We start from the raw sequence: 922,746 nt of genomic DNA, 5'->3' as shown, positions 1-922,746 counted from the left end.
TGATAGATGCTTACGGCGCAGGTCCATTCATGGTTGCCACTAAGGTCAAGGGAATGATTGCCGCCCAAGTATCGGATGAACGATCAGCCTACATGACACGTGGTCATAATAATTCACGGATTATCACGATGGGTGCAGAAATTGTAGGGCCTGAAGTGGCTAAGAACATTGCAAAGGGATTTGTTAACGGTCATTATGATGGTGGTCGTCATCAGATTCGCGTAGACATGCTTAATAAGATGTGCTAGAGAGGAGTATGGAACATGAAAATTGCGATTGGTTGCGATCACATCGTCACTGATATTAAGATAGCTGTCTCAGACTATCTTAAGTCTAAGGGTCATGAGGTTTTAGACTTTGGGACTTACGACTTCACTCGGACACACTACCCTATCTACGGAAAACGGGTAGGTGAGGCAGTAGTCAGTGGTCAAGCAGATTTAGGCGTCTGCATTTGCGGGACAGGTGTGGGGATTAATAACGCTGTTAATAAAGTTCCGGGTGTACGGAGTGCTTTGGTGCGGGACATGACAACAGCCTTATATGCCAAGGAAGAACTCAATGCAAATGTCATTGGTTTTGGGGGCAAGATTATTGGTGAGTTATTGATGTGTGACATCATTGATGCCTTTATCGCGGCAGAGTATCATGAAACACCAGAAAATAAGAAACTCATCGCCAAGATAGCAGCAGTTGAGTCAGCCAATAAAGATTATGCTGACCCTGATTTCTTCAAGGAATTCTTAGAAAAATGGGATCGCGGCGAATACCACGATTAATCTTAGTTAAGTAAAACAGACATAAAGAAAGGTGGATTTCAATGGTATTATCTGCAAATAAACAAGCTTTTATGGAGAAGTTAAGTGACCAAGAAGGCATTATTTCAGCCTTAGCTTTTGACCAACGTGGGGCTTTAAAACGCCTTATGGCCAAATATCAGGAAGCTGAGCCTAGTGTTGAGCAGCTAGAAGAATTAAAAGTCCTAGTTGCCCAAGAGCTAACACCTTATGCTTCTTCTATGCTCTTAGATCCTGAGTATGGGCTAAAGGCTATTCCATTCTTGGCTAGTGGCACAGGCTTATTATTAGCTTATGAGAAGACAGGCTATGATACAACCTCAACCAAACGCCTCCCTGATTGCCTAGTTGACTGGTCAGCTAAGCGACTCAAGGAAGAGGGAGCAGATGCAGTCAAATTCTTACTCTACTACGATGTGGATGGGGACCCTGAAGTTAATCGCCAAAAGCAAGCTTATATCGAACGTATTGGCTCCGAGTGTCTAGGTGAAGATATTCCTTTCTTCTTAGAAATTCTTGCCTATGATGAAAAAATCACAGATGCTCAAAGCCCTGAATACGCTAAAGTGAAACCTCGCAAGGTCATTGAAGCAATGAAGGTATTTTCTGATGAACGCTTCGCCATTGATGTTTTAAAGGTTGAAGTGCCAGTCAACATGGCTTATGTTGAAGGATTTGGTGACGGTCCAGTGCTATATTCCAAAGAAGAAGCAGCAGGTTATTTCTTGGAACAAGATCAAGCAACCAACTTACCTTATATCTTCCTCAGTGCCGGTGTCTCAGCGCAACTCTTTGTCGAAACTTTACGTTTTGCTAAAGCTTCAGGTTCTCGGTTTAACGGTGTTCTCTGTGGCCGAGCTACTTGGGCAGGCAGTGTTCAACCTTATATTGAAAATGGACCTGAAGCGGCTCGTGAGTGGCTAAGAAAAGAGGGTCATCGTAATATTGTTGAGCTTAATGAGGTGCTTAAAGAGACAGCCACCTCTTGGAAAAATCGCTAAATATATCTAAAGTTTGCTTGCCTCAAACTATTGGGGCAAGTGAACAAAGATAAACATAATTTGTCCGTTTATTGCAAACCCTTACAATTAGTGTTACCATTAAAGAAAATATAGGATGTCTTTAGGAGGTATTATAATGAACAGAGAAGAAATTACCATGTTGGGTTTCGAAATTGTCGCATACGCTGGCGATGCACGTTCGAAATTGCTAGAGTCCCTAAATGCTGCACGGAGTGGAGATTTTGCCCGTGCTGAAAGCCTTATTGAAGAAGCCAATGAGTGTATTGTTGAGGCCCACCATGCCCAGACTAGCCTACTGGCCAAGGAAGCTGCTGGTGAAGATCTGGCCTTTAGTGTTACCCTCATGCATGGTCAAGACCACCTCATGACAACTCTGTTGTTGAAGGATATGATGCAACATATGCTAGAGCTCTATAAGAGAGGAGTATAATCGAATGAATGCGATTATTAACCAAATAGAAAAATGTAAACCCTTTTTTACTAAGTTATCACGCAACATTTATCTCCGCGCCATCCGTGATGGTTTCATAGCTGGGATGCCAGTTATCTTGTTCTCCAGTATTTTTATCTTAATTGCCTATGTACCGAATGCTTTTGGTTTCTTTTGGCCAAAAGAGATTGAAGATTTCTTAATGAAGCCTTATAACTTCTCCATGGGGATTTTGGCGATGCTAGTAGCCGGAACGACTGCCAAATCATTAACGGATTCCGTCAACCGTGACATGGAACGAACCAACCAAATTAACTATATGTCGACCCTATTAGCATCGATTGTTGGTTTACTCATGTTAGCAGCTGACCCGATCGAAAAAGGGTTTAGGACCGGCTTTTTAGGAACGAAGGGTTTGCTAGCGGCTTTCCTTGCTGCCTTTGTAACAGTAGCCATCTATAAGGTCTGTGTGAAAAACAATGTTACCATTCGAATGCCTGAAGAGGTGCCACCTAACATTTCTCAAGTCTTCAAAGACGTGATTCCATTTACCTTATCTGTGGTTACCCTCTATGCATTAGATATTGTAGTGCGCCATTTTACTGGAATGAACGTTGCTGAGTCAATTGGTGCTTTATTCGCTCCACTATTTTCAGCAGCAGAGGGTTATGTTGGGATTACCATCATCTTTGGTGCCTACGCCTTCTTCTGGTTTGTTGGGATTCACGGCCCATCTATCGTTGAACCTGCTATTGCTGCCATTCTCTACGCTAATATCGATACTAACCTACAGTTGATGCAAGCAGGGCAGCATGCCGATAAAATCTTGACTTCTGGGACACAGATGTTCATCGTGACCTTCGGGGGAACCGGGGCAACTTTCATCGTGCCATTTATGTTCATGTGGCTCTGTAAGTCTAAACGCAACCGTGCTATTGGACGCGCTTCTGTGGTGCCAACCTTCTTTGGGGTTAATGAACCAATCTTATTTGGTGCTCCATTGGTCTTGAACCCTGTCTTCTTTGTTCCATTTATCTTAGCTCCAATCGTCAACGTATGGCTCTTCAAATTCTTCGTGGATACTTTAGGCATGAACAGTTTCTCTGCTACCTTGCCATGGACTACGCCAGGGCCTCTAGGTATTGTGCTTGGTACCAACCTACAAGTCTTAGCCTTCGTCTTAGCCTTTGTCTTGATTGTGGTGGACGGCCTTATCTACTACCCATTCCTCAAGGTCTATGATGAGCAGATTCTGGCCGAAGAAGCATCCGGTCAATCTGCTAATGACGATCTCAAGAGCAAAGTAGCTGCTAACTTTAATACAGCGAAGGCAGATGCTATTCTTGAAAAAGCTGGCGTTGATGCTAAGTCTGAAGCAACTATTACGGAACAAACCAATGTCTTGGTTCTCTGTGCCGGCGGTGGGACAAGTGGTCTTCTAGCCAATGCTTTGACCAAGGCAGCCAAAGAATATGGTGTACCTGTAACGGCGGCTGCTGGTAGCTATGGCGCTCACCGTGAGATCTTACCTGAGTACCAATTAGTTATCTTAGCACCTCAAGTAGCTTCTAACTATGAAGACATGAAAGCCGAAACAGATCGTCTTGGCATTAAGTTAGCTAAGACGGAAGGGGCACAATATATTAAATTAACGCGTGATGGGCAAGGAGCTCTAGATTTCGTAAAACAACAGTTTGAATCCTAGGAGGCGTTCTCTATGACCAAGACATTACCCAAAGACTTTATTTTCGGAGGAGCCACTGCCGCCTATCAGGCGGAGGGGGCTACCCATACTGATGGCAAGGGGCCAGTAGCATGGGATAAATACTTAGCAGACAATTATTGGTATACAGCTGAACCGGCAAGTGACTTCTACCATCAATACCCAGTTGACTTGAAATTGGCTGAGGAGTTTGGTGTCAATGGTATCAGAATTTCAATCGCCTGGTCACGTATTTTTCCAGAAGGTTATGGGAAGGTAAATCAAAAAGGGGTCGATTTCTATCATCGCCTCTTCCAAGAGTGCCATAAACGACACGTTGAGCCTTTTGTAACTCTGCATCACTTTGATACCCCAGAAGCATTACACTCAAAAGGGGACTTCCTTAACCGAGAGACCATTCAGCACTTTGTTGATTATGCGGCATTTTGCTTTAAGGAATTCTCAGAGGTTCGTTATTGGACAACCTTTAATGAGATTGGGCCAATCGGTGATGGTCAGTACTTGGTGGGTAAATTCCCTCCGGGTATTCAATATGACTTCGAGAAAGTCTTCCAATCACATCACAATATGATGGTGGCTCACGCCAAGGCAGTTAGCCTCTACAAGCAGTTAGGCTACCCCGGTGAGATTGGTGTGGTACACGCCTTGCCAACGAAGTATCCTTATAATCCTGAAAATCCTGGGGATGTTCGAGCTGCTGAGCTTGAGGATATAATCCATAATAAATTTATCTTGGATGCTACATACTTAGGGCATTATTCGGAAGCAACTATGAATGGCGTTCACCACATTCTAGCCGTCAATGGTGGTCAGTTGGATCTCAGGGAAGAAGATTTCGACTGCCTTAAGGCAGCAAAAGATCTCAACGATTTCCTGGGCATTAACTATTACATGAGTGACTGGATGCGTGAATTTGAGGGAGAAACTGAGATTACTCACAACTCTAAGGGCGATAAAGGCGGCTCTAAATACCAAATTAAGGGTGTCGGTCGTCGTGAGTTTGATGTCGATGTTCCGCGTACCGATTGGGATTGGATGATTTATCCAAAGGGCCTCTACGATCAAATTATGCGAGTTGTAAAAGACTATCCTAACTATAAGAAAATCTATATTACCGAGAATGGTTTAGGCTATAAAGATGAATTCGTGGATGAGACGGTCTATGATGATGCGCGTATTGACTATGTCAAACAGCATCTGTCAGTCTTAGCTGATGCCATTCAAGACGGGGCCAATGTCAAGGGCTACTTCATTTGGTCTTTAATGGATGTGTTCTCCTGGTCTAATGGTTATGAGAAACGCTATGGCCTATTCTATGTAGATTTCGAAACGCAGAAACGCTATCCTAAGAAGAGTGCTTATTGGTATCGCGACCTGGCACAGACTTTAGAAATTAAATAGAGAATTGAAGTAATTCTTGTTGAGCACGTACCAGACATTTCATGGATGTCTGGTGCGTGCTCTTTTACGAACATTGGCTAAACGGACATTAGATTTTATTCAAGTGGGATAAAATTATCTTGAAAGCAAGCGGGAAATCGGATACAATCTAACTAATATTTAATGTTTTTTTAATCTATACCTATTCTAGCCTTGAGGAGGTCGCAAAATGTTCAAACTAGAGCTTAGGCACTTTATAAAGAATCACCGCTTTGTCTACTTACTCTTAATCTTGCCACTTGTGACCATGCTAGGGCTAGGACTATATCGTGGACAGGTTAGTCATGACCTAAGACATCAAGAGCGTCAACAGGCCAATCGTTTGGCTTCAGATTTGAACTGGTCCATCTCCAACATGCAAAGGCAGGGGGTATCAGAGGAAAATCCACTTTTAGTTAGCTTGAAGGAAGCAGAAAAGACACGTTTTGATTACAGTGTGGCGGCCTATTATGAAGAATGGGATCGAGTGAACCAGGACAAGCTCTCTATATGGAGAACCCTATTAGCTCTCAATAATCAGGGTAAGGAGTTATTGAGTATCTCGCGTCAACAGATAGAAGCAGAATTACCTGTTATCGAATGGCAAGTCAATTACCAAATAGGTCGCTTGGATGTTAAGACAACGCGAGAATCCAGCTATCTAATGACACAACTCTCTCCTTATTTATTGGGAATTCCACTACTTTTGCTGTTCTCATATTTAGTAGGATTACCACTTCTAAGAGATTTCTTCGCTAATCAGCAGGCTTTTCTCAAAACTTTACCTATACCTTATAGTCGCTTGCTAAGCCGACGCTTAGGTGTATTCTTGTGCCTGGGACTAGGCTATGGTTTGTCGATTGCAGTTGGGTGGGCTATCTATCATGTTCTTTTTGACCAACTTCCCCTTACGGCTTTACTTCATTATCCTATGGCACCTGGTTGGCCCCTGTGGCAGGGAATCTTGGCTCTCTATCTATTCTGGTTAGGGCTGGTAATTCTTTTCTGGCTTATTTTGCTACTTATTAATCGATGGGTACAAGAGCTTTTATTAGTTTGGCTAGGTCTAGGTGTATCGGTTACTTTATTAGCTGAGTTTAGTCGCCTCTTTGACTTCTATCCTTTTTATTCTATTTTTAGCTACTGGGATATTAATGGTTTTGTTTTACACCAGTCAAGCCTAGAATTTTTCTATACAGTGGTAATTCTTTTCGGTCTCTTACTTGGTGTCTGGCGGGTGATAGTAACCCTATCCTATGTAGTACTTAAACGTGGTCGAGCGCGTCGCCGTTACGACTTATCTTCTAGCCGTTTCCAAACAAGTTTTGAATGGCTAAAGCTATTACGAGGTCACCTTTGGTGGCAAATTTGCTTGTGCATCTTGGCCTTTTTCCTCTATTATGGTGTTTCACAGGGGATTCAGTACCATCAATTACAAGCAGCTAACATTGCGCAAAAATCTGAGTTTCTTAAGATTAATCTGAGTGATTATCGTCAGGCCTATCCAACGGAAGAACTCTATCAGGCAGCGCTAGCAAGTTTTCAACGCCAAGAAGCTCTTGTTGAGGAACTTAAACAAGGGAAAACCAAGTTAGCCACGGAAATGGAGTACGATGAACTGAAAGAGGATGTTGACTTCCTACAAGGCAAAGGTGATAGAACTTTATTGCCGATCCGTGACTGGATTTTTATGCCGAATGCATACATCAATTATCAGTTAGCCGAGTGGAAACGAAATTATGGGATTGATTTTCAGCTACCTGGTGGTCCATATTGGACGCTCTATATTCCAAATTATGAGCAATCACCAAGAAGTGGTGAGGACCAGCCACCACTTTCGATTGATATTGCGGTCTTTGAAACCTATCTAGCGCGTGTCAGCAAGCCTATGAAATCTTATACTGCACTAGGAATAGTCGGTAACTTATTTGAAGATCGTCTATATTTAGGACTCTGGGTTATTTTAGTAATCTTCCTAGTAGCGCCTACTGTGCTAGATAAAGAAACCGGACGCTGGCGATTCCAGGCAACCTTGCCTCTAGCAAGGAAGCATCTCCTTAAATTGCGTCGACGCTTAAGCCTTCAACAGCTGTTTCTACTAATGCTAGGGTCAGTTATCTTACTTGCCTTGACTGGTAGTTTAATAGCAGGTTTAGGCCATATTCAGCTACCTCAGGTCAGATATTTAGTAGATGGCCAACAGTGGGGTGGTTTGATTGGTCAGCGCTTTCGTGTGCCAAGTACTCATCAATTTTTTGAGATAATGCCTAGCTGGTATTACTATCTAGAGGCTTTATCACTGTTTGTTGCTGTTACTTACTTTATTAATAGCCTTTGCCATTTTGTTGCTAGATGGGTTAAGTCGACTGCAATCTATATTAGTTTAGTCGCTGGAATCTTAGGTATTGGTTATGGGGCAACTCTCTTATTGCCGAGTCTGGCACAGGCTATGAGTCCCTTCCGTTACTTGGATTTAGCCCCGGTATTGGACGGACGCCTCTCTGTTTCTTTAGGTCAAGGTCTTTTGACTCATTGGACTGGCCTAGTAGTCTGTGGTCTTGCAGGCTTGTTTTTGAATATATGCTTGCATTCTACTCTGAAAGGACGTGACCAAGTATGATTGAAGTAAAAAATCTTAGTGTTTCCTACGGCAGTAAAGCGATTTTGAAGCAGCTAAATTTTCAGATTAAGGCCGGGGAGGTAGTAGGCTTAGTAGGACCTAATGGTGCAGGTAAAACGACCTTGCTGTCAGCCTTAACGGGCTTATTGCCATATTCGGAGGGACAAGTAAAGGTAGCTGGGCTTTACATGCCAGCAGGTAAAGCTCTTTATCGTAAGATTGGGTTCATGCAAGATAATAGTGTTCTCTATCCACAACTAACGGGTTACGACCACCTTCAGTATATAGCCTTAGCCCAGGGACTCTCCAAAGAGAGCATTATTGAAACGGCCGAGCGTGTAGGAATGATAGGGTATCTAGATCAAGCAGTAGGGACCTATTCCTTGGGAATGAAGCAACATTTGCTCTTTGCCTGTGCTATTCTCCACCGGCCACAAGTACTCTTTCTGGATGAACCTTACAATGGTTTAGATCCTACTAGCCTGATTCGGATTCGTGAGTTAGTGATGCAACTTAATCGCGAAGAGGGGATGACGGTATTGATTTCTTCGCATAATCTTGACGAAATCGACCGAATGACTCGCCGAATTCTATTCGTCAAAGAAGGCAAAATTATTGAACGCACTTTGGCCCAAAGTGAAACGAGTGACTATGTGGTAACTGTTCAAGAAAAGTTAGCCGATGATTGGATTCGCCGCTTATCGGATCATAGCTTTCTTGTATCTGCCTCTCAACTGAGCCAAGCTTTAGGTGATTTGGAACGAGTGGGATTGACTCTGATAGGAGTGGAGCCTCGCCAGTTTGGCAGTGAACAGGTCTACCGTGAACTTTTCGAAGTGAAATGATGATAAAAAGGCAAGCAAGCTATCTAGCTACTTGCCTTTTATTGCTGTCTGGGGCAAGCTCACTACTTGAAAATACGAACAAATTTTCGTATACTAGAGGAGAAGTATGACAGGGGAGAGGAGGGGCATCATGCGCTATGGGATTTTAGAGTTTAAGGATCCGGTGCCGGACACATCACGAAAGATACTGCATGTGGATATGGATGCCTTCTATGCCAATGTCGAGGCGCGGGATAATCCAGCGATTGCTCACAAACCTATTGTGATTGCCAAGCATCCTAAGTTAACTGGTGGCCGGGGCATCGTCTCTACTTGCAACTATAAGGCTCGTGAATATGGCATCCATTCGGCCATGACGGCTGCTGAAGCCTTTAAACGTTGTCCCCATGCGGTCTTTATTGCGGGCGATTGGTCTCACTATCAGGAAGTGTCTCAGCAGATTCGGGCGATTTTTGCCCAGTACACGGACTTGATTGAGCCCATGTCCCTGGACGAGGCCTACCTGGATGTGACCCATAATAAGCTGGGCATCCAAAGTGCGACCTACTTAGCCCAGCGTATTCAAGCTCAAATTAAGGCAGAACTCAACCTAACCTGTTCGATTGGGGTGTCCTATAACAAGTTCCTAGCCAAAATTGCCTCTGACTACCGTAAGCCCTTTGGCATTACGGTGGTGACACCTGATCAAGCCTTGGAATTTTTAGATGACCTACCCATTGATAAGTTCTATGGGGTGGGGCGGCAGTCAGTACCTTATTTTCACCAGAGGGGGATTATGACAGGGGCGGATTTGCGAGCAATTGAATTAGAAGACCTGATTGAACATTTTGGTAAAATGGGAAAATCCCTCTACTACAAGGTGCGGGGGGTCCATGATGCGCCAGTCCAGCCCCATCGTGAGCGCAAGTCCATTGGCAAGGAGACTACCTTCATTCAGTTTCTGGCGGAAGAAGAGGGGGTTCTAGATGCCTTGACCCAGCTGACTAAGCGGGTGGTGGCAATCTTAAAGGCCAAGAATTTCCACGCCCAGACCGTGACGCTTAAGATTCGCTATGATGATTTCGAGACCTTAACGCGTCAACTATCCTTGGGCTCTCCTAGCCAAGATGTGGAGGTGATTAGCCAAGCGGTGCAGGAACTCTGGGAGCTTCATGGGCATCTGCATAAGACTGTTCGCCTACTAGGTGTCTCAACGGCTGGGCTAATTCAGCTCGATAAGGTCAATACACAATTATCTTTTGAAAAAATGTAAAACAGGTCTGTTACTTTTTAAAATAACTGTTATAATATGAAGTATAACAGTTATTTTGTGTCTAAAGAGAAGGTGACTATATGGCAACCAAACATGATCTGATTATCCAATACATTGAATCCCTCCCCATCGGGGATAAAATCTCGGTTCGAGGGATTGCCAAGCATCTCAAGATGAGTGAAGGGACGGCCTATCGGGCCATTAAGGACGCCGAAGTACTAGGGATTGTCTCGACCATTGAGCGGGTTGGGACCATTCGTATTGAGAAGAAGCAAAAATATTCGCCGGAAATGCTAACCTTTGGTGAAGTGGTGCAAATTATTGAAGGAGAGGTCCAAGGCGGCAGCCAAGGGCTAACCCAACATCTGTCTAAATTCATCATTGGGGCCATGACCAAGGACGCTATGGAGCGTTACTTTACTGATGATTCCTTGATTATTGTGGGGAACCGGGAAGACGTCCAACTCTTTGCCTTGGAAAAGGGCGTGGCGGTACTCATTACCGGGGGCTTCAAGGCCAGTGACCAGGTCATTAGTTTGGCCAATGAACGTAATTTGCCAGTGATTTCCACCACCTTCGATACCTTTACGGTAGCGACCATCATCAACCGGTCCATGGCGGATCAGATGATTAAGAAGGAAATCATGACCATTCGGGATATCTACACACCACTGTCTCAGGTGCCACTTCTAGCGCCAAGTGATTCGGTAGCTGACTTCAATCGCTTAATGGAAGAAACGGGACAGGAACGTTTTCCTGTCTGCTATAACCAACGTTTGATTGGGGTGGTGGCCGCTAAGGATGTCCAAGGTAAGCAAGAGTCCATTCAGTTGGAGCGGGTCATGACCAAGAATCCGGTGACTGTTAAGACGCATATGTCGGTGGCCAGTGTCTCGCATAAGATGATTTGGCAGGATATCGAGATGATTCCGGTGGTAGAAGATAATCTTCAACTGCTTGGGGTGGTGACGCGTGAGGAAGTCTCCAAGGCCATTCAAGTGGTCCAACAGCAACCGCAAATGGTGCATACCTTTGAAGAAGACATTACGGCCCAGTTAGAAGAGGCCAGTGAAGTCACGGACTATGATTTCCAAGCCTTCGTACAACCTCAGATGATTGGCAACTTTGGGACGATTTCCTATGGGGTTCTGACTGAACTGATTGCCCAAGTGACGGATCGCAAGGTCTTTGAGTTGACACATCTCAACAGTGTTATCGAGAAGATTGACCTTCATTATTTCAACCTCATCCAAATCGGCAATGAAATTCAATTTAAGGGTCATGTCTTCAACCACAACCGTCGGGCGGCCCTAACCCAGGTGGATGTTTTCCACGAGAATAGTCTGGTGGCCAAGGCCATTATTACCAGCCAAATGATTGAACGTAACTAAGTTTAGCGAGTAAGGAAGTAGAAAACTACTATGTATATTGAACATCACGAGGCACAAGCCCTCATCCAATTAATTCAAGCAGCCCAAACCATTATCATTCACCGTCATGTGAGGCCTGATCCGGATGCTATCGGCTCCCAATTAGGACTCAAGTCGCTGATTGAATCGACTTTCCCTGACAAACGCGTCTTAGCGGCCGGCACGACAACTCAAGGGCTCAAGTGGATTGGCGCCATGGACAAGGTGACAGCCGCCGACTACCAAGGTGCCCTGGTTATTGTCTGTGATACCGCCAACCAACCTCGGATTGACGGCGATCATTATGACAAGGGTGCGACTTTGGTCAAAATTGACCACCATCCTCCTGTTGATGACTACGGGCAACTTCAAATTGTCCACCCGATTGCCAGTTCAACTTGCGAGATCATTGCCGAAATCAGTCGCCACCTAGGTGACCAGCTGCCTATGCAGGATCAAGCAGCGCGCCTGCTCTATACTGGTATGGTATCTGATACGGCTCGCTTCCTCTATGAGTCAACCACCTCACGGACCTTGGAAGTCGCCGCTTGGCTTAAACAATATGACTTCTCATCCTTTGAGATTAGTGACCGTTTTATGCGATTGAGTTTTGAAGAAGCCAAATTCCAAGGACATATCTATGAGACCATGTCCATTAATGAAGCAGGTATCGCCTGGGTGACTATTAGCCAAGAAGACATTAAGGCTTTTGGTATTAGTGAAGAACAAACTCAGATTGCGGTGACCTTGCCGGGTCGTATCGAAGGCGTCATGTCTTGGGTCATTTTCGTTCAACAAGAAGGCAATGGCGACCACTATCGTTGCCGTATTCGTTCCAAAGGGCCTGTCATCAACGGGATTGCAGCCAATTATGATGGCGGTGGCCATCCCATGGCTAGTGGCGCTAATGCCCATAGTTTAGCTGAGCGACAAGCCATTGTAGAAGAGTTAACGCAAGCTGTTCTAGCATATCGCCAAGAGCTTGAGCAAGAAGTTTAACATGATGAAGAAAACCCATTATATCATATATGATATAATGGGTTTTTTGTGTCTGGAAAGATGGAGCCAGTGGTCCACTCGGCGGAGTGGACCACTAGCACGCCAAGAAAGTGGCAGATTTCCCTCAAAAAGCAACAAATATCCAGAGCTAGTGGCCCACTCCGTTGAGTGGACCACTGGCGTGTCAAGAAAGTGGCAGATTTCCCTCAAAAAGTCACAAATGTCCAGAGCTAGTGGTCCACTCGGCGGAGTGGACCACTAGCATGCCAAGAAAGTAGTCGATTGCCTCAAAAGCGTCACAAAACCCAGAGTCAGTGGCACACTTTTCAAAGTAGACCACTAGCTCAAAGACAGCAAAAAAGAGTTTAGGCTCAAGTCCTAAACTCTTTTCATCTTATTTAAGGAGCCATTCAAAACCGTCGCGGGCTAAGAGGTCGTCGGCTTCTTGAGGGCCATGACTGCCAGCTGGATACTGGGCTAGTGGTGTCTTAGTATCAGCAGTCCAATAGGCTTGAATATTATCCAAGAATTTCCAGGCAGCGGCCACTTCACACCATTGAGTAAAGTGTTCGCGATCACCTTGGCTAGCTTCGAAAATTAAGCGTGCGTAGTCATCTGGACTTTCTGCCAATTCTTCTGAATTGTAGCGGAAGCTAAGTGGCACGCGGTGGCTATCCTGGCTGTAGCCAATGGCTTTTGTGTTGAGCCAGAGAGTGTAGCCCAGGTCAGGGGCGATTTCAATGCGGAGCTGGTCGCCTTCCAAGCCTTCTTGGGTTGGACGATAGAGGACATCCACCATGGTTGCCTTCTGATTGAGGCGCTTGCCGGTCCGCAGATAGAAAGGAACACCTTCCCATTCTGGCAAATCTAGCATCACTTTGGCAGCAAAATAGGTTTCAGTACGGGATGTAGGATCAACGCCTTCTTCTTCCAGATAGCCCTTGAGGTCGCCTTGAGCGCTGTATTGGCCACGAACTACACTCGCTTGACATTCTTGAGCGTCAGAATAGTGATGTAGGTTGGCTAGGCTACGATATTTAGCTGCCTGAATATCTGCTGTTTGGTTGGAGGCAGGTTCTGCCATGGTAAGCAGGGCGAGCAGTTGGAGCATGTGGTTTTGAACCATGTCGCGGCTAGCGCCAGAGTGGTCGTAATAGCCAGCTCGTTCTTCAACCCCCACCATTTCAGGTAAGGAAATTTGGATGCTGGCGATATGATCCTTATTCCAGGTATGACGGAAAAGTTGGTTGTGGAAACGCAAGTGGTAGAGGGCTTGAACCAGTTCTTTACCCAGATAGTGGTCAATACGGTAGATTTGCGATTCATCGAAGGCCACGTTGAGTTTATCTTGCAATTCTTGAGCAGAAGCTAGGTCATGCCCAAATGGTTTTTCGATAATGAGGCGGTTAAAGCCTGATGCCAAAAGACCTTGCGATTTAATATGCTCAGCAATAATAGGGAAGAAGGTGGGGGACATGGACAGGTAGAAGAGGCGATTACCTTGGGTTTGGTAAGTGGCATCGAGCCGGTCCGCTAATTGCTTGAGTTGGTCATAGTGTTCGGTATTTTGAACATCGTGGGATAGATAATAGAAGTGGGAGGCGAATTCCTGAACGTGGTCAGGGCTAAGCGCCTGAGCGCCTACACTGTCTACAATGACTTGACGGAAATACTCATCAGACCATGGACGACGGGCAGTCCCAATCAAAGCAAAATTCTGAGATAGACGGCCACTGCGATAGAGTTGGTAAATAGCAGGGTAGAGCTTGCGGAAAGCCAAGTCACCCGTAGCCCCAAAGAGGGTTAAAAGGATAGGTTGTTCTTTCATGGGATACCTCCAATTCATTCACTTGTATTATAACCTATCAGTCCTAGATTAGACAATGTAGGTGCTTGGAACAAGCAACTTTTTTGTGGCAAAGTTCCTCTTGCGAGAAAAGGGTGGACTGGGTATAATAAAGGAACACATGGCTCAGAGACCTGTGACATTATATGATGAGCAAGATCATGTTATAAGGAGGCCTTTCGCCTATGAAAGATTTTTTGACAACTACTCAGTCCGCGCCGCCTGCCATTTCCTTGGGCTGGTTCTTGGTCATTGTCGGACTTTTGGTCGCGCTCGGTTGGACAACCTTACGAAAATATCGCGATCCTGCCTATGTTAAGACCTTCCGAATTATACAAATTATCCAATTGACCGTTCTCTATACCTGGTATGTGGTTTATTCCCTACCTATCTCAAATAGCTTGCCACTTTATCATTGTCGTTTGGCCATGTTTGCCCTGGTTCTATGGCCAGGCAAATCGCGTTTCAAGCAATATTTCGCTTTACTCGGGGCTAGTGGTGCCTTCTTCGCCTTGGTCTATCCGGTTTTCGACCCCTATGATTTCCCGCATGTTACCAGTTTTTCTTTCTTAGTGGGACACTATGCCTTGTGGGTCAATGCCCTTATTTACCTCTTCAAAAATTATCAACCTAATCTACTCAAGCGCTGGCAATTGGCAGTTATCACTTTGGCGATTAATGCCGGTTTAGTGCTGGTTAATATACTGACAGGTGGCAATTATGGCTTGCTCAGTGAACCACCTTTTATAACGGGTAGCCCACTCTGGGTGATTTATTTAGCAGTCAGTTTGGTCTTAATTGTGGCCCTACTTGTAGCAGACTACCTAGTGGCCAACTGGAAGGCCAAACAAGCCTTAAGACCTCAGGAAATTTATCTTGAAAACTAAGTTTCAAGCACCTAGTTAGCTAGGTGCTTTTTATATGGCTTTAGAAGTGGTTGATTGGCTGACTTATAAAAAATGTATAAAACGCTAAACCTTAAGCAATCCTACTAGCCTAAGGCTTCAGGGATAGGCTATAATAAAAGAAGTGAAAAAGGCCTGCAAAAAAAATGCGATAGCTAGGCTTTTGGTCTATATATATAAGGAGGGGTATGATGAGGGCAGAACTTATTTCAGTCGGAACAGAACTTTTGATGGGTTATGTGGTCAACAGTAATGCGAGTGATATTGCTAAGCAATTATTAGCCATTGGCATTGGCACTTATTATCAGCAGACAGTGGGGGATAACTGGGAGCGTATGACCCAAGCCTTAGCACTAGCGCACTCGCGTTCAGACTTGGTCATTTTAACTGGCGGTCTGGGTCCTACTCATGATGATATTACCAAGCAAGTGGTGGCGGCCTTTGTTGGGACAACCTTGGAAGAGGATCCGCGCCAACTGGCTAAGTTAAACCAGCATTTAGCTCATGAGGGGCAGGAATGTGTGCCAATTGACTTGCTGCAGGTTCTTACTTTGAAAGGGGGCAAGGCCCTGTGGAATGCCTATGGCTTAGCATGTGGTTCTGTCTACCAACATGAAGGGGTGACCTACATTCTCTTGCCTGGTCCGCCTTATGAGATGAATCAAATGCTCAAGCAAGAAGTCCTACCGGATTTAGCTAAACAGTTAGGTAAGCAAGAGGCCATGGAGTCGCTCTATCTTAATTTTTTTGGCATTGGGGAATCTAAACTAGCCCAAATTTTGGCCCAACCCATTGCAGAGCAAAGCAATCCTACCCTAGGGCTCTATGCCAAGCCACGTCATATCGCGGTGCGTTTGACAGCCAATGCTGCAACCTCCCAAGGCGCTCATGCCCTTAATCAGGCCTTGGCTCAGGAGCTTATTGGCCTGGCTGGCGATTATTATATGGGGCAGGGGGAAGACTTTGATTTCGCGGGCTATGTCTTAGGTAAAATGGCAGAAGGAGGTCAGCGACTAGTAAGTCTAGAAGGCTTTACCTATGGTCAGCTAGCAAGTCGCCTACGCCAGCAAGATCCTGAGGCGGCTGTTTACCAGCGAGGCTATATTCAAGAAGTGACAGCAGCAAACTTAGAAGCGAGTTTAGCCTCTCTAAGTCAAGACTTAGCACAAGACACTTTCTGCTTAGTCAACTATCAGCAAGATCAAGATCAGGCAATGCTGATTTTAGTCAAACCGTCAGGCCAACGCCTAGAGCGACCAGTCTACCTAGGCCAGCGACCTTACCAGGTTCAGGCTAGCATTGTCGTCTATGAAGCTTTAAGCCTCTTACATAAGCATTTGAGCTAAAATAAAAGAATCAGAACAAATGTTCTTGTTTTACTTGCTTTTTGCTGAGATTTTAGGTAAACTATAGAAGAGTTCAGAAAGAGGAGATGTTAAAGAATGAATGAAGACCGCAAAAAAGCCCTAGATAAGGCCCTAAAAGATATTGAAAAAAGCTTTGGTAAGGGCTCCATCATGCGTCTGGGTGAAAAAGTCGACACCAAAATTTCGACCATTCCGTCAGGTTCCCTGGCTTTAGATATTGCTTTAGGGGTAGGTGGCTATCCACGAGGCCGAATTATTGAATGTTATGGTCCAGAGTCTTCTGGTAAGACTACTGTGGCCCTCCATGCAATTGCCGAAGTACAAAAACAAGGAGGCTTGGCTGCCTTCATTGATGCTGAGCATGCCTTGGACCCAGATTATGCTGCCGCTTTAGGGGTTAACATTGATGAGTTACTCTTGTCCCAACCAGATACAGGTGAACAAGGCTTGGCTATCGCCGATGCCTTGGTAACATCAGGGGCGGTTGACATCATCGTCATTGACTCGGTTGCAGCCTTGGTACCACGCGCTGAAATCGATGGGGAGATGGGGGATGCCCATGTTGGCTTACAAGCCCGTCTCATGTCCCAAGCGCTTCGTAAATTATCCGGTAATGTCAACAAGACCAAAACCATCTGCTTCTTCATCAACCAATTGCGTGAAAAAGTAGGGATTATGTTCGGGAACCCTGAGACGACACCAGGTGGTCGTGCCCTCAAATTCTACTCAACTGTTCGTTTAGAAGTGCGTAAGGCTGAGTTGATTAAGAACGGTAGCGAAGTGATTGGTAGCCGTGCAAAAATTAAGGTTGTTAAGAACAAGGTGGCGCCACCATTTAAGGAAGCCCTAGTAGACATTGTCTACGGTAAAGGGATTTCTAAGGTGGGTGAGCTAGTCGATATGGCAGCTGATTTAGATATTGTCAACAAGGCAGGCTCTTGGTACTCCTACGGCGAGGCTCGTATTGGGCAAGGTCGTGAAGCTGCTAAACAATACCTCTTGGACAACCCAGAAGTACAAGCAGAAATCGAAGCTCGTGTTCGGGCTCACTATAAGATTGGCGAAGCACCTGAGACTAATGAAGAAGCTCAAGTGGCTTTAGGTGGACTTTTCCAAGAATAAGATAAAAAGGATGTGGCCGGAAGTCTTCCAGCCACATTTTTTCAAAGGCAAATAAAAAGTCCGCCATCTGGCGGACTTTTTTTAGTTAGGCGCTAGCAATTTCCAATGGTTTGCGATACTTTTTAAGCCAAGTCTGGTCTAAGACGAAGGCAGCAATACCTAAGAGACTGACAGCTAAACCAATCCATACAGGCAATGGGAAGTAGTGAAGGGTAATGGTGTGGTCGCCCTTCTTAATTGGAATAGCCAGTAGGGTGTCATTCAAGACTGAGATGCCTTGGACAGGTTGGCCATTATCCGTAATGCGCCAGTGCTTGTCGTAAGGGATGGTGAAGAGCAGATAGCCTTCTTCTTGTTCAGTATTAATGGTACCCGTAATCTTATTGTGTTTGAAGCTCGTTACTTTAAAGAGATGGTCCTTCTTGCTAGCAATCATAGCATCATAGCGTGCCTTATCAAACTCGTAGAGTTTTGGTAGGTTAGCTTTCAATTCTGGTTTTTCAAGACGAACCTTGAGTTCTTGATTATCCTGAATTTTCTTGTAGGACGCGTTAGTGATTTGGCGATAGGAGAAGGTCCCATAGAAGTGGTAGGCTTCGCTGTTAAGGTCTAGCTTGGTTTTCTCACCATCGTATTGACTAGGAAGGGTGAAGTAGTAAGGATTTTCGCTAGTCGTATTAAAGCGGAAGCTGAAGTAGTGAGGTAGTTTTGGCTTGGTCGGATCACTGTCATTTGCTTCGCTATTACGTGAATAGGTCATATAATCCCCGTCACCGCGGTTGGTGATGGTGACATTGACAGGCGATTCTTCCTTAAGTTCATGCTCAGTAAAGTATGGCTTGCCGTTACCCTTATAGTCCACGAGGCTGAGGAGGTATTCTTGGTTCTGAATAGGTTGATGGTTAACCAAAGGATCAGATAGGAAGGTCAATTGCTTTGAAACTTCAATCCCCAAGCCCAGACGTTCAGTATTCTCATGCACCACATAACGCGGTTGACTATCAATGGTTGGGTAGGCTTGAATATCCAAATCAGTCGCCACTTGATAAAGTTTATACTGATCAGGCAAGGTATTGGCTGCCGTATCTTTGGAAGGGTCCAAGAGATAGCGGATATTGAAGAAGTCATCGGTGAAGAGGGTCCCGTTAGTATACTCTACAACCCCAGATGTCTGAGGCAGCCCCAAATAACCAAAGAGTTTAGGAGCATTAGCATCAATGGTAGAGCCAAAGTGGTTCATCCCATTGAAATGGGTGTACATGGCCTCATTCTTAGAACGTTGGTAGGTGGTATGAATTCGGTAGAAGTCATCCGATGGGTTTCGCAGTCCTGTAAGAGACTGGTCTAAAATCGAAACATAGTCATTAAACTTAGAAAGTTGAACGTAACTGAGCTCTTGCAGAATCAAGGCACCATTGGTGAAAATCTCGCAGGCTACAACCGCTAGTAAGGCTACTTGCATGAGCTTAGGCATGAGAAACTCGAAGTGCAAGACTAGAATAATCAAGAGGGCAAAAATCAAGCTTAAGAGTAGGTTGGCTTCAATCTTGGTTGTCCCTAGGTTATTAAAGTCGATATTGATAGCACTGAGTTTGAGGAACTTGTAATCGGCCATGCGCCCATAATAATAGTAGGTGTAGACCGTGACACCGACAATCATCAGGATACTTTGCCAGTAGGCCAAGGTCTGACGGCGATTTTGGAAGGCTTTGAGGGCCAAAATGATGAGGAAGAAGGTGGTCAAGAAAGAGAAGCGGAAGTGGTACCAGATTGGGAACTGGCCACCATGCCATAAACGGTCAAAAATCTTGAAGTGGAATCCTAAATAGAAAGGAATCAAGACCACAATGGCTGCAATTTTTTCTTGCCAACGAATCTTGCGGATGAAGAAGTAGTAGACAACGAAGAGACTGACTAGGATAGAAGAGTAGAGGTTTGGCGAGCCTTTCTTGATTTCGTCGAAAACGAAGGAGCCAAGGAAAAGTTTGGAACCAATCGCCTCTAGATTATGGGCCACATCCCAGTTCCAGTCGGTCTTGGTATGGGTTGCTTTACTGCTGAGCAAGGCCATAAAGGTGGGGATCAACATCATGGCACTAATGGCAGCCCCCATCAGAGACTGGATGACGAAGTCACTATAGTGTTGGATAAAGGATTTAATGGTCACCTTAGGGAACTTCTCGAAGATGACATAGCCGGCATAGAAGGCTAGGAAGATACACATCATAAAGCCAATGTAGTAGTTAGAAATCAGGCTGACGGCCAACATAATGACATAGAGCTTGCTGCGACGTTGAGTCATGATGCGGTCTAGACCTAGCGCAATCAGTGGCAGGAAGACTAAGACGTCAAACCACATGATGTTGAGCATATAGGTAAAGGTATAGCTCATTAAGGCATAGGCATTGGCAAAGAGGCTGCCCATAACCGTATTGGTATGATATTTTTTGCGAGCAAAGTAGAAAAAGGTCAGGCTAGCCCCGGCTAGTTTGAGATAGGTTAAAAGAGTCACGCCGACAGCTAGGTGCTGCTCATCGAAGAGGAGCAAGACTAGGTTAAAGGGACTCATAAGATAATAAGCCCATACCCCAATCATTTCTCCCCCGTAGCCCTTTTGGAAGCTATAGAGGAATTGCTCTGGCGTCTGAGTCAGAGTCTGCCGGAAGAGACTGAAGAAGTCGATATACTGTTGGCCCAAGTCGATAGTTAGCATGGAATTGGAGCCAAAAGGCGCAAATCCTTTGAAAAGGGCCAAACCAAGTAGAATAAGTGTGGTTAAGCCCAGGTTTAATAGATATGGTTTGTAGCGTACGAAGCGTTGCAACGCGCGCTGGTTCACGTGCTGGTTCATATATACCTCCAATGATTTATTACATTCCCACTTATTCTACCAAATTTTAAGCCTAATAGCATCCTCTAAACAACTAGATTTTTAGCTTTTTTTATGGATTTACGATGAACTATTATCTTTTGGCGGATTCTTTTGGTATAATAGAAGAGCTTAAAATGTTATGAAGGGAATGGAGAGCTGAAATGCCACGTTATAAGTTAAAGAAACCAAAGAATAAATCCCATATTCCCTTTCGTTTGAACCTACTATTAATGATATCCTTTTTATGTTTTGCGGCCCTCTTCATAAGACTGGGCTATATCCAACTCTATAATGGACAGATGTTCAAACGAATGGTTGAAAGGACCGAGTCGACAACCTCGACAGGTTCTGTGCCACGGGGGATGATTTACGACAGTAATGGGAAAGTCCTGGTCGGTAACCAGCCTGAACGGGCTATTCTTTATACCCGTGACAGTGATTCTAAAGTTCAAGCCAAGGATATTATTGCGGTAGCTCGAAGACTAGCCTCCTTAGTTGATGTACCAACTCAAGAAGTGACGGAGCGGGACCGCAAGGATTACTTCTTAGTGACCAATCCTGATACAGTCAATGGACGTTTGACGGCTGAACAACGCAAATTAGCGGGTTCTGAAGCCTATGAAGCACAATTGGGGACCGTGACAGAAGACGATATTCAATACTCAGAGTCTGAACTTAAAATTATTGCCCTCTTCAAACGTATGAACAGCGCCTTCTCGCTGTCAACAGTAACTGTTAAGAATAAAAATGTGACGCCTGATGAAGTTGCACGGGTTAGTGAACACTTGGGTGAGTTACCAGGCATTCAAGTTGGGACTGACTGGCAACGGGTATACCCGCAAGGAGAAATGATGCGTTCTATTCTGGGACAAGTCTCCTCTGAACAACGAGGTTTACCAAGTGAACTGGCTCCTATGTACTTGGCGCGTGGCTATGCCATGAATGACCGGGTAGGGATCAGTTATCTAGAAAAACAATACGAAGACGTTTTACATGGTGCAAAGTCGGTATCTAAGATTGTAACCGACTCTTCCGATGATGTTTTGGCTAAACAAGTCGTCTACGAAGGCTCCAAGGGTGACAACTTAGTCATGACCATGGACATCGATTTCCAGAAGAAATTAGAAGAGATTGCCGAAAGCTCGCTTAAGAAAATTGAAAACCGTGGTTTGAACGATCGGGTTTACATTGCAGTGCTTAACCCCAATAATGGGGATGTTTTAGCTCTGGTTGGTAAACGATTCAAATACAACCAAGCGACCGACTCTTATGATTATGATACCATCGAAGATGACACCTTGGGGACTCTCAACACCTCCTATGGTATGGGGTCTTCGGTTAAGCCTGCCATGGTGGCTATGGGTTACATGTCGGGCGCGCTCAGCCTAAATAATAATACCATCTTGGATGAACCAATGAAGTTCCAGGGCTCTGCTGAAAAGAGTTCCGTCTTCAACCGTACGGGTCAAGTCAATATTAATGATATTGAAGCCTTGCAAAAATCTTCCAACATCTACATGATTAAGACCGCCATGAGAATGGGTGGACAGAACGAATATACTAAGGACGGTAAGTTGGATATCGATCCTAAGACTTTGGATACCATGCGTGAGTACTTTGCCGAGTTTGGTTTAGGAACTAAGACTGGGATTGATATTCCGAGCGAGTCTGTTGGATACTTACCTGAGTCAGAACAACTGGTTAACATCTTGTTCTTGTCTTTTGGGCAGTTTGACTTGTATACGCCGCTGCAACTGGTTCAATATGCTAGCGTCATTGCCAACGGTGGGGTTCGTTATGCGCCACGTTTGGTTAAGGAAATCCGCAATACAGATGCCAATGGACATCTAGGTGGAGTAGAAACGACAATTGAACCTAAGGTCATGAACGTAGTGCCAGTTGAAAAAACTGTTATGGATCGCATTCACGAAGGGATGTATCAAGTTTCCCATACAATGGACGGGTCAGCTCATTACCTCTTCATGAATTACCCTATCAAGGTTGGGTCTAAGACAGGGACGGACGAAGCCTTCTATGCTGGCCCAATCCAGTATGCCGCCAATAATCCAGTGACTAATGCCACCTATATCGGTTATGCGCCTTATGATAAGCCTGAAATTGCGGTCAGCGTGGTCTTACCTTATCTACCAGCTGACGCAACCGGTCGTGATTCTACCCGAATTGCCCGGGATGTCATGAATGCTTATTTCGAAACGAGAGAAGCAACGCGCTCAACAATTGAAAGTTACAAACCAAACCAACCATAAGCTGGAGGGGCTGGAACCTAAGTTCCAGTCCCTTTTTTGGACTTTAGCTACTATTAGTTTACTCGTAAGAGACCAAAATTAGGTGTCTACTTGTTAACTATTTATGTAAGCTCTATAAAAAATGAGTGCCGGCGTATATTTTTGTGCCTAACTTTGTTATAATAAAAGAGTAGTATTGAGATGAAGGAGGCGGGTTAGTTGCCACAAGCATTAATTATTTATGCAAGCTTGACCGGAAACACTGAAGCCTGTGCAGATATTCTGGCAGAAGCCCTAGAAGAACACGGGGTTGAGGTCACCCTGCATGATGTCATGCAAGCCGAGGCAGCAGACTTTGAAGACTATGACTGCTGTATCGCGGGAGCCTATACCTATGGTGTGGACGGTGTCTTGCCTGATGAAATGTTAGACTTTTCTGAAGACTTAGGTCAATTAGACTTATCAGGTAAGGTCTTTGGGGTCTTTGGTTCCGGGGACGAGTTCTATGAAGTCTTCTGTGGGGCAGTTGATACCCTGGAAGAACAATTTAAGAAAGCAGGAGCTCGGCAAGCTGGCGCTAGCGTCAAGGTGAACCTCTACCCGGAAGATGAGGCCGTGACCGAATTAGAACGTCTGGCGCAAGATTTAGCTGACGCTTTAGCTGACAATTAATAATAAGATAGATACAAGGAGGAACTTATGACTTTAGCAAATTTTGATGAATTATTAGCCAAATACGCCCATCTCTTAATCAAGAAGGGCTTGAACGTAGGGACAGGAGATTATGTCCACATCAATACCGATGTTAACCAAATTCAATTGACTCACCTCTTGGTCAAGCAAGCCTATGAAGCAGGGGCAGCCCATGTTGCCGTAGACTTCTCAGACGACACCTTGACTCGCCTCAAATACGAACATGAAAGCACAGAAACCTTGTGCGAGGTACCTGACTATGCTGTAGCTAAGGCAGAATACTTTTTGGAAAAACGTGCTAAGCGCCTTGCCTTACGCTCAACTGACCCTAACAACCTATCTGGTTTAGACGCTCAGAAAATTAGTGCGTCACAACGTGCCTTGCGTTCAGCTATTGCCCATGTGTCAACCGCTATCCAAGCGAATGAAGTGAGTTGGTTGGTAGCGGCAGGGGCTGCACCAGCTTGGGCGGCAGTCGTCTTTCCTGACTTAGGCTCAAGTCAAGAGCAAGTAGATGCCCTCTGGGATGCTATCTTCAAGGCCAACCGTATCTATGCTGACGATCCAATCGCTGCTTGGGATCAACATGTTGCAACCTTAGATCAAAAAGCTAAGTTCTTGAACGATACGCAATTTGATGCCCTGCACTATACGGGGCCAGGGACTGACTTAATCTTGGGCTTGCCTAAAAACCATGTCTGGGAAAGCGCTGGTTCGCTTAACCGTAAAGGTGAAATCTTCATTGCTAACATGCCAACAGAAGAAGTCTTCACAGCACCTGATTTCCGTCGGGCTGAAGGCTATGTTTCAAGCTCTAAGCCACTAGCTTACGGTGGGACGGTTATCGAAGGCATGAAGTTTACCTTCAAGGACGGTCAAATTGTGGAAGTATCAGCTGAAAAAGGGGAAGAAACGCTCAAACGCCTGGTAGAAGAAAATGAAGGGGCGCGTGGCTTAGGGGAAGTTGCCCTGGTTGCTCACAAAACGCCAATTTCTCAATCAGGTATTACCTTCTTCAATACCCTCTTCGACGAAAATGCCTCCAACCACTTAGCAATCGGGCAAGCCTATGCAACCTCGGTACAAGGTGGGACTGACATGAGTCAAGAAGAATTGGCACAAGCAGGTCTCAACCGATCCATTGTCCACGTGGACTTTATGATTGGGAATGAACATATGGATATTGACGGAATCAAGGCAGATGGGACTCGCGTCCCTATCTTCCGCAAAGGCGAATGGGCCTACTAGGCTAGAGAGGATGTAAAAGATGCCGACACACGATGCAAGCCAAGACCTTAGCCGTAAGATTAATCGGCGCCTGACCCGTAGTGGTTGGGTCTATATGCTAGGCCTAGTGGCTTTCCTCTTTGTAGCCATCTACGCCTTCAATCAACTCTTTCAATTGCCGATGAAGAAGAAAACAGCTGAAATTGAAAGTCTCAATAGTCGTATCGAAGAAATGGAGTCACGTCTAGAACAAGTAGAGGCTAGCCTCTCCATTGAAGTACCATCTGAATAGGCCATAGGCCATCAAACTTCATGAAAAGGAGCAAGGGAAATGGTAAAAGTTAAGAAAGCAGTCATTCCGGCCGCAGGTTATGGGACGCGCTTCCTGCCGGCCACCAAGGCTATGGCTAAGGAAATGTTACCTATTGTGGATAAACCAACCATTCAATTTATTGTGGAAGAAGCCATTGAAGCAGGGATTGAAGATATCCTAATCGTCACTGGTAAGAGCAAACGTCCTATTGAAGACCACTTTGACTCTAACATTGAATTGGAAGAACACCTACGTAAGCAAGGTAAGGATGATTTGCTGGAATTGGTTAAACCAACCAATGTCAACCTTTTCTTCGTTCGCCAATCTTATCCTAAGGGCTTGGGGCATGCCATTCTGCAAGCCAAAGCCTTTGTAGGCAATGAGCCCTTTGTGGTCATGCTAGGGGATGACATTATGCAGGGTCAGGAGCCCCTAACTAAGCAATTGATTGATGTCTATGAGAAGACACATGCCTCTAACATTGCAGTCATGGAAGTACCTCATGAAGAGACGTCTAAGTATGGGATTATCGCACCTGAGCGTGAGCTAGAAGATGGTATCTACAATGTTGAATATTTTGTAGAAAAGCCTAAACCAGAAGATGCCCCAAGTGACCTAGCCATTATTGGGCGCTACTTGTTGACGCCTGAGATTTTTGACATCTTAGAAAATCAAGCGCCGGGTGCAGGTGGTGAAATCCAGTTGACCGATGCCATTGATACCCTTAACAAGACCCAAAGAGTCTTTGCTAAACGCTTTGATGGCAAACGTTATGATATCGGTAATAAGTTAGGTTTCTTGGAAATGAGTATTGAGTATGGGCTTAAACACCCAGAAATCAAAGAAGGTCTGCGCGACTATCTCTTAGACATTGCCGAGAATTTAGAATAATTAGATTAAGAGGTTGAAATCTTGCTTTCAGCCTCTTTTCTTATGTCGGCTTTGGAGTAAGGAGGAAGCTAAGGGTGAGGTGTAAATAAATATCGTAATAATTGTCGCAACATTTTGAAGTCGCTCATAAACCCTTTCGTAGCTTGAAAGATAAGGGCGTTACTATCTGGTAACTAAATCTAAAAAAACTATAAAATTCTGATTTAGGACTCTCTCTTGGCCTTAAAATGTGCTATAATGAGACTGTTCAATAAAAATATGTAATAGGGGTGTTCCTATGGCAATTCTCGTAACAGGTGGAGCAGGGTATATCGGTAGTCATACCGTCGTGGAATTATTAGCTGCTGGCCATGAAGTTGTAATTGTTGATAATTTTTCTAATTCAAAACCAGAAGTATTAAATCGTATTCGCCAAATCTCAGGTAAGGACTTTGCCTTTTATGAGGTGGATGTTTTAGACAAGGACGCTATGCGCCAAGTCTTCAAGGAGAATAAAATCCAAGCTGTTATTCATTTCTCAGGTTATAAAGCTGTTGGGGAATCAGTAGCAGAACCAATCAAGTACTACCACAATAACGTAGGTGGTGCCATCGCTCTAGTGGAAGTTATGAATGAATTTGGAGTAAAACATATTGTCTTCTCTAGTTCGGCAACCGTCTATGGGCTCAATAATCCGTCGCCTTTAACCGAAGATATGCCGACGCATACTGCTAACAGCCCTTATGGCTCAACCATGGTGATGAAAGAGCAGATTTTCCGCGACCTAGCAGCGTCAGATCCAGACTGGTCCATTACCATCCTGCGCTACTTTAACCCAATTGGGGCCCATGCCTCTGGCCGTATTGGTGAAGACCCACAAGGGATTCCTAATAACTTAATGCCTTATATTACCCAAGTGGCGGTTGGCAAATTACCTGCCCTCAGTGTCTTTGGGGATGACTACCCAACGCCTGATGGGACTGGGGTTCGGGACTACATCCACGTAGTGGACTTATCACTCGGTCACCTCAAGGCCTTAGACCGCAACTTGACAGTAAAAGGGGTCGAAACCTATAACCTAGGGACCGGCGAAGGCTATAGTGTCTTGGACTTAATCAAGGCCTTCGAAGAAGCCAATGGCATTAAGGTCAATTATAAGATTGTCGATCGCCGTCCTGGTGATGTGGCAACCTGCTATTCTGATGCTAGCCGGGCTAACCAACTCTTGGGCTGGTATGCTCAACGGAACTTGGTCGATATGTGCCGGGATTCTTGGAAATGGCAGAAAGAAAACCCACAAGGTTATGATGTTGCCTCTCAAGCATAAGATGGAGGACTGTTTTGAAAGAAAGACGTACAAAACGGTCAATGCCTTCTTCCTATTATGAGTACGATAATCGTAACTATCGGCGTAGTCGCCTGTTAGTGCTGATTATCTTCTTCTTGATGATTATTGGAGTAGTTTGTTTCTTCTATGTAAGTTTTGTCATACGGAACATCAGCTCAGCCTATGAACCTTTAGTTGAAGTGGTAAGTAGCTCAGCTAATGCTGAATCGAGCTTGCCAGAGCGTATTCGAGAGCGTAAACCCCTGACCCTCTTGTGGTTAGGTGTGGATGATAATGAATCGGGACGCTTGGTCTCAGAGGAGACGCGTTTGATTAGCCTCAGTCTGTTGGAAGTAGGGCAAGGAGAGAGCACCCGACTACAGATTCCGAGTGAATCCACGCTTAAGGAAGGGGCTAGTCTACCAGCTGGTAAATTAGGTCAAGTTTTCATGATGAAACCATTACAATCAATTGAAAAAGCAACACAAGAGTTGCTTAATGTGCCGATTGATTATACAATAGAAGTCAGGTTTTCTAAGCTTCGCCCCCTAATTGATCGATTGGGTGGCGTCACCTTAGTGCCTAAGCAGGATTTTGTCTTGGAAAATCGTCTCCTGGCCAAGGGCCAAGAGGTGAAATTGACAGGGCGTGAAGTCTATGTTTATTTGGCTCGTCAGACGGATGAGACCTCTCTCAGCCAAGGCCAAAGACAAATGGATGTCTTAGAAGGACTTATCAATCACCTAGCTAATTGGCAGAAAGTGCCAAGTTTAGACAAGGAAGTTGCGCTTCTGCAAGAAGCCATCCGGACAGATATGACTTTTGATGAATTTTTGGACTTGTTCCGGGCGGGTTACTTCAGTCAAATGACGGAAGCCCCTATGTCAATTGTCAACCTAGACGCCGACAGCCAGCATGTCTTGCTCCAACAGTTACAAGAGAAGTTGGAAAATAATTAAGGAATGTGATGGAATGACTAATAAAGTAAAACAATCGCGTAGCGAGCTGCACGGCTCTAAGAAGAAATGGGGACTAGGTCGCTGGTTTCTTGTCTTCTTCTTCTTGGTACTCTTAGCAGGTGCTGCCTATGCGGCCAAAATGTTATGGGATATTAACCACCTTGCTAATCAAGTCAGTCAGAATTCGACTGAGATTGGGAAGAGTGGTACCGTAGAGGTTAAGAAGATACGGCCAAAAGAGGCTTCTATTGAAACCGGCGATCCGATTAATATTCTCTTACTAGGGACAGACGATGATGGTCGTGGACGTGACACTAGCAAGGGCTATGTAGGGCGTTCTGACTCCATGATTATCTTATCCCTCAATCCAAAGACTCACACCACAAAGATGCTCAGCATCCCGCGGGATGTCTATACCGATATTCAGGGTCATGGCCAAGATAAGATTAACCATGCCTTTGCCTTCGGTGGCGTCGACTTAACCATTGATACCGTGCAAAACTTCCTCAATGTGCCAATTGACTACTATGCCGTGGTCAATATGCAAGGTCTGGAACAGTTGATTGATGCGGTAGGTGGGATTGATGTCACTAGCCCAATTACCTTTACCTATCAAGAATCAAGCTTCGTAGCAGGCGAAACCAAGCATGTCGATGGTTGGAATGCTATGAACTTTGCTCGGATGCGCTATGATGATCCTGAAGGGGAGACAGGGCGCCAAAACCGGCAAAAACTGGTAATCAAGGCCTTGGTTGATAAGCTCTCCAATGTTGGGGCGATTGCCAACTACCCGCAATTGTTGGAAGTAGTGGCTAAGAACGTCCAAACTAACCTAGATCTCAAGCAGGCCCTTAATATCTATCAGAAATACTCGCCAGCCCTCCAAAATATCACGGCTATTCGCTTTGAAAATTTGGAAGATTTGATTTTGGATGAAATCTACTACTACTATGCGCCACTCTCATCCCGCCTCAAGGTGGCCAATGAGTTGCGTTTGAATTCAGGCTTAACACCAATTAGTGCTAGTCAACTCCATGATCCTCTTGGAGACACAGGGGGAACGACTACTGCGACCGTGTCTAAGACTTCTAAGTTGATTATCAACCAGTATCCAACTGGTTTTACAGCAGAAGAACTGCAACAAGTATCCCAAACACAGGATAATGCGCAGAACTTCCGGCAGAATGAGTATTATAATCCAGTAGTGCCAGCAACTGAGTATTATTATGAAGAGCCGGTTACACCACAACCAGTTCAGCCAGAACCTGTCCAACCGACAGTTCCGCCAGAAAATAGTGAGCAACCTACTACGCCAGTTCAGCCAACACAACCAGTTCAACCGGTCACGCCTCCTGCTCAAGGTTCAGGTAACGGCCAAGGAACAGGTCAATAAAGTATTTTTATGCCTCGTCTATGACGAGGCTTTTTCTTATCCTTGTATACAAAAAAGACGACTCAGGAGTGAGACGTCTAAGAGAGTGTAGGTGCTTCATCAGCCCCAAAACCATGGCAGTGGTTTGAGGTGGGTCAAGGTTTATTTTACACGGAGAATTTGCTGGCTATCCAAGAGGAAATCCAGGCCAGAGTCGCAGGCCATAAAACGGAAGTGACCATTGCTTAAGAGGCCAGTGACATAGACACGGCGTTCGCCCAGTTGGATTTTGCCGGCTTTATCATAATATTCGTAGGTGAGAGTCAAGGCTTCTTGACTGACATAATGCTGATGCAGACGCTCCAGAACAAGGTCCATTGGCATGATAAAAGCTTGGACATTCGCCTCTGATGTCGGAGCTTGGAAGAAGGGTTGTAACAATTGGCGAGTTGCCTTGGAAACATTGCTGAAGAGGGCGGGCATTGCTTTAGTATTTAATGAGAGTTCCATGGGGATCAACCTTTCTATGCGAAATAATGTTCTTGCGAACGCCTGTTCTATATCTCTAGTATACGAACATACGTTCATAATGTCAAGCACTTTTTTTCAAGGTATGGAAGGAGGAATGATTTTGCTATAAAAAACGGGATTGTTTTGGTATAATAGTAGGCGTATCCGAGTTATAGGAGGTGCAATTAAGTGTGAATACAACCATGAAAGAAATGCAGGCTATCGAGCGTGAAGCCGAAGCCTTAAGACGTGACTATCAAGAACAAGTAACTGCCTTAGGTCAAGTAGGTGAGGAAGAGTTGGCAGAGGTAATCGCCCAATTCGACCAAGTGACCCAAGCTCTAGTGGCAGAAGAAGAAGCCCAGTTAGAAGCACGCTATCAAGTGGCTCAAGAAGAATTAGCTTCAACCCAAGAGGCAAGTCAAGCCTTGGTTGAGCAAGTCTTGGCTGGCCAGCGTGAACACTGGCTCCAACACATTTTGACAAAGGTGGTAGACAATTATGGCCGTTAGTCCAATGCAGAAGATTACCTTGGTGACAAGCAAGGCCCTTCTGCCGGAATTACTGACCGTCCTTCAAGAAGATGGCCATGTCCATCTCAATAACCTCAAGGTATTGGATGATTGGCAAGACCTTGAAGCCAATGAGCGAGGGACGTCTAAGCGGGAAGACGAGGCAGAAGCCGTCAATCTACTTCCCCAACTTCAGAAACGTCAGGAAAAGGTGCAAAAGGCGCTGACCCTCTATCAACAGCATTTGCCTAAGAAGGGTCTCGTAGCCTCTTTAACCGAGGGACTGCCAGAATTGACCTTCCAAGAATTGGAAGCTCAAGGACGTCAGTTCAATGAACAATTAGCTGTTAACCGAGCAAGTCAGCTCAATAAGCGACTCAAGGATTTAGAAAAAGAAGCTCAGACCTTGCAAGCGGACTTGGCCCTCTTGACCCAATGGCAAAAGCTAGATGTCTTACCTCAAGGAGGCCAAGACCATCAAGTGGTCAATGTGGCAATAGGGACTGTGCCGGCAGATAGTATTGATCGTTATTATAAGGCTTTGGTAGCCTTGCCAGACTTAGTGGTCAAGCGAGTCTTCAGCAATCCTCAAGAAGTAGGGGTTGTGGTCTTTAGTCAGAAATTAAGCAGTCAAGCAGACTTCTTGGATAGCTTGGCACCTGCTTCCTTCCAGGCATTAGAGTATCCTTTTGATCGCCTGCCTCAGGAGCAACTGCCATTGACCTCTGAACGGCTTAAGACAGTGCAAGAAACCATCCAAGCCATTCGCCAAGAGTTGACCCAGTCTCAAGAGACGGTTGACCAACTCAAAGTTCAATTAGATTACTTAGCCAACCACAGTTTGCGCGAGGCAGCGAGCCAAAACGCTGGTTTAACTGAACATTTAGCAGCGGTTGAAGGTTGGACGGAAACACGCGCGACAGCTCATTTACAAGAGATTCTTAAGCAAGCTTTCAAAGGCTTAGTCGTTGTGAAAGTTGCTGATGCTAAGGATGAAGAGCTAGACCAAGTACCAATTAAATTACGTAACCATCCATTAGTGGCACCTTTTGAATCGGTGACTCGCATGTATGCCTTGCCTAAGTATAATGAAGTCGACCCAACGCCTTTCTTGGCTCCATTCTATTGGACCTTCTTCGGGATGATGGTAGCCGACTTGGGCTATGGCTTGCTGGTTATGTTAGCAACCGCAATCGGTCTCTGGTTGATTAAGGGGCGTGAAAGCCTAAGAACGACCTGTAAGTTCTACTTCTCTCTAGGGCTATCTACTGCTATCTGGGGAGCTATTTATGGGTCAGCCTTTGGCTTTAACCTACCATTTAAATTGATTGATACCAATACAGATGTCACGACCATCTTGCTGCTTTCTGTTGGGTTAGGGTTCCTACAAATCATGACTGGACTCTTCCTCAATACTTATCAGAAAGCAAAACGACGTGACTTCCATGAAGCCTATGCCAATGGTTTGGCTTGGATTTTCATCTTGCTAGGCTTAGTCGCTATGATTCTGGGACCAATGATTCCAGGTGCTGCTTGGTTAGGTACAGTTGGTCAAATCCTTGCTGCCGTCAATGCTATTGGGATTGTCCTCAGCTCCGTCATCAAGGCTAAGAGCCTAGGAGGACTGGGTTCAGGTCTCTATAATCTCTATGGGATTTCTGGTTACATTGGGGACTTTGTCTCTTATACACGTCTCATGGCCTTGGGTTTGTCAGGCGGGAGTATCGGGGCGGCCTTTAACACCATTGTGGCCTTTTTACCTGTGTGGGCGCGCTTTAGCATTGGGCTCTTGCTCTTTGTGCTCTTGCACGGCCTTAACATCTTCCTGTCCATGCTGTCAGGATATGTCCACGGAGCTCGTTTGATGTTCGTCGAATTCTTCGGTAAGTTCTACGAAGGCGGCGGTCAGCCATTCCAGCCCCTGGCACCAGTCAATCAAAACGTTCAAACAAAAGTAAAATCGGAGGAATAATTACATGGAACATTTAGCTGCTTACTTTACAGAATACGGGGGCGCCTTCTTTGCTGGCTTAGCCATCGCTATCGCTGTTATCTTTAGTGGGATGGGCTCTTCACGTGGGGTCGGGACTGCCGGTCAAGCCGCAGCCGCTTTATTGAAAGAAGAACCAGATAAATTCGCCCAAGCCTTAATCTTACAACTCTTGCCTGGTACCCAAGGTCTTTATGGCTTCGTTATCGGCTTCTTCATCCTCTTGCGTATGTCTGCTGGGGTTAGCCTAGCAACTGGTTTGGCCTATGTTTTCGTAGCCTTGCCAGTAGGGGTAGTGGGTTACTTCTCTGCTAAGTACCAAGGGAATGTGGCGACTGCTGGTCTTCAAATCTTAGCGAAACGTCCTGAACATGTCATGAAAGGGGTCATCTTAGCGGCCATGGTAGAAACCTACGCGATTTTGGCCTTCGTTGTATCCTTCATGCTCTTAACCAACGTTCAATAGACGCTGGGGAGGAGGTCCTAATATGAGTGAAATGGAATCCTTGCGTCAAGCTATCTTGGCGCAGGTGACAGAAGAAGGAGAGGCCTTGCTCAGACGGGCGCGTCATGAACACCATGACTTGCTAGAAAAGGCTGAAGCACAAGCAATGGCGGAACGTGATCGCCATCGCCAACAGGCCTTGAATCAGGTGCGTAGTCGCTACCAACAACAATTACAACAAGTAGACTATCAGAAACGTCAAGCTAAATTGACTGCCAAACAAAAAGTCTTAACAGAACTTTTCACTGAGGCTTTGGCTCGGATGGAAGCCTGGGATAGCCAGCAAATCTGGCAGTTCATGGAACCTGTCCTCAACCAATTTACTGGCCAAGCCTTTGAATTAGCGCTAGGTGAAGACACACAAGCTAAGTTCAGCCAAGACCAACTGGATCAGCTGCAAGCGCGTTATCCAGATATGGCTCTACGGGTGCCTTTGCGCCATGAAACAGGGTTTGTCATCACCCTAGGCCGGATTGAATACAACTATCTCTTCCGCGAATTGTTAACCGCTATCTATGAAGAGGAAGGCTATCAAATTGCCAATCAAATTTTTGCTGACTAAAAAGGAGGCTAGGACATGACGGTTCATGACTATTCTCAACTGAATACAGCCATTAGTGTCAAGGAACAAAGCTTCCTCAGTCGGACTAACCTAGTCCAACTGCTGAATGCTGTCGATGATGAACAGCTAGCTCTTTATCTAGAAGGCACACCTTATAGTGTTCCTTTAGCCGAGATTCGGCAACACGATGTCTTAGACCAGACTATTATGAAGGCTCTGGCGGCGGACTATGATTTTGCTTACCAACAATGTCCAGACCCAAATCTGGTCAATGTTTTTGGGCTCAAGTATGTCTACCACAACCTTAAGCTCTTCCTGAAAATGCGGGCCATTGGTCGTGACTTGTCACATCTTCTGATTCCTATTGGTCCCTATCCCTTGGAGGCGCTCAAGCATTTGAGCCTGACCCTAGAGTCTGATCTATGTGATCCCTTGATTGTGGAAGAAGTGGCTCAGACTTGGTCAGAGTATAAGGACTATGAGAACACGGTCGCCATTGATATGGGGATGGATTCAGCCTATTTCCGTCATTTGCGGGTCATTGCTGATCAGAGCGACTTGCCGCTCCTGCAAGAATTAGTGGATGCCAAGATTGATTTTTTCAATGCCATTACGGCCTTGCGTGCCCTGGCTCAAGACAAGCCAAACAGTTTTGCCTATCAATTAATGTCTCGTAAGGGGACCAAGCGACCTAAGGAAATCTTGCATTTGGCTAAAGACGGCCAACTAGCAAGTTGGTTTAATGCCTTTAATGCCTTGCCCTATACCAAGGTTTTTGATTCCTATGTCCAAGCGATGCAATCAGGCAAGATTCAAGCCAGTCAGATGGAACAACTTCAAGATCTCTACTTGACGCACTTAGTCAATAGTGCCTCCCTAGATGTCTTGTCTGGCGGACAGATTTTGCGTTATTTGAATGGGCGTGAGATGGAAGCAGTAAATCTGCGTCTGATTCTCCTTGGTCGAGCCAATGGCATTACCAAAGAAGCCATCGAAGAAAGGATGCGACTGGGTTATCATGACAACTAAATCTTACAAAATTGCCGTAGTCGGCAACCATGATGCCATTCTGCCTTTTCAAATGATTGGGTTTGACATTTATCCAGTTCGCCAAGTAGAGGGACTGGGTCGCCTCTTGGCGCAGTTAGCTAAGGATAACTACGGCATTATTTACCTGACAGAAGATTATGCTCAAGAAATTCCAGAAGTTCTGGCACATTACCAAGGACTCGTAACACCGGCTGTTATCTTGATTCCAACCCATAAGGGGAGCCTAGGAATCGGTAAACAACAGATTCAAGACAATGTTGAAAAAGCAGTCGGCCAAAATATCTTGTAAAGGAGGGGTTTGCTTGAAAGAAGGAAAAATTATTAAAGTATCAGGCCCTTTAGTGGTCGCTGATGGAATGGAAGAAGCCAATATTCAAGACATTTGCCGCGTTGGGCATCTGGGCTTAATTGGTGAAATTATCGAGATGCGGGGCGACCAAGCCTCCATCCAAGTCTATGAAGAAACGTCGGGCTTAGGCCCAGGTGAGCCAGTGGCTTCAACTGGTTTACCCCTGTCTGTTGAGCTAGGTCCTGGTATGATGTCTCAGATGTTTGACGGGATTCAACGGCCCCTAGAACGTTTCCGTAGCCAAACAGAAAGTGACTATCTCATTCGTGGGGTAGCCCTCCCTGTCCTAGACCGTGAACGAAGCTGGCATTTTATCCCTCAAGTTCAAGTGGGGGAAGCTGTTAAGGCCGGTCAAATTCTAGGTTATGTTCAAGAAACAGATTTAATCCAGCACCGTATCATGGTGCCGAATGGCATTTCAGGGCGCTTGACGGCCATTGAAGAAGGCGACTATCGGGTGACGGACACCGTCTACCAAATTGAAGGTAAAGACGGCCAAGTCTTCCAAGGTACCTTGATGCAAAAGTGGCCAGTTCGTAAGGGACGTCCTTTTGCCCGTAAGTTGATTCCGGTCGAACCGATGATTACGGGTCAGCGGGTAATCGATACCTTCTTCCCTGTAACCAAAGGGGGAGCAGCGGCTGTTCCAGGACCATTCGGGGCCGGTAAAACAGTGGTGCAACACCAAATCGCTAAGTTTGCTAACGTGGACATCGTCGTTTATGTTGGTTGTGGTGAACGCGGGAATGAGATGACGGACGTCTTGAACGAATTCCCAGAATTGATTGACCCAGCCAGTGGTAAGTCCATCATGGAACGGACTATTCTGATTGCCAATACCTCCAACATGCCGGTGGCGGCGCGTGAGGCCTCTATTTATACGGGGATTACCATTGCCGAATACTTCCGTGACATGGGTTATTCGGTTGCCATTATGGCGGACTCCACCTCTCGTTGGGCTGAAGCCCTGCGGGAAATGTCCGGTCGTCTGGAGGAAATGCCAGGGGATGAAGGTTACCCAGCTTACCTAGGGAGCCGAATTGCGGAATACTATGAACGAGCAGGTCGTGTAGAGGTCTTAGGGTCTGGATTAGAAGGGACCATCACCGCTATTGGGGCCGTGTCGCCTCCAGGTGGGGATATTTCCGAGCCAGTTACCCAAAACACCTTACGTATTGTTAAAGTTTTCTGGGGCTTAGATGCTGGTTTGGCGCAACGTCGTCATTTCCCATCGATTAACTGGTTGAACTCTTACTCACTCTATAGTGATGAAGTGGGTCAATATATTGACCAAACGCAGCAAGTCGATTGGGCTGCTAAGGTCACCAAGGCTATGAACCTGCTCCAAGAAGAGAGTGAATTGGAAGAAATCGTGCGTTTAGTTGGGGTAGATTCCCTATCGCCAAAAGACCGCATGACCCTCAATACGGCGCGGATGATTCGGGAAGATTTCTTGCAACAGAATGCCTTTGATGAAGTCGATACTTATACATCTTTTGCTAAGCAATATGCTATGTTGACCAACATTCTGCGCTTCCACGAAGTGGCGCAAGAAGCCTTGGTTTTAGGTGCTTATTTCCATGAAATCATGTCTGGAACCGTGGACTTGCGGGACCGTATTGCCCGGAGCAAGTTCATTCCTGAAGCGGAGCTAGATCGTATTAAGGCTCTAGCCCAAGAAATTGACTCAAGTATCCATCAAATCTTAGCCCAAGGAGGTGAACTCGATGGCAGTCATTAAAGAATACCGCACGGTTAGTGAAGTAGTAGGCCCCTTAATGTTGGTTGAAGACGTCCAAGGAGTTCGCTTTAACGAACTGGTCGAAATCCGCCTACATAATGGTGAGTTCCGCCAAGGGCAAGTCTTGGAAGTCCAAGAAGACAAAGCCTTGGTCCAACTCTTTGAAGGTTCGGCTGGTATTAACCTAGCTAGCGCCAAGGTGCGGTTTACTGGTAAACCCCTGCATTTGGGGGTTTCGGAAGACATGGTCGGCCGTGTCTTCAACGGCATGGGGGAAGCCATCGATGGTGGCCCAGACCTCATTCCTGAACAATACCTTGACATTGATGGTCAGGCTATTAACCCGGTTGCGCGGGATTATCCGGATGAATTCATTCAGACTGGGATTTCGGCCATTGACCACCTCAATACCTTGGTTCGGGGGCAGAAATTACCTGTCTTCTCAGGTTCAGGTCTGCCTCATAAGGAATTAGCCGCACAGATTGCCCGTCAAGCAACCGTACTTAACTCAGATGAAAACTTCGCCGTGGTCTTTGCCGCTATGGGGATTACCTTTGAAGAAGCGGAATTCTTTATGAATGACCTGCGTGAAACAGGTGCTATGGACCGTTCCGTCCTCTTCATCAACTTGGCCAACGACCCAGCTATCGAGCGGATTGCAACTCCTCGGATTGCCCTGACGACAGCAGAATACTTGGCTTATGAGAAGGATATGCACGTTCTGGTTATTATGACCGACATGACCAACTACTGCGAAGCCTTGCGTGAAGTCTCGGCAGCACGTCGGGAAGTGCCAGGTCGTCGTGGTTATCCAGGTTATCTCTATACCAACCTGTCTACCCTCTACGAGCGTGCTGGGCGGATTATTGGTAAGAAGGGTTCTGTTACCCAAATTCCAATTTTGACCATGCCAGAAGATGACATTACCCATCCAATTCCTGACTTGACTGGTTATATCACCGAAGGTCAAATTATCCTGTCACGGGACCTCTATAATAGTGGTTACCGGCCACCAATTAACGTGCTCCCATCCCTGTCCCGTCTTAAAGATAAGGGGTCAGGTGAAGGTAAGACCCGTTACGACCATGCGCCAACCATGAACCAGCTCTTTGCAGCTTATGCGACTGGTAAGCAGGCTAAGGAATTAGCCGTCGTTTTAGGGGAGTCTGCTCTGTCGGATGTGGACCGTAAATACATTGAGTTCACTAACCGTTTTGAAGAAGAGTATATAAACCAAGGTTTCTATACTAACCGTTCAATTCAAGAAACCTTAGACTTGGGTTGGGAATTGCTTTCTATCTTGCCACGGACAGAACTCAAGCGGATTAAGGATGATATGTTGGATACCTTCCTTAAACCAGCAGAATAGGGGGATGGAAGATGGCGCGCTTAGATGTCAAACCGACCCGGATGGAACTTAATAACCTCAAGGATCGTCTGAAAATCGCCAGCCGTGGCCACAAGCTCCTCAAGGATAAGCGGGATGAATTGATGAGACAGTTCATTGAATTAATCCGGCAGAACAACCAACTTCGTCAGAAGGTGGAAGGGAACTTAGTTGAAGGCATGCAAGACTTCGTATTGGCTAAGTCGGTAGAGAGTGATGCTATGGTGCAGGAACTCTTTGCCGTACCATCCAAGGAAGTGGCCCTAGAAATTCGTCAGGACTCCATCATGAGTGTGGCGGTGCCTAAGCTCTTCGCAGATGTCAAGGAAGCAGCCAATGCTAGCGAAGTACCTTACTCCTATGTCGGGTCCAACAGCGAAATGGACCAGGCTATTGGCTCGATTACGGCCTCCCTAGACGACCTCTTGAAGTTAGCGGAAATCGAGAAGACTTGCCAACTCATGGCAGATGAGATTGAAAAAACACGTCGCCGTGTTAATGGTTTAGAGTATCAGATTATTCCGCAGTTAGAAGAGACCATCTACTATATCGAAATGAAGCTTGAAGAAGCCGAACGGGCCAACCTGATTCGGATGATGAAAGTGAAAAATATGTAAGCCTAAGAGGCTGGGAACCATCCCAGCCTCTTTTGTCGTGTGTAGACTTAGACACATATTTTTAAAGATTTCCTTATCGCCAGAGGTCATCCGTTTAGTTTGATGGGTATTTGTGATAGAATAGAAGTAAGCGTATTAGAAAGTCTAGTTAAGGAATGAATGTCATGAAAGATTTACCAATTGGCTTTATCGATTCAGGTTATGGGGGCCTGACAGTGGTCAAGCAGAGCCTCAAGCAACTGCCTAATGAATCCATTATTTACTTGGGGGACAATGCCCGTTGCCCATATGGACCACGGTCCATGGAAGAGGTTAAGGATTTTATTTGGCAGTTAAGCCGTTTCCTGCTTAAAAAAGGCATTAAGATGCTAGTCATTGCCTGCAATACCGGGACAGCTGCAGCCTTGGAAGAGATTCGCCAGACCTTGGACATTCCAGTGGTCGGGGTCATTCATCCTGGTAGCCGGGCTGCCATTGAGCGGACAGAAAATAACCATATCGGCGTTATCGGGACCCAGGGGACCATTGCAAGTAACCTTTATGAACGGGTCATGAAGGATAAGGCAGACTATCTGCAGGTTACGAGTGTGGCCTGCCCAAGCTTTGTCCAATTAGTAGAAAATCACCAGCTTAATAGCCCTCTGGCCTGGCAGCAGGTTCGAGAAAGCTTAAGTGCCTTTGACCAGACAGGGATTGATACTCTGGTCATGGGTTGCACCCATTATCCCCACCTCAAGCCACTGATTCAGGCGGTCATGGGGCAAGGAGTGACCTTGATTGATTCAGGCGTAGAGACCTTGAATGAGGTCAGCATGCTCTTAGACTATTTTGGTTTGAGTCGTAGTGCCAAAGATGCGCAGATTCAGCCACCAAGCCAGCAGTTCTATACGACAGGGGATGCAAAGCAATTTGCTCAGTTCGTGACTGCTTGGTTGGAACAAGCAGAGCCAAGCATCGGTCAGTGCCAAATTGAAGGAGATGAGATTCTTGAAGTTAGTCATCGCAACGCAGAATAAAGGCAAAGTAGCCGAATTTGAACGTCTTTTGGGGCCTAAGGGCATTGAAGTTGTTTCGCTCTTAGACTATCCTGATTTACCAGAGGTTGAAGAGACAGGGGATAGCTTTGAAGCCAATGCCCGACTCAAGGCAGAAAGCATTGCTAAGCTTTTGAATTTACCAGTCTTAGCAGATGATTCGGGTCTAGTAGTACCTTATCTAAATGGTGCGCCTGGCATCTATTCGGCTCGCTATGCCGGCCAACCTAAGTCTGACAAGGCCAATATTGACAAACTCTTGCGGGAAATGAGCCAAGCCAGTGGGGATCAACGCCAGGCCTACTTCGTCACTTGCTTAGTGCTAGCCTCGCCTGAACATGACAGTCATGTCGTAGAAGGACGGGCCTATGGGACTATTGCGCTGGAGCCAAGTGGAGAATCGGGTTTTGGCTACGATCCAGTATTCTATGTGGACCAAGAAGGGGCTACCTTTGCCCAAATCCCACTAAGTCGTAAGAACCAAATCAGCCATCGGGCCAATGCCATTAAGGCCCTCCTGGCTAGTCTACCTGAATGGCTTGAGGTGACAACATGAAAATTCTATTAATGAGTGACAATCATGGCCGTTGGCCTAAAGTCCATGAATTAGTGGAGTATTACCGGCCACAAGTTGATCTTATTCTGCATTGCGGAGATTCAGAGTTTGCCCCTGATGATCCCGTCTGGGAAAAGGTAGATGCGGTCGTAACCGGTAATAACGACTATGACCCAGAATATCCGGATGAATTGATTATCAACACTCGCCAAGGGCGTATTTTCCTGACTCATGGTCATTTCCACAATGTCTACTTTAATAGCAAACGGATGGTCAAGGCAGCTCATGACAATCACTGCCAGTTTGCCTTCCACGGCCATACCCATGTGGCCTATGCCAAGATTGAGGATGGCGTCTTGCTCTGCAATCCGGGTAGCCTTAACTACTCACGGGGCTCCTTACCTTATCGGACCTATGCCATCCTAACTTTTGAAGCTCAAACTATTAAAGTTGAGTTCTACGATGATGACAAACATCGCTTGGATCAGTTGACCCAAGTTTTTGATCGAAAATTACTTGAGGAGGCTGGATATGATACATCCCAAAATTGAAGCCTTAGTGGCTAGCAAGATGCTGGACTTCATGATTCCAGCGGATAATGTTGCCAATGTGATTGACCAACATACCCTAAGTACCGGGCTTTTAATCTTAACCCAGTCCAACTATACCATGATTCCGGTTTTGTCAGCCGAGTCTAAGTTGATGGGGGTCATCTCCATGTCCATGATCATCAAAGCCGTCATGACGGTAGATGCCATTGAAATGGAGCGCCTGGACGAGTTGAAGGTTCGTGATGTTATGCTGAGTCAACCGGTGCGTGTCCAAGATAATTGTCATTTAGCGGATGTGCTCAACTACTTAATTGATCAGAACTTTGTCTGTGTGGTGGATGGGGATAACCGTTTCTTGGGTATTATTACCCGTAAGAATGTTCTACAACGTCTGACTCATCTCCTACATTTAACTTCCAACCCTGGTGAGGTGGCTCGACTCATTAAACTATTTGAGACGGCCAAGACAGGAGCTTAGCAAAGGGGGCAGGCAGAGACAGTGGATGTCTTTAACCAAATTAGTCATTTAGCCTGGCCGGAAATTCTCAACCGGCTCTGGCAATTCTTCCTAGTAACGGTCATCTTTTGGCTGGGGAGAGGCTTGGTCAATCGCTTTTTCGAATCCAAATTGCGCCACAAGGTCTTCCAGGTAGCACCTAAGACTTCACCTCAAAGACTCCAGACCATTTGGACCATTACTAAGAATGCTATTAACTATGCCTTTTATTTCTTCTATGTCTATGCTGTTCTAGGTATCCTAGGTTTTCCAGTTTCAACCTTAGTAGCCGGGGCCGGGATTGCCGGGGTAGCCGTCGGGTTAGGGATCAAGGACTTCATTACCGATGTGGTCAATGGCTTCTTCATTATTTTGGAGGGACAATACGAAGTAGGCGAAGAAGTCAAAATCGGGGACATTCGAGGCAAGGTCCAGACGGTGGGAATTCGGACGACCATTATCCAGGGGACCAGTGGCAATCGCTACTATATTCCAAATGGAGATATTAGTATTGTCAATAACCTTAGTCGGGAGAACCGCCAAATCGTCATTGATTTACCCATTACGGACCAGACCCAGCTGGAAGACTTGGCCCATCAGGTTCAAGTCATAACGGAGGGGCTGAGCCAGGACTATGCAGAGGATTTAACAGCTGAACCGGTTATTAGCGGTGTGGTCAAGGATACGACCACAGGGAAATTTTATTATCAGATTTCCTTCTATGTGACCAACGGTGCTCAGGGGCGGTTGACAGGGGCATTTTATTTCCGCTATTTGACTCAGCTTCAACAGGCTGGGATTCATCTCTTGGATTAAGTGCTTACCTTGTTCTCCTCTTAGAATCGTGGTATGATAAGAATAGTAAAGTTTAACGTGAAAGGATTTGAGGCAGAATGGAATGGACAAGCATTGCGGCCTTGATTGCGGCGCTAGCCTTTGCGCTATTAGTCCTCTTTCTGTGTTGGACCTTAATTGGTTTCAACAAAATCATGAAAGAAGTTAAGCAAACGGTGGTCGAGGTCAATGATTCCATCAAAATCATTACCAAAGATGTGGACCAACTCTCAATTGAAGTGGAAGGACTTCTTAATAAGTCCAATAGCTTGGTTGACGATCTGAATGGCAAGTTAGCACAAACTGACCCGCTCTTCAAGGCCGTAGGCGATTTGGGGACTTCAGTCAGTGGCGTACAGGCTTCTACTCGTAAGGTGACCCAATCCTTCAAGGCAGGCCACTTCTTAAAACGTGTGACACCTTTTGGCAACCGTAAGCAAGAAGCAGAAGCTAAGGCGTCAGCAGCAGCGGCGGGTGTCAAACCGACGACGCCTACAGCTGACAAGCCTAAGCCTAAGGCGACCGGATCACAGTTGGATTACCTAATCCAGAAGAAACCGTCACACACGGCGGGCGAAATTACACTAAAGAAATGAGGTATGTAGCATGTCAAGAAAATCAGGATTTTTTGCAGGTTTAGTATGGGGGAGCCTTGTAGGGGCTGCCGTAGCCCTCTTGTATGCCCCAAAGGCAGGGAAAGAATTGCGGGAGGACTTGACTGAGCGTGCTCATGAATACAAGGACTTAGCAGGTGAACGTTTTGTTGAATATCGCGACCTCGCCTTAGAACGGGCAGGGGAGTACCGCGATTTAGCAGTCGAAAAAGGGGTTAACTTCTATGATGCGGCTAACAGCAAGACGGAAGAAATCCGGGTGAGCTTAGCTAAATCAGCCCAAGAACTCAAGGACCAATTAGTTCACGCGACCTTCCCTTCAAAACAAGAGGAAGTAGCGGAAGATGCTGAGACGGTTATTACGGAGTTCAAGGAAGCCTTAGAACAACAAGCTAACCAAGCAGAAGAAGCCTAAGAATTGATAACTGGAAACGGCGATATCGTTTCCAGTTTTTTGATGGGTAAAAATCCTGATAAGAAAGCGTTTTGAAATACAAAATGGCAATTGAAAGCCCCCCTGACATATGGTACACTTAGCAAAGGAATAATCCATCAGCACCAGACGGTGTGATTTTTCATTATAAAAAGGAGTTATGTAATATGTCATTAGGCGTACGTTTATTTGCAGAATTTTTAGCCACTGCCATGTTAATCGTCTTAGGTAACGGGGCTGTTGCCAACGTTGACTTAAAAGGCACCAAAGCGGGTAGCGGTGAAGGGGCTCACGGTTGGAACCTGATTGCGATCGGTTATGGTTTTGCGGTTATGATGCCAGCTATGATCTTCGGTCACGTCAGCGGTAACCACATCAACCCAGCTTTCACCCTCGGTTTGGCTATCAATGGTAACTTCCCATGGGCAGAAGTTGTGCCTTACATTGTGGCTCAATTCTTAGGGGCAATGTTCGGTCAACTCTTAGTAGTGGCAATGTACAAGCCTTACTATGATCAAACAACCAACCAAGCTCACATCTTGGGGACTTTCTCAACGGCTAACGCTGCTAACAGCCATTTGAACGGTTTTGTGGGCGAATTTATTGGTTCTTTCATCCTCTTCTTCGCAGCAGTAGGGATTACCAAAGGGCAAATGTTCGCTAACAACCCAGGTTTGGCTCACTTAGCGCTTGGTTTCTTGGTATGGGCTTTGGTTATCGCAGTCGGTGGGCCAACCGGTCCAGCCCTCAACCCAGCGCGTGACTTAGGTCCACGTTTGGTTCACCAATTCTTACCACTTAAGAACAAAGGGGACTCTAACTGGTCTTACGCTTGGGTACCAGTACTTGCGCCAATCTGTGCTGCCATTTTAGCAGTCTTTGTATTCAACACTTTCTTCTTAGTAAAATAAAGACCATTCTAGAGGCTGGGATTATCCTAGCCTCTTTGCTTATCTAGAAATTGGTCGACCTTAGTGGGTTGCTTACTTAAGCACTCTTTGCCTAGCTGGGAGTGACTCCCGTTAGGCTTCGTGGTATAATGAAGGTGGAGGTGTCTTATGAGTGAAATTAGCCGTTGGATTGAAGCCTGTGAAGAATGTCAATCCCTGGACCAAGTGAATAGTGTCTTAGAAGGAGCACTCCTAGAGGCACCAGATGATGCCCAAACCTATCAGGGACTGCTAGATTTATCGGATTACTTTGCTAAGCGGGGCTATCGGGAGTGGCAAGTCTGGCTCTTAGACCAGCTCTATCAGCTGACTCATAAGAAAAAGGTTGCTTATTACCTGGCCAAGGCCTGCTTTCAGCTAGCAGACTACCCCAGTGCCTATGAATGGCTCAGCCGGGCCAAGACAGACCAAGCCGTCTTTCTTGTCCAATGGTTAGAGGCTCAGATTCTCTTTGAACTGGGGCAAGTGAAGGCCTGCCAGAAGGTATTACAGGACTTAATTCAAACCTATCCGACTCGATTTGAGCCCTATCAACTGCTAGCTCAAGTCAAGATTGAAGAGGGGGACTATAGCAAGGCCAAGGACTACTATCAAGTCTTGCTAGACTACTTTTCAGATAAGGTGGACCGAGCTTTGATTCGGCAACGGCTTCTGGCTTTAGCTTTAGAAGATGAGATGATTCAACTAGAATGGATTCAATCCCTAGTAAGTTGGGAAGACCTGCCACTGGTTAGTGCTGAAGATTACTACCTCTTGGCCTTGGCCTATCAAAAGGCGGGGCATCTGGCTCTCGCTTATGAGGCTGCTCAACAAGCTCTTGCCCTGGACTCAGATTCTGTGGACATTCATTACTTAGCGGCAGAATTGGCTTTGGGCCTGGGACACCAAGCTAGCTTGAGGGAAAATCTTGACTGGCTCTTTCAAGTGACTCTGGCAGATGATGGACGAATAGCGGATTATCTGGCCTTATGCCAGGCCATTGACTATCTGACACCAACCATTAAGGACAAGTTGCTGGATGCCTATCTGCTCCAAGAAGATGAGGACTTGACCTATGCCATTGCCACTTATCTGATTGCTTGGCTAGGTCAGCACGAGGGCGCCCAGGCAGCCTTAGAGGTCTTAGATAGCATGGCGCCTGACTTCCCAGATCCCGAGTATCTGTCTTGTCTCTATGCACCGCTCTATGCTGAACTAAACCAGCGGGATCAGGCTCAAGCCGCCTATCAAGAGGCCTTGGACCTGATGGCGGGAGACCAGGATTTTTGGTTACAAGCCCGTCAGTATTTTGAGGCTTGGGGCTTAGACCGAGAAGTCGCTACTTTAGACCGGATTTTGGCGGAAGCAGACCAGGAGTCTCAGGATATAGAGGTGTAAAGATAAGTCCAGGAAAGGAGAACACACTGTGATTAATAAGCATCAACGTAAACGTCAGTTTATTGCTTGGCTCTTGCAGCATTATCGGCATGCCAACCCAACGGTTAATTATTTTTTAGAGTTTTTAATGGTTCAGCCTGATTATATTCAATATGTTGAGTTCTCGGATCAAGTCGAATATGCCAGTCACGGTGTCTATATCTCCTATGTGGAGCAGACGGCAGTGCCTTTCCGTTACTATAAGGAAGGCAAATCCTACAGTTCTTGTGAGCAGGCTTTCCATGATTTGAGACTTAATACTCAGGGCGTGCAACCCGTTACTTTTTACATCGAACTTAATATCCCTGACTATGTAGCGACCCTCTACCGCTATGATCTCTTTACTCAACCGGATTATTTACCTGAAGACAGTGCCTTTTTGGATCAATTGGAAATGGGATTGACTCAGGTTACCCGCCAAGTCAGACGAAAGCAATTGAAGGAGCAGGTCGACCTAGCTTTAGATCAGGGAGCTTTTGATATCGTCAATCAACTATTAAATCAACTGGAGGAACTAGAAGGGCATGACCAAGACTATTAATCTCAATAATCCCTTGTTTCAGACGGCCATGCCCCTCCTAGAAGCCATTGAGTCTCATGGTTATGAGGCTTATTTTGTTGGTGGCTGCGTGCGTGATGCCCTCTTAGGCAAGGAAATTCATGATATTGACATTGCAACCAGTGCGACACCGGATGAAATCCAAGGGATTTTTCCGGTCACTTTTGATGTGGGCAAGAAGCACGGGACCATTGTAGTGGTCTACAAGAAAGAAAACTATGAAATTACCACCTTCCGAACGGAGGGGACCTATAGTGATCGGCGCCGGCCTGACCAGGTGAACTTTGTTCGCAATTTACGCGAGGATACGCTGAGACGGGACTTCACCATTAATGCCTTGGCCTTGGACCGTTTGGGCAGGGTCTATGACTACCATGGTGGGGAGCAGGATCTACAAGCCGGCATTATACGTGCTGTTGGGACTGCCCTGGAACGTTTCGATGAAGATGCTCTGCGTATGATGCGGGCCCTGCGCTTTGCTAGCCAATTAGGCTTTGAGATTGAGTCCCAGACCTTTGAGGCTATTGGACAACTAGCCCCTAACTTATCCTATGTGTCCATTGAACGCATTCGGATTGAGCTCAGTAAGCTCATGCAAGGTGACTATCTAGGGACAAGCTGTAAACCCTTGACTGAATCTGGTCTTTGCGCTTATTTATTGGGCATGGAGCAAGTAGATGCCTTAGCCGTCTGGCGGCAGGTCTATAAGACCCTAGCTGCTCAAATTGCTGCTGGCGTAGCGCGCGATGAACGCTTGGTTTGGTGGGCATTAGTTAAGGCCTTGGGCCTGGACTCTGCTCAGGCGCGAGTCTTTTTACGTGACTGGAAGCACAGCAATCCTTTCATTAAGGACGTCAGCGACTTATTGGACTTAGATCAAGCCTTTGCAGCAGGCCCACTGGATGCCTGGCAACTTTATCAGATGCCAGCCCATGTTTTGGCTATTTATGAGACCTATGCCTATCATCAAGCCTGGTTGAGCCAACCTCATCAACTGACCCAAGCTAAGGCCCAATTGCCGCTTGCCAGTCGGTCGGACTTGGCCATTAATGGGCAAAAGGTCATGGAGGCGCTAGGCTTAAGCCGAGGTAATGCCGGACTTGGTCGCCTACTTTTGGAGCTGGAGCGCCAGGTCGTCATGGGGGATTTGGCTAATGACCCAGCCGGCCTCTTGGCCCAAGCTCAAGCGTTAGGAGCTGATTATCTTGAAAGCTAAAGGACTAAGAATTGCGGTTGTCGATTTAGAGACAACGGGCTCTCACCTAGATCAAGGTGATCAAATTATCCAAATAGGGGCTGTCCTGATTGAAGATGGACAAGTCCTAGCCCAACACAGTATGTTACTCAATCCTGAACGAGACATTCCCACTCATATTACGGCCATCACAGGCATTCAACCAGACCAGGTTCAGGATGCGCCGACCTTTAGCCAGGTGGCAGGCCTCTGGTATGAGCGACTCAAAGATTGTTTCTTTGTGGCCCACAACCTGGGCTTTGACTTGACCTTTTTGCAGGCCAAGTTTGCTGAACAAGGCTTAGACTTTCAGCCACCTGCCTTGGACACTGTCCAGTTAGCTAAAATCTTCCTGCCACAGGCACCAGGTTTTAACTTGCAGGATTTGAGCCAGTTCTTTGGCTTGAACTTCCAAGACGCCCATGATGCCCTGGGGGATGCCCGGATGACGGCCCATTTGTTGGATGTTTTGGCTCATCAGGCAGCGGATTTAGACTATGGGACTAAACTGGCCTTGCAAGCAATTTTTAAGGCTTTGCCTTATCAAGCTAGTCAATTTCTCAACCAAGCTAACAGCTTTTATTGCCAAGTAAGTTGGCCGGAAGGGCAGGGTGACAGTCAATCCCAAGCTAGTCATGCTAGCCTCATTAGCGCCAAGCAAAGAACGGCGGTAGCCTACTGGCAAGAAGCCGGTCAGGATAAATCACCCTTAGTGCTAGAAGCTCAGGCCCGTCAGGACCATCAAGGCTTGGCATTGGCTCTACTCCATGCTTGGCGCCAAGAAGGGGACAAGGCCCTGTTAGTTTTAGAAAATGAGGGTCAAATCAGCCATTGGCAAGCCCTGTGGCAAGAAGTCAGCAGTCAGGAGGCGGGCATTTACCGACCATCCTATCAGTTTGTCGATATGGCCTCGGTCTACCAATTCTGCCATGAATTTGATTTAAGCCGGGCCAACCAACAGGAGCTGACCGTTTTAGCGGCTGCCTTGGTCTGGTTGACTAACAGCCAGTTCGGTTGCTTGGATGAATTGAACTCTGAACTGGATATTAGTCAGATCATGCGGCGCTATGATTTTGTGGCTAAGACGGGTAAGAAGGTGGGCTATCACCGTTACCTGGAGGGGCTTAAAGCCAAAGACTTAGTTTTAATGAGCCAAAAAGATTGGCTGTCCTTAAAGCAAGTCGCTGACAGCCCACTGGCCTTTCTGGGTCAGGCTCGGGTCCTGGTCCTAGATTTAGAGGCCAGTTACCAAGGCCTGGTGGACCAAGAAGGCACTACTCTGGATGCCAGCCAGCTCTTTGTAGAGCTGAAGGCCTTACTAGATCAAGGTCAGGAGGAGGCCCAGCTCGAATCCTGCCTGGCCACTAGCTATGACCTGCTGGAAAGTATGCGGGCAGAGTTTGAAGCCAGTGATTTAGGTAATGCTAGTAATGACTGGTGGACAGCCTGCCTAGTCAAGAGCAGCCCCCGCTATTTGACCGTCATGGCTCAAGTGGCGACTTTAGGACAGCAGCTACAGGACTGGTTAAAAACCGCCAAACTAGGAGCCAAACAAAAACGGACCTACCGCCATCTGGCAACGACCTGTCGACTACTAGCCAAGCAGTCAGAGGGGAGCTATGTCCGACTTCAAGGCCAGGTCAGCAATGGCCAAATCTACCAATTGGCCCTTAGTCGGGTGCCTTTAATTATGACAAACAAGCACCTGCCTCAGCTAAGCCAGTACCAGCAGATCGCCTTCTTGTCGGACGGCCAGTATGACCAGCCTTTAGGCTATGGCCTGGCACGTTTCTGGCAAGTGGGGGCCACTTATTTAAGCCTACCTGAGCAAAGTCAAGTCAGCAATCTGCCCCTCCAGGTGCCACTGGCTTATGCCCAGTCAGGCCAGGGCTATGAAGAAGCCGAGCAATTGCTGGCCTTTATCATGGATTATCTGGCCGAGCAGGGGGCTAGCCACGTCCTAATTCTTGCCAATAACAAGGCCCAAGCTCAGACATACTACCGTCTTCTATGGGAAAGTTCCCTGCTGGAAGAGGGCTACCTGATTTATAGTCAGGGACAAAATGGCAGCCTTAAGAAAATTAAGCGCCGCGCCGAAGCCGATGACAAGGCCATTGTCATTGTACCCAGACGTCTCTTCCTAGAGGAGTCCTTCACCTTGTCAGTCAATCAGCTCTTAGTAGTCTTAGACCGTCTGCCATTTGACTCCTTGACCAATGAGCGGACCCTAGGCCAAAGTCAGGTGCTTGGCTTATCAGACAACCAGGCCTTTGATCAACTGACCCTACCGCAAATGATTTTCCGTCTTAAGAAATTGTTGGCTCAAGTCGCTAGCTCTAGTTGCAAGGCGGACTACTATCTTCTAGATGAACGTGTTTGGACTCGTTATTATAGCCCTAAGGTTGAGGAATACTTGGCGCCCGCCATTGACCTGGTTCCCATCTTACCCAGTCACTAATCCAGCCTAGCCAGCTAGCCAAAAATTCATGCAATTTGGGAGAAATTATGGTATGATAGTACAGATAAGTGGCGACAGGAGGAGTCAAGTATGTTAAACCGTAAAGTGGTCTCAGGACTGACGCTCTTTTTCCTCATCATCTTTCTCATCTTTGCTTGGGTCTTCTATTCAAGCCAAGCCAAATCGCACCAAGCTCAACAGGAAGCTGTGCGATTGATTGAGACGGACTACACTGTCAAAGACGTCAAAAAATTCTACTGGACGACCATTTCTGAGGCTTACTTTGCCTTGGATTTTGTGGATGACAGTGGCCAAGAACGTTATGCGATTGTGAAACGTGAGGGTGGGACCGTTAATTACTACACGCCAAATCAGATTATCTCAGAAGAGGATGCCAAGGCTATTGCCTTAGCAGACAATGAGAATTATAAGATTATGCAGGCGCGTTTGGGCATGATCAAAGACACGCCCGTCTGGGAAATCACCATCAAGAATGATAATAATACCTTGACCTATTATTACCTCAATGCGCAGGATGGGTCCTGGTTACAAAAAATCGAAAATATTTAAGACAAGACTATGGAGGCAGGCAGAATGCAGACAATTACCATGCGTCAAGCAGCAGATTATATCGATCAAACGGTCATCATTAAGGCATGGGTGACCAACAAACGGAGCAGTGGGAAGATTGCCTTCTTACAATTGCGTGATGGCTCCGCTTATTTCCAAGCGATTGTGGTCAAGGCCGATGTCAGTGAAGAAACCTTCGCTTTGGCTAAGGGGCTTAACCAAGAAACCAGTGTGAAGGTAGTCGGTAAGATTCAAGCAGACACTCGTTCAGCTTTAGGTTATGAGCTTTTGGTTCAAGACATTGAAGTGGTTGGTGAAAGTCATGACTACCCAATCACACCAAAAGAACACGGGACTGACTTCTTGATGGACCACCGCCACCTCTGGCTTCGTTCATCTAAGCAACATGCCATTATGCAAATCCGTAACGAAATTATCCGGGCAACCTACGAGTTCATGAACCAAGAAGGCTTGATTAAGGTAGACCCACCAATTTTGACGGGTTCTGCGCCAGAAGGGACCACTGAGCTCTTCCATACCAAGTACTTTGACGAAGATGCCTTCCTTTCCCAGTCTGGTCAGCTCTATCTAGAAGCAGCGGCTATGGCTTTCGGTAAGGTCTTCTCCTTCGGGCCAACCTTCCGGGCTGAAAAATCTAAGACCCGTCGTCACTTGATTGAATTCTGGATGATGGAAGTTGAATTAGCCTTCGTTGAACACGAGGAAAACTTACAATTCCAAGAACGTTATGTGGCTCACCTGGTTCGCAATGTGATTGACCACTGTGGTCTGGCACTTAAGACCTTGAACCGTGATGTGGCAGTCTTGGAACAATACACCAAGTTGCCTTATCCACGTATTAGCTATACGGATGCCATCAAGCTCTTGAATGACAATGGCTTTGATGATATCCAATGGGGCGATGACTTTGGTTCACCACATGAAACCTTCATTGCTAGCCAATATGACCGTCCAATCTTCATCGTCAACTATCCTAAGGCCATTAAGCCATTCTACATGCGCCTTAATGAAGAAGACCCACGCACTGTTCTATGTGCGGATATGATTGCACCAGAAGGTTATGGTGAAATCATTGGGGGTTCTGAACGGATTGTGGACTTTGAGACCTTAGATGAAAATATTAAAGCTTACAACTTAGATCCATCTGCTTATGCTTGGTACCTTGACCTCCGTAAGTATGGCGCTGTGCCACACTCTGGTTTTGGTCTTGGCTTGGAGCGGGCAGTGGCTTGGTTATCAGGGATTGAACATATCCGTGAAACCTCACCATTCCCACGCTTACTCAACCGTATTTACCCATAATAAAAATTCCCATTATATCATATATGATATAATGGGAAATTTTTTTGCTTAGAAAAACCACCTAGCCTACTTACTTAGCTAGGTGGTTGGAGGAGGACGAAAGCTTGAGAAGCTTAAGGGTTGAAGGAAACATGGACGTGGTCGTAGTGGTTGGCTGTGTCTCCACCACGGTCTGGCATCAGGTTCCAGGTATTCGCTGGCCCATAGTAACTATCGTAGTTAGCGTAGAAACGTTGTTTCCAGATAACATAGTTGATGTCATTGCTTTCCATGTCGGACGTAGCGTAGTTGGCAATTTGGTCGCCCAGCTCGGTATTGTCGTTGACCACGAAGTCAACGGCCAAGCCCTTACCATGGTCATCGTTAGAGCCTGGACGGTAGAGGCTGAAGTTAGTGACGCCAAACTTGTCTGCTACTTCTTCCTTGTATTCAGCTACTTTTGGCTGCAAGCCTTGGTTGGCTGGGTTGGCAGCCGCCCGGGCAGCATAGTCAGTTGAAGCTGGCTGCTCTTGAGTCGTTTGGTCTTGAGATGCTTGCTCCTGACTAGTTTGTTCTTGAGCCGTTGGGTTTGCCTCAGCTTGCTGACTAGGACTTTGTGGGCTTTCTTGGCCATCTGTTGGAGCATTGCTTTGATTTACTTCTGTAGGATTGGCAGGCGCAGCGTCAGTTGCATCTTTTTCTGGCTGGTTAGCCTGAGTAGGCGCTTCAGCACGAGCTTCTTCTTGAACGGTCGGTAAGCCTGATTCCTTGACATCGTCGCCGATGACAGGGGCTTGATCAGTATTGGCCTGATTTTGAGGCTGAGCTGGACTTTCTGGCTTAGCAGGTGTTTGAGCTGTCACTGGTTTGTCGAGATTGGTTGGCTTGACTTGGTTATTTGGCGTTTGAGGGCTAGTAGCTGTCGGTTGAGCTGGCGTAACAGCCTCTGGCTGGCCAGGAACTTGGGTGACCGGAGACAAGTCTTGGCTGGCAGCTTCCTGATCTTGGACAGGGCTTTCCTCAACAAGAGCTTGTACTTGCGGGTTAGTTGGGGCAGTCGCCTGGTTTTGATTAAAGTCAACTTGGCTAGTTTGGCCATCAATGGTGATTGTATTTTGAGTCAAGTCAGCCCGAACACTAGGACTTTCTTGATTTTGGTCTGGGGTTTGAATTTCCAGACTAGTCACTTTGTGGTTACTATCTAAGGTAGCCGTTAAAACAGTACCTGGGAAAATCAAATCAGCGTCTGCAATTTCATTAATAGAAACCAAAACTTGAAGGTCGACTTCAAGGGCTTCTGCGATGGCTGAGAGGGTGTCGCCATATTGAACTGTATAGCTGAGTTTGTCAGCTTGCTTGGAAATATCTTCTTTAATTTGGCTGACCGTCCGAGGCGTCCATTGGGAGGATTCTTGGGCTTGAGCTGGAGTCAAGGGGAGTGCGAGTAAAGCCGCTGCTGACGTTAAGAGCAGTGTTCTTTTAAGTGTTAATTTCATAATCACGCTTCCTTTGCTTGTTGATGAAACTATCATAGCATAGAAGTTAGACTAAAAGGCCCATTTTATGGAGACTTAACCCAATCATAGGACATCTGTAATCTCTTTTTTCACATGGGACTGTGCTAGGACTGAGCTGTAATATATGAAATAGCAAAGTAGCCATGCAAGCTAAGATAAGACCTTAAATTTTAGTCTATTTTCCTGGCTTAGGGCTTGATTTTTCCTAGCTTTTATCGTATATTTAGAGACGTGGTCGTTTGTTGCTTTATCGATGTTCGGCTACTTATAACACCCCGGCTCAGTTTAACGAGTCACCAACGTTTTACTTAGCTTGTGGGATACTATATCGGAAAGAGGTGAAACTGAGATGGCATTATCAAAAGAGCGTAAAAATGAAATCATTAAAGCTTATGCTACTCACGAAGGGGACACTGGTTCTCCAGAAGTACAAGTTGCGGTTTTAACTGAAGATATCAATATCTTAACTGACCACATCCGTACTCATAAGAAAGACTATCATTCCTACCGCGGTTTGATGAAGAAAGTTGGGCGTCGTCGCCACTTGCTTTCTTACCTGCGTGAGAAAGATATTCAACGTTACCGTGAATTAATCCAACGTTTAGGTTTACGTCGTTAATTTTGGTAGCAGGGCGGCTACGGCCGCCTTCTTTTTTTAGAGCTTTACCATGGAATATGTGCTAACCAAATAAGAGCCGGGCAGGGCAGCTTGGCCAGTTCTTATTTGATTAGTCATGTTCCATATCAAGGGAGCAATCCCAATTTATAAGGAGGACATTCCATGTCAAACAAACATGTATTTTCTACAACTTTAGCGGGCCGTCCGCTATCTGTGGAAATTGGCGAATTAGCCAAACAAGCCAACGGCGCCGTATTAGTTCGCTACGGTGACACTGTGGTTTTATCTGCAGCCGTTGCATCTAAGAAAGCCGGGACCGGTGACTTCTTCCCGTTAACTGTCCACTACATCGAGAAGATGTATGCGGTCGGTAAAGTCCCAGGGGGCTTCATCAAGCGTGAAGGCCGTCCATCTGAAGCGGCAACCTTAACCAGCCGTTTGATCGACCGTCCATTACGTCCAATGTTCCCAGAAGGCGTTCGTAATGAAATTCAAATTACCAACACCGTTCTATCAGTTGACCAAGACTGCACCCCAGAAATGGCCGCTATGTTAGGGGCTTCCCTGGCCTTAGCTGTGTCAGACATTCCATTTGACGGGCCTGTTGCCGGTGTTAACGTAGGGCGCGTCAATGGGGAGATTGTCATCAACCCAACGGTTGCCCAAGCAGAATTATCTGATATCGAATTAACGGTTGCCGGTACGGCGACTGCCATCAACATGGTGGAATCTTCTGCCAAAGAAGTATCAGAAGCAGATATGTTAGAAGCCTTACTCAAAGGTCATGCTGCCATCAAGGAATTGGTAGCCTTCCAAAATGAAATCGTCGCTCAAATCGGTAAAGAGAAATTCGAGTTTACCTTGGCAGAAGTGGCGCCAGAAGTGGCAGCTCAAGTAGGGGAACGCTACAAGTCTCGCATGATTCAAGCCATCCAAACTCAAGAGAAGAAAGCACGTGAAGCAGCTGTTGACGCTGTTATGGAAGAAGCAACTGAATTCTTTGCAGCAGTATACGCTGACCGTGATGACTATGATCAGCTCATGAAGGACGTATCCACTGCCTTACACGACTTAGAGAAGGACGAAGTTCGTCGTCTCATCACTAAGGAACGTGTTCGTCCAGACGGTCGTCGCATCGATGAAATCCGTCCGTTGAGCTCTTCTGTGGCCCTCTTGCCACGCGTTCATGGTTCGGGTCTCTTTACTCGGGGACAAACCCAAGTCTTGACTGCTGCTACCTTGGCACCGCTCGGTGAGCATCAAGTAATCGATGGTTTAGGCATTGAAGAAGGCAAACGTTTCATCCACCACTACAACTTCCCTAACTTCTCTGTCGGCGAAACAGGTCGTGTGGGTAGCCCAGGTCGTCGTGAAATTGGTCACGGTGCCTTAGGTGAACGCGCCCTCAAACAAGTGATTCCTGCGCCAGAAGATTTCCCATACACCATTCGGTTGGTATCTGAAGTCTTGGAATCTAACGGTTCTTCTTCGCAAGCAAGTATCTGTGCCGGCACTTTGGCCCTCATGGATGCAGGTGTGCCAATTAAGGCGCCAGTAGCAGGGATTGCCATGGGCTTGGTCATGGAAGGGGAAGACTACACCGTCTTAACCGATATTCAAGGTCTGGAAGACCACCTAGGCGATATGGACTTCAAGGTTGCCGGGACAGCTGCCGGGATTACAGCCTTGCAAATGGATATCAAGATTCAAGGGATTACCGAAGCCATCTTAACAGAAGCTTTGACGCAAGCTAAGAAGGCCCGTTTAGAAATCTTGGATGAATTGGTATCTACCTTACCTGAAGCTCGTAAGGAATTGAGCCCATATGCACCTAAGATTGATATCATCCAAATTAACCCAGATAAGATTAAGGTGGTCATCGGTCGTGGTGGGGAAACCATTAACGGTATTATTGACGCAACTGGCGTTAAGATTGATATCGACCAAACGGGTAATGTCTCCATTGCGTCTAGCGACCAAGATATGATTAACAAGGCTCGTCAAATGATTGAAGACTTAGTTCGTGAAGTTGAAGTAGGCCAAGTCTACACTGGTAAAGTTAAGCGCATTGAGAAATTCGGTGCCTTCGTAGAAGTCTTGCCAGGTAAAGATGGTTTGGTTCATATTTCTGAATTGGAACACCGCCGTGTGGCACAAGTCGAAGACGTGCTCAAGATTGGCGATGTCGTAGAGGTCAAAGTCATCGAAATCGACAACCAAGGTCGAATCAACTTGTCTCGTAAGGTCCTCTTACCTAAAGACTAATTCACTATCATCACTCAGGCTAGGAAGATTCTCCTAGCCTTTTTTGTATGCTTACCTCTTTGCCGCAAGCAAACACGAACGTTAAGTTGACAAGTGGTAACAAAGTTCGAATATCCCTTTTATTTGCTAGCCAGGAATCCTATAATAAGGGTAGATAGGACTTAAGAAGCTTTGCTTAGAGAAAGGGTGTTAGTGTGGTAAAAGTAGCAGTCATTATGGGGTCCAAGTCAGATTACGCCACCATGGTCGAAACCTGTCAATTATTGGATCAATTCGGGATTCCTTATGATAAGAAGGTCGTAAGTGCCCATCGGACACCAGATTTGCTGGTTAGCTTTGCTAAAGGGGCAAGACAAGCCGGCTATTCATTGATTATCGCTGCGGCAGGAGGAGCTGCCCATTTACCGGGGATGGTTGCGTCTATGACAACCTTGCCGGTTATTGGTGTGCCCATTAAGTCTTCGACTCTAAGCGGCCTCGATTCCCTCTATTCCATCGTCCAAATGCCCTATGGCGTGCCTGTCAACACCATGGCCATTGGAGTGGCCGGGGCAAAAAATGCGGCCGTCAGTGCCTTGGCTATGTTGGGCATGACGGATCCAAGCTATGCCCAAGTTTATCAAGATTTTAAGTTAGAACAAGAACGCCTAGTATTGGAAGAGATGACACTATGAAGATAATTTTACCCGGCCAAACCATTGGCATTATTGGCGGCGGTCAGCTAGGTCGCATGCTGGCTATGAGCGCTAAGGAAATGGGCTATAAGATCGCCATCCTGGACCCAAGCAAAGAGGCTTGTGCCCGTCACTTTGCTGACACCTTCATCCATGCGGATTTTGATAACCGTAATGGATTAGAGCGCCTCTGCCATATCTCGGATGTCGTGACTTTTGAGTTTGAGAATATTGACAGTGAGCTCCTGGCTGAACTAGAAAAAGACTACCATATTGTACAGAGCGCAAGCCTACTCAAGACCGCGCAACATCGCTTGCTAGAGAAGGAGTTTGCCCGTTCCTTGGGTATCGAAACAGTTGATTACCAGTATGTGGATGGAGACACGACTGGCGTCCAAGTAGACGGCACCTATCTCATGAAGACAGTGCGATTTGGTTATGATGGCAAGGGCCAAAGTCGGATTACAGAGGCTAGTCAGGTTCAACCCTACACCTTGCTAGAACGTCTGGTGCCACTGGATAAGGAAATCTCTGTGGTGGCCTACAAGGATCGGACGGGCATTGGTATCGTGGCAGTCGTTGAAAATGAGCATCGCCATAACATTCTCTACCGGTCCATTGTCCCGACGACAGCAAGTCCAGAACAGGAAGCGCAAGCCATTGATTACACCCGTCGTATTCTAGAGGCGGCTGATTATTATGGTGTCCTAACGGTTGAATTCTTCATTTCCCAGGGGCGCGTCATCTTTAACGAAATGGCGCCACGGGTCCATAATTCGGGCCACATCACCATGCAGTCCGCCAATAAGTCCCAGTTTAGAGCCCATATTGAAGCTATTTGTGGACTAGAAGTTGGGCCCATCCAGAATCAAGCAACTACCCTCTATAACATCCTAGGTCAGGACTTGAGCTACTTCCTCAAGCTGATTCAAGAGCGACCAGCCCACCTACATCTCTATGAGAAGGAACCGCGTCAGGACCGTAAGATTGGCCATATTAATTTCCCAGGACATATTAGATTGGAGGAACCCTTCATTGGATAAGCGAATTTTTGTTGAAAAGCGTGAGCAGTATAGACAGGAAGCTAGCCAACTCATGGATAAGTTGAATAGTGAGTACGGCTTGGGCTTAGAGGACTTACATGTCTATGTTATCTATGATATTTACGGCATCGACTCCGCCACTTATGAGCAAGCTAAGTCTTCTGTCTTCTCGGAAGTCATGATTGACCAAGTCTATGAAGAGATAGACCTTGTGCCTGGCCACTACCTAGCTTATGAAGTCCTGCCAGCCCAATATGATCAACGGGCAGACTCTGCCATACAAGCTATTGCCCTTCTTAATCAGGAAGCCAAAGTCTTGGTTCGTAGTGGTAAACTGGTTACCTTTGACAAGGCCTTAAGCCCTCAAGCCTTAAGCCAAGTAGAAAAATACTTGGTGAACCCAATTGAGGCCCGCATCAAAGACTTGTCAGTCTTGGAATTCTCGCTGGACTCTGAACCCAAGCCACTTAAAGATTTAAGCGGCTTTGGCAACTTTGACGACCAAGAATTACTGGCACTTAAGGCTGATTTGTCTTTGGCCATGAACCTGGAGGATTTACGTTTCATTCAGGGCTATTTTGTCAGCGAAAAACGAGATCCAACTGAGACGGAAATTTATGTCTTGGACTGCTACTGGAGCGACCACTGCCGTCATACCACCTTTGAGACAGTCTTAGATCAAGTCATCATTAATTCCGATAAGTTCCAAGTACAAATGCAGGAAGCCTTTGACTACTATGTAAAAATTCGCGGCGAGTTAGGAATCACCAAGCCTATGACCTTAATGGATATGGCTAGCATCATGGGCAAGTACCATGTTCGGGTTCTTAAAGACCAAGCCATTGAAGTCAGTGAAGAAATCAATGCCTGCTCCTTCTTCGTAACCGTCAATAATCAAGGTCAGGAAGAAGAATGGCTAGTTCAATTTAAGAATGAAACTCACAACCATCCGTCTGAAATTGAGCCTTTCGGGGGTGCTTCAACCTGTATTGGGGGGGCCATCCGCGATCCATTATCGGGTCGTTCCTATGTCTATCAAGCCATGCGGGTCTCCGGTAGCGGCAATATCTTGCAAAAACGGGAAGAGACCCTAGAAGGTAAGCTGCCTCAGGTGACCATTTCGACCGGAACTGCCCATGGTAATTCCTCCTATGGTAACCAAATCGGCCTGGCCACTACCTTTGTCCGCGAGCTCTATGATGATTCTTATGTAGCCAAACATATGGAAGTAGGGGCTGTGGTCGGTGCGGTCAAGGTGGGGAACTACCAACGCCAAAGCCTAGTTCCTGGCGATATTGTGGTTATGATTGGGGGCCGTACAGGGCGCGATGGTATCCAAGGGGCTAGTGGCTCTTCCGTCGAACATACCAGTGATTCCCTAGAGACCGCAGCTAGCCAAGTACAAAAAGGGAACGCTCCTGAAGAACGTAAGTTGCAACGCCTCTTCCGTCGTCCAGAGTTAACCCGATTAATTAAGAAATGTAACGACTTCGGTGCTGGTGGGGTCTGTGTAGCCATTGGTGAATTGGCCGAAGGCATTGAAATTCATTTGGATAAGGTTCTGACTAAGTACCAAGGCTTGAATCCAACTGAACTAGCCATTAGCGAGTCCCAAGAACGCATGGCAGTAGCCATTAATCCAGCAGACTATCAAGCCTTTGTTGACATGTGTCGGGCTGAAAATATTGAGTATGCACATGTTGCTACCATTACAGACCGTCGTCGCCTGGAAATGTTCTATGGCCAAGATAAGGTCGTAGACATGGGAGCTGATTTCCTCGCAACGGCCGGTGTTCGCCAACATGCCAAGGCACGCCTAGTCGATAATGCGGGCGCCAATCCTTTCTTGGCTAAAAAAGTAAGCAAGGAAGCGGTCTTAGCTGAATTAGCTAGTTTGAATGTGACTTGCCAAAAGGGCTTGGCCCAACAATTTGATGCTTCGATTGGTAATAGCACGGTCTTGATGCCATTTGCGGGTAAGCACCAGCTAACGCCTGTTCAAGCCAGTGTCCAAGCACTGCCAACTCTACATTCAACTAGTGACACAGCCACCATCCTAACCTATGGTTTTATTCCTAAAATTTCTCACTATTCCCCATTCTTGTCAGCTATCTATGCCGTACTAGAATCAGTTGCCAAGGTCTATGCCGTCGGCGGGACCAAGGAATCGCTCTACTTCTCCTTCCAGGAATATTTTGAGAAATTAGGCCAAGACCCGGCTAAGTGGGGCAAGGTGACGCAAGCTTTGCTAGGTTCGCTAGTAGCCCAAGAAGCGATTGGACGTCCAAGTATTGGGGGTAAGGACTCCATGTCGGGGACCTTCCATGACTTGAATGTCGTGGAAACCTTGATTTCTTTTGCCTGTGCACCGGTCAAAATTGCCGACGTCATCACCCCAGAACTCAAGGCGGTGGGTAACAAACTTTATCATGTGCCAGTCATTCGCGATGACCAGGGTTATCCAGATTTGGCAGCCACAATGGCAAACTATGAGAAAGTACATGCCCTCATTCAAGAGGGGAGCGTTGTCTCCGCCTATGTCCAAGAAGAGGGCAGCCTAACTGCTTCGCTAGTTAAGATGGCCCTGGGAGCTGGTTTGGGCTTTGAGATTGAGTCTGCCAATGCGCTCAACTTTGATGTAGCTTCCTTAGTGATTGAAAGTACTCGGGAGCTAGCAGACTTCACCTACCTAGGCCAAGTTCAAACAGAGGGCCACTACCAAGTGAATGGTTTAACCTTTAGCAAGGAGGAACTTTACCAAGCCTACACTCAAACCTTAGAAGCAATCTATCCTCTCTACCAAAACCAAGAGGAGGGCGCGACTGAGAATTTGGCGCAAGATGCAGACCAAGTCTATGCCTACCAAGAATATGTGGACCAGGTTCAAGTGGTCATTCCCGTCTTCCCAGGTACCAACTGTGAATACGATAGTGAGCGGGCTTTTGTAGAAGTGGGGGCTAAGGCCCAGTCAGTGGTCATTCGTAACCAAAGACCTGGTGACATTGAAGCCTCTGTCAAAGACTTTGTCGCAGCTGTCAAAGCTAGCCACATTATTTTCTTCCCAGGTGGTTTCTCAAGTGGGGATGAGCCGGATGGTTCAGCTAAATTTATCGTTAACTTCCTCAAACATCCAGAAGTGACAGCTGCCATCCATGCCCATCTGGCTGACAAGAAGTTAATCCTCGGTATCTGTAATGGATTCCAAGCCCTTATTAAGTCAGGCCTCTTGCCATATGGTCAAATCAAAGACCTAACACCTAGCGATTTGACCCTCTATCGCAACGATTCCTACCGTCATGTTTCAACTACAGCCGTGACCCGTGTAGCCACTACTCGTTCGCCTTGGACCCAAGGCTTCCAAGTAGGCCAATTGCACGAAGTGGCCTTTAGCCATGGGGAAGGGAAACTGGTTGGCGAGTCCTTAGAAGCTTTCAAAGATTTGGTAGCTTTCCAATATTGTGACTATGACGGTCAAGCAACGCTAAATGGACGTTTTAATCCTAATGGTTCTCAGCTAGCTATCGAAGGCTTAGTCAGCCCTGATGGCCTGATTCTGGGTAAGATGGGGCACAGCGAACGTTATCATCAAGGACTTTATAAGACCAACACCATTTTAGGTCAGCAATCCATCTTTGCAAATGGGGTTGGCTACTTTAAGGGAGGAAAATAAACCATGAAACTCTTATACGAAGGCAAAGCTAAACAACTCTTTGATACCGGTAATCCTGAAGAAGTCTATGTTCACTACAAGAATAGTGCCACTGCCTTTAACGGTGTTAAGAAGGAAGAATTTGATGACAAGGGAAAACTCAACAATGCCATCACTAGCTTGATATTTACCTATCTAGCTGAGCAAGGCATCCCAACTCATTTTATTAAGCAAGTTAATGAAACCGACCAAGTCTGCCGCCATGTGACCATTATTCCCCTAGAAGTCATTACCCGAAATATCGTGGCAGGCTCCATGGCCAAAAAATATGGGCTAGAAGAAGGGCGCCAATTAGCAAAGCCAGTCTTTGAATTGAGTTATAAGAATGATGCGCTAGGCGATCCTCTTATTAATGACGACCATGCAGTGGCTTTGGAACTAGTGACGGAAGCGGAACTAGCGCAAATTAAAGACTTAACCGCTCGTATTAACCGTGCTTTGCAAGACTTGTTCCTAGCGGCCAACTTGATTTTGGTAGACTTCAAGATTGAGTTTGGTAAGACTAGCGACGGACAGATTATACTAGCCGATGAGATTTCACCTGATACTTGTCGTCTCTGGGATAAGGATACCCGCGACAAGTTAGATAAGGACCGCTTTAGACGCGATCTAGGTGATGTCATGGCAGCCTACAAGGAAGTATTAGGGAGATTAGAAAATGCGCGGAATTAATGAAGAATGTGGGGTGTTCGGGATTTGGAACCATCCCGAAGCTAGCCATGTGACCTACTTTGGTCTCCATAGTCTCCAACACCGTGGCCAGGAAGGGGCTGGGATTGTAGCGGGTTCCAGCCAGGGATTGGATAACCATCGCGGTCACGGTTTGGTGAGTGAGGTCTTTCGTGACGATAGTATTTTGGATCGTCTGTCAGGTGACCGGGCGATTGGCCATGTCCGTTATTCTACCTCTGGTAGCAATCATATTGAAAATGTGCAACCCTTTCTCTTTCATTTCTATGATATGGATTTGGGAATTTGCCATAATGGGAATTTGGTCAATGCTCGCGCATTACGCAAGCACCTTGAAGAGCGGGGGGCCATCTTCCATTCTTCCTCTGATACGGAAGTCTTGGTTCACCTCATTCGCCACAGCCAAGCGGAGACCTTCGAAGGTAAACTTCAAGAGGGCCTTAATCAACTGCGTGGCGGTTTTACCTATCTGATTGTCACCAAGGATGCCCTCTATGGAGCGGTGGACCAGCATGCCTTACGTCCTCTAGTAATTGGCAAGATGAAAAATGGGGCCTATGTTGCTGCCAGTGAAACTTGTGCCATTGATGTGGTTGGGGCAGAGTTCGTCTGCAATATTATGGCCGGTCAATATGTTGTCATCAACGATCAAGGCATTCGGATTGAAGCCTATGCGGCACCTCAAGCGCCTGCTGTAACAGCTATGGAATATGTATATTTTGCTCGACCTGACTCAGTCATTGCCGGTCAGAATGTCCATGCCACCCGCAAACGTGCTGGCCGTCTCCTAGCGCAAGAAGCCCCTGCTCAGGCCGACATGGTAATTGGGGTACCTAATTCATCACTCTCAGCCGCTACCGGCTATGCTGAAGTATCCGGATTGCCCTATGAAATGGGCTTGATTAAGAACCAATACGTTGCCCGGACCTTTATTCAACCTACTCAAGAATTACGGGAGCAAGGGGTTCGCATGAAACTATCTGCCGTTAAATCCATTGTGGGCGGCAAGCGAGTCGTCATGGTAGATGATTCCATCGTGCGGGGGACTACCTCGCGGCGGATTGTCCAATTACTTAAGGAGGCCGGTGCCAAGGAAGTTCATGTGCGGATCGCGGCACCACCTATTCTCTTCCCATCCTTCTACGGCATCGATATGTCGACTTCAGGGGAATTGATTTGCGCCAATCACAGTTTGGAGGAAGTTTGCCAACTTATTAATGCAGATAGCTTGGCCTTTCTCAGTGAAGAAGGGCTCAAAGACGCGATTGGCCTAGAGGCTGAAGGTCCTAATAAGGGCCTCTGCATGGACTGCTTTTCTGCCGACTATGTAGCTGGTCTACACGATTATGAGCAGCAATTCTATGAGTCGCTGACCCCTATCCAACAAGCCTATTTAGCCAAAAAGGAGGCCCAACATGAGTAAACACTATGCAGCCAGTGGCGTGAGCCTTGAAGCCGGTTATGAATCTGTCGAACGCATTAAGAAACATGTAGCCAGAACCAAGAATCTTGGTATGCTAGCCTCCATCGGTAGTTTTGGTGGCTGCTTTGATTTGAGCGCCTATCATTTCAAGAATCCCGTCTTGGTAAGTGGTACCGATGGGGTAGGGACCAAGCTTAAGTTGGCCTTTGAGCTTGATATTCACAACACTATTGGGATTGATGTGGTGGCTATGTGTGTCAACGATATCTTGGCCCAAGGTGCTAAACCACTTTTCTTCCTAGATTATCTTGCGGTAGGTAAGAACTATCCGGAGCAAATCGAAGCCATTGTCAGTGGCGTGGCCGATGGCTGCGTCCAAGCCGGCTGTGCCATTGTAGGTGGTGAGACAGCTGAGATGGCGGGCTTCTATGAAGACGGCGAGTATGACATTGCGGGTTTCTGTGTAGGTGCCCAAGAGAAGGAACTCTTGCTTTCTCCTGAAAACACGCGAGCTGGCCAGGTTGTGGTTGGAGTCCCTTCAAGTGGTGTCCATTCAAATGGTTTTTCGCTGGTTCGTAAGATTATTAGCGACCATGATTTAGACCTCAAGTCAGCCTTTGGTAATTCGACCTTAGGTGAGACCCTCCTAACCCCTACGCGTATCTACGCCAAAGAAGTAGAAGCCGTCATGGCCCAAGTCAAAGTGGCCGGCATTGCCCATATTACAGGGGGTGGCTTCCATGAAAACCTACCTCGTTGCTTGGCATCCGGACTGGGTATGAGCCTTGATAGCAAGGCCTATCAAGTACCAGAAATCTTCCACTATTTGAGTCAAGTAGGACAGGTAGAATGGGAGGAAATGTATCATGTCTTCAATATGGGGGTTGGTCTAGCCTTTGTTCTAGAGTCTGAAGATGTTGAAACCGTCTTGGGCCTCCTGCCAGATGCCTTTGTTTTAGGCCAAGTAACTGACCAAGAAGGGATTGTTATCTCATGACCCAAGCCAAAAAACGCGTTGCGATTTTCGCCTCAGGGACCGGGTCTAATTTTCAAGCCCTAGCCGATGACGACCGACTGAAGGAAGTCATGACCATCAGCAAATTAGTCTGTGATAAGCCTGGCGCGCCGGTTGTGGCCAAGGCCCAAAGCCGTGGCATTGACTGTTTTGTCTTTAGTCCTAAGGAGTATGCTAGCAAGGATGAGTTTGAAGCAGCCATTCTAGAGGCCATTGAGCCAGTTGACCTGATTATCTTGGCTGGCTACATGCGGATTGTTTCTCCTTACCTATTAGAACATTACAAGGGGCCCATGATTAACTTGCATCCTTCCTTGTTGCCAAAATACAAGGGAGTCGATGCCATTGGTCAAGCCTACCGGGCAGGCGATAGTGAAATTGGCATTAGTGTCCACTATGTCAATGAAGAACTAGACAGTGGCCAGGTCATTGCCCAAGCCAGTCTCCAACATCCAAGAGAGGAATCCTTGGAGGATTTAACGCAACGCATTCACGACTTGGAGCATGAACTGTTGCCACAGGTCGTCTATCAATTACTAACCCAAGCATGAGAAGGAGGGCAATATGAGTAAAAAACGTGCCTTATTAAGTGTCAGCGACAAGACGGGCTTACTAGACTTCGCCAAGGGCCTAGTGGCGGCTGGCTATGAGTTAATTAGTACGGGTGGGACGGCCACCTTTCTGAAAGATGCAGGCCTAGAGGTTTTAGATGTAGCCTCTGTCACTGGTTTCCCCGAGATTTTGGAAGGCCGAGTTAAAACGCTGCATCCGGCTATCCATGGTGGACTCTTAGCCAAACGTGACTCTGATTTGCATCGTGAGCAAGTCAGTCAAAATCAAATTGATTATATTGACTTAGTCTGTGTCAACCTCTATCCTTTCGAAGAGACAGTCAAGAAAGCAGGCGTGACGGAAGTAGAAGTGATTGAAAATATCGATATTGGTGGGCCAAGCATGTTGCGCTCAGCAGCCAAAAACCATCAAGATGTGACGGTCGTCTGTGATGTGGCAGACTACCCGGCTGTCTTAGCGGAATTAGCAGAGACTGGACAGGTGTCAGCAGCCACTCGCCGGCGCCTAGCCATCAAGGTTTACCATAGAACGGCGGCCTATGATGCGGCCATTGCGCGATACTTTGATCAAGTCGATCACTTAGTGCCAGATATTTTGACCTTGTCTTACAAGCTAGAGGATAGCTTACGCTATGGTGAGAACCCGCACCAAAAGGCTTGGCACTATGTCAGCGATCAAGCTGAAAGCTATACCCTGCAATCAGCCACTCAACTGCACGGCAAGCAAATGTCCTATAATAACCTTCAAGACGCTAGCGCTGCTTTGGATATCCTCAATGAGTTTCAAGGCCAAACAGCCTGTGTGGTCTTGAAACATATGAACCCTTGTGGGGTAGCGCTAGGGGCCAGTGTCAAGGAAGCCTTCGATAAGGCTTATGAGGCGGATCCTGTCTCTATCTTTGGTGGGATTGTTGCAATCAATGGGGTAGTAGATTTGGCGACCGCAGAGCGATTACATGCCATTTTCTTGGAAATTATCCTAGCTGAAGGCTATGAGGCGGAAGCTTTAGATTTGCTTAAGAAGAAGAAAAATCTGCGTCTCTATCAAATCCCACAAGGTGGCAACTTAGCACAAGCCCAAATTAAGAGTGTGCGGGGCGGTCTCTTGATTCAAGATGCCAATCAAGCCCTAGCAGAAGACTGGCGTCAAGTGACCCATCTGGCCCCAAGTGAGGACCAAAAAGCTGATTTAGAATTTGGTCTTAAGATTGTGAAGCATGTCAAGTCCAACGCCATTGTAGTGGCTAAAAATGGCCAGACACTAGGTATTGGCGCCGGACAAATGAACCGGGTTGGGGCAGCTAAGCTAGCCCTCGAACAGGCTGGCGACAAGGCTAAGGGAGCAGTACTGGCTTCAGATGCCTTCTTCCCAATGCCTGATAGCCTTGAAATTGCAGCTGACTATGGCATCAGCGCAGTGGTGCAACCAGGTGGTTCTATCAAGGACCAAGCCTCCATTGATGTAGCCAATGAGAAAGGTGTGGCCATGGTCTTCTCGATCACACGCCACTTTAAACACTAAGATGGCTAAGGTACTCGTAGTAGGTGCCGGTGGGCGTGAGCATGCCATAGCTTACAAGTTCCACCAAGAAGGTCATCAAGTTTTTCTCCTAGGGGATAACCCAGCCGTGGCGGAGTTTGGGACCTGTTTATCTCTGACCGAAGCTGAGCTCATTGCTTTTTGTCAGACGGAGCCCATTGATTTGGTCTTCATAGGACCAGAAGTATATCTAGTCGACGGCCTAGTGGATCGCCTTCAAGCAGCTGGTATTCGGGCCTTTGGTCCTTCTGCTCAGGCGGCTCAGTTAGAAGGTAGCAAGGTCTTCTCCAAGCAGATGATGGCCAAATACCAAATTCCAACAGCCAAGCATGAGAGCTTTAGCGATTATGAGGCAGCCAAACAATATCTTGCCCAACAGGCAAGCCCTATTGTCCTCAAGGCCGATGGCCTAGCCGCAGGCAAGGGCGTCATCATCGCCCAGACTCAAGAAGAAGCGCAAGAAGCGCTCAAAGCCATGATGCAAGAAGCTAAATTTGCGGACGCAGGTGGCTCAGTTGTTATTGAAGAATTCCTAGAAGGGGAAGAGTTTTCCCTTATGTGCTTTGTGTCAGACCGCAAGGTCGTGCCTATGAAGGTGGCCCAAGACCATAAACGGGCCCTAGACGGTGACCGTGGCCTCAATACTGGGGGCATGGGAGCCTATCTGCCTATTTCTCATATCAGCGACCAGGATGTTGCCCAAGGCTTAGATCAAGTCGTTCAACCTATGGTCGATGCCATGTCTCAAGAAGGCATGCCTTTCTATGGCATCCTCTATGCTGGCCTGATGAAATGTGCCGATGGCGTCAAAACCATTGAATTCAATGTTCGTTTTGGGGATCCAGAATGTGAAGTCCTCCTTCTCCAACTTAAGTCCAGCCTTTATCAGGTGGCTAATGCCGTCATTGATGGCCAGGACTTCCAATTGGAATGGGATCAAGATGCGGTTATTGGCGTGGTTTTAGCCGCCAAAGGTTATCCTGAAGCGAGTGTTAAAGGTAGCGTCATTAAGGGCTTGGATCAGCTAAGTGTACCAGTCTTCCACATGGGGACCCGCAAGGTAGCCAATCAGCTGACCATTAATGGTGGACGTGTCCTCATTGTCTGCGCCAAGGGGACTACACTTGCCAGCGCTAGACAGAAGGTTTATGATGAGATTAAGAAGATTGATTGCCCTGATTTATTCTACCGTCAGGATATCGGCTACCGCTCATTATAAGCGCAGGCTCAAGTAAAGGAGTTATAAGATGTTAGAACGTTACAGTCGCGAACCTATGCGTAGTATTTTTAGTGATGAAAATCGTTGGCGGGCTGCCCTCCAAGTTGAACTATATGCCGCTAAAGCTTGGTCAACCTTAGGTGTAGTCCCTGAAGAAGATGTCCAAGCCCTCTTTGAAAAGGCCGACTTCGACCTAGCGGGCATTCTGGAATTAGAGAAGGAAACCAAGCACGATGTTGTGGCTTTCACCCGCAATGTCTCCAGCTACTTAGGTCCTGAGAAGAAGTGGATTCACTATGGCTTGACCTCAACCGACGTTGTGGACACAGCCTATGGTGTCCTTTATAAAGAAGCCAATGATATTCTCTATCAAGACCTCTTAGATTTCCAGGCCGCGCTCAAGGAAAAAGCCCTCAAGTATAAATTCACGCCATGTATTGGTCGGACCCACGGGGTACATGCTGATATCTCTAGCTTTGGGCTCAAATTTGCCCTCTACTATGATGAATTTAATCGTCATATCGAACGCTTCAAGGCTGCCCGTAAGATGGTAGAAGTCGGTAAGATTTCAGGAGCTGTGGGGACTTTCTCCAACACGCCACCAGAAGTTCAAGACTATGTCTGCCAAAGCCTGGGTATTGAGTCTAGCCATGTGTCTACTCAGACCCTCCAACGGGACCGACATGCTGATTATTATGCCACCTTGGCCTTAATCGCGAGTTCAATTGAGAAAATTGGCGTAGAGATTCGGCATCTCCAACGGACTGAAGTGCGAGAAGCAGAAGAGTTCTTCTCTAAAAATCAAAAAGGGTCTAGTGCCATGCCGCATAAGCGCAATCCAATCTCAAGTGAGAACATGGCTGGTTGCGCCCGGATGATGCGGGGCTATATGCTGGCAGCCTATGAGAATATTCCACTCTGGCATGAACGGGACATTTCCCACTCTAGTGCGGAACGTATCTTATCGATGGATGCAACTAGTCTCTTAGATTACATGTTAGCGCGCTTCACTAAGGTTATCCAAAATCTAACCATTTTCGAAGACAATATGATTAAGAATATCTATGCCACTCATGGTGTTATCTTCGCTCAGCGGACCATGTCGACCTTGATCGAAAAATACGGCTTTGCCCGTGAGCAGGCCTATGACCTGGTACAACCGCTGGCCATGAAGTCTTGGTTTGAGGCCATTCCTTTCAAGCAACTCTTGCAAGAAGACCCAACCATTCAAGCGACCATGGATGCTGCGACACTTGATTCATGCTTCGAGTTAGAAGTTCATTTAGTCAACATTGATAAGATTTTCCACCGGATTCCTGGTTTGGAAGACTAGTTTAATTTGCATTGCTTTTGCCTATGAGTTGATAGACCAACTAGGTGGCGACGCCCAAACTCTACGTCAAGCCATGCTCTATCAGGACATATTTGGTCAATAGCATTAAGAAAAGAGGCCGATAGGCCTCTTTTTTATTGTATGGAGAAAACCACCAGCAATGCTGGTGGTTCCGGAGAGCTTATAGCGAGGTAAGAAAAATAACCTCCCAAGTGGTAAACTTAGTGTAGGTTTCCCGACCACACAAAAAGAACCAGGGAGGTATCCTTATGAAAAAGGACAATGATAGTTTAGCACACACAAGTTGGAATTGTAAGTACCATATCGTGTTTGCCCCCAAGTATCGACGTCAAATCATATATGGGAAGTGCAAGGCAACGATTGGCAGAATTATCCGTGAATTATGCGAGCGCAAGGGCGTCATGATCCATGAAGCAAATGCCTGCAAAGACCACATTCATATGTTAGTCAGTATCCCACCCAAATTGAGTGTTTCGAGCTTTATGGGGTATCTGAAAGGAAAAAGCAGTCTGATGATATTTGATCGATACGCCAATTTAAAGTATCGTTATGGGAACCGCAAGTTTTGGTGTCGAGGTTATTTCGTGGATACAGTAGGCCGAAACAAGGAGAAGATTGAAGAATACATTCGAAATCAAGTTCGGGAGGACCAGGTAGCAGAACAACTGAGTTTGTTCGAAGCGACAGATCCTTTCACAGGAGAAAAGTATAGGAGAAAGTAAGTGAAGCTCTTTGAGAGCTAGTGAGGAAAAGTGGTGCAGGAGGGAAACCGATTCAGTAGGCCTTTAGGCCGTGGCCGGTAGCAGAGGCTTCCAGCCGCAGAGCAAACCGCCCGTTGTCACGGGCGGTTTTGATTTAGTGTTTGTATTTTTGTAGGAAGTCCAGCACAAGGGGATAGACAAGGTCTAGCCTATCCATTTGACAGTGAAGGGCCCCGCCTGTCTGGCTAGTGAAGAGCTGACTTTCAATAGCCTTAGCATGGATTAATTTTCTTTTGATCTGCTTGAGACGATAGGTAGGGACGTATTGATCTTCTTGTCCCGCTAATAATAAACAAGGTTGACTAATACGATTTAAGATAGGGGCTACCTGGTGACGATCTAAATTTCGGTAGAAATCATAAGGGGTCTTCTCACCAGTCAGTTGGTAACCATTCTGTAGAGACCACTTGAGTTGTATATTGGATTTTGTAAAATATTCAGTTAAGGCATTAATCAATGTCTTAGCCCCTAAACGATAGAGTAGGCGAAAGCCAGAATAGGCTACTGGGCCCAAGGTTAATTTGAGGGCATCCATAGCCGAATAGAAGATATCTAAACAAATAACTGACTGAATGCGGGGTTCAAAAGCCGCAGCTCTCATGACAAAGTATCCGCCCCAGGACAGTCCCATGGCGTCGCAGGACTTAAGGCCAAAATAATCTAGGACAACTTTAACGGGCACTTCAAAATTAGGCTGAAATGTGAGGCCTTGCTGATAAGTTTGGCCCTGACCTGGTCCGTCGAACAGGATAAGATGGTATCCTTGATTTTGAAGGGGAGCCACAAAGTCACACAGTTCTTCAAGCATTCCGTCAAAGCCCCCAAGAACGAGGAGGGTTCGACTAGCGCCGGGACATTCTATCCGCAGAGCTGGCAAGTAGCCGCCAGGATAGGGGATTTTATGGTAGCTATAAGGGGAACCCTGGTAAGTTTGATAAAAAAGGGCCGTATAATGATCTAAAGTGGACTTTTTGCGAGGGTCGGTGGCGTCTAAGTAGAAGGCTGCTGCCCGAAAGTAGCGCGCAGCAATGTCCAATTTACCTTGGGCTTCATAATCGCTAGCTTTGCTAGACCACCAAGTGTACCAAGATTCAAAATCAGAGATGCCTTGGCCTACTTCACTTAAATCTGCCATAACCTCAGGATGATGCTTAAGTCGAGAGGTAAAGCGAATAATCTGGAAGTCAAATTGCGGGTCGCCGGTATAGTGTTTCATAAGTTTCACTCCTTTTGGTCTATCTGTCACTAGCATAGCCAAATGGTGTATAATAAGACAGAACAGAAAAGCTCTATTTGTTGTTTATCCAACAGATTAACCTGATTTGTTGGATTAAATAAGTTGTTTGACTAGGAGGCTCCGCCATGGATAGACGAATTATCAAAAGCAAACAGGCACTGAAACAAGCTTTGCAAAAACTGATCCAAGTGGATGAATTTGAGCATTTGACGATTGAAGAAATTTGCCAAGAGGCAGGCTGTGCAAGGTCAACATTCTATAGCCATTTCGAAAGCAAGGAAGAGCTACTAGTGGAAATTATTGACGAGCAAATGGCTAAGATTGAGCGACTGATTGCCAGAAGATTTGATGATCAGTTGGACTTTTATCGGTATCTGGAAGGCTTCGTGACTGAAATCGTAGAACCCGACCGTCCCTTCTTCCAAAGCTTGTTAGCCGTTAATTTAGGATCAGATGGATTCCGGTCACGATTGGACCAGGCCTTTCAGGAATTATTTATGAAACACTTAGGCCATCTCAAGTCTTCTCATATCCTCAGCCAGTATTTCAGCGCTATGGCCTTAAAAACAACGGATCTGATGGTGACAGAATCGATTGTAGGTCAAGATATGAGAGTTTATGCCAAACTAGCTCAGGCTATGTGTAAGGCTGTGGTTGAAACAAGTAAAAACTTTGGCAATTAGGCTTTTTGGCGGAGGGTACAGGCTCGATTCGTCCTTTGCAAAATCAGGCAAAACAGTATATAATAAGAAGAACATCTAAATCAGTTGTGATGATTGCTGGACCGGTTATCGACAGCACTTATCGACTTTATGAAATGAATTTTTGAGGTGAATTATGAGCAATATTAAAATTATTCCCCTAGGTGGGGTCCGCGAAGCAGGGAAAAACCTGTATGTGGTAGAAGTCAACGAGTCTATTTTTGTAATGGACTGTGGCTTAGTCTTCCCAGAGGAGGGCTTGCTAGGGATTGACGCCGTCATCCCAGACTTCTCCTACTTAGAAGAAAATGCGGACCGTGTCGTGGGGATTTTCCTCACTCACGGGCACGCCGATGCTGTGGGTGCCTTACCTTATCTGCTAGAAGTGATTGAAGCCCCTGTTTTTGGGACGGAATTGACCATTGAATTGGCATCCCTTCTAGCTAAGGAACGGGGCTTGGCTGACCGTTTGGAGAACTTCTTCAAAATCGATGAAGAAGTAGAAATTGAATTTGAAGATGCCAATGTTTCCTTCTTCCGGACAACTCACACTATTCCAGACTCTGTGGGGATTGTCATTCAAACCAAGGAAGGTTCCATTGTCTATACCGGTGACTTCCGCATTGACCCAAGTGCTAAGCCTCTTTACAAGACTCACTTTGGACGCTTGACAGATATTGGGGAGAGTGGTGTCTTAGCCCTCTTGGCCGATTCTTCGGAAGCTGAAAGCCATGTGGAAAACGTGAGTGACCAACAGGCTGCTGATGAGATTCTAGAGACTTTCCGTAATGCCCATGGTCGTGTTATTGTGGCCTGCGTTGGTAGCAACATCGCACGTCTCCAACAAGTCATGGATGCTGCCCACACCTCTAAACGGACCATTTTCGTTCCAGGTGGGGAGCTCATGGATATCGTGGATACAGCCATCAAGTTAGATAAACTGATTATGCCAAGTAAGCGTACCTTCGGCCAAATGAAGAATATTGGCAAGTTCAAAGACCATGAAATTATTATCTTAGAGACCGGCATGTCAGGTGAGCCTATTCAAGCCTTGCAACTCATGGCTCAAGGTCGTCACCGTCAAGTCAAGATGCAAGAAGGAGATTTGGTCCTTTTTGCTTCAACGCCGTCGATTGCCATTGAGACAGCTATGGCGCGGACCCAAGATATGATCTACCGAGCAGGCGCTCAAGTTAAGGTCTTGACCGACAGCTTCAAAGCCTCTGGTCACGCGACCCCTAATGAGCTCAAACTCATGATTAATTTCTTACAACCAAAAATCATCATCCCTGTAAACGGTGAATACCGTCAACAAGCGGCTTTGGCCGATATTGCCAATCAATTGGGTTATGAAGACGATCAAATCTTCATTCCTAGTGCTGGTGATGTGATTGAATACCGTAAGGGCCAATTCCTGATGACTCAAGAAGTGCCAGCAGGGGACATCTTAGTCGATGGGAATGGGGTCGGCGATATCGGGAGTGTCGTCTTACGCGACCGTCGTATCCTCAGTGAGGATGGGATTTGTGTCATCGTCGCGACAATTTCCCGCCGTCTCAAGAAGGTATTAGTGGGGCCACAAATTGTAACCCGTGGCTTCGTCTATGTTAAGTCCAGCATCGATTTGATTGAATCTGCTTCGGACATGACCTTAGATATCTTGGATAAGCACTTGGCCAGCGAAGAGTTCGACTGGGCTGAATTGAAGAGTGATTTGCGAGAACAAGTCAGCAAGTACTTTTTCAAGGAAACCAAGCGTCGTCCGGTTGTCCTTCCAATCATTATGGAAGCGTCGCAATACCAACCTAATAAGAACTAAGGAGGGACGCCTTAATGAATAAACATACAGTACGTCGTTTGCGAGATGTTCTGCTAGCCATTGTACTCAGTTTGGCAATTTCTATACTCTGGCTGAAACTGGGTGAGCTGCCTCTCCATACTGCTCTTGTTGTCTTACCTCTCATTTGGGTAGGCCTCCGTCATGGGGGTGCCAATGCCGTTGTGAGTGGTGTGGTTGTTGGCTTAATTACGGGCGCTGTAGCGGGGCATTTTGGCGATATTGTCTCAACTGCCTTGATTGATGTTTTGCCCTATACAGCAGCTGGCTTGGCAGGTTTCTTCGCCAAATATACCCAAAAGACCCTCAACAACCGCCGTTATTCCTCAACTTACCTGAATATGGGGACTGCCAGTCTCTTAGTGGTAGCTAGCTTCCTAGCTATCAAGGTGGGCATGCTTTGGCTCATGCAACAAGAAATTCCCTTTACTTGGGGCACTGCCGCTCTAGCTGGTCTAGAGGCTTGGGCACTAGCCTTCGTTATCTTAGTGATTCTGGCTCGCACCAATGTGGATACCATCATTCCAAAACGCAGTCGTTATCTGACTCGTCGGGAAGTTTCACGTCTTTTAAATGACTAATTTGCCTTAAAATGAAACGCGCTTGCCATTGGCAAGCGCGTTTTTTATCATTTATTAACAAGTTGCTGAAAAGTCGTCAAAGTCTTAGTAAATTCATAGGCGTTTTCACAAGAATGGGGTATAATAGAACTAGTAGTTTTAGGAGGTGGGAGCTTGAATTCTCAACAATTATCGCGACGTTTAGCCACAGTGGCAGATTTGATTTGCCAGTATGGGGCCAGTGACATCCGTTTGGCGGATATTGGCAGTGACCATGCCTATTTGCCATGCCATTTAGCCCTCAATCAAAAAATTCAAGCAGCAGTAGCAGGGGAGGTCGTAAAGGGACCTTATCAATCTGCCCAAGCCGAGGTTCAAAGTCAAGGCCTAGATTCAATTATTCAAGTAAGGCTGGGGGACGGCTTAGCCGTCATCCAAGCTGACGATGCTATTAATGTTATCAGTATTTGTGGCATGGGAGGCAGTCTCATTCGGTCTATATTGGATGAGGGACAAGATAAGTTAAGTCATGGCCCCTTGTTAGTGCTTCAGCCCAATATTGGGGAGGCCACTCTGAGAAGCTGGCTTAGTCAACACGACTACCAGATTGTCCACGAGACCATCGTGGAAGACAGTCAACGACTCTATGAAATCATCGTTGCTCAGCATCAACCTGGTGCCTCTGCTTTAAGCCCACGTCAGGCCTATCTTGGTCCAAGCTTAAGCCAAATCAGAGGGCCTTTATATAAACAAAAATGGGCGCGAGAGGAAGCGAATCTCAAGGCCATTCAAGCCCAAATTCAAGCAGCACCTCAACCAGATCAAGCTAAACTAGCCGAGATTGCTGAAAAATTAGGCTGGATTGCGGATAGCTTAAGCCAATGTCAAGAAGAGGAGTAATGATAACATGACAAATTTTCGCCAATTAATGTCTGCCCTTGAGGCCCACTATCCGCCTCAAATGGCCGAGTCCTGGGACCAGGTCGGCAACCACTTTGGTCGGCCTGAGGCTCCTGTTAAGCGCCTAATGGCCGTCTTGGATTTAGATGATGCCAGTCTAGCCGAAGCCATTGAGAAAGGCGTAGATACCCTAATCGTTCACCATCCGGTCCTCTTCAGTCCAATTAGACGGTTTGACTTTTCCAGTCCTGAACAGGCTCGCTATGAAGCCTTAATTAAGCATGACATCAAAGTATTTGCTATGCATACTAACTTTGACATTGCCCATAATGGCATGAATGACTGGCTAGCAGAACAGCTAGGCCTAGAAGGCGTGACATCCTTAACCCCGGGCGCTCAAGAAGGCCAGCCTGGCTTAGGGCGAGTGGGGGATCTGCCTCAAGCGCTCAATCGCCAAGCCCTATTGGATCTCTTGAAGTCAACTTATGGCCGGACTGAATTGCCAGTGGTAGAAGCAAAGCCTAAGGATAGCTATCAACGAATTGCCTTGATTGGCGGTAGTGGGACCCAGCCAGAATATATTCAAGCAGCGGCACAGAGCCAGGCTGACGTCTTTTTAACAGGAGACATTTCCTACCATCGGGCGCAGCTCTGCTATCAAGAAGACATGATGACGGTCGATGTGGGCCACTATGTCGAGAGCATTTTCAAAGAAAAAATGCCAGCCTTCCTGACCCAATTAGCTCAAGATCAAGGTTTTGACTATCAAGTCATTCCATCTCAAGCATCAACTAACCCCTTCCGATATGAATAGGAGAGACATCTTATGACAGAACAATTTTTCCAAGAAACCCAAGAACGTTTAATCCGTTACGCTAAAATTAATACCCGCTCTGATGAAGCTAGCACCACTGTGCCTTCAACTGCATGCCAGTTGGACTTACTGCATCTCTTAGTGGATGAATTGAAGGCCATCGGCCTCCAAGAAGTGGAGTTCAACCCAGAAAATGCCTTTGTGACAGCGACCCTACCAGCGACTAGCAACAAGCCAGTCCCAACCATTGGCTTTATCGCGCACGTGGATACGGCAGACTTCAATTCTGAGAATGTTCAACCTCGTCTTATTCCCAACTATGATGGTCAAGACATCGTCCTCAATCAGGCTCAAGATATTGTCATGAAGGTAGCGGACTTCCCAGCCTTAAGTAGTTACCAAGGCCAAACTTTGATTGTAACGGATGGGACAACCCTCTTAGGGGCAGACGACAAGTCTGGTATTGCTGAAATCATGACGGCTATGGCTTATTTGGCGGCTCATCCTGAGATTGAACATGGTAAGGTACGAGTTGCCTTTGGTCCAGATGAAGAAATTGGTCGTGGGGCCGACCGCTTTGACGTGGCGCACTTTGGCTGTGATTTCGCCTATACCATGGATGGTGGGCCGGTCGGTGAGCTCCAATATGAGAGCTTCAATGCGGCAGGGGCACGTTTGCATTTCCATGGTAAAAATATCCACCCAGGGACTGCCAAGGGTAAGATGATTAATGCCGTACAACTGCTTAAGGACTTCCTCTCTGCTTTGCCAGAGGATCAAGTGCCTGAGAAGACAGATGGCCGTCAAGGCTTTATCCATCCAATGGAAGCCCAAGTGACCGTGGATCAAGGCCAGTTAGACTTAATTATTCGTGACCACGACCGTCAAGCCTTTCAAACTAAGAAAGACCTAGTCCAAAGCATTGTTGATAAGATGAATGCGGCCTATCCCGTCCCAGTTGTTAGCCTTGAAATGAAGGACCAATACTACAACATGGCTGAAGTCATTGAGCAAGACATGCAGTCTGTTGAACTGGCTAAATCTGCCATGGAAGCCATTGGGATTAAGCCAATTATTGAACCCATTCGTGGTGGGACCGATGGCTCTAAGATTTCCTTCATGGGCTTACCAACCCCTAATATTTTTGCCGGGGGCGAGAACATGCATGGACGCTATGAATTTGTCGCTGTTGAATCCATGGTCAAAGCTACCCAAGTCATCGTCGGTATTATCCAAGCAAACGCTCAGGCCTAAGGTCTGAGCTTCTTGCCCTATCAAACAGACCTTACCATCGTTAGAGAAAGGAGGGCCCCGCATGCTGCAATTTGTCCTTGGGGGACTGGATCGTGCTAAGAAAAAAATCTTGGTAGATAAATTATTGGACATTAAAGCCAAGGAGCCTGAGGCCCAGTTCTTTTATTTAGTACCTGAACACTTAAAATTTGATATGGAGTCCTATTTGCTAGCAGCTGTCCAAGACAAATATGGATCCAATGAGGCGACTCTAGTCGACATTCAGGTAGTTTCCTTCAAGCGCCTGGCCTGGTTCCTCATGCCTAACAGCCTAGCCGAAGAAAAGCCAATTTCTAGTATTGGTCAGATTATGATTATTAAACGCCTGCTAGCTCGCTATCAGGATCAATTACAGGTCTTTCGTGGTCAGGTCAAGCATCAGGGCTTTGCCGAGAAATTAGCCCAGCTCTTCGATGAACTCTATCTAGGGCAAATTCAGCCCGAGAACCTGAGTCAAGTGCCTGACTTGAACCAGCAGGAAGCCAAGCGCCTAGCTGAGTTGGCCCTGCTCTATCAAGGCTTTATCCAAGAAATTGAAGGGCAAGTAATAGGGCATTATCACGACTTGCAGCGTTTGGATAGCTACCTTAAGGCTCATCCCTTAAGCCGGCCAACCTATTTGGTTGTGGATCACCATTACTTCTTCAATGGTCAGCAGCTACAATTATTGACCACCTTGATTCAACAATGTCAGGCTGTCTGGATTACCTTGCCTTTATCCCAGCAAGCGGCTCGTTCTAAAGCCTATGATCCACTCATCGAAGTAGCTCGTCATACCTATGGGCAAATGCAATTGTTGGCCCAGTCACTCCATTTGCCTGTGGCAGAGGATTGGACTATTGAACAGGCGCAGGAGGGCTACCAAGCTAATATCTTAGCGTTAGCCCAGGCATTTGAAAACCACTTGCGGCTAGCCCCTCAAGAACTGAGTCAGCCTCTCAATCAAGTTAAGACTCATGTGATTTGGGAGCACGATGCCATTCAGACGGAAGTCCGACATACCAGCAACAAGATTCACCAGTTGGTGAGTCAGGAAGGCTACCGATACCGCGACATCTTAGTCCTCACACGGGATATGGACCGTTATCGCCCTTTGGTGACAGCCCTCTTTGAACAGAATGACATTCCTTATTTCTATGACCATGCCGTAAGTATGGGCCAGCATCCCCTGGTCCTGTGGCTGGAAGCGGGGCTAAAGCTCTATCGCTATCGTTACCAGTTAGCCGACATCTTCGGTATTCTCAAATCAGGTCTCTGGTTACCGGCTGACCTGCGAGCCGCTATAGCCCAAAATCCCCAGGATGGGCAAGCCCTAGAAGAGGAGTTTAAGGCTCAAGTTGACTTGCTCGAGAATGTGGTGCTGGCTAATGGCTATGTGGGCTATCGCTTTGCCCAATTGTCTTTTGACTGGCGTTTTGACCAAGCAGACCGTCCTTATGTCAATGCGGCTGGTCAGGTGACCGACCAGACTTATGGTCAAGTAGTCCAAGCCTTGCGGGAGTCCTTCTTGGCTGATTTTGCCCCTTACCAAGACTTAGCGCAGGCGACTAGCTTTAATGGCCAAAAAGCAGCTGAATGGCTCTATCAGTGGTTGGAAGAAGTAGGCGTAAAGGATCGTCTGATTGCCCGGCGTGACCAAGCCATCGAAAAAGGGGACCTAGCCCTGTCTCGCCAGTATGAACAAGTTTGGCAGACCTTGACTGCTAGCCTAGATGAATTCTATCAACTTTATGGGGAGGCCGAGCTGACCTTTAGTGAGTTCCAAGAACTCCTGCTAACGGGTTTGAATGAAGCCACCTTCCATATTATTCCACCTGCCCTAGACCAAGTCATGGTTACTAGCATGGAAAGTCCTCAGGTTCAAGCCTATAAGGTTTGTTTTGTGCTAGGGGCAGACGAGCTGACTCTACCTAAGCATCATCAGGAAGATTCGCTACTGAGTGTGGCCAACCGCCAATCTCTGGGGGAAAGTCTCCTGCCATACCAACAATTGCGTCAGTCTAGCCAGCACAATTATAGTTTAGAACTGCTCATGACCCAGCAGGTCTTGCTCAGCGCCAGCGACCGACTCTATCTCTCTTATGTGGCGATGAAGGGCCAACAGACCGTTAAGCTATCGCCATATTTGCAGCAATTGGCGAAGCAATTCCATCTGCCTATTAAGACCTATACCCATACCTTGATTCATCAGAATCAAGTCAAATTAAGCCGACTTGAGTTTGGTCGTTATCCGGTCCAAATGAGTCCGCTCTTGCAGCTAGTCCATCACTATTCGCAGCAAAAGGACCGACCAAGTGCTGCCTTTCTAGACTTTTTGACCTTAATGGCCAGCCAAAATCCTCATACTTGGGTACTCTTGGCTCAGCTCTTCCAATTTAACCAACTGCCTCAGAATCTGACACCAGAGACAGCTTTGGCCCTCTTCGGCCAGAAGATGACGGCCTCGGTTTCTAAGTTAGAGCAGTATTACCAGGATCCCTATAGCCATTTCTTGCTTTATGGGCTAAAAATTCGTCCCCGTCAGCAGCTAGAATTAAATGCCGCAGGGGCAGGGGATTATTATCATGATTTCCTAGATAAATTTACTCAAGCCCAACAAGCCAAGCCTGATTTTGAAACTAACTTTGCTAGCATTCAGACCCTTATGGCGGAAGACTTACGCTTTAATATCTTTGGCACCAATCCTCGCATGCACTTGATTAAGCGCAAGCTGGATCAGCATTTGCGGCAATTTTTAAGTGTCAGTCTGGCGCAAAGTCAAGCCTTGACGGTTCAACCCGTTGCGACCGAGCTGGTCTTTGGTGGCCAGCAAGAAGCAGGGTTAATCCTGCCTTTGGATAAGGGCAACCTTACCTTACGAGGTAAGATTGACCGCATTGATGCGGATCCAAGCCAAAGTTACTACCAGGTAGTGGACTACAAATCCGGAAAGAAGACTTTCAACCTAGTCGACTTCTATTATGGTTTGGATTTGCAGGTCTTAACCTACCTGAAAGTTGCCAGTCAACGTTATCCTCATGCCCAAGCGGTAGGGGCCTTCTATCAATCCTTAGCAGGCGGCTTCGTCAAGGTAGATAGTAAGCAGATGGCTCGACTGAGCCAAGACGGGCTAGACTTGGCTAAGAACCAACTTCATCCATACAGGGGGCTAATGACTATTTCGGGCTCTGAATTAGTGGCCATTGAACCTGGCTTGGTCAATCAGTCTAAGAGTCAGATTTACCCGGTTCAGCTTAAAAAAGATGGTAGCTACTACCAGCATGTTCCGGCTGTCAATCAAGCGGAATTAAGCCTAATCAATCAGCATCTGCTCCATTTGATGATCCAGGCAGGGAATGCCATTCAAAGAGGGGATATCAGCTTGGCGCCCTTTAAGGATGAACGCTTTACACCTAGCCTGCAAGCCGACTATCGAGTTATTACAGGCTTCGATGCGACCGTACATTATGGTGCTTACCGTCATAAGCGCCTTGCTAAGGATCAAGTCCTGGCTCAAATCGAAAAAGAAGCAAGTAAGAAAGAAGACACAGAGACGAGTGAGAAAGGAGGCCAGCTATAACCTTGGAAACCTTACCAGCTAAACCAATAAATTCACGATTTAATGACAGCCAGTGGGAAGCCATCCACCAACGGGGTAGCAATATTCTGGTCTCCGCTTCAGCCGGGTCAGGTAAGACCACGGTCTTGATTGAACGGATTCTCAATCATTTGCTGACTCATTATGCCAACATGGACCAACTGCTAGTGTCTACCTTCACGGAGGCTGCTGCTAGCGAGATGAAGGCGCGGATGGAGAACCGGCTTAAACAAGCCGTCAACCAGACGGCCGATAGAGCTGAGCAAGCTCATTTGGTCAGTCAACTTCAATTGTTGCCAGCCTCGCATATCCGAACCTTGCATAGTTTCTGCTTGCAGGTTATCCAACAGTATTTCTACATTATTGATTTTGACCCAAGTTTCCGACTCTTAACAGATGAGACGCAAAAATCCTTGCTCTATCAAGAAGTTTGGCAGGAGCTGATGATTGACCTGGCTCAAGATCCCAACTGGCAGGAAAAACTTTTCCATCTGCTAGCTCAATTCAGTCCAGGGCCTAGCGACCAAGGACTCTATCAATTGATTTTAGACCTTTATCAATTTGCTTCGTCTCATCCTGAGCCCCAAGTCTGGCTATCTCAGCTAGCAGACCAGGCCTTGCATTTTGAAGATTTTGCTAAGACCGGGCTCTATCAGGCAGTCCTCTTGCCTGAATGGCAGGCTAGTCTGTCACATGCTCAGCATCTGCTAGAACAGGCCTTGGCTGGCCTAGAAAGTCTGACAGATGCTATGATAAGCAAATTACAGCCCCTGTTAGAAGCCGAGCTAAGCCAGGTGCAAGCCTTGCAGTCAGTCCTGACAGGTCAAGATTTAGCCCAAGTTTTTGCTCTCTTCCAACAAGTCTCTTTCGATCGATGGCCAAGCGGCAAGAAGGCGGAAGAAGACAAGGAGCTTTTGGAGCAAGTAAAGGCCTTACGAGATCAAGCCAAGGAGCAGATTGAGCGAGTGCGACAATTGATGGTTCTAGATTACGATACGACGGTCTATGTAGAAGGGCAGGCGGGGGCTAGCATCCAAGACTTGGCCCACTTGACTCTTGAATTCCGTCAGGCTCTCTGGCAAGCCAAAGTTGCACAAAACTGCATTGACTATAATGACTTAGAGCATCTGACTCTGGATATTCTGGCCCCTTATGATGCGGACTTAGGCCAGCGGCAGCCTTCCGAGGCGGCCCTCTATTATCAGAATCTCTTCCGCGAAGTCTTAGTGGACGAGTATCAGGATATTAACGACATTCAAGCGACTATCTTAAGTTTTCTGTCGCGTGAACGCCGCCAAGACTTAAGTGGTAATCTCTTCATGGTAGGGGACGTCAAGCAGTCCATCTATGGCTTCCGTATGGCAGAGCCTAGCCTCTTCTTAGCCAAATATCAGGCCTATCAAGAGGGCAAAGGCGGTCATCTGATTGTCTTAGATGCCAACTATCGTTCTCGTGACGAAATCTTACAATTTGCTAACTTTGTCTTTCAGCGTCTGATGGACCCAGGTTTTGGGGAAATGCAGTACGGTGCCATGGAGTCGCTCAAGACAGGCAATCATAGTTTTTTACCTGCGCCTCCTGATCCGGAATTCGATATTGAATTCTTACTCTATGAGTCCTCAGCAGCAGATGAAGGGGAGCCTGAAGACCAGGACTTAGACTTGGATCAAGGTGTGGAGACTAGCCTTGAAGCGGAAGCTTGGCTTATTGGCCGGGATATTCAAGCGCGCGTCCAAGCAGGGTGGCAGATTTATGACAAGGAACTAGGTCAGCAAAGGCCGGTAACCTATCAGGACTTTGTTATTCTGAGTTCGACCCGCCATCCCTTCCAACCGGTTAAACAAGTCTTTGAACAGCTAGGCATTCCACTCCTAAGTCAAAATGTTGAGAATTATTTCCAACGCCAAGAAATTCGGCTCATGCTAGCCCTGCTTAAATTGATTGATAACCCTCATCAAGACATTCCCCTAGTGGCCATTTTACGGTCACATTTTGTGGGCTTAAGTGATGAGCAACTCAGTCAGATTCGCATTCGGGTGCCTAGTAGCGGCAGTTTCTATGAAGCCTGCCAGCAAGTGTTACTCTTAGAAGAAGCGAGTCTAATAGCCCTACAAGAAACCTTGACTACCTTCATGGACAAACTCAAAGAATGGCGCCAGCTAGCCCAAAGAGTGGACCTGGTCACCTTAATTTGGACCCTCTATCAAGAAACCTACTTCCTAGATTATGTGGCAGGTTTGGATCAAGGGGATCAACGCCAGGCTAACCTCCATGCTTTCTATGAACGGGTAGTGGAATTTGAAGCGGGTAACTATAAGGGCTTGACGGCTTTTGTTGGCTTTATTGAACAAATCATGGCCCACGACCAAGATTTGGCTGAGCCCCTCTTACTGAGTGAGGACCAGAATTTTGTGCGTGTCATGACCGTTCATGCCAGCAAGGGGCTAGAGTTTCCTTTTGTTTATCTAATGCAGACGGGCAAACGTTTCAACATTCAGGATACGCAGAAGGTTTATGTACCTTCCAAACGCTATGGCTTGGGATTGGATTATCTGGATATCAAACATCAATTGCAGTATCCTTCCTTTATTAAGGAAGCTATTAAATTAGAACGGCGTAGCCAGTTGAAATCAGAAGAAATGCGTAAGCTCTATGTGGCTTTGACCCGTTGTGAGCAAAAACTGGTGATTGTGGGCAGTGTCAAATCCCAAGACCAAGTTCAGGCTAAACAAGAGCAAGTTGTGGCTGCAAGTGGCCAAGAATTGGTCATGAATCGCGCCCTCCGCCAGGGAGCAGGAAGTTGGCTAGACTGGTTGCTTATGGCGACAGCCTTTAGTGGACGTCATCCTCAATCTACGACTGACTTTACTAATGAACAAGTGCGACTGACTTATGTGGCGGAAGCAGAGCTTTTGCCACTTCTCAAGGCATCTGCGTCTAGACCTTGGCTTCAGGATGACCAAAACTGGTTGGCAGATTTGAAATTAACAGTCGATCAGCATGAGGTGACAAGTGAGGTAGGGGCCTTTATCCAAAGCCTCCTAGAGAGTCAGTACGACTACGGTCTGGCTAGTAAGACCTCTAGCTACCAATCTGTGTCGGAGCTCAAGCGACTCTATGAAGAACCACATAATGAAAAACTATCTCATTTCACCGACCGACGGCCAGGGCAAATCAGTTGGGATTGGCTTAGTCAAGAAGATGAGGAAAGGGCGGAAGAGTCCGAGACTGGCCAAAAGGCTGGTATCCAGAGTATTCGATTTACTGGAGATACCTTCCAAGCGCCTCGCTTTGTCCGAGAGCGCCAAGCCTATACAGCTGCCCAGATTGGGACTTTTACCCACTATGTTATGCAGCAGCTAGACTTTAGTGCGCTAGAAGGACTGGATGTGTCGGACTATCCGGCTGCCATTCAAGAGCAGGCGCAAGCTTGGCTAGCCGCTGGCTTTATGGAAGCTAGTCAGTGGGAGGCCGTTAAGTTAGCCAGCATTTGCCAATTTTTAGCTAGTGACTTGGGCCAAGTCCTGATTAAACAGGCTAAATCCCTACATCGCGAGCAGGCCTTCTCTTATCGTCTGCCAGCGGCCAAGTTGTTTGCTCGTCAGCTGGGGGCTGACCAGCTCCAAGAACTAGCCGATAGTCAGCTTCTGGTCCATGGGGTCGTCGATAATTATCTTAATTTGCCAGATGGTCGTCTCATCTTAATTGACTATAAGACCGACCGCTATCGTCCTTGGGTAAGTATAACTAAGTCAGCCCAAATCAATCAGATTGTCGACAAATATCGCTTCCAAATGAGCCTCTATGCTCGTGCCTTAAGTCTGGCAAAAGGCAAAGCAGTGACAGATGTTTACTTAGTTTTATTGGATTTCGACCAGGTGGTGCCAGTCACCGACCTTTATGACTTCGAATAATAGGCCTTGAAAGGCTGGGACAAGGAAACTGAAGCTTGTCAAAAGTTGTCTTCACTTAACAACTTTTGAAGGCAGTTGACCTTGCTCCCAGCTTTTTTGCTTATGTGGGAAGGGTTCTGATACTTGCTAAAAAGGGGCACAGGGGGTTGGAATGCTCGTTAATATACATAAATTGATATAAAAATATACTTACATGTCTAGAAGAATATTTGATAATCAATATTAGCTATTGCATTTATGTAAACGTTATACTATACTAGAAGTTGAAATTATATATTTCAATTTTTATTTAGGAGGTAGAATCATGGTTGGTATTATTATCGCAAGTCATGGTGAGTTTGCTGATGGTATCAAGCAATCCGGTTCAATGATTTTTGGTGAACAAGCCAACGTTGAATCCGTGACCTTTATGCCAAGTGAAGGTCCAGATGATTTGCAGCGTAAATTACGTGAAGCCGTAGACCGTATTGAGAGCGAAGAGATTCTGTTCTTGGTAGACTTATGGGGAGGTAGTCCCTTCAACCAAGCCAATATTCTCTTTGAAGAAGCGCCAGAGACACGTGCCATTGTAGCCGGTCTTAGCTTGCCTATGTTGATTGAATCATATGCAAGTCGCTTCTCTATGGACAAGGCTCACGATATCGCCAAAGCCATTATTCCAACGGCCAAAGACGGTGTCAAAGTTCGCCCTGAAGCTTTACAACCAGAAGAAGCGCCAGCAGTGGCTCAAGCAGCACCAGCTGCGCCACAAGGTGCGATTCCAGAAGGAACTGTCTTAGGAGACGGCAAAATCAAATTCGTCTTGGCTCGTATTGATACTCGGCTCTTACATGGCCAAGTTGCAACAGGTTGGACTAAAGCCACTCAACCTAACCGGATTATCGTGGTGTCCGATACTGTAGCCCAAGATGACTTACGTAAGAAGCTGATTGAGCAAGCAGCTCCCCCAGGTGTGCGTGCTCACGTAGTACCCCTTGACAAGTTTGTTGCAGTATCTAAAGACCCTCGCTTCGGTGAGACCAAGGCTTTGGTACTCTTCGAAAATCCTCAGGATGCGCTCAAGGTTATCAAGGCTGGAGTAGAGATTCCAGAGCTCAACGTAGGTTCTATGGCTCACTCTGTCGGTAAGGTATTAGTTACAAATGTCTTGTCTATGGATCAAGGCGATGTGGATACCTTCAAGGAGCTTCGTGATCTTGGCGTTAAGTTCGACGTCCGCAAGGTGCCAAGTGACAAGCCAACTGACTTGTTTAAGAGTATCCAAGCTAAGGCCAGTGAAGGCCTCAAAGTTTAATAGGAGGTATCATAATGGAATTTAATATTCTATCAATTCTTGCTGTCATTGTGGTAGCGTTTCTAGCAGGGATGGAAGGGATTTTGGACCAGTTCCAATTCCATCAACCAATTATTGCTTGTTCTTTAGTAGGGCTTGCAACTGGTCATCTCAGCGAATGTATTATGTTAGGTGGGGCCTTGCAATTGATTGCGATGGGCTGGGCTAACATCGGGGCTGCGGTTGCGCCTGACGCGGCTTTAGCTTCTGTGGCTTCTGCCATCATTTATGTTAAAACTGGTACCTTCACAGATGAAGGTCAGAACTTGGCCATTGTAGCAGCGATTACCTTAGGGACTGTTGGTTTGGCTTTGACCATGGTGGTACGTACCTTATCAGTGGCCATCGTTCACCGTGCTGACGCTGCCGCTGAAAAGGGTGACTTCCGTGGCGTTGAATTCTGGCATATGGTAGCTCTTGCTTGCCAAGGCTTGCGTATTGCCATTCCAGCTACTTTCCTGCTCTTCTTGCCAACCGAAACCGTTCAAGGTGCCTTAGCAGCTTTACCTGATTGGTTTACCAAAGGGATGGCCATCGGCGGTGGCTTCGTCGTAGCGGTCGGTTATGCCATGGTTATTAACATGATGGCAACACCTGAAGTATGGCCATTCTTCTTCCTAGGCTTTGCCTTGGCTCCACTTAACCAATTGACCTTGATTGCAACCGGGATTATCGGGGTGGTCTTGGCGGTTGTTTATATCCGTCTCAGCCAAAACACTGGTGGCTCAGGTAGCGGTGGGGGACAAGCTAGCTCCGGCGATCCACTAGGCGATATTCTCAATGACTACTAAGGAGGGAATTGACGATGACTGAACAAAAGAAACACTTAACGAAATCCGATCGTTTTAAGGTAATGTTGCGTTCCCAATTCCTCCAAGGGTCTTGGAACTATGAACGGATGCAAAACGGTGGTTGGGCTTATTCCTTGATTCCAGCCCTCAAAAAATTGTACCCACAACGTGATGAGGCTTCTGCAGCCCTCAAACGTCACCTTGAATTCTTCAACACTCACCCATACATTGCGGCTCCAATCTTAGGGGTAACCTTGGCTCTGGAAGAAGAAAGAGCTAATGGTGTGCCAATTGATGACGCAGCTATTCAAGGGGTTAAAGTTGGGATGATGGGGCCTTTGGCCGGTATTGGTGACCCAGTCTTCTGGTTCACCGTTCGCCCAATCCTTGGGGCGATTGCTGCCTCTTTGGCAACTGGTGGCTCTATCTTAGCACCACTCTTCTTCTTTGTAGTATGGAATGCGATTCGTGTAGGATTCCTCTGGTATACGCAAGAATTTGGTTATGCTAAAGGTTCTGAAATCACTAACGACTTGTCAGGTGGTATCTTACAGACTTTAACCAAGGGGGCATCTATTTTAGGGATGTTCGTTATGGGGATTCTGGTTCCACGATGGACAACCATTAAGTTTGCACCTGTGGTGTCGAACGTACCATTGGCTGAGGATGCCTATATTCACTTCCCTAAAGGGGCAGTGGATGGTGGAACCCTACAAAACATCTTGGGACAATTGAGCAACCGATCACTGACTCCAAATAAAGTGACGACCTTGCAAGACAACCTCAATATGTTAGTGCCAGGCTTGGCAGCTGTTCTCTTGACCTTCCTCTGTATGTGGTTACTCAAGAAGAAAGTTAGCCCAATCCTCATTATCTTCGGTCTCTTTGCTGCCGGGATTATTGGTTATGTTTTAGGTATCTTTGCTCCTTAATGGTAGCCTAGTAGCTTAATAAAGTAGACGGACTCTATTATAGAGTCCGTCTCTTTTTGTATATAGAAAAAGAAAGTCAGGAAGTGAATCTTCCTGACTTTCTCATTTTACCTAGCGTTGGCCTGGTGTATTGTTTTGGTTGTTATTCTGGTTATTGTTACCACCTGGGGTCTCGTTACCGTTACCCGGGGTTTCGTTAGCGGCAGAAGAACTTGATGAGCTTGAAGAACTTGACGATTCTTGTTGACGTCGTTGATCTTCTTGGCGTCGTTGTTCTTCTAGTTGCGCACGGTAGGTGGACCAGAAGTTAGCCAATTCTTCATCCGTTGCACCGAATAAGAACTTGTAGTTCAATTCTGGAGCTGGATGGCTGACCTTGAAGAGATCCTTGTAGATTGGACCGGTGATGGAAATAGTCCCGCCATTATCTAGACGCATGGTCCCTGGCTTAGTACCAGTTTGTTGTAAGACGTCCGTTTCTTGGACACTAGATGGACGACTGAATTTCCGGTCTACCCCAAAGATATCCGGACGGGCAGCATAGAGTTCATTGACTACATTAGCCCAATAACGTTGGCTCCGTTCACTTTCACGACCGTAGCCGTCGTTGATATTGATGGTATAGTTTTGGAAACGGCTGTCATAGCCAATCCAAGAACCAATGGTGATACTTGGTGTTGAGGCAATGAACCAGACGTCCTTAGAGTTCTCACTAATCCCGGACTTAGCAATCCAGTCACCACCCATGGTCATGTAGCCCTTGGCAATCCGACCAGTACCTTCTGTCATGGTATTACGTAGCATATCAATCATAAGGTAGTTGGAATCTTCACTGAAGACTTGGGTAGGGTTGCTTTGGTGCTGGAAGACGACATTACCAGCCGCATCTTCAATCCGGTCGATGAAGTAGCCGTCATGGTAGTTACCATTGTTGGCAAAGGTTGCGAAGGCCCGAGTTTCTTCTAGGACAGTTGGACCACTTGAAACCCCACCAATGGCAAAGGCTAAGTTCTTGATGTCTTCTGGCGTATAGGAGGCAGCTGGGTTAAAGCCCATTTTTTCCAAATAGCCCATGACATCAACTGAGCGTTTTTGCATTTCTTGGTAGACCCGAATAGCAGGCAAGTTGTCCGATTTATAGAGGGCAACCCGAGCCGATTCAGCACCACCACTGACTACGTTACCATAGTTAGTAGGGGACCAAGTCGTACCATCTTCGAAGGTTTGTGTAAATTCCGTATCTGGAATAACCGTCGATGGATTAATCAAGTTTTCTTGAATAGCAGGGCCATAGACGGCCAATGGCTTAATGGTCGAACCAGGGGAACGACGAATACCAAAGGCGTGGTCGATTTGGTTATTCTCAAAATCTGTCCCTGCGATAAAGCCTAAGACTTTACCGGAGTTGTTATCCATGACAACCATCCCATTTTGAACCTTCTCAACATAGGAGGTCTCTTGGCCGCTTTCAGGGTCAGTATAGACGCCTTCATAGGCCATCCCTAAGTCATTAATGTGTTTCTTAGCGGATTCCTGCAAGAGGTCATAGATTTGTTGGTCAATGGTTGTGTAAACTTTATAACCACCAGTCTTAAGTTGCTCTTCGGCTTCCTTATAGTATTGGTTGTACCAGTTGTCATCTTGATAAACTTGAGTCCAAGTTAATTTATCACGCTCAATATTGAGACGCATGATTTGTTCGATGGCGCCTCGCTCCATTGCTCGGTAGAGGTAGGATTGGCGCGTTACACTTGGGCTGCCGGCTGGCAAGAAGTCAGCCTTAATATCATAGTTGAGAGCGGCTTGGTAGTCGGCCTCGCTAATTTTATGGTTACGGTACATGAAGTAGAGGACGTCCTTCATCCGGCCAATTCCGGCTGATAAGTCGGTCTTAAGCTCCCCGTTTTGTTGGTAAGGGGTGTAATTGTAAGGGTCCTGCGGTAAGCCGACCAAGAAGGCTGCTTGAGCCAGGTTGACCTCGCTAGGCTTTTTACCAAAAATCCCTTCTGAAGCTTTCTCAATCCCGGCTACGTTATCTCCGTTATGGTCACGACCAAATGGTGACACGTTGAGATAGGCAGTGAGGATTTCATCCTTGCTGAAGAATTGCTCCAGACGGAGGGCCAAGAGAATTTCATTGGCTTTCCGGAAGAAGGTGACATCATTAGTTAAGAGACGTTGCTTGACCAATTGCTGGGTCAGGGTAGAACCACCGGTCCCGCTACCTGGTGACAAGACTTCCTGCAGGGTAGCCCGCAGAATTGCTTTAGGCACAACCCCCTTATGTTCATAGAAGGAGGAGTCCTCAGTCGATACCAGACCATTGACGATGTTAGGCGAGATATCTGACAGGCTAGTCACAGACCGAATGACATCGGCTTGAACGTTAGCAATCGGTGTCCCGTTAGCATAGTAAATGGTGGATTGCTGTTCCAACTTGTTAATCTTGGCAGCCATTTCTTCACGATTAGGCACCTTGGTGTCAGAGACTAGGTGGGCAAAGTAACCAGCCCCAGCCCCAGCAGCTAAGGAACCTAAGAGCAAGCCGATCAGGACGATATAGAGAGCAATGCGGCGAACTACATTGACTGCCACATTAAGACCTAAGAAAATCTTTTCTCTGGCAGTGTAGTTAGACAGGTCAATGACCTTAGCCTTGGATTTACCTTTTCCTTTGGTTTTACGACGTTTGCGTTCTGAATCTTGGCTAGCACCAAGGCCGGCAGCAGCTAAGTCTAGGGCAGCTGGCGCGTGGTCATCAGATTCAGGTTCTGAATCCTGATTTTGAGCCCATTCTTCCACATCATGGCTTCGTTCGGGCTCAAGCTCGCTGGCTTGCGTTTGGTCAAAGTAATCTGGGTCTAGGCTAGTTAGCTTGCTAGTCTTAGCCGTCCAAGCCAAGTCATAGTCGTCTGATCTTGAGTCTGAATCAGAATGATCTGATTCATGCTGCTCTGAGTTCTCCTCAGCTAAGCTTGGTTCTTGCTCTGATGGTTCAGATGCTTGAGGAATCAAGTTTTCTTGACTAGCAACAAGTGCTGTCGCTTCATAATCTGATTGCTGATCATGAGATTTTTCTTGATTAAGGTTAGCTTCAGCCTCAACTTCCGCTTGGGAACTTGTTGGCTCGATAGATAGGTCGTCCACTTCTTGATCCAAGTGATTTGGCTCATCTGGATGGCTTGAAGAAACAGGCGCTTGTTCGGGTTCTGACTCAATTTCAAGTCTATCCTGAGATACTAGATCAGGTTCTTGATAACTTGAGCCTCTAGCACTTTGTTCTAAGTGCTCAGCTTCTCGGCCCTGGCTTGAGTCATCTACAGCAGGGGCCTGGTTTGGCACCTTAATTGGTGTAATATTATCGAAAATGGACAAGAGCGAACTGAGTCGGGCACGTCCTCGTGATGAAAGGTGAGGGCCTTCTTCCTGGCCTTCAGAGCTTCCAAGTGAATCTGCTGGATGTGAAGTGTTTGACTCCAGTTCCGTGCTGTGGTCATTTGAGCTAGCGACTGACTCAGTAGGGGCCGGACTTTTAAGTTCAGCCACTTGGTCTTCTTTAGTTAGGTCTCTACTTGGTGTTAACAAGTCAGCGTCTAAAGGTTGATAGACACGGGACACTTCCTTCTTGTCTGAACTTGCAACTGGCTCGCTTTCTTCTCGGAGCTCATTGCTTGTTTCCTGCTCAAGGTCAAAACTGCGACGTCGTTCGCGTTCCTTTTGGATATCGGCAGGACTTGGCAGGGGCTGACTAGCCGCACTGTCCTGGGCGAGCTCAATGCGAGGTTGGTAAACGCGACTAGCAGGCTTAGAACTAGCAGAAGATTCTGCAGATAAGTCTGGCATGTTAACAGGTCCAGCTAGGCCTAAGTCTGTGCTAGCTTCTTCTTCCGAATTTTGGTCGTAATGATCTCGACTGGCCATGCCGGCAAAGAGCCGCCGCCGACGAGGGCCTTTGTCAGAAAACTCGGATGATCCTGAGGTCTCTAGGCTTGATTCACTCTGCTGCGCTAGTTCTGGCTTAGCTTTAGGCTCTGAAGGTTTAACAACTTTCTTCTTCTTAGCTTTTTCCTTGGCTGGACTAGCTGGGTCTTTCTCTGTTTCCTCTTGGAAAAGATGAGATTGGAAGTCCTGGTCGGACACTTGGTTAGTCTGCTTATAAGGGTTGGCTTCATCAATACTTGGATTGAAGTTAGAGAAGAAGTCACGGACGCGTTTGACAGAGCGATCGATGAACTCGGAAGATTGAGCCATGACAGTCTTTTCATCCGACTTAGGTTGGTAATGCCAACTATCTTGATCCTGCTGACCTTGACTAGAGCTTGACTCAGTGGTCTGACTAGTCTCGGACTGGCCTTTGTTAGTTGAAGTAGATGCTTGATCATTACTTTCAGCGCTCTCTTGTCGAGCTTGTGCTTGTCTGCGGGAATAATCTTCGTAGAAATTATCCCAGCGTGATGGCTTAGAAGTTGCCTCGTTCGAAGGCGGGGTAGAATGACCCCTTGAATCCTCTTTATCAGGCGCGATGTCAAAAGAGACATCATAGTAATGCTGGTCCGATTGTTCGGACACTTTCTTCTTGTCATCGTCTAGTGTCATTCATTCACCTACTTTCTTTATGGGGTATGGCGCTTAAGCCGTTACTTGATCATTTAGGGATTCGCCTAAGACATTGAGACGAGCTTCCCATTCTTGATTAGTCAATTTGTTTTCCGCAATGTAGCGGTTGCGTGGGTGGCGACGGCATTCTGGGCAGCAACCACGAACGTATTTGTCTTCATTTTCGACACTAGTCAGGATACGACGGTTACATTCTGGGTTCCCACAGTTAACATAGCGTTCGCATGGAGTACCATCGAACCAGTCTTTCCCGATTACAACAGGATCTACGTGGTTAATGTCAACCGCAATCCGTTCGTCAAAGACGTACATCTTACCATCCCACAATTCGCCTTTTACTTCAGGGTCTTTACCATAGGTAGCAATCCCACCGTGGAGTTGGCCGACATCTTTATATCCTTCACGTACCATCCAACCGGAGAATTTCTCACAGCGGACACCACCTGTACAGTAGACAACGACACGCTTGTCCATGAATTTTTCCTTGTTGTCGCGTACCCATTGTGGTAATTCGCGGAAATTACGAATGTCAGGACGGATGGCACCACGGAAGTGACCTAAGTCAAACTCATAGTCGTTACGTGTATCAAGGACAACGGTGTTTTCATCTAACAAGGCTTCCTTGAATTCTTGTGGTGACAAGTAAGCACCAGTAGTTTCTAATGGGTTGATGTCGTTGTCGAAGTCGTTATCTTCTAAGCCCAAGTGGACAATTTCTTTTTTGTGACGAACGAACATCTTCTTGAAGGCTTGTTCTTCTTCTTCGTCAATCTTGAACCAGAGATCTTCCATACCTGGTAGGGAGTGAACATAGTCCATATATTTTTGAGTGGTTTCGTAGTCACCTGAGACAGTCCCGTTAATCCCTTCGCTTGAAACGAGGATCCGGCCCTTAAGGCCAATAGACTTACAGAAGGCCAAGTGGTCAGCTGTAAACTTATCTGGGTTCTCGATGTTAACGTACTTGTAGTAAAGAAGCACGCGAATTGGTTTGGTCATAATTTACCTCCTTGTAGTTGCAAACTACATAAATTTATGGATAGTATCATTATACGGCAAAAAAGGCTTGAGGACAACTTTTGAGCCGGTTTTTGCGCTATCTGTAAGAAACTTGTAACCTCCCTACACAATCCCCGTCTAAGTGGCTCAAGTATGTCAAAAAAGCTGGCCAGATTAATTCTGGGCCAGCTTTTGGTTGAAGCGTTCTTGCAGATGGTTTTTGTGATGATGATAGGCTAGAAAGAGGGGGACACATGCGCCTAGCCAGGCCAGAGGACTGGCAATAGCGGGACCTACAAAACCTAAATATTGACTAAGAATCAGGGCGGCACTCATACGCATGGTCAACTCCATAATACCGGCAATAGTCGGAATTAGGCTGTCGCCAAGCCCTTGCAAGGTATAGCGATAGATGAAGAGTAAAGCTAATAACCAGTATGCAGGCGCCGAACAGTAGAAGAAGACTTGACCGTAGTGGGCCATTTCCAGTCCTTGGCTACCTTCAGCGAAGAGGGTAACAACCTGAGCTCCGGTCAGTGCTAGGATGACGCCAGACACTAGCGCAACACCGACAGATAAATAGGTCATTTGGCGGACTCCTTGGCGGATGCGGTCAAATTGAGCGGCACCAAAGTTTTGGCCTACATAAGTTGCCATGGCAATCCCAAAGGACATGAGGACTAAAATCACAATCTGTTCAATCTTAGAGGCCGCTCCGTAACTGGCAATGGCTAGAGGACCTAACTGGTTGAGAGCCACTGTGACCGAAATGGAGCCAATGGCAATAATAGATGACTGGAAGGCCATTGGGAAGCCCATATTGAGGTGATAACGGACTTCTTCAGCTACCAGCATGGCCTTCTGCCAGGAAACCTGCAGTAGTGGCCAACGACGGTGAATGGCCCAGAGGCAAAGGATAACCGAGACAGCTTGTGACAAGACCGTCGCGAGGCCAGCACCCGCAACCCCCATACCCACGTTCACGATGAAAACATAGTCTAAGACGATATTGGTTAAGGCCGCGATGATAAGAAAGTAGAGAGGCGTCCGGCTGTCTCCCAAGGCCCGCATCATATTACTTAGCAAATTGTAAAGCATGGTGACAGTACAAGCGCTGAAGATGACGATGAGATAATCGTAAGTATATTGAATGATTTCAGGCGGCGTCATCATGACTTCTAGAATTTGGCGGAGGAAGAAGGTAGACAGGAAGGTCAAGGCCATGGAAACGCAGAGCGCGATAGTCCAGGCAATGGTGACTGAACGCCGTACCTTATGGAAATCCCTAGCACCAAAAGCCTGGGCCAAAGGAATCGTTAATCCTGCCGTCAGCCCTTGTGCGAAGCCAAGAATCAGAAACATGACGCTGGATGAAGCAGAAATTCCTGCTAGGGCATCGCGCCCCATGGTGCGTCCAACAATAAAGGTGTCGACCATATTGTAGACAAGCTGGAAGATATTGCCAATTAGGAGTGGGATGGAGAAGTTAATAATGCGTTTGAGGGGGGACCCAGTGGTCATATTATGCATAAGTGACTCCTTTATAGTCAGAATGAATACTCTGAGTATAAAGGAGTCACTTAGCAAAATCAAGTAGGTTTAGAACTCTCTATCCTAGTAAGTTAGTCATCCCACTGAACGGTATAGTAGTCAGCATCTTTGGCTTGAATCAGAGGATAATTGGTCCGGTAAATAGAGCCATCTTGGTCTTGCTCGAGGTACATAACAAAACCATTAGGGTAGAGAGACAGAATCTTGGAATAGACATGGTCTTGGTCGATAATGACAGTCTTGATTTCTTGGTCGCTGGCGAACCAGTCAGTGACCAGGTGGAAATAAGAACCGATTGAGACTTTGGTTTCATAAACAAGGGTCGTAATAATGGATTGATTCATGGTTAACGCTCCTTTTTTTATAAGCTATTTCCATTATAACAAGGAAATGGGGGCGGTTTCAAACAAAAATTCGAAACAAACTTACAAATTCTTGTCAGAATGGTAAATTTTTAAGCGATAAGCTATAAAAAGCCCGCCAAAAGTGCTATAATAGGAATTAGAAACGGTTTCATTCAGAAAGGGTGGGTCGTATGAGAGTCAAAGTCACTAAGTCAGAGCGTGAGCTCATAGAACGTGAGCTGAGACGGGGGACCACTAAGTCTCGGATAGCCTCCCTCTTGCATGTCAATTTCGAGACGGGTTGCCAAATGATTCAGCGAGTCCGTGAACAGATTCGTCCTGAGATTGGTGACCAAATACGCTTTACCTTCCGGCAGGTCCATATGCGGGGGACCATCCGTAAACTTCTGACCAACAGCGCTGTCGTCGACATCGATTGGCTCCGGTCAGATCCGACTATGAAGGATATTTGTACTAGCCGCACCATCGTCAATTTCAAGGATATTGTCGCCTACATCAACTGTGAGCATCTTATTCAAGATGATGAAGAAGGGGAAGAGCCCCTAAGTCCTACTGCTCAACAAGGGATTTAAGCTCACAGCATTTAAATAAGAGCCTCCTATCACGTGTTTGCGATAGGAGGCTCTTGGTCTGAAGACTATTGTTCTTGGTAGATTAATTGATAGAGTTCAGCTGTAACAGTTTGATAGGTCTGGCGATGCTTAGCTTCTGGTACTAGGTCATAGGGAGTCGGTAGGTCATTCTCAGTTAAGAAAAGCTGGAACCACTCCTTGGCTGAACCATAGGCCTCTTCAAAGTAGGGGTAAACGGCTAAGGCTTGAAGGACGAACTGCTGAGAAAATTCAATCATGAGATGAGGATTGAATTGTTCGCAGTAGTCTTCGATGACTTGAAGACCGGCCACATAAGAAGACTGGTGACGGTAATCTTGAAGTTTGGCTACCGTCAATTCATGGACTTGGCCAAACCAGTTATAGGTCACTTTACCTGGATAGTTCTGGTAGAGTAGGTAATGTAAGACGTCACTCTTGATATATTGAGGTAGGTCTGGATGAGTCAGAATGGCCTTAAAGAAAGGCAAGGCCTTGTCTAAAGGCAGGTCGTAGGTATATTTAAGGAAACTGAGTAACTCAAATCCTTGGCCGTCATAGATTTGATTGATAAAAGTCTCAATGGCTTCCTGACCCTGATCCAGGGCTTGCTCCAAGCGCCGGGCTAAGCGCTGGGTATGATTGAGTTGATGAATGAATGGTAAGAGGTCTTCACTGTCCCATCCAGCTGCTTGGAAGCGTGCTTGAAGCTGATAGAGCCGCAAGAGGGCAGCGTCTAAGTCGTAAAGGAGGGACAGACTAGCTCCATATAAGAGGAGAACATTCCAATCATTAACGGCTTCTATATCAGGGAAATAAGTTTGCCAACAGTTCAAAAGGTCAGCTTTTTGTCCCCGAGCAATATATAATTTAATCAGTTCCTCGAAGACATGAACCTGAGGATCTGTCTCATAACTCTTGATTAGCAATTCTTGTGCACGGCCAAAGTCATGGACCTTGAGGGCACTGAGTGCTTTGCGATAATATTGGTCCGCATTGGTCGGAAATTCAATTACATCACTCATTTTGCCACCTCTTTCTTGTCAATACTTAAATCCGTGCTATACTAGTTATATTATAGCACAATACATTAATAGTTTGTAGACAAATAACAGATAAGGAGCGAAAAAATGCTGAAGGTTTATACGGATGCTGCCTTTGCCTATAAAAATCAATCTGCCGGCCTGGCCATTCGGATTCTGGCGCCTGATCAACTCTATGAACAAGTTGTTTTCCTCAATCAGGTAGCAGACAATCATCAGGCGGAATTTTTAGCTATCTTGCGCGCTCTAGACTGGTTGATAGAATTGGGACTGACCCAGGACTTTATTTGGTTACATGCCGATAGCCAGGTAGCCATTCGGGCCATTGAAAAATCCTATATAAAGGATGCACGTTATGCTCCTATTTTAGATCATATCCTAAGTCGACTGGACTACTTTCCAAATCTCTATGTCAAATGGATAGCTGAAAAGGAAAATCAGGCAGCCGACCAGTTAGCAAAATCGAGCCTAAATAAGGCGGTTAGCTGGGCGCGGACATCGCCTCGCTAGCCAAGTTGGCTTTTGCGTGGCATAATAGAGATAGTTAATCAAGGTCCGGATCTCAGATTTATGGGGATAGATTATGTGACTAAAAGTGCACAATTCACTAGGGTGCGAACGTATATTCGCTAGCATTCTTAGGAATTTCGTGGCATAATAAATTGAATAGACTTCTCTATTTAAGATAGAATCATTAATTCTTCTGAGAAAGAAGTAATCATTGATGGAGGTAGATGAGCGATATGGCAGAAAAAAATTTAACCGCTAAAGATATTTTACAAAAAGAATTTACCCGCGATTTTCGTGGTTATAAAGCATCTGAAGTAGATGAGTATTTGGATAGCATTATCCGTGACTACGATTCTTACCAAAAGGATGTGGCGACTTTGAAGAATGAAAATGAGCGCCTAATCAGCAAAATTGATGAATTGACCAAGCAACTTGCCTTGGCTAAGAAGAACAATGTGCCAACCTCACCAGGCTCTGGTGTCACTAACTTCGATATCCTTAAGCGTCTCTCTAACTTAGAGAAACATGTCTTTGGATCTAAGATTGGTAGCACAGACAACACCATGTCTTATTCAGACGTGACACGTTTCCAATAAAAGAACCTCAAGTAGATTTTAGGTAATCGCGGCTAGTAATAGTTGAGGAAAGTCCATGCTCGCACAGGCTGAGATGCCTGTAGTGTTCGTGCTTAGCGAAACCATAAGCTAAGGTAGTGCCTAGCGCTAACGGCAGGCAAAAGGTCTAAGGCTTCGGCTATGACTGAGTAACCTCTAAGGTGCCACAGAGACGAGGCTGGTTGGAAACAACTAGCGTGGAACGCGGTAAACCCCTCGAGCGAGCAACCCAAATAGTAACCTAGTTTTCTAGGGAGACTGGTCGGGGCACTTTTCCTAGGGAAATGAACCGATGGAAGAGGCGGGTCACTGAGTGACCGGCAGACAGATGATTACCCCACTTAAGGTGCATAGCCTATTTCCCTTAAGTGACAGAACATGGCTTATCGAAATTTACTTAATAGGCTTTTGCTTAATACAACAAAGGCGCTTCTCCCTCTCTGGCGAGGAGGGCTTTTTTTCTAAGGGCAGGATTGTCTTGCCCGCAACGACAAGTTAAAGATGAGGAGCCCCTTATGACAAACTATAACCTATTGGCTACCGTTGCCGCCGGCATTGAGTCCGTGACGGCCCAAGAATTGAAGCAGCTAGGCTATCAAGTTCAGACGGAGAATGGGCGCGTGCGTTTCTCTGGGAATGTCCAGGATATTGCTAAAACCAACCTATGGCTAAGAACGGCTGACCGTATTAAGATTGAATTTGCTAGTTTTCAGGCCAAGACCTTTGAAGCCCTCTATGATTTGACTTATGCCTTGCCATGGGAAGACATTCTGCCTTTGGATGCTAATTTTCCTGTGTCCGGCAAATCCGTTAAGTCCCAGTTACATAGCGTGCCTAACTGCCAGAAAATCGTCAAAAAGGCTATTGCTAGTCGACTCATGTCCTACTATCATCGTCGGACCAATTTGCCTGAGACAGGGGCAGTCTATCCTATCGAAGTTTCTTTGGTCAAAGACCAAGTCAGCCTGACCTTGGATACTTCTGGCACCTCCTTATTCAAGCGTGGCTACCGAGTAGAGAAGGGTGCCGCCCCACTCAAAGAGAATATGGCAGCTGCCTTAGTCATGTTAACGACTTGGTATCCTGACCGACCACTTTACGACCCATGTTGTGGTTCGGGAACCATTGCCATTGAGGCAGCCTTGATTGGGCGTAATATTGCGCCAGGTCTTAAGCGGGAATTTGCGGCCGAACATTGGACCAGCTTAGATCCAAGTGGGCAAGTATGGCAGCAGGCGCGCCAGGAAGCCCAAGTTCAAGCCAAACCAGATGTCATGATGGACATTGAAGCCTGCGACATTGACCACCGTATGGTTGAAATTGCTAAGGCCAATGCTCAAGAAGCTGGAGTAGCAGATACGATTTCCTTTAAGCAAATGCAACTCAAGGACTATCGTCCTAAGGTGGATTACGGTATATTAATTGCTAACCCGCCTTATGGTGACCGTATGTTGACAGAGGACCAGGTCCACGCTCTCTATGCGGACATGGGCAAGCTCTATAACCAAATGCCGACCTGGAGTAAGTATATTTTAACTAGTGATGAAGCCTTCGAGACCTACTATGGGGCCAAGGCAACCAAAAAACGTAAGCTCTACAATGGCGCCCTCAAGGTAGATTATTACCAATATTGGGGTGAGCGGAAACCCCGTCAAACAAGCGATGATATGTAGATATTCATAGCAAAAAATCCCTCAGCAGATTCTGCTGAGGGATTTAGTCTGTTATGGAGATGAGGGGAATCGAACCCCTGTCCAAATATCTCGCCACAATCAAGTCTACGCCAATAGTCTAGCTATTTGGTTTAGCGCAGAGACCGCCACTAGACAGGCTGTCATCCTTGCGAGTCTGATCATCTCTTCGTGATTTAACAGACGGATAAATCACGCGTATCCCACTTAAATAAAACCAGCTACTAGCACATGGGCGATGTTAGGCTGATTTTCCGCTGCAGGTTATTAAGCTGCTAAAGCGAAAGAGTTGTTTTGGTTGTTTGCAGTTATATTTAACTGTAGCGTTTTAAGGCGGACGCAACCCTCCTGACGCGTCAAAAGCTCGAACAATACCTGTCGAAACCGTGACATCCCCTAAAGGATAGCTAGATTCTATCAATAAAGGGTTAAATTGTCAATTAATCAGCCTGGGAGACAGGCTTAAGGGATTGACTTTTGCCCCTATAATCTTTAAGCTAATAGGGTAAATAATTTTTTAGGAGGTCACCCCATGACTAAGAAATATCATGTGGCCATCTGCGGTGCGTCTGGTGTTGTAGGGCGTAAAATGCTGCAAGTATTACACGAACGAAACTTTCCATTTGAGACTTTAACCTTGTTCGCTTCCAAGCGTTCAGCTGGCAAAACTATTAGCTACGCTGGCAAGGATTATGTCATTCAAGAATTAACGGAAGAGGCTCTTCAAGCGCCGATTGAGATTGCCCTGTTCTCAGCAGGGGGCGAGACCTCTAAGCATTTTGGGCCAATCGCCGCTAGTCGTGGTATCTATGTGATTGACAACTCCAGTGCTTGGCGTATGGATCCTAAGATTCCTTTGGTAGTGCCTGAAGTCAATGGTGATGTCTTGAAGGCTGAAGACCATCTGATTGCCAACCCTAACTGCTCGACCATTCAGTCAGTCGTGCCATTAGCTGTTCTACAACCATACGGCTTGAAGCGCGTCATCTACAATACCTATCAAGCAGTATCAGGAGCAGGCCAAGCTGGTATTAATGACTTAGAAAATCATACGACTGAAAAATTCCCTTATTCAATCAATAATAATGTCTTGCCGCATATTGATGTCTTCACTGAGTCTGGCTATACCAAGGAAGAAATCAAGATGATTGAAGAAACTCGGAAAATTCTACGTATGCCAGACTTACGTGTAACAGCTACTACAGTTCGAGTTCCAATCAAACACTCTCATGCGGTCTCTATTAACGTTGAATTGGAACGAGACTTTGATTTAGCAGAAATTCGTCAAGCCTTCCAAGAAGCGGAGGGAATCATTCTCTTGGATGATCCTGCTAACCTTAAGTATCCACTTCAGTCAGAGGTGGAAGATCATGATGAGGTTTATGTTGGACGAATTCGTCGTGATGAGTCAGTTCCTTACGGTCTCAACATTTGGGTGGTAGCCGACAACATCCGTAAAGGGGCGGCCACTAACACCATTCAAATCGCAGAACAACTTATTAAAGACGGTATTCTCTAAGGAGACAAAAGGCGCCCTGTGAGGCGCCTTTTTATATTATTGGTAGAGAAGGTAGGCGTTGGCGCTAATTAAGATAAGTGTATCGAATAAGTCTATTGTCTTAATTAGTGTAGTTAACTAATTAAGACAAGCGTGTTTCTGGTGTGTTCTTTTTAATGAATTGTTTTCACTATAAATTGATTAAGAATGTCTAAAGGCTTTCATAATAGGGATTGTGGACGATTTGTTAGGTCTATCTGGCCATGCCTAGGGATTGACAGACGGCCCATAAAACCTTATGATAGAGGGTGTGGTTGACACATTATTTATTTTGAAATCATCCAAAAATTTGAAATGAATAACGATAATAATGAATAGATTAATAGGAGGTGATACGATGGACCTATTGCAGCTCACCTTCGCAGTAATCGTTGCTTTAATTATCGGGGTAGTGATCGGCTATATTTTCAAGAAGAAAAGCGATGAAAAGCACATCGGAAATGCTAAGGCAAATGCAGAATCCATTGTTGATGCGGCTATTGCACAGGCTAAGACCCTCAAGCGGGAAGCCTTGTTCGAAGCCAAAGAAGAAAATCTCAAGTACCGTAATGAATTAGAACAAGAACTGAAGGAACGCCGGACCGAAGTAACTGGAATGGAAAAACGTCTCCTTCAACGGGAAGAGACCTTGGACCAAAAGAGTCTGATCTTAGACAAACGCGAACTCAATCTTGAGAGCAAGGAACAAGACTATCAAAAACGTCAAAAGACCTTGACCCAACAGGAAGAGAAGGTTCAAGAATTGGTCGTTGCCCAACAAAGTGAATTAGAACGGGTGGCAACCCTATCGCGTCAAGAGGCGCAAAACATCATTATGACTGAGACAGAGCAAGCTTTGTCCCAAGAAATTGCAGTCATGATTCGGAATGCAGAGCAAAAAGCCAAAGATGAAGCTGATCGCAATGCCAAAAACATTATCTTACAAGCCATTCAACGGAGTGCTCCGGACATTGTGTCTGAGAATACAGTGACCGTAGTACACTTACCAAGTGATGACATGAAAGGTCGGATTATCGGGCGAGAAGGCCGCAACATCCGTACTTTGGAAAGCTTAACCGGGATTGATTTAATTATCGATGACACGCCAGAAGCAGTCGTATTAAGTGGTTTTGACCCAATTCGACGTCAAATTGCTAAGTTGGCTTTGGAGAAACTGATTCAAGACGGCCGGATTCATCCAGCGCGTATTGAAGAAATGGTGGATCGGGCGCGTCGCGAGATTGACGAGAAAATCCGAGAAATCGGGGAACAAGCGACCTTTGATGTGGGAATTCATTCTCTCCATCCTGATTTAATCAAGATTATTGGTCGTCTATCCTTTAGAACCAGTTATGGGCAGAACGTCTTGAACCACAGTATTGAAGTTGCCAAACTTGCTGGCGTTATGGCTGGCGAGTTAGGTGAAGATGTGGCTCTAGCCAAACGTGCAGGTCTTCTGCATGATATTGGTAAGGCACTTGACCATGAGATTGAAGGCTCACACGTTGAAATCGGGGCAGAGATTGCCAAGAAATACAACGAGCCAGAAGTAGTAGTGAATGCTATTGCTTCCCACCATGGTGACACTGACCCAACTTCGACCATTGCTATCTTGGTAGCTGCCGCTGATGCCTTATCTGCAGCACGTCCAGGTGCCCGCAGTGAATCCTTGGAAAGCTACATCCGCCGTCTGGAAAAATTAGAAGAAATCTCTAATAGTTTCCCAGGCGTGGCTAATAGTTTTGCTATTCAAGCTGGGCGCGAAGTCCGTGTCATGGTTCGTCCAAATGAAGTCAATGACGCTGGCGCCTCACGAATCGCTCGTGATATCCGCAACCGGATTGAAGCAGAAATGAACTACCCAGGCAATATTAAAGTAACCGTTATTCGCGAAACGCGCGCGGTTGAATACGCCAAATAATTGATGGAGAGGTTGGAACTTGTTCCAATCTCTCTTTTTGTGTATTTTTTGGGGAGGTTGCGAGCTGAGTTTGATGGCGCTTACTCTGATGCAGGATTTCTAAATTTCATTTAAGACCCTCGGGTTACTCTTAGGTCAAACAAGTCGGACTTTCCTTTATATTTTGACCTTTTTGTGTTAAAATGTAGAAGAAAAAAAGGAGGCGATGAGGTGGTTCGTTACGGACAAATAGTCAAGGCCCGCATCAGTGACAAAAATGAGCGTCACTTTTTCGCACAATATGAAGGTGAGACCTTCACCGTTCTACCGGGGCAGATAGATATACAAAAGTACCAAGTTGGTGACCAGATTGAAGGCCTTATCTATGAAACCAAGGCCCGCAAGAAAGTAATTCAAGTTGACTTGCCGGCTATCCGACCTGAAATCTATGGTTGGGGTAGTGTGGTTAGCAGCCGTAAGGATTTAGGCGTCTTTGTTGATATTGGCTTGCAGGATAAGGAAGTGGTCGTATCCTTGGATGACCTACCCCTTAATACAGCTCTCTGGCCTAAGAAGGGCGACCGGCTTTTCCTAACTTATCAAGTGGATGCTAAGAATCGTTTCTGGGGCAAGTTGATTGAACCTGAAGCTATGCAAGCCTATTTTAAGCGCGCAGCTCGTGCTATGAAGAATCTCAATGTCACAGCTACCGTTTATAAGGTTAAGTTAGCGGGTTCTCTCTGTATTACAGACGGTGGACACTCGGCTTTCTTACATGAAAGTGAGACTCTTGATACTCCACGTCTTGGTCAAGTCTTGCAAGCTCGTATTATCGGCGTGCGTGAAGACGGCGGCCTTAATTTGTCGGTCAAGCCACGAGCTTATGAAGCTTTGGATGATGATGCCGGTATGATTCAAGCCATCTTAAGAAAAGCGCCCGGACATTATTTGCCACTGCATGATAAGTCAGATCCAGCAAGTATCCAGACTCAGCTTGGCATTTCTAAGGCCCAATTTAAACGTGCCGCCGGTAACTTAATGAAACAAGGCCTCATTCGTCAGGTCAAAGGAGATGGACTCTATCTGACTCAAGTCCAAGACTCAAGTGCAGAGATTGATCCATTAGGCAATAACTATGAAGTTTAGCCAGGCTGTCCAGGATTTTGAACGTTATCTTCTCTTAGATATGAACCGGTCTGCTAATACCATTCAGAGTTATCGGCGCGATTTGGCTAAGTTTCAGGCTTATCTGACGGAGCAGGAGATTGACAAGGTAGAGGCGATTGATGAGGTAACGGTGCGAGCCTTTCTAGCAAAACTCAGCCAAGCCTCCTATGCAGCTTCCTCGACCAGTCGTATGCTATCTAGTTTGAAGCAGTTTTTCCTCTTTTTACGCAAAGAGGGCATTCTAGAGATAAATCCTATGTCCTTGGTCCATCGGCCTAAACAAGGTAGACATCTACCTAAAGTCCTAACTGCTAAGGAGATTGAAGCCTTGCTTCAAGCGCCCGACACTAGTAGCCCGCATGGTTTGCGTGATCGGGCTATCTTTGAACTCATGTATGCCACTGGTTTGCGGGTAACAGAGTTGGTGCAACTTAAATTAGAAGATTTGCACTTAGAATTAGGTTTTATTCAGACTCTAGGGAAAGGGGACAAGGAGCGACTGGTCCCCCTAATTGATGAAGCCATTGAATGGCTAGAGGCCTATCTGGAGCAGGTCCGTCCTAGTTTCCTAAGATTAGCTGGCTCTGCCAGTCCGCGAGAAGTCTTTTTGACAGAACGGGGCAAGGCCTTCACCCGTCAAGGAATCTGGAAAAATCTCAATAAGTATGTGGCCTTAGCTGGTATTAAACAAACCGTCTCACCTCATATGTTGCGTCATTCTTTCGCAACTCATCTGCTGGAAAATGGTGCTGATTTGCGTATGGTTCAGGAACTACTGGGCCATGCGGATATTTCAACGACACAGATTTATACCCATATCAGTACCCAACGTTTGCAGGAAGTCTATCGTAAGTACTTCCCGCGCGCGTAACTTGTCATCTTCCGACTGGAGAGGTGGCCTAATAATCAAGACGGTCATTCACTGACCGTCTAGGGAAAGAGGAAAAAATATGAAATTCAAACGTATTCATTTAATCGTCTTAGATTCTGTTGGGATTGGTGAAGCTCCAGATGCTGCAGACTTTAACGATTTAGGGAGCCATACCCTAGGCCATATCGCAGAAGTTGCGGGCCTCAAAGTCCCTCACATGGTTGAATTAGGTTTGGCTAATATTGAACCTTTAGCTGGCTTGACACCTGTGGCATCCTCCAAGGGTTACTGGACTAAGTTAGAAGAAGTTTCAGCTGGTAAGGACACTATGACCGGTCACTGGGAAATCATGGGGCTTAAAATTGAAACACCATTCCGCGTCTTCCCTGATGGTTTTCCTGATGAACTAATCGAGCGTATTGAAGCCTTTTCTGGTCGTAAGGTGGTCTGCAATGCCCCGGCTTCTGGTACTGAAGTGCTTGAACAATATGGGGAACATCAAATGAAGACAGGGGACCTAATTGTTTATACCTCTGCAGACTCTGTCTTGCAAATTGCCGCCCATGAAGACATTATTCCATTAGAAGAACTTTATCGCATTTGTGAGTATGCTCGTGAGATTACCTTAGAAGATCCTTACATGTTGGGACGTATTATTGCTCGCCCATACATTGGGACTCCTGGCAACTGGACTCGTACTGCCAATCGTCATGACTATGCCTTAAGTCCTTTTGCGGATACAACGCTGGACTTCCTGAAGGCAGGCGGATATGATGTGATTTCCATCGGGAAAATCAACGACATCTTCAATACTAAGGGGATTACGGATGCCGTTCGGACCAAGTCTAACATGGACGGGGTAGATCAACTGCTGAAGATTATGGACCGTGACTTTACCGGTTTGTCCTTCACTAACTTAGTGGACTTCGATGCCATCTATGGTCACCGCCGCAACACAGAAGGTTACGCCCAAGCTTTAGAAGATTTCGACAACCGCTTGCCAGAAATCTATAGCAAGCTAGGCCAAGATGATTTACTTTTGATTACTGCTGACCACGGTAACGACCCAACCTATAGTGGAACCGACCATACCCGTGAATATGTGCCAATTCTGGCCTACAGCCCATCCTTCACGCAAGCAGGTGAGCTCAAGGCGCGTTACTATAGTGATATCGCAGCCACCATTTCTGATAACTTCGGTGTTGCCAAGACCGAACAAGGTTCTTCATTCTTAAGTCAATTAAATTAGGACATAGTCAGCAAGGAGGAAAATAAATGTTTACAGAAACCATTCAATACTTAAAAGACCAGGGTTTAACTTATCCACAAGTTGGTTTAATCCTAGGTAGTGGCCTTGGAGAGCTTGCTGAAGATGTGGAAAATGCTATCCGCATTCCATATGAAAATATTCCTAATTTTCCAGTCTCTACAGTTGCTGGCCATGCTGGTCAATTAGTTTATGGGGACTTGGCAGGTAAAAAAGTCTTGATTTTACAGGGCCGTTTCCATTATTATGAAGGTTATGATTTGAACACTGTGACTTATCCAGTTCGTATCTTCAAGGAACTTGGGGTAGAAACTGTGATTGTAACTAATGCAGCAGGTGGGATTAATACTTCATTCCAACCAGGCGACTTAATGATTATTACGGATCACCTTAACTTGGCAGGCAACAATCCACTGATTGGCGCAAACTTAGATGCTCATGGCCCACGTTTTGTTGACTTAACAGAGACTTATAGCTTGCGAGGTCAAGCCATCTTACGTCAAGCCGCTGCCAAAGAAGGAATTCATCTCCAACAAGGGGTCTACACTTGGGTTACCGGGCCGTCTTATGAGACGCCTGCTGAAATTCGCTACATGCGGACCATTGGTGGTGATGCAGTTGGAATGTCAACCGTGCCAGAAGCCATTGTGGCTAAACATTGTGGTATGGAAGTCTTAGGGATTTCATGCATTACCAACTTAGCAAGTGGCATGCAGTCTAGCCTCAACCATGAGGAAGTCATGGAAATCTCTGCTAAGGTAAAACCACACTTTAAGAACTTAATTAAAAATACCCTAGCTTTACTTTAAGCGACTTGCCAGATTGCTAGGGAAGAAAGGAGTACGCCGTGCTCATTCAATCTAAAAATAAAAATGAAAAGATTATTCTCGGCTTACTGTCCTATACTTTAGAAGAAGGGCAGCACCAAACCGACCTCTTGCAGTCGATTTTGGAAACCTACCGGCAATCTGATAGCAAGGAAATCTATCTCTATCGAGAGCAAGACCAAGATAATTTCATTGGCTTGGTGGGGGTTGAAACCTTTCAATCGCCTGGCAACGAGTCAGAACATCCAGAGTCAGTCGTTATTGACCGTATTGCCCTCTTACCATCATTCCGCAATGAGTCTGTAGGTTATCAGATTTTCAGTGAACTTAAGGAGCGCTATCCTAATAGCGCCTTCTTAGGGTCTCGTCTGACCTCAGAACTTCTTGTCAAATGGAGCAGTCGTTATGCCCAAGAACACCAAGAATCTTAAAGGTCATCAGGGGCAAGATAGCTCCGTGACCAAGGACAAGCAGCAACTCAAGCTCCAATTGGCCTCTTTTCAGGGGCCCTTTGACTTGTTATTGCACTTAATTAAACAGATGAAAGTGGATATTAATGATATCCCTATGGCCGAAATTACCAGTCAGTACTTGGCTTATCTTCACTCCATGCAAGAGTTAGAGTTAGATCAAGCCGGCGATTACTTAGTGATGGCTGCCACGCTCTTGGAAATCAAGAGTCGTCTGCTCCTACCTATTGAGCCGGATGCTGAATTGGATGGCGACTATGAGCCTGGCGACCCACGTCAAGTGTTGGTGCAACAACTGCTCTTGTATCAACAATTCCAAGATGTGTCCTCACTACTAGAAATGCGCCAAGAAGCTCGTGCAGCGCTCTTTTCTAAACAAGCAGATGACTTGTCGGACTATCAGGATCAAATACCGCTACAAGAAGGGGAAATTAGCCTGGATCAACTGGTGGCACGTATGCAAGATGTCTTGGCCCGCCAACTAGCTCGTCAACCCTTGGAACGCCAAATTCATCATGATCCTTTGACAGTTGAGCAGAAGATGGATGATATTTTAGCGCGTTTGGGACGACTAGAGCGGCAAGAACGCTTGTCTTTTGAACAGTTGATTGACAAGGCCAGTCGCCCGGAGATTATCACGACCTTTATGGCGCTTCTGGAGCTAGTCCGTAAGCAGTTCATTGTTTTCTACCAGGCCGAAGCCTTGGCACCAATTGAAATTGAAAAAATAGACGGAGTCGAATAGATGGAATTAATTACCCGCCTGCATGGCATTATCTTTGTAACAGGAATTGAAGGGGTCAGTCGTAAAGATTTGGCGGCTAGCCTTCAGGTGCCCTTAAATCAAGTGACAGAGGCCTTGCAACAACTACAATTGAATTTACAGGAAGACCCACTGTCACCTGTAGAGTTGGTTAACTACAATGACCAATACCGTCTGGTGACTAAGTCTGAGTTGGCGCCTGATGTGGAGTCCTATGCTCACTCGCCCTTTACCCAGAAGCTCAGTCGTGCTGCCGTTGAGACGTTAGCTATTGTAGCTTATCGCCAGCCTATTACCCGTATGGGGATTGATGAGATTCGTGGCGTGTCCAGTATTACTATGCTACAAAAGTTACTTGCCCGCGACTTGATTCGTGAGGTTGGTCGACTCGAAGCACCGGGGCGTCCAGTTCTCTATGGGGTAACAGATTACTTTATGGACTATTTCGGTCTCAAGTCTTTAGAAGATTTACCAAATATTGAGCCACTTAACCTCAATGATGAGGTCACTTCGGATGAATTATTTAATACTAAGCAATGGCAGATTAGTCTAGATGACGAGGCGTCTTATCAGGATGCGCCATTTCTTGATTCCGATTTAGAAGAAGGGGAGGAGGATTAGATGGATCGTTTGCAGAAAGTAATGGCCCATGCAGGTATTGCTAGTCGTCGTAAATGCGAGAGCTTGATTATGGAAGGACGGGTCAGCGTTAATGGCCAGACAGTTCGTGAATTAGGGACTCAGGTATCCAGTAAGGATCGTATAGAAGTAGATGGCGTTCCAATCTATCGGGAAGAACCTCGCTACATTCTGATTAATAAGCCAAGACATGTCATAAGTGCTGTATCCGATGACAAGAACCGTCAAGTCATCCTAGACTACATTCAAGGCATTGAAGAGCGAATTTATCCAGTCGGACGTTTGGATTATGACACGACCGGGCTTTTGCTCCTGACTAATGATGGGGCCTTTGCCAATCAACTCATGCATCCACGCCATCAAATTGATAAGGTCTATGTGGCCAAAGTCAAAGGGATTCCATCTGAAAAGTCACTTGCTCGACTTGAAGCCGGTATTGTGTTAGATGGTAAGAAAACAGCCAAAGCCAAGGCTCAGCTCTTAAGCCAGAATCTGGATAACCAGACGGCAATTGTAGAATTGACCATTCGTGAGGGGTGGAATCACCAAGTTAAGCGTATGTTTGAAGCGGTGGGGCACCCAGTCAACAAACTCAAGCGGGAACGCTATGCTTTTCTGACTCTAGGCAAGCTCTTGCCAGGAGAATGGCGAGAGTTAACAGCTCATGAAGTCAATAAGCTTAAGCAAATGAGTCAGAGCGAGGGACAAGCCGGGCAAGAAGCAAGGAAAGCTAAACCTAAGCGTATAATGGGACGTCCAACTGGTCAAAAGCCGTCTCGTAAATCGCCTGCATCTAGCTCAGGCCGTAAGGCAAGAAAAGGGCAGTCCAAGTCCATGCCTGCCAGAAATTTTAAATAAGAAGATGCCCGGCTAGTCAAGTCGGGCATCTTGTGCTATAATGAAGGTATCAATCGAATAATACAATTAGTCTTCAGGGCAGGGTGAAATTCCCGACCGGTGGTAAAGTCCACGAGCCTAGTACTTTAGGGTCTAGGTTGAACTGGTGAAATTCCAGTACCGACAGTAAAGTCTGGATGGGAGAAGTAAGCTAATTAACAGATAGATTCACAGGGTTTATTTGTCTTTGCTGCGTTTACTTTCCCAAGTAAGCGTATTTTTTTGGCTTCTAGAAGACGAATAAAAGGAGGAATATCTATGAAAAACATGCGATTGACACGTCAAGTATTACTGGCTATTTTAGGGGCCTGGGCAGTGGTTTTCCGACTGCTCGATTTTCCCTTGTTGCCATCGGCACCTTTTCTTAAGTTCGACTTTAGTGATGTGCCGGTCTTCATCGGGCTCTTGATTAATGGACCAATTGGGGCTGCAGTGGTAGCCTTTATCCGCGATTTCATTGAATATCTGCGTAAGGGTGGAGAAGCTGGCATCCCGCTAGGGGTCAGCATGAGTTTCATTGGCACCATGACCATGATGTTGATTCTGCATTTTTACCTGCGCCGCAAGAAGGGCACTTGGCAACTTGAACAGATTGTGCTCACATGTATCAGCTTGGCCTTTAGCTTGACTTTGGTCATGAGCTTGCTCAATTATTTCATTGCGCTTCCTATCTATGTAGAGGTCATGCATTGGCCAATCAAAAATATGATAGAAATGGTCTTAGTAGCCATTGTGCCATTTAACTTACTTAAGGGAGCTATCTTAGGAATTATCATCGCCTTGGTTTACAACCAATTCAAGGCTTATCTGATTAAGAGAGGGCTCTTGCTAGCTAGCTACCAATAAGCAATAGAAAGGCCGGGATTAATCCCGGCCGTTTTTTTTGTTTAATAGCTACTGAGATGGAGAAGGGGTATGATCGACTTCTTCAATAGCGCGAGTGGGACAATCGAAGATGGCAGAACGTGCCATTTTCTGATCTTGCTCAGTGGCATCTTCTTGCACAAAGGCTATCCCGTCATCTTCACAATCAAAAACTTGTGGATAATTGAGATAACACTTGCCACAGGCAATGCATCTTTCTGATTGAATAATTAACTTAGACATGCTAAATCCTCCTTTTATGTTACAGAAGTGTTACAGCGACTTATCAAATTCGTATAAAAGCGTTTACTTCCACTGTATTTTTAGCACAGGTCGCTTAGAATATGGTACTATAAATTAGTAAATATTAATATGTGCAACATGTGCCCCTCACGGATCTAGTCACATTGTATCATATTTTAGGAGGAATTTTGATGTCTGAAGAACAAAAATCAAATTTCGATCAAGAGAATTTGAATGAATCATCAAATCGATCATCGGAAACGTCAAGCAGATTTAGAATGCCTTGGAACAACAAATTTGGTGAAGACGAAAACTTAAAAAACCGCCAATATTCACGATCAGCTCGTAACCAACCAGAACGTGAGGCAACTACCTTATCCAAGGTCTTGCTCTTTATGGTTATCTGCGTATGTATTGTACCATTTATCCTCTTCTTCTGGGTCAATGCGTCACGTCCACAGAATCCATCACCACGGACTGCTTCACAAGTATCAATCTCTCGTGCCGAAAGTTCAAGTGCAAGCTCTAGCAGCACTAGTGAATCTAGTTCTGCTCTTGCCTCAGCTTCAAGCATTGAGTCAAAAGCAAGTGAATCTGGTCAAGGCTTGAATAACCAGCAAGGTGAACATCCTAACCAAAACCAACAAGGCCAACAACAAGGCCAAAACCAACAAGGCCAACAACAAGGCCAAAACCAGCAAGGCCAACAACAGGGTCAAAACCAACAAGGTCAGCAACAGCAAAACCAAGGTGGTACGACTTATGTGGTACAAGCAGGGGATTCTTGGTACCGGATTGCAGCCAATAATGGGGTTTCTCTAGATGCCTTGTTAGCTGCTAATGGTGCGACGGTTGAAACAACCATCTTACCTGGTCAAACCATTGTTATCCCATAAAAAAATTGAGAACTCCCTAGTTTTAGGGTAGAATAGAGCTTAGGAAACTAAGCTCTATTTTTTTGTAGAGAGATAGAAGAGGATGAAGCATAGATGACACATTTGACAATTGCAATTGACGGGCCTGCTTCCTCAGGCAAGAGTACGGTCGCTAAGTTATTGGCTGGCCAATTAGGCATTACCTACATTGATACAGGAGCTATGTATCGTGCGGTTACCTTAGCAGCGCAGCGCCAAGGAGTGAGTGTAGACGATCAGGCGGCCTTAGAGAACCTATTAGCCCAGCTTGATTTGTCCTTCCGTCGCCAAGATGGAGTACAACACGTATACCTAGGGGAGGAAGATGTCTCATCTGCTATTCGTAGTGTTGCGGTGACGCAAGCGGTCTCTGAAGTATCAGCTCAGCCCCAAGTTCGTGAGGCTTTGGTTGCCATGCAACAAGCCATGGCCGCCAAAGAATCCGTGGTAATGGATGGCCGCGATATTGGGACGGTGGTTTTACCTAATGCCAGCATTAAGTTTTTCTTCGTCGCTGATGTGGCCGTTCGAGCTGCGCGTCGTTATAAGGAAAACTTAGAGCGGGGCATGACCGATCAAACCTTGGCTGAAATTGAAGCGGATATTGAAGCGCGTGATCTCTATGATAGTACTCGTGAACACAGTCCGCTTAAACAGGCAGAAGATGCTATCTTAGTTGATACCAGCCATGAGACCTTGGATTCACTTTTGACCAAACTTACGGAGATGATTCAAAAGCGAATGTAAGGCCTTAAAAACCAAGCAAAATTCGACTATTAAAGAATAAATTGCAATTATGACTAGACTAATCGGTTAGAATTTGATAAAATAGATGCTAAGTAGGTTCACAAATCGTAAAAATTTTCTGAACAACGCTTGAGTATTGCCTTAGGAGGAACTGGTAGATGACAGAAACTGTAGAAAACCAACAATTACAAACAATGGAGGATGCTTTGGATAGCGTCTTAGACATCAAACCTGGTGATGTCGTAAAAGGGGACGTCTTGGCTTTTGAAGATAACCAAGTACGTGTCTCAATTAAAGAAAGTGGCGGTTTAGAAGGTGTAATTCCACGTCGTGAACTTTCAGCAAAACCATTCAACGAATTTACTGAAGTGGTAAACATCGGTGACGAAGTTGAAGTAGTGGTTTTAAAACCAATCCGTGATAAAGAAAACGGGAACTTCTTACTCTCAAGAAAACGCCTTGAGTCTAAGAAAGTATGGGCAGAGCTCAAAGAAAAATTCGATAACAAAGAAATCATCACAGCACCTGTTAAAGAAGCTGTTAAAGGTGGTTTAGTAGTAGATTTAGGCTTACGTGCTTTCGTGCCAGCTTCTATGGTTGATTCTTTCTACGTAGAAGATCTTAAAGTATACGTAGGTCAAACCTTAGACTTTGTCATCGTTGAACTTGATGAAAAAGAAAACCGTTTAATCCTCTCTCACAAAGAAATCGCTGAACGCGAACGTGCAGAGAAACGTGCAGCTGCTTTAGCTAACTTGGTAGAAGGTTCTATCGTTGAAGGGACAGTTGCTCGCTTAACTAACTTTGGTGCTTTCGTTAACTTGGGCGATGTAGATGGTTTGGTTCACTTGAGCCGCATCTCTCACTCTCACATCCGCAAACCAGGCGATGTGTTGAACGTAGGCGACAAAGTAAATGTTAAAGTTCTTTCAGTTAACCCAGAAGATGGCCGTGTATCTCTCTCTATCAAGGATACTTTAGAAGGTCCATGGGAAAACATCCAAGAAAAAGCTGGTGAAGGGACTGTCCTCAAAGGGACTGTTAAACGCTTGACTGACTTTGGTGCTTTCGTAGAAGTTTTACCTGGCGTAGAAGGTTTGGTGCACATTTCTCAAATCTCTCATGAGCACATTGCAACTCCAGGTGAGAAATTACAAGAAGGTCAAGAAGTTGACGTGAAAGTATTGAGCGTTAACCCAGAAGACCAACGTTTATCATTGTCTATCAAGGCTTTGTTGGAACGCCCAGCACGCCCTGAAGGCGAAGTAAGCGACAAGCCAAAACGCGAATCAAAACCACGTAAACCTAGAGCTAAAGCTGAACCAGCTCCTACCATCGTAGCAGAAGCTGAAGGTTTCACTTTAGGTGATGTGTTAGCTGGTGCTTTCGGCGACCTTAACACCGAAGAATAAGCCACTGTAACCACGAAAGACTGGCCTGAGTGTCAGTCTTTTTCGTGTCATAAACCATAAATGAAGGAGGAGACCTTATGTCCATGCCAACCGTGGCCCTCGTAGGCCGCCCAAATGTGGGGAAGTCCACAATATTTAACCGATTGGTGGGGGAGAGACTCTCCATTGTTGAAGATTATCCAGGAGTGACGCGTGACCGTATCTATGCGACGGGTAAATGGTTAGGCCGTGAATTCCGTGTCATTGATACCGGTGGGATTGATATGATTGATGAGCCTCTTATGGATCAAGTGCGCTACCAAGCTGATATTGCCATGGAAGAGGCAGATGTCATTGTTTTCTTGACTAGCATGCAAGAAGGTTTGACGGATGCAGATGAGGCCATCGCCCATCGCTTGCACCGAACTAATAAGCCAGTTGTCCTGGCTGTCAATAAGGCAGATAACCCAGAAATGCGCCAAATGGTCTATGATTTTTATGCCTTGGGGCATGGCGATCCCTATCCTATTTCCGGTTCCCATGGGACGGGTTTAGGAGATCTCTTGGATGCAGTTGTGAGCTATTTTCCAACAGACTTATCTGAAGCTGAGGAAGAAGATGTCATCAAGTTCTGCTTTATTGGTCGTCCTAATGTCGGTAAGTCCAGTTTAGTTAACGCCATTCTTAAGGAAGAGCGGGTCATCGTCTCCAATATTGAAGGGACCACGCGTGAAGCAGTCGATACCCATTTCACAGATGAAGAGGGGACGCGCTATACCATGATTGACACTGCCGGTATTCGTAAGCGAGGCAAGGTCTACGAAAACACTGAAAAGTATTCAGTGCTGCGGGCCATGTCCGCCATTGAACGTTCCGATATTGTCTGCTTGGTTTTAGATGCTGAGACTGGGATTCGGGAACAAGATAAGAAGGTAGCTGGATATGCCTATGAGGCAGGTAAGGGCATGGTCATTCTGGTCAATAAATGGGATGCAGTAGACAAGAGTGATAAACTCTTTGAGACCTTTACCAAGGAGATTCGTGCGCATTTCCAATACTTGACTTTTGCGCCAATCCTCTTCGTTAGTGCTCATACAGGCCAACGTCTCAATAAATTGCCTGAACTCTTGAAGACCATCTACGATAATCGTCACCGTCGCATTCAATCTTCAGTCTTGAACGATGTCTTAATGGATGCAGTCGCTATGAACCCAACCCCAACAGATAAAGGCCGTCGCCTCAAGATTTACTACTTAACTCAAGTGGCTGTCAACCCACCAACCTTCGTGGCTTTTGTTAATGATGTTGAGCTCATGCACTTCTCTTATGAGCGTTTCTTAGAGAACCAATTGCGTCAATCATTTTATTTTGAGGGAACCCCGATTAAATTGATTACGAGAGCGCGACAATAAGGCGAAAAGTGGTAAAAAATCGAATTTTAAAGGGCGAATCTATTGTATTAAAGCCTATTATGTGGTAATCTATACAAGAAATAGCAATCTGCTATGGAAAAACGCGTAACCACGCATACTTTAGGAGGAGTTTTATTATGGCAAACAAAGCTGAATTAGTAGAAAAAGTAGCAGCTAAAACTAACTTAACTAAGAAAGATGTAACAGCAACTGTTGAAGCGTTGTTCGAAACCATCCAAGAAACTTTATCAAAAGGCGAAAAAGTTCAAGTAATCGGCTTCGGTACTTTCGAAGTACGTGAACGTGCAGCTCGTAAAGGCCGCAACCCACAAACTGGTAAAGAAATCAAAATCGCTGCAAGCAAGGTTCCAGGTTTCAAAGCTGGTAAAGCCTTGAAAGACGCTGTTAAATAATAACAGTCATTCATAAGTAAGTAACAGAGGTTGAAACTCAGGTTTCAGCCTCTTTTTTATCCTTAAGGCAAACTAGTAGATAGCAAAAGGACCCAGGTCTTAACCCAGGTCCATAGTTATTTTATGCTACAAAAGCTCCATGACATCCACCATGTCCTTAAAGTGCTCAGTCTGATTATAGGCAATGAGCTGAAATTGGCCATGTAGGTATTTAACGGTTGTTACGGAGGCGTTGGCTAAGGGGTCGCCCAACTCGAAATCCGCTACTAGACCATGGATGAGATTCTGAATAGTCAGACCATGACAGACTACCAATATTTTGTGGTCACTGCCAGCATGGCGATTTAAGAGCTCTAGGAGACCTGTTTCAACACGATGCCAGAATTCTAGATAGTTTTCTGCCAAGCCAGTTGGATCAGAGGCCTTCATCTTGTTCATGGTCGCCTCTACTTGGATGCCAGCATCACGTGGTAGTCCCAATTCATGATTGGTTTCAGCAATCATGTCCCGCCAGACAGATTGTGCTTCGAGTCCTTCGTAGTAGCCGAAGAAGACTTCGCGGAATTCTGGCATGGGGGTAATGGTTAAATCTTGGCTATGGTGATTTTCTTCTAATAAAATCTGAGCCGTTTTGATGGTCCGACCCAAATCGCTCGTATAGACAGCATCGAACTTGACGTCCGCAAGTCCACGGCCTGATTGATGGACAATTTCCAAGCCTTCTGGGGTCAGAGGGGCATCAGCCCAGCCTTGGAAACGTCCCAAACGATTGAGATAGGTTTCGCCATGTCTGACGAAGTAGAAAGTAACACCTTTAGTCATTGGATAGCCTCCTTATCTTATACAGTCTCATTATATCATTCTGACTCCCGACTGTCATCTGAGGTTATGTTTTTTGCTTATAACCAACTATAGGAATAAAATCATCTAAAAGACTTGGCCAGTAAGTGCATTTTAGGCCAAAATGTGGTAACCTTAATATTGTCTATTCTACTCTGTAAAAATGCAGAGAACCATTAAACTATAAACAACGAGGGAATGATTATTAATGAGAACAGTGAGACGCCTGAATAACCATTCAGAGTCGCGCATTGACTATGGGATTATCCTGAACGTCATGATTTTGGCCATTATTGGGTTAGCGAGCCTTTATGCCACTACCGTCATGATTGAGAACAAATCCATTTTGCCGACACTCTACCATGCACTCTGGTACTGTATTGGGGCCATTGCTATTTTAGTGGCTATTCAATTTGATAGTGAGCAATATTGGAAGCTATCTACAATCTTTTATGGAGTGGGGCTGGTCCTCTTGATTGCCGTCCTCTTCTTCCACGACCGAGGGTTAGCTGCCGATACAGGGGCACGTTCCTGGTTCCGCTTAGGGCCGATTAGTTTCCAACCTTCGGAAATTTTCAAGATTGCCTATATCGTCTTTATGGCCCGGATTATTACAGAACATAATAATGAATACACCAACCGTAGCATCAAAACAGACTGGTTACTACTAGGGAAAATTCTTCTATTTGCTGCCCCGGCACTTTTCTTGATTCAACGTCAAAATGACTTGGGGACCAACTTAGTCTTGCTAGCTATTACTGCGGGTATGGTGTTAATGTCAGGTATTTCTTGGAAAATCTTATTGCCGATTACTCTGGCCGTTACCATTGTAGGTGGGGTGCTTATTTACTTGGCTGCCTTTCAACGGGACTTCTTGCTAAGTACTGGATTAGTTCGACCATACCAAATCGCCCGGATTGACTCTTGGTTCCGTCCTTTCGATGATACGCGTGGTGATGCCTACCAGTTAGCTCAATCTATTAAAGCCATTGGGTCAGGGCAATTATCTGGTAAGGGCTTTGGAGTCTCTCAAGTCCCTGTACCAGTCCGTGAGTCTGACTTTATCTTTACGACTATTGGTGAGAACTTTGGTTTTATTGGGGCAGGGGTGCTACTCTTTGTCTACTTCATGTTAATTTACCAAATGGTGCAAACTTGTTTTGAGACCAAGAATGAATTTTACACCTATATTGCGACAGGTGTTATTACCATGATTATGTTCCATATTTTGGAAAACATTGGGATGAACATTGGGCTTTTGCCAATTACGGGGATTCCGTTACCTTTCGTCTCACAAGGGGGGTCTGCTCTCCTAGGGAATATGATTGGGATTGGGCTGATTCTGTCCATGCGTTATCACCATCGCTCCTACATGTTCTCTAGCCAGAACGACTCGGAATTTTAATCGTTGAAGAAAGGATTAAGTATTATGAAACGTTATGGCAATCAACTTTGGGTCCAAGTAGTTGGACCTGACCGTTACCGTATCGGCATGACAGACCAGCTCCAATGTGATGCGGGCGATATCTCTTACGCCAATATTGCCCCACTAGGAGCATTAGATGTCGATGATACCCTAGTTAATTTAGAAGCTTCTAAGGCGGCCATTGAGGTCGCTAGTCCCCTCAAAGGTCAAGTAGTAGCGCGAAATGAGGCGGCAGAAGCAAATCCTAGCCTCTTGGATTCTAAGAATCCGGCGGACCACTGGCTAATTGAATTAAGCCAAGTGGATACTCAAGCTTTTGAGGCGCTCGCAGAAGAGGAATAACCCCACTCACTAGCTCTATGGCTAGATATAGAAAGAAGGAATGACCATGCGGCCAGTAATCGGTGTAACGGGCAACATTATGCAAGCCCCTGAAGATAAATTCAAATCTTTTAAGGTAAACTACTCCCCTTGGGGATATACGGAAGCAGTACGCTTGGCCGGTGGGACCCCGGTCATCCTACCTATGACGGAGCCGACTTGTGCTGCCCACTACGTGAGCCTCATTGATGGTCTGGTTTTGACCGGCGGGGAGGATATCTCACCTTATCTCTATAATGAAGAGCCACATGTCAATATTGAAGCTACTTCGCCAACGCGGGATGCAGTCGAAACGGCTCTTATTAAGGAGGCCTTGGCTCAGGGGAAACCTATTTTAGCTATTTGCCGAGGCATGCAACTGGTCAACGTTGTTCTGGGCGGTAACCTCTATCAGGATTTAGCAGGCCAGGCCAATGTGACCATTCAGCACGTCCAAAAATCACGTCCAAGCATGGCAACCCATTCCATCAAGGTAAAAGCCGGTAGCTACCTGTCTCAATTAGTGGCTGATGGTTGCCTTATTAACTCCATTCACCACCAAGCCATTCGGGAATTAGGAGAGGGCTTAATCGTGTCAGCCCGCAGTAAGGATGGGGTTATCGAAGCGATTGAAAGCCAAGAAGGTTCCCTCATTCTGGGAGTTCAATGGCATCCAGAGCGCTTGACCAAACACGATGAATGCAGTATGGCGATTTTCCAAGATTTAATCGAGCGCTCGCTTGAGGCCAAACAGGCTCGTTAGTTCTTAAATTACGTAAGAAATAAATAGAAGGGAGGGGACAGGCATGACCTTTCAAGCTAGCATCAGCCAAATCCGCAAGGGCCAATTAGGGGCCAATTACTTTCTAGTTGGTACCGAGCGCTATTTGCGGCAACAGTTGCAGGATGCCCTGATTGATCAAGTAGATCAGGCAGGTAGCTTTGAAGTTAGTCGCTTTGACTTGAATGACACGGAATTAGCCGCCATTCTGGACGAGGCAGATGCCTTCTCTTTCTTTGCAGATAAGCGTGTTGTCCTGATCGATAATGCCCAGGTCCTAGTCTCAAACTCTAAGGTTAAGGTCGATGACCAAGACCAGAAGCGACTCCTAGCCTACTTGGCAGATCCTAATCCTGCTAGTTTGCTGATTTGGATCTGTGACAGTAACCAAGTCGATAAGCGCAAGAAGCTGACTAAGGCTTTCCAGGCCCAGGCAAAATGGGTCGATGTGGCGCCTTTAGACGCCAAAGAAATGGGAGCCTATCTCCAGGCCTATCTGGCAGACAGCACGCTCCAGATTGGCCGTGAGGGGTTAGAAGAGTTACGTATGAGGGTCAATGATGATTTGACCTTGGCTATGTCGGAGCTCCACAAATTGGCCCAATATAGCAATCAGGGCAAGCCTATTACCCTAGAAGTTATCAAAGACTTGGTACCGAGAAGCCTTGAGACGGATGTTTTTAGCTTGTCGCAGGCAGTCTTGAAGCGAAAGTTGAGTCAAGCGGTCCAAATTTACCAAGATTTACTTCTAGCCAAACACGAGCCCGTGGCCTTGCACGCGCTCTTGGTCAGTCAGTTTCGTTTGTTGATTCAAGTCAAATTGCTTGGACACCAGGGCTATCAGCAAGCTGAGATAGCGCAACAATTGAGCGTCCATCCCTATCGCGTTAAATTGGCTTTAGAGACGGTTAGACGCTTAGATTTAAGACAGCTCTATGATTTCTATGATGCCTTAGCGGAGGCTGATTTTCAGCTCAAACAAGGCATTGGTGTCAAGGAGATACAATTCGACTTGCTAGTGAGTCGTTATATCATAGGAAGCCCCTAATTACTGGAACAGATAGCTGTTCCAGTAATTTTTATGTTTCAATGGTAAAAAAATAAGCTACCCTCAAGGTAGCCTACTTTCTTAGTTAGCTTTAAGTAAACGAGCCAAACGTGACTTGTCACGAGCTGCTTTGTTTTTGTGGATTAAACCTTTAGTTGCTGCGCTGTCGATTTCTTTAGCAGCTAGACGGAATAATTCCTCAACGTTTGCTTCGCCAGCTTCTACTGCAGAACGGAAACGTTTAACCGCAGTACGCATTGCAGAAACGTGTGCACGGTTGCTTTCAGTCTTAGTAGCTGTTTGACGGATACGTTTTTTTGCTGATGGGTTGTTAGCCATTTGAGTCACCTCTTTCATTGCGATTTGTCTATAGTCCAAAGGACTAAGTCAACAAGCCTTATTATACATGAAAACCCGGTCAGTATGCAATAAAAAGATGGAAAATAATTCAAATTCGTCTAGCTTTACTTCTAAGTCCTTGGACTAGACAGGGGGCTAGCTTTTTGTTATGATGAGAAATGAAGCGAAAATTTGTTCGCGCATTGATTGACTAGATAGAAGGAGGAGAGGGCATGGATTTTCAATTAGTCGCCCCCTATAGCCCCAGTGGGGATCAGCCTGAAGCGATTGAAGCTCTGGTCCAAGGGGTCAATGATGGCGTTAAGGAGCAGGTCTTGTTAGGAGCAACGGGGACCGGTAAGACCTTCACCATTGCCAATGTTATTAAGCAAACGGGCAGACCGACCTTGGTTTTGGCTCACAATAAGACCCTGGCTGGGCAACTTTATAGCGAGCTATTGGAATTCTTCCCAGATAATGCGGTCGAGTACTTTGTCTCCTACTATGACTACTATCAGCCTGAAGCCTATGTGCCGTCGTCTGACACTTATATTGAAAAAGACGCCAGCATTAACGATGAGATCGATAAGCTCCGCCATTCGGCTTCTTCTGCCTTAATTGAACGCCGAGACGTCATTGTGGTGGCCTCTGTTTCCTGTATTTACGGCTTGGTTGACCCTGAGAACTACCGTAATCATGTCTTGTCCTTGCGAGAAGGCATGGAAATTCCTCGTAATCTTCTCCTGGCGCGTTTGGTTGAAATGCAATTTGTTAGAAATGACATTGACTTTCAACGGGGGACCTTCCGAGTAAGAGGCGATGTGGTAGAAATCTTCATGGCCTCGCGCGACAAGGAAGTGGTTCGGGTAGAATTCTTCGGGGACGAGATAGAACGCATCCGCGTCGTTGATTTTCTAACCGGCGAAATTAAGTACGATGTAGACCATTATCCTATTTTCCCTGCGACTCACTTTGTGGCCAGCCAGGAACAGACAGCAGTGGCAGTCGACTCCATTCGTCAGGAATTGGAAGAGCGCCTAGCCGAATTACGAGCAGACAATAAATTATTAGAAGCTCAACGCCTAGAGCAAAGAACTACCTATGATTTGGAAATGATGTTGGAAATGGGCTACTGTAGTGGGATTGAGAACTACTCCCGCCATATTGATGGTCGGGCACCAGGTCAAGCACCTTATACACTCTTAGACTTCTTCCCAGATGACTTTCTGATTGTAGTGGACGAGTCCCATATCACCATGTCGCAAATCCGCGGTATGTATAATGGTGACCGGGGCCGCAAGCAGCAGTTGATTGATTACGGCTTTCGTTTGCCGAGTGCGCTGGACAACCGACCTTTGCGCTTAGAAGAGTTCGAAGAACATGTGAACCAGATTATTTATGTTTCTGCGACGCCAGGACCTTATGAGCTAGAGCATACGGGTGGTGAGGTCATTCAACAAATCATCCGGCCAACGGGCCTCTTGGACCCAGTAGTTGAAGTGCGGCCAATTGAAGGTCAGATTGATGATTTAGTGGCTGAAATTAAGGCTCGGACTGAACGAGACGAGCGGGTCTTCATCACTACCTTAACTAAGAAAATGGCGGAAGATTTGACCGACTACCTCAAAGAGTTAGATATCAAGGTCAAGTACCTGCACAGTGATATTAAGACCCTGGAGAGAACGGAAATCATTCGAGACCTTCGTCTAGGTGTCTTTGATGTCTTAGTCGGTATAAACCTCTTACGGGAGGGCTTGGACGTGCCAGAAGTCACCCTGGTAGCTATTTTGGATGCAGACAAGGAAGGCTTCCTACGGAGTGAACGTTCCTTGGTACAAACTATTGGTCGGGCAGCTCGCAATGCGAATGGTCGCGTCATTATGTATGCGGATCAGATTACGGCTTCGATGCAGTATGCCATTGAAGAAACAGAGCGACGTCGTTCCATTCAGATGGCCTACAACCAAGAACATGGGATTGTTCCTCAAACCATCAAGAAGGAGATTCGCGATTTAATCCGGATTACCCACGATGTAGAAAACGAGGACAAGCAGGAGTCCCTCCTCAAGCAGTTCCGCAAGCTGTCTCGTCTACAAAGAGAAGAGCAATTGGAACGCTTGGAGATGGAAATGCGCCAGGCCGCCAAGGATCTCAATTTCGAAGCAGCCGCCGATCTGCGTGACATGATTATGGAACTTAAGGGTGCCTATAAATAAGCTTAAGGCAGGAAGTCACTTCCTGCCTTTTGATCTATTTACAGGGCAGGTAGGTAAATTTACTGGCATCTTTTGATAAAATTCGGCAGATTTGAGTAAATCAGTCTTTCCATTCTTGCTTAAATCTCCTATAATAGAAGTGTCTATATATTTAAGTAAAGAATAAGGTGATGGTATGCAACAGGAGGTAAAATTAAGAGGACTTGATGGACTTAAAGGTCTATTTTTATTAGTTCTTATGGGCGTTGGAATTTTTCAAGGTGATTTATTGGCGGGCCAATTGGTTCCCCTCGGTCTCTTCACTGTCCTTGGCTATCAATGGGCCTATCGTTTAGAACGGCAGCAGGATGTCCCCTTTTGGCGTCACTGGCAAGCCGTCTGGTCTGCTTGGTTGCCAGTTCTGTGGCTGACCTCTATCACCACGATTGGCCTTTTGGCGCTAGATTATTCGCTTTTAAATCAGAGTAAATTTGACTTGATTTTTAGTCCTCTCCTAATCGAAAATGTCAGACAGCTTTGGCTAGGTGGGGTGACTAGCTTAAGTCTTGATGCCGCAAGTGGTCTTAAGAGTTTATGGTATCTAGGCCATGGGGTACAAGTAGCGGGGCTAGTTGCGCTGATTAGCTGGCTTCTAGGTCGTACTAGTCTAAGTCTGCTAGGTAAGGGCATGGTCTGGATGGTTGTTCAGGCTAGCCTATGGCTATTGGCTGGTTTTGGTGTTATGAATGGTAGCCCACTGGCTTATATAGAGCTAGCCTTTTATGCCTTGGCTTTTTTGTCTGGGGTTTCCCTGGTCTACCTAGTGCCAGTTCTGCTCAATCAAATTTACCGTCTGTCTAGTAAGTATGTCTTATTAATGGGTTTAGGCCTAGTCGGTAGCTTAATGCTTCTGACCTTCTTCCTTAGCCAAACTTGGACAACAGCGCTCATGGGTCTGGTATGGACTGCAGCTGTGCCACTTTTTACCACTTGGCTTATCTTGTCCTACGTGGCTGGGACACCTGTCTTGCGTCGTATTCTTGAGTTTTCAGCTTGTGTAGCCTTGGGCCATCGTCTCATTCATTATTATGTGGCCTATGCCTTTGTGACTTTCTGGTTAGCAAATGGTCCCTTCTGGTTACAAGTGATTCTAGCAATCTTGTTGGGTGAAGTGCTCTACTGGCTCTTGGTAAAGGGATTACCGCAACTTTACTTCTTCAATGGTCGCTCTTGGATTAGCGATTATTATGCCCTCTATCAAGCCATGGCTGAAAAAAATCTCAAGACCTGGCAGTTAGTCGGTGCCATCGTCATCTTCCTTTTACTCTTTGTTAGCATTTGTGTCCTAGGTTTACTAGTTCTGATTCAGTAAATCAGGTCTATAAATAACAAACAGCAAGCCTTAATAATTTAGGCTTGCTGTTTTTATTAGGCCTCCTAGCCAATGAAATCCTTCATTAGGCTAGGGAGTTTTTCACTAATCTGATGGGGTAGGACCACCCACTGAGTCTGAGCCATTTCTTGTGCCAGGTAGGAATGGAGGAAAACGGCACTGCATAGGGCTAAATTAAAGTCATCTGGGAATTGAGCCAAAAAGGCAGCGACCATTCCAGCCAGGGTGTCGCCCATGCCGCCGGTCGCCATGGCAGGTGTGCCGACTGTCAATTGGTAGCAGGAACCATCCGTCAGATAGAGCTCTGTACCTGGTTTTTTGAGTACTAGGTTGAAGCCAAGTTGTTTTTGAGCGACCAGATTGGCTTGAGGTGTCTGGTCTTCAATGGCAAGGTCAGATAGGCGTTGCCATTCAGCCTGGTGAGGCGTGATAACTACAGGCACTCCACTAGGTAAGGGGTGGGGATGGCGAGCCAAAAGCGTTAAGGCATCACCATCTAGGACTAACTTTTGACCTGGCCTTAGCCAATCTAAAATCCGATGCAGACGTTGGCAGGAAAAAGCATCCAGTCCCATACCTGGTCCTAGCAAAACTAGATTAGCTGCTTGCGTTAACGCCTTAAGCTGAGCTAGGTTAGACCAGTCACTGACCATGGCTTCAGGCAGACGAGCATGGAGGGCCGTGTGGTTGGCAACATCAGTGGCAACAGTCGTGAGGCCACTACCTGCGTAGACAGCCGCTTGAGCAGCTAGAATAATGGCGCCACCTAGCTGAGCATTGCCACCTACTAAGAGCGTCCGGCCAAAAGTTCCCTTGTGGGATTGACTAGGTCGCTTAGGTAAACGATGGGCTAGCCCATCGTAAGTTAAAGGCTGAAACATGACAGTCACTCCTTTGGACTTAGGTCTTATACACTTTTATTATAGCACTTCTGGTTCAAACTAGGCTAGCTTTGCCTAGCCATTGGTGGGAGAGAATGAGCCAATATTCTGCATATAAGCTAATAAACTGACCTATATCTTGGGACGAGTGCTTAAAAATTAACTAATATTCCTGATTTTGGGCATTTTTAACAGCCTAGTCATTGAATTTTTGGCGTATTTGTTACATAATAAAGAACATAGATAATCGTGAAAGGACGTGTTAATATGGCTGAAACCTGGTCTAAGCTGGTAGTCTCACTCGACACCCTGGATCCAGCGATGATTGACTTACTCAGTCATCTCCTCTTTGAAGCTGGGGCCATTGGAGTAGAAGTGGACTATGCCCAAGGTTATTTGGAGAACCACCCTAATTTATTTGGAGAATTAGCGGAACCACTGCCCAAAGAACGTCTGGAGCACGAGACAGAGTTAATCGCCTTCTTCGAAGAGATGCCAGATCTAGATAGTCTCAAGACCCAGTTGGAGAGCCAGTATAGTGATCCGTTTCGCCTTGAAGCCAGCGAGATTGAAAATGAAAATTGGCAGGAAAATTGGAAGGTTAACTATAAGCCTGAGCGTATTAGTCGCTACCTAACCATTGTACCGATTTGGGAGGACTACCAAGCCCAAGCGGGTGAACAAGTTATCTACTTGGATCCAGGTTTGGCCTTTGGGACAGGCAATCACCCAACTACTCAACTAGGGGTTCAGGCACTTGAAATGTACCTACGTGGAGGCGAACGAGTCTTAGATGTTGGTACGGGGTCGGGGGTTCTAGCCTTTGTAGCGACCGCCTTAGGCGCCAAAGAAGTGTGGGGCTACGACTTAGATCCTCAGGCCGTAGATAGCGCCCTACAAAACTTGGTTCACCAGCAGGAACGTCAAGATGATTTGGCCAAGGTATTCAAGGAAACGCCGATTCATTTCCAAGTTAAGGATTTGCTCAAAGGGGTAGACTGGCCAGTAGAGGTGATTGTTGCCAATATCTTGCCTCATATTCTGGTTAATATGTTAGAAGATGCCCATCGCTTACTAACAGCAGATGGTTACCTGATTCTGGGTGGAATTCTCAATGAAAAGGCTGATCAACTGTTAGAAGACTTAGAAGCACATGGTTTCCGCCTTGTTCAAAGAGTCCAACTAAAAGGCTGGACGGGTCTGGTAACCCAGAAGCAAGAGGATTAAATCATGCAACGTTATTTTATCGACCAAACTGGCTTACTTGTCCAGGCATTGGTAACCTTAACGGCCGATGATAGTCGACATTTCCTAAGGGTTATGCGGTCTCAGCCTGGGGCTAAGGCTTGGTTAGTAACTGGGGACGGTCAATGTTACTTGGCCCAATTAGAAGGGGAAGTGGACCGCCTGGCCCAATTCCGCCTCATAGAACTTCAGGAGGGTGCTGCCCAGGTAGAATTGCCTGTTGAGGTCACCATTGCCTGTGGCTTGTCCAAAAATGATAAGCTAGATTACATTGTCCAAAAGGCAACCGAATGTGGTGCTAGCCATTTTCAACCCTTGGCTCTCAGTCGAGATGTCGTCAAATGGGATCATAAGAAGGCGGGCCAACGCCTAGACCGCCTACAAAAAATTGCCAAAGAAGCAGCTGAGCAATGTCACCGCCTTCGCATCCCTCAAGTGGCGCAGCCCCTGAGCTTAGCTCAATTACTGGCCAAGTCAGCTGACTATGATGCTTGCTTAGTAGCCTACGAAGAAGACGCCAAACAAGGCGAGCATAGTCGCTTACGTCAAGCCTGCCAGACACTTAAGGGGCAAGCAGGCGCCAAGGTCTTAGTTGTCTTTGGTTCAGAAGGAGGCCTGACTCCTGAGGAAGTCTCTCAATTATGTGAAGCTGGCTTCCAGACGGTAGCGTTAGGGCCTCGTATTCTCCGAGCGGAGACGGCCCCAATCTATTTCTTATCAGCCTTATCCTATGCCCTAGAACTTGAACTATAAGGAAGGAGTCTATCCCATGGAATTAGCAAAATACATTGATCACACCGCGCTTAAGGCCGATACTAGCCGGGCCGCCATTGAAACGCTCTGCCAAGAAGCCCGTGACTATGGCTTTATGTCAGTCTGTGTCAACCCTACTTGGGTGGCGACTGCTCATACTTTACTAGCAGGTTCAGATGTTAAAGTCTGCACGGTTATTGGCTTCCCATTGGGAGCCAACACTTCAGCGGTAAAAGCCTTTGAGACCCGCACCGCTATCCAAGAGGGAGCGGATGAAGTCGACATGGTCATTAATATTGGTGCTGCAAAAGATGGCAATTGGGACCTAGTCAAAGCGGATATCCAAGCCGTAGTGGAGGCTGCTAATCATCAAGCCTTAGTTAAGGTGATTGTAGAGACTTGCCTTTTAAGCAAGGAAGAAATCGTCAAAGCCAGCCAAGTAGCCAAGGAAGCTGGGGCTGACTTTGTTAAGACCTCTACCGGCTTCTCAACTGGCGGTGCCACTGTCCAAGATATTAGCCTTATGCGGGAAACCGTAGGCCCTGACATGGGAGTTAAGGCCAGCGGTGGAGTTCAAAACCGAGAGGATGCCTTGGCTATGATTGAAGCGGGTGCCAGCCGAATTGGCGCCTCCAAGGGAATTGCGATTGTAACCGGCCAGGCTACAGGCAATGCACCAGGAAACTATTAGTAATTGTAAGTAAGAAAGGAAGAGTAGGATGGCACAAGCACCAGATTTAACGGCCGCAGATGTCATGGCCCTCTGCGAAAGCTACATGAATGAAAAGCATGTGGCCTTCGTTAAAAAGGCGTTGGATTTCGCCACAGAAGCCCACAAGGAGCAATTTCGCTTATCGGGAGAAGCATACATCGTGCATCCTATTCAAGTTGCTGGAATTCTCGCCCAACTCAAGATGGACCCTGATACGGTCGCGACCGGCTTCCTCCATGATGTGGTGGAAGACACTGACTACACCCTAGAAGATATCGTCCGCGAATTTTCTGAGACGGTAGCCTTCTTGGTAGATGGCGTCACCAAGTTGGGGAAATTTAAGTTCCAGAGTAAGGAAGAAGCCTTAGCAGAAAACCACCGTAAGATGCTCTTGGCCATGGCCAAAGACATGCGGATTATCATGGTCAAACTGGCTGACCGCCTTCATAATATGCGGACCCTTAAATTCCAAAAGCCGTCCAAGCAAGTGGAAAAATCTCAAGAAGCGATTGAGATTTATGCACCGCTAGCTGACCGTTTAGGGATGAACCTGATTAAGTGGGAGCTAGAAGATATTGCTCTGCGTTATATCAATCCAGACGCCTACTATCAGATTGTCAACTTGATGAAGTCCAAGCGGGAAGAGCGCGAGACCTATATTCAAGAAGCCATTTTGGATATTAACGAGGCCATTGAAGAATTACATATCAAGGCCGATGTCTATGGACGTCCAAAGCACATCTATTCTATTTACCGTAAGATGGTCAAGCAGAATAAGGATTTTGATGAAATCTATGACCTCTTAGCTATCCGTGCTCTGGTACCGACCATTAAGGACTGTTATGCTGTTCTAGGGGCGGTCCATACCAAGTGGAAACCAATGCCTGGCCGCTTCAAAGACTATATCGCCATGCCTAAGGCTAATCTCTATCAGTCCATTCATACGACGGTTATCGGTCCGCATGGCAAACCGGTTGAAATTCAGATTCGGACTTTCCAAATGAACGAAGTGGCGGAGTACGGGGTTGCAGCTCACTGGGCCTACAAGGAAGGTAAGACCCAGCAAGTCCGCGAAGATGAAGCCATTAAGAAGCAACTGACTTGGTTCCGCGATATTGTAGAATTAGAAGATGAAGCCAAAGACGCTGGTGAGTTCATGGACTTCGTTAAGGAAGACATCTTCAAAGACCAAGTCTATGTCTTCTCACCAAAGGGGGATGTCTTCGAACTGCCTAATGGGGCGGGACCCTTGGACTTTGCCTACCATGTCCATACGGATGTGGGTCAGAAAACGATTGGGGCCAAGGTCAACGGTAAGATTGTCCCACTTAACTACAAGCTCAAAAACGGGGATATCGTTGATATCTTGACCAACTCGAATTCCAATGGACCAAGTCGTGACTGGTTGAAATATACCGCCACTTCCAAGGCACGTAACAAAATCAAGCGTTACTTCAAACTACTTGATCGCGATCGCAATAGTGAACGTGGTCAAGCCATGGTGGAAGAAGAGCTCAAGAAGAATGGCTATAGCCTCAAGCAATTGGCTAAGAAGGCCTATGAGAAGGAACTCTTTGAACGCTATAATGTACCGAGCTTGGCTGACCTTTTTGCAGCCGTAGCCTTGGGAGAAGTGTCGGCCATTAGTGTCTATAACTTCTTGCATAGCAAGGAACAGAAGGATGTCCCACCGGCAGAGCCTCTCACCAATGAGCAAACCCTCAACAAACCTGAGACCGAGGCCATGAAGATCCAACATGAAAATGGCGTCATGGTGCGTGGGGTTAATAACCTTATGATTCGCCTCAGCCGTTGCTGTAGCCCGGTTCCAGGTGACCAAATTGTGGGTTACGTGACACGAGGGCGGGGGATTTCAGTTCACCGTAAAGACTGTCCTAACCTACTCAATGAACCTGATTTGCAGCAACGGACCATTCCAGTTGAATGGGAAAGCACTGGCCAGCTTGGTGCCGACTATGTCACTGAGATTCGGGTAGTGGGCTTTGACCGCAATGGTCTCATCAATGAAGTCTTGCATGTGGTCAACCACTCGGTTAAGACCTTGCGCAATGTTAACGGGAAAGTTGACGACAAGACTTCAACGGCAACAGTCACCATTAAGGTTGCAATCTCCAATACGGCTCAACTAGAAGACCTCATGGTTAAATTACGTAACATTCCGGATGTTTATGAAGTAACCCGGGTCAATAATAAGTAGGAGGATTCTGAATGCGAGTGCTTATTCAACGTTGCCGTCGAGGCCAGGTCTCAATTGATGGCCAAGTGGTAGGAGCGATTGACAGAGGTTTTGTCCTCTTAGTCGGTGTGACTCATGAAGATGGTCCAGAAGATGTGGCCTATTGCGCCCGCAAAATCAGCAAACTGCGTGTCTTTGAAGATGAGCAGGGGCGGATGAATGCCAGTCTAGATAGTTTTCCTGACGGAGCCATTCTATCCATTAGCCAATTTACCCTCTATGGCGATGTCCGTAAGGGCAACCGGCCAAGTTTTACCCGGTCGGCTCGTCCGGAAGTGGCGGAACCACTCTATGAGGCGCTTAACCAGACTCTTAGGGAAGCTGGTTTCAGAGTGGAAACCGGGCGCTTTGGAGCCGACATGCAGGTCCTAATTGAAAATGATGGACCAGTGACCATCCTAATCGATTCAAAAGAAAAATAAGAAAAATCCAGGGATTGAGACTGACTCAATCCCTGGATTTTTTCTTCATCATAGACAAAAAAAGAGCCCTGATAGGGCTCTTTTATGATGCGGAGAAAGGGATTTGAACCCTCACGTCCTATTGGACACATGCGCCTGAAGCATGCGCGTCTGCCGTTCCGCCATCTCCGCTTAGCACAAAATGTATTATACTACATTTTGCTGAAAAAGGGAATGACAATGGCCTAAAAGCGTTTAAGTTTTTACTGGACTAGAGGCTAACTCCCATAAAGTCGCGAATGATTGGAACTAGACCATCTTGGTCGTTGGAGAGGGTAATATGGTCGGCTGCTTCCTTAAGCAGTGGGGTGGCATTAGCCATGGCAACGCCTAAACCGGCTGTCTCAATCATGGTCAAGTCGTTATTCCCATCGCCGCAGGCAATGACTTGGTCCAGAGTCAAACCAAGGTGTTGGCAGAGGACTTTAATGGCTTGGCCTTTGGAGACTTGGTGGTGAACGAATTCCAGAAAATAAGGCTTAGAGGTGGTGGCATAGGTTAAATCGCCGAAGAGCCCCTTCAACTCAGCATCTGCAGCTGCAACTAGGTCTGGGTCACCAACTCCAATGAATTTCATCCGGGCTTTAGCTAGTTGAGACAGGTTAGCGATGGCATCAGGATCATAACGGTCGGGAATGCCTGTTAATTGACTTTCAATGTGGCTATAGTCATTGGATTTATCCATGACCACGTAGTCGTCGATATAGGTTAAGACAGTCAGTCTCTTAGCTTGAATATATTGGACAATGTCATCTTGAGCATCCGCTTCTAGGCGTTGGCTGAAGAGTTCCTGGCCATCCGCCATACTGGTGATGGCGGCGCCATTAAAGGAAATGATGTAAGAATCGAAATGGTCTAATTTCAGCTGCTTAGCCGTTTCAATCATAGAAGGGGTTGGTCGGCCGCTAGCTAGCACGACTTTCTTGCCTTGCTCCTGAGCCTTCATCAAGGCCTGGTAGGTGGCATCAGAGATAGTGTTCTCACTGGTCATCAAAGTATCGTCAATATCTAAGACCAGCATTTGATAATCTGTCATAAGTGAACTCCTTAATCGATTTGCTAGATTTATTGTATCGAAAAGCCTAGAAAATGACAACTATCTGAGTTACAATTAATAGGTTAATGCTAGTGCCAGACAGGTGCTAAGGAGGCTGAAAATTAGATGCAAGAATTAGCGATTATCGCCCACCAAGGGGCTGGAGGTGGGCAAGGATGTAAAGTGCTTGAGGAGACCTTGGCAGCCCTGGACAAGCGCCAAATAGTGCCTAAAGTCCATATTAGTACTTATGCTGGCCACAGTGAGCTTTTGGCTCAGCAATTGGCTCAGGAGCCGGTCATTGCGGTTATTGGTGGTGATGGGACTCTGCACGAAGTTGTGGCCAGTCTAGCTGGACAACCACAGCCTCCTGCAATTCTCTATTTGCCGGCTGGACGTGGTAATGACTTTGCTAGAGCCTGGCAGGCTAAGCGAAGCCTAACAGAAGCCTTGGATCAATTGCTGGCAGGTAGCCGGTGTCAGGTACCCATTCTGCGTTTGCAAGATCAGGTCAGTGGACAAATTAGCTATGGGATTAATAGCCTAGGGATAGGTTTTGATGCCATGGTTAATCAGCAATCCAAGGCCTTAAGACTGGGGCGTCTATTAGCCAAGTGGCATTTAGGCAAGCTGTCCTACCTAGTGGCTGTCTTTGCTAGTTTACCTAAATTAGAGGCTTTTGAGGTTAGACTCAGCCTAGATAATCAGTCGCCTCAACTAGTGTCTGACTGCTATCTCTTCAGTGTCCTCAAAAATCCTTATATGGGTGGGGGCATAAAATTAGATAATCTAGGCCAGGCTAGCAATCCAGAGATTAGTGTGATGGCCTTTCACAGTATCAAAGCACGGCATTTACCAGGCTTGATTTGGCGGGTCTTAGTCAGTCATCAGCAGGACCAGTCGCCTCAAGTCAGCCGTTGGACCGGTCAAAAGCTTGATTTGGACATCGAACAAGCCATTCTAGGTCAAGTAGATGGAGAGGTCCAGGAGGCAGCGCCACGTCAACTGACCATTGATTGGTTGACTTATCCATTTATTCTAGCAGAACCTTGACTTTTAGGGGCTTTTAGCCGTATAATGGTAGAGGTATAAGGCTATGTTGAACCCAGCCTCAGAGAGACTTCATTTGGTGGAAGAAGTCACGGGTCTCAATGCTCCCTTAGGTCTTTCTAGTGGCAACACTAGCGTAGGATTGGCGTTAACAATCATTAAAGATGTAATGAAGCAGATTCGTTATAAGCAAGGTGGTACCGCGACTTATCGCCCTTGCATGTAATGAATGTGTTTTTTATTTTTATTAGAAAAGGAGTTCATCGTATATGAAACAATTGACGAGTGCGCAAATTCGCCAAATGTATCTTGATTTCTTCGCAGAGAAGCAACACCAAATTATTCCAAGTGCCTCTTTGATCCCGGTCAATGACCCAACCCTCTTGTGGATCAACGCCGGTGTGGCACCCCTTAAAAAATACTTTGACGGTACGGAAGTGCCAGACAACCGTCGTTTGGCTAACGTGCAAAAATGTATCCGAACCAATGACATTGAGAACGTAGGTTACACTGCTCGCCACCATACCCTCTTCGAAATGCTAGGGAACTGGTCTATCGGCGATTACTTCAAGAAAGAGGTTATTGCTTGGGCTTGGGAATTCTTAACGAGCGAGCGTTGGTTGGGCTTTGAAGCTGATAAGCTATTTGCCACCTACTATCCAGATGACAAGGAGACACCCGAAATCTGGAAACAACAACCAGGTTTTATTGCTGATCACTTGGTGGCAGTAGCAGATAACTTCTGGGATATCGGGGCTGGCCCATGCGGTCCGGATACTGAGATTTTCTACGATCGTGGCCAAGACTTTAACAACTTGGAAGCAGACGACCCAGAAAACTACCCTGGTGGTGAGAATGAGCGTTGGTTGGAAATCTGGAACTTAGTCTTCTCTGAGTTCAACCATTTACCAGATGACACCTATCAACCACTTCCTAACAAGAACGTCGATACCGGGATGGGCTTGGAACGGGTAGTCTCTGTCATTCAAAATGCTAAAACCAACTATGAGACAGACCTCTTTGTGCCAATTATTCAAGCCATTGAAAAAGTCTCTGGTGTAGACTTTGCTTCAGCTGGTGACAAACAAGTTAGCTTCAAGGTTATTGCTGACCACATTCGCGCGGTTTCCTTCGCGATTAGTGATGGGGCATTGCCTTCCAATGAAGGGCGTGGCTATATCCTACGTCGTCTCATTCGCCGTAGTGTCATGCATGGTCGTAAATTAGGGATTAGTCGTAGTTTCTTAAGTGAATTAGTCCCTGTTATTGCAGATATTATGGGGGCTTATTATCAAGAATTGACGGAACAATTAGCCTTCGTTCAAAAGGTCATCTTAAATGAAGAAGAGCGATTCCACGAGACCATTGAAGGTGGGGAAGCTCACTTGAATGACTTGATGGCTAACCTCAAGGCTGAGGGCAAAACCGTGGTTCCGGGCGCCCAAGCCTTCCAACTCTATGATACCTTTGGTTTCCCACTGGAATTAACCGTGGAATTGGCTGATAGCCAAGGCTTCACAGTTGATCAAGAAGGTTTTGAGACGGAAATGGAAGCCCAACGTCAACGGGCACGTGCAGCTCGTTCTAAGGAAGAGAGCATGCAAGTCCAAAGCGACCTCTTACAAAACATTACTGATGCCTTTGATTTCGTGGGTTACGAAACGCTTGTTACCAACGCGACTATCAAGGCCATTGTGCTAGATGAAGCCAAGGTAGATCAGTTACCAGCTCATCAAGAGGGTTGGGTCTTCTTCAACCGTAGTCCTTTCTATGCAGAAATGGGGGGGCAAGTAGCGGACTCTGGGATCATCCTAGATGGCGATCAAGAAGTAGGCCAAGTCCTAGACGTTAAGAAAGCACCTCAAGGTCAGTTTATGCATCGCATCAAAACAGGGGATATGCCATTGACTGTCGGTCAATCTTATACCTTGGAAGTGGATCGGGCAGCACGTCTTAAGACCAACCAAAACCATACTGCAACCCACCTCTTGCACCGCGCCTTGAAGGTTGTTTTGGGTAGCCATGCCAACCAAGCAGGGTCTTACGTTGGGCCAGATCGTTTACGCTTTGACTTCTCACACTTTGGTAAAGTCACACCTGAGGAACTCAAGCAGATTGAAGCCTTCGTCAACCAATGGATCGCCAACTCTGCCAATGTTGATATCGCTGAAATGTCCATTGAAGATGCTAAAGCAACAGGTGCTATGGCTCTCTTTGGGGAAAAATATGGTGATGTTGTACGGGTTGTTAATATTGCAGGCGAATCTATCGAGTTGTGTGGTGGGACCCATGTGAACAATACCAATGAGATTGGCACCTTCAAGCTCCTAGCTGAGTCTGGGATTGGGGCCGGGATTCGTCGGATTGAAGCCTTGACTGGTCAAGCTGCTGTTGCGGATTATCAGGCTCAAGCTGACCTCCTACAAGAAGTGCAAAATCATCTCAAAGTGGCTCAAGCTAGCCAACTCTTACCACGATTAGAGCAATTGCAAGAAGAACTCCGTCAAGCCCAAGCTCAGGTGGAGTCGCTCAACGCAAAATTACTGCAAGCTGAAGCAGGACAAGTCTTCAAAGATGTTCAAAGTGTTGGGGATGTGACTTATGTAGCCATTAACTTAGGCAATCAATCTGTTGATGGGATGCGTCAAATGGCTGACATCTGGAAGAAAGAAGCACCATCTAACATCTTGGTCTTAGTTGCTAGCCAAGAGGAAAAAGTTAGCCTTATGGTCCAAGTGGACGAGCAAGGCTTAGCATCTGGTCTAAAAGCAGGTAACCTCATCAAGCCATTAGCGGCAATTGTCGGCGGTGGCGGTGGCGGTAAGCCACAAATGGCTCAAGCCGGTGGTAAGAAACCAGAAGCGATTCCAGAATTATTGGCGCAAGTCAGCGTAGTAATTAACGAACAATTATAGGCTTTTTTGCCGGAATTGTTGCAAAAAGGTTCCAATCTTGTACAGAGTCATGTACAATAAGATTAAACGAGAGGATTGGTGATAGTATGCAATCATTAGATGAAACCATCTTATTTAGCTTAGATGATCTCAATAAACAGACCATTCGCGAAGTACTAGAGATTGTATTTAGCGCCCTAGAAGAAAAGGGGTATGATGCAACCAACCAGATTGTAGGTTATCTCTTGTCAGGAGATCCAGCCTACATTCCACGCCATCGTGACGCCAGAAACTTAATTCGTCGTTATGAGCGCGATGAGATTGTGGAAGCCTTAGTCCGCTACTATGTTAAAGGAAATCGCTAGACCATGTATAAACGTATTATGGGCTTGGACGTAGGATCCAAGACAGTAGGAGTGGCTGTTAGCGACTTAATGGGCTGGACTGCTCAAGGTCTTGAAACCATTCGTATTGACGAAGCAGCGGGGGACTTAGGTTATGACCGCCTGCTGGAACTGGTTGATCAGCACCAGGTTAAGGAGCTTGTTATTGGCTTGCCTAAGAATATGAACAATAGTCTGGGACCAAGAGCAGAAGCCTCAATGGCCTATGGAGAGGGAATTAGTAAGTTAAGACCTGAATTGACTATCCACTATCAGGATGAGCGCTTAACCACTTCGCAAGCAGAACGTATGCTTGTTACAGAAGGAAATGTTAGCCGCAAGAAACGCAAGCAAGTTATTGATAAGCTAGCTGCGGTCATTATCCTACAGAATTATTTAGACCGAATTAATTAAGGAAGGGGGCATAGCTATGCCACACGAACACGACCACCATCACGATCATGATCATGATCATCATCATGACCACGACCACCACGAACATATTACCATTGTGGATGAGAACGGAAATGAGGCTTTATACGAGATTCTCTTTACCTTCGAATCAGAAGATTATGGTAAGAACTACGTCATTCTCTACCCAGCGGGTGCTATTGACGATGAGGACGTAGAACTTCAAGCTTACTCATTTACGGAAGGCGAAGACGGACAGTCCGGTGAATTATTGCCAATCGAAGATGAGAAAGAATGGGATATGGTTGAGGAAGTCCTCAATACCTTCTTAGACGAAGAAGGCAATTTCTAAGCTAGTAAAAACCTGGGAGTTTGAATATGACTCCCAGGTTTTATTTTGTTTTTTATCTAGGAGGCTAAAGATGAATAGAAATAGTTTTAGTTTTATAGTGCGAGTCTTTAACCGACTTGTAAAGGGAAAATAATGGCTATTTAACAGAAAAATTGATATAATGCATAGGATATATTGAATCTATCACATAGCGAAGGAGGTTCCTCAGTGAAAGTAGATTGGGACAAAGTCAAACAAGATGCGGAACTTAAGGAAGATCATCAGGTAAAAGAAGAATTGATGACCCAACGCATCGTCAAATACATTATCTTAGGATTAGTTGCCTTGGCCTTAGTTGTAGGTTTAGGTTGCTTCTGGTACTATAACGATTCCCTAAAGGCAGTTAACAACCAAAAGACAGAGACCGTGCAAGTGACCATTCCAATTGGCTCTAGCAGTAAGGACATCGCGCGTTTACTTAAGTCTCAAGGCTTGATTAAGAATGCCGATATCTTTAGCTTCTATATGAAGGCCAAAAGTGTCAATGGTCTCCAAGCTGGTCACTATGACTTAAGTCCTTCCATGGATGCCGATACCATCATTGCTACCCTTCAAAAGGGTGGTAAACCGATCGAAGTCGATGTGGATACCAAGCTAACCGTTGTTGAAGGTATGCAACTGGAACAAATTGCCCAAATGGTGGAAGAAAACACCCCGATTAAGGCTGCTGATTTCTTAGCAACTGCTAATGATGCTAGCTTCATCGAAGAATTAAAATCTCAATATCCGAGCTTAATTTCAGGTTTGGATGGGGTAGAAGGGCTCAAATATAAGTTAGAAGGTTACCTCTATCCGGCAACCTATGACTATATCGCCGGTACCAATGTTAAAGACCTGATTAAACAAATGGTGGGCAAGATGAACCTTGAATACCAAAAGCTTAAGGAAGATATGGGTAATACCAACTTGACCTTCCATCAAATTTTGACCTTAGCTTCTATTATAGAGAAGGAAGGGGTCACGGATGAAGACCGTAAGCTCATTTCGGGCGTCTTCTATAACCGTATGAACAACGAGATGCCACTGCAATCCGATATTACCGTCCTCTATGCCTTAGGTGAACACAAGGAACTGGTGACCATTAAGGATACTGAAGTGGACTCACCATACAACCTGTATAAGCATACGGGCTTAGGACCAGGGCCCTACAATAGCCCAAGTCTCAGTGCCATCCAGGCTGCCATCTATCCAACAGCCTCAGACTACTTCTACTTTGTAGCGGATATCGAGACCGGGAATGTCTACTATGCGACAACCTTGGAAGAACATGAAGCCCTAGTTGCTAAGTATGTCAATAAGAATAGCAGTCAAGAATCAAGCCTATCATCAAGCGAAACAGAATAAGAATAGAATGAGGGGAAAATAGTATGTCAAACCGTCCGATTGTAATTGGCGTAACCGGGGGTTCCGGGAGTGGAAAGTCCAGTGTCAGCATGAAGCTCATGGAGATTTTCGCCGATTTATCTGTCATGATGCTCCAGCATGACTTCTACTATAAGGACCAATCTCACCTACCTTTTGAAGAAAGACTTAAAACCAACTATGACCATCCATTGGCTTTTGACACGGATTTATTCGTGGCCGATCTTAATCGTCTCTTAGAGGGGCAAGCCATCGATAAGCCAGTTTATGACTTTGCCAACCACACGCGTAGCAGTGAAGTCATTCATCAAGAATCTAAGGATGTCATTATCGTGGAAGGAATCCTCATTCTGGAAGATCCGCGCTTACGCGACTTAATGGATATTAAGGTCTATGTTGATACCGATGACGATATTCGTTTGGCTCGCCGGATTCTCCGCGATATTAAAGAGCGTGGCCGTTCAGTGGAGTCGGTCATTAACCAATATGTGGACGTGGTTAAGCCAATGCACCACCAATTTATTGAGCCAACCAAGCGTTACGCCGATATTATTGTCCCAGAAGGGGGCTATAACCAAGTGGCGATTGACCTCTTAGCCACCAAGATTCATTCTATCCTACAAGGAAAGGCTCTCGAAGCCAAACAAGAAGCCTAAGCAAAAGATGCTCTATAAATTTTTATGCCTAACTGTCAAATTATGATTGCTAAATGACCAAGATAGTGTTATATTATTTCTGTTCTGACAGAGGCAAGACCGAGTGAGTTGGCGTAAGGCCAATTCGCTCGTGTTCTTTTGTTTCTCATGGGGGGACGAGAAGCATCTATCCATTAAAAATAAGGAGTTAAGTCGTATATGGAAGAAAAAGTATACCCAATGACCCTAGAAGGGAAAGCCAAATTAGAGGCTGAATTGGAAGATTTAAAAGTTAATAAACGTAAGGAGATTATTGAGCGCATTAAGATTGCCCGTTCATACGGTGACTTATCTGAAAACTCTGAGTACGATGCAGCAAAGGACGAACAAGCCTTCGTTGAAGGACGTATCTCTGTCATTGAGAAAATGATTCGTTTTGCGCAAATCATTGATGATCGCGATGTAGCAGATGATGTGGTGACCTTGGGTCGTACGGTAAGCTTCATTGAATTACCAGGTAGTGACGAAGAGTCGTATACCATTGTGGGTTCTGCTGAAGCAGATCCATTAGAAGCCAAAATCTCTAACGATTCACCAATTGCTAAGGCAATTATTGGTAAAAAATTAGGGGATGTCGTAACGGTGGAAACACCAGGCGGATCTTTTGACTTGAAGATTACCAAAATTGAGAAAAATTAACTTGCTTAGAGGCTAGTATGAGATGCTAGCCTCTTTTCTTTTGCCGAATTATGGAGCAGCTTTTCCTAGGTGATGGGGGTTAAGGGTTTTCCTATGGCTTAAAATTGTTTATAATAAGAAGCGTAAGCTAAGAAAGGGGGATGGACAGATGATTGCTTTTTTAAAGCGCCATATTTTCCAGATTTTGGCTTTGGCTGGGACAGCCTTGGTCTTTGAACTCATGGGGCGGGGCGTCACCTTTCTCTTGTTTTTAGGTAGCCTAGTCTTGCTAGTTGCCAGTGTCTACATACCCATCGGGATTTTTAGGGGCATGACCTTGGTTTTGGCCTTGACGAGTTTCTTCGTAGCCATTTTTATGACTCAGTCTATCTGGCTAGTGCTCTTGGTCTTGGTGCTCTTTTATTGGCTCTTCCGGGGACCTAACGGCAATGAGTTCCTAGTTTGGGGAGAGTCACTACTCCATCCCTTCGGTGGTGCCAAGGAAGCCTATCATGGGGTTAAGTTAATTCAACCTCAGAGTGGCCAGCGGACCCTAATCAAGCGTGAATCCCTGATTGCCTCCATGGAATCTAAAACCAATTATTATGAATGGGATGATATCAATATTGTTTTCTTAGGGGGGAGCTCCATTGTCGACTTGGGCAATACCCTCCTGCCGCCTGAGCAATCGACCATTGTCATTCGTAAATTATTTGGCCGTACGCGGCTGATTATTCCGCGTGACGTAGGTTTCCGACTCAATATCTCAGCTATATCAGGCGCGGTGGTCTTCGAGAACCAAAGCTATTCCTTAGTAGGGGAAAACTTCCGTTGGGAGACTGCAGGATATGCCGCAACGCCACGTCGGCTAAATATCATGATTTCTGTTGGCTTTGGTGAAGTGGAGGTGATTGTGCTATGAACCTACATTTATGGCGCCGTCTCTTCCTCTATCAGCTCTTGGTTAATTTGGCCATTACAACCATTATGGTGGGTCTTCAAGTCTACGTCTTCCAGACCTTGAGTTTGGCTAGTCTCTGGGAGTTGACCTGGTTCCAAATTCCATTTTATCTGGTCTTAGTAGGGGCTAATTTCAGTATTGCCCTGGTAGTATCAGGCTTCCTGACTTTCTTCCTCAGTGGCCCTTATGAAGAGCTTCGGGCTAAGATTAATTGGCTTTTGCTAGGAAAATATCAGCATCCTATTTTTAAGGATTCTGGCAAGGGGCTGCACGCCTGGTATGATTATAGTGGTGTGGTTTCATCAGATCTCAACCGTATCCGTGACAAGCTCGTCCAGCTGTCTAGAGACCTGCAGGATTTTGCTGCTTCCCCAACCTTCGTAGGGGAAGAAACCAAGGAAGAAATTATCGAGACTGAACGCCATCGGATTGCGCGGGAGCTTCATGATTCGGTTAGTCAGCAGCTCTTTGCAGCCACCATGATGCTTTCAGCCATCAAAGACCAAGAGCAGGTTGAGATTGCAGAACCTATCCGCCAACAAATTATTCGGGTCGATAAGGTTATTTCGACGGCTCAAATTGAGATGCGAGCCCTCTTATTACATTTGAGACCGATTGGATTAGAAGACCGGTCCCTTAAGCAGGGGATTGAACAGTTATTACTTGAGCTCCAGACCAAGATTCCGACGACGATTGTCTGGGACTTGGCCGATGTGCGCTTGGAATCCGGTATTGAGGACCATCTCTTCCGTATTGTACAAGAAGCTATTTCCAATACCTTAAGACACGCTAGAGCTAACCGTCTGGAGGTCTACCTCCAGGTGGATGAGAGCTCGGCTCAGCTCAAAATCGTGGATGACGGCCTAGGCTTTGACATGGATAAGGCTGACAAGGTCGGATCCTATGGTTTGCGTAATATTCGAGAACGGGTGACCAATCTTGGAGGCGAATGTAAGATTCTCAGTATGACAGGTAAGGGGACTGTTCTGGATATCTCCCTGCCTATTAGATTTTAAGGAGGTAAGTAGATGATTAAGGTATTACTAGTGGACGACCATGAAATGGTCCGACTAGGAGTCTCATCATATTTAATGATTCAGTCTGACATGGAAGTAGTGGGGGAAGCCAGTAACGGCTTAGAAGGCTATCATAAGGCCCTTGAATTACGACCAGACATTATCCTCATGGATTTAGTCATGGATGTCATGGATGGGATTGAGGCTACTCAGAAGATTATGGCAGATTGGCCTCAAGCTAAGATTATTATCGTAACCTCCTTCCTGGATGATGAGAAGGTCTATCCGGCCATGGAGGCAGGGGCTAGTTCCTACTTACTTAAGACTTCGTCTGCTGCTGAAATTGCCCAAGCCATCCGTTCTACCTATCAAGGGCACAAGGTGATTGAACCTGCCGTGACAGAGAAGATTATCGAGCACCGATTAGATCAAGCACGGCCTAAGCCTCATGATGAGTTAACTAATCGGGAGTTGGATGTATTACGTCTAATAGGTCAAGGCTACTCCAATCAAGCCATTGCCGAGGAACTGGTCATTACCCTTAAGACGGTTAAGACCCATGTCTCCAATATCTTCACCAAGTTGGAAGTGGAGGATCGGACTCAGGCGGCTATTTACGCGGTTCACCATCATTTGGACGGTCAGTGAGCACCTAGTTAGGTCCTGTCTCAAGGACCATGCTATAATAAAAACAGCAAGTCAAGAGAAGGAGTGTAAGGGATGGAATTAAAAGTAGATCCAGCATCAGTTGCTTGGTTTAAGGAAGAAGTAGGATTGCCCCAAGGGGCTGGCGTACGTTTTTTAGTCAAGGTTTATGGTTGTAGCCCTATTAACAGCGGCTTTTCCCTCGCTATGGAAACCAACTACCCGAGTGAACCAGGTGTCACTTATGAAGCAGACGGCGTGCTCTTCTATATTGAGAGTCGTGACGAATGGTTCTTCGATGGACATGATTTGTCGGTTGAGTTTGATGAGGGTCATGGTGAGCCGGCCTATATCTTTGTTAAAGATGGGGTGGCTGTCAATCCCCTAGTGAAGGAGGCTTAAGACATGACTCAAAATCAACGCTATGGTTCGCAAAATAAAACCAACCAACTAGTTAAATTAAGTGTCTTTGTGGCCTTGATTATTATCCAATCATGGGTGCCTATGTTGGGTAACATTCCGACCCCAGTCTTATCCATTACTTACATCCATGTTACCGTCATTTTAGCAACTCTCTGGCTAGGTTGGAAAGAGGGCGTCTTGGTTGGGACGGCTTGGGGATTAAATTCTTGGATTCGTGCCCTAACTGCACCTGTGTCACCCATTAATGCCCAAGTCTTAAGTGATGTCATGGTCAGCGTCTTGCCACGTATGCTCATGCCATTGATTTTGGCCGGCTTGATTGTGGTATTCAAGTCTTGGAGTAAAAATCCACGTCTAGTGGGAGCCTTGGCTGGCTTTAGTGGTAGTTTTCTCAATACTTTCTTGGTTTTAGGAGCTATTGTTTTATTCAAGCAAGAAGTTTATATGACCATTAAAGGGGTAGACCAGACCGGTCTTTGGCAATTATTAGGGGGTATCATTGCGACCAACGGGATCTTGGAAGCTTTTGTCGCAGCTATTCTAACCCCAATTTTCTATCAAGTGACCTTACAACTGGCTAAGCGTCAGGGACAACATTAAACCTATAAGAAGCGAACTTAGAAGGTTCGCTTTTTTTATGCTTTTAGGGCTTAGACTGCCTTGCTTTAAGCAAGATTTAGTTGACTTTTCGGCTATCTAGCGCACTAGGGCGACATTTTCATGAAAATATACGAACGATTGAGAATGGTTTTAGTAAAACATCATCGAATTTCTTGCTAGATTGACCTAATAATGATATAATGTAAGGGAATTCAGAGCGAGTTCACGAGTAAGAAATATTCAAAGGAGATGTTTTAATGAAGAAAGCTTTTGGATTAGCAGCTACAGCCTTGACAGTAGCAAGTTTGGTAGCACCTGTTGCCGTAAATGCGGCTGATTTTTCTGCAGTGATTGTCACAGACGTAGGTGGGGTAGACGACAAGTCCTTCAACCAAAGCGCCTGGGAAGGTCTTGAGCAATTCGGTAAAGAAAACAAGTTAGAAAAAGGGGTAGGTGGCTATGACTACTTACAATCCAATAGCGACTCTGACTATGTGACTAACCTTAACTCAGCAGTCCAAGCAAACTTCTCCTTAATCTTCGGGATTGGTTATAAATTAGAAGCTGCAGTCAAAGAAGCAGCCACTCAATACCCAGATAAGCACTTTGCTATTGTGGACTCTGTAGTTGACTTACCAAACGTTGCTTCCTTGACCTTCAAGGATAATGAAGCAGCCTTCTTAGCAGGGGTAGCCGCTGCTAAGACCACTAAGACTAAACAAGTTGGTTTTATCGGTGGGGTCGAAGGTTTCGTTATTGACCGTTTTGAAGCTGGTTTCGTTGAAGGCGTAAAAGCAGTTGATCCTTCTATCAAAGTTGAAGTTCAATACGCAGGTTCATTTGCTGATGCAGCTAAAGGGAAACAATTAGCTGCTGCTATGTACTCAGGTGGTGCAGATGTTATCTTCCACGCTTCTGGTGGTACCGGGAACGGTGTCTTCTCTGAAGCTAAGGATATCGTAACTAACGATCCTAAACGTGAAGTATATGTTATCGGGGTTGACTTAGACCAAGATGCAGAAGGTCTAGTCACTGTAGATGGCAAAGAACGTCACTTAACCTTAGCTTCAACACTCAAAGGGGTAGGCTCTGCGGTTAAGAAGTTCGCACAAGAGACCAAAGAAGGTAAATTCAAATCTGGTAACACTATTTACGGCTTGAAAGACGGCGGGGTTGACTTAACGACTGCCCAATTATCACCTGAAGCTAAAAAAGCTGTTGAAGAATACAAAGCTAAAATCGTCAAAGGTGAAATCACTGTACCTGAAAAACCAAATCGTTAATAAAGGCTTAGGTACTAGGAGCTGGGGGCAACCTGGCTCCTTTTTTGAAAGTAAAATGCACTTATAAAATAAGGTAAGTATTAATTAAGAAGGAGGGATTCTATGGAAACAGTGACGCATCCAGTGATTGAAATGCGTGGTATTTCCAAACAGTTTGGGACATTTTTTGCCAATAAAAATATTAACCTCGAGCTCAAGAAGGGCGAAATTCATGCCTTGCTTGGTGAGAACGGGGCGGGTAAATCCACTCTGATGAACATTTTGTCCGGTCTCTTACAACCGACTGATGGGCAGATTTATATGAATGGCCAAGCAGTTAACATTGCCAATCCAACGGTCGCTAATAACCTACATATCGGGATGGTTCACCAGCACTTTATGTTGGTAAATGACTTTACGGTCGTTGAGAATATCATGTTAGGGAATGAAATGGTTCAAGGCTTACGTTTGGACTATAAGAAGGCCAAGGCTCATATTATGAACTTATCCAAGCAATATGGTTTAGCCATTGATCCAGACGCTAAGGTTGCCAACATCACGGTGGGGATGCAACAGCGGGTGGAAATCCTCAAGACCCTCTATCGTGGCGCCGATATTCTGATTTTCGACGAACCAACGGCAGTTTTAACACCACAAGAAATCGATGAACTCATGGTTACGCTCAAGTCCTTAGCGAGTGAGGGGAAGTCCATTATTATCATTACCCATAAGTTAGCAGAAATTAAGCAGGTAGCCGACCGTTGTACTATTATCCGGCGCGGGGAGTCCATTGATACGGTTGATGTAGCCACTACTTCTGCTAAGGAATTAGCCGATATGATGGTGGGACGTTCCGTCTCCTTCAAGACCGAGAAGAAGGCTGCTAGTCCTGGCGAGGTCTTCTTGAATGTGGAAGACTTAGTGGTTAAGGATGAACGGGGTATTGTTGCTACTAAGAACTTGAGTTTCCAAGTAAGACGTGGCGAAGTAGTGGGGATTGCCGGGATTGACGGGAACGGTCAGTCCGAGCTAATTCTAGCACTTGCGGGCCTCATTCCAATTGAATCAGGTAAGATCGAATTGGGCGGCCAGGATATTGTAGGTAAATCACCACGTGAAATTACGGAGTTAGGCTTTGGTCATATTCCTGAAGACCGCCACAAATATGGGTTAGTTTTGCCTATGAAGGTTGAGGAAAACTTAGTGCTCAAATCCTACTATCATACGCCATACTCTGAAAAAGGCTTCTTACGTTTCCAAGCTGTTGAGAAGAAGGCCAAGGCCTTGATTGAGCAGTATGATGTGCGGACTGTCTCTGAAAAAGTGCCAGTTAAGTCACTCTCGGGCGGGAACCAACAAAAGGCTATTATTGCCCGTGAGTTAAGCTTGAACCCTGATTTCCTGATTGCAGCTAACCCAACTCGGGGCTTAGATGTAGGGGCCATTGAATTTATCCATAAGGCCTTGATTGCTGAACGTGATGATCAGAAGGCTGTCCTCTTGATGAGTTTCGAATTAGACGAAATTCTCAATGTATCTGATCGCATTATTGTCATGCACGACGGCCATATCATGGCAGACATTCCGGCATCTGAAACCAATGAACAAGAAATCGGCTTGATGATGGCGGGGACCTCATATGAAGAAGTATTAAGCCATCGTCAAACAGGAGGTGACGCTAATCATGAAGGATAAACTACGTGCCGTTTTTGTTCCTATTGCATCTGTTGTGATTGGGATTATCGTGGGAGCCTTGATTATGTGGCTCTTCCGTTATGATGCGGTTAAAGGTTATGAGGCCCTCTTCAATGGAGCATTTGGTAAACCATTCAATATTGGTCAGACTCTACGGGCTGCCACTCCGCTTATGTTAACAGGTTTAGGCTTTGCAGTGGCCTATACGGCTGGTTTCTTCAACATTGGTTTGGCTGGTCAAGCCCTCTGTGGTTGGTTAGTCTCCGTTTGGGTGGGGCTGACTTTAGGTGATTTACCATCCTTTATCGTCTTACCAATTGCCATTGTAGCTGGGATGGTGGCAGGTGCCCTCTGGGCAGCTATCGCTGGTTTCCTTAAGGCTTACTTTGATACTAGTGAAGTCATCGTGACCATCATGCTCAACTATACGGCGATTTATTTATCAGACTATCTCTTGCGTAATGTCATTACCAACCGTTTGGATGCAACGCCTATCTTGAAAGACAATGCTACCTTAAAAATGCAGTGGTTGTCAGACTTGACCAATGGGTCTACCTTACATGCTGGTATTTTCATTGCAGTCTTAATGATTCTAGTCGTTCATATTTTAATGACGCGTACGACCCTTGGGTTTGAACTCAAGGCTGTAGGGATGAACAAGTTTGCCTCAGCCTATGCGGGCATGAACGCAAAACGTAATATTATCCTATCTATGGTCCTATCTGGTGCTCTTGCAGGTCTGGGTGGGGTCATGAACGGGCTAGGTGAGTTCCGTAACATCTTCTTGATGAATGGTAAAGCACCAGATATTGGCTTTGATGGTATGGCCGTTGCCCTTTTAGGGATGAACAATCCAATCGGAATTTTCTTCTCAAGTATTCTCTTTGGTGGTCTCAAGACCGGTGGGAACTTGATGCCTTTGGCTGCTAAGATTCCGAGTGAAATCGTCAACGTCGTCATTGGCTGTATTATTTTCTTCGTCGGATGTAGCTATATCTTCCGCTTCATTATGGAGAAGGTTCGCAGCAATAAAGTCAGCAGCAAGGAGGGAGCATAATGCAAAATATACTCGCTTTAGTTGTATCCAATGCGCTCTTGTACGCAACACCGCTGATTTTTACTGCCCTTGGTGGCGTCTTCTCTGAGAGAAGTGGGATTGTTAACGTAGGTTTGGAAGGGATTATGGTCATTGGGGCCTTCTCATCAGTTGTCTTCAACTTGACTTTCGCCGGTCAGTTTGGTGACTTAACTCCATGGCTAGCGCTCCTAGTCGGTGGGCTTTGTGGCTTGCTCTTTGCCTTGATTCATGCGGTAGCGACCGTTAATTTGCGGGCTGACCACATTATTTCAGGGACCGTGCTCAACTTAATTGCACCATCTTTGGCTATCTTCTTAACCAAGGTCCTTTTCCAAGGTAAGGGTCAAACAGACTCAATCAAAACCAAGTTTGGTAAATTTGACTTCCCAGTCTTATCAGACATTCCAGTTATCGGGCCAATCTTCTTCGCCAAAACTTCTATCTTGGCTTATGTAGGGATCGTCCTAGCCTTTGTAGTTTGGTATCTGGTCTTCAAGACGCGTTTTGGTTTGCGCTTGCGGTCAGTCGGGGAGAACCCTCAGGCTGCCGATACCTTAGGGATTAATGTCTACCTCATGCGCTATTCTGGCGTCTTGCTTTCTGGCTTACTAGGTGGGATTGGTGGGGCAGCCTACACTCATACTATTTCAGAGAACTTCGCGGTATCGACCATTGCCGGTCAAGGTTTTATGGCCATGGCCGCTATGATTTTCGGTAAATGGAACCCAATTGGGGCCATGTTAGCAGCTATCTTCTTCGGTTTAGCTCAGTCCTTGGCCGTTATCGGGGCTTCCATTCCAGTTATTAGGGATATCCCGTCAGTTTACTTGCAAATTGCACCTTATGTGATTACAATTATTGTATTGATTGGTTTCGTTGGCCGCTCCAAGGCGCCAGAAGCCGTTGGGACAACCTACATCAAATCAAAATAAGAGGAGAAAGACCCGTGTTGGCTCCATTCAGGGGCTGGCATGGGGCTTTTTTCCTAATGAAGGAGAGAAAGCCATGCAAGAATGGCAAGCTGGCATCCACTATCAGGCGGTTGCCTCCACTAAATATAAAACCAACCAAGTCATTATAAAGGCTATCTTACCTTATCAAGCTGAGCGGGCGGCGGCCTGGTCCTTGCTGGCTCGTATGATGGAAGACGGGAGTGATCGTATTCCAAGTAAGGCGGCCCTAGAAGGAATTCTGGCCCAACTCTATGGTGCCTCTCTATCAGTAGGGGTCCAACGTAAGGGGCATTTTCTAGAATTTGTTATGGCAAGCCAAAGTGTTCGGCCAAGTCTGGTTCAGATGCCTGACTTAATGCCGGCTTGGCTAAACTTAATGGGGCAGTTATTGTTTGAACAGGAGTCGTTAGCCCTAGCCACGCCTCAATCTCAGGCTCGGTTTGAACGGGAGCAGGCCTTTCAGCTACAACGCATTAAGCGGATGAGCGATGACAAACGACGCTTGGTGGTTCAAAAACTTTACCAGGAGCTTTACCGTGAGACTCCTGACAATGCCTTGGCCAATCTAGGGGATGTGGCCAGAGTCCAAGCCCTGACTCTAGCTGATCTGGCTAAGGCTCATAGGGAAATTTGCCAGGAAGCCCAATTCTATCTCGTCAGCAATGGTGATTTGACCGATAGTGACTTGATTAAGTGGCTAGAGAGCTGGTCACTAAAGGGTCGCCAGGCTGACTGGGATTATGGTGATAACTATCTGGCCTTAGATAAGCCTTTGTCAACTGATAATCTAGGCCAATTGATTGAGGAAAAGGTTCAGGGCCAGCAAGCTAATTTGGCTATGGCCTTTGCCTTTCCACCGGCCAAGAACCTTAAGGAACGTATTATACTACAAGTGGCCAATGGGATTTTTGGTTACCTACCGGTTTCGCGTCTTTTTACAGAAATTCGGGAGAAGCAGAGTTTGGCCTATGCCATTCATTCTGGCCTAGATTTTCATCGCTCTTTTGCCTTAGTACGGGCGGGTATTAGTCCCGATAAGGTGGGGCATGTTTATGAGGAAGTCCAAGCTCAGTTGGCTGACCTAATGGTGAGTTTGGAAGAAGGGGACTACCTAGAGGAAGTTAAACTGACCCTTTTGAGTGCCGATGTACAGTCGCGAGACTATCAACATTTGGAGACTGATAAGATGATTGCCCAGGATTTGTATCCTGATTTCGATTTGTCGACAGACTACTTTGAATCAGTAGTGAGAGCCCTCAAGGCGGAAGAGGTCATTGCTTGCTTAGGCAAATGGCGTTTGGTGGGGGCCTATGCCCTAGTAGGAGGTAAAGATGAAAGAACACTATCATAAAGTTTTGGATGAAACCTTCTTTGAAAAGGTGCTAGCTAATGGTTTAACCGTTCGCTTGGTACCTAAACCAGGTTACCACCGCAGTTACGGAATTCTGACGACACACTATGGTTCGGTGGATCAAGTGGTGCGACACAAGCAAACGGGAGAAGAAAAGACCATTCCTGCGGGAGCTGCCCATTTCTTAGAACACAAGATGTTTGAAGGCCAAGGAGGACTAGACGCCTTTGCGCTCTTTATGAAGCAGGGGGCTATGGCCAATGCTTTCACCCACTACTTTCAGACTTCCTATCTATTCTCTGCTTCCTATTATATTGAACGCAATGTCGAAACCTTGCTTGATTTTGTGCAGACGCCTTATTTCACAGCAGAAGGCATCGAAAAGGAAAAAGGTATTATCACGCAAGAGCTTTATATGTATCAGGATGATCCACTTGGGGTTTCCTATCAAGCCTTGCATCAAGCCCTCTATCCCGACCATCCCTTAGGAGTGGATATTTTAGGTACGGAAGAAAGCATTAAGGCCACCACTTATGAAGACTTACGCTTGGCTTATGATACCTTCTACCATCCAAGCAATATGAATTTGATTGTGGTAGGAAACTTTGACCCACAAGCTTTACTCGCTGTCATTGAGGCTAATCAAGCCCGCAAAACATTTGAGCCACCTCGCTATCAAAGGGTAGTAGAAGAGGTGACAGCTCCCGTTCTGCCTAAAACTCAGCTTGAGCGAGATATCAGCCAGCCAATTATCGAGTTAGCCTGGCGCTTTGCCCCAGAAAATCTATTGGGCATAGAATTGATTCGCCAACGTATTATTGGGGAAGTCTTCTTCGAATTACTAATGGGACCTATGTCGTCAGCCTATGCTAGCTGGTACCAGCAACAGTGGGTAGATACCAATTTCTACCAGTCTTATCATTTAGACCACAAGATGCACCATTTGGCTATTCATGCCCAGAGTCATCATACATCAGACTTGATTGCTGCAATCAAGGAGCTCTTGGCTAACTGGCAACATAACCCGGATTTGACTGAGGAGCAGTTGAAACAAGTGGTGACAGGGCGCATTGGTGATTTCTTACAACACCTAAATTCCTTGGAGTTCATTGCTTATGAATTGATCGAAGCTGTGATGGATAGTTACGAATTAGCTGATATCCTGACTTGCCTTCAGGAAATCAAACTATCAGACCTCCAGGAATTTGGTCATCAAGTGCTCTCAGGAGCCTCAGAGGCAGTTGAGATCCTAGTTAATCCCGTAAGTGAATAGGCCAAGAGGTCAAGTCCATAGTGGGACTTGGCCTCTTGATTTTTTTAGAAGAAGTTTTGAAACTTTAAGCGAAAATCATTAACCCTCATGTCAGAATATGATATAATACTTTTTGAATGCAGAAAGAAAAGGATGAACGGCGATGAGTGAATTAGGAACTAAATTGCGCGATGCCCGCATTGAAAAAGGATATACCTTAAATACTTTACAACAAATGACAAAAATTCAGAAAAAATACTTGGTGGCGATTGAGGAAGGACGCTTCGAAGAAATTCCTGGTAACTTCTATACTAGAGCTTTTGTTAAACAATATGCTGACATGGTTGGCCTAGATGGGGATAGCCTACTCTTAGATTATCATAATGAGTTAGAAGCGGTAGAACATGGCTTATCTCAATATGATGACCAAGAAGCAGAAGCGATGCCTAGCCGTTTGAACAGAAACCAAGCCCAGTCAGAACAATCGCTCTTAGATCGCTATGCTAAGCACTTGCCAGTTCTCATGCTAGCTGGGGTATTTGTCTTGGTTATGGCCTTTATTACCTGGACCATCTACTCTGTGTCTCAACGAGAGCGGCAACAGCAGGCTAATAATTCTAGTTCTACTAGTCTTGTATCGTCAGTAGAACCAAGTTCGGCAGCTCAACATGCAGCTAGCAGCAGTAGCGAGACTTCTTCTCAAGCTAAGATTGACGGCGCAGAGTTCTTTGGAGATGTCCAAGGAAAGCGCGTATCTGGTGAAGGCGAAGAAACAACCTACGAACTCTATGCGCCGATGAATAAATTTAAGTTCACTGTTAAAGGCAAGAATTATGTCTGGGTAGGTGTCTATGAGGATGAAGAAATCACTATGGATACAACGGTGACTGAAGGTGAAACCTTAGAGATTAAAGTTAAAGGCCAAACCCGAAGCGTCCGCATTCGCCTAGGTTACCCTGAGGGTGGCGAGATTCAGGTGAATGGTAAGACAGTTAAAATCGCTAACGACTATATCACAGATTCTATTGTCTTCCGTCTTCATGCAGATCAGCCGACAGGCTCAAGCACTAATGAAGCTAATCAAGCGGTAGAAAATCAACAAGGCCAAGACCAAAACCAAAATCAAAATCAAAATCAAAACCAAGGCCAAGGTTCTTATCAAGGACCAGCCGTTCTGGATCCTAATCGCCAACAGAACAACGGTAACAATGGCCAATAAGGTCTAGCCATCAGGGAGGATAGTCATGAATATCGCCAATAAGTTAACGCTCTTGCGGATGCTGATGATTCCAGTCTTTATCTTCTTGCTATTAAACCATTCGGCTGACCAAGTTGTGTGGTTAGGGACCGCCATTCCTGTCAATCAAGTCTGGGCCGCTGTGGTTTTTGCCCTAGCGAGCTTTACGGACTTCCTTGATGGCTACCTGGCGCGCAAATACCAATTAGTGACCTCTTTTGGGGCTTTCTTCGATCCCATGGCTGATAAATTGCTAGTCATGGCTGCGCTGATTTTACTAGTCCAATTAGGCTCTGTACCGGGATGGGTGGTTTTCATCATTCTAGCCAGAGAATTGATGGTGACGGGCTTAAGAGTATTGATTGCCCAATCCAATGGTAAGGTGATGGCAGCCGCTATGCCGGGCAAAATTAAGACGACGACACAGATGCTAGCTATTATCTGCTTCTTATTGCAAGATATGGGGCGGTCAGTCTGGGGCTTCTCCCTGGCTAATCTCTTGCTTTATGTCTGTCTATTCTTCACCATTTACTCGGGTTTAGAATATTTTTATCATGCCCGCTTCGTCTTTTCTGACGGGCTTAAATAAGATAAAAACACCAAAATTAAAAGTCTGAATCTATGGTTCGGGCTTTTTTCTTTGCCTTTTGGGCCTGGAAATATAGGACTTAGGGAAGCAAAAGAGAAAAGTACACTATAATCGCACTCAATTAGTTTATTAGAAAGAGAACTTCGCTAATTTTGGTTGATTACAACAAGCCTGTAACATATTTGTTATCCGGCACCCCTTGTAACTTGCGGATACTTTGATACAATAGGAATGAAGTAACTATCGAAAGGAAGGTGTCATATGCAACTCTGGATTTTAGTTTGTATTTTATTAGTTGTAGCCATCGTCTTATTTGCCTTATCCATTTATGTCAAAGATGACAACGTTCAAGACCAATTGGACGAATTTACGGCTCAACAATCACAAGAATTCTATGCCATGAAAACTCGTTTAGCTGAGCTTGAAAAGGCAGCCCGTGAACAAGAAGCTGTGGCGGTTGAAGCACCTGCTCAAGTAGGCAATCACTACGTGGAAGCTGAAGCAGAACCAGCCTTGGAATTAGGACTGGATGATGTATCAGATTTGACCCGTGAAGAAGTGATTCGTCTCTACTCGCAAGGCTACACCATGCATGAGATTTCTCACCATGTGGCTTTATCACAAGAAATTATCCAAACTATCGTTGACGATTATATTGAAAATCGCTAACAAAGGACAAGGAGGACTAGTATGAAATTATCGCGTAACACATTACGCTCGCTAGCTGTTGGTTTCTTAGCATCAGCAGTGGTAACAGCAGCTTTTGCCTTGTCACAAGGACAATTACCTGTCCAAGGTGTCAATGGGACCAACCTTTTAAACGGAGGGTCGACGACTGCTAATGCGGATCAACAAGCTCAATTGGATGCTTTATCAAGCGAAAAATCGGCCTTAGAATCAACTCAAAATGTCTTGAATGCTTCTTTAACTTCTTTAAAAGAACAAGCATCACGTCAAAGTAGTGAATTAGAAGCTTTGAAGAGTCATTCGGCTTCAAGTGCTAGCAATGAGTCATCTTCTTCTAGCAGTGAAGGCTCAAGTTCAAGTGAAAGTGACCAAGCTAACAACCAAGCAGAGACAGGTCAAGAGCAGAACAATGGCACAAGTACTGAAGGAACATCAGCACCTAGAAACGGTCAATGGACCACTGAAGGTGGTAACTTCACTGTTAATCCTGGGGACACATCCGAAGATGTTGCTCAAAACTTGTATAATGCTGGGATTATCAGCTCACCAGATGTCTTCTTGGAAGTGGTAGAACAATGGGATCTATCAACCCTTCTAATTGCAGGTACTTACGAGCTGAACTCAGGTATGAATGTTAATACAATCGCAGAAATTTTAACCAATGGGGCCTACTACTGGCAACCATAGTAATAAAGAGGTGGGGTTGAATACTCCACCTCTTTTTTTGTGCAAATAATAGGGAATAAGCAGATAAATTTAAAAAAGTGGCAAAATCATGAGAATAATCAGCTTCTAGACTAGAATTTTTTCTCATAATTGTGTAAAATAAGGAAGAGAGTATCTAAATTGCATTAGGAGGCGATTAAATGGAAGATACAAAGAAACACCGCGTATTAATTATTGAGGATGAGAAAAACCTAGCGCGCTTTGTTGACTTAGAACTTCAGCATGAAGGCTATGAAACAGCCATCTGTCATGACGGACGAAAGGGCTTGGAGACTGCCCTTAATCAGGAATGGGATGTTATCCTATTAGATTTAATGTTACCTGAATTAAATGGTCTAGAAGTCTGCCGTCGAATTCGTCCCATTAAGGACACCCCTATTATCATCATGACGGCGCGTGATTCCGTTATTGACCGCGTATCTGGTCTAGACCAAGGAGCAGATGACTACATTGTTAAGCCATTTGCCATTGAGGAATTATTGGCGCGCTTGCGGGCGCTCTTCCGTCGCATTGACCATAACAAGGAAGAGAAGAATCAATCCCAGCAGTCATCCGTTAAATACCGCAATTTGGTCATCGAGAAGAAAGGCCGCATTGTTAAACGTGATGATCAAGTCATTGATTTGACCAAGCGTGAGTACGAACTCTTACTCTACTTGATGGAAAATCTCAATACCGTTATGTCTCGTGAAGTCCTGCTAGACAAGGTCTGGGGTTACAAAACGGAAGTCGAAACCAATGTGGTGGATGTCTACATTCGCTATCTCGGCAACAAAATTGATGTTCCTGGCAAGGATTCTTATATCCAGACCGTTCGCGGGACAGGCTATGTCATGAGAACCTAGTCATGAGATTACCGAGTTTCCAGCTTAAACAGCCACTTTCGCTTAAATGGAAGTGGAGTATCTTATTATTTTTAGTCTTTAATCTTATTGGGGTTGCCAGTTTAATGGGATACCGGCACTTGAGTCAAGAACAAGCCCTCGCCGCCATCAAGGCTAATGGCCAGATGCGCTTGGATCAAACACAATCTGTTCTTAAGGCAGCCAAATTAGATATTGATCGACTGGGGACCAATGCAGAAAATGCAAGGGCAGATGACTTGTCTCTTTTAGCGGCTTTGGAAAATCCTGAAACTAGTTTGCGTCTCTATAATAGTGCCAATCAATTAGTTTACGAGACACGTCGTCTGGATGTGCCGACTGTGGCAGCATCGCCGCAAGTGGATATCTATCCGTATAAGAAACAACTTTTGGTCATAGGAACGGTTAGTCTGCCAGGAAGGGATGGGGCGAATGGGGGAACCCTACAATATATCTACCGTCCTCTTCAATATCAGGACTGGTTAGCTAAGCAACAGCAGCTAAGTAGTTGGGTCTTGGTCGCCATATTAATATTTTCCCTTGTGTTTGCCTATGGTTTAGCGCGTTATCTTTTACTTCCTTTGGAGTATCTTAATAATACGCTGGACTTGGTGGAAGAAGAGAGTTTGTCGACCATCCGGATTCGCAAACCACGCAGTAATGACGAGTGGAGTGATTTGAACATTCATATCAATCGCCTCCTGGACAAAATTGATGGCTATGTTCAAAATCAAAAGCAATTTGTGGAAGACGTCTCTCACGAATTGCGGACGCCAGTCGCCATTGTAGAAGGGCATTTGCAGATGCTTAATCGTTGGGGCAAGGACGATCCTGAGATTTTGGCTGAGTCCATTGACGCCTCTTTGCAAGAAATCACCCGTATGAAGGACCTGGTCCAAATGATGTTAGACTTATCGCGGGCAGAACATGCTGAGGTCGACTATAAGGATGAAATGACCGAAATTTATGCCACTACGCGCCAGGTCTTCAATAACTTCGTTATGCTCTATCCTAATTTCCGATTTTATCTGGACTCGGAAGGGGAGGACAAGGAACTTTATGTCAAAATCTATCGAAATCACTTTGAGCAGATTTTGATTATTCTCCTGGATAACGCGGTCAAGTATAGTACCGATCGCCAAGAAATCCATATCGCGGTTAGTGCTTCCTTCACGACGGTCGAAATCGCTATTCAAGATTTCGGTGAGGGTATGAGCCAGGAAGACAAGCAAAAGGTCTTCGGACGCTTCTACCGTGTGGATAAGGCACGTTCCCGCCAGAAAGGTGGGAATGGCTTAGGCCTTAGCATCGCCAAGCAATTGGTGGATAGTTATAAGGGTCGGATCTATGTGGAGAGTGTGCTCCACCATGGTTCTATTTTCTATGTAGAATTCCCAATCTTGCTGGACAAGGCAGAAATTGAGAAGAACAAGAAGAAGGTTTTGGCCAAAAATTTATAAGCCTAGAGAGGATGGGAAGCTTCCCATCCTTTTATTTATGATTGAATTAAGACGCGTCACCCCTCGGGCTAGAGGATGATTTTGCCTTGACTAGACGAAAATACTTGAAAAAGAGAGCGTATTTTTATATAGTTAGAAGGTGAAAACTTTCGGAAATGAGTGAAGTAATTTTGAAAAAACAACGTAACTGGCAATTGATGGCCCTCTTGGTCGTCGTTGTATTGATTGCATCAGGCTGTGTGTCCTATGATGCTAATGGTCAACCTTATGGGGCGGTCTATGAATATCTGGGTAAACCAGCCGCTGCCTTCCTAGATTTCTTAGCTGGCTTCTTATTCAATAGCTATGGTTTAGCTATTATCATTGTGACCTTGCTAACACGGGTCTTCATGTTGCCATCCTCCCTGAAGATGACGCGTGATACCATGATTAGCCAGGCGCGTATGAAGGTGGCCCAACCAGAAATCAACGAGATTCAAGAAGAAATCAATGCAAGTAAGGACCCAGCAGAGCGTGCTCGCTTGCAACAAGAGTTGATGGGTGTCTACAAGAAATACAACATCAACATGCTAGGTGGTTTATCTGGCTGCTTGCCACTGCTCTTGCAAATGCCAGTCATCTCGGCCGTTTATGCCGCGATTCGTACTTCGACAGCTATTCAAAACTCTACTTTCTTAGGTATCCAGTTAGGGCAACGTTCAACCCTCATTGTGATTCTGGTGGTTGCTGTGTCGATTCTTCAAAGCTGGCTCATGCAAAAACAAATGCCAAGCACACCAGGTAATGAGAAGGCCGGTCAAACAAGCCAAGTTATGTTCTGGATGAATCCAATCCTCTTTGGTTGGATGACTTGGACAACAGATGCTGGTTTAGGTCTCTACTTCTTGGCGGGGGCAGTCTTCATGATTGGACAACAGCTCTATACTAACCATGTGGTCAAACCAAAGATTCAAGAAATCATCGACCAAGACATGGCCAACGTACAGGTAACGCCACGCCGTCCGCGTAAGGATGTAACGGCCCAAGCAACCAAGGAAGCTAACCGTAACCGTCTTGTGCCAACTAAGGAAAGCGTTGGGGCTGCAGGCTCAAAACGCCGCAATGCTGGTAAACAAACACGACGTTAATTATAAGATGAGAGGCTGAGAAATCTCAGCCTCTTTTACTTTTGCCAGAAGGTAGGGTGGCCTGGAAAAAGTCTTGATCAATATGAGAGCAAGTAGCCAAAAAAGTCCCTAAAAATAGGGCTAGAAACTTTTCTATTGGGGGCTTTTGTGGTAGAATAAAACTATTGATTTACTGCAAGTAATGGAAGGTATGGAGGTTCGAAATGTCAGCAAGTCGTGGGTTACTCATTGTCTTATCTGGCCCGTCCGGAGTAGGGAAAGGGACAGTGCGGGCAGCAGTCTTTGCCAATAATCAGTTTCAGTATGTATACTCAGTGTCAGCCACTACACGCGCTCAGCGCCCAGGGGAAGTTGATGGCAAGGATTATTATTTTGTAAGTCGCGAAGAGTTCGAGACCATGATCCAAAATGAGGACCTACTAGAATATGCTGAATATGTGGGTAACTATTACGGTACCCCTATTCAAAAAATTGAAGAAAACCTGGCTGCCGGTCACGATGTCTTCTTGGAAATTGAAGTTCAAGGTGCCATGAAGGTTAAGGAGCGTATGCCAGAAGGAATCTTCATCTTCTTAGCACCACCTAACTTGGAAGAGCTAGAATCCCGGATTACAGGTCGGGGCACAGATGCCGCGCATGTCATCCAAGAGCGCATGGCGACAGCCAAGGAAGAAATCGAATTGATGCAGCATTATGACTATGTCGTAGTTAACGACCAAGTCCAACATGCAGTCGACAAGATTAATGCCATTATTCAATCAGAACATCTCAAGGTCGAACGTGTAGTGGATCAAATCCGACACGACATGGAAACTTATTACGAAAAGGAGCGGATTTAGCCATGATGTTATACCCATCAATTGATAAATTATTAGAGAAAGTACCTTCCAAATACAGCTTGATTATTTTAGCTAGCAAACGATCACACGATTTGCAAGTCTACCAGAACCCACAACTAGACAAGTATGAGTCAGTTAAGGCCGTAGGTAAGTCACTCGAAGAAGTCATTGACGGCAAATTATATATCAAAGAAGACTAGTCAAGAAACTACTATGAGGACGTGTGTATGCAGTTCATATCATAGTAGTTTTTTCTACAAATTCCCCTGAATTTATTCGGAGAAAGGAGCCTGCCCATGTTTGTCAAGGTGATTGTCGATATCCCGGCCGCCCAAGTCAATCGACCCTTTGATTACCAAGTCCCTGAGGCCTATCAGGATAGTCTACAACTCGGTATGCGGGTACAAGTTCCTTTCGGCAATCGCCAATTGCTTGGCTTTGTGGTGGGCATTCACCATACCAGTGACTTCAAGGGGACACTCAAGCCCATTACAGCAGTCCTAGACTATGAATCCTTTATTAACGAGGAGCTACTAGACTTGAGTGAGCATTTGGCCCAGACCTTACATGCCTTCCGCATTAATGTCTTGCAAGCCATGTTGCCTGCCATGCTCAAAGTCAAATATCAGAATATCTTTTTAATTCATCAACCCCAAGCTCTCAGTGAGTATCAGGTACCAAGTGACTGGCTCAATCAGAGCCAACTTGACAAGGACCAGGTAGAGACGCAGTTAAGTCGCAAGCAAATCAAGCAACTATTAGACCAGGGCGTACTGGAGTTAGTCTATCAGGTCCAAGACCAGACCACCTCTAAGACCCAGACCATGATTGAGTTGGCTATGCCGGCTGAGTCAATCAAGCAAATTATCCAAGACTTACCCGCTAGAAGCCAAAAAGTAGCCCAACTCCTGACCTATCTCTTAGCATCAGGTCAGCCTCAGTTGGAGCAACAAGCGCTCTTGGCAGCCAGCCAAGTCAGTGCCAGTAGCCTTAAGACTGCCCTCAAACATGGCTATATCAAGTCCCAAAAGGTCAGCGTCTATCGGGATCCTTTGGCTCATCTGGAGGTTGAGCAGAGTCATAGTCGGACCTTGACGGTGGCTCAGGAGGCGGTCTATGAGCAGATTGCCCAGGCACTAGAAGAACATCAGGACCAGACCTTCCTGCTAGAAGGCGTCACCGGTAGTGGCAAGACCGAAGTCTATCTGCAACTGATGGCCAAGGCCAGCCAAATGGGGCGGGGCGCCATTCTACTAGTTCCTGAAATTGCCTTAACCCCGCAAATGGTACGTCAGGTTAAGAGTCGTTTTCAAACTGGGGTAGCGGTCTTGCACTCAGGCTTGACAAACTCTCAGAAATACGATGAGTGGCGCCGCATTATTCGGGGCCAAGCCACCATTGTGGTAGGGGCCCGGTCTTCCATTTTTGCGCCTATTCGTGATCTAGGTCTAGTCATCATTGACGAAGAACATGAGACGACCTACAAGCAATCGGATACGCCACGCTATCATGCCAGAGAAGTGGCCATCTGGCGCTGTCACTATCACCAGGCACCGCTGCTTCTGGGGTCGGCGACCCCTTCACTTGAGTCTCGCTCGCGCGCTCAGGTAGGTCGTTACCAACATCTGCGTCTGCCTGAACGTGTGAACGGACGGCCTTTGCCGCCAGTTACCCTGGTGGATATGACCAAGGAAATGGTCCAACAAACCACGGACGAATTATCTTCTGTCCTCAAGGACAAGATTGCTGACCGGCTAGCCAAAGGGCAACAGATTGTACTCTTACTCAATCGGCGAGGCTATGCCTCTTATATGCTCTGTCGGGAATGTGGTCAAGTCATTCAATGCCCGCGTTGCGATATTTCCTTAACCTATCACAAGCATGAGCATCGGCTCAAATGCCATTACTGTGACTACCAAAGCCCAGTACCTGACCACTGTCCTAACTGCTATAGTGACTATCTCAGAACTTTTGGCTTAGGAACTCAGAAGATTGAGGAATTACTCAATCAGCATTTTCCTGACGCGCGTGTAATCCGCATGGATATGGATACCACACGCAAGAAGGGCCAACACGAAGCCCTCTTGGATCGCTTCCGTCGCCATGAAGCGGATATTCTCCTAGGAACTCAAATGATTGCCAAGGGTCTGGACTTTGAGAACGTGACCCTAGTCGGCGTAATCAATGCCGATACGGCTCTCAACCTACCGGATTTCCGAGCAGGGGAGAAGACCTTCCAACTCTTGACCCAAGTAGCTGGTCGAACAGGCCGGGGACGTTTCGAAGGTGAGGTCCTGATTCAAACCTATAATCCAGACCACTATGTTATGCAATTGGCCCAGCAACATGATTATGAGTCCTTCTTCTACTATGAGATGAAGCGACGTCATCTAGGCCATTATCCGCCTTATTTCTATACCACTTTAATTACAATTTCTAGCAAATACCAAGCCAAGGCCCAAGCTATGAGTCATCAAGTTAAGCAAGCCCTCTTAGCAAGCGGGGCAGCCATTGAGATGCTTGGTCCCAGCCAGGGCGCGATTGCTCGGATTAATGAACGCTATTATTTCCAACTCTTACTCAAGTACAAGGATGGTCAAGTCATCAAGGAAAGCCTCGGGACAATCTTGGACCAATCTCAGCTTGAAGCCAAGCAGGGGATTTATATCACCATTGACCACGAGCCACTCTTTTTCAACTAGTGAGGTGTATCGAACATGAAAAAAATTATCTTTATGGGAACGCCGCAGTTTGCGGCAGAAATTCTCCAAGGCTTACTCGAGCATGCCTCCTACCAGGTCATTGCGGTAGTGACCCAGCCTGACCGTCCGGTCGGACGCAAGCGGGTCTTGACCCAGTCACCCGTTAAGCAATTGGCCTTGGCCCATGATATTCCCCTCTACCAGCCTGAACGCATTAGTCGTTCTGAGGAGTTAGAAGAACTGATAAATTTAGACGCCGACATTATTGTGACGGCAGCTTATGGCCAGTTCATTCCCACTCGTCTCATTAAGTCAACACCCCATACGGCCATTAATGTCCATGCTTCGCTACTACCTAAGTATCGAGGCGCTGCGCCTATTCATTACGCTATCTGGAAGGGCGATCATGAGACCGGTATTTCCATTATCTACATGACTAAAGAAATGGATGCAGGGGATATTCTAGCCCAACGTTCTTGTGTCATCGAATCAGATGAGACCGTGGGTGCCCTTTTTGGTAAGTTGGCTATTATCGGACGGGAACTGCTCCTCGATACTCTCTTCAAACTTTTTGCCAATGAGATTACAGCGGTGGAGCAAGATGTCAGCCAAGTGGTCTTTTCACCTTCAATTACCAAGGAACAAGAACAGCTTAACTGGTATGAGTCTGCTCACCAAGTGGACTGTCATGTTCGGGCCTTCAATCCTTTCCCTTCGACTTATACGGTCTTAGGAGACTTGCGGATTAAGGTTTGGGCAGGAGCGCCAATGGATTATGAGCCAAGCCCAGAAGATCTAGCCGCAGAGCCAGGGACCATTCTGGCCTATAAACGTAAACACCTGATTGTTAAGTGTGGTCATCATTCCTATTATGGCATCCGTGAGTGGCAGGAGTCTGGCAAGAAGCGCCTAAGCCTAGAAGATTATTTCAAGGGCAATGACTTAGCTCAATTAGCGGGCCAAGTTTTCGCTTCAGTACAAGTAGAAGATGAGGCAACTCATGAAAGTTAAGTCATTAGCCGCTAAGCGCCTCAAGCATAATGTTCGCTTTCAGGCTTTACAGCTACTGGTAGAGATTGACTGGCATGACCAGTATTCCAATGTCCTTCTCAATCGGGCGCTGAGTCAGACAGAGCTCAAGCCAGTCGACCAAGGGCTTTTAGTCAACTTAGTCTATGGCAGCATTCAGCATCGTTTGACCCTGGACTTCTACTTGGAACCTTTCATCAAAGGCAAGAAGTTAGAGTCATGGATTCGTACGCTCTTAAGAATGACCGTCTATCAGATGCTTTACCTGGAGCGAATCCCGGATCATGCAGCCATTAACGAAGCGGTTAACATTGCCAAGCTCAATGGCCATGCAGGTCTAGCCGGCCTAGTCAACGGCGTCTTGCGCAATTTCCGTCGTCAGGAACTGCGCTCCTTGGATACAGTGACAGACCCTGTTGAAGCCCTCAGCATTCAATACAGTATCGCCCCTTGGATTGTGTCCCTCTTACAAGAACAGTATGATCAGGCAAGCTTGACTGAGTTACTGGCTAGTCTCAATCAACGGCCACGTCTAACCGCCAGAATTCAAGCCCATCCCAATGAACGCGACCAAATCCTGGCCCAGCTCAGGGCAGCCGGCTATCAGGTTGAGGCCGGCAACCTATCACCTTATGCTATTGAAAGCCTAGATGGTCGTATTCTGGAGTCACCTGCCTTTCAAGCGGGGCGCTTGACTATTCAGGATGAATCTTCTATGTTGGTAGCGCCAATCGGCCGGCCAGTGGTAGGCCAACGACTCTTGGATGCCTGTAGTGCCCCTGGAGGCAAGGCGACGCATATGGCCTTTCTACTGCAAAACGGTCACTTGGATGCCCTAGATATTTCTCAAGCCAAGCTAGACTTGGTGGCGGGACACATGGAACGCCTAGGCTTAAGCCAACAAGAGGGCTTGAACATTTCGCTTCATGCTACAAATGCCTTAGACTTTATGCCCCCAAGCGGGACACTCTATGATATAATCTATTTGGATGCACCATGTTCAGGTCTCGGCCTCATGCGTCGCAAACCTGAAATTAAATACACTAAGCAAGCAAGCGATATTGAAGCACTTAGCAAGCTTCAGAGTCAGCTCTTAGACCATGTTGCCAGTCTGCTCAAACCAGGCGGAACCTTAGTCTATTCAACTTGTACCTTAGCACAAGCTGAAAACCAAGCCCAGGTCAAGGCCTTCTTGGCAAGACAGGCTGACTTCCAACTCAGTTCGATAGGGCCAGAAGAAGTTCAAGGAGCGTCAGTTCTGACTGCAGATGGCATGATTGAAGTCTTGCCACAAGACTACTTGACCGATGGCTTCTTCATTGCACGTATGACTAAGTCAGCCTAGCTTGCACTAAAAATCAACATATGAAGGAAACAGAGGTGACTACATGAAACTTGCACTATGTTCCAATATCGGTAAACGTCGAACAACCAACCAGGATTATGCGGATTATTTTCTTAATGATTTTGGCCAACTCCTGCTCATCCTCTGTGACGGGGTAGGGGGCCATTTGGGTGGCGACGTGGCCAGTCAACGTACTACCCAATATATTGGGCAGTATTTCCAAGATTTGAACCAGGCCTTAGCACCTGACCAGGTGTCAGCGTGGATTGAAGGAACTTTAAAGCTAGTCAACCAACAAATTTATCAAGAAGCCCAAGCTGATAAGAACTTGAACGGCATGGGGACTACCATTGTCTTGGCCTTGATTGTCGATGGCACCATCTATTTAGGCCATGTAGGGGATAGTCGCGCTTATATCTACAAGGAAGGTAAGCTCCAGCAATATACGGAGGATCATTCCTTGGTTAATGAATTGATTCGGGCCGGGGAAATTACCTTGGAAGAATCTTATTTGCATCCCCATCGCAATGCTGTCACCCAATCCATTGGTTTGACTCATCCACTTGAGGTAGCCATTCAGACCGTGCCCAGCCAGGAGGCTGAGATGTTGCTCCTTTGCTCAGATGGGTTGACTAATATGGTGACGCCTGAGGCCTTGGAAGAGCTCTTCCGGTCCTCACGCCAAGAGGCTAATTTTGCCCAACAATTAATTGCAGCAGCTAACGAAGCCGGAGGCATGGATAACATTTCCGTTATCATTGCTTCAGACTTAAGCACAGAAAACTTAGAGGAGGTATCTGAATGGAAATAGGCGATAAATTATCAGGCAGATACCTGCTGACAGACTTTATCGGTCAGGGCGGGATGGCCAATGTTTTCCTAGCCCAAGACTTAATCTTAGAAAGACAAGTAGCCGTTAAAGTCCTGCGTTTTGACTTCCAAGACAACCAGGATGCCATCCGTCGCTTCCAGCGTGAAGCGATGTCGGCTAGCCAATTGCTGCACCGCAACATTGTCGAAATCTATGATGTCGAGGAGAAAGAAGACCAGCAATACATCGTCATGGAGTATGTGGATGGGACAGATCTTAAGACTTATATTCGCCAAAATGCACCCCTATCTTTAGAACTAGTGGTACTGATTATGAGTCAGATCCTGTCGGCTATTGAAGTGGCTCATAAGAACCAAATTATTCACCGGGATATTAAGCCTCAGAATATTTTGATTACCAAGACGGGCGCTATTAAGATTACCGACTTTGGGATTGCCATTGCCCTGTCGGATACTTCCATCACGCAGACTAATACCCTCTTGGGTTCGGTTCATTACCTATCGCCTGAGCAAGCGCGTGGTAGTAATGCGACTGTTAAGTCGGATATCTACGCCCTAGGGGTCGTCCTCTATGAATTGATTACTGGCTCTGTGCCATTTGATGGCGAATCGGCTGTTTCGGTGGCCCTCAAGCACTTCCAAGAAGAATTCCCACGTATCCGTGACAAGATGGACTATGTGCCGCAAAGCTTGGAAAACGTAGTCCTCAAGGCTACTGCTAAGGACCCAGCCAACCGTTACGATTCTGTTCACAGCATGTTAGCGGACCTATCGACGGCACTCAATGCGAGTCGTATGAATGAGCCGGTCTTTGTTCCGAATGCTAGTGGTCAGGCGCGAGTTCAAATGAAACCTATTAAGCCAGTCAAAACACCGGTTGCGGCTCCAATTGAAGCGCCAGAACCCATCGATTATGATGCCTATCAACGCATTGATGATGTGGCACCTTTGGATAAGCCGCGACGTAAACGGCGGATTGCGGCCTGGTTCTTGGCCATCATCAGTCTCTTAGTCATTTGCGGTGGCGTCTATATCGCCTATACGCGCTTGACCGAGTATACTTCTGTACCAGAAGTAGCCAAGCTCAGCAAGGATGAGGCGGTACAGAAAATTCAAGCAGCCAATCTGCAAGTGGGAGCCATTAAGCAGACTTGGAGTGACAGTATTCCTCAAGGTCAGGTGATTAAATCAACACCAGGCTCAGGCGCGCGGATTCGTAAGGCTTCAACGGTCGACTTAGAAATCAGTAACGGGAAAGAACAGGTTGAAATCGGCAACTATGTCGGTCAAGACTATGAGTCAGTTCGCTCCCAACTGACCGCGGCTAACTTTATTGTAGAGCGCCGTGACTTTGCTTCTACGCCTGAAAATAATGGGAAGATTTTAGCCCAAAGCGTGGAACCAGGTTCCAAGGTGGTGCCAAGCACTACTTCCCTAGTCTTTACCGTAGGGAAGGTGGCAGACTCCACCACCATGCAGGACTTCAATAACCTACCGTTGGAAATGGTGCAAAACTTCGCGGAAGCTAACGGACTGACTGTTGACGTCAGCGAAGACTATGACAATGACATTCCTAAAGGGCGTGTCATCAGCCAAAGTCCTAAATATGGCGTGGCCTTAAGCCAAGGCGATACCATCAAGGTTACCGTTTCCAAAGGCCGTAAAGAAGAGAAGGTGCTGACGGCAGTTCAACGGGTAAATATTGAGTACGTGCCAAAATATGCTAGCACGGACGTCAATCAACGCAACCCATTGCCGAATAAGATTCAGGTCTTCATTGGCGATAGTCGCAACAATATTAATACGCTGGCCCAAGAATTTGAAATCTCTGAATCACGTAGCATCGAGATTCTGCTCTATATTATGGAAGGCGGCGTCGGTCAATACCGCGTCATGCGGGATGGCGAAGTCATTGCTGAAAGTAATGAAGTCTATCCAAATGATAATTAACCCTAAGAGGCTAGAAATTTCTAGCCTCTTTTTGATGGGAAAATATGAGTCCTGATTAGTCTAAGCTGTCCTGTCAGCCAGAACTGACAAGGCGCTTAAAATATGGTACCATTAAGTCAGTATCAAGCAGAGGGTGACAGTATGGCAGAAGACAAAGTAATCATCAAAGAAGGCATTATTTCCCAATCTCTTAGTGGCTTTTATTCAGTGCGGTCTGAGGGCCAAACCTATGTGACCAAGCCTAGGGGGAATTTTCGCCACCAACAGCTCAAGCCTTTGGTGGGAGACCATGTCACCTTTGAATGGGAGGAGGGCTTAGACCCCAAGGCCGACCAAGCCTTAGGTCGCTTGATTGAGGTCCTGCCTCGTCGTAATCAATTCGTTAGACCAAGTGTGGTCAATGTCGATGATGCGTTGGTGGTTATGTCCTTGGTGGAGCCGGACTTCTCCTATTCCCTAGTTGATCAATTTTTGGCTTCTGTGACCTCGCATGGCATTGAACCTCATCTGATTCTGACCAAATACGATTTGCTGCTTGCCCAAGAAGGGGAGGAACAAGCCCAAGATCGTGTCGCCCAGATCCAGGCCATTTATGAGGCCGCCGGTTATACGGTAACCGTCATGGATCCAGAATCGGATGCATTAGCTAATCTCAGTCAACTTTTGCACCAAGGTCTCTATGTGGTGATGGGCCAGTCTGGAGTCGGTAAGTCTACCTTGCTTAACCAGCTACTACCTCAAGCTGACATTGAAACCGGCGAAATTAGTCACTATCTGGGGCGTGGGCGCCATACCACACGGGAAGTGACCCTCTATCCCTTGAATCAGGCTTTGATTGCTGACACGCCAGGCTTTTCGGCCCTAGATTTCGAGCAGATTGAGAAGGAGCAAGTGACCCAACTCTTCCCAGAAATTCAAGAACTCAGCCAAGAATGTCGTTTCCGTTCCTGTCTCCATTTGGAAGAACCGGGTTGTGCGGTTAAACAAGCATTAGAAGCGGGGAGCTTGGCTGCTAGTCGCTATCAATCCTATTGTCAATTAGTCCAAAAAATTGATCAGCGTAAACCCCAATACCATCTCAGAAAACGTCGTTAAGGAGGAAACTTTATGTATATTGCACCTTCCATGTTGAGTGCCGATTTTAATAAGCTAGCCCAATCCATCCGAATGGTTGAAGAGGCTGGGGCTGACTACCTACACATTGATATTATGGATGGGGACTTTGTACCCAACATTTCCTTTGGGCCTATGCTCTATCAAGGCTTGCGCGCTCAATCTAAGCTAGTCTTTGATGTTCACATGATGGTGACCAATCCCGAACGCTACGTGGACCAAGTGGTCAAAGCAGGCGCAGATGTGGTGACCGTTCATGTGGAGGCGACGCCTCATATTCATCGTGCCTTGCAGTTAATCAAGGCAGCAGGGGCCAAGGCGGGGGTTGTCATTAATCCAGGTACGTCAGTTTCGGCCATTGAAGCAGTCCTGGGTCAAGTTGACCAGGTCTTGGTCATGACGGTTAACCCAGGTTTTGGTGGCCAGGCCTTTATCCCTGAGACCTTGGACAAAGTCCGCCAATTGGCTGATTTGCGTCAAAAACAAGGCTATAGCTATCTAATTGAAGTTGACGGTGGGGTGAATGACAAGACGGCTGCTGACTGTCTAGCGGTGGGCGCAGATATCCTAGTAGCAGGTTCTTACGTCTTCGGGCATCCAGATCCAGCCCAAGCCATTCAGACGCTCAAAGACTTAGCTTAGGTAGAATAGAAAGTAGGGGGCAGTCTAAGTGGCAACAGCATGTGTCATTGTCTGTGGGGGTGGACCTAATCCAGCCCTTGATCAGATTGAAAATTTAATCCAAGCCTATGACCAAGTCTATTTTGTAGGGGCTGATCGTGGAGCCTTAAGATTAGTCAGAGCAGGTTATGTGCTGGATATGGCCTTGGGCGACTTTGATTCGGTGTCAGAAGAAGAGCGCCAAGTCATTGAGGCACATAGTCAGGAATTTCAAGCCTTTCCTAGCGAGAAGGACGATACCGATGGTCATTTGGCCTTGGACATGGCCATGACTCGCTGGCCGGAGGCAGATTATGTGGCACTTGGTTTTCTAGGCGAAAGGGGCGGGCGGCTGGACCATTTATTGGCCAATATTTGGCTGGCCCATCAGCCACGCTTCCAAGCAGGTTTGTCTCGTCTTACCTTGCTGGAGGCTCACCACAAGGTGCGTTTCTTAAAGCCTGGCCGCCATGTCTTGGCCTACGAGCCCTGTCTCTACCTGTCGGTGATTAGCCTGACACCAGTTCAAGGCCTGTCTATTCAAGGGGCCAAGTACACCTTGCCAGCAACTGATTGTGCTAGTCCCCAATCCCTGATTAGCAATGAATACAAAGCCAGTCAGGAACCTGTGGAAATTGCCTTTGAGTCGGGGCTGGTCATGATTTTCTGGGTCAATCAAGTGTAAAAACCGAAAAAATCACCCTCAAAGACTTGTCAAATGAGGGAAAATATGATAAATTAGTTCAGTATGATAAAGCAGAGACATTAAGCTCCTGCAGCGAAAAGGAGGAAACAAGAATGGCTAAAGAATGTTATTTCACTGGGCGTAAAGCTCGTTCAGGTAACACTCGTTCAAAAGCGATGAACAAAACAAAACGTCGTTTCGGCGCTAACTTACAAAAAGTACGCATCTTAGTGGATGGCGAACCTAAGAAAGTTTGGGTTTCTGCTCGTGCTTTAAAATCAGGTAAAGTAGAACGCGTTTAATAGCGATGATCCCAGTCCCTTGGATTGGGGCTTTTTTTTGAGTAAGACCTCCTCTGTCTAGACAAGTAGAGAAGACAGGCCCCCAGTTTGGAATGGTCTTTATCTTAATGAGTGCACAATCAAGCATTTTATGCTAAAATAGATATGATATATTAGATGTGAGGAGGAAATCGCATGACAATCAAAATCCAAACACCCAATGGACAAGTGTCCCTAACTCAAGATGTGATTTCAACAGTTGTCGGCACTGCCGTTACAGATAACTACGGTGTGGTCGGAATGGTAAGTAAGAACTTCTTCCGTGATAACTTAATTGAGATTCTAGGACAAGAGAATTACTCCAAAGGGGTTGTCATCACCCAACGTGGAGATGATGTTCTAGTAGATGTCTACATCTTAGTATCTTATGGCACTAAGATTTCAGTTATCTGCCAAAACATTCAACAAGCCGTGAAATACAGTGTTGAACAATTGCTGGGCTTCGAAGTCAGCTATGTCAATGTTCACGTACAAGGCGTAAAAATTGATTAAGTCAACCGTATAGAACGGTAAGGAGGATAAAAATTGGAATTGAAACAATTAACGGCAAAAGAGTTTGTGCCTATGGTTGTAGCCGGAGCGGAACGCTTAACATCCAATGTCGAATTAATTAACTCACTCAACGTATTCCCAGTGCCAGATGGCGATACCGGGACTAACATGAACATGACCTTTGTTTCTGGGGCGGAAAACCTCAAATCCAGTCAAGCTAGTCACGTCGGTGAATTAGCGGGCGCCTTAGCCAAGGGACTTTTGATGGGGGCGCGTGGTAACTCTGGGGTTATCTTATCTCAGATTTTCCGTGGTTTCTCACAACGTATTAAGGAAGAAGAAGTCTTAGACGCTAAGCATTTTGCCCAAGCCTTCTTAGGTGGGGTAGAATCAGCCTATAAGGCAGTTATGAAACCTGTCGAAGGAACTATTTTGACTGTTGCCCGTGAATCTGCTTTGCGCGGTGAGAAGGCAGCTGAGAAGACCGATAACATTATTGAAGTTATGAAAGCTATTGTCGAAGGCGCTCAATTGGCCTTAGACAAGACACCTGAATTATTGCCAGTCTTGAAACAAGTTGGCGTAGTTGACTCTGGTGGTAAAGGCTTGCTCTGCGTCTATGAAGGTTTCTTGTCATCCTTGACAGGCGAGACCGTAGTAGAAGTTAAGGCAGCTCCTGCAGCTCCTGGCCACTCTCATGCTATGTTCGAAGATGGCAATGAGCCACCAATGGCCTTAGAAGATATTACCTTTGGCTACTGTACAGAAATTATGGTTCGCATTGGCCAAGGCCCAACTGTTGAGAAGGCCTTTGACTATGAAGCCTTCCGTAGCACCCTCAACACCAAAGGGGATTCCCTCTTGGTCGTAGCCGACGATGAAATCGTCAAGGTTCACATCCATACTGAAAACCCAGGCGAAATCATGCAATTGGGTCAAGAATTTGGGGAACTGATCAAAATCAAAGTCGACAACATGCGTGAACAAGTCCGTGGCTTAGAAGCGGAAGAACATGCTATGAAGGAAGCGCCAGCAGAGGCTGCTCCAAAAGTTCCTTATGCTATTATTGCAGTAGCAGCAGGTGAAGGTGTGGGCCAACTCTTTACTGATCTAGGGGTTGCCAAAGTCTTGGCCGGTGGTCAAACCATGAACCCTTCAACAGAAGACTTCGTCAAAGCCATTGAAGCAGTTAATGCAGAACAAATCATCCTCTTGCCTAACAACAAGAACATCATCATGGCGGCTCAACAAGCAGCTCAAGTAGCGGAAGTACCAACCGTTGTGGTGCCTACTACTACGATCCCTCAAGGGATTACGGCTATGATGGCCTTCGATGCTAGCTTAGATTTAGAAGCCAATGGGGCTCAAATGAATGAGTCACGTGATTTCGTCCAATCTGGTCAAATTACTTACTCCATTCGTGACACTGAGATTGATGGCGTGTCCATCAAGAAGGATGACTACCTGGGCTTAGTTAACAACAAGATTGTCTTGTCCTTGCCTGATTTGAAGGATGCCCTCTTGGCAACCTTAGAAGCCATGGTGGATGAAGACTCTGAGTTGGCAACTATTATTGTCGGGGAAGAAGGAACTACTGAATTAGCCGATGAGGTAGCAGAACTCTTAACTGACAAATTCAATGACTTAGAAGTCGAAATCGTCCAAGGTGACCAACCTGTTTACCACTACATGATGTCAGTGGAATAATCAAATCAGTTAAAAGACTAAGGCTCATGCCTTGGTCTTTTTCTTTGCTCAGATGAACTTGGGTACTAGCTTGAAGAGTCGCTATCTGGCTATAAAAATGTTATAATAATGAGACAGACAAGCAGAAAGGAGGGGGGCTTATGGGACTTAATTGGTTAGATAGCATTGATCATCTCAAAGGAGTAGGACCCGCGCGCGTCAAGCTCTTCCAACAGGTAGGCGTCTCAACTGTCCGCGACCTCATGTTTCATTTTCCCTTCCGCTTTGAGTCGGTAGCCGTGCGACCTTTGGCGACCATCCTAGATCAGGAGAAGGTCACCCTTAAAGGCAAGGTCGTGACGCCACCTGTGGTAGCCTACTTTGGTGGTAAGAAGAGCCGGGTTTCTTTCAAGCTGGCGGTCAATGACCACGAAATTATCAACGTGTCTTTCTTCAACCAACCCTATCTTAAGCAAGCCATTCAGTTGGGGCAGGAGCGGGCAATTTACGGCAAATGGCAATCCAATCGTCAGACCCTCTTAGGTATGAAGCTGATTCAAGTAGCACAGGAAGGCCAGGACTTTGCACCAGTCTACCATGCTACCAAAGGCCTTAAGCAGAGCGCCATTGTGGCTAGTATTGCGGCCTCCTTCAATCAGTATCAGGAGGCAATTCCAGAGGTCTTACCTCAACATCTCAACGACCAGTATCGGCTACTAGATTTGCCCTTGGCCCTCTATGCCATGCATTTTCCGGCTGATCAAGAGCAGCATCATCAGGCTACACGGAAAATTATCTATCAGGAGTTTTTCCTCTATCAATGGCGCCTGCAAGCGGCCCTCAAGCAGCATGAAACAGAGCCAGGCATCCAGATTCATTATGACAATGACCAACTTAAGACTTGGATTAGCCACTTACCTTATGAGCTAACTCAGGCTCAGAAGCAGGTAGTCAATGAAATCTGTCGCGACCTCATGGCCCAGCACCCTATGCGGCGCATGGTGCAAGGGGACGTTGGGAGCGGGAAAACGCTAGTAGCCTTTCTTGCTATTCTAGCCAGCTTAAGCGGTGGCTTCCAGTCAGCCCTTATGGCGCCGACTGAGATTCTAGCCAAACAGCATGCCCAGTCCTTCAACCAGCTCTTTGCCCCCATGGGGATGGAAGCCGCTCTCCTTACTAGTGCTATGACAGCCAAGGCCAAGCAAGCAGTCTTAGACGGCTTGGCTAATGGGCAGATTCAGGTGGTCATCGGGACTCATGCCTTGATTCAAGAAACGGTCCAATTCAAGCAACTGGGCTTAGTCATTATTGACGAACAACACCGCTTTGGGGTGGGCCAACGGCAAGCCCTAGTAGATAAAAATGACAAAATAGCCGTCAACCTACTTCAAATGACGGCAACGCCTATTCCACGTTCCCTAGCTATGACCCTCTATGGCGAGATGCACGTTTCCACCATCGATCAGTTACCTAAGGGCCGTCAGCCCATCACGACCCGTTGGCTCAAGGAAGATCAACTAGAGGAACTAGAAGCCCATGTTGCCCAAGAATTAGAGGCCGGACACCAGGTCTACTATGTGCTCCCTCTGATTGAGAGTTCCGAACATTTGGAACAGATAGAGAACGTGCTAGAGGTAGCCGACCGCTTGGCCGACCGCTTCCCAAACTTTAAGGTCGATGTCTTACACGGTCAACTTAATAAGGAAGGACAAGAAGCCGTCATGGACCGCTTCAAGCAAAATCAGGTTCAGATTCTTGTAGCGACTACCATGGTGGAAGTCGGGGTTGACGTGCCCAATGCCACTATTATGGTCATTCAGTCAGCTGAACGCTTTGGCTTGGCCCAACTCCACCAGTTGCGTGGGCGGGTAGGTCGGAGCCAGCTTGCCAGTTATTGTTACCTGATTGGCAGTCCTACAACTGAACAGGGTAAGGAGCGACTTAAGATTATGGTGGACCACCAAGATGGTTTCCTGATTAGCCGTGAAGATTTGAAGATTCGCGGTATGGGGGACTTAATGGGCCGCAGCCAAAGTGGTTTGCCGGAATTCCACTATGCTAATTTGATTGAAGACGAAAAAATCTTAACAGTTGCCCGCAAGGATGTTCAGGACTTACTCAAGCATCCAGAACGCCTATCGGAAGCCGAATGGCAGGCGCTTAATCAATGGAGTCAGACGCAAGCGATTGAGGTCTAGCCAAACTGCCAGATTCCCATCTAGGTTGACGGCTTGGCAGGGACTTGTTATGATGAAAGCACGAGAATTGGTATAGCGATTGCCAAATATTGATAGATATGATTAGTTTATAAGGAGGAAGACAAGGAATGATTAGAATTGCAGTAGATGCCATGGGCGGGGATTTCGCGCCTGAATCAGCCGTAAAAGGGGTGAACCTTGCCATTGCGGCCTTTGATAACATCGAAGTGCTCTTATTTGGCGATCAAGACAAAATTCGCCCATATTTAGAAGCGACAGAGCGGGTCGAAATCATCCATACCCCAGAAAAAATCAATGGGGATGATGAGCCAGTGCGTGCTATTCGCAAGAAGAAGAATGCCTCCATGGTATTAGCGGCGCAAGCAGTCAAGGAAGGCCAAGCTGATGCCTTGCTGTCAGCAGGTAACACCGGGGCCCTCTTAGCTAGCGGTTTGCTGATTGTGGGTCGGATTAAGAATATTGATCGTCCGGGCCTCATGCCAGTCTTACCAACTGCTTCTAGTCAACATCCTTACTTGGTCTTGATGGATGCCGGTGCTAACGCTGACTGCAAGCCAGTCAACTTACTGCAGTTTGCGGTTCTGGCTAACTTCTATGCCCAACGAGTCCTGGGCATTGCCCAGCCTAAGATTGGCCTACTTAACAACGGGACGGAAGCTACCAAGGGCAATGAATTATCTAAGGCGGCCTATGAACTCTTAGCTGCTGAGACTAGCCTTGACTTCTACGGCAACGTGGAGACTAAGACCTTGCTAGATGGCCCAGTTGATATTGTGGTCACCGATGGCTTTACCGGTAATGCCGTATTGAAGACCCTGGAAGGGACGTCTAAGACCCTCTTTAGTCTCATTAAATCCCAATTATTGGGTGGCGGGCTGAAGGCTAAATTAGGAGCGCTCTTAGTCAAAGACGCCTTATCAGGCCTCCGCGATAATTTTGACGATACCAAGCAGGGTGGGGCAGTTCTCTTAGGGGTCAAGGCGCCAGTCATCAAGGCCCACGGCTCTTCTAATGAACATGCTATCTTTAATGCCATTCGTCAGGCTCGCACGATTGTGGAATCTGGCATTATCCAGGAAGCAACTGATTACTTCGGTCAGGAACAACCAGCTCAAACAGAAGAATAGGATAATTGGACCAGGCCTTGTTAGCCTGGTCTTTTTGCATGGGCAAAAGATCTTTTGGGTCCAGCAAATACTGAGAAATTTTTTGGTGAGTAAAGAAATTTAAAAGAAAAGATGTTGGGCAGTTTCGGTTAAAAAGGGAATCTTATAATGTACCATCATCATCTTGCTTTTCAATATGTATAGCCCATTTCTGGTTAACCCATAATAGGCTATTTATCTTGAAAAACACGATTATTATAATGGCCTCTTGATGACAGATTGATGGCGGATAAAAAGGGAATTTCAAGCTTTATTAGGAATGATTTTGAAGATATCGCTTACTTAGTCGCAATCATGGGCAAAGTCTAAGCAAGTTTTGAGGGATAAATGAGAAGAATGAGAGATTTCATAATTTTCTCTGCTAAAACCATGGACAATTGGCTTAAAACTTAGTAAAATAAGGAAGTGTAGATTTTATGTCATATTGAACGGAGGTGTATGGATGCCCCAGACCCAAGAAGTTTTCCAAACAGTCCAGCGATTGATTGTTGAACGATTTGGTTTAACTGAAGACAAGGTCACTAATGAGATGACCTTTGAAGATCTCGGTGCAGACTCAATTGACGTCTTCGAACTGATTATGGAGCTCGAGGACACCTTTAGTGTTCAATTTGAGGATAATCGTATTGAAGCCCTTAAGAATGTAGGCCAAGTGGTCACTTATATCGACCAGCTTACTCCCTAAGAACTGAAAAGACGATGAAGTCGGCACGCTCTATCTATGCAGTGCTACTTTTTTTACTTAGATGAAGACATAAAACATGATCACGAATGGAGGAACTAGAATGGATAACGAAAAAGTTATTCTAGATGTAAAGGACTTACACGTTGGATTCCGCGTTAAGGATACCTTCTACAATGCGGTAGACGGTGTTAGCTTTACCTTATCAAAGAATGAAAAATTAGCCATTGTTGGGGAGTCAGGCTGTGGGAAGTCAACTCTTGCCACTTCAATCATTGGTTTGCATAATCCTCGCAATACTAAGATTGAAGGCCAAATCAACTACCGTGGCGATAACTTAGTAGAATATACTGAGAATCAATATAACAAAATCCGTGGGAACGATATTGGGATGATTTTCCAAGATCCATTGGCATCGCTCAACCCATTGATGACCATCGCAGCACAAATTGATGAAGCCCTCTACTACCACACTAAACTCAACAAGGAAGAACGTCAAAAACGTGTCTTAGAGCTCTTGGATCAAGTAGGGATTGTTAACCCAGAGCGGACTGCTCGTCAGTACCCACACGAATTATCTGGGGGGATGCGTCAGCGGGTTATCATCGCCATTGCCTTGGCATGTAAGCCACCGATTATTATTGCCGATGAACCGACTACCGCTTTGGACGTAACTATTCAAGCGCAAATCTTGGACTTGATGAACGACATCCAGAAGGAGACCGAAGCAGGGATTATCCTCATTACTCACGACTTAGGGGTCGTAGCTGAGACCGCTGACCGCGTAGCCGTTATGTATGCGGGTCAATTCGTTGAGATTGCACCTGTTGAAGAACTCTTCAACAATCCGCAACATCCATATACACGTTCACTCTTGCGTTCAATTCCGCAAACCAGTGAATTAGAAGGTGGCTCTGATAAGCTTCACGTTATTCAAGGGGCGGTACCACCATTAACTAAGATGATTCGGACAGGCTGTCGTTTCGCGCCACGTATTCCTTGGATTGCGGAAGATGCCCACGAAGAGAACCCAGGTTTACACGAAGTGTCACCAGGTCACTTTGTCCGTTGTACTTGTTACAAACATTTCCATTTTGAAGGGGAGGAGAACTAATGGCTGAATTTATGCGCATTGAGGACCTAAAAGTCCACTATCCTATTCGGTCTGGTTTCCTGAACCGCGTGACCGATTATGTCTATGCTGTAGACGGCGTCAACTTGACCTTAGAAGAAGGGAAGACTTATGGCTTGGTTGGTGAATCAGGTTCTGGTAAGTCTACCATCGGGAAGGCCATCATTGGTTTAGAGAAGATTACCTCAGGGAAAATCTACTATGAGGGTGAAGAAGTCTCTAAAGCAGCGCGTCATCGCCGTTCTAACTACCGTCACAACGTGCAAATGATCTTCCAAGATTCCCTCTCTAGCTTCAACCCTAAACGTCGGATTACCGACATCTTAGGGGAGCCAATGCGAAACTTTCTCAGCTTAACGCCTGATGAAGAGAAGAAGCGCAAGCTGGAGCTCTTAGATATCGTAGGGTTATCGGAAGAAGCACTCTACAAGTACCCACATGAGTTTTCTGGTGGTCAACGTCAACGGATTGGGGTAGCACGTGCTGTAGCCCTCAACCCTAAATTGGTCATTGCCGATGAACCTGTTTCGGCCTTGGACTTGTCTGTTCAAGCCCAAGTTCTTAACTTCATGAAGCAGATTCAAGAAGAATATAATGTAAGTTATCTCTTCGTCTCACACGACTTAGGTGTCGTTAAGCATATGTGTGATGAGATTGCCATTATGTACCGTGGTCGTTTCACTGAGTATGGGACACGTGATGACATCTATAATGATCCACGTCATATTTATACCCGTCGCCTCTTATCAGCTATTCCAGAAATGAACCCTAATAACCGTGAGCAAAACAAACTCAATCGTTTACGGGTTGAGAAGGAATACCGTGAGAATGCGTCACTCTATTATGACGAAACTGGTCGTGTATATGACCTTAAACCAGTTTCTGAGACCCATTTTGCTGCTCTCAGAACGGTAGACACTGACAAAGGAGGTGAGCTCTAAAATGTGGAAAGCGATACTTAGACGTATGTTGCTGATGATTCCGCAACTTTTGGCGCTCAGCATCTTAGTTTTCTTCTTAGCAGAATTAATGCCAGGGGATGCCTTGACAGGCTTGATTGACCCTAAAATTTCGGCTGAGCAAATTGAAGCTATGCGGGAAAAATTAGGTTTGAACAAACCTGTTTGGGAACGTTATATTAATTGGATGGGCGGTATGCTCCAAGGTGACTTTGGACGTTCCTTTGCCCATAAGCAACCGACCCTATCCATTATTGGGGAACGGATTTGGCCGACAGTTTGGTTATCACTCTTGACAACGATTATCACCTATGCAATTGCTGTTCCTTTAGGGATTTTATCCGGTCGTTATAATGGGAGCTTCTTTGAAAGAGCGGTTAACTTCTATAACTTCTTTACCTATTCAATCCCAGTCTTCGTTTTAGCCTTGATGTTCTTGTGGCTATTTGGCTATACATTAGGTTGGTTCCCAACCCGTGGGACGGTAGCGTCTGGATTGCAGCCTGGTAGCTGGGATTACTTATTATCTCGAATTTATCACATGCTCTTGCCTGCTATCACCTTAGGGATTTTAAGTACCACTTCTACTATTCAGTGGTTACGATCAGGAATTGTGGATGCTAAGTCAGATGATTATGTCCGGACTGCCCGTGCCAAAGGGGTGCCTGAGCGGGTTATCTATAACAAGCATATCTTACGGAATGCTTTACTGCCAATCGCTGCCTTCTTTGGTTATGTCATTACAGGCCTTTTCAGTGGGGCAATGATTACAGAGCAAATCTTTACCTATCAAGGGATGGGGCAACTCTTCTTTAGTTCTGTAGTAGGCCGTGACTATAGCGTCATGATGACCTTGGTTCTCTTCTATGGTTTTATGACACTACTTGGTGGGCTCTTGTCCGATATCATTATGGTATTCGTAGATCCACGAGTACGTTTAGACTAGGAGGTGAGAGAGCATGACAAAAGATAAAAGCAAAGATTTAGAAAAAAATCAAAATAAAGATTCGCAGTCTCTCCCGCCAATGGGCTTTGAAGTCATTAAACGAGAATTCATGAAGGATAAGCTGGCTTTAATCTCACTTATTGTATTTGTTGGGATTCTGCTCTTCCTATATGTAGCGCCATTCTTCCTTAACTTAGAATCCGCTACTAAAGTTCAGATTTTCAATCGCTACATGGCACCAGGTTCGGTGACTGATACGGGTCATACCTACTTACTGGGTGCTGACGAAGGTGGGCGTGATGTTCTAGCCCAGTTAATTTTAGGTGGGCGTAACTCTGTCAGCATTGCCATGATTGTAACAGCCGCTACCATGATTATCGGTTTGGTAATTGGGGTCTTTGCTGGTTACTATGGTGGACGTGTTGATAACTGGGTGATGCGGATTGTCGACTTCTTCATGATTATTCCAGGCTTTATTATGATTATCACGTTGAACACCATCTTCAAGGTAAGTAATATCTATGGGCTTTCTGTAACTTTTATTATCATAGGATGGACTGGTTTTGCTCGTCTCTTTAGAACACGAACCTTAAGTGAAGCGTCTAAAGATTATATTAATGCTTCTAAGACCATGGGGACACATGATTGGAAGATTATGTTCAAGGAATTGCTACCTAACATTTCTTCTATTATCATTACCCAATTAGTCCTGGTTATGGCAGGTAATATTGGTTTAGAAACTAGTCTCTCATACCTAGGTTTCGGTTTGCCAATCGGGACACCTTCACTAGGGACCTTGATAGGGGCAGCTAAGACTGCGGATATTATCGAGAATAAACAATGGGTATGGCTGCCAGCCGCACTATTCATTCTCGTCTTAATGCTCTGCATTAACTATATTGGTCAAGCCTTGCAACGTTCAACGGATGCCCGTCAACGTTTAGGTTAATAGAAAAACTGAGCCTAAGGGCTCAGTTTTTTTGTGCTTAATTTTAAGTCTATGCTCCAAGGATAGGGGGATGGCATGATAAAGGCATATAGCCATTCGCTATAGTAGCTTATAGTAAAAGTATCTTTGACTATCACTAATAAAAGTCTTAAACTAGTCCCTAACATATCTTTAACCCTAAGGAGGTTGACTTATGACTAGCATCAAGACAATTTTTCGTTCCTTACTCGCGCTAGGACTTACGGCCAGCACGCTCCTAACAGCTCAGCAGTCCACGATATCAGCTCAAGAAGTAAGCCTTAGTCCTGCCATTGAACAAAAACTAAGTATCCCAGCCCCATCTGAGTTGGCCACCTTAGATTCTGGTCTCTACTCAGATATCGCCAGCATGGATGTCATCGGACAAGTTTTTGAAGGCCTCTATCGAATTAAGAATGCGAAAGAAGTGGAACTGGGACAGGCAGCTTCTGTTAAGGTCAGTGAGGATGGCTTAACCCACACCTTCACCTTGCGAGATGACATTTATTGGTCCAATGGTGATCCAGTTAAGGCACAAGACTTTGAGTTGGCCTTCCGGCGTCTAGCGGATCGTCAAGCTGGTACGAGCGTGACCTCGATTGAAATTCTTAAGAATGGGGCAGCTATCCGTAATGGTGACAAGCCTGTCGAAGAATTAGGAGTCAAGGCCCTTGATGATAAAACCCTGGAACTAACCTTGGAATATCCAGTGCCGGCCCTAGCTAAGATTCTAACAGGTTCACGCTATATGCCGATTAACAAGGCCTTCTTCCAAGAAAAAGGGGATAGCTATGGGACCACAGCAGAGAATGTGGTGACTAACGGGCCCTTTACGATTCAAGGATGGAATGGGACCAACCTAGAGTGGGACTTAGTTAAAAATCCTCAATACTGGGATGCCAGTCATGTTTATCTGACCCAGGTGCATCAACAAGTCATTAAAGAGAATTCGACCGGGGCAGATTTATTTGATAGTAATCAGTTGGACTTCACGACCTTGTCCGATCAATTTGTCCAAGAATACTCCGGTGCGCCAGACTTCCACAGTATTCCCAAAGCGACAATCGGTTATCTGAGTTTCAACACGACTCGTCCGACAACAGGCAATGCAGCTCTCCGTCGAGCTATTGCCCAGGCATTTGATAAGCAAGTCTACGCAGATTCTGTCATTCAGGACGGCTCTCAGCCACTCAACAACTTAGTGCCTAAATCTTTTGACGTCAATGAAGCAGGTGAGGATTATCAAGACAAGGCAGGTCCAATGTTGACTTACGATGTCCAAGCAGCACAGGCAGATTGGGCTAAGGCTAAGGAAGAACTAGGCCAAGAGACGATTGAGTTACAACTCTTAACATCAGACGTAGGCCTCTCCAAACGAACAGCAGAATTCCTCAAGGAAGAACTGGAGAAGAATTTACCTGGTCTCAAGCTAAGCGTCCTTTCGGTGCCACTTAAGAATCGTCTGGAAATTCAACGTAAATTGGATTATGATATTTTCTATGGGACTTGGACTCCTGAATATCAGGATGCGGTTAACTTTATTGAACAGTACAAGACAGGTGGCGGGACTAACTTCGCCAAATATGCTAATCCTGAATTTGATAAGTTAGTCGAATTAGCTCGCAATGACTATGCTAAAGATCCTGCCAAGCGTCGCGAAACCTTAATTGAGGCAGAAAAAATCTTAGTCAAAGAAGATGGCGTGGTCGCCCCTATCTATCAAGCGAGTGCAGCCTATTTACTTAAGCCAAAGGTCAAACAATTTGAAGTATTGCCTTTTGGCCGCTCCAATAACTTGCGTCCAGTTTATATTGATGAGTAGGGACACGAAGACTAAGAGCCTTGCATGTATTTAAGGATGATTTGTCTACCAAAATCCACTTTCTCAGGCCAAATATAGTCAGATTTGACCTAAATAAATTTTTCCCTACAAAAACATGAATATAAAGTGAGAAAATTATAATAAAACGCTTGCTATTCCCTAGCAAAAAGGGTAGAATAGGAGCATATAAAATAATATCCATTGGGGGTACAATATGAAGAAGTCTATGAAGAAGAGCTTAGCTTTAGTAGCTGCTGCTTTTACTTTAGCTGGTGCTTTTGCGCCAACCTTAGCCCACGCTGAAGGCGCTAATTTACCTGTTACGGTAGATAACGAAGGGACACCTATTTCTGGTGGTACTTTGAAAGTTGCTTTGGTCGGGGACCCATTTGCTGGTGTATTCAACCAAGTATACTATTCTACTGGTCCGGATTCAGATGTTATTGATAACTTTATGGCTGGTCTATACGGTTACGATGAGAACTTCGTTATTAACGATACTGGTTTTGCTAAGTTGACCTTTGACAAGGACAACAAGAAAGTAACCATCAAAATTCCTGAAAATACTAAATGGGATGATGGTGAGCCATTAACTATCGATGACGTTATCTATCCATACTATGTCATCGGTCACAAAGACTATGCCGGCATTCGTTATGGGGATGACTTTGAGAACGTTGTAGGGATGGCAGAATACCATGAAGGTAAAGCTGAAGAAATCTCAGGTCTTAAGCGCGTTGACGACTGGACCTTAGAAGTAAGCTATAAGGAATTCCCAGCTGGTATGTTACAAGCAGGGGGCGGTGTCTCTCAATTTATGATGCCTAAACATGTCTTCGAGAAAATTCCTGTGGCAGAACAATTAGATTCAGATGCAGTTCGTAAGAACCCGGTAGGGAACGGACCTTTCCGTGTTAAATCGATTACACCAGGGGAATCTGTTACTTTCGAAGCCAACGAATACTACTACAAAGGTAAGCCAAAAGTAGATGGTATGCAATTAGATGTAGTTAACCCTTCAACTGCCGTGTCAGAAATGAAAGCCGGCAACTATGACATCGCTAAGTTGTCTTCTGATGAATACCCAACCTATGCAGATGCTACTAACTTCAAAACATTAGGTCGTTTACAGAATGCCATGAGCTACATCGGTTTCAAGATGGGTAAATGGAACGCAGACAAGAAGGAAGTTGAATACGACCCAAGTCGTGTTGTATCTAACAAAGCCCTACGTCAAGCCATGGGTTACGCTATTGACAATGCTGCAATCGGTGAGAAATTCTACAACGGTTTACGTACTCGTGCCAACACCACTATTCCAGCCCTCTTCAAGGACTACAACGATAGCTCAATTGAAGGTTACACCTACCAACCAGAAAAATCTAAACAAATCCTTGCCGATGCTGGTTTCGTCGACAAAGACGGTGACGGCTTCGTAGAAGATCCAAACGGTAAGAGCTTCACCCTTAAATTTGCTTCTATGCAAGGGGGCGCAACGGCTGAACCAATCGCGCAATACTATATCGACTCTTGGAAACAAGTAGGGATTAACGTTGAGCTTGTAGACGGTCGTCTCATGGAATTTAACGCCTTCTACGACTTGCTCAAAAAAGATGGTGACGTTGATGTCTACCAAGCAGCCTTCGGGGTAGGTGGGGATCCAAACCCTATTAACTTGTTTGGTCGTAAGGCTGCCTTCAACTATACTCGTTGGGCAACTGAAGAGAACGACAAGCTCTTGGATGCTTTAGGTTCTACTGAATCCTTCGACGAAGCCTTCCGTAAGAAAGCCTTCAGCGACTGGCAAAAGTACTTCACTGAAGAAGCACCAGTTATTCCAACCCTCTTCCGTAATGAGTTAATTTCTGTTAACAACCGTGTGAAACACTATGACTTCAAAGTGGGTTCAACATTTGACCTTTCTGAAGTTGAATTAACTGCTGATCAACCAGTTAAATAATTCAGATTAATGAAAAGAGACTAGGGCATTTGTCCTAGTCTCTTTTTCATCTGAGCAAGTTAAGAGGGGATTTTAACAAGAAAAATACCGAAAGAATTGATTGGTTCAGAAATCGTTACCATATCCTTTATAAAGGGATTTAGTTAAGGTATAATATGAGTATATGATAAGTCGAAGATGAGAAAACAATGAAGAAACCTCTTGCTATTTTCTCATTTATCAGTTATAGTATCCTTAATCGTATTGACTAAGCCAATATGAAGGAGGAAATCTTATGAAAAGTTGTATTAGCAAGTCCTTGACTGCATTGGTAGCAGGATTATCTGTGGTCGGCATGCTGGACCCTTGGGCAAGTGCTCAAGCTCAAGATGCTAATTTATCTACAGTAATCGATAATGAAGGGACACCGATTTCAGGTGGGACCCTCAAGTATGCCATGGTTGGGGATCCATTCTCAGGTGTTCTATCTCCACTCTACTCTGATAACGGCAAGGACTATGAAATTGTTTCGATGTTTTCTCCTAACTTGTTTGGGAATGACGCCAACTATAAGTTAGATGACTCTGGCTTTGGTAAAATCAAGTTCGACAAGGATAACAAGAAGGTAACCATCACCATTCCGCAAGGAACTAAATGGGATGATGGTGAGCCAATCACTATTGAGGATGTTATCTATCCTTACTACGTCATCGGTCATAAGGACTATACGGGTGTCCGTTATGGTTCTGACTTCCAAAATGTCGTGGGGATGGAAGAATATCACGCAGGTACAACCGATACTATTTCAGGTTTGAAGAAGGTTGATGATTATACCTTAGAAGTGACTTATAAGAAATTCTCCAACTCTATGCTGCAAGCTTGGGGTGGGGTAAGTAACTATCTGATTCCTAAACATGCCTATGAGAATATTCCAATTAAGGAACAAGCAGACAGTGACCTTATGCGTAAGAGTCCGGTTGGTTTTGGACCTTTCAAGGTTAAGTCCATTACGCCAGGTGAATCTGTCATCTTAGAAGCCAATGAATACTACTACAAGGGTAAACCTAAGATTGACAAAGTGCAAATGGATGTAGTCAACTCTTCAACCGCTGTCTCCGAGATGAAGGCCGGCAACTATGACATAGCTAGTCTACCTGCTGATTCTTACAGTACCTATAAGGATGCTACTAACTTCAAAACGATTGGACAAGTAGAGAATAGAGTTCAATATCTTGGTTTCCACTTAGGTAAATGGAATGCTGATAAGCAAGAAGTTGAAGTAGATGAAAGTAAGATTGTCAATAACAAGAGTCTGCGACAAGCCATGGGCTATGCTGTAGACAATGGCGCAATCGGTCAGCGTTTCTATGAAGGATTACGTTGGCAAGCCAACTCGCCAATTCCGCCAACTTTTAAGGATATTGCGGATAGCAGTCGTGAAGGCTATACCTACCAACCAGAAAAAGCTAAGCAAATCTTAGCCGATGCTGGTTTTGTGGACAAGGATGGCGACGGCTTCGTTGAAGATCCTAAGGGTAATCAATTTAGCCTCAAGTACTTGGCCACGTCAGGGACTGATGTAGCTGAGCCAATCGCCCAATATTATGTAGATTCTTGGAAGCAAGTCGGCATTAATGTCGAACTCTATGAAGGTCGCTTGCATGAGTTTAACTCCTTCTATGATCTCTTAGGGACGGATGCGGACATTGATGTCTTCTCAGCCTCTATGGGCTTTGGTGGGGATCCAAACCCTGCCTTTATGTTTGGCCGTAACGCCCAATTCAACTTTATGCGTTACGCTAGTGAACAGAATGATAGCTTGCTCAAGGACATCCGCTCTGATGCTTCCTTTGATGCGGATTACCGTAAGGAAGCCTTCAAGAAATGGCAAGATTTCATCATGGATGAAGTGCCAATGGTGCCAACGCTCTACAGTTACCAGTTAACGACATTCAACAACCGGATTAAGCACTATGATGCAACTCCAGGGGCTGACTTCGACTGGAACCAAGTAGAATTAACAGCAGATGAACCAATCAAAGAATAAGTGAACGAAAAGGCTGGGAATATCCCAGCCTTTCTTGTTTTGTCTAGCTAAGTGAGAGACGACTTCTCACCACAAAAAATAGAAGAACATTTAGTCTCTTTTGGAAATCGTTACCATATCTTTTATGAAGGGATTCATCAAAGGTTTAATATGAGGATATGATAAGTCCAAGATGAGAAAACAATGAAGAAACCTCTTGCTATTTTCTTATTTATCGGGTATAGTATCCTTAATCGTAATGACTAAGCCAATATGAAGGAGGAAATCTTATGAAAAGTCGTATTAGCAAATCCTTGACTGCATTGGTAGCGGGATTGTCTGTAGTTGGCGTATTGGCCCCTTGGGCTAGTGCTCAGGCCCAAGATGCTAATTTATCTACAGTAATCGATAATGAAGGGACACCAATCTCAGGTGGGGCCCTCAAGTATGCCATGGTTGGGGATCCATTCTCAGGTGTCTTATCTCCGCTCTACTCAGATAACGGCAAGGACTATGAAATTGTCGGCATGTTCTCACCTAACTTGTTCGGGAACGACGCCAACTATAAGTTAGACGACTCTGGCTTTGGTAAGATTAAGTTTGACAAAGATAACAAGAAGGTAACCATCACCATTCCGCAAGGAACCAAATGGGATGATGGCGAGCCAGTGACTATTGAGGATGTTATCTATCCTTACTATGTCATCGGTCATAAGGACTATACCGGTGTCCGTTACGGTTCTGACTTCCAAAATGTCGTAGGGATGGAAGAGTACCACGCGGGTACCACTGATACCATCTCTGGTTTGAAGAAGGTAGATGACTATACCTTGGAAGTAACCTATAAGGAATTCTCTAACTCCATGTTGCAAGCTTGGGGCGGGGTAAGTAACTATATGGTTCCTAAGCATGCCTATGAGAATATTCCAATTAAGGAACAGGTGGACAGTGATGTGGTGCGTAAGAAACCAGTTGGTTTTGGGCCTTTCAAAGTCAAGTCTATTACGCCAGGCGAATCTGTTATTTTAGAAGCCAATGAATACTACTACAAGGGCAAACCTAAGATTGACACAGTTCAAATGGATGTGGTGAACGCATCGACTGCTGTTTCTGAGATGAAGGCTGGTAACTATGACATAGCTAGTCTACCTGCTGATTCTTACAGCACCTATAAGGATGCTACTAACTTCAAAACGATTGGACAAGTAGAGAATACGGTCCAATACCTAGGTTTCCATTTAGGTAAATGGAATGCTGATAAGCAAGAAGTTGAAGTGGACGAAAGCAAGGTTATTAATAATAAGAGCCTTCGTCAAGCCATGGGATATGCTGTGGACAATGGCGCAATCGGTCAGCGTTTCTATGAAGGGTTACGTTGGCAAGCTAACTCACCAATTCCACCAACCTTCAAGGATATTGCGGACAGCAGTCGTGAAGGCTATACCTACCAACCAGAAAAAGCTAAGCAAATCTTGGCTGATGCAGGTTTTGTGGACAAGGATGGCGATGGTTTCGTAGAAGATCCTAAGGGTAATCAATTTAGCCTCAAGTACTTGGCCATGTCAGGGACTGATGTGGCTGAGCCAATTGCCCAATATTATGTAGATGCTTGGAAGCAAGTCGGCATTAACGTCGAACTCTATGAAGGTCGTTTGCATGAGTTTAACTCCTTCTACGATCTCTTAGGGACAGATGCAGACATTGATGTCTTCTCAGCAGCTATGGGCTTTGGTGGGGATCCTAACCCAGCCTTTATGTTTGGTCGCAACGCCCAGTTCAACTATATGCGTTATGCTAGTGATCAAAATGATAGCTTACTCAAAGACATCCGCTCTGATGCTTCCTTTGACGCGGATTACCGTAAGGAAGCCTTCAAGAAATGGCAAGACTTCATTATGGATGAAGTCCCAATGGTGCCAACCCTCTATCGGTACCAGTTAACATCCTTTAACAACCGGATTAAGCACTATGATGCAACTCCAGGGGTTGACTTCGACTGGAACCAAGTAGAGTTAACAGCAGATTCACCAATAAAAGAATAAGTAAACGAAAAGGCTGGGATCTTCCCAGCCTTTCTACTTTTGATAGGGTAAAATTCGTGTTGAAAATGGCCCTTTGATGGCTTTCAAAAGAAAAAGATGATACGAAAATTAAAAAACGGTGAAAAAACTATTGCTTTTTCATAGGAATAGGAGTATAGTAAACTCAATCATAAAATGATACCTATGTTTGGAGGAGAAAAACATGAACAAAACCTTTAGAAAAAATCTTGCCCTCATGGCCACGGCCTTATCAGTCAGCGCCATTATGTGGCCTTCAGCTATTGCCGTGGCTGAAGGCGTCAATCTTCCATTATCAGTGACTAACGAAGGAACTGCGATTGATGGTGGAGTATTCAAATATGCCTTAGTTGGGGATCCCTTCTCTGGTGCACTCAGTAGCCTCTATGCTGAGAAGTCTAATGACATGAGAATTACTGAATTCTTCAACCCAGGTCTCTACGGTTCTGATGGCGACTATAAGATTGACGATTCTGGTTTGGCTAAGTTGACCTTTGACCAAGCTAATAAGAAAGTCACCATCAAGATTCCGGAAGGCGTGACCTGGACAGATGGCCAGCCCCTCACCATTGAAGACGTCATCTACCCTTACTACGTAGTAGGGCACAAGGACTATACCGGTATCCGTTATGGTTCTGACTTCAAAAACGTCGTCGGGATGGAAGAATACCATGATGGTAAGTCTGACACCATCTCTGGTCTTAAGAAGGTAGATGATTACACCTTAGAGATTAGCTATAAGGAATTCTCAGCTTCCATGCTCCAATCAGGTGGTGGGGTATCCTCCTACGTCGAACCTAAGCACATCTTAGAGAAAACACCAATCAAGGATCTTGAAGATAGCGAACAAGTTCGGACTAATCCAGTCGGCTTTGGGCCTTTCAAAGTTAAATCCATCACCCCTGGCGAGTCCGTTGTCTTCGAACGGAATGACAACTACTACAAAGGCAAGCCTAAATTAGCAGGCCTACAAGTCGATGTAGTTAACGCCTCAACTGCTGTATCAGAAATGAAGGCAGGTAACTATGACTACGCGTCATTACCAGAGGATGCCTACAACACCTATAAGGATGCAAGCAACTTCAAGACCTTAGGTCGTCTGACAAACGTCTACAGCTACATTGGTTTCCACGTTGGGACTTGGAATAAGGAAAAAGAGCAAGTACAACCAGATGACAGTAAGCCAGTATCCAATAAAGCGCTCCGTCAAGCCATGGGTTACGCTATTGACAATGACGCCATTGGCCAACGTTTCTATGAAGGCTTACGGGTGCGGGCTAACTCTCCAATTCCATCCATGTTTGCAAGCTACAATGATGGTAGTATCGAAGGTTATACCTACCAACCAGAGAAGGCCAAACAGATCTTGGCAGATGCCGGCTTTGTCGACAAAGATGGCGATGGTTTCGTAGAAGATCCTAACGGTAAGAGCTTCAAGCTGACCTTTGCTTCTATGTCAGGTTCTGATGTAGCTGAACCAATTGCACAATACTATGTTGATGCTTGGAAACAAATTGGGGTAAACGTTGAACTCTATGAAGGTCGTTTGCTTGAGTTCAACACCTTCTACGATCTCCTAGATAAGGATGCAGACATTGATGTCTTCCAAGCTGCCATGGGGGTAGGGGGCGATCCAAACCCATCTACTCAATTTGGTCGCGACAACCAGTTCAACTCTATGCGTTGGGCAACGGAAGAGAACGATAAACTTCTAGCAGCTATTAACTCTGATGCTGCCTTCGAAGATGCAGCCCGTAAGAAAGCCTATGATGATTGGCAAAAATACGTCATCGACGAAGCGCCTGTTATCCCAACCCTCTACCGTCACTCACTCGTGTCAATCAACAACCGGGTTAAGCACTATGATATTACCCTAGGTTCTGGCACTGAATGGGAAGAAGTAGAATTGACTGCTGATCAACCTGTCAAAGAATAAGACACAAAAAGAAGATGCAAGGACTTTCCAGTCTTGCATCTTTTTTGTTTACATAAAAATAGGCTAGGATTATGAGTGATAATCCTAGCCTAGGGCAGTAGGCAAATTATTTGATTGGTTCGTCAGCCGTCAATTCTAACTGTTCAATCCCGAAGCTTGTGCCGTTCGCAACATCATAGTGTTTAACACGGTTGTTGACAGAACGGATACCGTAACGGTAGAGGTAAGGAATAGCAGGAAGCTCTTCGTTGGTGTAAGCTTGCCATGCGTGGAAGGCTTCCTTACGGTAGGCTTCATCGAAGGCCTTGTCAGAAGAGAGGGCTTCTAGCAGTTCTTCGTTCTTGTCGTCAGCCCAACGTTCGTAGTTAAATGGAGCTTTCTTACTATAGAAACCAGTTGGATTTGGGTCACCACCGGTACCCCAAGCCCCTTCGAAGACATCAAAGGATTGATCGTCGTTACGGAGCATATCAGCATAGGAGTTAAAGTCATAGAGACGACCGTCTAACAACTCGACATTAATCCCTACTTGCTTCCAAGAGTCAACGAAGTAGGACCAGAGTGGTTCAGCAATATCACTTGAGCTACGAGCTAAGAATTTGAGGGTGAATGGCTTACCGTTAGGATCCTCTACGAAGCCATCCCCGTCCTTGTCCACAAAGCCAGCATCAGCTAAGATTTGTTTAGATTTTTCTGGGTCATAAGTGAAGCCAGGAAGATCTGAAGCGTGCACACTCTTGAAGAGGGAAGGAATCAAGGTGTTAGCGCGGAAACGGAGGCCGCTGAAGAAGCGTTGACCGACAGCATCTGCATCGAAGGCGTAAGCCATGGCTTGACGTAAAGCCTTTTGTTGGATGACCTTGCTGGTATCCATTTCAACTTCTTCCTTATCCTTGTTCCAGCTACCGAACTTGAAGCCGATGTAGGAATAGGTGTTTTCAACTGTCCCAATGGTCTTGAAGTTGGTGGCATCTTTAAAGGTGTCGTAAGCATCAGTTGGTAATTCAGCCAGGTCATAGTTGCCAGCCTTCATTTCAGCTACGGCAGTAGATGGGTTGACCACCTCAATGACAGCACCGTCAACTTTTGGTTTGCCCTTGAAGTAGTATTCGTTGGCTTCTAAGACAATGGCTTCACCTGGTGTGATAGATTTAACGCGGAATGGGCCCATACCGACTGGATTTACGCGTACTTGGTCGCTATCGGCAATATCCTTAACGGCAATCTTGTCATAAATATGTTTAGGTTCTACATATGGAGAAATCCCGCCCCCAACTTGCTTCATAGAAGCTGAGAAAGTTTGATAGCTGATTTCTAAGGTATAGTCGTCAATTTTCTTAAGACCTGAAATAGTATCCGTCTTGCCTTCGTGGTAGTCTTCGATCCCGACTACATTCTTGAAATCATCTCCGTAACGAATCCCAGTGTAGTCCTTATGAGCGACAATGTAGTAAGGCGCGATGACGTCATCAATGGTAAGGGGTTGGCCATCTGACCATTTTTGGTCTTTACGAATGGTGATGGTAACTTTCTTGTTCTCAGGATCTAGTTTGGCACTTGCTAAACCAGTATCCTTAATTTGAAGGTTTTCGTCATATTCGAAAAGCCCAGTGTTGATATAACCCACGACGCTTAAGTCAGTCGATTGGTCAGCCACGAGAGAGCTGAAGGCACCAGAAAATGGCTCGCCGGCTACCTCCGCAATTTTCAAAGTCCCACCTTGAATAGGGGTTCCGTCGTTGTCGACGCTTGTTTCAAGAGCAACTTGTGCATTAACTGCAGGGCTGATGGTCCCTGCCAAGGTAAAGGCAGCCAGGCCTAAAATCGCTGCTTTACGCAGTACGGAATGATTCATTTATATCCCTCCACAAAATAATTAATTGTAAGATACCGTAACAGTTTACTCCTATTTTCAAACCTTTTCAAGGTAATGTAAGCGAATAGCCTATGTTAAATAACTATTAGACCTTATAGTTTTAGATTATAGCGCGACTTCCCTTTGTCAAAAGGGGGTCAAACGTGATAAAATAGATAGGATGATACAGAGGAGGTGAATGGCTATGAATCGGACCATTCGTGTAATAGAGAAGCAGCTGAATCTGACTTTTAATAAGCCGGAATTAATTCAACAAGCCTTTCGCCATACATCCTATGCAAATGAACAAGCCAGACGCCATTTACCGCATTATGAGCGCTTGGAATTTTTGGGAGATGCCGTTTTAGAACTGCTATCCAGTGAATTTCTCTATCACAGCTATCCAAACTTACCCGAAGGCAAATTAACTCGTATGAGAGCTCAGATTGTGCAAGAGAAGAGCTTGGCCTACTTGGCCCGACAACTTAAGTTCAACCACTTCCTCCAATTAGGTAAGGGGGAAGAGTCGAGCGGTGGTCGGGAGCGTGACTCCATTCTAGCTGACTGCTTTGAAGCGGTTCTCGGCGCAATCTATGAAGATCAAGGCTTAGAGGTCGCCAAAGACTATCTCAACCGGGTTATGTTCAGTCAACACCAACTCTTGCTTGGCAGAGTAACTCAAGACCACAAGACCCTCTTCCAAGAGCGAGTTCAAAAGCAAGGGACGGTTCAGATTGACTATCGCCTCAAAGATAAGCAGGGTCCTGCCCACGACCAAATTTTTACCGTAGAGCTCTATGTCAATGATCAACTCATTGCCACGGGCCAAGGTTCCAGCAAGAAGCAAGCTGAAATGCAGGCGGCTGAGTTGGGTATGGCATCCGTAGATCCAAAAACCGGCAGCCTCAAGTTGCCAAATTCAACACTTAAAAAGGGAGGTTAAGCCTTGTATTTAGCACGTATTGAAATGACAGGTTTTAAGTCTTTTGCCGATAAGACTGTCATTGAATTTGACCGTGGAATGACGGCGGTCGTTGGCCCTAATGGGTCGGGCAAGTCTAACCTCTCGGAAGCCATTCGTTGGGTCTTAGGGGAACAATCTGCTAAGAGCTTACGGGGCAATAAGATGGAGGACGTCATCTTTAACGGGACCCAAGCCCGTAAGGCGGTCAACCTAGCCAAAGTCACCCTAGTCCTCAACAACGAAGACCGATACTTGGACTATGATTTTAGTGAAATTTCCATTACGCGTTCCTACAACCGTAATGGTGAATCCCAGTACTTCATTAATAATGAAGCGGTCCGCCTCAAGGACATCGTCGATTTACTTCTAGACTCTGGTTTGGGTAAGAATAGCTTTGCTATGATTTCCCAAGGTAAGGTGGAGTCCATCTTCCTCAATAAGCCGGAAGAACGTCGCTCTATTTTTGAAGAGGCGGCAGGGGTCCAGAAGTACCAATTCCGTAAGCAAGAAGCTGAGCGCAAACTCAGCAAATCCAGCGACCATCTTAGCCGGGTGCGGGACATTATTCATGAGTTGGAGCTCCAACTTAAGCCACTCAAGCAACAACAAGAAGCGGCCTTGCTTTATTTGGAACAGAAGGAAGCCCTCAAGCAATTAGAGATTTCCCTCTATGTCTATCAGGTTGAACAATATCGTGATGCCTGGCAAGCGGCCAAGGCTAAGAATCAGGCCGTTAGCCAAGAATTAGCTCAAGTAACTGCCCAGTTAGAGGCCTTAACCGCCCAACTGGAGCAAGAACAAGCTAGCTTAGAAGATTATATCCAGCAGATTGAGCAAGCCTCAGAGCGCAACCAAGCTCAGGTTCAAGTCATTGAACAGACTAGGGCCAAACAACAAATGCTGGACCAACAAATCCAGTTCAACACCTCCAATTTACATGAGAAGCAACTGAGCTACCAACAACATCAGGCAGAGGCCCAAGCCTTAACTGAACGCCTATCCGCCTTGAAGGAAGAAGAAGGCAAGGTTCAGTTGGAAATGGCAGAAATTAAGCAACATCTGGCCAAGTTGGAATCTGAGCGTTCCAGTCTTGCGGGCCTGTCTGAAGATCAAGCTGAGCGCCTGCGTGCAGACTTAATTGATGCCTATCAGGCTGAAGCCAGTGCTAAGAACCAGTTGGCTCACCAAGAGCAAATTAAGCAACAAGCCCAAGCACGTCTGGCTCATTACCAGGCTCAGGCAGCTCAAGCACAAGCGGATCAAGGAGACTTAGAGAGTCAGTACCTGAAGGCTCAGGAACGCTACGAAAGCAGTCGTGAGACTCAAGCTAGTGCCCGTCAAGCCTTCCAAACCCTCAATGAACAGTTGCGCCAAGGCAATAGCCAACGTGAAGCCTTGCAGGCCAAACTCTTCCAATTTGAGCGTCAAAGCCAGATGTTGGATGCTAAGGTCCAATCCTTGGCCCAGCTGCAAGCAGACTATGCGGGTTATTACGCAGGCGTCAAAGCCATTATGAAGCGTAAAAAGCAATTGCAGGGAATTGAAGGGACAGTGGCAGACCTGATTAAGGTGCCGGCTGACTACCAAGTAGCCATTGATACGGCCCTAGGTGCTAGTGTCCAACATGTAGTCGTAACAGATGATGCGGCTGCCAGGGCGGCCATTGCCTACCTTAAGCAAGCCCAAGCAGGGCGTGCTACCTTCCTGCCTCGTGCTAGCATGAAGGCCCGCCATCTAGGGGCTGGACAAATCCAAACAGCTAGTCAGACTGCTGGTTTTATTGGCCTAGCTTCTGATTTAGTGGAGTATGATTCAGTGAACCAGATAATTGTGGCTAATTTGCTGGGGACCACCTTAGTCTGTGACCGTATCGAAGCGGCCCAAAGTCTAGCTAAAGCCCTTAAGCATCAGGTCAAGATTGTAACCCTGGATGGAGAAGTTCTCATGCCGGGTGGTTCCATCACTGGTGGACGCCAGAAGCAACAAACTAGCTCCATGTTAGCCCGTAACCAAGAGTATGAAGCAGCCAAGGCCGACCTAGCGCAAGTCATCAAGGACCGAGCTCAGGCGGAAGCTGAATGGCAAGCTTTCCAAGTACAAATTCAAGACTTGCAGGGACAGGTGGAAGCCGCTCGACTGAACATGAGTCAAGCAGATTTAGCCTTCCAACAAGCCCAAGAAGGGCTAGGTCACTTGGCTAGCCAAGTCAAGCATCAATCTCAACATCAAATGATTGCCCAAGACGAAGTCAGCCAGCTTAGCCAGACTATTGCCAATGCGGAAGCCCACTATGCACAAGCTCAGGAAGACTTAGTGGCAGCCCAAGCGGCTATTGCCCGTCTCAGTCAGGATTTACAACAATTGAACTTGAGCGAAGAGGATCGTCAACAGCAACTACAAGTTCTAGATGCCTCGCTATCCCACTACCGGACTCAAGAAGCCGTTAAGCAAGTAGAAGTGCGGCAGTTGCGACATGACCTGGCAACAGCTAAGAGTCAATTAGAGGAACGTCAGAATTTCCTTATGCAGCATGAGAATCTGGCAGACAAGAATACTGCCGATTTAGCTGAATTAGAGCGTCAATCGGCTGATGTGCTAGAGCAATTAGCGGACTTAGAGGCCACGGCTCAGGAGCAACAGGCGGAACTGACAGCATTAAGAGAAGCGCGGCGGGTTCTCAACGAGACCTATCGGTCTCATGAACAAGAAGATCGCCAACTCCAAGGTCAGCTTCAACAACTTTATAAGGATGAAGCGCGAGCACAGGCTCAGATTGAGAAAAATGAATCCCTGATTGATTCTCACTTGGATTATTTAAGCCAAGAATATCAACTAACCTATGAAGCAGCCAAGACAGAAGCTAGTCAGCTAGAAGATGCCAGTCAAGTCAGCCAGCAAGTTAAGGACATTAAGCGTCAAATTGACAATCTGGGTCCCATTAACTTGGCAGCCATTGACGATTATGCTGCCCTAGATGAGCGTTACACTCATTTACGAGAGCAAGAAACCGATCTGCTGACTGCTATGGGACAATTACAAGAAACCATGGATGAGATGGATGCGGAAGTAATCAAGCGATTCAGCGAGGCCTTCCATCAAATCAACCAGCAATTCCAGAAAATCTTTAAGAAACTCTTTGCCGGTGGGGAAGCCGCCCTGCAATTGACTGATCCAAGTGATTTGTTGACAACAGGGATTGACATTATCGCCCAACCGCCAGGCAAACGTAAGCAGCATTTAGCCCTCCTATCCGGGGGGGAGCGGGCCTTTACTGCCATTGCGCTCTTGTTTGCCATTCTGGAGACGCGTCCTGTTCCCTTCTGTGTCTTGGACGAAGTGGAGGCGGCCTTGGATGATGCCAACGTCTTCCGTTATGGCCAATATTTGCAGAACTTTACCGAAAATACGCAGTTCATCGTCATTACTCACCGTAAGGGGACTATGGAACATGCCGACGTGCTCTATGGGGTTACCATGGAGCAATCCGGTGTTTCCAAGTTGGCTTCAGTACGTTTGAGTGAAGCCAACTACGACTAAGTATTAGATTCAGATCCATTTATAGAAGGAGGAAGGCTATGATTAAGCTAATTGCCATTGACCTCGATGGTACCTTACTCAATGCTCAAAAAGAAGTATCCCAGGCTAACCGCCAGGCACTAGCCTATGCTAAATCCAAGGGGGTCAAGGTAGTGCTCTGTACCGGCCGACCTTACTTTGCCATGAAACATTTCCTAGCTGATTTAGGCTTGGTAGACCCAGAAGATTACATTGTGACCTTCAACGGTGGTATGGTCCAAAAGGCTCAGGATGGCCAGGTATTAGTCTCTAATACCCTAGGGACATCAGATGTCTTGGCTTGGTATCAAGTGACACAAGATTTGGATTTACCAATTAATGTCATTGATGCCGATCGTCTCTATGAGCCGACTGCCTATCCGGCAGGCTATCCATCCCTCTATTTGGAAAATGTCACCAATGTACCGAGTGTGGTCCAAGACTATAGGACCTTTGATCCAGATCACGCCTTTAATAAATTCGTCATTGTCACCACTCAGGAGCATTTGGATGCCCAAATTCCTAAGTTGGACCCAGCCTTCAAGGATCAATACGCTGTCTTCAAGTCGCGTTCCTTCTTCCTTGAAGTCATGAAAAAAGGCGTCAGCAAGGGTGATACCCTAGCTAAGTTAGGGGAGCTCTTAGACATTAGTCCACAAGAAATGATGACCATGGGCGACCAGGAAAACGACCTGTCTATGATTGAATTAGCTGGTCTAGGCGTAGCCATGGGCAACGCGACTGAACAAGTTAAGGAAGCTGCCCAATATGTCTCCTTAACTAATGAGGAAGATGGCGTGGCTCACGCTATTCATAAATTTATTGTGTAAACCAAAAGTCAGCTAAGACTTAGAAAGGGGTGAACCCATGGGGTTATTTGATCGTATACGGCGTGCCTTTACCGGGGAAGATGCCGTTGTCAAAGAAGAAGAAGTAAAAAAAGAAGACCAGATAGTCATTGACTCCTACGACCAAGGGACAGCCAAGACTCGTCGCAACTTCACTGATATTATGACCAACCTCTTCACAAGTTTCCGTGAAGTGGATGAGGAGTTCTATGAGGACTTGGAAGAAGCCTTTATCGGGGCGGACGTTGGTTTTGCGATGACTATCGCTATTACTGATGCCATTCGTGATGAAATCGAACGGACAGGGGTCCACAAGCCAGAAGATGTCAAGCGCGTACTCCTTGAAAAAATGGTTCAAGTCTATGAGCGAGGCGGCCAAAATCTGGTTTCACTTAAGGAGAACCCAGATGGTCCGACGGTTATCCTCTTTGTCGGGGTTAATGGGGTAGGGAAAACAACATCGGTCGGTAAGATTGGTTATCAGCTCAAGCAAGAAGGTCACAAGGTCCTCATGGCAGCTGCCGATACCTTCCGGGCTGGTGCTGTCGAGCAACTGAATGTCTGGGGCGAGCGTCTGGATATTCCAGTGGTAACGGGCAAGGCCCAAGGTGACCCGGCTGCGGTTGTCTATGATGCGGTTAAGAAAGCCAACGCTGAAGGTTATGACTATCTCTTAGTCGATACGGCCGGTCGTTTACAGACCAAGGCCAATCTCATGGAAGAATTGGCTAAGATTAAGCGGATTATTGAGCGTGAGAACCCAAATGGGGTCCAAGAAGTCCTATTAGCTTTGGACGCGACAACCGGGCAAAATGCGCTCATCCAGGCCAAACAATTCAATGAAGCAACTGAAATTACTGGCTTGGTGCTGACTAAGTTGGACGGGACAGCCAAAGGGGGCGTGGTCCTCTCCATTCGCTATGAATTAGATATTCCAGTTAAGTACATTGGTCTCGGTGAGAAGGCGACTGATTTGAAGAAGTTTGATGCCGAAGCCTATATGTACAGCTTGGTCAAGGATGTTCTAGAAGTAAAAAATTAAGATAGCGAGAGGTTGGGTTAGCCTGGCCTCTTTTTGTAATGGAGATGAAGTCGCTGCTATTTGGATTATCGCAATCTTAAGGAAAACTTTACTTGCGTGTGGGATTTTTTTAGGGTAGGATAAGATGTTAACAATCTATCTGTTTGAGGAGGTCCTATGGAAAAACAATCTTCCTTTAAGTTTGTCATTCAATATAATCTACTTTTATCCATCTTTGCTAGTACGGCCATTTCAGCCGCTATTTTAATAAAATATAGTCAGTTTTCTTGGGGGCAGTTGGCCGTGGATACGACACAAGCCATTATTATCAGTGTCTTGGTCGGCGTGGGCTTTCCTTTTGACTTGATCACCAAGCCACTTAAGTCAACTCTGTCATTAAGCGGCTGGCCTTTGCGTTTGGCAACGAACGCCATGATTTGTGCGATAGTCGCGGCGGTTGTGACCATCTATTTCAAGCTGCTGATCTTTGGCTTTGGGCCGGCAACTGGTCCTGCCTTCTTAGCCGATTATCCCTTGTCCTGGGCAGTTGGGGTAAGTGTGGCTTTTATTCTAGAACCTTACCTCTTATCATTTTTGCAAGCAGATAGCTAAAATAACCTAGTGCTCTTTGGGCACTAGGTTGTTTTTATAACAATAAGACTTAGGCAGGCCTAATCCAGTTTGTCTTGACTCTAGAAACATGGTAGAATAAGACAAGAAGGATTAGGAGACGAGGTGTCGCAATGAAAAAAAGCCAAAGTCAAGAAGACTACCTTAAGTTCATTCACGAGGCAGGTCATGGCCAATATGTTTCTAACAAGGAAATTGCCACTGGTCTCAATGTAGCCCCTCCTTCGGTGAGTGAGATGATTACTAAATTGGCCCAAGAAGGCTTGGTTGCCTATAAGCCTTATAGTGGGGCCATGCTGACGCCTCAAGGCAAGAAATTAGCCATTGAATTAGTGCGTAAGCATGAAATCTGGGAATATTTCTTAGAGCACAAACTAGGCTATACTAAGACGGAAGTCCATGAATTGGCGGAGCTCTTAGAACATGCAACTTCAACGGATTTGGCCAATCGCCTGGCTGCCTATATCCAATATCCTGAAGGGTAGGCGGCTCTAATGGATTTAGCAAAAGTAATGCGGGTCAACCAGCTGCTTGGTTTTTACGGCGGGCTCTTAACTGATAAGCAACAAGCTATGCTTGGCCTCTATTATGAGGAAGATTTTTCCCTGGCCGAAATTGCCGACCACTATGACATTAGTCGCCAGGCTGTCCGGGATAATTTGAAGCGGGCTGAGCAGACATTAGAGCACTATGAAGATCAGCTCCATCTCTTAGCACGTCGAGAGGCAAGACTAGCCTTGCTAGACCAGCTAGCCAGTCATACGGATGAGGTGGGTCAGACTTTCCTAGCAGAAATTCGGGCAATGGATCAGTAGCTTGATCCTGTACTTATGAACAAGATAAAATCAAAACATGGGGCTAGTTGAGTGCTAGCCAAGAAGGAGGAAAACAATGGCGTTTGAAGGATTATCCGAACGCTTGCAGAATGCCATTAGCGGCATTGGTGCCGGAGGTACCATTAGCGAAGCAGACTTAAGACAGATGATGCGGGAGATTCGTCTAGCCCTCTTAGAGGCCGACGTTAACTTCCAAGTGGTGAAGAGTTTTGTTAAGACAGTCAATGAACGGGCCTTAGGCTCAGATGTCTTGGCTTCATTATCACCCGCTCAACAAGTAGTCAAGATTGTTGACGAAGAATTAACCGCCCTCATGGGTGGCGAACAGGTGCCACTTAACTTTGCAACCCAACCACCAACTATTATCATGATGGCTGGTCTCCAAGGGGCCGGGAAGACGACAACCGTGGGTAAATTGGCCAAATACGTCCAAGCCCAAGGCAAGAAGCGTCCTTTACTGGTAGCGGGCGATATTTACCGTCCAGCGGCCATTGCCCAGCTCCAAACCATTGGTCAGCAACTCGGTTTTGATGTCTTTAGCTTAGGTTCTGATGTTAGCCCCGTTGAAATTGCCCGTCAAGCGGTGGCTCAAGCCCGTATACAAGGTAATGATGTGGTCTTAATCGATACGGCAGGTCGTCTGCATGTCGATGAGACTCTGATGGAAGAGTTGCGCCAAATTAAGGCAGCGGTTAACCCGCACGAAATTCTTCTGACAGTAGATGCCATGACCGGTCAAGACGCGGTCAACGTGGCCAAGGCCTTTAACGATTCTCTGGATATTACCGGGGTGATTATCACCAAATTAGATGGGGATACCCGGGGCGGGGCGGCCTTATCGATTCGCTCAATCATTGACCGACCAATTAAGTTTACCGGGCAAGGTGAGAAACTCGATGCCCTAGAGCCATTCTACCCAGACCGCATGTCCAGCCGGATTCTGGGTATGGGGGACATGATGACCCTGATTGAGAAGGCTCAACAGGAGTTTGATGAAGCCCGCGCCCAAGAGATGGCAGATAAGATTAAGGCCAATAGTTTTGACTTTAATGACTTTATCGAGCAAATGGACCAAGTCAACAAGATGGGCCCGCTCAAGGACTTGATTAAGTTAATCCCTGGGATTAACAAGATTCCTGGCCTGGATGAACTAGATGTCAACCAGAAGGATATGGCGCGTGTTAAGGCCATTGTCCTCTCCATGACACCAGCTGAACGTGAGAATCCAGATATTATTTCTCAGAGCCGTCGAAAACGGATTGCAGCTGGTTGTGGTCAGTCGCTAGCCGATGTTAACCGCATGATTAAACAGTTCAATCAGTCACGCGATATGATGAGCCAAATGTCTAATGGTAAGATGGGCGGTATGAAGAAAATGATGGCCCAACTCCAACAAGGCGGCGGTGGCTTACCAGGTATGGGTGGTGGCGGTATGAGCGATACCGACTTCATGACACCCGAACAGTTAGCTAAACGTAAGGCTGAAAAGGACTTACAGCGCAAACTCAAAAAATTGAAGAAACGTCGTTAAGACAAGCAAAGAGGCTGGATATTCCAGCCTCTTTTTCTAGTTATATAATAGGAAGTTTAAACTTCTTTGAAGGTCTTATCGCCCTTATAATTCTGCTCTAGCTTGCGGAATTGGTCGCGAGTATCTTGTGGCAGGGCTTGGCCGATATCCATCATGCGGACAATGTCCTTGAAGGCGGCTTGGGGAATAGCCAAGTCTGCCAAGTCTTCAGGACTAATCTGCAGATTAATCGGATTAGGATCTCCTGCAGCAAACTTATTGACAAAGTCTGGATCCGCCACAAAGGGGGTAGAAATTCCCACTAATTCAGCATGTTCTAAAGCTTCTTGGGCCTTGGCAATAGAATTAATGCCACCCGTTACCATGAGAGGAAGCCGACCGGCTAGGTGCTCGTGGACTACTTGGTTGATTAGACGGCCTTGATGGGGGCCCGCAGCTCTCACGCGGTTACGGAAGACATCCCGTCCCCAACTCGCCAGGCAGAGATAATCCAGAGGGACACGCTCCAAAATCCAATCCGTCACTTGATTGAATTCTTCTACTGTATAGCCGACTTCTTGGCCACGTGTTTCCTCAGGCGTACAGCGATAGCCTAGGATAAAGCCAGGCGGTGCCAGTCGCTCGACGACCTCCATAATGGCCTCCCAAATTTCTAAAATCAAGCGAGCGCGATTTTCTAGACTATCAGCCCCATAAGCATCCGTCCGCTGGTTTGAGAAGGTAGACAAGAAGGATTGAGGCAGCAAGCGTTGGGCACTGGATAACTCGATGCCGGCAAAGCCCGCTTGAATGGCCCGTCGCGTTGCATCCGCATAGTAGCCAATAATAGCCTTTATCTGTGAGTGATCTAAGGCTTTGACTTGATGGGGGATAGGTGAATTTAGGGTCATTGGGCTGGGGCCGTAAACATAGCCCTGACGTCGCAGGTAGGGCTCCGCAAATCGTCCCGCGTGGGTCAATTGGATGAGCGCCTTGGCGCCATCTTGCTGCATAGCCTGAGCTAGTTTTGTCAAACCAGGAACACAGGCATCCTCAGCCAGACTGGGTCCAAATCCGAAGAGTTGTCCCTGGGGATGAATGTAGGCAGCCCCGGTGATTTGTAGAGGGGCTGATTGAGCCCGGCGGCGTGAGTAGGCCAAGTCTTCTTCGGTAATGTGGCCTTGCGCGGTCGAGGAATTGGTAGTCATAGGTGAGAGGACGAAGCGATTGGCTAAGCTATGGGCACCTAGACCTAGTGGGCTAAGCAGGGGGGATGGCATGTGAGACACTCCTTCGGCAGCTGTTCAAGCAGCTAGCATAATCAGATACTTACACGTTAGCACGAAAAATTCTTCTGGTCAATCGCCATGAGTTGACAATCCCCTAGGTCTGATTGATAATAAAATTATTGATAAGAATGGAGGGCTCACATGTTACTAAGTGTTTTGGATTATGCCATGGTGGACAGTGGCCGAACAAGTCAAGAAGCCCTAGGGGAGACAGTGGCCCTGGCTCAATTAGCAGATGAATTGGGCTATCACCGTTTCTGGGTGGCCGAACACCATCAGGTGCCGGCTCTTGCCAGCGCCAGTCCGGAGCTCATGATTATGCATTTGCTAGGCAAAACGCAACGCATTATGATTGGTTCGGGTGGCATCATGCTACCTCATTACCAGCCTTATAAGGTAGCAGAGTGGGTGACTACCCTCAGGTCTCTCTACCCAGGGCGTGTCAATGTGGGCTTAGGAAATAATCCAGGTACCAACTCTGTCAGAGAATTGATGGGCACGGGTGAACTTAAGCGTTCAGATTATGCTCAGCAAGTGACTGATTTGGTTGAGTACTTGGCGGATCCAGAATCAGTTGGTTTGCACGCAGCAGGACCTAGCCAAGAGGCCCTCTGGTTGCTGTCGGCTGGCCTTCAGTCAGCCCAGTTAGCAGGAAGTTTGGGTCAGGCTTATGTCTATGGCTATTTCTTGGCGCCTGGCAAGGACCCACTTGCCAGTGCCCGAGACGCTTTAACTACCTATCGAGCTGCCTGCCAAGAAGCAGGTCACAGGCCGCAAGCTAGCCTGGCGGTCTTTGTGGTCTTAGGTCAAGATGAGATTCAGTGTCAGCAACTCCTATCTGCCTTAGATGTCTGGCAACTGGGTAAGCAAGATTATGCTGAATTCAAGACCTTCCCAACAGTTCAGGAGGCGGCCGCTTATCCTCTTAGCCAGGAGGATCGAGCACAGATAGAAATCAACCGCCAGCGTGTGGTCGTAGGCACCCTTGATCAAGTCAAGCAGCAGCTAGATGACTTGGCAGCTAGCCTTGACCTTGAGGAACTTATGGTTATTCCCCTAGTGCCAGATATTAAAAATCGCCAAGCAACACTCCAGGCTTTAGCACAAGCCTATCAACTAAATCAAGATAAGAAATCGGAGGAATTATAATGAAGAAATTAGGTAACTATTTATGGGTTGAAAAAGAAGGGGATATCTACACCCTCAGTATGACGCCAGAATTACAAGACGATGTCGGGACGGTCGGCTATGTGGAATTTACCCGCGAAAGCCAAGTCGAGGCTGGCGACTCCCTCTTAAGTTTGGAAGCCTCTAAGACGGTTTTAGATATCTTCTCACCCCTGTCTGGTCGTATTGTGGAGGTTAACTCAGCTGCTCAAGATCAGCCAACCTTGCTTAACTCAGCCAATCCAGCAGAATCTTGGCTGGTGCGCTTGACTGATGTTGAGGAAGCAGCCTTCTTGGCTTTACCAGATCCGCTAGACTAAGAGAGGTGGGGCTGACATGTTTGCGCAAGATTTGGATGACCTGATTCGTCATCTTGGGGCTAGCCCTGTGCCGGGCAGTGATGAAGAAAAGTTCCGGCAATATCGTGGCTTAGTCAATCAACGCTTGCCTTATCCAGTTAGTCAGGACTACCTAGATTTGGAAAGTCGCTTCTTGGCAGCCTGGCGCCAACAGGAAGCTATCTATCATTTGGCAGATTGCCAGAAGACAGCGCATCCCTCACTTTATCTCTGGCAGGGGGATATTACCCGTTTAGCGGTAGATGCCATTGTTAATGCAGCGAATTCAGCCATGCTGGGTTGCTTTGAACCTAATCATTATTGCATTGATAACCAGATTCATACCTTTGCTGGCGTTGGTTTGCGCTTGGCCTGTGCCGATTTGAAAAAGGCCCGGGGTGGTAAGCCGCTGCCTGTCGGCCAAGCCCTCATGACGCCTGGCTTTAATTTACCAGCCAAACAAGTCATTCATACGGTAGGGCCACGCATTCATCATTTGCCGGTATCGCCCATGATGCAGGATCTACTCAAAAAGGCTTATCGGTCTTGCTTGGCTTGCGCCGACCAAGCGGGTTTGGAGACGATTGCTTTCTGCTGTATTTCGACTGGCGAATTTTCCTATCCTATTGAAGAGGCGACGCCGATTGCCATTGAGACGGTCTCTGCTTATCTAGCAGAGACGGGCTCCAAGCTCAAGGTCATCTTCAATGTCTGGACCGATAGCCAGTACCAACTCTATCATGACTTACTTAATTCCAAGGAGGCCTCCCATGTGGCAAGCTCTAACTAAAACCTATTCGAATCAAGCCCAACAACTCTTGGCCCTACTTAAGGAAGCTCAGGCTGTAGTTGTGGGGATTGGGGCTGGCATGTCAGCCGCGGATGGTTTTACCTATATAGGCCCACGTTTTCAAGAGGCTTTTCCTGACTTTATTGAAAAGTATGGCTTTCTCGATATGTTGCAGGCTAGTCTCTTTGATTTCCCTAGTTGGTCAGAATATTGGGCCTTCCAAAGTCGCTTTGTCTGCCTCAACTACCTGGATCAGCCCGTGGGGCCTTCTTACTTGGCTCTTAAAGACTTGCTCAAGGACAAGGACTACCATATCATTACGACCAATGCCGATAATGCCTTCTGGGTGGCTGATTATGATCCTAATAAGGTCTTTCATATCCAAGGGGAGTACGGCCTGATGCAGTGCAGTCGCCATTGCCATGCTCAGACCTATCGGGATGATGCGCTGATTCGCCATCTGGCTCAGCACCAAGTCCAAGGTCAGGTGGCCTATGAAGATATTCCGCTCTGTCCTAAGTGCGGGGCACCGCTAGAAATCAACAAGCGAAATGCTGAAAAGGGCATGGTGGAAGATGGGGACTTTATAGCCCAATTGGGACGCTACAAGAATTTCTTAGCCAGCCATGAAGGAGACAGGGTTCTCTATCTTGAAATCGGGGTAGGTTTTACCACACCACAATTTATTAAGCAACCTTTCCACCAAGCGGTGATGGCCAATCCGAATGCCATCTTGGTGGCCTTAAATCAAAAACAATATCGCATGCCACGCGCCATTCAAGACCGGACGGTCTGGCTGTCTCAAGACAGTAAAGACCTCTTGTTGGCCTGTGCGGCTGCAGCTAATCAAGCTTAGGAGGATCACATGTATCTAATTGAACCTATTCGCAATGGCCAATATCTGCCTGATGGAGCCTTAACGCTGGCTATGCAGGTCTATGTTCTTAATCATTTAGACTTAGACGAGACCATTCTTTTCCCATATTACTGTAAGCCTAAGGTGGAAATCGGTCGCTTCCAGAACGCAGAAGTGGAAGTCAATCACGACTACCTTAAGGAACACGATATTCAGCTAGTCCGTCGTGACACGGGCGGTGGGGCAGTCTACTGTGACCAGGGGGCCGTCAATGTCTGCTATATTATGCCAGGCGACACCAACATCTATGGTAACTATCAACGTTTTTACGCACCCGTTGTCAAACTCTTACATGATATGGGGGCAAGTGAGGTCGAGCAAAGTGGTCGTAACGACTTGACGGCGCTTGGCAAAAAGGTATCAGGTGCTGCCATGACCATGGTAGCTGGCAAGATTTATGGTGGTCATTCCCTCCTATTAGATGTCGATTATGAAGCCATGGTGGAAGTGCTCAATCCTAACCGTAAGAAAATTGATTCTAAAGGGATTAAATCGGTGCGCAGCCGGGTGATGGGCTTGCGTGAACTCTTGGATGAGCCCTATCGTCATATGACCATTGATCAGTTTAAGGATGAGGTCATTTGCCGTCTAATGGGGATTGATTCCATTGATCAAGCCAAGCGTTACCAACTGACTGAGGAAGATTGGCAAGCCATTGAGGCCTTGGCGGATTCTAAGTATCGCAACTGGGAATGGAACTATGGCAATTCACCACGTTATAGCTATAATCGCGACGCTCATCTGGGAATCGGGACTGTAGAGTTCAGCCTAGAAGTTGAGGCTGGTCGCATTAGCAAATGTCGCATTTATGGTGATTTCTTCGGTAAAGGGGCCATCCAAGATATTGAAGAAGCCTTGCTAGGCACACCTGTTACCAAGCAAGATTTATTAACAGTCCTATCTAAACAAGACTTGGCTCATTATTTTGGGCCAGTCACCGCCCAAGAACTGGTGGACTTAATCCTATCCTAACATTTCGGCTCCTGTCCTTTGAAAAGGGCGGGGTTTTTTATTATGCCGCTTGAAAAATTTTCGCCATTAATTTTTTGGTGGGTGTCTCAAATGCAGTGGCCAAAATTAATATCACTGCCAACAAGAAACCGATATAATGAACTAGTCATGAAAATCGCCTATCTCCATAGATAAACATAAGTTTGAAAGCTAAAAGCCCCTAAACCTGAAATCGCAAGAAAAATTTTTGCAAACCTAAACATTTTAGGTTGACCTAATCTTTTCTCTGTTGTACAATATAATTAGCGGTAAGAGAGGAGATGATTCATGTGATTAAGACACAGGATCTAACGGTCAGTTATGACAATCAAGTGGTCGCTTTGGAAGGGGTTAACCTAGAATTAGCAGGTCCGACCATTACCGGCATTATTGGGCCCAACGGTGCTGGTAAATCTACTTTTGTCAAATCAATCTTAAATATGGTAGACCATGACGGCCAGGTGTTTCTGGACGGGGTGCCTGCCACGAAGATGCTGAAGAAAGTAGCTTACGTCGGCCAAAAGAGCGACATTGATTTCAACTTTCCAATTAAGGTCAAAGAATGTGTCTCCTTAGGCACGTATAGTAATCTCGGTATTTTCCGCAAGGTAAGCAAGAAAGAATGGAATAAAGTTGAAAAAGCGCTCGCCCAAGTTGGCTTGAGTGACTTCGCTAACCGACAAATCTCAGCCCTTTCGGGTGGACAGTTCCAACGCGTTCTGATGGCGCGCTGTCTGGTTCAAGAAGCAGATTACATCTTCTTGGACGAGCCCTTTACTGGGATTGATTCGGTCAGTGAAGAGATTATTATGAAAATCTTGAAGGACCTCAAGAACCAAGGCAAGACCGTCTTGATTGTCCATCATGATTTGCATAAGGTACGGCGTTACTTCGATCAGTTGATTATCATCAATAAGCAACTGATTGCTGTAGGGCCTACTGAGCAGGTATTTAATGACCAAAATATGAAGGCCGCCTATGGTGACAGCGTCTATTTTGGTGCGGGAGGTGACCTAGTATGACCTTGATTCATGACTTTATTGAGAATGTGACAACCCTGCATTATATGCAGAATGCGCTAGTCACCGCCATTGTCATTGGGATTGTCTCAGGGGCTGTAGGGTGTTTTATCATCTTAAGAGGGATGTCCCTGATGGGGGATGCGATCTCTCATGCAGTATTACCAGGGGTCGCCTTGTCCTTCATCTTGGGGATTAATTTCTTCGTAGGGGCTATTGTCTTTGGGCTATTTGCCTCCATGATTATCACCTTCATTCGAGGAAATTCTATTATCAAGGGGGACACGGCTATCGGGATTACCTTCTCCTCCTTCTTGGCCTTGGGGGTCATCCTGATTGGTTTGGCCCGGAGTTCAACAGACCTCTTCCATATTCTCTTCGGGAATATCTTAGCGGTTCAAGATTCAGACAAGTGGATTACCATTTGGGTTTCCGTAGCAGTGCTGATTGTCATCATCCTCTTCTTCAAGGAGTTGCTGATTACGTCCTTCGACCCGCAAATGGCTAAAGCCATGGGTATGAAGGTTAACTTCTACCACTACCTCTTAATGATTCTCTTGACCTTAGTGTCTGTAACGGCTATGCAAAGTGTCGGAACCATCCTGATTGTGGCCATGCTCATTACACCTGCTGCCACTGCCTATCTCTACGTCAATAGCCTTAAGTCTATGATTCTCCTCTCATCGACCTTGGGGGCTGTGACTTCAGTATTAGGTCTCTTCCTGGGGACTAGCTTCAACGTGGCGGCCGGCTCCAGCATTGTACTCACCTCAGCTGTGATTTTCGCGATTAGCTTCTTCATCTCTCCAAAACAACAATTCTTTAGAAAGCGGGTTTTACGCAAATGAAACACAAGCTAATGAAATTAGTGGCACTCTTAACGGTATTGTTTTGTTTGGTACCAAGCGTGAGCGCCCAAGATAAAAAACTCAAAGTTGTCGCAACCAACTCCATTATCGCCGATATCACCAAGAACATCGCAGGTGATAAAATCGATCTTCACTCCATCGTTCCGGTAGGTCAAGACCCTCATGAATATGAACCACTACCTGACGATATTAAGAAGACTACCCAAGCTGATTTAATTTTCTACAACGGCATTAACTTGGAAACTGGGGGCAATGCTTGGTTCACTAAATTGGTTCAAAACGCCAAACGAGTGGAAAACAAAGACTACTTCGCAGTCAGCGAAGGCGTAGAAGTCATTCACTTGGAAGGTGAGGGCGAGACCGGTAAGGAAGACCCTCATGCTTGGTTGAACTTGGAAAATGGGGTAATTTACGCTAAAAACATTGCTAAACACCTGATTGAAAAAGATCCAAGCAACAAGGACTTCTACCAAAAGAACTTGGATGATTATGTTGCCAAGTTAGAAGCTTTGGACAAGGAAGCTAAAACTAAGTTTGATGCTATTCCGGAAGAGAAGAAAATGATCGTCACTAGCGAAGGCTGCTTCAAGTACTTCTCTAAAGCCTACAATGTACCATCAGCTTACATCTGGGAAATTAACACCGAAGAAGAAGGCACACCTGACCAAATTCGTAATTTGGTTAAGAAGCTCAAAGGTTCTAAGGTATCAGCTCTCTTCGTAGAATCAAGTGTAGATGACCGTCCAATGAAGACCATCTCTAGCGAGACCGGTATTCCGATCTACGCTAAAATCTTCACTGACTCTATTGCTGAAGAAGGCCAAGAAGGCGACAGCTACTACTCTATGATGAAGTATAACTTAGATAAGATCTCAGAAGGTTTAGCTAAGTAAACAAAATTTTCGCATCTGTAAAGTAAAAATACTTTACAGATGCTTTTTTATATGTTAGACTAGGGTCTGTAATCAATTGAGGAGGTGAAATTAACATGGCAGTTAAAATTCGTTTGAAACGTATGGGTTCTAAGAAAGCACCTTTCTACCGTATCGTTGTTGCTGACTCACGTTCTCCACGTGATGGTCGTATCATCGAGAAAATCGGTCACTACAACCCATTAACTAACCCAGCTACTTTAGAAGTTGAAGAAGAACTCGCATTGAAATGGTTATCAAATGGTGCGCAACCATCTGACACTGTGCGTAACCTCTTGTCTTCAAAAGGCATCATGAAGAAATTCCACGAAAGCAAATAGTCTCGAGCAGTGTTCTAGATAAAGGATGATGAGATATGGTAAATATTGAAGCATTAATTACTGCAATCGTGAAGCCGCTCTTGGACCACCCAGAAGATTTTGGTGTGGAACAAGTAGAGACCGATGACTTCATGGAGTATCATTTGCACTTGAATCCGCAAGATGTAGGTCGTGTGATTGGTAAGAAGGGTCGTGTAGCCCGCGCCATCCGGACTATCGTCTACAGCGTTAAGACTCGTGGTCGCAAGCGGTCACGCATTGTCATTGCTGACCATGCGGAAGAAAGTTCAGCAGAATAATCAAGCGCCCTTAGGGGCGTTTTTCTATATTCATTAGGAGGAAATCGGTGAAGAAAGAAGAAAGAAAAAAGCTTAAAGAAGTATATGGTTGGCGGACATGGGCCGGTAGTGGACTCTTGCTGTTCTTATTAATTTTTACGTTCTTTGCTTATCTGGCCCTCTTTGCGACCCAACCCCAAGCTCTTTTGGCAGGCCAGGAACCTTTCCCAGAAAGCTCGAGCAAGCATGTAGTGGTAGAAGCAGAGTCGATCTTTCTCTTGGCCGAAGAGGATAATGTGGCCATCTACCTTGTCTCAGCCGCTAAGGTAACAGATAAGCCTTACCTAGTCTTGGTCGCTAGCAAAGATGATCCGGATGTCGCCTCAGCTCGTCTCAAGACCTATGGCGCCTTGCTCAATGAGCCTGCCAAGCTGATTGGGGAAGTGGATAAGAGTGACGCGGCCAAGAAACTCTTAGATACGATGGCAGATAATAGTGAAACGGGTCTTCCATACCGTGATCAGCTATGGACGGAATATCTGGTCAACATGAAAGACTATCGTCAGTCACAAAGGACCATTCATTGGCTAGCTTATGGTTTTACAGCAGCCAGTCTCATGTGTATCTTATGGGGCTTGTTCAATCGCTACCGTCGACGTCAATTCTATAATCGTCTCTATGAATATTTCCCTGAACTCAAGGGCCAGCTTGACCACTTGCAAGTAGCCAGTGACTATGCAGATGACTATCGTGGCCTCTACCTCTACAAAGACAGTTTGATTTGCTTGGGGCTGCGTATGGCCGTTCTGCCTATAAACGAGCTAGCCTCTTTGACCTTGAATAAGATCGTTTCGCAAGGCCGTTACGGGGTCAAACAAGTCAACTACTTCTTCCGAGCGCGAGATGTGAAGGGGCAATTCCATACCTTTAGAGCCTACCATGGTCGTAAGAAAACTCTGACGGAAGACTTGGAGACCTTCCTAGTTGTCATAGGCCAACGTTATCCTGACTTGCAAATCGCTTCTAAATAAGCCTATGACGCCTTTGAGGCGTCTTTTTTAGTAGGGGAGGATGTCTCAGAGCCTTTCTTTATTAAGCTCGGAGCTTTCATTAAGGGATATTCCTTATTAAGTAAAAAATAGTTTGAAAATAGCTGTACAAATAAATGAAAAGGGTTTATAATATAGCTATACTAAAGTAGAAAGAAGGTCAGCTATGAAGGAAAAGAACTTACGTGGCCTTTGGGTAACCGTTTTTCTCACCGTTTTATTTGGTGGATTTGCTATTGTAATGTGGTTTATAGGTGGGATTGCAAGTAGCCCGCAGTATGTTGTGGATCGGGGTGGCCTCTATCCAAACGATTTTGGCCAAAACGTGGCGATTAAAATCGAAATCATTGAAGAAATTGGCAATATTAAGAACGATGACAAGGCTGCTATGTACTTGGTTATATCGGGTAATAAAGTTCTTGGCCTCATTGCGGATAAGGATGATGCTGACATTAAGTCTGCCTTGGCAAGTCAAGAAAAAGGCTTACTAGTTAGCAATCCTGTTCTAGTAGCTGGTGAAAAAGATCGCAGTTCTGCTGCTAAGGATAACATCTCTAAAATTCGTCAATCACTTGCGGCTGAAGCTCAGTCTTCATTAGAGGGTTCCTTTGTCGTCGATGTCAAAAAACATAAGTCGAGTGCGCAAATGCTCCTGTATGGTGCTTATGGCTTTGGCGCGCTGGCCTTGTTCTTCATCGGACTCTTTGCCTTCAATGTATCCCGTCGTAAGAAAGCCTATCGTGAACTCTACGCTCAATTCCCAGAATTGGAAGGTAACTTGGATCTCTTAGTATCAGGTGGCCAATATGCTGACAGCAAGCGTGGCCTCTATGTCTACAAGGATTATCTCATTGCTTTGGCGCAACGCAATACCTTTGTGCCTGCCAAGGATATCCTCTACTTAGTGGCAATCAAACAAACCATTCAACAGGGGATTGCTAGCCATGTCAACTATACGGTTGAAGCCTATGATAAGAACTTCAAGAAACATGTTCTTAGCACATTGGGTGGCTCTAAGAAGACCTATGACGATGAAATTAATGCCTTTACTTACTTCGTAGATCAAAACTACCCTAATATTCTAGTGGGTGCTGATCATGCACCAGAATACCAAGCATTGAAAAATGCTGCAGGTTTTTAATAAGCCCTCACCGGGAGAGTCAGCCTTAGGGCTGGCTCTTTTTTGACTGTAATTGCTTCACACTGACTTCTAAAAAGGGTATAATGAATTTATCATTTAAGAAAGAAGGTAAGTTATGAAACGTAATAATCTACGCAATGTTTGGCCTTATTTAATTTTTGCCATGATTTGCGCGGCTCTAGGTGGCTTCCTCTTCTACAAGAGTCAGAATTCAAGTGCAGATCAATTTGTAGAACAAGGCCTGGTCTACCCTAAGACCGAAGCTTTGACAGGGCATACTGCAGTCACCATTAAGGAAATTATTCCTGTTTCAAACGTTTCGATTACACATAAAAAGAATGGGGTAGTGGTTTCAGAGGACAACAATACCGGATTGGTTGCTTGCTTGGCCTCTGATGGTGAGCGGGCTTTCCCAGTTCTACTAAATGTAGATTCAAATATTGCCAAAATCATAAAGGAGCGAGCAGAGGCTGGGAAACTAGAATCTAATCCCCTAAATGTCTTGGCCTTTGCCTCAAAAGGCTCGGATGACTTAAGAATTGCAGAAAAAGTAATCGAACGCGGTAAAGTTGATTCTAATGAGAAGTCACGTTTTGATGATTCAGCACTCTTAGATGTGGCTGAAGCTGAAAGCCGCCTCAAGATCATGCATTTCGCTGGCTACGCCTTAGGCGCAGCGGTTCTATTATTGCTACTTACCGCTCTCTGGAAATACTGGCAAAACACCAAGTTCTACAATACCTTGTATGATCACTTCCCAGAATTAGCGCAAGACCTGGATAAATTAGTGACCGACAGCGATTTCCACAGTCCTGAATTAGGTCTCTATGTCTACAAGAATCACTTGGTAGTGATTGGGGCTAATGATCGCATCATCGACTTGACCCAAATCATCTATACTTATGCAGTTCGTCAAACTAATAATTCAGTGGTTACCTTCCAAGTCCACTTGCATAATAACCAATTCCGTCGTCTTGTGGTCAAACCGCGTCGCTATCAAAGAGACTTCACGCAATCTATGTTAGACCGTCTCATGGTTTACTTGCAAGAGGCTTATCCATCTATGTTGGTAGGCGTACAACATGCGACCGATTATAAAGAATTAAAACGTCAAGCACGTGGCTAGGCCATATGTGACTAAGCAAAGGACTGGGGTAACCTGGTCCTTTTTGATAGTGGTGATAAGGGGGGCAATCTTATATAATAGACTTAGTAACTGTGAGGGAGGCAAACTATGAAAAAATATAAATTAATGAAGCTCCTGCCTTATTTAATCGTGGCGTCTATCTGCCTATTAATTGGGGGTGGCCTTGCCTTTATTAGCCAAGGGACAAGCACTAATAGTCTCCGTTCCCAAGGCTTGGTCTATCCCAATGTCTCTAGAGTCAGCCGTTTGACTGCTGTCCCAGTAACCAGAATCACTTATGTCTCCGCCGTTAGCAATGTGGTAAAGGAGCGAGGTAAGATTGTCTATCGCGATGATAAGACCGGAATGAGTCTTTTCCTCGTTAGTGATGGGGGACTGGATATTCCGATTTTGTTCCGAGATGACTCCTCTCTTCTTTCCCTACTCAAAGAAAAAAGTGACCAGGGGCAACTAGCAAATGAGCCCCATTATGTCATGGCCATGGTAGATGACAGTGACAAGAGTAAAGAATTTCTACAATCAATCGAAAGCTATGTCACCAATAAGACGGGCAATCGCGTTTTTATAAGTGGGACCTTGCTTAATCAAGACAAGGCGGAAACCTATATTCAATCCATGAAGTTAGTCAGCTATATCTTCTTTGCTTTAGCGCTGGCGGTATTGGGCTTCACAGCCTATCGCTATAGTGCCATGCGACGTTTTTGGAGCCAAGTTTACCAAGCCTTGCCAGAGTTAGCAGAGGATCAGGATTTGCTAGTGAGTCAGAGCCAGTTTAAGTCTAAGCAACTGGGGCTCTATCTTTACCGTGACTATCTCCTTGTCTTAGGAGCTAAGGAGCGCTTGATTGATCTTAGCACGGTATTGGGCTTAAATCTGAACAATGAAAGCAACAATGGCCGCTTGAAGAGCCGGCTAATCCTCTATTATGACCGAGATCAGTTTGAAACAGTTAAACTTCGTCCCTGTCCAGAGAAGGAGGCGCGTGCCTTCCTAGAAGGTCTGATGGCCTGTCTTGAAAAACACTATCCTCATATCCTGCTAGCTGATGAGCGTTTAGCTATCTAGGAGTTGGCTAGACAAGGAAAAGGCAGTTCGTTATAATAAAGTAACGAATAATAACTAGAAAGAAGGAATTCTATGAAACCCAACTTTAAGCGTGGAGTGATTAGTCTTGTGATTTATGGTTTGTTACTCTTAAGTGCGGCCGGCTTCTTCCAATATGTGGCGACTCAATCGACACCTGACAAGTTAGCCAGTGAAGGTTATGTTTATCCTAAAACGCGTGCAACCACTAAGAGTAGCAAGACCACCTTTGCAGTAAAAGCTTTTTACAGAATTGAAGCTACCAAGCATGAGAAAGAACAAACCTTTGTTGTGGCGGATGATAAGAGCCTTCTAGTGACGGAGGCTAAACCTGATTTAGCCATTATCAAAAAGTTAGAAGAAGCGCAAAGAAAGGGCACCCTAGAGACTAACCCTATTACGATTATGGGGGAAGTTAAGGAGCTCAGTAGCCTTTCCCTCCAAAACATTAGACAATCACTCGAAAAGCAAGAGCCTGGAGTGGCGGACAACAAAGCGTTTGAAATTAAGAAACTCAACCTGACCAGTGTTGCTAATGTTGAAAGTACTGGTACCATTATGACTGCAGGGACTGCCTTAGTAGGCTTAGGTTTCCTAGCCTATGCTGTCTTCCGTTATCTAGATAATAAACGCTTCTACGAACAACTTTTAGTAACCTTCCCTGAGCTAGGTCAAGATGAACAAGCCTTACGTAAGGGTGCGACCTACTACGAGAAGCATTTGGGCGTCTATGTCTATAAGGATCAATTGATTGTCATGGGGCGTAAGAATGCCATTGTGGACTTGCGTGACATTATCTATAGCTATGTCTACAAGGAAACCAGACGCTTTAACCTCTACAAGTCCGTCAAGTTTGTGGTCTATCTCCATACCAAAGACTTCAAACGCTTAGCTGTCTTCCCAGCTAAACACACAGTTAAAGATACTGAAGCCAAGTTAAATCGACTGATGGAATATCTGGATTCAAGCTATCCTCAAATGCTAGTCGGATTTGACCATAAGGACGAATATATGGCCCTTAAACAAGCGGCGGGTCGTCGTTAAGACAACTAGAATCAGGCTCCCTTTCATGGTATACTGAGAGGGTAGGCCTGATTTTTATTAGGCATAAAAGGAGGACAAGTATGACTTATTATCGTGTAGCCCGAATTGTGAATACCTTCGGGATTCGGGGTCAACTCAAACTAATTGCCGATACTGACTTTCCAGAGGAGCGCTTTGCAACTGGCAAGACCCTCTATATTCTGAAGGATTTGAATTCCCAACCGTTAGCTAGTGTTCAAGTTGCTAAGGCAGCCATCCATAAGGGGACTTGGCTCATTAGTTTTGTTGGTTACGACAATATCAACCAGGTCGAAGGCTTCAAAGGCTGCTGGCTGGCCATTGATGAGAGTGAGCAGGATGAGTTAGAAGAGGATAGTTACTATCATCATCAACTCTTGGGCTTGGAGGTTGTCACCCTAGAAGGCAAGACCCTTGGGAAGATTAAGGAAATTCTTCAGCTAGGTTCTAATGATGTCTTTGTGGTCCAACGTAATATTCCCAAGGCCAAAGACGCCTTAATTCCTTTTATTGGCGATGTAGTCAAAGCCGTTGACTTGGAAGCTGGACAGGTTAAGGTTGAACTAATGGAAGGGCTGATTGACGATGAAGCTTGATGTCTTGACCCTCTTCCCTGAGATGTTTGAGCCCATGCATCATTCTCTGATGGGGCAAGCTCAAGCCAAGGGATTGATTGACTTTCAAACCCATAACTTCCGGGACTTTGCGGTGAATAAGCATGGCCATGTGGATGATTATCCCTTTGGCGGTGGGGCAGGCATGCTGCTGCGGGTAGATCCCATTGTTCATATGCTGGAACATATCGCGCCCAAGGAAAATGCCCGCATTATCCTGATGGATCCAACCGGGGTGCCATTTAGTCAGAGTTTGGCCCAGGAATGGTCTCAAGCAGAGCAGTTGGTCTTTATTTGTGGCCACTATGAAGGCTTTGACGAACGGGTGAGATCTTTTGTGACCGATGAAGTTTCACTGGGAGATTATGTCTTAACCAATGGGGAACTGCCGGCCATGATTATGATCGATGCCACTGTGCGTTTGATTCCTGAAGTCTTAGGTAATGCGGAGTCTATTGTGGGCGAATCCCATCAACGTTCACTCCTAGAGCATCCTCAGTATACCCGCCCACGAGATTTTCGTGGCATGGAGGTGCCAGAGGTACTCTTCAGTGGCCATCATGATAAGATTCGCCAGTGGCAGGGCAAGGAAGCCATCCGCCGGACTTTGGAGCGTCGTCCGGATCTACTTGAACATGCCGATTTGTCCAAAGAAGAGCGCAAGTGGCTAGCTGAAATTCAGGCCGAAAAAAATGTCAATTAGGCTTTACAAATAGGCAGAGTTTGGTATAATACTAGAAGTGGTGAAAAACCGCAGATATCACAATATTCCGCTGGCTAAGCCCTAGGGCTAGTTATGAGTGTTAGTCGAGAGGAGAAAAAAACATGAGTAAAGTGATTGAAAAAATTACCTCAGCTCAATTACGTAGCGATATTCCTGAGTTCCGCCCTGGTGACACTGTACGTGTACACGCTAAGGTTGTCGAAGGTTCACGCGAACGTATCCAAATCTTCGAAGGGTTAGTAATCAAGCGTCGCGGTGCAGGCATCAGCGAAACTTACACAGTTCGTAAAATTTCGAACGGTGTAGGGGTTGAACGTACTTTCCCAGTACACACTCCACGTGTTGCTAAAATCGAAGTTGTTCGTAAAGGTCGCGTACGTCGTGCTAAGCTCTACTACATCCGTGCCTTGTCTGGTAAGGCTGCACGTATCAAAGAGCGCGGGCGCTAACATACCGAAACATGAAAAGAACCATCAATCGTCTTTGGACGGTTGGGGGTTCTTTTTTTGCATGTAAGGGAAAGTTTGTGAATTTATAGTGTGTCATTATTGTTTTAGGTGGGTGATTTAACAAACATTATCAGTATTATCAATGTATCTTCAAAATATTTGTGATTCTATCTTTTATCTGACTTCAAAAGTTCTTGTGAATACTTAGGGTAGTTGACGGAAAATACTAGAAGAATTTGTCTTGATTTAAAGGTCATGAAGGTCTTGGATAGATAGCCTAGTATCTTGTAAAGGATAGTTTTAATTTAGAATTCTCACTTATTAAGAAGACAAAAGTAATATAAGTGCTTTCATCAAGTTATTGTCTTATATAAGCGCGCTATAATTTTATCTAAATAGACGAGTATTGGGAAATTTTGTCTATTTATACTTGACCAAAGTTTTTGTCAAAATATCCTAAATAGGATTTCTTTTAATTTTGGAGAAAAAGGGGCCAGGTCGGAAATTGTGAGGGAAAGACCAAAAAACCATCGACTTATGTTACAGAATCATTACGATTTGGTAACGGCATTCTAGCAAAATGAGATAACCTTTGACCTAGATTTGTATAGTGTTATAATAGTGCCAATCTTAGGGGAGTAGTGGCAAAAAGGGTTATATATACTAATTTGGAGTTTTATTTTGAAATTCCTTGGCAACTTCAGAAATTTCATTTCTATTTCTATCTTAAATTATTAGACATTTTCTAGGGCATTAAAAATGAGGGCAAACTACTTTTACTAGGCAAGAAATATAATTGGGGGTAAACAATAACTATGAATATACTTGTAACAGGGAACACAAGTTACCTGACGCGAGAATTTATCCAAGAAGCTTTTCCGGAAGGGCGTGTAATTATTCTTGGACCCTGCGACTTGAAGACATCTTATCGGCAAGGTGTAACGGTCTTATCCATGGAGCAAAGAGATTGGGCCTTAGAAGAGGTTTGCGAAATGTATGAGATTAACCAAGTGGTTTTCTTCTCTAATTTTCTTACGCTTCGGTCACAGGAAGTTGGCGAAGGGGAGGCACTTCAGCAACTCCTTACGGCTTGTCAGAGCTATCGCATCAGTCGCTTTTGCTATTTGTCTGGACCGCAGTCAGGCTATCAAAATCAACAGCTAGAAACACAACTGGCACAAAGCTACGAGCAACTTTGCCTCTATGAAGGAAAAGAGCATGGCATGTCAATCAAGGTAATTCGCTTACCATATCTCTATTCAGATCAGACTTTACCGCCTTATATCGATCAGATATTTAGCCAGTGGGCGGCTGGAAAAGCAGCACGCTTCAAGGAGAATCGTGACAGTGACTTTTTCTTCTTACAGATGGATGATTTAGGTCGCTTACTTTATAAAGTCTTGGACGATTGGACAGATGAGTCAGAGCTATTGATTGTATCTAATAGTTTTAAACTGACCTATCAAGATTTAGCTCTTACCATGTATCAGTTACAACCAGATCCTTCCATCAGTTTTACTAAAGGAAAGCTTCAACAAGTAGAGCAGCCCGATTCTATGACTGCTTCGCTCCGAACACGTTATGGATGGTTTCCTCAATTTAACCCTTTAGAGGATTGGCAAACTATCTTAAAAGAGCGCTACCTTGGTCAAGGAAAGTCATCTTTGCTCGGATGGTGGCAAGACTTGAAGAGCTGGATGGGGTTACACCCAACCCTAGTGCGGATTATCGAAGTATTTCTTCTCTTCCTATTATCAGAACTTGTCTCCCTTATCTTAAGAAATCAGCAACAATTCCGAGCAGTTGACGTTCGCTTGCTCTATATTGTCATCATGGCTATGACTGGAGGAATTGGGATGGGGCTCTTATCGGCTAGTTTATCGATTTTGGCCCTGCTCTATATTTATGTGACCTCTGGGAACAACTGGATCACACTCTTCTATGACCCGCTTAACTGGGTTCCTTTTGTTGTCTACCTAGTAACTGGTGCAATGGTTGGGCGTTTACGGGCTGAAACCTTGCATGATAAAGCAGTTTTATCGCGAGAGAACCAGCTGCTACGTGATAAAAGTCATCTAATTCGGCAACTCTATCGTGATATGCTACTTGATAAGGCCATGTTGAAAAAGCAAATTATGGGCTGTCGTGATTCCTATGGACGCCTATACAATTGGGTAGAACGACTGAACCAGTCAACTCCTGAAGGAGTTCTTAAAGTGGCTCAAGAGCTCTTGGTTGAATTAGTAGACCCATTGGCCTTGGTCTTCTATCAGGTATCAGGAACCAACCAACTAGCGCCTGTTCCTAATCTAAGTCAAGCACTGGCAAGTCCTCTCTTAGAGGGACCTTTAGGACCATTAGCTGAGCCTCTGATGGCAGGTGAACTTTGGTTGAACCGGCAACTTGATCCTAGTTTGCCACATTACGTGGCGGGATTACGTTATCAGGACCAACTCGTTATTGTAATAGGTTTGTTAGAGCGTCAACTAGACCCCATGGATGTGGCGCAATATAATCAACTTCGTGTTATTTTTGGTTTAATTGAAATGTCACTCCAGCATGCATTGGAAATCACTAATAACCAATAAAATAAGGGGGATAAATCCATGCTACCGACTTTGGTACTGCTTGTATTATTGCTAGGGCATATAATTTTTGCCTATATTCTCTATCGGCAGATGCTTGCTCGTAAAGTTTCAATCAATCCTATTTTGTGGATACCCATTTTCATACTTCCCTATTTGGGGCCTGTGGCGGTAGCCATTGCCTATTGGTTGATGTCTAAACAATCAAGAATTCAGGAAATAGAAATAGGTCAAGAGGATGTTTTAGAACTAGAGGACCAAGTGTTAGAAGCAGAAGTCGAGGAGGCAGACTCCGTTGATCTTCGAGCGTCTGAAGATGTCAGGCAGTGGGTGCCGATTGAAGAGGCATTATTACTCAATGATTCGATTACTAAACGCGAATTGATGATGAGTATGCTTAAAGACCAACCAAGCAATGTAGTGGCCTTGTTACAAGAAGCACGAATGAATGAGGATGTTGAAGTGGTCCATTACGCAACGGTTATGTTAGCGGAATTACACAAAGACTATGACCTCAAAGTGCATCAACTTAAAGAAGAATTAGCTAAGCAACCTGATAATCTTGCCATTTTGGAAGAACTTTGTTTAGTTTTAGAGGATTATTTGATGTCTGGTTTAGTAGCTGGCAAATTTGCTGAGAGTTCTCGACATCAGTATATTGATTTATTACGACGTAAGGTGGCACTTAGTCACGAGCTTAACGACTATATCCGTTTGGGGAAGCAGTACTTAGCTTTAGGGGAAGAACAACGCGTGCGGCAAGTTCTAGAATACTGCCAGATTAATTGGCCAACTGATGAGTCTTACCGCATGTTTCAATTTCAAGCCTTAGTCGCTCAAGGCGATCGATTAGGCTTACAACAATTTTTTCAAGATATTGACACTTGTCGTGTATATTTTTCACGCCATAATCGTCAGGTAATTCATTTTTGGCGGCAACAAGTGTAGTAGGGGAGGGGGACACTATGAAAGGATGGAAACAATTTCGGTATTGGGGGATTTTCTTAGTATTTATTGGTTTTCTGGGATTAGCTGTAGCCTTATTTATTGAGCGGCAAGGGATAGGCTATCAAATTCCAGAACAAGCCTATACCTATCTTACAGGAGCAGTAGTGACTGCCAATCAGGCTCAATCACAAGTACCAGTCAATACCCTTGTGGTAACGGACAGTCGTGACCCATCGAGTATGTTGGCTAAAGAACAGTTTCAACAAATTTTTAAGGATATGAAAGTAGGCTATAATTTAATTGATATAGCCACGGAATCTTTTCCTGATGTCAAGAGTTACGAGAAGGTTGTAATGCTTGTTTCGCAACTTGATGATTTAGACCAAGAATTAATTGCCCTACGTGATTGGGTTGAGTCGGGGGGCTATGTTCAATTTGCCCTAACACTTCAAAAATCCAGTCATCTGTCTCTAATCGAGCAAGCTTTGGGGATTAAACAATCACAAGCTGAGCATGGTCTTGTAGACAAGCTCTATATCGAACCGGACTTCATGATTGGAGGGGGACGTGAGTATATTATCGAAGAACCATTTGATTCTGCACTCAAAGTTGACTTGTCTGAAAAGGCCAAGGTTCACGTTAGTCGTAAGGAAGGTCCTGGTGTCTTGCCTTTAATTTGGGAACATGCCTATGGCAAGGGCAAGTTTGTCATCGATAACTTTGGTATCTATAACAAGGTAACTCGGGGACTCTATGCAGCTTCCTATAATCTTTTGGGTAAGGTGGCTAGTTATCCTGTTATTAATGGTTCGGTCTTCTACTTAGATGATTTCCCTGCGCCAGTTCCAAGTGGTGATGGCAAGTATGTTAAACGGGACTATAACCTCAATGTTGCTGATTTCTATACCAATATTTGGTGGGTAGATATGCTGAGTTTTGTCGATAAGTATGGGATTAAATATACCGGAGCAACCATTGAAAACTATGAAGATGACACATCAGGGAATGTTCACGGCCAAGATGATATTTCTCGTTTCGTTTATTTTGGTAATATGCTCCTAAGATCAGGTGGAGAAATTGGCTACCATGGTTATAATCACCAGCCTTTATCTCCTAAGTCACTGGACTATAAAGATGTATATTCTTATCATACTTGGGAAGAATCAGCTATGGTATCAGCTATGAAAGAGTTAGTGCGTTTTAACGAAGAACTTTTTCCTAATGTAGAGAAGTCAGTCTATGTACCACCTTCCAATGTTCTATCGGCGGAAGGGCGCAAGGTATTGGTGGAGGAAATTCCAGAAATTAAAACGATAGCTAGTAACTATTTCCCTGGTGATTTCGCCTATGACCAAGAATTTGAATGGGCGTCAGATGGCATGGTCGAGCAGCCACGGATTATTTCGGGTGGGATGCTAGACGATTTTATGCAGTTGGCTGCATTCTCTGAACTGAACATGCATTTTGTCAACAGTCACTTTATCCATCCAGATGATACCTTAGATGTGGACCGTGGGGCTGAGTTGGGTTGGGCTGTGCTTAAAAGTAACCTAGAGCACTACATTAGTTGGCTCAAGTCGTCTGCACCTGATTTAAGAGATTTGACAGGCTCCCAGCTATCAGGTGCTATACAACGCTATTCGGCCTTAGTTCCTAAGCAAGAACGTACAGCTACAGGAATAGAATGGACATTTGACCATTTCTATGATGAGGTTTACCTCTTTGTACGTATCAATGAAGGCCAAGTGGGAAGTCCTGTAAATGGTGGTACTTTGACGCACTTAACAGGGAACCTCTATCTGCTGAAAGCAACGCAGGCCAAAGTAACCATGGACTGGAGTGAGGAATAAGGATGAGAATTTGTTTGATTTTAGAAGGAAGCTATCCTTATGTCCATGGTGGGGTCTCAACTTGGATGCATCAATACATCCAAAATATGCCTCAACACGAATTTGTACTCTGGGTGATTGGGGCTAAGGCTAAGGAAAAAGGCCAGTTCGTCTACCAAATGTTAGATAATGTGGTTGAAGTTCATGAAGTTTTCTTAGATGATGCCTTACAATTAGCGCCAAGTAAGCGACTCTTTGATTACCGTTTCAGCAAAGAAGAGTTAGACGCTCTCAGACAACTTATGGAAACTGGGCGTCCAGATTGGGAGGTTTTATGCCGCCTCTATCAAGATAAGCAGCTGAATCCAGTTGATTTCTTGCAAAGTGAGAGTTTTCTGGAGATGATGGTGGATATGTGTCAGGAGCAGTATGCCTATAATGCCTTTGCAGAAGTATTCCACACCATTCGGTCTATGCTCTTACCGGTTTTCTATCTCCTAGGTCAAGAAGTACCACAGGCAGATGTCTATCATGCTATTTCGACAGGTTACAGTGGTATTCTGGCGCTGTTAGGGCAATATCGTTACGATCGACCAATTTTATTAACAGAGCATGGTATCTATACCCGTGAGCGAGAAGAGGAGATTATTCGCTCTAACTGGGTCTTGCCAAGTATGAAGGACCATTGGATTAAGTTTTTCTATATGCTGTCGGACATTATTTATAGCCGGGCTCAAATTATATCTAGCCTTTTCACCAAGGCTCGTCTAACCCAAATTGAGATAGGTTGTGATCCAGACCGTTGTCGGGTGGTAGAAAATGGGATTGATTTCCAACGCTTTTCTTCCGTACCGGCTAAAATTCCAGATGGACGAGTAGATATCGGAGCAGTCGTGCGTTTGGCTCCTATCAAGGACATTAAGACCATGCTTTATGCTTTCTACGAATTAAGTAACCGTCTTGATAATGTCCGTCTCCATATTATGGGGGGCGTGGACGATGAGGAATATGCTCAAGAATGCTATGACCTAGTTAAGCAAATGCAGTTGGATAATGTTATCTTCACTGGCCGGGTAGATATTGTAACTTATATGGAAAATCTCGATTTTACGATTCTGACCAGTATCTCGGAGGCCCAGCCTTTATCTGTCTTGGAGTCGTTAGCCTCAGGCCGTCCTTGTGTCACGACCGATGTGGGTTGTTGCCGGGAATTATTAGAGGGTGGCCCAGGCGATGATTTGGGTTTAGCTGGTTATTGTGTTCCTCCTACTTATCAGAAAGGATTAGCCGATGCGATGGAACTCATGTGCCGGTCCCAAGAAGGACGATTAAAGATGGGGGCCATCGGCCGAGCACGTGTCGAGCGTTATTATCAATATGATCGGATGCTCAAGGGGTATCTAGCGATGTACGAGGAGGTGGAGGTCTAATGGCAGGGATTGGATTTGAATTAAGGAAAGTCTTTAACCAAAAGGGTCTCTTCTCTCGAGCTAAGGCATATGGCTATACTGGCGTAATCTATGCTGGTCCTATGATCCTAGGAGGGACTTTAATCTTTGGGATTTCCTATCTAGCAAATCGTGTGGGGCTTAATCGTGCTGATAGTAACTATTTGACTAGTATGATTACCTATGCTATTTTGTCGTCTTTGACAGTGAATTCATTTTTCTCTTACGCGGTGACTCGCTTCGCTTCTGACATGTTATATGAGGAAAAGGAAGCCTATCTTTTACCTTCTTTTTTGGGATCTTCTGCAACTATGATTGGCATAGGCGTCTTATTATATGGGCCATTATTAATCCTATCAGGTGTGACAGTAGTGCAATTAGTTCTTAATCTCACCTTGTTTATGGAGTTGATTTTTGTCTGGAATGGGGTTCAATATTTGACTGCCTTGAAGGACTACAAGGCAATTTTACTAGCCTTTTTATCAGCCAGTCTTGTAACCTTTTTAGTAGGATGGTGCCTACTATCATTTAAGTTGCCAGTTTTGACCTCTCTATTATTTAGCGTCTGTGTAGGTTATGGCCTCATGTTTTTGGGGATTGTTTATCTCTTGTCACGATATTTTCCTCTAGATTTAGGAATGCTAGATGAGTCTTTTCTCTTCTTGAAATGGATTGATAAGTTCTTTGATTTGGCCTTAATTGGCTTCTGTCTGCATATCGGAATTTTTGGGCATATTCTTGTGGTCTGGTTAGGGCCATGGGGAAGTCCAGTAAGGGGACTTTTCTTTGCTTCTCAAGTCTATGATGTGCCGGTTCTGTTAGCCTTTTTGACCATACTGGTGACAACGATTAATTTTGCCTTGGCGACTGAGGTGCATTTCTATCCTAAGTATAAGCGTTACTATGGCTTATTTAACGAGAAGGGGACCTTGGCCGACATTAAAGAAGCAGAAGAAGAGATGTTGACAGTCATGATGCGTGAACTGATAGCACTGGCTTGGAAGCAGCTTTTTGTAACGATTCTAGCCATATCAGCAGGAAATGCACTCCTAGATGTCTTACCCTTGGGAATTAATGACCTCATGCGAGGTTATTTCCGTATTTTATGCGTAGGCTACGGGATTTATGCCATTGCCAACGTTATCTTGTCTATTTTGTTATATTTTACGGATTATAAGGGTGCTTTGATTGCTGCAGCGAGCTTCGCAATTGCATCGCCACTTCTAACGTTTGTATCTCAATACTTTAATCGTGCCTTTCTTGGATTTGGTTTTTTGATGGCTGCTGCAATTTTCTTCCTAATTGCCTTATGGCGCCTAGATCGCTTCACCAAGAAATTAATGTACTATACACTGAGTGCACAACCTATGACACTTGTGGTGCACCATGGTTTCTTCAGCCGGCTATACGACTATCTGAAAGGGGTGGGGTCTCGTGCCTCTCAAAAAACCTAAAGGAAGGTTACTGATTTTATGCCTTATAACCTCATGCTTTATAGCAGCATGCGGGCAAGAGGAGACCAGTAACCAGTCGCTATCTAATCAAGAAAAGACGGTTGAATTTGCCGAAAACAATTACCATTTGCGCGATAAAGAGTTGCTTTACCAAGAAGATCCTCAATCAGTCAAAACGCTCTATCTAACGATTAAATCGGGAGATGCAGCGGAGAATACCAACCATACTTGGGAAGAGATTAATACCTACTCTGTTTATGATTATGAGAAATGGGGTGTTCCACGTTACCAAGTGGCTGCCCTCTTGCAAGCAGGTGACGATACAGGTCCCTTGGCTGGGGAATTGGGCTACAGTGAGACGGTGCCTAATGCCACTGTTCAGGTCCGGGGACAGACGTCTAGTCGTAATCAACAGAAAAACTATAAGATTAAGCTCAAAAGGAATAAGGGGAGCTGGCAGGGTCAGCGAACCATCAACCTCAATAAGCACCAGACAGATGGGCTACGTTTCCGTAATAAATTAGCTTATGACTTGATTCGGGGCATTCCTCAATTAATTGGCTTACGTACACAATTTGTTCATCTCTATGTCAAGGATGAAAACGGCTCTGAGCCTGACAAATTCGTGGATTATGGTCTCTATACCCAAGTCGAACAACTCAATGGTAGTGGCCTTAAGGCTCATGGTCTTGATAGCAATGCTCAGCTCTATAAGGTTAATTTCTTTGAATTCCTACTATATGAAGATACTATTAAGCTAGAAGACGATCCCGATTTTGATCGGGTTGCATTCGAGAAACTCTTAGAAATTAAGGGGGATCGTGACCATCATAAGCTAATTGAGATGCTTCAGGCAGTGAATGATTTAGATCGGCCCATTGATCAGACCTTAGATACTTACTTTGATCGAGAAAATTTGACCTACTGGTTGGCTTTTCAAATTCTCATTGGCAACACGGATACACAGAGTCGAAATGTCTATCTCTACAGTCCGCAGAATAGCCAGCGCTGGTATTTCATTCCTTGGGACCACGACTCGGCCTTCTTCAAGAAAGAATATGAAATTGAGAAGTTTGCGGGTAAGACTTCCTGGGAGTCTGGCATCAGCAACTATTGGGGGAATCGTCTCTTCCAACGTGCGCTCAAGTCGGCCACTTTCCGTCAGGAGCTAGATGATGCCATTCAAGATTTGAAAGGCAAGCTAAATCCAGATTACCTTAGCCAGGAAGTGGCTAAGTACCAAGAAACCGTCAAACCCTATGTTACCAAAGAGCCGGATAGCACCCACTTGGGATTGACTCCTAGTCAATATGATGAAGTAGCGGCAGCCATTCCTAAGGAAATTGAGAGCAACTATCAGGACTATCTAGATAGCCTTAAGAAGCCTATGCCATTCTTTATCGGGATACCTGAGAAGGACGAGAATGGCAAACTCAAGGTTCGTTGGGATGCGGCTTATGATTTGAATGGGCAAAAGATTACCTATAAGGTTGAGGTTGCTAAGGATTTCGAATTTAAAGAAATCATCCACACTGAGGAGGGTATTACTTTGTCTGAAACGGTTTTGGATATGCCAGAAAAAGGACACTATTTTGCCCGTGTGACGGCTACTAATGAAGCTGGCGAGACACGCCATGCCTTCGACTACTATGTCACAGAAGTCGGTAAACACTTCGGCGTTAAGAGCTTCTTCATTCAGTCAAATGGGAAGATTAGTGAGGATGTTTATGAAGAATAAGTTATTAAACACCTTATGGGGCAAGTCTCAAAGCTTGACTTGGCAAGAAGACAGTCAAGCGCCAGGAGAGCCTTATCGGCATGAGAATAAGTATCTGATTTCCTATCATGATCAAGACAACTTGCGGCGCCGCCTGTCACCCGTTTTGGCCCTAGACAAGCATGTCAAGGGTGGCAGCTATACCATTCGGAGTCTCTATTTTGATGATTACTGGCAATCTGCCTACGAAGAAAAAGACGCAGGGGTTCTGATGCGGAAGAAGTATCGGATTCGTATTTACAATTATCAGGACCACTATATTCGACTTGAACGCAAGAAGAAATTCGGTGCCTATATCTACAAGGAAAGTGCGCCTCTGACGCGGGCTCAGGTAGAGGATATCTTGCTGGGTAACTATGATTTTCTTAAGCACAGCCCGCATTCTCTAGCGCGTGAGTTCTATATCGAATGTGTGACCAATATGATGCGTCCGCGCGTCATTGTGGACTACGAACGAGAGCCTTGGATTCTGGATGCTGGAACTGTGCGGGTAACCTTCGATACAGATGTTCGAGCAGCAGTCGGTTCCTTTGATATTTTTGATGCTAAGTTGCCTAGCTTGCCAGTCTTACCACCTGACAAGTTGATTTTAGAAGTCAAATATACGGAACTTATGCCGCAAATCGTGCGTCAGTTGGTGCCGACTGGAGCCTTGGAATATACGGCAGTCTCTAAATATGTGCTCTGCTATGAAAAGACAGCCTATAAACATGGCTTCAATTATTGGTTCGACCATGAGCATTTCTAATGTGGTCGATGAAGGAGGAGTTTTGAATGAATACTAGCGTTCAAGACGTTATTAAACGATCATTTATCGAAACTCAGCGCTTTGCTGCTGAAAATTTGCCCAAGTTGATTGGCTCGCTCTTGCTGGCCTTTGTTATGGGCTGCATTATCTACTTTGTCTATCGGCGCTTTTATACTGGCGTGGTCTTCTCGCGTAGCTTCGCGGTGACGCTAGTTGGGATGACGGTGCTGACTTGTATGGTGACTTTGGCCATTTCGACCAACGTGGTCATTTCCTTGGGGATGGTCGGGGCCCTGTCCATCGTGCGTTATCGGACGGCGGTTAAGGATCCCATGGACTTGCTCTATCTCTTTTGGGCCATTACCTCGGGCATTACGCTAGGGGCCGGTATGTTTGTGCTGTCGGTCTGTGCAGCCTTGATTGTGATTCTGATGATTGTGGTCTTCTATTTCCGTCAGGAGACGGGCAAGGTCTACATTGCAGTCATTCACTATAAAGGTCTGGAAACAGGGGATGCCATTGTGCAAGCCTTTGGTAAGATGAAGTTCTTCATCAAGTCGCGCACCATGCGCAAAGACGGCAGTATCGAAGCTGCTATCGAAGTCTTCTGTAAGTCACAAAACGACTTCCTCTTCATGGAGAAAATCCAAGCCCTTGAGGACGTTGAAGATGTGACCTTAATTCAGTACAATGGCGAGTATCACGGCTAAGAGATGAATAGTAGTCGTCCAGGAGGGGAAAGATGCGTCAATATTACTTTAGCCGGCTTGTTTTAGCCTGTCTACTCACAGTCAGTCTAATCCAGCCCAATCGAGTGAATGCCCAAGACCAAGTCTTACGTCAGGCTAGCTTTGACTGGCAGGATCCTGAATCAGGGAACCCGCTCATGGGCTATGCCCTCCAAGCTGAAAAATCCCAAGTAGATTCGGATATTCAGCTTCTTTACGTCGATGTGACTTGGAAAGAATTGGAACCCCAAAAGGGGAAATATAATTTTGAAGCCATTGAGAAGGCCAATCAGTTTGAGCGTTGGCGCAAAGAAGGCAAGCATTTGGTTTTGCGCTTTGTGCTAGATTTACCTGGCCAGGACCGGCATCAAGATATTCCGGATTGGCTCTACCAAGACATTAAGGGGGCTGGTGACTGGTATCACACCGATTATGGCCAAGGTTTTTCACCAGACTATAGTCAAGAAGCCCTGATTACAGCCCATGACAAGGCGGTGGCTGCTATGGGTCAGCGTTGGGGGCAGGATGGCTTTGTCTCCTTCATTGAGTTGGGCAGTGTCGGCCACTGGGGCGAGTGGCATGTCAACTATGAGAAGGGACTCAAAAGGTTACCGTCTGAAGACATTCTGGAACGTTACGTGGTGCCTTGGCGCACGGCCTTTCCTAAGACTCAGATTCTCATGCGCCGGCCTTTCAAATGGGGTCAGACCTATCAATTAGGACTCTATAACGACATGGTTGGCGAAGAAATCAATACTAGCCAGTGGTTGGAGTGGATTCAAGCTGGTGGAGTTTACGACCAGACTCAAAACAAGAGCTTGCTTGCCATGCCACAGGCTTGGAAGACCCTTGCCATTGGCGGCGAAATGACCAGCGCCCATTCCATGGAAGACCTGATGGGGTCACGACTCCAGGAAGTCTTGAAGCATGTTAAAGCCTCACATATGACCTTTATTGGGCCAAAGGCGCCTAAAGCTGATTTAGGTCAGGCAGCCTATAAGCAAATTCTGAGTCAACTTGGTTATCAAATCTATGTCTCTCAGGCTCAGCTAGCGCAAAAAGGGCAAGAGCAGACTATGACCTTGACCTTTGAAAATAAAGGAGCAGCGCCTTTCTACTATGACTGGCCGCTATACCTCTACCTTCAAGATAATCAGGGAAAAGAAATCAAAAAGATTGAAGTTCCTTTGACCTTGTCGCAGCTAGTGCCAGGGCGACAAGAGAAGGTGACTGTGGCCTTAAATCTCTCGTCTCAAGAAAGTTCTCAGGCAGGGCATTATCAATACAGTCTAGGCATTATGGACCCTATGACCGGCAAGGAAGCCCTACGTTTGGCCATGCCAGGCTATGACGCCCAGACAGGTCGGACGATTCTTTTTCCTGCCCAATAGGATTAAGCAAGTCGCTTGGCTACGCCTGATGCCTGAGCTATAATAGAGGGGTATTTGCTAGACTATCAGGAGGAAACGCTATGTCAGCCAAGATTACCATGCCCTTGGATAAAGCCAGGGTGATTGTCAAGAGAATCCAAGCACTATATCCGGATGCCCACTGCGAACTCATCCATGACAATGTCTTTCAATTATTGATTGCGGTCATGTTGAGTGCTCAAGCCACTGACGTCTCGGTCAATAAGGTGACACCGGCCTTGTTTGAACGCTTTCCCACACCGGAAGCCTTCTTGCAGGCTTCGCCTAAGGAAATAGAACCCTATATCCAGACCCTTGGCCTATACCGCAACAAGGCCAAGTTTATCTATCAATGCTGCGAGCAGTTGATGCAACGTTATGGTGGGGAAGTACCTAGAACCCGCAAGGAGCTCATGGAATTGGCAGGGGTTGGTCGTAAGACTGCCAATGTAGTCTTGGCCGTAGGTTTTGGCATTCCGGCCTTGGCGGTAGATACCCATGTGGATCGGGTAGCCAAACGCTTAGGTTTTGTGCCAGCCAATGCCACGCCTTTGGAGGTAGAAGAAGCCTTGATGGAAATTATCCCCAAGGAAGATTGGGCTCAGGCTCACCATGCTATTCTCTTTTTCGGCCGCTACTACAGTACCGCTAAGAATCCTAAGCCCATAGACTTTCTCTTTGAAGGCTTAGAATGATGAATGAAATAAGTAAAGACCCTGGCAGTTGGAAGTGGCTCTAACTGTCAGGGTCTTTTGGGTAAAAAAACTCCCATTATATCATATATGATATAATGGGAGTGGATGAGCTTATTTTTTGCGTGGTTGGTAGTGATAGTTAGGATCTAGTTGATGATCTAATTTGGCAAATTCTTCAGCTAGTTGAGCATCAATTTGAGCTAACTTGTCCTTGTCGTACTTGACACCTTCTTGGTAAGGAATTGGGGCACCAAAAGCGATTTTACAGCGACGGCGCAAGAAGAATTGCTTGAAACCAATAGGTGGTTGGATGGCACAAGGCACGATGGCTTGTTTGCTGAGTTTTTGGATGAAGGCTGTCCCGCCCTTAATCTCAGTAGTATGACGAGAGCCTGAAGGGAAGATTCCTAGAATCTTGCCATCTTCATTCATAATCTTAACCGCATGTTTAATAGTGCTGGTTGAGGGTTTGTCGCGATTAACGGGGAAGACATTGACCTTGCGGAAGAGCCAGCCCAGTGGCTTGAACTTGAAGAGACTCTCCTTGGCCATAAAGGCAATCTGATGAGGATAGGTCTCGAAGGCAACAAACAAGGGGTCAGTCAAAGATCGGTGGGTTGCAGCAATAATATAGGGTTGATCTTTAGGAAGATTTTCCAAGCCTTGCACGACTTCACGGCCATTGATTAGACGGAAAATGAAGCGGATAAAAGTTAATAAGAAATTATATAGCATAAGTGGCTCCTTCACTCAATATATGTTACTATCATCATATCAAGTCATGGAGCGAAACTCAAGTGAGGAAGTGAGTGAGATGAAAAAATACCCTCTAGTTTTGGGGCTCTTGGCCCTAATTTCTCTAGGTGCATCTAATCAGCTAGTGCAGGCAGCCCCCCAGGCTGACTATGAAGTGCTAGCCCAATATGAGCGAGATGACCGTTGGTTTACACAAGGTTTGGAAGTAAGTCCTGAGGGCCAATTGCTTATGTCGACGGGCCAGTATGGAGATTCCGTTGTAGGTGTCTTGAATTTAGAAACTGGCCAGCTGGAAATTAAGGATCGGCTTGACCGACAAGTCTTTGGTGAGGGGCTGACCCAGACGCCGGATGCGGTCTGGCAGATTAGCTACAAGGAAGGACTAGCCTATAAACGGGACCCTAAGACCCTGGCCATTTTGGAGACCTTCCACTATGAGGGGGAAGGCTGGGGCTTGGCCTATGATGCTAGCCGCGACAGTCTCTGGATGACCAATGGCTCCACTAAGTTACAGGAACGGGATGCTAAAAACTTTGAGCTCAAGCGCGAGGTGACTGTGACGGACCAGGGCAAACCCATTAAATGGCTCAATGAATTAGAGTTCGTCGATGGCAGGCTCTATGGCAATATTTGGCAGAGTCCTTTTATAGTGAAATTGGACCCTGAGACAGGCGTCATTGAGAGCCAGTACGACTTCACCACACTGATTAAGGAACATAAGCTGGAAGCTCAGTTGACACCGGGTGGTAAGCCTGATGTGCTCAATGGGATTGCCCATATTGAAGGGGACCGCTTCTATGTGACCGGCAAGTACTATCCCTATGTTTTTGAAGTGCGCTTAAAATAAGGAGGCTGCCTATGACCAACGTGATAGATTTAAAAAATAGCCTGCGGCAAGCCACCCTAGCCGCCCTTAAGTCTATGCCTGCTACTAGTCGCCAGCAATTAACGGATGATTTATGGCAACAGTTTTTGGCTGTATTGGCGGAAGAAGGCTATCAGCGAATTGGCCTTTATTATGGTGTAGGAGAAGAAGTGCCAACGGCCCAGTGGCTAGATCCTTTGGTAGACTTAGGCTATCAAGTTTTCCTGCCGCGCATGATGCCTAAGCGAGGCTTAGATTTCTGTCTATATCATGGGCAAGAGAGCTTGGAAGAAGTTTTCCGTGGCATCTACCAACCCAGTCAGGCGGAGCCAGCAGTGGCTATGGCTAGCTTAGACCTCTTGGTGGTGCCGGGTCTAGCCTTCCGGGAGGATGGCCAGCGGATTGGCTTCGGTGGTGGCTACTATGATCGCCTCTTGGCTCAGATTGAGACACCAACGCTGAGCCTGGTCTTACCATGTCAATATTATGACCAATCGGCTTGGCAGGCAGAGGCACATGATCAGGCAGTGGGACGTTTATTGTTAGCGCGCTCATTGAATCAGCCCTAGGCGAAAGGCCAAAAATAAGGTATAATAATTGGGAACGATTTAGAGGACGGAGGGTATTATGGAAATCAAACGAACCTGGCGCCGAATTCAACGCGGTCCTTGGGTGACCTACCTCTTTTTATTGGTGTGTGTCGCCATGTTTATTGGCACCTTTGGCTTAACCCGAACTGGACTAGACTGGGGCAGTGCCTTGCTTCTACTGGGAGCTAAATATAATATTGCGATTGTTCTTAGGAATGAATGGTGGCGGCTAGTGACGGCTGTCTTCTTGCACGCTGACTTGCAACATATCGCCTTGAACAGTGTGTCTTTCTATTTCTTAGGTCAAGAATTAGAGCCTCTGATGGGCAAATGGCGCTTCTTACTGCTAAGTTTAGGGGCGGGGATTGGCGGCAACATTGTCTCCTTTACCTTTTCTAATTTTAACAGTATCTCGATTGGGGCTAGTGGGGCGGTCTTTGGACTCTTTGCTAGTTACCTGGCCTTATCTTATCTCTACCCAGATTCTTACAGTCTGAGTGCAAGAGCCCAGAACTATGCTGCCTTAATCGTGATTAACTTAGTCTTTTCCTTCCTGTCACCAGGCATTGACTTTTTTGGCCACTTAGGTGGCGCCTTCTATGGGGTAGGCTTGACCTATGTCTTGCAACTGCCACATTCTTTCCGCCGTACCTGGTGGCATCGCCTCTTGGCTCTGCTAGTCATTCTGGCTATCAGCGCCGGCCTGATTTATTTTGGAATTGTTAGATTCAATAATAGCCTTATCTATCGCTAGGAGTGAGATTTATGTCAAAGAAAATTTTAGGTATTGATTTAGGCGGGACATCCGTCAAGTTTGCGATTATTTCCTCAGAAGGGGAAATTCAGGAAAAATGGACCATTGGGACCAACATCCTAGAGGATGGCAAGCACATCGTGCCTTCCATTATCCAGTCCATTCAAGAACATATGGAACGTTATGGCCTTACCAAAGATGACTTCTTAGGGATTGGCATGGGCTCACCAGGTAAGGTGGATGCACAAGCGGGGACGGTAATTGGGGCTTTCAACCTTAACTGGCGGACCCTACAACGCCTGAAAGATGCCTTTGAAGCAGCCTTGGAGATGCCTTTCTTCCTTGATAATGATGCCAACGTGGCAGCCTTAGGGGAACAGTGGAAAGGGGCCGGTAATGGCGAAGCCAACGTGGTCATGTTTACCCTGGGAACAGGTGTTGGGGGCGGTATCGTCTCTGGAGGCCAAATGGTACGCGGTGCCAATGGGGCAGCAGGGGAAGTTGGCCATATCACCGTTGAAACGACAGACCCAATTCCATGTACCTGCGGTAAGCCAGGTTGCTTGGAGACCGTTGCTTCAGCCACCGGTATTGTCAACCTAGCTCGTAAGTTTGCTGAAGAATATGCCGGTGACTCACCAATTAAGGCAGCCGTTGATAATGGCGACGAGCTCTCTTCTAAATTGATTTTTGATGCGGCTAAGGAAGGCGACTTCTTCGCTAACCACATTGTGGATATGTTCGCGCGCTATTTAGGTTTGGCATGCTCTCATGTGGCCAATACCCTCAACCCTTCTAAGATTGTGGTGGGTGGCGGGGTATCCGCAGCCGGAACCTTCCTTTTGGACAAAATCCAGGTATTTTTCAATCAATATGTCTTCCCACCAATTAAAGACACCACCCAGCTTGTCTTGGCAGAATTAGGGAACGATGCTGGGGTCATCGGGGCAGCCCAATTAGTACGTCTTGCCCTAAATAAGGACTAGGAGTAGAAGCATGCAAATTCTGAATTTTATTACCGTTGTTTTATTAAGTATTATTGTGATTTACACCCTCTATTATGGGATTTTGTGGGGCATGGGCCGTTATGCCGCCAAAGCCATTAAGCAAGAAGACCTGATTGCAGCAGGGCGTAAGGGACAATTAATCGATGTTCGTGAAGCGGCTGAGTTTGAGGCTCGTCATATCTTAGGGGCGCGTAATATTCCAAGTTCTCAATTCAAGATGCGCTTCAAGGAAATCCGTAAGGACCAAGCTATTTACCTAGTAGACGAGGCTTTCGGGACCGCCCAACGTGCGGCTTTCCGCCTCAAACGCAATGGCTATAATGACATTTACATCCTTAAGGGTGGTATGACTGAGTGGACGGGTAAGGTTAAGACTGCCAAAGGAAAGTAGGCGACTAGCATGCGGATTCTTTGTTTTGGTGACAGCAATACCTGGGGCCTCAATCCCCTTAATGCCAGTCGCCATCCCAAGCGCTGGACCCGTGTCTTGGTAGCTTTGCGGCCAGAGGATGAAGTTATCGAAGAAGGGCTCAATGGCCGAACGGTCAATAGCCCCGACCATAAGAATCCTGAGCGACACGGCATGACGGCCTTGCCAATGGTCATGCAATCCCATGCTCCGCTGGATCAGGTAGTCATCATGTTGGGGACCAATGAGTTCAAGCGTCATTTTGGCAAATGCGCCAATCAGATTGCCTTAGGTATTGGGGAAATGATTAAATACATTCAGAATCCTGCTAACTGGGCCCATCAGGTTCCACCCCAAATTTTGGTGGTATCGCCTATCGTGGTGGGGCGTGGCCTTATGAATCATCCCGAATTCCTATACCAGGAAATTGATGAGTATGGCATTATGCAATCAGAATACCTAGCCAATATCTTGGAAAGAATTTGTGACCAGTACGGCGTGGCCTTCTTAGATGCTAAAACCGTGGCCAAACCTTCCAATATCGATTTCGTTCACATGGACGAAGAAAATCATCAAGCTTTAGGACAAGCGATTGCAGCCAAATTGGCGACATTATAAAGAAGAGACAAGCTTCTTCCCTAGATTTAGGGAAGGGGCTTTTTCTATTTCAAAGGGTGCAAGTCCATTGACAAAACGAACATACGTTCGTATACTTAGGATGAGGTGAATACAATGGCAATGAATACAAGTTATCATGACCGTGGCATGAAGAAGTGGCAGCCTTTTTTCTCCAGCCCTCATTTGAAGGCCAGTGTTCTGGCTAATCGAGAGGAGGTTTTGGCGACTTATCAGGCGCCAGAGGTCATGACCGAGTCCGAAATTGATGCCCAACTCCAACGGGCTTTTCAAGAAAGACTGAGGGTTAAGGTGACCCTCAATGTGCAGGTAGCAGAGCGTCATGCTTACTATATGGGGCAGGTCATTGGACGGGCGGATCAATTTGTCCTCATCGACAACTCACCGGTTGAATACGAGACCATCCGCCACGTCCAAGTCTATGAGCCGACCAAGTGGTGGGACCATGCTTGAGCGTGACCCTGACCTCTTCCCCAAACAGGACATCCTCTGCATTGACTGCAAGTCCTTCTTCGCCAGTATTGAATGCGTAGAAAGGGGACTGGATCCGCTGACGGCCAAGCTTTGCGTGGTCTCCAGGCCCCATCTCAAAGGAGGCTTGGTCCTGGCCAGCAGTCCCCGTATGAAGGCAGAATACGGCATCGGCACTGGCAGTCGGGTCTATGATTTACCTAAGCGGGATTCGGATATCGTCTTGGCGCCGGCGCGAATGAATCTTTATGTTCAGCGTAACCATGATATCAACCGAATTTTCCTTCAGTATGTGGCTTGGGAGGATTTGCATGTTTATTCGATTGACGAGGCTTTTCTAGATGTGGGGCGCAGTCACGCGCTCTTTGGCTCTAGCTATCAAATTGCCTGGCAGATTCAGCATGAAATTTATAAGCGCTATGGCCTGCCGACCTGTGTGGGCATAGGGGATAATCTGCTACTGGCCAAGCTCTGTCTGGATAATGTGGCCAAGTACCGGCCGCCTTATCTGGCTTATTGGTCCTACGCTAGGATTCCAGAAACTGTCTGGAAGATTGAAAAGCTCAGTGATTTCTGGGGGATTGGCCGACGCACTCAGACGGCGCTAGAGGCCATGGGCATTTACACCGTAAGGGATTTGGCTCATGCTGATTTGGACAAACTCAAGGCCCGCTTTGGGGTCAAGGGGGCAGAACTCTATTATCACGCCAATGGGTTGGATGCCAGCGTCATACGTGAGGCTTATAGTCCTCAGAGCCAGGTCTATAGTGCTTCCCAGATTTTGGAAAGGGACTATCTGGACTATAGGCAAGTCGCCTTGGTGGTCCGAGAAATGGCGGATAACCTAGCTAGCCGCCTGCGACGGGAAAGGCGGATGACATCTTGTTTAGGCTTGGGTATAGGCTATGGCAAGGACATTGTCCCCAAGCGTTCGGGTGGTCAAATGACCTTTGAATTGACCTCCAGTAGCAAGCAACTCATGGCCCACAGCCAGACCTTGCTCAAGCGACACTACTTCCGCCTACCTGTTAAGAGCCTGCATCTGACCGTCAGCCACCTGCAGGCAGCCGGCCCAACCCAGCTCTCTCTCTTCCAAGACCCGGAACAGTCCGCCCAAGAAGAAAGGGCAGAACGTGTGGTGGATGCTGTTAGGGAACGCTATGGCTATGGCAGTTTAGTCCGCGCCAGCAGTCTCTTGCCGGGAGCTACGGCGATCCAACGGGCGGATTTGATTGGGGGCCACTAGTTACCAAAAAGTACCTAATTGTTTTTTCCTGGCAAGCGAGCTAAACTAGGATTATAGCAAGAATGAAATGAGGGATTAACATGACACAACATTATCAAAATATCGTGATTGGCTTTGGTAAAGGGGGCAAAACCCTAGCGAAAACCTTGGCTGGTCGTCAAGAACAAGTGCTCTTAATTGAAGCTTCTCCTAAGATGTACGGGGGGACCTGTATCAACATCGGCTGTATTCCATCTAAGACTTTGATTGAAGCAGCAGGCCAAGGCTTAGACTTCGAAGCAGCGGCTGCTCGTAAGGCTAAGTTAATTGCTGCTTTAAACGACAAAAACTATCACATGATTGCAGATGAAGCAAGTGCCGAAGTTTGGACTGGTTGGGCTCGTTTTACTGGAAACCACAGCCTTGAAGTCACCTTAACTGACGGTCAAACCCGTCAAGTGACAGGGGACCGCATCTTCATTAACACTGGGGCTAAGACCGCCTTACCAGCTATTCCTGGCTTAGAAGGCAATGATTTTGTCTTAACTTCAACAGAAGCCTTGGATTTACAAAAGTTGCCAAAACGTTTAGTTGTGGTAGGGGCAGGGTATATCGGTTTGGAAATGGCCGATATGTTCCGGACCTTCGGTTCTGAAGTGACCGTCTTGGATATTTTTGACCGCTTCATGCCACGTGAAGAACCAGAAATTGCCGCTCAAATTAAGGCAGATATGGAAGCTGCTGGTTTGACCTTCTACTTAGGCATTAAAGATTTGGCCTTTGACGGTGGGACTGTAACTTATAACTACCAAGGGCAAAGTCAACGCCTAGAAGCTGATGCCATCTTGGTGGCGGCTGGTCGCCGTCCAAATACCGCGCAATTAGGCTTAGAAAATACAGATATTGAATTGGATGCTCAAGGTGCGGTGGTAGTGAATGAACACTTAGAAACAGCTGTTCCTGGCGTTTACGCTTTGGGTGATGTCAAAGGTGGCCCACAATTCACCTATGTATCTCTAGATGATTTCCGCATTGTCAAAGACCAACTCTGGGGCGACAAGTCTCGCAAGGTGTCTGACCGGAATCTAATTCCTTACACTGTCTTCCTCCAAACCCCATTATCACATGTGGGCTTGACAGAAGCGCAAGCGGTGGAAGCAGGCCATGAGGTCTTAGTCTTCGGCTTACCAATGGCGGCTGTGCCTAAGGCCAAAGTCATCGGCAATGACCGCGGTAGCTTCAAGATTATTGTCAACAAGGCAGATCAAACCATTCTAGGTGCGACTCACTATGGGGTTATGTCACCAGAAGTCATTAACTTCTTGGCTCTAGCCATCAAGACCAAGGTGCCTTACACTGAAATTCGCGACTTCCTCTTCACTCATCCAACGATTGCGGAAGCCTTGAACGATGTCTTAAAACAACCAAAATAAGCATGAGCAGCGAGGCCTAGGTCTCGCTGCTTTTTGTCTAGTCGGGCTACGGCAAAAGTGGTGGTTTTGACAGGCAAAATTTGCTATAATGGGAGAGCACTGAACAGATAAAGGAGTCGATGACATGACCAAACCAGCAGTCTGGTATGAACTCATCAAAGAAGAAAAACATACTGGCGCCCGCCTGGGAATCTTACATACCCCGCATGGATCCTTCCCGACCCCCATGTATATGCCGGTCGGTACCTTGGCAACCATCAAGGGCCTGTCGCCTGAAGAACTCAAGGAGATGGGAGCAGACGTTGTCCTAGCCAACACTTACCACCTCTGGTTACGACCAGGTGAAGACTTAGTGGCAGAAGCCGGTGGCCTACATAAATTTATGAACTGGGACAAGGGGATTCTGACTGACTCGGGCGGTTTCCAAGTCTTCTCCCTCAGCGACATGCGTAAAATCACGGAGGAAGGGGTCCACTTCCGCAACCATATTAATGGTGAGAAACTCTTCCTGTCGCCTGAAAAGGCCATTCACATTGAAAACCAATTAGGTGCTGACATTATCATGAGTTTTGACGAGTGTCCACCATTTGACCAGTCTTATGACTATGTCAAACGCTCAATCGAACGGACGACGCGTTGGGCTGAGCGAGGCTTACGGGCCCACCAACGTCCACAGGATCAAGCCCTCTTTGGTATTTTACAAGGGGCAGGCTACAAGGATTTACGCCTAGCCCATGCTCAAGATATGATTGCCATGGACTTCCCAGGTTATTCGATTGGAGGCCTGTCAGTTGGGGAATCCAAGGAAGAGATGAATGAAGTCCTGGATTATTTGACACCTGTCATGCCTAAGCACAAGCCACGTTATCTGATGGGGGTTGGCTCACCTGACTCGCTGATTGATGGCGTCATTCGTGGGGTAGATATGTTTGACTGTGTCTTGGCCACACGAATTGCCCGCAATGGGACCTGTATGACGAGCCAAGGACGTTTGGTCGTTAAGAATGCTCAGTATGCCCGCGACTTCCGTCCAATCGACGAGAAGTGCGATTGCTATACCTGCAAGCACTACAGTCGTGCTTACATTCGCCACTTGATTAAGTGTGACGAGATTTTCGGCCTGCGTCTGGCTTCCATTCATAATGTCCACTTCTTGCTCAATCTCATGAAGCAAGTTCGCTACCACATTGAAAATGACTCGCTGCTAGACTTCCGCCAAGCCTTCTTCGAAGAATACGGTTATAGCAAGGCCAATGCGCGTAATTTCTAGAAACTGCTAGCAATTTATAGCAGAGTCTGATAAAGTATAGATTATAGAACACAATAAGGAGTGACAAAATGGATTTACTAGTTAGTGTATTACCCTTTGTCTTAATCATGGGGGTTATGTACTTCTTCATGATTCGCCCACAACAACGCCAAGCTCAAGAAAAGCAACAAATGTTGCAGGCCCTCAAAAAAGGGGATGCCATTGTAACAATCGGTGGCTTACATGGGGTTGTTGAAGAAGTTGACTTGGCAAACCGTTTGGTTGTCTTAGACTGCGAAGGCATCTACTTAACTTATGAATTAAGCGCTGTTGCCACTATTAAGCAAGGCGAACGCGTACGTCCTTCAGTAGCTGACTTAGAACCAAAAGAAGAAGTAAGCAATGAAGAAGCCTAAGTCCTAGGCTCAAGCTGAGACGCTGTCTCAGCTTTTTTTTGTGTCGATCATAAGAAAGGCAGGGGAGAAGTGACTAGAATGTTCGTCTTTTTGCTGACTTTATCAACAAGACAAAAAGCCCAGTAGAATAAGGATTTTGCAGGTTTTTCCTAAGCCAAAGGACAACATTCAAATGGAATTTTGATTTTTTGATGCAAGTGACTAGAGCACAAGGAGCAGATAGGCTATAATATAAGAGATACTATACCCCTAAGACACCAATCAAGGGGACAAAGGATGTGACCTATGAAAGCCTTTATTCGTTATATGGTCAAGCGCCTAGCCTACATGCTCTTGACGCTCTTTATTATTGTAACTGTCACTTTCTTCTTAATGAAACTCCTGCCAGGGACGCCATTTTCCAATGAAGATCAGTTGACTGCTGCCCAAATTCAAACCCTCAATGCTAAGTATGGCCTGGACCAGCCAATTTGGGTTCAATATGGGCGTTACTTGCTCAATATTCTCAAGGGAGACCTAGGGGTATCCTTCCAATTTAACAATACGCCTGTTTCTCAGCTTATTATTGACCGGGCGGGTCCTTCTATGCAATTGGGCTTACAGGCTATGCTGCTGGGGACTGTACTGGGGACTTTCCTAGGTGTCATTTCGGCAGTCTACCAGAATACCTGGATTGACCGTTTTACTTCGGTCTTTGCCATTGCGGGCCGTTCAGTCCCAAGCTTTGTTTTCGCCGTTGTCTTGCAGTTCCTCTTTGCCGTGGTCTTAGCTTGGTTCCCGATTGCCTTCTGGCGTGATGGCTTTGCCTCAACCGTTCTGCCAACCATTGCCTTGTCCCTGTCACCGATGGCGGATGCGGCTCGTTTCGTCCGGACGGAAATGATTGAAGTCCTCAATGCGGATTATATTGAACTAGCTCGGGCTAAAGGCTTCAGCCGCTTCTATGTGGTGGTGCGTCATGCCTTACGCAATGCTATCATCCCACTCTTATCTATTATTGGGCCTATGACGGCTGGCTTGATGACTGGTTCCCTGGTAGTGGAAAATATCTTCTCCATTCCTGGTATCGGTGAACAATTCACCAAGTCGATTATGGTGAACGACTTCCCAACCATTATGGGAGTTACCATTCTCTATTCCACCTTGTTAGTGGTCATGATTTTAATTTCTGACATAGTCAATGGGTTAATTGATCCACGACTCCGTCTGACCGGAGGTGCCTAAGATGCAACATGAATTAGCTAAGTCTTCCTACAATGAGGCTTTACTAGCTCAAGCAGGGGACCTAACCGCGCAAAAACTGCAACTGGCTAAGCGTGACTGTGGTCGCCAAGATGCCATGAGTGATGTGCCAGCCTTGAGTTTCTGGCAGGATTCCTGGCGCCGTTTGCGACGCAATAAAGCGGCTATGGTTTCCTTGATTATTATTCTGGCCTTTATTATCTTGGCCATTCTGGCTCCTTGGATTGCGCCTTACTCACCAACGGCTCAGAATCCATCCTATGCCAATTTGCCACCTAAAATTCCAGGACTAGAAGGTTTATCCTGGTTTAATGGCTATGGGGCCAACCGGGCTGGAAAATTGGTCGATCGTTACCTAGCCGCCAAAGTACCGGCAGGTACCTACTATTATTTAGGAACTGACGCTCTAGGCCGTGACTTGCTGTCGCGTATCCTCTATGGGACACGCATTTCCCTCTTGATTGCCTTTGTGGCAGCAGCCATTAACCTAGTCTTTGGTGTCATTTATGGCTTGGTTTCTGGGTGGTTTGGAGGTAAAATCGATACCCTCATGCAACGGATTTTAGAAATCCTATCAGGGATTCCTAACCTAGTTATCGTCATCCTCATGCTCTTGGTGCTCCAACCAGGGATTGTGTCTATTATTATCACCATTGCCTTGACCAGCTGGATTTCCATGTCTCGTGTGGTGCGGGCTCAAACTATTCGTATCAAGCAGCAAGAATATGTGCTAGCAGCTCGTGTGCTGGGGCAATCAACCCTTAAAATTATGTTCCGTCACATTCTGCCTAATATGCTGGGCCTGATTATTGTCCAAGTTATGTTTGCCTTGCCAGCAGCTATCTTCTTCGAAGCCTTCCTAAGCTTCATTGGGATTGGGATTCCAGCGCCAGCAGCTAGTCTGGGGACCTTAATTAATGATGGTTACAAGACCTTCCGTTTCTTGCCACACTTAATGTGGTATCCAGCGGGTGTCATTTCTATCCTAATGCTAGCCTTCAACCTTCTGGCGGACGGCTTGCGTGACGCCTTCGACCCTAAAATGAAAGAGTAGGTGACTTTATGACAGAACGTGTCTTAAGCATCGAGAATTTACAGGTTCAATTCAAAACCTATGCGGGAACTGTCCAAGCCATTCGAGGTGTTGACTTCCAACTCCACAAAGGTGAAACTTTAGCCATTGTAGGGGAATCAGGTTCTGGTAAAACGGTGACCTCCCGTGCCATTATGCGCCTATTGAGCCAGAGTGCCACCATTAACGATGGCAAGATTGATTTTATGGGTCAAGACCTCCGCAACTTAAGTGATAAGCAAATGGAAAAAATCCGTGGCTCGCAGATTGCCATGATTTTCCAGGATCCCATGACTTCGCTTAACCCAACTTTGACCATCGGGCGTCAATTGGTGGAAGTCATCATCAAACATCGCAAGTTTTCGCGTGCAGAAGCAGTCGCGGAAGCCTGCAACTTACTCAGTCTCTGCGGAATTAAGGATCCTGAGCAACGCCTTAAGGATTACCCAAGTCAATTCTCAGGTGGTCAACGTCAACGGATTGTCATTGCCATCGCCTTGGCAGGAGACCCAGAAATTTTGATTGCCGATGAACCAACGACCGCCTTAGACGTTACAGTTCAAGCACAAATTATTGAGCTCTTGCAAGATATTCAGCGTCAGAAGGGCATGGCTATTATCTTCATTACCCACGATTTAGGGGTGGTAGCCAATATCGCAGACCGCGTGGCGGTGATGTATGCAGGTCGATTGGTAGAAATTGGGCCGGTGGATGAAGTTTACTATAATCCACAACATCCTTACACCTGGGGACTTTTGTCAGCGACGCCGACCTTGACCTCGTCAGGTCCGCTATATGCCATTCCGGGAACCCCGCCTAACTTGCTCAATCCACCAAAGGGCGATGCCTTTGCCTGCCGTAATGAGTATGCCCTGGATATTGATTTTGAATTGCAGCCTCCAATGTTTGAGGTTAATCCGGGCCACTATGCCGCAACTTGGCTCTTGCATCCAGAGGCCCCTAAAGTGACACCACCGGCTAGCATTCAAGAACGCTATGCCTACTATCAAGCTAAGAAGGAGGCTGAATCGCATGACACAAGCTCTAATTGAAGTGCGCAACCTCAAGCAGTATTATCATCAGGACCATACAGTCGTTAAGGCCGTAGACGATGTTAGCTTCACCGTTCAAGCGGGTGAGACCTTTGGTTTAGTAGGGGAATCAGGGAGTGGTAAATCAACCATTGGCCGTGCCATTGTCAACCTCTATCAGCCAACTGATGGCCAGATTCTTTACCAGGGGAAGGCTTTAAGCGACTTATCAAAGGGAGAGCGACTGGATTATAACAAGGACGTTCAAATGATTTTCCAAGATCCTTATGCTTCCTTAAATCCTCGTATGAAGGTCCAAGATATTGTAGCTGAAGGTATGGAAGTCCATGGCTTGGTAGCCTCCAAGTCAGAGCGAGATGCCAAAGTGGCGGAGCTCCTGGCTTCAGTCGGTTTGTCACCTGAACATGCCTTGCGCTATCCGCATGAATTTTCGGGCGGCCAACGCCAACGGATTGGGATTGCGCGTGCCTTGGCGGTTGAACCCAAGTTTATTGTCTGCGATGAACCTATCTCAGCCTTGGATGTCTCCATCCAAGCCCAAATCATTAACCTATTGCAAGGCTTGCAAGAAGAGCGAGGCTTGACCTATCTCTTTATCGCCCATAACTTGGCCATGGTTAAATACTTTAGTGACCGTATTGGCATGATGTATCGAGGTCGCATGGTGGAATTAGCAACTGCTGAAGCGCTCTATGAGCACCCGCTACATCCTTATACTCAGAGCCTACTGTCAGCTATTCCCTTGCCAGACCCAGATCAGGACCGTCAGCGTCAACGGATTGTCTATCAGCCAAGTCAAGCTGAACTAGAGGCGCCTCATGATTGGGTGCAAGCGCAAGAACAGCATTGGGTTATGAAAGCCAAAGCCTAATAAACTAAGCATAAACCTTCTTCCTGTATCAGGGAGGAGGTCTTTTTTTATGCTTCAATTAGATTGTGAAGAGTAACCCCAAAAGCGCGTGATTTTAATAAGTCCATGTGAAGTAAAATTCACTAACTGAAATATTAGTTGGAAAGATACCAGAAAACACATGCTGTTTCGCTATTATAAGGCAATTTTGAAACAGATATTTAAGTGTAGTATTACAGTTCAAACCTTAATGTATCCACTTTCTGACGAAAAGTAACCGTTTTTCTTGGATAAAAGGCCCTTATATTGTATCATTCACAAAAACGGACAATAGGGTATAAAGTGACTATTATCAAGCCTTAGAGCTTGCATTTGCTTGCCAAGAGTGGTAAATTTATAAGGTACAGTCTACTAGTGATACAGAAATTAAGTCTGTCTTGCTTGGTAGTAGTTAAAAAAAGAGAGGAAAGTGTACAAGTATGGCAAAAAAAGTTAAGATTGAAGACTTATTGCGTCCAGATAACTTTAACTTCGACATGGTCCAAGTCTTGAGCCCAGAAGGTAAAGTTGTCAACAAAGATTTATTACCAGATTTATCTGATGAAGAATTGGTTCAATTGATGGAAGATATGGTATGGTCCCGTATCTTACACGAACGTTCAACTGCTTTGAACCGTCAAGGACGTTTAGGCTTCTACGCTCCAACTTTTGGTCAAGAAGCATCACAATTAGGCTCTGTTGCAGCCCTCAAACCAGAAGACTACATCTTGCCTGGTTACCGTGATGTGCCTCAGCTCATCAAACACGGTTTACCACTTCACAAGGCTTTCTTATGGTCCCGTGGTCACGTAGAAGGGAACAACTACCCAGCTGACTTCAATGCTTATCCACCACAAATCATCATCGGGGCACAATACGTGCAAGCCATGGGGGTTGCTTTAGGTCTTAAGAAGAACGGTAAAGACGCAGTTGCTGCGACTTGGACTGGTGACGGTGGTTCTTCACAAGGGGACTTCTACGAAGGGATTAACTTCGCCGGCGCTTACAAAGCACCAGCGATCTTCTTCATCCAAAACAACGGTTGGGCGATTTCTACGCCACGTTCACTCCAATCTGCTGCGCCTACTTTGGCTCAAAAAGCAGTTGCTGCTGGGATCCCAGGGATTCAAGTAGACGGGATGGACATCTTAGCAGTTTATGCTGTAACCAAGGCTGCGCGTGACTACGCTGTAGCAGGCAATGGTCCAGTCCTCATCGAAACAATGTGCTACCGCTTCGGTCCACATACCTTATCAGGTGATGACCCAACCCGTTACCAACCAGACGGTGTTCAAGAAGAATGGCGTGCCAAAGATCCACTCATTCGTTTCCGTACTTACTTAGAATCAAAAGGTCTCTGGTCTCAAGAAAAAGAAGAAGCGGTTATCGAACGTACTAAGGAAGAAGTCAAGGAAGCCATCAAGTTAGCTGACCAAGCACCTAAACAAAAGATTTCTGACTTCTTGAAGAACATGTACGAAACACCAGACTTCATCACAGCAGAACAAATCAAGAAATTCGAAGCAAAGGAGAATAACTAATAATGGCTCAAAAAACGATGATTGAGGCTATCACAGAAGCGTTAGCCATTGAATTACGCAATGACGACCGTACCCTTATTTTTGGGGAAGACGTCGGCTTGAACGGGGGGGTATTCCGTGCCACTCAAGGTTTACAAGCAGAATTTGGTGAAGACCGCGTCTTCAACACTCCTTTAGCAGAATCTGGTATCGGTGGTATGGCCATCGGTTTGGCTTTGGAAGGTTTCCGTCCAATCCCTGAAATCCAATTCTTAGGCTTCGTATTCGAAGTAATGGACTCTGTTGTTGCTCAAGCAGCTCGTACTCGTTACCGTCTTGGCGGTAGCCGCAACATGCCAATCACTTTCCGCGCACCATTCGGTGGTGGGGTTCACACGCCTGAATTGCACGCGGATAACTTGGAAGGTCTCTTGGCTCAATCGCCAGGTATCAAGGTTGTTATTCCTTCTGGTCCATACGATGCTAAGGGCTTGCTCTTGTCATCTATCCGTGACAACGACCCAGTTATCTTCTTAGAGCACATGAAACTCTACCGTTCTTTCCGTGAGGAAGTGCCAGAAGCTGAATACACCATTCCTTTAGGCAAAGCTAATGTTGTGAAGGAAGGGAACCACGTTTCCATCATCACTTACGGGGCAATGGTTCGTGAAGCGGTTAAAGCGGCTGAAAAACTTGAAAAAGACGGGATCTCTGTTGAAATCCTTGACTTACGTACAGTTCAGCCACTTGATATCGAAGCTATCGTTGCGACCACTGAGAAAACTGGTCGCGTCGTTGTGGTTCAAGAAGCACAACGTCAAGCAGGGGTTGGCGCTCGCGTAATGGCTGAAATCACTGAACGTGCGGTTCTTTCCTTAGAAGCACCAGTTGGTTTCGTTGCAGCACCTGACACCATCTTCCCATTCGGTCAAGCCGAACATGACTGGTTGCCAAACGCAACAGACATCGAAGAAAAAGTACGCGAAGTATACAACTTCTAATATTCAGTTGAGGAAAGGAAGTAAAAAACATGGCTTTTAAATTCAGATTGCCTGATATCGGTGAAGGGATTGCCGAAGGCGAAATCGTAAAATGGGACGTCAAAGAAGGCGACACCATTCAAGAAGACGATACATTAGTGGAAATCCAAAACGACAAATCGGTTGAGGAAATTCCATCTCCAGTTACTGGTAAAATCTTAAAAATCTTGGTTCCAGAAGGAACTGTTGCGCGCGTAGGGGACGTTTTAGTTGAAATCGACGCTCCTGGCCACGAAGACGATGGCGATGCAGCACCAGCTGCAGAAGCTGCACCAGAAGCGGCTCCAGCTGCGGAAGCTGCACCTGCAGCACCAGCAGGCCCAGGTGCCCCAACAGGCGCTCCTGCAGGTGAAGGTAAGCGTGTCTTAGCAATGCCATCAGTTCGTAAATTAGCTCGGGACAAGGGTGTTGACATTCGTTTAGTAACGCCTTCTGGTAAGGGTGGTCGCGTTGTGGCGGCTGACGTCTTGGCCTTCAACGGCGAAGCAGCACCAGTTGCGGCGGCAGAAGTAGCAGCACCAGCTGAAGTAGCAAGCCCAGCGGCAGCACCAGCAGCACCAGCACAACCATATGTATCTGGTAAAGGTGAAGCTGAAACTCGTGAACCATTATCTCCAATGCGTAAAGCAATTTCTAAGGCAATGGTTAACTCTAAACACACTGCTCCTCACGTAACCCTCTTCGATGAAGTAGAAGTATCTGCTTTATGGGATCACCGTAAGAAGTTCAAAGACATTGCCGCTAACCGTGGTACTAAGTTAACCTTCTTGCCATACGTGGTAAAAGCTTTAGTAGCAACTGTTAAGAAGTTCCCAGTCCTCAATGCTTCTATTGACGACGCTAGCCAAGAAATTGTCTACAAGAACTACTACAACATCGGTATTGCAACTGACACTGAACGTGGCCTCTTCGTACCAAACGTCAAGGACGCTAACACCAAGTCAGTATTCGACATTGCAGATGAAATCAACGGCAAGGCAGCTTTAGCTCACGAAGGTAAGTTAACTGCTCAAGACATGAGCCAAGGGACTATCACCATCTCTAACATTGGTTCTGCACGTGGTCAATGGTTCACTCCAATCATTAACTACCCAGAAGTTGCCATCTTAGGGATGGGGACGATCAACGTTCAACCAGTAGTTAACGCTGAAGGCGAAATCGCTGTTGGCCGTATGTTAAAATTGTCCTTGAGCTTCGACCACCGTATCGTCGATGGTGCTACTGCACAAAATGCAATGAACGAATTGAAACGTTTATTGGCTGACCCAGAATTATTATTGATGGAAGGTTAAGGTGAAATAGATTATGGTAGTAGGAGATTTCGCAATTGAACTCGACACAGTCGTGATTGGTTCTGGCCCTGGTGGGTATGTAGCAGCTATTCGTGCTGCTCAACTCGGCCAAAAAGTTGCCATCATTGAAAAAGACTACATCGGGGGGACCTGCTTGAACGTAGGCTGTATCCCTTCTAAGGCTTTGATCAACGCTGGCCACACCTACCACAATGCTAAACACGGTGACCACTTTGGGGTTATTGCCAAAGATATCACTGTGGACTTCAAACGTACCCAAGAATGGAAAGACAAAGAAGTTGTTGCTAAGTTAACCGGCGGGATTCGCATGTTGCTTAAGAAGAACAAGGTAGAGATTATCGAAGGGGAAGCTTTCTTCGTAGATGACCATACTTTACGTGTTGTCAAAGAAGATTCAGCTCAAACTTACAGCTTCAACAATGCCATCGTGGCAACTGGTAGCCGCCCAATCGAAATCAAAGGCTTCAAGTACAGCGACCGCGTGATTGATTCTACTGGTGCTTTAGCCTTAGACCACATCCCATCTTCTATGGTGGTAATCGGTGGGGGTTACATCGGTTCAGAATTAGCAGGTGCTTTCGCTAACTTCGGTACTAAGATTACAATCTTGGAAGGTTCTAACCAAATCATCCCAACTTTTGAAAAAGACATGGTTAAATTAGTGGAAAATGAATTCGCTAAGAAGGGTGTCGATATCATCACCAACGCTATGGCTTTGAACTCAGAAGTAAAAGACAAATCTGTTGTAGTTACTTATGAAGTAGGGGGCAAACAACACACCGTTGAAGCTGAATACTGCTTAGTAACAGTTGGTCGCCGTCCTAACACCGATAACTGCGGCTTGGAAGTTGCTGGGGTTATCGTGGGCGAACGTGGTTTGATCAACGTTGACAAACAAGGTCGCACTAACAAACCAAACATCTTCGCCATCGGTGACGCTGTTCCAGGTGCAGCTTTAGCCCACAAAGCAAGCTACGAGGCTAAGGTTGCTGCTGAAGCAATCGCTGGGCAAGCATCTGAAGTTGACTACGTGGCAATGCCAGCAGTCTGCTTCACTGACCCAGAATTATCTTCTGTAGGTTACACTGTAGACCAAGCTAAAGAAGCTGGTTTGAATGCTAAAGCTGTTAAATTCCCATTAGCTGGGAACGGTCGTGCCTTGTCCTTGAATGCAACTGAAGGGTTTGTACGTTTAGTTGTTGATAAGGAAGACAACACCATCTTAGGGGCACAAGTCGCAGGGGTTAACGCTTCTGACATCATTGCTGAATTGACCTTGGCAGTTGAAGGCGGCTTGAACGCTGAAGACATCGCCTTGACAATCCACTCACACCCATCCTTAGCTGAAACAGTTATGGATGCTGCTGAGTTGGCTTTAGGTCACCCAATTCACGTCTAATTAAGTTCCCAATATATCATATATGATATATTGGTCAGAGCCGGGGGAATCCTCGGCTCTTTTCTTAAATGGTTGTGAAAGGGCTTATCTGCTTGGAATAGCGCCTTTTTTATGCAAAAAAGTAGCGGATTCATAGCCTAAAAGCTTGTAATTGATTTGTAATAGATGTATAATGAGTGTAACGAGATTCGAGAATCCACTCAAGGGGGAAACGATGATGAGATCATTCAAAAAAATAATCGCGACCTTACTATTATTTGCGACTATTCTAGTGCCGTCTTTTGCGGCTCATGCAGAGAGCTTAAACGCTATCTTAAAATACAGTATCTACGATTTATACAGTGGACAATTTATTCAAGAAGTTAACTTCTTGACCCATTCATCTAAAGATGCTTCCATCATTCAAACGGTGGAGTGGTTTAATGAACGGGGCATTATGATGGACCCAAAACGCTTCAACCTCAAGGTATCCAGTTACTTAACAGAATACTCAACTTCTAAAGGTAACCTATCAGCCTATACAGCAGATATTATGGTTTACACAACAGAAGCTGAAGTTCTGAAGAACTTGGGGATTAAGGCTGAGACAGAACCTGGTGTTCGCAATGTCATTGAATTGCCTCTTTATGAGCCAGAACGCCAAATGCGTGAAGCCTGGGAGAATGCGAACAATTCTGTACCAACAGCTATTACTCCAAACGCTCCAGCTACCGAAACAAGTAGTGAAAGTAGTGCTCCAGCGGGCGCTAGTAGCTCCAGTGCCAGCCAAAATAGTACATCGACTACAAGCCAGGCCAGTGAAATTAACAAGCCGGTGACAGTTAATAAGTCATCTAGCAACGAAACAAACGCTAAGCCTAATGAAAATAGCCGTAGTAATACAGCTAGTCAAGACATTGCCTATAGTGTCGTTTCAGAAGTAAAACCTGATGAAAGCAACAAACCAGCTAACAATCAGAATGCGACTGATAATAAAGTAGCAGCTAATCAACAAAATAATAATGCTAATCAAGCTGCTAACAAGCCGGCTGCCAATAATCAACAGGTAACAGTTAATAAAACAGCAAACAATAACAGCCAGTCTGAATCCCGCTCAGAAGCTTCTCAAGCACCTGTTGTTCAGAAGAAAGCCTTACCTAAGACAGGGGAAGAATCCAACTTTGGTTGGTTACTAGCTCTAGTCTTGGTAATTGCTGGTGTAGCTGTTCTGTTCGGTTACAAGAAAACACGAAAGCAATAGAAAGAAAGCTCCCTTTTTAGGGGGCTTTTTCACTTATTTAATTGACACTGGCTGGCTTTAAGGGTATACTAGTAGCAATTTAGGGGCAAAATCCGAATTTTTAAGGAAATCCCGTGAGGTTTCCAAGGTGCTCAGGCCAGCTTAGACTTGGCCATGTCGACGATTTTGTCTAGATGGAGAAGTGACCATGAAACGACGTGTTTTATTCGATGCTAGCCAAATAAATCGCATGCTGACCCGCATGGCTCATGAAATCAATGAGCGGACTGATATTCATCAAGTAGTTTTGGTCGGCATTAAGACTCGAGGGGCCAATCTAGCTGATCGCCTGCAAGAGAAACTAGCGACCATTACCCAGGTTCAAGTGGGTGTAGAACACATCGATATTCAATTCTATCGGGATGATTTGGTTAAGAATCATGCTGATCCACAAATAAAACATCTTTCTTTTACTCACAATTTAACTGACAAGACTGTGGTCATTGTGGATGATGTCCTCTATACAGGCCGTACTGTGCGTGCCGCTATGGATGCCATCCTCGACGTTAGCCGTCCCCAGGTCATTCGTTTGGCCATTATGGTGGACCGCGGCCACCGCGAGCTTCCCATTCGGGCAGACTTTATTGGCAAGAACATTCCCACTTCGCAAGAGGAGAATGTCCATGTCTGTTTGCAAGAAGTGGATGGGACTGAAGAAATTCTACTCACTTAAGATTTGACTTTTTAAGCTAGTCCAGAGAGGCTATCAAGAGGAAAACTTAAGGGTCTTGTTAGGCGATAATAAGACGCTCATAAGTCAACCACCTGATAGCTCGGACTATTAGGTGGTTTTTTCTTATAGTTTGATAGCATGATAAGGAGGAGACGTATGCGAAACTTAGTAAAGATGTCAGATTTAAGCAATGAGGAGGTCTATGGCCTGATTGAGAGAGCCTTAGAGCTCAAGGCAGGAGCCAGTCCCATTCATCGGCCGGATTTAATTGCCGCCAATCTTTTCTTCGAAAACTCAACGCGGACTAAGCACAGTTTTGAGGTCGCTCAAATGAAGTTAGGCTTGCAGGTCCTGAATTTTGACGCTTCAACTTCTTCAGTTAACAAGGGTGAGACCCTCTATGATACCTGTAAGACGCTTGAAGCGATTGGCTGCAACATCTTGGTCATTCGCCATAGCCAAGAAGCTTACTATCAGGAACTAGAAGGCCTGACCATTCCGGTCATCAGCGGTGGCGATGGCAGTGGGGAACATCCTAGCCAGTGCTTGCTGGATTTGATGACCCTCTATGAAGAATTTGGCCATATAGAAGGGCTGGAGCTAGTGATAGCAGGTGATATCAAGAATTCGCGGGTGGCCCGAAGCAACTATCACATGCTGACCCGATTGGGGGCCAAGGTTCAATTTGTGGGACCTCAAGTCTTTGCAGACCCGACCTTGGGGCAAATGGTCGACTTCGACCAGGTCATTGGCCAAGTCGATGCCTGCATGCTATTACGCGTCCAATTTGAACGCCATCAGGAGCAAGTGGCCTTAAGCCAAGCAGAATATCATGCTCGTTATGGCCTAACGCCAGCTCGCTATCGAGCCCTCAAGCCACAGGCCATTGTCATGCATCCGGCACCAGTCAACCGGGACATGGAGATTGCCTCTGAGTTGGTGGAAGCTCCTCAATCTCGCATTTTCACCCAGATGACCAATGGCCGTTATATGCGCCAAGCCATTCTGGAGAAACTGATTGCCGATAACGCCCTCTAACAAGATAGAAAGGAAGTCACATCATGCTATTACTCAAAAATGGTCGTCGTCTGGTCAAGGGGCATTTAGAGCCTGTCGAAATTCTGATTGATGGGGAAAAGATTTTAGCCATGGACAAGGAGCTCAATGCCAGTGCGGATCAAACATTTGACCTTAAAAGTAAACTCCTAGCACCGGGTTTTATTGATGTCCATGTCCACTGGCGGGAACCAGGATTTGAATACAAGGAAAATATCTACCATGCTTCCAGAGCGGCTGCACGCGGTGGCTTCACTACGGCTATGCCCATGCCCAACCTCAATCCAGTTCCCGATTCCTATGACCACCTTAAGCCCCAGCTAGACATTATTGCACGCGATTCGGTTATTAGGGCCATTCCTTACGGTGCCATTACCAAAGGGGAGCTAGGGGAGGACTATGCTCAGTTTGACGAGTTAGCTCAACATGTTTTTGCCTTCAGTGATGATGGGCGTGGGGTCCAAAATGCTAATATGATGTATGAATCCATGTGTGTGGCCGCCCGCCTTAACAAAGCCATTGTGGCCCATTGCGAGGACAATTCCCTAATTCGGGGTGGCTGCATGCACTGTGGCTGCCGCAGTCGGGAACTAGGTCTGCCAGGTATTCCATCTGTCTGCGAATCGGTTCAGATTGCCCGCGACATTCTCTTGGCTGAAGCGGCAGGCTGTCACTATCATGTCTGCCATGTGTCGACCAAGGAATCCGTTCGCCTTGTTCGTGAGGCAAAGGCCAACGGTATTAAGGTGACTTGCGAAGTCTGCCCCCATCATTTACTGAGTGACGAGGACGACATTCCTCACAACCATGGTTTCTGGAAAATGAATCCACCCCTGCGCGCAGCTGAGGATCGCCGAGCCCTAATTGCTGGCCTCTTAGATGGGACCATCGACATTATCGCTACTGACCATGCGCCACACGCTCTGTATGAGAAAGACTTGCCAATGCAGGAGGCGGCCTTTGGTATTGTAGGGTCTGAGACAGCCTTTAGCCAGCTCTATACCCACTTTGTCAAGCCAGGCATTATGTCCCTAGATTTTCTCTTGGACAAGATGTCGACTAATGTGGCTAAAATTTTTGACCTACCTTATGGAACCCTAGCCGTTGGGCAGCCTGCTGATTTAGTCGTTATCGATTTAGACAAGGTAGCAAGTATCCAACCTGAGAACTTCTTATCCAAAGGGCGTAACACGCCATACGCCGGTCAAGAAGTTTATGGTTGGCCTATCCTGACTATTAGCCAAGGACGCATCGCCTATCAAGATACCGCATTTTTTGCCTAAAAGCCTAGTAAAACAAGGAGCGAGCATATGTATAGATATGATAAACAGCTGATTCTAGAAGATGGAACCATCTACAAGGGCTATGGCTTTGGTGCTGACCGGGCTATGTTAGGGGAAGTCGTCTTCAATACCGCCATGACAGGCTACCAAGAAACATTATCAGACCCTTCCTATAACGGTCAAATTGTCACCTTTACCTATCCCTTAATTGGTAATTATGGCATTAACCGAGATGACTTTGAGACCATTAATCCCTCTATCAAGGGCCTAGTAGTCCGCGAAGTCTGCCAAAAGCCTTCTAACTTCCGTAGCCAAATGTCCTTAGATCAAGCACTCAAAGAATTAGATATCCCAGGAATTTGGGGCATTGATACCCGTAGTCTGACGCGAAAGATTCGCCAATATGGGACGATTAAGGGGATTATTACTGACTTATCCGAAGATTCAGCACAAGTGCTAGAAAAACTAAGAGAGACTGAATTGGCTAGGGACCAAATTGCCCAAGTGTCGACTTCTAAGGCTTTCCTGTCGTCAGGAACGGGCTATCGAGTGGTTCTGGTTGATTTAGGCATGAAGTCAGGTATTCTGCGTGAGCTTAATGAGCGTAACTGTGACATTGTAGTGGTGCCTCATAATATTAGCGCTCAGGAAGTTTTACGGCTTCAACCTGATGGCGTCATGCTCTCTAATGGACCTGGCGACCCTGAGGATGTGCCAGAGACCATTGCCATGATTGGCCAAATCATGGACAAACTACCAATTTTTGGTATTTGCATGGGTCATCAACTGATTAGTTTGGCAGCAGGAGCTAAGACCTACAAACTCAAATTTGGCCATCGTGGTGCCAACCATCCAGTCAAAAATCTATTGACAGGCAAGGTAGACTTGACTTCGCAAAACCATGGTTACAGTGTAGATATTGACTCATTGGCAGATACAGACCTGGAATTAACTCATTTGTCAGTCAATGACTCCACCTGCGAAGGCGTTCGACATAAATTCTACCCAGTTTTCTCAGTACAATATCATCCCGAAGCATCGCCAGGACCTCATGATCCTAATTATCTCTTTGATCAGTTTATTGAGAATATGAAAGCCTTCCAAGCTCAGTCTCGTCACCACAAGTAAAGGAGTCGAATTATGCCAAAACGTCAAGATATTCAAACAATTCTGGTTATTGGGTCGGGTCCCATTACAATTGGGCAGGCTGCAGAATTCGATTATGCCGGGACTCAGGCTTGCCTTTCTTTGAAGGAAGAGGGCTACCAAGTTATCCTGGTTAACTCTAATCCGGCCACCATTATGACTGACCGTCAGATTGCTGATAAGGTTTATATGGAGCCACTAACATTAGAATTTGTCAGCAAAATCATCCGTAAGGAACGACCAGATGCCTTGTTGCCAACCCTCGGTGGCCAAGTTGGGCTTAACCTAGCCGTTGAATTGCATCGCCAAGGAGTCTTAGACCAATACGGTGTCGAATTACTAGGCACCAAACTAGCCTCCATCGAGCAAGCGGAAGACCGCCAGCTCTTCCGTCAACTCATGCAGGAATTGGGAGAGCCGGTGCCTGAATCAGAAATTGTCACCAACTTAGATCAAGCTCGAGATTTTGTGGCACAAATTGGCTATCCAGTTATTGTTCGTCCGGCCTTTACCATGGGGGGGACTGGTGGCGGTATTTGTTATAATGATCAGGATTTAGATGAAATAGTTTCTTCAGGTCTTCATTATTCGCCCGTAACCCAATGTTTGCTAGAAAAATCCATCGCAGGTTATAAGGAAATCGAGTATGAAGTCATGCGAGACGCTAATGACACTGCCATCGTCGTCTGCAACATGGAAAACATTGATCCTGTAGGCATTCATACCGGGGATTCAGTTGTGGTGGCCCCATCCCAAACCCTGACCGACCGTGAGTACCACATGCTACGCGACGTGTCACTTAAAATTATTCGCGCCCTTAAGATAGAAGGGGGCTGTAATGTCCAATTAGCCTTGGACCCAGATTCTTTTAACTACTATATCATTGAAGTGAACCCGCGCGTATCTCGGTCCTCGGCCTTAGCATCTAAGGCAACGGGCTATCCAATTGCTAAGATTGCTGCTAAGATTGCCGTCGGATTAACCTTGGATGAAATTCTCAATCCAGTCACCCAGAATTCTTATGCCTGCTTCGAACCCAGTCTAGACTATGTGGTCAGCAAGATTCCACGTTTCCCTTTTGATAAATTCGAACGTGCCGATCGTAAGTTAGGCACTCAAATGAAGGCAACGGGTGAGGTTATGGCCATGGGGCGGACCTATGAGGAATCTTTACTGAAGGCCATCCGCTCACTTGAATACGGCGTCCACCATTTGGGCCTGCCTAATGGTGATAGCTTCAGTTTGGAAGAAATCATGGAAAAGGTCCAAGCGGGTAGTGATGAACGCCTCTTCTTTATTGGCGAAGCCCTGAGACGGGGCGTCAGCCTTGATCAGATTCATGACATGACCAAAATAGACCGCTTCTTCCTTGATAAGATGCAACATATTATTGATTTGGAACATGAGCTAAAGGCCCATCCGCATGACCTCAATCTCTTAGCTTATGCCAAACGATATGGTTTCTCTGACAAAATCATTGCCCACCGTTGGCAGACTACTGAGGCAGCAGTTTATCAGTTACGTCAAGAAGCGGGCATCACACCTGTCTTCAAGATGGTGGATACCTGTGCGGCAGAATTCGAGTCTTCAACTCCTTATTTCTATTCCAGCTATGAAGCAGAGAATGAATCTATCGTGACGGACAAACCTAAAATCGTGGTGCTAGGCTCTGGCCCAATCCGTATCGGTCAAGGGGTAGAATTTGACTACGCGACTGTCCATGCTGTTCTAGCCATTAAGGCAGCGGGTTACGAAGCCATTATTATCAACAACAACCCAGAAACCGTCTCAACCGACTTTACCATTTCTGACAAACTCTACTTTGAACCGCTAACTGAAGAAGATGTCATGGCGATCTTGAATCACGAGCAGCCTTTGGGGGTGGTCGTGCAATTTGGTGGTCAGACTGCCATTAATCTAGCCGATAAACTACAAAGACATGGGGTAAAAATCCTTGGAACTAGTCTGGAAGAAATTGACAAGGCTGAAAACCGGGATAAGTTCGAGCAGCTCTTGCATGAATTAGATATCCCACAACCTTTAGGTAAGACAGCTTCAGATACAGAAACTGCCGTTGCTAATGCGGCGTCCATTGGCTATCCAGTTTTGGTGAGACCTTCCTATGTCTTGGGCGGTCGCGCCATGGAAATCGTCTATGAAGAAGCTGATTTACGACGCTATATGGAAACTGCCGTGCGGGTGTCACCAGAACATCCTGTCCTAACAGACCGTTATCTCATCGGTCAAGAAATCGAAGTCGATGCCATTTGTGATGGTCAAACCGTGGTCATTCCAGGCATTATGGAACATATTGAGCGGGCAGGGGTCCACTCAGGGGACTCCATCGCCGTTTACCCACCTCAGACCTTAAGTCAGGCTCAGAAGGAGCAGCTGGTCGACTATACCATTCGCCTAGCTAAGGGTCTTAACATTGTAGGCCTACTTAATATCCAGTATGTGCTTAGCAAGGGTGAACTTTATGTCTTGGAAGTGAACCCACGTAGTTCACGGACCGTCCCATTCCTCAGTAAGATTACAGGCGTCCCTATGGCACAATTAGCCATGCAAGCTATTTTAGGCCAATCCCTAGGTGACCTAGGCTACCAGTCTGGCTTGTTACCTGAACCGTCTTCTGTTTACACCAAGGTACCAGTCTTTAGCTTCCAAAAACTCAAGGATGTCGATACTGCCTTAGGGCCAGAAATGAAGTCAACCGGGGAAGTCATGGGTAGCGACTTAACCCTGGAAAAATCCCTCTACAAAGGCCTAGTGGCTGCCGGTGTCCAGGTCAAAGATCAAGGAACTATCCTCTTCACAGTGGCTAATGAAGACAAGGCGGAAGCCTTAGAATTAGCACGTCGCTTTAGTGACTTGGGCTTCAATCTCTTGGCTACCCCAGGTACCGCTGATTACTTAAGCCAGGCAGGACTTAAAGTAGCTTCTGTAGGCAAAATTGGTAGCCAAGATCACAATGTCTTAGATGCCATCTATCAAGGTCAAGTGGACCTAGTCATTAACACTACTTCTAAGGATAAAGATGTCACCAAGGATGGCTTCAAGATTCGCCGGGTAGCCAGTGAGCAAGAAATTGTCTGCTTCACCTCTTTAGATACGAGTATGGCCCTCTTGAAGGTGCTAGAATCCACCTCTTTCCATATCACGCCTTTAGCTTAGTCGAACTTGATCCATAAGGAGGAACTATGAATCAAAGATATTCTGGCGATGTCATCGTCGCATTAGACTTCAAAAATTTAGAAGAAAGCTTGGCATTTTTAGCGCCCTTTAGTGGCCACGACCAGTTCTATGTTAAGGTTGGGATGGAACTCTATCTACAAAATGGGCCACAAGTCTTATCTGCTCTCAAGGAAAGAGGGCATCGCATCTTCTTAGACCTTAAGCTACATGACATTCCCAATACAGTTTATGGAGCAAGCAAGGGTTTGGCCCAGTTCAAAGTGGACATGCTTAATTTTCATGCCGCGGGGGGCAAGGAAATGCTGGAGGCTGCCAAGCAAGGCTTAATTGATGGAGGCAGCCCTGAAACTTTAGCCATCGCTGTAACCCAGTTAACCTCTACCTCTCAAGAACAAATGCAGGCCGAACAATTGATTCCAGTTGACCTAGTAACCAGTGTCCGTCATTACGCGCAGTTGACCAAGGAAGCGGGTTTGGATGGAGTCGTAGCCTCAGTACATGAAGCACCCCATATTCGGGAGGTTTGTGGTCAGGACTTTGCCATTGTCACGCCAGGTATACGCTTGATTGGTGGGCCAAGTCAGGATCAAAAGCGCATCGCCACACCGGAAGTCGCACGTCAACTAGGCTCAAGCCATATTGTGGTCGGACGACCAATTACGCTGGCTAGTGACCCGGTCGCCGTATATGATGGCATTTGTCAGAGCTTTTTGAAGTAAGAATAGGAGGATTTTCATGTCCAGTGCAAAAGAAATTGCCCAGGAATTATTAGCCATTAAAGCTGTCGCCTTACAACCCCACCAGTACTTTACATGGACATCAGGTATTCAATCGCCAATCTACTGTGACAATCGCCTGACCATGTCCTATCCGTCAGTCCGTCGTAAGATTGCCCAGGCTTTAAGTCTGGTGATTAAGGAACATTATCCTCAGGTCCAAGTAGTAGCGGGGACAGCAACCGCTGGTATTCCCCACGCTGCTTGGGTCAGCGATTTGCTGGATTTGCCCATGGTTTATGTTCGGGACTCCGCTAAGAAGCACGGTAGGACCAACCAGATTGAAGGGCACTTGACGCCGGGAGTCAAGGTGGTCATCGTGGAAGACTTGATCTCGACTGGCTTATCCTCGCTTAAGGTGGCTCAAGCCCTAAAAGATGCAGGCTGTCAAGTTCTAGGTGTTGTTGCCATCTTCTCTTATGAGTTGACCAAGGCTCAGCAGGCCTTTGCTGAAGCTGGAGTAAGCTACCATACCCTAACCAATTATGAAGCCTTAATCGAGGCGGCCCTGGAAGCTCAATATATCGAACAAGAAGACGTGGCTTCGCTCCTTGAATGGCGCCACACATTAGGAAATTAAACTTACATAAAAAGTAGGGTTGCAAAGCAACTCTGCTTTTTGCTTTGCCGAGGGGAAACTATATAAAATTCGTATATTAAGCCTTTAATATTCTAGTGACTAGACAAATTGATGATAAATTATAGTCTGTAAGCGTTGACGATGAAGTTTACCTTTTATTTTTTGGCCAAAATAGGGTATGATAATAGTTAGAGTGTTTTGAATGGAGGAACGTGTATGACACAGTTTGAATACCCCCTGAACCCGGATTGGACGACAGAGGAAATTATCACGGTCGTCGACTTTCTATCAGGGGTAGAGGCGGTCTACCAAAGTGGGGTCAAACTCAATTCTCTGTGGCCACGTTACCAAGCATTCAAGCAAATAGTGACCAGTATTGGCGAAGAAAAGCGACTAGATCGAGCTTTCCAGTCAGCTAGTGGTTATTCTATCTACCAGGTCGTTCGGCAAATGAAGTCTCTCAAGGATTCCTCAGCGAACAACCCCGTAGTGCGTATCAACATAGGAGGTTCAAATGGAAGATTTTAAGACAGTTCATGCCCATGTCTTGGTCTGGCTAGAAGAAGCCGCTGAGAATTTACGGCAATCACTCAAACGATCCCTTCAAGTGGATCAGAAAACAGGCGCCAGCGACTTAGTTACGGAGATGGATAAGGCGACAGAGGCATACTTTGTCGATAAGATTACCAGCCACTTCCCAGACCATCGCATCATTGGTGAGGAAGGTATGAGTCAAGGAACGGAAGATTTGGCCGGTATTGTATGGGTCATTGATCCAATCGATGGGACCCTTAACTTCGTTAAGCAGAAAAATAACTTTGGCATTTTGATTGGGATTTTCCAAGATGGTAAGCCATTAGCTGGCTACATTTACGATGTCATGAAACATGACCTTTATGCGGGGATTGTGGGCCAAGGCGCTACCCTCAACGGCCAGCCACTGGTGCCACTTAAGATTGACCGCCTGCAAGATTCTCTAGCAGTAGGGAACGTGGCCATGTTTACCCAAAACCGTTGCAATAGCCAACGCCTCTTAGAAAATGTCTTAGGCGTTCGGGCGCACGGTTCTGCTGCGCTTGAAGTGATTGAAGTCATTCGTGGTGAAGCAGCAGTTTACCTAAGTTTCAAATTAAGTCCTTGGGACTTTGCAGCTGGATGGGCCATCTGTGAGGCTATGGGCTTCAAGGCAACTAAGCCTGACGGCTCTCAACTATCCATTTTATCAGCCAGTCCTATTATTTTCGCGCATGACACTGTCCATGAAGAAGTCATCCGCGTTTTAGCAGAAAAAAAAGATCAGTTAGGAGAAATTAATGAATACGCGTAAGGATATCCGAAATATTGCTATTATTGCCCACGTCGACCACGGTAAAACCACACTGGTTGACGAGTTGCTCAAACAGTCCAACACCCTCGATGAGCGTGCTAAATTAGATGAGCGTGCCATGGACTCTAACGACATTGAAAAAGAACGTGGGATTACCATCTTGGCCAAAAACACTGCCGTAGATTATAAGGGGACCCGTATCAACATCTTGGACACCCCAGGTCACGCGGACTTCGGTGGCGAAGTAGAACGTATCATGAAAATGGTTGATGGAGTTATTCTGGTGGTGGATGCCTATGAAGGAACCATGCCACAAACTCGCTTTGTCTTGAAGAAAGCCTTAGAACAACACTTAGTACCGATTGTCGTAGTCAACAAGATTGATAAGCCTTCTGCTCGTCCAGAAGAAGTAGTAGATGAAGTCTTAGAGCTCTTCATCGAATTAGGGGCAGACGATGATCAATTGGAATTCCCAGTGGTCTATGCTTCAGCCCTTAACGGGACGTCTAGTCTATCTGACAATCCAGCAGACCAAGAGCCTTCTATGGATGCCATCTTTGATGCTGTTATTGAACATGTGCCAGCGCCAGTTGATAACTCTGACCAACCATTACAATTCCAAGTTTCCCTCTTAGACTATAACGAATATGTGGGTCGTATCGGGATTGGACGTATCTTCCGTGGGAAGATGAAAGTCGGCGACAACGTGAGCCTTATGAAGGTTGACGGCACTAGCAAGAACTTCCGTATTACTAAGATGTTTGGTTTCTTCGGCTTGGACCGCGTGGAAATTAACGAAGCTAAGGCAGGGGACTTAATTGCCTTATCAGGTATGGAAGATATCTTCGTTGGAGAAACCGTAGCAGATGCTGCAAATCCTGAAGCTCTACCTATTCTTCACATTGATGAGCCTACCTTACAAATGACCTTCTTAACCAACAACTCGCCATTTGCTGGTAAAGAAGGCAAGTACGTGACTTCCCGTAACCTCCAAGATCGTCTTATGCAAGAATTGCAAACGGACGTATCCTTGCGCGTGGATCCAACCGACTCACCAGATGCCTTTATCGTTTCTGGTCGTGGGGAATTACACTTGGCTATCTTAATTGAGAACATGCGTCGTCAAGGTTATGAATTCCAGGTATCACGTCCTAAGGTTATTCTTAAGGAAATCGATGGCAAGACCTGTGAACCTTTCGAACGTGTACAAATTGACACACCAGAAGAATACATGGGGGCGATTATTGAAGCCTTAGGTCAACGTAAGGCTGAAATGGCGGACATGGTGACCACAGGTAATGGCCAAATCCGTATGGTCTTCTCTGTGCCAGCTCGTGGCTTGATTGGTTTCTCAACTGAGTTCTTATCCATGACCCGTGGTTATGGGATTATGAACCATAGCTTCGATGACTATCAACCAGTTATTGATTCCAATATTGGGAACCGTCGTAACGGTGCCTTGGTTGCCCTTGAGGCAGGACAAGCCACCACTTATGGGATTATGAACTTAGAAGATCGTGGGACTATCTTTGTTAACCCAGGGACTGAAGTCTACGGTGGGATGATTATTGGGGAACATAACCGTGAGAACGACTTAACTGTTAATATCACCAAGGCTAAACAATTAACTAACATTCGTTCAGCAACCAAAGACCAAACCGCAGTGATTAAACGTCCACGTATTCTTACTCTAGAAGAATCTTTAGAGTTCATGGATGATGATGAATACTGTGAAGTAACACCTGAGAGCGTTCGTTTACGTAAGCAAATCCTTGACAAGGGTGCGCGTGAACGCGAAACCAAGAAAGCTAAGAAAGCCTAGGAGCTAATTAGTAAAAGGGCAGTCTCCTATTCTTAGGAAGCTGCCCTGTGCCAATAGGAATACTAGACTGAGAAGGGGGAGCATCATGTATAATTGGTACCAAGAAGGCTTTGTAGTCTTGCCGCAGGTCTTACTAAGCCATTATCAAGACTTAGGCTTGAGTCCAGAAACCTTTCTCCTAGTGACCACGATATTAGGTCAGAAGGATGGGGATTTGAGTCCTATGGCTGTTGTAGAACTGTGCTCGCAACATTACGGTTGGCAGTCTCATCAAGCCATGTCTCAACTATCTCTCTTAGCAGATCAGGGTTATCTCGTCTTTGAAATGGATGCTTCGGGCCAAGACCGTTTGAGTCTAGCGCCACTTTTTGAACGACTAGACTCCTTTAATCCAGCAGCTAGTCAAAAACAGACGACTTCTAGTAATGAGACAGACCTAACAAGTAATCAGAAACAGACCATGACGGCTAGTCAACTGATTCCTCTGGTGGAAGGGGAGTTTGGCCGTTCCCTGTCAGCACTCGAATATGAGACCTTGAATGGCTGGCTCAAGCAAGATGGCTATGCGCCTGATTTAATTCGTCTAGCAGTTAAGGAAGCCGTTTTGCGTCAAGCCCTCAGCCTTAAGTATATTGATCGCATTCTGATTAATTGGGAGCGCCATGGCTTGACCACTGCTACTCAGGTTCAAGCCTATCTAGAAAGCCGCGATAAGGACCAGCCCAACAATCAAGAGGCGGTTTATGATCAGATTGATATTCCACTACTCTAAAGCATTGTAGAAGGAGAGAGAAGTATGGTTGAATCTTTGAATAGCCGGGCAGACTTTGTGACAACTGCCAACTGGATGTCTGGTGGTGTTATGGGCCGCCATGGCCGTATTCTAGTCGGTAATAAGGCATTCGAATTCTATAACGACCGCAATCCTGCTGATTTCGTTCAGATTCCTTGGGGCGAAATCCGTCAGGTTCGTGCCATCATGCTGATGAAACGGGGCTTAATTCGTGGCTTCTTCATTGATACTAAGTCTGCTGGCACCTATCACTTTGTCGTCTCTAAGGCCGGCCAGACCCTTAAGGCCATGCGAGACTATCTGGCGGAAGAACAACTGGTCAGAAATAAGCCAATCTTCTCCCTGGCCAAGCTTTGGAAAGAATGGCGCCATAAAAAAGCAAAGAAACAATAGGACCTCTAGCCCTCAGCTAAATGCTGAGGGTTTTGTTCATTATTTGAACTTTTTAAGCTGAAACCCTAGACATAAGAGAATAAGTGGTTTATACTAGACTAAAGTTCAAAAAATGAACGCAGAAAGAAGGGCTAAGATGAATGACTTAATGACCTTGCTATATTACTTGAACCGAGAAGAAGCGGGCAGTCAACGTGATATGGCACAAGCGACTAACCTATCCCTAGGCAAAATTAATCTGATTCTCAAGCGACTTGATGAACAAGGATACATTGAGATTGAGCGTCAGGGGACGCGTAACCACTATCAAGTGACGGACAAGGGCTTGGCTTTGCTAGAGACTGGCTTGAAAGATGCAAATGCCCGTAAGATTCAGTTGGCTCAAGCTAAAGAGCAAATTCATCAGGCAGTCATTCTTGCTGCAGGCCAACCTCGTCATCTGGATCAACCCGTGCCGCTCCTATCATTAGGGGACCATACCTTATTGGATCGAACCCTTCAAGTCTTACGAGACCAAGGAGTAGAGCGTTTTGTCTTGGTTGCTGGCTTCCAAGCTGACCTCTTGGCTCAACATGTTGCTGACATGCCTGATGTGACTCTAGTAGTCAATGAGGCTTATGCCCACACAGGGACAATGGCTTCTCTGGCCACGGCAGCTCCTCATATTGATGGCGACTTCTTCCTGATTGAGGGGGATTTACTCTTTGAAGTCCGTGGGATTAAGGGGCTGAATAAGGTCGCTAGTGACTCTGCTATGTTGATTACCAGTGTGCGTGAGCAACATGATGAGGCCATGGTGGAATTGCGTGATGGTTATGTTTATAAGATGGGGAAGGATATTCACCAATTCAACCGGATTGACGGTGAAATGATTGGTCTATCAAAATTGTCCTATCCTTTCTACCTTAAGATGTTGGCCATTTATGCTGACAACCTTAATCCTTATGTTAACTATGAATATATTATGTTAGATGTTGCTCAAGACTACCGCTTGGGTTATCTTAAACTGGATGACTTCTTCTGGGGCGAAATTGATGATGCTAGTCAGGTTCATCATGTTCTTAAGCGCGTTTACCCACGTTTGGTTCGCAAGGAAGAACGGGCAGCTAAGCAAGAAGTGGAGCAGTTCTTGGCCGACCAGATGGATGCTAGCCCTGAGGAAATTGCGACCTTAGAGAGTGCTGGTGGTATGACTAACAAGAACTACAAGGTCACCCTCAAAGGCCAGCCTTATATCATTCGGATTGCCGGCAACGGGACGGAGAAGTTTATTAATCGCCCAGCTGAGAAATCCAATAGCCTCTTAGCGCATATTCTGGGCTTAGATGCTGAGACCCTCTACTTTGACGAAGTGACAGGGACCAAGGTGTCAGCCTTCATTCCAGAGGCTGAGACCTTAAATGCTAATACGGCGACTTATCTTAACAATATGCGAATGACAACGGGACTCCTCAGACAGTTGCATCAATCAGGATTAGACTTTGATAACCGTTTTGATGTCTTCGAGGAGATTGCTAAGTATGAGAGTTTTGTGGATGAAGTAGGGTCAGACTATTTTGACGGCTATCAGGCGACACGTCAGGAAGTTTTCCAACTACAGGAAGATTTGGCTGACTTACCAGTTCAAATAGTGCCATGTCATATTGACACAGTTCCAGAGAACTTTGTCAAAGGTGGAGACGGCAAATCCTATCTCATTGACTGGGAATACTCAGGTATGAACGACTTGGCTTGGGATTTAGCGGCCCATAGTCTAGAATGTGGCTTCAGCCAAGAGCAGGAAGACCGCTTCTTAAGCCTTTACTGTCAAGATAAAGAGGTGCCGGATAGCTTGAAGATCAAGCTCTTAATCTATCAAATTTGCCAAGACTTCCTCTGGTCAGTTTGGACCATCTTCAAGGAAAGCCGGGGCGATGATTTCGGAGACTATGGGATTGAACGTTACCGTCGTGCGCAAGCTAACCTAGCACGCTACCATGCTCTAAAAAAGGAAGGATGAACTTAGATGAAAAATAAGGAAACAAGTGGCATTATTGCCGGTCTATTGTCAGGCCTTTTGTGGGGGGCAGATACCCATTATAATGGCGTTATTCTGATGATGTTACCCTTCACGCTAGTGGATCCAAGACTGGCTGGAGCCGCTCTCTTATTGGCCCTCTTCCATGATGGTTTTTCTGCCTTAATGATGACGGGGGAGTTGGTTCGTCAAGGGCAACTCAAGCAAACTTTCAAACAATTGACCAGCAAGAGTTCCTTTGTGGTCATGTTAGCAGCTGTTTTAGGTGGTCCTATGGGTATGCGGGCCTATCTCTATGCGGTAGATGCGATTGGGGCAGGCTTAACAGCAAGTATTTCCTCTATGTATCCAGTGGTTGCTGCTTTTTTAGGTATGTTAATTCTTAAGGAAAAGATAACTAAGCCAGTTTGGATTGGCTTGGGCTTGGCCGTGTTAGCGGTCTTAGGCGTGAGTCTGTCTGGTGATATGATGCAATCTAATGCCCAACTGATTGGCTTCTTAGTGGCCTTTCTCAGCGTAGTCGGCTGGTCCTTGGAGAGTGTGATTTGTTCCATTGGGATGAAGGAAGATTTGAATCCTAAGCAAGCTCTTTGGATTCGTCAATGCGTCTCTACTTTAGTTTATTTGGGCTTTATTACCTTCGAATCTGACTTGGTCTTTAGCGTGACGGCTGTTATTAGTCAGCCAGTTCTTTGGTTAATCTTGGGTGTTGCTGTCTTAGGCACATTGTCTTATTTGAATTTTTATCGCGCAATTGATACAATTGGTCCTGTAAAGGCTACTGCACTCAATATCTCATACGCTATTTGGGCCATTGTCTTCTCCATCTTGCTAGGAGGAGCTGAATTTAACCCAGTTCTCTTGCTATCGGCGGCTTTGATGATTGTAAGCAGTGTCTTAGTTTCACAACACGAAGGAGCCTAAGCTATGAAAGCAATAATTCTCGCCGCTGGTATGGGAACTCGCTTGCGGCCAATCACCCTTACAACACCTAAGTCCTTAATTGAAGTTGCTGGTACAAGCTTAATTGAGCGCCAGATTGAATTCTTGCGGGCTAAAGGGATTCAAGACATTATTGTTGTGACAGGGTACTTGGCTGAAAAATTCGATTTTCTGAAGGACCAGTATGGCGTGACCTTGATTCACAATGCCCAATATGAAAGCTACAATAACTTCTACACCATGTACTTGGTCCGTCACTACTTGAGTGATGCCTATGTTATTGATGCCGATAACTTCCTAGTTGATAACTTCTTGCTGTCAGCACCAGAAAGCTCCCTTTACTTTGGGGTAGCGAAAGAAGGCTTCAAGGATGAATGGGTCTTGCATTACCAGCAAGATGACCTTCGCGTAACGGCCATTACGGTAGAAAGTGGTCAAGGGCGGATTCTGTCTGGCGTCTCCTATTGGAGTGCGGAAGATGGACAACATTTGCAGCAGTTAATTGAAGGCTACTACCAAGAAGCTGATTATGCTAATCTCTACTGGGATGACGTGGTCAAGGATAACCTAGCTGATTTAGATGTTCATGTTTATCCAATTGAAGGCCATCAGACCTTTGAAATTGATAGCCTAGAGGATTTAGAAGCGCTACGTTCGCAAATGGAAGCAAAAAATTAGCGAGAAGCCAGACAAGTGTCTGGCTTTTTTGTTTTGGATGTGTGATCATTTCTTAATAAAATGCTTAAGCTAACGACTTTTCCATGCGTGTCGATATAAGATGTGCTATAATAATTAGGATAGAAAGACACTTTACGATAGTGAGAAGGAGAGAGAGGCATGATTTATGCAGGTATTCTAGCAGGGGGCATTGGATCCAGAATGGGGATTCAAGATATGCCTAAGCAATTCCTCATGTTAGGCAATAAGCCCATTATTATTCATACCATCGAAAAATTCTTAGTAGTACCAGACATTGACCAAGTCTATGTAGCCGTACATCCTAACTGGTTAGTCTACTTCAATGATTTAGTAAATAAGCACTTGCCAGGCCATGAGTCTAAGATTAAAGGCGTTGATGGGGGTGGGGATCGGAATGATAGTATCCTTAATATCATCGCAGATATTAAGGCGGCCGGTCCTGTCTCTGACCAAGCTATTTTAATTACTCATGATGCGGTACGTCCTTTTGTCTCTTACCGTATGATTCAAGACAACATCAAGGTCATCGCTGACTATGATGCGACCGATACAGTGGTCATGGCTAACGATACCATTGTGGAATCCCAAGACGGTAAGTCCATTAGTTCTATTCCTAATCGGGCTCACATGTTCCAAGGTCAGACACCTCAAACCTTCCGTATCAATCAGTTTGATAGCCTCTTCGCTAGCCTCAGTCAAGACGAGCGTGAGATTTTAACCGATGCCTGCAAGGTCTTTGTCCTCAAAGGGAAAAGTGTTGGCCTAGTAAAAGGGGAATACTCTAACTTGAAGATTACGACCGTGACCGATTTGAAAATTGCAGAAGCTATGTTGGGAGAGATCTAAAGTGATTAATCGCGTCTATCAATTACTTCGCCCATACTTCTTCTCAGTTAAGTATGAAGATGTGTCGACAGACTTGGCTAAGCCAGTCGTGGTGCGTCCTAATTATATGGCCCTCTGCCATGCAGATCAACGCTATTACCAAGGTAAGCGTTCAGCCAAAGTGCTCAAGCAAAAATTACCAATGGCCTTGATTCATGAGTGTTGCGGCATTGTCGTACGTGACGAAACTGGCACCTATCAAGTAGGGGACAAGGTCGTCATGATTCCCAATCAGCCGCCGCAAGGGTTTGACCATTCGGGTGAGTTCTATGAGAACTATGTGGAAGGAACTCACTTCCTATCCAGTGGTTACGATGGTTTCATGCAGGAATTTGTGCATTTACCATTAGACCGTGTCGTGGGGTATCAAAGCATTCCAGATGTGGTAGCGGCGATGACCGAGTTTGTCTCAGTGGCTGCTCACGGGGCCCGTCGTTTTGACTCTATGGCCTTATCCAAGCGTGACCGAATCGTGGTCTGGGGATCAGGTTCGCTAGCCTTTGTCCAAGCTACCGTCTTAAGAGCTAAGTTTCCAGATGCTACGATTATTGTAGTAGGTAAAAACCACGATAAATTAAGACTTTTCAGCTTTGTAGATGAAGTCTATGAATTGCAAGATATTCCGGAAGATTTCAGCTTCGACCATGCTTTTGAGTGTGTGGGTGGCGATGCCAGTCAAGAAGCCATTCGTGACATTATTAAGTATATTAAACCTCAAGGAACGCTGATTTTAATGGGAGTTTCCGAGACGGAAGTGCCAGTCAATACCCGTGATGTCTTAGAAAAAGGCCTGACCTTAGTTGGTTCTTCTCGCTCGGGACGTGAGGACTTCCAATTGGCGGTGGCCTTAATGGAAAACCCACAAGTATCCTCAAGACTGCGGATGATTATCCACCAAGTAGGGGATTTAGAGGATGTCAAGGATATCTATCAATTCTTCGAAGAAGACCGTAAAACACCATTTAAAACGGTGGCTAAGTGGAATATCTAGTGATTAATTAAAAGAAGGAGGGGTTAGATGGAACCCATTCAAGCCAAAAGCCTAGAAATGGCCCAATACTTTGTTGCCTTCTGCCAGAAGCATAATCTCTTATGCTACTTATGTGGTGGTGGCGCGATTGGGGCTTTACGTCATCAAGGCTTTATTCCCTGGGACGATGATTTAGACTTTTTTATGCCAAGGGAAGATTATGAACGTTTGGCGGAACTCTGGCCCAAAGAGGCAGATTCGCGTTATTTTCTGTCGCGGTCTCATGAGGGCTATGTCGACCGTAACCTCTTCATCACGATTCGTGACCGCCAGACAACTTGCCTCAAGCCTTATCAAGCTGACTTAGACTTGCCACATGGCCTGGCCTTAGATGTACTGCCTTTGGACTATGCGCCGGCCTCAGCCTGGAAACGTAAGACCCAGAAGGTCTGGGCATTAATCTATTCGCTCTTCTGCGCTCAAACCGTGCCTGAAAAGCATGGGGGTCTTTTGGCCTGGGGCAGTCGAGTGTTGCTGGGCCTAGTCCCAAGTTCTAAACTCCGTTATAAGATCTGGTCACTGGCTCATAAAAAGATGACTAAGACCACTCGCCAAGAGGCGGCTTACCGTATTGAGTTGTGTTCCGGTCCTTACTATATGAGCAAACTCTATCCAATCGAGGCCTTTGATCAGGCTGTCTTCAAGCCTTTTGAAGGAACGGAAATGCCCATTCCAGCGGGTTATGATGCCTATTTGAGTGAGGCATTTGGTGACTATATGACGCCACCGCCTAGCCAGAATCAAAAGCCACATCACGATGCTTTATTGCTGGATTTGGAGCGTCCTTATACGGATTATGACCTCAAGACAGGTCAGCTGAAGTAGGAGACGATAGCTTGCTAGGCTATGGACCAAGCAAATTTTAGCCAAAAAAAGGCTGGCCAGAGGGTCAGCCTTTTTATGAGAAAGGATAATGTGAGTGTTACGCGATTTTTTTGCCTATTATAAGCCTTATAAGAAGCTCTTCGTGATTGACTTTGGCTGCGCAGTAATCTCAGCGATGTTAGAGTTGATTTTTCCATTTGTTGTCAATCGGGTCATAGATACCATCTTGCCGACAGGTCATTACCAGACGGTTATTTGGGTCTGTCTCTTGTTACTTGCCTTCTATCTCTTCAACATGGTGATGAAGTACATTGTAGTCTACCTAGGCCATAAGTTGGGCATTACCATTGAGACCGATATGCGACGTCAGCTCTTCCAATATTTCCAAAGTCAGTCTTTTGAGTATTTCGATAATAAGCAGACAGGGGAGCTCATGTCGCGGCTAACCAGTGACTTGTTCGAAATCGGGGAGTTAGCCCATCATGGGCCTGAAGACTTATTCATTACCTTGATGAGTTTGGTGGGGGCTTTTTGCCTCATGCTGCAGGTCCATGTGCAATTAGCCATTGGGACAGTGATTCTGGTGCCAATCTTGGGAGTTGCGCTGGCTATCTTCAATAAGAAGATGGGACGTATTAATAGCCAAGTCTATCGCCAATTGGGAGAATTTAATGCCGGCTTATCCAACAGCCTCAGTGGCATCCGAGTAGTCAAGGCGTTCGCTAATGAAGCCCATGAAGAAGCGCGTTTTGAAGGTCTAATTCAAGACTATCGCGAAAATAAACTTAAGTTCTACCAAACCATGGCCGCTTCTAGCGCCTTTAACTATGTCTTGATGCGCATTATTACCTTAATTGCCTTAGTGTCCGGGGCTTATTTCACCCTCAAAGGAGAGCTAACGACAGGCCAATTGGTAGGTTTTGTTCTTTTAGCTAATACCTTTGTTAAGCCGATTGAAAGTATTAATATCATGATTGAAACCTATCCCAAGGGTTTTGCCGGCTTCAAACGTTTCAGACAAGAGCTAGCTAAACCGGTGGCGGTTCAGGACCTGCCTGATGCCCAGCTAGCGCCACACTTCCAAGGTCAAATAGATTATCGTAATGTGGAACTGGCCTATGAAGAGGGGCGTCCCGTTATTTCTCAATTGAACCTGTCCATTGCTCCCGGGGAGAGCGTGGCTTTAGTCGGTCCAAGTGGAGCAGGTAAGTCCAGTATGGTCAATCTCCTGCCGCGTTTTTATGATGTCACGTCGGGTCAAGTCTTGATTGATGGCAAGGACATACGGGAATACACCTTGGCTTCACTCAGACAACAGATTGGGATTGTTCAGCAGGATGTTTTCTTGTTCGACGGGACCATCCGGGAGAATGTCCTCTATGGTCGATTAGATGCAAGTGAGGCTGAAGTGGAAGCAGCTATTCGTGCGGCTAAACTAGATCAAGTCATCGAGCAATTACCTGATGGCTTGGATACTGCCATTGGGGAACGTGGTGTACGCTTATCTGGTGGACAGAAACAACGCCTATCGATTGCGAGAATCTTCCTCAAGAATCCTTCCATACTAATCTTAGATGAGGCAACTAGCGCCTTAGATACGAAAACCGAGCAGTATATCCAACAGTCCTTTGATCAATTAGCCAAAGGTCGGACCAGTCTCGTGATTGCCCATCGCTTAGCCACCATTCAGCATGTAGATCGCATCGTGGTAGTAACTGAGGAGGGCGTGGTAGAATCCGGTAGCCACCAAGAACTATTGGCTTTAGATGGTCATTATGCGGCCTTATACCGGGCCCAGTTCGCCTAGCCAGTAGGGCTTAGACTAAACCATTCAAATTTGCTATAATAAACAGAGTTACAATGAGGGAATGATGACATGAAGACCTTAGCAGTCACAGGATTAGAGAAAACCTATGGAACCAAAACCTTGCTGGCAGGCATCGACTTTGCCATTCGGACAGGGGATAGAATTGGCTTGATTGGACCTAACGGGACCGGTAAAAGTTCCTTCTTGAAGGTGCTAGCTGACCAAACCGACTATGACCAAGGGACGATTGACAAGCCAAAGGATTATCGCATTGCCTACCTGGCGCAGAATCCTGATTTAGATCCTAACCAGACTATTTTAGATACGGTCTTTGCGGGAGATACGCCAGAAGTGAAGCTCTTGCATGATTATGAGGTGGCCAATCTAGCCTTGTTGTCAGATCCTGATAACAGCCAGCTACAGGAAGCCTTTCAAACCATTACAGAAGCCATGAACCAGGCAGATGCTTGGCAGATTGAAGTCAAAGCTAAGACAGTCCTAAGCCAATTAGGCCTTGTCAATCTCAATCAACGAGTGGGAGATTGTTCAGGCGGGGAACAGAAAAGAATTGGGATTGCCCAGGTCCTTATTGCTGAACCTGATCTACTTATCTTAGATGAGCCGACTAACCATTTGGATATCAATTCTGTGCAGTGGTTAGAAAAGTACCTTGCTTCCTACAAAGGCGCACTACTCTTAGTCACCCATGATCGTTATTTCTTGGAACGAACCGTTAATAAGATTGTTGAGTTAAGACACGGTCGTTTCCGCGAATATAGTGGCAACTACCAAGCTTATTTAGAGAAGAAGGCGACTGAACTCGCGCTTGAAGAAAGAATGCAAGACAAGCAAGACAAGCTCTATCAAGCCGAATTGGCTTGGATGCGAAAGGGCGCCAAGGCTAGAACGACTAAACAGCAAGCCCGAATCGAGCGATTCGACCAATTAAAGGAAGAAATTGCTTCTCGCCAAGATAGCCAAGAGACCTCTGGCTTTGAATTTGATCAACAACGAATTGGCAATCAGGTTATAGAGTTGGAACAGGCGCGTATTGAAGTGGGGCAGCAAGTTGTCGTTCAAGACTATACTAAGCACTTCACCAAAGGCGAACGTATTGGGCTGATTGGTGCTAATGGGGTCGGCAAGACCACTTTCCTTAATACTTTGGCAGGCTATCATAACTTAGCGGCCGGGACTTTGAAGCTAGGCCAGACGGTCCGGCTAGCCTACTATCGCCAATTAGATCAAGATTTGCCGGGAGATATGCGGATTTTAGCCTATCTGACACAAATAGCCGATAACTTTGTCAGTCATGATGGACGCACTAAAAGTGCAGCTCAGATGTTAGAGCAATTCAATTTCCCTCGGGTTAGTCATGGCTCTAGCATTTCCAGCCTGTCAGGGGGAGAAAAACGTCGGTTATATTTACTATCGCTCTTGATTCAGGAACCCAACGTCCTCTTCTTAGACGAGCCGACTAACGACCTAGATATTGATACCCTAACTGTCCTAGAGGATTACTTAGCTCAATTTGAAGGGCTTGTCGTCGTGGTGTCTCACGACCGTTATTTCTTAGATAAGACAGTAGACCAGTACCTGATTTTAGAGGGGCAAGGGGCATATACCACCTATTGGGGCAGTTATTCTGACTACCTTGCCAAGGAGCAGACAGCCCCTGAAAAGGAAAAGTTAGCGCCTGCTCCAAGCAATAAACCAAAACGTGAACAGAAAAAGTTAAGCTATGAAGAGAAGAAGGAGTGGGCAGATATTGAGGCTGCGATTGAAGCCGCTGAAAACCGCCTCAATCAGATTCAGGAAGACATGGAGGCCAATAGTCAAGATGCTGGCCGATTAATGAGTCTTCAAGAAGAATTGGAAGCGACCGAAGCCCATCTCTATCATCTTTATGAGCGGTATGACTATTTAAGTGAATTGGCGCCATAAGACGCCATAAGAGAAAAGGCAAGCAAAGGAGAAGCATATGCAACAATATCAAGAATTAGTCAAAAAAATCCTAGCAGAGGGTCATGTTAAAACTGACCGTACTGGGGTTGGGACCAAAAGTATTTTTGGTTATCAGATGCGTTTTGATTTGAGCCAAGGCTTTCCCATGGTGACGACTAAACGTGTACCCTTTGGCTTGATTAAGAGCGAATTACTCTGGTTTTTACGTGGTGATACCAATGTCCGCTACTTACTAGAACACAATAATCACATTTGGGACGAGTGGGCCTTCAAACGCTATGTGGAGTCTCCTGACTATCATGGCCCTGATATGACTGATTTTGGTTTGCGTGCAGTCGCTGATCCAGACTTTAATGAAATCTACCAGCAGGAATTAGCAGCCTTTAATGAGCGAGTTTTGACTGATGATGACTTTGCTGAACGCTACGGCAATTTAGGCAATGTCTACGGTGCTCAATGGCGCTCTTGGCCTCTCCGAAATGGTGAGACTTTGGACCAAATTAGCCAGCTCATTGACATGATTAAGCATTCTCCTGATTCTAGACGCCTAATTGTGTCAGCCTGGAACCCTGAGGATGTGCCTAGTATGGCTTTGCCACCTTGTCACACACTCTTCCAGTTTTATGTGCATGATGGCAAGTTATCCTGCCAGCTCTACCAACGTAGTGCTGATGTTTTCTTAGGTGTGCCTTTTAACATTGCTTCCTATGCGCTCTTAACCCATTTGATTGCCAAAGAATGTGGTCTAGAGGTGGGGGACTTTGTGCATACCTTGGGGGATGCTCATCTCTATCTCAATCATTTGGAGGCGGCGGAGACCCTCTTGAGCCGAGAGCCTAAACTACTGCCACAATTGGAAATTGACGATTTCGAGCAATTTGATCAAGTCTCTACTGACCAAATTCGACTACAAGGCTATGAGCCTTGGCCAACCATTAAGGCGCCGATTGCCGTCTAAAACATCCTTACATAGAAAGGAAGAAAAACACCATGCTGACTCTTGTATATGCCCAAGACCAAGCGGGCGGGATTGGTTATCAAAATCAACTGCCTTGGCACTTGCCCAATGACCTCAAGTTTTTTAAGCAAGTGACACTCGGTCATGCTATTTTGATGGGGCGCAGGACCTTTGAATCCATGGGCTGCCGTCTCTTACCAGGGCGAACTAGTTATGTCTTGACTCGCCAAGAAGACTATAAGTCCGAAATTGAAGGCCTACACCGTGTTCATGACTTAGAAGAAATCAAAAGCTTGGCGCAAGATCAAGAAGTCATGGTCATCGGGGGCGCAGAAATTTTTGCTGCCTTATTGCCTTTAGCAGACCGAGTGATTCGAACACAGATTAAGGCAACTTTTCCGGCAGATACCTTCGTCGCTGACCTAGATCAAGACCAGTGGCAATGTGTAGAAATTCAAGAAGGACTCGTTGATGATAAAAATCAATATGCTCACCAATTTGAATGGTGGGTCCGTCGCTCCAAGGAGGGAAAATCATGCTAGGTTATCTTAATACACCAGTTTTTGCCAGCCATCATATTCCGGTTGGTTGTGGACATACCTTATATGTGGAAGAAGCAGGCAACCCTCAAGGTTGTCCAGTAGTCTTCTTGCACGGTGGTCCTGGTGGGCAGGTTGGGGAGTCGTCCCGGCGTTTCTTCAATCCTGAATTTTACCGGATTGTGCTAGTTGATCAACGTGGTTGTGGCAAAAGTCAGCCCTTCCTATCCCTTGAGGCGAATACAGTCTTGGATAGTGTGGCTGACTTGGAGATTATTCGACAGACACTCGACATTGAGGACTGGCATGTATTTGGAGGTAGCTATGGCTCGACCTTGGCTTTGACCTATGCCATTCATCATGCAGAGCGGGTTAAGAGCTTGATACTGCGCGGAATTTTCTTGGGGCGCCAAGAAGATTCTGATTGGCTCTTCCAGTTTGGCGCTAGCGAGTTCTACCCTGAAGCCTTTGCCTTGTTTAGAGATTTTATCCCCCAAGAGGAACAAGGTGATTTAGTAGCAGCCTACTATCGCCGGATGATTGGGGGTGATCAGGACCTAGCAGAAGAAGCCATGAAACGTTGGAGTGCCTGGGAAGGTTCCGTTATTACACTCCGACCAAATTTCCCTGCTCCAGATGCAGAGCTAGCGCCAGTTGACCGCTCTCTCGGCCTGCTAGAAGCCCATTATTTTGCTAACAAAATGTTCTGGGGTGAAGATAACTACATCCTTAATCGTGCTCATCTACTCAAGGAGATTCCTATGTCAATTTTCCATGGCCGTTATGATGTCGATTGCCGTCCGAGTGGGGCCTATGCCTTAGCACAGGCTTGTCCTCATGCTAAGTTCCAAATTGTCGAAGAAGCAGGCCATTCGCCTCAGGATGCGCCACTCTTTGAGGCCTTACTAGGGGCAATGGAAGCTATTAAACAAGTCCAAATGTCATAGAGAGCTAAACGACCTTATAACAGGTCGTTTTTTTGTATTAGTAGATCGTTCGTTCGGCATTATAATAAGTAATTCCTTAGTAGAACTAATTCTCTTTTATTTAGAAAGGGTATTCTTTCTTACTACAATAGGGTATGATAGTCTTATCAAGAAATCTATCGACAAAGGCGGGAAAGTAAATGAAGAAGAATTGGAAGAAGTTAGCAGTCCTCACTCTCTTAGGAGCTCAAGTGGCCACTGTTTCATTAACTAGCTATTCTGTATTAGCTGAGGAGTCAATCTCTGCTCAATCAGTAGATTTAAGTGCTGAAACTGAGGCTTACAAGAAGTTTGTTAGTGCAGAGATTGACCAGCTGCTAAAAGATACTGAAAACTTTGCTAAGCTAATTCAAGAGGGCAAGTTGGATGAAGCTAAGAAAGTTTACCCATTGATTCGTAAGGCCTATGAGCGGTCAGAACCTATTGCTGAGCTTTTTGCAGAATCTGATGTTAAAATTGACTACCGTCTAGCAGACTATGTAGAGGATAATCAAACCGAAGAAGGTTGGTCTGGATTCCACAAAATTGAACAAATCCTGTGGGAAGAGGGCAAGACCGAGCCTGCAGTGTCCTATGCAAAACAGCTAGTAGATGATATTAAGGAGCTTAAGGCCAAAGTCGCGACAGTGGAGGTAACACCTGAAAACATGCTGACAGGCGCCGTGGACTTACTGAATGAAGTGGCTACTAGCAAGATCACCGGCGAAGAAGAAATCTATTCTCATACAGACCTCTATGATTTTGAAGCTAATATTGCGGGAGCAGAAAAGATTTTTAGCATCTTTAAGGACAAAATTTCTGCTAAGGATCCTGAATTGGCCAAGAACCTAACTGAAAAATTCAAGGCAGTCAATGATCTCTTGGCTAGCCACAAAGTGGATGCTGACCACTACAAACTCTATACAGAATTAAACGAGAAAGAAACCAAAGCCCTAGCTGAGGCAGTCACTAAGTTAGGAGAACCCCTATCGCAAATGGCCGTTATCTTGGAGGCTGATGAAAGTGGTCGCTAAAGCAGACGAAAAATGGTATGATAAACCCATTTCTCGCCGTGATTTTATCAAAAAGGCGGGCATGATGGGAGCAGGAGCCATGATGACTCCGAGCATCATGAAATTACTTTTTGGTGGGACTTCACCCAAGGATGCTCTAGCCCTGGAAGAGGCAAACCAAGCAATTCCATTTTATGGTAAGCGTCAGTCAGGTATCACCACACCCATTCAGCGTCAGGTCTATTTTGCTGTCTTGGATTTGGCGACGGAAGATTTGGAGACGATTCGTGGTATTTTCAAGTCTTGGACAGCCTATATTGCTCGCATGATGCAGGGTGAGCTGGTCGAGGCTTATAAATCTAATACCATGCTACCTCCCACCGATACTGGTGAGGCTGTTGGTATGGGGACTGAGCGCCTTACCATTACAGTAGGGGTCAGCCCTAGTTTCTTAGAAAAACTAAATTTAACTGGCAAAAAATTGCCTGAGCTTGAGGATCTACCTAAGTTTGCCCGGGACCAATTGCAAGAAGCTTTTACAGGCGGAGATATTTGTATCCAGGCTTGTGCTGAAGATGCCCAGGTGGCCTTTCATGCGGTTCGTAATTTGCTACGCAAGGGACGAGAACACCTGACCCTTAAATGGAGCCAGACAGGCTACGCCGCGATTACCAGCCAGGGTTCTACCCCTCGTAATCTCTTTGGCTTTAAGGACGGAACCGCTAATGTAACCAGTCAAGATGATTTTGACCGTGTGATTTGGTGTGACCAAGACAATTGGATGAAAAATGGGACCTATCTGATTGTGCGGCGTGTGCAAATGCATCTTGAAACTTGGGATCGGACTAGCCTTAAGGAACAAGAGAATACCTTTGGACGTCATCGCGACAGTGGGGCGCCTCTTGGGGCAGTTGATGAATTTGATCCGGTAGATTTGGAACTCAAAGACGACAAGGGCAACCTCGTCATTCCAGAAGATTGTCATGTCCGTCTGGCCAAAGAAGTAGGCGAGGAGATATACCGTAGAGCCTTTTCCTATGCCAACGGTATTGATCCGCGTACGGGGCAATTTGATGCGGGTTTGCTCTTTATTTCCTTCCAAAAGGATCCCCAGCAATTCATTAAGGTCCAGAAGAATCTAGGGACCAAAGACAAATTAAATGAATACATTACCCATGTAGGGAGTGGCCTCTTTGCTATCCTCCCGGGAGTAGAAGAGGGTGGCTATCTTGGTCAAAGCCTATTTGAATAGATTCGTTAGCTGCCTAGCCTTGATGGCGATTTTGTTTTTTAGTCCTTTAGTTAGTGCCAAGACGGATTTACAGACCTATTTTATTCAGGTGACAGAAGCGACTCAGGCGCTAGAGCAGGGTGACTCCAGTCTGGCTCAGCAAAAATTGGAGGCTTTAGACAGCTCTTTTGCCAAGGAAAGCCAGGCGACTAGCCCGGCGGGTCAAGCAACTAAGTCAGCCATTGAGGCAGCTAAAGCAGATTTGACTCATGAAAATCTTGTGACCATTTCGCGTGCGCTCTTGGCTTTCGACAAGGAACAGAATCCAGTGGATGAGTCTGCTGCTAAGACTAAGCTTGAGAAAAGAATGACGCCTCTGTTCAATCAATTAGAGAGTGCCATTGCCAAGCAAGATATTGAAGCAGTTAAACTGGCTTATAAGCAGGTCAATAGTGCTTGGACCGCTAATGAAAGCATTGTTCGGTCAACTTCTAGCGCCCATTACAATCGAATTGAAACAGCCTTGGCCTTGCTACGGGCTGCGATAGAGTTGGAGCCGGTCGATTACCAAGTTATTGAGGTGAATAGTGGTAGCTTGAAGCAAGCCATTCAAGACTTTCTGACAGGCACAGAGGCTAGTGCTGTTTCAACCACAAATGGGGCTAGCTTGAAAGATGGTTTACAACTTTTAGATAAAGCCAAAGACGCCTTTACTAAAGGACAGACCAACCAAGCTAAGCAGCTCATGCAATCCTTCATTGAACTCTGGCCTAGCATTGAAGGCGAGGTTTCGACTCGCAATTATAGACTCTACACCCGAGTTGAGCAAGAAACGCCCGTCATTATGGTTAAGGGACAGGATCCGATTTACAAAGCCAAGCTAGATGCCCTAATTGACGATCTTAAGCAGATCAATAAGTCTAGCCAGTATTCCTACTGGGATGTTTCACTCATTGTCTTGCGCGAAGGCTTAGAGGCTATGTTAATCGTCTTGGCCCTGGTTGCTAGCCTAAAATCCCTCAAGGCCAAACGCCCCCTAGCTTATGTTTATGCAGGGACGGGTGCTGGACTCTTAGCAAGTATTGGCTTGGCTCTGGCATTAACAGCACTTCTGCCAACTATTTTCTCAGGGGTGGCACGTGAATTAATTGAAGCTGTCACGGGATTCTTTGCAGTAGTGACCTTAACTCTAGTAGGGATTTGGCTACATCGGAGCTCAAGCCTTGCCTCTTGGCAAGCCTATATTGATCGCCAACTGGCAGCTTATCAAAGAACTGGTCGCCTTTGGACCTTATTTGGGGTCAGTTTCTTAGCTGTTTTTCGCGAAGGGGCAGAGACGATTCTCTTCCTAGTGGGTATACTGTCTAAGATTTCCTTCTGGGAGATGCTGCTAGGGATTAGCCTAGCTACGCTGATTTTAGCGCTTGTCTGGTTGGTACTCAAGTACCTAGCCAATCGCTTATCACTTCCTTGGCTCTTTAAGATACTGACTATTGGGATTTATGTCTTAGCCTTCAAGATTTTGGGAGTCAGCATCCATACGCTTATCGTCACCCAGTATTTGCCTGCCAATCCAATTGTGTGGGGCAACTTACAGGCCATCGAATGGCTAGGATTTTACCCAACTTGGTGGACGGTGGCTAGCCAGGCTCTATACCTTTTGGGCTTGGTGCTCATCTTCTTCCTAGTGTCGAAAGGGGAGAAGACAGATGGCTGATAGCAAGCATCTCAGTCTAGTAGGCCATTTGGCAGAATTTAGGTCTCGCCTGATTGCTTCTCTCATCTGGTTTGTTCTCTGGTTTTGCCTGGGGATTTTCTTGGTAGATCCTTTCTATCATTTAGTGACGCAATTTTTGGACCAACCACTCTTGGCCTTGGGACCTAATGAAATTCTCTGGCTCTATGTAAAAGTAGCTAGTTTATTAGCCTTAAGTGCTAGTCTGCCTTTTGTTAGCTATCAGATTTGGGCCTATGTCAAGCCGGCTCTCAAACAAGAGGAGTTGCGTGCCATTTATTGGTACTTGCCAGCTGTCTTTCTTTGCTTTATTATGGGATTAGCTTTTGGCTTTTACTTGGTGGCTCCTGCCTTGTTACAGGTGCTCTTGAATTGGAGTCAAGAGCTCTTCGAAACGCGGCTTACAGTGGGAAACTATTTGGATTTCATCTTTGGCGTGACCTTGCCATTAGGTTTTCTATTTGAGATGCCAGTCTTAGTCGCTTTTTTGACCCATATAGGCTTGCTATCACCTAAGTGGTTGAGCGCTTATCGTCGCTATGCCTACTTTGTGCTCTTGGTATTGGCTGTTGTCTTAACGCCAGCTGATTTTGTCAGCGACCTGGCCATGTTAGTACCTCTGGTGGGACTCTATGAGATTAGTATTTTAATTAGCCATTGGATTTTGTATCGTAAGAGAAGAGGAGGAAAGCAAGATGGGATTACTTCGTGATATTGGGGCGCCAGGTTTAATTTTAATTGTCTTAGGTGCGCTCTTGATTTTTGGTCCTAAGCGATTACCAGAACTTGGAGAGTCGATTGGTAAAATGTTTGTGTCGTTCAAACGTACCGTCCATGAACTGACGGATGACGATAAAAAGCAAGAAAAAGATCAATAGTTTGTGAAAAGAAGAGGAGCCAAGCTCCTCTTTTGTTTTGGTACAGATAGTAAAACTGTTTTATTTTATATACGTAACAGCGTGGTTTATCGATATTTGTTGAGCAGAACAGTTGAAAGTAACTGTTCTAGGTGTTAGAATGAAATCAAATCTTAAAACCTAGGAGGTTTATTATGGTGAATGTGAAATGGAAAAAAATTGTGGCTGCTGCTAGCCTGATTACTTTAGGGGGAGCATTATTGGCGCCTGTGCATCAGGTGCAAGCTGCGGATGAGTCTTGGGATCGCATCCAAAAATCAGGCAAAATTGTTGTAGCAACATCAGGGGCTTACTACCCATCAACTTTCCACTCAGAAGTAGAGGGTAAAGATGTGTTAACAGGTTATGATATTGAAATCTTGCGCAAGGTTGCTGAAAAATTAAACCTTGAACTCGAATTTAAGGAAATGAACACAGATGGCATGTTAACAGCCATTAAGTCAGGTCAAGCGGATATTGTAGCCAACGACTACGACATCACGCCTAAACGTGAAAAAGAATTCCTTTTCTCAACACCAATTAAATATAGCTTCGGTTCTATCGTAGTTCGTGAGTCCGATGACTCTGGCATTAAATCCTTGGATGATTTCAAAGGTAAGAAGGCAGCAGGGGAAGCAACTACCAAATACATGGCCATTGCTGAAGCAAAAGGTGCGGAAGCTGTCACCTATGACAACGGGACCTTGGAACAATACATTGCGGACATTCACAATGGTCGGACTGACTTCATTCCAAATGATTACTATGTCCAAACCATTGCCATTAAGAATGCCAACAAGCTCTTCCCAGACTTCAAGACTAAGGTAGGGAATGTCTTCTACAACCCAAGTAAGGCAGCCTTCGTACTTAACAAGGAATCTGTTACCTTACAAGAAAAAATCAACCAAGTCTTAGAAGAAATGCGTAAAGACGGTTCCTTGGCAGAACTTTCTAAGAAGTTCTATGAAGGGGAAGATGTCTCAACTGAGAAGGAAGAAATCGGGGGCAAGAAGCTTAAAGATCTACCTGTAGTGGAAGTGGATCGTTAAGATGACCCATTGGCTCTTGACTATCAAGTGGCACTATATTTTTAATCCAGAATTGGCGCTCAAAGGACTGCCAACAGTACTACAAGGTCTGGGCAATACGCTGACTTTGTCTTTAGCTAGTTTTCTCTTAGCCACGCTTGGAGGACTTTGCCTAGCACTCTTACGTTTAGCGCCTTTGCGTGGCTTACGCGCTATTGCAATTGCCTATATTTCCTTTTTCCGTGGTGTGCCACTTCTAGTTACTTTGTTCTTTATCTATTATGGCTTACCACTAATGGGGATTGTCATGTCGGCATTTACGGCTGCCATTTTGGGTCTGTCCATTACGGCTTCTGCCTACACGGCTGAAATTATTCGTGCCGGTATTGAAGGCGTGGAAAAAGGTCAATGGGAAGCAGCCTTTGCTGTCGGTCTGAGCTACCGACAATCACTTCGATATGTGGTGATACCTCAAGCTACACGACTAGCCATTCCACCACTATCCAATGTCATGCTAGATTTGGTTAAGTCCTCTTCGATTGCCGCCATTATTAGTGTGCCGGAGATATTCCAGAAGGCTAAAGTAGTGGGAGCCTCAGAACATGACTTCATGACCATGTATATCCTGGTAGCAGTCATCTATTGGTTAATTTGTACGGCATATTCCTTGGTTCAAGCCAAGTTAGAACGTCGATTTGCCCTAGATATTTAATGAAATATAGAGAAAGAGTCCCTTAGTTTTAAGGGGCTCTTTTCTATAGATGATGTGGGGGTTGCTTGAATTGAAAAGTCTGATTGAAAGTGCTAGACTTAAAGTAAAGAGGAAAGGGGTAAAGGCAGCTATGGGCAATAGGCAGCAAAAAAAGGCAGTAAGGTTTGGTTGGCCTGTAGACCGCAAAACTCCTCGTAATTCCAGAGAATGGACAATGTTTTGGCTATCAATAGCCTTGACCCTGGTCATAAGTTGGGCTTTCTATCTCAGTCGTTGGCCCCTTCCAGTCAGGAAGGTACATTTTATTTTCCATGATGATGTAAACCGCCTAATGGACTTAAAGATGCTTGAGTCAGAATCTTTCAGTTATCTATTGACTCTTATAGCGGTCCTAATTGTTATTTTCATTTTTTATATGGTGACATCTCATCTAATCTATTTAGCCTTTGATATATGGCAGACAATTAAGGGAAAAACTAGAAAGGAGGGCAAGACATGGTAAAACGACCCAACCACAGAAAAAATAAGAATAAAAAGAAGCGAACCCGAATTCCTAGTCGCGAGCGACACTATTTGAGCTTTAAGGAAAAGTCTGTCCTCCAAATCATCGCCTTACTGATTGTAATAGGCTTTATCGCCATTGCTTATATGATGGATATTCGGTTGCTGGCCTCTGCTAGCTCCCCTGGACTTAGCCTTAGAAGAACCTTGTCTTGGGAAAGCGTCCAAGTACTAACTAACTTTTCAGATTTTAAGACTTGGCTCTTTGGTATTCAGGCTTTAATTGTGATCTTACTTATCTTTGCTTTTTTCGTGACGATTTGCAACTTCTGGGTTCAATGGACCTGGCATGAGTTACGCACCCTCTTTTTCTCCCAAGACCAAGGTCAGGAAGAGGTGGAGGTATGACCTTGATTGTCACAACGGCTATTGACAAAGAGCCAGGCTTAGTAAAGCGCGCCCAGGAGTTGGCCCAACTATACGGTGGAATCTATCAGGACCGTGGTAAGCGTACCATGAAGCAAATCTATTGCCAGGCAGAGGGTGCCTTAGTCCTTAACAAGAATGAGTTAATCTACTATGATGCGGAGGGTCAGAAACTATTTTTCCATCCCAATACTGCTTGGCTCAGGGCACTTAACGGCCGCGACCCTTTGTTGGAAGCCCTAGCTTGTCCAACTGGCGCTAGTGTCCTGGATGCCACCATGGGGATGGCCAGTGACAGCCTGGTGATGCAGTATTTTGGCTACCAGGTCACTGCCTTAGAGTTTAATCCCTTGGTGCATTTGATTGTAAGTGATGGGCTGTCTCGATTTGTTATGGAAGATAGTCGTTTTACTCAGGCTATGAGAGACTTGGTGACTTACTGTCAGGATTATCAAACCTATCTTGCTCAAGCAAAAGATAAGAGTATAGACTGTGTCTACTTTGATCCAATGTTCAAGGTGGGAATTGAAGAATCCAAGAACTTAGATGGTATTCGTCTTTTAGCCAATCGACAGCCCTTGACCGAGGAAGCTTTAGAGCAGGCTAAGCGGGTGGCAAGGCACCGCGTCGTTGTCAAAGCCCACTATCAAGATCCCATTTTTGAAGACTTAGGTATGACACGTATCAAACGACCTAATACCAAATTCCATTATGGCTACTACCAATGTTAGGAGGAGATTTTATGAAACAATTAGTTTTAATTCGTCATGGCGAAAGTGAGTGGAACCGGCTTAACCTCTTTACAGGTTGGACGGATGTAGAACTGACCGACAAAGGTTTGGCAGAAGCACATGAAGCAGGGCGCCAGCTCAAGGCAGCAGGCTTTGACTTTGATTTGGCTTATACGAGTTATCTTAAACGGGCCATTCACACTTTGGATGCTGTTCTGAATGAGCTAGACCGATCTTGGCTGCCAGTTCATAAGGCTTGGCAGTTAAATGAGCGCCATTATGGCGCCCTACAAGGCTTGAATAAGGTTGAGACGGCAGAAAAATATGGCGAAGAGCAGGTTAAAATCTGGCGTCGTTCTTTTGATGTATTACCACCAAGCTTGGAAGCTAGTGATGACCGTAACCCGCGTTTGCAAGACCAATACCGACGTGTGCCTACAGAGGAAAGTCTGCCGTTGGCGGAAAGTCTAGCTACTACCATCGAGCGGGTCGTCCCTTACTTTGAATCCGTGATTCGGCCACAAATGGCAGAAGGACAGCGCATCATTATTGCAGCACACGGTAACTCACTTCGTGCGCTCGTTAAGTATTTTGATAAATTGAGTTCAGATCAGATTATGGAAGTGAATATTCCGACAGGTGTGCCACTTGTTTATGAATTTGATGATAACTTCCAGGCTATTAAACATTATTACCTAGGTGACCAAGAGGCCTTGGCAGCTAAAATGTCTGCTGTGGCTAACCAAGGTAAGCTCGCCCATTAAGCAGGTGAAGGATTGGACTTAAGTGCCAATCCTTTTTTGGCTTGCAATCTGGCTGAAAAAGGGTAAACTTGTATTGTGAGAAGAGGGGGATTCATTGTGAAACTTTATGTCCAGTTCATGATTATTGTCTTATTAGCCTTTATAGGGGAGGGGATTTCGACTTATTTTCAATTACCAATCCCCGGCTCTATTATAGGCTTAATCCTCCTATTTTTAGCCCTTGAATTTAAGCTCCTGCGTTTGCGTCATGTCAATGCAGTGGGTAACTTTCTCTTGGCTAATATGACCATTCTCTTTCTACCGGCTGCTGTCGGGATTATGGACCGTTATGAGGTCATTGCGCCTTTTCTAGGACCAATTGTGCTCATCATAGTAGGTGCTATTGTACTTAATATTGTGGTCATTGCTTTAGTGGTTAATTATGTTAAGAACCGCTATGAAGGCAACTACGAGGATCGTTTTGTGGATGACTTTACTGAGGAGGTAAACTAGGTGACTGCTAATTTTTGGGAAAATCCCTTATTTGGTCTTGGACTATCAATTCTAGCTTACTATCTTGGTATGCGACTCAATCGACGTTGGCCTCACCCATTGACGACGCCACTTCTGATTGCAACTATCTTAATTATTGTAGTACTCAAGCTAACCGGCATTCCTTATCACGCTTATTACGTGGGAGGCAGTTATCTTAACACTCTGATTGTGCCTTCGACAGTAGCTTTGGGTATTCCGCTTTATAAAACCTTCCACTTGATGAAACACCATATACGCAGTATTCTCTTAGGGACTTCAATTGCGGTGTTAATTAATACGACATTTACTGCACTCCTTGCTAAGCTTTTTGGTATGGATTTCTTCCTGGCAATTTCGCTTTTCCCTAAATCAGTTACAACCGCTATGGCGGTGGGGATTATCGACAAGATGCAAGGCATGACAACCGTGACCTTAGTGGTTGTAGTGGCTACTGGGATTTTGACAAGCGTTCTGGGGCCTGTTGTCTTAAAAGTTTTGAAGATTGAAGATCATGTAGCAGTTGGGCTAGCCTTAGGCGGAACGGGACACGCAGTGGGGACCGGGACAGCCTTCAAATATGGTCAAGTCGCAGGCGCCATGGCCGGTCTGGCAATTGGTGTGACGGGTTTGCTCTATGTCTTTATTAGCCCATTGATTGCGGCACTTATCTTGTCAAACTAATAGAGTGATTTAAATCCTAGTGCTACAAGTACTAGGATTTAATTGTTATGAGAGAGGATTATGATTGACAAGCTAGATTTTCTATTATAGAATATGAATGAATACAAAATATATTCACTCATGTATATAAAAGGAGGCAGGATAGCAGTGGATAAAAAACAAGCCCTAAAGTTAGCCGCTTATGAAGTCTTTTCTAAAAAGGGCTACAAAGCGACAGGAATTTCAGAAATTGCCAAGCAGGCCAGTATGGCAGTCGGCTCTTTTTATAACTATTATGACAGTAAAGAAGCCATTTTTTTGGATATCTACATCGATGAGAACAATCGCGCTCGTCAAGCTATGATTGAAGAAATTGATTGGCAAATGGACATGGTTGAACTAGTTAGCCAAATTTTTGGCCGATCACGTTCCTTGGTTTCTTCCAATAAAATCCTTAAGGAGTGGTATAATCCTGCAATCGCAGATGAATTACATGGATATTATTCCTCCCAAGAAGGCAAAGTCTCAAATCCTTTCCACAATTTTTTAGTCGAAACTTTTACCAGTCGAATGTTAGCAGAAGGTTACTCGCAAGATAAAATTCAGGATATTTTACGTGTCTACAACTTATTCTATTACATGGATATGCAAATTACAGAACAAGATGTGCCAGATTTAAGTAGAACGCTTGAAATATTGGCAACTAATTTCGTTAAAGGAGTCTTGAAATAAAGAGTAGCTCTTTATTTCACCGCAAAATGAATGAATATAATATATATTCATTCTGGCGTTAGGAGGATAAAGTCATGAAAAAACAAGAAATGAAAAGAGGTAAAACGATGTTAATCACTATCCTAGCAGTCATTGTAAGTTTAAGCATTATCGCTTGGGGCATTATCGCTTATCTTGGGCGTGGTCAAACGCTATCTGTCCTTTCTATTGATAAACTAGAAGGGGATTTAAGCCTCATCCACTTGGCTAAACCTGACAACATGCAATGGAAAGCAGGTGCTCACGCTAAGATCTCTTTACCAAATAGTATAGATAATCATCAAACCTCTAGCGAGGTTGTAACGGGGGCAAGCAAAAGCCAAGCTAAAGATGGGGAAAGTAGCCGTTGGCTAACGATTGCTTCAAGTTCAAATGAAGATGAAATTTTAATTTTGACTCATAATAATGGCAGTCCATACAAAAAAAGTCTAACTAATTTGCCAGCGGGAAGCAAAGTAGAGCTAAGTTGGTTGGACTCGACCTTATCCACGGCGGACAGCAATAAAGCCTTCGTATGTTTTGCCTCTGATGTCGGTATTGCAGCCATACGCCCAATTATCAAAGAAGAGATAAGTAAACGCGAATTGGTCTTGAGTCACTTAAGTAAAGGGGTGATGGTCTTTAACAATGAACTGGAAGATTCAGCTAAAAAACATGCAAATCTAAGCTATGAGAGCAGCTCGAGTCTTTCTCAAAGTCAGGACTATTTAAGTGACGCAGTTGAGCGCTATGGTAATGATGCGACTTATCTATTAGCGGGGCAGGCCGATGATGTGAATGCTATGACCAAATTCCTTGAGGATAAGGGAATTGATAAGAAGAAGATAAAAACTAGTCGATTTAGGGGCTTAAAATAGTCTGTAAATTAAAGACTAGACTTTAATAGCTCTTGAGAGTGAAAAAAATCCAATGGTTGCCTGACCATTGGATTTTGTTTTTACACATAGTATAGAATGCTATAAAACATAAAGACGGCGCCACCTAATACGAAAAGGTGCCAAATGATATGCATCCATTTGTTGTCTTTCATACGATAAAAAATCGTTCCTAGTGAGTAAGTGACACCGCCCAAAGCTAAGAGCAGAATCCCGGTCAAGGGAATGGATTGAGCTAAGGGATAGATGATAAAGACACTAAGCCAGCCTAATCCAAGGTAGAGGAAGGTGCTGAGTTTTGGCCATCGGCCGATAGCAGAGACTTCGAAGATAATGCCTCCAATAGCCAAGGCCCAGACAAGCGCTAGGAAACCATAGCCCACAAGCCCCCCGATTGAAACCATGAGGTAGGGGGTGTAAGTCCCCGCGATTAAAAGGTAGATAGAAGAATGGTCAATCTTTTGGAAGACATCTTTATAGCGAGTCAGGCTAAAGGAATGATAAAGGGTTGAATTTAAGAATAATAAGAAGAGGCTAGCTCCATAGATCGCATAGGAGACAATCTCTAAGTGTGAGCCATGTTGGACGCCTTTGAGTATGAGCGCAACCGTGGCAATAATGCTTAAGAGGGCGCCAATACCATGAGTTGCAGCATTGAGAACTTCAATGAGGACCTGTTTAGTATAGGATAATTTGAGTGCTTCTTTCATGTTTTCCCTCCTTTTCTATCATTGTACCCTAAATATACTGAGAAAGAAAGTTAAAGCCTTAGGGACTATGTTTTGCATCTTGTGGCCTTTTTTTGGTAGAATGGGTATATACAGACACGAAGGAGGGCCTAATGGCAAAGAGTTTTTACGATTATATCTCTCGTTCAGTGGACTATGGAGCCAAGGACCCCATGAGTCGCTTGGCGAATGCTATCCACTCAGATCAAGGGTTTCCTAAGCGTAGCGACGAATTTGACGAAATCTCACGTTACATGGAAGACAGCCCTCATTATTCACGTCTATTGTCCATCTTTGATGATGCGTGGCAACAGTATCTTTACCACAAATAGAAAGGATTGAAATTTATGTCGATTCATATTGCAGCCCAAGAAGGCCAAATCGCTGAAGTAGTTTTATTCCCGGGGGATCCATTGCGGGCCCAATATATTGCTGAAACCTTCCTGGAGGATGTGACGCGTTACAATACGGTACGCAACATGTTCGGTTTTACTGGGACCTACAAGGGTGTTCCAGTTTCTGTTCAAGGTTCTGGTATGGGGATTCCTTCAGCCATGATTTACGCTGAAGAACTCTACCAAAGTTATGGTGTTAAGACGATTATCCGCATTGGGACCGCTGGTGGGATGAAAGAATCTGTCAAAGTTCGGGATATCGTCTTTGGTCAAGGGGCGACGACTGACTCTAGCTGCTTGACCAATATCTTTAATGGGCAAGTCTCCTTTGCAGCCTTAGCTGATTTCAAGGTTCTAGATACTGCTTATCATCTAGCAGCAGAAAAATTACCTAAGGAAAATATCCATGTCGGTAATATTTTATCTAGCGATCGTTTCTATAACGAAGAGATGGATAAGGGCAAACTAGCTCGTTATGGGGTCTTAGCTGTGGAAATGGAAGCAGCGGGGCTCTATGCCGTGGCAGCTAAACACAACCGTCAAGCCTTGGCTATGTGTACGATTAGTGACCACTTAATTACAGGTGAAGAAACAACGGCTGAAGAACGCCAAACAACTTTCACACAAATGATGGAAGTTGCCTTAGAAACAGCTTACGCGCTACAAAGCAAATAAGCTCAATATTCTTGGAAAGAAGGGATTCGATGAAGTTAAGAAAAGGATTGAAATGGTTATCTGCCTTACTGGTAACAACCAGTGTCGTTACGACAACAGTTCCTGTAGCCGCTGCACCATTTAGCCTCTTTGGCTCAAAAGAACAGCTTTCAGATGAAGACATTCAGAAAATTCAGGAAGTCTATCGTTCTATTCGTGAAGGCTACATTGAAGAAATTGACAAAGAGAAGATTTTAGAAGGTGCCCTGAAAGGGATGGTATCTGCCACAGAAGACCCCTATTCAGAGTATTTTAACAAGGAAGAATCGACTGCCTTCGATAATGCCATGAGTGATTCCTTTGAAGGGATTGGGGTTCAATTCCAAGTCAAAGGTGGCGAGATGGTTGTCATTAGTGCCCTTGATGATACGCCTGCGTCTAAGGCTGGTTTGCAGCCTAATGACGTCATTGTCAGTGTAGATGGGACAGAGCTTAAGGACAAGACGACCCAAGAAGTCATGAAACTTATCCGTGGCCCTAAGGGGTCTGAAGTTAAACTAGTCATTCGTCGCGGCGGGTCAAATTTTGATGTCAAGTTGACTCGCGACACTATTCCAAATTATTCCGTTACTAGCAATTTGGATGAGCAAGACAAGACCATTGCCCACATTAAAATTATCCAATTTGGTGAGAATACTGGTAAGGAATTAGAGAATGCTGTTAAGAAAGCCCGCGAAGACGGAGCTAAGAGCTTCATCTTCGACCTGCGTAATGACCCAGGTGGCCTCTTAAGTCAGGCGCTGGCTATTGGGAATATGTTCTTAAAAGATGGCGATGTCATCCTCCAAACCCAAGAACGTGGCAGTGATCCGACTGTCTTTTCAGCAGATTCCAAACTATATGGTGACTTCAAAATCACGGAGCCTTATGTCTTCTTGATAGATGGTGGTTCAGCATCTGCTAGTGAAATTTTAGCTGCTGCTATTAAGGAAAACACTAAACATGATTTAGTAGGCGAGAAGACCTTTGGTAAGGGGACGGTTCAACAAGTTCTTAATCAATCAGATCTTGGCGAATTGAAGTTAACGATCGCTAAATGGCTAACGCCAAAAGGTGAGTGGATTCATAAACAAGGGATTGAGCCGACAGTTGCTGTCGAACAAGAACCGGTGGCTAAGGCAGTTAGCCTCAGCTACGATGATACCCTTGCCAAAGGCCAATCTAATGACGGAGTAAAAAATCTGGCCTTAATTCTTAAAGCTTTAGGCTATGAATTAGAGTCTACTGAATACTTTGATGACAAGATGGAAGCTGCTGTTAAGGCCTTCCAAAAGGATAAGGGATTGACTGAAGATGGGCAAGTAACTGGTAAAACAGCAGATGCCCTCAACGAGGCAACCCGTGATTATCTCAAGACTCATGATGCGCAGTACGACAAGGCCAAAGAAGTACTTAAGCAAGGAAGTAACTCATGAGATCACTAAGAAAATTAGGCCGTGACTTGGTCAATGTGGTCTTCTATCTCATGATTTCCGTCTTAATCCTAACAGGTATTCGGAAGTATATTCTGCAGCCTTTTCAGGTTAATGGCCATTCTATGGAGGCAACCCTCCATCATGGAGAGCACATGCTGCTCTTTCCTAGTGCTAAGATTAATCGCTTTGATGTAGTGGTATTTCCTGATCCAAAAGGGTCAGGAAATTCCTATGTTAAGCGGGTTATTGGTTTGCCTGGTGATCATTTGCAGGTGAAGAATGACCAACTCTATCTCAATGACTTGCCAGTACCGGAGCCATACCTGGAACCAAATAAATCTCAAGCTGATAGCCATCCATTTACTCAAGATTTTTCCTTGTGGGATACCTTGGGAATCGAGTCTATTCCTGAAGGATATTATTTTGTTATGGGGGATAACCGACCAGGATCAGGGGATAGTCGTCAGTTTGGTCTAGTCCCAATTGCTTCGGTTCAGGGCAAAGCTGACCTAGTTTATTGGCCTTTCAATCAAATGCGACGCATGGCGCAGTATCAGCTCCAAGCAGATGGCTCCCTGTCTATTAGCGCACCTTAAACTATGTCCTAGGAGGAAAGTTCGTGTCACAACCCATTCAATGGTTTCCTGGCCATATGGCCAAAGCTAAACGTGAAGCCAAGGAAAAACTCAATTTAGTCGATATTGTTATTGAACTAGTTGACGCTCGTATCCCTGAATCCAGTCGTAATCCCTTGATTGACGAAATTGTAGGTAATAAGCCTCGTATTATGGTCCTCAACAAGGCCGATTTAGCAGATCCTGCTAAGACTCAGGCTTGGATTAATTACTATCAAAGTCAAGGTATTCATGCTTTATCTATCGATGCTCAGCATGGTAAAGGCCTCAAACAACTTGAGAAGCAGTGTCAGCTACTTATGTCAGATTACTTTGCCAAACAAGCTGCTAAAGGTGTCAAGCCGCGTGCTATTCGCCTGATGATTCTGGGGATTCCTAACGTAGGTAAATCTACCTTAATCAATCGCTTTGTGGGTAAGAACCAGGCCATTACCGGGAATAAACCCGGGGTTACCAAGGCGCAACGTTGGCTAAAAGTAGGGCGCAATTTTGAATTACTGGATACGCCGGGGATTCTGTGGCCTAAATTTGATGATCCTTTGGTGGGCAAAAAATTAGCCCTAACCGGTGCCATCAAAGACCAACTGGTTCATATGGATGATTTGGCTCTTTACCTATTAGAATTAGTATTAGGCAATAATCTGGATGTGCTTAAACAGCGTTACCGTCTGACTGAACAAGAGTGCCAACTGCCCCTAGTAGAGTTACTTTTAGTTACCACTAAGCGACTGGGCTTTAAGGATGATTATGATCAGGCATCTACAAAATTAGTCATTGACTATCGTCAGCACCAATTAGGTAGTTTGACCTTGGATCAAGTGCCTTTAGAAGCCTCATTAGTAGGTGAAAATTAATGTCTAAGTTAACTGTAAGTCAAATTAAGGATGCTTTGCTAGAAGTAGAGGATGAGTCTCATGAATTATTAGCGATACTAGCAAAAGACGAGCGTAAAAGTGTCCAAAAATTGCTTGAACAATGCCATAAACGCCTACAAAATCAACAAATCATGTTTCACGACCACCAAAAAAGGCTTATACATGAAATGGCAGCCTATAATGCTGGCTATCAAGTGATTGCCGGATTAGATGAGGTAGGGCGTGGGCCTTTAGCTGGTCCAGTGGTGGTGGCAGCAGTTGTTCTGCCTAGAGACTGCCAGCATTTACTGGTTGGGGTGACAGACTCTAAGCAACTCTCACACGCAAAACGTCTAGAGTTTGCTCGACAAATTCGTGAGGTCGCCCTTGATCTTAAAATTGTTGCCATTCCTCCGGCCATTATTGACCGGGAAAATATCTATCAAGCCACTCGCCAGGGCATGAAGGCTGCTGTTGAAGCCTTAAATGTAAAACCTGATTATTTGCTACTGGATGCCATCAATATTGATGCTGATTTGCCACAAGAGTCCTTGGTCAAAGGCGATCAACGTTCCTTATCCATTGCGGCAGCTTCAATTATCGCCAAGGTATATCGAGATGAGTTAATGGTCCAATACAGCAAGACCTATCCAGAGTTTGGTTTTGAACGGAATATGGGCTATGGGACTAAGGAACATTTAGAGGCCTTGGATAGAGTAGGTTACACTCCTATTCATCGTCGGAGCTTTGAACCGGTTAAGTCCATGTACAAAACATATGAATCATAAAATTCAATCGGTTCCGCTATGGAGCCGATTTTTCTATAGAGAAGGCAAGATAGGCTTGACAAAGCCCTTAGACATTTGTAGAATTAAAGTGAAAAAGATTGATTTTATCAAACGAAAGGAGATTCCTATGGCAGCAAAAATTAAACGACTAGCTGATGGCGAATTTACTATCTTGAAGGCCATCTGGCAATTGCCACAGCCTACCACTTCTGCTCAGATTATTGAATATCTAGGTGAAGACAATCATTGGAAGCCACAAACCTTGCTTACGGTCTTGGCTCGTCTTACTGAAAAAGGCTATCTCAATAGCGAGCGAGTGGGCCGGGAACGTCACTATATTGCACTAGTTTCAGAAGCAGATTATCTGGAGGTTGAGGCCTCTGACTTTTTGAATCGCTACAAGGGTCACTCTCTCAGTGGTTTTATCAATAACTTGTTCCGCTCAAATTCCTTGTCCGATTCTGACATGGACGAATTGCGTGACTTGCTTAATCAGCATAAATCCTAGTGAGGAGGGGACTAGATGCAAGATTTACTCTTTAACTTCTTTTTGACTAGCTTGTCAGTTTCTTGCTTAATCCCACTTGTCAGTATTTGTTTTATGCTCTTCAAGAATCGGCTGTCAGTCCGTAGTAAATATTATATTTGGATTGGGGTTATCCTGAGCCTCTTGTTACCATTCAGACCAGCCTTTAATCTAGGCTTAATTGAGGTGCAACCACCCGCACCATTACTTCCGACCTCAGCTCCGGCTCATATGGGGTCGACACCAATAGAAGCTTCAGGAGCATCAGTGCCGACTTCTGCATGGTCTTTTAACATTTTACATGCTATCTTGTTGGTCTGGCTATTAGGTGTCTTGATTTATCTTGGGCGTCAGCTCTATAGTTACATCAAGTTCCAGACCATGCTCAAGCGATGGGGCGACCCTGTTGAAGATTTAGCCATCTGGGAAACCTTAGCTGAGATGCAAGATCTTGTGGGTGTAAAACGCGAAATTGGCCTAATTTATTGCCCGTTGGTTCACAGTCCTCTCTTATTTGGCTTCAGAAATCCAACCATTGTGCTTCCTGAGCTTGACTACACAGAGGAAGAATTTAGTTTAATCTTCCATCATGAATTGGTCCACTATAAGCACGGAGATGTTTATGTTAGTCTTTTAGCCATGTTTATTAAGAGTCTCTACTGGTACAACCCATTGGTTCGTTTCGCAAGCAAGGAGTTATTGGAAGCAGGGGAAATGTACTGTGATGCTACCGTATTAGCTCAACAAGATGTTAGTTATCGCATCTTTTATGGTGAGACAATCCTGACCATGATTGACCGAAGCAAAAAAAACCAAGTGGCTTTAACAACTTGTTTCTATTCTAATCGCTTTAACCTCAAGCGACGTATTCTTGCTATTATGGATAATCGCTATCCGATTAGATTCTTGTCTGTTCTTGCCATTCTAGGAGTTGCCGCTTTGGTCTTACTATCGCGTTCTGTCTTTGTAATGGCACAACCTCCTGCCAATCAAGTGGTAGAGAATCAGATAAGTGAGCCAAAAATTTCTAGTGATCAAGCACGAGATTATGCTTTAGCAGAGGCTGGCCTGACGCCTGACCAGGTGCAAGCCTTAGAAATAGAGCTATCCCAGGATCGCTATTTTGTGGCTTTCCAATATCAGAATACCATTTATCAGTACCAAATTAGTGTGATAGATGGGCAAATTTTACGAGTTCATGAGACCAACCAAGTTTTAGTCTCGAATTCTCAACCAAGTGAGAGCGTCACAAGTTCTGAACATGTAGCTAGCCAAACTTCTAATGCAGAGTCGTCACAGGCACCGTCAGTATTTAGACCTTTACTCAATGTGCAGTCCATCTTGAAAGATAGCGATGACGATGAATCTGATGACAAAGATGACACGGATGATCCGGATGACCCAGACGATCCGGATGACCCAGACGATCCGGATGTAGATGATTAATAAACAAATATAGATTTGAAGTCTAGCGAGAGACGACAGAGCTCTCGCTAGACTTTTTGTATGTGGTTTTGCAAATATAACAATCGTATTACAAATGGAAAATTGACTTGAATTGTAAAAAAACTACAAGTGTAGAATATAGTTATAAACGACAAATGTAGTATATTCATTAGCTCCTAGAGAGCTTATCTTTATCATCTATATACTACATATGTAGAATTAGGAGGAGTAAAAATGAAAGAGCATAAAGTTCAAAAGAATTTCCAGCGTATCGAGAGTAAATACTTAGTGGATGCCAAGACCATGGCGGCATTAGAGAAGGAGTTTAGTCAACACCTGGTGCCAGATGACTACCCTGTCTCGACGATAAGTAACTTGTATTTTGATAATGTAGACTATGACTTAGTGGAAGATTCATTAGCTAGATTACATGGACGCGAGAAAGTCCGAATGAGAACCTATGATGCTAAGCCTAAGTCTGATAGTTTTGCCTTCTTAGAGATTAAGAAGAAGATTTTAGAAGTGGGGCATAAGTACCGTTTTGTAGCCGATATGGCAGATATCATTCACTATGTCGCCCATCCTACCAAAGCTCATCCAGATGCTAACCCAGAGTTGCAATTAACCTTATTAGAGCTACAACGTCGCTACGTAGCACTTAAGCCAATGATGTTTATTGGTTATAATCGCCACTCCTATCGTGGAATTGAAGATCCTAAGGTTCGTGTAACCATTGACCGCGAAGTTGTTTACCGAAACTACGCCTTAGATTTAACAGCTGGGCGGCATGGAGAACCATTAATCGAGGAAAATCAAGTTATTCTAGAAATCAAGGTCAATGGCGATCAACCTGACTGGATGGTTGAAATCTTGAACCGTCATCAAGTTGAAGAAATTTCTTTCTCTAAATACGGCCAAGCCTATTCTAAAACTTTAAAAGCTTCAGAAGTTCGCTTGGCTTTATAATAGGGAGGTAGGTTTATGAACCAATTATTCAATTCAGTTTATGTGGCAAATGAAGCCAATGCTAAGCCTGAAATGTTAATGATGTCACTGCTAGTGGCTTTACTAAATGGTCTCTGGTTGGCTTGGGTCTATAAGTATAAGACGCTTTATACAAAGGATTTTGTTATTACTTTGGCTCTTTTGCCAACTATCATTGCCATGATTATCTTTTTAGTCAACGGTAATTTGGGTACCAGTGTGGCTGTAGCCGGGACCTTTAGCCTCATTCGTTTTCGTTCAGCGGCAGGGGGCGACAAGGAGATGCTAGTTATTTTTATGGCGACTGCCATCGGTTTAGCCTGTGGGATGGGCTATATCTTCCTAGCCCTTGGCTTTACCCTTGTTTTGACCTGTCTGCTCTTGATTTTGGAACATGTCAATTTTGCTAATACAAGCCAATCACGGCGCTATCTGACTGTGAAAATTTCGGCTGACCAAGATTATGATTTGCTCTTTGAGGGGATTTTTGAAGCGCTTTGTCAGTCTGTAGAACTGGCCTCCATATCTTTTGAAGATGGCGATGCCTTGCTTAAGTTAGACTATATCGTGGACCTTAAGCGTGAGGTTAGCGACCATACCTTTATTAATCAATTTCAGGCCTACAATACTTTAGCTAAAGTTAGCTTGAGTAAGGTAGCCAAGAAGAAGAAGACACTTTAGATAACTCCTAAGCCAGTAGATTTATTTAGTCTGCTGGCTTATTTATACTTACTTGACAGCTGATTGAAAACGCTTTATGATAGTTATATACTATATTTTAAAGCAAGAATCTATTTTGCGAAGAAATGCTCATATGTTAACAAAATGAGTGGTATCATGCCTGGTTTATTCATCAGAAAGGGAGAGTGTTATGAGACCAAGAAAATCTCTAGTGAGGGACTTACTTTTAGCGCTTGATCGTCAGCTGCCCGTTCATTTCGAATTGGAAAACCTATTAGACTTTGTAGAGGCACATTCTTACAGCCAGGACCAAGTGATTTCAGCTTTAGAATACCTTAAGCACGAAGGCTATTTGTCAGGTCTTATTCTCTATGATGACCAAGGGCAGCCATATCACTTCATTATTGATGGTATGTCCCGCCAAGGGCTTGACTTGCTAGATAGCTTATCTAAAGAAAGTACCCTATAAGAACTTTAACTAGAATAAGGGAGACAGGGATTCAATCCCAGTCTCCCTTATATATATGCTTTTCTGACTATTTATATAGTCTTGTAACTTTTTATCTTTTTTAGACGTGTTTTATTCTCCTTTTGGCCTATATATAGTATGAAGGGGGAATCTTGATGGATTTGTCGATGAAGGAACAACTCATTCTTTTAAGCCTTGAAGGTGCTAACTATCGTGAGATTTGGTATTACCTTAAGCATGCCATTAATAGAGCTTGCCATCGTCATGCACTTAGCCTTGTAGACTGTCAGTCCATGCTGATAGAAGTCCAGAAAGAAGAAGGCATATTAGAAAATCCAGGCTTTCATTTTTATCTGGATGACCAAAGCTATCTGAGAGTCAAGGACTTGGCTAAGCATACTCTTATGATTGGAGAGCCTACTTATCCTAGGGCTTGGTTAGAGATTCCTAAGCCTCCCTTATTAATCTATTATCAAGGGCATATTGAATGGTTACAAGAGCCACTGATTTCCATTGTTGGGACTCGTGCCATAAGTCTCCAAGGCCAAAAAGATGCCAGTTCTTTAACTCAAGCCTTATGTCAATCAGGCTATGTCTGTGTCTCAGGGATGGCCTTGGGAGTAGATGCCATGGTCCATCGAACGGCTCTGGGTTCCCCTGGCGGCAAAACTATTGCCATCTTACCAGCTGGCTTTGGCACCTGTTATCCACGAAGTCATACAAGCCTTATGGCTGAATTAGGGCAATCCCAATTGCTCTTGTCAGAGTATTTGCCTCATATAGGAATCAAAAAACATCATTTTATTATGCGTAATCGCTTGGTGGCGGGGATTGCACCAGCACTGGTTGTTGTGGAAGCAGCCTTGAAGAGCGGAAGCCTCATCACGGCTAATTTTGCCCTACAGTATAATCGAGAGATTTATGTCTGTCCAGGACATTTGAGTGAGACCAATTCAGCCGGATGTAATCAGTTAATTGAAGCGGGAGCTAATGCCATTTATAGCTTGCCAGACTTCTTGGGAGACCTGGAAACTCTCTATCGTCTCCAAGCAATAAAGAATTAAAAGTGTTGACAAGCGATCCGGTTTCGTCTAAGATTGATACGATTTACATTGAAGCAAGCCCCCTTGCTCGAGAAAGGGATGTGTCGATCAGGTGACTTATAAATATCTGGTGATTGTCGAATCACCAACAAAAGCAAAAACTATTGATAAATACTTGGGTAAGAACTATAAAGTAGTAGCCAGCAAAGGACACTTGCGTGATTTGCCTAAGAGTAAAATGGGTGTGGACATCGACAACCATTTTGAACCTAGCTACATTAACATTCGTGGTCGCGGAGATACCATTAAGGAACTGCGCAAATACGCCAAAAAAGCTGAAAAAGTCTATTTGGCAGCCGACCCGGACCGCGAAGGGGAAGCAATTGCTTGGCATCTGTCCTATATTTTAGGTTTAGATCCAAACGACAAGAATCGCGTAGTCTTTAACGAAATTACCAAGGATTCTGTTAAAGAGGCCTTCAAGCATCCGCGCGCCATTGACCAAGAACTAGTTGATGCCCAACAGGCGCGTCGAATCTTGGACCGGGTAGTCGGTTATTCTATTTCACCTATATTATGGAAGAAAGTTAAAAAAGGCTTATCTGCTGGTCGGGTGCAGTCGACAGCATTGAAGCTGATTATTGATCGCGAACTAGAAATCCGAAACTTCAAACCAGAAGAGTATTGGGATATTCCCACAACCTTCCTTAAGGGCAAAACCAAGTTCCAGGCTGATTTTTATGCACTGGATGGCAAGAAGCGTGAGCTTAAGAGCCACCAAGATGTCCAAACGGTGATGGCGCGAATTGATCAAAAGGCCCCATTCAAGATAGATGAGATTGAGGAGAAGGAGCGTCGTCGTAAGTCACAAGCCCCATTTACTACCTCAACTCTACAACAAGAAGCTTCTAATCGTCTTGGCTTCCGTACCAGCAAAACCATGATGGTCGCTCAACAGCTCTATGAAGGGATTAGCCTTGGCCGTAACACAGTCGGTTTGATTACCTATATGCGTACTGACTCAACCCGTATTGCGCCAAGTGCCCGTCAAGCTGCCTTGGATTATATTGACGAGACCTTTGGATCTGAATACCTTGGACCTGGCAAGGTAGTCCGTAATAGCCAAAGTGCACAAGATGCCCACGAAGCCATTCGACCATCCAATGTGACACTTACTCCAGAGTCTATCCAAGCATCCTTAACTAAGGACCAATATCGACTCTATAATTTGATTTGGTCACGTTTTGTAGCCAGTCAGATGGCAGATGCAGTCTACGACACCATTCGTTGCGACTTAAGTCAGAATGGTGCGACCTTCCGTGCAAATGGCTCTAAGATTAAATTCCCTGGTTTCCTTAAGGTTTATCCATCTCAAGGAACTAAGGATAACTTCCTGCCAGACTTAAAAGTTGGAGAAGCAGTCAAGGTTGCGGATATGAAGCCAAGTCAGCACTTCACCCAACCACCTGCTCGTTACAACGAAGCTTCCTTGGTTAAGGTCTTAGAAGAAAAGGGGATTGGCCGTCCATCTACCTATTCACCAACGATTGAAACTCTGCGCAAGCGTTACTATGTCAAAATGGTAGCCAAGCGGTTTGAACCAACTGAACTAGGCGAGATTGTCAATAATCTCATGACTAGTTATTTCCCTAATATCGTGAATACCGAGTTTACGGCTGGCTTAGAAACGGAACTAGATGCTATTGAAGAAGGCGAGTTCCAGTGGGTTCAAGTCCTAGAATCCTTCTATGAAGGCTTTAAAGGCAATTTAACCAAGGCCGAAGAAGAAGTAGCTAAGATTGATATCAAGGATGAGCCAGCTGGTTTTGCCTGTCCTGAATGTGGCCACGATATGGTCATTAAGATTGGCCGTTTTGGTAAGTTCTATGCTTGCAGCAATTTCCCAGATTGCCGCCATACAGAAGCAATCGTCAAAACCATTGGGGTGACCTGTCCGCAGTGTCATCAGGGCCAAGTGGTCGAACGCCAATCCAAGAAGAATCGGCTCTTCTTTGGCTGTAATCGATATCCTGACTGTGACTTTGTCTCTTGGGATAAGCCAGTTGGTCGCGACTGCCCAGTCTGCCAACACTATCTAGTAGAAAAAACAAGTCGCAAGGGCAAACAAGTTGCTTGCAGTCACTGTGACTATCAAGAAGATATTCAAAAGTAAGTGAGTCCCTTGCCGGCATGAAAGAGATTAAACCTCGGTTTAATCTCTTTTTGTTTATCAATTCTTAACAAATGAGAGTAAATGAGGCGGGGCAGTCGCTTCAAAAGCAAAAAAGTGATACACTAAAAGACATAGAAAGAATGGAAGTCGGTGGTCTTATGCAAGATGCTATTGCGCGTTTTCTCCAATATATCAGTGTTGAAAGACGCTATTCCCAGAAGACCCTAGTTGCCTATCAACAAGACTTAGTGGCTTTTCAGTCTTTTATTGAGACTAGCGGTGGCGGCGATTTGAAGCAAATTGCCTATCAAGATGTTAGACTCTATTTGGCTTATCTCAATGAACAAGCCTATGCAAAGACTAGTATCCGCCGTAAATTATCCAGTCTACGGTCATTTTTTACCTACTGCTTAAGCCAGGGATGGCTTGAGACTAATCCCATGGAATTGGTTCAGTATCAGGTAAAGAAAAAGACTTTACCACAATTCTTCTATGAAGAAGAACTGACTCAACTCTTTGATTCCCTATATAAGCGGGAAGATGATGCGGCCTGGCGTGACCGAATGCTTCTAGAAGTTCTCTATGCGACCGGTATGCGGGTCAGCGAACTGAGCGAATTGAGCTTAGATCGCCTCAACTTAGAGGTACAACTTATTCGTGTTCTAGGGAAGGGAAATAAGGAGCGTATCGTCCCCTTGGGTGATTCGGCAACCCAAGCCATTCGCGATTATTTAACGCATCTAAGACCAAAAATAGACTCTAAGAAGAGTCAATACCTGCTACTGACTGACAAGGGTGCTCAAATGACACCTAGACAGATTCGGACGCGACTTAACAGTTTGGTTCAAGAACAAGCTATGAACTTGAAGATTTATCCCCACAAATTGCGGCATTCTTTTGCTACGCATTTGCTCAATAAAGGGGCAGATCTGAGAACGGTTCAAGAACTCTTGGGCCACGCCAACCTCAGTTCAACCCAAATTTATACGCATGTAACTAAAGACCAATTGCGCAGCCAATACCTTAAAGCTCATCCTAGAGCTAAACAAGCTAAGCAAGATAAATAATCACGTTAAAAGGAAGTGACCATCATGACAACAATTTGTGCTGTAAAAAAAGATAATCAACTAGCCATGGCTGGTGATGGCCAAATTACCATGGGCCAACAAGTCATTATGAAAGGCTCTGCCCGCAAGATTCGACGCATTTATCATAACCAAGTTCTAGTTGGCTTTGCAGGTGGTGTAGCGGACGCTATCACCTTATCAGAAATGTTCGAGACAAAGCTCAGTGAGCACCAAGGACAATTGACCAGAGCGGCTGTCGAACTAGCCAAATCTTGGCGTTCTGATCGTACTTTACAGAAGCTAGAAGCTCTACTAATCGTTATGGATAAAGAGAATCTCCTCATGGTCAGTGGGACCGGTGAAGTCATTGAGCCAGATGATGGGATTTTGACTATTGGCTCTGGGGGTAACTATGCCTTAGCAGCAGCCCGTGCTCTCAAGCGTAACGCGCCTGAATTGAGTGCCGTAGACATTGCCAAGCAAGCCTTGCAAATTGCTAGTGAGATTGATGTCTTCACCAATGACCAAATCCGTGTGGAAGAAGCCTAAGAGGGCTGACTTGCTATTATAATAGAAGGGATGAATTGATTATGAGTCAATTAACACCACGTTATGTTGTCAATGAGTTAAATAAATACATTATCGGACAAGATGAAGCCAAACGTGCCATTGCTATTGCTTTGCGCAATCGTCTGCGCCGTCTCAAGTTAGACCCTGATATGCAGGCTGAAGTAAAGCCAAAGAACATCTTGATGATTGGGCCAACTGGGGTCGGGAAGACCGAGATTGCGCGACGCTTGGCTGAAATTGCCAATGCTCCTTTTGTCAAAGTAGAAGCGACCAAGTATACCGAAATCGGTTATGTTGGTCGTGACGTAGAGGCCATGGTACGTGACTTGGTTGAAGCCAGCATTCGCATGGTCAAGAAGATTAAACATCAAGAAGTGAGAGAAGAGGCCTATGAGCGTGCCTTGACCCGTCTAGCAAAGGCTCTGAAACCTGGTATTAAACAAGAGAAAAAACAACAGGCCCAACCTAATGATTTTATGGCTATGTTGCAACAAATGACTCAAAGCCAGGAGGAACCTCAGGAAGTGGTGACAGATGACATTAAGGTCAGTCGCCGCCAAATCAAGGAGCAATTGCGTCAAGGCTTACTTAATGACAAGGAAGTCACCATTGAGTTAGAAGAGAAGAAACTGCAACTCAACAACTTAAACCCTATGATGGAACAAATGATGGACGTCCAATCCGAGTTCCAAAACTTACGTCCTAAGAAAAAAATCAAACGCAGTGTGACCGTCAAGGAAGCCCTTGAATTACTGACAGAAGAAGAGTCAGATCACCTAGTTAATCAGGATGATATCAACCAACAGGCTTTAGAACTGGCTCAAAACAGCGGGATTATTTTTATCGACGAGATCGATAAGATTGCGACTTCTTCCAACCATGGAGGAGAAGTTAGTCGCCAAGGGGTCCAACGTGACATTCTTCCGATTGTCGAAGGAAGTGACGTTCAGACTAAGTATGGTATTATTTCAACTGATCATATTCTCTTTATTGGATCGGGTGCCTTCCATGTGGCCAAACCTTCTGATTTAATTCCTGAATTACAAGGCCGCTTCCCAATCCGTGTCCAGTTGACCGACCTTAAGGTGGATGATTTCCGCCGTATCCTGCAAGAGCCAGCTCACGCTATTTTGCATCAATATCAAGCCATGCTAGCAACTGAAGGGGTAGAAGTTATCTTCACGGAATCTGCCATTGATAAAATGGCGGAATACGCGGTGCTATTAAATGAGTCAACCGATAATATTGGGGCTCGTCGTCTCCATACTATTGTCGAGACCGTCTTAGAGGAATTACTCTATGAAGCCGCGGATATGAACATGGGCCGTATTGAGATTAATGGGGCCTATGTCAGTCAACGTTTAGATAAAATAGTAGAAAGTCCTGATTTAAGCCACTATATCTTATAAGCAACTCGCATAACGAGATTTGAGGAGGTATATCCATGATACAACTAGAGAATGAGCAAGTGATTGTAAAAATTAAGGAGATGGGGGCTGAATTGACCTCTGTCTTGGACCGTGCGTCTGCTTATGAATTCATCTGGCAAGGGGATCCCAACTACTGGGGACGTCAGGCACCCATTCTCTTTCCGATTGTGGGTAGCTTAAAGGAAGGGGCTGTCTCCTATCAAGGGCAAGACTATCACTTACCACGTCATGGTTTTGCTAGAGATAGTTACTTTCGTGTCATTGCTCAGTCGCAACAAGCGGTTACCTTTGAACTTACATCAAATGATGAGACCAAAGCCCTTTATCCTTTTGACTTTGTGCTGCAAGTCTCCTATATTTTGTCTGGCCCAGGTTTGACTGTTTCTTATACGGTCCACAATCCTAATGCTAGCCAGGTATTATACTATAACATTGGGGGACATCCGGCCTTTAATGTCTGCCAAAATGATAAGGACGAGTTTGATGAGGTATACCTTAGCTTCCAACCGCAAGAGATGTTGCGCCATATCCCCCTAGATATAGCCAGTGGCTTAATTGAGCTTAATAAGGCACGCTACCAAGAGTTGAGTCGAATGGAGCTTAGTCACAAGACATTTAAAAAGGATGCGCTCATCTATCAAATCAAGCCAGAGACTGAGTTGCTTCTAGAAGACGCCCAGGCAAGCATCGGACTCAGCCATCATGGCATGACCTTTGTGGGGATTTGGTCTCCGTATCCTGCTAAAGCACCATTTGTCTGCCTAGAACCATGGGCAGGCATTGCGGATAGCAGTGAGACCAGTGGCCAGTGGCCAGAAAAATACCAGGTCATCGAAGTGGGACCATCCAATGTATCCACCCATGACTACACCCTGACTTTTACTAAGAAAAACTAAGACAAGAAATTTAGGAATTAGCAGAAAGCGAGGCTAGACATATGCATTCCCTTGAATTGGCACCCCAAACCAAAATGGGGGTTCTAAAAGCCTACTATGGGTATGATCATTTTCGTCCTGGTCAAGAAGCCATTATTGATGCCATTCTATCTGGACGGGATGCTATGGCCATTATGCCAACATCTGCCGGTAAGTCTCTCTGCTTTCAAGTGCCAGCTATGTTGATGCCAGGGGTTACCTTGGTGATTTCGCCGCTTATTTCGCTAATGCAAGATCAAGTTTCTAGCTTGGAAGCCATGGGCATACCTGCCGTACTGATTAATAGTGGGCAAAGCTTGGAAGAAAATCGTCAAGCAGTAACGGCCCTAAGAAGTGGGCGAGTCAAATTAGCCTATATTGCGCCAGAGCGCCTGTCAAATGACTATTTTTTGAACTTAGTCAGCCAATTAGAGGTTAGTTTAGTGGCGGTGGATGAAGCTCACTGTATCTCCCAATGGGGCAATGACTTTCGTCCTTCTTACCAAGCCATTCCTCATTTGCTAAACTATCTAGCCAAACGACCGATTATGGCGGCTTTTACGGCGACAGCCACGCAACAGGTTAGGCAAGACATTGTCCATTATTTAGGGCTGCAAAAGCCCTTTGAAATGGTAACGGGCTTTGACCGGCCAAATCTTTTCTTTGCCTTGGAAGAACCAGGAGATAAAATGAGAAGGCTAAAGGAATTATTGGCCAGTGGCGAGCCCAGCATCGTCTATTGCGCTACACGCAAAGACGTGGAGTCTGTCGCTAGTAAGCTAAATCAGGCCGGAATACAGGCCAGACCCTACCATGCTGGAATGGACATGTTAGATCGACACGCTGCTCAACGCGCCTTTCAATTTGATGAGATTCAGGTGGTGGTGGCAACTAATGCCTTTGGTATGGGGATTGATAAATCCAATGTGCGTCAGGTCATTCATTATGCTATGCCTAAGGATTTGGAATCCTACTATCAGGAAGCAGGCCGTGCTGGCCGTGATGGGGAAGACTCTCGTTGTACCTTGTTCTATTCAGACCGCGACATTATGACCAATGTCTACCTGATTGAACAAGGTGGCGATCCAATCGGACGCCAGAAACTCAATGAAATGATTGACTATTGCCGAACTACTCAGTGTTTGCGGGGCTTTATGTTACGTTACTTTGGTGAATCACCACATGAGACAAATTGTCAGTCCTGTACCAATTGCACGACGACAGTGGAACAGGTTGATATTACGGTGCCTGCGCAAAAGATTCTAGCCTGTGTCTATCGTATGGGCCAACGCTATGGTTTGACTAAGGTGGCCGAGGTCCTTAAGGGCAGTCAGAAGGCAGACATCAAAGGAACATATCTGGCTGATCTGCCCACTTATGGTCTCATGAAAGACATACCAGAAGCTCAAATTAAGCGTTATATTAGTGCCTTGGTGGTAGAAGGTTATCTTAAGATGGTAGGCCAAGACTATCCCATTCTCAACCTAACTTTTAAGGCTAAGCCGGTGCTAAAGGGGCAGGAACAAGTAAGTATTAAGCATACTTTGGCAATGAGTATTGCTAAGATGAGCCAAGTCAAGGCACGGGGCAATGAGAGTCACGACGCTTATGACCAAGTACTCTTTGAGCGTTTACGGCAAGTCCGCTATGATTTGGCTCAAAAGCATCAGGTGCCACCTTTTATTATTTTTTCGGATGCTACCTTGCGCGCCTTGTGTCGTCATTTCCCGACGACGGAAACAGCCTTCCTGACCATTTCAGGTGTGGGGCAGAAGAAATTATCACAGTATGGCTATGACTTTATGCAAGTTATTGAGGCTTATCTGGCTGAAAAAGACAAGTAAAAAAACACGCTTAACTCTCAGGGGAGCTAAGCGTGTTTACTTTTATTTAGCTTGTGATGAATCCTTGGATCCATGCTGATTGAGCCAGAGGCCGAGACCAAAGCTGATGGTCTTTTCTTCATGGCGCAGTAGGCGTTCGATATTCTGACGATGACGATAAATCATGAAGAGGGCGATAAGGATAAAGGTCACGCCGTAGATTTTATTAGGCTGAGTCAAGAAGAGGTAGCAGGCGGTCAAGCTATAAGAGACCATGGCCGAGAAGCTAACAGTACTGGTTAGATAGAGTAGGGTAAAGAAGCTAATCACCATGACCAAGGCAATCCAGAAATGGAAGCCTAGCAAGACTCCGATAGAAGTAGCAACAATCTTGCCGCCCTTGAAGTTGGCCCAGATGGGATAGGCATGGCCAATTAAGGCTGCAAGTGCGACAGCTGAGATCACCCAGGCATTATCTGTGAAGAGCCATTTGGCCAAGAGAACTGGAATCCAGCCTTTTAAGACATCAATCATGGCAACTAAGACGGCTGACTGAAAGCCGTAGGTACGTCCAATGTTAGTCGCGCCACTGTTACCAGAGCCTGTTTGGCGCACGTCTTGACGATAGCGTAGACGTGAATACCAAACCCCAGTAGGGATGGAGCCTAGTAAGTAGGTGGCAATAATCAATAGGATTTTGAGATGCATAGAGAGCCTCCTTTAAATTCCCCTTTAGTGTATCACGAATTCCTACTAAAAAAAAGGCCAGGGGACATCTTTCAGTTGCTATTTGGCGGATGATGCGCTAGAATGGGCCAGATGAAAGATTTAATTGAAATCTAGACCTAGTATTTGGTATGATAGAACAGTTGAAACAAAAAGTTGAGGTGACAATAGTGGCTGACAAGCAGCAATTATTAACAAATTATGGTGATGATGCCATCCAAATCCTAGAGGGTTTAGAAGCCGTACGTAAGCGTCCGGGTATGTATATCGGCTCTACTGATCAACGTGGCTTGCATCACCTTTTATATGAAATTGTGGACAATGCTGTCGATGAAGCTTTGTCAGGTTTTGCAGACCATATTAAGGTAACCATCTGTCAAGATGGCAGTGTTAAAGTTCAAGATAATGGCCGTGGTTTGCCAGTCGGCTTGCATGCTTCAGGTAAGCCAACCATTGAAGTGGTCTTTACTGTCCTCCATGCCGGCGGTAAATTTGGTCAAGGTGGTTATAAGTCGGCTGGTGGTCTTCACGGGGTAGGGGCTTCAGTGGTCAATGCGCTCTCTACTTGGGTGCAGGTTGAGGTGGACCGTGATGGCTATACCTATCAAATGCGTTTTGAGAATGGGGGCGTGCCGGTTACTAAACTCATTAAGACTAAGAACTCCAACAAGTCTAAACATGGAACTACCGTGCATTTTATGCCGGATAGCAAGATTTTTGGCCATGCTAGCATAAACAGTGAGACGATTGCAGAACGTTTGCGTGAGTCTGCCTTTCTGCTTAAGGACCTAACGATTGAACTAATCGATGAGCGTATTGATTATCATGAGGTCTTCCACTTCAGCCAAGGTCTGATTGACTTCATTACTTATTTAAATGAAGAGAAAGATACCCTTGGAGATATCGCTGGTTTTGCTGGTGAGGTTGAGGGCTTTGAAATTGATTTTGCCTTTCAATATAATGATGGCTATTCTGAGACCATTCTATCCTTCGCCAATAATGTTCGCACAGGTGGCGGGGGTAGCCATGAGGTTGGGATGAAGACCGGCATGACCAAGGCCTTCAATGACTATGCACGTAAGGTGGGGCTGCTCAAAGACAAGGATAAGAACCTAGAGGGGTCAGATGTCAGAGAAGGGCTAACAGCGGTTATTTCGCTACGTATTCCTGAGGAATACCTGCAATTCGAAGGTCAAACCAAGGAAAAACTTGGAACGCCTAAGGCGCGCCCACTGGTAGAAAACTTCGTTAACGAAAAAATGACGGCCTATCTCAATGAGAATGGCAACTTCTCTCAGATGATTCTGCGTAAGGCCATTAAGGCCAGAGAAACGCGCGAAGCGGCGCGTAAGGCTCGTGACGCGGCGCGATCTGGTTCTAAGAAGCAGGCCCAAGAACGAGCAATTTCCGGTAAATTAACTAAGGCTCAATCAAAGGATTCCAGCAAGAACGAACTCTACCTAGTCGAAGGTGACTCTGCTGGTGGTTCAGCTAAGCTTGGCCGAAATCGTCAGTATCAAGCCATCCTGCCACTTCGCGGTAAGGTCATCAACACCGAAAAAGCGTCTATGCAAGATATCCTTAAAAACGAGGAAATCAATACCATGATTTATACCATCGGGGCTGGAGTAGGGGCAGATTTTGACCTAGAGTCGGTTAACTACAACAAAGTCATTATCATGACCGACGCGGACACGGATGGTGCCCACATTCAAGTCTTACTCTTAACTTTCTTCTACCGTTATATGAAGCCCTTGTTAGAAGCGGGCAAGGTCTATTTAGCTATGCCGCCACTCTTCAAAATATCTAAAGGATCAGGTAAGAAGCAAGTGGTGGAATATGCCTGGACAGATGAAGAATTAGCCAGCAAAATTGCCAAAGTTGGCAAAGGCTATGTTCTACAACGCTATAAAGGTCTTGGGGAAATGAATGCCGACCAGCTATGGGATACTACCATGAACCCAGAAACCCGTCTATTGATTCGTGTCACGATTGATGATGGGGCACGCGCGGAACGTCGTCTGACCACTCTGATGGGGAATAAGGTAGAGCCTCGTCGTAAGTGGATTGAGCGTCATGTTAGCTTTACACTAGATACAGAAGACTCAATTCTGGAAATGTCACAAGGGCAAGAATCCAGTCATGCCCATCATGAAAGTTTAGTCAAACAACAAGATGCGCGTCAAGAAGCCCAAGGGCCTGAGTTGATTGCTCAGGATTCCGGTGAATTTTCACTCTTTAATGATGAGGAGGTCTAAGCATGAGCCAAGAAATGATTCAAGAATTAAGCTTTGCAGATGTGATTGGTGATCGCTTTGGCCGATATTCCAAGTACATCATTCAAGACCGGGCCTTGCCAGATATTCGAGACGGTCTCAAACCGGTTCAACGCCGGATTCTATACGCTATGTATCGTGACCGGAATACAGCCGACAATCCTTACCGTAAGTCCGCTAAGACGGTCGGTAATGTCATCGGTAACTATCACCCTCATGGGGACTCTTCTGTCTATGAAGCCATGGTCCGCATGAGTCAAGACTGGAAGTTGCGCAATCCTCTGATTGATATGCACGGGAATAATGGTTCCATGGATGGGGACCCAGCCGCGGCTATGCGTTATACCGAAGCCCGCCTGTCACCTATTGCGGCTCAGTTACTGCGTGATATTAAGCAAGAAACTGTTGATTTTATCCTTAACTTCGATGATACGGAAGAGGAGCCAACGGTTCTACCAGCACGTTTCCCAAATCTCCTAGTCAATGGGGCAACAGGGATTTCAGCTGGTTACGCCACTGAAATTCCCCCTCATAATCTAGGTGAAATTATTGATGCCGTCATCTATCTCTTAATCCACAAGCGTCCTAAGTTAGAGGAATTGTTGGAGTTGGTGCCGGGCCCTGACTTCCCTACGGGAGCCATTATTCAAGGTATAGATGCCATTCAACAGGCCTATAAGACAGGCCAAGGTAAGATTACCTTAGTTTCGCAAACTGACATTGAAAGTCTAAAAGGTGGGAAAAGTCAGATTGTGGTGACTGAGCTACCATACGAGGTCAATAAGAGTAAACTCATTCAACGTTTGGACGAAATTCGCATTCAGCGTAAGGTAGAGGGTATCGCAGATGTTCGCGATGAATCTGACCGTAATGGAGTGCGTCTGGTAGTCGAACTTAAGCGTGACGTTGACGCCAAAGGGATTCTGACCTATCTTCTGAAACATACTGACTTGCAAGTGAACTACCATTTTAACATGGTCGCGATTAACAAAAGACGACCTGAACTGGTTAACTTACAAACCATGTTGGAAGCCTATATCAGTCACCAGCAGGAAGTCCTAACCCGTCGCACTCAGTATGATTTGGCTAATGACCAAAAACGTCTACATATTGTAGATGGTTTGATTCGGGTAGTCTCCATTCTGGATGAAGTCATTGCCACTATTCGTCGCTCTGATAATAAGCAGGATGCTAAGGAAAACTTAGTTGCCGAGTTTGATTTTTCTATGGAGCAAGCGGAAGCCATCGTATCCTTACAACTCTATCGCTTAACCAATACTGACATTACGGCCTTGCAACAGGAACGTTTGGAATTGAATGAGCGGATTCTGATGTATCAAAATATCCTATCCAATCCTGAAATCCTCAATAAGGTTCTGATTAATGAACTTAAAGCTATCAAAAAAGACTTTGCGACACCGCGTCGTAGCCAAATACAAGCAGAGGTTCAAAGCCTAGAAATCGATACTCATATTCTGATTCCAGACGAGCAAGTTATGGTTTCTTTGACCAAGGAAGGCTATATGAAGCGGACCAGCCTGCGTTCCTTTGCCTCATCTGATCTAAATAGTTTAGGCTTACGTGACTTTGACTATCCAATTTTTGTCGAGGAACTCAGTACACATCAAGAATTAGTCATTATCACTTCAAAGGGGAATTATATCCATATTCCGGTGCATGAACTGCCTGAAATTAAATGGAAGGATCTTGGGGTCCATCTGTCCCAAAACTATCAACTTCAAGATGGTGAACGCTTTGTTAAGGCTTTTGTGGCAAGCCAGGAGGATCATAAACTAATCTTGGCGACTAAGGCGGGTATGATTAAGCAGACGCCATTATCGGCCTTCACGACTTATCGATCCTATAAAACTCGGACGGCAAAGGCTATGAATTTAGTGGACGATCAAGATGAAGTGGTAGCTGCAGAATGCCTTAAGACCGGCCAGAACTATGAAGTGGTCTTGTTGACCAAACGGTCTTATTGCTTGCGTTACTCAGCTGATTTAGTATCAGAAATGGGTCTGAAAGCCAAAGGGGTAACAGCTATTAAGTTGAAAGAAGAAGACCAGGTGGTAGCCTGCCTAGTAGTTAATCAAGAGGCAAAACGCCCTCAACTCTTTGCCTTGACTCAACGAGGCAATGTGAAACGCAGCGACCTAACTGTCATACCTGAACTAGGACGTGGTTCGCGTGGTGTCCTCTTGCTAAAAGAATTAAAAACCAATCCGCATCAATTATTGAAAGTCCTAGCCCTTGATAAAGCCCAGCACCAAGTCTGTCTCTTAGGGGATACAGGCCATAGTGTCGTCTTTGCTGCTAGTGAGATTCCTTTGTCGGATCGTCTTGCTAACGGCTCGCAAGCGCCTGATTTAGCCAAATTGGGTAATGTCTTAGACTGTTATTTAGTATTGGACATCCAATCTCAGGCTTCAGAAGCAAATTAGTTTTTTTAACCATCGTCTGATTGGACGATGGTTATTTTTTTGCTTTGACTTTGTGCAAGACAATGAGGGTAGGGTAATAAAGTTTGTTCATTTTACTTGTAGAAGAAGATAGATCTGCATCAGACTTACTTGTTATAGATTTTTTGTAAGAAAAAGAAAACGTGTAGGACTAGGGTTAGAGGCAAATGTACTAATACAGATGACAAATTATGGGCAAACAGGATTAGTACAGGATAGATATTTCACAAACTTTTACACAAGCTGCGCGACTTTGTGAAACCGGTGTAAACCTTGATATAACAAGATATTTTACTTGGTGTTTCTGAACTAAAGGGCTTGCATTTTAAAATATGAGTGTTATAATGAACATATAAAAGTTGTTGTACTAGATAGTTTACAATTCAGTTAAGGAGGATATCTATGGAACAATGGCAAGGCTTTAAAGGTAAAAAATGGCAGGAAGAAATCGACGTGCGCGATTTCATCCAACAAAACTATACTCTCTATGAAGGAGACGATAGTTTCTTAGCAGGTCCTACTCAAGCTACCAAAGACTTATGGGCACAAGTAATGGACTTGAACAAGCAAGAACGTGAAGCGGGTGGTGTCTTAGACACTGATACTTCTGTTGTATCTACCATCACTTCTCACGGTCCTGGTTACTTAGATAAAGACAAGGAACAAGTGGTTGGTTTCCAAACTGACAAACCATTCAAACGTGGTTTACAACCATTTGGTGGGATTCGTATGTCTGAGAAAGCGGCTGAATCTTATGGCTTCCATGTTGATCCAGAAGTTTCTCACATCTTTACTGAATACCGCAAAACACATAACCAAGGGGTATTTGATGTTTATACGCCAGAAATGCGTGCAGCTCGTAAATCTGGGATCATCACTGGTTTACCAGATGCTTACGGTCGTGGCCGTATCATCGGTGACTACCGTCGTGTTGCCCTCTACGGTGTTGACCGCTTGATGGAAGAAAAACTCAAAGACTACAACAACATCGGTTGCGATGTTATGACTAATGACATCTTACAATTGCGTGAAGAATTGTCAGAACAATATCGTTCATTGAAAGACCTTAAGAAATTAGGGGAAATCTACGGCTTTGATATTTCTAAACCAGCAACTACCGCTAAAGAAGCTTTCCAATGGCTCTACTTAGCATACTTAGCTGCTATCAAAGAACAAAACGGGGCAGCTATGTCCTTGGGTCGTACTTCTACCTTCTTAGACATCTACGTAGAACGTGACTTACGCAATGGTACTTTGACAGAAGAAGAAGCGCAAGAATTAGTTGACCACTTCATCATGAAGTTACGTTTAGTTAAATTCATGCGTACACCTGAATATAACGAACTCTTCTCTGGGGACCCAACCTGGGTAACTGAATCCATTGCCGGTGTTGGCTTGGATGGTCGTCCATTGGTAACTAAGAACTCCTTCCGTTACCTCCACACCTTATCTAACTTAGGTCCAGCACCAGAACCAAACTTAACCGTGCTTTGGTCACCACATTTAACAGATGGCTTCAAGACTTTTGCGGCTAAGATGTCTATCGAATCTTCAGCTATTCAATACGAAAACGACGAAGTAATGCGTCCACAATATGGTGATGACTATGCCATTGCCTGCTGTGTATCTGCAATGCGTGTTGGTAAACAAATGCAATTCTTCGGCGCTCGTGCTAACTTAGCTAAGTGCTTGCTCTACGCAATCAACGGTGGTATCGACGAAAAATCTAAAGCCCAAGTAGGTCCTAAGTTCCAACCAGTCACTTCTGAATACCTAGACTTTGATGAAGTAATGGAAAAATATGATGATATGATGGAATGGTTGGCGGGTCTTTATGTCAATGCCCTCAACTGTATCCACTACATGCACGACAAGTACAGCTATGAACGCATTCAAATGGCGGTTCAAGATACCTACATTCACCGTACTATGGCGACAGGTATCGCTGGTTTCTCTGTTGCGGCTGACTCCTTGTCTGCTATCAAATACGGTAAAGTTAAGACTGTCCGTGACGAAAACGGCGTTGTAGTTGACTTTGAAGTAGAAGGCGACTTCCCTAAATATGGGAACAACGATGACCGCGTAGATACATTGGCGGTTGATCTCTTGAAACGCTTCATGACTAAAGTTAAGAAGCACCCAACCTACCGCAATGCGCAACATACTACTTCTATCTTAACCATCACTTCTAACGTTGTATATGGTAAGAAGACTGGTAACACACCTGATGGTCGTCGTGCAGGTCAACCATTTGCACCAGGTGCTAACCCAATGCACGGTCGTGACACTCACGGGGCTTTGGCTTCCTTATCATCTGTTGCGAAAGTACCATACTCTTACGCATTAGACGGTATTTCTAACACCTTCTCCATCATCCCACGTGCCTTAGGGAAGGAAGAAGATGTGCAACAAGAAAACTTATCCAACATGTTGGATGGTTACTCTAAAAAAGGTGGTCACCACCTCAACATCAACGTATTCAACCGCGACACCTTAGTGGATGCGATGGAGCACCCAGAAAACTACCCACAATTAACCATCCGGGTATCTGGTTACGCCGTTAACTTCATTAAGTTGACCCGTGAACAACAATTAGACGTTATCAACCGGACTATGCATAGCCAAATGTAATAGTCGAGTCTTGACTGGGAAAAGTGACGGGGCAACTCGTCGCTTTTGCCCTTTATATAGAGATAGGTAAGGAGATAAATGTAATGCAATTTGGGAACACAGCCACAACACAAGTAATTGGTCATGTCCATTCAACCGAAAGTTTTGGGTCCGTGGATGGCCCAGGCATTCGATTTATTACCTTCATGCAGGGCTGCCGCCTACGTTGCGAATTTTGCCACAACCCTGATACTTGGGCGACGCGTGGGGGACATGACTATACGCCGCAACAACTCTTTGACGAGGCCGTTCAATACCAAGATTTCTGGGGTAAGAAGGGTGGCGTTACGGTCAGTGGGGGAGAACCTCTCTTACAGATTGACTTCATTATTGAATACTTTAAAATCTGTAAAGCCAATGGTGTCCACACTACTTTAGACTCTTGTGGGGGGCCATTCACCCGCAAGGAGCCATTCTTTAGTAAATTTAATGAATTGCTTAAGTATACAGATTTAATTCTCTTGGATCTTAAGCACATTGATTCAGATGGCCACCGTAAGTTAACTGGTCAGCCTAATGAGAACATTCTGGATTTGGCTCACTATTTATCGGATATTGGTCAACCAGTATGGATTCGCCATGTCTTGGTACCTGAACGGACTGACTTTGATGAATATTTAATTCGGCTCAGTGCTTTCGTTAAGACGCTTAAGAACGTCTTGAAATTTGAAGTCTTACCTTATCATAAGTTAGGGGTTTACAAGTACGAAGCCCTGGGGATTAAGTACCGGTTGGCGGGGATTGAACCTCCAACACCAGATCGGGTGGAAAATGCCAAGCGTATTCTAGAAACTGCTTCTTATCGGGGTTATCTAACAGCTTAAGCCTTGAAATAGCCTTTAGTGAGTTACTATCACTAAGGGCTATTTATTTTGTGCACAAGTCATAGGCGGGAAATTTGCTAATAGAGTTGTGAAAGCGTAAAATAAAAGGGTATGAGGGACTTTGCCTGGACCTCTTTGGGGCTATAATTTTTCCCAGCTACATGTTAAAATTAAGGCAGTAATTATCTTATAGGAGGATCCACTGACATGACCCAATATTTAGTTTTCGGACATAAAAATCCAGACACTGACACCATTGCATCTGCCATTGCTTTTGCCTACTACCTCAACCAAAAAGGCCACCAAGCTGAGGCGGTGGCACTTGGTACACCTAATGAGGAAACGGCTTTTGCCCTTGACTACTTCAAGGCTCAAGCACCTCGTGTGATTGAATCAGCGGCAGGAACAGGTGCCCACGTTGCCCTAGTGGACCATAATGAAGCCAGCCAGTCTATTGATGATTTAGCTGAGTTAACAGTAGACTATGTCATTGACCACCACCGGATTGGTTTTGAGTCTGCACAACCATTATACTATCGTTGTGAGCCAATCGGCTGTACTGCTACTGTCCTTTACAAGATGTTTGGCGAAGCAGGGATTGAAATTCCTGGTCAAATTGCTGGTCTCATGTTGTCTGCTGTTATCTCTGATAGCTTACTCTTCAAATCACCAACTTGCACACCAGAAGACGTAGATGCGGCACAAGCCTTAGCAAAACTGGCGGGTATTGACGCACAGGTTTACGGTTTGGACTTGTTGAAGGCAGGGACAAACTTAGCTAGCAAGTCTGAAGAAACCTTACTCAACTTAGATGCTAAGAGCTTTGACATGAATGGCCACCAAGTACGGATTGCCCAAGTCAATGCCATTGGTTTTGCTGATCTCTTGGCTCGTAAAGAAGCCTTATTAAAGGCTATGCAAGCGGAAGTTGAGGCAAAAGGCTATGAACTCTTCCTCTTAGTAGTCACAGACGTCTTAGATAGTAACTCCTTTGGGTTAGTTGTAGGCCAAGATGTATCTGCTTTGGAAGCCGCTTTTGGTCAGAAGGTAGTGGACCAACAACTAGAACTGCCAGGGGTAGTATCACGCAAAAAACAAATTGTACCACCATTAACTGATAGCTATGCAGCTCGCTAGTTATCTGCCGAAAGGGATCTTTTATGAACAAAATTAAGAAATTACTTTATCCAGTATTACTTGTTTTAGGTTTAATAGTGGTTGGGGCTAGTATCTGGCTAGCCAACCAATCGAATCAGGAACCTGCTTCAGTAGCCGTGTCTACTAACTCATCTGAGGAATCTAGCTCACAAGTTGCTAAGGCGGATTCTTCCTCTAGTGAGGCCGCTAGTTCTGCGACTTCTAGTAGTCAAGCTGTGCGTGGAGTAAATAAACCTGAACGTAAGGGACCATCTGCCCCTGATACTAAGTTGTTAGATGAACTAGGCAATACCATTACTTTGTCATCAAAATTTGGCAAACCAACTATTATCAATATTTGGGCTTCTTGGTGTCCACCTTGTCGCGAAGAGATGCCTTATTTTCTAGAAGCCTACCGTCAATACGGCGATAAAGTAAATTTCGTTATGATTAATGCAACCGGTAGTCATCCGGACGAAACAGCAGAGAAGGCACAAGCCTATCTGAAAGAAGCTGGCTTGACTGACCTACCAATCTATTATGACGATCAACGTCAGAACCAAATTGCTTTTAATGCTGTCAGCCTACCAACAACCTATATTCTCAACGCCAAAGGCGAAATTATCAAGCGCGGGCAAGGTTCTGTTCCTCGCGAAGAACTCTTCAAGGTGCTAGAGCAAATGGTGGCTGAGCAGTAGTTTAAGTGACTCACACTAAGAACAGTGCTTAAGGCGCTGTTCTTTTATTCAAGATTTATGGAAGGATGTGATTGAATGAGTTTTGATGGTTTTTTGACTCATGCCTTGGTTAAGGAGCTAGGTGCTCACTTGATAGGAGGGAAAGTTGCTAAAATCTATCAACCTTTTGAGCAAGAGCTGCAGCTAGTCATTCGATCACAACGCCAAAATTTCCGCCTACTCATCTCCATTCATCCTCAATACTATCGACTTCATCTGACAGACGAACGTCCTTCTAACCCCGAACACGCGCCAATGTTCTGCATGCTCTTACGTAAACACCTAGAGCAAGCCGTTCTACTAGATATTCAACAGGTTGAGAATGATCGGATTGTTGAGCTGCATTTTACGGGACGAGATGAGTTGGGGGATAGCCAGGTCTATCGCTTGATTATTGAACTAATGGGGCGACATTCTAATGTGATTCTGGTTAATGGGCAGGGACGTATCATTGACTGTCTTAAACATGTTCCTATGGCTTTAAATTCCTATCGTTTGTTGCAGCCCGGCGCTGACTATCGTCGGCCACCTCAAGATGAGAAACAAGTCAACTTGTTTAAGCTCAGCCAGGTGGATAGAGCAGAACTAGCTGAGCGATTAGCTAGTGCGACTAGCCTAGGTCAGGTTCAAGCCAACATTCAGGGCCTAGGCCGACTAGCCAGTCAATCCTTCTTGTCCCAAGTCCAAGAAGGGGCAAGTTGGGATAAACTACTAGCTGATTTCTGCCAGGCTGTGGATGCCGGTGGCGCCTATTTCTTAGAGGCCGACAAACCTGATTTTTATATGACGCCTTTGGCAGCTGTTGCTGGCCAATGGACTGCCTATGAGTCATTGTCAGGCTTGATTGCTTTCTATTATGCAGAGCGTGTTCGGCTGGACCGTATTAAACAAATGACGGGAGATTTAAACCAACGGTTGCAGTACTTAATCGATCGTAACCAACTTAAACTAGCTAATTTAGATCAAGATCAAGCTGTGGCTTCTCAATCAGAAAGCTATCGAATCAAAGGTGAATTGCTGTCTGCCTACGCCTATCAAATCCAAAAGGGGCAGAGTCAAGTTTCTTTACCAAATTATTATGACAATGACCAAATGATAGAGATTGACTTGGACCCGCGTAAGACGGCAATTGAAAATAGCCAAGCTTATTTCAAGCGCTATACCAAGTACCGCGATGCCCTCAAGCATATCGAACTCCAAAGGCAGCTTGCACAAGAAGAAATTGCTTATTTGGAGTCTGTCCAAGTACAACTTAGTCGGGCTGACCTTCAGGATGTGGCCCAAATTCGCCTAGAACTAGCGGAGCAAGGCTACTTGGGTGCCAAGCAACAAAATCTCAAAAAACGCCGCCAGGAAAAGGGCTTAGGCCCTCGGCTTTATCAAGCAAGTGATGGGACACGAATCTTAGTAGGGCGTAATAATCTCCAGAATGATCAGCTCAGCCTTAAACAGGCCAATAAGAACTTCTGGTGGCTACATGCTAAGAATATTCCTGGTTCACATGTCATTATTGAATCTGACCAGCCTTCAGATACAACCCTGACAGAAGCGGCTATGCTAGCAGCTTATTATTCTAAATTTCAGCAGTCAGCCAATGTTCCAGTAGACTATTTACAGGTTAAGTTTCTAAGAAAACCAAATGGGGCCAAACCTGGCTATGTTATCTACGAAGGACAGAAAACGCTAAGTGTAACGCCAAGTCCGGAGCTTATTCAAGCCATGGAAGTTAAAGAATAAAAATTTTCCACATTAGTCTTGACACTGTTTGCAAACAAGGTTAAACTAGGATTATAAAATAATGAAAGGTTGAGGCAAATGTTTCAAAGTCAAACACAAGCAACAAAATACTGGCAATTCTGGCATAGATAGGTTGTAGACTTGGAACATTTCCAATGGATACAGCCCAGTTTAACATACTGCTGTATCTATGTAGCCTAACACCTCTGTTTACTGCATAGACACTGAGTCAAGACTATGCGTAGATGATCCAGAGGTTTTTAGATAGGACTTCTAATCCGACGCATAGCTGGCGTCGGATTTTTTGTTGCTAACTAATTTTTATTAGAGAAAAGGAGATTTATCATGAAAAAAGTAGTTAAATTTGTCGCACTATTCTTTGCTTTAATTCTTATTGCAGGCCAAGGCCTAGTGGCGCATGCATCACCTGCCAAATTAAAAGTAGCCATCGTCCAACTTGTGACCCATCCATCCTTGGATGAAATTACCAGTGGGATTAAGGAATCCCTTGCTAGCCATGGCTACAAAGAAGGGGATAACCTAGAAATTGATTTCCAAAATGCGGAAGGGGATATGAATCTACTTCATAACATTTCAGAAGAAGTAGTGGCGAAAGAGCCAGATTTAATCTTTGCTATTACCACTCCTGTGGCGCAATCCTTACAACAAGCTACCAACAAAATTCCTATTGTTTTAGCTGGTATTACGGACCCTGTCAGCGCCAAATTAGTGACAGCCTTAGACAAGACAGACGGCAATATTACTGGGGTCAGTGACTTTGCGCCTTTAGAAGATCTCTTCAAGCAATTTAAGGCCCTTGACTTAGATGTTAAAACTATTGGGATGATGTATACTACTAGTGAAGACAATGCCAAGGCTGAAGTAGAAAAAGCCAAAGCTATTGCTGAAAAATTAGGCTACAAGGTGGAAGTCAAGACCATTGACTCAACCAATGATATGGCTTTAGTTGCTGAGGAATTGGCAAGTAAGAGCCAAGCCATCTTCATTCCAACGGATAACACCATTGCGAGTTCGATTAGCACACTTTTAGATGTTACCGACAAGGCCAAGATTCCTGTTCTTCCAACTTACGAGAAGGCAGTCAAAGAAGGGGCCCTCTTGTCAGTCGCTATCAGCCAAACTAATATTGGTAAGCAGTCAGCAGATTTAGGTCTCAAAATTATTGATGGCACCAAAATTTCTGATTTACCAATCGAATTTGCCAAAGAAACAGTCAAAGTCTATAACGGACAAACAGCAGAGAAGCTAGGCATTAAATTACCAAGCGACCTAAGCTCTCAATTTAAGGACTTAAGTAAGGAGTAATTTCTATATGGGAATTTATTATAGTGCCATCGCTCAGGGGCTGCTTTACAGCCTCATGGGGATTGGGCTTTACATTACCTTTCGTATTCTGAACTTTGCCGATCTGACCAGTGAAGCTTCCTTCTCGGTTGGGGCGGCAGTCGCAGTCAAAACCTTAACCCTAGGCTTGCACCCTGTCTTGTCCCTGATTACTGCTTTTGTGGCAGGGATGCTGACAGGCTTGGTCACTGGGCTTATGATGACCTATTTCGAAATCCCATCCCTCTTAGCGGGAATTATTACCTTAACTGCCTTTTATTCTATCAACCTACGTATTATGGAGCGGGCCAACTTGAGTTTGCGCCAGGTTAAGACTCTCTACGATCTATTAACTGGCCTAATGGCAGATTCTACTAGTCGCATTTTCCTCGTGGGATCCATCCTAACCCTGATTGTCATTCTTTTGCTGGGTTATTTCTTTAAGACTGATTTAGGTCAATCCATGGTTGCGTCAGGGGACAATGAAGTTATGGCGCACAGTCTAGGGATTTCGGTTAAGTTGATGAAATGCTTAGCCCTCATGGCTTCCAACGGAATTATTGCTGTAAGTGGGGCGCTGATTGCCCAACAGAATGGTTATGCTGATGTGGATATGGGGACTGGGACGGTGATCATCGCGCTATCTTCCATTATTATTGGGGAGATGCTCTTCAAACAGCTGACCCTATCTATGAGGCTATGTGCCATTGTCGTGGGTTCCGTCCTTTATCGCTTACTCTTGGTGGCCGTGCTCAAGCTAGGCTTTTTACCATCTGACTTCCGCTTGATATCTGCCTTAGTTTTAGCCATTTTCTTGGCTTTGCCAGCTATGCGTAAGAAAATTCAAGCTAAAAAATTAAGATAGGAGGATAGGATAATGACGATACAACTGGATGTACAATCTATTAGCAAGACCTTCTATCGTATGCAGGATAGTCCCTTACAGGTACTAAGTGATATTTCTTTTCAAGTCCAAAAGGGTGAAATTCTGGGGATTATTGGAACTAACGGGGCAGGCAAGTCTACCTTACTCAACTGCTTGACTGGCCATACACCTGTGACCTCAGGTAGTATTCTACTAAATGGTCAAGTTATTAGTAACCAAGCTGAAAGCAAGAATGCAGCCCTCATTAGCCGCTTTTTCCAGGATCCGCGCATGGGGACCGCCCCACGTATGACGGTCTTTGAGAATCTTATGTTGGCCTCTAGACGGGGCCAAAAACCTGGCTTTAAGCGATCACTTACTAAGGATAACTATGAGGCCATGAGAAATATATTGAGTCAGTTCCATTTGGAATTGGAAGATCGCTTAAATGTGCCGATTGAAGCCCTGTCTGGTGGCCAACGCCAAGCTATCGCTTTAATCATGGCAACACTTAAAAGACCAGAACTCTTACTCTTAGATGAGCATACTGCCGCTTTAGATCCGCGTACTTCTCGTCAGGTTATGCAAATGACCTCTGACCTGATTAAGAAAGAAGGGCTGACGGCGCTCATGATTACTCACCAGTTGCCAGATGCCATTGAATATTGCGACCGTATTCTGCTTATGCATAAGGGGCAGATTCAGCATATCTATGACCAGGATGAAGTCAAGAACTTGTCGGCTCCTGTCCTTTATCGCCATCTGGAAGACTTGATTGAAGCTGAAGCCCAAGCGCCATTGTAATGAAAGGAGTCGCATATGACACTTTTACAAGCTAGCCATGTCGTGCTACTAGGGTGCTCAAATGGCAAGACTAAGACCACTCAAGCTCAAGATAATCTGGATGCTTTGGTGAAGCTCCTGACCAGTCAATATGGTGCCAAGGTTACGATTAAGCCTAGTATTTGGCTAAATCAGGAAACGGGTGGTCACTGTCCAGCAGAGCTTAGGGCAGACTATTTGGCAAAGGCCTTAGCTGATTCTGAGGTCGACTGGATAATGGATTTGACAGGTGGAGACCTGGCTAATCAAACCTTAGCAGACTTGCCGCAAAAATTCTTCCAGCAGCTAAATCGTCAAAAGCCCGTCTACTATATGGGTTACAGTGATAATAGTGTGATTCTTAATGCCTGTTTGGCTCATGACATGATTCTGCCAGTGAATTTCTTTCCCCTGGCATTGGTCTTAGATCCTGCTTCGCGTGCTAACTTTGAGGCTTTCTTGCAAAATAAGCCTGGAGACAATTTGGAAGCTTTTGGCGGAAACATTCGTTGTTTTCTCAAACTAGCTGGTACTAGTTTCTGGCCACAAGATATAGTAGGGCGTCGCTTATACCTAGAAGCTAGTTCGGGTTCCTTAGAGCGAATTCAGTCCATGCTAGTCCAGCTTAGTCAGTTAATTACTTTAGATGATTTAAGCGAAATTTGTCTGGGACAATTCAATGAATTGGACGATAAGGGACAGAGACCAATTTTAGTGGACTATCTTAGTAGTTTGACGGGGACAGCCATCACTGAAAATTTCTATTTGGGGCATCGTTTCCCCCTTGCGCCCTTTATTTATCATAGTATTAGTGATGCAACTCTTCCGGAAAACTAAAAAAGACAGAAAACTCATCTGAAAAATAGTGAACTTTGGCTAGAGAGAAGCAACTTAACGTTCGTGAAGCAGCACTATATGTAGTAGGTAAAATTTGTTAAACCAAAAATTTTTACTATATATAGATTGCCTTTTCCTTCGAAACAGGGTATGATAGTAAAGTAAATTCGAAGGAGGGATTCGAACGATGAAGAAAATAACGGTATACTCAAAACCAAACTGTATGCAGTGTGATTTTACTAAGCGTTTCTTAGATCAGCACAATCTGGAATATACAGCTGTAGACGTTATGCAAGATAGCGATGCCCTAGCTCGTGTACAAGCTCTAGGCTTCCAATCGCTACCTGTAGTCGTAGCGGACGGTGTTGAACCATTTTTTGGTTTCCGTCCAGATATGCTTGAACAATTAGCATAAAAAGAAAAAACCCGGTTTACGCCTTATAGAGTAAACCGGGCTCTTTTATTTTAGAAGTTGTTTTGCATAGTGTGAAGGACTCATGCCGTATTCTTGGGTGAAGACTCGTGAAAAGTACTGTAGGGACCCGTATCCCAAGCTTTCAGCAATCTCAGATAGGGTTAATTTAGATTCTTTGATTAGAAGCTTACTACGCTTTAGGCGAAGTTGGTTGATGTAGTTTTTAGGTGTCATGTTGGCATATTTCTTAAATAACAACTGTAGGGTTGAGCGCGATAAACTGAAGTGATTAACCAAATCATTTACCTGATTCTCAGCTTCCACATGATGATGTAGATAATCGACAATGGACTGGAAGAGTTCGTTCTCGTAATTTTCTCGCATAGAAGTACTTGGTTCATCATAGAAGGCTTGATCACTCTTAAGCATCTGGATAATGACCGATTTGAAGAGTGTAATCATTTCATCAGCGTAAAAGGGTGCACTTGGACGATTAGATAATTCCACCATTTTTTCGATAACTTGGGTGTAGTGATTGCTGAGATGTACAATTTTATTTTTTAGTTCAGGGCTAATGCCACTTGCTTGGAACATAATGGATAGATAGGTAGATACGCCATCTTTCTTAACCATTTGGCTGTGTCGCTGATTAGGATAATAGAGCATGCAATCATGCCGCTTGGCAACATGCTTCAGGCCTTCTACTTCATGAACAAGTTCACCTTGGTCAACAATGGTCATTTCGAAGTAGTCATGTTGATCGTTGACGAAACGGTAAGGAGCAGTCTTGACTTGATAGAAGAAACCATAGACTTTTTCAATTTTGATTTCTTCTACAAAGTCTCTGACTTTAAGGGCTTGCTTAGCAGCCACTAATTCTGGACGATGGTTAAAGCGGGGTTCTAAAAGAATGCTACATTCATCTGTAATAGATAAGATGTTAAAGCAAATATTAGCATGTAACTCAATCGAGCCTTGTAAAACAAACTCTTGGTAAGTGTCCACTAGATAGGGATTGTGGGTCATAATGATCAGCGCAATACCACTGTGAGCGGTAATCGTAACAGTATCAGGAAATTTCAGAAAACTATCTGACTTCTGGCGATTGATGGTGAGGGCTTTTTTTGTATGCTTATGACCATCAAATTCAAAATTAGTGAGGGTATCAAAATAGTCAGCATGAGCAAAAGCAGATGTCTTAATGTACATGGGATCACCCCTAATATTTATAACATATTTACCTTTTTAGTATACCTCAATTTTGGATAATAATCACTAAAAATGTCCTAAAAGTTAAAAAGGATAAATTAAAAATGTCTAAGATTCCATCAATACAGTTGTATCTAGCCTTAAATAGCATTATACTATTGATTGTAGAAAGTATTTAGTCATGAGAGGAAGGAAATCTCAATGCCAACAATCGAAATGGCCAGAGTTGATAATCGACTCATTCATGGCCAGATTTCAGTTCGATGGTGCAGTAAACTCGAAATCAATACAATCATTGTCGTCAACGATGCGGTTGCACAAAACAAGGTACAACAAGGCTTGCTAGATATGGCTGTTCCAGATGACTACCATACACGCTACTACACCTTACAACAAGCCATTGACAAGCTGCCTAATCTGTCTTCAGATAAAAAAATGTTACTCATTTTTGAGAATATCCAAGACCTACGTAGCTTGGTAGCTGCGGGAGTTAAAATCCCATATATCAATATCGGTAACTTGGATATGTCACCTGGCAAACGTCATATTGCAGCCTCAACTTCCTTAAGCCAAGAGGAAATGGATTGGCTGGATAGTCAGGCTCAAGCAGGGACTAAGGTTGAAGTAAGACGAATTCCGTCCGAAGAAGCAACCTATGTATTTTAAGCTTTAGAACAAGTCCAGGCCCTTGGTTTGGGCTTGTTTTTCAATTTTTGTAAATGTTAGGAAGTGCCCTATGATACGCCCAGCCCAGGCCAGTGATGTGCCTGCTCTCTATGATTTGATGGTCATAATCTGGCAGGATATGGAGTTTGAACCATTTGTGACTTTAGATTCTCAGACTTTTAAACAGGCTATGATTCAACATCTCTTAGATACTAAGCAAAAGTATAATTACCAAAATTGTTGGGTCTATCAAGCTAGACATACAGGCCAGATTCAGGGTCTAGTCTTAGGTTACCCTGGTAACTTAGAATCCACTTATGACCGTCTCATAGAGCAACATTTTGGTGATCACACAGAGTTAGGAGATTTCTCTTTGACTCGTGAAAGTCGAGACGATGAATGGTACATTGATATGCTAGTCGTAGCTCCTCAAGCTCGAGGATTTGGCATTGCGAGCTCCCTTATCAAGCATCTAGAAACTATTCACAAACCAGGAACTGTTTTGGGCCTTAATTGCGACTTAGTCAATCCCAGAGCCAAGGCCCTTTACCGTCGCTTGGGCTTTGAGGTCAGAGACCTAGTCACTTTCTCAGGCCATGACTACCACCATATGCAAAAAATCGTAAGCCCCTAGGAGGATGTATGAACTTTAAAGACTACACAGCTAAAGATTGGATTCGCTTAGTCATTGGTCTCTTAATTCTGGTGCTAATCTGGTATTTCCGTCCGGGTGGCCAGGATAGCCCTAAGGACAAGAATCACAACCCTGAGTCTAGCCAACGAGAGCAAAATTCTGGCTCTACTAGTGACCAGATTGATATCAAGGCTTTTACTGGGACCAACTATCAAGTCCTACCAAAAGGCCAGAAAATACCAGTTAACTTTGTTCGCATTGTAGATGGGGATACGGTCGTTCTTTCATTAAATGGCCACGAATTTCGGACCCGTTATCTGATGATTGATACGCCAGAATCGGTTAAGGAAGGTCTCAAGCCTCAACCATATGGTAAAGATGCGGCCCATCGCAACCAAGAATTACTGACCAATGCTAAGCAGGTCAGCCTTGAGTTCGACAAGGGGCCTTATGCCGATGATTATGACCGGGCGCTTGCCTATGTCTATGCCGATGACAAATTAGTTTCCCTAGAATTAGTCAAGGAAGGTTTGGCTTCAGTTTCCTATGTCAATCCTCCTAACAACAGTCAAGAAAAGACCCTGAGACAGGCCCAAAAGCAAGCAAAGAATGCCAAAAAGGGTATCTGGTCCATCCCCAACTATGTCAATGATAAGGGGAAATTTACTATCCAAGAATAAGAGAGGAATCGCCTATGCAGCTAAGAAATAAGCAAGCCCAGCAAGTATTCAAATTCAAGTTGAAGCGCAAACTTCTTTTAGTTATGAGTCTATTGACTTTGTGGACGCCTCTGTCATTGGTTCAGGCTCAAATGACCATTGATAAAAATGAGTCAGCCATGCAGTCCGTAGGCCAAAGCAGTGAGTCGAGCCAAGAGGGATCAACAGTCCGCGTGCGCGCCATTGGCGATATTCTCTTGCATGACTTTGTCTATGAACGGGCGCGAACTGCCAATGGCTATAATTTTGATAGCATGTTAGCCCCAGTCAAATCCTATTTAGAAAATGCCGATATTACCGTCGCTAATATGGAAACCATTGTAGCAGGGGAGTCCGTTGGCTTAGGGACCTATCCCTTCTTCAATGCACCGTCACAGATTGTTGACACCCTTAAAAATGTTGGGGTAGATATCGTCAACAATGTGTCCAACCATACCATGGATATGGGGGCACAAGGGGTATTAGCTTCCATTAAAGCCCTCAAACAAAGGGACATGATGTACGTGGGTTCTTATGAGAGCTGGGAGGACTATAATACGCCTCGCATCATTGAACGAAACGGCATTAAGGTTGGTTTTCTGGCCTATGCTTATGGCCTCAATGGCTTGGAGCGCCCTCAGAATCAACAGTATCTGGCAACACTGATTGACAAGCAGCTCATTCCACTTGAGATTAAAGACTTGAATAGCAAGGTCGATGTTTCCGTAGTTATTATTCAAAATGGTGAAGAGTATGAGACCATGCCGACGGCAGACCAAATAGCTACTCATCAAATGGCTCGTGATGCTGGTGCTAACTTCGTTTTAGGTGGTCATCCACACGTTTTAGAGCCTTTTATCTACTATAATGAATCTCAAGCGGGACTCTTCTCACATGGTAACTTCCTGACTGGTCAATATGAGACAGCAACCAAGGTAGGGGGGATCACAGAATTTACCTACCGTAAGCTAAATGATGGTAAGGTTATTCTGGATAGCATGCGTTTTATGCCAACTTATAATATTGGCCTACCAGAGTCTAATGAATACCTGGTTGTGCCACTGGCTGACTGGCAGAAATACAATATTGCCAATGGACAAGCCCTTATGGACGAAATCCGTCAGCGTATGACGCGCTTTACTAACAAGGTTCAAGTCGTTGACTACCTGGATTAATCATACATATTTTATATAAAAGAAAAGCCTGATGGGATGGGCTTTTCTTTTTTTATGGCGATTTTTCGGATATATTTAGCCTATTTTGGGTATTTATATATAAGGAGGGGAGTAGTATGAAAGTAAAATTTAAGGGCATCTTGACAACTGGCTCCATACTAGTTGTCATGGTGGCTAGTCAGGTAGGGGCACAATCAGCCTATGTTTTATCTCAGTCTGTTAATAAGATACCAGTTGAGGCCTCAACTTGTGTCAGCCTTATTCGACAAATGACCCAAGCAGATGCAAACGACACTAGCAGTTCCCAGGACTTAGCTAGTCAGATGCGGGAGCAAGAAGCTAGTCTAGCCAGCCTAGAAGAGCAAGCCAAGCAAGTACAAGCTGAGCTAGCTAGCTTAGACGATAAAATTAAATCCCTACACGACCAGTTAGATCAAGCCCTAGATAGTGCTTATCAAGCCTTAGTAAAAGAAAATCCTGAATTAGATCAAGCTAGTGAAGACCAGCAGGCCGCAGCTTTAGCCAATCAGCCTCAAGTGGCTAGTCTGCAAGAAGCCTTAACGAGTGCCCAGACTGAGCAACAAGAAAAGCAGGCCGCCCTAGAGCAAATCAAATCAGAGATGGCCAATTTGGATTATGATCACCACCATAAAGAAGACCAATTGGAACAATCCAAATCCAACAAGACGGCGCTTAATGCCTGTTTGCTTTATCCTTACTCTAGTCACTATCTCAGTGCCGACAGTCTACCACTCAATCCCGCTAGTGAAACCTTGGCTGACTATTTGGTTCAGGTCAATCAAGTGCTCAAGCAGATTGTACCCTTAGCCTATCAAAAGCTTAAGTACCAAGAAATTGAGACGCTATTTTCACCGGAAACTAGCAATATGGACGAGGTTAACAAGCTATTGGAGGGCAAAAAGGACTTGCAACTGTCGCCAGAAGGGGAGACCTATTATCAGTATGCGCAGGAACTATCGCTCTTTGACGTAGAAATTTTGGCCAATCTGGCCCTGCGTCACTACTACCAATCAGGTGATAAGGCAACTTTGCAAGCAAAGTTCAATCAAGTCTACCAACTCAAAATCGGCCAGTATCGTTATCTGACATCCATTAACAAAGAGGTTTTTCAAGCCCTTAAACAAGGTTTAGCTGACTATCTTAACGCCCACCACTATGGTGCTGAAGCCCAAGGAAAATTGCAAGCCCTGGTCGATCGTTATCAATTACATTTGGTGAATTATAATGAGACTAATCAAAAGTGGCAAGTAGTTGAAGAAGAGGAGGAAAGCTTCCTGACGATACCGGATTTGATGTCAGAAGATCCTGAGACTAACAGTTCAAATAGTGAGTTGGGTGATAGCAACTATCATCATTCTACTAGAGATTGGACACCGTCCGACCATGATAGACAGGCTAGAGACTCTAGCAGTCAAGGGCATCAAGAAACTTCAAGCTCAAGTCAAAACCAGTCAGAGTCTAGCTCTGAATCATCAGCAGATAATAATCCCGAGACACTAAAACGACTTAAGGAACGACTCAATAAACGGCAAGCTAAGAACTCGCATCATCAGAGCAAGTCCAAGAATCAAACCCCGTCTGGCCAATCTAAAAAGGAAGCTAAAGCAAAAGCCAATTCAGATCAAGCCAATGAGAGCAGTCAAGAGAAGGGCAAGGGCAGTGTCAAGTTACCTGATACAGGCGAGCAAGCCTTTTACATGACAGTGGCCCTAGCACTTTGTGGCTTAGCTGCTATTATTGTGACTATCTATCTCTACCGTCGTTACCGTGAACGCAAGAAACTCAAAGACATTCATTTTGACTAAGCAAAGCATTTTGTGATGGGCCGGAAAAATCGTATAATAAAAGGGTAAAATGCAAAGGAGTGATTAATTCATGAATGAAGTAGCAAACTACCTAGAACAAGTCAAAGTATTCCAAGCAGTCAGCCCTGAAGAAGCCAAGGCATTGATGGACGCCAAAGATGGTGGCATCCTTTTTATTGGCCGTGAAAGCTGCCCATACTGCCGCCGTTTTGTGGCTAAACTTAGCCCATTGGCACAAGAAGCTGGCTTAAAAGTGGCTTATCTGCACTCTCAAAATCCAGAAACTCTGAGCCAAGTACAACAATTACGTGATCAATGGCAAGTGCCAACGGTACCAGGTTTCCTCTTTTCAGACAAGGAAGGGGTTCACGTTAAGTGTGACAGCTCCCTAAGTCCAGAAGAGATTCTAGCCTTTGTTAAGCGCTAGTTACTAAAATATTCTTGATTCCTCTTAGCTGATTCTGCTATACTGAGACTAAGCAAAAAGGAGGAAGAAGATGTCTAAATTACCAAATTGCCCGCAATGTGACTCAGAATATACCTACGAAGATGGCCAGCTCTTTGTCTGCCCAATGTGTGCCCATGAATGGACCCAGGAAGACGAAGTGGCTCGTGCTGAAGCTGGGATTATTCGCGATGCCAATGGCAATCAACTTGAGAATGGTGACAGTGTCACGGTCATTAAGGACCTTAAGTTGAATGCGACGACAACGATTAAACAAGGGACCAAGGCTAAAAACATCCGTTTAATTGATGAGCCTGTTGATGGTCACGACATTGCATGTAAAATTGATGGCATTGGTAGCCTTTATCTCAAATCAATTTACGTCAAGAAATAACTAGCGTCTTAGGACCCGTTCTTACGTCAAGAACGGGTTTTTTGCCGATTAAATCGGCCTGTGGACTGATGGGTTTAGGCTGATTCTAGGTTACAATAGGAAGTGCATAAGGAATCATGGAGAGGAGGGAAGAATATGCAGCAGACCATGCGACACTCATTGAAACAATTGTTCTTGCTTTTATTTCGTCATTTGTTGAGTTTTGTCACGATTGCAGCTATTCTCCAAATTACCATTAGCTACCTAGGTGGTTACCTTCTAAAATTGATTTTCCGTCTAGCCCTTCTCTTGGGCAATCAGACTCATTTGGATTTAAATAATATTTCTTACCTAATGAGGCAGCCAGATAGTCTATTAGCTTTTCTTCTCTTTGCGCTCTGCTTTGCAGCCCTCTTTTTTATTGAGTTGTCGGTTTTGATTTACGTCATTTATGCTCGCCAACTTAAAAAGGAAATCTCCTACGGAGCGGTCATTCGCCAAGCACTAGGCCGTTTGCGCCATTTATTTGGGCTGAGCTTCTTCTATTTTCTTGGCTATATCGCCATCACGATTCCCATATCCGGCCTAGTCATGCAGTCTTCACTGACCAATGGCCTCAGGATACCTGATTTCATCACAGGTGAGTTTCTTAAAACTTGGCAGGGGACAATCCTTGTGGTGCTCCTAGCGAGTCTGCTCTTCTATCTCAACCTTCGCTTGATTTACGCTATGCCCCTTATGATGATTAAGGACCAAAGTTTTGTCATATCGCTAAGGGAAAGTTGGCGAATGACTCAAGTTAAGAAGTGGAAACTTTTATTGACTTTCGCTATTTTCGGTTTTGTCCTGGGTTTAATTAGTGTAGGCTTGATTAGCGTATTTATAGAAGCGGCCATGGCCTTTGATCCATCCGGTAATAGTTTTATAGTCCAAGCGCTGCTCTTGTCAATTCTTAAGTTTATTGCCTTCACGGTGATTATCCTATCCAAAGTCGGTACCTTAATCATTTTAGTGGATCAGGTAGTGGCGCCTGAAGTGACCAATTCGCTGCTCTTAATTGAGCCGAGTCATCGTCGCCACCGTCGCCGCATCTTCCTATTAGTCTTCAGTCTCATATTCTTCAAAATAGGGGAGAATGCTTTTCTGCTGGCCAGTCAAACCTATCAGTCCCAGCAAGCCATTATTGGCCACCGCGGCTATGTAGAAAAGGGCGTAGAAAATACCATCCAAGCCCTTGAAGCAGCCGCTGAAAATGGCGCCACCATGGTAGAATTAGATGTTCAAATGACTAAAGATCAAGGTCTAGTTGTTATGCACGACAGTAACTTACAGCGTTTGGCAGGCATCAATAGAGAAGTTTCGGATATGACTTATGATGAATTAGTGGGGCTGACGCTCCGTCAGGGAGATTATCAAAGTCAGCTGCCATCCTTTGAAGAATTTGTTAAGCGAGCTCAGGAGCTAGATATTGAGCTTCTAATTGAGCTCAAACCCCATGGCAAGGAGCCAGATAATTATGCTCAACTGATCGTGGATAAACTCCAAGAATTAGGTATTACTAACCGCTATCCAGTCATGTCTCTCAATCATGAAGCTATTGACGCCATTGAGTCTCTCAATTCTGATATTAGAACTGGCTATGTGATTCCATTGCAATTTGGTGCTTTTGCCAAAAATGAGGTTGATTTCTATGTCTTAGAGGCTTTTTCCTACACTAGTGAGCTAGCCAAACAAGCCCATCAGGAGGGGAAAGAACTTTACGTTTGGACCATCAATGATGAAGATGAAATCCAAAACTTTCTCTATCGACCTGTTGATGGTATTATTACCGACAAATTGGAAACACTCAAGGAAATCCAATACGGCATCTCAGACAATCAAACTTACTTCGAACGTGTAGGACAACTTATGGCTCCACAGTTCTGAAAGGATTAGATTATGACATTTCTATTTTTACTACTACTTGTCTTGGTCAGCTCGCCTTTCTTTTGGGTTTACTGGCATGATAAGCGAACCTTATGGTTGGGATTTTGGTTCCTAGTGTCGGGCTCATTAGCTGGTATTATTGGAATCTACTTGACCTTCGTACTAGAATGGCAATCTTTTGCTGTCATTTTGGTCATCCTGGGTGTCCTCTTCATTTTGACTTTGATGTTGGCGCCTTTGATCAGCCTAATAGCTCTCTTGTATTCAGGCCTTACCTTGATTCGGCGGGAAGGCTTCAATCTGGTTAATTCACTAGCGCTCATGCTAGCATTTGGCATGATTGGTTATATGGTCATCTGGCCTGTTCTAGCAAGTCGTTTATCACTCAATTGGCCAATCTTTAATGTCATCTATGGGCTCATGGGAAGCACTATTTTCTATTTTGCCGTCTTAGTCGGCATCTTTTTCGTTACCAACATTCTCAACTTTATCCATTTCGTACGGCCGCGCTATTCTTATATTGTGGTGCTAGGGGCTGGCTTAAATGGGACAGAAGTGACGCCCTTGCTTGCCAGTCGAATTGATAAGGCCATCAAACTCTGGCGCCGTCGCCCTCAAGAAGTGACCTTGATTATGTCGGGTGGCCAAGGTCCAGATGAAGTCATCTCAGAAGGGGAGGCGATGAAAGCTTACGCCCTTCGACAAGGCGTGCCCCAATCCGCCATTCTGGTCGACAATCAGTCTCGTAATACCCAGGAAAATCTTCAATTCTCCTATAAGCTAATGGAAAAGGGGAGAGAGGACTTTGTCATTGTCACTAACTATTATCATTTATTACGTGCCCTTATTCTGGCACGGCGCCTAGGACTTAAGTGTCAAGGTTATGGCGCCAAGACTAAGCTCTATTTTTCGATTAATGCCTTTTTACGTGAGTTTATTGGCTATCTGACCTTAGCCTGGGGCCTACATCTGGCCTTGATAGGGGGCTTGTGGGTGCTTACTCTGGTTTTATCTTTATGAAATGGCTTACTTAACTAAGAAAGGAAGTCCCTATGCAAAAGAAAAAGTTGATTTATCTCTTACTTGCCTGCAGCATGTTCTTGCAGGCTTCATTAGCTGTGCAGGCTAAAACAAGCTACAAATTGCCTAGTTTAGAAGAAATACAAACAATTAACAAAGATTTGAAAGTGGATGCTTTAATTGAAAAACTACCCGTGACCGCACATAGTGATGATCCACTGCTTAAGCTAGTTAATAAGAATAATCCTAATGCTGATAAAAAAGAACCAGAACTGGCTTGGGATAGCTACGGTAATATCTATCATCAAGACTTAGTCAAGCCCTTAGAAGACCTAATGGAAGCTGCTGCCAAGGATGGTTTCTATTATCGGGTTGTATCAGGTTATCGGTCTGTTGAAGAACAAGAAAATAACCGTAACCTTAGCATTCAAAACTATCTAGCTCAAGGCTTAAGTCAAGCCGATGCAGAGTCCGTTACCAATCAATATTTCGCGCCAGCAGATGCCTCAGAGCATACGACGGGCTTGGCTATTGATCTTCTAGGTACTGAATGGCTAGATAATGGTGGTGAACTGGAAGCAAGCTATTCAGAGACAGATTCAGCCAAATGGTTGGCTAATAATGCGCATCGTTTTGGTTTTATCCTAAGGTATCAGCAAAACAAGGAATCCATCACAGGATATAACTTTGAACCCTGGCATTTTCGTTATGTAGGTAAGGTCCATGCGGGCTTTATCTATGAGAATGGATTGACCTTAGAAGAATATCTGGCTTTATTGGCTAAGAAGGAGTCTAACTAGATTCCTTAAACGAATATCCTATAATGTATATTATGTTAACTCATGGATGTCAGAAATGATCTAGGTCTATACTGACCTCTCTCCTTATAACTAGAAAGGATTTCTAATATGAATTTTGAATTTACCAATCAAGCAATCGAATTTATCCAACAAGCGCTGTCTGAGCATGATAGCAAATCTTACCGCATCCTCATGGATTATGTGGATGGCAATAGTCCTTATAATGACGATCCAGTTGGCTGTCACTGTAATGTTATGGGCAAGTATCGACTGCTCATAGTGGCCGACAATGACCCTAAAGTGCCTTTTGACCTCTATTCAAGCAAGTTTGAGACTAATTTTGAGCCCATCTATCTCAACCCTCTCTATGACATGATGTTTGATCATCAACATAAGATTGGCTTTGATCCGGCTTATCCAGCCTTGACTTTATCAAGTGATGCAGGTCAGATTACACCTAAATTACCTTTAGTTCTTGCACTGCCGGCTTCGTGAAAACGATGACAAGTGGCCTATATCATGCTATAATAGAGTCACTTATAAGCGCAATATTTAGGAGGTTTCCTCTATGGATATTCAGTTATTTATTCAACGGCGCAAGTCATTAGGAATTTCACAGTCTGAATTGTGCCAAGGCATTTGTACCCAAGCCACCCTGAGTCGTTTTGAAAATCAAGGCCAAGTTCCTTCTGTTAAGATTTTACTGGATTTGTGTCAACGATTAGATATGAGTTTAGGCGAGCTCTTCCCACGTCAAGATGTCCAATCGACTGATCTTTATCAACATATTGAAGCGGCTGAAAATGCCTTTGTAAGAGCTGATTATAAGTTGGCCAATCAGGAATTAGCTGCTGTGGATGCCAAGCAAGTCAGTCCCCTTTCGCTCAAGAAACGCTACCTTTACCTTAAGGGTTTCCTGGCGGCCTTGACCAAGGCTTCAATCAATGATAGTTTTTTCTACTTAAATCAACTAATGACCGATTTACACGCCGATTTCGAGCCACTCTACAGTTCTTTAGCTGCAGCTGGCTTAGGGCTAGCCTATGCCAATGCAGGTGAATCCGAACGGGCCCATCACTACTTTGAGAAAGCTCAAGACGGGCTGCTAGATTATGAGCCGGCCAATAGCCAGGAATTATGGCGCATACTTAATATTGTTTTGCATTCAGCTAATTTCTATGCGACAGCCCAGGAATATGACCAGTCTAACCGCCTCTTGCTACATGGCATTAATCTTTCTAGCCAAGCAGCGGTATCCCATTACGTGGATCGACTCTATTTCCGACTTGCTCAGAATGCAGAAGCTCAGGGCTTAGAAGCGGACCAAATCAAGCAATATAGTGCAGACGCTTTGGCCTTTGCTAAATTTAATGGCAATAGTCAGTTGTTGGCGCGCATTAAGCAATTCCAATCTCATATCTAAAGCAAAAACCCATTATATCATATATGATATAATGGTTTTTTTGGTAGTCATAGGTTTTTACTGAAGGCTTTTTGAGTTTTATAACAATCATAACCAATGGACTGATAAAAGGCATGTGCCCCAGTGCGATGGCTAGCGGAATTAAGGCGAATATGGTGGACGCCCTTTGAAATAGCTTGGGCCTCCAGAGCGTGCATTAAAAGCCGCCCTATTCCTTGATGTTGATGTGCCTGGTCGACCGCTAGTGCCATGACATTATAGGCGGGGTCGCCATAAAAGGAATAATAGTAGCTAGCGTGGACGATGCCCAGAACCTGTTTAGGAGCTTCTTGGCTTCTTGACACTAGAAGAATCTGCTGGTCGTCGGCCAAGAGAGCTTGCAGCCGTTCTTGGCAGGCTTCTAGCGGATAATCATAGCCTAATTCATGGCTGGCTAGCTTTTGTAGAGCTGCCGCATCCTCAACTTGAGCTGGTCGAATTTCAATAGTGCCGGTCATCTTATCACCCTTCCTGACTTGCTAAATTTTCAGCTGGTGATAAGGCTTGATCGGCCCAGGCCAATTTGATATGGCAGTAGCCACTAGGATGTTTATCTAGGTAATCTTGGTGATAGTCTTCAGCTGGCACAAAATGAGCCAAAGGCATGACTTCAACAGCCGTTGGCCGCCCTGCTCTTTGCTCAAAAGTAGCCACTAGGGCCTTAACAGCCGCTTCTTGACTGGCACTAGTGGTGTAGATTCCTGTGCGGTATTGACGACCAACGTCACCGCCCTGTTTATTGAGGCTAAAAGGATCAATAACACGGAAGAAGTGGCTAATTAAAGTCGCCAAATCGACCTGGTTAGGATCATAATGAATGGCTAGGGTTTCTGCATGATCTGAGCTTTTAAGACCTTGATAGGTGGCCTGTGGGCTTTTGCCGTTAGCATAGCCAACTTCCGTATCCACCACACCTGTCAGGCGCTTGTAATAGCCTTCCATGCCCCAAAAGCAGCCTCCTGCTAAATAAAGTGTTTCTGTCATCGTTATACCCCTCTCTCTCGACTCTTGATACTTCTATTATAACATAAGCCCAAAATAGACGTCCTCAAAAAAGCACCAAGTGCCAGGCACCTGGTGCTAGAATAGTTAGCTACTTGCTATTATTTGATACGTCCTGGACGTTCCTTGTAACCATAGTAAGCGTCTTGGAGGATTTCCACCATGTCAGCTACCATCGGTAAGCGAGGGTTAGCTGGTGAACATTGGTCTTCGTATGCTAAGTAAGCAATCTCTTCAACTGTGTCCATGTATTCCTTCTCATCCACGCCTTGTCCCTTAATACTCATGTCGATTCCGACACGAACACCTAGGTCATAGACTGCTTTTGCTAAAGCATCAACTGCTTCTTCAGGCGTTGAAGCTGGCAAGCCTAACATCTTAGCAATGTCTTGGAATTTAACATCGGCCTTGTAGTAGTTGTATTTTGGCCAAGTTGCAGCCTTAGCTGGACGAGTCCCGTTGTAACGGATAACGTATGGTAAGAGGATGGCGTTGGTACGGCCGTGAACGGTATGGAAGAAACCACCAATCTTATGAGCCATAGAGTGAGACATCCCTAAGAAGGCGTTGGCAAAGGCCATACCTGCCATGGTTGAGGCGTTATGCATCTTCTCACGTGACTCAAAGTCAGCATTCTTAACAGAGCTTTCTAAGTTTTCGAAGACTAACTTGATTGCTTGGAGAGCCAAACCATCTGTATAGTCGTTAGCCAAGGTAGAAGTATAAGCTTCCACTGCGTGAGTCAAGACGTCCATACCAGTATCAGCTGTAACTGATGCAGGAACTGTCAAGACAAAGGCTGGGTCTACGATGGCGATGGTTGGGGTCAAGGAGTAGTCAGCCAATGGATATTTACGGTTATTCTTCTTATCAGAGATAACGGCAAATGGTGTTACTTCAGATCCGGTACCAGAAGTGGTTGGAATCCCAACGTATTTAGCCTTTTTACCTAATTCTGGGAAGCGGAAGGCACGTTTACGGATATCCATGAATTTCTGTACTAAGTCACGGAAGTCAACTTGAGGTTGTTCGTAGAACATCCACATTACTTTAGCCGCGTCCATTACAGACCCCCCACCTAAAGCGATGATGGTATCTGGTTGGAATTCACGCATGAGGGCTGCCCCGCGTTCAACGGTTGTAATATCTGGATCTGGTTCAACATCTGAGAAGATGGTGTAGGTAACTTTCTTAGGACGGAGGGAGAGTTGTTCGATGACACGGTGAACGAAACCTAATTTGAACATCGCATCGTCCGTAACAATCATAACTTTCTCTACATCCTTCATCTTTTGCAGATATTGGATGGAGTCACGTTCGAAGTAGATTTTTGAAGGTACTTTAAACCATTGCATATTATTTCTACGTCTCCCCACTTTTTTGATGTTTAACAAGTTAACGGCGCTGACGTTGTTGCCGACAGAGTTGCGACCATAAGTCCCACAACCCAAGGTTAAGGATGGCAAGAAGGCGTTATATACGTCACCAATCCCCCCGAAAGTAGATGGCGCGTTCCAGATAACACGAATTGCCTTCACTTCACGACCGAAGTCTTTAGCCAGTTGCTCGTTACGTGTATGGATAGCAGCAGAGTGACCCAAACCATGGAATTCAACCATTTGACGAGACTTAGCAATCCCATCTTCCGTATTTTCTGATTTCAATACAGCAATGATTGGAGAGAGTTTCTCGCGAGTTAATGGTTCTTTTGGACCTACTTCAGCCACTTCGGCAGCTAGGATATTAGTGCCTTCAGGTACGCTGAAGCCAGCTTGTTCAGCAATCCAAGCAGCTGGTTTACCGACGATATCAGCGTTCAATTTACCTTCTGCGCAGTTCTTGCTGTTGGCTTTTACGCCGAAGCAGTAGTTTTCTAACAAGGCTTTTTCTTTCTTGTTAACGAAGTATACATGGTAAGACTCAAGTTCTTTCTTGAATTCATCGTAAACTTCTTTATCCACGATGGCAGCTTGCTCTGAAGCACAGACCATCCCGTTGTCGAAAGACTTAGACATGATAATGTCGTGTGCAGCTTGTTGGATGTTAGCTGTTTTTTCTACGTAAGCAGGTACGTTACCAGCCCCTACCCCTAAGGCAGGCTTACCACATGAGTAAGCGGCGCGAACCATGGCGTTACCACCAGTTGCTAAGATTGTTGCGATCCCTGGGTGATTCATAAGCGCAGAAGTTGCTTCCATCGATGGTAAAGTAATCCATTGGATACAGTTCTTAGGTGCCCCTGCTGCTACTGCCGCATCGTAAACCACTTTGGCTGCGTGAGCAGAAGATTCTTGTGCAGATGGGTGGAAGGCAAAGACGATTGGGTTACGCGTCTTTAATGAAATCAAAGATTTGAAAATCGCGGTAGAAGTTGGGTTGGTGGTTGGGGTAATCCCCGCTACAACCCCGACAGGTTCAGCAATCAAGGTTAAACCAGTCACATCGTCTTCTGAGATAATGCCAACTGTTTTAGTGTGACGCATGTTGTTAACCACGTGCTCGCAAGCGAAGAGGTTCTTAGTTGCCTTATCTTCGAATACCCCACGACCTGTTTCATCAAGCGCGTGCTTAGCCAAGACCCCGTGTTGGTCTAAGGCTGCAACTGAGGCTTTAGCCACAATGTAGTCTACTTGTTCTTGGTCTAAGAGACGGAACTCGTCAAGAGCGACTAAGCCTTTTTGGACAAGCTCATCAACATGGGCTTGAGCCTCTAACTTCTTATCTTCTTTTTCAACCATGGATGTTCCTCCTAAGTTCTTTTTATTTACATCTTCATCATACGCTTTTGTTTTCAAAAAGTAAAGCACTTGTTCAAGTTCAAACGATAAAAATTTTATATTGACGGTCTTTTTTTGTAAATGAGCATGTATGAAAACAAGGCACAATGTGAAGGCTATTTTCAAAACGTTTTCAAATATTGACTTATCAGTATTTTAACTAAATGCTTATGTGAATAGAAAACCTTATCATTTTAAATAAAATACTGAGGTTATCTATATAATATATTATATATTATCTATTCGTTTTTTAGATTCACAAACACTTTGTGAAGTTGAATTTATAAAATAATCTTGATATATCGGCATTAAGACATGAAAAAAAGCCAAAGTGAACAAACTTTGGCTTTGGCTTGTTAAAATTGGTTGAAGTCCCAAATTTGGTTGACCCAACCTTGATAAAATTCAGGTTCGTGGCAAACCATGAGGATACTGCCCTTGTATTCTTTGAGGGCACGAGCCAATTCTTCCTTGGCATCAACGTCCAAGTGGTTGGTCGGCTCGTCCAAGATCAAGACATTATGCGGAGCATTCATCAATAGGCAAAGACGGACCTTGGCTTGCTCTCCCCCACTTAGGACTTGAATTTGGCTTTCGATGTGCTTAGAAGTCAGGCCACAACGTGCTAAGGCAGCGCGTACTTCAGCCTGGTTCATAGCTGGGAAAGCATTCCACACAGCTTCTAATGGCGTCTGACGGTTACCTGAAGCAACTTCTTGTTCGAAGTAACCAATTTCCAAGTAATCACCTTGCTCTACTTGGCCAGCTAAGGCCGGAATAAGCCCCATGAGGCTCTTGAGTAAAGTGGTCTTACCAATCCCGTTGGCACCGATAATGGCAACCTTCTGGTTACGTTCAAAGACTAGATCCAGCGGCTTGGTTAGCGGCTGGTCATAACCAATCTCTAACTGATTAGCTTCGAAGATGAAACGGCCAGGGGTCCGAGCAGACTGGAAGTCAAATTTTGGCTTAGGTTTCTCGCCTTGTAGCTCAATGACTTCCATCTTATCTAATTTCTTCTGACGGGACATGGCCATATTGCGCGTTGCTACTCGGGCCTTGTTACGATTGACGAAGTCCTTGAGGTCCGCTATTTCCTTTTGTTGGCGTTCATAGGCCGCTTCTAGCTGGGCACGCTTCATGGCGTGGACCGCTTGGAAGTTCTCATAGTCGCCAACATAACGGCTGAGCTTGAGGTTTTCCACATGATAGATAATGTTAATGACACTATTAAGGAATGGAATATCATGGGAAATTAAGATAAAGGCATTTTCGTAGTTTTGCAAGTAACGTTTAAGCCACTCGATATGTTCGGCATCCAAGTAGTTGGTCGGCTCGTCCAAGAGTAAGATGTCGGGCTTTTCTAAGAGTAACTTAGCCAATAAGACCTTGGTCCGCTGTCCCCCACTCAGTGAGGTGACGTCCGTTTCTAAACCAAAGGCGGTAATACCAAGAGCACGAGCCACTTCTTCAATTTTAGCATCCAAGGTATAGAAATCGTGGACTTCCAGGCGTTCTTGTAGCTCCCCTACTTCCTCTAATAGGTTTGCCATGGCTTGGTCATCAGCGGTCGCCATCTCTTCATAGGCCTCGCTAATGCGGGCTTCAATGGCAAATAAATCATCAAAGGCCATGCGCAAGACATCGCGAATGGTTTGACCAGGCTTAAGGACGCTGTGTTGGTCTAGGTAGCCAGTTGTCACATACTTGGCCCACTCTACCTTGCCTTCATCTGGCAGTTGCTTACCTGTTACAATGTTCATGAAGGTTGATTTCCCTTCACCATTGGCCCCAATCAGGCCGATATGTTCCCCTTTGAGTAGGCGGAAGGAGACATCTTCGAAGATGGCCCGATCGCCGAATCCATGGGTCAGATTTGATACGCTTAAGATACTCATGTCTTTCCTCCAAATTGACAGTTCCTTCCTATTATAGTCTATTCTGTCAGCTTTGAATAGGCCTATTGACCCGGAAGCACTAATTGGCTGAAAACTTGCCCAATTGGAGCATGAATAACTAAATCTGCCCAGTCATCCTGAGGGATGGCCTGCTTATTGATGACCACCAAATGTTTGCCCTTAAAATATTGAAGTAGACCTGCAGCCGGATAGACGACTAAAGAAGTACCTCCTACAATCAAGGTATCGGCTTGCTGAATGGCTGAGATAGCCTGGTCGAAAACCTCCATATTAAGTGATTCTTCGTAGAGGGTGACGTCTGGTTTAAGCACGCCGCCACAATGGGGACAGCGCGGGATGCCCTGACTATCATAAGCGTCAAGAAAGCTCTTAAGGTCATAGACTCTGCCACATTCCTGACAAATATTTCGGTCAACCGTCCCATGTAGTTTAAGAACGCATTGACTACCAGCGGCTTCATGTAGGGTGTCAATATTCTGGCTAATGACAGCGTCCAAGTGGCCACTGGCCTCTAACTGTGCTAGAAAGATATGGGCAGCATTTGGCTTAGCATGAGGATAAATCAAATGCTTACGGTAAAAATCATAGAAAAGCTGGGGATATTTACGATACATGCTATGACTAATCAGTTGTTCGGCTGAAAAGTTTCTACCTAAATCTTGACTATAAATGCCTTGGGCACTGCGAAAATCAGGGATACCCGATTCGGTTGAGACGCCTGCCCCACCGAAAAATACTAGGTGCTGGCTATTATTAATAATGGTTTGTAGACCTTGAATGTCTTCTTGCATAGGCTTCCCTCCTAACTTCTTTTTGACATAAAAAGTGACCGAGCCAGAGGCCCCGTCACTTATAGTAAAAGCGATCCTTCTTAGCCTAGCTTTGTGGGCTAAGGTCATTTTCAATCAGGACCTTAATGGCATTATTCTTAGAGGCTTCCCGGAAGACGTCATAAGCTTCTTCGATTTGAGACAATTTGAAGTAGTGGGTAACGAGCTCTTCAGGGTGAATCTTCTGAGCTTCTAGGGCTTGCAGCAGTTGTGGTGTGGTATTAGTTGATACTAAGCCAGTTGTTACGGTAATATTGCGAATCCAGAGTCTATCTAAGTCGAATTGCACAGGGACCCCATGGACACCCGCGTTAGCAATACGGCCATCAACTGCAATAATTTTTTGGCAGAAGTCAAAGGATGCTGGAATCCCCACCGCTTCAATGGCCACGTCAACCCCACGACCATCCGTTAAGTCAAAGATTTCCTTGATGGCTCTGTCAGTATCGGAATTATTAACCTTATGGGTAGCGCCGAACTTGAGGGCGGTATCTAGGCGGTGATCATCAATATCCACCATGATAATCTTAGCAGGAGAATAGAACTGAGCGGTTAAGAGTGAGCCCAAACCAACTGGTCCAGAACCAATAATGGCCACATTACAACCTGGCTCTACCCGACCTTTGAGGACCCCAATTTCATAACCCGTTGGTAGAATATCTGAAATCATAACCAAGGCTTCATCGCTAAGGCCTGCTGGTGGGTTATAGAGGGTATTGTCTGCGTGTGGAACACGGAGATATTCAGCCTGTGTGCCGTCGATTAAGTGGCCGAAAATCCAACCACCCTCGTCTTCACAGTGGGCATAAATCCCCTTCTTACAGTAATAACACTTACCGCAGGAGCAGACGCAGGAAACAATGACTTTATCGCCAGGCTTGAAGTTAGTCACGCTGGATCCAACTTCTTCGACAACCGCAATCCCCTCGTGTCCTAAAATCGTCCCATTTTGGACAGCTGGCACGTCACCCTTGATGATGTGTAGGTCTGTCCCACAGATGGTCGTTTTAAGCATACGAACAATTGCATCCGTTGGCTTCAAGATGACAGGCTTTGGCTTGTCAACGAATTTAGCTAGGCCAGGTTCAACATAGGTGTATGCTTTCATAGTAGACTCCTCCTTATTGTGAAATTTGTGAAATATACTACACTTATATTGTAAACCTTTTCTTAGGTGATTGCAAGCGATTACTTAATTATTTTGACCTTCTGTTTATACAAAAAAACTCCCACCATACTGGCTGGGAGCTTGATAGATATTAATCTTCGTCCATTTGAAGGACAGCCATGAAGGCTTCTTGTGGGACTTCCACGGTCCCAATTTGTTTCATCCGCTTTTTCCCCTCTTTTTGTTTCTCGAGGAGCTTTTTACGGCGGCTGACGTCCCCACCGTAGAGTTTAGCCGTTACGTCTTTACGCAAGGCCTTAATGGTGGTACGCGCTAGAATCTTATTACCGATAGCAGCCTGAACAGGCACTTCGAAGAGTTGTCGTGGGATGATGCCACGAAGTTTTTCTACTAATTCACGGCCACGACCGTAAGCAAAGTCCTTGTGGACAATCATGGAGAAGGCGTCAATCAGGTCGCCATTGAGCAGGATATCCATCTTAACTAGGTTAGATGGTTTGTAGCCAATTAATTCGTAGTCAAGGGATGCATAGCCTTTGGTATTGGATTTGAGCTTATCGAAGAAGTCATAGATGATTTCTGACAATGGTAACTCATAGACCACATTGACCCGGTAATCATCCAGATAATCCATGGTAATGAAGTTACCCCGCTTACGTTGGCCGATGTCCATGACTGCGCCAACATATTCATTAGGCACCATAATGGAGGCCTTAACGTAGGGCTCGTAGATTTCATCGATGACGGTTTGGTCTGGCATAGCGGACGGGTTATCCACGATGATTTCCTCGCCATTGGTCTTTTTGACCTTGTAAATAACCGAAGGCGCTGTGGTTATGAGGTTGATGTCGAACTCACGTTCCAGACGTTCCTGAATAACGTCCATGTGCAGCAAGCCTAAGAAACCCGTACGGAAGCCAAAGCCTAGGGCTTGCGAAGTTTCAGGCTCAAATTGTAAGGCCGCGTCATTGAGTTGGAGTTTTTCCAAGGCATCCCGCAAATCATTATAGTCGTTAGACTCGACTGGATAGAGACCGCAATAGACCATGGGATTAAGCTTACGGTAGCCGTCTAGGGGTTCTTGGGCCGGATTGTTGGCCAAGGTAATGGTATCCCCTACTCGCGTATCTTGAATGGTCTTAATGGAAGCCGTGATATAGCCCACATCCCCTACCATGAGATAGTCGCGTTGGACTGGCTTAGGACTGAAGACCCCGACTTCCACTACATCGAATTCTTTGCCGTTGGACATCAAACGAATCTTGTCGCCAGGTTTCACGACACCGTTAATGACCCGGATATTCAAGACAACACCGCGATAGGAATCGTAGACAGAGTCGAAAATCAAGGCTTGTAGTGGCGCTTCTAAGTCACCTGGAGGGGCCGGTACCTTGTGGACAATTTGCTCCAGGATTTGGTCAATCCCAATCCCGGATTTAGCTGAGGCGAAAACGGCCTCACTTGCGTCAATGCCAATGACATCTTCAATTTCAACCTGAACACGCTCAGGATCAGCGGCTGGTAAGTCAATCTTGTTAATGACCGGCAGAATTTCTAAGTCGTTATCTAAAGCCAAATAAACGTTGGCCAGAGTCTGAGCTTCAATCCCCTGGGCGGCATCGACGACCAAAATGGCTCCTTCACAGGCTGCCAGTGAACGTGATACCTCATAGGTAAAGTCCACGTGCCCTGGGGTATCAATTAGGTGGAAGATATACTCTTCCCCATCCTGAGCCTTATAGGTCAGTTCAACAGCGTTAAGTTTAATGGTAATGCCTCGCTCCCGCTCCAAGTCCATGGAGTCCAAGAGTTGGTCCTGCATTTCCCGGTCTGAAACCGTCTCTGTCAATTGCAGAATACGGTCAGCCAGAGTGGACTTACCATGGTCAATATGAGCGATAATGGAGAAGTTGCGAATTTTCTCCTGTCGGGCTCGGAGTGCTTGTAATTCTTGTGGATTCATAGGCTTCCTCTTTCGTTCAGATTTATCTAGATAGGAGTGCCATCTGGCACTAATACACTGGTCTATTGTACCAAATTTTTGGCTCTAAGACTAGGGTTAAGCCAGGGAATGCTGACTAAATTACAATGAAAAAGGCTGGAAGATTCCAGCCTTTCATCTTATTTGCCTTCAAACATATCCTTCATCTTATCGAAGAAGCCACCTTCATGGCCCTTGACAGATTCGCCGCTAGATTCAGCCAGTTGCTTGAAGAGATCCTTTTGACGATCTGTTAATCGCTTAGGCGTCACGACTTTGACGGACACGTGTTGATCCCCATTGCGGCCACCGCGAAGGCTTGGTGCTCCCTTCTCACGTAGTCGGAAGGTGGTACCAGTTTGGGTACCTGCCGGGATTTTAAGTTTAACGTTACCATGAACAGTTGGTACCTTGACTTCATCCCCTAGGGCTGCCTGGCTAAAGCTGATAGGCAGTTCGTAGAAGATTTCGGTACCTTCACGTTCAAAGATGTCACTCTCTTCGACCTGGAAGACCACATAGAGATCGCCGTACGGTCCGCCATTAGTTCCGGCTTCACCTTGACCAGATACTCGCATTTGTTGGTTGTCCTCTACCCCTGCAGGGACCGTGACTTTGACCGAATGCTGTTGGGTTTCTGTTCCAGCACCGTGGCAGGTCGTACATTTTTCCTTGATTTCTTTACCCGTCCCGCGACAGACATCACAGGTTGCCTGAGACATCATGGCACCAAATGGAGTGTTACGCTGAACGTTGATAACCCCAGAACCATGACACTTGTGACAGGTCACCGGATCGGTTCCTTCCTTGGCACCTGAACCATGACAGGTATGACATTCTTGCTTACGATTATAGGTGATGGTGACTTCCTTACCAAAAATGGCTTCCTCGAATTTGAGTTTAACCCGGTATTGGAGATCATCACCCCGACGTGCTGCATTGGCTCTTGCAGAACCGGCACCGCCCATACCGCCACCGAAGAAGGACTCGAAGATATCTTCAAAGCCACTAAATCCTCCACCGCTGAAGCCACCAAAACCGCCACCACCGAAACCACCGGCACCATAGGAGCCGTCGGTGGCTGCGTGACCATATTGGTCGTACATAGAGCGCTTATCAGCGTCACTTAGGACCTCGTAAGCTTCGGTAATTTCCTTAAATTTATCGGCTGCGTCTGCTTCCTTGTTAATGTCTGGGTGATATTGTTTGGATAGTTTACGATAGGCTTTCTTGATTTCGGCGTCACTAGCGTCTCGAGAGACCCCTAGGACGTCGTAGTAATCACGTTTATCTGCCATTTTCCCACTCCTTTTTTCAAGCCCTAGGGCTTATGACACAGTTAGATTAGAAAGGAAACGCCAAAGACAAGCTCTGGCGTTGTTCCTTACCTCTTATATTAGTCGATTTCTTCGAACTCAGCGTCTACAACGTCATCGCCAGCGGCATTTGTATCAGCTTGAGCTTGCCCATCGCCTTGAGCTGCTTGCGCTTGGGCAGCGGCTTGCTCATAGAGTTTAACAGTTAAGTTTTGGACGATTTCATTGAGGGCGTCACGTTTAGCCTTCATTTGATCTAAATCATTAGCTTCGATGGCTGCCTTGAGTTCGTCACGAGCTGCTTCAGCCTTCTTAACTTCTTCTTCAGAAACCTTGTCTTTAAGGTCAGCTAAGACTTTGTCAGTTTGGAAGACTAATTGGTCTACTTCGTTACGGAGGTCAGCTTCTTCACGACGTTTCTTGTCGGCTTCAGCGTTAGCTTCCGCGTCTTTGACCATGCGGTCGATTTCTTCATCAGTCAGACCTGAGCTAGACTTGATGGTGATAGTTTGTTCTTTACCTGTCCCTAAGTCCTTAGCACTTACGTTAACGATCCCGTTCTTGTCGATGTCAAAGGTAACTTCGATTTGTGGGATACCACGTGGTGCAGGTGGAATATCGGTCAATTGGAAGCGACCGAGGGTCTTGTTATCAGCCGCCATTTGACGTTCCCCTTGAAGGACGTGTACGTCTACCGCAGGTTGGTTGTCAGCTGCTGTTGAGAAGACTTGTGACTTGCTTGTTGGGATGGTCGTGTTGCGGTCAATCAACTTAGTGAAGACGCCACCCATGGTTTCAATCCCTAATGACAATGGTGTTACGTCTAAGAGGACGATGTCTTTAACGTCACCGGAGATAACCCCACCTTGAATAGCAGCACCCATCGCCACTACTTCGTCAGGGTTAACAGATTTGTTAGGTTCTTTGCCAGTTTCCTTACGAACCGCTTCTACAACGGCTGGAATACGAGTAGAACCACCAACCAAGATTACTTCGTCGATATCGGATTGAGATAAGCCAGCATCTTTGAGGGCTTGACGAACAGGTTGTTTAGTACGTTCTACTAAATCGTGTGTTAATTCTTCGAACTTAGCACGCGTCAAGGTTAATTCCAAGTGAAGTGGGCCTTCAGCTGACGCAGTGATAAATGGTAAGCTGATTTGGGTAGTAGACACACCAGATAAGTCCTTCTTAGCTTTTTCCGCAGCGTCTTTAAGACGTTGGAGGGCCATCTTATCTTTAGAAAGGTCTACACCATGTTCTTTCTTAAATTCAGCAACTAAGTAGTCCATAATCTTTTGGTCGAAGTCGTCCCCACCTAAGTGGTTGTCCCCTGAAGTTGACAATACGTCGAAGACGCCATCACCTAATTCAAGGATGGATACGTCGAAGGTACCGCCCCCTAAGTCGAAGACTAAGACTTTTTCTTCTTTGTCCGTCTTGTCTAAACCATAGGCCAAAGCAGCGGCTGTTGGTTCGTTGACAATACGTTCAACTTCTAACCCAGCGATTTTACCAGCATCTTTGGTAGCCTGACGTTGTGCGTCGTTGAAGTAGGCAGGTACGGTGATAACGGCCTTATCAACCTTCTCACCTAAGTAGTCTTCTGCATAAGACTTCAAGTATTGGAGAATCATCGCAGAGATTTCTTGTGGTGTGTAGTCTTTGCCGTCCATGTGGACCTTGTAGCTGCCGTCGCCCATGTGACGCTTGATAGAACTTACGGTTGATGGGTTGGTAACGGCTTGACGCTTAGCTACTTCCCCTACTTGGATTTCACCATTTTTGAAAGCCACAACAGATGGCGTTGTACGGTTACCTTCTGGGTTTGGGATAATTTTTGCTTCGCCGCCTTCTAAGACAGATACGGCAGAGTTTGTAGTCCCTAAGTCAATACCAATAATTTTTGCCATAATAGTTTCCTCTTTTCTTTTAGTTTGATTTTTTAGTCTGGAATATTCATTAAATTGTTACTGAGCGACAATGACCATGGCAGGTCTTAAGACCCGGTCTTGTAGCATATAGCCTTTTTGCAAGACATTAATGACGGTATCAGCTTCCTGACCCTCGCCTGCAGGCATCATACTAACTGCCTGATGGAAATTAGGATCAAAGGCTTGGTTCAATGGGTCAATAACGCTAATGCCTTCTTTTTCAAAGGCTTGTTGGAACTGCTTGTAAACCATCTCGATGCCCTTATGGATGGCTTTGGCATCTTCAGACTCAGCTGGGGTTGCTAAGGCGCGTTCCAAGTTATCAGCTACATCTAAGAGATGGCTAGCCAAGCTTTGCGAGCGATATTTTGCTGCATCTTGGCGTTCACGTTGGTTAATGCGTCGCATGTTCTGGATTTCTGCTTGCAAGCGTAAGAGTTGGTCAGATAAGGCCTCTTTTTCTGCCTCTAGTTGACTCACTTGATCTTCCGCTTCTTCAATGGCTTGATCTAGGCTCTGGCTTGATTGATCAACTTGAACCTCTTCTTGATCAGCACTGTCTTGAATCTTATCAAGCATTTCATCTTGAACAGGCGTGTCTTGCTTGAGCACTTCTTTTTCTGTGTTTGACACGTAATCGCCTCCTTTAAGGGTTTGGTAATTCTGGGTGTGGCTACTTAATAATGGGCCAGTTCATGCGTGATGTGATGCATCAAGCCCAGTACACGCTGGTAAGGCATAGTAGCGGGACCAACTAGGCCGATGATGACCTGTTGTGCTTGATACTGATAGGATGAGGTCACTAGACTGACGTCTGCTAGGCCTCCCAATCCCAGTTCAACTGCTAAGCCTTGCTTGGCTTCAAGTAGTTGGAACATTTCTGCTGACCCATCGATTAGGTTGAAGAGTCGCTTGTAATCTGACACTTCTACTGAATCGAATAAGTTATTCTTACCACTGACATAGTAACTACGCCCCTTCAAATGGCGCATTAATTTGGTGATAACTGACGAAAAGTCGACTTGGAAGCCAACTAAGCGCTGCATCAAGAGTGGCAAGGTCAATTTAAGTCGTTGCTGAGCTTCTAGTAAGGATAAGCCAACAATTTCCTGGTTGATAGCTTGAGTCAAACGACCCAAGTCCTCTCGACTTAAGGATCGTGGTAAATCTACTAGATCACTTTCAACACTTCCCTTGTCAGTCAAGACAATGGCGACAATCCGACTCTCGCTGAGTTGTATCAAGCGGAACTCACTTAAATGATATTGTTCCTTGGATTCTCCCAAAACGACGGCCGTATAGCCAGTCAAGGAGACTAAGATATCAGCCGCCAATTGGGCGTGCTGCATGGCGTCAAAATGGCGATCTCGGAAGATAGATTGAATTACCTCACTATCTTGCTTGGCCATTTGAATATCTGCTTGATCCTCAATCAGTTGATCTACATAGTAGCGGTAGCCATCAAAGGATGGAATCCGTCCACTAGAAGAATGAGCCTTCTTGAGATAGCCAATGCGCTCAAGTGCCAACATATCGTTTCGTACGGTTGCCGGTGAGACATCCAATAGACTCTTCTGAAGCAGGGTCTTAGACCCAATCGGTTCTTCATACTGGCCATACAGCTGCACAATCAACTGTAAAATTTGTTGTTGCCTAGCTGTTAACATTGTTCTCACCTCTTTTTTAGCACTCTTTTACCTCAAGTGCTAATGCTAGTATACACCCTATTTTACCCCCTGTCAACCCTTTTGGACATAAATTTTAGCACTCTTTTTGTTAGAGTGCTAATTTCGCTCAGAATAAAAACTCGCACTAGTTAAAAGCGCGAGTTTATAAGCTTTTTAGCGATGAGGAATCTGTTGGCCAGTCTCAGCATCTAGATAGAAGGAGAAGCCTTCCCCGTGTACTTGTTGGACATTGGAGATAATCATAAAGGCAGTTGGATCAATCTCAAGCACCGTCCGTTGCAGAGCCAGGATCTGGTTACGGCTAACCACGATGAAGAGGACATCTTTCTCATTGCGGGTGTAGTAACCTTCCCCTTTGAGGATGGTAATCCCACGCTGAATGCGTTGAGAAATAGCCTGCGCCACTTTATCCGATTCTTTAGAGATGATGGTAACGGACTTCTTAGGGTTGAAACCTTCTAAGATGAAGTTCATGATGCGGGTAAAGACAACCAGCATGGCTAAGGTTAAGACTGTCTTCTCTAAGCCGATAACAAAGGAAGTTGAAAGTACAACGACCGTATCAATCATGAGGAAACCAGCAGAGGTGTTAATCCCAAAATATTTATTGAGAATCATCACGATAATGTCAGCCCCAGCAGTGGTCCCGCCGCCTAGGAAGACCAAACCAAGCCCTACCCCAATCATGGCACCTGCCATAAGAGGAATAATCATGGAATTTTCAGGGATAAAGCCTGTGGAAGGCAGAATCTTCTGAAAGATGGAAATACACATAACCGATACAATGGTCAAATAGAGGGTTTCCCGCTCTAGATAACGCCAACCAATAATTAAGAGGACCACGTTGATGATCCAGTAAGTGATGGCGTTATCCCAACCTAGCGTATACTTGAGTAGCAATGTGACCCCGGTCACGCCGCCCTCCCCCATATGGTTAGGCACGAGTAACAAATTAATGGAGTAGGCAAAGATTAAACTCCCTAAAACCACTAAAAAGAAATTTTTCAAAAATTTACGATTCATCAATTAATCCTCCTTATTCATTATTTGCGGTCTTTCCTTGAGCCAACCGATCAAATCCCGAAAGACTAAATCTGCTAGGAAAAGGCCCCTAGTAGTTAAATAAATACGGTCACTTTCTTCTATTAAAAGTCCACGCTCAGCTTGCTGTCTGAAGAAATCAGCAAACAAGACTTCCGCCCGATGGCCAAAACGTGTTTGGAAGTCTGTCAGGCAGACCCCTTGCGTGGTCCGCAAGGCCAAGAAGAGAAATTCTTCCATCTGATCAACTAAGTCCAGGGGACTGGCGTCAATAATGGGCTTATTTCCGGCTCTTAATTGTTTAAGATAATGGTGAACGGGCCCGTGATTGTAATAACGCGTCCCATCTAGGAAACCATGGGCACCCGCACCAAAACCATAGTAAGGCGTATAACGCCAGTAACCTAGATTGTGTTGCGATTCATAGCCTGGTTTGGCGAAGTTGGAGACTTCGTACTGGTTAATGCCTGCTTCCTTAAGCCGGTCGATGGCCAATTGAAACATATCAGCATCTACATCCTCGCTAGGCAGGGGCAACTTGCCCTGGCGCATGAGTTGCTGGAAGACCGTCTGATTCTCAATAATCAGAGAGTAAAGGGAATAATGAGGCAAATCCAAAGATAAGGCCTTGGTCAAACTCTCATCGAAGTCTGCTAAAGTCTGTTCTGGCAAACGAAAAATCAAATCAATACTGAGATTTTCAAAGCCTACCTGGCGAAACCAGTCGATGGATTGGTAGATTTGCTTTTCCCGATGGTTACGTCCAATTTTACGCAGTAGTCGGTCATTGAAGGTCTGGACTCCCATGCTAATACGGTTGACTCCTTGGTCTTTGAGCAGACGACATTTTTCTATGCTAAGTTCACCTGGGTTAATCTCAAAAGAAAATTCGGTCTTGTCCGTTAGTGGCAAGCGCCGGTGAATAGAGGCTAGCAAATAGTCTAACTCAGACAAAGACAAGCAACTTGGGGTCCCGCCCCCAATATAGAGGGTGTCCAGGGGCTGCGTCTGATCGAGGCCATAGGCAGCCATTTCCTGGTCCAAGGCGGCCAGGTAATCCCCGACTGGTTGGCCATCATAGAAAAACTTATTAAAGGCACAATAATGGCAAATTTTCTTGCAGAAAGGAATATGTATATAGGCGGCCTTGGCTTGCATGCTAACCCTCCTTCTTAATTTGCTGAAAGTAAGCTTGTGAGGCTGCTTGGTCAGTCTGCAGTTGTTGAATAAGGCCTTGCACTGATTCAAACTTAACTTCGCCACGTAGATAGTGGTGCCAACGAACCTTGACAGTTTCACCATAAATGAGTTGGTTGAAGTTAAAAATATGCACTTCACAGGTCAGACCTGTATCCGTCTCAAAGGTCACATTATAGCCAATCGAAGCCATGCCTTGATGCCAAATGCCGTTAACTTGAATCTCGACTACATAGATGCCCGGCCCTGGTTGGACTTGGCCAGCTTTGGGACGAATATTAGCCGTTGGGAAGCCGATGGTTCGTCCTCGCTTCTCACCATGAACGACCACACCGCTGGTCTCATAGACATAGCCTAGAGCCAAATTGGCCTCATCGATTTTTCCTTCTCGCAAGAGTTCCCGAATGGGTGTCGAGCCGATTTTTTCTTGATTAAGCACAAGTTCAGGCACTTCAATAATATGGAAGCGATCAGCTGCGTGTTGCGGTAAGGTGGACATGTTGGCTTCTTCTTTTGGACCATAAGTATAGTCAAAACCCGCTACCACTACCTGAGCCTTAAGGCCGACAATGTATTTTTCAACAAAAGCTTGAGGAGATTGGGAGCCAAAGGGATAGGTAAAATCGACTAAGAAGACCATATCCACCTGATTGGCTTCAAGTAATTCCATCTTACGGTCTAAGTCTGATAGGTAATCCATCTCAGCTGCTGTCAGCCGACTGTATACGATTTTAGGATGTTGGTTGAAGGTCATGACCGCCAAAGGCAGGCCTAAACGGTCGGCTTCGCGGCGACCAGCTTGAATGACAGCCTGATGCCCCCGATGCACGCCATCGAAGAATCCTAAAACCAAGACAATAGGCCCCTTAAGTTGCGGAAGATTTGGATGGTGTATACGAATAATTTCCATGTTGTCTATCGTGACTCCTCTTCATAGGTAAACATCTTCAAGGGCTTGACCATACCAGGTTTGCTTGGATGCGGCCCGTAAATGGCACGAACTTTGCCTTGGTAGTAGCAAGCGGTAGCCTCTTTGAGAGCTAGGTTGAAAGCAGTGCTTGGCACAACCTGCCCATTCTTGACTATGGTCCACTCTGAATCTTGCAAGTGGTAGTGTGGGCAGAAGTTGATTGCTTGATCCAGTGGGACTAGGATATGGCTAACTCGCCCTTGATCTGCCGCTTGGGCTACTTCTTCTAGGCTATGGGCCTGAGACAAGCTATAGCCCCCCGTCATATAACGGACCAGATGAGACATGTGACTTGGATAGCCTAGCTTAGCTCCTAAATCAACTGCTAGGGTTCTAACATAGGTTCCCTTGCCACATTGGACATCAAAAGACCAGCGTTGTAGGCCTTCATGTGGGTCGAATTCACTAGCCCCTAGTCGTTCAAAGCGGTCAATCCGAGCTATTCGGCGTGGACGTTCCACTTGCTGACCTGCACGCGCATATTCATAGAGACGCTTGCCGCCTACTTTAACGGCTGAGTAATAAGGCGGAATCTGAACAATCTCTCCTAGAAAAGTCGCCATGGCGGCATCAATTGCGGCATCAGACACTGGCTCTTTAAGTCGCTTATGTTCGACAGGCGCCCCATCGGCATCCTCCGTCTCGGTAGAAAATCCCAAGGTGATTTCACCCCGGTAACCCTTTTGGCCGTCCATGAGGTCTTCTACTAACTTCGTCGCTTGGCCAATACAACAGACTAAGACACCCGCCACGTTAGGATCCAAAGTACCGGTGTGACCAATGCGTTTGGTTCTGAGGATTTTGCGTAATTTAAAGACAACATCGTGACTGGTCATGCCAACTGGTTTATTGATTACCAAGATTCCGTGATACATAGTGTGCGACGCTCCTTTAAATTTCATAACGATTTATTATATCAGATTTAAGGCCAAAAGACTAACAAAGGGCTTAGATAAGGGCTTCAGAAGTGTCATCAACCAGAGTTACGCAAGCCAGTTGCAATCCCATTAATGGTAATGTGCAAAATCTTGCTAGCCAAAGGACTGAGCGGTTCTTGACGAGACCGTCTAATCAGTTCCACCTGTAAGTAATTAAGGGCATTGAAGTAAGGTAGACGCATGGCTAAGGAATCACGCAGGTAATTATTTTGTGCCAATAGTTGCACTTCCCCTTCTATTTGTAAGAGGAGATCCTTGGTGCGTTGCCACTCTGTCTCTAGGGTTTGGAAAATAGCTTGTCCCTCAGGATCCTCAACTAGTTGGCTATAGTAACGCGCCACTTCCATATCAGACTTAGCCAAGACCATGTCTACATTAGATAGTAAAGCCCGGAAGAATGGCCATTCTGCATACATTTCTTGTAATAAAGCTAGATGACTAGGGTCTTCTTCAATAAAACGTTGGAAGGCGGTTCCTACACCATACCAACCTGGGAACATCATGCGACTCTGTGACCAAGAGAAGACCCAAGGTATAGCCCGCAGACCATCAATATCGGTCACCTTCTTACGTGAGGCAGGACGAGATCCAATATTAAGCTGGCTAACTTCCTTAATTGGCGTTGCTTGGAAGAAGAAATCGGAGAAGCCAGGAGTTGCAAAGACTAATTGGCGATAGGCTTGATAGCTCCAATCAACCAAGCGATTCATAACTGCTTCATAAGGTTTGCTGTCTTGCACTTCATGGGCTAACAAGACGTGAGACAAGGAGGCCACTAACATGTTTTCCAATTGATAATAGGCTGTGTCGGGATTACCATACTTGGTCCCAATGACTTCACCCTGCTCTGTCACCCGCATCAAACGGTTAATAGTCCCAATAGGTTGAGACATAATGGCCTCATAACTTGGACCACCGCCACGTCCGACGGTTCCCCCACGACCGTGGAAGAAGCTAATGGTAATGCCCTCTTCCCTACCTAAACGGGTTAATTTATTCTGTGCTAGATAGAGAGCCCAGCCAGAAGCAAGGTATCCCCCATCCTTGTTGGAATCCGAATAGCCTAGCATAATTTCCTGACACCAATCTTGACTTGCTAGCCATTTCTGAACAAGAGGTAGGCGCAAGTAAGTAGTCATGACCTCTAGGGCTTCTTCTAAGTCTTCAATGGTCTCGAAGAGTGGCACTAGTTGGACATGTGCCCAGTCAGGGCCGATTAAGCCTACTTCCTTGAAGAGCAAAGCCAACTCTAACAAGTCAGAAACAGAAGTAGTATGAGAAATAATATGGCGTTTGATGATGCGATGGCCCAAACGATTTTGTAGGTCAGCGACGGCTTGATAAATAGCCATCTCACGATTCAGAATATCAGATGGTTGATTTAAGGCGCTCGATAAGCGACGAGGTTCTTGGGTTAACTGGTGTAAGAGGCACTGGATTTTGCTTGCTTCATCTAGCTGACTATAATTTTCCTCAACCTTGGATTGTGCCAATAATTCAGCCACACAAGCCTCATTGATACTGGAGTCTTGTCTTAGGTCGATACTGGCTAAATGGAAACCAAATATTTCTGCACAAACAATTAAGGATTCTAGAGGAGCTAAAGTGTGTGACTCCTTACCATCAGCCTTAAGTGCAGCAAGGACAATGTTTAAGTCAGCCTTGAAGGTCTCGGCATCTGGATAGGCTTGGACTTGAGGCTGAGAATCCTCCCCTAAAATTAAGGATTTGCTAGCGCAAAGGCGATTCTTAATGGTGTTTAAGGCCTTACGATAGGGCTCCTTCTGGCGGAAAATAGAGTAATCTCCAGAAACTTCTGCTAAAGCAGCCAATTCTGGGGTCACAGACACCAAATCACTGGAGAAAGAATAGCGGCGATAAAGCTGATCCAGGCTACTTAAGTAATAGTCTAAAATGACTTGTGATTGAATGTGGGCAGTCAGGCGTAAGGTTTCCGCAGTCACATAAGGGTTGCCATCTCGATCCCCACCAATCCACATGCCCATGGTAATGGGCAGGGCTTGCTGTGACTCTATCTCCATTGAATCTAGGGCTTGGCGATAATTAAGGGTAATATCTGTAATACTTTCAATCAGAGATTTCTGATAATAAGTCATAACATTGGCGATTTCGTTTGCGACTTGTAGCTTCTGCTCGCGAATCAAATCTGTGCCTAAGATAATTTCAATGACGGCTTCAAGCTCGTGTTGCCAAGCTTGTCTGTCTAAAAATTCCGGTCTCGTGTTACGATAATCCCTTAAAAGGCCATAAAGCTTATCCATGAGATCTAACATGGACTTACGTTGAACCTGAGTTGGGTGAGCCGTTAAGACTGGCTCAATGGTCATGGGACGTTCAAGCACTTGTCCCTTGCCTGCTTGCTTGATGGCAGCCAATGTAGCCGGCAACTCCCCTTCTAAATCAGTGTGACGACAACGTTTCATTTTAATCTGACTAGCTAACTCCACGTCTTCTGCGATGTTAATCAGGAATGGCAAGGCCGAGAAGTAACGGGCTACTAGCGCTAAATCTTCTTCAGCCAGTGGCTGAATAGCTGCCACATAAGCCGAGTAGTCCCCTTGATCCGCTAAATTCTTAAGCTTGGCTAATAAGGCTTGCTGCTGGGGTGAGGTCATGGAAGTAAAGGCTCGCTCAAGAGCATCTGTAAGAAGCTGAGATAAATGCGTAACTTGACTCTGTTGAATCTGGTTTTCAATATTCACGGATGTCACCTTCTCTTTGGCAAAAATATCTAACTCTTATTATAGGTTAAATAGACTAGTTAAACAAGTCGCCCTCCTCATACTTGTGCTGACTAAGTCACATTTTGAGCCATCAAAAAAGAGACTAGGCTAAGCTAGTCTCTTTGGCTTATTCTGCTTGATCTTGTTGATGAATTTGGTTGAGTAATTGATCAATGCGATTTCCGTAGTCTACAGAACGGTCACGTTCGAAACGGATTTCAGGTGTCTTGTAGAGCTTGAGAACCTTGCCCAGTTCACTGCGAACCAGACCTGTTACTGCCTTGAGCCCTGCTTCCGTCTTCTGACGCTCACCAGCTTTATCACTCAGTGTTGAGTAGAAGATGGTCGCCTGTTGCAAGTCGCCTGTTAAATCCACATCGGTAATGGTCACCCCTTCGATACGCGGATCTTTGGCTTCGCGTAGCAAAATGCGGTTGACTTCACGCATGATTTCTTGGCGTACACGGCCTACACGATAGTTTGCCATAGGCTTGCTCCCTCCTAGCTACGTTTGACTTCAACCATACGGTATGGTTCGATGATGTCGTCAATTTTAATGTCGTTATAGTTTTCAATCATAATCCCGCACTCAAAGCCCTTAGTAACTTCTTTGGCATCGTCTTTGAAGCGTTTGAGACTAGCTAGTTCGCCTTCATAGATGACAATGTTGTCACGAATAATCCGAACCTTGCTGTTACGTTGGATGAAACCATCCAAGACATAAGAACCTGCAATTGTCCCAACCTTAGAAACGACGAAAGTTTCACGAACAACCACTTGACCGGTAATTTCTTCCACGTATTCAGGATCTAGCATACCCTTCATGGCTGTTTCGATCTCCTCGATGACATTGTAGATAATGCGGTGGAGACGAATATCGATTTCGTTATCGTTGGCCAAGGAACGCGCTTGTGGCGTAGGACGCACGTTAAAGCCGATAACAATGGCACCTGAAGCTTGAGCCAGGGTAATATCACTTTCGTTGATGGCACCTACTGCTTGGTGGATAATGTCCACACGGACGCCTTCAACATCAATCTTCTGAAGACTAGCGGACAAGGCTTCAACGGAACCTTGTACGTCGCCTTTGATGATGACATTAACAGACTTGAGCTCGCCTTCTTGCAAGCTCTCGAACAAGTTGTCCAAGGTCACCTTCTTCTTAAGGTCACGCATAGCCAACTGAGCACGTTTAGCACGTTCTTCACCTGCCGCACGAGCAGATTTTTCGTCTGGGAAGACTACAAAGAGGTCACCCGCTTGCGGCGCGTCATTCAAACCAGTGATTTCAACTGGCGTTGCAGGACCCGCTTGGCGAATACGACGGCCAGCGTCGTTGACCATGGTCCGGACTTTACCGTAGGCATTCCCGACAACGATTGGATCCCCCACATGAAGGGTCCCTTGTTGTACCAAGAGAGTTGCCGTTGAACCTTGAGACTTGTCTAAACGGGCTTCGATAACGGTCCCGATAGCCAAGCGTTGAGGATCAGCCTTCAATTCTTCCACTTCAGAAACTAAGAGAATCATCTCCAAGAGTTCTTCAATGTTTTGATTGAACTTAGCAGAAATTGGCACGAAGATAGTTTCCCCACCCCATGCTTCTGGAATCAAACCGTGCTCGGTTAATTCTTGCATGACGCGATCAGGATTAGCCCCAGGCTTATCAATCTTGTTAATAGCAACGATGATTGGAACATCAGCCGCTTTGGCGTGGTTAATAGCTTCAACCGTTTGAGGCATGACCCCGTCATCCGCTGCTACCACGATGATGGTGATGTCAGTAACATCCGCACCACGGGCACGCATAGTGGTGAAGGCCTCGTGACCAGGCGTATCTAAGAAGGTAATTAACTTGTCGTTAATCTTAACTTGGTAGGCCCCGATATGCTGGGTAATCCCGCCGGCTTCACCTTCGGAAACGTTGGTATTACGCAATTGGTCCAAGAGAGTGGTCTTACCATGGTCGACGTGCCCCATAATGGTGACAACTGGTGGACGTGTGACTAAGTTTTCAGGCTTAATTTCTTCTTGGGCGAAGTGACGTTCCAAGTCAGCATTATCAATGACCACTTTTTCTTCTGCTTCTACCCCATATTCCATGGCAATTAATTCAATAACTTCCTTGGAAAGCGCTTGGTTTTGGTTGGCCATAACCCCTAACATGAGGAGTTTCTTGATGATTTCACTAGCGTCACGGTGGAAGAGCTTAGCAATCTCTTGGATATTCATACCTTCCGTGTAGACTAACTTCTCTGGCAATTCCTTATGCTTACGAGCAGTAATCCCCTTGGATTCGGTCACGTTAGCATTTTGACGGTTGTGACGACCACGGTTCTTACGGCGGCTACCACCACCTCGGCGGTTAGAGTCAAAGTCTGCTTGGTTATGACGTTGATTTTGGTTGTTAGGCTGTTGGCCATTATGGCGGTTACCTTCAGGCTTAGCCTTGGCTTGGCCTTCATGTTTTTTAGCAGACTCTTGGACATGTGGCTTCTTAGCTTGCTTGTTGCCTTGGTGGGCTTGATTTTGGCCTTTGTTTTCAGACTGTTTGTGACCTTGCTTGGCTTCAGGCTTAGCCTTAGGCGCTTGCTTGTCTTGTTTTGGCTTTTGCGTAGCTTTCTCTGCCGGCGCAGCCTTTGGTTGACGCAGTAAGCGTTCCAATTCTTGAGTTTGTCCCTCGGTCATGGAGGACATATGGCTATTGAATTCAATACCATTTTTCTTTGCCAATTCTAATACAGCCTTGGAGCTCATATTATGTGCTTTGGCAAATTCATATACGCGACTAACTGTCATTGTCTCACCTTCCTATTCCTAAGAATTGGTCAGTAGGGCTAATAGGAAAGATAGGTCTTAGCCATCCCCTGGTTGGTGATGGCCACGATTGAACGACTCTTTCCTACAGCGTGACTGATTTGTTCTCGGTTAAATGTCATATCTAGTGGAACATGATAGCGCTGGGACCAATCCTGATAACGTGTACGGGTAGCGTCACTTGCATCTTGGGCACAGATGACCAAGGCCACACGCCCGCGTTTAATGGCTTTCTCGACGAGTTCGTCACCACTAATCAGGTTACCCGACCGGTTGGCCAGGCCTAACATGTTCAGTTTCTTTTGTTCTGGTGTCATAGTAATTCTTTACGCGCCTGTTGATGATCAATATAGGCATAGAGTTCATCGTAGAAGGCGTCATCCACTTTCATACTGAAAGCACGGTCAAAGGTCCGTTTCTTCTTGGCTTCCAAGGCCAGATTGCGGTCTAGGCCAATATAGGCACCACGACCATTTTGACGACCACTTGGATCAATCGAAATCTGTCCTTCTTTGGATTTGACCACCCGTACCAGTTCCTTCTTAGGGAACATGGTCTGGGATACAATACATTTACGCATTGGCACCTTACGTGGTGCTTGCTGTTTCTTCGTTTGCATCGGGTCCCCTCCTTCGCTCAGCCCTATTCTTCGCCAGCAGGTTCAGCTTCAAGCTTTACATCTTCTACTTCAACTGCTTGGTCCAGTGTTTCAGCTGGAAGTTCTTCTGCTAAATCCTCTTGACTAGCTTCAGCTGCAGCTTGAGCTTCTAAGGCTAAAGCCGCTTGCTCTTCTAAGTAGTCAGCATAAGAAGATTCTGACTTGATATCAATTTTATAGGTCGTCAAACGAGCAGCGAGGCGGGCATTTTGACCCCGTTTACCGATGGCCAAGGATAATTGGTTATCCGGTACTACCACGATGCAGGCATGCGCTTCTTCGTTGAAATCAACCTTGAGAACTTGAGCAGGGCTCAAAGCATTTTGGATGAAGACAACTGGATCTTCATTCCATTCGATGATGTCCATATTTTCGCCGTTGAGTTCGTTAACGATAGCTTGAACACGTTGACCACGTGGGCCCACACAGGTCCCAACAGGGTCAATATTCTTGTCGCGTGAACGCACTGCTACCTTGGCACGGTCACCTGCTTCACGAGCGATGGCCATGACTTCAACCGTACCATCGTAGATTTCTGGTACTTCCTGTTCGAATAGGCGGCGCAAGAAATCATTATGTGCGCGGCTGACCACGATTTGTGGGCCCTTGCTTGTCTTATCAACCTTGGCTACATAAACCTTAATGCGTTGATCAGGTTCAAATTGTTCGCTAGGGATTTGTTCCCCAAGTGGCATAATAGCTTCCACACGACCAATATTGACATAGATAAAGCGGTGATCTTGACGTTCTACTGTCCCAGTCATGATTTCATCTACATATTGACTAAATTCCTCGAAGATATTCTCCCGTTCAGCTTCGCGAATACGTTGCATGATGACGTGCTTAGCTGTCTGAGTCGCAATACGACCGAAGTCCTTAGGTGTCACTTCGAATTTGATTTTGTCGCCAATTTCGTAAGCGCGGTTAATCTTGAGCGCCTCTTCTAGGCTGATTTCTAAGGTCGAATCATAGTTGGTTTCTACAACTTCTTTGACCGAGTAGACCTTAATGGTGCCCTTATTCTCATCGAATTGGACCTCCACGTTTTGGGCTTGGTCATAGTTTTTCTTATATGCTAGAGCTAAGGCAGATTCCAGGGCTTCCTTAATGACTTGGCGAGAAATCCCCTTTTCTTCTTCTAAAACCTGCATTGCTTTAACAAGTTCCTTACTCATTGTCTATCCTCCAGTAGTCTATTAGAACTTAATAGCCAGACGCGCTTTGGCGATGGCTTGGCGTTCGATTTCTAGTTGTTTTTTGACAGTTTTAATTTGGACAGTCAGCGTAACTTTGTCATCTGTCACAGCTTCTAAAGTCCCTTCATGGCTCTTAGCACCGTGTTGTGGCGCATAGTAGTCTAAATGCACATACTCACCTATTGCCTCTCGCAAGGCCTGATCAGTTTTCAATGGCCGTTCCGCCCCTGGTGATGAGACCTCTAAGAAATAAGCCTCAGGGAATGGATCAGGCTTAATACTATCCAGATGTTCGCTGATTTGCTCACTGATGGCCGCACAGTCATCAATGTCAATCCGTCCTGGTTTATCCGCATAGATGCGAAGGAACCAAGACTTACCTTCCTTGACATATTCCATGTCAACCAAGTAGCAGCCGTTGGCTTCTACTATCTCAGTAATGGCTGGTGTCACCTTATCTAAAATTGCACTCATAGTTCACCTCATTCTCTCATGCAAAAAGAGCAAGCGTCACCGCTCACTCCTTTCCAACTTGATTTCGACTGTATACATTATACCACAAAGAGCCTAAGTGTCAAGCCTTTGGCCTCAGCTACTAGGCGCGCACCCCAATTTGACGCTCCTTAACATGGATGAACTCGGTCACCATCTTGCAGTAAGGTGTATCAATGCCTAAATCGGCCCCCATACGTGCAACAGCCCCATTGATGTAGTCAATTTCAGTTAGGCGTTTTTGTTGAACCAGATCTTGGTGCATTGATGGATAGTGACCTGCTAACTTAACGGATAAGTCCATAAGGTACTGGTAAATTTTCTCTTCATCTAGGACAATACCTTTGGCTTTGGCGACGGTGATGAACTCGTGCATGAGTTGACGAACGATTAAGCGCCCCTCTTCTGAAGAGAAGAATTCTGCAATGGTACAATCTGTTAAGGCACAAGTAGAGTTCATGGTCCCATTGACACAGGCCTTAGTCCAAATAGCCTTAAAGACTTCTTGGTCATATGTCGCATTAAGCCCAGCTTGGTTAAGTAAAGCTTCTACCTCTAGGCCAACTTCTTTACCGCTTGGGTCAAGCGCACAGAAATTAATGGTCCCGGAATCTTTGAGACGTACTTGCCCCGGACCAAGAAGGACAGCAGTCCAAACGGTTACCCCCATCATAATATTGTGTGGATCCACGTATCGTTTAATGACTTCTTCATGCCCTAAACCATTGAGCAGGCAGAAAACCTTGGTGTGCTGATCACGTAAGTGAGCCGTTTCCTTCAAAGTTGTCTCCAATTGGTGGGCTTTGACGAAGAGAATCATGAGGTCACAGACTGGCGCATCTTGCCCAAAAGGCCGAATATCCAAGGCTACTGTCTTGTCTTGGTCGCCAGTAATAATTAAGCCTTTTTCTTTGATTGCTTGAATGTGGTCTTGCCATCCATCAAACAAGACGACTTTTTGGCCAGCTTCAGCCATTTGGTAGCCGAAACGGCACCCCATTGCGCCGGCACCTACAATATAGGTTAACATAACAAGTCCCCTCCTATGTAAGTTTATTAACTAACTTCATTATAGCACTTTTTAGGTAAGAAAAAAAGACGCAAATCCTGCTATACAACAGAATCCACGTCTATAAAGTCTTATTTTTCTAAGATTTCTTTTTCTTTTTCAGCCGTTAATTTTTCGATTTCTTTGACGAAGTCGTCTGTTAACTTTTGAATGTCTTTTTCAAGACCTTTCAAATCATCTTCGGTGATTTCCTTGTTCTTCTCTGCCTTCTTAGCATGGTCAATGGCATCACGACGGATGTTACGAACACGGACCTTAGCCCCTTCTTGTTCCTTACCAACGGTTTTAGCCAATTCTTGACGACGCTCTTGAGTCAAGGCCGGAATGACCAAACGCACCACAGACCCATCGTTAGATGGCGTAATGCCCACATCACTCATTAAGATCGCTTTCTCGATATCCCCTAGGGTTCCTTTGTCATAAGGGGTAATCAAGAGCATACGCGCCTCTGGAATGGTGATGGATGCTAATTGGTTAAGTGGAGTTGGTACGCCATAGTATTCAACACTAATACGGTCTAAAATGCTGGCATTAGCACGCCCAGCCCGAATAGAACCTAACTCGCGTTGGTAGGCGTCAACGGTCTTTTGCATACGTTGCTTAGTATCTTTGATTAATTCAGTAGTCATTGAGACAGCCTCCTGCATATTTTGTACTAACTTATTATAGCATATTTAATCAAGCTTGAGTATAGCCTATTTTATCCAAAAAGAGCGCCCCAGAGACTAGGAGACGCTCTTAAAAATCATTATTTGCCGCCAACGACCGTCCCGATGGATTCACCCAAAACTACCCGACGAATGTTACCAGGTTCATTCAAGTTGAAGACAACCAATGGAATATCGTTATCCATGCTGAGCGAGCTAGCGGTAGAGTCCATAACCTTTAGACCCTTAGCAATAACATCTAAGTGGGACAAGTTGTCGAACTTAGTTGCATTGGCATCCTGGCGTGGATCAGCATCGTAGACACCATCCACATTGTTCTTAGCCATCAAGATAACGTCTGCGTTCACTTCCGCAGCGCGCAAAGCGGCTAGAGTATCAGTTGAGAAGTAAGGGTTCCCGGTACCTGCTGCAAAGATAACCACGCGGCCCTTTTCTAAGTGGCGGATAGCACGACGACGGATAAATGGTTCCGCAATTTGGCGCATATCGATTGAGGTTTGAACCCGAGTTGGCACGCCATTGTTCTCCAGAACATCTTGTAGGGCTAAGGAGTTCATAACAGTCGCTAACATGCCCATGTAGTCAGCTTGCGCCCGTTCCATGCCCATCTCAGCCCCTGTAATCCCTCGCCAAATATTGCCACCACCGACAATAATAGCGATTTCTACGCCTAGGGCGTGAACTTCTTTAATTTCCTTGACCATTTCTTTGATGGTTGCTGGATCAATACCAAAGCCAGATTGTCCAGCCATGGCTTCGCCGCTTAATTTCAAGACGACACGTTTGTATTTCGGTTCTACCATTTTCCTTACTCCTTACCTTGATTTGCCTGAAGAGTCCGTTTTTCAGAAAAAGCCCCAATCACTTGGGGCTTAGTCAATTAGACGAGCTTATTTACCCATTTGGGCAGCCACTTCGTCTGCAAAGTTATCTTGACGTTTTTCCATACCTTCGCCGACTTCATAACGGACAAAAGTTTTCACTTTGCCGCCCTTAGAAGCTACGAATTCAGCTACTGTTTGGTCAGGATTCTTAACGAATGCTTGTTCAGTTAAGCTGATTTCAGCTAAGTATTTGTTCATACGACCTTTAATCATTTTCTCAACGATGTTAGCTGGTTTGCCTTCGTTGAGGGCGATTTCGGTTTGGATCTTTTCTTCGTGTTTGTAGTCTTCTTCAGATACATCTTCACGGCTTACGTAACGTGGGTTGATCGCTGCAACGTGCATGGCAACGTCTTTAGCAGCCACAGAATCGTCAGAACCTTCGATAACAGTTAAGACACCAATACGGCCACCCATGTGGAGGTATTCACCGAAAGCATCGCCATCAGCTTTAGACAATACTTCGAAACGACGAAGAGAAAGCTTTTCACCGATAACGGTTGTACCCTCTAAGATTAATTCTTCGATTGTCTTGTCGCCAACTTTAACAGCTAAAGCTTCTTCCATAGTAGCTGGTTTTGCTTCAGCAATAGCTTTAACAACAGTTGCTACTAAAGCTTGGAACTTGTCGTTCTTAGCAACGAAGTCAGTTTCAGAGTTCAATTCGATTAAGGCAGCAGTGTTGCCGTCTACATAAGTAGCAGTAACCCCTTCAGCTGCGATACGGTCAGCTTTTTTAGCAGCTTTAGCTAAACCTTTTTCACGCAAAAAGTCTACCGCTTTGTCGATGTCGCCTTCAACTTCAACTAAAGCTTTTTTAGCGTCCATCATACCGACGCCAGTCATGTCGCGTAATTCTTTTACTAATTTTGCAGTAATGTTTGCCATTTTGTATGTTTCCTCCTCAGGTCTTATAAAAAACTGTCTCAACACAGGTCCCTAGCCTTGAGCCTATGGTTATCCTCCTGAATTAAGACAGTTCATGCTTATACTAAGTTAAGTAACGCTTAGGCTTCTTGGCCTTCGTTTGATTCAAACAAGTTGTCGAAGAAGGCTTTGTCAGTTGATTCTTCAGCGACAGCTTCTACAACCCCTTGGTTGCTTTCGATAACAGCGTCAGCCATAGCACCAGCGATTAAGCTGATAGCGCGGATAGCGTCATCGTTAGATGGGATTACTACGTCGATTTCATCTGGGTCACAGTTAGTGTCGACCATAGCAACGATTGGGATGTTTAATTTTTGAGCTTCTTGAACCGCGATGCGCTCTTTACGTGGGTCCACGATGAAGATAACATCTGGAATTCTTGGCATGTCTTTGATCCCGCCTAAGAATTTCTCTAAACGCTCTTGTTCCTTACGGATTTCGATAACTTCTTTCTTAGGAAGTACTTCGAAGGTCCCGTCTTCAGCCATTTTTTCGATAGCTTTCAAGCGACGGATACGGCCTTGGATAGTGTCCCAGTTAGTCAAGAGACCACCCAGCCAACGGTGGTTGATGTAGTATTGACCTGAACGTACTGCGTGTTCTTCAACAGCTTTTTGAGCTTGTTTCTTAGTACCAACGAAGAGTACTACACCGCCGTCAGCTGCTGCTTCACGCATGTAGTTGTATGCTTCGTCAACTAATTTAACGGTTTTTTGTAAGTCGATGATGTAGATACCGTTACGTTCTGTAAAGATGTAACGCTTCATCTTAGGGTTCCAACGACGAGTCTGGTGACCGAAGTGTACACCAGCTTCTAATAATTGCTTCATAGAAATTACTGACATTTCTATACCTCCATTTGGTTTAATATTTTTCCTCCGAACGTGTCACCTAGCAAGGAAACTTGGTTACCCAAGCACCGTCCTCACTATCAACGAACGTGCGAATTGGTGCATCAGGTGATGCAACCTTATATAATATACACCATCTCATAAGAAAAAGCAAGGCCTAAGTTATGTCAAACCTTGCTCTATATCTCGAATTGCTCAACTAAATATCTGTTGGCTAAGCGCTAGCCGTTGGACCTTCATGGTTGCGGTTCGTGGAATCTCTCCCCACTCCAAGATAATTGCTTGGTTGAGGTGAGGCATATCCGCGGTCACTTCCCACCATGCTTGCCAATCCATGGTCATGCCACCGTTGACTGCAATAACCGGCTGTGCATAGCCCTTTGGGTCTCTAATAATGACCACTTCAGCCAAAAAATCCAGTTTATCCAAAAGAACATCCTCTAATGCAAGTGTACTTGGTAGATCCTCAACTAGATCGACTTGGCGATCTTGGAGATAGAGATGGCCCCGCTGATCTATATAACCGTAGTCGCTGCTATCCCACCAGTCACCATAGACATTTTCAGCAAATCGCTCTTCTTCTTGATAGTAAGTTAGCGCCCTGCCCTTGGAATAGAGTTGGATATGTCCTGGTTGGCCTTGCTTGACAGGATTACCCTCAGCATCACATATTCTGGCCTCGGTTAAGTCGCCTAGGCCTAGTCCCATGTCTCTGGCTTCGAGATTAGCTAAGCTTCTTAAGCGATGGGCTCTTAAAATCATAGGCCCACATTCACTTTGTCCGTAGACCTGTAGGAAGACAGGATGGTTAGCCTTAGCTGCCTTCAAGAATGAAGCCATGGTATCGCCATTAATGGCATCAAAAGTCGAATGGAAGTACTTAGTTTCCTTAAAGAGGTCCGGATGGCCCTGTGCTAGACCACGCCACTGAACAAAATGATTAGGATGAGTTTCCACTGCATAAGGTGGGTGTGCTCTGAAAGCAGCCTCCACTGAAGATAGGTCAGGATTCGATAGCGGCATCATGGGAAAGCCCAAGGACATAAGGCTAGAAACCCCAATATTGAAACGTGAATGCACAGGACTAACCAAAAAACTACAGAGTTTTCTCTCTTGCATCAGGTCTAAGACCCGCTTCTGCCAGAGGGTCCGCCAGCCCATGCTAGAGCAAGAGTGACAGATAAGCTTTGGAATTCCAGTTGTGCCCGATGTATGGGTCATATAGGCAATAGCATCTAAATCGAACTTAGTTGACTCAAGCTCATTTACTTCTTTCGCATCTAGTATAGAGTCAAGACTTAAGTAACTTGAGCCATTTGGAGTGGCAAGTTGTGACACATTTTTAGCCGTTTTCTGGTCGTAAATTAAGGCATGTCCTTGCCCCAGTCTTTGGCCGAAGACCTTAATAACCTCAGCTCCTAAGTGATAGGACACCATAACTGGTACCGCACCAAGTTTAGTCAAGGCAAGCGCTAAAAGATAGGTGTCAAAAGCAGGCGCCTTATAGACCATGACCATAGTCCCAGCCTTAATACCTAATCTGGCTAACTGCTTAGCACGTCGATCAATGGATTTTAAAGCATCCTGATAGCTAGTTTCAAGACCTAATTCCGGGAAAGCAGCTAAAGTCTGATCAAAATAAATGGGAACACGAGGCCATTTGCGACTAGCAGTCGCAAAGTTATCATAGAGATTGAGAGGCTCATAATCAAATCGCGCCATGCTCTGTTTCCTCACTTTTGGCTTGTGGGTCCCCTTCTTCTTCTACTTGCTTATTTTCAGATTTACCTGGCAATAGGGCGTCAGGAACTAGGTCCTTGATGAAGCTTGTGGCACTATCTATCTTGCCTTGAACGACTTCCAAGAAGTTGGCATTTGTTTCATCCCCCTGCTCCTTATAGATGGCTTGGAGCTGAGCGAATCCTTCTTTTAGCAAGTCACTATCCTCTGTATCACGGATTTCACGTTGTAGCGAGATAAGAAACATGAGGAAATTGTCGCCTATCTCATTCAAGGTTTCAATACCTGTAGCCTCAATAATGCCAAATATGGCACCGAAGAATTCTTCTAACTCTTGGGCAGAATGCTGGTCAACCCATTGACCAAGGGTAGCTTGAAGACGCTGACTCCCTGGGGTTACCGACTCTACTTCCTTGAAACTTATCTTATCGATTTGCCAGTTCTCTAGCAGGTGTTGCATCATGCTAATGCCTTTGCAGGCGACCACCTTGGCTTGAACTGTATGGAAGAGAATCTGACTGACCACCGCATCCTCTGGCTGGAAGGCATGAATCTTGGACTCAATGGCCAAATAGCCCTCTGTCTCTAGAAAATCCCTTTGGTAACCCGGCCCGTCATAAGCATAAATGGCCGACACTTGATTCTGTAGCTTTTTATCAAGTTGACTAGCGGCATAAATTGCTAAGTTGGCTCCTTTGGAGTGACCGGCTATAATATATTGCCCATCAAATTCAGTCATGACTTTGGTCAGGTATTCTCTAGCAGCATCCTGAGCCGGCACCTGGGTTTGGTGGCTCATATTGAAGTCTTCCTTCCAACCCACAATCGTTTCATCTGTCCCACGGAAGACTACCAAATAGGTATTAACTTCCGGAATATAGAAGGTTGCCGCCGCAAACTGCTTCTCTAACTTGAGGTCTAAGTCGGATTGAAAGCCGAAAATCTGAATATTACGATAGCGTGATGCTTGGGCTGCGGCCTTGGCTACCTCAAGACGCCCCTTGGAAATTAAGAAAGGATTTTCCTCTTGAATTTCTTTTTTGTCTTGCGCAAATTGCTGGTAAAAATCCATCACAGAAATGGCTTTTGATTCGGATATAACATGACTGACATAATCATCTAACTTGAGATAGACCATTTCGACCATAACTGCAATATCTACCTCATTGAGAGGTTGGAGCTCAAAATCAACATGGCCGATATTCTTAATATACTGTTTAAAATCTGACATTTAGTCATCCCTCTTTTCTGGACACAGTAATCCTACTTTCATCCTAGCACTTTAGGCAATAAAAGCAAGTTTCCTGATTATTTTGTGTCTAACTATACACAAAAAGAGGCAGGAATCACTTCCTACCTCCATTCCATATCATTTAGATTGATACTTTGGTTTGAGAATCTCACTATAAATAACCGCATCCTTAAGGGTCTTGCGATTGAGCTTGGTGAGTTTAGAACCAGGCCCTGTATGGTGGTGATTAGAAGCACCTATACGTTCAAGTTGAATGGCATCTGTATCAGATTCGGCTAAGGACCAATCTTGGTCACTGACACCCCACCGATCAGCCAAGGACGCTTCCATTTGAGCTTGAGCCTGATCAAACTCAACCTCGTCCAACATAGACTGTCCCGCTTCGCCTTTTGCTTGTAAGAGATTATCAGCCTCAATTTCCTCAGCACCTAGAGCTTGGTCTAATTCTTGGTTAAGATAATCAATCTTATCTTCTAATGAGGCTCTCTCCTGATCAGTGAGATTAGGATCCTGTGCTGCAGCCATGAGCACATTCAATTGAGCTGACAGATTTCTTAGTGAATACTGAGGGTCTACTTGTGGCATTGGGTTCTGGCGGAATCTTGCTTGCTTGCCCGCCGCATTATCACGAATCATGTCCCGAATTTTAGGGATGAGGAAAGACGCAAGGAAAATCAGCAAAAAGATATAGCCTCTCATTGGTTAACTCCCCTTTCATCATGACTTAAGTGTCCTATTCAGAAATCACTGTGTCGCCGGCTGGTTTTTCATCCTTAGCAATGGATTCACGCATGGCAGTATCGGCTTGGATATTTTGTAATTGATAGTAATCATGAATGCCTAGGTTGCCTTTACGGAAAGCTTCGGCAATAGCTAATGGCACTTCAGATTCTGCTTCAACCACTTTAGCACGCATGCGTTGTACTTCGGCCAACATTTCTTGTTCTTGGGCAACCGCGAAGGCACGACGTTCTTCAGCCTTAGCTTGAGCAATCTTCTTGTCTGCTACAGCTTGGTCAGCTTGCAATTTAGCCCCGATGTTACGGCCCACATCAACGTCCGCAATATCAATGGATAGAATCTCAAAGGCAGTCCCTGAGTCTAAACCTTTACGTAAAACAGTTTGGGAAATAGAGTCTGGGTTCTCTAGGACAATGGAGTGCTTAGCGGCACTACCTACGGTCGTAACAATCCCTTCACCAACACGGGCAATGATGGTTTCTTCACCAGCACCCCCGACTAAACGTTCGATATTGGCACGTACGGTCACTTTAGCTTTGGCCTTAACTTCAATCCCGTCCATAGCGACACCCGCAATAATTGGGGTTTCAATTACCTTAGGGTTAACCGATACTTGAACGGCTTCAAAAACGTTACGCCCTGCCAAATCAATAGCAGCTGCTTGTTCGAATTCCAAGTCAATATTGGCACGTTGAGCCGCAATTAAGGCATCAATGACCATGTTGACATTCCCACCTGCTAAATAGTGGGCTTCAAGTTCATTTGTATTAATGACTAAGCCTGCTTTGGTTGCCTTAATCATTGGGTTAATAATCATTTTTGGCACAACCCGCCGCAAACGCATCCCGATTAAATTCCCAATCCCCACTTTAACACCAGAGAAGTAGGCGGTAATCCATAAACCTACTGGTACAAAGCGGAAGAAGAGGCTAATCAGTACTAATAAGACGATAATTAATAAACCTAATGGAATCCATCCATTCATTATGCTTCTCCTCCTTTTCTAACAACAAGTGTCCCTTGGCTAACAGCCTGCACCGCAACCGTCGCCCCTTGACTAATAAAGTTGTGGGCACTCCGCGCTTCATAGACCTGGCCATCTACTTCGACTTTACCAACCGGCTTCAAATCTGAAATAGCATGTCCTGGGTGGCCAATGAGCGGGTGATCAGCACTAGCTGCCTGGTCTCCTTGTCTTCCTCGAGCATGAGAGTTAATCTGCGCATCTAGAATTAAGGCTTCATTGACCTTAATAGAAAGGCCAAACTTCAATAGGACGAAGAAGACTGTCACACTGACAAGTCCAATCCCGAAGAGTAAGAGCCAGGTCTCTTGCCAATTCTGTGTATGGTATTGGAGTACCAAGCCCATGACAACTGAGCCAATAAGGCCTGCAAAACCTGTTTGTGGTAAGTAGAACTCTAAGATGACCATGACTACCCCAACTGAGAAAATGATAAAGGGTAAGAGTCCATCAGACTGCCAAGCTTCAAAATACCAAGCAAAGGAAGCTAATGCTAAAAGTGCTGTCGGCAACTTCTGCTTGAAGAAGAGCGTGGCCGTCGCAAAAGCAACCCCCAACAAGATAAGTAGATACACGAGTTATTCCTCCTCTCAAGTTTCTAAGTCTATTATAGCACTTTCACTAAAGTCTGAAAACTATTTATACAAACTTACCAATTCGATTCTTCAGAAGATGAGAGCTCTTCAATTGGTCTAGCATCTTTGGCCTCGCTAGGAAGCTCAAATTTCATATCTGAGACCTTATTATGGCGACTAAAGGAAATTTTAGCATGCTGGATGTGGGGGCTCCCTTCTATTTGGGTCTCTACCTTCAAATCAAGTGATTGGAGATAATGTTCCTTTTTAGAAACCTCTACAGTCAAACTAAACTTGCCTTGCCTTTCATTTGAGTCTGTCTCCGTCAAATCCATTAGCAAGTCTCTTGACAAATCACCAAGGAGGCCAAGGTCATGGCCTTGCAATTTCAACAAGTAACTTGTTTCCGATTCTTCAACGGTCATTTTTTCAGTTAGCTTTTTGTCTGCTAAGACTGTCATCAGGCGCTGGTATTCTGGTTTGATATCCTCTGTTTTAGCTGTCGATATCGTGTACCATTGGGTATTGAGACGCCCATAAAAGGTTTTGTCATTCAAGCTCTTGATGATTTCAACGAACCGGCCATCAGGATAGCCATGATCTAGAATACCAAAGTAATGAAGACCAATTATTTGCCCAACCTTATCATAGGCCATGTCACCTTCTAAGGCTGTGACATTGGTCTTGTCATCAGATAGGATAATTTTCTCGAAGGACATGAAAACCGAAGAAAGTAGCCGCTCTCGCCATGCTTCTTCCATGATTTGACTAGCCTTAGGAGAGGACTCACGACTTTGGCTGGAGTCAGTAGCTTCACTTGTTTCATCACTTGATTCAGTCCTATCAGAACTGCTGTCCTCTTCCAAGACAGCCTCTTGCGTCCATGGAGCCAAGGTCAGATCTTTCTCGGAGACTTGATTAATATCTGCTACCGATAGCTCTGCGGACCGCTGTTCTTGATCGTCTTGATAGTAATAGTTTAAGCCCTTAAGATTAAAATCCTTCTGGTCGATGACAAGCTCAAGACTACTTTTTTCTTGGCCTACTTTATCTCGCCCAATACTAAAGAGGAAAAGGTGGGTTAAGGACTGGTCCTTGTCACTGATGTAGACATGATAACTCGAATCTTTAAGTTCAACCTTAGCGTATGGGGCATCAAGTAAAATAATGGACGTAAGAATATCCTGGTAATTGACATAGGCAAAGGGGTAAGTTATCTGCCTATAGCTATTCTGATTAGCCTCTGATTTCGTATACAAAAGATAGTCATCTTGAGCTTTCTTAGTCAAGTAATACTCAAATTTAAGTATGCCAGCCAAATTGAATTCTTCATGATTAAAGGAAAGAATCGGCTCACTCTTCTGGTCATCACTGGCTTCAAATTTGTTCCAGGCTATATAGGCATCTTCACTTGGCACAGAAAACTCCTTAGTTTTTCGAGAGGTCTTTGCTGTAAGTTTAACACTTAAAACCTTTTGTCGCGCTTGCTCTAGCTTATCCTGTAATTCAGGGAAGGTCATACGCTCAGACTCTTCAGATATCAATGAACCTCCCTCACTTGCTTTAGAACTTTCCTCATTAGAACTTACCTCAGAGGAAGCATCTAAAATAGGTGGGCGTGCAGCGACACTTTGGCCCATATAGTTGACAAGAAAAATTAATCCTAAACAGCCAACTAACAATTGCTTAGTCAAGTGTTTCATCTTATTGACCTCCTTACCCTCGAGTACTTAAATCAAAGGATAAATTTGATGGTTCAATTATAACATAAAGCCTTTACAGTCACCAAATAATCCTATTAAAATAGCGAGAGCATGACTGCTCTCGCTATCTAACTTATTCAAGAATAGTCAAGGTTTGGCGTTTCTCCCGCATAAGAACGTCACGACCTAATAATTTGTAAAGGGTCGCTGCTAATGGAATCCCAAGAATCATGCCTGAAATCCCCATTAAGCCCCCACCGACTGTGAAGGCCACTAAGACCCAGAGACCTGGTAACCCAATAGAACCTCCCACCACACGTGGATAGATTAGGTTCCCTTCCAGTTGCATGATAATGATGACCATGACCAGATAAAAGAGCGCCTGGCTTGGTGAAACAGCCAATAGCATGAGAGTCCCTACTGCTGCAGAGATATAGCCACCAATAATAGGAATTAAGGCCATAACCCCAGCAATCACTCCTAACATACCCGCATATGGCAGATTGAAGATGCTGGCTGCAACAGTGACTAGGCTGCCCAGAATGATGCCTTCCAAGGTCATCCCCACGAAGAAATTAGTGAAGGATTCATTCATTAGGCGAATAATATCTAAGAGAGTCTGAGCGTGGCTAGGTTTCAAGTAGGCCATAATGAGCCGCTTACCTTGTAGTAAAAGACGTTCCTTAGACCCCAAAATATAGAGGGCAACCATCAAGGACAGGATGGAGTTAATAGTATTAGATGCCACCCCAGTAATTGTCGTAAAGGTAATGTTTAAGAAGTTAGAAGACAAGCTGTTAAGAACTGTCATGGATTGTTGAATCAGGCTACCCCAGTTGATATTAAGCTGTGACATGAGGGTCTGCAGCTGAGGAAAATAAGCATCATACTCTTCAATCGCCTTCTGTAGCCAAGTGCTGACACTTGGAATTACCTCAATAAAACGACTAATAGCGGTCGATAACTGTGGTAAGACTAGGACCAGAATCATAATAACCGCCAAGACAAAAGTCAAGAGGGATAAGAGCATCGATACTGGTCGCTTCAGTTCTTTAATCAACGGCATTTTTACCTGTAACTTAGACAAAAGCCTTTCGTAGCGAACCATAAGTAGATTCAAGATGTAGGCAAAAATAGCCCCGTTAATAATTGGTCCTAAAGTCTTATAGATTGAGCCGACTAAGCCCATAATGGAATTCCAGTTCCATACAACCAAGACAATGAGGGTGATTAAACCAATGTATTTCATAATATATTTATCGTAGCGTGCCATAGCGCTCCTCCTAGCAATCCTAATCAAGCAATAAGTCATTGGGATTGTCAAAAATCACGAGAGATTAACTCTTTATGTTTAATTTTACCTTACGCTAGGCTAGAAAGAAAGTCAAGTAAATAAGAAGGCCTTGCACATTAAAAAAGATGACTAAGTTAACTTAGTCATCTTACTCGCCCTTATTCTTGATTAGGTTTTGATTCAAAGACAAGGTGGTCATCTTCTAACTGCACCATCACATGCGAGTTAGGTTGTATGTCCCCGGCAATGATAGCCTTAGCTAATGGCGTTTCTAATTCACGCGTCATATAGCGCATGAGTGGACGTGCCCCGTAGACTGGATCATAGCCATTATGAGCTAACCAAGTAGCTGCTTGATCATCTAGCTCTAGGCTAATATCTTGGTAAGCCAAACGTTCTTGCAGACTCTTCAAGAGTTTGAAGACAATCTTATTCATGTGGCTTTGTGCCAATGGTGTAAAGAGTACGGTGTCGTCAATCCGGTTGAGGAACTCTGGCTTGAAGTGTTGACGCAAGAGTTGACGCACTTGAGCCGCTGTCTCTGGATTGATGCTGCCATCGTCCTCTACTCCTTCTAACAAAAGGCTTGAGCCAATATTAGAGGTCATAATCAGCACTGTATTCTTGAAGTCAACAGTCCGACCTTTAGAGTCGGTCAAGCGACCGTCGTCAAGAACTTGGAGTAGGATATTGAAGACGTCTGGATGAGCCTTCTCAATTTCATCTAATAAGACAATAGTATAAGGTGTCCGACGTACGGCTTCTGTTAATTGACCGCCCTCTTCATAACCTACGTAGCCTGGAGGAGCCCCTACCAGACGAGAGACATTGTGTTTCTCCATATACTCGGACATATCGATTCGGACCAGATGGCTTTCTGAGTCAAAGAGGGTTTCTGCCAAGGCTTTAGCTAACTCTGTCTTCCCTACCCCAGTAGGTCCTAAGAAGAGGAAGGAACCGATTGGACGGTTAGGGTTTTGTAAGCCTGCACGAGAACGTAAGACAGCTTCCGCTACCTTATCGACTGCCTCGTCTTGGCCAATAACGCGTTCATGTAGGGTATCGCTAAGCTTAAGTAATTTTTCACGTTCACCTTCCACCAGTCGATTAACCGGAATTCCTGTCAATCGACCTACAACCTGCGCGATTTCTTCGTCAGTCACTGATTCTTGGGTCAGACGTTCATGACGTGGCACAGTTTCTTTGGCTTCAAGTTCTGCTAGTTCCTTCTCTAATTGCGGAATCTTACCATGGCGCAGGACGGCTGCCTGTTCCAAATCATAGCTAGCTTCCGCTTCTTCGAGTTGGTGACGAGCCGCTTCTAACTCCAGGCGTTTGTCACGCATTTTGTTTGAAGCTTCTTTTTCGATTTCCCAACGCATTTTGAGCATGTTGGCTTGTTCGCGTAAATCAGCCAATTCTTCTTGTAAGTTCTCTAAGCGTTTCTTACTTGCTTCGTCGTGTTCTTTCTTAAGTGCTGCTTCTTCGATTTCGAGTTGCATGAGACGACGATTGACTTGGTCCATTTCTGTCGGCATAGAGTTAATTTCCACCCGAATGGTAGCACAGGCCTCGTCCACTAAGTCGATAGCCTTATCAGGTAAGAAACGATCGGTAATGTAGCGATTGGACAGGATAGCTGCTGCCACCAAGGCGTTGTCATGAATGTTAACCCCATGGTGGATTTCGAAGCGTTCCTTAAGCCCCCGCAGAATGGAAATGGTATCTTCCACGGTCGGCTCTTGAACAAGTACCCGTTGGAAACGACGTTCCAAAGCCTTATCCTTTTCAATGTTCTCACGATATTCGTCTAAGGTAGTGGCACCAATACAGTGCAACTCCCCACGCGCCAACATAGGTTTGAGCAAGTTGCCGGCGTCCATAGCGCCATCTGTCTTACCAGCCCCCACAATCAGGTGAATCTCATCAATGAAGAGCAAGATTCTGCCTTCTGACTGTTTCACTTCCTTAAGAACGGCCTTGAGACGTTCTTCAAATTCACCGCGATACTTGGCTCCGGCAATCAAGGCCCCCATATCAAGGCTGTAGATTTCCTTATCTTTGAGGTTCTCAGGTACATCGCGTCTTACAATACGATGGGCTAAACCTTCCACAATGGCAGTCTTACCAACACCTGGTTCCCCGATTAAGACTGGGTTGTTCTTGGTCTTACGTGATAGGATTCGGATGACATCCCGAATTTCTTCATCACGTCCGATGACTGGATCTAGTTTATTCTCTCTTACGGCTTGGACAAGGTTTGTAGCATACTTGGCTAAAGCTTCATAGGTTTCTTCTTGGTTTTGTGAAGTCACGCGTGATCCTCCTCTCAATTGATCGATACGTTCTTTTAATTTAGACTCACTGATATCATGTTGATTCAAGAATTGAGTCAAGGGATTGCCCTTTTGTTTGTAGAGTGCCAATAGAACAACTTCAGTAGATAAAAATTCATCCTTATTGTCCTTAGCAATCTGGTTAGCTACTGCAAAAAGTTGGTTAAGTCGTTGACTAATGGCTTGGCCATACTGGACATTGCTTCCTGATACGACACTGATTGCGTCAATCTCCTTGTTGACTAGTTGGCGAAATTCTTCCATAGGAACGCCAATTTCTTCATAGAGACGTGCCGCAAATTCATTAGGTTGAATCAGAACATGCCAGAGATGAGGAATATCAATTTCCTGATGTTGCCGGGTAATGGCAATCTGTTGCGCTTGACCCAAAGCTTCTTGCATGGTTGTTGTCATTTTTTCAATCATCTTAGCACCTTCCTTTATAGTTGTTTGGTCAAAAATAGTCAGTGTTTTTAGTGTTTAATAATAGCCCAATCTTGGGCACATTCTTAGTATAGACCAAAAGTCAAAAAAGGTCAAGAGTTTTCTCTGACCTTTTTTGACTTTAAACTTTTCTTAACCTTTTAAGCCAGGTGTATAGTTGTAAATATTGCTGAAGCCCGCTGCTTCGAGACTTTGTGCCACACGGCGTGACTTAACACCTCGGTTACAGTAAACCGCAATTGGCAACGTCTTATCTCTATCAGCTAAATCCGTCAAGATAGTTTCCTCAGGATGATGAAGTGCTCCCTCCATATGACCTTCTTCATAATCCGCTTGAGACCGGACATCAATGACTAGTCCCTCCGGATTTTGTGCTTTGAAATCCTCAACGGCTTGTAAATCTGCTAACTCACGCATAATATCCCTCCTATAATTTAACGCCTAAGGCGATACGGGCATAGCGACTCATGCGACTTGGGTCCCAAGCTGGATACCAAACCAACTCAACCTTAACTTCTTTAATTTGGTCAATCTTAAGCAAAGCCTGTTTGACATCATTGATGATAACATCTGCTAAAGGACAACCAATTGTGGTCAAAGTCATCTGAACTTCACAGACCCCTTCTTCGCTTAAATCGACTTCATAAACCAAGCCAAGATTGACGATATCAATTCCCAGTTCTGGGTCAATCACTTCTTCCAAAGCGGTTTGAATCTGGGTCTGTAGTTTTTCTGTTAGTTCTTGACTCATGGTCACAAGCCCCTTTCCTTGGCAATTACTCCTTCATTGTAAGCTATTTAGTAGAAAAATCAAGCATCTTGCCTGTCATTAAGAGTTGAAAGCCAAGGCAGAAATGGCTATACTAAGATGATAAGGAGGATTTCCATGCAAGCCTATCTCATCGCCATTGATTTAGATGGCACAACCTTAAATAATCAATCACAATTAAGTCCCTATACCATTCAAGTCCTACAAAAAGTACGTGATATGGGGCACCTGGTCGTTATCGCCACTGGGAGACCTTACCGCAACAGTCAACAGTTTTACAAGGCGCTTGACCCTCAGGCGCCCATTCTTAACCTCAATGGAGCTTGTGCCCACTATCCTGGTCGTCCCAACTGGCAAGCACGCTATGAAGCGGAAGTCCCAAGAGAACTAGCACTCAAAATTATGGATCAAAGTCGTGACTTGGGTGTTTCCTTAGTCTGTGCTGAAGGACCTGGCTATGTATTTGTTTCTAGTTATGATATTCCGGATAGTCCCTTCTTCCAAGTTGATCCAAACGATCTAACCTTGATGACACCAGAGAGTCTGACCTTTGGCCCGACATCACTTAGCGTCTTTTCAACCGCTGAGACTCAAGAGCCAATTAAAAAACTACTATTAAAAGAATACGGTCATACGGTGGATATTGACACTTGGGGCGGCACCCTTCCCTTTTTGGAAGTTGTCCAAAAAGGAGTTAACAAAGCCTATGGGATTGATCGACTAGCTAAGTTCTACCATATTCCTAACTCTCATATTATGGCTTTTGGGGACCAACACAATGATTTGTCTATGATTGCTTATGCTGGCCATGGTGTAGCCATGGCAAACGCCATTGAACCTCTTAAGGCAATCGCTAACGATATAACGACTTACACCAATGACCAAGACGGCTTAGCCCGTTACTTGGTTGAATTCTTCCAATTATAAGTATTTGTCTCTCCCTCAATTGGGGGAGCTTTTTTATAATCACAAACTAAAAAAACTCAGAGCTCAAGCTCTGAGTTTTTACGCATTTAGGGTTTGCGTCTATTGGTCGCACTAACTTAGTTACGACGACGTACTGGAGAGATGACATAAGTCGCTGCTAATAAGAGACTTAAGCCAGCCAAGCCAGTTAAAATTGTATCTTGTTCACCAGTCTTAGGTAATTCACGCTTACCAGAAGGAGTTGGTGGGGTTGGAGGTTTCTCATTGGCAGTGTTATAGTTAATAATCTTAGCTGAAGTGGCAGTAAGATCCTCAACCTTCCATTCATATCCGCCTTCATTAGATGGATCTAACTCATCAACAGTGTAGACACTTGGTGTAGTAGTCCCATCTTGATAGAGTGGTAAATCAGTCCAAACAACTTGACCGTCTTCTTTTGGCACATCACGAAGTTCACCATAAGCTTGGCCGTCACGTTTTAATTGGAACTTAGCATTTGGACGCTTCATATCAGCACCAAACCCACGCCATTGCTTGTTAACGGTAAAGTTGGTTGTTTTGTTTTGAAGTGTGTTAGTTACAGTCACAGTACTTGCTGTTTGATCAGCATAGGTCGCTGCATACGGAGAATCCACTGCTTGTACTTCTTGAACAGTGTAGACACTTGCTTCATTCTTACCTTCTTGGTAGTAAGGTAAGTTAGTCCAAGCAACTTGACCATCAACTGTTGGAACAGCTTGCGGTTGGCCATAAGCTACCCCATCACGGTAGAGTTGGAATTGAGCTTGAGGGCGAACTGAAGAATCTTTATCGCCTTTCCAAACTTTACTTGCAACAAAACCGGTTGTCTTGAAGGTGTTAGTTACAGTCACACTACCATTAGCATCAGAAGTGTAGGTAACTTCATAGCCATTTGGTGTTTCAGTTAATTCTTCTACAGTGTAAACAGAAGCCTCAGTCTTACCATCTTGGTAGTATGGTAAGTTAGTCCAAGTCACTAAACCGCCTTCTTTTGGTACATCCTTAGCTTCACCATAGTTAGCACCATCACGTTTGAGTTGGAACTTGACAGACGGACGCTTACTTGCATCTTGATCGCCAGCCCATACCTTGGTTACTTTGAACTCGGTAGTACGATAAGTATTGGTTACAGTAGCGCTTGTTGCGGTTTGATCGCTATAAGCTACTTCATAGCCAGTACCTTCTACGCCAGTTTCTTCTACTGTGTAAACAGATGGGTCAGTCTTACCATCTTGGTAGTATGGCAAGTTAGACCAGCTTACTTCCCCGCCTGCTTGAGGTACGTCTTTGGCATCGCCATAGTTAGCACCATCACGCTTAAGTTGGAACTTAACAGCCGGACGCTTGCTTGCATCTTGGTCGCCAGCCCAAACTTTGGTCGCTTTAAATTCAGTGTTACGGTAAGTGTTGGTTACAGTTGCACTTGTAGCGGTCTGATCACTATAAGCTACTTCATAGCCAGTACCTTCTACGCCAGTTTCTTCAACCGTGTAGACAGAAGGCTCATTCTTGCCATCTTGGTAATATGGCAAGTTAGACCAGCTTACTTCCCCGCCTGCTTGAGGAACGTCTTTGGCATCACCATAGTTAACACCATCACGTTTGAGTTGGAACTTAACAGCCGGACGCTTACTTGCATCTTGGTCGCCAGCCCAAACTTTGGTCGCTTTAAATTCAGTGTTACGGTAAGTGTTGGTTACAGTTGCACTTGTAGCGGTCTGATCACTATAAGCTACTTCATAGCCAGTACCTTCTACGCCAGTTTCTTCAACCGTGTAGACAGATGGATCGGTCTTACCATCTTGATAGTATGGTAAGTTAGACCAAGTTACGACCCCACCGGCTTTTGGCACATCTTTAACATCGCCATAGTTAGCGCCATCACGCTTAAGTTGGAATTTGACAGACGGACGCTTAGAAGCATCTTGGTCACCTACCCATACCTTAGTAGCCTTAAACCCTGTAGAACGTTTTTTGTTCTCAATTGTACGGATTACGCCTGTTTCAGTTACGGTTACTTCAGTCACATCATTGGATAACTCGTAACCTGCTGGAGCTGTCTCTTCTTGAATTTTGAAGGTCCCTTTTTCAGCTAAAGAATCTTTAATTTTATCAGAAATGGTTGAACCATCCGTACCAGTAGGCGCTAAGCGGAATTCATTCCCATCAGGGTCAGTTACTTTAAAGACAGCGCCCGCTAAAGGCTTCTTAGTTTCAGCATCTACCTTATTAATCACAATACGGTAGGCAACATTCAATTGAATAGCCCCGCCTTCCGTCAAACTGCTACGACGACGAACTTCCTCTTTCGTGCTATTGTTTACTGCGTTATTAGGGAGGGGTTTATCATCACCTTGAACAGAAATCACGTTCCCAACGGTACTCCCATCCCCAGGAGCGGTTGTTTTATAGTCCAAAATGAAAGGTTTACCAGATGGGTTGAAGATAGTCATTTTGAACTTAGTGTAGTTATCACTGAAGCTAATAGAGTAGTCACTACCTTCTTCTAATTCATAACCATCATCTAAACCCCAGTTCTGATTAATCTTTTTACCCGACAAGAGACGGAAGCTTTCAGGGATAAACTGCATGTCCCCACTACCCTGGGAAATTTCATCATAAACAACATATTTATTATATTTGCCTAGGCTTGCGTTAAGACGAACACGCCAAGGGTGAACATAATTACCTGTAGTGCCCAGAGCAACAGATTCCCAAGGGTCTTCAATCATAACCCCCCATAACTTGTTAAAGTTCTCACCGCTTAGGTAAGGGCCGTTGTCAGTGACTGGGCCACGCGGATTTACTTTTAACACGATATTTACGCCTGCAGCGGAACCTTTATCTTTAAGGCGAATAGTAACTGGAGTTTTAATTGTATCAGATTTAAACTGTACAAAGAAACTTCCCCGTACACCATAAGCAGTATCCGCTTTTTTAGCTTCAAGGTATTTTTCTAAGTTTTGAATGCTGATATGAACTGAACCACCTTGACCAGGGCCGTTAGAAGTAACTTCCGCAACACCAACTGCAATGCCAGTCGGACCATCAATCAAGTCAAAACTCCCTGCTAGAACTGTTAGAGGTGCTGGAATTTCATACTCAAAGTAATCCCCATTGTTCAAGTTATAATCATAGTCTGCTAGGTCAAACTGCATTTCAAAACCGAAGAGCGACCCTTCTCTTAAGACGTAGTTACCGTCTTCATCCTTAGTTGCTTCACGAGCATTGTTATAGTCCCAAACAATGGCACTTCTAACTGCATTGTGTAAGGCTTTAGGTGTGCCGTTGATATTAGTATTAAGCGCTTGTGCTTGGGGGAAGCTTGCTTCCTCTCCAGATTCTGATGAAGCATTTTCATTTGCATCATCATTTGACGACGAATTTACAGACGAAGAGACAAGCTCCTCGACATCGGGTGCGCTACTGACATCCTGAGCAAAAGCCTCTAACGGGCCTGATAAAACACTGAAGATGAGCATTAAGATGGCAAACAGTTTTGCCCATTTAACATTTTCCTTCATATATTTTCCTCCTCTTGATTAAGTCATCCTCACGGCAACAGAACACTCTATGACAACGGCCCTTGTGGGGCAAAGCCCTGCTTCAATCAGAATGAGTAGCCAAATCCTTAATCGCTATTCGTTCGACTAGTTAAGTCTAGGTTTCTTATATTTGCTAATTAACCAATAGTCCTATTCTTAATAAATTACTTTCTTATACAGACTTCCAATCTATCTTTATAAATGATAGTTTATTTACTATCTTTCGTCCTTACCTATCACTTACACTTGATATTTATCATTTCACCAACCCCCTATAATCGTAAATATGAGTGATAGGACACGACTGAGATATTAATACATCAAGACATTGAGACAGTCTTATGACAATTGCACTAGAAAAACTATTTCATTTATATAACCAGTCACTGACATTATAACAAAAAGGTTACGTTCTGTAAATCGAAAAACGTTAATTAATACCACATATTGTTTCTAATATTCGTATCACCATCTATATATAGAGGCCGAGACACCCAAATATACATATTTATAGATGTATAGTTATATAATCAACATAAAAATACGAACATTGCGATTATATAGAAAAGTTATTAATATTAACTTGTCTATATAAATTGACATTCATTAATCCGATTTAAAGTTATCTAGGCTTTATAACCTAGCATGAAATAGGTACATCAAAATTTAACTTTAAATATTTTTTGCAAGCGCAACCAGTTTTGCAGTTAAATTTTTCGTACAAATATATTGGTTTGATTGAGATCTTAAAAGCACAAAAAAAGTAGTTAACTCACAGATTAACTACTTTTCTTTGCAAACGTTTTTGATATTAAATTCTAATTATCTCCGCAATCTAGCTGAGCAGCCTCAAGACTCATTGATTTAGCTTGTTGATAGCCACTCTCATAGGCCAAGCCCTCTTCAGTGACATGAGGTTGCTTAAAGACAATATGCCCCTGAACCTGAGCGCGGAAAGCCTCTCTTACCTCTTCAGGAACTTGAATTACCAAGGAATAGCCCGCTTCTTCCGCTACCATAACTTGACGCTGACGCTCATATTTTGCTGCTAAGCCATCCATAAAACCTTGATAATAGGCTCGACGTTGGCTTTGCTTCTGGGAGGAGGTCAAATCTTGGCTAACTAATTTAAGGTGTTGTCCAGCATGATACTTCATGGCCTTAGTCGCTAGTTGAAAGACATGATAGGCTAAATCCACGTCTGACTGATATCCCATATAGACGATCTTGCGCTGAGTTTTTGATTGATGAGGCAATCGCGTGCTCTGCACATAGAGCATAATGCGAAAATTATCTGCAATAGTTCGTGCCAATAGCTTCTCCCACCAAAAGAGGGTTTTGTACACAGATAAGGAACGTGTGACAATGACATCTAGACTAGTGGCCGCATCTAGCTCATGCTGGGATATTTTATGCTTAAGCATGAGTTTTTGTGCCATCAAGAGAGCTGTCTGGCTCTCCTCATCCTGGTTACCATCCTCTGCTAGCTCAAGCAAATTACGGATTTTATCCAAGATTTTATCATTTGGATTCATGAATACCCGACCTTTCTGTGGAAACGTTGGTCATAAATTCAAGCTAACTGACTTAAAACTTGCTCAAAATGACCTGGCAGTGGCGCCTTAAATTCTAACCACTCACCTGTTCTAGGATGTTGTAATTTAAGTGCATAGGCATGAAGTAGTTGGCCAGACATATCATGGACGAGTGACCCTTTGACATGGTCCAGCCCCTTGCGATAAACAGGGTCACCAACTAGTGGATGTCCAATAAACTCTAGGTGAACACGAATCTGGTGAGTCCGCCCTGTCTCTAGCTCCAAGTCTAATAAAGTAGCATTCTCATAACTTTCTAAGACTTGAAAACGAGTTAAAGCATATTTCCCGTCTTTGGCAACCGTCCAACGCAAGCGGTTGGCTGGATCTCGTTGCAGTGGGGCTTCAATAGTACCTTGCGGAGCTTTGACGTGGCCATGCACGAGTGCCCTATATGAGCGACGCATATCATGATTGACTAGTTGGTCTGCTAGGGCTTGGTGAGCGGCATTATGTTTAGCTACTACTAAGAGGCCAGAAGTGTCCTTATCAATCCGATGTACGATACCAGGGCGGTATAAATCCGAGCCGCTGGACAGATTTCCGTTCAAGTAATGAAGTAAGCCATTGACCAGAGTTCCCTGTAGATGGCCTTTCGAAGGATGCACGACTAATCCTGCTGGTTTATTAATGACCAGGATATCGTCGTCTTCATAAACAATATTGAGATCCATTGCCTCAGGCTCTGGTAGGGTATCTTCTTCTACTATAAGGATTCGACGCTCAACGAGGAGGCATTCATCTCCCTTTAGTTTAAAGTTGGCTTTTTGATGGTGACCATCAACCTTTACAAGGCCGTCTTTGATAATCTTTTGAATAGTTGAGCGGCTTTCGCCAGGCATTAAGTCGGTTAAAATCTTATCCAGACGTCCCGCTTGCCCTTTTAATTGAAATTCCTCTGCTGTCATAAGCAACTCCTTCTTTGCGACATTCTTTAAAATAAACTCAAATCTTGCTCTTTTGCGAGTAGAAGTAAAATGATAACACCAATCGTCAAGGCTGAATCCGCTAGATTGAAAATTGGGAAACTGATAAAATCCGTTTGTAGCATATCAACAACATAGCCATTGACAAGACGATCAATCAGATTGCCTAATGCACCGCCTACTAGACATCCATAGGCAAAATTGACCCAGGAAGAGCTAGCTTGTTTTTTATAAATTTTATAGCTGAAAAAAGTAACTGCTAAGACTGTAATAGCAATAAAGAGACCTTGAGCTCCGGGTAAGATGCCCCAAGATGCCCCCCTATTTTGTACGTAGGTTAGACTGAAATATCCAGGAATAAGCTTAATTTGGGATCCTACTGCAAGGTTTGAAACAACCCAAAATTTCAGACCCTGGTCGGCAATTATAAGGCCAACTATCGTAACCAATGCGACTAACATGTCGTTCTCCTTGTTAAATGCGTTTTCTTTTTGGTATAATAAAGATGTATAAGTTCTATTATACCTCAAAATGGTGAAGAAAACACCTAGGTGGCACCTAAAAACTAAAGTAAAGGAGTCTTTATGAAGCGATTCAAATATCTATTGATTTTGCTCTGTAGTTGTCTTTTTCTTGTGGCTTGCGACAATTCCTTAACTCGCGTAGACCGCGCAGTAGGCCTAATTCAAGAGGATACTACTGCCATTCTCAATGATTTAACCGAAATTCAAACACAAGAAAAGAATTTACAAGCAGCTTTTGAAACAGACTTAGGCCAAAATGATTTGGCGCTTTTCAACAAAAATGATAGCCAAGTTGAGAAAAACATTCAAGAACGAAAATCAAGAATTGATGATATCAATAAAAAGCGGACTCACCTTCAAGAGATGCTCAAGGAACTTAGTCAGGGAACTGATAATAAGAATCTTCCCACTGAGAAATTCCAAGATATCAGTAATGACATTAATCAACTAGACCAGGATTTAGCTACTTATGTAACGGACTATGCGACGAATTTGGCCCTGGAATCTCAATCATTCAAGTCCATTGCTAATCCAGAATCTAACTACCAGTCTTTCTTTGATGTCTTAAAAAACGTTAACACACTCTCTACAACAAATCTCATGAATCTAGACAAGGTTCTGCCCCATTTTGAGAAATTAAATGCTAATCTAGTCAATCTTAAAGTTGAACTAGTTAAATTGAAAGAACAGAAAAAATAGCTTGAGGAGGTAATGCATGAAATCAGTCAAACCAGGCGCAATCTTGCTGCTCTTGATGCTCATTCTGACCGCATGTCAGAAGCAAGAACCCGCCCAACCGAACTATCAGACTCTCCCTCAGGTACAGGCTAAGTACACTGCAGATGAGATAGCCGACTTCAATAATCGGCGGAGTCAAGGCAAAACCAACCGTTATGAGGGAATTAAGATTGAAGATGGTCGTATTCTCGTGACTCCAACCAATTTACCTAAGGCTTTATTCTACGATAGTGGGATAAATATTGCTTATCCTAAAAATGGCGTAAAAGGCATCTATCTTTCACCTGAGATTATCGCCGACCAGACCAAGTTCCAGAATGTCATTGCTATGATGAAACGAAACGGCCTTAATGCTGCTGTTATCGACTTCAAGGATGACTATGGTCAAATTGTCACCCAAATCGAAACCGATAATGCCATGGTTAAAGAAAACATAGTTCAAGTGGCCGATTTAAAATCCGCTCTCAAGACCTTAGAAGCTAACCAGATTTATCCAATTGCACGTATTGTTACCTTCAAAGATAACATGATGTCGGATAAACACCCAGAACTCTCCTTCCACTCACGTGAGACAGGAAGTATCTGGTCGGATGGCAATGGCTCTCAGTTTATTAACCCCTACCTAGAAGAAGTATGGAAATACAATATCGAAGTTTCTATTGCGGCCGCTAAGATGGGCTTCAAGGAAATTCAGTATGACTATGTCCGCTTCCCAGAAGGATTTGAGACCTTTGCTGAAGATTTACGCTTCGACAAAGGCAACTACAGCAACTATGTCTCCGCAAGTGGTAATAAGATTGAAGGTGAAGACCGGGTTGCGGCTATTACTGACTTCTTGAAACTCGCCAAAGAACAACTTGCGCCATATGGTGTTAAAGTTGGTGCCGACGTCTTCGGTATTACGGCCGTTACTAGTGGTCAAACCGAAACAACCGGGATTGGTCAAGACTTCGCTAAAATGGCCGAACAGCTAGATGTTATTTCGAGTATGATCTACCCTTCTCACTGGGGTACATCCTTCTTTGGAATTGAGCTACCTGACTTACACCCTTATGAGTTAGTCGATGAATATATGTTCTCAGAGGAACAGGTACTTAAGAACGTCCAAAATAAGGTGATCAGTCGCCCTTGGATTCAAGACTTTACCGACTCAAGCAAACCAGTAGGCACCTACCAAGAATACGGCACCTTACAGGTTCAGGCACAGATCAATGCGCTAGCCAAACATCATATTCATGAGTTCTTACTCTGGAATGCTAACGGTGATTATTCTGAAGGCATTGATGTCAGTGGTAACAACACCAATAACCCAACCACCAATCAAGGTTCTAACCATCAGATGCAGAATACACAACAGAATCAAAATAACGGCAATCACTAGATAGCAGAAAATCCCCGTCACTGATTAATTCAGTGACGGGGATTTTCTATTCTTGCTTAAGGTAAGAGCTTAACTTGAGCTGGTTCAGACGATACTTGCTGATAAATCGGGTTAGCTTGCCAATGATAGTGAGTGTTAGGTTCCATGAAATCTGCGCCATATAGTAAGGAAAGATAGCGATGGCAATCTTGCGGTACCATGACTTTATGCTCTTCAATATTGGCCCAAACAATCTCCATTAGTGGTAATTGATAACGATAAGCCATTAAGCGAGTTGGCTGGCCGATGGCATTAATCTTGAAGTCAATAGTGACACTCGAAAATTGAGTCTCAGTAACCTTATAGAAGATAAAGTCAATGTTAAGCCCATTAAAATCATAGGCCCGTTCTACGACTTTCCCCTCATAGGTAAAGTCCTTGCGTTTGCGGAATCCATTAGCTAAGAGATGACCTTCATAGACATCAAAGGCCTCTAAGTCACTGACTTTGAGAGCAAAGTCCATATCAATATCATGCTCAATGCGCCCACCTTCACGGTAGTAACCTAGCAGACTACCAAAATCCAACCATAAATCAAAGTTTAAGTGGTCTTGATCATAGACAATCTCTAAAATCCGGTCGAAGTTAGCCCTTAATAGAGCTTGTCGCCCTTCATCTAACTCTTTATTAGCCTTTTGATTTAACTGCTTAATAATCGGCAATTTTTTAATGCTGTCCTTGTGTTTACCTAAGAGACTGGCCAAACTCCGTTTAGCCCATTGCATAAGTGACATTTAGGCTTCCTCCCTGTAAGCAGTAAATGGCGCGTGTTGAACACGGTCTTCTTCTGCAGGCAATTGCATATAATCTGCTCCATAGATAGCCGTCAGAACTTGATTGTAATCTGACAGAATTTGATAGCGACGATCTTCAAATACAGCCTCTTGAACCTGTTCATGTGCCGTCTTAACAAAACTTGTATCGCGACGCTTCTTCTCCATCAAGTAATCAAGGCGATTAGAGTCGCTCCCCTTCTGTGCTAATTGGTCCATTTTTTGGTTCCAAATACGAGGTGGCAAGAGACGGAAGAAGAAATTCACGGCATAGCGAATAAGGTTACCTAAGCCGCCCTCTTCATTACGGATGCCATTCCAAGAATAGGCAGACAGTTGTCGCAACTGATCTAGGCGATCCATTTTAGCTTGATCTCCCTTAGCTTGGTCAAAGGGAAAGACATCTACACAAATGCCTAATTTACTTGGCCATGCTAAAGTGTTATTTTCATAAAAAGTACGCTTATCAACCACCCGATAAAATGGGAAAGGATAATGCCAAGCATCTTGGAAGCCCGTAACCTGGTAAACTGGATGGCGGTCTGCCTTGATGGCTTGATAGAGACGCTCATACTCTGAACGAACTAAGGCAATATCCATATCATCATCCCATGGAATGAAGCCTTGATGGCGAATAGCTCCCAGTAAAGTACCATAAGCCAAGCTATACTGGATTTGCTCACGTTGACAAATGGCATGGATATAGTCCATGATTTCAAGTTCAACCTGACGAACTTCTTGGTCATTCAACTGACGATAACCAGCATAATCCTTCGCTATAACTGCTTCGTAATAGCCCAAGATGGCAAATAAAATCACACCTAAGAAGGAAATCCCATATAAAGTCGAACTCAAGAACAAGTTGGAAGTGAAGATAACTGCCATCATAGCTAGAATCATATCTAAATCCTGGCGGCTAACGCCTTTCTTGTTGAGGGCCCACCATTTGGCTAAAAGTCGCTTGGTAGATGCCAAGATAAAGAAGCCTAAGGTGATAAATCCTAAGATACCATTGTAGAATAGGACTTCAATATAACCATTATGAGTGAGATAGTGCTGCTTAACCACATAACTATTGGCATCATAAGACTTAGCTACACTGTGCCAGTTACCTGAAGAAAAACCTAAGATTGGACGGTAAGGAACTAGAGCCAAGGTTGACTTCCAAATATCAAAACGGTTATTAGAGATATTGGTTTCCTCAGTATCTGACCGTTTTAATGTACCTTCACCAGTGGTCACATTTGGCTTACCTGCTAGGCTCTCCTCGTCATTCAAGATACGAACGCCACCTGATTGTTGTAAGTAAAATTCCCCTACTGTGTCGACACTGTAGACACCTACACCAATAGCAGCAAAGACCACACAGATAGTCAAGAAACGCTTCTTCAATTGCCAGCCAGAGATGTTGACCATGCTGTAGATTAGGGTAGCAGCAAGCAAGCATAATAAGGCTGTTCTAGAACCTGATAAGACGATGTAAACGAAGTTTATGAAAATCGACGAGACGATTGCCACTTTCATCCAAGTCACCTGACTCTTGCGCCATTGACTTAAGAGGAATAGGACTACCAATAGCGAGATAATAGCCAAGTAGTTAGGGCTAGCCAAAATCCCAAACAAACGCGACTCAATAAAGCCTTGACGAATAATTAAACCTTTATAGTCGCTGACGTGATAGCCAATTAAGGCAACGAATTGGCCAATGGAAATTAAATCACCGATAGTATTGACGATGACAACTAACCAGAACATGTTATTGAGCAAACGCTTAGCTTGTCCTTGACCCAAATTAATAAAGATTGGGTAAATGGCAAAGAAATAAAGGAAGAATATGACCATATTCTTGAAGTTTGCCATATAACCAAAGTTAACCACCAAGAGACTTGTTACAATATTCAAGAGGAAGAAAGCAACTAGCCAAGGTAGTAAACTGAGTTTGAGATGAACTTTCTTGGATAATAAGTTATAGAGCCCTAATAAGCACCCCATTAAGGTGATGGTACCATATACTAAAGGATGGGCACTGAGAAATTGTAAGGGAACAATCAACCCTGCCATACAATACATAATCAACGCTAAAAGAAAGCAAGTATTGATTTGGTAGTAATGTTTCTCAATCCAATCTAATCGTATCATTTATCCATGCAACTCCTTTTTGTATTTCTTACTAATGATTTGCTTATAGAGAGCAGGACTAATCTGTAAAGCAAGCATACTAAGTTTACGCCCCTTGGTGAAAAGCGGATCACGCATAATCTGCCAAAAGTGGTCTGTTAGATAGGACCGTAGGCGTTTTTTAAGACTGTCATCTTGATAGTCTGAATCTAGCAACAAACGATCATAGACATAGAAATGCGCCCAATAGAGCCGTGTCATAGCTACTGGCAACAAATCTGGGTAGTCCCGTTTGATAATTTCATAGTTTTGTTGATAAGCCTCAATCACATTGAGGTACTTGAGCGAAAATTTCTGGGTGGTAATGCTATTCGGGCGATGCATATAGTAATAGAGCTTGGCATCCGTCGCTACCACTCGCTGACACTTGGCTAACAAGCGAATCATGATAAAGGCATCTTCAGCGATTTTTCCTATCTCAAATTTCAAGTCATCGAAAAATGAGCGCTTATAGAGTTTAGTTGGGGCCATGACTGTAAAGCCTTTAGCCGCCATCACATGGCCAATGGCCTCTTTGGCTGTAAAGATCCAAGTCTGTGCTTCTGCTTCTGGTCCACTCGGAATCTGGTCATCATAGATATCATAGTGTGAGCACATGGCCAAGTCTGCTTGGGCAGAGACCATCTCTTGATAAAGAGTCTTCATCATATCTAATGAGATCACATCATCACTGTCAATAAAGGCAATATACTGCCCTTTTGCTTGGGCAATGCCCGAATTACGCGCCGCAGATAGACCACCATTGGCCTGCGAGATAAGGCGAATGCGTTGATCTTCTTGCTCTAGACGCTGACAGATTTCTAAACTCTTATCAGTAGAGCCATCATTGACTAACAAGATTTCAAGGTTAGTATGACTTTGCTTGCGAATGCTGGTCACGCATCGCTCCAGATATGATTCCACATTGTATACAGGAACTACAACCGTAATTAAGTCTGACATGGTCTATCCCCTTCTTCTTAATTTATTGCCAACTGCTTCTACCATGCCGGTCAGTACAGGATCTTTAAGCAACCAGAGGGCCGCAAGGTAGTAGATACCACATAGGGTCATTAAAATGGCAAGATTTACTAAGACGGCTAAGTTTAAATGCGTCATTTGCACTGGAGATAGTGCCTTAACCACTATGCTGATTGGGATAAACCCTGCTGCAATCAGCCCATAGCGTAAGAAACTGCCAATAACAGGTTTTAACTTAATTAAGCCATGGCGTTTGATAAAGTAGATTTCGAGGGCAATTAGGACCCCTTCTGACAACCAAGTGGTTAAGATATAGATTTCTGGAGATGAGAAATGCATATTAAGGAGTAGGAACTTGAAGACTAGGTTGAGTAAGCCACAGGCGAAATAATAAAGGGTCAAACTCCGTTCATAGCCATGAATGAAGATGATTTGATTAGCGAAAAGGGTCTCAATAGACCAAGTAATACTCCGAATCCCGAAGATAGCTGTTACAGTCGCGGCTCCCATATAGGCGCCCCCACCATAAAGCAAGACAGCATAATTGCCTGTTATGAAGAGCCCTAAACTAATTGGCGCAATCAAGAAGGCAAAGAGACGTGCCCCTTTGTAGACTAGGTTGTCATAGGCTTCACGGTTATTCTGGCCTAGATAGTAGCCCAAACGCGGAATACTTACTGAGATTGGACTACTAATCAGAGTCGCAATCATAGTTGAAATTTTTTGACCTTGGCTATAAAGGCTGACGGCATCCTCTGAATCTGTATAGGATAGGAAGAGCTTGTCTAAAGCCGTATAAAGGGTCACTGCACTAGACATAAGCAGCAAACTAATCAAAGGCAGAATCATGGACAACATGTCTTTAACCTTGACCTTAACAAGCTTGACTTGGCGCTTAATCCAGACAAAACCGAAGAGATAGTTGAGAATTTGAGCACCAGACATGACCATTGCATAAATGATAATATCTTCCGCCGTTTTAACAAAGCCAAAGAGCGCCACAATCATAATAATTCGCAAGATGATGGTCTTAATTAAGATAAAACGATAATTCTCGAAAGCCTCCACCATCCACTCAATATAGAGGAAGCTAGATAGAATCTGACTTCCCAAAACTAAGTAGATTGCCAACTGACTCTTCTGGTGAACGGTCGCATAGACATAGCCCACATAGAATAGGGTCGTTAGAATGGATGAAATAACCGTAATGTAGAACAGGCTCGAGAAGAAGTAATTGACCTGATCCCGGTCATGCTTAACCTTACTAATTTGCCGGACACCAAAATAATAAACCCCTAATGAGGCAAAAGGTAAAAAAATGTTCATCAGCGTGTCGCCAGCATTAAAGTAGTTATATTCTACCGAGTTTTGAAAGACCCGGTTAATATAGGTTCCTGTGAGGACAGGCACCACCACGTTTGCAAATCGCACTAAGAAATTCGCGAGGGCATTGGTTTTGATGTTTTTCATGGAACCTCCCGTAGCTATTTTGCTAATTGAAATTTGTTTCCACTTATTCTACCACGAAAAGACGAATTATTCACCTGATTTCCAAATTCTTAATCTTTTAGGGATTAGCCCATAGCCTAGAATCTCAGTAATTTGTTAGCTATTCATCACCCATTAAGCGACAAAAAAGCTTAAACTAAGTACTTGACCAGTCTAATTGCGTAATCTGATTCAAATAGGACTTACTCTTGAGACGAATACCGACATATTCTTGGTAGATAGCATCCATGAGTATTCGCAAGTCCTTAAGAGTCTGATCACTTAAGTTAATGTTCTGGATTTGTTTTAAATCCACTTGAGACAGACGTCGGGCTAGGTGCACTGCTCGACTAGAAACTGGTAAGCAATGAATATCCAAAGAGGCATGACGGTCACACAAGACGGCTTGACGCTTGAGACTAAATCTTAAGGGTCGATCACTGACCTGGCAACTTGCACAAGAAGCCCATTGAATATGAATGCCAAAAAGTGGCAAGAGATGAATTTCTAGGTAAGCCACAATGACTTGAGGAGCTAAGCCTTGATTTAAGGCCTCAAGCACCTGTAGTAGAAGCTGATAGAGCTTAGGATTGGCTTGATTGTCCTCTAGAGCAGCATCCAGGAGTTGTAAGACATAGATGCCATAGGCCTGAAGCAAGATATCAGCCTGCAATCTTTGGAAAAGTTGGATTGACTGGCTTTCCTTTAGGAAAGAGAGGCCGTCGTCTTGAATATCACCAATATAGGCATGATGGGTCATAGGGAGGCAGGCGCTTGTCAGCCGATGATGGCCCCGATAAAGACCGCGCACAAAGAACATCTTAGTCCCAAATTCTTGGGTAAAAATCTTGACCAAGCCATCATGTTCGCGGTGAGGACGCTTGAAGAGGACAATGCCCTCAAACCGTTCATTCATGCCCCCTTCTCCCTTCTATCACCATCTCTTAGTAGTTATCTGGACGATAGCCAAAATCGCTAAGATTAGTTTGACGATCGCGCCAATTCTTTTGAACCTTGACCCACAAATCTAAATAAACCTTATCATCCAGCAATTGCTCAATATCACGCCGAGCAAGTTGGCCGATTTTCTTAATCATTTGGCCGCCGGCTCCAATGATAATCCCCTTCTGGCTCTTGCGTTCCACAATAATAGATGCTTGAACTTCAATCTTGCCATTCTCATTGCGTTGCATACTTTGCACTTGAACTGCAACAGAATGGGGAATCTCTTCCTGAGTCAGGAGTAAGATTTTTTCACGGATAAATTCGGCCACTACAAAATATTCGGGATGGTCCATAATTTGACTATCTGGATAGTACTTAGGTCCTTCCGGTAAGGCTTCTTGCAACTTAGCCACCAATTCCGGCACATTATTGCCTTGCGTAGCCGAAATCGGAAAGACTTGGTCAAAGCTTCTGACTTCTTGGTAACCTTCAATAATAGGCAAAAGATCATCAGGTTTGACTAAATCAATCTTGTTAATGACTAAAAAGACAGGAACCTTAACATTCTGGATACGTTCCATAATCAATCGATCGCCAGGGCCCATTTTTTCTGCAGCATTAACCACAAATAATACGGCATCTACCCCTTTGAGGGCGCTATAAGCCGTATTGACCATAAAGTCACCTAAGGCATGTTTAGGCTTATGAATACCCGGTGTATCAATGAAAACAATTTGGGCTTGATCATTGGTTAAGACCCCTTGAATTCGATTACGAGTGGTCTGTGCCTTATCCGACATAATGGCGATTTTCTGCCCTACAAAACGATTAAGTAAGGTTGATTTACCAACATTAGGGCGACCTATAATGGCTACGAAACCAGATTTAAATGCTTGATTACTCACGTTTCACGCTCTCTTTCTCTAAGACTTAAGCAAGACCTAACAGAATGGCTAGCACATGCCAGACTTTAGGGCCTAGGACCAGGAATCCCACTCCTACTGCCACCAAAGCCGCCACAACAACTGCAGCTGCTGCTACATCCTTGGCAACCTTGGCCAAGGGATGTAATTGTTCTCCAACTACCAAGTCAACTGTGGCCTCCACGGCGCTATTGACCAGCTCCATGCACCAAACCAATCCTGTCACAAGCAGCAAGAGACTAGCCTCAACGGCATTGACTCCAAGCAAGCCCACTATGATTAAAACCAAGACGGTCACCCCCGCGTGAACCTTGAGATTACGCTCATTAGCTAAGGCATAGCCCAAACCCGACAATGAAGCGCGGAAGGAAGCCAAGATACTTGGATTGGCATGATGCTTGTAGGGGTGTTTATCGCGTGAGACCATAAGTCGTCAACACCTCTTCTTGGATTTTAAACATTTCCTGCGCTTCTTCTTCTGTCTGGTGGTCATAACCATTGAGATGAAGGAAGCCATGAACTGCTAGAAAAGCCAGTTCACGGTCTAGACTGTGACCATAGTCCTGAGCCTGTTCTTGGGCACGAGGGTAGGAAATGATGATATCTCCCAAGTGTTGAGGTATAGCTTCTTCATCCTGAAACTCTGTCTCCTCTAAATCTTCTGTCTCTTCCGCTTCATCAGTAAGGTCTAAATGAGCAAAGTCTACATCATACTCACTGGATACTTCAGTCAATGCAAAGCTCAAAACATCCGTCGGTTTGTCCAAACCACGGTAGTCTCGGTTAAGCACTTGGATTTCTTCATTAGACACGATGGAAAGATCTAATTCAATTCCCTCAGGCAAGTTCAGATACTTTGCAGCTGCTTCAATGACTTCATGAAGCAATTTTTCTTGACCAGATGCCAGGTAGGCTTGGTCATCAATAATATCAACTAACATAAATGTCCTTTCTAATCCTAAATGGCCTACTTAGGATATTCTATACGGGTGTGATACATACTTGCGACTCCACGAATTAGAGAGGCTTGTACGATTTTTAATTCATTAACGGTTAAGTCACAGTCAGAAAACTGATCATCCGCCACTTTACCTTGGATAATACCACCTACAAGTCCTTCTATGCTTGCTTGACTATACTCCTTAAGGGTACGGCTAGCAGCCTCAACCGAATCAGCAATCATGATAACGGCAGCCTCCTTGGTCCGTGGCTTAGGACCAGGATATCGAAAATCTGCCTGATTGACAGGATGCCCTTCCTGTTGGGCCTGATAGTAGAAGTATTTTACCAGTGTAGTCCCATGGTGTTGCCAACAAACATCCTGAATGGAAGTAGGCAAATCATGAGCCTCCATAATTTTTACACCAGCAGTCACGTGACCTGTGATAATCTGGGCACTTTCAATTGGCTTAATCATTTTATGTGGATTTTCAACGCCTGCAGGCAAATTCTCAACGAAAAAGAGTGGATGCAGTGTCTTCCCCACATCATGGTAATAGCTAGCGACCCGCGTTAGCAGGGAATCTCCACCAATGGCTTCAACCGCATTGGCACTAAGGTTAGCTACCATCATGCTGTGGTGGTAGGTACCTGGTGCCTTCTCAATCAAGTCCTTAAGCAAAGGATGATTAAGGTTGGCTAGTTGCTGTAGGCTTAATTCTGCGCTTGGGTTAAAGATGCGCTCCCAGTAAGGAGACAAGGACAAGTAAAAAATGACCGTCATCAGGATATTAGCCAGCATTAGCCCTGCCATACGTCGACCTTGGAAGGTTGTTAAATCCATGTTAAAGCCCAGTAATAAAGGCAGAATGGTCAATAACTGTAGACCAATATAGGCAGGAACAAAACGTCGTTTACGCCCTAACCAAACCTTGGCATTTACCAAAATCATACCAATTAAACCAGTAAAACAATAAAAGACCAGAGGCATGAGACTTTCCAAAATATTAAAGACATCACTCAAGACGAAAAGTGCCATCACATTGAAAGATACCAAGCCAATTAAGCCATCTCGCATACTGGTTTTGGGTACTACAAGCAGTGGCCACAAACTAATTGGTAACAAGAGCGTTGCCCAGGCAAAGCCCCCTACTTGAAGTACTTCGAGAGCCTTCAAGACGGCGAATAGCCCCCCAAAGGCTAGCGCATAGATGGTCATAGCCATTTGACGCTTGGCACTTGGTGCTTGCTTGAAACGGAAGCCTTCGGTATTCAATCCTAAGAGCAAGAGGAAATGCACAATAATCAAGGCGTAGAAGATATAAGCATTATAGCGCCCTACACTGGCATCCAAGTAACCAAAAAGCTTGAGTTGACGCAAGACAGTCGAATCAATGACATGCCCTTCTTGGACAATAATTTGACCTTGAAGAATATAAGCTGGTTGAACGGCAGCCGCCGCTTCTTCTTTCAAGCGGTTCGTTTCTTCTTGGTTATAAACCAGGGTTGGTACAATAAATGGTTGAATGAAGTCTACCAGGGCCGACTGATACTGACTATATTGCCCTGCTTCCCGAAGGCTAGCCCGTAGCTTGCTTAGGTTAGCCGCAGTATTAGCAGGCTCAATTTCCTGACTTAAGGTTTGACTCAGCAAATCAACCATATAAGTCGACATAGTTTCAAACTGCTTATCATCGAGTGATAGCCAAAGATTACGGGCATTATCTGGTAAGGATTCATTCAAACTCATGAGGGTAACTGACCCTTGTTTTAAACTTTGATTATAGAGCAAGAGTCGCTCTGCCTCTGTTAATTGAGTCCAATAGAGGCGTTGACTGTTGCTAGTAAAGGATGCCTTAAGGGTCTCAAGGTCATTATCAGACCAGCCTTGAGCGCGGGCAGCCGTCTCAAGATCGCTAGCACGATAATCCTTCTGCCTTACGCCTTTGACAAATGAAAAATACTGATTCAACAAATCAACCTGTTGGTTTTTAACTTCGGGTGAGTAAAGTCGAACATCGGAAACACGACTGCGTGCATGTTGGCGTAATTCTTCTGTTCGTTCAGTATCTTCTACTGTCTTAGGAGCCCGAACGGTAATATCAGCTACTCGGTTAAGGGCAAAATTATAAGTTCTAGGTTGAACACTGGAATAGCCCAAAAGCAAGAGCCAAAGTGCCAGAACTAGCCCCACTAGGATTTGATAACTCAAGCCCATTTTAGCTTGCAGACGCTCTAAACGTCGATTCATTCCTATCACCTACACTTCGCCCATGTTCTCATCGGGCAATTTGCGACTGTATGCCTTGATAATATCTGCCACTACAGGGTGGCGCACCACATCGAAGGCATCAAAGGTCACAAATTGGATGCGATCAATTCCCTTAAGCTTACTTTGGGCATCAACCAAACCTGATTTTACCCCTTTTGGCAAGTCGATTTGCGTTCTGTCCCCATTAATAATCATCTTAGAGCCGAAGCCTAAACGGGTGAGGAACATTTTCATTTGGGCAATGGTGGTATTTTGAGCCTCATCTAAGATAACAAAGGCATCATCCAAGGTACGGCCCCGCATATAAGCCAGAGGTGCAATCTCAATGACGCCACGTTCCATCAGGCGGTTGGTTTGTTCTGCCCCATAGATCGTATAGAGCGCATCATAGACTGGACGCAAATATGGGTCCACCTTTTCCTTAAGGTCACCTGGCAAGAAGCCCAGGCTCTCCCCTGCTTCTACTGCTGGCCGCGTTAAGATAATCTTCTTCACTCGCCCTTCCTTCAAGGCTTGAACCGCTAGCACCACGGCCAAGAAGGTCTTCCCTGTCCCCGCAGGCCCAATGCCGAAAACCACGTCCTGTTTGGCAATAGCGCGTGTATATTGTAACTGACCAAAGTTCTTAACCCGGATGGCCCGGCCATCTGCTGCTCGGCCAATGACTTCCTCATAGAGATTGAGGAAGTAATCCAAGGTATTGTTCTGGGCCATTTTAATCGCCGTCACAATGTCCATGGTGTGTGGCGTAATATGGCGTTCTAGCAATTGCACTAATTGGTTAACAACCTCTAGTGTCAACTCAACAGCTGCTTGACGACCAGTAATAGTTAGTTGCTCACCACGCGTCGTGATAAGCACTTCAAAGTGTTCTTCAAGTAATTGAATATGGTGATCTTGATTGCCCAAAATGGCTAAAAGCCAATCCGGATTGGAAATAATTAATGTCTGACTATATGGGTGTTGTTCCGTCATAAGCAATCCCTCTCTTCTTCACGTCTCAGACGACGTCAGGCTAGATACTAGTGGACACACTAGGCTGATTCTATTATACCTTGTCTTGGACTAAAAGTCATGATTTGTGCCATTTTTGCGCCTTAAAACAAAAAAACAGGAGCACAGCTCCTGTTAACTAAAACTTAGCCTAAAAGACGTTTAACTGTCTCATTGATGGCTTTACCTTCTGCTTGGCCCTTAAGGCTGCTGGCAGCTAATCCCATGACCTTGCCGAAGTCTGCCTTGCTAGTAGCTCCAACTTGCGCCATAATCTCACGAATCTTGGCCTCTAAAGCCTCAGCGCTTAGCTGTTCTGGCAAGTATTTTTGGACAATAACAATTTCGTCCTGGGTAGCAGACACCAAATCCTCGCGATCTGCTTTCTTAAATTCAGCCAGGGAATCACGACGTTGCTTGAGTTCCCGAGAAATAATGGTAATCTCTTGGTCTTGACTAAGTGGCTCATGCTGCTCTAGCGCCTCTTTCTGGAGCGCTGCCTTGAGCATGCGCAAGACCTTAAGGCTGTCTTTGTCCTTGGCCTTCATGGCAGTTTTAATATCTTGATTAATCCGTTCTGTTAAAGTCATTAGACTTCCTCCTTATAGGCTACCAATTCGATTTCAATACCAGCATTGAGCGGAAGTTTCCCCACTTGAAAGGCTGATCGAGCTGGATAGTGGTCTTGGCTAAAGTATTGGCCATAGACCCCATTGACTGTTGCAAAGTCGGCAATGTCATTGAGGAAAACAGTCGTCTTAACCACATGGTCAAAGGTCATGCCCTTTTCAGCTAATAAGGCTTTAAGGTTGGCAAATACTTGATGGGTTTGATCCCCGATAGTAGCTGGCATATTACCAGACACAGGATCGATTGGCAGTTGACCTGAGGCATAGAGCCAGCCCTTGACATAGCTAGCATGTGAATAAGGTCCTACTGCTTTGGGTAACTTATCTGAAATAATACGTTGGATAGACATAAGTAAACTCCTTTACTCTTGATTTAATCGCTTATTCAAAGCTGAAATGATGCGGTCTGCAGCCTCCGCCACAAAATCTGGATGGGTAGCACAATTGAGACGAACGAAAGTGGCAGTTTGACGGCCAAAGGTCAACCCAAAGTTAACTGCCAGCCCCGCTTCATGAATCATGAAATCCTTAATCTGACTTGCTGGCAAATAGGCCCCAAAATCTATAAAGGTGACATAGGTAGCTTGACGGTCAGGTATGACCAAATCCGGGAAGGCAGCTAATAGGGTTCGGCGTAAGTAGTCATCATTGTAGTCTACTGTTGCATTAAGACCTTCTAACCACTGGCTACCTGATTCATAGGCAGCTTGTGTAGCTAATAATCCCATCAGGGAGTGGCTGGCTTGATGATAAGGTGCCACGCCTCGGTCGTATGCTTGTCCTAATTTTTCATCTGGAATGACCACATGCGAATTAAGCAAACCTGCTAAGTTAAAGGTCTTAGATGGTGAATTTAAAACAATGACTAGGTCACGATAGACGCTTAAGCGGTCATCCAAGGCAGAAACAAAGTGATTGCCTGCCGCTACAAAGTCTTGATGGATTTCGTCAGAAATCAGATAGACTTGATGGCGACGGCAAATGGCTAGGAGCTGCTCCAACTCTTCTAGACTCCAGAGACGGCCTGTTGGATTGTGCGGTGAACAGTGAATGAGTAACTTGACCTCTTCCGCTACAATTTGCTTCTCCAAGGCATCGAAGTCAATTTCATAGCGGTTATTGCGCAATTGCAACTGATAATCCACTAATTTACGGCCCGTGTCTTTAACGGCGCCGTGGAAGGGTGGATAAACAGGCGTCATAATCATGACCCCTTGACCCGACTGGGTCAAGATTTGAACTAGCCAATAAAAGCTGCTGACAACTCCGGGTGAAAAACGAACCCAGTCAGGCTCAATCTCAACGCCAGCTCTTTCTTGCTGCCACTTGATATAGGCTTGATAGTATTCAGGGCAAGGATAGGAATAACCAAAGACACCATGGTCTACCCGCTCATGTAAAACCTTTTGGACTGCCTCAGGCACCTTAAATTCCATATCGGCAATCCACATACCAAGTAAATCAGGGGCTCCAAAAAGCTCTTGACTTAAGTCCCATTTCTTACAGTTACTACCACGACGGTCTGTAAAATACCGTTGGCAAAAATCAGCTACACGTTGATTCATGGTCATCCCACCTTGTCCTAATGATGTTCTTATTATCCCCTTTTCAGGCTAAATTTGCAAGTAAAGTAAAACACCCAATGACCTTGGCCACCGGGTGTTTTAAATCGCTATGTATCGCTATTTATAAGCTAGCGTAATGTTATTAAAACTTACGTTTACGAGCTGCTTCTGATTTCTTCTTACGACGTACAGATGGTTTTTCGTAAAACTCACGTTTACGTGCCTCTCTTAAAGTACCTGTTTTAGAAACGTTACGCTTAAAGCGACGAAGAGCGTCATCTAGAGATTCGTTTTCACGAACGACTGTTTTAGACATGGGTTTCCCTCCCTCCGAGCTTTTAGTAACCTTTCCTAGATAAAGCATCTAAATAAGATTCCTTGTCTATTATAGCCTACTTCTTACCTATTTTTCAATAGGCTTTTTTCATTTTTTAAGGTTTTATTACCATAATTTTCATGATTTACCTTTGCATTGCGCACACTTACCAAAGACATCAAAACGATGCCATTCGATTTCCACTTGCGATAGGTCGGTCTTAACCTGGTCCATAGGACATGCATCCAAGGGGATAGTCCGGCCACACACGGTGCAGATAAAATGGTGATGGTGGTGTCCATGGTCGCAGTTCCAGCAGTTAATACGGAACATTTGCTCGCCATTGTACTCCGTGGCTTCTAAGAGGCCTTCATCCACAAAATCATAAATATTGCGATAAGTCGTATTATAGCTCATAGTCGGATAGTCTTTGGCTAATTGTTGATGAATATACTTGGCGCTCAGATAGCGTTGATTTTCCGCAAATAAATGCAGAATCTCCTGACGCTTCTTGGTCATTTTATAGCCAGCTGCTTTTAACTGTGCCATGCCACGGTTAACAATTTCATCAACTGACATGTCTTCAGTCTCTTGATGGTCATGCGACTGACAGTGTTGATGCCCATGGCAATCATGATGGTGATGATCAACCATATACAAGCCCCCTTCAAATATGCTATGATGTAAGTGATTAAGAATTGGAGGCGACTCACCATGGAAGACACACGTCCAACTTTACACTACTTTATTATTTCGGATGCGATTGGAGAAACTGCTCAAAAGGTTGCGCAGTCATCCCTTGTTCAATATCCGTCAGCACATAAAGTATGTCACAAATACAACTTTATTTCAAATATAAACGATTTGGATATTGCCCTAGAAGATGCAGCTGCCCATGATGGTTTAATCTTTATGACCATGATTAATAACGAGATGGCAGCCTATGCTGAACGCTTTTTCAACAAGCACCAGCTGACCTACTACAATCTCATTCAACCGATTGTAGACGAAATTGGCTATCGGATTAACATGAAACCAACCAAGATTATTGGGGCCCAACACGAGCTATCTGACCGCTATTTCGACAAGATTCGGGCCATGGAATACTGTATGTCTTTTGATGACGGTAAGGACCCTAAAGGGTTCGAAGAAGCCGATATCATCCTACTGGGTGTCTCCCGTACAGGTAAGACGCCTCTCTCCATGTACCTGGCCATGTTAGGTTACAAGGCAGCTAACCTGCCACTAATTCCAGAAAATGAATTACCAGAAATTCTCTTCAAGTTAGACCCTAACAAGATTGTCGGACTGACTAACCGTGTAGAAGTTATTAACCAACACCGGGATGCCCGCATGCGGGAATATGGCATCACCAGTCCAACTAAGTACGCCTCCTTCGATCGCATTCAGGAAGAATTTGACTTTGCCCAAGAAGTTTATAAACGCATTGGTTGCCAAACCCTAGACGTTTCCCAACGTAGCATTGAAGAATCTGCTGCCATTATCCTCAAGATGCTAGACCTACACAAGCATGAAAACTAAGGCAAAATGCCCTGACAGAACATTCTGTCAGGGCGTTTTTTATGCTTATTCTGCCTCTACTTGGAGATGTAACTCTTGTAATTGAGCACTCGCAACATCACTTGGAGCCTGGATAAAGGTATCCACCCCACGACCATTCTTAGGAAAGGCAATGACTTCCCGGATGTTTGGCTCTTTGGCTAAGAGCATAACCAAACGGTCTAGACCGAGTGCCAAACCACCATGTGGCGGGAAGCCGTAGTCTAAGGCATCCAAGAGGAAGCCAAATTGACTTTGTGCTTCTTCTGGTGTGAAACCAAGCAAGTCGAACATTTGCTCTTGCATGGCACGGGTGTGAATCCGGATGGAGCCCCCACCAATCTCATAGCCGTTAAGCACGATGTCATAGGCCTGCGCCAGGGCTTGATCTGGATTGGCCTTAAGGGCTTCTAAATCAAGGTTTTGTGGCGAAGTAAATGGGTGGTGGGCTGCGAAGTAGCGCCCTGCTTCTTCGTCATATTCGAAGAGCGGCCAGTCGGTAATCCAGACAAAGGCTAAGGCATCCTCGTCGAAGAGTTGATGAGCTTTAGCTAGGTTAACCCGTAACTCACCGAGAGCGGCTGCAACCACTTGAGGTTTATCCGCTACGAAGAAGAGAATGTCACCAGGTTCCCCTTGGGTCAAGTCTAGAATAGCTTGCGTGTCAGCTGGTTCAGCAAAGAACTTGGCAATTGGACCGTTCAAGCCTTCTTCGGTTACTTTCAACCAAGCAAGGCCTTTGGCACCATATGGTTTGACTACTTCTACTAAAGCATCCGCGGTCTTACGAGTGTATGCATCAGCTTGCCCCTTGAGGTTAATTGCCTTAACTTGGCCACCCTCTTTAACCGTATTAGCAAAGACAGAAAATTGACAGTTGGCAGCAAAGTCACTTAAATCCTTCAAGGTCATGTCAAAACGAATATCTGGTTTATCCACCCCATAATGAGCCATGGCGTGGGCATAAGTCATGCTTGGGAAGGCATCAGTCATATCCAGACCTCTGGTAGCTTTGACCACTTCTTTTAGCATTTGTTCCACGATTTCTTGGATGTCGGCTTGGTTTAAGAAGCTAGTTTCTAAGTCAATCTGGGTAAATTCTGGTTGGCGGTCACCCCGCAAGTCTTCATCACGGAAGCAACGCACGATTTGATAGTAACGGTCAAAGCCTGCACCCATCAACAACTGCTTGAATAATTGCGGTGATTGAGGTAAGGCGAAGAACTTACCTGCTTCACGAGTCGCAACCAAGTAGTCACGCGCCCCTTCAGGTGTGGACTTAGTCAAATAAGGTGTCTCAACATCGATAAAGCCTAAATCATCCAAATAGCGACGAATGGCGCTCGTAACTTGGTGGCGCAGGCGTAAGTTAGCTTGCATACGTGGGCGACGAAGATCCAAGAAGCGATGACGCATACGGAGATCATCTTGAATCTCAGCCTCATCGTCTAAGTAGATAGGTGGTGTCTTAGAAGTGGCTAGAATAGTCAACTTCTCAGCCATCAATTCAAAATCACCCGTTGGAATTTTGGCGTTACGCTGTTTCTCATCACGGTATTGCAGCGTCCCCGTCACTTCTAGGACATACTCGCTACGAATACGCTCAGCGTCGGCCATGGCCTCCCCTAAGTGGTCGCCATTGAGCACAACCTGACAGAAACCTTCACGGTCTCTTAAGTCAATAAAGATTAGGCCCCCTAGATCGCGTCGTTTTTGTACCCAACCTTTAAGTGTGACAGTTTGGCCCACTTGTTCTTGGCCGACTTGCCCACAGTACAAACGTTTCGTCGTCATTAAAATTCCCCCTTAAAATACTTATCAATAACTGAGGTATCAACCGTTAACTGGCGATAAGTCCCCATAAAGTCTTCTAATACTTGATCAAGTGGCAGTGTGACTTGCTTGCCACTAGCAGGATGCTTGGCTTGCACGGTCCCGGCTGCTAACTCGTCTTCCCCGATTGTCAAAATCACTTGGGCTTTGAGCTTGTCAGCTTGCTTAAATTGTGCCTTGAGGCCACGATCTAAGTAATCCCGCTCTGCCAACAAGCCTTCTTTACGGGCTGCTTGAACTAGACGCAAGGCCATGATATTGCTTGCCTGGCCTAGGCCCATAACGTAAACGTCGAAAGGTTCAGCTTCAGGCACTTCCACTTCCTGTTGCTTAAGGAGTAGCAAGAGACGTTCTACCCCAATCCCGAATCCAAAACCAGGTGTAGCAGGTCCGCCAAGAGCCTCTACCAGACCATCATAACGGCCACCACCACAGATGGTAGATTTAGCACCAATGGCTTGATCATCTACCATAATCTCAAAAATCGTATCTTGATAGTAATCCAAACCACGAACCACTGATGGATCAACAACATATGGAATTTCTAGGGCCTCTAACATGGCCTTTACGGTCTCGAAGTGTTCCTTGCTTTCTGGGCTGAGGTAGTCTGGAATCTTTGGCGCATTGACAACTAGAGCCGTATCTTCTGGTGCCTTAGAATCTAAAATCCGCATAGGATTGTCAGTCAGGCGACGTTGTGAGTCTGCACTTAACTGGTCAGCCAATGGTGTAAAATAGTCAACTAAGGCTTGACGGTAGCGTGCTCGATCTTGGGCTGAACCCAGGGAGTTAACATAGAGGGTTAAACCTTCAATGCCCAATTCCTGGAAGAAGTCCCATGCCAGAGCGATGGTTTCCGCATCTGTCGCCGGATTGGTCGAACCAAAAACTTCTACCCCAATCTGATTAAATTGACGTTGTCGGCCAGCTTGAGGGCGTTCATATCGGAACATAGACCCCATATAGTAGACTTTGTATGGTTTAGCATGTTCGGGGCCAAAAAGTTTGTTCTCAACAAAGGCCCGAACAACCCCTGCTGTCCCTTCCGGACGTAAGGCGCAATGGCGATCGCCCTTATCCTTAAAGTCATACATTTCCTTGGATACAATCTCCGAAGTATCCCCTGATGAGCGAGCAAATAGCTCATAGGCTTCAAATAAGGGAGTCCGGATTTCTTGGAAATTATAGGTTTCAAAAACTGCGCGGGCAGAATCTTCTATATACTGCCAGATTCGACTTTCTGCTGGCAAGATATCGACTGTGCCCTTCATTCTTTTCACTTGTGCCATGATAAGATCCTCCTAGTAATATTGGTGATGGTGCCCTATAAAAGCAAACACGTCCTATAACCCCTGAGGATTATAGGACGTGTCAAAACGTGGTACCACCTATTCTTCGCATGATTTCAACATGCCTTTGGACCGTAACGGGGTTAGCGGAACAAGTTTTCACTCATTCATCTCGGTAGTGTCTTGAAGGTTTAAATTGTGTCCTTGCAGCCTAGGGAACACTCTCTGAAGCAAAACCTCTACTTGTCTACGTCATCGATTTCTTTGCTTATTTCTCCGTATTTTACCGCGTTTTATTTTCTATGTCAAGCCTATTGTGCTATAGACGAAGATTCTAAATACTGCTCCAGCCCCTTAACAATGGCCTCCGCTACTGCATCATAGTAGCCAGAATTTTGAATCAGTTTCAAGTCGTCTTTATTACTCATGTAACCTAATTCTAAGAGCAGACTTGGCTGATGATTTTCTCTCAAGACATAGTAGTTACCGAAGTGAACCCCATTATTGCCGACGGCTTGATTATTGAGTTGGATTTTAGCTAACTCCGTATTGACTAAATTGGCTAAGGATTCATCTTGGGTATGATAGTAGTAAGTCGTAATCCCCGAAGCGATGTCGCTACTTGCCTCATCAAAGTGAATACTAATAAAGGCATCAACTTTTTCCTGATTAGCTAGCTGAGCTCGCTCTTCAAGGCTGACATCTGTGTCGGTAGTACGGCTCATGATGACAACCGCACCTTGAGCTTCCAGTTTGGCTTTTAAGACATTCGAAGCAGCCAAGGTGACGGCCTTCTCTTGAGCATATGGATCTTGACTAATAGCACCTGGGTCGCTCCCACCGTGGCCCGCATCAATTAAGATGACCGCCCCATTAAGCGAACGAGCAATCGGCCCATCCACATGGTCTTTAGAGGCATCTTCAAAGGCTACAATACGAGACTCTACATAGCCACGTTGACCATTTTGGTCCTCTACATGATAGAATTCTGTCCCGTCGTCGCCATTAACCGTTCCCAGATATTTGAAACGTTGATTAAAGCTTGGGTTGTAGTAAGGCGTGCTCTCAAGATTTGGCTCACTGTGGAAGGCCTGACCTTCTGATCGAACTTGAATATATTGGGCATTGGTAATGTCAATATCCTCAGGCCGAATGGTCTCTTGTTGAGCTTGAATTTGCTCCTTGGTAGAAAGGTTTAAGTCAGCCGTGGCCACATAGCCCGGTTGGTTATTGACAATCAGTTCAGTCCAGCCCTTAGACTCACTCACCACGTCGTATTGGTAACCTTCTGTCAAATCCCGAATCTTGGCACTCGAAGTGGATGCCTTTTGGTAGAAAGGTGTGGTCTTCTTAACTTGAGCCGTCAAGCCCTGGTCAGAAGATAGACTAAGTTGGTCTAATAGCCATTGGGGCAGCCACCCTTCTCGCTGGCGATAGCGAACATTTAGCCAGTTATCCTCTTTCTTAATGACATGTACCACTTGGTCTTTGCTAATAGCACTAATAGCCTTGGAATTGGTATCTGGTGCTTGTCGCAGGGTCACACTGGCATTTTGAATGGTCACCTGACTAGAGGTTTGAACCCAGAAAACCACCAGGCTAGACAGGGTCAGAATGACTAGCAAGACTAGCAAGGGGAAATAGCGTGGTGACCGCATAGCTTGGCCTAATTTATTGATCTTTTGCACTTTATTCCCCCTCCTTTCACTAATGCTAATCTATTATATCAAGCGCTTTCCTCTGTTTTCAACTTATGATTGTGCTTGTCATCTAAACGTAATATAGTTTCTGGACAAATAGTAAGAAAACAGCTCGTAGTCATTACTACGAGCTGTGGCTTGTATCTTATGCCGCGTCTTACTTCTTCACTTCACGGTGTAAAGTTACTTTACGCAATCTTGGGCAGTATTTTTTTACTTCTAAACGATCTGGGTTATTACGTTTGTTTTTGGTAGTTAAGTAATTACGATCGCCGCATTCTGTACATTCTAAGTTAATGTTAACACGCATTGTCACAACCTCCTCAAATCATTTCTTGCTGATACCTCAACAGTACTCAAGTATTATAGCACGAACACTTTATAAATCTCAAGCCTTTTTTGAAAAAACTTGAAATTCTAGAACTGGCTAGCACCTAAGTTCAAGACTAGCTAGCTAAAGCCAGTCTTTTAGTCTTTCATAAGCTCGTAGACTTGCTGACCAATCTCTTGGAGCGGCTTTAACAAGTCGCCATCTCCTGGACCTTCCTGCAACACCACTAATACATAAGCTGATTGATTAGATACCTGTACAATGGCCGCATCATGTTGCAAGCCCTGGGCTGAGTTGGTGCCTGTCTTATTATAGCTGATGACGCCTTGTGGAAGTAACGCAACTAGCCCTTGACGATCTGTTTGTTGGGCTAAGTAATCTAAGAAAATTTGATCTTGCTCTTGCCCTACTAGCTTATGTTGATATAGCTTGGCTAAGAGCTGGCCGACTTCACGCGCACTAGTGAAGTTTTCCCTTCCTTCAGCTATCGCGACCTGGTCCATCATTAAGCGCTGTAAACGAGTATCTTGATAGCCAAGGGACTGAATCTTGGCTTGAACAGCAGATAGGCCACCTAGACGTTCAATAATCAGATTGGTTGCGGTATTATCAGAGTGAATTAACATTTCTAAGGCTAACTCTTCAAGACTATAGGAAGTGCCAGGTTCAGCTGCTTGGAGATTACCTGTCCCGCCGACCTGGTCTTCAGCCGTCATGGTAATCATCTCTTGCCAACTTAAGTGTCCAGCCTTAATTTCCTCTAGCAAGACCTGCATGATGAAGAGTTTGATAATGCTAGCCGACTTGATTGGACCCGACTGATTGACCAAGGCAGTCCCTTGACTACTTGGCGTCACTTCTTGGAAATAATAGGCAAGCTTAGTTGATTTCGTTCCATATAAATCAGAAAATGCTGACTGGACAGCTTGATTCTTATCGGAGAGAGACTCGCTTGGTTCGGATGCGACAGACTGACTGTCCGATGATACAGCAAATTGGCTAGTAGAGGTCTCCGATTCCTGACTAGACACAAGGACTGAACTCGAAACTTCAGGTTTCTTAGGGCTTTGTGTCATGGCTTGATAAAGGAGAAAGCCAAGTCCCAAGAATGCGACCCCAGCGACTAGCATCAAGATGATAATTAAGTATCTACTGTAGTCAGGTTGGCGATTTGATAACATAGTATTTCCTCCCCTTATTACTTAAGGACCAGCTTGTCTGTCAACGTCCTATGGCTTTTTAGACTCTATCTCGAAATAGATTTCCTTATTGGCAAATTCGTTCTTAACCTTTAAGAGCAGATTTTCCCCTTTTGGTGCAGGTAAAATGACATATCCTTTTACACTTCCTCCACCCAGCATATAACGCGATTCATATTGGTCTCTTGCCTTCTTAAATTGGTAGAATCCCTTAAAGACATGGTCTTGACCTTGACTATCCACTAAGGATAAATGACTTTTACTTGGACTGGACTCAAAAAACTTGTCTTCAAGAGTTGGCGCCAAGCTAGACTCCATATGTAAAACCAAAAATTCTTGGTCTGACTTCATATCATCAGCCATGTTTTGGTAATCATCAGGGCTAAGCAAATCCATAGCCTTTTGATTAGCTTGATCTCCACGCCAAGCATTTAAAACTGTTATCCTGTGAGATATAGCGAGGATACCGTAACCACTATCACTAGCCTCATAGGGAACGACGTAGTTAATTGGCTTGGTTTCTGTGAAAGGAACTGGCTTTTCCTTTGTTCCCCATTGTGCTTGTTCAGGAGTTTCTGCTTGGACTTCCTTAGTAGGAACTTTAGTGTCTTGCCCCTTCTCTACTTGGAAGAAAACTCGATCAGATAGGCCATCCTTGGAGTAACTAAAGATAAGTGGAGTATCTTTGGGAACAATTGCGACCAAATAGCCATCATGCTCATTACCAGGATATAAAGTCAACATGTCAAAGGCCAATTCGTCTGGCAAGTCGGCAACATATTCATTTGGAATCCCGCTCCCAGACAAATCGAAGAAAGGATTGATGATACCGGCGTTGGTAAACTCTTCGTGATTTTCATCGCCCGACTTGTAGGCTAGTTTTAGATGCAATAAGAGCAACTCTTGGTCGTCATCCAAAGGCTGACGGTTGGGCTGGTAGGATGGCGCTAGCTGCTGCAATTGATTCTCAGCCTTCTTACCCCGCCAAGATTCAAGGATGGTAAAGGAAAGCTGGCTCTTGGACCCGTCACGAGACTTCTTCTCATAGTCTAAGGCCTCTCCTAAAGGGATGGGATTTTGTCGTGAACCTTTTTCCTTAGAAGAAGATTCATCTTGCCTATTGTTGCCTGTGCTACTGGCCAGATCACTACTTTCGCTAGCCTGAATAAGGGCCAAAGGTTGACTCATGCCTAAACCTAGCAAGGCCAAAAGAATTGCGAATTTTTGCTTCATATCCTATACCTCATTTCGTAGAACTTGGCATCATTATAACAAAGTTGCCACTCATCTACAAGTCATTCTAAAAAAGACTAGAAAGTGCTTGCTCTCTAGTCAGATAATACTTCATTTATCCCTGGCGTCGTCTAATTTCAACTTGTTTGAGGTAGATAAGGCCAGCAGCAGCTGCTACAGCAGAGACACCCCCGAGTAGTAACCAATAGCTTTCATCCTCAGAAGCCGATGATGGTATAGGCTCCGTACTCACACTACTATTCGATTCTGATGAATCAATAGACGCATTATAAGAACTTGCGCTTGAATGAGAAACTTGACTTGAACTCACACTTGCGTTTTCTTCTTTTTCTTCAATTGATTCACCACTCGCTTGTGTTCTTTGGGCCATCACGTTAGCTTTTTCCACCAAGCTCGGTAATTCTCTACGAGGTCTTTGTTCAAGCGGACTAGGCGTTTCATCCTCATTAGGTGACGTTTGATTTGGATCTAGAAGAGGCTTAGGCTCCTCTCCATCTGGTTTAGGATCAGGTTGTGGTAATATAGGATCCATAGGAGATATTGGATCTAATGGAGGCTGTGGCTCCACTGGATCAATAGGTAGAATAGGTTCAGTAGGTCTTGAAGGATCTAAAGGATTGCTAGGATCCGTTGATTGCTTGGGCTCTGACACCTTGCTGGCTGTTAAGAAATTAAGTGTCAAGAAATATTGACTTTCTTGATTTCTGCTTACAATACGCGTCAAACCTAAGCCTAAGAGCGGCTGACGACTAGACCTAGCACTGTCAACACTAAGCAAATAGCGCGCCGGCAGATAAGAATCTGCATGACTTTCAAATAACATTCCGATAATGCCCTGATAGATTGCGCCTTTTACTTGACCAAGATTCTTAGCTTCTGCAAAATCCGTCTTCATTGGCATCCAATATTGATACCAGGCACTATCGTAGGGGCCAAATAGTTCGGATTCCCATTGACCATGAAACCCTTGCTCATTTGCTTGCCAATTCTGTGATTGATAACGATTGGCCAATACTTGGCTGGCTTCTTGAAGAGAAGCATCAACTTGATAAGGCTGATGTCCCCATTTAGCACGCAAAGGATTGACTAAATCAGTCAGCCACTTTGCCAAATGCATTCTCTCTTTATCCTGCAGATTATCAATAGCCAGGGAAGTTTCGGAGTCTAGTTTACTTGGTAGATAGTCAGAATTTTGCTCTAAGCCGCGTTGACTAGCTTCTATCAAGTTTGGCTCATTTTTTAAGAGTTCCTCCTCAGTATATCCTTCAGGCAAACTGATGGATGACCAAGTGTTTTGCTCAGATGACTGCAAATTGTCTGATTGTTCACTCTTATCTACTTGACTGGACACAGCAGGACTTGCTGACATTTCAGACTGTAGGCCGTCTGAAGACTCTTGGCTAGTCACAGATCCTTTCTCTTCTTGAGCGCTAACATGGTGACCATGAGACGTCAGCCAAAGGAAGGATGCTACCGCAACGGACACAAGACCCACACTTAATTTACGGATAGCATAGCGGTTAATTCTGGATTTCATGGGGGTAACCTCCTCACTTATCGCTTCAGTATTCTGTGTCCTATTATAGCAATCTCTTGGCTCAAAACCTACCTAAAATCTGACTTAACACCCAAAATTTACCTTACTGTCATATTATTAACATTATCGACGAAATGAAAAAAGACAGCCTGAGCTGTCTTTTTCAAATTATATTTTACGACGCTTGAATACCAGTAATGCGATACCTGCTATAGCTGTCATAATGGCAGCCCCAAGCACTAGCAGGTTAGAGCTCTCACCAGTGTCTGGCAAGGCCTGTCCTACTGGACTTTGACCATTGTCTTTTGGCGCCATTTCACTTGGCTTATTTGGATCACTAGCCTTGGCCTGACCAAGTCTATCAGCAGTGTCGCTTACTTGACTCGGTTGACTTGGAGTCGTCGGCTGACTCGGTTGGCTCGGAGTCGTTGGTTGACTTGGTTGACTTGGAGTCGTTGGCTGACTCGGTTGACTTGGAGTCGTCGGCTGACTCGGTTGGCTCGGAGTCGTTGGCTGACTCGGCTGACTTGGAGTCGTTGGCTGACTCGGTTGACTTGGAGTCGTTGGCTGACTCGGCTGACTTGGAGTCGTTGGCTGACTCGGTTGGCTCGGAGTCGTTGGCTGACTCGGCTGACTTGGAGTCGTTGGCTGACTCGGCTGACTTGGAGTCGTTGGCTGACTCGGCTGGCTCGGAGTCGTTGGTTGACTTGGTTGACTCGGAGTCGTTGGTTGACTTGGTTGACTTGGAGTCGTTGGCTGACTCGGTTGACTTGGAGTCGTTGGCTGACTCGGTTGGCTTGGAGTCGTTGGTTGACTTGGTTGACTCGGAGTCGTTGGCTGACTCGGTTGGCTTGGAGTCGTTGGCTGACTCGGTTGGCTTGGAGTCGTTGGCTGACTCGGTTGGCTTGGAGTCGTTGGCTGACTCGGTTGGCTTGGAGTCGGTTCGGACGTATAATCATTACCTTGTGTGAACTCGCTAGATCCATCCTTTGGTGCAAACATAGTGTAATACTGAGTACCAAAAGATCTTGCATCGCTTGCACCCGCGCGGTTTGTTGAAATCCCTAAGTAAACATCGTGATTACCAAATGGATTTTCAAAAAGTAAGAAGTTTCTAGCATGTCCAAAATTAGCATGGCTATCATCGAAAAGCATCCAAACGGTTTGGTAGTGGAATTGCTTTTTAAGATCATCCATTGTTGTTGTATTTGGATTAATGGTTGCTAAGTTCTCGCCCCAACCATTGGCAACATTTGCTAAAGCGCGGGAAGTGGCATTCGTATCATGGCTACTTGTCCATGCATACCAATTATCCTCTTTGTAGGCATTGGCAACTTTTTGCGCGGCATTGACAGAGCCTGCATTAACCTTATAGGGTTCTTTCCCGAATTGTTGGCGAATCGGATTAATCAGGTTGGCAACGAAGAGCGAAAGTTCTTTACGTTGTGCTTCCGTTAAATTTGTAACATCAACGATTTCCTTCTTATCAGCTTCGTTAGATTTGTAAGTATTAAGTGCGCGTCCAGGTTTAGCAATTGCGTCAATATGACTGGCACTATAGGCACCTGGCTCAAATAGACTTGGTGTAAAGCCTGGTGGCAAGATAATACGATTTTCTGCCGCGCTATTTGCGTTGGCCAAAGGTTTTACTTCTTCTACCTGATTAGCTGCATTGGCAGCTGCCACTTGATTAGCAACTGTCGCTTCCGCTTCTTTAACGCTTGGAGCTGATTCTTCTGAACTAGCGCTTGCTTCCTCAACACTTGCCTTTGCTTCAGTAGCTTCTGAGCTTAAGTCCTCAGCTGATACTTCTTGCTTAGGTTCATCTTGTGATGCTAGCCCCTCAGATTCCTCCAACTTAGTTAAGTCAGAGGCAACTGATTCCGCTTCTGTTTTAGGCAAATCTTTAGTGACATCTAAATCAGTTTCAGGCGACTTATCAGCCTCAAGGGCTTTGGTGTCAACTTCTAAATCTGATTTAAGATTATCTTCAGTTGGGCTTGCCTCCTTCACTTGAGTAATCTCTGGTGAACTTGCTTTAGCTACTAGAGCTGATTGTTGGTTCAAGTCAGCTGCATTAACAACAGCATTCCCGGAGCCCAAGAACATCAAGGCAGCAACCGCAACTGAGGCAGTTCCCACTTTGAGCTTACGGATCGCATAGCGATATACCGTATTGGTTAGCTTCATTTTAAAACCTCCAATAAATTTTAGTTATGCAAATATTATATCTAGTTTTTTCAGCCATCACAATGCTTCCTGCCCTTAATTCATTTTACTGAAACATTCTTAACACCTGTAAAAAAGCCTATAAATAGCATTTAATCAAGGTTTCCGGACACTTGAAGCAGTCTAAATGCCTATTTAATCTGTAACAAACAGACCTATGCATTGCAATAAATTTGCTTATACAAAAAAGGAGGTGACTAAGTATTTTTATAACAGATTTACGCCTATATAATTAGACATCTAACTAGATAAGCTAAAATTTTCAAACTCCTCCTTTAACGAAATGTAATTTCAATAAGCTAACCTCGATATTGTTTGAACATTTCTATTGTCTGAATGATAAAATATTATGATATAAGATTAGCTATATAGATTGAATATTCACGTATCCTTTACTTATGGTAGCCTGCTTTTTATTACAATCAAGTTTCAGATTTGTAATTGTGTACACAATATCGATTATAAAAAAGCGCCCGCACTATGCGGGCGCTAATTCGTTAAAAGAGACTTAATTGATCTGAGTCAGGCAAGCCATTAAGGACGCCTTGTTCACTTAAGTAATCAAGAATAGTCTTAGAGACCTTGCCACGTTTCTGCAAGTCTTCCTTAGACAGGAACGGTGCTTCCTGGCGAGCCTTAATAATCTGTTGGGCTACGTTGGCACCCAAACCAGGTACGGCCCGGAATGGTGGAATCAGGCTATTGCCCTCAATGATAAAGCGATCGGCATCAGACTTCTCTAGACTGATCATCTGGAAGCTAAGGCCACGCTCCAACATCTCATTAGCCAATTCTAAGACCGTTAAGAGGTTCTTGTCCTTGACCGAAGCATCAAAGCCCTTATCATTGATTTCCTTGATACGACGCTTCACCATTTCCTTCCCTTGGTGCATAGCCACGATGTCAAAGTCATCTGCCCGCACAGAGAAGTAAGCGGCATAGTACATAATAGGCATGTGAACCTTGAAGTAAGCAACCCGCAAGGCCATGAGGACATAGGCAGCTGCATGGGCTTTAGGGAACATATACTTAATCTTCAAACAGGAATCAATATACCATTCAGGCACCTTCTTGGCCCGCATTTCTGCCTGCCAATCCTCTGGAATCCCCTTGCCTTTACGGACGGACTCCATAATCTTGAAGGCTAAGCCGTCCTCTAAACCATAGTATATCAGGGTGACCATAATATCGTCACGACAGCCGATTACTTTAGCAAGAGGCGCAATCTTGTTCTTAATTAACTCTTGGGCATTCCCCAGCCAAACGTCGGTCCCGTGGGAGAGACCAGAAATTTGCAGCAGCTCAGCAAAGGTCGCTGGTTTGGATTCTTCCAACATACCGCGTACGAAGCCTGTCCCGAACTCAGGAATCCCTAGCGTCCCAGTTTTAGAGAAGATTTGCTCTGGTGTTACCCCTAAAACCTCGGGACTAGAAAAGATTTTCATGACATCCGGGTCGGTTGGTGGAATGGTCTTAGGATCTATCCCCGATAAGTCTTGTAACATACGAATAACGGTTGGATCATCGTGCCCCAGAATATCTAACTTGAGAACATTATCGTGAATGGAATGGAAGTCGAAGTGGGTAGTCCGCCATTCGGCTGTCACTTCATCGGCAGGATATTGAATTGGCGTAAAGTCATAGACATCCATATAGTCTGGAATTACGATAATCCCACCCGGGTGCTGACCGGTCGTGCGTTTGACCCCTTCAATTCCTTTCGCTAGACGTTCCTTTTCAGCTTGTGGTAAGAATTGTTGGGCTACTTCCAGATAGCCTTTGACATAACCAAAGGCAGTTCGCTCGGCAACCGTCGAAATGGTTCCTGCCCGATAGACATAGTCCTCCCCAAAGAGTTCCTTGGTGTAGGCGTGGGCGCGCGGTTGATAGGCCCCAGAGAAGTTCAAATCAATATCGGGTACCTTGTCGCCATAGAAGCCAAGGAAGGTTTCGAATGGGATATCCTGCCCATCCTTGTTAAGGGCGTGGCCACAGTGAGGACAGTCTTTGGCTGGCAGGTCATAACCCGAGCCAACCGAACCGTCAGCAATAAACTCCGAATATTGGCAGTTTGGACAATAATAATGTGGAGCTAGAGGGTTGACCTCCGTAATACCCGTCAAGGTCGCCACTAAGGAAGAACCCACCGACCCCCGCGAACCCACTAGGTAGCCGTCAGATACTGACTTGTGGACCAACTTCTGCGAAATCAGATAAATAACGGCAAATCCATTACCAATAATGGACTTGAGTTCCTTTTCAATCCGCTTCTCAACAATCTCAGGCAGAGGATCGCCGTAGAGCTCTCTGGCTCGTTTATAGGAGAGTTCCGTAATCTCTTCATTGGCGCCAGGAATATTTGGCGTATAGAGTTTGTCCTTGATGACTTCAACTTCTTCCACCATATCCGCAATCTTCTGAGGATTGGTGATGACAAGATCATAGGCTTGGTCTCGTCCCATAAAGTCGAATTCTGCCACCATCTCATCTGTCGTACGGAAATGAACAGGCGGCAGATGCAAGGTCCGATTGGCATTAATCTTCATGGAACGCAAGAGAATTTCGCGGTAAATAGCATCCTTAGGTTCCAAGTAGTGGACATCCCCTGTCGCCACTACTAGCTTGTTCTTGTATTGACCCAGTCGCATCATCTCTCTCATGATGGTTTCTAAGTCAGCTTCGCTACGAATTAATTCCGTCTCGATCAAGGGTCCATAGACAGACTTAGGTTGTAGTTCGATGTAATCATAGAAATCTACCAGCTTCTCCGCTTCATCGTAGCCCTTTTGCATCATGGCAGTAAAGACTTCCCCATTGGAACAAGCTGTCCCAACTAAGAGATTGTCCCGATACTTGGTCAACAAGCTGCGTGGAATACGGGGCTCACGGAAGAAGTATTGGACATTAGAGGCTGAAATTAACTTAAAGAGGTCTTTAAGCCCTTCTTGGTTTTTAGCAATCAAGGTGGCATGGAAAGGTCGAGCCTGCTTATAGCTGTCCCCTTTCCCTACTTGCTCGTTGAGCTGGTCATGACGGACCATGCCATATTGTTCTTTGGCTTGATCCAATAGCTTATAGCAGACATAACCAGTTGTCTCAGAGTCGTAAACGGCCCGGTGGTGTTGTTCCAAGGTCACGCCATAATGCTTAGCCAAGATATTCAAACGATGGGAACGCATGTCAGGGTTAACCAAACGTGATAACTCCAGCGTATCAATAACTGGCTGATCAGACACTGGCATACCCAGACGCGCATAGGTCTTATTGAGGAAGCCCATATCAAAGCTCGCATTGTGAGCCACGAGAATGGTATCTTTGGAAAATTTAGCAAAGCGCGCCATGACCTCTTCTTCTGGTGGCGCATCGGCTAACATAGCGTCGGTAATCCCCGTCAATTCGGTAATCATGGCCGACAAAGGATAACCAGGATTGATAAAGGCTTCGAAAGTACCGATAACCTCGCCATCGCGCATTTTAACCGCTGCTAACTCAATGATGCGGTCATAGACAGAAGACAGACCCGTGGTCTCCACGTCAAAGACAACATAGGTCGCCTGATCTAAGTTAATGGCTTGTGGATTATAGGCAATCGGTTCACCGTCATTGACCACATTGGCTTCAATCCCGTAGAGAACCTTAATGCCATGTTTCTTACCTGCTGCATAGGCATCAGGAAAGGCCTGAGCGCCCGCATGGTCGGTAATGGCAATGGCTGAATGGCCCCAGGCAGCTGCTTGAGCAATCAAGTCACCAACCTTGTTGGTGGCATCCATTTGACTCATATTGGAGTGCAGATGCAACTCAATCCGTTTGGCACCGTCTACCCCCTGGTCTTGGCGTGAGGCCTTGGAAATTTTGCGAATACTACGCGGCGAGAAGTCCATCTCTCCTGTAAAGTTATCAGCCTTAAGGCTACCTTCTAGGCGGACCCAATCCCCCTTCTTAAAGAGGCCAAAGGATTCCTTCTTAATGTTACGCCCTGCCATTAGTTTGGCCGTAATAGAGGAAGTATAGTCGGTCACCTTCATAATCATGATCTGGGAACCTGAGCGGAGCTCGCGGACTTCATAGTCGAAAATATAACCTTCAATGATCTGATTAAAGGGATTGTCGTAGACTTCCTGAATCGAAATGGCTGGCGTATCGGGGATGTCCTTACCAATTTGAGGAATGTCGGTGTTCTCTACGACCACCTTGCTTTGTTCTTGGCGTCGTTGTTCTAATTGAGCCAGTTCTTGCCGCTCGCGCTCCACCTCAGAGGCTAGATGTTGTTGAGCCTGAAGCTTAGCCTGCTCGCTGGCCTTATCATCTACCAGATAGACTAGTTCCCAGTCATTCAATTGGTTTTGGGCCAGTTTGAGTTTGAAGGCTTGGTCATAGCGGGTTTTAACCACCTGAACTTGATCTTCAGTCGCCAAGCCAACTTGGATTTGGCCATCCTTGACCTGATAAGTAGCATTAGCCAAAGCGCGCTTAATAAAGCTCGATTCCTGTCCCATTACCCCTAAAATGGATTGCCAGTAATCTAGCATTTGACTCTCATCTAGTTTAGTCGGTGCTTGATAATTCCACCAGACTTCAGTCTTGGCAATGCCCTCGAAGGCTAGACGCATATGGTGCATAAGGGCTTCATAGACGTGGGGATGGAGGCGTTCAACCTGACTTAAGGTAAAATGCCATTCCCCAGACTTAGCATGAACCTTAACCGATTCAATCTGAGTCTGGGCCAGTTGGGCCAGCATGTCTGCGTCCTGCAGCCCAATTTGGTCCAATAGATGTTCAAATAATTGGCGATTCTTGGCCATAAGTTCCCTCCGTCCACGGTGATTTACATACCCTCTTATTATAGCATAAGCCCCCTTTAAAATCACCTGAGGGCCATGCTAAAAAAGAGACCTACCCTCGGTAGATCTCTTACTCAAAATTATGGTTGGAAGAGTCGGCTGATATCATTCCAGGTGACCGCCAGCATAAAGGCCACTAAGATTAGGGCTCCAATAATGGTTAAAATCCCTTCTTTTTCTTGAGATAGGGGCTTGCCTCGCACACCCTCAATGGCATTAAGCACAATCTTACCTCCATCCAAGGCAGGAATTGGTAATAGGTTGAAGGCGCCAATATTGGCTGACAGCAAACCGGTTAGAACTAGCACTGGCATGAAACCCTGAGAAGCTGCTTCAGAGGTAATCTTGGCAATTGCCACGGGCCCACCAAACTGATTGAGGTTGAGGCCACGAAGGAAGATACCCACAATTGCTGCCGCTACACCCGTGATTTGAGACCAAGTTGCGGTGAAGCCATAAGCAATTTTTGCCCAGAGATCTTGAGTCTCTGGTTGCGCTACGCCAATTCGCCCAATCGTTGCTTGATCCACTTGGTCAGCCCGGATAGCAACTGGTAATGTCAAGTCTTGGTCGCCACGATGGACTGAGAAATCTACCGTTTGACCTGGCTTGGATTGAATAGCTTGCACCATTTGACGCCAGTTGGAAACCTTAGTTTGACCAATAGCATCAATCCGGTCACCTGCCTGTAGCCCTGCTTGGGCAGCAGGCGAATCTGGTTCAATATAACCTAAGACATTGGCCTCAACCGGTACACCGCCTGGGCGGACAAAGGCCACTACAACAAAGATTAAAATAGAGAGGATAAAGTTATTCATCGGTCCCGCTACATTGGTCATGAACTTAGCCCATGGCTTAGCGGCGCCATAAGTGACTTGACGCGGTGCCACTTGGATACTAGACCCATCTGCTTCAATGATGCGGGCCTTGTGATCCACTTGATAGGTAACCAAGTCTTGACTGCCCAGCGGTAAGCCTGTAATAGTCATGGCATCCGTTAAATCCAACTGATCCACTTGCACTGGTACTTCGTCTTCAAGGGCCACTTTCGAGGTATTAATGCGGGTCACTAGCCCGGCTTCATTCAAGACAAGGCCTACTTGCATACCGGCTTGAACTGCATCTTGATCCTCACCTAGCCCTGCTAGACGAACATAGCCTCCCAAGGGAATCATGCGAATGGTATAGAGTACGCCGTCCTTGCCCTGATGGCTGAAGAGCTTAGGCCCCATCCCAATGGCAAATTCGCGCACCAGGATACCAGCCTTACGGGCAAAGTAAAAATGGCCGAATTCATGAATACTTACGATCACGGTAAAAACAAGTAAAAATACAATCAATGCTTGCATGGTCAACATCCTTTATCTATTTCAATTCAAAAATTTACTTAACTTAACCTCTTAAATATACCCTAATTAGGCCCATAATGCAAAAATAGTCAACCAAACTCAAAGGATAGAGTTTGGTTGACATGAGCACTATTTTAACCAGTTAAACCAGGTCATGAGTAGAAAACTGGTAAAAAGGGTTGAATCAAAGCGATCTAAGACCCCGCCATGGCCCGGCAGGAACTTACCAGAGTCCTTGACCCCAAAATGCCGCTTAAAGGCTGACTCTACCAAATCTCCTAGCTGACCTAAAACTGACAAGGCCATGGCCAGTAAAATATAGTGCTCTGAGCCCCCTAAATGTGGATCGAAGAAGTAATTATAGAGCACTGCGATGACGACCGCACTGACAATTCCACCTAGCGAACCTTCAATGGTCTTATTAGGACTCAATTGAGGCGCTAGCTTATGCTTGCCGAAACGTCGGCCAACGATATAAGCCCCAGAATCCGTTGCAAAAATAATTGCAAATTGGAAAATAACTAAGTCCAAACTAATTTGTCGTAACTCAATCAAGTAACGGAAGCCATAGCCAATGTAGAGGGCACCAAAAATCAAAAGAGCTGCTTCTTCAATGTTAAAGGTCTTGTACTCGTAGACCGTCAGGACTAAAAGCAACATACAGCAAATATAGAAGAGATAGGTAAATTTAAGACCTGGAATCAAGGCAGATTGATAGTTACTGGGCAGTATCATGAGGGCAACCGCAATGGTTGCAATGACCCCGACCAAGTTGAAGTATTCAATCTTCTTCATATTGGCTAATTCAAATAAGGCCATAACCCCTAAAATTAAGAACATGCCCGTAAAAACCTTGCCCCCTACCACCACAACCGGAATCAGGACGGCCAAGGCCGCTAGGGCGCTGATTACTCTTACTTTCATTCAGTATCCAACACCTTTCCAAATCGTCGTTGTCGGCTGGCATAGACCGCTAGGGCTTGGTCAAAATCGCCTTCATCAAAATCAGGCCACAAACGTTCAGTGAAATAGAACTCACTATAAGCCGCCTGCCAGAGTAGGAAGTTGCTGAGACGCTCTTCCCCACTGGTCCGGATAATCAAGTCCGGATTGGCTAATGAACCAAACTTGGCAGTTTCTAAATTTTGGCCAATTAAGTCAGGGGTGATGTCTTCCGGCTTCAAAGTGCCCTCAGCTACCTGACGGGCTAAAGTCTGAACCGCATGGCAAAGTTCGTCTTGAGAGCCATAGTTGATGGCAAAGTTCAAAATCAGGCCAGTACAATGAGCCGTATCGGCAATAGCTTGCTTGAGGACCTTGCGAGTGGCTTCTGGCAGTCCTTCCAAGTCACCAATGGTCTCTACCCGCACATTCTGTTCCAATAACTCAGGCACAAACTTGGCAAAAAACTCCTTAGGCAACTTCATCAAGAAGCTGACTTCTTGTTCAGGTCGTTTCCAGTTCTCAGTTGAGAAGGCATAGACCGTCAGCATCTTAACGCCCAGTTGATTGGCACGTTTGGTGATTTTCTTAATGGTATCGACACCTTTTTTGTGTCCTGCTACCCGAGGTAGGAAGCGTTTCTTAGCCCATCGGCCATTTCCATCCATAATGAGCGCAACGTGCGCAGGTACCTTACTTAAGTCAGCCATGCCAAGCCCTCCTGTCTTCAAATTCCACTATATTATAACAAACTCTGCCTCTGATTGAAACGATTTAAACTAAAAATCCCCTCTGAAACTATCAGAAGGGATTTGATCATTAAACAACTGATTCTTTTCTAAAGTCGGCCTGTTGCTGACGATTTAAGAAATTACCGGTCACCATGGTGGACTGGACCACATTAATGAAGGCCTGGGAATCAACTGAAAGCACTGCTTGCTGCAAATCATAGAGTTCATAACGACTTAAGACTACCATTAGGACTTGCTTGGGCTGATGCGAAAAGGCACCCTGCCCTTCTAAGAGAGTGACGCCACGGATGACCCGCTCCTGAATGGCCTTGACCACTTGGTTAGGGTCTTGGCAAATCACAAAAGCAGTCAAACGTTGCTCACCTGTATGGATAGCATCAATAACCATGCCTGCAATAAAGATGGCAATACAACTGTAGAGAGCATATTCCCAACTATTAAGGAAGCCAGCTCCAACTATGACCAAACCATTGGTCAAAAAGGACATAAAGCCGACATTGCGCCCTGTTTTCTTAGCAATCAAGAGGGCAATAATATCAAAGCCTCCACTGGACATACCAAACTTAATCAAGAGCCCGACCCCGATACCCGAAATCACCCCACCAGCGATTGCAGCTAACAAGGTATTATCGGTCACTTGTTGAATCGGCACCCAGTTACTTACTAAGGTGGACAGGAAAATACTGGTCACGGTCAAGATTGAAAAACGCCGTCCTAGATAGAGCCAACTCAGAATCATCAAGGGAATATTGAGAATGAAATAGAGATTACCAGCCGTTAAGAGATTCGCTAGGGGCGTATCCTTGAAGATGGCCAAGATAATTTGCGCCAAGCCAGGCACGCCATTAGAAAAAATCAGATTAGGAACATAGAATAAGTTGAGGGCAACTGCAAAACATAGGGCTGAAAGCCATAATACGACACCGGACAGGATTCTTTGTCCTTGACTGGAGCGAACAAAAGACGTCAGCATGAAGTGTTACACCTCAGCAGAAGGTCCTAAACCAGCAGTTAAGGCTTCTACCATATCCTTCGCAATAGCTGAACCATAGACAATGGTTTCATAGAGCGGTTGTGGGTCCACGCTAGCCCGCATCAAGTTACGTTGGAAGATTTCCCCATCACCCGCTAAATAAAGGGCAAAATAACCGGTACGAGTTTCATTTAATTCGTTAATCAATTCCAAGGCTTGCGCACGTTGCTTATAGTCTTTCAACATGTGAACATGGCGGTAGATGACTTGAGCATCACAATATGGTAAATCTGAATTTTGAACAATGACTTCCACAATCAAGTCCCGAACTGGGGTTACACCAAAACGGAAACGATAGAGATGGTGGCCTCCTTCAATCTCCAAGTATTCAGCTGGTAGTTCTTTCTCAGCAATGAGTTTGTCGAAATTTTCCTTGATAATAGACATAGAGCTTCCTCCTCAATTTGACTTTCAATACTCTTATAGTGTACCACGTTTGCTAGGACTTTTCATCTGTAAGTAAAGCGCCTAGATAAGAAAAAGTCCACCATTAGGCGGACTTTGATTCTCTTGATTATTGACGAACCTTCATTTGGGCCATGATTTGTTGAACCTTCTTCTTAGATGGTTTTTGACCCATTGAAGCCATCATTTGCGTAATCATGCGCTCATCAATTGGTGGGTTTTCCTTAAAGTATTTCATCATGTAACGGCGCGCCATAAAGAAGCCACCAACAAATCCACCGATTAAGGCGACTACGACAATGATTAACCAAATCCATGTTTGCACTGCCTTCTCCTCACTTTCTTTTCATATTACTCTTCTATTTTACACAACTTTCCGTCAAAAGCCTAGTCTAATCTTCTAAATGACGGTTATGAATTTTCTTTTCTTTTTGAATCTGTTTGAGTTTGTCAGGGGTCACATCGGTCCCCTCTTGGTCGACAATCTTCATACCTTCAATATGATTGCGCATGCCATGGCGTAAGCTAGCCAAGTATTCTTGGCGTAAAGCCGCTTGTTCTTGGGCTTCTTCAGGGTTTAAACCCTCACTTTTCTTCTTACGTGCTAAGACATTGATGCGCTCAATTTTTTCTGGTGATAACATTAGACACCTCCACGAACATTCGTTTGCATTTTGATTGATAAGTGTGCTATAATAGGCTTAAGATATAAGGAAGGTGAGGACATGACGACATTATCCACTAAGCAATTAACCATACTCTCATGTATCCATGAGGCCATTGAAGCCAACGGCTATCCCCCTACTGTTCGGGAAATCGGTGCAGCAGTAGGACTTGCTTCTACTTCAACTGTACACGGCCATCTAGCACGTTTAGAACGGGCTGGTTATATTATTCGTGACGCCAGCAAGACTCGAGCCATCGAACTTTCTCCCCTAGCCCAGGAAGCCTTGGGCATCCAGCCCCAACAAATTCCCTTGCTAGGTCAAGTAGCCGCAGGTGCGCCTATTCTGGCCATTGAACATGCCACAGATTACTACCCTATCCCACCTGGCCTAGAGCGCTATGAACCTAGCGAACTCTTCATGCTAGAGATTAAGGGTGAATCCATGGTTAATATTGGGATTCTAGATGGAGATTACATTACAGTCCGCCGTCAAGCAAGCGCCAATAATGGTGACGTCGTAGTTGCTATGACCGAGGATAATGAAGCCACCTGTAAGACCTTCTTCAAGAAGTCCGATCACGTCATCTTACGGCCAGAAAATGACCACATGGACGATATCATTCTGCCTCAGGTGACCATCCTGGGTAAGGTTGTCTCCCTTTACCGTTATTTCTAAGTCTCTTAAAGCCATGCCCTCAGTCTATGACTGGGGGCATATTTTTGATGTTTTTAGTATTGCATTAAAGCCTTGTAGTCGTAGCCTGCTAATTTTTCTTTCCCGTTTAAGTCAACGAGTTCAATTAGGAAGGCACAACCAACGACAACGCCGCCTAATTTTTCAACTAGATCGATAGAGGCTTTAATGGTCCCACCTGTTGCCAAGAGGTCATCGGTGATGAGGACACGTTGGCCTGGTTTAATAGCATCTTCATGCATAGTTAAAGTTGCGGTACCATACTCCAATTCATAGTCTACATCGACCGTTGGGCGTGGTAGCTTGCCTTTCTTACGAACTGGTGCAAAACCAATCTCTAATTCATAAGCAACTGGGCAGCCCACGATAAAGCCGCGTGCTTCTGGACCTACAATCACATCTACTTGTAATTCACGGGCGTAGTCTACTAATTGTTTAACTGATTCGTGATAAGCTGGGCCATCTGCCATGAGAGGGGTAATATCACGGAAAACAATGCCTTCTTTTGGATAGTCCATGACTTTAGCAATATAATTCTTCAATTCCATTATGACTTAACTCCTAATTTTTTAACATATTCTTTTATTTGGTCGAGGGTGGCAAAGACTAAGACTTCTTCGCTGTCCATAGCGGCTTGATAAGCCCGGTAGGCAGCAGTTTCTTCCAAGTTAGTGTTCTGATGGCGACTAGCATCTTGGACTGCCACTTGTCCCTCTTCAATTGATACAAAACCTGCTTCATAGAAGACATGAAACATTAATTTGAGTTGAACTGGATTAATGGCCAGTCCTTGGCTGATTTCTGCTAACCTAGCCCGCAAATTGAAGGGCTCCTGGCTGACTAACCAGCGATAAAGCTTAGCGAAGTCAGCCCTTTGTGGCAGACCTGCCAAATATTTGGATTCTTGGGCATAGAGCACCAAGTAGAAGGCCTGCCAATCCTGACTAAGCACCAGCTGGTCGAAATCCAACATTTGCTTGGGTGGCTCTAAGAGCACTAGGCCTTGATAATGGGTAAGATTGGCTCCTTGAACTTCTTGATAGGTCATCAGAGCAGAACCGGGCTGAAGGCGAGAAGAAACTTGAGCCTTAACTGCCTCGCGCTGACATACATAGACAACTTGATCTAGCTGCCAGAGACGACCTTGTTGGCCACTTGCCCGCCAGTCATACCAGGCAGCACCTGAGACCCCAATATCAGACAGGAGCAATTGAGGGCTGACCCGATTCTGCCATTTGTTTAAGTCCAAATGACCTACAGCAGTCAGGCTATCTCCCACTTGTCGATCTCGCATGCGATCAGCAAAGTCAAAGCCAATGGCATTAAGCTCTTGCCCATCCTGTCCTAGGACTAGCTTAGCATGCTGGCTATTAGTCCCTATCAATCGCACCTGGTTAAGCTTTGCCTCCTCAAAAGCAAAGACTGGCTTATCATTATCCATACCGAAGGGACCCAGTAACTGGACTTCTTGGATGAAGTCAGTCCCTACTTCCGACAGCTTTAAGGACAAATCAATGGTCAAGGGCGCTTTTCTAGGCTCACTTTCTGCCTGAGCTTGAGCCTTGGCCTGCAAGGCTGAGACAAAGTCTTGCCATTGATCTTGATTAACTGTCATACCTGCCGCCTGGGCATGACCACCAAATTGGGCCAGATGCTCCTTAATATCGGTCAACCAGTCAAAGAGATGGACAGCTTCTGTTGAACGCCCACTCCCCTTGTATTGACCTTTATCTGCCTGATACTGGAAGATGAGGGCTGGACGCTGGTAGTGTTCGCTCAAGCGGCCGGCCACAATCCCAACAACTCCAGCTGGCCAGCTAGGGTCAGATTCAATAATAATATGAGGAATTGGCCCCTGACCCAGTCTTTGGCTAACCTGATCCATAATATTAGCAACCAAGTCCTTACGTTCCTGGTTTTTCTCGTTAATTAAGGCTAATAGCTCTTGGGCTTCTTCCTCATCCTGGGTTTTGAGCAGTTCCAAGGCTGGCGTCGGGTCGCCCAAACGACCAATCGCATTAAGCCGAGGCCCAATGGTAAAACCAATTGTGTCAGCCGTCATGTTTTCCATATCGACTTGCTCTTCTTCAAGCATTAATCGCAAGCCAATGCGCATGGTATCGCGCATGAGCTGGAGACCGCTCAGGACAAGGGTCCGGTTCTCGTCACGAAGGGAGACCACGTCACTGACAGTCCCAATGGCAGCTAATTCCACTAACTCCGTTGGCACTTCGCCTAATAAGGCTGTGGCCAACTTCAGGGCCACCCCTGCTCCACTCAAATCTGGGAAGGGATAATGGCCTTGTGGATGTCTGGGATGAATCACAGCATAGGCTGAAGGCAAGGTGGCTTGGACCTCATGGTGGTCCGTCACAATGACATCCACACCAGCCTGCATAGCCCATTCGATGGCTTCAAAACCTGCCACCCCATTATCGCAAGTCAAAATCAACTGAACGCCTTGTGCCACAAAGTCCTGATAGCGAGCCAAATTAGGCCCATAGCCATCCACCAAGCGATTGGGCACATAGTAAATAACTCGCGCACCCAACATCTCCAAGGTCTCATAGAGAATCAGAGTAGAGGTAATGCCATCAGCATCATAGTCACCGTAAATCAAGATAAGTTCTTGGTACTCGATGGCTGCCTGGATTCTTTCCACAGCGCGTTCCATGTCATAAAGTAGAAAAGCATCGTGGAAGGTTTGGGGCATCTGATTAGTCGCGTTCTTGATTTCTTCCAAAGTCTCAAGTCCACGCGCCAAACATAGCCGCAGAAAAGTGTCACTATAGCCTAAACCGGCTTGCTGCCATTCAGCCACCTTGTCTTGCCAATCGTCCGGCAAGCTTCGATAGTGCCACTCATAGTGTGTCAAGTTCATGCTCTACCCCCTCGAAACCTGAGGATCCTCATCATCTTGCAAACTCTCTTCAAATTCATCCACACTGTCTTCAAGTTCTTGAGCTGATTGGTCCAAATCAGCCTCTAAGTCACCGTTCTCTTCTTCTTGCGATTGGCTTTGAGACTGGGCTTCAAGCTGTGTCTTCAAATCGGCTAAGGCTTCTTGAAGACTCGCAATTTCTTGATTCTTTTCTTCAAGATTAGCCTGATATTGGGCTTCTAATTCCGCCTTAGTCGTCTCAAAATTAGACTGTTCTTTGGTAAGGGCTTCGCGCTCCTTATTTAGGTTCTTAATGGCTGTACGATTGGCCATGTGACTGGATAAAGAAGACAAGAAACCAATTAAGAGGCCAAAGAGAATCGAAATCAATAAGACTAAGACCATAGGCATCTGAGCTTGGAAGAAGAGGAAGGTTACCTGCACGTTGTTAACGTTCTGTAGGGCGAAGATTACCACTAGAATAACCGCACAGACACCTAAAATTAATTTCCATTGTTGACGCATGGACTATTCCTCCTTCAAATTAAACAAGCGGGCAGCTAAGAAATCTCCAGCCTGTGGAAATAAGCCATAGAGTTTTGAGGCAAAGGCTAACTGCCAAGGCAGATTTAATTCTCGTTTGACATGCTTGCGTTTCATATTGGCTACAATGCGACTAGCCAGCTCATCTGCTTCAAGACTGAAGGCCTCGACTACTTGCGCGTAGGCTAGCATTTGTGGCGAACGATCAAAGAAAGCTGTCTTAACTGGGCCTGGATTGATGGCGGAGACTTGAATAGGTGTCTCATAGAGTTCCAGTCTCAAGGCGTCAGCATAAGCAATTATAGCCGCCTTAGAAGCTGCATAAGCGCTAGTCATAGCGGTCGGGATTTTCCCGGCAATAGAGCCTACTAAGTGAATTTGACCTGGGCCACCTTGGTTTAACTGCTGGATAGCCACCAACTGGCTCAAGTACATCATGCCGAAGACATTGACTTGGAACATATCCACCACTTGCTGAGGTTGATTTTCCGAGAAGGCTTGGAAGTCTCCATACCCCGCATTACTGAAGAGAATATCAATACGACCAAAGGCTTCAAGTGTAGCCGCCACTAATGCCTCAATAGCTTGAGGCTGAGACATATCCGTTACTTGGACTATAACCTCTGTACCCCACTGCTCTTCAAGTTCCTGAGCAAGGGCCTGCAAGCGGTCCTGACGTCTGGCTGCCAATACTAACTTACAGCCTTCTTGGGCCAATTGGTGGGCCACAGCTTGGCCAATACCACTAGTCGCACCCGTGATGATCACGACTTGCTTATCTAAGTTTCTTGACATGAGCTATCTCCTCCTATCACATCAAACTCATCAAAGTCATAGACCAGTCTCGCTCCTTCAAAAATACGGCGCGCTTGGTCTTCTAATTGCTTGGCGTCTCTTCCCATATAGCGAGCGCTAATATGGGTTAGATAGAGGGCTTTGACATTACTTGCCTGGGCCACTTGTGCGGCCTGACGGCTGGTCGAATGGTGATAGGACGCAGCCATTCGGGCTTCACTTTCTTCAAAGGTACATTCGTGTACTAAAGCATCAGCATCTTGAGCCAGTTCTTGAATAGCATCACAGGTCTTGGTATCTCCCAGGATAGTGACTACTCTTCCCTCTCTAGCTGGCGCTAGAAAATCCTGTCCGTTAAGGACGGTGCCGTCAGCTAAGGTGACAGTCTCACCGCGTTTAAGCTGACCAAAAATCGGCCCATTAGGAATCTGATACTGAGCCAAACGATCTACTAAGAGCTCACCACTAGTTCTTGGCTCCATGATTCGGTAGCCAAAGCTTAGAATACCATGGTTGAGTGCTTGATAATCAACTAACCAGCCCTTACCTAAATCCAAACGACCTCCTTTAGGTGACAGTTCGACGATTTCTAAAGGATATAAGAGGCGTGATTTAGACAAGCGTAAGGCTGATTCGACAAAGTCCTTAATACCCGGTGGCCCGTAAAGGGTCAAGGGCTGATCGCCCCCCTGGAAGGAACGCGAGCTAAGGAAACCAGGTAGACCAAAGATATGGTCGCCATGTAGGTGGGTAATGAAAATCTTAGTGATTTTGCGAGGTTTAAGGGAGGTTTCTAAGATTTGATGTTGGGTGGCTTCACCACAATCAAATAACCAAACCTCATTGAGTTCATCAAGGAGTTTGAGGGCTAGAGCACTCACATTACGATTGCGGCTTGGGACACCCGCCCCAGTACCTAAAAATAATAACTTCATGCTCATTTCCTTTCTGTTTGACTTGCCAATCGATTAGCGATTTTGCGAAATCTGATTGGCAACGAATTTAGCAAATTCCAAAGCGCCAGTTGGGTTTGGATGGATACCATCCTCATAGTACCAATCAGAGTGGCCCTTAGCGAAGGTTCGCCAATCAATCACTTTGACATTGGAGAAGCGATTAGCCGCAGCGAAGAGACGATTATTGGCATCTTCTACCCAGACCTTATCAACCGAGGAAGTCACAAAGTACTGCTCCCGGTCCGTCCCAATGGCATTAATATAGTCATTAAGCTGACCGTCGGTAAAGGTCCCATTAGAACCTAAGACCGTCACCACTGTTCCCTTGAGTTTACCAGAGGCCTTGAGGCTATTAATCACTTCGTTGCTTTGGTAGAGCTGACGACCAATCTGGCCATCAACGATTGCCTTAGGAAAGACTTCTTTGACCTTATCAGCCGAAGCCAATAGGATGGAATCCCCAATAAAGGTTACTTCAAGGGCATTGGCTTGGAGGAGTTCTTGGCGGTTTAGGCCTTCAATATTATTAATAACCTTGGTTTCCTGACTTTCAGGCTCCTTGGTCTCCTCCACCAATTTTTGGTTAGATTCGATGACCGTTGCTAACTCATCGGCTGCCTTGTTCTTCTGTTCTGGTGTAATAGCCAAAGCCACTAAACCAATGGTTGAAACTAAGAGATAGCTAATCGCTAGCGTCTTAATGCCCCATAGGCTAGCCCGGTGTTGAACCAGGTAACGCACCCGCGCTTGGGTTTGTTTCCAGTTGAAATCCTGACCAAATGGCAAAATCAAGCGACGACGTTCAAAGAGTTGATAGGAGATTTCCGCCATCAACATAATCAGTAAGAACTGAACACCGACTGAGATCCAAATATTATGGAAGCCATTCAAACGGTCTGGAATAACCAAGTGAATCGGATAAAACCATAGGTAGTAGGATAAGCTGCGTTTACCAAAGAAGGTAAAGACTGGCAGACTTAAGAACTTATGTAGCCAAGTAGAAGGATGGAGACTGACAATGACAAAAACCATGGACAGTAAAGTGAATAGCAACATCCCAAAACGATAGGCAAAGGGTTGCGTCCCATACATAAAGAGCAACATAAAGGTCATCAGGATGACACTGGCAATCCCAATTCCATTAAATACTTGTTGCTGACGCTTGGATATAGCTTTTGGCTTGAGATGGACTGGGAAGAGATAACCTAGTGCCCCACCAAAGGTAAAGGCAAAGGCCCGCGTCAACAAATCATAATATATCCGACTCGGATCCTGTCCATCTTGGTAGAGATAGCCCAGAAGCACTGCCGAAGCAATGGACAGAGCCACCAACATAATGGCAGCAGTAGCCGGATTACGATGCCAAGAATAGACTACTTTGACCACAAAAGGCGTCAAGAGAATCAGCTGGGCATAAATAGAAATGTACCAGAGATGGGTAAAGGCACTTGGATTGGCCGCCTGGACAAAGTAGGACTGGTTGGACAAAATCTGATAGTAGTTGTTAACGAAGAACAGGCTAGAAAACCCCATATTGCGCAAATTATAGAAATAATCCGGCGCAAACAAGGCAATATAGGCTGCTACCAGCAAGACCATAAACAAGGTTGGGAAGAAAATCCGTTCAAGTCTAGACTTGAGATAGGACCGGACAGAAACTGATTTTCTTAGCGTTGGGGCTGTATAGAAATGACGGAAGGCGAAGAAACCTGCCACCATCAAGAAGGCGTTAACGGCCAGAAAGCCCCCAGGCAAGATATGCTGGAAGAAATAATAGGTCAGAATTAAGAGGATTAAGACCCCACGATAGCCGTCGAAAAAGGCCAAACGAGGACTTTTAGTAGATGTTTTATCGGTCATGCACATCCCCTCCCCTTAATCCATGAATTCAAACTGATAGCCGGCTAAATCGACTAAATCACCGGATTCGGCCCCTGCTTCACGCAAGGCTTGGTCCACACCCATGGAACGTAATTGGCGGGCAAAACGTGCCACACTCTCATCGTGGGCCATATTGGTCATGGCATAGAGTTTTTCAATCTTAGCCCCTGACAATTGCCAGTAACCCGCATCAAGTTTGGTCAAGGTGAATGGCACTTCCTCTTCTAATTGGTAATGCACTTCTTCTGGCTCTTCCTCAAATAAAGGAATAAAGTCAGAATTTTGGACCAAGTCATAGGTAAAGGCCAAGAGTGGCTTGAGCCCCTTGGCTTGCCAAGCAGATACTTCAAAAATAGCGGGCAAGTCTAAGCCTTCTTTTTGGCAATAGTCTTCTAGCTTCTGCTTGAAGCTAGGTAAATTTTCTTGGGCCTGGCTCTGATCCATCTTATTAGCCACAATGATCATAGGACGTAAGAGTAATTTCTCGTGATAAGAAGCCAGCTCATGCATAATATCGAGGTAATCTTGGAAGGGATCCCGTTCATGAGTCGCTGCCATGTCAATGACATGCAACAAGACTTTAGTCCGCTCAATGTGGCGGAGGAAGTGAATCCCCAAGCCTACCCCTTGCGAGGCTCCTTCAATCAGACCTGGCATATCGGCCACGATAAATTCCTGATCGTAATTGAGTTTGACCACACCCAGGTTAGGGGTTAAGGTTGTAAATTGATAGTCTGCGATTTTAGGCTTGGCATTACTAATGACAGACAAGAGGGTCGATTTCCCTACACTTGGATAACCTACCAAGCCTACATCGGCCAGAACCTTCAATTCTAATTGGAGGTCGGCTTCTTCACCTGGCTCACCATTTTCGGCAATGGAAGGAGCCGGATTCTTATGGGTAGCAAATTTAATATTGCCGCGTCCACCACGACCGCCCTTAGCAACGACACATTCCTGGCCTTGCTCTACTAGGTCGGCTAGCAACTTATCAGTCGTCGCATCGCGAATGATGGTACCTGGTGGAACTGACACAATCAAGTCTTCCGCAGCCTTACCATACATGCCTTTGCTCATACCGTTTTCACCGTTCTTGGCCTTGAAGTGACGATTATAACGGAAATCCATCAAGGTCCGCAGGCCTTCATCCACTCGGAAAATGACACTGCCACCTCGACCGCCGTCACCGCCGGCCGGCCCGCCATCTGGGACATACTTTTCGCGTCGGAAGGCCACCATACCGTCGCCGCCTTTACCGGCTTTGACTGTGACCCTTGCACGATCTAAAAAGGTCGACATTGAAAGCACTCCTTTCTCTAACTCATCTAGTTGAGTCTTAAAATTTATTAATCAATAAGCGTGAATCGAAGAGTTCCAAGACTGCCTCTGTCAGCACCTTGAGGGTAGCCAAACGGTTAACTCGAATAGTCTCATCGTCGGCATTAACCTTGTTGTCATCGAAGTAAGCTTCAATCACCGGTACTAGGTTATCCAGATACATGTAGAGGGCATCAACTGAAATCTTGTATTGGTCAATTTTAGCAGCGGCTTCTAGCAACTTAGCCTCAGAATCAGTTTGGGCTAGGTCTAAGTTAAGCTGAGCCTCTTCTTGAACTTTAGCTCCCAGATTGACCACCCGGGTAATGGCTTCTAGGAAGCGTTTGTAGGCCGTTGGGTTCTTATCCTTGTGGGTCTTGAGGAAATGGGCTACATAGTTGGCCTTGCCAACTTCTAAGTGCTTAGCTGCCCCAATCCCTTGAATTTGGTCCATATCGACAGATTGGTTACGTAAATGCACAGCAACCCGCGCCCAGACAAAGTCTGAAAGCTGCTTCAAGAGTTCTTGGTCGCCCTCATGGGCTTCCACTAAGTGCTTAAAGACTGGTAACAAATCTAATTCCCAACCGCGATCTAAGAGGATTTCCACAATCCCCATAGCCGTACGACGAAGAGCGTAAGGGTCGTTAGAACCCGTTGGGATTAAGCCAACCTTGAAGTATTGGAACAAGGTGTCAAGCTTATCAGCCAAGGCCAAGAGTGCACTGGCATCTTGGTTTGGCAGCGCGCCACCGCTCGTAGTAGGCAGGTACTGGGTCCCAATGGCCTGAGCCACCAAGGCCTCTTCCCCGTAATGACGAGCGTAGATTTCCCCGATTTGACCTTGGAGTTCGTCGAACTCGCCAACCACTTGGGTCATGAGGTCAAACTTGTAGATTTGGCTAGCCCGTAAAGCTGCCTCATAAGACGCGTGATCTAAGCTTAGGTCCCCTTGTAGTTGACTAATTAAGGCAGCAACACGCACTTGTTTGTCAGCCAAAGTGCCTAACTTAAAGTGTTCATTAACGTTGGCTAGTTTACCGACAAAGAAGTTTAAGTCATGTTTGAGGTCTTCTTGATAGAAGAATAAGGCATCTTCCAAGCGAGCCCGCAAGACTTTTTGATTACCTTTGACGACGTTGGCTAAGTGTTGGTCATTCCCGTTACGCACTGAGATGAAAACTGGCAAGAGCTCACCTTTAGCATCTAAGGCATAGAAGTAACGTTGGTGGTCACGCATAGCCGTAATCAAGACACAATGTGGCACTGATAAATATTTTTCTTCAAAGTCACCATAGAAGACGGTTGGCCATTCGACAATGGCAGTCACTTCTTCTAGCAAATCTTCATCGACTGGTACTTGCCAGCCTTGAGCAGAAGCTAAATCAGCCAATTGTTGACGGATATTAGCCCGACGTTCTTCAAAGTCTACTAGGACATGTTGCTCACGCAAAGCCTCCACATAGTCTGTGGCCTTTGCTAAGGTCACGTCATGGCCTAAGAAACGATGGCCACGAGAGATGCGGTCTGATTTAACGCCAACAAACTCTAAAGGCACCAATTCTTGGTCTAGGAGGGCCACAATCCAGTGAACAGGACGAATGAATGGAATCTCATAGTCATGCCAAGTCATAGTAACTGGGAAGGTCATGGCCTCTAAGACACGATTAAGTCCTGACAAGACTTGGTCTGCAGCTTGACCTGGCAAATGCTTGTTAACGAAGATATAGTCTTCACCTTTGATGCTTTCTACAATCACATCTTCTTGGCTGGCGCCTTGGCCTTTAATAAAGCCAAGGGCTGCTTTAGTCCAATTGCCTTCCGCGTCTTTGGCGATTTTAAGGGATGGGCCTTTTGCCTTGGTAGATACATCCTCACTACGCTCAGCCAAGCCATGGACTAGGACCGCCAAACGGCGTGGAGTAGCATAGGCGCTGAGGCTCTCATAAGCTAAACGCTCTTCTGCTAAGAAGTCAGCCACCCGTTTTTCTAATTGTTGTGATAAATCTAAGAGGAAGCGTGCAGGAATTTCTTCCATGCCAATTTCAAGTAAAAATTCTGCCATGGTCTAGGCCTCGCTTTCTGATTTTTTAAGGAGTGGGAAGCCAAGGGCTTCACGTTCAGCCACAAAGGCTTGGGCAACAGAACGCGCCATCTTACGAATGCGACCTAAGTAACCGGCACGGTCTGAGACGGAAATCATACCACGTGCATCGAGTAAGTTGAAGGTATGGCTACACTTGAGGATGTAGTCATAGGCTGGATGGACCAAACCTAAGTCAATCAATTTAAGTGCTTCTTGCTCAAACTCGGTAAACAAGGTGAAGAGCAAGTCGCTATTGCTTTGTTCGAAAGCATAAACGGAGTGCTCACGTTCAGGTTGACGGAAGATATCGCCATACTTGACGCCTTCCACCCACTCCAGTTCATAGACATCTTCAACGTCCAGGATATACATAGCCAAACGCTCTAGACCATAAGTAATCTCGCTAGTCACTGGATGGCACTTAAGCCCCCCTACTTGTTGGAAGTAGGTGAATTGGGTAATTTCCATCCCATCAATCCACACTTCCCAACCTAAACCGGCACAGCCCAGGGAAGGATTCTCCCAGTTGTCTTCAACGAAACGAATGTCATGTTCCAAAGGATCAATCCCGATGGCTTCTAAACTCTCTAAATAGAGTTCTTGCACATTCAGGGGCGATGGCTTCATGACCACCTGCAGTTGGTGGTGTTGGAAGAGGCGGTTAGGGTTCTCCCCGTAACGACCATCTGCTGGACGTCTGGAAGGTTCGACGTAGCAGGCATTCCAAGGTTCTGGGCCGATGGCACGTAAGAAGGTGTAAGGGCTCATGGTCCCTGCCCCTTTCTCCGTATCATAGCTTTGTAAAACCAGACAGCCTTGCTTAGCCCAGAATTGCTGTAAGGTCATGATAATATCTTGCATGGTTTTCTTCTTCATGATGCTTCCTCCTTTATAGCGGGGACGGCAAACCCCTGGCGACAAATAAAAAGTCCCTATGGTAATCCACTGACCACCATAGGGACGAAGATAACTTCGCGGTTCCACCCTATTTCTAGTTACATTGAACTAGCGCTTCATTTATGCCTATGAGTGACTTAAAAACTACCATCGATTTGCTCTGGCTTCCACCGTCCCAGAGTCGCTAGGCTATCTTCTTTTAATTGCGCTTTTAATCCCCTTTATTATAGGGCATGACGGCCTTTAAGTCAAGCAAAGTCGCGCTTTTAATGACCAGCTAGGCGTCCTGTTTTGAACAAAAAAACAGGACGCCTAGCTGGTCTCAATATGTTGCTTACTCTAAGAAGTCTTTCAATTGTTTAGAACGACTTGGGTGGCGGAGCTTGCGCAAGGCTTTGGCCTCAATCTGACGGATACGCTCACGAGTAACACCGAATACTTTCCCTACTTGTTCTAGGGTCCGAATGTTACCATCGTCTAAACCAAAGCGCAGACGTAAAACATTCTCTTCGCGGTCGGTCAAGGTATCCAAGACATCTTCTAATTGCTCCCGCAATAAAGCAGAAGAAGTGAAGACTTCTGGGCTCATTGCTCCTTCATCTTCGATGAAGTCGCCTAAATGAGAGTCGTCCTCTTCCCCGATTGGTGTTTCTAAGGAAACAGGCTCTTGGGCAATCTTGAGGATTTCACGCACTTTTTCAGTTGGCAGGTCCATTTCCGCCCCGATTTCTTCTGGTGTTGGTTCGCGACCTAAATCTTGCAATAGCTGTCTTTGGACCCGAACCAGCTTGTTAATGGTCTCTACCATATGTACTGGGATTCGGATAGTACGAGCTTGGTCGGCGATGGCGCGAGTAATAGCCTGACGAATCCACCAGGTAGCATAAGTAGAGAACTTAAAGCCCTTGGTGTGGTCGAACTTTTCAACGGCCTTCATCAAGCCCATGTTCCCTTCTTGAATTAAATCTAGGAACTGCATGCCACGGCCCACATAACGTTTGGCAATGGAAACCACTAAACGTAGGTTAGCTTCAGCCAGTTCTTGCTTAGCAATGTCGTCACCACCTTGGATACGAACGGCCAAGTTGATTTCTTCCTCAGCACTTAAGAGAGGGACATTCCCAATCTCCTTAAGGTACATACGGACAGGGTCACTAACCTTGAGCTTGGAAGTCGCGGTTTTAGATTCAGCAGCTAAATCAGCCTGCAATTGTTCTTCTTCACGGACCATTTGTTGTTTGGTTGGTCCCCCATCATCACCGACAACAGAAACCCCATTATCTTCGACGATTTGGATTAAGGTATCAATCCCGTCAGCATCTAGTCCGTAAGGGCTCGCGATTTTCTCTGTTAATTCGTCATAGTGGACTTGTCCTTCTGACTTTTTAGCCAGAATAAGGGCTTGGACCGCCTCTAGATAGGGTGAGGCGACGTCTTGATTTGGAGTTAACTTTAGATCTTTTTCTTCAGCCATATAAGAACCTCCTAATTTTTCTTTAATTGCCGGCTTAAGCGCAGTATTTCAACCAAGTATTCATTCATCTTGATCTTATCTCCACGTATTTGGGCTTGTTTGAGTTTGTTTTGTAGCTCCTTAAGCTGAATCTCAGTAAAGGCAGCATCAATGGTTTTGACGCAATCTTGCATGGCCTGCTCCGAATAATCGGTTTGGGCATAATCCCAAATCAGGCTGGCCAAGTATTGTTGCTCATCAGGGCTGGCTTCCACATCTAAGATACCGGTCAGAGGCAGACGGCCTCCTTTTTCATAATAGAAGTGTTCCAGCTGATAATAAATAGCTTGAGCGCTTGGATGGACAAAGAGCAGAGGCTGGTCTAAGCCTTCAATAAACTGCCAAGCTGGCTCATTAAAAATTAGATTAGACAGGATGTAACGCTCACAATGATAGGCCTTAAGTGACTTGATTTGGTCATCTAATGCCCCTGGCTTAGCTTGGACTGGATTAGACGGAAGTGCCTGATCCGAGAATCCCGAAGAATGGGCCTTATCCCACTTGTCAGGTGAATCTTGCTTGGGTCTATCGTTCTCCTTAGCCTGTTCCTTGCGATGGCGATAGGACACTTGTGCCAGTTGCTCTTCCAACATGGCCAAGTCTAAACCGAATTCCTCGGCTAAGGCCTGCAAGCGCATGGTTCGTTCGATTGGCGATGGTAACTGGGCAACTAAGTCTAAGAGCCGATTAATATAGAGTGCTCGCTGTTCAAGGTCAGCAAGCTGATATTCCTGTTGAAGATAATTCTTTAGGAATTCATAGCGCGGAATGGCCTGGTTAATCAGGGACTTGAAGCTATCAGCCCCACGGGACTTAATCCACTCATCGGGGTCCATCTTACCAGGAATGGAAACAGCCTTAATGGTATGACGCGGTAAAGTAAGGCTTAATTCAAAAGCCCGAGCAGTTGCTTTTTGACCTGCAGCATCGCCATCAAAGACAAAAATAATTTCCTGAGTCACCTTGCCTAACTGACCAAGGTGTTGGCTGGTCAAGCTAGTCCCCATGGTCGCCACAGCCTGCGGGAAACCGGCCTGGCTCAGGGCAATCACATCCAGATAACCTTCGCAGATTAGAACCTGGTTGAGACGGCGAATATGTGGCCGAGCTTGAGCAAAATGATAAATCAAGGATGATTTATGGAAAATATCAGTTTCCGGTGAGTTAACGTATTTGGCAACTTTCTGGTCATCGCCAGGATTGGCTTGGTAGATACGCCCCGAAAAGGCGACCGTCCTCCCTTGGCGGTCCTCCAAGGGAAAGATAATCCGACCATGGAAACGATCCATCAAACCTTGGCTGGCTTCATAAAAAATTCCTGATTGCAGCATTTCATCCTGGTTAAAACCCGCTTCCGTCAGGTACTGAATCAGCAACTGAGGATTATCAGGCGCTAGTCCCAAATGAAAGTCTGCCAGTGTTTCTTCCTTAAGCTCACGTTGCTTTAAGTAAGCATAGGCTGCCTCCCCCGCTACCGTTTGAGTTAGGTAGAAGTGATAGAAATCACGGGCTTTTTCATGTAAATCAAGCAAACGTTGATGGGGCTGACTGACAGCCTGCCCCGTCTCAAAATAGCGACTATCGAGGGCAATATTGGATAGTTCAGCTACCTTCTTAACTGCTTCTGGAAAGCTAATCCCTTCCATTTCCTGTAGAAAGCCAAAGACATTGCCCCCTCTACCACAGGAAAAACACTTATAAATCTGCTTGTCAGGGCTAACCGAGAAGGAAGGATTGTTATCTTCGTGGAAAGGACAAGAGCAAGTATAGTTATTACCACGCTTGGTCAGGGCTACATATTGGTTGATAATAGCCACGATATCGGCTTCTTTTTTTACCGATTCAATGATGTCATTAGGAATACCCGCCATCTGACGCCCTCCCTTACTGAACTGCTTTAAACAGAGTTGTTGCGGGGCTTAGCGCGATAGAGACAGTAAGCACCCAATAAGAATTGAATAATGATGGCGAAGAGCCCCTTAAGCGAGTCACCTGTCATCTGCGCGACTAGGGCCAAGATGGTGGTCCCTAGTACGGAAGAAAATTTACCAAAAATATTATAGAAACCAAAGAATTGGTTGGTCTTTTGCTTAGGAATCAACTGGCCAAAGTAAGAACGGCTGAGCGCCTGAATGCCTCCTTGGGCAGTCCCTACTAAGATAGCCAAAATCAAGAAATCCCGGAAACCAGACAACCTAAGAGCGAAGACACAGATGACCACATAGGTCCCAATGCCGAAGAAGAGCAAAGTGCGGCTGCCAAAACGTTTAGCTAAGGCTCCATAGGCCAGTGATGACGGAAAGGCCACAACCTGAACCACTAGGAGAATAATAATCAATTGGTTAGCAGGCAAGCCCAAATCGCTGCCCACAGAGGTCGCCATTTTGATAATGGTCCCTACCCCGTCAATATAGAGGAAGTAACCCACTAAGAACCATAAAATGGTTGGATAATGTTTGAGCTCTCCCACTGTTTCCTTAAGTGAGCGCAAGGTGGATTTAACCAAACCATCGTGGTGCTCGATGTAGGAGACTTGCTTAACATGACGCCAATAAGGCACAGTAAAGACAAACCACCAAATTGCCGTGATCAAGAAGCCAACATTGACTAAATCACGTGATGACAACCAACCTGATACTTGCAAAGCAAAGAAAATCAGAAAGGCAAAGACACTGCCAATATAACCATAGGCATAACCTGCTGAGCTGACCATATCCAAACGTTGTTCAGTCGTCACATCCATAATGGAAGAGTCGTAAAAGACATTGGATAAGGAGAAGCCAATAGCAGATAAGGTATAAACCACCAAGAGATAGAGCCAGGCATTTGGCCCAGCAAAAATCATGGCCAATACACTCCCGACCCCAAGCAGGGTCCCGAAGGTAAAGAGCGGTCCCCGCACCCCTTTGTAGTCAGCACTGGTTCCCAAGAAAGGCGACATGACAGCCACCACAATGGTAGACAGGGAGTTGGCGTAACCCAGATAGGCTGTGGAAGTGGCCGGTGCCATGCCCACACTATCGGTTACGGCCTTATAAAAAATAGGAAAAATAGCGGCTGTAATCATCAAAGAATAGACGGAGTTAGCCCAGTCTTGGAGAATCCAAGCCCACTCCTTCTTTGTATAGCCTGAGAGAAATTTCTTCATAGCAAGCCTCCCTAGTCTTCAATTTGGGCTTCAATCACGTCCCAGATATCTTGCGCGCCATAACCCGTTTCGGCTGAGAATGGGAAAAGCGCATCGACCGTCGGCAAATCCAAGGCCTTCTTATACATGGATAAATGCTTATTCCATTGGCTCTTCTTAATCTTGTCCACCTTGGTCAGGATGATGGCATAAGGAATCTCGGCTTCATCAGCAAAGTCCTTCATGGCCTTATCTAACTCGGTTGGCTCATGGCGAAAATCCATCAAGAGAAAGAGCACGCGAACATTGTCCCGATTCAGGAGATAATGTTCAATCATCTTGCCCCACTCTGCCCGAGCAGTCTTGGAGACCCGAGCATAACCATAGCCAGGCACATCGACAAAACGGAAAGCCTGATTAATGTCATAGAAATTAAGGGTTTGGGTCTTACCAGGTTGGCTGGATGTACGTGCCAGACCCTTTCGCCCAATCATTTTATTAATGAAAGAAGACTTGCCCACATTAGAGCGCCCCGCCAGAGCCACTTCAGGCAAGGCATCTTGTGGATATTGCTTTGGGCTGACGGCACTAATGACTAATTCTGCCTGACTTACCTTCATGAAGCAGTCTCCTTTTGCGGTTTGATACGCTTGTTGTGCTTGTTGTAATAGAATGGCTGGTGGCTACCTAGCACCGTATCTTCTGTGATGACAATACGGCTGATATTTTCGTCACTTGGGACGATAAACATAATATCCAACATGACGGATTCCAGGATAGAACGGAGGCCACGTGCGCCAGTATTGCGCTCAATCGCCTGCTTGGCAATGGCAATCAGGGCCTTTTCCTTGAATTCTAGCTCTACACCATCAATTTGGAAGAGGCGTTGATATTGTTTAACCAAGGCATTCTTAGGTTCTGTTAAGATACGAACCAAGTCCTCTTGGGTTAACTTCTCTAACATGGCCATAACAGGCAAACGCCCTATAAACTCTGGGATCAAACCAAACTTCAAGAGGTCTTCTGACGTGACTTGTTGCATGAGCGACTTGGATTGATCCAACTTGCCATTGCTGCTACCAAAACCAATGACTTTGCTACCTAAGCGTTCCTTGACAATGGTCTCGATACCATCAAAGGCGCCCCCTACAATAAAGAGAATTTGCGAGGTATCCAGTTGGATGAACTCTTGGTTAGGATGCTTACGGCCACCCTTAGGTGGGATGTTAGCGATCGTCCCTTCCAAAATCTTGAGCAAGGCTTGTTGGACCCCTTCTCCACTAACATCGCGGGTAATGGAGACATTCTCACTCTTACGGGCAATCTTGTCGATTTCATCGACATAGATAATGCCGTGTTGCGCTTTTTCAATATCATAGTCTGCTGCTTGAACCAACTTGAGTAAGATGTTTTCCACATCTTCTCCCACATAGCCGGCTTCAGTTAGGCTAGTCGCATCAGCAATCGCAAAAGGCACATTAAGTAACTTGGCCAAGGACTGGGCAAGGAAAGTCTTCCCGGAGCCCGTTGGGCCAATCAGACAGATATTGCTCTTTTGTAATTCAATATCCGCTTCATGTGTGGCAATGCTAGCGTTAATACGTTTGTAGTGGTTGTAGACGGCAACTGCCAAGGATTTCTTGGCTTCAGTCTGGCCGATGACGTATTGGTTAAGATGGGCCATGATTTCGGCAGGTTTGAGGACGCTCACGCCACTAAAACCTTCTGAATCACCGACCATATCCTGACGAATGATTTCCTCGCATAGGCCTACACATTCATCACAAATATAGACATCTGGCCCTGCTATAATCTTATTGACTTCATCTTGGGACTTGCCACAGAACGAGCAATAGTAGCCGCCATGATTCCCGGTATGGTTACTGGTCATGGTAATCGATCCTTCCTCTAACGTACATAATGAGGGATGCAGATAGTCATCGTTGAACTTAAGACTCTCGCAACCCTCATTTATAGTTATTCTAATAGGTTTATTTTATTATTTTTCTACCGCAGAATCAACAATTAAGCTCATTGCCTTCTTCATACGGATGTCAGCAGTTAACATATCTGTTGACACAAATTGTTTGACTTGGTCAGCAGACATGTTGTATTGAGATGCCAAGTCAGCAACTTCAGCGTCGATTTCAGCATCCGTTACTTGAATGTCTTCAGCCTTGACAATGGCTTCTAATACTAAGTTAGTCTTAGTACGTAATTCAGCTTCTTCAGCGAATTGAGCACGTAAGCCTTCAGCGTTAGTACCAGTGATTTGGAAGTATAAGTCTTCGTTAATCCCTTGACGTTTCAAGTTATTGGTGAAGTGAGATACTTGACGGTTGATTTCGTCTTCTACCATTACTTCTGGTAATTCAACGATTTCAGCATTCTTAACTGCTTGACGTAAAGCTAAGTCTTCGACAACTTCCTTAGCAGCAGTCTTTTTAGACTCTTCTAATTGAACACGGATTTTGTTTTCTAATTCCGCTAAGCTTTCAACTTCTGAATCCACGTCTTTTGCAAATTCGTCATCTAATTCAGGTAATTCTTTGGCTTTTACTTCGTGAACGGTCACTTTGAAGACAGCATCTTGACCTTTAAGGTTTTCTGCATGGTAAGCTTCTGGGAAGGTTACTTTTACTTCCACTTGGTCGCCTGCTTTAGTCCCTACTAATTGGTCTTCAAAGCCTGGGATGAAGCTGTTAGAACCAAGTTCTAATGAGTGGTTTTCACCCTTGCCGCCTTCAAATGCTTGGTCACCCAAGAAACCTTCGAAGTCGATAACCACTGTGTCGCCTAATTCAGCTGCGCCATCTTTAACAACGAGTTCAGCCAAACCTAAACGACGAGATTCTAATTCGTCCTTAACATCTTGATCAGACACTTGACGGTCTTGTGCTTCTACTTCTAAGCCCTTGTAGTCGCCTAATTTAACTTCTGGTTTTAAGACAACTTCAGCTTTTAATACCCAAGGTTGACCTGCTTCAAGTTTTTCGATGTCAATCTTTGGTTCAGTTACCACTTCTAATTCAGCCTCTTGGATAGCTTTAGATAAATGAACTGGTAAGAGGGCATTCAAAGCATCTTCGTAGAGCGCTGCTTCCCCATATACATTGTTGAAGATTTGACGTGGCACTTTCCCCTTACGGAAACCAGGTACTGACAAACGTTTTTGTACCTTCTTGAATGCTGTGTCTAAAGCTTTCTTCACATCTTCTACTGGAATTTCAAAGGTTAATACCCCTGTATTTGTTGCTTGTTTTTCGAATTTCGCTACCATGTAACTTTCCTCCATAGCTTCTTGTTTATTTACACACTCCACAATTTTAACTGAAAGCGTCCAATTTGTAAACAGATTTCCCCTATTTTTACTGACTTTTCCTCAGATTTGACTCAAGTAAGTGGGACCATCTATTTTCTCTACCTATTCCACGTAAGGAAGTAGGTAGCCATAGCCCTTGCTTTCCATCTGGTCCTTAGGGATAAAGATGATGGAAGCTGAGTTAATGCAATAGCGCAGGCCACCCTTGTCCTTAGGCCCATCATCAAAGACATGTCCCAAATGAGAGTTACCAGAACGTGACCGGACTTCAATCCGTCTCATGTTAAAGCTGGTGTCTTCCTTATAGCGGGCTACATCCGCTGAGATCGGCTTGGTAAAGCTAGGCCAACCGCAACCCGAGTCATACTTATCCTTAGAGGAAAAGAGTGGCTCCCCGGAGGCGACATCCACATAGATACCTGGCTCCTTATTATCCCAATATTGGTTGGAAAAGGCCTGCTCGGTGTTATTTTCCTGGGTCACAGCGTATTGGGCAGGGCTTAATTTTTCCTTCAGTTCTTGATCACTTGGTTTGGGATAGAGGCTGGCATCAATCAAGGGATCCTGTGCCTTCTTGAGATCGATGTGGCAGTATCCGTTAGGATGTTTGGTCAGATAGTCTTGATGTTCTTCCTCAGCCTTAACATAGTTTTTAAGAGGCTCCAATTCAACCTTGAGTTCTTGGCCTAATTCTTCCGCCTTTTCCTTCATTACTGCTTGGGCGACAGCCTTATCCTCTTCGCTCTCATAATAAATACCCGTCCGATATTGTCGGCCCTCATCATTGCCTTGTTTATTAAGAGAGAGCGGATCTACAACCCGGAAGTAATAGAGTAAGAGTTGACGCACATCTAGTTTACTGGCATCATAGGTGATTTTAACCGTTTCGGCGTGGTCAGTCTGACCGATTAAGGTATAGTTGGTGATGTCTGACGTCCCATTGGCATAGCCAGATTCCACATCAAGCACCCCATCAATTTGCTCAAAATAAGCTTCTAGGCCCCAAAAACAGCCACCTGCTAGATAGAGAGTCTTGAGATTCTCGGCTTTGACTTCTTCCTTGCTTGAAGTACTAGAAGAACTAGTCGCATTTGCCGCAAGGGCGGCTTCTACCCGGCTTTCAATATTTTGGGCGGTCAAGCCAGAATGAGAGGTCCGCCACCAGACAAGCGTAATTACCCCTAGAACCGCAATTAAGCCGGTTAATAAATAACGTTTATCCATTATAGTTTCCTTCTTTCAAATTTTAAGAACCTTCCTTAGTCCATGCTAGCCAATTGATCTAAGACACTTTGCCGATCCATATGGCCTAATTGGACCTTTACTAGTTCCCCCTTGGAATTGATAAAGGCCGAAGTGGGATAGGCCACAACCCCTAATTGCTTCATAAAATCACCTGACTGGTCCACTAAGACCGGCAAATGCGTATAATCTAGGCCGGAAAACCACTTGGTAAAATCGGCCAGTGGCTTTTCATTTCGAATTTCAGGTGCCACCATGGATAAGACGACCACATCATTTCCTTGATTGCTTTCATCAGCTAAGGCGTCGACATCCTTGAGTCCTGCTAGGCAGATAGAACACCAGGAGGCCCAGAATTTAATGTAGACTTTCTTGCCTCGCAAATCTTCTAACTTATAAGTTTTACCATGAATATCTTGAAAGGTCCCGCTTAAGCTTTGCCCTGCTTCTTGCTTTTGGGAAGACGTGTTTGTTTGTGTGGCGCTAGCTGTTTTGTTGGCATTACTCGCCTCCTGGTGAGGTTGGCAGGCCGCTAGACAGCCTGAACTTAAACTTACTAGACCTAAGACTTGCCAAAATTTACGTGTAAAATGTGACATATTGTTTGCCTCTTTTTCCTAGATTTTGTTGAACATAACCAGAATACCAACCAATATGATGAGGACAGCCCCCACCCGTTTAATCAGCATCATGTGTTGTTTGGCCACATTAAGCCATTTGACGAGAGATGATGATAACACTGCCAAGAGTAAGAAAGGCACTGACAGGCCCAAAGCATAGACGAAGAGTAAGCTGCCACCGTACCAAGCACTTGCCCCTGTGGTGGTCACTAAGGCCAAGACAGAACTCAAGACTGGCCCGACACAAGGCGTCCAACCAAAGCTAAAGCTCAGTCCCAATAGAAAGCTCCGCGTTAATTCCCCAGCCTTTTTAGCATCCATCTGGACGGTCTTTTGGCGACTAAGCCATGGAATCTCCACTAATTCCAGCTGATAAATTCCCATCAGCACGATTATGCCCCCTAGCACATAGCGGGTATATTGACCATAGACGATTTGTCCCAAGAGACTGGCCGCAAAGCCTAACATGAAGAAAATCAGCGAAATACCTGACATGAAAGCCAAAACCTTCAAGACTGGCAAGAGATAAAAGCTATAATTGCCAATTTTTACCTTCTTGTCCCCGGTTTCTCCCATAAAGGTTCCCATATACAAAGGAAATAGTGGCAAGACACATGGGGACAAAAAGGAAAGTATTCCCGCCCCAAAGACTGTTAAATAATACGATATCGACATAAAATCCCTCCTGCGAATAATTACATACCTATTATAAGTCCTAATTGCTAGATTATCATTTATTTTGATTGGGAACAGCTACTTCCTTAAAAAAGTGCCTATTTATGAACTTTTTGTGTAATTTCAGGGCACTTATAGCGAAATACTAGGCGGGAGGGGCTTGCTTCTAGTATAATAAGGTGAAGGAGTGAGTGGAATGGTTAAATATCCAGCTGGTTCAGCCCGGCATAGAGCCATTAATAAACCAGCAGGGCCAAGCATAGAGCCACCTAAAGCTGGGACTATGCAAAATCTCAAGGCATCCAAAAAGCCTACTCAGTACGGTAGCCGAGGCATGTCCTTAGAAGATCGTATTAATCAATCCAACCAATACTACCTCAGTCATAACCTGGCGGTGATCCACAAGAAACCGACACCGATTCAAGTCGTCAAGGTGGATTTCCCGCGTCGTAGCGCTGCTCGAATAACCGAGGCCTACTATCGCCAAGCCTCGACAACAGACTACAACGGCCTCTATTTAGGTCGCTATCTGGATTTTGAAGCTAAGGAAACGACTAATAAAACTAGTTTCCCACTGGCCAACTTACCAGACCACCAGATTGAGCACATGCGACAATGCTACCAACAAGGCGGTATCGTCTTTCTCTTAATTAGCTTCAAAGTGCATGACAAGGTCTATTTACTTCCCTTCCCTGCCCTCGATCAGTGGTTGGAAAGTCAGAAACGCAAGAGCTTGCCCCTCACTTACCTGGAAAGCCATGGCTACCTCTGCCAACAAGGGGTCTTTCCTATGATTGATTATTTAGCAGCTGTGGACCTCTGGCTCCAAGCTCACTAGTTTGACAAGAAAGGAGGGATTGACTTGGTAACTGGAAGTCGTCTCGAACGCAAGAAATATCAAGCCTCCCAACAAGAATCTATGCCTCATGATTCGTCTGAGAATCAAGGCCGACAAAAGAAGAAAGGTAAAAAAGCTGGTAAGAAACCCCTTTGGCGCCGTATCCTTAGATACTGCCTGATTGCCTTCTTCAGTCTCTTTATTTTGGCAGTTGCCTCAGGGGCCGCCATCTTTATCTACTACTCCTCTTCTGCCCCACAAATCACGGAAGCAGATTTGGTCGGTCAGATGCCAAGTAAAATCTATGACCAAAAAGGCAACCTAATCAAGGAGTTAGGTAATCAGAGTCGTGACCTCATGCAGGCCAATGAAATCCCTGAAAACCTAAAAAATGCTGTGATTGCTATTGAAGACGGTCGTTTCTATAATCACAACGGGATTGACCCCATTCGGATTGCAGGTGCCTTTGTCCGTAACATTCGCAGAGGTCGAATTTCCGAAGGTGGCTCGACCATTACCCAGCAATTAGTCAAGAACTCGGTCTTCTCGACTGACTTTAAGGACCAAACCTTAAAACGTAAGGTCCAGGAAGCCTGGTTAGCCATGCAACTGGAGCGCGAGTATACCAAGGACCAAATTTTGACCTTCTATCTCAACAAGCTTTTCTATTCCAATAATACATACGGCGCTAAGACAGCTGCCCGTCTCTTCTTCGGCAAAGAACTTAGTCAGTTAACCGTTGGTGAAGCGGCCCTCTTAGCCGGGATTCCACAAGCACCATCCTCTTACGACCCCTATTCTTTCCCGGAAGCTGCCCAAGAGCGTCGCGATATCGTCCTGAGCGTCATGCTACGTCGCAAATTGATTAGTCAAGCCCAATACGACGAGGCCGTCGCTCAATCAGTCAGCTCCATGCTCAAACCTTTGGATCAGAACACCATGGATAACACTGATATGGTTTTAGATTCTTATTTGGATGTGGTCGCCAAGGAAGTCAAGGATAAGATGAATCTGGACATCTTCACTGATGGTGTCGAAGTCTATACTAACCTCAACTGGGATGCTCAAAAGCAAGCCTATGACTTGGTCAACAACGACTCTTCCCTCTTCCCAAATGATAAGATGCAGACAGCTATTTCTATTGTGGACGTCACTAATGGCCAGCTCCAAGCTGTCATTGGCGGTCGTAAGCAAAACGTCTATCTAGGTCTCAACCGCGCCAATACGCTGAACCGCAGTATCGGCTCAACCATGAAGCCACTGGCTGACTATGGGCCTGCCTTCGAGTACCTCAACTACTCGACCGGGACCACCGTGGTCGATGAGCCTTATACCTATAAAAATGGTGGCGAGCTCCAAAACTTTGACTTTGAATATAAGGGCAAAATGACTCTCCGCGAAGCCTTAGCTGGTTCGCGCAATATCCCTGCCCTCAAGATGCTGCATGCAGTCGGCATGGACAATGCCTATGCCTTCCTGCAAAAACTCAACATTAACATTAGCAATAATGACAAGAAAGAGTTAGTGGAAGCCAACGCCATTGGTGGGGAAGTCTCCCCTATCCAGCTTTCAGCGGCTTATGCGGCGATTGCCAACTACGGGGAATACCATGCCCCTTATGCAGTACGTCGTGTTGTAACCTCTGCTGGGACTGTGCGTGACTTCGATTCACCAGGCTCTCGTGCCATGAAGGATTCTACCGCTTATATGCTGACCGATATCCTTAAAGGGGTTCCTGGCGAATTCGCCGCAGCTGCCAAGCTAGATGGCATCCCTAATGCAGGTAAGACCGGGACAACCAACTATACGGCAGAGCAACTGAGCCAATTAGGTCTGGATGCTAGCACCTACGCCGCACCAGATGGCTGGTTTGCTGGTTTTACTACCAAGTATGCCATGGTCACTTGGGTCGGTTATGATAATCCCTATGAAGCCGGTAATTATCTGACCTTAGAACAAACCCGCCTACCTCAAAAAATCTATGCCAAACTCATGACCTCGCTTATGGCTAACCAGAGCAAGTCTGACTGGACCATGCCAAGCAGCTTGGTCAAGGCTGATATTGAGAAATACACGGAGCCCTTGCTACTCCCTGGCCCATACACACCACGGGAAATGATTTCCTCCGAGCTTTTCATTAAGGGGTCGGAACCTAAGGAACAATCCCTCAATTATGGCCGCCATATTGCTGCTCCTACTGGATTCGACGCTAACTACAACCAACAAACACGTACCATTCACGCCACATGGGGACCATTAACTGGCTCCGGCACCTTCGAATTATCCGTCAACGGGACTGTGGTCTACCAAGGGACAGGTACAAGCTTTGATATCCCTGCCCATGAAATTCAGGATTACGTCTTACGACTGAGAATTGTGGATGGTAACAGTAGTTCCGATACGCTAGTAATCACTGTGAGTCTCAAGTCCGAGTCTAGTTCTTCAAGTAGCCAACCAAATCCGAATGAGCAAGGAGAAAATAACCCGCAATCACCTAACAACCGAGGCAACCAACCTAACCAGCCGGGTCAACCGGGTCAGCCTAACCAACCAGGCCAGAACGGTAACCAACCAGGTAACCAAAATCAACCTGGCCAAAATGGTAACACGGGTCAACCTTAGCCTGAGCTCATCAAAATACCCCATCACCTCTTGGTGATGGGGTATTTTCTTATGGCTTGGCTGTCTTAACCAGTTCAGGATCTACCAAAAACTGAATCAGAGATGGGGCCTGCTGATTGAGATGGCGGAAACTATAGCGATTGACATGCGTGATAGCTGTATCTTCTGCCGTCAAACTCCACAGATAGAAGCCTTCTAGCTCTAGACTGGCCTTGTTGACCACATAATCCACCCCGTAGACGGCTTCCCCTTCGCGCTTGAGATTAGAGATGTCGATAGCGCCAGCTAATTTAGCTAGGCCATCGTAGTCATTCTCAAAGGTCAAACGATAGGTTGTCGTAGTGGCACTTGCTGGGTCATTAATGGGTTGGCCAGCTTCATCAGTTGGATTAAAGGTTTGAACCTGGTAGGAACGATCTATCAAGGATTGCACTGCTAAATAATAGAAATCGATTGGCTCCACGCTTTCTTCTTTAAGGCTGCCATCCTCTGCCTTGCTATAGCGTTTTTGCCCGAGTTGATACTGATAGCCTTTGATTTGCTTGTCCTGGATAGTCCCTATGGCTTGTGCCAGGACCTGGCCATTTTGGCTATTGGTTAGATAAAGCAAATTACTATCCTGGTCGCCTGCTTGACGTCCTTCTGTCACTTCGTAAGTCGTAATCGCCTGGGTTGGGTTAGCCGCCTTAAAGGCTTCTAACCACTGGCCTTCTGCAACTTCCAAGGGACTTGCTTGAGCCTCTAAATCAGGCTTAAGACTATCCTTAGTCGTGGACTCCTCTGGGACTTGGCTTGTGCTCTTAGCTTGATAGACATGACTGGAATCTCCGTCTGTAACGGTCAGCTTAAGCGCGGCCTCAAGCATCTGACCAGTCTCACTGTCAACCAGATAAGTCAAGTCTGCCTGATAAGTAGCCTGAGCTGAGAAACTTTCAGGCAAATCCAGCAGGCTAACTAGGCCTTGAATTAACTCAGGATTGGTCACAGTCTTATTAATCCGCCATTGACCTTCAGGTGCCTCAGCATCCAGTAACGAGCTGTCTTCTCCTTCAATTAGGAGTTTGGCCCAATAGAGGTAGCTCATGGAGTTCTTGGCATTGTCATTTTGACTCCACGCCGCATGAGGTGAGGCCACATAATGGTGTTCTCCGTCGAAGTAGAACTCCAGGTCATAGTGGGCATCCTTGACCGTGGTCACGGTCTTAGTGCGATAGGCTTTCAAGGCTCCCGCTTCATAAAATTGCTGACTATCAGCGGTTGCCTGCCAGTCTCCACCCTCTTGCTTAAGAGAAGTTTTAACTTGGACCGTACTTAATTTTTCGTAAAATTCATGCACCTTATTAAGAGCTTGATAGCGTTGACGCGTCGCTTCATCAAGCGAAGATTGACTAGTCGCTAACTCGGGTGGACCATAGAGGGCATCTCCGCCTTGAGCAGCGTCGCGCGGCTTAGCTTGGCAGGCTGTCAAAAGACAAGCCAGACTAAGCAAGGAAATAATGGTGGATTTTTTCATGTAATAATAAAACTCGCTTTCTAAACTTAAGCCTTTTGGCCTTTTTCACTCTTCCAGAGAGAATAAGACCGCTTGAAGGCATGGATAACCCCTTTGTCACTAGTCGAGAGAACGGTCGCCTGGTAGAAGGTCAAGGCCAACCAGAAGGAAAAGACCATAAAGGCAAAACAGCCAAGTAGGCAGAGAACAATTTCCAAATTTGAGACCGTCTCTGTCGCTAGACGAACCGGCATGACAAATGGAGAAGTAAATGGCACCCAAGAGCCGATGACCACAACAGGTGAATTAGGTTGTTGGAGACCATAGACGGCAATATAGAAACCAATGATGGTAGTGAAGATGACTGGCTGAATGGACTTTTGGACATCTTCTAGTCGTGTGGCGATAGATCCTAGCAGAACGGATAGAATCATATAGGCCAACATCCCCATCAAAGCAAAGACTAGACTTAAACCAAAGCTAGGCAAAATCCCTAGCAAAAGTGGTTTGAATGGCTCTAGGTAGCTAAAAATACTGGATACGCCAGTCATGAAATAGAAGCCGATTCCTAAGATCAGGTAAATACCAATTTGGGTAGCCATTATCAGTGAAGCACCTAGAATCTTACCTAATAAATGTTGTTTGGCAGGAATGGAGGATAGGATGATTTCCATGACCCGGTTGCCCTTCTCCAAGGCCACTTCCTGAGCAAAAATTGAACTGTAAGCTAAAATCAACATATAGGATAGCATAATGGCCACAAAGGCAGCCCCCATGCGGGCCATGACTTGAAGGGACCTAGCATCCTCTTCTGAATAGGTCCCGTCCTTGCTTTCCTTGAGATTAATCTTACCGATTGACACCTTACTGGAACGAATGGTGGCAATTTGCTGAACATTTAGGTTAAGGCTTTGACCTATTTTGCTGAGTTGGTAGCGATTGAGGCTTTCAGCCAAATCAGACAAGGTCAGGCTATGGGCGGTAGACTTTTGGTAATAAGTAGCTTGCACACGCCCATTGTCTTCTTTGACCATTAAATAGCCGTTAACTCCTTTTTGGTTAAGGGATTGGCGAGCACTGGCTTCATCATCATAATAGGCCAACTTATAAGTCAAATTATCCTGGGCTAAGCTATCTTTTAAGCCCTGATCTTGACTGACAATAGCGATGGTCTCATTGGCATGACTCGATTCATCATTGGCAATAAAGTAGCCAATCAAGACAGAAACACCCATGATAATAAAGGGCGCAAAAACCATGAAGAAGAAACCCCAACTCTTGACATTTTTGCGATAGACTTCCTTGGCGATAATCCATAATTTACTCATGGTCAGACACCTCTACTTTCAACTTGAAAATCTCATCTAAGGTTGGCGGTTGTTGACTAAATTGGGCAATATACTTTCCTTGTGTCACTGCGTCAAAGATGGCATGACCGGCGGACTCATCACTTAGAATCAAATGATAGCGATGACCGCTTAGGTGACGGACCTTTTCTACGCCTGGTAGGGCTTGAAGTTGGGCTTGATTCCAGTCAGGACTTTCTAGGAAAATACGGGTCCGGCCGAAGGACTCCTTAACCTCGTCAACCGTTCCTGACAGCACCTGTTTACCATAGTGAATCATGACCAAATGGTCGCAAATTTCTTCTACGTTATTCATATTATGACTAGAGAAAATAATGGAAGAACCCTTCGCCTTGAGCTCTAGAATACCTTGCTTGAGTAAGTCCGCATTAACCGGGTCTAGACCTGAAAATGGCTCATCTAGAATCATGAGTTTTGGCTCATGAATTAAGGTCGCGATGAGTTGCACCTTCTGTTGATTCCCTTTAGACAGACTCTTAATTTTATCGCTTCTTTTACCTCTGACATCGAATTTTTCCATCCAATAATCAATTTTTTCAAGAACTTGGGCCTTCTTCATGCCGCGCAATTCCGCAAAGAAGACAATCTGATCCTCGATGGTCATCTTATCATATAAGCCACGTTCTTCCGGCAAATAGCCTACCGTATCATAGACTTGACTGCTCATAGGCTTCCCTTGCCACTCAATGGATGCACCAGGTTCTAATTTCAAGAAATTGAGGATCATCCGAAAAATTGTAGTCTTACCAGACCCGTTCTGACCAATAATCCCCATAATACTACCTGGCTCCACCCTAAAGGAGACATCATTGACAGCGCACAAGTCGCCGAAGTGCTTAACTAAATGCTTTACTTCTAACACAAAAAACACCTACTCTCTACAGGTTTTTGCATAATAATGTTTACGTATTCAGTATAGCACTTTAGCTATGGGCATACAAGATTAGCTTATCTTTTTGAATGGCTAGGCTCACTTTTAGGATAGGTGGATTGTGGTGCTTCCAGAACTGTTCGCCACCCCTCCCAACCCCAATCACTCCACTCATAGCGGATGGCGCCATGATAGGGTGTTGCAAAATAAGGAATCCCCCTATTACTTAGTTTAGCCAGGGTATCAGGATGAGGGTGGTGATAGGTGTTGTGAACTCCAGCAGACAACAAGGCTAACTTAGGCTGCAGGTGGTTGAGCAAGGCATCTGAACTGCTAAAGCGACTGCCATGATGGGCGCATTTGAGAATATCGGCCTGAATTTCAGGGAAACGTTCAATCAAGGCCTGCTCATATTCACCCGACATATCACCTAAATTAAGTAGACGGTGCCTACCCATCGCTAGAGTTGCCGCAATGGAAGCGTCGTTGGGGGCCGTCGCCTGATTAAAATTATTGGTGTAGAAGGTCAGCCCATCCTTGATTGAATAGGCTTGGCCTGGTCCTAAGATATGGACTTGGGTCTTTGTCGCCAGATAGGGCTTGATTTCCTGCCATACCGGATGACTAGCGGTATGCTGGCTAATCCAGAGATTGTCAATGGCCACTTCTTGACTGAGACTAGCCAGGCTACCAATATGGTCTAAATCCGAGTGGGTAATCATGACCCCGGTCAGTGAGCCAATCCCTTGCGCTTTGAGGGCGGGAATCAGATTATAATAGCCATATTGAGTGTCAAAACTCGGCCCTTCCTTGCTAGCTGGATAAGGTGGCCTGCCGCCTGTATCAATCAACCAGGCTTCCTTGGACCAGGCTGCTTGGTAGACCAGACTATCCCCCTGCCCTACATCTAATACGGTAACACTAGACTGCCAATGCTGGTATGGTTTAAGTCCCAGTATTAAGCCATAAGCGCAAACCAGAACAGTCCCTGTTGTCCAAGGATGGCGCCAGCCCCAACGCAACCACACTAGGAATAGAATTAGAAAAATGAACCAGTAAATGAGACTTAAACGTCCTGTGATGACATGCCAAGAGAAGATTTTACCTACAGGCGCTAGTATTTCTAGCAAGACTTGATAAATCCCATCCATTAAACTTGCCAGCCTGTCTAAGCCTGGCAAAATGAGCGCTAGGCCTGACACTAAGGCTAGCGGCATAATAAGCGCTTCAAAGACAATCCCTAAGAGAAATATGGCCAGCACTTGTAGCGGATACCATTCATAACGCCAATCCATCATAAGAGGCCAGGTAACGAGCAAACAAGCTAAAAGTATGTAGACTTGATGGCGCCAAGTATAGTGTTTTGGGTGCTCCATGGCTTGATTCGAAAATATGAGTACAGCTGACAAGCCAAAGCTCAGCAGGTAGGCCGGCTGAAAGACTAGGCCAGGCTGGCAAAGTAAACAGGCCAGTCCTACAAGACTTAGCCGGTCCATAGACGTCACACTTTGGTCGCCATAAGACTTGGAAAAAGCTACTAGCCCCCAGCCTCCTAAGACTCTAATGCTACCAATAGGCCAACCACATAGCCAGCTATAGAAGAGGAGCAAGAGGGGAAGCCAGAAAGCAACACTTTCTTTAAGGCAACCTAAGCGCAAAAAGAAACGACTCAGCATTCGTCTTAAATAGAGCAAATGAAAGCCAGAGATAGCGAAGAAATGACTTAGGCCAAGCACCCCCAAACTCACCGACTGGTCGCGAAAGCCCGGGGTCTGCTGATTAAATAGAAGCCGTAAAACCAAGCTGGTCCAGGAAGCCTCTTGCTCTTTCCACCTAGCCAAGGGCGACAAACACCACTGTCGTAGGGCTTCCATAGCTCCTAAAGACAGTGGCTTCGGTTGAATGGCAGACACTACCTTAAAGTCTAGTACCCAATCAATCCCCTTATCTGCTAAGCTTTGCTGATAGTCATAGACCCCAAAATTACGGGCTCGCTCGGCTTTTTTAAGACTAGCCTGCCCCTTGACTTCCATCACCTCATGGCCTGAATCCCATTGAATGTCGCCCTGCCCTTTTGCAAGTACTGGCAGAAGACGGCCATCTGCTAATCTTAAATAGCCTATTCCCTGCCAACCTGTGGCCGTATGCTTGACTTGGCTAGGTGCTAGAATTAGCTGATAGGTTTGCGCTATGTCCGGCTCTATGCTTTGATTAAGTTGAGACTGCTCATAGTATTGCCAGGCCCACTTGCCCAAGCACCAGATGCTTAAGACCAGGCAAGCCAAGAGGTAGTTTCGCCGATGACATTTAGATCCTAGAAAGTAGAGCCGAGCAATCAGGATGACTAAGGCCAGGCTCCAAGCCCAGTTTTCGTGGTATAGCATGCTAATGAAAACTGCAGCATAGATCCATAGTAGAAACCATTTATGTCTCAAGGACTCAAGGCTGCTTGCTAGCAGGAGACAGTCATTTGACCAATATCTTTTGAGCATGTTCTTCATTGAAAAATCACCAGATCCTTCAACTTCTCTAGCATCTTAGGTCCGATGCCCTTAACTTTACCTAAGTCCTCAAGCGAATGAAAGGAGCCGTTTGCCGTCCGGTAGTCGATAATGGCTTGGGCTTTTTTAGCCCCAATACCCGGTAAGGTCTCGAGTTGGCTTAAATCGGCTTGATTGACATTAACCTTGCCACTATTAGGACTAGAAACTAAGGGAGCCTGACTTCCTACCACGTTAGCTTGCGGTCCCTGGCTCTCAGCCTCCCATTCCGCCATGGTGGGTACATAGAGACTCTGCTGATCCACCAGGAGTTGAGCTTGGTTAAGGGCCCGCTCGGCCGCATCTTCCGTCAACCCCCCCGCCATTTCCAGCAAGTCAAAGACCCGACTACCCTGGTCTAAGGCATAGACTCCTGGATGCTTGACAGCTCCCTTGAGGTCTACATAAATCTTGTCGGGCTGGGAGGATTGCTGGGAAGAGATTGGCTCAGCAAGCCTACTAGAACTGATAGAAGACTCTTCTTGCATTATGGGCCGTCTTGGGCGCAAGTTAAGCCATATTAAGCCAATGACAATGCCTATAATTCCTATGGCAAATAAGCCGACTAACCACCATTTTAGCTTAGCTACACCTGTCTTAAGTTGATACTGGGGTTCCATATAATCCCTCCTCTAAAAGTCTTCATATATATATACCCCTTTGCCCTGATTTAATCCGAAAATTCTCTATTAAATTTGCATGACAGCACAAAAAAACGCCCTACCTAATGGTAGAGCGTTGATGATTATAAGTGAGGTGAGCTTAGATAATCGCTGCTGCACCGCGGTAGATTAAACCACGACGCGCATCTACAGTGATTAATTCACCATCTGCCACGTTAGAAAGCACATCTTTAGCTGCTACGATGACAGGAATCCCTTTTTCAAGCCCCATGATGGCTGCATGAGAAGTGATCCCGCCTTCTTCAGTAACAAGGGCACCGATTTTATCGAATGCTGGCAAGAAGTCCTTGTCAGTTGCACGAGTTACTAAGATAGTCCCAGCAGTGGCTTTCGCATTGGCAGTAGCCGCATCAGTTGCTAAAACAGCCTTACCGATAAAATTGCCGTTACCGACGCCTTCACCCTTCGCTAATTGAGTCCCAATGGCTTGAATTTTCATCAAGTTAGTGGTCCCTGCTTCACCAACTGGTACACCAGCAGTGATTAAGATTAAGTCGCCTTCTTTAGCGAAGCCTTTTTCTTGAACCAAAGCAGTTGCGCTATCCATCATTTCGTCTGTTGAAGTTGGACGGTCGATAACGTAAGGGATAACACCCCATGCTACAGCTAATGAACGTTGAGTTTCTTCGTCGAAAGTAGCTGCCACGATGTGAGCGTTTGGACGGTATTTAGAAATCATCAAAGCAGTGTGACCTGAGCTTGTAGGTGCTACGATGGTTTCGATACCTAAGTTCTTAGCAGTGTGACCAACTGCTTGACCGATTGCTTCAGTCATGTCAGAACGGTCGAAGCGTTTGATGCTGAATGCGTCGTGTTCGTGCAATTCTTTTTCAGTACGAACACAGATAGCAGCCATAGTCTTAACTGCTTCTTCAGGGAAGTCCCCTGCTGCAGTTTCACCAGAAAGCATTACCGCGTCAGTCCCGTCGAAGATAGCGTTGGCAACGTCCCCAGCTTCCGCACGAGTTGGACGTGGGTTGCGTTGCATAGAGTCTAACATTTGAGTTGCTGTTACAACTGGTTTACCAGCTTGGTTACATTTCTTGATGATGTATTTTTGAACGATTGGCACTTCGTGAGTTGGGATTTCTACCCCTAAGTCACCACGAGCTACCATGATACCGTCAGATACAGACAAGATTTCGTCGATATTGTCGACCCCTTCTTGGTTCTCAATCTTAGAGATGATCTTAACGTTTGGACGACCTTCTTGTTCTAAGATTTCACGGATTTCCATAACGTCGCTAGCACGACGAACGAAAGATGCAGCGATGAAGTCGATCCCTTCGCGAACACCGAAGCGGATGTCAGCAGCGTCTTTTTCAGTGATCCCTGGTAAGTTGATGGAAACGTTAGGAACGTTAACACCCTTCTTAGATTTGATTACGCCAGAGTTTTGAATTTCAGTTACTAATTCTTGGTTAGCGTGGTCGATTTCAGTTACCAATAAGTCAACTAAACCGTCATCCAAGAGAATGTGGCTACCTACTTCAACGTCGTTGATTAAGTTAGCGTAAGTTACAGAGAATTTGTCCTTAGTCCCTAAGACTTCAGTCATAGAAATACGAACAGTTGCGCCCTTAACTAAGTCGATGGCATTGTCTTGCATGTCGTTAGTACGGATTTCTGGACCTTTGGTATCCAAGAGAATGGCGCAAAGTTTGCCGGTAGCTTGACGGGCAGCCTTCAAGTTGTTGAAGCGTTCTAAGTGTTCTTCGTGAGAACCGTGAGAGAAGTTGAAACGTGCAACGTTCATCCCTGCTTCAATCAACTTTGCCATTTGTTCTGCTGTGTTAGAAGCAGGACCCATGGTACAAATAATCTTAGTTTTTTTCATTTTAAAAGAACTCCTTCTCTTTTTTATTTAGCGCTAAGGCCTTGGTTTAATTGGTAAAGATCGCGGCGGACTTGGTGTTTTTCCTTGGTCAAGGTTTCCACAATGTCAAAAGTTGCCAATTGCTCGTTCTTAAGACCTAAGAAAATCCCAGCTTGACCTTCTAACAAGAGGTCAACCGCCTTGGCACCCATCAAGCTAGCGAAGACACGGTCACGCACTGTTGGGTTACCCCCACGTTGAATGTGTGACAAGGTCACATCACGCACATCGTCACCAGAGACAGTTTCGTATTCCTTACGGAATTGAGCCGCTGTCATGACGCCTTCGGCCAAGACGATTAAGGAATGATCCTTACCGGCGCGACGGTTAGCAGCGATGGTTTCTGCGATTGCTTTTAAGTCATAGGCTTCTTCTGGAATCACAATGGCATCTGCACCAGCAGCCACCCCAATCCAGCTAGCCATATCCCCTGCATGACGGCCCATTACTTCGACAATAAAGGTCCGGTTGTGGGAGGAAGCAGTGTCAGTAATTTTATCAATAGCATCTAGGGCCACATTAACCGCGGTATCAAAACCAATGGTGTATTCTGTCCCTGCAATATCGTTATCGATGGTCCCAGGAATCCCGATAGCTGGGAAACCTTTTTGGGTTAATTTCAAGGCCCCAGTAAAGGAACCGTCCCCACCCACAACAACTAAGGCATCAATGCCATGTGCCTTCATCTGTTCAATTGCCTTCTCTTGGATTTCAGGCTCCTTAAATTCTGGGAATCGAGCAGAATATAAGAAGGTGCCACCCCGTCTTAAGGCATGAGAGCAAGTCGCTAAGTCTAAAGGTCTGAAGTCACCTTCATATAAGCCTTTAAAACCATAGTAAGCACCTACGACTTCAATGCCATGATGCAAGCTACGCTCTACGACAGCCCGCACTGCTGCATTCATTCCAGGAGCGTCGCCACCACTGGTTAAGACTGCAATACGCTTCATGTTTCTCACCTCTAAGTTGAATTGTAATCAATCGACTTGGACTGATATCCAAGGCTTATTTTACCACTTTTATTGGCTAAAGTCATACATTTTTTCGAAATTAATAGATGTAATCGATTACTTATAGATAATTTTGAAAGGAGCCAGTAGTTTTGCTAATTCTGCTTGCGCTTTCTGGCCATAGGAGACCCGATAGGCATCATCCAATTGGAAGGTCTGACGATTGCCATCGACTAAAATCATGGCTACTGGTCCAGAATATTGATCGGCAAATTTTCTTAAGCCTGGCAGAAAAGGTTTGAGGTCCTGGAAGGCCTTGACCTGGACAAAGCAACGTTGGAAAGGATGCTGATTAGGGTTAGTTGGCGCCTTGGCTTCTTCCTCATTGACTAGCGCCAAACGCTTAATAATCAGCTGATGGCGTCCCTGGCGGTCTAGTTCGACCGTCCCTTCTACTAGCAAGACCTGTCCCTCCTTAAGCAGCGAGACATAGTGTCGATAGCTTTGCGGGAAGACTACCCCGCTAATGCTAGCTACTTCGTCTTCTAGTTCGAGGAAGGCCATTAATTCCTGCTTTTTAGTGTTGATGACTCGGATACCTTTGACTAAGACTAGGGTTTGGACCTTGAGGTTTGGTTGGGCCGCTAAGATATCTCTTACTGACAACAAGTTGGGGTGGGACTTGGCAAAGGCTTGATAAGTCGCTACCGGGTGCCCTTCTAAGGAGAAGCCTAGAATTTCCACTTCCTTATCCCGTTTTTGACTAGGGCTCCAGTCCTCCACCCATTCAATTCGTGGCTCTAGCTCTGGGAAGAGCGACAAATTGCCACCACTAAAGGTAACACTTTGCATGAGCTTGTCTAGGTTCTTTAGCAAGGTTGGCCGGTTCATGCCGGTATAGTCCAATGCCCCTACACTAATTAGGCTTTCTAGCCACTCGTGTTTGAGCCATTTCTTAGGTAGACGCTGCATAAAATGTAAGAGACCGGTATATGGTCCTAAGAGCTGGCGGTCTTCTACAATGTGGCTGACAAAGTCATGGCGTAAGGTCCGGATGGCTGAGAGACCTACTTGGAGTTGCTGACCACTGACACTAAAGCCTATCTGACTCTCATTGAGATTGAGACCAAGGAGTGGACCTGTATGACGTTTGGCCTCCAGAATATAGTCGGCCATGGTCGTCTGGTTGGAACTGCCCATGTTTAAGAGGGCTTGATAGAAGGCTAGAGGATAATGAACCTTGAGATAGGCTAGTTGGAAGGCTAAGGTTGAATAGACCACCGCGTGTGAGCGGTTGAAGCCATAGCTAGCAAATTCATAGATGTAATCATAGGTAGCTGACGCAATCTCAGCCTCTATCCCCTGCTCTCTGGCCCCCCTAATGAAATGCTCGCGTTCTCGTGCCATGACATCGGCTTGCTTTTTACCCATGGCACGTCTTAGCAGGTCGGCCTGTCCTAAGCTGAAACCGGCCATACGTTGACAGACCTGCATGACTTGTTCCTGATAGACGATGATGCCATAGGTAGGAGCTAAGATTTCTTCCAGGATAGGATGAATAGCCTGGTAACTTTCCTTGCCATGGCGACGCGCTACATAGTGGTCAATCTGCTTCATAGGTCCCGGACGGAAGAGCGCATTGACGGCTACAATATCTTCAAAACGCTCTGGTTGCAACTTGCGTAGGACTTGCTTAATGCCGTCTGATTCAAACTGGAAGACCCCATTAGTATCCGCCGCCCTGAAGAGGGCAAGAGTCTGAGCATCTTCCATGGAAATTACTTCAATATCAAAATCAGCTTGGCTCTTTTGAACTTGTTTAATGATGGTATCTAACAGGTTGAGGTTTCTCAGTCCCAGGAAGTCCATCTTAAGCAGGCCAACCTTCTCCACATCATACATGGTAAATTGAGTCATAAGAGGTTGGTTAGGTCGCTCCACAACCGGAATGACCTGATCCAAGGCTTGGTCATGAATGACCACCGCCGCGGCATGGGTTGAAATGTGACGCGGCAAGCCCTCGATGGTTTGCGCCACTTGGAAGAGCTGCTGGTTGGTCTCAGATTGACTGACTAACTGGCGTAAGGCAGCCGACTTCTGATAGGCCTGAGGCAAGCTAATGTCCAACTCTTTTGGTATGGCACGTGCCCATACTCGCAAGGTCTCACTATCAGCACCTAGAACCCGTAAGGTATCCCGCATGGCCGCCCGAGCCCCGAAGGTCCCTAAGGTGGCAATTTGGGCAACCTGCTCTTGGCCATAGCGCTCGACCACATAATGCAAAACTTGTTGGCGTTTGTTATCGGGAATATCCATATCAATATCGGGCATATTATAACGTTCCGGATTTAGGAAACGCTCAAAAAGTAAGTTGTATTGGATTGGATCGACGCGTGTAATCCCTAATAGATAGGAAACCAAGGAACCAGCTGCCGAGCCCCGACCTGGTCCTACCCGGATGGCATGACTTTGGCAGTAGACAATAATGTCCCAGACAATGAGGAAATAGTCGCTAAAGCCCATACTATCGATGACTTCTAGCTCATAGTCAAGCCGCTGCTGGTAGACCGCCAAATCAGCAGGCCTCAAGTCTTCTAATGCCGACTGAGTTAAGTCTCGCAAGTATTGACTAGCTGGCAAGTGATCTGGCGTCGGGAATTTTGGCAGAAAAGCCTGATTTTGTGGCAAAGTTAACTGCATACGATCAGCTAGTTGGCGACTATTCGCCAAGCAGTCAGCCAAGCCTAAACGGACGTACTGAGCCTCCAAATCCGCCCAATTATAGACATAGTGGACCCCCTGCATGGCTCGTAGTTCCACGTCTAAGGTCTCATTAGCCCCAATGGCCTCCAGCACCTTGAGACTGAAGGAGTCACCCTGATTTAAGGTTGATACTCCCTGCCCCACTACTAGCGGAACTTGTTGGCTCTTAGCCCAGGCCTTCACGGCCTCGCCTTCAACTGGATTATAAGGGAAAGCTGCCACCCCCAGATAGACATTACCAGGCCCAAAGACTTGCTCCAAGCGCTCCAAAACTAAGTCGGCTTCTTGGTCCCCACTATGAATCAGGGTTTGCTCCACTTCGCTTGCATGGCCACAGGAAATATAGACTAGGTTGTGGCAGGACTGGGTCAGATAATCCCAAATAGCGCCTGGCGACAGAGGCTGATGGCTCAAACGTCGAATAAGGCCAATCATTTCATAATAACCGGCTTGATTGAGGGCATAAACTAGGAAGGGATAAATATGGGTTTGCTTGAGAGCCCCAGGCAACTTAATGGTCGCGCCAATCATGGCCTTGAGACCAGCAGCCTGACAGCGATTATAGAAATCTAGCGCCCCTTGCAGGCTATGGACATCTGCCAAACCCAGGATTTCATAGCCCCTTTGTTTAGCAGCTTCCACATAGGATGGAGCCGTCAAAGTACTAGCTAAGAGTGAATTAGCAGAATGAACATTAAATAGCATGGCATTTCCTCCTCTCAAGCCCTTTTTGTGGTCCGAACAGGCATTCGACCACTCTCTTCTTATTGTGCCATGAAATGCCTTAAAGCACAAGGTAGAGCTTGGCTTTCAGGAATTTTGGTTAAGAACTGGAAACAAAAACTTTTTCATTGTATTATTTGGCAAATATGCTACACTTATACTGTAAAGGAAAGAAGGGAAAGTATGAAATATATCGTCACATTTTTCTGGAGCTTCATCCTGGGGCAAATCGTCTACTACCTAGGTAGCTCACTCACACGCGCCCAATACGATTTAGTGGGCGGGACCATTTTGGCTCTTGTCATTACTATTGTTGTCGCCATTGTGGCGCGAATCATGGAGAGTGTTCAAGGTGACAGCTCCCAAGCTCAAGCAAGCAATAAGGCGCATTCCTAATAGCCTAAATAAATAGCCCTAGCAGTCTGGATTCTTTATCCAAACTGCTAGGGCTATTTTTACTAGCTTGGGCCTACCAGCTTCCTAATTGGTAGACCTGATAGAGTACTAAAACGGCCAAGAGACTAAAGAGCGAGCCAATGAGATAGTATTCAGCAAAGGCGCTGTTCTTGGAAATTTTATCATATCGGGCGATGGATTTGGCCGTGAAGACCAAGCCCAAAGCGGCATAATTCTGGCTGACTAAGAGCAAACCTGTTATCAGACGCTCTAGTATCCCAATCGTGGCCCCTGCCCCTTCAATAGTTGCGTCATCAATCTCAATTTCAGGTTGAAAACGGCGGAAGAGAAAATGGAATAGCTGGTTAACAGGAGCTCCTAACCACAAGGCATAGAGAGCCGTCCATAGCCAGTTTGCCTGGTAAGGCCAAGTCCAGCCTACCTTCGCTGCATAAAGGCTGGCGCCAAATAAAAGTAGCGCCATCAATAGAGAAACTTGCTTGGGCTTAAGTAGCTTACCTAAGCTGGCATTCACCAGTCCTAGACCAATCAGCAGGCCCCCTGCGACTAGATTAGGTCCCAAGAGCAAGGCGCCCCATACCAAATAGAGCATCCAAGCTTCTAACCAGGCCAATCGACCTTTTAAGAAGGCTCGGCCATAAGGTCGGTAATAGGATTCGATTAGGGTCCAGCCTAGCCCATAGTAGAGGCCCATTGAATAAGTCGATATCATGCGCCCTCACCTCCTTGAGCTGCCTGTCTGGCTAGATTCTCAATGGCCTGATTGAGATCATTTTTGACATCCAAGTAGAGTTTAATGCCACTCGATTTCATGCGTTTGGCGAAGGCGCTAGAGGATAGACCAAGGGCTGTCGCCACTCGCTTCTGATCAAAGCGTGACTGATAGTAACCCAAGTCTAAGATTGTTCGGAAGGTTTCCATTTGCGATTGAATCCAGGATGAGCGGACAAACTCACTCAAAGCCAAACTATGATTCAAAACCGCATCCTGGTCCTCTTCTCCCGTCACTAGATAGACATGGACTGTCTCGTAATGGTGTTGTTGATGGACTTGTTGGATGGCCTCCCGCGCCCGCCAGTAAGCCGGGCCATCCGCCCCTAAGCTGACTGCGGGATTTATGCTGGTCAGAATTTCACCTAAGCCCAGGCCAAAACGCAGATTTAAGTCAGGCAAGGCCAGGCGAAGTTCATCAATCATTTGAAAGATAGGTGCTCCTACTTTAAGTAGTCCTTGGAATTCATCTCCCAAAGTTAAACTAAAGCATGAGGCTAGGTGGCCTTGATATCGCTCATTCAGGCCATTTAAGGCTTGGCTTAAGGCTTCTTGTATTTTGGCACGATTGGCTAAACTGCGTGACTCAATAATGTCACCAATTAAAGCATAGTATTGATTCATAGTAGCCTCCTCTCTTAAGTCCATTATAACAGACCCTTAAAATAAAGTCCATTATAATAGACCAAACAGAAAGAGTCCATTATAATAGACCAAAAACCAAGGGCCTATAAACCCTTGGTTTTATTTACGATTAGTCTTTATCTTCTAAGGTTGAGCCACGAGCAATAAATCTGTGTGGTAAGATAATTTGATGCTCTTCCACTTCTTCACTGTTCATAATCTTAGTCAAAAGACGCATTGCTACCGCACCGATATCATAGAGCGGAATTTGGATGCTGGACAACTTAGGACGTACCATTTGGGTTAACATAGAGTTATTACCAGTAATGATTTCAAATTCTTGTGGGACTTTTACGCCACGATCTGTCAAGGCGTTGAGGACAGCTACTGCGATTTCATCGTCAGAAATGACAGCGGCATTTGCCTTCGCTGCAATCAATTGCGCCGCAATCTTATCCCCATCTGCATAAGTGAATTGCTTTTGAATGACTAAGTCTTGCTTAAATTTAGCACCGGCTTCCTTAAGGGCTTCAGTATAGCCTTCTAAGCGGAAATCACGGTTAATATCAAATTCCCCAGGACCTGTCACCAAACCTACTTTACGGCCATGAGCCAAGAGCAAAGCAGTTGCCTCTTTAGTTGCTTGACGGTAGTCGATGTTAACGTTAGATAGTTCTGTATTAGATAGAATGGTCCCAGCAAAGACAACTGGTGTCCGCGTACGGCTAACTTCATGTTGGATACTTTCTTGGATGTCATTCCCCATGAAGATGATTCCGTCCACTTGTTTTGCTAACAAGGTGTTGAATACTTGTACTTCTTTCTCAGGGTTTTCATCAGAGTTGGCCAAAATAATGTTGTATTTGTACATGGACGCAATGTCATCAATCCCCCGTGCTAAAGACGAGAAGAAGACATTGGTGACGTTAGGGATAATCACCCCAACTGTAGTGGTCTTCTTGCTTGCCAAGCCACGCGCGACTGCGTTAGGACGATAATCCAAGCGTTCGATAACTTCTGATACTTTTTTACGAGTTGACGGTTTAACGTTAGGGTTGCCGTTTACCACACGAGATACTGTCGCCATGGAGACGCCAGCTTCACGAGCAACGTCGTAGATGGTAATAGTTTGTTTTTCCATACCTTTTGCCTCACTTCCTAGGTAAACACTTTTATACTCTTATAAAATACCACAAAAAAAACACTTTAGCAAGCGTTTTACTTACATTTTATCACCTATTTTATAGACTTACCTTGAAAAATGTTTTGAAAAATGAAAACTTTTCAAAAGTACATGTAAGCGAAATTTACATTAACCTGCCTCTAACTGGTTTAAAGCCTTATATAGAGCCATTTTTACCTAAGAGGCAAAAATAGGAGATAGTTGAAAATTATCTATAATTTGAACTTGGCGGATATAAGGAGGAAAATTGCTGTTTTTTTGAGAGCAAACAAATCTCGATAGAAAAGATAATAAAAAAACAGCCGAGAGGGAACTCGGCTGCAACGGATTCGGCATATCCGTATCAAGAGGGGACTTCTACAATAGGCATTAGGGGATACCTATCGTAAGAAGGGATAACTTAGTCCTTAACCTGACTAAGAAGGTTTAAATTGATTACCTATACCCATACGACTTCTGACTTGAAGCATTTAGTGATTTATCAACAATGTAAAATCGGCACGTTCACCTTGAAGTAAAAATCTAAATCTTCTATGATAAAGTTCATTAAGGGGATCATATGGACATAGATTCAATTTGTTCGAAGGGCTGCTACTGCCCTCCTTTAAATATTCCAAGAAACACTTAAAGCAAGACACTAACATCCTGTATAGACATTATACCGCATTTCCCAATATTATACATATCAAATTTTCGTTAGATGTTCACAATTACTTGAATGAAACGCGGTTTCGTGTTCCCATAAGAATGACAAAATCAATAATCATCACAACTTAAAGATTTTTACATACTCTAGTATATTTTGGGAGATAAGAAAAATAAAACAAGTATATAATCCGAAATCTTTAAAGAGAATGAATATACGATTAGGTAATAAAGTCCGTCATATTAATAGCTTGAGTCTAAGTATCTATACAATATTGTAAATCAATATACATATCAAAAGAGACTAACCTAGGTTAGTCTCCCCTTCTATCGATTAAGCTTTTCTAGCTTGGCGCCGCTCTGCCCTTTTCTGTTTACGAGCTTCCTTCTGACGGTGCTCCTTAATTTGGTAATTGAGCTTACGTTTGTAGCCAGGCTTAACCTTCTTCTTCTTGTTTCGGTTAATCATGGCCCGTACGGTTGGATCTTCCTTATCCTGCTTGGTATCCGTCCGCTCTACACGGCGATGGCGTGACTGAACAGGACGGATTTCGCCCTTGACTAAGTCCACCTGTTGGAATTCAATGCCCTTGGCTTCTAATTCCACAATAGCCCGGTCGTCATCAGGTGTCATGAAGGTATAGGCTGTCCCAGCCAGTTGATTACGGCCTGTCCGCCCTACCCGGTGAACGAAGAATTCCAGCTCCTTAGGCAATTCCGTATTAATAACCATGGAAATACCCGGAATGTCAATACCGCGCGCAGCTAGGTCAGAAGCCACTACATATTGGAATTCTAAGTCCTTGATTTGACGCATGACCCGTTTGCGTTCTCGCGGCGTTAAATCCCCGTGAATGGAGGCCACCTTGAGGCCATGTTCCTTGAGGTATTGGGTCAATTCTGCTGCATACTTCTTAGTATTACAGAAGACCAAGGCTAGGAAAGGATGGCCCATGGTTAAGAGATCGTAGACCAAGGCCGAGCGATCCCGCCCTTTGGTATTAATCAGGTAGTTATCAATCTTGCTGGCTAAGACCTCCTGAGGTTCAATCTGTATGAATTCAGGGTTGGTCACATACTTGTTGAGGAAGACCTCAAGCTGCTGAGGAATAGTCGCAGAGAAGACCATTAACTGCAAATCTTCTGGCATGCGTGAAGCAATATCATCGACCACTTGAAGGAAACCTAGGTCCATGGTCATATCGGCTTCATCTACTACCATGATTTTGGCGGTTTGAACATGGAGGGCATGGCTAGCCATCAAGTCATAGATACGACCAGGCGTCCCAATGACAACTTGGGGTTGGCCCGCCTGCAACTTGTCCACTTGACGTTGCTTATCCGTCCCGCCCATGTAATGAACGATCCGCAAAGGCTCTGGGCTAGTGCTAGCCAGTTGCTTAGCCACTTGGTAGAGTTGCGTAGCCAATTCCCGGCTAGGCGCCGTAATCACCACTTGGACTTGGTCCAAACTAGGGTCTAGTTGCTGGAAGATAGGAATCAAAAAACTATGAGACTTACCTGAGCCCGTTTGCGATTGGACAATCAGGTTGCGCCCTTTGAGGGCATAGGGAATGACCGCCTCTTGCACAGGCGTTAGGCGGGAAAATCCCAGTTCCCCGAGTGCCTCCTTAATAAAAGGCGCTAGCTCGAGACTTTCAATGGTTGGCCTAGTCATAGGTCACCTCTTTCTTACTTTTGCTTATTTTGCTACCCGTTGGGCATAAGACTCCAAGGCAGCGCGGTAAATAATAGGGTTGGCGACGGTCTCTAATGGATAATAGAGACGGTCTTGGAAGGCTAATTCTTGGTCCGTCAGGCCTTGTCCGATAGCCAAGGCTAGCGTGTCAGCATAGGATAGAATATTAGATTCTGAGCGCATTTTGGCTCCCAGAATGCGACCTGTCTCCGCCTCAGTAATGAGCTTGAGATAGACAGGGGTTGAATCCGTTAAGGAGTAGTCAGCTGTAACTGTGATAGTCTGAACAGGCTGGACACTGGTCCCATTGGCTTCATGTTCCGTCTTAGCCACACTGACCACATATTGGCTGAAGATACGGGAGCCAATGACCCGCAGAGAAGTCGCTTGCTTGACGCGATTTTCCTTGAGGTTGAAGGCTGCAATCTGACCTGAACGAATGGCGTTATTAACCAAGGCAATAAAGTCACGCCCTTGATCAGCATAAGGCACTTGAACTAGGTCCCCTACCGCAAAGACATCGGTCACGCTGGTTTCTAAGTAAGGGCTGGTCCAGATTGTCTTGTCTGGATTAAGCTCAACTTGATCCGACACCAGGCTGCTATTAGGGAAGAGATTGACCCCCATGAGGATAGCATCCGCATAGATTTCATCACCATCTTCTAGGATAACCCGTAGCGGGTCAGTTTCGACAGAAGCTACCTTGCTCCCGACGCGTAGGTCGACACCTACGATTTCAATGGCGGCTTCGATTTCTTCAACAAAATCAGCATCAAAATAACGTTCAGCCAGGCTATCATTGGCTTCAATCAAGGTCACTTGCTTATTGGCGTTAACCAGGGCTTCACAGGCTTCAATCCCGATTTGCCCCCCACCGACAACAACCACATGCCCAGCGTCTTCTAGGACCTCTAAGGCATGGTGGGCAGACCCAATGTCCTTGGTCGAAATAATGGCTGGATGGTCTAGATGGGCCACTAAATGACCAGTTTGCTTAGAACCCATAGCCAAGACCAGTTGATCATAAGGATAGTCTGTAATCACTTGGGTCTTTAGATTCTTAGCACGTAACCACTTGGCTTTCATGTCGACTTCGACCACTTGATGGCCTAGATAGAGTTGGACGCCAGCCGCCCGCACTTCTTTCTCCGAGATAAAGCTAGCCGCTTCTAATTGGTCTACCTCATGATTGAGTACTAGGTTCATCCCACTTGGAATGAAGCCCACTGTTTCTTGGCTATCGAAGACTTGCACTTCCATGTCCGGGTAGAGTTGCTTGGCTTGGAGCGCACAGCTTAAGCCAGCAAAAGAACCCCCTATGATAATAGTTTTTGACATGACATATCCTCCCTTAAACTTATGACTTACACACTCTTAAGTATACGCCCTTTGGCGCCCTTTTCAACCGCAAATTAGTCCGCTTGGACAAAAACCTGACGCGGTTTGGACCCGTCTTGTGGGCCGATAAAGCCCTGGGCTTCTAAATCATCAATTAGACGCGCAGCCCGGTTATATCCAATCCGGAATTTACGTTGTAATTGCGAGATAGAGATGGTCTCAAGCCCACGAATCAGCTCAACTGCTTCACCAAAGTATTCATCATCAGATGCGCTCGCTGCTCCACCAGTCTCATCATCGGATACCATCATGGTTTCATCATACTCTGCTTCCTGTTGATTCTTAACAAATTCCGTAATCTTCTCAACTTCAGAGTCAGAAATATAGGCCCCTTGGACCCGAACAGGCTTGTTCTTGCCCATAGGCTGGAAGAGCATGTCCCCACGGCCTAGCAATTTCTCCGCCCCGTTACTATCCAAGATAGTCCGGGAATCAATACTTGAGGAGACAGCAAAGGCCAAACGGGACGGCACATTGGCCTTGATAATCCCGGTAATGACATCGACCGATGGCCGTTGGGTGGCAATAATCATGTGGATGCCGGCCGCCCGCGCCATTTGGGCCAGACGAATAATGGCCGATTCCACTTCATTGCTGGCTACCATCATGAGGTCGGCCAACTCGTCAATGAAGACGACAATCTTAGGCATGGCTTCATAGCCAGTCCCCTGCTCTTTGTTGTAGTTGTCTACTTGTTCATTATAACCATCAATGTTCCGCACACCCGTCGCCGCAAAAAGTTCATAGCGTCGTTCCATTTCCTGGACCACTTTGTTGAGGGCTTGGGCAGCCTTACGTGGATTGGTCACAACTGGCGCCAACAAATGAGGCACCCCATCATACATGGTTAATTCAACCTTCTTAGGGTCAATCATGAGGAATTTAACTTCATCTGGCTTAGCCTTCATAAGCAAGGAGGTGATGATGACGTTCATCCCAACCGACTTCCCGGAACCCGTCGCCCCGGCAATCAGCAAGTGAGGCATTTTGCTCAAGTCAGCCAAGCAGACCACACCCGAAATGTCGCGTCCAAGTGGAACTTCCAAAATGTGCTTGCTTTCTAGAGCTGCATCAATGATTTCCCAGAAGGAAACTGGACTAACCTGGGTGTTGGGTACTTCAATCCCAATTAAGGACTTGCCCGGAATTGGGGCTTCCATACGGACATCGCGAGCCGCCAGTGCCAAGGCAATATCATCAGATAAGGAGACAATCTTGCTGACCTTAACCCCGATGGCTGGCTGAATTTCATACTTGGTAACAGACGGGCCTAAGTTAGCCTTGACTACCTTGGCCTGAACGCCGAAACTTTCGAAGGTCCGCTCTAACTTGGCGATGTTCTCATTAATACGGGCGTATTCTTCCGATTGGTCAACAGGCGGTATTTTCTTAAGTAAGTTCTTACCAGGCAATTGATAAGGTTTATGAGCCCGCGGTTTCTTGGTGACCACTGGCGTATGAGGCCCTTCTTGTTCCGCCATTTGATCTAATTGGCTGTCCAAGTCATCCCGCGTTAAGTCAGCGCGCTCATGAGCTTGGGCCTGCCAATGGCCGGCAGCAGCATCTGGTGCGAGCGCTGGTGACTTACTTGGTTCAAGTTCTGGCTCGACCGACGCTAAGTCTGATACTGGAGCTGGCTCTATATCGAAGATATTGTCTTCTGACTCCCAGTCCGCCTCCGTTTGATGCGCGTTGGCTATAACGATCGGCACCGTGTCTTCTTGGGCGTCTTGGCCTTCTAGATAATCTAAATCTAAGACAGGGGCCTGAGATCTACTAGTCTCCTCCTCATCCCAGTTGGCTAGTGGACGGCGTCTGAGGCGATTAGGCAGATTGTGATCCGCATCCTCTAATCCCGGCTCTTGATCTTCCTCTTCGACAAAGCCAAAGAAACGCTCAGATAGTGATAATTTCCGACTCGAAGATCTCTTTGGAGCTTGTGGAGCGGCTTCTACATCATCTTCTGAATAGAACACTTGTTTAGCTGGCTCTTCCTCTATCCCATGACTTGGAGGGAAGAGGCGCCGGCTGAGACCTTGAATACCTGTCCTTATACGGGCAAACAAGCCCTGCCAAGCTTGCCATGGCAGATTGAGCAAGAGGGAGAATCCTGCTAGGAAGAGGATAACAACCAGCAAGTAGGTGCCCCATTTACCAAAGAGGTAACCAAAGGTCGCATAAGTTATCGCCCCCAGCATACCGCCCCCCATTGGGACGCGGACTTGGCCCATCAAGACTTCATTGCGGAAAATTTGATAGGTCATAGAGAATATAGACTGTGGCAGTGGTTCCTGACCGATAAATTGGTTGACATGCAGTAGACTAGTTAGAGCCGTCAAGGTCATGGCGCCACCTAGAAAATGCTGGAGACGGACCACAAAGAGTTGGCCTTTGACTAGCATATAAAGGCCTAAGGGCAAGATAGGCGCTAGTAGCAGCGCATAGGTCTCCCCTACTAGCAGTCGGAAGCCATTGACAATTAGAGCGCCTAGCGCCCCCCATTGAAAGAGACCTAGTAGAGATACAAAACTTATCATAATTCCCAGAATCAAATAGGTGGTATGTTCAGAGAGATTTAGGGCATGGTGCTGACGACTTGCTTGGGTCTTCTTACCAGGTCTTGAGCCTGTTTTTTTCTTGGTGGTCGTCTTTTTCTTCGGCGCCATAGGGTCCCCTCCTTCATCAATTAGTAAAAATGTTTATCACTTACTATTATAGCATAAAATCCCTTAAATAGCATGATTGAGCCCGACTTATCTAAGCAAAAAAGAGGAGAAATTAATCCCCTCTTTCCAAATATCTATTAAGCCCCTAAACCAGCAAGCTAGCCTTCAGGCACTTGTTGGGTCAGAATGCGCGGCCCTTCCTTAGTAATAACTAAGGAGTGCTCATACTGGGCACAATTGCCCCCGTCTCGGGTACGTGCCGTCCAACCATTATTATCCATCTTCATTTGCCAAGTGCCAGTCGTAATCATTGGCTCAATGGTGATAGTCATGCCTTCCTTGAGGCGCAAGCCCTTGCCCTTGGTCCCGTAATGTGGGATACCTGGTTCTTCATGGATGGTTGGACCAATGCCGTGGCCGATAAAGTCACGGACTACCCCGTAACCCTTAGCTTCAGCATAAGTTTGAATAGCGTGGCCGATGTCTCCAATGCGATTGCCGACTTGAGCCGCTTCAATCCCCTTATAGAGTGCTTCCTTGGTTACTTCCATAAGGGCTTGATTCTCAGGGCTGACCTGACCAACGGCATAGGTCCAGCAAGAATCTGAAATAGCCCCTGCTAAATCCACACAGAAGTCTACTTTGACGATATCGCCATCTTTAAGCACATAATTGGATGGAAAACCATGACAGATTTCGTCATTGACACTGGTACAAGTCGCGTATTTATAACCTTCGTAGCCAATTTGAGCGGCTACTGCCCCAGCAGCTTCAATCTTGTCTTGAACAAACTTGTCTACTTGAGCTGTTGTTAGACCTGGTTTAATAAAGTCACGCAACTGGACATGAATACCCGCCAAAATCTCGCCGGACTTAGCCATAGCATCGATTTCACGCGGTGATTTTAAGGTAATCATGGATTAGATACACTCCTTCTTAGGCTAAGTCAACCGGCTGATTCCAGACAAACTGAACCAGACAGGCAACTTTATCCTTACTTAGATTATAAATTTGATGGTCGGTTACCCACTCTTGGTCGTTCAGAGGGACCAGCTGGCTTCGAATCTCCACTTGGTCGCTAGGCAGGAGTTCACTGCCGTACTTGATATAGCAACTAGAGTATGGCGCTTGACTAGCTAATTGGTCTAGGGCCCAGCCAATATAGACCAGATTGTTAACATGGCCATTTTCGTCGATGACCTCTGGCGTAATGGCTAAAGGCGACGTCTTACTTTCTTGAACTTGGTCTCCTTCCCATTTTACCGGATCAAAATGAGCCGGCTCTTCTTCTTCTATGACCAAATTGGCCTCTTGGAAAGACTCAATTGGTAAGCGCACAATCCGGCGCTTATCCAAGTCCAAGATGACATATTGGGCTTCTACAATGGCCAGCAGCCGATCTCCTTCATAGAAGCGGAAGCGGCGATTACAGAAGAAACGGTTGGCTTCGCAGAGCAAGGTTTCAACTCTTAGGTCATCCTGTCCTTGATAGCAATCAACTAGCTCCAAACGGTACTGGGTGACAATCCAAGACTGGGTCTCACTGACAAAGGCATAGTTGAGTTGGGTCCGAACCACTTGGTCATGGGCGCCAGAAGTGATAAGAGCATAACGAATCATGCGCTGGGGCTCAACAATCCCCTGCTTGTGGACGATTTCTTGACGTGGGAAAAACTTAGAAAAGCGGGTTTGAACCATCGATACACCTCTTTATTGCTTACTTGAGACCGTTAAATTAACCAGTAACCAGGCTAGACCTAGGAAGAGCCCTGCCCCCAAGAAGCTTGGGATAGGCGCGAATCCGTAGATGGCAGGCCCTAGCTTGAACCAAAAATAATTACCAATCCAGGCACCAATTAAGCCGGCTACCATGAAGCGACTTCTGCTTTCAGGTAGCTCATGGTAGAGTAAGGCCATGAGCCAGCCCAGGAAGACGCCAACTAATAAAGATATTACCATTATCTCGCCTCCAGCTCAAGTCTTAACGCATGGTAACAAACTCTTCCGAACCGGTTGGGTGAATGGCGATGGTGGCATCGAAGTCAGCCTTGGTCGCCCCCATCTTAATGGCCACCGCAAAGCCTTGCAGCATTTCGTCTACCCCTTCGCCAATGGCGTGAAGGCCGACAATCTTCTCTTCAGGGCCATGGCAGACCAACTTAAACTTAGAAGGAACATTGAGTCCGGCAGCCCGTTGATACATGGAGTTGAACTGGCTAGTATAGACTTTAAGATTTTCTGCTCCGAATTTAGCTTCTGCTTCTTCTTGAGTGTAACCCACTGTGGCGATAGCCGGGTGGGAGAAGACAACTGTTGGAATTTGGCTGTAATCAATGGCGGCTGAGGCTGCCCCATTGAAGAGGTACTCTGCCACATGACGGCCCGCGCGGATAGCGACCGGCGTCAAGGCTGGGCGACCGATTACATCCCCTACTGCATAAATATGTGGCACGGCTGTCTGATGTTGGTCATTAACTTGGATAATACCTCGCTCATTGACTTGAATATCGGTATTTTCCAAGCCAAGGGCGTCGGAATTAAGGGCCCGACCAATAGCAGCAATGACCCGATCCACTACTAAGACTACTTGACCTTGAGACAAGCATTCAATCTTGCCATCCTGGCGACGACGATATTCGTCGAACTGGGTATGAGCGTGTAAAGTTGGGCCATGATCGGCCATAGTGTCCAACAAGGCTTGGCTAAGCATGGAATCAAATTTACGTAATGGGCGGTCATAGCGGACTACTAAGTGAGACTCTACCCCCAAAGCGTGTAAGACACCGGCCAACTCTACCGCAATATAGCCAGCCCCCACAACGGCAACGGATTGAGGCAGGTCTTGCCATTCGAAGAAGGAATCAGATGTATCCAAGAGCTCGTGGCCTGGCACTTGTGGCACCGCTGGACGGCCACCTGTGGCAATCATAAAGTAACGTGCAGAATAGGTCTGACCGTTAACTTGAACCGTATGATTATCGACGAATTTAGCATAGCCCTTGATGTAATCAATGCCATTATTTAATAAACCACGTTCATAGCTAGCGCGGGCATTGGCCACATAAGTATCACGAGCCTTAACAAATTCCTGGTAGTTAAATTGATAGTGAACATCTTGGAAACCATAGCCTGGCCCTACTTGGTTCATAACATCGGCCATATGAGCCGCATACCAAGTGATTTTCTTAGGCACACAGCCTTCGTTGACACAGGTTCCACCTAAGCGTTTGCCTTCTATCAAGGCTACCTTGGCACCGTACATAGCCGCGCGATTGGCTGTCGCCACACCGCCACTACCGCCACCAATCACAATTAAATCATAGTTTGCAGTCATGCAAATACCTCCTTATAATCTCTACCCTTCTATACTACACCATTTGGTTCAAAATCCCTTCTATAATGCTCAAAAAGCGGGAGACAGGCTCCCGCTTAGTAGTAGCTATAAGTCAATCCAATAACGACACAAGAGATTGCCATCTGGTTCTGTCACCAGATTTTCCAAAAGCCCGCCATTCTTCTCAATGACGCGTGCCGAACCTAGATTGGTCTTGTCACAGGTAATCAGTAGTCTCTGGAGCCCTTCTTGACGGGCCTTATCTAGGGTTAAGGCCAAAAGTTGGGTGCCATAGCCCTGGCCCCAGCAATCGGGCGCGATGGAGTAACCGACATGACCACCGAACTGACGTAAATAATCCGTTAATTCAAGCCGTAAATTACTTAGACCAACCAAGCGATCACTGGCACCATCCTGAGTGGCCGGCTCCATCACTAACCATATTTTGGCTGGCGCATAGCCCTGGGGCAGCGTCTCACGTTTGGTCATGGCCACTTGTCTTTGATGCCAAGCCGCCATATCGTCATAGTTTTCAAGGTCACCACAGCCATGGGCGACTAATTGACGATTGAGATAGACCTGACGATAGGCTGCTAGGGCCGGATAATCAGCTGGACTAATCTCCTTAAGATACAAGTTACTCATCATAAGCCTCCTTTTCACTGCTACTAGCCATTGGCTTGTTGTAGCTGCATGCGGTACATTTCAGCATAGCGTCCGTCTTGGGCCAGCAAGGCTTGGTGATTGCCGCGTTCCACAATCTGGCCTTCATGTAAGACCAAAATTAAATCAGCGTCTTGAATAGTCGACAGACGGTGGGCAATGATAAAGGTGGTCCGCCCCTGGCTCACGACCTTCATGGCATGTTGGATGATTTCCTCCGTTTCCGTATCGATATGGGAGGTTGCCTCATCCAGAATCAAAATCTTAGGATCCGCAGCCAGTGTTCGGGCAAAACTAATCAGTTGGCGTTCGCCACTGGAATAGGTAGCCCCTTTTTCAAAGACGGGAGCCTGAATGCCTTGAGGCAGGCGACTGACCATGTCCTTGGCCCCAACCCGCTCAAGGGCTTGCCAGACAGCCGCATCATCAATAGCCTCATTCCCCATGGTCACATTAGAAGCAATAGTGCCGGTGAAGAGATAAGGGTCTTGAAGCACAATCCCCATTTCCTTGCGGACACTCTCACGGGAATAGTCGCCAATGGCTTGGCCATCAATGAGAATCTGGCCTTCTTGAGGGTCATAGAAGCGGAACAAGAGATTAATCATAGAACTCTTACCTGACCCCGTATGCCCTACCAGTGCAATGGTCTGACCTGGTTGAGCTAGCAGATTAAGATCTTTCAAGACGGGCTGGCCCGGTACATAGGCAAAGTGAACATGCTTGAACTCGACTTGACCTTGCGTCACTACTAAGTCTCGGTCTACCTCCACTTCCTGCTCCACGTCCAGTAATTCCAGGACCCGTTGGCCAGTCGCCACCGATTGTTGAATCTGGGAGAATTGCCGGACAAAGTTATTGAGGTTCATGAAGAGTCGGTCCAAGTAGTTGATGTAGATAAAGAGCTGGCCGACGGTTATAGCCAGAGTCTGCCCCAAGAATTGATAACCCACCACAGCCAAAATCAAGGCAATAAAGGACCGGTTGAGCAATTCACCCAAACTCCAAGAGACTGTGGAGTCCACGCGAATCCATTTTAGAGCTGCTTGGTACATCTGCTCTACGATTGTCTGGAAACGAGATTTGAAGCTGGCTTCTATTTGCGAAAGCTGAATCATGACGCTACCGTTCATGGTTTCATTGACCTGGGAATTGACCTCACTCTGAGCTTCGAAGAAAACCTTCATAGCCTGAGAGACTTGGCGGCTGTAGAGCACATACCAGCAATAAAAGAGTGGTAAAAGCAGTAAAAGGGCCAAGCCGATATACCAGTTCAAGCTAAAGATAAAGACATAAATAATGATTACCTGAGCCAAACTAAGGAAGGCTTGAGACAAAATACCGCCGTAGAAGTTACTTCTCAGGGTCTCCGTGTCATTAATAATGCGAGAGGAAATCTTGCCGGCAGGCTTATCATCAAAATATGAGACTGGCAGATTCTGCATGACGTCGAAGGCCTTATTGCGGATGTATTCCACTATACGGTTGGCACATGACATTAAGATAATACTAGCAAAATAGCCGATAATCGAAGCTAAGGCAATCAAACCTACATAGAAGCCCAGATGTTGCAACATAGCTGCCCTATCCAGTTCCTTGCCCTGATTGAAGACAGGCGTGAGCACCTGGTCAATGACTCTTTGAATTTCTAAGGGGGCATAGTTTTGAATAATGGTCCCCCCGCCCAAGAGCACTAGGCCTAGGAGGAATAGACGCCACTCTACTTTGACCAATTTAAATAATCTTAATGGGATACTCATGCCATCACCTCCTCTTCTGAGACTTCTTCATTTAGGCGTTGCCGCCATGCTTGTTCAGCATACCAACCGCCTAGGGCCATGAGATCTTCTGCGCGCCCTTCTTCTACAATGCGGCCTTGGTCTAGGACCACAATCCAATCGGCATGCTCCACAGCTGATAAGCGATGAGTAGTAATAATATTGGTCTTACCGGCTCGTAGAGTTTGGATATTTTCAATAATAATACGTTCAGTCCGCGCATCAACTGCCGATAAGGCATCATCTAAAATCAGGAGCTCTGGTTCCTTAATCATGGCGCGGGCGATGGAGATACGTTGTTTCTGACCGCCTGATATGGCCACCCCTTTCTCACCAATCAGCGTGTCATAGCCCTCCGACATACGTTCTAAGTCTTGGCTAAAGGCTGCAATGGCCACCGCAACATCCACTTGTTTCTGACTGGCAGAAGGATTACCCAAGAGAATATTCTCCCTTACGGTACGTGAAAAGAGTAAGTGTTCTTGCGGTACATAACCAATCAGCTTTTCCATATCGTGACGATTAAAATCACTGATTGGTCGGTTGTTGACTAAGAATTCTCCCTGGCCAATGGGATACTGGCATAGGAATTGGCGAACCAGGGTGGTCTTGCCGCTGCCTGTCTTACCGACAATCCCCAGGGTCTGGCCTTTCTTAAGACGCAGATGAATGTGACGGAGACTGTCTTCAGAAGCTCCTTGATAGCGGAAACTATAATCAGCTAGGCTCAGCTCCTCTAGGTCACTTAGCCTTTGAGTCCCTTGACTGGCCAAATCATCGCTAGCTTCCAATAATTCTTGGATCTTACCATGGCTGACTTTGGCATTTTGATAGACAACAATCAAATCGGTTAAGGACCAGAGCGGTTCAGCCAGTGAAAGTGAATAGAGTTGCAAAGCAATAATTTGGCCCAAGGTCAAATGCCCTGCCGCCATTTCCAGTCCCCCTACGCCAATGACTAAGGCCGCAGTCAGGGACATAATGGTAATGGATAGGCGCCCAAACGCCGCTTGGTAGTAGATAATCCGGATAGCCTTGCTGGCTAAATCGCGCGTTTTTGCCTGGAAACGTTGACTGGATTCTTGTTTGTTACCGTAAGCGCGCGTCACTCGAATGCCTTCTATGACCTCTAAGACCTCATTACTAAGGGAAGCAACCGCATCGCGTTGTTGCGTCACGGCTTCTTCTTGTCGACGCGTTAAGATTACAAGAGGAAGCAGGATGAGACTAGAAGGAATAAGAGCTAAGAGGGTCACCTTCCAAGAAATAGATAGCATAATGGGAATAATGATAAAGTAGGTACCCGCGGATAAGAGAAAGCCCATTAAGCCATAGCCCATAAAATCCTCAATTCCCCTAACATCAGAAGTAAAGCGAGTCATCATGTCGCCTGAACGGAACTTCTCAAAAAATTGAATCCGCATGCTGATGATCTTCTGGTAGAGATTGAGCTTGACTTCCTTGATATAGAATGCCGATTGACTAAAGAGTCGACTCATCCATAGATATTCAGATGTGTATTGAGCCACCGACACCACCAAGATAATGCCAATGAAGAGTGCCAGACTCTGCCCCGTCAGCGAGTGGTCGGCCATGGCATCAATAATGGCCTGAGTCACGCGCGTAGGAATGACCCACAAGATATAGTTGGCAATAATGGAAAGCAGAATAATCAGGTAAGTTATCGGATAACGTTTAATAAATTGCCACATGGCAGCTAACATAAAAATCCCCCTTAATATAGATCGATAGGTAAAAGTCCCCTAATAGACGCACAAAAAAGACCCTAAGATGGACAGTACAAGGCACAGAATCTAGTCCTGGTCCTTGCCACTCCAACTTAGCGTCTTATCATCTTCTATATTATTGGCTATAAGGCCTAGTAAGGCACTTTATAGCATGACGTCTAAAAGGAGTGGGTGTTGTTTGGTTTGTTTGGTTTTAGCTACTAAGATCATGACACGTACTCCTTTCTTTCATTTTTCTTACTTTTCTAGGATACCACAGGCTTATCCTTTTTGTAAAGCCTTTCTTGAAATTATTTTACAAACTTCCTTAGTCCTAGGCCCTTCAGGTAGCTTGGCTTGCAATATGGTGTGGCTTTCGGTAAACTAAGCCTGTATAAAGCAATTTCTAGATCAATATAAAGGATGACCACATTGAAACAATTAATCGCCATTATCTTTTCCTCCTTGCGAATGCCCCAACAAATCTTCGGGCTTTCCAAGGTACCCTTTAAATTCTTCCGTCGTCTTAGCCGGCTGATTATCCTCTGGCTGACCGTGACCTCTATCCTGGTGATCTTCAAGCCACTCAATCAACTCTTTGACGATGTCAAAGCCAGCTCATCTAACCTGCCGGATTTCCATACTGTTGACGGTAAGCTAGAGCTCGCCCAAGACCAAAAGCCTGTCTACTTCCAATCTCAGTCCTTCCAATTAGTTGTTGATGATACCGTAACGGTTAGCGGGCCCCAAGACCAACCTACTATTCCAACGGATATTGCCAGCCGCCTGTCTACTAAATCCGTGGCTAGTTTCTTCCTCTTCAAGGATCGGGCTTTCGGCCAAGTTGCCGGACGTATGATGCAAATTACGGACCTCTACAAGGCCAACTTTAACAAGCAGGTCGCTAGCCAAACTTTAAACTCTATTGAAAATTACCGCTGGATCTTTTATCTGTCCCTTGTCATTATGGCTTGGATTATCTCCTGGTTACTCTATTGGTTTGTAGTCCTACTTATTTCTTACTTGGCTCACTTCACTACCTTACGGTCCAAGTCTTTCAAACTCTTTAGTCAGACTATGCGCCTAGTTATTCAAGTGACCTTTGTTCCCTTCCTTATCTATGGCCTCTTACAAATCATTATGCCTCTAGGATTTGTCTTCTTTGTCTTCTTGGCCCTCTATACAGTGGCCTTCATTTATTACGCCCAACAGCGTTTTATGATGAGTCTCTTCTCGGCTTTCAATAGTCAAGCTTTCAAGGAAGGGATGCAGGACTTACAAGAAGATGCCAATAAGCTAAGTCCTGAAGAAATGAATGAACGCTTCATGTCCTTAATCCAAGAAGCCAGACAAGAGCATCATGCTCAAGGACAAGATGGAGACGATGAGGAAACCGCAGATGCAAACCCTCAAGATCACACTGCTCAAAATGACCAGCCATCACAAGATTCTTCTGACCAAGATCAAGATACTAAATAATAAAAAGCTAGGACCTCAAGTCCTAGCTTTTTTTATGTCTTAAGTGCTTTACTTGGCTTCTAAGAGTTCTTTAGCCAATTCGTAACAGCCGGTAATGCCGGCATTATCTTCCAAAGCAGGTGGCACGATGAAACCTTCTAATTCTGGTAAGGTCACATAGTTGTTGTTAAGGGCTACCAAATGTTCGCGAATCATTGGGAAGAGTTGGCGTTGCTTCATAACCCCGCCACCCAAGATAAAGCGTTCAGTACTCAAAATCAAATAGTAGTTGTAAAGTGCTTGAGCAATGTAGTAGGCTTCTAAGTTCCAGACTTCCATCTCATTGCTGAGTTCAATCCCCTTCTTACCCCAACGTGCTTCAATCGCTGGCCCAGCAGCCATGCCTTCTAAGCAGTCGTGGTGGAAAGGACATTTACCTTCATAGTGGTCCTCTGGATGACGTTTGAGGCTGATGTGACCTGCTTCAGGATGGGCAAAACCGCTAATAATCTTGCCCCCGACTACAACCCCAGCACCCACACCGGTCCCGATAGTGATATACATGCAGTTTTCTACGCCGCGAGCGGCCCCCTGCTTCATTTCACCGTAGGCTGCCGCGTTGACGTCAGTGGTCCAAGCCATTGGCACATCAAATTCCTTCTTGAAAGCACCCAAAAAGTCGAAGTGTTGCCATGGTAGTTTAGGCGTATTGGTGATATAACCATAGTCCTTGCCATTAGGGTTAGCCCCGATTGGGCCGAAAGAACCAAAACCAAAGGCCTTAATCCCATTATATTTCTTGAAGAAGTTAATCATGCTTGGCATGGATTCAGATGGCGTCTCAGTTGGGACACTCAAACGTTCAATCAAAGTACCATCCATTTCGAAGACAGCGCAGACACATTTTGTACCGCCTAATTCAATTGCTCCAATCATCTTACACACTCACTTTCTATGCTTTTGCTTTTCTTTTACCCTTGTTCTTACTGTCGCGATGCCGGTCTTTTTTCTTCTTAGGCTTGGTCACGGCAGCTGCCTTAGCTTTGCGGGCTGGTTTGGCTCCTGTCTTAGGCTTTGGCTTTGGTCTCTCTTCCCCTTCTTGGTCTTGCTGGCCAGCGCGTTCTTGGGGCCCGACTAATTGACCCTTGAAGGTAATGCGCTCTGACAGTTGGTAAGGGCTGGCTGCTAAGAGCCTTTCTAGATCGCGTAATTCCTGTTCATTAACTAAAGACAGAACCGTCCCGGATTTACCCATACGGCCTGTACGGCCTGAGCGGTGAACATAGGTATCCAGGCTATCCACTCGGTTATAGTGGATGATATAAGGTAGGTCGGGAATATCTAAGCCCCGCGCCGCCATATCAGTCGTCAGCAAGTATGTCACCTTACCTTGCTGGACTAGGCGGAAGGCCCGCTCCCGCTCCTGCTTAGACAGTTGGCCATGCATGACTGCCACCTTAATGCCTTGAAAGACTAATTTAGCCGCCACAGTTTCTAGGTCATGCACCTGTTCAAAGAAGACCAAGGCTTGCATATCTGCTACTTGGGCCAGACGCTTGAGTTGTTGGACCTTTTGCCGGTCATGGGTCAGGACATAGACATGGTCCACTTGCCCAGACTGGCTGACCTGGTCGCTCTCTACCTGATAGAGGGGAATGCCAGATGCCACCAAATCAACCAAAGGCTGACCATAGGTAGCACTAATCCAAGCTACTGTCACATCCCGCATAAGGGACTTTCTAATCTGGTGAATGGCCCCTTCATGCTCGTCTTGCAGTAAATAATCTGCTTCGTCCAAAATCAAGTAACGAACCTGGTGGACCTTGAGTTTACGGGTTTGGTTAGCTAATTCTAAGAAGCGACCTGGCGTTGCCACGATGATTTCTGGCTTAGCCTTAAGGGCCTCCTGCTGACGCTTAAAGTTGGCGCCCCCTACCACTAATTGGACTTTTAAATCCAAATGACCTCCCCAAGTTTGGGCCACGCCTGCAATTTGCTTGGCCAGTTCTTGTGATGGCGCCAAAATCAAGGCCTGTAGCCCCTGACCGGCTTGCAGTTGTCCTAAGACTGGTAAGAGATAGGCCAAGGTCTTACCACTCCCCGTAGGCGAAATAGCCACCAGGGATTGGCCTTGCGCTAAAGGCCCCATGATGAGCTTTTGAATCGCAGTGGCTTGTTGATAGCCCGCAGCCTGCCATTCCTGGGCAAGGGCTGGAGCAAGTTCTAGAGTCTCTGACATCAGAGGCTTACCTCACTTTCTTGATAGGCCTCTCCCTCAAAAGGAAAGGCGAGTTGGGCCGATTGTCGCATGGCTTGCATGACTTGGGCCACCTGATAACTTAAGAGGGTCCAGTGGCGATAAAGTTCATTAGCTGGGCTCTTTTCTTCTAGGCCGCGATAGCCTCGCAAGACTTGGCCGAAGGCTTCGAGTTCTCCCACCATATCGTGCTTAGGCTGATATTGACTGATGACTGCTGTCTGCCCCTGGCTATTGGCCAGGCTGACCGTCCGAATACGGGTAATATCCTGAATGGCGATGACCTCATTATCCAGATAGATTTCACTGGCTTGTGTGGAATGTACCGCCTTAGAAACTAGGAGACTGACCTGAAACTGGTCATAATAGAGAATAGCATTACCAAAGAGGTCCACCCCATTGGCTCCTTGAACAGCTGAATACTTAAGGCGCTGGGGCATACCGAAGAGATCCACGATGACATAGATGGGGTAGACCCCCAAGTCCATCAAGCTACCTCCTGCCATAGCCGGATTGAAGATATTAGGCGGCTCCAAGCCCTGAGCCTGACTATCCAAATAGTCCGGATAGCGACTAGAGTACTGTCCTAGAATAAAATTAGCCCCTAGGAAAGGCTGCTTAGCATCTTGGCGCTTGTTGGCCACCAGTTGCTTAAGCCGTTTATAGTTAGGGTTGTGGATGTGGAGGACAGCCTCAAAGAGTAAGACGCCATGGGCTCGGGCCAAGGTATGGGCCTCCTGCCACTGATCCACATTAGCAAACATTGGCTTTTCAACCATGACATGTTTGCCAGCCTGGATGGCCCGTTTGGTCTGTTCAAAATGGACCCCATTGGGACTGGCTATATAAACCAAGTCCAGTTCAGGATCCGCCCAGAATTCAGCCAAATCATCACAGTAATAGGTCGCACCAAAGCGCTGGGCTAAATCCTTAGCCTTATTCTTTTGGCGCGAATAGACGCCGTGGAGCTCATAAACCTCTGGTAGCAGACTGAGGGCTTCTAAGAAGCGCTCTGTAATCTGAGAGGTCCCGATGGTGCCAACTCGAATCATTGTGGCCATCCCTTTCTCTTAATTATTAGACTTGAATCGTTTTCCATTTACCCTGACCATAGCGCCAGGTAATGAGGAAGGAACGAATGGTTTGGTCGCCAATTACGGCTATCCAAGCACCTGCCAAACCCCAGTTAGCATAGTTGACCAAGATATAGGACAGGCAGACCCGGATACAGAAGACCGAGAAGCCCGTGGACAGCATAGGAAAGAGGGTATCCCCCACCCCACGCAAGGCCCCCACTTGAACTAATTGAACCAATTGGAAAGGCGTGAGAATCGCCATACAGATAAGTGGAATCGCGACCAAGCTAACAACATCCGCTTGTTGGGTGTAAATCTGGCCCAAGACATCCCGTCCTAGAAAGAAGACGGCACTCATGGCTAAGCCAAAGTAGAGGCCGAATCTGGCTGTCTTACGGCCATAAGCATCAGCTAAGGCCACATCCCCCGCACCTAAGGATTGGCCCACTAAGGTCGAGGCCGCAATCCCCAAGGCCATACCAGGTGTAATGGAAAAGGATAAGATATTAAGGGCAATCTGATGGGCTGCCATCACGACCGTTCCCAGTGAAGCCACAATCTTAGTATAAAGAATCAAACTAGAACGCAGCAGGACTTGTTCACCCGCCGACGGAATCCCAAAGCGGAAAATAGCAGCAAAGGTGCTGGCTTCCAATTTCCAATCCTTGAACCAATCAACCTGGATGGCTGACCGGCCACTAGAAATGTAAAAGAGCAAGCCCAAGCCCGAGCAGACATTGGCCACCAAGGTAGCAATCCCCGCTCCTGTAATGCCAAGTTCTGGCAGTCCAAAATAACCATTTACCAAACTAAAGGCCAAGGTCACATTAATGGCATTGGCTATGACATTAACCCGCATAGGGATTTGAGTCTCCCCTACCCCTCGAATAGATGAGGATAGGAGGGCTGCCAAACAGTTAAACCAGAGGCCAATCATAACCAAGCGATAGTAGATTAAGCCTGCTTCTTGAGTCAGGGCATCTGCTCCCAAAAAATCCATCATGGCTTTCTGGAAAATTAGGACAGAGGCCACAAAGAAGGTCGATAAAGCCAAACCCAACATGAGGTTGTGCTTAAGAATACGACCCAGTCGATGGAGCTCTCTAGCGCCATAGGCACGGGCAATTAAGGTTGTCCCCCCTACCCCTAGCGCCTGCACGACAGCAAGGATAAAGAAGAAAGGTTGGTTGGACAGCCCCACAGCCGTTACATTGACATCGACCGGATAGAGTCCGCCCGCATACTGGCCCAAGACCACCATATTAACCATCCCGAACAAGGAGGTAAAGGTGACCTCAAGTAAAATGGGCCAAGATAGGTTAAGGACCTGACGACTGATCTGCCGATCTTGCGATTGTTCCATTGGAGAACCACCTTTCTAGCGACTAGGCTTGGAAGGCTGATTCCGGAATATCGTCTAGATATTGTTCAATGGCTTGCACCGTTTCTACTAGGCTACCTGGTTCAAATGGTGATTTAAGATTAGCTTCTGCCACAATCTTAAGGAAGGACTTGGTCCCACCGGTCCGACAAATATTGAGGTAATCGGTCCATACACTTGGGTCATCGTCAATCTGGCTTCGTTTCCAGAATTGGAAGGCGCAGACTTGAGCCAAGGTATAGTCGATGTAATAGAATGGGCTGGCGAAAATATGCCCCTGACGGAACCAGAAGCCTCCGCGATCTAAGAAGGAGTCTGCTTCATACTCTTTCCAAGGCACATATTGACGCTCCAAACGACGCCATGTCGCACGGCGCTCAGCTGGTGTCATTTCAGGGTGTTCGTAGACTTCATGTTGAAAGTGGTCCACTAAAACCCCATATGGCAAGAAGATTAAGCCACCAGATAAATGGGTAAATTTGTATTTGAGGGTTTGTGAGCCGAAGAAGAGTTCCATCCAAGGCCAAGCCAGGAATTCCATGGACATAGAGTGAATCTCACAAGATTCAAAGGTTGGCCAGACACATTCTGGCGTTTGGATCCAACGGGATTGGAAGACTTGGAAGGCGTGCCCTGCTTCGTGGGTCAAGACATCGACGTCAGCAGCCGTCCCATTGAAGTTAGAGAAAATAAAGGGTGCTTCATAATCTGGCAAGTAGGTACAGTAACCCCCGCTAGCCTTACCTGGTTTGGTTACCAAGTCTAAGAGCTCGCGATCAACCATAAAGTCAATAAACTCACCTGTTTCTGGCGAAAGTTCATGGTACATCTTAACCCCAGCAGCCAAAATTTCTTCTGGCGTCCCTTGAGGCATAGCATTACCAGTCTTGAATTTATACTCCAAGTCGTAAGGCTTGAGGCTTTCTAAGCCTAAACGATCTGCTTGACGTTGGTAGAGTTTGTTTACCACAGGCACCACGTGCTCCAAGATTTCTTGGCGATAAACTTCTACTTGTTGACGGTTATAGTCTAAGCGGTTCATACGCAAGTAACCTACTTCAACGAAGTCCTTGAAGCCTAAGGTCTTAGCGATTTGGTCGCGAACCTTGACTAATTGATCATAAATACGATCAAATTCAGCTTCATGCTCATTGTAGAAGGCACTGACTAGTTCAGAAGCTTGACGACGGACCTCCCGGTCAGGATCTTGGGAAAACTTAGCCATACCTGGCAAGTTGTAGGTTTGACCTTGGAACTCAATCTCAGCAGAAGCTTGAAGCTTGCTGTATTCGGTGCTAAGCTTGTTCTCTTGTTGCAACAAAGGAATAATCTCAGGACTGAAGACCTTGAGGCTGTTCTCAGCCATTGGGAAGAAGGTCTCTGGTAGGTAGTTTTCTAATTCACTCCGCCACTTAGAGCCTAGGACAGCCCGATAGTAAGCCGTATCCCATTCACCAATAATTGGGAAGTGCTCATCCCAGAAGGCTGTTTCTTCTTCGTAGAAGCTATCCTTGGTATTGATGCTGTTACGGATGCTCACCAAGGTTGATAAGGTCCCTAAAGTATTTTGGATTTCTTGAATATGTTTGGTGGCTTTGAGGGCAACTTCCGCCTCTTCTGCCTTTTCAATCAGTGAAATTTGATTAAAAAAATCTTCTTTCAGAAGGTCTAGATCAGGTCTCTGATACTCCAATTCTGAAAATTTCATAGTATCACTTCTTTCTATTTACAGTTAGCTTCATTATAGCACAAAACCAGCCTTTAGGTCCTATATTTTTGCATAATCAGTGCCAAAATATACACACTCTATGGGCTCCAAACAGAAAAAGCCCAAAAGCAACTAGCTTCTGGACTTTTTAGTTGGACTCATTTATTTCTTAGGCCCAGTCCCTTCTAAGTTCAAGAGATAGGTCTTCATACCTAATCCACCACGATAGCCTCCCAGACTGCCATCGTGAGCCAAGACCCGGTGACAAGGCAGGAGGATGCTAAGAGGATTCTGGCCTACCGCATTGGCCACGGCACGCACTGCCTTAGGCCGGCCCAGAGCCTGAGCTAATTCCTTATAGGAACAGGTCTGGCCATAGGGAATCTGGGCCAAGGCCCGCCATACTGCCTGCTGAAAGTCGGTGCCCTTGATAAAGTCATAGGCTAAGTCTAGGGGGGCTTGACAACTAAAATACTGATCCAAGGCTAGGCAAATCTCAGGCAGCTCCTGCTCCTGCCATTGGTAGCGACCTTTGGGGTCTAAGTCAGCCTGACAGTCCGTCAGAGACTCGCCAAAGGCGCCAATATAGACTAGACGCCCTTGATGGGCAACGACTGGCAGCTGACCTAAGGCATGGTCATAGAGGCAATAGCTTAACATCTTGTCATCCTTTCTGAGCAAAAGAGGCGACTGGCGCCCCTTTTGCTTTGCTTACATTTTGTCTGGCGCGTGAAGGCCTAAGAGATGGAGCCCATCCTTGAGGACTTGAGCCACAGCTGCTACCAGGGCAATCCGGGAAACAATGCCGGCATCTTGATCTAAGATGCGACTATTAGCATAGTATTTATTAAATAATTGTGCCAACTGTACCAAGTACTTAGCCACGACGGATGGCTCGTAACGGTCACCCGCCTGACGGATAATGCGTGGATAGTCTGCTAATTTCTTAGCTACTTCCCAAGCATAGTCATCCGATAGGTCAAATTCAGCTGACAAGTCGACTTCTTGCCCGTACTTGGACAAGATGCTGCGAGAACGAGCGTGGGTGTATTGAACATATGGTCCAGTTTCCCCTTCAAATTGGACGATTTCTTCCAGGTTGAAGTCGAAGCTATTCATACGCTCAGTTTTGAGGTCATGGAAGACAACAGCCCCTACCCCTACTTGACGGGCAACTTGGTCCTTGTTTTCCAAACCTGGGTTCTTGAGCTCAATTTGTTGACGAGCTAGGCTAATCGCTTCCTTAAGCACTTCTTCCAAGAGGACAATCTTACCTTTACGGGTAGACAGTTTCTTCCCATTCAAGGTAATCAAACCAAACGGCACATGGGCCATATCTTTTGCCCATTCGTTGCCCATCATCTCTAAGACAGTTTGAAGTTGCTTGAAGTGAACACTTTGTTCGCTCCCCATGACATAGAGGTTCTTAGCAAAATCATAGGTCCGCTTACGGTAGTAAGCTGTCGCCAAGTCACGCGTCAGGTAGAGGGTCGAACCGTCTGATTTTTTAATCAAAGCAGGTGGCAGCGTCTCATCTTCCAAGTGAACCAAGGTAGCACCATTATCAACCGATAAGAGGCCTTTTTCTTCAAGGAGGTCCACGATTTCATCCATCTTGTCGTTGTAGAAAGCTTCCCCATTATAGGAGTCAAACTCTACTTCTAAGAGGTCATAGACTTTTTGGAATTCTTTAAGAGACTCTTCACGGAACCATTGCCAGAGGGCTAACATTTCTGGGTCGCCATCTTCTAAGCGCTTGAAGATAGCCCGTGCTTGGTCTTCTAGTTCTGGTTGGGTTTCAGCTTTTTCGTGGAAATCAACATAGAGCTTAACCAATTCTTTGACTGGGTCAGCCTTAACCGTGGCTTCGTCACCCCAGCCTTGGTAAGCCACAATCAACTTACCAAATTGTGTCCCCCAGTCACCCAAATGATTGACGCGAACCGGTTGGTAACCTAATTTAGCCAAGATAAGCGAAATGGAGTTCCCAATCACTGTTGAACGCAAATGGCCCATAGACATTGGCTTGGCGATGTTAGGTGAAGACATGTCGATAACGACGTTACGACCTTGACCTAGGTCTGACTGGCCATAGCTAGCGCCCCCTTCTAGGACCGCGTGCAAGGTTTCATTGACTACTGCGCCACGTTTGAGGAAGAAGTTGACATAAGGCCCCATAGCGACTACCTTGTCAAACTTGCTGGCGTCTACTTGCTCTGCTACCTCTTGGGCGATGGCTTGAGGGGCCTTGCGGAAGACCTTAGCCAGTTGGAATACTGGAAAGGCCAAGTCACCATGCTCAGCATGACTTGGAACTTCAATTAACTGTTCAATTGCTTGCTCGGTCAGGTGCTCAGCCAAGACTGGGCTGAGGGCTGACACGACGGCTGATTTTTGATTCATTGTGTGCCTCCTATTGTTTGATGAGATGGAAAATTTGAAAAAAGCCTCCAGATATCCCTAAGGGAAATCTAGAGGCGAATTAGTGACTAATTAATACGCGGTACCACTCTACTTCAGTTGCCGGCAAACGGCGGGCAACCCTTATACTTGATAACGGAGTGGGCTCCGACTTAGGCTAGCAGGCCTCGGCCCTTCACCTAAATAGTATCCAAGAGTGCGCTTCATCTGTTGACCTCTACCGGCTCTCAGCATCCCGGCTCGCTGTCTGAGGCTAGGACAGACTACTCTCTCCTGCTTACTGCATATTCTAGTTGGTATTGTATCACAGTCCTATGGACTTGGCTAGACTATTTTAGTCTTCTAATTGCTCCTCACGACCTTGGTTCCAGTGGAAGTGGAAGGTCCCTGGGCGGTCTACGCGTTGGTAGGTGTGAGCCCCGAAGAGGTCGCGTTGCGCTTGGATTAAGTTAGCTGGTAAGACTGGTGAACGGTAGGAATCATAGTAGGCCAAAGCACTTGAGAAGGTTGGCACTGGAATCCCTGCTTGAATAGCTAAGGTCACCACGCGACGAACCGCAGCTTGGTTGCTACCTAAGATATTGAGGAAGTAGTCATCCAACATGAGGTTGTCTAAGTCAGGGTTCTTGCTGTAGGCATCGGTAATCTTTTGCAAGAACTTAGCACGAATGATACAGCCTGCACGGAAAATCTTGGCAATTTCGCCATAGTTGAGGGTCCAGCCGTATTCTTGGCTAGCAGCTTTCATTTGAGCGAAACCTTGGGCATAGCTGACAATCTTAGAGAAATAGAGGGCTTGACGCACGGCTTCAATGATGTCTTTTTTATCTGCTTCAGATAAGTTAGCTTGGAAATCAACCCCAGGAATGACTTGGCTGGCTGCCACGCGTTCTTCCTTGAAGGTTGAAATGTAACGGGCGAAGACAGATTCCGTAATCAGAGACAATGGCTCCCCTAAGTCTAAGGCAGATTGAGAGGTCCACTTACCTGTCCCCTTGTTACCAGCTCGGTCCATGATCACATCTACCATTGGCTTGCCAGTTGCTGGGTCGACGGTTGCGAGGATTTGAGTTGAGATTTCCATGAGGAAGCTGTCCAACTCACCCTTGTTCCACTCGCCAAAGATTTGAGAAATCTCAGCAGCAGATAAACCAAGGACGCGGTGTAAGAGGTCGTAAGACTCTGCGATTAACTGCATGTCCCCATACTCAATCCCGTTGTGGACCATCTTAACATAGTGACCCGCACCATTTTCGCCAATGTAGGTCACGCATGGTTCTCCATCTTCTGGTGCTTTTGCTGAAATATCGCGCAAGATTGGCGCCACTAATTCATAGGCTGATTGAGGCCCACCTGGCATGATAGAAGGACCATGTAAGGCACCCTCTTCACCACCGGAAACCCCAGTCCCAACAAAGTTAATGCCTAATTCGGCCAAGCGTTCGCTACGGCGAATGGTATCCTTGAAGAAGGTGTTCCCACCATCAATGACAATGTCACCCTTGTCTAAGTGTGGCAAGAGTGCGTCGATGGTTGCATCCGTCCCTCGGCCAGCTTGAACCATGAGGAGAATCTTACGTGGAGATTCAAGGCTGTTGACGAATTCTTCTACTGTGTAGGTCCCTACTAAGTTCTTACCTGGGTTTTGTTCCAAAACCTCAGTCGTTTTAGAGCCAGTACGGTTATAGAGTGAGACACTGTAGCCACGGCTTTCAATATTTAAGGCAATGTTACGACCCATCACGGCCATACCAACGACACCAATTTGTTGCTTAGTCATTGATCCAATTCCTCCAATTTGTCTTTTTACTTTTAACGGTCTTATTTTAGCATAAATGGACCTACGATTAAAGTTTTGCGCTTAATATGTGCCAGAAATAGCTGATTAATTCTGCTTCTAGGCCAAAGTGATTGAAAGTCACTAGGCTTTGGGGTAAAATTAGGGCTGAAATTACAAAAGGAGGCGTCCTAATGTCGTCATTGCATGAGCGGAACTACCCGTCCGCCCCTAAAAAGAAAAAAAGCAAGATGGACCTGCTGGTCCGCGTTACAGCCATTCTCATGGTTCTCTTGATGGTCGGCACCCTAGTCGGCTCAGTCATCCTGTCATTCATTAACCGCTAATTCTATCTTGTAAGGAGGTCGCCATGTCGCAAGTAGTCTACTATACGCCAGATTCTGAAATTAAGACGGAATGTGCCAGCGAAGCCTTGGCCCTTCTCCTAGGCAAGAAATGGGTGCCCCGCATCATTGAAATCCTCAGCCAGGGACCCCAACGCTTTGGCCAGCTCCACAAGGAATTGGATGGCGCCAGCCCCAAGATGCTCAAACAACAATTAGCGCTGCTAGAAGCCAATGGCTTGATTATCAACCACAAGGAGTCACAAGCCAATCAAGTCAGCTCCACCTACTGCTTGACGGATACCGGTCAGAGCCTAGTGACTATTATTAGCGCCATGAAGGATTGGGGTAGCCAACATTTACAATGTGACCATTCCTAAGGTTAGGACTATTTTGTCCTAGCCTTTTTTTGCTTGCCGTAATATAAAAGCGTCTCCCTGGGGAGACGCTTATTTTTATAGAATTAACATGGAATCGCCAAAGCTGAAGAAGCGATACTCCGCCTCCACCGCATGTTCATAGGCCGCTAGGACTGCCTCCCGATTATAGAAGGCTGATACCAGCATGACCAAGGTGGAACATGGCAAATGGAAGTTGGTAATCAAGTGATCAACTACCTTAAATTCAAAGCCCGGCGAGATAAAAATCTGAGTCCAGCCAGAATCTGCTCGAACTTGACCATCAAATTTAGCAGCGATGGTCTCAAGGGTACGGACACTAGTAGTTCCTACAGCAAAAATCTTGCCACCACGCGCTTGAACGGCCTGGATAGCGTCAGCTGAGGCTTGGCTCAATTGATAGTATTCAGCATGCATTTCATGGTCTTCAATGCTATCGGCAGAGACTGGTCGGAAGGTGCCCAAGCCCACATGTAGGACCAGGGGAATAATCTCTACCCCCTTGGCCTTGATAGCTGCCAAGAGGTCATCGGTGAAGTGAAGGCCTGCTGTTGGGGCAGCGGCGGAACCATTTTCCTTAGCATAGACGGTCTGGTAGCGATCCGCATCCTCTAGACGTTCCTTTATATAAGGTGGCAAGGGCATTTGACCTAGAGATTCTAGAATTTCTAGGAAGACTCCCTCATAGGAAAATTCAATGATCCGCCCCCCATGGTCCCCTTCAGAAACGACGGTGGCAGTCAGACGACCATCCTCGCCAAAGACAATCTGAGTCCCAGTCTTGGCGCGGCGAGCCGGCTTAATCAAACATTCCCATTGATTACCTTGAGTGTTATTAAGCAGCAGGACCTCCAAGTGTCCGCCAGTCTCCGGCTTGATACCGAAGAGGCGGGCCGGAATAACCCGGGTCTCATTGACTACCAAGGCATCGCCTGGATTGAGAAAATTAATAATTTGATCAAAGTGCAAATCCTGCTTTTGGCCCGTTTGGCGGTCTAAAACCAATAAGCGAGAAGCCGCCCGGTCCGCCAAAGGCGTTTGAGCAATTAGGTGCTCTGGTAAGTGATAATCAAAATCTTTGGTTGTTAACATTTCTAGCTTTACTCTACTTTCTCTCTATCTTCTGGGTTGGAATAGGCATAGCCTAGGTGCTCATAGGCCAAGGCAGTCGCCTGTCTACCCCGCGGAGTCCGCTGAATGAAGCCATTCTGCACCAAGTAAGGTTCGTACATATCTTCCAGGGTTTCGGTATCTTCGCCAATATTGACGGCCAAGGTATTAAGCCCTACTGGCCCGCCACCATAAAACTCAATCAGACAGCTGAGAATCTTACGGTCGATAGCATCCAAGCCATATTGGTCGATTTCCAAGACTTCTAAGGCAGTTTGGGCCATCCTTAAATCGACCACGCCCTGGCCCTTGACTTGGGCAAAGTCGCGAACCCGCTTGAGAATACGGTTGGCAATACGTGGTGTCCCCCGGCTACGCAAGGAGATTTCCCGCGCCCCCTCAGAATCAATACGCGTCTCGAAGACATCGGCAGACCGCTCTACAATCAGAGCTAATTCATCTGGTGTATAGAATTGCATGTGGGAGACAATACCGAAGCGATCCCGCAAAGGCTTGGACAGGGAACCCGCCCGTGTGGTCGCCCCAATCAAGGTAAAAGGAGGCAACTCAAAGTGGACTGGGTGAGCCGAAGGTCCCTGGCCAATAATAATATCGACAAAATAATCTTCCATGGCCGAATAGAGGACTTCTTCGATGACCCGAGGTAGGCGGTGGATTTCATCAATAAAGAGAATATCGCCTGGGCTTAATTCGTTGAGCAAGGCCAATAAATCACCCGACCGTTCAATAGCGGGCCCACTGGTTGTGTGGAGCCCTACCCCCATCTCATTGGCGATGACCATGGCCATGGTGGTCTTACCTAGACCTGGTGGCCCATAAAGCAAGACATGGTCCAAGGCCTCTTCCCTTTGCTTGGCTGCTTGGATATAGATGGCTATTTCGTCTTTGATTTTGGACTGACCAATGTATTCAGACAGGCGACTTGGCCGTAGACTGAGTAGGTTACCCTCGTCTTCTGGCTGCCAGTTACCTGACAGCACACGTTCATCATGAGACATGGTCGCCCCTCCTCTACTTTCTTAATAACTTGAAGGCTGCACTCAGCATTTCCTGAGTGGAAGTCAGGCCAGCTTCTTGTAGTGGCTTCTCAACCTTCTTAATTTCCTTGGCCGAATAGCCTAGGCCAGCCAGGGCTTCTAAGGCTTCTTCTAAATGCTGTTGGCTGACTGGAGCCGATGCTTGCGTTTGCGCATGAGCTTGGAAATCCAGATTGCCACTTAAGTCTAAGATCATTTGCTGGGCGGTCTTCTTACCCACACCTGGGAACTTGGTCAGGTAGGTTGAATCCCCAGAATCAATGGCCTGAATTAAGCCAGCGTGGTCGTCCAAGGCCAAGATGGATAAGGCACTCTTGGGCCCAATCCCCGATACCTTAAGCAAGGTATTGAAGAGTTGCTTCTCCTGGTGATCACGGAAACCATAGAGGGTCATGGCGTCTTCCCGGACCACTAATTCTACCGGACAGAGGACTTGCTGGTGAAATTCCCCCTGCCAACGGTAGGGATTGGCGCAGAGCAGGCGATAGCCCACACCATTTGCGCTAATTACAAGATAAAGGGGCTGGATTTGGACCAGCTCCCCTTGGATAAATTCATACATTAGTTTTACTCCACGTATTGTTTATAGTCGCTATATCCAGCCTCATCCATTTCTTCGTAAGGGATGAAGCGTAGGGCTGCTGAATTAATGCAGTAGCGTAAGCCCCCTAGTTCCTTAGGCCCATCGCCAAAGACATGGCCTAGATGGGAGTCTGCCTTAGCAGAACGCACTTCTGTCCGCACGCGAGCTAGAGAAGCATCTTCTTTTTCGACAATTTCAGAGGCTTGGATTGGCTTAGAGAAAGCCGGCCAGCCACAGCCCGCATCATACTTGGCTGCACTTGAGAAGAGAGGTTCTCCACTCACAATGTCTACGTAGATGCCCTTCTCATAGAAATCATCGTATTCGCCACTAAAAGGTCGTTCGGTGGCATTTTCTTGGGTAACCTTGTATTGGATTTCATTTAAGCCCTTGATGGCTTCTTGATAGTGTTCTTGACTCATAATTGGTGACCTCCTTGGTGTGGATCTTGAATCCGTTTGAATAGTTTTTCCAGGGTCTTGTCGGTAATTTGGACAAAGACTGGCCGGCCATGTGGACAGTGGAAAGGATCATCTAAACCATCCAAAGCCTGAATAAGGTAGCTAGCCTGACGATCGTCTAGGTAGTGGTTGGCCTTAATGGCGCCCCGACAGGACTGCATAATCAAGGCGGCTTCCTTGATTTGGTTAATGCTTAAATCTGGTTGTTTGACCAAGCGTTCGGTCAGATCCCGCACCGTCTGCTCCACTTCATGTGCTTCCAACCAGGTTGGATAAGAAGACAATTGATAGGTTTTAGGTCCAAAGGCTTCTAAGACAATGCCCAGTTCTTCCAGCCTTGGCAAGACTTGGTCTAATCCTGCTAACTCAGCTGGGCTAAAGTGGAAGAGATAAGGTAACAAGAGGGTTTGCTGGGTCTTGGTGTCCATTTCCTGCTTCATAAAGGCCTCATAGCGAATCCGCTCTTGGGCCGCATGTTGGTCAATCAGGTAGAAGCCTTCTGGACTTTCCGCAATCAAATAAGTGCCATGAATCTGGCCGACATAGCGTAAGTGACCAAAAGTTGGGCGTAAGTCCTGACTGCCACTAGGCTGAGCTTGGGTCTCCTTATGAGACTCCTCTGGTGTCGCTTGAACTGGCTGACTAGGGCTAGGCTCTGATTCCTCAAACTTGCTTACCGGCTCCACTTGTCCCTCCTGCCAATCAGGCGCTAAGTTTTCAGCCACCCGGCTGACTGGCGCTGATTGAGCTGGCTGACTTGGTCGGCTTGCTTGGCTAGACCTTAAGTCATCGTCTTCCTCATAAGCCGAGTCAAATGTCGGCTCCTTCCCCTTACCGTCCAAGTCCAGAGGCATGACTTGGCTTGCTACTGGACCTTGAGGATTGGCTTTGTCTGCTTGGTGGAAGAGTCGGCCTCCTGCCAGTTCTTGAACCTGGGCATTTGGCACAGGGTTGAGGCTGGCTAGACTCTCCACCACCGCCTGGGTCAACAATTGGCCTAGTTCACTTTCCTTGCTAAGACGGACAGTCTGCTTGGTTGGATGGACATTGACATCTACTAGACGAGGATCTAACTCAATAGCAATGACGGCCAAAGGATAGCGGCCAATCATAAGTTGGCGGCCATAAGCCCGAAGCAAGAGCTCTGTCAAGGCATAGGAACGAACAGCCCGGCCATTTATCATCCAGTGGATATAGTGCTTAGAAGTCCGGGTCAACTGAGGTGGCGAGATATAGCCTCGAATCTTAAAGTCTAGATTCTCCGCCTCTAAAGCTATGAGCTGACGAGCCAGAGCCGGTTGATAGACATTAGCAATGGTCTGGCGCAAGTCCCCTGTCCCGAAGGACTGGAAGATGGTTTGGCCGTCATTTACCAAGTGGAAGCGAATGTCGGGATAGGCCATGGCAATATCCTGAATAAAGTTCAAGCTATGCTTGAGCTCCGTCTTCAGACTACTCAAATGCTTAAGACGGGCTGGCGTGTTATAGAAGAGACTATCTACGGTCAAGGTCGTTCCCTTGCGGGCACTGGTCATGCCCTGGGCTTGCACCTGAGAGCCGGCAATCTCAATATAGTGACCGGCTTTAGCTCCGGCTTGCATGGATTCTACCCGGACCTTGGCGACAGACCCAATACTGGCTAGGGCTTCACCCCGGAAACCCAGTGATTTGATTTGAAAGAGGTCATGGACATCATAGAGCTTACTGGTGGCGTGAGGCAGAAAAGCCTTGACCAAATCTTCAGCATCCATGCCTTCCCCATCGTCAATAACCTTAACCTGCTGAATTCCCGCTTCTCGTAGCTCCACCCGAATGGTCTGGGCGCCTGCGTCAATGGCATTCTCCACTAACTCCTTAACGACCGAAGCGGGACGTTCTACGACTTCACCGGCCGCTATCTGGTTGGCTAAGGCTTCTGGCATTTGTTGAATCTTGCCCATGAAATCCCTCCTTTCAATAACTTCTTAGAAAATTACTTTAATTGATCTTGCATGGCTGCTAGGCCTTCTAGGGCCTGAAGTGGTGTTAATTGGTTAATGTCCAAATCAGCCAATTGCTTGAGCACTCGCTCCTGGTCTTCTCTCAAAACCTTAGGCGAAGGCTTAGTCGCCGGCAGGTCGAAGAGCGAAAGCTGGCCGTCACTTTCTGGTTCTTGGCGTCTCAGCCATTGGCTGTTAGACTCCAATTCCTGCAAGACTTCCTGGCTTTGAACCAATAGAGATTGTGGCAGGCCTGCTAGTTTGGCGACGTGAATCCCATAACTCTTGTCGGCAGCCCCTTCCAAAATCTTATGTAGGAAGACCACTTGGCCCTTTTGCTCGGTGGCACCCACATGAATATTGCGTAAGACTGGTAATTTAGTCGATAAATCAGTCAATTCATGGTAGTGGGTGGAGAAGACGGTGGCTGCTTGCACTTCTTGAGCCAGGTAATAAAGAATGGCTTCGGCAAGGGCCATGCCATCGAAGGTGGCAGTCCCCCGCCCGATTTCGTCGAAGAGCAGGAGCGATCGTGGGGTCGCTTCGCGCAGGGCCACATTGGTTTCCATCATTTCCACCATGAAGGTCGACTGACCACTAGAAATATCATCAGAAGCCCCTATCCGGGTGAAAATCTTATCGACAATTGGCAGCTTGGCCGACTTGGCTGGCACAAAACAACCAATCTGGTTGAGAATGACGCAGAAGGCAATCTGTCGCATATAGGTACTCTTCCCTGACATGTTAGGACCTGTTAAAAGCAGCAGAGGCTGGTCTGGTAAGAGGACAAAGTCATTAGGCACAAAAGCAGCCTTACCGATTAATTTTTCTAAGGCTGGATGGCGGCTAGCCTCCAGTTGGAAATGCTTGGCTTCTGCCACCAATTCTGGCTGACAGTAATCTTCCCGCTCACTTAGACTGGCAAAGTTAGCCAAGACATCTAGGCTGGCAATCTGGCTAGCCAAGGTCTGTAACTGGCCTGTAAAAGCCGCAATGGCTTGGCGTAGCTCGGTGAAGAGCTGGTATTCTAACTGGGTGGCCTTTTCTTGGGCACCCAGGATGGTGGTCTCAAGTTGCTTGAGTTCCTCCGTAATAAACCGCTCCGCATTACTGAGGGTTTGCTTGCGGATATAGCGCGGATCATCAAAGTTAGCTGATTGAAGGCGGCTCATTTCAATGTAGTAGCCAAAAACCTTGTTGTAGCCGACTTTGAGGGTCTTAAGCCCCGTTCTCTCACGTTCACGTTGCTGTAATTCTGCTAACCATTGGTGGCCATTAGCCAAGGCATCCCGGTATTGGTCCAATTCCTCATGGTAGCCCGGCCGAATGATATTGCCTTCGGTCACTGATATTGGGGGTTCATCCGCTAAAACTGTATCAATGAGCTGATAGAGCTCCTGAAAATCCGGCAAGCGCTCAAAGAGCACCTGATTCTGGCTAGCATTGAGTCCGTCTAAAATCCGGTTAATATGCGGAATCTGACCAAGGGATTGGCGCAGATGGTCCACGTCACGAGCATTGGCAGTCCCTAGACTAATCCGCGTCACCAGTCGCTCCAAGTCATAGACGGTCTCAAAGGCTGCAATCAAGTCTAAACGTTCGAAGTAGGCCGACATGAGCTGAGCCACCTGTTGGTGGCGCTGTCGCAAAATACCTTCGTCAATCAGGGGCTTTTCCAGCCACTGATGCAGCATGCGGCCACCCATGGCCGTCTTGGTATGATCAATCAACCAGAGCAGACTGCCCTTCTTACGCCCTGTTCTCAGAGACTTGGTTAATTCCAACTGACTTTTAGCAAAATGATTCATCTGCAGATAATCGGCTAAAGCATAGCGGACTACGGGTTGTAGATGGCCTAGGGCTTGTTTTTGAATGCTGTAAAGATAAGCTAGCAGGAGATTCAAGAGGCTGGCTTCTTGAGGGCTGGCTTGGTCTAGCAGCCACTGGGTCCCAACTTCCGTCTGGTCGGTCAAGTCAAAGCTAGACAGATAAATAGCCAATTGCTGGCTGATTTGGTCTTTGATATCAGCATCCAAACTGCTATCGACTACCATCTCGCTTGGCTTGAGGGCATAGAGCTCGCTAAAGAGTTGAGCTTGTCTTGGTGTTTGGGTGACTTTAATTTCCCCAGTAGAGACATCAATGGCCGCCAGGTAGAAGATCTGGCCTTCCTGGCGCAAGGCTACTAAGTAGTTATTCTCCTTAACTTCAAGAGCTTCTTCTTCAATAAGGGTCCCAGGGGTAATGACTTGAACCACTTCCCGTTTGACCATGCCCTTGGTTAATTTAGGATCTTCCACCTGCTCGCAGATGGCCACCTTATTACCCGACTCAATCAAACGTTTGATATAGTCTTTGGCGGAATGATAAGGAACCCCACACATGGGAATGGGATTGTCAGCCTTCTTATTACGGGAGGTCAAGGTAATTTCCAGTATCTTGGCAGCCTTAAGGGCATCGTCGAAGAACATCTCATAGAAGTCCCCCAAACGATAGAAAAGGAAGGCATCCGGATATTGGGCTTTAATTTCATGATATTGCGCCATCATGGGCGTCATTTTAGCTTCTGCAGCCACGGAGGGTGTCCTCCCTTCTTAATAGTATTTGCTTAGGGACTCCTGAGTCACCTGAATAGGCACGATGGACTTGGCAAGCCCTGTCTTATCATCTAAATCAATCAAGCAGGCACTGAGCACCAATGGCCCCTTGTTTTCTTGAACTAGGCGTGTTGGCAACTGACTGGTGAAGCGCTGAATGACTTCCTTGGCCGCAAAGCCCAGGATACTGTCTTGGGCTCCTGTCATGCCCACGTCAGTCAGACTGGCAGTGCCTCCTGCCAAGACCTTGGCATCATTGGTTTGAACATGGGTATGGGTCCCAACAACAGCAGACACGCGGCCATCTAAATAGTGGGCCAGGGCCAACTTCTCGCTAGTCGCTTCCGCATGGCAATCTACAAAGATAAAAGGCGTTTGCTTACGGGCCTGATCTACTAGTTCATCAATCATGAGAAAGGGACTGGTGACTGGGTTCATAAAAACAGTGCCCAGGACATTAATGACCGCCACTTGATGTTGGTTATAGCGCACATAATGGATGCCCTTGCCTGGCGTCGTGGCTGGCAAGTTAGCCGGACGGACCAAAGGCTTGGCTCCTTCGATGAAGTGATAGAGGTCCCGGTTATCAAAGGCGTGGTTACCCAGGGTAATAGCTTCTACACCCAGGCTTAAAATTTGCTTGTAGAGTTTCTCGGTCAAGCCTCGGCCATCGGCGGCATTCTCTGCATTGACGATGGTTACTTGGGGCCGGTGGGTTTGCTTAAGATAAGGCAGATAGCTAGTTAAGGCCTCCATACCCGCTGTGCCCACAATATCGCCAACAAATAATAGCTTCATGGTCTCCCTCTTTCTCTTTTGACATCTCTTTTATTTTACCAATCCTTAGCCCTAAAATAAAGGAAAAAGGCGTCATTTAGCCCATTTAAAAAAGCGCTGAATCCCTAGATTCAGTCGCTTTCTTTACTTTGATATTTAGACTGGAGAGGACCAAGAAGGTTAGCTGGCACCAAACTGGTCAAATCGCCGCCATAGCTGGCAATCTCCTTGACCAGGCTAGAGCTAATGTGCTGATAGGCTGGCTGGGCTTGCAGGAAAATGGTCTCCAGGTCAGGATTGAGGCCCCGATTGGCTTGGGCAATGGGTAATTCATAGACATAATCCCCTGAATGGCGCAGACCGCGAACTAGGCAAGTGGCCCCAAGTTCTTTGGCTAGGTCGGCCATGAGTTGGCCTTCTAGCACCTGGATTGACACATTAGGTAAATGACCCAAGCAAGCCTGTAAATGGCCTAAGCGCTCTTCTAAGCTGAAGAGTGGCTGTTTGAGGGCATTAACTCCCACCACCACATAGAGACGATTGAAAAGGCGACTGGCCCGTTCAATCAAATCCACATGTCCCAAGGTAATGGGATCAAAACTCCCTGCAAAGAGGGCCACGGTTTCTTGTCTGTCGGCCATAGGCCTTCCTCCTTAATCCGCTTCTGGCATCCCGTAGAAATGAATCCGGGTTTGGCCATAGCGTTTGTGTTGATAGCGTTGATAGCCGGCAATGACCTCTGGCAAGTCCGTCACATCATCGGTCTCGCAGACCAGGGTCGTCTCGGGACCAATTATGCCTTGGGTTTGCAACCATTCCATATCCTCTACTAGTTTCTGTTTGGCATAGGGTGGATCTAATAAGACCAAGTCAAAGACCAAGTCTGCTTCTGAGACTTTTAGGCTTTGAAGACTCTTGCGATTGTCTCCTGCCAAAACTGTAAAGCGGTCTTCTTCCTTGGTCATGGCGACATTTTGCTTAATGGTCTGTAAGGCCGGACGGTACTTTTCCGTCATGACCGCGCGGTCCATACCACGAGAGACCGCTTCAATAGCTAGAGCCCCGCTGCCCCCATAGAAATCCAGGCAAAGGCCGCCATCAAAAAAGCCACCCAAGGATGAGAAGATGGCTTCCTTAATCTTGTCGGTAGTAGGCCGCGTGTTGAGACCTGGAACAGGCTTAAGTGGACGGCTGCCATAACGACCTGCGACTACTCTCATGCTGGCGCCCCACTCTCAGAGGCCGCCTCGTTCTTATCTAGCGAAGAGGCCAAATCAGATAAGAAATTATCCTTGTGTTGGCCGGCCAAGTTGCCCTTCTCGCTCTCTGGCTTGAGGTCCGGATCCTTGCGGTTAGGAATAGCATCCTTAAAGGTCATGTCGATATCATCGCGCATGGAACCTTCCACCTTACGTACGAAGTGTAGGCGATTGAGTTGTTGGGTCACTTGGTCTACTTGATTGGCATTGACGTAGAGTACCACATAACGTAGACGATCACTAATATAGTGAACATGACCGTATTTTCGAATATTCTTGACTTGTTTCAAGGAATAGAGCCAGACAATAAGCTCTTTACGCTTGACCATCTTAAATTCCATGATAGTCCTCCTTTACTTGCGAAACTTGCGCTTCTAAGACCCGCTTTTCTTCAATAATCATGACTTGTAAGACCCCGACCAACATCATAGTCAAGACCATACTGGTCCCCCCATAGGAGACAAAGGGTAAGGTAACCCCGGTCAGAGGCACCAAGCCGGATACCCCACCGATATTGAGGCTTGATTGAACTAAGAGCAGACAGCCAATCCCGGTGAAGACAGCGCGTCGGAAAGTGTCTTGACTCTTGGCGGCCCAACGGAAACAGAGAAAGATTAAGGCCGATAGTAGAAGTACTACCAACACGAGGCCAACTAGGCCTGACTCTTCCCCAATCACTGCCAGAATATAGTCCGTATGACCCGCTGGTAAACCTTCTTGTTTGGTCAAGGAATGACCAATCCCCCGACCAAAGAGACCACCACGGCTAATGGCGATATAGGCGTTAACTAATTGGTAACCCGCTGCTTTAGCATACTTAAAGGGGTTAACAAAGGAACCAAAACGCCGTAATTGATATTGGTCACTGGTCGCCAGTTTATCCGCATTGGTATAAATCCAGGTGACAAGCCCGACACCTACTAATGCAAGTGCTAATAAGACGCCTTTTTGGGTTTTGCTATTCATGATTAAGGCTAAGGCCACCAACAATAAAGTGGCTGAAATAATCATAAACATCCCCATATCAGGCTGGAAAAAAATGAGGACTAAATCCAAAAGCATCAAACCGATGGAAATGACAGATTCATAGTCCATATTGGCAAACCAACGTTCTTTAGTCAGTAGCACTTCACGTCTTGACTTGACACAGAGAACACCCATCAAGAGAATCAAACCAATCTTAGCCAACTCACCTGGTTGGAAGTTCAAGCCCATAAAGCTGAGCCAACTTTTGGCCCCACCACCGGATACCCCGATAAAACGCGTCAGTAAGATTAAGAAGGCAATCAGGCCATTGGCTGTAAAGAGCCAGAAAGGCTCAATATAGAGTCGATAAGGCAGGCAAATAGCCACTGCCGATACCGCTAGCCCTAAGCCAATCCCAAACATTTGACGGCTAAGATAGTGCAGCGGCGTGGGAACTGTTGCTCCGTTCTCCAATAAATATTGTGTTGAACTATAGACCATAATCAGGCTATAGACACTCAATAGACCGACAATCAAGAGTATCCACCAATCCATACGGCTGAAGTTATAGCGAATCTGGGCCAAGAAGCGCTGTCCTGACTGCTTGGCATGATTCGGATGCTTTGCTTTTTGCATGCTGTGATAGGCCTCCCTACATAGTACACATATTATACCATAGGACTGAGCATGAAGAAACCCATAGCTACTCAAAAGCCCGGCAAATGGGCATAGAGCCAGATTTTACACTTAAGTAAGAAGCAAAAAAGAGGCTAGGACTAGGTCCTAACCTCTCTCATTATTAAGCTTCAACTGCTACTGGGTAGACAGAAACTTGTTTCTTGTCGCGACCTTTACGTTCGAAACGTACCACGCCGTCCACTAATGCGAACAATGTGTCGTCGCCACCTTTACCAACGTTTACCCCTGGGTGGATTTTAGTACCGCGTTGACGGTATAAGATAGAACCACCAGTGATGGTTTGGCCGTCAGCTGCTTTAGCACCTAAACGTTTTGCACGAGAGTCACGACCGTTCGAAGTCGAACCCCCCCCTTTTTTGTGGGCGAATAATTGTAAGTTTAATTTCAACATTCTCGAGCACCTCCTATTTTGCTTGGTTAATCTTCAAGTGTATAAACTCTGGATAATTGTCAGCCAAGACTTCCAAAGCATACACCAAATGACGCAATAAGACTTGCGCATCATGCTCCTGTTGCTTGTTAGAACAAGCCGGAACCGTCAGCTTCAAGTAGCCACCTGCTACCTCATCGACTTGGACGTCGTAGGGCAACCCGACTAATCGTTCAAGTGAATTCTCTACTGAGATAACCTGGCTTGATACTGCCGCACAGACAATATCCTCGCCATACTCTCCTGCACCGGCATGACCGGACAGTTCAAGTTGACGGATAGCGCCTTTGGTATCCACTTGGCCTTTGATCTTAATCATAAGAATTAAGCGTTAATCGCTTCAACAACTAATTTAGTGTAAGGTTGACGGTGACCTTGTTTGCGATGAGAGTCTTTACGACGTTTGTATTTAAACGTTACGACTTTCTTAGCACGGCCTTGTTTTTCAACTTTAGCCACTACAGAAGCGCCTTCTACTAATGGAGTCCCAACTTTAGTTGATTCGCCACCTACTAAGACTACTTGGTCAAAGGTAACAGTTTCGCCTGCTTCTGCGTTGAGTTTTTCAACGAAGATTGTTTGACCTACTTCTACTTTTACTTGCTTTCCGCCTGTTTTGATAATTGCGTACATTCAAGCACCTCCTTTATTTTTCTTTCGGGGTTAATCCCCTGCACTTAGACTCGCCATGTTAAGTGGCCAAATGGCACTTAGACTCAACTTGCGCGGTTGCAGATGTGGTGCTACACATAAACAACAGTCATATTATAGACCATCCCGCTAGCAAAGTCAACTGCTAGAAGTGACTTCTTAGAAAAGTCCAAGTCCACATCTTTTAGTTTTTCCCCCTACTTAAGTAGGCCTTGGCGTAATAAGAAGTCATGGGCCACTTCCTTGGCTGATTTGCCTTCCACGTCAACTTGATAGTTCATGGTAGCCATCTCGGTAGCCGTAATCTTATTATGGAGTTTGTTGAGGATGCCCTCTAACTCAGGATGTTGCTTGAGGGTTTCCTCCCGTAAGAGTGGCGCCCCTTGGTATGGTGGGAAGAGGTGTTTGTCATCTTGCAAGAGCTTGAGGCCATACTTGATAATCTGACTATCCGTCGAATAAACTTCGATGACATCTAGTTTATCTTGTTCTAGCGCTTGATAACGCAAGGCTGGTTCCATGGTTTGAATGTTAAGCTTCAGGCCGTAGAGGGACTCCAGACCTTTTTTACCATCGGGCCGATCGTTAAACTCCAAGGAGAAACCAGTGCGAGCTGTCGATTCTACCTTCTTCAAGTCCGAAATGTTTTCTAAGCCATGCTCCATAGCATAGGCTTCTTTGACCGCGATGGCATAGGTATTTTGGTAGGCCATAGGCTTGAGATAAATTAACTTATCTTGTTGGTAGATACCATCCCGCGCCGCCTCATAAACCGCCTCTTGGTCATTGGCTAACTGGGGCGGATTGGTTAGAAGCGAAGCGGTAATGGTCCCGGAGAATTCAGGATAGATATCGATACTGCCGGCCTTAAGGGCCTCATAGAGGAAGGAGGTCTTACCAAAGTTTGGCTTAACTTCGACTTGCAGGTGGCTATCTTGTTCAATTAACTCCTTATAGAGATGAATCAAGATGTCAGGTTCGGCCCCTAATTTACCCGCAATAATCAACTTGTTGTTGCCCATTGGTAGGAAATATGGTTGGGCAAAGCTTGCCACCACTAAGATCGCTGTTGTTAAGAAGCTTAAAAGCAAGGTCTTAGGACGCCGCTTTGTCAGCCCGCCCAGAATTAAGCTAATGACGACTGCCAAGAATGCCGAGCTAATGGCCCCTATCAAGATTAAGGCGGAATCATTGCGGTCAATCCCTAAGAGAATGAGGCTACCCAAGCCCCCTGCCCCAATCAAGGCCGCCAAAGTCGCAGTCCCGATAATCATGACGGCGGCCGTCCGAATGCCAGACATCATGACCGGCATGGCCAGAGCAAGCTGATACTTACCTAGTTTTTCCCAGCGCGTCATACCAAAGGCTGTTGCTGCCTCTTCCAATTGAGGGTCTAACTCCCAGAAGGCAGTGATGGTATTTTGCACAATTGGAAAGAGCCCGTAAACCACCAGGGTCACAATAGCCGGCAGAGTTCCAATCCCAATAAAGGGAATCAGTAAGCCCAAGATTGCCAGTGAGGGAATAGTCTGCACAATCCCCGTTAACTGCAGCATCCAAGACGCCAAACGACGATAGTTAACCAGAATAATGGAGAGTGGTACAGCAATCAAAATGGCTAGCAAGAGGGCTGCTAAGGATATTTGCAGATGTTGCCAAATAGCCGTCTGCCAATCAGCAAAACGATTAATAAAGACCTCTACTAAGTTATGCATGCTGCTCACCTCCCTTAAAGAATTGGGCGACTGTCTCATTGGCTGGTTCTGCTAGGATAGTGGCAGGATCCGCCATTTGCAGAATCTGCCCTTCGTGCATGACGCAAATCCGGTCCCCTAATTTAAGAGCTTCCCGCATATCATGGGTGACGAAAACGATAGTCAGGCCTAATTCTTGGTGCAATTGCTTGATTAAATCCTGGAGCTGGGTCTTAGAAACGGGGTCTAAGGCACTAAAAGGTTCATCCATTAACAATAATTGAGGCTGAGAGATGATAGCTCGCAGGATCCCTACCCGCTGCTGTTCCCCACCTGACAGTTGACTTGGATAACGGCCCTTATATTTGTCTGGCGCCAAGCCTACCTTAGTCATTAAGTCCTGGACGGCTTGCTGGCGCTTGGCCTTGGGCCATTTTTTCATTTCAGGGATGAGTTCGATATTCTCTTCCACCGTCAAATTTGGAAAGAGCGCCCCTTGCTGGAGGACATAACCTGTATCCAGGCGCAAGCTTCTAAGGTCAAGGTCTTTAATGGCTTGATTATTCCGATAGATTTTGCCCTGACTCGGCTCAATCAGGCGGTTAATCATCTTAAGCGTGGTGGTCTTGCCGCTCCCACTTTTACCAACTAAGATGAAAAACTCCCCTGCTTCTATCTCAAAAGTCAAATTATCTAGGGCTCGTGCTCCGTCAAATTCTTTACTTACTGCTTCAAATCTTATCATAAGGTCATCTCCTTCATTTGAGCCTCTAAGGCGGTTGCATAGCGTGAGCTTAAGGCGACCAGCTGGTCCAATTCTTGCTCCGAAAAATCAGCCATAGCCGCTTGCTCCATGGCATGTAGGCGGCTGATAATAGGCTCAGCAAAGGCCAAACCCTCTGGCGTCAGGCACACCTTCTTCTGCCGCTTGTCTTTCGTGTTTGAACATAGGCTGACATAGCCCTTGGCTAGCCAGCTCTTAATAGTAGCGTGGACTACCTGTTTGGTGGACTGGGTCTTCTCGGCCAGATAACCTTGTGAGCAGCCATTTGGCGAGTGATAGAGCCAGAGCAAGATGACCAGACTCTTACCTTGGAGGCCCACCCGGCGGGCATAGCATTCAAAGAGACACACTTGTTGGTCCCAGAGCCGTATATAGCGGCGATCAATTGGTGATTTTGTCATGGTCACCCTCCTCCTTCAATTTACCTTATGACTAGCTTAGCATATAAGACAATAGTTAGTCAAAATATTTGACTATATCCACTCATCAAAAAACTCCGCGCTAAGCACGGAGTCAGTTTTAAACGATATAGTAATTCTCGTAACCTAACCAAGTCAGAATAGACCGGGTTGGGAAATAGAGGACAAAGGATAGGACCGTATTGAAAATCAAGGTCGGTACCAAGTTCTCCATAATAAAGCGACTCAAGGTCACCTGGGTATAGCCTGTCTCCCGATAGAAAACAAAGATGGCAAAATCCAAGAGACTGATTAAGACGATAAAGAGCATAAAATGCACCAGCCCACGCTTAGGCAGATAACGTTTAATTCGGGTCACACAATAGGCGATGAACCAATAGCCAAAGGCGAAAATACCAATGATGGTCGTGTTATAGCTATCTGCAACCACCCCAAACAAGAGGCTATAGAGGAGGACTTCACGCTCACGGAAATAGAAAGCAAAGGTGATGACCCAATAGAGCATAAGATGACTGACAATCCGCTGACTATCAGCCAGAAACTCAGCTGGGAAGATAGCTGGCAAGGCGGAATCGATGATAATGGAGAAGAAGAAGACTAGCGGGATAAACCAACGTAATTTGCGTTCTCTAGTTACCTTCATACTTACTCACTCCGTCCCTGACGCTTAATCACCGTCACAAAGCGGATATCTGTCATTTCACCGGCTGGCTTAATCCGAACCGTTTGGAAGAGACCGTAGTCATCCATCTTGGCTTCGGTCACTTCCCCGATTAAGAGTGAAGACGGCGTCACGCCCCCTAAGCCAGAGGTCTGAACCAAGTCCCCTGCTGCCACTTGAACAGTTGGGTCAACTTGCGTCATCAAGTATTCCTTAGTCTTGCGGTCATAGCCCGAGATAATGCCGTTGGCTGAACCAGACTTAATCTGAATGCTAGCGGCTACCTTACCATCATTGGATTGTTCATTGGACAGGAGTAGGACCTTAGAACTGGTTGGGTTGACTTCGATAATACGGCCAATCAAGCCGTTACCAGACATAACCGACATGTTCTTCTGGATGCCCTCGTTAGCCCCTACGTTAATCACCAGACTCTCCATCCATTGATCGGGATTCCGGGCAATAACGGTCGCATGTACGGTGGTATATTCGGACAGGGACTCGGTCAAGTTAAGTTCTTGCTTCATCTTGCCGTTTTCAGCCTCTAAATCGGCTACCCGCACTTGGAGTTCGTAAATCTTATCAATTTTTTCTTTTAAGTGTTGGTTTTCTTCATGGGTGTTAATCAAGTTGTCGACTGAATCCACGAAGCGTACGACCATGGAGACCGGCTCAGAAAAGAGACGGCCACCCCAGGCGGTCGCATCATTAATAACACTGGTCACCGCATTGTTGGCCCCATTAATCATGGTGTAGGCGACCACGGACACTACTGCGATGGCAGACAGGAGTATCCAGATTAATTTCTTATTATTTAACATTCAAGTATATCTCCTTTTCTGCCTAACGCGCATTCCGTTCTTTTTCTTTGGCTTGGTCAGTCATGGTCTTAAGCATCTTGCCAGCCCCAATAGCTACGGCATCAATAGGTTGCTGACTCAAATGAACGGGTACGCCCACGCTATCATGCAAGCGTTCAGGCAGGCGTTTCAAGAGGGCTGCACCCCCGGTTAAGACAATACCATTCTCGCTAATGTCCGCAGCCAATTCAGGCGGCGTCACTTCTAAGACCTGGCGGATGCCGGTCGCTATTTGGCGGATGACTTCGTCAAGGCCTTGGGCCACAACAGCTGCGGTTACTTCCTTGCTGCCAGGCAAACCTGTGCCCGAATTACGGCCTTTGACGACCAGGGTATCTTCTTTGTCATAATCAGCATAGGCGGCATTGCCAATGGACAGCTTCAAGTCTTCAGCTGCCTGGTCCCCAATCACCAAGTGGTAATGGGTCCGCACTAATTCCTTAATGGCTTGGTTCATGGCATTACCTGCTGCCCGTGAGGTCAAGGATTTGACCACTTCGCCATAGGAAATCAGGGCAATATTGGTGGTCCCCGCGCCAATATCGACTAAGAGATGGCCGCGTGGTTCATAAATTGGCAAGTTTGCCCCTACGGCTGCCGAGAAAGACTCATCAATAATCATGGCCCGGCCAATTCCTAGGTCCTTGAGGGCGTCCACAACGGCACGGCGCTCAACCTTGGAAATATTGCTAGGCACTGAAATGACCACCTCAGGCTTAGACAGACTGCGGTGGAGGGCCTTCTTGATGAAGAAAGCCAAGAGTTGTTTGGTCAAGGAAAAGTCTGCGATGACCCCATCTTGGATGGGATGAATGGTTTCATATTTGTCGGACGTACGCCCAACTAAAGCCGCTGCTTCCTTGCCATAAGCCACGACTTCTTTGGTTTCTGAATTGATTGCGATAATAGAAGGTTCTCTTAACGCAATGCCCTTATTCTCAATGTAAATGATGGTATTAGCGGTCCCTAGGTCGATCCCTAAGCGTTGCTTGCCGAATAAAGCCATTAAGATGTCCTCCTTCACTAAAATGATAGCTACAATCCATTATAGCAAAAAAGCCCCCTTCATTCTACTCTTGACCGTTGAAATATTTGAAATTTGCCTGACACGCCTCCGCCTTAAAAATCTTAGCCCTAAAAAATGCGAAAGCCACCCCTTTGGTCTATATATATATGAGGAGTGATTTTTATGAGAAAAACTGTCAGCTACCTAAGAGAGCTACCTCCCGATAGCCTGCCCAGGGAACGACTGGTCAACTTTGGCGCCAAGGCCCTCTCTAACCAAGAATTGCTGGCCATCCTGTTAGGGACCGGCAGTCAAGACTTGAGAGTCCTAGACTTATCCCTAGCTGTCCTGACCCATTTTCGGGACTTGAGCGAGCTCAAGTCTGCCAGTCTAGATCAGTTTGAAGCCATTAAGGGCATCGGGCCCGTCAAGGCCATCCAACTCCAAGCCTGCATCGAGCTAGGTCAACGTATCGCTCAGAAGCGACCGCCTAAGTTGGGTACCTTAACCTCCACCAAGGCGGCTGGCCAGTGGTTACATGACGCCCTCTGCGATATGCAACAGGAGCACCTCATGGCCCTCTTCCTAAACAGCAAGAATCAAGTCATTCGACAACAAATCATCTTTATTGGCTCGGTCAATGCGAGCGTGGCCCATCCCCGCGAAATCTTCAAGGAAGCCGTCAAGTATCCGACTGCCCGCCTCATCATCGCCCACAACCATCCCTCTGGGGATCCTGAACCTTCTCAAGCCGACCTGCACTTTACCCAGCGCATGATTCAATGTGGTGATTTGATGGGCATTGAACTGCTAGACCACTTTATTATTGGGCATGATGACTATGTTAGCTTGCGGGAAACGACTAAGCTCTTTCACTAAATTGTCTGTACAACCAATAAGTTGCGTCAGTATCTTTAGTAGATATGCATAGTATTTCCAATTATTTTTAGTATAACGCTTGCAATTTGTATAGTGAGTGCTATAATAAAGTTATATTTTATGTTTAGTAAGATCGCGATGTCCCTATCACCTTCTAACGACGGCTAGAATATAATATAGACTGTGCGACAGCACAAGGAGGAATTGCATAATGGAGCAAGGTAAGGTAAAATGGTTTAACTCAGAAAAAGGCTTCGGTTTTATCGAACGCGAAAACGGCAACGATGTATTCGTTCACTTTTCTGCGATTTTGGGTGAAGGCTATAAAACCTTAGAAGAAGGCCAAGTTGTTAACTTCGAAGTTGAAGAAGGCGCTCGTGGTCCTCAAGCAGCAAATGTTGAAAAATTAGCTTAACACCAATAAGCATACAAAAAGCGATGGAGCTTCCATCGCTTTATTTTTTTGATCAATTTCGGTACCGGTTTTTGTAATTTAATTTTATGTATAATTTATCTAAAAAATTCCTTAACCTGACTAATAAAATAGAGAGAACCAGTTAAAATCAAGGCTTTTTTCGCTTGCTTCTGACCAGCTTGATAGTCCACTAGCTTAGGTTGCCAGTCTAAGAAAGGCAAAGCTGTTTGCGCCTGCCAATCAGCTTGTGTCATAGCACCAGGATAGTCAAAGGTCGACAGATAGACTTCAATCCCCTCTTCTGCCCACTTGTGCAGATAAGTTAGATGACTGGCCTGGTCCTTGCGCTTGAGGCCAGCAAAAATTACCGTCACCTGGTAATCTGCCAAATCATGGGTCAGAAAGCCATCCAAGGCTTGGAGGCCTTGACTATTATGGGCACCATCGACCAAGATAAGTGGCTCATGACTTAAGCACTCTAGGCGCCCCTGCCAGTTTACCTGTTCTAGAGCAGCTAGGGCCTGATCCCAGTCAATTTCACGTTTCATTTGATTCATCCAAGCCTCAAAGCTAGCTAAGGCTAGGGCTAGATTATCTCCCTGGTGCTGACCTAACATGGCAATGGCCACCTGGTCAAAGCGGCGTCCAGACGGTAATTCTACTTGCCAACTGCGCTTAGCTAGCCCTTTGCCCTCTTTGGCCGGAGTGGCATGGAAATCCCAGCCTAGTTGCATGACATCCCCTTGGTAGTTGAGATTAGCCAGCATTTCAGGTAAGACTGCCAAGGCTTCTTGAGGTAGGTGCCCCAGCCCCACCAATCTAGTGGTCGGCTTAATAATGCCGAATTTTTGCTGGGCAATCTCCGCCAGACTATGGCCTAGTCGGTCCTGATGATCAAAGCCAATGGTAGTAATTAAGGCCATATCAGCCTCTAATACATTGGTGCAATCCCAGAGCCCTCCTACCCCTACTTCAATCAGGCAGACATCAAGCTGACACTGGCTGAAATAGACTAGCATCATAACCGTATAGAGTTCAAAGCCAGAGAGCGGGCCCCAATCTTGAGCTACCAATTCTTCATTAAGCTTAACCATACTGCGGACCAATTCCAGTAGTTTCTCATCCTCAATAGGCTGACCGTTGACCATGAGTCGCTCGTTGAAGGCCAGGATATGGGGCGAGGAAAAGGCCCCCACCCTCAGTCCTTGGCTGATAAACAAGCCCTGTAAATAGGCCAAGGTCGAGCCCTTGCCATTAGTACCAGCTAGTTGAATAATACTTGGCAGTGATTCTTGTGGCTGACCTAACAGGCTTAAAGCATGGCGCATGCGGTCAAATCCTGGTCTAAGCTGGTGACTGGTCTGGCGACTGAGCCAGGCATGAGCGTCTTCAATACTTGTCATTTCTTGTCCCATGACTTCCTCCTCTTAATCAAGTAACTAAAATCAAGGCATAGACCGAAGGCTAGGACGACCGTCCTAGCCTTCTACTATCTTACTGCTTACATTAAGTCTTTTACTTGTTGAATCCGTTCCTTGACGGTCTCTAATTGGCTGAGGTAGCCCTGACGCTTGTTGCGTTCTTCCGCCACCACATGCTCAGGCGCGCGTGAAACGAATTTCTCGTTAGACAACTTGCCGTCAATACGTGCGACTTCTTTCTCTAACTTAGTTTGTTCGCCTTCCAGACGGGCTAACTCATCTTCTAGCTTAATCAAGCCCTTAAGTGGCATTAAAATCTCAGCGAAGCTCAAGACCTGGGTTACCACTTCTTCTGGATGCTCTGGCGCTTGGCTGATTACCAGCTGCGCTGGGTTACAGAAGCGTTTGATGTAGGCTTGGTTAGCTTCTAGGAGAGCTTGGCCTGCTGCATCTTGGACCTTAATGTAGAGATCCACCGCCTTAGATAATGGCGTGTTCATCTCGTTACGGATGGTCCGCACGGCACGAATTAATTCCATTAATTGGGCCATTTGGGCCTCCACTTGGCTATCTTGGTAAGCCTCATTTACGCGTGGGTAGTCCGCCACTACGATGGACTTGTCTTGACCACCAATTTGTTGCCAGATTTCTTCCGTCACAAATGGCATGATTGGGTGGAGCAGACGGAGGAATTGATCTAAGACAAAGACCAAAATAGATTTGGTGGTTGTATTAGCGGCTTCCTTGTCTTGGAGTTGCTCCTTGGTCATTTCAATGTACCAGTCACAGTAGTCGTCCCAGATGAAGCTATAGAGGATACGGCCAGCTTCCCCGAACTCGAAGCGTTCGAAGAGACGGGTCACATCCGCAATAGTTGTTTGGAGACGGGCTAGGATCCAACGGTCTGCTAGGGTTAAGTCTTGGCCAATGGACAAGTTAGCCAAGGTCAAGTCGCCCACGTTCATGAGCACATAACGGCTGGCATTCCAAATCTTGTTGATGAAGTTCCAAGCCGCATCCATCTTATCAGTCGAGAAGCGGACATCTTGGCCAGGGGCTGAGCCATTGGCCAGGAACCAACGCAGGGAGTCTACGCCGTACTGCTCGATGACATCCATTGGGTCCACCCCATTACCCAGGGACTTGGACATCTTGCGACCTTCCGCATCCCGAATCAAACCATGGATGAGGACATTTTGGAAAGGTCGACGACCGGTGAATTCCAAACTTTGGAACATCATGCGGCTGACCCAGAAAGTCAGGATGTCATAACCCGTTACCAAAGTGTTATTAGGGAAGTAGCGTTTGTAGTCAGCTGACTCCTCATCAGGCCAACCCATAGTTGAAAATGGCCAAAGAGCACTTGAGAACCAAGTGTCTAAGACGTCTGGATCTTGGGTCCAGTTTTGGCTATCTGCAGGTGCTTCCATGCCCACATAAACCTCACCTGTCTCATTGTGGTACCAGGCTGGGATTTGGTGCCCCCACCAGAGTTGACGTGATACTACCCAGTCGTGAATGTTTTCCATCCAACGAATGTAGGCATCGTTAAAGCGCGGTGGGTAGAAGTTAACGGTATTCTCCCCTTGAGCCTTCTGAGCGGCAATGGCTTGCTCAGCCAAAGGCCCCATGCGGACGAACCATTGAGTCGACAGACGAGGTTCTACCACGACACCAGTCCGTTCAGAGTGACCCACAGAGTGTAAGTGTTGTTCAATCTTGATTAGGAGGCCAGCAGCGTCTAAGTCCGCTACCACCGCCTTACGTGCAGCAAAGCGATCCATACCTTGGTACTTGCCTGCTAATTCGTTCATGGTGGCATCATCGTTCATGACATTGATACGTGGCAAGTCATGACGGTTCCCCACTTCAAAGTCGTTAGGGTCGTGGGCTGGCGTAATTTTAACTACCCCAGTCCCAAAGTCTTGCTCAACATATTCATCAGCAATCACTGGAATTTCGCGGTTAACTAATGGCAAGATAACCTTCTTGCCAATCAAGGCTTGATAACGTTCATCATCTGGATGGACTGCTACGGCTGTATCCCCTAAGAGGGTTTCAGGACGGGTAGTCGCCACTTCTAAGTAACCAGAACCGTCTGCCAAAGGATACTTCATGTGGTAGAAGGCACCCTCTACATCCTTATGGATGACTTCGATATCAGATAAGGAAGTCTTAGCTGCTGGGTCCCAGTTAATGATGTATTCGCCACGATAGAGCAAGTCCTTCTCATAGAGGGTTACGAAAACCTTCTTAACAGCTTCTGACAAGCCATCATCCAGAGTAAAGCGTTCGCGGCTGTAGTCGACAGAAATCCCCATCTTAGCCCATTGTTGGCGAATGTGGCCAGCGTATTCTTCCTTCCAAGCCCAGGTTTGTTCCAGGAATTTCTCCCGGCCTAGGTCATAACGAGACAGGCCTTGGCCACGTAATTTTTCTTCGACCTTGGCTTGGGTGGCAATGCCGGCATGGTCCATACCAGGCAACCAGAGAGTGTCAAAGCCTTGCATCCGTTTCTGACGGATAATCATATCTTGCAAGGTAACGTCCCAGGCATGGCCCAGGTGGAGTTTACCGGTTACGTTTGGTGGTGGAATGACAATGGAATATGGCTCTGCTTCTGGGTCTTCCGATGGCTTAAAGACGCCACGTTCTAACCACTCTTCGTATTTCCCGGCTTCAATGGCCTGGGGATTATACTTGGTTGATAGTTCTTTGGTCATAAGAATCCTCCTGATGGTTGATGATAGGTTTACTTTGATTGATGAAGTCTCAGGGGCAAAATAAAAATCGCCCTAGTCAGCACAAGGCTGCCTAGGGCGAGCTAAGTCGCGGTACCACCTAAGTTTTATCACTCGTCTGTTGCTATCGGAGTGTCTCCTCCGTCAGGGACTACTGGACAGCGGGCTGTCGTTGGCACCTGATACTCTGAGCTACTTGGTTCATCCTGTGGAAGCTTTCAGCCTGAGGCTTCCTCTCTGGATTAGGCGGTTGAACCCCTTCTCTTCATCGTCTCTTATGTGAATACACTAAGTGTAGCAGAAAAGTTGGGTCATGACAAGCTATTCATTAATCGAGACAAGGCGAACTTTCATAATATCCGGATTGGTGGATAATTCTTCGATTAATTGGACGTGGGTAAGGTCCTTAGGCAAATGAATGGTAAAGGTATTGCGGTAAATCTTCTTGCCGTCTACATTGGTCACATCGAATTGAACATCGGTTAGCTCAATGTGATGAGTCTTGAAGAAATCGGCAAAGAATTCCTTGGTAGCTACGCGATGGACATAATGGATTTCGAGACGCTTAACATCCGGGATACGGACAATAAAACGAATGACCGTTAGGGAAAAAATAACCCCTAAGAAGGTCAAACCAGCAATTTCATAGTAACCCATACCGAGGGCTATCCCCAGCGCCGCAGTTGTCCAGAGGGAAGCAGCCGTGGTCAGGCCGGCTACCCTTTGCTTGGTAACCACAATGGTCCCAGCACCTAAGAAACCAATCCCGCTGACGATAGGGGCTAATAAACGCACTTGGTCTACCGAAATTTGAGGGTATTCATTTATTTTTTGATAGAAGACCGCCGCTTGAATCATGGAGATAGCGGTAGCTCCGATACAGACTAAAATATGGGTACGCAGACCAGCCGGCCGGTTCTTACGTTGGCGATCATAACCGATAACTCCAGCGAAGAGGATGGCCAGACAGAGTCTGACTAAAATAACATAAGCTGACATGAGCGCTTCCTTTCTGACTTTAAATAACAGTTCATTATAGCCCATCCCACTTAAAAATGCGAGTTACTTGCCCTCTCAGGCATGAAAAAAGGGCTGATATTCAGCCCTTTTCCTAGAGCCCCCGCTTGCGGCGGAAGGCCGTAATCTTGTTCATTGCCCGGTCCAATTCAATCTTAGCCTTGACAAAGGCCTTGTTATCATTGTTAGCAATAGCTTCTTGCATATTAATCTCGGCTTCTTGTTGTTCCACACTTACTTGAGCTTCATCAATGTCTTTCCCACGAATAGCATAGTTAGAGATAATCTCTACTTCATTGTTGCGCATTTCCAAGACGCCACCATTAATGGCGATAAAGTCATCGGTAAAGCCTTCATGCACCCGCACCACCTTGACAACGCTAAGTTCTAGCGGTGCCAAAATTGGCGTATGGTTAGGTAGAACGGTTAGGCCACCATCTACTGCCCGAACACTACAGGACAGGGCTTGGTGATCGTAGATAACCCCTTGAGGCGAGTAAATGCGTACCCGCATGGTATGCTGGTCCTTTGGATTGGCCATAGTGGTCACCTTCTTAATCTAAGCCTGCTGGCAAGTCAACGCCCATTTTACGTGCCTTCTCAATGGCTTGGCTAATTGGCCCCACATTACGGAAGGCTTCTTCAGGTAAGGCATCGTACTTACCGTCCACAATTCCTTCAAAGCCATGAAGGGTTTCTTCAATTGGCACAAAGGAACCAGGAATCCCGGTAAAGGCTTCGGCTACGTGGAAGTTTTGCGATAGGAAGAATTGGAGACGACGTGCACGTTTAACCACGATTTTCTCTTCGTCAGATAATTCTTCAATCCCCAGAATGGCAATGATATCTTGCAACTCACGATAGCGTTGCAGAATCTTCTGTACCTTAAGCGCTATGTTGTAGTGGCGTTGGCCGACAATTTCTTCTGCCAAGGCACTTGAAGTGGAAGCCAGTGGATCCACCGCTGGGTAAATCCCTTGCTCGGTCAAGCGACGTTCCAAGTTGGTAGTCGCATCCAAGTGGGCGAAAGTTGTGGCTGGTGCTGGGTCCGTATAGTCATCGGCAGGCACATAGACGGCCTGGATAGAGGTAATGGACCCATTCTTAGTTGAGGTAATCCGTTCTTGCATGGCCCCCATTTCAGAAGCCAAGGTTGGTTGATAACCTACGGCAGAAGGCATCCGGCCCAGTAAGGCAGAGACTTCAGAACCCGCTTGGGTGAAACGGAAAATGTTGTCGATGAAGAGCAGTACGTCTTGTTTGAGCTCATCACGGAAGTATTCGGCCATGGTCAAACCAGTTAAGACAACCCGCATACGGGCACCAGGTGGCTCGTTCATTTGGCCGAAGACCATGGCGGTCTTCTTGTTAACCCCGGATTCACGCATTTCGAAAACTAAGTCGTTCCCTTCACGCGTCCGTTCGCCGACCCCAGTGAAGACCGAAATCCCACCTAATTGTTCGGCAATGTTATGAATTAATTCTTGAATGAGGACGGTCTTCCCTACCCCGGCACCGCCGAAGAGGCCGATTTTCCCCCCTTTGATATAAGGGGCTAAGAGGTCGATGACCTTAATCCCGGTCTCAAGAATGGTATAACTAGAACTTAATTCTTCAAAAGTTGGTGCTGGACGGTGAATCCCTCGCACCTCATGGTCACCATCAAGGCGACCCATATCATCAATTGGTTGACCTAAGACGTTGAAGACCCGGCCTAGGGTCACTTCCCCTACCGGCACTTCAATCAAGCGGTCTGTATCCAGTACGGCTAGCCCACGCTGGAGCCCGTCGGTAGATTCCATGGCGATGGTCCGCACCACCCCATCCCCTAAGTCTAAGGCGACTTCCAGGGTAATGGATTGGGACAGGTCTACATCTGACAAGTCCATTGCTTCACTGACGGGTTGACGGGTGACCACCAAGGCATGGTGGATATCAGGCACCCCATTTTCAACCGGAAAAGCCACATCGACAACTGGGCCGATGACTTGCTCAATTCGTCCAATCCGCATGGTCTAATCCTCCTTCTTCTTATTATCATTCAGGGCATTGGCCCCATTGATAATCTCTAAAATTTCATTGGTTACTCGTAATTGACGTTCTTGGTTGAATTGTTGCCTCAAGGCGTCAATCATCTCATTGGCTGCGTCTGTCGCACTGCGCATGGCGTTCATACGACTGCCGTGTTCAGCCGTCTTGGCATCGACAATGGCCCCATAAATCTGACTCTCCGCAAACTGTGGCAGGAGCACGTCTAGCAAGGCCCCTTGAGAGGGCTCTACTAGATAGTCAACATTGGCCATATCATCCTCATCCTCATCTAAGACATCTAAATCAGTCAAAGGCAAGACCTGGTCAGCCCGGAATTGGGAACTAACCGCGTTAATATGGTGATTGTAGCAGACATAGAGGGCATCGAAGGCCTGCTCCTTGAAGAGCTTGACCGCCCGCTTGACGATGGCTTGTACCTCACCGAAGGTTGGTCGGTCAGAAATGTCATGCATTTCCTTGGCAACATAGTAGCCGTTCTCGCGACAAAACTTGGCAATGGGCTCCCCAATGGCCAAGACCACAATCTCACTCTTGTCGGCATGGTCTTCTTCAAACATCTGTTGGACCGCCTTGATGATGGAGGAGTTGTAGCTCCCCGCCAAACCACGGTCTGAGGAAATAATCAGATAGCCGGTCTTCTTAACGGGACGCTCTAAGAGCATATCGTGAAAGTCGATATAGTTGAGCCCGTCTTGACGAATGGGCACCCCATCGTCTAAGAGCTCTAACTGAGACTTGGCCACATGGGAGACCATCTTGCGCACTTTCTCAGCATAGAGGAAGTAATCCTTGGCGTCTTGGGCCATCTTGTTATACTTGGCAGCCGACACCATCCGCATGGCATTGGTGATTTGGGCAGTCTTTTTAGTGGACTCAATCCGCTTTTTAATTTCATTTAAAGCCATTTATGTCCGCCCCTCCTCAGGCTTAGTCAGCGACCAAAGGCCGCGCACTCAATGGTTGGAAGCGTTGGCCAAATTCAGCCAAGATGCTATCCATGAGCTGTTGATCAGGTAGAACCTTCTTAGTCACAATCTCATGCAAGATAACATCGTAGTTATCTCGGAAGAAGGTCATAAGTTGGTCTTGATAGTCTTCAATCATTTCCAGTGGCACAGAATCCATATAGCCATGAATCAAGGCATAGAGGATGACCACTTGTTCTTCAACTGGCAAGGTCTTGTGCAGCTTCTGCTTGAGCACCGCTACGGTCCGCTTTCCACGGTTGAGCTTGTGTTGGGTTGCCGCATCTAGATCTGAACCGAACTGAGTGAAGGCTTCTAATTCACGGTAGCTAGCCAAGTCAATCCGCAAGGTCCCAGAGACCTGTTTCATCGGTTTGAGCTGAGCTGCTCCCCCTACCCGGGAAACTGACAGACCAGCGTTAATAGCAGGTCGAATACCCGAGAAGAAGAGATCACTTTCCAGGAAGATTTGACCGTCGGTGATGGAAATGACGTTGGTTGGAATGTAGGCTGAAATATCCCCAGCCTGGGTTTCCACGATTGGCAGAGAGGTCAAGGACCCACCACCTAAGGCGTCACTGAGTTTGGCACTACGCTCTAAGAGGCGTGAATGCAAGTAGAAGACGTCCCCTGGATAAGCTTCACGACCTGGTGGGCGCTTGAGCAGGAGGGACATTTCACGATAGGCTGCAGCTTGCTTAGATAGGTCATCGTAGACCACCAAGACATGCTGACCATTATACATGAATTCTTCCCCGATGGCGGTCCCTGAATAAGGCGCTAGGTAAAGTAAAGGCGCAGGTTGTGAGGCAGAAGCTGTCACGACGACAGTATAGTCCATGGCCCCATATTGTTCTAAGGTGTTGACCAGGTTCTTAACGGTGGATTCCTTCTGACCAATAGCCACATAGATACAGATAACATCCTTACCCTTTTGGTTGATAATGGCATCAACCGCTAAGGAAGTCTTCCCTGTCTTACGGTCCCCGATAATCAGTTCCCGTTGACCACGACCAATTGGTACTAAGGCGTCAACAGCCTTAATCCCTGTTTGCATTGGTTCATTCACACTCTGGCGGTCCATGATACCAGGCGCAGGTGTCTCAACTGGACGGGTCCGGTTGCTGTCAATCCGACCTAAGCCATCAAGTGGACGACCCAGAGGGTCCACAACACGCCCCAATAAGCCAGGACCTACTGGGACTTCCATGATTTTACCCAGACGGCGGACTAAGTCACCCTCGTGGATATTCTCGTACTTACCGAAAATGATAATCCCCACGTCATTGGATTCTAGGTTTTGCACCATGCCGATAGAGCCATTGGCGAACTCGACCATCTCACCTGACATGACATTCTCTAGACCAATAACACGGGCAATCCCGTCACCGATAAAGGTGACCGTCCCGATTTCTTCTAAATTGTCTTGCGATCTAAAGCGGCGGATCTGTTGACGTAAACGATCTTCTAAACGCTCTGTCATCTACGATTCATCTCCTTGTAACCAGCCTTTTTCTAAGAAGGCACGTATTTCTCTTAATTTCTTCTGCCCTGTCACTTCATAGTAGAAGGTCTCTGACTGTAGACGCACCCCAGTAATCAAGCTAGGGTCGACCACCGTCGTAATGCGACGCAGAGGCTTCTTAGTAATTTCCATGAATTTACGGGTCATCTTTTCCTTCTCATCTTCAGTCAAAGGCACGGCACTGGTAATCATCAAGGTCTCAGAACGGACTTGGCGGCGACGTTCATCATGGTTTTCATAACCACTTGAAATTTGCGCCATGAGCTTGTCTAAGAGACGGTCCTCATACTGGGTCCGGTTCTCGTCCCGAACCTGATCCGCATCAGACGATTCCCCTGCTTGATTACTAGCCGCAGCCTGGGCGACCTCACCATGATAGGTTTCCAGGTATTCTTGTTGCATCTTGCGCAACAATTTCTCTTCGAAGGTTTTCTCCCGCTTCTTCTTAGCCTCTTCCATATCAGCAATTTGAGGACGCTTGAGAGAGACAGAGGCTTGCTTTACTTCTTCTGTCATGATATATCATCCATTCCTTCAATAAAGTCGTCCACTAAACGGTGATAGTCTTCTGGTTTGATTTCCCGTTGGATAATCTTCTCAGCAATCTCAATGGAGATGTCAGTCAATTCTGCCCGTAAGTCACTTAACATACGGCGACGTTCCAAGGCAATATCCTTCTGAGCGGTCTCCTTCATGCGGATAACCTCTTCTTTTGCTTCCTTGAGCATGGTGTCTTGAACTTGCAGGCTTTGTTTCTTAGCTTGCAAGATAATTTGAGTTGCTTCCGCCCGTGCGTCACGCAAAGCTAATTGCGCATCACGGTTGGCGTCTTGGGCAGCTGCCTTTTCAGAAGCAGCCGTCTGAATGTCGTGGTCAATGACCTGTTTGCGCTCTGACAAAATCTTAGTCAGCGGGCCCCAGGCAAAGTGTTTCACGATGAGAAGCAAAATCACGAAGGCCACCAAGGTAACAATGGTATGGCCCAACGAGGTATTGATACTTGTATTTAATAACAGCGTGTTCATATATAGCCTCCCGAATTTGACCTTCAAGTGTCAGCTGGCTTATTTGAAGGCGAAAAGTAATGCGATAACGACCGCAATGATTGGCACGGCTTCAATCAGACCGACACCCAAGAACATGGTCATCCGTAATTTACCTTCCAATTCTGGTTGGCGAGCGATTGATTCGATGGTCTTAGAAATAACCATCCCGTTCCCGATTGATGCCCCTAATGCAGCGAAGGCAACAGCGATTGCAGCAGCGATTGCGTAATCCATAATATATCTCCTTTAATCAATAAATATAGTCAGTTTATTCGTGTTCCGTCTCAACCTTATGGGACATGTAAACCATGGTTAAGGTGACGAAGATGTAGGCTTGAATGGAACCTACAAAGAGTGAGAATCCTTGCCAAATAATTTGGATCAGAATCCCAACAGGCCAAGTGACTAGACCGGCAGAGGTTGCCAAGTTAGCAATCAAGCCCAGTAGGACTTCACCCGCGAAGATGTTCCCGTAGAGCCGTAAGGCCAGGGTAATCGTGTTGGTGAACTCTTCAATGATTTTCAACGGAATCATGGCCTTCATTGGCTTGGTATAGCCGTTAATCAGATAACCCTTGAAACCTTGTTTCTCAACCCCAATATAGTGGGAGAGCAGAATCATTAAGGCTGCCATGGACAAGCAGACAATTGGGTCAGCCGTCGGGCTACGCCAATAGGAATGTTCGCCATAGTTAAGCATGAATGGTAAGCCTAACATGTTAGCCACGAAAACAAACAAGAGCAATGTCAGCCCAAGTAGCTGGTACATTTGGGCATTGGGATCCGTAATGGCCCCACCCACGATACCGCGGACAAAGTCGATGATGGTTTCTAGGAACAATTGCGGTTTACCCGGTTGGTCAACCGACAGTTTACGCGTACACCAAACGCACAAGCCCCATATCAGGAGCACTGTCGCAATGGTCGCCAGCACTGTATTCCAACTGAAGGCTAAGCCAAAGAGTTCAAATATGCGTGATTCTTCCACACGTCTTCCCTTCTTTCCTCCATTGTATTTTTTGTGCGTTCGTAAGAGATTGACTACAATTCCATAGAAAAGCACACATTATTACTCTACTATATCACTTTCAAATCTGCTTGACAATTCAAGTGACCGCTTCCAAAGAACGAATTTTAGTCTTTGATTTTTTTATAAAATATTTGTTCGTTTAACATTTCGATACTAGGTGTCTCAAGACCTGATATAATGACCTCAGGCCCTATAAAAAGACACTAAAAATACATTTGCTCCCAGGGCCTCTTATCTATAGTTTTTTCTTATAGATAGGGGCTAATGACCTCCTATTTGGACGACCAAAAAAGGCGAACTCACCTGGGAGTCGCCTCTTGGCTTCTAAGCCAGCTAGCTCACAGGCTAATCGACTTATAAGTATTGTGCTAGAATGGCTTCTAACTTAGCTTGGTCATGGTAGCCGATGAGTTTTTCAACGGGCTGACCATCTTTCTTAACCAAGAGTGTTGGAATAGACATGACGCCAAACTCTTGAGCTACTTTTTGCTCTTCATCTACGTTCATCTTGAAGAATTCTACTTGACCTTCATATTTCTCGCTGAGCGCATCGATAACTGGCCCTTGCATACGACAAGGTCCACACCATGGTGCCCAAAAGTCAACAACGGTTACGCCTTCTGCAGTTGAAGTTAAAAATTCAGCATCTGTTAAATGTTTTGCCATAATACAGACTCCCCTTTTGCTTGTGATACTCCTATTGTATCACTGGACTGTGAGGACGCCTATTTTTTTGCTCACTACTTGAAATAAACGATGGTCGAACCATTACCACCTGCATTGGCTGGCGAATATTCGAAGCGGTCAACCTGAGGATGTTTGGCTAGGTCTTCCTTAACTCCCTGTCTCAGCGCCCCGGTCCCCTTACCATGAATAATGGTGACCATAGGATGGTTGGACAGTAGCGCCGCATCCAAGTATTGGCGCAGTCGATAAAGGGCTTGCTCATAGCGTTCGCCTCGCAGGTCTAAGCTAGTCTGCACCTTAGGTCCTGCTTGGCGGTGAACATTGACCTTGGTCTTGGTCTCCACTTGATTGAGCGGTTCTAGTTCTTCCTGCTCAAACTTCATCTTAAGAATCCCCATTTGGACAATGTATTCCTTGCCCTTGACTTCAATAATAGTCCCGCGTTGGCCATAGCTTAAGACCTCCACATCGTCCCCTACCTTGAGTTGACGGTTGTTCTTAGCCTTCTTAAGGACCTTATTCTTCTTGAGATTTTCGGGTTGCTTGAGTTGCTCAAAGCCAGCTCGTTTCTCAATCAAGACATGCTCCTTGATGGTCTGATTCTGGCCTTGTTCTAACTGCAAGTCACGAATCTCTTGAATCAAGGCTTCGGCTTGCGCCTGAGCCTGGGCCACCTTGGCATTAGCTTCTTGCTTGGCCTTGTCTTGCAGGCGTTCCTTGGCTTCTAACCAGCGGTTGTATTCATGACGCAAATCGGCATGTAGCTGTTGGGCCTCTTCCAACAATTCTTGGGCTGCTTCATGGTCTAACTCAGCTTGACGCCGCTCTTCTTCAAGCTTGGCCACCATGTCGTTGAGGGCTTGGCTGTCTTCCTTAATCCCTTGACGGGCTTCCGCCAAAATACTTGGATCCAAACCCAGACGCCCCGAAATATCAAAGGCGTTGGACCGGCCCGGTACCCCTAACAAGAGGCGATAGGTTGGCGACAGGGTCTGGGCATCGAATTCCATGCTGGCATTGAGGGTATTGGCTGTCTCATGGGCATAGAGCTTAAGTTCAGGATAGTGGGTGGTCGCCATGACCAAGGTCCCGATTTTACGCAAATGGTTGAGGATGGCCATGGCCAGGAGGGCCCCTTCTTGAGGGTCCGTCCCCGAACCCAGCTCGTCAAAGAGGACCAAGGACCGGTCGGTCACCTGATTCAAGATGCTGACAATATTAGTCATGTGGGAACTAAAAGTGGACAGGTTCTGCTCAATGGACTGCTCATCTCCGATATCGGCATAGACGGCATCAAAAATGCCCAGGCGGCTCCCCGCCTCAGCCGGGATATGGAGCCCAGACTGCCCCATCAACTGTAAGAGACCCAGCGTCTTAAGCAAAATAGTCTTCCCACCTGTGTTAGGTCCGGTAATAATCAGGGCTTGATAGTGCTCACCCAAAATAATGTCGTTGGGCACAATCTTATCTGCTGCAATCAGGGGATGACGAGCCTGGTAGATGGCCACGATTTGCTGATCGGAGAATTTTGGTCGAGTGGCCTCTAGCGACTTGGCATAGTGGGCGCGGGCTTGGATATAGTCCAGGTGAGCCACAACCCACTCGTTGCGCTTGAGTTCTTCTTGATAAGGCATGAGGGCCTCAGACAGAGCCATTAAAATCCGTTCAATTTCTTGGCGTTCGGCTCGTTGCAATTCAGCTCGCTTGTTGTTAAGCTCCATGACAGACTGGGGCTCAATATAGAGTGTCTGGCCCGTTGAAGACTGGTCGTGGACTGTCCCGCCAAATTGATGCTTGTACTCGGCCTTGACCGGCAAAACATAACGGTCATTCCGCATAGTGACCAAAGCATCAGACAATTGGCTGGCCTTGGACTTAAGCAGTTGGTTGAGTTGCAGGCGGATTTGCTGCTCCATCTGGCCTTGTTGGCGACGGATGCTGGCCAAGAGAACCGAAGCCGATGAGAGGACCGAGCCATCTTCGTCAATGGCTTGGGCCAGTTCTGCTTCAATTTCTGGCAAGGTCACCACTTGGTAGACCCAGGCCGTAAGGGCTGGATAGGTCTTCTCTTCGGCTGCCAACTGGTCGAAGAACTTCATGAGTTGGTGGATGGTCGATAGGAGCTTGGCAATACCGGCCAGTTCCTGGCCATTAAGGCTGGCGCCTAATTCCAAGCGTTTAAGCGCCATGTCGATATTGACTAGGCGTGGAATCGGTAATACTTTTCCCTGCATCAAAATACCGAGCGCTTGCTCGGTTTCTGACTGCCATGTTTGAATGGTATCCAGCTGGTCGCTAGGCGCCATGGCTTGAACCAGGCGCTCAGCCGACTCGGTCTGGAGATAATGTTGCACGGCTTGTTTGATTTTACCGAATTCCAAGGTGCTAAAAATCTTCTGATCCGTCACCTTGAATTCCTCCTTTTATCTTAACGGTTGTTGTTGTTATTGTTGGGATTGGCCTGGAGCCAGAGGCGGTTGGCCATATCAGATAAGACAGGTGTCTGAGACACGACCCGATAAGCAATCGGGTTATTAACGAATTGTTGTTGGATGCCTTCTAGCGGTACCAAGGATAAGGTAAAGAGCGAGAAGAAAATCCAGATATAGGCGATGAGGACACTAATTAGCCCGCCCCCGATGTGGTTAGCCCATTTGAAAACTTCATAGAAGGCTAGCTTACGGAAGAAGAGGCTAATAAACTCAGTCACTAACCAACCTACCACCACAATGGCAATATAGGCCACGACCCGATAGAAGGCCTGGTCGATGACGAAGCTAGTGGCTTGGTCATAGAAGGTCATTTGGGTATTCTGTTGAACTGATGGGAAAGGAATAAAGTTAGAGATAAAACGTGCCAATGGTTGATAGTGGCGATTGGCAATGGTCATGGCGATGACAAACCCAATCAGACGCACCACTTGCATGACCAAGCCACGGCGATAACCGCGGTAGAAGGCATACAAGAGAATCAAAAGCATGAGTAAGGTTAACATGAAGGAATTCCTCCTTAATTACATTCTGTATTACTTTCTGGTAAAGGGAACCTGAGGGCTGGCCTTCTTAGGCTCGGCTACTGGCGATTTAGGAGCCTGAGCTTGAGCGCTGCCCTTGCCTTGTAGACTTTGGAGCTGAGCTTCCAATTCTGCAATGCGCTGTTCCTTAACTAGTTGATCAGATAAGGCATTGACCGACATGAGGATGGCCCGATCGCGTGCCGACATATCAGGGGCTAACTCAGCTAACTGAGCCAATTGGCTGTTAACTAATTCTACCACCTGATTGAGGTGAGTCGCTGAGCGATTTCCCACAATCGTATATTCGGTACCTTCAATTACGGCGCGGAAACGTCGTTTATTTTCCATGAACAGTCACTCCTTAGCTTGATTAACCTTAGTGTATCAAAAAATAAGTACAAAAGAAACTAAAAGCAATTCTGCCAATAAGTCTCTCTGACTGGGCAAAAGGGTCATGACAAGGACTGAGAAATTGTGTATACTGATAAGCGTTGAAAACAAGGAGGAAGAGACCATGACGGCATTATGGAAAGGACGACTTTATACGATTTTGGGGGCAGCCTCTTGGGGCCTATCGGGAGTCTGCGGTCAGTACTTGATGCAGACAGCCCAAATTCCGGCGCGGATTGTCGTCTCAATCCGAATGTTACTAGCGGGTCTCATTATGATGACCTATCTCTTGGCCTGTCAGCGGCCCCTACTCAAAGCGCTAAGCCAAGATAAGCGCAGCCTAGTCCAGCTAGTCATCTTCGCTATCTTTGGCATTGTCCTCTGTCAGCTGACCTATCTGGAAGCCATTGGCGCCTCCAATGCCGGGACAGCCACTGTCCTTCAATATACTAGCCCTATTCTGGTCATTGCCTATGTCAGCCTCAAGACCCGCCAGGCTCCAACTGGCCAACTGCTGGCTGCTATTGCTTTGGCCATTCTGGGCACGGCTCTGATTGCCACTCATGGCGACATCACCAGCCTGAACCTAACACCGGCTGGCCTAAGTTGGGGCTTAGTAGCTGCTGTCGGCTACGCCCTCTACACGGTCTTGCCAGCTGACCTCTTACAGCGCCACAATGCCACCTTGGTGACTGGCTTAGGCTTACTACTTGGTGGTGCTAGCCTCTTCCTGGCTAACCAGACCTGGACCTATCCAATTGACTGGCAGCCACTGACTATTCTTGCTATGGCGGGCTTAGTGGTGGTGGGCACCCTCTTGGCCTACACCCTCTTCCTTAAAGGAGTCGCCTTGGTAGGACCTATGGAAGCTTCTCTTCTAGGGGCCTCAGAGCCCATCTCTGCTGTCTTTTTCGCCTTCCTATTAATGAGCGAGCACTTCTACCTGATTGATTTATTGGGCATGGTCCTAATTATCGCGGCCGTTGTCTGGGTCTCCCTGCATCCCAAGGCGGCACCCCATCCGGTTAATAACTAGAAAAAGCGACCTGCTTACTTGACTAGTAAACAGGTCGCTCTTCTTTTGCCTCTAGCCTACTTAAGCTTGCGCGCTAGAGCCAGGGCTTTTTCTGTATTTTTGAAGTGGAACTTGGCCGTTTCTCTTAAGACATCAGGGCCGAACTTTTTAATGAGCTTGGCTGCAAAAGCATCCACATTGGCGCCTGCCCCACAACACAAAAATAATACCGACTTACCCTATTCATAAAAACAGAGTCAAAGCATCTATCACTTTGATTCTTTAGGATGCATTATTTCTTTTCTCTAAAGTATAAATACAAAGTAACCGAAGAAGAGATAATGAATCCTAAAATTATAGTCATAAAAATTGTGAAATTTGAAGGAATTCCTTTTTTATTTAGCGCACGCCAAAAATACCCTATAGCTTTACTGGAGACAAAAAAGATAATAAGATCTACAATCAAGTAAATAAACTTTTTGGAGCTCTTTCTAGCATTTTGACTCTGCTCATTTTTTTCTTTCCACTTTTCTACTAATTTATCTACATCATCCTGGCTAGCCCCCTGGAATCTAACTGTCCCACTCTGAAACGCTGTGATAGTAACACCATTCACTTTAGCAAAAAATACAGAATGTTCAACTGGATCTTGTAAATATTGTTCATAATATTTTTTCATTCCTTGGATTTCTTCCAATTTTAATGTGATACTCTTCTCTGCCATTTAATTTTCCACCTCACCATACTCAGATGTTAAAGGAAATGCACTTTCTCATTTTTACACTATTGAATTATTCTTATTTAATCTTATTATGGTATTATACGGTATTCCAAAGCATAAGTAAATCATTCGCTTAATGAATTGTTCATTCTGAATTACTAAAGAGGTGTTTTATGATTCCTGAGTTATTACAACAATTACATGATGCTAACTCACTTCCTTCGTAAATCGCTTGCATAAGCGCTATAATACAAGCTTCTTGATAGTCACGCACCTAAAAAAACACCATAAAAGCAAAAAAGAGACCTGCTTACCTCACTGGTAAACAGGTCGCTATTCTTTTGCCTCTGGCCTACTTATGCTTATGAGCTAGGGCCAGGGCTTTTTCCGTATTCTTGAAGTGGAGCTTGGCCGTTTCTCTTAAGACATCAGGTCCGAACTTTTTAATGAGCTTGGCCGCAAAAGCATCGACATTGGCGCCTGCCCCTGAGGGTAGAACGACATCATAAGGCGCTCCAAAGGTGGTTAGGGACTCTAGGAACCAGGCCCGAGCAATAATAGAGGCACAGGCCACAGCCAAGTGGGCACTTTCCCCCTTCTCAGCGAAATAGAGGCCCTTGGTCAGGGGATGAGCTTCCTTCTTAAGGTAGTTAAAATAGTTCTGAGGACTGGTAAACTCATCAATCAGAACCCCTTGCAGGGCCAACTTCTGGCGGGCAGACAGCTTGGCCAGCAGCTTCTGAATGGTAAAGTTATGGAGGCTAACCTTAATGGCATTGGCATTGCGGGTCTTATTGGCCTCATTATACTTGGCTGGCGAGCAAATGGTCAGCTCATGGGTCAGAACTTGCCGCAACTTAGGGGCTAAGTCCAGAATCTGATCATCCGTCAGGAGCTTGGAATCCTTGACGCCCAGGCCTTCAATCTTGGCCCGATCACCGGCATCCAGGTAGACGGCGCAGACCGTCAATGCCCCAAAGTAGGAGCCATTGCCCACCTCGTCGCTGCCAATAATGGTCCAGTTAGCGAAGTCATCCGGTAGGTGACTGTGTTTAGCTGGTTTAGTCTTGGCCGAAGTGACGCTTTTTTTGGTGGCTGGAGACGAAGTCGCCTGCCCCTGCCAGCGGGCTAGTTGGGCTTCCACATCCTTGCCCTGAAAGAGGACCTTGCCACTGGCATAGGCTGTAATGGTGACCCCGTCGACTTGGGCGCGGAATTCACTATGAGGCACCGGCTCTAGCAGGTAGTCGGCGTAACTTGCTTTCATTTGGGCGCGGGTGGCTGCGTCCATTTGGAGAGTGACTGAGGCCATGGGCAGGCTCCTTTCTATATTAGGTAATCTCTTCTAGTATTGTACCTAGCAAAAAACACGCCGTCAACCGGCGCCTTGTTTCGTGTTCACTGTAAGTGAGGGGGACTTAGTCGCGCTGATACAGACCGCACTAATACTTCATCTAAGACCGTGAAAGGATTAGGCCTTCACCCTTCCCTGACCGCCCGAATCACGAGAAAATCCGGCCGATGACGTGTGTCTTCATATCGGGGATATTGTGCACGTACAGCAGGACTGCCATGTGGTTCCACGATTTGTTGGAGACGAAAGCCATTGTCCAAGAGGGTGTTAATCAAGGTTTCGAAGGTGCGGTGGTACTTGATCACATGGTCGACCAACCAGTCCGTCTGGCGCTGACCCTCATGGCTATAGTGGGCAATGTTGGCATAGCGCTTCTGCCCAGCCTTATCATACGTCCAGCGCTCGCCTGTCTCATGGCAGGTCACCAGCGGGTGTTCCTGGGAGAAGACCAGCACTCCACCGGGTGCTAACAATTGGTAGATGTCCGCCACCAACGCAGGGTAGTTGGCCACATAATGGAAGGCCAAAGAACTGACCACCACATCGAAAGGCCCCTGTAACTGGCTTATGTCTTCCATGGCTAGACGTTGATAGCGAATAGCAGGGTGGGCATGCTGATGTTGGGCCAAGGCCAGCATCTTCTCGGAGAGGTCAACGCCTAGCACGTGTGCTGCACCACGCTCAATGAACAGCTGGCAATGATCACCCGCGCCACAGCCGAGATCCAAGAGGCGTTTGTCAGTTAGATCAGGCAATAACTGCATGAGCGCAGGAGTCTCGATTAAGTCATTGGCATTATCCTGACGCTGGCGTATCTGCTGGTAGCCAGCGAAGAAATCCGGTTGATCATAGATGTTTTGTCGCGACATAATCAGGCTCCTTTCTATATTGGGTTATTTCTTCTAGTATTGTACCTAGCAAAAAACACGCCGTCAACCGGCGTGTTTTCTATTAGTAGGGAATCTCAAATAATTCCTGCCTTAGTTAACAGGTATGCGGACGAAGTCAGATGGTAAGCTAGTGTCCCGGTGAGTGGCAACAATTACCCCCTGATCGGTCTTTTGATAATATTCAACTAGTAGCTGCTCGAGTTCTACATCTAATGACGCAGTCGGCTCATCTAATAACAAGAAACTCGCCTCTTTAACAAGGGCACGCGCGAAACCAACCCGTTGAATCTCTCCTTCCGATAAGTTCTGGTTAGCACCAGAAATTACCAAAGTATCCAAACCATCATCGAGTCGCTCAAGGAGTGATGTCAAACCAGACAGCTCGATAATACGGTTAAGGTCCGCATCCGAAAGCTGCCTACCTAGAAGTATGTTCTCTCTAATCGTATCTTCGATCACTACATTGTCTTGTGGTACGTAGCTGACTACTGCACTCAATCTATCACTTGCCACACTATTGCCATCCAACTCAATAGTCCCACTATGGCTAGGGTAAATACCTGCTAATAGCTTCAAGACGGTACTCTTGCCAGAACCACTTGCTCCCATCAAAGCGTATTGTGTTCCCTTTTCAAATTTGGCTGTTAGATGCTCCAACACCGTATGGTCGCTATACGCAAAACCCAAATCCACTAGAGATAATACACTACCTTGGTGGATTCCTCCCACTTCCGGCTGGCTATAGTGTTCCTTCTTGAAAGTCATAATGCGTTCAGCACAGACTTTAGCCATCAGGTAGTCACTGTAGAGGCTAGGAAGGTTGAAGAATACCCAGGTAAAGTATCGATCAATAATCATAAAACTAAATAATTGACCGAGTGTTAATTCACCTCGAACCATCAGGATAAAAGCCAGAGAAATCCAGCTAGTCGTCATCACAAAACCTAATCCAATACTTAAAGATTCGAGTAAGGCACGATGTCTCTGTCGCTGATATTGCTGCTTTCTATAATGAGCGTGATATTCCTCAAATAGTTCTTCTGTATAGTGCTCAGCTCGGTGCGCTCTAATCAGGGGAATTTGCGACAAAATCTGGACCATAAGGGGTTGAAGGTCCTCTTCCGCTGCTTGCTCGTCCTCCTTCGCTGCTTGTAACCTAGGGCCGATTCCCTTCATCAACAAACCACCTATGAATGATAGGCAAAGGATCCCTAGCGTCAATTGCCAGTTGGTGCGCATTCCATAGACCACAGCCAGAAGAAAACTCGCTAATCCAATCACCATCTCGAACAGAGTTGTCGACAAGAAGTAACTACATTCTTTTATGTCATCCATTAGCAGTGTCAACCAGGGACCCATGCCGCTTTTATCAATTGCTAGACCATCCGTTTGCTCCAGATGACTAATGAAGTAGCCAGTCATTTGGCCTTCCAAATACAAATTGCTTTTTACTTTGACACGTTGCGTTAGGCCAATCCCGATTGACAAGAGAATATTCAAGGCAATCACCCAAAAGCATAGTTGCCAGTTGAATTGATATGGAGGATTTGTTGCTGCACTAACCAGGGGATCATACAAATAACCAGCGACAATCCTCATGATTGCCACTCCAACACTTAAGGCTAAGGATAAAAACAGCAAGCTTAAGCTCTTAATCTTAGTTTGCTTTAGTAAATGACTAAATTGTTTCATAAGCTTTGCACCTCAATCACTCGATCATTGGCTTGAATCATATCTGAAGTATGTGTCACAATTATAAATGAATGATCTCTTAATTCTCGCAAGCAAGTCATTAAGTAACCCTGATTTTCTCGATCTAGATCTGAGAAGGGCTCATCAAGTATTATCCAATGCGCACCTGAAAGCAAAGCACGCGCAACAGCTAAGCGCCGTATTTGCCCATTCGATAATTTTATATCCTCGCCATAGACAGTATCCAGCCCCTTAGGTAGTTGCTGAATGACCTCCCAAATATTTAGTGCGCTACATACTTCTTTAATTTGCTGATCACTGACTGTCCGCCCCATTAGCAAATTAGAACGCAGACTGGTGTTAAAGAAAGTCACTTTTTGTGGCACATAACCTATCGTCTCTTGCCCTAGCTCTTCATTAGCTTGGTCAAATACAATACGCCCCTCATGAGGCACATAGACACCGAGAATTAAATTTAAGAGTGTAGACTTACCTGACCCGCTAGGCCCCACTAAGAAATGAATACCCTTAGGTTCAAACCTAAAGTTAACCTGATTAAATACTTGCTTATCTTGGTAGGAGAAACTGACATTTTCTAATGTGATGCCTTTTCCTGCCTTCTCCGGAAGTTCTTCCCTTGTTTGTGCTTGCCCAGAAGCTTGGTCGTCTAACCATTTTGTTGATACACGTTTAGCAGAGGATCTGTATTGGACAAAATAGTTCCATAAGGAAGGTAAGTCTGATAAAGGATAGATGATTGATCCTAGTCCGGCATTCCAGATACCCAATAAGACTGCCATTTCTAACTGTCCCGCAATTACAAGATATAAACCAAGCGCTAATGAAATAATCTCAAAGGTAATCACGCCACCTTCTGTTAAGCTTAGACTATTGGCATAGTAGCCATTGTATTGATTAAAGTGCTTTTCACGACTAGAAAAGAACTTCACTTGCTTCCGGTATAACCAGTCACTTATCTTAAAAATTTTAACAATCGGCATAATCCGGAAGACTTGCTCATAAAAATTGTAGTTTTGGTCAGCCGCAACCATATAGTCCTCGTAGGCCATCTCCATTTTCGATGTGAGCAGATAGTTGCCTAAGCCGATAAGCAAACCTCCAAATATGAAGACAGAGCCAATAACTTGGTTCATCGACATGACATAGACGACGCCAACAAGCAGGGATAAACTGGTGTCCAAAAGAGGAAGCAAGCCACTCGATAGAAAGAGCGAGATATTGGTAGCATCTGTATGAATTAAATTAACCGCTTCTCCCTCTGTTGTTTGTTCTTGACTATCGCGTTTATTGATAAAGGATTGGATTAACTTCTGAACAATGAATTGACTTGTTTCCTGAAAGACCTTAGCCAGATTAAGGCTATAGACGTAATAGAAGAAGATATAAAGCAAGGCCCCACCTATCATATAAGCGGCGACCTGAAACAATGTCCCCTGAGCGCCCTCCTCTATAGTTCCCAGTCCTAATTGCGTTAAGTATGAGAATAAGACATTAAAGCCACTGAGATAAAGCCTACATACTAATAAGAGGAGTAATTTTGACTTGGCGATATTAGACAGTACCAACCTAAACATAGGTTTCAACCTCCTTTAGTGGATTCTATATTGGCAACCATAACTGAAATCGAGCGCTTTGACTGGAGTAAGTCCAAGTAACTTCTTAGATAAAAATTAATCAAGCTAGTCACTACATCATCTCCATCAATCTCAAAAGAGAGATAGGTAGTTGTAAAGTTTTATGCCACTAATTTATCATTTAAATTAAGTTGAGTCAACATTAAATTCTAATCTTTTTTTAATTTTAATCTGAGAGTTTTTGCCCTGAGTAAAGCTAATGATTAATTGCTATCATTTAAATAGATCAATTTTCAAACTTGTCCCTAGCTATTAGATAGGATTTCGATAAATTGCATCATGTTTTCATTAATTTATCTTACCTAACAATCTCACTCTCCAAGGCAATTTAATGTCTTTCTATCCCCCTTCCCTTTCACTCTGATAGAACAAAAAAAACACGCCATCAACCGGCGTGTTTTCTTAAATACTAGGCTTAGCCTAATTTGTTGTAGTATTCAACGACGAGGGCTTCGTCGATTTCAGCGTTGAGTTCGCTACGTTCTGGTAAGCGAGTCAAAGTCCCTTCGAAAGCAGCTGCATCGTAAGAAACGAAGTCTAAACGAGAAACAGTGTTTTCCAAAGCTTCCTTGATGATTGCTAAGTCGCGAGAAGATTCACGCAAACCAATCACTTGACCTGGTGTTACCAAGTAAGAAGGAATGTCCACACGCTTGCCGTCAACAGTCACGTGACCGTGGTTTACTAATTGACGAGCTTGACGACGAGTGGTAGCAAAACCTAAACGGTATACCAAGTTATCCAAACGAGTTTCCAATAAAGCCATGAAGTTTTCACCGTGTTTACCGGTTTTGATCTTACCAGCTTTGCGGAACAAGGTCGCGAATTGACGCTCGTTCATGCCGTAAGTGTGGCGTAATTTTTGTTTTTCTTGTAATTGCAAACCATACTCAGAGATTTTCTTACGTTGGTTGCCGTGTTGACCTGGTGCGTAGTTGCGACGTGCTAACTCTTTACCAGTTTCAGATAATGAGATGCCTAAGCGGCGAGATAATTTCCAAGATGGACCTGTGTAACGAGACATTCTTGAATTCCTCCAATAAAATAGATTTTTGTTTGGAGTAAAATAATCCTAAAAAACCGAATGCGTGCAGGTGATGTGAGGCGTTCGCTTTTCTGCAGCCGCAGTTACTAACCTACCCCAAGGGGCAATCAACTGTTGACGCGCTTTCCTTTTTTATGCTGCATTATTTTACACTCTTACGATTATAGCAAATTCTTTTGGCGCTGACAAGTCTTGTCACGCAAATATTTTAGCCTGGTCACTCCAACTTAAAGTCACAGGACTCTAGGTGGTCATTCACCATTCCCACTGCCTGCATAAAGGCATAAACAGTGGTTGAACCCACAAACTTGAAGCCCCTCTTCTGCAGGTCTTTACTTAGCTTATCCGACAAATCTGACTTGGCTGGCACCTGGTCTATTGAAGTCCAGTGATTGATAAGGGGCTGACCCTGGACAAAGCTCCAAATATAGTTGGAAAAAGAACCAAACTCTTTCGAGACTGCCAGGTAGGCTTTGGCATTGGTGGTGACGGCCTTAATCTTCAGACGATTACGTACCACACCAGGATCGGCTAACAAGGCCTCCCATTTGGCTTCATCATACTCGGCCACTACTTGAGGCACAAAATCATCATATGCTTGGCAGAGGGTCTCCATCTTAGACAAAATGGTTAACCAACTGAGACCTGCTTGCATGCCTTCAAGGACCAGCATCTTAAAGAGATAATGGTCGTCATAAGAGGGCACGCCCCATTCGGTGTCATGATAGTGAGTCTCCAAAGCATGCTTGGTGGCCCAATCACATCGTTTCATTAGATAACCTCTCCCATACGCTCCAAGAGTTCCATGACCAAGCTAGCAGATTCCTTACCAGCTAAGAGAATAAACTCATCAAAAGTGATGTTAGCCTGGTCATCGGCAGAGTCCGAGATAGCCCGAATGACCACACAAGGTGTCTTGAGCACATAGGCCGCTTGGGCAATGGCGGCCGACTCCATTTCACAGGCTAAGGCCTCAGGGAAATTGGCCTTAATTGGAGCCTGTTGACTTGGTCCCGCTACGAAGGCATCACCTGAGACAATCAGGCCCCGATAGACTTGCTTGCCCTTAGCCTGATAGAGTTGGGCTGCCAAGTCTGACAAGGCTGAGTTGGTCTCATAGGCAGCTGGCATACCAGCCATTTGACCCATTTGATAGCCAAAGGCTGTCACATCCGCATCATGATGGCGCAGTTGATCTGCTACCACCACGTCCCCTACCTTGAGGCCGTGGCCCAGGGCGCCGGCGCTTCCGGTGTTGATGACCAGGTCCACATCAAAAAGCTGCTTGAGCAGGGTCACCGTCATGGTAGCATTGACCTTCCCAATCCCAGATTGGACCAAGACCACGTCCTGGCCAGATAGTTGACCTTGGTAGAAGGTATAGCCAGCTACAACTTGCTCTGATTCCTGCTGGAGGGCTTGTTTGAGTAGGCGGATTTCTTCTTCCATAGCGCCAATAAGTCCGATTCTCATAGATTAACTCCTTCTTCTAATTAAAATACAAACATAATGACCATAACAATGAGTAGCAAGACAGCTACCAGTATCAGGGCATTATTAAGGAAACGATCCAGTCGCAGGCTATAAGGTCCCTTGACTTTAGGGGGCTTACTAGTAGGCGCGGGCTCTTCTTCGTATTCGTCATATTCTTCATATTCTTCATTTTCGTTATAAGCCACATAGGCCTGATGCTCATCATAGTCATAGCCCTCATCCTCATAGGTCTCAGTCCCATAAGATGAATCTTCATAAGCTGAATAGTCTTGATAATGGGACGTTTGCGGGATTTCCTCAACTTCATGATAGGCATAGGGATCTTCTTGCCAATTCTTACTAGAGTAGACTTGAGTTTGGCCTAAGTCCTGGTCTTGGTCTTCTAGGGCTGGCCAATCCGCTTGCTTGCTTTCTTGGCTGGCGCCCCCCTTGACATAGTCTTCATATTCCCGTCGGTGCTTGTCCTTGCCGTGGTAGCGGGACATGCGCGTTTCGGTCTCAGGCATGCAGGCCACCTCCTCCCAACCAGAGTTGGAGAGCGTAGAGGGTCTTAAGGTCAATAATTTGGCCTTGATCCAGTAGATCTTGGACTTGCTGACGAGTCATTTCAAAGAGTTCAATACCCTCATCATCGTCTTGAGGCAGTGGATTCTCGACTGACACCAGACCATGGGCATAATAGAGAGTTAACTTCTCGTCTAGGAAGCCTGGTGAGGCATAGAAGTCGCCCAGATTCTGCCAGTGGGCTGCCTGATAGGTCGTTTCTTCTTCTAACTCACGCTTGGCACCTTCTAGGGGCGCATCTTGGTCACCCTTATCTAGAATACCAGCTGGAATTTCATAAGTATCAGAGTCAATGGCCGCCCGGTACTGCTTGACCAAGAGGACCTTGTCTTCGGGCGTAACGGCTAGAATGGCCACGGCCGGTTTCTTATGGATAAGCTCACGCTCAACCACCTGGCCTTGGTCCAATCTTACCTGATTAAGGTAGGTTTGCAGAATGACGCCATCAAAGATTAACTGGGTCGACACCATACGGGATGATTGATTAAAGCTGACTTCATTGGCTGCAATTTTCATAGAGCAGACCTCCTTTTACTACTTGACTCTAGCATAGCCTCTCCCCTGTCATAAAGCAAGAAAAAGGCCACGGCTTAAGTCTTACTTAAAAATAGGCCTCAAGTCCGATATACAAGTTCAAGTTCTGTGCTACAATAGAGACAGTAAAACGAATAAGGAGGTTTTGAATATGTGGTTACCAGGTCAATTAATCATTGTTAGCCCTTTGATTATCACTTCCCTTGTCCTCCACCTAGCCTATCGAAACTTAGATTTCTCCAGCCGTTTGGCAGCATATAAAAAAAGTATTCAGCGTCGTGCCGGTCTTGGCATCGGCCTATTCTTCATCTTGAATTTTCTATTCAAGAACTTATTTACTGGAGGCTATGGCTTAGCCACACGTCTAGTCCTGGCTTTCGTCCTCTATGGCCTGGGCCTTCTGGTCCTAACCACTGGCTTCCAGCAGATTAATAAGCTCAAACCTGCGGACTGGGTCCGTTACTTCTTCTATATTGGCATTGCCTGCACCATTCTAGCTGTCAATGCCATTGTCTCAGGCCAACACATGGACTTTGAATGGGTCATCGGTCTCATTTTCTTAGAACTTTTCGGCTTGGCCTGCGTGACCGGCTTGGTGGTCCTGGCCAAATTTGCCGGACCTAGTGAAGAAGACCCCTATAAGGTAACTGTCCCTCACACAAGCAGTAACAAGGTCCAACACTACCGCCAAGCAGGTCTATCCGATCAAGAAATTCAATTCCTACGTGAGCAACTGGCGACTGCCAAACCTCAAATCCAAAGCATCGAGCAGGAATTCAACCAAAACGCTAAGCTCCGTACCCTAGAGGTCCGCTACAATACCGTCAAGGTCTGCCAAAACTACTTCAAGGACATCGTCAATCAGCCTAAACGCCTGGTCGAAGCCAGCGACTTCCTCTATAAGTACCTGCCTTCCCTAGAAGACATTCTTAAGAAGTATAACGAAATTAACGGCCACGTTGCCAAGAACAAGCAAACCTACATGATTTTAGAAAAATCAGCGGCCACTATTGAGAAGCTCTGCCAATCCATTAACGATGCCTATGTCAACTTCCACCAGGAAGATCTCAAGGCCATGGAAGATGAACTCTACGTAGCCAATCGCACCCTTAAGAGCCAAGAAGCGCTCCAATCAGATGAAAGTGTTGAAGACCTCATTAACCTTGGAAAGGATGAAGCCTAATGTCAGAACGTCCCGATTTATTTGAAGAAATGCAAGCCCAAACACCTAAAACTAGTACGGTAGAAGACTTGCTGGGTAATCCCTTCGACCTAGAAGAGGCGCCTAGCCCTGCCTCCCCTCACAATGACCTAGTGGATGCCGAGATGATGGCTAAGCGGGCCGTCACCACTGAAAAGCTAATTGACCGCCTGCCAGAACATCGCCAGCAACAGGCCTATGATTTGGCTAAGCAAATTGACGAGCAGAATATGAGTGCTGTCATCGCCTACGGCTCCAATGCCCAGAAGAAACTGAGCGAGTTCTCCCATGGCATGCTCAACAAGGTCCAACTCAAGGATACAGGTGAAATTGCCGACGTCCTAACCGACCTCATGCACCAACTGGAATCTTCTAACCCGCGTGACTTAACGGCCGCTCCTAATATCTTCCAAAAATTCTTTGGTAAGATTAAGGCTTCCATTGCTGAAACCCAAGCCCGCTACCAGAAGATTGGCACTGCCATTGACCGCGTGGCCATTCGCCTAGAACGCGAGAAGAATGAGTTACTCAACGACAACCTCATGTTGGAACAACTCTATCAGAAGAACAAGGACTACTTCGAAGCCCTCAATATCTACATCGCGGCCGGTGAGCTTAAGATGCAGGAGTTGCAAGAAGAGATTATCCCTGCTGCCATCGAAAAAGCCAAGGCCTCCGGTGACCAAATGGATGTCCAAACCGTCAACGACCTCAATCAATTCTTAGACCGCTTGGACAAACGGACCCACGACCTGCGCTTAACCCGTCAAATGACGGTCCAACAAGCGCCACAAATCCGTATGATTCAAAATACCAACCAGGCCTTAGCTGAGAAGATTCAAGTCTCCGTCCACACGGCCATTCCGCTCTGGGAAAACCAGGTCATGATTGCCTTGACCCTACTCCGTCAGCAAAATGCCGCGGTTAGCCAACGCCAAGTCTCCCAAACCACCAACGACTTGCTCAAACGTAATGCCGACATGCTCAAACAATCGGCTATCGACACAGCCCGCGAATCCGAACGAGGTGTTATCGATATTGAGACCTTACAACATACTCAAAACAGTTTGATTGAAACCATCGAACAAACCCTGGAAATCCAACGCGAAGGACGTCGTCAACGTCAAATCGCCGAACAGGAACTCCAGCTCATGGAAGGTCAGTTGCGTGATAAGCTCATGGCCATCTCCAACGAACAACAGGCCTACCTAGAAGAATAAAATAGATTCCCCCCGGACAGGAAGTCAGCTTCCTGTCCTTTTTCTATTCCCTGCCCTCTTGTAAGAAGTTGAAAAGGGTCTTATAATAGAAGTAGAGAGAGAGGAAAGGACTCGCTATATGTTTAATGAATTATTTAATGACAAGCAACAAGCCCTCTATTTATTCGACGCCCAGCGTCAGGCCTTTGCCTTAATTCCAGAGCAAAAGCGCCCCATCTATCTAGCCTGCCATCATCGTAACTTCTTAATTCTGGTTGTCTTCGCCATGATTTCGCTAGCGCCTGATAGCTCCATCTGGCTCAATTTAGCCATTTGCGCCGGCCTCTATGGTCTCATGACCTGGTACTACCTGACCAAGTTGACACCTAAGGCTGACTGGCAAAGTCTGACTGCTGACCAAGCTGTCTATCCGACCTTCTACAAGCGTTTTGACTTATCCAAGCTCAAGGTCAACATCAGCCTCTTCGTCTTTGTCTTATTGGCCGTTCTGATTGGAATTAGCCAACGAGTCAGCCAATCCCTGGTCCTAGAAATTCTGCTAGCGCTGGCCATCGCCTATGAAGCCCTGCGTCAGATTCTAATCTTCCTGGCCTTACGCCAAAATCCCCTGCCCCCAATTTCAACCCAGCAAGTCAGTCCAAGACTCAAAAGCCAAGTGCTCAAGAAAAAGAAAAAGTAGGTGATTCTCATGTCTGCCCTATTCAGCCTTATTCCCATCTGTCTGCTGATTTTTGCCGGCTATCTCTACTGGTTCCGCGACCACATTGTCACACTCTTAGAATTAAGTTCCCATCGGGAAATCGTCATTCTCAGCGTGGCCTATGCCTGTCTGGCTCTCTTGGGGATTGTCTTAGTAGTGCTCAAGCAATTTGAATGGTTGCTGGGTCTCCTCATCCTAGTCTCCATCCTCAGTGCCGTCTTAAGCTTGGTTCTGACTCGCTTTATGAAATAATTTCGATAGATAGCCCACCTAAGTGCTTGACTTGAGGTGGGCTATTTTTATGACCATTTGCCTTATAGGACATGATTTGAAGCCCTTTTCAAAGAGTGGTATAATAGTTGCATAGTCAAGTGTCATTTTCAGAATGATTTGCACTTGCTAGAGAAAGGAAGATGATTATGAGTCATAAATGGCTCCGGAAACTTCTACTATCCGGACTTAGTCTCTGCCTCCTAACAGCTGGTCTCCCAGGGACAGCTCATGCCCAAGAGAGCAATTCACCCCCACCAACTGCCGAAGATAAAAACATTTTCGGTGAAAATACGGCGGTTTATGGCAATGAAGATGCCGGCTATCTGCAAATTCCTCTACGCTTTGTACCAGTCGAAGGCCAAAGCAAGGACGAACAGGCCTACCGCTTCCGCGATGAAGCCAGTGGCCAAGAAATCGTCTGGGGTATTCGCGATGTTAAGGCACCTACCGACGACAAAATTCCTCAAGACTTCAAAGACCTGTCACCCGTCTATTGGATTGGCTTCCTCAATTTGCGCGAGCGGATTGGTGAAGGTGGTAGCAACAATATGGGAGAATTTGCGACCGTCAATAATTTGACCTTCTACCATGTCGCGACTACCCTACCTGACCGGTCCGAATCTACTTTCTACTATCTCCGCCTTAACAATAAGGAAGATGTCATTTTACTCACCATCACCGGACCTGACCGGGCTGCCATAGATAAACTAGCCCCTATTATGTTTACCTGGTCTCCAACCAAGTATGAATAGAAAGGAGCCTGACCATGAAACTTAGAAAAAAATTCTGGCGTGGCCTCCTGATTAGCCTGACTGTGGTCTTAATAGGGCTGGCTGGCCTGACGCCAAGCAGTGTGAAGGCCCAAGATAATAAAGTGCCTGCGGCTCCAACCCTCAATATGGACCAAACCCAACGCGTGGGGACGGACACCATGGGCTATGTCACCATTCCGGCTGACTTTAGCCAGACCAAGGACGAGGAAAAATACAAGGAATGGGCCAATGCCGACGGTAGCATTACGGTCATCTTGCGTTCCTTGGATCCTCATCAGCCAGTAGCAGATGCCCCTGACAACTCAGACGTCTACCTCTATACCATGGGCTATCTGGGTGAGGAAATGGGCAAGCGCAATGCCGGCTATGTCGCTGTCGACCGAATCAAGGCCGATGATCCTAAGGCAGGCATGACGCTCACGGCGACCATCCTACTTGAAATGGATGGCAAAAAAGTCCCTACCCTCATGAATTACAATCTAGCCCCTGCTAGCACAGGCGCCAAATTGCTTTTGATTCGCGTCTACAACTTTAATAAGGACAGCATCGACAAGTTACTACCAACCCTCACCAAAACTTGGTCTGATACCAAGTAAGTCAACGAAAGGAGTTTCCAATGAAACGCTCTATCCCTCTATTAGCTTTGACTAGCTTAGCCTTGGCCGGTCATTTAGCCTTAACTACAGTGGCTCAAGCTACTGAATCAAGTGCTGCAAGTAGCACCAGCCAAGAATCTGCCAAGGAGTCAAGCAAAAACTCATTTTTCAAAAAATCTAACGAATCCCAAGCTAAATCAGTTCAAGTAGGGCTCCCTAATGCCGGCTACTTCAACCTTCCTGGTAATTTCCAAGAACAAAAAGCTGATACCACGGACAAAACGATTCACTATATTGACAAAGAAAACAAAGAAGAACTCTACATCGATATCCAAGACGTCAAAGAAGGCGACCTGCCTGAAAAATTCAAGAAACTCAAGCCGCTAGACTATATGGCCCACAATGACATGTCCGTCTACGCCTTCAAAGCCCATGGCAAAAAGGTAACAACTGTCCCTGTTAACCTAGGCAAACCTTTTGGTTATGTTTATCAAATTGATGTGACCAAATCAGATGATAGCCGGTCCGTCATCATTGACTTCGCCCATCCTGATGATGCCAACCGTATCGTGCGCTTGACCTTCTTCAGCTCTAATGAAGAATCCCTTAAAAACTTAGTTAAGCACTTAGAAAAATGGCAAGCTAAGCCAGCCAACTAGTAGAAAGGATGAATCACATGACTAAAAAATTATTGAAAAGCGTCCTCTTAAGTTTGGCTTTGGCTACTAGCTTAGCGCCAACTGCTATCTTAGCCGAAGAACAAAGTCAGCAGGACAACACTTCTTCCGTTGAGTCTATCTCTAAGCTACGCGAAGAAGCTAAGAAAGAAGTATACAATGAAGGCAAGTCCCAACGGGTTGGGAGCGATCTAACAGGTTGGGTCAATGTCCCAGAAGATTTTAAAGAGTTGACTAAATACAAGGAGGAATATGAGGGTAGACTGCTTCAATACGACCGCAATAACGAAGATGTCGTGGTCACCCTTGAGCAATTAGATCCTTATAACCGTGAAGACCTGATTTCATTCATGAAAAAATCCAGTGACGTGGAGCTACATGCTTTGGACAAGGTGTCCCATGTTAATTCCACTCTGACCCCATACTTTATCGAAATTACCAAGACTAAATTGCCTTTTGCTGATGAAGCCATCATGATTCAGGCAAAATACGGACCAAACGATAATCCCGACTTATCTAGCCAAATCGTCTACTATGTCTTCGCACCAAATGACCAAAAAGATCAATACTATGTGGTATCAGTCGTGTCTTATATCACAGATGACGCCTTCATCAAAAACCAAGCGGAACCAGTCATCAAGACTTGGTCACCTACTAAATAAGTCAAAAGCGACCGGCAATGCCGGCCGCTTTTTTGTTGGGCAGAGTTTCTGGCTTTTCTCAGCTCCTGACTGGGCTAGTGGGCCACTAGCTCCGGACTTTTCACGGTTTTCCGCCCTTTTCCCTGGTTTCTGGCTGAGCTAGTGGTCCACTCTCCAAAGTGGGCCACTGGCTCATGACTTTCCCCCGGTTTTCGGGCCTTTTACCGGTTTCTGGCCGAGCTAGTGGTCTACTCTTCAAAGTGGACCACTGGCTCGCGGCTTTTTCCCGGTTTCCCGCCCTTTTCACGGTTTCTGGCTGAGCTAGTGGTCCACTCTCTAAAGTGGTCCACTAGCTCCTGGCTTTTCCACGGTTTTCGGGCCTTTTCACGGTTTCCAGCTGAGCTAGTGGTCCACTCTTCAAAGTGGACCACTGGCTCCTGGCTTTCCCCCGGTTTTCCGGCCTTTTCCCCGATTTCAGGCCGAGCTAGTGGTCCACTCTCCAGAGTGGGCCACTAGCACATGGCTTTCTTTCGAATTTCTGACCTAGCTCGCGCCTTTTCCTTAGTAACAGAACAAAAAGGAGGCTGGATTCACAGAATCTCAGCCTCTTTCTTATTTTTATGCCCAGTGAGCAATGATTTCTAAACCAAAGTGGTCGCTGACGACGGGACCGCGCCGGCCATCTAAAACAACTCGGTAGCTATCTACCACAAAGTCTTGGCTCAAGAAGGCCAAGTCAATTCGCAGTTGGTCCACATTGCCTTCCCAGCCGTCAATGGCTTTCTCGACAGTGAACTCGCCCTCTTTTTCCTTAGCCACTAGGAAAGCATCCTGAAGCTTGAGGTCACTGGCAGCAATCAAATCATAACCTTCCTGGCGTTTATCAGCCGGATTGTTGAAGTCGCCCATCAAAATCAATGGCAACTCAGCATGTCCACGTAGGATAGTTTCCGTCTTCTTCCATTCATAGCCAAAGCTAATATCACTATCAGGATCCCACCAGGAGAAATGGCCGCTGGCTACTTGCAGAGCCCGCTCGCCAATATGAGTCTGTGCCCGCAAAAGGACTCGAGTATGATAGTCAGTCCGGTCTTGGATGGCAGACACCCAATAAGCTTCTGGCTGCATTGGCTCCTTAGACAAGATGGCCACACCCTCATCATAGCGATCAAAGCCAATGTGGGCATCTGCCCAGGCCCAGTAGTAGGCCTTGCCAGCTTGGCGCAAGCCTTCTACTAAGAGACGGGCAAAGTTATCTTCCTTAATGGAACGTTGCTTAGCCACCGGACAGAAATAAGCATCTGGCTCCCAGAGAGGCGCCGTCATGGTTTGGTTGACTTCTTGCAAGGTAATCAGGTCATAGTCGCCTGCTAGGATGAAGTCAATCAACTCCCCTAGCTTGCGCTCCTGCTCCTCTTCAATCCAACTATGGGTATTGAGGTCCAATAATTTCATAATTTACCTCCTATGAAAAAAAGGTCAAAGAGTGGTGCGAGCCACTCTTTCAACCTTTTGAAATGATTAATGACTTAAAGCGTCTTGGATGTCTGATTTGAGGACATCGGCTTTAGGCCCGTAGATAGCTTGTACCCCAGTGTCTTTGAGGACTAAGCCCATGGCACCGGCTTTCTTCCAAGCTTCTTCAGAACCAACCTTGCTTTGATCCTTAACAGAGACACGTAGACGGGTCATGCAGGCGTCAACATCCACGATGTTTTCGCGACCACCTAAGAGTTCGATGATGGTGGTTACTTGTTCATCGGCTGGTTTTGCTTCACCTGAATCTTTGCTGTCGGTAGTACCGGAATCGTAGTTCCCGTTACGGCCTGGAGTTGCAAAGTTAAACTTCTTAATCATGAAGTCAGCGATGAAGTACATAATCACTGCGAAGGCTACAGTTGTTACAACAAAGCGAACTAAGTCCATAGCCAAACCTGCTTGAATGGTCATCGGTGTACGAGTTAAGAGCTCGATAGAACCGAAGGAGTGAACACGTAATGGCCAGACATCTGCCATAGCGAAGGAAGCCCCTTGAACCACTGCATATACCAAGTATAATGGCATTGCCGCGAACATGAAGAGGAACTCGATTGGCTCGGTTACCCCTGTTAAGAAGACAGCCAAGCAGATAGAGATAAACATGGTGCGGTATTCAGCCAATTTATCCTTATCTACGTTACGGTACATAGCGAAAGCCAAGCCCATGAGGGTCCCCATAGAACCAATCATTTGACCCACTTTGAAACGAGCTGGAGTCCAGTTTTTCAAAATGTGGTCGACTTGAGACATGTCGCCAATGTTGCGGAAGTGAGCTAAGTCAGATGCCCATGCTAACCAGAGTGGGTCTTGACCGCGAACGATTTCACCAATCTTGTCACCAGACAGGATTTGGTAAACCCCACCTAAGTCGGTGTAGTTGATTGGGATAGTTAACATGTGGTGGAGACCGAATGGTAAGAGCAGACGCTCCAAGGTCCCGAAGACAAATGGTGAAACAATTGGTGCAGAGTCTTGCGAAGTCGCAATCCAGAGACCAAAGTTGTTAATCCCGATTTGGATAAATGGCCACACAACTGCCATTACTAAAGAAGTAATAACTGACCATAAGATAATTACAAACGGTACGAAACGTTTCCCGTTGAAGAAGGCCAAGGCATCAGGCAACTTACGGAAGTTGTAGTACTTGTTGTAGGCGTTAGCCCCTAAGAAACCTGAGATAATCCCTACGAATACCCCCATGTTAAGTGCAGGTGCACCCAACACGCTGGTGAAGAAACCTTTAACCATGATTGGTGTACCAAACAAGGTATGAGTGGTAGAAGCTTCATCTAAGAGCATCTTGTCGCTCACGTTGAAGACTGCACCCGTAATACGGTTAATGAGGATGAAGGCCAAACCTGCTGCGAAGGCACCGCCCGCACGGTCCTTAGCCCAGTTCCCCCCGATCGCAAGCGCGAAGAGAATGTGCAAGTTAACAATGATTGCCCAACCGATGTTTTCTAAGACACCACCGGTAGTAACTAAAAATGGAATAGACGCAAAGCTGATCGCTAAGGTTTTCCCGATACTGATCATCAGACCAGCTGCTGGCATAACGGCAATAACGACCATGAGGGCTTTACCGAACTTTTGCCAGAACTCAAAACTCAAGAATTTTTTCATCTTGTGTCTCCTTTCTATAAGTGCTAATTGTCTCTCTACCCTTCGCACATGTTGTCGGAATCTCAAGTTGGCAAAGTGACAATTCATAATAATGACATGAAGATTCCAACACGTACTTACACTTATATATTAGCGTTTACAAGTCTAAAAGTAAAGCTCATAAAGGGAAAGTTTTACGATTGATATCGGTATCATAAAAACTGACAAATTGCCTGCTGATATGGAGGCAAAAAAGGACTGGGCACCCTGGCTCAGTCCTTGTCATGCTCTTATTAAGCTTGTTTGAGGCGCTCAACTTCGCGCGCGATTTCCATTTCTTCGTTAGTTGGTACGTTAAGGACGGTAACCTTAGCACCTTCTGGTGAAATGATGGCTTCTTTACGTGTGTTGTTACGTTCAGTATCAATGTCACAACCGAACACGGTAATGCCTTTGATGACTTCCTCACGGATTTGGATGGAGTTCTCCCCAATCCCGGCAGTGAAGACAATGGCATCTACCCCGTTCATGACCGCAATGTACTGACCAATGTATTTTTGGATACGGTTGACGAAGATATCATGAGCCAATTGGGCACGTTCGTTGCCTTCACCAGCTGCTGATAAGATGTCACGCATATCGCTTGATACGCCAGAAATCCCTAAGAGACCTGACTTCTTGTTAAGGATGTTGACCATTTCAGCCACATCGCTAATGCCAAGTTTTTGCATCACGAAAGCGACTAAGGAAGCGTCGATATCCCCAGTACGGGTCCCCATGGTTAAACCTGCTAATGGTGTGAAGCCCATAGAAGTATCAACAGAGATCCCGCCGTCTACAGCAGTAATAGAAGCCCCGTTCCCTAAGTGGCAGGTAATAATCTTGAGGTCTTTGACGTCTTTGCCCATCATTTCAGCTGCACGACGTGCTACGTAGTGGTGGCTAGTCCCGTGCGCTCCATACTTACGAGCCTTGAATTTTTCATAGTACTCGTATGGTAAGCTGTAGAGGTAGTTAACCGCTGGCATAGTTGTATGGAAAGAAGTATCGAAGACAGCTGCCATAGTGATTTCTGGTAAACGTTCCTTGAAGGCGCGCATTACGGCAGCTTCCGCTGGGTTGTGGAGCGGTGCAAATTCGCCTAAGTCGGCAACTTGTTGGATGACCTCATCATTGATTAAGGCAGATTCCTTGAAGAGTTCGCCCCCTGCTACAACACGGTGACCAGCCCCGGTGATTTCGTGGTAGTCTTTGACAATCCCTAATTCGGTTAAGTGTTCGAATAAGAGTTCAACTGCCCGGTCGTGGGTCGCAATCTCTTCTACAAGTTCAAATTTTTGGTCGTCGCCGTATTCGATTGCGAAGATTGAGTTATCCAAACCAATCCGTTCTACCAAACCTTTTGCAACTACCGTTTCTTGTGGCATTTCAATTAATTGGAACTTCAAGCTTGAAGAACCAGCGTTAATCGCCATTGTTTTTGACATGGTCTTAATCGCTCCATTCTGAGTTTTAAATAATCGATACTCCTATTATAGCACCCTTGGCAAGCCTTTGCATAGAAAAGACATTAGAAAAACGCAAAAAAGTCAACTTTTTTCCCTTGAATCTATTTGACTAGAAATTTATAATAGGAACATAAGGTAAATACGTTTTCAATTCGCATTAAGGAGGTAATAAGAATGCGACGATTTATTAAGCTTATTTTGGCCTTAGGTTTGGTGCTAGGACTGACCCTACCTCTCAGCCAAGCATCCGCCCAAGATGATTACATCTATGGAGTACCTGTAGAGAATCTTGGCAACCGTACCTATGGACGTCCAAATGTAGATTTAGGACAAAACCCTGATAACTTCCAACTCGATGCTGCAAACAGCACCTTGATTTCTAACTCTGCAAGATACTCCGTCAGTTTCGAACAAATTCCGACCCAAACCATTCAACTGCAATCGGCTTACCCAGAAGAAGGGATTCGGACCATCTATGTCAATACTCGGGTAACAGTTAATACTGACCCAAGCAACGGCCTAGCCATTCGTGGTCACCAGTTCTACCTCTTCTATAACAAATTTGGGACCATTTCCCTGGCTTTCCCTAAATTAGCTTCCAATACCCTTCAAAAACCAGATCCTGCGACGCCTTATGTTGAGTACTTGGAGTCTGGCACCAAAAAACCTGACTACAATACCGTTCAGGCAGTGCCTGCTGATCAGGCTCCTTATCGGGTGGACACCAAAAACTTAAGCCCATTGACCTATCACAAACAAGCTGTCAATGCACCAAGTGATTACAGCCTAGAATTCACCAACTACACCATGTCCTTCAACTACCTCAACGATAGTAAGCAAAACACCTATCGCTTCCAAGTAGTCGACGGCCCAACCAAAGAAATTCGGGTCTACTCAGCAGATGGTTCTGGTATCCGGACGGTCAAGGTCAACACCCGCCTCATTCCACAAGCCATTGTCAATGGGAATGAGCGTCAATTCGGTTATACCTACTACCTCTTCCACAACAAGAATGGCACCATCTCCTTAGTCACACCTAACTTCGCCGGCAACTACGGCCAAGGTGAAGAAGATGTCATGTCAGAATATGTGGTCAATCCATAAGATCTTTAGCAGACTGGGACTAGCTCCCAGTCTTTTTTTACACTTTCCTCAAGTCCGACAGTCTGTTATACTGTTAGCCATGAGGTGATGACATGGAATTTCTATTAGTCGGCGTCGGTGGCGCCTTAGGAGCTATCTTGCGCTATTTGCTAGGGCTCTTGCCTTATCAAGGCAGCTTCCCACTTAAGACTTGGGCCATCAACTTAGTGGGTAGTTTCTTGATAGGCTGGTTGAGTGCGCGCTTAGGGCGTCAAGCCTGGTTCCCGGGCGATCAGTTGTTGCTTATCACCGGTCTCTGCGGTGGCTTTACCACCTTCTCCACCTTCAGCTTGGAGAATCTCAAACTCCTGCAGGCGGGCCACTATTCCCAAGCCCTGCTCTACATGGCTAGCAGCCTAGTTCTAGGCTTAGCCTGTGTCGCTCTGGGCTACTACTTAGGCAAGCTATAAAATACCAAAAGGCTGGAAACTCATTAGCTTCCAGCCTTCTTTTTATATCAATTAGATAGCAACCACATTAATGGCCTGCAAACCGCGCGATGTTTCTTGGACGTCATAGGAGACCGCTTGGCCTTCATTCAAAGTCTTGAAACCATCTGCTTGGATATTTGAGAAATGTACAAAAACATCGACCCCGTCTTGACCGGCGATGAAACCAAAGCCCTTATCGACGTTAAAGAATTTCACTGTACCGTTTAACATGACTTTCCTCCTTATTTTTTTATGGATTACATCATTCAAATAATCAAGAAGAAAGCAAAGCATCTTAATCATTTTCTTAATTAATCTACCACTCTGATACTATAATGGAACAAGTTCCAAAAGTAAAGTCTTTTTGCCTATTTATTTTAGGATTTGGCAAATTTCTCCTTGTCCCCCTTGAGACTTGGCGCTTATGTCGACCTATGCTACACTATAATAGAAGCAAAGGAGGGCTCCCATGTATAAGATTCTACTGGTCGAAGACGACCCTATTATCGCCCAATCCATCCAAAATATCCTGGCCACCTGGCACTATGAGGTCATCCTCGTCCAGGAATTTGATAAGGTCTTGGACCTCTATCTGCAAACCTCACCCCAGTTAGTCATTCTGGACATCACCCTGCCGCTCTTTAACGGCTACTACTGGTGCCAGGAAATCCGCAAAGTCTCCAATGTCCCTATCCTCTTCCTGTCCTCTCATGACCAAGCCACCGAAATCGTCATGTCCATTAATATGGGGGCAGACGATTATATTACTAAGCCTTTTGACAGCATGGTCCTAGTAGCTAAAATCCAAGGCCTCATGCGCCGAGCCTATGAGCTGACCGCCGAGACGGAATTCTCTGAGTATCACGGGGCCATGCTCAACCTCAAGACCACCCAACTCCACTACCAGGGCAACTTGGTGGATTTAACTAAGAATGAATTCCAGATTCTGCGGGTCCTCTTCGCCTCAGCTGGCCACTATGTCAGCCGCGACCAACTCATGCAGGAACTCTGGTCCAGTGAAGTCTTCATCGACGACAACACCCTTAGTGTCAACATGGCCCGTCTCCGTAAGAAATTAGAAGGCGTGGGCCTGGAGGACTTCATCCACACCAAGAAAGGAATTGGCTACGGCCTGGTGACTGCTCATGAAGCCTAACTTTTTCTTATCCTGGCTACGCAACCGCCGCTGGCTACTAGTTAGCGGCCTCTTGCAAGACGGTCTACTGCTGATTTCGGCCTTTGCCTTTGCCCAATACCAGGACCTTGCCCTCTATATCTTGACCCTAAGCCTGGTCTTACAAGTGACCCTTGCAGGCCTAGATGCCTGGAAGGAATGGCGCCACACTCAACGGGTTGAACTACAGCTGACCAATCACCAGCACCATCTTAAGGACTCCAATTCTACTTTGGCTGAGCAGACTATCTGGCAGGGCCTGCAAGAAGCTCACCACCAACTGCTCCAAGCCCAGCAAGCCTATCAAGCCAACTACCATGAACAGTTAGATTACTACACCCTCTGGGCCCACCAGGTCAAAACACCCCTATCGGCCGCTCAACTCCTAGTCGAGCAGCTGGATCCAACAGGTCCGCTCCGGCCCCTTCTGCAACAGGAACTCTTCAAGATTAGCCAATATGTCGACCTTGTCTTACACTATCTGCGTATGGATACCTTCCACCAAGATTTGCAGATAGAATCGGTCAAGATTCAGGACCTAGTTAATCAAGTGGTCAAAAAATATGCGAGTTTCTTTATCCATAAGCCCCTGACCCTGGAATTGCAAGGTCTAGACTATGTCTATGTGACCGACCGCAAGTGGCTGGAGCTGATTCTGGAGCAACTCCTGTCTAACGCTATCAAATACACCCCGCAAGGGACCATTAAGATTAGTATCCAAGAGGGTATCTTGACTATTGCCGACACAGGCATTGGTATCCAAGCCCAGGACATTCCTCGGGTCTTCGAGCGTGGCTTTACAGGCTTTAACGGCCGGGTTTCCCAGCAATCCTCTGGCTTGGGCCTCTACCTCTGCAAGGCCATCGCAGCCAATCTAGGTATTGGCCTGACCCTCAAGTCCCAAGTGGGCCAAGGCACTCAAATTCAATTGGACTTGAATCAAGCCCAATTAGCCCAAGATTAAGTCAGTCACTGCCAAAGTGACAATAATGTAAGATTAAACCGGAAATTGCAAGCCAAAGCTAAGGTAAGGCAATTTCCGGTTTTATATAATGAAACTATCAAATAACTCAAGAAGGAGTGACTGACATGACTTTACTAGATGTTCAACACGTACAAAAAACATATCATACACGATTTGGCGGCCAAGCCGTCCAAGCTCTTAAGGATATTCACTTTTCTATCGAAGCAGGTGAATATGTGGCCATTATGGGGGAATCAGGTTCTGGTAAGACCACCCTACTCAATATCTTGGCCCTTTTAGATCAGCCAACCAAGGGTCTAGTCTATCTCAACGGTCAAGACACCACTACCATTAAGCAAGCCGATGTGGCGGCCTTCCGCCGTAATGAGCTGGGCTTCGTCTTCCAAGACTTCAACCTCTTAGACACCCTATCCGTTAAGGACAACATGATCCTGCCCCTGGTTCTCTCCAACCAACCTGCCAAGCAAATGGATAGCCGGGTTAAGCCGGTCGCTAACCTGCTAGGCATTGGCGACCTCTTAGACAAGTTCCCCTATGAATTATCAGGCGGGCAACAACAACGGGTAGCCATTGGTCGGGCCATTATTACCCAACCTTCCCTTTTATTAGCCGACGAACCAACAGGGGCCTTAGACTCCAAGTCCTCGGCCATGATTCTGGACCAGTTCGAAGCCATTAACCGCCAGGGCCAAACCATCCTCATGGTCACCCACTCAACGACGGCTGCCAGCAAGGCTAAGCGGGTCCTCTTCATTCGCGACGGCATTCTCTATCACCAACTCTTCCGCGGGGACAAGACCGACACCGCCTTCTTCCAACAAATCAGTGACACCCTGACCGCCATGGCAAGTCGAGGTGAGTAAGATGAGCAAAGTACTCTTTCCCTTAGCGCTGGCCAACCTGCGCAAGAATTACCGTCTCTATGGGCCCTTCGCCTTGGCCTTCGTGACCTCGGTAGCCCTCCTCTATAACTTCATCACCCTGGCCTTTAATCCTAGCCTGTCTAGCCTGCGGGGAGGTCCTTCCATCGTGACCGTTCTGGCTCTGGGCATGATTATCCTAGCCATTACCGGGGCCGCTATTATCTGGTATGCTAACGGCTTCGTCTTCAAGCAAAGAACCAAGGAATACGGGCTCTACGGCATCCTTGGTTTGGAGCGCCGCCACCTGCTCTCCCTCATGTGGATTGAAATCACCGTCTTCAGTGGCCTGTCAGCCCTAGTTGGGCTTGCCAGTGGCGTCCTGGTCAACCGCCTTATTCTGGCTCTCTATCAGCGGATTATGGATTTGAGCCTGGAATTGGATACCAAGTTCCAGCCCCAATACCTGTGGACCTGCCTGACTTTAATCCTTCTCCTCTACTTAAGCCTCATTGTCATTAATAGCTGGCGGATTTTCCGTCTCAAGCCTCTCCAGTTAGTTCGTGAAAGTCGACGCGGGGAGAAGAAGGGCCGCTTTACCTGGCTCAGCGCCTTAATTGGCTTAGGCCTCATGGGCTATGGCTACTACTTGGCCTTAAGCATTGAAAATGCCCTGGCTGCCATCATGGTCTTTTTCCTGGCGGTCCTCTTAGTGACAGGCGGGACCTACTTGCTCTTCCAGGCAGGCTCCATTACCTTGCTCAAGTTCCTCAAAGGCCGCAAGTCCTACTACTATAAGCCTGAGAACTTTATTTCCACCTCTAACCTGATCTTCCGTATGCGTAAAAACGGGGTCGGGCTGGCCACTATCTGCCTACTCTCCACCATGGCATTGGTGACCTTATCTGCAGGCATTTCCCTCTTCCTGGGGACTGAATCTGCCATTAACCGTTTCTATCCTACTGACTATAGTCTCAGCCTCAACTACTCCTATCAAGTGCCTAGTGTGGATGCGAGCAAGGCGCTAGAAGATCAATTAAGTCAATTTGGTCAGAAATATCAATTAGACCTAGCGGACATGGATCATACCCACTACATCCAGGTCATGGGTAAATTCCATGGCCATGATTTTACCGGACAAGAAGTTCATGTCGACAGCGAGACTGGCATGGTCAAACATGATAATCCTGACAAGGAAAGTGCCACCCTCAATATTATCAGCCTAGCCGACTATAATCACTTAAGTGGCCAAAACTATCAATTGGCAGCCAACCAAGTCCTCTGGTTTGACAATCAAGCTAGCGCGGCCGACCGCAAGAATCAAGAGATCCAAGTGTCTGGCCAAAGCTTCCAGATTCAAGAACACCTGACCTCTAACCTCTTGGAGACTAAGGCACCAGACTTCACGATGAACTTTGTTGATCACCGGACCCTCTTAGTTGTCTCCGACCTGTCCGTCATCCAAGACAAGCTGGCAGGCACCAACTTCATTAGTCGTTACACGGTTTATGCCAATAGCCAGGCCAGTCACGACCAACAACTAGCTTCTGCCGAGCATCTTGAAGAAGTGCTCAAGACAGTGCATGTTGATGAAGGCATTCCCGTTAATGCTTCCTTCCTGGTTAAGGCGGAAATCCGCGACTCCTACATGCAGATGATTGGTTCTATCTTCTTCATCGGTATCTTCCTAGCCGCTATCTTCCTACTGGGCCTAGCCTTGACCATCTACTACAAGCAAATTTCTGAAGGCCTGGAAGACGCAGATCGCTTTGAAATCCTTCAAAAGGTCGGTCTGACCAAGCAAGCCATCCACAAGACCATCCGCAAGCAAATCACTGTGGTCTTCTTCGCCCCAATTATCTTGGCCCTCTGCCACCTGGCGGGTGCCTATCACATGATGAGTCTAATCCTGCGCTTAATTTCCGCTATGCGCCTAGAAGATATCTTGCTGCCAACTATTGGCACCGCCCTGGCCATCACCCTCTTCTACTTCCTAGTCTTCTTGATTACTTCACGCAGCTACGAGAAGATTGTCTCCAGCAAGAGTTAGGAGGTTCTAGCCATGAGCCGCTTACTTCAAATTCCACGCGCTATCAAGCTCCTAGCCCTCTGCCTCCTCTCGCTAGTCCTGGGATTGCTAGTCTTTGTCAAGCTCAGCCTTCACATCTGGCTGGCCCACTTAGGAGGCAAATTGGCCCTAATGACAGCTGGAATCTTAGCGCTTGGCCTAGCCCATCTCCTCTTAACTTAATAGCACTAGAGCAAAAGAGACAGACCTCTTAGAAGGTCTGTCTCTTTTAGCTTATAATTTGAGTTCTGGGTGAGCTTGCAGGTAGTCGGCAATGGCTGCCACGTCCTTGTCCCCACGACCAGAGACATTGACGATAATGATTTGATCAGGTGACATCTGAGGGGCACGTTTAATGACTTCCGCTAGGGCGTGAGAGCTCTCAATAGCTGGAATAATGCCTTCCAGACGGGTTAAGAGTAAGAGGGCCTGAACAGCTTCGGCATCCGTTGCTGGCACATATTTAGCCCGGCCTGCATCTTTGAGATAGGCATGTTCTGGCCCTACCCCAGGATAGTCCAGCCCTGGCGAGATGGAATAGACTGGCATGACTGAGCCATCTTCATTGAAAAGGGCATAGGTCTTCATGCCATCCACAACCCCGACAGTCCCCAGGGTCAAGGTCGCGGCATGACGGTCGGTCTGGAGACCATGGCCAGCTGCTTCCACCCCCACCAGAGCTACCTGGCTATCAGGTAAGAATTCAGCAAAGGCCCCAATGGCATTGGAGCCACCCCCCACACAGGCAATGACCATGTCAGGCAGGCGCCCTTCTTTTTCCAGAATCTGACGGCGAGCTTCTTGGCTAATAACCTTCTGGAAGTCCTTGACCATGGAAGGATAAGGGTGAGGGCCCACAGCCGACCCTAGGACATAGAAGGTGTCCTCAATGCCTTGAATCCATGCGCCAAAGGCGGCGTCAACGGCTTCCTTGAGGGTTCGCTCCCCTTCTTGCACGGCATGGACGGTGGCCCCCAGCATTTCCATACGGAAGACATTGAGGCGCTGACGTTCCACGTCTAGAGCCCCCATGTAGATGTCACAAGACATGCCGAACTTGGCCGCAGCAGCAGCAGTCGCCACCCCGTGTTGACCAGCGCCGGTCTCTGCTATGACCTTCTTCTTACCCATGCGTTTAGCCAATAGGATTTGGCCGATGACGTTGTTAAGTTTGTGGGCCCCCAAGTGGTTGAGGTCTTCACGCTTGAGGTAAATCTTAGCCCCGCCCAAATGTTGGGTCAAGCTCTCCGCATAGTAGAGTGGGGTCTCACGACCTGAGTAGTCCTTGAGATAATGGTGGTATTCAGCCAGAAACTCTGGGTCATCCTTGTAGCGGTCATAGGCTTCCGCTAATTGGTCCAAGGCTTCTTGTACAAGTGGTGGGACATAGCTACCGCCAAATTCTCCGAAAAAGCCTGTTGGTGTTTGTGTTAATTCTTGTGTCATAAGGGATTCCTCCTCTAATTTTGCTTGTCTATCTAATCAAAAGTCAAAGCTAGCTAAGATACAAAAAGAGCCACATAGTAGCGACTATGCGGCTCTTAATCTCCTGATCGGGAACAAATTCGCCAACATAGATGCATCTTAGACCACGCTAAAAGTTGCATCTATGTTCCAGAACATACACACAACTTATCTATGCCAGCTTTGCCAACTTTGAGTTGCAGTAAATGTCATGGCGAATGCCCTCCTTCTCTCTCATTCGATTCTCATTATACACCTTTTTTCTCAGAATGCAAGCCTAAATTTCAAAATAAGAAGCCCCAGCTCTCGAATGAAAGCTGGGGCTGGTCTTATCTGACTAGGCTTTAGTCTTCATCTGTCGCTTGGCGCTTGCGCGTCGCAACTAGGCCGACACTTGCTAAGATAGTCAAGGCCACACCTGAGAAGAAGCTATAGTCTGGGGCTTCACCAGTTGCTGGTAAGAGCCCTTGTCTTTGCACCTCTGGCTCACTTGGAGCGACTGGCACTGGCACAACGGTTGGCACATATTGTGCGGTCACCTTGCGCCCGTTGCGGTCAACCCGAACTACTTTCACACCACTTGCTTGGCCTAAGAAGCCTGCTTCTGGTGTGAAGGTCACAGAACCATCTGGGTTAAGAACATAAGTCCCTTCCCCTGGTACGGTTAATTCAGTTTGACCATTTTCGAAGGTAGCTGGGATGGTTAGATCCACATCGCCTTCAAAGACTGGCGTCCCGGTTTGTTTTTCACCTGGGTAGCCGGTTGAAGTCGTATCTTGTGTCTTCACTTGTCCGTAAACGGTTGGAATGTACTGAATCTTCAGTTCTTTCCCGTTGACATCACGACGGATGACCGTAATTGGACTTGCCTGACCAATAAAGTCTGGTTCTGGCGTGAAGGTCACTTCCCCTGTCTCAGGGTTGACAGTGTAAGTCCCTTGACCAGGAACCGTCACGCTGGTGACCCCACCTTCAAGGTAAGCTGGAACTTTGGTATCTACTTGGCCCTTGAAGTCTGGTAGCTTGCTTTGGCTTTGACCCTTCATGCCCTCGCTTGTCACGCTAGCGTTAACAACTGGTGAATAAGTTGCCTCCGCAGTTGTCCCGTTGACGTCAGTCGCTTGAACGCGTGCTGGAACTGGTTGGCCAACATAACCTGGATTTGGTGTGAAGGTTACGGTTCCGTCTTGGGCTAAGCTGTAGGTCCCTACTTGGTTACCTGCTTGGTCCAAGGCTGGAATAGTGGTGTCAGCCACGGCTTGGCCATTGACCACAAACTTGAGGCTGCCTGGAACTAAGTCAACGGATTGTTCTGTGCCGTCAACATTAGCAGAACCTGGCACAAACTTAACTTGACCTGTTTGGGCTTGGTTAACCACGCCTGAAGAGTAGTCGTCGTTAGCACCTGGTTTAACTGGGATAACGGTTGCTTGGTAAGTAGCCGTCACTGGGGTGCCGTTCTTATCGACGCGTTTAACCGTCAATGGCGAACCTTGGCCCGTGAAGGTCTTCTCTGGTACAAACTCGATGGAGCCATCTGCTTGGATGGTGTAGACCCCTTCGCCGATGACAGACTTACTTGTCTTGCCATCTTCAAAGGTCATTGGTACGCTGTCATCCATTGGCACCGATGAATTTCCTGGCGTAAAGACTGGACGAGCTGTTTGTTTCTTGCCCTGCACTCCAGTTGAAGTGGCTGGCGTGCTAGTTGGCGTTACCTTGGTCACAGATGGAGTGTAAGTCGCGGTGACTGGTGTACCGTTCTTGTCGACACGTTTAACTGTCACCGGATCTGGAGTCCCAACAAATTGCTTGTCTGGGGTGAAGGTAATAGAACCATCTGGGTTGATAGTGTAGACACCGACGTTTGGCACAGTCTTAGTGCTTGAGCCATCCTCGAAGGTCATTGGGCTATCCGCATCAATTGGTACCAATGGGTTCCCTTCAGTAAAGGTTGGCGTGCCCTTTTGTGGTTGACCTTGAACACCATTTGATTCAGCGTTGGTGCTGGTTGGCGTTACCTTGGTTACGGTTGGAGTGTAGGTAGCCGTTACTTCCGTACCGTTCTTGTCGACACGTTTAACTGTCACCGGATCTGGGGTCCCAACATATTGCTTGTCTGGGGTGAAGGTAATGGAGCCATCTGGGTTGATGGAGTACTCACCTACACCTGGAACCTTCTTCGTGCTTGAACCGTCTTGGAAAGTCATTGGACTATCCACATCGATTGGCACTGCTGGGTCACCTGGGGTGAAGACTGGACTGCCGGTTTGTGGCACGCCTTGGACACCTGTTGAAGTGGCTGGCGTGCTGGTTGGGGTGACTCTTGTTACGGTTGGAGTGTACTTAGCCGTTACTTCCGTACCGTTCTTGTCCACACGTTTAACTGTCACTGGATCTGGAGTCCCAACAAATTGCTTGTCTGGAGTGAAAGTAATGGAACCATCTGGGTTGATGGTGTAGACACCGACACCTGGCACAGTCTTAGTTGGCTGCCCATCTTCAAAGGTCATTGGGCTATCCAAGTCGATTGGCACGGCTGAGTCACCTGGTGTGAAGACTGGGGTTCCTGTTTGTGGAACGCCTTGAACGCCGTTCGATGTAGCGTCAGTGCTTGTTGGTGTTACTTTCGTCACAGTTGGCGTGTACTTAGCAGTGACTTCAGTACCGTTCTTGTCCACACGCTTAACAGTAACTGGGTCTGGGGTCCCAACGTATTGCTTGTCTGGCGTAAAGGTAATCGTACCATCTGATTCAATGACGTAGGTCCCAACATTTGGAACTTTCTTAGTACTTGTGCCATCCTCGAAGGTCATTGGCTTGGTATCATCAAGTGGCACCAATGGATCACCCTCGGTGAATGTTGGCTTGCCCTTTTGTGGCTGGCCTTGAACACCATTCGATGTGGCATCAGTACTTGTTGGCGTTACCTTGGTCACAGTTGGGGTGTACTTAGCGGTGACTTCAGTACCGTTCTTGTCCACGCGTTTAACAGTGACTGGTGCTGGTGTCCCAACGTATTGCTTATCTGGGGTAAAGGTAATCGAACCATCTGGGTTAATGGTGTAGACCCCGACACCTGGCACCGTCTTAGTTGGCTGGCCATCTTCAAAGGTCATTGGGCTATCCAAATCGATTGGCACTGCTGGGTCACCTGGAGTGAAGACTGGCGTCGCTGTCTGGGGTTGACCTTGGACACCTGTAGAAGTCGCTGGTGTGCTAGTTGGTGTTACCTTAGTCACGGTTGGAGTATACTTAGCCGTTACCTCCGTACCGTTCTTGTCTACGCGTTTTACAACTACAGGATCTGGTGTTCCAACGTATTGCTTGTCTGGGGTAAAGGTAATGGAACCATCTGGGTTGATGGAGTACTCACCTACACCTGGAACCTTCTTCGTGCTTGAACCGTCTTCGAAGGTCATTGGTTTCGTGTCATCAAGTGGTACTAATGGGTTCCCTTCAGTAAAGGTTGGTATGCCCTTTTGCGGTTGACCTTGAACACCAGTTGATTCAGCATTGGTGCTGGTTGGCGCTACTCGCGTAACTGTTGGGGTGTAAGTGGCCGTCACTTCAGTCCCATTCTTATCCACACGTTTAACAGTAACTGGGGCTGGTGTTCCCACATACTGCTTGTCTGGGGTAAAGGTAATGGTCCCATCTGGGTTGATTGAATATTCCCCTACACCTTGAACTGTCTTCTTAGGCTGACCATCTTCAAAAGTCATTGGCGAATCCATATCAATTGGAACCGCAGGATCCCCTTCCTTGAAGACTGGAGTTCCTGTTTGTGGCACACCTTGAGGACCTGTTGAGGTAGCTGGGCTGCTGCTTGGAGTGACCTTGGTCACGTTAGGTGTATAAGTAGCAGTCACTTCCGTGCCATTGGTATCGACGCGTTTAACCTTCACTGGAGTCGCCTTGCCAGTAAATTGCTTAAGTGGTTGGAAGGTAATGGTGCCATCTGAATTGATGGTATAAGTTCCTTCATTGGCTACAACTAAAGTATCCGTCCCATTCTCAAAGGTCATTGGTTTAGCCATATCAATCGGCACAGCCTGATCACCTGGGGTAAAGGTCGGCTTACCACTTTGTGGTTGACCTTGCAGGCCAGTTGACTCAGCATTGGTGCTTCTTGGGGTTACTCGCGTAACTGTTGGGGTGTAAGTGGCCGTCACTTCGGTGCCATTGGTATCGACACGTTTGACAGTTACTGGAGCTGGTGTCCCCACATATTGCTTGTCTGGCGTGAAAGTAATCGTGCCGTCTGACTCAATGACATAAGTCCCGACTTTATCCACTTTCTTAGTTTTTTGACCATCGTCAAAAGTCATGTCTTTGGTCATATCAATCGGCACAGCCTTGTCACCTGGGGTGAAGGTTGGCTTACCACTTTGTGGCTGACCTTGCAGGCCTGTTGACTCAGCATTGGTGCTTCTTGGGGTTACTCGCGTAACTGTTGGGGTGTAAGTGGCCGTCACTTCGGTGCCATTGGTATCGACACGTTTGACAGTTACTGGAGCTGGTGTCCCCACATATTGCTTGTCTGGCGTGAAAGTAATCGTGCCGTCTGACTCAATGACATAAGTCCCGACTTTATCCACTTTCTTAGTTTTTTGCCCATCGTCAAAAGTCATGTCTTTGGTCATATCAATCGGCACAGCCTTGTCACCTGGGGCGAAGGTTGGCTTGCCACTTTGTGGTTGACCTTGCAGGCCGCTTGAGACTGCATTGGTACTTTTTGGCGTCACTTCCGTCACAGTTGGCGTATAGGTCGCCGTCACTTCGGTACCATTCTCGTCAACACGTTTGACCGTCACTGCAGCAGGGGTTCCTACATATTTCTTATCTGGTGTAAAGGTAATGGAACCATCTGCATTAATGGTATATTCCCCTACGCCGACAACCGTCTTCTTAGGTTGACCATCGTCAAAGGTCATTTGCTTGCTGTAGTCGATTGGGACCGCTGGATCGCCTTCCTTGAAGACTGGTGTCCCTGTTTGTGGGACACCTTGAGGACCTGATGAAGTGGCTGGTGTGCTACTTGGTGTGACCTTGGTCACGTTAGGTGTATAAGTAGCGGTCACTTCGGTACCATTAGCATCTACACGTTTAACCGTCACTGGAGTCGCCTTACCAGTGAATTGTTTCTCTGGCTTAAAGGTGATGGAACCATCTGCATTAATGGTATAGGTCCCTTGATCTGCTACTACCAAGGTGTCAGTCCCATTTTCAAAGGTCATTGGTTTAGCCATATCAATCGGCACGGCTTGGTCACCCGGGTTGAAGCTTGGCTTACCGCTTTGTGGTTGACCTTGCAGGCCGGTTGACTCAGCATTGGTGCTGGTTGGCGTCACCTTGGTTACACTCGGTTGGTAACGCGCCCGGTGTGGTTTACCATCGGCATCATTGACTTGAACCACCACTGGGTCTGGCGTGCCATAAAAGCTCTTATTAGGCTTGAAAGTCACTTGGCCGGTGTTTGGATCCAATTCATAGGTCCCCACTTGCTGGCCATTGGCCATGGCAGGCACCGTGTTACCTGTTACTGTCCGTCCGCTTGCATCTACAAAACTTGCAGGACGAGAAGCGTCTGGTGTGACAGGAGTCGCACTAGTGTCATCATCGTTAAAGACTAGCGTTTTGTTTTGATCTTGCCCTTGAAGACCACTCGTTTCATAGTTAGGAATCTTCCGAACGGTTGGCACATAACGACCGTCCATAGTGGATAATTGATCATTCTTATTAGGGTCAGACGCATCAGTAGAATTCCAACCAGTCGAGGTGCCGTTGCTGTCAGTCCAACGAATGTTAATACCCTCAGCAGTTCCAGAAAAGGCCGCATTTGGCGTGAAGGCTACTTGCACGTCATTGCCATTGCTGGTCACCACATAGGTCCCTTCTGGACGAATATAAGTCGTGCCATCCGCTGACTGCAAAACATTGCCCTGATTGTCTAAGACTTGAGGCGCTTGGCTAGACATGCCAATGGTTGCAGTATTATCTTCTCGACTGCCTCCATTGGTAGTAAAGTGAAGGGTCGCATTCTGGGTCTCACCTGTGAAGCCATCTGTTGTTTGCTTATCACCTTTAGGTGGGAAAATGCGGTGCAAGAGCATATCTTCTACTTCACCACTGAAGGCAATACCTGTTGGCGACTCAATATCGCCCGCGTTAGTAGCAATACGTAGACGCATGCCCAACTTGTCCACTTGACCTCCAGTCAGACCAGGAATCGCTTGGAAGGTTAAGGTGTGGTCGCCAGCAGCCGTAATGGTCTTGATGTCGCTGCCTTCATTATCTTCAAATTTCCCATTCTGGTTGAAGTCAATCCAAGCCTTAATATGTGCTTGTGGATTTCCATTCGGACTAGCCTTGATTTTGAGTTTGTAAGTCCCATTTTGGGCCTTAGTTAAGTCCAGCAAATCATTGGAGTTGCTTAATTGCTCATCTGTCAATAGTTGAGCAACCCCTTCATCCGCGACTTCCTTACGGTCATCTAATAACCAGTCATTAGCTGACTCAACATCAATATCAGCTGGCGTTGTCCCTAAATAAGGTTGATTAATAGGGGCGTCGGTCACCGAGTCACGTCCCGAAATGGTATGGAAGGCTTCGCCATAACTCTCAGGCCCATCACTCCCATCTACCACAAGGAAGCCCATCATCATGGCTTGTTGCCCAGATGATGCCACATAGAATCCTACTTCAGAGGCCCCACGGGTCATTACCACTGGAACCGTCCGTTCGTTAGAACGGTTTGGTCCGAAGACCTGAGTACCCAGACCTCCTGTCACAGTATCTGGACTGAGATATTTATACCAGTCTACGCTCTTATCTTTTAAGATTAAAAGACCCCTTAACCTAACGTCCTCATCATCCAACATTTTTTTGGTGATAACCGTATAAGCTTCTTTGGCCGGACTGCTCTTCTTCCATTCACCCATGTATTCCCAACCCGAACCATTAGTAGTAAAGATTGCGAATTCACCTGGGTTGGCATCTTCACCATCGGCCATAACCACCGTAGGGGCCACCCGCTTACCAAGATAGGTAGCCTCAATATCGAATTTTACCCCCCAGTTGGTAGAGTTTTTTGGATAAACCAATTGAGTCTTTCGATTCTGAGTATTGAAGCCTTGGTCACGTATGGTCGTCCATTGGTTCTGGGCTGCCCCTGTAACTGAAGGAGGTGGTGTTTTACCATAATCTCGCGCAGATTGTAAGAAACCATTCTCAGCGTTGGGGTTATAGGTCCCCTCTGTTGCAGTACCTGCGACCCGTTTTCTATAGATTTCAGTTGAGTTAAAAGGCTTGAGCTCTTTGACCGTTAAGGTCACTACATAGCCAGGTGAAATTTCCTTGGTGAAGGTAGTCCCTACTTGAAGACCGCCACGTGGATCCAAGTTTTTCCAACTTGCGCTATCTGAAAAATCAAGCCAACTAATTTGCTTAGCTAACTGAACACTGTCTTTCTTAACTGATTCATCCCAGCTTGGTTTATCAACCCGAGGCGTAGCAGTTGCATCGTCTGCTCCGGCAGGACCTGTCCCGATAGGAATCCCAGTCGCCCCACTATCGCGGAAACCTGTCCCCTTAGGGATGGTTTGGCCTTGGCTACTTGGCCGTGGCATAGCTGAGCTAGTAGGTTTGGCTACTGGCTTAACTGGATAGCCTGGTGTTTTCACCACTGGCTTGTCCGCTTGAGGTACGACTTCTGCTTTTACTTCAGGCTGTGCTGAGTCTGAAACCTCCTGTGCCGCTTCTTGACTCGTCTCGCTGGCCTGACTTTGCTGGTCTGCTTGGCTAGATGATTCTGATGCTTGACTTGAAGCCTCTAGCTCCTTAGCGCTTGACTCTGCAGCTTGGCTAGCTGCTTGCGACTGCTCCTGATCAGGTGATTGGCTCTCCGGCGCTACTGGCACTTGACTAGTACTTACCAAGTTACTGCTGTTGCTTAGCTCTTGAGCCGACACCACCGGCCCATTGGCAAAATAAATCCCGAAAGCAACCGCAACCGATGCAGCACCAAAGCTATACTTCTTAATGGAATAGCGCGTGATTTTTTCGCCCTTACGTTGGTCATTCATCAGTCGATTATTCTTACTGAACATTGACTCTTGTCCCCCTTAAACTTAATTCTACCAAATAGATGATCACTTTGAGGCCCATCCTCCCCCATGAAAAAGAAAACACCAGCACTTCGTCAGGATAAAGCTTCATTGTGAATCGCCACCTATTTAATTCCGTAGCTAATTATAATACATCTACTAGTAAAATGCACGGTATTTTTCAGTATTTCAGCAACAAAATTTTACTATTGCACATGCAAGTGCTTCTTGACTAAGCAAGCAATCATAACATTACTTAATAGCGAACGATAGGCGAATTTCACTAACTATATTTAGTGTTTAGGACCACATAAGGCCTAGTACTTTCAAACCGCACAAAAAAAGACCGAGACTGGATCTCGGTCTTTTGTCTTCTTAGTCTAGATTGCTGAAGCCTTCGCCAAGCAAGTTGGTCTCTGGCGACACATTCCAGATGCTTTCGGCGTAACGCAAGATGGTGTAGTCTGACGAGAATTTGCCGGAGTAGGCAATATTGGTCAGGGCACGTTTAGCCCATTCCTTAGGCTCTTGATAGAGCTTGTCAGCAGCCATTTGCGCCTCATAGAAGCTTGGGTAGTCTTGCAGGAGGAAGTACTCATCATTGTAGAGGACCAGGGAATCGAAGATCTCACGTCCTTCTGCTTCGATATTAGGGATGGTCCCGTCAATGAAGGCATTGAGCACACGCTTAATCTGTGGATTTTCCTCATAGATGGCCCGTGAGTAGTAGTTATTAGCCTCACGCAATTTTTGGACATCGTCGGCCGTCATACCAAAGAGGAAGATGTTGTCGTCACCGACTAGGTCGTAGATTTCAACGTTGGCACCGTCCAAGGTCGCCATGGTTAAAGCCCCGTTAGCCATTAACTTCATGTTAGAAGTCCCGGACGCTTCCTTACCCGCCAAGGAAATTTGTTCCGATAAGTTAGCAGCAGGAATAATTAATTCGGCTAGGGAAACCCCATAGTTTTCTACAAAGACAATCTTGATCTTGTCGCCAATGACTGGGTCATTGTTAACCAAATTAGCCAATTCATTAATAATCTTGATGACAGACTTAGCATAGTGGTAGCTTGGCGCTGCCTTGGCCCCAAAAATGAAGACCCGTTTAGCAAAGTCAGCCTTAGGATTCTCCTTAAGGGTCAAGTAGCGATCTACAATATGCATGACTTGCAGGAGTTGGCGCTTGTAGGCATGGAGTCGCTTGATTTGCACGTCAAATAAGGCAGTCGGATCAATGTCTAGCTTCATCTCTTCCTTAACGAAACGAGCAAAGCGTTCCTTGTTGGCCAACTTGACTTCTTGCAATTGCTCTAGGACCTCATCATTATCGCGGAAGGCTTGGAGAATGTTCATTTCCCTTGGCTTGAAGCGCCAGCGGTTGCCAATATGTTGGTCTAAGACCTTGCTCAGGCCTTCATTGGCTAGCTGCACCCAACGACGATGAGTCACCCCATTGGTCTTGTTGTTGAAGCGGAATGGATAGATGGTCTTGAAATCCCGCAAGGTGTAGTGTTCCAAAATCTCGGTATGGAGTTTGGCTACCCCGTTAACACTGTGGCTGGCAATAATGGCTAGGTTAGCCATGAGCACTTGGTCCCCGTCGATTGGTGCTGTACGGTGGGCTAGTTCCGCCCCGTAGAGGGCTGTCTTGTTAACCAAGTGACGTCGGTTGATTTCATAGATAATCTGCATAATCCGTGGCAAGAGGCCTTCAATCATGTAGATAGGCCACCGTTCCATGGCTTCCGCCAAGATGGTGTGGTTAGTGTAAGAAGTTGATTTCTTAACGATGTTCCAAGCTTGACCCCAAGTCAGGCTCTCTTCATCGACCAGAATCCGCATCAATTCTGGAATACAGAGGGTTGGGTGGGTATCGTTAATGTGGATAGCCACCTTATCAGGGAAGACGCTCCAAGGCAATTCGAGAGTCTTGAAGTAGCGGACAATACTTTGAATCCCGGCTGAACACATGAAGTATTCTTGCTTAAGACGCAAGAGGCGGCCTTCATAGTTAGAGTCATCTGGATAGAGCACTTCCGTGATTTCTTGGATTTCCTTGCGTTGTTCAGGTGTCGTGAAATAAGACTCGTGGCCTGGCGGAATTTCGGCCGTGAAGAGACGTAGGTTGTTGACCACGTCATTACGATAGCCGATTTGTGGTGTATCGTAAGGCACCGCCAAAACATCAAAGGTATTCTCATAGACTGGCTTCAAGTCCCCAAATTTATTAGGTTCTAACCAGACATTGCCGCCAAAGCGAACAATAACGGACTTGGATTCCTTGCGGACTTCCCAAGAGTTAGGATTACGCAACCAGTTTTCTGGCAATTCAATTTGGTAGCCGTCGATGAATTTCTGCTTGAAGAGCCCATAACGGTAGCGAATACCGCAACCATTGCCCGGCACACCGGTGGCCGCCATGGAATCCATGAAGCAAGAAGCCAAACGGCCCAAGCCCCCGTTCCCTAAGGCTGGATCGACTTCAGCAGCCGCTACAGCTTCAAAGTCTAGGCCCAATTCTTCCAGGGCAGTTCGAGCCGTATCTAACAAGTCTAAGTTAAGCAAATAACGCTTGAGCTGGCGACCTGGCAAGAACTCCATGGAGAAGTAGAAGACTTGCTTCTGCTTGCTGTCCAGTTTCCCTTGGTTGTAGTGGACCCATTTGTCAGTATAGATAGAGCGTAATAATTGGCCTAAGGCTTGGAATTGTTCGGTAGTGCTACCAGAGGTATAAGGCACGGCGAACATGTCTTCAAACTTCTTCTTATAGGCGTCTTTGAATGCATCGACCTTCATTGATTTCCTCCTAAATAAGTGTGGCATAAGCCCAAGAAAGAGACGCAAGCAAGCGCTTGGTCTCTTCTGAGCTAACTATCCTTGAAGTAGCGAATGGTAGAGGGCTAAGTATTCTTTGGTTGGCCCGGTCCAAGAGAAGTCTCGGGTCATGGCCTGTTCTACCAATTGCTTGTGAGCGCCAGGTTGGTTATAGTAGACATCTAGCGCATAGTAGATGGTTTGGAGCATGGTCCAACCGTCGAAACGATTGAAGGAATAACCTGTCCCCTCCCCGGTATATTGGTTGTAAGGTTGAACGGTGTCACGCAAGCCCCCTGTCTCATGGACAATTGGCAAGGTCCCATAGCGCATGGCCATGAGTTGTGACAGGCCGCAAGGCTCGAAGGCACTTGGCATCAAGAAGAAGTCACAGCTAGCATAGATTTGTTGGGCTAGCCCCAAGTCAAAGGTAATAAGACTCTTCATCTTGTCAGGATAACGTGACTCGAAGTAACGGAAGGAGTGCTCGAATTGCGGCTCCCCAGTCCCTAAGAGGACTACCTGAACTTCTGCTTGCAGTAATTCTTCCATGCGTTCTTCCACTAGCTGGAAGCCCTTCTGGTCGGTCAAGCGAGAGACCATACCAATCATGGCCACATCTGGATTGACCGGCAAGCCTAAGCGTTCTTGCAAGGCCGCCTTGTTAGCTGCCTTACCACTTAAGTCCGAGACATTAAAGTGATGTGGAATGAGTGGATCTGTCTCAGGGTTATTGAGGTCATAGTCAATACCGTTAATAATCCCGCTTAATTTCCATTCGTTGTACTTGAGGACCCCTTCTAGGTTCTCACCAAAGGCCTGGGTAGTAATCTCATGGGCATAGGTTGGACTAACCGTAGTAATCCGGTCAGAGAAGTTAATGCCGCCCTTGAGATAGTTGACCCGGTCATAGTACTTAGCCCCATCTTCGGTATAGACGTTATAGCCGGTCCCGAAGACCTGGCCCAGGATGACTGGATCATAGACCCCTTGGAAACGTAGGTTGTGAATGGTCAAGACCTTACGGATATGACGCAAGCGGTCTTTCCAGTGATAACGGTCCACCAGGAGCACGGGCACCATAGCAGTATGCCAGTCATTACAGTGAATAATGTCTGGAATCCAGTCAATGACTTCCAGCATCTCAATAATAGCCGTTGAGAAGTAGCCGAAACGTTCGCCATCATCCCATTGACCATAGAGGGCCGGCCGGTCAAAGTAAGCCAAGTTATCGATAAAGTAGTACTTGACCCCGTCCATTTCCAGATACTTAATGCCGCAGTAGACATTCCGACCGCCTAATTGGAAGCGGAAATGGGCAATTTCTTGGATTTGGTCCTTGTATTGCTGAGGCGTTTGGGTGTAGTAAGGCAAGACCACCCGAATGTCTACGCCCTGCTTAGCCAATTCCTTAGGCAAGGCATAGGCAACGTCACCTAGGCCGCCCGTCTTGAAAAAGGGTGCCGCTTCTGCGGAAGCAAATAAAACTTTCATGGCGACTCCTTTATTCTGCTGGGATGACGGTGTTCTTGCTAATCACGACCACATTGTCAGGTGTCCCAATGACGTGAGCGCCTGGTTCAACGACACAGCCCTTGTCCAGGATGGCGTATTCAACACGTGCCCCATCGCCAATCTTAGTTCCTTGTAGGATGATGGAATCCTTGACATGAGCCCCGTCCGATACATGTACCTTACGGGAAATGAGTGAGCGTTCCACCTTACCTGCTAGGTAAGAACCAGAGGCCACCACGGATGAACGCACATCAGAACTTGGCGCATAGTAGGACGGTACCCCATTCTTGGTCTTAGTCAAGATTGGTTGGCTTGAGTAGAACAAGGAAGTGAAGTTTTGACGGTCTAACATGTCCATATTAGCCTTGTAGTAACGTTCAATGGAGTCAATGTTCGCCATATAACCCGTGTACTTGTATGGGTTAACGGTGTAGTCTAAGAGATAGTGTTGAATCAATTCATCCACTTCCATGTAGACTTCTTCGTCAACCGCCCGGTCAATGATATCGTTGAGGGTCTTAACGCTGAGGAAGTACATGCTGAGGGAAGCATCTACCTTCTCTTCCTCCCCTAAATCACCGTATTCAACCAATCCCTTGACTTGGCGGTTGGCATCGAATTTAAGGGCACGAGATTTAGGGTTTTGATCGCCTAATTTTTCTTTGTCTAATTGTTTGTAGATAAGGGTAATATCCTTACCTTCAGCCACATGGTGGCGGAAGACGCCGCGGATATCCACGTTAGCAATAATCTTAGATCCGGCTACAAAGACATACTCAGCCTTAGCCCGAGACATGAAGACCCGATGGTTGTAGTAGTAATCTTCGTAGAGGTTTTCTTGGTGGTGGCGGAGCTTCCAGTTCTGTTGAGAGAAGGTGAAAATCCCACCTGATACTTGAGAATCCAAGTCCCAAGCTGCCCCAGAACGGATGTGGTCATAGATTGAACGACCTGATTCAGCGATGAAGAGGGCTACCGAATCAATTTCCGCATGGCAAATGCTGGACAAGGCGAAGTCAATCACCCGATAGCGGTCAGCAAATGGTAAGGCGGCAATGGGCCGGTTTTGGGTCAATGGTTTTAATAATTGATCATCTTCGGTCAAATTGAGAATCGCACATAACTTATTCTTCACCATCATTTTTTGGTCCTCCTACTACTTCAGCATATCCTACAGTGGCAATTTGGTCTGGGGTCCCGATGACACTTGCTCCGTCCGCAATCACGGCTTGTTCACCGATAATAGCATATTCAACGCGACAGCCTTTACCGATGGTGGCACTGGACATGACCACAGAATGGTCAACCTGGCTATTAGGCCCTACCTTGACATCACGCGACAAGAGGGAGTTGCCCACTTGGCCGGCAATGTAACAGCCATCCACAACTAGCGAGTGCTTAATTTGCGCGTCCTCTGTTAAGAATTGTGGTGGGGTCACAGGGTTGGAGGTATAAATCCGCCAAGTATCCTCACTAATGTTGAGTGGATGTTCTGGGTCCAAGAATTCCATGTTAGCTTCCCAGAGAGATTCGATGGTACCCACGTCTTTCCAGTAGCCTTCAAATGAGTAGGCAAAGCAGTTTTCAGCATTGCTTAGGTAGGCTGGAATAACGTTCTTACCGAAGTCTTCCATCTCGCGGTTCTTAGCTTGGTCTTCCACCAAGTAACGGCGCAAGGTATCCCAGTTGAAGATGTAAATCCCCATGGAAGCCAGGTTGCTCTTAGGTTGAGCTGGTTTTTCTTCGAACTCGATAATGCGACTATTTTGGTCTGTGTTCATAATCCCGAACCGTGAGGCTTCCTTCATGGAAACTGGGATAACCCCAACGGTCAAGCTAGCCTTGTTCTTAATGTGGTCTTCTAACATAGCTGCATAGTCCATCTTGTAGATATGGTCACCTGATAGAATGAGGACATACTTAGGATCTAAGGAATCAATATAGCTGATGTTTTGGTAGATGGCATTGGCAGTCCCTTTGAACCATTTTTCGCCATCTGAGCTAGAGTAAGGTTGGAGGATGGTAGCCCCACCTGAACGGCTGGTTAAGCCCCAGGCTGCCCCTTTGCCAATGTGTTCGTTAAGCTCTAAAGGTTGATACTGGGTTACTACCCCAATATTCTTAATCCCAGAGTTGGCGCAGTTACTTAAAGCAAAGTCAATAATGCGGTATTTCCCTCCAAAGGGAACGGCTGGCTTAGCCGTTTGTTTGGTTAAGACACCCAGACGGGTCCCTTGACCACCGGCTAAAATCATCGCGATCATATCTTGTTTCATATACACACATGCGAAACTAGCTGACTCACTCGGCGTAAGAAGTCAGTTAATTTCATCTCCTTTCTTAGCTTTTATTTAGCGCCGTAAATACGTTTGGGTTTGATATAGAGCACACCCAGACTAGGAACTGTTGTGACAATGGAGTAAGGTTGTCCATCATGAGGCACTTCTTCTGTCTTCATGACTGGTAGATTCTCGGTCCACCGTCCGCCAAACTCTTGCATTTGCGAGTTGAGCAGGACTTCGTACTCTCCTTTATAAGGCACCCCAATTCGGTATTCCTGACGTTCAACTGGGATAAAGTTCAAGGCAATGATTAAGAAATCACGCTTGGCCTTACCCTGCCGCATCATGGTCAGGACAGCCTGTTCCACATTGTCAGCATCTAGGACGGTCAGACCTGCTGGCTCAGTATCATAATAATGCAGGGCCTTATAGTCCCTACCGATTTGATTGAGGGTCTTCATATAGTGTTGGTACTCGCGGTTGAACTCGAAGCTCAAGTCCTTCCATTCCAACTCGGAGTAGTAGCGCCATTCCAGGTATTGGCCTAGCTCGTTACCCATAAAGTGTAACTTCTTACCAGGCTGGGCCATCATGTAACCATGCAAGAGACGCAGGGTCTCAAACTGAGTTTCGCGGTTGCCCGGAATCTTATCTAAGAGCGACTTCTTACCGTGGACCACTTCGTCATGAGAAAATGGCAGGACATAACGTTCATTGTATTGGTACATAAAGACGAAGGTAATTAAACGGAAATTCTGTGGTCGGTAATAAGGATCGGTCTCGAAGAAACGCAGGGTATCATTCATCCAGCCCATATTCCATTTGTAGTCAAAGCCCAATCCCCCTTCTGAAACAGCATGCGTGATGCCCTTCCAGTCGGTACTTTCTTCCGCAATCATGAGGACATGCGGCAGATGATCTTTGATCGTGGTATTGAGTTTTTGGAGGAAGGCCACCCCTTGGCGGTTGTGGTTGCTGCCGTCTTCGTTAGGCGTCCAAGGCCCTTGGTCAAAGTCCAAGTAAAGCATGTTAGACACGGCATCCACCCGCAAACCATCCAAGTGACATTCCTTAAGCCAGAACATGGCGTTAGAAATGAGGAAGCTTTGGACTTGGTTCTTACCCAAGTCGAAGTTGAGCGTCCCCCAACCTACGTTGTTAGCCCGGTTGACATCTTGGTATTCAAAGGTTGGGGTCCCATCATAGTAAGCCAAGGCATTGGCATTACGGCAGAAGTGACCAGGCACCCAGTCCATGATGACCCCGATGCCCGCTTGGTGGGCCTGGTTAACGAAGTCCTTGAACTCTTCCAAGGTCCCGTAGCGGCCACAGACAGCATAGTAACCGGTAATCTGATAACCCCAAGAAGCATCCAGCGGATGATCCATAAGTGGCATCATTTCAATATGGGTGTAGCCCATTTCCTTAACATAAGGAATCAGGCTGTCTGCCAGTTCCGCAAAGGTATAGGTGCGGCCGTCAGGGTGGCGGCGCCAAGAACTGGCGTGCACTTCATAAATGTTGAGAGGCGAATGAACGCTATTCTTACGCCATTGCTGGTTCATCCAAACCTGGTCAGACCATTCAAAGTCCTCCAAGCCCCAAACCACCGTAGCATCCTTAGGGGCAATCTCAAAGTTAAAACCAAAGGGATCAATCTTATATTCGATATGACCATTGCCATGGTCAATCCCAACCTTGTAACACTGACTTCGCTCAACTCCTTGGATGATGCCAGCCCATACCCCACCTTCAATATGGCTGAGTGGCTCATTCTGCCAGTGATTGAAATCACCTAGAATGTAAACATTGGCTGCATGAGGAGCCCAAATGGCGAAGCGATAGCCCGTCACTCCATCTTGGTCCACCTTGTGACAGCCTAAAAATTGGTAGGCTGCTTCATGGTTACCGTGATTGAAATGATAGATGTGTTCCGAAAGTTGTTCTTGTAATGCTGCGAAAGTCATTCTATCCCTCCCTTTGTTTGTTTATACATTTATTATAGCACTGAAAGCGTTTCATGTAAACGCATACGACTAGACAATTTGCTATTTTATTTACCTGAAAATATCGTACAAAATATTCCCGTCCACATATTGATGGAAATTAAGTTTGAGCGCCGATAAAATGGTTGGCGCATGATCAATCAATCTGCCCGTCTCTACGGCATGCCCCACTTTAACATCTGGCCCGTGGTAAAAGGCCGTTGTCGCATAGTGATTACGCGCTGGATGATAGCCATGGGTGGCATGTAAGAGCTTGGCATCCGAAGTTGGATTATCCACCGATTCTTGGAAGTCACCCGCTAAATCATCTAAGAAATAGTAACCTTTCTTGGCTTCAATCATGAAGAGGCAGTTAGGGTCCGCCCCGAAGTCAGCCGCTTCTTGAGCTGTGTAAACTGTCTCAATCATAGGCATCATAGGCCGTAAAGTGTCCAAAATTTCTTTGACCGTTATCTTAGCGCCCGGCTTGCGATAGATATAGGCACAGCCATCCGCGCCCTTGCAATAAACTTGCCAAGACTTGATGGTGCCGTCACGACCTAAGGTTTGCCAACCAGCTTGGCGGCTAAGCAGGTGGTTAGGCCGCACCACGGTATGGGTATTAAGTTGATAGTGGTCCCCCACCAAGACGAAGAGGCAGTCTTCCCATTGGCCCATGTCTTCTAAGAGTCGAATAATACGCCCTAGGCGACCATCGAAGTCGATAATGGCTTGCTTGGCTTGCTCCGAATTAACTCCGTAGTAGTGGCGCATGCTATCCAGCTGCAGGAAGTGCGCCGTCACGAAATCGGGATTGTAATCACGAATGGTATCCAGCAAGACTCCTTCTAGGAAATAATCCAGAGCCGGTTGCTGAATGCCGTCACGTTTATGACCATGGCGGGCTTCCATTTTGAGCAAGAAAGGAATGCTGGAAGCAGCTAGTGACACCATTGCCTGATTCTGCCAAGGTCGGTTGGGAATAATTTCCGCTAAATTATAGTCGATGGACTTGTTACGCCCCATGACCGGCCAGAGCAAGGAAGCCGTCTTATAGCCGGCCCGCTTGAAAACATCGTAGAGGGTTTCCCCTTGGACTTCCTTAGCATACCAGTGCCAGTCAGGACTATGACGCTCTGGCTGAATCTTGGTATTATTGACAATTTGGTGATGCAGAGGCAGCAAACCTGTCATAATACTGGTGTGGGCCACATAGGTCAGTGAAGGATAGGTCGATTGGACCTTCTTAACCCAAGTCCCCTTATCTAAGAGACGCTTAAAGTTAGGTAATTTACTCGCAAAGGCAACATCCTCATAGCCAAATGCGTCAAAAGAGATTAAATATACTTTTCGTTTTGCCATATAACCAGCTCCAGTTCCTAGTCTTTCGATTATCCTGTGCCTAGTCTAAATTTACTTAAATTTTATCAGACTTCCCTAGCTTTTTCCACAAAAAGCCATAAGTTACACCATCATTTTTGTGTAATCATTCGTCTTTTTTATGAAAAAGCTAAGCTGCACTCATTCTTATTATACACCCAAACAAGAAAAAATACCCTAGAGTATCTGACTTTAAAGAAGAAAATTTAGAACTCTTTAACAAGCAAAATACCCTGACTTTCCTTAAGAGCAGTCAGGGTATTTTGCTTAAAATCTGGGTCTACAAGTCATAATGAATGGCTTCTCTGTAGGTCTCATAAATCTGACGGTTCTTGTCATCTCCGCCATCCAAATTAGCTGAGTAAAAGATAGGGACAGGACTCAATCCTGACTGGGCTAAGTTCCGACTCACTTCTACTACTAGATGGTTAAGAATGCAGGCGCCAATCACCGTTGAACTAGGTCCTACCGGCTGCTCGATACCTGGAACCTGACAAGCCCCATCGCCAATATGGCCGTGATTATCTAGCACTAAGTCTGCTACCTCACATAAGCGATGGCCACTGGGATGCCGGCTCTTAGTTGCTCGAGAATAGGTGAGATTGGTCAAAGCTATGACATAGACGCCCTTTTCTTTGGCAGCTAGGGCTAGATCCACCGCAACCGGATTTCGCCCCGAGACCGAATGGACGATTAGAACATCACCAGCCTTAAAGGGTGTTTTCTTGGCCAATAGCTGGCCATAGCCCACTAGGCGTTCCATCTGGCTAGTGGCGCTAATGGGCCGCGTATCTAACATTAGTTCCCTCCCAAAGATGGGGTTGATAGATACTAAGCCACCTGCCCGGTAGAACATTTCTTCAGCCAAGATCCCGGCATGGCTAGCACCAAAGATGAAGATTGCTTGCTTCTTCTTAATTGCATCTGACAGAATCTCTACCGCTTGTGCCAGACTAGTAGCCTCCAGCTCCTCAACCTGGCTTAGAATCTCCCTAATTCTTTGGAAATAGGCAAACACTTTCTAAGCACCTCCAAAGAGCATCCCCAGTAACTTAGCAATAATCGACATAACGGATAGGTCGTTCCCACCAAAGACGAAGAGCCAGTTTTGAATGGTGGTAGACAGCATGGTCCCAGAAATGGCTACCAAGATGACCATGACCGCGGCAGCAACTGCGGTCCCTATGATGGCCCCACGCAGACCACCCTGCCCTTCAGCAATGACGGCCGCCCCACCACATTCAAAGAAGCTGGTGATGACTAGCGGCACTAACAAAACGCCGAAGACATTGGTTGTGTTCACAATCAGAATCATGGCAGTAGAGCTAATCATGGCGATGATAAAACCGATTAAAACGGCATTTGGCCGATAGTTGAATAAAATTGGCACATCAAAGGCCATTTTGGCACCAGGTACCACTTTTTCAGCAATCCCTTGGAAGGCTGGCATGATTTGGTTAATCAATAAACGAACCCCATAGAGTAAGACCAAAAGACCACCAGCAAATTCTAAGGAAGATTGAATGGAGTAGCTAATGAGGTTGTTCTTAGCTGGTACTAGACTTGGAATGAAGCAACCTACAATCAGGTTCATGACTAACATGACCAAGCCACCGGTGATGGAAATTTCGCGGAAGAAGGATAGCCCAGCAGGGAGATCAAGATCTTCGGTTGATTTTTTCTTGTCCCCTACCACACGGGCTACACTCCCTGCTATGATACAGAGGATACCAGTTGGGTGCCCAATTAAGAAGGAATCATCCCCTGTGGCATCCCAGACAAAGCGACGTGTAATCCATGGCCCCAATGACCAGTATAGAGCGGATAAGACGGCCCCCACAATGATTAACATAGTACCCGATACCTTGGCTTCCACCAGACCAGCCACAATCACAAATGGGAACCACCAGAGCATATTACCTGTTAAGAAAATGGTCTTAATCGGTGTGAATCTGGCAATCGCCAGGTGCAGCGCAAGCGCTATGAACATGGTGACACCCACGGTCCCACCGTACTCAGCCGTGAAAGAAGCGTCAGACAAGCCTTCTGATACACTAACCCCTAGGCTGGTTTGAACGGCCGTATTGATTGGCGCAATGGAACCCAACAACATGTTGACCCCTGTCGACAAGATAACCATCCCGAAGGCAGCTGTCAAACTCCCCTTGATAACATCAGACACAGGCTTGTGTTGCACCAAAAGCCCGAACATAGCGATTAAGCCAAGTAATACAGGGGGATTTCGTAATATGTTATCAATAATAATATCCATGGTTATTCTCCTTTAGATGATAAGTAGCGGTTAAGTTGTTCCTTTACTTCGTTGGCATCCATGTATTTCTTAATTGGATAGATAGGAGCTTTAATGGTTTTTTCTAATTCTTGTTGCAACTCAAAACTGGTAAAGTAGACATCTGCCGGTGTCGCTTTGGCTGTTGACAGGTCTGTATTTTCGACTTCTGCATCAATCCCCAGTTCTCTGACGACTTTTTCGATGGTCATTCTTAAGACCAAGGAGCTCCCAACACCAAATCCACAAACTGCTAGAATTTTCATTTGACTTCCTCCTTTAATGTGTCTTTGATTTGTGCTAATTGCCCTGACTTAATTAATTGGAATTTGTCCTCATCCATGAACACAGTCATGAGTTCCTGTAAGAGAGCCAGATGACTAGTATTATCGACGGCTGCTAGGACTAAGAAGACCTTAGCCGGCTTACCACAGACATCAACGGCTTGCTTGACAATTAATAAGGACACTCCGATTTGCTTCACCCCTTCCCCTGGTCTTGCATGCATTAAGGCAAATTCATCTCCGATGACCATATAAGGACCGTTTTGAATGACTGAATCCATCATGGCGGTCACATAGTCCTCGCTAATACTCCCCTTTAGTAGGAGGGGCTGAGCTGCCAACCTCAGGGCCGACTGCCAATCCTCTACCCGCTCTACTACTTGGGCATTATCTAGTAGTTCATTCACACATTCCATAGTCGTTCTCCAATTGTTTTAGTAACCAAGCTTTATTGCGAACACCTTCCACAATAAAGTACATAACATCCCCTACCTTTGAGGTTTCTTCTTTTGCTACCAAAAGCAGGACCACTACATCCACCTTGTCGTAACCCCAGGCAATGGCCTTATCTAAGAGTAAGACCGAAATATTGCTGGTCTCAACTAATTGGGGATTAGCGTGAGGGATGGCTATGCCCTTATCCAGATAGGTGGATTGTTGTGCTTCCCTTTCTAGAATAGAGGCTAGCACTTGGGCCTTTTTGGCCTGGTTCATGTCCGGCTGTTGATCTAACAAGAAGCTGAGTGCTTCTTCTTGCGACTTGAAGTTACCTTTATAAATCGCATCAATCAGTCCCCTACCATGATTCATCATTTGGTACTGGTTGAGGGTGGATTGTCGGGCTACCACTTCGGCATAGGCCGTCATTATTTGCCGCATGTCTTCTTCCGTACACAAGGGACTAATGGTAATGACCGGACGCTTAAGGTTTTCAATGGGAACTGTAGAGATAATAAAGGAAATATCCTCTACTTCTAATTTCTCCAGTTGCTTTAAGGATACAATTTGTATGTCGTGCAAGTTTGGCAAGAACCTTTGGATCTTGGCATTAATATAGGTGCTAACACCAATCCCATTAGGAGAAACAATCACCACCTTTTTCTGGATAAATTTGCGCTCAATGGCCGCCTGGATATGCAAGACTAGAAAACCAATCTCGTCATCGGATATGAGCGGACATGCAGCTGGCAAGCCATAGCGACTGCCCTCATTAGTTAAGAGGAATTTGACATCTTGAAAAAGAGCATGATAGTTGCTTTTAATATCAGCTAGAAGCGGATTAACCAGGCTATTGTTGGCTTGAAGACGGGTGAAAAGCTGGTTCATATGGATGGCAATGTCTTCAAGCAACTTGTGGTCATCCTGTAAATCCAGATTGATAATGAGCGACACATCTTGAATAAGCGCACGAATCTGATCTTTTAAGTTTTCTTGAACCTGACCCTCCTCCTGAGAAAAACCGCTGCCTAACAAAATAGTCACTAGGTAACCTAGTTCGCTGGCGCTAAAAGCTAGATCACAGGCTGCCTCTAGGCGGCTAATCAACTCCCACAAACGAGGGTAATAACGCGTTGGCTCCAAGTAATTGGTGTCCAAAAGTTGTATACGGTGGCCTGCCTTAGCCCGACCAATTAAGAGACAAATGCTCGCGCTAATTTGAGCCATATTATCGCCCGGAATGGGCTGCTGCAATGAATCGCTGTATTCCTGTAGCAAGCAGATTACCCGATTATATAAAGCGCTGTCAAATCCATCTAAATAAAAAGGCTGATCCTGACTAATCATGAGCCGCTTCAAAATCTGCTGGGCTTGAATCTCACTACCACTAAAAAAAGTCCCTGAATTATTAAAGGACAAACTGGCGCCATCCTTTTGGAAAAAATGTTTAATGAGGTTGAAGTCATTGGACAAGCTGCTACGCGAAACAAAATATTGATCCGAAAGTTTTTGGTAACTTAAGGTCTCATAATCTAGTAAACGTAACATAATCTCCTGGCGCCGCAACCTATTATCATTAGCTATCATGTTCATTTATCTCACCCTCACACTTATAGCGTATCAGAAATTCTATCGACTAGGTATACCAAAAAAGCGAAGTCATTTGTAAGTAAAAAGCTGAACACCTCTAAATATAATATAACATAGTAAGAGACCAAACCCAAGCTAGCCATAGTCTTTGAAAAACTCCTATTATCTTGTCTAAAAACGTTTCCTTTTCTGCCCTTTTAGTGTAAAATAGAAAGACACAAGAAAAGTAGGTGACTTTACATGGCAACATATAACAAAGAAAGCTTGATTGAACGGGCTCGCCAACTCCTGCCTAAGGCTTATGCGCCCTATTCTCATTTTCCGGTTGGGGCGGTCCTTTTAATGGATGATGGCCAAATCATTGAAGGGGTCAATGTTGAGAATGTTTCCTTCGGTGCTACCAACTGCGCGGAGCGGACTGCCATCTTCACGGCTGTCACCCAAGGTTATGGTCCTAAATCCATCCAGGCTATCGCCGTTGCCGGAGATACAGAGGATTTCTTACCGCCTTGCTGCATTTGCCGCCAGGTCCTAGTGGAATTCTGCCGGCCTGACGTGCCCGTCTATCTGACTCGTCGCGACGGCCAAATTTACGAGACCACTGTCAGCCAAATCGTTCCACTCGCTTTCGAATCCTTAAAAATGTAAACTATAAGTATCAATACTTAGGAGGTATCCCATGGCACAAACTTTACTCCATGCTTGCATCCGCGTCCAAGACTTGGAAGCAACCCTTAAATTCTATACTCAACTCTTCGACTTCACCGTGAGCCGCGAAAGCCGCTATCCTGATCACGGCTTCGACTTGGTTTACTTAACGGTTCCAGGTAGCGACTTCGAATTGGAATTGACCTATAACTACGACCACGGTCCATATACAGTCGGCGATGGCTTCAGCCACTTGGCCTTGGGCGTTGATGACTTGGAAGCTGTTCATGAACGTTGCTTGGCTTCAGGCTATGCCACAACTGAAATGAAGGGCTTGCCTGGCAAACCACCACGCTACTTCTTCGTGACAGACCCAGATGGCTACCGTTTGGAAGTTATGCGTAACAACTAATAGAGTGAGTGAGGCTAGGCTTGTCCTAGCCTTTTTCTTTGGGACTAGGCCTTGCGCTAGCCCCTCCCCTATGTTATACTTAGAGCTCGATGAGCCGATGCGCAACCTGGTAGGTTGCCATCGTCAGCCTATCATAGGTCTCCTTAAGAGGCCGCACCCGGATGGTGGATAGGAAGGTCCCTGCTGTGAACAGTGACCTTGGCTAGCTAAGCTAGTTCTGACACCCAAAAGACCGCAGCCTAGGCCTAGCCTAAACTGCGGTCTTTTTTTATTTTAACTCATAGTGAAGGAACTCATACAGCAACACATAGTTTCCTTGACAGGAGTCAAAGCTCTCCTGACGTTCATAATCATCACCCACACGATTGAGGTAGGTCTTGCCGTCTGGCCCAAGCTCAATTTGACCATCCGCAAACTGCCACTCTTGGCCGCCCATCTCCTGCGGCGTCCAGTGGCCCTGCCTCATTTGGTGGTCTGCCTTGATAAAATTGTCCTGACTTAAGCTGGGGTCTGCCTGAGCTGCCACTTCTTTTAAGGCTGCTAGGTCACTTTGCCAGTCCCTCTCCATAGGACCTGGCTCATAGACCGCCAAGGCTTGCCAGGCTTTTTTATCTAAGCCGGCCGCTAACTGGGGTGATAGATCCAGTCGTACCCGGACCAAGATTCTTTCCCCTTTGTGGGGGCCTTGCGTCAAATCAACCAGGTAATGCGCCCCATCAATTTGCCGCATAGCACCTGGCTCACTTAGGCCCAAGACCTGTCCCAGGAGGACGGGCACCTGGTCTTGGATTTGCACCAGCAAGCCCTTGGCTTGCTCTTCTCTGTCACGTCTAAGTTGGGATTTGACCATAGACCATTGAATATTGGCCTGATAATAACGACTAACTTCATGTAAATGGGCCGTGTGGTCAGCTAAAAGCCACAGGACGCCCATTAAGGTCAGCTGACTAATCAGCATGAAGGCTAGCACCAAGGGAAAGGTAAAGCCTCTAGGGCCCACTTTCATCTTGCCTTGGCCTGAGCCAAAAGTAGGTTTGGTAGACTTGTCCATTGGTGAAGCTCACCTCCACTCGCAAACTCTCTCCAAATTGTGCCAGCCGCCACTCCGCTACTTGATAGAGATAGGGCTGGTAGCCAGGTTGCTTATAGAGGCGTTGCTTGTTCAAAACAATGCGATAAGTCTTCTTGTCATCTTGCCTGTCCACCAGGTCCAGATAGTCCAGACCTACTTGCTGGACTTGAAAGTGATTGAGCTCGGCCTCGAAGACCATGACGAAGTTTTGCCACTCTAGGCCATGATCGGTCTCGGCTGCCTTAATCCAACGCTGGTAGGACTGCAGGGTTAGGATGGCCGCCTCAAAGAGCAAGGCCAAAATTAAGAGGCTAAAGAGACATTCCACTAAGGTAAAGCCTTGCCTAGTCCGTCGCTTGAACATGGTAATGACTCCCCCGCTCAAACTCAATCCAACAGTCTTGGTCCTGACAAGCAAACTCAACGATTTGGGGATGGGCTTGTCTGGCCTGGATTAACCAGTCTTGGTCTTGTCGCATCCAACCTTCCACCATCAAGGCAAAGAGCCGCCACTCCTGACTAGCCACTTGACTGTCCTCAAGTCGCTGGTAAGCCTGATGCAGGGCTGGAAGGTAGAGGGCCATCATGGCCCCCAAGAGGAGGAAGCCCACCAAAGCTTCCAGGGCAACATGTCCCCTAGTCCCCTTAGGATGGCGGTGACCACTAATCCATTTCAAAGCGTCCACTCCCCAACTGAAAACGAATATGGTGCCTTTGGCCTGTTACCCGATTGACCAAGGTCACGGTCTTGAATTTCTCGGTGCGTCCATCACCAAAATAATGAAATTGCAAGAAAGTAACCAACTGCCAATCTTGGGGCAAGACATAGGCTTGTCGCGCCTGGGCCTGACCCAAGGGCTCAATCAGCACTTGATTGCCACCCGTCTCGAAGACCACCCGATAGGTCTGGTGGCGACTAATGGCCTGGGTCTGGCTGACCAGTAAGGCCTGGGCTAATTGGTCGCAGAATAGACGGCAGCGCCATTCTGCCAGAAAATTTCCCATGGACAGACTGGAAAAGCACCACAAGACGAGGCTGAGAATGACCATGACCAAGAGCGACTCCCAGAGGCTAAAGCCAGCCTGGCGAGCTGGTCGACTTGACATCATGGTTGAGGAATATTAATTGGCAGGGTAATGGTCGTATTCTCATCCAACTGCAAGAGCTTCTTGGCTTCCTCTACCTGCTTATCAGTCAAGTAGCCAGCAGTCTTGAGTTCTTTGACGGTTACCTCGCTATCATTTTCTGCCAATTTATAGGTATTGACTTGGGTTTCGATGATTTGCGCCATATTCTGACGCGCTTGCTTTTCAATTCTTTCCTTCTGACCAGCCACGTTTGGAATAATAATGGCCATGAGAAGGGCTACGATAATAAGGACGATCAACATTTCGATCAACGTGAAGGCATTCTTCCGCCGACCCTTCAGCACCCTTGCTTTCATGTTATGACCTCCTTTTGTCCTTGCGCAAAACTACAAGCCCTGAATAGTCAACATAGGCAGCATCATAACCAAGTACATGGCCACCACCAGCAAGCCGATGAAAACAAAGAGAATAGGCTGGATAAAGTGGATTTTCTTGGTCATGTCTTCCTGCAAATCTCGACCTAGCTTGGCCGCATAGACCAGGCATTTGGCTGATAGCTGGCTGGTCAATTCACCCTGCTCAATAATGAGAGGGAATTGGCGGGTGAAGAGACCTAGCTGGCTCATCTGCTGGGTTAGGGGCCTCCCCTCCAGACAGCCGGCCATCAGATAATGGGCTAGTTCAGCCAGGAAAGGATCGACTGGATAGTCCATCCAGACCTGCAACATTTGTTGAAGGGATAGGCCGCCTGCCAGAAAGTAGCCCAACTCGTAAGCTACCTGCTGGGTCAGCTGCCAGGACAGCCACTTGCCTAGAAGCGGCATGGGTCTCAGCCAGGCATAGCGCTTGAGGTAAGTGGCTTTTTGCAGAAGCAGTCCCCCTACCCCCAGACCTAGTAAGCCCACTGCCAGTAAGACCAAGGACAGTTGGGGCAAATAGGTGAAAAAGCCAATTAAGAAGCGGACTAGCCATTCCCGCTCATATACCTCCTGGCTAATAAAGCTGGTGACCTGGGGCAAGATAAAGGTTCTCATCCCGAATAGCATGCCCACTAAACAGAGTCCCATCATGCCCGGATAGGCCAATTGCTTGGCCATTTCCTTACGGAAGAGCCGAGCATGATGCAGGCGCTGAGCTGCTTGAAGCAAGGCTTCCTGCAAGCGATTCTGGCGACTGGCATAGAAGAGTTGAGCTACGATTTTGGTCCCAAAGCCTAATTGGGCCAGGGATTTTTCTAGGCTCTGCCCTTCTACTAAGGCCGCATCCACCTTCAGAAGCAAGGCCTGATACTTAGGCATTAAGAGGGCCAAAAATTGCAGGGCTGTGCTTAAGGCAAAGCCCTGGCCCAACAAATCCGCTAGGACCGACAAGACATAGGCTTGTTGGACTAGGGGTAGCTTCTTGGGGTGGTTGAGCCGCTCAAACCACTTCAAATTGCAGGTAGGCCTTCGCATCGATGAAGCCATAGGACCACGCCTTTCTCAGCTTGTCGTTCAGGGTCTGATAGGCAGGCTCTGCCAACTCCTGGGTCAGATGTTGGCGCAAGGCCTGTCCTGACAGAATCTCTAGCAAGGCCAAGCGCTTAGCCCCAACCGGGTGATGTTGACAGGCTAGCTGGCAACTGGTCTGGCAGAGGCTACAGTAGCGCGGAATCAGCCGTTGACTGACAATGCCAATCAAGGTCTGGGTCAGCTGAGCCTGACTAATACTAAGCTCAGCCAAACGCGCCATGACGCCCAAGCTATCCTTGGCATGGACGGTCGCAATCATCAAGTGCCCGGTCAAGGCACCCCGGATGACCATGCGGGCCGTCTCTTCGTCCCGGATTTCGCCAATCATTAAGACATCCGGATGATGACGCAGGCTAGCCTTAATCATGACATCATAAGAGATACCAGCCGCTTCATTTATCTGGGTCTGTAGGAAACGGGGCTCGAAGATTTCCACCGGATCTTCCATGGTAATCACCTGGATGAACTCCTCTTCCAGTCGTTCTCTAAGCAGGTGATAGATGGTGGTAGTCTTGCCCGAACCGACTGGCCCCGAGAAGAGGATGAGGCCCGACTTGCGTCGGATTAAGCGCCGCAGAATGTCTAGGTCCTTGGGAAAATAAGTCAGCAAGGGCCCGCCTTGACGCGCTTGCGACTGGATGACCCGAATGACCAGAGACTCTCGCAGGTGGACATCCCCAATGGTCGAAAAACGCAATTCCACAGCCTGTCCATCTAGTTCTAGATGACTTGCGCCCGACTGGGGCTTGCGCTTCTCTCCTACGTCCATATCCGCCCGATACTTGAAGTAATTAATGAGTCTCTTGCCCCAGTCTAGGTCCTGACGGCCCTCTTCATGCAAGAGGCCATTGAGACGAAAGTAAAGGACATAGTGGTCAGGCTTGGGCATCAGGTGGATGTCGGATACACCTTGGGAGACGGCTTTAACAATGAGATCATGGGCTTGTTCTTCAATTGCTAAGGACATAGAATTTCCCCCTCACTTATAAATACCCAAAAAGGGGCACTTTTATCCAAAGAAATTCAGGGGATTCGGGATATTGTTTGGCAATATGATGATGGAACAGCTGATTTTTAGCGGAATTCCTTGAATCTATAATCAGAGAACACTTAATTTTTCCTATTTTAACTAATATACAAATATTATATAAGCAACAAAAAAGGACGGGACCTAAGTCCCATCCTGCTAAAACCAGGTCTCCTTCTGGCTGACCTGCTGGTAGTATTGTAAGGTGTGGTTGTTTTCCAAGAGATAGTAGCCCAAGACCCCGACCGCTAGCCCGGCCAGGCAGCCCCCTAGACTGAGCCAAGGCAGATAGTTGAAGAGGGTCCAAGATCGGGCGAACCAGGCGGCTACCGACAGTTGGCCCACATTGAAGAGCATGCCTCCCAGTATGGAGAGTCCAACGACCGAAACCCGCTTAGGCCCCAGCTGCTTGACTAAGAGCATGGCCCCGAAGGACAGGTAGGAACCCACCAAGGAATAGAAGAACATGGAGAAGGTCCCCCCTACCAGGAGAGTGACCAGTAAACGCAGGCTAACCACCTGAAAACTCTGGCGTGGCGTCAAGGTGAAAAGGGCCAAGAGCGTGACAATATTAGCCAAACCTAGTTTGGCTCCCGGCGCAAAGACAAAAGGCGACGGCAACATACGTTCAAATATGCTAATGACCACCCCTTGGGCGACCAGAAGCGAGAGATAGACCAACATTCGATGGCCATGGCGCTGCATGGGCACCCTCCTTTCTGAGCCGAGATTAAAATAGAAAAATTGCGCCCTAGTCAGCCTAAGGCGCAAAAGTCAATTAAAGCCAATTAGTTGCTTGAAGACTCGCTGGAAGATTCGCTTGAAGCTTCAGAACTGCTTGATGATACATCATCTGGTTGGTTAGCTAAGTCTACTAGTTCCTTAACCGCGTCTTTTAAGTCAGCGTCGTCAATTTGAACCTTAGCCGCTTCGATTAATTTACCAATAATCTTGTAAGAAAATTTTTGATCTTTAATCTTGCTGTCTAAGTATTCTTTTTTCACATCGTCTTTGATATCTGCCAATGGCTTCTTCTCACCATTGTTGATGGTCTTGATGATGTGGTAACCGAACTTACTTTTAACTGGTGTCTTGGTGTATTCGCCATTAGCTTGACCCTTAACCCCATCTTCAAATTCCTTAACCATTTGACCTGAAGTAAAGGGTGATAAGAGACCCCCTTGTTGGGCAGACCCGTCTTTAGAGTAGGTCTTAGCTAATTCGTCGAAGTTTTCGCCAGCATCTAATTTAGAGATGATGTCTTTTGCTTCTTCTTCAGTGTCAACCAAGATGTGTTGAGCTTCCATCTTAGGTTGGTAAGTGTTGTTGTAGTAGTCTTCGATAGCTGCATCGGATTGGTCGATTTGCTTAGAAACCACTTCGTTGAAGAGGTTACGGATGTAAATTTGGTTCTTGAAGTCTTCAACTGAACCTAATTTTTGGTAGGTTAAGAGTTCTTGGAACTTCTCTTCGCCACCAACTTTTTCGATTTGCTTAGCGACTTCTTCTTCTGCTTTCTTCTTGATGTCTGCAGCGTTAGGCGCGTTCATTTCCAATACCTTTTGCAAGATCATAGAACGCAAGGTTACTAAACCAGCGTCTTTTTTCATTTGGTTGTAGAGATCTTCCTTGGTGATGGTTTGGTCACCTACAGTGGCAACGTTGTCTTGCGCGTAAACCACGCTGGCAGTATTGGCAACTGCACCTGATAAAACTAAGACAGAGGCAAAAGCCATCATACGGTTAAGTGTTGTTCTTTTCATTCAATCAATCCCTTATATAACATTAATTTTTTGATTACTGTACTACTATAACACATTTGCTGTGAAATGAGTATGAAGAAGTCGAAAATCCATGAAAAGATTATGATTTATTCACATTTTCCTGGGCTTCTTCTAAATCCGAGTTGAGTTTTTCAACTTTTTCCTGGGTGCGACGGATGCGTGGCCCATTGGCTTCCTGAAAACGACGGAAGAGAGTCTGTACTTCCCCTACCGTTGACTGTAAGAGCGGCAAGCCCTTGTCAGTGACGTCGTGCAAGGCCCGGCGAATACGGCAAGTATCTTGCCCCAATTGTTGGCTATCCTGACAGAAATCATTGACATAAGACTTAAGCTGGCGGCGAGTAGTCGCCCCATCTTGTTTGACATTAAGTAGTGTCCAAGCCCCAGCCGCCAAGGCGCCTAAGACGAACCCGCGTGTAAATTTACCCATTATGCTTCCTCCTCTTGAGCTAAGGCGCTGGCAATAGCAGCCGCCCGAGCGCTAAATTCTTCTACTGTGTAAGACTTGCTGTTGTCAGCGAAGGACCAGCCAAAGCCATCGCCATCCCCTTGATAGCGGGGAATTAAGTGAATATGGGAGTGAAAAACCGTCTGGCCGGCCGCATGACCATTGTTATTGAGGATATTAAGCCCCAACATATCAGGAAAGGCACGGCGTACTGCCCGGCTAATCTTAGGCAATTTGGTCATGACCTTAGTCGCCAAGTCCTCATCATATTCAAAAATATTAGCCACATGGGTTTTAGGAATCACCAGAGTATGGCCTGGTGTCACCTGGGTAATATCTAAAAAGGCGTAGACATCCTCATCTTCATAGACCTTGGCACTTGGAATCTGGCCTTCAATTATCTTGCAAAAAATACAATCTGTCATGGCAGTCGCCTCCTCACATTCTATGATGCTAGTCTACCATAAATATAGGGGAAAGTGTATGGAAAAGGATTGGACTACTGATTGTTAGAGCAGTATGTGACTTTCTGTCCTGGATATCAAAAAACGCCCTGTACAAGGGCGTTTTAGTCTATCTTAGCTTACTTAACTTATTTCTCTCAACTAACAGCTTTTGATATTCTTCTTCTAACTCTGCACTTGGATTGACTGATAACTGACTCAATAGCGAACTAATTCTGAATTCTAGTATTGTAAGCTCATCTTTACGACCACTTTTCTTATTTCTTGTATCGTGTTCACAACTATCGCTGCGACTACTTGATAATACCTGATGATCTAAACTTAGCTCAGAAGTAGCAAGGGCTGACACAAAAGTCGTATCATGACTTACAAATAGTAAGATGCCTGGAAACTTCTTAAGTATGTGTTCTAATGCTTCAAGCGCCTTTATATCTAAAAAGTTTGTTGCTTCATCGACAAGTAGAACATCTAAATCTTGAATCAGTAAGCAGAGTAAGTGACACTTAGCTCTCTCTCCACTACTAAGCTGATTCACCCTAGTCTCAATATTATGCGTTTTAAAATTTAACACTGCCATCACAGTACGCAATTCATGCTGGCTTAAAGAGGACACATCACGAACCATTTGGTAGAGTGTACGATCATCCTCTTGACTATCTGAGTTCTGCTGTTGAAAGTAGCCCTTTCGATAGTGGCTAGGGATAATTGAATTAACATAATTAAGATAGCTAGTCTTCCCAGTTCCATTATTCCCTGTAATAGCAAGTTTTTGCCCACTCATCAAGGTAAGCGCAGGTAAATCCCAAAGTACTTTTCCTTGAACGCTACATCTTTTTGGCGGGATATAAAGCGTTCGATTGATATTCTTTTGCGAATAAGTTAAGAAAGAGACATCATACTGCTCGGTAACAGGCTCTGGCTTATCCATTGCTTGCAATCTATCTACTAATTGTAAACGTGCCTTATGACTTTTCTTATTTTTTACTGCCAGTTTTGTTTTCATACCTGTGATTCGATATTCTGATGGACTAAGCTTTCTAGGCTTCTTACTTTTGCGTTCTTGCTCTTCATACTGGGCTTGAATGGTCTGTTTGAGACGTTTAGTCTCTTGATGATATTTCTTAAGGTCGGCCTGATATTCTTGTTGCCTAATCAGGAGCTGATCTTGATATTGATCGTAATTACCTTCATATTCAGTAAGCTGCCCATTCTCAATCGCCCATATCTTATTACAGATACGACGTAACAAATCACGGTCATGACTTACAATGCAAAAAGTTCCATGGTTTCTTTCTATCAGGGCAATCAAATTAGCTATATTGTTTACGTCAAGATAGGTAGTAGGCTCATCCAATAGATAAAGGCAATTCGTTTCTTTCAAAGTAGACACCATTTTATCCATGACGGTCTCACCACCACTTTTACCTATATCAGCTAAATTGGAGAAAGTAGATAGAACACTTGTTAGACCTTGTTTTTCGCATATTTTAGCTATAGAGGCTAATAAAGTGGATTTCCCACTACCATTTTTACCGATGATGCCTATAACATCTCCTTCATTTATTACTAAAGGTGGCGACTTAAATAAGACACGATCTTTAATTTCAATATTTTGTGCAGGTAAATGGTACTGTCTCATAAATGTCCCCTCCTAGCCAGTATACGGACGCCATAGCTCTGTTAGCTAAAATTAGATAACACCTTATTTTTATCATCTTTTTTTAATCTTACACTTACTAACATTGTACCCTAGTTAAGGTAAATGTCAACTCTTGTCCCGTAGTTGACATTTCTGTTTGATTTATGCCTTCCTCTGATTAATTTAAATACAAAAAAGCCCCTTACTAGGAGGGGCTTTCCCATACATCGCCGGAGGGAATCGAACCCCCATTACAAGAACCGGAATCTTGTGTGATATCCTTTACACTACGGCGACAGTACTTGATTATCTTACCACAGAAGGTGGTTTTTGGCAAGGTCTTTCCCCTGGAATTTTGGCATAAGAAGAGCCCGGACGAGGCTTGGCCCCATCCGGACTGAATCATCTTACTCCTTAGTTGTGCTGAAGAAAACAGGGTCGCTAAGGTTGAAGGAAATCGTATAATCACCGTCCTTGGGAACCATAATCGCGATATAGCCTTCATGTTCAGCACCAGGGAAGAGACTATAATCTAAAAACATGCGCTCTTTTGGAATGCTTGGAAAGACCTCTTGCTCAATTTGCTTACCCTTAAGATCCAAAACTCTTGGAAACATTTCGATAGTGTCTAAAGGATAATCTTCGTCGCCTTTTTCATAGACTAATTTGACCTTAATTAGATGATATTCATACTTACTATCCAACTGGTCAATGTCACCTTGATTTGAATCACTAAATTCTAGTAATTTATCTTGAGCTTCTTTGCCTTTAAGAACTTCTAGAACTGAAAGCTTAATGGTGGTCATCACCTTTTGATCGCCAAAATATTCCTTATAGGTAATTTCCTTTTCTTGTCCCAAAGGCACGGGACTATCAGGCTTGCCCCACTTGTCTTTATCAGCTTCTGAATGAGCTTTCTTCTTGCTGGAAGATTCTGTTGAGCTAGAGGAAGCAGCTTCGCTAGAAGTGCTAGAAGAACTTGAAGAGCTTTCAGCTGCCACCGAGAATGTTGGGGCCACAGCACCTACTAGGCTTAGGACTAAAACTGCTGATAGGAGTCGTTTTTTCATTCCATAACCACCTTTACATCATAATAAATCGATGATAGCTCCTTGCCAATTGCCTGACAATAAAGCCTTGACTGTCAATCATAAAGCCCGGCTCAGGCTCTTGCCCTAGCCGGACTTGTCTGCGTCTATTACTTAGTCGTGCTGAAGAAAACAGGCTTGCCTAAGTCATAGGAAATTGAATAGTCGCCACCTTTAGGAACAGCTACTACCACATACCCTTCATGGTCACTACCTGGATAGAGTTCAATATCGGAGAACTTCTTCTCGTTTGGCACATCCGCATAGAAATCCACCTTAACTTCCTTACCCTTGGCATCAAATACTTTTGGTCGGTAAGGCGTTTTTAAAGGCTCATCTTCGTCGCCCTTTTCATAAACAAATTTGAGTTTAATCACGTTTAACTCATAATTACTATCCAATTTTTTGATGGCTTCTTTGTTATAGCTTTCAAACTCTAATAGTTTAGCTTCAGCTTCTTTGCCCTTGAGAACTTCTAAGACGGAAAGCTTAGCCTTTACATCAACCTTTTTACCTCCAATATAGTCTTTATATTGAATTTCCTTCTCTTCACCTAAAGGGACTGGTGTGCTGCGTTTACCCCAGTTAGCCTTGTCCGCTTCTGAATGAGATTTTTTCTTGCTTGAAGCTTCTTCTGAGCTAGAAGAAGCAGCCTCGCTAGAAGCGCTGGAGGAACTTGATGAACTTTCTGCTGTTACCAAGACGCTTGGAGCTAGGGCGCCAACTAAGCTTAAGGCAAAAGCTGCAGATAGGAGAACTTTTTTCATTCAATGACCACCTTTACATATTGATAATTTAATTATATCTTATTGAGAATCATAATACAAGATGGGATTCATACAAAAGGCCAGGGCCCCCGCCCTAGCCTTGTTTGGCTTATTTTTGTCCGTAGTAGGCATTGGCCCCGTGTTTACGGAAATAGTGTTTGTCCAGCACATATTGTGGTAGAGGTTGAATATCTGGGTTAATGGCTTCTGTTTCCAGGGCAATATGGCAGACTTCATCCAATACCAAGCTGTTCTCGATGGCCTTTTGAATCGTTGGCCCCCAAGTGAAAGGTCCATGTCCTTGAACCAAGACACCTGGTACTGCCAATGGATCCAAGTTGCGTTCCTTGAAGGTATCCGCGATGACCACCCCAGTATTGACTTCGTAGGCTTCCGCCACTTCTGTCTCAGTCAAATGACGGGTTAAGGGCACTGGCCCATAGAAGGTATCGGCATGTGTGGTCCCGTAGCAAGGCAAATCACGCCCTGCTTGAGCCCAACAAACGGCATACTTGCTGTGGGTATGAACCACGGCATTGACGCCAGGAAAGGCCTTATAAAGCACCACATGGGTTGGCAGGTCAGACGATGGACGATAGCCATCAGCATCCAGTGGCTTACCGTCTAAGTCGGTCACCACCATTTGGTCAGGTGTCATCTGCTTGTAGTCCACACCACTTGGCTTGATGACGATGACGCCTAAGTCGCGGTTAACTTCCGAGGCATTACCCCAAGTTAATTGGACCAAACCCCATTCAGGTAATTGTAAGTTGGCATTGAAGACGCGTTCTTTCATTTTGGCAATGATTTCTTCACGATTCATTAGTATCCCGCCTCCTCAAAGATTGGTTTTAGGAAGGCCTGTGCTTCCTTGATACGTTCTGCTGGCTGGTCGTCGGTCTCACTCCACATTTCGAAGAGGAAGGTCCCTTCATAACCTAAGCGCTTAAGGGTCTTAAGGCAGCCTAAGAAGTCGACATCACCCTCACCCCATGGCACACACTTGAATTGGCCTGGGAAGTCTGGCGTCACATTCTTGGTGTCCTTAACATGGACAGCCACAATGTGGTCAATCCCCTTCTCTAGTTCGTAACCTGGATTGTTTTCTGGCCAAGCAGACAAGTTACCCAAGTCAGGATAGGCTTGCAGCCATGGTGACTTGATTTGTTGCTTGATTTCCATGAATTTAGACAGGGAGTTAATGAAGGGATCATCCATAATCTCAATGGACAGCATGACTTGTTTGGCAGCCGCCATCTTAACCGCCTTGTCTAGGTTCTGGATAAAGAGCTCACGCGACAGCACGGTCTTGTCTTCATAGTAGACATCATAGCCGGCCAATTGGATGTTGCGGACGCCTAACTTAACCGCTAAGTCCACACATTCCTGCATCATTTCCAAGGCCTTTTGGCGCTTAGCGGGATCAGCCGACCCAAATGGATAGCGGCGATGGCCGGATAAGCAGATGGAATAGATGCGGACGCCCGTAGAGCGTTGGGCTTGGTTGACAGCCTCAATCTCTTGATCGGTCCATTGCAGGCGGGCCAGACGCTCGTCGGTCTCGTCAATGGACATTTCAACGAAGTCGAAGCCCAAGGAGGCCGCTAGCTCTAGCCGCTCCTGCCAGGAAATGCCCTTAGGTAGGGCCTTCTCATAAATACCAAATGTTGTCATAGCCTAACCCCAGATCTCGCGGATCTTGTCCTTGAACTCGCGGGCTGCGGCAGCAGGATCTGCTGCTTCCGTAATGCCACGACCGGCAATGAAGGTGTAGACATCAACGCCACGGAAGAGTTCCAAGGTGTCCACGTTGAGCCCACCAGTTACAGAGACACGGAAGCCCATTTCGATTAATTTCTTAACCTTGCTTAGGTCGCGCTCACCCCAGGTTTCACCTGCTAGGAGGGCGTCACGGCTTTGGTGGTAGATGGCTTGGCTGATACCAGCGTCTAACCACTGTTGGGCCTGCTCATAAGTCCAGTCACCATATAGTTCGACTTGGATTTCCTTAACTTCTTTGGCTGCGGCCTTCATAGTTGGAATGGTGGCGCTACAGATACAGGTCATCCAGTCAGCTCCGTACTTAGCCACGTTCTTAGCCACAGTCCCACCCGCATCGGCACACTTGGTGTCAGCGACGATGATTTTGTCAGGGAAGATGTTGCGCAGGGTTTGAACCACTTCGCCCCCTACTTCCAGTAAGAGCACGGTCCCTGCTTCGATAATGTCGACTTCATGGCCAACTGATACGGCAGCCGCTACGGCATCAGGACGATTAGAATGGTCTAAGGCAACTTGTAAATTAGGAATTCCCATGCTTAACCTCCTTAGGCACCAATGCCGTTTTCAGCTAATTTCTCAGTGATTTCTTTTTCAGATAAGAGGTTTTGTAAGCCAATGACTTTAGTGTTTGGTAAATCTAAGCCATCGAAGACATCGATTAAGGCTTTGGAGCAGATCACCACATCATAGCCCTTAGCCAAGGATTTTGCTTCAGCGATCGCACAGTGGTGGATTTCCAAAGGTACACCGATTTTGCGGAAGACATTGGTAATCTTCATTTTAATAATTTGGCTTGAACCCATCCCTGAACCACATGCTGCTAATACTTTCATTTTTTATTCGCTCCTTTTTCATTCTTAAATTGGTATGGCTTGACCGGTGTAAGCGCAGTCAAGCCATCCACGTTTTTATTATACTACGATTAAGCTTCTTTTGCTTCTAAATAGGCTTCGTAATCTTCTGCAATAGTGAAGTAGTGTTCCTTGTTCTTGAGGTATTGCAATTGAGGAATTGCCAAGAGGATCACCAATACGACGCCCAAACCTACATAGTGTAAGTTTTGCATTAAGAAACCGAACCCAACCCAGACAGTGTCCCAGTCGAAGTTGCCGTGCCAACCGCCGTATTTAGCTAAGCCGAAAGCACCTGCTGCCAAAGCCCCACCCAATACCTGGATGACCCCAGAAGCGAAGGTTAAGATAGAAGCGGCACGCAAGCCACCCTTGTGGTTAGCATAGACAGCGAAGGTCGCGTTGTCGAAGAAGACAGGCACGAACCCAGTGATGATGAAGACAGGGCTCTTGAAGACAATCAAACCGATGATGGCCACTAATTGACCTAATACCCCGAAGAGGAAGCCGATAGTCACGGCGTTTGGTGAACCAAAACCGTAGACAGCCGCACAGTCAACCGCTGGCATAGAACCTGGCAAGAGTTTGTTAGAGATCCCTTGGAAGGCTTCAGACAATTCAGCCACGAACATCCGCACCCCAAGTTGCAATACTTGGATGTAAACGGTGAAGGTCAAGGCAACCTTCATGATGTAGAAGAAGAAGTCGTCTGTTTCCTTGAGAGTGGTCATCTTGAGCTTGAGAATTTCTTGCCCATTGACGCTGACTAAGTAGTCTTTACCTAAGATTAAGAGGATGGCACCGAAGAAGACAATCATCAAGATAGAAGTTGCCACGATGGATTCTTTGAAGATAGATAAGAAACCAGGCAATTCCAAATCTTCAATCTTACGGTCATTCTTACCAGAGAGTTTTGGCGCTAACTTGTCAGTTAACCAAATACCAAACATTTGTTGGTGACCGATAGCGAAGCCGCCACCTTCAGTGAGTTCTTGAGTTGCTTCAACCGTAAGGTTAGAAGCAACTGCCCAGTAAACCCCAAGGACAATCCCTAAAACCACCACAAATTGTAATTGGTTCACGTCATTGCCCAAAGCCAAGGCCAAGAGCCAGGTAGCCGTTGCAGATTGTTGGACCATGATGTGACCGGTAATGAAGACGGTACGCACCTTGGTAAAACGACGGAAGATGACTAAGGCTAAGTTAGCCAAGAAGGCTACTAAGAGCACTTGCACGGTCAAACCAGTGGCGTGACCTGCTTCTTTCAAGGCTGCTTCAGCCGCAGCTTGCCCGAAGTATGGGTCGATAACCGCTGCTTGTAATTGGAAACGGTCAGCCAAAGCGACCAAGATTGGACGGAAGTTTGAAACCAAACCGCCGGCTGCCACGTTCAAGATCATATAACCGACCACGGCTTTGATGAAACCAGCTAGGGCATCATACCATTTGCGGCCCAAGAGTAAATAACCAACTAAGACAATCAGCCCGACAAAGTATTCAGGCTTGGTAAAGATGTTGGCATAGAAAAATTGCCAGAAACCGAATAAAAATTCCATATTATTCACCTAATCCCTCTAAAATAGATTGTAAGTCTTCCTTGCTGCGGGCCTTAACAAAGGCCTCCACCACTTCTTCTGAATCGAGCAAGGTCACGAGTTCAGAGAGGTTTTCCAAGTGCTTGTCATTGTCTGTAGATGCCAAGACGAAGAAAAGGCGAGGTTGGAAATCAGCACTAGGACCGAAGTCAACTGGCTTTTCTGTATTCATAAAGGCAACGGCGGTTTCATTCACCCCTCTTCCCTCTTGGGCATGGGGAATGCAGATGTCCGGCGCAATCACGATGTAAGGTCCAAATTCATGGACGTTAGCAATGATATAGCCTGGATATTCTGGCTCAATCACGCCCTGAGCCACTAGGGGCTCACAGGCAGCGCGAATGGCATCTTCCCAGGAATCGTAGCCAGCCTGGAAGCTGAAACGATTACCGTCAATAATTTCTCTTAACATTAGTCAGTCTCCTCTAGTTCAGTCTTATAAGAAGGATGGGAATGGCACGTCGTTTTCCTTGCTGAAGGCATCGTCGAAGCCACGGTAGAAGTTGAATTCCAACTTGTTCAAGTCTTGTGGGTAGTTGTATTGACCCCCTACTTGCCAGATAAATGGTTGGAAGTCATATTGCAGGCGGTCTTTCTTCATGTTCCAGAGGGCTAAGATTTCATCGGTATCAGCCATGAAGTTGGTCCAGATATCGTGGTGAACTGGGATCACTACGCGGGCATTCAAGCACTCAGCCATACGCAAGATATCAACAGAGGTCATCTTGTCGGTAATCCCACGAGGGTTTTCACCAAAGGCCCCTAAGCAGACATCAATCTTGTGTTCGTTACCGTGTTTAGCGAACATGTTAGAGAAGTGAGAGTCGCCGGCATGGTAGATGTTACCACCTGAAGTTTTGAAGAGGTAGTTAACGGCAATTAGGTCCATGTCTTGTGGCATTTTACCCTTGAGTTCATATTCAGGGTCACCATCCCAAGTCACTAAGGCGGTCCGGTCGAAGGCTTCTAAAGCGACCACTTCGATGTCTTTGATCTTAACCGATTCGTTAGGACGCACTACCACGGTACGTTCTGCTGGGACACCCCATTTGAGCCAGGTATCGACCACGGCTTTAGGCCCCACGAATTTAGCTTCTGGGCAGTTCTTAGCCACAGCCGCGGCGGTGTTAATGTCTAAGTGGTCGGAGTGGATGTGAGTGACCACTAAAGCGTCCACGCCTTCGATTTCGAATGGATCTAGGACGAATGGTTGGTTACGTAAGTTTGGTTGGAGTTTTTCTACCCCGGACATACGCATCATTTGGTGGCCTTTCTTCATGTTGCCGGCCCCGTGACTGCGTTTACCTGTACCGGTCCAGAGATCGCAAAGGATGTTAGTGCCTTGATCGGATTTGATCCAAATCCCGGTACAGCCTAACCACCACATAGCGAAAGAATTTGGCTCTACTTGTTTGTCACGAATTTCTTCGTTGAGCCAAGTCCCCCACTCTGGGAAGGTCTCGCGCAACCAGGTATCCTTTGTTACATCTTGGATTGTTCTCATCATTATTACCTCCATTAACTTGTGTCTAGCGATGTTTACATGTCTATGATAACGCAACCAGGCACCGCTTACAAGCTAATTTTATGTTCGATTTAACATTTAATGTGCTTTTAGTGTGTTAGATGTTTGTTTTATGCTTGTTTTGTGGTAAAATGTCTTTATAGATTACCAGAAAGAAGTGTCCACCATGAAACGTTCCGTCCAAGATGTTCGTCAACGGCGTGATTTGATGATTCAGGCCCTCAACCAATCACCCAGCAAGAGTCTAACCGTCGAAATCCTAGCCCAACTGGCCAAGGTGTCTACTATGACGGTGCGGCGTGACTTGAACCTGCTGGCTAAGATGGGCATTATCGAACGCCACCATGGTTATGCCATCCTGAATGAGGTGCCCTTTTTCGAAGGTGATACCCAAAATCCCCATATCGAACAAATCAAACAGGCCATCGCTGAAAAAGCCGCTACTTATATAGAAGAAAAGATGACCATTTATATGAACACCTCCACCACCGCCATGCACGTCATGGACTATCTCAAGGAGACCCCAGTCACGGTCGTCACCAACAACCTGCGCATGAGCGAACAGGAAATGCATCCAAGTTCGACCATTATCCTGTCAGGGGGCGAGATTCATTTTCCTAAGGCGGCCCTGGTCGGCGAACTGGCGGCTGATTCCCTGCGCCATATCAATGCCAATATCTGCATTATGGGCTGCTCCGGCATTAACGCCCAAGTCGGCATTACCACCGGCGACTTCCGCGAGTCCAAGGTCAACCAACTCATGGTCCAGAACTCCCACGGTCTGGTCATCGTGGTGGCTGACTACCGCAAGATTGGTGTCACCTCCAACTTCCAGGTAGCCGGCATTCAAAAGATCGACATCCTGATCACTGACACCTATGGCGACCCTGCCCTCCTCAAGGAAATCGAAGAGGCCGGCGTGACTGTCATTCAAATTGATGAAGCCATCTAAAGTACAAGCCCCACTTGCTAGCCTTAAGCAAGCGGGGCTTAATTTTTTCTATAGCAAAAGGGAGCAAGCTCACAGGCCGGCTCCCTTTTCTTGTCTTATTTCTTGTCTAATGATGGCTTCTAGTGAGGCTGAGAAACGCTCCCGGTCCTGGCGGCCAAAGGGCTTGGGCCCCTTGCCTCCGTAGCGTCCCGTCTTGCGCCGGCTGACCTGGCCCATATAACGTTGGGTCAGGAGCTGGTCCATGGCTTCTGGCCGGTAGCGCCAGCCCATATGATGCAAGACAATGGCCTTGTTAAGGAGAATGGTCGCCAGACCATAGTCCTGGGTAACCACAATATCGCCCTGCTGGACTAAGGCCACAATCTTATAGTCGGCCTGGTCAGCGCCCCGCTCCACATAAACCGTCTGGACATGAGCCGGATAATCGGTCTTGCTGACATGGTTATAGGAGGCCACGATGATGACGGGCAAGTCCCATTTGGCGGCTAGGTTAATGGCCTCGGCCTTAACAGGACAGGCATCCCCATCCAGCAGAATCCGCATCTACTTGTCCTCCTGGGCCGCCAACTTGGCTTCTACATAGGCATCTTGGAAATGCGTCGTCCAGTAAACCCACATAATCATGGCCATAAAGGCAATGCCCAATCCAGTTAGGACATGGGCCGGGTTGCCCGTCACAAAGCCTACCAGGACGGCCACCAAGGTTGGCCAACCGAAGCAGTTGAGGCAGACCCGGAAGGCCTGGCCATAAGACTTAATGGAGAAGATATCCGTGAATTTCATAAAGGACAGGAAGCCCGCCACACCAAAGAGCATGATTAGGAAGCTGACCGCTAGCAAGAGCCAGGAATTAATGAAGATGGTCAGAATAATGGCTAGGCGATTATTTTGGAACCACTGGCCAGATAGGAGCCGGTTGAGACTGTCGGCGCTAGTAGCCGGTCTAAAGTCAGCTTCTGGGTCATAAGGCTGGGACAAGAAGCGATTGCCTGCCGCCGTCACCACGAAACGTTCAGGTGTGAAGGCTACCCCCGCCTTGCCTGCCAGGCTAGCTTCTAGCTGCTGGCTATCATCTTGAGCCAGGAGCATGACACGGCCCTGGTCATCGTCACGCAGACTGATGTCTTGGCTAGGCATGACCAACTGGCCATTGGGCCCAGTCGCATAATGAGCCAACTGCTCCGCTACTTGGTCGTCTAGCAGGGCCATAGACTGGGAAGCAAATTGATCTAGGCTGACAATCTTAAGCTGGCCAATCTTAACCGCAATGGGCAGAATCATGACGCTAATAATCAAGAGAATCACAGCTAGGGTCTGTCTGAGTTTGAGAGGTTGCCGCTCCTTGAAGGCCGACACTGGCCCTGCCATGGCGGCAAAGTAATTAAGGGGAAATGCTTTTGTGGACATCCGGGTTCCTACTTTCATTGAATTCTACCTCTCTAGTATACCATAAAGGCACCCGCTGGAAAACCAGGCCGAGAGGTCATGAGGGAAGAATTCCCCCTCTAAACAAAAAGGACAGGAAAAGCTTCCTGCCCCATAAAGTGCTAATCTTAGCCCTTGGTCCCCCCGTTGACCAAACCGGTCACGAAGTTCTTCTGTAACATGAAGAAGAGGGCTGAGATTGGCACGGCGATTAAGATAGCACCGGCCGCGAAGAGCGCAACCCGTTGGTTACGTTGGTCCGCAATCAGAGTTTGCAGACCGGCTGCGACAGTATAAGACTCTTCCTTACGCAGCAAGAACTTAGCCAAGAGGTAGTCCCCGAATGGTCCCATGAAGGCCCAGAGGGCTTGCACGGCGATCATTGGACGCACCAATGGCAAGACGATTTGCCAGAAGATCCGGAAGTGACCTGCCCCGTCAAGGTTAGCAGATTCATCCAAGTCGTAAGGCACGGTATCGAAGTAACCCTTCATCAACCAGGTGTTCATTGGAATCCCACCCCCGATATAGATCAGAGAGAGGAACCAGAATTGGTTGAGGGCGTTGAGCAAGACAGCCATAACGTAGAAGGCAGTCAAGGCAGCCATGGTTGGCACCATTTGCACGATTAAGAAGAAGAGCAAGGATTTCTTACGGCCCATGAAGTTGTAACGGCTGTAAGCATAACCTGCCAAGGTGACAACGAAGACTTGCACCACCATGGTAGTCGTTGCGACGAACAAGGTGTTACGGTACCAAGAGAGGTACTTGGTCTCGTTGAAGAGACGGGTGAAGTTGTCCAAGGACCATTGCATCCCCAAGTCTAGGGAGAAGGCGGTCACGTTCCCTGCCTTAAAGGCCGAACTCACGGTGATTAAGAGCGGGTAAATAATGACGATGGAGAGGACAACCATGTAGAAGTAGGTCAGGAATTGGCCTACATAACGGGAAAATTTCGCTGATTTAGTCAAATTTTTCATGATTAGGCCTCCTCAATGTTAAAGGCGTTGGTTTTCTTGAAGACGAATAAGGATACCGAGATGATAATCAAGGAGATAATCAAGGTCAAGGCCGCCGCAATGGAGAACTGTGGTGATTGACCAGTGGTAATCTTATAGATCCAAGAAATCAAGATGTCGGTTGACCCGGCACCGCCCCCAACAGAACCTGGACCCCCATCGTTGAAGAGGTAGATCATGGAGAAGTTGTTGAAGTTGAAGGTGTATTGGGTCATGAAGATTGGTGCAGCCACCGACAAGATAACCGGTAAGGTAATGGCGGTGAAGCGTTTGACAGCCCCTGCCCCATCAATTTTCGCTGCCTCATAGAGTGTTTCAGGAATAGATTGTAGGATAGAAGTGGTCATAACATAGACATATGGGAAACCTAACCAAGCTTGAATCATGATAATGGCTACCTTGGTCCAGTTTGGATCGGTCTTCCAAGCCAGGGTTGGCAGATCCACAAATGGAATCAAGTGGTTCAAGAATGGAATAACCTGCGTGTTAATGGCCCCGATGGAGTCATTGAACATGTTAGAGAAGGTCATGATGGTAATGAAGGCTGGTACCGCCCAAGGTAAGAGGAAGATAACCCCGAAGATACGTTTGCCCTTGATAAATGGTTGGTGAGCCACAATGGCAGTGAAGACCCCAATCACGATTTGTAAGGTGGTCGCACAGATGGTCCAAATCAAGGTCCAAGTGAAGACCGCCATGAAGGCATCACGGAAGGTTGAGAGGTTGAAGATGTTCCAGAAGTTCTCAATCCCTACCCAGTCTAAGAGTTTAGCAGGTGGCGTGTGTTTGAAGTCATAGTTAATAAAGGCTGTACATACCGTCACCAATACTGGGAAGACAATGGCAAAGGCCATAAAGATATAAGACGGAATAATTAAGAGATAAGGGAAACCATCCGCATAGATGTTGTGGAGCATTTCCTTCAAGGTCTTAGAGATTTTCTCGCCCTTGTTGATTTTACGAGCGATGGAACGTGCGTCTAAGATGTTAGCCCCATAGAAGGCTAAGAAGATAATGGTAATGATGATTTGCAAGCTCCCACGAATTAAGAGGAAGAGGGAGTGGTCTTGCTTAGGAACGGAACCCAAGGTCACAAAGCCTACGAGGGCGTCATAACCGAAGGTAAACATTTCAAAGATAAAGAGTGCAGTCAAAGCCAGGAAGATAATCCCTTTGAGGGTTTGGCCATTATAGAATTGTCCCAGACCTGGAATCAGAGACAGGCTCATGGCTTTACGCTCATCTTGACGCGGTGCAACCGTGTCTGCCATAATAATACCTCCATTTCAATATACTAATAGTTGCTCTCCTCTTGCAAAAAGACCTGGTAGCCGAAGGCTACCAGATCATTCAGCTTGAGTAGTTAGTTATCAGCTTATTCGCCGTGTTTTTGTTCGATCGCTTGTTTGATCAATTCTACCGCTGCGTCAGCTGCTTCTTTAGCAGACTTGTTACCTGAAGCTGCGTCGAAGATTAAGTTTTCAGCACCTGGCCATACTTCAGCCATTTGTGGGATGTTTGGCATTGGAACTGCGTTAGCGAAGGTGTCGATTACCGCTTTAGTGATTTCGTTATTGTCTTTAGCTGCTGCTTCACGTGCTACGTGGTTAGCAGGAACTTCGCCGAAGCCTTTGTACAATTTGTTTTGTTGTTCTTCAGAAGATGCCCAGTCTAAGAATTTTTGAGCCAATTCTTTGTTTTCTGAGTATTCTGAGATAACCCATGCTTTACCGCCGGCAAATGGTTTGTACTCGTTACCGCCAGGTAATGAAGGTAATTTAGCAGCACCTAAGTTAACTTTAGCATCTTTCAAAGCTTTAGCTTCCCAAGGACCAGTGATGATAGCAGCAGTCTTACCTTCGATGAAGGATTGTTTCATGAAGTCGTAAGAAGACTTAACGTCTAACATCCCTTTTGGCCATACATTCTTGTACCAGTCGCTGATGTAGTTGATGGCTTCAACAGACTTGTCGTTGTTCAAACCGATGTCTTTAGGATCTGTACCGTTTTGGCCGAATACATAACCGCCGTAACCAGCTAAGATACCGTAGCTGAAGTAGAAGTTAGTCAATTGACCAAGGAAGGCAACGTTCTTACCTTCTTCACCTGCGAACTTGTACTTGTCGTCTTTAGACAAAGCCATTAAGTCATCGAAAGATTTTGGTGCTTCCTTCAATAAGTCTTTGTTGTAGTACATGATGATGGTTTCGATAACAGCTGGCGCACCGTATACTTTACCGTCGATGGATACACCTTGTTTGTCTTTGTCATCGTACTTAGCGTCGTCTAATAATTTCACTTCTGATAAGTGACCAGCTTTTGCTAAAGCACCTACACGGTCGTTAGGTGCGATATAAACGTCTGCACCGTTCCCAGCAGGGCCGTCTAAAGCTAAAGCATCTAACATACCGAACATGTCAGTGTTGTCAGAGATTTCAACTTTCACGTTGTTTTTCTCTTCGAAGTCTTTGATGTTTGCTTTGAGGTAGTCAGTTAAGCCCCCACCAGAGATCACCAATTTAGCTTCTTGGGCAGTCGCAACTTTCACTGCGCCGAATGGGAATGCTGCTAAAGCCATAGCTGCAGACATAGTCCCGATTGCAAGTTTTTTCCAGTTAAATTTCATTACGAAATCCTCCTTAAAGATAGTATGTTGACGCTTTCGTCAAACGTTACAAGTTTATTATGCAATAAAACGAAACGGCTTTCAAGTTAAATTACGGTGTTACCGATAACAACTTATATCATGAAAATATGACCAGTCTTAGCTTGTAAAGGCTCCTAGTTTATGGCTAATTTGATGCCTTAATTCTAGTAAATAAAGAGCCAAGCAAGGCTATTCTCGCTTGGCTCTTTTCTATTATAAGATAATCACAATCGGATCATCAGCCACGGTCAACTTGCCTTCCTGGACGGTCACAGGACTTGCAGTCAAGGCATTGACATAGTCTCCGTCTGGCAGGTCCACCGCTAGGTCGCCTGACTTGCCCTTGAGCGATACCACCGCCAGCAAGGCTAGGTCTTGAGAGCCCGGTCGCTTGTAGGCGATTTGCACTAGGTCTAGGTCGCTATCCCCTGCTAGGTCATAAGCCCCTTGGACTGGCAGGGCCGACTTCTTGATCTCAATCAGGCGACTGAGGCAGTCGCTTAAGTCTTCCTGCCCCCCTTGCCAGTCAATGGGATCCCGGTCGAAGAGATTAGGCAGATGTCTGGCGCCAATTTCCTGACCGTTATGGATCAGACTGGTCCCCCGCTGCATCAAGCTAAAGGTCAACCAGTGGCGCAAGGAAGCACCTTGTGGCATGACACTGGCAAAGCGTGGCTGGTCATGGTTCTCTAGGTTGCGTAACTTGACATAGTTGTCAGGATAAATCATATCCTGTAGGGACAGGCGCTCCAAATACCAGTCCAGAGGGATTTCCCCGCGGACATAGCGCTCATAGGCGGTCCAAATGTCATAATCATAAGTCAGGTCAAATGCCTCATAGAGTTGGCTATCGCTAGCCGCCTCTACCCCTTCCTGGCGCAGAGACTTAACGAATTCCGCATGGACAGACTCAGCCAACCAGACGAAGTCCTCCTTGACCTGAGCCACGGCCTTGCGGGCTTCCCGCCAAAAGTCAACGGGCACCATGGAAGCTACATCGCAACGGTAGCCGTCCACGTAATGGGCCCAGTATTGGAGACTTTCAATTTGGTAGTCCCAGAGGCCACGGTCTTGGTAGTCTAAGTCCACAATGTCCGTCCACTCCCCTACCCGGTTACCACGTTTGCCATCAGACTTATAGTAGAACCATTCGGGATGAGTCTTGACCAAGACAGAGTCAGGTGATGTGTGGTTATAGACCACGTCAATCATAACCTTCATGCCCCGCTCATGGATGGCATGGCAGAGGGCCTCGAAGTCAGTCAAAGTTCCGTACTCGGGGTTGACCGCCCGATAGTCTTGAATGGCATAAGGCGAACCTAGCTTGCCCTTGCGCTTATCCACCCCTAGCGGATGAATAGGCAATAGCCAAATATAGTCCACACCTAGGGCCTTCAACCGGTCAAGTTGGGGTATAACCCCCGCAAAGGTCCCTTCTTGGCTGAAGTTGCGAACATAGACGCAGTAAATAACACTGCGACGTAAATCATAGCTTGTATCTAGTGCCATTATACTTCCTCCTCATAGATGATAAGACCATCAGGTCCCAGACAGTTGTCATAATAACCATTAGCCAGACAGAGCTTAGCCGGCTGGTCGATTTTTAGACTTCCCTCATGGTTGAAGTAGGCAACCAAACGTAAGCTCTGGTGCGTCAGGCTAATCTTGACCCCATTGTCCAGGGCCTCATAGTCAATTTGTCCTTGAATAATCCAGTCATTGTAGCGGTGACGTAAGGCAATCAGAGCCTTAACAAAAGCATGCATGTCTTGGTCCTGCTGAGCCGGATCCCATGGCATGACCTTGCGGCAGCCAGGATCGTGGTCGCCATCTAAGCCATACTCGGTGCCGTAGTAGAGGCAGGGACTACCCAACTGTAAGAAGTTGAAGGCCAGGGCCGCCTTGACCCGGTCCTTATTGCCCTTGGCTAGGCTGAGAATGCGCCAGGTATCATGGGAATCCAAGAGGTTGAACATAACTTCATTGTGCTGACGACGGTAGAGCATTTGCTGGCTCAAGACCGCATCCACTAATTTCTGGGCAGAACCTCGATGTTCTAAGAAATACCGAGTGGTCTGGGTGGTGCCCAAGTAGTTCATGACCGCATCAAATTGGTCGCCCGCCAACCAAGGTTGGGAGTTGTGCCAGATTTCGCCCAGAATATAGAGATCCGGCTTGATGCTTCGAACTTGCTGGGCAAAGGCCCGCCAGAAGTCATGGTCAATTTCATTGGCCACATCCAGTCGCCAACCGTCAATGTCAAACTCCCGAATCCAGTAGCTGGCAATGTCTAAGAGGTAACGCTGCACTTCTGGGTTCTGGGTGTTGAGCTTAGGCATGCGACCTTCAAAGGCAAACATCTCATAGCTCAAGCCCTGAGCCCGGTGGACCGCCCCTGGCGTCAATGGGTCCACAACTGGATACTTGTAGATGTGGAACCAGTCTGTGTAAGGAGAATCCGCCCCTCGCTCTCTAACATCCTGCCATTGCTTGGAGTGGGCCCCAATATGGTTGAAGACGGCATCTAACATAACCCGAATACCACGGGCATGGCAGCCTTCCACTAGGCGTTTGAAGGTTTCCTTATCGCCAAAGTGTGGGTCCACGCTGAGATAGTCGATAGTGTCATACTTGTGGTTGGTCGGCGCCTCAAAGATAGGACAGAGATAGAGCCCCGTAATGCCCAAGTCTGCTAGATAATCCAGCTCCTGAATAATCCCCTCTAAGTCACCGCCGAAGAAATCCTCAGAGGTCGGCCTAATCTTAGCATCCCAAGGCTGGGTCTGCTCAGGACTGAGTTCAGGTCGGCCATTCTTGAAGCGTTCCGGGAAGATTTGATACCAGACAGTAGACTTGACCCATTCCGGCACCTTAGCCCGCTCGCTCTCATGCAGATAAGGCAGACGGAAGAAGGAATCAAAGTTAATGTCCTGGTCAGACCCCATTTCATGGAAGCCATCATCGCCGTAGGCCATGATCTGACCCTGGCTGTCTTCCAAGACAAAGTAATACATGAGACGACGATAAGGCACCGTCACTTGAACCTGCCAGAAATCAAAGATGGAAGTCTGAGCCACCAAGGTTAGTTCAGTCTCATCCTGCTCGGTCAGGAAGGGATCCTGAAAGACCACTCGCACCTTGCTTAGGTCGCCTCTTTTACTGCGCAAACGCAGGTGAATGTGTTCCTGGTCGTAGAGATAGGCGAACTCCGACTCAGGACGATGGTAAATACTGCTTAATTCCATAAAGTCACTCCTTGTCACTCTCATGCTAGCAGAATTCCATCCCTATTACAAGAACAAGGAAAGCGGTTACCGGTATCAAGTCGACCTAGTCCAAAGGGGGGGGTTAGAATACTAGCACCCCTCTTTTGCCCAATATAAAAACGCCCTTTCTAGGGCGTTTCGCATGGCTTAAGCCTAGTTAGCGTCAATTCGTGCACGAATCTCGGCAAAAACTTGCTCATGGTCTAGTCGAGTGTCCGTTTGGGCGGCTACTCGGTCAGCCTCATCCAAGGCAGCTTGGATAGGAACGCTCTCCTTATGTAAATCATCTTGTCGCTTCATAGCCTTCACTCCTTTATGGCAAATCTACCATAAATACCTGCCCCAAGCAAGTCCTCTAAAAGAAAAAGCAGGGACCACGTCCCTGCTTGCTCATGCTATTAAATTAGTCGTCCTTGCGGTCGTCGTCTACGGCAACTACTTGGCCAGATTGGGCATCTACCTTGACTTCAACGTCGACGTCACCGTTCTTGTAGGTCAGGGTCCATACGGTTGCTTCCCCGTCACGGTCTAAGTCCCAATGATTTAACTTCAAGTCCTTAACATCGGCCCCTGCTTCGGCAGCTGCCTTAATGTCCTTGAATTCCTTCATCTTCTCTAAGTTAAGACCTTCCTCACGACGTTCTACGCCCCCTTGTTTAGCCTTAACTAAGCTTTGTTCAGACTTAGCAACTTCTGCGCCAGTGCCAGCATTAATCTTGAGTTCGTATTCATTTTCGTCATCGACTGCTTCAAATTCTACCACATAGAACTTCAAGTCATCATCATACTTCAATTCAACAGTGGTTAAATCTTGCTTAGGATGTGCCTCACGGTAGAATTTGATGAATTCTTCTGCGGTCTTAGTGACTTGCTCATAAGTCGTCGCATTTTGCTTAGTGGTCTCATTGCTGCTAGCATTGGCTGCTGTTGAGCTAGAATCTGAGCTAGAGCTTGAGGATTGAGCCAAAACGCTCGGAGCTAGGCTAGCAGTTAGGGAGAGGGCCACCAAGGCTGTTGTCAATTTTTTCTTCAGTGTCATAGTAAAGACCTCCTATACTTTTAACTTGTCTTTATGATAACACGACAATTGTAGAATGTCAACCTATGAACCTATTATTCTTCTGAAACTAACTTTTCAACCCACTCGGCATTGACCATCAGTTGTAGGTTGGACTCATGCTGGGTCATGCGGTCACCCCAGCGCTCTAAGATCAAATCATAGTGGTCTGGGTCGAAGGCGATGAAAGCTACAATGTCATCCTCATGCATAAGAATGAATTGCTTCTGCCCTGTCTCCCCATCCACATAGAACTGGACCCGCTCCACCTGGGCAGTCGGATACTGTTCTAGGAAGGTTGCTTGGAGGTAGTATTTCAAGAGCTCGATTACCCGGTCATCCAGGCCCGCCTCGAAAATAAAAATCTTCTCCCACAAATCTCGCAATTCCGGCACAATGCGGAAACGATAGCCCGCCTTGCGTTGGACATAACCTTCCTCGCGGAAATAAATGGTCCGTAAGTCGTGGGCAATTTTCACATGCTTTTCAGGCTGAGGTTCATAGTAGACCATGAAGACACGCTTAGGGTCATGGTAGAGATAGCCATAGTTGATAAAGGTGTCATAGCCACAATTCTCGCAGTGGAAACTCAAGAGATCAGTTGACATGACCAGGGGCTTGAGTTCAGGGTTGGCACTAATATTGATGCTGTCATAAGCCAGGAAATCTTGTGTATGGTTACAGTTAGGACAAATCATGGGATAGGTATGGTGTCGGGTCATAAGGTCACTCCTTTAATTTTTACTTCCTATATATACCAAAAGATTCAGTTGCGAGCAACTGAATCTTGAAGTTGACTTAACGGGTATTGGCGACATTGCCGTAGGTTTCAGTCAGAACAAACTCAGGGTTGCCTGCCTGATCTTCGACTGCAATGAGGCCTGCTTTTGGTGCATAGTAGAGATAGATCGTGCCATTTGGCAATTCACGCGATACCTTGACGGTGTTCTCGTAACGCTTGCCATTGATGACATAGGTCATAGGATTAGCCACCACTGTGTTCTTAACCGACTTATCATAGCCGGTATAGTAGACCTTGCCCACCGTCAAATCCGCTGGCAGAATCAAAGCCTGCTTGTCGTCCTTGGCCGCGTCTGTGGTCCGTTTGTCTTCCACATCGCTATAGGTGTCAAAGTGCGCGAGTTCGTAGAGACCGTCCTGTCTAATCTGGTAGATATAACAGTTAGAGCTGGTCCCTTCCAGGACAGAGATTTGGAAAATCCCATTAGCATCTGGCGAATATTCCATAATGACATCCCGGGCGCCACCCTCTACCCCATTGCCCACATAGTGGTAATTGACGAAATGGATATAGGGAGCACTCTCGGACCAGTCTGGTTTGGCATAGACTGGCTGCCCCATTCCCAATAGGAATACGGCTAGCAGGCCTAACATGGCCCAGCCACGACGCGCTATTGATTGCTTCTTCCGCATCGTACTTCCCCCTTTTCGACAATGCTACTACTTTACTCTCTTATTCTATCATAAAATCCGCCAAACGGAAGGAGTTTAGCAAGAATAAACTATGAATTTTTAATGAATGACAAAAACAAGAGCTTGGGATTAAATCCCAAGCTCTTGTTAGGCTGTCACCAGGACAGTTTTTAGGTTTCTTAGCCTTGATGAGATTAGCTCACTTGCTCTTCTTCATCCTTGCGTTTGCCGGTTGCGACTAGACCTAGACCTGCTAATACAGCAAGCGCTGCTGCAGAGAAGAAGGTCTGGTTGCTGGTTTCCCCAGTTGCTGGCAAGAGGCCTTGTTTCTTCGCATCACAATCTGGACATGGCGCTTGAGTCTCGCAATCCGGACATGGCACTTGACTTGGCGCTGGGTTAAGCGCAGCAAGGTCTGCTAGTGCTTGGTCTAGGATGGCTTTGACTTGGTCTTGACTGCTTGCTTGGTCAATCGCGTCCTTAGCTTTTTGAGCTAGGTCTTGGACTTGAGCAATAGCCTTAGCCTTGTCCGCGTCATTCAGATCCTTACGAGCCTTGAGGGCATCAATCTTAGCCTGGCTTGCCTGATCGATTGCTAGCTTACTATCCGACTTACTGTCAGAACTTGGGCTGAAATCTTTGAGGCTTGCTTGGGCCTGCTTAACAACTGCAGCCACATCAGCGTTGGTGGTCGCCGCATCGATCGCTGCCTTAGCCTTGTTAGCTGTATCAGCTAACTTAGCCTTAGCTGCGTCCTTCTCTTCTTGCGTTAAGTCAGTACGTGCGTCGATTTCCTTAGCCTTGTCTGCCACTGCTTGGTCGATGGCTGCTTTCGCTGCATTCTTAGCGTCCGCACTTGGGCTTTGGTCAGCAATGGACTTAGTGCCCGCTGCTACCGCTGCATCTACTTCTGCGTTGGTGCTTGCTGCATCGATTGCTGCCTTAGCTTGCTTAGCTGCATCAGCCAACTTAGCCTTAGCTGCGTCCTTCTCTTCTTGCGTTAAGTCGGTACGCGCATCGATTTCCTTGGCCTTGTCTGCGACTGCTTGGTCGATGGCTGCTTTGGCTGCATTCTTAGCGTCAGCTGTTGGACTTTGGTCCGCAATGGACTTAGTGCCCGCTGCTACCGCTGCGTCTACTTCTGCATTGGTTGTCGCCGCATCGATTGCTGCTTTAGCTTGCTTAGCTGCATCAGCTAACTTAGCCTTAGCTGCGTCCTTCTCTTCTTGCGTCAAGTCGGTACGCGCGTCGATTTCCTTAGCCTTGTCTGCGACTGCTTGGTCGATGGCTGCCTTAGCTGCCGTCTTAGCGTCCGCACTTGGGCTTTGGTCGGCAATAGACTTAGTGCCCGCTGCTACCGCTGCATCTACTTCTGCATTGGTGGTCGCTGCATCGATGGCTGCCTTAGCTTGCTTAGCTGCATCAGCTAATTTAGCCTTAGCTGCATCCTTCTCTTCTTGCGTCAAGTCGGTGCGGGCATCGATTTCCTTAGCCTTGTCTGCCACTGCTTGATCGATGGCTGCCTTAGCTGCCGTCTTAGCGTCCGCACTTGGGCTTTGGGCCGCAATAGACTTAGTGCCTGCTGCTACCGCTGCGTCTACTTCTGCATTGGTGGTTGCTGCATCGATCGCTGCCTTAGCTTGCTTAGCTGCATCTGCCAACTTAGCCTTAGCCGCATCCTTCTCTTCTTGCGTTAAGTCGGTACGGGCGTCGATTTCCTTGGCCTTGTCTGCCACTGCTTGGTCGATAGCTGCCTTAGCTGCCGTCTTAGCGTCGGCGCTTGGGCTTTGGTCCTTGATGGACTTAGTACCCGCTGCTACCGCTGCGTCTACTTCTGCGTTAGTGGTTGCTGAATCGATCGCTGCCTTAGCCTTGTTAGCTGCGTCTGCCAACTTAGCCTTAGCTGCATCCTTCTCTTCTTGCGTTAAGTCGGTGCGGGCATCGATTTCCTTGGCCTTGTCTGCCACTGCCTGGTCGATGGCTGCCTTAGCTGCCGTCTTAGCGTCCGCACTTGGGCTTTGGTCCTTGATGGACTTAGTACCTGCTGCTACCGCTACATCTACTTCGGCATTAGTGGTCGCCGCATCGATGGCTGCCTTAGCTTGTTTAGCTACGTCTGCCAACTTAGCCTTAGCTGCGTCCTTCTCTTCTTGCGTTAAGTCGGTACGGGCGTCGATTTCCTTGGCCTTGTCTGCCACTGCTTGGTCGATAGCTGCCTTAGCTACTGTCTTAGCATCAGCTGTTGGGCTTTGGTCCTTGATGGACTTAGTACCTGCTGCTACCGCTGCATCTACTTCTGCATTGGTGGTCGCTGCATCGATTGCTGCTTTAGCCTTGTTAGCTGCATCAGCTAACTTAGCTTTAGCCGCATCCTTCTCTTCTTGCGTTAAGTCGGTACGTGCGTCGATTTCCTTGGCCTTGTCTGCCACTGCTTGGTCGATGGCTGCCTTAGCTGCCGTCTTAGCGTCCGCACTTGGGCTTTGGTCCTTGATGGACTTAGTACCTGCTGCTACCGCTGCATCTACTTCTGCATTGGTGGTTGCTGCATCGATCGCTGCCTTAGCCTTGTTAGCAGCGTCTGCCAACTTAGCCTTAGCTGCATCCTTCTCTTCTTGCGTCAAGTCGGTGCGGGCATCGATAGCGTCAGTCTTAGTCTTCACTGCTGCGTCAATGGCATCCTTAGCTGCTGTCTTCTTGTCTGCACTTGGGTTAAGGGCATCAATTAAGTCAGCACCAGCCTTGCTAGCTTCCGCAACTTCCGCATTAGTTGTCGCGGCATCAATCGCATCCTTGGTTTCAGCCACTGCAGCATCAACTTTCGCTTTGGCTGCCTCTTTCTCTTCACGAGTTAGATTATTGTTAGCTTCAATCGCTGCTTTCTTAGCATTAGCTGCTTGTTCCAGCGCTTCTTTTGCTTTTGGCTTAGTTTCTGCAACTGGTGTTAGGCCTGCAATGGCACTTGTACCCTTGCCTTGTTCGTTGGCAACTGTTGAATTGTCGCTAGCTTCGGCAATGGCAGTCTTAGCTGCTTGAGCAGCTTGATCTACAGCAGAAATTGCCGCGTCTTTCTCTTCGCGAGTTAAGTTCTTATCAGCTTCGATGGCTGCCTTCTTAGCATTAGCTGCTTGTTCAACAGCCTCTTTTGCTTTAGGCTTAGCGTCCGCAACTGGCGTTACGTCAGCAATGGCTTGCTTACCTTGATCACGATCAGTTGCAACTTGGCTATTAGTTGGAGCCGCGTCGATTGCCTCCTTAGCCTTCTTAGCTGCATCCTCAACTTGCTTGATTGCTGCATCCTTCTCTTCACGAGTTAAGGACTTGTCAGCCTCAATTGTAGCCTTCTTAAGGTCGGCAAGATCTTGAACTGCTTGTTTAGCAGTAGGCTTAGCAATTGGATTTGGTGTGACATCAGTGATTGCCTTAAGGCCGGCGTCCTTCTCACTCACAACTTGAGCATCAGTAGCCGCTGTATCAACCTTGTTGCGAGCTTCCTTAGCTGCTTCTTCAACTTGCTTGATTGCTTCTTCTTTCTCTTCCTGAGTTAAATCAGTCCGTTCTTGAATAGCATCTTTCTTGAGATTTGCTGCTGCGTTAATGGCTTGCTTAGCGTCTGTCTTAGCCACAGAACCTGGTGTCACTGCTTCAATAGCAGCTAAACCGTTGGCCTTTTCATTGGCTACAGCACCATCAGTAGTCGCTGCATCAATTGCTGCTTGTGCATCTTGAGCTGCCTTGTCGATGGCCGCTTTGGCAGCCTTCTTCTCTTCCTTAGTCAAATCACCACGATCTTGGATGAGCTGTTTCTTAGCATCTGCTGCTGCTTGGACTTGGTCCTTAGCAGTTGGCTTCACGGTTGGTGTTGGAGTGACGGCATTAATGGTTGCCTCACCAGCAGTCTTCTCGTTTGCAACATCAGAATCAGAATTTGCTGACGCAATGGCTTGCTTAGCCGCATCTGCCGCTGTTTGTATTTGGTTAATAGCTGTATTCTTCTCTTCTTGAGTCAAACGATTATCCGCTTGAATCGCTCCCTTCTTACTATCCGCTAAAGCTTGAATTGCTTCTTGCGCAGTTGGCTTGGCAACTGGAGTTGGAGTTAGGTCACTAATTGCCTTAACGCCTTTGTCCTTCTCTGCTGTCACCGTTGCGTCATCCGCTGCCGCATTGATCGCTTGCTGCGCTTTCGCTAGCTCTTCGTTGACCTTACGCTCGGCTTCCGCTTTCTCATCGCTCGTTAACGCGTCGTTGGCTTGGATCGCTGCCTTCTTCACGTTGGCTGCTTGCTCTACCGCCGCTTTCGCCGCTGGTTTCGCCACTGGGCTTGGGTTAATCCCCGCTATCGCGTTCGTCCCATTCCCTTGTTCTTCCGCTACCTTGGCATCCGTGCCCGCTGCGTTAATTGCGTTCTTGGCTGCTTGGACTGCGTTATCGACTTGCTGGATCGCTTTCGCTTTCTCTTCTGCCGTCAAGGCATTGTTCTTGCTGATTTGATCCTTCTTAGCTTCCGCCGCTGCTTCCACTGCCTTAATCGCATCTGGGCGTGACTTGGCATCTGGATTGATACCCGCAATCACATTCGTCCCATTCGTCTTGGCTGCTTCCACACCGTTTTGGTCTGCCGCGTCTTCCACGGCTTGCTTAGCCGTCGTTTCCGCTGCCGTCACTTTCGCCTTGGCTGCGTCTTTCTCGTCTTGCGTTAAGTCTGGTCGAGCTTGGATTGCTTGACGTTGCGCTTCCGCTGCTGTCGCGATCGCGTCCTTCGCTTCCGTCTTAGTGCTTGGCGTTTCGGCTACATTGTTAATCGCCGCAATCCCCTTGGTTTGTTCACCCGTCACGTCACCTTGCGTGGTCGCGCCTTGGATTGCTGCTGTCGCCTTCGCTAACTCTTCGTTAACTTTCGCTACCGCTGTCGCACGTTCTTCTGAAGTCAAGCCTCCATTGTTTTGAATCCGTTGCTTCTTCGCGTCCGCTGCTGCTTGGACTGCTGCGATCGCCGCTGGCTTCGCCACGGCCGTTTCTGGCACTGCTTGAATCGCTTGCGTTCCTTCAGCTTGCTTATCCGTTACCGCTTGGTTGGTCGTTGCCTCATCAATCGCCTGGTTGGCTTTCGTTACGGCTTCTTCTACCTTGCGTGTCGCTTCGGCTTTCTCTTCTGCCGTCAAGGCATTGTTCTTGCTGATTTGATCCTTCTTAGCTTCCGCCGCTGATTGAATCGCTGCTTTCGCCGCATTCTTCGCTGCTGGTGTTTGTGGTACCGCAGTGATGGCTGCTTTCCCTTGCGCTACTTGCGTTTGTACATCCGCCAATTTCTGCGCTGCATCAATCGCATTACGCGCGTCTTGCGCTTTCGCTTCGACCGCACGGATTGCGTCGTTCTTCTCTTCGCGAGTTAATTGATTGTTATTCTCAATTTCTTGCTTCTTATCTTGCTCCGCTTGCGTAATCTCGGCTTTCGCTAAGGCCTTCGTGCTTTGGGCTGGGTCCTCGATCGCTTTAATCGCTTCGATCGCTGCCTTACCTGCTTCACCTTTGGCTGCTACGTCGGCACTGCTTTCGGCTGCCTTGATGGCTGCCTTCGCATCGCGCTCCGCTGCGTCTACCTTCGCAATGGCTGCCGCTTTCTCTTCATCCGTTAAGCCACCATTGTTTTGAATCTCTTGGCGCTTAGCGGTTGCTGCGTCTTCTACGACTTTGTCCGCCGCTGGTCGAGCCACTGGCGTTTCGGCTACCCCGCTTATCGCGGTCGTACCCTTGCCTTGTTCGCTCGTCACCGTTGCGTCATCCGCTGCCGCATTGATCGCTTGCTGCGCTTTCGCTAGCTCTTCGTTGACCTTCCGCTCGGCTTCCGCTTTCTCATCGCTCGTTAACGCCGCGTTGGATCGGATCGCTGCCTTCTTAGTTTCGGCTGCTTGCTCTACCGCCGCTTTCGCCGCTGGTTTCGCCACTGGGCTTGGGTTAATCCCCGCTATCGCGTTCGTCCCATTCCCTTGTTCTTCCGCTACCTTGGCATCCGTGCCCGCTGCGTTAATTGCGTTCTTGGCTGCTTGGACTGCGTTATCGACTTGCTGGATCGCTTTCGCTTTCTCTTCTGCCGTCAAGGCATTGTTCTTGCTGATTTGATCCTTCTTAGCTTCCGCCGCTGCTTCCACTGCCTTAATCGCATCTGGGCGTGACTTGGCATCTGGATTGATACCCGCAATCACATTCGTCCCATTCGTCTTGGCTGCTTCCACACCGTTTTGGTCTGCCGCGTCTTCCACGGCTTGCTTAGCCGTCGTTTCCGCTGCCGTCACTTTCGCCTTGGCTGCGTCTTTCTCGTCTTGCGTTAAGTCTGGTCGAGCTTGGATTGCTTGACGTTGCGCTTCCGCTGCTGTCGCGATCGCGTCCTTCGCTTCCGTCTTAGTGCTTGGCGTTTCGGCTACATTGTTAATCGCCGCAATCCCCTTGGTTTGTTCACCCGTCACGTCACCTTGCGTGGTCGCGCCTTGGATTGCTGCTGTCGCCTTCGCTAACTCTTCGTTAACTTTCGCTACCGCTGTCGCACGTTCTTCTGAAGTCAAGCCTCCATTGTTTTGAATCCGTTGCTTCTTCGCGTCCGCTGCTGCTTGGACTGCTGCGATCGCCGCTGGCTTCGCCACGGCCGTTTCTGGCACTGCTTGAATCGCTTGCGTTCCTTCAGCTTGCTTATCCGTTACCGCTTGGTTGGTCGTTGCCTCATCAATCGCCTGGTTGGCTTTCGTTACGGCTTCTTCTACCTTGCGTGTCGCTTCGGCTTTCTCTTCTGCCGTCAAGGCATTGTTCTTGCTGATTTGATCCTTCTTAGCTTCCGCCGCTGATTGAATCGCTGCTTTCGCCGCATTCTTCGCTGCTGGTGTTTGTGGTACCGCAGTGATGGCTGCTTTCCCTTGCGCTACTTGCGTTTGTACATCCGCCAATTTCTGCGCTGCATCAATCGCATTACGCGCGTCTTGCGCTTTCGCTTCGACCGCACGGATTGCGTCGTTCTTCTCTTCGCGAGTTAATTGATTGTTATTCTCAATTTCTTGCTTCTTATCTTGCTCCGCTTGCGTAATCTCGGCTTTCGCTAAGGCCTTCGTGCTTTGGGCTGGGTCCTCGATCGCTTTAATCGCTTCGATCGCTGCCTTACCTGCTTCACCTTTGGCTGCTACGTCGGCACTGCTTTCGGCTGCCTTGATGGCTGCCTTCGCATCGCGCTCCGCTGCGTCTACCTTCGCAATGGCTGCCGCTTTCTCTTCATCCGTTAAGCCACCATTGTTTTGAATCTCTTGGCGCTTAGCGGTTGCTGCGTCTTCTACGACTTTGTCCGCCGCTGGTTTCGCCACTGGGCTTGGGTTAATCCCCGCTATCGCGTTCGTCCCATTCCCTTGTTCTTCCGCTACCTTGGCATCCGTGCCCGCTGCGTTAATTGCGTTCTTGGCTGCTTGGACTGCGTTATCGACTTGCTGGATCGCTTTCGCTTTCTCTTCTGCCGTCAAGGCATTGTTCTTGCTGATTTGATCCTTCTTAGCTTCCGCCGCTGCTTCCACTGCCTTAATCGCATCTGGGCGTGACTTGGCATCTGGATTGATACCCGCAATCACATTCGTCCCATTCGTCTTGGCTGCTTCCACACCGTTTTGGTCTGCCGCGTCTTCCACGGCTTGCTTAGCCGTCGTTTCCGCTGCCGTCACTTTCGCCTTGGCTGCGTCTTTCTCGTCTTGCGTTAAGTCTGGTCGAGCTTGGATTGCTTGACGTTGCGCTTCCGCTGCTGTCGCGATCGCGTCCTTCGCTTCCGTCTTAGTGCTTGGCGTTTCGGCTACATTGTTAATCGCCGCAATCCCCTTGGTTTGTTCACCCGTCACGTCACCTTGCGTGGTCGCGCCTTGGATTGCTGCTGTCGCCTTCGCTAACTCTTCGTTAACTTTCGCTACCGCTGTCGCACGTTCTTCTGAAGTCAAGCCTCCATTGTTTTGAATCCGTTGCTTCTTCGCGTCCGCTGCTGCTTGGACTGCTGCGATCGCCGCTGGCTTCGCCACGGCCGTTTCTGGCACTGCTTGAATCGCTTGCGTTCCTTCAGCTTGCTTATCCGTTACCGCTTGGTTGGTCGTTGCCTCATCAATCGCCTGGTTGGCTTTCGTTACGGCTTCTTCTACCTTGCGTGTCGCTTCGGCTTTCTCTTCTGCCGTCAAGGCATTGTTCTTGCTGATTTGATCCTTCTTAGCTTCCGCCGCTGATTGAATCGCTGCTTTCGCCGCATTCTTCGCTGCTGGTGTTTGTGGTACCGCAGTGATGGCTGCTTTCCCTTGCGCTACTTGCGTTTGTACATCCGCCAATTTCTGCGCTGCATCAATCGCATTACGCGCGTCTTGCGCTTTCGCTTCGACCGCACGGATTGCGTCGTTCTTCTCTTCGCGAGTTAATTGATTGTTATTCTCAATTTCTTGCTTCTTATCTTGCTCCGCTTGCGTAATCTCGGCTTTCGCTAAGGCCTTCGTGCTTTGGGCTGGGTCCTCGATCGCTTTAATCGCTTCGATCGCTGCCTTACCTGCTTCACCTTTGGCTGCTACGTCGGCACTGCTTTCGGCTGCCTTGATGGCTGCCTTCGCATCGCGCTCCGCTGCGTCTACCTTCGCAATGGCTGCCGCTTTCTCTTCATCCGTTAAGCCACCATTGTTTTGAATCTCTTGGCGCTTAGCGGTTGCTGCGTCTTCTACGACTTTGTCCGCCGCTGGTCGAGCCACTGGCGTTTCGGCTACCCCGCTTATCGCGGTCGTACCCTTGCCTTGTTCGCTCGTCACCGTTGCGTCATCCGCTGCCGCATTGATCGCTTGCTGCGCTTTCGCTAGCTCTTCGTTGACCTTCCGCTCGGCTTCCGCTTTCTCATCGCTCGTTAACGCCGCGTTGGATCGGATCGCTGCCTTCTTAGTTTCGGCTGCTTGCTCTACCGCCGCTATCGCCGCTGGTTTCGCATTGGCTTCCGCCTCAATGGCACGAATTACACCTAAGCCGTTGTCCTTAGCTGTCCCCACTAACGCATTGGTGTCCGCTGTGTTAATCGCGTTGCGGGCGTTTTGGACTGCTGAGTCAACTTTTGCTAAGGCTTGGTTACGTTCTTCTTCGGTCAAGCCTTCTTTGTCGCGGATCTCTTGACGTTTAGTTGAGGCCGCCGTCTCAATTTCATTAATCGCTGTTGCCTTAGTAGTTGGTACTTGTGGTACTGAGTCAATTGCGAATTTACCTTGACGTTCTTGCTCTTCAACCTCTTGCAAGGTGTTAGCATTTTCAATTGCAGTGCGAGCATCACGAGCTTTGGCTTCTACGGCACTGATTGCATCATTTTTCTCTTCGCGAGTTAATTGATTGTTATTTTCAATTTCGTTCTTCTTAGCTTGCTCAGAGATTGCGATAGCCGCTAGACTTGTTGGCTTCGTCTGCGCCACAGCTTGGATGGCTTCGATGGCTGCTAAGCCGTCGCCTTTGGCGTTGGAGACGCCTGTTCTATCTTCCGCTTGGTTGATCTTAGCTTGCGCATCTTGGACGGCTTGAGTGATTTTCTGAATCGCTTCATTCTTCTCTTCTTGAGTGAATGCCTTGCTTTCCTCAATCTGACGCTTCTTAGCCTCTGCTGCTGTTTGGATTTCTTGTAAAGCATTTGGCTTGTCTTGCGCTTGTGCCGGTACAGCTTTAATAGCTGCAATCCCATCAGACTCAACTTGGTCAACGTCTGTCTTTTGTTGGGCTTGCTTGAGTTTTTCCAAAGCTTCCGCTTCAGCTGCCGTTACAGCTAGCTTAGCTTGGTTTTTCTCTTCGCTAGTTAAGCCTTCAAGTCGGTCAATCGCCTCGCGACGTTCTTGGGCTGCCGCCTGAATGGCACTTTTGGCTGCTGGTTTGGCCACTGGATTTGCAGTAATGGCAGCAATGGTCTGCGTCCCATTGGTTTGTTCTTGCGCTACCTTGTCATTTGTTTCCGCAGCGTTAATCGCGTCTTTTGCTCTATCAACCGCTGTATCGACGTCTTGAATTAGTTGCGCTCTCTCTTCAATGGTCAAGTCTTGGTTGTCACGAAGCTCAGCCTTCTTACGATCCGCGGCCGCAACAACTTCCTTGATGGCATCTGGACGTGCCTTCGCTTCTTGCGTGATAGCATTAATCGCGACTAGTCCATTGGTCTTAGCTTGATCCACAGCGTTTTGGTCTGCCGCTGCTTCCACTTCTCGCTTAGCCAAGGTTGCTGCTTGATTCACTCTCTCCTTGGCTGCGTTTATCTCGTCTTGTGTTAAACCAGGAATTTCTTGGATTTCTTTGCGTCTCGTTTCCGCGGCAGCCTCAATTTCATTGATTGCTGTTGGCTTAGCATTTGGGGTTGCTGTAACAGCTTGAATGTTTTGGATACCTTGGGTTTTCTGAGTCGCCACTGCTTCATTAGAGTCAGCTTGAGTGATAGCCTGACGTGCCGTCTGGAGGGCATTGTCTACTTGAGCAAGTGCTTGTTCTCTCTCTTCCTTAGTTAAGCCTTCTGTCTGCTGAATCTCACGACGTCTGTTAGACGCTGCTTCTTCAAGTTCGTAGATAGCTGCTGGCTTAACGCTTGGAATAGCTTGTACATTGCCAATGTTGGTAATGCCACCTTGTTTCACAACGCCTACAGTGAGGTCGTCAGCTGCTTCATTGATGTCTTTTTCAGCCTTAGCTAGCTCGTTGTTAACCTTCTGGATAGCTTCGGCCTTCTCATCGCTCGTCAAGTTGTCGTTAGACTGGATGGTAGACGTCTTATTAGCAGCAGCTTGTCGAACTTCCGCCAGAGCGGCTGGCTTGCTTACTGGAGTTTGTGGTACGCCCTGGATTGCTTGAAGCCCTTGACTTTCTTGGTCGCCGACTTGTTGGTTAGTCGTCGCTTGTTGGATTGCTTGGAGTGCATCTGTAAGGGCTTGGTCCACTGACTCAATGGCCTTGTCTTTCTCTTCCTTAGTTAAGAGGTTATTCTGACGAATCTCGTTACGCTTATTCTCAGCCGCAGTCCCCAAGACTTGGTTGGCTGCTGCCTTAATCTTAGATTCTGTCCCAATGGCACGAATCTTTTCGACACCGGTCTCATTTGCTTCTTGGACCTTGTCATTGGTCTTTTGACGATGAACGTTTAATACAACATCAGCTAATACTTGATCTACTTTCTGATTAAGTTCCAAACGCTCTTCATCGGTTAAGTTTGGCGCTGTCTGAATCTGTTGACGCTTAGTTTTCGCTTCTTCATTAAGACTTTTAACCGCATCGGATTTCTTAGTAGCTACAATTGAGAAGCCGTGAATACCAGAAATCCCATTATCACGGGCATCTTCTACTTCACGGTCAGTCCCGGCATCCTGAATCATTTGACGTAACTGATCTCTGAGGGCTTCAAAGCGTTGCTTGTGGTCTTCACGCTCTTCATCAGTAAAGTCAGAGTAGTTATTAATCGTATTAGCACGTACTGCCGCTTCTCTATCAAAGGCATCCAAAGCAGCTTGACGAACTGACGCCGTCGGAGTGAAGCTCTCGATACCTGACTTATGCGTGTTAAGGGCTTGCTCCACATCTTCATTGCTTGCGGCATCCGCAATGGCCTGCAAAGCATCTTGATGCTTACTTTCTAATTGGGTAAAGGCTGTCAGACGCTCCTCATTGGTCAGCGTTTTGTTGCCTTCAATCTCTTGACGCTTAGCCGCAACCGCTGCTTCAATGTCAGCATTCGCTTGTGGCTTCTTAAGAGCTTGGCCTGTTACATCGCCAATCGCGTTCAAACCTTGAGCTTGGGCTTGGGCTACATCATCTCGGCCAGAGGCTTGTTCTACCTTGCCTTTAGCTGTTGCCAAGGCTTGGTTAACTTCCTCAATTGCTTTTTGCTTTTCTTGAGTAGTGAGGTTTTTATTGTCAGTAATTTGTTGACGTTTAGTTTGAGCGGCGTTCTCTAATGCCTCATTAGCTGCTTGCTTAGTTAGTGGCTCTGGTTTAATGGCTTGAATTGCAGTTAAACCATAGGACTTAGCATTGCCGACTCCCGCATTGTCAGCTGCTTGTCCAATAGAATCTTTTGCCGTTTGTACTTCTGTTGCTAAACGTGTCTCAGCAGCTTGACGTTCTTCAGCCGTCAAGCCTTCCTTACTTTGAATTTCTCGACTCTTCGCTTCGCGTGCCGCTTCAATCTCGGCGAGGGCATCTGCCTTCACTTGGCCGTATGGGCTAATCGCTACAATGTTACCAAGCCCCTGGGTCTTAGCATCGCTAACCGCTTGGTTATTTTCGGCGTCTTGAATTTGCTTCTTAGCATTATCAAGGGCTTGTTGAAGATCTTGCGTAAATTTCTGACGCTCTTCATCGGTCAAGCTCTTGTTTTCTTGAATTTCACGCGTCTTGATGGCCGCCTGATCTTGCAGTTCTTTGATGGCATTAGGTTTAACCTCTGGAGTTACCAGCAGATTAGCAATCGTTTCTTCAGCTAAATTCTTCTCAGCTGTGACTGTTTCATTGCTATTCGCTTGGTTGATTAAACCAACTGCCTTCTGAACTTCAGCCTCAATAGCGTCTGTGAGCGTTTTGCGCTCTTCAGAAGTTAAATCTGTATTTTGTTGGATATTGTCCTTCTTAGCATCCGCCACTTGGCGAACCGACTGGATGGCTTCGTTCTTAATCTTAGCTACTGCGGTGACTGCTTGGATTGCTTGAATCCCCTTGGTTTTGGCATTCCCTACTTCTTCATTGTCATCAGCAGCCTTAATTTCTGCGATGGCCTGATTAAGGGTCTGATCAAGCTGATTAAGTGCTGCTTGACGTTCGTTATCGGTCAAACCTTGTGTCTGGTTAATGGCTTGACGTTGGGTGTTAGCTTGTTCAGTCACAGCTTGAATAGCTTGTGGTCTTACAGAAGCTTGTACCTGAATGGCACGGATATTGTTAGTACCCTCAGTCTGCTTATCTTCAACATCTGCATTACGAGTACCTTGCTTAATGGCTTGCTCAGCCGCAGCAAGGACTTGGTCTACCTGACCTAATAAGACATCACGCTCATTAGCTGTTAAATCAAGGTTATTCTCGATTTCTTGGCGCTTAGTCTCAGCTTCTTGACGAACGGCTGCTAAGGCTGTATTACGCTTAACCGGAACAGCCGGCGCATTAATCTTGGCAAGGGCCGTTTCTTTGGCATGTTCTACTTCCACTTCACCATAAGAAGCTAAAATGTCTTGGTGGGCATCTTGAGCAGCTTGCTTGACTTGTTCAAGGTATTGTTCGCGCTCTTCAACCGTTAGGTCGCCTTGGGCTTGGATTTGCTTAATGCGTTCAGCAAGCGCTTCTTCAATGGCCTTTCTAGCCGCTGGTTTGACAATTGCTGGTGGTCTTACCGCTTCAATTTCTGCAAGCAACTCATTGACAACTTGTTGCAAGTTGTCATTAGAAGTTGCGGCCGTAATCCGCGCTTCAGTTTCTTCCGCAATTCGGAGCAACTTATCGGCGGCGCCTGTTTTCTCTTGAGCAGTCCAATCACTACTTGCCGCATTTAACAAGTTGAACATTGCCTCACGCACAGCATCTACTCGGTCCTTGGCATCTGGTTTTTTAGTCCCCTGAACAGAAACACTGTTAACAGTCGAGATACCGTCAACTTTTGCAGAATTAAGTTCATATTCTCCGTTTGCTTGGTTAACACGTTCAAGCGCTTCATCCTTGGCTGTCTCTAATTCACGCAGCTTTTCGTTCTTCTCATCAGTTGTCAACCAAGATTCATTGGAAATCAATTGCTTACGTGCATTGTAGGCATCCATAATCTCATTAGTGGCCGTTTGACGGGCTGGAGATTGAGTTGGAACTGCTTGAATCTGGCTTAGTTGATTGTTTTCAACATTCTGAACATCCTGGTTAGATTGCGCGGTTTTCAGGGCATCCTTAGCCGCTTGAACCTTGCTATCCAAGTCGCGTAATGCAGCAGTCTTCTCTTCTGGTAGCATTTGGCTATCTTGAATCTGCTGACGTTTAGTTGCTTCCGCTGCTTCGATGGCTGCTAGGGCTGCTGGTTTCTTGAAGGCTAGCACCAGCGTATCGTTAATAGCCTGAACTTGCGCATTTTGAGTCGAAGTGACATCTTGAGTAGATGTTTGAGCCGCCACTGCTTGTTTGGCTGCTGCTTCTTTCTGACGGATAGCTGCGATTTGCTCAGTACGCTCTTCATTGGTCAAGCTCTGAGACTTGTTGATCTGTTGAACCTTGTTATTAGCTGCGGTTTCGATGGCTGCGCGAGCCGCTGGTTTAGCAACTGGCGTCTGGGTCAAGGCGTTGATAGTGCCCGTCCCATTATTTTGAGCCGTCGCTAAAGCTTGACTAGTCTTAGCTTGATCAATGGCAGTATTGGCTGAATTTTGCGCATCGGTCACCTTTTGGCGTTCAACTGCACGTTCTTCAGTTGTCAAATCAACATTATTATCAATTTCAGTGTTCTTGCGTTGAGCAGCATCAGCAACTGCTTGCTTGGCTGCATCGCGGTGTAAGCCAATGAGAACTTGTACCTGAACGGTATTATCTGACGGCTTACCTTGGCTATCCTTAGCACGCAAAGTAACGGTGTATTCACCTTCAACAGTAGAGTCAATACGGGCAACATTACGACCATCCTTAGAATAGGAAACTATCTCAGCCTGAACAGGTGTCCCGTTTGTTTGCTTAGCATCGTCCTCGGCGTCGGCAACAGTTACTAAGTCCTTGATCGCTGACTCGGTAACCGGTTGATTAATGTCTACCTCTAAAGAAGGTGTCTTAACTGCAATGGTTGGCTTCTCGTTGGAGGCATTAGCTGTTACTGAACGGTTAGACGCGATAGTCCCACCAAAATGATATTTTGGCACCATACGCATCGAGGTTGTTACTGGTACGATATCTGGCCCTGGATCTGGTTTTGTAGAGTGACGCGGAACTTTATCGCCTACTTCTCTCACCCTGAAAGGAGCAACAGTCGTAATTCTTAGATATTGATAACCCACTGGTGCTCCAGGCAATTCTTCAATCTTCTCTATTAACTCAGGAGCAGCAATATGTCTACGAGTAAAGGTACCTCCGCCATGCACAGTCCAAGGACTATTCCAATCTATTTTTCTAAGAGCTAATTGCGATCGGTCATCGTTCGCTCCAGAAGTCAAGTTAGTTTCAATAGAAAAGAATTGGGCGTCATGAGGAATAGCAACATCAATATATTTTTGGCCTGCAATCAAATCTGCTTGGCCAGTTGCCAAGGGATTCTTAATGAAGCTAAATGTCCCAAGTTCAACCGGTTTATTTACGACAGTACTTCTTTCACCATTGATAATCTGGAAGAATCTTAACTCTCTACCATTATTAAGGATATTAAATGTACTTCGAATAGGTTTTGTGAGGGTTAAGGTCCAGTTCCCAGTACTATCAACCGTCGTTCTTTCAGTAGTGTTATCCTGGTAAACAAGCTCAATGATAGCATTAGGGATCCCCGTACCACTAATAGTGGAGTCGGTCGATGTCAGGTTCCCTGGAATTGTAGGCTGTGCAGTCGCTTGAGGATTTTGCTGTCTAGTTACAACTTCATCCAAGAAGGCTTCATAGCGGTGTTGTTTCTTGCTATCGGTGATCACAATCTTGCCATCGTCAGTGATGTCAATATTGCGTTCTGATAGTCTAAAGTTTGGGTTCAAGCGGATAAATGCTTCCCGTACTCTACGTTTTTCTTCATCGTTTAGGCTTTGTGGGTCAATAACTGGTACCAAATCAGTCCCAGTAGGTGACTTCATCGTACTGTAGGCGCCAGTCCCGCTCCCACGCAAACCAGAACCTTGAGTCATCGGAGTCCCTTGGTTATCAGGGCGTGGCATAGCCGCGCTGGCTGGTTTCTCAACAGGTTTTACCACATAACCTGGCGTCTTGCGCGTATCATTTTGACGGCTTGGCTCAAGTTTGCCGTCTTCCTTTTGCTCAGGCTTGCTCTCGTCAGCTGAAGACTGACTGGATTCTGAGCTATTTGCTTCATTAGAATTAGCACTTTCTGAGCTTGCAGAAGTCTCAGAACTTTGGCTGCTTTCAGCGGACACCAAAGAAGCCTCCTCACTAGAGGCGGATAAGACTGCTGCTTGTTCACTGACCTTGGACTCCTGGCTAGCGCCCGTGCCGTCGGACGATTCAGCCTGGGTATGTGCCGTTTCCGGTTGAACAGATGCTGGCTCAGCTGCATATGCTTGACCAGAGTTCAGCATAATGAAGGAGCCGACTGCAACAGAAGCCACCCCTACGCTAAGTTTTTTAATGGTATAATGTGTGATCTTCTCACCTTCGCGCAAGCGACGAAGGTAATGATTGTTTTTCCCTAACATAGCTTTCTCCCTTTTTTATACATTCATTTGGTGATTAGCAGAACGGAAAACACTTACGGGTTGTGCCTTCCTAGACATAATCATACATGATAGATAATACCACAAATACATAAGAAAACAAATACCAATTTGATAAAAAAGCATATTAAAAATAAACTTTCATCATTATCTCCTTAAATTATAATATTTTCGCCTTATAAATCTTGATATTCTTTGTTCGTTATAAATTTACCAACCTCTGTTTTAACCTTTATAGCAGGGGTTTAAGCAGGTATCACCCAGTTCACAAATAAGCGCTATAACTTGCTATAATTGCCTGGTTCATAACCTCAAATAATTGCGAACATTTTAAACTAATTACTCGCTAACGTTCAATACTATGAAAGATGTCTAGACATAGAGTTTTCATTTCATCCTTGTTTTCATTAGACTATGTGCAGCTTCTCTTACCATAAGGCTTCTATCTGGCCCTAGCCCGCACAAAAAAAGGATGGAAGCAAGCTTCCATCCTCTGGGGCGCTGACTAGTCCTCGAAGACCACGTCGGTCTGTTGGGTCAGCATTTCTTTAATTTTTGGATAGTATTCGTGGAATTGGGCCTCACGGTCGCTGACGGGCTTGCCTTCGGCAACTTCCGCCATGTTCTGGAGGGCAATCATCCAGCTAGTCAAGTCCTTAGGACTGTGGTCGTTAAGCTCAGCCAACCACTCGGTGAAGATCAGAGTGGTCTTGCCAGGCTCTAACTCATGCAGTTCGAAGGTGATAATGTTCAAGTCCCAGGTAAAGGACAAGTAAGCATTAGGCTCCACATCCAGAACCATCATGTCTTCATAGCCGCCTGTCTTATAGTTGAACTTGAGGCTGGCCCCTGTCTCCAGGCCTTGGAATTCTAGCTCTGGATACCAGGATTGCAGCTTGTCATTTTCCGTTAAGAGGGACCAAACTTGCTCCTTAGGCAGGTTGAAGACGCCGCTGAATTGGACGCTAACCCCTTGGTTTTCCTCGTGGCCATGGTCGTGGCCACAGCCACAGCCGCAGCCTGCATGGTCATGGGCGTGAGCGTGGTCATGATGGTGGTCATGGCCACAGCAACAAGAATGCTCGTGGTGGTGGTGATGGTCATGGCCGCAACCACAGCTATGGTCGTGGTCATGATGTTGACAGTGCTCGTGTTCACTCATAGGCCTTAAGCTCCTTTATTTAAACGTAGGTTTGTAGAATTGACGCCTGTCTAGCGGATAGATGGCCTCGGAGAAATTACCGGGCTCGACCTTAGCTAAGGCCGTCGCAATCATATTGAAGGTGGCATCCATATTGTCAATGTGATGGATGAGCTCGGCTTCTAGCAGCTGAGGCGCCACCGGGCTACCATACTCCAACTTACCATGGTGGGCTAGGACCACGTGCTTGAGCAGGAGGACTGGCTCAGAATCTGGGTCAAAGCCCAGTTCGGCACAGGCCCGGTCAATCAACTCGTCCACAATGACGATATGGCCCATCATCTTGCCCTTGAGGGTGTACTCGGTGGCAATGGCACCAGACAACTCGATGGTTTTACCCATATCATGCAGGATAATGCCGCCTAGGAGCAGGCTGGCATTGACCTCAGGGTAAATCTTGAGCAGGGCCCGCCCTACCTGCAACATGGAAATGGTGTGGTAGCTGAGACCACCCGCTAGGGCGTGGTGGTTGCGCTTGGCTGCCGGATAGGAGAAGAAATCCTCCTTGGCATAGTTGAGAATCTTACGCACGATGCGGGCAATATGGGACTCGTGAATCTCCAGCAAAGCCTCATTGAGGGCTTCCTCCAGGGTTTCCTTCTTAATCCCGATATGTTCTACATAGAGGGTGGGATCATCAGGCTCACCCGCATCAGCTAGGCGCAAGCTCTGAATCTTAATCTGCGGGGTCCCATTATAGGTGTCCCGCTCACCCTTGAGGAAGACTACCTTGCCGGCTTGATAGCGGGCAATTTCTTCATCGGTGGCCGACCAGTACATGCCGTCCATGCTCCCAGAACGATCCTGGAAGCGGAAGGCGATGAAGGGATTGCCATTGCGGGCTACCCGGATGTCGGCGGATTTAATGAGGACGAAGAGCGCGAAGCTCTCGCCATGATTGAGGTCTAATAATTGGGTCATGCCGGTTCCTCCTCTGCTTGAGTCACTTGAATGGCGTCCAAGTTCACAGCCCTTGCCCCGTCGAAGAAATGAACGGCTTGTTGGTCAAAGGTGAAGAAGAGGACTTGAATACGTTCCGAAATTTGGCCTAGGACTTGGTACATGCTGGCCTTGCGATACTCGTCGAAGTTGACGAAGGCATCGTCAATCAAGATTGGCATCTTAACCATGGTCCGGACATTCTCAATGAAGGCAATCCGCAGGGCCACATAGAGTTGTTCCAGGGTCCCTTGGGATAGTTCATGCGGTTCAAAGTAGATGTCAGAGAACTGACGCACCTTGATGCCGTCTTTTTGGAGCTTGATCTGGGTGTAACGGCCGTAGCTTAGGGTCTCGAAGAGCTCATCAGCTAGGCGGTTCATCTCAGGCAGCGGATTGTCCAGCCCATGACGTAGGGTGGCATAGATCAATTCCATGGTAATCCGCTTGCGACCCCATAGGGCCACCATATCCCGAACTTGAGTCTCTTTGTTGGCCAAGGCTTGGACCTTCTCTTGGTAGGTGCCGTCTTGTTCCAGATGGTGGATTTCCACTTCCAGGTCGGCCCGTTCGCGGTGATGCGGCACTAGGCGTTCCTTGAGGGTCTCCAACTGGTGTTCTAGACGGTGGAAGTTCTCCAGCAGGCTTTGCTTGTTCTGCACCTGGGTCAGGGCTTCTTCATAGCCTTCCATTTGCTCAGCGTAAAGGGCCCGTTTGGCGGTCAATTCTTCAATTAACTGGTTGGTCTCGACCTTTTGGAAGAAGTCCAGTTCATCTTGGGCATGGGTGTCCTTGAAGACTTGGCCAATCATGGCTTGACGCTCGGCAATGGCATCTTCTTGGGCCTTCATTTGTTGGGCCGCTTCATCTAAGCGGTCATCAATAACTTGGCCTCGCTCCATGGTCCGCACTAGGCTGACTTCAACGTCTTCGACATGGCGAATTTGCTGACGCACCGTGTCGTCCACCAATGGGAAACGTTCAAAGAGGGGTTGCAAGAGGCTGCGCCACTCGGTTAATTGTTGGGTTAGCTTATCCTTCTGAGCTTCCAAATCTTTCTTCTGATTCTCAGCGGCGAAGTATTGCTTAACTGGGTTAGCCTTGAGGATGAGCTCAGGGTCTGCCGTTGGGTAGAAGCCCATGGCTGCCAACCAACGAGATTGCTTGCTGGCTAAGTTCTTAAGCTCGGCTTCAATGGCCTCGATGGCTTCCTCACGCTGGTTAATCTGGGTACCCAAGACCTTGCTTTGTTCCAGGTATTGAATTTCCTTCTCGCGCAGGTCCTGAATCTTGTTGAGGACCGGGCTATTATAGAAGGCCTGGTAGCGACGGCGGTTGGATTGGAAGATATAACCAATGCTGAGGACCCCGACCACTAGGATCAGCACCCCTAACCAAAAGAGCAGGTTGGCGCCCTTGGTCATGTTCTGATAGAAGGCCAGGAAGAGCCCGCCGGCAAAGGCCAGAATACCAGGGAAATACTGGTTAAGGCTGGTTGCCTGCATAAGTTGGGCCTCTTCATTCATGCGCTGGTGTTCTAGGTGAACCACCTGTTGGCGCACAATGGCCGTATAGTTTTGTTGTTCCTTGCGTTGTTCCAAGTAAACCTTGCGCTCGGCCTTGAGGGCTTCTTCCTGCTTGAGCAAGTCTAGCTTGTCAGCTTGGAGGGCTAGCCCTTCTTCCAGCTTGGCGTCATAGGCAGGCCCTTGTTCAACCTTCTCAGGGAAGAACTGGCCTTGGTGGGCCAACTGGGTCATGAGCTCGCCCTGCTCTTGGATGCGGGCGGTCAACTGTTCGATGACGGTCTGGGTTTCCTTGGCCTTGGCGGTCTCGACTAGCCATTTCTGGCGGTCTTCCGCGTGGTTACGGGCCCAGTTGAGCTTGGTTAAGCTACCTAGCTCGCCCTTGAGGTTGCGAATCCGTTCTTCCAATTGGACGATTTGGATTTCGCTGGCCTGGTTGAGCTTGAGGGCATCGGAAATCTCCCGCACGGTCTGTTCAGACAGGGGCGTGAAGACTAGCTGCTCCAGCTCCCGCTTGGCAGCCCGGTCCTTGAGGTAGATGTCATAGAGGCCCACTAATTTGTCTTGGGCCCGGATTTCCTTCTCCAGGTCCTTGATTTCTTGGTTAAGGCGGGCAATGGCTTCTTCCTCTTCCTGGCGACGTCGGGTCAGCTCATCATAGGCCCCCATCTGCAGATGCAGGACTTCCACTTGTTGGGCTAGTTCTTCATACTCGGCTAGGAGCACATTGAGAGGCCGGCTCTGGCCATTTGGCCTGTAGAGGTCATCGGTCTCCTTCTGATACTGCTTGGCAATCTTGAGGAATTGGTCGCTCCCCACGGTCCCGATACTCATGAAGTAATCATTGAGTTGGTCGGCCCCGATATTAGCCAGCTCCTGCAGGTTCTGCAGGCTGAAGGCATAGAAGTTATCGAAGAGCTTCTCGTCCAAGCCCCCCAAGACCTCATCCAAGGTCTTAGCTGGCAACTCTTCCCCATCGGTCCGCGTCACCCGTAGGGTCTTGCTGGTCCGCTCCACCCAAATATCACCGAAGTCGGTCTCGGTCAGGAGCATACGGCCCCCATAGGTCTCGTGTTGCTTAGGTTCATAACGGTTCTGCTGGTTGACCCGACGTCGACGACTTGGGAAACCAAAGAGCATGCTGCGAATAAAGGATTGTAAGGTGGACTTTCCGGCTTCATTCTTACCATAGAAGAGTTGGAGTTGGTCGCCCAGTTCGAATTTCTGGTTGACCCATTTGCCGTAGCCATAAATCTCCAGTGTCTTAATCTTCATGAGCCGTCCCCTCCTCTCCGGATGTCAGGTCCTCGTCGTCAGAGTCAAAGCCCACGGCTTGAACCACTAACTGCTGGCCATTGTGAATGACCGACTCCTTGAGCTCCTGGTCTTGGCTCAGATCGCCCAACCAGGTTCTGAGGGTGGCATTGCTGAAGAGTGGCTGCATGACGCGACCATAGAGGTCACCGGTCTTCAAGGCCTGGCTAGCCTGGTCAAAGCTGTCCTTGAGGCTGGCATCGTATTGGAAAGGCTCGATGGCCACTTGGCTGACCGTTTGTAGGCTAACTAGGGCCACAAATGGCGTGTTGACTACATCCGCTTGCAGGGCCGCCAGCACCTCACCCGATTCTACCTGACTGGCCAAGTTAGCGGGCAACTTCTCATAGTGGTCCAAGACCACGGTCACCAGTTGGGACTGGTTAGAAGCTTCTGCCTCGGCTTGATAATTGCGCTGGATGCCTTCCAGAGCTTGGACTAGGTCTAGTTCATGCCAGTTAGAGCGGCATTCCAGATGGGCTTCCTGCCAGACAATGGGTGCCAGGGAAATAAACTGGGACTTGGCCGGCGTCTGTGGCTTGAGTTCCACGATGAAGGCCCCCTTGTCGCCCAATTCCTTGCGGTGGCGACCCTGGATGGTCCCAGGATACTGAATCAGGGGTTGCTCCTTGAGGACTTGGGCCTGATGAATATGGCCAAGGGCCCAGTAGTCGTAGTTTTTGCTCAGCAGGCTTTCCAGGTCAAAGGGCGCATAGTGGTCGCCCGATTCTTGGCCGTGCAAGACCCCAAGGGTGTAGGTGGTCTCATGCGGGTTAACTGGATAGCTGTCAATCATGCGGGCATCTACCCAACGTTTGGTATAGGAGAAGCCATAGCAGCGCACGGTCTGGTCGTCAGCAAGGGGGATATCGATAGCGGTCACTTCTTGGTCTTTGAAGAGGTGAACATTATCGGGATATGGGACCGACTGACATTCCATGCATAGGTAGTCATGATTACCGTGGCAGAGCACCACAGGAATCTTAGCAATATGAAGACGTTCTAATTGCTTAAGGAAGAAATGTTGGGCCGTCACCGTCTGTTGCTCGGTGTCATAGATGTCACCGGCAATGACCATGAGGTCGACCGCTTGGTTAATGGCAATCGAGACACAACGCTCGAAGGCCTGGTAAGGAGATTGAATAAGGTGTTTTTGTAATGAGTGCAATTGCTTGGTGAGCCCAGTGAAGGGACTATCGAGATGTAAATCTGCAATATGTAATAATTTCATCAAATTCTCCTTTCTTTAGGGATAGGTGGACTGAACATCACAGGGTCAAGCGGGGCAGTCCCACCCCTTGACACAAAAACAACTGGGAGCCGTCACCCTCAGGTGAGGCTGGGGCTTCCAGTTGGTGCCAGCCTATGCTTAGGCTTGTTGTTGATAGATTTCTTGTAAAGGCTTGGTGATGATGTTGTTGAGGTCGCGAATGATTTGATCCATACGGCGCTCGGCCTCAATCAAGCCTCTAATGTGATCATCTGCCATGATGCCCTTGGACAGTTCATCAATCTGCTTCATTTCTTCTTCGCCAATTGGATGGCCTTGAGCCTCACGTAGGCTGAGTTCTTGAACTTGCTTCTTGTAGCCCTCAAATAAGGTCTTAGAAGTTTCATCTGCTTCAATGCCTGCTAGGGCTTGACGAATAGCGGCCACTTCTGGCAATTGACGAATTTCACGTTCTAATTGATTGGCTGTATCGTAGACATTTTGGTTAGACATGCGTCTATCTCCCTTCAAATTTCTTCATTCTTAGTGTATCACATCCAAGCCAAGCTCGGCTATTAATACTTTATTACTATTGAATTAAATCGGTTCTTCCCAGTCCTGGGCATCCAGCCACTGATTGACCAAATCCAGGTCAAAGCCCTTGCGGTAGAGGGACTCCTTAATCTTAAGGATTAAGGCCTTACCCTCATGGCGTCGGCTTAGTTGGCGACGGGCCTTGCTGGCCGCTTGGTCAACCAAGTCTGCTTCATGGTCCAAGTCGGCCTCTGGCTGACAATCTTCCAAGTAAGGCTGAATCATAGCCAGGCTATAGCCCTTGGTCAGGAGATGCTCCTGGACCTTGCGCTTAAGCTGGCCAGCCGGCAAGCGGCGATGGGACTTGTAGAACTTTTCAATTAAGGTTTGGATATTGTCCTCCAGCAAATCCAGCTCATAGGCTTCCAAGGCCTGGGCAATCTGACTGGCTGTCAGGCCCTTGTCTTGGAGCTTACGGCCGATCAGCTGGGGCCCCTTGCGCCCTACCCGGGCCTCGGTCAAGACCAGGCTACGCCCGTAGAGGGCATCATCCAGGTAACCCTGGCTGACTAGCCGGCCAATGACCCGACCCAAATAAGGTTCTAATTCCGCTAGAAAATCTTCCTTGGCCTCCATGCTATCCAGGTCCGCTTGCTTGAGGGCCTGGGCCTTGAGATAGTCATAGACCTCACCACTGGACTTAAGGGCCCGCGACAAGTGCTTGATGGCCCTGAGATAGAGGGACTCTTCCTGCTCATAGTCGCGAATGGTCTGACACTCTTCCGGGGTCAGGGTCTGGCCCTTGGCCAGGTTGAACTTGATCAAGGTGCCCTCTGACACGCCCAGCCAGAAGCTGTCGTCCAGATAGACCGAGTAACGACTCTTGTCCTTCTTCTGTACTTCAATCCGGCTTACGCGCATGGGGCACCTCCTGGTCAAGTTGCTGGTATAGGCTGAGCTAGGCTAAAGTCGCCTGACTATTGGCCGACCGTGTAGCGATAGGCCAAGCCAGCTGGATTTTCCTTAACGAAGGAGACCAACAAGCTAGCAGCCTGGTCGCCACTAGGCGCCAAGGTCTCAACTAATTGTTTAGCTTGAAAGGCAAAGCGTTCCGCCGCCTCAGCTGATTCACAGTAGATGAAGTAGCTAGCTTGATCGGCAAGGCTCAGTTCAAAGACCAGCTCGTTCTTAGCAATTAAGCTACCTTGTGCAAATGTTAAAACAGTTTCTTGATTATTCATGAGTTTATCCCTCACCTATTCTTAAAATGCCATACAGTCAGCGAGTGACGATGGGTCTTGCAAATGGTCTTGCTAAATGGTCTTACATTGCCCCAAAGGGCTATAGGTTACTAGAGGGGACAGCCATAGGCTCATAACCTAGGTGACTTCACGCCCAAAGATCCGCATCTTAATTCGATTCCCGGTCGGGGTATCGGCTAATCCCCCTAACCCTGTCTCACGAAGTTCGCGCGGCATATTGCGACCCACCTTGTACATGGCTTCAATGACCTCATCGGCAGGAATCTGATTTTCAATTCCGGCCAGGGCCATATCGGCACAAATCAAGGCGTTGGTTGAACCGACCGTGTTGCGCTTAACGCAAGGCACTTCCACCAAACCTGCCACCGGGTCACAAACCAGACCCAGCAGGTTACCCAAGGACATAGCGAAGGCATGGGCTGACTGGGCCGGACTGCCGCCCATAATGGCCACAGCCGCGGCCGCCGCCATAGCGGAAGCCGACCCCACTTCAGCCTGACAGCCACCCGCCGCCCCTGAAATAAAGGCATTGTTGGCCGTTACCATGCCGAAGAGGGCTGCCACGAAGAGGAAGTTGAGCTTGTCTTCCTTGGACAGCTTGTACTGTTCATGGATGGCAAAGAGCACTCCCGGCAAGGTCCCGCTGGCACCTGCTGTGGGAGTGGCACAGACCACACCCATGGCAGCATTAACCTCGTTGGTAGCCAAGGCCGCTTCCACCCCTACCAGGGTCATTTGCCCTGAGAGGGTTTTGCCTGCCTGGCGGTACTTGCGCATCTTGACGGCATTGCCGCCCGTTAAGCCGGTTGGTGAGAAGACGCCTTCTCCGGTAATCCCTCGCTGGTAGGCATTTTCCATAGCTAAGAGGGCATCCGACATCTTATGGAGGACGGCTTCCCGGCTGGTCCGGTTAATCCGCATCTCCTGTTCAATCATAATCTCAGCCAGGGACAGGCCCGTTTCTTGGGCGTAGTCCACAATGGCTTCAATCGATTCAAAAATTCCCATTTCTTTACCTCAACAATCGATAGTTGTCGACACAACTAGAGTAGAATCAAAGACTCCACATGGTCCATTTCTTCCATGGCATAGTAGAGACTCTGTGGAAAGTGGTGCTGGATCTCGAAATAAGACAGGTAACGTCCTTGAACAGCCTGGCTCAAGGTCTGCGTGACCACAATGCCTTCGGCCGCAAAGCGCGCCAAGAAGCTAGCCTCCGTCTCCGGCCGGTCACTGATTAGGAGCAAGGCCGGCAAATAGCCTGTCGGCTCAATCAAGAAGCCCCCTAGCTCAATCAGGCGTAACTCCACCTTACCGCCGCCCACCGAAACCCCGACTAGGCGGGAAGTCTTGTGGTCATTGATTAAGGTAATGTCAGCCGTATTGGGATGGTCATAAGGACTTGGCCCCTCCATCTCGATAAATTGCACCTTCATGCCCTGGTTACGGGCGATGTCCACTGAGTTGGGAACCCGATGGTCGTCATAAGAAAAGCCCAAAACGCCAGCGATGGTCGCAAAATCCGTTCCGTGTCCCAGATGCGTCTCCGCAAAGGACTCGTAGTAGCGGACGATAATCTCGGTTGGGCGGTCACGGTAAATTTTCTGGGCCGCTGCCCCGATATTAATGGCGCCAGCCGTATGTGAAGAAGACGGTCCTACCATGACAGGTCCAATCACGTCAAAACAGCTAGAATAGCTGGTATTTTTGGCTTGAATCTTGGCTTCCTGGCTCATGCTAGCACCGCTCCTCTCCATATGGCTTTGTCATCTCCTTATTATACACCCTCAGGCCCCTATTTTTCTAGCAAAAGCACTCAATTTTTCTGGCTTTTTTTCAGAAAATCTGGCGGCAAAAAACTGGCCCCCAGCAACTAGCCGGACTGGGCACATTGGTGTATAATCAATAGGGTATAGACATGTCAAGAAAGGGAGACCACGCGTGAAACAAGAATATAAGAAAATTGCCGAAGTCGCCGTTCTGGCCGGCCGCATCATGCTGGAAAGTCAGGCCGAGAGTTATCGGATTGAAGACACGGTCGAGCGCATCCTCAAGACCAGCCAATGCCAGACCACTGAAGTCTTCGCCAATACCACCGGCCTCTTCGTCACCTTAGACGACCCCAGCATCGAGCCCATTACCATCGTCCGCCGCATCAAGCATCGCGGCACCCACCTGCGTAAGATTCACCATGTTAACAATATTTCCCGCCAGCTGACCAAGGGCGAGATTAGCCTAGAAGAGGCCCGGGTTCGCCTGGAAAAGGTGGACGTCTCCGAGTACACCCTCTTCCACTTCGACCTGGCCGTCTTCTTCCTGGTAGTTTCCTTCGCCGTCCTCTTAGGCGGCTCCATCTGGGATATTGCTGTGTCGGGCCTGGCCGCCCTGCTGGTTATTTTTGGTTACTGGCTACAAGGCAAGCTAGCCATGAATGCCCTCATGACCGGGACGGTCTCCACCTTCTTCCTGGGGTCCATTATGCCCTTCGTCTTGCTGGGTGTGCCCCAGCCCCATAATCTGGATATTATCATTATTTCCGCCCTCATGCCCCTCTTCCCCGGCACTGCCTTCACCAACGGGATTCGGGACACCCTCAAGGGCGACTACGTCTCCGGCCTGGCCAAGATTGCGGAAGCCTTGGTCATCGCCGTTAGCTTAGGGCTAGGTGTCGCCCTAGGACTCTTTGTATCGAATGGAGTGTTGAGCCTATGACCTGGATGTCCCTCTTTTCCCTCTGCTTCCAAACAGCCGGGGCCTATGTGGCCACCATTACGGCTGCCATCATGGTGGAAATCCCCCGCTCCCTCCTCTTCAAATGCGGTTGGGTGGGCGCTCTGGGCTATCTGATCTATCTCTTAGTCATGCCTGGACATGGGCCAGCCGTCGCCACCTTAGTTGCCGGCATCGGCATTGCCATTCTGTCCCAACTCTTCGCCCGCAGTTTCCGGGCGCCAGTCACCATGTTCTACATTCCCGGCTTCTTCCCCTTAGTACCGGGGATTGGCGTCTACCGGACGGCCTTTTACTATATCAACGACAATCCGGCCCAAGCCAGCCACTACCTACTGCAATCCGCCCTGATTGCTGGGGCCATTGCCCTGTCTATTTTCCTGGTGGATTCCTGCCTGGAAATCTACCACCATCTGCGCAACCAAGCCAATGCCAAGCGAAAGGAGCAGTCTCATGGATAATTGGATCGACCTCAGCCTGCCGGTCGCCACGACCCTCAAGGCCCATCCCGAAGTCAAGGAACTTCTCATTGACCTGGGCTTCAAGCCCCTAGGCAATCCCGTCATGCTCAAAACCGTAGGCGCAGTGACTAGCCTGGAAAGGGGCGCCAGCCTGATTGGTCTGGATCTGCAGGTCCTCATTCAGGAGCTCCACCACAATGGCTACCTAGTCAAAGGAGTGGATGACCATGACCAATAGCAGTCGCGACCAACGCATTCAAGTCCTCAAGGACATCCTACTCCGCCTCCACCATGGGGCTAGCCCCGACAGTGTGGAGGCCGACTTCCAGGCCCATTTTAGCGATGTGTCGCCTATCGAAGTCTCCCTCATGGAACACGAACTCATGAATGGCGACCACGGCGTGGGCTTCGAAGACGTCATGAAGCTCTGTACCGTCCATGCCAAGGTCATGGCCGCCGGCGTCCAGGGCAAAGAAGTGCCCGACAGCCAACAGGAAGGCCATCCCGTCTGGATCTTCAAGCAAGAAAACCTGGCCCTACAAGCGGGCCTGCACCGGATTCAACGCCTGCTGGACGCCCTGGAGTCTGCGGAAAGCCAGGGCCAGGACTTAGATCCCGGTCTCCTGCGGGGCCTGACCCGCCAATACCAGCTGCTGGACCAATTCCAACGCCACTACCGCCGCAAGGAAGAACTCTTCTTCCCCATCATGGAGTCCTACGGCCACGACGCGCCGCCTAAGGTCATGTGGGGCGTGGACGACCAGATACGGGATTTATTTGACCTGGCTAAGGAGGCGTTGAAAGGGTTAGTTGACCATGCGGGGGATGCCTCCGTGGCCCAAGTCCTGACCACCTACCAAGCCTTCGTCCAAGAATTCAAGGACATGATTTTCAAGGAAGAAGCCATCCTGATTCCCTTGCTGCTGTCCCTCTTCAGCGAGGACGACTGGTTGGCCATCGCCAAGGACAGCCCCGAGTTCGGCTATGCCATTATCCAGCCCGACAAAGAGTGGACGCCAAGCCGGGTGAAGTTTGGGGAGCAAGGGGAAAATGGGGGGCTGGCTGGAGCTGGACGTGGGGCTGAGGCTTCCGGACCAGCTGGGCAGCCGGCCAAAGTGCAGGCACTGCCAGGCATCGACGCTGCGGCAGGCACCGGCCAAGCTGACCCAACCGCTAAACCGGTCGCTAACTCGGTTAGTGACTCAGCCGCCAACTCAGCCGCTGACTCAACTACTAGCCCGGCTGCAAACTCCATTACAAGCCTGGCGCCCAACCCCGAGGCCGACCTGCCCTTTGGCGGCGGCTATCTCAGCCTTAAGGAAGCCAACCTCATTCTCAACCACCTGCCCTTTGAGATTACCTTTATCGACAAGAACGACCTCTTCAAATACTTCAACACTTCCATCGCTATTGACAACAAACTCTTTCCCCGAGTGCCTAGCGCTATCGGTCGCCACGTTAAAATGTGCCACCCGCCCCGCAGCCTGGACATGGTCATGACCCTGATTGACGACCTCAAGCACAAGCGCCGGACCAGCGAATCCATGTGGTTCCACCGCTCGGACGGCCGCTTTGCCTATGTGACCTATATCGGCGTCTTCGATGACCAGGACCAATACATGGGCGTCCTGGAATATGTCCACGACATCGCCCCCCTGCTGGATTTGGGTCCAGACAAACGGGGCCTGGCGCCTTTGGAGGGGGATGGGGAGCAAGCCAAAGACTAAACTTGCCCTGAAACGACAGACCTAAGCCGCTCGCTATGACAGGTCGCCCCGACTCAAGCCGCTCGCTGTAACACAAGTCACTGACTCAAGGCCTGCACTATGGCTTGAGCACCCGACTCAACCCCCAGCCAAGACACAAACCACCAACTTAAGGAGCTCACTCATGACACAAGTAACGGACTTTAGCGTTTTGGCCCAAGACGGCCAGCCCTTTGCCCTGGAAGCCTACCGCGGCCAGGTGCTCTTAATTGTCAACACCGCCACCGGTTGTGGCTTCACGCCCCAATACCAAGGCCTGCAAGCCCTCTACGACCGCTACCGCGACCAAGGCTTCGCCGTCTTGGACTTCCCTTGCAACCAATTCAAGGGCCAAGCCCCTGGCACGGCCCAGGAAATCAATGACTTCTGTAGCCTCAACTACCAGACCACTTTCCCTCGCTTTGCCAAGATAGAAGTTAACGGCGACCAAGCCGACCCACTCTACACCTGGCTCAAGTCCCAAAAACGCGGTCGCATGGGCCGGCGCATCGAGTGGAACTTCGCCAAGTTCCTGATTGACCGCCAGGGCCAAGTGGTCAAACGCTACTTGGCCACCACCAAGCCAGAACGCATCGCCCGTGATATTGAGCGATTGTTGGGGGAGAAGTGAGGCTAAGTATACGGGAAGGAGTTACTAACTATGGTGATATCTGTAGCAGATTTTACAGATAGGTTTATAAGAATATTTGGGAATAAGGTTTGGGAAGACTTCTGCAAATACAGCAGGAGTAAAAAAAATCGTAAATGTTTTAATTCGATGAAGGATGTTAGTGTTCATCTTATCAAATATAATAACCGTTGCAAAGATTTAACTAATTTCTACTCGCATAAACAATATACTAGGTTTATCTTAATATGTATTGAGTTGGCCAGCGGGGATAGTAAAGTAGAGAAAGATTTTGATAAACGCACGCCCCTTTTGAATGGTAATTACAACAGAAAATGGGAAATTGAGCATATCTTTCCACAAAATAGTTTTGATGATACTTTTCAAACACTCAAAAGCAGACCTGACCCAATACTAGAATGCTTAAATAAATACTCTAGCAGGCAATTGATCAGAAGAATTAGATGGCCGAGAACACTTTCAAATAGACAATCAAATACCTGCATGAGTCTCCAATTTTATTGGACTTGCTTGTATTGCAACATAGATAGATACTTAAACAAACACTGTCTAAACAATTTGACTTTAATATCAAGAAAACTAAATGGAGATACGGAATACAAAACTGCCGATTTTCAAACGAAGATTACCTTAATGAACTCTTCTAAAGAGAATTATAAAGAGAAAGATTTTTATATTAACCGTATTTTTAAGAATCAGTCAGCAAAGTTAGCAAAAGATTATTTCCGACTATTATTAGAGCGTCAGTATATACTTCAGTTTGACTTCGACAAAATATTTAAACCAGATGAAATCGGTATTCCAGTTGTTTTTTTCAGAGACGTATTAGGCTATTCTGAAAGCGAGATTCAATCTACATTCCCTACTACCCTTTAAAAAGGAAAGGATAAAATGAATTACAAATACCTCCTCTTCGACCTAGACCACACCTTGCTGGACTTCGACGCCAGCGAGAGCCTAGCCTTGGAAGCTTTTTGCCAGGCTCATGGACTGGCTTGTCAGGAATCCACTCTGGCTGCCTATCGTAGCCATAACAAAGCCCTTTGGAGCCAACTAGAGCAAGGCTTACTGACCAAGGAAGAACTAGTTGCCCGGCGTCTCAAAGAATTCTTCAAGCCTCACCTAGACCAGGCTCATGGCCCTAGTCTGGACGACTACTATCGCGACCAGCTGATTGCTAATAGCAAGGCCTTTGAAGGGGCTAGCGACCTCTTGGCTGACCTCAAGCAGGCTGGCTATGGCCTAATTGCTGCCACCAATGGCGTTTCTGACACCCAGCGTAGCCGCCTCGCTAAGGCTGGATGGCTGGAATACTTCGACCATTTAGCCATTTCCGAGGAAATCGGTGTGGCTAAGCCAGACCCAGCTTTCTACCTGGCCATTTGTAGCATGACCGGCGTCGACGACACCCGCGCCTACCTCATGATTGGCGACCGCCTGCAAAGCGACATGCTGGGCGCCCACCAGGCCGGCATTGACAGCCTCTGGTACAACCCGCATCAAGCCGCTGCGCCTAGTGATCTGCCTCTGACCTATGTAGTTCAGGACTATGCCGGTATTAGAGAAATTTTACTTTAAAAAGAAGGGGACTGTGGCTCCCCTTGAGTTTCTGACCGAGCCAGTGGTCCACTCGACAAAGTGGGCCACTGGCTCTCGGCTTTTGCCCTGTTTTGCGCCTCTTTCCCAGGTTCTGACCGAGCTAGTGGTCCACTCGACGGAGTGGTCCACTGGCTCTTAGCCTTTGCCCTGTTTTGAGGCTTTATCCCCAGTTTCTGCCTGAGCCAGTGGTCCACTCGACAAAGTGGTCCACTGGCTCTTGGCTTTTGCCCCGTTTTGCGCCTTTCCCTAGGTTTCTGGCCGAGCCAGTGGTCCACTCGACGGAGTGGACCACTGGCTCTTAGCTTTTGCCCTGTTTTGCGCCTCTTTCCCCAGTTTCCAGCCCAGCTAGTGGTCCACTCGGCGGAGTGGACCACTGGCTCCTGGCGCTTGCCTTGTTTTGGGCTGTTTTCCCTAGTTTCCTAGGCTAGTTTCCGGCCTTCTCCTCAGTTTTAGCGGCTTTTCCTAGTTTCTGCCTGCCTCTTAATTTCCTGTCCGCCTTTCCACTAAAGGTTTTACTTCACAATTCACTTGAAGTATACTAGGTAAAAGTCCATTTCCTCTCCCACATCAGTTAGGAGGCTAGATCATGAAGTATCTCCACCCCACCTTGCTCTGTGTTTTATTAGCGGCGGTGACCTGGGCCATTCTGGCTCACAGCGACTGCCTGCTCTGGCTCGTGGCGGCCACCCTACTTGAGGGAATTGCCTGTCTCTATTACTATGAACGGCGCAAATCCTAGCCCGCATCATTTTTTTCTTTAATTTTGCCTATAAGGTATGCTATAATAACGAAGGTATCGAGGCTTTGGCCTCAAATTCAACTGACAAAAGGAGCAGTAAGATGATTAGTGTAAGTGATTTAAAAGCAGGGATGACTTTCATCCTAGACGGTAAATTGTGGCGCGTATTGGAAATTTCCCACCACAAACCAGGGAAAGGTAACACCATCATGCGGATGAAAATCCGTGACGTCCGCAACAACTCTACTGTGGACACCACCATGCGTCCAGATGAAAAGGTAGAACGTGCCCACATCGACACTAAAGACGTGCAATACCTCTACAGCCAAGACGGCACTGCTTTCTTCATGGACTTAGAAACTTATGACCAATACGAAATCGCAGAAGACGCCATCGAACGCGAATTGAAGTTCTTATTGGAAAATGCGGAAGCTAAGATCCAATTCTACGGCAGCGAAGTAATCGGGGTGCAACTCCCATCAACCGTTGTCCTCCAAGTAACCGAAACTCAACCTTCTATCAAAGGTGCAACCGTTTCTGGTTCTGGGAAACCTGCAACTATGGAAACTGGCTTAGTAGTCAACGTGCCAGACTTCATCGAAGCCGGCGAATACTTAGTTGTCAACACCGCTGAAGGTACATACAGCGGCCGCGCTAACAAGTAAGCATAAAGAAGCCACTACCCTGAGGTAGTGGCGTTTTTTTGTTGTGGCGTCATAAGAAGAACCAGCCTCCTCACCACATAAGGCCAGGAGCCTAGCTCTTTCTTCCCCACTCCCCAGTGACTACCTGGCCTCATGGATAAAAGCGGGCCTGGTGCTGGCCAGGATGGCTGGCGCATGAGCGGGGCTTGGAGCCTAGCGACTTAGCCCCGCCATAGCCAGGCAAGGCGGAAGACAGCCGCAGGCTGGCTGGAGCCGGTCCCTGCACCAGGCCCCGCCTTTTGGCTTAATGAGGCCTGGCAGTCACGCCCCGCAGGTAGACACCAAAAAACCAGCCACCTCCCCACAAAGGGCCAGGCAGCTGGTCTTTTTTCATTATATCCAATCTATTGCCGTCAGGCGGGCAGAAACTAACTAACCAACTAACTAGCCCCCTACTTGTCCTTATCCTTATCCTCCAGAATCTCAAACCCATAGCCGCGGATATTTGCCCGCAGGAGGTCCAGGTATTGGCGGGTGATAGGGCTTGGCTCCACCTGTTGGGGCATGAGGTAGCCCAGGGTCATCATGTCGTCCACTTCTAGGGGAATGGCGATAATCTTGTCGTCGTTGAGCTCGCTGGAGATAATCCCTGAGGAAATGGTATAACCGTTGAGGCCCACCATGAGGTTGAAGATGGTGGCTCGGTCGCTGACCTTGATGTGCATTTTGCGGTTAAGAGTACTCAAAATCTCTTCCGCAAAATAGAAGGAGTTCTCCTGGCCTTGCTCATAAGATAGGTAAGGATAGTCCTCTAGGTCTCGTAATTTGACCGACGACTTCTGAGCCAGAGGATTGTCCCGGCAGACGAAGACATGGGGCTTGGCCTTGAACAAAGGCGTGAACTTGAGCTTCTTTTCCTTGAAGAGCTTGGTCAGGACCTGGCGGTTGAACTTATTGAGGTAGAGAATGCCCAGGGAACTCTTGAAGGACATGACGTCTTCCAGGATGTTCTGGGTCTCGGTCTCCCGCAGGGTGAACTGGTACTCTTCCGCATCCACCTGCTTAATCAAGTCCACAAAGGCATGGACCACGAAGGCATAGTGCTGGGCGGACACTGAGAAGGCCTGCTTGCGGACGGTGTGTTGCTTGTATTTAGCTTCCATAAGCTTGACCTGGTCCAGGATTTGGCGGGCATAGATCATAAACTCCCGGCCTTCATTGGTCAGGGAGACCCCGGACTTCTGGCGGACTAGCAGCTGCAGATCCATCTCCTGCTCTAATTCCTTAATGGCGTTACTGAGGCTGGGCTGGGATAAGAAGAGGGCCTTGGCCGCTTCATTAATCGAGCCCGATTCCACGATTTTCTCAAGATATTGCAGTTGTTGGATTCGCATCATAGTCACTCCCTTGAATTACTCCAGTATATTATAACCTAAAACTATAACCGTGTATACTTTTTTTCAATTATTCAAGAGGACCGTTTCCATGATAGGATAGACTTATCAATAAGGAGGTCGATTGCATGACAACATCGATTATTGGTTTCCCACGAATCGGGGAACACCGTGAATTAAAATTTGCTACTGAAAAATACTTCCGTAAGGAAATCAGCGCTGAAGAACTTCAAGCTACTGCTAAGGAACTCCGCGCTAAACACTGGCGCCTAGCCCAAGAACGTGGCGTGGACCAAATCCCAAGTAATGACTTCTCCCTCTACGATACCTTCTTGGACACTGCTGTCCTCTTCAATATCGTACCTGAACAAGTGCAAGCCATTGACTTGAGCGAATTGGACAAGTACTTCGCCCTAGCCCGCGGCTACCAAGGGGAAAAAGGTGACGTACGCGCCCTCCCAATGAAAAAATGGTTCAACACCAACTACCACTATATTGTACCTAAATTCGAAGCTGGCACCCAAGTTAAGTTAGCCGGCCACAAGCTCTTCGATGAATTCCAAGAAGCTAAGGACTTAGGCATTCACACTCGTCCAGTCTTAGTAGGGCCATTCACCCTCTTACGTCTGGCTGAGTACGCTGAAGGTGTCAACCCAGTGCAATTCATCGAGCCTTTAGTGGCAGCCTACAAGGAAGTCTTCCGTCGCTTGGCTGACTTAGGTGCGACTGACATCCAATTAGATGAGCCTGCCTTAGTTAAGGACATCTCTGAATTGGAATTGACCCTCTTCGACAAACTCTACCAAGGCCTATTAGCTGACAAGGCTGGCTTGTCCGTCCTCTTACAAACCTACTTCGGTGACGTGCGTGACGTATACAGCCACTTGGTACAATTACCAGTTGAAGCCATCGGTTTGGACTTCTTAGAGGGCCGCAAGACCTTAGAATTAGTCAAAGAACACGGCTTCCCAGCTGACAAGGTCCTCTACGCAGGGGTGGTTAACGGTAAGAACATCTGGCGCAACGACTACGCTAAGACCTTAGCCCTCTTAGAAGAAATTCCAGCCCAAAACGTGGTCCTATCGACTTCATGTTCTCTCCTCCACGTACCTTTCACTACAGCTAACGAAGAGTTTGCGCCTGAAATCTTGGCTCACTTCGCTTTTGCCGCTGAGAAATTAGACGAGTTACGTGAATTGGATGCTATCCGTGCTGGTCAAGGGGATGAATTCTTGGCAGCTAACAAGGCCCTCTTTGCAGCAGAACGCACCGTTCGCAATGCGGAATTAGCCAGTCAATTGGCTGGCTTAGATGACGCAGCCTTCACCCGCCAACCTGCTTTGGCTGAACGTGCTAAGGCTCAACACCAAGCCTTCAATTTACCAGTCTTACCTACCACCACTATCGGGAGCTTCCCACAAACACGCGAAGTTAAGGTTAACCGCGCGACCTTCCGTCGTGGCGAGAAGACAGAAGCAGAATACACTGCCTTCATCGAAGCTGAAATCGACGAATGGATCAAATGGCAAGAAGAAATCGGCCTTGACGTTCTCGTTCACGGTGAATTCGAGCGTAACGACATGGTGGAATACTTCGGTGAGAACCTATCCGGTTACCTCTTCTCTAAGAACGGTTGGGTACAATCCTACGGGACCCGCGGCGTGAAGCCACCAATCATCTGGGGCGACGTTAAGCGTGAACGTCCAATCACCGTTAAGTGGTCTGCTTACGCGCAAGCCCAATCCGACCTTCCTGTTAAAGGGATGTTAACCGGTCCGGTCACCATCCTTAACTGGTCCTTCCCACGTGAAGACATCACTATCAAGGAATCTACCCTGCAAATTGCTTTGGCTATCCGTGAAGAAGTCCTTGACTTGGAAGCTGCCGGCATTCACATCATCCAAATCGACGAAGCTGCCCTCCGTGAGAAATTACCTTTGCGTAAGTCTGACTGGTACTCTGAATACCTAGACTGGGCTATTCCAGCCTTCCGCTTGGTTCACTCCGGCGTGGCACCAACTACTCAAATCCATACTCACATGTGCTACAGTGAATTCACTGACATCATCCCTGCTATCGAGCAATTAGATGCTGACGTGATTTCCTTCGAAGCATCTCGTTCTAACCTCCACATCTTGGATGAATTAGAACGCCAAAACTTCCAATTACAAGTAGGTCCTGGGGTTTACGACATTCACTCCCCTCGTGTCCCTTCTGTGGAAGAAATTGAACACACCATCCGCGCTATCTTGGCCAAAGTGCCAACTGAACGTGTCTGGATCAACCCAGACTGCGGTCTCAAGACGCGTGGTATTCCAGAAACTAAGGCTAGCTTGGTTAACTTAACCCAGGCTACCCGTAACATTCGAGAGGAGCTCTAACCCCTATGACTCAGCCACCGGCACCCTTCCACCATCCATCCTTATCCTATGAAGTCTTCCCGCCCAACACCCAAGTTGGGGCGGAGAGACTGACCCATACTTTGAATGATTTGGCGGAACTCAAGCCGGACTTCATCAGTGTCACCTGCAGCAACCGCCAGCCTAATATTGAGGAAACCACCCTCAAGGTTGCCAATCACGTTCAGAACACCCTGCACATCCCGACCATCGCCCACCTGCCAGCTATGTACCTGAGCAAGGAGCGCGTGGCGGCTAGCTTGGACTCTCTGGACCAACTGGGCATCCGTCGGGTCCTGGCCCTGCGCGGCGACATTCTGGAAGGCCTGGAGCCGGTCGGCGACTTCTCTTATGCGGAAGAGCTCATCCATTTCATTAAGGAGCGCAAGCCCCACTTCGACATTACGGCGGCCTGCTATCCGGAAGTCCATCCCGACGCGCCTAATGCGGTCGCGGACATCCGCTTCCTTAAGCGCAAGGTAGACGCTGGCGTTGACCGCCTGATCACCCAACTCTTCTTCGACAATGATTGCTTCTATCATTTCCAGGAAAAGTGCGCCTTGGCCAATGTCGAAGTGCCAATCCTAGCGGGTATCATGCCCATCGTCAACCGCAACCAGGCCCTGCGCCTGCTGACCACCTGTGAGACCACTAAGTTGCCTCGCAAGTTCAAAGCCATCCTGGACAAGTACGAGCACGAGCCTCAAGCCCTCCGGGCAGCCGGCCTAGCTTATGCCCTGGACCAAATTGTCGATCTCATTACCCAAGGCGCCGACGGGATTCATCTCTATACCATGAACCAGTCGGACACCGCCCACTATATCGCGGACGCGGCTAAGGCCTTGTTTAAGTGAAAATGAAATAGAAGAGCCAGCCCTAGAGGGCTGGCTTTTTTGTGGACATAAAATTGGTATTATTCTCCAGTAATATCCGCTAGAAGTATATGCTTATCGTTTTTTAGTTAGATATAAAAGTAATGGGCTAATTCACAAAATCAATCAAGTTGAAATGTTTCAATGTCATGTCTTTTACTGTAAGTTGCTAATTCTATTTTTTTGTAATCTATCGCATTCCAACTCTTATTATATCCAGATACTCTAGATGGATGCGGATATTTAAAGGCTGAATAGTCACAGTTATTAGCTTTTTTCCATCTTTCCCAAACTTCTATCGCTTTAGACCCAAGCAATAGCATTTGGCACTCCTCACTATGCTGCTTAACGTATTCGAAACACTTTTGAACCAATATGTTTTCTTGCCTACACTTCTTATCTTCAAATGTATTTAGCAAAATCACTTCTTTCTCATCAAAAAAAACAGCTAAGTCTTTACTTATATTATTAGATTCACCATCACCGATATTCTGTAAACTATTATTTATTTCTATAATCTTCCGTTTCGCTTCTTTCTTGCCAAGTAACAAAGACATAATTCGCCTAAATGTATCTATTCTATCCGGATTCATACTTTTATCTGTAAATTCTGGGATAAAAGCAACTGTTATGTCACTATCTACACTGTCAAAAATTTTTTTGTAGTTGATAAGTTGATTTATATTAACTTTTAAAGGTCCGTATCCATTATTCGTCCCATATGGAGATTGCCCGATAATAATCTTCATTTAAAACCTCTCAACCAAGTCTAAGACTCATTTCTCTTCTTGCCTTATTTTTTGGATTAAACTTATAAATTCTTCTGAAAATTTTATAGCCATTTTTCTACTTCGAATAATGGAAACAGTCTCAAGATTACTTTCGGCATTCTCAGACCAATTTATCGACCCCTCTATTACAGTCTCAAAGTCTATCACTGCGAATTTATGATGGAGTTGATTTTTATTATTATTCCCAAATCTTCTAATAGCGTAATTTTCTATATGAGCATTATTTAATTTAACAACAGTAGGATTATTAGAATTTTCCTACGACATGATAACCATGTGTACAGCCTCTGAATAAATTCATTCCATTTTTTGAAGATAATATTCCTTTTACCTTCGTAAAATGCTTTCTACCATCTCCATATCTGCTTATTTTTTCTTACAATTTTTTTGATGTGCTTTTAATTTCTTCATCGCCCAATCATAATGACTTGAAGTAGTGCTTACAAAATACGAACCAAGTACACTTCCTCCTACCCACTTATAGACATCTTTTGAAAATAATTCTTCGTTTGTAAATCTCTCAGCTAATTCTAAAATATCTTCATGCGATTTATGAAACATTTCTTTTGCATCTTCAAGAGAAGTATTTTGATGTTTTTCCCAAAACTCGACATTCATATCTCCATAAGTTTTCCAATTATATGGAGCTGGAATAAAAGGTTTTGCCACTCCCTTTAAATTTGTATCTACCCAATTCAAAAGAAGCTGGTGCCATTCATATAAATGAATCAAAATATCTCTTAGATTTTTATCTCTTTTCCAATGAGCCTCTTTCTTTTTTTCATCACTTGAAAAGTCAAAAGGTGTGTTTAATTCTTCGTCAGATAGCTTAGCAATTAATACGTTCAACTTATCATAGTTTTCTTTCGCTGCAATCATTAAATCTTCTTTTGTTCTTGGTCTTGGCATAATATTTCCTCCTACTTTACGCTATATCTCAATATGGTTTTTGAGTTTTCTTCTGATGTTCTATTCTTGTTGCTCAAATAGATTAAAAGATAAAAAACTACCTCAAAAGCCTTATTTAAAAGGGCTTTTTCCTTATTTTCCCACTATTTCTAATTCCGAGAAACTATTTGAATTAAAAAAGAATACCGATAAATCAACATTCTTTTTTTGTATTGTTTTAAAGAAACTTGATATTCTGTCTGTTTAGCTACCAAAAAGCTACCAAATTTTATTGGCTCCACTGTTTTATATAATCAATTATATCCTGTTCGAGTTCGCTTTTCTATTCTTTACTAAGTCCCTTTAACCTCGTTTATTTCCATCAACATACCTGTGTCTTCAAATTATTTTTTATTTAATAGATAAATTGTAAAATATAGTGCAGAAAAGACAGATTTCTCAAAATTTAGAATCTGTCTTTCTTTTCTTAATATACTGTTCGTGTATGGACCAGTCCATTTGGAGCTTCAAATTCGTATTCTAAATAATCTTGATAGGTCCCTGGTGCAATCACTCCCCGCACATCTAATACGGCCGTTCCCGCCTGTCCCACAATTGAATCTGCTAACAGGCAGCAATTAGTAGACAGAACAAAATAAGATTTAAAACGCGAAGAAGTAAATTTATATAGCTCAGCCCCTAAATCATACTTCAATTTGTAGGCATAGGTCGGCTGACCGTCTTCTTGTAACCTACTAGGCGGATCCCAAGGTGTTAATAACTGATCAATCTCAGCTAGACGCTTCTCCACTGCCTGACTCTCTTCTTCAGTAAGGGATAGACTGTATCCAAACAGAGTCTTGTGACTCTCCTTTTTACATAGTTCGATGTATGGTTCCTTATCCACTTTAAAAAGTACGCCATCGCCAATCGTCCCAAACAGACGCTCTGAAAAGGGATCGTAACTTCCGTAAGAAATCACCGTCCCCTGGTAACAAATATCAACATGCCCAATGGCACCAAATAGGTTGCTATCAGAAGTATGAACTAAAATTTCTAATTCTCTTGCCTCTTCTTCTTTTTTCACCAGTCGATAAGGACCGCTATGACCCGCCGAACTTCCTTTTTGAAGAAATTGGTTAAACCGTTTTAGCGATTCAGCTGGGATAAAAGCAGCAAAGATAACAGGTAGGCTAATACGAAAGCGACGTTTTAACACCTGGCCTTGTTGGTCTTTATCAAATAAAATACCATCTCGAATATTAGAAATCCCCAACAAGACCAGATAAGTCCCCAAGATGATAAATTGAAAGTGCCCATCTGAACTAGGTCCCAAGACGCTTGCTATACCAATCCCCCCGTTCAAAAGAGCATCCAATAAATAGAACCAGCCTCCTTTTACACGATTGGCCTTGTAAAGCCAAAATGTAATGGCATAAATCAGAGCTGTTCCCAACTGGTAAGCTCCTAAACAAATTACAATCAAATCAACGGGTAAATTGGTCAATCGATTCAACCAACTCAAACTAACCGAAAGAAAAATTAACCAAATGGAATGGCTATAGGAAATAGACTTGCGACGCAACATAAAGCGCAGAAGAAAGCTTCCTAGTCCATCGACTAAAAAGTAAACAGCTAATAGGTCCAAGGAAAATTTGGTGAAACCAACACCGTTTCGAAAAATGAGGACCCCAAAAATGACGGCAAGAACCCCAAACAATAAAGTCCGTCTTCTTGCAACTTCTTCAACAGATAATTTTTTCACCGTAGCACCCTCCTTCATAGTTCAAAGGTCTTTACACAACTTATTTTACACTACCTAAATACTTCTTTATCAAGAAATATATTTCTAACTTTTGTTCATCAGTTAATTCCACTTTTCTAAGTAAATCTACAATATCATCCAATCCATCATTTCTACCTTGAAGTTTATCAAAAGTAACTCCAAATATTTCAGCTAGTTTTTTTACTGTTTCATCTTTTGGATTCCTCCCTCCGTTTTCCCACCTAGCATATTGAGCTTGAGCTACACCTAACTTTTCAGCAACTTCTATTTGAGTGAGACCTGCATCCAGTCGGGCTTTTTTTATATTGTCTTTTAACATTATAAAATTCCTTTCGCTTTTTCATTGACCTATAACCAAAAAGGTTGTATTATACTTATATAACCTTTTTGGTTATAATATGAAACGTACAAAAATAGATGATACAAGCTAACTTATGAATATACAAAAAAACACCAGAAAGCTTTACAAAGAGTTCTGAGGCTTTCGTTTAGAATCCATATAATTATACCAAAATGGTAATACAAAGTCCATGAAAAACGAAAAATGATTATGTTGAGGATATTATGAAATCTACACATTACGCAACAAAAGACAATGACACTCATTCTTTTTATTTGTCTAGTTTAGGGAAGCATCTGTTTTAATAAATGATGATGTATTTAACGACATTCGAGGCGAAGAAATTGAATTTAGACCATTTGAACTGCTCTCAAGTTTTTTAGACAAGTATTTAGCTAGTATATAAACTAATAAGATGGAGATTGGAGAACAAGTGCAAGGGCGCGGGCCGAAGGCAGAGCGCCCGAAGCCCGAAGTTCTCCAAATTCTCCAACACAAAAGCTGGCGTTTCTAACAGCCAGCAAACCGATACACTTAAGACAACGTCCTAAGTAACGAGTCATTGGCAAAAATCAATAGTACCAACGAATTACGCATATTTTAAGCATAGAAAGGAGGCGTTACAGTTGAAAAATACCATTCAATCTCTACGAGAATATCAAAGTCAAGTAGATTTATCAAAACTAGAAAAATCTATTTATATCAGCATTGACCGATTAACAGTAATCTTTGATAGTGAGAACCAATCACTTAGACGAATATTTCGTGAATTACGAAAATCACTCGATAATATAATTCAAGAATTTAGTATTCAAGAAAATCTAAAAGAAGACTATTTTACTCTTTATAAAACGATAAACGAAGATGGTATAAATCTAATTTTCTTTCAACTATCGGATTATGGTGGTTATCAAGTCATACGCCTAGACTTCAACCCAAACTCACTAATAGTGGGGCGCATATTTGTTTTCTCTGGGCATCATGTTCACCCTTGGTCGAAATTAGGTAGGTCTTAAAAGTTAAATTCTGAAAACCGTCTGTCTTGGTCCCATTATCTCTGACCGCTGCCGAATAAAGATTCATATCAAGATTATCTGGCAACTAAATTTTGTATTGCATTGCTAGCATGGTCGTTCACCTCAACAAATATCTAACCTTCGGTCCCTATTATTATATCGCTTCTCCAATAGTCTGTCATTTAATCTAGTTGGGTGCCCTAGTTGATAATCATGTCTTCCTAGTAAAAAAATCGACCACCCTTACCAGAGTGGTCGACTAATCAAATGTTTGATTATGGTGAGGCTGGTTAAGCCTGGTTTGAGTTTGCTTCTTGTGAGCTACTACTGACTGCTTCTTCCGCAACTTCTTGACTGCCTTCAACAAGGTCTTCTGCCCTTGCTTGGACAGCTTGGGCGCCATCTTCGGCAAGGTCCTTAGCCTCTTGAGCTAGCTCTTTTGCGTCCTCAGTAGCCTCTTGGCCTGCTTCAGCAAGATCTTCTGCCGTTTCTTCAGACACATGTGCTACTTCTTCCGCAGCTTCTTCAGCCACTTCCTTAGCGTCATCGGCCCTTTCTTCAACAGCTTCAACACCGGCTGCTACCGCGTCTTCTGCTTGGTCCGCAGTTTCTTCGGCTAGATCCTGGGCTTGATCGGCTGCATCTTTGGCCTGCTCAGCACCGCCACTAATGGCGTCCTTGGCCGCCTCAATGCCTTGGCCTACTTTGCCTGTCACCGCAGCGATACCACTGCCAATCCCATCTTTGGCTTTTTCCAAGGTATGGGAGGCAAATTCGCCTGTGCTTTCAGCCATGTGGGTTACATGATCTTGCAGACTGACAGTATCAGCTTCTTGCTTGGCTTGAGTCTTGACTTCAAGGACCTTGAGATTGACATCAATCACGCTAAGGCCTGTCATGTTCCGAATGACATCGATCACTAAATGCTTGATGTCATGATATAAATCAGAAACGTTTTTCTTATACTCTGCAATGACATTTAAGTCTACACGCGCCTCTTCCTTACCAAGCACTAGCTTGACGCCACTGGTAAACTTATCGGTGTTGACAATCTTGCCCGCTAAGTTAGAGAAGAAGCCACCGTCAACTGCCAAGAGGCCGTCAACATTGGCTAGCGCCTGACCAATCTGCTTTTTGATCGCTTTGCGATTGTAAGACTTGCCAGCAGGACTTGGATTGAGTGTCTTATCTGATGTAGGTTGATTATTTGACATACCCTATCCCCTCTCTACTTTTTATTTGCGAGAATTTTGAAGATACCAACCAGCTGCTGCGCCAGTTCCTACAAGCGCGACAACAAAGATGGTTCTGAAAAACCCGATATTCAAAATGACAGTTGCCAAGCCAAGGCCAATGGCCCCTCCGAGAATAGGATAGGGTAGGTTTTTGATTTTCTTGATCATAAGACTTACCCCTAGTTCTCTAAGTTTTCTTGTGACTGAGCTTCAAATGCTTCAGCTTTTTGGCTAGTTTGCTCTGCTGCAGTATTCAAGACCTTCACATTGAGATAAATATTATGGTTCAAGCCCAAGTAGGAATTGAGGCCATTAATAATTTCCTTTTGTAAAGCGTTTGTTCTATTGGCAACGTCTACCCCTTGGTTAATGGCACCCTTAAGGGTTACTTCACACTTTTTCTTGGTGAGTTTGACCTTAACTTTAGGAGAAGCCATGTAAGAGACGGCTGAAATAGCCGACTTCACATGGCTTACGATCGCTGATTTTTTAACTGTCAACCGTCCATTCGCCTCCGACAAGACCACTTGGGTGTAGTCTCGCGGATAGAAGAAGATGACAAGTATCGCAATGAGTGTCGCAATGGTCAGGACGAGAGATAACCAGAAAATGGCCTGGTTATAGTAGTACCCGAATGAAGACAGTTTGTTGAGGTACTCTCCTATCCAATCCAGATTGACATAGGACTGATTACGATACAAATTAATGGAAAATAGAACAAGCGGTGGAATACACAGTAAGATGAGCAGAGATTTTTTAATTCGTGACATGATAGTCTCCCTATACTCTATTTAATGTTTGTGTAACTGCTTGTGTTTCCTCTCGGTTGCTTAAGCCTTTTTGCCAAGTAATGCAGATACGACTGCTACGACAACTACGGCACCTAATACAGATGGAATTAAAGCCATACCTGCAAGGCTAGGACCCCAAGACCCGAGGAAAAATTGACCAACAGAAGAACCTACTAAACCAGCAAGTACGTTAGCCACGATCCCCATTGAACCGCGTTTTTTAGTGAGGCTACCGGCTACTAAACCGATCAAGCCACCTACGATAATAGACCAGATCATGATATTGCTCCTTTCGTTCAGAATTGCAATGTAAGGACAACTTTCCGCCTTACATCTTCAACCTTAACACAGGAAACTTTACAAAGCAAGTTCAATATCCCTTTCGATTTTTTACCATTTTGACTATATGAGATTTCAAGATTTGAAACTAATTTAGTTAATTTCACAAGTTGGCATACCAAAAATCAAGCTATAGCTCATTAGTTGATTGCCTTTATATCAGTTTATATGACATATTTACTTATATTGTTCTAATGCCCGTTTGATTTTTATGTGAAGTCAAATTAGAAAAAATCAGTCTTAAGACCGATTTTTAGCTAAAGCACTTTCCAATCAAAATTTCCTGTGTTATACTTAGGTCATCAAATGAAAAGGAGGACATTACAATGTCTGATTTATTAAAAGATTTGTCTCAAAAAGCTGGCGAGTTCGGCGAAAAAGCTATGGACGTAGCCGGTGATGTCTTTGAAAAAACCAAAGAAGTAGCAGGTAACGCCTTCGAAACCGCTAAAGATGTAGCGGGCGATGTTGTTGAAAAAGCTAAAGAACTTGGTGGCGCAGCTAAAGACAAAGCTGAAGACGCTAAAGACGCGGCAGCTGACGTTGCTGAAGCAGCTGCTGACAAGGCAGAAGACGCTAAAGACGCGGTTCAAGACGCCGTTCAATAAGCCCTGAAGCATGATAAAAAGGAGGCATAATGCCTCCTTTTTTTGCTTATTCTTCTTTGCAGATATGATTGATGATTTCTATCTATGTAATTCAGACTTTACTAAATCAAACATCAGCTGCCATATCAATAATAGCATTCTGTATAGCCTGATTCCCCGCATAGAAAAGGCTAATTGGCTCTCCTGATGAGTTACGCGAGCATGCATACTGCTCTATTCCTAATTCATTAAGTAGGTCTTGTATTTGCTTGCGGGCCTCATTTAGCATCTCTGTATCAGCTTCATTTTCGCCCCAAGAGAGTAGGACTGCGCTAATGTCTCTTGATACTAGATAATTCGCAATGTAGCAAATATTCTCTTGTAGTAAGGCATGATTTTTGAGACTGAAGTCTATCGGCTCAAACTCTTCTGCTCGCAGTGGATGTACGTTTAGAATAGCCCAACCATCGTACTTCAAATCAGATAATAGATGATGATTGGCATCACCCAAGGCCTTCAATAGCCGATAGGTGATTCTATCAGGCATCCTTAGGTCTGACTTCACTGGATGAGGACCTATCACTACCAATGGTCGTTGACCCTCTTTTTCTAACAAGTAACAGGCATCATCGTCCCCATCATATCGTATATAATCTGGTTCGAAGCCTTTTAAGTAGCTATAATTTACCATTGCATCACATCTCTCATGGAACTAATTGTCTAAAAAAGCTGGTTCTACACATCTCTGAACCAGCAAATTCCTATGTATCCTATTTATAATTTACACTATTATAACAACAATGTAAAGGCATACACAACTAGGCGAAAAAAAACGACCGCCCTATTCCAGAGTGGTCGTCTAATCTAATGATCGATATAGCCTAGGATTAGTTAACTCGGCTAGGTTTTGGTGCCTCGTTACTACTAACTGTTTCTTTTACTGCTTCAGCGCCGTCTTTTGCTGCCTCTTTAGCTTTATCTTCTCCAGAACTAATGGCATCTTTTGCTGCCTCAACGCCGTTACCCACAGCATCTTTCGCTGCTTCAAAGCCATTGCCTAAGACTTCTTTAGTTGCTTCGTAGCCTTCGCCTACTTTTTCAGTAACTACTGCTACACCGCTACCAATACCTTCTTTGGCTTTTTCAAAGGTGTTGGAAGCAAATTCGCCTGTTGATTCCGCAAAATTAGTCACGTGGTCTTGCAGACTAACTGAGTCAGCTTCGTGCTGTTCCTTAGTCTTGATGTCTACTACTTTCACATTGACTTCGACAACTTCAAGGCTTGTCATGTCAGAAATTTCTTTAGACACAACGCGCTTGATTTCTTTATATAAGTCAGGAACATTTTTCTTGTATTCTACAACGACATTTAAGTCCACTGCTACTTGTTCCTTACCGACCTCTACGTTAACACCGGTTGTAACATTATCAGTATTAACAATCTTGTCAGCTAAGTTAGAGAAGAAACCACCGTCAATCGCTAAAAGCCCATCAACTTGTTCTAAAGCTAAACCGATAATCTTTTGAACTACTTTGTTATCATAAGACAATTCGCCCTTGATATCTGTAGCTACATTTTGTGTGTTTGTATTAGTATTGCTTGGTGTATGATGTTTGTTTGACATACCCTATACCTTCTTTACTATTATTTTCGTGAGTTTTGAAAATACGTGCCGACTGTAGTACCAATACCCACAAGTATCAGGATAAAGAGTGTTCTGAAGAACCCTATAAATAAGATACTTGCCGCCAATGAGAGACCAGCCGCTCCTCCGAGCACTGGATAAGGAAGGTTTTTAATTTTATTAATCATTATAATACCTCCTACTTCACACGGCTTTGTACTGGCTGTGATTCAACTACTTCAGCCTGCTTTTCTTTATGTTGCTCTGCTTCAGTATTCAATACCTTAACATTCAAGTAAATATCGTGGTTTAAGCCTAAATAAGCGTTCAACCCATTGATGATCTCTTTTTGCAATGCGTTTGTTCTATTGACAACATCTACTCCGTTGATAATGTCACCTTTTACGGTTACTTCACATTTTTTCTTAGTGAGCTTGACATTAACTTTAGGTGAAGCCATGTAAGACGAAGCTGCAATAGCCGACTTTACATGGTTTTCAATTGCTGATTTCTTGATAGCTAATCGTCCATTCGCTTCTGAAAGCATGACTTCCGAGTAATCACGCGGATAGAATAAGATAGCAATCATCAAGATAAGGGTTGAGATCGTGAGGACTAATGCTAGCCAAAAAATGGTTTGGTTGTAATAGTACCAGAATGAAGACAGATTGTTTAGGTACGATTTCAGCCAACCAAAATTAACTAAGGTCTGATTACGATACAACACGATAGTAAATAGAACTAATGGCGGAATACAGAGTAAGAAGAGCAGAGATTTCTTTAATCTTGACATGATTGTCTCCCTATACTCTTTTAGTTGTTGTGTACTCTATTTGAGTGTTCAGTTGACTCATTAAGCTTTGTTTTTACCGAGTAACATTGATACTACTGAAACTACGATTACAGCACCTAAGACAGATGGAATTAAGGCCATTCCCGCGAGGCTTGGACCCCAAGTCCCAAGAAGATGTTGACCAACAGAAGAACCTACTAAACCAGCAAGCACATTGGCAACGATCCCCATTGAACCACCTTTTTTAGTAAGGCTACCCGCAACTAAGCCGATAAGCCCACCAATGATAATAGACCAGATCATGGTATTAGCTCCTTTCTTATAGATTTGAAATGTAGGGCTATTCATCCGCCCTACATTTCAAGATTATCATAGAAATATTTATAAAGCAACTGTAATAATTTTCTCGGACAAGTGATAAAATCAACAGATTAGATTTCAAAATATAAAACTAATTTAATATAATTAATGCTCTTGAAGTTGTCAAACACCTATTTGATTGTTTTTTTGGATGCTTATTATAATAATCTTTATTGTTCCATTTTTTGATACTCCCCTTGTTTTTACTTGAAATTATGTGAATAGAAATTAGAAAAAATCAGTCTTTAGACCGATTTCTTCCTAAACCGCTTTCCTAAGACTTTTTTTTATGCTATAATTTAATTATCAAATGAAAGGAGGACATTAAGATGTCTGATTTATTGAAAGATTTGTCTAAAAAAGCTGGCGAATTTGGCGAAAAAGCCTTGGATGTAGCTGGTGATGTTGTTGAAAAAACTAAAGAAGTAGCTGGTAACGCCTTCGAAACAGCTAAAGATGTAGCTGGCGATGTTGTTGAAAAAGCTAAAGAACTTGGTGGCGCAGCTAAAGACAAGGCTGAAGACGTTGCAGATGCAGCAGCTGACAAAGCTGAAGACGCTAAAGACGCAGCAGCTGATGTGGCTGAAGCGGCGGCTGACAAGGCTGAAGACGCTAAAGACGCGGCTGGCGAAGCATTGCAAAACGCTGGCGAAAAACTCGAAAACTAATTCGATTTCGCAAAATAAAAGAGAGGCACAAGTGCCTCTCTTTTTTTGTGTGAATTAGCTGAATGATTGCTTCATATAGCCCTATTGCTTGCCCCACTCCCTATGCCTGGCTCTCTTCTTTCCTTGCCGTCAACCCGCGCAAGGCCAGGAAGACTAGGATTGAGATCAGCGTGAAGGCTAGCCAGGTCTTGCTGATGCCGATCAGATCTGACAGGTAGCCGTTGACGGTTAGGAGCAGACTGGACGCGAGAGCCTGTAAGGAATAGAAGGAAGACACAAGCGAGGTCCGTAGGTGATCCTGCTTGATCAGCTTTTCATGGATATAGGTGATAATCAGCGTTCCATTAATGCCTACTAAGAAGACATGGAAGAGGAATAAGTAAGGGAAGACCGGCAGATAGAAGCTGATCACTAAGAGGGTCACCACATCTAGCAGGAGGACCCGGTCAATTAAGGCCACCATATCCATCTTTTTCTTCAAGAGGACCTTGCTGAGGAAGAGGTTGGACAGGATGGTGGAGAGGCCAATTCCGATAATATAATAGCCCACGATGTATTCCTGCACGGCATCCCCCAGGATGACCTGCCACTGGTTAGACGGGCCCAGGTCCAAGACGGCCGGCATGGAAAACATGATGAAGTAGAGCAGGATGCGGCTGTCTTTGAGTGCTTCTATAAGGTTGACCACGGTTTCTCGGTAGACCTGCTTAATCTGGCCCCAGTGGTTCTGACGCGGGCGCGGCTTGAAGACATTGGGCACCAGCTGCACATAGACCAATAAGCCGATCAAGATGGCCGATGCCACATAGAAAGGAATGGCTGGGTTGTCTTTGCCCAGAATTTGCGCGCCGACAAAGCCGGACAGGAGGCCGAAGAATGGACCGATAATCTTTAGGTTAGAAAATACTTGCGCGATATCGTAAGGCGCATTGGCTTCCTTGATTTCATTGACAATCCAAGACTGCAGGGTCCCAGAGCTGAGGGAGACGGCCAAGCCGGTTAAGACAGCCGTCAGGATCAAGACGACAATATTACGGGTTCCTGCCATGAAGAATAGGCCAATGGCCCGCAGGAGAAAGGACAGGGACATAACCCTCTTCTCCCCGATAGAATCGACCAAGATCCCACTGGGAATCTCGGCGACCATGGTGGTAGCCGTAAAGGTAGCCAAGAGCAGACCAATCTCAGTCATGGAGTAGCCCAGGTAGATCAAAAGCAGATAGGTCAAGGACACAAACATCTGCTCCGCAATGGTCTCCACCGTCATAATCAAATAAAAATTCTTAATTTTCCAATTCATGGGCTGCCTCCGTCTGAGGCGCTTGCCCTACTTGGGGATTGAGCTGGTAGGACTTACCATAGTTATCTCGGATCAGAAACTTGTAATCCACTAGGTATCTCCGCATGGTCGCGAAATCCTCGTAGACTTCCTTAATCCGCTCATTGAGCTCAGGCTCGGTGAATTCCTGGGCATATTGCTGCAAGTGTTGATAGATATATTGAAAGACTTCTAGTCTATTTTTTTGTTTGCGCGGCAGGACATAGAACTTGCCATCTCTCATATAGCGCGAAATTGTCTCTTCAACCATGCTTTGGCCTCCTCTGTTTTCAGTAAAATGTTGCTCGTCTCTATTCTATATGGCATTCTGCTAGATGGCAAGGGAGAGTGACAGTTGCCAGAAGCTAGAGCTAAAGTTTTGCGCCAGAAAATAGCCACCGCATGACCTAAGCTGACGTTTTCTTCTTGTTCTCGTCGATTGAGGTCATTTGGAGGGTGCCCTTAACGAATGATCGTGCCATTGTATTTCGCTCCTTTGCTTTGATTTGTAGCTACACTTATATATAGGGTGGTGGCACGAAAAGTGTTACCTATATAAAAAAACGGAAAGCATTTTTCGAAACTTTCCGTTTTAATTATAGTTCAATCGCTATTCTATCAAATTAGACGCCAGCTAAAAAATTTTATAAAAGGCGAACGACTAGCTTGCTAACGCTCCATTTCGTCTTCATTACTAATTAGCTTATCGAGATTACGCATCCCTTCTAAGAAATTTTTTCTGTACATGGCTCTCTCTTTGAGAGATGCTAACTTCTCAAGATGACCTTTCTTTAAAAATTTAAATGCTTCTGTCTGTTGAAAGGCCTCGTATGCTGCAAAAAATTCATTATAATCTCCTTTTTCAACGTATATCTCTAGCTCGCTTAGCTTCTGCTCTATTTCTTTATCATACAAATTATTCATAAAACACCCCGATAGTATATTTTATATATACTTATTATATCATATAGAATTGTTCTTCGCACCCCACCATCACCTTATTTCTTGTCAGGTGTGTCCAAAACACTTCGCCCATAATAACCCAGCACTTTTTTCATGTGACCTATTGTATCTAATTCTCCCCTATCTTATAATACTAATTATAGCGACTCTATTTCATCTCCTTCAGAGCCCTAATGATGCGAGACCGCTTCTGATAGTAGGTCTTACGGCTCATACCGAGCATCTTGGCCTTGTCAGATACAGTCCAATGATCGTCAACAACTACTAGCAAGAAGTCGTACTCTTCCTTCTCCAGCACGCGCCGGGCGTTCGCTAGAAAGTCGATTCTTGTTAGCTCTGACTCCACTTCATCGCCACTCTGCTGGATGCATAGATTCTCTAAAGGTATTTCTCGCTTACGCTGACGCTCTTGCTTCAGCAACTGCCATAATTGGCGCTCTAGGCCAGCCTTAGCATAAGCTACGAAATGCCCGCGCTCCGCATCATCGAGCGCGTCCCCCTGGAACTTACCGGCCAGATCAAGGAGCTTAGTATAGAGCTCATTGAAGTAGTCGCCATAGTTCTGATGATGCGAAAATACACCGTGACGGTGCAAGATATGGTGGATTACACTACTATACATTTCAACCAGTTTCTCCTGGTTGAACATGGTTGTCACCTCACTGAAAGGAATCGATATGAAACGCAACATGTGTAAACTTAGTAATTCAGAGCGTATTATTATTTCGATTATGATAATAATAGCAAATCTATTAATAAGATATTCTATGGGTGAAAAAACAGAAAATATAGAGATAATAATCTCAATTAGTACCGCCATAATACTAGTACTTTTAAACTTACCTATAATCAATGAATTTTTGGATAGTTCTCTAGTTAATGATAAAATACAGCCTATGCAAAAGCATTCATTTGCAATTATGACTTTCTTCTCGGTCATATATGTAATTATAAATGCTGCCTTCTTATATGGTGCACTTGGTTTAGAAACCGTACCCCAATTTATAACAAAGATATCATATGCATTAAATCACCATCCTGATCTTATCCCGATCCTTATCTTAGCCTTCGTTTATGGTTTAATGGGAGGACTTTCGATAAAATACTTAGAAATATTTTTAAGATATAAATACCTATTGTACTCCTCAAAATCAAATACAAAGTTCGGTCTCCTTTTCCTAATCTATATATTTTTCAGTTTTCTATTTTACTTTATAGTTGGTACCCTATTTTCTTCGGTTTTTGATTTAGGAGAAATAAAAACTATTAATCACATAGTCATATTCTTTTTATTAGCAACGATTTATGTCTCGGGACAATTTTTTGAACCCTTAATTGAGAGAATCTTTGAAAAGCACAGTAATAAATCAAAACCAAAAAACATTATCTTCCAAGTATTAAATCCAACCGACGGAAAACCTATAGAATTATCTAAAGATATTATAGTAACTCTCGAATCAGATAATGGTCCTATCAAACTTATGATATCTAAAAGTGAATAGTAACCACTTTAGAGCATCAGCATAGTTCCCCTTCTCTAATCCCCTCACCCCTTGTCCGTCGGCGAGTACCCGGTTCCATAACTCTGCGGTCCCAATGTCAAGACCATTGCCCCATTGCCGTAGGAAAAGAAAAAAGCCACCGCTAGGTGGCTTTTTGTTTGGTGTATTAGTTTAGTAACTGGTTAACCCTATCCTGCACAGTCTGATAATCATACCCCGCATCAGTCAACTCTCTGACCCGCTCTTCCCCATTGCCATACTCACCCCGAATCACATCCCAGGCTACCGCAGTGATGAGATCGTCACTAGGTGAGGTATCTTCCGATGATGCGGGGGCTGACTCCTGATTGTCCTGGTCATAGCGTGGTCTGGCATACCCCGCAATGGCCTCGTGGTTCCAGTCATAGTAGGCTCTGGCTACTCGACCATTGTAATTGCCTTCTAGGGTGCTAATGGATCCGTCTGCTTGGACTCGCTCTACAATCCCAATGTGGTCGACAGGGCCACCATCGAAGTTGAAGATGACAATGTCCCCGGCTTGTGGCCATTCTTGCCCTAGCCAGATGCCTTGTTCCTGGAACCAAGCTAGATGGCGTGGGACGCCACACTCTCGTCCGATTAGGTGGCTAATGCCTGCTTCATCCCCGCAGACGGTAACGAAGATGTCGCACCAGTCGTCACTGTACTGGACGGCATAGCCCACTGGGATGGGGCTGACTGAATTGTAGGCATCTACCATGGCTAGGTGGTCGTCAGACCATTGGCTAGTGCCCAGGTAGCTCTGGGCTACTCTAATCAGTTTATCGGCCTGTCCCATGGTCGTCACCGCCCTTCTGCCAATAGTCTAGGCTGGACTTCTGAATTAGTGCGCCTAGGAAGACGGCGACTAGGTTAATGGTGGCCACTAGTTGACTGGTAAGCGCCCAGCCATAGAGGTCGCCTAGTCCTGAAGCTAGGACAGCCAAGGCGGGTAAGAAGATTAGTACTAGCCACTTGAGCGCATCATAGTATTTATTGTTTAAGTTCATTTGCTTGCTTCCTTTCTTCTAGTAGGGTCTCAATTTTGGTTATGCGCAGATCCATTGAAGCTAGGCGGTCGTCAATGGTCTTGACGACTAACTTATTAGCCTCAATCTCTAACTGCATCTCATCAATGCGGAGGATGAGGCTCTGGATGGCAGTAATGAGGTTGACTAGCTTGCTAATCAGGGTGATCACTGCCACCGTTGCCGATGCCAAGCCTCCAATTTCTAACAGACTCATCCGACTCATCTCCTTTCTTTATATATGAATAAGGGACCCGCTCCGCGGGTCCCCTGCACCTACGGTGCTTAGTTTTCTGCCTTGTAGATTTCTTCTACGGATCGTGTCACCATGTTGGCATTCTTGGCGCTGGCATATTGGTCGACGCTGTCCTTCTCGAAGATGTTCTTAGCCACAATCGTGTCCATGGCGGACTTGACCGTGTTGGCATCTAAGTTGTCCTTGGCGTGAGCTAGACTGATCTTCTTGGACTTGCCGTCAGCAGCCTTGAAGTTGAGGTCTAGCTTCTTGGTAGTTTTTACTTCTGCCATTGTGGGTGGCTCCTTTCTTCTAGTTTAGTGGGTAGGTGCTAGGCCTAGTTATAGGCATAGACTTCAGTAACTTTGGTTTCAGTGATTGGGTGCTTAACCAGTGTGCCCACTGCATCGCGCACCGCTGTCACATCTTCAAGTGAGGCATTAGCCACTACATGACCTAAGCTGACGTTTTCCTTCTTCTTGTTTTCGTCGATGGAGGTCATTTGGAGGGTGCCCTTAACGAATGATCGTGCCATTGTATTTCGCTCCTTTGCTTTGATTTGTAGCTACATATATAAATAGGGTCTGAGCGCCCCCTTTCTACGTGCTCACTTAGACACAACTTGCCTATTTTCGAAAAGAATTATCGTGAGCCCGGCCTGGTTCCTGGCAAATTTCACGGTTTTCTGCCCTTCTCCCAGGTTCAAGACCCAGCCAGTGGTCCACTCTCTCCAAAGTGGGCCACTAGCTCCTGACAAACCCCCGATTCCTGCCCTTTTCCCCAATTCCCGGCTTAGCCAGTGGACCACTAGCTCCTGACAAATCACCCGATTTCTGACCTTTTCCCCAGTTTCCGACCCAGCCAGTGGTCCACTCTCCAAAGTGGACCACTAGCTCATGACAAAGCTCCCCATTTCGGCCCTTTTCCCCAGTTTCCGGCCTAGCCAGTGGTCCACTCTCCAAAGTGGGCCACTAGCTCCTGACAAAGCTCCCCATTTCTGCCCTTTTCCTCAGTTTCCAGCCCAGCCAGTGGGCCACTCTCCAAAGTGGACCACTAGCTCCTGACATAACCCCGATTCCTGCCCTTTTCCTCAGTTCTCGGCCTAGCCAGTGGTCCACTCTTCAAAGTGGTCCACTAGCTCCTGGCAAAGCTCCCGGTTTCTGCCCTTTTCCTTAGTTTCCGGCCCAGCCAGTGGTCCACTCGAAAAAGTGGACCACTGGCTCCTAGCAAATCACCCGATTCCTGCCCTTTTCCTTAGTTTCCGACCTAGCTAGTGGTCCACTCGACGGAGTGGACCACTGGCTCCTGACTTTTCTCCCAATTTCGTCCTAAGCCCACACAAAAAAGCCTTCCCATCAGGGAAGGCTTTTGCTTCTATACTAATCTACTGATTTCAGGGCTTCTAGCATGTCGACTTGGCGGAGTTGGCGGTCTACTAGCCAGCCCAGGGCAGCTAGAATCAGAAGGATGGCCACAACTGGGGTCAGGTAGACGGTCCAGGCGACATTTTGGTTGAATTGGACGAAATCTGCCGAGATGCGCCCCAGCAAATAGCGGTGCAGGACCCAGCCGCCGGCCAGGCCAAAGAGGATGCCGACTAGGGACAGGGCTACGGTCTCGCGGTAGATGTAGCGGGTGACTTCGCGATTGTGGAAGCCCAGAACCTTAATGGTAGACAGCTCCCGAATCCGCTCGGCCACATTAATCGTCGTCAAATTATAGAGGATGACGGCGGCCAGCAGGACGGAAACCAGGGTCAAAATCTGCATGACTAGGGCAAGGGAATCGACTGTCACCTGGATTTGGTGGCGGATGCCGCTGTTCTGAATGACCGAGCGCACGCCGCTCAAATCCATAAAGCGGGCGCTGACCTTAGCCAGGTCGCCTTTGGCTTCAGGCGTCAGCTGGACCAAATGGGCGTTGGCTGCCCAGGATTTGCCATAGGCGGCTTCATAGGCAGTCCGGCTCAGGTAGACACTGTGGCCGGCATAAAGCTCGACAATGCCCGCCACCGTTACACTGACCGGCTGACCGTCGGGGTCTTCCAGGGTCAGGCGGTCGCCTACCTTAAGACCGGCTTTCTCCGCCATTTTCTGGCTAATCAGGGCACCCCGGTCGGGCAGGTCCAAGCGATCATGGCTATAGGCATCATAGAAGGTCATGAGCTGGCCAAAGCCACCATCAGGCGCCACCATAATGGTCACTTCCTGCTGATCCTTGAAGCCAGGCAAGTGCTGGCGACCCGTTTGCAGCTGAATGTCCAGGGTCTGAGCCAGGTCAGCCTGAGCCAGGGCAGAGGCTAAGTCGCTTTCCTGGGAGGCATTGACATGCTGCTGACGGGCCACGATCAGGTCATAGCCCACCAGCTGGTCAAATTGCCGCTCGGTGATGCCGGCAAAGGAAGAGGAGATGCCCAGGCCCGCGAAGAGCAAGGCCACCGAGCCGGCCACCCCCAGGATAGTCATGAGCATGCGTTGTTTGTAGCGGAAGATGTTGCGGGCTGTCACCTTCTGGGTGAAGGTTAGGCGGCGCCAGAACCAGGTCACCCACTCCAGCAAGATGCGGCTGCCGCGCGCCGGTGGCTTAGGCAGCAGGAGCTGGGCTGGCGTTTCAGCCAGTTCGCGCCGGGCCACCCACCAGATAGGCAGCAGGCTGGACAGGAAGGACAGGCCCAGGGCCAGAGCCGCAAGCGGCCAGTAGAAATGCAGTTGAATAGGCGGATAGGTCGAGGTGGCAAAGAGCGTATGGCCCAAGACATAAGGCAGGCCATAGGTTCCGGCCACAATGCCCAAGACGGCGCCTAGGCCACTAGACAGGAGGCCATAGAGTAGGTATTTGGCTAGGATATCGCCAGAGCCATAACCCAGGGCTTGCAGGAGACCGGCCTTCAACCTTTCCTCGCTCATAAAGCGGGTCATGGTGGTGAGGGTCACCAGGGCGGCCACTAGGTAGAGCACCACGGGGAAGACATTGCCCACATTGGCCATACCCTCGGTCCGCAGCTTGCTGGTATAGAACTCGACATCGCCCGGATAGGTCTGGCGGCTGTAAACCCGGTACTTAGGCGTAACCAGGCCGGCCAGGGCATCTTGGGCCCGGTCAAGGTCGGCCTGGCCTTCCTTGAGAGAGGCTTGGGCCTCCGCTTCCTTGCTGGCAAATTGAGCCTGCTGGTCATCCAGCTCCTGGCGGGCAGACGCCAGAGCTTCCTGGCCACTGCTGATTTCCTGGCTAGCCGACTCTAGGGCCTGGGCCCCGGCTTGGGCGGTCGCCGACTGGCTGGCCAATTGGGCCTGGCCGGCTTGGTATTGGCTTAAGCCTGCTTGATAGTTGACAGCCTGACTGTCATATTGAGCCTGACCCGTGGCAAGGGCCGCGGCGCCTGCTTGGTAGCGGGCCAGCCCTTCTTGGTAGCTAGTATTGGCGGCTTGCCACTGGGTTTGGCCGGCTTCAAGTTGGCTTTTGGCGCTGGCCAGGGTCTGGGCCTGATCAGCTAGAGCCTGGCGGGCGGCCTGAATGTCCGGCTGGGCGTCCGGGTCCTGGCCGGCTTGGCGCAGGGCCTCTTCTTGGGCGGCCAGGGCCTGCTGACCGGCGGCTAGTTTGGCTTGGCCGTCAGCCAAGGCCTGGCTCTGGCTGGCTAGGGTTTGAGCCTGGCTGTCCAGCTGGCTCTTGGCGGCGTCTAATTGGGACTTGGCTTGGGCCAGTTCCTGGGCCTTGGCCGTCAAATTGGCCTGGCCACTGGTCAGGGCGGCTGCCCCGCTTTCCAGTTGGGCCTTGGCCTGGGCTAAGGCGGCTTGGGCGCTGGCTAGTTGGCCTTGGCCCTGGGTCAAAGTTTCATCCTGGCTAGCCCACTGGCTGGCCGCTTGGTCCAAGGCAGACGACTGGTCCGCCCACTGGCTTTCAGCCGAGGCTAGCTGGCTGGAGCCTGAGGCCAGGGCCTCTGAGGCCGAATCTAGGTCGGACTGGCCCTGGTCGATTTGGCTTTGGACCTGGGATTGGACTTGGGCCAAACGGGCGGCGCTGTTATCGGCTAGGAGAGCCTCCAAGTCAGCCTGGTGCTGGTCCACCAATTGCCAGTAGCGGGCCTGATAGGCATTGAGCCCGGCCAAATCGTCATAGCGCAGGCGGGCCAGAGTGTAGACCGGACTGTCAAAGTCCTGGGCCGTCACCACCCCGTAGCCAGCCAGGGTCCCACTGCCGGCCGTTGAAGGACCGAAGAGGACCTGGTTGCCCAGCTCGCCTGAGTTGACGAAGCCGGTAATGGTAAAGGTCGTCTGCTTGAGCATGGCTTTGGCATTGCCGGACTCCTTTAGCTTGACGGTATCGCCTAGCTGAAAGCGGCCTTGCAGGCTGCTTAAAAGGGCAATTTCCCCCGAGGCTTGAGGCAGGCGGCCGGCTACTAAATGATAGTGGGCCAAGTCCTGGGTCAAGCTGAAGATCCGCCAGGCTTCAGGTGTCTGGTCCAGCACCACGTCGGTCAGATAGCCCCCTTCGACCTGGGCACCCGACAGCTGGGCCAGCTCCTCCATATCTGCTTGGGATAGGCCATAGTCGGACAGGACGGTCAGGTCCTGAACCCGCAAGCCCTCTAGGTAGGCACTGGCCGTTTGGGTGATGTCCGGCGGTGCAGCCTGCAAGCCCACTAGGGCAAAGGACCCCAGCATCATGAGGCATACGATGGATAGGAAGCGCCCCTTGGTCTGACCAAGGCTACGCCAGAATTCTTTGAAAAGTGTTGACTTGGTCATGGGCTGACCTCCTTTTGGATAGAGATGTTAGTCAATTATTTTTGTGGGGTGGCTGACAGGCTCAAGTCGCTGACCCGGCAGGCTCAAAGCGCCCCGCTCCGCAGAGCCAGCCGCCAGCCCTTTCCTTTCCCCACCTTCTAGTACTCCAAGTCCCCAATATTTTGCGGCTGGTCGTTGACCGTGATCGACTGAATTTGGGCGTCGTGTAGGCGGATGACCCGATCGGCGATAGGCGCCAGGGCCCCATTGTGGGTGACGATAATGACCGTGGCCCCCTCCTGGCGGGACATGTCCTGAAGAATCTGCAGGACCTGCTTGCCGGTCTGGTAGTCCAGGGCCCCGGTCGGCTCGTCACAGAGCAGGAGCTTGGGCTTCTTGGCTAGGGCGCGGGCGATGGACACCCGTTGTTGCTCGCCCCCCGATAGCTGGGCCGGAAAATTATCCAGTCGGTGGCTGAGACCCACGGCAGCCAGGGCCTGAGCTGGATCCATGGCATGGGGCACGATTTCCGCGGCTAGCTCGACATTTTCCAGCGCGGTCAGATTGGGCACCAGATTATAGAACTGGAAGACGAAGCCCACGTCATAGCGGCGGTAGTCGGTCCGCTGGTGGCTGCTGTAGGCGGCGATGTTCTGGCCGTCAATCCAAATCTCCCCCTGGCTGGCCGTGTCCATGCCCCCCAGAATGTTGAGTAGGGTAGACTTGCCGGCGCCGGAAGCTCCTAGTATGATGACCAACTCGCCCTGCTGGATGTCAAAATTCAGGTCTTTGTTGGCTGTAATTTGCCCCTGACCCGATGGAAAGTATTTACAACAATCTTTTACTTCAATATAGGCCATGCGGTCACGTCCTTTCTCCTGCCTGAGGTGGTTAAATTGACAGGTGTTGATTTATCTCTGCTTTTATTATAAAATAGACGGAAGGCTAAGACAATAAGCAAAAATCAACAGAGTGTCTATTTAAGGAGGGCCTATGACTCAAAAACGCCAAACCCAAACCAAGGCTGCCATCAAAACGGCCCTAACCCAGCTCCTACAAGAAGTAGGCTTCGAGCAGCTGACCGTCCGCCAACTCTGCCAGCGGGCCGGCATTAACCGCGGCACTTTCTACCTGCACTACCAGGACAAGTTCGACCTCATGGAGCAACTCAAGGAAGAGACCCTGACCCAACTGCGCACTTTCTTCATTGAAAATCAGGAGCACAATGTCCACCTGGTGCTAGTCCTGGAGTATATTAAGGAAAATTACGACTTCATCTACGCCCTCTCCCAGAGCAACTATCTCAATTTCAAGGCCACCATCCGCGAATTCATGCTGCAACTCTTCCGGCGCGAAGACCCAGCCGATTTGCAGGCCTTTCTAGGCCGCAACTTCCCTATTAATCAAAAATACGCCCTGGAATGCGTCCTCAGCCTAGTCGAAGGCATCATCAACCTCTGGGTCAGCAGCGGCGCCAAAGAATCCCCCCAAGAAATCCGCGATATCTTTGGGAAGGTACTAGACTTTACTAACTGGTAAAGGGGTTGGTGGCGCGCTAGTGGTCCGGCCTTTTCTAACTTTTTAGGGGCTGGAGGCTACTTTCGAGGCGCGCTAGTGGTCCACTCGTCCGAATGGACCACTAGCTCCAGCTTTTTCTGCCTTTTTGGGGGCTGGAGGCTACTTTCAGGGCGCGCCAGTGGTCCACTCGTCCGAGTGGACCACTGGCTCCGGCTTTTTCTGCCTTTTTGGGGGCTAGAGGCTACTTTCAGGGTGCGCTAGTGGTCCACTCGTCCGAGTGGACCACTGGCTCCGGCTTTTTCTGCCTTTTTGGGGGCTAGAGGCCGCTTTCGAGGCGCGCTAGTGGTCCACTCGACCGAGTGGACCACTAGCTCTGGCGGAATCTATCTTTTTAGGCAGCCGGCGCCACGCTCCCTTTTTCCAAAACACAAAAGAAGCCCTGCCACTAAAATGGCAGGGCTGTTTGCTGTTAACGGGATTGTTTGCGGTGTTCGGTGTAGGCGATCCAGATGCCGGACACGATTAGGAGGCCGATGATGAAGAGGGAAAGGATTGAGGAGGCTTCACCAGTGCTTGGGAGGCGGCGGCCATTACGGTCATAGCGAACGCCTGGCTCTTTAGACTCCTTAGTCGCTTGGCTGGCTGATGAGCTTTGGCTCGCGCCGGAAGATTGGTTGGCGGCTGGTGCTTGGCTAGTAGCTGAAGCCTGGCTCGCAGCAGAAGACTGACTCGCAGCTGAAGACTGGCTTGCGGCAGCACCTTGGTTGTTGCCGGAAGTTTGGTTGTTGCCAGATGCTTGGCTCGCAGCTGGTGCCTTGCTTTCTTGGCTTTGGCTATTGGCAGCCTGACTAGACTGGCTTGCTTGACTAGCCTGCCCTGCTTGCCCGGCCGCCACAGCGGTCAGCACATAGTTGGAGCGGTAGACCTTGAAGGTGCCCAGGTTGGTTTGGACCTCTTCCTTGGCGTCTGGGTTGGTTTGGCCAACTTGTTGAGCTTGGCTGGCGTCGACTTTGTAGTCGGGATGGGCTTTGACGAAAGCTTGGGCCGCCATATCGAAGGGAGACTGGCTGGTCTCGCTGTTAACCAGGTAGTGGCTGGTTTCGGAGACTGCTTGCTTGTCATCTTGAACCTTAACCGTCATCAGTTGGGCGTCTAAAAGAGGGTTGTGCTTAGGCAACTCGGTCACGGCGTAAGTCTTAGGTTCTTGGGCTTCCTCTACCGGCAGGCTGTCGGCAGCTTCCAAGACAAAGTTGGCTTCAAAAGTATGGCCGTCAAACTCGCCCTTGTCTGTGACATAGTGCTTCTTAGCCGTATCAGTCTTGATATTCTGAGGGACGCGCTCAATCTTATAAGTGCCCTTAAGCAAGTCATAGATTTGGTTAAAGGTCACGTCTCCTGTATTGACGCTAGTATAGTAGAGGGTCTTGTGGACCTTGCCGTCCTTGTCGACTAAATGAATCTTGACTAGCCCCTTCTCGGAAGCTGTCTCGTCCGCCTTAGGCATGAGGTTGACAACGGATAAGGTCTCTTGCGCTTGGGCAACCGGCACTGGTGCCAATGGCAAAGCCAGGCTCACGGCTGCTAATAATGTAATACTCTTTTTAATAATTGCTTTCATGGTAGGTCTCTCCTTTTCTTTTTCTTGACTACAGTATAAGCCTTGGGCCAGCAAAATGGGGCAAAGTCATCAAAATCGATTAAAAATCGTCGAATTTGATGTTTTATGAGAAAAACCCTCAGAAAAGTTATCTGGGGGTTTAGAAGTATAATAAATTAATAACCTTATTACTTATTTAGCACAAAAGTGTCGTAGACTTGTAGATAAGCTATTATTGAAGACAAGAAAATGCTGCGACTAAGGTAAATTTGAATATTTTATTCTGCATACTTACTGACAACCTTTCTATCACGTTCATAAGTCTATCTTCTTAAACGGCGTTTTTCTGCCAAGACGATTAATAAACCAATCAGCGTTAATCCAAGGGAAACAATTGAGATAATTCCAATATGGACTTCACCTGTATTTGGCAACTGTCTGCCAATCTTGTTGCTTGGTGTGGTCGCAGCTACTGGAGCTGGGCTTTGGGTTGCTTTGTTAGCTTTCTCTGACTGACCATCTTTCTTAGCTAGATTAGTTGGAGCGTCAACCTTCTTACTTGGAGATTGACTAATTTCTTTCTTAACTTTATCAATCTTCTCTTCTTTCTTGCTTGGAGCTGGTTTTTCTGCCTTATTTTCTTTGGCTTGCGCAGATGAAGTCGCTTCTTGACTTTGGCTTACTTGGCTACTTACGGTTGCGGCTGATGATTGAGCTGCTGGCTCAGCTGCTGCTACTTGAGGCTTGGTAGCTTGGACCGCCGTTAAGACATAGTGGCTACGGAAGACATTAACAGTCCCTAGACTCGTAAGGACTTCCTCTAGTTGCTGACGGTTGACGCTCCCTTGTAGCTGGGCAGTTTGCGCATCCACTTGATACTCAGGGTGCTCCTTGGTAAAGCTAGCTGCCGCTAAGTCAACTGGAGATTCTGTGCTATCACTATTAATTAAGTAATGGGTGGTAGCTAAGTCAGTCCCTGCTTGGTCCTTAACATCTACTGTCACTAATTGTTCATAGAATAGGTCTGCTCCTTTTTCTTCCAATACGGTAACAGGATAGATAACAGGTTCTTCAGCTTTTTCTACTGGAACTTGATCTGGGTTCTTAAGAACAAAATTAGCTGCTAAGTAACTTCCGTAGAACTCGCCATGATCCGTCACATAATTCTTGAGATGGGTGTCTGTTTGCACATTTTGTGGTGCTAATTCAATGTCATAACTTGACCCTAGCAAGCTAGCAACTTGGCCTAAGGTAATATCCACCGTGTTGAAGCTAGTGTAATAGAGCGACTTATGAACGACATTATCGGCACCTACTAAGTTAATCTTGACTAAGGCATTGCGCCCGATTCTTGGCGTTGCATCTTTGGGTACAAGACTCACAACTGGTAATACATTAGGCTGTTCTTGGGCCTGGGCTTGCACAACTGGCAAACCCATCCCCACAAGAGCCGCTAAGGCCATTAGCTTATGAACAACTTTTTTCATGATAATATCCTCCTAAAACATTGGATTATTGAATAATCCGACGAGCAAAACTTGGCATATAGTAGGTCATATCCGCAATCTTAACAACTTGGCCTGGATAAGGAGCATGAATATATTGCTTACCACCTAAATAGATGGAGACATGCTCGGTGCCACCACGAGGACCATAGAAGAAGAGGTCACCTGGTTTTGCATCTTTGATTGCGACTTCAGTCCCTTTACGTTCTTGAGTAACTGTCCATGTTGTAATATCAATGCCTAAGGCTTCTTTGAATACATAGCCGACAAAACCTGAACAGTCAAAGCCGCTTGGTGTCTTACCGCCATAAACATATGGTACACCTAAATACTTCTTAGCTACTTCAATGACTTTCTGACGTCTAGCATCCAAAGTTGATGGTGTAGTAGGTTGTGGTTTTGCTGGCGCTGGGGTTGCCTTGCCAGAATTACCATAGCCCTTCTTAACGATAATTTGTTGCCCTGGATGAATCATATCACGATATGAGCTGAAGCCATTCCACTTAACCAAATCGTCAAGCGTCACTCCGTAACGTTGTGATAACAGCCAGAGAGAATCACCTGATTGAATTGTATGAGTAGTGTCAGGTGTATAATTATTGCTTCCACTTGCTGGATTATTGTCATTAGATGGCGTGCTAGCAGCAGGCTTGCCTGGTTTCACAACTAGCTTATCTCCCGGATGGATCATTGTACTTAATGATGAGAAGTTGTTATATTTAAGCAGCTCATCCAAGGTAATCTTATAGAGGTTCGCAATCGCCCATAGAGAGTCTCCTGATTTTACTTGGTGATACTGTGCCGCCTCTCCGCGAGTCTTGAAGCCAGTGTAGCCTTTATCTTCTTTTTCTTTCTTGTCTGCTTGTTTGGCTTCTTCATTAGCCTCTTTCTTCGCATCTTCCTTGGCTTCTTGGCTTGAAGCTGGCTCTGATACTTTGTCTTCATTGGTAGTAGGTTTCGCTTCGGCTTCGGAAGACTCTTGGACCTTAGTTTCTTCTGTCTTCTTATCGTCTGGTACTTTCTTATCCTCTGGCGCTTTTTCTTCGGCCACACTCCCTAGCTTAGCAGTTGGGGCTGCTTCAACTTTTGCTGTCTCTGGAGCTTGAGGCGCTTGACTTAGAGTTGACTCAATAGGTTTTACTTTTTCGACTAATTCAACTGTTGGTGCAGATTGAGCTTCAGTTACTTCCTCAGCTTTAACTGCTTGTTCTGTTGCTAAAATTGCTACTAATGCTGCACCACATAAAAATAATTTCTTGTTCATTTTCTTTTCTCCTCTATATTTATTTTAGCTATAATATAAAATGTTAAATGTATGTCCCGTAGTATCCCCCATCTCCACATCTTTTAACTAGTACTAGTCTCATTCCGCCATATTTAGATGGCGGATAGTTCTTAAAAATTCTTCGATATGGCATCTTAAAAAATGATGTATATCCAACTTCATTTTCTGTATTAGGATGATTCAACTCATGAGCTGATATGTTACTTACAGCTAACAGTTGAAGCCCCAACAATGCGAGTAGTACTGTTTTTTTCATTGTCATAATCACTCCTTGTTCTTTGACTAAATTAACTATATAATAGAACTATCAGAAATTGTTCGAAGTCTTCAAAATCGATGTTGAAATCGTCATTTTCGATTGCAAAACATCAAAAGCGATGTTCAAAACATCATTTTCGATGACAAGTCATCATTTTCGACGTTTTGTCCATCATTTTCGATGACTACTCGTCATTTTCGATAGTTTTTTCGTCATTTTCGATGACTTATTATTAGATTATTCAATGGAGGTAGCTACTCTATGGAGCTTCTTATCAATCTAAGTGAATCTTACCACACACTAATCGGTATATTTGCTCAGCGAAATCCTCTTAAAAATTGGCCTATGTCCTTTTTTTATAGCATGGCAGTGATTTTGATTTCTTATTCATTTTCTATCTTTGGTTTTCCTACCTATGTTTCGCAGCTAGTTATATTTGTTGTTTTGCTGACTGGCGCCCTAATCGAGCCTAGTGATGATAAGACCAATGCCATGGTAAAAGCGACCATTTTTGCTACGCTCCCCTATATCAACCTCAAACTCGATGGTTTTATTCAGGACTTCTTTCTCTCAAATATCCAGATAGAATCTATCGAAACTGAGCTTATCGTTTCTCTCATCATCTCGCTCATTCTTATTATCTTGTTGACTCGCCTTGAAATGTCCTTTTATAAGTATTGTCAGAACCAGTTCAATCGGCTCAGTTTCTGGATTATCCCGATTCAGCTTTCTCTTTACTTCTTCTTTATTTATAGCGATTTGGCCCTAACCATTACCGAAATGTATGACGCAAGTCCAGCTCAGACGCTTCTTCATTTCAGCCCCTTCGTGGTCTTGCCTATCTTATCTATTTTATCCATTGTTTTCTTCAACCATGCTATGAACCAATCCCAAGAAGTCGCCCGTGAGAAGGAGCAGTTTAAGGTGAGTCAGGCCTTCTCTAGCATGATGGCGGATCAGTACCAGGAGATGCGCAAGTTTCGTCATGACTATAAGAATATTCTGCTAACTCTGGAAGGCTACATTCGCGACCAGGAATGGCAGGGGCTGGCGAATTATTTCCATCAGCATATCCAACCCACCCAAGTCATGACCGACCAGCTAGGCCTAGAACTCAGTCGTCTGTCCAAGATTCAAAGTCCGGATGTCCGCAATCTGCTCTTCACCAAGTTGGCCTTTGCCGGGACTAATGGCATAGACCTCAGCATTGAAGTGCCAGATGACCTCCACCTCAATGTTGAGCGCAATCCCATCTACTTGGTGCGTATTATCGGGATTCTCTTGGACAATGCCATTGAAGCCCTAAGCAATCAGGAGGGTGGCAAGCTGACCTTGGCGGTCTTCGAAGACCTTGGCGATGTTCACCTGATTATTGAAAATGACTGCCAAGAAGACCCAGGTGACCTCAACAAGCTCCTGGAAGCCGGCTACTCCACTAAGGGCAGTGGCCGAGGGTTGGGCCTGAGCAACGCCTTAGAATTAGCGCGAGAAAGTCAGTTCCAACTGACCACTCAATTTGCTAACGAACGCTTCACCCAACATTTACTCATTCGGAAGGAGTTGCTAGTCCCATGACAGACTTCAAATTCCCAATCTATATTTGCGAGGACAACCCCAAGCAGCGCCAGTGGCTAGCGGATCTGATTGAACGCTATGTCATGATTGAAGATTATCCCATGGAGTTGGCCTGTGTGACAGGTGACCCGGACAAGCTCCTGAATAGCTGGACCAATCGGCGGGGAAATGCCGTCTTCTTCCTGGATATTGACCTGCAGCATGAGCTTACTGGTATGGATATTGCGCGGCAGATCCGCCAATATGACGATGGCGCTAAGATTATTTTCGTTACGACCAAGGAAGACTACCTGCCCCTGTCCCTGCGCTATAAGGTTCAGGCTTTGGATTTCATTCCTAAGGATGACATGGACGACATGTCCCAACGCGTCAAGGAGTGCCTAGACACTATCAACAACTGGCGCAGTCTCAATGGCCAGGCCAAGCAAGTCTTCACCTTCAAGCAAGGTAAGAGCCAGATTAGCCTCAGCTACGATAAGATTCGCTTCTTCGCCACCCTTCCCCAGGCCCATACCGTTGAGGTGGTCGGCGTCAATGCCCGCTATCAGTTCTACCATTCGATGAAAGAACTAGTCGATGAGCTGGCTGAACCCTTCATGGCCATTAGCCGCTCTGAAATTGTTAACCTGGACAAGGTGGTCAGCTACAATCCCATGCTGCACACCCTGACAGTGGAAGGCGGCTACTCCCTAGGCATCGCCCAACGCCAGTACGGCCGCGTCATCCGCGCCCTCAAGGTGCGCAATATCAAGCCACAGATACTATAGGCAAATAAAGCAAAAGCACTGCACCCCATCAAGGGGTGCAGTGCTTTTTGTTTGGGGCGGGATGGGGGCTGGTGCCTTGTTTTGGGGCTAGCCAGTGGTCCACTTTCAAGAGTGGTCCACTAGCTACTCAGAAAAAGGCGGAATTCCGGCAAAAGTCCCGAAAAAGCGTGAGCTAGTGGTCCACTTTCAAGAGTGGACCACTAGCTACTCAGAAAAAGGCAGAAATCAGGCAAAAACCCCGAAAAGTCGCGAGCTAGTGGTCCACTCGAAAGAGTGGTCCACTAGCTTCCTGGAAAAAGGCAGAAATCAGGCAAAAGCCCCGAAATATCGTGAGCCAGTGGTCCACTTTGGAGAGTGGACCACTAGCTACCTGGAAAAAGGCAGAATTCCGGGCTTTTGCCTCGAAATAACGCGAGCCAGTGGTCCACTTTGAAGAGTGGACCACTGGCTACCCGGGAAATGGCTGAATTCCGGCAAATGCCTCGAAAAAGCGCGAGCTAGTGGTCCACTCTAAAGAGTGGACCACTAGCTTCCCGGAAAAAGGCTGAATTCCGGATAAATGCCCCGAAAAGTTCGTGCCGCTACCCCTCCCCTTTCAACAAAGCCTTCAGATCCCATAGCTTAGTGGCTAGGCGGGTGCGGCGGTCGTCGTAGGAGCTGAGGCTGATGCCGAGTTGGCGGGCTTTGGCGGTATCGGTCAGGCGCGGATCTAACAAGAAAGTCAGAAAGTCTGCCTCTCTATCAGACAAGCGCGACCGAGCAACAGCTAAGAAGGCGTCCGCCCCCTGACTAGACTCCTGGGTCCCGCCCTGCTGGGCTTGCCAGGCGCCCGTCTCCGACCGTTTCAAATCCTGAGCCAGCAAATCAGCCACCAGCTCCGAATCGGGCTCAGCCCCGCCGCCATTTGCCAATAAACCTAAGGGCTCGCGACTGCGCCGGAGGCTAGCGGCCTGGGCCAAATCCCAGAGATAGTAGCGCAGGGCCGGCTTAACATAGCCAACGAAGCGGCTGCGACTCTGATCCTCTAGGGGCTGGCCCTTAAATTTCTGGGCCAGGTCCCAGAGCTTGAGGTAGAGTTCCTGATAGAAGTCCTCATAGTCGGGATGGCCGCGGTAGTAACCTTGCGAATGTAATACATAGTGTATGACCCCACCATACTGTTCGACGAGCGCTGTTTGATCCAGCGTCTGGTCTTGTGTCAGCATGGTTTCACCTCTTGGGGCGCCGCCAGTCAGCCCACACTCCTCATCCCGATTTCACCCTAAGGGATGAGGCCAAGCCTGGGCAAGGCTAGTCAGGCGCCATGATAATTGTGCTTAATCAGTCACCTATTGGGGCGCGTCCTGTGTTAAACTAAGACTGACCCCACTAGTTCGACTGAACAACCGCTTGTTGACGCAGGCGGTTGTTTTGATTTGTCTGGAAAGGTCCGTCGGCCTGGAGCTACGGGACCTGATTTCCCCTCCTCATAGTGGATGCCGAGGGTGCGCTAGACCTTGCTGGCCTGCTGGCAGATGGTGCTAATATAGGCAAAGGGCTTCTTGGCCTGGCGACGATGGGCCTGCTCGATGGCTTCAATGACGGGCCAATAACCAATCTTATCCAGCCAGTTCCGAAATTGCAAGCTTTCCGCCCCAGTCATGGGCCCAAAGTAGCGCTCATAAAAGGGCCGTAGCTTGGCCATGTCGCGCTCCACCCGGACGAATTGATCCATGGTCTGCTGGCTAAGGCCCGCCTGAGACTGGCCTGGCTTACTGGTCAGGGACTGGGCCCGGGCTAGGGTCTGGCTGAAGCTCTGGTCTGGTAGCTTGATGGCCTGTCCAAAGGGTTGCTGGCTAGCGGCGCTATCCAAGCTAATCATTGACAGGCTTAAGGCTGATTCGCTGTTGCGTCCCTTTGTCAGGTCTGAATCAGTCATGAACTGACTGGCTAGTGATTTGCCCTCCGAATCAGGGTCCAGCTTGGACGCCGAATTATGATTCTGATTCTGTTTGTGATTATGACTCTGATTCTCTTTATGAATCTGATTGTCTTTCTGATTAGGATCTTGATTATGGAGGTCACTAGAGCCTAGGCGGCTTGAATCCCCATGAGTCCCCTGACTCAAGCTGCCTAACTGCGTCCCCTGACTCAAACTAGTCACCCCTTCCCCCTCACTGCCTAACTCCTGGCGGCGCTTAAGTTCGGTGGCTAGGACCTCCTGGGACAGCTGGTCGATTAGGCGGTGGCTGTGCTCATAATAATTAGCTAGGTGCTGGAAGACCTTGACTAGAAGTTGGCTATCGCGGACATCTTCGGCCTGGTTGCGCAGCAGGCGCTCGACCGGCTGGCCGCCTTTGACTAGGCTATAGGTGAGAAAGTCCAGAATGGCCACTTCCTGGGTCTGGTCGGAATAGGCGATGACCTGATAATCGTCTTGAAAGCGGGCCAGGAGCTGTCCCACCTGGTCATCGTCCAAACTCATATCGAAGGCAATGACCCGCTTAGGCAGAGAATAGATGCCCAGCTGTGTCGAACGCGGACAGGTCATGAGATATAAGGCAAAGAGCTTGTCCTGGGAGGAATAGCGTTCCATAACGTCTACTTGATTCCAGAAGCGGGTATCGACGACGCGTTTGAGGCTCATAGGTCCTGCCCCTCTCTCTCATTGCAGGCTTGGATGGCCTGACGCAGGGCAGTGGCAGGTTGCCATTTGGCCCAGAAATCCAGGGCAGCTTGCTTGTCGCCTTGGCGGATCATGTCGAAGCGACTGACCTCGAACTGGAGTTTGAAGTCGCGTTGGGCCTGGTGGAAGAGTCGGTAACGCAGCCCTTCATTGAGATAGGCTGGGGCTTGAGGTCCGCCCAACCAGTCCCTCAGGCACTGACGGCGAATAGAAGCCAGGCCTTCGGCGACGGCCGGTAGAATAACTGGTTCTGGCCGGCTCTCCAGGGCGGGACGGTCGCTGGCCAATTTCATGAGGGCCGCTAGGACCGTTTGGACATCTTGTGGTGACAGAGAATTTGCTTTGTTTGTATTTTTGTTAACATTCGTTGCCATAAGTATTCCCCCTATAGGTGACAACTGTGCTTGCTATCGAGCGCCAGCCGCTTGGCTAGTTGAGGACGTGGCCACCGGGTCACGGCTCGATATCTTCTCTGAAATGATGGAATCAGCGTCGACTGCTGTCTTCTGCCGCTTCAGGATGCTCACGCAACCATAATTGGTGGTAGAAGATACGAACGAAGGCGTCATTATCCAGATTGAGACCCAGGGCCAAACGCAAGGCCACGCGTCGCCGCGGCTTATAGTGGCCGCAGATAATGCGGTTTAAGAGGGAGCGGTCAATCCCATAACGTTGGGCCCGTTCCTTCTGGCTACCATAATCTGCCTCAATCAATTGGATCAGGAAGCCAGCATCATAATCCTCATCGCTGTTAGCGCGATAGTCTGCCATTGTAATCCCTCCTTTCTGACTTGTATTACCTTTAAGAAAAGGTTTACAACTACATCATATTCCCATCTTCACGAATTTTCAAGATGATTTTAATTTTTTCCGGTAAAATCGCACAACTTGTTAACTTTTGTTAACTGCATGAGCTAGATTGTGCGTATTTCAATCTTTTTTTGGACCTTCCCAAGCCATTTTTTTAGCCGCTTACATCGCATTCAGAATGTAAATCTCCGTAATAAAATAAGGACGGAAGCTTAGTTCCGTCCCTATAAATTGCGCTGAGCTAACTATTCTATTTTTAATTTTGGTTCTTGAGTCGATTGAGGACCCAACGCGCCTGATTGGCGCCGGATTCTGCCCCTTCCAATTCAAAGACTTGTAGTGCCTTTTGACAAGCAATTCTTGCCTCCTCTATCATGACTTGATTTTCTAAGAGTTTTGTCAGACCAAGATAAGTTAGACCTAAGAGATAGAAGGATTCCGCCGCTTTGGCTACTTCCAAAGCCTCAGAATAATAGTGATAGGCTGCCTCCTGATCATTCATGGCTAAGCAAATCTCTGCTAAACGATAATAGACTCGCATTTTGAAACGACAATCTTCTAAGCTATCTAATCGAACCAGTATCGATTCATAGTAAGAACGCGCTACTTGATAGGCTTCTAAATCCATATTCAATAAGCCCATGCTTGCTAGCACTTGGCAATAGAGCGCCGGCAGACCCGCCACTTGATCCAAAAGCTTCATCAAGCGTGAACGGTAGCTTTCAACATCCTGACTTAAGGAATAGTCATTAACTGCCTGCAACCACTGATAATAATAGACATCATCCCCCGCTAATTGCGTCGGGTCGAGACGGTTTAGGACCACCTCTAAGGCCTTATAATCTCGCTGCTCCAAAATCCGTCGCATCTCTTGGTTGAAAATGGTTTGTTGGGCTAGATTACGCACATGAAATAGTTGATTGATTTCCTCTTGGCTTAAAGCCAGTCGACTACTTAGTTTAGCGAATAATTCAACCGATGGCATGACGGTGCCCTTTTCAATCTTACTGATAACCGCCTGGGTGCAAATCCCCTGAGCCAAAGCACGTTGTGTCATCCCCTGAGCTTGACGTTTAGTCTTAATAAGATGAGCGATAACTTCCTTCATCACCTTACCCCCTTGATTCACTTACTAGTATACACTTTTTTGGAGCCAATGACAAAAATATATGTCAGGACAAATATTTTTTTGAGAAAGCCCATATCCAAATATTTATCAAGAAATTTTGATTTATAGCCAATTTGAAGCCCTTCTTGCTTTTAGGTAAAATGGTTATTTTCATGAAACAAACAATTATAAAAATATGATTCTTTTAGTTATTTAACCATTAAGATGATTATTTATCCCGATTCTAATGATTGACCTAGAGAATCGAAATGGTCTATACTATAGATGAAAGGCCTTTCTAAATTGGGAAAACAGGCCCTTTCGTATAAACAGGACGCTCTATGCCCTTTGACTTGGGCACTCATTACTAAAATAGGAGGCTACTATGAAACACTTAAAATCCATAATGTTGGCACTTGTCATCCTGGCTTGGCCTCTAAGCAGTGTCTCTGCTCATGAATTAATGACAAACGTTACAATCGACGATCAGGTCATGGAACAGCTACAAGCCAATGACTCCGTTGAGCTAGCAACCTATCCTGTCACCATGGACTCTGCTAGAGAAAGACTTGAAGCAGCTATTCAAGCTCATTACAAGATTGTCAACAAAGAAGAACACCAAATAGCTAATGGTGAATCAGGTGTTATCTACTCGACTCAAGACAAGCATCAGATTAATGTCGGTTTTAACCCTTTTATGCAGTCAACTAGCATCATTTATAGCAAGCTCCCAATCTCAAATCTAAGCAATATTGCAACAGGTGCTCTCGAATATCAAAGTCAGCACCCTGACAAGAATTTCTCCTTAAGTTTGACCGATGAAGAAGTTATGGATCGAATCAAGCAATTCATTGCCAGCTATAATCTTGACATCGAATTAGAAAATGTTCAAATACACCGTTTAACCAAGCGTAGTTTCCAAGAGCATATAGCTGAGTACAATCAAGCTGAAGAGAACAAAGAGGACCCGGTCAAACTCCCAGATGGTTATGAATTTCAAGATCTCTACTATGTGACCGCCACGCGCGCCATTAAGGGCACACATTTTTTAAGTAATGAAGAAATTATTGGTAATCCGGATGCCGGCAACTATGTCCTCGGCGAGAGTTATCGTTTTATCTTCAACCAGGAAGAAATGCTTGATTCCTACATTCTCTCCCATTTTCAACTCCAAGACTCAGAAGGTTCCTTAACCTTCAAACCAGCTAAAATTATCGACCTAATCAAGGACAAGTTTGCTGACCAGATTGTCACCAACCCAATTCACATCGACAAGATCTCTTTAGGCTACGCGCCGATTGTTACTGAGGCAGAACCCCATAGCCGCAAGATGCGCATTGAACCGGTTTGGATTGTCCATATGCGTGTCACAGAATCTGAACAAAATGACACTGAACTCTTTGATATGAACCTCTACTTCAGCCCGCAAACAGAGAAGGAGTTGCTACGATGAAACTCGTTTTACGTCTAACTAGCTCTATCTTTAGGCGTTGGGACTTTTGGCTTGCAGTAGGGCTCTATGCCTACTTTCTCTGTATGCCACTTTATAGCGAGTATCAGCGAGGGGGGGGCATGCCAGCCCTGTATTTCCTCAATCGAACCTATCGGGCAACCGATGCTCGCTCTATTCTTCAAGTCATCGCGCTATTTCCAGTGATTCGCACATTCTTTTATCAACTTGATAGCAGCTATCTCTCGCTATGGCTAGTTCGCAAATCTTCTTGGCGGAGTCTAGCCATTCTAGTAGCTCAAGCCCTGCTAATGACAGGTGCTGTTGTAGGCTTGGGTTACATCTTGTCTTTGGCTTTTTTTGCTTGCTTCGTTCCTATCGCTTCGACCGATGGGCGAATCTTAAGTCAACTTGTCACCCAATACCCTGGAGCTCATCTACTTGGAAGCCCTTGGGTTGGTTTCTACTATTTGATTCCATATTTTTTGCAATGGGCAACTACTTCTTGCACGCTCTTAGTGGTCATGGGGTTGGCTATGTTCACAGATAATATTCTCTTCTTGACTATTAGTCCCCTCTTGTTTTATGCGCTCTTCCGCATGAAGCTTGTTTGGTATATGGTAAATCCTCTTCACATTTTTACTCCTGAGATTACTGCCTTGAAAGGAATGTACAATAATCAGTTGCTACCTGTTTTGGCCCATCAATTAGTTTATTTAATCCTCTACATCCTACTCGCTTATTATCTGCTACACCGAGCTCTTAAGAAGCGAATAATCGGACGCTACCAATTTGCTATCTAGGAAGGAGGTAGGATTAAATGTTTTGGAATTTATGCTTTCAACAAGTCAGACGCACCATTATCTCTAGCCGTTTTCTTATTTCCTTATTGCTAGTCATCGGCTTCAGCCTCCCTGAATTACTGGGCCTTCGAGCAATGGCTAACCATTTTCACGAGACCATACACCTTGGCTTTTTCGTTTTTTTCTTGTCCAGTAGTTTTCGCATTATGGTTTTATTTGTTGCCCTGGCACTACTCTTCGCACCCCTACCAGATCGCAGTGAACAGCAAATGCAGCTGATTTTACGAACTGGCAAGCGGATTTGGCTATTAGCTTATCTTGTGGCGATTGTCATAAGTCTCTTGGTCTTTCTCTTATGCTATCTTCTCTTCCTAGAAGTCATGTTAGTAGGGCACCTACGTTTTGACTCTCGTTGGGGTAAGATTTTAGGGAGCTTAGGCCAACAGCCACAATTTGGTCTGCCTTTTGAATTGACACTTAAGTATGACTACTATATTCAGTCACAATTGAACCCTTGGACCGCCATTTGGCGACAATTACTAGTGCTCCTGCCAATCACAAGTCTCTTCGCCTTAGGAGCCTTTCTACTCAATCTTATCCAAGATCGTTTAGGTAGCTTCTTCGTCTCTACTTTAATCAGTGTGCAGCTACTAGGGGGCTATATTCAAGAATTTGACTTTTATCGCATAACAGTTCTCTCTTGGGTTGGCTTGGTGAATATCGCCAATGAACAGAACGCCGCCCTTCCTTCGCTAAGCTATATTGGACTCTGTCTTGCTGGCTTTGCTATTTTTCTAGCTGGCCTCTTGGCCTATTTCCTCTCCCGCCATTACCGTATTCAATACTAGGAGGTATATCATGACAGCATTTCTTTCCTTAGACAAGGTCACCAAGCGATTCAAAAATGACCTGGTTTTTGAAGATGTTTGCTTAACTGCGGAACCTGGTCAGATTGTTGGATTAGTGGGACATAATGGCTGTGGTAAAACGGTTCTCTTTAAGTGCATTGTAGGTCTTCAAAAGATTCAATCTGGGCAGATTCAAATTGCCAATCAAGTGATTGGTCGTGATGTAGAAATTGCCCAAAACGTCGGCATTCTCCTAGAAAAGCCGGGCTTCATCCCCTATCTCAGTGGACAAGCCAATCTTGAACAACTAGCGGCTATTCGTCGAACCATTGACCGCGCACAAGTAGAAGCAGTCCTCCAAAGTGTTGGTCTCTACCATGCACGTCATAAGAAAGTTAGCACCTATTCTCTCGGTATGAGACAGCGCCTCGGTATAGCCCAGGCCATCATGGAAGCGCCTGACCTAGTCATCCTAGATGAGCCCTTTAATGGCCTAGATAAAGAAGGTCTCCAACAAATTTACCAAGTAGTTGAAGACTTGGCCGCTCGTGGCATTACCATTCTAATGGCTTCCCATTACCAGGCGGATATTCAACGCCTTTGCCAAAAAGTCTATCAATTTGAGAACCATCATCTCTATCAACAATCATAAGACATTAGCCAGGTTATTCCCTACTATACTTAGGGAAACTGGCTATTCTTTTGCACAAAAAAAGACAGGAAGCTAAACTTCCCGTCTCTCTTGCATTTCTTAGTACCAGCCGTTGGCTTCCCAGAAGACTTTGGCTGCTTCCCAAGAACCGTAACGGTTCTTAACGTATTCGTCAGCCACGCGTTCTTGGTTCTCGATGGAGTAGTCACCGTTCAAGTACTCAGCAGTTAATTGGTAACGGCCGATGTAACGACCTGATGGGTTAACCGCGTTGTAGTCACCACCGGATTCCTTCTGCGCAATCCATTCTTTGGCTGCGGATTGAATCCCTTGGTAGCCTGAGCTTGAGCTGGTGCTGGTAGTTTCTTCGGTCTTGCTTTCTTCAGCAGCTGGAGCAGCTTGATCAGAAGATTCCTCGACTGCTGGGGCAGCTGGCGTCGCTGGCGCTTCTTCAACTGGCGCTGGGCTTTCAGCTACAGGAGCCGTAGATTCCGCAACAGGAGCAGAGCTTTCTTCAACCGAAACTGGCGCGTTAACTTCGCTAGCAGCTTGGACTTGAGACTCAGAAGATTGGCTTGCTGCTTGCTCTTGGGCGCTAGCAGGCTCAGCAACTGGTTGAGCTTGTGCTTGAGCTGCAGCTGCGGCTTGGGCTTCTTGGAAAGCAGCGGCAGAAGCTGTTGGCGCTTGGTGAACTTGAGTGACTGGTGACAAGTCAACTGGTTGTTGGCTTGCTTCAGCTAAAACTTCTTGTGGAACAGTTTCAGCAGCCACTTGTTGGTGGGTATCCGCTTGAACAGTTTCCACGTTCCCTTGACGGTCGTCTAAGGTCACGGTGTTAGCGCTTGGGTTATAGTAGATGACAGACCCTGCAATAATCAAGTCTGGGTTGGCAATGCCGTTAAGACCGACTAAAGATTCTGTTGGCACATCTAAGGCCTGAGAAATAGTCCATAAGGTATCGCCCCACTGTACCACATAGTATTGTGAGTTGGTTACAGAGTTGCGGACATGTTCAACCGTCCGTTGAACCCAGCCGGTTACAGACGCATCAGAATAATCTACGGCTAAGGCAGTTGCTTGTTGTGCTGCGAAACCTAATACAGTTAAGGCAGTCACCACTTTAAGTGTCTTCTTCATATAGATATCTCCTTTTATACATCGCACACGCCCTCGGGCGCAGACGTTAAATTCTTTGAGTGGGTAGGCGCTGGACTTGCGTGAGCTCCTGGAAGCTAGGATTGCTGAAGCTCCGGAAAGCTTGGCTTGAACTTCTGTAAGCTAGGCTTGCTTAGCTAGGAGTAAGTCGGACTTGCTGACCTAGACCTATGAAGCTAGGAAAAGCCGCCAAACTTGGCGCGGCCAGTGACCCTCCACCTCGTGTCACGTATCTATCATACCCTAATTAGACGTCCCTGTGGGGAAAATGCCCCAGATGTTAATCAGCTTTAAAGGATCCCGCCCCAAGCTGACGCAAGTTTGTTATCTAGGGCGGGGATTGTAACCTGGCTGTAACTTTTTACTCGGGTGCTGCCTTGTTCTTAGGGAGCCAGTGGTCCACTCGGCGGAGTGGTCCACTGGCTCACGACTTTTCGGGGCTTTTGACCTAGTTTCCGCACTTTTCAGAGGAGCCAGTGCTCCACTCTCTAAAGTGGGCCACTGGCTCGCGGCTTTCCGGGCTTTTGGCCTAGTTTCTGCCCTTTCCCGGGGAGCTAGTGGTCCACTCAACGGAGTGGACCACTGGCTCACGGCTGTTCGGGGCTTTTGACCTAGTTTCCGCCTTTTCCCGAGGAGCTAGTGGTCCACTCGACGGAGTGGGCCACTGGCTCACGACTTTTCGGGGCTTTTGACCTAGTTTTCGCACTTTTCCCAGGAGCTAGTGGACCACTCGACGGAGTGGTCCACTGGCTCACGGCTTTCAAGGCTTTTGACCCTGTTTCCGCACTTTTCCGGGGAGCCAGTGGTCCACTCGACGGAGTGGACCACTGGCTCACGACTTTTCGGGCTTTTGACCTAGTTTTCGCACTTTTCCCAGGAGCTAGTGGTCCACTCGACGGAGTGGTCCACTGGCTCACAGCTTATCGGCAACTTTGCCTTAGTTTCCGCCTCTCTCCTAGCCTTTTAAGCCCGCGGCCGGCCCTTTTCCTAGCTTCTCATCAACTTTTTATCTTGAGCTTTCGTGCAAAAAGGCCCCTTTTCGGGTATTTATATATGAAGACACATTTTCACACCGAAAGGAGAATGCGGCATGCGACCGCCAACTTGGGATTTCTACTTTTATCAGCTGCTTAGTCAGCGTTTTGAACTGAATGATTCGGACCAACGAAGGCTGGCCCGTCTGCGAAAAGGTTACGAGGGGGAGTGTCGGCTGGACGCCAGTATCCAAGCGGCCGGCTTGAGCTCGATTTATCTGCAGGATGTTTGGCTGCCTAGTCGGGAGGGGCCGGCGACTCGGGGCAGCCAGTTGGATGGGGTCCTGGTCTTGCCGGATTGCTTGTTGCTGCTGGAGGCCAAGCACTACTCGGGCTCCTTCCGCTACCTAGGCAAAAAAAGTTTACTAAATGATCGACCCTACCACCACAATTTAGTCAATCAACTTGAAAATCATGTCGAGGACTTGCGTCAATTTATCGAAAGTCGCTACCTGCCACCCATTCCTATCCGTGCCCTGCTCATTTTCACAGACGACCAACTCGCCCTAGAGGGAACGCCGGGGCATTTTCTGACCTACGCCCAGTGGCTGGACCTGCTCGGACAGCTAACTAGTAGACCGCCCCTGGCCAGCCAGTCCCTCTACCTCAGGGCGCTCAGCCCCTGGCAATTCCAAAACCCGCACCGGCCGCGTCAACTGGCACCGATCGAGGAGCAGTTGCTGCGGCGGGGACTGCTTTGTGCAAAATGTGGCTGGGGGACGCTGGAACTTTCGCGTTATAAGTGCAGCTGCCCCACTTGTGATTTCAGTGAAAACAAGTCACGTTGCTACTTGCGGGCCCTCTATGAGTTTGCCCTCTTGCATCCTGACCAGCCCATCACAAGGCGGGCGGTGCTGGATTTTCTGGGAGAGGACGCCAATCCCAAGCTTGTGTCCAAGTTGCTGGCTCATTATGCTCAGCAGCAGGCCCACGGTCACGGCGCCAACGTGCCCTACGCCATCGCCCAGCCTCATCTTAAGCTGCATGACTTGCTAGAAAATCCGGACCAGCCCGTGCAGATTCATTAGTCCGCTTAGAAAGGGGGATAGTGGTATTCGGGCTCGTGGCTTTTTCGGGCTTTTGACCCAGTTTCGGCCATTTTCCCAGGGAGCTAGTGGTCCACTCGAAAGAGTGGTCCACTAGCTCGTGCTTTTTCCGAGCTTTTGACCCAGTTTCTGCCCTTTTCCAGGGAGCTAGTGGTCCACTCGACGGAGTGGTCCACTGGCTCACGACTTTCCGGGCTTTTGACCCGGTTTCGGCCCTTCTCCAGGGAGCTAGTGGTCCACTCGACGGAGTGGTCCACTGGCTCGCGACTTTCAAGGCTTTTTGACCTAGTTTCCGCACTTTCCCGGGGAGCTAGTGGTCCACTCGACGGAGTGGTCCACTGGCTCACGACTTTTCCGGGCTTTTGACCTAGTTTCTGCCCTTTTCCCAGGAGCTAGTGGTCCACTCGAAAGAGTGGTCCACTGGCTCACGACTTTCCGGGCTTTTGACCTAGTTTCTGCCCTTTTCCCAGGAGCTAGTGGTCCACTCGACGGAGTGGACCACTGGCTCTCACCTTTTCCCGGCTTTTGCCCTGGTTTCGGCCCTTTTCCGGGGAGCTCGCGGCCTATCCTAGCTTCTCTCCCACGCCACACAAAAAGCCCGCACCGTAGTGCGGGCTTTTTCCCTATTACTCTGTCACGTAGACCGGACGTAGGTTAATGGTACGGCCGAATGGCATGACTTCGAAGTTTTTCACGCGGGCTTTGAGTAAGTAAGAAGTGGCAGATTGATAGATTGGCGCAGCGACTGCGTCTTGCTTAATGCCGATGACTTCGGCTTGGATTAAGGCTTGGCGACGCTTAGCTGGGTCGTTGGCGTATTCGTTGCGGGCTTGCTCCACTAGTTTGTCGTATTCAGCATTCGAGTATTTAGCGAAGTTAATGCCGCCGCCAGTCTTGTACTGCTCGATAAAGTTAAGAGCATCTTGATAGTCTGGCGCCCAAGTCCCGTAGAAGATGTCAAAGTCAGATTGACGTTGGAACTCGAGACGGTTCTTGAGGGGCACGCTGGAAATGGTCAGCTTGAGACCTGGCAAGTTGGCTTCTAATTGAGCCTGCAAGAACTCAGCGGTCCGCTTGGACAAGCCAACGTCAGAGGTCAGTAATTGCAATTCAATGGTATCCTTGCCTAGGGCCGCTTTGGCCTTAGCCCAGTCAGCTTGGGCCGCTTCCAAGTTATACTCTAACATTGGGCCAGCCGCTGTTTGGTAGTCCTCGCCTGCCTCGTTGACGTCGAAGTCCTTAGGCACTTGGTTGTTGAGGACCTTGGAGCCGTCTTGGATGACAGAGTCGGCATAGACTTGCTTGTCGAAAGCTTGGGCGATGGCGCGACGTAAGTCGGCATTAGCGGTCGCTTCCCGTTGGGTGTTGAAGCTGAGGTAGCCGATGGTTGCTTTAGAAGCAGTGTGGAAATCGTCCGCCCCAGTGTATTCTTGGACAAATTGGTCAGTCAAAGTGGTGTAGTCCAACTGGCCAGCATCGAAGAGGTCGGCACCAGTGGAGTTTTCTTTGATGACTTGAACTTGGACATCCTTGAGGTAAACGTTGGCCGCATCCCAGTAGTTGTCGTTCTTGACCAATTTCCACTCCAGGTTGGTCCCGTTCCAGTCTTGAATGGTGAAAGGACCGTTGGTGACAACATTGTCGGCGCTGGTCCCGTACTTGTCGGCCTTGGCGCTGTGAACTGCCTTGCTGACAGGCATGTAGCGGCTACCGGACAAGAGTTTTGGCAGGTATGGCGCTGGGTATTCTAAGGTCACTTCAAGGGTCTTGTCGTCTAAGGCCTTGACCCCTAACTCGGAGATTTCTTTCTCACCTTTGCGGACTGCGGCTGCGTTCTTGAAGACGTCAACCGATTGGACGCTGGCACCAGACTTCGGATCGGCCAGACGTTGGTAGCTGTACTCGAAGTCGGCCGCCGTCACCGGGCTGCCGTCGCTCCATTTGAGGCCGTCGCGCAAGGTAAAGGTGTAGGTCAAGCCGTCGTCAGAAACTTTGACTGATTCAGCTTGGCCAAACTCCACTTCGGTCCCGTTCTTAACCCGGTAAAGACCTTCGAAGACCTGACCGATCATGTCGGAACTTGGCACGTCATTGTAGAGGGCGCTGTCCAAAGTAGCCAGCTCCCCTTGGGTTGCGATGCTGAGCTTTTGCTCTACAGAGGCGTCAACGCCAGCTGGTTGAGCAAAGCTTGTCACAGGGCCAGCCACAAAGCTAGCCAGTAAAGTCGCCACAAGGGCGGAACGTTTCAATGCTTTTAATTTCATTAAAGAACCTCCTATTGGGTTTTCATTCTAATCATCATGAGAATATTCTATCCCTTTTGCCGCCAATAGTCAATGATTTAGTTTCTATGACGGGTTATAGGGCTCAGCTATAGTGGAAAGGAGTTGGGTGTGGTGGCTGGTTGTGGGCTTCTGACTAGGTTGCTGCCCTCTCACAGGGAGCTAGTGGTCCACTCGCCAAAGTGGGCCAATGGCTCACAACTTTTCCGAGCTTTTGCCCTGATTTCAGCCCCTTCTCAGGGAGCTAGTGGTCCACTCTCTAAAGTGGACCACTGGCTCGCAGCTTTTCATGGCTTTTGACCCTGTTTCGGACACTTCCCAGGCAGCTAGTGGTCCACTCGCCAGAGTGGACCACTGGCTCGCATCTTTTCCGGGCTTTTGACCCTGTTTCGGACACTTCCCAGGCAGCTAGTGGTCCACTCTCTAAAGTGGACCACTGGCTCACAACTTTTCCGAGCTTTTGACCTAATTTCAGCCCCTTCTCAGGGAGCTAGTGGTCCACTCCGGAGAGTGGACCACTAGCTCGACCCCTCCCCCCAGCTCCCGCCACCCCACGCCACACAAAAGCCCGGGCTAGGCCCGGGCTGTCACAATTCCTAAAATTGCTTGAAGCGGTCTTGGCGTTGGGCCAGACGCTCTTCAGGCGTTTTTTGGCCTAGTTTCTTAAATTCGCGCTTGATCAAGTGGCTAAGGCGCTCTAAGAGGACGTCATTTTCCACGGGCTTGGAGTTGTAGGTCTCGGGCACGATGCGGTCGATGACCTTCAAGTCCAAGAGTTCAGTCGCCGTCAATTTCATCATGTCGGCGGCCTTGCCGGCTTGCTTGGCGTCTTTCCATAAAATCGAAGCGAAGCCTTCAGGCGACAAGATCGAGTAAATAGCGTTCTCTAGCATCCAGACTTGGTCGGCTAGGGCCAGGGCAATGGCACCGCCGCTCCCGCCCTCGCCCAGAATAATGGCGATGGTCGGTACGGTCAGTTCACTCATAAGCAGCAAGGAAGAGGCAATGGCTTCCCCAATCCCATTTTCCTCGGACTCAGGCGAACAGAAGGCTCCGGCTGTGTTAATGAGCGTCAGGATAGGCCGGCCGAATTTTTCAGCCTGCTTCATCAAGCGTTGGGCCTTGCGGTAGCCAGCAGGACTGGCTGAACCGAAGTTACGCTTGATGTTTTCCTTGGTAGTCTTGCCCTTTTGAATACCGATGATGGTCATGGGCTGGTCGTCCACCAGGCCGACACCGCCGATAATGGCCGCGTCATCGCCCATAATGCGGTCGCCGTGGCACTCGATGAAGTCGTCGCCACAGAGGGCGCCAATCACATCCGAGGTGGAGATACGCTTAATGTCGCGGGCTTTTTGGACAATTTGATAAGCCTTCATTGAGCCTTCCCTCCCTCGTGAATGGTCAAGAGTTGCGCCAGCATCCGCTTTTGGCGGTCGCGGGGCACGATTTGGTCGATAAAGCCGTAGCCTAGGACGGTCTCAGCCGCCTGGAAATCATCAGGCAAAGGCTTGCGCAGGGTCTGCTCGATGACCCGTTTGCCGGCAAAGCCGACGGTGGCATCGGGTTCAGCCAAGATGACATCCCCCTGCATGGCGAAGCTGGCAGTGACCCCACCGGTCGTCGGATGGGTCAAAACGGCACAGTAGAAGCCGCCGGCCGCCGAATGACGGGCTACGGCTTGGCTGACCTTGGCCATTTGCATGAGAGACAGGATGCCTTCCTGCATGCGGGCTCCACCAGAAGCGATATAGAGCACTACTGGCAGGCCTTGGGCCGTCGCCAGGTCAAAGAGTTGAACCAACTTCTCACCCACGGCGGTCCCCATGGAAGCCATGACGAAGCGGCTATCCATGACGCCTAGGGCCAAGGCATGACCATCCAGGCGGGCTGTCCCGGTCACGATAGCCTCCTTAAGGCCGGTCGCTTCCTGCAGCTTGGCTAATTTTTCAGAATACTTAGGAAAACCTAGCGGATTGTCATTCCAGAGATCAGCGTTGATTTCTTGGAAGCTGCCCTCATCCACTAACCAGTCAATCCGTTCCATAGCCGGAAATGGCAAATGGTGGTGGCAGTGCATGCAGCAGTAGTCCTCAGGTTTCTGCTTGGTGAAGTAGACCTTGTGGCACTTAGGACAGCGGGCCATCAAATCATCTGGGATTTGGGCGACCTTATCCGAATATTTTGCTACGGCGTCCGCATTCAGTTGAATGGTTTTATTACGACGAAATAATGCCATTTACTAGGCCTCCTCTGTTGCTTCAGCCTCTTTCTGGAAGTCCAGCCAGGCTGGCATGAAGCTTTCTTCTAACCACTTGGTGTGGTAATCATCCGCTTGGATGTGGGAATCCGCCACCATGGCTTCTAGCAGTTCCACGTTGGTTACCAGTCCATCCACGGCCACTTCATAGAGGGCCCGTTCCATGAGTCGGAAGGCCGCCTCACGACTAGGTTGGTGGACAATAATTTTAGCAATCATGGAATCATAGAAAGGTGGCAAGGTGTATTGAGGATAGATCCCTGACTCCACCCGCAAGCCCATACCGCCAGACGGTAGGACTAGCTGCTTGATATGGCCAGCAGCCGGACGGAATTGGTGGAGCGGATCTTCCGCATTCAAGCGGCACTCAATGGCAAACCCTGACAAGACAATGTCCTCTTGTTGATAAGAGAGGGGCTGGCCCATGGCGATTTTAATCTGTTCTTGGACGATGTCGACCCCGGTAATCATCTCGGTCACCGGATGCTCCACTTGCAGACGGGTGTTCATTTCCATGAAGTAGAATTCACCGTTATCAGCCAATAGGAACTCGATGGTCCCGGCATTGGTGTAGCCAATGGCCGAAGCGGCCTTAACGGCTGCCCCACAGATAGCCTGACGAGTGTCCTCATCTAGGCAGACAGCGGGCGCAAACTCAATGACCTTCTGGTTATTACGTTGCAGGGAGCAGTCCCGTTCACCCAGATGGATGACATGGCCATGCTCGTCGCCCAGGAGTTGGACTTCGATATGGCGGGCTGGGTAGATGATTTTCTCGATATAGAGATCTTGGTTACCGTAGACCGACTGGGTTTCGTTCTGGGCTTGGAGGAAGAGGGCTTCAAAATCCTTAGGATCTTCCACCCGGCGCATGCCCTTACCGCCCCCACCGTCGGCTGCCTTGATAATCAAGGGGAAGCCAATCTTTTGGGCGATGGCATGGGCTTCTTCTAAGCTATGCACCAAGCCGTCGGAACCTGGCGTGATGGGCACGCCGGCTGCCTTCATGGTGTTGCGGGCATTTTGCTTGTTCCCCATGGCTTCGATAATGTGGCTCTTAGGGCCAATGAACTTGATATTGACCTCTTCACAGAGGGCAACGAAATCGCTACGCTCGGATAAGAAGCCGTAGCCTGGGTGGATGGCGTCAGCCCCCGTCACCATGGCAGCGGACAGAATGGCCACTGGGTTGGCGTAGGAGTCTAAGCCCTTGGCAGGCCCGATACAGATGGCTTCATCCGCTAATTGGGTATGAAGGGCCTCCCGGTCTGCCTCGCTATAGACCGCCACCGACGTAATATTCATTTCGCGCAGGGCCCGAATGATTCGGACTGCAATCTCACCACGGTTGGCGACTAACACTTTTTTAAACATATTATTTTGCTCCGATAATGAAGGTCATTTCTGCTTCTGCTACTTTCTTGTCGCCAACGAAGGCTTGGCCGTAACCAATCCCGGCGTTCTTACGCAATTTGACGATGTCTACTTGGAGACGAAGCACGTCACCAGGTACCACTTTTTGACGGAATTTTACCTTGTTCAAGCCACCTAGGTAAGCGGTCTTGCCTTGGAAACCTTCCATTTGCAAGAGTGGGATAGAACCTGCTTGAGCTAAAGCTTCACAGATGTAAACACCTGGTAAAACAGGTTCGCCTGGGAAGTGACCTTGGAAGACTTGTTCGTTGATGGTCACGTTCTTACGGCAGACGATTTTTTCACCTGGGATCAACTCATCCACAGCGTCGATGAAGAAGATTGGGTAACGGTTAGGGATAATGTCCATTACTTGTTGAGCAGTTAATAAAGTCATGTTTATTCCTCTTTTCTTTGGGGGGTGATGTTTAGGGTTTAGCTAATGCGGAAGAGGGCTTGGCCGTATTCCACGATGTTTTCATTTTCAACTAAGATAGCAGAGACCACGCCGTCTTGAGGGGCCACAATCTCATTCATGAGCTTCATGGCTTCAATCAAGCAGAGGACTTGGCCCTTCTTGACGCTGTCCCCTACTTGGACATAAGGATCCGCATCAGGGTTAGCTTGCAGGTAGACTACCCCTACCATAGGGGCTGGCACGTCCTTACCAGCAGCTTCTGGCGCTGGCGCAGGTGCTGCAGGTGCTTCGACCGCTTCTGGCACCGCCACAGGGGCTGGGGCCGCCAGGCTAGCCGGTGCTGTTAGGGCAGCCGATTCGGTCACATCGGTCACCACAACTGGGGCTGGTGCTGCCACTTGTGGCACTTCCTTAGCCAAGAGCAGACGCTCATTGTCATTGGTGAATTCGAAGTAGGCCAGGCTAGACTGGTCCAGTTTGTCGATTAATTTGACGAGTTCTTCATATTGCATGCTTACTTACCATCCCATCGTTTGAAGGCGAGGACCGCATTGTGACCGCCAAAGCCCAGGGAGTTAGACAGGGCAACTTGGATGTCTTGTTGGCGTCCATGGCCTGGGACATAGTCCAGGTCACAGCCTTCTTCTGGATTTTCTAGACCGAGGGTCGCAGGTACGAAACCTTCTTCCAAGGCCTTAACGCAGACAATGGCTTCTACCCCACCGGCACCACCTAAGAGGTGACCGAAGTGGCCCTTAGAGCTGGATACAGCCACTTTGTAAGCTGCATCGCCCAAAGCATACTTGATGGCTTGGGTTTCGCCCTTGTCATTAGTTGGCGTGCTGGTCCCGTGGGCATTGATGTAGTCCACGTCTTCAGCACTGAGCCCGGCCATAGCCAAGGCTTGCTTGATACATTCACCGGCGCCAGACCCGTCTGGGGTTGGAGCGGTCATGTGGTAGGCGTCTGAGTTAGCCCCGTAACCCACTAATTCCGCATAGATGTGGGCGCCACGAGCTTGGGCAGACTCCAGGGATTCCAGGAAGAGGACCCCGGCCCCTTCACCCATAACGAAGCCATCGCGGTCCTTGTCAAAAGGACGGGAAGCAGTGGCTGGGTCTTGGTTGGTAGACAAGGCTGTCAAGGCTGCGAAGCCGCCAATCCCGATTTCACAGATGGTAGCTTCTGCCCCACCTGCCAAGCAGGCATCCAAGAGGCCTGTCTTAATCTTGAGGAAGGCTTCCCCGATAGAGTTAGTAGCAGAGGCACAGGCTGTTACGATGTCCAAGCTTGGGCCCTTGATGCCTAACTTCATGGAAATATTACCAGAAGCCATGTTCCCGATGGTCAGTGGCACGAAGAGTGGCGGAATACGTTTAGCACCCTTCTCAATCATCTTACGGATGCCTTTTTCGATTTCGATTAAGCCCCCAATCCCAGAGCTGACTAAGACCCCTACCCGGTGGGCATTGTCTTCAATCTTGTAGCCGGAGTCTTCTACTGCTTCCACCGATGCTACTACGGCATATTGGGAGAAGAAGTCCATCCGTTGGGTTTCCCGACGGTCTAAGACTGGACTTGGGTCGAAGTCTTTGACTTCAGCGGCCACAGAGACGCTAGAGCCACTGTGGTCGAATTTAGTGATAGGCGCGATACCGCCCTTGTCATGGCGCATGCTGTCCCAGAATGCGGCGACATTGTTACCAATTGGGGAGACAGTCCCCAAACCTGTTACGACAACTCGTTGCATAATTACCTCCTGTAGTGCGGGTCTAGGAATCAGACCTTAGATGTGCAAGCCACCGTTGACTTCGATGACTTGGCCTGTGATGTAGTCATTGTCGATTAAGAAGTCGACAGTTTGGGCGATATGTTCCACTTGGCCAAAGCGTTTGAGTGGGATTTGGCCTAACATGGCTTCCTTGACGCGATCCGATAGTTGATCAGTCATGTCAGTTTCGATGAAGCCAGGCGCGATGGCGTTGACGGTGATGCCACGGCTAGCCACTTCGCGAGCTAGGGACTTGGTCAAACCAATCATACCCGCCTTAGAGGCAGCATAGTTGACCTGACCCGCATTCCCCATCACCCCAACAACGGAAGTCATGTTGATAATGCGGCCGCCCTTTTGCTTCAAGAGACGTGGCGTCAAGTGACGGCACATGTTGAAGCAGCCGTTCAAGTTGGTTTGGATGACCGCGTTGAAGTCTTCTTCGCTCATGCGCATAACCAAACCGTCGCGGGTAATACCGGCATTGTTGACCAATACGTCTACTTGGACGCCTTGGTCATAGAGGTCGTCCACTAATTGCTTAGCCACGTCGAATTTGCTGATGTCGCCAGTCGCTTGTAAGACTGGTTGTTCATAGCCGTCAAATTGGGCTAAGATTTCAGGGGCAATGGGACTACGGCTGTTCAAGATGACACGGTGGCCTTTAGCCGCTAAGTGGTGGGCAATGGCTAGGCCAATCCCGCGGGAGCTGCCCGTAATCAAACAGGTTAAGGTCATTTATTCTTCCTCCGTTAAAAAGTTTTTGAGGGCGTCGAGGTCTTCGACTTTGTCCAGGACTTGTACCTTGAGGGGCAGGCCTTCGCGTTTGAGCAGGCCAGCTAAGGTATTGCCGGGACCGATTTGAACTAGGTGAGTCACACCTTCTTCAACCAATTTATCAATGGTTTGCTTCCAGTAAACTGGCTCAACAAGATGTCGAACAAGTACTTGGGAGAGGCTTTCAGGCTGATGAAGGTCTAGCGTGGTGTTACTGATGACGGGCACGTCCCCTTGCTTAAAGGTCACTTTTTCCAAAGCTTGGGCCATGGCTTCTTGGGCATTGGCCATCAAGGGACTATGGAAAGGTCCTTCGACTTTGAGGGGGATGACTTTCTTGTAGCCGGCAGCTTTGGCGATTTCCTTGAAGCGCTCAACCGCCGCAATGGTCCCCGCCACGATGATTTGGGCTGAAGAGTTGATATTGGCAATGTAGAGCGGCTCTTGATCGGCCACTTGGGCTACCAAGGCTTGACATTCTTCATAAGGCACACCCATCACCGCCGCCATTTGGCATGGACTGTCGCTGGCTAGGGATTCGCATTGTCTGGACATGAGTTCGCCACGTTCCTGCAATAAGGCAAAGGCATTGGCTTGGTCTAGGGCACCACTGGCAACCAGGGCGGAATATTCACCTAGGCTCAATCCGGCCATATAGCTTACAGGAGGTAACAAGTCTTGGATGCTACGGTAGATAGCTAGGCTGGTCGACGTGATGGCGACTTGGGCATAGCGGGTCTGGCCGAAGCGTTCAGGTTCTTGTTGGATCCATTCTCTTAAGGGCCAACCGGTCACCGCTTCTGCCTGCTCATAGACAGCGCTGGCTTGGGGAAATTGACGGTCGAAGTCCATTCCCATGCCCGCATAGTGGGCACCTTGGCCATTAAAGATAAGTGCTAGTTTCATACACTGACTCCTATCCTCAGTTATCGTTCGTTTTGATGTGATCATAATATAAAAGGCCCGAAGGCCAGAGCTCACTCCTAAGAGGGATAAAGTCAGAGCGAGCTCTTTGGTTCGCCTACTGGCCAGCTAGGGGGTGCCGGCAAGTAGGAAAGGAAATATCAATTATTGATTGACCAAGTCAAGCTTAGCTTGAATGGTCTGACGGCATTCAGCCAAGTAGTCTTGGATGATGTCGTGACAGGATTGTTCCTTAGAGACCAAACCAGCAATCTGGCCGGCCATGAGGGAACCTGTCTTAACGTCACCTTCGACTACCGCACGGCGGAGGGCGCCTTTACCGATTTTGTTCAATCGTTCAAAGTCTGGCTCTGCCTTGCTGGTTTCTTCTTTTTCCGCTTGCAGGTATTCAGTGGTTAAGGCATTACGCAAGACCCGCACTGGGTGGCCGGTAATTTGGCCGGTCACGACGGTTTCGATGTCTTTGGCCTTAATGATGGCTTGCTTGAAGTTGTCATGAGCGTTAGACTCATGCGCCACAACAAAGCGAGTCCCCACTTGAACCGCGGAAGCCCCCAACATGAAGGCGGCTGCCATGGCACGTCCGTCCCCAATCCCGCCGGCAGCGATAACTGGGATATTAACGGCATCCACCACTTGTGGAACCAAGGCCATGGTAGTCAGTTTGCCGATGTGGCCCCCTGCTTCCATACCTTCGACCACCACTGCTTTGGCGCCGATGCGTTCCATACGTTTGGCCAAGGCCACAGACGCTACTACTGGAATCAGGCTAATGCCCGCTTCTTCGAAGCGCTGCATGTATTTACTTGGGTTCCCTGCACCAGTGGTAATGATTTTGACGCCAGATGCGATTAAGTAGTCTACCACTTCTTCCACATGTGGGTTCAATAACATTACATTGACAGCGAAAGGTTTGTCGGTTTTGGCAAACATTGCCTCTACCTTAGCGCGAACTGTGTCCACATTGTCGTGACCAGTCCCGATCACCCCTAAGCCGCCTGCATTTGATACCGCGCTTGCTAAATCAGCGTCTGCTACCCAAGCCATTGCGCCTTGAACAATTGGATATTCAATGTTTAATAACTCCGTAATAGCTGTTTTCATACCTTCAGTCCTAACTTTAAGAAAAATAGATTATAAAGAGTCGATGTAGTTTACTAAGTCTTGAACAGTCTTCAAGTTTTGGTCAGTGTCGATCGTGATGTCTAATTCATCTTCGATTTCGCTGATGATTTGGAATACGTCTAAGCTGTCAGCTTTCAAGTCGTTTTCGAAGTCAGTGGTTAATTGTACTTCTGCTTCGTCGATCCCTAATTGGTTTGCAATAATCGCTTGTACTTTTTCAAATGTCATAATAATGATCCTCCATTAAATAAATAATATTTTTTTGATTTTTAGATGGAAAGGTGTAGGTGACCCCAGGCTAAGCCAGCACCGAAGCCACTTAGGATAATAGACTGCGTTCCATCCAGTCGCAATCGCCCGTCACGAACCAGTTGGTCTAGGAGAATTGGGATAGAGCCTGCTGATGTATTGGCCGCTTGGGCAATATTGGCAGGTACCTTGCTTTCTTCTAGGGACAACTTGTCCGCAATCAGATTTAACAAGCGTTGGTTCGCTTGGTGACAAATCAAATAGTCAATATCAAAATCATTCTGCTCAATAAAGTTTGCTAGGGTTTTGATGACAGTTCGTTTGACGAAATTGAAGACGTCACGCCCTTGCATCTGCATAGCCCACTGACCATCGGACGCTTCATGGACCTCAATGGCCGCGCCCCCTGTTCCTTGGGCAAAGACTTGACTAGCATAGCCGCTGAGTTCTTGACCATCATGTTGAATCAGGACAGCGCCCGCCCCATCACCGAACAAGACGGCAGTGGTACGGTCTGTCAGATCCACAATCTGACTCATCTTCTCAGCACCGATGACTAGGGTGTAACCTTGGGTCTGGCTAGCTGCCAGGCGGTTGGCTACTTCCATCGCCATTACAAAACCAGAACAGGCGCCGTTGAGGTCAAAGCCCCAAGCCCCTTCGGCCCCAATCATGGCTTGCACTTGGCAGGCAATAGATGGGGTCGCAGCCTTAGCCGACATGGTTGCGACGACAATATGACGAATTTGGCTGACAATGTCAGGGGATAAATTCTTCAATAATTGCTTGGCCGCCTCACTCGCCATCATCGCGACGGTTTCGTGCTCAGCTGCGAAGTAACGTTGGTGAATTCCTGTCCGTTGGACAATCCACTCGTCACTGGATTCTAGTTGATAAGCATTGATTAATTGGTCGTTGGACCAGGCTTGTCCAGGTAAATAAGCACCTGTTGCAATAATACGACTCATCTTACTCTCCTAATCGTTGTTTAGCGTTGTCCAAGAAACGATGTAAATTACGTAGGCCCTTGACTAGGGTGGCCGCCTCTTCAGGCTCCATGCCGTTGAGGGTCTCGGCTACCATGTTCAAGTGGAACTTGCGGTGGATCCGATAGAGTAATTTACCCCGCTTGGTTAGCTTGAGTAGCACCACCCGGCGATCGCTGGGTGAGGACACACGCTCAACATAGCCTTTTTTTACTAAGTTTTGAATGGACACTGACAGGGTCCCCATGGTGATGGCAATTTTCTTAGCCACCTCCGAAGAGCTCAAGTTGCCGCCCAAACCAATAGCTTCAATCGTATGCATTTCCTTGATTGATAAATCCGAAAACTCACTCATCTTGAGCGAAGTTTCTTCAATTAACAGAATTTCATTAAAGATAGAGACCAAAAATTCGTTCATTTCAAAAATGGTCGAATGGTCCACTCACTATCACCCCTTTAACTTATTTTGAATATCAAACTATTTGATAATCAAAGTTTATCGAAAGTCTGCTCATCTGTCAACACATGTGCTAGGCCCTGACAGGCTTTATGGGTCGCTATCCTTGATAAATCAGGCATGGTCACGTTTGCAGGATTTTTTGTCATCTTCTTGTTGCCTTAGAGACAGAAAGTGACTGAAAAGCCCTTACCTTGTGGCTGGGCCGGGCTTAAGCGCTTGTGACTTGCAGAAAGCAATCGAAACCAGGGATAGTCGCCGATTTTGTGGGAGCCAGTGGTCCACTTTCCTGAGTGGTCCACTGGCTCCTCTGATTTTGCCGGAAACCAGGGGGAATTCGCCGGTTTGGCGTGAGCTAGTGGTCCACTTTCCTGAGTGGTCCACTGGCTCCTTTGTTTTTGCCGGAAACCAGAGAAATTCGCCGGTTTGGCGTGAGCTAGTGGTCCACTGGCTCCTCTGTTTTTGCCGGAAACTAGGGAAATTCGTCGTTTTGACGTGAGCTAGTGGTCCACTTTCCAGAGTGGGCCACTGGCTCCTTTGTTTTTGCAGGAAAACAAGGGGAAATTGCCGGTTTGGTCTGAGCCAGTGGTCCACTTTCCAGAGTGGACCACTGGCTCCTCTGTTTTTGCTGGAAACCAGGGGAATTCGCCGGTTTGACGTGAGCTAGTGGCCCACTTTCCAGACTGGTCCACTAGCTCCTCTGTTTTTGCCGGAAATCAGGGAAATTCGACGTTTTGACGTGAGCTAGTGGCCCACTTTCCATAGTGGGCCACTGGCTCATTTGTTTTTGCCGGAAATCAGGGAAATTCGACGTTTTGACGTGAGCTAGTGGCCCACTTTCTCGAGTGGGCCGCTGGCTCCTTTGTTTTTGCCGGAAACTAGGGAAATTCGCCGTTTTCCAGAAAAGCTACGACGCCATCACCGACGAGATCCTCCGCCTCCAGCAGATGAAAAAGCAGGCGCAGACCGACGACCAAGACCGGAACGAGATCATGAACCGGGTCAAAGAACTTCAGGACTTCATCAAGAAAGAGAAGACGAAGATTACAGACTTTGACGAATCACAGGTCAAGACGCTCATCCAGCGAATCACCCTTTTTCCCGGCTGCTTCGTGGTCGAGTTCAAATCGGGCGCCAGCGTGGATATCATGGAATAAGAAAGCTCCCCACCACCGGGATTTCCGGAGATGGGGAGCTTCTTTAACTAAATCATTACAATTACTTGAGAAATGAAATGAGCGCTCCGAGAAGTATGCGTGCATCATATTTGATCGGTTTTACAGGCGCTACTTCTCTCTTGATTCCGAGCAGTTGATATACTGCCATACGGGATGCCCTAACTGAATACTCCTCAGTGAAGACCACATCCTCAGGAACCTCGCAGAACTGACCAGTGAAGCCTAGATTGACAGAATTTGCAGGTACAACGTCCGGGCGATCTCCCTCAGCTCTTGGCAGGAATTGTGAACCAATGTACGGCATAATCACGGGGATTGCAGCGACGACTTCATCACGGCACTTCTGACGGGTCTCATCATCCATAGGCAGACTCATAAGAATCTCCTCAAGGATTTCTCGTCCAGTGCATTCAAATTCGGTTTTCCCGGTATATTTTCCTACTTTTCCGCTGTAGAAGGCGCACATCCAGGAGAATGAGTATTCGTCGGTCTGGTTCTTGAAGAATGGAGGCAGCGGATTTCTGAGTTCCATGTGCCAAGGTGACTCAACAAATGTAGAGGAGAGACCTTCACCAGTCTTGTTATGGGTGTATTTCTCTAACCAATCCATCATCGTATGACCTTTGAATGTGCAGTTAAAGGTCATCCATGCAGACTTATCGGGATGTGTGAAGAACTTATCAGGATTGCCGAGGCCTTCTTTCTTCGCGCTTATATTCTTCCAAAGTGTTGCGCTCATCGGATAACTTGTGTCCATAACAGCCGGAGTATCCGATGAACCAAACGAAGCGTTATCTGTCATGCAGCCGAGTGTTGCCACGACCATGTCACCATCGTGAAGCTGTATATAACCCTCTTTACCATCGGAGAGCGTATGAAGTCCGGTCACGACGATCTCGTCACCTTCGGCGAAATCCATATCTGTCACAGCTGTTTTATAGATAAATTCTACACCGGCATCCTCAAGGACGGCCATAAGCGGAAGGATGATGCTCTCATACTGGTTATGTTCTGTAAGCGTAACTCCCTTCGCTGTCGTGAGCCGGAGGATCAGATGGAAGAAGCGGAGGGTGTAACGTCTGAATTCTGCCACGCTGCTCCAGTACTGGAAGGCGAAAGTTGCTTCATAGCAATACCAGAAGACGGTATGAAAGAAGTGGCTGTCAGATTCGCCGAACCAGTCCGTGATCGTCAAGTCGTCTAGCTCGCTCTCGTCTGTCTTCCAGAGGTTAACAAGCTGCATCATCTCCTGTTTGTTCAGACCGTAGCTGGAAACGTCCACGATCTCGCCGGTCTCATCAAGAAATCGCGCCTTAGCGGAGCAGGGTTTTGAATTTGAGAACTCAAGCATATCGTCTACCACGGAATTTCCTTCGTGCTCAAGAGACGGGATGCTGCTCAGAATGTCCTGGAAGTTCTCATAAGTCTGTCGGTTGATCATACGCTCGCCTCGCATCACCCAGCCGTGTTCCGGATCGCCTGCTGCATCATTGGAGCCGCCGGTCTTTGGCAGAGCTTCAATAATGTGGATATTCTTTCCCTCAAAGCCGCAGTCGCGCAGCAGATAGGCCGCGCCGGTCAGTGTGGCGATGCCGCCACCTACGAAGTAAAACTGCTTGTTGTCTTTTCTTTTCTGGTTACCTAACATTTTTAATTCCTCGCTTTCTTTATTTTCTCTTACCAGTAATTGTAAGAGTGCCTTTTTAGCAACTACCTTTGCCGAAACCTCGTCTCCTGTTACATCACCTTCACAGCTATAGACCATCTTGCCGATCGATGACATCAGCTCGCCGTCAAAGGTAAAATGATCTCCGCTTACTGTTCCATCGGCGAAAGAATTTTCCTTGCCCTTGATCACAAATGCTCCGGAGAGTTTTTCTCCGTCCTCCTTGAGAATCATCTCTCCCTTCTTGACACCCATCGGTGTCTTCATCATGATCTCGTACGTTCCGCTTACCATATCTGATTACCTCCTGATTTTTTGGATTTATTTTCTTTGATAGTGTCATTATATCCAGCGCTCTTTTCTGATTCATCATGCAAAAAAGGCCCGGATGTTCGATATGAGACATCCAAGCCATAATTGTCTTATAAGTTGGCGCATGAGAATCAGCGTTTTCGTGCTGACGCGCTTCGCATAAGGGCATCCTCAATACCGCCTACGACTGTCCTTTCCATCAGTTCCACCATTTCCTGCGGCGATTTTTTCATTCCTCCTATCAGCCATGCTGCCAAAGCGGAAACGTACGCTCTGACATAAAAATCCATAATAAAGGCTTTGTCATCAGGAGCTACATTTATGGCGGAGAAACTGTTATTGACGAAGCGTTCCATAAGTACATAGCAATTCTTATAAAACATTTTCTCAAGAGATTCCCGACCGATGCTGTGGAAGGCACAAAGGCACATATTGCTATTGTCCCTGACATACTCCATAAGCATCGTGATCCCCTGATCCCATGTATAAAGATCGTCACACTTCTCAAGAAGGCCAATCAGTTCAGTATTCAACATCCATTCGAGCAGCTCATATATATCAGAAAAATAATAATAGAATGTAGACCGAACAATATTGCAGTCTTTCAGCAGATCAGAGACCCGGATCTTTGAAAACTCCGTGGTTTCCATGCGTTTTTTCAAAGCCACCGCCAGACTGTTCTTCGTCTGGGTAGACATCTCTTCATTCTTCACAGTTCATCATCTCCAACATCATTATATTTCTGACATCTATCTCGGCAACCCAACCCGCCAAAAACATCCATATCGACCACTAGATCTAATCCGGTGCCTAACCAGGTTCTGTCTGCGGAAACATATCAGGCCTTCGATAGGTTCTTACTGAGAAGGTGAGCAGCCTGCCGCGTTTTCATGCCCGATTTACGAAACGCCCGTAAACAGCGGGCTTCCGGACTTATTTTCCCTCGACTCTTGACATCAAGACTACCGTCTCAACATGCGCAGTCATGAAAAACATATCCACATACTTTTTAACAATAACATCAGGTTATCGTTAAAAGGGGTTCCCTCAACAAACTGAAATTTAACATTGATCATCATTACTGACAATTTTTAAGTTCATCCAAGCAAATTTCTATTTTAATCCTATCCGGATCTTCGAAATAGACTGCATAATGTTCAGCACCACCGGCATATGGATATTTATCATCATAAAGCAAAACTATATTCCTTTGAATAAGATTCTTCCGAATTTGATCGATTTTGTCCTTAGTTTGACAACGGAAAGCAAGGTGATTTAAGCCTATATTACATCTATTGTATTCGTTATTAAGATACTTTTCTTTTGTCTGTACAAAAACAATATAAAATTCGTCCTTTTTATAGGAAAATCCGTCTTTCCATTCTTGAAACAACTCAAAACCTAAAATGCTAAGTATCCAAGAATAGAATTCCTTGGTTTTCTCTAAATTACTTACATAAATCTCAATATGATGCATTGTTTTCACTCCATCCGGTGCTGGAAATGTCAATATATTCAATTTTTACTTTGTTGATGCCTCAGCTCGTACAAGTAGTGCCACACACTCCACGTAGATCGACACGAAAGGAAGTACGTCTGACCTAATTCCACATTGTAAGTACGTATGGTCAATCGTGTCTAGTAAAGTTTTTTAACGGTTAAAAAGTTATCGTTATAATTTACGAACCAATCATAGCTGCCTGCTTTGTTCAAGATAAAACTGAAATTCACGTTCTTCTTGTGTGGTATGATACTTTTCAAATATTAAGAATGCTACTCTTTCAGCTTCTTCAAAAGTTCTAATTTTCTGTTCATCATAATCCCAAATACGCTGGCCAGCAAAAAAAACACCCCAGTTTCCATATCTACTTTGCATAATGGTAATGTATTCACCTTTATACTTTTTACTGTAAGTCTTTTTAGTCGCATTGAAATTCCACTGAGCTCTATTAAAATTATTTTTTCTCGAGTTTCTATTTTTTAGCGCCCTTTCCGATTTGCGTGGATTAATGTAATCATCCGTCATTTTTTCTGCACATACACAACCTACATGTATTTCTTCAGCATAATCAGGATGCACCATTACATGCGCATATCGTATTTTCTCGTTTCCCACATTCCACACTGCTCATATGAAATTGGTTCTCCTTGATTCGCAAATTCAGCTACATCAATAACATCTATACATTTCCAACCTTTATGCGGTATTCCTTCTCTATTCCACACACTCATAATAATTACCTCTTATTTTATATTTAAAATTTAATGCTTCCAGAATTACATTTATAATCTCCAAACTAAACTCTTTCTTTGAAATATTCATCGATTTAAGCATTTCCTTATTCTTTCTAAGAAACTTCCATAATAGCTTTTTATCTCTATCATCAAGTTCAATCTTATAAAGTAAATTTGCCAAAGACACAATAAAGTCCTTGTGTTCTGTGAAAGTCTCATTATTTACTTTTCTATCTTCCAAAGACATAAAGCTATCAAAATCTTTCTCAGAAAATTTAGGTAATAATCCTTGGATCGGATTTACTAGTAACTGCGTTGATAATAGCATCAGATTTACATATGAACCAAGTGCATAGTGATGCGCTTCAGACATCTTATTATAATCTAACCCAAAACTTTCTATTTCACCTATGGCATCAGTCAATTTATTGTTTTCATCTATAATTCGACTAATACGTTCCTTTAATTCAACAATAGCAAGCTCATATGATTTTATATCTCTTTCACTTATAGCGATAAATACATTTTCTAAGCGGTTCTTATCACTCTTAAATTTCCAAAAGAATAATCCACTAGCTAACAAAGAAACACCGGCGATAGCCCATCCAACTGGACCTGCCATAGCAAGAAAAGCATTTCCTGCTGCCATACCGCCACCGCCTGCAACAAGTGATCCACCTCCAAGCCATGCCAATGCAGCATTAGTAGCCGCAGCACCACTTAAAGTAGAGATGGCAGTACCAGTTGATGCAACTCCAAAAGTTGTAGCAATACCCATTGCTACTGTCGGTCCCATTGTTACTACTGCAACGCCCATTCCAGCTCCTGCTGCTGCTGCACCTGCATTTTTTACTGTTGCTTTTTTATAGTCCTTATCAATCTTATCTACTTGTTGCTTCCAATTCAATCTTATCTTTTTTAATTCCTCATACTGAAGCTTTTGTTCACTAGGAATATTGCGTATTTTATCAAATTGTTTCTGTATGATCGTTAATGACTTATATAAACTGCTTGTATGTTCTCCTAGATCTCCAATGGCATTATTTGTTTCAATGATTGCAGCCTGAGCTTTATCTTGAGCAGCTTGGATATTTGATTTCTTCTGTTTCTTTTTACTCATTATTCTTTCTGGCCCCTTTAAAATAAGAATCTATATCTGCTTTATTTCTCAGTATCTCCTCCTTTGGAACATTTCTTTTTTCTGCCAAGATTACTGACTTTTCAAAGGCTTGAACATACATATCGCTTTCTTTTAATTCTCTTGTAAATAACAGCAATGACTCATCGTCATATATTTCAGCAAGGAACTTCAAACCTTCAACATAATCATCGAGTATCAGCTTTTCACGTTTCAGGATGATTATATCCTCCTTGATGCCATGACGCTTTAAACCTCTGCTTGTCTCTCCATATAATGAAATCGTGAATCTTCCAATTCCGATAATATTCAATCTCAGTACAAAATCAGTAACATTAAAGCTACTACCACCTGTAGCAAACCCTCTTGCAATAGCATCTCCTGCATCTATAACACAGAAAGTACCATGTGCTACAGTCAACATTCGTTTTATTGTCGCATTCGAAAATGGTTCACATGACTTCCATAACAGCGAAAAGGATCTATAGTCCTTTTTCGTTATTGAGAAATATCTTACTAGACGCCTTATTGAGTAAATAAACCTTACCAATAATTCATTAACAAAGACCGGTATAGCTTGTACTGTCTGAAATCGTGCATCGTAGCCTTGCTTATATATATTGAGTGCTAGTTCATTTATTGATTTATCAAATTCTCCAACAGGAAGATTCAACTTCTTCTTTATTGCGATGATATCATTTGTCCAGCTCCAGAAAGGTGAAGGAATACCCATACCTCTGCCTTTACTACTTGATGACCCTGACATATCTGAAATCAAGTGTCCGAACCAATTCGTAAATCCGCAGAACAGTTTACTTGGTAAATCTTTACCTTCTAGATGAAAACCACCATCAAATTTTGAGAATGTGATTAATTCTCCTTCTGAAACAAAATGCGATGTATTTGTAAACTGATTTAGAATAGAAAAGAATAATCCAAGTATTGTAGGATTATGACCTAACGATTTGAAATGGTGGTTAGTCGGTGTCAAATCCAACAATTCCTTTGCTATGTCTCCAATACCATTTTGATCGTAAGGTATTTTGAATTTTTTCTCTAAGTGTCTAATTGCTGATGATAAATTACCTTTGTCACCTGTCCAACCACATAATCTTGCAAAGTCTTCTGTTCTATTAGCAAACCACATATCTGTAATTTCTCCAATCGGAGACTCTCCTGGTTTTCCTACCAAAAATACATCTATACCCCCACATAGAGCTCCGCTACACGCAGATAAAATGTAGTCAGTCTTATCACATTCAGGTGTTAACTTGTTCAAGGAATCTAAGTTTTTCTCTAATTTACTAGATACTACTTCAAGCTCGCCTTGGGTTGTAGATAGTGCTGTCTTGATATCAGAAGCAAACTCGTATCCATTTTCATTTATACCGAGCTGTAACAGTATAAACGGTTCATTATTTTTTTGTTTATGTAAGAAATTCATTTACTTAACCCTCCAACTCTTAAATACCAATCATTCAGGTTATGAGAATCCTCTACCTAATTTTTCAGCATCCCAGGCAGGCTCTCTGTACTTCATCAAATATCAAGAGTGATTGCTTCTGAACTGTAGTATCTAGGATATGGCCTATCCAAGCTACCGATACCTTTCAACGATAGCCTATGAATAAGCCTTTGATTTCTAAATTTTATTTACTTAGTGGGTGCAACTTTCGACATCAAAACTACCGCCTCAACGTGCGCAGTCATTGGGAACATATCCACGGGTTGCACGTATTGTGCCTCGTAGCCACGTTCATTGAAGTGTACAAGATCGCGAGCAAGCGTTGCTGGGTTACTGCTGACGTACACGATGCGTTCAGGACCTGTTGCACACGTCGCTTCGATAAAGGCAAGGTCGAGCCCTTTGCGCGGTGGATCCACGACAATGACATTTGGCTGGATTCCTTCTTCCTTCCAGCGAGGCATGATTTTCTCAGCCGCACCCGTTTCAAAGTGCACATTCGTCACGCCATTTACCTTCGCATTTTCCTTCGCCATCACAATCGCATCATCCACGATTTCCATCGCATAGACTTTATTGGCATCGCGAGCAAAGGCTAAACTCATCGTCCCGATTCCGCAATACGCATCCACGACCGTCTCGCCGCCCTTCAAGTCCGCAGCGTCAATCGCCTGTTGATAGAGCACTTCGGTTTGCACGGTGTTCACTTGGAAGAATGAACGCGCGCTAATCTTGAACGTGAATTCGAACAATTTCTCTTCGTATACATCTTCCCCGAATAGCACCTTCGTCTCACGTCCCATGATGACATTCGTTGGTTTCGGTTGGATATTTTGCACGATAGACACCTCTTCCGGATGAGCCGTTGTAATATCTCTGACAATCGCCTCAGCTTGTGGTAACAACTCTGTTCTCGTCACGAAAATAATCATCACTTGCTTCGTGCGGAGTCCTCGTCGCACGATAATATGCTTCAAGTCACCCGTATGATTCGCCTCATCATACGCTACCACTGGATACTTTCTTAAAATATCACGCACTGCTACAATCAAGCGGTCGATTTCAGGATCTTAAATACGAAAGTCTTCCATCGGATTCAAGTCATGCGAGTTCTTCTTGAAGAAGCCTGTTGTCAACTGACCGTCTACCGTACGCACTGGAATTTGCACCATGTTACGGTAGCCCAGTGCACTCTCCAATCCAAGCGTCCTGTGGACTTCTAATGCTGGCATCTTCGCGATTTTCATCATCACGTTTTTCACTTGTTGCTCTTTGAAGGCCAACTGGCTCTCGTAGGTCATATGTTGCAAAGGCATGATTCCCACACGTGTTCCGAGGACGTCTCTGGCGTCCACGCGGTTCGGACTCACTGCCAGTCACTCCTCCACACGCGCATAGCCATAGCTTTTTCCAATCTTCATCGTCTTCACACGAACGACTTCTCCGGGAATACTATTTTCAATAAATAGCGGGAACCCATCCACCTTCCCAACCCAAGTCCTTCATGCGTTAAATCTTCAATGGTTACTGTACAATATTCGTTTTCTTATCTCTGTTCCTCCAAAGTTTATCACGTCTATTATACCGTCTTTTAGTGGAAATAAAAAGGCTACTCCAACAAGAGTGAAGTGCACCCCAAAAGTTAGACAGAAAATCTAACTTTTAGGGTGCTTTTATTATGTAATTAACTTTAGACACTTTTTATATTAATTTTCATTTGGTGAAAAAATATATGATAAACCGTTTGTTATAACTCCAAATGCTAGTATTTTAGCCATAGTTGCAACCCCTGCAATAGGGTTTAATAACATAATAAAAGAATAGATGATACCTAAAATTGCTAGAGCTATCTGTATCATATGCCATTTTTTGTGCCTGTTTCTAAATAGGCTTTGAAGATAAAATATTGACATACTTAAAAAACTAAAAACAAATATCCATAAAATAACTGTTAACGAAACAAATGGTATTAAGAACATACTTAGTCCAATTCCAATGGATACTAATATATTTCCCCAAGGGATTGGTTTTGCTTTTTTATATAAGCTATAAGTTAAGAGTGCAATAGCAGCTGATAATTGTGTTATCCCGAACATAATTGAAAAGGTTGCAAGTGTATTTAAAGGGTGATTCCATAAAAATAATCCCGAGATTAAGTAAAAAAATACCAACGATAATATTCAGTAGTTTAATATTGACTAGCTTCTAAATTTATTTTTTATCCGTTATAGTTTAAATTTCCTAAATTGTCAAATCTATTTCTTTTATCAGCAATAGCTGATAAATAATTTGTATGAAAAAAGCCAGCAAGACTGGCTTGCTGGCTAGTTATAAGACTTGCGAACTTATTGGGGCAGGCGCTCCCACTTGGCCTTAACCAGGTCGCCCTGCTGGCTGTAGTGGACGCCTATGCTGGTGTCCCCTGACTCAGGCGCCGTCCCACTAATGACGGCCAGAACCTGACCCGAAGATAGGTCCACCAGGTACCATTGCTGGCTAGACTTGTCTTGGCCGATCAGGGCCGTTTTCTGGGTGCCCTGGTCATTAAAGGCCGTCACCTGGCGCATGGCCTGGTAGTCCTTGAAGTCGATCAGCTTGTCCTTGGCCCGTAAGTGCAAGGCATAACCGGACTGGGTCTGATAGAGGGTGGCAGACCGGGTCAGCGACCAAGCCTGCTTAATGCCGGTCAGGCGCTCTTCTTCCCCAATCCAAAGGCTCTGATTGCCCTCTGGCCCTTCCAGACGGCCACTCTCCCCCATTTGATCTAGACCGGACAAGTCCAGGCTAAAACTCGGAATGGAAATAGGGTCATAGCTAATGACGGCCAACTTGCCGACATCGACCGCCGGTTTGCGTGGCGGAATTGGATGGCTGGGACCCGAACCGTTAAAGCGGCCGAAGAGCGCTGCCAGTAAAAAGGCAAGCCCCGCAAGCACTAGGCGCCACATAGGCCAATAAGGCAGGCGGAAGCCCTGCTTGCTCTTCTTGAGCAAATGGGTCAGGCCATATTGCTGGGCCAGTTGCTTGACCCGCTTGCGCTTGCGGCGATTCTGGGTCAGGACAAGGCGGGTCAGGGCCCGGTCTAATTCTTCTTCCTGGTGATGCTGACGAATTTGCGCCATGAGGGCTTGGTTGGTCATGAGCCCTTCTAGGTCCTGGTCATCCAGGAAGCCTCTGAGCGGGGCCAAAAGCTGCTGAATGTCAACTTGATAGTCCAGGTTGAAGTCCATGGACGGCTGGTAGTCCGCAGGCTCTGGGTCCTGCTCCAACTCCTCCTGGCGGAAAAGGCCCTGCTCGGGCTCTTCCAATTCAGAGAAAATGGGGTCGTCAGCCTCTAACTCGTCCAAGTCCCCCAAAGAACTATCGGACTGGCTGTCATCCCAGCTGAGCTTACCTGATTGGCGGCCTTCCTCAGCTTGGTCTTGCCAACTGAGGTTGCCCGATTGGCGGCCTTCTTCAGCTAGGTCTTGCCAGTTAAGGCTGCCCGACTGACGACTGTCCTCTGGCTGGTCCTGCCAGTTAAGGCTACCCGACTGGCGACTGTCCTCTGGCTGGTCCTGCCAGCTTAAATGAGCCTGGCTGGCTGGCTCCTGGTCTTGCGGTGCTGACCAGGACAGAGTCTGGCTGCTGGTACTGTCCCCAGGCCCCTGATTGGCATCCGACCAATCTAAGCTGGTTTCAGAGCTAGGCTCCGCTTGCTTAGGTGCTTGCCACTGGGACTTGGTCTGGCCACTTGGGCCGGGCGACTGGCCAGGCTTTTGGCCGGACGACTGGTTAGGCTTTTGGTCAGCCGACTGGGCTGGCCCCTGATCTGACGGTTTGGCCTTAGACTGCTCGCTGGCATGAGCAGGTTGGCTACCGACTTTGCTAGTGGCGCTTGGGCCATTGCTTGCTGACTGGTCGCTAGCGTCAGAAGGCTGACTGTCAGGTCTAGGGACACTGGCTGCCGGCCTGCCACCCGCAAAATCCGCCCCCGCCCCCCTGCTTTCTTGGGCCGCTAGCTCGGTCGCCCGCTTGAGCGCCTCTTGATAGGCTGCCTGCAGGGCCTGGAATTCTTCCGGATGCTCCTCTGGATGGTAGAGCTTAACTTGTTGGGCATAGGCCCGCTTAATGGCTTTCTTATCCGCAGTTGGCCCGCTTAGCCCTAAGACTTGCCAGGGCGTCTTAGCCATGGGCATCCTCCCCTTCCTCAGTTTCACTATCCTCATTTAGGAATTCCATGACGGTCCGGTCTAGCTCGGCTTCTAATTCTTGGTCCCAATCCGAATCTTGATCCCAGTCAGACTCCACATCCCGGAAGATATCGCCCATGCCGGCATCCAAGCCCCACTCTAGGTGGTCTAGGTAGTCATTGGTTGAATCCAGCAGCTGCCGCTTCTTAAGCAGGTTGTTCTGATAACGGGCAAAGAGACGGGAGAAGCGCATCAGAGTCAGTTGTAAGTCTTGCTGTTGCTCCAAGCTCAACTCTTGGTAGAGACGCAGGGCCCGTTCAAAGAGGGCATCCCGCTCTGGTTGGCTAGCCAATTGTAGGGCTAGCTCCTTGATTTCCTTATGGGCGGTATCAGTGGCATCCACCGCTACCAGGCTCTTGTTAGGGCCCAGCTTGTAGGTCTTGACTTCGTCGGTGGCCACGGTCTTGATTTCCACATAGAGGATAGAGTTGATGTCATAGGAATAAGTGACCGCAAAGGACTGGTCGTCAACATTGCTAGGCACTGGCAACTGAACCGAGCCCAGGAAGAGATTGTCCTTGGCATACATGGCTTCCCCCTGGTAGACCTTGAAACGAATAGTTGGCTGATCCTTACGGACTGGCGAATAAATCTGGGTCTTGCTGCTAGGCAGAACGGAGTTACGCGCAATCAGGACGTCGGACAAATCCTTGTCCTCATCCACATAGTTGTGAACCGAAGTAGACAGGGAGAAAGGACAAATGTCGGTCACCACCAAGTCCTTAACCTCTTGGGCCCGGGTCTTGATACCGATATACTGACCTAAACCTAGGGCCACTAACTCGTCCATCTTCTGACCGCTAACGACTGGCAGGTTAAGTAGGCGCTTGAGGTAGTCATTGACCACTGGCATGTAGGAAGAACCCCCAACCAAGATCAGGCGGTCTAGTTCGCCCGCGCCAAACTTACTTTCCACAATGGCCTTGCGGATAACTTCCCGCATGCGTTTGAAGAGGGGCTGGCTGATTTCAGCCAATAATTCATTGGTAATCTTATATTCATGGGACTTGCCTTCCAGTTGGACCTGCATATTGACTGACTCAAATTCAGACAATTGCTTCTTAACCCGCTCTGCCGCCAAGAGCAAAGAGTTGCGGGTCCGGCGGTTGAGAGCCTCAAAATTAGTCCCAGCCTTGCGGCAAACATATTGGGCAATCAATCGGTCGAAGTCGCTACCGCCTAGGTGGTTATCCCCGGCAATAGCCGCAATGGAGATGACATTTTCGAAGCAGTCCACCACGGACACGTCCAGGGTCCCGCCCCCAAAGTCGAAGACCACGAAGGTCTCGAATTCATCTGCCTCGTGACAGGCAATGGCTGCTGCAGACGGCTCATTAATGAGACGTTCTACCTTGAGACCTAGCAATTCGCCCGCCTTCTTAGTGGCTTGGCGTTGCTCCGCGTTGAAGTAAGCCGGCACACTAATAACCAGCTCGGTTACCGTCTGACCTAGAAAGGCCTCGGCGTCTGCCACCAACTGCTTGAGGACACAGGCTGACAATTCTTCCGGCTGGAAGGCTCGTTTGGATAGGGTAATTTGGCGGTTGGCCCCCATATGGAGCTTGAAGAGTTGGGCGGTGTCTTGGGGATGGGTCACTAATTTCTCCCGGGCAATCTTGCCGACTTGGATTTCCGACCCGTCGTAGTAGACCACGCTAGGGGTCAGATATTCCCCAAAACTATTGGGAATCATGCGAACTTGCCCGTCACTATAGGCCACCGCCAAGCTGTTGGTGGTACCTAAGTCAATACCGATAACTGTCATAATACTTACTCCTTTTCACGCGATTGGAATCTGGCCAGCAAAGTTCCCACGAGGTAGGGAACTAAGGTCAGGGCCATGACCCACCAGATAATGTTGGGCACCTGCCAGAAGGCACCTTGATAGAGTCGCCAAGCCACCAGCAAGGCCGAGACGCTGATCAGGTAGCTGACCTGGTTAAGCAGGTAGCGCCCCGCTGGCTTCTTGGTCGGGTCTAGTTTGGCGTTGACATATAAATAGAAGCCACTTAATAAGAAGATAGAAAAATTAGGCTGGCTCATGCGCAAGAACCAGGCAACCAAGGTCACTAGGACCAGGGCGGCCAAAATCAGATAGAGGATGGGTTGGCCCGCATCATAGACCTGATTCTTGAAGTGAAAGGCCCCCATACCTAAGCCCCGCTGGGCCAAGAGCAGGACCGCCACTAAGACCATCAGTAGACCAAAGGTCCAGCCAAAGGCCGGCAGCCAGGTCTCTTGCCAGACCGCCAAGCCACCTAAAATCAGGGTGACCAGATAGAAACCGGCCAGGGGCAGACTGGACAGGGCCAGATAGCGGTAGCCCCTGCCATCCAAGTAATGAGGAAAATGGCCCCAGTTGTTGACCGTACTATACTCTAGTTCCAAGCAGTAGCAGACTAAGGAATTGCTGGCCACCAAGGGCAGCCAGACGGCATAGGCTTGGGGCCAAATCATGATCCCTAACCAGATTAAGAGCTGCAAACCAAAGCAAGCCAGACTACCAAAGGTCGTAATCAGACCCGCTAGGAGCATGCGACGATTAGTTGGGTACCAAGGCTTGCCCACCAGTTCCTGCCAGCGCTGATTGACCCGCTGGCCAAGGGCTTGGGTCAGTTCAGGCTCGCCCTTGAGGCTGGGAACATAGCCCAGTAAGGTATAGAGCACCCGTTTATTTTCTAATGATTCTAGGGGCAGCGCTTGTAGGGCCAGCAGGAAGTCTTCCTGGGGCACCTGCCAGTCCTTATTGGCTTGGTCGACTAGGAGTTGCTGCCAGGTTGACCAGTCATTGAATTGGGCTTTGACCCCGGCCAGGTTCTGGGCCAGTCGATTATGAGCCACCTGCTGGCTGAATTGGCCCGACAGGCCTGACGCCATCCAGGCTTCCAGGTCAAAGTCGGTCCAGTCTGTCCCCTCTTTCTCAGAGTGGTCATCTAGGTCATTAAACAAGCTGGCGATGTCTTGGCTAGCGCCCCGCTGGCTGAGGGCCCATTGATAGGCCGCCTCAAGTTGGGCCAGGGCCTGGGCATCCCCCTGCCACTCCTCATAGCGTTGGCGATAGGCTGCCTCTAGGACCGCCTCATCCTCTGTGGGACCCTCTAGGCCCAATATTTCATATGCTAACATGTCTGTCGCCCCCTCCGTCGCGCAGTCATATTTCCTGCTTGATTTTCGTGCTTCTATTGTACTACAGATTGAGGCCAGTTGAAAGTTAGGGCCTTTTCTTGGGCAGGGAAGGCATGGGTCTGCTATACTAGAGCTAAGAATCCATAAGGAGGGATTAGTATGGTATTAGGCAATTTATTCCAAGGCCTATCCGGCAATATGAGTGAGGTCTCCAAAGACAGCTTGGCCAAGGACTACGGCCACCTATTGATTGAAAAGGAAGAAATCCAGGCGGGCTATGCCCTCATTCGGGACCTGGTCATCTTCACCAATATCCGCATTCTCTTTGTCGACCGCCAAGGCACTACGGGCAAGAAGGCCCGCTATAAGACCATCTTCCTCATGAACATTATTAATGTCGAGCTAGAAACGGCTGGCGCCATGCTGGATGACAGCGAACTGACCATTGAATACCTGGACAACATCCGCCTCAAGGCTCACAGCGAAAGCCGCCAGACCCTGACCCTGGAATTCCCCAAACGCTATGACATGGGCCCCCTCTATACCATGTTAATGAAACTGGCCTATGAGAACCGGCTAAGGGCGAATAATTAGACTAACTAACCCAATTTGACTTCTACTTCTTCTAATGTTAAGTTGTAAGTATGAAACAAGGTTCGTCCTTGGCCCGCTCTATCGGGTTTATGGAAGTCGGCCCTAGTTGGCTTCTTCTTTCTTCCACATAGCTTATCATGCAAAAAAATCCTCTCCTGTACCCTAGTCCAAGAGAGGATTTTTGCTTAACATCCCAGGAGCTATTTACCTAGTCATGTTTTACAGTAACATAATAGAAGGAAAGTACGTTTTGTCTATCTCAAAAGAATGGGAAAACATAGAAAATAAAATTTCGGTGACAAAAACAGTGACAAAAAAAGACGGGTGAATAACCCGCCTTTTTTAATCTCACCAGGGCGCGAATTAACGATCTGTGCACTATACTTATAAAAGTAGACACATTTAGAAAACAGATGTACCATTATATTAGACACCACAAGGAGGTATCTTTATGTCCACAAGAAATCACTATGACGAGGATTTCAAACGAACCCTCGTGAAACTTTACCACAACGGTAAAACACAAGCTTCACTCATCAAAGAATATGGGATATCACAATCAGCACTAACAAATAGATTAAACAATTAAAGGATTCTCAACAAAAGTTAGGCCTAACTTTAAATTCGGAAGAATCCATTAAGGTTTCTGTAGTTTCTGCTCATGCGTCTTTGACGATTCTTCGCTTGTATCATCAGTGGCTAACTGATGAATCATATCAAGAAGGTAGTTATTGAACTTCTTGTTCAAATCAGTCGGTACTTCTTCTTTTGGGGCACCTATTTTGACGTTTTCTAATACGATTTTTCCGATTTGGATTTCCACACTCTCCACCTCCTTCCTGGATATTTTCCAACGATATATTCAAAACCATTGACAACAGTTTGAATATATGCGATTATGTAAGCATACGAAATAAGCTAACTAAATAAGCTAACGAGTTAACTCAAATAATTATTGTCTTAGCGGACTTATTTAATTACTCTATAAGCTGTTTTCGTTTGCTTATCAAATTAGCTTACGAGATTAGTGTATTTGATTATTTTCAAACCGTCAACGCTTTTTTGTTTTTTCAAATGTTTTTTCGTTAAGCTTTAAGGAGTGGTTCGAAATGTCTCTATTACTGTATAGAGTAAGAGAATTAATAACGAGAAAACATATGACAATAGCACAATTAGAGCGCATTTTAGATTTTAGTGGCGGTTCAATCGCCCGATGGGATAAATCCCGACCATCAGTCGACAAACTCCAAAAAGTCGCCGATTATTTCGAGGTGTCTACGGATTATTTGCTCGGCCGGACAGATGAACCGTACTATAAATTAACGGAAAAAGAAAAGTTAGACATTGGAAAGGAAGTAGACTTGTTGCTTGATGGCTTGTCAACGCAAGCGGAAGTGAATTTCTACGGAGAGCCTATGACAGATGAAGCGCGGGCGTCCTTACGTGCGGCGATTCAAATGGCGATGGAATTGAATAAGGAGAAAGCCAAACAGGCGTTCACACCGAAAAAATATCGTAACTGAGGTGGTATTAGTTGATAGACGAATACGTCGATAAATTATACAAAAAGCTCGACACACACGACTCAAAACTCATCGCTAAGGAACGTAAGATTGATGTCTTACGTTTACCCTTGGATAGCGATACATGTGGCTTAACGGTCAGAAATAGCCGGTTTAGCACTATTATAATCAATGACTTAATCAATGATCCGTTGCAAGAATACACCTTGTGTCATGAATTAGGTCATTGTATTATGCACCAGTCGGCCAGCACCCCGTTCATGCGAAACTTTGGCAGTTCAGTTCAGGTATCCAAGAATGAAGCGGAAGCCCACCGATTCGCATTCGAGTTGTTACGCCGGCAGTACAATGAATTAAACGAAATGCCCAATGAATCCGTCCTGGAATTTTGGGTTAGGAAATCAGTTGGAAAGGTTTATATAAAAGGAGATAATATACATGTTTCAAGTCATTAGAATTATAGATAATAAACGAATTGTATTAAACGGCGGATTGGGAGATCATATATATGCAGGGGAAGAATTCTATATTGCTGAGTCTATTGAGGAAATAAAAGATTTAGATGGTGTTGTTCTAGGTAAGTATTATGTAAATAAAGCACGAGTTGAAGTTCTCGAAACATTTCCCAATTTTTCAATATGTGTTAGTTCCCCAGATTACGATGAACAGTTTTACGCTGATTCAAATTTCGATTATCGCGATCGCGAGAAATTAAAAATAAATAACAGCCAACTCGACCCACTTCCAAAGAAAGTAGCTAGTCCCGAAATAAATATAGGAGATTTTGCCATATCTATTGACGACATCTAAAAACAATGATAAAATTAGCCCATAATCGAAATGGTGTCTATGCGAGGACGCTAAAAAAAGAGACAGGGCGACTAAACTCTGTCTCTTTTTTTGCGCACACGAGGGAAAGGATTTAATTTATGCAATATGATAAACCTTTTAAAACCTATTCACAGCAAATAGAAATACTAAAATCAAGAGGAATCACGGTTTACGCCGAGGATAAATTAAATGAGCATATTTTATCAACTGTATCTTACTACTCCCTAATAAATGGATATAAAGAAGAACTACTAGATAAACGCTGTAATTTCGAAAGGTTTAAAAAAGAATTTACGATCGAAAGATTATATAATTTACATTTATTTGATTCTGAGTTGCAGGGGATTGTTTTTAAGTATGTCATTGCGGTGGAAAACTCACTTAAAACCAAATTGTCGTATTTAGTAGCAAGAGACTACGGTGTTCATCAAGATAATTTTCTCGATAAAAAGCACTATAAAAATCCAGGGAGTAGCAAGGCTGATTTAGTTAGTGGTACTATAAGTTCAATAAAAAAAGAATTAAAGAACACTAAAAATAATCCTACAAAATTTTACAGAGAGGGAGACGCCAAAACCGGTAAGCCACCTAAAAACCATATTCCGCCTTGGATCATTATAAAAAACATATATTTTTCAACCTCTGTGAATTGGTACAAAATTTTAAAAGGCAACAAGAAAGACGAGATAGTTAACCAAATGTTATTCTCTAAGAATAATGCGCTAACTCCAGATGAAAAGAAAGAACTTTTTGCTGCGTGCCTAAAAATTTTGCATCAATACCGAAATAACACGGCTCATGGTAACCGCTCAATAACATTATTAGAACGTGCAAGGCTGCCACGCCATTTAGTAGCAAAAGAGTATGGAACAAATATGGCTTCAAAAAATGACGGTGCAACATTATTAGACGTCTTGATTGCCACTATTATTTTAAGCGATGATGTCAACCGAAGAAGATTGTTAAACGAAATTTCCACTTACTTAAAATTAACTAAAAAGCACATACCTTATTTGATTAAATATTTAATGTCTATATCTAAGATCACAGATAAAATCATATCTACCTTGGAACAAATCGACAACCCTTTAGTAAAAAATATTGACAGTAATTAATCAAAACCGCCCGTGACAACGGGCGGTTTGCTCTGCGGCTGGAAGCCTCTGCTACCGGCCACGGCCTAAAGGCCTACTGAATCGGTTTCCCTCCTGCACCACTTTTCCTCGCTAGCTCTCAAAGAGCTTCGCTTACTTTCTCCGATGCTTTTCTCCTGTGAATGGATCCGTCGCTTCGAATAAGCTCAGTTGTTCTGCTACCTGGTCCTCCCGAACTTGATTCCGAATGTATTCTTCTATCTTCTCCTTGTTTCGGCCTACTGTATCCACGAAATAGCCTCGACACCAAAACTTGCGGTTCCCATATCAGTACTTTAAATTGGCGTATCGATCAAATATCATCAGACTACTTTTTCCTTTCAGATACCCCATAAAGCTTGAAACACTTAGTTTTGGTGGGATACTGACTAACATATGAATGTGGTCTTTGTAGGCATTTGCTTCATGGATAGTGACGCCCTTACGCTCGCATAATTCACGGACAATTCTGCCAATCGTTGCCTTGTACTTCCCATATATGATTTGCAGTCGATACTTAGGCGCGAACACGATATAATACTTACAATTCCAACTTGTGTGTGCTAAACTATCATTGTCCTTTTTCATAAGGATACCTCCCTGGTTCTTTTTGTGTGGTCGGGAAACCTACACTAAGTTTACCACTTGGGAGGTCTTTTTGCTTACCTCGCTATAAGCTCTCCGGAACCACCAGCAATGCTGGTGGTTTTCGTAATACAAAAAAAAACACCACTCCCCCTTTCGCCAAACAATCGGAGTGGTGGTAATCAAAACAACCCTATAGGGCTATTTAATATGCTCTATTATACCACAAATGAAAGGATTGGTATATATGGCAAATATATCGAAAGCTGGCAAAACATGGCGTTACCGTGTGTCGTATTACGACGATGCCGGCAAACGAAAATGGATCACAAAAAGTGGCTTCAGAACCAAAGCTGAAGCGAATGCAGTAGCCGTAAAAGTGGAAGCTGATTTTATTCAACGGCTATGATTTATCGAACGCTAAGACGCCGTTTTTTGAGTATTTCAGCGAGTGGTACAAGCTAAAACGCGAGAATCATTTATCTGAACGAACCAAGGATAATTATCAATTAGTCATTCGGACGATTAAACAGCTATACGGCAAATGCCGATCAACAAGATAACGAATGCCGTCTATCAGTCGAAATTAGACGAATATGGCCAAGCTCGAACTAAGGAAAGCACACGGAAATTTCATCACCAGCTGAAAGCCTGCCTGCAGTATGCTTTTCGAAATGGCGTGATCCAAATTGACCCTTCGTACGAGGTTAAAATATCCGCTAAAAGAGAGTAAGGCCAAAAATAAATATTTATCTGAAGAACAGATGTCTACTCTTATGCAGATTGTTTATGATCGGATTCGGATTGATAGAACCGCTCTTTATGTGTTTATTGTGGAACACGCTACTGGCATGCGCATTGGTGAGATTTTGGCTTTAACTAATGATGATATTGACCTAGATAATCGCATCATACACATTAGACATTCACTGGACTACGTTAAGACCAAACAGATTAAAACGACGAAAAATGAAAGCAGTGTGCGTGATATTGTCATTGACCCTACTACCACAACGTATTTAAACGAGATAATGGAAGATCGCAAAAACTTGCCTCGAAGTAAAAAAATAAACCCTAATGGGTTCATCTTCTTCAATCGTGCAACGCAGGTTCCTATCTCATGGAATAATGTTCAAAAGGTATTAGATAAGCTGTGCGAGCAGGTTCAAGTAACAAGAATTACAACACACGGCTTCCGTCATTCGCACGTCAGCTATCTATTAAACCACGACATTTACGACCAACATGTAGCGGAACGGGTTGGCCACGCTGATACAACTATGATTAGAAAAGTATATGATCATGTATTAGATGAATTGAAACAATCACCTAATAGAAAAATTGTCGACTTAATGGATAAAAAATAAAGGTCGGTGACAAATACGTGACACCAACCCTTGAAAACATTGGTGTTTCAACACCTTTTACATCCCAGGAGGGATTCGAACCCCCGACCGTTCGCTTAGAAGGCGAATGCTCTATCCAGCTGAGCTACTGAGACATACTGTATTCGCAAGTCGAATACCTATCTATTTTACGGCATGGGGCGGGCTTTGTCAAGGTCTGTCAGACCTGGGCGGACCCCTTTTCTTGGCTAGCAGATTGGCTAGCTTGGTCCTATGCCGAGACCTCGCAAGCGCCCCTTCCCGGACGGCTCTTTTACTTAACTTGAGTACCAGCCTCCCCTCCTCGCCAGCTCCCAAGTCCACAGTCTCCCAGCCCACTCAAAAAGAGACCAGGACCGCAGTCCTAGTCTCCTAATGGTCAGAGCATTATGCTTGAGCGGTTGCCTTTGCAACAGCTTCAGCTACCAAGGCTTCTACTTCATCAACAGTGGTGCACTCGTTGATGGCTTTGTCAGCCAAGGCTTTCATTTCTTGAGAGTCCAACTTGGTTAAGAGGGAGCGAGTCTTCAAGATAGAAGTCGCTGACATAGAGAACTCGTCTAAGCCCATCCCTAAGAGGAGTGGCACAGCCGTTTGGTCCCCAGCCATTTCCCCACACATACCAGTCCATTTGCCTTCAGCATGCGATGCGTCGATGACGTGCTTGATCAAGGTCAAGATAGATGGGTTGTAAGGTTGGTAGAGGTAAGAGACTTGTTCGTTCATCCGGTCCGCCGCCATGGTGTATTGAATCAAGTCGTTGGTCCCGATAGAGAAGAAGTCTACTTCCTTCGCAAATTGATGAGCCAAGACAGCCGCAGCAGGAATCTCAATCATGATCCCGACTTGGATGCCGTCAGCTACTGCCACGCCTTCAGCGACTAATTCAGCCTTGACTTCTTCGTAGAAGGACTTAGCTGAACGGAATTCGCTCAAGGTCGCGATCATTGGGAACATAATCCGTAAGTTACCATGAACAGACGCGCGTAAGAGAGCCCGCAATTGGGTCTTGAACATGTCGCGTTGGTCCAAGGAAATCCGGATAGCCCGGTAACCCAAGAATGGGTTCATTTCGTGTGGTAATTCCAAGTATGGTAACTCTTTGTCACCACCGATATCCATGGTACGTACCACTACTGGCTTGCCAGCCATTGATTCCAATACAGCCTTGTAAGCTTCGTATTGTTCATCTTCAGTTGGGAAATCAGCAGAGTCCATGTAGAGGAACTCAGTCCGGTAGAGACCGACTGCTTCCCCACCGTTAGCCAAGACACCGGCTACGTCTTTTGGTGTCCCAATGTTGGCAGCCAATTCCACGTGTTTGCCGTCTTTGGTTACGGATGGTGCAGAGACCAGTTTTGCCCATTCTGCTTTTTGGTCAGCGAAGGCTTGGGCTTTTTGGCGGTATTCCGCTACTTCCGCTTCGCTAGGGTTAACAAGTACTTTACCTTCTAAGGCGTCGACAATCAGTAAGTCGCCATCCTTAACCACATGGGTTACTTCCTTGGTCCCGACAATGGCAGGAATTTCCAAAGAGCGCGCCATAATGGCTGAGTGGGACGTGCGTCCGCCAATATTTGTTACAAAGGCCCGAACGTATTTCTTGTTCAATTGCGCCGTGTCACTTGGAGTCAAGTCATGGGCAATGACAATGGCTTCTTCAGAGATGGTAGCTGGACTTGGTAACTTGACGCCTAAAAGGGCCGCAAGTACGCGTTCAGATACGTCTTTGATGTCGGCTGCACGCTCTTGCATGTATGGGTTGTCTTCCATTGATTTGAACAATTGGATGAACATGCCACTTACATCACGCAAGGCTGCTTCCGCATTTACCTTTTCGTTACGGATAGTATTTTTGATTTGGTCAGTTAATTCTGGGTCGCCTAATACCAACAAGTGAGCTTCAAAGACCTGTGCCTCGTGTTCGCCTAAAGCGTCTAATGCCAAGTCACGAATGGCAGTGATCTCTTCTTTGGCTTGAGCCAAGGCAGCATCCAAACGCGCAACTTCGGCGTCAGTGTCTGCTACGGCTACTCGCTCAAAGCTCAAATCTGGCTCCGTTAATAAATAAGCAGGAGCGATGGCAATCCCATCACTCGCTGCAATACCCGCTAAGTATGTCATTACTCAGCCAAGCCTTCTTTTTTCATAGTTTCAGTTACTGCTTCAAGCGCTTCTTTTTCGTCAGCACCTTCTGCCGTAATGGTTACGTCAGCGCCTTGGCCTACGCCTAATGACATAACACCCATGATGGATTTCAAGTTAACAGATTTACCTTTGTATTCTAAGTTTAAATCAGCAGAGAATTTGCTTGCAGTTTGTACCAACAAAGTTGCTGGACGTGCGTGAATCCCTGTTTCAGCTACAACGTGAAATTCTTTCTTTTCCATATCAAAAAAACTCCTTTGAAAAAATAGTTTAGAAGATGAGGATGTAATGGCGATTACATCTCTTCACGTACTAGGATAACATTTTTTTCCCGATAGAACAACCGTCTAGCATGAAAAAATGACCCTAAAGACGAAAATTTTTTAAACGCTTTCCTAATTTGGCCCCATCCTAGTCGCTTTTTATCATGAAAATGTCTCTTTGCGGTTTTTTTCTAGAAATTCCCCTATATTTTTGGTTTGAAAAGGCTTATAATAGAATAAAGGAGGGTCTCGTATGAAAATGATTGACGTCACCAATAGTCATTATGACTTGGTCACTAAACAGCTAGAATGTTCGGACGCATCCATTGTTAAGGTCTACACCCTAGGTCCCACAACCGTCTTCTATTCAGCTGCCCCAACCCACAAGAACATCATCGTCATCAATAAGAACCGCCCTGTGCGCGCCAAGGAAATTGATTTTGCCATTGCCAAGCTCTTCCAGCAAAACAACCGTGACAATGTCGAAATCCTAGAGGCCCACAACTTTGTCGAGTTAGAACTCCGCCTATAAGCAGGCGGTTTTTTTCTTATATAAATAAAAAAATAAGAGACTGAAAGGCCAACTTTCAGTCTCTTTTGCTTCTATATATTACTTATTCTTTAGGAGCTGGCGAATGTCTTCTAGACAAGTCCGGCGCAAGAGGCGGCCGTTCTCGAAGACTGGCAGCAAGAGGTTGTCGCAGCCTGCCAAGCTTTCGCGGGTATGGCCGTCTTCGTAGGTCAGCTGACCTTGGTCATTGCGGTAAACCCGCACCCGACCCTTTTGCGACTTCTTGGTGCCGCCCTTGTCGGTCTTAGGCGCCTTGAAGATGGCCTTTTCCTGACCGTCGATGACCACAGAGGTCGCCTTGAGGGCGAAGCCGAAGGAGTCCCGGGTCATAGATTGATAGGACCGGCTGCCAATGCCGAAGACCACGTTGGAGCTGGCAAAGCCTTTGGCTGCCAAGCGCTCTAAGATAAGTTGGGCCCGTTCCAGGGTAATGGAGTCGCCATAGATAGCCCCGATATGAGGATCTAGCACCTTGTAGCCCAAGTCATTGACCTGGCCGCCGAAGGTATCCCAGAGGCACTCAATCAGCCCCTTTTCTTCTGGCGTTTGGCCCTTGCCAAAGCCTGGAACCGTCCCACAGAGGATGTCTTCTGGCACGCCAGAGTCAGGTCGGATGACCAGGCGGCCATCACGTTCCAGAATGACTGACTTAAGGGCTGGCAGGTATTCCCCTACCACGCGCCAGAAGTCCCAACTATCACTCACCACGCTGACAAAGCCCTTAGGATAGACATCCGTCAACAGGTGGCGGAAGAGTTCTTGCTCGCTATCCTCGCCATAGGCACACATGACGCTGTGCTCAGTGGCCGGAATACTCATAATAATCGGTGCCTTTTCACAGTCAGCCTCATAGTATTCTTCATGGAAGCAACCGGCTGGAATGGTGTCGGAACCCAAGAAGCTTAGCAAATGTGCCGCGCCTGACACGGTCGAAGTCATTTCCGAACTCATGCCCCGCATACCGAAGTCATGGGCTTGGAAGTCCACGCCCTCGACCCCACCTGTGGTTTGCAGGCTGAAGCTCTCCAGAATCCGGCGGTAGCCATCAGCCACGGTGGCGCTAGTCATCGGCAACCAGAGGGTATTGAGCATGGTGGTTTCCAGATAGCTAGACAACCAGAAGAAGTCCGGATGGGTATTCTCGATAGTCAAAACTGGCACCCTGATAGGCGCCCGAGTCCCCTCAGCTAGGGCAGAGATTTTAATAGGCAGATAGCCCAGGTCGTGCAGGGCCTCCAAGTGGGCCACGGGGACAGGGTCCAAGCCTAAGGAATGCTTGACGAAGCGTTGATAGTCGGCGATGACTTGGCGCTTAGGCTTTTGGAAGAAGCCCTCGTTGAAGCGTCGGATCAAGTATTCCTTGATATAGTATTGGATTCCGAAGACCACCACATGTTGGCTAAATTGAGCCCGTTCATTGGAACGTGGGGTCAAGACTGAGTAGACATATTCGGTCTTGGCTGGGTATTGTTCCCGGTGGGAGAGTTTGTAGAAGTCTGCTAAGAGGGTAACTGGCGTATTCATGGGCCTGGCTCCTTTCCATGAGCAAGTGATTAGAGTAATTTTTTCAATTCAATATCTGGATACTTGTCCTTGAACCAATTTTCAGCAAAGGCGTTCTCGAACAAGAAGACCGGCTGACCGAAGCGGTCCTTAGCCAAGAGGTTACGGCTGGAAGACATGTTAGGGTTGAGGTCCTTCTCGTCAATCCAACGGGCAATCTTGTTGCCAATTGGGGTCATATCCACTTCCGCATTGTATTCATGCAGGAGGCGGTACTGGAAGACTTCAAATTGCAGCTGACCGACTGCCCCGATAATGTATTCTTCGGTATGGTAGGTCTTGTAGAGCTGGATGGCCCCCTCTTGGACCAGCTGCTCAATCCCCTTGTGGAAGGACTTCTGCTTCATGACGTTCTTAGGCGTCACCTTCATGAAGAGTTCCGGCGTAAACTGTGGCAGGGGCTTGAATTGCAGACCGGCATTGCCCGTGTAGAGGGTGTCGCCAATCTGTAGGTTGCCTGTATCATAGAGACCAATAATGTCCCCGGCAACGGCTTCCTGCACCTCTTCCCGGCTATCGGCCATGAATTGGGTGGTGTGGGCCATGCGGATGGTCCGCTTGGTCCGGTTGAGAGTCACGTTCATGCCCTGCTCAAATTTACCTGAGCAGATACGGACAAAGGCGATCCGGTCGCGGTGGGCTGGGTTCATGTTGGCCTGAATCTTGAAGATAAAGCCAGTAAAGCGTTGATCGGTTGGTTGAACCACTACCTCTTCCTCTGCCTCCACTGCGGCTGGCGCTGGAGCCAAATCCACAAAGGCATCAAAGAAGGTTTGGACCCCGAAACCTGTTAAGGCTGACCCGAAGAAAACAGGCGTCAACTTACCCCGGTTAATAAGCTCGCGGTCGAAGGCATTACCCGCTTCTAACAATAGCTGGGCATCTTCCATGGCTTGAGAATAGATAGAAGATTGCTTGAAGGCATGGTCACCTTGGGCTTCCCCGTCTTCATCTAGAGGAATATAGCTGTCCTCTTCCCCGTCTAAGCCGCGTAGTTCCACCCGGTTATTGTAGAGGTCGTAGAGGCCCAGTAAGTTTTTCCCCATGCCCATTGGCCAGTTCATCGGATAGGCATCAATGCCTAGGACTTCTTCCAGTTCCGCCACCAATTCTAGGGGCTCCCGACCGTCTCGGTCCAACTTGTTCATGAAGGTGAAGATCGGTATACCACGCATGGAGCAGACTTCGAAGAGTTTCTTGGTCTGAGGCTCGATCCCCTTCCCTGAGTCCACCACCATGACCGCGGCATCCACCGCCATCAGGGTCCGATAGGTATCTTCCGAGAAGTCCTCGTGCCCTGGGGTGTCCAGGATATTGACTTGGTAGCCATCATAGTCCACCTGCATAACCGAAGAAGTAACGGAAATACCCCGTTGCTTTTCGATTTCCATCCAGTCGGACTTGGCGAATTTCTTAGATTGCTTCCCCTTGGCCTTGACCGTCCCGGCTTCCCGGATAGCTCCCGAGAAGAGCAGGAGTTGCTCGGTGATGGTCGTCTTCCCCGCGTCCGGGTGAGAAATAATGGCAAAGGTCCGGCGCTTGGCTACTTGACTTGTTAAACTCATGTTAGGCTCCTTCTTAGTAAGCAAAAGCCCGTGGTTAATTGACACGGGACTTGAGGCTTATGATCGTTTCTTCTTGTTGTGTTTGGGTTTAAAAGGGACGAGCTTGCGGTCAGCATCGCTGACTGAGCTGGAGGACTCTTCCCCTACGGGCGCTTCTTCATAGACTTGATCAGACCCGACAACTTTCTTGACTGCTTGGAACTGAGAGGAGGCGTCGTCCTCCTGGTCTTGCTTATCTTTGGCAGATGTTGATGACGCGTTCGATTGGGGCGCCTCTTGATTAGGCTCGACCGTCATCACTTCCTGGATTAATTTCTTCAATTCTTGCTTCTCTTCTTCAGTCAGGCTGCCGTCCTGTAAGAGGTGGCTTAAATCTTCCCGACCCTTAAGGCTAAAGCCGTCGTCGGCCACATATTCCTGAAGCTGGATGTTGAAGCGATTGACTTCCTTCTCTGGATAGAGGGCATCAAAGTCAGTGTCTTTGAGGATGGCTTCATACTGTGACAAAATAGTCATCATTTGGGCCTTCATCTCATTGAGCTGGTCCTTAAGTTGGGCCCCGCCTTCCACCAAGTCATGGCTGTAGGCTGCGAACTCTCCCTTGTATTGGACCACTTGTTGGTTGGTCTGATCGACTAGGCGTTGGGCCTCTTCCGTCGATTCTTGGACAATCTGGTTACCTGTGCGGCGGGCATCCACAATCCCGTCCTTAAGGGCTTGTTCCATGTCCTGGTATTTGACCATGTCTGCTTGCAGCTTGGTCACTTGTGCTTGGATGTCAGCGACTTGCTTTTCGAGCTCACTGATTCGCTGATCCTTGGATTCAATGACGCGTTCTACCTGACTACGATTGTAGCCGAAGAAGCTTAATCCAATATGGGTTACTTGACTCATATGGGTCACCTTTCTACTCATTCTAACTGTCCCTATTAGTTTATCAAAAAAACGGCGCCTTGGCATCCCTTTTTTGATAATTTTTCACTTATTTTGCCCCTAAATGAAAGGCCTGGGCGATATTAACCGGCGTCTGGCTGTTAAGCAAGACCAGCAACTTGATGCGAGCCTTGACCCCGCTCAAGCCCTGGGTGAAGATGACCCCGGCTTGGCGCAGCTGCTTGCCGCCCCCTTCATAGTCATAAACATCTTCCGTAATGCCGTTGAAGGCCCGCGACACCATGACCACTGGCAGGCCAGCCGCCAGCACCTTCTTAAGGCCAGCTAAGCTAGCAGGTGGCAGGTTGCCTGCCCCTAGCCCTTCAATGACCAGACCATCATAGGCGCCTGAGTCCACAATGTGATCAAACAAATCCGCCGTCATGCCCGAGTAAGCCTTGAGCAAGGCTACTTGCTTGGTCAGGGCTTGGAGCTCATAGTGCTCGGTATGGATCAACTTCTGGAAGTAGAGGACCTGGTTCTTAGACACAATCCCATTTGGGCCAAAGGTTGGCGTCTGGAAGGTAGCCACATTGGTGGTGTGGGTCTTGGTCACATAGGTGGCCGTGTGAATTTCCTCGTTCATGACCACCATGACCCCTTTGCCTCGTGACTGGTCAGCAACGGCAGTGACGATGGCCGACCGCAAATTGGCTAGGCCATCTGAACCCATCTCATTGCTGGAACGCATGGCCCCGGTAATGATGACCGGAATGTCCAGATTCAGGGTCAACTCCAGGAAATAGGCCGTCTCTTCCAGGGTGTCAGTCCCGTGGGTGATGACCACCCCATCGAAATCGGCCTGGTGGGCCTCAATCCAGTTCTTAAGCTCCAACATATGCTGGGGCGTCACATGGGGTGACGGCAGGTGGAAGAAGTCAATGATGCTTAAGTCAGCCAAGGAACGGAAGAGATTGCCTTCCTGGCTGAGTGGATTGGTGGAAGATGGCGAGACCTTACCAGTGGTCTGGTCCTCGCTCATGGAGATGGTTCCCCCTGTGTTTAATATGGCAATCCGTTTCATCCCTTGCCTCCCTCCTTTGACTCTAATCGGCTATACAATACTTGCACCCCTTATTGTAACATGAATACCCCCCAGTGTCTGTAACAAATTCCCTACAAATAGCCGACTTAAGCCTGTAAAAAAAGAGGCCTCAGAGGCCTCTTTTAGGTGTGCTTCAATTGGCTTGACTAGGAAAAGAGTTAGCCCAAGCCAGTCGCACTCATCAGCTGAAAAAGCCAAACGAGTTAGACAAGGCCAGTTAGGCAAGTGAATCTAAGCCAACCGAGCTAATTAGCCTAAGTCAATCTAGCAAGTGAGTCCATGCCAAGCGAGCTAGTTAGCCTGAGTCAATCCAGCTAGTTACCCGAAGCTAACTGGAGCAGATAGTCCAAGTAGTTGCCCTCATGGGACTGGAGCTTTTGTCTGATGCTAGCCACTTGATCCGGCTGGTCCGTAATGATGGCATCGACCGGTTTTTGCAGGTATTTACGGATTTTCTCGTTGTCATTAATGGTCCAGACATAGACGGCCTTGCCCTGGTCGTGGGCCTGGTCAGCCAAGTAGTCCTGATAGGAGAAGTCTTCGATGACGAAGAAGTCTACCTGATTGTCGCCAAAGCCCCCTAGCTGGATGGGAATGACATAGCCCGTCTCGATTTCTGGCGCCAGCCGCTCAATTTCTTCCATGACCTTGAGGTCCAAGGACATGGTCTTATAGTGGGTCTCCACACCCAGCTGGCGCATCTTGTCGATAAAGATTTGAGCGTAATTGTCAGGCTCGCCCCCGTGAGGCTTGAGCTCGACCAGGAGCTTGATGCCCAGTTCTTTGGCTCGTTTGACATAGGCGTCAAAGGAAGGAATGGTGGCCTCCAGGCCGTCCTGGCGCACGGTCAAGCCCTCCACTTCCGCCAGGGTCATGTCCTGAACCCGGCGGTCAATGCCAGCCAGGCGCTTGAGGTTGTAGTCGTGCATGACCACAAACTGCAAATCCTTGGTCAGCAGAATGTCCATCTCTACCTGGTCTACCCCTTGGGCAGCCGCCGCTTCCAGGGCGGGAATGGTATTCTCCACTCCCTCGGCCACATAGCCCCGATGGGCCACGACTTGCTGCTTGCTGTTAAGACCGCCAGAAAAGACTTCAAAGGCAGCCGACCCATAGGCCATGGCTCCCAGCAAGGCTAGCAGCAGATAGAAGCGCCAACCGCGTTTGCCCTTGGCCTGGGCTAGCAAGTAAGGCTGACTTTCCAAAGGCCGCCCCAAGAAAATCAAGAGAATGGACATGACGCCCACCTTGGTGAAGAGGCCAAAGGCAAAGTTGACGCCCCGATAGAGGGTCAGGACGCCGGCCTGGAACCAAAGATTATCGCCCTTTGTATTGATTAGGAAGGCTAGGCTGGCACCTAGAATAATAAATAGAAAGCCCAAGATAGCCAGGATTACTTCAAAGCCCAGCAAGGCGCCCACTAGCTTGCGCTTGCCCTGGCGCGTGGCCTGCCAACTCATTTTAAGCGATTGGGAGAAGGCCTGGTCGCCAATGACCATGAGGGGAACCGTGTAAATCAGACGCAGGTTGAGATAGGATAGGACTAGAAAAACCAGCCCCACCATAACCGTCCCCATGGGGGTCTTCATCAATTCACCCGTAATGAATTCCGGCACATAAATGCCCTCCGTCAGACTGGACTCGAGGACCAAGCCACTGACTGGCAAGGTAATGAGCAAATAGCCAAAAAAACTAACAAAGTCCAACCCGGTCAAGGATTTGAGCCGGCCCAGGGAATGGGTCAGCAAACCTCGATAGGACAGGCGTTTGCCCTGGCGACAGGCATCAATCACATATGCTATGGCCGACAGTTCCAGGTAGAAGAGCAAGGCAAAGACCGCCCCCAGGACCAGCAGAATCCCAATAGAGAGCGGGTTAGCCAGCAGATGACTAATATTGTTTTTGTCCAGGTTGGTCTGGTCGGCTGCTATCAGAGCCAGCCGGAAGAGATAGACCAGCAGCCCGGCCCCCAGCCCACTGACTAGGAATTGCAGGGCCGTCCCCATGGACAGTAGGACAAAGGCATGGCGCCTAATCAAAGTTAGGGTCTGGCGGATGGGTTGGGCTTTTTGGTGTGTAAGGGTAGGTGACATAGAACTTCCTCATTATCTTAATCTAAACTTATCCAGTCCCGAGAACTGGGTCTCGTTTAGCCTAACATAAAAGTGATAAAAATCATAGGGCCATTAGCCAAAAATAAGCGCAAAAAAAGGAGCCGGAAGACGGCTCGCAACTCCTTCATTTGATATTTTTTAGCCCAAGTAAGCCTTCATGGTCCACAAGTGCTTGTCGTAGACAGCTTTCATACCAATCAAGAGGTCTTGGCTGACTTCGTCGATGTCAGAGTGGATAGCTTCTTCCAATTGAGTGCGGAAGAGCTCGAAGTCGGCAACTGTTTCTTCGACCATTTGACGGCCTGTTTTTTCAGTCGTGTATGGTGCTTCCTTGATAGTTGCCAAGGCTAAGAATTCACCTAAAGTTGAGACTGGCTTGCCGCCAATCATCAGGATGCGTTCTGCAACTTCGTCAAATTGTTCGTGAACTTCGTTATATTGCGTTTCGAAAAGTTCGTGCAATTTGTAGAATTCCTGGCCTTTTACATAGAAGTGGTGTTGATGCAATTTCGCATATAAAACACCTAAGTTGGCTGTGATTTCGTTAAGACGTTGAACGGTTGACATAATCAAACACTCCTTTACTTTTTTGATAGGATTTCCCTATCTCTATCTTCCATTATAGACCTCTCAGATAGCAAAGCAAGGAATATGCACTTTTTATTGATAATCATATAAACCTAGGTCTTGTTATTAGAAGAGCAGACTGAGCAAGGCCAAGAAAGGCAAGCCACCCCAGCCAGTGGTCCACTCTTCAAAGTGGACCACTGGCTCTGACTCTTTCCCCAGTTTCCAGCCCTTTCCCGGCCTTTTCGCCCCAGCTAGTGGTCCACTCTTCAAAGTGGGCCACTGGCTCTGCCTCTTTCCCCGGCTTCCGGCCCTTTCCCAGCCTTTTCATCCCAGCTAGTGGTCCACTCTCCAGAGTGGACCACTAGCTCCCAAGGTCGGGCTCCCTTCCTTCCCCAAACCCAAGCAAAAAAGACTAGCCCCATAGAGCTAGTCTTCCTCCTTAACCCAACTACTTAGTAGCCAGGACATATTTAGTTTGCGCCAAGGCTTCTTGCAAGCTGGCTTGGTCTACCTGACCGGTGACGGTCACGCTTTTGCTGACCAGATCAGTGCTTACGGCTTGGACGCCGGCTAGCTGGCTAAGTAGGTTCTCAATATTCTTGGCGCAGCCAGCACATTTCATGGCTTCTACAAGATAAGTTCAACTCCCCTTTTAAACCTATGCCTTAAAACGACGCAGTCGCAAGGCATTGACAATGACGGAGACGGAGCTGAAGCTCATGGCCGCGCCCGCCAACATAGGGTTGAGGAGCGGCCCGCCAAAGAGGTGCAAGACCCCCATGGCTACCGGGATACCTAGTACATTGTAGGCAAAGGCCCAGAATAGGTTCTCCTTAATATTGCGGATGGTGGCCTGACTGAGCTTGATGGCGGTCGCCACACTGGTCAAATCAGATCCCATGAGGACCATATCAGCCGACTCAATGGCGACGTCCGTCCCCCGGCCAATGGCCAAGCCCACATCTGCCTGAGCCAGAGCAGGCGCATCATTGATGCCGTCTCCTACCATGGCCACCTTGAGTCCTTGCGCCTGCAAATCGGCCACTACCTGGGCCTTGTCAGCAGGCAGAACGTCACTAATGACTTGGTCAATGCCAGCTTCTGCAGCCAAAGCCTGCGCCGTCTTGGCATTGTCGCCCGTCAACATAATAACCTGCAAGCCCATGGCCTTGAGGCGGCGGACAGCTTCTGGACTGGTCGCCTTGAGCGGGTCGGCCACCGCAATCAGGCCTATAATTTCTTCTCTATTACCTACATAAATTGGCGTCTTACCCGCAGCCGCCAAAGTCGCGGCTAGCTCTTCTGCCAGGCTCAAGTCCAGGCCAATTTCTTGCATCATGCGTCGATTGCCTAAGAAATAGAAGTTCTTGCCATTTAGGACCCGAATTCCATATCCAGTTAAGGACTGGAAGTTGGTCACTTCAGGCAAAGCCAGCTCCCGCTCACAGGCACCGGCCACAATGGCCTGACCCAGTGGGTGCTCAGAGTTAACTTCAGCCGCAGCTGCCAAGGCCAGTAACTGATCTGGCGTCCAGCCTGTTAGAGGCAGGACATCGGTCACTTGGGGTTGGCCCTGGGTCAGGGTCCCCGTCTTATCTAGGACCACGGCATTCACTTGATGGGCCATTTCCAGGGCGGTCCCGGACTTAATCAGGATGCCCTGCTCGGCCCCCTTACCAGTTCCCACCATAATAGCGGTTGGCGTGGCCAGACCCAGCGCACATGGGCAGGCAATGACCAGGACTGCAATGCTAATGGTCAAGGCAAAGCCCCAGGACTGGCCGCCAATCAGGTACCAGGCCAGACCAGCCACTAGAGCCAAGGTCATCACGACCGGCACGAAGACAGCCGAAACCCGGTCAGCCAATTGGGCAATAGGCGCTTTAGAGCCTTGAGCTGCTTGGACTAAATGAATAATCTGCGCCAAGGTGGTGTCTTGGCCCACTTTATTGGTTTCAACAATTAAAGACCCTTGCTGGTTGAGGCTGGCGCCCACCACTTGGTCACCTACCTTTTTGGCAACCGGCAGGCTCTCGCCGGTCAACATGGACTCGTCCACCCAGGATTGGCCCTCCACTACCCGGCCGTCGACTGGAATCTTTTGACCTGGACGGACCCGAACTAGGTCGCCCACTTGGACTTGGTCCAGTGGCAGGGTCACTTCCTGGCCCTCTCGTAAGACCTGAGCCTCTTGAGGGGCCAGCTTAATCAGGGCCTGAATGGCAGCTGAGGTCTGGCCCTTGGACCGGGCTTCGAAATATTTACCCAGTGTTACCAGGGTCAGGATGACGCCGGCTGACTCATAATAGAGAGACATGGTCGCATGGTGGTTGCCCAACCAGACCTGAATACTACTATAGAGGCTATAGGCTACCGCCGCACTCGTTCCCAGGGCCACCAGAGAATCCATATTAGGATGGCCCTTGACCAAATGCTTGAAGCCATTTAGGAAGAAGGACCGCCCCAGCCAGAGAATAGGCAGGGTCAAGGCCAGCTGCAGACTAACAAAGAGCTGACCACCTCCGCGATGGCTGAGCCAAGTTGGTAGGGTCAGGCCTACCATTTCGGCCATGGCTAGACAGAGCAGTGGCAAGGCGAAAATGGCCGACTGCCAGAAACGACGCCAGAGGGCTGCTTGGTGGCTGGCCTTGGCTTGGGCCGCCTGATCCGCCTCTTGCTGGATTTGCGCTTGGCTGGCACTTGCTTGATCCGTCAATAACTGGGCATGATAGCCAGCTGCTTCCACGGCCTGACTAATTTGCTCTACATCGATGGCGCCAAGTGGATAGGTCACCGTCAAGACTTGGGTGGCAAAATTCACTACGGCTGAGGCCAGACCTGCTAAGCGTCCCACAGCCGCCTCCAAATTGGCAGCACAGGAAGCGCAGGACAGACCCGACACGGCAAAGTTCTGTGTCACCAGGGGCAGGACTAAATTATAACCCGCCGCCTGAACCGCTGCTTGCATGACTAGAGGGCAGACCTCGGCGTCCGCCTCTACGACTACTTTTTCAGTTGCTAAGTTAACATGGGCAGACTGGACGCCTGCCACAGCCTGCAGGGCCACTTCCACTGCATGGGCACAAGAAGCGCAAGACAAGCCTTGAATCGCATATTCTTGTGACATGGTCATCACCTTCCTCAATCCAAATCGTCAAGATTACATCCGTAACTTCTTTTCACAAACCTAGTATAGCATACAAAGTTTCAGATGTAAAAAAAGGAGCCGGAAGACGGCTCCCAACTCCTTCATTTGATATTTTTTAGCCCAAGTAAGCCTTCATAGTCCACAAGTGCTTGTCATAGACAGCTTTCATACCATCAAGAGGTCTTGGCTGACTTTGTCGATGTCAGAATGGATGGCAGCTTCCCCAAACCCAAGAATAAAGACCAGCCCCATAGAGCTAGTCTTCCTCCTTAACCCAACTACTTAGCAGCCAGGACATATTTAGTTTGCGCCAAGGCTTCTTGCAAGTTGGCTTGGTCTACCTGACCGGTGACGGTCACACTTTTGCTGGCCAGGTCGGTGCTTACGGCTTGGACGCCGGCTACTTGGCTAAGTAGGTTCTCAATATTCTTGGCACAGCCACCACATTTCATGGCTTCTACTAGATAAGTTTTTTCCATTATAATCTCTCCTTTTACTCTTAAGCCTTGAAACGACGTAGGCGCAAGGCATTGACAATGACTGAGACGGAGCTGAAGCTCATGGCCGCGCCCGCCAACATGGGGTTGAGGAGCGGCCCGCCAAAGAGGTGCAAGACCCCCATGGCTACTGGGATGCCCAGCACATTGTAGGCAAAAGCCCAGAATAGGTTCTCCTTAATATTACGGATGGTGGCCTGGCTGAGCTTGATGGCGGTCGCCACGCTAATCAGGTCAGAGCCCATGAGGACCATATCAGCCGACTCAATGGCCACGTCCGTCCCCCGGCCAATGGCCAAGCCCACATCTGCCTGGGCCAGGGCAGGCGCATCATTGATACCGTCCCCTACCATGGCTACCTTGAGTCCTTGCGCCTGCAAATCAGCCACTACCTGGGCCTTGTCTGCAGGCAGAACGTCGCTAATCACCTGGTCAATGCCAGCTTCTGCAGCCAAAGCCTGCGCCGTCTTGGCATTGTCGCCCGTCAACATAATAACCTGCAAGCCCATGGCCTTGAGGCGGCGGACAGCCTCCGGACTAGTCTCCTTAAGCGGGTCGGCTACCGCAATCAGGCCTAGGAGCTCATGCTCATTGGCCACATAAATTGGCGTCTTGCCCCCAGCTGCCAAAGCCGCCGCCTGATCTTCTGCCTGACCCAAATCCAGCCCCTGCTCTTGCATGAGCCGTCGGTTGCCCAGGTAATAAGTCGCCTGATCTAGCCGGACTTGAATCCCCGACCCGGTCAGTGATTGGAAGTCAGTCACTTCAGGCAAAGCCAGCTCCCGCTCACGGGCCCCGGCCACAATGGCTTGACCCAGTGGGTGCTCAGAGTTAACTTCAGCCGCAGCTGCCAAGGCCAGTAACTGATCTGGCGTCCAGCCTGTCAGAGGCAGGACATCGGTCACTTGGGGTTGGCCCTGGGTCAGGGTCCCCGTCTTATCCAAGACTACGGCGTCCACTTGGTGGGCCATTTCTAGGGCGGTCCCGGACTTAATCAGAATGCCCTGCTCAGCCCCTTTACCGGTCCCCACCATAATGGCAGTTGGCGTGGCCAAGCCCAATGCACAAGGACAGGCAATCACGAGGACTGCAATGCTAATGGTCAAGGCAAAGGCCCAGGACTGGCCGCCAATCAGGTACCAGGCCAGACCAGCCACTAGGGCCAAGGTCATAACGACCGGCACGAAGACAGCCGAAACCCGGTCAGCCAATTGGGCAATAGGCGCCTTAGAGCCTTGAGCTGCTTGAACTAAATGAATAATCTGCGCCAAGGTGGTGTCTTGGCCCACTTTATTGGTTTCAACAATTAAAGACCCTTGCTGGTTGAGGCTGGCGCCCACCACTTGGTCACCTACCTTTTTAGCGACCGGCAGGCTCTCACCGGTCAACATGGACTCGTCCACCCAGGATTGGCCTTCCACTACCCGGCCGTCGACCGGAATCTTTTGTCCAGGGCGGACCCGAACTAGGTCGCCCACTTGGACTTGGTCCAGTGGCAAGGTTACTTCCTGGCCTTCTCGTAAGACTTGAGCCTCTTGAGGGGCCAGCTTAATCAGGGCCTGAATGGCGGCTGAGGTCTGGCCTTTGGACCGGGCTTCGAAATATTTACCTAGTGTCACCAGGGTCAGGATGACGCCGGCTGACTCATAATAGAGAGACATGGCCGCATGGTGGTCGCCCAACCAGACCTGAATACTACTATAAAGGCTATAGGCTACCGCCGCACTCGTTCCCAGGGCCACCAGGGAATCCATATTAGGATGGCCCTTGACCAAATGCTTGAAGCCATTTAGGAAGAAGGACCGCCCCAGCCAGAGAATAGGCAGGGTCAAGGCCAGCTGCAGACTAACAAAGAGCTGACCACCTCCGCGATGGCTGAGCCAAGTTGGTAGGGTCAGGCCTACCATTTCGGCCATGGCTAGACAGAGCAGTGGCAAGGCGAAAATGGCCGACTGCCAGAAACGACGCCAGAGGGCTGCTTGGTGGCTGGCCTTGGCTTGGGCCGCCTGATCCGCCTCTTGCTGGATTTGCGCTTGGCTAGCTCCAGCTTGATCTGCTAGGAGTTGGGCTTGATAGCCGGCCTCTGCCACGGTTTGGCAAATTATTTCTTCATTAATAGCGCCTGGCTGGTAGGTCACCGACAGGACTTCAGTGGCCAGATTGACGCTAGCCGCGCTGACTTCTGGCAGGCTGCTGACTGCAGACTCAATATTGGCCGCGCAAGAAGCACAGGACATGCCTGTTAGGGCGAAGTTTTGCGTCACTTGGGGCAGGACCAAATCATAACCGGCCGCCTGGACCGCTGCCTGCAAGTCTAGGGGGCTGACACTCCCTTCTGTCTCCAGGCTGACTTTTTCAGTTGCTAAATTCACTTGTGCTGACTTGACGCCCGTTACGGCCTGCAGGGCCACTTCCACTGCATGGGCACAAGAAGCGCAAGATAGGCCTTGAATCGCATATTCTTGTGACATGGTCATCACCTTCCTTAATCTCATTTTTTAAGATTACAAGTGTAATCTTAATTTCTAGTATAACACCTTAGATTACATTTGTAAACCCCTCTTTTTTCTCAGACTTAAGACCGATTTTACTATTTATAACAGAATATCCCTTGACGCATTATACTATGCGTTGTATAGTATAGGTGTAGAAAGGAAGAACGCCTATGGAAGCTCAACTCAAGCGTGGCCTTTTGGAAGTCTGTGTATTGGCCGCCCTGCGCCAAGAAGACTCCTACGGCTACAAAATTGTCAAAGATGTGTCGGAATACATTCCGATCTCCGAATCCACCCTCTACCCCATCCTCAAGCGACTGGAAGCCAACCAGGCGGTGGCTGCCTACTCGATTGAGCATAAGGGACGTCTACGCAAGTACTACCGCCTGACCCATGTCGGCCACAGTCAAATCCAGAACTTTCTCCAGGACTGGGACGCCGTCATGAAAGCCTACCACTTTATCCTAGGAGATGATCGACATGAATAGATACGACTTCAAACACCAACTAGCCCGGCGCTTGTCCGGCCTACCCGAGGAAGAACTGGCCACCACCCTGTCCTTCTTCGATGAGATGATTGATGACCGCCTAGACGAAGGCATGACCGAGGACCAAGCCGTAGCGGACTTGGGTGACTTAGATGAAATTGCTAACCGGATTCTAGCGGAAATGTCACCCTTTGAGCGGGTCAAGCAAAAGCTCAAACCCAAACGCCCTATTTCGGGTGGCCAATGGGTCTTGATTGCCCTGACCTTCCCCATCTGGTTGCCACTTATTATAACGGTCGGCGCTATAGGCTTTGCTTTGGTATTGGTGATGGCATCCCTACTCTTCGCCTTCTATGTCACGGTCTTTGCCTTTATTTTCGGCGGTGCATTCATAGCGGTGACCAGCCCCTTCACCTCCGGTTTCAACCTGATTAATGCCCTCTTCAACTTCGGGGCAGGTCTTTCCCTAGTCGGTCTAGGTCTCCTATTCTTGCCATGGGCCCAACGTGGCTTCCGCAATCTCAACCATCGACTGCGCTGGATTCACTCTCGTCGCGACTAGACTCACCTAGAAAGGAGCTTATTTATGAAAAACCTGACCAAAATCGCCATTTTACTCATTATCATTGGTCTCTTGTCCATTGGGACGGCCTTCGCCCTATCGGGTGGCGACCTGACTCGCTTTAGTATGGCCGGAACGCCAGAGAACAAGCAATACCAAGCCTCAGCTAGCGATGTGACCGAGTTGGTCGTCAAGGCTTCGATTGCGGATGTGACCGTCACAGGCACTGACCAATCCGACATCAAGATTGACTATACCGAAGATCGCAGCATCAACTATAACATCAAGCAAGAAGGCTCTCGCCTGATTATGCAATCCAAGGGTCAGTTCTTCTTCTTCAATTTCTGGTCCTTCAACCCCTTCGGTATCTTCAATTCCCACAAGATTAACATTACGGTGCCTAAGGAGCTGGCTGCCAAAGTGGACGTCAAGTCTTCGACTGGGTCCATCACCGTCCGCGACCTTAACCTCAAGGACAACCTCAAGCTCGACGATTCGACTGGCGACATCCAGCTAGAAAAGGTTAAGGCTAGCAAGGATATTAACGTCTCTGCCTCAACGGGTAAGATTAGCCTTGACCAGGTTTCCGGCCAAAACTTTGACCTATCTGCTTCAACGGGTGATATCCGCACCAAGCAAACCCAAGCCAGTGGCACGACCTTCAAGGCCAATAGTTCAACTGGGGAAGTGGACATTCAGGGCTTGAATGACGTGTCTGACATTGAACTCTCCTCTTCAACGGGTGATATTAAGGCCACGATTCAAGGCAAACGCAAGGACTATCAAATCGACACCAAGACCATGGGCAACAAAACCCAAGAAAACGAAGGCGCCAGCAAGAAAGTCAAGGCCCATTCGTCAACTGGTAATGTTAACGTCCAATTCTCGGAATAATAGAAATCAAAAAAGAGGCCCTAGGGCCTCTTTTTGTCTGCCTGCTTCTGGCTTGGCCACGGCGGCTGCTCTAGGCAAAGTTAGGCCCTTGCTAAGAAAAGAGGCCCTAGAGCCTCTTTTTGTCTGCCTGCTTGTGCCTTGTTCTGGCTTGGCCACGGCGGCCGCTCTAGGCAAAGTTAGGCCCTTGTGACGGACCGGCTCCAGCCAGCCTGGGGCTGTCTTCCGCCTTGGCGGTCTATGGTGGCCTGAGTCGCTGCGCTCCAAGGCCACTCATACGACCGCCATCCTAATGCCACAAGGGCTACTTTGCCCCGCAGCCGCCTTGCCAAGCCTAGGGGGATAAAAGGTTTCTTGGACGCGATTAAAGGATTACAAAGCTACGGAAGCACAATTCTCCCTATTATTCTCAAAATCATGTTACCAAGAGAACCAACTCACACCCACTCTATCAATCCCCAAAATAGGATTTTAAGAGGGCTACTTGTTCTTGATCCAGCATCTCTTGCCCGTCTATCAGTTTATTTAGGGATTCAAGGGACACGCCAGAAGTCTCACTCAATCGTTTGAGATAGTCCGCCCCTTTACTTTGGGATTTTATACGGATTAATTCCGCATAGTAGTCATTGGTCACCCTAAGAACGGCGGCTTCATCCTGAATGTCGATGGTATCACTCAGCAAGTCAAAAACGGTCTGCAAATTCAAGAGTCCCGCCAAATTACGAATGACCTGCTTAATTTGGCGCAAGATATAATCATTTTCAACAAACATGACGCTTCCTCCTTTTGATTGATAATTCTGCTTACACCCTTATTATAGCCCTCTCAAACAAAAATAAACAGGCCTACTTCATTTAGATATAAGCTTTTTGACAAGTTTGTCACCCTAACTTCAACACCAACTTAAGGAAATTGGGGCGGCCAAAGACTTGCGCCAGGGGCCCAAAGGATGACTAGCACATTAGAGGCCCTTGGAGCGCAGCGACTTAGGGACTCAATAGCTAGGCAAGGCGAGAGACTGGCTGGCCAGGCTCGAACCGGTCCAGGCCAAGGCAGACCGAGGCAGAAACAAAAAGGACCCCGCCCCTAACATAGAGGCTGGGTCCTTTTTAAAACTAATCAAATGCTGACATTAAATCTGGGTTCTGGGTGGTTTGGAAGGAGACCTGACCCTCTTGGTCTGGTTGGGCTGTGGCCTCCAAAATATAGGCATGATTGTGCCGCTTAACGAAGGCAATCACCTGCTTGCCGTCTTGGCGCACATAAATGGCCGTCACTTCATAGTTGAGGTCACTCTTGCCTAGCTGCATACCATAGAATTGGAAACTTGCTGCTTGGCCGTCCACTTTGGCTTGGTTAAGGACTTGGTCGGGAACCGCCAAATCATAATAAGACAAGGCTGTAGCTGGCGTGGCAGCCTGATAAGTTTGGCCTTGGGCCTTGCTGTAGGCTTCCATGACTTGGGCAATATGATCCCTTCTAATATCACTTGGCCCCGCGATTGTGCCCTCATCACTCGTTTGGCCACTGTCCCGATTGTCAGGATTGAGGTACTTAGCAAAGCCCTGACTCAATTCCTGATTCTCGGTCTCTTTGAAATCTAACTTATCGCTGTCAGCCAAATGGGCCTGACTGTAGAGGACTTGAGGCTGACCTTGATGGAGGGTGAAGAGGTAGAGGTGACGCTGACTTGGGTCCGAGTCTGTTGTCTCATAGCTATCCAAGATTAGATAGTCATAACGAGCGTTTTTGACATTGCCCATAATATTCCAGGTCACGGCTTGCCCATGAACGGTGGCGTTTTTGAGCCGATTACTGCTGTCGCCAATACCCACAAAATCTTCCAAATGCAAAGGCCGATAGTCTTGCTTCATACCTTGGGCCCACTTGAAGAAGAAGGAAGCAAAGGCTTGCTTATCCCAATTGAGATAGTGTTGAAAGTCTGCTGACTCCTGCTCAATGCGTTGGCTATCTTGGGGGTGGAGACCCTTGAGCCGCTCCCCTTCCTGATAGGCCGCAGTAAAAGGCGCTTGGACTGAAGACCGCGCATCTTCACTCAGCGAATCGCGGTAGTCCAGCTGCTTTTGATAGGCGGCTTGCATCTGCTTGAAATAAGAGGGCTGAGCCTGACTGCTAGCCGGCTCCTGGCTGGCTTGCGAGGCCCCTTTAGATTTGGCCTCACTTGCTGACTGACTACTTGACTGGCTACGACTGGATTGACTAGTAGACACACTGCTGACGGATTCACTGGTCACAGAATTCGCGACCTGTGTGCTAGTAGCTCCCTGATTGCCTTGACCATGCCCACACCCACTTAGGGCTAGGGCACTAATAACCGTACCGACGAGTAATGCATATCGCTTACTCATGGTGACGCGCCTCCTTTTTGGTTGTGACTTTTACTTACAGCCTTATTATAGTCCTCACAAAGAAAAAAACAAGGGCTTACATGGTTTAAATATAGACTATTTTGTGTCTTATTCTAGACTAATTTGTCACCCTAACTTAGGCACCAACTTAAGGAAATTAGGGCGACCAAAGACTTGCGCCAGGGACTCAATTTTTAACGCTAGTCCCAGCCTTGGCCTGATCCGGTGCGGGCAAAGTGCCCTTGTGGCCTAAAGGATGGCGGGCGTATGAGTGGCCTTGGAGCGGAGCGACTTAGGCCACCATAGACCGCCAAGGCGGAAGACAGCCGTAGGCTGGCTGGAGCCGGTCCCGCCACAAGGGTCCACTTTGCCCTAAGCACCCGACCAGGCCAAGGCAGACCGAGGCAGAAACAAAAAAAAACAGAGGTCACTTAGACCTCTGTCCCTTACTCGCTATAGCTTGTCTTATTTACCGAATGACTTAACGCGATCTTGGTCAGCCATGTATTCTTTGTCGCCAGCTGGTGCCACCACGCTACCGAATGGTGCTTGAGCACGTAATTTCCAAGTAGATGGGATATTGTATTTAGCGGCTACTTTTTCGTCTACTAATGGGTTGTAGTGTTGCACGTTCATGCCGATGTTTTGTTCAGCCAATGCCAACCATACTGCGTATAAGTTGATCCCGTGTGCTTGTTCTGACCAGATTGGGAAGTTGTCAGCGTAGAGTGGGAAGTTAGCTTGTAAGCCTTCTACGACTTCTTGGTCTTCGAAGAAGAGGATGGTCCCAGCCCCTGCTGCGAAACCTGCTAAACGACCTTTAGTCCCTTCAAAAGCTTCCGCTGGCGTTACCTTTTCAAGTTCGCTGTAAGCAATCTCGTTCCAGAAGTCTTCAGACTCTTTGCCGAATAAGATGACGGCACGGCTAGATTGAGAGTTGAAAGCAGATGGTGCTTCTTTCATGGCTTTTTCGACGATTTCAACAAGAGCATCGTTAGAAACTGGCAGCTCCTTACCGAGCGCATAAATTGAACGACGTTTTGCTTGTAATTGGTTAAAGTTTGACATATTAATTACCTCTATTCTTTCTATTTTATATATTCTAATCCCCAAGGGATATTTAATTTACTTAGATTATTGAGCGCTTTGGGCAATGGCCTTTTCTAAATCATCCACCACATCTTGCATGGTGATGCGCTTGAGTTCATTTTCCATGGCCGCTTGGATCTGTATCAATTTGCCATCCACCGCTTGGTGAATATTGCGGCCTACCGGACAGTCCTGATGTGGGTTAGGATGGAAATTAAAGAGCCCATCCTTGTCAACACTGTCTACCGTGACATAGATATCATAAAAAGTGATGGCATCCAGGGGCTTGGCCAAGCGTGATCCCCCACTGCCTTGACGCGACTCGATAATGCCAGCCGCCTTCAAGCCGGATAGGACCGACCGCACGACCACGGGGTTGACCTGAATACTCTCCGCTAGGAAGTTACTTGTTACGCGTTGCTGGTCTTGTCTCAAATAGATGACGGCCAATGAATGGATTGCAATGGTAAAGCGACTTGATATTTGCATAGACTCACATCCTATTTCTTACTTTCTTACCATGGTTGTGACGACTTAAGGCTGCTTAAGCAACCGTCTGCCTGGTTTACCATTGGCTACTGGGACAACTCCTTAGTCTACCCTCCTTTATTGTCAAATGCCAACTTGTAACTTTACTCATTACAAGTTCATGCTTAAATCTTATCACCCACTCTTTTATTTGTCAACCCCATTGACTTATAATTTTTAGAGGTCCATTTTTCCTTGATATAGAGCCATTCTTAGCTAATCAAACTAGGTTAGATCGAGTGCAAGGACAAATTTCTTTGAGTCCTGCAGGTTAGCCCCCTCCCATTTGCCCTAAGCATAAACACGAACGAGGCCATTTTTCTTGGCCCCGGCCATTCGTTTTTTAGCCACAAGGCCTGACATTTCTGTTATAATCATAGCAGAAGCCCCTTGCAAGGGCTGGCCATTACCAAGCATTCTAGGAGGACCGCTAATCCATGACCCATCTATCTGATATTGAAATTGCTAACTCTGTTAGCCCTCGCCCCATCGAAGACATCGCTGCTTCAGTGGGCTTAAAACCCCAAAACCTCTTCCGCTACGGCCATCACATCGCCAAAGTGGACCTGGCTTCCCTACCCAAAGAAGCAAGCAAGCCAGGCAAACTAGTCCTAGTGACTGCGATTACCCCTACGCCTGCCGGCGAAGGTAAGACCACGACCTCAGTGGGGCTGGCTGATGCCCTGACCCTGATTGGCAAGAAGGCCGCCATCGCCCTGCGCGAACCCTCCCTTGGCCCAGTCTTTGGGGTCAAAGGGGGCGCCGCTGGGGGCGGCTATGCCCAAGTCATTCCTATGGAAGATATCAACCTGCACTTTACCGGGGACTTCCATGCTATCGGCGCAGCTAACAACCTGCTGGCGGCCATGCTGGACAACCACATCCACCACGGCAATGCCCTAGGCATCGACAGCCGTCGCATCACCTGGAAACGGGTGGTCGACATGAACGACCGCCAGTTACGTCATATCGTCAACGGCCTTCAAGGCAAAATTAACGGCGTGCCACGCGAAGACGGCTATGACATCACCGTGGCTTCTGAAATCATGGCGGTCCTCTGCTTGGCGACCAGCCTATCTGACCTTAAGGAGCGCCTGGCCCGCATCATCGTAGCCTATACCTTCGATGGTCGTCCCGTGACGGCCGCTGACCTTAAGGCTGAGGGCGCTATGGCCACCCTGCTCAAGAATGCCATCAACCCTAACCTGGTTCAAACCCTGGAAGGCACTCCTGCCTTTGTCCACGGCGGACCATTCGCTAACATCGCCCACGGCTGTAACTCGGTCCTAGCTACCAAACTAGCCCTGCGCCAAGCCGATTATGTGGTCACCGAAGCCGGCTTCGGCGCTGACCTAGGGGCAGAGAAATTCCTAGACATCAAGTGCCGTCTGGCTGACTTAGAGCCTGACGCAGTTGTGCTAGTTGCCACCATCCGGGCCCTCAAGATGCACGGCGGCGTGCCTAAGACCGACTTAGGTCCTGAAAACGTGGAAGCCGTCAAGGCTGGCTTGCCTAACTTGGACAAGCACTTGGCTACTATCCAAGAATCCTTTGGCCTGCCAGTGGTCGTGGCCATCAACAAGTTCCCAACCGACACTGAAGCTGAACTGGAGGCCGTCTACCAAGCCTGCCAAGCCCGTGGCGTCGACGTGTCCATTTCTGATGTTTGGGGCCAAGGCGGGGCCGGCGGTCGTGATTTGGCTGAGAAAGTAGTGGCTCTGACGGAGGCTCCTAAGGACTTCCGTTACATCTACGACCTGGAAGATTCCATCCAAGACAAGATCACCAAAATCGTCCAAAAGGTCTACGGTGGCGCAGGCATCAGCCTAACCCCAGCAGCCAAGCGTGAGCTCAAGGAGCTGGAAGACCTGGGATTCGGCCAGCTACCAATCTGTATGGCCAAGACCCAGTACTCCTTCTCCGACAATGCTAGCCTGATTGGGGCACCTAAGGACTTCACTGTCACCATTAAGAAACTCAAGGTTTCTGCCGGCGCCGGCTTCATCGTGGCCTTGACCGGTGACATCATGACCATGCCAGGTCTGCCTAAATCCCCTGCCGCTGAACGTATCGACATCGATGCCGACGGCAAGGTGACCGGCCTCTTCTAATCTAACCCGAAACAAGCAAAGAGCCCCTGCCAGATGGCAGAGGCTCTATTTTATTGCTTTTGTAAACTTGGCAAATAATGCAGCAAGGCATGGGCCACGCCGTCTTCTTGATTGGATAGGGTCACATAGTCGGCCTGGGCCTTAATGGCCTCACTGGCATTGGCCATGACCACAGCCTGACCTACCACCTGGAACATGGCCAGGTCATTGGTCCCATCGCCAAAGGCCATGAGTTCCTGACGGATCAGCCCTTCCCGCTCCTGGATATACTGTATACCCAGGGATTTCTGAGCCAGACGCGGCGTGACTTCCAGATAAGGAATGCTAGTCTGGTAGAGACCGATTTCGGCTTCTGGATAGGCTGTTGGCAAATAGGCTTTGACCGCTTCCATGAGCTCATGGTCGAAGGTTACCAGCATGAGCTTGAAGACCTTGCGCCAAGGGGCCTGGAAGAAGTCCTCATAGTCCACTAGGACATAGTCTAGACCCGTCAAGTTCTGCTCGTAGGCCACACAGTCATCGTAGCGGTCCACAAACCAGGTCTGATCGTCGAAGACACTAATGCTGAGGTCAGGATAACGACCTCTTAAATCCAGGACCAGGGTCTTGGCTAATTGATAGTCCATTCGGACCTCATGAATGACCCGGTAGCCCTCAAGGCTGGCCTGGAAAATATAGCCCCCATTGAAGCCCACGTGGACATCATGCAGGCCCAGCTGGTCGATAGCTTCCCGCATTTCCATAGGCGAGCGGGCCGAGACCAGGGTCAGGGGCAGGCCCACTTGGCGAATGACCTGGGCCGTCTCCGGGCTAATGCGGCCGTCCTCCCGCAAAATGGTTCCGTCCATATCGGAAAAAAGATGTCTAATCATGGCTGCCTCCTTGCGAGCTTGTGCTTACTAATCGTTGACAGACGCCTCAATTATTGAGAATAAATTTCTCAAAATTGAATATTTTCATAAGAAGCAAGAAGGCTACAATCACCAGTAGTACTAAAACCGTAATGAAAACCACCGTTTCAAAGACACCTAGGATTAAGACCCCGGTGGATTGAGAAAGCAAGATACCGATGATTGGCATTACGATGATCATGGATACCCCTTGGGCTGACTTACTGTTCTTCAAATATTGTGAACTGCCAATAATCAGCAAGATTGATAAAAAGACCAGCAGAGGCGAAATCACTAGGATTACTAATATCCAGGTCAGATTAGGCAAGATCAGATGCCCAAAATAGCCCCAGCCTAGTGTATTCACCACTAAGATATAAGCCAGAGAGGAAAGCGTGGACAGGGCCAAGGACGGTAAGGCACAACCTAAGGCTTTTCCTAGAATCAGGACTTTTGGAGATAGGGGCGTGTATAAGAGGCCCTCCAAAGTCTTGTGCTCCTTCTCCCCAATAAAGCTGTTGCTGGCTAATAGCGTCGCAAACATAATAGGCTGCAACATAAATAGCGGTAAGAAGAAGTAGGTCAGGACAGCGTAGAGGGGTATGGTTTCCTTGGTCAGATAAGCTGGATAATCGATCAGCTTAAATTGTTCAAGAAAAGTATTTAGACCCACTATGCTAGCCGACACTTCCTTACTCGTGCCCACTAGTAATAAGACTGTTGGAAGGACAATACTGAAGATAATGGCCATGGACAGTAAGGACAGCAGTAAGCCTTTCTCCTTGACTAATTCCTTGTATTCCTTTTTGATCATGACCTTTAATTGCTGTCTATTCATGGCTATCTACCCCAATAATTCTAAAGTATATTTCTTTGACGGTTTCCCTTACTTTATAGACATAATGAATGTCATTTCCTTTTTGAACTAAGCTTCTGACCAGGTCAGCTAGCTGATCATCATTCTCCACTGAGATGGTAAATTCATCCTGCAGATTCCCGTTTACTTGACCATGGGCAAGTAATTCTTTGATGTGGTCGGGCTTAAATTTACCTTCAAAATGGACTTGCTTATCTTGGCGGCGTAGCTTATCCACTGCATCGCTGATCAGTATCTTTCCTTCAGAAATAATGCCAATACTATCGACCACGCCATCCATCCCGTAGAGATAGTGGGTGGACATGATAATGGTCACACCCTCTTGCTTGAGGGTCTTAATGAAGTCATAAAACTCATCAATGGCAGCTGGGTCTAGCCCGGTTGTTGGCTCATCCAAAATCAAGACCTCAGGATTATGAAACATGGCTCTGGCCAGCATGACTTTCTGCCGATTACCCTTACTGAGACTCCCTACTGGCATGTTAGAATAGGCTTCTAAATGAAACTTCTGTTTCAATTCGGCTAGGCGTTTTTGGATAGTAGCCTGGTCTAAACCATAGATTTGACCCCATAAGGCCAGATTGTCTTCAATCGTTAGATTTTCATAGAGATTCCCATCATTTTGAACCCCAATACGCAATAAGAGATCAGACCTGGATTGAGCGGTCAGCTCCTGGCCAAAGAGCCTAATCGTCCCCGTCTCAGCCTTCAACAAACCTAAAATGATACGAATCAGGGTAGTCTTCCCTGCCCCATTGGGTCCCAGCAAGGCGAAGACTTGGCCTCTCCCAATACTTAAAGAGACATCTTGAATGACCTGTTTGGACCCAATTTTCTTATTAACTCCATTAATCTCAATTACCATTAGCTTTTCGCGCTCCTCTTACGACATCTATCAAGCAGATTAAAATATATGACGGTGAACTCTGAATCTATTTCTATCTCTTTCTCATACCTTTGGGCACTAATTTTGGCGCCTCCTTTGTAGCTAGCGTAACTAATACTCCGCCTTGGCAAAATATTCCTTGAGCTCGTCAATGGCGATTTCTAAGTCTACTTCTTCTGCCTTCTTGGGCAGGCGCAATTCTAGGACTTGCCAGTTAGCCAGGGACACAATCAGATAGCGAGTCTTCTGCAGTCTGCCCCACCAGTTGCGTTGGTGGCGGCTAGACTCAGCTGGCCGCATATTCTGGTCGGGCTCTTCCCAGTTAATATCGAAATCCAGGGTCAGAATATCATTGAAATGCCAGACCTCTAGTCCATCTCCCCAGAAGATTAGGTGGTTCTGATAGACCATGCAGGTAATCTCCGGCCACTCCCGGTCGGGCTGGAAGTCATCGCTTTCCACTTGGGGATAGTTTTGGACTAGGTAGTGCCAGCGCTCCTTATTGTGGTGGCGAATGAGCCAGCATTGGCGGATTAGCCAGAGCAAGCGGGCGATTAGAGGCGCAGCAAATAATATCAGTGCAACTCTAAAAATATACATGAAGAGTAGGCTTGCTAGGCAACGGGCAATGGCCCCATAGCGAGAGCGGAGGCCTAGGCCATAGATGCGGTGCCTCGGGAAATGGCTATTAGGCAGGGGCCTTGGTGGGGTAGCTTTTTGCGACATAGTTTACTCCTTGGTTTGACAATCTAATGCTAAGCGCTCTTCTAAGTAGGCGATCTTAGCGAAGTCTTTATGATTATTTTGATCATTACGATAGGAATCCTGGGAGGAAGCCCGGTAGATGGCCAGATACTGGCTCATGGTAGGTAAATAGAAGCGGACCCCCTGACAGTCTTCCAGGGGCAAGTCCGCCAAGGCCACGCCGGCAAAGTCTGGCAAAGTATCCATAGCGCCAAACTCTACTGAGCCGGCAGGCCCTTGGAATTCATGCTCGTGTCGGTCTACCAAGACATAGCCCAGATCCTCCATCAGGCCTTCAAGCAGCTCAAAGTCATAGATGCGTAAGTGGTCAGGCGCCTCCCACCCCCGCCGGTCACCTGGCACATGGATGTCCAGGTCGCGCGCCTGCCAGGATTGGCCCGTCCGGACCTCCAGACCGACCGATCCCATCAAGAGGGGCACAAGGCCTCGCTCATTCAGGGCTCTAGCAATGCTTAAAAAGGCTTCAAATAAGGGACTTGTCATCAACTAACTTGGCTCCCTTCTTAGAGGCTAGCCGCTTGGGCTTGAATTTTATCTAGGAAGGCCGCAATTTTCTCAGGCTTGCTGCCACGCACATAGGCTAATTGGCTTTGCTTGACTGGCTTAATGCCCACCATGCGCAGAATATGGCGAGCTAAAACGCGACCATAATCCTGCATGAAGAGGCGGGCGAAGAAGCCTACTGTATCGTGGGTGGTAATGACACAGCCGGTTCGGCCCTTAAGCAGGGCTTGAGGGATTGGATTATCACTATAATCGTAGGCAAAGCCCTTAACCAAAACACGATCAACAAAGCCCTTGAGTATAGCAGGCATGCCGCCCCACCAAATAGGATAGATGAAGATCAGATGATCAGCCCAAGTCACTAAGTCGCGATAAGGAGCCATTTGAGGGTCCTTGTCTAAATCGCGGCGTTTATGGTCTTGGTCGAAGACTAGGCAGGGATCAAAGCCCTTTTCCTTGTGCTCTAGGTAGAGATCCAGGGTCTTGACCTCATGGCGGGCATCTAGCCCAGCCTGCACTCGGGCTAAAATCTGAGCATTGAGGCCTTGATGATTTGGGTAGGCATAAACAATTAGGACTTTCATGGTGATAACCTCCTTATAATCTATGACGTGTTAGTCGACTTGCTCCTCCTCGGCCAAGAGACGTTGGAAGCCATACTCATAGAGGTAGCTAGCCAGACGGGTCAGGACGACAGGACGTTGGGCAATTTCGGCTTGAACCCGAACCATGGCATCCACTGAGACCTGTAATCTCAACATGGCCTGGCGGTAGCGCCAGTGGTTGTAGACATTCATCACAACCAGGAAGACTAAGCAGAGCGAGGTCAGGTTCCAGACAAACTGGTCCGGCCTTAAGGCCAAGAGCCCCGTCAGCATGGTCCTCAAGAAAGGCCAAGCCTGGTCCAAATGACCATTCAAGAATGTTACCACTAAGACCAAGAGCACGAAGCCCAAGACAAAGAGCAGACCATCTTGTAGGCTATCAAGCAGAGCCAGCAGGGACTGGACGATTTTCTTAGCGGTCAGACCACTCAGGTCCTGCTTAATCAGCTCCTGGTAGCGATCGTAGTCGCGCTCAGTCAGGTCGGCCTCTTCCCGCTCCAGCTGAAGGACCAGCTTGTCCCTGTCCTCTGGACTCAGTTTCCTAACATTGCTTGGCTCCATCTTAACACCTCCTTGATAGCTCTATTATAGCACAAAGGCAATTAGGCCCCAAGTCCTCCCCCTTATCCTTGATTTATGAGCCCAGAATTATTAAAATGATAGATGAATAGTATACTGTAAAGGATTTGACTGCGATTATGCAACTGCTTGAAGGCGTCTATGCCCCCCACCAACACAAACGACTCAAAGACATCCTCTTCCTAGTCATTGGCATCCTACTTTTTAGCGTCTATGCCGGCCTGCTAGTCCCTTATAACGGGATCGGGGCCAGTGGCACTATCGGGATTGGGCTTATTATGCAGAAGTATTTCGGCATTCCCATTGGGACCACCCAATTAGCCCTCAACGTCCCCCTCTTCTACATTGCCTACAAGTATATCGGCAAGCAATTTCTCCTACTAACCGGAGCTACGATCTTCGCCTCCTCCTTCCTCATTAACAACCTGCCCAATATGGTAGCGCCAGTTGAACTCAACGATTCCCTAGTGGCCGCCATCTTCTGTGGTATTATCTCGGGGATTGCCATGAGCTTTCTGCTGATTGCGGGTGCTTCAACAGGCGGGACCGACATTACCGGTAAATTCCTGGCCAAGCGCTTCAAATGGAGCATCCCAACGGTCTTCCTCATGCAGGACATCCTGGTCTACAGCTTGATCTGGCTGACCTTCGACATTCAACACGTTATGTATGCCCTGATTATGAGCTTCGTCCGTAACCAGACCATGAAGAACATCCAACGCTTCTTCTCGGCCTATATCCAATGTTCCATTATCTGTCTCAATCCGCAAGAAGTCGTGTCTGCCATCAACTCCCGTCTGGGCCGGGGCTCGACCATTATTGAAGTGGAAGGTGGCTATTCCCACCAGAAACAATACATGATCATCCTCATTATTCAGCAAAATGAGCTGCATACCCTCAAGAAAATTATCGCCCAAACCAGTCCCAAGTCCTTCATCACCATTACCAACATCAACAACATCTTGGGCAACTTCAAGGAACACTCCTACGAATTATAAGACAACAAAAAAGGCCGGCACACACCCTATAAGTTGGATTATTTTATCCAATTTATGGGGTGTCTTTTAATGCAAATAAGCTATTCAGAACTAGTAAAGTATTATAAAAAAGGAGAGCCTAAGCTCTCCTTGTGATCACAACGTTTTATAGAAAGTCTTTTCTAGGGGTCACCTTAAAGCGTGCAGCCAATTCTCTAAGCTGATTATCGCTAATATCTTGCTTTATACGGCCCCCTTGAGCGCCAATTTGACTGTAAATCATTGCCGCTTTTTCAATCACCTCAATCAAGCCGTAGGTCTCATCGAGTGAGTTTCCAGAAGCAAAGAGCCCATGATGGGGCCAGACTACTGCTGAAAAATCGCCCATTTTTCTTGCGGTTGCTTCCCCTATCTCTGTTGTGCCTGGTGTCATATAGGGAATGAGACCCACACCTTCTGGGAAAACCACTAAGGACTCGGCCTGCATTTTCCAAAGTAGTCGCGATAAGTGACGTTCATCCAAATCCTGAGTGAACGTTAGAGCAATTAAGTTAGTTGGATGACAATGGAAGATTACCCGATGGACCGGATTAATCTTCAGACGCTCAATATGACTCATCAAATGGCTAGGAAATTCAGAAGTTGGTCGTCCGCCATCTTCAAAGCCCCAGACAACATCATAGCTTAAGCCATCATTTGAAATACGAACGAGCCCCAAGTCAAGCAAGGGTTGCTTAGTTACATTACGAAAATAGCGTCCCGTCCCCGTTACCAGATAGTATTGTCCAGCTAAATTGGATGCCTTAAAACCCAATTCATGACTTGACCTAACCTCAGAAATATCCTCGTAGCCCACAAGCTCTTCCGCGCTTAAGCGGCAGGAAACGTTGCCGCCGTTTCGCTCATCCCAATATCGTAGATAGGACTCATAGGTTACTTCACACATTTTTTTTACAAAGGAAGATTCTATAAATTTCATAGTTGCCTCTTTTCTAGTTTCGTTTACTTAATACTTCTTTTTCGTATTGACGGACATCGTCTAACCAATCCAGACCTACTGGGACCTTGTTTTGCAAGCAGAAATAATTCCAAACATCTGCATAAGGGAAGTCTTTCAGCTCCTCCGTATAAGCCAAACGACCGGTAAAGTCAAAATGATTCTCCATAGCCTTCAAGTCAGCTGTTGGCTCAAGCAAGGCTTTTAAGAGAGCTTTTTGAGTATTACGGCTACCAATTACCCAGGCAGCAATCCGATTAATTGTAGCATCAAAGAAGTCTAAGCCAATTACTGTCTTATCCAACAAGTCATTACGTACTAGTTCTTTAGCAATATCTTGCAACTCGTCGTCCATAATCACCACGTGATCTGAATCCCAACGCACTGGACGAGATACATGTAGCATAAGACCTTTCCCAAACAAGGCAAGTGAAGATAATTTATTTGAGATTACTTCAGTTGGATGAAAATGTCCTGCGTCTAGAAGAATCATTTTGTCTCGCGTTAGGCCATAGCCCATATAGAATTCATGGGAGCCGACTGTATAAGCTTCCGCACCGATACCAAACAACTTACTTTCGACCGTATCTTGAGTACAAGCTTCATCCAGTTGTTCAGAGAAGATTTCGTCAAGAGACTCCATCAAGCGTTTACGAGGAGTTAGGCGATCAATCGGATTGTCCTTATATCCATCTGGCACCCAAAAATTGTTGTAACAGACTTGATTCAATTCTCTCCCCATGTATGCAGCAATCTTTCGACTTCGCTTCCCATGTTCAATCCAATAGTCACGCACTTCTTTGTCGGGGTGTGACAAAGTCAGCCCATCCTTCATCATAGGATGCGAGAAGAAGGTAGGATTAAAATCAAGCCCCACACCCTGCTCCTTAGCCCACGCTACCCATTTTTCAAAGTGCTTTGGTTCAATTTGATTCAAATCCACTTTCTCATCTGTATCCAGATAAATGGCATGCAGATTTAGCTTGTGTCGCCCAGGAATCAAGCTATAGGCCTTTTCCAAGTCTTGGCGCAGCTGATCTGGTGTTTTAGCAGCACCTGGGTAATTCCCCGTTGACATGATGCCCCCCGTCAGTTCACCATCCGGTGTAAGGAAGCCTCGTACGTCATCGCCTTGCCAACAGTGTACAGAAATCTTAATATTTTGAAGCCTTTCGAGGGCGTTATCGGTATTAATACCGATTGCTGCATAGCGTTCTTTAGCAACTTGATAGGCTTGTTTAATTTGTAATTCGTTCATGTTTTTCTCCTTAAATTTGCGGTCTGTAACATTCAAAACTACTAGATGACGCTAGCCAGTGACGAGCTTGCGAGAGATTCTCAAATTCTCCAACACTAATCATTTGTACCAGAATATTTCCAATCGCAGTAGCCTCTCCCGGCCCTGCAATGACTTCTTTCCCAATGAGATTGGCAGTTAACTGATTGAGCAAGCTCACGTTAGAACCTCCACCCACTACATGAAGGTAATCAATCGTCTTGCCACTTAAGTCTTCCAATTTCTTCAACTCCCTAGCATAAATATGAGCTAGGTTAGAATAGACACACATGACTAATTCTCCCACAGTCTTCGGTATAGGCTGCCCACTTTCACGGCAGGCGGCTTGAATCTCCTCAATCATGTTTTTAGGGTTGTTAAAACGATCATGGTTCAGGTCGATTTCTTGTAAAAAGGCATGTAGGCTTGCTGCTTGCTCTGCCATTTCCTGATAGGAAAATTGGTAATCTGTTAGACGCGCAATCTCCTGCAAGCACCACATACCTGTGATATTTTTTAAAAGGCGGTAGGTATGATAAACACCCCACTCATTGGTGTAGTTTGCTTGATAGGTCTTAGCATTTACTAGGGGCAAGTCATTCTCTATACCAACAAGTGACCAGGTCCCGCACAATAGAGAACCAAGTCCTTTACTTCAGCTATTTGCTTCGTAGCCTTTTTGGAAGAATCGAACAGAAGACCTGTAGCTATTTTTAGTGGCCTTTAAGCCAAGAGCTCTTCAAAGTCCATGCCACTAGAATTCTTATCGAACTGGCTGTTATAGAGGTCAGCATAGAAGCCGCCTTGAGCCATGAGCTCCTGGTGGTTACCTTGTTCGATAATGCGACCTTCCTGCATGACCAGGATATAGTCGGCATTTTTAATAGTCGACAGACGGTGGGCGATGACGAAGGAAGTCCGCCCTTCCATAAGGGTATCCATGGCCTGTTGAATCAGCTCTTCGGTCCGGGTATCCACCGAAGAAGTGGCCTCGTCCAAGATCAGCAGTGGTGCATCCTTAAGCAAGGCGCGGGCAATGGTCATGAGCTGCTTTTGCCCGACCGACAAGGTGACCGTGTCATCCAGGACCGTATCGTAAGCCTTAGGCAGGGTCATAATATAGTGGTGGACGCCGGCCGCCTTGGCCGCCTCGACCACCTGGTCGTCACTAATGCCAGTCTGGTTGAAGATCAAGTTTTCCTTGATGGTCCCTTCAAAGAGCCAGGTGTCCTGTAGGACCATGGCGAAGGCATCATGGACTTCCGACCGTTTCATTTGGGCCAGGTCCACGCCATCAATGGCGATGGTCCCCTGGTTGATTTCATAGAACTTCATAAGCAGGTTAACAATGGTGGTCTTACCTGCCCCAGTCGGCCCTACAATGGCAATCTTCTTACCAGGGCGGGCTTGGGCCGTAAAGTCATTAATGATGGTTTGATCAGGCCAATAACCAAAGGTGACCTGGTCGAAGGTGACCTGCCCCTTAATGTCGGTCAAGGCCTGTGGCAGTTGGTGGTCATCCGCCATTTCTTCTTCATTAAGGAATTCGGAGACCCGACTCATGGCCGCCCCCGCTTGTTGCAAGGAGGTCATGCCTTGGGCCAGTTGGGAAATGGGTTGACCGAAGATCCGCACATAGACCATAAAGGCCACGATGGTCCCCATGGTCACGCCACTGCCCTCCTGCAAGGCCAAGATAGCCCCAACGATAATAACCAGGACGTAGGCGAAGTTCCCAATGAAAATCATAAGCGGCATCATAATGCCCGAGATAAATTGAGACTTCCAGATGCTGTCATGGAGTTGGCCATTGAGCTTGGCGAACTGGGCCAGAGACTCAGGCACAGCATTGTAGCTAGTGACCACATTGTGACCTGAATAAGTTTCCTCTACGAAGCCATTGACGGCCGCCAAGTTGACTTGTTGGGCCTTGAAGAAGGCTTGGGCCCGCATGCCGATAAACATAATCAGGATAAAGCCCACGAAGACGGAAACCACCGTCACTAGCGATAGGATGACATTGGCGGTGAACATCATAATCAGAACCGCGATAATCATGATGACCGAAGAAATCACATTGGCCAGACTCTGGTTAAGGGATTGGCCGACAGTATCCACATCGTTGGTCACCCGTGACAGGGTATCCCCTTGGGAGTGACTATCGAAGTAGGCCAAGGGTAGACGGTTAATCTTAGTCGCGATAGCCCGGCGCAGCCGCTGGGACAGACGCTGAATCATGGTGGTGATAATGAAGCCTTGTAGGTAGTTAATCACCGCCCCAAAGGCATAGAGCCCGGCTAGCAAGAAGCCCACAGCTGAAATGGCCTTGAGGTCCATATTGCCTGACATGCCTTGGCCAATCAGGTTGGTCATTTCTTCCAACTTACGTGGCCCATAGACCGTAATCATACTGAAAATGGTCGCCCCAATCAGAGCCAAGACCAAGGGCAGTTGAAAGCCTTGAATATAAGGTTTGATTCCCTTAAAGAGGGATGGTTTGGATGTCTTATTGGCCATCTTCTAATTCCTCCTTGGATAATTGAGAGTAAGCAATTTCGCGATAGACTGCGTTGTCCTTGAGCAATTCCTTGTGGGTCCCCTGGCCGACCACTCGACCTTGGTCTAGGACCAGAATCAAGTCAGCCTCCATAATGGTGGAAATCCGTTGAGCCACAATCAACTTAGTCATGTGGGCCGTCTCCTTGGTCAAGGCCTCACGCAAGATACGGTCGGTCTTATAGTCCAAGGCTGAGAAGGAATCGTCAAAGATTAAGATTTCTGGCTTACGTGCCAGAGCCCGGGCAATGGCCAGACGTTGGCGTTGACCACCCGAGAAGTTGGTCCCGCCCTGAGCCACATGCTCGGCTAGGCCGCCTTCCTTGGCCTCTACAAAGTCCTTAGCTTGAGCCAATTCAAGGGCCTGCCACATCTTGGCTTCCGTCAGTGGGCTTTCTAAGCTTTCCCCCATATCCAGGTTGGACTGGATGTCGCCTGAGAAGAGGACGGCCTTTTGAGGAATGTAACCTACCCGCTTGCGCAGTTCAGTCAAGTCGTAGTCGGCCACGTTGACGCCGTCGACCAGAATCTGGCCTTCTGACACATCGTAGAAGCGTGGAATCAAGTTAACCAGGGTGGATTTACCTGAACCGGTTGAGCCGATAAAGGCCACGGTTTGACCAGCTTGAGCCTGGAAGGACACGTCTTGGATGACCGGCTCGGCTTCTTGGGCATAGCGGAAGGTCACATTTTGGAAGGTGACTTGGCCCTTGAGACTTGGGTCTGGAGACTGGCCTTGGTCTGGTGAATGAATGCTTGGCTCTAGTTCTAGGACTTGATTGATTCGGCCCGCTGCCACCAAGCTACGGGGCAGGATGAAGAAGATAATCCCCATCAAGAGGAAGCCGATGACAATCTGCATAGCGTAGGACATGAAGACAATCATTTCACTGAAGAGACCAACTTTATCAAATAAGTTAGCGGAGGCAATGAGATAGGCCCCGATCCAATAGATGGCCAGGGTCAAACCTGAGGAAATCCCCGACATAATAGGGTTGAAGATAGCCATGAGGTTGTTAACGAAGAGGTTGAGTCGGGTCACTTCATTGTTAGTGGCTTCGAACTTAGCATCTTGGTAGTCCTCCGCATTGTAGGCCCGAATGACCCGAATCCCCATCAGACTCTCGCGGGTAACGGCATTGAGCTTATCAGTTAATTTCTGAATGACCGCTTGCTTAGGAAAGGCCAAGGTCATGAGGACTACAGTCATTAAAATGATGATTAAGATCGCTACCCCCACTGCCCAAAGCCAGGCCTCGGACTTGCCCACAATCTTGGTCATGGCCCAAATAGCCATAATGGGACCGCGAACGATGACCTGGAGGCCCATGGTAATCAGCAACTGAATCTGGCTGATGTCATTAGTGGTCCGGGTCAAGAGAGAGGGAATACTGAAACGCTTGATTTCAGCATCTGAATAGCTGAGGACTTGGCTATAGATGTCCGACCGCAAACGGGTGGTATAGCTAGCGGCTAGACGGGCGGCTAGGAAGCCCACCATGACTAGGCTGGCGAAACTAGCTAGGGATAGGCCCAACATGAGGGCTCCTGGACCCATTAACTGATCTAGGCCCACGCCTGGTGTTTGTAAGAGTGTGGCCACTTCCTTCATATAACTTGGAACTTCTAAGTCCAAGTAGACGGCTAGGAAGATGAAGGCCACGGTAAGACCCACCATCCCCCATTCACGGGCGCTGAGTCGCTTAATTAATTTAAACATGGTCTACTCCTTTGTATTCAATATGTTCCAGATTTTGTGTCAATTGGCGAATTACTCGATGGAAGACCGCTAGATCTTGCTCACTGAGTCCTTCCAGCAATTGGTCGTGGATGGTTTTTAAGAAATGATCGACCTGGGCTTGCTTGACCAGGCCTTGCTCGGTCAGGGTCACATACTTGCGCCGCTTGTCGCGGGAATCAGGCTTAATGTCAATCAGCTGATTCTTCTCCATACGCTTGAAGAGTTGGCTAGCCACCGGCTTGGAGATTTTCATTTTCTCTGCTACTTCCATCATGGTAACCGGTCGCTCTTGGTGGTGGAAGAGATAGGTCACTACCCGCCCTTGGGGTCCAGCTAACCAGTCCATCCCGGCTTCCTTGGCTAGGTTCTGGGCTTGATTTTTAAGACGATGGCTGAAGACCACCGTGTCATGGATACAACCTTCCATTGGCATCCCTCCGTCAATAGTTATCATGCTAACTATTCTAGCATAGGCCTGCCCCCATGGCAAGTTGTAGCCTCTCGACAAAACTTTAGAAATACTTTAGAATTGCTTGAGAGATATTTGATTTTTAGGTCCTATACTAAGAATTATCAAGGAGCCAAGCTCCACATTAGCAGAAAGGACGTGTTCAACATGACCCCCATCCTGACCACCCAGTCCCTAACTAAAAACTATGCCTCTGGCCCGGCCCTGACCCAGGTCAGCCTCAGCCTAGAAGAAGGCGACATCTACGGCTTAATCGGCCAAAACGGGGCCGGTAAGACGACCCTACTCAAGCTTATCACCAGACTCATTCACCCTACTTCAGGCACCGTCTCCCTCTTCGACTCTAGCAGCGACCGGGAGTGGAGCCAGGCCCTGACTCGGGTGGGTGCCGTCATCGAGTCACCAGCCGCCTTTCCTAATCTGTCGGCCTACGAGAACTTGCGCTACCAAGCCACCCTCCTCTGCCTGCCCCAAGCCGAGCAAGTCATTCAGGAGACCCTAGAATTGATTGACCTCCAGAATGCCGGCCGCAAGCCCTTCAAGGACTTCTCTCTGGGCATGAAGCAACGCCTGGCCATCGGTCTGGCTATCTTGGCCAAGCCCGACCTGCTCATTTTGGATGAGCCGGTCAATGGCCTAGACCCCATCGGCATTAGCGACTTGCGTGCCCTCCTCCTCCGCCTCAACCGCGAGTTAGGCATGACCATGATTATTTCCAGCCACATCCTAAGCGAGCTCCAGCAACTGGCCAACCGCTTTGGCTTTATCAAAGACGGACGGCTAATTAAGGAAATCTCCAAGACCGAATTCGATAGCCTGTCCGAAGACTATATTGTCCTCAAGACCCATGCGGTGGAAGCTGCCAGCCGCCTGCTAGAAAGCCACTTCAGCTATCCCTTCAAGGTGGTGGCCGAAACGGGTGAAATCCATGTCTTTGCGCCTGCCAACCAGTTGTCGGCCGTTAATACCGCCCTGGTCCAAGGCCAAGTGGCCCTAGATGAGATTTATTATGCTAAACAGAACCTAGAAAACTACTTCACCCAATTGATTCACGAGGAGGATGCTCACCATGTTAGCCATTCTTAAAGCCGATTTCCGTCGTCTGCTTCGTTCTAAGGGTTTCTGGACCATGGAAATCCTGCTCCTGGCCTTCAACTTCCTCATTGTCCTCCTAGCTCATCCTACCGTCCTCAAGTTTATCTCGGGCCTCCAAGGAGTCAGCGGTGCCGAGGGCTTGGAGCAGCTGAGATTGGACGGCTTGACCGCCGTCAGCCAGGCCATTGAAAGCGGAGCTGGTATTCAGATCTTTATGCTCTTTTTGACCCTCTACTTGGTGGGGCCTGAACTCAACCACCAACTCTATAAAAATTCTCTATCCGCCGGCATTTCCCGCTTCAGCTACTACTTCAATAAATGGCTGATGATTTTCCTCTTAACCGGCTTCAACCTCTTCCTCTACACCAGCACCCGCTATCTATACGCCAGCCTCTTCCTGGATATGTCGGGCCTAAGTCCCGAGGTGCTTGGACAAGGAGTCCAAGTCCTTCTGCTCCAATGGCTCTTCATCCAATTCTGGGTAGCCGTCATCCTGACCCTCCTCCACTTGACCCACTCCATCCCCATCAGTCTGGTCTTTTTCTTCTTAGTTGGCCCTTCTACCAACTACCTAGCCCTGCTCCTGCCAAAAATCACCTGGCTGCGCTACGTCGATGTGCAAGCCAACTTCGCCCTCCTATCAGACCCCAACCTAGCCCTGGCCGTGGGCCTTTCGCTAGTCCTAAGTACCATCTTCGGCTGCCTAGGTTACCAGATTTTCAAAAGACGTGACTTATAATAAAAGAAGCTAGGATGTAGGTCCTAGCTTCTTTTTATTCATAATATTCATATCTACTTGCATAGGCTTCAATTTATCAACACTCTATTATCGCTAGTTAGAATTCTCTTTCCTTTTCGAGTAAAATTTCATCTTGAAAAGCACCTATTAATTCATCAATTCGACTTACAAGATTAATATATCTAATATCATCAGAAAATATGTATCTGATTATCTCTAGTCGGCTAATTTGTTTTTCTAACACCGGAATTTGGCTTCCAATCCCACTAGTAAAATACTTATGAAAATGAATCTTCATGTACGTTGATAGACCGTATCCCCTATCTTTCATGAGATTATATGCACCTATCATATCATTTGGATCTAAAACTTCAGTACCTATATTAATTACTTTTATAAACTCTTCTTCATCCGAAGATCTACTTAATAGTTCCTGTATTAAATCCTGCCTATTCTTTAATAGCTCTTTCAAACACGAATTACTATAGTAAAATACTAAATCGCCCTCTCTTATAATATAAAGAGCAAACCTCATAATTAATTCATCAAAGAACTCATAATTTTTTAGTCGGTAAAGAATGCTCTCCAATATTTGTCCGTTAAGAGTCTTGTTTCTATATAGTTCCTTAAGTACTTCAAGTCCAAAGCTTAGATTATGTTCAATCAATAAGCCAAGTAAGGAGCAAGATTCATCTATAGGTTTATCTAGATTCGAAAAATAGAGACTCTCCAAGATGTCATAATTAATAACTTTTACTATTTGTTTAGCCTCTTCTTCACGTATATAATTTGGTATCCAAAAATATTCAGAATCAGATTTCAAAATACCTTTCGATAGAAAACCCGGACAGAACTCTTCAAATTTCAAAAAAGATGTAATCGAATAGTACAATGGGACTGAATAATCCTTCAATAGCTCAATAAGGCTGTCATATTGTTCTTTTGTAATCTCTTTTGCCATTATGAGAGTTGCTAACCGCCATTCACTTTTATGAAAATCTGGTATAAAACTTAATAGGACGCTATAGTTAAGAGGGGAAACTTCACGTAAAAAGTCGGACGGGTGGAATCCGAATGGCCTATAATTTGATTTTAACATAGCTTGGATAAATATACATTGTTCTAAAAACGGCAAATTTTTATATAGATTATACAACACATGTTCAACATTATTACCAGAGAGCTTTTCATCTACATCGGTTATTAGCTTTAGATTTACGAAAAATGGTTCCCATTCTTCCTCATATTCATTTGCAATCCTGACGATCTCTTCCTCATGTATAGGCTTATATGGATATGCTAAACTACGCGACGAAATAATGCCGTAAACCTTTTGACGCTCTGAAACTTCATATCCTTCAAAAGCTTTGCTACCAATTTGATTGGCTAACTCAGATAATTGATATAGTGCCTTCTCTTCTAATACAGAAAGATTTTGCATCTCACAGAAAAATGCACTTCTTATCTTCGCCAAATCAGATTTAATCATCTTAGAATGAGATTCTAGATATTGTTTACTGTCTACACTATAGTTTAGCAGCATATTGATAATGTATTTTCTATGTTCTAAGTCCCCCGATATATATATATTACTCAGATTTTCTAACATTGTTTCTCTATACCCTATGAGAACCTCATTGTCAGGAAAAGTGTAAGTAGTATGAGAAAAATAATTTTCTATAAAAATAGCACTTTCGCGACGCAGCTTTAAAAAATCTTCGTACACAACGACATTGAGGCTCATTATATTTTTTATATCAAGATTGATAGCCTTACATAAGATTTCCATGGCTTCTTCCATAAAATAATAGTATCCGCCATTCTTTAGGAAATAGTTAAAACAATTGACTAATAAATTAAAAACCTGATCAATTATACTTGGCTTATGACTTAAGTATCCAAATAAGAGTTGCAACGAGATCTTAATGTGATCAGTCTCAATTAATGTGCTTAAAAGTATGAGTAGTTTATCGTGAACTGGATTATTCTTATTTGATATCTGCTCAATAGATATAGGAACTGGTAATATCTCGTCATTCGCCTGCAATATAGCTTCATGAACAAATTTGATTGTTTCATTCGGTACCAAAGAACCAAAAGACAACAGAAATTCTTCTCGAACCTCACAATCATCATTCGGTATTTTGGAGTAGTAAGTGGCCGCTCCCTTCTGAACGGCATTCCAAAATTCTTCTTCTTCATAATATGTTTGAGACTGAGCTAGTATTTCTACAAAACGCTTCCTATCGATGCTATATAATATTTCAAATAGGCGGATAATATCATTTTTTCTAGTACTCAAGTACTTGATTACTACATAATCACCTAAGGTTTGATCCGCAATCTTGCAAATGCAGTCATTATGAACATCAATGAGCTCTTTATTATGGAGTCCTTTGATTCGACCTTCTACCTCTAGATCATTCACTTGAAGTAACTTTGCTAATTCAGAATAAACTAAATTTTCTTTTCTATCCTTATACTTAAGCCTATACAAAAAATAAACAATGAACAAGATATCTAAGTCTTCAGAATCTATTTCATTTGACAATAAAATATCTTCATAGTAATCCCTTAATATTTCATAATGATTCGCGTAAGTCTTCGATTTATCTTTTTTCGATAAAATTGCTGCCAAAACCAATAATCGAGGGTTGTTTTGTCCGGCCTCAATAAGATCTTGAATAGTCTTTGAATGAATATTGTCGTCCGAAAACTGCCTAATTAAATCTTTTCTTTCATCTAACCCCAGTTCTTTTACAGAGATTTTCATATATTGATATTTCTTAAGATATGACTCAATAGATTCTCTGGAATAAGATCTACAGGTTACGATAAATTTTATTTTTTCATCAATATTTAGTAATGAAATAACTGCCTCATAATCCAATACCAAATTGACATCATCCATGAAAACTACTGTATCTTTGCCTCCGTCAATAAATCTCTTAAGGTCTTGATAAGTCGCCTGTCCGTTGCTTTTTATACATAGTACAATGTATCCTTTTTTCTCCAGTTCCTTACATATTTCAATTCCCAATCTTGTTTTGCCCACTCCAGCATTGTCAGCTATTAGCAAAACTTGAACATCCGATTCTATTATAGATACATAATTGTCTACGCTCCCACCTAAATAATCATTTGAAATAGGTGCATTAGTTTTACTATGATCATGTATTTTTATGAAACTTTCAATATCCCATACTTGATCAGTAGATTCACTCACCCCTAAAATATCTCTAGCAATGTAATGATAACCAATATTTGAGTATAACGTATATGCAATCTCATTGATACCAATCAATTCTAATTCAAAAGGGCTTGCCTCTTCTTCAAATTTTGCTTTCTTTTCAGGCCCAATATTTGAGCTCGTATGACAACATATTATTTTTTCTATCTGTTCAGTACCTAAGCCGAGCTTTTCAATCTCTTCCTTTACAGACTTAATATCCCCCGATATTTTCTTTTCTACTTGTGAATGAGTCCCATACATCACAAAAATTTGCTTACCATTCGGAAGTACTAAATAAGTATCTGGAATTCCTTTTGTAGGCTTATTTGTTCCTTCTTGTGATCCTAATGCGTTAAGTTTATAGCCCGGAAACTTCTTCGCTAAAAAAGCGTCACCTAGTTTCTGAAATTCACCTCCGCTCAGCTCTTTAATTTTATTCTCAATCGTATTTATCAGTGACATATGTGCATCTCCATTATAGTTAATGTAAATCTATATATCCTATTATTTAGGGAGTAAAATTATTACAGAAAAATCTAGATTCTTACTACTCAATAGAAGGCTTCCACCTAATAATTGGACCACTTGCTGACTAATATAAAGCCCCAGGCCTGAAGAAGACTCGACTTCTGACAGGTTCTCTGAATAGAAGCGCTTGGTCAAGTAGCGGACTTGTTGGATGGGCTGGGCCATTTGGTTATCAAGGCCAATTTGCAGCTGGTCCGCTTGGAGGCTCAGGCTAATTCGGCCCTGACCCTTACCATGTTTAAGCAAGTTGCCTAGCAGGTTCTGCAAGACCCTCACCAGGAGTTCTGGGTCGGTTTCTAGCCAGATAGGACCTGGCGCCAGGTCCAAGTCGACCCTAAGTCCCGCCCTTTGGAAGGCTTCATAGTAGGTCAAGGCCGTCTCCAACAAGAGCTGATGGACATCCACGCGCGCAAAGCTGGGCTTGACCTCGTGCTCCAAGACCCGGCGATAGTCCAAGAGGGCCTCAAGCCGGCCCGAGACCTGCTTGAGTTGCTGGTGGACCTTTTCCAAGGCCTGGACATCGGGTAGCTCTTGGGCTTTGACCTGCTTAAGAGCTTGCTGGGTATAACCCGACGCAATGGTGAGCGGGGTCCGGATATCATGGGCAATATTGCTGATGGCCTGGTCCAAATCCCGCCGCTCCTGTTGGCTGGTGATTCGCTCGGCTTCCTGGTCCTCGAAGACTTCTTGGATAGCCTGGCTCAAGTCCACTAAAGTTCGACTCTGCTGACTGAGACGCAGGCGCCCTTGGGATTTGGTCTGGCGTTTGGTCTCAATCTGCCGGGTTAGCTGGCGGACGGTGTAGCTTTGATGAAATAAATAGAGGATGGTCCCCAGGAGACAGAGGCCTAGGCCCAAGCTAATTCCTAACATTAGGTCGCCTCCCCTCCTGGCCGGACGCCTTGAGCTAGGCGAACCCCTAGGCCCCAGACCGTCTCAATATAATCCTGGCTATCATCCAGCTGGCTGATTTTCTTGCGCAGGTTGGACAGGTGGGTGTTGAGGGTATTGTCGCCCGGAATGAAGACATCCTGCCAGACTAATTCATAGAGCAGCTCCTTGGTAAAAATCCGCTGGGGCTCGCCTAGCAAAATAGTTAGAATGCCAAATTCCTTTTTAGACAGACGAACCGCTTGGCCCTCCCGACTGATTTCAAAGCTATCGGCCTGGAGTTGCAACTGGCCTAGATGGGTGGTCGCCTGGCTTGGCTGACTGCTAGCGCCCGCCTCATGGCCGGCTGTCCGCAACTGGACGGCTACCCGAGCATAGAGTTCCTCGAAGTCGAAGGGCTTGACCATGTAGTCATTGGCCCCGGCTAGCAACATCTGACTAATCAGCTTCTTGTCCCCCAAGGCCGTCAGCATAATGACCGGCACCTGACTAAAGGCCCGGATGGCCTCCAGGACAGCCTGGCCATTCATGCCTGGCAACATATAGTCCAGCAGGACCAGGTCCACCGGCTGGGACTGACAGTAAAGCAAGCCCTCTGTCCCGGCAAAGGCTGAAACCAGTTCATGTTCCTGGCCCAGGGACTGCTTAATCAGGGCATGGATGTCCTGGTTGTCTTCGATAATCAATATACGCGCCATAGTGGCCTCCTTTCGTGCGGGTCTTGCTAAGGATTAGTCTTGGCTTGGAGCTGGACTTTCAGCTGGTGGGTCTGCTTGGCCTTGGGATTCAGGTGTAGGGTCTGACGGCACTTCTCTTGTAGTAACTTCTGATTTAGAAGGTTCAATTTCAAGTGCTACTTCTTCAGGCACTTCTCTTACAGGCGTTTCTTCAGCCGCCTCTAGTGCTTGGCCTTGGTCGCTCTCAACTGGTGCCCCTTCTAAGACGGGCACTGGCTCTTGTTCCGGCTTCTTAAGCAAGTATACTTGGCCGGCAAAAATCAAGCCAACTACCACTACTAGACGAACCAATTCCACGTCGTCTGTGGCAGGTGAACGCAATGATAGGATCCAGCCCACTAAGAGAGGCAGATAGATTTTCCATGTAGCAAAGCCACCCAAGAATTCAGGCTTTCTCTTAAAGCTTAGTAAGAGAATGCCCAGATAGTAAACAGCCAGGCCGGTATAGCTTAGGCCCACAATATGACTGATGCGCACATAAGGGGTCATAAAGCCACCCAAGGCAATAATAACAAGACTCAAGCCAATCATAATCACATAGTGGCTGTAAATAAAACCAGCAGCTGACTGGTCAGCCCCTTGCGGCACCCGGTCGATTTGAACCTTATAGTGGAGAATGAGGCAGGCAATGAGGATAAGACCTAGTAAGGTGGTCGTCTCCAGAGATAGGAAGGTACCCAAGCTGAGGACAACCAAGCCGGCTGAGTACATCATGGTCATGAGTGAAGTGCGGTCCTTCAATCGGTCGAAGTCAAGGGCTGGCACTTGGCGGTCACGCAAAAAGTAAAATGGCGCTAACCAGCCAGCTAGAATTGCTACTACCAAAGCAGCGACGCCCCATTCATAAGGCAACTTGGTGCCCAGCAGGAGCAAGCCCCCTTGAGCCAAGAAAATCAAGGCATGGCTAGCAGCAAAGTATTTGTTCTGGTCATCCTGGGCCTTGAGCCATTGAAGGCCGTAACGTAGGGCCAGACTGAGGCTGAGGAAGGCCAGACACGCTGACAAGAGGACCCAGCTATCCTTCCAAGAAGCCGTATTGCCTTTAAAGAGGAAGAGGAAAACGGTCATATCGAAGAAATGACAGACATAGTCCAGGGGCCCTTCCTTCAAGTAACGATTGTTGTAATCGGCTTGGCTGAACCAGATATAGAGGATGACCGACAGGGTCAGGGCAAAACGCCAGATCAGGTTGGTCTCCAGAGGATACTTGGTGATATCTGCTAACATATAGAGCAGCGTGAATAGGCCGGTAACAAAAACAAAATCATAAAAAATTTCTAAAACTGAAACGCGTTTGGTTTCTAACATGGCATTCACCTCATTTTATTGATTGATCTTGAGATACTTGAGTCGAAGTAAGCAGGGATTCCATTCATCCCAGAGATCTGGGAAGACTTCAATGGCCTCGTAGCCACAAGCCTGGTAGAAGGCATTGGTGGCATCATAAGCCTCATAGTGTCCCGGGGCCACCGTCTTGACCTGCAGATAATGATAGCCCTGGCTGATAGCATAGTCTTCAGCCACCGCCATGAGCTGGCGGCCTAGTCCCTGGCCCTGATGGGCCTTGAGGACGCCCATGCAGTGAATTTCCAGACAGACAGGGGAAGTTTCTTGGAGGGTGATAAAGCCCCAGCCCTCCCCTGCTTGAAAACAGACCCGGTCGTTGGCCTGGTCAATGTATTCCTGGGTGGAGTCTGGCAAACCAAACCATTCAGGCAGGTCGGCTAAGACCTTGGCCACTAGTTGTGAGCGATCTTGACCTGCTTCTACTAATAGGACAGAGTAAGTTTTACTTTCTCTCATGATAGTCACCTCGTATTGATTCATTAGCATTTAAGCATTTGAGTTGAAGTAAGCAATAGAGTTCTTGATTCTATGGATTAATTAGTCTTGAGATATTTGAGTCGAAGTAAGCAGGGATTCCATTCATCCCAGAGATCTGGGAAGACTTCAATGGCCTCGTAGCCACAAGCCTGGTAGAAGGCATTGGTGGCATCATAAGCCTCATAGTAACCGGGCGCTACCGTCTTGACCTGCAGATAATGATAGCCCTGGCTGATAGCATAGTCTTCAGCCGCAGCCATAAGTTGTCGCCCTAAGCCCTGGCCTTGATGGGCCTTGAGGACGCCCATGCAGTGAATTTCCAGACAGACAGGGGAAGTTTCTTGGAGGGTGATAAAGCCCCAGCCCTCCCCTGCTTGAAAACAGACCCGGTCGTTGGCCTGGTCAATGTATTCCTGGGTGGAGTCTGGCAAACCAAACCATTCAGGCAGGTCGGCTAAGACCTTGGCCACTAGTTGTGAGCGATCTTGACCTGCTTCTACTAATAGGACAGAGTAAGTTTTACTTTCTCTCATGATAGTCACCTCGTATTGATTAATTAGCATTTAAGCATTTGAGTTGAAGTAAGCAATAGAGTTCTTGATTCTATGGATTAATTAGTCTTGAGATACTTGAGTCGAAGTAAGCAGGGATTCCATTCATCCCAGAGATCCGGGAAGACTTCAATGGCCTCGTAGCCACAGGCCTGGTAGAAGGCATTAGTGGCATCATAGGCCTCATAGTGTCCCGGGGCCACGGTCTTGACCTGCAGATAATGATAGCCCTGGCTGATAGCATAGTCTTCAGCCGCAGCCATAAGTTGTCGCCCTAAGCCCTGGCCTTGATGGGCCTTGAGGACGCCCATGCAGTGAATTTCCAGACAGACAGGGGAAGTTTCTTGGAGGGTGATAAAGCCCCAGCCCTCCCCTGCTTGAAAACAGACCCGGTCGTTGGCCTGGTCAATGTATTCCTGGGTGGAGTCTGGCAAACCAAACCATTCAGGTAGGTCGGCCAAGACCTTGGCTACTAGTTGTGAGCGGTCTTGAGCTGCTTCTACTAATTGAATCATGTCTTGTCCTCCTTTGACTTTTTCTTAGGCTTGGGGGCCGGTAATTCAGGCCACATGGCTTCAAACAAAGCCAGGACATAGCCTGATTCCTCTAGATCCTCCACCTCAATCATGGGCTTGGCACCCGGATAAGGAAGGACATCGGCTTCTTTGGCTAGATAGGATAGGGCGGCAGGCACCGGCTTGACTAGCAAGCGGTTATCGTAGAGTCCGCCCACTAATTTGCCTTGATAGTAGAGCAGGTACTCGCCCATCATGGCCCTACTGGTAACCCCCTGGTCATGCTGGCAAAGGTCTAGGATAAAGGCTAGATAATCCGGACTGGTAGCCATCTTAGTCCCCTCCCTTCAGATAGTCCTTGAGGTAGGCCAGGTTGCCATAGGCTTCTAGCTCCAGAGGCTCGGTCGTCAAGACCATGCCTCGCCCGGCCGGGTCGCTTGGCACTTGGAAGGCCAGACCTAGACGGCCAGGTTCCTGGCCCGGTGCCCAGGCAATGTAGAGAGTCTTGAGGTAGCCGTAAGTGGCATCCTCGGACTGAAGGACGGTCTGGGCATAAGCATACCAATCGCCGACCTTGTAGAGTTGGTTGAGTATTTGGTCCAGATAGTCCTGGCTGACCTGCCGGCTGTCTGGCACTAAATGGGGCAAGAGCCGTAGTTCCACGCTATCTTCGGCGATAGTAGCTAGGTCAATCTTGACTGCCCCCAAACTTCTGAGTCCTTCCAACACCTTATCCCTCCTCTGTCTGATCCTTGGCTTGGTCCAAGGCATGGAATTTGGCCTTCATGGTTGGGTTCTTGCGGGTCAGCTTCTTAACGCTGACATCGTCTAGCTTGTTGTTGGCTAGGCGCAGCTGGTTCTCGCTAGTCAGCAGGGCCGTCTTGACGGCCTCCATCCGCTTGATGGCCTTGTCGATTTCCTCGATGGCTTTGGCGAAGTTGTTGCTGGCTGAGTTATAGTTTTTGGCGAAGGCTAGTTTGAAGGCGTTAAGGTCTTCTTCAAAATGGGTAATGTCAATATTCTGCTCCCGCATCTGGGCCAGTTCCTGCTTGTAATGGAGGGCATTCATGGCCGCATTGCGCAGGAGGGTAATCATAGGCAGGAAGAATTGGGGCCGAATGACATACATCTTGTCGTAGACATAGGACACATCCACGATTCCGCTATTATAGAGCTCATTGTCGGCTTCAAGCAGGCTGACCAAAATGGCATACTCGCAGCCCTTCTCCCGCCGGTCCTTGTCTAACTCCTTGAAGAATTGTTCATTCTTCTTCTTGCTGGCGGTCTCGTCGCCTTCGTTCTTCATCTCAAACATAATGGAGAGGATTTCGACACCCTGGTCGTCATACTCGCGGTAGATATAGTCTCCCTTGGAACCCGTCCGGGCATCATTGTCCTTGCCGAACTGGGCCTTGGGAAACATGCCCATGCGGTTGCGGTTGAATTCGTACTCGCAGTGCTGCTCCAGGCTCTCGCCAATCATCTTGGTGGACTGCTTGGCCTTGAAGTCCTTGTAAAACTCAATGGTTTCGTCCTTCTTACGTAGCTCCAATTCGTACTTCTCTTGATCCGCCTTGCGGGACAGCTGGGCTTCCTTCTCCTGTAAGGCCAGCTGGTTGGCAACCGCATCGCGCTCCTTCTCCAACTGAGTCTTGGCCGTTTGCAGGGCTTGTTGGTGCTCCAACTGGGCCTGCTTGAGTTGGAATTCCAGGGCTTGAATGGCCTGGTCCTTGGCCGTCAACTGGCCCTGGAGGGCGGTCTCGGTTTCCTTTTGAATCAGGGCCTTCTCGGTTTCAAATTGTTGGATTTGATGTTGCAGTTGGCTTAGTTCCTGGTCCTTTTGGGCCCGCAAAGCCTGCTCCTGGTTCTGATAGCGTTGCTCGGCCAAGTCTAGGGCCTGATGGAGGCGAGCCTGCACTTCGACATCGAATTCGGCCGTCCGTACCTGGGCTAGCAACTCGCTATATTGGGTTTCATTAATGGTAAAGTGGGTCCCGCAATGGGGACATTGGATTTCTTTCATATAAAACGGGGACTCCTTTCATAACTTTGTCTTCTCTATTATAACAAAAAAAGCCCCCGGCTTGTAGTGGGAGCTAGGCTTGGACAAAGGGCGCCTGCCTATTATTCGTGAATTGTAAGCGCCAAACTTGGAAGGGCTTGGTGGCATAACTTTTAAAGTTTAGTGAGGTGGCAACCAGTGGACTTATTTATTAGTTCCACCAATGCCAAGGATAGAAGTGGGCTCATCAAAAAAATAGAAAGCTTCCCTTCATTCGCGAATCTTAGGCATCTACTAACCTAGTACTAAGGCATAAAGGTCATCCCCTATCATCTATGATACCTAGATAGGTATTATCATAACTACCGAATCTCTTTGAAGTCCATTAAAGATAAGAGGGAGGTGGATACCTCCCTCTTACTTAGATATAGTCACTAGCTGGACGATTTGTCTTGCCAGCTAAAATATCTTCCATCATTGTTGTACCATCTTTATAATGGCGTAGTTTAGAAGCGTATGCAAGTCTCCGTGCATAAACTCTTTGGACTGTCTTAAGTCCTACGTATTTTATCAGGGCTTCTATAATAGACTCGACATCTTCGTCGATTGTCACATCTCCTGTTACTTGGTTAGTTTTTCTCCGAAAAGCTTTGCGTTGTGCGACTGTCGCTATACTAAGAAAATAAACAAGGTCATTGTGCATAGTATCACCTCCTTATAGAATACTATATATAGGATATATTCTTCATGCATAAACTCTTTGGACTGTCTTAAGTCCTACGTATTTTATCAGGGCTTCTATAATAGACTCGACATCTTCGTCGATTGTCACATCTCCTGTTACTTGGTTAGTTTTTCTCCGAAAAGCTTTGCGTTGTGCGACTGTCGCTACACTAAGAAAATTAACAAGTTCATTGTACATAAAATCTCCTCCTCATAAAATATTATATATAGGATATATTCTCCGTGTATAAACTCTTTAGGCTGTCTTAAGTTCTAAGTATTTTTTTCAGGGCTTCTATAATAGGTGTGACATCTTCGTCGATTGTCACATTTCCTGTTACTTGGTTAGCTTTTCTCCGAAAAGCTTTGCGTTGTTCGCCTGTCGCTACACTAAGAAAATTTAAAAATTCATTGTACATAACATCACCTCCTTATGCAATATTATATACGGAGAATATTCTCCTATATTGCATATTATACTACCTATAAATATACAGGTCAACAGTTAAATGCAATATTTGAAAAATATCTCTCTATGATATAAAATATAATAAAGAGAAATGGACAAGAATGCCCGGAGGATTTATGGAAACTAGAAATGATAAATTTAGAAGATTGTCTGCAGCTCGAATGACAAAGGTCTTTTCAATATTAAATATACTGAGAAATCAAAGCGATAAATCAAAATACAGTTTTTCAAAATCAGATATTGAAGAACTTTTTGGCGCATTAGAACAAAAAGGCGAAGAAATAAAGGAACTGTTTACTAGTCCTTTTACTATAAAAGCAGCTAATCTAAAACAGGAATTCAAGTATTCCAATTCTGACACAAATAACAGTAAGGAAGTATCTTTTAAGAAGCTATCAATTGCCAGAGTGGAGAAGATTTTTTCATTAATGAACCTACTCGCAAATCTAAGCAACAAATCAAACTATAGTTATAGTGATTGGGAAATAGAGGAACTCTTTGCTGCTTATGATGAAGAAGTGAAGAAGTGCAAGGTATTTTTTGAAGAAAAAAGAACGGAGTTCAAATATAGCGAGTGAACTGCTTTTTCGTTTGTAATACACATCAAAAGGGCTGGAATTTGAATTCCAGCCCTTAGTCTCTTAATTCTGTTTAGCCTCTTCCACATAGCTATGGAAGAGAGAAGCATAGTAGTCATATTGATCCGGATAGCCCTTGCGCAAGTTACGCAGGAAAGCCCGTTTGACCGGCGTCGTATAACGGAAATGAATGTAGAAGAGGGCAATAAGCAGTGCACCGGCCAAGCCACCAAGTGATGAGAGGACAGACCAAAATTCGACACCTGGCTTGCTAAAGTATAAAACCCCTGCCGCTGCAAACAGGACCGCCAGAATAATAATGACCCACTTGAAGTTCTTGTCTAGGCGCGCCTGCACCTCTGCTAATTCTAGAATCACACCTTGTAACTCGCCATCTGTATAGACTCCCTCACGTAGGTTACGCGCCGCGTCACGAGAGAGTACTGTCCGTGTTGCCATAGTTGGATCCAATCCTTTAATTTTGGATAGTCTCAATATAGCATTTTTAGGATTTCAATTCAAGATTTGTAGGCTTTCGAGCCCTCTTTCTGGCCAAGATGATTGACCAATTAACCCCATAAAATCAAAAATACAGGCATCTCTGTCATGATGCCTGTATTTTTTCGTCTACCCTTCTAAGGACTCTAGCAGCATTTGCCGCATCTGGGATAGCTCGGGCTCCTGCAGTCGCACTGCCTCATCCGTCATTTCCTCAAAGGGCACCCACCAGACGGGCCCGCGCCCCTGGTGGCCGTAGGTCCCCATATCGCCGGCGCGACGTGGAAATAGATGCCAGTGTAGGTGAGCATCGCCATTGCCTAGCAATTCGACATTCATCTTCTCTGCCCCAAAGGCCTTGGCCACCGCTTCTTGGACCTGACTCATTTCAGCCAGGAAGGCTAACCTAGTCTCAGGGTCTAAGTCATGAAGCTCTCGCACATGCTGCTTGGCTAGGAAGAGCGTGTAGCCCTTGAAGTATTGGTGGTCACCCAAGACCACATAGCCAGTGGACAGTTCCTTGACTAGGTAAGGATTGCTGCCTTCCTTAATCATCTCGATTCGTTGACAAATTAAACACATGGTCTAGGCTCCTTTACTACACTATTGCTTTGACCCAATTATAGCATAAGTCACTCTCCCATTCAAAAAAGCGCCCTAAGGCGCTTTTCTCTTCTAATCCTCCAGCACTTCCAGTTCAAAGCGCATGCCGCCTTCAATAGCATAGAAGTCATGGACAATGTGGTAGTTTTCCAGCAGGTTATGAACCATATAGAGACCCAAGCCGGTCCCCTTATTGCCCTGCTGGTCGCTGTCCTGGTGACTGAAAATGTCATAGGCTGACTGAAGGGCTTGGTCAGACATAGGCTGGCAAGGATTCTCAATTCTTAGCTTCTGCCCCTCACGATAGATACGGATGGTGCCGCCGGGTGTGGAGTAGCGGACCGCATTGCTCATGAGGTTGGAGAAGACCTTGCGGAAGGCTGACTCACTCATAGCCAGGGTGGCCTGGTCGAGTTGATAGTCAATCTGCAAGTGCTGAGCCTGAGCCAGGACTTCATAGTCAGCCAGCACCTGAGGCACAATGGCCGCCACATCCAGTGGTCCTGTCTCGGCCTGCCATTCTTGCAGTTTGGAGAGTTCCAGAATTTCCTTGACTAGGCCAGATAATTGGTCGACCTTGAGCATGGCCTCATCTAAATAGGTATCCCGGTCGGCATACTTGCCTACCTTCCAGCGCATATTTTCTAGCATAATGCGCAGACCCGCCAAGGGGGTCTTAAGTTCATGGGAAGCACTGCGCAGGAAGTCGACCTTGAGCTTCTCTAACTCCACCATGCGCTGGTTCTTCTCTTCCAATTCATCAATAACTGCTAAGAGATGGCCATAGAGCTCGTTGATTTGTCGCTCCATCATGCCCAGCTCATCCTGGCGGATATTAGCAAAGAAAGCCGTCCGATCCAACTGCTTCATGCGCCCGGTCATGACCGCCATGCGGCTGAGAGGCCGGGACAGGCTGCGGGCGTAGACATAGGCTACCAACACTGCCAAAGCCACCGAGCCCCCTAGGGACATAGGCAGTAAGGTCAGGGTCACCCGCGTGGCCTGGCGGACTACTTCGGTAGTGGCAACAAACTGAACTAGCAGGCGTTTCTTATCCCGCGTCACCACTTCCCGCTCTTCGATAATGACCGAGTTCTGGTCACTGTCCTGATTATAGTTGAGATTGCGGCCTAGTGTCTTGGTATAGCTAGAACCTTGGGGCTGCATAAAGGCCGTAATGCCCTCGTTCTTAGCATAGACTTCCAGGGCTGTCTCCACTTCTTCTTCATCGACTTCGGCCAGGTTTTGGACCATGGCATCGGCCTTGTGGCTCAAGTCGGTCTGGCGATCATTGAGATAGAAATGGGGAAAGACCAAATAAATGGAGAGATGGGCCACTGCTACCAAGGCTAGCAAGATGGAGATGGTCCAGATAAAAATTTTCGGAAATAAACTTAGTCGTTTCATTTTAGCTCCAATTTATAGCCCACATTTTTGACCGTGACAATACAATCCAATCCTAAGTTTTTGCGCAATTGCTTGATATAGACGTCCACTACCCGGTCAAAGGGTGGATCATCCTGATTGGCCCAGACATGGTCGAGAATTTGCGCCCGACTGAGGACTTGGCCTTGGTGGTCCAGCAAGAGCTTGAGAACTGCCAATTCCTTAGGTTTGGTGTCCGCCACTTCCCCCTTATAAGTCGCTTCATAGCTGGAGAAGTTGACCTTGCTGTCCTTGTATTCCCAGATGTCAAACTCGCCGTAATGGCGCTTAAGCAAGGCTTCAATGCGCTTAGCCAGTAGGACCAGGGAGAAAGGCTTCTGAATATAGCCATCCACCAGCAAGTCGAAGGTCTTAATTTGGGCTTCTTCATCAGCTACCGCTGTCAACATGAGGACTGGCACTGTACTGGTTTTACGGATTTCTGCTAAGACTTCAAAGCCATTTTTCTTAGGCATCATAATATCTAAGAGGACCAAATCCACAGATACCTCCCCAAAGAGGTCCAGGGCTTCTTGGCCATCAGCCGCCTCCCAAACAAAGTAGCCTTGACTGCGGAGAAATTCGCTGACTCCTTCGCGGATGGCTGCTTCGTCTTCTACAATCATCAGATTCATGGGCGCACTTCCTTTCACATTAAAATCTTAAGTCAATTATACCACAGAAAGTAGGATTAGCCTGCGCAAACCCTACTTTCCATGGTAAAAAATATTATGGACTTCCTAGCCTACACTTGAACCAAATTCTGAACATTATCTACAAATGGAAGTCCTTAGGTGGAGAATAAAGGGGTATCTAGAACCCCTCATAGGCCGGTCAAGGCGTCATTGCTTGGACTGAGTGACGAGAGTATGTAAGTGACAATGACGGCGACTTGGCCGGTCTATGAGGAGTTCTCGATGACGAGAACTCACCCACATTTTTTGGCCTATTGATGGTCGGCCAAGAGCGATTTAGGTTGCTTACGCATGAGGGTAATGGAAGCTAGAAGTACAGCTACCAGGATGACCACCAAGCCTAAGGCTACTACCCAAACCATATCCATGGCTTGTACTTGGACGGATAATTCGGTCAAGGTCTTGTTGAAGCTATCAATAGCCGCCCCGCCCCCAAGCGTGGTGTTCTTAGCTTCCGCTGCCAATTGTTGACCGATGCTTTGGTTGACGCTGCCCAGAATGGTATTCCCTACCCATTGGCTGACAGGTCCACCTAGGAGGAAGGCCCCCACAAAGCTTGCTAGACTGACCATGAGGACTTCAACTAGGAATTGAGCCAAGATTTGTGGCTTGGTCATCCCTAGGGAGAGACGAATCCCCATTTCCTTACGACGACCGTTCATCCAGAGGAAGAGGATCAACATGAGAACAACACCTGAGAAAATCAGGCTACCCAAGAGTAACTTGTCGGTCATGCCATAGACTAAACCAATTGATTTTTGCAAGGATGGGAAGTTTTGGCTGCTCTTAACCAAGCTGTATGCCCGCCAGTTAATGGACAACTTCTTAGCTTCAGACATAATCTTGTCTAAGTCATGGTTACCGTCGACGAAGAAGCTAGCATCTTGATAGATAGCCGTTTCATCGGTATAACCGTAGAGCTTTTGAGTGGTCCCTAAGTCGGTCAGCAGGTTGTTTTGGTAGAGTTCTTGGATGGCCGTTACCCCACCCTTGTTCTTCCCGCTGAAGGTCCCTACGATCGTAACTTCAGTCGTTTCGTTGGCTTGCTTTTCATTATCGGCATCATAGATGTTGGACTTGAGTTTGAGCGTGTCCCCTACCTTGAGGCCGTTCTTCTTAGCAAATTCTTCGTGGACCATGGCCACGTTCTTGTCTTCAGGCTTAATGTGACGGCCTTCAACTAGCTTGAAGGTTTCGGCACTAAAGCGATCGTCCAAGGAAGAGTCATTGGTCCCTGTCAACATGGCTGCCTTACCGAAGCGACGTTGACGGTCGGCATCAATTCGTGGCAGGCCGTCTTGGGAAACCAGTTCCTTGTCGACTAAGTCGGCCACAATCCCCATACGTTTGACCACTTGGCTAATGCCATCTAGGCCTTGAATGGCCGCGATGTCCTTACCACGCAAGTTCCCACTCCCGCGGTTGGTCCCTTGGTTGTTACGGCGATCGATTTCCATCGAGAAGGAAGAGCTGATGCCCTTGAAGGTTTCTTTGGAGGCCACGTCGGTTGCCCGCTTAACAGCCAAACTACTTAAGGAAACAGTGGACATGACTAAGAGAATGAGGAAGATAATCAGAGTCTTAAATTTTTTACGCCAGACATAGGCCCAAGCATTATTCAATAAACGCATTGTGCTTCCCCCTCTCTACTTCACTTTATGTCCGTTAGCAGCTTTCAGCTTACCATGACTGAGTTCTAGAACCGTATCGGCTGCCTCTGCCACTTGTGGGCTGTGGGTCACGACGATGACACATTTGCCTCGTTCATGGGCAGCTTGACGTAAAATGTCGATGATTTCTTGGGCGGTCCCTTCGTCCAAGTTACCGGTTGGTTCGTCAGCTAAGATGATTGGCGCCTCGCTAGCCAAAGCCCGGGCGATGGCCACCCGTTGTTGTTGGCCACCGGATAACTTGAGGACGTTACGATGAATTAAGTCTTGGCCCAAGCCTAGTTGTAAGAGCAAGTCTTCGCTAGCTTCCGCATTGGCTAGGCGCACATTTTCTAGTGGCGTCAAGTAGTCAATCAAGTTGTAGTTTTGGAAGACCAAGCAAATATTGTGGCGGCGGTGGGCGCTATAAGACTCTTGGGCAATATCCTTGCCTTGGAAGAGGACTTTACCTTTGGTTGGGCTATCTAAGCCTGCCAAGAGGGATAAGAAGGTCGACTTACCAGCCCCAGATTTACCCACAACGGCATAGAAGGTGCCAGCATCAAATTTTGCGTCTAATTCCTTGAGGACACTCTCTTGTGCCCCTTCATAACGATAGTAAATGTTGTCTAATTTCAATAATGTCATCATGATCACTTCCTTAACTGAGTTGTCCTAGGATTTCCTTAGGTTTTTTGGTGAGAATTAAGCCGGCACAAGCCATGACCGCCACTACTATAATAATGAGGACCACGCCATAACTTGTTGCGACTAGACCGGCCTGCCAAGTTGGCGCAGCGGCCGCGAAGAGTTTGCGGACCTGGTCTGGCAGGTCATTGGAGACTATGAGGCTGGAGAAGAAACTGTTAGCCAGTGGATAAGCTACTGCGGCTGCGATGGCCCAGGCCCCAATGGATAGGCCCCAGAGCTCTAGCAGGATTTGGCCAATGATTTGGCCCTTGGAAATCCCAATGGAGAGCAGAATGCCGAATTCATGCACTCGTTCCCGCAAGCAGAAGAGCAAGACTAGGAAGAGGGTAATCACGCTGACCAATAAGACCGCGCCGGTCATGATGGTCATGAGGGACTTGAAGCTAGCGATAGGTGCTGCCACCTGTTCAAAGGCTTGACTGTTGGCTGTCAATTGGGTTTGGTCCCAATCCAGCGACAAGGCCTTAACGCGGCTAATAACTTGGTCTAGTTCCTTAGGATTTTTCACCCGATACTGAGCCAGACGTACTTGATAGTCGTCTGCTTGCCGCCCGTAGAGGGCCTGACTGCTGGCATAATCGGTATAGAGCCGGTTTTCGGTCAAATCGGAGCTGAGCCCGGTGAAGGTCTCACTGCGTTTACCGCTATAAATCCCGACAATCTCAAATTCCTTGGCTTCCCCGTCCTTGGCTTCCCCACCTTCTGTTAGCTGGGTGCCCTTGAGGCTAATCTTATCGCCTAGCTGGAGCTTGTTGGCTTCTGCAAAGGCCTCGTGGACCATGACCTTGTCTTTGTCATCTGGCGTCAAGTGGCGCCCTTGGCTGAGGGTCAAGGCCCCGCTAGCAAAATCTAAATCGGTCTGACTGTCTTGGCGACCTTGAATGGATAAGAGCTGATTAAAGATATCGTCGCCTTGGTCACGTTGCACGGCTTGTTGGGCCTGAATGACTTGGCCGGACTCAAACTTGGCCAACCCTTCTGATTGATACTGAACGTCTGCTACCCCTTCTACTTGAGCCACTTGACTGATGTCCGACTCTTTCATACCTGCCTGCAAGCCCTGACCTTGGAGCTGGAATCCCGCATTGGAGAGGGACAGAAGTTTATCTTGAACTTGTTGGGTACTAATCTGAATCGCGAAAACAGCTAAGACAGCGGTCGTGATCAGAGATAAGATGAGGAAAAGCAGCCCTACTCTGACTCGCTTACGGCTGACATAGGCCCAAGCACGCTGATACCATTTCATACGAGTCACTTCCTTTCTGCTGATTAAGAACTAACTATAGTATGCAACCCCTGTGTGAAGTTGATATGAAATTGTGAAATAAATTTTTGTCTTCTTCAATAAATGAAAAATCCAGCCCCTGACCTGGCTTGAGAACAGGATAAGGGCTGGATTTTTGAGAGGTTGACCGATGACAAAATAACTATTTTATATCTTTCTATCACTTAGCCATCCAAGCTAAAAACCACCCTGCCATCAGTTCGGCCGCTGATGGGGGGTGGTTTTTTAATAGAGGGTTAGACTTAGTTGCTTGAAGTCGTTTCGTCTTTCTGATCGCTTGCTGCATCAGCTTTTGAGCTGGACGAAGACTGGGATGAGCTTTGGTCTGAGGATGAGGAGGCCTCGCTTGCCTTGTCCTCTTCAAAGTTAGTCACTGGCAGGCTCTTATCCTTGTCGGCGTCTTCTAAGACTTCGGAGGTGAAGGACTTGTTGCTCTCCAAGATGCTTGGACCGCCATCTTCCCCGGCTTGGGTAATGGCCTTATACTTGTCGCCTACGCGGGTGTCAACCTTGCCATTGAACTGGGCGTGAGCTAGCTCGATGGCTTGTTTAGCTAAGATAGCTGGTGCGAAAAGCGGTTCTGCCGGGTCATCCCCACCGAAGACGGCATTGGTCTTGGATAGGCGGGCAATGATATCCGACACTTGTTCCCGCAAGTCATAAGACAATGGCTTGTCTTGGACGTGTTGAGTCAAGAAGTAGAGATGCTTCATGGCTTCAACCCCAGGGCGGTCATTGGCGTCCTTGAGGGCAGCCACATAGGCTGCTAAACGGCTTAAGCCCACCGCGTCTTGTGCTTCGATGGCCTTGTTGGCTTGTTCCCGCAATTGGTCAGCGGTCACCCCATAGTTGGTCAAGTTAAGCTCACTAATGGCCTTGAGGATGCTCTCATGTTGGGCATTCAATTTGGCCAGACGTTCGGACAGTTTGTCACTATTGTCTTCAATTTGGAAGATGTAGCGGGCCGCAAAGCGATCTAAGAGTTGGAGGAAGCCTTGGGTCGAATTACCCTTGTCCTTGAGGCTTTCTTCAATGTCTTGTAGGCCAGCTTCAATCCGGGCTAGCGCTACTTCTTGGCCAGCCAAACGTTGGCTAGCGACTTGGCGCAGAGTGGCAATGTAGGCTTTGACTGTCGCTTCATCCAAATCCCCTGGCACATGGATGCTTGGCAGGCTGGCTAATTTGTTGGCTACATAAGCCTTGGCCCCTTCCACATTGCGGATGCGGATATTGTGGCTGTGGTCGCCATGTGGCACCTCGAAGTAGCCATCGCGAATGCGAATAATGCGCTGAGGAATCCCCATGCGTTTCGCAAGGCCTGCTAGTTCGCGGGCAAAGCGTAACTCAGGGTCAATGCTTGGATCCTGACTAGGGACTTCCAAGGTCCAGAGTGGCACTACCCAAGGATGGATGTGAGACTTGTCTTGGCCTTGTTCCGTATTTTGGAAGGCAAAGACTTGACCCCGATAGTTGCCTGCATCATCATAGACGGCCTGCAACTTGATAGTGTCCCGCTCTACCCCATAGGCATAGCTGATGTAATCCAGATGCCCTTGAATCTCAGGCGAATCTAAGGTCAAGAGGGAAGTCGGCCCTTGTGGCGTGCTTGGTTGTTCTGGCTGACTCGGAGCCGGGCTTGGACTAGCTGGCTGATCCACCGGCAGACTTGGCGTCGCTGGTTGACTTGGTCGGGTCAATTGATCAGCTGGATGACTTGGTGCTTCAGGTTGGCTTGGGCTAGCTGGCCGGCTAGCAACTGGGCCATTTGGTCTTGGGCTGACTGGCTCATCATCGAAGGACAGATTGCCTAAGCCTTGACCACAATCCAGCACATCATGGAAATGGTCGCCGTGAGGAATCCGCACTAGGCGGCAGCCCCCTGGTGTGTGGGCATTAGGCACAGTTGGCGCATTGGCCAAGTCACGTTTGGAGATAAAGTGGAAATGGTCGCCGTGACGGACTACATAACCGTCCGCATTCTCTTCGACAATATCGGCTGGGTTAAAGGTATAGTGATCGTCCCCACCCCTTCTTGAGCTGCTAGCCCCTGCTTGGTCCTGGTCTTCATAGATGGCGTCCACTGGTGGCTTACCATAGACAAAGTGATAGTGATTGCCGTGTTTCTTAAGGTAACCGTTGGAAAAGACCTTACCCACGATGACCTTTTGTTTACCCATTTTTTCCTTGAATTCTAGCTCCAGCTTATCCAAAGCCAAGGATTCTTTTTCGGATTGGGCTGCTGCCAAATCGCTAGATAATTGCCCCTTGTCGCTTTCTGCTTGGGACATGGCCGTTTGGGCCTCTTGCAAACGGGCTTGAGATTGACTGAGATCTTGGTTAAGGCCCCACAAACCGGCCCCGGCGCTCAGAAGAATGGCGCCATTAATCCCCCATAATAAGATGCGTTTTTTAGTCATGAATGATGACTCCTTTATATATAATGGTAATTCTTACGTTTAGCATCTTACACCGAATCGTAATGATTGTCAATAGTATAATGAAAAAATATTGCACTACTTGTTAAATAGTGTGCCAGCATCAAAAAAGCCCCCTGCTATGAGGGAGCTGGGTGATAAGATTAGGAAATACCTACCATATCTAAGTAGAGTTGGTGGGCATAGCTGTCGGTCATGCCTGAGATGAAGTCCGTGGCCAAGAGTAGGCGCAGATAGAGCTTCTCTAATTCCGACTTACCTTGCGCAAAGTAATGGTAGGACCGTTTCTGGCTCTCGGAAATAATGCCAATCTTCTTAAGGTCCACATAGTCTAGTCGACGCGCTGTATCATAGGCCACCAAAGGCGGCACGAAGCTATCCAGCAGATAGGTCAGGGTCGAATAGCCCGCTATTTCTAGGCGCAGAATCGACTTGTGGTCATAGATTCGCTCTTCAGAAATAGACCGCAGTTGATGATAGAGCGGCGCCACATCCGAATCTTTGAAAAGGTCAAAGTCGTAGGTCCCGGCCATCAAGTCAGCATAATGGCTCACGAAGGACTGGGTGGCACCGGCAATCAGGACATTGCGCAGGTGCTCGAAGAAACGGTTGATGCTGAAGATTTCTTCATCAATGGTCTCCAGAATGTGAACCACCTGACGCGAAGCCTGGCTGTCCTGGGCTGACTGCTTAAGGCTGGCTAGCAAGTCCGCCTTGACCATGGCGAAGGTCAGGACGCCCTTACCCAGGGCGTCTTCCATATCGGCCACCAGATAGGCAATGTCATCAGCCGCTTCTAGGATAAAGGTCAGCGGATGGCGTTGGCTACCCGCCCCCGTTTGGCTGGTAATAGCCTGGAAGAGGTCAACCTCCGCATGGAAATAGCCCACCTTCTTATGGGTGATGGCACCGGTCTTAGGCTGATGAGAAGCCCGCGTGTATTTGAGAATGGTATTGAGGGTGGCCACAGTTAAATCCAGGCCATCAAAGCTACCCTTGAAGTCGTGGAGCTTGGCCGCAATCCGCAGTGCCTGGGCATTCCCTTCAAAATGATAGAGGTCATGAACATAGTCGCTGGCTAGAAAGTCCTGGGCCAGTTGGGGATCCAGCTGCTCACTCAGAATGGCTGGCAGGCGCTTCTTGAACCACTGGCGGATAATATCCTCGCCAAAGTGGCCATAAGGCGGATTGCCAATATCGTGCAAGAGACTAGCACACTCGACAATACGGGCAATGTCGGCCTGACGGACAATGAATTCCTGCTGGCTGACTGCCAGCTCTGAATCGGCCACGCCTTCCAGTTGATCCGCCAGACTGAGGGCAATCTCTGAGACCAGGGTCCGGCCAATCATGGCCACCTCCAGGGAATGGGTCAGGCGCGTATGAATAAAGTCCATACGCTCCAAGGGAAAGACCTGGGTCTTGTCCTGTAACCGCCGGAAAGACGGACTGGTCACAATACGTTTGTAGTCATCATCAAATTCGTTGCGATGCTGGGTCGCGCTACCCGATAGACGGGCAGTAGATAAAAGATCTGTCCATTGCATAAGCCGGACCTCCTTGTTTGCTGGCTGGGGAGGGTTAAACTAGGTGTCAGCCAGCCTATGTTGCTTCCTTATTATAACAAAATCTCAAGCCGGCATAAAGAAAGACACCCGGGTGGGTGTCTTGGTCTTAAGTATACGTACAGCAAGGCTGAATAAAATTTTATTGGTCTAAGGCTTCTCTCAAGGATTGGATTGTGGAGTAGCTTGCTACCGATGGATCATGCGCAATGCGTCTGCTTTCGTCGATTGCTTGAGCAGTTAGCGACTTGTCTTGTCGGCTTAAATCCTGAGGCGCTTGCTGATTTAGCTGGTCTGAATGACTAAGTATATCTTTATGGTAGTAGTCTTTATTGCTCATGACAACCTCCTAATCAATAGAACCATGTTTTGAGACTTATAGAAGCTAGTGACAACTTAGTTGTTAGCCTTCAAAAATTCGCCTATCCCTGCTGCAATTTCTTCGGGCGCATAATCATGCACATAATGCCCCACATCCAAGCGTTTAATGGTCGCATTAGGCACTTGCCCAAAGCTATCTTGCGCCATTTGGTACCAAGCCTCACTAGAGAAGCTAGTCCCACTCGCATTAGACACATAGAGTAAAATAGGGACGCTTGGCAGAGGCTTGTCTAAAACTTGCTTAGCATTGCTTGCTGACATTTCAAGTTCATTGCCAATAGCAGTCGTCAAGGCCTGCTTATAAAAGAGCGCCTTGTAATTAGCTATTTCTGCTTGCGTCAGATGGCCTGATTCAAGGGCAGGAGCTGCCTTCTCTGCTGGATAAAGAAAACGCCCATAGCCTAGCCCAAGTAACATTTGCCCAACCTTAACTACAAAAGTTGGAACCTTTACTTTGTCATAGCTCTGAGGCATGGCCATATCGAGGCCAACAATAGCAGAAACTTCTGCTGGATGTTCTTGGGCCCAGTAGAGAGCCTCCAAGCCAGCCATGGAATGAGCCACTAGAACATAAGGGCCTTGAATACCAGACGCTTCTAGTGCTTGACGTGTCTGTCTATTCACGGTTTCTAAATCTCTAGGACTATCCCCATCATCACTAAAGCCATAACCGAGTCGCTCGACTATGACAATACGATAATCCGACTCTAATTGCGTCGTCAAGGCCTTAAAGTCCAAAATAGGCGATGTTGTGCCCCCTCCAGCTAACAAAACTAGTGTCTTGCTACCCGAACCAGTCACATAGACATTTAGCTGTTTACCCTCAACCTCAACACGATTACCAATCGGCGATATATCACTAGCTTCTCTGGATAGGGCAAGACGATGATTAAGATAGACACCTAATGTAACTAGCACCATGGCTAAAAGCACATAAACTAATAGTTTTCTTATACCTCGCCAAAATCTCATCACTTAGCCTCCTCAACTTTTGATCACATGCTTACCCTACCACTTGAACAGGACTAGGTCAACAGATAAGAAGATTTGCACCGATGCTCAGTCATCGCGAGCCTTAAATCGTGTTAGAAGGTATCTTAAAGCGTCGACCTTTATTGCAACTTTTAAGAGAGATTCTGTTCTTGATTTTCACTGATAGCCCCGGAAATTAAGTAATGCCGTAATTTTGTCTTAGCCTTTTTATAATTCTGCACTGCCCTTTTTACTACTATACTCAGCGAGAACCTAAGAACTGTCAGTAAAATGGACATAGCTAAGAATGTGATAGCACCAATAATAAGTGGATCGCCTTGAAAGGCACATGTTATCTTTTCTAGCACTTCTCTTAACTTATCGGAAAATGTGATCGTAAAGGCAAAAGATAGGGTTAGTATTGTCCCTCCCCAAAGTATTCGCTTATCTTTTTTATTCAAAGTACTATAGCTCTTGTACAATCTACCATATCTACTAATTGGCAACTCACCCATAGCATCAGTTACTATTATATCTAATATCAAAAATACCACAATGGCAGTAACCATCATAAATAAGGATAAGGTTACTTTATTAAAAAAATCATTATCCCCATATAAAAAGTATTTGAACCATGACTTAAATAAAGGTGGCAAAATTGATCTAATTATCTGAACAAAAACTATTGAAGCTATCAGAGTATCAATTCTATACTTTATCCGAATTAACCTCTTGCGAGGAGCGCCACTAGAATTCTTTAAGAATTGAATATTAGAAATAAGATTTTCCGAGAACATCATATCGACAAACAATTTCCCAAAAACAACAAATATTAATTCCACAAGCGTAAAATCATTCAATAAAGACAAGAAATAAAATATTAATACTAAAAAGCTACTAGTTATATAAGGCTTTCTTGGAAGTATTGTGTTAAGTAATAGATTTATACAATCTAGGAAATTATTACAAAGCATCCACAATAATGCAAGTGAATCTAGTATTCGCAAGAAATCTACGGAATCGTAGTTATTCAACTCTGCTATATTTTTGATGAAATGCCCAGTATATATGACAAAGAGTAGATAAAAACCGAATCTTATAGCAATACGCTCTACACACATTGACACATCACTAACATCTCGCCAACTCTGTCTTCTCTGGAAAACAACACGGTAGATTGAGATTAGTAGCATAATGAATCCCAAGCCCATCAGAATATACTGATACGTTTTATCTAATCCAAGCAAGAAGTACCTTCTCACTAGCACAATTATTGTGGAGCCTAGGAACCAAGCAATACTTTCCTTATCTATTTCAGACCATCGTTTCATAGTCTTATCCCACATACTAATGCTCCCTTCTTCATTTTATGATACAGATTAGATTAAGGCCAGCTACCTAAATAGCTGGCCTTACTAATTTGATAAATCTCCTAGTCATCCACACCCAGAATCTCGTTGATGTTGTTCTTGTAGAGAATAGCCTTAGCCCCATAGACTGCTTGGATGCCGCCTTGGACTTCCAAGACATCGACGGCGCCAATGGCCTTGAGGGTTGGCTTGTCGACTTTGCCTGAATCTTTGACTGATACACGCAAGCGGGTGATGCAGGCGTCGACTTCTTCAATATTTTCAGGACCACCTAGGGCTTCAATGATTCTCACTGAATCTTGCTTGAGGCTGTCCTTGGTATCGACCACTGGCTTAGCATCCTCATCCAAATCCTCTTCCAGACGACCTGGAGTTGGCACATTGAATTTGGTGATGAACCAGCGGAAGACCACATAGTAGAGGCCAGCCCAGATTAAGCCAAATGGAATTTGTAAGAGCCAGTTGGTCTTGTCATTCCCTTGCAGGATCCCGAAGAGGGAGAAGTCGATGACCCCACCAGAGAAGGTGTTCCCGATGGAAATGTTGAGGATGTCGGCGATGAAGAAGCTGACCCCATCCAGGAAGGAGTGAATCACATAGAGGAAAGGACTCACGAAGAGGAACATATACTCGATTGGTTCCGTAATCCCGGTGATAAAGCTGGTCAAAGCAACCCCGAAGAAGAGACCTGCGTATTTCTTACGACGGTCTTTTGGCACCAAGTGGTACATGGCCAAGCAGGCAGCTGGCAAACCAAACATCATGGTTGAGAAGCGCCCAGCGAAGAAACGAGTTCCTTCGGTGAAGAGACCAGTATGACTTGGATCTGCCAATTGGGCGAAGAAGATTTTTTGTGCCCCGGCTACGGTTTGACCCGCAACTTGAGCTACCCCACCCAATTCGGTGTACCAGAACATTGGGTAGATCATGTGGTGCAAGCCGACTGCCCCACAGAGACGCATGAGGAAGCCGTAGAGGAAGGTCCCAAACGGACCCGCTTGGGAAATGTAGTCCCCAGTTGATACTAGCCATTGTTGGAATGGTGGCCAGATTAGGAAGAAGACGCCCCCTAAGAAGATTGAGGCAAAAGACGTCACGATAGGCACAAAGCGGGAGCCCCCGAAGAAGCCCAAGACCTGTGGCAATTGAATATTATGATAGCGATTATGGAGCCAAACCGCACAGGCACCGACCGCAATGGCGCCAATGACCCCGGTGTCGATGGCCGAACCCTCTGCCATATAGAGTTTGACTAAGGCACCGATGGTGGCTTTCATGACCAGGTAACCGGTCACCCCGGCCAGGGCTGCCGTCCCCTTGTCGCGCTTAGCTAGGCCGATACAGAGGCCCACACAGAGCAGGAGGGACAGGTTGGCGAAGACAATTTCGCCGGCCGAACTCATGACTTGGAAAATAGCTTGTAGGCTTGGATTATTCAATACGGGATAGGTCGCCACCGTGGTCGGATTCGACAAGGCGCCCCCAATCCCCAGCAATAGCCCGGCTGCCGGCAGAATGGCAATCGGCAGCATAAAGGCTTTCCCGATTTTTTGTAACAACTTAAACATGGTACAAAGACCTCCTTTGATTGTTAGGTGCTTCAGAAGTCTCGCATCGGAATCCTCCTGACTCACTACTTTGGTCCCTTCTTCCCAGGGACTCGCGGCCCTTCCTGGCCTGGCTACCTCCTTTCCTGGTCTGACATGATCTTGCATAAGTTGCGATGCGAATGCGCAGGGTTATCTGTAACCCTTTACAAGTTAATTATAATAGGATTGTAAGGAAATTTCAACTTGGAGGGGAGACTTGACCATCGTGGCTCCCATCACCACCACTAGTTGCAACTTTCCCACCTATCATGAGCTGACTAGCACCCGCACCATTCAGGGCAAGGTCATGCTAGACCAGACCATGACCCTAGACTTGGCGGCGCGAGGTGTCACTAAGGTAGAGGAAAGACTATCCCAAGAAGAATTGAAGCTTATCTTGGATAAGTATAAGTTGTTGTTTGATATGGAAGATTAGGAATACACAAAACGCCATCGGCTTGGTATGATTACCTAGCGATGGCGTTTTATTTGTTTAATGCGACTTAAGGTCCATAAACAAATGCGCTTGATCCTGAAGACCATGTCCTAGACGGATAATCCGCAGCTTTTGTTCTTTGGGGTATGGCGCATAGTAGACAATATAGTGGCCAATGATTTTCCGTCGAATGCCTATAGCTGGCAAATAGGGATTGCGCACCCGCTCCCCGCTTTCTGGGAAAACCAGCAAGTTTTTCAAACACTCATGGAGTGCATCAAGAAACTTTTTGGCAGCTTGCTGATTCTTAAGTTCCTTGGTCAGATAGTCCAGAATCACTTCTAAATCTTCTTCTGCCTTCTGAGTGAACTCATAACTATAGGTCATAACGCTCCCTCATATCCGCGATAAGGGACTCACCGTCTCTTAGACGCTGCTCTCGAATATCTTCCAGCCCTTGATATAGAAATTTTGCTTCTTCCATTTGTCGGAGGGTCTTCTCATAGTATTCAATGTCCATGACAACTAGTCGCCCGTAGCCATTCTTAGTTACAAAGACTGGGCCTTGTTCCTCTTGGCAATATGCTTCAACTGCCACTGTGTTTTTTAAATCGCGCATGGGTATAATTTTCATCAACGCCACCCCCTTTTGATGGCTATATTATACCATAAATTTAGACACATATATAGTCATTTATAGCAAAAGGCCCCCTCATCTGATCATAAGGGGACCTTTTCTTCTTATAGCTGATAGACCATAATATGTTCATTTATTTCCTGGTTAAAGCCAGTCTCTTCAAAGCCTAGATCTAGCAAAATCTTTTTCATGGGCTCGTTACCGTCCACGTAATCGGCCACCACCTTGGTCATCTGGGTTTGCTGCTTGGCCATTTCCAGTACTGCTTCAATGGTTTGTCGGCCGTAGCCTCTGCCTTGGAAGGCTTGGTCAATTAGGAAGCGCCAAACAAAGACCTGCTGCTCCTCTGTATCCAATTCATACATAATGAAGCCAACTAAATCCTCATCTGCATAAATGGCTTTGGGATAGGTAATGCCTTCTTCACGGTAAAACCAAGCATCTGCCAAGGAGCGGACGACAGGAGACACAAATTTGGCTGCCTCTTGCTCTGGAGTAATCTTGAGATTTAAGACTTGGGAGTAGTTGTCGCTTGTTATCTCTCTAAAGGTAATGGTCACACTCGTCACTTCCCTGTCATCTTACTTAACTAAGTCACTCAAGAGATAAGCATCCACCAAGCGCTCGGTGGCTTCCACCGACTCCACATGGGTCCGCTCATAGGAATGGCTGGACTCGATGCCGGCCCCACAGAGGGCGTGCTTGACTTCGGCACCCGCTGACATAGCGGCCGAAGCGTCGGAACCGTAGAATGGGTAGATGTCTAATTTGTAAGGAATGTCCTTGGCCTTAGCCAGTTCTACCAGGTGTTGGCGGAATTCATAGTGATAAGGACCACTGGCATCCTTGACACAGATAGAGACGGTATACTCGTCGGTCTGCTGGTCGTCACCCATAGCGCCCATGTCAACCGCCAGATACTCCACCGCTTTGTCCGACAGGCTAGAGTTAGCCCCGTGCCCTACTTCCTCGAAGACCGAGAAGGCGAATTGGGTCGTCACCGGCAGGGTGATGCCCTCTTCCTTGTAACGGCGTAACAAGTTAAGCAGGATAGCGGCGGACACCTTGTCATCGAGGAAGCGCGACTTGATGAAGCCGGTGTCGGTGATGGTGGTGCGTGGGTCGAAGGAGACAAAGTCGCCCACTTCAATACCTAGGGCGCGGGTTTCTTCCTCGTTGGTAACCTTGGCATCTAGTCGGACTTCCATGTTATCTTGGGTCCGTTCAGCCGTCCCCGCATCGCGGTAGACGTGGGTAGAAGTCTGGTGAATGAGAATTGTCCCAGATACAGTTTTGCCGGTGGTCGCCACATGGACGGTACAGTTCTCCCCTTCGATCATATTCCAAGGAAAGCCACCCACCTTGTCCAGCTTGAGCCGGCCGTCGCCTTTGACCGCGCGCACCATGGCCCCCAAGGTGTCAACGTGAGCCGTCACAATGCGGTGGTGGTCATCGTCCTGGCCCGGCACCGTCACATGGACCAAGCCCTTTGCGGTGCGCACCGGTTGGTAGCCCATTTTTTCCAAAGTCGATACCAAATAGTCCTGGACGCCGCGCGTATAACCCGTTGGCGATGCGATAGCTAGAAGTTCTTGCAGATAACTTAAGGTTGGATTCATCCTAATGCCCCCTTGAAAATTGTTTACACCTTCATTATAACACAAGTTTGGAAAGGCGCCCTATCTTTTTGCGTGACAAATGGGGCGGGTGCCCGCAGTCACGTCGTGTTGGAGCCCCAACACGACATCGCCCTCCTCCAATGCGACGTGGCTGCACCTTTTGGCTCCTTTTTCGCTCAAAAACCAAGTTCATCGCCTCCACCACGTCGCGTTGGAGCCCCAACACGACATGGCGCTCCTCCAACTGATGGACAGCACTTAGAAGATTTACTCTATCTAACACGGGGCAACCAACTATACACAGAAGATGGAGAAGAGTTGTATATTGATCCAACTTCTCAGAAAAGAACATTTCATACCCAATATGAACCCGATTTTATTGTAGCAAGAGAAAAATCTCCACTAGAACTCTTGATTGAAAATAAGGAATTGTTTGATAAATAGAAAAAGCGAGGATAACCTCGCTTCAGATTGGAGTTAAAATCTTTAGAAGACACTTTTATAAGGACTTTGTCCTCACTCTGAAAGCCTTTATTTAAAGGCTTTTTTACTTTTCCAAAGTAAATTTGTTGCGAGTTTATCGCATTTTTAACGAATCCTTTCTGATAATACACTATCTTCGTATCATTTCATTTCTTGCTTAATTCTCATCAACTCTTCCTTTGCCTCTTCTAAATGCACACTCGTCAAGTACGGAATAGCAGCGTCGAGCTGTTCTTCTGAAAAATCCCACCATTTAAGTTTTTCCAAAAAAGCAATCGTCTCTTCGTCAAAGCGGTACTTGATAACACGCACTGGATTTCCGACTGCGATAGCATAAGGTGGAATATTTTTTGCAACAGCTGCTTTACTACCGATTCTTGCAAATCATGATGATGAAAGAGTATGGAACAGCTGATAGTCCCCAAAAAATTGCTTTTATGAACATCACTTTGGGAAGTGTCATTTTCGGCGTACTTGTCATCCTTGGTACCTATATGATTTCAAAAGCGTGAAAAGCAAAGCGAAATATATAAAGTGTGAAAAGGAGCGAAAACACCTTTTCTTTTTGCGATCCAGACTGAAACTTCCAAGTTGTCTATTTATTTTATTGACATTTTTTATAAAAAGAGGTACAATAACTTTAATATCAAACTATACTATATCGGAGGTATTGAAATGAAATTTTCTAATCGTTTACTGCTATTCCTTGCAGGAGTTGTTTTTGCCCTTTTAGGACTTTTCCTATTTACAAACCCAGTAGCTAATCTTGTTGCTTACAGCTGGTGGATTTCATTTGGTTTACTGGTTTCTTCTATAGCAGCTATTTTAGGCTATTTCTCTGCACCAAAAGAGCTTCGCTCACCTGTTTATCTTTTCCAAGGGTTTGTTAGTCTTCTCTTAGCTCTTTACCTCGTTGCTTATGGCTTTGTGACCCTGCCGGTCGTCATTCCGACCATTGTAGGAATTTGGTTAATTGTAGAAGCCATTATTGCCTTCTTTAAAGGCAATCGTCTAGGATTGATTTTCCCTATTATTGGTAGCAATATCACGTGGGTAGCCTTGCTTGCATTTTTACTAGGTCTAGTTATTCTGTTCAATCCAGTGGCTACAAGTGTCTTTGTCGTTTATGTCAAAGCCTTTGCATTTTTAGTTACTGGCTTCACCTACATTATTGAGGCCTTTCGTAAATAGTCTAGTTGCTATTTCTATCGCATTCAAAAAGCTGGGAAATCATATTCTCAGCTTTTTCGTCTCTTTAACTATCACTTTTTCGCATCCCATTCTGCGTAGAATTGCTCCAAGTATTCTTCCAAAAAGTGATGGCATAGCGCTCTGGCATTCGATAATCTGCAATAATAACCGGTCGAGAACGGGGCATCGACTCAATCATACCGAAAAAAAAAGAGCGAATGTTATCTGCAAAAAGAAAGCTTGGATTTTTTGCGATTTCAACAAAAAAAGCACTGTTTGTACTGACCCCAAAAAGTTAGACAAATAATTTAAGTGAAGGATTTAGTTCTGTATTGCACAGGACTAAGCCCTTTTTAGTTTTACCTTAATTCGTTTGTTGTTGTAGTACTCATTGTAGTCAACAATAGCTTGTTCCAATTGGTTAAGTGATTTAAATGTTTTCTCATAACCATAAAACATCTCAGACTTAAGAATACCAAAGAAGGATTCCATCATACCGTTGTCTGGTATGATGATGAAAGAGTACGGAACAGCCGATAGTCCTCAAAAAATTGCTTTTATGAACATCACTTTGGGAAGTATCATTTTCGGCGTACTCGTCATTCTTGGCACCTATATGATTGCAAAAGAAAGAAAAGCAAAGCGAAATATAACGCGTGAAAAGGAGTGAAAACTCCTTTTCTTTTTGCGAACCAGACTGAAACTTCCAAATTGTCTATTTATTTTATTGACACTACGAGCAACAGCGTAATGCGTGACATGCTTCTTCTATATCAGAATTGGACTCTTTCAGGCTGCTGTTCTAGCAAATAATCCTCTTAGCCTTAATCATAGAAATTCATTTTTGTTCATTTTTACATGACCCAGACTAGAAAATATTCAACACCTGACTGGGATTTATTTTAATGGGTTTTAACCTTTCTTGGTTAGATAAAAAAGAAGAACCATACAGTATAGAATCTGTATGGTTCTTTGCCCTACTTTTGGCCCATTTTGAAATAATTATATTTAATAACGCTCCAAGCATCTTCTAGAAATCACTTATATTTCCACATTTTTGATTATTTTCAATATGAAAAATTCTTACAGATTCATGCAGGGGGCTAGATGGCTTAAGGTCTTGGACTTTGAACAGGTTCGTTGTATTGGTCAAAAGTGATTTTACCTTGGATACGATAGGTACCTGCTAAATAGTTCAAGTGACGCGTTTTGCCCTTTTCAATAGTAAAGACCATATCCACTTCAAGGCTCTGAAGTCGGAAGTCCTTATCTACTTGGTAATTAAACTTAGGCTTGCTGGCAAAGAAAGCCGCGAAAGCATCCTCGTTAAAGATGTAGCGGATAAGTTCCGTGCTAATCTCTTTGGCGTCGGTTGGATGGTCCGATTGATTAGCCCCATAAACCGCAGCTGCACTTAATAGATTCCACGCAGCTTCGTGGTCGCGGTAAACCTTCTTACCATCTACATCCTCTCTCAGACGCAACTCGTAGCCATTCTCTAGCTCCTTAACCTCGTAAATCTCTGAATATAAGGCGATTTCTTCAGGCGTATAGAATTGATCCAAGCTACGTAAGTGCTTAAGTGAGTCTTGAAATTCTTGAACTTCGGTCTTGATATCTAGACTTCTGACCTCTTCTTCATGGTTCTCCTTGCCATGAAGCTGCCCGTCTTTGACAGAGGCAATTAAGTGGTAGTCGCCCAAGAAACTGCCCAAATCAAAGGAGCCAAATCCCGACGCTTGGTCCAAATCTACATTTGCTTCAAAATGGCCTCCTATGAGGATATCTTCCTCCTGGCTTGGGAGAAAATTGCTTATCTTCCATTCACCCTTAGTATGCACCGTCTGGGTCTTGGCCATCTTCTTGACCGTCTCATTCAGTAATTGGTCCAGGGACGGAGCTTGCGCACTAACGGTGGCCGGCGCCACCCCACCAGCCCCAGCCAAAAGGCCGCCGGCCATGGCCAGGAGGCTTAATTTTTTAAACCATTTCATCTACTTTCCTCCTCAAATGCCCTAGGGCTTTTCTACTGACACCGCTTGGTCATATTGGTCCAAGTCCGCTTCCAACTTAACATGGAAGATTCCTGTTAAGCCAGAGAATAGATCCATCCCCTGGTCAATACTAAACTGAAAATCAATCGTAACATGGGTCACACGGAAATCCTTGTCGGTCTGCACCAGAATCTTTGGCTTACGAGCCATGAAAGCACCAAAGGCTTCTTCGTTTAAGACATAGTCAATAAAGCTCGCAAAATCGCCATAGATGGTAGGGTTGCTAGTCTCCAGCAGCACTTGATGCAAGAGCTCTTGCTTGACCTGGTCCCAGAACTCTTGGTGGTCACGATAGAGCTGCTTGCCATCAATAGCTTCTGATAATAGCAAGAGGTAACCCCAATCTTCTTTGACACTCTTGAAATACTTCGCTAGCTCCCCCTTGTATTGAGGACTATTCCAACTCTCCACCTGACGCAAGTTCTCCAAGTCTGACTTCCAACTTGGCACTTGAGACTTGAGGTCAATTGGATCCAACTCCTTACCGTCTGCCTTACCATATAAGTAGCCATCTAGTAAAGCTAACTTGACTTTGCTTGCCCCGGGAAACTTAGCCAAGCCAAACTCAGCCTTGCCCGCCATTTTATCTAAGTCAAGGCTAGCATCTAACTCGCCATCTAGCACGGTCTGTGTATTTTTCTCTTCAAGATCACTGTGAGTCATGGAAAATTTGACCTTAGTGTGGACGCTTTTGCTTTGGAGGCTAGTCTTAATGACCCGGTTTACCAGCTCATCAGTGGTCAGGTCTTGAGCCTGCACACTAGGTGCACCCACCCCCAATAACATAGTCGCAGTTAGGCTTAAAAGCCCTAGTTTCTTCCATCCTTTATTCATCATTTAAATCTCCCTTCTAGTTTTCTGGTTCTAATTCAATACCCTTAGCTCGCAAGTTAGCTAAGCACTCAGCCAGATAAGCCGCGTCATGCTCCGCATAAATAGGAGAGCCCAGTGGCTGAGCTTGGATTTGGCTAGCTTCATAAGTTGGCATGATTTTGCCACGATAGCTTGGCTCCCACCACTGGTCGTCCGGCCGATAGCCCCGGCGGACCATTTCCTCCATAATCAGGCGGTGATAGGCATAGAGCTTGTAGGGCGAATGTTCAAAGACATAGTTCACCACACTGTGGGGCTTGCCCCAACCCTTGCCCCGCAAGGCCGCACACTCCCGATGCTGACCTAGCAGCTGCTGTCTTGGCAACTTGTCAATCAAGGCTTGATGCCATAATCTCATGTAAGGCCCTCCTTCTTGCTTTCTCTTACTATAGCACATTCTGAGCCTAAGGAAAAGCTTACAAAAAATGACTGGCCCCACACACAGTGTGAGCCAGTCATCTGAAAAGCACCTCCAAGTGGCGCAGCCTCTTACCTATTGGGCTACTTGTGCCGCTTGGACTGACTTAAGGTCTGATGGGTTATGCCGAAAACCCAAGAGACGTAAGCCGTTGAGAATAACTAAAATCGTAGAACCTTCGTGGCCCACCACACCCAGCGGTAGACTCACTACTTGGAAGACATTGGCTGCAATCAGGCAGACAATGACGGCCAAGGCGAAGATAATATTTTGCATAATAATGGTCTTCATGCGACGAGAGAGACGAATGGCCTGAGGTACCCGAGTCAAGTCATCCATAATGACGCAGTCGGCCGTTTCCATGGCAATGTCAGTCCCTGAACCAATGGCAAAGCTGACATCCGCTTGAGCCAAGGCTGGCGCATCATTGATGCCGTCCCCTACCATGGCCACACAATAGCCTTGAGCCTTGTAGTCGGCCACCAAACGGGCCTTGTCATCCGGCAGACAGTTAGCCTGCACTTGGTCAATTCCCAAGTCATTAGCAATGGTTTGGGCCGCTGCCTGGTGGTCCCCAGTCATCATGACCACTTGGACGCCTAATTGATGTAGTAGCTCCACTGTGGCCTTACTCTCTGCCTTAACCCGGTCAAAGAGCGCATACCAAGCCACCAATTCTTGGTCACGAGACACCAAGACCAGGGTCTTGCCGGCTGCTTCTTGCTTGGCTAGGACTTGTTCTAAGTCAGCGGGTACTTGTCCCACTGCCTCTAAGACGAAATCCGCCTTACCAATCCGCCAGTCATGCCCTTGATAGGCACAAGTAAAACCTCGACCAGTCACGTCCTCAAGCTGATCCAAATTCACCGCTTGATAGTCGCCCACATAGTTCAAGATGGCTTGAGCTACAGGATGGGTAGAGGTTGCTTCAGCTGTTGCCACCAAGGCATTCAAGCCAGTCGCCTCTTCCGCAAACCAGGCTTCTTCCACCTGGGGTTGGCCCTGGGTCAAGGTCCCGGTCTTATCCATTACCACTAGGTTGACGTCGCCTATTTGGTCCATGATTTGGCCGCCTTTGACCATGACGCCCATGCGGGCAGCTCGGCTAATGGCCGCTAAAACGGCTGGGGTTGAGCTAGCCACCAAGGCACAAGGAGAAGCCACGGTCAAGAGAATCATGCCGCGGTAGAAGCTATCCAACCAGGACCAGCCCAACAAGAAGTGGACCGCCACGATAAAGGTCGGAACCAGGAAAAGCACCGCCTTCACATAGCCATCTTCTAAGTTTTCAATCAGGCTAGACACCCGGCTCTTTTGGCCTTGGGCTTGTTTGACCAGGGCTACGATTTTAGCGAAGAGGGTATCTTCTTGAGCTACGGTGACTACCATGTCCAATTCTGCGCCCACATTGAGGGTCCCGCCTAATACTAGGTCGCCCGCTGCCTTGTCCGCTGGGATTGGCTCCCCTGTCACCATAGCTTCATCTAGACTAGCCCAGTCGCTGATTAACTTACCATCAATTGGCACTGCCTGGCCTTTTTTAACTCGCAGACGGTCGCCAATCATGAGCTCGCCGGTTTCTACTTCTTCCAACTGACCGTCGGATAGAATGCGCCAAGCCTTGTCTGGCCGTAAGGCCATGAGGGCCGTAATGGCATCCTGGCTCTTCTTCATAGCTAATTCTTCCAAAGTCCCTGACAGGGCAAAGATAAAAATCAGCAAGGCCCCTTCTAACCAGTAATCAATAATGCCTGCACCCAAAGCAGCCAAGACCATGAGGACATCTACATTAAGGTGATGCTCCTCCACTAACTCCTTCCAGCCTTCCAGGGCTGGCTCATAGCCCCCAATCAAGAAAGCTAGAATAAAACTTGCCTGTCCCCAGACAGGTTGACTTTCTAAAAAGACCAGTCCCAATAGGATAAAGCCTAGGCAGAGCACGGTCTCAATAATTCGTTTATTGTATTTTAAGCATTTCATAATCTCACCTCTTATTTATAATCAATTTACTTTACACTCTTATTATAGCTTCTCTAATTTAGATTGTCAATAACATTTATCGTCAAGATGGTATTATTTAATGATATTGATTATAGATAGTTAAGCTAGCAAAAAGGCCGGGAATCCCTTCCCGACCTTATGTTGATTATTTAAATCGATAAATCATATAGTAGACCCCGACCCCTGGCATAGGAACATCTTCCAAGAAACCATAGACCTCAAAGCCGTGCTTGAGATAGAAGTCCTTGGCCTGATAGGTCCGCGTGGTTAAGAGAATGCTGGTCACCCCGACTTGACGGGCATAGTCCTTGGCATAGTCTATAAACTGGCTGCCTAGGCGCTGGCCCTGATAGTCCGGGTCGATGGCCAGGTTCTCGATTTTCATGGCCTGATGACGAATTTTACCATTCATGGCTGCCACCAAGCGCTCTCCGTCTTTCATCTGCCAGATGAAGGATTGGTCCAAGCCCTCAGGCTTAGGCTGATTGAAGTAGGTCTCATAGCCATGCGTAAAGACTCTCTCATAGAAATCTTCTGGCATGAGCTCTGTGCTTTCCACAGGATAGTGTGTCATAGGACTGCCTCCTCTTATAAGTTAATTTCTAACAGTATAGGCGTATGGTCTTGGCGCGCCCCTGAATCTAGCATCTGGGACTTGGTTACCTTGTCTGCAATACGATCAGATACTAACCAGTAATCAATGCGCCAGCCTGTATTGTTAATCTTGCTAGTCCGACTACGCTGCGCCCACCAGGTATATTGATGCGGCACATCCCCATGTAGGTGGCGGAAACTATCGGTAAAGCCCCGGCTGAGCAAATGGGTAAAGCCTGCCCGTTCTTCATCGGTAAAGCCCGCGGATTGGCGGTTGGCTCCTGGATTAGCCAAGTCGATTTCCTGGTGGGCAACGTTGAAGTCCCCCGTTGCCAAGACTGGTTTCTTAGCATCCAAACTCACCAGGTAGTCAGCGTATTTGGCATCCCAAACCTGACGCTCTGCCAGACGCTTGAGGCCATCCCCCGCATTAGGCGTGTAGACCTGAGTGACATAGAAATCGTCAAATTCCAGGGTAATGATCCGGCCTTCCAAGTCCATGGTCGACGGCGCCCCGATTTCAGGGAAGGTCACCTTAGGCTTCAAGCTCTCCCGATAGAGGAAGAGGGTTCCAGCATATCCCTTGCGGGCTGGCTCCTGAGAGGACCGCCAAGTGTGGGCATAACCCGGGAAGTATTCTGCCAAGATTTCTTCATGCTTCTTGGTTGGACCCGTTGGTGATAACTTGGTTTCTTGAATGGCAATAATGTCTGCTCCTGCTTGCGCTAGCTGGTCTAGGACTGCCTTGGAGAGTTGGGCCCGGGCCGAGTCGCTAGTTAGGGCCGCATTGAGTGAATCGATATTCCATGAGATGAGTTTCATTCTATCTTCCTTCGTTGTGTAAATTCTTTGTTCTTCTATATTATAGCAGATTGACTGGCAGAAAACAGGGGCTAGGCTTGCCACTCAGACATCAAAGCTTCAATCTTGGCAACAATGGCTTGGTTGCCACCCGCTTGGACTGATAAATCAGCATAGTATCTGGCTTGTTCAGCTTTGATATTTTGTGTGATTTCTTCAGAAACTGTTTTATCTAAAGCATTAAACCAGTGACTATATGTATTCAAAGTTGTTGATTTATCGGCGTGTCCCATACGTCTGGCTACATATAAAATATCTTTTTTCAAGACATTGATTAGATAGGATGCATGGCTATGTCTGAGACCTTTTCCTGTAATTACTGGAACTCCTACCTGCTGAGCTTTCCGTTTGATAATGCGACAAATGCTTGATTTGCAAAAAGGATCTCCAAATCTTGAAATGATAAGATCTGTATCTTGATTCGCAAACTGACTTTTTCGACAAATTTGTAGCACTTCAATGGTAATATCATCCAATATTTTGCATAATTACCTGCGAAACGCAAAAAAGGGGTAGACAATCTAGTGTCTCCCCCCGAAAGTTTATTAAAACAAAAATCCTGCCAAAGAATTTTTGGCAGGATTTTTTGCAGGAAACCAAATCAATTTATCAGTTTCTATCAATCGCTTATCGCTCTCAAAGACTGGTAAATAGGGATTCCGCAATCTAATTATGATGTGACTCTTATTTATGCTATATATAATCAAAAACTTTCTTCTAACTGAATCTTGCCATATCATCTATGTGATAAATCGGTAACTCGAATAACTTGGTCCACTTGTTCCCAAATAAGAGGATTGTGGGTCGCAATAATAATAGTTCGATTCGGATTTTTTAAAGATTCTAGGATAGAAAGTAATTCCTCAGAGTTTTTGGGGTCTAGCGAAGCGGTCGGTTCATCTGCAAGAATCAAAGGCGGATCCTTTAAAATTATCTTCGCTAGCGCAACACGTTGTGCTTCTCCTCCTGATAACTCAAATATAGGTTGCTTTAAATCTAAATAAGAGAGGTTGACACGGTTTAGAGCTTTTTTCATCAGAGAGATTTTCTCTTTTTCTTTCAACTTTTTACCAACTAAACCCAGATTGAGATTCTCTTTAACTGTTTGGCTTTCAATTAAGCCAAAATCTTGAAATAAATATCCCAAGTAATCTCTAAAGAAAACAGAGGGCTTGATATCCTTAAGAGAAGTGCCATCATAGATAATTTCTCCATTATCATATGGCTCTAATCGTCCAATCATATTCAAGAGGGTTGTCTTACCACAGCCACTTGTACCGATTAAGGCATAAATTTTCCCACCTTCAAATTGAAGATTAGTATCTGAAAATAGCTGACGGCTTCCAAATTTTTTAGATATATTCTTTAGTTCAATCATCCTATTTTCCTTTCATAATGGTCATAGAAACACGAGATTCTTTCTGTGCTTGACGGTAGAGAGTCAGTATAGCACTAACGAGGAAGATCGATAAAGTTACCAATCCAATCACCACATCCTGACTACGCCAAATAAAGAGACTCGCACCGAATACAAAACTAGCAAATTGACTAATCATATACTGAGCGTGCGTTTCAAAAAATCGCAAACCAGAAATTCGTTTAATCAAAATCTCACGACGGAATTGTTCAAAATAAAGAAGATTCACAGAATAAAAGAGAAGCAAAGAACTCGCGATTCCAATAATAGCTCCTAAAATAAGGGTTAGAGTTTGTGTTTGAACCTCATAGTAACGTGCGAGGTAAACACTTCGTCCCTCCTTGAGGTAGGATACTTGATCATAAATTCCTGCATTTTTCAAGAGTTTAATCCCTTCTTCATATCCTTTGACAAAGATATTCTTACCAGCATTGATAGACCAACTAGATAAGGATGTAAAACTATCACCTGTAGAAGTCGGCGTGAATACCACTAAAATCGGATCCGTCAAATACTGAGTGGATACTGGGTTCTCGCCGTTATTATAAACAAATCGCTTTTCTCCCATTGAAAGATAACTAACGTACGCTTTCATCTCATAATCCAAAGGAGCACTTGCCTCCTCACCAGATTTTCCATAATAACTCAATCCTTCTTCAAAGATTTTTTTTAGTTCTGCTTCTCGAGAGCGCAAACGTTCTGGGAGCAAGAGGACAAACTCACCTTTTTGGAGATGGGCTAACTTCTGTTTTGTCTCAGCATCTACCACGACCTTTTCCTTCTCCAAATAACTGGGACTAACATAGAGCGTATTAGCATCTGGACTATAAGTATCCAGTGTCTCTCCCTGTTCATTTTGTCCTTGTGGATTGGCAAAATGGAGCAGATTATCCTTTACATAAAGGGCTTGTTCTTCTTCGATTGCTTCCTTGGCAAAGGCATACCACTTGCTCTGACTTTCCGTTTTTTTTCCTCTATCACCGAGCCCAAAGGAAATCTGGTAATAATCTGCTCGATCTTCCCAAGCTTGCTTGGATAGCTGGAGTTCCTGTAAACGCTGGTAAGAAGTCAAGCCAGTCTTGACTGCAAAACCTACTGTAAAGACAGCAACCAACTGACATAGCAAGGTCAAGGTCATCAAACGTTTGAGAGGCAAACGTCCTTTTAACGCAGGAACCAAAGCCTTGTAGCTCAAGCTCATCAAATAGAGCAGGCTCAGTACGAGCGAAATTCCCAATAAAAAGAGAAGATAAAGCCCCACTCCGATACTAAAGGTTGCTAAAAGAACGGGATAAAAGAGCCCTTGGCCGAGGAGGACAGCACCTCCCACTATAAGGGATCCTCCCCCAGCTAAGCAAAGCCACTTGACATCATCGTATAAGGCGCTTCCTATAATGGACAAGAGGGTCTGTCCTGAAAAGAGCTGAATCCCTGCAGCCCGCATCTCCTTAATCCGAGTGATAATCACCATAGCAAAGAAAGCTAATCCAAATATAGCTAAACTAATCAACAACAACGGATTTAAAGCAATCCAAAAAGCTAAAAGATACGGAGGAGTTTTGCGGTCTGCAATCGCTTTATAACCTAAATCATCTAATTTTGCGGCTAATTTTTCCTTGGTTAATGAACCAGATAAGAGAAGGTAGCTATTGAGAGGATCGCTCCGTTCTCGGCTTTCTTGGCTGGCCGCTTGAAACTCTTTTGGCAAGCCTCCCTGACCATAGGTCGCATAGGTGAAGTTGGTCCTTCCATCCTTACTCGGCTCTACTATCCGTCTGGCAATCAAACTCTGCTCCGAGCTTGCAAACTTCTCCAACTCTCGCTCAAATTCCTCACGAGTCGGCTCTTGTGCCCCCTTTTTAACACGTAGCAGGGTAACGGAGTCATAACTAGTATAGAGATACTGAGGGGCACGTAAGATAATAATCCAAATGAAGAAGCAACTGAGAAAAATAGTAGATAAGCAAATAAATAGTTTCTTCATAGTAGACTCCTTATAAAAAATGATTCCCCTTGTACGAGCTACAAAGGTAGCAATTTAAATCAATGAACGATTAGTCATAATCATAGTAAACTCCCCATTTAGTCCAAATCCATGCGTAGGAGGTTTTTCCAGCAGGAGCTTCTCCTTTATCAGAATGACTATCCCATCTGCTCACGAGGGATGAATAATGGTATTTTTTACCATGGTAGTAATTTGAAAAAGCCCATCCTCCTCCAGAACCCTAACCATAGGTCCAAACACTACCATCAGTATACTGTACTATGGCAGATACAGCCCCCATCAGTGCAAAACTTGAAACAAGAATGAGAGTAAGTAATTTGTGTTTTTCGTTTTCATTTTATTCTCCCTTTCAAAAAAAGCACATTCTGAGCAACGATGCAACAAAATAAATCCTCATTGCTCTTTTTCGAAACGGTTTCTTTATGGATTTACATTAACATTTTAACTATTATATGTCAATTAATTTTAAGCAAATCAGATTTTTTTTTTCAAATAACCTATTGTAATAATCAAAAATAGACGACCTATTGAACCTGTAAGCCACCTAGTCAGTCGGTTTATTCTGGTGTATGCCCCGAAAAAGGCAGGTTAACCATTAATAGTTTCATCATCATTAACCTCTCAATCAGTATTAGGCTTCCACCACAAAGTCAATGGCCTTGACCTGCTTGCCCCACCAGCGGGCAAAGGCCTTAAAGCGAGCGCGGATAGTAGCCTGGTGAGCCTTTGCCAAAGGCTGGGCGCTAGTCACTTGGAAAGTGATTTGGTCGCCTTGTTGGCGCAAGTTCCACTGACCCTTGACCTGGCCCCGAATCAGAATCAGGGCTGGGATCTGGCCGGCTTTCTGCCAAATAGTGTGGTGGCGGTCCTTTTCTACCAAGATATCTTTGGACTTGTAGGAAACTAAGAGGGCATCGAATTTGCCCAGGACCAAGACAGTCGGCAACTTGGCCACATCCTGCCAGCTTTCATAGTAGAAGGTCTGCTTGCCATAACGACAACTTGGCCAGTCAGACAGGTCCACCTGACTGAAGAAGGCCTGGGGCACCCCGAAGAAATGGGCCGCATCCGCCAGAGTCGCCGGACCATAGAAAGAGAAATAAGTCGCCAAGAGCTGATGCTTAAGGAGGTGCAAGTCCTGGCCTTCTGGCGCTGCCTGCCAATGAACATATCGGTCGCCCTGACTCAAGGTCTGATAGAGCTGGCCCTGACGCGAAGCCGCCAAGAAGAGCCCACCCCAGCGGAAGAGTTGGCGCCACTCTTCCTGACCGTAGCAATCCTTGAGGGCCTCACGCGTCAGAGGACCGTCAGCCAGATAACTAGCCAGGCGCTCTAATTGGGCCGCCACCTCTACCCCTTGCTCAGCCAAATGATGCCAGGGCCAAGAGACCGTCTCCGACAGAAGTAGTGACAAGGTCTCCCAAGTCGGACGATCATAGAAGTGGTAGGTCCCCCGCTGGCCCCAAGCCAGAATACCTTGCTCTGTCAAGTCAGCATAACTATCCGCCTTAGGATCAGCCAGACGATTGAAGTAATTATAGATGCCATGGGTCACATACTGAGACTGAATCCCCAGACTCTTGGCCAAGACCTCTGTCCCAGTCAACTTAGACTCAAGCAAAGCCTGATGATAGAGCCTTTGCGCCAAAATCTCCTGTGCTGTAATGGTCATACGGTTGCCCCCCTTTCGCTTACTTTCTCATTATAACAAAATATATAGGGCAGACAAAACTCTAGCTAGCGCATTCGCCTATATATAAATCCAAAAAAAGACCGCCAATCGATAAGGCAGCCTTCATACGGTAGGTATCTATATTGTTTGAATTAAATAATAGTAAATTTTTTAAGTGTACCTAGGTATAGTGATCCGCCCACAATGGCGATAATACCTCCTACCCAACCTAATAAAGGAATTAAAGAGATTGCTCCACCCACAATTAACAAAACTGAAGGTGCAGCTCCTACACGAATGTCTCCTTTATAATGGACTGCTCCAATAATACCTAGAACTAAAATACCAATTTTAATTAGTGTTAAAATCCCTACTGAACCGGCTGTTGCATCACTACTCATAGTAGCAGCTGCAGTTCCTAAAACAAAGAAAGGACCAAAAAGCAAAAAAATTCCACCAACTAGACCGACGATACCATTGACCATTGCAAGAGTTTTTGTGCGCATAACTCCTACCTCCTTAAAAAATAATTTGTTTCTAAAATAACAAACTAGTTGCTACTTACGATTTCATTATAAACCTTTGTTAATCAGCATTCTACACTACTTTTTAGCAAGAAACTTATCTATATTAGTCATTTCCCTCTGTTAGTTTGTTTTTTAATTAATTTGTATAGACCTATAAAATCATATACACTCACCCCTTGTCAAAGGCTAGCCTCGCGGCCAAATCGGTCTCCTTGGAGCCCAAAGGATGCCGAGCGCATGAGAAGCTCTGGGAGCGCCAGCGACCTAGAGATTCCATAGCTAGGCAAGGCGGAAGACTCCCGTAGGGAGGCTGCAGCCGGTCCGGCTCCTAGGAGGGCCGATTTGGTGGGAGCGAGGCTAGCCTTTGACTTTGGCGACACACAAAAATGAGGCTAGGACACCCGTCCCAGCCTCAAGCTAATCTTATTTAGTTCATCATGCCCGCTTGGAGCTGATACATGCGGTAGTAGAGCCCACCTTGAGCCAGTAGCTCCTGGTGGTTGCCCGACTCGACAATCTGCCCTTGGTCCAGGACATAGATGCAGTCCGCATCTTGAATAGTCGACAGACGATGGGCGATGGCCAAGGTTGTCCGCCCCTTTCGCATCTTAGCCAGCGAAGCTTGAATGACTTCCTCGGTCTCCGAATCAATATTGGCCGTGGCCTCATCCAGAATCAAAATCTTAGGCTGGGTGGCCATGGTCCGGGCAAAGGCTAGCAACTGGCGCTGACCACTTGAGAAAGTAGCCCCCCGCTCCGTCACCGGACTGTCATAGCCGGCTGGCAGACTCTCAATAAAATCAGCCGCATCGACAAAGCGCGCCGCCTCGCGCATGGCTTCATCCGTCAAACCCTCTTGATACATGCGAATATTGGAGGCAATGGTCCCATGGAAGAGGAAAGGATCCTGCAGAACCAAGCCCACCGCCGACCGCAAGGCATCAGCTGAATAAGACTTAATATCCTGACCATCAATCAAAATCTGGCCGCGATCAAATTCATAGAAGCGCAAGAAGAGGTTCATAATAGACGATTTACCAGACCCGGTCGCCCCCACAAAGGCCACCGTCTGGCCGGCTTCCACCTTGAAACTAATATGCTTGAGGACATCCCGCTTACCGTCATAGGAGAAGCTGACATCCTTGAACTCAATACTGCCCGCCCCAATTTCTGTCAGCTGACCGCTTTGGGCCGGTTCATAGTCCTCCTGGTCAATCAAGGCAAAGACCCGGTCTGCCGCAATCATGGAAGTTTGCAGAATGGAAAAGTTCTGGGTGACTTCAATCAGCGGGTTGAAGAGCTGGTTGGAGTATTGAATGAAGGCATACATAAGACCCGCGGTCACACCAGCCACCTGCCAGGTGACCCCAAAATAGGCCAGGATAACAGCATAGGCCAAGAGCTTAAGCAAGGACATGGCCGGCCGCAGGAAGAGGCTGTTGACATTGAGGGATTTATTGGAATAGGTCACGTGGTCTGCATTAATGGCCTCAAACTCCGCCAAAAGACGGCCTTCCTGGCCAAAGGCTTGGACAATCCGCATGCCCTCAATGCTTTCCGACAGCTTAACGTTTAGGTCGCTCAGCTTAGCCCGGGTCATGGCAATCAAATCGCGAGACTTACTGTTATAGAGGGCAATAGAGCCAAACATAATGGGAATAAAGACCAGCATGAGCAGGGTCAGGGGCACATTGAGACTAAGCATGGTCCCAATAGTCACCGCCACAATGACCAAGGAACTGAGGAAACTAGAGAAGATGGCGCTGAACATATCGGCCACTGCCTGAGTATCATTGGTCAGGCGGGACACGATGGCCCCGGCCGGCGTCTGGTCGAAGTAACGCATGGACAGGCTTTGCAGCTTGTCGAAGGACTCTTGGCGCAAGTCGCGGACCACGCTTTGGGCCACGCGGGCGAAGGTGTAGTTACCTAAGAAGGTAAAGGCCACCCGCACCAGGAAGAGGCTGTAGTAGGCCAGGAGGATTAAGCCTCCTTGGGCCACCAAGCCACCCCCAATAAAGTGGTCGATATAATACCGGGCCAGGAGTGGAATGGCAGTCGTCACGGCCGATGTCAGGAAGATGAAGACCAGAGCCATCAGGGCAGTCCCCTTGTAACGCCACATATAGGCCATGAGGCGGCCAAAAGTTTTAGCACGATTAGGCATCTAAGTCCCCTCCTTCCAAACTCTGAGCCAGTTGCTGACTACGGTAGGTGGTCGCATACCAGCCATTTTGCGCCAGCAATTCTTGGTGATTGCCCCGCTCCTTAATGCGGCCCTCTTCCATCACCAGAATCAGGTCGGCATGGACGACGGCTGACAGACGGTGGGCCGTAATAATGGTGGTCTTGCCCTGACGTTCCGACTTAAGATTTTCCAAAATCAAATGCTCAGTCTTGGCATCCACGGCTGATAGCGAATCGTCCAGAATCAGAATGTCTGGATCCAAAATCAGGGCCCGGCTCATGGCCAGACGTTGCTTCTGACCACCAGATAGGGACACGCCCCGCTCCCCGATTAGCGTATCCAGCCCTTCAGGCATGGCCTGGATATCCTGGTAGACACCACAGAGCTGGGTGGCTCTGATAACGGCCGCATCATCCAAGTCAGCTTGACCGAAGCGGACGTTGTCTCGAATGCTCATGGCGAAGAGCAGCTGGTCTTGTGGCACATAGCCCATCAAGCTCCGCAAGTCGCTGAGGCGGTAGTCGCGGATGTCGTGGCCATCTAACTGAATGCTACCCACATTGACATCCTGCTCCCGCAAGAGTAGGCGCAAGAGACTGGTCTTACCGGACCCCGTGGTCCCGACAATGCCCAGGGTTTGGCCGGCTTCCAAGCTAAAGTGGACATCCTCTAAGGTGGTCAAATCTTGATAGGCGAAGGACTCAATGTCATAGTCCAAGCGACCATTTTGAATACTAGGCAGAGGATGTTCTGTCTCACGGACTGGGCTTTCCTCATGCAGCAATTTGTCAATCCGATCCAGGGAGACCGAGCCCCTTTGCATAATGTTGAAGAGCCAGCCGATGGCTTGCAGGGGCCAGACTAGCATGTCCAGATAGGTCATGAAGGTGACCATTTCCCCGACAGTGAACTGGCCCTGACTAATCAGATAGCCCCCGTAGAGCAGGCTAATCAGATAGGAGGCCCCCACGAAAACCAAGACCATGGGTTGGAAGAGCTCATTGTACTTGGCAGCCCGCAGGTTCTTGGCCCAGACCATCTGGTTGGTGGCCTGGAATTTAGCCGTTTCCTGGGCTCCATAGCCAAAGGACTTGGTCACCTTAATGCCAGAGACCGATTCCTGAACCGAGTTGTTAAGCTCGGAGAAGGCCTCCTGGGCTTGCTTAAAGCCTTCATGGTTGATGCGTCCCAGGCGACTAGTCCCCCAGGCCAGAACTGGCAGAGGCAAAATGGCCACCAGGGTCAGGCGCCAATCCAGAATCCAGAACATGGTAGCCAGGGTAACCAGGGCGGTAATCGAGGCATCCACGGCCGACATGACCCCGCCCCCTGCCGTCATGACCAGGGTTTGGACGTCGTTGGTGGCATGGGCCATCAGGTCCCCGGTCCGATAACGGGTATAGAAGGACGGCGCCATGCGGGTAAAGTGTTCAAATAAGCGAGTCCGCAGAATCCGGCCCAGACTATTGGCGGTCCCTAGAATAAAGAGTCGCCAAACATAGCGGAGGGCATACATAATAAGGGAGGCTCCCACTAGCCAGGTCAGATTGATAGCCAGCTCGCTAGGGGTCAGATTGCCGCCTGCAATGGCATCAATGACTTGCCCGATAATGCGCGGCGGAATCAAGTTGAAGACGCTGACCAAGGATAAGGCCAGAATCCCAATCATATAGCGGCGGGCTTCCAGCTTGAAGAACCAGCCTAATTTGCGAATGAGTGACATGACACATTCTCCTTTCGTAACCTTGCTATTATACAACAAAAAAGAAGCCGGGACCAATGAACTGTCCCGAGCCATCAGAAAAGAGCCGGCACCCCAGTGCCAGCCCTCACACATTTATACACTTAGATAGTCATAGGCCTGCCGGGGCGAGCCGTCTTGGAGATAGATAGTGCCTCGCTCCTGGAAACCGTAGGCCAGGATGGCCTGCTGCATGGGTAGGTTTTGGGCGTGGGTGTCAATCCGGATGTGGGGGCAGACGGACTTAGCGAAGTCGAAAGCTGCCCGCGCCACGCCCCGGGCCTTGCCATTGGCTGCCAGGCGGTGAAGGGTCACATAGGGACTAGTACTGCGCCAACCTAGGCCGTCAATCTGGCCATAGGTCGGATCCTCTCCAGCTATCAGGGCGAAGGTGCCCACTAGCTGGCCAGTTTCGTCCTCTAGGACATAGGAATGGCCTTGCGCTATATCGGCTTCTAGAAGGCTTTGAGGCGGATAGCCGTCTGGCCACTGATTGGGATTACCCTGGGCCCGCATAAAGGCCCGGGCTTGTTCGTATAAAGTCATCAAAGCCGGCAAATCCCCATTTTCTGTCTGTCTAATCCGCATAGGGCTTCCTCCTCTGTACCAGGCCTTACTGCCCCCCAGTCTATCACAAATCCCCATCCTTGCCAACAAGGTCTAACTTGGGTCTGGCCCGTCATAGTGCTATACTAGACTTAACTGATTAAGAGAAAGAAGGCTCCGCCATGGAATCCATGCTCCAACGCTTTATCCGCTATGCTAAAATCAACACCCGGTCCGACCTGCACTCGGAGGCCGTGCCGACCACACCCGGTCAACTGGACTTCCTCCGCATGTTGGAGGGCGAACTCAAGGACCTGGGTCTCAGCCAAGTGCGCTTCAATCCAGTGGACGCCTTTGTCACGGCCCTATTGCCAAGCAACCTACCAGCCCATCAGAAGGCGCCATCCATTGGCTTTATCGCCCATGTGGATACGGCCGACTTCAATGCTGAAAATATCCAGCCCCAGGTCCATGCAGACTATGACGGCCAGGATATTGTCTTGAACCCTGACTTGGACATTGTCATGCGGGTATCCGAATTTCCTAACTTGACGCATTATGTAGGCCAGACCCTGATTACTACGGATGGTACCACCCTGCTGGGGGCCGACGACAAGGCAGGTCTGGTCAGCATCCTAGAGGCAGTCATCCACCTGCTAACCCATCCTGACCTGCCTCACGGCGATATTTGGCTAGCCTTCGGACCTGACGAAGAAATCGGCAAGGGCGCCCACCGCTTCCAAGCCCAAGACTTCCCGGCAGACTTTGCCTATACGCTGGATAGCGGCCAAGTGGGCAAGTTGGAATACGAGACCTTCAATGCCGCCCGGGTCATGCTGACCATCGACGGGACCAGCGTTCATCCTGGGACCGCCAAGGGCCTCATGGTCAATGCCCTGGCCGAAGCCGCCAAGCTCTTCGCCCGCCTGCCCCAAGACCAGGTGCCAGAATTGACCGAGGGACACGAGGGCTACTATATGCTGTCCAGTCAAAGCGGCGATATTGGCCAAGTTCAGGCCACCTACATTATTCGTGACCATGACAAGGAGCGTTTCCAAGCCCGTAAGGACTTCTTCCGTCAGATTGTGGCCCAACAGAATGCAGGCTACGACCGGCCCCGCATCCAATGCCAAATTTATGACGAATACTACAATATGTACGATATCCTCAAGCAAGACATGAGGCCGGTTGAGGTAGCCATTGCTGCCTACAAGGCCTGTGGCATTGAGCCTCTTATCGAGCCTTTCCGGGGTGGGACAGACGGTTGCATCATCACCTATAAGGGCATCCCGACGCCCAACCTCTTCACGGGCGCTGAAAACCTTCATGGCCAGTATGAATTTGTCAGCTTGGAAAGCATGGAAAAGGCCAGCCAAGTGGTCCTTACCATTATCCAATCAGTGGTCAGCCCAGACTAAAACAAGCCAGGTAGCTAAAAACTACCTGGCTTTCTTTGTCTACTTTTGTTTTCTTAACGAATGGCGGAGCCGGCCACACGGCTCACCGTATGCCGCATGCCCCGTATGGCCACTGATAAGGCGAAGATATTTTCCACATTGGCCAGGCCGCCAAAGCCTGCGTCCCCAATATGTTGAATATCCACGCCAGCCACCTTATTGCGAATGGCAATGTCTTCCACCACCCGCGGGCTGCTAGATTCCTGACTGGTCCCAATAGCGGATAGGACTAGGACATCGTGAGCGTGGGCGTACTTGACGATGGCCACTAGCTCATCATCGGTGAAGCCCGGCACCGTCCCCACGGCCGGCACCAGCAGAATGTCGGTCCCGGCCTCGATGAAGTCCTTAGCCGTTTCAATGCTGGCCACTGGCTCCTTGGACCCAGCCCCATGCATTTTACCGGCAATGACCAGACCTGAGAAATGTTGCTTGGCCACCTTGACATAGTGGGCAATCTCCTTATTAGTTACCCCCGTTCCAGGGTTACCCGTCAGGCAAATGAAGTCTAAGCCTAGGCGGTCGGCCGCTTCTAGGGTCTCAACCGAGCAGGTCCGGCCTTTAGGCAGAACATTTCGCGCCTCCACCATAATGGCATCAGCATCGACAGGCTCTAGGTTGGCCCCAATCGGACGCCCTGATAGGGCTTTGAGGCGGCGAATGGGATCCTCTGCCCCCTGATCCAAGCCACAAACGACAGGATTAAGGACATCTAGCCCATTCAAGAGCATGAGGTCTGCCCCGAAGGCCTTAGCGATTTCCGCATTGGTCAAGTTGCTGATATAGGCAGGCACTGGCGCCACCATTTCACAACAAACGGTCCGGCCTTCAGCGGCCCAGATGGCTTGCTTGAGTTCTTCTGCACTGTAGCCAGCATAGTCGCTGGGCAGGCATTCTAATACACGTCTTACCATATTACTCCTTCTTTCCTAGTGCTTGGCCTAGCGCGCGGGCTAGGTCCGGGTCTGCCCCTTCATAGGCTCCACGAGGATCGTAAGCAAATGAAACGGAGCCTTGCTGGGTTGTAGGGTCTTGGTACCAGGTCTTGAAGCTACCGTGGACTTGTTGAATGCCCGTATAGGCCACCAAGTCCGCCGCATTAGCCAAATTCAGACCGGCCCCCATGACAAATTCAATGTCTGCCCCATATTGGGCTTGATAATGAGCCAGTCGTTCTCGCCCTTCCTCAATACTCTTGGCTCCCCCACTGGTCAAAATCCGCCGGCAGCCTAGCTTAATCAAGCCTTCAATGGCTTGGTCAGGCTGGGCCACCACATCAATGGCCCGGTGGAAGACCGATTGGGCGCCATAGGTCTGACAGAGCTCAATCAGGGCCTGGTTGGCATCCCAATTAAGCTGACCCGTCTCAGTCAGACAGCCAAAGGCTAGGCCACGGGCACCTGCTCTTAACAAGGCTTGGCCTTCTGCCAACATTTGCCTGATTTCCAGCTTATCATAGGCGAAACCACCGCCACGTGGGCGGACCATGCAGATGATTGGCAGAGTCACGCCATTAGCTTTGGCTAATTCCAGACAGGCCACCGTTGGCGTCAGTCCCCCCAGGGCCAGGGCGCTGTTGAGCTCAATCCGGTCCAGGCCAGCTTCTTGGGCAATCAGACAATCTCTGACACTGCCGGCACACAACTCGATTAGGGTCATAGACTTGCCTCCTCCACTTCTTGTTCTAGCTGCCACAAGGCCAGTAAGGCCTGGCTATAAATTTTTAGATCAGTCTCTAAATCCTCAATGCCTAGCCACTCATGTGGCAAATGGGCAATATCCCGTTGGCCCGGGAAGGAAGGCCCGTAGGCCACGATATTAGGCACAAACTTAGCATAGGTGCCCCCTGTGGTTGTGACGGGCTCAAGGGCTTGGCCGGTCACCTGGTTGTAGACCTGCTGCAAAGCTTCAATATAAGGCGACTGCTTGTCCTTGAGGACAGGCGCCCAATGGCTGAGGACCTCTATTTGGCCTGTCTCCGGCAGGCGCGACTTAATTTGGCCCAGAATCTCTTCCTGACTGCAGGCTCCTGGATAGGCCATGGACCAGGCCACCCAAGGGCGTCCTTGCGTCAGGCCCAGCTGGTAGCCCCTTAACATCATGCGGCCAAAGTCCCGGTCCTCATAAGCAATGCCCAATTCCCGACCATCGTTGGTGCCGGTCAGCAGATAGGCATTAACAAAGTCAAAGAGGCTGGCCACTTGATCTGCGTCCACACTGACGGCTACCCGCAAACGCCCCCGCTCGCCATAGACGACCGGCCATTTGCAATCGGGTGTCCAACCGAAGAGGGGCGCAGTTTCCTGGGCAAGATAATGCTGGATACAGCCAAAGCCTGTCTCCTCATTGGTCCCAAAGACCACCCGAATGGGATGGCGGAAATGATAGCCTAGGCATTTGAGGGCATAGACGGCATAGAGATTAGCCAGAATGGGCCCCTTATTGTCTAGGACGCCGCGACCTTCGTAGCGGGCTTGTTCTTGATTCTTTCTTAGGGTCCAGGGATCCTGCCGCCAACCTTGGCCGGCCGGCACCACATCCACATGCCCGAAAATGCCATAATAGCCAGCGCCTGGGGTCGCCTGGTTAGGGTCAGGCGACCACTGAGCGTAGCCAACCTTATGGTCTAAATTGACCGTCTCAAAGCCCATGGCTTTGGCCCGGTCTAGCACCCAGTCCAGGGCAGCCTTAGGTCCAGGCCCATAGGGAGCGTCTGGCTCCGCCGGTCCCTGCACACTGGGAATGGCTACCAGTTGGGCTAGGTCCTGCCAGTATTGGGGCAGCAAGTCTTCCAACAAGTCATTAAGTGCTTGGATTTGCTTGAGGGTCATGCCTACTTCACCTCCAGGGGCCGCATGCGTTGACGCACATAGTCATCTAGCCATTCCTGACTCGCCCGCTCCAATTCCATCTGGCCAGAAGCCAGGGGATGCAGGCGGTAGACGGTCAAAGGCGTGGTCTTGCTGGCCACCACGAAGGAGAAGTTATCAATATTAGTCGCAGCCCCCCACTGGCCCTTGGCATTCATGGCCACCACCGACAAATCGCCGGCCTGGCCGCGTTGGGCTTTGAGACGTCTGTCTAAGTCATAAACGGCCTTTTCGCAGGCCTCTTGGGGATGGTAGCCCGCAGCCATCAGCTGAACGATGGCGTAGGATAGGACCCCTTTCATCAAATCTTCCCCTAGGCCAGTAGCGGTGGCGCCCCCAATCTGGGAGTCCACATAGAGACCCGAGCCAATCATAGGCGAGTCGCCTACCCGGCCGGGATGCTTCATGAAGAGGCCACTGGTCGAAGTCCCAGCCACCATGTGATCATGGCCATCCAGGGCCACCATGCCCACCGTGTCATGGCCGTCATAGGCCGCCAGGCCTTGTGCTTGAGCCAGCTCGACCTGGCGATTATGGTAGTGGATTTGAGCCCGGTCTGTCAGCATTTCTTTGGCTTTAAAGCCATGGTCTAGGGCATATTGGCGGGCACCTTGGGCGACTAGGATATTATTGACCGGCTCCTGGCTGAGGCGGCGCGCCACCCCAATAGGGTTGGCAATATCCTGAATCCCGCAAACGGCCCCAAAGTCCAGGCGACTGCCGTCCATATAGGCAGCATCCAATTCTACCTGACCTTGGCGGTTAGGCAGACCGCCATAACCAACGGATTTATAATAAGGAAAGTCTTCGACGGCCTTGATGGCTTGCTCAATGGCGTCACCCGCAGAGCCCCCACCTGCCAAGCTAGGCAGGGTGGCCTGGACTCCTTCTAGGGCCATCCGCCAGGTCGCAATGATTCCCCACATGGCTGTCACCTTCTTTCTGTCATTGATTCTATACTTGATAATGATAATTTTGGTCCAGCAGCTGCTGGTAGATAGCAGGCGTCAAGTCCCGCGCCACTGCCACCATAAGACGGTAGGCCGCTAGGACATCGGCCCGATGCAAGATACCCCGGTGGGTATGCATATAGCGCATGGGAAGGGACAAGGTCGTCGCCAGAATCCCAGTCTGGGACTTATGGATATTGCCCGCGTCCGTCCCCCCGTCTAGGAAGCAACCTAGTTGGTAAGGAATAGACTCCCGCTGGCAGATGCCTTCCAAGTAACGCAAGAGGCCCCGGTGGGTCACGGTCATATTATCGGCCACCGTCAGGGAGACGCCTTTGCCTAGCTTAATAGGATTGTGGTCAGCTGGCGTATCGCCTGCTAGGCAGGTATCCACGGCTAGGGCAATGTGCGGCTTGACGGCTTGGGCCACGGTCCGCGCCCCCCGCAAGCCCACTTCTTCTTGAACGGTCGCTCCCAGGGTCACCTTGTTGGGACAAGGCCCCTGGGCCAGGGCCTGCATGGTCCAGACGCCCAGGGCTACACTGACCCGATTGTCGAAGGCCTTGGCGGCCAGATAGTCAGGATTGGCCAAGGCCTGGAAAGTGGTCACCGGGCAAACCCAGTCCCCCACTTCAATACCTAGAGCTCGAACCTGGTCGCGGTTGTCCACCCCCAGATCCAGATAGACCCGGTCCATGGGCACCACTTGCTGGCGCTGCTCAGGGCTAAGACTATGAACCTGCGGTCCAGCCAGAATCCCCGTGTAGACCCGGCCGTCCTGGGTGAAGACCTGGGCCTCTTGTTGCAAGAGGGTATGGGACCATGAGCGCCCCACTTCCTGAATGAAGACATAGCCGGCCTCATCAATGGCCCGCACCACCCATCCGATTTCATCCATGTGGGTGGAAAAGAGCAAAGACAAGGGTGACTGGGACTGACCTGCTAGGCTGTAGAGGCCAGACCCCAAGGGGTCGGTGCCTTGCTGGCACATGGTCAGCTGCCGGTCCAAGTAGGCCCGAATGCCGGCCTCATGGCCCGACACTCCGGGTAAGCAGCATAAATCTGACAGGACTTGCCAGTCTACCTTGACTTGAGCCTCAGTGGTCATAAGGGCCACCTCCCCGACTGCCAAAGCCAAAGTCTCGGACTTGGGCTGGGGTCAGTTGGCTCAAGAAGGCCACCAGGGTGTCTCGCACGGGCTCGAAACTAGCTGGATCTAGACACTGATAAAGGCCTGGCGACTGGAGGAGTGGCAGGGCAATAACCAAGGTCGGTGCCCCCACCCCTGTCTTATGGATAAAGGCCCCATCGGTCCCGGCCTCTTGAACCTGGCCCTTGACTTGGTAACCCAGACCCTGGGCCACTTGGCGGATAGCTTCCAACAAGGCCGTGTTAGGTAAGAGGGTCTTATCAAAATAACGCAAATAGAGACACTTAGGGTCATAGTCAGAAGCAGGAACCGGACTAGCATCTAGCACCAGGGCCAAGTCTGGTTGAATAAGATTGGTGGCGGTAATGGCCCCCCGAGTCCCCACTAGGGACTGGCTAATGCCACCCACAGCCAACTCATAGGCAATCTTGTCTTGAAGTTGGCGACTCATATCCAGTATCAGCTCTAGGCTGGCCCGATTGGCCAAGTTACGACCTAGCCAGGCGCCCCCACCTATTTGCCGGCGGGAAAAGTCTAAGACAAAGCTGTCCCCTACCTGGATGCCCAAGTCAGCCACTTGCTGGGCTGAGGCCGCACCTAGCGCTAGATAGGGCTGGCCCTCTACCAGGACCCCATAGCCCAGATGAGGCACATGGTCCCGGGTTAAGAGGCGGACCACTTGGTTGACATAGTCGGTCTTCTGATAGCGGCCTAGGGCCACAAAGTCCAAGAGGCCATCCGGACGAATGGCTTGAATCAGACCGCCATTTTCATCCAGGTTAGTGGTCAGCATGGCCCGAAAGGGCGCCTGCTCCCTTGGCTTGAGGCCCAAGACAGAGCCCAGTTGATCCCGATAGAGACTGAGCCCTTGGTCGGTCAGGGCTTGGGCCAGGGCTTGATGCAGGTCGAATTCATCCCCCGACAAGGCGGGTAAATCATAGAAGGCTGTCCAATCCATAAGGCACCTCCTAGTGGAAGAAGTGAGGCCAATCGGCCTCTGCTGGGCCACTGAGAATTTCAGCAATATGGTGCAGGGCATCCGTCAGCCCTACCCCGCCCTTCTTAGGCATCTGAATTATTTTAACCTGGTCCTTGTAGTGGTCGACCACGGCCTCGTTTTCGGCGGAGCAGGCCACATAAGTACGGACCGGCGTCTGGTCTTGAATATAGGCCGCGACTTCGGCCGCCATTTGGGCGTAGGTGTCGTAGTTGAAGCAAGGGCCACACAAGAGGACATCAGGTTGTGCCTTCTTCATGAGATTGGCAATCTTGTGTAAGACTTCTTCCTTATTAGCCTGAAAATAATCAGGCCCGCAGTAGACGGTCGCCAGGACCTTGAGGTCGTGAGCCGCGAAGACGTCCTTAAACATGAGATAAGAGCCAATCCCGCCCTTTTCCAATCCCAGTGGTGTGTTGGGGCGTTCCTTGCCCCCATAACCGGCCTGAATTTGGTCGAATAATAGGATTACTTTCATCCTTATTCCCTCCTCAGCAAAAAGAGTTCAGCAGGATAGGGCTGAACTCTTCAGTTGTCTATAAATCATCGAAGGACAAGTCGTCCAAGGAAATATCATCTAAATCATCTTTAAGGTCTTGAACTGGTTTCTCTTCTTCAGCCAAGAATTGACGGTCCATTACCTTGAAGAATGGATAGTAGATCAAGCAGTCGATGGCAATTAAGATGATTTGCCAGAAGGCGGCAATCAGGTGCCCAGTAGCCAACCAACCAGAGAAGAAGAATGGCGTTGTCCATGGGATGCTGACCCCGGTAGTTCGTGGCAGAATACCGATGACTGTTGCGATAATGGATAAAATGGTGTTAACCAAAGGTGTCGCAATAAATGGCACCAACATAATTGGGTTGAGTACGACTGGCAGCCCGAAGATAATCATTTCGTTAATTCCAAAAATCCCAGGTACAATAGCCAAACGCCCCAAGGTCTTCATACGTTTGGACTTAGCAATCCCCACCATGAGGAAGACCAAAGCCAAGGTAGAACCCCCACCCCCGAAGTTGGTGAAGAAGTTACTGAAACCATTGGTGAAGATGTTAGGCAATGGCAAGCCGTTCTTGAAGGCTTCCAAGTTTTCAGTCGTCAAGGCCAGACCAATTGGCCCGAAGACGGTATTGGTAACAGACGGCCCATTAATCCCGAAGAACCAGAAGAAGGTGGACAGGAACTGGGTCAGGGGTTCTAGGAAGACGCTGCGTCCAATCCCTAAGAGTGGTGCTTGTAAGTTGGTATAGATAAAGGTATGAGCATAGTGATAATCGGTGAGTGAGAAGCCAAGGTAAACCAAGAAGAAGGTTAACATGGCAAAGAGCGAAGGAATCAAAGCTGCGAAGGATTGAGAAACTGCTGGTGGCACCCCGTCAGGCATCTTGATGACCCAACCCTTACGTTCAATGGCCACGAAGATGCGGACCGAGACAATGGCCGTAATCATAGCTACGAACATGCCGGCGGACCCCATATTAGTGTTAGCCAAGCCATTGAAGACCTTGCCGGCTTCGTTAGTGAAGGCAGGATGGGATTTAGGTGTCAGAATCAAGAAGCAGACAACGGAAATGGCTGCCCCTGCAATAGGGTCAGATTCCAGCTGACGGGCATAGGCATAACCAATCCCGATAGCCCCTAAGAGGGCGATGACACTAAAGGTGGAATCAATCACGGCGTCCATGTGGTTTTCCCAGCCTTGGCCGAAGAATTGAGCCATAAAGTCGGTATAACCTTCAATTGGGAAGTTACCGGCCAAAATGAAGAAGGAAGCGACAATAATGAGTGGCGTGGTCACCAAGAAACCATCACGAATGGCAATTAATACCTTATTATTGCTGAGTTTCTCGGCTGTCCCGCCCATAACTTTTTCAAGATTTGCAAACATGTGACTTACCTCTTTTCTTATAATGAGATCTGTACTTAGCCTTGCTTGTTTTGCTTGAGTAATTGAATGGCGCGCTTGAGAATGCGTTCGCCATTGACGTTACCATAATCGTCTAGGTTCATAACTTCAACGGGAATGCCTTGGGGCTCGTATTTGTCCCGGGTGGCATTGAATTTGTATTTGACTTGAGGCCCTAACAAGATGACATCTGGATGATACTGTTCCACGATGATATCTAGCTTAGAATCTGAGAAGGCCTTGACTTCAATGGGCAGGTTGTGGTCGTCCGCCACGGCCTGCATACGGCTGGCAACCAGGCTGGTCGACATGCCGGCACTACAGAATAAATAGACACGTTTCATGGTATTTCCTCCTAATCTAGGTGGTGAGCTGGTCCAAACGTTGATAGAGGGCCAGAACTTCTTCGGCTGTCACCTTAAGCAGTTCAGCACTCATGAGTTGATCTTCGGCATGAACTAACAAGAGCGAGAAAGGTGGATGGTCCCCTGCCGCATCCGCCTGCAAGAGGTCGAAATGCTGATCATGACCGGCAATCCGTTGGCTCTCCCCTTGTTCAATGGCCGCCTGGGCTTGGGCGAAGTCGCCTGTCCGGGCTAGCGCCATGGCTTCCATGAAGGAAGATCGGGCGGATCCCAAGGAAGAAATCATCTTGAAGAATACCAACTCTAAGTCATCCATACCATTACCTCCTTTCCTATAAAATAAACTTGCTAACGAGATGGATGGGGAAATTCGCCCACAATAGCGGCCAAGAAGTCGTCGCGACTGCTGGCGGCTAAGAGGGACTTGAGCTGACGCGGATGGGCTAGGCACTGGCCTAGCCATTTGAAGAAGACCTGGGTGAAGGCCCAGTCACTGTCCTTAAGCGCCAAGAGAATGACGAGTTTAACCGGGTAGCGGCCCCACTCAATGGGACTGGCTAGGTTGGCAATGGCTAACACAGACTGGTGACTGTGAGCTTGTAGGGGATGGGGAATGGCCAAGGCATAGTCAAAGTCCGTCGACGACAGGGCTTCGCGCTCCAAGACCGAAGGCAGAAAGTCCGGCGTCACATAACCGGCTTGGGCCAAATCCTGAGCCATAAGGGTCAGGACTTGCTCGGGACTATTGGCCTGCAAGTCTTGATAGAAGAAACGTGACTCCAGAAAGTCCCCCAATTGTAGGGCCAGCTGAATAGCTGTCTGACGCTGTTCTACTTGGTTAAGCAAACTAACCAAGGCTAGCTCATCTTCCTCATTGAAGAAGGTAGAGACCTGCAAGGTCGGGAGGCCCATACTCTGAGCCAGAGGCATAAAACTAATGACTAAGTCGACAGGCTGATGCAGGAGCTGGGCTTCACTGACATAATCATATTGGGCTAGAATTTCCAGCCGGTGGCCGAAGCTAGCCTTGAGCCGGTCGATTGAGGATTGCATCAGAGGGTAGTGCTGGGGCGCCAACAAAATGGCTCGCGCCTTCCAAGGCCGCTCCAGGCGAGAATAGGAACTGCCGATATGGACAGCAATCAGCCCGATTTCGGCTTCGGATAAGACCACGCCTAGGCGGCTCCCCAACCAAGTGGTGACCGTCACGGCTAGGTCGAAGACCAGCGGATACTGGCGTTTCATATCTTGGAGGAAGAGATTGGGCAGCTCCACTTGATAATGGAGGCGTTCGATTAGGCCTTGAAGGTGAAGATGGAAGCGATCCTTAAAGTCGGCATCACTGAGAAAATCCAAGCCCACCAAGTCTTGTAGGTGCTGGCCCAAGTCTTGGACCAAGCGGGTCAAATCCAGGGGGCTGCCCTGATAGATGACCTGTGAGGCTAGCTCATGCATGGCCTGATAAGCTTCCAGCAGACGGCCAATACTGTAGGCTTCAGAAGCTGGAATCCGACACTTATATTGCTTACCCACCCCCTGCAAGAACTTGCGAGCTAAGGCTTCTTCCTTAGGCACTAGAGGCGGTAGGTTCTGACGATGATAGAGAAATTGACCGGCCAGCATACGCTGAACCGCAATCCCGACGTGCAGGAGTAAGATAGGTAAACTGGCAGGCCGAAGCTGATAGTCTGCCTGCTTGAGCAGGCCTTGGAAATAGTGGGCCACCCAGACCATGTCAAACTCTTCGTATATGGCTAAGACCTTATCCAGATTCAAGAAATCGCCCTGAAGTTCTGAGGTCAGGAGCTCCCGATAGAAGCGGCGCTTCTGGAATTCAGGGCCCTTAAGCTGCCAGCCCTTGGCATCATGTTGTAGGTCTAAATCCGGGTAGGCCCCCACCAACTGACCTACTTGATGCAAGTCCATGGTTAGGGTTTGGGGGCTGACATAGAGGTCTTGGCTCAGCTCCTTGAGGGTCTGAGGCTGACTGTCAGCCAATAGGAGTTTGAGTATATAATGTAGCCTTTCTTCCTGACTCTGCGGCAGGCCCAGAGGACTGGGCTGATTGGAGTCTTCCAGGGCTTGGGCCACTAGCCGATAACCCTTGTGGTGATGAGTCTGGATGGCCCCGGGATAGTCTTGCTTTAACTTGTTCATATCAGAGCGAATGGTCCGGTCGGAGACGCCTAACAGAGCCGCTAGGTCCCGCCCCTTGAGCCAGCCTTGTGACTGGGCCAAAATGACCATGAGCTGTTCCTGTCGTGTCTGCATAAGCGCCCTCCTCCTAGGCTGTGACATCGCTTTCTCTCAATTCTATTATAACATTTTATGTGCCATCTAATCGCTAAAGTTATTTCCTAAGCTTAGGAAATGGCCGAAAAATCAAGAAAAGTATGGAACTGATTCCGAGATTGGCTGATTTTTTACATTTGCCTTGACCTGCCAAGAGCCTTATACTAGAAGAAAAGGAGGTGGCTTAATGCCATTTATCAAAGCTAAATCAAGCCAAGCATCCGGTTGGGGTTGGATGCTTTCCATGCTGGCCTTTCCCCTCTTGTTTCACCACCTTCAGGACTGGCAGACCAAGGCCACCCTATGGGGCATCACACACCCCCGCTTCCAAATCCTCAATTGGACCCACCCCGACTTGGTGGCCCCACTCGTAAACGTCATGGCCCTCTTTTCGACCTTGATCCCCCTCTTGGGCTTCGCCCTCTACGGTTGGACCCTGGGCCGGCGGTCCTGGCAATCGATGGGCTTCAAGCGCCCCTTGATTGGCCCCTATCTACTGGGCTTTATCCTAGGTGGCCTGCAACTGCTAGCCTGCCTCATCATCCCCGCCCTACTGGGCCACTTATCGCTAGAGCGCATTAGCCAGACGCCCGTCCTGGTCACCCTACTCTATCTAGCCGGCTTCCTGGTTCAGGGGCTGAGCGAAGAAGTCATCTGCCGGGGCTATCTCATGAATGGCCTGGCCCTACGCTTCCCAACCTGGTTAGCGGTCCTGGCCAACTCCCTGATTTTTGCCGCCATGCATCTGGGTAATCCCAATGTCTCGACCCTGGCTCTGGTCAACCTGACCCTGGCCGGCCTGACCTTCTCCCTCCTCTTCGCCTATACGGAAAATATCTGGTTTGTGGGGGCAGCCCATTCAGCTTGGAACTTCGTGCAAGGACCTGTTCTGGGTATCCAAGTATCAGGTCTCAGCCTGCCTTTTCCTATCTGGCGCACCCGCCTACAAGGCCCTAAACTCTGGACTGGTGGCGACTTTGGACTAGAAGGTGGTCTCTACTGCCTGCTTGTCGAAGTCCTGGCCATTCTAATCCTAATCTATCTAGTCAAGGCCAAGTCACAGAAAAAAGTTCAACTAGAAGCAAAAAGCTGAGACTTAGTCTCAGCTTCTTTTTTACCACATAAAAAATCCCCTTATATCCTATAGGATATAAGGGGATTTTGCTTAGGCTGCTTGATGACAGTGGCGGAGGATAAAGTAATAGGTCCCCGTCACCAGATAGGCCAGAGCCAAGACCAAAATCATGCTGATAGCAGAATGATTAAGCCAGATATAGGTCAGGAGGCCTCCTACTAGGAAGCAGGCGATGCTTGCCATGTAGAAGATAATCTTGTGGCCATCTTCCTTATAGCCCCGCAAGTAACGTCCTAGCGCAAAGCCAGTATCAGTCAAGTAACCCGTAAAATGCGAACTGCGGACAATCATGCCGCGATAGTAGATAAACATACCATTTTGGGTCCCCATACCGAAGGCCAAGAGATAGAGCCAGCTAGCCTGCCAGTTGAGGGCATAGCTTAAGCCCAATAAGAGGCCAAAGCTAATCAACAAAACACCGTAACGGTTGCCTAGGCGGAAGGCTTTATCAGAGAATAAGAGGCCACTTAGCATGCTCCCAGCTATAAAGGCCAGCAAGGTCAAGGCCAGACGGCTGGCCGCTTCCCCTTCCCCCCTTGCTAAGGCCAGCACAAGTTGGGTCAGATTGCCCGTCATATGGGTCGATGGCGTAGCCACCAGCCACAGCGTCGTCACGTTGACCGCCCCCGCCAGGCTACTGAGTAAGCCAATCCAAATGGCTAGCAGGATTCCTTTAGGCTCTTTCATTGCTTTGCTCCTCTCAAGTCCAATACCTATTCATTCTATCACAAAGACCTAGACCTCAACAAGGCAATTCCGCTATTGCCTGCCGGCTGGTTCCAAAGCCAAACGCCGGTCGCAGACCTGATCCAGGAAGAGTTGGTCATGGGAAACCGCCAGAATGGCCCCGGGGAAGTCGCGGAAAATTTGCCTTACTTCAGCCTGAGACAAGGGCGAGAAATTACGGCTAGGCTCGTCCAGTAACAAGACATTGACCTCCATCAGATTCAACTTAAGCAGGAGCAACTTGGCCTGCTGGCCCCCAGACAGTTGGCTAATGGGATGAAGCATCTCATCAGGGTCGAAGCGTAGGCTACCCAGATAGGTCATGAGCTTAGTCTTCTCCTCCTGGCTACCCGATTCCTGGAGAAAGTCCAAGGGCGTCTGATCCTGAGGCAGGACCTGGCGATAATCTTGGGGCATATAACCCAGACGAATGCCCGGCCGGTCGGTCAGCCAGTTACGAACTTGTTTCAAGAGGGTAGATTTGCCCACCCCATTAGGGCCCACTAGCCCGATTTTCTCCTGGCCTCGCCACTCTAAGGTCAGGGGTTGGGTCAGCGCGCGCCCCTCTAGGCGGACCACATAGTCCGGCTCGTTAATCAGCCATTTGCTGGCGGGCAAGGGATGGGGGCAAGGCAGTTTGACCAAGATGGCATCCTCTTGAATGGGAATCTCCAGCATGTCTTCAGCCTGACGCTCCAAGCGCCGGCCCACAGACTTAACATTTCGCATTTTCTTAGCCAAGAGACGACCCAAGCTAGAATCATGGGCCTGACGCAATTGATGCTGGACCTTGTCATGCATTTGCCGATGTCGAGCCTCTTGCTTGGCCTGCTCCTCCTGCTGTTTGCGGGCTAGCTGGCCCTGACGCTGGAACTGGGCCTCTCGTTGATTGCGATAGGTCTCATAGTCCAGATTGACCAGATGAACCCGGCTAGCCTTGTGATTATTGATTGTCTCAATATGCAGAATGCGATTGGCCACTTGAGACAGGAAGGCCTCATCATGGGAAATAAAGAGGACCGCTGCCGGCAAACTAGCCAGGGTCCGGCTGAGCCAGTCCAGTGTGGCCAAGTCCAAGTCATTGGAAGGCTCATCCAAGAGCAGACAATCCGGCTCCAAGGCCAGGGTCCGTGCCAACTGCAATTTGAGCTTCTCTCCCCCTGACAGAGTCCCCATAAGCTGCTGGCTGGTGAGCCGATCGGGGTCAAAGCCTAATTGGCTGACTAGCTGATAGAAGTAACCATAGTCTATTTGCTCGGCTAAGACCGGATCAAAGCAATAAGCCTCGATGGTCAAACCTTCATCTTGGGCTGGGAAAGTCTGGCCAATCCAGACCGTCCGGCCAAAGGAATTAGAACAAGTGCCGGTCACCTCGACATAAGGCAGGGGCGCATCCGGCTGCCTGAGCCAGTTCAAGAGCGAGGACTTGCCGCAGCCTTCCTCGCCAATCAAGGCTAGCTTGTCGCCTGGCTTCAAGTCAAAGGACAGGGAAGGAATTAAGACCTTGAGGTCTTGTTGATGGGTCATGGTAAAATTTTCAACGTGTAACATCTGCTACCTCCTATATAAAGAGGGACCGATGCCCTATCTAGCGTCGGTCCCAGTTTGGAAGCAAATGGATGAAGCCAAAGAAAGAGTCTGCGCCCTAATATAAGGTGCGCCTGCCCTAGCTGCTTGTACCTCTTCACTAAAATTGACCGCACTAAATAAAGCCATCTTGATCCTTTATTTAGTAATTGACAATTTTAGTTAACTTTCATCGGCACAAGTACCTCCTTGGTGAATTACCTTTAGTATACGCTTACTTGTCGGGGAATGCAAGAGATTTATTAAGCTGGCCTCTCTTCCTCCAAGCACAAAAAAAGCACCCCTAGACTTGAGGGGTACTGGTGATGCTAAGCTTGTTTTACTTGGATTATTTGCCCAAGGAATTTTTGATGCCTTCCACTGCACCTTTGGCAGCTTCAGCCACGTCATGAGCCACTTCTTTGGCTTTACTAACTACGCCTTCTACGACGCCTTCAGTTTCAAGGCCTTTGTCGCCAGTTGCTTTACCTGCCACTTCCTTGACTTTGCCAGCAGCTTGGTCGAGTTTATCTTCCAACATCTCAGTCCCCTCCTTTCTACTATGATGACTTTAGTCTACCACGTTAAGGTCCCCAGTACGAATTATTTGCCTAGCCATAGCAAATAAAAAGAGACTAGGACAGCGTCCTAATCTCCTTGATTGGCTAAAAATCCAGTTAGCTCCGCCTGGGCAAAGCCCACTAAGCCACGGCGGTCATACCATTCCCGGACAGACTGGTTCCAAGGCGTGGTGTCAGTCACCAGAAAGACCTGACGATAGGCCCGGCTGGCTTCCTGAATTCGATTCAGCAATTGTCGGCCTATGCCCTGCTTCTGATAGGCTGGCAGAACTAAGATGTCTTGAATCAAGGCCACATAGTGGCCATCTCCCACTGTTCGCACCAGCCCCACTAGCTGGTCTTGGTCCCAGGCGCTGATGACATCTTGGGAAGCCGCCAGCATCTGACCCAGGTCAGATACCTGGTCTAGGTAGGCAGTCCAACCGACTGCCTGATAGAGCGGTCGCAACTGGACATCAGAAATCTCCTTATCATGACGATAATTGATCATCTTGAGCACCCTCTTTCTTAGGAATTTGACGATTAGAGCCCCAACTTAGCCAAGATGCTGGCCTTCATACCGGCCACATCTACCACTTCATTATGACGGATTTGGGCTTCTTTGACTTCGAGAACGGCCGCAGGCTGTGGCACGCCAGAGATAGCTTCCAATTGGTCCACCAGGGTCAGGTCATCCACCTCAGGGTCTAAGTCCTGGAAGGACTGCATGACAGAGCGTGGGAACTTGTAAGGGCTGGCGGTCGAAGCGATTAAGGTTGGCGTGGTGTCGCCTGTCTCCTGACGGTAGTCGCTGTAAACCGAAGTGGCTACTGCCGTATGTGGGTCTAAAACATAGCCGGTCGCTTCATAGACGGCCTTAATGCTAGCTTCGATTTGGGCCTCATCGGCGTAACCGCCGTAGAAATCAGCATAGGTTGCCTGCATTTGAGGCGTCACTTGGTAGTGACCTTGGTCCACTAATTGCTTCATATAAGCAGCCGTTTGGGCCGCATCATTACCGGTCGCATGGTAAATCAAACGCTCTAGGTTGCTAGAGATGAGGATATCCATGGATGGTGAGTTGGTCACATAGAAAGGACGTTGGCGGTCGTAGACGCCGGTCTTGAAGAAGTCAGTTAAGACATTGTTCTTGTTAGAGGCACAGATGAAGGTCTTGATTGGCAAGCCCATTTGACGAGCATAGTAGGCCGCCAAAATGTTACCGAAGTTACCGGTTGGCACATCCACATTGATGGCGTCGCCTAAAGCAATGACACCTTGGCTCACCAGTTGCAAGTAGGCAAAGACATAGTAAGCCACTTGGGGAATGAGCCGGCCAATGTTGATGGAGTTGGCACTTGAGAATTGGTAGCCAGCCGCCGCAATTTGTTGATTGAGCGCTTGGTCCCCGAAGAGGGCCTTGACTTGGCTTTGGGCATCATCGAAGTTGCTGGTAATCCCTACTACATAGGTGTTGTCACCCTTCTGAGTCAGCATTTGCAGTTCTTGGATATGGCTGACGCCGCCCTTAGGATAGAAGACCACAATCTTAGTGCCGGGCACATCCGCAAAGCCGGCCATGGCCGCCTTACCGGTATCGCCGGATGTGGCAGTCAGGATGACGATTTCCTTGTCAGAGCCTTGTTTTTTAGCCGAAGTGGTCATGAGATAAGGCAGGATGGACAGGGCCATATCCTTGAAGGCGATGGTCTGGCCATGGAAGAGCTCCAGATAGTAGGCATCCCCTACCTTCTTAACTGGGGTCAATTCTGGCGTGTCGAACTTGTCGCTGTTATAGGCCCCATCGATGCAGGCCTGTAATTCTTCCTGGCTGAAGTCATCAAAATAAGCCTTCATGACGGTAAAGGCAACCTCCTGATAGGACTTGCCCACTAGGTCAGCCAGAGGGACTGGCAGTTTGGGATGCTCCACCGGCACGTAGAGGCCCCCGTCTTCCGCAATCCCCTTGAGGATGGCTTGAGAAGCGGTGACACGGTTTTCTGGGTTACGAGTACTTTGGTAATATAAGGTCATGGTGACTTCCCTCTTTTCACGTTAAATCTTCACTTGGTCATTATACCATAAGTCAGGTGGACTTGACAGGGCCAAGGAAGGCAATTAGAATGGGAATATTAACGATGTCGAGGTGAATCAATGAAACGTGCTCTCTCCCCTGTCTTCCCTAAGACTATCCCTATTATGACGGGATTTCTCTTCCTAGGATTCTCCCTGGGCATGTTAGCCGTCAGCAAGGGATTCCCACCCTACTTGCCGGTCTTAATGTCCCTCTTTATTTTCGCTGGTTCCATGGAGTTTGTGACCTTGCAGCTCTTGCTTGCTGCCTTCAACCCACTCCAGGCCTTGCTCTTGACCCTCATGGTCAATGCCCGCCATCTCTTCTATGGCCTGGCCATGCTGGACAAATACCACCATCTGGGCTGGCAGCAGCCCTATCTGATCTTCGGCATGTGTGATGAGTCCTTCTCCATTAATGTGACGCTAGACTTACCGCAAGACCTTGACCGAGGCTGGGCCTACTTCCATGTGACCTGGCTCAACCAATTCTACTGGGTCTGTGCGACGGCCATGGGGGCTTTTATTGGTCCCTACCTGCCCATTAATGTCAAGGGCATGGACTTCGTCCTCAATGCCCTCTTCATTGTCTTGCTGATTGAACAATGGCGTTCCCACCGTCAACACTCCGCTGCCTTTATTGGCTTAGGCGCATCGGTTCTCTGTTTGGTTCTCTTTGGACCGGAAAACTTTATGATTCCGGCCATGATTCTCATGTTAGTCCTCTTTGGCTACCGCTACTGGCAGCAGAAACAGCAGCAAGACCAGGGGGTGAGCGCATGACACCTTGGCAGCAAGCGATTACCATTGCCCTAGTCGTTCTAGGAACGGTGCTGACACGTTTTCTAGCCTTCTGGATCTTCCCAGCTCACAAGCGGCCTCCCGCCTTCGTCAACTACTTAGGCCAAATGCTACCCACTGCCGTCATGGGACTCCTAGTCGTCTATGCCTTCCGCCATCTCAGCCCTAGTCTGCCCCAAGACAGTCTGCTTTTGATTGGCGCAGCCCTTATCACAGCTGTCTGCCACCTCTGGAAGCGCAACTTCCTCCTTAGCATCGCGCTGGGCACTGCCGTCTATATGCTGGGCTTACATTTATTAGGATAAGAAAAACGAGCTAGGAGGCATCCTAGCTCGTTATTTTTATATTCAATTAAACTAGCACATTCAAGAGACCCATAAGTCCCATGCCTAGGAAGACGGCATAGGGAATAATCGGGCGCTTAGCCTGGCGGACCACCTCCTGATAGAGGTCCACAAAGGCCACATAGAAGAGATAGCCAGCCATGAGTTGATTGAGGACGGCTAGGCTGATTAAGGAGCCCATGCCCTCGATTAGAACAAAGCCAAGGCCTATCCCGGCTAAATTACCAAGTACCAACCAGAGCCAGGTGCCAGCCTTAGCTGGACGGCTTAATTCCCGAATGGTCATAGCTTCCACTAAGGCGTGCGGCGCCGTTAGGAAGAGATAGGCGGTTCCCAACCAAGGATTAACCCGGCAGAGACTATAAATCAGGACCCCTTCCAGCATATTTTGGAGGGTGAAGGCCCCTAGGCGCAGGCGCCCGCTCGGTGCCCATCCAACAAAGGAATGAAGACCTGACATGAGGATAACTGGGGTAAAGAAAAGAATAAGGCTAAACAAAGTGGCCATGCGGAAACCCAAAATCCCCATAAGGGTGGGCTGGGTAGAAGGCAATAAATCGAAGAAGACTAATTCTAGCCAGATGCCGCAGGTCAACAAGAGTAGTTGGCTGCGAACCCAAGGCCGTTGCTGTAACTTAGGGCCTAAGTGCCAGCCCCAAAAGGTGGCTAAGGCATAGGCAGCCATGCCCAAGCCTAGGCCTAACCAAGCAAGTGGACTCATGTTAACACCCCAAATTCATAACCTTGAGACTTGAAGTAATCAATAATGTGAGGCAGGGCCTCAATGGTCAATTGCTTATCCGAAGCATCGTGCATGAGGATGACCCGGACCTTGGCATCAGGTGCTACATAGAAGGATTTTTCCATATAGGCTAACATGTCACTCGGCGTGGTTGGTCGGGCAGACGGTGTTTCCGCGTCGCCAGACATGCCATTCCAGTCCATCCAGTCAACATCTAGTTTCTTAAGGGAGGCATCCAGTTCTTCGGTCCCCTTCCAGGACATATGGCCACCTGGGTAACGCCAGACAGCCGTGTGGAAATCCCGACCTAGCACTTCCTGCATAGAAGCTTGGGTTTCCTTGACTTCCTTGACTACTTGTTTGACATCGACTACCCCGCCCGGAAAGAGACGGTTGTAATCATGACTGTAGGAATGAATCCCGATAGCATGTCCCTCGCGAATTTGCCGTTCTAACAAGGGGCGGGTCTTGTCTCCCACCGTCTTGCCAATCACGAAGAAGGTGGCTGGCACCTTCTTAGCCTTGAGAACATCTAAAATCTTAGGTGTCACTTCAAAGTTAACCCCGTCATCGAAGGTTAAAAATACTATTTTTTTATCTGAGGCTTTAGAATCGTAGAGTAGCTTACGCACATCCTGGGCCTTATAGGCATAGGCACTGGCCGCCTGGTTATGGTTAGAACCCTTAACCAGTTCTTGGTGCTTGCTTTCTACTTCCTTCTTACTGGACTCTTGACTGGCTGAAGATTGAGACTGCCCTGTTAAGGCTAGCTGACTTGAGCTAGACTGCTGAGAAGAGTCCTGCCCTTCAAGGGTCTGTAGGAAGAGCATGACAGATAAGATGCAGACTATACAGACCAGGCACAAAATAAGTGCCAATAAGCTATTATAAAGTAGATTCTTCTTGTCCTTTGACCGCATGCTATCGCCCTCGCTATATTTATATCCTTGACTACAATCCTATTATACTCCACTCATCCAGAAAATGCGACACTTTCTTATGATTTATGCCAAGCATTTTCTTACTTCACACAAAAATCACCTCGCCTAGAATACTTTCTAAAGCGAGGTGACTAGCTATTCTTTATTAAGCTTCATGATCCTCGTTTTGACTGTCATCCGCAGACGCTTGGGTCTTGCGGCGACGGAAGAAGAGAATAGCGCCGGCTAAGGCTATTAGAGCTAAAGCCAGTGGCGTTAACCAAGCCATAACTTGTTCACCCGTTGATGGCAACTTCCCGTCCTTACGTTCCACATTAGAAGTCTTAGTGGCCGTCACCTTGTCAGATGAGGAGCTAGAACTGGATGATGCCGCAACTTTTTCAGCTAATTGAATGGTCCGCTTAGCTGTCTGGCCGTTGGCTAGCGTTAATTTAATCTTAGTTTGATCCAGTTGGTAAGGCTCAGGTACTGCTACCACATAGTAGTCGTAGTCCCCTGCCTTGAGATCAGTAAAGGTCACTTTACCTTGAGCATCGGTCTTCAATTGTTGACTACCAACTGCTAAGGTCACATTCGCTACTGCCTGGCCTGAAACATTGACTACATTGAGTTCTAAGCTAGCTGCTTGAGACTTACGGCGCACCTTGAGTTCTGGATGTAAATCCGCCCCTGGCGCTACATCTAAGGTTTGAGCACCTGTTTCAGCTTGATAGCTGTCTGGCACTTCCTTAATGCCATAAGTATACTTGCCTGCTTCTAAGGCTTCGAAGAGAATATTCCCTTGGTCATCCGTTTGGCCTTCCAACTCACCTAAGTAAACTGTGACACCTGGGACAACCTGGTTGTTTTCGTCTACGACTTTAACTGTTACATTGGCTACTGCCTGTTGACGTTGAACGGTCAAAGTGACGGAGTGGTCAGTGTCAGAAGGTAATTCAGCGTCGCCTGATTGGGCACCTGTGTAATTTTCTGGCAAGTTGACAATCTCATAGTGGAAGGTCCCTGGGGTCAAGCCTTTGAAGACAGCTTGGCCGTATTCATTGGTGACTTGTACTTGGTCGCCAATCTTGACGCTAACGCCTGGTACTTCCTTGCCGGCATTGTCCAAAATTTTAACAGTCAAGTCGCGCTTCTCAGTTTGAGAAGAAGATGAGCTTGAAGAGGAAGCTTGGTCCTTACGGGTTACTTGTAAGGTAATGGAGTGATCCGTATCCATTGGCAATTCAGCTTCGCCGCTTGGCGTGCCTTCATAGCCGTCTGGCAACTTGGTCACTGCGTAGCGAACAATCCCTGGTGTCAGCCCCTTGAAGTGAGCATCCCCATTCTCGTCCGTTACAGCTGTCTGATCTTCAACCGTTACAGTGACACCCGCAACAATCTTCTGGTCTTGGTCTAAAATTTTGACCGTCAAATCACGTTTGGCTGCTGGAACTGCTGGGTTTTCAGCTTTCTTAGTCACTTGTAAAGTAATGGAATGGTCAGTGTCGCTTGGTAGTTCTGCATCACCACTTGGCGTGCCTTCATAACCGTCTGGCAAATCAGTCACGGCATAGTGAACCGTCCCTGGCGTCAAGCCTTTGAAGTGGGCATCCCCATTCTCGTCGGTGACCGCCGTTTGCTCTTCCACCTTAACAGTTACACCTGGCACAAGTTTTTGTTCTTGGTCTAAGATTTTAACCGTCAAGTCACGCTTAGCAGCTTGGGATTCAGCCTTCTTAGTTACTTGTAAAGTGATGGAGTGGTCGGTGTCGCTTGGTAATTCAGCTTCACCACTTGGGGTCCCTTCGTAACCGTCTGGTAATTGGGTGACTGCATAGTGAACCTTACCAGGCGTTAGGCCTTTGAAGTGGGCATCCCCGTTTTCATCCGTCACGGCTGTTTGACCTTCAACGGTTACCGTCACACCTGGCACAAGTTTTTGTTCTTGGTCTAAGACCTTAACGGTCAAGTCGCGCTTAGCAGCTGGTGCCTCACTAGAAGCTGCTGCCTTCTTAGCTACTTGTAAAGTAATGGAATGGTCGGTGTCGCTTGGCAGTTGGGCTTCACCACTTGGTGTCCCCTCATAGCCTTCTGGCAAGTTAGTCACGGCATAGTGAACCGTTCCTGGCGTCAAGCCCTTGAAGTGGGCATCCCCATTTTCATCAGTGACAGCTGTTTGGTCTTCTACTGTTAACGTTACGCCGGCCACAGGCTTCTGCTCTTGATCTAAAACCTTCAGGGTTAAATCGCGCTTAGTCACTTGAGGCTCAGCCTTCTTAGCTACTTGTAAGGTAATAGAATGGTCAGTGTCACTTGGTAGTTCAGCTTCACCGCTTGGGTTGCCTTCATAACCTGCTGGCAATTGGGTCACCGCATAGTGAACTGTTCCAGGCGTGAGATTCTTGAAGTGGGCATCCCCATTTTCATCCGTTACGGCTGTTTGGCCTTCCACGGTGACCGTGGCACCTGGCACAATTTCTTGCGCTTGGTCTAAGACCTTGACCGTCAAGTTGCGCTTCACTTCTGGCGCCTGGCTAGAGGTTTGGGCTGGTGCTTGTGGCGCACTGCCTGCCCCTTCTTGGTCAGACAAGGTAACGGCTAACTTAGAGACCATTTTCTGATGGTCAGCACTTTCTAAGTCAGGGCCTGCCTTGACTTCGAAGGCCACTTCATAGTAGGCCTGACCTTGGTCGTCTGTCTTGAGACTGCCCTTGTCAGACTGTTCCTGTAATTGCTTGTTGGCGGCGATATCTTGTTCTGACCGCTTAGGAATAGAGGTTTCAACTTTTTGTGCCTTAAGGACCTTGTCCGCACGTTTGAAACCTTGACCATCATACAAGCGTAAACGATACTTACCAGCGGTTAACTTAGGTGCTTCGCTAGCTTGGGCGTCAGATTCATGACGATAAACGACATTGCCTGCCTCGTCCAGGATTTCGTAGGTTGCATTTTCCTGACGTTTTGGCGGATTGGCATCAACTTGCAACAGAATATCCACCGATACTTCAATCGGTGAGTTAGGATTCACTTGCGCTAGGACCAGTCCAGAAGGTACATAGGTCGCTAACATTCCGGCAACTGCAAGGGCAGCGCCAATTTTTCTTAAGCGATTCATACTCTCGCCTCCTTTACCCATATATTACCACATTCAATCGACCCTGTGGGCCATGTCAATAAGAAGTCTAGATTAAATCAATAATCTTCATCATAAATTCATAAATAGGAAAAAATTGGCACTTGATAAAACCGCACCTAGGCCTATTGTATAGGCAACTAAAGCCCTATCACAAAAGGAGTTAAGTTAGTCAGTCCTCTAACACTATCTTGCTAGCAGACCTAGCTAATTATGCCCACAAAAATAAGTCTGATCACCTGCCTGTACAGGTGGTCAGACTCTCTTACTTAGTGACGTCCCCGGCAGGAATTGAACCTGCGGCAGTCCGCTTAGGAGGCGAATCCTCTATCCTACTGAGGTACGGGGACTAGGTGCTCTTAGCACATAGATTATTATAGCACATGAAGTCCTATCCGACGAGCCTCGCAAGCTCAAAGCTAGACGCTAGCTAAGAAAAAAGAGACTGGTTGCCCAGCCTCTTCCTAGTGGCTTAGTTTGCTAAAGCTTGGTTAGCGGTGATAATGGCTACCTTGTAGACATCTTCTTCCACGCAACCACGAGATAAGTCAGAGATTGGCGCGTTCAAACCTTGTAAGATTGGACCTACGGCTTCATAGCGACCCAAACGTTGGGCAATCTTGTAGCCGATGTTACCTGATTGGAGGTCAGGGAAGATGTAGACCGTTGCATGACCCGCTACTTCAGAACCTGGTGCCTTTTGGTCAGCCACGATTTCTGAGTAAGAAGCGTCAAATTGGAGTTCCCCGTCGATGAGAACTTCTGGCGCTAATTCTTGCGCCAACTTAGTTGCTTCTAAGACCTTGTCTACTTCAGGCGCCTTAGCTGAGCCCTTGGTTGAGAAGCTGAGCATGGCCACGCGTGGCTCGATGTCGAAGATTTTAGCAGTGTGCGCAGATTCTACTGCGATTTCAGCTAATTCTTGTGGTGAAGGGTTAATGTTGATAGCGCAGTCGGCGAAGACTAATTTTTGACCGTCGCTCTCAGCTGGTACCATGATGAAGGCCCCAGATGTACGGGTAATGCCTGGCTTGGTCTTGATAATTTGTAAGGCTGGACGAACGGTGTCACCAGTTGAGTGAACGGCCCCGCTGACTAAACCATCTGCTAAGCCCATGTAGACTAACATAGTCCCGAAGTAGGACACGTCTTTGAGCAAGTCGCGTGCTTGTTCTTCAGTTGCTTTGCCCTTACGGCGCTCTACGAAAGCTGCTACCATCGCGTCATATTCTGCATAAGTTTCTGGATCGATAATGGTAAAGGCGTCGATATTCCAGCTGTTTTGCGCTGCCAAAGCCTTGACTTCTTCTACATTCCCCAATAGGATTGGCTCAACTAAGTCATCTACACGTAGACGAACAGCTGCCCCTAATACACGTTTGTCGTTAGCTTCTGGGAAAACAATCTTGAGGTGTTTACCCTTGATGTTGTTAGCTAAGCGTTTGAACATTACCATAAAATTTGGCCACTTCCTTTTTTCTAGTGATAAAACTCTAACTCCTAGTTTACACCCTTTAGGCCTAAAAAAAAAGTGTTCAGTCTAAAAAAAACAAAAAAGGCGCAAATCTTTTAGATTCCGCCTTTAGTCTGTTTTATATGAGAATTAATCTGTACTAGTGTTTTTCCTGAAAACGCCCTACTTTTGGTGCCCGTTTCAGGGCCAGCATGCCATAGGCTAGCAAGAGGAAGACCGCCAAAATGGCCACAAAATATTTGCCGAAACCCAACCAGCCAATGCGGTCAATGTTGAGGAAGAAGTAAGGATAAGGTGAGGCCTTCTCGTTAGGGATGGGCAGGTGGAAGACAGCGCCCCGTATCAGGGCAAAGGTCATATAAATAAGGGGCAGCACCGTCCAAGTCAAGGGCTCAAACCAACGATAGTGGCCCTTGGCATCATAGAGGAGCCAATCTAGAATGACCAGAATAGGCGCAATAAAATGAAGGGCAAAGTTCTGGACCCGCCAGAACTGCTCTGGCGTCGCAGTCGGCATCAACAAGACTAGGTAGACGAAGAAGGTCAGGAGAATGGCCGTTGTCACTGCCCCCTTGATGCGGGTTAGGCTGGCGGATGGTGCCGGGCGCCCTAGCACTAGCCAAGCGAAGAAGACCAAGACCAAGATGTTGGATAACAAGGTATAGTAGGTTAACTGGTGCCATTTATTAGGATAGAGATTGAAGGTTAGGCCTACGAGCTCTGTTAGGACAATGAGGCTAGGTAGGATGAGACGGCGTTGGCTCAAGATAAGAGACTCCTTTGCTTAATTTATTTACTGGCCTATTCTAGCACAAGCTCAGCCAAATGAAAAGGCTGTCGAAAATTTGTCATTTTATTGCCTCAGCTACTTATCAAGCCCCCCAAAATGCGCTATAATGAAACTATCTTTTATTGGAGGGAAAACCATGTCAGATATGTCATTATCACCATTCGTAGATTTTATTAAAAAAGCCTGCACCAAGAAAGCAGCACTTCTGGAAGAGAGCCTAGGTCGCTATGCAGCGCGCTCTATCTATGCCGGCGCCTTCTTGACCTTGTCAACCGCAGCTGGGGCTGTTGCTGCTGATCAAATCAACACCCTACACCCAAGCTTAGGCCGCTTCTTGTTCGCCTTCATCTTCGCCTTCGGTTTGGCTTACGCTGTCTTCCTCAACGGGGAACTGGCTACTTCCAACATGATGTTCCTCACAGCAGGGACCTTCAGCAAGGCCATTGACTGGAAAAAAGCACTCAAAGTTCTCTTAATCTGTTCCATCTTCAACTTAGTTGGGACCTTATTCGCTGGCTATCTCTTAGGCAACACCGCAGCCTTCGCTAACCTCAATGAGAATTCAGCCATGGTCGGCATTATCCAAACGAAACTCGCGCGTGGCAACGCCCAAGTCTTCCTTGAAGGGATTGTGGCTAACGTCTTAGTTAACATTGCCATTCTCTGCTTCGTCTTAGTTAAGGATCAAGCAGCACGCCTCACCTTAGTGCTCTCTGCTATCTTCATGTTTGTCTACATGACCAACGAGCACGTGGTAGCTAACTTCGCTTCTATGTCTATCTTGCTCTTCTCACCTTTCAAAGGAGCTAAAGGTTTTGAATTAATCAATGTCCTACGCCACTGGGGTATTTCTTACCTTGGTAACCTGGTAGGTGGTGGCCTCTTAATCGGGGTTGTCTACACTTGGCTGAACCAAACCAAGACCAACTACCAAGAGCAAGTTTAATCAGCCAAATCAAGTCTGGGCTATGGCCCAGGCTTTTTTGTGGGCAAAAGCAAAAAGGTTGAAGCTTTTACTGCTTCAACCTTTTGAGTCTAATTTATTTGAGGACGCGGGCAATGGCCGCTTCTAAGCGGTCCTGGGTCGGATAGGCCAGGAGTTGGTCTTGCAAGGTCTTCATCGCGGTCCAATCCGTCCGACTTAGGAGCTGCTTAAAGCCTGCTTCAATGGAGTCTGGCCTTTTAAGGCTAGCTACCAAGGCGGCGTCGGCCCATTCTAGTCGCGCCGCATAGTCAAACTGGTCATAGTCATGGGGAATGACCAAGGCCGGCTTGCCATGGCGGATGCTGGCATAGAGGATGCCGGCCCCACCGTGGTGGATGACGTAATCGACATGAGGTAGAACTGCCTCGTAATCAATGTACTGATAGCGGTAGACGTTGTCCATAATAGCTTCTACCGGCTGATCTTTGCGGGCTTCACTGCCAGACGTCACCAAAAAGCAAATATCCGGATGAGCCTGAGCCAGACGCTTGACGATCGTCAGCAGGGATTCCTTACCCCAAGGTAGCAGGGTCCCATTGGTCACCAAGACCGTTGGCAGGTCGGTTGGTAAGTGGAAGTCGGCTACTGGCTTTTTAGGATAGGTCGGGCCTAACCAGGTCAGATGAGCTGGAAAGTCCTTGCGGAACTCCAACTCTTCCATACCTAGAGCCAGAATACCATAAGGTGAATAAAAGCCCTCTTCGCCATTTTCACGATAGAGCTTAAACTGCTGATAGATGACGGGGTCGAAGCGCTTAAGGGCCTTCTTAACGAAGAGACCATAGACTAGACGCTTGAAGCCATGGACGGCGCCCCGCCCTAGACGGTTGCGCAAGGCTTGGCGCCAGTTACTTGGTGGCTTGAGCCCCCCTAAGAAGGCTGGTGCGTCAGTCTTACTTTCGATTGAAAAAGGTGTCGGGTTGGTCGTCAACCATGGCAGGCCTAGCTTATCACAGACCATGCCTAGGGGCGCGAAGACAAAGTCTACGGTCGCCACATCTGGTTGAGTCTCTCTCAGAATGGCTTCTACCTGGGTCATGAGGTCCTGACACATGGTAATGGCAGCTTGAATCTGCCCGTAGAGGGTGGAGGCATTAAGTTTGGTATCGGTCGAGGCAATGTTGTCGAAGACATCTGGTTGATCAGGCAGGAGGGCCTGGCACTTAAAGCCCAAAGCCTGGACTACCGGCACCTTGGTCAGGCCTGTATAGACGGTAATATCATAGTTAGGGTTGTCTAATAGTGGTTGCATCAAGCCCAGAACGGGATAGAGATGCCCACTTAATGGGGGGGCAAACACGGCCAGTTTGATGACGCTGCAGGTCATAGTCGTCCCACTCCTTTGTTCATAAATTCATCTCACTGCTCTAGTGTGAACCATCTCCGCTCAATAGTCAACGATATTTACGATTTTTTTAGATTAAGTTTGCATAACGCCAAGCAAAAAGGACAGGTCGAATAACCTGTCCCAAATTCTTAATCTTCGCCGATAATTCGTACTTCTGGCTCCATGAAGACCCCAGTCCGGGCCCAGACGACCAGACGAATGTGCTCAATGACTTCCAAGTAGTCGGTAGCCGTCGCATGGTCTACATTAACAATGAAGCCCGCGTGCTTGGTCGAGACTTGCGCCCCACCTACTTGGTAGCCCTGCAGGCCAGCATCTTGAATGAGCTTGCCGGCAAAGTAACCCTCAGGCCGCTTGAAGACTGAACCGCAAGACGGATACTCTAGCGGTTGCTTGCTTTGACGCAGGTGAGTCAACTCGGCCACCTTGCTATCAATGGTGCTCTGATCTCCTGGCGCTAAATCGAAGGTGACGCCTAAAATGACCTCGTCCCCTTCTTGGAAACGACTGTGGCGATAGCTGAAGTCGCAATCTGCTCCCGCGTAGGTCTTGAGCTGGCCGTCACGCGTCACCACCTCGACCTGGCTAATGACGTCCTTGACCTCGCCCCCATAGGCGCCGGCATTCATATAGATGGCCCCACCAATGGAACCCGGAATGCCACAGGCAAATTCCAAGCCGGTCAGCCCGGCAGCAGCCGCCTGACGGCTAGCTTCAATCAAGGCCGCCCCACTAGCTGCCTTCAACTGGTTGCCTTCTAGGACCAACTCCTGCATATCCGTTAGAATCATGACCAGGCCCCGGATACCACCGTCTTTGACGATGAGGTTGCTGGCATTGCCCAGAACGGTTAGAGGCAAGTTTTCTTGCTTGACTGCTGCTAGGACCCTTTGGACTTGCTCCACAGAACGCGGGAAGACTAAGAGATCAGCAGGCCCCCCGGTCTTGGTGTAGGTATAATTGGATAAGGGTTCATTGGCTTTGATGGTCAAAGTCCCTAAGATATCTTGTAATTTGGCTAAATCCACCATAAATTAACCTCTTTTCACATAATTTACTGGCCTGAATCCTTGAGGACATGTTCCATCAGGATGGTATCGTAGTAGCGGCCACCACGCGCCACGCGTTGCGTCAGTCGACCTCGCTCCTGGAAGTCGAACTTCTTATAGAGGCCGATGGCTGGCAGGTTATCCGCAATGACTTCCAGATGCAGGACACGCAGTCCCACCCCCTGGGCAAAGTCCAGCATGGTCTCCATCAAGAGGGAGCCAATGCCGTAGCCCCAATACTCGGCAATTAGGCAGACCCCGATTTCGGCCACATGAGCTAGGTCTGGCAGATTTTGGGGCTGAACCGTCGCAAAGCCTACCAGCTGACCATCCACTTCGCTAACTAGCATGAGGGCGTGGGGATGCTGGTCATATTGCTCGATGATGGTGACTTGTGCCTCCACATCATCGGCATTATCGGCTAGGACCACATAGGGTGACTCCTGGCGAATCTGGCTCAACATACCCAAAATAGCACGAGCATCGCCGACTTCTGCCTGGCGAATAATGACTTCTACATCCTGCTTATCTGGCATGGTCGCTTACCTCCTTGCTCCATTGGCTCAACCATTCTGGCTCCTGGCCACCCACCCATTGGATGGTCAAGACCCGGTCGTCGACCTCTTGACCGTATGAGAGTGCCAGGTCAAGATAGGCCGTCGGGAGTTCCGTTTCGATAAATTGAGCCCACTCCACTAGGACCAAGTCGCCCTGCTGGCGATAGGAAGCCAAGTCCACCGTATCGGCGCCCCCTTCTTCCAGGCGGTAGGCGTCAATATGAATGAGACGAGGCGCCGCCTGGCCTTCCAAGTCATATTCTTTCACAATGGTATAGGTGGGACTCTTAATCGCCCGCGCAATCCCTAGCGCCTTGCCCAGTCCTTGGGTAAAGGTGGTCTTGCCAGCCCCCAGATCCCCTTCCAAGCGAATCCAGGTTCCTGCAGGTAAGACGGGAGCCAGGCTGGCTGCCAAGGCTTGGGTGTCTTGGGCTGAATGGGTCTCTACTCTCATGACGGCACTCCTTTTGACATGATATATTTCCTTCATTATATTATAACCAAAAGCCCGTCAAGACGGAAATAATATGCTAGCTAATCCGGTTACAATTGCGAAAGATTTGACTTTCCGCCTGATTCTTGGTAACGTATAGGTAACTACACTTAATCAGGAGGGATCGTATGAAAAACAAACGATTAGCACTTGTACTTGCGGCGATTGTCTTCTTAATTGCGATTATTATTGCCTTGTGGGCTATTTTATCAGGGGTATTGAAGGGCAACCAACCAAGTCCTCAAGTATCCGGCTCTAACATTGCCCAAGTTGTCTCATCTTCAGAATCTAGCTCTTCTGTTGCTTCTAGCTCTTCCGCTAGCACTTCTAGCGAAAGCCAAAGTAGCGAATCCAAAGCTTCTGGCGAAGAAAAATCTACCACCGTTACCTTCAAGTTCTATGTACACGGCGAAATCATCGGTAGCTTTGATGTACCAAATGCCGCTGGTAAGACCGTCTTCGAAGCAATGCAATCCAACAAGGAAATCCGCTTCAACTACAATGAAGAAGAACAAGTCATCGACAACTTCTTCGACAACGTTAACGACGGCGAAAACACCTGGGTTTACCTCTTAAACGGCCAAGTGGCTGATCACGGGGCTAAAACTCAAGTCCTCAAAGCCGGCGACTCCATCGACTGGTACTTCGGCACCATCGACGAAATCCCAACCTCTATTATTCCAGCCTCAGACGCTGAAGCAGAATAATCTCATAGTAGACAAAGTAAAAGCGAGCCAGCCCAGTGCTGCCTCGCTTTTTTGTGTGTTTTCTTTTTGGCTTATGAGCTTTCGACTCAGCTTGAGCCCTTTTCAGGGCTTTCTCGCCGAGCTAGTGGTCCACTCGACAGAGTGGGCCACTGGCTCACGACTTTTGGACCGATTTGCGCCTTTATCCAGGCTTCCGCCCCGAGCTAGTGGTCCACTCGACGGAGTGGTCCACTGGCTCTCGGCTTTTGACTCAGTTTGCCCCTTTTTCCAGGCTTTCTCGCCGAGCTAGTGGTCCACTCGACGGAGTGGTCCACTAGCTCTCAGCCTTTCCCCTGTTTCCGCCATCAGCGCACTCAGCTGCGGCGTAGGCGTAGGCCTTTTGGATAGTAATTCTTGAGCACTCGGCCGGTGACCTTGGCGAAGCCTAGGCCGTTGCCGCCCGCTAGGACTTGGTACCAGCCATTTGGTTTGTCCTCTGCCAAATCGACCGTCTCGCCGGCCAGGTAGCAGGTGACTTGCTCTTCGGACAGGGCCACCTGGCTAACCGTCTCATCCGGCCGCAGTGCCAAGCCCAGAGCAAAACTAGGCTCGAAGCGCTTCTTCTTGAATTCGCCCAAATGCAGACCTTTGTGAGCAATCCGTAATTTGCCTAAATCCGGCAGACCCTCTGGCAAGAGATAGAGATGGTCGCCAAAAGTCTGGAGGACGCCAGGCAAGGTCACAGTCAGATGACTAGCCGCAAAGTCCTGCCAGAGCTTGAGCTGCTCAGCCGTCACTTTGGCTTTGAGTGGCTTGAATTTACGAGACTTGCTTTCAGTCTCCTGCCCCTCATAGCAGAACTTGGCCACAAACTGCCCCTCGCCCCGGAAATGTTGCGGATACATGCGGGCAGTCTCAGCATAAGACAGGCCCGGCACCATGCCATTGAGCTTAGGCACCTCAAGCAAGGTCAGCGGATAGTGTTCCAGTAACCAAGCCACGATGTCCTCATTCTCCTCAGGTGCCCAAGTGCAAGTCGAATAAACCAAGGTCCCGCCTGGCTTAAGCATTAACAGCGCCCGCTCCAGAATTTCTCGCTGCAGCGCCGCACACTGGCTAGGATATTCCGGCGTCCAGTAGTCCATGGCCTCAGCCTGCTTACGGAACATGCCTTCCCCCGAGCAGGGGGCATCCAGCACAATCAGGTCAAAGTAAGCCGGAAAGACCTGGGCCAAGCGCTCTGGCGACTCATTGGTTGCCACTACATTGCGAGCCCCGAATCGCTCCAGATTCTCAGCCAGAATCTTGCTGCGCTTGGGATGAATTTCGTTGGCTACTAAGAGGCCTTGGTTATCTAAGTATGACAGCAAATGGGTCGACTTGCCCCCAGGAGCGGCTGCCAAGTCCAGGACCTTGAGCCCTGGCTGGGGCGCGGCTGCCTGGCCCACCATTTGAGCGGCTGGCTCCTGAGAGTAGACCAAGCCTGTTACATGGGCGGTCGAGCTGCCTGCCACCTTGCCATAGTAACCCCAAGGGGTGCCCGGCATGGGCTGGGCTGATTCAGGCAAAGCTGACTGACTGGCCTTGAGAGGGTTGACCCGGAAGCCGGACTCCGCCTCTAACTTAAAGGAATCTAGGAAGGCCTGCCCCTCTTCTGGGCCCAATAGGGCTAAATATTTTGCTTGAAATCCTGCTGGAAATGTCATGACCGGCCTCCTTATGTCTTCTCATTTTATTGTAGCGGGATAAGGTAGCAACTGCAAGCCCAAAAGGCCCTCCCAAAGACAAAAACACCCTGCCCTCAGGCAAGGTGCTTAGGAGACTATTCTTTAACGAAAGAGACCTGATCCAACTTAAAGCCCTGATCTGAGACCTCGGTCAAGGTCAGGACTTCTTCACCTAGTAGGCGAACCCGAATCGTGCCTTCTGACTGGCTCAGTTCTGGCTTCGTTAGCCGCAGATAGATAGTCCCTGTCTCTCTAACATGGGCGTAAAGACCGGACACCTGATTCTCCAGGACTTCTACCATCTTATCTGGATCTACTTCTTGTCCTAGGGCTTTCTGATAGGCGGCCACATCCAGCCCCAGTTCTTGGCGCGTTTTCTCGATTTCCTGGCTAGTCATGCCGGGTTTAATCTTCTTAGCTAGCGCTCGCTGGTTGACGGTCATTAAAGTTTGGAAGGCTTGACTTTGCTTAGCTAGTTGCTCAGCATCAATCTCAAGCTCCATACCGGTGTCCGTGACAGTTACCTTCTTAACGAGATGGGCAGATTGCGCTTGATAAGTCCCTGACAAGGCATTAGACTGAGCCAGGGCTAGACTAGGCGTGACAAGGGATAAGACTAGCATGAAAGTTACTAGAAGTGAATAAAATAAGGTCCGCTTGCTTGCGTACTGACGATTGGCTGCTAGGGTATAGTGCGTATGGTTCATAGTGTTTCCTCCTAACTCGCTAGATACCATAAATTAAGAACAATAATAGCCAGTGCTATTGAGGGGATTGACATTAAGCGACCTAGTTTCTTTCATTAAATTCACCTCTTGCTTTAATATTTTTTTCATTATACACCAGTGACCACCATTTTGGAAGCCCTTTTTTAAATTAAACTTGTATTTGGCTCCTAAGCCCTTTAGAATTTAAGATAAGGGAGGTGTCGCATACTGTGAAAGCTTATATTAAGCAAAAACTCTATAGTCTGGCCAGTGGCGAATTAGTTGCCCTTGCCGTCTTCTGGCTCAATTTCTTCCTCTTCAAAAAATGGTTAACCACACCACAAGCCCTGATTGCCATTGCTTACCCCCTCCTGCTAGTCAGCCTTATCTTGCTACAAGGTTCCCTTTATTGGTGGATTCTGATCAAGCGCCTTCGCAAGCCCAATTTTGCGATCAAGCAGACAGGCCGGATTTATGGCCTACTCAGACAAGTAGACCTCATCCTATTAGCCCTCGGCATGCCAATCATTCTAATCGAGTTCAGCTCCTGGCCAGTTAGCCTGATAGCAGTAGCCATTTGGCTATTCGCCCTTATAGAGTGGATTAACTACTTTCACTGGCAACTGTCATACAGCCTCAATCCCCTAGTTCTCTTAAATAAGGTGGCAAAGAGGAAACTTAGAAAGAGCAAAATAGCCAAGGAAATTGACAGATCTATATAAGCATCAAAAAACACTCAGCAGTAAATCACTTACGATTTACTGCTTTTTTGTCTAAGGTGCAGCTGGCTAGCTTAAACCTGGCTTTTAACCTGAATGATTTCTCAGCCACTCTCTCTTATTTGAGGCATGTTATCAATCTAATGATATACACATATAATTAGATTACCAATAGAAATAGATTTGACTTTCTAACTTTTCCTTGTATAATACTAGTAAACCTATGTATCTGACTCCCAAGCCTTACTTGAAAGAAGTGATACCCATGACTCAATTTAACTAGGTCACTTCCTTGAAACAAAGGATGTGCCTTAAACTGATTTACAATGCTAGTCGTCATCGATCAACACTTATAATAGTCATCACGATGAACGGAGGTTTATGCATGTCGAATTTTGCTTTCTATGGATTCCTTAATCATGACTCAAAGTATCCTTTGGCTAACATGATTTGGGGTAAAGATTCAGTGACTCAAACAAACAATGGAAAGGTAGCATTTCATACTAGTAAGGATGTGGCTAGTCTATCTGAAAGCTACTCTTCCCCAAATCACTCCTACGACTCAGGGAATCTGACTCAAGCGCGATAAGCTGCTTGAGCCAATAATTTATGAGCTTATTTTCTACTTTCACATCCTATATGTCGCTCTACTACCGCAGTCTTCGTTTTGTCTGGCAGGCAGCGGGTGGCTTAGCTCTGGGACTTTTGATTACCATTCCCCTACAAGCCTTACTGCCTTCCCTAACGCTCTATCTGATTAACCAGCTCATGAATGAACTGGCAAGTGGTAGACAAGAAGGAGTCTGGCTCCTATTAGCTTGGGGGCTAGCTTTCATACTGGGCAATGCCATGACCCCTCTCAACCTTTATTTACAGGGTCGCTTGACTGACCAGTTAACCTTTGCCCTTAATGATCAGATAATGAAAAAGGCGGAATCTATCCAGACCTTGGCTTGGTATGAAGACCATGACTTCTACAATAAAATTGATTTAATCAGTTCTGAAGCCAGTTGGCGTCCGGTCAATCTGCTAGTTTTCGGGACCAGTCTCATCAGCAATGCCCTCTTGGTGATTTCCATGTTCGCCCTCCTCAGCCAATTCCATTGGCTGATTGCGGTGGTCTTAATCATGGTGCTGATTCCTCAAGGTCTGATGGCTTATCGGATTCAGCAACAGGCCTTTGAAACCTTGGTTGCTAACAGTGAGGATTCGCGCAAACTAAGCTACTACGCGAGCCTTGTACTGACAGCAGACTATATCAAGGAAGTCCGTCTCTATCATTTGCATGGCTACTTCCAAAATAAGTATCGGCAAATTTTCAGCCAAATACGCTCCGCAGTTCAAGGCAACCGACGGCGTCAGCTCTGGCTCTCAACTGCCTTTCTAGTAGTGACTGGCCTTGTCAGTGTCCTGAGCTTTGCCTATCTTGTTCAAGGGGTCAAGTCCGGACTCTTCGCCGTGGGCGCTATTATGATTTTTGCGACTGCAATCACCTACACCATTCAAGGTGTCAGCCGCTTGGTAGAGGATTCGAGCTTGCTCTATGATACGCTCCTCTATATGTCTAATTTCTTTGACTTCTTGGAACTTGAGGAAGAAACCAGTTTTGGAAATCAAGAAGTTCCGAGTGAATTTGACTCACTCGAATTTCAAAATGTCAGCTTCACTTATCCAGGCGCAGATAAAGCCACCCTGTCCCAAGTCAGCTTTGACATAGCACGTGGTCAAAAAATCGCCCTGGTCGGTGAAAATGGGGCCGGCAAGTCTACCTTAATCAAACTCTTGTTAGGATTCTATCTGGCGGATAAAGGTCAGGTAGAGTTTGATGGCCATAACATTTTGGACTTAGATATCGTCCACTACCGGCAACAGTTCAGCGCCGTCTTCCAGGATTTCGCTAAGTTTGACCTGACAGTCCGAGAGAATGTGGCCTTATCACGAATTGACCAAGTCGATGACCCCCTTGCCTTGCAAGCTAGCCTGCAACGTGGCGGAATTGAAGAAGGCGACTTGCTAACCTTGGACCAAACCCTAGGCAAACGTTTTGAAGATTCCCGCTAGCTTTCGGGCGGCCAATGGCAAAAACTTGCCTTGGCACGTGCCTTCTATTCTCAAGCACCCATTCTCATCCTCGATGAGCCAACTGCTGCCTTAGATGCACGCGCAGAGAATCAACTTGTCACCAAGTTTCTTGAACTAGCGGAAAACAAGACTGTTCTCTTTGTCACACACCGCTTGGCCATGGTCAAAAAAGCCGATAAGGTATTAGTCCTAAAAGACGGCCAAGTCGTCGGCTTTGATCACCACGACCAGTTACTGCAGCATAACGCCTACTATGCTGATTTATATGCTCTACAGGCAGATTTGTATCGGGAAGAATAAGGCTAGAAATTAAGGCCTGTAAAGTATAAAGGAGCCTCAAAAGCTGGATTTTAGGTCCAACTTTTGAGGCTCTTATTTGTTTGAAGCCAGCCCAATCGGCCTTCTTCAAAAAAGGGTGGTCATGCTCACGGCACTGACCCCCATAAATGAGAATTAAATAAAAACACCTCCAAGTTGGATTAGGTACAATATAATCAAATGCACATGGAGGTGTCTTTTTATGGTTAAAAAACGTGTGGCCTATTCTGTCGATACAAAGAATAAAGCCGTAGAAATGAAATTACAGGGATATAGTACAAAACAAATAATGCAGGAGTTAAACATAAAAAAATGAAACTCAAGTAGAAACATGGTTTAGATGGTATAAAAATGGAGAAACTCATCGTTTCCACCAACAGATAGGAAAACAATATTCTTACGAAAAAGGAATGGCTGAACTTTCAGAAATCGATCAATTAAAATTAGAACTAAAAAGAAAAGAAGTTGAATTAGAAATATTAAAAAAATACAAGGAATTGGAAAGGAAGTGTCGCCTCAAGTAGTTGTATAGTTAGTGGAAGAATTGAAAGATAAATATGCGGTACATTTAATTTGTTCTTGCCAGTAAAGGCATACGTCCATCCATGTCTCGCAAGGGAACTAGCATAGATAATGGCATGATGGAGTCCTTCTTTGGTATCTTGAAAACAGAAATGTTTTACGGATTTGAGAAAAATTTCAAGTCTCTGGATCAACTGGAGCAAGCTATTACCGAGTATATTTTTTACTACAACAATAAACGCATTAAAGCAAAACTAAAAGGACTTAGTCCTGTTCAGTATAGAACTAAATCCTTTCAATAATATTTTTTGTCTAACTTTTTGGGGTCAGTACAATGACTCATAAATATTTTTTTGCAAGTTCAAATACTCCATGAGATTAATAACTTTATTATTTTCGCCAACTTTACTAATCGTATAAACATTCTCCAAATTTCTCAACATCAATTGAGAAATTTGGCTTTTTCCGTTGCTCAGTTAAAGCGTCCTTTAGTTGTATATTTCCTGTTAATATCCCTTTTGAAGCATAACATTGTTTTCAATGATCGCACCCGATTGTTGACACCCATTTTAGAACCTATCCTTTGATTTTCAATAAGCGTAAACTGTTTAATGTTACAAGTAAAGTTGCTCCCATATCAGCAAATATCGCTATCCAAAGTGTTAACCAACCGGGCATGACCAAAAGTAATGCCACTAATTTAATCGCCAAAGAGAAGGTAATGTTTTGCTTGATGATTGCTAAAGCCTTACGACTTAATTTTATTGTATATGGCAATTTACTCAAATCATCAGACATTAAGGCGATGTCAGCCGTTTCTAAAGCTGTATCAGTTCCAGCACCACCCATTGCTACACCAACGGTAGATGCCGCAAGGGCTGGAGCATCATTCACGCCATCTCCGACCATCCCCACACTTTGATGTTTTTCTCGAAGTTCTTTAATAAAATTAAGCTTATCTTCTGGAAGTAAGTCAGCTTTAATATCCGAAACACCAACTTGTTTTCCGATGGCTGTTGCCGTTCTTTGGTTATCGCCTGTTAGCATCACTGTTTCGATTCCCATATTGTTCAACTTGCCGATAACTTCTTTAGACGATTCCCTCATTTCATCGGCTACGGCAATAAACGAAAGAATTTCTTTTTCTGTTCCTAACACCATCACCGTTTTACCTTGAGTTTGCATATCGGCAATTTTTTCTTTTTTATCGCTTGAAATGCTTCCGTGTAATTCCTCAAAAAGATTTTGACTTCCCACATAATACATTTCATTATTTATTTTGGCTTTAACGCCTTTTCCTGTAATGGATTGAAAATCCTCTACTGTTACTTCATTGAATTTTAATCCATTTTCTTCTGCTTTTCGCATAATCGCTGAAGCAAGAGGGTGCTGCGATCCTTTTTCAATGGCTGATGTTATGGTTATTAATTCATTTTCATTTCTACCATATGTCACAATGTCTGTTACAGCTGGAATCCCTTTGGTTAATGTTCCTGTTTTATCAAAGGCTATCGCTTTTAAGTGTCCTGCTGCTTCTAAATGGATACCACCTTTAATTAATACACCATTTTTCGCTGCATTTCCTATTGCTGTAACCACAGCAACTGGAGTTGAGACTACTAATGCACAAGGACAACCAACCACTAATACAGCTAATCCTTGATAAATCCATTGGCTCCAGTCTCCGCCAAATAATGGTGGAACTACTACAATTAAAAGAGCTAGTATGACAATAGCTGGTGTATAGTATTTTGCAAATTTATCGACAAACGCTTGAGAGGGGGCCCGTTCTGCTTGGGCTTCTTCTACCAAGTGAATGATTTTTGAAAGAGTGGTATCTTCAACTCGTTTTGTTACTTTAACCTCAAGTAACCCTTCTTCATTCAAGGTTCCTGCAAATACTTCATCATTTGTGATTTTCGTTACTGGAACACTTTCACCTGTAATCGCAGCCTGATTTAATGTCGATGTACCTTTAACCACTATTCCATCCATTGCTAACTTTTGACCGGGCTTAACTATCATGATGTCTCCAACTTGAATCTCATCAACATGAATCATCATTTCTTCATTGCCTCGTCGAATTAACGCTTCTTTTGGGGCAATATCCATTAAAGATTCAATAGATTGACGTGCTTTATCCATTGAATAACGCTCTAATGCTTCACTAATCGCAAATAGGATAACAACGGTTGCCCCTTCACCCCATTCACCAATAATTGCAGCTCCTATAATGGCAATAGTCATAAGCGTATTCATATCGAAATTTAATCTGCTTAAATTTTTGAGACCTTTAATAAATAACGAATATCCACCGATTAAAATGGACGCTGCATAACCAATTGTCGGTAGAACATGCTCTTCACCATACTGCTCTCCTAAGAACCAGCTAACTACAAGTAAAAGAGCTGATATATATACCTTAATGTTTTCTTTCTGCTTCCAAAAAGGTTCTCCTTCTACCCTTTGTTCTTTTTCATCTCGAATTTTTAAATTTTCAAATGCTCCTGCTTTTTCTAATTCTTCAATGGTTGTCGTCCCTTTAACATAAACTTTAGATGCTCCGAAATTTACTTTCGCATCCTGAACACCGGGAAGTTCTTTAACATTATTTTCAAAAATGGCTGCACAGTTAGTACAAGTAAATCCTTGAACACGATAGGCTTTCATTTCTTCTTCGAACTGTTTTGCTTTCCCACTAGACATTGATCTTCACCTCTTTCTTAAGTGCCAATGCAATCATCATAATTTGTCTGATATGCTCATCATCTAATGAATAAAATGCAAGTTTTCCCTCTTTTCGAAACTTAACAATCCCTTGCTTATGGAGCGTTCGCAGGTGATGAGAGGCATTTGCAACCGTAACACCTATAATATTTGCAATATCACACACACACAGTTCGTCATCTTGACACAATGCATAGGTAATTTTTGCTCTATTTTTATCTGCAATAGCTTTTAACATTTGGGCAACACTAGAAATATCTACTGTCTGTAAATTACCTTGTATTCGATTGACCTTTTCTTCGTCATAATAATAAATTTCACAAGTATCTTTTTTAATCATATTCTCACCCCAATATCATTCAAGTATTTGCTTGAACATAGTATAACCCTTTTCATTAATTAATTCAAGTGTTTTTTTGAGTGAATAAAAAAATTCATAAAAAAAGACTTGGAGTACCCAATTCTAATAACAAAATAACCAATCTGCATAAGACTTTAAGTACATAACATTATTAGTATTGAACTTGTTGAGGAGGTGCTCTATGAATCAGCTTGAATTTCAGCGTAATCACCTACAAATGGACTATTACAGCGAGAGCTACCAAGATTTTGAACGTGACTTCTACCGCTACTCCAACATGAATATTCCATTGACCTTTCTGACTGATGATATCCTCAAAACAATGGCAACTTCTCGTAAGAATTACTTTGTCCTCAATAAGGAAAAGGCTAGAGATAACCGTGATCACTTCTTCATTTTCGACATAAGCACCTTAGAAGAGAATCCACTAATCTATCGTTATACATATAAGAAAACTGCAACTTATATAGCCTCAAAAAAGGAGTTCATCAAGTGATGACTCCTTTTTATAATTCCACACGAAAATAAATTGCCTCAACTTCCTCTATTAATTTATGAACCTTACTTTCAATCTCCTTAATTGTTTTAATAAACTCTTGATCATTTTTTCCACTAGGATCCTCAAGTCCCCAATCATCTTTTTTAACAGTGTAAGGTAAAATAGGACAAACGACATTACATCCCATTGTAATAAGATAATCCACTTCAGGAATGTCATCTAAAAGTTTTGGCTTTTGGGTCTCTTCCATATCAATTGCATATATTTCTTTGACAAGTCTTACTGCATCCTGATTAATTTGATCCTTTAATTCTGTTCCTGCAGAATATACCTCCATAGAATCTCCTGCAAATTTCTTTGTCAGTGCTTCAGCGATTTGACTTCTGCATGAATTGTGAACACACACAAAGGCAACTTTAGTTTTCTTCATTTTTCCTCCTATATCTGATAAAGTTTATCACCACAAAGATCTTCTTTTGTCCATTCAATAACGGCCAGTTTTCCTGAAGTATGATCTAGTATCTTGTTAATCCACTTAACTTCTTCAATTATCTTTATTTTATCTAACAAGACTTGTCTATCATCGGCAGATTTTTTGATTAGATCATCGAGTTGTGTAATTGAATTAATTCCTTGTTCTCTAAGTTTAATTATTGAATCAGCCATTGTTTTGATATTGTGTTTTCTTGCCCAAACTTCATAACCTTTGGCACTGACCCCCGTAAATGAGAATTAAATAAAAACACCTCCATGTGCATTTGATTATATTGTACCAAATCCAACTTGGAGGTGTTTTTATTTAATTCTCACTTTTTGGGGTCAGTCCTCACCACCCCTTCAACTATTTTATTCTTCAAACCGATGCTTAAACAAATTGCGAAAGACTTCAAAATAGGGATTAGTCGCTAAGGACTCGCCCACGGTCACAGCCGGGCCGTGACCTGGATAGAGGACATAGTCTTCTGGCAACTGAATCAACTCCCGATGGATGGACTGCATAAGCTCAATGTAGGAGCCACCTGGCAGGTCCGTCCGCCCGATGCTTTGGGCGAAGATGGTATCACCGGATAGTACGAAATGGTCCTCAGCAAAAATATAAGCCACGTGGCCTGGGCTATGACCTGGCACGAAGACCACTTTGAAGTGGAAACCCGCCACTTCCTTATCCCCTAGATCCTCCCAGAGGACTTCTGCTGGACGCGCCGTAAATGGCTGACCCCAGTAAGCCGACAGGTTGAGTTCGGGTTGATTGAGGAAGCCTGACTCCACTGGATGCATATAGAGTGGAATGCCATAACGGTCCCGCACTGCATCCACCGCCCCGATATGATCGTGGTGGGCATGAGTCAGAAGGATGGCCTGTGGCGCCCAACCCTTGGACTCAATCCAGTCCAGAATCTTAGGCGCGTCAGCCCCTGGATCGATTAAGAGGGCCTGGCCAGCTTCATTGACGACTGCATAAGTATTTTCCTCCAGTGACCCGACGGTCAGCTGATGAACAGTAAGCATCTTAGTCCTCCCCTTCCTCATCTTGAAGGTAAATCCGTGGAATGCGATCGCTGAGCCCGCAGAAGATTTCATAGGAAATAGTCCCAACCTGACGAGCCAAGTCTGCAGCGTGGTTCTCTAAGTGGTGGTCCTGACCAATCAAGGTGACGGTGGTTCCCACTGGCACTTGATGTGGCAAGCGAATCATCAGTTGGTCCATATTAATGACGCCAAGGACTGGGCAAGCATGGCCTTCCACCAAGACAGGAATGTCCTTGTAGTGACGGAACCAACCGTCTGCGTAACCGATTGGAATGGTCGCAATCCACTCATCTTCCTGGGCTTCATAGGTCGCCCCGTAGGAAATCTTGCTGCCCTTTTCCACTTGCTTGACGTAGACAATTTCCGAAATCAATTGGAGGGCTGGCTGCAAATCAATGGGCAGGCTAGAACGCTCATCCTTAGGATGCATACCATACATGGAGATGCCGAAGCGCTCAATGGAAGAAACCGGTTGACGCTTGAACCACACGCCCATAGCGGAGTTAGCATAGTGTCGCACAGTGACTGAGTCCGGCACAGCGGTCAGTAGCTTCTGCCATTTAGCCCACTGGGTCTCCACATAGGCAGGGTCACCCCCGCCGGCAGTTGAGAAGTGGGTGTCGACCCCTTCCCAGTTGACCCATGGAAAGGCCTGAATGCCCTCAGCGAAGGCTTGGACTTCTTCTACTGTCCGTAGGCCGATGCGCCCCATGCCCGTATCCAAGGCCAAATGCACCTTGAGCTTGGCATCATCCAGCAGGCTTTCTTGGTGGTTGGATACTAACTGAGCCCAGGCTTCCTGGAACCAGATTAGGTCAGAGACAATGACGGTCAGGCGATAGTAGACCAGCTCAGCGATGGCACGAGGGTCTACCAAGCCCAAGATTAAGATAGGCTGGGCTAGGAGGCCGGCTTGACGGAGTTCAATCCCCTCGTCAACGGTGGCAACGGCTAGGCCTTGCGCGCCGGCTGCCAGGGCTGACTTGGCGACGGCAACTGCCCCGTGCCCGTAACCGTTAGCCTTAACAACGGCATAGAGGGCCTGGTCGGGCTCCAGATGACGCTTCATTTCCCTCACATTGTGTTGAATTGCATTGAGATTAATTATCGCCACTGTTGGGCGGTGTTCACTGGCTTGTGACATAAGACTTTCCTACCTTTTACTCTAATCTTCTCTAGTCAAATACTGATCCAAAGCCGCCTGCAAGCTGGCTTCATCTTGCTCAATCAGGACGGTGGCTGTAGCATAGTGGTCCGAATGACTGATACTGAGCTGGACGCCTGCCGTCAGGGGGGCCGCCGCAAAATATGGCGCACCCGATGGTTTGTTGGCAATGCTCATATCGGTGAAGCGAATCCGGCCAATGCCTGTCCCCAAGGCCTTGACATAGGCTTCCTTGGCAGCAAAGCGGCCTGCCAAGAATTCGAGGGCCCGATGCTCCTTCATGGTCTCATAGCGAGCCAATTCCTCTGTTGTCAAGACCTTAGACGCAAAGCGTGGCGACCGCGCCACTGCTTCTTGAATTCGGTCGATTTCAATAATGTCAGTTCCAATACGCACGATCGCCACGCTCCTTTGGGCTTATTCTCTGGTTAGTTGGTTCGTTTTTTAATGGTATATTGTTTCTTGCCGCCGTCCGCCTTAGGCTTGCCGCCAGGCTTAGCAGCTGAACGTGGCCGCTTGTCCTTGCGGTCAAAACGTTCCTTATGACCATGGTCTTGACGGTCGCCACGGTCCTTGTGGAAGTCGCGTTTCTTACCGTGATGACCGCGACGGCCGTTGCCACCGCCCTTGCCTGTCTTGTAACCACCAGACTTGCGGTGGGCATTTGGCAATGGTTTTTGTGGTGAGATTTGAACTTCTACTTGGCTGTTGCTAGATAGGATTTGCCCTAACATAGCCGCTACCAAGTCGTTAGCTTGATAGTGGTTGAGCAGGAGCTTGGCTGTGTTGCGGTGCTCATCAGCATCGCCGGCTTCCAAGGTCTCATTAAGCTGATCAATCAATGATTGAACCTGACCTGCTTGCGCCTCCTTCAAGGTTGGCGGCTTCATTGGTTGCATACGTTTGCGGGTCAAGTCTTCAATCACGCGCAGATAAGACATTTCCGCTGGCGTCACGAAAGTGATGGACATACCTTCGTTGCCGGCACGGCCTGTACGGCCAATACGGTGAACGTAAGATTCTGGGTCCTGACTGATATCATAGTTGTAGACGTGGGTTACGCCGGAAATATCCAAGCCCCGCGCCGCCACGTCAGTCGCTACCAAGAGCTCTACTTGACCTTGACGGAAGGCATTGATGACGCTAGTCCGCTTCTGTTGCGGAATGTCACCGTGGATGAGTTCAGCATTGTAGCCGCGCAGGCTAAGGCCCCGGGCCACCTCATCAACCCGCTTCTTAGTACGGCAGAAGACAATGGCTTGTGTTGGCATCTGAACATCCAACAAGCGAGTGAAGATATCAAACTTCTCGTCATCTCGGCATTTGATGAAGAACTGTTCAATCAAGTCAGCGGTCATTTGCTTGGCTTCAATCTTGACGTGAGCAGGTTCCTTAAGGAATTGGTCTGCTAGGCTGCGGATTTCAGGTGGCATGGTCGCTGAGAACAAGAGGGTTTGACGTGAAGCTGGCGTGGTCGCCACGATTTCCTTGACGTCTTCAATAAAGCCCATGTTGAGCATTTCGTCGGCTTCGTCTAAAACTAAGGTCTTGAGATGCTTGAGGCTAAGTGCCTTACGACGCATCAAGTCTAGAATACGACCTGGCGTCCCGACCACGATTTGTGGTTGATTACGCTTGATCCATTCGATTTGCTTACCGATGGAAGACCCCCCGTAGACCACATAAATACGGGCACGTTGGTACTTACCGAGGCGGTAGAGTTCTTCTTGTACTTGGATGGCTAATTCCCGGGTTGGGGCTACTACCAAGCCTTGGATGGCGGATTGATTCTTGTCCAATTTATTGAGCATTGGCAAGCCAAAGGCCGCCGTCTTCCCGGTCCCTGTTTGGGCTTGACCAATCAAGTCTTGGCCTTCTAAGGCCACAGGCACTGCTTGTTGTTGGATCGGGGTTGGCTCTTCAAAGCCCATATCGGCTAGTGAGTCGAGCAAGGGCTGAATCAGGTTAAGTTCTGTAAATTTCAAAGGTATATCGTCTCTTTTCTATCTAAAATTTTGGGGTTGATTCCAGTGGCATCTTGTCATCAAGACATCAAAATTGACCGCTAGGCGATGCCGAATCCGTCGGCCATCAAGCGGTCAAGTTACACATGTTGCTTTGTTAACGCGTTGTATGGTTGTAACCTCTAACTCTTAGTGTACCATGACTAGGAGGGAAACACAACTGAGAGGACTAGGCAAATGACATCCTGACTTACTTATAAATCGTGACTTTAGAAGCCATAGCTCATCTAGCCTAATTCAACTCCATCCTTGAGTCGGCTACCTCTAAGAAATCTGGGTCGTGGGTTACGACAAGCACTGCCTTTCCTTGGTCAGCAAATGATCTGAGTAATTGGATGATAATCGTCTTATTCTCGGCGTCTAGGGAACCTGTTGGCTCATCGGCTAGAATGAGACGACTGTCCCGCAATTTGAGTCGAGCCAAAGCTAGGCGTTGTTTCTCTCCACCTGACATGGTGTAGACCTTGGTCTTAAGTGGCAAGTCGAGATTCACTGCCTCTAAAGCTGCTAACATGGCCTGTCGGCTAGCTTGAGACTTAGGCAGATAGTGACTGGCTAGCTTAAGATTCTGCTCGATGCTCTCATTGTCGATGAGGGCGAAATTTTGAAAAACATAGGAAATTGCTTCCCGTCGCAATTTCATGGCTTGACTGCTGTAGGGTGCAGGTGCGGGCTGTCCAAACAGTTGGTATTGGCCCGCATCATAATGAGTCAAAAGACCTAAAATATTGAGTAGCGTAGACTTGCCGCTACCACTTTTGCCATGAATAACTGTAAAGGAGTGAGCAGGAACATCTAGATTGACGTCCTTAAGGACCTGGTGTCGGCCAAAATTTTTATCCATATGGGCTAAGTGTATCATGTATTTTCGCCTCCTTGAATGTAATCAACAATCCGACGTCTGGCAATAGAGCGAATACTGTATCCTATCATTGCTAACTCAGCTAAAGTCATTAAGGCAAGGGCCAGATAAAACTCACCCGCCATGCCATTCCCCCAAATATACAAGACGTAGATGAGGGCTTGAATCGCTAGAATGAGATAAAGCCAAGCAAAGGAATGGGATAAGGAATAGCCATGAAGGTATTTTACGGCGATCTTATTAGCATAGACTTTAGTGTATAACAAGACCGTTAGCAGCGTAATGCCAAACAACAAGTAGACAGCAAAGCCAATTTGACTTAGATAGGCCACACTTTCCCCAATAATTAATTTATAGCGTTCTTCCTTGACCTTGGAGATAGGCAGGAGGTAGGCAAAATTGTCATCTTGGGCCAAGTCCTTGAGCAGATTCTTTAAATCCCTATAGTCTTGCGCAGTCATCATCGTCATATCAATCTTAGCTCGAGACTCCAACCCATATCCCCCTATATACCACCAATTGAGGTCATAATCATTGTACTTCTGAACCAGAAAAATCACATCTTCAGCTAGCTTACGACCAGGATGATTGAGGTCAACAATGGCTTGCTTGCTATCGCGAACGTAGATTTCCACATCTTGTTCAAGCACTCCCGTATTTCTGTTTTTTTCTGCATAATAGTCCTTAATTTCTTTGAGATAAGGCAAGAGTGTGTCAGGCACTATTACGATACGTTTAGGCGACTCTGTATCTACTTTTATCGGCTGCCCTTTTGTCGTCAGCAAAGGATACTTATGAAGGTAATATTCATTTACCATAACACGATTCTCGAATGGCTTTTCTTGATTAAAACCAGGCCTAGCCAATTGACTGGTATCAAAGATAATTAAATTAAAGCGATCCAGATATTTAAATAAAGGAACTAAAGAAAGACCACGGTAGATATCGTCTCCGTCTCGCGCAGCAAAGAAGTCCTTGCCAGGAAAACCTGGATCGAGGACTCCATAATTATTGAGAGACGGGTCATGCTCTCCTCCCCGATAGACCGCCATCAAACCCGTAATTGGCAATAGCAGGCTAAAGCAAATAAAGAAACCAAATAGTTTAGTGGCAATGACAGGCATTAAAAAGTAGTGATTAAATTTCAATTGCCCCAAGAGAGAATTTATGGGTAGCCAAGAGAGCAGGCCAATAACCAACCAAGCTAACAAAGCGATAGCTAGGTAAATCAGCCCTATCCATAGGAAATTTAAGTGGCTCAAATCTTTTATCAGCCAGAGATTAACTGCCAAATTGGCAATTAGAAAAACAAGGCTTACGCGATCAAGGCAAAGATGGCACAAAGCATGAAGACTGCTATAACCATGCATTCTCAGTACAGCTAATTCTTTCGACTTACTGAGTAGCCAGACCATCAGGAGTAAGAGCCAAATAATGGCACCATAAATCATACTTTTGATGGCAGGTTTGAAATCTCTACCTAGGAGAGTTTCTTTAGCCCCCTTATATTGGAAGGCTTGCAAGCCATAGTTTGTCCCCATTACCTCATTGTAGGCTAATTGAAATTGCTTGAGGAAAGCTGAATAGGTTTGGGGATTATCCGTCTCAAGAAACAGACTATAAAAATGATCCTCTAATTGATCAAACTGATAAACAGAGAAATGCCCATTGTTATACACCCTTGACGCAATAAGACCCGAACTCTCATCTGCTCGAGGCTTCATTTCTAGGTGGTCCAAAAGTTGACTTCGATTCAACTTTGTTATGAAATAATCAAAATTCTTCCGCGAGCTATATCTTTGCTGATAACTTTCTTGAAATGAAGTACCACTTAAATTAGTGATTCTGACCACAAGATTGACATCAAATTCTTGGCTCAGCATCACTAATTTTTGCTTTAGTCGCGCTCTTTTTTCCGGCTCTTTGATATAGCTTGGCACCCTGAATTGTTGATAGGAATCAGGAAGCAAGAAGAGTTGTCGCAGGTGAGCATCTTGCTCCCACTGCACCATTGTATATGATGAAAAACAGGTTAATATTGAGAAAAATAATAGGAGATTCCACTTGATAATATTTTTCATTTTTCATAGCACCTACATCCCATAAATCCAAGTTAGACAAGAAATGGTTACGCTACCATAATTGTACAACCTTTCTTTCCTATATGCAATAGGATTGCTAATCCCTAGAAAGTGCTAGCGTAGCCACTGGCCCCCTATCCACCTTCATCCTATGCAAAAAAGCGACAAGCTATCTCCTGCTTGTCGCTCTTCTTTTCTTCTAGTGTGTCTCCTTACCAGTTAGGGCAGTGACTACCTGCAAGAGGTCTGTTCCGAAGCTAGACTTGACTAGGACTAGGTCCTTATCTGTCAAATCAGCCTGCAATTGCGCAATTAAGCGGCTGTGGTCAGCCGGCTCGTAGAAGAGGTGGCCGGCTTCATAGCGGTCTTGCAAGGCCTCGTAGAGACTAACGATTTCTGGACCGAAGAGGTAAACCCGCTCGAAGCTTTCTGGCGCTAGGCCTTGTGCTAGGGAACGGTGCAGTTCGGCACTGGCTTCACCTAGTTCGCGCACATCCCCTAAGACAGCAATTCGGCGTTGGCCAGGCGCCAAGTTAAGGGCAGCCAAGCTCTTCAACACGGCTAAGACAGAGGTTGGGCTAGCATTATAGGCATCATTAAGTAGGCGCGCCCCTTGGTGGGTGGTCAACCATTCTAGACGGTTAGCCGTCAACTGGAAGTTAGCTAATTGGAAGATGGCCTGTTCTAGTGGCACATCTAATAGCTCTGCCACACTGAGGGCAATCAGGGCATTGCTGACATTGTAGGCCCCTAGGACTGGAATGGTGCAAGTGACATTAGGTTCCAGATTGGTCTTGAAGTAGGTCCGGTCCACTTCCTCCACCATGTCATAGGCGAAGGCATCCGCATGGTCTGTGAAGCCGAAGGAACGTAGGTAAATTGGCTGGTCAATTTCAGGCATTTGGGACTCAATCAGTGGCTCGTTAGCTGGATAGAGCAAGACGCCATTTGGCTTGAGGCCGTATAGAATCTCCAACTTAGCCTGGGCAATCCCAGCACGGGAACCCAAGAATTCCAGGTGGCTCTCACCAATCAGAGTGATGGCCGCAATATCAGGCTGGGCAATCTCACTCAGTTGCTTAATTTCCCCGAAATCGGACATGCCCATCTCGATGACCGCCACTTGGGTGTCTTCCGGCATCTGAAGTAAGGTATAAGGCAGGCCAATCTCATTGTTGTAGTTACCCTGAGTCTTGTGAACCCGGTACTTGGCTTGGAGAACCATGGCGGTCATATCCTTGGTCGTGGTCTTGCCGTTTGAACCCGTTACCCCTACCACAATAGGATTAAGGTCCCGACGGTAGAAGTTAGCCAAGTCTTGAAAAGCCTGGAGGGTATCATCTACGAAGACAACTGCTAGGTCATCACTCGGCGCCTGAGCTGGGTCTGCGGACCAGAGGGTGGCCACAGCCCCATTATCGAGGGCTTGTTGAATATAGGAATGGCCGTCTGTCGCTCCCCCTACTAGCGGAACGAATAGAGAGCCAGGCGTCACCTTGCGGGCATCGAATTCGACGCTGGTGATTGAAATCTGACGATCTTTGGCCGTATAGTCGATGGCCTTGGTATATTTTACAACATCCATGAGACGGATTGCTTTCATACAGTCACTTCCATTCTTGTCTTATCACCTACTAGTTTACACCATTTCGCCACAAATTGCACTGAAAGGAAGACAAGCCTATCCTATTATGGTACTATTATCCTAATATATTTATTACAAAGGAAGTGATCCTGTGAAAGCACTCAAAAAAGTCCTGCTAGCTAGCTTAGCTCTAACCTGTCTAGCCGGTCCTATGGTCCAAGCAGCGCCTCGAATCATCAATATCCGTGATAAAGACTTCACCAATATTGAAGAACCCCTCGATGCCATTCCTGCCACCACCCTTACCCTCCATCCGGCGCCAAGAACTGAAGACCAGGTACGTGAAGATGTTACCTTCGCCCTCCAAGCCTTTTACTATAATTCTGGTGCCCCTAAACGGGCTGATTTAGTGCAAATGGATGATGAAGCCTTATATGATAAGTTGACTGAACTTAGTATTGCCGCCTTGAAAGAGCCATACGGCGACATTATCCATGCCGACTTTAGCGTTGACTTCCTAGGCAAACCAATCACCCTCGGCAAGGAGCTACGTGACAGCATTAAGGTGATGGTGGACTCCCATCAGGTCGCCAATAAATTTGCAATCAAAGACCTGAAAATAGACGGCGACACGGTCAATGTGTCCGTTGAGGTTCGCTATATCGATCAATACCAGTATGAAGCCATGCTACAATATGCGCCAAACTTCCAAACTGAGATTATGCCCTACATTGAAAAAATGCGAGCTAAATACACAAAGGATCTTCCTGAGAGTCCAGCAGCCAGCCTCCTCATTAACCGAGCGCTCAAGAATTATGCTATCAATGAGGTAAACATCGACGGCAATCACCGGGTCCCCTTAGAATATCCAACCCGCGTCCACGAGATTAAACTAACCTTCGTCTACGATGCCCAAGGTCGCCTAACCCTTCCCGATGAGACCCTGCTGGCCATTACCCAAATCAAAAACCGCGATTGGAAGAAACCATCCGACTCCCCTTCCTCTGACCAAGCCAGTGATTCATCAGATAACTCTAGCGAAAGTCGATAGAAAACAAATTTATAGAAAAGAGCCTTTATCTTAGCGATAAGGGCTCTTTCTTACTAGATAGCCTTAGGTTTAATAGGCACCCGCAAAATAGTCTTGAGCTTGTCCGGAGCCACCCGCCGGGGATCGGACAGGTAGATTTCATGGTGGTGTCGGTCCTCTTGGAAGTCTAGCTCATAGCCAGAAGCCTCTATGAAGTCATGCATCTTAGCCATGGTGGCAGGCTCCTTATCATAGCTCCCCAGGTGCAGGCACTGGATACAGAGGCCTTCGTCCAAGCTAGCCAGTGTGAGCGCCTGACAGTCCAGACCTTTCTTGGCTTTAACTTGCGCCTTGGCCCATTCCACATCCTCTGGCCGGATGAAGTCAGGTACTCGGATTAAGGCGTGCCAATGAAAATTAGCCTTGTGACTATAGTCGACTTGCCCTTGAAGCTGGTCTTCTTGCCACCAGAGGCCTTCCAGGGGCGCGACTACATATTGCTGGAAGTCGGGAATGACATAGTCAGTCTTGTAGGACATCTTGAGGGCGTAAGCTACACCGTAGAGAATGGCCAGCGCCTGACTGTAGGCACCCCCTTCCTCATTGGGGTCACCCTGCCCCGTCATCTCTAAGAAGCGTTGACTAGTCACAGTCACTAGGGCCGGCGCCTCCTTGGCCTTGTATAGGGGGTCGGCTTTTTTGACATCGTAGGTCATGATACTTCCTCCTTTAACTCTTTGATAAGTCTAGTATAGCAAGCTAACCCCGACATCTTCTGTCAGGGTTGAGTTTTTTGCCACATTTCTTTTATTTGATGCTGGAATGCTTGGGCTAGTGACTGAGGGGCCAGGACTTGAACATGGGGGCCGTAAGATAAGAGGTAAGCCACCAGGTCCTGACTAATTGGCAGCTGGGTCTCAACTAGGAGGCTGCCTTGGTCATCCTTGACCGCTAGTCCAGCGAAATCATCATAGACCCGATAGGCCACCTGGTCATTAAAGCGTAGATTGACTGAACTTAAGTCTGACTCTGACATGGTCTGAGGCAAGTCCAAGTGGCTATAATCCGAATCAAAGCCTTGCGTCAAGACTTGGAGGTCCTGCATACGACTTAACTTAAAATAGCGAAAGGCTTGCCGTTCCCGGCACCAGGCATAGAGATACCAGCCATAGTGCTTGAGCACTAGCCGAGCTGGCTCCACCTGCCGCTGACTCCAGATACCCTGATTAGAACAGTAGAGAAAGGTCACCAAGTGACGCTCCAAAATAGCCTGCTTGAGCAGGTCAAAGTCATGAGATAGATGGGGGCTTTGATGCCAAGTAGTTTGGTCCACCAAGAGCCAGTGGTCGGCTTTTTGACTGCCTTTGAAATGGGCCTTCAACTTATCTAAGAGTCCATCATCAGCCTGACTGGCCTCGAGTGCGGCCAAAATCTGGCTCTGTTCTTGCTCTTGGAGCAGTCCAGCCGGCAAGACATAGCTCCAGTCAATTTCCCAGCCTCCCCCTTGGCCCTGAATGGCATAAACCGGCACGCCAAATTCCGATAGATCATCCATATCCCGCAAAATGGTCCGCTCAGTCACCTCAAAACGCTGGGCCAAGACTCGGGCTGGGGTCCGGCCATGAGCCAACAAATAATGCAAAATTCCTAAAAGACGCCCTGCTTTCATCCTAACACCCCTTTTATCCTATTATAGCATAGGCTCTAATACCCAAAAAGGCCTCCCTGGCCTGGACCTGTCATCCAAGCTAGGGAGAAAAAAATTTTTATAAAAAGGTGTTGACCTTAACGTAAGGTCAGGGTGTATGATTAATGTGTGTTAGGAGGTAAGTCTATGTATTTGATTAGAGAAGTGAGCAAAATAAGTGGGGTTTCAGTGCGCACCTTACACCACTATGATGAAATCGGCCTACTGTCTCCTCAAAAGAGAGAGAACGGCTACCGGTACTATTCTGAGGACGATCTCTCACTTTTACAGATGATTCTATTCTATAAGCACCTGGGATTTTCGCTGAAGAAGATCAAGGGACTGCTCCAAGAAGAGGATAGCGAGGTCCTCTATCACCTGAGACGGCAACTGGATTTAATGCAGATAGAAAAACAAAAACTCCTGACACTGATTGAAACATTGGAAAAGACCATCGAGTCTCAAGAAAGGAGTATTACAATGTCAACACAAGAGAAATTTAAGGGATTCACCTACCATGAAAATCAACAATACGAGCAAGCAGCCAAGGACAAGTATGGTAAGGAAGTCATTGAGGCCGCAATCGAAAAACAAAAAGGAAAAGAACAAGAAATTGCAGATGGCTTCAATCATTGTTTCTTTGCCTTTGCTGACAACCTGGCAAACGGTATCAGTGCCACGGCTCAAGAGAATGTCGCTTTAGCCGAAAAACTGCATCAACATTTGTGCCAATACGCCTTTGACTGCCCGCTTGAGGTGTTCGCAAGTATTGGCAAGGGCTACGTACAGAATCCAGACTTCAAACAAAACATCGATAAGTTCGGGGCTGGCACTGCTCAATATGTCTGCGATGCCATCCAGCAATATGTAAAAGAACAGCAATAAGCTAGCAAGACAGTAAGCCAAATGGCTTACTGTTTTTGTCTTCCGCAAGCCATCATCCCTGATTGCTCCCCCATATCAAAAGAGCCACTATCCCATTTGGTAGAAAGGGATAGTGGCTCGCATACTTTATAGGAAAATGCCCAGCAGCAACCATGCACAATAGAGGCTGGCCACTAGGACAAAGGATTGGACCGAGAGGACGAAGGTTTCGCGCTTGACCTGCTTGGCACGGAAGGCTAGGACCTTAGGCCAATGGAGAGCCAGGCCGACAAAAGTCACCAAGCCCCAGATTGGCAGGCGCCCTGTCAAAGCCAGGCCCAATAAGACTAGCCAGGGCAGAACTTGCAAACCAGTATAGAGGGCTAGCGCTCGCGCTTTGCCTAGGTAATAAACTAGGGTGAAGCGGTGGTTGCGGATATCCACTTCCAAGTCACAGGTATTATTGGCTAGCATAATGCCGGCAATTAAGCTGACCAGGGGCAGGCTGTAGCAGAAGAGCTCCAGGGTCAGGGCCCAGTTCCAGCCAATGGTCACCATCCCACCTGTCCACTGGCTCCAAAGCAACTGGTCGTAAGCGGTCATATAGACGGCTAGGAAGAAGATGCCAAAACCCATGGTAAGGCCTGAGAAGACTTCCCCTAGGGGCAGGCGTGATAAGGGCATAGGTCCATAAGTATAGCCAATCCCTATTAGGAAGCAGAGGCCGCCAAGCACTAGCAGGAGGACATCCGTCCGACTGACGATGACTAGGGAGACAATAACCGAGAAGGCCAAGAGGCCAAAAATAATCCGGACCATTTGCCCAAAATCTAATTGATGGACCCCAATGACATTTTCGCTGGTTTTGTAATCCAGATCCACGGCCTTGTGGTAATCAACGGCATTATTAATGGCCGTCGTACACATATCGAAGCTCAGCACCGCCAAGGCGAAGAGGCTACTATTAACCCAATTGAAACGCCCCAAGCGATAATAGGTCCACAAGAAGCCCGCCAGCATGGGAAAGACGCTGGCCACCTTGGTCCTGAGCTCAACAAACTCAAAGAAAATCGCTAGCTTTTGCTTAATCTTCAACAAGATGATACCCCTCATTCGTTAGTTGGAAGCTATCCTTGAGGCCAGAAGTCACGTGGACCCCGTGATCTTTATCAATCAGCACCGCTTCAACCCCATCTAGGCTCTCAATAAAGGCCAAGCCATCCTTGGTCCCCAAGAGGAAGAGTGTGGTCGACAGGGCATCGGCCTTGAGCGATACTTTGGTAAAAATAGTCGCCCCTGACAGGTCATTATCCACCGGGTAGCCCGTCTTAGGATCCAGGATGTGGTGATAGCGGACCCCGTCCACTTCCACATAACGTTCATAGATTCCAGAAGTCACGACTGTCCCGTCGATGACCCGTTTGGTTCCCACGACTTGACCCCGCACCTCATCAGGATCTTGGACCCCAACATTCCACCCCTCAGGACTGGATGGCGAGGTGCCCATGACAATGACATTACCACCTAGGTTGATAATGGCCGTATTGACCCCATGTTTAGCGAAGATATTGCGGATGCCGTCGGCAATATAGCCCTTGGAAATCCCACCCAATTCTAGGGCCATGCCCTCTTCTTCTAGGCGTACCGTTTGGGCTGCTTCATCTAGGGTGATTTTGTGGTAGTCAATCTTAGGCAGGGCTGCCTGAATTTCTTGATCGCTAGGCTTGCGCGCATCCACATCGCCAATCTTCCAGAGATTGGATACGGCCCCAATGGAAATATCGAAGCGCCCGCCTGATACTTCCGCCGTTTCTAGGCCCTGCTTAATAATGGTCAGGGTGGCTGGATCAACCTTGACCGCCTCATGGCCTGCCGCCTGGTTAATGCGGTAGACATCTGACCCTTCCAAATTGGTGGATAGCAGTTGCTCCATGCGGTCCATGTAGTCGTAGGCTTCGGTCATGGCCGCTTCGGCCTCTGAGCCCTCATGGAAAATTTGCAGGGTAACGGCCGTATGGAGCTTGGTTTCAGCCCGCATGAGGGGCGTGGTCACCACTGGTAAGGGCTCCGAACTTGCTTCAGCACTAGCACTGCTAGCAGACTGGCTAGCGCTACTGCTGGTCTCCTCAGCACTGACCCAAACGGGACTCAAGGAGCCTAAGATTAAGAAGCCCAAAGCCAAGCCTTGCATTATCGTTGTTTTCTTCATACTTACTCCTTTTTGGTGGCACCCTATCTGGCCTGCCACCTAGCTAATCTTACCTGATAAATCAGGCAGGCTCTGCTTGGAGCCATAAAAATAGAGGCCGGGAACAATCCCAGCCTCCCTTCACTTCTTATTATTCGCCAACAACGGCTGCTTTGATGACTTCTTTTTCACCTAAAGCGGCTGCTTCTAACAATTGTTTAGCATAGGTCTTGAAGGCGTTAGTTGTGTTGGTTGCCCCAGTCACAACATCTACATTGGCATTGCTAGACTTAACTAAGGCTTCGTTCAATTGCTTGACTGCATCTGCGTAAGAAACTTTAGTCTTATCAGCCATCATCTTGTTGTAGTCAGCGTCTTCAGACTTACGTTTGCCGTCTTTGTACATATCGTAGTCTGCTTTTTCTACTTTACCGTCTTTGACAGTGAGGACGAACTTGGTAGACCAACCACGTTGGTCAGCTGGTGCTTCCAAAGTGTATTCGCCATCTTGAAGTGGTAATTTAGAGATGTTGACTTCGCCAGTCTTACCTTCTTTGGCTTGTTTCAAGAGTACCTTAGTAGAGAAGAAGAACACTTCGCTAGTGTGGCTTGCGCCAGTCACTACATCAGCCTTGCCGTCTTTTACCAGGCTTTCGTCTAATTTCTTCATGGCTTCAGCTGCAGAAACTTTAGTTTTTTCTTTCATTTTGTCGTTGTATTCAGCGTTTTCAGACTTCTTCTCGCCCTTGTCGTTGACATAGTCGTAGTTAGAAGAAGCAACTTTGCCGTCTTTGACCACGATGGTGTGGTGGAGTTTCCAGCCACGTTCGTCAGCGTCAGACACAGCGGTATATTCGCCGTCTTTCAAATCTTTGACTTCAAAAGTAGTGGTTGCAGCTGGTTTAGCATCTTCCGCTAACACTACGCTAGATAAGCTAGTCCCCAAAGATAAAACGGCTGCTAAAAGCATAGTAGATTTTAACAATGATTTTTTCATTCTAATTACCCCTTTACTGTATATGTTTACATCTTATAGTTTAACGCAATTTGGGCCTCATGTCCATGACAAGCCCCTCTTAAAAGTGTCCTTTCATAACTTGATTGAGTAAGTTGACCAGTGTTTGGCTTTCTTGCTTGCCCCCTAGTCCTCTCAGGCGCTTCTCAGCCTTGGTTAGATAGTTGTCTACCAGGCGCTCCGTCTCTGTCAAAGTCCCTAAGTCGACTAGGGCTTGATAGAGCCGGTCTAGCTCTTGCTGGCTCCAAGGTTGGCCCCGCTCCTTAAGTTCTTGACGTAGACTCGGATCCGCCTGCAAGCCTAAAATTAGGGGCGCTGTATAGATACCATTTTGGACATCCTGCATACGGGGTTTGCCACTAAGCTCGACATCCACTTGGTAGTCAATTAGGTCATCTCTGAGCTGAAAGGCCATGCCAATGGCTTGGCCCAGATAGAAGGCCTGGCGATTCTGCAGGGCTGACTGGCTCAGGCTATAGTAGCCGAAGAAAGTCGCGGCTGCAAATAAGAGAGCCGTCTTGCCTCGAATCTGTCGTAGGTAATCATACATGGTCATACCCTGACGGTATTGGTTGGCAAGTTGGTTCAGCTCCCCAATCAGAATCCCCTCCATCACCCAGGCATCCAGAGGATTACGGTCAAATTCCTGTTGGCTCTTTTGAATCAAGCGAGCCGCATAGGTCATCAGATAGTCGCCCGCATAGATGGCCAAGCGGTTAGACTTTTGGATATGAAGGGCTTCAATGCCCCGGCGAGTATCCGCCTCATCAATGACATCGTCATGAATGAGCGTGGCCAAATGCAGGACCTCAATGGCTGCCGCAATATAGCGTTTGGACTGGGTGATGCCCTCTGGGCTCAGCTGGGCCATAGCCAAACAGAGACCGGCCCGTAGGTACTTGCCTGGGGCATCCATATAGGCCAAAATTTTCTCCCGGACATCCGGGATTTTAAGCTGGAGCTCTGACTTCATCAGAGCTTTGACCGCCACGAGTTCCTCTTGAATAAGTGGTAAAGACTCCCATATCGGATGAACCATGGGTGGCCTCCTTTCTAGTTAGTAAGCAGATACTAGCTCCTCTTACAAAGCAAGGCCCCACGCGGGGGCCTCCTTATTACTTTATTATTTAGGCTGGTGGCCCATAGTGGTGACTGGTTCGACCATAGAGCCATCGATCCAGCTTCTTACCTAACCAAGGCATTACCCAGTAGTCCAGACCAAAGGCCCGACCAGAGCCATTCATAAGGGCGATGGCAACTGGAATAAACCAGATGTTAACCCAGTAGAACATACCTGAGAGGCAGAACATAGTAACCAAGACCACCGTCCCGGCATTGATTAACCAGACGAAGAGCCCCGCAATCAAGGCTAAACCAATTAAGATTTCCATAACGGTCATGAATTTTTGCATAAAGAGGGCCATATCGCGGTTAGGCACGAAGAAGCGCATAATAGCCGCGAACCAATCTGGCATACCGTCCAAGACAGGTTTTGGACTTTCCCCATAAGCGTAGCTGAGGCCAAAGACAGCATGGCTGGCTTGAGCCACTGCCCCGCCGGCAGCGCTAGCTGCAGAGCTCATCGCTTCAGAAGTACCACTAGTAACAGCTGAAGATACGGAGCTCACAGCTTCAGAGGCGCCAGAAGTCACAACAGATGACATAGAGCTAGCTGCCTCAGAGGCGCCAGAAGTCACGGCTGATGCTGCAGCATTTGCAGTTTCTTGTAACCAGGCAAATGGGAAGACAACCTTGTCCCCAAACCAGTTAGTAGTCCCCCAGAGGCCGAAGGCCTTCTTAAGCCCTTCTAAGAGCCAGACAGACCCGTAGAAGAAACGCAGTGGTACGGACCAGAGGATGTTACCGTGAGCAGCTAAATGCCCGCGGAAAATGTTACGTTTGTCCTTAATCTTGAAGAACTCATGACGGACATAGGTCCACATGTAGTAGAAGGAACGAATGGTGAAGAAGTAGAGCACATTGACTAAGTGCTTCATCAACATAGCGAAGAAGCCAGTCAAATGCCATTTACCCATGAGGAAGGCCACCCCGTAACGGGAGCCAATAGAGACCATAAAGCCATCATATTTACCCTTGTAGGCATGTTTTTCCGTTCCTTTGATATCGGCAATAATATTGTGGGCCGCAGTTTCCCCAGTTTGTTCAGCAGCCTGAACGATTTGAGGCGTTGGACGACCGCCTTCATTTGGATCTTCATAGTAAACCAAGTCCCCTACCACATAGATACCTGGGTGGTCCTTAGCTTCCATGTATTGGTCAGCCACCAGACGGTTAGCCCGACCAGTCTCTAAACCAAAGACCTTGGCTTCGGTATTACCTTGCACCCCGGCAGTCCAAATCGTAGTGTAGCTGTCGATGGTCTTGCCTGAGGCCAACTCTACGTTATGCTTGTTAACGGCTTGAATCCCGTCACCAGTTGAGACTTTGATACCGACTTTGGTCATGTAACGCATAGCCTTATCTTGTTCCTTGTCAGTCACCATAGCCAAGATTTTTGGCGCAGCTTCTACCAAGTGAACAGAGAATTCTTCTTCATCTAAGTGGTAATCCTTAGCTAGGCGAGGTACCCATTCGATCAACTCGCCAACCATTTCAACCCCAGTAAAGCCTGCACCGCAGACAATGAAGCTGAGTAAGGCGCGACGTTTAGCTTGGTTAGGTTCGTGCTCTGCTTTGGCACAGCATTCCTTGATATGAGCTCGAATGCGCTCTGCTGCCGCCAGTGACCAGAGGGTAAAGCCATTTTCCTTAACACCTGCGACGCCAAAATCGTTAGCTTCGCCACCCATGGCTAAAATCAAATAATCATAATGATAGCTGTAGCTTTCACCTTGGACAGTCTTGGTGGCTTCATCGATTCCGACAACCGTGTCCGTCACTAGTTGTACTTTCTTGTATTTGTTGAAGATACGTTGCAAGTCATACTTCACCGCGTTAGCTTCCACACGCCCCCCTGCTACCTCATGCAATTCAGTCATGTAGGTATGATAGGCATGCTTATCTACCAAAGTAATCTTAACATCCGCGTCATTCTTGAAGGTCTTACCCAACTTACGGGCGGCCGAGATACCGGCATAACCGGCACCGACAATGACGATTTCTTTCACTCTCAACACTCCTCACTCTGTTTTTGATACTATACATTATACGGCTAAAAGCCTATTTTCTCAATGATTATTGACTTTTTGCTAAATATTTCCCATTACTATCCTTAAAGATAGTGCTTCAATTGTGCCAGTTCTTCTTGCTTAAGTGGCCGATAGGCACCAGGGGCTAGGTCCTGGTCTAAAACCAGGTGGCCCATGCGCAGACGGTGAAGCTGCGTCACCTTGACGCCTACCGACAGGAACATCTTCTTGACTTGGTGGAACTTGCCCTCCCGAATAGTTAGGCGGGCCCGACTTTCTTGCGGACCAGAGGCCTCAATTACCAAGTGGGCTGGCGCACAGGGACGATCCTGATCAATCAGAATGCCTCGGGCAAAACTAGCCACATGGTCCTGGGTCAGCGGACCATTGACCACTACCTGGTATTCCTTCTCCACATGGTATTGGGGATGCAACATGCGATAACCCAAAGGGCCGTTGGTGGTCAGAAAGACCAGGCCGGTGGTAGAACGGTCTAAACGGCCTACCGGATAAAGACCTGGCGCCTGGTCTTGAGGAGCCAGGCAGTCAATGACCGTAGTGAAGCGGTCATCCGTGACTGCCGTTAAGACTCCCTGAGGCTTATGTAATAGCCAATAGGTCTCAGCCGGCTGGGTCAAGATTCTTCCCTGGACTTTGATTTCTTGCAAGCCAGGATCCACATTACGATTGGGCCTACGCTCCACCTGGCCATCGACTTGCACCTGGCAACTCTTGAGCAGTCGCTTGACTTGATTACGGGAACCCAGGCCAGCCTGATTCATGACTTGATCCAGACGCACGACTAGTATTCCACGATGGTGATGTTACCATCAATATATTCTGCCAAGAAAATTTTGGCCACATCTTCCTGACCTGCTTCTGCAATAGCTTGCATGAGCCATTCTTCCGTCTTATCAATTGAATCCAAGGTTTTATATTGAATATGTCCGTCTGTAATCAGAGGATACTTAGGATTCTCCTCACCGTAAACCACAATATTGAGGCTGCCATTTTGTTCAATCACTGCCCGTTTAACCTTCTTAATGGAGTAGATATTCTGACTACGCAATTTGAAGGCCAAATCTTGAGCTGTTAGACCTGCTGCTCGTGTCGCTTCCACATCGATGACGCCACGGCTAATCAAGTCCGTTGGTTCCCCATCAATGGTCTTCTTAAGAAGTTGGTTGTGGGTTTTCAGCCATTTAAAGCTCAGAACTAGCACTAACCAAATCATGAGAATAATTAAAAATTGCAGGATAGAAATACCAGGGTTATAAATAACCCCACCAATAATGCCCCCTAGGACATAGTTTTGGACCTGGTCACTGGCCGAAGCCGGCGCCAAATTGCCCTTACCTGTCAAATTAATGACTACAACCAAGGCCAACACGCCTAAGGCTAGCTTAATGGCGATATCTAAAAAATTTAATGTCATGGCTTTACCTCCACCAATTCGATCTTAGGCAGCTGAACTGCCATTTCCTCAAGGATATAGTGTCCTTCTCTATCGATGATAGTCCGATAGTAGCGGTCACCGGATTTGATAATGCCTCCGTCGGCCGCTGCTTCCGTATTAAGATAGAGCAATTCGGGCTTAGTCCCCAAATCTTCAGCCACCTGTTCCATCAAGTGACTAGCCCCTGAATATTGGCTAATGGCTGCTTGCTTAGCTTGCGCATCTTGCCAACGAGTCCCAGCTAAAATAAAGAAGCAGATAATCCCAATAATAGCTAATTCACGGTACTTAGAATCCTTGTTGCGATGGTAGTAAAACCATATAGCCAAGCCAATTAAGATAGCCAAGCCAACGAAAATGGTCAATTGGAGCCAGTCCGTTATATTAATTCGACTCTTCATATAGTCATAAGAATAGAATTTCATGCCATAACCTCCTTACGCTACACTATTATAGCGTAAAGCAAAGGTATGGACAAGCTTACAAACTCCGTAAAACTAGGCTAATGCCATTGCTATCGGTTACTTGCCAGCCCCCTTCTAGAGCTTGCACTTTAGCCCCCAAATCTTGGGCGCGCTTGACGATTGCGGCCTCTTCTTGAGGCGAGCTAGCGACAATACTAAAATGCTTAAGTCCTGCTTGGTCTGGTTCTTGTGGCGCTAGACGGCTACCTGCCCATTGGTTGGCAGCTAACTGGTGGTGATAGGTCCCAGATGACATCCAAGCCGCTGAAGACATCTGGAATTTAGTCTCCATACCTAAGACTTGGTTCCACCAGACGGCCGCTCGCTTACTATCTTGGACACTGAGGTGAATATGACCAATACGAGAGCCTTCGGGCATTTTATAAGGGCCATCAAGTGGCTTGGCGCTGTCGTAGACGCCTTGACCGTCCATTTCTAGGGTCACGCCTGGGATGCGCCCGTCCGATTCAATCTCCCATTGACTGATTGGCTTATCGCGATAGACTTCAATGCCATTGCCTTCCGGATCCTCTAGGTAAATGGCCTCAGAGTAGCCATGGTCTGAAGCCCCAATCAGTGGCAGGGACTGCTTGATAGCATGAACTAAGAAAGTCCCTAAGTCCTCTCGGCTTGGTAGGAGATAGGCTACATGGTAGAGTCCGTAACGGGCTTGGCTTTCCTGTGGCGCGGCCACTGCTTCTAGGTAGAGCAAGGGCCGGTCACTGCCTTGGACGCCCAAGCCCACTCGCTCAGGGCTTTCTTCTAAGATAGCCATCCCTAAAGCCTGCTGATAGAAGGCCACCATATAGGGCAAATTCATCACATTGAGTGTGATAGATTCTAAATCAAAAGTTTCTTGATACATCATAAACTCCTTTCGTTGGGATAGAGAGATAAAGACATCTATATTATAAGAAGCTTACCCTAGTAAAAACTAGTAGGCACTTCTTGCAGACTTACTATCTTTTGGGATAGAATTAAGTCCCTTTAAGCCTACGTTTTGGCCTCATCCTAGAACTTTCTAGCCTTCTTCACACTTTCTTTATATTCTCAAGGCTTGACCCGGCCAAAAATTCCTAGCCTAGACCCTGGCTTCATGTTAAAATATGGAGGACTAAGAAAGGAGCCCTGCCATGCATCACGCAGCCTATTTTTACCTAGAAATGCATACCCATGAACTAACTGTCCCATACACCAACAAGCCTCGCCGTATTCGGGTCCTCCTACCTAAGGATTACCAGAAGAATGAGAACAAGTCCTACCCTGTTCTCTACTTCCATGACGGCCAGAATGTCTTCTACAGCCGCGAATCCTTCAGTGGCCACTCCTGGAAAATCATTCCAGCCATCAAGAAGAATCCTGACATCCCCCAAATGATTGTGGTCGGGATTGACAATGATAACGAAAACCGCCTCAACGAATATTCACCTTGGCCTTTCACCAACACCCCGATTCCTGAAGGAATGCGCCTTGGGGGCAAGGGCCTGAATTATGCTGACTTCGTGATGAATGTGGTCAAACCTTTCATCGATAGCCACTACCGGACCAAGCCTGACAAACGCCACACAGCCATGGCCGGCTCTTCCTTGGGCGGCAATATCACCCAATTTATGGGCTTGGAATACGCGGACCAAATTGGTAACCTTGGGGTCTTCTCTAGTGCCTCCTGGTTAACAGTCGAAGCCTTCAATCGCTACATTAGCCGCCAAAAGCTAGACCCTAGCCAACGCATCTTTATCCAAGTGGGGACCCAAGAAGGAGACGACACCGACCGCGACCTGACCCACGGTAACATGAAGCAAATCTACATCAACGCCTCCCTCAGCTACTATCAACAATTACTGGCTGGCGGCATGCCCCAGGACCGACTCCAGCTGATTATTGCGGCTGATGCCACCCACAGTGAAGAGGCCTGGGCAACCTATCTACCCGATTGCCTACGTTTCCTAAGCGAAGAATGGTAGGCTAAAGGCCCCTGACCCTAGCAGAAAGGATGGATTCCCTATGAACTATATTGTTATTTCTCCCTACTACCCTGCTAACTTCCAACCCTTTTCCTATAAGTTACGCCAACATGGCGTCAATGTCCTAGGGATTGGCCAGGAACCTTATGACCAACTCAACGATGAGCTCAAAGCGACTCTGACTGAATACTTCCGGGTGGATAATCTGGAAGACCTGGATCAAGTCACTCGTGCGGTTGCCTTCTTCTTCCACAAGTATGGACCAATCGACCGTATTGAGTCCCACAATGAATACTGGCTGGAATTGGATGCCGGCTTGCGCCAGCAGTTCAATATCTTTGGCGTCAAACCCCAAGACTTGACTAAGACCAAGTACAAGTCTGTTATGAAGGATTACTTCCGCAAGGCCGGCGTACCGGTCGTGGACGGTCGCGTGGTTAGCCAGACTTCAGAAATCGATGCCGCCGTCCAAGACCTAGGCCTGCCGCTGATTGCTAAACCCGATAATGGCGTGGGGGCTGCCGCTACCTACAAGCTCATGACGCCAGAAGATGTGGCCCAATTCAAGGCTACTTGGGGCGAGTCCACTCCTTACTTCCTGGAGCAGTTTGTCTCCTATCCAACGGTGACGACTTTTGATGGTCTGATTGATGCCGAGGGCAATATTGTCTTCGAAACCGGTCTGACCTACTACTATCCACCACTGGAATTAGTCTTGGAGCGTAAGGACAATGCCTTCTATATTGAGAAGGAACTCCATCCTAAGTTGCGTGAATATGGCCATGCCATCATCAAGTCCTTTGGCATGAAGGAACGCTTCTTCCATATCGAATTCTTCCGGACGCCGGACGATGACTTTATCGCCATTGAATACAACAACCGCCCAGCCGGTGGCTTCTGTATCGACATCTACAACTATGCCCATGATATTGACCTCTACGATTATTGGGCTAAGCTAGTGACAGGCCAAGAACTGCCAAAGCAGACCGCCCATGGTCGCTACTGCCTGGCGGTAGCCCGTCGCGATGAGCATACTTATGTGGCCAGCCACCAAGACATCCTGGATCGATTCGCTGATCAGATCAAGATGACTGCCCGCATTCCGCAGGCTTTCGCTGATTTACTTGGGGACAGTCTCTATGTCATGACGACCCCTTCCCGTCAAGTTGTTGATGATATGGTCCGTTTTGTCGGCCAACGCGTCTAAGCATCTCAAACATTAGGGGGCTTCTGCCCCCTTTTTCTTCACTAGAAAGGATTCCCCAAACATGTACATTCACCAAGCCATTCTCCACATCCTGGATAAGGATGCTGGTAGTCTCTTCCTGTCCCAGGAAGCCATGGACTTATCCTCGCCCCTGATTCGGACCTACCTGGATAAGCTCCTGACCAAGGTCCAAAAGGCAGAACCCAAACGCGCCAAGCTAGAAGCGGACAACGCCCTCTGGGCTAGTCTCAAGGATGACCAAGCCAGCCTGATTGACAAATCTAGCAGTCTGGCCGATAAGCTCTTTGACTTGATTGGGCCAGCAGAAGAAATCGCCGCTGCTGACTACCTCTTTTTCGAGGCTAGCGACGACCATGAACAGCGCTATTTCGGCCTGATACGACTGGACTACTCTAGTCAGGTCACCCATTTTCTCTCGGCCGAATCCCAATTAGTCAATCAACTGGTCATGCACCACGCCATTCTCCCAAGCCCCACCCAGATGCCATCGGAATTCTTCTTGCTGAACTTGGCCACTGGTGACTACCAAATTCTAGAGAAGCAATATGTCATCGAAGGCAAACGCTGCCTCTACCTATCCGAACGTATTTTGGAAATCGCCCCACCTCAAGCAGCGCCTCAACAAATCAAGCAAATCAAAAAGGCAGTCGCCGATACCGCCAAGCAATTTGACCAAGAACCTTATCAAGCCCTAGCAACTACTCAAAAAGTTATCCTGCAACAGTTAGAAGAGGACCATGTCATTAATGCGGAAGAAATTACCCGCCAGGTCTTCAAGGACAATCTAGGCGCCCAGGACGCGGCGCGTGAGGCCCTAGTCAAAAGAGAAGTCCCAACCAAGATTGCAGTCAACAACGTGCCTAAATATGAGAAGAAGTACGCTAAGCAGAAATTCAAGCTGGCTAATGGCATCGAGCTCATGGTGCCAACTGAGCTATATGATGACCCTGAAGTCATTGAGTTCATTAACAATCCAGACGGCTCTATTTCCGTTATGATTAAAAATGTCGAAACCATTGTCAATGCCTTTAACGGCTAAGAAAAAAGCCTCTGGCTGATGGCTCCAATGCCATCGGTCAGGGGCTTTTTTATTATCTTGAGATTACCAAATCGTCACCCGGTCTTCAGGTGCCAAATACATGGCGTCGCCGGGCTCAATCCCGAAGGTTTCATAGAAGGCCGCCAAATTCTTAGGTGCCATGTTGGCTCGTAACTCACCTGGCGAGTGAACGTCAATGTTGAGAAGCAGGTTGACATACTCTGGTCGTGCTTTGCGACACCAGACGCGGGCCCAGTTGAAGAAGAAGTCTTCCAAGTCAGCATCCGGCAGAGCTTGAGCTGCTTCAAGGGCACAGCTTAGACCGCCCGCATCCGCAATATTTTCAGAGACAGTCAAGGTCCCATTAATCTTGCCGTCACCAAACGGAATCCCATCCCAGAGCTTGATCATCTTATCGGCCAGGCTGTTGAAGTGAGCCAAGTCCTCTTCCGTCCACCAGTTAGACAAGCTACCGGTCTCATCAAACTGGGCGCCATTATTGTCAAAGGCATGGGAAATTTCATGGGCAATCACGGCCCCAATCCCCCCATAGTTGGCGCTAGCTGATTGTTGCAGGCTATAGAATGGCGCCTGCAGAATAGCCGCTGGGAAGCAGATTAAGTTATTAGATGGATCATAGTAAGCGTTGACTGTGTTGGCACTAATTTCCCAAAGGTCGCGATCTACTGGCTTGTTCCACTTGCTGAGGTTGTAGCGAGTTGCTACTTGGGTGAAGAAGATAGAAGCCTGGAAGAAGTTGCGGTCGCCGACAACTAACTCCTCATAGACTGGCGGAATCTTGTCAGGATAGCCCACTAAGAGGTCCATTTTCTGTAGCTTGAGAATGGCCTTTTCGCGAGTGGCAGGGCTGAGCCATTCCTTGGTTTCTAGGCGTTTTTGGTAGATGGCAATCATGTTCTTGACCATTTGAGTCACGTCTTCCTTGGCTTCAGGGCCAAAGTAGCGTTGGGCATAGAAGTCCCCTAAGACTTGGTCGAAGGCTTGATTGACATGGCTGTAGGCCAATTTTTCAAAAGGTCTCATGGCTGGGTTACCGGTCAAGGCCTGGGTCATACGATGGCTGATAGCCCGCGCCTCTTCAGACAGATAGCTGGTCGCACCCGTAACCAGACGCAAGGTCAACCAGGCCTTAAGCTCAGTCAAATCAGCTTGATCTACTAGTTGCTTGAAGGCCTCGAAGAATTTAGGTTCGCCCACGTTTAGGGTCTCAGGCAAGCCACCTAAGACGGACTCTAGCACTGCCTTGAAGTCGATTTGGTCGGAGTAAGCCGCCACTTGATCCAACTTGCGAGGGTTGTGGAAGACCACATATTCTGCCGCTTCTTCCTTAGACAAGGTATAAGGGGCTAGGCGAGCATCAAAGGCCATGCCGGCTGTCACTAATTCCATAGCTTCCTTAACATCCAAGCCTAATAAAGCCAGCAAGTCCAAGGCCACTTGGCGGTAGACTGCCAATAATTGCTGGCCTTGCGCATGATCAGGCTCATAGTAGGTCCGGTCAGGCAAAATCAATCCTGGGCGACCCAAATGCACCACATAGCGATTGGAATCAGCCATATCTTGGATGACGCCTAGGCCGAAGGGCCCTGGTAGGCCTTCTAAAATACCGGTTTTAGCCCACTCAGTCAGGTCAGCTACTGAGGTCAGTGCTTGGATGCGCTCGATATAAGGACGCAAGGGACTCATACCCAGAGCAGCGCGCCCCTCCTTATCCAAGGCTAACTGATAGTAAGCAACCATTTCCTTTTGCATCTTGGTCAGTGAGTCAGGCTGATCAATCAAGTCGGCCAAATCCTTCATCAGGTCGGCTTCTACCTTGTCGGCCAAATCTGAGAAGCCACCCGTTGTTGGCTTATCATCCGGGATGACAGCAGTTTCTAACCAGGCCCCATTGACTGCCTGGAAGAGGTCTGTCTTAATTAGATCACGTTCTACTTTATTTGTCATAGCACTTCCCCTTTTCTTATTTTCTTAGCTCTATTATAGTCTTTTTGCCTTGGCAGGACCACTTAAACGATTAAGGCATAAAAAAATGGACTAGATCAGCTGACCTAGTCCTTAATTCTTAGAAACTACTATAAATGTAAGGCTGCACGCCTCCAGTATCCTTAGCCAATCCGTAGATGACGAGGATCATAATCAATACATAGAAAATCGCAATCCACAGAATGAGTTGGAGAATTTTGGAGGATTTAATCTTGTTTGCCATATTCATAAAGATCTTTTTCAAGGCGAGTCCATCCTTTCCATCCTAAGTGCAACATATCCTGCATGACATAAGGCTCATAATCATCATCCTGGTAATCATAATACTTGATACCACGTTGATCCAGCACTTGCTTGATTGCCTCATAGATAGCCCGGCGGTCTTCCTTAGGGAAGCCGGTGTAGTCATACCACTTACCATTAACGGGTAGGAGGACGACACGGACATCCACGCCCAAGTCTTGGGCGATGTCGAGGAATATGTTCAAGTCTTTCATTTCTGGTGAATCGGTGACGTATTTTCCTACATCACTGTTCTTAAACTTCTCTAAATCTTGACCAATTTCATTGGTGTAATAATGATTTTCAACTTGAAATTCATTATTGTTGGTCTTGTCTGCTGCCCCTTCTTGCTCAGCAATGGTCTTATAACGTTGATCCCAATCATAGTCCGGTGTCTTGTCACCTGCCAATGGCAGAGGATCCTTGTCAGCTAGGGCATAGCGAATCTTGTTCTTGAAGACATCTAGCTGGTAATGAGCCCGCGCCCATTGGTTCTCTAGCCAATTATCTGGCTCATCTAGCAGGGCCTTCTTATAGCGCGCCAAGGCATCGTGCACTTGGGGATGCTGAGTCGAGGCTTCTAGCAGACGATCAATAAAGGCACGTTTGTGTTCTTCCGTCACCTTAGGATTACTTAAGGTATTATAAACATGCTCAAAAGACAGACGATAGAGCAAGGCATTGGCAGGTACCCCTTCTTTGGTAAACCACTGTAGGGATTCCAATAAGACCGCTTTTTGTTGGGGCAAATTATCCCCTACAGAGCCCAAGATGGAGGCCAAGGTAAGGTTGCGATAATTCCCACGGCCAATTTCCATCAGGTGAAAGTCCTTGTAGTTGAAGACCACGCTAGGGTCGAAGTTTTCCTTGAAGGTTTGGACCAACTCCGAGGAACCGAAGACTGTTAAGGTCTGGGCGTCCATATTCTGAGTCAAAATATCCTTACTCTGGTTCTTCTCCACTTGTCGGCCGTAACGTATACTGTTATCTGGCACCTGGTAGGCCCCGGACAAGGAAGCATTGAGGCCAATCATGCTGACAAGCGCTAAGCAAATGGCATAGACTAAGGCCTTCATTTTAATCATAGAGCAGCCACTCGTTTCTTAACGTAGGCTATGACCCGACGTGGCGTATCAATCTCTTCATAGGTGACCTCCGTTGGTGCCGTTGCAAAACCGAAGACTTCTTCCATCCGCACTAGCATCTCAACGAAACCTAAGGAATCCAGGAGCCCTTCGTCACGGAGATTGATATCTAAATCCTCACGCACCACTTCATCTTCACACAATTCTTCTAAAAGGCTTAATACTTGTTCTTCCATACTCTCACTCCTAACCTTGTCCAAATCCTAGCCACTTCCCTACGACTTCTGGAAATTTATTGGAGAAGATGAACATCCCCAAGACAACCAATTGCAAAGTCACTGCCCAGCTTACTAGCTTGTAGAGGGAGTGGTTTTTGTATTTCTTATAAAATTTTGATTTCTTCTGATAGGCTTCAAAGCCAGCCATTAAAACCCCGTGGTAACAACCATAGAGGATATAATGGAAGGAGAAACCATGCCAAAAGCCCATGAATAGCATATTGGCCATATAGGCTGCCATGGCCCGATTAAGCCGGGTCTTGAAACGCTTATGACGAATAAAATTCATCATGACGCGCGAGAAGACGAAGTCCCGCAGCCATTGGGATAAGCTAATGTGCCAACGATTCCAGAAATCCTTGATATCGATGGCCAAGAATGGTTGCTTAAAGTTCATTGGGGTCTCAATCCCTAAGAGGTTACTGAGCCCTACTGCCATGAGGCTATATCCAGCAAAGTCAAAGAATAAATAGAAGGTATAGCCGTAGGCGTATTTAATCAAATAGTAAAAATAATTGCCAACCTGTAATGCCGACAGCCACTTGAAAATGACGGCAGCAATGACAAATTTGTAGACAGCCCCGAGTAAGAGGCGATAACTCCCCAGGCCCAGCAGTTCCCAATAGTCTTTCCAGTCCAGAATCTTCTCCGTATCTGCCACAAAGCGCTTGGAGCGGTCAATAGGGCCGGCACTGACAACTGGGAAGAAGAGCAGGAAGCTCAGGTAATCGACCAAGGACATTTCCTTAATGAGGCCGTCCTGGGTCTCTAGCAGAATCTGCACCACCTTAAAAGACAGATAGGAGATGCCGACAAAGCCAAAGCTGTAGATGGGCCAAATTTCATGTAACTTGGCCAAAACCAAGGGCAGAAAGGACAGGTAGACCGTCCACTTAAACTCGGGATGACGAAATTGATATTGAATCAAACCATATTGAAAGGCTAAGAAGACCAGTGAGACAAGCAAATGTTGGAAATCTGCGCCGAAGACACCCGCATAGATAATCAAGGAGCCTAGGGCCAGCCAATATTTGATTGGCCACTGACGCCAACGAATTACCAGTCCGCCTAGGCAGAAAATCGCTGCTATCAGGGCAAACTTTTCATCGCCAAAGTAGGTCATAAGAGCCCTCCTAAGGCCTTCCGGTCGACCTTGCCATTTTGATTAAGAGGTAGGCTATCCAGAAAGACGATTTTCTTAGGAATCATGTAGTCTGGCAAGGTCTGCTTCAAATGCGCCTTGAGTTCACGCACTGTTTGGAAACGTTGCTGGATGACCTGATCATAAATCACAAAGCTGACTAAACTTCTGACCGTATCACCTTCGTACTTGGGTAGGGTGATGGCTTGGCTGACCAGAGGATGCTTGATTAGGTTAGCATCAATGTCCTCCAGTTCAATCCGGTAGCCATGCCACTTAATCTGAAAGTCAATCCGACCATTACAGAAGAGCAAGTCTTCTTCAAAGTAACCCACGTCCCCTGTCTTATAGGCAGGTTGCCCACCGACTTGACCAAATTTTTGGGCCGTTAGTTCCGGTTGACCATAATAACCTTGAGCGACCGTATCCCCAATGATTTGAATTTCACCCTGGCCTTCTTCTGCCTCTTCTAGGGGCAGCAACTTGACCAGACTGCCAGGACGGACACGCCCGACTGGTAAATTATCAGGATAGGCATCAATCAGATCTTGATCGATATCCACCCAAGTCATCATAACTGTCGATTCAGTTGGCCCATAGGAATTATAGACCTTAGCCAGCGGGAAACGATCCAAGAGGGCCTGAGCCGTACGGGCCTGAAGTTTCTCACCGCAGAAGGCGAAACGTCTGACTTGGGGCAGCAGTTCTTGATTGAATTGCGGATCGGCCAAACAAGTATCCACAAAGGACGGTGTGGACACCCAAGTGGAAATGCCCGACTGCTTGAGGCAGTCGAATAAGGCCCCATAATTGCTTAACAAGCCCTTGTCCAATTGGTATAAGGTGGCACCCATGCAGAGGGCAGGATAGACACTCATGACCGACAGATCGAAGGAGTAAGGTGGTTGGCCGATGAATACAGGGCTCTCTCCTGGCTGGGCTGGAATCAGTGGCAGATACCAAGTCAAGAAATTGTCCAGGTTCTCGGCTGAGACACAGACTCCTTTAGGTTGGCCAGTAGAGCCAGAGGTATAGATAATATAGGCTGTCTCAAAACCCTTAACCGCCAGGTCATCAGCTGGCGCATCATAGCTCCCCGCCTGCACAAGGGCTTGAGCTTGGGCTAAAGTGACTTGCCGGCAATCTAGTGGCAAGTCTTCGGTCGTAAGAACCAAAGGTGGCGCCAACTTCTCAATAATCGCGGCCACCCGATCCAGCGGCATGGACAAATCAATGGGACAGTAAGCATGACCTGATTTGAGGCAAGCCAAGAAATAAACCAACATGTAGGGATGCTTATGTCCGTAGACGACTAAGGGTGAACGGTCCTGGCCTAAGGTCTCATGCAACCAGCCTGCTAATTGGTCAACGGCTAGCCACATATCCCGATAGGTGAGTGTTTGGGCATCCTGATTCAAACGATTCAATTGGCAAGCCAGGACCTGTGAGTTACGATGGGCTTGGATTGCTTGCATAAATTTCAACATACTCACTCACTCCAAACGTTTCCTTGTTCCCTATTAGAACTAGTGATTACTTTTCTACAATTCATAGTTTACACCACGTATATGAAAAAGATATGAAAAACTCCACCACATTCTGCGAAGATGTGATTTTAAATATAAAAGAAGCTACTCACTAGCAGCCCCATCTAATTCTGTTGGCGGGGCTGGGTACTTGATGGCATTCTTACGCAGTTTATCCGCAATAATGTCGTCAATATCCAGGCCTAAATTATCTGCCAGCATATAAGTATAGATTAAAACATCTGCTACTTCTTCTTTAATATGTTCTAAATCTTGACTATTAGCTTCCTCAGGCGTCCGCCATTGATAGATTTCCATCAACTCCGCGGCTTCAATCGCAATAGACATAGCCAAATCCTTCTCATTATGATAAGGTCGCCAATGACGTTCATCGCGGAAACGATTGATGGCCGCCATGGTTTCTGAACTTTGTTGATTCATTCTCATCACCTAGTCTTGGTCTTGCTCTAGTTGAGCCATGAGCCATTCCGCCCATTGCTGATTGATGAAGAAGCCGCCACCGTAGCGGGCTAGCTCCTGGGCAAAGCTGTCCTTAGTTAGGTCATACTGGCCTTGGTCAAAGGCTACCGTCGCGACCAATTCTCGGTCATCCCCCAGCAGAAATTGGGCTTTACCTTCCTTGGCCACTTGATAAAGAATATGCTTAATAGGCTGGTCTGGCATTTGTTGGTGGAAACCAGCAAAGACCAAGTATTTTTGTAACTCTACAATGCGGTCATCTAGTCCCGCCTCATGAATTTGAATCTTCTCCCAGAGATTAGGCAAGCCGTGTACAATCCGGATAGTGGTGACAGCCATCTGTTCAGGGGTGAAGGTGTCCTTCAATACTTGCACATCTTCTTCAAAAAAACTAGGATCTGGTTCGTAGAAGAGGACAAGGCCCTTTTGTAAATCTTGATAGAGGAAGCCGTAATCCGCCATGCCCTCATGGCCACACTCAGGACATTTTACTTTGAAAAATTCCCCAGACAGAATGGCTTCACGTTCCGGTGACTGGTCAGTGACATCGATTGTTCCATAGACCTTGACGTCGATTGGTGCCTGACATTGGTGGCAAGCCACTTGCTTCACATCATATTGAGACATTAGGGCACTTCCTTTTAAATTTCTTGACCCTATTATACCATATTAGGCTGGACTTGGCTCGTTAAAAGAAAGCCTAGCGCCCCGTAAAAGCGCTCTCTTTATTAGATTGTTCGCTATCATTTAAGTAAACAAGCCATCCAAAAGATAATCAAAAAAATAACCGACTGATTAAGTATTTTTTGCCAGATAGCCCCCTCCTAAACTCCTTCATTTCCCACTTCTTGCATTTTGGCCCCCCTCTCTTACCACTTAAGCCCCAATTTTGACCACTTAGCTTTTTTATCAAGGCAAGGACCAAAAATCATGATAAGATAAGCCTGTATTAAAGGAGGACACCCCCATGTTAATTCAAACCCAAAACCTAACCAAACGCTACGGCAACAAAACCGTTGTGAATCAACTCAGCCTATCCATCCCTCAAGGTCAATTAGTAGCCCTCTTAGGTCCCAATGGTGCCGGTAAATCCACCACTATTAAGATGCTAACAGGCCTCTTGTCTCCAAGCGAGGGTTCTATTATCTTCCAAGGTCAGCAACTCTCCCGCTCAGACTATCAACGCCAACTAGGCGTGGTCTTCCAAGACAGTATTTTAGACCAAGACCTGACCGTTGGCCAAAACCTCTTAAGTCGGGCCAAATGCTACCGTAACTTTGAAGCCAGTCAGCTAGACTTCCTAATCCAAGTCTTTGAACTCGAGTCAATCTTGAAGCAAAGCTATGGCACCTTATCTGGTGGCCAACGCCGTCGTGTCGACATTGCTCGGGCACTAGTCCACCAGCCTAAATTCCTAATTCTGGATGAGCCCTCAACTGGCTTAGATATTCAGACACGGAATGTCATCTGGGATGCCCTCTTGCGCCTGCGCCAAGAACAAGGACTGACCATCCTCTTAACCACCCACTACTTAGAAGAAGTAGAAAATGCCGACTATGTCTACATTATTGACCACGGCCACTTGATTGCAGCCGACACGGTTAGCCAGCTCAAGGCTCAATATGCCTATGACACCTTAAGCTTAGATCTTGAAGATCCGCAAGCCTTAGCCCAAGAACTCGCCCCCGACTATCAAGTCCGCCTAGATGGCCCGCTCTTGAAGGTTGACCTCAAGCCTGAGCAATCCGTCTGGCCCCTCTTAGATCGTTACCGCCCACTCATTAAGCACTTTGAATACCATCGCGGTAGTGTCGATGACCTCTTTATTAATTTAACCGGAAGGGAGATCCGCTAATATGTTACACTTCACACTTCGTTGCCTACGCCTCTACTTCATCCAAAAGAGTCGTGTCTTCTTCTCACTCTTAGGTGCCCTCATCACCTTCATTCTCTACCTAGCCTTCCTCAAGGATAACATGGCTTCTTCATGGCCACAGTTGCCTGGCGTCAATACCTTCTTGGATTACTGGCTCTTAGGTGGTATCCTAGCAATCGTTGGGGCAACTACTAGCGCAGCAGGCCTCAGTCAAATGGTGGCGGACAAAGAAAAAGGCGTCCTAGCCGACTTCCTCTTAACTGATTTAAGCTATAACCAAATGCAATTTGGCTACTTCCTAGCCAGTGCCCTAATCAGTTTGATTATGCAAGTCCTTGCCCTAGGCTTATTATTTGCCTACTATGCCCTCACAGCGGGCATGACCCTATCAGGCCTGCAATTACTTCAACTCTTGGGCGCTATGGTCTTGTCAGCCCTGGTTTGGACTAGCTTCAATGTCTTACTCTTTGGCTTCGTCACAAGTGTGACCAGCTTCGGCCATGTTATGTTATTACTATCCACTTCCCTTGGCTTCTTCGCTGGCGTCTACTTACCGCTAGGTCTCTTACCACAAGTAAGTCGTTGGGTCATTCAAGTCACACCTGCCCCATACTTCTCCTCCCTTTTCCGTCACATTCTCCTAGCACCAACGCAAGAAGCCATGACCCAGCAAGTGCCTGACTTCATGTTACAACAAATCTTGCGCCATACCGGTGTCGGCTTGGATGTTGGTTTCTTAACCAGCGCTAGCCAGGAAGTCCTCATTCTCTTAGGCTTTGGCCTCCTCTTCCTCATTCTCATGCCAATCTTAGGCAAATTCAGTCGCAAACTAGCCTTACATAGTCTATAATAAGGGGGAAGACGCTGTTTTAGGAGGAAGTCCCTGTGAATATACGATTTGAGCCCAATCCCCAACTCGCCCCTGATACGGTCAATGTGACGGTGGAAGCGGCTAATCTTAACGCGGAGGCTCTGCAAGTCCTGCAGCTTTTGGAAGAAAATCAAAATGCCTCTTCAGGCCTTCCGCGGCTTCCGCTCCTAGTCGATGACAAGACCATCATGGTGGCTAGTCAAGATTTGATTGCCATGGAAGTCTATCAGAATGAGTTGACCGTCTATACCCAACAGGCTACTTACCTAGTCAAAGGCCAGCTCAATAAGATGTTGGAACGCTTAGACGGGCGAGACTTTGTCCAAGTCTCCAAGAGCGCCCTGCTCAATATCAACCATCTGCACACGCTTGAAATGGGATTTTCTGGCAATATGGTAGCCTTAATGACCCACAAAATCAAACTTGGCGTTAGCCGCAAATACCTGCCAGCACTCAAGCAAGCGCTGGGCATGGGAGGGATATAAGATGTTAAAAACACATACCTTAGCCTTCGTCAATGGCCTTCTGATTGGCTCGCTCACCTATCTGCTCTGTACCTTGGTCTTCCTCCGAACCAGCTCCATTAGACCTGCTGAAGTGATTGCAGTGCTTATCATGAGTGGCCTTATCGGCCTTGTCACCCTTCACTATCAGGGGTGGGAAGAAGATCATAACCTAACGCTGGCCCTGTCTCTTCATTTTGCCTCTATCCTAATCATTGTCGGTATCACGGCCCTCTACAATGGCTGGATTAGCTTTACTTGGCAGGAATTGCTGCCTTTTGTTGGTGCTGTTCTAATCATCTACATCTTAGTCTGGCAAGGCATGATTTGGCATCGCCGCTTGGATGTGGCGGCCACCAACCATCTGATTCAAAAACGACGTCAAAAGTCTAACTAGCTATTATTAAAATAAGCCCTCCCTAGAAAATCCTAAGGAGGGCTTGTTTTTTATTGATAGTAAGCTGAACCATTTTGTAAGATTTTACGCTGGCAATAATTTTGTAGGTTCTCTAGCTGGCGTTGATGCTCATCCGTCCCTAGGCGGTAGCTTCTGCCTTGGAAGGTCAGGACCAAATTCAAGCTCTTAACCCGCGTCTGGCCTGTGCGACCCACACGATAACGGTGCATCTTGACCTTGACTAAATCAGACCAGGAATGACGATCTTCGCGATCCCCTACGCTAATAGCAACTTGGCTACCCAAGTCTCGTATGACAACTGGACGGCGCCAGATTTTCTCATAGGCCCACTGAACTAAAGCAGATGACCCTAAAAGCCAAATCACGAAAACTAACAACAATAGGGCTTCATGGGCTCCTTCTGGCGTCCTTTTCCAGAGCAAATCGAGTAGGGAAAGTAGCCCCCAGCCTAGCAAGGACATAAAGGCCAGAATCAGCCCCACAATGGACCAAAAACGCACGCCATAGACATGGCTAACCCGCAAGACCTTGCTGAATTCTAGCTCTTTATTTTCTTGATGTGTCTCCATGTCTGACTCGCCGTCCTTTCATCTAGGCTTATTCTACTCTAGTTCAATCTTTCCAGCAAGTGGTTGACTTGCTTCTCTGTGCCTATTTGGCTTTCTTAGCCTTTTTGCGTCTATTCCTTATTTTACTCTCACAATAATGTTGGAATTTTGTCAAATCTGTTATATATTCATCCGTCCATAGGCGATAGGTTCGCCCTTTGAAAATCAGCAATAGAGTCATGGTCCTGGTTACAGAATAACCACCTCTCTTGTTAGATCCAAACTCCGCCTTGACCTTGCGCAAGTCGTCCCAGGCATGACACCTCTCTCGATGGCCTACCTTAATGGCAATTTGACTCCCTATATCGCGCATGGTAACTGATCGGCGCCAGATTTTGTCATGAGTCCGAATAATCAACGGAGCCGCTATAAAGGGCCAGGCAAGAAGCATACATGAGCCTAAGACTGGCTGCTAGCTTCTGGGTGAGAGCTCAAACAAGAAAAGTAGTCCCCAGCCCACTAAGGACATAAAGATTAGCACCAAGACCAGACCGGACAAAAAACGCACCCCTAAAATTTGGCTAACCCGCAAATCTAGGCTTAATTTCTTCATAGCTCGTTCTCCCGTTCTTTCATCTAGGCTTATTCTACTCTAGTTCAAACTTTCCAGCAAGTGGCCAACTTGCTTCTCTGTGTCTATTTGGCTTTCTTAGACTTTTTGCGTCTATTTCTTATTTTACTCTGGCAATAGCGTTCCAGGCTTCTCAAGTCTTCTATATGATCATCCGTCCCAAGGCGATAGGTCCGCCCTTTGAAAATCAGCACCAGATTTAGACTCATGACGGGAGAGGCGTAGTATCTACTTTGCCCTTCAGTCGACACCTTGACCTTGCGCAGGTCGGCCCAATCATGGCACTTCTCTCGGTGGCCAACCTTAATGGCAATTTGACTGCCGATATCGCGTATGGTAACCGGTCGGAGCCAGAGTATGTCATAAGACCACCGAACCAGAGGAGCCGAGATAAAGGGCCAGGCAAGATAGAAACATACGCTTAAGACTGGCTGCCAGCTTTTGGGGGAGAACTCATATAAGGAAAGTAGCCCCCAGCCCACTAAGGACATAAAGACTAGCAACAAGACTAGAACGGACAAAAACCGCACCCCAAAAATATGGCTAACCCGCAAATCTAGGCTTAATCTCTTCATAGCTAGCTCTACTCTCCTTTCACATAGGCTTATTCTACTCTAATCGCCTCTTTCTAGCAAGAAGAAGACGCAAAAAAAGACCGCCTCAGGCAGTCTTTTCTTGCTAATAAAATGGATTGAGTTGATAAGTGTAGGTTTTGTGACTACGCCCTCGTTTACCGGCACCCGCATGGCCAAATTCCAGGAAGGTCAGATACTTCTCCTGACGCAATCGGAAGGCCGTCATGCCCACATGGCGGAATTGGGGATGATTGAAGACATCGAAGATGGCCCGGACATCCTTAATGGTGAAGGTGCTTGGCAGAAGCGACAGAACCGTCGGATGGTACTCCAACTTATTGGATAGACGTCTCACTGCCTTGGTAATAATCAGCTCGTGGTCGAAGGCCAAGTCATGAATGAAGTCTTGACTTTCACTATCCACTAGTAAGAGAGCTCCTGACTCGGTCACCGAGAGATTAGCCCAGCAAATAGCGCTGGCATCATCCCCTGCCACCGCCTCCTGGCCGCTATCATAGGGTAGGTAGACGATATGGGCCACCGAGACCACCCAGGCGCGTGGATCGCGACCTGGACTGGCAAAGGTCTCCAACTGCTCAATGCGCAGCGGGTCCAAGGCAATATGGGTTTCCTCTAGCACCTCACGAATAGTGGCCTGGGTAGTGTCTTCATCTGGTTCGACAAAGCCACCCGGCAAGGCATAGTGACCCAAGAAAGGATGAGCCTTGCGCTTGATTAAGAGCAATTGCAGCTGGGGCGCCTCCTCTGGGTCGGCCTGATACCAACGTAAGATTACATTGTCTACCGTTAAGGCTGGTTTGGGATAGTTGGGAAATTCCTGTTTTTGGTACCAGGTCAAAAATTCTTCCTGGCTGGCCTCAGTCTCATAATAGTGGTTTTCGGCTTGAGGGTCCTTAAATTCAGGCATGAAGTCCCTCCTTATTGATTGGCCTGAGCTTGTTGAATCCAGCGATACATGCCGACAATGCTGTTTACTGTGAAGAGCAGGTACATGACCACAATATCGACGGAGCCATCAGTGCCCCACCAGAGGTAAATGGAGAAGAGATTGGTAGCAATCCAGAAGAGCCATTGTTCGGCATAGAGCTCGGTCATTAACTTCTGCCCCACCACATTGGTCCCATCAGTCACAGAATCACGGAATGGTCGATTAGCACCGATAGACTTATAGGCTAAGCCCATGAGAAGCCAAACAATGGCAGTTTGAGCTAAAGCAATAATCCAATCCACCAAGCTCATGCGACGGGACTTGACATTAGTAGGTGTGTCTTCTACTTGATGGGTTTGTTCTCGACGCTTACGGTCTGCCATAAGCCAGACATAAAGGCCAATCGGTTGCATAACTACGAAGTAGGCATTAGTTAACACCTCACCATAGAATCCATTACCGATAGCTAAAAATAAGTAAATACTGGTCGTAATGACACCAAAGAAGTAATTGGATTTACGGCCCTCAGCTACCAAAATAACGTTAATAACTCCTGTAATAGAAGCGATAAAGCCTAGCAAGGTTGAATCTGGGTCGCGCAAAGCAACAATAATTGGCACAATGGACATAATGATTAAGTAAGCCCACTCCAGTGGAGTACGGCCCACTACTAAGTCCTCATAAATGGCCTTAACGACGCCAGCAAAGCCTAATTTCTTCGTGTCGCCGGCCAAGATTTTGAGGTTGCGCCCTGTTACCTTATAGCCTGATGTGCAGTAATCGTGGAGTTTGGTCCACTTAGTCTTAAATTTTTCAACAATTGACATGTTCTATACCTCCTGATTCAATAAGCTTGCAATTTCAATTTTGGCTGTTTCATAGAGACTCTCGAAGAAGGTCTGGCCCGGCTTAGGATTACCCAAGTAGACAATCTTGTCAGCCAATCCCGCTTCTTCAAAGAGCTGGATGGTTAGGGAGGTGAAGGCATCGCGGGTTTCTTCATCCGCCATGGTCATATCCCGAACTCCATCGTCCACATAGTTCGATTGTGGTAGGACGACAAAGATTTTGTCCCATTTTTCTTTCTCAATCATGGACTGGTAGACGTCTGTCAAGGCTTGGAAATCTTCCTCAGACAGACTGTCCTTGAGATAGTACTCTGCATAGGCCATGGTAATGGTCGAGTTGGTATCAGCGATGATGAGGCCATTATTGGCCGGCGAGTCAATCAAGTCCGAAGTCTGACGGAACTGGCCGGTAAAGAGATAGGTGTAGTCGTTTTTGTCCAACTCATCATCTAAGACATTGTAACGTTCCTGGTACTCGCGGGCATATTCCGGTGACCAAGGGCAACCGAAGAGACGTGATAAATCCCGCGCCAAGGTGGTCTTACCGTTGGAAGCAGAGCCTGCAATAAGGACATTAGTCGAGAAGAAACGACGGAACGGCTTGGCAATCTGATGCCAATGGGCACGAGGATTATTTCGAATCATGGTCCCTGAAATCTTAATTATGGAACGGTCTACCAGGACTACTTCCCAGTCAGGTCGCAGTTCATTAATCTTATCCTTGTACTCTGTCTCGCCACAATAGACCACAATCTTAGCTGGGCCACTGAAGGTCACATACTGGGCAATGGACTCATCGAGCTTGGCTAGCCACTCTACCCAACCATTAGGATAGACTGGAATATGATTCTCATCTAGCTTATCGACAATGACCAAGTCATCATAGCGGAAAGTCTCACGCGTATAACGAAATCTCTTGCGTAGACTCAGCCCGATTAGATCCCCTCGGTCCCCATCATAACCTGACACGATGGTTAGGACCCCATCATTGTGGCGCTTGGCCTGGTTAATAATATCAATATGCCCAACGTGTAGCGGGGCGAAAGTCCCAAAGACGATACCAAGGGACGTCACATTCTCTAACTTCTTTCGTTTTACCATTCTCTAACCTCTTTTGGCCTATAAAGTTAGATATTAACTTTATTAAAGGCTTAAATTAAGTCAGACCCTCACTAGCACTAAAAAGAAAGATTAATTAAGTCAGAGGCTAACTTAATTTAAATATAACACAATTGAAACATAATGTCTACTGTTTTTCAGAAAAGTCGCTTTATTTCTGAATCAATTTATTATACAATAGTGACATGAATCACTTTAGGCTCGTAGGTGTGTCATGTCTTGTCCCTAATCAAGATGGTGACACCTTCCCATAAAGGAGGCAAAGTATGCGGATAGGCATGGTCTTCGAAGGCGGTGGGATGCGCGGTTTATACACAGCCGGTGTCCTAGATAGTCTAATGACAGCCCAAATCCCAGTAGATGAGATTGTGGCTGTTTCAGCAGGGGCCCTTTTCGGGGCTAATTATCTCAGTGGTCAAATTGGTCGGGCATGGCGTTATAATCGACGCTATCTTGGCGACAAACGTTATATGAGTCTAAGCTCTTGGCTCAAGACTGGTAACTATGTCAACAAGGAATTCGCCTACTACCAAGTCCCTATGATCCTGGATCCTTTCGATAACGAACACTTTAAAGCTTCCCAGGCCCGTTTTCATGCAGTGGTCACCCATGTAGCCAGTGGGAGAGCTGAATACGCCCTAATCGAGGACGTATTTACTCAAATGGAAGTTCTAAGAGCCAGTTCCGCCCTACCCTTCGTCTCTAAAATGATTCAGTTAGACGCTAGCCCTTGTTTAAGTGGTGGCGCCTACCTCGACGGTGGTATTAGTGATAGCATCCCAGTCCATTATGCGCGCCAACTGGGTGTTGATAAGTTGATTGTGGTCCTTACCAGACCCGATTCTTACCGCAAATCCACTCACTCGAACCCATTTTATTCAATGTTCTACCACCGCTTCCCTGCTTTTGTCCAAGCCCTGAAAGAGCGTAACATCCGCTATAATCAGACCTTGAATCAAATTGAAAGCTTGGAAGCACAAGGCGAATTATTCGCCATCCGCCCATCTGCCCACCTTAAAGTTGGCAGATTTGAAAGTGACATCGCCGTATTAGAGTCACTCTACAACTTAGGTCAACAAGATGGACGAAACCAAATAAATCCCCTCAAAATTTACTTACAAATGTAAAAGGAGATATTTATGGTTAAAGTTATATTTGTTTGCTTGGGTAATATCTGCCGATCACCAATGGCAGAAGCCATCTTCAGTCATTTAGTGGCCGAAGCCGGTCTAAGCGACCAAATAGAAATCGATTCTGCTGCAACTAGCCCTTGGGAAATTGGAAAAACGATTCATGAAGGTGCCAATGAGCGTCTTCAAGCCTTAGGAATTCCTACCCCAAAACACGTCGCGCGACAACTAGATATCGAAGATATCAAGGCTGACTATATCATTGGTATGGATGAACCTAACTTACGGGCCATCAATTATCTGATTGGTGCTCGCCCTAGTGGCGAAGTCAATATGCTCTTGCACTATGCTGGAGAAGAAACTCAGATTGCTGACCCTTGGTACACCGAAGACTTTGATACAGCTTTTTCTGAAATCTATCGCGGTTGCCAAGCACTCTTGGCTCACATTCAATCCCGCCATAGTTTTAATCAAGAAGCACCTTCGATTTAATATTGATTTCTTTCCCTAGAAGGACTTGCCTGTGCAGTCAACCTCCTAGTGGTGTTTCTGTAAGCCGACAGATTCACTCTAGCGCTTGGTTGCTTGCCCAGAAAGTCCTTCTAGGGCTTTTTTTATAACAAAAAGCGAGCCCCTTTCCTGTCTATCAGGAAAGGGGCTCGCCCTATTTGATTACTTCCTATTGGAAGTTCTAGTTTTCAGCCTTAACCTTGCGTCCAAAGAAAACAAGTGTCAATGCTAATGTCACGAGGCTAGTTGCTAACCAGAAGGAAGTGTTACTTTCCCCGGTCTTAGGCAAGTGGATGCCTGGGCGCTTGTCGCGCTCATCTGGCTTACTTGCATCAGCAGATTGCTCGCTGACACTAGAGCCTGAATCATTGGAATCTGGATTTGGCGTTACATACGGTTGATAGAGCGCAATTACGCTAACCCCTGATTCATGTTGGAAGACTACCGCAGCCCCTTGTGGTTGGCCTACGAAATCTTTATTTGGTTGGAAGGTCACATGACCGGTTAATGGGTCTAATGTATAGCTACCAATTTCTTTGCCATTATCGTCTAGAGCTGGAACAGTTTTGGCATCTGTTGCTTCTTTGGTAAATGGATCTAGCAAGCGAGCTGGGCGACTAGCACTTGGTACAAGGTCTTGACCACTTGTTTGGTCAGTCGCACCTACCGTAGCAGACTGAGTCTTACCTTGCACGTCTTCCGATTTAGCGTGATTTGGCACGATGTCTAAGACATGCGGTGTGTAAGTCCCCTTAGCTGGAGTCCCATTGATATCAACACGAACCACTACAATTGGGGTCGCTGTCCCAACAAATTCTGGTTCTGGCAAGAAGGTAACCGTCCCATCATTGGCTAGGACATAAGATCCTTGACCCTTAAGAGTCACTCTCTTGCTGCCGTCTTCGAAGGTTGGGTCCGCATCCATATCAATTGGTACTTGGCTGTTACCAGGTGTGAAGCTTGGCTTGCCCGTTTGAATCTGACCCTTGAGACCATAAGACTCTACCTGGTTACCACTTGGCGTTACGCCCGTTACACTTGGCGTGTAAGTAGCAGTCGCTGGTGTGCCGTTAGCGTCTTTAGCTTGAACAGTAACTGGGTCTGGAACCCCTACGAAGTCTTTCTTCGGTTGGAAGGTAACCGTACCAGTCAGTGGGTCTAAGGTGTAGGTCCCGACTTCTTGGCCATCTTTAGTAGCTGGAATGCTAGTTTCAGTCACTGCTTTACCTGCTACTACGAATTGAGCTGGTTGAGCTGCATCAATCTTGATTGGCACATCAGGGTGTCCTGGCGTGAAGCTTGGAGTGCCAGTTTGACTTGCCCCTTGTAAGCCACTTGAAGTTGCTGGACTTCCACTTGGCGTTACCGCCGTAACGATTGGGGTGTAAGTAGCAGTGGCCACCGTGCCGTTGACGTCTTGGCGTTTGACAGTGACTGGGTCTGCTGTCCCGACGAAGGATTTTTCAGGCACGAAGGTCACAGTGCCATCTTTGGCAACCGTGTAAGTTCCTTGCCCTTCTACCTTCTTCTCAGTAGAACCATCTTCGAAAGTAGCGGCTACCGTATCATCCATTGGCACCTTATCTGACCCTGGTATAAAGACAAGGGTAGCAGATTGGGTCTTACCTTGAATGTCGGTTGTGGTTTGATTGTCACCACGAGGTACAACGGCTGTAACGGTTGGGGTGTAGCTTGCCTTGGCTGGCGTGCCGTTAGCATCTTTGACCTCCACTTGGATTGGATCTGGGGTACCAACAAAGTCCTTGTTAGGTTGGAAGGTGACGGTCCCAGTCTTAGAATCGATAGTGTAGGTCCCCACGGTCTTGCCGTCTTTGACAGCTGGTAAGCTGGTTTCATTGACTGCTTGACCTGTTGTAGGATCTACCAAGCGAGCAGGTTGCTCATCATTAATGGTAATTGGCACATCTGCATGGCCCGCTTCAAAGCTTGGCGTACCTGTTTGGGCTTGACCTTGCAAGCCTTCTGAAGTGACGCTAGTTCCGGTTGGAGTGACTGGTGTCACGGTTGGGGTGTAAGTTGCGGAAACGGCTACCCCGTTAGGATCTAGCACTTGGATAGTAGCTGGTTGAGCTGTCCCTACAAAGTCCTTGTTAGGTTGGAAGGTAATCAAGCCTGTCTCAGGAGTGAGTGTATAGGTCCCGATAACCTTGCCGTCTTTATCCTTAGCGTCGATTTGGCTAGCATCTGAGACTGCACCATCAACCACAAATTTGGCTGGGTTTTGCGCAGAAACTTGGATAGCTTGATCCGCCCCACCATTGTTAGGGTCTGGGTTGTAGGTGAATTCTGGCTGGCCAGTTTGAGCCTTACCTTGGATATCTTGACTTACCTTGTCAAGGCCTTGACGGCTAGTTGGCAAGACGGTTGGTGTGTAGTTAGCTCTTGCTGGCGTCCCGTTGGCATCCTTAACTTGAACTGTCACAGAATCTGGTGTCCCCACGAAATCAGCTTTAGGTTGGAAGGTTACTTGACCTGTCTTAGGATCTAAGGTGTAGGTTCCAACTTCTTTGCCATCCTTAGTAGCTGGCAGGCTGGTTTCAGTCACTGCTTGGCCACCAACATAGAATTGTGCAGGTTGCTGATCGTTAATGGTGATTGGCACCTTGGCATCCCCTGGCGTAAAGACAGGTTGACCAGTTTGGCTAGCCCCTTGGAGGCCACTTGAGGTAACGTCCTTACCAGAAGGCGTCACGCCCGTTACATGTGGTTGATAAGTGGCGGTGACTGTCACATCATTAGTGTCATGCGCTTGGATAGTTGCTGGAACTGGGGTTCCTACATAATCCTTATGCGGCGTGAAGGTCACTTGACCTGTCTCAGAGTTGAGCTTGTAGGTCCCGATCGTTTTACCATCGGTATCCTTGGCATCAATTTCTTTTTCTTGAACTACTTGACCGTCAACTACAAAGACTAGACTGTTCTCTACCAATGGCACAGTAACAGCTTGACCGTCAATTTGTGCTTGGCCTGGTGCGAAGCTTACGGTCCCATCTTGTACTTGACCCTGTATATCAGTGGTTTCAGCGTTTGCTGAAGTTGGGGTTGCATCGACAACGGTTGGGGTGTAGGTCGCTTCAGCTGGCGTTCCGTTCTTATCCACACGGACGACGGTCACGGCTTTAGCTTGACCCACGAAGTTCTTCTCAGGAAGGAAAGTAACCGTTCCATCAGCTGCCACAGTGTAAGTCCCTTGGTTGTCTACCTTGAGGCTTTCGACCAATTGACCTTGGGCATCCTTAAGTTTAGCAGGCACCTGATCATCCATTGGCACATCTGCATGGCCTGGTTGGAAGGTTACTTGCTTGCTTTGGCTAGCGCCACGAATACCGGTTGAGGTCGCAGGTACCCCGACTGGTTTTACGCCTGTAACATGTGGAGTGTAAGTTGCCACTGCAGGCGTTCCGTTCTCATCCTTAGCTTGGACTTGAACTGGTACTGGGTCACCTACAAAGTCCTTATTAGGTTGGAAGGTTACCTGACCATTTTGGTTGAGCGTGTAGGTCCCGATTTCTTTACCGTTAGCATCTTTGGCAGGGATGGTGGTCTCAGTTGAAGCTTGACCATCTACCAAGAATTGGAGAGAGTTAGCCGCAATAGGCACAGAATAATCTTTGCCATCTACTGCGGTCGTCCCTGGGGTAAAGGTTAATTGCCCTACCTGTTCTTTGCCTTGAATATCAGTTGTTTCAGCATCCTGTGCACTTGGTTTGACGCCTAGGACATTTGGTGTGTAAGTTGCGGTGGCTGTCGTACCATTTTCATCTTCTACCTGGACAGTTACTGGGTCAGGCTGACCGGTAAAGTCTTTCTTCGGTTGGAAGGTCACTTTGCCACTTGCTTGATCAAGAGTGTAGGTCCCGACTTCTTGACCATTCTTCATGGCCGGTGTAGTCGTCTGCTCAATCACTTGACCCCCTACAACTAAACGGTAACTGTTAGGCTTCAAATCGACTTTAACGGGACTACCATCGATAGTGACGGTCCCTGGCGTGTAGGTCGGCGTGCCGGTTTGGCTAGCGCCCTGAATACCTTCAGAGGTTACATCTTTTCCACTTGGAATTGGCAATTTATTAGTAATAACCGTCGTATTTCCTTCAGATTTAACTTCCTTATAGTAACCCGCAGGCACTTCTACTTCATCTGCACTATAGATATAAGGACGTCCATTATTAACTGAAGGTACATCTGGAATGCTAATTTGCCACTTATCATTTTCAGTAATGTCGAGTGGGTCACGATAATTTTGGCCGTCTTGCTTGAGTTGCACCTTAATCGGCTTCCGTTTGCCTAGACGGTTATTATCATCTTCCCATTCCTTCTTAACATAGTAGGTGCGTACCTTACGTTCATTGATAATGGTATAAGTATGCTCATCTTCACCTTCAGCAGGATTACTTGGATCATTAATTGACATGACAGTATAATCGAGGCCATATCGTTCTGGTAGAACCTCACGGACATCGTAGTCTGGAACCTCAGGGTCTAAGAGCTCACCATTTGCTAGACGCTTGAAGACTCCTTGCCAATTATTGGCTTCATTGAGGATCAAGGTAGCCAAGACATCTCGTGGGCTAGTTTTACGGAAGAGTTCAAAAACTACTTGGTCTAGGTTCTTATCATTAATCCACTTCTTGGCAACCGGGATATAGTGAGGCAATTGGTTGACTACCGCATTGGTATCACCAAAGCTGGTCAGATCATTCGCGTCCCGGTTAGTAGAGAAGAAGTTAGTTGCCTTCTCACGATTAATGTAGCCATTAGTATAAGCTGGCGCCTTCATTGGCACATCAAAGTTAATGATTTCGCCTGGCTCAACCACTTGGCCTTGGTTCAAGACAATCTTGATAGCTGTTACCTGGGTAAAATCAGCTACCTGATCTGCTGTCATCCAACCGTCACGCCCTACTTCTTGTGCTGCATTCTTAGTCATGTCAGCCGCAGTGTGGTAGTAGACAGTGTACTTGGCAGGAACATTGAGTGGTCCTGTAAGCAGGTTAGAGAATTTACTTGTATTAACATCCCCGCTATATGGTAGACGGTCATACAAGACAAAGTGTTTCATCGGTAAGACAGAGAAGTTCCGAGTCTGCAAGCGATAATCAAAAGCTTCATCATAATCGGTTAAGACTGGGTTTGTATGGAAGCTTTGGCCTGCCTTACGGATGTACTTGGTAGAAGCAATTTCAGATGGAAGGTTAACCGTAGTTTTTGAAGTAGCCCCCACTAACTGAGCCGGTGTCTTACCATCAACTTGAATATTGAACTTATTATCTACTAATGTTGTTGATTTTACCCCATCTGGAAGTGGATCATACTCATCAGAAATAAAGTAAGCATGGTTATCTTCATTATTAGTAGGTGTTTGAATTTTGGTTGGAATAGCCCCTTCATTGATAGTCCCTTCCACTAAAATTGGGAAGTTAGGCTTAACATCAGAGAAGGCCGGAATAGTTCCTAGGTCAATAATGACGGCGGTACGACCTGAGCCATTATAGTTCTCAACGACTTCAACATTCTTAATCTTGCCCTTGTCTGCCGCTAATTCTTCAGTAGCACTCTTAAAGGTCACCCCTTGAGGCAGGATATCAATGAACTTAGCATTGCGGTAGGCACGTGCTGGTGACACTACGAAGTTAGAGAAGACTAGGCGATAGACAACTCGCTCACCTAAGGTCCCCGTTTGGTTTACGGTAGTAGTCTTGTTGAATTGTACTGTTTCTTCCAATGTATCAGCCAACATCCGGGCATTAGCACTTAATTGCTTTGGTTTGACTTCAGAGCCGTCTTCCGTCTCTAAAGCGATATCTAGGGTAGCTACGTTGTTATAGAACTTATTCTCTGTCAGGGCCTTAGTATTATAAGGATCTAAGAGACGAGTCCGGTATTGCAAAGCAAAGCCTGTGGTTGGCATGTGTTTCTGACCGGCAGGCAGCTTAATCCGAATCCCCTTATATTTACGAGTAGCAGCTACGGCTTGAGTATCTTCAATTTCGCCACTTTGAACCTTGGCTACCTGTTCTTGGACTTGGGCCCAAGCTTGGGCATCAATGTTCTCAATGGAACGTTTGGTACGCGATAGGGTATCGATATAAGTTTCACTACCATCTTCAGCCACCGCATAAATGTCTAGTGGGATGTTCAAAGTTCCACTAACGGTCAAGCTATATGGATACATACGTTCATCTAATTGAGTATCTTCCATTACTAGTTGCGATACAGGCAGAGCCGAAGTATTCCGGAAGGCTAAGCTCCAGAAAGCCTCCACTAAGTGGTTAGCCTGAGGCTGCAAGCGAATCCGACCACTATTATTGGCAATCTTCCGGAACATCCCCGCAGGAACTAATTCACTGGTCAAGGTGAAAGGCACATCGTCTGTCAAGACAGTATCGGGTTCTGACGGCCCTTTTTGGTAAGGGGTCATGGTCAATTCTACATTATTACTGTGGACGATTTGCTTATTACCATTTTTAAACTTAGCATTAGGGAATGACAAGCGTAGACGAACATTCCGTAAGGTTGTCTCTGCCCCACCAGAAGCTGGGTCTGGGTTGGTTACAGTATAAGAAACCGTGCCATCACCATTGTTGGTCCAACCTGGGTTTTTGGCTGGGTCGAAGGTAGCTGTCAGCGTTTGACCACCGACGCCCTCATAGGTAGGCAAGGTATCCTTGATGACAATGGTCTCGTAGGACCGGTAGGTCTGATTAGCCCGATACTCTTGGATAGTTTGGTTGGTAATGCCTTGAGGTGATAGGAAGAAATAGAATGGCACGTCAGAGGCTTTATCATTGAGATAGTCTCCCCCATCCGTTTCCCCACCATAGATATCTTGTTGGACGAACATGTCCAAGGTATTAGCTTTAACTAGCTTTTGGAGTTGCGGTTTATCTGCTTTGACATTAAAGGTCAAGTCAGAGGATGGGCCCGCAACCACTCGATTGTCTGCTTGCCGAACGGCTACTCGCGGTTGGACGCTATAACCATCTGGCGTCAGGCGATCCTTAAACTTAATACTGAAGGGGAAAGAACCTGATGTAGTTCGCTCAATATTATTAAGCGCAACTTTTAACACATAGTTCTCACCATCTTGAGTTAAGACCCCTGCTTCTTTGGCGATACCACCTGCAGTCGCTGCCATTGTTTCAACATACTTGGCTGGTACGCGAATCTCAACAAAGGCGCCCTCTAAGGTATCATTGAGTCCTGATCCATCAACTGATACTTCCCCAACGTGGGAACTGGTCGTGTACTTAGCATCGGTCCCTGTGTTGTTGTTAAGGGTCATTTTCAAGACACCGTTCACTTCCGCAGAACGCAATTTTGTAGAACCTGACTCACTGCTAGATTCCTGACTGGATTCTTCCTGAGCTGGAACTGCAGGTTCTTGGTTGTCTGGCGCTGGAGTTGGAGTCACCTCCTCCACTTTGCTTTCTTCTGAGTTTGCTGGAGCTACGATAGGGGTCGTAGTGCTGTCCTCAGCGCTTACTTCTTGTGCATAAGTAACTACTGTTGGAAAAAGCGAGCCTAAAACTAAGAGGACTACTGCCATCAGCTGGTAAAACTTACGCATGAACTGACTTGTCAATTTCATTAAATCCTTCCTTTCTTTCAGAATCATTACGAACAAAAAAATCTATCGACAACTCATTATACACCATCATAACAGCATTTCCAATAGCTCATATTAAAATTCCAAAGGCAATATTCGCTACTAATTTTAGTGGATTGTTATGATATTGTAACGATAGTAATAGTATGGACAAGTGAATCGTGAATTAGTGCCACATACTCACTGTTTTTTCTCACTATTTTTCTCTTATAGTTCATAATAAAAGCAAGAAACATAGCATTTATCCATACAAATAATGCCTACAAAAAAACGGGGCTGTCCGCCCCGCAATTTTTCTTAAATTATTTGTGTAAGGACGGTCAGCACCGCATCATAAGCATTCTGGGCAGCCAGCGCCAGACTATCCTTGAAGAGTTGTGGGGCCTGGGCGCCAACATGATCAGAGATGCCCCGAATGTTGAGAACCTGACAAGCTGAACTTGCCAGGACCTGAGCTAGGGCGGCACTTTCCATATCAGAAGCTAGGAGGCCTGGTTGCCGTTCCAGGATTTCCGCTATCCTCTGAGAATCGCTCATAAAAGAATCCGACGTCGCAATGGTGCCCACATGAACCTGATAGGACTTGCCTGCCCCTTGGAAATGAGCCAGCAGATTAGTCAGCAAGTCAGCTACGACCGGGTAATCAGCTGGCATTTGTGGGACCTGCCCCCAAGCGTAATTGAAGCCTGTGGCATCCACATCGCTATAGACAAAACGGTCACTGATGACTACGTCACCTAAGGCCACGCTTGGCTCAAAACACCCCGTCGACCCAGTATTAATGACTAGGTCTGGCCCTACTTGGCTTAAGAGCCAGGCAGCGCAGGCGGCAGCATTAGCCTTACCAATACCAGACTCTACCAAGTAAAGCTGACTAATCCCCGTTCCTTCAGGTGGGTTGACTGCTTCTATGCGAGTCTTAGCCTGTTCAAAGACTAGCTGCTTGGCCCCAAAATGTTGGCGGAAAGGCGCCAACTCTTCCTGCATGGCCGCTACGATGGCTACTTTCATTATTCGGCTTCCTTCCAGACATCTTTAATGTCTTTTTTCACTTCTACCTTGGTACCCTGGAACTTTTCCTTGATGAATTCTTGGACCTTAGGAGTGTGGTAGAGTTCCACTAGTTTAAGTAGATTCTCGTCTTTTTCGCGGCCTTTCTTGACGGCGATAACGTTAATGCGTGACTTGGTTGAGTCGTTAATTTCTTCCTTGTAGATGGCATCCTTGAGAACGTTAAGGCCGCCTTCCAAAGCAATGGTGTTCCCGATAATGGAGAGGTCCACATCGTCTAAGACACGAACCGCTGTGGTGTCATCAATTAATTTGAATTCTAACTTCTTAGGGTTTTCAATGACATCATCGGGGGTCCCCACGCCATCATCAAAGTCAGGTTTGAGCTTGATTAGCCCAGCTGATTCAAGCAAGCGCAAAGCTCGAGTAGTGTTGGCTGGGTTATCAGCCAAGGCCACCACAGCCCCTTCCTTGACTTCCTCAATCTTCTTATATTTCTTAGAATAAATCCCCATCGGCTCGATATAGGTGGTCCCAATCGGAACCAATGCATTGTCGGATTCCTTGTTGAAGGCGTCTAAGTAGCCCAAAGATTGGAAGGCATTGGCATCCACGATACCATCCGCTACAGACTTGTTAAGTGGCAAGCCTCCATCAATTTCTTTGACCTCAATCTCTAAACCTGCTTTCTTGGCTTCTTCTGACTCAGCAATGAACTTCCAGACATCGTAGTCAGAGCCAATACTGCTGACCGTGACCTTAGTCGCAGCGGATGCAGGCAGGGCCGCGCCAAATAAGCTAAGGGCAGCGAGTGTGGTAAGGGTGACTTTCTTGGCAAAACTTTTAATGGACATATGTGATTCTCCTTTGATGGCTGTTTTTTTGACGGGAGAAGACAAAAAAAGCCCGTCCTCCCCTAGGGAAAAGGACGAGCGTCACTCGTGGTACCACCTTCATTCACCCTGCCGTCACCGACAAGGCCTCTGTGAGTCCGCTAGGACTCTGTCATGGTAACGGGTGCCCCCGTGCGTTGGTTTAAGCCAAGCGCCCACTCTGAGACCATTTGTAAGGAGATCCTAGGCTTGCTTCCACCCGCTACAAGCTCTCTAGACAAGGATTGATCCCTACTCTTCTCTTCAACGTGTTTCCTATGTTTTCACTATACCTAAGTCCCAAGCCAGGGTCAAGCTATGCTGTTAGACGAAAAATCTAGCATGTGTTATAGGAAAAAATTATAACCACTCCATAAACTAAGACAAGCACCCCAACTTGGCCATGGGGTGCTTGTCAATCTTTATCTAGTTAGGTCCTAGAAGAGTTCCTTATAGAAGGCAATGGTTTCTTCCAAGGTTGGGGTGAATGGGTTACCTGGTGCGCAGGCATCAATCATCGCATTCTTGGATAGATATTCGAAGTCGAAGTCTTTTTCTTCAATACCTAGTTCGGTTAACTTCTTAGGAATACCCACTGTTTCAGACAATTTTTCGATTTCGCTAATGGCATAATCAGCACACTCTTGGTCTGACTTGCCTTCAACTTGTAAACCTAAAGCTTTGGCCACATCACGGAAGGCAGCTGGTACGCGCTTAGCATTTTCACGTTCAATCACTGGTAATAACATGGCACAGCAGACACCGTGTGGTAAATGATAAACTGCCCCTAGTTGGTGAGCCATGGAGTGTACGTAACCTAAACCAGCGTTGTTGAAGGCCATACCACCTAAGAAGATAGCGTTGACCATGCCTTCACGGGCTTCGATATCATGCCCATCCTTGACTGCTCGTGGCAAGAATTCCTTGATCAATTCGATTGCCCCGATCGAGAGTTTCTTGGTGACGCCATAAGCACCCGGTGTTACCAAGGCTTCTACCGCGTGAGTCAAGGCGTCCATACCGGTTGCAGCCGTTAGAGCTGCTGGTTTAGATACCATTAATTCAGGGTCGTTAACAGAGATCAGCGCCAAACTATTCTTGTCAACCATGACCATTTTAACCTTACGTTCTTCGTCGGTAATGACATAGTTAATGGTAATTTCAGCAGAAGTCCCAGCTGTTGTATTAATGGCAACAACTGGCAAACCTTTCTTAGCTGATTTGTGCAAACCTTCGTAGTCTTGAGGCTTACCACCATTGGTTGCCATAACTGAGATACAGCTAGCTGCGTCTTGTGGTGAACCACCACCGAGCGAAATAATGAAGTCGCAGTTGTTTTCTTGCAAGGCCTTAAGACCATCCCAGACATTCTTACATGAAGGGTTAGGATCGACATCTGAGAAAACTACATAGTTGATTCCTTCTGCATCTAAAGGTTTAGTCACCTTAGGTAAGATATCGCTAGAAGCAATGAAAGTATCCGTTACTAAGAGAGCTTTCTTGTAGCCTAATTCTTTGACGTAAGAACCAACCTCATTAATCACCCCTCTACCGATTAAGTTAATAGCTGGTACATAAAATGTTGACATAATTGTTCACTCCTATTGCAATTTTAACGTGGCTAGAGCACGCCTTTTTTCAAAATGATATTGCCGTATAGGGCGGTCTCCCCGCTTTGGATTACGAGATAAGCATCTTTGGCTTGTTCATAGAAGGCAAACCGCTCAATTTCTTTGATTTGATAGCCTTGGTCTTGAGTCTGACGGTCTAGGATGGCCTTGTATTCCTCCCAAATGACCGGAACCGTTGGGTCCCCTGGCACCACCTGCATTAGACCTGCTTGGTAATCACTGTAAGGATCCAAAGGCAGGAGGGTCAGAATGGCGTCCAAAAGCTCTGGAACCCCATGACCATCCGCGCGAATGACGCGTTGGCCCAAGCGATGAGCCGGGAAGTTGGCGTCCGCAATGACTAATTCGTCCCCATGACCCATTTCCATCAAATATTTGACTAAGTCTGGACTCAAAATGGCTGGTATATGTTTAAGCATTTATTGACCACCTTTCGTCAATTCCAGGTAGCGAGCATAGATTTGGTCACGATTAGGCAAGTCCGCTACCTCATAATCATGTGTTGTTTCACTGTTTTTAATTAAGGCTTGGGCCTCATGTCGGGTCTTAATCTCACCCAAGGTCAAGAGTTGAGCTAAGATATTGCCCAAGGCACTGCCCTCAATTGGCCCCGTCCGGACAGGACGCCCGGAAAAGTTAGCCGTTAACTGGCAGAGCAAGCGATTTTGAATGCCGCCGCCCACCATATGAATGGCGTCGATGCTTTGGCCAGTCAGTTGCTCCAACTGATCCAAGGTCTGCCGATAAGCAAGGGCCAAACTTTCTAATACTACTCTGACCACATGTCCCTTGGTTTGAGGAACCGCTTGGTTGGTCAGACGACAACGTTCCTTAATCTTAGCTTCCATATCATGAGGCGAAGCAAAAATCGCATCATTTGGATTAATCCAAGTTTGGTTATCGGTCACTGCTTGAGCTAATTCGGCCATCTGGGCGAAGGAAAGCTCCTCACCCTGCAAGCGCCAGTCACGTTGGAGTTCTTGCAGAATCCACAGGCCGGTAGTGTTCTTAAGCAGACGATAACGACCGTCGAAGCAACCTTCATTGGTTAGGCCGGCCGCATAAGCAGCTTCACTCAAGATCGGTTGATCCGACTCCAAGCCTACCAAGGACCAGGTCCCGCAGGAGATAAAGGCTGTTGGTTGGTCGCTGGCATAAGGAATAGCCAGAACAGCCGCCGCTGTGTCATGGCCCGCACCTGCAATCACGTCAAAAGGCTCAATCTTGAGCTCTTGGGTAATGCGTGGCGACAGTTGGCGCAAGATGCGCCCGCCTTTGGTCACTTGCCCGAACCAGTCTTTTGGAATCCCCAAGCTGTCTAAGACCTTGTCTTCGAAACTACCCGGATGACTGGATGATAACAAACCTGAGGTGCTAGCAATCGTATATTCGGTTGCCGCTACCCCACAGAGTAGATAGTTAATCAAATCCGGCATAAAGAGGACCTTTTGGGCGATCTGCTTGAGATGTGGTTTTTCCTGCAAGTCCGCATAAAGCTGTAGGACCGAGTTAATGGTCGCTGGCTGAACCCCCGTCAAGTCAAAGAGCTTTTCTGGCGCCATGGCTTGATAGAAGTCTGCTTCATAAGAACCCATGCGGTTATCACGATAGCAGTGTGGCAGGTAAATCATATCTCCCGCTTGATCCAAATAGGCATAGTCGACACCCCAGGTATCTACCGAAATAGAACGAATGGGAATATCATCGACTTGGGTCGCCTTCTTGATGCCGCGTTTGATTTCGTTTTGTAAGTGTAAAATATTCCAGTACAAGCCATCATTGAGGCTGACCGGTTCGTTAGCGAACCGGTGCACCTCAGTGAGTTGGAGGGTCTGTCCATCATAAATGGCTTGCATTACGCGACCTGAGCTAGCCCCCAGGTCAATGGCCAAAAGTTTCATACGCGTCATGGCATTCGCCTCCACTAGAGTTTACATGGTTTTCTTATTCATATAAGAGGGCTTTGATTTCATCAGAGTCGATGTTCTTAGCGTCATACCACTTGGACCCAGTATCCACGTCTTTTACTTCTTTACCTTGAGCTGCTTCAACCGCTAATTTCACTGCTTGGTAACCGATTTGAATTGGGTCTTGGGTAACAGAACCAACGAAGATACCCTTACGGATAGCATCTTGTTGGAGGGCACCAGAGTCAAAACCAACTGCTAAGATCTTGTCTGCTCCTAATTTAGATTCAGAGAAACCACCGTTAGCGTTGATGATGGCCTTAGCTGCAAATTCGTTAGAACCGTAGATCGCAATAGTGTCTTCTTTTTCTAAGACAGTAGAAGCTTCTGTCTTACCAGCCGCATCATCTACTTGAGCAGGCACGCGCACTTCAATAATGACTTTAGCATCTGCTTCCGCTACATTGTTCTTGAACTTATCGTGACCGACAACAGCCACTTTAACGCCCTTCTTCTCAAAGAGTTCGACCATCTTGTCGATGAAACCAGAAGTACGTTGAGTGATAGAGAGTGAGTTGGCTTCTTGAGAGATAACCCCAATACGAACTGGTTTGTCTTTGACCTTACCTTCTAACATTGGGAAGAGGTGTTCAGCTGCATTCCCACCTGCTGCGTGGTTGTCAGTTGAAGCAGTTGCCTTAATCGCCCCTTCTGGTGCCCCTGGAACCCCAGAGTCAAACCCAATGATTGGAATGTTTTTGCTGAGCGCCATGTTGATAGCATCTAATTCAGCTTCTGTATCCAAAGCTGCTAAAGCAATGGCTTTAGGGTTCTTGTTAATGGCGTTGTTCAATTGTTCCAATTGTTCTGCAATCGCTGTTTCGTTTTGTGGCCCAACGAAGTTGATCTTAGCACCTAATTCGCTAGCAGCTTTTTCAGCCCCTTTGTTAACAGCTTTCCAGAAGTCATGTTGGAAACCTTTGGCGATAACTTCTACGCGGGTTTCTTCAGCATGTGCTACGAAACCAGTGCTAGAAACGCCCCCTAAGGTTAATAAGGATGCAAAAGCTGCAATAGCAAGTTTAAATGACTTTTTCATAATAGGTTGCTCCTTTTTTTGTGTGTATTTTAGAGTGGTGACCCATGACCTCAATCCCTCATAAGGACTAGGCCATAGCCATCTGACCCCTTGATCCTATTTTTTCTTGTTTTGACGAATCAAGATATCGGAGTAGACTGCGATAATCACGACGAAACCAGTAATGAATAATTGGTAGTGTGGTTGTAAGTCGATGTATGGCAAACCAATCTTGAGGACTGACATAATGAAGACCCCAATAATGGTCCCAAGTACTGACCCGACCCCACCGGCCAAGGAAGTACCCCCGACCACGACACCGGCGATGGCATCAAGTTCCATCCCGTTCCCGGTACCTGGTAAGATAGTAGAATAAGTCGCTGCATAGGCAATCCCTGCTAGACCTGCGAAGAGACCACTGATGACATAAGCCATGGCTTCCCATTTAATGACGTTAACCCCAGATAAGCGGGTTGCTTCCTTGTTAGACCCGATGGCGAAGATATAACGCCCAATCTTAGTCTTATTAAGGACAATGGCTGCGATGATGGCGATGATAATGAGGACAATCAAACCAGTTGGGAAGTTTTCCTTGGTCCGGAACAAGTCCTTGTACCAGCCTTCGCCTGTACCCCGTAATGGGAAGGTCACACTCTGAACGTTGGAGACGATGGAAGAAAGCCCCCGTGAAATCATCATGGTACCTAAGGTCGCAATAAATGGTGGCAAACCGAATTTGGCAATCAGAATCCCGTTAAATAAACCGAATACACCCCCTATCACTAAGATTGCCAAAAGTGAAAGCCAGAGTGGCCAGCCTAGTTTGGTATGAAGGACCCCACCAATAATGGCCGAGCACATCATCACCGTCCCAATTGATAAGTCAATCCCTGAGGTAATGATAACGAAGGTTACCCCAATGGCTAGGAACCCAATGTAGTAAGATGCATCTAAGATGCTGACCGCTGTATCAAAAGAGCGGAAGGATTCGCTGGAAATTGCGAAGAAGCCAAAGATGACAATCAGGGCAATCAGCGCAATCAGCTTTTGTAAGCCAACTGTTTTTTCTAATTTCATCCATAAGGACTGTTGATCTTTCATGCTTATACACCTCTATCTGCTAGTCTAGCGGTCAGTCGCCAAGGCCAGAATCCGTTCTTGGGTTGCCTGGCTGATGTCGAGCTCACCGGTTTTTCTGCCTTCACACATGACAACAATTCGGTCACTCATCCGCAAAACTTCGGTTAATTCTGAAGAAATCATAATGATGGATTTGCCTTGGGCAACCAAATCATTCATGAGACGGTAGATTTCACTCTTAGCCCCGACGTCAATCCCACGGGTTGGTTCGTCGAAGATTAGGATGTCACTGTTCTGTTCCAACCACTTAGCGATGACGACTTTTTGTTGGTTCCCCCCGGATAGGTTGCGAACCAGCTGCTTGGAGGATGGGGTCTTGGTCTTAAGGGAAGCGACGAAGCGGTCGCTGGCTTTGACGATTTCCCCATCGTTGATTAAGCCTGAGTGAATGTAGGCATCTAGGTTAGTCATGACCGTATTATTGGCAATGGTCATATCCACGATACAGCCATAACGCTTGCGGTCTTCTGACAGATAGCCAATCCCATTAGCGATGGCATCTTGTGGTGACTTGATGGTTACTTCCTTGCCCTTGATGCGAATGGTACCGCTGTCTTTTTGGTCTGCACCAAAGAGCAACCGCGCTACTTCGGTACGCCCTGCCCCCATGAGGCCAGAGAAGCCGAGGATTTCACCCTTGTGTAACTTGAAGCTGACGTCTTTGACACTGGAGCCAGCATTGAGATGTTCTACTTCGAGCACCACTGGCGCATCCGGTGCCACCGTTGAGGCAGCCTTTGGATCTTCGTAAATAGTCCGACCGACCATCATGGCGATGATTTCATCCTTGGTCGTGTCTTTGGTATTAACGGTCCCGACATATTCCCCGTCCCGCATGACGGTTACGCGGTCGGTAATCCGAGCGATTTCGTCCATCCGGTGGGAAATATAGATAATGCCGACGCCTTTGGCCCGCAAATCATCAATAATGACGAAGAGCTCATTGATTTCAGATTCTGTCAAGGCAGCTGTTGGTTCGTCGAAGACAATGACCTTGGCTTCCATGGATAGGGCCTTAGCAATTTCGACCATTTGCTGCTTACCGACGGTCAGGTTACCGACTTTCTCTGAGGGGTTAATGTCTAGCTTCAAGAGGTCAAAGAGTTCCTTGGCCTTCTTAATGCTAGCACCGTCGTCCAAGAATAAGTGATTCTTAACAGTTTCTCGTCCGATGAAGATATTTTGGGCCACGCTCAGGTGGTTCATCATATTCAATTCTTGGTGGACGATAACAATTCCGGCATCCATGGCATCAATAGGACGAGTGAAGGCAACCTCCTTACCTTGGTAGAGGATGGTGCCTTCGTTGGCACCGTAAATTCCGGTCAAAACCTTCATGAGGGTGGACTTACCAGCCCCATTTTCACCCATTAAGGCATGCACTTCGCCGGCCCGCAAGTCGAAATCGACGCCCTTGAGCGCCTTGACAGGGCCAAAGCTCTTGACGATGCCTTTCATTTCTAATATGACTGGATGACTCATGCAATTTCACCTACTTTTTGTTCCAATTTTTCTAACTTTTCTTCTAGGGTCTTGATGGTCTGAGCTTGACCAATCAGGATATCGGCGACTTGCACCAATAAATGGCTGTTCATAAAGTGATCCTGAGCATGAACGGCTAAGAGGCTGACAGGCGCTGCTTGGCCTTGAAGCTCTGCTTGAATCAGACCCGTCTGAAGATTATGCGCCTCTATATTGAGGGCTTGGGCTTGAATCAACAAGTCTTGACTAGTTGCTGCATCTCCCTCTTGGGCGGCCTGAATGGCGGCCAAGACTTGACCGGTGGCCTTAGAGGATTTGAGAATCAGCTGCATCAAGGCTTGACTTGGGCTTGTTGCTTGGACTTGCTCACTCATGGCTGACGCCCATCAAGGTTTCGGCCTGACGGAGCACCGCTTCCCCTTGCATTAATTCGAAGTCTGAATCTGAAATGACCCCTACTGGGACAGATAGATTAGCCTTAGCCTTTTCTTCTAAATAGGCTAATTGTGGGCTGAGGAGTAAGACATCAATATTCTTGAGGTTGTTAATCCCGGTAATCCCAACTGAATAGAAAGAGTAGTCCAGTTGATCCTTGTGGATGGTTTCGTTGATGCGTTCAACCAACATAGAAGTGGTCAGCCCACCCACGCAGGCTAAGATAATCGTTTTGGTCATGGTGACCCTCCTTTTCTTAAAGCAGCGCCCTGGGGGCTAGCTTGCTGAAACCCAGCCCCGCTGACGCCAAGTGCTTAACTACTTATGAATTGGGCCTAAAGTTTGGCAAGCACGATAGTCCGCTGCTTCCAAATCTTCTGTACCGAAGAGACTCCAGTTCTTAGGACGGAAGATATCTTCTTCTGCTACGTTATGCATGTTGACTGGAATCCGTAACATGGATGCCAAGGTGATCAGGTCTGCCCCAATGTGGCCGTAAGAGATCGCCCCGTGGTTAGCCCCCCAGTTATTCATGACATCATAGACAGAAGTGAAGGCACCCTTGCCGGTCAAGCGTGGTGCGAACCAAGTGGTTGGCCAGCCTGGATCGGTCCGGTTATCTAAGGTGTGGTGTACTTGGTCTGGCAATTCTAAGGTGTAACCTTCCGCAATTTGCAAGACTGGCCCTACGCCCTTGAGGAGGTTGAGGCGAACCATGGTCACTGGCATGCCACCCTTAGTCAAGAAGCGAGTTGAGAAGCCACCGCCACGGAAGTATTCGCGGTTAGCTGGTGGGAAGTCTGTATTCGCCAACATGGCATCAACTTCGCTTTGTTCCAATTCCCAGAATGGCTTCATCACGGCTTGACCATCACGACTAGCTTGGCCGGTACCATCGAGAGTACATGAGCCAGAGTTAATCAAATGAAGGAAACCATTCGCTGCATGACCTTCTAACTTATGACCGGTTACCCGTTCTACTGCTTCAGGACTCCAGTAAGTCCGTACGTCAGCGAAGATTTGTGGCGTATTGGTCAAGAGATAGTTGAAGAGCATGGACACGCCGTTGAGGGCATCATTTTCAGTGGCGAAGATATAAGGCTTACGGATACCGTTCCAGTCAAATTGCGTGTTAAGGAAGGTTTCCATGAAGTCCCCGTTAGGGAAGTGGTCAGTCCATTGACGTTGACCTTGGAAACCAGCCACTAGGGCGTGGTGACCTACCGCTTCTTCTTCAAAGCCCAGTTCTGCTAAGCGAGGGTTACCTTGCATGAGGTCGCGACCAATCATGAACATCTTAACAACGAATTCCCATTGTTTTGCTTTTTCTTCTGGTGAAAGAACTAAGTCTTCGCGGTTGCGGTCTTGGCCTTCTTTGATGTGGGCCTTCACCCAAGTCATGGCACGTTCAAATTCTTCTGGATCATAGATGCCGCGGTCAATCCGACGGGTGAATTCAGTCATGTCGACCGATTCATTGCGCATACCCAAGTATTCTTGGAAGAAGTCTGGGTCGACGATAGACCCGCCAATCCCCATGGAGACACTCCCCATTGACAGATAAGCCGTGTCACGCATATGGCCGGTTGCTAAAGCAGCCCGCGCATAACGGAGAATCTTTTCCTTAACGTCAGCAGGAATTTCAGTATCATCGGCTTCTTGTACGTCGTGACCGTAAATACCGAAGGCTGGGATCCCCTTTTGCGCATGAGAAGCTAAAACAGCGGCCAAGTAAACAGCCCCTGGACGTTCCGTCCCGTTGAAGCCCCAGATGGCATGTGGAATATCTGGCGACATGTCCATGGTCTCACTCCCGTAGCACCAGCAAGGGGTCACGGTAAGAGTTGCACAAACATTGGATTTCTTGAAGAGTTCGTGAGAAGCGGCTGCTTCTGGCACCCGTCCAATGGTTGAAGGTGAGATAACACATTCAACCGGTTGGCCGTCCGGATATTTGAGCGTGCTGCTGATTAAATCAGCCACACTCTTGGCCATGTTCATGGTTTGGACTTCGAGGGATTCCCGTACACCTTGGCGACGACCGTCAATTGTAGGGCGAATCCCAATACGTGGATGTTGACTCATGATTATTCCTCCAATTCTCTAACTGTTCCATCCGCATTGTATTTCTTATAGCCCGGATGGCGGCCGGTTACCTTATAGTTGGCCCGCATAGCGAAGAGTCGCTCTAGGGTTGGACGGGCGATTTCGTCTTCTTCAATCCCCTTGGTTGAGATCAAGAGACGTGCATGGAAGGTAGACTTAGCAACCAGTTCTAGTGTTTCCATACGGTAGTAAGCAGTGATGACGTCACTCCCTACTGTTAAAGCCCCATGGTTTTCTAAGAGCATGACATCATGTTCTGGTAGGTATGGGGTGATGGCATCTGGCACTTCCATGGTCGATGGCACCCCGAATGGTGTGATTGGAATAGAGCCGATGACAATGGCTGATTCGATCAGTGAGTAGCTATCTAGCGGAATGTGAGCCAAGGCAAAAGCCGTGGCAATTGGTGGATGGGCATGCACGACTGCTTTGACGTCGTCACGCTCTTGGTAGCAACGAATGTGCATCTTAATCTCACTGGATGGACGGTAGCCTTCATTGGCTTCCAAAATCTCACCTTGCAAATTAAGCTTGACTAGCTTCTCTGGTGTAATAAAGCTCTTACTCATGCCAGTTGGGGTTGCGATAATCGTGTCGTCAGATAAGCGAACTGAGACATTCCCGTCGTTGGCGGCTACCCAACCTAGTTGCCACATTTTGTGGCACACGTCACAAATTTGGTCTCTGACCAAACGTTCTTCTTGATTCATACAATCATCCCTTTCTTTAAGATAATGATACCTCGTTGTAAAATCGCTTACAATAGATGAAAGCGCTATTGGTAAATGGTCAAAAATAATGCTATAATATAGTCAGAAGTGTTCAAATTTGTTCATCAAGGAGGGATACTGGATGGTTTCTTTTGAACGGATGAGCCGTATTATGGATATTCTCGGCAAAAAGAAAGTCATCTCCACCACGCAACTTGAGTCACTCGTCTACTGCTCCACTTCTACTCTCAGACGCGACTTGATTGCGCTCGAGCGCGACGGCAAGATTCTCCGCAGTCACGGGGAAGTTCGCCTAGCCAACAGCAACAACATTGAGTACACCTATTCTGCGCGTGCTCATGAGGAACAAAGAAGTAAGGAAATTATCGCCGATATTGCCTCTACCTTTATCACCGATAATCTCTCCATCTTCATCGACAGCTCTACCACTGCTGCCAGTCTCATCCCCTATCTATCCCCCCACCAGAATCTGCGCGTCATTACTAATGGGATTGAGGCGGCGCGCCTACTCAACAACTTCGAAAATGTCACCCTCTTCCTATCAGGTGGCCATATCGACTTTGGTACCAACTCCGCCTTGGGTGACTTTGCCACCCAGTTCATCAATAACTTTCATGCCGACCTGGCCTTCTTCTCCTGCCGCGGGCTTGATCGCTATGCTGCCTACGAGGCCAACCACAATCAGGCCATGATTAAACAGCAGATGATTGCTAATGCCGACAAGGCCATCTTGCTGGCTGACCACTCCAAGTTCAATACTAGCCACTATTTCAAGCTCAGTAACTACTCTGCTTTGGATTACATTGTGACCGACCAGCCCCCTATTGAGTCCTTCCAGGACACAGTTGGCCCCCACTGCGAAATCCTCTGGGGCTCCTAAAAAGTCAAAAAAGCGCGTCTCTATGGCGCGCTTTTTATCTTAGAAATAATTATTAAACTTAATTTGTCTTTTCCTCATATTGAAAAGTCACTTTTCTCCACTTACTTATAAGTTAAAAGCGTCGACTTTCAAATTCAGACGACCACAAGGTAAGCCAGCTGCTGAGCATGACACCAAGCAAAAAAGAGGCTAGATAGTCTAGCCTCTCTGGTCTTTGATTTACTTAGTTTGTGACTTTTACGGACGGAAATGTCACCTCAAAACGAGCGCCTGTCCCCAGCTGACTCTTAAGGCTTAGCTGGGCTCCATGCTGGTCGGCAATGGCTTTGACCAAGGATAGGCCGAGACCGGCGCCACTTGAGGCCGACTTAGTACGGGCACGATCCACCTGATAGAATCGTTGCCAAATGTGCGCCTGTTCTGCCTCTGCAATGCCTGGGCCATCGTCTGTAATCGACAGGATTACCCCATCTACCTGATTAGCCGTCAAGCTAAGCGTGACCTGACTTTGGGCGAACTTGAGGGCGTTGCTGAGCAGATTATCCACCAGGCGGCCTAAGAGGACTTCATCAGCCTCAACCTGCAAGTTAGGCGCAAGGTCATAGGCAAGCTCTTTGCCTGCTGCTTGAGCTAAGGTCTGGTCATCTTCCTGACGCTTAGCCAAGAATTCGCTAAGATTAAGTGGCTCCAAAGCTAAGCTGTCCTGGCCTTCTAACTTGGACAATTCTAAAATTTGGTTAATTAAAGCTTTCATACGGAGCGCCTGGCGTTGGATGGTAGCGTGCGATTCCTGAGCTTCGGCCAATGAATCCGCATAGTGCAGGCCATACTCACTCTCTGATAGAATGACCGTGACGGGTGTCCGTAAATCATGGGAGACATCATGGCTGAACTGCTTCTCACGCTGGAAGGAAGTTTCCACCGTCTCTAGCATGCCATTCATGGTCTGGGCCAAGAAGTATAGTTCATCTTGGGGCCCTTTTAGAGGAATTCTTTGGGACAAATCCCCACTGGTCTGAATAGCAAGAGCTGTTTGATCCAATATCTTGATAGGTTTTAGGGCCTGCTTCAAGACCCAGTAGCCACCCAGAACCATTAGCACCAGTAATACTGGGCCGGCAATGGCCAAGACTCTGAGCAGATTGTTGAGCTCCCGGCTAGAAGCGCTGAGGGCAATGACCCCCCGCACCCATCCCTGGCCATTTTCTAGAGGCAGGTCATAGTAGAGAAAGGACTGATCTCCCTCCTGGTAGCTAGACACTGTGCCCCCATTCTGGGGCAAGTCCCACTTGAAGAAACCGGGCAAGTGCTGGCGACTGACATTCTGCTGATTGTAATAGGCCAGGGTAACCCCTTGCTCGAAGGAATGACGATCCATATCAGGGTGACCATACTCCTGACCTTGTGGTGAGTCAGCGTGACGACTAGCCATTTGGACCACCTCAACTAAGCTTTCCTTGCGATCAGCATCCACAAAGCGGGCCGAAATCCATAAGGTAGCCCCAAACATGGCCAAGAGGATGATAATCATAAAGCCGGTATACCAAATGGTTACACGACTAGCAATGCTAGTTAGAAATTGCTTGAATCCTTGGAACCACATAGCCTAACCCCCGTTTGGTTTGAATCAGTGAGGGTTGCCCCTCGCTATCGAGTTTGCGCCGAATATTTTTGATGAGGACATCAATGGTGTTGGATTCTGCTTCTTGCTCATAATCCCAGACATGATGGCGAATCTGCTCCCGTGACAGAACTTGGTTCTGGTTGCGGACCAAGTACTCTAAGACCTCGTATTCTTTGGCCGTTAAATTGACGACCTGATCATCCTTGAGGACACGTTTCTGGGAAAGAATTAAACGAATAGACCCAATTTCCACCTGATCACTTAGGATATGACGTTGTGGCCGGCGCAGTAGAACCCGTAGGCGAGCTAGTAGCTCCCCAAATTCAAAGGGCTTGACCATATAATCATCTGCACCCAAATCCAAGCCCCGAATCTTATCAGTGACAGCATCCCGGGCTGTTAACAAGAGAACAGGCACTGGGTTTTCTTGCAATCTGATGCGCTCTAGAAATTCAAAACCGTCCATGTGAGGCATCATGATATCTAAAATAATGAGGTCATAGCTAGCTACCGCCAAAAAATCCAAGGCTTCTTGGCCATCAAAAGCTGCGTCCACACTATATTGTTGCTTCTTTAGCAACTTAGTCAGACTGGCATTCAAGTCACGTTCGTCTTCCACTAGCAGTAATTTCATATGATCACCTCTTCTCATCAAATTGCATTGTATCAATATTTCTACACAAAGGCAAATCAGGGCACCCAAAGGCACCCTGATGTGGGGGAATGGCAGGCTCTACAAGTGGCAGCTTGTCTGAGAATGCCACCTGCCCGCTCACTGGCTACCTATTGTGACACAACAGCAGCCAGCAAGTAAATAGTTGGTTAGCCACTTTAACTTAGTTAAGTCGACTAGCGTTTATTGGATTCAGCTGGTGCTCCTTGCCCTTGTGGGCCACCTTCTTGCTTATTAGGACCTTGACCAGGACCTGCTTGATTTTGGTTAGGCCCTTGATGCTGACCACGGTCGCCCTCTTGGCCTGGGCCTTGCGCTTGACCTACTTGATGGTCAGCTGGCCCATGATGCCCCGCTTCTTGGTCTTCAATTTCTGTCACCGCAGCCGTCTCGCCATCAACGCTCACTTGCTTGAAAGTTTGGTTGCTTTCCAAGGTGACAGTGTAAGTAGCCGCCTTATCTTGTTCATGACTTGGATCCAGTTCAATATCATAGACTTTAGCATCCGCATACTTAGCTAAGACAGCGTCTAAGGCAGCTTGCGCGCTGACACTTGGCGCCTTAAAGTCTGGTTTAGCCTCCTGACCTTGCGTCTGAGTACCCTCTTGGCCTGGTGCAGGTTTTTGGCCTTGATTTTGATTTGGCCCCTGACCTTGAGCGTTATCTGGGCCATGGTTTTGATTTGGTGCTTGACCTTGACCGGGAGCTTGACCCTGCCCCGGACCTTGCTCATGGCCAGGCCCATGGTTTTGATTTCCACCTTGGCCTTGGTTGGCACCCTGCTCGTGACCAGGGCCTTGGGCCTGATTAGTCTCTTCTTCTGTCACTTTACCTGACTGGGCATCTACAAAGACAAAACGAAAGTCCTTATCTGCCTTGACGACAACGGAATAGGCAGGTTGATCATCTTGGTCATACAAGCTAGCGCCTAAGACTTGGCCATTAGGCACTTGAGTCGCAGCCTTCTCCAACGCTTGCTTCATGGTGACATTAATTTGAACATTCTGAGCTGTCTGTCCTTCTTTCTTTTCCTGACCATGTCCATGTCCGTCAGGACCTTGCTCACGTCCTTGATGGTGACCACCAGGGCCGCGGTCATGGCCTTGGCAATGCTCGCCAGCTTGCTGCCTTGGCCCTTCTTGGCCTTGTGCTTTATCAGGAGCTACCTGATAGGTCTTCGACTGGGAGGCTTGATTGGACTGGCCCGCTTCACCTGCAAAGACGCTCAGCGTCGGTAGGGCTGCACTGGCTGCCAGGGATGCGGCTAGGGCACCGCTTAAGAGAATATGTTTAGATACTTTCATGTTATTGACTCCTTTAGCTTCTATAATTTTCAGGTAAGTAGGGGTTGCTTACCTGATAAACTTAGTCTAAGGGGCAAAAATGAATGAAAGATGAATGAATTATCGTTGAGGAAAAACTTTTTCCTACTATCTCTGCATAAGAAAAAGCGTCCCCTAAGGGACGCTTGAAAAAGTTCACCCAGCATGGCAACGACCTACTCTCACAGGACCAAAGGTCCAACTACCATCGGCGCTAAGAAGCTTAACTGCTGTGTTCGGAATGGGAACAGGTGTGTCCTTCTTGCCATTATCACCACACTTGGGTGTTGTCTTATTTGAGTGCTTGCACACTCAAAACTGAATAACCTCAAACCTAACCTCAAATCTTGTGGTTAAGACCTCGACCGATTAGTACTAGTCCGCTCCATGGATCACTCCACTTCCACTTCTAGCCTATCTACCTGATCGTCTCTCAGGGGTCTTACTTCTTTCGAATGGGAAATCTCATCTTGAAGCTGGCTTCACGCTTAGATGCTTTCAGCGCTTATCCATCCCGCACATAGCTACCCAGCGATGCCCTTGGCAGAACAACTGGTACACCAGCGGTGCGTCCATCCCGGTCCTCTCGTACTAAGGATAGCTCTTCTCAAATTTCCTACGCCCGCGACGGATAGGGACCGAACTGTCTCACGACGTTCTGAACCCAGCTCGCGTACCGCTTTAATGGGCGAACAGCCCAACCCTTGGGACCGACTTCAGCCCCAGGATGCGATGAGCCGACATCGAGGTGCCAAACCTCCCCGTCGATGTGAACTCTTGGGGGAGATAAGCCTGTTATCCCCAGGGTAGCTTTTATCCGTTGAGCGATGGCCCTTCCATACGGTACCACCGGATCACTAAGCCCGACTTTCGTCCCTGCTCGACTTGTAGGTCTCGCAGTCAAGCTCCCTTCTGCCTTTACACTCTACGAATGATTTCCAACCATTCTGAGGGAACCTTTGGGCGCCTCCGTTACTCTTTAGGAGGCGACCGCCCCAGTCAAACTGCCCACCTGACACTGTCTCCCGTGCTGTTACACGTGGGTTAGAGGGTCCGCATCACAAGGGTAGTATCCCACCAGCGCCTCCGTGTAGACTGGCGTCCACACTTCTTCAGCTCCTACCTATCCTGTACATGCCATACAAACACTCAATATCAAGCTACAGTAAAGCTCCATGGGGTCTTTCCGTCCTGTCGCGGGTAACCTGCATCTTCACAGGTACTATAATTTCACCGAGTCTCTCGTTGAGACAGTGCCCAGATCGTTACGCCTTTCGTGCGGGTCGGAACTTACCCGACAAGGAATTTCGCTACCTTAGGACCGTTATAGTTACGGCCGCCGTTTACTGGGGCTTCAATTCGTACCTTCGGATTGCTCCTAAGCACTCCTCTTAACCTTCCAGCACCGGGCAGGCGTCAGCCCCTATACGTCATCTTTCGATTTTGCAGAGACCTGTGTTTTTGATAAACAGTCGCCTGGGCCTATTCACTGCGGCTGACATCTCTGTCAGCACCCCTTCTCCCGAAGTTACGGGGTCATTTTGCCGAGTTCCTTAACGAGAGTTCTCTCGCTCACCTTAGTGTTCTCCACTTGACTACCTGTGTCGGTTTGCGGTACGGGTTGTTAACAACTCACTAGAAGCTTTTCTCGGCAGTTTGATTAGCCACCTTCGCTACTTAAATTTCGCTCCAGGTCACACGTCACAGTTATAGGTATAAGCATTTGACTCATACCACCACTTCGTGCTTCTACAGACACTTCCATCCGTCTGCGTGGCGTCGCCTCCTGCGTCCCTCCATCGCTCAAACATTGTTAACAAGTACAGGAATCTCTACCTGTTGTCCATCGCCTACGCCTATCGGCCTCGGCTTAGGTCCCGACTAACCCTGGGCGGACGAGCCTTCCCCA

830 protein-coding genes, 4 tRNA genes, 2 rRNA genes, 2 other RNA genes, 14 pseudogenes, 1 riboswitch and 1 other annotated feature (2 of these 854 only partly in view) are annotated in these 922,746 nt (G+C 46.7%); of the genes and pseudogenes, 386 read left to right on the top strand and 466 right to left on the bottom strand.

Annotation, left to right across the window (positions count from 1 at the left end):
- The 11 genes from lacA to V7R82_RS06290 all read left to right on the top strand — a co-directional run.
- On the top strand, positions 1–248 hold the 3' portion of the coding sequence (lacA, locus tag V7R82_RS06340) for a galactose-6-phosphate isomerase subunit LacA (protein WP_303885796.1). Its footprint begins 178 nt before the window's first position; the window shows 248 of its 426 coding nt (coding positions 179–426); its start codon lies beyond the left edge, outside the window; the stop codon is at positions 246–248.
- 15 nt (positions 249–263) lie between these two features.
- A complete protein-coding gene (lacB, locus tag V7R82_RS06335; RefSeq protein WP_306486011.1) occupies positions 264–779 on the top strand; it encodes a galactose-6-phosphate isomerase subunit LacB in 516 nt (171 codons plus the stop codon).
- Between the two features lie 41 nt (positions 780–820).
- Positions 821–1,798 carry a tagatose-bisphosphate aldolase gene (gene lacD, locus V7R82_RS06330; protein WP_338541997.1) on the top strand — a complete coding sequence of 326 codons (978 nt, stop codon included), beginning with the start codon at positions 821–823 and terminating at the stop codon, positions 1,796–1,798.
- Between the two features lie 136 nt (positions 1,799–1,934).
- Positions 1,935–2,249, top strand: a complete 315-nt coding sequence (locus V7R82_RS06325; protein WP_291430521.1) for a PTS lactose/cellobiose transporter subunit IIA — start codon at positions 1,935–1,937, stop codon at positions 2,247–2,249.
- A 4-nt stretch (positions 2,250–2,253) separates the two neighbouring features.
- Positions 2,254–3,954 carry a lactose-specific PTS transporter subunit EIIC gene (locus V7R82_RS06320; protein WP_338541996.1) on the top strand — a complete coding sequence of 567 codons (1,701 nt, stop codon included), beginning with the start codon at positions 2,254–2,256 and terminating at the stop codon, positions 3,952–3,954.
- A gap of 12 nt (positions 3,955–3,966) precedes the next feature.
- Positions 3,967–5,373: a 6-phospho-beta-galactosidase gene (gene lacG / locus V7R82_RS06315; RefSeq protein WP_338541994.1), complete on the top strand. Its 1,407-nt coding sequence runs from the start codon at positions 3,967–3,969 to the stop codon at positions 5,371–5,373.
- Positions 5,374–5,581: 208 nt separating this feature from the next.
- The gene (locus V7R82_RS06310; protein WP_338541992.1) at positions 5,582–8,011 is read left to right on the top strand and encodes a hypothetical protein; all 2,430 of its coding nucleotides are present in this window, start codon (positions 5,582–5,584) and stop codon (positions 8,009–8,011) included.
- Positions 8,008–8,856, top strand: a complete 849-nt coding sequence (locus V7R82_RS06305; protein WP_338541990.1) for an ABC transporter ATP-binding protein — start codon at positions 8,008–8,010, stop codon at positions 8,854–8,856. Before V7R82_RS06310 ends, V7R82_RS06305 begins: the two co-directional genes overlap by 4 nt.
- A 130-nt stretch (positions 8,857–8,986) precedes the next feature.
- Positions 8,987–10,108 carry a DNA polymerase IV gene (gene dinB, locus V7R82_RS06300; protein WP_070755346.1) on the top strand — a complete coding sequence of 374 codons (1,122 nt, stop codon included), beginning with the start codon at positions 8,987–8,989 and terminating at the stop codon, positions 10,106–10,108.
- Between the two features lie 80 nt (positions 10,109–10,188).
- On the top strand, positions 10,189–11,499 hold the full coding sequence (locus V7R82_RS06295; protein ID WP_314062775.1) for a DRTGG domain-containing protein: 1,311 nt from the start codon (positions 10,189–10,191) through the stop codon (positions 11,497–11,499).
- Positions 11,500–11,529: 30 nt separating this feature from the next.
- Positions 11,530–12,516 carry a bifunctional oligoribonuclease/PAP phosphatase NrnA gene (locus V7R82_RS06290; protein ID WP_338541986.1) on the top strand — a complete coding sequence of 329 codons (987 nt, stop codon included), beginning with the start codon at positions 11,530–11,532 and terminating at the stop codon, positions 12,514–12,516.
- A gap of 394 nt (positions 12,517–12,910) precedes the next feature.
- Here the strand turns inward: V7R82_RS06290 and zwf are convergent, their stop codons facing one another.
- Positions 12,911–14,344 carry a glucose-6-phosphate dehydrogenase gene (gene zwf, locus V7R82_RS06285; protein WP_338541984.1) on the bottom strand — a complete coding sequence of 478 codons (1,434 nt, stop codon included), beginning with the start codon at positions 14,342–14,344 and terminating at the stop codon, positions 12,911–12,913.
- Positions 14,345–14,547: 203 nt separating this feature from the next.
- Here zwf and V7R82_RS06280 point away from each other — a divergent pair, with 203 nt between their 5' ends.
- From V7R82_RS06280 to recA, 3 genes are all read left to right on the top strand, one after another.
- Positions 14,548–15,249, top strand: coding sequence for a TIGR02206 family membrane protein (locus V7R82_RS06280; protein WP_338541982.1), 702 nt, complete (start codon positions 14,548–14,550; stop codon positions 15,247–15,249).
- Between the two features lie 209 nt (positions 15,250–15,458).
- On the top strand, positions 15,459–16,613 hold the full coding sequence (locus V7R82_RS06275) for a molybdopterin-binding protein (protein ID WP_338541980.1): 1,155 nt from the start codon (positions 15,459–15,461) through the stop codon (positions 16,611–16,613).
- Between the two features lie 96 nt (positions 16,614–16,709).
- Positions 16,710–17,756, top strand: coding sequence for a recombinase RecA (gene recA, locus V7R82_RS06270; RefSeq protein ID WP_070755352.1), 1,047 nt, complete (start codon positions 16,710–16,712; stop codon positions 17,754–17,756).
- A gap of 85 nt (positions 17,757–17,841) precedes the next feature.
- Here the strand turns inward: recA and V7R82_RS06265 are convergent, their stop codons facing one another.
- Positions 17,842–20,607 (bottom strand): YfhO family protein, encoded by a 2,766-nt coding sequence (locus tag V7R82_RS06265; RefSeq protein ID WP_338541978.1) that lies wholly within the window; start codon positions 20,605–20,607, stop codon positions 17,842–17,844.
- A gap of 182 nt (positions 20,608–20,789) precedes the next feature.
- On the opposite strand from V7R82_RS06265, the gene V7R82_RS06260 reads away from it, so the two are divergent.
- The 8 genes from V7R82_RS06260 (at position 20,790) to V7R82_RS06225 (ending at position 29,656) form a co-directional block, all read left to right on the top strand.
- On the top strand, positions 20,790–22,895 hold the full coding sequence (locus V7R82_RS06260; RefSeq protein ID WP_338541976.1) for a penicillin-binding protein 2: 2,106 nt from the start codon (positions 20,790–20,792) through the stop codon (positions 22,893–22,895).
- Positions 22,896–23,093: 198 nt separating this feature from the next.
- Entirely contained in the window at positions 23,094–23,546 is a 453-nt protein-coding gene (locus tag V7R82_RS06255; RefSeq protein WP_314976056.1) for a flavodoxin, read from the top strand.
- Between the two features lie 27 nt (positions 23,547–23,573).
- Entirely contained in the window at positions 23,574–24,815 is a 1,242-nt protein-coding gene (locus V7R82_RS06250; RefSeq protein WP_338541973.1) for an aminopeptidase, read from the top strand.
- A gap of 19 nt (positions 24,816–24,834) precedes the next feature.
- Entirely contained in the window at positions 24,835–25,086 is a 252-nt protein-coding gene (locus V7R82_RS06245) for a hypothetical protein (protein ID WP_023390911.1), read from the top strand.
- Positions 25,087–25,125: 39 nt separating this feature from the next.
- On the top strand, positions 25,126–25,998 hold the full coding sequence (galU, locus tag V7R82_RS06240) for a UTP--glucose-1-phosphate uridylyltransferase GalU (protein ID WP_023390910.1): 873 nt from the start codon (positions 25,126–25,128) through the stop codon (positions 25,996–25,998).
- A 277-nt stretch (positions 25,999–26,275) separates the two neighbouring features.
- Positions 26,276–27,304, top strand: coding sequence for a UDP-glucose 4-epimerase GalE (gene galE / locus V7R82_RS06235; protein WP_314062805.1), 1,029 nt, complete (start codon positions 26,276–26,278; stop codon positions 27,302–27,304).
- Between the two features lie 14 nt (positions 27,305–27,318).
- On the top strand, positions 27,319–28,263 hold the full coding sequence (locus V7R82_RS06230) for an LCP family protein (protein WP_338541971.1): 945 nt from the start codon (positions 27,319–27,321) through the stop codon (positions 28,261–28,263).
- Positions 28,264–28,276: 13 nt separating this feature from the next.
- The gene (locus V7R82_RS06225) at positions 28,277–29,656 is read left to right on the top strand and encodes an LCP family protein (RefSeq protein WP_338541970.1); all 1,380 of its coding nucleotides are present in this window, start codon (positions 28,277–28,279) and stop codon (positions 29,654–29,656) included.
- A 141-nt stretch (positions 29,657–29,797) separates the two neighbouring features.
- Here V7R82_RS06225 and V7R82_RS06220 read toward each other — a convergent pair whose 3' ends face one another.
- Positions 29,798–30,145 (bottom strand): hypothetical protein, encoded by a 348-nt coding sequence (locus V7R82_RS06220; RefSeq protein WP_268443304.1) that lies wholly within the window; start codon positions 30,143–30,145, stop codon positions 29,798–29,800.
- Positions 30,146–30,336: 191 nt separating this feature from the next.
- Here V7R82_RS06220 and V7R82_RS06215 point away from each other — a divergent pair, with 191 nt between their 5' ends.
- The 23 genes from V7R82_RS06215 to asnS all read left to right on the top strand — a co-directional run bounded on the left by V7R82_RS06215 (position 30,337) and on the right by asnS (position 51,886).
- Positions 30,337–30,657, top strand: a complete 321-nt coding sequence (locus V7R82_RS06215) for a hypothetical protein (protein ID WP_143227634.1) — start codon at positions 30,337–30,339, stop codon at positions 30,655–30,657.
- A complete protein-coding gene (locus tag V7R82_RS06210) occupies positions 30,647–32,629 on the top strand; it encodes a V-type ATP synthase subunit I (protein ID WP_338541966.1) in 1,983 nt (660 codons plus the stop codon). The genes V7R82_RS06215 and V7R82_RS06210 overlap by 11 nt, the downstream gene beginning before the upstream one ends.
- 4 nt (positions 32,630–32,633) lie before the next feature.
- Entirely contained in the window at positions 32,634–33,113 is a 480-nt protein-coding gene (locus V7R82_RS06205) for a V-type ATP synthase subunit K (protein WP_070755362.1), read from the top strand.
- Between the two features lie 22 nt (positions 33,114–33,135).
- Positions 33,136–33,714, top strand: coding sequence for a V-type ATP synthase subunit E family protein (locus tag V7R82_RS06200; RefSeq protein WP_070755363.1), 579 nt, complete (start codon positions 33,136–33,138; stop codon positions 33,712–33,714).
- 15 nt (positions 33,715–33,729) lie between these two features.
- Positions 33,730–34,743 carry a V-type ATPase subunit gene (locus V7R82_RS06195; RefSeq protein ID WP_338541964.1) on the top strand — a complete coding sequence of 338 codons (1,014 nt, stop codon included), beginning with the start codon at positions 33,730–33,732 and terminating at the stop codon, positions 34,741–34,743.
- The gene (locus V7R82_RS06190) at positions 34,733–35,053 is read left to right on the top strand and encodes a V-type ATP synthase subunit F (protein ID WP_023390900.1); all 321 of its coding nucleotides are present in this window, start codon (positions 34,733–34,735) and stop codon (positions 35,051–35,053) included. Before V7R82_RS06195 ends, V7R82_RS06190 begins: the two co-directional genes overlap by 11 nt.
- 13 nt (positions 35,054–35,066) lie before the next feature.
- Positions 35,067–36,854 (top strand): V-type ATP synthase subunit A, encoded by a 1,788-nt coding sequence (locus V7R82_RS06185; protein WP_070755366.1) that lies wholly within the window; start codon positions 35,067–35,069, stop codon positions 36,852–36,854.
- On the top strand, positions 36,841–38,223 hold the full coding sequence (locus tag V7R82_RS06180) for a V-type ATP synthase subunit B (RefSeq protein ID WP_023390898.1): 1,383 nt from the start codon (positions 36,841–36,843) through the stop codon (positions 38,221–38,223). The genes V7R82_RS06185 and V7R82_RS06180 overlap by 14 nt, the downstream gene beginning before the upstream one ends.
- Positions 38,224–38,234: 11 nt before the next feature.
- The gene (locus tag V7R82_RS06175; protein WP_070755367.1) at positions 38,235–38,858 is read left to right on the top strand and encodes a V-type ATP synthase subunit D; all 624 of its coding nucleotides are present in this window, start codon (positions 38,235–38,237) and stop codon (positions 38,856–38,858) included.
- A gap of 155 nt (positions 38,859–39,013) precedes the next feature.
- Positions 39,014–39,874, top strand: coding sequence for a glutamate racemase (gene racE, locus V7R82_RS06170; RefSeq protein WP_422388380.1), 861 nt, complete (start codon positions 39,014–39,016; stop codon positions 39,872–39,874).
- Positions 39,846–40,448 (top strand): XTP/dITP diphosphatase, encoded by a 603-nt coding sequence (locus V7R82_RS06165; protein ID WP_338541958.1) that lies wholly within the window; start codon positions 39,846–39,848, stop codon positions 40,446–40,448. Before racE ends, V7R82_RS06165 begins: the two co-directional genes overlap by 29 nt.
- Positions 40,445–40,999 (top strand): metallophosphoesterase, encoded by a 555-nt coding sequence (locus V7R82_RS06160; RefSeq protein ID WP_314211073.1) that lies wholly within the window; start codon positions 40,445–40,447, stop codon positions 40,997–40,999. The genes V7R82_RS06165 and V7R82_RS06160 overlap by 4 nt, the downstream gene beginning before the upstream one ends.
- Positions 40,980–41,477, top strand: a complete 498-nt coding sequence (gene cbpB, locus V7R82_RS06155; protein WP_338541953.1) for a cyclic-di-AMP-binding protein CbpB — start codon at positions 40,980–40,982, stop codon at positions 41,475–41,477. The genes V7R82_RS06160 and cbpB overlap by 20 nt, the downstream gene beginning before the upstream one ends.
- A gap of 21 nt (positions 41,478–41,498) precedes the next feature.
- The gene (locus V7R82_RS06150) at positions 41,499–42,311 is read left to right on the top strand and encodes a mechanosensitive ion channel family protein (protein WP_338541951.1); all 813 of its coding nucleotides are present in this window, start codon (positions 41,499–41,501) and stop codon (positions 42,309–42,311) included.
- A 77-nt stretch (positions 42,312–42,388) separates the two neighbouring features.
- Positions 42,389–42,925 (top strand): DUF948 domain-containing protein, encoded by a 537-nt coding sequence (locus tag V7R82_RS06145; protein WP_311468804.1) that lies wholly within the window; start codon positions 42,389–42,391, stop codon positions 42,923–42,925.
- A 10-nt stretch (positions 42,926–42,935) separates the two neighbouring features.
- Positions 42,936–43,358 carry a YtxH domain-containing protein gene (locus V7R82_RS06140; RefSeq protein ID WP_023390890.1) on the top strand — a complete coding sequence of 141 codons (423 nt, stop codon included), beginning with the start codon at positions 42,936–42,938 and terminating at the stop codon, positions 43,356–43,358.
- A gap of 185 nt (positions 43,359–43,543) precedes the next feature.
- Positions 43,544–44,287: an MIP/aquaporin family protein gene (locus V7R82_RS06135; protein WP_070755373.1), complete on the top strand. Its 744-nt coding sequence runs from the start codon at positions 43,544–43,546 to the stop codon at positions 44,285–44,287.
- 147 nt (positions 44,288–44,434) lie between these two features.
- Complete coding sequence (locus V7R82_RS06130; RefSeq protein WP_314393603.1) at positions 44,435–45,703, top strand: tetratricopeptide repeat protein; 1,269 nt, start codon at positions 44,435–44,437, stop codon at positions 45,701–45,703.
- Between the two features lie 28 nt (positions 45,704–45,731).
- Positions 45,732–46,283 (top strand): YpiB family protein, encoded by a 552-nt coding sequence (locus V7R82_RS06125; protein ID WP_314393604.1) that lies wholly within the window; start codon positions 45,732–45,734, stop codon positions 46,281–46,283.
- Positions 46,267–47,517: a CCA tRNA nucleotidyltransferase gene (locus tag V7R82_RS06120; RefSeq protein ID WP_314249318.1), complete on the top strand. Its 1,251-nt coding sequence runs from the start codon at positions 46,267–46,269 to the stop codon at positions 47,515–47,517. The genes V7R82_RS06125 and V7R82_RS06120 overlap by 17 nt, the downstream gene beginning before the upstream one ends.
- On the top strand, positions 47,507–49,993 hold the full coding sequence (locus V7R82_RS06115) for an exonuclease domain-containing protein (RefSeq protein ID WP_338541943.1): 2,487 nt from the start codon (positions 47,507–47,509) through the stop codon (positions 49,991–49,993). The genes V7R82_RS06120 and V7R82_RS06115 overlap by 11 nt, the downstream gene beginning before the upstream one ends.
- Positions 49,994–50,083: 90 nt before the next feature.
- Complete coding sequence (locus V7R82_RS06110; protein ID WP_070755377.1) at positions 50,084–50,563, top strand: PepSY domain-containing protein; 480 nt, start codon at positions 50,084–50,086, stop codon at positions 50,561–50,563.
- Between the two features lie 24 nt (positions 50,564–50,587).
- Positions 50,588–51,886 carry an asparagine--tRNA ligase gene (gene asnS / locus V7R82_RS06105; protein ID WP_311468360.1) on the top strand — a complete coding sequence of 433 codons (1,299 nt, stop codon included), beginning with the start codon at positions 50,588–50,590 and terminating at the stop codon, positions 51,884–51,886.
- Between the two features lie 113 nt (positions 51,887–51,999).
- Here the strand turns inward: asnS and V7R82_RS06100 are convergent, their stop codons facing one another.
- A complete protein-coding gene (locus tag V7R82_RS06100) occupies positions 52,000–53,361 on the bottom strand; it encodes a LysM peptidoglycan-binding domain-containing protein (RefSeq protein ID WP_338541938.1) in 1,362 nt (453 codons plus the stop codon).
- Positions 53,362–53,731: 370 nt separating this feature from the next.
- Here V7R82_RS06100 and rpsO point away from each other — a divergent pair, with 370 nt between their 5' ends.
- The 14 genes and pseudogenes from rpsO (at position 53,732) to tnpA (V7R82_RS06030) (ending at position 70,227) form a co-directional block, all read left to right on the top strand.
- The gene (gene rpsO, locus V7R82_RS06095; protein ID WP_023390881.1) at positions 53,732–54,001 is read left to right on the top strand and encodes a 30S ribosomal protein S15; all 270 of its coding nucleotides are present in this window, start codon (positions 53,732–53,734) and stop codon (positions 53,999–54,001) included.
- Between the two features lie 162 nt (positions 54,002–54,163).
- Complete coding sequence (gene pnp, locus V7R82_RS06090) at positions 54,164–56,266, top strand: polyribonucleotide nucleotidyltransferase (RefSeq protein ID WP_023390880.1); 2,103 nt, start codon at positions 54,164–54,166, stop codon at positions 56,264–56,266.
- Positions 56,267–56,481: 215 nt separating this feature from the next.
- Positions 56,482–56,940: a 5-(carboxyamino)imidazole ribonucleotide mutase gene (purE, locus tag V7R82_RS06085; RefSeq protein ID WP_023390879.1), complete on the top strand. Its 459-nt coding sequence runs from the start codon at positions 56,482–56,484 to the stop codon at positions 56,938–56,940.
- Positions 56,937–57,983 (top strand): 5-(carboxyamino)imidazole ribonucleotide synthase, encoded by a 1,047-nt coding sequence (locus V7R82_RS06080; RefSeq protein WP_338541936.1) that lies wholly within the window; start codon positions 56,937–56,939, stop codon positions 57,981–57,983. Before purE ends, V7R82_RS06080 begins: the two co-directional genes overlap by 4 nt.
- A complete protein-coding gene (locus V7R82_RS06075; protein ID WP_338541934.1) occupies positions 57,976–61,653 on the top strand; it encodes a phosphoribosylformylglycinamidine synthase in 3,678 nt (1,225 codons plus the stop codon). Before V7R82_RS06080 ends, V7R82_RS06075 begins: the two co-directional genes overlap by 8 nt.
- 3 nt (positions 61,654–61,656) lie before the next feature.
- A complete protein-coding gene (purC, locus tag V7R82_RS06070) occupies positions 61,657–62,364 on the top strand; it encodes a phosphoribosylaminoimidazolesuccinocarboxamide synthase (RefSeq protein WP_303765034.1) in 708 nt (235 codons plus the stop codon).
- Positions 62,351–63,805, top strand: a complete 1,455-nt coding sequence (gene purF, locus V7R82_RS06065; RefSeq protein ID WP_314179919.1) for an amidophosphoribosyltransferase — start codon at positions 62,351–62,353, stop codon at positions 63,803–63,805. The genes purC and purF overlap by 14 nt, the downstream gene beginning before the upstream one ends.
- Complete coding sequence (purM, locus tag V7R82_RS06060) at positions 63,798–64,802, top strand: phosphoribosylformylglycinamidine cyclo-ligase (protein WP_314062872.1); 1,005 nt, start codon at positions 63,798–63,800, stop codon at positions 64,800–64,802. Before purF ends, purM begins: the two co-directional genes overlap by 8 nt.
- Positions 64,799–65,371 carry a phosphoribosylglycinamide formyltransferase gene (gene purN / locus V7R82_RS06055; RefSeq protein ID WP_314062875.1) on the top strand — a complete coding sequence of 191 codons (573 nt, stop codon included), beginning with the start codon at positions 64,799–64,801 and terminating at the stop codon, positions 65,369–65,371. The genes purM and purN overlap by 4 nt, the downstream gene beginning before the upstream one ends.
- A 13-nt stretch (positions 65,372–65,384) precedes the next feature.
- Positions 65,385–66,914, top strand: a complete 1,530-nt coding sequence (gene purH, locus V7R82_RS06050) for a bifunctional phosphoribosylaminoimidazolecarboxamide formyltransferase/IMP cyclohydrolase (RefSeq protein WP_338541930.1) — start codon at positions 65,385–65,387, stop codon at positions 66,912–66,914.
- Position 66,915: 1 nt separating this feature from the next.
- Positions 66,916–68,151 (top strand): phosphoribosylamine--glycine ligase, encoded by a 1,236-nt coding sequence (purD, locus tag V7R82_RS06045; protein ID WP_338541928.1) that lies wholly within the window; start codon positions 66,916–66,918, stop codon positions 68,149–68,151.
- Between the two features lie 28 nt (positions 68,152–68,179).
- Positions 68,180–69,484 (top strand): adenylosuccinate lyase, encoded by a 1,305-nt coding sequence (gene purB / locus V7R82_RS06040; RefSeq protein ID WP_070755388.1) that lies wholly within the window; start codon positions 68,180–68,182, stop codon positions 69,482–69,484.
- A gap of 10 nt (positions 69,485–69,494) precedes the next feature.
- Positions 69,495–69,587: pseudogene (locus V7R82_RS06035) on the top strand (DJ-1 family protein); the annotation flags it as partial.
- A gap of 166 nt (positions 69,588–69,753) precedes the next feature.
- Entirely contained in the window at positions 69,754–70,227 is a 474-nt protein-coding gene (tnpA, locus tag V7R82_RS06030; protein ID WP_338541925.1) for an IS200/IS605 family transposase, read from the top strand.
- A gap of 133 nt (positions 70,228–70,360) precedes the next feature.
- Here the strand turns inward: tnpA (V7R82_RS06030) and V7R82_RS06025 are convergent, their stop codons facing one another.
- Positions 70,361–71,482: an alpha/beta hydrolase gene (locus V7R82_RS06025; protein ID WP_338541923.1), complete on the bottom strand. Its 1,122-nt coding sequence runs from the start codon at positions 71,480–71,482 to the stop codon at positions 70,361–70,363.
- Between the two features lie 146 nt (positions 71,483–71,628).
- On the opposite strand from V7R82_RS06025, the gene V7R82_RS06020 reads away from it, so the two are divergent.
- The 11 genes from V7R82_RS06020 (at position 71,629) to V7R82_RS05970 (ending at position 88,155) form a co-directional block, all read left to right on the top strand.
- On the top strand, positions 71,629–72,186 hold the full coding sequence (locus V7R82_RS06020; protein ID WP_338541921.1) for a TetR/AcrR family transcriptional regulator: 558 nt from the start codon (positions 71,629–71,631) through the stop codon (positions 72,184–72,186).
- Between the two features lie 154 nt (positions 72,187–72,340).
- On the top strand, positions 72,341–74,023 hold the full coding sequence (locus tag V7R82_RS06015) for a ribonuclease J (RefSeq protein ID WP_070755392.1): 1,683 nt from the start codon (positions 72,341–72,343) through the stop codon (positions 74,021–74,023).
- A gap of 14 nt (positions 74,024–74,037) precedes the next feature.
- The gene (locus V7R82_RS06010) at positions 74,038–74,622 is read left to right on the top strand and encodes an energy-coupled thiamine transporter ThiT (protein WP_291454829.1); all 585 of its coding nucleotides are present in this window, start codon (positions 74,038–74,040) and stop codon (positions 74,620–74,622) included.
- A 153-nt stretch (positions 74,623–74,775) separates the two neighbouring features.
- On the top strand, positions 74,776–75,501 hold the full coding sequence (locus tag V7R82_RS06005) for a tRNA (adenine(22)-N(1))-methyltransferase (RefSeq protein WP_314393630.1): 726 nt from the start codon (positions 74,776–74,778) through the stop codon (positions 75,499–75,501).
- A gap of 7 nt (positions 75,502–75,508) precedes the next feature.
- On the top strand, positions 75,509–76,315 hold the full coding sequence (locus V7R82_RS06000; protein WP_314062895.1) for a Nif3-like dinuclear metal center hexameric protein: 807 nt from the start codon (positions 75,509–75,511) through the stop codon (positions 76,313–76,315).
- Positions 76,316–76,327: 12 nt separating this feature from the next.
- Complete coding sequence (pepT, locus tag V7R82_RS05995) at positions 76,328–77,569, top strand: peptidase T (protein WP_338541915.1); 1,242 nt, start codon at positions 76,328–76,330, stop codon at positions 77,567–77,569.
- A gap of 61 nt (positions 77,570–77,630) precedes the next feature.
- On the top strand, positions 77,631–81,167 hold the full coding sequence (locus V7R82_RS05990) for a PD-(D/E)XK nuclease family protein (protein ID WP_338541914.1): 3,537 nt from the start codon (positions 77,631–77,633) through the stop codon (positions 81,165–81,167).
- 2 nt (positions 81,168–81,169) lie between these two features.
- Complete coding sequence (addA, locus tag V7R82_RS05985; protein WP_338541912.1) at positions 81,170–85,099, top strand: helicase-exonuclease AddAB subunit AddA; 3,930 nt, start codon at positions 81,170–81,172, stop codon at positions 85,097–85,099.
- A 304-nt stretch (positions 85,100–85,403) separates the two neighbouring features.
- Positions 85,404–86,393, top strand: coding sequence for a mannose/fructose/sorbose PTS transporter subunit IIA (locus V7R82_RS05980; RefSeq protein ID WP_338541910.1), 990 nt, complete (start codon positions 85,404–85,406; stop codon positions 86,391–86,393).
- Between the two features lie 14 nt (positions 86,394–86,407).
- Positions 86,408–87,223 carry a PTS mannose/fructose/sorbose transporter subunit IIC gene (locus V7R82_RS05975; RefSeq protein WP_306486058.1) on the top strand — a complete coding sequence of 272 codons (816 nt, stop codon included), beginning with the start codon at positions 86,408–86,410 and terminating at the stop codon, positions 87,221–87,223.
- A 14-nt stretch (positions 87,224–87,237) separates the two neighbouring features.
- On the top strand, positions 87,238–88,155 hold the full coding sequence (locus tag V7R82_RS05970; protein ID WP_338541906.1) for a PTS system mannose/fructose/sorbose family transporter subunit IID: 918 nt from the start codon (positions 87,238–87,240) through the stop codon (positions 88,153–88,155).
- 111 nt (positions 88,156–88,266) lie between these two features.
- On the opposite strand, the gene V7R82_RS05965 is transcribed toward V7R82_RS05970, so the two are convergent.
- The 4 genes from V7R82_RS05965 to V7R82_RS05950 form a co-directional block, all read right to left on the bottom strand.
- Entirely contained in the window at positions 88,267–92,751 is a 4,485-nt protein-coding gene (locus V7R82_RS05965; RefSeq protein WP_338541904.1) for a transglycosylase domain-containing protein, read from the bottom strand.
- Between the two features lie 33 nt (positions 92,752–92,784).
- Positions 92,785–93,771 carry a rhodanese-related sulfurtransferase gene (locus V7R82_RS05960; RefSeq protein WP_298078276.1) on the bottom strand — a complete coding sequence of 329 codons (987 nt, stop codon included), beginning with the start codon at positions 93,769–93,771 and terminating at the stop codon, positions 92,785–92,787.
- Positions 93,772–93,945: 174 nt separating this feature from the next.
- Positions 93,946–95,301 carry an MATE family efflux transporter gene (locus V7R82_RS05955; protein WP_338541901.1) on the bottom strand — a complete coding sequence of 452 codons (1,356 nt, stop codon included), beginning with the start codon at positions 95,299–95,301 and terminating at the stop codon, positions 93,946–93,948.
- A 92-nt stretch (positions 95,302–95,393) separates the two neighbouring features.
- Positions 95,394–95,666: a hypothetical protein gene (locus tag V7R82_RS05950; protein ID WP_291427242.1), complete on the bottom strand. Its 273-nt coding sequence runs from the start codon at positions 95,664–95,666 to the stop codon at positions 95,394–95,396.
- Positions 95,667–95,857: 191 nt separating this feature from the next.
- Between V7R82_RS05950 and V7R82_RS05945 the strand changes: the two genes are divergently transcribed.
- Positions 95,858–96,259, top strand: a complete 402-nt coding sequence (locus V7R82_RS05945; protein ID WP_291454944.1) for a DUF2187 domain-containing protein — start codon at positions 95,858–95,860, stop codon at positions 96,257–96,259.
- Positions 96,260–96,324: 65 nt separating this feature from the next.
- On the opposite strand, the gene V7R82_RS05940 is transcribed toward V7R82_RS05945, so the two are convergent.
- Positions 96,325–97,302: a hypothetical protein gene (locus V7R82_RS05940; RefSeq protein ID WP_338541899.1), complete on the bottom strand. Its 978-nt coding sequence runs from the start codon at positions 97,300–97,302 to the stop codon at positions 96,325–96,327.
- A gap of 105 nt (positions 97,303–97,407) precedes the next feature.
- On the opposite strand from V7R82_RS05940, the gene V7R82_RS05935 reads away from it, so the two are divergent.
- The 4 genes from V7R82_RS05935 to V7R82_RS05920 all read left to right on the top strand — a co-directional run bounded on the left by V7R82_RS05935 (position 97,408) and on the right by V7R82_RS05920 (position 100,117).
- A complete protein-coding gene (locus V7R82_RS05935) occupies positions 97,408–97,830 on the top strand; it encodes a ribonuclease HI family protein (protein WP_291454108.1) in 423 nt (140 codons plus the stop codon).
- A 233-nt stretch (positions 97,831–98,063) separates the two neighbouring features.
- Positions 98,064–98,426, top strand: coding sequence for a cell division regulator GpsB (gene gpsB / locus V7R82_RS05930; protein ID WP_070755408.1), 363 nt, complete (start codon positions 98,064–98,066; stop codon positions 98,424–98,426).
- Positions 98,427–98,440: 14 nt separating this feature from the next.
- Positions 98,441–98,835: RNase P RNA component class B (gene rnpB, locus V7R82_RS05925), an RNA gene on the top strand.
- Positions 98,836–98,959: 124 nt separating this feature from the next.
- A complete protein-coding gene (locus tag V7R82_RS05920; RefSeq protein WP_291454109.1) occupies positions 98,960–100,117 on the top strand; it encodes a THUMP domain-containing class I SAM-dependent RNA methyltransferase in 1,158 nt (385 codons plus the stop codon).
- A gap of 51 nt (positions 100,118–100,168) precedes the next feature.
- On the opposite strand, the gene ssrA is transcribed toward V7R82_RS05920, so the two are convergent.
- Positions 100,169–100,532: a transfer-messenger RNA gene (gene ssrA, locus V7R82_RS05915) on the bottom strand.
- Between the two features lie 135 nt (positions 100,533–100,667).
- On the opposite strand from ssrA, the gene V7R82_RS05910 reads away from it, so the two are divergent.
- From V7R82_RS05910 to V7R82_RS05860, 11 genes and pseudogenes are all read left to right on the top strand, one after another.
- Positions 100,668–101,654, top strand: a complete 987-nt coding sequence (locus tag V7R82_RS05910; protein WP_070755410.1) for an aspartate-semialdehyde dehydrogenase — start codon at positions 100,668–100,670, stop codon at positions 101,652–101,654.
- A gap of 376 nt (positions 101,655–102,030) precedes the next feature.
- Entirely contained in the window at positions 102,031–103,593 is a 1,563-nt protein-coding gene (gene rny, locus V7R82_RS05905) for a ribonuclease Y (RefSeq protein WP_035363833.1), read from the top strand.
- A gap of 210 nt (positions 103,594–103,803) precedes the next feature.
- A complete protein-coding gene (locus V7R82_RS05900; RefSeq protein ID WP_338541894.1) occupies positions 103,804–104,718 on the top strand; it encodes a hypothetical protein in 915 nt (304 codons plus the stop codon).
- Positions 104,708–105,610 (top strand): site-specific tyrosine recombinase XerD, encoded by a 903-nt coding sequence (gene xerD / locus V7R82_RS05895; RefSeq protein ID WP_070755412.1) that lies wholly within the window; start codon positions 104,708–104,710, stop codon positions 105,608–105,610. The genes V7R82_RS05900 and xerD overlap by 11 nt, the downstream gene beginning before the upstream one ends.
- A gap of 79 nt (positions 105,611–105,689) precedes the next feature.
- Positions 105,690–106,859 (top strand): phosphopentomutase, encoded by a 1,170-nt coding sequence (gene deoB, locus V7R82_RS05890; protein WP_338541891.1) that lies wholly within the window; start codon positions 105,690–105,692, stop codon positions 106,857–106,859.
- A 26-nt stretch (positions 106,860–106,885) separates the two neighbouring features.
- Positions 106,886–107,686: a purine-nucleoside phosphorylase gene (locus tag V7R82_RS05885; protein WP_338541889.1), complete on the top strand. Its 801-nt coding sequence runs from the start codon at positions 106,886–106,888 to the stop codon at positions 107,684–107,686.
- A 38-nt stretch (positions 107,687–107,724) separates the two neighbouring features.
- The gene (locus V7R82_RS05880; RefSeq protein ID WP_338541887.1) at positions 107,725–108,135 is read left to right on the top strand and encodes a hypothetical protein; all 411 of its coding nucleotides are present in this window, start codon (positions 107,725–107,727) and stop codon (positions 108,133–108,135) included.
- Positions 108,110–108,919 (top strand): segregation and condensation protein A, encoded by an 810-nt coding sequence (locus tag V7R82_RS05875; protein WP_306486790.1) that lies wholly within the window; start codon positions 108,110–108,112, stop codon positions 108,917–108,919. The genes V7R82_RS05880 and V7R82_RS05875 overlap by 26 nt, the downstream gene beginning before the upstream one ends.
- On the top strand, positions 108,920–109,558 hold the full coding sequence (gene scpB, locus V7R82_RS05870) for an SMC-Scp complex subunit ScpB (protein ID WP_338541884.1): 639 nt from the start codon (positions 108,920–108,922) through the stop codon (positions 109,556–109,558).
- Positions 109,559–110,257 (top strand): annotated as a pseudogene (locus V7R82_RS05865) (pseudouridine synthase); the annotation flags it as partial.
- 242 nt (positions 110,258–110,499) lie between these two features.
- A riboswitch (FMN riboswitch) is annotated at positions 110,500–110,626 on the top strand.
- 105 nt (positions 110,627–110,731) lie between these two features.
- The gene (locus V7R82_RS05860) at positions 110,732–111,319 is read left to right on the top strand and encodes an ECF transporter S component (RefSeq protein ID WP_314393662.1); all 588 of its coding nucleotides are present in this window, start codon (positions 110,732–110,734) and stop codon (positions 111,317–111,319) included.
- Positions 111,320–111,367: 48 nt separating this feature from the next.
- On the opposite strand, the gene V7R82_RS05855 is transcribed toward V7R82_RS05860, so the two are convergent.
- Entirely contained in the window at positions 111,368–111,580 is a 213-nt protein-coding gene (locus V7R82_RS05855) for a ferredoxin (protein ID WP_070755419.1), read from the bottom strand.
- Between the two features lie 191 nt (positions 111,581–111,771).
- Between V7R82_RS05855 and V7R82_RS05850 the strand changes: the two genes are divergently transcribed.
- The 5 genes from V7R82_RS05850 to V7R82_RS05830 all read left to right on the top strand — a co-directional run bounded on the left by V7R82_RS05850 (position 111,772) and on the right by V7R82_RS05830 (position 116,457).
- Complete coding sequence (locus tag V7R82_RS05850) at positions 111,772–112,476, top strand: LysM domain-containing protein (RefSeq protein ID WP_338541881.1); 705 nt, start codon at positions 111,772–111,774, stop codon at positions 112,474–112,476.
- Positions 112,477–112,569: 93 nt separating this feature from the next.
- Positions 112,570–113,241, top strand: coding sequence for a (d)CMP kinase (gene cmk / locus V7R82_RS05845; RefSeq protein WP_070755421.1), 672 nt, complete (start codon positions 112,570–112,572; stop codon positions 113,239–113,241).
- A gap of 158 nt (positions 113,242–113,399) precedes the next feature.
- A complete protein-coding gene (gene rpsA, locus V7R82_RS05840) occupies positions 113,400–114,653 on the top strand; it encodes a 30S ribosomal protein S1 (protein ID WP_070755422.1) in 1,254 nt (417 codons plus the stop codon).
- Positions 114,654–114,730: 77 nt separating this feature from the next.
- A complete protein-coding gene (der, locus tag V7R82_RS05835; protein WP_291427257.1) occupies positions 114,731–116,044 on the top strand; it encodes a ribosome biogenesis GTPase Der in 1,314 nt (437 codons plus the stop codon).
- Positions 116,045–116,181: 137 nt separating this feature from the next.
- Positions 116,182–116,457 carry an HU family DNA-binding protein gene (locus V7R82_RS05830; RefSeq protein WP_023390831.1) on the top strand — a complete coding sequence of 92 codons (276 nt, stop codon included), beginning with the start codon at positions 116,182–116,184 and terminating at the stop codon, positions 116,455–116,457.
- Positions 116,458–116,583: 126 nt separating this feature from the next.
- Here the strand turns inward: V7R82_RS05830 and V7R82_RS05825 are convergent, their stop codons facing one another.
- On the bottom strand, positions 116,584–117,279 hold the full coding sequence (locus V7R82_RS05825) for a histidine phosphatase family protein (RefSeq protein WP_291431523.1): 696 nt from the start codon (positions 117,277–117,279) through the stop codon (positions 116,584–116,586).
- A 226-nt stretch (positions 117,280–117,505) separates the two neighbouring features.
- Between V7R82_RS05825 and V7R82_RS05820 the strand changes: the two genes are divergently transcribed.
- The 4 genes from V7R82_RS05820 to holA are packed head-to-tail and all read left to right on the top strand — an operon-like array spanning position 117,506 to position 120,912.
- Positions 117,506–118,702 carry an FtsW/RodA/SpoVE family cell cycle protein gene (locus V7R82_RS05820; protein WP_070755425.1) on the top strand — a complete coding sequence of 399 codons (1,197 nt, stop codon included), beginning with the start codon at positions 117,506–117,508 and terminating at the stop codon, positions 118,700–118,702.
- A gap of 24 nt (positions 118,703–118,726) precedes the next feature.
- Entirely contained in the window at positions 118,727–119,065 is a 339-nt protein-coding gene (locus V7R82_RS05815; RefSeq protein WP_291427258.1) for a glycine cleavage system protein H, read from the top strand.
- Positions 119,066–119,111: 46 nt separating this feature from the next.
- Positions 119,112–119,846, top strand: coding sequence for a gamma-glutamyl-gamma-aminobutyrate hydrolase family protein (locus V7R82_RS05810; protein ID WP_070755427.1), 735 nt, complete (start codon positions 119,112–119,114; stop codon positions 119,844–119,846).
- Positions 119,847–119,889: 43 nt separating this feature from the next.
- Positions 119,890–120,912, top strand: a complete 1,023-nt coding sequence (gene holA / locus V7R82_RS05805; protein WP_338541871.1) for a DNA polymerase III subunit delta — start codon at positions 119,890–119,892, stop codon at positions 120,910–120,912.
- 81 nt (positions 120,913–120,993) lie between these two features.
- On the opposite strand, the gene rpsT is transcribed toward holA, so the two are convergent.
- Entirely contained in the window at positions 120,994–121,251 is a 258-nt protein-coding gene (gene rpsT / locus V7R82_RS05800) for a 30S ribosomal protein S20 (RefSeq protein ID WP_070755429.1), read from the bottom strand.
- A 233-nt stretch (positions 121,252–121,484) separates the two neighbouring features.
- Between rpsT and uvrB the strand changes: the two genes are divergently transcribed.
- Entirely contained in the window at positions 121,485–123,467 is a 1,983-nt protein-coding gene (uvrB, locus tag V7R82_RS05795) for an excinuclease ABC subunit UvrB (RefSeq protein WP_311468687.1), read from the top strand.
- 175 nt (positions 123,468–123,642) lie between these two features.
- Positions 123,643–124,818 (top strand): hypothetical protein, encoded by a 1,176-nt coding sequence (locus V7R82_RS05790; protein ID WP_338541867.1) that lies wholly within the window; start codon positions 123,643–123,645, stop codon positions 124,816–124,818.
- Between the two features lie 65 nt (positions 124,819–124,883).
- Here V7R82_RS05790 and V7R82_RS05785 read toward each other — a convergent pair whose 3' ends face one another.
- The gene (locus V7R82_RS05785) at positions 124,884–125,720 is read right to left on the bottom strand and encodes an NAD(P)H-hydrate dehydratase (protein ID WP_338541866.1); all 837 of its coding nucleotides are present in this window, start codon (positions 125,718–125,720) and stop codon (positions 124,884–124,886) included.
- A gap of 267 nt (positions 125,721–125,987) precedes the next feature.
- On the opposite strand from V7R82_RS05785, the gene prmA reads away from it, so the two are divergent.
- From prmA to dtd, 5 genes are read left to right on the top strand one after another with little or no spacing between them, the layout of a single operon-like run.
- Positions 125,988–126,947, top strand: a complete 960-nt coding sequence (prmA, locus tag V7R82_RS05780; protein WP_338541864.1) for a 50S ribosomal protein L11 methyltransferase — start codon at positions 125,988–125,990, stop codon at positions 126,945–126,947.
- 3 nt (positions 126,948–126,950) lie between these two features.
- Positions 126,951–127,718 (top strand): 16S rRNA (uracil(1498)-N(3))-methyltransferase, encoded by a 768-nt coding sequence (locus V7R82_RS05775; protein WP_311465303.1) that lies wholly within the window; start codon positions 126,951–126,953, stop codon positions 127,716–127,718.
- Between the two features lie 16 nt (positions 127,719–127,734).
- Positions 127,735–128,409 carry a deoxyribose-phosphate aldolase gene (deoC, locus tag V7R82_RS05770; protein WP_311465305.1) on the top strand — a complete coding sequence of 225 codons (675 nt, stop codon included), beginning with the start codon at positions 127,735–127,737 and terminating at the stop codon, positions 128,407–128,409.
- 28 nt (positions 128,410–128,437) lie between these two features.
- A complete protein-coding gene (locus tag V7R82_RS05765) occupies positions 128,438–130,648 on the top strand; it encodes a RelA/SpoT family protein (protein WP_291431895.1) in 2,211 nt (736 codons plus the stop codon).
- Positions 130,649–130,659: 11 nt separating this feature from the next.
- Positions 130,660–131,109 (top strand): D-aminoacyl-tRNA deacylase, encoded by a 450-nt coding sequence (gene dtd, locus V7R82_RS05760; RefSeq protein ID WP_291431894.1) that lies wholly within the window; start codon positions 130,660–130,662, stop codon positions 131,107–131,109.
- Positions 131,110–131,197: 88 nt separating this feature from the next.
- Here dtd and V7R82_RS05755 read toward each other — a convergent pair.
- Positions 131,198–131,280, bottom strand: a tRNA-Leu gene (locus V7R82_RS05755).
- 79 nt (positions 131,281–131,359) lie between these two features.
- Positions 131,360–132,184 (bottom strand): Cof-type HAD-IIB family hydrolase, encoded by an 825-nt coding sequence (locus tag V7R82_RS05750; protein ID WP_291431891.1) that lies wholly within the window; start codon positions 132,182–132,184, stop codon positions 131,360–131,362.
- Between the two features lie 126 nt (positions 132,185–132,310).
- Between V7R82_RS05750 and V7R82_RS05745 the strand changes: the two genes are divergently transcribed.
- The 51 genes from V7R82_RS05745 to V7R82_RS05495 all read left to right on the top strand — a co-directional run bounded on the left by V7R82_RS05745 (position 132,311) and on the right by V7R82_RS05495 (position 189,440).
- Entirely contained in the window at positions 132,311–133,237 is a 927-nt protein-coding gene (locus V7R82_RS05745) for a diacylglycerol/lipid kinase family protein (protein WP_291431888.1), read from the top strand.
- 266 nt (positions 133,238–133,503) lie between these two features.
- Positions 133,504–136,149, top strand: a complete 2,646-nt coding sequence (gene alaS, locus V7R82_RS05740; RefSeq protein WP_291431886.1) for an alanine--tRNA ligase — start codon at positions 133,504–133,506, stop codon at positions 136,147–136,149.
- A gap of 86 nt (positions 136,150–136,235) precedes the next feature.
- On the top strand, positions 136,236–136,493 hold the full coding sequence (locus tag V7R82_RS05735; protein WP_023390811.1) for an IreB family regulatory phosphoprotein: 258 nt from the start codon (positions 136,236–136,238) through the stop codon (positions 136,491–136,493).
- 3 nt (positions 136,494–136,496) lie between these two features.
- On the top strand, positions 136,497–136,925 hold the full coding sequence (gene ruvX, locus V7R82_RS05730; protein ID WP_023390810.1) for a Holliday junction resolvase RuvX: 429 nt from the start codon (positions 136,497–136,499) through the stop codon (positions 136,923–136,925).
- Between the two features lie 16 nt (positions 136,926–136,941).
- Entirely contained in the window at positions 136,942–137,274 is a 333-nt protein-coding gene (locus V7R82_RS05725) for a DUF1292 domain-containing protein (protein WP_291431882.1), read from the top strand.
- A gap of 207 nt (positions 137,275–137,481) precedes the next feature.
- The gene (gene mltG / locus V7R82_RS05720; protein ID WP_291427271.1) at positions 137,482–138,657 is read left to right on the top strand and encodes an endolytic transglycosylase MltG; all 1,176 of its coding nucleotides are present in this window, start codon (positions 137,482–137,484) and stop codon (positions 138,655–138,657) included.
- A gap of 23 nt (positions 138,658–138,680) precedes the next feature.
- The gene (udk, locus tag V7R82_RS05715; protein ID WP_268443090.1) at positions 138,681–139,331 is read left to right on the top strand and encodes a uridine kinase; all 651 of its coding nucleotides are present in this window, start codon (positions 138,681–138,683) and stop codon (positions 139,329–139,331) included.
- A gap of 198 nt (positions 139,332–139,529) precedes the next feature.
- Positions 139,530–140,009, top strand: a complete 480-nt coding sequence (gene greA / locus V7R82_RS05710; protein ID WP_023390804.1) for a transcription elongation factor GreA — start codon at positions 139,530–139,532, stop codon at positions 140,007–140,009.
- Positions 140,010–140,157: 148 nt separating this feature from the next.
- Positions 140,158–140,910, top strand: a complete 753-nt coding sequence (gene liaF, locus V7R82_RS05705) for a cell wall-active antibiotics response protein LiaF (RefSeq protein ID WP_314388933.1) — start codon at positions 140,158–140,160, stop codon at positions 140,908–140,910.
- Positions 140,907–141,965, top strand: a complete 1,059-nt coding sequence (locus V7R82_RS05700) for a sensor histidine kinase (RefSeq protein ID WP_023390802.1) — start codon at positions 140,907–140,909, stop codon at positions 141,963–141,965. The genes liaF and V7R82_RS05700 overlap by 4 nt, the downstream gene beginning before the upstream one ends.
- A 12-nt stretch (positions 141,966–141,977) precedes the next feature.
- Positions 141,978–142,613, top strand: a complete 636-nt coding sequence (locus V7R82_RS05695; RefSeq protein WP_023390801.1) for a response regulator — start codon at positions 141,978–141,980, stop codon at positions 142,611–142,613.
- Between the two features lie 72 nt (positions 142,614–142,685).
- The gene (locus V7R82_RS05690) at positions 142,686–143,012 is read left to right on the top strand and encodes a HesB/YadR/YfhF family protein (protein ID WP_023390800.1); all 327 of its coding nucleotides are present in this window, start codon (positions 142,686–142,688) and stop codon (positions 143,010–143,012) included.
- A gap of 3 nt (positions 143,013–143,015) precedes the next feature.
- Positions 143,016–143,633, top strand: coding sequence for an ECF transporter S component (locus tag V7R82_RS05685; RefSeq protein WP_070755448.1), 618 nt, complete (start codon positions 143,016–143,018; stop codon positions 143,631–143,633).
- A 257-nt stretch (positions 143,634–143,890) separates the two neighbouring features.
- A complete protein-coding gene (locus V7R82_RS05680; RefSeq protein ID WP_070755449.1) occupies positions 143,891–144,916 on the top strand; it encodes a BMP family lipoprotein in 1,026 nt (341 codons plus the stop codon).
- Between the two features lie 102 nt (positions 144,917–145,018).
- Positions 145,019–146,590: an ABC transporter ATP-binding protein gene (locus V7R82_RS05675; RefSeq protein WP_291454622.1), complete on the top strand. Its 1,572-nt coding sequence runs from the start codon at positions 145,019–145,021 to the stop codon at positions 146,588–146,590.
- Positions 146,580–147,647 (top strand): ABC transporter permease, encoded by a 1,068-nt coding sequence (locus V7R82_RS05670; RefSeq protein ID WP_268443080.1) that lies wholly within the window; start codon positions 146,580–146,582, stop codon positions 147,645–147,647. The genes V7R82_RS05675 and V7R82_RS05670 overlap by 11 nt, the downstream gene beginning before the upstream one ends.
- On the top strand, positions 147,647–148,600 hold the full coding sequence (locus tag V7R82_RS05665; protein ID WP_303764974.1) for an ABC transporter permease: 954 nt from the start codon (positions 147,647–147,649) through the stop codon (positions 148,598–148,600). The genes V7R82_RS05670 and V7R82_RS05665 overlap by 1 nt, the downstream gene beginning before the upstream one ends.
- A gap of 73 nt (positions 148,601–148,673) precedes the next feature.
- Positions 148,674–149,972, top strand: coding sequence for a M16 family metallopeptidase (locus tag V7R82_RS05660; RefSeq protein ID WP_311465332.1), 1,299 nt, complete (start codon positions 148,674–148,676; stop codon positions 149,970–149,972).
- On the top strand, positions 149,953–151,245 hold the full coding sequence (yfmH, locus tag V7R82_RS05655; protein ID WP_311465334.1) for an EF-P 5-aminopentanol modification-associated protein YfmH: 1,293 nt from the start codon (positions 149,953–149,955) through the stop codon (positions 151,243–151,245). Before V7R82_RS05660 ends, yfmH begins: the two co-directional genes overlap by 20 nt.
- A gap of 142 nt (positions 151,246–151,387) precedes the next feature.
- Positions 151,388–152,443, top strand: coding sequence for a helix-turn-helix domain-containing protein (locus V7R82_RS05650; RefSeq protein WP_311465335.1), 1,056 nt, complete (start codon positions 151,388–151,390; stop codon positions 152,441–152,443).
- A 25-nt stretch (positions 152,444–152,468) separates the two neighbouring features.
- Positions 152,469–153,050 (top strand): CDP-diacylglycerol--glycerol-3-phosphate 3-phosphatidyltransferase, encoded by a 582-nt coding sequence (gene pgsA, locus V7R82_RS05645; RefSeq protein WP_291427281.1) that lies wholly within the window; start codon positions 152,469–152,471, stop codon positions 153,048–153,050.
- 261 nt (positions 153,051–153,311) lie between these two features.
- The gene (locus V7R82_RS05640; protein ID WP_070755458.1) at positions 153,312–153,719 is read left to right on the top strand and encodes a hypothetical protein; all 408 of its coding nucleotides are present in this window, start codon (positions 153,312–153,314) and stop codon (positions 153,717–153,719) included.
- A 21-nt stretch (positions 153,720–153,740) separates the two neighbouring features.
- Positions 153,741–154,424, top strand: coding sequence for an endolytic transglycosylase MltG (locus tag V7R82_RS05635; protein ID WP_338541839.1), 684 nt, complete (start codon positions 153,741–153,743; stop codon positions 154,422–154,424).
- 179 nt (positions 154,425–154,603) lie between these two features.
- Entirely contained in the window at positions 154,604–155,308 is a 705-nt protein-coding gene (locus V7R82_RS05630) for a response regulator transcription factor (protein ID WP_338541837.1), read from the top strand.
- 2 nt (positions 155,309–155,310) lie between these two features.
- Positions 155,311–156,786 (top strand): HAMP domain-containing sensor histidine kinase, encoded by a 1,476-nt coding sequence (locus V7R82_RS05625; protein ID WP_338541835.1) that lies wholly within the window; start codon positions 155,311–155,313, stop codon positions 156,784–156,786.
- A gap of 155 nt (positions 156,787–156,941) precedes the next feature.
- Complete coding sequence (gene yidC, locus V7R82_RS05620; protein WP_070755461.1) at positions 156,942–157,913, top strand: membrane protein insertase YidC; 972 nt, start codon at positions 156,942–156,944, stop codon at positions 157,911–157,913.
- Between the two features lie 203 nt (positions 157,914–158,116).
- Positions 158,117–158,752, top strand: coding sequence for a guanylate kinase (gmk, locus tag V7R82_RS05615; RefSeq protein WP_023390785.1), 636 nt, complete (start codon positions 158,117–158,119; stop codon positions 158,750–158,752).
- Positions 158,753–158,754: 2 nt separating this feature from the next.
- Positions 158,755–158,952, top strand: a complete 198-nt coding sequence (gene rpoZ, locus V7R82_RS05610; protein ID WP_023390784.1) for a DNA-directed RNA polymerase subunit omega — start codon at positions 158,755–158,757, stop codon at positions 158,950–158,952.
- Positions 158,953–159,048: 96 nt separating this feature from the next.
- Positions 159,049–161,454: a primosomal protein N' gene (gene priA, locus V7R82_RS05605; protein ID WP_338541830.1), complete on the top strand. Its 2,406-nt coding sequence runs from the start codon at positions 159,049–159,051 to the stop codon at positions 161,452–161,454.
- A gap of 15 nt (positions 161,455–161,469) precedes the next feature.
- Positions 161,470–162,465, top strand: coding sequence for a methionyl-tRNA formyltransferase (gene fmt, locus V7R82_RS05600; protein WP_338541828.1), 996 nt, complete (start codon positions 161,470–161,472; stop codon positions 162,463–162,465).
- Complete coding sequence (gene rsmB, locus V7R82_RS05595) at positions 162,455–163,828, top strand: 16S rRNA (cytosine(967)-C(5))-methyltransferase RsmB (RefSeq protein WP_070755464.1); 1,374 nt, start codon at positions 162,455–162,457, stop codon at positions 163,826–163,828. Before fmt ends, rsmB begins: the two co-directional genes overlap by 11 nt.
- 43 nt (positions 163,829–163,871) lie before the next feature.
- Positions 163,872–164,639: a Stp1/IreP family PP2C-type Ser/Thr phosphatase gene (locus tag V7R82_RS05590; protein WP_291454366.1), complete on the top strand. Its 768-nt coding sequence runs from the start codon at positions 163,872–163,874 to the stop codon at positions 164,637–164,639.
- On the top strand, positions 164,630–166,609 hold the full coding sequence (gene pknB, locus V7R82_RS05585; RefSeq protein WP_311465351.1) for a Stk1 family PASTA domain-containing Ser/Thr kinase: 1,980 nt from the start codon (positions 164,630–164,632) through the stop codon (positions 166,607–166,609). Before V7R82_RS05590 ends, pknB begins: the two co-directional genes overlap by 10 nt.
- A gap of 102 nt (positions 166,610–166,711) precedes the next feature.
- Positions 166,712–167,704 carry a ribosome small subunit-dependent GTPase A gene (gene rsgA / locus V7R82_RS05580; protein ID WP_338541822.1) on the top strand — a complete coding sequence of 331 codons (993 nt, stop codon included), beginning with the start codon at positions 166,712–166,714 and terminating at the stop codon, positions 167,702–167,704.
- Between the two features lie 12 nt (positions 167,705–167,716).
- The gene (rpe, locus tag V7R82_RS05575) at positions 167,717–168,364 is read left to right on the top strand and encodes a ribulose-phosphate 3-epimerase (protein WP_338541820.1); all 648 of its coding nucleotides are present in this window, start codon (positions 167,717–167,719) and stop codon (positions 168,362–168,364) included.
- Positions 168,365–168,392: 28 nt separating this feature from the next.
- Positions 168,393–169,067 carry a thiamine diphosphokinase gene (locus V7R82_RS05570; RefSeq protein ID WP_338541818.1) on the top strand — a complete coding sequence of 225 codons (675 nt, stop codon included), beginning with the start codon at positions 168,393–168,395 and terminating at the stop codon, positions 169,065–169,067.
- A gap of 113 nt (positions 169,068–169,180) precedes the next feature.
- Complete coding sequence (gene rpmB / locus V7R82_RS05565; RefSeq protein ID WP_023390775.1) at positions 169,181–169,369, top strand: 50S ribosomal protein L28; 189 nt, start codon at positions 169,181–169,183, stop codon at positions 169,367–169,369.
- Positions 169,370–169,543: 174 nt separating this feature from the next.
- Positions 169,544–169,900, top strand: coding sequence for an Asp23/Gls24 family envelope stress response protein (locus V7R82_RS05560; RefSeq protein WP_070755469.1), 357 nt, complete (start codon positions 169,544–169,546; stop codon positions 169,898–169,900).
- A 33-nt stretch (positions 169,901–169,933) separates the two neighbouring features.
- The gene (locus V7R82_RS05555; protein WP_338541814.1) at positions 169,934–171,607 is read left to right on the top strand and encodes a DAK2 domain-containing protein; all 1,674 of its coding nucleotides are present in this window, start codon (positions 169,934–169,936) and stop codon (positions 171,605–171,607) included.
- A 140-nt stretch (positions 171,608–171,747) separates the two neighbouring features.
- Positions 171,748–173,784: an ATP-dependent DNA helicase RecG gene (gene recG / locus V7R82_RS05550; protein WP_338541812.1), complete on the top strand. Its 2,037-nt coding sequence runs from the start codon at positions 171,748–171,750 to the stop codon at positions 173,782–173,784.
- 128 nt (positions 173,785–173,912) lie between these two features.
- Positions 173,913–174,932, top strand: a complete 1,020-nt coding sequence (plsX, locus tag V7R82_RS05545; protein ID WP_311465364.1) for a phosphate acyltransferase PlsX — start codon at positions 173,913–173,915, stop codon at positions 174,930–174,932.
- A 481-nt stretch (positions 174,933–175,413) separates the two neighbouring features.
- Positions 175,414–175,656, top strand: coding sequence for an acyl carrier protein (gene acpP / locus V7R82_RS05540; RefSeq protein WP_298077401.1), 243 nt, complete (start codon positions 175,414–175,416; stop codon positions 175,654–175,656).
- A gap of 100 nt (positions 175,657–175,756) precedes the next feature.
- Complete coding sequence (locus V7R82_RS05535) at positions 175,757–176,767, top strand: ABC transporter ATP-binding protein (RefSeq protein ID WP_070755474.1); 1,011 nt, start codon at positions 175,757–175,759, stop codon at positions 176,765–176,767.
- Positions 176,767–177,726, top strand: coding sequence for an ATP-binding cassette domain-containing protein (locus tag V7R82_RS05530; RefSeq protein ID WP_298077403.1), 960 nt, complete (start codon positions 176,767–176,769; stop codon positions 177,724–177,726). Before V7R82_RS05535 ends, V7R82_RS05530 begins: the two co-directional genes overlap by 1 nt.
- Before the next feature lies 1 nt (position 177,727).
- Positions 177,728–178,690: an oligopeptide ABC transporter permease gene (gene opp4B / locus V7R82_RS05525; protein WP_298077404.1), complete on the top strand. Its 963-nt coding sequence runs from the start codon at positions 177,728–177,730 to the stop codon at positions 178,688–178,690.
- A 13-nt stretch (positions 178,691–178,703) separates the two neighbouring features.
- Positions 178,704–179,639: an ABC transporter permease gene (locus V7R82_RS05520; RefSeq protein ID WP_298077406.1), complete on the top strand. Its 936-nt coding sequence runs from the start codon at positions 178,704–178,706 to the stop codon at positions 179,637–179,639.
- Between the two features lie 193 nt (positions 179,640–179,832).
- Positions 179,833–181,479: a peptide ABC transporter substrate-binding protein gene (locus tag V7R82_RS05515; RefSeq protein ID WP_311465369.1), complete on the top strand. Its 1,647-nt coding sequence runs from the start codon at positions 179,833–179,835 to the stop codon at positions 181,477–181,479.
- A gap of 214 nt (positions 181,480–181,693) precedes the next feature.
- Positions 181,694–183,439: an oligopeptide ABC transporter substrate-binding protein gene (locus tag V7R82_RS05510; protein WP_268443040.1), complete on the top strand. Its 1,746-nt coding sequence runs from the start codon at positions 181,694–181,696 to the stop codon at positions 183,437–183,439.
- 274 nt (positions 183,440–183,713) lie between these two features.
- Positions 183,714–185,465: an oligopeptide ABC transporter substrate-binding protein gene (locus V7R82_RS05505; RefSeq protein ID WP_311465372.1), complete on the top strand. Its 1,752-nt coding sequence runs from the start codon at positions 183,714–183,716 to the stop codon at positions 185,463–185,465.
- 269 nt (positions 185,466–185,734) lie between these two features.
- Positions 185,735–187,486, top strand: coding sequence for an oligopeptide ABC transporter substrate-binding protein (locus tag V7R82_RS05500; RefSeq protein WP_303885718.1), 1,752 nt, complete (start codon positions 185,735–185,737; stop codon positions 187,484–187,486).
- A gap of 202 nt (positions 187,487–187,688) precedes the next feature.
- Complete coding sequence (locus V7R82_RS05495) at positions 187,689–189,440, top strand: oligopeptide ABC transporter substrate-binding protein (protein WP_311465376.1); 1,752 nt, start codon at positions 187,689–187,691, stop codon at positions 189,438–189,440.
- A 106-nt stretch (positions 189,441–189,546) separates the two neighbouring features.
- On the opposite strand, the gene V7R82_RS05490 is transcribed toward V7R82_RS05495, so the two are convergent.
- Positions 189,547–191,295: an oligopeptide ABC transporter substrate-binding protein gene (locus V7R82_RS05490; RefSeq protein ID WP_311465378.1), complete on the bottom strand. Its 1,749-nt coding sequence runs from the start codon at positions 191,293–191,295 to the stop codon at positions 189,547–189,549.
- Between the two features lie 205 nt (positions 191,296–191,500).
- On the opposite strand from V7R82_RS05490, the gene rnc reads away from it, so the two are divergent.
- The 8 genes from rnc to ffh all read left to right on the top strand — a co-directional run bounded on the left by rnc (position 191,501) and on the right by ffh (position 200,680).
- Positions 191,501–192,238: a ribonuclease III gene (gene rnc / locus V7R82_RS05485; RefSeq protein ID WP_070755483.1), complete on the top strand. Its 738-nt coding sequence runs from the start codon at positions 191,501–191,503 to the stop codon at positions 192,236–192,238.
- A 3-nt stretch (positions 192,239–192,241) separates the two neighbouring features.
- A complete protein-coding gene (gene smc, locus V7R82_RS05480; protein WP_338541805.1) occupies positions 192,242–195,796 on the top strand; it encodes a chromosome segregation protein SMC in 3,555 nt (1,184 codons plus the stop codon).
- A gap of 38 nt (positions 195,797–195,834) precedes the next feature.
- Positions 195,835–196,644 carry a Cof-type HAD-IIB family hydrolase gene (locus V7R82_RS05475; protein WP_311465382.1) on the top strand — a complete coding sequence of 270 codons (810 nt, stop codon included), beginning with the start codon at positions 195,835–195,837 and terminating at the stop codon, positions 196,642–196,644.
- Between the two features lie 37 nt (positions 196,645–196,681).
- Entirely contained in the window at positions 196,682–197,704 is a 1,023-nt protein-coding gene (gene ftsY, locus V7R82_RS05470) for a signal recognition particle-docking protein FtsY (RefSeq protein ID WP_070755486.1), read from the top strand.
- Between the two features lie 156 nt (positions 197,705–197,860).
- On the top strand, positions 197,861–198,295 hold the full coding sequence (locus V7R82_RS05465) for a hypothetical protein (RefSeq protein ID WP_070755487.1): 435 nt from the start codon (positions 197,861–197,863) through the stop codon (positions 198,293–198,295).
- A 131-nt stretch (positions 198,296–198,426) separates the two neighbouring features.
- Positions 198,427–198,798, top strand: a complete 372-nt coding sequence (locus tag V7R82_RS05460) for a metal-dependent transcriptional regulator (protein ID WP_070755488.1) — start codon at positions 198,427–198,429, stop codon at positions 198,796–198,798.
- 9 nt (positions 198,799–198,807) lie between these two features.
- Positions 198,808–199,128, top strand: a complete 321-nt coding sequence (gene ylxM, locus V7R82_RS05455; protein ID WP_070755489.1) for a YlxM family DNA-binding protein — start codon at positions 198,808–198,810, stop codon at positions 199,126–199,128.
- 76 nt (positions 199,129–199,204) lie between these two features.
- Complete coding sequence (ffh, locus tag V7R82_RS05450) at positions 199,205–200,680, top strand: signal recognition particle protein (RefSeq protein WP_303885727.1); 1,476 nt, start codon at positions 199,205–199,207, stop codon at positions 200,678–200,680.
- 56 nt (positions 200,681–200,736) lie between these two features.
- Here the strand turns inward: ffh and V7R82_RS05445 are convergent, their stop codons facing one another.
- Positions 200,737–201,939 carry an NADH-dependent flavin oxidoreductase gene (locus V7R82_RS05445; RefSeq protein ID WP_338541799.1) on the bottom strand — a complete coding sequence of 401 codons (1,203 nt, stop codon included), beginning with the start codon at positions 201,937–201,939 and terminating at the stop codon, positions 200,737–200,739.
- 150 nt (positions 201,940–202,089) lie between these two features.
- Here V7R82_RS05445 and V7R82_RS05440 point away from each other — a divergent pair, with 150 nt between their 5' ends.
- From V7R82_RS05440 to nth, 28 genes are all read left to right on the top strand, one after another.
- Positions 202,090–203,097, top strand: a complete 1,008-nt coding sequence (locus V7R82_RS05440) for an MsnO8 family LLM class oxidoreductase (RefSeq protein ID WP_311465388.1) — start codon at positions 202,090–202,092, stop codon at positions 203,095–203,097.
- Positions 203,097–203,435 (top strand): glycine cleavage system protein H, encoded by a 339-nt coding sequence (locus V7R82_RS05435; protein WP_306486676.1) that lies wholly within the window; start codon positions 203,097–203,099, stop codon positions 203,433–203,435. Before V7R82_RS05440 ends, V7R82_RS05435 begins: the two co-directional genes overlap by 1 nt.
- Positions 203,436–203,451: 16 nt before the next feature.
- The gene (locus tag V7R82_RS05430; RefSeq protein ID WP_311465390.1) at positions 203,452–204,243 is read left to right on the top strand and encodes a protein-ADP-ribose hydrolase; all 792 of its coding nucleotides are present in this window, start codon (positions 203,452–203,454) and stop codon (positions 204,241–204,243) included.
- Positions 204,224–205,099, top strand: a complete 876-nt coding sequence (locus tag V7R82_RS05425; RefSeq protein ID WP_311465391.1) for an NAD-dependent deacetylase — start codon at positions 204,224–204,226, stop codon at positions 205,097–205,099. Before V7R82_RS05430 ends, V7R82_RS05425 begins: the two co-directional genes overlap by 20 nt.
- 9 nt (positions 205,100–205,108) lie before the next feature.
- A complete protein-coding gene (locus V7R82_RS05420) occupies positions 205,109–206,131 on the top strand; it encodes a lipoate--protein ligase (RefSeq protein ID WP_311465393.1) in 1,023 nt (340 codons plus the stop codon).
- A gap of 308 nt (positions 206,132–206,439) precedes the next feature.
- On the top strand, positions 206,440–207,171 hold the full coding sequence (locus tag V7R82_RS05415) for a metal ABC transporter ATP-binding protein (RefSeq protein ID WP_338541795.1): 732 nt from the start codon (positions 206,440–206,442) through the stop codon (positions 207,169–207,171).
- Entirely contained in the window at positions 207,168–208,016 is an 849-nt protein-coding gene (locus V7R82_RS05410; protein WP_396230756.1) for a metal ABC transporter permease subunit, read from the top strand. Before V7R82_RS05415 ends, V7R82_RS05410 begins: the two co-directional genes overlap by 4 nt.
- An 11-nt stretch (positions 208,017–208,027) precedes the next feature.
- On the top strand, positions 208,028–208,930 hold the full coding sequence (locus V7R82_RS05405; RefSeq protein ID WP_338543752.1) for a metal ABC transporter substrate-binding protein: 903 nt from the start codon (positions 208,028–208,030) through the stop codon (positions 208,928–208,930).
- Positions 208,931–209,025: 95 nt separating this feature from the next.
- Positions 209,026–209,289: a 30S ribosomal protein S16 gene (gene rpsP, locus V7R82_RS05400; RefSeq protein ID WP_023390741.1), complete on the top strand. Its 264-nt coding sequence runs from the start codon at positions 209,026–209,028 to the stop codon at positions 209,287–209,289.
- A 35-nt stretch (positions 209,290–209,324) separates the two neighbouring features.
- Positions 209,325–209,588, top strand: coding sequence for a KH domain-containing protein (locus tag V7R82_RS05395; RefSeq protein WP_023390740.1), 264 nt, complete (start codon positions 209,325–209,327; stop codon positions 209,586–209,588).
- A gap of 47 nt (positions 209,589–209,635) precedes the next feature.
- Positions 209,636–210,598, top strand: a complete 963-nt coding sequence (locus V7R82_RS05390) for a hypothetical protein (protein ID WP_311465398.1) — start codon at positions 209,636–209,638, stop codon at positions 210,596–210,598.
- A gap of 184 nt (positions 210,599–210,782) precedes the next feature.
- The gene (locus tag V7R82_RS05385) at positions 210,783–211,757 is read left to right on the top strand and encodes a hypothetical protein (RefSeq protein ID WP_306486670.1); all 975 of its coding nucleotides are present in this window, start codon (positions 210,783–210,785) and stop codon (positions 211,755–211,757) included.
- Positions 211,758–211,872: 115 nt separating this feature from the next.
- Complete coding sequence (locus tag V7R82_RS05380) at positions 211,873–212,883, top strand: hypothetical protein (protein WP_314394602.1); 1,011 nt, start codon at positions 211,873–211,875, stop codon at positions 212,881–212,883.
- A gap of 108 nt (positions 212,884–212,991) precedes the next feature.
- Positions 212,992–213,969 carry a hypothetical protein gene (locus V7R82_RS05375; protein WP_311465403.1) on the top strand — a complete coding sequence of 326 codons (978 nt, stop codon included), beginning with the start codon at positions 212,992–212,994 and terminating at the stop codon, positions 213,967–213,969.
- Positions 213,970–214,041: 72 nt separating this feature from the next.
- Positions 214,042–215,031, top strand: a complete 990-nt coding sequence (locus tag V7R82_RS05370; protein WP_338541789.1) for a hypothetical protein — start codon at positions 214,042–214,044, stop codon at positions 215,029–215,031.
- Between the two features lie 80 nt (positions 215,032–215,111).
- Complete coding sequence (gene rimM, locus V7R82_RS05365) at positions 215,112–215,645, top strand: ribosome maturation factor RimM (protein ID WP_311465408.1); 534 nt, start codon at positions 215,112–215,114, stop codon at positions 215,643–215,645.
- On the top strand, positions 215,635–216,366 hold the full coding sequence (gene trmD, locus V7R82_RS05360) for a tRNA (guanosine(37)-N1)-methyltransferase TrmD (protein ID WP_338543750.1): 732 nt from the start codon (positions 215,635–215,637) through the stop codon (positions 216,364–216,366). Before rimM ends, trmD begins: the two co-directional genes overlap by 11 nt.
- 122 nt (positions 216,367–216,488) lie before the next feature.
- Positions 216,489–216,836, top strand: coding sequence for a 50S ribosomal protein L19 (gene rplS / locus V7R82_RS05355; protein WP_023390732.1), 348 nt, complete (start codon positions 216,489–216,491; stop codon positions 216,834–216,836).
- Between the two features lie 815 nt (positions 216,837–217,651).
- Complete coding sequence (locus V7R82_RS05350; protein ID WP_338541786.1) at positions 217,652–219,424, top strand: DUF4118 domain-containing protein; 1,773 nt, start codon at positions 217,652–217,654, stop codon at positions 219,422–219,424.
- Between the two features lie 162 nt (positions 219,425–219,586).
- A complete protein-coding gene (locus tag V7R82_RS05345; protein WP_338541784.1) occupies positions 219,587–220,369 on the top strand; it encodes a hypothetical protein in 783 nt (260 codons plus the stop codon).
- A 17-nt stretch (positions 220,370–220,386) separates the two neighbouring features.
- Positions 220,387–222,219 (top strand): DUF2194 domain-containing protein, encoded by a 1,833-nt coding sequence (locus V7R82_RS05340; protein WP_338541782.1) that lies wholly within the window; start codon positions 220,387–220,389, stop codon positions 222,217–222,219.
- A 2-nt stretch (positions 222,220–222,221) separates the two neighbouring features.
- Entirely contained in the window at positions 222,222–223,628 is a 1,407-nt protein-coding gene (gene pelF / locus V7R82_RS05335; RefSeq protein WP_291428650.1) for a GT4 family glycosyltransferase PelF, read from the top strand.
- Positions 223,628–225,100 (top strand): exopolysaccharide Pel transporter PelG, encoded by a 1,473-nt coding sequence (gene pelG, locus V7R82_RS05330; RefSeq protein ID WP_338541780.1) that lies wholly within the window; start codon positions 223,628–223,630, stop codon positions 225,098–225,100. Before pelF ends, pelG begins: the two co-directional genes overlap by 1 nt.
- Complete coding sequence (locus V7R82_RS05325) at positions 225,081–226,838, top strand: CotH kinase family protein (RefSeq protein ID WP_422388379.1); 1,758 nt, start codon at positions 225,081–225,083, stop codon at positions 226,836–226,838. Before pelG ends, V7R82_RS05325 begins: the two co-directional genes overlap by 20 nt.
- A complete protein-coding gene (locus tag V7R82_RS05320) occupies positions 226,828–227,625 on the top strand; it encodes a polyphosphate polymerase domain-containing protein (protein ID WP_314061990.1) in 798 nt (265 codons plus the stop codon). Before V7R82_RS05325 ends, V7R82_RS05320 begins: the two co-directional genes overlap by 11 nt.
- Before the next feature lie 26 nt (positions 227,626–227,651).
- Positions 227,652–228,335, top strand: coding sequence for a DUF4956 domain-containing protein (locus tag V7R82_RS05315; RefSeq protein ID WP_070755510.1), 684 nt, complete (start codon positions 227,652–227,654; stop codon positions 228,333–228,335).
- Between the two features lie 32 nt (positions 228,336–228,367).
- Positions 228,368–229,744, top strand: coding sequence for a DUF4832 domain-containing protein (locus tag V7R82_RS05310; protein ID WP_314394614.1), 1,377 nt, complete (start codon positions 228,368–228,370; stop codon positions 229,742–229,744).
- An 80-nt stretch (positions 229,745–229,824) separates the two neighbouring features.
- Positions 229,825–230,457, top strand: coding sequence for an endonuclease III (nth, locus tag V7R82_RS05305; RefSeq protein ID WP_338541775.1), 633 nt, complete (start codon positions 229,825–229,827; stop codon positions 230,455–230,457).
- A 111-nt stretch (positions 230,458–230,568) separates the two neighbouring features.
- Here nth and V7R82_RS05300 read toward each other — a convergent pair whose 3' ends face one another.
- Positions 230,569–231,192: a lysophospholipid acyltransferase family protein gene (locus V7R82_RS05300; protein ID WP_035363794.1), complete on the bottom strand. Its 624-nt coding sequence runs from the start codon at positions 231,190–231,192 to the stop codon at positions 230,569–230,571.
- Between the two features lie 79 nt (positions 231,193–231,271).
- Between V7R82_RS05300 and V7R82_RS05295 the strand changes: the two genes are divergently transcribed.
- The 57 genes from V7R82_RS05295 (at position 231,272) to V7R82_RS05015 (ending at position 288,588) form a co-directional block, all read left to right on the top strand.
- Positions 231,272–232,060, top strand: coding sequence for a glutaminyl-peptide cyclotransferase (locus V7R82_RS05295; protein ID WP_338541770.1), 789 nt, complete (start codon positions 231,272–231,274; stop codon positions 232,058–232,060).
- An 11-nt stretch (positions 232,061–232,071) separates the two neighbouring features.
- Positions 232,072–232,647: a 5-formyltetrahydrofolate cyclo-ligase gene (locus tag V7R82_RS05290; RefSeq protein ID WP_338541768.1), complete on the top strand. Its 576-nt coding sequence runs from the start codon at positions 232,072–232,074 to the stop codon at positions 232,645–232,647.
- Positions 232,648–232,705: 58 nt separating this feature from the next.
- A complete protein-coding gene (locus V7R82_RS05285) occupies positions 232,706–233,422 on the top strand; it encodes a rhomboid family intramembrane serine protease (protein ID WP_338541766.1) in 717 nt (238 codons plus the stop codon).
- Positions 233,423–233,433: 11 nt separating this feature from the next.
- A complete protein-coding gene (locus tag V7R82_RS05280; RefSeq protein WP_314693438.1) occupies positions 233,434–234,408 on the top strand; it encodes an ROK family glucokinase in 975 nt (324 codons plus the stop codon).
- A 10-nt stretch (positions 234,409–234,418) separates the two neighbouring features.
- On the top strand, positions 234,419–234,820 hold the full coding sequence (locus V7R82_RS05275) for a rhodanese-like domain-containing protein (protein WP_070755516.1): 402 nt from the start codon (positions 234,419–234,421) through the stop codon (positions 234,818–234,820).
- Between the two features lie 9 nt (positions 234,821–234,829).
- Positions 234,830–235,456, top strand: coding sequence for a GDSL-type esterase/lipase family protein (locus tag V7R82_RS05270; RefSeq protein WP_338541761.1), 627 nt, complete (start codon positions 234,830–234,832; stop codon positions 235,454–235,456).
- Positions 235,457–235,570: 114 nt separating this feature from the next.
- Positions 235,571–235,927: a hypothetical protein gene (locus V7R82_RS05265; protein ID WP_314049442.1), complete on the top strand. Its 357-nt coding sequence runs from the start codon at positions 235,571–235,573 to the stop codon at positions 235,925–235,927.
- Positions 235,920–237,191, top strand: a complete 1,272-nt coding sequence (locus V7R82_RS05260; protein ID WP_338541757.1) for a Y-family DNA polymerase — start codon at positions 235,920–235,922, stop codon at positions 237,189–237,191. Before V7R82_RS05265 ends, V7R82_RS05260 begins: the two co-directional genes overlap by 8 nt.
- A gap of 80 nt (positions 237,192–237,271) precedes the next feature.
- Positions 237,272–238,603 (top strand): FAD-dependent oxidoreductase, encoded by a 1,332-nt coding sequence (locus V7R82_RS05255; RefSeq protein WP_338541755.1) that lies wholly within the window; start codon positions 237,272–237,274, stop codon positions 238,601–238,603.
- Between the two features lie 124 nt (positions 238,604–238,727).
- Positions 238,728–239,873, top strand: a complete 1,146-nt coding sequence (gene tgt / locus V7R82_RS05250; RefSeq protein WP_023390711.1) for a tRNA guanosine(34) transglycosylase Tgt — start codon at positions 238,728–238,730, stop codon at positions 239,871–239,873.
- A 68-nt stretch (positions 239,874–239,941) separates the two neighbouring features.
- Positions 239,942–240,268, top strand: a complete 327-nt coding sequence (yajC, locus tag V7R82_RS05245) for a preprotein translocase subunit YajC (RefSeq protein WP_303764906.1) — start codon at positions 239,942–239,944, stop codon at positions 240,266–240,268.
- A 285-nt stretch (positions 240,269–240,553) separates the two neighbouring features.
- Positions 240,554–241,492: an oligopeptide ABC transporter permease gene (gene opp3b / locus V7R82_RS05240; protein ID WP_311465441.1), complete on the top strand. Its 939-nt coding sequence runs from the start codon at positions 240,554–240,556 to the stop codon at positions 241,490–241,492.
- A gap of 1 nt (position 241,493) precedes the next feature.
- Entirely contained in the window at positions 241,494–242,564 is a 1,071-nt protein-coding gene (opp3C, locus tag V7R82_RS05235) for an oligopeptide ABC transporter permease (protein ID WP_023390708.1), read from the top strand.
- A gap of 8 nt (positions 242,565–242,572) precedes the next feature.
- Complete coding sequence (locus tag V7R82_RS05230) at positions 242,573–243,634, top strand: ABC transporter ATP-binding protein (protein WP_338541748.1); 1,062 nt, start codon at positions 242,573–242,575, stop codon at positions 243,632–243,634.
- On the top strand, positions 243,615–244,505 hold the full coding sequence (locus V7R82_RS05225; protein WP_291430831.1) for an ABC transporter ATP-binding protein: 891 nt from the start codon (positions 243,615–243,617) through the stop codon (positions 244,503–244,505). The genes V7R82_RS05230 and V7R82_RS05225 overlap by 20 nt, the downstream gene beginning before the upstream one ends.
- A gap of 458 nt (positions 244,506–244,963) precedes the next feature.
- The gene (gene pdhA, locus V7R82_RS05220) at positions 244,964–246,064 is read left to right on the top strand and encodes a pyruvate dehydrogenase (acetyl-transferring) E1 component subunit alpha (RefSeq protein WP_023390705.1); all 1,101 of its coding nucleotides are present in this window, start codon (positions 244,964–244,966) and stop codon (positions 246,062–246,064) included.
- Positions 246,065–246,066: 2 nt separating this feature from the next.
- Positions 246,067–247,044, top strand: coding sequence for an alpha-ketoacid dehydrogenase subunit beta (locus V7R82_RS05215; protein ID WP_023390704.1), 978 nt, complete (start codon positions 246,067–246,069; stop codon positions 247,042–247,044).
- Positions 247,045–247,073: 29 nt separating this feature from the next.
- Positions 247,074–248,375: a dihydrolipoamide acetyltransferase family protein gene (locus V7R82_RS05210; protein ID WP_314760624.1), complete on the top strand. Its 1,302-nt coding sequence runs from the start codon at positions 247,074–247,076 to the stop codon at positions 248,373–248,375.
- A gap of 13 nt (positions 248,376–248,388) precedes the next feature.
- On the top strand, positions 248,389–249,795 hold the full coding sequence (gene lpdA / locus V7R82_RS05205; RefSeq protein WP_070755524.1) for a dihydrolipoyl dehydrogenase: 1,407 nt from the start codon (positions 248,389–248,391) through the stop codon (positions 249,793–249,795).
- Between the two features lie 217 nt (positions 249,796–250,012).
- Positions 250,013–251,035, top strand: a complete 1,023-nt coding sequence (locus V7R82_RS05200) for an LPXTG cell wall anchor domain-containing protein (RefSeq protein ID WP_338541740.1) — start codon at positions 250,013–250,015, stop codon at positions 251,033–251,035.
- A 187-nt stretch (positions 251,036–251,222) separates the two neighbouring features.
- Positions 251,223–251,747: a bifunctional pyr operon transcriptional regulator/uracil phosphoribosyltransferase PyrR gene (gene pyrR / locus V7R82_RS05195; protein WP_338541738.1), complete on the top strand. Its 525-nt coding sequence runs from the start codon at positions 251,223–251,225 to the stop codon at positions 251,745–251,747.
- 156 nt (positions 251,748–251,903) lie between these two features.
- Positions 251,904–252,785, top strand: a complete 882-nt coding sequence (locus tag V7R82_RS05190) for an aspartate carbamoyltransferase catalytic subunit (protein ID WP_338541736.1) — start codon at positions 251,904–251,906, stop codon at positions 252,783–252,785.
- A 23-nt stretch (positions 252,786–252,808) separates the two neighbouring features.
- Entirely contained in the window at positions 252,809–254,086 is a 1,278-nt protein-coding gene (locus V7R82_RS05185; protein ID WP_314062021.1) for a dihydroorotase, read from the top strand.
- Positions 254,087–254,113: 27 nt separating this feature from the next.
- Positions 254,114–255,214, top strand: a complete 1,101-nt coding sequence (gene carA, locus V7R82_RS05180) for a glutamine-hydrolyzing carbamoyl-phosphate synthase small subunit (RefSeq protein WP_314394641.1) — start codon at positions 254,114–254,116, stop codon at positions 255,212–255,214.
- A gap of 12 nt (positions 255,215–255,226) precedes the next feature.
- Entirely contained in the window at positions 255,227–258,406 is a 3,180-nt protein-coding gene (gene carB / locus V7R82_RS05175; protein WP_338541729.1) for a carbamoyl-phosphate synthase large subunit, read from the top strand.
- A 26-nt stretch (positions 258,407–258,432) separates the two neighbouring features.
- Positions 258,433–259,146 carry an orotidine-5'-phosphate decarboxylase gene (gene pyrF, locus V7R82_RS05170; RefSeq protein WP_338541727.1) on the top strand — a complete coding sequence of 238 codons (714 nt, stop codon included), beginning with the start codon at positions 258,433–258,435 and terminating at the stop codon, positions 259,144–259,146.
- A gap of 16 nt (positions 259,147–259,162) precedes the next feature.
- Complete coding sequence (pyrE, locus tag V7R82_RS05165; protein WP_338541725.1) at positions 259,163–259,783, top strand: orotate phosphoribosyltransferase; 621 nt, start codon at positions 259,163–259,165, stop codon at positions 259,781–259,783.
- A gap of 216 nt (positions 259,784–259,999) precedes the next feature.
- Complete coding sequence (locus V7R82_RS05160) at positions 260,000–260,311, top strand: UPF0223 family protein (RefSeq protein WP_070755533.1); 312 nt, start codon at positions 260,000–260,002, stop codon at positions 260,309–260,311.
- Positions 260,298–261,110: an inositol monophosphatase family protein gene (locus V7R82_RS05155; protein WP_338541722.1), complete on the top strand. Its 813-nt coding sequence runs from the start codon at positions 260,298–260,300 to the stop codon at positions 261,108–261,110. Before V7R82_RS05160 ends, V7R82_RS05155 begins: the two co-directional genes overlap by 14 nt.
- Positions 261,097–262,932, top strand: coding sequence for a translational GTPase TypA (gene typA / locus V7R82_RS05150; protein ID WP_338541720.1), 1,836 nt, complete (start codon positions 261,097–261,099; stop codon positions 262,930–262,932). The genes V7R82_RS05155 and typA overlap by 14 nt, the downstream gene beginning before the upstream one ends.
- 85 nt (positions 262,933–263,017) lie before the next feature.
- Positions 263,018–263,704, top strand: a complete 687-nt coding sequence (locus tag V7R82_RS05145) for a DnaD domain-containing protein (protein ID WP_338541719.1) — start codon at positions 263,018–263,020, stop codon at positions 263,702–263,704.
- 24 nt (positions 263,705–263,728) lie between these two features.
- Positions 263,729–264,118, top strand: a complete 390-nt coding sequence (locus V7R82_RS05140; RefSeq protein WP_338541717.1) for a DUF956 family protein — start codon at positions 263,729–263,731, stop codon at positions 264,116–264,118.
- A gap of 136 nt (positions 264,119–264,254) precedes the next feature.
- Positions 264,255–266,117, top strand: a complete 1,863-nt coding sequence (locus V7R82_RS05135) for an NTP transferase domain-containing protein (RefSeq protein ID WP_338541716.1) — start codon at positions 264,255–264,257, stop codon at positions 266,115–266,117.
- A gap of 6 nt (positions 266,118–266,123) precedes the next feature.
- On the top strand, positions 266,124–267,059 hold the full coding sequence (locus V7R82_RS05130) for a DMT family transporter (protein WP_338541715.1): 936 nt from the start codon (positions 266,124–266,126) through the stop codon (positions 267,057–267,059).
- 3 nt (positions 267,060–267,062) lie between these two features.
- The gene (locus V7R82_RS05125) at positions 267,063–267,755 is read left to right on the top strand and encodes a sugar phosphate nucleotidyltransferase (RefSeq protein ID WP_338541714.1); all 693 of its coding nucleotides are present in this window, start codon (positions 267,063–267,065) and stop codon (positions 267,753–267,755) included.
- 159 nt (positions 267,756–267,914) lie between these two features.
- Positions 267,915–268,622: a 2-C-methyl-D-erythritol 4-phosphate cytidylyltransferase gene (locus V7R82_RS05120; RefSeq protein ID WP_338541712.1), complete on the top strand. Its 708-nt coding sequence runs from the start codon at positions 267,915–267,917 to the stop codon at positions 268,620–268,622.
- Position 268,623: 1 nt separating this feature from the next.
- The gene (locus V7R82_RS05115) at positions 268,624–269,652 is read left to right on the top strand and encodes a zinc-binding dehydrogenase (RefSeq protein ID WP_291428812.1); all 1,029 of its coding nucleotides are present in this window, start codon (positions 268,624–268,626) and stop codon (positions 269,650–269,652) included.
- Positions 269,653–269,679: 27 nt separating this feature from the next.
- Complete coding sequence (locus V7R82_RS05110; RefSeq protein WP_291428811.1) at positions 269,680–270,516, top strand: LicD family protein; 837 nt, start codon at positions 269,680–269,682, stop codon at positions 270,514–270,516.
- A 94-nt stretch (positions 270,517–270,610) separates the two neighbouring features.
- Entirely contained in the window at positions 270,611–272,323 is a 1,713-nt protein-coding gene (locus V7R82_RS05105; protein ID WP_338541706.1) for an ABC transporter ATP-binding protein, read from the top strand.
- 69 nt (positions 272,324–272,392) lie between these two features.
- On the top strand, positions 272,393–274,267 hold the full coding sequence (locus V7R82_RS05100; RefSeq protein WP_338541704.1) for an ABC-F family ATP-binding cassette domain-containing protein: 1,875 nt from the start codon (positions 272,393–272,395) through the stop codon (positions 274,265–274,267).
- Positions 274,268–274,304: 37 nt separating this feature from the next.
- Positions 274,305–275,246 carry a thymidylate synthase gene (locus tag V7R82_RS05095; protein ID WP_070755546.1) on the top strand — a complete coding sequence of 314 codons (942 nt, stop codon included), beginning with the start codon at positions 274,305–274,307 and terminating at the stop codon, positions 275,244–275,246.
- A gap of 32 nt (positions 275,247–275,278) precedes the next feature.
- A complete protein-coding gene (locus tag V7R82_RS05090) occupies positions 275,279–275,788 on the top strand; it encodes a dihydrofolate reductase (protein ID WP_291454257.1) in 510 nt (169 codons plus the stop codon).
- On the top strand, positions 275,782–276,732 hold the full coding sequence (gene pip, locus V7R82_RS05085; RefSeq protein WP_291454258.1) for a prolyl aminopeptidase: 951 nt from the start codon (positions 275,782–275,784) through the stop codon (positions 276,730–276,732). Before V7R82_RS05090 ends, pip begins: the two co-directional genes overlap by 7 nt.
- Positions 276,733–276,911: 179 nt before the next feature.
- Entirely contained in the window at positions 276,912–277,784 is an 873-nt protein-coding gene (locus V7R82_RS05080; RefSeq protein ID WP_291432152.1) for an EfeM/EfeO family lipoprotein, read from the top strand.
- On the top strand, positions 277,774–279,015 hold the full coding sequence (gene efeB / locus V7R82_RS05075) for an iron uptake transporter deferrochelatase/peroxidase subunit (RefSeq protein ID WP_422388378.1): 1,242 nt from the start codon (positions 277,774–277,776) through the stop codon (positions 279,013–279,015). The genes V7R82_RS05080 and efeB overlap by 11 nt, the downstream gene beginning before the upstream one ends.
- Entirely contained in the window at positions 278,993–280,711 is a 1,719-nt protein-coding gene (locus V7R82_RS05070; RefSeq protein WP_338541698.1) for an FTR1 family iron permease, read from the top strand. Before efeB ends, V7R82_RS05070 begins: the two co-directional genes overlap by 23 nt.
- Positions 280,704–281,441, top strand: a complete 738-nt coding sequence (tatC, locus tag V7R82_RS05065; RefSeq protein WP_338541696.1) for a twin-arginine translocase subunit TatC — start codon at positions 280,704–280,706, stop codon at positions 281,439–281,441. Before V7R82_RS05070 ends, tatC begins: the two co-directional genes overlap by 8 nt.
- Positions 281,425–281,607 (top strand): twin-arginine translocase TatA/TatE family subunit, encoded by a 183-nt coding sequence (locus V7R82_RS05060; protein WP_023390673.1) that lies wholly within the window; start codon positions 281,425–281,427, stop codon positions 281,605–281,607. Before tatC ends, V7R82_RS05060 begins: the two co-directional genes overlap by 17 nt.
- Before the next feature lie 173 nt (positions 281,608–281,780).
- Entirely contained in the window at positions 281,781–282,674 is an 894-nt protein-coding gene (locus tag V7R82_RS05055) for a transporter substrate-binding domain-containing protein (RefSeq protein WP_023390672.1), read from the top strand.
- Between the two features lies 1 nt (position 282,675).
- Positions 282,676–283,365, top strand: coding sequence for an amino acid ABC transporter permease (locus V7R82_RS05050; protein ID WP_291454915.1), 690 nt, complete (start codon positions 282,676–282,678; stop codon positions 283,363–283,365).
- A gap of 495 nt (positions 283,366–283,860) precedes the next feature.
- On the top strand, positions 283,861–284,274 hold the full coding sequence (locus V7R82_RS05045) for a hypothetical protein (RefSeq protein WP_338541692.1): 414 nt from the start codon (positions 283,861–283,863) through the stop codon (positions 284,272–284,274).
- The gene (locus V7R82_RS05040; protein WP_338541690.1) at positions 284,271–285,023 is read left to right on the top strand and encodes a class I SAM-dependent methyltransferase; all 753 of its coding nucleotides are present in this window, start codon (positions 284,271–284,273) and stop codon (positions 285,021–285,023) included. The genes V7R82_RS05045 and V7R82_RS05040 overlap by 4 nt, the downstream gene beginning before the upstream one ends.
- An 11-nt stretch (positions 285,024–285,034) precedes the next feature.
- Positions 285,035–285,787 (top strand): 2,3-diphosphoglycerate-dependent phosphoglycerate mutase, encoded by a 753-nt coding sequence (gene gpmA, locus V7R82_RS05035; RefSeq protein WP_338541688.1) that lies wholly within the window; start codon positions 285,035–285,037, stop codon positions 285,785–285,787.
- Positions 285,788–285,883: 96 nt separating this feature from the next.
- The gene (locus tag V7R82_RS05030; protein ID WP_070755558.1) at positions 285,884–286,279 is read left to right on the top strand and encodes a CidA/LrgA family protein; all 396 of its coding nucleotides are present in this window, start codon (positions 285,884–285,886) and stop codon (positions 286,277–286,279) included.
- Positions 286,280–286,981, top strand: coding sequence for an LrgB family protein (locus V7R82_RS05025; protein ID WP_023390665.1), 702 nt, complete (start codon positions 286,280–286,282; stop codon positions 286,979–286,981).
- Between the two features lie 147 nt (positions 286,982–287,128).
- Positions 287,129–287,692, top strand: coding sequence for a TetR/AcrR family transcriptional regulator (locus V7R82_RS05020; protein ID WP_180363252.1), 564 nt, complete (start codon positions 287,129–287,131; stop codon positions 287,690–287,692).
- An 89-nt stretch (positions 287,693–287,781) separates the two neighbouring features.
- Positions 287,782–288,588 carry a ferredoxin reductase gene (locus V7R82_RS05015; RefSeq protein WP_338543742.1) on the top strand — a complete coding sequence of 269 codons (807 nt, stop codon included), beginning with the start codon at positions 287,782–287,784 and terminating at the stop codon, positions 288,586–288,588.
- A gap of 80 nt (positions 288,589–288,668) precedes the next feature.
- Here the strand turns inward: V7R82_RS05015 and trhA are convergent, their stop codons facing one another.
- Complete coding sequence (gene trhA, locus V7R82_RS05010; protein WP_338541682.1) at positions 288,669–289,316, bottom strand: PAQR family membrane homeostasis protein TrhA; 648 nt, start codon at positions 289,314–289,316, stop codon at positions 288,669–288,671.
- Positions 289,317–289,447: 131 nt separating this feature from the next.
- On the opposite strand from trhA, the gene V7R82_RS05005 reads away from it, so the two are divergent.
- From V7R82_RS05005 to recQ, 18 genes are all read left to right on the top strand, one after another.
- Entirely contained in the window at positions 289,448–289,666 is a 219-nt protein-coding gene (locus tag V7R82_RS05005; protein WP_035364330.1) for a YozE family protein, read from the top strand.
- A gap of 15 nt (positions 289,667–289,681) precedes the next feature.
- Positions 289,682–290,404, top strand: a complete 723-nt coding sequence (gene deoD / locus V7R82_RS05000) for a purine-nucleoside phosphorylase (RefSeq protein ID WP_306486627.1) — start codon at positions 289,682–289,684, stop codon at positions 290,402–290,404.
- A 29-nt stretch (positions 290,405–290,433) separates the two neighbouring features.
- Complete coding sequence (locus V7R82_RS04995; protein WP_338541678.1) at positions 290,434–291,858, top strand: S41 family peptidase; 1,425 nt, start codon at positions 290,434–290,436, stop codon at positions 291,856–291,858.
- Positions 291,855–292,454 (top strand): signal peptidase I, encoded by a 600-nt coding sequence (lepB, locus tag V7R82_RS04990; RefSeq protein ID WP_338541676.1) that lies wholly within the window; start codon positions 291,855–291,857, stop codon positions 292,452–292,454. The genes V7R82_RS04995 and lepB overlap by 4 nt, the downstream gene beginning before the upstream one ends.
- Positions 292,455–292,510: 56 nt before the next feature.
- On the top strand, positions 292,511–293,347 hold the full coding sequence (gene ylqF / locus V7R82_RS04985) for a ribosome biogenesis GTPase YlqF (RefSeq protein WP_338543740.1): 837 nt from the start codon (positions 292,511–292,513) through the stop codon (positions 293,345–293,347).
- Complete coding sequence (locus V7R82_RS04980) at positions 293,347–294,135, top strand: ribonuclease HII (protein WP_338541674.1); 789 nt, start codon at positions 293,347–293,349, stop codon at positions 294,133–294,135. Before ylqF ends, V7R82_RS04980 begins: the two co-directional genes overlap by 1 nt.
- Before the next feature lie 127 nt (positions 294,136–294,262).
- Entirely contained in the window at positions 294,263–294,643 is a 381-nt protein-coding gene (locus tag V7R82_RS04975; RefSeq protein WP_306486620.1) for a BlaI/MecI/CopY family transcriptional regulator, read from the top strand.
- A 15-nt stretch (positions 294,644–294,658) separates the two neighbouring features.
- Complete coding sequence (locus tag V7R82_RS04970; protein ID WP_338541669.1) at positions 294,659–296,107, top strand: M56 family metallopeptidase; 1,449 nt, start codon at positions 294,659–294,661, stop codon at positions 296,105–296,107.
- A 234-nt stretch (positions 296,108–296,341) separates the two neighbouring features.
- Complete coding sequence (locus V7R82_RS04965; protein WP_338541667.1) at positions 296,342–297,073, top strand: polyphosphate polymerase domain-containing protein; 732 nt, start codon at positions 296,342–296,344, stop codon at positions 297,071–297,073.
- Between the two features lie 15 nt (positions 297,074–297,088).
- A complete protein-coding gene (locus V7R82_RS04960; RefSeq protein ID WP_338541665.1) occupies positions 297,089–297,772 on the top strand; it encodes a DUF4956 domain-containing protein in 684 nt (227 codons plus the stop codon).
- A 190-nt stretch (positions 297,773–297,962) separates the two neighbouring features.
- Positions 297,963–298,241 (top strand): hypothetical protein, encoded by a 279-nt coding sequence (locus tag V7R82_RS04955; protein WP_314394523.1) that lies wholly within the window; start codon positions 297,963–297,965, stop codon positions 298,239–298,241.
- A gap of 155 nt (positions 298,242–298,396) precedes the next feature.
- Complete coding sequence (gene dprA, locus V7R82_RS04950) at positions 298,397–299,305, top strand: DNA-processing protein DprA (protein ID WP_338541662.1); 909 nt, start codon at positions 298,397–298,399, stop codon at positions 299,303–299,305.
- A gap of 91 nt (positions 299,306–299,396) precedes the next feature.
- Positions 299,397–301,457 (top strand): type I DNA topoisomerase, encoded by a 2,061-nt coding sequence (topA, locus tag V7R82_RS04945; protein WP_338541660.1) that lies wholly within the window; start codon positions 299,397–299,399, stop codon positions 301,455–301,457.
- Between the two features lie 158 nt (positions 301,458–301,615).
- Positions 301,616–302,524 (top strand): tyrosine recombinase XerC, encoded by a 909-nt coding sequence (gene xerC, locus V7R82_RS04940; protein ID WP_338541658.1) that lies wholly within the window; start codon positions 301,616–301,618, stop codon positions 302,522–302,524.
- A gap of 24 nt (positions 302,525–302,548) precedes the next feature.
- Complete coding sequence (hslV, locus tag V7R82_RS04935; protein WP_023392187.1) at positions 302,549–303,073, top strand: HslVU peptidase proteolytic subunit; 525 nt, start codon at positions 302,549–302,551, stop codon at positions 303,071–303,073.
- 41 nt (positions 303,074–303,114) lie between these two features.
- The gene (gene hslU, locus V7R82_RS04930; protein ID WP_311468963.1) at positions 303,115–304,503 is read left to right on the top strand and encodes an ATP-dependent protease ATPase subunit HslU; all 1,389 of its coding nucleotides are present in this window, start codon (positions 303,115–303,117) and stop codon (positions 304,501–304,503) included.
- A gap of 35 nt (positions 304,504–304,538) precedes the next feature.
- On the top strand, positions 304,539–305,420 hold the full coding sequence (locus V7R82_RS04925) for an aldose 1-epimerase family protein (RefSeq protein ID WP_338541651.1): 882 nt from the start codon (positions 304,539–304,541) through the stop codon (positions 305,418–305,420).
- Between the two features lie 41 nt (positions 305,421–305,461).
- On the top strand, positions 305,462–307,282 hold the full coding sequence (recQ, locus tag V7R82_RS04920; RefSeq protein ID WP_338541649.1) for a DNA helicase RecQ: 1,821 nt from the start codon (positions 305,462–305,464) through the stop codon (positions 307,280–307,282).
- A 42-nt stretch (positions 307,283–307,324) separates the two neighbouring features.
- On the opposite strand, the gene plsY is transcribed toward recQ, so the two are convergent.
- On the bottom strand, positions 307,325–307,969 hold the full coding sequence (gene plsY, locus V7R82_RS04915; RefSeq protein WP_311465525.1) for a glycerol-3-phosphate 1-O-acyltransferase PlsY: 645 nt from the start codon (positions 307,967–307,969) through the stop codon (positions 307,325–307,327).
- 161 nt (positions 307,970–308,130) lie between these two features.
- Here plsY and parE point away from each other — a divergent pair, with 161 nt between their 5' ends.
- From parE to nrdH, 12 genes are all read left to right on the top strand, one after another.
- Complete coding sequence (gene parE / locus V7R82_RS04910) at positions 308,131–310,245, top strand: DNA topoisomerase IV subunit B (protein ID WP_422388377.1); 2,115 nt, start codon at positions 308,131–308,133, stop codon at positions 310,243–310,245.
- 2 nt (positions 310,246–310,247) lie between these two features.
- On the top strand, positions 310,248–312,707 hold the full coding sequence (parC, locus tag V7R82_RS04905) for a DNA topoisomerase IV subunit A (protein ID WP_338541644.1): 2,460 nt from the start codon (positions 310,248–310,250) through the stop codon (positions 312,705–312,707).
- Between the two features lie 420 nt (positions 312,708–313,127).
- Positions 313,128–315,356: a formate C-acetyltransferase gene (pflB, locus tag V7R82_RS04900; RefSeq protein ID WP_314942958.1), complete on the top strand. Its 2,229-nt coding sequence runs from the start codon at positions 313,128–313,130 to the stop codon at positions 315,354–315,356.
- Between the two features lie 83 nt (positions 315,357–315,439).
- The gene (pflA, locus tag V7R82_RS04895; protein ID WP_338541641.1) at positions 315,440–316,219 is read left to right on the top strand and encodes a pyruvate formate-lyase-activating protein; all 780 of its coding nucleotides are present in this window, start codon (positions 315,440–315,442) and stop codon (positions 316,217–316,219) included.
- 207 nt (positions 316,220–316,426) lie between these two features.
- The gene (locus tag V7R82_RS04890; RefSeq protein WP_338541639.1) at positions 316,427–317,356 is read left to right on the top strand and encodes a manganese-dependent inorganic pyrophosphatase; all 930 of its coding nucleotides are present in this window, start codon (positions 316,427–316,429) and stop codon (positions 317,354–317,356) included.
- Positions 317,357–317,379: 23 nt separating this feature from the next.
- Complete coding sequence (locus V7R82_RS04885; RefSeq protein WP_291427943.1) at positions 317,380–318,054, top strand: TlpA family protein disulfide reductase; 675 nt, start codon at positions 317,380–317,382, stop codon at positions 318,052–318,054.
- Between the two features lie 75 nt (positions 318,055–318,129).
- Entirely contained in the window at positions 318,130–319,830 is a 1,701-nt protein-coding gene (locus V7R82_RS04880) for an NFACT family protein (RefSeq protein ID WP_338541636.1), read from the top strand.
- Between the two features lie 345 nt (positions 319,831–320,175).
- Positions 320,176–321,156, top strand: coding sequence for an ABC transporter substrate-binding protein (locus V7R82_RS04875; RefSeq protein ID WP_338541634.1), 981 nt, complete (start codon positions 320,176–320,178; stop codon positions 321,154–321,156).
- 7 nt (positions 321,157–321,163) lie between these two features.
- Positions 321,164–322,039: an ABC transporter permease gene (locus V7R82_RS04870; protein ID WP_338541633.1), complete on the top strand. Its 876-nt coding sequence runs from the start codon at positions 321,164–321,166 to the stop codon at positions 322,037–322,039.
- Between the two features lie 12 nt (positions 322,040–322,051).
- On the top strand, positions 322,052–322,843 hold the full coding sequence (locus V7R82_RS04865; protein ID WP_338541631.1) for an ABC transporter ATP-binding protein: 792 nt from the start codon (positions 322,052–322,054) through the stop codon (positions 322,841–322,843).
- A 15-nt stretch (positions 322,844–322,858) separates the two neighbouring features.
- Positions 322,859–323,698, top strand: coding sequence for an LD-carboxypeptidase (locus tag V7R82_RS04860; RefSeq protein WP_338541629.1), 840 nt, complete (start codon positions 322,859–322,861; stop codon positions 323,696–323,698).
- 187 nt (positions 323,699–323,885) lie between these two features.
- The gene (gene nrdH, locus V7R82_RS04855) at positions 323,886–324,113 is read left to right on the top strand and encodes a glutaredoxin-like protein NrdH (protein WP_070755589.1); all 228 of its coding nucleotides are present in this window, start codon (positions 323,886–323,888) and stop codon (positions 324,111–324,113) included.
- Positions 324,114–324,158: 45 nt separating this feature from the next.
- On the opposite strand, the gene V7R82_RS04850 is transcribed toward nrdH, so the two are convergent.
- Positions 324,159–325,322: a helix-turn-helix transcriptional regulator gene (locus V7R82_RS04850; protein WP_338541626.1), complete on the bottom strand. Its 1,164-nt coding sequence runs from the start codon at positions 325,320–325,322 to the stop codon at positions 324,159–324,161.
- Positions 325,323–325,523: 201 nt separating this feature from the next.
- On the opposite strand from V7R82_RS04850, the gene V7R82_RS04845 reads away from it, so the two are divergent.
- From V7R82_RS04845 to V7R82_RS04790, 12 genes are all read left to right on the top strand, one after another.
- Positions 325,524–325,988: a PTS sugar transporter subunit IIB gene (locus V7R82_RS04845; protein WP_070755591.1), complete on the top strand. Its 465-nt coding sequence runs from the start codon at positions 325,524–325,526 to the stop codon at positions 325,986–325,988.
- A gap of 70 nt (positions 325,989–326,058) precedes the next feature.
- Positions 326,059–326,622, top strand: coding sequence for a GNAT family N-acetyltransferase (locus tag V7R82_RS04840; protein ID WP_291432365.1), 564 nt, complete (start codon positions 326,059–326,061; stop codon positions 326,620–326,622).
- Between the two features lie 8 nt (positions 326,623–326,630).
- Complete coding sequence (locus V7R82_RS04835; RefSeq protein WP_338541621.1) at positions 326,631–327,302, top strand: thermonuclease family protein; 672 nt, start codon at positions 326,631–326,633, stop codon at positions 327,300–327,302.
- 14 nt (positions 327,303–327,316) lie between these two features.
- Complete coding sequence (locus V7R82_RS04830) at positions 327,317–328,495, top strand: CapA family protein (RefSeq protein WP_291427923.1); 1,179 nt, start codon at positions 327,317–327,319, stop codon at positions 328,493–328,495.
- A gap of 116 nt (positions 328,496–328,611) precedes the next feature.
- Positions 328,612–330,321 carry a hypothetical protein gene (locus V7R82_RS04825; protein ID WP_338541619.1) on the top strand — a complete coding sequence of 570 codons (1,710 nt, stop codon included), beginning with the start codon at positions 328,612–328,614 and terminating at the stop codon, positions 330,319–330,321.
- Positions 330,322–330,391: 70 nt separating this feature from the next.
- On the top strand, positions 330,392–330,748 hold the full coding sequence (gene traF / locus V7R82_RS04820; RefSeq protein WP_070755595.1) for a conjugal transfer protein TraF: 357 nt from the start codon (positions 330,392–330,394) through the stop codon (positions 330,746–330,748).
- Positions 330,749–330,818: 70 nt separating this feature from the next.
- A complete protein-coding gene (locus V7R82_RS04815; protein WP_035364310.1) occupies positions 330,819–331,160 on the top strand; it encodes a zinc ribbon domain-containing protein YjdM in 342 nt (113 codons plus the stop codon).
- 135 nt (positions 331,161–331,295) lie between these two features.
- Positions 331,296–333,065 (top strand): glycerophosphodiester phosphodiesterase, encoded by a 1,770-nt coding sequence (locus V7R82_RS04810; RefSeq protein ID WP_338541617.1) that lies wholly within the window; start codon positions 331,296–331,298, stop codon positions 333,063–333,065.
- A 12-nt stretch (positions 333,066–333,077) separates the two neighbouring features.
- Complete coding sequence (locus V7R82_RS04805; protein ID WP_338541616.1) at positions 333,078–334,085, top strand: YdcF family protein; 1,008 nt, start codon at positions 333,078–333,080, stop codon at positions 334,083–334,085.
- A 32-nt stretch (positions 334,086–334,117) separates the two neighbouring features.
- Complete coding sequence (locus V7R82_RS04800) at positions 334,118–334,885, top strand: M15 family metallopeptidase (protein ID WP_314394556.1); 768 nt, start codon at positions 334,118–334,120, stop codon at positions 334,883–334,885.
- A 108-nt stretch (positions 334,886–334,993) separates the two neighbouring features.
- Entirely contained in the window at positions 334,994–335,380 is a 387-nt protein-coding gene (locus V7R82_RS04795; RefSeq protein ID WP_291427912.1) for an iron-sulfur cluster biosynthesis family protein, read from the top strand.
- Between the two features lie 73 nt (positions 335,381–335,453).
- Complete coding sequence (locus V7R82_RS04790) at positions 335,454–336,308, top strand: helix-turn-helix transcriptional regulator (RefSeq protein WP_338541615.1); 855 nt, start codon at positions 335,454–335,456, stop codon at positions 336,306–336,308.
- A 47-nt stretch (positions 336,309–336,355) separates the two neighbouring features.
- Here the strand turns inward: V7R82_RS04790 and V7R82_RS04785 are convergent, their stop codons facing one another.
- The 37 genes from V7R82_RS04785 to V7R82_RS04605 form a co-directional block, all read right to left on the bottom strand.
- Positions 336,356–336,805 carry a GNAT family N-acetyltransferase gene (locus tag V7R82_RS04785; protein ID WP_338541614.1) on the bottom strand — a complete coding sequence of 150 codons (450 nt, stop codon included), beginning with the start codon at positions 336,803–336,805 and terminating at the stop codon, positions 336,356–336,358.
- Between the two features lie 4 nt (positions 336,806–336,809).
- On the bottom strand, positions 336,810–337,331 hold the full coding sequence (msrA, locus tag V7R82_RS04780; RefSeq protein ID WP_338541613.1) for a peptide-methionine (S)-S-oxide reductase MsrA: 522 nt from the start codon (positions 337,329–337,331) through the stop codon (positions 336,810–336,812).
- Between the two features lie 119 nt (positions 337,332–337,450).
- Positions 337,451–340,087, bottom strand: a complete 2,637-nt coding sequence (gene adhE, locus V7R82_RS04775) for a bifunctional acetaldehyde-CoA/alcohol dehydrogenase (protein WP_070755604.1) — start codon at positions 340,085–340,087, stop codon at positions 337,451–337,453.
- A gap of 395 nt (positions 340,088–340,482) precedes the next feature.
- Positions 340,483–342,024 (bottom strand): ABC-F family ATP-binding cassette domain-containing protein, encoded by a 1,542-nt coding sequence (locus V7R82_RS04770; protein WP_338543715.1) that lies wholly within the window; start codon positions 342,022–342,024, stop codon positions 340,483–340,485.
- Positions 342,025–342,086: 62 nt separating this feature from the next.
- On the bottom strand, positions 342,087–342,836 hold the full coding sequence (locus tag V7R82_RS04765; protein WP_338543714.1) for an NAD-dependent protein deacylase: 750 nt from the start codon (positions 342,834–342,836) through the stop codon (positions 342,087–342,089).
- A gap of 85 nt (positions 342,837–342,921) precedes the next feature.
- Complete coding sequence (locus V7R82_RS04760; RefSeq protein ID WP_311467925.1) at positions 342,922–343,983, bottom strand: zinc-dependent alcohol dehydrogenase family protein; 1,062 nt, start codon at positions 343,981–343,983, stop codon at positions 342,922–342,924.
- A gap of 151 nt (positions 343,984–344,134) precedes the next feature.
- Positions 344,135–345,967 (bottom strand): translation elongation factor 4, encoded by a 1,833-nt coding sequence (gene lepA / locus V7R82_RS04755; protein ID WP_023392150.1) that lies wholly within the window; start codon positions 345,965–345,967, stop codon positions 344,135–344,137.
- A 158-nt stretch (positions 345,968–346,125) separates the two neighbouring features.
- The gene (gene dnaJ / locus V7R82_RS04750; RefSeq protein ID WP_291432508.1) at positions 346,126–347,283 is read right to left on the bottom strand and encodes a molecular chaperone DnaJ; all 1,158 of its coding nucleotides are present in this window, start codon (positions 347,281–347,283) and stop codon (positions 346,126–346,128) included.
- 98 nt (positions 347,284–347,381) lie between these two features.
- Positions 347,382–349,214 carry a molecular chaperone DnaK gene (gene dnaK, locus V7R82_RS04745; protein WP_291454649.1) on the bottom strand — a complete coding sequence of 611 codons (1,833 nt, stop codon included), beginning with the start codon at positions 349,212–349,214 and terminating at the stop codon, positions 347,382–347,384.
- A gap of 57 nt (positions 349,215–349,271) precedes the next feature.
- A complete protein-coding gene (gene grpE / locus V7R82_RS04740; protein WP_338543710.1) occupies positions 349,272–349,868 on the bottom strand; it encodes a nucleotide exchange factor GrpE in 597 nt (198 codons plus the stop codon).
- A gap of 44 nt (positions 349,869–349,912) precedes the next feature.
- The gene (gene hrcA / locus V7R82_RS04735) at positions 349,913–350,902 is read right to left on the bottom strand and encodes a heat-inducible transcriptional repressor HrcA (RefSeq protein WP_023392082.1); all 990 of its coding nucleotides are present in this window, start codon (positions 350,900–350,902) and stop codon (positions 349,913–349,915) included.
- 174 nt (positions 350,903–351,076) lie between these two features.
- Positions 351,077–351,946, bottom strand: a complete 870-nt coding sequence (locus tag V7R82_RS04730) for a YitT family protein (RefSeq protein ID WP_338543708.1) — start codon at positions 351,944–351,946, stop codon at positions 351,077–351,079.
- 3 nt (positions 351,947–351,949) lie between these two features.
- Positions 351,950–353,122, bottom strand: coding sequence for a radical SAM family heme chaperone HemW (hemW, locus tag V7R82_RS04725; protein ID WP_338543706.1), 1,173 nt, complete (start codon positions 353,120–353,122; stop codon positions 351,950–351,952).
- Position 353,123: 1 nt separating this feature from the next.
- Entirely contained in the window at positions 353,124–354,071 is a 948-nt protein-coding gene (ribF, locus tag V7R82_RS04720; RefSeq protein ID WP_338543704.1) for a riboflavin biosynthesis protein RibF, read from the bottom strand.
- A 5-nt stretch (positions 354,072–354,076) separates the two neighbouring features.
- Positions 354,077–355,006: a tRNA pseudouridine(55) synthase TruB gene (gene truB / locus V7R82_RS04715; RefSeq protein WP_070755614.1), complete on the bottom strand. Its 930-nt coding sequence runs from the start codon at positions 355,004–355,006 to the stop codon at positions 354,077–354,079.
- A 98-nt stretch (positions 355,007–355,104) separates the two neighbouring features.
- The gene (gene ppc / locus V7R82_RS04710) at positions 355,105–357,801 is read right to left on the bottom strand and encodes a phosphoenolpyruvate carboxylase (RefSeq protein WP_422388390.1); all 2,697 of its coding nucleotides are present in this window, start codon (positions 357,799–357,801) and stop codon (positions 355,105–355,107) included.
- A 139-nt stretch (positions 357,802–357,940) separates the two neighbouring features.
- The gene (gene rbfA / locus V7R82_RS04705; protein ID WP_314761279.1) at positions 357,941–358,300 is read right to left on the bottom strand and encodes a 30S ribosome-binding factor RbfA; all 360 of its coding nucleotides are present in this window, start codon (positions 358,298–358,300) and stop codon (positions 357,941–357,943) included.
- 14 nt (positions 358,301–358,314) lie between these two features.
- Positions 358,315–360,612, bottom strand: a complete 2,298-nt coding sequence (gene infB / locus V7R82_RS04700; protein WP_338543697.1) for a translation initiation factor IF-2 — start codon at positions 360,610–360,612, stop codon at positions 358,315–358,317.
- Between the two features lie 38 nt (positions 360,613–360,650).
- Positions 360,651–360,947 (bottom strand): L7Ae/L30e/S12e/Gadd45 family ribosomal protein, encoded by a 297-nt coding sequence (locus V7R82_RS04695; protein ID WP_338543695.1) that lies wholly within the window; start codon positions 360,945–360,947, stop codon positions 360,651–360,653.
- Positions 360,944–361,249: an RNase P modulator RnpM gene (gene rnpM, locus V7R82_RS04690; RefSeq protein WP_070755620.1), complete on the bottom strand. Its 306-nt coding sequence runs from the start codon at positions 361,247–361,249 to the stop codon at positions 360,944–360,946. The genes V7R82_RS04695 and rnpM overlap by 4 nt, the downstream gene beginning before the upstream one ends.
- A gap of 23 nt (positions 361,250–361,272) precedes the next feature.
- On the bottom strand, positions 361,273–362,463 hold the full coding sequence (nusA, locus tag V7R82_RS04685) for a transcription termination factor NusA (protein WP_291454826.1): 1,191 nt from the start codon (positions 362,461–362,463) through the stop codon (positions 361,273–361,275).
- Positions 362,464–362,484: 21 nt separating this feature from the next.
- Entirely contained in the window at positions 362,485–362,958 is a 474-nt protein-coding gene (rimP, locus tag V7R82_RS04680; protein ID WP_070755622.1) for a ribosome maturation factor RimP, read from the bottom strand.
- A gap of 121 nt (positions 362,959–363,079) precedes the next feature.
- Positions 363,080–364,006, bottom strand: coding sequence for a 2-dehydropantoate 2-reductase (locus tag V7R82_RS04675; protein ID WP_338543691.1), 927 nt, complete (start codon positions 364,004–364,006; stop codon positions 363,080–363,082).
- 110 nt (positions 364,007–364,116) lie between these two features.
- Entirely contained in the window at positions 364,117–364,638 is a 522-nt protein-coding gene (gene frr / locus V7R82_RS04670) for a ribosome recycling factor (protein WP_373690453.1), read from the bottom strand.
- A 155-nt stretch (positions 364,639–364,793) separates the two neighbouring features.
- Positions 364,794–365,516, bottom strand: a complete 723-nt coding sequence (gene pyrH, locus V7R82_RS04665; RefSeq protein WP_023392068.1) for a UMP kinase — start codon at positions 365,514–365,516, stop codon at positions 364,794–364,796.
- 87 nt (positions 365,517–365,603) lie between these two features.
- On the bottom strand, positions 365,604–366,485 hold the full coding sequence (gene tsf, locus V7R82_RS04660; RefSeq protein WP_035364288.1) for a translation elongation factor Ts: 882 nt from the start codon (positions 366,483–366,485) through the stop codon (positions 365,604–365,606).
- A 119-nt stretch (positions 366,486–366,604) separates the two neighbouring features.
- Positions 366,605–367,369, bottom strand: a complete 765-nt coding sequence (rpsB, locus tag V7R82_RS04655) for a 30S ribosomal protein S2 (protein ID WP_035364286.1) — start codon at positions 367,367–367,369, stop codon at positions 366,605–366,607.
- A 201-nt stretch (positions 367,370–367,570) separates the two neighbouring features.
- Positions 367,571–369,097, bottom strand: coding sequence for an AMP-binding protein (locus V7R82_RS04650; RefSeq protein ID WP_338543687.1), 1,527 nt, complete (start codon positions 369,095–369,097; stop codon positions 367,571–367,573).
- A complete protein-coding gene (locus V7R82_RS04645) occupies positions 369,084–370,346 on the bottom strand; it encodes an Mbeg1-like protein (RefSeq protein WP_338543685.1) in 1,263 nt (420 codons plus the stop codon). Before V7R82_RS04645 ends, V7R82_RS04650 begins: the two co-directional genes overlap by 14 nt.
- A gap of 138 nt (positions 370,347–370,484) precedes the next feature.
- A complete protein-coding gene (locus V7R82_RS04640; RefSeq protein ID WP_338543683.1) occupies positions 370,485–371,066 on the bottom strand; it encodes a hypothetical protein in 582 nt (193 codons plus the stop codon).
- Between the two features lie 34 nt (positions 371,067–371,100).
- Positions 371,101–372,093, bottom strand: a complete 993-nt coding sequence (gene floA, locus V7R82_RS04635; protein WP_070755627.1) for a flotillin-like protein FloA — start codon at positions 372,091–372,093, stop codon at positions 371,101–371,103.
- Positions 372,093–372,707, bottom strand: coding sequence for an NfeD family protein (locus V7R82_RS04630; RefSeq protein ID WP_338543680.1), 615 nt, complete (start codon positions 372,705–372,707; stop codon positions 372,093–372,095). The genes floA and V7R82_RS04630 overlap by 1 nt, the downstream gene beginning before the upstream one ends.
- Positions 372,708–372,781: 74 nt before the next feature.
- Entirely contained in the window at positions 372,782–374,410 is a 1,629-nt protein-coding gene (locus V7R82_RS04625; RefSeq protein ID WP_338543678.1) for a DUF6612 family protein, read from the bottom strand.
- Between the two features lie 133 nt (positions 374,411–374,543).
- Positions 374,544–375,683 (bottom strand): AI-2E family transporter, encoded by a 1,140-nt coding sequence (locus V7R82_RS04620; protein ID WP_291432235.1) that lies wholly within the window; start codon positions 375,681–375,683, stop codon positions 374,544–374,546.
- 179 nt (positions 375,684–375,862) lie between these two features.
- Positions 375,863–378,466 (bottom strand): ATP-dependent chaperone ClpB, encoded by a 2,604-nt coding sequence (clpB, locus tag V7R82_RS04615; protein WP_338543676.1) that lies wholly within the window; start codon positions 378,464–378,466, stop codon positions 375,863–375,865.
- A 150-nt stretch (positions 378,467–378,616) separates the two neighbouring features.
- Positions 378,617–378,901 (bottom strand): rhodanese-like domain-containing protein, encoded by a 285-nt coding sequence (locus V7R82_RS04610; RefSeq protein ID WP_291428483.1) that lies wholly within the window; start codon positions 378,899–378,901, stop codon positions 378,617–378,619.
- A 10-nt stretch (positions 378,902–378,911) separates the two neighbouring features.
- A complete protein-coding gene (locus V7R82_RS04605; protein ID WP_070755633.1) occupies positions 378,912–379,235 on the bottom strand; it encodes a metal-sulfur cluster assembly factor in 324 nt (107 codons plus the stop codon).
- Positions 379,236–379,370: 135 nt separating this feature from the next.
- Here V7R82_RS04605 and V7R82_RS04600 point away from each other — a divergent pair, with 135 nt between their 5' ends.
- Positions 379,371–380,180 (top strand): Cof-type HAD-IIB family hydrolase, encoded by an 810-nt coding sequence (locus tag V7R82_RS04600; RefSeq protein ID WP_338543673.1) that lies wholly within the window; start codon positions 379,371–379,373, stop codon positions 380,178–380,180.
- 116 nt (positions 380,181–380,296) lie between these two features.
- On the opposite strand, the gene V7R82_RS04595 is transcribed toward V7R82_RS04600, so the two are convergent.
- From V7R82_RS04595 to lspA, 4 genes are all read right to left on the bottom strand, one after another.
- On the bottom strand, positions 380,297–383,725 hold the full coding sequence (locus V7R82_RS04595; protein ID WP_338543672.1) for a Cna B-type domain-containing protein: 3,429 nt from the start codon (positions 383,723–383,725) through the stop codon (positions 380,297–380,299).
- A gap of 839 nt (positions 383,726–384,564) precedes the next feature.
- Complete coding sequence (locus tag V7R82_RS04590; protein ID WP_070755635.1) at positions 384,565–385,281, bottom strand: DUF2786 domain-containing protein; 717 nt, start codon at positions 385,279–385,281, stop codon at positions 384,565–384,567.
- 38 nt (positions 385,282–385,319) lie between these two features.
- A complete protein-coding gene (locus tag V7R82_RS04585; protein WP_338543669.1) occupies positions 385,320–386,249 on the bottom strand; it encodes an RluA family pseudouridine synthase in 930 nt (309 codons plus the stop codon).
- A gap of 26 nt (positions 386,250–386,275) precedes the next feature.
- Positions 386,276–386,728 carry a signal peptidase II gene (gene lspA, locus V7R82_RS04580; RefSeq protein ID WP_291428155.1) on the bottom strand — a complete coding sequence of 151 codons (453 nt, stop codon included), beginning with the start codon at positions 386,726–386,728 and terminating at the stop codon, positions 386,276–386,278.
- Between the two features lie 123 nt (positions 386,729–386,851).
- On the opposite strand from lspA, the gene V7R82_RS04575 reads away from it, so the two are divergent.
- The gene (locus tag V7R82_RS04575; protein ID WP_338543666.1) at positions 386,852–387,490 is read left to right on the top strand and encodes a YkyA family protein; all 639 of its coding nucleotides are present in this window, start codon (positions 386,852–386,854) and stop codon (positions 387,488–387,490) included.
- Positions 387,491–387,506: 16 nt separating this feature from the next.
- Complete coding sequence (locus V7R82_RS04570) at positions 387,507–388,910, top strand: putative glycoside hydrolase (RefSeq protein ID WP_338543664.1); 1,404 nt, start codon at positions 387,507–387,509, stop codon at positions 388,908–388,910.
- Positions 388,911–388,966: 56 nt separating this feature from the next.
- Here V7R82_RS04570 and V7R82_RS04565 read toward each other — a convergent pair whose 3' ends face one another.
- The 15 genes from V7R82_RS04565 to V7R82_RS04495 form a co-directional block, all read right to left on the bottom strand.
- Entirely contained in the window at positions 388,967–389,683 is a 717-nt protein-coding gene (locus V7R82_RS04565; RefSeq protein ID WP_338543662.1) for a phosphate ABC transporter permease, read from the bottom strand.
- On the bottom strand, positions 389,684–391,861 hold the full coding sequence (locus tag V7R82_RS04560) for a LicD family protein (RefSeq protein WP_338543660.1): 2,178 nt from the start codon (positions 391,859–391,861) through the stop codon (positions 389,684–389,686).
- Positions 391,862–392,842, bottom strand: a complete 981-nt coding sequence (locus tag V7R82_RS04555) for a glycosyltransferase family 2 protein (protein ID WP_338543658.1) — start codon at positions 392,840–392,842, stop codon at positions 391,862–391,864.
- Between the two features lie 3 nt (positions 392,843–392,845).
- Positions 392,846–394,330 carry an oligosaccharide flippase family protein gene (locus tag V7R82_RS04550; protein ID WP_298078348.1) on the bottom strand — a complete coding sequence of 495 codons (1,485 nt, stop codon included), beginning with the start codon at positions 394,328–394,330 and terminating at the stop codon, positions 392,846–392,848.
- Between the two features lie 175 nt (positions 394,331–394,505).
- Complete coding sequence (recO, locus tag V7R82_RS04545; protein ID WP_298078349.1) at positions 394,506–395,264, bottom strand: DNA repair protein RecO; 759 nt, start codon at positions 395,262–395,264, stop codon at positions 394,506–394,508.
- A gap of 28 nt (positions 395,265–395,292) precedes the next feature.
- Positions 395,293–396,198, bottom strand: a complete 906-nt coding sequence (era, locus tag V7R82_RS04540; protein WP_298078350.1) for a GTPase Era — start codon at positions 396,196–396,198, stop codon at positions 395,293–395,295.
- Positions 396,199–396,223: 25 nt separating this feature from the next.
- A complete protein-coding gene (locus V7R82_RS04535; protein WP_298078351.1) occupies positions 396,224–396,643 on the bottom strand; it encodes a diacylglycerol kinase family protein in 420 nt (139 codons plus the stop codon).
- Positions 396,627–397,157 (bottom strand): rRNA maturation RNase YbeY, encoded by a 531-nt coding sequence (gene ybeY, locus V7R82_RS04530; protein WP_338543654.1) that lies wholly within the window; start codon positions 397,155–397,157, stop codon positions 396,627–396,629. The genes V7R82_RS04535 and ybeY overlap by 17 nt, the downstream gene beginning before the upstream one ends.
- 26 nt (positions 397,158–397,183) lie before the next feature.
- A complete protein-coding gene (locus tag V7R82_RS04525; protein ID WP_338543652.1) occupies positions 397,184–399,406 on the bottom strand; it encodes an HDIG domain-containing metalloprotein in 2,223 nt (740 codons plus the stop codon).
- A 9-nt stretch (positions 399,407–399,415) separates the two neighbouring features.
- The gene (locus V7R82_RS04520; RefSeq protein WP_023392036.1) at positions 399,416–400,402 is read right to left on the bottom strand and encodes a PhoH family protein; all 987 of its coding nucleotides are present in this window, start codon (positions 400,400–400,402) and stop codon (positions 399,416–399,418) included.
- Between the two features lie 164 nt (positions 400,403–400,566).
- The gene (locus V7R82_RS04515; protein WP_338543649.1) at positions 400,567–401,010 is read right to left on the bottom strand and encodes a GatB/YqeY domain-containing protein; all 444 of its coding nucleotides are present in this window, start codon (positions 401,008–401,010) and stop codon (positions 400,567–400,569) included.
- Positions 401,010–401,399, bottom strand: a complete 390-nt coding sequence (locus tag V7R82_RS04510) for a RidA family protein (RefSeq protein ID WP_070755650.1) — start codon at positions 401,397–401,399, stop codon at positions 401,010–401,012. The genes V7R82_RS04515 and V7R82_RS04510 overlap by 1 nt, the downstream gene beginning before the upstream one ends.
- Positions 401,400–401,411: 12 nt before the next feature.
- Entirely contained in the window at positions 401,412–402,614 is a 1,203-nt protein-coding gene (locus tag V7R82_RS04505; protein ID WP_338543646.1) for a MalY/PatB family protein, read from the bottom strand.
- A 142-nt stretch (positions 402,615–402,756) separates the two neighbouring features.
- Positions 402,757–402,930, bottom strand: a complete 174-nt coding sequence (gene rpsU / locus V7R82_RS04500) for a 30S ribosomal protein S21 (RefSeq protein ID WP_035364261.1) — start codon at positions 402,928–402,930, stop codon at positions 402,757–402,759.
- 138 nt (positions 402,931–403,068) lie between these two features.
- On the bottom strand, positions 403,069–403,584 hold the full coding sequence (locus tag V7R82_RS04495; protein WP_422388389.1) for a Fur family transcriptional regulator: 516 nt from the start codon (positions 403,582–403,584) through the stop codon (positions 403,069–403,071).
- 60 nt (positions 403,585–403,644) lie between these two features.
- Between V7R82_RS04495 and V7R82_RS04490 the strand changes: the two genes are divergently transcribed.
- Complete coding sequence (locus V7R82_RS04490) at positions 403,645–404,472, top strand: pyruvate, water dikinase regulatory protein (RefSeq protein WP_306486957.1); 828 nt, start codon at positions 403,645–403,647, stop codon at positions 404,470–404,472.
- Positions 404,473–404,517: 45 nt separating this feature from the next.
- Here the strand turns inward: V7R82_RS04490 and aspS are convergent, their stop codons facing one another.
- The 16 genes from aspS to V7R82_RS04410 form a co-directional block, all read right to left on the bottom strand.
- Entirely contained in the window at positions 404,518–406,284 is a 1,767-nt protein-coding gene (aspS, locus tag V7R82_RS04485; RefSeq protein ID WP_338543641.1) for an aspartate--tRNA ligase, read from the bottom strand.
- On the bottom strand, positions 406,284–407,612 hold the full coding sequence (gene hisS, locus V7R82_RS04480; RefSeq protein ID WP_338543640.1) for a histidine--tRNA ligase: 1,329 nt from the start codon (positions 407,610–407,612) through the stop codon (positions 406,284–406,286). Before hisS ends, aspS begins: the two co-directional genes overlap by 1 nt.
- A gap of 311 nt (positions 407,613–407,923) precedes the next feature.
- The gene (locus V7R82_RS04475) at positions 407,924–409,300 is read right to left on the bottom strand and encodes an N-acetylmuramoyl-L-alanine amidase (protein ID WP_338543639.1); all 1,377 of its coding nucleotides are present in this window, start codon (positions 409,298–409,300) and stop codon (positions 407,924–407,926) included.
- A gap of 169 nt (positions 409,301–409,469) precedes the next feature.
- On the bottom strand, positions 409,470–409,622 hold the full coding sequence (gene rpmG, locus V7R82_RS04470) for a 50S ribosomal protein L33 (RefSeq protein WP_070755656.1): 153 nt from the start codon (positions 409,620–409,622) through the stop codon (positions 409,470–409,472).
- Positions 409,623–409,780: 158 nt separating this feature from the next.
- On the bottom strand, positions 409,781–410,824 hold the full coding sequence (locus V7R82_RS04465; protein ID WP_338543637.1) for a serine hydrolase: 1,044 nt from the start codon (positions 410,822–410,824) through the stop codon (positions 409,781–409,783).
- Positions 410,825–410,872: 48 nt separating this feature from the next.
- On the bottom strand, positions 410,873–412,075 hold the full coding sequence (locus tag V7R82_RS04460; RefSeq protein ID WP_338543635.1) for a hypothetical protein: 1,203 nt from the start codon (positions 412,073–412,075) through the stop codon (positions 410,873–410,875).
- A gap of 115 nt (positions 412,076–412,190) precedes the next feature.
- Entirely contained in the window at positions 412,191–413,633 is a 1,443-nt protein-coding gene (locus V7R82_RS04455; RefSeq protein ID WP_306486962.1) for a YSIRK-type signal peptide-containing protein, read from the bottom strand.
- A 168-nt stretch (positions 413,634–413,801) separates the two neighbouring features.
- On the bottom strand, positions 413,802–415,823 hold the full coding sequence (locus V7R82_RS04450) for an SEC10/PgrA surface exclusion domain-containing protein (RefSeq protein WP_338543632.1): 2,022 nt from the start codon (positions 415,821–415,823) through the stop codon (positions 413,802–413,804).
- A gap of 536 nt (positions 415,824–416,359) precedes the next feature.
- The gene (locus tag V7R82_RS04445) at positions 416,360–420,667 is read right to left on the bottom strand and encodes a PolC-type DNA polymerase III (protein ID WP_338543631.1); all 4,308 of its coding nucleotides are present in this window, start codon (positions 420,665–420,667) and stop codon (positions 416,360–416,362) included.
- 119 nt (positions 420,668–420,786) lie between these two features.
- Positions 420,787–422,055, bottom strand: a complete 1,269-nt coding sequence (gene rseP / locus V7R82_RS04440) for an RIP metalloprotease RseP (RefSeq protein WP_338543629.1) — start codon at positions 422,053–422,055, stop codon at positions 420,787–420,789.
- 129 nt (positions 422,056–422,184) lie between these two features.
- Positions 422,185–422,979, bottom strand: coding sequence for a phosphatidate cytidylyltransferase (locus tag V7R82_RS04435; RefSeq protein ID WP_070755026.1), 795 nt, complete (start codon positions 422,977–422,979; stop codon positions 422,185–422,187).
- The gene (locus V7R82_RS04430; RefSeq protein ID WP_314049671.1) at positions 422,976–423,707 is read right to left on the bottom strand and encodes an isoprenyl transferase; all 732 of its coding nucleotides are present in this window, start codon (positions 423,705–423,707) and stop codon (positions 422,976–422,978) included. The genes V7R82_RS04435 and V7R82_RS04430 overlap by 4 nt, the downstream gene beginning before the upstream one ends.
- Positions 423,708–423,816: 109 nt before the next feature.
- Positions 423,817–424,722 carry a YitT family protein gene (locus V7R82_RS04425; protein ID WP_291454124.1) on the bottom strand — a complete coding sequence of 302 codons (906 nt, stop codon included), beginning with the start codon at positions 424,720–424,722 and terminating at the stop codon, positions 423,817–423,819.
- 6 nt (positions 424,723–424,728) lie between these two features.
- Positions 424,729–425,169, bottom strand: a complete 441-nt coding sequence (locus V7R82_RS04420; protein ID WP_023392017.1) for a hypothetical protein — start codon at positions 425,167–425,169, stop codon at positions 424,729–424,731.
- Positions 425,170–425,296: 127 nt separating this feature from the next.
- Positions 425,297–425,512: a YneF family protein gene (locus V7R82_RS04415; RefSeq protein WP_023392016.1), complete on the bottom strand. Its 216-nt coding sequence runs from the start codon at positions 425,510–425,512 to the stop codon at positions 425,297–425,299.
- A gap of 67 nt (positions 425,513–425,579) precedes the next feature.
- Positions 425,580–425,831 carry a DUF896 family protein gene (locus V7R82_RS04410; RefSeq protein WP_291429603.1) on the bottom strand — a complete coding sequence of 84 codons (252 nt, stop codon included), beginning with the start codon at positions 425,829–425,831 and terminating at the stop codon, positions 425,580–425,582.
- Positions 425,832–425,912: 81 nt separating this feature from the next.
- Between V7R82_RS04410 and lexA the strand changes: the two genes are divergently transcribed.
- Complete coding sequence (gene lexA, locus V7R82_RS04405; protein ID WP_023392014.1) at positions 425,913–426,530, top strand: transcriptional repressor LexA; 618 nt, start codon at positions 425,913–425,915, stop codon at positions 426,528–426,530.
- Positions 426,531–426,583: 53 nt separating this feature from the next.
- Here the strand turns inward: lexA and V7R82_RS04400 are convergent, their stop codons facing one another.
- From V7R82_RS04400 to V7R82_RS04315, 18 genes are all read right to left on the bottom strand, one after another.
- Positions 426,584–427,096 (bottom strand): adenine phosphoribosyltransferase, encoded by a 513-nt coding sequence (locus tag V7R82_RS04400; RefSeq protein WP_023392013.1) that lies wholly within the window; start codon positions 427,094–427,096, stop codon positions 426,584–426,586.
- A complete protein-coding gene (gene recJ, locus V7R82_RS04395; RefSeq protein ID WP_338543624.1) occupies positions 427,096–429,429 on the bottom strand; it encodes a single-stranded-DNA-specific exonuclease RecJ in 2,334 nt (777 codons plus the stop codon). Before recJ ends, V7R82_RS04400 begins: the two co-directional genes overlap by 1 nt.
- Before the next feature lie 3 nt (positions 429,430–429,432).
- The gene (locus V7R82_RS04390) at positions 429,433–429,954 is read right to left on the bottom strand and encodes a LapA family protein (RefSeq protein WP_338543622.1); all 522 of its coding nucleotides are present in this window, start codon (positions 429,952–429,954) and stop codon (positions 429,433–429,435) included.
- Positions 429,955–429,957: 3 nt separating this feature from the next.
- On the bottom strand, positions 429,958–430,767 hold the full coding sequence (locus V7R82_RS04385; RefSeq protein WP_338543620.1) for an SDR family oxidoreductase: 810 nt from the start codon (positions 430,765–430,767) through the stop codon (positions 429,958–429,960).
- Positions 430,752–431,702 carry a ribonuclease Z gene (rnz, locus tag V7R82_RS04380; RefSeq protein ID WP_268442753.1) on the bottom strand — a complete coding sequence of 317 codons (951 nt, stop codon included), beginning with the start codon at positions 431,700–431,702 and terminating at the stop codon, positions 430,752–430,754. Before rnz ends, V7R82_RS04385 begins: the two co-directional genes overlap by 16 nt.
- 33 nt (positions 431,703–431,735) lie before the next feature.
- Positions 431,736–433,583 (bottom strand): acyltransferase family protein, encoded by a 1,848-nt coding sequence (locus V7R82_RS04375; RefSeq protein WP_338543618.1) that lies wholly within the window; start codon positions 433,581–433,583, stop codon positions 431,736–431,738.
- Positions 433,584–433,598: 15 nt separating this feature from the next.
- Positions 433,599–434,903 carry a GTPase ObgE gene (gene obgE / locus V7R82_RS04370; RefSeq protein ID WP_311468196.1) on the bottom strand — a complete coding sequence of 435 codons (1,305 nt, stop codon included), beginning with the start codon at positions 434,901–434,903 and terminating at the stop codon, positions 433,599–433,601.
- Between the two features lie 37 nt (positions 434,904–434,940).
- A complete protein-coding gene (glyS, locus tag V7R82_RS04365) occupies positions 434,941–436,986 on the bottom strand; it encodes a glycine--tRNA ligase subunit beta (protein ID WP_338543616.1) in 2,046 nt (681 codons plus the stop codon).
- A gap of 3 nt (positions 436,987–436,989) precedes the next feature.
- Positions 436,990–437,883: a glycine--tRNA ligase subunit alpha gene (gene glyQ / locus V7R82_RS04360; protein WP_070755037.1), complete on the bottom strand. Its 894-nt coding sequence runs from the start codon at positions 437,881–437,883 to the stop codon at positions 436,990–436,992.
- Between the two features lie 355 nt (positions 437,884–438,238).
- Positions 438,239–439,378 (bottom strand): RNA polymerase sigma factor RpoD, encoded by a 1,140-nt coding sequence (rpoD, locus tag V7R82_RS04355; RefSeq protein WP_023392004.1) that lies wholly within the window; start codon positions 439,376–439,378, stop codon positions 438,239–438,241.
- 11 nt (positions 439,379–439,389) lie between these two features.
- Positions 439,390–441,288 (bottom strand): DNA primase, encoded by a 1,899-nt coding sequence (gene dnaG, locus V7R82_RS04350; protein ID WP_338543612.1) that lies wholly within the window; start codon positions 441,286–441,288, stop codon positions 439,390–439,392.
- 26 nt (positions 441,289–441,314) lie between these two features.
- Positions 441,315–442,565 (bottom strand): MFS transporter, encoded by a 1,251-nt coding sequence (locus tag V7R82_RS04345; RefSeq protein ID WP_338543611.1) that lies wholly within the window; start codon positions 442,563–442,565, stop codon positions 441,315–441,317.
- 11 nt (positions 442,566–442,576) lie between these two features.
- Complete coding sequence (gene yihA, locus V7R82_RS04340; RefSeq protein WP_070755040.1) at positions 442,577–443,164, bottom strand: ribosome biogenesis GTP-binding protein YihA/YsxC; 588 nt, start codon at positions 443,162–443,164, stop codon at positions 442,577–442,579.
- A complete protein-coding gene (gene clpX, locus V7R82_RS04335; protein ID WP_070755041.1) occupies positions 443,161–444,435 on the bottom strand; it encodes an ATP-dependent Clp protease ATP-binding subunit ClpX in 1,275 nt (424 codons plus the stop codon). Before clpX ends, yihA begins: the two co-directional genes overlap by 4 nt.
- A gap of 108 nt (positions 444,436–444,543) precedes the next feature.
- Complete coding sequence (gene tig, locus V7R82_RS04330) at positions 444,544–445,824, bottom strand: trigger factor (RefSeq protein ID WP_314760259.1); 1,281 nt, start codon at positions 445,822–445,824, stop codon at positions 444,544–444,546.
- A 144-nt stretch (positions 445,825–445,968) separates the two neighbouring features.
- Positions 445,969–447,090, bottom strand: coding sequence for a peptide-methionine (R)-S-oxide reductase MsrB (msrB, locus tag V7R82_RS04325; RefSeq protein ID WP_338543609.1), 1,122 nt, complete (start codon positions 447,088–447,090; stop codon positions 445,969–445,971).
- A gap of 35 nt (positions 447,091–447,125) precedes the next feature.
- Entirely contained in the window at positions 447,126–447,707 is a 582-nt protein-coding gene (locus V7R82_RS04320) for a redoxin family protein (RefSeq protein WP_070755044.1), read from the bottom strand.
- Between the two features lie 18 nt (positions 447,708–447,725).
- A complete protein-coding gene (locus V7R82_RS04315; RefSeq protein WP_314760257.1) occupies positions 447,726–448,403 on the bottom strand; it encodes a cytochrome c biogenesis CcdA family protein in 678 nt (225 codons plus the stop codon).
- 196 nt (positions 448,404–448,599) lie between these two features.
- Here V7R82_RS04315 and recU point away from each other — a divergent pair, with 196 nt between their 5' ends.
- Together recU and V7R82_RS04305 are read left to right on the top strand one after the other, a co-directional pair.
- Positions 448,600–449,241, top strand: a complete 642-nt coding sequence (gene recU, locus V7R82_RS04310; RefSeq protein ID WP_291454530.1) for a Holliday junction resolvase RecU — start codon at positions 448,600–448,602, stop codon at positions 449,239–449,241.
- A gap of 24 nt (positions 449,242–449,265) precedes the next feature.
- Positions 449,266–451,863 carry a PBP1A family penicillin-binding protein gene (locus V7R82_RS04305; protein ID WP_338543605.1) on the top strand — a complete coding sequence of 866 codons (2,598 nt, stop codon included), beginning with the start codon at positions 449,266–449,268 and terminating at the stop codon, positions 451,861–451,863.
- 49 nt (positions 451,864–451,912) lie between these two features.
- On the opposite strand, the gene V7R82_RS04300 is transcribed toward V7R82_RS04305, so the two are convergent.
- The 8 genes from V7R82_RS04300 to V7R82_RS04265 form a co-directional block, all read right to left on the bottom strand.
- Positions 451,913–453,376, bottom strand: coding sequence for a hypothetical protein (locus tag V7R82_RS04300; protein WP_338543603.1), 1,464 nt, complete (start codon positions 453,374–453,376; stop codon positions 451,913–451,915).
- Positions 453,377–453,402: 26 nt separating this feature from the next.
- Positions 453,403–454,683, bottom strand: coding sequence for an ABC transporter permease (locus tag V7R82_RS04295; RefSeq protein WP_314062345.1), 1,281 nt, complete (start codon positions 454,681–454,683; stop codon positions 453,403–453,405).
- Complete coding sequence (locus V7R82_RS04290) at positions 454,676–455,584, bottom strand: ABC transporter ATP-binding protein (protein ID WP_338543599.1); 909 nt, start codon at positions 455,582–455,584, stop codon at positions 454,676–454,678. Before V7R82_RS04290 ends, V7R82_RS04295 begins: the two co-directional genes overlap by 8 nt.
- An 86-nt stretch (positions 455,585–455,670) precedes the next feature.
- A complete protein-coding gene (locus tag V7R82_RS04285) occupies positions 455,671–457,977 on the bottom strand; it encodes a DNA internalization-related competence protein ComEC/Rec2 (RefSeq protein WP_338543597.1) in 2,307 nt (768 codons plus the stop codon).
- 113 nt (positions 457,978–458,090) lie between these two features.
- Positions 458,091–458,753: a ComEA family DNA-binding protein gene (locus V7R82_RS04280; protein WP_338543595.1), complete on the bottom strand. Its 663-nt coding sequence runs from the start codon at positions 458,751–458,753 to the stop codon at positions 458,091–458,093.
- Between the two features lie 142 nt (positions 458,754–458,895).
- Positions 458,896–460,653, bottom strand: a complete 1,758-nt coding sequence (gene pyk / locus V7R82_RS04275; RefSeq protein ID WP_023391987.1) for a pyruvate kinase — start codon at positions 460,651–460,653, stop codon at positions 458,896–458,898.
- A 23-nt stretch (positions 460,654–460,676) separates the two neighbouring features.
- Positions 460,677–461,642 (bottom strand): 6-phosphofructokinase, encoded by a 966-nt coding sequence (gene pfkA, locus V7R82_RS04270; protein ID WP_338543593.1) that lies wholly within the window; start codon positions 461,640–461,642, stop codon positions 460,677–460,679.
- 117 nt (positions 461,643–461,759) lie between these two features.
- Positions 461,760–465,110: a DNA polymerase III subunit alpha gene (locus V7R82_RS04265; protein WP_338543592.1), complete on the bottom strand. Its 3,351-nt coding sequence runs from the start codon at positions 465,108–465,110 to the stop codon at positions 461,760–461,762.
- 201 nt (positions 465,111–465,311) lie between these two features.
- Here V7R82_RS04265 and V7R82_RS04260 point away from each other — a divergent pair, with 201 nt between their 5' ends.
- Positions 465,312–465,524 carry a YjzD family protein gene (locus V7R82_RS04260; RefSeq protein ID WP_070755054.1) on the top strand — a complete coding sequence of 71 codons (213 nt, stop codon included), beginning with the start codon at positions 465,312–465,314 and terminating at the stop codon, positions 465,522–465,524.
- Between the two features lie 73 nt (positions 465,525–465,597).
- Here V7R82_RS04260 and V7R82_RS04255 read toward each other — a convergent pair whose 3' ends face one another.
- From V7R82_RS04255 to V7R82_RS04195, 13 genes are all read right to left on the bottom strand, one after another.
- A complete protein-coding gene (locus V7R82_RS04255) occupies positions 465,598–466,257 on the bottom strand; it encodes a hypothetical protein (RefSeq protein WP_338543589.1) in 660 nt (219 codons plus the stop codon).
- Positions 466,254–466,940, bottom strand: coding sequence for a SatD family protein (locus V7R82_RS04250; RefSeq protein WP_338543588.1), 687 nt, complete (start codon positions 466,938–466,940; stop codon positions 466,254–466,256). Before V7R82_RS04250 ends, V7R82_RS04255 begins: the two co-directional genes overlap by 4 nt.
- 130 nt (positions 466,941–467,070) lie before the next feature.
- Complete coding sequence (gene ccpA / locus V7R82_RS04245; protein ID WP_338543586.1) at positions 467,071–468,081, bottom strand: catabolite control protein A; 1,011 nt, start codon at positions 468,079–468,081, stop codon at positions 467,071–467,073.
- A gap of 1,021 nt (positions 468,082–469,102) precedes the next feature.
- On the bottom strand, positions 469,103–470,446 hold the full coding sequence (locus V7R82_RS04240) for a DEAD/DEAH box helicase (protein WP_338543584.1): 1,344 nt from the start codon (positions 470,444–470,446) through the stop codon (positions 469,103–469,105).
- Positions 470,447–470,470: 24 nt separating this feature from the next.
- Entirely contained in the window at positions 470,471–471,805 is a 1,335-nt protein-coding gene (locus V7R82_RS04235; RefSeq protein ID WP_338543582.1) for an FAD-dependent oxidoreductase, read from the bottom strand.
- A 74-nt stretch (positions 471,806–471,879) separates the two neighbouring features.
- Complete coding sequence (locus V7R82_RS04230) at positions 471,880–474,531, bottom strand: FtsK/SpoIIIE family DNA translocase (RefSeq protein WP_338543580.1); 2,652 nt, start codon at positions 474,529–474,531, stop codon at positions 471,880–471,882.
- Between the two features lie 158 nt (positions 474,532–474,689).
- Positions 474,690–475,448 carry a type I methionyl aminopeptidase gene (gene map / locus V7R82_RS04225; RefSeq protein ID WP_070755060.1) on the bottom strand — a complete coding sequence of 253 codons (759 nt, stop codon included), beginning with the start codon at positions 475,446–475,448 and terminating at the stop codon, positions 474,690–474,692.
- A gap of 19 nt (positions 475,449–475,467) precedes the next feature.
- The gene (locus tag V7R82_RS04220) at positions 475,468–476,229 is read right to left on the bottom strand and encodes an acyl-ACP thioesterase domain-containing protein (protein WP_338543577.1); all 762 of its coding nucleotides are present in this window, start codon (positions 476,227–476,229) and stop codon (positions 475,468–475,470) included.
- A gap of 12 nt (positions 476,230–476,241) precedes the next feature.
- Positions 476,242–476,490 carry a hypothetical protein gene (locus tag V7R82_RS04215; protein ID WP_023391973.1) on the bottom strand — a complete coding sequence of 83 codons (249 nt, stop codon included), beginning with the start codon at positions 476,488–476,490 and terminating at the stop codon, positions 476,242–476,244.
- Positions 476,491–476,512: 22 nt separating this feature from the next.
- Positions 476,513–477,865: a glutathione-disulfide reductase gene (gorA, locus tag V7R82_RS04210; RefSeq protein WP_311468249.1), complete on the bottom strand. Its 1,353-nt coding sequence runs from the start codon at positions 477,863–477,865 to the stop codon at positions 476,513–476,515.
- Between the two features lie 105 nt (positions 477,866–477,970).
- Positions 477,971–478,510 (bottom strand): GNAT family N-acetyltransferase, encoded by a 540-nt coding sequence (locus tag V7R82_RS04205; RefSeq protein ID WP_314394115.1) that lies wholly within the window; start codon positions 478,508–478,510, stop codon positions 477,971–477,973.
- Positions 478,511–478,533: 23 nt separating this feature from the next.
- A complete protein-coding gene (locus tag V7R82_RS04200) occupies positions 478,534–480,288 on the bottom strand; it encodes an ABC transporter ATP-binding protein (RefSeq protein WP_303765481.1) in 1,755 nt (584 codons plus the stop codon).
- The gene (locus V7R82_RS04195; RefSeq protein WP_314211338.1) at positions 480,285–482,030 is read right to left on the bottom strand and encodes an ABC transporter ATP-binding protein; all 1,746 of its coding nucleotides are present in this window, start codon (positions 482,028–482,030) and stop codon (positions 480,285–480,287) included. The genes V7R82_RS04200 and V7R82_RS04195 overlap by 4 nt, the downstream gene beginning before the upstream one ends.
- Before the next feature lie 435 nt (positions 482,031–482,465).
- On the opposite strand from V7R82_RS04195, the gene V7R82_RS04190 reads away from it, so the two are divergent.
- A complete protein-coding gene (locus V7R82_RS04190) occupies positions 482,466–483,512 on the top strand; it encodes a DUF1189 family protein (RefSeq protein WP_314760239.1) in 1,047 nt (348 codons plus the stop codon).
- Between the two features lie 48 nt (positions 483,513–483,560).
- On the opposite strand, the gene V7R82_RS04185 is transcribed toward V7R82_RS04190, so the two are convergent.
- From V7R82_RS04185 to gndA, 8 genes are all read right to left on the bottom strand, one after another.
- Positions 483,561–484,427 (bottom strand): ROK family protein, encoded by an 867-nt coding sequence (locus tag V7R82_RS04185; protein ID WP_396229580.1) that lies wholly within the window; start codon positions 484,425–484,427, stop codon positions 483,561–483,563.
- 16 nt (positions 484,428–484,443) lie between these two features.
- A complete protein-coding gene (locus V7R82_RS04180; protein ID WP_338543571.1) occupies positions 484,444–485,730 on the bottom strand; it encodes a DEAD/DEAH box helicase in 1,287 nt (428 codons plus the stop codon).
- The gene (locus tag V7R82_RS04175) at positions 485,730–486,800 is read right to left on the bottom strand and encodes a Gfo/Idh/MocA family oxidoreductase (protein ID WP_314211341.1); all 1,071 of its coding nucleotides are present in this window, start codon (positions 486,798–486,800) and stop codon (positions 485,730–485,732) included. The genes V7R82_RS04180 and V7R82_RS04175 overlap by 1 nt, the downstream gene beginning before the upstream one ends.
- A 25-nt stretch (positions 486,801–486,825) precedes the next feature.
- A complete protein-coding gene (locus tag V7R82_RS04170) occupies positions 486,826–488,187 on the bottom strand; it encodes an MATE family efflux transporter (protein WP_314211342.1) in 1,362 nt (453 codons plus the stop codon).
- Positions 488,188–488,209: 22 nt separating this feature from the next.
- The gene (locus tag V7R82_RS04165) at positions 488,210–489,913 is read right to left on the bottom strand and encodes a M3 family oligoendopeptidase (RefSeq protein WP_306486408.1); all 1,704 of its coding nucleotides are present in this window, start codon (positions 489,911–489,913) and stop codon (positions 488,210–488,212) included.
- Positions 489,914–490,075: 162 nt separating this feature from the next.
- A complete protein-coding gene (locus V7R82_RS04160; RefSeq protein ID WP_338543566.1) occupies positions 490,076–490,573 on the bottom strand; it encodes a methylated-DNA--[protein]-cysteine S-methyltransferase in 498 nt (165 codons plus the stop codon).
- Between the two features lie 51 nt (positions 490,574–490,624).
- Entirely contained in the window at positions 490,625–492,316 is a 1,692-nt protein-coding gene (gene argS / locus V7R82_RS04155; protein WP_338543564.1) for an arginine--tRNA ligase, read from the bottom strand.
- Between the two features lie 352 nt (positions 492,317–492,668).
- A complete protein-coding gene (gndA, locus tag V7R82_RS04150) occupies positions 492,669–494,114 on the bottom strand; it encodes an NADP-dependent phosphogluconate dehydrogenase (protein ID WP_070755075.1) in 1,446 nt (481 codons plus the stop codon).
- 191 nt (positions 494,115–494,305) lie between these two features.
- Here gndA and V7R82_RS04145 point away from each other — a divergent pair, with 191 nt between their 5' ends.
- Together V7R82_RS04145 and V7R82_RS04140 are read left to right on the top strand one after the other, a co-directional pair.
- Positions 494,306–494,458, top strand: coding sequence for a DUF4044 domain-containing protein (locus tag V7R82_RS04145; protein WP_143227627.1), 153 nt, complete (start codon positions 494,306–494,308; stop codon positions 494,456–494,458).
- Positions 494,459–494,481: 23 nt separating this feature from the next.
- Positions 494,482–494,835 carry a winged helix-turn-helix transcriptional regulator gene (locus V7R82_RS04140; protein WP_070755076.1) on the top strand — a complete coding sequence of 118 codons (354 nt, stop codon included), beginning with the start codon at positions 494,482–494,484 and terminating at the stop codon, positions 494,833–494,835.
- Between the two features lie 75 nt (positions 494,836–494,910).
- Here V7R82_RS04140 and queA read toward each other — a convergent pair whose 3' ends face one another.
- From queA to V7R82_RS04040, 20 genes are all read right to left on the bottom strand, one after another.
- Positions 494,911–495,945 (bottom strand): tRNA preQ1(34) S-adenosylmethionine ribosyltransferase-isomerase QueA, encoded by a 1,035-nt coding sequence (gene queA / locus V7R82_RS04135; RefSeq protein ID WP_291427664.1) that lies wholly within the window; start codon positions 495,943–495,945, stop codon positions 494,911–494,913.
- An 8-nt stretch (positions 495,946–495,953) separates the two neighbouring features.
- A complete protein-coding gene (gene ruvB, locus V7R82_RS04130; protein WP_314211345.1) occupies positions 495,954–496,982 on the bottom strand; it encodes a Holliday junction branch migration DNA helicase RuvB in 1,029 nt (342 codons plus the stop codon).
- Positions 496,983–496,995: 13 nt separating this feature from the next.
- Complete coding sequence (gene ruvA / locus V7R82_RS04125; RefSeq protein WP_314211346.1) at positions 496,996–497,583, bottom strand: Holliday junction branch migration protein RuvA; 588 nt, start codon at positions 497,581–497,583, stop codon at positions 496,996–496,998.
- Between the two features lie 5 nt (positions 497,584–497,588).
- Complete coding sequence (msrB, locus tag V7R82_RS04120; RefSeq protein WP_070755080.1) at positions 497,589–498,026, bottom strand: peptide-methionine (R)-S-oxide reductase MsrB; 438 nt, start codon at positions 498,024–498,026, stop codon at positions 497,589–497,591.
- Positions 498,023–500,005 carry a DNA mismatch repair endonuclease MutL gene (mutL, locus tag V7R82_RS04115; RefSeq protein ID WP_314211347.1) on the bottom strand — a complete coding sequence of 661 codons (1,983 nt, stop codon included), beginning with the start codon at positions 500,003–500,005 and terminating at the stop codon, positions 498,023–498,025. Before mutL ends, msrB (V7R82_RS04120) begins: the two co-directional genes overlap by 4 nt.
- A gap of 32 nt (positions 500,006–500,037) precedes the next feature.
- Positions 500,038–502,620, bottom strand: a complete 2,583-nt coding sequence (gene mutS / locus V7R82_RS04110) for a DNA mismatch repair protein MutS (protein WP_422388388.1) — start codon at positions 502,618–502,620, stop codon at positions 500,038–500,040.
- A gap of 18 nt (positions 502,621–502,638) precedes the next feature.
- Positions 502,639–503,439, bottom strand: coding sequence for a TIGR00282 family metallophosphoesterase (locus V7R82_RS04105; protein ID WP_338543560.1), 801 nt, complete (start codon positions 503,437–503,439; stop codon positions 502,639–502,641).
- Between the two features lie 110 nt (positions 503,440–503,549).
- A complete protein-coding gene (gene coaD, locus V7R82_RS04100; protein ID WP_311468954.1) occupies positions 503,550–504,059 on the bottom strand; it encodes a pantetheine-phosphate adenylyltransferase in 510 nt (169 codons plus the stop codon).
- A gap of 12 nt (positions 504,060–504,071) precedes the next feature.
- Positions 504,072–504,638, bottom strand: a complete 567-nt coding sequence (gene rsmD, locus V7R82_RS04095; RefSeq protein ID WP_314211349.1) for a 16S rRNA (guanine(966)-N(2))-methyltransferase RsmD — start codon at positions 504,636–504,638, stop codon at positions 504,072–504,074.
- Positions 504,635–505,018, bottom strand: a complete 384-nt coding sequence (locus V7R82_RS04090) for a YlbG family protein (protein WP_314211350.1) — start codon at positions 505,016–505,018, stop codon at positions 504,635–504,637. The genes rsmD and V7R82_RS04090 overlap by 4 nt, the downstream gene beginning before the upstream one ends.
- Positions 505,008–506,279, bottom strand: a complete 1,272-nt coding sequence (locus V7R82_RS04085; RefSeq protein WP_314211351.1) for an FtsW/RodA/SpoVE family cell cycle protein — start codon at positions 506,277–506,279, stop codon at positions 505,008–505,010. Before V7R82_RS04085 ends, V7R82_RS04090 begins: the two co-directional genes overlap by 11 nt.
- A gap of 163 nt (positions 506,280–506,442) precedes the next feature.
- A complete protein-coding gene (rpmA, locus tag V7R82_RS04080; protein ID WP_070755088.1) occupies positions 506,443–506,733 on the bottom strand; it encodes a 50S ribosomal protein L27 in 291 nt (96 codons plus the stop codon).
- Between the two features lie 13 nt (positions 506,734–506,746).
- Positions 506,747–507,091: a ribosomal-processing cysteine protease Prp gene (locus V7R82_RS04075; protein ID WP_023391945.1), complete on the bottom strand. Its 345-nt coding sequence runs from the start codon at positions 507,089–507,091 to the stop codon at positions 506,747–506,749.
- Positions 507,092–507,096: 5 nt separating this feature from the next.
- Positions 507,097–507,405, bottom strand: a complete 309-nt coding sequence (gene rplU, locus V7R82_RS04070; protein WP_298076876.1) for a 50S ribosomal protein L21 — start codon at positions 507,403–507,405, stop codon at positions 507,097–507,099.
- Positions 507,406–507,441: 36 nt separating this feature from the next.
- Positions 507,442–507,513, bottom strand: a sequence feature (ribosomal protein L21 leader region).
- A gap of 107 nt (positions 507,514–507,620) precedes the next feature.
- A complete protein-coding gene (locus tag V7R82_RS04065) occupies positions 507,621–509,138 on the bottom strand; it encodes an ABC transporter permease/substrate-binding protein (protein WP_314211352.1) in 1,518 nt (505 codons plus the stop codon).
- The gene (locus V7R82_RS04060; RefSeq protein WP_314062454.1) at positions 509,131–509,862 is read right to left on the bottom strand and encodes an ABC transporter ATP-binding protein; all 732 of its coding nucleotides are present in this window, start codon (positions 509,860–509,862) and stop codon (positions 509,131–509,133) included. Before V7R82_RS04060 ends, V7R82_RS04065 begins: the two co-directional genes overlap by 8 nt.
- Positions 509,859–510,302: a MarR family winged helix-turn-helix transcriptional regulator gene (locus V7R82_RS04055; RefSeq protein WP_291453913.1), complete on the bottom strand. Its 444-nt coding sequence runs from the start codon at positions 510,300–510,302 to the stop codon at positions 509,859–509,861. The genes V7R82_RS04060 and V7R82_RS04055 overlap by 4 nt, the downstream gene beginning before the upstream one ends.
- Before the next feature lie 118 nt (positions 510,303–510,420).
- Entirely contained in the window at positions 510,421–510,963 is a 543-nt protein-coding gene (gene mreD / locus V7R82_RS04050; protein ID WP_070755092.1) for a rod shape-determining protein MreD, read from the bottom strand.
- 2 nt (positions 510,964–510,965) lie between these two features.
- Complete coding sequence (mreC, locus tag V7R82_RS04045; protein ID WP_314211353.1) at positions 510,966–511,802, bottom strand: rod shape-determining protein MreC; 837 nt, start codon at positions 511,800–511,802, stop codon at positions 510,966–510,968.
- A gap of 22 nt (positions 511,803–511,824) precedes the next feature.
- Complete coding sequence (locus V7R82_RS04040) at positions 511,825–512,847, bottom strand: rod shape-determining protein (protein ID WP_314211354.1); 1,023 nt, start codon at positions 512,845–512,847, stop codon at positions 511,825–511,827.
- A 183-nt stretch (positions 512,848–513,030) separates the two neighbouring features.
- Here V7R82_RS04040 and radC point away from each other — a divergent pair, with 183 nt between their 5' ends.
- A complete protein-coding gene (radC, locus tag V7R82_RS04035; RefSeq protein WP_023391936.1) occupies positions 513,031–513,726 on the top strand; it encodes a RadC family protein in 696 nt (231 codons plus the stop codon).
- 211 nt (positions 513,727–513,937) lie between these two features.
- On the top strand, positions 513,938–514,141 hold the full coding sequence (locus V7R82_RS04030; RefSeq protein WP_023391935.1) for a cold-shock protein: 204 nt from the start codon (positions 513,938–513,940) through the stop codon (positions 514,139–514,141).
- 95 nt (positions 514,142–514,236) lie between these two features.
- Here the strand turns inward: V7R82_RS04030 and V7R82_RS04025 are convergent, their stop codons facing one another.
- The 15 genes from V7R82_RS04025 to zapA all read right to left on the bottom strand — a co-directional run bounded on the left by V7R82_RS04025 (position 514,237) and on the right by zapA (position 529,989).
- Positions 514,237–515,556: a bifunctional folylpolyglutamate synthase/dihydrofolate synthase gene (locus tag V7R82_RS04025; protein ID WP_338543551.1), complete on the bottom strand. Its 1,320-nt coding sequence runs from the start codon at positions 515,554–515,556 to the stop codon at positions 514,237–514,239.
- Between the two features lie 86 nt (positions 515,557–515,642).
- Positions 515,643–518,285: a valine--tRNA ligase gene (locus V7R82_RS04020; RefSeq protein WP_338543549.1), complete on the bottom strand. Its 2,643-nt coding sequence runs from the start codon at positions 518,283–518,285 to the stop codon at positions 515,643–515,645.
- Positions 518,286–518,624: 339 nt separating this feature from the next.
- Positions 518,625–519,302, bottom strand: a complete 678-nt coding sequence (locus V7R82_RS04015) for an MgtC/SapB family protein (RefSeq protein WP_035364214.1) — start codon at positions 519,300–519,302, stop codon at positions 518,625–518,627.
- Between the two features lie 112 nt (positions 519,303–519,414).
- Positions 519,415–519,861 (bottom strand): ATP synthase F1 subunit epsilon, encoded by a 447-nt coding sequence (gene atpC, locus V7R82_RS04010; protein WP_291427649.1) that lies wholly within the window; start codon positions 519,859–519,861, stop codon positions 519,415–519,417.
- A 13-nt stretch (positions 519,862–519,874) separates the two neighbouring features.
- A complete protein-coding gene (gene atpD, locus V7R82_RS04005; RefSeq protein WP_291431010.1) occupies positions 519,875–521,332 on the bottom strand; it encodes a F0F1 ATP synthase subunit beta in 1,458 nt (485 codons plus the stop codon).
- A gap of 3 nt (positions 521,333–521,335) precedes the next feature.
- On the bottom strand, positions 521,336–522,277 hold the full coding sequence (atpG, locus tag V7R82_RS04000) for an ATP synthase F1 subunit gamma (protein ID WP_338543545.1): 942 nt from the start codon (positions 522,275–522,277) through the stop codon (positions 521,336–521,338).
- A gap of 22 nt (positions 522,278–522,299) precedes the next feature.
- Positions 522,300–523,820: a F0F1 ATP synthase subunit alpha gene (atpA, locus tag V7R82_RS03995; RefSeq protein WP_023391927.1), complete on the bottom strand. Its 1,521-nt coding sequence runs from the start codon at positions 523,818–523,820 to the stop codon at positions 522,300–522,302.
- Entirely contained in the window at positions 523,821–524,378 is a 558-nt protein-coding gene (locus V7R82_RS03990; protein ID WP_291453923.1) for a F0F1 ATP synthase subunit delta, read from the bottom strand.
- Complete coding sequence (gene atpF, locus V7R82_RS03985) at positions 524,375–524,887, bottom strand: F0F1 ATP synthase subunit B (protein ID WP_070755100.1); 513 nt, start codon at positions 524,885–524,887, stop codon at positions 524,375–524,377. Before atpF ends, V7R82_RS03990 begins: the two co-directional genes overlap by 4 nt.
- A gap of 39 nt (positions 524,888–524,926) precedes the next feature.
- Positions 524,927–525,142, bottom strand: coding sequence for a F0F1 ATP synthase subunit C (atpE, locus tag V7R82_RS03980; RefSeq protein WP_023391924.1), 216 nt, complete (start codon positions 525,140–525,142; stop codon positions 524,927–524,929).
- Between the two features lie 34 nt (positions 525,143–525,176).
- Positions 525,177–525,896: a F0F1 ATP synthase subunit A gene (atpB, locus tag V7R82_RS03975; RefSeq protein WP_070755101.1), complete on the bottom strand. Its 720-nt coding sequence runs from the start codon at positions 525,894–525,896 to the stop codon at positions 525,177–525,179.
- Between the two features lie 396 nt (positions 525,897–526,292).
- The gene (gene trxA / locus V7R82_RS03970) at positions 526,293–526,604 is read right to left on the bottom strand and encodes a thioredoxin (RefSeq protein WP_268442598.1); all 312 of its coding nucleotides are present in this window, start codon (positions 526,602–526,604) and stop codon (positions 526,293–526,295) included.
- Between the two features lie 74 nt (positions 526,605–526,678).
- On the bottom strand, positions 526,679–529,033 hold the full coding sequence (locus tag V7R82_RS03965) for an endonuclease MutS2 (protein WP_314975996.1): 2,355 nt from the start codon (positions 529,031–529,033) through the stop codon (positions 526,679–526,681).
- A 20-nt stretch (positions 529,034–529,053) separates the two neighbouring features.
- Positions 529,054–529,620 (bottom strand): CvpA family protein, encoded by a 567-nt coding sequence (locus V7R82_RS03960; protein WP_268442592.1) that lies wholly within the window; start codon positions 529,618–529,620, stop codon positions 529,054–529,056.
- A 30-nt stretch (positions 529,621–529,650) separates the two neighbouring features.
- The gene (gene zapA / locus V7R82_RS03955) at positions 529,651–529,989 is read right to left on the bottom strand and encodes a cell division protein ZapA (RefSeq protein WP_268442589.1); all 339 of its coding nucleotides are present in this window, start codon (positions 529,987–529,989) and stop codon (positions 529,651–529,653) included.
- 166 nt (positions 529,990–530,155) lie between these two features.
- Between zapA and V7R82_RS03950 the strand changes: the two genes are divergently transcribed.
- Positions 530,156–531,067 carry a DMT family transporter gene (locus V7R82_RS03950; protein ID WP_268442586.1) on the top strand — a complete coding sequence of 304 codons (912 nt, stop codon included), beginning with the start codon at positions 530,156–530,158 and terminating at the stop codon, positions 531,065–531,067.
- Positions 531,068–531,338: 271 nt separating this feature from the next.
- On the opposite strand, the gene V7R82_RS03945 is transcribed toward V7R82_RS03950, so the two are convergent.
- The 10 genes from V7R82_RS03945 to V7R82_RS03900 form a co-directional block, all read right to left on the bottom strand.
- Positions 531,339–531,770: a DUF3378 domain-containing protein gene (locus V7R82_RS03945; protein ID WP_314760949.1), complete on the bottom strand. Its 432-nt coding sequence runs from the start codon at positions 531,768–531,770 to the stop codon at positions 531,339–531,341.
- 349 nt (positions 531,771–532,119) lie between these two features.
- Positions 532,120–533,079, bottom strand: a complete 960-nt coding sequence (gene rnhC, locus V7R82_RS03940) for a ribonuclease HIII (protein ID WP_314975995.1) — start codon at positions 533,077–533,079, stop codon at positions 532,120–532,122.
- A 167-nt stretch (positions 533,080–533,246) separates the two neighbouring features.
- Complete coding sequence (locus tag V7R82_RS03935) at positions 533,247–533,990, bottom strand: class I SAM-dependent methyltransferase (protein WP_314975994.1); 744 nt, start codon at positions 533,988–533,990, stop codon at positions 533,247–533,249.
- A gap of 111 nt (positions 533,991–534,101) precedes the next feature.
- Positions 534,102–535,703, bottom strand: coding sequence for an ATP-binding cassette domain-containing protein (locus V7R82_RS03930; protein WP_070755109.1), 1,602 nt, complete (start codon positions 535,701–535,703; stop codon positions 534,102–534,104).
- On the bottom strand, positions 535,700–537,298 hold the full coding sequence (locus V7R82_RS03925; RefSeq protein WP_314976030.1) for an ABC transporter ATP-binding protein: 1,599 nt from the start codon (positions 537,296–537,298) through the stop codon (positions 535,700–535,702). Before V7R82_RS03925 ends, V7R82_RS03930 begins: the two co-directional genes overlap by 4 nt.
- A 475-nt stretch (positions 537,299–537,773) precedes the next feature.
- Positions 537,774–538,382, bottom strand: coding sequence for a 30S ribosomal protein S4 (gene rpsD / locus V7R82_RS03920; protein WP_023391913.1), 609 nt, complete (start codon positions 538,380–538,382; stop codon positions 537,774–537,776).
- Positions 538,383–538,620: 238 nt separating this feature from the next.
- Positions 538,621–539,175: a DNA-3-methyladenine glycosylase I gene (locus V7R82_RS03915; RefSeq protein WP_070755111.1), complete on the bottom strand. Its 555-nt coding sequence runs from the start codon at positions 539,173–539,175 to the stop codon at positions 538,621–538,623.
- Positions 539,175–539,876 (bottom strand): 5'-methylthioadenosine/adenosylhomocysteine nucleosidase, encoded by a 702-nt coding sequence (locus V7R82_RS03910; protein WP_338543532.1) that lies wholly within the window; start codon positions 539,874–539,876, stop codon positions 539,175–539,177. Before V7R82_RS03910 ends, V7R82_RS03915 begins: the two co-directional genes overlap by 1 nt.
- A gap of 20 nt (positions 539,877–539,896) precedes the next feature.
- Complete coding sequence (locus tag V7R82_RS03905) at positions 539,897–540,403, bottom strand: hypothetical protein (RefSeq protein ID WP_338543530.1); 507 nt, start codon at positions 540,401–540,403, stop codon at positions 539,897–539,899.
- Positions 540,396–540,977, bottom strand: a complete 582-nt coding sequence (locus tag V7R82_RS03900; protein ID WP_338543529.1) for an NUDIX hydrolase — start codon at positions 540,975–540,977, stop codon at positions 540,396–540,398. The genes V7R82_RS03905 and V7R82_RS03900 overlap by 8 nt, the downstream gene beginning before the upstream one ends.
- A gap of 169 nt (positions 540,978–541,146) precedes the next feature.
- Between V7R82_RS03900 and V7R82_RS03895 the strand changes: the two genes are divergently transcribed.
- The 8 genes from V7R82_RS03895 (at position 541,147) to V7R82_RS03860 (ending at position 547,097) form a co-directional block, all read left to right on the top strand.
- Positions 541,147–542,178 carry a 5-bromo-4-chloroindolyl phosphate hydrolysis family protein gene (locus V7R82_RS03895; protein ID WP_338543527.1) on the top strand — a complete coding sequence of 344 codons (1,032 nt, stop codon included), beginning with the start codon at positions 541,147–541,149 and terminating at the stop codon, positions 542,176–542,178.
- On the top strand, positions 542,178–543,416 hold the full coding sequence (locus tag V7R82_RS03890) for a toxic anion resistance protein (protein WP_338543525.1): 1,239 nt from the start codon (positions 542,178–542,180) through the stop codon (positions 543,414–543,416). The genes V7R82_RS03895 and V7R82_RS03890 overlap by 1 nt, the downstream gene beginning before the upstream one ends.
- A gap of 118 nt (positions 543,417–543,534) precedes the next feature.
- The gene (locus V7R82_RS03885; RefSeq protein ID WP_338543524.1) at positions 543,535–544,095 is read left to right on the top strand and encodes a hypothetical protein; all 561 of its coding nucleotides are present in this window, start codon (positions 543,535–543,537) and stop codon (positions 544,093–544,095) included.
- 9 nt (positions 544,096–544,104) lie between these two features.
- Complete coding sequence (locus tag V7R82_RS03880) at positions 544,105–544,368, top strand: hypothetical protein (RefSeq protein ID WP_298076847.1); 264 nt, start codon at positions 544,105–544,107, stop codon at positions 544,366–544,368.
- 167 nt (positions 544,369–544,535) lie between these two features.
- Complete coding sequence (locus V7R82_RS03875; protein WP_338543521.1) at positions 544,536–545,141, top strand: hypothetical protein; 606 nt, start codon at positions 544,536–544,538, stop codon at positions 545,139–545,141.
- 14 nt (positions 545,142–545,155) lie between these two features.
- Positions 545,156–545,758 (top strand): hypothetical protein, encoded by a 603-nt coding sequence (locus V7R82_RS03870; protein WP_338543519.1) that lies wholly within the window; start codon positions 545,156–545,158, stop codon positions 545,756–545,758.
- A gap of 20 nt (positions 545,759–545,778) precedes the next feature.
- On the top strand, positions 545,779–546,417 hold the full coding sequence (locus V7R82_RS03865) for a hypothetical protein (protein WP_338543517.1): 639 nt from the start codon (positions 545,779–545,781) through the stop codon (positions 546,415–546,417).
- Between the two features lie 17 nt (positions 546,418–546,434).
- Positions 546,435–547,097 (top strand): hypothetical protein, encoded by a 663-nt coding sequence (locus tag V7R82_RS03860; protein WP_338543515.1) that lies wholly within the window; start codon positions 546,435–546,437, stop codon positions 547,095–547,097.
- A gap of 597 nt (positions 547,098–547,694) precedes the next feature.
- Here the strand turns inward: V7R82_RS03860 and V7R82_RS03855 are convergent.
- The 3 genes and pseudogenes from V7R82_RS03855 to V7R82_RS03845 all read right to left on the bottom strand — a co-directional run bounded on the left by V7R82_RS03855 (position 547,695) and on the right by V7R82_RS03845 (position 551,704).
- The gene (locus V7R82_RS03855) at positions 547,695–548,531 is read right to left on the bottom strand and encodes an endonuclease/exonuclease/phosphatase family protein (RefSeq protein ID WP_338543514.1); all 837 of its coding nucleotides are present in this window, start codon (positions 548,529–548,531) and stop codon (positions 547,695–547,697) included.
- 75 nt (positions 548,532–548,606) lie between these two features.
- A pseudogene (locus tag V7R82_RS03850) lies at positions 548,607–550,238 on the bottom strand (PTS transporter subunit IIBC); the annotation flags it as partial.
- A 272-nt stretch (positions 550,239–550,510) separates the two neighbouring features.
- The gene (locus V7R82_RS03845; protein WP_291432266.1) at positions 550,511–551,704 is read right to left on the bottom strand and encodes an acetate/propionate family kinase; all 1,194 of its coding nucleotides are present in this window, start codon (positions 551,702–551,704) and stop codon (positions 550,511–550,513) included.
- A 195-nt stretch (positions 551,705–551,899) separates the two neighbouring features.
- Here V7R82_RS03845 and V7R82_RS03840 point away from each other — a divergent pair, with 195 nt between their 5' ends.
- Positions 551,900–552,829, top strand: a complete 930-nt coding sequence (locus V7R82_RS03840; RefSeq protein WP_314211377.1) for a hypothetical protein — start codon at positions 551,900–551,902, stop codon at positions 552,827–552,829.
- A gap of 92 nt (positions 552,830–552,921) precedes the next feature.
- Positions 552,922–553,278: a fluoride efflux transporter CrcB gene (gene crcB / locus V7R82_RS03835; protein WP_338543513.1), complete on the top strand. Its 357-nt coding sequence runs from the start codon at positions 552,922–552,924 to the stop codon at positions 553,276–553,278.
- A gap of 51 nt (positions 553,279–553,329) precedes the next feature.
- On the opposite strand, the gene V7R82_RS03830 is transcribed toward crcB, so the two are convergent.
- Entirely contained in the window at positions 553,330–553,530 is a 201-nt protein-coding gene (locus V7R82_RS03830; RefSeq protein WP_070755126.1) for a cold-shock protein, read from the bottom strand.
- 238 nt (positions 553,531–553,768) lie between these two features.
- On the opposite strand from V7R82_RS03830, the gene V7R82_RS03825 reads away from it, so the two are divergent.
- The 5 genes from V7R82_RS03825 to V7R82_RS03805 all read left to right on the top strand — a co-directional run bounded on the left by V7R82_RS03825 (position 553,769) and on the right by V7R82_RS03805 (position 558,569).
- Complete coding sequence (locus V7R82_RS03825) at positions 553,769–554,455, top strand: response regulator transcription factor (protein ID WP_023391893.1); 687 nt, start codon at positions 553,769–553,771, stop codon at positions 554,453–554,455.
- The gene (locus V7R82_RS03820) at positions 554,445–555,437 is read left to right on the top strand and encodes a sensor histidine kinase (RefSeq protein WP_338543512.1); all 993 of its coding nucleotides are present in this window, start codon (positions 554,445–554,447) and stop codon (positions 555,435–555,437) included. The genes V7R82_RS03825 and V7R82_RS03820 overlap by 11 nt, the downstream gene beginning before the upstream one ends.
- Before the next feature lie 125 nt (positions 555,438–555,562).
- Positions 555,563–556,321: an ABC transporter ATP-binding protein gene (locus V7R82_RS03815; RefSeq protein WP_023391891.1), complete on the top strand. Its 759-nt coding sequence runs from the start codon at positions 555,563–555,565 to the stop codon at positions 556,319–556,321.
- A 1-nt stretch (position 556,322) separates the two neighbouring features.
- Positions 556,323–558,368 carry an FtsX-like permease family protein gene (locus tag V7R82_RS03810; protein WP_338543509.1) on the top strand — a complete coding sequence of 682 codons (2,046 nt, stop codon included), beginning with the start codon at positions 556,323–556,325 and terminating at the stop codon, positions 558,366–558,368.
- Between the two features lie 12 nt (positions 558,369–558,380).
- Positions 558,381–558,569 carry a hypothetical protein gene (locus tag V7R82_RS03805; protein WP_291432278.1) on the top strand — a complete coding sequence of 63 codons (189 nt, stop codon included), beginning with the start codon at positions 558,381–558,383 and terminating at the stop codon, positions 558,567–558,569.
- A gap of 51 nt (positions 558,570–558,620) precedes the next feature.
- On the opposite strand, the gene trpB is transcribed toward V7R82_RS03805, so the two are convergent.
- From trpB to V7R82_RS03740, 13 genes are all read right to left on the bottom strand, one after another.
- Positions 558,621–559,832, bottom strand: a complete 1,212-nt coding sequence (gene trpB / locus V7R82_RS03800) for a tryptophan synthase subunit beta (protein ID WP_338543507.1) — start codon at positions 559,830–559,832, stop codon at positions 558,621–558,623.
- A 362-nt stretch (positions 559,833–560,194) separates the two neighbouring features.
- Entirely contained in the window at positions 560,195–567,961 is a 7,767-nt protein-coding gene (locus V7R82_RS03795) for a CshA/CshB family fibrillar adhesin-related protein (RefSeq protein WP_338543506.1), read from the bottom strand.
- A gap of 372 nt (positions 567,962–568,333) precedes the next feature.
- Positions 568,334–570,757 (bottom strand): glycogen/starch/alpha-glucan phosphorylase, encoded by a 2,424-nt coding sequence (locus V7R82_RS03790; RefSeq protein ID WP_338543504.1) that lies wholly within the window; start codon positions 570,755–570,757, stop codon positions 568,334–568,336.
- A gap of 75 nt (positions 570,758–570,832) precedes the next feature.
- A complete protein-coding gene (glgA, locus tag V7R82_RS03785; protein ID WP_314063868.1) occupies positions 570,833–572,269 on the bottom strand; it encodes a glycogen synthase GlgA in 1,437 nt (478 codons plus the stop codon).
- 10 nt (positions 572,270–572,279) lie between these two features.
- Positions 572,280–573,431 (bottom strand): glucose-1-phosphate adenylyltransferase subunit GlgD, encoded by a 1,152-nt coding sequence (gene glgD / locus V7R82_RS03780; RefSeq protein ID WP_291431862.1) that lies wholly within the window; start codon positions 573,429–573,431, stop codon positions 572,280–572,282.
- On the bottom strand, positions 573,415–574,566 hold the full coding sequence (locus V7R82_RS03775) for a glucose-1-phosphate adenylyltransferase (protein WP_338543499.1): 1,152 nt from the start codon (positions 574,564–574,566) through the stop codon (positions 573,415–573,417). Before V7R82_RS03775 ends, glgD begins: the two co-directional genes overlap by 17 nt.
- 71 nt (positions 574,567–574,637) lie before the next feature.
- On the bottom strand, positions 574,638–576,539 hold the full coding sequence (glgB, locus tag V7R82_RS03770; protein WP_338543497.1) for a 1,4-alpha-glucan branching protein GlgB: 1,902 nt from the start codon (positions 576,537–576,539) through the stop codon (positions 574,638–574,640).
- Positions 576,540–576,629: 90 nt separating this feature from the next.
- Positions 576,630–577,919, bottom strand: coding sequence for an ectonucleotide pyrophosphatase/phosphodiesterase (locus V7R82_RS03765; RefSeq protein ID WP_338543495.1), 1,290 nt, complete (start codon positions 577,917–577,919; stop codon positions 576,630–576,632).
- Between the two features lie 298 nt (positions 577,920–578,217).
- Positions 578,218–578,955 carry an SIS domain-containing protein gene (locus tag V7R82_RS03760; RefSeq protein ID WP_338543493.1) on the bottom strand — a complete coding sequence of 246 codons (738 nt, stop codon included), beginning with the start codon at positions 578,953–578,955 and terminating at the stop codon, positions 578,218–578,220.
- Positions 578,956–578,958: 3 nt separating this feature from the next.
- Complete coding sequence (locus tag V7R82_RS03755; protein ID WP_338543491.1) at positions 578,959–580,209, bottom strand: PTS ascorbate transporter subunit IIC; 1,251 nt, start codon at positions 580,207–580,209, stop codon at positions 578,959–578,961.
- Between the two features lie 2 nt (positions 580,210–580,211).
- Entirely contained in the window at positions 580,212–580,493 is a 282-nt protein-coding gene (locus tag V7R82_RS03750) for a PTS sugar transporter subunit IIB (protein WP_306486854.1), read from the bottom strand.
- On the bottom strand, positions 580,490–580,927 hold the full coding sequence (locus V7R82_RS03745; RefSeq protein WP_306486855.1) for a PTS sugar transporter subunit IIA: 438 nt from the start codon (positions 580,925–580,927) through the stop codon (positions 580,490–580,492). The genes V7R82_RS03750 and V7R82_RS03745 overlap by 4 nt, the downstream gene beginning before the upstream one ends.
- Complete coding sequence (locus V7R82_RS03740) at positions 580,911–582,497, bottom strand: BglG family transcription antiterminator (protein WP_338543487.1); 1,587 nt, start codon at positions 582,495–582,497, stop codon at positions 580,911–580,913. Before V7R82_RS03740 ends, V7R82_RS03745 begins: the two co-directional genes overlap by 17 nt.
- 282 nt (positions 582,498–582,779) lie before the next feature.
- Between V7R82_RS03740 and V7R82_RS03735 the strand changes: the two genes are divergently transcribed.
- Both V7R82_RS03735 and V7R82_RS03730 read left to right on the top strand, forming a co-directional pair.
- A complete protein-coding gene (locus tag V7R82_RS03735; protein ID WP_306486858.1) occupies positions 582,780–583,187 on the top strand; it encodes a cytidine deaminase in 408 nt (135 codons plus the stop codon).
- A gap of 31 nt (positions 583,188–583,218) precedes the next feature.
- Positions 583,219–583,599 (top strand): VOC family protein, encoded by a 381-nt coding sequence (locus tag V7R82_RS03730; RefSeq protein ID WP_070756148.1) that lies wholly within the window; start codon positions 583,219–583,221, stop codon positions 583,597–583,599.
- Between the two features lie 268 nt (positions 583,600–583,867).
- On the opposite strand, the gene V7R82_RS03725 is transcribed toward V7R82_RS03730, so the two are convergent.
- From V7R82_RS03725 to ulaG, 22 genes are all read right to left on the bottom strand, one after another.
- On the bottom strand, positions 583,868–584,650 hold the full coding sequence (locus V7R82_RS03725; protein WP_338543485.1) for a hypothetical protein: 783 nt from the start codon (positions 584,648–584,650) through the stop codon (positions 583,868–583,870).
- Positions 584,589–585,035: a competence type IV pilus minor pilin ComGF gene (gene comGF / locus V7R82_RS03720; protein ID WP_338543482.1), complete on the bottom strand. Its 447-nt coding sequence runs from the start codon at positions 585,033–585,035 to the stop codon at positions 584,589–584,591. Before comGF ends, V7R82_RS03725 begins: the two co-directional genes overlap by 62 nt.
- Positions 585,016–585,348, bottom strand: a complete 333-nt coding sequence (locus V7R82_RS03715) for a hypothetical protein (protein ID WP_311468028.1) — start codon at positions 585,346–585,348, stop codon at positions 585,016–585,018. Before V7R82_RS03715 ends, comGF begins: the two co-directional genes overlap by 20 nt.
- Complete coding sequence (comGD, locus tag V7R82_RS03710) at positions 585,335–585,781, bottom strand: competence type IV pilus minor pilin ComGD (RefSeq protein WP_338543479.1); 447 nt, start codon at positions 585,779–585,781, stop codon at positions 585,335–585,337. Before comGD ends, V7R82_RS03715 begins: the two co-directional genes overlap by 14 nt.
- Entirely contained in the window at positions 585,778–586,116 is a 339-nt protein-coding gene (gene comGC, locus V7R82_RS03705) for a competence type IV pilus major pilin ComGC (RefSeq protein ID WP_023391873.1), read from the bottom strand. The genes comGD and comGC overlap by 4 nt, the downstream gene beginning before the upstream one ends.
- 30 nt (positions 586,117–586,146) lie before the next feature.
- Positions 586,147–587,193 (bottom strand): competence type IV pilus assembly protein ComGB, encoded by a 1,047-nt coding sequence (gene comGB / locus V7R82_RS03700; protein ID WP_338543476.1) that lies wholly within the window; start codon positions 587,191–587,193, stop codon positions 586,147–586,149.
- The gene (gene comGA, locus V7R82_RS03695) at positions 587,180–588,238 is read right to left on the bottom strand and encodes a competence type IV pilus ATPase ComGA (RefSeq protein ID WP_338543474.1); all 1,059 of its coding nucleotides are present in this window, start codon (positions 588,236–588,238) and stop codon (positions 587,180–587,182) included. The genes comGB and comGA overlap by 14 nt, the downstream gene beginning before the upstream one ends.
- A 219-nt stretch (positions 588,239–588,457) precedes the next feature.
- Positions 588,458–589,003, bottom strand: a complete 546-nt coding sequence (locus V7R82_RS03690) for a Gx transporter family protein (RefSeq protein ID WP_070756141.1) — start codon at positions 589,001–589,003, stop codon at positions 588,458–588,460.
- An 83-nt stretch (positions 589,004–589,086) separates the two neighbouring features.
- A complete protein-coding gene (locus V7R82_RS03685; protein ID WP_311465809.1) occupies positions 589,087–590,061 on the bottom strand; it encodes a peptidylprolyl isomerase in 975 nt (324 codons plus the stop codon).
- Positions 590,062–590,161: 100 nt separating this feature from the next.
- Positions 590,162–590,512 carry a YtxH domain-containing protein gene (locus tag V7R82_RS03680; RefSeq protein WP_306486871.1) on the bottom strand — a complete coding sequence of 117 codons (351 nt, stop codon included), beginning with the start codon at positions 590,510–590,512 and terminating at the stop codon, positions 590,162–590,164.
- Entirely contained in the window at positions 590,512–590,955 is a 444-nt protein-coding gene (locus V7R82_RS03675) for an HIT family protein (RefSeq protein ID WP_338543470.1), read from the bottom strand. Before V7R82_RS03675 ends, V7R82_RS03680 begins: the two co-directional genes overlap by 1 nt.
- Positions 590,956–591,103: 148 nt before the next feature.
- Positions 591,104–592,633 carry an ATP-binding cassette domain-containing protein gene (locus V7R82_RS03670; RefSeq protein WP_338543468.1) on the bottom strand — a complete coding sequence of 510 codons (1,530 nt, stop codon included), beginning with the start codon at positions 592,631–592,633 and terminating at the stop codon, positions 591,104–591,106.
- A gap of 225 nt (positions 592,634–592,858) precedes the next feature.
- Positions 592,859–592,930 (bottom strand) — tRNA-Arg (locus V7R82_RS03665).
- Positions 592,931–593,040: 110 nt separating this feature from the next.
- A complete protein-coding gene (locus V7R82_RS03660; RefSeq protein ID WP_338543466.1) occupies positions 593,041–593,703 on the bottom strand; it encodes a hypothetical protein in 663 nt (220 codons plus the stop codon).
- A gap of 128 nt (positions 593,704–593,831) precedes the next feature.
- Complete coding sequence (locus V7R82_RS03655; protein ID WP_338543464.1) at positions 593,832–594,488, bottom strand: hypothetical protein; 657 nt, start codon at positions 594,486–594,488, stop codon at positions 593,832–593,834.
- Positions 594,489–594,597: 109 nt separating this feature from the next.
- Positions 594,598–595,311: an L-ribulose-5-phosphate 4-epimerase AraD gene (gene araD, locus V7R82_RS03650; protein ID WP_338543462.1), complete on the bottom strand. Its 714-nt coding sequence runs from the start codon at positions 595,309–595,311 to the stop codon at positions 594,598–594,600.
- The gene (locus V7R82_RS03645) at positions 595,311–596,162 is read right to left on the bottom strand and encodes an L-ribulose-5-phosphate 3-epimerase (protein ID WP_070756123.1); all 852 of its coding nucleotides are present in this window, start codon (positions 596,160–596,162) and stop codon (positions 595,311–595,313) included. The genes araD and V7R82_RS03645 overlap by 1 nt, the downstream gene beginning before the upstream one ends.
- A gap of 3 nt (positions 596,163–596,165) precedes the next feature.
- Entirely contained in the window at positions 596,166–596,804 is a 639-nt protein-coding gene (locus tag V7R82_RS03640; protein WP_070756122.1) for a 3-keto-L-gulonate-6-phosphate decarboxylase UlaD, read from the bottom strand.
- Positions 596,805–596,815: 11 nt separating this feature from the next.
- Positions 596,816–597,103 carry a PTS sugar transporter subunit IIB gene (locus V7R82_RS03635; RefSeq protein WP_023391861.1) on the bottom strand — a complete coding sequence of 96 codons (288 nt, stop codon included), beginning with the start codon at positions 597,101–597,103 and terminating at the stop codon, positions 596,816–596,818.
- An 89-nt stretch (positions 597,104–597,192) separates the two neighbouring features.
- Positions 597,193–598,677, bottom strand: coding sequence for a PTS ascorbate transporter subunit IIC (locus tag V7R82_RS03630; RefSeq protein ID WP_070756121.1), 1,485 nt, complete (start codon positions 598,675–598,677; stop codon positions 597,193–597,195).
- Between the two features lies 1 nt (position 598,678).
- A complete protein-coding gene (locus V7R82_RS03625) occupies positions 598,679–599,128 on the bottom strand; it encodes a PTS sugar transporter subunit IIA (protein ID WP_314198200.1) in 450 nt (149 codons plus the stop codon).
- Positions 599,129–599,152: 24 nt separating this feature from the next.
- Positions 599,153–600,220, bottom strand: a complete 1,068-nt coding sequence (gene ulaG / locus V7R82_RS03620) for an L-ascorbate 6-phosphate lactonase (RefSeq protein WP_303887228.1) — start codon at positions 600,218–600,220, stop codon at positions 599,153–599,155.
- Between the two features lie 187 nt (positions 600,221–600,407).
- On the opposite strand from ulaG, the gene V7R82_RS03615 reads away from it, so the two are divergent.
- Positions 600,408–601,193 carry a DeoR/GlpR family DNA-binding transcription regulator gene (locus V7R82_RS03615; protein ID WP_314692929.1) on the top strand — a complete coding sequence of 262 codons (786 nt, stop codon included), beginning with the start codon at positions 600,408–600,410 and terminating at the stop codon, positions 601,191–601,193.
- Between the two features lie 69 nt (positions 601,194–601,262).
- Here the strand turns inward: V7R82_RS03615 and V7R82_RS03610 are convergent, their stop codons facing one another.
- The 21 genes from V7R82_RS03610 to V7R82_RS03510 all read right to left on the bottom strand — a co-directional run bounded on the left by V7R82_RS03610 (position 601,263) and on the right by V7R82_RS03510 (position 638,133).
- Positions 601,263–601,736 (bottom strand): YaiI/YqxD family protein, encoded by a 474-nt coding sequence (locus V7R82_RS03610; RefSeq protein ID WP_314692931.1) that lies wholly within the window; start codon positions 601,734–601,736, stop codon positions 601,263–601,265.
- Positions 601,737–602,600, bottom strand: a complete 864-nt coding sequence (locus tag V7R82_RS03605) for a DUF1189 family protein (RefSeq protein WP_338543453.1) — start codon at positions 602,598–602,600, stop codon at positions 601,737–601,739.
- 146 nt (positions 602,601–602,746) lie between these two features.
- Positions 602,747–603,598, bottom strand: a complete 852-nt coding sequence (locus V7R82_RS03600) for a sugar ABC transporter permease (protein WP_298076798.1) — start codon at positions 603,596–603,598, stop codon at positions 602,747–602,749.
- A 2-nt stretch (positions 603,599–603,600) separates the two neighbouring features.
- Positions 603,601–604,908, bottom strand: a complete 1,308-nt coding sequence (locus tag V7R82_RS03595) for a sugar ABC transporter permease (RefSeq protein WP_338543449.1) — start codon at positions 604,906–604,908, stop codon at positions 603,601–603,603.
- Between the two features lie 104 nt (positions 604,909–605,012).
- Entirely contained in the window at positions 605,013–606,263 is a 1,251-nt protein-coding gene (locus V7R82_RS03590; protein ID WP_314693746.1) for an extracellular solute-binding protein, read from the bottom strand.
- 234 nt (positions 606,264–606,497) lie between these two features.
- Positions 606,498–607,793 carry an alpha-amylase family glycosyl hydrolase gene (locus V7R82_RS03585; RefSeq protein ID WP_338543446.1) on the bottom strand — a complete coding sequence of 432 codons (1,296 nt, stop codon included), beginning with the start codon at positions 607,791–607,793 and terminating at the stop codon, positions 606,498–606,500.
- A complete protein-coding gene (locus V7R82_RS03580) occupies positions 607,793–609,529 on the bottom strand; it encodes a glycoside hydrolase family 13 protein (RefSeq protein ID WP_338543444.1) in 1,737 nt (578 codons plus the stop codon). The genes V7R82_RS03585 and V7R82_RS03580 overlap by 1 nt, the downstream gene beginning before the upstream one ends.
- Before the next feature lie 174 nt (positions 609,530–609,703).
- A complete protein-coding gene (locus V7R82_RS03575; protein ID WP_303887249.1) occupies positions 609,704–609,850 on the bottom strand; it encodes a hypothetical protein in 147 nt (48 codons plus the stop codon).
- A gap of 103 nt (positions 609,851–609,953) precedes the next feature.
- Positions 609,954–610,589 (bottom strand): PepSY domain-containing protein, encoded by a 636-nt coding sequence (locus tag V7R82_RS03570; RefSeq protein ID WP_314255607.1) that lies wholly within the window; start codon positions 610,587–610,589, stop codon positions 609,954–609,956.
- Positions 610,590–610,663: 74 nt separating this feature from the next.
- Entirely contained in the window at positions 610,664–611,329 is a 666-nt protein-coding gene (locus tag V7R82_RS03565) for a CpXC domain-containing protein (protein WP_291429626.1), read from the bottom strand.
- Positions 611,330–611,405: 76 nt separating this feature from the next.
- Positions 611,406–612,041, bottom strand: coding sequence for a hypothetical protein (locus tag V7R82_RS03560; RefSeq protein ID WP_314063957.1), 636 nt, complete (start codon positions 612,039–612,041; stop codon positions 611,406–611,408).
- Positions 612,042–612,235: 194 nt separating this feature from the next.
- Entirely contained in the window at positions 612,236–628,396 is a 16,161-nt protein-coding gene (locus tag V7R82_RS03555) for a DUF1542 domain-containing protein (protein WP_338543439.1), read from the bottom strand.
- A 523-nt stretch (positions 628,397–628,919) separates the two neighbouring features.
- Positions 628,920–629,576, bottom strand: a complete 657-nt coding sequence (locus V7R82_RS03550; RefSeq protein WP_338543438.1) for an SRPBCC domain-containing protein — start codon at positions 629,574–629,576, stop codon at positions 628,920–628,922.
- Positions 629,577–629,591: 15 nt separating this feature from the next.
- Positions 629,592–630,536, bottom strand: a complete 945-nt coding sequence (locus tag V7R82_RS03545) for a 3'-5' exoribonuclease YhaM family protein (RefSeq protein WP_303766108.1) — start codon at positions 630,534–630,536, stop codon at positions 629,592–629,594.
- A complete protein-coding gene (locus V7R82_RS03540; protein WP_338543434.1) occupies positions 630,533–633,352 on the bottom strand; it encodes an ATP-binding protein in 2,820 nt (939 codons plus the stop codon). Before V7R82_RS03540 ends, V7R82_RS03545 begins: the two co-directional genes overlap by 4 nt.
- Positions 633,342–634,622 (bottom strand): DNA repair exonuclease, encoded by a 1,281-nt coding sequence (locus V7R82_RS03535; protein WP_338543432.1) that lies wholly within the window; start codon positions 634,620–634,622, stop codon positions 633,342–633,344. The genes V7R82_RS03540 and V7R82_RS03535 overlap by 11 nt, the downstream gene beginning before the upstream one ends.
- Positions 634,623–634,760: 138 nt before the next feature.
- Positions 634,761–635,114 (bottom strand): YlbF family regulator, encoded by a 354-nt coding sequence (locus V7R82_RS03530; protein WP_070755688.1) that lies wholly within the window; start codon positions 635,112–635,114, stop codon positions 634,761–634,763.
- A gap of 84 nt (positions 635,115–635,198) precedes the next feature.
- Entirely contained in the window at positions 635,199–636,056 is an 858-nt protein-coding gene (locus V7R82_RS03525; protein ID WP_338543431.1) for a RecX family transcriptional regulator, read from the bottom strand.
- 56 nt (positions 636,057–636,112) lie between these two features.
- A complete protein-coding gene (locus V7R82_RS03520) occupies positions 636,113–636,376 on the bottom strand; it encodes a hypothetical protein (RefSeq protein WP_023391835.1) in 264 nt (87 codons plus the stop codon).
- Positions 636,377–636,514: 138 nt separating this feature from the next.
- Complete coding sequence (gene sdaAA / locus V7R82_RS03515; protein WP_298076959.1) at positions 636,515–637,399, bottom strand: L-serine ammonia-lyase, iron-sulfur-dependent, subunit alpha; 885 nt, start codon at positions 637,397–637,399, stop codon at positions 636,515–636,517.
- A gap of 41 nt (positions 637,400–637,440) precedes the next feature.
- Complete coding sequence (locus tag V7R82_RS03510) at positions 637,441–638,133, bottom strand: serine dehydratase beta chain (RefSeq protein ID WP_314394925.1); 693 nt, start codon at positions 638,131–638,133, stop codon at positions 637,441–637,443.
- Between the two features lie 205 nt (positions 638,134–638,338).
- Here V7R82_RS03510 and V7R82_RS03505 point away from each other — a divergent pair, with 205 nt between their 5' ends.
- From V7R82_RS03505 to efp, 9 genes are all read left to right on the top strand, one after another.
- The gene (locus V7R82_RS03505) at positions 638,339–639,109 is read left to right on the top strand and encodes a threonine/serine ThrE exporter family protein (RefSeq protein ID WP_023391832.1); all 771 of its coding nucleotides are present in this window, start codon (positions 638,339–638,341) and stop codon (positions 639,107–639,109) included.
- The gene (locus V7R82_RS03500; RefSeq protein ID WP_303825001.1) at positions 639,106–639,588 is read left to right on the top strand and encodes a threonine/serine exporter family protein; all 483 of its coding nucleotides are present in this window, start codon (positions 639,106–639,108) and stop codon (positions 639,586–639,588) included. Before V7R82_RS03505 ends, V7R82_RS03500 begins: the two co-directional genes overlap by 4 nt.
- Entirely contained in the window at positions 639,581–639,826 is a 246-nt protein-coding gene (locus V7R82_RS03495) for a DUF1858 domain-containing protein (protein WP_023391830.1), read from the top strand. Before V7R82_RS03500 ends, V7R82_RS03495 begins: the two co-directional genes overlap by 8 nt.
- The gene (locus V7R82_RS03490; RefSeq protein ID WP_314693084.1) at positions 639,816–641,315 is read left to right on the top strand and encodes a DUF438 domain-containing protein; all 1,500 of its coding nucleotides are present in this window, start codon (positions 639,816–639,818) and stop codon (positions 641,313–641,315) included. The genes V7R82_RS03495 and V7R82_RS03490 overlap by 11 nt, the downstream gene beginning before the upstream one ends.
- 163 nt (positions 641,316–641,478) lie before the next feature.
- Entirely contained in the window at positions 641,479–641,964 is a 486-nt protein-coding gene (locus tag V7R82_RS03485) for a glutathione peroxidase (RefSeq protein WP_314693086.1), read from the top strand.
- 30 nt (positions 641,965–641,994) lie between these two features.
- Entirely contained in the window at positions 641,995–642,858 is an 864-nt protein-coding gene (locus V7R82_RS03480) for a hypothetical protein (protein ID WP_338543425.1), read from the top strand.
- 15 nt (positions 642,859–642,873) lie between these two features.
- Positions 642,874–643,560, top strand: coding sequence for a YjjG family noncanonical pyrimidine nucleotidase (locus V7R82_RS03475; protein ID WP_314693090.1), 687 nt, complete (start codon positions 642,874–642,876; stop codon positions 643,558–643,560).
- A gap of 607 nt (positions 643,561–644,167) precedes the next feature.
- On the top strand, positions 644,168–644,320 hold the full coding sequence (locus tag V7R82_RS03470) for a hypothetical protein (RefSeq protein WP_023391822.1): 153 nt from the start codon (positions 644,168–644,170) through the stop codon (positions 644,318–644,320).
- A gap of 101 nt (positions 644,321–644,421) precedes the next feature.
- Entirely contained in the window at positions 644,422–644,985 is a 564-nt protein-coding gene (gene efp / locus V7R82_RS03465; protein ID WP_303886725.1) for an elongation factor P, read from the top strand.
- A 431-nt stretch (positions 644,986–645,416) separates the two neighbouring features.
- On the opposite strand, the gene V7R82_RS03460 is transcribed toward efp, so the two are convergent.
- Positions 645,417–646,358, bottom strand: a complete 942-nt coding sequence (locus tag V7R82_RS03460) for a LysR family transcriptional regulator (RefSeq protein WP_314237840.1) — start codon at positions 646,356–646,358, stop codon at positions 645,417–645,419.
- 128 nt (positions 646,359–646,486) lie between these two features.
- On the opposite strand from V7R82_RS03460, the gene metE reads away from it, so the two are divergent.
- A complete protein-coding gene (gene metE / locus V7R82_RS03455) occupies positions 646,487–648,739 on the top strand; it encodes a 5-methyltetrahydropteroyltriglutamate--homocysteine S-methyltransferase (protein WP_338543418.1) in 2,253 nt (750 codons plus the stop codon).
- A 5-nt stretch (positions 648,740–648,744) separates the two neighbouring features.
- Positions 648,745–649,611, top strand: coding sequence for a methylenetetrahydrofolate reductase [NAD(P)H] (gene metF / locus V7R82_RS03450; protein WP_338543417.1), 867 nt, complete (start codon positions 648,745–648,747; stop codon positions 649,609–649,611).
- 140 nt (positions 649,612–649,751) lie between these two features.
- Here the strand turns inward: metF and V7R82_RS03445 are convergent, their stop codons facing one another.
- The 10 genes from V7R82_RS03445 to V7R82_RS03405 form a co-directional block, all read right to left on the bottom strand.
- On the bottom strand, positions 649,752–650,378 hold the full coding sequence (locus V7R82_RS03445; RefSeq protein WP_338543416.1) for a hypothetical protein: 627 nt from the start codon (positions 650,376–650,378) through the stop codon (positions 649,752–649,754).
- Positions 650,379–650,405: 27 nt separating this feature from the next.
- On the bottom strand, positions 650,406–650,618 hold the full coding sequence (locus tag V7R82_RS09625) for a phospholipase D-like domain-containing protein (protein ID WP_422388392.1): 213 nt from the start codon (positions 650,616–650,618) through the stop codon (positions 650,406–650,408).
- Positions 650,619–650,786: 168 nt separating this feature from the next.
- Positions 650,787–651,329 (bottom strand): ClbS/DfsB family four-helix bundle protein, encoded by a 543-nt coding sequence (locus V7R82_RS03440; RefSeq protein WP_311466977.1) that lies wholly within the window; start codon positions 651,327–651,329, stop codon positions 650,787–650,789.
- 466 nt (positions 651,330–651,795) lie between these two features.
- Complete coding sequence (locus tag V7R82_RS03435) at positions 651,796–653,091, bottom strand: DUF308 domain-containing protein (RefSeq protein WP_291429512.1); 1,296 nt, start codon at positions 653,089–653,091, stop codon at positions 651,796–651,798.
- A 22-nt stretch (positions 653,092–653,113) separates the two neighbouring features.
- Positions 653,114–653,413 (bottom strand): helix-turn-helix transcriptional regulator, encoded by a 300-nt coding sequence (locus V7R82_RS03430; RefSeq protein WP_291429511.1) that lies wholly within the window; start codon positions 653,411–653,413, stop codon positions 653,114–653,116.
- Positions 653,414–654,364: 951 nt separating this feature from the next.
- Positions 654,365–654,517, bottom strand: a complete 153-nt coding sequence (locus V7R82_RS03425) for a DUF4865 family protein (RefSeq protein ID WP_218970159.1) — start codon at positions 654,515–654,517, stop codon at positions 654,365–654,367.
- Between the two features lie 223 nt (positions 654,518–654,740).
- A complete protein-coding gene (locus V7R82_RS03420) occupies positions 654,741–655,664 on the bottom strand; it encodes an Asp23/Gls24 family envelope stress response protein (protein ID WP_338543411.1) in 924 nt (307 codons plus the stop codon).
- Positions 655,665–655,685: 21 nt separating this feature from the next.
- Positions 655,686–655,853, bottom strand: coding sequence for a DUF2273 domain-containing protein (locus V7R82_RS03415; RefSeq protein WP_023391814.1), 168 nt, complete (start codon positions 655,851–655,853; stop codon positions 655,686–655,688).
- An 11-nt stretch (positions 655,854–655,864) separates the two neighbouring features.
- Positions 655,865–656,455 carry an alkaline shock response membrane anchor protein AmaP gene (gene amaP, locus V7R82_RS03410; protein WP_338543409.1) on the bottom strand — a complete coding sequence of 197 codons (591 nt, stop codon included), beginning with the start codon at positions 656,453–656,455 and terminating at the stop codon, positions 655,865–655,867.
- Positions 656,456–656,515: 60 nt separating this feature from the next.
- Positions 656,516–656,755 carry a GlsB/YeaQ/YmgE family stress response membrane protein gene (locus V7R82_RS03405; RefSeq protein WP_023391812.1) on the bottom strand — a complete coding sequence of 80 codons (240 nt, stop codon included), beginning with the start codon at positions 656,753–656,755 and terminating at the stop codon, positions 656,516–656,518.
- Between the two features lie 386 nt (positions 656,756–657,141).
- On the opposite strand from V7R82_RS03405, the gene V7R82_RS03400 reads away from it, so the two are divergent.
- Positions 657,142–657,423 (top strand): hypothetical protein, encoded by a 282-nt coding sequence (locus V7R82_RS03400; RefSeq protein WP_338543407.1) that lies wholly within the window; start codon positions 657,142–657,144, stop codon positions 657,421–657,423.
- Between the two features lie 106 nt (positions 657,424–657,529).
- Here V7R82_RS03400 and V7R82_RS03395 read toward each other — a convergent pair whose 3' ends face one another.
- The 5 genes and pseudogenes from V7R82_RS03395 to V7R82_RS03375 form a co-directional block, all read right to left on the bottom strand.
- Positions 657,530–658,093 carry a DUF1643 domain-containing protein gene (locus tag V7R82_RS03395; protein ID WP_338543406.1) on the bottom strand — a complete coding sequence of 188 codons (564 nt, stop codon included), beginning with the start codon at positions 658,091–658,093 and terminating at the stop codon, positions 657,530–657,532.
- Between the two features lie 376 nt (positions 658,094–658,469).
- Positions 658,470–659,027 (bottom strand): annotated as a pseudogene (locus V7R82_RS03390) (Asp23/Gls24 family envelope stress response protein); the annotation flags it as partial.
- Positions 659,028–659,047: 20 nt separating this feature from the next.
- Positions 659,048–659,215, bottom strand: a complete 168-nt coding sequence (locus tag V7R82_RS03385; RefSeq protein ID WP_306487055.1) for a DUF2273 domain-containing protein — start codon at positions 659,213–659,215, stop codon at positions 659,048–659,050.
- A gap of 11 nt (positions 659,216–659,226) precedes the next feature.
- Complete coding sequence (amaP, locus tag V7R82_RS03380; protein ID WP_338543405.1) at positions 659,227–659,820, bottom strand: alkaline shock response membrane anchor protein AmaP; 594 nt, start codon at positions 659,818–659,820, stop codon at positions 659,227–659,229.
- A gap of 60 nt (positions 659,821–659,880) precedes the next feature.
- The gene (locus V7R82_RS03375) at positions 659,881–660,123 is read right to left on the bottom strand and encodes a GlsB/YeaQ/YmgE family stress response membrane protein (RefSeq protein ID WP_306487057.1); all 243 of its coding nucleotides are present in this window, start codon (positions 660,121–660,123) and stop codon (positions 659,881–659,883) included.
- Positions 660,124–660,509: 386 nt separating this feature from the next.
- On the opposite strand from V7R82_RS03375, the gene V7R82_RS03370 reads away from it, so the two are divergent.
- A complete protein-coding gene (locus V7R82_RS03370) occupies positions 660,510–660,848 on the top strand; it encodes a hypothetical protein (RefSeq protein ID WP_338543403.1) in 339 nt (112 codons plus the stop codon).
- A gap of 100 nt (positions 660,849–660,948) precedes the next feature.
- Here the strand turns inward: V7R82_RS03370 and V7R82_RS03365 are convergent, their stop codons facing one another.
- The 4 genes from V7R82_RS03365 to V7R82_RS03350 form a co-directional block, all read right to left on the bottom strand.
- Positions 660,949–662,148 (bottom strand): MFS transporter, encoded by a 1,200-nt coding sequence (locus V7R82_RS03365; protein ID WP_338543401.1) that lies wholly within the window; start codon positions 662,146–662,148, stop codon positions 660,949–660,951.
- Positions 662,132–662,437 (bottom strand): DUF2087 domain-containing protein, encoded by a 306-nt coding sequence (locus V7R82_RS03360; protein ID WP_338543399.1) that lies wholly within the window; start codon positions 662,435–662,437, stop codon positions 662,132–662,134. The genes V7R82_RS03365 and V7R82_RS03360 overlap by 17 nt, the downstream gene beginning before the upstream one ends.
- A 398-nt stretch (positions 662,438–662,835) precedes the next feature.
- On the bottom strand, positions 662,836–663,090 hold the full coding sequence (locus tag V7R82_RS03355; RefSeq protein WP_338543397.1) for a hypothetical protein: 255 nt from the start codon (positions 663,088–663,090) through the stop codon (positions 662,836–662,838).
- Positions 663,091–663,277: 187 nt separating this feature from the next.
- Positions 663,278–663,751, bottom strand: a complete 474-nt coding sequence (locus V7R82_RS03350) for a hypothetical protein (RefSeq protein ID WP_338543395.1) — start codon at positions 663,749–663,751, stop codon at positions 663,278–663,280.
- 55 nt (positions 663,752–663,806) lie between these two features.
- Here V7R82_RS03350 and V7R82_RS03345 point away from each other — a divergent pair, with 55 nt between their 5' ends.
- Positions 663,807–664,631, top strand: a complete 825-nt coding sequence (locus V7R82_RS03345; RefSeq protein ID WP_338543393.1) for a hypothetical protein — start codon at positions 663,807–663,809, stop codon at positions 664,629–664,631.
- A gap of 166 nt (positions 664,632–664,797) precedes the next feature.
- Here V7R82_RS03345 and V7R82_RS03340 read toward each other — a convergent pair whose 3' ends face one another.
- The 7 genes from V7R82_RS03340 to V7R82_RS03310 all read right to left on the bottom strand — a co-directional run bounded on the left by V7R82_RS03340 (position 664,798) and on the right by V7R82_RS03310 (position 671,496).
- Positions 664,798–665,448 carry a CHAP domain-containing protein gene (locus tag V7R82_RS03340; RefSeq protein ID WP_338543391.1) on the bottom strand — a complete coding sequence of 217 codons (651 nt, stop codon included), beginning with the start codon at positions 665,446–665,448 and terminating at the stop codon, positions 664,798–664,800.
- On the bottom strand, positions 665,432–665,659 hold the full coding sequence (locus tag V7R82_RS03335) for a phage holin (RefSeq protein ID WP_338543389.1): 228 nt from the start codon (positions 665,657–665,659) through the stop codon (positions 665,432–665,434). The genes V7R82_RS03340 and V7R82_RS03335 overlap by 17 nt, the downstream gene beginning before the upstream one ends.
- Positions 665,643–665,894, bottom strand: coding sequence for a hypothetical protein (locus V7R82_RS03330; RefSeq protein WP_338543387.1), 252 nt, complete (start codon positions 665,892–665,894; stop codon positions 665,643–665,645). The genes V7R82_RS03335 and V7R82_RS03330 overlap by 17 nt, the downstream gene beginning before the upstream one ends.
- A gap of 68 nt (positions 665,895–665,962) precedes the next feature.
- Positions 665,963–666,205 carry a DUF2922 domain-containing protein gene (locus V7R82_RS03325; protein ID WP_023391805.1) on the bottom strand — a complete coding sequence of 81 codons (243 nt, stop codon included), beginning with the start codon at positions 666,203–666,205 and terminating at the stop codon, positions 665,963–665,965.
- Between the two features lie 44 nt (positions 666,206–666,249).
- Positions 666,250–666,447, bottom strand: a complete 198-nt coding sequence (locus V7R82_RS03320; RefSeq protein WP_023391804.1) for a hypothetical protein — start codon at positions 666,445–666,447, stop codon at positions 666,250–666,252.
- Between the two features lie 844 nt (positions 666,448–667,291).
- On the bottom strand, positions 667,292–670,657 hold the full coding sequence (locus V7R82_RS03315; protein ID WP_338543385.1) for an FtsX-like permease family protein: 3,366 nt from the start codon (positions 670,655–670,657) through the stop codon (positions 667,292–667,294).
- A 137-nt stretch (positions 670,658–670,794) separates the two neighbouring features.
- Entirely contained in the window at positions 670,795–671,496 is a 702-nt protein-coding gene (locus tag V7R82_RS03310) for an ABC transporter ATP-binding protein (RefSeq protein WP_338543382.1), read from the bottom strand.
- Between the two features lie 133 nt (positions 671,497–671,629).
- Between V7R82_RS03310 and V7R82_RS03305 the strand changes: the two genes are divergently transcribed.
- Positions 671,630–672,175: a TetR/AcrR family transcriptional regulator gene (locus V7R82_RS03305; RefSeq protein ID WP_314198126.1), complete on the top strand. Its 546-nt coding sequence runs from the start codon at positions 671,630–671,632 to the stop codon at positions 672,173–672,175.
- A gap of 448 nt (positions 672,176–672,623) precedes the next feature.
- Here the strand turns inward: V7R82_RS03305 and V7R82_RS03300 are convergent, their stop codons facing one another.
- The 4 genes from V7R82_RS03300 to V7R82_RS03285 all read right to left on the bottom strand — a co-directional run bounded on the left by V7R82_RS03300 (position 672,624) and on the right by V7R82_RS03285 (position 676,797).
- Positions 672,624–673,772, bottom strand: a complete 1,149-nt coding sequence (locus tag V7R82_RS03300) for an LPXTG cell wall anchor domain-containing protein (RefSeq protein ID WP_338543378.1) — start codon at positions 673,770–673,772, stop codon at positions 672,624–672,626.
- A gap of 302 nt (positions 673,773–674,074) precedes the next feature.
- The gene (locus V7R82_RS03295; protein ID WP_338543376.1) at positions 674,075–675,238 is read right to left on the bottom strand and encodes a hypothetical protein; all 1,164 of its coding nucleotides are present in this window, start codon (positions 675,236–675,238) and stop codon (positions 674,075–674,077) included.
- A gap of 25 nt (positions 675,239–675,263) precedes the next feature.
- On the bottom strand, positions 675,264–676,520 hold the full coding sequence (locus V7R82_RS03290) for a C40 family peptidase (protein ID WP_338543374.1): 1,257 nt from the start codon (positions 676,518–676,520) through the stop codon (positions 675,264–675,266).
- A 43-nt stretch (positions 676,521–676,563) separates the two neighbouring features.
- On the bottom strand, positions 676,564–676,797 hold the full coding sequence (locus tag V7R82_RS03285) for a hypothetical protein (protein ID WP_291429255.1): 234 nt from the start codon (positions 676,795–676,797) through the stop codon (positions 676,564–676,566).
- Between the two features lie 348 nt (positions 676,798–677,145).
- Here V7R82_RS03285 and V7R82_RS03280 point away from each other — a divergent pair, with 348 nt between their 5' ends.
- Both V7R82_RS03280 and V7R82_RS03275 read left to right on the top strand, forming a co-directional pair.
- Entirely contained in the window at positions 677,146–678,375 is a 1,230-nt protein-coding gene (locus V7R82_RS03280) for a sensor histidine kinase (RefSeq protein ID WP_338543371.1), read from the top strand.
- Entirely contained in the window at positions 678,372–679,142 is a 771-nt protein-coding gene (locus V7R82_RS03275; RefSeq protein WP_338543370.1) for a response regulator transcription factor, read from the top strand. Before V7R82_RS03280 ends, V7R82_RS03275 begins: the two co-directional genes overlap by 4 nt.
- A 581-nt stretch (positions 679,143–679,723) precedes the next feature.
- Here the strand turns inward: V7R82_RS03275 and V7R82_RS03270 are convergent.
- The 5 genes from V7R82_RS03270 to V7R82_RS03250 form a co-directional block, all read right to left on the bottom strand.
- Positions 679,724–680,347, bottom strand: coding sequence for a hypothetical protein (locus V7R82_RS03270; RefSeq protein ID WP_338543368.1), 624 nt, complete (start codon positions 680,345–680,347; stop codon positions 679,724–679,726).
- 284 nt (positions 680,348–680,631) lie between these two features.
- Positions 680,632–681,768 (bottom strand): hypothetical protein, encoded by a 1,137-nt coding sequence (locus V7R82_RS03265; protein ID WP_338543366.1) that lies wholly within the window; start codon positions 681,766–681,768, stop codon positions 680,632–680,634.
- On the bottom strand, positions 681,765–682,181 hold the full coding sequence (locus V7R82_RS03260) for an ORF6C domain-containing protein (protein ID WP_315272307.1): 417 nt from the start codon (positions 682,179–682,181) through the stop codon (positions 681,765–681,767). Before V7R82_RS03260 ends, V7R82_RS03265 begins: the two co-directional genes overlap by 4 nt.
- A gap of 112 nt (positions 682,182–682,293) precedes the next feature.
- The gene (locus V7R82_RS03255; protein ID WP_303766455.1) at positions 682,294–682,578 is read right to left on the bottom strand and encodes a helix-turn-helix domain-containing protein; all 285 of its coding nucleotides are present in this window, start codon (positions 682,576–682,578) and stop codon (positions 682,294–682,296) included.
- 295 nt (positions 682,579–682,873) lie between these two features.
- Entirely contained in the window at positions 682,874–683,725 is an 852-nt protein-coding gene (locus V7R82_RS03250; RefSeq protein ID WP_311466782.1) for a helix-turn-helix transcriptional regulator, read from the bottom strand.
- Positions 683,726–684,110: 385 nt separating this feature from the next.
- On the opposite strand from V7R82_RS03250, the gene V7R82_RS03245 reads away from it, so the two are divergent.
- The 4 genes from V7R82_RS03245 to V7R82_RS03230 are packed head-to-tail and all read left to right on the top strand — an operon-like array spanning position 684,111 to position 687,478.
- The gene (locus V7R82_RS03245) at positions 684,111–685,178 is read left to right on the top strand and encodes a hypothetical protein (RefSeq protein ID WP_311466780.1); all 1,068 of its coding nucleotides are present in this window, start codon (positions 684,111–684,113) and stop codon (positions 685,176–685,178) included.
- Positions 685,175–685,978, top strand: coding sequence for a hypothetical protein (locus V7R82_RS03240; protein ID WP_311466778.1), 804 nt, complete (start codon positions 685,175–685,177; stop codon positions 685,976–685,978). Before V7R82_RS03245 ends, V7R82_RS03240 begins: the two co-directional genes overlap by 4 nt.
- A gap of 17 nt (positions 685,979–685,995) precedes the next feature.
- Entirely contained in the window at positions 685,996–686,826 is an 831-nt protein-coding gene (locus V7R82_RS03235; RefSeq protein WP_311466777.1) for a hypothetical protein, read from the top strand.
- Between the two features lie 10 nt (positions 686,827–686,836).
- Positions 686,837–687,478: an ABC transporter ATP-binding protein gene (locus V7R82_RS03230; RefSeq protein ID WP_303825270.1), complete on the top strand. Its 642-nt coding sequence runs from the start codon at positions 686,837–686,839 to the stop codon at positions 687,476–687,478.
- Between the two features lie 99 nt (positions 687,479–687,577).
- Here the strand turns inward: V7R82_RS03230 and V7R82_RS03225 are convergent, their stop codons facing one another.
- Positions 687,578–688,615 (bottom strand): LysM peptidoglycan-binding domain-containing protein, encoded by a 1,038-nt coding sequence (locus tag V7R82_RS03225; protein ID WP_338543357.1) that lies wholly within the window; start codon positions 688,613–688,615, stop codon positions 687,578–687,580.
- Between the two features lie 1,108 nt (positions 688,616–689,723).
- On the opposite strand from V7R82_RS03225, the gene V7R82_RS03220 reads away from it, so the two are divergent.
- The gene (locus V7R82_RS03220; RefSeq protein ID WP_338543355.1) at positions 689,724–690,695 is read left to right on the top strand and encodes an NERD domain-containing protein; all 972 of its coding nucleotides are present in this window, start codon (positions 689,724–689,726) and stop codon (positions 690,693–690,695) included.
- Between the two features lie 644 nt (positions 690,696–691,339).
- Here V7R82_RS03220 and V7R82_RS03215 read toward each other — a convergent pair.
- The 13 genes from V7R82_RS03215 to V7R82_RS03155 all read right to left on the bottom strand — a co-directional run bounded on the left by V7R82_RS03215 (position 691,340) and on the right by V7R82_RS03155 (position 703,336).
- A complete protein-coding gene (locus tag V7R82_RS03215; RefSeq protein ID WP_291454432.1) occupies positions 691,340–692,977 on the bottom strand; it encodes a peptide ABC transporter substrate-binding protein in 1,638 nt (545 codons plus the stop codon).
- 614 nt (positions 692,978–693,591) lie between these two features.
- Positions 693,592–694,374, bottom strand: a complete 783-nt coding sequence (gene accA, locus V7R82_RS03210) for a carboxyltransferase subunit alpha (protein ID WP_314329477.1) — start codon at positions 694,372–694,374, stop codon at positions 693,592–693,594.
- Positions 694,371–695,234: an acetyl-CoA carboxylase, carboxyltransferase subunit beta gene (gene accD / locus V7R82_RS03205; protein ID WP_314064103.1), complete on the bottom strand. Its 864-nt coding sequence runs from the start codon at positions 695,232–695,234 to the stop codon at positions 694,371–694,373. The genes accA and accD overlap by 4 nt, the downstream gene beginning before the upstream one ends.
- A gap of 3 nt (positions 695,235–695,237) precedes the next feature.
- Positions 695,238–696,629, bottom strand: a complete 1,392-nt coding sequence (gene accC / locus V7R82_RS03200; protein ID WP_070755847.1) for an acetyl-CoA carboxylase biotin carboxylase subunit — start codon at positions 696,627–696,629, stop codon at positions 695,238–695,240.
- Position 696,630: 1 nt separating this feature from the next.
- Positions 696,631–697,065, bottom strand: a complete 435-nt coding sequence (gene fabZ, locus V7R82_RS03195) for a 3-hydroxyacyl-ACP dehydratase FabZ (protein WP_023391767.1) — start codon at positions 697,063–697,065, stop codon at positions 696,631–696,633.
- 38 nt (positions 697,066–697,103) lie between these two features.
- Positions 697,104–697,598 carry an acetyl-CoA carboxylase biotin carboxyl carrier protein gene (gene accB / locus V7R82_RS03190; RefSeq protein ID WP_303885174.1) on the bottom strand — a complete coding sequence of 165 codons (495 nt, stop codon included), beginning with the start codon at positions 697,596–697,598 and terminating at the stop codon, positions 697,104–697,106.
- A 2-nt stretch (positions 697,599–697,600) separates the two neighbouring features.
- The gene (gene fabF, locus V7R82_RS03185; RefSeq protein WP_070755850.1) at positions 697,601–698,836 is read right to left on the bottom strand and encodes a beta-ketoacyl-ACP synthase II; all 1,236 of its coding nucleotides are present in this window, start codon (positions 698,834–698,836) and stop codon (positions 697,601–697,603) included.
- A gap of 36 nt (positions 698,837–698,872) precedes the next feature.
- A complete protein-coding gene (fabG, locus tag V7R82_RS03180; protein WP_314693657.1) occupies positions 698,873–699,595 on the bottom strand; it encodes a 3-oxoacyl-[acyl-carrier-protein] reductase in 723 nt (240 codons plus the stop codon).
- On the bottom strand, positions 699,596–700,540 hold the full coding sequence (locus V7R82_RS03175) for an ACP S-malonyltransferase (protein WP_314329485.1): 945 nt from the start codon (positions 700,538–700,540) through the stop codon (positions 699,596–699,598).
- Positions 700,541–700,702: 162 nt separating this feature from the next.
- The gene (fabK, locus tag V7R82_RS03170) at positions 700,703–701,662 is read right to left on the bottom strand and encodes an enoyl-[acyl-carrier-protein] reductase FabK (protein WP_291427507.1); all 960 of its coding nucleotides are present in this window, start codon (positions 701,660–701,662) and stop codon (positions 700,703–700,705) included.
- Positions 701,663–701,692: 30 nt separating this feature from the next.
- Complete coding sequence (locus V7R82_RS03165) at positions 701,693–701,911, bottom strand: acyl carrier protein (RefSeq protein WP_023391761.1); 219 nt, start codon at positions 701,909–701,911, stop codon at positions 701,693–701,695.
- 41 nt (positions 701,912–701,952) lie between these two features.
- On the bottom strand, positions 701,953–702,900 hold the full coding sequence (locus V7R82_RS03160; protein ID WP_070755854.1) for a beta-ketoacyl-ACP synthase 3: 948 nt from the start codon (positions 702,898–702,900) through the stop codon (positions 701,953–701,955).
- A gap of 1 nt (position 702,901) precedes the next feature.
- On the bottom strand, positions 702,902–703,336 hold the full coding sequence (locus tag V7R82_RS03155) for a MarR family winged helix-turn-helix transcriptional regulator (RefSeq protein WP_070756101.1): 435 nt from the start codon (positions 703,334–703,336) through the stop codon (positions 702,902–702,904).
- An 884-nt stretch (positions 703,337–704,220) separates the two neighbouring features.
- Here V7R82_RS03155 and V7R82_RS03150 point away from each other — a divergent pair.
- Positions 704,221–704,532 carry a hypothetical protein gene (locus V7R82_RS03150; protein ID WP_311466941.1) on the top strand — a complete coding sequence of 104 codons (312 nt, stop codon included), beginning with the start codon at positions 704,221–704,223 and terminating at the stop codon, positions 704,530–704,532.
- A 61-nt stretch (positions 704,533–704,593) separates the two neighbouring features.
- Here V7R82_RS03150 and V7R82_RS03145 read toward each other — a convergent pair whose 3' ends face one another.
- From V7R82_RS03145 to V7R82_RS03095, 11 genes and pseudogenes are all read right to left on the bottom strand, one after another.
- Positions 704,594–706,513: an oleate hydratase gene (locus V7R82_RS03145; protein WP_338543342.1), complete on the bottom strand. Its 1,920-nt coding sequence runs from the start codon at positions 706,511–706,513 to the stop codon at positions 704,594–704,596.
- A gap of 149 nt (positions 706,514–706,662) precedes the next feature.
- Entirely contained in the window at positions 706,663–707,244 is a 582-nt protein-coding gene (locus tag V7R82_RS03140) for a TetR-like C-terminal domain-containing protein (RefSeq protein WP_311466938.1), read from the bottom strand.
- A gap of 365 nt (positions 707,245–707,609) precedes the next feature.
- Positions 707,610–708,008 carry a VOC family protein gene (locus tag V7R82_RS03135; RefSeq protein WP_314064131.1) on the bottom strand — a complete coding sequence of 133 codons (399 nt, stop codon included), beginning with the start codon at positions 708,006–708,008 and terminating at the stop codon, positions 707,610–707,612.
- A 213-nt stretch (positions 708,009–708,221) separates the two neighbouring features.
- The gene (locus V7R82_RS03130; protein WP_314602678.1) at positions 708,222–708,647 is read right to left on the bottom strand and encodes a hypothetical protein; all 426 of its coding nucleotides are present in this window, start codon (positions 708,645–708,647) and stop codon (positions 708,222–708,224) included.
- A gap of 99 nt (positions 708,648–708,746) precedes the next feature.
- Complete coding sequence (locus V7R82_RS03125) at positions 708,747–709,886, bottom strand: hypothetical protein (RefSeq protein ID WP_314064136.1); 1,140 nt, start codon at positions 709,884–709,886, stop codon at positions 708,747–708,749.
- Positions 709,879–711,348 carry a hypothetical protein gene (locus V7R82_RS03120; protein WP_314602677.1) on the bottom strand — a complete coding sequence of 490 codons (1,470 nt, stop codon included), beginning with the start codon at positions 711,346–711,348 and terminating at the stop codon, positions 709,879–709,881. The genes V7R82_RS03125 and V7R82_RS03120 overlap by 8 nt, the downstream gene beginning before the upstream one ends.
- Before the next feature lie 209 nt (positions 711,349–711,557).
- A pseudogene (gene rlmD, locus V7R82_RS03115) lies at positions 711,558–712,891 on the bottom strand (23S rRNA (uracil(1939)-C(5))-methyltransferase RlmD).
- A gap of 184 nt (positions 712,892–713,075) precedes the next feature.
- On the bottom strand, positions 713,076–713,540 hold the full coding sequence (locus V7R82_RS03110) for a DUF308 domain-containing protein (RefSeq protein ID WP_311466696.1): 465 nt from the start codon (positions 713,538–713,540) through the stop codon (positions 713,076–713,078).
- Between the two features lie 174 nt (positions 713,541–713,714).
- A complete protein-coding gene (locus tag V7R82_RS03105) occupies positions 713,715–715,541 on the bottom strand; it encodes a DnaJ domain-containing protein (RefSeq protein WP_314692109.1) in 1,827 nt (608 codons plus the stop codon).
- Entirely contained in the window at positions 715,534–717,366 is a 1,833-nt protein-coding gene (locus V7R82_RS03100; protein WP_291427503.1) for a molecular chaperone HscC, read from the bottom strand. The genes V7R82_RS03105 and V7R82_RS03100 overlap by 8 nt, the downstream gene beginning before the upstream one ends.
- A 5-nt stretch (positions 717,367–717,371) precedes the next feature.
- On the bottom strand, positions 717,372–718,727 hold the full coding sequence (locus V7R82_RS03095) for a hypothetical protein (protein WP_338543333.1): 1,356 nt from the start codon (positions 718,725–718,727) through the stop codon (positions 717,372–717,374).
- Between the two features lie 159 nt (positions 718,728–718,886).
- Here V7R82_RS03095 and V7R82_RS03090 point away from each other — a divergent pair, with 159 nt between their 5' ends.
- The gene (locus V7R82_RS03090; RefSeq protein ID WP_314692112.1) at positions 718,887–719,321 is read left to right on the top strand and encodes a PH domain-containing protein; all 435 of its coding nucleotides are present in this window, start codon (positions 718,887–718,889) and stop codon (positions 719,319–719,321) included.
- A 637-nt stretch (positions 719,322–719,958) separates the two neighbouring features.
- On the opposite strand, the gene V7R82_RS03080 is transcribed toward V7R82_RS03090, so the two are convergent.
- Complete coding sequence (locus V7R82_RS03080; RefSeq protein WP_314692114.1) at positions 719,959–720,144, bottom strand: hypothetical protein; 186 nt, start codon at positions 720,142–720,144, stop codon at positions 719,959–719,961.
- A gap of 334 nt (positions 720,145–720,478) precedes the next feature.
- Here V7R82_RS03080 and V7R82_RS03075 point away from each other — a divergent pair, with 334 nt between their 5' ends.
- The 4 genes from V7R82_RS03075 to V7R82_RS03065 all read left to right on the top strand — a co-directional run bounded on the left by V7R82_RS03075 (position 720,479) and on the right by V7R82_RS03065 (position 722,790).
- Entirely contained in the window at positions 720,479–720,844 is a 366-nt protein-coding gene (locus V7R82_RS03075) for a helix-turn-helix transcriptional regulator (RefSeq protein WP_338543330.1), read from the top strand.
- An 11-nt stretch (positions 720,845–720,855) separates the two neighbouring features.
- The gene (locus V7R82_RS09620; RefSeq protein WP_399499703.1) at positions 720,856–721,299 is read left to right on the top strand and encodes an ImmA/IrrE family metallo-endopeptidase; all 444 of its coding nucleotides are present in this window, start codon (positions 720,856–720,858) and stop codon (positions 721,297–721,299) included.
- Entirely contained in the window at positions 721,283–721,654 is a 372-nt protein-coding gene (locus tag V7R82_RS03070) for a hypothetical protein (RefSeq protein ID WP_314692118.1), read from the top strand. The genes V7R82_RS09620 and V7R82_RS03070 overlap by 17 nt, the downstream gene beginning before the upstream one ends.
- Before the next feature lie 119 nt (positions 721,655–721,773).
- Entirely contained in the window at positions 721,774–722,790 is a 1,017-nt protein-coding gene (locus V7R82_RS03065) for an Abi family protein (RefSeq protein ID WP_314692120.1), read from the top strand.
- 132 nt (positions 722,791–722,922) lie between these two features.
- On the opposite strand, the pseudogene tnpA (V7R82_RS03060) reads toward V7R82_RS03065, so the two are convergent.
- A pseudogene (gene tnpA, locus V7R82_RS03060) lies at positions 722,923–723,396 on the bottom strand (IS200/IS605 family transposase).
- 226 nt (positions 723,397–723,622) lie between these two features.
- On the opposite strand from tnpA (V7R82_RS03060), the gene V7R82_RS09615 reads away from it, so the two are divergent.
- Positions 723,623–723,802: an Arm DNA-binding domain-containing protein gene (locus tag V7R82_RS09615; protein ID WP_422388387.1), complete on the top strand. Its 180-nt coding sequence runs from the start codon at positions 723,623–723,625 to the stop codon at positions 723,800–723,802.
- A 367-nt stretch (positions 723,803–724,169) separates the two neighbouring features.
- The gene (locus V7R82_RS03055) at positions 724,170–724,760 is read left to right on the top strand and encodes a site-specific integrase (protein WP_338543327.1); all 591 of its coding nucleotides are present in this window, start codon (positions 724,170–724,172) and stop codon (positions 724,758–724,760) included.
- Positions 724,761–724,820: 60 nt separating this feature from the next.
- On the opposite strand, the gene V7R82_RS03050 is transcribed toward V7R82_RS03055, so the two are convergent.
- The 3 genes from V7R82_RS03050 to V7R82_RS03040 form a co-directional block, all read right to left on the bottom strand.
- A tRNA-Arg gene (locus V7R82_RS03050) sits at positions 724,821–724,894 on the bottom strand.
- Positions 724,895–725,165: 271 nt separating this feature from the next.
- The gene (ptsP, locus tag V7R82_RS03045) at positions 725,166–726,902 is read right to left on the bottom strand and encodes a phosphoenolpyruvate--protein phosphotransferase (protein WP_314329501.1); all 1,737 of its coding nucleotides are present in this window, start codon (positions 726,900–726,902) and stop codon (positions 725,166–725,168) included.
- Positions 726,902–727,168 (bottom strand): phosphocarrier protein HPr, encoded by a 267-nt coding sequence (locus V7R82_RS03040; protein WP_023391747.1) that lies wholly within the window; start codon positions 727,166–727,168, stop codon positions 726,902–726,904. The genes ptsP and V7R82_RS03040 overlap by 1 nt, the downstream gene beginning before the upstream one ends.
- Positions 727,169–727,442: 274 nt before the next feature.
- Here V7R82_RS03040 and V7R82_RS03035 point away from each other — a divergent pair, with 274 nt between their 5' ends.
- Positions 727,443–727,721 (top strand): DUF1827 family protein, encoded by a 279-nt coding sequence (locus tag V7R82_RS03035; protein WP_035364153.1) that lies wholly within the window; start codon positions 727,443–727,445, stop codon positions 727,719–727,721.
- A gap of 78 nt (positions 727,722–727,799) precedes the next feature.
- On the opposite strand, the gene V7R82_RS03030 is transcribed toward V7R82_RS03035, so the two are convergent.
- The 10 genes from V7R82_RS03030 to V7R82_RS02985 all read right to left on the bottom strand — a co-directional run bounded on the left by V7R82_RS03030 (position 727,800) and on the right by V7R82_RS02985 (position 741,672).
- Positions 727,800–729,284 carry a nicotinate phosphoribosyltransferase gene (locus tag V7R82_RS03030; protein WP_314692124.1) on the bottom strand — a complete coding sequence of 495 codons (1,485 nt, stop codon included), beginning with the start codon at positions 729,282–729,284 and terminating at the stop codon, positions 727,800–727,802.
- Positions 729,285–729,313: 29 nt separating this feature from the next.
- Entirely contained in the window at positions 729,314–730,888 is a 1,575-nt protein-coding gene (locus V7R82_RS03025; protein WP_314395248.1) for a peptide chain release factor 3, read from the bottom strand.
- 57 nt (positions 730,889–730,945) lie between these two features.
- The gene (locus V7R82_RS03020; RefSeq protein WP_314692126.1) at positions 730,946–731,782 is read right to left on the bottom strand and encodes a DivIVA domain-containing protein; all 837 of its coding nucleotides are present in this window, start codon (positions 731,780–731,782) and stop codon (positions 730,946–730,948) included.
- A gap of 88 nt (positions 731,783–731,870) precedes the next feature.
- On the bottom strand, positions 731,871–732,845 hold the full coding sequence (locus tag V7R82_RS03015; protein WP_314692128.1) for an asparaginase: 975 nt from the start codon (positions 732,843–732,845) through the stop codon (positions 731,871–731,873).
- Between the two features lie 335 nt (positions 732,846–733,180).
- Positions 733,181–734,959, bottom strand: coding sequence for a glycerophosphodiester phosphodiesterase (locus V7R82_RS03010; RefSeq protein WP_338543319.1), 1,779 nt, complete (start codon positions 734,957–734,959; stop codon positions 733,181–733,183).
- A 159-nt stretch (positions 734,960–735,118) separates the two neighbouring features.
- Positions 735,119–735,547, bottom strand: a complete 429-nt coding sequence (locus V7R82_RS03005; RefSeq protein ID WP_338543318.1) for a DNA starvation/stationary phase protection protein — start codon at positions 735,545–735,547, stop codon at positions 735,119–735,121.
- A 451-nt stretch (positions 735,548–735,998) separates the two neighbouring features.
- Positions 735,999–736,172, bottom strand: a complete 174-nt coding sequence (locus V7R82_RS03000; protein ID WP_338543316.1) for a heavy metal-associated domain-containing protein — start codon at positions 736,170–736,172, stop codon at positions 735,999–736,001.
- Between the two features lie 36 nt (positions 736,173–736,208).
- The gene (locus V7R82_RS02995) at positions 736,209–738,677 is read right to left on the bottom strand and encodes a heavy metal translocating P-type ATPase (protein WP_338543314.1); all 2,469 of its coding nucleotides are present in this window, start codon (positions 738,675–738,677) and stop codon (positions 736,209–736,211) included.
- 299 nt (positions 738,678–738,976) lie between these two features.
- Positions 738,977–739,177 carry a heavy metal-associated domain-containing protein gene (locus V7R82_RS02990; protein WP_314395260.1) on the bottom strand — a complete coding sequence of 67 codons (201 nt, stop codon included), beginning with the start codon at positions 739,175–739,177 and terminating at the stop codon, positions 738,977–738,979.
- Positions 739,178–739,197: 20 nt separating this feature from the next.
- Complete coding sequence (locus tag V7R82_RS02985; RefSeq protein WP_422388386.1) at positions 739,198–741,672, bottom strand: heavy metal translocating P-type ATPase; 2,475 nt, start codon at positions 741,670–741,672, stop codon at positions 739,198–739,200.
- Positions 741,673–741,860: 188 nt separating this feature from the next.
- Here V7R82_RS02985 and V7R82_RS02980 point away from each other — a divergent pair, with 188 nt between their 5' ends.
- The 3 genes from V7R82_RS02980 to V7R82_RS02970 are packed head-to-tail and all read left to right on the top strand — an operon-like array spanning position 741,861 to position 743,634.
- Positions 741,861–742,178, top strand: a complete 318-nt coding sequence (locus V7R82_RS02980; protein WP_023391732.1) for a PadR family transcriptional regulator — start codon at positions 741,861–741,863, stop codon at positions 742,176–742,178.
- Positions 742,171–742,740, top strand: coding sequence for a DUF1700 domain-containing protein (locus V7R82_RS02975; protein ID WP_291432011.1), 570 nt, complete (start codon positions 742,171–742,173; stop codon positions 742,738–742,740). Before V7R82_RS02980 ends, V7R82_RS02975 begins: the two co-directional genes overlap by 8 nt.
- 24 nt (positions 742,741–742,764) lie before the next feature.
- Positions 742,765–743,634, top strand: a complete 870-nt coding sequence (locus V7R82_RS02970) for a DUF4097 family beta strand repeat-containing protein (protein WP_338543307.1) — start codon at positions 742,765–742,767, stop codon at positions 743,632–743,634.
- 448 nt (positions 743,635–744,082) lie between these two features.
- Here the strand turns inward: V7R82_RS02970 and V7R82_RS02965 are convergent, their stop codons facing one another.
- From V7R82_RS02965 to V7R82_RS02950, 4 genes are all read right to left on the bottom strand, one after another.
- Entirely contained in the window at positions 744,083–744,403 is a 321-nt protein-coding gene (locus V7R82_RS02965; protein WP_338543305.1) for a hypothetical protein, read from the bottom strand.
- Positions 744,404–744,746: 343 nt separating this feature from the next.
- Positions 744,747–746,000: a DUF4767 domain-containing protein gene (locus V7R82_RS02960; protein WP_338543304.1), complete on the bottom strand. Its 1,254-nt coding sequence runs from the start codon at positions 745,998–746,000 to the stop codon at positions 744,747–744,749.
- Positions 746,001–746,465: 465 nt separating this feature from the next.
- A complete protein-coding gene (locus tag V7R82_RS02955; protein ID WP_298077075.1) occupies positions 746,466–747,068 on the bottom strand; it encodes a nitroreductase family protein in 603 nt (200 codons plus the stop codon).
- Positions 747,069–747,134: 66 nt separating this feature from the next.
- Entirely contained in the window at positions 747,135–747,578 is a 444-nt protein-coding gene (locus V7R82_RS02950) for an Rrf2 family transcriptional regulator (protein WP_298077076.1), read from the bottom strand.
- Positions 747,579–748,054: 476 nt separating this feature from the next.
- On the opposite strand from V7R82_RS02950, the gene V7R82_RS02945 reads away from it, so the two are divergent.
- Positions 748,055–749,728 (top strand): formate--tetrahydrofolate ligase, encoded by a 1,674-nt coding sequence (locus V7R82_RS02945; RefSeq protein WP_338543301.1) that lies wholly within the window; start codon positions 748,055–748,057, stop codon positions 749,726–749,728.
- Positions 749,729–749,778: 50 nt separating this feature from the next.
- On the opposite strand, the gene V7R82_RS02940 is transcribed toward V7R82_RS02945, so the two are convergent.
- The 7 genes from V7R82_RS02940 to V7R82_RS02910 form a co-directional block, all read right to left on the bottom strand.
- The gene (locus tag V7R82_RS02940) at positions 749,779–750,600 is read right to left on the bottom strand and encodes an HAD family hydrolase (protein ID WP_338543300.1); all 822 of its coding nucleotides are present in this window, start codon (positions 750,598–750,600) and stop codon (positions 749,779–749,781) included.
- A gap of 46 nt (positions 750,601–750,646) precedes the next feature.
- Positions 750,647–751,456: an ABC transporter permease subunit gene (locus V7R82_RS02935; protein ID WP_338543298.1), complete on the bottom strand. Its 810-nt coding sequence runs from the start codon at positions 751,454–751,456 to the stop codon at positions 750,647–750,649.
- Positions 751,449–752,360 (bottom strand): ABC transporter ATP-binding protein, encoded by a 912-nt coding sequence (locus V7R82_RS02930; RefSeq protein ID WP_338543297.1) that lies wholly within the window; start codon positions 752,358–752,360, stop codon positions 751,449–751,451. The genes V7R82_RS02935 and V7R82_RS02930 overlap by 8 nt, the downstream gene beginning before the upstream one ends.
- A gap of 132 nt (positions 752,361–752,492) precedes the next feature.
- Complete coding sequence (locus V7R82_RS02925; protein ID WP_314394787.1) at positions 752,493–753,107, bottom strand: hypothetical protein; 615 nt, start codon at positions 753,105–753,107, stop codon at positions 752,493–752,495.
- 3 nt (positions 753,108–753,110) lie between these two features.
- Positions 753,111–753,629: a phosphoribosylanthranilate isomerase gene (locus V7R82_RS02920; RefSeq protein ID WP_338543296.1), complete on the bottom strand. Its 519-nt coding sequence runs from the start codon at positions 753,627–753,629 to the stop codon at positions 753,111–753,113.
- Positions 753,630–753,649: 20 nt separating this feature from the next.
- Positions 753,650–754,234 carry an NAD(P)H-dependent oxidoreductase gene (locus tag V7R82_RS02915; RefSeq protein WP_338543294.1) on the bottom strand — a complete coding sequence of 195 codons (585 nt, stop codon included), beginning with the start codon at positions 754,232–754,234 and terminating at the stop codon, positions 753,650–753,652.
- Between the two features lie 30 nt (positions 754,235–754,264).
- Positions 754,265–754,816 (bottom strand): hypothetical protein, encoded by a 552-nt coding sequence (locus tag V7R82_RS02910; protein WP_338543293.1) that lies wholly within the window; start codon positions 754,814–754,816, stop codon positions 754,265–754,267.
- 137 nt (positions 754,817–754,953) lie between these two features.
- Between V7R82_RS02910 and V7R82_RS02905 the strand changes: the two genes are divergently transcribed.
- On the top strand, positions 754,954–755,832 hold the full coding sequence (locus tag V7R82_RS02905) for a YitT family protein (protein ID WP_291427422.1): 879 nt from the start codon (positions 754,954–754,956) through the stop codon (positions 755,830–755,832).
- 145 nt (positions 755,833–755,977) lie between these two features.
- Here V7R82_RS02905 and rhaD read toward each other — a convergent pair whose 3' ends face one another.
- From rhaD to V7R82_RS02875, 6 genes are all read right to left on the bottom strand, one after another.
- Positions 755,978–756,790: a rhamnulose-1-phosphate aldolase gene (rhaD, locus tag V7R82_RS02900; protein WP_338543290.1), complete on the bottom strand. Its 813-nt coding sequence runs from the start codon at positions 756,788–756,790 to the stop codon at positions 755,978–755,980.
- 13 nt (positions 756,791–756,803) lie between these two features.
- A complete protein-coding gene (rhaA, locus tag V7R82_RS02895; RefSeq protein ID WP_070755894.1) occupies positions 756,804–758,066 on the bottom strand; it encodes an L-rhamnose isomerase in 1,263 nt (420 codons plus the stop codon).
- Positions 758,067–758,076: 10 nt separating this feature from the next.
- Positions 758,077–758,679, bottom strand: coding sequence for an FGGY-family carbohydrate kinase (locus tag V7R82_RS02890; RefSeq protein ID WP_338543288.1), 603 nt, complete (start codon positions 758,677–758,679; stop codon positions 758,077–758,079).
- Positions 758,680–758,807: 128 nt separating this feature from the next.
- The gene (locus tag V7R82_RS02885) at positions 758,808–760,601 is read right to left on the bottom strand and encodes an ABC transporter ATP-binding protein (RefSeq protein WP_338543287.1); all 1,794 of its coding nucleotides are present in this window, start codon (positions 760,599–760,601) and stop codon (positions 758,808–758,810) included.
- Positions 760,591–762,360, bottom strand: coding sequence for an ABC transporter ATP-binding protein (locus V7R82_RS02880; RefSeq protein WP_338543286.1), 1,770 nt, complete (start codon positions 762,358–762,360; stop codon positions 760,591–760,593). The genes V7R82_RS02885 and V7R82_RS02880 overlap by 11 nt, the downstream gene beginning before the upstream one ends.
- The gene (locus V7R82_RS02875) at positions 762,353–762,808 is read right to left on the bottom strand and encodes a MarR family winged helix-turn-helix transcriptional regulator (RefSeq protein ID WP_338543284.1); all 456 of its coding nucleotides are present in this window, start codon (positions 762,806–762,808) and stop codon (positions 762,353–762,355) included. The genes V7R82_RS02880 and V7R82_RS02875 overlap by 8 nt, the downstream gene beginning before the upstream one ends.
- A 189-nt stretch (positions 762,809–762,997) precedes the next feature.
- Between V7R82_RS02875 and V7R82_RS02870 the strand changes: the two genes are divergently transcribed.
- The gene (locus V7R82_RS02870; protein ID WP_338543282.1) at positions 762,998–763,936 is read left to right on the top strand and encodes an ATP-binding cassette domain-containing protein; all 939 of its coding nucleotides are present in this window, start codon (positions 762,998–763,000) and stop codon (positions 763,934–763,936) included.
- Positions 763,920–764,684: a hypothetical protein gene (locus V7R82_RS02865; protein WP_338543280.1), complete on the top strand. Its 765-nt coding sequence runs from the start codon at positions 763,920–763,922 to the stop codon at positions 764,682–764,684. The genes V7R82_RS02870 and V7R82_RS02865 overlap by 17 nt, the downstream gene beginning before the upstream one ends.
- A 97-nt stretch (positions 764,685–764,781) precedes the next feature.
- Here the strand turns inward: V7R82_RS02865 and V7R82_RS02860 are convergent, their stop codons facing one another.
- From V7R82_RS02860 to V7R82_RS02800, 13 genes are all read right to left on the bottom strand, one after another.
- Complete coding sequence (locus V7R82_RS02860) at positions 764,782–768,378, bottom strand: hypothetical protein (protein WP_338543279.1); 3,597 nt, start codon at positions 768,376–768,378, stop codon at positions 764,782–764,784.
- Positions 768,379–768,420: 42 nt separating this feature from the next.
- Positions 768,421–769,317: a HAMP domain-containing sensor histidine kinase gene (locus V7R82_RS02855; RefSeq protein WP_338543277.1), complete on the bottom strand. Its 897-nt coding sequence runs from the start codon at positions 769,315–769,317 to the stop codon at positions 768,421–768,423.
- Positions 769,317–770,033 carry a response regulator transcription factor gene (locus tag V7R82_RS02850; protein WP_338543275.1) on the bottom strand — a complete coding sequence of 239 codons (717 nt, stop codon included), beginning with the start codon at positions 770,031–770,033 and terminating at the stop codon, positions 769,317–769,319. Before V7R82_RS02850 ends, V7R82_RS02855 begins: the two co-directional genes overlap by 1 nt.
- 33 nt (positions 770,034–770,066) lie before the next feature.
- A complete protein-coding gene (locus tag V7R82_RS02845; protein WP_338543273.1) occupies positions 770,067–771,380 on the bottom strand; it encodes a low temperature requirement protein A in 1,314 nt (437 codons plus the stop codon).
- Positions 771,381–771,395: 15 nt separating this feature from the next.
- Positions 771,396–771,875: a GNAT family N-acetyltransferase gene (locus V7R82_RS02840; RefSeq protein ID WP_338543272.1), complete on the bottom strand. Its 480-nt coding sequence runs from the start codon at positions 771,873–771,875 to the stop codon at positions 771,396–771,398.
- Positions 771,876–771,952: 77 nt separating this feature from the next.
- Positions 771,953–772,429: a GNAT family N-acetyltransferase gene (locus V7R82_RS02835; RefSeq protein ID WP_338543270.1), complete on the bottom strand. Its 477-nt coding sequence runs from the start codon at positions 772,427–772,429 to the stop codon at positions 771,953–771,955.
- Between the two features lie 77 nt (positions 772,430–772,506).
- Positions 772,507–772,962: a GNAT family N-acetyltransferase gene (locus V7R82_RS02830; RefSeq protein ID WP_338543269.1), complete on the bottom strand. Its 456-nt coding sequence runs from the start codon at positions 772,960–772,962 to the stop codon at positions 772,507–772,509.
- Entirely contained in the window at positions 772,959–773,294 is a 336-nt protein-coding gene (locus V7R82_RS02825) for a competence protein TfoX (protein WP_338543267.1), read from the bottom strand. Before V7R82_RS02825 ends, V7R82_RS02830 begins: the two co-directional genes overlap by 4 nt.
- Position 773,295: 1 nt before the next feature.
- Positions 773,296–773,691, bottom strand: coding sequence for a hypothetical protein (locus tag V7R82_RS02820; RefSeq protein ID WP_298077103.1), 396 nt, complete (start codon positions 773,689–773,691; stop codon positions 773,296–773,298).
- A 1-nt stretch (position 773,692) separates the two neighbouring features.
- Positions 773,693–774,985 (bottom strand): DUF2130 domain-containing protein, encoded by a 1,293-nt coding sequence (locus V7R82_RS02815; RefSeq protein WP_338543264.1) that lies wholly within the window; start codon positions 774,983–774,985, stop codon positions 773,693–773,695.
- A gap of 400 nt (positions 774,986–775,385) precedes the next feature.
- Positions 775,386–775,667 (bottom strand): hypothetical protein, encoded by a 282-nt coding sequence (locus V7R82_RS02810; RefSeq protein WP_338543263.1) that lies wholly within the window; start codon positions 775,665–775,667, stop codon positions 775,386–775,388.
- Positions 775,668–775,709: 42 nt separating this feature from the next.
- The gene (locus V7R82_RS02805; protein ID WP_338543261.1) at positions 775,710–775,886 is read right to left on the bottom strand and encodes a hypothetical protein; all 177 of its coding nucleotides are present in this window, start codon (positions 775,884–775,886) and stop codon (positions 775,710–775,712) included.
- A gap of 67 nt (positions 775,887–775,953) precedes the next feature.
- Positions 775,954–776,106 (bottom strand): hypothetical protein, encoded by a 153-nt coding sequence (locus tag V7R82_RS02800; RefSeq protein WP_338543260.1) that lies wholly within the window; start codon positions 776,104–776,106, stop codon positions 775,954–775,956.
- Between the two features lie 166 nt (positions 776,107–776,272).
- Between V7R82_RS02800 and V7R82_RS02795 the strand changes: the two genes are divergently transcribed.
- Positions 776,273–776,734, top strand: coding sequence for a hypothetical protein (locus V7R82_RS02795; protein ID WP_338543259.1), 462 nt, complete (start codon positions 776,273–776,275; stop codon positions 776,732–776,734).
- 63 nt (positions 776,735–776,797) lie between these two features.
- Here the strand turns inward: V7R82_RS02795 and V7R82_RS02790 are convergent, their stop codons facing one another.
- The 13 genes from V7R82_RS02790 to V7R82_RS02730 form a co-directional block, all read right to left on the bottom strand.
- Complete coding sequence (locus V7R82_RS02790; protein ID WP_338543258.1) at positions 776,798–777,193, bottom strand: hypothetical protein; 396 nt, start codon at positions 777,191–777,193, stop codon at positions 776,798–776,800.
- Positions 777,194–777,361: 168 nt separating this feature from the next.
- Positions 777,362–777,814 carry an HIT family protein gene (locus V7R82_RS02785; protein ID WP_315271162.1) on the bottom strand — a complete coding sequence of 151 codons (453 nt, stop codon included), beginning with the start codon at positions 777,812–777,814 and terminating at the stop codon, positions 777,362–777,364.
- Between the two features lie 93 nt (positions 777,815–777,907).
- Positions 777,908–779,242, bottom strand: a complete 1,335-nt coding sequence (locus V7R82_RS02780) for a HAMP domain-containing sensor histidine kinase (protein ID WP_338543257.1) — start codon at positions 779,240–779,242, stop codon at positions 777,908–777,910.
- Positions 779,239–779,895, bottom strand: coding sequence for a response regulator transcription factor (locus tag V7R82_RS02775; protein WP_338543256.1), 657 nt, complete (start codon positions 779,893–779,895; stop codon positions 779,239–779,241). The genes V7R82_RS02780 and V7R82_RS02775 overlap by 4 nt, the downstream gene beginning before the upstream one ends.
- A gap of 311 nt (positions 779,896–780,206) precedes the next feature.
- Positions 780,207–781,586 (bottom strand): ABC transporter permease, encoded by a 1,380-nt coding sequence (locus V7R82_RS02770; protein WP_291432425.1) that lies wholly within the window; start codon positions 781,584–781,586, stop codon positions 780,207–780,209.
- Positions 781,587–781,601: 15 nt separating this feature from the next.
- The gene (locus V7R82_RS02765) at positions 781,602–782,252 is read right to left on the bottom strand and encodes an ABC transporter ATP-binding protein (RefSeq protein WP_035364132.1); all 651 of its coding nucleotides are present in this window, start codon (positions 782,250–782,252) and stop codon (positions 781,602–781,604) included.
- Positions 782,253–782,265: 13 nt separating this feature from the next.
- Entirely contained in the window at positions 782,266–783,561 is a 1,296-nt protein-coding gene (locus tag V7R82_RS02760) for an ABC transporter permease (protein ID WP_314692189.1), read from the bottom strand.
- Positions 783,562–783,842: 281 nt separating this feature from the next.
- A complete protein-coding gene (locus tag V7R82_RS02755) occupies positions 783,843–786,017 on the bottom strand; it encodes a pneumococcal-type histidine triad protein (protein ID WP_338543253.1) in 2,175 nt (724 codons plus the stop codon).
- 161 nt (positions 786,018–786,178) lie between these two features.
- Positions 786,179–787,582, bottom strand: coding sequence for a dGTP triphosphohydrolase (gene dgt / locus V7R82_RS02750; protein ID WP_338543251.1), 1,404 nt, complete (start codon positions 787,580–787,582; stop codon positions 786,179–786,181).
- A gap of 160 nt (positions 787,583–787,742) precedes the next feature.
- A complete protein-coding gene (locus V7R82_RS02745) occupies positions 787,743–787,940 on the bottom strand; it encodes a hypothetical protein (protein ID WP_070755933.1) in 198 nt (65 codons plus the stop codon).
- A gap of 56 nt (positions 787,941–787,996) precedes the next feature.
- The gene (locus V7R82_RS02740; protein WP_338543250.1) at positions 787,997–788,953 is read right to left on the bottom strand and encodes an alpha/beta hydrolase; all 957 of its coding nucleotides are present in this window, start codon (positions 788,951–788,953) and stop codon (positions 787,997–787,999) included.
- A gap of 152 nt (positions 788,954–789,105) precedes the next feature.
- Positions 789,106–790,299, bottom strand: coding sequence for a hypothetical protein (locus V7R82_RS02735; RefSeq protein WP_338543249.1), 1,194 nt, complete (start codon positions 790,297–790,299; stop codon positions 789,106–789,108).
- 86 nt (positions 790,300–790,385) lie between these two features.
- Positions 790,386–791,891: a PTS transporter subunit EIIC gene (locus tag V7R82_RS02730; RefSeq protein WP_338543248.1), complete on the bottom strand. Its 1,506-nt coding sequence runs from the start codon at positions 791,889–791,891 to the stop codon at positions 790,386–790,388.
- A gap of 247 nt (positions 791,892–792,138) precedes the next feature.
- Between V7R82_RS02730 and V7R82_RS02725 the strand changes: the two genes are divergently transcribed.
- On the top strand, positions 792,139–792,348 hold the full coding sequence (locus V7R82_RS02725) for a type II toxin-antitoxin system PemK/MazF family toxin (protein ID WP_338543735.1): 210 nt from the start codon (positions 792,139–792,141) through the stop codon (positions 792,346–792,348).
- A gap of 57 nt (positions 792,349–792,405) precedes the next feature.
- On the opposite strand, the gene V7R82_RS02720 is transcribed toward V7R82_RS02725, so the two are convergent.
- From V7R82_RS02720 to V7R82_RS02705, 4 genes are all read right to left on the bottom strand, one after another.
- The gene (locus tag V7R82_RS02720) at positions 792,406–792,735 is read right to left on the bottom strand and encodes a type II toxin-antitoxin system RelE/ParE family toxin (protein WP_291427392.1); all 330 of its coding nucleotides are present in this window, start codon (positions 792,733–792,735) and stop codon (positions 792,406–792,408) included.
- Positions 792,725–792,982, bottom strand: a complete 258-nt coding sequence (locus V7R82_RS02715) for a type II toxin-antitoxin system Phd/YefM family antitoxin (protein WP_023391684.1) — start codon at positions 792,980–792,982, stop codon at positions 792,725–792,727. Before V7R82_RS02715 ends, V7R82_RS02720 begins: the two co-directional genes overlap by 11 nt.
- A gap of 107 nt (positions 792,983–793,089) precedes the next feature.
- Positions 793,090–793,545, bottom strand: coding sequence for a GNAT family N-acetyltransferase (locus tag V7R82_RS02710; RefSeq protein WP_338543245.1), 456 nt, complete (start codon positions 793,543–793,545; stop codon positions 793,090–793,092).
- A gap of 21 nt (positions 793,546–793,566) precedes the next feature.
- Entirely contained in the window at positions 793,567–794,604 is a 1,038-nt protein-coding gene (locus V7R82_RS02705) for a M42 family metallopeptidase (protein WP_338543243.1), read from the bottom strand.
- A gap of 243 nt (positions 794,605–794,847) precedes the next feature.
- Between V7R82_RS02705 and V7R82_RS02700 the strand changes: the two are divergent.
- Positions 794,848–795,048: pseudogene (locus tag V7R82_RS02700) on the top strand (XRE family transcriptional regulator); the annotation flags it as partial.
- A 180-nt stretch (positions 795,049–795,228) separates the two neighbouring features.
- Here V7R82_RS02700 and V7R82_RS02695 read toward each other — a convergent pair.
- Positions 795,229–795,399 (bottom strand): hypothetical protein, encoded by a 171-nt coding sequence (locus V7R82_RS02695; protein WP_023391680.1) that lies wholly within the window; start codon positions 795,397–795,399, stop codon positions 795,229–795,231.
- Positions 795,400–795,762: 363 nt separating this feature from the next.
- Here V7R82_RS02695 and V7R82_RS02690 point away from each other — a divergent pair, with 363 nt between their 5' ends.
- On the top strand, positions 795,763–796,278 hold the full coding sequence (locus V7R82_RS02690) for a DUF308 domain-containing protein (protein WP_338543241.1): 516 nt from the start codon (positions 795,763–795,765) through the stop codon (positions 796,276–796,278).
- Positions 796,279–796,586: 308 nt separating this feature from the next.
- Here V7R82_RS02690 and V7R82_RS02685 read toward each other — a convergent pair.
- The 16 genes and pseudogenes from V7R82_RS02685 to V7R82_RS02610 form a co-directional block, all read right to left on the bottom strand.
- Positions 796,587–796,785: pseudogene (locus V7R82_RS02685) on the bottom strand (IS3 family transposase); the annotation flags it as partial.
- Between the two features lie 605 nt (positions 796,786–797,390).
- Positions 797,391–798,272 carry a hypothetical protein gene (locus V7R82_RS02680; RefSeq protein ID WP_338543240.1) on the bottom strand — a complete coding sequence of 294 codons (882 nt, stop codon included), beginning with the start codon at positions 798,270–798,272 and terminating at the stop codon, positions 797,391–797,393.
- Between the two features lie 21 nt (positions 798,273–798,293).
- Positions 798,294–799,169, bottom strand: coding sequence for a hypothetical protein (locus V7R82_RS02675; RefSeq protein WP_338543239.1), 876 nt, complete (start codon positions 799,167–799,169; stop codon positions 798,294–798,296).
- Positions 799,170–799,182: 13 nt separating this feature from the next.
- Positions 799,183–799,563 (bottom strand): TIGR02328 family protein, encoded by a 381-nt coding sequence (locus V7R82_RS02670; protein WP_315271187.1) that lies wholly within the window; start codon positions 799,561–799,563, stop codon positions 799,183–799,185.
- A gap of 135 nt (positions 799,564–799,698) precedes the next feature.
- The gene (locus tag V7R82_RS02665) at positions 799,699–801,603 is read right to left on the bottom strand and encodes a heavy metal translocating P-type ATPase (protein WP_338543238.1); all 1,905 of its coding nucleotides are present in this window, start codon (positions 801,601–801,603) and stop codon (positions 799,699–799,701) included.
- Positions 801,604–801,769: 166 nt separating this feature from the next.
- Complete coding sequence (locus V7R82_RS02660) at positions 801,770–802,198, bottom strand: GNAT family N-acetyltransferase (protein ID WP_311469047.1); 429 nt, start codon at positions 802,196–802,198, stop codon at positions 801,770–801,772.
- Between the two features lie 14 nt (positions 802,199–802,212).
- Complete coding sequence (locus tag V7R82_RS02655; RefSeq protein ID WP_338543237.1) at positions 802,213–803,040, bottom strand: exodeoxyribonuclease III; 828 nt, start codon at positions 803,038–803,040, stop codon at positions 802,213–802,215.
- Between the two features lie 71 nt (positions 803,041–803,111).
- A pseudogene (locus V7R82_RS02650) lies at positions 803,112–803,555 on the bottom strand (tyrosine-type recombinase/integrase); the annotation flags it as partial.
- 260 nt (positions 803,556–803,815) lie between these two features.
- A complete protein-coding gene (locus V7R82_RS02645; protein WP_338543236.1) occupies positions 803,816–804,457 on the bottom strand; it encodes an ABC transporter ATP-binding protein in 642 nt (213 codons plus the stop codon).
- Position 804,458: 1 nt separating this feature from the next.
- Complete coding sequence (locus V7R82_RS02640; protein ID WP_338543234.1) at positions 804,459–806,480, bottom strand: bacteriocin-associated integral membrane family protein; 2,022 nt, start codon at positions 806,478–806,480, stop codon at positions 804,459–804,461.
- A 70-nt stretch (positions 806,481–806,550) separates the two neighbouring features.
- A pseudogene (locus V7R82_RS02635) lies at positions 806,551–806,781 on the bottom strand (lactococcin 972 family bacteriocin).
- A gap of 351 nt (positions 806,782–807,132) precedes the next feature.
- Positions 807,133–808,173, bottom strand: coding sequence for a DNA glycosylase AlkZ-like family protein (locus V7R82_RS02630; protein ID WP_338543232.1), 1,041 nt, complete (start codon positions 808,171–808,173; stop codon positions 807,133–807,135).
- Positions 808,174–808,325: 152 nt separating this feature from the next.
- Positions 808,326–808,679, bottom strand: coding sequence for a hypothetical protein (locus tag V7R82_RS02625; protein WP_338543230.1), 354 nt, complete (start codon positions 808,677–808,679; stop codon positions 808,326–808,328).
- A gap of 448 nt (positions 808,680–809,127) precedes the next feature.
- Complete coding sequence (locus V7R82_RS02620) at positions 809,128–810,867, bottom strand: ABC transporter ATP-binding protein (protein ID WP_314237694.1); 1,740 nt, start codon at positions 810,865–810,867, stop codon at positions 809,128–809,130.
- Positions 810,860–812,611: an ABC transporter ATP-binding protein gene (locus V7R82_RS02615; protein ID WP_338543229.1), complete on the bottom strand. Its 1,752-nt coding sequence runs from the start codon at positions 812,609–812,611 to the stop codon at positions 810,860–810,862. The genes V7R82_RS02620 and V7R82_RS02615 overlap by 8 nt, the downstream gene beginning before the upstream one ends.
- Positions 812,612–812,725: 114 nt before the next feature.
- Positions 812,726–813,217, bottom strand: a complete 492-nt coding sequence (locus V7R82_RS02610) for an N-acetyltransferase (protein ID WP_338543228.1) — start codon at positions 813,215–813,217, stop codon at positions 812,726–812,728.
- 140 nt (positions 813,218–813,357) lie between these two features.
- On the opposite strand from V7R82_RS02610, the gene pepT (V7R82_RS02605) reads away from it, so the two are divergent.
- Positions 813,358–814,593 carry a peptidase T gene (gene pepT / locus V7R82_RS02605; protein ID WP_338543227.1) on the top strand — a complete coding sequence of 412 codons (1,236 nt, stop codon included), beginning with the start codon at positions 813,358–813,360 and terminating at the stop codon, positions 814,591–814,593.
- Positions 814,594–814,646: 53 nt separating this feature from the next.
- Here the strand turns inward: pepT (V7R82_RS02605) and V7R82_RS02600 are convergent, their stop codons facing one another.
- From V7R82_RS02600 to V7R82_RS02550, 11 genes are read right to left on the bottom strand one after another with little or no spacing between them, the layout of a single operon-like run.
- Positions 814,647–815,546, bottom strand: coding sequence for a haloacid dehalogenase-like hydrolase (locus V7R82_RS02600; RefSeq protein WP_338543225.1), 900 nt, complete (start codon positions 815,544–815,546; stop codon positions 814,647–814,649).
- Position 815,547: 1 nt separating this feature from the next.
- Positions 815,548–816,291, bottom strand: a complete 744-nt coding sequence (locus V7R82_RS02595; protein ID WP_338543223.1) for a copper homeostasis protein CutC — start codon at positions 816,289–816,291, stop codon at positions 815,548–815,550.
- Positions 816,288–817,463 carry a M20/M25/M40 family metallo-hydrolase gene (locus tag V7R82_RS02590; protein WP_338543221.1) on the bottom strand — a complete coding sequence of 392 codons (1,176 nt, stop codon included), beginning with the start codon at positions 817,461–817,463 and terminating at the stop codon, positions 816,288–816,290. The genes V7R82_RS02595 and V7R82_RS02590 overlap by 4 nt, the downstream gene beginning before the upstream one ends.
- A gap of 2 nt (positions 817,464–817,465) precedes the next feature.
- The gene (locus tag V7R82_RS02585) at positions 817,466–818,428 is read right to left on the bottom strand and encodes a N(4)-(beta-N-acetylglucosaminyl)-L-asparaginase (protein WP_338543220.1); all 963 of its coding nucleotides are present in this window, start codon (positions 818,426–818,428) and stop codon (positions 817,466–817,468) included.
- A gap of 28 nt (positions 818,429–818,456) precedes the next feature.
- Entirely contained in the window at positions 818,457–819,560 is a 1,104-nt protein-coding gene (locus V7R82_RS02580) for a M42 family peptidase (protein ID WP_338543218.1), read from the bottom strand.
- Complete coding sequence (locus tag V7R82_RS02575; protein WP_338543217.1) at positions 819,550–820,560, bottom strand: hypothetical protein; 1,011 nt, start codon at positions 820,558–820,560, stop codon at positions 819,550–819,552. The genes V7R82_RS02580 and V7R82_RS02575 overlap by 11 nt, the downstream gene beginning before the upstream one ends.
- Before the next feature lie 10 nt (positions 820,561–820,570).
- Positions 820,571–821,077 (bottom strand): GrdB-related putative oxidoreductase, encoded by a 507-nt coding sequence (locus V7R82_RS02570; RefSeq protein WP_311466740.1) that lies wholly within the window; start codon positions 821,075–821,077, stop codon positions 820,571–820,573.
- A gap of 58 nt (positions 821,078–821,135) precedes the next feature.
- Positions 821,136–822,488, bottom strand: a complete 1,353-nt coding sequence (locus V7R82_RS02565; protein WP_338543216.1) for a PTS sugar transporter subunit IIC — start codon at positions 822,486–822,488, stop codon at positions 821,136–821,138.
- 35 nt (positions 822,489–822,523) lie between these two features.
- Entirely contained in the window at positions 822,524–822,850 is a 327-nt protein-coding gene (locus tag V7R82_RS02560; protein ID WP_023391654.1) for a PTS sugar transporter subunit IIB, read from the bottom strand.
- Between the two features lie 16 nt (positions 822,851–822,866).
- The gene (locus V7R82_RS02555; RefSeq protein WP_023391653.1) at positions 822,867–823,187 is read right to left on the bottom strand and encodes a PTS lactose/cellobiose transporter subunit IIA; all 321 of its coding nucleotides are present in this window, start codon (positions 823,185–823,187) and stop codon (positions 822,867–822,869) included.
- 32 nt (positions 823,188–823,219) lie between these two features.
- Positions 823,220–825,142, bottom strand: coding sequence for a BglG family transcription antiterminator (locus tag V7R82_RS02550; RefSeq protein ID WP_338543213.1), 1,923 nt, complete (start codon positions 825,140–825,142; stop codon positions 823,220–823,222).
- 208 nt (positions 825,143–825,350) lie between these two features.
- Here V7R82_RS02550 and V7R82_RS02545 point away from each other — a divergent pair, with 208 nt between their 5' ends.
- The gene (locus V7R82_RS02545; protein WP_338543212.1) at positions 825,351–826,256 is read left to right on the top strand and encodes a CPBP family intramembrane glutamic endopeptidase; all 906 of its coding nucleotides are present in this window, start codon (positions 825,351–825,353) and stop codon (positions 826,254–826,256) included.
- Between the two features lie 72 nt (positions 826,257–826,328).
- On the opposite strand, the gene V7R82_RS02540 is transcribed toward V7R82_RS02545, so the two are convergent.
- From V7R82_RS02540 to thrC, 5 genes are all read right to left on the bottom strand, one after another.
- Complete coding sequence (locus tag V7R82_RS02540) at positions 826,329–826,985, bottom strand: YoaK family protein (RefSeq protein ID WP_291454295.1); 657 nt, start codon at positions 826,983–826,985, stop codon at positions 826,329–826,331.
- Positions 826,986–827,057: 72 nt separating this feature from the next.
- The gene (locus V7R82_RS02535) at positions 827,058–828,575 is read right to left on the bottom strand and encodes an ATP-binding cassette domain-containing protein (protein ID WP_338543210.1); all 1,518 of its coding nucleotides are present in this window, start codon (positions 828,573–828,575) and stop codon (positions 827,058–827,060) included.
- Positions 828,576–828,939: 364 nt separating this feature from the next.
- Positions 828,940–829,131, bottom strand: coding sequence for a CsbD family protein (locus V7R82_RS02530; RefSeq protein ID WP_291454379.1), 192 nt, complete (start codon positions 829,129–829,131; stop codon positions 828,940–828,942).
- Between the two features lie 107 nt (positions 829,132–829,238).
- Positions 829,239–829,661: a GNAT family N-acetyltransferase gene (locus V7R82_RS02525; RefSeq protein ID WP_291454380.1), complete on the bottom strand. Its 423-nt coding sequence runs from the start codon at positions 829,659–829,661 to the stop codon at positions 829,239–829,241.
- A 32-nt stretch (positions 829,662–829,693) separates the two neighbouring features.
- The gene (thrC, locus tag V7R82_RS02520) at positions 829,694–831,184 is read right to left on the bottom strand and encodes a threonine synthase (RefSeq protein WP_291454381.1); all 1,491 of its coding nucleotides are present in this window, start codon (positions 831,182–831,184) and stop codon (positions 829,694–829,696) included.
- A gap of 120 nt (positions 831,185–831,304) precedes the next feature.
- On the opposite strand from thrC, the gene V7R82_RS02515 reads away from it, so the two are divergent.
- Together V7R82_RS02515 and V7R82_RS02510 are read left to right on the top strand one after the other, a co-directional pair.
- Positions 831,305–832,006 carry an AzlC family ABC transporter permease gene (locus V7R82_RS02515; protein ID WP_338543209.1) on the top strand — a complete coding sequence of 234 codons (702 nt, stop codon included), beginning with the start codon at positions 831,305–831,307 and terminating at the stop codon, positions 832,004–832,006.
- Positions 832,003–832,329 (top strand): branched-chain amino acid transporter permease, encoded by a 327-nt coding sequence (locus V7R82_RS02510; RefSeq protein ID WP_306486735.1) that lies wholly within the window; start codon positions 832,003–832,005, stop codon positions 832,327–832,329. The genes V7R82_RS02515 and V7R82_RS02510 overlap by 4 nt, the downstream gene beginning before the upstream one ends.
- A gap of 46 nt (positions 832,330–832,375) precedes the next feature.
- Here V7R82_RS02510 and V7R82_RS02505 read toward each other — a convergent pair whose 3' ends face one another.
- The 6 genes from V7R82_RS02505 to V7R82_RS02480 all read right to left on the bottom strand — a co-directional run bounded on the left by V7R82_RS02505 (position 832,376) and on the right by V7R82_RS02480 (position 839,403).
- The gene (locus V7R82_RS02505) at positions 832,376–833,089 is read right to left on the bottom strand and encodes a hypothetical protein (protein ID WP_338543206.1); all 714 of its coding nucleotides are present in this window, start codon (positions 833,087–833,089) and stop codon (positions 832,376–832,378) included.
- Positions 833,086–834,030, bottom strand: a complete 945-nt coding sequence (locus tag V7R82_RS02500; RefSeq protein WP_338543204.1) for a polysaccharide deacetylase family protein — start codon at positions 834,028–834,030, stop codon at positions 833,086–833,088. The genes V7R82_RS02505 and V7R82_RS02500 overlap by 4 nt, the downstream gene beginning before the upstream one ends.
- A gap of 166 nt (positions 834,031–834,196) precedes the next feature.
- Positions 834,197–837,145, bottom strand: a complete 2,949-nt coding sequence (locus V7R82_RS02495) for a SpaA isopeptide-forming pilin-related protein (RefSeq protein WP_338543202.1) — start codon at positions 837,143–837,145, stop codon at positions 834,197–834,199.
- A 294-nt stretch (positions 837,146–837,439) separates the two neighbouring features.
- Positions 837,440–837,513: transfer RNA gene (locus V7R82_RS02490), tRNA-Arg, on the bottom strand.
- A gap of 122 nt (positions 837,514–837,635) precedes the next feature.
- The gene (gene pta, locus V7R82_RS02485) at positions 837,636–838,619 is read right to left on the bottom strand and encodes a phosphate acetyltransferase (protein WP_314211630.1); all 984 of its coding nucleotides are present in this window, start codon (positions 838,617–838,619) and stop codon (positions 837,636–837,638) included.
- A 157-nt stretch (positions 838,620–838,776) separates the two neighbouring features.
- Entirely contained in the window at positions 838,777–839,403 is a 627-nt protein-coding gene (locus V7R82_RS02480) for a Pr6Pr family membrane protein (protein WP_338543200.1), read from the bottom strand.
- Between the two features lie 169 nt (positions 839,404–839,572).
- Between V7R82_RS02480 and V7R82_RS02475 the strand changes: the two genes are divergently transcribed.
- Positions 839,573–840,373, top strand: coding sequence for a formate/nitrite transporter family protein (locus V7R82_RS02475; RefSeq protein ID WP_338543733.1), 801 nt, complete (start codon positions 839,573–839,575; stop codon positions 840,371–840,373).
- 94 nt (positions 840,374–840,467) lie between these two features.
- Here V7R82_RS02475 and V7R82_RS02470 read toward each other — a convergent pair whose 3' ends face one another.
- The 4 genes from V7R82_RS02470 to tsaE form a co-directional block, all read right to left on the bottom strand.
- Positions 840,468–841,739 (bottom strand): nucleotide disphospho-sugar-binding domain-containing protein, encoded by a 1,272-nt coding sequence (locus V7R82_RS02470; RefSeq protein ID WP_338543199.1) that lies wholly within the window; start codon positions 841,737–841,739, stop codon positions 840,468–840,470.
- A 149-nt stretch (positions 841,740–841,888) separates the two neighbouring features.
- Positions 841,889–842,791 carry a UDP-N-acetylmuramate dehydrogenase gene (gene murB / locus V7R82_RS02465; protein ID WP_338543197.1) on the bottom strand — a complete coding sequence of 301 codons (903 nt, stop codon included), beginning with the start codon at positions 842,789–842,791 and terminating at the stop codon, positions 841,889–841,891.
- A gap of 23 nt (positions 842,792–842,814) precedes the next feature.
- Positions 842,815–843,345, bottom strand: a complete 531-nt coding sequence (locus V7R82_RS02460) for a GNAT family N-acetyltransferase (protein ID WP_338543195.1) — start codon at positions 843,343–843,345, stop codon at positions 842,815–842,817.
- A complete protein-coding gene (tsaE, locus tag V7R82_RS02455; protein ID WP_035364114.1) occupies positions 843,335–843,820 on the bottom strand; it encodes a tRNA (adenosine(37)-N6)-threonylcarbamoyltransferase complex ATPase subunit type 1 TsaE in 486 nt (161 codons plus the stop codon). The genes V7R82_RS02460 and tsaE overlap by 11 nt, the downstream gene beginning before the upstream one ends.
- 167 nt (positions 843,821–843,987) lie before the next feature.
- On the opposite strand from tsaE, the gene V7R82_RS02450 reads away from it, so the two are divergent.
- Entirely contained in the window at positions 843,988–844,566 is a 579-nt protein-coding gene (locus V7R82_RS02450) for a DUF4430 domain-containing protein (RefSeq protein ID WP_338543193.1), read from the top strand.
- A gap of 353 nt (positions 844,567–844,919) precedes the next feature.
- Here the strand turns inward: V7R82_RS02450 and V7R82_RS02445 are convergent, their stop codons facing one another.
- Together V7R82_RS02445 and V7R82_RS02440 are read right to left on the bottom strand one after the other, a co-directional pair.
- Positions 844,920–846,251: an RsmF rRNA methyltransferase first C-terminal domain-containing protein gene (locus V7R82_RS02445; protein ID WP_338543191.1), complete on the bottom strand. Its 1,332-nt coding sequence runs from the start codon at positions 846,249–846,251 to the stop codon at positions 844,920–844,922.
- Positions 846,252–846,367: 116 nt separating this feature from the next.
- Entirely contained in the window at positions 846,368–846,979 is a 612-nt protein-coding gene (locus V7R82_RS02440) for a hypothetical protein (RefSeq protein WP_338543189.1), read from the bottom strand.
- Positions 846,980–847,209: 230 nt separating this feature from the next.
- On the opposite strand from V7R82_RS02440, the gene V7R82_RS02435 reads away from it, so the two are divergent.
- The 5 genes and pseudogenes from V7R82_RS02435 to V7R82_RS02415 all read left to right on the top strand — a co-directional run.
- On the top strand, positions 847,210–847,701 hold the full coding sequence (locus V7R82_RS02435; protein ID WP_311466701.1) for a hypothetical protein: 492 nt from the start codon (positions 847,210–847,212) through the stop codon (positions 847,699–847,701).
- Positions 847,702–848,307: 606 nt separating this feature from the next.
- A pseudogene (locus tag V7R82_RS02430) lies at positions 848,308–849,786 on the top strand (ATP-binding cassette domain-containing protein); the annotation flags it as partial.
- A 3-nt stretch (positions 849,787–849,789) separates the two neighbouring features.
- Positions 849,790–850,080, top strand: coding sequence for a hypothetical protein (locus tag V7R82_RS02425; RefSeq protein WP_338543785.1), 291 nt, complete (start codon positions 849,790–849,792; stop codon positions 850,078–850,080).
- A gap of 220 nt (positions 850,081–850,300) precedes the next feature.
- Positions 850,301–850,627, top strand: a pseudogene (locus V7R82_RS02420) (transposase); the annotation flags it as partial.
- A 49-nt stretch (positions 850,628–850,676) separates the two neighbouring features.
- Positions 850,677–850,922: pseudogene (locus V7R82_RS02415) on the top strand (transposase); the annotation flags it as partial.
- A gap of 274 nt (positions 850,923–851,196) precedes the next feature.
- Here the strand turns inward: V7R82_RS02415 and V7R82_RS02410 are convergent.
- Together V7R82_RS02410 and V7R82_RS02405 are read right to left on the bottom strand one after the other, a co-directional pair.
- On the bottom strand, positions 851,197–853,326 hold the full coding sequence (locus tag V7R82_RS02410) for a heavy metal translocating P-type ATPase (RefSeq protein ID WP_338543187.1): 2,130 nt from the start codon (positions 853,324–853,326) through the stop codon (positions 851,197–851,199).
- Positions 853,319–853,687, bottom strand: a complete 369-nt coding sequence (locus V7R82_RS02405) for an ArsR/SmtB family transcription factor (protein ID WP_003783707.1) — start codon at positions 853,685–853,687, stop codon at positions 853,319–853,321. The genes V7R82_RS02410 and V7R82_RS02405 overlap by 8 nt, the downstream gene beginning before the upstream one ends.
- Positions 853,688–853,889: 202 nt before the next feature.
- On the opposite strand from V7R82_RS02405, the gene V7R82_RS02400 reads away from it, so the two are divergent.
- Positions 853,890–854,204, top strand: a complete 315-nt coding sequence (locus tag V7R82_RS02400) for a DUF5960 family protein (protein ID WP_338543183.1) — start codon at positions 853,890–853,892, stop codon at positions 854,202–854,204.
- A 10-nt stretch (positions 854,205–854,214) separates the two neighbouring features.
- Here the strand turns inward: V7R82_RS02400 and V7R82_RS02395 are convergent, their stop codons facing one another.
- The 9 genes and pseudogenes from V7R82_RS02395 to V7R82_RS02355 all read right to left on the bottom strand — a co-directional run bounded on the left by V7R82_RS02395 (position 854,215) and on the right by V7R82_RS02355 (position 863,472).
- Complete coding sequence (locus V7R82_RS02395) at positions 854,215–854,637, bottom strand: arsenate reductase ArsC (RefSeq protein WP_338543182.1); 423 nt, start codon at positions 854,635–854,637, stop codon at positions 854,215–854,217.
- An 8-nt stretch (positions 854,638–854,645) separates the two neighbouring features.
- Positions 854,646–854,921: pseudogene (locus tag V7R82_RS02390) on the bottom strand (hypothetical protein); the annotation flags it as partial.
- 132 nt (positions 854,922–855,053) lie between these two features.
- Positions 855,054–855,716 carry an MBL fold metallo-hydrolase gene (locus V7R82_RS02385; RefSeq protein WP_070756043.1) on the bottom strand — a complete coding sequence of 221 codons (663 nt, stop codon included), beginning with the start codon at positions 855,714–855,716 and terminating at the stop codon, positions 855,054–855,056.
- A gap of 1 nt (position 855,717) precedes the next feature.
- Positions 855,718–856,881, bottom strand: a complete 1,164-nt coding sequence (gene alr / locus V7R82_RS02380; RefSeq protein ID WP_338543181.1) for an alanine racemase — start codon at positions 856,879–856,881, stop codon at positions 855,718–855,720.
- Between the two features lie 21 nt (positions 856,882–856,902).
- Positions 856,903–857,298 (bottom strand): holo-ACP synthase, encoded by a 396-nt coding sequence (gene acpS / locus V7R82_RS02375; protein WP_338543180.1) that lies wholly within the window; start codon positions 857,296–857,298, stop codon positions 856,903–856,905.
- A 32-nt stretch (positions 857,299–857,330) separates the two neighbouring features.
- Entirely contained in the window at positions 857,331–858,887 is a 1,557-nt protein-coding gene (locus V7R82_RS02370; protein WP_338543178.1) for a DEAD/DEAH box helicase, read from the bottom strand.
- Positions 858,888–859,158: 271 nt separating this feature from the next.
- A complete protein-coding gene (locus tag V7R82_RS02365; RefSeq protein ID WP_291427602.1) occupies positions 859,159–859,788 on the bottom strand; it encodes an ATP-binding cassette domain-containing protein in 630 nt (209 codons plus the stop codon).
- A complete protein-coding gene (locus V7R82_RS02360) occupies positions 859,785–861,869 on the bottom strand; it encodes a hypothetical protein (RefSeq protein WP_338543176.1) in 2,085 nt (694 codons plus the stop codon). The genes V7R82_RS02365 and V7R82_RS02360 overlap by 4 nt, the downstream gene beginning before the upstream one ends.
- Before the next feature lie 199 nt (positions 861,870–862,068).
- On the bottom strand, positions 862,069–863,472 hold the full coding sequence (locus V7R82_RS02355) for a UDP-N-acetylmuramoyl-tripeptide--D-alanyl-D-alanine ligase (protein WP_338543175.1): 1,404 nt from the start codon (positions 863,470–863,472) through the stop codon (positions 862,069–862,071).
- 133 nt (positions 863,473–863,605) lie between these two features.
- On the opposite strand from V7R82_RS02355, the gene V7R82_RS02350 reads away from it, so the two are divergent.
- A complete protein-coding gene (locus V7R82_RS02350; RefSeq protein ID WP_338543174.1) occupies positions 863,606–864,505 on the top strand; it encodes a hypothetical protein in 900 nt (299 codons plus the stop codon).
- 53 nt (positions 864,506–864,558) lie between these two features.
- Here the strand turns inward: V7R82_RS02350 and V7R82_RS02345 are convergent, their stop codons facing one another.
- Both V7R82_RS02345 and V7R82_RS02340 read right to left on the bottom strand, forming a co-directional pair.
- Positions 864,559–865,200, bottom strand: coding sequence for a GyrI-like domain-containing protein (locus V7R82_RS02345; RefSeq protein ID WP_338543173.1), 642 nt, complete (start codon positions 865,198–865,200; stop codon positions 864,559–864,561).
- Between the two features lie 62 nt (positions 865,201–865,262).
- Positions 865,263–866,153: a YafY family protein gene (locus V7R82_RS02340; RefSeq protein WP_338543171.1), complete on the bottom strand. Its 891-nt coding sequence runs from the start codon at positions 866,151–866,153 to the stop codon at positions 865,263–865,265.
- 165 nt (positions 866,154–866,318) lie between these two features.
- On the opposite strand from V7R82_RS02340, the gene V7R82_RS02335 reads away from it, so the two are divergent.
- On the top strand, positions 866,319–867,056 hold the full coding sequence (locus V7R82_RS02335) for a MerR family transcriptional regulator (RefSeq protein ID WP_268444623.1): 738 nt from the start codon (positions 866,319–866,321) through the stop codon (positions 867,054–867,056).
- Between the two features lie 126 nt (positions 867,057–867,182).
- Here V7R82_RS02335 and V7R82_RS02330 read toward each other — a convergent pair whose 3' ends face one another.
- The 9 genes from V7R82_RS02330 to V7R82_RS02290 form a co-directional block, all read right to left on the bottom strand.
- A complete protein-coding gene (locus V7R82_RS02330) occupies positions 867,183–868,148 on the bottom strand; it encodes a UbiA family prenyltransferase (protein WP_422388385.1) in 966 nt (321 codons plus the stop codon).
- Positions 868,120–869,244 carry an FAD:protein FMN transferase gene (locus V7R82_RS02325; protein WP_338543168.1) on the bottom strand — a complete coding sequence of 375 codons (1,125 nt, stop codon included), beginning with the start codon at positions 869,242–869,244 and terminating at the stop codon, positions 868,120–868,122. Before V7R82_RS02325 ends, V7R82_RS02330 begins: the two co-directional genes overlap by 29 nt.
- A gap of 130 nt (positions 869,245–869,374) precedes the next feature.
- Positions 869,375–870,220 (bottom strand): FMN-binding protein, encoded by an 846-nt coding sequence (locus tag V7R82_RS02320; protein WP_291431736.1) that lies wholly within the window; start codon positions 870,218–870,220, stop codon positions 869,375–869,377.
- A gap of 79 nt (positions 870,221–870,299) precedes the next feature.
- Positions 870,300–871,277 carry a polyprenyl synthetase family protein gene (locus V7R82_RS02315; protein WP_338543167.1) on the bottom strand — a complete coding sequence of 326 codons (978 nt, stop codon included), beginning with the start codon at positions 871,275–871,277 and terminating at the stop codon, positions 870,300–870,302.
- Between the two features lie 88 nt (positions 871,278–871,365).
- Complete coding sequence (locus V7R82_RS02310) at positions 871,366–873,366, bottom strand: NAD(P)/FAD-dependent oxidoreductase (RefSeq protein ID WP_338543165.1); 2,001 nt, start codon at positions 873,364–873,366, stop codon at positions 871,366–871,368.
- A gap of 104 nt (positions 873,367–873,470) precedes the next feature.
- The gene (locus tag V7R82_RS02305) at positions 873,471–874,187 is read right to left on the bottom strand and encodes a pseudouridine synthase (RefSeq protein ID WP_291431740.1); all 717 of its coding nucleotides are present in this window, start codon (positions 874,185–874,187) and stop codon (positions 873,471–873,473) included.
- Between the two features lie 2 nt (positions 874,188–874,189).
- Positions 874,190–874,822: a DUF421 domain-containing protein gene (locus V7R82_RS02300; protein WP_070756063.1), complete on the bottom strand. Its 633-nt coding sequence runs from the start codon at positions 874,820–874,822 to the stop codon at positions 874,190–874,192.
- A complete protein-coding gene (locus V7R82_RS02295; protein ID WP_070756064.1) occupies positions 874,819–875,268 on the bottom strand; it encodes a DUF3290 family protein in 450 nt (149 codons plus the stop codon). Before V7R82_RS02295 ends, V7R82_RS02300 begins: the two co-directional genes overlap by 4 nt.
- A 55-nt stretch (positions 875,269–875,323) precedes the next feature.
- Positions 875,324–876,172, bottom strand: coding sequence for a VOC family protein (locus V7R82_RS02290; RefSeq protein ID WP_338543162.1), 849 nt, complete (start codon positions 876,170–876,172; stop codon positions 875,324–875,326).
- A gap of 268 nt (positions 876,173–876,440) precedes the next feature.
- Between V7R82_RS02290 and V7R82_RS02285 the strand changes: the two genes are divergently transcribed.
- From V7R82_RS02285 to V7R82_RS02275, 3 genes are all read left to right on the top strand, one after another.
- Positions 876,441–877,271: an alpha/beta hydrolase gene (locus V7R82_RS02285; protein WP_070756066.1), complete on the top strand. Its 831-nt coding sequence runs from the start codon at positions 876,441–876,443 to the stop codon at positions 877,269–877,271.
- A gap of 40 nt (positions 877,272–877,311) precedes the next feature.
- Positions 877,312–878,478 (top strand): carbamoyl phosphate synthase large subunit, encoded by a 1,167-nt coding sequence (locus V7R82_RS02280; protein ID WP_338543159.1) that lies wholly within the window; start codon positions 877,312–877,314, stop codon positions 878,476–878,478.
- 61 nt (positions 878,479–878,539) lie between these two features.
- Complete coding sequence (locus tag V7R82_RS02275) at positions 878,540–879,538, top strand: nucleoid-associated protein (protein ID WP_338543157.1); 999 nt, start codon at positions 878,540–878,542, stop codon at positions 879,536–879,538.
- A gap of 63 nt (positions 879,539–879,601) precedes the next feature.
- Here the strand turns inward: V7R82_RS02275 and V7R82_RS02270 are convergent, their stop codons facing one another.
- The 7 genes from V7R82_RS02270 to V7R82_RS02240 form a co-directional block, all read right to left on the bottom strand.
- Positions 879,602–881,506 (bottom strand): M13 family metallopeptidase, encoded by a 1,905-nt coding sequence (locus V7R82_RS02270; protein ID WP_338543155.1) that lies wholly within the window; start codon positions 881,504–881,506, stop codon positions 879,602–879,604.
- Positions 881,507–881,751: 245 nt separating this feature from the next.
- Positions 881,752–882,912: a D-alanyl-lipoteichoic acid biosynthesis protein DltD gene (gene dltD, locus V7R82_RS02265; protein ID WP_338543154.1), complete on the bottom strand. Its 1,161-nt coding sequence runs from the start codon at positions 882,910–882,912 to the stop codon at positions 881,752–881,754.
- Positions 882,909–883,148, bottom strand: a complete 240-nt coding sequence (gene dltC / locus V7R82_RS02260) for a D-alanine--poly(phosphoribitol) ligase subunit 2 (protein ID WP_070756071.1) — start codon at positions 883,146–883,148, stop codon at positions 882,909–882,911. The genes dltD and dltC overlap by 4 nt, the downstream gene beginning before the upstream one ends.
- Positions 883,149–883,158: 10 nt before the next feature.
- A complete protein-coding gene (gene dltB / locus V7R82_RS02255; protein WP_291453964.1) occupies positions 883,159–884,313 on the bottom strand; it encodes a D-alanyl-lipoteichoic acid biosynthesis protein DltB in 1,155 nt (384 codons plus the stop codon).
- Positions 884,310–885,818: a D-alanine--poly(phosphoribitol) ligase subunit DltA gene (dltA, locus tag V7R82_RS02250; protein WP_070756073.1), complete on the bottom strand. Its 1,509-nt coding sequence runs from the start codon at positions 885,816–885,818 to the stop codon at positions 884,310–884,312. The genes dltB and dltA overlap by 4 nt, the downstream gene beginning before the upstream one ends.
- Positions 885,819–885,962: 144 nt before the next feature.
- Complete coding sequence (locus tag V7R82_RS02245) at positions 885,963–886,298, bottom strand: nucleotide pyrophosphohydrolase (RefSeq protein ID WP_070756074.1); 336 nt, start codon at positions 886,296–886,298, stop codon at positions 885,963–885,965.
- 9 nt (positions 886,299–886,307) lie between these two features.
- Positions 886,308–886,964: a CpXC domain-containing protein gene (locus V7R82_RS02240; protein ID WP_070756075.1), complete on the bottom strand. Its 657-nt coding sequence runs from the start codon at positions 886,962–886,964 to the stop codon at positions 886,308–886,310.
- A 340-nt stretch (positions 886,965–887,304) separates the two neighbouring features.
- Here V7R82_RS02240 and V7R82_RS02235 point away from each other — a divergent pair, with 340 nt between their 5' ends.
- From V7R82_RS02235 to V7R82_RS02220, 4 genes are read left to right on the top strand one after another with little or no spacing between them, the layout of a single operon-like run.
- Positions 887,305–888,192 carry an ABC transporter ATP-binding protein gene (locus tag V7R82_RS02235; protein ID WP_314760330.1) on the top strand — a complete coding sequence of 296 codons (888 nt, stop codon included), beginning with the start codon at positions 887,305–887,307 and terminating at the stop codon, positions 888,190–888,192.
- 1 nt (position 888,193) lies between these two features.
- Positions 888,194–889,063, top strand: coding sequence for an ABC transporter permease (locus V7R82_RS02230; RefSeq protein ID WP_338543151.1), 870 nt, complete (start codon positions 888,194–888,196; stop codon positions 889,061–889,063).
- A 35-nt stretch (positions 889,064–889,098) separates the two neighbouring features.
- A complete protein-coding gene (locus V7R82_RS02225) occupies positions 889,099–889,569 on the top strand; it encodes a LytTR family DNA-binding domain-containing protein (RefSeq protein ID WP_338543149.1) in 471 nt (156 codons plus the stop codon).
- Position 889,570: 1 nt separating this feature from the next.
- A complete protein-coding gene (locus tag V7R82_RS02220) occupies positions 889,571–889,984 on the top strand; it encodes a DUF3021 domain-containing protein (protein ID WP_338543147.1) in 414 nt (137 codons plus the stop codon).
- Between the two features lie 50 nt (positions 889,985–890,034).
- On the opposite strand, the gene V7R82_RS02215 is transcribed toward V7R82_RS02220, so the two are convergent.
- From V7R82_RS02215 to V7R82_RS02200, 4 genes are all read right to left on the bottom strand, one after another.
- Positions 890,035–890,574: a hypothetical protein gene (locus V7R82_RS02215; protein ID WP_338543146.1), complete on the bottom strand. Its 540-nt coding sequence runs from the start codon at positions 890,572–890,574 to the stop codon at positions 890,035–890,037.
- 1,288 nt (positions 890,575–891,862) lie between these two features.
- Positions 891,863–892,687 carry an NUDIX hydrolase gene (locus V7R82_RS02210; protein WP_338543145.1) on the bottom strand — a complete coding sequence of 275 codons (825 nt, stop codon included), beginning with the start codon at positions 892,685–892,687 and terminating at the stop codon, positions 891,863–891,865.
- 11 nt (positions 892,688–892,698) lie between these two features.
- A complete protein-coding gene (pnuC, locus tag V7R82_RS02205) occupies positions 892,699–893,535 on the bottom strand; it encodes a nicotinamide riboside transporter PnuC (protein WP_338543144.1) in 837 nt (278 codons plus the stop codon).
- Between the two features lie 3 nt (positions 893,536–893,538).
- Positions 893,539–894,657 carry an AAA family ATPase gene (locus V7R82_RS02200; RefSeq protein WP_338543143.1) on the bottom strand — a complete coding sequence of 373 codons (1,119 nt, stop codon included), beginning with the start codon at positions 894,655–894,657 and terminating at the stop codon, positions 893,539–893,541.
- A gap of 284 nt (positions 894,658–894,941) precedes the next feature.
- On the opposite strand from V7R82_RS02200, the gene V7R82_RS02195 reads away from it, so the two are divergent.
- Positions 894,942–895,802, top strand: a complete 861-nt coding sequence (locus tag V7R82_RS02195) for a patatin family protein (protein WP_338543142.1) — start codon at positions 894,942–894,944, stop codon at positions 895,800–895,802.
- Positions 895,803–895,814: 12 nt separating this feature from the next.
- Positions 895,815–896,297: a low molecular weight protein-tyrosine-phosphatase gene (locus V7R82_RS02190; protein WP_338543141.1), complete on the top strand. Its 483-nt coding sequence runs from the start codon at positions 895,815–895,817 to the stop codon at positions 896,295–896,297.
- 199 nt (positions 896,298–896,496) lie between these two features.
- Here the strand turns inward: V7R82_RS02190 and V7R82_RS02185 are convergent, their stop codons facing one another.
- The 13 genes from V7R82_RS02185 to V7R82_RS02125 all read right to left on the bottom strand — a co-directional run bounded on the left by V7R82_RS02185 (position 896,497) and on the right by V7R82_RS02125 (position 916,317).
- Entirely contained in the window at positions 896,497–903,927 is a 7,431-nt protein-coding gene (locus V7R82_RS02185) for a Cna B-type domain-containing protein (RefSeq protein WP_338543139.1), read from the bottom strand.
- Between the two features lie 315 nt (positions 903,928–904,242).
- A complete protein-coding gene (gene mtnN, locus V7R82_RS02180; protein ID WP_338543138.1) occupies positions 904,243–904,956 on the bottom strand; it encodes a 5'-methylthioadenosine/S-adenosylhomocysteine nucleosidase in 714 nt (237 codons plus the stop codon).
- A complete protein-coding gene (locus tag V7R82_RS02175) occupies positions 904,956–905,810 on the bottom strand; it encodes a MetQ/NlpA family ABC transporter substrate-binding protein (RefSeq protein ID WP_338543136.1) in 855 nt (284 codons plus the stop codon). The genes mtnN and V7R82_RS02175 overlap by 1 nt, the downstream gene beginning before the upstream one ends.
- Before the next feature lie 455 nt (positions 905,811–906,265).
- Positions 906,266–907,417: an iron-containing alcohol dehydrogenase gene (locus V7R82_RS02170; RefSeq protein WP_338543135.1), complete on the bottom strand. Its 1,152-nt coding sequence runs from the start codon at positions 907,415–907,417 to the stop codon at positions 906,266–906,268.
- A 32-nt stretch (positions 907,418–907,449) separates the two neighbouring features.
- The gene (locus V7R82_RS02165; RefSeq protein ID WP_023391019.1) at positions 907,450–907,878 is read right to left on the bottom strand and encodes an RbsD/FucU family protein; all 429 of its coding nucleotides are present in this window, start codon (positions 907,876–907,878) and stop codon (positions 907,450–907,452) included.
- On the bottom strand, positions 907,879–909,369 hold the full coding sequence (locus V7R82_RS02160; RefSeq protein WP_338543134.1) for a rhamnulokinase family protein: 1,491 nt from the start codon (positions 909,367–909,369) through the stop codon (positions 907,879–907,881).
- A gap of 34 nt (positions 909,370–909,403) precedes the next feature.
- Positions 909,404–910,465 (bottom strand): ABC transporter substrate-binding protein, encoded by a 1,062-nt coding sequence (locus tag V7R82_RS02155; protein ID WP_291431950.1) that lies wholly within the window; start codon positions 910,463–910,465, stop codon positions 909,404–909,406.
- Between the two features lie 96 nt (positions 910,466–910,561).
- On the bottom strand, positions 910,562–911,545 hold the full coding sequence (locus V7R82_RS02150; protein WP_070756093.1) for an ABC transporter permease: 984 nt from the start codon (positions 911,543–911,545) through the stop codon (positions 910,562–910,564).
- 24 nt (positions 911,546–911,569) lie between these two features.
- Positions 911,570–913,066, bottom strand: coding sequence for a sugar ABC transporter ATP-binding protein (locus tag V7R82_RS02145; RefSeq protein WP_311466519.1), 1,497 nt, complete (start codon positions 913,064–913,066; stop codon positions 911,570–911,572).
- Positions 913,063–913,440, bottom strand: a complete 378-nt coding sequence (locus tag V7R82_RS02140; RefSeq protein ID WP_291427561.1) for a PTS lactose/cellobiose transporter subunit IIA — start codon at positions 913,438–913,440, stop codon at positions 913,063–913,065. The genes V7R82_RS02145 and V7R82_RS02140 overlap by 4 nt, the downstream gene beginning before the upstream one ends.
- Positions 913,433–913,741, bottom strand: a complete 309-nt coding sequence (locus tag V7R82_RS02135) for a PTS sugar transporter subunit IIB (protein ID WP_023391013.1) — start codon at positions 913,739–913,741, stop codon at positions 913,433–913,435. Before V7R82_RS02135 ends, V7R82_RS02140 begins: the two co-directional genes overlap by 8 nt.
- Before the next feature lie 78 nt (positions 913,742–913,819).
- The gene (locus V7R82_RS02130; protein WP_338543132.1) at positions 913,820–915,586 is read right to left on the bottom strand and encodes an L-fucose isomerase; all 1,767 of its coding nucleotides are present in this window, start codon (positions 915,584–915,586) and stop codon (positions 913,820–913,822) included.
- 2 nt (positions 915,587–915,588) lie between these two features.
- Positions 915,589–916,317 carry a class II aldolase/adducin family protein gene (locus V7R82_RS02125; RefSeq protein ID WP_023391011.1) on the bottom strand — a complete coding sequence of 243 codons (729 nt, stop codon included), beginning with the start codon at positions 916,315–916,317 and terminating at the stop codon, positions 915,589–915,591.
- Positions 916,318–916,459: 142 nt separating this feature from the next.
- Here V7R82_RS02125 and V7R82_RS02120 point away from each other — a divergent pair, with 142 nt between their 5' ends.
- A complete protein-coding gene (locus tag V7R82_RS02120; RefSeq protein WP_070756097.1) occupies positions 916,460–917,218 on the top strand; it encodes a DeoR/GlpR family DNA-binding transcription regulator in 759 nt (252 codons plus the stop codon).
- Positions 917,219–917,441: 223 nt separating this feature from the next.
- On the opposite strand, the gene V7R82_RS02115 is transcribed toward V7R82_RS02120, so the two are convergent.
- The 5 genes from V7R82_RS02115 to V7R82_RS02095 all read right to left on the bottom strand — a co-directional run.
- Positions 917,442–918,821, bottom strand: a complete 1,380-nt coding sequence (locus V7R82_RS02115) for a HAMP domain-containing sensor histidine kinase (RefSeq protein ID WP_338543131.1) — start codon at positions 918,819–918,821, stop codon at positions 917,442–917,444.
- Positions 918,787–919,476, bottom strand: a complete 690-nt coding sequence (locus tag V7R82_RS02110; protein WP_338543130.1) for a response regulator transcription factor — start codon at positions 919,474–919,476, stop codon at positions 918,787–918,789. The genes V7R82_RS02115 and V7R82_RS02110 overlap by 35 nt, the downstream gene beginning before the upstream one ends.
- A gap of 215 nt (positions 919,477–919,691) precedes the next feature.
- Positions 919,692–920,819: a PepSY domain-containing protein gene (locus V7R82_RS02105; RefSeq protein WP_338543129.1), complete on the bottom strand. Its 1,128-nt coding sequence runs from the start codon at positions 920,817–920,819 to the stop codon at positions 919,692–919,694.
- Between the two features lie 181 nt (positions 920,820–921,000).
- A 5S ribosomal RNA gene (rrf, locus tag V7R82_RS02100) occupies positions 921,001–921,116 on the bottom strand.
- Positions 921,117–921,186: 70 nt separating this feature from the next.
- A 23S ribosomal RNA gene (locus V7R82_RS02095) occupies positions 921,187–922,746 on the bottom strand; it runs 1,329 nt beyond the window's last position.

Source organism: Abiotrophia defectiva ATCC 49176, from assembly GCF_037041345.1.
Taxonomy (GTDB): domain Bacteria; phylum Bacillota; class Bacilli; order Lactobacillales; family Aerococcaceae; genus Abiotrophia.
The sequence above is the reverse complement of the archived record's forward strand: the minus strand, read 5'-3'. Positions and strand labels throughout refer to the sequence as shown.

Excerpts from the sequence above, each read along its gene's own strand:
- lacB (WP_306486011.1), top strand. The coding sequence starts at position 264 with ATGAAAATTGCGATTGGTTGCGATCACATCGTCACTGATATTAAGATA.
- lacD (WP_338541997.1), top strand. The coding sequence starts at position 821 with ATGGTATTATCTGCAAATAAACAAGCTTTTATGGAGAAGTTAAGTGAC.
- V7R82_RS06325 (WP_291430521.1), top strand. The coding sequence starts at position 1,935 with ATGAACAGAGAAGAAATTACCATGTTGGGTTTCGAAATTGTCGCATAC.
- V7R82_RS06320 (WP_338541996.1), top strand. The coding sequence starts at position 2,254 with ATGAATGCGATTATTAACCAAATAGAAAAATGTAAACCCTTTTTTACT.
- lacG (WP_338541994.1), top strand. The coding sequence starts at position 3,967 with ATGACCAAGACATTACCCAAAGACTTTATTTTCGGAGGAGCCACTGCC.
- V7R82_RS06310 (WP_338541992.1), top strand. The coding sequence starts at position 5,582 with ATGTTCAAACTAGAGCTTAGGCACTTTATAAAGAATCACCGCTTTGTC.
- V7R82_RS06305 (WP_338541990.1), top strand. The coding sequence starts at position 8,008 with ATGATTGAAGTAAAAAATCTTAGTGTTTCCTACGGCAGTAAAGCGATT.
- dinB (WP_070755346.1), top strand. The coding sequence starts at position 8,987 with ATGCGCTATGGGATTTTAGAGTTTAAGGATCCGGTGCCGGACACATCA.
- V7R82_RS06295 (WP_314062775.1), top strand. The coding sequence starts at position 10,189 with ATGGCAACCAAACATGATCTGATTATCCAATACATTGAATCCCTCCCC.
- V7R82_RS06290 (WP_338541986.1), top strand. The coding sequence starts at position 11,530 with ATGTATATTGAACATCACGAGGCACAAGCCCTCATCCAATTAATTCAA.
- zwf (WP_338541984.1), bottom strand. The coding sequence starts at position 14,344 with ATGAAAGAACAACCTATCCTTTTAACCCTCTTTGGGGCTACGGGTGAC.
- V7R82_RS06280 (WP_338541982.1), top strand. The coding sequence starts at position 14,548 with ATGAAAGATTTTTTGACAACTACTCAGTCCGCGCCGCCTGCCATTTCC.
- V7R82_RS06275 (WP_338541980.1), top strand. The coding sequence starts at position 15,459 with ATGAGGGCAGAACTTATTTCAGTCGGAACAGAACTTTTGATGGGTTAT.
- recA (WP_070755352.1), top strand. The coding sequence starts at position 16,710 with ATGAATGAAGACCGCAAAAAAGCCCTAGATAAGGCCCTAAAAGATATT.
- V7R82_RS06265 (WP_338541978.1), bottom strand. The coding sequence starts at position 20,607 with ATGAACCAGCACGTGAACCAGCGCGCGTTGCAACGCTTCGTACGCTAC.
- V7R82_RS06260 (WP_338541976.1), top strand. The coding sequence starts at position 20,790 with ATGCCACGTTATAAGTTAAAGAAACCAAAGAATAAATCCCATATTCCC.
- V7R82_RS06250 (WP_338541973.1), top strand. The coding sequence starts at position 23,574 with ATGACTTTAGCAAATTTTGATGAATTATTAGCCAAATACGCCCATCTC.
- V7R82_RS06245 (WP_023390911.1), top strand. The coding sequence starts at position 24,835 with ATGCCGACACACGATGCAAGCCAAGACCTTAGCCGTAAGATTAATCGG.
- galU (WP_023390910.1), top strand. The coding sequence starts at position 25,126 with ATGGTAAAAGTTAAGAAAGCAGTCATTCCGGCCGCAGGTTATGGGACG.
- galE (WP_314062805.1), top strand. The coding sequence starts at position 26,276 with ATGGCAATTCTCGTAACAGGTGGAGCAGGGTATATCGGTAGTCATACC.
- V7R82_RS06225 (WP_338541970.1), top strand. The coding sequence starts at position 28,277 with ATGACTAATAAAGTAAAACAATCGCGTAGCGAGCTGCACGGCTCTAAG.
- V7R82_RS06220 (WP_268443304.1), bottom strand. The coding sequence starts at position 30,145 with ATGGAACTCTCATTAAATACTAAAGCAATGCCCGCCCTCTTCAGCAAT.
- V7R82_RS06210 (WP_338541966.1), top strand. The coding sequence starts at position 30,647 with ATGGCCGTTAGTCCAATGCAGAAGATTACCTTGGTGACAAGCAAGGCC.
- V7R82_RS06205 (WP_070755362.1), top strand. The coding sequence starts at position 32,634 with ATGGAACATTTAGCTGCTTACTTTACAGAATACGGGGGCGCCTTCTTT.
- V7R82_RS06200 (WP_070755363.1), top strand. The coding sequence starts at position 33,136 with ATGAGTGAAATGGAATCCTTGCGTCAAGCTATCTTGGCGCAGGTGACA.
- V7R82_RS06195 (WP_338541964.1), top strand. The coding sequence starts at position 33,730 with ATGACGGTTCATGACTATTCTCAACTGAATACAGCCATTAGTGTCAAG.
- V7R82_RS06190 (WP_023390900.1), top strand. The coding sequence starts at position 34,733 with ATGACAACTAAATCTTACAAAATTGCCGTAGTCGGCAACCATGATGCC.
- V7R82_RS06180 (WP_023390898.1), top strand. The coding sequence starts at position 36,841 with ATGGCAGTCATTAAAGAATACCGCACGGTTAGTGAAGTAGTAGGCCCC.
- V7R82_RS06175 (WP_070755367.1), top strand. The coding sequence starts at position 38,235 with ATGGCGCGCTTAGATGTCAAACCGACCCGGATGGAACTTAATAACCTC.
- racE (WP_422388380.1), top strand. The coding sequence starts at position 39,014 with ATGAATGTCATGAAAGATTTACCAATTGGCTTTATCGATTCAGGTTAT.
- V7R82_RS06160 (WP_314211073.1), top strand. The coding sequence starts at position 40,445 with ATGAAAATTCTATTAATGAGTGACAATCATGGCCGTTGGCCTAAAGTC.
- cbpB (WP_338541953.1), top strand. The coding sequence starts at position 40,980 with ATGATACATCCCAAAATTGAAGCCTTAGTGGCTAGCAAGATGCTGGAC.
- V7R82_RS06145 (WP_311468804.1), top strand. The coding sequence starts at position 42,389 with ATGGAATGGACAAGCATTGCGGCCTTGATTGCGGCGCTAGCCTTTGCG.
- V7R82_RS06140 (WP_023390890.1), top strand. The coding sequence starts at position 42,936 with ATGTCAAGAAAATCAGGATTTTTTGCAGGTTTAGTATGGGGGAGCCTT.
- V7R82_RS06135 (WP_070755373.1), top strand. The coding sequence starts at position 43,544 with ATGTCATTAGGCGTACGTTTATTTGCAGAATTTTTAGCCACTGCCATG.
- V7R82_RS06130 (WP_314393603.1), top strand. The coding sequence starts at position 44,435 with ATGAGTGAAATTAGCCGTTGGATTGAAGCCTGTGAAGAATGTCAATCC.
- V7R82_RS06120 (WP_314249318.1), top strand. The coding sequence starts at position 46,267 with ATGACCAAGACTATTAATCTCAATAATCCCTTGTTTCAGACGGCCATG.
- V7R82_RS06110 (WP_070755377.1), top strand. The coding sequence starts at position 50,084 with ATGTTAAACCGTAAAGTGGTCTCAGGACTGACGCTCTTTTTCCTCATC.
- asnS (WP_311468360.1), top strand. The coding sequence starts at position 50,588 with ATGCAGACAATTACCATGCGTCAAGCAGCAGATTATATCGATCAAACG.
- V7R82_RS06100 (WP_338541938.1), bottom strand. The coding sequence starts at position 53,361 with ATGAAATTAACACTTAAAAGAACACTGCTCTTAACGTCAGCAGCGGCT.
- rpsO (WP_023390881.1), top strand. The coding sequence starts at position 53,732 with ATGGCATTATCAAAAGAGCGTAAAAATGAAATCATTAAAGCTTATGCT.
- pnp (WP_023390880.1), top strand. The coding sequence starts at position 54,164 with ATGTCAAACAAACATGTATTTTCTACAACTTTAGCGGGCCGTCCGCTA.
- purE (WP_023390879.1), top strand. The coding sequence starts at position 56,482 with ATGGGGTCCAAGTCAGATTACGCCACCATGGTCGAAACCTGTCAATTA.
- V7R82_RS06080 (WP_338541936.1), top strand. The coding sequence starts at position 56,937 with ATGAAGATAATTTTACCCGGCCAAACCATTGGCATTATTGGCGGCGGT.
- purC (WP_303765034.1), top strand. The coding sequence starts at position 61,657 with ATGAAACTCTTATACGAAGGCAAAGCTAAACAACTCTTTGATACCGGT.
- purF (WP_314179919.1), top strand. The coding sequence starts at position 62,351 with ATGCGCGGAATTAATGAAGAATGTGGGGTGTTCGGGATTTGGAACCAT.
- purM (WP_314062872.1), top strand. The coding sequence starts at position 63,798 with ATGAGTAAACACTATGCAGCCAGTGGCGTGAGCCTTGAAGCCGGTTAT.
- purN (WP_314062875.1), top strand. The coding sequence starts at position 64,799 with ATGACCCAAGCCAAAAAACGCGTTGCGATTTTCGCCTCAGGGACCGGG.
- purH (WP_338541930.1), top strand. The coding sequence starts at position 65,385 with ATGAGTAAAAAACGTGCCTTATTAAGTGTCAGCGACAAGACGGGCTTA.
- purD (WP_338541928.1), top strand. The coding sequence starts at position 66,916 with ATGGCTAAGGTACTCGTAGTAGGTGCCGGTGGGCGTGAGCATGCCATA.
- purB (WP_070755388.1), top strand. The coding sequence starts at position 68,180 with ATGTTAGAACGTTACAGTCGCGAACCTATGCGTAGTATTTTTAGTGAT.
- tnpA (WP_338541925.1), top strand. The coding sequence starts at position 69,754 with ATGAAAAAGGACAATGATAGTTTAGCACACACAAGTTGGAATTGTAAG.
- V7R82_RS06025 (WP_338541923.1), bottom strand. The coding sequence starts at position 71,482 with ATGAAACACTATACCGGCGACCCGCAATTTGACTTCCAGATTATTCGC.
- V7R82_RS06020 (WP_338541921.1), top strand. The coding sequence starts at position 71,629 with ATGGATAGACGAATTATCAAAAGCAAACAGGCACTGAAACAAGCTTTG.
- V7R82_RS06015 (WP_070755392.1), top strand. The coding sequence starts at position 72,341 with ATGAGCAATATTAAAATTATTCCCCTAGGTGGGGTCCGCGAAGCAGGG.
- V7R82_RS06010 (WP_291454829.1), top strand. The coding sequence starts at position 74,038 with ATGAATAAACATACAGTACGTCGTTTGCGAGATGTTCTGCTAGCCATT.
- V7R82_RS06000 (WP_314062895.1), top strand. The coding sequence starts at position 75,509 with ATGACAAATTTTCGCCAATTAATGTCTGCCCTTGAGGCCCACTATCCG.
- pepT (WP_338541915.1), top strand. The coding sequence starts at position 76,328 with ATGACAGAACAATTTTTCCAAGAAACCCAAGAACGTTTAATCCGTTAC.
- V7R82_RS05990 (WP_338541914.1), top strand. The coding sequence starts at position 77,631 with ATGCTGCAATTTGTCCTTGGGGGACTGGATCGTGCTAAGAAAAAAATC.
- V7R82_RS05980 (WP_338541910.1), top strand. The coding sequence starts at position 85,404 with ATGGTTGGTATTATTATCGCAAGTCATGGTGAGTTTGCTGATGGTATC.
- V7R82_RS05975 (WP_306486058.1), top strand. The coding sequence starts at position 86,408 with ATGGAATTTAATATTCTATCAATTCTTGCTGTCATTGTGGTAGCGTTT.
- V7R82_RS05970 (WP_338541906.1), top strand. The coding sequence starts at position 87,238 with ATGACTGAACAAAAGAAACACTTAACGAAATCCGATCGTTTTAAGGTA.
- V7R82_RS05965 (WP_338541904.1), bottom strand. The coding sequence starts at position 92,751 with ATGACACTAGACGATGACAAGAAGAAAGTGTCCGAACAATCGGACCAG.
- V7R82_RS05960 (WP_298078276.1), bottom strand. The coding sequence starts at position 93,771 with ATGACCAAACCAATTCGCGTGCTTCTTTACTACAAGTACGTTAACATC.
- V7R82_RS05955 (WP_338541901.1), bottom strand. The coding sequence starts at position 95,301 with ATGCATAATATGACCACTGGGTCCCCCCTCAAACGCATTATTAACTTC.
- V7R82_RS05950 (WP_291427242.1), bottom strand. The coding sequence starts at position 95,666 with ATGAATCAATCCATTATTACGACCCTTGTTTATGAAACCAAAGTCTCA.
- V7R82_RS05945 (WP_291454944.1), top strand. The coding sequence starts at position 95,858 with ATGAGAGTCAAAGTCACTAAGTCAGAGCGTGAGCTCATAGAACGTGAG.
- V7R82_RS05940 (WP_338541899.1), bottom strand. The coding sequence starts at position 97,302 with ATGAGTGATGTAATTGAATTTCCGACCAATGCGGACCAATATTATCGC.
- V7R82_RS05935 (WP_291454108.1), top strand. The coding sequence starts at position 97,408 with ATGCTGAAGGTTTATACGGATGCTGCCTTTGCCTATAAAAATCAATCT.
- gpsB (WP_070755408.1), top strand. The coding sequence starts at position 98,064 with ATGGCAGAAAAAAATTTAACCGCTAAAGATATTTTACAAAAAGAATTT.
- V7R82_RS05920 (WP_291454109.1), top strand. The coding sequence starts at position 98,960 with ATGACAAACTATAACCTATTGGCTACCGTTGCCGCCGGCATTGAGTCC.
- V7R82_RS05910 (WP_070755410.1), top strand. The coding sequence starts at position 100,668 with ATGACTAAGAAATATCATGTGGCCATCTGCGGTGCGTCTGGTGTTGTA.
- rny (WP_035363833.1), top strand. The coding sequence starts at position 102,031 with ATGGACCTATTGCAGCTCACCTTCGCAGTAATCGTTGCTTTAATTATC.
- xerD (WP_070755412.1), top strand. The coding sequence starts at position 104,708 with ATGAAGTTTAGCCAGGCTGTCCAGGATTTTGAACGTTATCTTCTCTTA.
- deoB (WP_338541891.1), top strand. The coding sequence starts at position 105,690 with ATGAAATTCAAACGTATTCATTTAATCGTCTTAGATTCTGTTGGGATT.
- V7R82_RS05885 (WP_338541889.1), top strand. The coding sequence starts at position 106,886 with ATGTTTACAGAAACCATTCAATACTTAAAAGACCAGGGTTTAACTTAT.
- V7R82_RS05875 (WP_306486790.1), top strand. The coding sequence starts at position 108,110 with ATGCCCAAGAACACCAAGAATCTTAAAGGTCATCAGGGGCAAGATAGC.
- scpB (WP_338541884.1), top strand. The coding sequence starts at position 108,920 with ATGGAATTAATTACCCGCCTGCATGGCATTATCTTTGTAACAGGAATT.
- V7R82_RS05860 (WP_314393662.1), top strand. The coding sequence starts at position 110,732 with ATGAAAAACATGCGATTGACACGTCAAGTATTACTGGCTATTTTAGGG.
- V7R82_RS05855 (WP_070755419.1), bottom strand. The coding sequence starts at position 111,580 with ATGTCTAAGTTAATTATTCAATCAGAAAGATGCATTGCCTGTGGCAAG.
- V7R82_RS05850 (WP_338541881.1), top strand. The coding sequence starts at position 111,772 with ATGTCTGAAGAACAAAAATCAAATTTCGATCAAGAGAATTTGAATGAA.
- cmk (WP_070755421.1), top strand. The coding sequence starts at position 112,570 with ATGACACATTTGACAATTGCAATTGACGGGCCTGCTTCCTCAGGCAAG.
- rpsA (WP_070755422.1), top strand. The coding sequence starts at position 113,400 with ATGACAGAAACTGTAGAAAACCAACAATTACAAACAATGGAGGATGCT.
- der (WP_291427257.1), top strand. The coding sequence starts at position 114,731 with ATGTCCATGCCAACCGTGGCCCTCGTAGGCCGCCCAAATGTGGGGAAG.
- V7R82_RS05830 (WP_023390831.1), top strand. The coding sequence starts at position 116,182 with ATGGCAAACAAAGCTGAATTAGTAGAAAAAGTAGCAGCTAAAACTAAC.
- V7R82_RS05825 (WP_291431523.1), bottom strand. The coding sequence starts at position 117,279 with ATGACTAAAGGTGTTACTTTCTACTTCGTCAGACATGGCGAAACCTAT.
- V7R82_RS05820 (WP_070755425.1), top strand. The coding sequence starts at position 117,506 with ATGAGAACAGTGAGACGCCTGAATAACCATTCAGAGTCGCGCATTGAC.
- V7R82_RS05815 (WP_291427258.1), top strand. The coding sequence starts at position 118,727 with ATGAAACGTTATGGCAATCAACTTTGGGTCCAAGTAGTTGGACCTGAC.
- V7R82_RS05810 (WP_070755427.1), top strand. The coding sequence starts at position 119,112 with ATGCGGCCAGTAATCGGTGTAACGGGCAACATTATGCAAGCCCCTGAA.
- holA (WP_338541871.1), top strand. The coding sequence starts at position 119,890 with ATGACCTTTCAAGCTAGCATCAGCCAAATCCGCAAGGGCCAATTAGGG.
- rpsT (WP_070755429.1), bottom strand. The coding sequence starts at position 121,251 with ATGGCTAACAACCCATCAGCAAAAAAACGTATCCGTCAAACAGCTACT.
- uvrB (WP_311468687.1), top strand. The coding sequence starts at position 121,485 with ATGGATTTTCAATTAGTCGCCCCCTATAGCCCCAGTGGGGATCAGCCT.
- V7R82_RS05790 (WP_338541867.1), top strand. The coding sequence starts at position 123,643 with ATGCAACAGGAGGTAAAATTAAGAGGACTTGATGGACTTAAAGGTCTA.
- V7R82_RS05785 (WP_338541866.1), bottom strand. The coding sequence starts at position 125,720 with ATGTTTCAGCCTTTAACTTACGATGGGCTAGCCCATCGTTTACCTAAG.
- prmA (WP_338541864.1), top strand. The coding sequence starts at position 125,988 with ATGGCTGAAACCTGGTCTAAGCTGGTAGTCTCACTCGACACCCTGGAT.
- V7R82_RS05775 (WP_311465303.1), top strand. The coding sequence starts at position 126,951 with ATGCAACGTTATTTTATCGACCAAACTGGCTTACTTGTCCAGGCATTG.
- deoC (WP_311465305.1), top strand. The coding sequence starts at position 127,735 with ATGGAATTAGCAAAATACATTGATCACACCGCGCTTAAGGCCGATACT.
- V7R82_RS05765 (WP_291431895.1), top strand. The coding sequence starts at position 128,438 with ATGGCACAAGCACCAGATTTAACGGCCGCAGATGTCATGGCCCTCTGC.
- dtd (WP_291431894.1), top strand. The coding sequence starts at position 130,660 with ATGCGAGTGCTTATTCAACGTTGCCGTCGAGGCCAGGTCTCAATTGAT.
- V7R82_RS05750 (WP_291431891.1), bottom strand. The coding sequence starts at position 132,184 with ATGACAGATTATCAAATGCTGGTCTTAGATATTGACGATACTTTGATG.
- V7R82_RS05745 (WP_291431888.1), top strand. The coding sequence starts at position 132,311 with ATGCAAGAATTAGCGATTATCGCCCACCAAGGGGCTGGAGGTGGGCAA.
- alaS (WP_291431886.1), top strand. The coding sequence starts at position 133,504 with ATGAAACAATTGACGAGTGCGCAAATTCGCCAAATGTATCTTGATTTC.
- V7R82_RS05735 (WP_023390811.1), top strand. The coding sequence starts at position 136,236 with ATGCAATCATTAGATGAAACCATCTTATTTAGCTTAGATGATCTCAAT.
- ruvX (WP_023390810.1), top strand. The coding sequence starts at position 136,497 with ATGTATAAACGTATTATGGGCTTGGACGTAGGATCCAAGACAGTAGGA.
- V7R82_RS05725 (WP_291431882.1), top strand. The coding sequence starts at position 136,942 with ATGCCACACGAACACGACCACCATCACGATCATGATCATGATCATCAT.
- udk (WP_268443090.1), top strand. The coding sequence starts at position 138,681 with ATGTCAAACCGTCCGATTGTAATTGGCGTAACCGGGGGTTCCGGGAGT.
- greA (WP_023390804.1), top strand. The coding sequence starts at position 139,530 with ATGGAAGAAAAAGTATACCCAATGACCCTAGAAGGGAAAGCCAAATTA.
- liaF (WP_314388933.1), top strand. The coding sequence starts at position 140,158 with ATGATTGCTTTTTTAAAGCGCCATATTTTCCAGATTTTGGCTTTGGCT.
- V7R82_RS05700 (WP_023390802.1), top strand. The coding sequence starts at position 140,907 with ATGAACCTACATTTATGGCGCCGTCTCTTCCTCTATCAGCTCTTGGTT.
- V7R82_RS05695 (WP_023390801.1), top strand. The coding sequence starts at position 141,978 with ATGATTAAGGTATTACTAGTGGACGACCATGAAATGGTCCGACTAGGA.
- V7R82_RS05690 (WP_023390800.1), top strand. The coding sequence starts at position 142,686 with ATGGAATTAAAAGTAGATCCAGCATCAGTTGCTTGGTTTAAGGAAGAA.
- V7R82_RS05685 (WP_070755448.1), top strand. The coding sequence starts at position 143,016 with ATGACTCAAAATCAACGCTATGGTTCGCAAAATAAAACCAACCAACTA.
- V7R82_RS05680 (WP_070755449.1), top strand. The coding sequence starts at position 143,891 with ATGAAGAAAGCTTTTGGATTAGCAGCTACAGCCTTGACAGTAGCAAGT.
- V7R82_RS05675 (WP_291454622.1), top strand. The coding sequence starts at position 145,019 with ATGGAAACAGTGACGCATCCAGTGATTGAAATGCGTGGTATTTCCAAA.
- V7R82_RS05670 (WP_268443080.1), top strand. The coding sequence starts at position 146,580 with ATGAAGGATAAACTACGTGCCGTTTTTGTTCCTATTGCATCTGTTGTG.
- V7R82_RS05665 (WP_303764974.1), top strand. The coding sequence starts at position 147,647 with ATGCAAAATATACTCGCTTTAGTTGTATCCAATGCGCTCTTGTACGCA.
- V7R82_RS05660 (WP_311465332.1), top strand. The coding sequence starts at position 148,674 with ATGCAAGAATGGCAAGCTGGCATCCACTATCAGGCGGTTGCCTCCACT.
- yfmH (WP_311465334.1), top strand. The coding sequence starts at position 149,953 with ATGAAAGAACACTATCATAAAGTTTTGGATGAAACCTTCTTTGAAAAG.
- V7R82_RS05650 (WP_311465335.1), top strand. The coding sequence starts at position 151,388 with ATGAGTGAATTAGGAACTAAATTGCGCGATGCCCGCATTGAAAAAGGA.
- pgsA (WP_291427281.1), top strand. The coding sequence starts at position 152,469 with ATGAATATCGCCAATAAGTTAACGCTCTTGCGGATGCTGATGATTCCA.
- V7R82_RS05640 (WP_070755458.1), top strand. The coding sequence starts at position 153,312 with ATGCAACTCTGGATTTTAGTTTGTATTTTATTAGTTGTAGCCATCGTC.
- V7R82_RS05635 (WP_338541839.1), top strand. The coding sequence starts at position 153,741 with ATGAAATTATCGCGTAACACATTACGCTCGCTAGCTGTTGGTTTCTTA.
- V7R82_RS05630 (WP_338541837.1), top strand. The coding sequence starts at position 154,604 with ATGGAAGATACAAAGAAACACCGCGTATTAATTATTGAGGATGAGAAA.
- V7R82_RS05625 (WP_338541835.1), top strand. The coding sequence starts at position 155,311 with ATGAGATTACCGAGTTTCCAGCTTAAACAGCCACTTTCGCTTAAATGG.
- yidC (WP_070755461.1), top strand. The coding sequence starts at position 156,942 with ATGAGTGAAGTAATTTTGAAAAAACAACGTAACTGGCAATTGATGGCC.
- gmk (WP_023390785.1), top strand. The coding sequence starts at position 158,117 with ATGTCAGCAAGTCGTGGGTTACTCATTGTCTTATCTGGCCCGTCCGGA.
- rpoZ (WP_023390784.1), top strand. The coding sequence starts at position 158,755 with ATGATGTTATACCCATCAATTGATAAATTATTAGAGAAAGTACCTTCC.
- priA (WP_338541830.1), top strand. The coding sequence starts at position 159,049 with ATGTTTGTCAAGGTGATTGTCGATATCCCGGCCGCCCAAGTCAATCGA.
- fmt (WP_338541828.1), top strand. The coding sequence starts at position 161,470 with ATGAAAAAAATTATCTTTATGGGAACGCCGCAGTTTGCGGCAGAAATT.
- rsmB (WP_070755464.1), top strand. The coding sequence starts at position 162,455 with ATGAAAGTTAAGTCATTAGCCGCTAAGCGCCTCAAGCATAATGTTCGC.
- V7R82_RS05590 (WP_291454366.1), top strand. The coding sequence starts at position 163,872 with ATGAAACTTGCACTATGTTCCAATATCGGTAAACGTCGAACAACCAAC.
- pknB (WP_311465351.1), top strand. The coding sequence starts at position 164,630 with ATGGAAATAGGCGATAAATTATCAGGCAGATACCTGCTGACAGACTTT.
- rsgA (WP_338541822.1), top strand. The coding sequence starts at position 166,712 with ATGGTACCATTAAGTCAGTATCAAGCAGAGGGTGACAGTATGGCAGAA.
- rpe (WP_338541820.1), top strand. The coding sequence starts at position 167,717 with ATGTATATTGCACCTTCCATGTTGAGTGCCGATTTTAATAAGCTAGCC.
- rpmB (WP_023390775.1), top strand. The coding sequence starts at position 169,181 with ATGGCTAAAGAATGTTATTTCACTGGGCGTAAAGCTCGTTCAGGTAAC.
- V7R82_RS05560 (WP_070755469.1), top strand. The coding sequence starts at position 169,544 with ATGACAATCAAAATCCAAACACCCAATGGACAAGTGTCCCTAACTCAA.
- recG (WP_338541812.1), top strand. The coding sequence starts at position 171,748 with ATGGGACTTAATTGGTTAGATAGCATTGATCATCTCAAAGGAGTAGGA.
- plsX (WP_311465364.1), top strand. The coding sequence starts at position 173,913 with ATGATTAGAATTGCAGTAGATGCCATGGGCGGGGATTTCGCGCCTGAA.
- acpP (WP_298077401.1), top strand. The coding sequence starts at position 175,414 with ATGCCCCAGACCCAAGAAGTTTTCCAAACAGTCCAGCGATTGATTGTT.
- V7R82_RS05535 (WP_070755474.1), top strand. The coding sequence starts at position 175,757 with ATGGATAACGAAAAAGTTATTCTAGATGTAAAGGACTTACACGTTGGA.
- V7R82_RS05530 (WP_298077403.1), top strand. The coding sequence starts at position 176,767 with ATGGCTGAATTTATGCGCATTGAGGACCTAAAAGTCCACTATCCTATT.
- opp4B (WP_298077404.1), top strand. The coding sequence starts at position 177,728 with ATGTGGAAAGCGATACTTAGACGTATGTTGCTGATGATTCCGCAACTT.
- V7R82_RS05520 (WP_298077406.1), top strand. The coding sequence starts at position 178,704 with ATGACAAAAGATAAAAGCAAAGATTTAGAAAAAAATCAAAATAAAGAT.
- V7R82_RS05515 (WP_311465369.1), top strand. The coding sequence starts at position 179,833 with ATGACTAGCATCAAGACAATTTTTCGTTCCTTACTCGCGCTAGGACTT.
- V7R82_RS05510 (WP_268443040.1), top strand. The coding sequence starts at position 181,694 with ATGAAGAAGTCTATGAAGAAGAGCTTAGCTTTAGTAGCTGCTGCTTTT.
- V7R82_RS05505 (WP_311465372.1), top strand. The coding sequence starts at position 183,714 with ATGAAAAGTTGTATTAGCAAGTCCTTGACTGCATTGGTAGCAGGATTA.
- V7R82_RS05500 (WP_303885718.1), top strand. The coding sequence starts at position 185,735 with ATGAAAAGTCGTATTAGCAAATCCTTGACTGCATTGGTAGCGGGATTG.
- V7R82_RS05495 (WP_311465376.1), top strand. The coding sequence starts at position 187,689 with ATGAACAAAACCTTTAGAAAAAATCTTGCCCTCATGGCCACGGCCTTA.
- V7R82_RS05490 (WP_311465378.1), bottom strand. The coding sequence starts at position 191,295 with ATGAATCATTCCGTACTGCGTAAAGCAGCGATTTTAGGCCTGGCTGCC.
- rnc (WP_070755483.1), top strand. The coding sequence starts at position 191,501 with ATGAATCGGACCATTCGTGTAATAGAGAAGCAGCTGAATCTGACTTTT.
- V7R82_RS05475 (WP_311465382.1), top strand. The coding sequence starts at position 195,835 with ATGATTAAGCTAATTGCCATTGACCTCGATGGTACCTTACTCAATGCT.
- ftsY (WP_070755486.1), top strand. The coding sequence starts at position 196,682 with ATGGGGTTATTTGATCGTATACGGCGTGCCTTTACCGGGGAAGATGCC.
- V7R82_RS05465 (WP_070755487.1), top strand. The coding sequence starts at position 197,861 with ATGGAAAAACAATCTTCCTTTAAGTTTGTCATTCAATATAATCTACTT.
- V7R82_RS05460 (WP_070755488.1), top strand. The coding sequence starts at position 198,427 with ATGAAAAAAAGCCAAAGTCAAGAAGACTACCTTAAGTTCATTCACGAG.
- ylxM (WP_070755489.1), top strand. The coding sequence starts at position 198,808 with ATGGATTTAGCAAAAGTAATGCGGGTCAACCAGCTGCTTGGTTTTTAC.
- ffh (WP_303885727.1), top strand. The coding sequence starts at position 199,205 with ATGGCGTTTGAAGGATTATCCGAACGCTTGCAGAATGCCATTAGCGGC.
- V7R82_RS05445 (WP_338541799.1), bottom strand. The coding sequence starts at position 201,939 with ATGCCATCCCCCCTGCTTAGCCCACTAGGTCTAGGTGCCCATAGCTTA.
- V7R82_RS05440 (WP_311465388.1), top strand. The coding sequence starts at position 202,090 with ATGTTACTAAGTGTTTTGGATTATGCCATGGTGGACAGTGGCCGAACA.
- V7R82_RS05435 (WP_306486676.1), top strand. The coding sequence starts at position 203,097 with ATGAAGAAATTAGGTAACTATTTATGGGTTGAAAAAGAAGGGGATATC.
- V7R82_RS05430 (WP_311465390.1), top strand. The coding sequence starts at position 203,452 with ATGTTTGCGCAAGATTTGGATGACCTGATTCGTCATCTTGGGGCTAGC.
- V7R82_RS05425 (WP_311465391.1), top strand. The coding sequence starts at position 204,224 with ATGTGGCAAGCTCTAACTAAAACCTATTCGAATCAAGCCCAACAACTC.
- V7R82_RS05420 (WP_311465393.1), top strand. The coding sequence starts at position 205,109 with ATGTATCTAATTGAACCTATTCGCAATGGCCAATATCTGCCTGATGGA.
- V7R82_RS05410 (WP_396230756.1), top strand. The coding sequence starts at position 207,168 with ATGACCTTGATTCATGACTTTATTGAGAATGTGACAACCCTGCATTAT.
- V7R82_RS05405 (WP_338543752.1), top strand. The coding sequence starts at position 208,028 with ATGAAATTAGTGGCACTCTTAACGGTATTGTTTTGTTTGGTACCAAGC.
- rpsP (WP_023390741.1), top strand. The coding sequence starts at position 209,026 with ATGGCAGTTAAAATTCGTTTGAAACGTATGGGTTCTAAGAAAGCACCT.
- V7R82_RS05395 (WP_023390740.1), top strand. The coding sequence starts at position 209,325 with ATGGTAAATATTGAAGCATTAATTACTGCAATCGTGAAGCCGCTCTTG.
- V7R82_RS05385 (WP_306486670.1), top strand. The coding sequence starts at position 210,783 with ATGAAGGAAAAGAACTTACGTGGCCTTTGGGTAACCGTTTTTCTCACC.
- V7R82_RS05380 (WP_314394602.1), top strand. The coding sequence starts at position 211,873 with ATGAAACGTAATAATCTACGCAATGTTTGGCCTTATTTAATTTTTGCC.
- V7R82_RS05375 (WP_311465403.1), top strand. The coding sequence starts at position 212,992 with ATGAAAAAATATAAATTAATGAAGCTCCTGCCTTATTTAATCGTGGCG.
- V7R82_RS05370 (WP_338541789.1), top strand. The coding sequence starts at position 214,042 with ATGAAACCCAACTTTAAGCGTGGAGTGATTAGTCTTGTGATTTATGGT.
- rimM (WP_311465408.1), top strand. The coding sequence starts at position 215,112 with ATGACTTATTATCGTGTAGCCCGAATTGTGAATACCTTCGGGATTCGG.
- trmD (WP_338543750.1), top strand. The coding sequence starts at position 215,635 with ATGAAGCTTGATGTCTTGACCCTCTTCCCTGAGATGTTTGAGCCCATG.
- rplS (WP_023390732.1), top strand. The coding sequence starts at position 216,489 with ATGAGTAAAGTGATTGAAAAAATTACCTCAGCTCAATTACGTAGCGAT.
- V7R82_RS05350 (WP_338541786.1), top strand. The coding sequence starts at position 217,652 with ATGAATATACTTGTAACAGGGAACACAAGTTACCTGACGCGAGAATTT.
- V7R82_RS05340 (WP_338541782.1), top strand. The coding sequence starts at position 220,387 with ATGAAAGGATGGAAACAATTTCGGTATTGGGGGATTTTCTTAGTATTT.
- pelF (WP_291428650.1), top strand. The coding sequence starts at position 222,222 with ATGAGAATTTGTTTGATTTTAGAAGGAAGCTATCCTTATGTCCATGGT.
- pelG (WP_338541780.1), top strand. The coding sequence starts at position 223,628 with ATGGCAGGGATTGGATTTGAATTAAGGAAAGTCTTTAACCAAAAGGGT.
- V7R82_RS05320 (WP_314061990.1), top strand. The coding sequence starts at position 226,828 with ATGAAGAATAAGTTATTAAACACCTTATGGGGCAAGTCTCAAAGCTTG.
- V7R82_RS05315 (WP_070755510.1), top strand. The coding sequence starts at position 227,652 with ATGAATACTAGCGTTCAAGACGTTATTAAACGATCATTTATCGAAACT.
- V7R82_RS05310 (WP_314394614.1), top strand. The coding sequence starts at position 228,368 with ATGCGTCAATATTACTTTAGCCGGCTTGTTTTAGCCTGTCTACTCACA.
- nth (WP_338541775.1), top strand. The coding sequence starts at position 229,825 with ATGTCAGCCAAGATTACCATGCCCTTGGATAAAGCCAGGGTGATTGTC.
- V7R82_RS05300 (WP_035363794.1), bottom strand. The coding sequence starts at position 231,192 with ATGCTATATAATTTCTTATTAACTTTTATCCGCTTCATTTTCCGTCTA.
- V7R82_RS05295 (WP_338541770.1), top strand. The coding sequence starts at position 231,272 with ATGAAAAAATACCCTCTAGTTTTGGGGCTCTTGGCCCTAATTTCTCTA.
- V7R82_RS05290 (WP_338541768.1), top strand. The coding sequence starts at position 232,072 with ATGACCAACGTGATAGATTTAAAAAATAGCCTGCGGCAAGCCACCCTA.
- V7R82_RS05285 (WP_338541766.1), top strand. The coding sequence starts at position 232,706 with ATGGAAATCAAACGAACCTGGCGCCGAATTCAACGCGGTCCTTGGGTG.
- V7R82_RS05280 (WP_314693438.1), top strand. The coding sequence starts at position 233,434 with ATGTCAAAGAAAATTTTAGGTATTGATTTAGGCGGGACATCCGTCAAG.
- V7R82_RS05275 (WP_070755516.1), top strand. The coding sequence starts at position 234,419 with ATGCAAATTCTGAATTTTATTACCGTTGTTTTATTAAGTATTATTGTG.
- V7R82_RS05270 (WP_338541761.1), top strand. The coding sequence starts at position 234,830 with ATGCGGATTCTTTGTTTTGGTGACAGCAATACCTGGGGCCTCAATCCC.
- V7R82_RS05265 (WP_314049442.1), top strand. The coding sequence starts at position 235,571 with ATGGCAATGAATACAAGTTATCATGACCGTGGCATGAAGAAGTGGCAG.
- V7R82_RS05260 (WP_338541757.1), top strand. The coding sequence starts at position 235,920 with ATGCTTGAGCGTGACCCTGACCTCTTCCCCAAACAGGACATCCTCTGC.
- V7R82_RS05255 (WP_338541755.1), top strand. The coding sequence starts at position 237,272 with ATGACACAACATTATCAAAATATCGTGATTGGCTTTGGTAAAGGGGGC.
- tgt (WP_023390711.1), top strand. The coding sequence starts at position 238,728 with ATGACCAAACCAGCAGTCTGGTATGAACTCATCAAAGAAGAAAAACAT.
- yajC (WP_303764906.1), top strand. The coding sequence starts at position 239,942 with ATGGATTTACTAGTTAGTGTATTACCCTTTGTCTTAATCATGGGGGTT.
- opp3b (WP_311465441.1), top strand. The coding sequence starts at position 240,554 with ATGAAAGCCTTTATTCGTTATATGGTCAAGCGCCTAGCCTACATGCTC.
- opp3C (WP_023390708.1), top strand. The coding sequence starts at position 241,494 with ATGCAACATGAATTAGCTAAGTCTTCCTACAATGAGGCTTTACTAGCT.
- V7R82_RS05230 (WP_338541748.1), top strand. The coding sequence starts at position 242,573 with ATGACAGAACGTGTCTTAAGCATCGAGAATTTACAGGTTCAATTCAAA.
- V7R82_RS05225 (WP_291430831.1), top strand. The coding sequence starts at position 243,615 with ATGACACAAGCTCTAATTGAAGTGCGCAACCTCAAGCAGTATTATCAT.
- pdhA (WP_023390705.1), top strand. The coding sequence starts at position 244,964 with ATGGCAAAAAAAGTTAAGATTGAAGACTTATTGCGTCCAGATAACTTT.
- V7R82_RS05215 (WP_023390704.1), top strand. The coding sequence starts at position 246,067 with ATGGCTCAAAAAACGATGATTGAGGCTATCACAGAAGCGTTAGCCATT.
- V7R82_RS05210 (WP_314760624.1), top strand. The coding sequence starts at position 247,074 with ATGGCTTTTAAATTCAGATTGCCTGATATCGGTGAAGGGATTGCCGAA.
- lpdA (WP_070755524.1), top strand. The coding sequence starts at position 248,389 with ATGGTAGTAGGAGATTTCGCAATTGAACTCGACACAGTCGTGATTGGT.
- V7R82_RS05200 (WP_338541740.1), top strand. The coding sequence starts at position 250,013 with ATGAGATCATTCAAAAAAATAATCGCGACCTTACTATTATTTGCGACT.
- pyrR (WP_338541738.1), top strand. The coding sequence starts at position 251,223 with ATGAAACGACGTGTTTTATTCGATGCTAGCCAAATAAATCGCATGCTG.
- V7R82_RS05190 (WP_338541736.1), top strand. The coding sequence starts at position 251,904 with ATGCGAAACTTAGTAAAGATGTCAGATTTAAGCAATGAGGAGGTCTAT.
- V7R82_RS05185 (WP_314062021.1), top strand. The coding sequence starts at position 252,809 with ATGCTATTACTCAAAAATGGTCGTCGTCTGGTCAAGGGGCATTTAGAG.
- carA (WP_314394641.1), top strand. The coding sequence starts at position 254,114 with ATGTATAGATATGATAAACAGCTGATTCTAGAAGATGGAACCATCTAC.
- carB (WP_338541729.1), top strand. The coding sequence starts at position 255,227 with ATGCCAAAACGTCAAGATATTCAAACAATTCTGGTTATTGGGTCGGGT.
- pyrF (WP_338541727.1), top strand. The coding sequence starts at position 258,433 with ATGAATCAAAGATATTCTGGCGATGTCATCGTCGCATTAGACTTCAAA.
- pyrE (WP_338541725.1), top strand. The coding sequence starts at position 259,163 with ATGTCCAGTGCAAAAGAAATTGCCCAGGAATTATTAGCCATTAAAGCT.
- V7R82_RS05160 (WP_070755533.1), top strand. The coding sequence starts at position 260,000 with ATGACACAGTTTGAATACCCCCTGAACCCGGATTGGACGACAGAGGAA.
- V7R82_RS05155 (WP_338541722.1), top strand. The coding sequence starts at position 260,298 with ATGGAAGATTTTAAGACAGTTCATGCCCATGTCTTGGTCTGGCTAGAA.
- typA (WP_338541720.1), top strand. The coding sequence starts at position 261,097 with ATGAATACGCGTAAGGATATCCGAAATATTGCTATTATTGCCCACGTC.
- V7R82_RS05145 (WP_338541719.1), top strand. The coding sequence starts at position 263,018 with ATGTATAATTGGTACCAAGAAGGCTTTGTAGTCTTGCCGCAGGTCTTA.
- V7R82_RS05140 (WP_338541717.1), top strand. The coding sequence starts at position 263,729 with ATGGTTGAATCTTTGAATAGCCGGGCAGACTTTGTGACAACTGCCAAC.
- V7R82_RS05135 (WP_338541716.1), top strand. The coding sequence starts at position 264,255 with ATGAATGACTTAATGACCTTGCTATATTACTTGAACCGAGAAGAAGCG.
- V7R82_RS05130 (WP_338541715.1), top strand. The coding sequence starts at position 266,124 with ATGAAAAATAAGGAAACAAGTGGCATTATTGCCGGTCTATTGTCAGGC.
- V7R82_RS05125 (WP_338541714.1), top strand. The coding sequence starts at position 267,063 with ATGAAAGCAATAATTCTCGCCGCTGGTATGGGAACTCGCTTGCGGCCA.
- V7R82_RS05120 (WP_338541712.1), top strand. The coding sequence starts at position 267,915 with ATGATTTATGCAGGTATTCTAGCAGGGGGCATTGGATCCAGAATGGGG.
- V7R82_RS05110 (WP_291428811.1), top strand. The coding sequence starts at position 269,680 with ATGGAACCCATTCAAGCCAAAAGCCTAGAAATGGCCCAATACTTTGTT.
- V7R82_RS05100 (WP_338541704.1), top strand. The coding sequence starts at position 272,393 with ATGAAGACCTTAGCAGTCACAGGATTAGAGAAAACCTATGGAACCAAA.
- V7R82_RS05095 (WP_070755546.1), top strand. The coding sequence starts at position 274,305 with ATGCAACAATATCAAGAATTAGTCAAAAAAATCCTAGCAGAGGGTCAT.
- V7R82_RS05090 (WP_291454257.1), top strand. The coding sequence starts at position 275,279 with ATGCTGACTCTTGTATATGCCCAAGACCAAGCGGGCGGGATTGGTTAT.
- pip (WP_291454258.1), top strand. The coding sequence starts at position 275,782 with ATGCTAGGTTATCTTAATACACCAGTTTTTGCCAGCCATCATATTCCG.
- V7R82_RS05080 (WP_291432152.1), top strand. The coding sequence starts at position 276,912 with ATGAAGAAGAATTGGAAGAAGTTAGCAGTCCTCACTCTCTTAGGAGCT.
- tatC (WP_338541696.1), top strand. The coding sequence starts at position 280,704 with ATGGCTGATAGCAAGCATCTCAGTCTAGTAGGCCATTTGGCAGAATTT.
- V7R82_RS05060 (WP_023390673.1), top strand. The coding sequence starts at position 281,425 with ATGGGATTACTTCGTGATATTGGGGCGCCAGGTTTAATTTTAATTGTC.
- V7R82_RS05055 (WP_023390672.1), top strand. The coding sequence starts at position 281,781 with ATGGTGAATGTGAAATGGAAAAAAATTGTGGCTGCTGCTAGCCTGATT.
- V7R82_RS05050 (WP_291454915.1), top strand. The coding sequence starts at position 282,676 with ATGACCCATTGGCTCTTGACTATCAAGTGGCACTATATTTTTAATCCA.
- V7R82_RS05045 (WP_338541692.1), top strand. The coding sequence starts at position 283,861 with ATGGTAAAACGACCCAACCACAGAAAAAATAAGAATAAAAAGAAGCGA.
- V7R82_RS05040 (WP_338541690.1), top strand. The coding sequence starts at position 284,271 with ATGACCTTGATTGTCACAACGGCTATTGACAAAGAGCCAGGCTTAGTA.
- gpmA (WP_338541688.1), top strand. The coding sequence starts at position 285,035 with ATGAAACAATTAGTTTTAATTCGTCATGGCGAAAGTGAGTGGAACCGG.
- V7R82_RS05015 (WP_338543742.1), top strand. The coding sequence starts at position 287,782 with ATGAAAAGAGGTAAAACGATGTTAATCACTATCCTAGCAGTCATTGTA.
- trhA (WP_338541682.1), bottom strand. The coding sequence starts at position 289,316 with ATGAAAGAAGCACTCAAATTATCCTATACTAAACAGGTCCTCATTGAA.
- V7R82_RS05005 (WP_035364330.1), top strand. The coding sequence starts at position 289,448 with ATGGCAAAGAGTTTTTACGATTATATCTCTCGTTCAGTGGACTATGGA.
- deoD (WP_306486627.1), top strand. The coding sequence starts at position 289,682 with ATGTCGATTCATATTGCAGCCCAAGAAGGCCAAATCGCTGAAGTAGTT.
- V7R82_RS04995 (WP_338541678.1), top strand. The coding sequence starts at position 290,434 with ATGAAGTTAAGAAAAGGATTGAAATGGTTATCTGCCTTACTGGTAACA.
- lepB (WP_338541676.1), top strand. The coding sequence starts at position 291,855 with ATGAGATCACTAAGAAAATTAGGCCGTGACTTGGTCAATGTGGTCTTC.
- ylqF (WP_338543740.1), top strand. The coding sequence starts at position 292,511 with ATGGCCAAAGCTAAACGTGAAGCCAAGGAAAAACTCAATTTAGTCGAT.
- V7R82_RS04980 (WP_338541674.1), top strand. The coding sequence starts at position 293,347 with ATGTCTAAGTTAACTGTAAGTCAAATTAAGGATGCTTTGCTAGAAGTA.
- V7R82_RS04975 (WP_306486620.1), top strand. The coding sequence starts at position 294,263 with ATGGCAGCAAAAATTAAACGACTAGCTGATGGCGAATTTACTATCTTG.
- V7R82_RS04970 (WP_338541669.1), top strand. The coding sequence starts at position 294,659 with ATGCAAGATTTACTCTTTAACTTCTTTTTGACTAGCTTGTCAGTTTCT.
- V7R82_RS04965 (WP_338541667.1), top strand. The coding sequence starts at position 296,342 with ATGAAAGAGCATAAAGTTCAAAAGAATTTCCAGCGTATCGAGAGTAAA.
- V7R82_RS04960 (WP_338541665.1), top strand. The coding sequence starts at position 297,089 with ATGAACCAATTATTCAATTCAGTTTATGTGGCAAATGAAGCCAATGCT.
- V7R82_RS04955 (WP_314394523.1), top strand. The coding sequence starts at position 297,963 with ATGAGACCAAGAAAATCTCTAGTGAGGGACTTACTTTTAGCGCTTGAT.
- dprA (WP_338541662.1), top strand. The coding sequence starts at position 298,397 with ATGGATTTGTCGATGAAGGAACAACTCATTCTTTTAAGCCTTGAAGGT.
- xerC (WP_338541658.1), top strand. The coding sequence starts at position 301,616 with ATGCAAGATGCTATTGCGCGTTTTCTCCAATATATCAGTGTTGAAAGA.
- hslV (WP_023392187.1), top strand. The coding sequence starts at position 302,549 with ATGACAACAATTTGTGCTGTAAAAAAAGATAATCAACTAGCCATGGCT.
- hslU (WP_311468963.1), top strand. The coding sequence starts at position 303,115 with ATGAGTCAATTAACACCACGTTATGTTGTCAATGAGTTAAATAAATAC.
- V7R82_RS04925 (WP_338541651.1), top strand. The coding sequence starts at position 304,539 with ATGATACAACTAGAGAATGAGCAAGTGATTGTAAAAATTAAGGAGATG.
- recQ (WP_338541649.1), top strand. The coding sequence starts at position 305,462 with ATGCATTCCCTTGAATTGGCACCCCAAACCAAAATGGGGGTTCTAAAA.
- plsY (WP_311465525.1), bottom strand. The coding sequence starts at position 307,969 with ATGCATCTCAAAATCCTATTGATTATTGCCACCTACTTACTAGGCTCC.
- parC (WP_338541644.1), top strand. The coding sequence starts at position 310,248 with ATGAGCCAAGAAATGATTCAAGAATTAAGCTTTGCAGATGTGATTGGT.
- pflB (WP_314942958.1), top strand. The coding sequence starts at position 313,128 with ATGGAACAATGGCAAGGCTTTAAAGGTAAAAAATGGCAGGAAGAAATC.
- pflA (WP_338541641.1), top strand. The coding sequence starts at position 315,440 with ATGCAATTTGGGAACACAGCCACAACACAAGTAATTGGTCATGTCCAT.
- V7R82_RS04890 (WP_338541639.1), top strand. The coding sequence starts at position 316,427 with ATGACCCAATATTTAGTTTTCGGACATAAAAATCCAGACACTGACACC.
- V7R82_RS04885 (WP_291427943.1), top strand. The coding sequence starts at position 317,380 with ATGAACAAAATTAAGAAATTACTTTATCCAGTATTACTTGTTTTAGGT.
- V7R82_RS04880 (WP_338541636.1), top strand. The coding sequence starts at position 318,130 with ATGAGTTTTGATGGTTTTTTGACTCATGCCTTGGTTAAGGAGCTAGGT.
- V7R82_RS04875 (WP_338541634.1), top strand. The coding sequence starts at position 320,176 with ATGAAAAAAGTAGTTAAATTTGTCGCACTATTCTTTGCTTTAATTCTT.
- V7R82_RS04870 (WP_338541633.1), top strand. The coding sequence starts at position 321,164 with ATGGGAATTTATTATAGTGCCATCGCTCAGGGGCTGCTTTACAGCCTC.
- V7R82_RS04865 (WP_338541631.1), top strand. The coding sequence starts at position 322,052 with ATGACGATACAACTGGATGTACAATCTATTAGCAAGACCTTCTATCGT.
- V7R82_RS04860 (WP_338541629.1), top strand. The coding sequence starts at position 322,859 with ATGACACTTTTACAAGCTAGCCATGTCGTGCTACTAGGGTGCTCAAAT.
- nrdH (WP_070755589.1), top strand. The coding sequence starts at position 323,886 with ATGAAGAAAATAACGGTATACTCAAAACCAAACTGTATGCAGTGTGAT.
- V7R82_RS04850 (WP_338541626.1), bottom strand. The coding sequence starts at position 325,322 with ATGTACATTAAGACATCTGCTTTTGCTCATGCTGACTATTTTGATACC.
- V7R82_RS04845 (WP_070755591.1), top strand. The coding sequence starts at position 325,524 with ATGCCAACAATCGAAATGGCCAGAGTTGATAATCGACTCATTCATGGC.
- V7R82_RS04840 (WP_291432365.1), top strand. The coding sequence starts at position 326,059 with ATGATACGCCCAGCCCAGGCCAGTGATGTGCCTGCTCTCTATGATTTG.
- V7R82_RS04835 (WP_338541621.1), top strand. The coding sequence starts at position 326,631 with ATGAACTTTAAAGACTACACAGCTAAAGATTGGATTCGCTTAGTCATT.
- V7R82_RS04830 (WP_291427923.1), top strand. The coding sequence starts at position 327,317 with ATGCAGCTAAGAAATAAGCAAGCCCAGCAAGTATTCAAATTCAAGTTG.
- V7R82_RS04825 (WP_338541619.1), top strand. The coding sequence starts at position 328,612 with ATGAAAGTAAAATTTAAGGGCATCTTGACAACTGGCTCCATACTAGTT.
- traF (WP_070755595.1), top strand. The coding sequence starts at position 330,392 with ATGAATGAAGTAGCAAACTACCTAGAACAAGTCAAAGTATTCCAAGCA.
- V7R82_RS04815 (WP_035364310.1), top strand. The coding sequence starts at position 330,819 with ATGTCTAAATTACCAAATTGCCCGCAATGTGACTCAGAATATACCTAC.
- V7R82_RS04810 (WP_338541617.1), top strand. The coding sequence starts at position 331,296 with ATGCAGCAGACCATGCGACACTCATTGAAACAATTGTTCTTGCTTTTA.
- V7R82_RS04805 (WP_338541616.1), top strand. The coding sequence starts at position 333,078 with ATGACATTTCTATTTTTACTACTACTTGTCTTGGTCAGCTCGCCTTTC.
- V7R82_RS04800 (WP_314394556.1), top strand. The coding sequence starts at position 334,118 with ATGCAAAAGAAAAAGTTGATTTATCTCTTACTTGCCTGCAGCATGTTC.
- V7R82_RS04795 (WP_291427912.1), top strand. The coding sequence starts at position 334,994 with ATGAATTTTGAATTTACCAATCAAGCAATCGAATTTATCCAACAAGCG.
- V7R82_RS04790 (WP_338541615.1), top strand. The coding sequence starts at position 335,454 with ATGGATATTCAGTTATTTATTCAACGGCGCAAGTCATTAGGAATTTCA.
- V7R82_RS04785 (WP_338541614.1), bottom strand. The coding sequence starts at position 336,805 with ATGACCGGCACTATTGAAATTCGACCAGCTCAAGTTGAGGATGCGGCA.
- msrA (WP_338541613.1), bottom strand. The coding sequence starts at position 337,331 with ATGACAGAAACACTTTATTTAGCAGGAGGCTGCTTTTGGGGCATGGAA.
- adhE (WP_070755604.1), bottom strand. The coding sequence starts at position 340,087 with ATGGTTGAAAAAGAAGATAAGAAGTTAGAGGCTCAAGCCCATGTTGAT.
- V7R82_RS04770 (WP_338543715.1), bottom strand. The coding sequence starts at position 342,024 with ATGAGTATCTTAAGCGTATCAAATCTGACCCATGGATTCGGCGATCGG.
- V7R82_RS04765 (WP_338543714.1), bottom strand. The coding sequence starts at position 342,836 with ATGCAAGAAGACATTCAAGGTCTACAAACCATTATTAATAATAGCCAG.
- V7R82_RS04760 (WP_311467925.1), bottom strand. The coding sequence starts at position 343,983 with ATGAAAGCATACACCTATGTTGAACCTGGCCTAGCTAAATTCGTTGAC.
- lepA (WP_023392150.1), bottom strand. The coding sequence starts at position 345,967 with ATGAATCCACAAGAATTACAAGCACTCCGAGCCCGACAGGAGAAAATT.
- dnaJ (WP_291432508.1), bottom strand. The coding sequence starts at position 347,283 with ATGGCAGATAAACGTGATTACTACGACGTCCTAGGGGTCTCTCGAGAC.
- dnaK (WP_291454649.1), bottom strand. The coding sequence starts at position 349,214 with ATGGCAAAAATTATTGGTATTGACTTAGGGACTACAAACTCTGCCGTA.
- hrcA (WP_023392082.1), bottom strand. The coding sequence starts at position 350,902 with ATGTTAACAGCTAGGCAACAACAAATTTTACAGTTGATTGTGCAGCTG.
- V7R82_RS04730 (WP_338543708.1), bottom strand. The coding sequence starts at position 351,946 with ATGAATCGTAAATTTTTGAAAAATTTCTTTTTAGTGGTTTTAGGGAGT.
- hemW (WP_338543706.1), bottom strand. The coding sequence starts at position 353,122 with ATGCAAGCCAAGGCCGCCTATATACATATTCCTTTCTGCAAGAAAATT.
- ribF (WP_338543704.1), bottom strand. The coding sequence starts at position 354,071 with ATGGAAATTATTCGTATACACCATCCAAATCTTCCGCAACTTAAGGGG.
- truB (WP_070755614.1), bottom strand. The coding sequence starts at position 355,006 with ATGTATCACGGAATCTTGGTAATCAATAAACCAGTTGGCATGACCAGT.
- rbfA (WP_314761279.1), bottom strand. The coding sequence starts at position 358,300 with ATGGCAAACTATCGTGTAGGCCGTGTACGCCAAGAAATCATGCGTGAA.
- infB (WP_338543697.1), bottom strand. The coding sequence starts at position 360,612 with ATGACAGTTAGTCGCGTATATGAATTTGCCAAAGCACATAATATGAGC.
- V7R82_RS04695 (WP_338543695.1), bottom strand. The coding sequence starts at position 360,947 with ATGACACCAGAACAAAAGAAACTGAACATGTTAGGCCTGGCCAACCGG.
- rnpM (WP_070755620.1), bottom strand. The coding sequence starts at position 361,249 with ATGCAAACGAAGAAACAGCAAGCACCACGTAAGGTGCCAATGCGTAAA.
- nusA (WP_291454826.1), bottom strand. The coding sequence starts at position 362,463 with ATGAGTAAGGAACTTGTTAAAGCAATGCAGGTTTTAGAAGAAGAAAAG.
- rimP (WP_070755622.1), bottom strand. The coding sequence starts at position 362,958 with ATGAGTGCAATTTTAGATAAGGTGACACCAGCCATTACTGAGATAGTA.
- V7R82_RS04675 (WP_338543691.1), bottom strand. The coding sequence starts at position 364,006 with ATGTTAACCTATATTGTAGGTGCCGGCGCAATGGGGTGCCGTTTCGGC.
- frr (WP_373690453.1), bottom strand. The coding sequence starts at position 364,638 with ATGCAAAAGACCGTTGACGCCTACCAACGCGAGTTAGGTTCTATTCGG.
- pyrH (WP_023392068.1), bottom strand. The coding sequence starts at position 365,516 with ATGGTAGAACCGAAATACAAACGTGTCGTCTTGAAATTAAGCGGCGAA.
- tsf (WP_035364288.1), bottom strand. The coding sequence starts at position 366,485 with ATGGCAAACATTACTGCAAAATTAGTAAAAGAATTACGCGACATGACT.
- rpsB (WP_035364286.1), bottom strand. The coding sequence starts at position 367,369 with ATGTCAGTAATTTCTATGAAGCAATTATTAGAAGCTGGTGTACACTTC.
- V7R82_RS04650 (WP_338543687.1), bottom strand. The coding sequence starts at position 369,097 with ATGGCGCGATTTGATTATGAGCCTCTCAATCTCTATGATAACTTTGCG.
- V7R82_RS04645 (WP_338543685.1), bottom strand. The coding sequence starts at position 370,346 with ATGTCAGATTTTAAACAGTATATTAAGAATATCGGCCATGTTGATTTT.
- V7R82_RS04640 (WP_338543683.1), bottom strand. The coding sequence starts at position 371,066 with ATGAGAGGCTATATCTTTTTGCTGATTTTCCTTGCGTCTTTCCTCATC.
- floA (WP_070755627.1), bottom strand. The coding sequence starts at position 372,093 with ATGAATGGATGGATTCCATTAGGTTTATTAATTATCGTCTTATTAGTA.
- V7R82_RS04625 (WP_338543678.1), bottom strand. The coding sequence starts at position 374,410 with ATGAAACACTTGACTAAGCAATTGTTAGTTGGCTGTTTAGGATTAATT.
- V7R82_RS04620 (WP_291432235.1), bottom strand. The coding sequence starts at position 375,683 with ATGGCACGCTACGATAAATATATTATGAAATACATTGGTTTAATCACC.
- clpB (WP_338543676.1), bottom strand. The coding sequence starts at position 378,466 with ATGATTGAAAAAATGACAACAACCATGCAAGAAGCTTTGGGTCAAGCG.
- V7R82_RS04610 (WP_291428483.1), bottom strand. The coding sequence starts at position 378,901 with ATGCGTGAGTTAGCAGATTTACAAGCCGTTGAGGATTTCAAAGCACAA.
- V7R82_RS04605 (WP_070755633.1), bottom strand. The coding sequence starts at position 379,235 with ATGAGTCAAGAACTAACAGAAAAACTACAGACCCAGATTCAAACCGCT.
- V7R82_RS04600 (WP_338543673.1), top strand. The coding sequence starts at position 379,371 with ATGCAAGCCTATCTCATCGCCATTGATTTAGATGGCACAACCTTAAAT.
- V7R82_RS04595 (WP_338543672.1), bottom strand. The coding sequence starts at position 383,725 with ATGAAGGAAAATGTTAAATGGGCAAAACTGTTTGCCATCTTAATGCTC.
- V7R82_RS04590 (WP_070755635.1), bottom strand. The coding sequence starts at position 385,281 with ATGAATCCAAATGATAAAATCTTGGATAAAATCCGTAATTTGCTTGAG.
- V7R82_RS04585 (WP_338543669.1), bottom strand. The coding sequence starts at position 386,249 with ATGACAGCAGAGGAATTTCAATTAAAAGGGCAAGCGGGACGTCTGGAT.
- lspA (WP_291428155.1), bottom strand. The coding sequence starts at position 386,728 with ATGTTAGTCGCATTGGTTACGATAGTTGGCCTTATAATTGCCGACCAG.
- V7R82_RS04575 (WP_338543666.1), top strand. The coding sequence starts at position 386,852 with ATGAAGCGATTCAAATATCTATTGATTTTGCTCTGTAGTTGTCTTTTT.
- V7R82_RS04570 (WP_338543664.1), top strand. The coding sequence starts at position 387,507 with ATGAAATCAGTCAAACCAGGCGCAATCTTGCTGCTCTTGATGCTCATT.
- V7R82_RS04565 (WP_338543662.1), bottom strand. The coding sequence starts at position 389,683 with ATGTCACTTATGCAATGGGCTAAACGGAGTTTGGCCAGTCTCTTAGGT.
- V7R82_RS04560 (WP_338543660.1), bottom strand. The coding sequence starts at position 391,861 with ATGATACGATTAGATTGGATTGAGAAACATTACTACCAAATCAATACT.
- V7R82_RS04555 (WP_338543658.1), bottom strand. The coding sequence starts at position 392,842 with ATGTCAGACTTAATTACGGTTGTAGTTCCTGTATACAATGTGGAATCA.
- V7R82_RS04550 (WP_298078348.1), bottom strand. The coding sequence starts at position 394,330 with ATGAAAAACATCAAAACCAATGCCCTCGCGAATTTCTTAGTGCGATTT.
- recO (WP_298078349.1), bottom strand. The coding sequence starts at position 395,264 with ATGAATGAACGGTTTGAGGGCATTGTCCTCTTCAAGCGTCCTCACCGC.
- V7R82_RS04535 (WP_298078351.1), bottom strand. The coding sequence starts at position 396,643 with ATGGTCTCACGCGATAAACACCCCTACAAGCATCATGCCAATCCAAGT.
- ybeY (WP_338543654.1), bottom strand. The coding sequence starts at position 397,157 with ATGTTAGTTGATATTATTGATGACCAAGCCTACCTGGCATCTGGTCAA.
- V7R82_RS04525 (WP_338543652.1), bottom strand. The coding sequence starts at position 399,406 with ATGAATCGACGTTTAGAGCGTCTGCAAGCTAAAATGGGCTTGAGTTAT.
- V7R82_RS04520 (WP_023392036.1), bottom strand. The coding sequence starts at position 400,402 with ATGACGGAACAACACCCATATAGTCAGACATTAATTATTTCCAATCCG.
- V7R82_RS04515 (WP_338543649.1), bottom strand. The coding sequence starts at position 401,010 with ATGACTTTAACAGAACGGATTAATCAAGATATTAAAACTGCCATGAAG.
- V7R82_RS04510 (WP_070755650.1), bottom strand. The coding sequence starts at position 401,399 with ATGTCTATCCAACGTATTATTTCAGATAAGTTACCCAAAGCAGTAGGA.
- V7R82_RS04505 (WP_338543646.1), bottom strand. The coding sequence starts at position 402,614 with ATGAATCAACGTGTAGCTGATTTTTGCCAACGGTATTTTACAGACCGT.
- rpsU (WP_035364261.1), bottom strand. The coding sequence starts at position 402,930 with ATGTCTAAAACAGTCGTTCGTGAAAACGAATCTCTAGATGACGCTCTT.
- V7R82_RS04495 (WP_422388389.1), bottom strand. The coding sequence starts at position 403,584 with ATGGTTGATCATCACCATCATGATTGCCATGGGCATCAACACTGTCAG.
- V7R82_RS04490 (WP_306486957.1), top strand. The coding sequence starts at position 403,645 with ATGGAAGACACACGTCCAACTTTACACTACTTTATTATTTCGGATGCG.
- aspS (WP_338543641.1), bottom strand. The coding sequence starts at position 406,284 with ATGACGACGAAACGTTTGTACTGTGGGCAAGTCGGCCAAGAACAAGTG.
- hisS (WP_338543640.1), bottom strand. The coding sequence starts at position 407,612 with ATGGCACAAGTGAAAAGAATGAAGGGCACAGTCGATATCTTGCCAGCA.
- rpmG (WP_070755656.1), bottom strand. The coding sequence starts at position 409,622 with ATGCGTGTTAACATTAACTTAGAATGTACAGAATGCGGCGATCGTAAT.
- V7R82_RS04465 (WP_338543637.1), bottom strand. The coding sequence starts at position 410,824 with ATGTTATCAAATCGCCAACCTGACTACAGTAGATACTTAATTATCATC.
- V7R82_RS04460 (WP_338543635.1), bottom strand. The coding sequence starts at position 412,075 with ATGAAGCAAAAATTCGCAATTCTTTTGGCCTTGCTAGGTTTAGGCATG.
- V7R82_RS04455 (WP_306486962.1), bottom strand. The coding sequence starts at position 413,633 with ATGAAATCCAGAATTAACCGCTATGCTATCCGTAAATTAAGTGTGGGT.
- V7R82_RS04450 (WP_338543632.1), bottom strand. The coding sequence starts at position 415,823 with ATGAAGCTAACCAATACGGTATATCGCTATGCGATCCGTAAGCTCAAA.
- V7R82_RS04445 (WP_338543631.1), bottom strand. The coding sequence starts at position 420,667 with ATGGCCAAGAATCGCCAATTATTTGAACATCTATTGGACCAAATTGGG.
- rseP (WP_338543629.1), bottom strand. The coding sequence starts at position 422,055 with ATGCAAGCATTGATTGTATTTTTACTTGTTTTTACCGTGATCGTAAGT.
- V7R82_RS04435 (WP_070755026.1), bottom strand. The coding sequence starts at position 422,979 with ATGAAAGTAAGAGTAATCAGCGCCCTAGCGGCCTTGGCCGTCCTGATT.
- V7R82_RS04430 (WP_314049671.1), bottom strand. The coding sequence starts at position 423,707 with ATGGCTGACTTAAGTAAGGTACCTGCGCACGTTGCGCTCATTATGGAT.
- V7R82_RS04425 (WP_291454124.1), bottom strand. The coding sequence starts at position 424,722 with ATGCTGACGTCTTTTGTTCGCTCCAGTCAAGGACAAAGAATCCTGTCC.
- V7R82_RS04420 (WP_023392017.1), bottom strand. The coding sequence starts at position 425,169 with ATGTCTATTATCAAGGAAAATTTCGACAAACTCATTGCTGAGAAAGAA.
- V7R82_RS04410 (WP_291429603.1), bottom strand. The coding sequence starts at position 425,831 with ATGTTATCACCAGAAAAAATTGAGCGCATCAATGTCTTAGCACGTAAG.
- lexA (WP_023392014.1), top strand. The coding sequence starts at position 425,913 with ATGACGACATTATCCACTAAGCAATTAACCATACTCTCATGTATCCAT.
- V7R82_RS04400 (WP_023392013.1), bottom strand. The coding sequence starts at position 427,096 with ATGGAATTGAAGAATTATATTGCTAAAGTCATGGACTATCCAAAAGAA.
- recJ (WP_338543624.1), bottom strand. The coding sequence starts at position 429,429 with ATGAACTTGACACACTATGAGTGGCACTATCGAAGCTTGCCGGACGAT.
- V7R82_RS04390 (WP_338543622.1), bottom strand. The coding sequence starts at position 429,954 with ATGCGTCAACAATGGAAATTAATTTTAGGTGTCTGTGCGGTTATTCTA.
- V7R82_RS04385 (WP_338543620.1), bottom strand. The coding sequence starts at position 430,767 with ATGTCAAGAAACTTAGATAAGCAAGTCGTGATCATCACGGGTGCGACT.
- rnz (WP_268442753.1), bottom strand. The coding sequence starts at position 431,702 with ATGAAGTTATTATTTTTAGGTACTGGGGCGGGTGTCCCAAGCCGCAAT.
- V7R82_RS04375 (WP_338543618.1), bottom strand. The coding sequence starts at position 433,583 with ATGACCGATAAAACATCTACTAAAAGTCCTCGTTTGGCCTTTTTCGAC.
- obgE (WP_311468196.1), bottom strand. The coding sequence starts at position 434,903 with ATGTCGACCTTTTTAGATCGTGCAAGGGTCACAGTCAAAGCCGGTAAA.
- glyS (WP_338543616.1), bottom strand. The coding sequence starts at position 436,986 with ATGGCAGAATTTTTACTTGAAATTGGCATGGAAGAAATTCCTGCACGC.
- glyQ (WP_070755037.1), bottom strand. The coding sequence starts at position 437,883 with ATGAAGAAGAAAACCATGCAAGATATTATCATGACCTTACAGCAATTC.
- rpoD (WP_023392004.1), bottom strand. The coding sequence starts at position 439,378 with ATGGCTGAAGAAAAAGATCTAAAGTTAACTCCAAATCAAGACGTCGCC.
- dnaG (WP_338543612.1), bottom strand. The coding sequence starts at position 441,288 with ATGGCGGGTATTCCTAATGACATCATTGAATCGGTAAAAAAAGAAGCC.
- V7R82_RS04345 (WP_338543611.1), bottom strand. The coding sequence starts at position 442,565 with ATGAAGAAATTTCTCTCAGGCTATACAAAGAAGGAGTGGGCTTGGATT.
- yihA (WP_070755040.1), bottom strand. The coding sequence starts at position 443,164 with ATGAAGGTAAGTCAGGCAGAATTAGTCATTAGTGCCGTCAGCCCAAAG.
- clpX (WP_070755041.1), bottom strand. The coding sequence starts at position 444,435 with ATGACCAGTAACCATACCGGGAATCATGGCGGCTACTATTGCTCGTTC.
- tig (WP_314760259.1), bottom strand. The coding sequence starts at position 445,824 with ATGGTAGCGAAATTCGAAAAACAAGCAACAAATACAGGGGTATTAACC.
- msrB (WP_338543609.1), bottom strand. The coding sequence starts at position 447,090 with ATGGATAAACGTTATTTATTAACCGGCTTAATTGCGGTTCTAGGGGTA.
- V7R82_RS04320 (WP_070755044.1), bottom strand. The coding sequence starts at position 447,707 with ATGTCACATTTTACACGTAAATTTTGGCAAGTCTTAGGTCTAGTAAGT.
- V7R82_RS04315 (WP_314760257.1), bottom strand. The coding sequence starts at position 448,403 with ATGTCGATATCGTATTATTTAACAGTCTTTGGGGCGGGAATACTTTCC.
- recU (WP_291454530.1), top strand. The coding sequence starts at position 448,600 with ATGGTTAAATATCCAGCTGGTTCAGCCCGGCATAGAGCCATTAATAAA.
- V7R82_RS04300 (WP_338543603.1), bottom strand. The coding sequence starts at position 453,376 with ATGAAAAAATCCACCATTATTTCCTTGCTTAGTCTGGCTTGTCTTTTG.
- V7R82_RS04295 (WP_314062345.1), bottom strand. The coding sequence starts at position 454,683 with ATGAGTAAATTATGGATTATCGCCAAGGAAGTCTATCGCAAAAATGTC.
- V7R82_RS04285 (WP_338543597.1), bottom strand. The coding sequence starts at position 457,977 with ATGCTATACCACGAAAACTGGGCTTGGAGCCTGGCCTTAGTCATCCTG.
- V7R82_RS04280 (WP_338543595.1), bottom strand. The coding sequence starts at position 458,753 with ATGGAACCCCAGTATCAACTTAAGACAGGTGTAGCTAAGCTAAAATGG.
- pyk (WP_023391987.1), bottom strand. The coding sequence starts at position 460,653 with ATGAAAAAAACTAAGATTATTTGTACCATGGGTCCTGCTTCTAACACA.
- pfkA (WP_338543593.1), bottom strand. The coding sequence starts at position 461,642 with ATGAAGCGTATTGCAGTCTTAACCAGTGGTGGCGACGCTCCTGGAATG.
- V7R82_RS04265 (WP_338543592.1), bottom strand. The coding sequence starts at position 465,110 with ATGCTATTTAATGTTCATTCTGCTAATTCACTCTTAGCTAGTACTTTG.
- V7R82_RS04260 (WP_070755054.1), top strand. The coding sequence starts at position 465,312 with ATGAAATATATCGTCACATTTTTCTGGAGCTTCATCCTGGGGCAAATC.
- V7R82_RS04255 (WP_338543589.1), bottom strand. The coding sequence starts at position 466,257 with ATGATATCGACTTATTCAATGGGCCTCTACTATGGGCTAGGCTGGACC.
- V7R82_RS04250 (WP_338543588.1), bottom strand. The coding sequence starts at position 466,940 with ATGAATCAATACTATGCTTTAATTGGTGACATTATTGAGTCACGCAGT.
- ccpA (WP_338543586.1), bottom strand. The coding sequence starts at position 468,081 with ATGGAAAAACAAACTATTACCATCTACGACGTTGCTCGTGAAGCTGGC.
- V7R82_RS04240 (WP_338543584.1), bottom strand. The coding sequence starts at position 470,446 with ATGACTAGGCCAACCATTGAAAGTCTCGAGCTAGCGCCTTTTATTAAG.
- V7R82_RS04235 (WP_338543582.1), bottom strand. The coding sequence starts at position 471,805 with ATGTCAAAAACTATTATCATAGGGGGTTCTTTTGCTGGCTTAAGCTGT.
- V7R82_RS04230 (WP_338543580.1), bottom strand. The coding sequence starts at position 474,531 with ATGGCGCCGAAGAAAAAGACGACCACCAAGAAAAAAACAGGCTCAAGA.
- map (WP_070755060.1), bottom strand. The coding sequence starts at position 475,448 with ATGATTACCTTAAAATCACCGCGTGAAATCGATGCTATGGCTAAGTCC.
- V7R82_RS04220 (WP_338543577.1), bottom strand. The coding sequence starts at position 476,229 with ATGGTTCAAACCCGCTTTTCTAAGTTTTTCCCACGTCAAGAAATCGTC.
- V7R82_RS04215 (WP_023391973.1), bottom strand. The coding sequence starts at position 476,490 with ATGGTAATATCTTTATTAGTTGGCGTCTTCCTGGGCTGGCTCATGGCC.
- gorA (WP_311468249.1), bottom strand. The coding sequence starts at position 477,865 with ATGACTGCAAACTATGATTTAATTGTGATTGGTGGCGGTAGTGGCGGT.
- V7R82_RS04205 (WP_314394115.1), bottom strand. The coding sequence starts at position 478,510 with ATGAGTAACTTGTATCTTAAGGAGATTAGTCCAGCTGATTATCCGGCC.
- V7R82_RS04200 (WP_303765481.1), bottom strand. The coding sequence starts at position 480,288 with ATGAGTATCCCATTAAGATTATTTAAATTGGTCAAAGTAGAGTGGCGT.
- V7R82_RS04195 (WP_314211338.1), bottom strand. The coding sequence starts at position 482,030 with ATGTTAGCTGCCATGTGGCAATTTATTAAACGTTATCCGATAACTTAC.
- V7R82_RS04185 (WP_396229580.1), bottom strand. The coding sequence starts at position 484,427 with ATGATTGGAGCAATTGAATTAGGCGGTACAAAATGTGTCTGCGCTGTC.
- V7R82_RS04180 (WP_338543571.1), bottom strand. The coding sequence starts at position 485,730 with ATGTCAGAGACTCTAGAACTTGCTCCAGCCCTTGCCCAGGAATGGCAG.
- V7R82_RS04175 (WP_314211341.1), bottom strand. The coding sequence starts at position 486,800 with ATGATTCGAGTTGGCACCATCGGGACCTCTCAGATTACAGAGCGCTTC.
- V7R82_RS04170 (WP_314211342.1), bottom strand. The coding sequence starts at position 488,187 with ATGGAACAATCGCAAGATCGGCAGATCAGTCGTCAGGTCCTTAACCTA.
- V7R82_RS04165 (WP_306486408.1), bottom strand. The coding sequence starts at position 489,913 with ATGAAATTTTCAGAATTGGAGTATCAGAGACCTGATCTAGACCTTCTG.
- V7R82_RS04160 (WP_338543566.1), bottom strand. The coding sequence starts at position 490,573 with ATGTTAAGCTATTGCCTCTATGACCATGCCTTAGGTCAGCTGCCAGTC.
- argS (WP_338543564.1), bottom strand. The coding sequence starts at position 492,316 with ATGAATCAAAAATCAGCCGTCGTGTCAGCCCTCAGCCCAGTCTTGGCT.
- gndA (WP_070755075.1), bottom strand. The coding sequence starts at position 494,114 with ATGACTAAGCAACAAATTGGTGTCGTTGGTATGGCCGTGATGGGTCGT.
- V7R82_RS04145 (WP_143227627.1), top strand. The coding sequence starts at position 494,306 with ATGTCGTCATTGCATGAGCGGAACTACCCGTCCGCCCCTAAAAAGAAA.
- V7R82_RS04140 (WP_070755076.1), top strand. The coding sequence starts at position 494,482 with ATGTCGCAAGTAGTCTACTATACGCCAGATTCTGAAATTAAGACGGAA.
- queA (WP_291427664.1), bottom strand. The coding sequence starts at position 495,945 with ATGTTAACAACCAAAGATTTTGATTATCACTTACCAGAGCACCTAATT.
- ruvB (WP_314211345.1), bottom strand. The coding sequence starts at position 496,982 with ATGTCTCATGATGAACGTGTGCTGTCAGGTAACTGGCAGCCAGAAGAC.
- ruvA (WP_314211346.1), bottom strand. The coding sequence starts at position 497,583 with ATGTATGAATTTATCCAAGGGGAGCTGGTCCAAATCCAGCCCCTTTAT.
- msrB (WP_070755080.1), bottom strand. The coding sequence starts at position 498,026 with ATGAGTCAAGAACACTATCAAGAAGCCATCAAGGGCTTAAATGAAATC.
- mutL (WP_314211347.1), bottom strand. The coding sequence starts at position 500,005 with ATGGGCAAGATTCAACAAATGCCAGAAGCCTTAGCCAACCAGATAGCG.
- V7R82_RS04105 (WP_338543560.1), bottom strand. The coding sequence starts at position 503,439 with ATGAAGCTATTATTTGTTGGCGATATTGTGGGCACAGCGGGTATGGAG.
- coaD (WP_311468954.1), bottom strand. The coding sequence starts at position 504,059 with ATGGCCGACAGACAAGAAACCGTGGCCCTCTTTGCAGGGAGTTTTGAT.
- rsmD (WP_314211349.1), bottom strand. The coding sequence starts at position 504,638 with ATGAGAGTAGTCGCAGGTCGTTATGGCAGCCGTCCACTTAAGCCTGTT.
- V7R82_RS04090 (WP_314211350.1), bottom strand. The coding sequence starts at position 505,018 with ATGGAATTTAAGATGGTCAAGCGTAAAGAGCTTATTGTCTGGCTCTAT.
- V7R82_RS04085 (WP_314211351.1), bottom strand. The coding sequence starts at position 506,279 with ATGCAAAAAGCAAAGCATCCGAATCATGCCAAGCAGTCAGGACAGCGC.
- rpmA (WP_070755088.1), bottom strand. The coding sequence starts at position 506,733 with ATGTTGAAATTAAACTTACAATTATTCGCCCACAAAAAAGGGGGGGGT.
- V7R82_RS04075 (WP_023391945.1), bottom strand. The coding sequence starts at position 507,091 with ATGATTAAGATCAAAGGCCAAGTGGATACCAAAGGCGCTATCCGTCAA.
- rplU (WP_298076876.1), bottom strand. The coding sequence starts at position 507,405 with ATGTACGCAATTATCAAAACAGGCGGAAAGCAAGTAAAAGTAGAAGTA.
- V7R82_RS04065 (WP_314211352.1), bottom strand. The coding sequence starts at position 509,138 with ATGCATAACTTAGTAGAGGTCTTTATTAATCGTTTTGCTGATTGGCAG.
- V7R82_RS04060 (WP_314062454.1), bottom strand. The coding sequence starts at position 509,862 with ATGATAAGATTTGAAGCAGTAAGTAAAGAATTTGACGGAGCACGAGCC.
- V7R82_RS04055 (WP_291453913.1), bottom strand. The coding sequence starts at position 510,302 with ATGACAAAATCACCAATTGATCGCCGCTATATACGGCTCTGGGACCAA.
- mreD (WP_070755092.1), bottom strand. The coding sequence starts at position 510,963 with ATGAAGGTAACTAGAGAACGCAAATTACGTTGGTTTATCCCGCTAGTC.
- mreC (WP_314211353.1), bottom strand. The coding sequence starts at position 511,802 with ATGTTAAATAATAAGAAATTAATCTGGATACTCCTGTCTGCCATCGCA.
- V7R82_RS04040 (WP_314211354.1), bottom strand. The coding sequence starts at position 512,847 with ATGGCTTTATTCGGCAAGCAACGCTTAGGGATCGACCTAGGGACCGCT.
- radC (WP_023391936.1), top strand. The coding sequence starts at position 513,031 with ATGAGAAAAACTGTCAGCTACCTAAGAGAGCTACCTCCCGATAGCCTG.
- V7R82_RS04030 (WP_023391935.1), top strand. The coding sequence starts at position 513,938 with ATGGAGCAAGGTAAGGTAAAATGGTTTAACTCAGAAAAAGGCTTCGGT.
- V7R82_RS04025 (WP_338543551.1), bottom strand. The coding sequence starts at position 515,556 with ATGGGACAAGAAATGACAAGTATTGAAGACGCTCATGCCTGGCTCAGT.
- V7R82_RS04020 (WP_338543549.1), bottom strand. The coding sequence starts at position 518,285 with ATGACCAAAGAACTATCAACCAAGTATAATCCCCAGGCCATTGAAGCC.
- V7R82_RS04015 (WP_035364214.1), bottom strand. The coding sequence starts at position 519,302 with ATGTCAGCTTATGTTATTTTAGTCAGACTCTGTCTGGCCATCCTCTTC.
- atpC (WP_291427649.1), bottom strand. The coding sequence starts at position 519,861 with ATGGCCAATCCAAAGGACCAGCATACCATGCGGGTACGCATTTACTCG.
- atpD (WP_291431010.1), bottom strand. The coding sequence starts at position 521,332 with ATGCGGATTGGACGAATTGAGCAAGTCATCGGCCCAGTTGTCGATGTG.
- atpG (WP_338543545.1), bottom strand. The coding sequence starts at position 522,277 with ATGGCTTTAAATGAAATTAAAAAGCGGATTGAGTCCACTAAAAAGACT.
- atpA (WP_023391927.1), bottom strand. The coding sequence starts at position 523,820 with ATGACAGAGCGTTTAGAAGATCGTTTACGTCAACAGATCCGCCGCTTT.
- V7R82_RS03990 (WP_291453923.1), bottom strand. The coding sequence starts at position 524,378 with ATGACAGAAGAAGTAAAGCAAGCCTCTGTCTCTCTCAAGCGTCCTCAA.
- atpF (WP_070755100.1), bottom strand. The coding sequence starts at position 524,887 with ATGAACACGCTGTTATTAAATACAAGTATCAATACCTCGTTGGGCCAT.
- atpE (WP_023391924.1), bottom strand. The coding sequence starts at position 525,142 with ATGGATTACGCAATCGCTGCTGCAATCGCTGTTGCCTTCGCTGCATTA.
- trxA (WP_268442598.1), bottom strand. The coding sequence starts at position 526,604 with ATGGCAAAACATTTAACAGATGCTGAATTTTTAACTTCAACTGCAGAA.
- V7R82_RS03960 (WP_268442592.1), bottom strand. The coding sequence starts at position 529,620 with ATGTTAACCTTACTCATGCTTTTGATTCTCTTGTATGCCTTCTACCGC.
- zapA (WP_268442589.1), bottom strand. The coding sequence starts at position 529,989 with ATGGAAAATAAACGACGTTTCCGCGCCGTAATTGAAGGTACCGAATAT.
- V7R82_RS03950 (WP_268442586.1), top strand. The coding sequence starts at position 530,156 with ATGACGGCATTATGGAAAGGACGACTTTATACGATTTTGGGGGCAGCC.
- V7R82_RS03945 (WP_314760949.1), bottom strand. The coding sequence starts at position 531,770 with ATGGCAGAGAAGAGTATCACATTAAAATTGGAAGAAATCCAAGGAATG.
- rnhC (WP_314975995.1), bottom strand. The coding sequence starts at position 533,079 with ATGGCCTCAGTCACTCTCCAAATGGACGCAGCCACCCGCGCCCAAATG.
- V7R82_RS03935 (WP_314975994.1), bottom strand. The coding sequence starts at position 533,990 with ATGTCGCGACAAAACATCTATGATCAACCGGATTTCTTCGCTGGCTAC.
- V7R82_RS03930 (WP_070755109.1), bottom strand. The coding sequence starts at position 535,703 with ATGAAACAATTTAGTCATTTACTAAAGCAAACTAAGATTAAGAGCTTA.
- V7R82_RS03925 (WP_314976030.1), bottom strand. The coding sequence starts at position 537,298 with ATGTTTAGGTTGGTACTGTCTAATATCGCCAAGTCAAAATTACTCCTC.
- rpsD (WP_023391913.1), bottom strand. The coding sequence starts at position 538,382 with ATGTCTCGTTACACAGGTCCATCTTGGAAATTATCTCGCCGCTTAGGC.
- V7R82_RS03915 (WP_070755111.1), bottom strand. The coding sequence starts at position 539,175 with ATGAAACGATGTGATTGGGCCACCAAGCATGCTTTGGAGACTCACTAT.
- V7R82_RS03910 (WP_338543532.1), bottom strand. The coding sequence starts at position 539,876 with ATGAGAATCGGACTTATTGGCGCTATGGAAGAAGAAATCCGCCTACTC.
- V7R82_RS03905 (WP_338543530.1), bottom strand. The coding sequence starts at position 540,403 with ATGCCTGAGACCGAAACGCGCATGTCCCGCTACCACGGCAAGGACAAG.
- V7R82_RS03900 (WP_338543529.1), bottom strand. The coding sequence starts at position 540,977 with ATGAAAATTGCAGCCAATGAAGTCAGCTTTAATCAATCATCCCGTATG.
- V7R82_RS03895 (WP_338543527.1), top strand. The coding sequence starts at position 541,147 with ATGTGGTTACCAGGTCAATTAATCATTGTTAGCCCTTTGATTATCACT.
- V7R82_RS03890 (WP_338543525.1), top strand. The coding sequence starts at position 542,178 with ATGTCAGAACGTCCCGATTTATTTGAAGAAATGCAAGCCCAAACACCT.
- V7R82_RS03885 (WP_338543524.1), top strand. The coding sequence starts at position 543,535 with ATGTTTAATGAATTATTTAATGACAAGCAACAAGCCCTCTATTTATTC.
- V7R82_RS03880 (WP_298076847.1), top strand. The coding sequence starts at position 544,105 with ATGTCTGCCCTATTCAGCCTTATTCCCATCTGTCTGCTGATTTTTGCC.
- V7R82_RS03875 (WP_338543521.1), top strand. The coding sequence starts at position 544,536 with ATGAGTCATAAATGGCTCCGGAAACTTCTACTATCCGGACTTAGTCTC.
- V7R82_RS03870 (WP_338543519.1), top strand. The coding sequence starts at position 545,156 with ATGAAACTTAGAAAAAAATTCTGGCGTGGCCTCCTGATTAGCCTGACT.
- V7R82_RS03865 (WP_338543517.1), top strand. The coding sequence starts at position 545,779 with ATGAAACGCTCTATCCCTCTATTAGCTTTGACTAGCTTAGCCTTGGCC.
- V7R82_RS03860 (WP_338543515.1), top strand. The coding sequence starts at position 546,435 with ATGACTAAAAAATTATTGAAAAGCGTCCTCTTAAGTTTGGCTTTGGCT.
- V7R82_RS03855 (WP_338543514.1), bottom strand. The coding sequence starts at position 548,531 with ATGAAATTATTGGACCTCAATACCCATAGTTGGATTGAAGAGGAGCAG.
- V7R82_RS03845 (WP_291432266.1), bottom strand. The coding sequence starts at position 551,704 with ATGTCAAAAACAATGGCGATTAACGCTGGTTCTTCAAGCTTGAAGTTC.
- V7R82_RS03840 (WP_314211377.1), top strand. The coding sequence starts at position 551,900 with ATGCGACGATTTATTAAGCTTATTTTGGCCTTAGGTTTGGTGCTAGGA.
- crcB (WP_338543513.1), top strand. The coding sequence starts at position 552,922 with ATGGAATTTCTATTAGTCGGCGTCGGTGGCGCCTTAGGAGCTATCTTG.
- V7R82_RS03830 (WP_070755126.1), bottom strand. The coding sequence starts at position 553,530 with ATGTTAAACGGTACAGTGAAATTCTTTAACGTCGATAAGGGCTTTGGT.
- V7R82_RS03825 (WP_023391893.1), top strand. The coding sequence starts at position 553,769 with ATGTATAAGATTCTACTGGTCGAAGACGACCCTATTATCGCCCAATCC.
- V7R82_RS03820 (WP_338543512.1), top strand. The coding sequence starts at position 554,445 with ATGAAGCCTAACTTTTTCTTATCCTGGCTACGCAACCGCCGCTGGCTA.
- V7R82_RS03815 (WP_023391891.1), top strand. The coding sequence starts at position 555,563 with ATGACTTTACTAGATGTTCAACACGTACAAAAAACATATCATACACGA.
- V7R82_RS03810 (WP_338543509.1), top strand. The coding sequence starts at position 556,323 with ATGAGCAAAGTACTCTTTCCCTTAGCGCTGGCCAACCTGCGCAAGAAT.
- V7R82_RS03805 (WP_291432278.1), top strand. The coding sequence starts at position 558,381 with ATGAGCCGCTTACTTCAAATTCCACGCGCTATCAAGCTCCTAGCCCTC.
- trpB (WP_338543507.1), bottom strand. The coding sequence starts at position 559,832 with ATGACACAAGAATTAACACAAACACCAACAGGCTTTTTCGGAGAATTT.
- V7R82_RS03795 (WP_338543506.1), bottom strand. The coding sequence starts at position 567,961 with ATGTTCAGTAAGAATAATCGACTGATGAATGACCAACGTAAGGGCGAA.
- V7R82_RS03790 (WP_338543504.1), bottom strand. The coding sequence starts at position 570,757 with ATGAAGGTCGATGCATTCAAAGACGCCTATAAGAAGAAGTTTGAAGAC.
- glgA (WP_314063868.1), bottom strand. The coding sequence starts at position 572,269 with ATGAAAGTTTTATTTGCTTCCGCAGAAGCGGCACCCTTTTTCAAGACG.
- glgD (WP_291431862.1), bottom strand. The coding sequence starts at position 573,431 with ATGATGGTGAAGAATAAGTTATGTGCGATTCTCAATTTGACCGAAGAT.
- V7R82_RS03775 (WP_338543499.1), bottom strand. The coding sequence starts at position 574,566 with ATGAAACAAGATATGATCGCGATGATTTTAGCCGGTGGTCAAGGGACC.
- glgB (WP_338543497.1), bottom strand. The coding sequence starts at position 576,539 with ATGACTTTCGCAGCATTACAAGAACAACTTTCGGAACACATCTATCAT.
- V7R82_RS03765 (WP_338543495.1), bottom strand. The coding sequence starts at position 577,919 with ATGGCAAAACGAAAAGTATATTTAATCTCTTTTGACGCATTTGGCTAT.
- V7R82_RS03755 (WP_338543491.1), bottom strand. The coding sequence starts at position 580,209 with ATGGATATTATTATTGATAACATATTACGAAATCCCCCTGTATTACTT.
- V7R82_RS03750 (WP_306486854.1), bottom strand. The coding sequence starts at position 580,493 with ATGAAAATTCTAGCAGTTTGTGGATTTGGTGTTGGGAGCTCCTTGGTC.
- V7R82_RS03745 (WP_306486855.1), bottom strand. The coding sequence starts at position 580,927 with ATGGAATGTGTGAATGAACTACTAGATAATGCCCAAGTAGTAGAGCGG.
- V7R82_RS03740 (WP_338543487.1), bottom strand. The coding sequence starts at position 582,497 with ATGTTACGTTTACTAGATTATGAGACCTTAAGTTACCAAAAACTTTCG.
- V7R82_RS03735 (WP_306486858.1), top strand. The coding sequence starts at position 582,780 with ATGGCAACATATAACAAAGAAAGCTTGATTGAACGGGCTCGCCAACTC.
- V7R82_RS03730 (WP_070756148.1), top strand. The coding sequence starts at position 583,219 with ATGGCACAAACTTTACTCCATGCTTGCATCCGCGTCCAAGACTTGGAA.
- V7R82_RS03725 (WP_338543485.1), bottom strand. The coding sequence starts at position 584,650 with ATGGACAAGTCTACCAAACCTACTTTTGGCTCAGGCCAAGGCAAGATG.
- comGF (WP_338543482.1), bottom strand. The coding sequence starts at position 585,035 with ATGTTCAAGCGACGGACTAGGCAAGGCTTTACCTTAGTGGAATGTCTC.
- comGD (WP_338543479.1), bottom strand. The coding sequence starts at position 585,781 with ATGATGTCAAGTCGACCAGCTCGCCAGGCTGGCTTTAGCCTCTGGGAG.
- comGC (WP_023391873.1), bottom strand. The coding sequence starts at position 586,116 with ATGAAAGCAAGGGTGCTGAAGGGTCGGCGGAAGAATGCCTTCACGTTG.
- comGA (WP_338543474.1), bottom strand. The coding sequence starts at position 588,238 with ATGTCCTTAGCAATTGAAGAACAAGCCCATGATCTCATTGTTAAAGCC.
- V7R82_RS03690 (WP_070756141.1), bottom strand. The coding sequence starts at position 589,003 with ATGCAGCGCCATGGCCATCGAATGTTGGTCTATCTCTCGCTTCTGGTC.
- V7R82_RS03685 (WP_311465809.1), bottom strand. The coding sequence starts at position 590,061 with ATGAAAAGAACAACACTTAACCGTATGATGGCTTTTGCCTCTGTCTTA.
- V7R82_RS03680 (WP_306486871.1), bottom strand. The coding sequence starts at position 590,512 with ATGGGTAAATTTACACGCGGGTTCGTCTTAGGCGCCTTGGCGGCTGGG.
- V7R82_RS03675 (WP_338543470.1), bottom strand. The coding sequence starts at position 590,955 with ATGACAGATTGTATTTTTTGCAAGATAATTGAAGGCCAGATTCCAAGT.
- V7R82_RS03670 (WP_338543468.1), bottom strand. The coding sequence starts at position 592,633 with ATGAGACAGTACCATTTACCTGCACAAAATATTGAAATTAAAGATCGT.
- V7R82_RS03660 (WP_338543466.1), bottom strand. The coding sequence starts at position 593,703 with ATGAAAAAACGACTCCTATCAGCAGTTTTAGTCCTAAGCCTAGTAGGT.
- V7R82_RS03655 (WP_338543464.1), bottom strand. The coding sequence starts at position 594,488 with ATGAAAAAAGTTCTCCTATCTGCAGCTTTTGCCTTAAGCTTAGTTGGC.
- araD (WP_338543462.1), bottom strand. The coding sequence starts at position 595,311 with ATGAATCGTGAAGAAATCATTGCCAAAATGAAAGAACGCGTCTTCAAT.
- V7R82_RS03645 (WP_070756123.1), bottom strand. The coding sequence starts at position 596,162 with ATGACAACATTTGGTATTTATGAGAAGGCCCTACCTAAGGGCATTTCC.
- V7R82_RS03640 (WP_070756122.1), bottom strand. The coding sequence starts at position 596,804 with ATGGGAATTCCTAATTTACAAGTTGCCTTAGACCATTCTAATCGTCCT.
- V7R82_RS03635 (WP_023391861.1), bottom strand. The coding sequence starts at position 597,103 with ATGAAAGTATTAGCAGCATGTGGTTCAGGGATGGGTTCAAGCCAAATT.
- V7R82_RS03630 (WP_070756121.1), bottom strand. The coding sequence starts at position 598,677 with ATGGAATTTTTATTCGGTTTCTGGCAATTTTTCTATGCCAACATCTTT.
- V7R82_RS03625 (WP_314198200.1), bottom strand. The coding sequence starts at position 599,128 with ATGTTAAGAGAAATTATTGACGGTAATCGTTTCAGCTTCCAGGCTGGC.
- ulaG (WP_303887228.1), bottom strand. The coding sequence starts at position 600,220 with ATGAGAACAATCCAAGATGTAACAAAGGATACCTGGTTGCGCGAGACC.
- V7R82_RS03615 (WP_314692929.1), top strand. The coding sequence starts at position 600,408 with ATGAAACGTTCCGTCCAAGATGTTCGTCAACGGCGTGATTTGATGATT.
- V7R82_RS03610 (WP_314692931.1), bottom strand. The coding sequence starts at position 601,736 with ATGCGGATTCTGCTGGATGGGGATGCCTGTCCTGTTAAGGCCGAGGCC.
- V7R82_RS03605 (WP_338543453.1), bottom strand. The coding sequence starts at position 602,600 with ATGTCCACAAAAGCATTTCCCCTTAATTACTTTGCCGCCATGGCAGGG.
- V7R82_RS03600 (WP_298076798.1), bottom strand. The coding sequence starts at position 603,598 with ATGAAAAATTTGACTAAATCAGCGAAATTTTCCCGTTATGTAGGCCAA.
- V7R82_RS03595 (WP_338543449.1), bottom strand. The coding sequence starts at position 604,908 with ATGGCAGACACGGTTGCACCGCGTCAAGATGAGCGTAAAGCCATGAGC.
- V7R82_RS03590 (WP_314693746.1), bottom strand. The coding sequence starts at position 606,263 with ATGAAATTTAACTGGAAAAAACTTGCAATCGGGACTATGTCTGCAGCT.
- V7R82_RS03585 (WP_338543446.1), bottom strand. The coding sequence starts at position 607,793 with ATGGCACTAGATACAAGCTATGATTTACGTCGCAGTGTTATTTACTGC.
- V7R82_RS03580 (WP_338543444.1), bottom strand. The coding sequence starts at position 609,529 with ATGGAATTAAGCAGTATTTACCATCGTCCTGAGTCGGAGTTCGCCTAT.
- V7R82_RS03575 (WP_303887249.1), bottom strand. The coding sequence starts at position 609,850 with ATGAAGCGACAAGATGATTTACATAAGGAGAGCGTTCCTATCCAAGCT.
- V7R82_RS03570 (WP_314255607.1), bottom strand. The coding sequence starts at position 610,589 with ATGACACTGAAGAAAAAATTGACAACAGCCTTGGTGGCCCTCTCCCTA.
- V7R82_RS03565 (WP_291429626.1), bottom strand. The coding sequence starts at position 611,329 with ATGACCCGACACCATACCTATCCCATGATTTGTCCTAACTGTAACCAT.
- V7R82_RS03560 (WP_314063957.1), bottom strand. The coding sequence starts at position 612,041 with ATGCGGAAGAAGCAATCAATAGCGCGTCGTGGCTGGGCCATGTTAGGC.
- V7R82_RS03555 (WP_338543439.1), bottom strand. The coding sequence starts at position 628,396 with ATGTTAGGGAAAAACAATCATTACCTTCGTCGCTTGCGCGAAGGTGAG.
- V7R82_RS03550 (WP_338543438.1), bottom strand. The coding sequence starts at position 629,576 with ATGAGTGAACACGAGCACTGTCAACATCATGACCACGACCATAGCTGT.
- V7R82_RS03545 (WP_303766108.1), bottom strand. The coding sequence starts at position 630,536 with ATGACCCAATTATTAGACCTCAATCATGGCGAGAGCTTCGCGCTCTTC.
- V7R82_RS03540 (WP_338543434.1), bottom strand. The coding sequence starts at position 633,352 with ATGAAGATTAAGACACTGGAGATTTATGGCTACGGCAAATGGGTCAAC.
- V7R82_RS03535 (WP_338543432.1), bottom strand. The coding sequence starts at position 634,622 with ATGAAATTATTACATATTGCAGATTTACATCTCGATAGTCCCTTCACT.
- V7R82_RS03530 (WP_070755688.1), bottom strand. The coding sequence starts at position 635,114 with ATGTCTAACCAAAATGTCTACGATACAGCCAATCAATTAGAACGTGAA.
- V7R82_RS03525 (WP_338543431.1), bottom strand. The coding sequence starts at position 636,056 with ATGCGCGTAAGCCGGATTGAAGTACAGAAGAAGGACAAGAGTCGTTAC.
- V7R82_RS03520 (WP_023391835.1), bottom strand. The coding sequence starts at position 636,376 with ATGAATAATCAAGAAACTGTTTTAACATTTGCACAAGGTAGCTTAATT.
- V7R82_RS03510 (WP_314394925.1), bottom strand. The coding sequence starts at position 638,133 with ATGAGCCAGGAAGCCAAGATTCAAGCCAAAAATACCAGCTATTCTAGC.
- V7R82_RS03500 (WP_303825001.1), top strand. The coding sequence starts at position 639,106 with ATGACCTGGATGTCCCTCTTTTCCCTCTGCTTCCAAACAGCCGGGGCC.
- V7R82_RS03495 (WP_023391830.1), top strand. The coding sequence starts at position 639,581 with ATGGATAATTGGATCGACCTCAGCCTGCCGGTCGCCACGACCCTCAAG.
- V7R82_RS03490 (WP_314693084.1), top strand. The coding sequence starts at position 639,816 with ATGACCAATAGCAGTCGCGACCAACGCATTCAAGTCCTCAAGGACATC.
- V7R82_RS03485 (WP_314693086.1), top strand. The coding sequence starts at position 641,479 with ATGACACAAGTAACGGACTTTAGCGTTTTGGCCCAAGACGGCCAGCCC.
- V7R82_RS03480 (WP_338543425.1), top strand. The coding sequence starts at position 641,995 with ATGGTGATATCTGTAGCAGATTTTACAGATAGGTTTATAAGAATATTT.
- V7R82_RS03475 (WP_314693090.1), top strand. The coding sequence starts at position 642,874 with ATGAATTACAAATACCTCCTCTTCGACCTAGACCACACCTTGCTGGAC.
- V7R82_RS03470 (WP_023391822.1), top strand. The coding sequence starts at position 644,168 with ATGAAGTATCTCCACCCCACCTTGCTCTGTGTTTTATTAGCGGCGGTG.
- efp (WP_303886725.1), top strand. The coding sequence starts at position 644,422 with ATGATTAGTGTAAGTGATTTAAAAGCAGGGATGACTTTCATCCTAGAC.
- V7R82_RS03460 (WP_314237840.1), bottom strand. The coding sequence starts at position 646,358 with ATGCGAATCCAACAACTGCAATATCTTGAGAAAATCGTGGAATCGGGC.
- metE (WP_338543418.1), top strand. The coding sequence starts at position 646,487 with ATGACAACATCGATTATTGGTTTCCCACGAATCGGGGAACACCGTGAA.
- metF (WP_338543417.1), top strand. The coding sequence starts at position 648,745 with ATGACTCAGCCACCGGCACCCTTCCACCATCCATCCTTATCCTATGAA.
- V7R82_RS03445 (WP_338543416.1), bottom strand. The coding sequence starts at position 650,378 with ATGAAGATTATTATCGGGCAATCTCCATATGGGACGAATAATGGATAC.
- V7R82_RS03440 (WP_311466977.1), bottom strand. The coding sequence starts at position 651,329 with ATGCCAAGACCAAGAACAAAAGAAGATTTAATGATTGCAGCGAAAGAA.
- V7R82_RS03435 (WP_291429512.1), bottom strand. The coding sequence starts at position 653,091 with ATGAAGGAGGGTGCTACGGTGAAAAAATTATCTGTTGAAGAAGTTGCA.
- V7R82_RS03430 (WP_291429511.1), bottom strand. The coding sequence starts at position 653,413 with ATGTTAAAAGACAATATAAAAAAAGCCCGACTGGATGCAGGTCTCACT.
- V7R82_RS03425 (WP_218970159.1), bottom strand. The coding sequence starts at position 654,517 with ATGAATCTTTATTCGGCAGCGGTCAGAGATAATGGGACCAAGACAGAC.
- V7R82_RS03420 (WP_338543411.1), bottom strand. The coding sequence starts at position 655,664 with ATGTCAAATAATCAACCTACATCAGATAAGACACTCAATCCAAGTCCT.
- V7R82_RS03415 (WP_023391814.1), bottom strand. The coding sequence starts at position 655,853 with ATGATCAAGAAAATCAAAAACCTACCCTATCCTATTCTCGGAGGGGCC.
- amaP (WP_338543409.1), bottom strand. The coding sequence starts at position 656,455 with ATGTCACGAATTAAAAAATCTCTGCTCATCTTACTGTGTATTCCACCG.
- V7R82_RS03405 (WP_023391812.1), bottom strand. The coding sequence starts at position 656,755 with ATGATCTGGTCTATTATCGTAGGTGGCTTGATCGGTTTAGTAGCCGGT.
- V7R82_RS03400 (WP_338543407.1), top strand. The coding sequence starts at position 657,142 with ATGTCTGATTTATTAAAAGATTTGTCTCAAAAAGCTGGCGAGTTCGGC.
- V7R82_RS03395 (WP_338543406.1), bottom strand. The coding sequence starts at position 658,093 with ATGGTAAATTATAGCTACTTAAAAGGCTTCGAACCAGATTATATACGA.
- V7R82_RS03385 (WP_306487055.1), bottom strand. The coding sequence starts at position 659,215 with ATGATTAATAAAATTAAAAACCTTCCTTATCCAGTGCTCGGAGGAGCG.
- amaP (WP_338543405.1), bottom strand. The coding sequence starts at position 659,820 with ATGTCAAGATTAAAGAAATCTCTGCTCTTCTTACTCTGTATTCCGCCA.
- V7R82_RS03375 (WP_306487057.1), bottom strand. The coding sequence starts at position 660,123 with ATGATCTGGTCTATTATCATTGGTGGGCTTATCGGCTTAGTTGCGGGT.
- V7R82_RS03370 (WP_338543403.1), top strand. The coding sequence starts at position 660,510 with ATGTCTGATTTATTGAAAGATTTGTCTAAAAAAGCTGGCGAATTTGGC.
- V7R82_RS03365 (WP_338543401.1), bottom strand. The coding sequence starts at position 662,148 with ATGAATTGGAAAATTAAGAATTTTTATTTGATTATGACGGTGGAGACC.
- V7R82_RS03360 (WP_338543399.1), bottom strand. The coding sequence starts at position 662,437 with ATGGTTGAAGAGACAATTTCGCGCTATATGAGAGATGGCAAGTTCTAT.
- V7R82_RS03355 (WP_338543397.1), bottom strand. The coding sequence starts at position 663,090 with ATGAATAATTTGTATGATAAAGAAATAGAGCAGAAGCTAAGCGAGCTA.
- V7R82_RS03350 (WP_338543395.1), bottom strand. The coding sequence starts at position 663,751 with ATGTATAGTAGTGTAATCCACCATATCTTGCACCGTCACGGTGTATTT.
- V7R82_RS03345 (WP_338543393.1), top strand. The coding sequence starts at position 663,807 with ATGAAACGCAACATGTGTAAACTTAGTAATTCAGAGCGTATTATTATT.
- V7R82_RS03340 (WP_338543391.1), bottom strand. The coding sequence starts at position 665,448 with ATGGGACAGGCCGATAAACTGATTAGAGTAGCCCAGAGCTACCTGGGC.
- V7R82_RS03335 (WP_338543389.1), bottom strand. The coding sequence starts at position 665,659 with ATGAACTTAAACAATAAATACTATGATGCGCTCAAGTGGCTAGTACTA.
- V7R82_RS03330 (WP_338543387.1), bottom strand. The coding sequence starts at position 665,894 with ATGAGTCTGTTAGAAATTGGAGGCTTGGCATCGGCAACGGTGGCAGTG.
- V7R82_RS03325 (WP_023391805.1), bottom strand. The coding sequence starts at position 666,205 with ATGGCAGAAGTAAAAACTACCAAGAAGCTAGACCTCAACTTCAAGGCT.
- V7R82_RS03320 (WP_023391804.1), bottom strand. The coding sequence starts at position 666,447 with ATGGCACGATCATTCGTTAAGGGCACCCTCCAAATGACCTCCATCGAC.
- V7R82_RS03315 (WP_338543385.1), bottom strand. The coding sequence starts at position 670,657 with ATGACCAAGTCAACACTTTTCAAAGAATTCTGGCGTAGCCTTGGTCAG.
- V7R82_RS03310 (WP_338543382.1), bottom strand. The coding sequence starts at position 671,496 with ATGGCCTATATTGAAGTAAAAGATTGTTGTAAATACTTTCCATCGGGT.
- V7R82_RS03305 (WP_314198126.1), top strand. The coding sequence starts at position 671,630 with ATGACTCAAAAACGCCAAACCCAAACCAAGGCTGCCATCAAAACGGCC.
- V7R82_RS03300 (WP_338543378.1), bottom strand. The coding sequence starts at position 673,772 with ATGAAAGCAATTATTAAAAAGAGTATTACATTATTAGCAGCCGTGAGC.
- V7R82_RS03295 (WP_338543376.1), bottom strand. The coding sequence starts at position 675,238 with ATGAAAAAAGTTGTTCATAAGCTAATGGCCTTAGCGGCTCTTGTGGGG.
- V7R82_RS03290 (WP_338543374.1), bottom strand. The coding sequence starts at position 676,520 with ATGAACAAGAAATTATTTTTATGTGGTGCAGCATTAGTAGCAATTTTA.
- V7R82_RS03285 (WP_291429255.1), bottom strand. The coding sequence starts at position 676,797 with ATGAAAAAAACAGTACTACTCGCATTGTTGGGGCTTCAACTGTTAGCT.
- V7R82_RS03280 (WP_338543371.1), top strand. The coding sequence starts at position 677,146 with ATGTCCTTTTTTTATAGCATGGCAGTGATTTTGATTTCTTATTCATTT.
- V7R82_RS03275 (WP_338543370.1), top strand. The coding sequence starts at position 678,372 with ATGACAGACTTCAAATTCCCAATCTATATTTGCGAGGACAACCCCAAG.
- V7R82_RS03270 (WP_338543368.1), bottom strand. The coding sequence starts at position 680,347 with ATGCTGACACAAGACCAGACGCTGGATCAAACAGCGCTCGTCGAACAG.
- V7R82_RS03265 (WP_338543366.1), bottom strand. The coding sequence starts at position 681,768 with ATGAGCCTCAAACGCGTCGTCGATACCCGCTTCTGGAATCAAGTAGAC.
- V7R82_RS03260 (WP_315272307.1), bottom strand. The coding sequence starts at position 682,181 with ATGGCAACGAATGTTAACAAAAATACAAACAAAGCAAATTCTCTGTCA.
- V7R82_RS03255 (WP_303766455.1), bottom strand. The coding sequence starts at position 682,578 with ATGGCAGACTATCGCGCTAACAGCGATGAGGATTATGATGCTGGCTTC.
- V7R82_RS03250 (WP_311466782.1), bottom strand. The coding sequence starts at position 683,725 with ATGAAGGAAGTTATCGCTCATCTTATTAAGACTAAACGTCAAGCTCAG.
- V7R82_RS03245 (WP_311466780.1), top strand. The coding sequence starts at position 684,111 with ATGAAACACTTAAAATCCATAATGTTGGCACTTGTCATCCTGGCTTGG.
- V7R82_RS03240 (WP_311466778.1), top strand. The coding sequence starts at position 685,175 with ATGAAACTCGTTTTACGTCTAACTAGCTCTATCTTTAGGCGTTGGGAC.
- V7R82_RS03235 (WP_311466777.1), top strand. The coding sequence starts at position 685,996 with ATGTTTTGGAATTTATGCTTTCAACAAGTCAGACGCACCATTATCTCT.
- V7R82_RS03230 (WP_303825270.1), top strand. The coding sequence starts at position 686,837 with ATGACAGCATTTCTTTCCTTAGACAAGGTCACCAAGCGATTCAAAAAT.
- V7R82_RS03225 (WP_338543357.1), bottom strand. The coding sequence starts at position 688,615 with ATGAAGAAGACACTTAAAGTGGTGACTGCCTTAACTGTATTAGGTTTC.
- V7R82_RS03220 (WP_338543355.1), top strand. The coding sequence starts at position 689,724 with ATGCGACCGCCAACTTGGGATTTCTACTTTTATCAGCTGCTTAGTCAG.
- V7R82_RS03215 (WP_291454432.1), bottom strand. The coding sequence starts at position 692,977 with ATGAAATTAAAAGCATTGAAACGTTCCGCCCTTGTGGCGACTTTACTG.
- accA (WP_314329477.1), bottom strand. The coding sequence starts at position 694,374 with ATGAAGGCTTATCAAATTGTCCAAAAAGCCCGCGACATTAAGCGTATC.
- accD (WP_314064103.1), bottom strand. The coding sequence starts at position 695,234 with ATGGCATTATTTCGTCGTAATAAAACCATTCAACTGAATGCGGACGCC.
- accC (WP_070755847.1), bottom strand. The coding sequence starts at position 696,629 with ATGTTTAAAAAAGTGTTAGTCGCCAACCGTGGTGAGATTGCAGTCCGA.
- fabZ (WP_023391767.1), bottom strand. The coding sequence starts at position 697,065 with ATGACTTTATTAACTGCTCAACAAGTAATGGACATTATCCCTAACCGT.
- accB (WP_303885174.1), bottom strand. The coding sequence starts at position 697,598 with ATGCAATATGAAGAACTCGTCAAATTAATCGACAAACTGGACCAGTCT.
- fabF (WP_070755850.1), bottom strand. The coding sequence starts at position 698,836 with ATGCAACGAGTTGTCGTAACAGGTTTGGGGACTGTCTCCCCAATTGGT.
- fabG (WP_314693657.1), bottom strand. The coding sequence starts at position 699,595 with ATGACCTTAACCTGTTTGATTACGGGCAGCTCCCGCGGGATTGGCCTA.
- V7R82_RS03175 (WP_314329485.1), bottom strand. The coding sequence starts at position 700,540 with ATGAAACTAGCACTTATCTTTAATGGCCAAGGTGCCCACTATGCGGGC.
- fabK (WP_291427507.1), bottom strand. The coding sequence starts at position 701,662 with ATGAAAACAGCTATTACGGAGTTATTAAACATTGAATATCCAATTGTT.
- V7R82_RS03165 (WP_023391761.1), bottom strand. The coding sequence starts at position 701,911 with ATGACATTTGAAAAAGTACAAGCGATTATTGCAAACCAATTAGGGATC.
- V7R82_RS03160 (WP_070755854.1), bottom strand. The coding sequence starts at position 702,900 with ATGAGTCGTATTATTGCAACAGGTGCTTATTTACCTGGACAAGCCTGG.
- V7R82_RS03155 (WP_070756101.1), bottom strand. The coding sequence starts at position 703,336 with ATGAACGAATTTTTGGTCTCTATCTTTAATGAAATTCTGTTAATTGAA.
- V7R82_RS03145 (WP_338543342.1), bottom strand. The coding sequence starts at position 706,513 with ATGGTAAGCGGAACGTACGAGATCATGATGAAGACACCGATGGGTGTC.
- V7R82_RS03135 (WP_314064131.1), bottom strand. The coding sequence starts at position 708,008 with ATGCATCATATTGAGATTTATGTAAGTAATTTAGAGAAAACCAAGGAA.
- V7R82_RS03125 (WP_314064136.1), bottom strand. The coding sequence starts at position 709,886 with ATGAGTAAAAAGAAACAGAAGAAATCAAATATCCAAGCTGCTCAAGAT.
- V7R82_RS03120 (WP_314602677.1), bottom strand. The coding sequence starts at position 711,348 with ATGAATTTCTTACATAAACAAAAAAATAATGAACCGTTTATACTGTTA.
- V7R82_RS03105 (WP_314692109.1), bottom strand. The coding sequence starts at position 715,541 with ATGGCTAAGACGCCCTGGCAAGTCTTAGGGCTAAGCGGGCCAACTGCG.
- V7R82_RS03100 (WP_291427503.1), bottom strand. The coding sequence starts at position 717,366 with ATGACAGTTATCGGTATTGACTTAGGTACCACCAACAGCTTGGCGGTG.
- V7R82_RS03095 (WP_338543333.1), bottom strand. The coding sequence starts at position 718,727 with ATGTTAGCATATGAAATATTGGGCCTAGAGGGTCCCACAGAGGATGAG.
- V7R82_RS03090 (WP_314692112.1), top strand. The coding sequence starts at position 718,887 with ATGGTATTAGGCAATTTATTCCAAGGCCTATCCGGCAATATGAGTGAG.
- V7R82_RS03075 (WP_338543330.1), top strand. The coding sequence starts at position 720,479 with ATGACAATAGCACAATTAGAGCGCATTTTAGATTTTAGTGGCGGTTCA.
- V7R82_RS03070 (WP_314692118.1), top strand. The coding sequence starts at position 721,283 with ATGTTTCAAGTCATTAGAATTATAGATAATAAACGAATTGTATTAAAC.
- V7R82_RS03065 (WP_314692120.1), top strand. The coding sequence starts at position 721,774 with ATGCAATATGATAAACCTTTTAAAACCTATTCACAGCAAATAGAAATA.
- V7R82_RS09615 (WP_422388387.1), top strand. The coding sequence starts at position 723,623 with ATGAAAGGATTGGTATATATGGCAAATATATCGAAAGCTGGCAAAACA.
- V7R82_RS03055 (WP_338543327.1), top strand. The coding sequence starts at position 724,170 with ATGCAGATTGTTTATGATCGGATTCGGATTGATAGAACCGCTCTTTAT.
- ptsP (WP_314329501.1), bottom strand. The coding sequence starts at position 726,902 with ATGACATACTTAGCGGGTATTGCAGCGAGTGATGGGATTGCCATCGCT.
- V7R82_RS03040 (WP_023391747.1), bottom strand. The coding sequence starts at position 727,168 with ATGGAAAAGAAAGAATTTCACGTTGTAGCTGAAACAGGGATTCACGCA.
- V7R82_RS03035 (WP_035364153.1), top strand. The coding sequence starts at position 727,443 with ATGAAAATGATTGACGTCACCAATAGTCATTATGACTTGGTCACTAAA.
- V7R82_RS03030 (WP_314692124.1), bottom strand. The coding sequence starts at position 729,284 with ATGAATACGCCAGTTACCCTCTTAGCAGACTTCTACAAACTCTCCCAC.
- V7R82_RS03025 (WP_314395248.1), bottom strand. The coding sequence starts at position 730,888 with ATGAGTTTAACAAGTCAAGTAGCCAAGCGCCGGACCTTTGCCATTATT.
- V7R82_RS03020 (WP_314692126.1), bottom strand. The coding sequence starts at position 731,782 with ATGAGTCAAGTAACCCATATTGGATTAAGCTTCTTCGGCTACAATCGT.
- V7R82_RS03015 (WP_314692128.1), bottom strand. The coding sequence starts at position 732,845 with ATGAAACGGATTGCCATATTAAACACAGGGGGAACCATCTCCATGAGC.
- V7R82_RS03010 (WP_338543319.1), bottom strand. The coding sequence starts at position 734,959 with ATGTCACCTACCCTTACACACCAAAAAGCCCAACCCATCCGCCAGACC.
- V7R82_RS03005 (WP_338543318.1), bottom strand. The coding sequence starts at position 735,547 with ATGTCAACCGTTCAACGTCTTAACGAAATCACAGCCAACTTAGGTGTT.
- V7R82_RS03000 (WP_338543316.1), bottom strand. The coding sequence starts at position 736,172 with ATGAAATGTGCTGGCTGCGCCAAGAATATTGAGAACCTACTTAGCCAG.
- V7R82_RS02995 (WP_338543314.1), bottom strand. The coding sequence starts at position 738,677 with ATGTCACAAGAATATGCGATTCAAGGCTTGTCTTGCGCTTCTTGTGCC.
- V7R82_RS02990 (WP_314395260.1), bottom strand. The coding sequence starts at position 739,177 with ATGGAAAAAACTTATCTAGTAGAAGCCATGAAATGTGGTGGCTGTGCC.
- V7R82_RS02985 (WP_422388386.1), bottom strand. The coding sequence starts at position 741,672 with ATGACCATGTCACAAGAATATGCGATTCAAGGCCTATCTTGCGCTTCT.
- V7R82_RS02980 (WP_023391732.1), top strand. The coding sequence starts at position 741,861 with ATGGAAGCTCAACTCAAGCGTGGCCTTTTGGAAGTCTGTGTATTGGCC.
- V7R82_RS02975 (WP_291432011.1), top strand. The coding sequence starts at position 742,171 with ATGAATAGATACGACTTCAAACACCAACTAGCCCGGCGCTTGTCCGGC.
- V7R82_RS02970 (WP_338543307.1), top strand. The coding sequence starts at position 742,765 with ATGAAAAACCTGACCAAAATCGCCATTTTACTCATTATCATTGGTCTC.
- V7R82_RS02965 (WP_338543305.1), bottom strand. The coding sequence starts at position 744,403 with ATGTTTGTTGAAAATGATTATATCTTGCGCCAAATTAAGCAGGTCATT.
- V7R82_RS02960 (WP_338543304.1), bottom strand. The coding sequence starts at position 746,000 with ATGAGTAAGCGATATGCATTACTCGTCGGTACGGTTATTAGTGCCCTA.
- V7R82_RS02955 (WP_298077075.1), bottom strand. The coding sequence starts at position 747,068 with ATGTCAAACTTTAACCAATTACAAGCAAAACGTCGTTCAATTTATGCG.
- V7R82_RS02950 (WP_298077076.1), bottom strand. The coding sequence starts at position 747,578 with ATGCAAATATCAAGTCGCTTTACCATTGCAATCCATTCATTGGCCGTC.
- V7R82_RS02945 (WP_338543301.1), top strand. The coding sequence starts at position 748,055 with ATGACCCATCTATCTGATATTGAAATTGCTAACTCTGTTAGCCCTCGC.
- V7R82_RS02940 (WP_338543300.1), bottom strand. The coding sequence starts at position 750,600 with ATGATTAGACATCTTTTTTCCGATATGGACGGAACCATTTTGCGGGAG.
- V7R82_RS02935 (WP_338543298.1), bottom strand. The coding sequence starts at position 751,456 with ATGAATAGACAGCAATTAAAGGTCATGATCAAAAAGGAATACAAGGAA.
- V7R82_RS02930 (WP_338543297.1), bottom strand. The coding sequence starts at position 752,360 with ATGGTAATTGAGATTAATGGAGTTAATAAGAAAATTGGGTCCAAACAG.
- V7R82_RS02925 (WP_314394787.1), bottom strand. The coding sequence starts at position 753,107 with ATGTCGCAAAAAGCTACCCCACCAAGGCCCCTGCCTAATAGCCATTTC.
- V7R82_RS02920 (WP_338543296.1), bottom strand. The coding sequence starts at position 753,629 with ATGACAAGTCCCTTATTTGAAGCCTTTTTAAGCATTGCTAGAGCCCTG.
- V7R82_RS02915 (WP_338543294.1), bottom strand. The coding sequence starts at position 754,234 with ATGAAAGTCCTAATTGTTTATGCCTACCCAAATCATCAAGGCCTCAAT.
- V7R82_RS02910 (WP_338543293.1), bottom strand. The coding sequence starts at position 754,816 with ATGGAGCCAAGCAATGTTAGGAAACTGAGTCCAGAGGACAGGGACAAG.
- V7R82_RS02905 (WP_291427422.1), top strand. The coding sequence starts at position 754,954 with ATGCAACTGCTTGAAGGCGTCTATGCCCCCCACCAACACAAACGACTC.
- rhaD (WP_338543290.1), bottom strand. The coding sequence starts at position 756,790 with ATGAAATTTATAGAATCTTCCTTTGTAAAAAAAATGTGTGAAGTAACC.
- rhaA (WP_070755894.1), bottom strand. The coding sequence starts at position 758,066 with ATGAACGAATTACAAATTAAACAAGCCTATCAAGTTGCTAAAGAACGC.
- V7R82_RS02885 (WP_338543287.1), bottom strand. The coding sequence starts at position 760,601 with ATGGCCAATAAGACATCCAAACCATCCCTCTTTAAGGGAATCAAACCT.
- V7R82_RS02880 (WP_338543286.1), bottom strand. The coding sequence starts at position 762,360 with ATGTTTAAATTAATTAAGCGACTCAGCGCCCGTGAATGGGGGATGGTG.
- V7R82_RS02875 (WP_338543284.1), bottom strand. The coding sequence starts at position 762,808 with ATGGAAGGTTGTATCCATGACACGGTGGTCTTCAGCCATCGTCTTAAA.
- V7R82_RS02870 (WP_338543282.1), top strand. The coding sequence starts at position 762,998 with ATGACCCCCATCCTGACCACCCAGTCCCTAACTAAAAACTATGCCTCT.
- V7R82_RS02865 (WP_338543280.1), top strand. The coding sequence starts at position 763,920 with ATGTTAGCCATTCTTAAAGCCGATTTCCGTCGTCTGCTTCGTTCTAAG.
- V7R82_RS02860 (WP_338543279.1), bottom strand. The coding sequence starts at position 768,378 with ATGTCACTGATAAATACGATTGAGAATAAAATTAAAGAGCTGAGCGGA.
- V7R82_RS02855 (WP_338543277.1), bottom strand. The coding sequence starts at position 769,317 with ATGTTAGGAATTAGCTTGGGCCTAGGCCTCTGTCTCCTGGGGACCATC.
- V7R82_RS02850 (WP_338543275.1), bottom strand. The coding sequence starts at position 770,033 with ATGGCGCGTATATTGATTATCGAAGACAACCAGGACATCCATGCCCTG.
- V7R82_RS02845 (WP_338543273.1), bottom strand. The coding sequence starts at position 771,380 with ATGTTAGAAACCAAACGCGTTTCAGTTTTAGAAATTTTTTATGATTTT.
- V7R82_RS02840 (WP_338543272.1), bottom strand. The coding sequence starts at position 771,875 with ATGAGAGAAAGTAAAACTTACTCTGTCCTATTAGTAGAAGCAGGTCAA.
- V7R82_RS02835 (WP_338543270.1), bottom strand. The coding sequence starts at position 772,429 with ATGAGAGAAAGTAAAACTTACTCTGTCCTATTAGTAGAAGCAGGTCAA.
- V7R82_RS02830 (WP_338543269.1), bottom strand. The coding sequence starts at position 772,962 with ATGATTCAATTAGTAGAAGCAGCTCAAGACCGCTCACAACTAGTAGCC.
- V7R82_RS02825 (WP_338543267.1), bottom strand. The coding sequence starts at position 773,294 with ATGGCTACCAGTCCGGATTATCTAGCCTTTATCCTAGACCTTTGCCAG.
- V7R82_RS02815 (WP_338543264.1), bottom strand. The coding sequence starts at position 774,985 with ATGAAAGAAATCCAATGTCCCCATTGCGGGACCCACTTTACCATTAAT.
- V7R82_RS02810 (WP_338543263.1), bottom strand. The coding sequence starts at position 775,667 with ATGCACAATGACCTTGTTTATTTTCTTAGTATAGCGACAGTCGCACAA.
- V7R82_RS02805 (WP_338543261.1), bottom strand. The coding sequence starts at position 775,886 with ATGTACAATGAACTTGTTAATTTTCTTAGTGTAGCGACAGTCGCACAA.
- V7R82_RS02800 (WP_338543260.1), bottom strand. The coding sequence starts at position 776,106 with ATGTACAATGAATTTTTAAATTTTCTTAGTGTAGCGACAGGCGAACAA.
- V7R82_RS02795 (WP_338543259.1), top strand. The coding sequence starts at position 776,273 with ATGGAAACTAGAAATGATAAATTTAGAAGATTGTCTGCAGCTCGAATG.
- V7R82_RS02790 (WP_338543258.1), bottom strand. The coding sequence starts at position 777,193 with ATGGCAACACGGACAGTACTCTCTCGTGACGCGGCGCGTAACCTACGT.
- V7R82_RS02785 (WP_315271162.1), bottom strand. The coding sequence starts at position 777,814 with ATGTGTTTAATTTGTCAACGAATCGAGATGATTAAGGAAGGCAGCAAT.
- V7R82_RS02780 (WP_338543257.1), bottom strand. The coding sequence starts at position 779,242 with ATGAAACGACTAAGTTTATTTCCGAAAATTTTTATCTGGACCATCTCC.
- V7R82_RS02775 (WP_338543256.1), bottom strand. The coding sequence starts at position 779,895 with ATGAATCTGATGATTGTAGAAGACGAAGCAGCCATCCGCGAAGGAGTC.
- V7R82_RS02770 (WP_291432425.1), bottom strand. The coding sequence starts at position 781,586 with ATGCGTTTATTGAATAATGCTTGGGCCTATGTCTGGCGTAAAAAATTT.
- V7R82_RS02765 (WP_035364132.1), bottom strand. The coding sequence starts at position 782,252 with ATGACATTATTGAAATTAGACAACATTTACTATCGTTATGAAGGGGCA.
- V7R82_RS02760 (WP_314692189.1), bottom strand. The coding sequence starts at position 783,561 with ATGAAATGGTATCAGCGTGCTTGGGCCTATGTCAGCCGTAAGCGAGTC.
- V7R82_RS02755 (WP_338543253.1), bottom strand. The coding sequence starts at position 786,017 with ATGACTAAAAAACGCATCTTATTATGGGGGATTAATGGCGCCATTCTT.
- dgt (WP_338543251.1), bottom strand. The coding sequence starts at position 787,582 with ATGCAATGGACAGATCTTTTATCTACTGCCCGTCTATCGGGTAGCGCG.
- V7R82_RS02745 (WP_070755933.1), bottom strand. The coding sequence starts at position 787,940 with ATGAGCAATAAAGACTACTACCATAAAGATATACTTAGTCATTCAGAC.
- V7R82_RS02740 (WP_338543250.1), bottom strand. The coding sequence starts at position 788,953 with ATGAGATTTTGGCGAGGTATAAGAAAACTATTAGTTTATGTGCTTTTA.
- V7R82_RS02735 (WP_338543249.1), bottom strand. The coding sequence starts at position 790,299 with ATGTGGGATAAGACTATGAAACGATGGTCTGAAATAGATAAGGAAAGT.
- V7R82_RS02730 (WP_338543248.1), bottom strand. The coding sequence starts at position 791,891 with ATGTTTAAGTTGTTACAAAAAATCGGGAAAGCCTTTATGCTGCCGATT.
- V7R82_RS02720 (WP_291427392.1), bottom strand. The coding sequence starts at position 792,735 with ATGACCTATAGTTATGAGTTCACTCAGAAGGCAGAAGAAGATTTAGAA.
- V7R82_RS02715 (WP_023391684.1), bottom strand. The coding sequence starts at position 792,982 with ATGAAAATTATACCCATGCGCGATTTAAAAAACACAGTGGCAGTTGAA.
- V7R82_RS02705 (WP_338543243.1), bottom strand. The coding sequence starts at position 794,604 with ATGAATCCAACCTTAAGTTATCTGCAAGAACTTCTAGCTATCGCATCG.
- V7R82_RS02690 (WP_338543241.1), top strand. The coding sequence starts at position 795,763 with ATGAAATTTTCTAATCGTTTACTGCTATTCCTTGCAGGAGTTGTTTTT.
- V7R82_RS02680 (WP_338543240.1), bottom strand. The coding sequence starts at position 798,272 with ATGAAATGGTTTAAAAAATTAAGCCTCCTGGCCATGGCCGGCGGCCTT.
- V7R82_RS02675 (WP_338543239.1), bottom strand. The coding sequence starts at position 799,169 with ATGATGAATAAAGGATGGAAGAAACTAGGGCTTTTAAGCCTAACTGCG.
- V7R82_RS02670 (WP_315271187.1), bottom strand. The coding sequence starts at position 799,563 with ATGAGATTATGGCATCAAGCCTTGATTGACAAGTTGCCAAGACAGCAG.
- V7R82_RS02665 (WP_338543238.1), bottom strand. The coding sequence starts at position 801,603 with ATGAAATGCTTAAAATACAATAAACGAATTATTGAGACCGTGCTCTGC.
- V7R82_RS02660 (WP_311469047.1), bottom strand. The coding sequence starts at position 802,198 with ATGACACACTATCCTGTGGAAAGCACAGAGCTCATGCCAGAAGATTTC.
- V7R82_RS02655 (WP_338543237.1), bottom strand. The coding sequence starts at position 803,040 with ATGAAACTCATCTCATGGAATATCGATTCACTCAATGCGGCCCTAACT.
- V7R82_RS02645 (WP_338543236.1), bottom strand. The coding sequence starts at position 804,457 with ATGATTGAACTAAAGAATATATCTAAAAAATTTGGAAGCCGTCAGCTA.
- V7R82_RS02640 (WP_338543234.1), bottom strand. The coding sequence starts at position 806,480 with ATGAAGAAACTATTTATTTGCTTATCTACTATTTTTCTCAGTTGCTTC.
- V7R82_RS02630 (WP_338543232.1), bottom strand. The coding sequence starts at position 808,173 with ATGACCATTACAGCACAGGAGATTTTGGCGCAAAGGCTCTATCATCAG.
- V7R82_RS02625 (WP_338543230.1), bottom strand. The coding sequence starts at position 808,679 with ATGCGCACAAAAACTCTTGCAATGGTCAATGGTATCGTCGGTCTAGTT.
- V7R82_RS02620 (WP_314237694.1), bottom strand. The coding sequence starts at position 810,867 with ATGCCTAATCGTGCTAAAACTTTTGGCCGCCTCATGGCCTATATGTGG.
- V7R82_RS02615 (WP_338543229.1), bottom strand. The coding sequence starts at position 812,611 with ATGTCACTCATTCGCAAATTAGGCTGGTTCTTCAAGCTGGAAGCCCGC.
- V7R82_RS02610 (WP_338543228.1), bottom strand. The coding sequence starts at position 813,217 with ATGCGGATTAGACAGACAGAAAATGGGGATTTGCCGGCTTTGATGACT.
- pepT (WP_338543227.1), top strand. The coding sequence starts at position 813,358 with ATGGAATCCATGCTCCAACGCTTTATCCGCTATGCTAAAATCAACACC.
- V7R82_RS02600 (WP_338543225.1), bottom strand. The coding sequence starts at position 815,546 with ATGGTAAGACGTGTATTAGAATGCCTGCCCAGCGACTATGCTGGCTAC.
- V7R82_RS02595 (WP_338543223.1), bottom strand. The coding sequence starts at position 816,291 with ATGACCCTAATCGAGTTGTGTGCCGGCAGTGTCAGAGATTGTCTGATT.
- V7R82_RS02590 (WP_338543221.1), bottom strand. The coding sequence starts at position 817,463 with ATGACCCTCAAGCAAATCCAAGCACTTAATGACTTGTTGGAAGACTTG.
- V7R82_RS02585 (WP_338543220.1), bottom strand. The coding sequence starts at position 818,428 with ATGTGGGGAATCATTGCGACCTGGCGGATGGCCCTAGAAGGAGTCCAG.
- V7R82_RS02580 (WP_338543218.1), bottom strand. The coding sequence starts at position 819,560 with ATGACCACTGAGGCTCAAGTCAAGGTAGACTGGCAAGTCCTGTCAGAT.
- V7R82_RS02575 (WP_338543217.1), bottom strand. The coding sequence starts at position 820,560 with ATGGATTGGACAGCCTTCTATGATTTACCCGCCTTGTCGGGGGATGAA.
- V7R82_RS02570 (WP_311466740.1), bottom strand. The coding sequence starts at position 821,077 with ATGAAAGTAATCCTATTATTCGACCAAATTCAGGCCGGTTATGGGGGC.
- V7R82_RS02565 (WP_338543216.1), bottom strand. The coding sequence starts at position 822,488 with ATGTTTGCAAATCTTGAAAAAGTTATGGGCGGGACAGCCGAGAAACTC.
- V7R82_RS02560 (WP_023391654.1), bottom strand. The coding sequence starts at position 822,850 with ATGAAACGTGTCTATTTATTCTGTAGTGCCGGCATGTCGACCAGCCTG.
- V7R82_RS02555 (WP_023391653.1), bottom strand. The coding sequence starts at position 823,187 with ATGGATGACTTAGAGTTGGTATTCTTCAAGATGATTTCTTCCTTGGGA.
- V7R82_RS02550 (WP_338543213.1), bottom strand. The coding sequence starts at position 825,142 with ATGCAGACACGACAGGAACAGCTCATGGTCATTTTGGCCCAGTCACAA.
- V7R82_RS02545 (WP_338543212.1), top strand. The coding sequence starts at position 825,351 with ATGCCATTTATCAAAGCTAAATCAAGCCAAGCATCCGGTTGGGGTTGG.
- V7R82_RS02540 (WP_291454295.1), bottom strand. The coding sequence starts at position 826,985 with ATGAAAGAGCCTAAAGGAATCCTGCTAGCCATTTGGATTGGCTTACTC.
- V7R82_RS02535 (WP_338543210.1), bottom strand. The coding sequence starts at position 828,575 with ATGTTACACGTTGAAAATTTTACCATGACCCATCAACAAGACCTCAAG.
- V7R82_RS02530 (WP_291454379.1), bottom strand. The coding sequence starts at position 829,131 with ATGTTGGAAGATAAACTCGACCAAGCTGCTGGCAAAGTCAAGGAAGTG.
- V7R82_RS02525 (WP_291454380.1), bottom strand. The coding sequence starts at position 829,661 with ATGATCAATTATCGTCATGATAAGGAGATTTCTGATGTCCAGTTGCGA.
- thrC (WP_291454381.1), bottom strand. The coding sequence starts at position 831,184 with ATGACCTTATATTACCAAAGTACTCGTAACCCAGAAAACCGTGTCACC.
- V7R82_RS02515 (WP_338543209.1), top strand. The coding sequence starts at position 831,305 with ATGAAACGTGCTCTCTCCCCTGTCTTCCCTAAGACTATCCCTATTATG.
- V7R82_RS02510 (WP_306486735.1), top strand. The coding sequence starts at position 832,003 with ATGACACCTTGGCAGCAAGCGATTACCATTGCCCTAGTCGTTCTAGGA.
- V7R82_RS02505 (WP_338543206.1), bottom strand. The coding sequence starts at position 833,089 with ATGAGTCCACTTGCTTGGTTAGGCCTAGGCTTGGGCATGGCTGCCTAT.
- V7R82_RS02500 (WP_338543204.1), bottom strand. The coding sequence starts at position 834,030 with ATGCGGTCAAAGGACAAGAAGAATCTACTTTATAATAGCTTATTGGCA.
- V7R82_RS02495 (WP_338543202.1), bottom strand. The coding sequence starts at position 837,145 with ATGAATCGCTTAAGAAAAATTGGCGCTGCCCTTGCAGTTGCCGGAATG.
- pta (WP_314211630.1), bottom strand. The coding sequence starts at position 838,619 with ATGGTAATGTTCAAACGCTTAGCTAACAACATCAAGGGTAAACACCTC.
- V7R82_RS02475 (WP_338543733.1), top strand. The coding sequence starts at position 839,573 with ATGTCATTATCACCATTCGTAGATTTTATTAAAAAAGCCTGCACCAAG.
- V7R82_RS02470 (WP_338543199.1), bottom strand. The coding sequence starts at position 841,739 with ATGACCTGCAGCGTCATCAAACTGGCCGTGTTTGCCCCCCCATTAAGT.
- murB (WP_338543197.1), bottom strand. The coding sequence starts at position 842,791 with ATGGTGGATTTAGCCAAATTACAAGATATCTTAGGGACTTTGACCATC.
- V7R82_RS02460 (WP_338543195.1), bottom strand. The coding sequence starts at position 843,345 with ATGCCAGATAAGCAGGATGTAGAAGTCATTATTCGCCAGGCAGAAGTC.
- tsaE (WP_035364114.1), bottom strand. The coding sequence starts at position 843,820 with ATGAGAGTAGAGACCCATTCAGCCCAAGACACCCAAGCCTTGGCAGCC.
- V7R82_RS02450 (WP_338543193.1), top strand. The coding sequence starts at position 843,988 with ATGAAAAACAAACGATTAGCACTTGTACTTGCGGCGATTGTCTTCTTA.
- V7R82_RS02445 (WP_338543191.1), bottom strand. The coding sequence starts at position 846,251 with ATGACATTTCCAGCAGGATTTCAAGCAAAATATTTAGCCCTATTGGGC.
- V7R82_RS02440 (WP_338543189.1), bottom strand. The coding sequence starts at position 846,979 with ATGAACCATACGCACTATACCCTAGCAGCCAATCGTCAGTACGCAAGC.
- V7R82_RS02410 (WP_338543187.1), bottom strand. The coding sequence starts at position 853,326 with ATGTCTAGTGGGAAAGCAAAACAGTTCGAAGAAGAAATGAAAGCCTAT.
- V7R82_RS02405 (WP_003783707.1), bottom strand. The coding sequence starts at position 853,687 with ATGATTAAAAAAGATACTTGTGAAATTTATTATTATGACGAAGAAAAG.
- V7R82_RS02400 (WP_338543183.1), top strand. The coding sequence starts at position 853,890 with ATGAATCAGCTTGAATTTCAGCGTAATCACCTACAAATGGACTATTAC.
- V7R82_RS02395 (WP_338543182.1), bottom strand. The coding sequence starts at position 854,637 with ATGAAGAAAACTAAAGTTGCCTTTGTGTGTGTTCACAATTCATGCAGA.
- V7R82_RS02385 (WP_070756043.1), bottom strand. The coding sequence starts at position 855,716 with ATGCTTACTGTTCATCAGCTGACCGTCGGGTCACTGGAGGAAAATACT.
- alr (WP_338543181.1), bottom strand. The coding sequence starts at position 856,881 with ATGTCACAAGCCAGTGAACACCGCCCAACAGTGGCGATAATTAATCTC.
- V7R82_RS02365 (WP_291427602.1), bottom strand. The coding sequence starts at position 859,788 with ATGATACACTTAGCCCATATGGATAAAAATTTTGGCCGACACCAGGTC.
- V7R82_RS02360 (WP_338543176.1), bottom strand. The coding sequence starts at position 861,869 with ATGAAAAATATTATCAAGTGGAATCTCCTATTATTTTTCTCAATATTA.
- V7R82_RS02355 (WP_338543175.1), bottom strand. The coding sequence starts at position 863,472 with ATGAAAGCAATCCGTCTCATGGATGTTGTAAAATATACCAAGGCCATC.
- V7R82_RS02345 (WP_338543173.1), bottom strand. The coding sequence starts at position 865,200 with ATGACCTACGATGTCAAAAAAGCCGACCCCCTATACAAGGCCAAGGAG.
- V7R82_RS02340 (WP_338543171.1), bottom strand. The coding sequence starts at position 866,153 with ATGAAAGCAGGGCGTCTTTTAGGAATTTTGCATTATTTGTTGGCTCAT.
- V7R82_RS02335 (WP_268444623.1), top strand. The coding sequence starts at position 866,319 with ATGTATTTGATTAGAGAAGTGAGCAAAATAAGTGGGGTTTCAGTGCGC.
- V7R82_RS02330 (WP_422388385.1), bottom strand. The coding sequence starts at position 868,148 with ATGAGGGGTATCATCTTGTTGAAGATTAAGCAAAAGCTAGCGATTTTC.
- V7R82_RS02325 (WP_338543168.1), bottom strand. The coding sequence starts at position 869,244 with ATGAAGAAAACAACGATAATGCAAGGCTTGGCTTTGGGCTTCTTAATC.
- V7R82_RS02320 (WP_291431736.1), bottom strand. The coding sequence starts at position 870,220 with ATGAAAAAATCATTGTTAAAATCTACTATGCTTTTAGCAGCCGTTTTA.
- V7R82_RS02315 (WP_338543167.1), bottom strand. The coding sequence starts at position 871,277 with ATGGTTCATCCGATATGGGAGTCTTTACCACTTATTCAAGAGGAACTC.
- V7R82_RS02300 (WP_070756063.1), bottom strand. The coding sequence starts at position 874,822 with ATGACATTAAATTTTTTAGATATCGCCATTAAGCTAGCCTTAGGCGTG.
- V7R82_RS02295 (WP_070756064.1), bottom strand. The coding sequence starts at position 875,268 with ATGAAATTCTATTCTTATGACTATATGAAGAGTCGAATTAATATAACG.
- V7R82_RS02290 (WP_338543162.1), bottom strand. The coding sequence starts at position 876,172 with ATGTATCAAGAAACTTTTGATTTAGAATCTATCACACTCAATGTGATG.
- V7R82_RS02285 (WP_070756066.1), top strand. The coding sequence starts at position 876,441 with ATGCATCACGCAGCCTATTTTTACCTAGAAATGCATACCCATGAACTA.
- V7R82_RS02280 (WP_338543159.1), top strand. The coding sequence starts at position 877,312 with ATGAACTATATTGTTATTTCTCCCTACTACCCTGCTAACTTCCAACCC.
- V7R82_RS02275 (WP_338543157.1), top strand. The coding sequence starts at position 878,540 with ATGTACATTCACCAAGCCATTCTCCACATCCTGGATAAGGATGCTGGT.
- V7R82_RS02270 (WP_338543155.1), bottom strand. The coding sequence starts at position 881,506 with ATGACAAATAAAGTAGAACGTGATCTAATTAAGACAGACCTCTTCCAG.
- dltD (WP_338543154.1), bottom strand. The coding sequence starts at position 882,912 with ATGATTAAAATGAAGGCCTTAGTCTATGCCATTTGCTTAGCGCTTGTC.
- dltC (WP_070756071.1), bottom strand. The coding sequence starts at position 883,148 with ATGGAAGAACAAGTATTAAGCCTTTTAGAAGAATTGTGTGAAGATGAA.
- dltB (WP_291453964.1), bottom strand. The coding sequence starts at position 884,313 with ATGACCTACTTTGGCGATGAAAAGTTTGCCCTGATAGCAGCGATTTTC.
- dltA (WP_070756073.1), bottom strand. The coding sequence starts at position 885,818 with ATGTTGAAATTTATGCAAGCAATCCAAGCCCATCGTAACTCACAGGTC.
- V7R82_RS02245 (WP_070756074.1), bottom strand. The coding sequence starts at position 886,298 with ATGAATCAACAAAGTTCAGAAACCATGGCGGCCATCAATCGTTTCCGC.
- V7R82_RS02240 (WP_070756075.1), bottom strand. The coding sequence starts at position 886,964 with ATGTCTCAATATGATGTGAAGCAAGTGGCTTGCCACCAATGTCAGGCA.
- V7R82_RS02235 (WP_314760330.1), top strand. The coding sequence starts at position 887,305 with ATGTTAATTCAAACCCAAAACCTAACCAAACGCTACGGCAACAAAACC.
- V7R82_RS02230 (WP_338543151.1), top strand. The coding sequence starts at position 888,194 with ATGTTACACTTCACACTTCGTTGCCTACGCCTCTACTTCATCCAAAAG.
- V7R82_RS02220 (WP_338543147.1), top strand. The coding sequence starts at position 889,571 with ATGTTAAAAACACATACCTTAGCCTTCGTCAATGGCCTTCTGATTGGC.
- V7R82_RS02215 (WP_338543146.1), bottom strand. The coding sequence starts at position 890,574 with ATGGAGACACATCAAGAAAATAAAGAGCTAGAATTCAGCAAGGTCTTG.
- V7R82_RS02210 (WP_338543145.1), bottom strand. The coding sequence starts at position 892,687 with ATGCCTGAATTTAAGGACCCTCAAGCCGAAAACCACTATTATGAGACT.
- pnuC (WP_338543144.1), bottom strand. The coding sequence starts at position 893,535 with ATGTCAATTGTTGAAAAATTTAAGACTAAGTGGACCAAACTCCACGAT.
- V7R82_RS02200 (WP_338543143.1), bottom strand. The coding sequence starts at position 894,657 with ATGGTAAAACGAAAGAAGTTAGAGAATGTGACGTCCCTTGGTATCGTC.
- V7R82_RS02195 (WP_338543142.1), top strand. The coding sequence starts at position 894,942 with ATGCGGATAGGCATGGTCTTCGAAGGCGGTGGGATGCGCGGTTTATAC.
- V7R82_RS02190 (WP_338543141.1), top strand. The coding sequence starts at position 895,815 with ATGGTTAAAGTTATATTTGTTTGCTTGGGTAATATCTGCCGATCACCA.
- V7R82_RS02185 (WP_338543139.1), bottom strand. The coding sequence starts at position 903,927 with ATGAAATTGACAAGTCAGTTCATGCGTAAGTTTTACCAGCTGATGGCA.
- mtnN (WP_338543138.1), bottom strand. The coding sequence starts at position 904,956 with ATGAAAGTAGCCATCGTAGCGGCCATGCAGGAAGAGTTGGCGCCTTTC.
- V7R82_RS02175 (WP_338543136.1), bottom strand. The coding sequence starts at position 905,810 with ATGTCCATTAAAAGTTTTGCCAAGAAAGTCACCCTTACCACACTCGCT.
- V7R82_RS02170 (WP_338543135.1), bottom strand. The coding sequence starts at position 907,417 with ATGTCAACATTTTATGTACCAGCTATTAACTTAATCGGTAGAGGGGTG.
- V7R82_RS02165 (WP_023391019.1), bottom strand. The coding sequence starts at position 907,878 with ATGCTTAAACATATACCAGCCATTTTGAGTCCAGACTTAGTCAAATAT.
- V7R82_RS02160 (WP_338543134.1), bottom strand. The coding sequence starts at position 909,369 with ATGACGCGTATGAAACTTTTGGCCATTGACCTGGGGGCTAGCTCAGGT.
- V7R82_RS02155 (WP_291431950.1), bottom strand. The coding sequence starts at position 910,465 with ATGAAAAAGTCATTTAAACTTGCTATTGCAGCTTTTGCATCCTTATTA.
- V7R82_RS02150 (WP_070756093.1), bottom strand. The coding sequence starts at position 911,545 with ATGAAAGATCAACAGTCCTTATGGATGAAATTAGAAAAAACAGTTGGC.
- V7R82_RS02145 (WP_311466519.1), bottom strand. The coding sequence starts at position 913,066 with ATGAGTCATCCAGTCATATTAGAAATGAAAGGCATCGTCAAGAGCTTT.
- V7R82_RS02140 (WP_291427561.1), bottom strand. The coding sequence starts at position 913,440 with ATGAGTGAGCAAGTCCAAGCAACAAGCCCAAGTCAAGCCTTGATGCAG.
- V7R82_RS02135 (WP_023391013.1), bottom strand. The coding sequence starts at position 913,741 with ATGACCAAAACGATTATCTTAGCCTGCGTGGGTGGGCTGACCACTTCT.
- V7R82_RS02130 (WP_338543132.1), bottom strand. The coding sequence starts at position 915,586 with ATGAGTCAACATCCACGTATTGGGATTCGCCCTACAATTGACGGTCGT.
- V7R82_RS02125 (WP_023391011.1), bottom strand. The coding sequence starts at position 916,317 with ATGAATCAAGAAGAACGTTTGGTCAGAGACCAAATTTGTGACGTGTGC.
- V7R82_RS02120 (WP_070756097.1), top strand. The coding sequence starts at position 916,460 with ATGGTTTCTTTTGAACGGATGAGCCGTATTATGGATATTCTCGGCAAA.
- V7R82_RS02115 (WP_338543131.1), bottom strand. The coding sequence starts at position 918,821 with ATGTGGTTCCAAGGATTCAAGCAATTTCTAACTAGCATTGCTAGTCGT.
- V7R82_RS02110 (WP_338543130.1), bottom strand. The coding sequence starts at position 919,476 with ATGAAATTACTGCTAGTGGAAGACGAACGTGACTTGAATGCCAGTCTG.
- V7R82_RS02105 (WP_338543129.1), bottom strand. The coding sequence starts at position 920,819 with ATGAAAGTATCTAAACATATTCTCTTAAGCGGTGCCCTAGCCGCATCC.